Source organism: Hyphomicrobium sp. LHD-15 (assembly GCF_031157355.1).
Taxonomy (GTDB): Bacteria; Pseudomonadota; Alphaproteobacteria; order Rhizobiales; family Hyphomicrobiaceae; genus Hyphomicrobium_C.
Genome location: NZ_JAVIFT010000001.1, coordinates 1 through 915,984 on the forward strand (window position 1 = coordinate 1; position 915,984 = coordinate 915,984).

General features: G+C 63.0%; 823 protein-coding genes, 11 tRNA genes, 2 pseudogenes and 1 riboswitch (1 of these 837 only partly in view). Of the genes and pseudogenes, 386 read left to right on the top strand and 450 right to left on the bottom strand.

The features are described 5' to 3' along the window. Positions 1-798, bottom strand: a pseudogene (locus RCO24_RS00005) (hypothetical protein); the annotation flags it as partial. A 190-nt stretch (positions 799-988) separates the two neighbouring features. Here RCO24_RS00005 and RCO24_RS00010 point away from each other — a divergent pair. Continuing rightward, a complete protein-coding gene (locus tag RCO24_RS00010) occupies positions 989-2,059 on the top strand; it encodes a helix-turn-helix domain-containing protein (protein WP_308959296.1) in 1,071 nt (356 codons plus the stop codon). Positions 2,060-2,278: 219 nt separating this feature from the next. On the opposite strand, the gene RCO24_RS00015 is transcribed toward RCO24_RS00010, so the two are convergent. After that, positions 2,279-2,932 (bottom strand): SDR family NAD(P)-dependent oxidoreductase, encoded by a 654-nt coding sequence (locus RCO24_RS00015; RefSeq protein ID WP_308959297.1) that lies wholly within the window; start codon positions 2,930-2,932, stop codon positions 2,279-2,281. On the opposite strand from RCO24_RS00015, the gene RCO24_RS00020 reads away from it, so the two are divergent. Then, a complete protein-coding gene (locus RCO24_RS00020; RefSeq protein ID WP_308959298.1) occupies positions 2,923-3,951 on the top strand; it encodes a LysR substrate-binding domain-containing protein in 1,029 nt (342 codons plus the stop codon). The genes RCO24_RS00015 and RCO24_RS00020 overlap by 10 nt on opposite strands. Before the next feature lie 231 nt (positions 3,952-4,182). Here the strand turns inward: RCO24_RS00020 and RCO24_RS00025 are convergent, their stop codons facing one another. Both RCO24_RS00025 and RCO24_RS00030 read right to left on the bottom strand, forming a co-directional pair. Next, complete coding sequence (locus RCO24_RS00025) at positions 4,183-4,410, bottom strand: hypothetical protein (RefSeq protein WP_308959299.1); 228 nt, start codon at positions 4,408-4,410, stop codon at positions 4,183-4,185. 139 nt (positions 4,411-4,549) lie between these two features. Beyond that, the gene (locus RCO24_RS00030; RefSeq protein WP_308959300.1) at positions 4,550-5,602 is read right to left on the bottom strand and encodes an integrase arm-type DNA-binding domain-containing protein; all 1,053 of its coding nucleotides are present in this window, start codon (positions 5,600-5,602) and stop codon (positions 4,550-4,552) included. A 139-nt stretch (positions 5,603-5,741) separates the two neighbouring features. Here RCO24_RS00030 and RCO24_RS00035 point away from each other — a divergent pair. After that, positions 5,742-5,899, top strand: a tRNA-Ser gene (locus RCO24_RS00035). A 303-nt stretch (positions 5,900-6,202) separates the two neighbouring features. Here RCO24_RS00035 and RCO24_RS00040 read toward each other — a convergent pair. Next, positions 6,203-13,492, bottom strand: coding sequence for a S8 family serine peptidase (locus RCO24_RS00040; protein ID WP_308959301.1), 7,290 nt, complete (start codon positions 13,490-13,492; stop codon positions 6,203-6,205). 569 nt (positions 13,493-14,061) lie between these two features. Here RCO24_RS00040 and RCO24_RS00045 point away from each other — a divergent pair. The 7 genes from RCO24_RS00045 (at position 14,062) to RCO24_RS00075 (ending at position 23,347) form a co-directional block, all read left to right on the top strand. Next, the gene (locus RCO24_RS00045; RefSeq protein ID WP_308959302.1) at positions 14,062-15,021 is read left to right on the top strand and encodes a beta-propeller fold lactonase family protein; all 960 of its coding nucleotides are present in this window, start codon (positions 14,062-14,064) and stop codon (positions 15,019-15,021) included. A gap of 447 nt (positions 15,022-15,468) precedes the next feature. Then, on the top strand, positions 15,469-17,658 hold the full coding sequence (locus tag RCO24_RS00050; protein ID WP_308959303.1) for a TonB-dependent receptor: 2,190 nt from the start codon (positions 15,469-15,471) through the stop codon (positions 17,656-17,658). A 5-nt stretch (positions 17,659-17,663) separates the two neighbouring features. After that, entirely contained in the window at positions 17,664-18,626 is a 963-nt protein-coding gene (locus RCO24_RS00055) for a beta-propeller fold lactonase family protein (protein WP_308959304.1), read from the top strand. A gap of 13 nt (positions 18,627-18,639) precedes the next feature. Beyond that, on the top strand, positions 18,640-19,632 hold the full coding sequence (locus RCO24_RS00060; RefSeq protein ID WP_308959305.1) for a TonB family protein: 993 nt from the start codon (positions 18,640-18,642) through the stop codon (positions 19,630-19,632). A 371-nt stretch (positions 19,633-20,003) separates the two neighbouring features. Continuing rightward, positions 20,004-21,383 carry a histidine kinase gene (locus tag RCO24_RS00065; RefSeq protein ID WP_308959306.1) on the top strand — a complete coding sequence of 460 codons (1,380 nt, stop codon included), beginning with the start codon at positions 20,004-20,006 and terminating at the stop codon, positions 21,381-21,383. Next, on the top strand, positions 21,380-22,048 hold the full coding sequence (locus RCO24_RS00070; RefSeq protein WP_308959307.1) for a response regulator transcription factor: 669 nt from the start codon (positions 21,380-21,382) through the stop codon (positions 22,046-22,048). The genes RCO24_RS00065 and RCO24_RS00070 overlap by 4 nt, the downstream gene beginning before the upstream one ends. A 336-nt stretch (positions 22,049-22,384) precedes the next feature. Then, a complete protein-coding gene (locus RCO24_RS00075) occupies positions 22,385-23,347 on the top strand; it encodes a phenylacetaldoxime dehydratase family protein (RefSeq protein ID WP_308959308.1) in 963 nt (320 codons plus the stop codon). 181 nt (positions 23,348-23,528) lie between these two features. On the opposite strand, the gene RCO24_RS00080 is transcribed toward RCO24_RS00075, so the two are convergent. After that, on the bottom strand, positions 23,529-23,939 hold the full coding sequence (locus RCO24_RS00080; RefSeq protein WP_308959309.1) for a hypothetical protein: 411 nt from the start codon (positions 23,937-23,939) through the stop codon (positions 23,529-23,531). Positions 23,940-24,200: 261 nt separating this feature from the next. Then, positions 24,201-24,713 (bottom strand): CreA family protein, encoded by a 513-nt coding sequence (locus tag RCO24_RS00085; RefSeq protein WP_308959310.1) that lies wholly within the window; start codon positions 24,711-24,713, stop codon positions 24,201-24,203. A 371-nt stretch (positions 24,714-25,084) separates the two neighbouring features. Here RCO24_RS00085 and RCO24_RS00090 point away from each other — a divergent pair, with 371 nt between their 5' ends. Next, complete coding sequence (locus tag RCO24_RS00090) at positions 25,085-25,387, top strand: hypothetical protein (protein ID WP_308959311.1); 303 nt, start codon at positions 25,085-25,087, stop codon at positions 25,385-25,387. Positions 25,388-25,434: 47 nt separating this feature from the next. Here the strand turns inward: RCO24_RS00090 and RCO24_RS00095 are convergent, their stop codons facing one another. Continuing rightward, positions 25,435-26,907, bottom strand: coding sequence for a PAS domain-containing methyl-accepting chemotaxis protein (locus tag RCO24_RS00095; protein ID WP_308959312.1), 1,473 nt, complete (start codon positions 26,905-26,907; stop codon positions 25,435-25,437). 737 nt (positions 26,908-27,644) lie between these two features. On the opposite strand from RCO24_RS00095, the gene RCO24_RS00100 reads away from it, so the two are divergent. Further along, positions 27,645-28,358, top strand: coding sequence for an autoinducer synthase (locus RCO24_RS00100; protein WP_308959313.1), 714 nt, complete (start codon positions 27,645-27,647; stop codon positions 28,356-28,358). Positions 28,359-28,454: 96 nt separating this feature from the next. Here RCO24_RS00100 and RCO24_RS00105 read toward each other — a convergent pair whose 3' ends face one another. From RCO24_RS00105 to RCO24_RS00120, 4 genes are all read right to left on the bottom strand, one after another. Then, on the bottom strand, positions 28,455-28,925 hold the full coding sequence (locus tag RCO24_RS00105) for a cyclophilin-like family protein (protein WP_374990898.1): 471 nt from the start codon (positions 28,923-28,925) through the stop codon (positions 28,455-28,457). A gap of 117 nt (positions 28,926-29,042) precedes the next feature. Continuing rightward, complete coding sequence (locus tag RCO24_RS00110; RefSeq protein WP_308959315.1) at positions 29,043-29,489, bottom strand: cyclophilin-like family protein; 447 nt, start codon at positions 29,487-29,489, stop codon at positions 29,043-29,045. 105 nt (positions 29,490-29,594) lie between these two features. Next, the gene (locus RCO24_RS00115; RefSeq protein ID WP_308959316.1) at positions 29,595-30,839 is read right to left on the bottom strand and encodes a beta-ketoacyl-[acyl-carrier-protein] synthase family protein; all 1,245 of its coding nucleotides are present in this window, start codon (positions 30,837-30,839) and stop codon (positions 29,595-29,597) included. Positions 30,840-30,945: 106 nt separating this feature from the next. Further along, complete coding sequence (locus RCO24_RS00120) at positions 30,946-31,212, bottom strand: phosphopantetheine-binding protein (RefSeq protein ID WP_308959317.1); 267 nt, start codon at positions 31,210-31,212, stop codon at positions 30,946-30,948. A 546-nt stretch (positions 31,213-31,758) separates the two neighbouring features. Between RCO24_RS00120 and RCO24_RS00125 the strand changes: the two genes are divergently transcribed. Then, entirely contained in the window at positions 31,759-33,480 is a 1,722-nt protein-coding gene (locus RCO24_RS00125) for a long-chain fatty acid--CoA ligase (protein WP_308959318.1), read from the top strand. A gap of 36 nt (positions 33,481-33,516) precedes the next feature. On the opposite strand, the gene RCO24_RS00130 is transcribed toward RCO24_RS00125, so the two are convergent. From RCO24_RS00130 to RCO24_RS00155, 6 genes are all read right to left on the bottom strand, one after another. Beyond that, positions 33,517-34,380 (bottom strand): intradiol ring-cleavage dioxygenase, encoded by an 864-nt coding sequence (locus tag RCO24_RS00130; protein ID WP_308959319.1) that lies wholly within the window; start codon positions 34,378-34,380, stop codon positions 33,517-33,519. A 221-nt stretch (positions 34,381-34,601) separates the two neighbouring features. Beyond that, positions 34,602-35,906: an acetyl-CoA C-acetyltransferase gene (locus RCO24_RS00135; protein WP_308959320.1), complete on the bottom strand. Its 1,305-nt coding sequence runs from the start codon at positions 35,904-35,906 to the stop codon at positions 34,602-34,604. Positions 35,907-35,983: 77 nt separating this feature from the next. After that, complete coding sequence (locus RCO24_RS00140; RefSeq protein WP_308959321.1) at positions 35,984-38,017, bottom strand: 3-hydroxyacyl-CoA dehydrogenase NAD-binding domain-containing protein; 2,034 nt, start codon at positions 38,015-38,017, stop codon at positions 35,984-35,986. A gap of 15 nt (positions 38,018-38,032) precedes the next feature. Further along, positions 38,033-40,555 carry an acyl-CoA dehydrogenase gene (locus RCO24_RS00145; protein WP_308959322.1) on the bottom strand — a complete coding sequence of 841 codons (2,523 nt, stop codon included), beginning with the start codon at positions 40,553-40,555 and terminating at the stop codon, positions 38,033-38,035. A gap of 295 nt (positions 40,556-40,850) precedes the next feature. After that, positions 40,851-42,182, bottom strand: coding sequence for an NAD(P)/FAD-dependent oxidoreductase (locus RCO24_RS00150; RefSeq protein WP_308959323.1), 1,332 nt, complete (start codon positions 42,180-42,182; stop codon positions 40,851-40,853). Positions 42,183-42,242: 60 nt separating this feature from the next. Further along, a complete protein-coding gene (locus tag RCO24_RS00155) occupies positions 42,243-42,611 on the bottom strand; it encodes a thioredoxin family protein (RefSeq protein WP_308959324.1) in 369 nt (122 codons plus the stop codon). Between the two features lie 255 nt (positions 42,612-42,866). Between RCO24_RS00155 and RCO24_RS00160 the strand changes: the two genes are divergently transcribed. The 10 genes from RCO24_RS00160 (at position 42,867) to RCO24_RS00205 (ending at position 51,107) form a co-directional block, all read left to right on the top strand. Then, a complete protein-coding gene (locus tag RCO24_RS00160; RefSeq protein ID WP_308959325.1) occupies positions 42,867-43,394 on the top strand; it encodes a thiosulfate oxidation carrier protein SoxY in 528 nt (175 codons plus the stop codon). A gap of 4 nt (positions 43,395-43,398) precedes the next feature. Then, the gene (gene soxZ / locus RCO24_RS00165; protein WP_308959326.1) at positions 43,399-43,725 is read left to right on the top strand and encodes a thiosulfate oxidation carrier complex protein SoxZ; all 327 of its coding nucleotides are present in this window, start codon (positions 43,399-43,401) and stop codon (positions 43,723-43,725) included. 179 nt (positions 43,726-43,904) lie between these two features. After that, the gene (locus RCO24_RS00170) at positions 43,905-44,147 is read left to right on the top strand and encodes a CDGSH iron-sulfur domain-containing protein (RefSeq protein WP_308959327.1); all 243 of its coding nucleotides are present in this window, start codon (positions 43,905-43,907) and stop codon (positions 44,145-44,147) included. Between the two features lie 220 nt (positions 44,148-44,367). Then, the gene (locus RCO24_RS00175; protein ID WP_308959328.1) at positions 44,368-45,282 is read left to right on the top strand and encodes a branched-chain amino acid ABC transporter permease LivH; all 915 of its coding nucleotides are present in this window, start codon (positions 44,368-44,370) and stop codon (positions 45,280-45,282) included. Positions 45,283-45,287: 5 nt separating this feature from the next. Further along, on the top strand, positions 45,288-46,616 hold the full coding sequence (livM, locus tag RCO24_RS00180) for a high-affinity branched-chain amino acid ABC transporter permease LivM (protein WP_308959329.1): 1,329 nt from the start codon (positions 45,288-45,290) through the stop codon (positions 46,614-46,616). Positions 46,617-46,624: 8 nt separating this feature from the next. Next, positions 46,625-47,530 carry an ABC transporter ATP-binding protein gene (locus RCO24_RS00185; protein ID WP_308959330.1) on the top strand — a complete coding sequence of 302 codons (906 nt, stop codon included), beginning with the start codon at positions 46,625-46,627 and terminating at the stop codon, positions 47,528-47,530. Further along, positions 47,527-48,246 (top strand): ABC transporter ATP-binding protein, encoded by a 720-nt coding sequence (locus tag RCO24_RS00190; protein ID WP_308959331.1) that lies wholly within the window; start codon positions 47,527-47,529, stop codon positions 48,244-48,246. Before RCO24_RS00185 ends, RCO24_RS00190 begins: the two co-directional genes overlap by 4 nt. Position 48,247: 1 nt before the next feature. Next, positions 48,248-48,619, top strand: a complete 372-nt coding sequence (locus RCO24_RS00195) for a DUF6867 family protein (RefSeq protein WP_308959332.1) — start codon at positions 48,248-48,250, stop codon at positions 48,617-48,619. A gap of 144 nt (positions 48,620-48,763) precedes the next feature. Then, complete coding sequence (locus RCO24_RS00200) at positions 48,764-49,879, top strand: branched-chain amino acid ABC transporter substrate-binding protein (protein ID WP_308959333.1); 1,116 nt, start codon at positions 48,764-48,766, stop codon at positions 49,877-49,879. Between the two features lie 193 nt (positions 49,880-50,072). Then, positions 50,073-51,107, top strand: a complete 1,035-nt coding sequence (locus RCO24_RS00205) for a branched-chain amino acid ABC transporter substrate-binding protein (protein WP_308959334.1) — start codon at positions 50,073-50,075, stop codon at positions 51,105-51,107. A 217-nt stretch (positions 51,108-51,324) separates the two neighbouring features. Here the strand turns inward: RCO24_RS00205 and RCO24_RS00210 are convergent, their stop codons facing one another. Next, a complete protein-coding gene (locus tag RCO24_RS00210) occupies positions 51,325-51,522 on the bottom strand; it encodes a hypothetical protein (RefSeq protein ID WP_308959335.1) in 198 nt (65 codons plus the stop codon). A 594-nt stretch (positions 51,523-52,116) separates the two neighbouring features. Here RCO24_RS00210 and purB point away from each other — a divergent pair. From purB to RCO24_RS00230, 4 genes are all read left to right on the top strand, one after another. Continuing rightward, positions 52,117-53,424 (top strand): adenylosuccinate lyase, encoded by a 1,308-nt coding sequence (gene purB / locus RCO24_RS00215; RefSeq protein ID WP_308959337.1) that lies wholly within the window; start codon positions 52,117-52,119, stop codon positions 53,422-53,424. A 13-nt stretch (positions 53,425-53,437) separates the two neighbouring features. Next, positions 53,438-54,427 (top strand): DMT family transporter, encoded by a 990-nt coding sequence (locus tag RCO24_RS00220; RefSeq protein ID WP_308959338.1) that lies wholly within the window; start codon positions 53,438-53,440, stop codon positions 54,425-54,427. Between the two features lie 151 nt (positions 54,428-54,578). Beyond that, a complete protein-coding gene (locus RCO24_RS00225) occupies positions 54,579-55,652 on the top strand; it encodes a hypothetical protein (protein ID WP_308959339.1) in 1,074 nt (357 codons plus the stop codon). Positions 55,653-55,770: 118 nt separating this feature from the next. Further along, positions 55,771-56,352: an alpha/beta hydrolase gene (locus tag RCO24_RS00230; RefSeq protein ID WP_308959340.1), complete on the top strand. Its 582-nt coding sequence runs from the start codon at positions 55,771-55,773 to the stop codon at positions 56,350-56,352. A 93-nt stretch (positions 56,353-56,445) separates the two neighbouring features. Here the strand turns inward: RCO24_RS00230 and RCO24_RS00235 are convergent, their stop codons facing one another. Continuing rightward, positions 56,446-56,772, bottom strand: a complete 327-nt coding sequence (locus RCO24_RS00235; protein ID WP_308959341.1) for a DUF1476 domain-containing protein — start codon at positions 56,770-56,772, stop codon at positions 56,446-56,448. Positions 56,773-57,132: 360 nt separating this feature from the next. On the opposite strand from RCO24_RS00235, the gene purC reads away from it, so the two are divergent. From purC to RCO24_RS00260, 5 genes are all read left to right on the top strand, one after another. Next, complete coding sequence (purC, locus tag RCO24_RS00240; protein WP_308960852.1) at positions 57,133-57,921, top strand: phosphoribosylaminoimidazolesuccinocarboxamide synthase; 789 nt, start codon at positions 57,133-57,135, stop codon at positions 57,919-57,921. An 86-nt stretch (positions 57,922-58,007) separates the two neighbouring features. Continuing rightward, positions 58,008-58,250, top strand: a complete 243-nt coding sequence (purS, locus tag RCO24_RS00245; RefSeq protein ID WP_308959342.1) for a phosphoribosylformylglycinamidine synthase subunit PurS — start codon at positions 58,008-58,010, stop codon at positions 58,248-58,250. 1 nt (position 58,251) lies between these two features. After that, a complete protein-coding gene (locus RCO24_RS00250; RefSeq protein ID WP_308959343.1) occupies positions 58,252-58,701 on the top strand; it encodes a hypothetical protein in 450 nt (149 codons plus the stop codon). Positions 58,702-58,732: 31 nt separating this feature from the next. After that, entirely contained in the window at positions 58,733-59,437 is a 705-nt protein-coding gene (gene purQ, locus RCO24_RS00255; protein WP_308959345.1) for a phosphoribosylformylglycinamidine synthase subunit PurQ, read from the top strand. Between the two features lie 263 nt (positions 59,438-59,700). Further along, entirely contained in the window at positions 59,701-60,027 is a 327-nt protein-coding gene (locus RCO24_RS00260; protein WP_308959346.1) for a sulfur globule protein precursor, read from the top strand. Between the two features lie 374 nt (positions 60,028-60,401). Here the strand turns inward: RCO24_RS00260 and RCO24_RS00265 are convergent, their stop codons facing one another. Beyond that, a complete protein-coding gene (locus RCO24_RS00265) occupies positions 60,402-60,797 on the bottom strand; it encodes a hypothetical protein (RefSeq protein WP_308959347.1) in 396 nt (131 codons plus the stop codon). 354 nt (positions 60,798-61,151) lie between these two features. On the opposite strand from RCO24_RS00265, the gene purL reads away from it, so the two are divergent. Together purL and RCO24_RS00275 are read left to right on the top strand one after the other, a co-directional pair. Then, on the top strand, positions 61,152-63,392 hold the full coding sequence (gene purL / locus RCO24_RS00270; protein ID WP_308959348.1) for a phosphoribosylformylglycinamidine synthase subunit PurL: 2,241 nt from the start codon (positions 61,152-61,154) through the stop codon (positions 63,390-63,392). A gap of 592 nt (positions 63,393-63,984) precedes the next feature. Continuing rightward, positions 63,985-64,341 carry a hypothetical protein gene (locus RCO24_RS00275; protein ID WP_308959349.1) on the top strand — a complete coding sequence of 119 codons (357 nt, stop codon included), beginning with the start codon at positions 63,985-63,987 and terminating at the stop codon, positions 64,339-64,341. A gap of 18 nt (positions 64,342-64,359) precedes the next feature. Here the strand turns inward: RCO24_RS00275 and RCO24_RS00280 are convergent, their stop codons facing one another. The 4 genes from RCO24_RS00280 to RCO24_RS00295 all read right to left on the bottom strand — a co-directional run bounded on the left by RCO24_RS00280 (position 64,360) and on the right by RCO24_RS00295 (position 68,042). Next, on the bottom strand, positions 64,360-64,833 hold the full coding sequence (locus tag RCO24_RS00280; RefSeq protein ID WP_308959350.1) for a hypothetical protein: 474 nt from the start codon (positions 64,831-64,833) through the stop codon (positions 64,360-64,362). Between the two features lie 54 nt (positions 64,834-64,887). After that, complete coding sequence (locus tag RCO24_RS00285) at positions 64,888-65,529, bottom strand: Isoquinoline 1-oxidoreductase subunit (RefSeq protein WP_308960853.1); 642 nt, start codon at positions 65,527-65,529, stop codon at positions 64,888-64,890. Positions 65,530-65,747: 218 nt separating this feature from the next. Beyond that, positions 65,748-66,587 carry an APH(6)-I family aminoglycoside O-phosphotransferase gene (locus RCO24_RS00290; RefSeq protein ID WP_308959351.1) on the bottom strand — a complete coding sequence of 280 codons (840 nt, stop codon included), beginning with the start codon at positions 66,585-66,587 and terminating at the stop codon, positions 65,748-65,750. 27 nt (positions 66,588-66,614) lie between these two features. Beyond that, the gene (locus RCO24_RS00295) at positions 66,615-68,042 is read right to left on the bottom strand and encodes an aldehyde dehydrogenase family protein (protein ID WP_308959352.1); all 1,428 of its coding nucleotides are present in this window, start codon (positions 68,040-68,042) and stop codon (positions 66,615-66,617) included. 264 nt (positions 68,043-68,306) lie between these two features. On the opposite strand from RCO24_RS00295, the gene RCO24_RS00300 reads away from it, so the two are divergent. The 4 genes from RCO24_RS00300 (at position 68,307) to RCO24_RS00315 (ending at position 71,189) form a co-directional block, all read left to right on the top strand. Further along, positions 68,307-69,110 (top strand): hypothetical protein, encoded by an 804-nt coding sequence (locus tag RCO24_RS00300; RefSeq protein ID WP_308959353.1) that lies wholly within the window; start codon positions 68,307-68,309, stop codon positions 69,108-69,110. A 108-nt stretch (positions 69,111-69,218) separates the two neighbouring features. Continuing rightward, positions 69,219-69,455: a BolA family transcriptional regulator gene (locus tag RCO24_RS00305; protein ID WP_308959354.1), complete on the top strand. Its 237-nt coding sequence runs from the start codon at positions 69,219-69,221 to the stop codon at positions 69,453-69,455. Positions 69,456-69,578: 123 nt separating this feature from the next. After that, on the top strand, positions 69,579-69,920 hold the full coding sequence (gene grxD / locus RCO24_RS00310) for a Grx4 family monothiol glutaredoxin (protein WP_308959355.1): 342 nt from the start codon (positions 69,579-69,581) through the stop codon (positions 69,918-69,920). Between the two features lie 162 nt (positions 69,921-70,082). Next, positions 70,083-71,189: a paraquat-inducible protein A gene (locus RCO24_RS00315; protein WP_308959356.1), complete on the top strand. Its 1,107-nt coding sequence runs from the start codon at positions 70,083-70,085 to the stop codon at positions 71,187-71,189. Position 71,190: 1 nt separating this feature from the next. Here RCO24_RS00315 and RCO24_RS00320 read toward each other — a convergent pair whose 3' ends face one another. The 3 genes from RCO24_RS00320 to RCO24_RS00330 form a co-directional block, all read right to left on the bottom strand. Then, positions 71,191-72,501: a dicarboxylate/amino acid:cation symporter gene (locus tag RCO24_RS00320; RefSeq protein WP_308959357.1), complete on the bottom strand. Its 1,311-nt coding sequence runs from the start codon at positions 72,499-72,501 to the stop codon at positions 71,191-71,193. A gap of 138 nt (positions 72,502-72,639) precedes the next feature. Then, a complete protein-coding gene (locus RCO24_RS00325; protein WP_308959358.1) occupies positions 72,640-73,107 on the bottom strand; it encodes a hypothetical protein in 468 nt (155 codons plus the stop codon). 129 nt (positions 73,108-73,236) lie between these two features. Further along, complete coding sequence (locus RCO24_RS00330; RefSeq protein ID WP_308959359.1) at positions 73,237-73,995, bottom strand: phosphatase PAP2 family protein; 759 nt, start codon at positions 73,993-73,995, stop codon at positions 73,237-73,239. A 107-nt stretch (positions 73,996-74,102) separates the two neighbouring features. On the opposite strand from RCO24_RS00330, the gene RCO24_RS00335 reads away from it, so the two are divergent. Further along, positions 74,103-75,092: a diacylglycerol kinase family protein gene (locus tag RCO24_RS00335; protein WP_308959360.1), complete on the top strand. Its 990-nt coding sequence runs from the start codon at positions 74,103-74,105 to the stop codon at positions 75,090-75,092. On the opposite strand, the gene RCO24_RS00340 is transcribed toward RCO24_RS00335, so the two are convergent. The 4 genes from RCO24_RS00340 to RCO24_RS00355 form a co-directional block, all read right to left on the bottom strand. Next, complete coding sequence (locus tag RCO24_RS00340) at positions 75,089-75,592, bottom strand: flavin reductase family protein (RefSeq protein WP_308959361.1); 504 nt, start codon at positions 75,590-75,592, stop codon at positions 75,089-75,091. The two genes, RCO24_RS00335 and RCO24_RS00340, sit on opposite strands and share 4 nt — an antisense overlap. Positions 75,593-75,777: 185 nt before the next feature. After that, a complete protein-coding gene (gene rpsD, locus RCO24_RS00345) occupies positions 75,778-76,395 on the bottom strand; it encodes a 30S ribosomal protein S4 (protein ID WP_308959362.1) in 618 nt (205 codons plus the stop codon). 291 nt (positions 76,396-76,686) lie between these two features. Next, positions 76,687-77,301 (bottom strand): hypothetical protein, encoded by a 615-nt coding sequence (locus tag RCO24_RS00350; protein WP_308959363.1) that lies wholly within the window; start codon positions 77,299-77,301, stop codon positions 76,687-76,689. 141 nt (positions 77,302-77,442) lie between these two features. Further along, positions 77,443-78,720 (bottom strand): RNA methyltransferase, encoded by a 1,278-nt coding sequence (locus RCO24_RS00355; RefSeq protein WP_308959364.1) that lies wholly within the window; start codon positions 78,718-78,720, stop codon positions 77,443-77,445. Positions 78,721-78,870: 150 nt separating this feature from the next. Between RCO24_RS00355 and RCO24_RS00360 the strand changes: the two genes are divergently transcribed. Then, positions 78,871-80,091, top strand: coding sequence for an NADP-dependent isocitrate dehydrogenase (locus RCO24_RS00360; protein WP_308959365.1), 1,221 nt, complete (start codon positions 78,871-78,873; stop codon positions 80,089-80,091). Further along, complete coding sequence (locus RCO24_RS00365) at positions 80,088-80,858, top strand: DUF4241 domain-containing protein (RefSeq protein ID WP_308959366.1); 771 nt, start codon at positions 80,088-80,090, stop codon at positions 80,856-80,858. Before RCO24_RS00360 ends, RCO24_RS00365 begins: the two co-directional genes overlap by 4 nt. A 170-nt stretch (positions 80,859-81,028) precedes the next feature. Here the strand turns inward: RCO24_RS00365 and RCO24_RS00370 are convergent, their stop codons facing one another. Continuing rightward, the gene (locus RCO24_RS00370) at positions 81,029-81,190 is read right to left on the bottom strand and encodes a hypothetical protein (RefSeq protein ID WP_308959367.1); all 162 of its coding nucleotides are present in this window, start codon (positions 81,188-81,190) and stop codon (positions 81,029-81,031) included. 183 nt (positions 81,191-81,373) lie between these two features. After that, positions 81,374-81,943, bottom strand: a complete 570-nt coding sequence (locus RCO24_RS00375) for a hypothetical protein (protein WP_308959368.1) — start codon at positions 81,941-81,943, stop codon at positions 81,374-81,376. A gap of 369 nt (positions 81,944-82,312) precedes the next feature. On the opposite strand from RCO24_RS00375, the gene RCO24_RS00380 reads away from it, so the two are divergent. Beyond that, a complete protein-coding gene (locus RCO24_RS00380; protein WP_308959369.1) occupies positions 82,313-82,546 on the top strand; it encodes a hypothetical protein in 234 nt (77 codons plus the stop codon). Between the two features lie 58 nt (positions 82,547-82,604). Here RCO24_RS00380 and alaS read toward each other — a convergent pair whose 3' ends face one another. Then, a complete protein-coding gene (gene alaS / locus RCO24_RS00385; RefSeq protein WP_308959370.1) occupies positions 82,605-85,301 on the bottom strand; it encodes an alanine--tRNA ligase in 2,697 nt (898 codons plus the stop codon). 217 nt (positions 85,302-85,518) lie between these two features. After that, positions 85,519-86,679, bottom strand: a complete 1,161-nt coding sequence (gene recA / locus RCO24_RS00390) for a recombinase RecA (protein ID WP_308959371.1) — start codon at positions 86,677-86,679, stop codon at positions 85,519-85,521. 185 nt (positions 86,680-86,864) lie between these two features. Here recA and RCO24_RS00395 point away from each other — a divergent pair, with 185 nt between their 5' ends. Continuing rightward, a complete protein-coding gene (locus RCO24_RS00395; RefSeq protein ID WP_308959372.1) occupies positions 86,865-87,170 on the top strand; it encodes a flagellar basal body rod C-terminal domain-containing protein in 306 nt (101 codons plus the stop codon). 70 nt (positions 87,171-87,240) lie between these two features. Then, on the top strand, positions 87,241-87,435 hold the full coding sequence (locus RCO24_RS00400; protein WP_308959373.1) for a DUF6494 family protein: 195 nt from the start codon (positions 87,241-87,243) through the stop codon (positions 87,433-87,435). Positions 87,436-87,477: 42 nt separating this feature from the next. Here the strand turns inward: RCO24_RS00400 and RCO24_RS00405 are convergent, their stop codons facing one another. The 3 genes from RCO24_RS00405 to RCO24_RS00415 all read right to left on the bottom strand — a co-directional run bounded on the left by RCO24_RS00405 (position 87,478) and on the right by RCO24_RS00415 (position 93,033). Then, on the bottom strand, positions 87,478-87,921 hold the full coding sequence (locus RCO24_RS00405; RefSeq protein ID WP_308959374.1) for a cupin domain-containing protein: 444 nt from the start codon (positions 87,919-87,921) through the stop codon (positions 87,478-87,480). Between the two features lie 85 nt (positions 87,922-88,006). Then, complete coding sequence (locus RCO24_RS00410) at positions 88,007-90,124, bottom strand: autotransporter domain-containing protein (protein WP_308959375.1); 2,118 nt, start codon at positions 90,122-90,124, stop codon at positions 88,007-88,009. A gap of 329 nt (positions 90,125-90,453) precedes the next feature. Then, positions 90,454-93,033 (bottom strand): response regulator, encoded by a 2,580-nt coding sequence (locus tag RCO24_RS00415; RefSeq protein ID WP_308959376.1) that lies wholly within the window; start codon positions 93,031-93,033, stop codon positions 90,454-90,456. Positions 93,034-93,235: 202 nt separating this feature from the next. Here RCO24_RS00415 and RCO24_RS00420 point away from each other — a divergent pair, with 202 nt between their 5' ends. Both RCO24_RS00420 and RCO24_RS00425 read left to right on the top strand, forming a co-directional pair. Beyond that, the gene (locus RCO24_RS00420; RefSeq protein ID WP_308959377.1) at positions 93,236-93,595 is read left to right on the top strand and encodes a hypothetical protein; all 360 of its coding nucleotides are present in this window, start codon (positions 93,236-93,238) and stop codon (positions 93,593-93,595) included. A gap of 63 nt (positions 93,596-93,658) precedes the next feature. After that, positions 93,659-96,307 carry a DUF3772 domain-containing protein gene (locus RCO24_RS00425; RefSeq protein ID WP_308959378.1) on the top strand — a complete coding sequence of 883 codons (2,649 nt, stop codon included), beginning with the start codon at positions 93,659-93,661 and terminating at the stop codon, positions 96,305-96,307. Between the two features lie 79 nt (positions 96,308-96,386). Here the strand turns inward: RCO24_RS00425 and dksA are convergent, their stop codons facing one another. Continuing rightward, entirely contained in the window at positions 96,387-96,752 is a 366-nt protein-coding gene (gene dksA / locus RCO24_RS00430; RefSeq protein WP_308960855.1) for an RNA polymerase-binding protein DksA, read from the bottom strand. 758 nt (positions 96,753-97,510) lie between these two features. Here dksA and RCO24_RS00435 point away from each other — a divergent pair. From RCO24_RS00435 to RCO24_RS00450, 4 genes are all read left to right on the top strand, one after another. Then, the gene (locus tag RCO24_RS00435; RefSeq protein ID WP_308959380.1) at positions 97,511-98,371 is read left to right on the top strand and encodes a MoxR family ATPase; all 861 of its coding nucleotides are present in this window, start codon (positions 97,511-97,513) and stop codon (positions 98,369-98,371) included. 134 nt (positions 98,372-98,505) lie between these two features. Beyond that, positions 98,506-99,198: a hypothetical protein gene (locus RCO24_RS00440; protein ID WP_308959382.1), complete on the top strand. Its 693-nt coding sequence runs from the start codon at positions 98,506-98,508 to the stop codon at positions 99,196-99,198. 319 nt (positions 99,199-99,517) lie between these two features. Then, positions 99,518-100,984 carry a YcjX family protein gene (locus tag RCO24_RS00445; protein ID WP_308959383.1) on the top strand — a complete coding sequence of 489 codons (1,467 nt, stop codon included), beginning with the start codon at positions 99,518-99,520 and terminating at the stop codon, positions 100,982-100,984. Continuing rightward, positions 100,981-101,958, top strand: a complete 978-nt coding sequence (locus RCO24_RS00450; RefSeq protein ID WP_308959384.1) for a TIGR01620 family protein — start codon at positions 100,981-100,983, stop codon at positions 101,956-101,958. The genes RCO24_RS00445 and RCO24_RS00450 overlap by 4 nt, the downstream gene beginning before the upstream one ends. A 15-nt stretch (positions 101,959-101,973) precedes the next feature. On the opposite strand, the gene mdoH is transcribed toward RCO24_RS00450, so the two are convergent. Both mdoH and RCO24_RS00460 read right to left on the bottom strand, forming a co-directional pair. Further along, complete coding sequence (mdoH, locus tag RCO24_RS00455) at positions 101,974-103,959, bottom strand: glucans biosynthesis glucosyltransferase MdoH (RefSeq protein WP_308959385.1); 1,986 nt, start codon at positions 103,957-103,959, stop codon at positions 101,974-101,976. Next, positions 103,956-105,530, bottom strand: coding sequence for a glucan biosynthesis protein (locus tag RCO24_RS00460; protein ID WP_308959386.1), 1,575 nt, complete (start codon positions 105,528-105,530; stop codon positions 103,956-103,958). Before RCO24_RS00460 ends, mdoH begins: the two co-directional genes overlap by 4 nt. A gap of 797 nt (positions 105,531-106,327) precedes the next feature. Between RCO24_RS00460 and RCO24_RS00465 the strand changes: the two genes are divergently transcribed. The 6 genes from RCO24_RS00465 (at position 106,328) to RCO24_RS00490 (ending at position 114,246) form a co-directional block, all read left to right on the top strand. Beyond that, positions 106,328-107,560, top strand: a complete 1,233-nt coding sequence (locus tag RCO24_RS00465) for a porin (RefSeq protein WP_308959387.1) — start codon at positions 106,328-106,330, stop codon at positions 107,558-107,560. 1,041 nt (positions 107,561-108,601) lie between these two features. Continuing rightward, positions 108,602-109,867, top strand: a complete 1,266-nt coding sequence (locus RCO24_RS00470) for a porin (RefSeq protein ID WP_308959388.1) — start codon at positions 108,602-108,604, stop codon at positions 109,865-109,867. A 120-nt stretch (positions 109,868-109,987) separates the two neighbouring features. Next, entirely contained in the window at positions 109,988-111,163 is a 1,176-nt protein-coding gene (locus tag RCO24_RS00475; RefSeq protein ID WP_308959389.1) for a VWA domain-containing protein, read from the top strand. A gap of 302 nt (positions 111,164-111,465) precedes the next feature. Then, positions 111,466-112,035: a hypothetical protein gene (locus RCO24_RS00480; protein ID WP_308959390.1), complete on the top strand. Its 570-nt coding sequence runs from the start codon at positions 111,466-111,468 to the stop codon at positions 112,033-112,035. Between the two features lie 109 nt (positions 112,036-112,144). Next, positions 112,145-112,507 (top strand): ABC transporter permease, encoded by a 363-nt coding sequence (locus RCO24_RS00485; RefSeq protein WP_308959391.1) that lies wholly within the window; start codon positions 112,145-112,147, stop codon positions 112,505-112,507. A 455-nt stretch (positions 112,508-112,962) separates the two neighbouring features. Further along, on the top strand, positions 112,963-114,246 hold the full coding sequence (locus RCO24_RS00490) for a GNAT family N-acetyltransferase (protein WP_308959392.1): 1,284 nt from the start codon (positions 112,963-112,965) through the stop codon (positions 114,244-114,246). 114 nt (positions 114,247-114,360) lie between these two features. On the opposite strand, the gene RCO24_RS00495 is transcribed toward RCO24_RS00490, so the two are convergent. Then, the gene (locus RCO24_RS00495) at positions 114,361-116,058 is read right to left on the bottom strand and encodes an FHA domain-containing protein (protein WP_308959393.1); all 1,698 of its coding nucleotides are present in this window, start codon (positions 116,056-116,058) and stop codon (positions 114,361-114,363) included. Between the two features lie 413 nt (positions 116,059-116,471). Between RCO24_RS00495 and RCO24_RS00500 the strand changes: the two genes are divergently transcribed. The 3 genes from RCO24_RS00500 to RCO24_RS00510 all read left to right on the top strand — a co-directional run bounded on the left by RCO24_RS00500 (position 116,472) and on the right by RCO24_RS00510 (position 120,696). Then, positions 116,472-117,236 carry a hypothetical protein gene (locus RCO24_RS00500; protein ID WP_308959394.1) on the top strand — a complete coding sequence of 255 codons (765 nt, stop codon included), beginning with the start codon at positions 116,472-116,474 and terminating at the stop codon, positions 117,234-117,236. Positions 117,237-117,312: 76 nt separating this feature from the next. Further along, positions 117,313-118,743: a PDZ domain-containing protein gene (locus RCO24_RS00505; RefSeq protein ID WP_308959395.1), complete on the top strand. Its 1,431-nt coding sequence runs from the start codon at positions 117,313-117,315 to the stop codon at positions 118,741-118,743. Positions 118,744-118,866: 123 nt separating this feature from the next. Continuing rightward, positions 118,867-120,696 carry an ATP-binding cassette domain-containing protein gene (locus RCO24_RS00510; protein WP_308959396.1) on the top strand — a complete coding sequence of 610 codons (1,830 nt, stop codon included), beginning with the start codon at positions 118,867-118,869 and terminating at the stop codon, positions 120,694-120,696. Between the two features lie 39 nt (positions 120,697-120,735). Here RCO24_RS00510 and RCO24_RS00515 read toward each other — a convergent pair whose 3' ends face one another. Beyond that, positions 120,736-121,992, bottom strand: a complete 1,257-nt coding sequence (locus tag RCO24_RS00515) for a TIGR03862 family flavoprotein (protein WP_308959397.1) — start codon at positions 121,990-121,992, stop codon at positions 120,736-120,738. A gap of 220 nt (positions 121,993-122,212) precedes the next feature. Here RCO24_RS00515 and RCO24_RS00520 point away from each other — a divergent pair, with 220 nt between their 5' ends. Both RCO24_RS00520 and RCO24_RS00525 read left to right on the top strand, forming a co-directional pair. Continuing rightward, entirely contained in the window at positions 122,213-122,473 is a 261-nt protein-coding gene (locus RCO24_RS00520) for a hypothetical protein (RefSeq protein ID WP_308959398.1), read from the top strand. 199 nt (positions 122,474-122,672) lie between these two features. Next, complete coding sequence (locus RCO24_RS00525) at positions 122,673-123,080, top strand: lysozyme inhibitor LprI family protein (protein WP_308959399.1); 408 nt, start codon at positions 122,673-122,675, stop codon at positions 123,078-123,080. Positions 123,081-123,188: 108 nt separating this feature from the next. Here the strand turns inward: RCO24_RS00525 and RCO24_RS00530 are convergent, their stop codons facing one another. After that, the gene (locus RCO24_RS00530) at positions 123,189-123,428 is read right to left on the bottom strand and encodes a hypothetical protein (RefSeq protein ID WP_308959400.1); all 240 of its coding nucleotides are present in this window, start codon (positions 123,426-123,428) and stop codon (positions 123,189-123,191) included. Between the two features lie 480 nt (positions 123,429-123,908). Between RCO24_RS00530 and RCO24_RS00535 the strand changes: the two genes are divergently transcribed. Beyond that, positions 123,909-124,358: a hypothetical protein gene (locus RCO24_RS00535; RefSeq protein WP_308959401.1), complete on the top strand. Its 450-nt coding sequence runs from the start codon at positions 123,909-123,911 to the stop codon at positions 124,356-124,358. A 24-nt stretch (positions 124,359-124,382) separates the two neighbouring features. On the opposite strand, the gene RCO24_RS00540 is transcribed toward RCO24_RS00535, so the two are convergent. Continuing rightward, the gene (locus RCO24_RS00540) at positions 124,383-124,850 is read right to left on the bottom strand and encodes a DCC1-like thiol-disulfide oxidoreductase family protein (protein WP_308959402.1); all 468 of its coding nucleotides are present in this window, start codon (positions 124,848-124,850) and stop codon (positions 124,383-124,385) included. 298 nt (positions 124,851-125,148) lie between these two features. Here RCO24_RS00540 and RCO24_RS00545 point away from each other — a divergent pair, with 298 nt between their 5' ends. Then, positions 125,149-125,439: a hypothetical protein gene (locus RCO24_RS00545; protein WP_308959403.1), complete on the top strand. Its 291-nt coding sequence runs from the start codon at positions 125,149-125,151 to the stop codon at positions 125,437-125,439. Positions 125,440-125,533: 94 nt separating this feature from the next. On the opposite strand, the gene RCO24_RS00550 is transcribed toward RCO24_RS00545, so the two are convergent. From RCO24_RS00550 to RCO24_RS00560, 3 genes are all read right to left on the bottom strand, one after another. After that, on the bottom strand, positions 125,534-125,821 hold the full coding sequence (locus tag RCO24_RS00550) for a hypothetical protein (RefSeq protein WP_308959404.1): 288 nt from the start codon (positions 125,819-125,821) through the stop codon (positions 125,534-125,536). A 269-nt stretch (positions 125,822-126,090) separates the two neighbouring features. After that, positions 126,091-126,327: a hypothetical protein gene (locus tag RCO24_RS00555; protein ID WP_308959405.1), complete on the bottom strand. Its 237-nt coding sequence runs from the start codon at positions 126,325-126,327 to the stop codon at positions 126,091-126,093. Between the two features lie 218 nt (positions 126,328-126,545). Beyond that, a complete protein-coding gene (locus RCO24_RS00560) occupies positions 126,546-127,391 on the bottom strand; it encodes an SDR family oxidoreductase (protein WP_308959406.1) in 846 nt (281 codons plus the stop codon). A gap of 299 nt (positions 127,392-127,690) precedes the next feature. Between RCO24_RS00560 and RCO24_RS00565 the strand changes: the two genes are divergently transcribed. Both RCO24_RS00565 and RCO24_RS00570 read left to right on the top strand, forming a co-directional pair. Further along, positions 127,691-128,272, top strand: coding sequence for a hypothetical protein (locus RCO24_RS00565; RefSeq protein WP_308959407.1), 582 nt, complete (start codon positions 127,691-127,693; stop codon positions 128,270-128,272). Between the two features lie 239 nt (positions 128,273-128,511). Beyond that, entirely contained in the window at positions 128,512-129,468 is a 957-nt protein-coding gene (locus RCO24_RS00570) for a septal ring lytic transglycosylase RlpA family protein (protein WP_308959408.1), read from the top strand. 135 nt (positions 129,469-129,603) lie between these two features. On the opposite strand, the gene RCO24_RS00575 is transcribed toward RCO24_RS00570, so the two are convergent. The 7 genes from RCO24_RS00575 to RCO24_RS00605 form a co-directional block, all read right to left on the bottom strand. Further along, complete coding sequence (locus RCO24_RS00575; protein WP_308959409.1) at positions 129,604-129,948, bottom strand: DUF6481 family protein; 345 nt, start codon at positions 129,946-129,948, stop codon at positions 129,604-129,606. Positions 129,949-130,156: 208 nt separating this feature from the next. Then, positions 130,157-130,411 (bottom strand): GcrA family cell cycle regulator, encoded by a 255-nt coding sequence (locus tag RCO24_RS00580; protein WP_308959410.1) that lies wholly within the window; start codon positions 130,409-130,411, stop codon positions 130,157-130,159. A gap of 241 nt (positions 130,412-130,652) precedes the next feature. Beyond that, on the bottom strand, positions 130,653-131,726 hold the full coding sequence (locus RCO24_RS00585) for a DUF2252 family protein (protein ID WP_308959411.1): 1,074 nt from the start codon (positions 131,724-131,726) through the stop codon (positions 130,653-130,655). Positions 131,727-131,955: 229 nt separating this feature from the next. Further along, positions 131,956-132,579 (bottom strand): hypothetical protein, encoded by a 624-nt coding sequence (locus RCO24_RS00590; protein WP_308959412.1) that lies wholly within the window; start codon positions 132,577-132,579, stop codon positions 131,956-131,958. Positions 132,580-132,591: 12 nt separating this feature from the next. Next, on the bottom strand, positions 132,592-134,547 hold the full coding sequence (gene thrS / locus RCO24_RS00595) for a threonine--tRNA ligase (protein ID WP_308959413.1): 1,956 nt from the start codon (positions 134,545-134,547) through the stop codon (positions 132,592-132,594). A 165-nt stretch (positions 134,548-134,712) separates the two neighbouring features. Next, positions 134,713-135,018: a hypothetical protein gene (locus RCO24_RS00600; protein WP_308959414.1), complete on the bottom strand. Its 306-nt coding sequence runs from the start codon at positions 135,016-135,018 to the stop codon at positions 134,713-134,715. 127 nt (positions 135,019-135,145) lie between these two features. Beyond that, the gene (locus RCO24_RS00605) at positions 135,146-135,472 is read right to left on the bottom strand and encodes a hypothetical protein (protein WP_308959415.1); all 327 of its coding nucleotides are present in this window, start codon (positions 135,470-135,472) and stop codon (positions 135,146-135,148) included. A gap of 193 nt (positions 135,473-135,665) precedes the next feature. On the opposite strand from RCO24_RS00605, the gene RCO24_RS00610 reads away from it, so the two are divergent. Next, a complete protein-coding gene (locus RCO24_RS00610) occupies positions 135,666-136,655 on the top strand; it encodes a hypothetical protein (protein ID WP_308959416.1) in 990 nt (329 codons plus the stop codon). Between the two features lie 40 nt (positions 136,656-136,695). On the opposite strand, the gene RCO24_RS00615 is transcribed toward RCO24_RS00610, so the two are convergent. The 3 genes from RCO24_RS00615 to RCO24_RS00625 form a co-directional block, all read right to left on the bottom strand. Then, positions 136,696-138,078: a tetratricopeptide repeat protein gene (locus tag RCO24_RS00615; protein WP_308959417.1), complete on the bottom strand. Its 1,383-nt coding sequence runs from the start codon at positions 138,076-138,078 to the stop codon at positions 136,696-136,698. Between the two features lie 98 nt (positions 138,079-138,176). Beyond that, positions 138,177-138,566 carry a membrane protein insertion efficiency factor YidD gene (gene yidD / locus RCO24_RS00620; protein ID WP_308959419.1) on the bottom strand — a complete coding sequence of 130 codons (390 nt, stop codon included), beginning with the start codon at positions 138,564-138,566 and terminating at the stop codon, positions 138,177-138,179. Beyond that, positions 138,563-139,030: an iron-sulfur cluster assembly scaffold protein gene (locus tag RCO24_RS00625; protein ID WP_308960857.1), complete on the bottom strand. Its 468-nt coding sequence runs from the start codon at positions 139,028-139,030 to the stop codon at positions 138,563-138,565. The genes yidD and RCO24_RS00625 overlap by 4 nt, the downstream gene beginning before the upstream one ends. Positions 139,031-139,249: 219 nt before the next feature. On the opposite strand from RCO24_RS00625, the gene hisI reads away from it, so the two are divergent. Next, positions 139,250-139,660: a phosphoribosyl-AMP cyclohydrolase gene (hisI, locus tag RCO24_RS00630; RefSeq protein ID WP_308959420.1), complete on the top strand. Its 411-nt coding sequence runs from the start codon at positions 139,250-139,252 to the stop codon at positions 139,658-139,660. A 306-nt stretch (positions 139,661-139,966) separates the two neighbouring features. Beyond that, on the top strand, positions 139,967-140,935 hold the full coding sequence (locus RCO24_RS00635) for a patatin family protein (RefSeq protein ID WP_308959421.1): 969 nt from the start codon (positions 139,967-139,969) through the stop codon (positions 140,933-140,935). A 109-nt stretch (positions 140,936-141,044) separates the two neighbouring features. Here RCO24_RS00635 and RCO24_RS00640 read toward each other — a convergent pair whose 3' ends face one another. Both RCO24_RS00640 and RCO24_RS00645 read right to left on the bottom strand, forming a co-directional pair. Next, entirely contained in the window at positions 141,045-141,476 is a 432-nt protein-coding gene (locus RCO24_RS00640; RefSeq protein ID WP_308959422.1) for a CBS domain-containing protein, read from the bottom strand. A 154-nt stretch (positions 141,477-141,630) separates the two neighbouring features. Then, the gene (locus tag RCO24_RS00645) at positions 141,631-142,371 is read right to left on the bottom strand and encodes a rhomboid family intramembrane serine protease (RefSeq protein ID WP_308959423.1); all 741 of its coding nucleotides are present in this window, start codon (positions 142,369-142,371) and stop codon (positions 141,631-141,633) included. Between the two features lie 286 nt (positions 142,372-142,657). On the opposite strand from RCO24_RS00645, the gene RCO24_RS00650 reads away from it, so the two are divergent. The 3 genes from RCO24_RS00650 to RCO24_RS00660 all read left to right on the top strand — a co-directional run bounded on the left by RCO24_RS00650 (position 142,658) and on the right by RCO24_RS00660 (position 145,078). Further along, positions 142,658-143,344: a PAS domain-containing protein gene (locus RCO24_RS00650; RefSeq protein WP_308960860.1), complete on the top strand. Its 687-nt coding sequence runs from the start codon at positions 142,658-142,660 to the stop codon at positions 143,342-143,344. 322 nt (positions 143,345-143,666) lie between these two features. Continuing rightward, positions 143,667-144,296 (top strand): PilZ domain-containing protein, encoded by a 630-nt coding sequence (locus RCO24_RS00655; protein WP_308959424.1) that lies wholly within the window; start codon positions 143,667-143,669, stop codon positions 144,294-144,296. A 215-nt stretch (positions 144,297-144,511) separates the two neighbouring features. Beyond that, positions 144,512-145,078, top strand: coding sequence for a transglutaminase-like cysteine peptidase (locus RCO24_RS00660; protein WP_308959425.1), 567 nt, complete (start codon positions 144,512-144,514; stop codon positions 145,076-145,078). Between the two features lie 196 nt (positions 145,079-145,274). On the opposite strand, the gene RCO24_RS00665 is transcribed toward RCO24_RS00660, so the two are convergent. The 3 genes from RCO24_RS00665 to cysE all read right to left on the bottom strand — a co-directional run bounded on the left by RCO24_RS00665 (position 145,275) and on the right by cysE (position 147,012). After that, on the bottom strand, positions 145,275-145,805 hold the full coding sequence (locus RCO24_RS00665) for a gamma carbonic anhydrase family protein (RefSeq protein ID WP_308959426.1): 531 nt from the start codon (positions 145,803-145,805) through the stop codon (positions 145,275-145,277). Between the two features lie 92 nt (positions 145,806-145,897). Then, positions 145,898-146,113, bottom strand: a complete 216-nt coding sequence (locus RCO24_RS00670) for a DUF3126 family protein (protein WP_308959427.1) — start codon at positions 146,111-146,113, stop codon at positions 145,898-145,900. A gap of 20 nt (positions 146,114-146,133) precedes the next feature. Further along, positions 146,134-147,012: a serine O-acetyltransferase gene (cysE, locus tag RCO24_RS00675; protein WP_308959428.1), complete on the bottom strand. Its 879-nt coding sequence runs from the start codon at positions 147,010-147,012 to the stop codon at positions 146,134-146,136. A 382-nt stretch (positions 147,013-147,394) separates the two neighbouring features. On the opposite strand from cysE, the gene RCO24_RS00680 reads away from it, so the two are divergent. After that, the gene (locus tag RCO24_RS00680; protein WP_308959429.1) at positions 147,395-148,192 is read left to right on the top strand and encodes an enoyl-CoA hydratase; all 798 of its coding nucleotides are present in this window, start codon (positions 147,395-147,397) and stop codon (positions 148,190-148,192) included. Between the two features lie 568 nt (positions 148,193-148,760). Here RCO24_RS00680 and RCO24_RS00685 read toward each other — a convergent pair. Both RCO24_RS00685 and RCO24_RS00690 read right to left on the bottom strand, forming a co-directional pair. After that, complete coding sequence (locus tag RCO24_RS00685; protein WP_308959430.1) at positions 148,761-149,108, bottom strand: hypothetical protein; 348 nt, start codon at positions 149,106-149,108, stop codon at positions 148,761-148,763. A 187-nt stretch (positions 149,109-149,295) separates the two neighbouring features. Further along, complete coding sequence (locus RCO24_RS00690) at positions 149,296-149,655, bottom strand: hypothetical protein (protein ID WP_308959431.1); 360 nt, start codon at positions 149,653-149,655, stop codon at positions 149,296-149,298. A 193-nt stretch (positions 149,656-149,848) separates the two neighbouring features. On the opposite strand from RCO24_RS00690, the gene RCO24_RS00695 reads away from it, so the two are divergent. Beyond that, complete coding sequence (locus RCO24_RS00695) at positions 149,849-150,661, top strand: transporter (RefSeq protein WP_308959432.1); 813 nt, start codon at positions 149,849-149,851, stop codon at positions 150,659-150,661. 22 nt (positions 150,662-150,683) lie between these two features. Here the strand turns inward: RCO24_RS00695 and metH are convergent, their stop codons facing one another. From metH to RCO24_RS00720, 5 genes are read right to left on the bottom strand one after another with little or no spacing between them, the layout of a single operon-like run. Then, complete coding sequence (gene metH, locus RCO24_RS00700; RefSeq protein WP_308959433.1) at positions 150,684-153,380, bottom strand: methionine synthase; 2,697 nt, start codon at positions 153,378-153,380, stop codon at positions 150,684-150,686. A 46-nt stretch (positions 153,381-153,426) separates the two neighbouring features. Further along, positions 153,427-154,119 carry a class I SAM-dependent methyltransferase gene (locus tag RCO24_RS00705; protein ID WP_308959434.1) on the bottom strand — a complete coding sequence of 231 codons (693 nt, stop codon included), beginning with the start codon at positions 154,117-154,119 and terminating at the stop codon, positions 153,427-153,429. A 4-nt stretch (positions 154,120-154,123) separates the two neighbouring features. Next, positions 154,124-155,185 (bottom strand): homocysteine S-methyltransferase family protein, encoded by a 1,062-nt coding sequence (locus tag RCO24_RS00710; protein ID WP_308959435.1) that lies wholly within the window; start codon positions 155,183-155,185, stop codon positions 154,124-154,126. Positions 155,186-155,219: 34 nt separating this feature from the next. Beyond that, positions 155,220-156,149, bottom strand: coding sequence for a methylenetetrahydrofolate reductase [NAD(P)H] (gene metF, locus RCO24_RS00715; RefSeq protein ID WP_308959436.1), 930 nt, complete (start codon positions 156,147-156,149; stop codon positions 155,220-155,222). Then, a complete protein-coding gene (locus tag RCO24_RS00720; RefSeq protein WP_308959437.1) occupies positions 156,146-157,159 on the bottom strand; it encodes a metalloregulator ArsR/SmtB family transcription factor in 1,014 nt (337 codons plus the stop codon). Before RCO24_RS00720 ends, metF begins: the two co-directional genes overlap by 4 nt. 158 nt (positions 157,160-157,317) lie before the next feature. Between RCO24_RS00720 and RCO24_RS00725 the strand changes: the two genes are divergently transcribed. The 4 genes from RCO24_RS00725 to RCO24_RS00740 all read left to right on the top strand — a co-directional run bounded on the left by RCO24_RS00725 (position 157,318) and on the right by RCO24_RS00740 (position 162,922). After that, positions 157,318-157,974: a hypothetical protein gene (locus tag RCO24_RS00725; RefSeq protein WP_308959438.1), complete on the top strand. Its 657-nt coding sequence runs from the start codon at positions 157,318-157,320 to the stop codon at positions 157,972-157,974. A gap of 110 nt (positions 157,975-158,084) precedes the next feature. Continuing rightward, the gene (locus tag RCO24_RS00730) at positions 158,085-158,687 is read left to right on the top strand and encodes an ABC transporter substrate-binding protein (RefSeq protein WP_308959439.1); all 603 of its coding nucleotides are present in this window, start codon (positions 158,085-158,087) and stop codon (positions 158,685-158,687) included. 193 nt (positions 158,688-158,880) lie between these two features. Beyond that, positions 158,881-161,538, top strand: a complete 2,658-nt coding sequence (pepN, locus tag RCO24_RS00735) for an aminopeptidase N (protein ID WP_308959440.1) — start codon at positions 158,881-158,883, stop codon at positions 161,536-161,538. Positions 161,539-161,680: 142 nt separating this feature from the next. After that, entirely contained in the window at positions 161,681-162,922 is a 1,242-nt protein-coding gene (locus tag RCO24_RS00740; RefSeq protein WP_308959441.1) for a HAMP domain-containing sensor histidine kinase, read from the top strand. 57 nt (positions 162,923-162,979) lie between these two features. Here RCO24_RS00740 and RCO24_RS00745 read toward each other — a convergent pair whose 3' ends face one another. From RCO24_RS00745 to RCO24_RS00775, 7 genes are all read right to left on the bottom strand, one after another. After that, entirely contained in the window at positions 162,980-163,528 is a 549-nt protein-coding gene (locus tag RCO24_RS00745; protein ID WP_308959442.1) for a periplasmic heavy metal sensor, read from the bottom strand. After that, a complete protein-coding gene (locus RCO24_RS00750) occupies positions 163,525-164,046 on the bottom strand; it encodes a hypothetical protein (RefSeq protein WP_308959443.1) in 522 nt (173 codons plus the stop codon). Before RCO24_RS00750 ends, RCO24_RS00745 begins: the two co-directional genes overlap by 4 nt. Before the next feature lie 24 nt (positions 164,047-164,070). After that, positions 164,071-164,652 carry a sigma-70 family RNA polymerase sigma factor gene (locus RCO24_RS00755; RefSeq protein ID WP_308959444.1) on the bottom strand — a complete coding sequence of 194 codons (582 nt, stop codon included), beginning with the start codon at positions 164,650-164,652 and terminating at the stop codon, positions 164,071-164,073. A 210-nt stretch (positions 164,653-164,862) separates the two neighbouring features. Then, positions 164,863-167,811: a bifunctional [glutamine synthetase] adenylyltransferase/[glutamine synthetase]-adenylyl-L-tyrosine phosphorylase gene (locus RCO24_RS00760; protein ID WP_308959445.1), complete on the bottom strand. Its 2,949-nt coding sequence runs from the start codon at positions 167,809-167,811 to the stop codon at positions 164,863-164,865. Positions 167,812-167,971: 160 nt separating this feature from the next. Next, a complete protein-coding gene (locus RCO24_RS00765) occupies positions 167,972-169,375 on the bottom strand; it encodes an ATP-binding protein (protein ID WP_308959446.1) in 1,404 nt (467 codons plus the stop codon). Continuing rightward, the gene (locus RCO24_RS00770) at positions 169,359-170,039 is read right to left on the bottom strand and encodes a response regulator transcription factor (RefSeq protein WP_308959447.1); all 681 of its coding nucleotides are present in this window, start codon (positions 170,037-170,039) and stop codon (positions 169,359-169,361) included. Before RCO24_RS00770 ends, RCO24_RS00765 begins: the two co-directional genes overlap by 17 nt. A 124-nt stretch (positions 170,040-170,163) precedes the next feature. Further along, on the bottom strand, positions 170,164-171,705 hold the full coding sequence (locus RCO24_RS00775) for a Do family serine endopeptidase (protein WP_374990899.1): 1,542 nt from the start codon (positions 171,703-171,705) through the stop codon (positions 170,164-170,166). A gap of 97 nt (positions 171,706-171,802) precedes the next feature. On the opposite strand from RCO24_RS00775, the gene RCO24_RS00780 reads away from it, so the two are divergent. Then, positions 171,803-173,020 (top strand): peptidoglycan-binding protein, encoded by a 1,218-nt coding sequence (locus tag RCO24_RS00780; RefSeq protein ID WP_308959448.1) that lies wholly within the window; start codon positions 171,803-171,805, stop codon positions 173,018-173,020. A gap of 9 nt (positions 173,021-173,029) precedes the next feature. On the opposite strand, the gene RCO24_RS00785 is transcribed toward RCO24_RS00780, so the two are convergent. The 9 genes from RCO24_RS00785 to RCO24_RS00825 all read right to left on the bottom strand — a co-directional run bounded on the left by RCO24_RS00785 (position 173,030) and on the right by RCO24_RS00825 (position 182,520). Continuing rightward, a complete protein-coding gene (locus RCO24_RS00785; RefSeq protein WP_308959449.1) occupies positions 173,030-173,530 on the bottom strand; it encodes a cytochrome c-type biogenesis protein CcmH in 501 nt (166 codons plus the stop codon). A gap of 7 nt (positions 173,531-173,537) precedes the next feature. Further along, on the bottom strand, positions 173,538-175,523 hold the full coding sequence (locus tag RCO24_RS00790) for a heme lyase CcmF/NrfE family subunit (RefSeq protein WP_308959450.1): 1,986 nt from the start codon (positions 175,521-175,523) through the stop codon (positions 173,538-173,540). A 41-nt stretch (positions 175,524-175,564) separates the two neighbouring features. After that, positions 175,565-176,032 (bottom strand): cytochrome c maturation protein CcmE, encoded by a 468-nt coding sequence (ccmE, locus tag RCO24_RS00795; RefSeq protein WP_308959451.1) that lies wholly within the window; start codon positions 176,030-176,032, stop codon positions 175,565-175,567. Continuing rightward, positions 176,029-177,234, bottom strand: a complete 1,206-nt coding sequence (gene ccmI / locus RCO24_RS00800) for a c-type cytochrome biogenesis protein CcmI (RefSeq protein WP_308959452.1) — start codon at positions 177,232-177,234, stop codon at positions 176,029-176,031. Before ccmI ends, ccmE begins: the two co-directional genes overlap by 4 nt. A 241-nt stretch (positions 177,235-177,475) precedes the next feature. Beyond that, entirely contained in the window at positions 177,476-177,946 is a 471-nt protein-coding gene (locus RCO24_RS00805; protein WP_308959453.1) for a glycine zipper 2TM domain-containing protein, read from the bottom strand. Positions 177,947-178,153: 207 nt separating this feature from the next. Then, entirely contained in the window at positions 178,154-179,530 is a 1,377-nt protein-coding gene (locus RCO24_RS00810) for an ATP-binding protein (protein ID WP_308959454.1), read from the bottom strand. Continuing rightward, positions 179,520-180,191 (bottom strand): response regulator transcription factor, encoded by a 672-nt coding sequence (locus tag RCO24_RS00815; RefSeq protein ID WP_308959455.1) that lies wholly within the window; start codon positions 180,189-180,191, stop codon positions 179,520-179,522. The genes RCO24_RS00810 and RCO24_RS00815 overlap by 11 nt, the downstream gene beginning before the upstream one ends. A 138-nt stretch (positions 180,192-180,329) precedes the next feature. Further along, positions 180,330-181,985, bottom strand: coding sequence for a TIGR02594 family protein (locus RCO24_RS00820; RefSeq protein ID WP_308960864.1), 1,656 nt, complete (start codon positions 181,983-181,985; stop codon positions 180,330-180,332). Further along, complete coding sequence (locus RCO24_RS00825) at positions 181,894-182,520, bottom strand: hypothetical protein (protein WP_308959456.1); 627 nt, start codon at positions 182,518-182,520, stop codon at positions 181,894-181,896. The genes RCO24_RS00820 and RCO24_RS00825 overlap by 92 nt, the downstream gene beginning before the upstream one ends. Positions 182,521-183,045: 525 nt before the next feature. On the opposite strand from RCO24_RS00825, the gene RCO24_RS00830 reads away from it, so the two are divergent. From RCO24_RS00830 to RCO24_RS00840, 3 genes are read left to right on the top strand one after another with little or no spacing between them, the layout of a single operon-like run. Further along, complete coding sequence (locus RCO24_RS00830) at positions 183,046-185,382, top strand: PBP1A family penicillin-binding protein (protein ID WP_308959457.1); 2,337 nt, start codon at positions 183,046-183,048, stop codon at positions 185,380-185,382. Between the two features lie 18 nt (positions 185,383-185,400). Further along, the gene (locus RCO24_RS00835) at positions 185,401-186,069 is read left to right on the top strand and encodes a DUF1214 domain-containing protein (RefSeq protein ID WP_308959458.1); all 669 of its coding nucleotides are present in this window, start codon (positions 185,401-185,403) and stop codon (positions 186,067-186,069) included. Positions 186,070-186,073: 4 nt separating this feature from the next. Beyond that, positions 186,074-186,664: a hypothetical protein gene (locus RCO24_RS00840; RefSeq protein ID WP_308959459.1), complete on the top strand. Its 591-nt coding sequence runs from the start codon at positions 186,074-186,076 to the stop codon at positions 186,662-186,664. On the opposite strand, the gene RCO24_RS00845 is transcribed toward RCO24_RS00840, so the two are convergent. From RCO24_RS00845 to RCO24_RS00855, 3 genes are all read right to left on the bottom strand, one after another. Continuing rightward, the gene (locus tag RCO24_RS00845; RefSeq protein WP_308959460.1) at positions 186,661-186,858 is read right to left on the bottom strand and encodes a hypothetical protein; all 198 of its coding nucleotides are present in this window, start codon (positions 186,856-186,858) and stop codon (positions 186,661-186,663) included. The genes RCO24_RS00840 and RCO24_RS00845 overlap by 4 nt on opposite strands. A 206-nt stretch (positions 186,859-187,064) precedes the next feature. Next, complete coding sequence (locus tag RCO24_RS00850) at positions 187,065-187,412, bottom strand: DUF1491 family protein (protein ID WP_308959461.1); 348 nt, start codon at positions 187,410-187,412, stop codon at positions 187,065-187,067. 50 nt (positions 187,413-187,462) lie between these two features. After that, positions 187,463-188,170, bottom strand: a complete 708-nt coding sequence (locus RCO24_RS00855; RefSeq protein WP_308959462.1) for a peptidoglycan-binding domain-containing protein — start codon at positions 188,168-188,170, stop codon at positions 187,463-187,465. A gap of 281 nt (positions 188,171-188,451) precedes the next feature. Here RCO24_RS00855 and RCO24_RS00860 point away from each other — a divergent pair, with 281 nt between their 5' ends. Both RCO24_RS00860 and RCO24_RS00865 read left to right on the top strand, forming a co-directional pair. Beyond that, the gene (locus RCO24_RS00860; RefSeq protein ID WP_308959463.1) at positions 188,452-188,808 is read left to right on the top strand and encodes a hypothetical protein; all 357 of its coding nucleotides are present in this window, start codon (positions 188,452-188,454) and stop codon (positions 188,806-188,808) included. A 425-nt stretch (positions 188,809-189,233) separates the two neighbouring features. Then, the gene (locus tag RCO24_RS00865) at positions 189,234-189,659 is read left to right on the top strand and encodes a SufE family protein (RefSeq protein ID WP_308959464.1); all 426 of its coding nucleotides are present in this window, start codon (positions 189,234-189,236) and stop codon (positions 189,657-189,659) included. Between the two features lie 40 nt (positions 189,660-189,699). Here RCO24_RS00865 and RCO24_RS00870 read toward each other — a convergent pair whose 3' ends face one another. Further along, a complete protein-coding gene (locus RCO24_RS00870) occupies positions 189,700-190,320 on the bottom strand; it encodes a DUF6456 domain-containing protein (RefSeq protein ID WP_308959465.1) in 621 nt (206 codons plus the stop codon). Between the two features lie 33 nt (positions 190,321-190,353). After that, complete coding sequence (locus RCO24_RS00875; protein ID WP_308959466.1) at positions 190,354-190,833, bottom strand: helix-turn-helix domain-containing protein; 480 nt, start codon at positions 190,831-190,833, stop codon at positions 190,354-190,356. Between the two features lie 167 nt (positions 190,834-191,000). Here RCO24_RS00875 and RCO24_RS00880 point away from each other — a divergent pair, with 167 nt between their 5' ends. Beyond that, the gene (locus RCO24_RS00880) at positions 191,001-191,372 is read left to right on the top strand and encodes a hypothetical protein (protein WP_308959467.1); all 372 of its coding nucleotides are present in this window, start codon (positions 191,001-191,003) and stop codon (positions 191,370-191,372) included. 42 nt (positions 191,373-191,414) lie between these two features. On the opposite strand, the gene RCO24_RS00885 is transcribed toward RCO24_RS00880, so the two are convergent. After that, complete coding sequence (locus tag RCO24_RS00885; protein ID WP_308959468.1) at positions 191,415-191,825, bottom strand: MucR family transcriptional regulator; 411 nt, start codon at positions 191,823-191,825, stop codon at positions 191,415-191,417. 642 nt (positions 191,826-192,467) lie between these two features. Between RCO24_RS00885 and RCO24_RS00890 the strand changes: the two genes are divergently transcribed. Then, positions 192,468-194,576 (top strand): S9 family peptidase, encoded by a 2,109-nt coding sequence (locus tag RCO24_RS00890; RefSeq protein ID WP_308959469.1) that lies wholly within the window; start codon positions 192,468-192,470, stop codon positions 194,574-194,576. Between the two features lie 4 nt (positions 194,577-194,580). Here RCO24_RS00890 and RCO24_RS00895 read toward each other — a convergent pair whose 3' ends face one another. The 4 genes from RCO24_RS00895 to RCO24_RS00910 form a co-directional block, all read right to left on the bottom strand. Next, positions 194,581-195,285 carry an NAD-dependent deacylase gene (locus RCO24_RS00895; RefSeq protein WP_308959470.1) on the bottom strand — a complete coding sequence of 235 codons (705 nt, stop codon included), beginning with the start codon at positions 195,283-195,285 and terminating at the stop codon, positions 194,581-194,583. A gap of 138 nt (positions 195,286-195,423) precedes the next feature. After that, the gene (locus RCO24_RS00900) at positions 195,424-195,942 is read right to left on the bottom strand and encodes a hypothetical protein (RefSeq protein ID WP_308959471.1); all 519 of its coding nucleotides are present in this window, start codon (positions 195,940-195,942) and stop codon (positions 195,424-195,426) included. A 300-nt stretch (positions 195,943-196,242) separates the two neighbouring features. Beyond that, complete coding sequence (locus tag RCO24_RS00905; RefSeq protein WP_308959472.1) at positions 196,243-197,241, bottom strand: catalase family peroxidase; 999 nt, start codon at positions 197,239-197,241, stop codon at positions 196,243-196,245. Between the two features lie 189 nt (positions 197,242-197,430). Then, entirely contained in the window at positions 197,431-198,639 is a 1,209-nt protein-coding gene (locus RCO24_RS00910) for a primase-like DNA-binding domain-containing protein (RefSeq protein WP_308959473.1), read from the bottom strand. A gap of 769 nt (positions 198,640-199,408) precedes the next feature. Here RCO24_RS00910 and RCO24_RS00915 point away from each other — a divergent pair. Further along, a complete protein-coding gene (locus RCO24_RS00915; RefSeq protein ID WP_308959474.1) occupies positions 199,409-200,587 on the top strand; it encodes a hypothetical protein in 1,179 nt (392 codons plus the stop codon). A 41-nt stretch (positions 200,588-200,628) separates the two neighbouring features. On the opposite strand, the gene cutA is transcribed toward RCO24_RS00915, so the two are convergent. Beyond that, entirely contained in the window at positions 200,629-200,976 is a 348-nt protein-coding gene (gene cutA / locus RCO24_RS00920; RefSeq protein WP_308959475.1) for a divalent-cation tolerance protein CutA, read from the bottom strand. Between the two features lie 70 nt (positions 200,977-201,046). Between cutA and RCO24_RS00925 the strand changes: the two genes are divergently transcribed. Then, positions 201,047-201,889 (top strand): NAD kinase, encoded by an 843-nt coding sequence (locus tag RCO24_RS00925; RefSeq protein WP_374990916.1) that lies wholly within the window; start codon positions 201,047-201,049, stop codon positions 201,887-201,889. Positions 201,890-201,907: 18 nt separating this feature from the next. On the opposite strand, the gene RCO24_RS00930 is transcribed toward RCO24_RS00925, so the two are convergent. Next, the gene (locus RCO24_RS00930; RefSeq protein ID WP_308959477.1) at positions 201,908-203,878 is read right to left on the bottom strand and encodes a glycosyltransferase; all 1,971 of its coding nucleotides are present in this window, start codon (positions 203,876-203,878) and stop codon (positions 201,908-201,910) included. Then, entirely contained in the window at positions 203,875-205,224 is a 1,350-nt protein-coding gene (locus RCO24_RS00935; protein ID WP_308959478.1) for an HlyD family efflux transporter periplasmic adaptor subunit, read from the bottom strand. Before RCO24_RS00935 ends, RCO24_RS00930 begins: the two co-directional genes overlap by 4 nt. A gap of 298 nt (positions 205,225-205,522) precedes the next feature. Here RCO24_RS00935 and RCO24_RS00940 point away from each other — a divergent pair, with 298 nt between their 5' ends. Then, complete coding sequence (locus RCO24_RS00940) at positions 205,523-205,966, top strand: hypothetical protein (protein WP_308959480.1); 444 nt, start codon at positions 205,523-205,525, stop codon at positions 205,964-205,966. 169 nt (positions 205,967-206,135) lie between these two features. On the opposite strand, the gene RCO24_RS00945 is transcribed toward RCO24_RS00940, so the two are convergent. Continuing rightward, complete coding sequence (locus tag RCO24_RS00945; protein WP_308959481.1) at positions 206,136-206,711, bottom strand: nitroreductase; 576 nt, start codon at positions 206,709-206,711, stop codon at positions 206,136-206,138. Positions 206,712-206,845: 134 nt separating this feature from the next. On the opposite strand from RCO24_RS00945, the gene RCO24_RS00950 reads away from it, so the two are divergent. Together RCO24_RS00950 and RCO24_RS00955 are read left to right on the top strand one after the other, a co-directional pair. Further along, positions 206,846-208,798, top strand: a complete 1,953-nt coding sequence (locus RCO24_RS00950; RefSeq protein ID WP_308959482.1) for a VWA domain-containing protein — start codon at positions 206,846-206,848, stop codon at positions 208,796-208,798. Between the two features lie 89 nt (positions 208,799-208,887). Next, a complete protein-coding gene (locus RCO24_RS00955) occupies positions 208,888-209,853 on the top strand; it encodes a hypothetical protein (protein ID WP_308959483.1) in 966 nt (321 codons plus the stop codon). 54 nt (positions 209,854-209,907) lie between these two features. Here the strand turns inward: RCO24_RS00955 and RCO24_RS00960 are convergent, their stop codons facing one another. Both RCO24_RS00960 and RCO24_RS00965 read right to left on the bottom strand, forming a co-directional pair. After that, on the bottom strand, positions 209,908-210,543 hold the full coding sequence (locus RCO24_RS00960; protein ID WP_308959484.1) for a hypothetical protein: 636 nt from the start codon (positions 210,541-210,543) through the stop codon (positions 209,908-209,910). 62 nt (positions 210,544-210,605) lie between these two features. After that, positions 210,606-211,667, bottom strand: a complete 1,062-nt coding sequence (locus tag RCO24_RS00965) for an amino acid ABC transporter substrate-binding protein (RefSeq protein WP_308959485.1) — start codon at positions 211,665-211,667, stop codon at positions 210,606-210,608. A gap of 257 nt (positions 211,668-211,924) precedes the next feature. Here RCO24_RS00965 and metC point away from each other — a divergent pair, with 257 nt between their 5' ends. Beyond that, positions 211,925-213,115, top strand: coding sequence for a cystathionine beta-lyase (metC, locus tag RCO24_RS00970; RefSeq protein WP_308959486.1), 1,191 nt, complete (start codon positions 211,925-211,927; stop codon positions 213,113-213,115). 115 nt (positions 213,116-213,230) lie between these two features. On the opposite strand, the gene RCO24_RS00975 is transcribed toward metC, so the two are convergent. Further along, positions 213,231-214,760, bottom strand: a complete 1,530-nt coding sequence (locus RCO24_RS00975; protein ID WP_308959487.1) for a peptide MFS transporter — start codon at positions 214,758-214,760, stop codon at positions 213,231-213,233. A gap of 359 nt (positions 214,761-215,119) precedes the next feature. Between RCO24_RS00975 and adh the strand changes: the two genes are divergently transcribed. The 4 genes from adh (at position 215,120) to RCO24_RS00995 (ending at position 218,320) form a co-directional block, all read left to right on the top strand. Continuing rightward, complete coding sequence (adh, locus tag RCO24_RS00980) at positions 215,120-216,640, top strand: aldehyde dehydrogenase (protein WP_308959488.1); 1,521 nt, start codon at positions 215,120-215,122, stop codon at positions 216,638-216,640. A 114-nt stretch (positions 216,641-216,754) separates the two neighbouring features. Continuing rightward, the gene (locus tag RCO24_RS00985; protein WP_308959489.1) at positions 216,755-217,153 is read left to right on the top strand and encodes a DUF779 domain-containing protein; all 399 of its coding nucleotides are present in this window, start codon (positions 216,755-216,757) and stop codon (positions 217,151-217,153) included. Next, on the top strand, positions 217,150-217,752 hold the full coding sequence (locus RCO24_RS00990) for a cysteine hydrolase family protein (RefSeq protein WP_308959490.1): 603 nt from the start codon (positions 217,150-217,152) through the stop codon (positions 217,750-217,752). The genes RCO24_RS00985 and RCO24_RS00990 overlap by 4 nt, the downstream gene beginning before the upstream one ends. A 208-nt stretch (positions 217,753-217,960) precedes the next feature. Continuing rightward, the gene (locus tag RCO24_RS00995) at positions 217,961-218,320 is read left to right on the top strand and encodes a DUF779 domain-containing protein (protein ID WP_308960866.1); all 360 of its coding nucleotides are present in this window, start codon (positions 217,961-217,963) and stop codon (positions 218,318-218,320) included. Here the strand turns inward: RCO24_RS00995 and RCO24_RS01000 are convergent. From RCO24_RS01000 to RCO24_RS01040, 9 genes and pseudogenes are all read right to left on the bottom strand, one after another. After that, complete coding sequence (locus tag RCO24_RS01000; protein ID WP_308959491.1) at positions 218,317-218,655, bottom strand: hypothetical protein; 339 nt, start codon at positions 218,653-218,655, stop codon at positions 218,317-218,319. The two genes, RCO24_RS00995 and RCO24_RS01000, sit on opposite strands and share 4 nt — an antisense overlap. 3 nt (positions 218,656-218,658) lie before the next feature. Then, complete coding sequence (locus RCO24_RS01005) at positions 218,659-219,174, bottom strand: hypothetical protein (RefSeq protein WP_308959492.1); 516 nt, start codon at positions 219,172-219,174, stop codon at positions 218,659-218,661. An 85-nt stretch (positions 219,175-219,259) separates the two neighbouring features. Further along, positions 219,260-219,733 (bottom strand): cupredoxin domain-containing protein, encoded by a 474-nt coding sequence (locus RCO24_RS01010; RefSeq protein ID WP_308959493.1) that lies wholly within the window; start codon positions 219,731-219,733, stop codon positions 219,260-219,262. A gap of 259 nt (positions 219,734-219,992) precedes the next feature. After that, a pseudogene (locus RCO24_RS01015) lies at positions 219,993-220,208 on the bottom strand (formate dehydrogenase subunit delta); the annotation flags it as partial. After that, on the bottom strand, positions 220,195-221,043 hold the full coding sequence (gene fdhD / locus RCO24_RS01020) for a formate dehydrogenase accessory sulfurtransferase FdhD (RefSeq protein WP_308959494.1): 849 nt from the start codon (positions 221,041-221,043) through the stop codon (positions 220,195-220,197). The gene fdhD and the pseudogene RCO24_RS01015, both read right to left, overlap by 14 nt. Before the next feature lie 4 nt (positions 221,044-221,047). After that, positions 221,048-223,930: a formate dehydrogenase subunit alpha gene (gene fdhF, locus RCO24_RS01025; RefSeq protein WP_308959495.1), complete on the bottom strand. Its 2,883-nt coding sequence runs from the start codon at positions 223,928-223,930 to the stop codon at positions 221,048-221,050. Positions 223,931-223,934: 4 nt separating this feature from the next. Then, entirely contained in the window at positions 223,935-225,512 is a 1,578-nt protein-coding gene (locus RCO24_RS01030; protein WP_308959496.1) for an NADH-quinone oxidoreductase subunit NuoF, read from the bottom strand. Between the two features lie 13 nt (positions 225,513-225,525). Next, a complete protein-coding gene (locus RCO24_RS01035) occupies positions 225,526-225,999 on the bottom strand; it encodes a formate dehydrogenase subunit gamma (protein WP_308959497.1) in 474 nt (157 codons plus the stop codon). Between the two features lie 140 nt (positions 226,000-226,139). Then, complete coding sequence (locus RCO24_RS01040; RefSeq protein WP_308959498.1) at positions 226,140-227,045, bottom strand: LysR family transcriptional regulator; 906 nt, start codon at positions 227,043-227,045, stop codon at positions 226,140-226,142. A gap of 525 nt (positions 227,046-227,570) precedes the next feature. Between RCO24_RS01040 and RCO24_RS01045 the strand changes: the two genes are divergently transcribed. The 7 genes from RCO24_RS01045 to RCO24_RS01075 all read left to right on the top strand — a co-directional run bounded on the left by RCO24_RS01045 (position 227,571) and on the right by RCO24_RS01075 (position 239,383). Continuing rightward, entirely contained in the window at positions 227,571-228,953 is a 1,383-nt protein-coding gene (locus RCO24_RS01045; RefSeq protein WP_308959499.1) for a pilus assembly protein TadG-related protein, read from the top strand. 178 nt (positions 228,954-229,131) lie between these two features. Further along, positions 229,132-229,581, top strand: a complete 450-nt coding sequence (locus tag RCO24_RS01050) for a hypothetical protein (RefSeq protein ID WP_308959500.1) — start codon at positions 229,132-229,134, stop codon at positions 229,579-229,581. 255 nt (positions 229,582-229,836) lie between these two features. Continuing rightward, positions 229,837-232,107, top strand: coding sequence for an NADP-dependent malic enzyme (locus RCO24_RS01055; protein WP_308959501.1), 2,271 nt, complete (start codon positions 229,837-229,839; stop codon positions 232,105-232,107). A 58-nt stretch (positions 232,108-232,165) separates the two neighbouring features. Next, complete coding sequence (locus RCO24_RS01060) at positions 232,166-233,185, top strand: cation diffusion facilitator family transporter (RefSeq protein ID WP_308959502.1); 1,020 nt, start codon at positions 232,166-232,168, stop codon at positions 233,183-233,185. Positions 233,186-233,278: 93 nt separating this feature from the next. Next, complete coding sequence (locus RCO24_RS01065; RefSeq protein ID WP_308959503.1) at positions 233,279-235,183, top strand: sulfatase-like hydrolase/transferase; 1,905 nt, start codon at positions 233,279-233,281, stop codon at positions 235,181-235,183. Positions 235,184-235,332: 149 nt separating this feature from the next. After that, positions 235,333-236,799 (top strand): J domain-containing protein, encoded by a 1,467-nt coding sequence (locus RCO24_RS01070; protein ID WP_308959504.1) that lies wholly within the window; start codon positions 235,333-235,335, stop codon positions 236,797-236,799. A 301-nt stretch (positions 236,800-237,100) separates the two neighbouring features. Continuing rightward, positions 237,101-239,383, top strand: a complete 2,283-nt coding sequence (locus RCO24_RS01075; RefSeq protein ID WP_308959505.1) for a TonB-dependent siderophore receptor — start codon at positions 237,101-237,103, stop codon at positions 239,381-239,383. A gap of 224 nt (positions 239,384-239,607) precedes the next feature. On the opposite strand, the gene RCO24_RS01080 is transcribed toward RCO24_RS01075, so the two are convergent. Together RCO24_RS01080 and RCO24_RS01085 are read right to left on the bottom strand one after the other, a co-directional pair. After that, entirely contained in the window at positions 239,608-240,159 is a 552-nt protein-coding gene (locus RCO24_RS01080) for a dihydrofolate reductase family protein (protein ID WP_308959506.1), read from the bottom strand. Between the two features lie 191 nt (positions 240,160-240,350). Further along, positions 240,351-240,427 (bottom strand) — tRNA-Arg (locus tag RCO24_RS01085). Between the two features lie 276 nt (positions 240,428-240,703). Here RCO24_RS01085 and RCO24_RS01090 point away from each other — a divergent pair. Continuing rightward, positions 240,704-241,201: a septal ring lytic transglycosylase RlpA family protein gene (locus RCO24_RS01090; RefSeq protein WP_308959507.1), complete on the top strand. Its 498-nt coding sequence runs from the start codon at positions 240,704-240,706 to the stop codon at positions 241,199-241,201. Positions 241,202-241,356: 155 nt separating this feature from the next. Here the strand turns inward: RCO24_RS01090 and arsC are convergent, their stop codons facing one another. The 6 genes from arsC to RCO24_RS01120 form a co-directional block, all read right to left on the bottom strand. Beyond that, a complete protein-coding gene (gene arsC, locus RCO24_RS01095) occupies positions 241,357-241,779 on the bottom strand; it encodes an arsenate reductase (glutaredoxin) (protein ID WP_308959508.1) in 423 nt (140 codons plus the stop codon). Then, positions 241,776-242,492 (bottom strand): MIP/aquaporin family protein, encoded by a 717-nt coding sequence (locus RCO24_RS01100; protein ID WP_308959509.1) that lies wholly within the window; start codon positions 242,490-242,492, stop codon positions 241,776-241,778. The genes arsC and RCO24_RS01100 overlap by 4 nt, the downstream gene beginning before the upstream one ends. 89 nt (positions 242,493-242,581) lie before the next feature. Beyond that, complete coding sequence (locus RCO24_RS01105) at positions 242,582-242,917, bottom strand: metalloregulator ArsR/SmtB family transcription factor (RefSeq protein WP_308959510.1); 336 nt, start codon at positions 242,915-242,917, stop codon at positions 242,582-242,584. A 135-nt stretch (positions 242,918-243,052) separates the two neighbouring features. Beyond that, positions 243,053-244,468, bottom strand: coding sequence for a cellulose biosynthesis protein BcsS (bcsS, locus tag RCO24_RS01110; RefSeq protein WP_308959511.1), 1,416 nt, complete (start codon positions 244,466-244,468; stop codon positions 243,053-243,055). Between the two features lie 325 nt (positions 244,469-244,793). Beyond that, positions 244,794-245,345, bottom strand: a complete 552-nt coding sequence (locus tag RCO24_RS01115; protein WP_308959512.1) for a VOC family protein — start codon at positions 245,343-245,345, stop codon at positions 244,794-244,796. Positions 245,346-245,452: 107 nt separating this feature from the next. Then, positions 245,453-246,106 (bottom strand): M23 family metallopeptidase, encoded by a 654-nt coding sequence (locus RCO24_RS01120; protein ID WP_374990917.1) that lies wholly within the window; start codon positions 246,104-246,106, stop codon positions 245,453-245,455. A 722-nt stretch (positions 246,107-246,828) separates the two neighbouring features. On the opposite strand from RCO24_RS01120, the gene RCO24_RS01125 reads away from it, so the two are divergent. The 8 genes from RCO24_RS01125 (at position 246,829) to atzF (ending at position 260,952) form a co-directional block, all read left to right on the top strand. Continuing rightward, a complete protein-coding gene (locus RCO24_RS01125) occupies positions 246,829-250,911 on the top strand; it encodes a Pls/PosA family non-ribosomal peptide synthetase (protein ID WP_308959514.1) in 4,083 nt (1,360 codons plus the stop codon). Between the two features lie 108 nt (positions 250,912-251,019). Continuing rightward, positions 251,020-251,136, top strand: a riboswitch (guanidine-I (ykkC/yxkD leader). 186 nt (positions 251,137-251,322) lie between these two features. Beyond that, complete coding sequence (locus tag RCO24_RS01130) at positions 251,323-252,321, top strand: putative urea ABC transporter substrate-binding protein (protein ID WP_374990918.1); 999 nt, start codon at positions 251,323-251,325, stop codon at positions 252,319-252,321. Positions 252,322-252,368: 47 nt separating this feature from the next. Further along, a complete protein-coding gene (locus RCO24_RS01135; RefSeq protein ID WP_308959516.1) occupies positions 252,369-253,187 on the top strand; it encodes an ABC transporter permease subunit in 819 nt (272 codons plus the stop codon). Further along, complete coding sequence (locus RCO24_RS01140; RefSeq protein WP_308959518.1) at positions 253,184-254,035, top strand: ABC transporter ATP-binding protein; 852 nt, start codon at positions 253,184-253,186, stop codon at positions 254,033-254,035. The genes RCO24_RS01135 and RCO24_RS01140 overlap by 4 nt, the downstream gene beginning before the upstream one ends. A 106-nt stretch (positions 254,036-254,141) precedes the next feature. Continuing rightward, positions 254,142-254,867 carry an urea amidolyase associated protein UAAP1 gene (locus RCO24_RS01145; RefSeq protein ID WP_308959519.1) on the top strand — a complete coding sequence of 242 codons (726 nt, stop codon included), beginning with the start codon at positions 254,142-254,144 and terminating at the stop codon, positions 254,865-254,867. A gap of 11 nt (positions 254,868-254,878) precedes the next feature. Beyond that, on the top strand, positions 254,879-255,526 hold the full coding sequence (locus RCO24_RS01150) for an urea amidolyase associated protein UAAP2 (protein ID WP_308959520.1): 648 nt from the start codon (positions 254,879-254,881) through the stop codon (positions 255,524-255,526). 3 nt (positions 255,527-255,529) lie between these two features. Then, positions 255,530-259,156 carry an urea carboxylase gene (gene uca, locus RCO24_RS01155; protein ID WP_308959521.1) on the top strand — a complete coding sequence of 1,209 codons (3,627 nt, stop codon included), beginning with the start codon at positions 255,530-255,532 and terminating at the stop codon, positions 259,154-259,156. Beyond that, positions 259,153-260,952 carry an allophanate hydrolase gene (gene atzF, locus RCO24_RS01160; RefSeq protein WP_308959522.1) on the top strand — a complete coding sequence of 600 codons (1,800 nt, stop codon included), beginning with the start codon at positions 259,153-259,155 and terminating at the stop codon, positions 260,950-260,952. The genes uca and atzF overlap by 4 nt, the downstream gene beginning before the upstream one ends. Before the next feature lie 12 nt (positions 260,953-260,964). Here the strand turns inward: atzF and RCO24_RS01165 are convergent, their stop codons facing one another. The 3 genes from RCO24_RS01165 to cobA all read right to left on the bottom strand — a co-directional run bounded on the left by RCO24_RS01165 (position 260,965) and on the right by cobA (position 262,810). Next, a complete protein-coding gene (locus RCO24_RS01165) occupies positions 260,965-261,270 on the bottom strand; it encodes an ETC complex I subunit (protein ID WP_308959523.1) in 306 nt (101 codons plus the stop codon). Between the two features lie 89 nt (positions 261,271-261,359). Next, complete coding sequence (gene bluB, locus RCO24_RS01170; RefSeq protein ID WP_308959524.1) at positions 261,360-262,022, bottom strand: 5,6-dimethylbenzimidazole synthase; 663 nt, start codon at positions 262,020-262,022, stop codon at positions 261,360-261,362. Further along, positions 262,019-262,810 carry a uroporphyrinogen-III C-methyltransferase gene (gene cobA, locus RCO24_RS01175; RefSeq protein ID WP_308959525.1) on the bottom strand — a complete coding sequence of 264 codons (792 nt, stop codon included), beginning with the start codon at positions 262,808-262,810 and terminating at the stop codon, positions 262,019-262,021. The genes bluB and cobA overlap by 4 nt, the downstream gene beginning before the upstream one ends. 187 nt (positions 262,811-262,997) lie before the next feature. Here cobA and cobU point away from each other — a divergent pair, with 187 nt between their 5' ends. Continuing rightward, positions 262,998-263,525, top strand: a complete 528-nt coding sequence (gene cobU / locus RCO24_RS01180) for a bifunctional adenosylcobinamide kinase/adenosylcobinamide-phosphate guanylyltransferase (protein WP_308959526.1) — start codon at positions 262,998-263,000, stop codon at positions 263,523-263,525. 238 nt (positions 263,526-263,763) lie between these two features. Further along, a complete protein-coding gene (gene gdhA / locus RCO24_RS01185; RefSeq protein ID WP_308959527.1) occupies positions 263,764-265,113 on the top strand; it encodes an NADP-specific glutamate dehydrogenase in 1,350 nt (449 codons plus the stop codon). A 12-nt stretch (positions 265,114-265,125) separates the two neighbouring features. Here gdhA and cbiB read toward each other — a convergent pair whose 3' ends face one another. The 4 genes from cbiB to cobT form a co-directional block, all read right to left on the bottom strand. Beyond that, a complete protein-coding gene (gene cbiB, locus RCO24_RS01190) occupies positions 265,126-266,106 on the bottom strand; it encodes an adenosylcobinamide-phosphate synthase CbiB (RefSeq protein WP_308959528.1) in 981 nt (326 codons plus the stop codon). 65 nt (positions 266,107-266,171) lie between these two features. Further along, the gene (locus RCO24_RS01195; RefSeq protein ID WP_308959529.1) at positions 266,172-266,897 is read right to left on the bottom strand and encodes an adenosylcobinamide-GDP ribazoletransferase; all 726 of its coding nucleotides are present in this window, start codon (positions 266,895-266,897) and stop codon (positions 266,172-266,174) included. Further along, a complete protein-coding gene (locus RCO24_RS01200) occupies positions 266,894-267,496 on the bottom strand; it encodes a histidine phosphatase family protein (protein ID WP_308959531.1) in 603 nt (200 codons plus the stop codon). The genes RCO24_RS01195 and RCO24_RS01200 overlap by 4 nt, the downstream gene beginning before the upstream one ends. After that, positions 267,493-268,566, bottom strand: a complete 1,074-nt coding sequence (gene cobT / locus RCO24_RS01205) for a nicotinate-nucleotide--dimethylbenzimidazole phosphoribosyltransferase (RefSeq protein ID WP_308959532.1) — start codon at positions 268,564-268,566, stop codon at positions 267,493-267,495. Before cobT ends, RCO24_RS01200 begins: the two co-directional genes overlap by 4 nt. A 158-nt stretch (positions 268,567-268,724) precedes the next feature. Between cobT and RCO24_RS01210 the strand changes: the two genes are divergently transcribed. The 4 genes from RCO24_RS01210 to RCO24_RS01225 all read left to right on the top strand — a co-directional run bounded on the left by RCO24_RS01210 (position 268,725) and on the right by RCO24_RS01225 (position 271,907). Next, positions 268,725-269,735 carry a fumarylacetoacetate hydrolase family protein gene (locus RCO24_RS01210; RefSeq protein WP_308959533.1) on the top strand — a complete coding sequence of 337 codons (1,011 nt, stop codon included), beginning with the start codon at positions 268,725-268,727 and terminating at the stop codon, positions 269,733-269,735. Beyond that, positions 269,732-270,490 carry a cyclase family protein gene (locus RCO24_RS01215; protein WP_308959534.1) on the top strand — a complete coding sequence of 253 codons (759 nt, stop codon included), beginning with the start codon at positions 269,732-269,734 and terminating at the stop codon, positions 270,488-270,490. The genes RCO24_RS01210 and RCO24_RS01215 overlap by 4 nt, the downstream gene beginning before the upstream one ends. A 178-nt stretch (positions 270,491-270,668) precedes the next feature. Continuing rightward, on the top strand, positions 270,669-270,848 hold the full coding sequence (locus RCO24_RS01220) for a hypothetical protein (protein ID WP_308959535.1): 180 nt from the start codon (positions 270,669-270,671) through the stop codon (positions 270,846-270,848). 156 nt (positions 270,849-271,004) lie between these two features. Next, positions 271,005-271,907: a dienelactone hydrolase family protein gene (locus tag RCO24_RS01225; RefSeq protein ID WP_308959536.1), complete on the top strand. Its 903-nt coding sequence runs from the start codon at positions 271,005-271,007 to the stop codon at positions 271,905-271,907. 29 nt (positions 271,908-271,936) lie between these two features. Here RCO24_RS01225 and RCO24_RS01230 read toward each other — a convergent pair whose 3' ends face one another. From RCO24_RS01230 to RCO24_RS01240, 3 genes are all read right to left on the bottom strand, one after another. Then, the gene (locus RCO24_RS01230) at positions 271,937-272,131 is read right to left on the bottom strand and encodes a hypothetical protein (protein ID WP_308959537.1); all 195 of its coding nucleotides are present in this window, start codon (positions 272,129-272,131) and stop codon (positions 271,937-271,939) included. Positions 272,132-272,234: 103 nt separating this feature from the next. Next, positions 272,235-275,369: a multidrug efflux RND transporter permease subunit gene (locus tag RCO24_RS01235; protein ID WP_308959538.1), complete on the bottom strand. Its 3,135-nt coding sequence runs from the start codon at positions 275,367-275,369 to the stop codon at positions 272,235-272,237. Further along, positions 275,366-276,556 (bottom strand): efflux RND transporter periplasmic adaptor subunit, encoded by a 1,191-nt coding sequence (locus RCO24_RS01240; RefSeq protein ID WP_308959539.1) that lies wholly within the window; start codon positions 276,554-276,556, stop codon positions 275,366-275,368. The genes RCO24_RS01235 and RCO24_RS01240 overlap by 4 nt, the downstream gene beginning before the upstream one ends. Positions 276,557-276,736: 180 nt before the next feature. On the opposite strand from RCO24_RS01240, the gene RCO24_RS01245 reads away from it, so the two are divergent. From RCO24_RS01245 to RCO24_RS01255, 3 genes are all read left to right on the top strand, one after another. Beyond that, positions 276,737-277,429 carry a TetR/AcrR family transcriptional regulator gene (locus tag RCO24_RS01245; protein ID WP_308959540.1) on the top strand — a complete coding sequence of 231 codons (693 nt, stop codon included), beginning with the start codon at positions 276,737-276,739 and terminating at the stop codon, positions 277,427-277,429. Between the two features lie 92 nt (positions 277,430-277,521). Beyond that, positions 277,522-280,215, top strand: a complete 2,694-nt coding sequence (gene mprF / locus RCO24_RS01250) for a bifunctional lysylphosphatidylglycerol flippase/synthetase MprF (RefSeq protein WP_308959541.1) — start codon at positions 277,522-277,524, stop codon at positions 280,213-280,215. Continuing rightward, complete coding sequence (locus tag RCO24_RS01255; RefSeq protein WP_308959542.1) at positions 280,215-281,585, top strand: AcvB/VirJ family lysyl-phosphatidylglycerol hydrolase; 1,371 nt, start codon at positions 280,215-280,217, stop codon at positions 281,583-281,585. Before mprF ends, RCO24_RS01255 begins: the two co-directional genes overlap by 1 nt. Before the next feature lie 518 nt (positions 281,586-282,103). On the opposite strand, the gene RCO24_RS01260 is transcribed toward RCO24_RS01255, so the two are convergent. Continuing rightward, positions 282,104-282,451: a hypothetical protein gene (locus RCO24_RS01260; protein WP_308959543.1), complete on the bottom strand. Its 348-nt coding sequence runs from the start codon at positions 282,449-282,451 to the stop codon at positions 282,104-282,106. Positions 282,452-282,813: 362 nt separating this feature from the next. On the opposite strand from RCO24_RS01260, the gene RCO24_RS01265 reads away from it, so the two are divergent. From RCO24_RS01265 to RCO24_RS01295, 7 genes are all read left to right on the top strand, one after another. Further along, a complete protein-coding gene (locus RCO24_RS01265) occupies positions 282,814-283,194 on the top strand; it encodes a hypothetical protein (protein ID WP_308959544.1) in 381 nt (126 codons plus the stop codon). Continuing rightward, entirely contained in the window at positions 283,191-283,451 is a 261-nt protein-coding gene (locus tag RCO24_RS01270) for a DUF5985 family protein (RefSeq protein ID WP_308959545.1), read from the top strand. The genes RCO24_RS01265 and RCO24_RS01270 overlap by 4 nt, the downstream gene beginning before the upstream one ends. Next, a complete protein-coding gene (locus RCO24_RS01275; protein WP_308959546.1) occupies positions 283,448-283,723 on the top strand; it encodes a DUF5985 family protein in 276 nt (91 codons plus the stop codon). Before RCO24_RS01270 ends, RCO24_RS01275 begins: the two co-directional genes overlap by 4 nt. Before the next feature lie 33 nt (positions 283,724-283,756). Continuing rightward, positions 283,757-290,053 carry a HAMP domain-containing protein gene (locus tag RCO24_RS01280; RefSeq protein ID WP_308959547.1) on the top strand — a complete coding sequence of 2,099 codons (6,297 nt, stop codon included), beginning with the start codon at positions 283,757-283,759 and terminating at the stop codon, positions 290,051-290,053. Positions 290,054-290,064: 11 nt separating this feature from the next. Next, entirely contained in the window at positions 290,065-291,498 is a 1,434-nt protein-coding gene (locus tag RCO24_RS01285) for an HWE histidine kinase domain-containing protein (RefSeq protein ID WP_308959548.1), read from the top strand. Positions 291,499-291,503: 5 nt separating this feature from the next. Beyond that, positions 291,504-291,863 carry a response regulator gene (locus RCO24_RS01290; RefSeq protein WP_308959549.1) on the top strand — a complete coding sequence of 120 codons (360 nt, stop codon included), beginning with the start codon at positions 291,504-291,506 and terminating at the stop codon, positions 291,861-291,863. Positions 291,864-291,967: 104 nt separating this feature from the next. Beyond that, positions 291,968-292,138 carry a hypothetical protein gene (locus tag RCO24_RS01295; RefSeq protein WP_308959550.1) on the top strand — a complete coding sequence of 57 codons (171 nt, stop codon included), beginning with the start codon at positions 291,968-291,970 and terminating at the stop codon, positions 292,136-292,138. A gap of 52 nt (positions 292,139-292,190) precedes the next feature. Here RCO24_RS01295 and RCO24_RS01300 read toward each other — a convergent pair whose 3' ends face one another. After that, positions 292,191-293,051 (bottom strand): hypothetical protein, encoded by an 861-nt coding sequence (locus RCO24_RS01300; protein ID WP_308959551.1) that lies wholly within the window; start codon positions 293,049-293,051, stop codon positions 292,191-292,193. Between the two features lie 11 nt (positions 293,052-293,062). Continuing rightward, positions 293,063-293,455 (bottom strand): polymer-forming cytoskeletal protein, encoded by a 393-nt coding sequence (locus tag RCO24_RS01305; protein WP_308959552.1) that lies wholly within the window; start codon positions 293,453-293,455, stop codon positions 293,063-293,065. Positions 293,456-293,886: 431 nt separating this feature from the next. On the opposite strand from RCO24_RS01305, the gene RCO24_RS01310 reads away from it, so the two are divergent. Both RCO24_RS01310 and RCO24_RS01315 read left to right on the top strand, forming a co-directional pair. Continuing rightward, on the top strand, positions 293,887-295,512 hold the full coding sequence (locus RCO24_RS01310; protein ID WP_308959553.1) for a L,D-transpeptidase family protein: 1,626 nt from the start codon (positions 293,887-293,889) through the stop codon (positions 295,510-295,512). A 21-nt stretch (positions 295,513-295,533) separates the two neighbouring features. After that, positions 295,534-296,559, top strand: coding sequence for a murein L,D-transpeptidase family protein (locus RCO24_RS01315; protein WP_308959554.1), 1,026 nt, complete (start codon positions 295,534-295,536; stop codon positions 296,557-296,559). 18 nt (positions 296,560-296,577) lie between these two features. Here RCO24_RS01315 and RCO24_RS01320 read toward each other — a convergent pair whose 3' ends face one another. The 5 genes from RCO24_RS01320 to RCO24_RS01340 form a co-directional block, all read right to left on the bottom strand. After that, entirely contained in the window at positions 296,578-296,829 is a 252-nt protein-coding gene (locus RCO24_RS01320; RefSeq protein WP_308959555.1) for a hypothetical protein, read from the bottom strand. A 137-nt stretch (positions 296,830-296,966) separates the two neighbouring features. Continuing rightward, complete coding sequence (locus tag RCO24_RS01325) at positions 296,967-297,596, bottom strand: glutathione S-transferase family protein (protein WP_308959556.1); 630 nt, start codon at positions 297,594-297,596, stop codon at positions 296,967-296,969. Further along, a complete protein-coding gene (locus tag RCO24_RS01330; RefSeq protein ID WP_374990900.1) occupies positions 297,571-298,416 on the bottom strand; it encodes an ABC transporter ATP-binding protein in 846 nt (281 codons plus the stop codon). Before RCO24_RS01330 ends, RCO24_RS01325 begins: the two co-directional genes overlap by 26 nt. Further along, positions 298,404-299,171 carry an ABC transporter permease gene (locus RCO24_RS01335; RefSeq protein ID WP_308959557.1) on the bottom strand — a complete coding sequence of 256 codons (768 nt, stop codon included), beginning with the start codon at positions 299,169-299,171 and terminating at the stop codon, positions 298,404-298,406. The genes RCO24_RS01330 and RCO24_RS01335 overlap by 13 nt, the downstream gene beginning before the upstream one ends. Then, the gene (locus tag RCO24_RS01340) at positions 299,168-300,187 is read right to left on the bottom strand and encodes an ABC transporter substrate-binding protein (RefSeq protein ID WP_308959558.1); all 1,020 of its coding nucleotides are present in this window, start codon (positions 300,185-300,187) and stop codon (positions 299,168-299,170) included. Before RCO24_RS01340 ends, RCO24_RS01335 begins: the two co-directional genes overlap by 4 nt. Before the next feature lie 436 nt (positions 300,188-300,623). Between RCO24_RS01340 and RCO24_RS01345 the strand changes: the two genes are divergently transcribed. Beyond that, a complete protein-coding gene (locus RCO24_RS01345) occupies positions 300,624-302,579 on the top strand; it encodes a CoA-transferase (RefSeq protein ID WP_308959559.1) in 1,956 nt (651 codons plus the stop codon). A 91-nt stretch (positions 302,580-302,670) separates the two neighbouring features. On the opposite strand, the gene RCO24_RS01350 is transcribed toward RCO24_RS01345, so the two are convergent. Then, positions 302,671-303,972, bottom strand: a complete 1,302-nt coding sequence (locus RCO24_RS01350) for a PLP-dependent transferase (RefSeq protein WP_308959560.1) — start codon at positions 303,970-303,972, stop codon at positions 302,671-302,673. Between the two features lie 584 nt (positions 303,973-304,556). On the opposite strand from RCO24_RS01350, the gene RCO24_RS01355 reads away from it, so the two are divergent. From RCO24_RS01355 to RCO24_RS01365, 3 genes are all read left to right on the top strand, one after another. Further along, positions 304,557-305,054: a sigma-70 family RNA polymerase sigma factor gene (locus RCO24_RS01355; RefSeq protein WP_308959561.1), complete on the top strand. Its 498-nt coding sequence runs from the start codon at positions 304,557-304,559 to the stop codon at positions 305,052-305,054. Positions 305,055-305,156: 102 nt separating this feature from the next. Beyond that, the gene (locus RCO24_RS01360; RefSeq protein ID WP_308959562.1) at positions 305,157-306,128 is read left to right on the top strand and encodes a FecR family protein; all 972 of its coding nucleotides are present in this window, start codon (positions 305,157-305,159) and stop codon (positions 306,126-306,128) included. A gap of 238 nt (positions 306,129-306,366) precedes the next feature. Continuing rightward, complete coding sequence (locus tag RCO24_RS01365; RefSeq protein ID WP_308959563.1) at positions 306,367-309,096, top strand: TonB-dependent receptor domain-containing protein; 2,730 nt, start codon at positions 306,367-306,369, stop codon at positions 309,094-309,096. A gap of 187 nt (positions 309,097-309,283) precedes the next feature. Here the strand turns inward: RCO24_RS01365 and RCO24_RS01370 are convergent, their stop codons facing one another. The 10 genes from RCO24_RS01370 to RCO24_RS01415 form a co-directional block, all read right to left on the bottom strand. After that, positions 309,284-309,763, bottom strand: coding sequence for a RidA family protein (locus RCO24_RS01370; protein ID WP_308959564.1), 480 nt, complete (start codon positions 309,761-309,763; stop codon positions 309,284-309,286). 36 nt (positions 309,764-309,799) lie between these two features. Beyond that, positions 309,800-311,338: a gamma-glutamyltransferase gene (locus tag RCO24_RS01375; RefSeq protein WP_308959565.1), complete on the bottom strand. Its 1,539-nt coding sequence runs from the start codon at positions 311,336-311,338 to the stop codon at positions 309,800-309,802. Beyond that, the gene (locus RCO24_RS01380) at positions 311,335-311,763 is read right to left on the bottom strand and encodes an aconitase X swivel domain-containing protein (RefSeq protein ID WP_308959566.1); all 429 of its coding nucleotides are present in this window, start codon (positions 311,761-311,763) and stop codon (positions 311,335-311,337) included. The genes RCO24_RS01375 and RCO24_RS01380 overlap by 4 nt, the downstream gene beginning before the upstream one ends. Beyond that, positions 311,760-313,007, bottom strand: a complete 1,248-nt coding sequence (locus tag RCO24_RS01385; protein ID WP_308959567.1) for an aconitase X catalytic domain-containing protein — start codon at positions 313,005-313,007, stop codon at positions 311,760-311,762. The genes RCO24_RS01380 and RCO24_RS01385 overlap by 4 nt, the downstream gene beginning before the upstream one ends. 17 nt (positions 313,008-313,024) lie before the next feature. Beyond that, on the bottom strand, positions 313,025-314,527 hold the full coding sequence (locus RCO24_RS01390; RefSeq protein WP_308960869.1) for a tripartite tricarboxylate transporter permease: 1,503 nt from the start codon (positions 314,525-314,527) through the stop codon (positions 313,025-313,027). Beyond that, positions 314,524-315,054: a tripartite tricarboxylate transporter TctB family protein gene (locus RCO24_RS01395; RefSeq protein ID WP_308959568.1), complete on the bottom strand. Its 531-nt coding sequence runs from the start codon at positions 315,052-315,054 to the stop codon at positions 314,524-314,526. The genes RCO24_RS01390 and RCO24_RS01395 overlap by 4 nt, the downstream gene beginning before the upstream one ends. An 18-nt stretch (positions 315,055-315,072) precedes the next feature. Continuing rightward, positions 315,073-316,059 carry a tripartite tricarboxylate transporter substrate binding protein gene (locus tag RCO24_RS01400; protein ID WP_308959569.1) on the bottom strand — a complete coding sequence of 329 codons (987 nt, stop codon included), beginning with the start codon at positions 316,057-316,059 and terminating at the stop codon, positions 315,073-315,075. 442 nt (positions 316,060-316,501) lie between these two features. After that, positions 316,502-316,578, bottom strand: a tRNA-Pro gene (locus RCO24_RS01405). 148 nt (positions 316,579-316,726) lie between these two features. Then, entirely contained in the window at positions 316,727-317,254 is a 528-nt protein-coding gene (locus tag RCO24_RS01410) for a DUF192 domain-containing protein (protein WP_308959570.1), read from the bottom strand. A gap of 137 nt (positions 317,255-317,391) precedes the next feature. Beyond that, the gene (locus RCO24_RS01415; RefSeq protein ID WP_308959571.1) at positions 317,392-317,994 is read right to left on the bottom strand and encodes a cold-shock protein; all 603 of its coding nucleotides are present in this window, start codon (positions 317,992-317,994) and stop codon (positions 317,392-317,394) included. 551 nt (positions 317,995-318,545) lie between these two features. On the opposite strand from RCO24_RS01415, the gene RCO24_RS01420 reads away from it, so the two are divergent. The 6 genes from RCO24_RS01420 (at position 318,546) to RCO24_RS01445 (ending at position 324,162) form a co-directional block, all read left to right on the top strand. After that, positions 318,546-318,986 carry a VOC family protein gene (locus tag RCO24_RS01420; protein WP_308959572.1) on the top strand — a complete coding sequence of 147 codons (441 nt, stop codon included), beginning with the start codon at positions 318,546-318,548 and terminating at the stop codon, positions 318,984-318,986. A 196-nt stretch (positions 318,987-319,182) separates the two neighbouring features. After that, a complete protein-coding gene (locus RCO24_RS01425; RefSeq protein ID WP_308959573.1) occupies positions 319,183-320,028 on the top strand; it encodes a phosphoadenylyl-sulfate reductase in 846 nt (281 codons plus the stop codon). Further along, entirely contained in the window at positions 320,025-320,930 is a 906-nt protein-coding gene (cysD, locus tag RCO24_RS01430) for a sulfate adenylyltransferase subunit CysD (RefSeq protein ID WP_308959574.1), read from the top strand. The genes RCO24_RS01425 and cysD overlap by 4 nt, the downstream gene beginning before the upstream one ends. Continuing rightward, positions 320,930-322,483, top strand: a complete 1,554-nt coding sequence (locus RCO24_RS01435) for a GTP-binding protein (protein ID WP_308959575.1) — start codon at positions 320,930-320,932, stop codon at positions 322,481-322,483. Before cysD ends, RCO24_RS01435 begins: the two co-directional genes overlap by 1 nt. A gap of 111 nt (positions 322,484-322,594) precedes the next feature. Further along, complete coding sequence (locus RCO24_RS01440; protein ID WP_308959576.1) at positions 322,595-323,335, top strand: sulfite exporter TauE/SafE family protein; 741 nt, start codon at positions 322,595-322,597, stop codon at positions 323,333-323,335. 23 nt (positions 323,336-323,358) lie between these two features. Continuing rightward, positions 323,359-324,162, top strand: coding sequence for a sulfite exporter TauE/SafE family protein (locus RCO24_RS01445; RefSeq protein ID WP_308959577.1), 804 nt, complete (start codon positions 323,359-323,361; stop codon positions 324,160-324,162). A 58-nt stretch (positions 324,163-324,220) separates the two neighbouring features. Here the strand turns inward: RCO24_RS01445 and RCO24_RS01450 are convergent, their stop codons facing one another. Next, entirely contained in the window at positions 324,221-325,936 is a 1,716-nt protein-coding gene (locus RCO24_RS01450) for an NADPH-dependent assimilatory sulfite reductase hemoprotein subunit (RefSeq protein WP_308959578.1), read from the bottom strand. A 91-nt stretch (positions 325,937-326,027) separates the two neighbouring features. Continuing rightward, on the bottom strand, positions 326,028-327,833 hold the full coding sequence (locus RCO24_RS01455; RefSeq protein WP_308960870.1) for a flavodoxin domain-containing protein: 1,806 nt from the start codon (positions 327,831-327,833) through the stop codon (positions 326,028-326,030). 668 nt (positions 327,834-328,501) lie between these two features. Here RCO24_RS01455 and pqqA (RCO24_RS01460) point away from each other — a divergent pair. The 6 genes from pqqA (RCO24_RS01460) to RCO24_RS01485 all read left to right on the top strand — a co-directional run bounded on the left by pqqA (RCO24_RS01460) (position 328,502) and on the right by RCO24_RS01485 (position 332,632). Continuing rightward, positions 328,502-328,591, top strand: a complete 90-nt coding sequence (gene pqqA, locus RCO24_RS01460; protein ID WP_041921595.1) for a pyrroloquinoline quinone precursor peptide PqqA — start codon at positions 328,502-328,504, stop codon at positions 328,589-328,591. A 245-nt stretch (positions 328,592-328,836) separates the two neighbouring features. Further along, positions 328,837-329,769 (top strand): pyrroloquinoline quinone biosynthesis protein PqqB, encoded by a 933-nt coding sequence (gene pqqB / locus RCO24_RS01465; protein ID WP_308959579.1) that lies wholly within the window; start codon positions 328,837-328,839, stop codon positions 329,767-329,769. Then, entirely contained in the window at positions 329,766-330,533 is a 768-nt protein-coding gene (pqqC, locus tag RCO24_RS01470) for a pyrroloquinoline-quinone synthase PqqC (protein WP_308959580.1), read from the top strand. Before pqqB ends, pqqC begins: the two co-directional genes overlap by 4 nt. Beyond that, on the top strand, positions 330,526-330,843 hold the full coding sequence (pqqD, locus tag RCO24_RS01475; RefSeq protein WP_308959581.1) for a pyrroloquinoline quinone biosynthesis peptide chaperone PqqD: 318 nt from the start codon (positions 330,526-330,528) through the stop codon (positions 330,841-330,843). The genes pqqC and pqqD overlap by 8 nt, the downstream gene beginning before the upstream one ends. 29 nt (positions 330,844-330,872) lie before the next feature. Continuing rightward, positions 330,873-332,096, top strand: a complete 1,224-nt coding sequence (gene pqqE / locus RCO24_RS01480; protein WP_308959583.1) for a pyrroloquinoline quinone biosynthesis protein PqqE — start codon at positions 330,873-330,875, stop codon at positions 332,094-332,096. Between the two features lie 161 nt (positions 332,097-332,257). Further along, positions 332,258-332,632 carry a cytochrome c family protein gene (locus RCO24_RS01485; protein ID WP_308959584.1) on the top strand — a complete coding sequence of 125 codons (375 nt, stop codon included), beginning with the start codon at positions 332,258-332,260 and terminating at the stop codon, positions 332,630-332,632. A gap of 92 nt (positions 332,633-332,724) precedes the next feature. Here RCO24_RS01485 and folK read toward each other — a convergent pair whose 3' ends face one another. Together folK and RCO24_RS01495 are read right to left on the bottom strand one after the other, a co-directional pair. After that, a complete protein-coding gene (gene folK / locus RCO24_RS01490; protein WP_308959585.1) occupies positions 332,725-333,243 on the bottom strand; it encodes a 2-amino-4-hydroxy-6-hydroxymethyldihydropteridine diphosphokinase in 519 nt (172 codons plus the stop codon). Positions 333,244-333,280: 37 nt separating this feature from the next. After that, positions 333,281-333,655 carry a 4a-hydroxytetrahydrobiopterin dehydratase gene (locus tag RCO24_RS01495; protein ID WP_308959586.1) on the bottom strand — a complete coding sequence of 125 codons (375 nt, stop codon included), beginning with the start codon at positions 333,653-333,655 and terminating at the stop codon, positions 333,281-333,283. Positions 333,656-334,127: 472 nt separating this feature from the next. On the opposite strand from RCO24_RS01495, the gene RCO24_RS01500 reads away from it, so the two are divergent. The 7 genes from RCO24_RS01500 (at position 334,128) to fae (ending at position 340,774) form a co-directional block, all read left to right on the top strand. Beyond that, positions 334,128-335,099 (top strand): beta-ribofuranosylaminobenzene 5'-phosphate synthase family protein, encoded by a 972-nt coding sequence (locus tag RCO24_RS01500; RefSeq protein WP_308959588.1) that lies wholly within the window; start codon positions 334,128-334,130, stop codon positions 335,097-335,099. 61 nt (positions 335,100-335,160) lie between these two features. Continuing rightward, a complete protein-coding gene (locus RCO24_RS01505) occupies positions 335,161-336,060 on the top strand; it encodes a methylenetetrahydromethanopterin dehydrogenase (protein ID WP_308959589.1) in 900 nt (299 codons plus the stop codon). Further along, complete coding sequence (locus tag RCO24_RS01510) at positions 336,057-337,208, top strand: ATP-grasp domain-containing protein (RefSeq protein ID WP_308959590.1); 1,152 nt, start codon at positions 336,057-336,059, stop codon at positions 337,206-337,208. The genes RCO24_RS01505 and RCO24_RS01510 overlap by 4 nt, the downstream gene beginning before the upstream one ends. Next, positions 337,205-338,173, top strand: a complete 969-nt coding sequence (mch, locus tag RCO24_RS01515) for a methenyltetrahydromethanopterin cyclohydrolase (protein WP_308959591.1) — start codon at positions 337,205-337,207, stop codon at positions 338,171-338,173. The genes RCO24_RS01510 and mch overlap by 4 nt, the downstream gene beginning before the upstream one ends. A gap of 45 nt (positions 338,174-338,218) precedes the next feature. Further along, positions 338,219-339,160, top strand: a complete 942-nt coding sequence (locus tag RCO24_RS01520) for a RimK family alpha-L-glutamate ligase (protein WP_308959592.1) — start codon at positions 338,219-338,221, stop codon at positions 339,158-339,160. After that, positions 339,160-340,059, top strand: a complete 900-nt coding sequence (locus tag RCO24_RS01525) for a triphosphoribosyl-dephospho-CoA synthase (protein WP_308959593.1) — start codon at positions 339,160-339,162, stop codon at positions 340,057-340,059. The genes RCO24_RS01520 and RCO24_RS01525 overlap by 1 nt, the downstream gene beginning before the upstream one ends. A gap of 202 nt (positions 340,060-340,261) precedes the next feature. Beyond that, positions 340,262-340,774: a formaldehyde-activating enzyme gene (fae, locus tag RCO24_RS01530; protein WP_308959594.1), complete on the top strand. Its 513-nt coding sequence runs from the start codon at positions 340,262-340,264 to the stop codon at positions 340,772-340,774. Between the two features lie 213 nt (positions 340,775-340,987). Here the strand turns inward: fae and RCO24_RS01535 are convergent, their stop codons facing one another. Beyond that, complete coding sequence (locus tag RCO24_RS01535; protein ID WP_308959595.1) at positions 340,988-341,683, bottom strand: HisA/HisF-related TIM barrel protein; 696 nt, start codon at positions 341,681-341,683, stop codon at positions 340,988-340,990. 108 nt (positions 341,684-341,791) lie between these two features. Here RCO24_RS01535 and RCO24_RS01540 point away from each other — a divergent pair, with 108 nt between their 5' ends. Beyond that, complete coding sequence (locus RCO24_RS01540; RefSeq protein ID WP_308959596.1) at positions 341,792-342,823, top strand: hydantoinase/oxoprolinase family protein; 1,032 nt, start codon at positions 341,792-341,794, stop codon at positions 342,821-342,823. Between the two features lie 144 nt (positions 342,824-342,967). After that, positions 342,968-343,114: a hypothetical protein gene (locus RCO24_RS01545; RefSeq protein ID WP_308959597.1), complete on the top strand. Its 147-nt coding sequence runs from the start codon at positions 342,968-342,970 to the stop codon at positions 343,112-343,114. Between the two features lie 13 nt (positions 343,115-343,127). Here RCO24_RS01545 and RCO24_RS01550 read toward each other — a convergent pair whose 3' ends face one another. From RCO24_RS01550 to RCO24_RS01585, 8 genes are read right to left on the bottom strand one after another with little or no spacing between them, the layout of a single operon-like run. Further along, a complete protein-coding gene (locus RCO24_RS01550; RefSeq protein WP_308959599.1) occupies positions 343,128-343,712 on the bottom strand; it encodes a DUF447 domain-containing protein in 585 nt (194 codons plus the stop codon). Positions 343,713-343,753: 41 nt separating this feature from the next. Next, the gene (locus RCO24_RS01555; protein WP_308959600.1) at positions 343,754-344,437 is read right to left on the bottom strand and encodes a uridylate kinase; all 684 of its coding nucleotides are present in this window, start codon (positions 344,435-344,437) and stop codon (positions 343,754-343,756) included. Next, positions 344,434-344,874 (bottom strand): dihydroneopterin aldolase, encoded by a 441-nt coding sequence (locus tag RCO24_RS01560; RefSeq protein WP_308959601.1) that lies wholly within the window; start codon positions 344,872-344,874, stop codon positions 344,434-344,436. The genes RCO24_RS01555 and RCO24_RS01560 overlap by 4 nt, the downstream gene beginning before the upstream one ends. Next, positions 344,871-345,617: a (5-formylfuran-3-yl)methyl phosphate synthase gene (locus RCO24_RS01565; RefSeq protein ID WP_308959603.1), complete on the bottom strand. Its 747-nt coding sequence runs from the start codon at positions 345,615-345,617 to the stop codon at positions 344,871-344,873. Before RCO24_RS01565 ends, RCO24_RS01560 begins: the two co-directional genes overlap by 4 nt. Before the next feature lie 58 nt (positions 345,618-345,675). Further along, positions 345,676-346,407: an ATP-binding cassette domain-containing protein gene (locus tag RCO24_RS01570; RefSeq protein WP_308959604.1), complete on the bottom strand. Its 732-nt coding sequence runs from the start codon at positions 346,405-346,407 to the stop codon at positions 345,676-345,678. Then, positions 346,404-347,192 carry an ABC transporter permease gene (locus RCO24_RS01575; protein WP_308959605.1) on the bottom strand — a complete coding sequence of 263 codons (789 nt, stop codon included), beginning with the start codon at positions 347,190-347,192 and terminating at the stop codon, positions 346,404-346,406. The genes RCO24_RS01570 and RCO24_RS01575 overlap by 4 nt, the downstream gene beginning before the upstream one ends. Next, positions 347,179-348,165 carry an ABC transporter substrate-binding protein gene (locus RCO24_RS01580; RefSeq protein WP_308959606.1) on the bottom strand — a complete coding sequence of 329 codons (987 nt, stop codon included), beginning with the start codon at positions 348,163-348,165 and terminating at the stop codon, positions 347,179-347,181. Before RCO24_RS01580 ends, RCO24_RS01575 begins: the two co-directional genes overlap by 14 nt. Further along, complete coding sequence (locus tag RCO24_RS01585) at positions 348,162-348,695, bottom strand: DUF3280 domain-containing protein (protein WP_308959607.1); 534 nt, start codon at positions 348,693-348,695, stop codon at positions 348,162-348,164. The genes RCO24_RS01580 and RCO24_RS01585 overlap by 4 nt, the downstream gene beginning before the upstream one ends. Positions 348,696-348,929: 234 nt before the next feature. Between RCO24_RS01585 and RCO24_RS01590 the strand changes: the two genes are divergently transcribed. The 5 genes from RCO24_RS01590 to RCO24_RS01610 all read left to right on the top strand — a co-directional run bounded on the left by RCO24_RS01590 (position 348,930) and on the right by RCO24_RS01610 (position 354,152). Next, a complete protein-coding gene (locus tag RCO24_RS01590; RefSeq protein WP_308959608.1) occupies positions 348,930-350,303 on the top strand; it encodes an ABC transporter substrate-binding protein in 1,374 nt (457 codons plus the stop codon). Positions 350,304-350,331: 28 nt separating this feature from the next. Further along, entirely contained in the window at positions 350,332-351,312 is a 981-nt protein-coding gene (locus tag RCO24_RS01595; RefSeq protein WP_374990901.1) for a PQQ-dependent catabolism-associated beta-propeller protein, read from the top strand. Positions 351,313-351,488: 176 nt separating this feature from the next. Beyond that, the gene (locus RCO24_RS01600) at positions 351,489-352,298 is read left to right on the top strand and encodes an ABC transporter ATP-binding protein (RefSeq protein WP_308959610.1); all 810 of its coding nucleotides are present in this window, start codon (positions 351,489-351,491) and stop codon (positions 352,296-352,298) included. Next, positions 352,295-353,383, top strand: coding sequence for an ABC transporter permease (locus tag RCO24_RS01605; protein WP_308959611.1), 1,089 nt, complete (start codon positions 352,295-352,297; stop codon positions 353,381-353,383). The genes RCO24_RS01600 and RCO24_RS01605 overlap by 4 nt, the downstream gene beginning before the upstream one ends. A 52-nt stretch (positions 353,384-353,435) precedes the next feature. Continuing rightward, positions 353,436-354,152: a hypothetical protein gene (locus RCO24_RS01610; protein ID WP_308959612.1), complete on the top strand. Its 717-nt coding sequence runs from the start codon at positions 353,436-353,438 to the stop codon at positions 354,150-354,152. 121 nt (positions 354,153-354,273) lie between these two features. Here the strand turns inward: RCO24_RS01610 and RCO24_RS01615 are convergent, their stop codons facing one another. From RCO24_RS01615 to RCO24_RS01630, 4 genes are all read right to left on the bottom strand, one after another. After that, positions 354,274-354,867: a PQQ-dependent catabolism-associated CXXCW motif protein gene (locus RCO24_RS01615; protein ID WP_308959613.1), complete on the bottom strand. Its 594-nt coding sequence runs from the start codon at positions 354,865-354,867 to the stop codon at positions 354,274-354,276. Positions 354,868-354,916: 49 nt separating this feature from the next. Beyond that, on the bottom strand, positions 354,917-355,783 hold the full coding sequence (locus RCO24_RS01620) for a substrate-binding domain-containing protein (RefSeq protein WP_308959614.1): 867 nt from the start codon (positions 355,781-355,783) through the stop codon (positions 354,917-354,919). A 45-nt stretch (positions 355,784-355,828) separates the two neighbouring features. Then, on the bottom strand, positions 355,829-356,419 hold the full coding sequence (locus RCO24_RS01625; RefSeq protein ID WP_308959615.1) for a c-type cytochrome, methanol metabolism-related: 591 nt from the start codon (positions 356,417-356,419) through the stop codon (positions 355,829-355,831). 238 nt (positions 356,420-356,657) lie between these two features. Beyond that, positions 356,658-358,481: a PQQ-dependent dehydrogenase, methanol/ethanol family gene (locus RCO24_RS01630; RefSeq protein WP_308959616.1), complete on the bottom strand. Its 1,824-nt coding sequence runs from the start codon at positions 358,479-358,481 to the stop codon at positions 356,658-356,660. A 553-nt stretch (positions 358,482-359,034) separates the two neighbouring features. Here RCO24_RS01630 and RCO24_RS01635 point away from each other — a divergent pair. Both RCO24_RS01635 and RCO24_RS01640 read left to right on the top strand, forming a co-directional pair. After that, the gene (locus RCO24_RS01635; RefSeq protein ID WP_308959617.1) at positions 359,035-360,027 is read left to right on the top strand and encodes a quinoprotein relay system zinc metallohydrolase 2; all 993 of its coding nucleotides are present in this window, start codon (positions 359,035-359,037) and stop codon (positions 360,025-360,027) included. 70 nt (positions 360,028-360,097) lie between these two features. Further along, positions 360,098-360,931: a quinoprotein dehydrogenase-associated SoxYZ-like carrier gene (locus RCO24_RS01640; RefSeq protein WP_308959619.1), complete on the top strand. Its 834-nt coding sequence runs from the start codon at positions 360,098-360,100 to the stop codon at positions 360,929-360,931. 116 nt (positions 360,932-361,047) lie between these two features. Here RCO24_RS01640 and RCO24_RS01645 read toward each other — a convergent pair whose 3' ends face one another. The 4 genes from RCO24_RS01645 to RCO24_RS01660 form a co-directional block, all read right to left on the bottom strand. Beyond that, entirely contained in the window at positions 361,048-361,431 is a 384-nt protein-coding gene (locus RCO24_RS01645) for a hypothetical protein (RefSeq protein ID WP_308959620.1), read from the bottom strand. After that, on the bottom strand, positions 361,428-362,105 hold the full coding sequence (locus tag RCO24_RS01650; RefSeq protein WP_308959621.1) for a hypothetical protein: 678 nt from the start codon (positions 362,103-362,105) through the stop codon (positions 361,428-361,430). The genes RCO24_RS01645 and RCO24_RS01650 overlap by 4 nt, the downstream gene beginning before the upstream one ends. 185 nt (positions 362,106-362,290) lie before the next feature. Beyond that, a complete protein-coding gene (locus tag RCO24_RS01655) occupies positions 362,291-363,301 on the bottom strand; it encodes a YncE family protein (RefSeq protein WP_308959622.1) in 1,011 nt (336 codons plus the stop codon). Continuing rightward, complete coding sequence (locus RCO24_RS01660) at positions 363,301-363,831, bottom strand: SRPBCC family protein (RefSeq protein WP_374990919.1); 531 nt, start codon at positions 363,829-363,831, stop codon at positions 363,301-363,303. Before RCO24_RS01660 ends, RCO24_RS01655 begins: the two co-directional genes overlap by 1 nt. A 222-nt stretch (positions 363,832-364,053) precedes the next feature. Between RCO24_RS01660 and RCO24_RS01665 the strand changes: the two genes are divergently transcribed. From RCO24_RS01665 to RCO24_RS01685, 5 genes are all read left to right on the top strand, one after another. Next, entirely contained in the window at positions 364,054-365,355 is a 1,302-nt protein-coding gene (locus RCO24_RS01665) for a formylmethanofuran dehydrogenase (RefSeq protein WP_308959625.1), read from the top strand. A 73-nt stretch (positions 365,356-365,428) separates the two neighbouring features. Then, positions 365,429-367,120, top strand: coding sequence for a formylmethanofuran dehydrogenase subunit A (locus RCO24_RS01670; protein WP_308959626.1), 1,692 nt, complete (start codon positions 365,429-365,431; stop codon positions 367,118-367,120). A 2-nt stretch (positions 367,121-367,122) separates the two neighbouring features. After that, on the top strand, positions 367,123-368,031 hold the full coding sequence (gene fhcD / locus RCO24_RS01675; RefSeq protein WP_308959627.1) for a formylmethanofuran--tetrahydromethanopterin N-formyltransferase: 909 nt from the start codon (positions 367,123-367,125) through the stop codon (positions 368,029-368,031). Beyond that, positions 368,028-368,837 (top strand): formylmethanofuran dehydrogenase subunit C, encoded by an 810-nt coding sequence (locus RCO24_RS01680; RefSeq protein WP_308959628.1) that lies wholly within the window; start codon positions 368,028-368,030, stop codon positions 368,835-368,837. Before fhcD ends, RCO24_RS01680 begins: the two co-directional genes overlap by 4 nt. 254 nt (positions 368,838-369,091) lie before the next feature. Next, positions 369,092-369,292 carry a hypothetical protein gene (locus RCO24_RS01685; protein ID WP_308959629.1) on the top strand — a complete coding sequence of 67 codons (201 nt, stop codon included), beginning with the start codon at positions 369,092-369,094 and terminating at the stop codon, positions 369,290-369,292. A 36-nt stretch (positions 369,293-369,328) separates the two neighbouring features. On the opposite strand, the gene RCO24_RS01690 is transcribed toward RCO24_RS01685, so the two are convergent. Further along, on the bottom strand, positions 369,329-370,072 hold the full coding sequence (locus tag RCO24_RS01690) for a DUF1194 domain-containing protein (protein ID WP_374990920.1): 744 nt from the start codon (positions 370,070-370,072) through the stop codon (positions 369,329-369,331). A 254-nt stretch (positions 370,073-370,326) separates the two neighbouring features. On the opposite strand from RCO24_RS01690, the gene RCO24_RS01695 reads away from it, so the two are divergent. The 3 genes from RCO24_RS01695 to RCO24_RS01705 all read left to right on the top strand — a co-directional run bounded on the left by RCO24_RS01695 (position 370,327) and on the right by RCO24_RS01705 (position 374,167). Further along, entirely contained in the window at positions 370,327-370,722 is a 396-nt protein-coding gene (locus RCO24_RS01695) for a DUF2946 family protein (protein WP_308959632.1), read from the top strand. Between the two features lie 90 nt (positions 370,723-370,812). Continuing rightward, on the top strand, positions 370,813-373,059 hold the full coding sequence (locus tag RCO24_RS01700; protein WP_308959633.1) for a TonB-dependent receptor domain-containing protein: 2,247 nt from the start codon (positions 370,813-370,815) through the stop codon (positions 373,057-373,059). Positions 373,060-373,189: 130 nt separating this feature from the next. After that, a complete protein-coding gene (locus RCO24_RS01705; RefSeq protein WP_308959635.1) occupies positions 373,190-374,167 on the top strand; it encodes a DUF1775 domain-containing protein in 978 nt (325 codons plus the stop codon). A gap of 267 nt (positions 374,168-374,434) precedes the next feature. On the opposite strand, the gene RCO24_RS01710 is transcribed toward RCO24_RS01705, so the two are convergent. Further along, complete coding sequence (locus tag RCO24_RS01710; protein ID WP_308959636.1) at positions 374,435-374,638, bottom strand: hypothetical protein; 204 nt, start codon at positions 374,636-374,638, stop codon at positions 374,435-374,437. Positions 374,639-374,906: 268 nt separating this feature from the next. Between RCO24_RS01710 and RCO24_RS01715 the strand changes: the two genes are divergently transcribed. Next, the gene (locus tag RCO24_RS01715) at positions 374,907-375,653 is read left to right on the top strand and encodes a cupin domain-containing protein (protein ID WP_308959637.1); all 747 of its coding nucleotides are present in this window, start codon (positions 374,907-374,909) and stop codon (positions 375,651-375,653) included. Positions 375,654-375,803: 150 nt separating this feature from the next. Here RCO24_RS01715 and pqqA (RCO24_RS01720) read toward each other — a convergent pair whose 3' ends face one another. The 3 genes from pqqA (RCO24_RS01720) to RCO24_RS01730 form a co-directional block, all read right to left on the bottom strand. Next, positions 375,804-375,893, bottom strand: coding sequence for a pyrroloquinoline quinone precursor peptide PqqA (gene pqqA / locus RCO24_RS01720; RefSeq protein WP_020086227.1), 90 nt, complete (start codon positions 375,891-375,893; stop codon positions 375,804-375,806). 165 nt (positions 375,894-376,058) lie between these two features. Then, on the bottom strand, positions 376,059-376,532 hold the full coding sequence (locus tag RCO24_RS01725; protein ID WP_308959639.1) for a MaoC family dehydratase: 474 nt from the start codon (positions 376,530-376,532) through the stop codon (positions 376,059-376,061). 28 nt (positions 376,533-376,560) lie between these two features. Further along, a complete protein-coding gene (locus RCO24_RS01730) occupies positions 376,561-377,805 on the bottom strand; it encodes a patatin-like phospholipase family protein (RefSeq protein WP_308959640.1) in 1,245 nt (414 codons plus the stop codon). Positions 377,806-378,044: 239 nt separating this feature from the next. Here RCO24_RS01730 and RCO24_RS01735 point away from each other — a divergent pair, with 239 nt between their 5' ends. Both RCO24_RS01735 and RCO24_RS01740 read left to right on the top strand, forming a co-directional pair. Continuing rightward, positions 378,045-378,776 (top strand): NUDIX hydrolase, encoded by a 732-nt coding sequence (locus tag RCO24_RS01735; RefSeq protein WP_308959641.1) that lies wholly within the window; start codon positions 378,045-378,047, stop codon positions 378,774-378,776. A gap of 76 nt (positions 378,777-378,852) precedes the next feature. Next, the gene (locus tag RCO24_RS01740; protein WP_308959643.1) at positions 378,853-379,764 is read left to right on the top strand and encodes a PhzF family phenazine biosynthesis protein; all 912 of its coding nucleotides are present in this window, start codon (positions 378,853-378,855) and stop codon (positions 379,762-379,764) included. 148 nt (positions 379,765-379,912) lie between these two features. On the opposite strand, the gene RCO24_RS01745 is transcribed toward RCO24_RS01740, so the two are convergent. Beyond that, positions 379,913-380,713, bottom strand: a complete 801-nt coding sequence (locus RCO24_RS01745; RefSeq protein ID WP_308959644.1) for a DUF1194 domain-containing protein — start codon at positions 380,711-380,713, stop codon at positions 379,913-379,915. Between the two features lie 149 nt (positions 380,714-380,862). Here RCO24_RS01745 and RCO24_RS01750 point away from each other — a divergent pair, with 149 nt between their 5' ends. After that, positions 380,863-382,422 carry a winged helix-turn-helix domain-containing protein gene (locus RCO24_RS01750; RefSeq protein ID WP_308959645.1) on the top strand — a complete coding sequence of 520 codons (1,560 nt, stop codon included), beginning with the start codon at positions 380,863-380,865 and terminating at the stop codon, positions 382,420-382,422. A 69-nt stretch (positions 382,423-382,491) separates the two neighbouring features. On the opposite strand, the gene RCO24_RS01755 is transcribed toward RCO24_RS01750, so the two are convergent. Next, positions 382,492-383,034: a VOC family protein gene (locus RCO24_RS01755; protein WP_308959646.1), complete on the bottom strand. Its 543-nt coding sequence runs from the start codon at positions 383,032-383,034 to the stop codon at positions 382,492-382,494. A 223-nt stretch (positions 383,035-383,257) separates the two neighbouring features. Here RCO24_RS01755 and RCO24_RS01760 point away from each other — a divergent pair, with 223 nt between their 5' ends. From RCO24_RS01760 to RCO24_RS01775, 4 genes are all read left to right on the top strand, one after another. Next, positions 383,258-383,389, top strand: a complete 132-nt coding sequence (locus RCO24_RS01760) for a hypothetical protein (RefSeq protein WP_308959648.1) — start codon at positions 383,258-383,260, stop codon at positions 383,387-383,389. 120 nt (positions 383,390-383,509) lie between these two features. Then, positions 383,510-385,072: a 2-isopropylmalate synthase gene (locus tag RCO24_RS01765; RefSeq protein WP_308959649.1), complete on the top strand. Its 1,563-nt coding sequence runs from the start codon at positions 383,510-383,512 to the stop codon at positions 385,070-385,072. A gap of 216 nt (positions 385,073-385,288) precedes the next feature. Next, positions 385,289-385,364, top strand: a tRNA-Lys gene (locus tag RCO24_RS01770). A 211-nt stretch (positions 385,365-385,575) separates the two neighbouring features. Continuing rightward, on the top strand, positions 385,576-386,262 hold the full coding sequence (locus RCO24_RS01775; protein WP_308959650.1) for a DUF599 domain-containing protein: 687 nt from the start codon (positions 385,576-385,578) through the stop codon (positions 386,260-386,262). A gap of 54 nt (positions 386,263-386,316) precedes the next feature. Here the strand turns inward: RCO24_RS01775 and RCO24_RS01780 are convergent, their stop codons facing one another. Next, a complete protein-coding gene (locus tag RCO24_RS01780; protein WP_308959651.1) occupies positions 386,317-387,090 on the bottom strand; it encodes a YiiX/YebB-like N1pC/P60 family cysteine hydrolase in 774 nt (257 codons plus the stop codon). Positions 387,091-387,227: 137 nt separating this feature from the next. On the opposite strand from RCO24_RS01780, the gene glpD reads away from it, so the two are divergent. Next, positions 387,228-388,733: a glycerol-3-phosphate dehydrogenase gene (gene glpD / locus RCO24_RS01785; RefSeq protein WP_308959652.1), complete on the top strand. Its 1,506-nt coding sequence runs from the start codon at positions 387,228-387,230 to the stop codon at positions 388,731-388,733. Between the two features lie 205 nt (positions 388,734-388,938). Here glpD and RCO24_RS01790 read toward each other — a convergent pair whose 3' ends face one another. Both RCO24_RS01790 and RCO24_RS01795 read right to left on the bottom strand, forming a co-directional pair. Beyond that, positions 388,939-389,172: a hypothetical protein gene (locus tag RCO24_RS01790; RefSeq protein WP_308959654.1), complete on the bottom strand. Its 234-nt coding sequence runs from the start codon at positions 389,170-389,172 to the stop codon at positions 388,939-388,941. Positions 389,173-389,259: 87 nt separating this feature from the next. Beyond that, positions 389,260-390,690, bottom strand: coding sequence for an APC family permease (locus tag RCO24_RS01795; RefSeq protein ID WP_308959655.1), 1,431 nt, complete (start codon positions 390,688-390,690; stop codon positions 389,260-389,262). Between the two features lie 244 nt (positions 390,691-390,934). On the opposite strand from RCO24_RS01795, the gene RCO24_RS01800 reads away from it, so the two are divergent. Continuing rightward, entirely contained in the window at positions 390,935-391,762 is an 828-nt protein-coding gene (locus RCO24_RS01800) for a Ku protein (RefSeq protein ID WP_308959656.1), read from the top strand. Between the two features lie 27 nt (positions 391,763-391,789). Then, positions 391,790-393,367, top strand: a complete 1,578-nt coding sequence (ligD, locus tag RCO24_RS01805; protein WP_308959657.1) for a non-homologous end-joining DNA ligase — start codon at positions 391,790-391,792, stop codon at positions 393,365-393,367. An 8-nt stretch (positions 393,368-393,375) separates the two neighbouring features. Here ligD (RCO24_RS01805) and RCO24_RS01810 read toward each other — a convergent pair whose 3' ends face one another. Next, positions 393,376-393,654: a transglycosylase gene (locus RCO24_RS01810; RefSeq protein WP_308959658.1), complete on the bottom strand. Its 279-nt coding sequence runs from the start codon at positions 393,652-393,654 to the stop codon at positions 393,376-393,378. A gap of 168 nt (positions 393,655-393,822) precedes the next feature. Here RCO24_RS01810 and ligD (RCO24_RS01815) point away from each other — a divergent pair, with 168 nt between their 5' ends. Both ligD (RCO24_RS01815) and RCO24_RS19235 read left to right on the top strand, forming a co-directional pair. Then, a complete protein-coding gene (gene ligD / locus RCO24_RS01815; protein ID WP_308959659.1) occupies positions 393,823-394,785 on the top strand; it encodes a non-homologous end-joining DNA ligase in 963 nt (320 codons plus the stop codon). Between the two features lie 95 nt (positions 394,786-394,880). Beyond that, the gene (locus tag RCO24_RS19235; protein WP_374990902.1) at positions 394,881-395,285 is read left to right on the top strand and encodes a TonB C-terminal domain-containing protein; all 405 of its coding nucleotides are present in this window, start codon (positions 394,881-394,883) and stop codon (positions 395,283-395,285) included. Positions 395,286-395,339: 54 nt separating this feature from the next. Here the strand turns inward: RCO24_RS19235 and RCO24_RS01820 are convergent, their stop codons facing one another. The 3 genes from RCO24_RS01820 to RCO24_RS01830 all read right to left on the bottom strand — a co-directional run bounded on the left by RCO24_RS01820 (position 395,340) and on the right by RCO24_RS01830 (position 399,276). Then, the gene (locus RCO24_RS01820; RefSeq protein WP_308959660.1) at positions 395,340-397,106 is read right to left on the bottom strand and encodes an ABC transporter ATP-binding protein; all 1,767 of its coding nucleotides are present in this window, start codon (positions 397,104-397,106) and stop codon (positions 395,340-395,342) included. A 373-nt stretch (positions 397,107-397,479) separates the two neighbouring features. Then, positions 397,480-398,268, bottom strand: coding sequence for an SDR family oxidoreductase (locus RCO24_RS01825; RefSeq protein ID WP_308959661.1), 789 nt, complete (start codon positions 398,266-398,268; stop codon positions 397,480-397,482). A 102-nt stretch (positions 398,269-398,370) separates the two neighbouring features. Beyond that, positions 398,371-399,276: a LysR family transcriptional regulator gene (locus RCO24_RS01830; RefSeq protein WP_308959662.1), complete on the bottom strand. Its 906-nt coding sequence runs from the start codon at positions 399,274-399,276 to the stop codon at positions 398,371-398,373. A gap of 147 nt (positions 399,277-399,423) precedes the next feature. Here RCO24_RS01830 and RCO24_RS01835 point away from each other — a divergent pair, with 147 nt between their 5' ends. The 4 genes from RCO24_RS01835 (at position 399,424) to RCO24_RS01850 (ending at position 402,572) form a co-directional block, all read left to right on the top strand. Next, complete coding sequence (locus RCO24_RS01835) at positions 399,424-399,648, top strand: DUF1127 domain-containing protein (RefSeq protein WP_308959664.1); 225 nt, start codon at positions 399,424-399,426, stop codon at positions 399,646-399,648. Positions 399,649-399,766: 118 nt separating this feature from the next. After that, positions 399,767-400,387: a LysE family translocator gene (locus tag RCO24_RS01840; protein WP_308959665.1), complete on the top strand. Its 621-nt coding sequence runs from the start codon at positions 399,767-399,769 to the stop codon at positions 400,385-400,387. A gap of 12 nt (positions 400,388-400,399) precedes the next feature. Next, positions 400,400-401,026, top strand: coding sequence for a 2-hydroxychromene-2-carboxylate isomerase (locus RCO24_RS01845; RefSeq protein ID WP_308959666.1), 627 nt, complete (start codon positions 400,400-400,402; stop codon positions 401,024-401,026). Positions 401,027-401,534: 508 nt separating this feature from the next. Then, positions 401,535-402,572 (top strand): GGDEF domain-containing protein, encoded by a 1,038-nt coding sequence (locus RCO24_RS01850; protein WP_308959667.1) that lies wholly within the window; start codon positions 401,535-401,537, stop codon positions 402,570-402,572. 33 nt (positions 402,573-402,605) lie between these two features. Here RCO24_RS01850 and RCO24_RS01855 read toward each other — a convergent pair whose 3' ends face one another. After that, complete coding sequence (locus RCO24_RS01855; protein WP_308959668.1) at positions 402,606-404,498, bottom strand: EAL domain-containing protein; 1,893 nt, start codon at positions 404,496-404,498, stop codon at positions 402,606-402,608. A 404-nt stretch (positions 404,499-404,902) separates the two neighbouring features. Between RCO24_RS01855 and RCO24_RS01860 the strand changes: the two genes are divergently transcribed. Then, positions 404,903-405,106, top strand: a complete 204-nt coding sequence (locus tag RCO24_RS01860; RefSeq protein ID WP_308959670.1) for a hypothetical protein — start codon at positions 404,903-404,905, stop codon at positions 405,104-405,106. A gap of 160 nt (positions 405,107-405,266) precedes the next feature. Here the strand turns inward: RCO24_RS01860 and RCO24_RS01865 are convergent, their stop codons facing one another. Next, positions 405,267-405,512 carry a hypothetical protein gene (locus RCO24_RS01865; protein ID WP_308959672.1) on the bottom strand — a complete coding sequence of 82 codons (246 nt, stop codon included), beginning with the start codon at positions 405,510-405,512 and terminating at the stop codon, positions 405,267-405,269. 163 nt (positions 405,513-405,675) lie between these two features. Further along, positions 405,676-406,695 (bottom strand): ketol-acid reductoisomerase, encoded by a 1,020-nt coding sequence (gene ilvC / locus RCO24_RS01870; protein WP_308959674.1) that lies wholly within the window; start codon positions 406,693-406,695, stop codon positions 405,676-405,678. A gap of 263 nt (positions 406,696-406,958) precedes the next feature. On the opposite strand from ilvC, the gene RCO24_RS01875 reads away from it, so the two are divergent. Further along, positions 406,959-407,456, top strand: a complete 498-nt coding sequence (locus RCO24_RS01875) for a DUF1190 domain-containing protein (protein ID WP_308959675.1) — start codon at positions 406,959-406,961, stop codon at positions 407,454-407,456. 71 nt (positions 407,457-407,527) lie between these two features. Here the strand turns inward: RCO24_RS01875 and ilvN are convergent, their stop codons facing one another. The 4 genes from ilvN to miaA all read right to left on the bottom strand — a co-directional run bounded on the left by ilvN (position 407,528) and on the right by miaA (position 411,470). Then, positions 407,528-408,076 carry an acetolactate synthase small subunit gene (gene ilvN / locus RCO24_RS01880; RefSeq protein WP_308959676.1) on the bottom strand — a complete coding sequence of 183 codons (549 nt, stop codon included), beginning with the start codon at positions 408,074-408,076 and terminating at the stop codon, positions 407,528-407,530. Positions 408,077-408,081: 5 nt separating this feature from the next. Then, positions 408,082-408,675, bottom strand: a complete 594-nt coding sequence (locus RCO24_RS01885) for a hypothetical protein (RefSeq protein ID WP_308959678.1) — start codon at positions 408,673-408,675, stop codon at positions 408,082-408,084. Next, the gene (locus tag RCO24_RS01890) at positions 408,672-410,438 is read right to left on the bottom strand and encodes an acetolactate synthase 3 large subunit (RefSeq protein WP_308959679.1); all 1,767 of its coding nucleotides are present in this window, start codon (positions 410,436-410,438) and stop codon (positions 408,672-408,674) included. The genes RCO24_RS01885 and RCO24_RS01890 overlap by 4 nt, the downstream gene beginning before the upstream one ends. A gap of 99 nt (positions 410,439-410,537) precedes the next feature. Continuing rightward, positions 410,538-411,470 carry a tRNA (adenosine(37)-N6)-dimethylallyltransferase MiaA gene (gene miaA / locus RCO24_RS01895; RefSeq protein ID WP_308959680.1) on the bottom strand — a complete coding sequence of 311 codons (933 nt, stop codon included), beginning with the start codon at positions 411,468-411,470 and terminating at the stop codon, positions 410,538-410,540. Positions 411,471-411,680: 210 nt separating this feature from the next. Between miaA and serB the strand changes: the two genes are divergently transcribed. Beyond that, positions 411,681-412,595 carry a phosphoserine phosphatase SerB gene (gene serB, locus RCO24_RS01900; protein ID WP_308959681.1) on the top strand — a complete coding sequence of 305 codons (915 nt, stop codon included), beginning with the start codon at positions 411,681-411,683 and terminating at the stop codon, positions 412,593-412,595. An 83-nt stretch (positions 412,596-412,678) separates the two neighbouring features. Continuing rightward, positions 412,679-412,981, top strand: a complete 303-nt coding sequence (locus RCO24_RS01905; RefSeq protein ID WP_308959682.1) for a hypothetical protein — start codon at positions 412,679-412,681, stop codon at positions 412,979-412,981. Positions 412,982-413,067: 86 nt separating this feature from the next. Here the strand turns inward: RCO24_RS01905 and RCO24_RS01910 are convergent, their stop codons facing one another. After that, on the bottom strand, positions 413,068-413,829 hold the full coding sequence (locus tag RCO24_RS01910) for a hypothetical protein (RefSeq protein ID WP_308959684.1): 762 nt from the start codon (positions 413,827-413,829) through the stop codon (positions 413,068-413,070). A 127-nt stretch (positions 413,830-413,956) separates the two neighbouring features. On the opposite strand from RCO24_RS01910, the gene RCO24_RS01915 reads away from it, so the two are divergent. Further along, on the top strand, positions 413,957-414,409 hold the full coding sequence (locus RCO24_RS01915) for a pseudoazurin (protein ID WP_308959685.1): 453 nt from the start codon (positions 413,957-413,959) through the stop codon (positions 414,407-414,409). A 13-nt stretch (positions 414,410-414,422) separates the two neighbouring features. Here RCO24_RS01915 and RCO24_RS01920 read toward each other — a convergent pair whose 3' ends face one another. Together RCO24_RS01920 and RCO24_RS01925 are read right to left on the bottom strand one after the other, a co-directional pair. After that, positions 414,423-416,402, bottom strand: a complete 1,980-nt coding sequence (locus RCO24_RS01920; RefSeq protein ID WP_308959686.1) for an ABC transporter ATP-binding protein/permease — start codon at positions 416,400-416,402, stop codon at positions 414,423-414,425. A 164-nt stretch (positions 416,403-416,566) separates the two neighbouring features. After that, positions 416,567-418,351: a LysM peptidoglycan-binding domain-containing protein gene (locus RCO24_RS01925; protein ID WP_308959687.1), complete on the bottom strand. Its 1,785-nt coding sequence runs from the start codon at positions 418,349-418,351 to the stop codon at positions 416,567-416,569. Positions 418,352-418,696: 345 nt separating this feature from the next. On the opposite strand from RCO24_RS01925, the gene RCO24_RS01930 reads away from it, so the two are divergent. From RCO24_RS01930 to RCO24_RS01940, 3 genes are all read left to right on the top strand, one after another. Then, on the top strand, positions 418,697-419,317 hold the full coding sequence (locus RCO24_RS01930; RefSeq protein ID WP_308959688.1) for a TIGR00730 family Rossman fold protein: 621 nt from the start codon (positions 418,697-418,699) through the stop codon (positions 419,315-419,317). A 115-nt stretch (positions 419,318-419,432) separates the two neighbouring features. Further along, positions 419,433-419,699 carry a hypothetical protein gene (locus tag RCO24_RS01935; protein ID WP_308959689.1) on the top strand — a complete coding sequence of 89 codons (267 nt, stop codon included), beginning with the start codon at positions 419,433-419,435 and terminating at the stop codon, positions 419,697-419,699. Positions 419,700-419,748: 49 nt separating this feature from the next. Further along, complete coding sequence (locus tag RCO24_RS01940) at positions 419,749-420,039, top strand: hypothetical protein (RefSeq protein ID WP_308959690.1); 291 nt, start codon at positions 419,749-419,751, stop codon at positions 420,037-420,039. Positions 420,040-420,127: 88 nt separating this feature from the next. Here the strand turns inward: RCO24_RS01940 and efp are convergent, their stop codons facing one another. Both efp and RCO24_RS01950 read right to left on the bottom strand, forming a co-directional pair. Continuing rightward, positions 420,128-420,697: an elongation factor P gene (gene efp / locus RCO24_RS01945; RefSeq protein WP_308959692.1), complete on the bottom strand. Its 570-nt coding sequence runs from the start codon at positions 420,695-420,697 to the stop codon at positions 420,128-420,130. A 191-nt stretch (positions 420,698-420,888) separates the two neighbouring features. Further along, entirely contained in the window at positions 420,889-421,620 is a 732-nt protein-coding gene (locus RCO24_RS01950; protein ID WP_308959693.1) for a hypothetical protein, read from the bottom strand. Positions 421,621-421,840: 220 nt separating this feature from the next. Here RCO24_RS01950 and epmA point away from each other — a divergent pair, with 220 nt between their 5' ends. The 4 genes from epmA to RCO24_RS01970 all read left to right on the top strand — a co-directional run bounded on the left by epmA (position 421,841) and on the right by RCO24_RS01970 (position 429,012). Next, the gene (gene epmA / locus RCO24_RS01955) at positions 421,841-422,890 is read left to right on the top strand and encodes an EF-P lysine aminoacylase EpmA (protein WP_308959694.1); all 1,050 of its coding nucleotides are present in this window, start codon (positions 421,841-421,843) and stop codon (positions 422,888-422,890) included. A gap of 75 nt (positions 422,891-422,965) precedes the next feature. Then, positions 422,966-423,439 (top strand): GFA family protein, encoded by a 474-nt coding sequence (locus RCO24_RS01960; RefSeq protein ID WP_308959695.1) that lies wholly within the window; start codon positions 422,966-422,968, stop codon positions 423,437-423,439. Next, a complete protein-coding gene (locus RCO24_RS01965; RefSeq protein ID WP_308960875.1) occupies positions 423,436-424,494 on the top strand; it encodes a lysine-2,3-aminomutase-like protein in 1,059 nt (352 codons plus the stop codon). Before RCO24_RS01960 ends, RCO24_RS01965 begins: the two co-directional genes overlap by 4 nt. Before the next feature lie 120 nt (positions 424,495-424,614). Beyond that, positions 424,615-429,012 carry a hypothetical protein gene (locus RCO24_RS01970; RefSeq protein ID WP_308959696.1) on the top strand — a complete coding sequence of 1,466 codons (4,398 nt, stop codon included), beginning with the start codon at positions 424,615-424,617 and terminating at the stop codon, positions 429,010-429,012. Positions 429,013-429,075: 63 nt separating this feature from the next. On the opposite strand, the gene RCO24_RS01975 is transcribed toward RCO24_RS01970, so the two are convergent. Continuing rightward, positions 429,076-429,411 (bottom strand): DUF6980 family protein, encoded by a 336-nt coding sequence (locus RCO24_RS01975; protein WP_308959698.1) that lies wholly within the window; start codon positions 429,409-429,411, stop codon positions 429,076-429,078. A gap of 276 nt (positions 429,412-429,687) precedes the next feature. Between RCO24_RS01975 and RCO24_RS01980 the strand changes: the two genes are divergently transcribed. The 3 genes from RCO24_RS01980 (at position 429,688) to RCO24_RS01990 (ending at position 433,192) form a co-directional block, all read left to right on the top strand. Beyond that, positions 429,688-431,835, top strand: a complete 2,148-nt coding sequence (locus RCO24_RS01980; protein ID WP_308959699.1) for a molybdopterin oxidoreductase family protein — start codon at positions 429,688-429,690, stop codon at positions 431,833-431,835. 195 nt (positions 431,836-432,030) lie between these two features. Then, complete coding sequence (locus RCO24_RS01985) at positions 432,031-432,393, top strand: hypothetical protein (RefSeq protein ID WP_308959701.1); 363 nt, start codon at positions 432,031-432,033, stop codon at positions 432,391-432,393. Positions 432,394-432,556: 163 nt separating this feature from the next. Continuing rightward, on the top strand, positions 432,557-433,192 hold the full coding sequence (locus RCO24_RS01990) for a hypothetical protein (protein WP_308959702.1): 636 nt from the start codon (positions 432,557-432,559) through the stop codon (positions 433,190-433,192). A 23-nt stretch (positions 433,193-433,215) separates the two neighbouring features. On the opposite strand, the gene RCO24_RS01995 is transcribed toward RCO24_RS01990, so the two are convergent. After that, the gene (locus RCO24_RS01995) at positions 433,216-435,612 is read right to left on the bottom strand and encodes an MMPL family transporter (RefSeq protein ID WP_308959704.1); all 2,397 of its coding nucleotides are present in this window, start codon (positions 435,610-435,612) and stop codon (positions 433,216-433,218) included. Positions 435,613-435,866: 254 nt separating this feature from the next. On the opposite strand from RCO24_RS01995, the gene RCO24_RS02000 reads away from it, so the two are divergent. Continuing rightward, on the top strand, positions 435,867-436,124 hold the full coding sequence (locus RCO24_RS02000; protein ID WP_308959706.1) for a sulfurtransferase TusA family protein: 258 nt from the start codon (positions 435,867-435,869) through the stop codon (positions 436,122-436,124). A 212-nt stretch (positions 436,125-436,336) separates the two neighbouring features. Further along, a tRNA-Val gene (locus RCO24_RS02005) sits at positions 436,337-436,411 on the top strand. A 180-nt stretch (positions 436,412-436,591) separates the two neighbouring features. Here the strand turns inward: RCO24_RS02005 and RCO24_RS02010 are convergent. Further along, positions 436,592-437,077 carry a pyridoxamine 5'-phosphate oxidase family protein gene (locus RCO24_RS02010; RefSeq protein ID WP_308959708.1) on the bottom strand — a complete coding sequence of 162 codons (486 nt, stop codon included), beginning with the start codon at positions 437,075-437,077 and terminating at the stop codon, positions 436,592-436,594. 336 nt (positions 437,078-437,413) lie between these two features. Here RCO24_RS02010 and RCO24_RS02015 point away from each other — a divergent pair, with 336 nt between their 5' ends. From RCO24_RS02015 to RCO24_RS02035, 5 genes are all read left to right on the top strand, one after another. After that, positions 437,414-439,246: an ATP-binding protein gene (locus RCO24_RS02015; protein ID WP_308959709.1), complete on the top strand. Its 1,833-nt coding sequence runs from the start codon at positions 437,414-437,416 to the stop codon at positions 439,244-439,246. 190 nt (positions 439,247-439,436) lie between these two features. Then, the gene (locus RCO24_RS02020; protein WP_308959710.1) at positions 439,437-439,781 is read left to right on the top strand and encodes a HigA family addiction module antitoxin; all 345 of its coding nucleotides are present in this window, start codon (positions 439,437-439,439) and stop codon (positions 439,779-439,781) included. Continuing rightward, entirely contained in the window at positions 439,771-441,267 is a 1,497-nt protein-coding gene (locus RCO24_RS02025) for an ATPase domain-containing protein (RefSeq protein ID WP_308959711.1), read from the top strand. Before RCO24_RS02020 ends, RCO24_RS02025 begins: the two co-directional genes overlap by 11 nt. A gap of 313 nt (positions 441,268-441,580) precedes the next feature. Further along, positions 441,581-442,942: an ATP-binding protein gene (locus RCO24_RS02030; RefSeq protein ID WP_308959712.1), complete on the top strand. Its 1,362-nt coding sequence runs from the start codon at positions 441,581-441,583 to the stop codon at positions 442,940-442,942. Positions 442,943-443,080: 138 nt separating this feature from the next. After that, a complete protein-coding gene (locus RCO24_RS02035) occupies positions 443,081-443,296 on the top strand; it encodes a hypothetical protein (RefSeq protein ID WP_308959714.1) in 216 nt (71 codons plus the stop codon). A gap of 26 nt (positions 443,297-443,322) precedes the next feature. Here RCO24_RS02035 and RCO24_RS02040 read toward each other — a convergent pair whose 3' ends face one another. The 5 genes from RCO24_RS02040 to RCO24_RS02060 all read right to left on the bottom strand — a co-directional run bounded on the left by RCO24_RS02040 (position 443,323) and on the right by RCO24_RS02060 (position 450,161). Further along, positions 443,323-443,508, bottom strand: a complete 186-nt coding sequence (locus tag RCO24_RS02040; RefSeq protein ID WP_308959715.1) for a hypothetical protein — start codon at positions 443,506-443,508, stop codon at positions 443,323-443,325. A 269-nt stretch (positions 443,509-443,777) separates the two neighbouring features. Further along, positions 443,778-444,965 carry a type III PLP-dependent enzyme gene (locus RCO24_RS02045; protein WP_308959717.1) on the bottom strand — a complete coding sequence of 396 codons (1,188 nt, stop codon included), beginning with the start codon at positions 444,963-444,965 and terminating at the stop codon, positions 443,778-443,780. A 215-nt stretch (positions 444,966-445,180) separates the two neighbouring features. After that, on the bottom strand, positions 445,181-447,496 hold the full coding sequence (locus tag RCO24_RS02050) for a Tex family protein (protein ID WP_308959718.1): 2,316 nt from the start codon (positions 447,494-447,496) through the stop codon (positions 445,181-445,183). 320 nt (positions 447,497-447,816) lie between these two features. Further along, on the bottom strand, positions 447,817-448,674 hold the full coding sequence (locus tag RCO24_RS02055; RefSeq protein WP_308959719.1) for a glycosyltransferase family 25 protein: 858 nt from the start codon (positions 448,672-448,674) through the stop codon (positions 447,817-447,819). A gap of 155 nt (positions 448,675-448,829) precedes the next feature. Further along, a complete protein-coding gene (locus tag RCO24_RS02060) occupies positions 448,830-450,161 on the bottom strand; it encodes a DNA recombination protein RmuC (RefSeq protein ID WP_308959720.1) in 1,332 nt (443 codons plus the stop codon). Positions 450,162-450,297: 136 nt separating this feature from the next. Here RCO24_RS02060 and RCO24_RS02065 point away from each other — a divergent pair, with 136 nt between their 5' ends. Continuing rightward, entirely contained in the window at positions 450,298-450,861 is a 564-nt protein-coding gene (locus tag RCO24_RS02065) for a hypothetical protein (RefSeq protein ID WP_308959721.1), read from the top strand. Between the two features lie 10 nt (positions 450,862-450,871). On the opposite strand, the gene RCO24_RS02070 is transcribed toward RCO24_RS02065, so the two are convergent. Continuing rightward, positions 450,872-452,518 (bottom strand): DUF4384 domain-containing protein, encoded by a 1,647-nt coding sequence (locus tag RCO24_RS02070; RefSeq protein WP_308959722.1) that lies wholly within the window; start codon positions 452,516-452,518, stop codon positions 450,872-450,874. Positions 452,519-452,716: 198 nt separating this feature from the next. On the opposite strand from RCO24_RS02070, the gene RCO24_RS02075 reads away from it, so the two are divergent. The 16 genes from RCO24_RS02075 to lpxA all read left to right on the top strand — a co-directional run bounded on the left by RCO24_RS02075 (position 452,717) and on the right by lpxA (position 472,632). Continuing rightward, a complete protein-coding gene (locus tag RCO24_RS02075) occupies positions 452,717-454,474 on the top strand; it encodes a thiamine pyrophosphate-dependent enzyme (protein ID WP_308959723.1) in 1,758 nt (585 codons plus the stop codon). A gap of 175 nt (positions 454,475-454,649) precedes the next feature. After that, entirely contained in the window at positions 454,650-454,922 is a 273-nt protein-coding gene (locus RCO24_RS02080) for a DUF4242 domain-containing protein (RefSeq protein ID WP_308959724.1), read from the top strand. A gap of 90 nt (positions 454,923-455,012) precedes the next feature. After that, the gene (locus tag RCO24_RS02085; protein WP_308959726.1) at positions 455,013-456,053 is read left to right on the top strand and encodes a helix-turn-helix domain-containing protein; all 1,041 of its coding nucleotides are present in this window, start codon (positions 455,013-455,015) and stop codon (positions 456,051-456,053) included. 158 nt (positions 456,054-456,211) lie between these two features. Further along, complete coding sequence (gene ilvD / locus RCO24_RS02090) at positions 456,212-458,065, top strand: dihydroxy-acid dehydratase (protein ID WP_308960877.1); 1,854 nt, start codon at positions 456,212-456,214, stop codon at positions 458,063-458,065. Positions 458,066-458,414: 349 nt separating this feature from the next. Continuing rightward, on the top strand, positions 458,415-459,413 hold the full coding sequence (locus RCO24_RS02095; RefSeq protein WP_308959727.1) for a 30S ribosomal protein S2: 999 nt from the start codon (positions 458,415-458,417) through the stop codon (positions 459,411-459,413). Between the two features lie 251 nt (positions 459,414-459,664). Then, entirely contained in the window at positions 459,665-460,618 is a 954-nt protein-coding gene (gene tsf, locus RCO24_RS02100; protein ID WP_308959728.1) for a translation elongation factor Ts, read from the top strand. A gap of 294 nt (positions 460,619-460,912) precedes the next feature. Then, on the top strand, positions 460,913-461,641 hold the full coding sequence (gene pyrH / locus RCO24_RS02105) for a UMP kinase (protein ID WP_308959730.1): 729 nt from the start codon (positions 460,913-460,915) through the stop codon (positions 461,639-461,641). A 91-nt stretch (positions 461,642-461,732) separates the two neighbouring features. Then, on the top strand, positions 461,733-462,296 hold the full coding sequence (gene frr / locus RCO24_RS02110) for a ribosome recycling factor (protein WP_308959731.1): 564 nt from the start codon (positions 461,733-461,735) through the stop codon (positions 462,294-462,296). A gap of 201 nt (positions 462,297-462,497) precedes the next feature. Beyond that, positions 462,498-463,262: an isoprenyl transferase gene (locus RCO24_RS02115; RefSeq protein ID WP_308959732.1), complete on the top strand. Its 765-nt coding sequence runs from the start codon at positions 462,498-462,500 to the stop codon at positions 463,260-463,262. Positions 463,263-463,274: 12 nt separating this feature from the next. After that, positions 463,275-464,150 (top strand): phosphatidate cytidylyltransferase, encoded by an 876-nt coding sequence (locus RCO24_RS02120; RefSeq protein WP_308959733.1) that lies wholly within the window; start codon positions 463,275-463,277, stop codon positions 464,148-464,150. 146 nt (positions 464,151-464,296) lie between these two features. After that, the gene (locus RCO24_RS02125; protein WP_374990921.1) at positions 464,297-465,520 is read left to right on the top strand and encodes a 1-deoxy-D-xylulose-5-phosphate reductoisomerase; all 1,224 of its coding nucleotides are present in this window, start codon (positions 464,297-464,299) and stop codon (positions 465,518-465,520) included. Positions 465,521-465,591: 71 nt separating this feature from the next. Beyond that, a complete protein-coding gene (gene rseP, locus RCO24_RS02130) occupies positions 465,592-467,004 on the top strand; it encodes an RIP metalloprotease RseP (protein WP_308959735.1) in 1,413 nt (470 codons plus the stop codon). A 286-nt stretch (positions 467,005-467,290) separates the two neighbouring features. Continuing rightward, on the top strand, positions 467,291-469,609 hold the full coding sequence (gene bamA, locus RCO24_RS02135; RefSeq protein WP_374990903.1) for an outer membrane protein assembly factor BamA: 2,319 nt from the start codon (positions 467,291-467,293) through the stop codon (positions 469,607-469,609). Positions 469,610-470,210: 601 nt separating this feature from the next. Further along, a complete protein-coding gene (gene lpxD, locus RCO24_RS02140) occupies positions 470,211-471,266 on the top strand; it encodes a UDP-3-O-(3-hydroxymyristoyl)glucosamine N-acyltransferase (protein WP_308959738.1) in 1,056 nt (351 codons plus the stop codon). Positions 471,267-471,326: 60 nt separating this feature from the next. Next, a complete protein-coding gene (gene fabZ, locus RCO24_RS02145) occupies positions 471,327-471,833 on the top strand; it encodes a 3-hydroxyacyl-ACP dehydratase FabZ (RefSeq protein WP_308959739.1) in 507 nt (168 codons plus the stop codon). Continuing rightward, positions 471,826-472,632 carry an acyl-ACP--UDP-N-acetylglucosamine O-acyltransferase gene (gene lpxA / locus RCO24_RS02150; protein WP_308959740.1) on the top strand — a complete coding sequence of 269 codons (807 nt, stop codon included), beginning with the start codon at positions 471,826-471,828 and terminating at the stop codon, positions 472,630-472,632. Before fabZ ends, lpxA begins: the two co-directional genes overlap by 8 nt. A 31-nt stretch (positions 472,633-472,663) precedes the next feature. On the opposite strand, the gene RCO24_RS02155 is transcribed toward lpxA, so the two are convergent. After that, on the bottom strand, positions 472,664-473,179 hold the full coding sequence (locus tag RCO24_RS02155; RefSeq protein ID WP_308959741.1) for a pilus assembly protein N-terminal domain-containing protein: 516 nt from the start codon (positions 473,177-473,179) through the stop codon (positions 472,664-472,666). A 149-nt stretch (positions 473,180-473,328) separates the two neighbouring features. Here RCO24_RS02155 and RCO24_RS02160 point away from each other — a divergent pair, with 149 nt between their 5' ends. Both RCO24_RS02160 and RCO24_RS02165 read left to right on the top strand, forming a co-directional pair. Then, complete coding sequence (locus RCO24_RS02160) at positions 473,329-473,553, top strand: hypothetical protein (protein WP_308959742.1); 225 nt, start codon at positions 473,329-473,331, stop codon at positions 473,551-473,553. Between the two features lie 138 nt (positions 473,554-473,691). Beyond that, positions 473,692-474,204: an MgtC/SapB family protein gene (locus tag RCO24_RS02165; RefSeq protein ID WP_308959744.1), complete on the top strand. Its 513-nt coding sequence runs from the start codon at positions 473,692-473,694 to the stop codon at positions 474,202-474,204. On the opposite strand, the gene RCO24_RS02170 is transcribed toward RCO24_RS02165, so the two are convergent. The 8 genes from RCO24_RS02170 to RCO24_RS02205 all read right to left on the bottom strand — a co-directional run bounded on the left by RCO24_RS02170 (position 474,167) and on the right by RCO24_RS02205 (position 481,681). After that, positions 474,167-474,958, bottom strand: coding sequence for an ATP12 family protein (locus RCO24_RS02170; protein WP_308959745.1), 792 nt, complete (start codon positions 474,956-474,958; stop codon positions 474,167-474,169). The genes RCO24_RS02165 and RCO24_RS02170 overlap by 38 nt on opposite strands. After that, a complete protein-coding gene (locus RCO24_RS02175) occupies positions 474,955-475,659 on the bottom strand; it encodes an HAD-IA family hydrolase (RefSeq protein ID WP_308959746.1) in 705 nt (234 codons plus the stop codon). Before RCO24_RS02175 ends, RCO24_RS02170 begins: the two co-directional genes overlap by 4 nt. Beyond that, positions 475,652-476,668, bottom strand: a complete 1,017-nt coding sequence (locus RCO24_RS02180; RefSeq protein WP_308959748.1) for an RluA family pseudouridine synthase — start codon at positions 476,666-476,668, stop codon at positions 475,652-475,654. The genes RCO24_RS02175 and RCO24_RS02180 overlap by 8 nt, the downstream gene beginning before the upstream one ends. 177 nt (positions 476,669-476,845) lie before the next feature. Beyond that, complete coding sequence (locus RCO24_RS02185; RefSeq protein WP_308959749.1) at positions 476,846-477,082, bottom strand: hypothetical protein; 237 nt, start codon at positions 477,080-477,082, stop codon at positions 476,846-476,848. A 69-nt stretch (positions 477,083-477,151) separates the two neighbouring features. Then, entirely contained in the window at positions 477,152-477,697 is a 546-nt protein-coding gene (locus RCO24_RS02190; protein WP_308959751.1) for a type VI secretion system amidase effector protein Tae4, read from the bottom strand. 162 nt (positions 477,698-477,859) lie between these two features. Then, complete coding sequence (locus tag RCO24_RS02195; protein WP_308959752.1) at positions 477,860-479,173, bottom strand: replication-associated recombination protein A; 1,314 nt, start codon at positions 479,171-479,173, stop codon at positions 477,860-477,862. Positions 479,174-479,261: 88 nt separating this feature from the next. Continuing rightward, complete coding sequence (locus RCO24_RS02200; RefSeq protein WP_308959753.1) at positions 479,262-480,716, bottom strand: Do family serine endopeptidase; 1,455 nt, start codon at positions 480,714-480,716, stop codon at positions 479,262-479,264. 215 nt (positions 480,717-480,931) lie between these two features. Further along, on the bottom strand, positions 480,932-481,681 hold the full coding sequence (locus RCO24_RS02205; protein ID WP_308959755.1) for a septal ring lytic transglycosylase RlpA family protein: 750 nt from the start codon (positions 481,679-481,681) through the stop codon (positions 480,932-480,934). Between the two features lie 513 nt (positions 481,682-482,194). Between RCO24_RS02205 and RCO24_RS02210 the strand changes: the two genes are divergently transcribed. Then, positions 482,195-482,284 (top strand) — tRNA-Ser (locus RCO24_RS02210). Between the two features lie 399 nt (positions 482,285-482,683). On the opposite strand, the gene RCO24_RS02215 is transcribed toward RCO24_RS02210, so the two are convergent. From RCO24_RS02215 to RCO24_RS02225, 3 genes are all read right to left on the bottom strand, one after another. Then, positions 482,684-483,712 (bottom strand): cysteine synthase A, encoded by a 1,029-nt coding sequence (locus tag RCO24_RS02215; protein WP_308960879.1) that lies wholly within the window; start codon positions 483,710-483,712, stop codon positions 482,684-482,686. Between the two features lie 226 nt (positions 483,713-483,938). Beyond that, the gene (locus tag RCO24_RS02220; RefSeq protein ID WP_308959756.1) at positions 483,939-485,969 is read right to left on the bottom strand and encodes a methyl-accepting chemotaxis protein; all 2,031 of its coding nucleotides are present in this window, start codon (positions 485,967-485,969) and stop codon (positions 483,939-483,941) included. Between the two features lie 26 nt (positions 485,970-485,995). Continuing rightward, entirely contained in the window at positions 485,996-486,790 is a 795-nt protein-coding gene (locus RCO24_RS02225; RefSeq protein WP_308959758.1) for a carbonic anhydrase, read from the bottom strand. A 487-nt stretch (positions 486,791-487,277) separates the two neighbouring features. Here RCO24_RS02225 and RCO24_RS02230 point away from each other — a divergent pair, with 487 nt between their 5' ends. Next, complete coding sequence (locus tag RCO24_RS02230) at positions 487,278-487,997, top strand: L,D-transpeptidase (RefSeq protein WP_374990904.1); 720 nt, start codon at positions 487,278-487,280, stop codon at positions 487,995-487,997. 101 nt (positions 487,998-488,098) lie between these two features. Further along, on the top strand, positions 488,099-488,566 hold the full coding sequence (locus RCO24_RS02235; RefSeq protein WP_308959760.1) for a nuclear transport factor 2 family protein: 468 nt from the start codon (positions 488,099-488,101) through the stop codon (positions 488,564-488,566). Positions 488,567-488,643: 77 nt separating this feature from the next. Here the strand turns inward: RCO24_RS02235 and RCO24_RS02240 are convergent, their stop codons facing one another. From RCO24_RS02240 to RCO24_RS02255, 4 genes are all read right to left on the bottom strand, one after another. Further along, positions 488,644-489,987 (bottom strand): UDP-glucose/GDP-mannose dehydrogenase family protein, encoded by a 1,344-nt coding sequence (locus tag RCO24_RS02240; protein WP_308959761.1) that lies wholly within the window; start codon positions 489,985-489,987, stop codon positions 488,644-488,646. 330 nt (positions 489,988-490,317) lie between these two features. Beyond that, a complete protein-coding gene (locus tag RCO24_RS02245) occupies positions 490,318-490,671 on the bottom strand; it encodes a hypothetical protein (protein ID WP_308959763.1) in 354 nt (117 codons plus the stop codon). Between the two features lie 368 nt (positions 490,672-491,039). Beyond that, positions 491,040-492,320, bottom strand: coding sequence for a porin (locus tag RCO24_RS02250; protein WP_308959764.1), 1,281 nt, complete (start codon positions 492,318-492,320; stop codon positions 491,040-491,042). 227 nt (positions 492,321-492,547) lie between these two features. Beyond that, the gene (locus RCO24_RS02255) at positions 492,548-493,930 is read right to left on the bottom strand and encodes a porin (RefSeq protein ID WP_308959765.1); all 1,383 of its coding nucleotides are present in this window, start codon (positions 493,928-493,930) and stop codon (positions 492,548-492,550) included. A gap of 355 nt (positions 493,931-494,285) precedes the next feature. Between RCO24_RS02255 and RCO24_RS02260 the strand changes: the two genes are divergently transcribed. The 7 genes from RCO24_RS02260 (at position 494,286) to RCO24_RS02290 (ending at position 500,368) form a co-directional block, all read left to right on the top strand. Next, a complete protein-coding gene (locus tag RCO24_RS02260) occupies positions 494,286-495,554 on the top strand; it encodes a UbiH/UbiF family hydroxylase (RefSeq protein WP_308959767.1) in 1,269 nt (422 codons plus the stop codon). 96 nt (positions 495,555-495,650) lie between these two features. Beyond that, entirely contained in the window at positions 495,651-496,574 is a 924-nt protein-coding gene (locus tag RCO24_RS02265; protein ID WP_308959768.1) for a lipid A biosynthesis acyltransferase, read from the top strand. 3 nt (positions 496,575-496,577) lie between these two features. Further along, positions 496,578-497,471 (top strand): MBL fold metallo-hydrolase, encoded by an 894-nt coding sequence (locus tag RCO24_RS02270; protein ID WP_308959769.1) that lies wholly within the window; start codon positions 496,578-496,580, stop codon positions 497,469-497,471. Positions 497,472-497,725: 254 nt separating this feature from the next. Beyond that, positions 497,726-498,394: a VWA domain-containing protein gene (locus RCO24_RS02275; protein WP_308959771.1), complete on the top strand. Its 669-nt coding sequence runs from the start codon at positions 497,726-497,728 to the stop codon at positions 498,392-498,394. A gap of 56 nt (positions 498,395-498,450) precedes the next feature. Continuing rightward, positions 498,451-498,951 (top strand): hypothetical protein, encoded by a 501-nt coding sequence (locus RCO24_RS02280; RefSeq protein ID WP_308959772.1) that lies wholly within the window; start codon positions 498,451-498,453, stop codon positions 498,949-498,951. A gap of 147 nt (positions 498,952-499,098) precedes the next feature. Next, positions 499,099-499,851, top strand: coding sequence for a hypothetical protein (locus tag RCO24_RS02285; RefSeq protein ID WP_308959773.1), 753 nt, complete (start codon positions 499,099-499,101; stop codon positions 499,849-499,851). A 40-nt stretch (positions 499,852-499,891) separates the two neighbouring features. Beyond that, complete coding sequence (locus RCO24_RS02290; RefSeq protein WP_308959774.1) at positions 499,892-500,368, top strand: hypothetical protein; 477 nt, start codon at positions 499,892-499,894, stop codon at positions 500,366-500,368. Positions 500,369-500,387: 19 nt separating this feature from the next. Here RCO24_RS02290 and RCO24_RS02295 read toward each other — a convergent pair whose 3' ends face one another. Further along, a complete protein-coding gene (locus RCO24_RS02295) occupies positions 500,388-501,401 on the bottom strand; it encodes an AraC family transcriptional regulator ligand-binding domain-containing protein (RefSeq protein WP_308959775.1) in 1,014 nt (337 codons plus the stop codon). Positions 501,402-501,553: 152 nt separating this feature from the next. Here RCO24_RS02295 and RCO24_RS02300 point away from each other — a divergent pair, with 152 nt between their 5' ends. Then, positions 501,554-502,006, top strand: coding sequence for a regulator (locus RCO24_RS02300; RefSeq protein WP_308959777.1), 453 nt, complete (start codon positions 501,554-501,556; stop codon positions 502,004-502,006). 103 nt (positions 502,007-502,109) lie between these two features. On the opposite strand, the gene rplQ is transcribed toward RCO24_RS02300, so the two are convergent. From rplQ to rpsL, 31 genes are all read right to left on the bottom strand, one after another. Then, the gene (gene rplQ / locus RCO24_RS02305) at positions 502,110-502,535 is read right to left on the bottom strand and encodes a 50S ribosomal protein L17 (RefSeq protein ID WP_308959779.1); all 426 of its coding nucleotides are present in this window, start codon (positions 502,533-502,535) and stop codon (positions 502,110-502,112) included. 130 nt (positions 502,536-502,665) lie between these two features. Further along, complete coding sequence (locus tag RCO24_RS02310; RefSeq protein WP_308959780.1) at positions 502,666-503,691, bottom strand: DNA-directed RNA polymerase subunit alpha; 1,026 nt, start codon at positions 503,689-503,691, stop codon at positions 502,666-502,668. Positions 503,692-503,828: 137 nt separating this feature from the next. Then, positions 503,829-504,227 carry a 30S ribosomal protein S11 gene (rpsK, locus tag RCO24_RS02315; RefSeq protein ID WP_020087346.1) on the bottom strand — a complete coding sequence of 133 codons (399 nt, stop codon included), beginning with the start codon at positions 504,225-504,227 and terminating at the stop codon, positions 503,829-503,831. Positions 504,228-504,351: 124 nt separating this feature from the next. After that, complete coding sequence (rpsM, locus tag RCO24_RS02320; RefSeq protein ID WP_308959781.1) at positions 504,352-504,723, bottom strand: 30S ribosomal protein S13; 372 nt, start codon at positions 504,721-504,723, stop codon at positions 504,352-504,354. Positions 504,724-504,931: 208 nt separating this feature from the next. Next, positions 504,932-505,516 carry an adenylate kinase gene (locus RCO24_RS02325; RefSeq protein WP_308959782.1) on the bottom strand — a complete coding sequence of 195 codons (585 nt, stop codon included), beginning with the start codon at positions 505,514-505,516 and terminating at the stop codon, positions 504,932-504,934. Continuing rightward, positions 505,513-506,874 (bottom strand): preprotein translocase subunit SecY, encoded by a 1,362-nt coding sequence (gene secY, locus RCO24_RS02330; RefSeq protein ID WP_308959784.1) that lies wholly within the window; start codon positions 506,872-506,874, stop codon positions 505,513-505,515. The genes RCO24_RS02325 and secY overlap by 4 nt, the downstream gene beginning before the upstream one ends. A gap of 329 nt (positions 506,875-507,203) precedes the next feature. Further along, the gene (gene rplO, locus RCO24_RS02335; protein ID WP_308959785.1) at positions 507,204-507,755 is read right to left on the bottom strand and encodes a 50S ribosomal protein L15; all 552 of its coding nucleotides are present in this window, start codon (positions 507,753-507,755) and stop codon (positions 507,204-507,206) included. Between the two features lie 73 nt (positions 507,756-507,828). Next, on the bottom strand, positions 507,829-508,029 hold the full coding sequence (rpmD, locus tag RCO24_RS02340) for a 50S ribosomal protein L30 (RefSeq protein WP_308959787.1): 201 nt from the start codon (positions 508,027-508,029) through the stop codon (positions 507,829-507,831). Positions 508,030-508,126: 97 nt separating this feature from the next. Next, complete coding sequence (gene rpsE / locus RCO24_RS02345) at positions 508,127-508,708, bottom strand: 30S ribosomal protein S5 (protein ID WP_308959789.1); 582 nt, start codon at positions 508,706-508,708, stop codon at positions 508,127-508,129. Positions 508,709-508,724: 16 nt separating this feature from the next. Continuing rightward, positions 508,725-509,087: a 50S ribosomal protein L18 gene (gene rplR, locus RCO24_RS02350; RefSeq protein ID WP_308959790.1), complete on the bottom strand. Its 363-nt coding sequence runs from the start codon at positions 509,085-509,087 to the stop codon at positions 508,725-508,727. A gap of 10 nt (positions 509,088-509,097) precedes the next feature. Further along, a complete protein-coding gene (gene rplF / locus RCO24_RS02355) occupies positions 509,098-509,640 on the bottom strand; it encodes a 50S ribosomal protein L6 (RefSeq protein WP_308959792.1) in 543 nt (180 codons plus the stop codon). Positions 509,641-509,695: 55 nt separating this feature from the next. Next, on the bottom strand, positions 509,696-510,094 hold the full coding sequence (rpsH, locus tag RCO24_RS02360; RefSeq protein WP_308959793.1) for a 30S ribosomal protein S8: 399 nt from the start codon (positions 510,092-510,094) through the stop codon (positions 509,696-509,698). 15 nt (positions 510,095-510,109) lie between these two features. After that, the gene (gene rpsN, locus RCO24_RS02365) at positions 510,110-510,415 is read right to left on the bottom strand and encodes a 30S ribosomal protein S14 (protein WP_295559826.1); all 306 of its coding nucleotides are present in this window, start codon (positions 510,413-510,415) and stop codon (positions 510,110-510,112) included. Between the two features lie 47 nt (positions 510,416-510,462). Beyond that, positions 510,463-511,143, bottom strand: a complete 681-nt coding sequence (rplE, locus tag RCO24_RS02370; protein WP_308959794.1) for a 50S ribosomal protein L5 — start codon at positions 511,141-511,143, stop codon at positions 510,463-510,465. A 3-nt stretch (positions 511,144-511,146) separates the two neighbouring features. Beyond that, the gene (rplX, locus tag RCO24_RS02375) at positions 511,147-511,473 is read right to left on the bottom strand and encodes a 50S ribosomal protein L24 (RefSeq protein WP_308959795.1); all 327 of its coding nucleotides are present in this window, start codon (positions 511,471-511,473) and stop codon (positions 511,147-511,149) included. Then, positions 511,473-511,841 (bottom strand): 50S ribosomal protein L14, encoded by a 369-nt coding sequence (gene rplN / locus RCO24_RS02380; RefSeq protein ID WP_291148831.1) that lies wholly within the window; start codon positions 511,839-511,841, stop codon positions 511,473-511,475. The genes rplX and rplN overlap by 1 nt, the downstream gene beginning before the upstream one ends. 94 nt (positions 511,842-511,935) lie before the next feature. Further along, positions 511,936-512,169, bottom strand: coding sequence for a 30S ribosomal protein S17 (gene rpsQ, locus RCO24_RS02385; RefSeq protein ID WP_308959797.1), 234 nt, complete (start codon positions 512,167-512,169; stop codon positions 511,936-511,938). Between the two features lie 12 nt (positions 512,170-512,181). Beyond that, a complete protein-coding gene (rpmC, locus tag RCO24_RS02390) occupies positions 512,182-512,412 on the bottom strand; it encodes a 50S ribosomal protein L29 (protein ID WP_308959798.1) in 231 nt (76 codons plus the stop codon). 37 nt (positions 512,413-512,449) lie between these two features. Next, positions 512,450-512,860 carry a 50S ribosomal protein L16 gene (gene rplP / locus RCO24_RS02395; RefSeq protein ID WP_308959799.1) on the bottom strand — a complete coding sequence of 137 codons (411 nt, stop codon included), beginning with the start codon at positions 512,858-512,860 and terminating at the stop codon, positions 512,450-512,452. Between the two features lie 25 nt (positions 512,861-512,885). Beyond that, a complete protein-coding gene (gene rpsC / locus RCO24_RS02400) occupies positions 512,886-513,677 on the bottom strand; it encodes a 30S ribosomal protein S3 (protein WP_308959800.1) in 792 nt (263 codons plus the stop codon). Next, the gene (gene rplV, locus RCO24_RS02405) at positions 513,677-514,150 is read right to left on the bottom strand and encodes a 50S ribosomal protein L22 (protein ID WP_308959801.1); all 474 of its coding nucleotides are present in this window, start codon (positions 514,148-514,150) and stop codon (positions 513,677-513,679) included. Before rplV ends, rpsC begins: the two co-directional genes overlap by 1 nt. After that, positions 514,150-514,431, bottom strand: a complete 282-nt coding sequence (rpsS, locus tag RCO24_RS02410) for a 30S ribosomal protein S19 (protein WP_308959803.1) — start codon at positions 514,429-514,431, stop codon at positions 514,150-514,152. Before rpsS ends, rplV begins: the two co-directional genes overlap by 1 nt. 39 nt (positions 514,432-514,470) lie before the next feature. Further along, positions 514,471-515,292, bottom strand: a complete 822-nt coding sequence (rplB, locus tag RCO24_RS02415; RefSeq protein WP_308959805.1) for a 50S ribosomal protein L2 — start codon at positions 515,290-515,292, stop codon at positions 514,471-514,473. A gap of 15 nt (positions 515,293-515,307) precedes the next feature. Beyond that, on the bottom strand, positions 515,308-515,601 hold the full coding sequence (locus RCO24_RS02420) for a 50S ribosomal protein L23 (RefSeq protein WP_291148851.1): 294 nt from the start codon (positions 515,599-515,601) through the stop codon (positions 515,308-515,310). Further along, the gene (gene rplD / locus RCO24_RS02425; protein WP_308959807.1) at positions 515,601-516,251 is read right to left on the bottom strand and encodes a 50S ribosomal protein L4; all 651 of its coding nucleotides are present in this window, start codon (positions 516,249-516,251) and stop codon (positions 515,601-515,603) included. Before rplD ends, RCO24_RS02420 begins: the two co-directional genes overlap by 1 nt. Then, complete coding sequence (gene rplC / locus RCO24_RS02430; RefSeq protein WP_308959808.1) at positions 516,251-516,943, bottom strand: 50S ribosomal protein L3; 693 nt, start codon at positions 516,941-516,943, stop codon at positions 516,251-516,253. Before rplC ends, rplD begins: the two co-directional genes overlap by 1 nt. A 64-nt stretch (positions 516,944-517,007) precedes the next feature. Further along, positions 517,008-517,316, bottom strand: coding sequence for a 30S ribosomal protein S10 (gene rpsJ, locus RCO24_RS02435; protein ID WP_020087370.1), 309 nt, complete (start codon positions 517,314-517,316; stop codon positions 517,008-517,010). 80 nt (positions 517,317-517,396) lie between these two features. After that, on the bottom strand, positions 517,397-518,605 hold the full coding sequence (gene tuf / locus RCO24_RS02440) for an elongation factor Tu (protein WP_308959809.1): 1,209 nt from the start codon (positions 518,603-518,605) through the stop codon (positions 517,397-517,399). A gap of 88 nt (positions 518,606-518,693) precedes the next feature. Then, positions 518,694-520,784 carry an elongation factor G gene (gene fusA, locus RCO24_RS02445; RefSeq protein ID WP_308959810.1) on the bottom strand — a complete coding sequence of 697 codons (2,091 nt, stop codon included), beginning with the start codon at positions 520,782-520,784 and terminating at the stop codon, positions 518,694-518,696. Between the two features lie 81 nt (positions 520,785-520,865). Then, positions 520,866-521,336, bottom strand: coding sequence for a 30S ribosomal protein S7 (rpsG, locus tag RCO24_RS02450; RefSeq protein ID WP_308959811.1), 471 nt, complete (start codon positions 521,334-521,336; stop codon positions 520,866-520,868). A gap of 116 nt (positions 521,337-521,452) precedes the next feature. Next, positions 521,453-521,824, bottom strand: a complete 372-nt coding sequence (gene rpsL / locus RCO24_RS02455; protein WP_020087374.1) for a 30S ribosomal protein S12 — start codon at positions 521,822-521,824, stop codon at positions 521,453-521,455. Between the two features lie 559 nt (positions 521,825-522,383). On the opposite strand from rpsL, the gene RCO24_RS02460 reads away from it, so the two are divergent. Together RCO24_RS02460 and meaB are read left to right on the top strand one after the other, a co-directional pair. Continuing rightward, positions 522,384-523,388, top strand: a complete 1,005-nt coding sequence (locus RCO24_RS02460) for a zinc metalloprotease HtpX (RefSeq protein WP_308959812.1) — start codon at positions 522,384-522,386, stop codon at positions 523,386-523,388. A gap of 62 nt (positions 523,389-523,450) precedes the next feature. Next, entirely contained in the window at positions 523,451-524,443 is a 993-nt protein-coding gene (meaB, locus tag RCO24_RS02465; protein WP_308959813.1) for a methylmalonyl Co-A mutase-associated GTPase MeaB, read from the top strand. Positions 524,444-524,518: 75 nt separating this feature from the next. Here meaB and RCO24_RS02470 read toward each other — a convergent pair whose 3' ends face one another. The 3 genes from RCO24_RS02470 to RCO24_RS02480 form a co-directional block, all read right to left on the bottom strand. Then, positions 524,519-525,508: a protein phosphatase 2C domain-containing protein gene (locus RCO24_RS02470; RefSeq protein WP_308959814.1), complete on the bottom strand. Its 990-nt coding sequence runs from the start codon at positions 525,506-525,508 to the stop codon at positions 524,519-524,521. Beyond that, a complete protein-coding gene (locus RCO24_RS02475; RefSeq protein ID WP_308959815.1) occupies positions 525,505-526,125 on the bottom strand; it encodes an FHA domain-containing protein in 621 nt (206 codons plus the stop codon). The genes RCO24_RS02470 and RCO24_RS02475 overlap by 4 nt, the downstream gene beginning before the upstream one ends. Positions 526,126-526,264: 139 nt before the next feature. After that, positions 526,265-527,806 (bottom strand): FHA domain-containing protein, encoded by a 1,542-nt coding sequence (locus RCO24_RS02480; protein WP_308959816.1) that lies wholly within the window; start codon positions 527,804-527,806, stop codon positions 526,265-526,267. A gap of 235 nt (positions 527,807-528,041) precedes the next feature. Between RCO24_RS02480 and RCO24_RS02485 the strand changes: the two genes are divergently transcribed. Continuing rightward, positions 528,042-529,508: a protein kinase gene (locus RCO24_RS02485; RefSeq protein ID WP_308959817.1), complete on the top strand. Its 1,467-nt coding sequence runs from the start codon at positions 528,042-528,044 to the stop codon at positions 529,506-529,508. Positions 529,509-529,538: 30 nt separating this feature from the next. Here the strand turns inward: RCO24_RS02485 and RCO24_RS02490 are convergent, their stop codons facing one another. Together RCO24_RS02490 and RCO24_RS02495 are read right to left on the bottom strand one after the other, a co-directional pair. After that, positions 529,539-531,206 (bottom strand): NAD+ synthase, encoded by a 1,668-nt coding sequence (locus RCO24_RS02490; RefSeq protein ID WP_308959818.1) that lies wholly within the window; start codon positions 531,204-531,206, stop codon positions 529,539-529,541. Between the two features lie 44 nt (positions 531,207-531,250). Further along, on the bottom strand, positions 531,251-532,489 hold the full coding sequence (locus RCO24_RS02495) for a DUF4375 domain-containing protein (protein WP_308959819.1): 1,239 nt from the start codon (positions 532,487-532,489) through the stop codon (positions 531,251-531,253). A gap of 187 nt (positions 532,490-532,676) precedes the next feature. Here RCO24_RS02495 and RCO24_RS02500 point away from each other — a divergent pair, with 187 nt between their 5' ends. Continuing rightward, positions 532,677-533,633, top strand: coding sequence for an AEC family transporter (locus RCO24_RS02500; protein WP_308959820.1), 957 nt, complete (start codon positions 532,677-532,679; stop codon positions 533,631-533,633). Between the two features lie 136 nt (positions 533,634-533,769). Then, complete coding sequence (ppa, locus tag RCO24_RS02505) at positions 533,770-534,303, top strand: inorganic diphosphatase (RefSeq protein ID WP_308959821.1); 534 nt, start codon at positions 533,770-533,772, stop codon at positions 534,301-534,303. A gap of 36 nt (positions 534,304-534,339) precedes the next feature. On the opposite strand, the gene RCO24_RS02510 is transcribed toward ppa, so the two are convergent. From RCO24_RS02510 to RCO24_RS02605, 20 genes are all read right to left on the bottom strand, one after another. Then, positions 534,340-534,660 (bottom strand): hypothetical protein, encoded by a 321-nt coding sequence (locus RCO24_RS02510; RefSeq protein WP_308959822.1) that lies wholly within the window; start codon positions 534,658-534,660, stop codon positions 534,340-534,342. A gap of 248 nt (positions 534,661-534,908) precedes the next feature. After that, positions 534,909-536,300, bottom strand: coding sequence for a class II 3-deoxy-7-phosphoheptulonate synthase (locus RCO24_RS02515; RefSeq protein WP_308959823.1), 1,392 nt, complete (start codon positions 536,298-536,300; stop codon positions 534,909-534,911). Positions 536,301-536,562: 262 nt separating this feature from the next. Further along, entirely contained in the window at positions 536,563-540,786 is a 4,224-nt protein-coding gene (rpoC, locus tag RCO24_RS02520; protein WP_308959824.1) for a DNA-directed RNA polymerase subunit beta', read from the bottom strand. Positions 540,787-540,921: 135 nt separating this feature from the next. Further along, complete coding sequence (gene rpoB / locus RCO24_RS02525; protein WP_308959825.1) at positions 540,922-545,076, bottom strand: DNA-directed RNA polymerase subunit beta; 4,155 nt, start codon at positions 545,074-545,076, stop codon at positions 540,922-540,924. A 367-nt stretch (positions 545,077-545,443) separates the two neighbouring features. Further along, positions 545,444-545,818 carry a 50S ribosomal protein L7/L12 gene (gene rplL, locus RCO24_RS02530; RefSeq protein ID WP_308959826.1) on the bottom strand — a complete coding sequence of 125 codons (375 nt, stop codon included), beginning with the start codon at positions 545,816-545,818 and terminating at the stop codon, positions 545,444-545,446. A 96-nt stretch (positions 545,819-545,914) separates the two neighbouring features. Then, the gene (rplJ, locus tag RCO24_RS02535) at positions 545,915-546,436 is read right to left on the bottom strand and encodes a 50S ribosomal protein L10 (protein ID WP_308959827.1); all 522 of its coding nucleotides are present in this window, start codon (positions 546,434-546,436) and stop codon (positions 545,915-545,917) included. A gap of 349 nt (positions 546,437-546,785) precedes the next feature. Then, entirely contained in the window at positions 546,786-547,559 is a 774-nt protein-coding gene (gene rplA / locus RCO24_RS02540) for a 50S ribosomal protein L1 (RefSeq protein WP_308959828.1), read from the bottom strand. Between the two features lie 4 nt (positions 547,560-547,563). Further along, on the bottom strand, positions 547,564-548,010 hold the full coding sequence (gene rplK / locus RCO24_RS02545) for a 50S ribosomal protein L11 (protein WP_308959829.1): 447 nt from the start codon (positions 548,008-548,010) through the stop codon (positions 547,564-547,566). Positions 548,011-548,169: 159 nt separating this feature from the next. Beyond that, positions 548,170-548,706: a transcription termination/antitermination protein NusG gene (gene nusG, locus RCO24_RS02550; RefSeq protein WP_308959830.1), complete on the bottom strand. Its 537-nt coding sequence runs from the start codon at positions 548,704-548,706 to the stop codon at positions 548,170-548,172. Positions 548,707-548,756: 50 nt separating this feature from the next. Beyond that, positions 548,757-548,954, bottom strand: coding sequence for a preprotein translocase subunit SecE (gene secE, locus RCO24_RS02555; protein WP_308959831.1), 198 nt, complete (start codon positions 548,952-548,954; stop codon positions 548,757-548,759). 125 nt (positions 548,955-549,079) lie between these two features. Continuing rightward, positions 549,080-549,155, bottom strand: a tRNA-Trp gene (locus RCO24_RS02560). A gap of 215 nt (positions 549,156-549,370) precedes the next feature. After that, entirely contained in the window at positions 549,371-549,694 is a 324-nt protein-coding gene (locus RCO24_RS02565) for a heavy metal-binding domain-containing protein (protein WP_308959832.1), read from the bottom strand. 217 nt (positions 549,695-549,911) lie between these two features. After that, positions 549,912-551,612: an enterochelin esterase gene (gene fes, locus RCO24_RS02570; protein WP_308959833.1), complete on the bottom strand. Its 1,701-nt coding sequence runs from the start codon at positions 551,610-551,612 to the stop codon at positions 549,912-549,914. Between the two features lie 38 nt (positions 551,613-551,650). After that, positions 551,651-553,963 (bottom strand): TonB-dependent siderophore receptor, encoded by a 2,313-nt coding sequence (locus RCO24_RS02575; RefSeq protein WP_308959834.1) that lies wholly within the window; start codon positions 553,961-553,963, stop codon positions 551,651-551,653. 292 nt (positions 553,964-554,255) lie between these two features. Beyond that, on the bottom strand, positions 554,256-555,140 hold the full coding sequence (locus tag RCO24_RS02580) for an AraC family transcriptional regulator (protein WP_308959835.1): 885 nt from the start codon (positions 555,138-555,140) through the stop codon (positions 554,256-554,258). Between the two features lie 164 nt (positions 555,141-555,304). Next, positions 555,305-556,063, bottom strand: coding sequence for an ATP-binding cassette domain-containing protein (locus tag RCO24_RS02585; RefSeq protein WP_308959836.1), 759 nt, complete (start codon positions 556,061-556,063; stop codon positions 555,305-555,307). Further along, entirely contained in the window at positions 556,060-557,031 is a 972-nt protein-coding gene (locus RCO24_RS02590; RefSeq protein WP_308959837.1) for an iron chelate uptake ABC transporter family permease subunit, read from the bottom strand. The genes RCO24_RS02585 and RCO24_RS02590 overlap by 4 nt, the downstream gene beginning before the upstream one ends. Next, a complete protein-coding gene (locus RCO24_RS02595; RefSeq protein WP_308959838.1) occupies positions 557,015-557,977 on the bottom strand; it encodes an iron chelate uptake ABC transporter family permease subunit in 963 nt (320 codons plus the stop codon). The genes RCO24_RS02590 and RCO24_RS02595 overlap by 17 nt, the downstream gene beginning before the upstream one ends. A 57-nt stretch (positions 557,978-558,034) precedes the next feature. Next, positions 558,035-559,000: a siderophore ABC transporter substrate-binding protein gene (locus RCO24_RS02600; protein WP_308959839.1), complete on the bottom strand. Its 966-nt coding sequence runs from the start codon at positions 558,998-559,000 to the stop codon at positions 558,035-558,037. A 131-nt stretch (positions 559,001-559,131) separates the two neighbouring features. Beyond that, a complete protein-coding gene (locus tag RCO24_RS02605; RefSeq protein WP_308959840.1) occupies positions 559,132-560,139 on the bottom strand; it encodes an AraC family transcriptional regulator in 1,008 nt (335 codons plus the stop codon). Positions 560,140-560,372: 233 nt separating this feature from the next. On the opposite strand from RCO24_RS02605, the gene RCO24_RS02610 reads away from it, so the two are divergent. Beyond that, positions 560,373-562,529, top strand: coding sequence for a TonB-dependent receptor domain-containing protein (locus tag RCO24_RS02610; protein ID WP_308959841.1), 2,157 nt, complete (start codon positions 560,373-560,375; stop codon positions 562,527-562,529). Between the two features lie 142 nt (positions 562,530-562,671). Beyond that, entirely contained in the window at positions 562,672-562,965 is a 294-nt protein-coding gene (locus RCO24_RS02615; protein WP_308959842.1) for a DUF2218 domain-containing protein, read from the top strand. 27 nt (positions 562,966-562,992) lie between these two features. On the opposite strand, the gene RCO24_RS02620 is transcribed toward RCO24_RS02615, so the two are convergent. The 3 genes from RCO24_RS02620 to RCO24_RS02630 all read right to left on the bottom strand — a co-directional run bounded on the left by RCO24_RS02620 (position 562,993) and on the right by RCO24_RS02630 (position 566,655). Next, on the bottom strand, positions 562,993-564,945 hold the full coding sequence (locus RCO24_RS02620; RefSeq protein WP_308959843.1) for an EAL domain-containing protein: 1,953 nt from the start codon (positions 564,943-564,945) through the stop codon (positions 562,993-562,995). A 6-nt stretch (positions 564,946-564,951) separates the two neighbouring features. After that, positions 564,952-566,178, bottom strand: a complete 1,227-nt coding sequence (locus RCO24_RS02625; RefSeq protein ID WP_308959844.1) for an FIST N-terminal domain-containing protein — start codon at positions 566,176-566,178, stop codon at positions 564,952-564,954. Between the two features lie 132 nt (positions 566,179-566,310). After that, the gene (locus RCO24_RS02630; protein WP_308959845.1) at positions 566,311-566,655 is read right to left on the bottom strand and encodes a hypothetical protein; all 345 of its coding nucleotides are present in this window, start codon (positions 566,653-566,655) and stop codon (positions 566,311-566,313) included. A 310-nt stretch (positions 566,656-566,965) separates the two neighbouring features. On the opposite strand from RCO24_RS02630, the gene RCO24_RS02635 reads away from it, so the two are divergent. From RCO24_RS02635 to RCO24_RS02685, 11 genes are all read left to right on the top strand, one after another. Continuing rightward, positions 566,966-567,039: transfer RNA gene (locus RCO24_RS02635), tRNA-Gly, on the top strand. Between the two features lie 397 nt (positions 567,040-567,436). Further along, entirely contained in the window at positions 567,437-568,852 is a 1,416-nt protein-coding gene (locus tag RCO24_RS02640; protein ID WP_308959846.1) for an ABC transporter substrate-binding protein, read from the top strand. Between the two features lie 10 nt (positions 568,853-568,862). Further along, entirely contained in the window at positions 568,863-569,660 is a 798-nt protein-coding gene (locus RCO24_RS02645; protein ID WP_308959847.1) for an ABC transporter permease, read from the top strand. Further along, complete coding sequence (locus RCO24_RS02650; RefSeq protein WP_308959848.1) at positions 569,657-570,505, top strand: ABC transporter ATP-binding protein; 849 nt, start codon at positions 569,657-569,659, stop codon at positions 570,503-570,505. The genes RCO24_RS02645 and RCO24_RS02650 overlap by 4 nt, the downstream gene beginning before the upstream one ends. Before the next feature lie 94 nt (positions 570,506-570,599). After that, positions 570,600-571,775: a metallophosphoesterase gene (locus tag RCO24_RS02655; RefSeq protein ID WP_308959849.1), complete on the top strand. Its 1,176-nt coding sequence runs from the start codon at positions 570,600-570,602 to the stop codon at positions 571,773-571,775. Positions 571,776-571,938: 163 nt separating this feature from the next. Further along, positions 571,939-572,868: an ABC transporter ATP-binding protein gene (locus tag RCO24_RS02660; RefSeq protein WP_308959850.1), complete on the top strand. Its 930-nt coding sequence runs from the start codon at positions 571,939-571,941 to the stop codon at positions 572,866-572,868. Continuing rightward, positions 572,865-573,656 (top strand): ABC transporter permease, encoded by a 792-nt coding sequence (locus RCO24_RS02665; RefSeq protein ID WP_308959851.1) that lies wholly within the window; start codon positions 572,865-572,867, stop codon positions 573,654-573,656. The genes RCO24_RS02660 and RCO24_RS02665 overlap by 4 nt, the downstream gene beginning before the upstream one ends. A 17-nt stretch (positions 573,657-573,673) precedes the next feature. Next, complete coding sequence (locus RCO24_RS02670; RefSeq protein ID WP_308959852.1) at positions 573,674-574,621, top strand: NrtA/SsuA/CpmA family ABC transporter substrate-binding protein; 948 nt, start codon at positions 573,674-573,676, stop codon at positions 574,619-574,621. Between the two features lie 173 nt (positions 574,622-574,794). Next, entirely contained in the window at positions 574,795-575,781 is a 987-nt protein-coding gene (locus RCO24_RS02675) for an aliphatic sulfonate ABC transporter substrate-binding protein (RefSeq protein ID WP_308959853.1), read from the top strand. 13 nt (positions 575,782-575,794) lie between these two features. Next, positions 575,795-576,634: an ABC transporter permease gene (locus RCO24_RS02680; protein WP_308959854.1), complete on the top strand. Its 840-nt coding sequence runs from the start codon at positions 575,795-575,797 to the stop codon at positions 576,632-576,634. A 6-nt stretch (positions 576,635-576,640) separates the two neighbouring features. After that, on the top strand, positions 576,641-577,417 hold the full coding sequence (locus RCO24_RS02685) for an ABC transporter ATP-binding protein (protein ID WP_308959855.1): 777 nt from the start codon (positions 576,641-576,643) through the stop codon (positions 577,415-577,417). Positions 577,418-577,611: 194 nt separating this feature from the next. Here RCO24_RS02685 and cysK read toward each other — a convergent pair whose 3' ends face one another. After that, positions 577,612-578,604, bottom strand: coding sequence for a cysteine synthase A (gene cysK, locus RCO24_RS02690; protein WP_308959856.1), 993 nt, complete (start codon positions 578,602-578,604; stop codon positions 577,612-577,614). 171 nt (positions 578,605-578,775) lie between these two features. On the opposite strand from cysK, the gene RCO24_RS02695 reads away from it, so the two are divergent. Continuing rightward, positions 578,776-580,200, top strand: a complete 1,425-nt coding sequence (locus tag RCO24_RS02695) for an FAD/NAD(P)-binding protein (protein ID WP_308959857.1) — start codon at positions 578,776-578,778, stop codon at positions 580,198-580,200. A gap of 67 nt (positions 580,201-580,267) precedes the next feature. Here the strand turns inward: RCO24_RS02695 and RCO24_RS02700 are convergent, their stop codons facing one another. The 3 genes from RCO24_RS02700 to RCO24_RS02710 all read right to left on the bottom strand — a co-directional run bounded on the left by RCO24_RS02700 (position 580,268) and on the right by RCO24_RS02710 (position 583,413). Beyond that, complete coding sequence (locus RCO24_RS02700) at positions 580,268-581,257, bottom strand: aliphatic sulfonate ABC transporter substrate-binding protein (RefSeq protein ID WP_308959858.1); 990 nt, start codon at positions 581,255-581,257, stop codon at positions 580,268-580,270. A gap of 121 nt (positions 581,258-581,378) precedes the next feature. Beyond that, entirely contained in the window at positions 581,379-582,317 is a 939-nt protein-coding gene (locus tag RCO24_RS02705) for a CysB family HTH-type transcriptional regulator (RefSeq protein ID WP_308959859.1), read from the bottom strand. A gap of 232 nt (positions 582,318-582,549) precedes the next feature. Then, positions 582,550-583,413 carry a 3-methyl-2-oxobutanoate hydroxymethyltransferase gene (locus RCO24_RS02710; RefSeq protein ID WP_308959860.1) on the bottom strand — a complete coding sequence of 288 codons (864 nt, stop codon included), beginning with the start codon at positions 583,411-583,413 and terminating at the stop codon, positions 582,550-582,552. 145 nt (positions 583,414-583,558) lie between these two features. Here RCO24_RS02710 and RCO24_RS02715 point away from each other — a divergent pair, with 145 nt between their 5' ends. Next, entirely contained in the window at positions 583,559-584,311 is a 753-nt protein-coding gene (locus RCO24_RS02715; protein WP_308959861.1) for a Crp/Fnr family transcriptional regulator, read from the top strand. A 23-nt stretch (positions 584,312-584,334) separates the two neighbouring features. Here RCO24_RS02715 and RCO24_RS02720 read toward each other — a convergent pair whose 3' ends face one another. Together RCO24_RS02720 and RCO24_RS02725 are read right to left on the bottom strand one after the other, a co-directional pair. Next, complete coding sequence (locus RCO24_RS02720; RefSeq protein ID WP_308959862.1) at positions 584,335-584,568, bottom strand: ferredoxin family protein; 234 nt, start codon at positions 584,566-584,568, stop codon at positions 584,335-584,337. Between the two features lie 19 nt (positions 584,569-584,587). After that, a complete protein-coding gene (locus RCO24_RS02725) occupies positions 584,588-584,929 on the bottom strand; it encodes a gamma-butyrobetaine hydroxylase-like domain-containing protein (protein WP_308959863.1) in 342 nt (113 codons plus the stop codon). Between the two features lie 263 nt (positions 584,930-585,192). Here RCO24_RS02725 and RCO24_RS02730 point away from each other — a divergent pair, with 263 nt between their 5' ends. The 3 genes from RCO24_RS02730 (at position 585,193) to RCO24_RS02740 (ending at position 588,078) form a co-directional block, all read left to right on the top strand. Then, the gene (locus RCO24_RS02730) at positions 585,193-586,128 is read left to right on the top strand and encodes a sulfurtransferase (RefSeq protein ID WP_308959864.1); all 936 of its coding nucleotides are present in this window, start codon (positions 585,193-585,195) and stop codon (positions 586,126-586,128) included. Positions 586,129-586,206: 78 nt separating this feature from the next. Continuing rightward, positions 586,207-587,364 (top strand): YeeE/YedE family protein, encoded by a 1,158-nt coding sequence (locus RCO24_RS02735; RefSeq protein WP_308959865.1) that lies wholly within the window; start codon positions 586,207-586,209, stop codon positions 587,362-587,364. Positions 587,365-587,790: 426 nt separating this feature from the next. Continuing rightward, positions 587,791-588,078 (top strand): hypothetical protein, encoded by a 288-nt coding sequence (locus tag RCO24_RS02740; protein WP_308959866.1) that lies wholly within the window; start codon positions 587,791-587,793, stop codon positions 588,076-588,078. Between the two features lie 113 nt (positions 588,079-588,191). On the opposite strand, the gene RCO24_RS02745 is transcribed toward RCO24_RS02740, so the two are convergent. From RCO24_RS02745 to RCO24_RS02770, 6 genes are all read right to left on the bottom strand, one after another. Continuing rightward, positions 588,192-589,541, bottom strand: a complete 1,350-nt coding sequence (locus RCO24_RS02745; RefSeq protein ID WP_308959867.1) for a hypothetical protein — start codon at positions 589,539-589,541, stop codon at positions 588,192-588,194. Positions 589,542-590,143: 602 nt separating this feature from the next. After that, a complete protein-coding gene (locus RCO24_RS02750) occupies positions 590,144-590,680 on the bottom strand; it encodes a flavin reductase family protein (protein ID WP_308959868.1) in 537 nt (178 codons plus the stop codon). Positions 590,681-590,694: 14 nt separating this feature from the next. Next, complete coding sequence (locus RCO24_RS02755) at positions 590,695-591,525, bottom strand: ATP-binding cassette domain-containing protein (RefSeq protein ID WP_308959869.1); 831 nt, start codon at positions 591,523-591,525, stop codon at positions 590,695-590,697. A gap of 15 nt (positions 591,526-591,540) precedes the next feature. Next, a complete protein-coding gene (gene ssuC, locus RCO24_RS02760) occupies positions 591,541-592,323 on the bottom strand; it encodes an aliphatic sulfonate ABC transporter permease SsuC (protein ID WP_308959870.1) in 783 nt (260 codons plus the stop codon). Then, positions 592,320-593,492, bottom strand: coding sequence for an FMNH2-dependent alkanesulfonate monooxygenase (gene ssuD / locus RCO24_RS02765; protein ID WP_308959871.1), 1,173 nt, complete (start codon positions 593,490-593,492; stop codon positions 592,320-592,322). The genes ssuC and ssuD overlap by 4 nt, the downstream gene beginning before the upstream one ends. Next, on the bottom strand, positions 593,489-594,439 hold the full coding sequence (locus RCO24_RS02770) for a sulfonate ABC transporter substrate-binding protein (RefSeq protein ID WP_308959872.1): 951 nt from the start codon (positions 594,437-594,439) through the stop codon (positions 593,489-593,491). Before RCO24_RS02770 ends, ssuD begins: the two co-directional genes overlap by 4 nt. A 482-nt stretch (positions 594,440-594,921) precedes the next feature. On the opposite strand from RCO24_RS02770, the gene RCO24_RS02775 reads away from it, so the two are divergent. From RCO24_RS02775 to RCO24_RS02785, 3 genes are all read left to right on the top strand, one after another. Beyond that, positions 594,922-596,688: a fumarate reductase/succinate dehydrogenase flavoprotein subunit gene (locus tag RCO24_RS02775; protein WP_308959873.1), complete on the top strand. Its 1,767-nt coding sequence runs from the start codon at positions 594,922-594,924 to the stop codon at positions 596,686-596,688. Further along, the gene (locus tag RCO24_RS02780; protein WP_308959874.1) at positions 596,688-597,668 is read left to right on the top strand and encodes a HEAT repeat domain-containing protein; all 981 of its coding nucleotides are present in this window, start codon (positions 596,688-596,690) and stop codon (positions 597,666-597,668) included. The genes RCO24_RS02775 and RCO24_RS02780 overlap by 1 nt, the downstream gene beginning before the upstream one ends. Positions 597,669-597,869: 201 nt before the next feature. Further along, positions 597,870-598,181 (top strand): multidrug efflux SMR transporter, encoded by a 312-nt coding sequence (locus RCO24_RS02785; RefSeq protein ID WP_308960882.1) that lies wholly within the window; start codon positions 597,870-597,872, stop codon positions 598,179-598,181. Between the two features lie 146 nt (positions 598,182-598,327). Here RCO24_RS02785 and RCO24_RS02790 read toward each other — a convergent pair whose 3' ends face one another. The 7 genes from RCO24_RS02790 to RCO24_RS02820 form a co-directional block, all read right to left on the bottom strand. Continuing rightward, entirely contained in the window at positions 598,328-600,685 is a 2,358-nt protein-coding gene (locus tag RCO24_RS02790; protein ID WP_308959875.1) for a DUF1989 domain-containing protein, read from the bottom strand. 101 nt (positions 600,686-600,786) lie between these two features. Next, a complete protein-coding gene (locus RCO24_RS02795) occupies positions 600,787-602,154 on the bottom strand; it encodes an NAD(P)/FAD-dependent oxidoreductase (RefSeq protein WP_308959876.1) in 1,368 nt (455 codons plus the stop codon). Between the two features lie 57 nt (positions 602,155-602,211). Further along, a complete protein-coding gene (locus tag RCO24_RS02800) occupies positions 602,212-603,339 on the bottom strand; it encodes an aminomethyltransferase family protein (protein ID WP_308959877.1) in 1,128 nt (375 codons plus the stop codon). A 74-nt stretch (positions 603,340-603,413) separates the two neighbouring features. Continuing rightward, a complete protein-coding gene (locus tag RCO24_RS02805; protein ID WP_308959878.1) occupies positions 603,414-604,454 on the bottom strand; it encodes a DUF3445 domain-containing protein in 1,041 nt (346 codons plus the stop codon). A gap of 37 nt (positions 604,455-604,491) precedes the next feature. Next, entirely contained in the window at positions 604,492-605,454 is a 963-nt protein-coding gene (locus tag RCO24_RS02810) for a PDR/VanB family oxidoreductase (protein WP_308959879.1), read from the bottom strand. After that, on the bottom strand, positions 605,451-606,050 hold the full coding sequence (locus tag RCO24_RS02815; RefSeq protein WP_308959880.1) for a dimethylamine monooxygenase subunit DmmA family protein: 600 nt from the start codon (positions 606,048-606,050) through the stop codon (positions 605,451-605,453). The genes RCO24_RS02810 and RCO24_RS02815 overlap by 4 nt, the downstream gene beginning before the upstream one ends. Positions 606,051-606,154: 104 nt before the next feature. Next, positions 606,155-607,948 carry an APC family permease gene (locus tag RCO24_RS02820; protein ID WP_308959881.1) on the bottom strand — a complete coding sequence of 598 codons (1,794 nt, stop codon included), beginning with the start codon at positions 607,946-607,948 and terminating at the stop codon, positions 606,155-606,157. Between the two features lie 433 nt (positions 607,949-608,381). Between RCO24_RS02820 and RCO24_RS02825 the strand changes: the two genes are divergently transcribed. Continuing rightward, positions 608,382-609,167: a hypothetical protein gene (locus tag RCO24_RS02825; protein WP_308959882.1), complete on the top strand. Its 786-nt coding sequence runs from the start codon at positions 608,382-608,384 to the stop codon at positions 609,165-609,167. A 1-nt stretch (position 609,168) separates the two neighbouring features. Then, complete coding sequence (locus RCO24_RS02830; protein WP_308959883.1) at positions 609,169-609,951, top strand: GntR family transcriptional regulator; 783 nt, start codon at positions 609,169-609,171, stop codon at positions 609,949-609,951. Between the two features lie 15 nt (positions 609,952-609,966). Here the strand turns inward: RCO24_RS02830 and RCO24_RS02835 are convergent, their stop codons facing one another. Next, a complete protein-coding gene (locus RCO24_RS02835) occupies positions 609,967-611,244 on the bottom strand; it encodes an ABC transporter substrate-binding protein (RefSeq protein WP_308959884.1) in 1,278 nt (425 codons plus the stop codon). 614 nt (positions 611,245-611,858) lie between these two features. On the opposite strand from RCO24_RS02835, the gene aceE reads away from it, so the two are divergent. Genes aceE through lpdA form a run of 3 tightly spaced genes read left to right on the top strand, consistent with a single transcriptional unit; the run spans position 611,859 to position 617,326 of the window. Then, positions 611,859-614,543 (top strand): pyruvate dehydrogenase (acetyl-transferring), homodimeric type, encoded by a 2,685-nt coding sequence (gene aceE, locus RCO24_RS02840; protein WP_308959885.1) that lies wholly within the window; start codon positions 611,859-611,861, stop codon positions 614,541-614,543. A gap of 56 nt (positions 614,544-614,599) precedes the next feature. Beyond that, complete coding sequence (locus tag RCO24_RS02845) at positions 614,600-615,883, top strand: 2-oxo acid dehydrogenase subunit E2 (RefSeq protein ID WP_308959886.1); 1,284 nt, start codon at positions 614,600-614,602, stop codon at positions 615,881-615,883. Positions 615,884-615,901: 18 nt separating this feature from the next. Next, positions 615,902-617,326 (top strand): dihydrolipoyl dehydrogenase, encoded by a 1,425-nt coding sequence (lpdA, locus tag RCO24_RS02850; RefSeq protein ID WP_308959887.1) that lies wholly within the window; start codon positions 615,902-615,904, stop codon positions 617,324-617,326. 82 nt (positions 617,327-617,408) lie between these two features. Here lpdA and RCO24_RS02855 read toward each other — a convergent pair whose 3' ends face one another. The 3 genes from RCO24_RS02855 to RCO24_RS02865 all read right to left on the bottom strand — a co-directional run bounded on the left by RCO24_RS02855 (position 617,409) and on the right by RCO24_RS02865 (position 620,429). Further along, positions 617,409-617,924 (bottom strand): PRC-barrel domain-containing protein, encoded by a 516-nt coding sequence (locus tag RCO24_RS02855; RefSeq protein ID WP_308959888.1) that lies wholly within the window; start codon positions 617,922-617,924, stop codon positions 617,409-617,411. 225 nt (positions 617,925-618,149) lie between these two features. Further along, positions 618,150-619,214, bottom strand: a complete 1,065-nt coding sequence (locus RCO24_RS02860; RefSeq protein ID WP_308959889.1) for a putative zinc-binding metallopeptidase — start codon at positions 619,212-619,214, stop codon at positions 618,150-618,152. A 165-nt stretch (positions 619,215-619,379) separates the two neighbouring features. Continuing rightward, positions 619,380-620,429 (bottom strand): dienelactone hydrolase family protein, encoded by a 1,050-nt coding sequence (locus RCO24_RS02865; protein WP_308959890.1) that lies wholly within the window; start codon positions 620,427-620,429, stop codon positions 619,380-619,382. Between the two features lie 80 nt (positions 620,430-620,509). Here RCO24_RS02865 and RCO24_RS02870 point away from each other — a divergent pair, with 80 nt between their 5' ends. The 7 genes from RCO24_RS02870 to RCO24_RS02900 all read left to right on the top strand — a co-directional run bounded on the left by RCO24_RS02870 (position 620,510) and on the right by RCO24_RS02900 (position 628,932). Further along, positions 620,510-621,034 (top strand): hypothetical protein, encoded by a 525-nt coding sequence (locus tag RCO24_RS02870; RefSeq protein ID WP_308959891.1) that lies wholly within the window; start codon positions 620,510-620,512, stop codon positions 621,032-621,034. 275 nt (positions 621,035-621,309) lie between these two features. Next, a complete protein-coding gene (locus RCO24_RS02875) occupies positions 621,310-623,142 on the top strand; it encodes a glycoside hydrolase family 15 protein (protein ID WP_308959892.1) in 1,833 nt (610 codons plus the stop codon). Between the two features lie 61 nt (positions 623,143-623,203). Further along, the gene (locus tag RCO24_RS02880) at positions 623,204-624,730 is read left to right on the top strand and encodes a trehalose-6-phosphate synthase (RefSeq protein ID WP_308959893.1); all 1,527 of its coding nucleotides are present in this window, start codon (positions 623,204-623,206) and stop codon (positions 624,728-624,730) included. Next, on the top strand, positions 624,727-625,884 hold the full coding sequence (locus tag RCO24_RS02885) for a carbohydrate kinase family protein (protein ID WP_308959894.1): 1,158 nt from the start codon (positions 624,727-624,729) through the stop codon (positions 625,882-625,884). The genes RCO24_RS02880 and RCO24_RS02885 overlap by 4 nt, the downstream gene beginning before the upstream one ends. A gap of 104 nt (positions 625,885-625,988) precedes the next feature. After that, the gene (otsB, locus tag RCO24_RS02890; RefSeq protein WP_308959895.1) at positions 625,989-626,795 is read left to right on the top strand and encodes a trehalose-phosphatase; all 807 of its coding nucleotides are present in this window, start codon (positions 625,989-625,991) and stop codon (positions 626,793-626,795) included. 661 nt (positions 626,796-627,456) lie between these two features. Continuing rightward, entirely contained in the window at positions 627,457-628,278 is an 822-nt protein-coding gene (locus RCO24_RS02895; RefSeq protein WP_308959896.1) for a matrixin family metalloprotease, read from the top strand. 348 nt (positions 628,279-628,626) lie between these two features. Next, a complete protein-coding gene (locus RCO24_RS02900) occupies positions 628,627-628,932 on the top strand; it encodes a PRC-barrel domain-containing protein (RefSeq protein WP_308959897.1) in 306 nt (101 codons plus the stop codon). Positions 628,933-628,965: 33 nt separating this feature from the next. Here RCO24_RS02900 and RCO24_RS02905 read toward each other — a convergent pair whose 3' ends face one another. After that, positions 628,966-630,354: an autotransporter outer membrane beta-barrel domain-containing protein gene (locus RCO24_RS02905; RefSeq protein ID WP_308959898.1), complete on the bottom strand. Its 1,389-nt coding sequence runs from the start codon at positions 630,352-630,354 to the stop codon at positions 628,966-628,968. Between the two features lie 216 nt (positions 630,355-630,570). On the opposite strand from RCO24_RS02905, the gene RCO24_RS02910 reads away from it, so the two are divergent. Beyond that, positions 630,571-631,650 (top strand): ROK family protein, encoded by a 1,080-nt coding sequence (locus RCO24_RS02910; RefSeq protein ID WP_374990922.1) that lies wholly within the window; start codon positions 630,571-630,573, stop codon positions 631,648-631,650. A gap of 36 nt (positions 631,651-631,686) precedes the next feature. On the opposite strand, the gene RCO24_RS02915 is transcribed toward RCO24_RS02910, so the two are convergent. Then, a complete protein-coding gene (locus tag RCO24_RS02915; protein ID WP_308959900.1) occupies positions 631,687-632,184 on the bottom strand; it encodes a ferritin-like domain-containing protein in 498 nt (165 codons plus the stop codon). Positions 632,185-632,397: 213 nt separating this feature from the next. Here RCO24_RS02915 and RCO24_RS02920 point away from each other — a divergent pair, with 213 nt between their 5' ends. Further along, positions 632,398-632,880, top strand: a complete 483-nt coding sequence (locus RCO24_RS02920) for a DUF892 family protein (RefSeq protein WP_374990905.1) — start codon at positions 632,398-632,400, stop codon at positions 632,878-632,880. Between the two features lie 301 nt (positions 632,881-633,181). Here the strand turns inward: RCO24_RS02920 and RCO24_RS02925 are convergent, their stop codons facing one another. Both RCO24_RS02925 and RCO24_RS02930 read right to left on the bottom strand, forming a co-directional pair. Next, a complete protein-coding gene (locus tag RCO24_RS02925) occupies positions 633,182-633,790 on the bottom strand; it encodes a response regulator (RefSeq protein ID WP_308959902.1) in 609 nt (202 codons plus the stop codon). 15 nt (positions 633,791-633,805) lie between these two features. Beyond that, positions 633,806-635,398: an ATP-binding protein gene (locus tag RCO24_RS02930; protein ID WP_308959903.1), complete on the bottom strand. Its 1,593-nt coding sequence runs from the start codon at positions 635,396-635,398 to the stop codon at positions 633,806-633,808. Positions 635,399-636,090: 692 nt separating this feature from the next. On the opposite strand from RCO24_RS02930, the gene RCO24_RS02935 reads away from it, so the two are divergent. Continuing rightward, entirely contained in the window at positions 636,091-638,469 is a 2,379-nt protein-coding gene (locus RCO24_RS02935; protein ID WP_308959904.1) for a TonB-dependent receptor, read from the top strand. 496 nt (positions 638,470-638,965) lie between these two features. Beyond that, positions 638,966-641,374 (top strand): TonB-dependent receptor domain-containing protein, encoded by a 2,409-nt coding sequence (locus RCO24_RS02940; RefSeq protein WP_308959905.1) that lies wholly within the window; start codon positions 638,966-638,968, stop codon positions 641,372-641,374. Positions 641,375-641,459: 85 nt separating this feature from the next. On the opposite strand, the gene RCO24_RS02945 is transcribed toward RCO24_RS02940, so the two are convergent. From RCO24_RS02945 to hemP, 4 genes are read right to left on the bottom strand one after another with little or no spacing between them, the layout of a single operon-like run. Then, on the bottom strand, positions 641,460-642,269 hold the full coding sequence (locus tag RCO24_RS02945) for a heme ABC transporter ATP-binding protein (protein WP_308959906.1): 810 nt from the start codon (positions 642,267-642,269) through the stop codon (positions 641,460-641,462). Further along, a complete protein-coding gene (locus RCO24_RS02950) occupies positions 642,262-643,362 on the bottom strand; it encodes an iron ABC transporter permease (protein ID WP_308959907.1) in 1,101 nt (366 codons plus the stop codon). The genes RCO24_RS02945 and RCO24_RS02950 overlap by 8 nt, the downstream gene beginning before the upstream one ends. Then, a complete protein-coding gene (locus RCO24_RS02955) occupies positions 643,359-644,309 on the bottom strand; it encodes an ABC transporter substrate-binding protein (protein ID WP_308959908.1) in 951 nt (316 codons plus the stop codon). The genes RCO24_RS02950 and RCO24_RS02955 overlap by 4 nt, the downstream gene beginning before the upstream one ends. Positions 644,310-644,330: 21 nt before the next feature. Beyond that, positions 644,331-644,525 (bottom strand): hemin uptake protein HemP, encoded by a 195-nt coding sequence (hemP, locus tag RCO24_RS02960; RefSeq protein ID WP_308959909.1) that lies wholly within the window; start codon positions 644,523-644,525, stop codon positions 644,331-644,333. A gap of 244 nt (positions 644,526-644,769) precedes the next feature. On the opposite strand from hemP, the gene RCO24_RS02965 reads away from it, so the two are divergent. The 5 genes from RCO24_RS02965 (at position 644,770) to RCO24_RS02985 (ending at position 649,375) form a co-directional block, all read left to right on the top strand. Beyond that, entirely contained in the window at positions 644,770-646,803 is a 2,034-nt protein-coding gene (locus RCO24_RS02965) for a TonB-dependent hemoglobin/transferrin/lactoferrin family receptor (protein WP_308959910.1), read from the top strand. Between the two features lie 144 nt (positions 646,804-646,947). Beyond that, a complete protein-coding gene (locus tag RCO24_RS02970; RefSeq protein ID WP_308959911.1) occupies positions 646,948-647,289 on the top strand; it encodes an antibiotic biosynthesis monooxygenase in 342 nt (113 codons plus the stop codon). A 25-nt stretch (positions 647,290-647,314) separates the two neighbouring features. Continuing rightward, entirely contained in the window at positions 647,315-647,851 is a 537-nt protein-coding gene (gene hutX, locus RCO24_RS02975) for a heme utilization cystosolic carrier protein HutX (RefSeq protein WP_308959912.1), read from the top strand. 21 nt (positions 647,852-647,872) lie between these two features. Then, complete coding sequence (locus RCO24_RS02980) at positions 647,873-648,361, top strand: hypothetical protein (RefSeq protein WP_308959913.1); 489 nt, start codon at positions 647,873-647,875, stop codon at positions 648,359-648,361. A gap of 21 nt (positions 648,362-648,382) precedes the next feature. Next, complete coding sequence (locus RCO24_RS02985; RefSeq protein ID WP_308959914.1) at positions 648,383-649,375, top strand: TonB family protein; 993 nt, start codon at positions 648,383-648,385, stop codon at positions 649,373-649,375. A 25-nt stretch (positions 649,376-649,400) separates the two neighbouring features. Here the strand turns inward: RCO24_RS02985 and RCO24_RS02990 are convergent, their stop codons facing one another. The 13 genes from RCO24_RS02990 to RCO24_RS03050 all read right to left on the bottom strand — a co-directional run bounded on the left by RCO24_RS02990 (position 649,401) and on the right by RCO24_RS03050 (position 660,938). Then, entirely contained in the window at positions 649,401-649,739 is a 339-nt protein-coding gene (locus RCO24_RS02990; protein ID WP_308959915.1) for a hypothetical protein, read from the bottom strand. A gap of 49 nt (positions 649,740-649,788) precedes the next feature. Then, positions 649,789-650,751 carry a YncE family protein gene (locus RCO24_RS02995; protein ID WP_308959916.1) on the bottom strand — a complete coding sequence of 321 codons (963 nt, stop codon included), beginning with the start codon at positions 650,749-650,751 and terminating at the stop codon, positions 649,789-649,791. Positions 650,752-650,761: 10 nt separating this feature from the next. Then, the gene (locus RCO24_RS03000; protein ID WP_308959917.1) at positions 650,762-651,298 is read right to left on the bottom strand and encodes an SRPBCC family protein; all 537 of its coding nucleotides are present in this window, start codon (positions 651,296-651,298) and stop codon (positions 650,762-650,764) included. A gap of 18 nt (positions 651,299-651,316) precedes the next feature. Beyond that, complete coding sequence (locus tag RCO24_RS03005) at positions 651,317-652,330, bottom strand: VWA domain-containing protein (protein ID WP_308959918.1); 1,014 nt, start codon at positions 652,328-652,330, stop codon at positions 651,317-651,319. Positions 652,331-652,356: 26 nt separating this feature from the next. Next, positions 652,357-652,968: a hypothetical protein gene (locus tag RCO24_RS03010; RefSeq protein ID WP_308959919.1), complete on the bottom strand. Its 612-nt coding sequence runs from the start codon at positions 652,966-652,968 to the stop codon at positions 652,357-652,359. Positions 652,969-652,970: 2 nt separating this feature from the next. Next, positions 652,971-653,972, bottom strand: coding sequence for a vWA domain-containing protein (locus RCO24_RS03015; protein WP_308959920.1), 1,002 nt, complete (start codon positions 653,970-653,972; stop codon positions 652,971-652,973). Further along, entirely contained in the window at positions 653,969-654,889 is a 921-nt protein-coding gene (locus RCO24_RS03020; protein ID WP_308959921.1) for a nonribosomal peptide synthetase MxaA, read from the bottom strand. The genes RCO24_RS03015 and RCO24_RS03020 overlap by 4 nt, the downstream gene beginning before the upstream one ends. A 3-nt stretch (positions 654,890-654,892) precedes the next feature. Continuing rightward, entirely contained in the window at positions 654,893-655,768 is an 876-nt protein-coding gene (locus tag RCO24_RS03025; RefSeq protein ID WP_308959922.1) for a DUF58 domain-containing protein, read from the bottom strand. Continuing rightward, positions 655,765-656,814, bottom strand: a complete 1,050-nt coding sequence (locus RCO24_RS03030; protein ID WP_308959923.1) for a MoxR family ATPase — start codon at positions 656,812-656,814, stop codon at positions 655,765-655,767. The genes RCO24_RS03025 and RCO24_RS03030 overlap by 4 nt, the downstream gene beginning before the upstream one ends. A 155-nt stretch (positions 656,815-656,969) precedes the next feature. Further along, positions 656,970-657,263 carry a methanol dehydrogenase gene (locus tag RCO24_RS03035; protein WP_308959924.1) on the bottom strand — a complete coding sequence of 98 codons (294 nt, stop codon included), beginning with the start codon at positions 657,261-657,263 and terminating at the stop codon, positions 656,970-656,972. A 97-nt stretch (positions 657,264-657,360) separates the two neighbouring features. Further along, positions 657,361-657,948 (bottom strand): cytochrome c(L), periplasmic, encoded by a 588-nt coding sequence (moxG, locus tag RCO24_RS03040; RefSeq protein WP_374990906.1) that lies wholly within the window; start codon positions 657,946-657,948, stop codon positions 657,361-657,363. 52 nt (positions 657,949-658,000) lie between these two features. Beyond that, positions 658,001-658,879 (bottom strand): methanol oxidation system protein MoxJ, encoded by an 879-nt coding sequence (gene moxJ / locus RCO24_RS03045; RefSeq protein WP_308959925.1) that lies wholly within the window; start codon positions 658,877-658,879, stop codon positions 658,001-658,003. A 241-nt stretch (positions 658,880-659,120) separates the two neighbouring features. Beyond that, positions 659,121-660,938 (bottom strand): methanol/ethanol family PQQ-dependent dehydrogenase, encoded by a 1,818-nt coding sequence (locus RCO24_RS03050; RefSeq protein WP_374990923.1) that lies wholly within the window; start codon positions 660,936-660,938, stop codon positions 659,121-659,123. Positions 660,939-661,409: 471 nt separating this feature from the next. Between RCO24_RS03050 and RCO24_RS03055 the strand changes: the two genes are divergently transcribed. Beyond that, entirely contained in the window at positions 661,410-661,961 is a 552-nt protein-coding gene (locus RCO24_RS03055; RefSeq protein ID WP_308959926.1) for a hypothetical protein, read from the top strand. Positions 661,962-661,980: 19 nt separating this feature from the next. Next, entirely contained in the window at positions 661,981-662,661 is a 681-nt protein-coding gene (locus tag RCO24_RS03060; RefSeq protein WP_308959927.1) for a response regulator transcription factor, read from the top strand. 92 nt (positions 662,662-662,753) lie between these two features. Here RCO24_RS03060 and RCO24_RS03065 read toward each other — a convergent pair whose 3' ends face one another. Continuing rightward, a complete protein-coding gene (locus RCO24_RS03065) occupies positions 662,754-663,383 on the bottom strand; it encodes a hypothetical protein (protein ID WP_308959928.1) in 630 nt (209 codons plus the stop codon). Between the two features lie 329 nt (positions 663,384-663,712). Between RCO24_RS03065 and RCO24_RS03070 the strand changes: the two genes are divergently transcribed. Both RCO24_RS03070 and RCO24_RS03075 read left to right on the top strand, forming a co-directional pair. Then, the gene (locus RCO24_RS03070; protein ID WP_308959929.1) at positions 663,713-665,617 is read left to right on the top strand and encodes an OmpA family protein; all 1,905 of its coding nucleotides are present in this window, start codon (positions 663,713-663,715) and stop codon (positions 665,615-665,617) included. Positions 665,618-665,761: 144 nt separating this feature from the next. Beyond that, entirely contained in the window at positions 665,762-667,000 is a 1,239-nt protein-coding gene (locus tag RCO24_RS03075) for a CaiB/BaiF CoA-transferase family protein (protein WP_308959930.1), read from the top strand. 18 nt (positions 667,001-667,018) lie between these two features. Here the strand turns inward: RCO24_RS03075 and RCO24_RS03080 are convergent, their stop codons facing one another. The 6 genes from RCO24_RS03080 to RCO24_RS03105 all read right to left on the bottom strand — a co-directional run bounded on the left by RCO24_RS03080 (position 667,019) and on the right by RCO24_RS03105 (position 673,734). Further along, positions 667,019-668,923 (bottom strand): propionyl-CoA synthetase, encoded by a 1,905-nt coding sequence (locus tag RCO24_RS03080; RefSeq protein WP_308959931.1) that lies wholly within the window; start codon positions 668,921-668,923, stop codon positions 667,019-667,021. Positions 668,924-668,991: 68 nt separating this feature from the next. Then, positions 668,992-669,771 (bottom strand): 3-oxoacyl-ACP reductase FabG, encoded by a 780-nt coding sequence (gene fabG, locus RCO24_RS03085; protein WP_308959932.1) that lies wholly within the window; start codon positions 669,769-669,771, stop codon positions 668,992-668,994. Between the two features lie 16 nt (positions 669,772-669,787). After that, positions 669,788-670,594 carry an ABC transporter permease gene (locus RCO24_RS03090; RefSeq protein ID WP_308959933.1) on the bottom strand — a complete coding sequence of 269 codons (807 nt, stop codon included), beginning with the start codon at positions 670,592-670,594 and terminating at the stop codon, positions 669,788-669,790. Further along, on the bottom strand, positions 670,594-671,448 hold the full coding sequence (locus RCO24_RS03095) for an ABC transporter permease (protein WP_308959934.1): 855 nt from the start codon (positions 671,446-671,448) through the stop codon (positions 670,594-670,596). Before RCO24_RS03095 ends, RCO24_RS03090 begins: the two co-directional genes overlap by 1 nt. 1 nt (position 671,449) lies before the next feature. After that, complete coding sequence (locus tag RCO24_RS03100) at positions 671,450-672,523, bottom strand: ABC transporter ATP-binding protein (protein ID WP_308959935.1); 1,074 nt, start codon at positions 672,521-672,523, stop codon at positions 671,450-671,452. Positions 672,524-672,600: 77 nt separating this feature from the next. Next, a complete protein-coding gene (locus RCO24_RS03105) occupies positions 672,601-673,734 on the bottom strand; it encodes a PotD/PotF family extracellular solute-binding protein (protein ID WP_308959936.1) in 1,134 nt (377 codons plus the stop codon). Positions 673,735-673,943: 209 nt separating this feature from the next. Here RCO24_RS03105 and RCO24_RS03110 point away from each other — a divergent pair, with 209 nt between their 5' ends. Both RCO24_RS03110 and RCO24_RS03115 read left to right on the top strand, forming a co-directional pair. Further along, positions 673,944-674,942: a phosphotransferase enzyme family protein gene (locus tag RCO24_RS03110; protein WP_308959937.1), complete on the top strand. Its 999-nt coding sequence runs from the start codon at positions 673,944-673,946 to the stop codon at positions 674,940-674,942. Positions 674,943-674,954: 12 nt separating this feature from the next. After that, complete coding sequence (locus tag RCO24_RS03115) at positions 674,955-676,304, top strand: aspartate aminotransferase family protein (protein ID WP_308959938.1); 1,350 nt, start codon at positions 674,955-674,957, stop codon at positions 676,302-676,304. A 27-nt stretch (positions 676,305-676,331) separates the two neighbouring features. On the opposite strand, the gene RCO24_RS03120 is transcribed toward RCO24_RS03115, so the two are convergent. From RCO24_RS03120 to RCO24_RS03130, 3 genes are all read right to left on the bottom strand, one after another. Beyond that, positions 676,332-677,099: a DeoR/GlpR family DNA-binding transcription regulator gene (locus RCO24_RS03120; RefSeq protein WP_308959939.1), complete on the bottom strand. Its 768-nt coding sequence runs from the start codon at positions 677,097-677,099 to the stop codon at positions 676,332-676,334. A 193-nt stretch (positions 677,100-677,292) separates the two neighbouring features. Further along, entirely contained in the window at positions 677,293-677,949 is a 657-nt protein-coding gene (locus RCO24_RS03125) for a response regulator transcription factor (protein ID WP_308959940.1), read from the bottom strand. Between the two features lie 5 nt (positions 677,950-677,954). Then, positions 677,955-679,325: a histidine kinase gene (locus RCO24_RS03130; protein WP_308959941.1), complete on the bottom strand. Its 1,371-nt coding sequence runs from the start codon at positions 679,323-679,325 to the stop codon at positions 677,955-677,957. A 174-nt stretch (positions 679,326-679,499) separates the two neighbouring features. Between RCO24_RS03130 and RCO24_RS03135 the strand changes: the two genes are divergently transcribed. Further along, entirely contained in the window at positions 679,500-679,787 is a 288-nt protein-coding gene (locus RCO24_RS03135) for a hypothetical protein (protein ID WP_308959942.1), read from the top strand. A gap of 85 nt (positions 679,788-679,872) precedes the next feature. Further along, the gene (locus tag RCO24_RS03140; protein ID WP_308959943.1) at positions 679,873-680,337 is read left to right on the top strand and encodes a cupin domain-containing protein; all 465 of its coding nucleotides are present in this window, start codon (positions 679,873-679,875) and stop codon (positions 680,335-680,337) included. A gap of 155 nt (positions 680,338-680,492) precedes the next feature. Here RCO24_RS03140 and RCO24_RS03145 read toward each other — a convergent pair whose 3' ends face one another. Next, complete coding sequence (locus tag RCO24_RS03145) at positions 680,493-680,768, bottom strand: DUF883 C-terminal domain-containing protein (protein ID WP_308959944.1); 276 nt, start codon at positions 680,766-680,768, stop codon at positions 680,493-680,495. Positions 680,769-681,067: 299 nt separating this feature from the next. Further along, a tRNA-Tyr gene (locus RCO24_RS03150) sits at positions 681,068-681,152 on the bottom strand. Positions 681,153-681,367: 215 nt separating this feature from the next. Here RCO24_RS03150 and rlmB point away from each other — a divergent pair. After that, positions 681,368-682,231, top strand: a complete 864-nt coding sequence (rlmB, locus tag RCO24_RS03155; protein WP_308959945.1) for a 23S rRNA (guanosine(2251)-2'-O)-methyltransferase RlmB — start codon at positions 681,368-681,370, stop codon at positions 682,229-682,231. A 58-nt stretch (positions 682,232-682,289) separates the two neighbouring features. Here rlmB and RCO24_RS03160 read toward each other — a convergent pair whose 3' ends face one another. Then, a complete protein-coding gene (locus RCO24_RS03160; protein WP_308959946.1) occupies positions 682,290-682,616 on the bottom strand; it encodes a hypothetical protein in 327 nt (108 codons plus the stop codon). 262 nt (positions 682,617-682,878) lie between these two features. After that, positions 682,879-683,253 (bottom strand): hypothetical protein, encoded by a 375-nt coding sequence (locus RCO24_RS03165; protein ID WP_308959947.1) that lies wholly within the window; start codon positions 683,251-683,253, stop codon positions 682,879-682,881. A gap of 290 nt (positions 683,254-683,543) precedes the next feature. Here RCO24_RS03165 and RCO24_RS03170 point away from each other — a divergent pair, with 290 nt between their 5' ends. The 4 genes from RCO24_RS03170 (at position 683,544) to RCO24_RS03185 (ending at position 688,035) form a co-directional block, all read left to right on the top strand. Continuing rightward, on the top strand, positions 683,544-685,676 hold the full coding sequence (locus tag RCO24_RS03170; RefSeq protein ID WP_308959948.1) for an exopolysaccharide transport family protein: 2,133 nt from the start codon (positions 683,544-683,546) through the stop codon (positions 685,674-685,676). Between the two features lie 205 nt (positions 685,677-685,881). Further along, the gene (gene galE, locus RCO24_RS03175) at positions 685,882-686,859 is read left to right on the top strand and encodes a UDP-glucose 4-epimerase GalE (protein WP_308959949.1); all 978 of its coding nucleotides are present in this window, start codon (positions 685,882-685,884) and stop codon (positions 686,857-686,859) included. Between the two features lie 149 nt (positions 686,860-687,008). Then, positions 687,009-687,084 (top strand) — tRNA-Thr (locus RCO24_RS03180). A 207-nt stretch (positions 687,085-687,291) separates the two neighbouring features. Continuing rightward, the gene (locus RCO24_RS03185) at positions 687,292-688,035 is read left to right on the top strand and encodes a Crp/Fnr family transcriptional regulator (protein WP_308959950.1); all 744 of its coding nucleotides are present in this window, start codon (positions 687,292-687,294) and stop codon (positions 688,033-688,035) included. Between the two features lie 55 nt (positions 688,036-688,090). Here RCO24_RS03185 and RCO24_RS03190 read toward each other — a convergent pair whose 3' ends face one another. Beyond that, the gene (locus RCO24_RS03190; protein WP_308959951.1) at positions 688,091-689,086 is read right to left on the bottom strand and encodes a hypothetical protein; all 996 of its coding nucleotides are present in this window, start codon (positions 689,084-689,086) and stop codon (positions 688,091-688,093) included. Positions 689,087-689,335: 249 nt separating this feature from the next. Further along, positions 689,336-695,323 (bottom strand): DUF5801 repeats-in-toxin domain-containing protein, encoded by a 5,988-nt coding sequence (locus RCO24_RS03195; RefSeq protein ID WP_308959952.1) that lies wholly within the window; start codon positions 695,321-695,323, stop codon positions 689,336-689,338. Positions 695,324-695,697: 374 nt separating this feature from the next. Here RCO24_RS03195 and RCO24_RS03200 point away from each other — a divergent pair, with 374 nt between their 5' ends. Beyond that, positions 695,698-696,588 (top strand): TIGR01459 family HAD-type hydrolase, encoded by an 891-nt coding sequence (locus RCO24_RS03200; RefSeq protein ID WP_308959953.1) that lies wholly within the window; start codon positions 695,698-695,700, stop codon positions 696,586-696,588. 56 nt (positions 696,589-696,644) lie between these two features. Here RCO24_RS03200 and ribA read toward each other — a convergent pair whose 3' ends face one another. Beyond that, on the bottom strand, positions 696,645-697,280 hold the full coding sequence (gene ribA / locus RCO24_RS03205; protein ID WP_308959954.1) for a GTP cyclohydrolase II: 636 nt from the start codon (positions 697,278-697,280) through the stop codon (positions 696,645-696,647). A gap of 173 nt (positions 697,281-697,453) precedes the next feature. Here ribA and RCO24_RS03210 point away from each other — a divergent pair, with 173 nt between their 5' ends. Beyond that, on the top strand, positions 697,454-699,661 hold the full coding sequence (locus RCO24_RS03210) for a glycoside hydrolase family 3 N-terminal domain-containing protein (protein WP_308959955.1): 2,208 nt from the start codon (positions 697,454-697,456) through the stop codon (positions 699,659-699,661). A gap of 1 nt (position 699,662) precedes the next feature. Here RCO24_RS03210 and RCO24_RS03215 read toward each other — a convergent pair whose 3' ends face one another. The 4 genes from RCO24_RS03215 to RCO24_RS03230 all read right to left on the bottom strand — a co-directional run bounded on the left by RCO24_RS03215 (position 699,663) and on the right by RCO24_RS03230 (position 702,022). Beyond that, complete coding sequence (locus tag RCO24_RS03215; RefSeq protein ID WP_308959956.1) at positions 699,663-700,100, bottom strand: CoA-binding protein; 438 nt, start codon at positions 700,098-700,100, stop codon at positions 699,663-699,665. Then, the gene (locus RCO24_RS03220; protein ID WP_308959957.1) at positions 700,097-700,531 is read right to left on the bottom strand and encodes a VOC family protein; all 435 of its coding nucleotides are present in this window, start codon (positions 700,529-700,531) and stop codon (positions 700,097-700,099) included. The genes RCO24_RS03215 and RCO24_RS03220 overlap by 4 nt, the downstream gene beginning before the upstream one ends. Positions 700,532-700,533: 2 nt before the next feature. Beyond that, positions 700,534-701,379: an enoyl-CoA hydratase gene (locus RCO24_RS03225; protein ID WP_374990907.1), complete on the bottom strand. Its 846-nt coding sequence runs from the start codon at positions 701,377-701,379 to the stop codon at positions 700,534-700,536. 67 nt (positions 701,380-701,446) lie between these two features. Further along, positions 701,447-702,022, bottom strand: coding sequence for a hypothetical protein (locus tag RCO24_RS03230; protein ID WP_308959958.1), 576 nt, complete (start codon positions 702,020-702,022; stop codon positions 701,447-701,449). Positions 702,023-702,485: 463 nt separating this feature from the next. Here RCO24_RS03230 and rplM point away from each other — a divergent pair, with 463 nt between their 5' ends. The 5 genes from rplM to RCO24_RS03255 all read left to right on the top strand — a co-directional run bounded on the left by rplM (position 702,486) and on the right by RCO24_RS03255 (position 705,682). Beyond that, positions 702,486-702,947, top strand: a complete 462-nt coding sequence (rplM, locus tag RCO24_RS03235; RefSeq protein ID WP_308959959.1) for a 50S ribosomal protein L13 — start codon at positions 702,486-702,488, stop codon at positions 702,945-702,947. A 5-nt stretch (positions 702,948-702,952) separates the two neighbouring features. Continuing rightward, positions 702,953-703,432: a 30S ribosomal protein S9 gene (rpsI, locus tag RCO24_RS03240; protein WP_308959960.1), complete on the top strand. Its 480-nt coding sequence runs from the start codon at positions 702,953-702,955 to the stop codon at positions 703,430-703,432. A 162-nt stretch (positions 703,433-703,594) separates the two neighbouring features. Then, a complete protein-coding gene (locus RCO24_RS03245) occupies positions 703,595-704,332 on the top strand; it encodes a YjbE family putative metal transport protein (RefSeq protein WP_308959961.1) in 738 nt (245 codons plus the stop codon). After that, a complete protein-coding gene (gene argC / locus RCO24_RS03250) occupies positions 704,329-705,288 on the top strand; it encodes an N-acetyl-gamma-glutamyl-phosphate reductase (protein WP_308959962.1) in 960 nt (319 codons plus the stop codon). The genes RCO24_RS03245 and argC overlap by 4 nt, the downstream gene beginning before the upstream one ends. 253 nt (positions 705,289-705,541) lie before the next feature. Next, the gene (locus RCO24_RS03255) at positions 705,542-705,682 is read left to right on the top strand and encodes a hypothetical protein (protein WP_308959963.1); all 141 of its coding nucleotides are present in this window, start codon (positions 705,542-705,544) and stop codon (positions 705,680-705,682) included. A 15-nt stretch (positions 705,683-705,697) separates the two neighbouring features. Here RCO24_RS03255 and RCO24_RS03260 read toward each other — a convergent pair whose 3' ends face one another. After that, complete coding sequence (locus RCO24_RS03260) at positions 705,698-706,768, bottom strand: COX15/CtaA family protein (protein WP_308959964.1); 1,071 nt, start codon at positions 706,766-706,768, stop codon at positions 705,698-705,700. 178 nt (positions 706,769-706,946) lie between these two features. Here RCO24_RS03260 and RCO24_RS03265 point away from each other — a divergent pair, with 178 nt between their 5' ends. Next, entirely contained in the window at positions 706,947-707,153 is a 207-nt protein-coding gene (locus tag RCO24_RS03265) for a DUF2842 domain-containing protein (protein ID WP_308959965.1), read from the top strand. Here the strand turns inward: RCO24_RS03265 and RCO24_RS03270 are convergent. Together RCO24_RS03270 and RCO24_RS03275 are read right to left on the bottom strand one after the other, a co-directional pair. Then, the gene (locus RCO24_RS03270) at positions 707,125-708,258 is read right to left on the bottom strand and encodes a polysaccharide deacetylase family protein (protein WP_308959966.1); all 1,134 of its coding nucleotides are present in this window, start codon (positions 708,256-708,258) and stop codon (positions 707,125-707,127) included. The two genes, RCO24_RS03265 and RCO24_RS03270, sit on opposite strands and share 29 nt — an antisense overlap. Before the next feature lie 106 nt (positions 708,259-708,364). Beyond that, the gene (locus RCO24_RS03275; RefSeq protein WP_308959967.1) at positions 708,365-710,647 is read right to left on the bottom strand and encodes an exopolysaccharide transport family protein; all 2,283 of its coding nucleotides are present in this window, start codon (positions 710,645-710,647) and stop codon (positions 708,365-708,367) included. Positions 710,648-710,800: 153 nt separating this feature from the next. On the opposite strand from RCO24_RS03275, the gene RCO24_RS03280 reads away from it, so the two are divergent. Both RCO24_RS03280 and RCO24_RS03285 read left to right on the top strand, forming a co-directional pair. Beyond that, the gene (locus RCO24_RS03280; protein ID WP_308959968.1) at positions 710,801-711,505 is read left to right on the top strand and encodes a polysaccharide biosynthesis/export family protein; all 705 of its coding nucleotides are present in this window, start codon (positions 710,801-710,803) and stop codon (positions 711,503-711,505) included. A gap of 11 nt (positions 711,506-711,516) precedes the next feature. Continuing rightward, the gene (locus tag RCO24_RS03285; RefSeq protein ID WP_308959969.1) at positions 711,517-712,659 is read left to right on the top strand and encodes a glycosyltransferase family 4 protein; all 1,143 of its coding nucleotides are present in this window, start codon (positions 711,517-711,519) and stop codon (positions 712,657-712,659) included. 11 nt (positions 712,660-712,670) lie between these two features. Here the strand turns inward: RCO24_RS03285 and RCO24_RS03290 are convergent, their stop codons facing one another. The 9 genes from RCO24_RS03290 to RCO24_RS03330 form a co-directional block, all read right to left on the bottom strand. Continuing rightward, on the bottom strand, positions 712,671-714,509 hold the full coding sequence (locus RCO24_RS03290; RefSeq protein WP_308959970.1) for a cyclic nucleotide-binding and patatin-like phospholipase domain-containing protein: 1,839 nt from the start codon (positions 714,507-714,509) through the stop codon (positions 712,671-712,673). Between the two features lie 281 nt (positions 714,510-714,790). Continuing rightward, positions 714,791-715,225 carry a hypothetical protein gene (locus RCO24_RS03295; protein ID WP_308959971.1) on the bottom strand — a complete coding sequence of 145 codons (435 nt, stop codon included), beginning with the start codon at positions 715,223-715,225 and terminating at the stop codon, positions 714,791-714,793. Positions 715,226-715,231: 6 nt separating this feature from the next. Continuing rightward, positions 715,232-715,465 carry a hypothetical protein gene (locus tag RCO24_RS03300; protein WP_308959972.1) on the bottom strand — a complete coding sequence of 78 codons (234 nt, stop codon included), beginning with the start codon at positions 715,463-715,465 and terminating at the stop codon, positions 715,232-715,234. A gap of 318 nt (positions 715,466-715,783) precedes the next feature. After that, positions 715,784-716,812: an HlyD family efflux transporter periplasmic adaptor subunit gene (locus tag RCO24_RS03305; protein WP_308959973.1), complete on the bottom strand. Its 1,029-nt coding sequence runs from the start codon at positions 716,810-716,812 to the stop codon at positions 715,784-715,786. A 15-nt stretch (positions 716,813-716,827) separates the two neighbouring features. After that, positions 716,828-717,601, bottom strand: coding sequence for an ABC transporter ATP-binding protein (locus tag RCO24_RS03310; protein WP_308959974.1), 774 nt, complete (start codon positions 717,599-717,601; stop codon positions 716,828-716,830). A 294-nt stretch (positions 717,602-717,895) separates the two neighbouring features. Continuing rightward, a complete protein-coding gene (locus RCO24_RS03315) occupies positions 717,896-719,095 on the bottom strand; it encodes an FtsX-like permease family protein (protein ID WP_308959975.1) in 1,200 nt (399 codons plus the stop codon). 233 nt (positions 719,096-719,328) lie between these two features. Further along, the gene (locus tag RCO24_RS03320; protein WP_308959976.1) at positions 719,329-719,838 is read right to left on the bottom strand and encodes a hypothetical protein; all 510 of its coding nucleotides are present in this window, start codon (positions 719,836-719,838) and stop codon (positions 719,329-719,331) included. Between the two features lie 242 nt (positions 719,839-720,080). Beyond that, positions 720,081-720,683: a hypothetical protein gene (locus RCO24_RS03325; RefSeq protein WP_308959977.1), complete on the bottom strand. Its 603-nt coding sequence runs from the start codon at positions 720,681-720,683 to the stop codon at positions 720,081-720,083. Positions 720,684-720,902: 219 nt separating this feature from the next. Next, on the bottom strand, positions 720,903-721,778 hold the full coding sequence (locus tag RCO24_RS03330) for an alpha/beta fold hydrolase (protein ID WP_308959978.1): 876 nt from the start codon (positions 721,776-721,778) through the stop codon (positions 720,903-720,905). Between the two features lie 284 nt (positions 721,779-722,062). Between RCO24_RS03330 and bfr the strand changes: the two genes are divergently transcribed. Beyond that, on the top strand, positions 722,063-722,554 hold the full coding sequence (bfr, locus tag RCO24_RS03335) for a bacterioferritin (RefSeq protein WP_308959979.1): 492 nt from the start codon (positions 722,063-722,065) through the stop codon (positions 722,552-722,554). A gap of 166 nt (positions 722,555-722,720) precedes the next feature. Beyond that, positions 722,721-723,140, top strand: a complete 420-nt coding sequence (locus RCO24_RS03340) for a response regulator (RefSeq protein WP_308959980.1) — start codon at positions 722,721-722,723, stop codon at positions 723,138-723,140. Positions 723,141-723,146: 6 nt separating this feature from the next. On the opposite strand, the gene RCO24_RS03345 is transcribed toward RCO24_RS03340, so the two are convergent. From RCO24_RS03345 to petA, 4 genes are all read right to left on the bottom strand, one after another. Beyond that, positions 723,147-724,028, bottom strand: coding sequence for an S-methyl-5'-thioadenosine phosphorylase (locus RCO24_RS03345; protein WP_308959981.1), 882 nt, complete (start codon positions 724,026-724,028; stop codon positions 723,147-723,149). 171 nt (positions 724,029-724,199) lie between these two features. After that, a complete protein-coding gene (locus RCO24_RS03350) occupies positions 724,200-725,054 on the bottom strand; it encodes a cytochrome c1 (RefSeq protein ID WP_308959982.1) in 855 nt (284 codons plus the stop codon). A gap of 26 nt (positions 725,055-725,080) precedes the next feature. Next, entirely contained in the window at positions 725,081-726,358 is a 1,278-nt protein-coding gene (locus RCO24_RS03355; protein WP_308959983.1) for a cytochrome b N-terminal domain-containing protein, read from the bottom strand. A 15-nt stretch (positions 726,359-726,373) separates the two neighbouring features. Further along, a complete protein-coding gene (petA, locus tag RCO24_RS03360) occupies positions 726,374-726,946 on the bottom strand; it encodes a ubiquinol-cytochrome c reductase iron-sulfur subunit (protein ID WP_308959984.1) in 573 nt (190 codons plus the stop codon). A gap of 270 nt (positions 726,947-727,216) precedes the next feature. On the opposite strand from petA, the gene RCO24_RS03365 reads away from it, so the two are divergent. Then, complete coding sequence (locus tag RCO24_RS03365; RefSeq protein ID WP_308959985.1) at positions 727,217-727,684, top strand: tRNA (cytidine(34)-2'-O)-methyltransferase; 468 nt, start codon at positions 727,217-727,219, stop codon at positions 727,682-727,684. 110 nt (positions 727,685-727,794) lie between these two features. Here the strand turns inward: RCO24_RS03365 and RCO24_RS03370 are convergent, their stop codons facing one another. From RCO24_RS03370 to RCO24_RS03410, 9 genes are all read right to left on the bottom strand, one after another. Continuing rightward, on the bottom strand, positions 727,795-728,325 hold the full coding sequence (locus RCO24_RS03370; RefSeq protein WP_308959986.1) for a hypothetical protein: 531 nt from the start codon (positions 728,323-728,325) through the stop codon (positions 727,795-727,797). 347 nt (positions 728,326-728,672) lie between these two features. After that, on the bottom strand, positions 728,673-730,157 hold the full coding sequence (gene gatB / locus RCO24_RS03375) for an Asp-tRNA(Asn)/Glu-tRNA(Gln) amidotransferase subunit GatB (protein ID WP_308959987.1): 1,485 nt from the start codon (positions 730,155-730,157) through the stop codon (positions 728,673-728,675). Between the two features lie 24 nt (positions 730,158-730,181). Continuing rightward, a complete protein-coding gene (locus RCO24_RS03380) occupies positions 730,182-730,469 on the bottom strand; it encodes a hypothetical protein (RefSeq protein ID WP_308959988.1) in 288 nt (95 codons plus the stop codon). Beyond that, entirely contained in the window at positions 730,466-730,801 is a 336-nt protein-coding gene (locus RCO24_RS03385) for a chorismate mutase (RefSeq protein WP_308959989.1), read from the bottom strand. Before RCO24_RS03385 ends, RCO24_RS03380 begins: the two co-directional genes overlap by 4 nt. Before the next feature lies 1 nt (position 730,802). Continuing rightward, positions 730,803-732,335, bottom strand: coding sequence for an Asp-tRNA(Asn)/Glu-tRNA(Gln) amidotransferase subunit GatA (gene gatA / locus RCO24_RS03390; protein ID WP_308959990.1), 1,533 nt, complete (start codon positions 732,333-732,335; stop codon positions 730,803-730,805). Positions 732,336-732,338: 3 nt separating this feature from the next. After that, a complete protein-coding gene (locus RCO24_RS03395; RefSeq protein WP_308959991.1) occupies positions 732,339-732,749 on the bottom strand; it encodes a hypothetical protein in 411 nt (136 codons plus the stop codon). Positions 732,750-732,772: 23 nt separating this feature from the next. Then, a complete protein-coding gene (locus RCO24_RS03400) occupies positions 732,773-733,048 on the bottom strand; it encodes a hypothetical protein (protein WP_308959992.1) in 276 nt (91 codons plus the stop codon). 39 nt (positions 733,049-733,087) lie between these two features. Next, a complete protein-coding gene (gene gatC, locus RCO24_RS03405; RefSeq protein WP_308959993.1) occupies positions 733,088-733,375 on the bottom strand; it encodes an Asp-tRNA(Asn)/Glu-tRNA(Gln) amidotransferase subunit GatC in 288 nt (95 codons plus the stop codon). Positions 733,376-733,528: 153 nt separating this feature from the next. Beyond that, positions 733,529-735,862, bottom strand: coding sequence for a fused MFS/spermidine synthase (locus RCO24_RS03410; protein WP_308959994.1), 2,334 nt, complete (start codon positions 735,860-735,862; stop codon positions 733,529-733,531). A gap of 223 nt (positions 735,863-736,085) precedes the next feature. Here RCO24_RS03410 and ruvX point away from each other — a divergent pair, with 223 nt between their 5' ends. The 7 genes from ruvX (at position 736,086) to groL (RCO24_RS03445) (ending at position 743,552) form a co-directional block, all read left to right on the top strand. After that, complete coding sequence (gene ruvX, locus RCO24_RS03415) at positions 736,086-736,586, top strand: Holliday junction resolvase RuvX (RefSeq protein ID WP_308959995.1); 501 nt, start codon at positions 736,086-736,088, stop codon at positions 736,584-736,586. Between the two features lie 147 nt (positions 736,587-736,733). Next, positions 736,734-737,933 (top strand): hypothetical protein, encoded by a 1,200-nt coding sequence (locus RCO24_RS03420; protein ID WP_308959996.1) that lies wholly within the window; start codon positions 736,734-736,736, stop codon positions 737,931-737,933. 346 nt (positions 737,934-738,279) lie between these two features. Further along, the gene (locus RCO24_RS03425) at positions 738,280-738,744 is read left to right on the top strand and encodes a MarR family winged helix-turn-helix transcriptional regulator (RefSeq protein ID WP_308959997.1); all 465 of its coding nucleotides are present in this window, start codon (positions 738,280-738,282) and stop codon (positions 738,742-738,744) included. Between the two features lie 418 nt (positions 738,745-739,162). Continuing rightward, on the top strand, positions 739,163-739,822 hold the full coding sequence (gene plsY / locus RCO24_RS03430; protein WP_308960888.1) for a glycerol-3-phosphate 1-O-acyltransferase PlsY: 660 nt from the start codon (positions 739,163-739,165) through the stop codon (positions 739,820-739,822). Further along, complete coding sequence (dprA, locus tag RCO24_RS03435; protein ID WP_308959998.1) at positions 739,809-741,035, top strand: DNA-processing protein DprA; 1,227 nt, start codon at positions 739,809-739,811, stop codon at positions 741,033-741,035. Before plsY ends, dprA begins: the two co-directional genes overlap by 14 nt. Before the next feature lie 491 nt (positions 741,036-741,526). Beyond that, a complete protein-coding gene (locus RCO24_RS03440) occupies positions 741,527-741,817 on the top strand; it encodes a co-chaperone GroES (protein ID WP_308959999.1) in 291 nt (96 codons plus the stop codon). Between the two features lie 106 nt (positions 741,818-741,923). Beyond that, complete coding sequence (gene groL / locus RCO24_RS03445) at positions 741,924-743,552, top strand: chaperonin GroEL (RefSeq protein WP_308960000.1); 1,629 nt, start codon at positions 741,924-741,926, stop codon at positions 743,550-743,552. An 86-nt stretch (positions 743,553-743,638) separates the two neighbouring features. Here groL (RCO24_RS03445) and RCO24_RS03450 read toward each other — a convergent pair whose 3' ends face one another. The 3 genes from RCO24_RS03450 to RCO24_RS03460 form a co-directional block, all read right to left on the bottom strand. Next, positions 743,639-745,462 carry a PQQ-dependent dehydrogenase, methanol/ethanol family gene (locus RCO24_RS03450; RefSeq protein WP_308960001.1) on the bottom strand — a complete coding sequence of 608 codons (1,824 nt, stop codon included), beginning with the start codon at positions 745,460-745,462 and terminating at the stop codon, positions 743,639-743,641. A 202-nt stretch (positions 745,463-745,664) separates the two neighbouring features. Beyond that, positions 745,665-747,197, bottom strand: coding sequence for an EAL domain-containing protein (locus tag RCO24_RS03455; protein ID WP_308960002.1), 1,533 nt, complete (start codon positions 747,195-747,197; stop codon positions 745,665-745,667). A 12-nt stretch (positions 747,198-747,209) separates the two neighbouring features. Continuing rightward, positions 747,210-747,752 carry a heme NO-binding domain-containing protein gene (locus RCO24_RS03460; RefSeq protein ID WP_308960003.1) on the bottom strand — a complete coding sequence of 181 codons (543 nt, stop codon included), beginning with the start codon at positions 747,750-747,752 and terminating at the stop codon, positions 747,210-747,212. A 527-nt stretch (positions 747,753-748,279) separates the two neighbouring features. Between RCO24_RS03460 and katG the strand changes: the two genes are divergently transcribed. Both katG and RCO24_RS03470 read left to right on the top strand, forming a co-directional pair. Beyond that, a complete protein-coding gene (gene katG, locus RCO24_RS03465) occupies positions 748,280-750,484 on the top strand; it encodes a catalase/peroxidase HPI (RefSeq protein WP_308960004.1) in 2,205 nt (734 codons plus the stop codon). A gap of 284 nt (positions 750,485-750,768) precedes the next feature. Continuing rightward, positions 750,769-753,114 carry a TonB-dependent receptor gene (locus RCO24_RS03470; RefSeq protein WP_308960005.1) on the top strand — a complete coding sequence of 782 codons (2,346 nt, stop codon included), beginning with the start codon at positions 750,769-750,771 and terminating at the stop codon, positions 753,112-753,114. Between the two features lie 52 nt (positions 753,115-753,166). Here the strand turns inward: RCO24_RS03470 and RCO24_RS03475 are convergent, their stop codons facing one another. Beyond that, positions 753,167-755,008, bottom strand: a complete 1,842-nt coding sequence (locus RCO24_RS03475) for an ABC transporter ATP-binding protein (protein ID WP_308960006.1) — start codon at positions 755,006-755,008, stop codon at positions 753,167-753,169. Between the two features lie 175 nt (positions 755,009-755,183). Here RCO24_RS03475 and hemF point away from each other — a divergent pair, with 175 nt between their 5' ends. Further along, entirely contained in the window at positions 755,184-756,095 is a 912-nt protein-coding gene (hemF, locus tag RCO24_RS03480) for an oxygen-dependent coproporphyrinogen oxidase (RefSeq protein WP_308960007.1), read from the top strand. Positions 756,096-756,139: 44 nt separating this feature from the next. Next, the gene (locus tag RCO24_RS03485; RefSeq protein WP_308960008.1) at positions 756,140-756,613 is read left to right on the top strand and encodes an energy transducer TonB; all 474 of its coding nucleotides are present in this window, start codon (positions 756,140-756,142) and stop codon (positions 756,611-756,613) included. 3 nt (positions 756,614-756,616) lie between these two features. Here RCO24_RS03485 and RCO24_RS03490 read toward each other — a convergent pair whose 3' ends face one another. Then, positions 756,617-757,927, bottom strand: coding sequence for a hypothetical protein (locus RCO24_RS03490; RefSeq protein ID WP_308960009.1), 1,311 nt, complete (start codon positions 757,925-757,927; stop codon positions 756,617-756,619). A 317-nt stretch (positions 757,928-758,244) separates the two neighbouring features. On the opposite strand from RCO24_RS03490, the gene RCO24_RS03495 reads away from it, so the two are divergent. Genes RCO24_RS03495 through RCO24_RS03505 form a run of 3 tightly spaced genes read left to right on the top strand, consistent with a single transcriptional unit; the run spans position 758,245 to position 760,518 of the window. Further along, positions 758,245-758,934: a CoA pyrophosphatase gene (locus RCO24_RS03495; RefSeq protein ID WP_308960010.1), complete on the top strand. Its 690-nt coding sequence runs from the start codon at positions 758,245-758,247 to the stop codon at positions 758,932-758,934. Continuing rightward, positions 758,931-759,224 (top strand): DUF6111 family protein, encoded by a 294-nt coding sequence (locus RCO24_RS03500; protein ID WP_308960011.1) that lies wholly within the window; start codon positions 758,931-758,933, stop codon positions 759,222-759,224. Before RCO24_RS03495 ends, RCO24_RS03500 begins: the two co-directional genes overlap by 4 nt. Positions 759,225-759,252: 28 nt before the next feature. Continuing rightward, a complete protein-coding gene (locus RCO24_RS03505; protein ID WP_308960012.1) occupies positions 759,253-760,518 on the top strand; it encodes a CCA tRNA nucleotidyltransferase in 1,266 nt (421 codons plus the stop codon). Positions 760,519-760,598: 80 nt separating this feature from the next. Here RCO24_RS03505 and RCO24_RS03510 read toward each other — a convergent pair whose 3' ends face one another. The 7 genes from RCO24_RS03510 to RCO24_RS03540 all read right to left on the bottom strand — a co-directional run bounded on the left by RCO24_RS03510 (position 760,599) and on the right by RCO24_RS03540 (position 767,568). Then, positions 760,599-760,772: a hypothetical protein gene (locus RCO24_RS03510; protein WP_308960013.1), complete on the bottom strand. Its 174-nt coding sequence runs from the start codon at positions 760,770-760,772 to the stop codon at positions 760,599-760,601. Positions 760,773-760,935: 163 nt separating this feature from the next. Next, a complete protein-coding gene (gene groL, locus RCO24_RS03515; protein ID WP_308960014.1) occupies positions 760,936-762,582 on the bottom strand; it encodes a chaperonin GroEL in 1,647 nt (548 codons plus the stop codon). Positions 762,583-762,635: 53 nt separating this feature from the next. Continuing rightward, positions 762,636-762,950, bottom strand: coding sequence for a co-chaperone GroES (gene groES, locus RCO24_RS03520; protein ID WP_308960015.1), 315 nt, complete (start codon positions 762,948-762,950; stop codon positions 762,636-762,638). A gap of 636 nt (positions 762,951-763,586) precedes the next feature. Further along, a complete protein-coding gene (locus RCO24_RS03525; RefSeq protein ID WP_308960016.1) occupies positions 763,587-763,898 on the bottom strand; it encodes an H-NS histone family protein in 312 nt (103 codons plus the stop codon). 258 nt (positions 763,899-764,156) lie between these two features. Further along, positions 764,157-765,389: an ABC transporter permease gene (locus tag RCO24_RS03530; protein ID WP_308960017.1), complete on the bottom strand. Its 1,233-nt coding sequence runs from the start codon at positions 765,387-765,389 to the stop codon at positions 764,157-764,159. Then, positions 765,386-766,186 (bottom strand): ABC transporter ATP-binding protein, encoded by an 801-nt coding sequence (locus RCO24_RS03535; RefSeq protein ID WP_308960018.1) that lies wholly within the window; start codon positions 766,184-766,186, stop codon positions 765,386-765,388. Before RCO24_RS03535 ends, RCO24_RS03530 begins: the two co-directional genes overlap by 4 nt. Further along, complete coding sequence (locus RCO24_RS03540) at positions 766,183-767,568, bottom strand: efflux RND transporter periplasmic adaptor subunit (RefSeq protein ID WP_308960019.1); 1,386 nt, start codon at positions 767,566-767,568, stop codon at positions 766,183-766,185. Before RCO24_RS03540 ends, RCO24_RS03535 begins: the two co-directional genes overlap by 4 nt. Positions 767,569-768,044: 476 nt before the next feature. Between RCO24_RS03540 and RCO24_RS03545 the strand changes: the two genes are divergently transcribed. After that, positions 768,045-768,635: a superoxide dismutase gene (locus RCO24_RS03545; RefSeq protein WP_308960020.1), complete on the top strand. Its 591-nt coding sequence runs from the start codon at positions 768,045-768,047 to the stop codon at positions 768,633-768,635. Positions 768,636-768,710: 75 nt separating this feature from the next. Here the strand turns inward: RCO24_RS03545 and RCO24_RS03550 are convergent, their stop codons facing one another. Then, positions 768,711-770,012, bottom strand: coding sequence for a hypothetical protein (locus RCO24_RS03550; protein WP_308960021.1), 1,302 nt, complete (start codon positions 770,010-770,012; stop codon positions 768,711-768,713). Between the two features lie 96 nt (positions 770,013-770,108). Next, the gene (locus RCO24_RS03555; RefSeq protein WP_308960022.1) at positions 770,109-771,620 is read right to left on the bottom strand and encodes a helicase HerA-like domain-containing protein; all 1,512 of its coding nucleotides are present in this window, start codon (positions 771,618-771,620) and stop codon (positions 770,109-770,111) included. A gap of 404 nt (positions 771,621-772,024) precedes the next feature. Between RCO24_RS03555 and RCO24_RS03560 the strand changes: the two genes are divergently transcribed. From RCO24_RS03560 to RCO24_RS03570, 3 genes are all read left to right on the top strand, one after another. Continuing rightward, positions 772,025-773,944, top strand: a complete 1,920-nt coding sequence (locus tag RCO24_RS03560) for a methylmalonyl-CoA mutase family protein (RefSeq protein WP_308960023.1) — start codon at positions 772,025-772,027, stop codon at positions 773,942-773,944. A gap of 75 nt (positions 773,945-774,019) precedes the next feature. Then, positions 774,020-776,203: a methylmalonyl-CoA mutase gene (gene scpA, locus RCO24_RS03565; protein ID WP_308960024.1), complete on the top strand. Its 2,184-nt coding sequence runs from the start codon at positions 774,020-774,022 to the stop codon at positions 776,201-776,203. Positions 776,204-776,410: 207 nt separating this feature from the next. After that, on the top strand, positions 776,411-777,418 hold the full coding sequence (locus RCO24_RS03570; RefSeq protein WP_308960025.1) for an NAD(P)-dependent alcohol dehydrogenase: 1,008 nt from the start codon (positions 776,411-776,413) through the stop codon (positions 777,416-777,418). Positions 777,419-777,520: 102 nt separating this feature from the next. Here the strand turns inward: RCO24_RS03570 and clpA are convergent, their stop codons facing one another. From clpA to RCO24_RS03585, 3 genes are all read right to left on the bottom strand, one after another. After that, positions 777,521-779,983: an ATP-dependent Clp protease ATP-binding subunit ClpA gene (gene clpA, locus RCO24_RS03575; protein WP_308960026.1), complete on the bottom strand. Its 2,463-nt coding sequence runs from the start codon at positions 779,981-779,983 to the stop codon at positions 777,521-777,523. A gap of 7 nt (positions 779,984-779,990) precedes the next feature. Then, positions 779,991-780,329, bottom strand: a complete 339-nt coding sequence (gene clpS, locus RCO24_RS03580) for an ATP-dependent Clp protease adapter ClpS (protein ID WP_072397208.1) — start codon at positions 780,327-780,329, stop codon at positions 779,991-779,993. A gap of 293 nt (positions 780,330-780,622) precedes the next feature. Further along, positions 780,623-780,952, bottom strand: a complete 330-nt coding sequence (locus RCO24_RS03585; RefSeq protein WP_308960027.1) for a phasin family protein — start codon at positions 780,950-780,952, stop codon at positions 780,623-780,625. Positions 780,953-781,294: 342 nt separating this feature from the next. On the opposite strand from RCO24_RS03585, the gene RCO24_RS03590 reads away from it, so the two are divergent. Continuing rightward, the gene (locus tag RCO24_RS03590; protein ID WP_308960028.1) at positions 781,295-783,046 is read left to right on the top strand and encodes a serine hydrolase; all 1,752 of its coding nucleotides are present in this window, start codon (positions 781,295-781,297) and stop codon (positions 783,044-783,046) included. A 46-nt stretch (positions 783,047-783,092) separates the two neighbouring features. Then, complete coding sequence (locus RCO24_RS03595; RefSeq protein ID WP_308960029.1) at positions 783,093-783,470, top strand: hypothetical protein; 378 nt, start codon at positions 783,093-783,095, stop codon at positions 783,468-783,470. Here the strand turns inward: RCO24_RS03595 and RCO24_RS03600 are convergent. From RCO24_RS03600 to putA, 3 genes are all read right to left on the bottom strand, one after another. Beyond that, entirely contained in the window at positions 783,458-784,162 is a 705-nt protein-coding gene (locus tag RCO24_RS03600) for a DnaJ domain-containing protein (RefSeq protein WP_308960030.1), read from the bottom strand. The two genes, RCO24_RS03595 and RCO24_RS03600, sit on opposite strands and share 13 nt — an antisense overlap. Positions 784,163-784,270: 108 nt before the next feature. Further along, a complete protein-coding gene (locus tag RCO24_RS03605; protein ID WP_308960031.1) occupies positions 784,271-785,041 on the bottom strand; it encodes a VWA domain-containing protein in 771 nt (256 codons plus the stop codon). A 78-nt stretch (positions 785,042-785,119) separates the two neighbouring features. After that, the gene (gene putA / locus RCO24_RS03610) at positions 785,120-788,320 is read right to left on the bottom strand and encodes a bifunctional proline dehydrogenase/L-glutamate gamma-semialdehyde dehydrogenase PutA (protein WP_308960032.1); all 3,201 of its coding nucleotides are present in this window, start codon (positions 788,318-788,320) and stop codon (positions 785,120-785,122) included. Positions 788,321-788,591: 271 nt separating this feature from the next. On the opposite strand from putA, the gene RCO24_RS03615 reads away from it, so the two are divergent. Together RCO24_RS03615 and panC are read left to right on the top strand one after the other, a co-directional pair. Continuing rightward, complete coding sequence (locus tag RCO24_RS03615; RefSeq protein WP_308960033.1) at positions 788,592-791,282, top strand: EAL domain-containing protein; 2,691 nt, start codon at positions 788,592-788,594, stop codon at positions 791,280-791,282. 96 nt (positions 791,283-791,378) lie between these two features. Continuing rightward, entirely contained in the window at positions 791,379-792,194 is an 816-nt protein-coding gene (gene panC, locus RCO24_RS03620) for a pantoate--beta-alanine ligase (RefSeq protein WP_308960034.1), read from the top strand. Here panC and RCO24_RS03625 read toward each other — a convergent pair. Next, positions 792,191-793,132, bottom strand: coding sequence for a DMT family transporter (locus RCO24_RS03625; protein WP_308960035.1), 942 nt, complete (start codon positions 793,130-793,132; stop codon positions 792,191-792,193). The two genes, panC and RCO24_RS03625, sit on opposite strands and share 4 nt — an antisense overlap. A 315-nt stretch (positions 793,133-793,447) precedes the next feature. On the opposite strand from RCO24_RS03625, the gene parE reads away from it, so the two are divergent. Then, positions 793,448-795,460, top strand: coding sequence for a DNA topoisomerase IV subunit B (parE, locus tag RCO24_RS03630; protein WP_374990908.1), 2,013 nt, complete (start codon positions 793,448-793,450; stop codon positions 795,458-795,460). A gap of 78 nt (positions 795,461-795,538) precedes the next feature. Here the strand turns inward: parE and RCO24_RS03635 are convergent, their stop codons facing one another. The 3 genes from RCO24_RS03635 to RCO24_RS03645 form a co-directional block, all read right to left on the bottom strand. Then, entirely contained in the window at positions 795,539-797,593 is a 2,055-nt protein-coding gene (locus tag RCO24_RS03635; protein WP_308960036.1) for an autotransporter domain-containing protein, read from the bottom strand. A 285-nt stretch (positions 797,594-797,878) separates the two neighbouring features. Then, on the bottom strand, positions 797,879-798,229 hold the full coding sequence (locus RCO24_RS03640; protein WP_308960037.1) for a transcriptional regulator: 351 nt from the start codon (positions 798,227-798,229) through the stop codon (positions 797,879-797,881). Further along, the gene (locus tag RCO24_RS03645) at positions 798,229-799,179 is read right to left on the bottom strand and encodes a J domain-containing protein (RefSeq protein WP_308960038.1); all 951 of its coding nucleotides are present in this window, start codon (positions 799,177-799,179) and stop codon (positions 798,229-798,231) included. The genes RCO24_RS03640 and RCO24_RS03645 overlap by 1 nt, the downstream gene beginning before the upstream one ends. A 219-nt stretch (positions 799,180-799,398) precedes the next feature. Between RCO24_RS03645 and RCO24_RS03650 the strand changes: the two genes are divergently transcribed. Beyond that, positions 799,399-800,013, top strand: coding sequence for an N-acetyltransferase (locus RCO24_RS03650; protein WP_308960039.1), 615 nt, complete (start codon positions 799,399-799,401; stop codon positions 800,011-800,013). 55 nt (positions 800,014-800,068) lie between these two features. Here RCO24_RS03650 and RCO24_RS03655 read toward each other — a convergent pair whose 3' ends face one another. After that, a complete protein-coding gene (locus tag RCO24_RS03655) occupies positions 800,069-801,691 on the bottom strand; it encodes an ABC-F family ATP-binding cassette domain-containing protein (RefSeq protein WP_308960040.1) in 1,623 nt (540 codons plus the stop codon). Positions 801,692-801,963: 272 nt separating this feature from the next. Between RCO24_RS03655 and RCO24_RS03660 the strand changes: the two genes are divergently transcribed. Then, on the top strand, positions 801,964-803,061 hold the full coding sequence (locus RCO24_RS03660; RefSeq protein WP_308960041.1) for an extensin family protein: 1,098 nt from the start codon (positions 801,964-801,966) through the stop codon (positions 803,059-803,061). A gap of 52 nt (positions 803,062-803,113) precedes the next feature. Here the strand turns inward: RCO24_RS03660 and RCO24_RS03665 are convergent, their stop codons facing one another. After that, positions 803,114-803,326, bottom strand: a complete 213-nt coding sequence (locus RCO24_RS03665; RefSeq protein ID WP_308960042.1) for a hypothetical protein — start codon at positions 803,324-803,326, stop codon at positions 803,114-803,116. Between the two features lie 313 nt (positions 803,327-803,639). Here RCO24_RS03665 and creD point away from each other — a divergent pair, with 313 nt between their 5' ends. The 10 genes from creD (at position 803,640) to RCO24_RS03715 (ending at position 814,001) form a co-directional block, all read left to right on the top strand. After that, positions 803,640-805,046, top strand: coding sequence for a cell envelope integrity protein CreD (gene creD / locus RCO24_RS03670; RefSeq protein WP_308960043.1), 1,407 nt, complete (start codon positions 803,640-803,642; stop codon positions 805,044-805,046). Positions 805,047-805,165: 119 nt separating this feature from the next. After that, positions 805,166-805,834 (top strand): aquaporin, encoded by a 669-nt coding sequence (locus RCO24_RS03675; protein ID WP_308960044.1) that lies wholly within the window; start codon positions 805,166-805,168, stop codon positions 805,832-805,834. A 374-nt stretch (positions 805,835-806,208) separates the two neighbouring features. Further along, on the top strand, positions 806,209-807,888 hold the full coding sequence (locus RCO24_RS03680; protein WP_308960045.1) for a DEAD/DEAH box helicase: 1,680 nt from the start codon (positions 806,209-806,211) through the stop codon (positions 807,886-807,888). Positions 807,889-808,342: 454 nt separating this feature from the next. Further along, the gene (locus RCO24_RS03685) at positions 808,343-808,630 is read left to right on the top strand and encodes a hypothetical protein (protein ID WP_308960046.1); all 288 of its coding nucleotides are present in this window, start codon (positions 808,343-808,345) and stop codon (positions 808,628-808,630) included. A 31-nt stretch (positions 808,631-808,661) separates the two neighbouring features. Then, entirely contained in the window at positions 808,662-809,237 is a 576-nt protein-coding gene (locus RCO24_RS03690) for a GNAT family N-acetyltransferase (RefSeq protein WP_308960047.1), read from the top strand. Between the two features lie 103 nt (positions 809,238-809,340). Beyond that, complete coding sequence (locus RCO24_RS03695; RefSeq protein WP_308960048.1) at positions 809,341-810,123, top strand: amino acid ABC transporter ATP-binding protein; 783 nt, start codon at positions 809,341-809,343, stop codon at positions 810,121-810,123. Between the two features lies 1 nt (position 810,124). Continuing rightward, on the top strand, positions 810,125-811,162 hold the full coding sequence (locus tag RCO24_RS03700; protein WP_308960049.1) for an amino acid ABC transporter substrate-binding protein: 1,038 nt from the start codon (positions 810,125-810,127) through the stop codon (positions 811,160-811,162). Positions 811,163-811,170: 8 nt separating this feature from the next. Further along, complete coding sequence (locus RCO24_RS03705; protein WP_308960050.1) at positions 811,171-812,367, top strand: ABC transporter permease subunit; 1,197 nt, start codon at positions 811,171-811,173, stop codon at positions 812,365-812,367. 5 nt (positions 812,368-812,372) lie between these two features. After that, the gene (locus RCO24_RS03710; RefSeq protein ID WP_308960051.1) at positions 812,373-813,467 is read left to right on the top strand and encodes an amino acid ABC transporter permease; all 1,095 of its coding nucleotides are present in this window, start codon (positions 812,373-812,375) and stop codon (positions 813,465-813,467) included. A gap of 111 nt (positions 813,468-813,578) precedes the next feature. Continuing rightward, positions 813,579-814,001: a hypothetical protein gene (locus RCO24_RS03715; protein ID WP_308960052.1), complete on the top strand. Its 423-nt coding sequence runs from the start codon at positions 813,579-813,581 to the stop codon at positions 813,999-814,001. 77 nt (positions 814,002-814,078) lie between these two features. Here RCO24_RS03715 and RCO24_RS03720 read toward each other — a convergent pair whose 3' ends face one another. The 3 genes from RCO24_RS03720 to RCO24_RS03730 form a co-directional block, all read right to left on the bottom strand. Further along, complete coding sequence (locus RCO24_RS03720) at positions 814,079-815,242, bottom strand: NAD(P)/FAD-dependent oxidoreductase (protein WP_308960053.1); 1,164 nt, start codon at positions 815,240-815,242, stop codon at positions 814,079-814,081. A 274-nt stretch (positions 815,243-815,516) separates the two neighbouring features. Next, positions 815,517-816,056 (bottom strand): polymer-forming cytoskeletal protein, encoded by a 540-nt coding sequence (locus RCO24_RS03725; protein ID WP_308960054.1) that lies wholly within the window; start codon positions 816,054-816,056, stop codon positions 815,517-815,519. 314 nt (positions 816,057-816,370) lie between these two features. Beyond that, positions 816,371-816,835, bottom strand: a complete 465-nt coding sequence (locus RCO24_RS03730; protein WP_308960055.1) for a peroxiredoxin — start codon at positions 816,833-816,835, stop codon at positions 816,371-816,373. A 522-nt stretch (positions 816,836-817,357) separates the two neighbouring features. Here RCO24_RS03730 and RCO24_RS03735 point away from each other — a divergent pair. Continuing rightward, the gene (locus RCO24_RS03735) at positions 817,358-821,053 is read left to right on the top strand and encodes an AsmA-like C-terminal region-containing protein (protein ID WP_308960056.1); all 3,696 of its coding nucleotides are present in this window, start codon (positions 817,358-817,360) and stop codon (positions 821,051-821,053) included. Between the two features lie 27 nt (positions 821,054-821,080). On the opposite strand, the gene RCO24_RS03740 is transcribed toward RCO24_RS03735, so the two are convergent. Next, positions 821,081-822,061 carry an alpha/beta fold hydrolase gene (locus tag RCO24_RS03740; RefSeq protein ID WP_308960057.1) on the bottom strand — a complete coding sequence of 327 codons (981 nt, stop codon included), beginning with the start codon at positions 822,059-822,061 and terminating at the stop codon, positions 821,081-821,083. A gap of 4 nt (positions 822,062-822,065) precedes the next feature. After that, the gene (gene tyrS, locus RCO24_RS03745; protein WP_308960058.1) at positions 822,066-823,325 is read right to left on the bottom strand and encodes a tyrosine--tRNA ligase; all 1,260 of its coding nucleotides are present in this window, start codon (positions 823,323-823,325) and stop codon (positions 822,066-822,068) included. Positions 823,326-823,447: 122 nt separating this feature from the next. Between tyrS and RCO24_RS03750 the strand changes: the two genes are divergently transcribed. Both RCO24_RS03750 and RCO24_RS03755 read left to right on the top strand, forming a co-directional pair. Continuing rightward, positions 823,448-824,575, top strand: a complete 1,128-nt coding sequence (locus tag RCO24_RS03750; RefSeq protein ID WP_308960059.1) for an anhydro-N-acetylmuramic acid kinase — start codon at positions 823,448-823,450, stop codon at positions 824,573-824,575. 124 nt (positions 824,576-824,699) lie between these two features. Continuing rightward, a complete protein-coding gene (locus tag RCO24_RS03755) occupies positions 824,700-825,659 on the top strand; it encodes a DUF808 domain-containing protein (RefSeq protein ID WP_308960060.1) in 960 nt (319 codons plus the stop codon). 47 nt (positions 825,660-825,706) lie between these two features. On the opposite strand, the gene RCO24_RS03760 is transcribed toward RCO24_RS03755, so the two are convergent. The 3 genes from RCO24_RS03760 to RCO24_RS03770 all read right to left on the bottom strand — a co-directional run bounded on the left by RCO24_RS03760 (position 825,707) and on the right by RCO24_RS03770 (position 828,084). Beyond that, positions 825,707-826,315 (bottom strand): hypothetical protein, encoded by a 609-nt coding sequence (locus tag RCO24_RS03760; RefSeq protein WP_308960061.1) that lies wholly within the window; start codon positions 826,313-826,315, stop codon positions 825,707-825,709. A gap of 151 nt (positions 826,316-826,466) precedes the next feature. After that, positions 826,467-827,192, bottom strand: a complete 726-nt coding sequence (locus tag RCO24_RS03765; protein WP_308960062.1) for a rhomboid family intramembrane serine protease — start codon at positions 827,190-827,192, stop codon at positions 826,467-826,469. A 112-nt stretch (positions 827,193-827,304) separates the two neighbouring features. Next, positions 827,305-828,084: an alpha/beta hydrolase gene (locus RCO24_RS03770; protein ID WP_308960063.1), complete on the bottom strand. Its 780-nt coding sequence runs from the start codon at positions 828,082-828,084 to the stop codon at positions 827,305-827,307. A 307-nt stretch (positions 828,085-828,391) separates the two neighbouring features. On the opposite strand from RCO24_RS03770, the gene RCO24_RS03775 reads away from it, so the two are divergent. From RCO24_RS03775 to RCO24_RS03815, 9 genes are all read left to right on the top strand, one after another. Continuing rightward, complete coding sequence (locus RCO24_RS03775; RefSeq protein WP_308960064.1) at positions 828,392-828,880, top strand: Rrf2 family transcriptional regulator; 489 nt, start codon at positions 828,392-828,394, stop codon at positions 828,878-828,880. Next, a complete protein-coding gene (locus RCO24_RS03780; protein ID WP_308960065.1) occupies positions 828,877-829,995 on the top strand; it encodes a cysteine desulfurase family protein in 1,119 nt (372 codons plus the stop codon). Before RCO24_RS03775 ends, RCO24_RS03780 begins: the two co-directional genes overlap by 4 nt. A gap of 54 nt (positions 829,996-830,049) precedes the next feature. After that, on the top strand, positions 830,050-831,519 hold the full coding sequence (gene sufB, locus RCO24_RS03785) for a Fe-S cluster assembly protein SufB (RefSeq protein ID WP_308960066.1): 1,470 nt from the start codon (positions 830,050-830,052) through the stop codon (positions 831,517-831,519). Positions 831,520-831,664: 145 nt separating this feature from the next. Then, positions 831,665-832,420, top strand: coding sequence for a Fe-S cluster assembly ATPase SufC (sufC, locus tag RCO24_RS03790; protein WP_308960067.1), 756 nt, complete (start codon positions 831,665-831,667; stop codon positions 832,418-832,420). 47 nt (positions 832,421-832,467) lie between these two features. Continuing rightward, a complete protein-coding gene (gene sufD / locus RCO24_RS03795; RefSeq protein ID WP_308960068.1) occupies positions 832,468-833,811 on the top strand; it encodes a Fe-S cluster assembly protein SufD in 1,344 nt (447 codons plus the stop codon). Positions 833,812-833,830: 19 nt separating this feature from the next. Then, positions 833,831-835,099: a cysteine desulfurase gene (locus RCO24_RS03800; protein WP_308960069.1), complete on the top strand. Its 1,269-nt coding sequence runs from the start codon at positions 833,831-833,833 to the stop codon at positions 835,097-835,099. A 16-nt stretch (positions 835,100-835,115) separates the two neighbouring features. Next, positions 835,116-835,511, top strand: a complete 396-nt coding sequence (locus RCO24_RS03805) for an SUF system Fe-S cluster assembly protein (RefSeq protein WP_308960070.1) — start codon at positions 835,116-835,118, stop codon at positions 835,509-835,511. Between the two features lie 233 nt (positions 835,512-835,744). Then, on the top strand, positions 835,745-836,152 hold the full coding sequence (locus RCO24_RS03810; protein WP_308960071.1) for an iron-sulfur cluster assembly accessory protein: 408 nt from the start codon (positions 835,745-835,747) through the stop codon (positions 836,150-836,152). A 96-nt stretch (positions 836,153-836,248) separates the two neighbouring features. Next, the gene (locus RCO24_RS03815; RefSeq protein ID WP_308960072.1) at positions 836,249-838,585 is read left to right on the top strand and encodes an EAL domain-containing protein; all 2,337 of its coding nucleotides are present in this window, start codon (positions 836,249-836,251) and stop codon (positions 838,583-838,585) included. A 77-nt stretch (positions 838,586-838,662) separates the two neighbouring features. Here RCO24_RS03815 and RCO24_RS03820 read toward each other — a convergent pair whose 3' ends face one another. The 4 genes from RCO24_RS03820 to RCO24_RS03835 all read right to left on the bottom strand — a co-directional run bounded on the left by RCO24_RS03820 (position 838,663) and on the right by RCO24_RS03835 (position 843,297). Continuing rightward, a complete protein-coding gene (locus RCO24_RS03820; RefSeq protein WP_374990909.1) occupies positions 838,663-840,585 on the bottom strand; it encodes a potassium transporter Kup in 1,923 nt (640 codons plus the stop codon). Positions 840,586-840,724: 139 nt separating this feature from the next. Beyond that, the gene (locus tag RCO24_RS03825; protein WP_308960073.1) at positions 840,725-841,108 is read right to left on the bottom strand and encodes a type II toxin-antitoxin system death-on-curing family toxin; all 384 of its coding nucleotides are present in this window, start codon (positions 841,106-841,108) and stop codon (positions 840,725-840,727) included. After that, positions 841,105-841,329 carry an AbrB/MazE/SpoVT family DNA-binding domain-containing protein gene (locus RCO24_RS03830; protein WP_308960074.1) on the bottom strand — a complete coding sequence of 75 codons (225 nt, stop codon included), beginning with the start codon at positions 841,327-841,329 and terminating at the stop codon, positions 841,105-841,107. Before RCO24_RS03830 ends, RCO24_RS03825 begins: the two co-directional genes overlap by 4 nt. 87 nt (positions 841,330-841,416) lie before the next feature. Then, the gene (locus RCO24_RS03835; RefSeq protein WP_308960075.1) at positions 841,417-843,297 is read right to left on the bottom strand and encodes a M3 family oligoendopeptidase; all 1,881 of its coding nucleotides are present in this window, start codon (positions 843,295-843,297) and stop codon (positions 841,417-841,419) included. A 291-nt stretch (positions 843,298-843,588) separates the two neighbouring features. On the opposite strand from RCO24_RS03835, the gene RCO24_RS03840 reads away from it, so the two are divergent. The 3 genes from RCO24_RS03840 to RCO24_RS03850 all read left to right on the top strand — a co-directional run bounded on the left by RCO24_RS03840 (position 843,589) and on the right by RCO24_RS03850 (position 849,370). Beyond that, complete coding sequence (locus RCO24_RS03840; protein WP_308960076.1) at positions 843,589-845,094, top strand: sigma-54 dependent transcriptional regulator; 1,506 nt, start codon at positions 843,589-843,591, stop codon at positions 845,092-845,094. A 364-nt stretch (positions 845,095-845,458) separates the two neighbouring features. Further along, positions 845,459-847,360, top strand: coding sequence for a L,D-transpeptidase family protein (locus RCO24_RS03845; RefSeq protein WP_308960077.1), 1,902 nt, complete (start codon positions 845,459-845,461; stop codon positions 847,358-847,360). A gap of 387 nt (positions 847,361-847,747) precedes the next feature. After that, positions 847,748-849,370 (top strand): DUF882 domain-containing protein, encoded by a 1,623-nt coding sequence (locus RCO24_RS03850; protein WP_308960078.1) that lies wholly within the window; start codon positions 847,748-847,750, stop codon positions 849,368-849,370. On the opposite strand, the gene RCO24_RS03855 is transcribed toward RCO24_RS03850, so the two are convergent. The 4 genes from RCO24_RS03855 to RCO24_RS03870 form a co-directional block, all read right to left on the bottom strand. Continuing rightward, entirely contained in the window at positions 849,351-850,313 is a 963-nt protein-coding gene (locus RCO24_RS03855; RefSeq protein WP_308960079.1) for a LysR substrate-binding domain-containing protein, read from the bottom strand. The two genes, RCO24_RS03850 and RCO24_RS03855, sit on opposite strands and share 20 nt — an antisense overlap. A gap of 283 nt (positions 850,314-850,596) precedes the next feature. After that, positions 850,597-850,899: a DUF2312 domain-containing protein gene (locus RCO24_RS03860; RefSeq protein WP_308960080.1), complete on the bottom strand. Its 303-nt coding sequence runs from the start codon at positions 850,897-850,899 to the stop codon at positions 850,597-850,599. 227 nt (positions 850,900-851,126) lie between these two features. Next, a complete protein-coding gene (locus tag RCO24_RS03865; RefSeq protein ID WP_308960081.1) occupies positions 851,127-851,447 on the bottom strand; it encodes a DUF1244 domain-containing protein in 321 nt (106 codons plus the stop codon). A 26-nt stretch (positions 851,448-851,473) separates the two neighbouring features. Further along, positions 851,474-852,307, bottom strand: a complete 834-nt coding sequence (locus tag RCO24_RS03870; protein WP_308960082.1) for an N-formylglutamate amidohydrolase — start codon at positions 852,305-852,307, stop codon at positions 851,474-851,476. 225 nt (positions 852,308-852,532) lie between these two features. On the opposite strand from RCO24_RS03870, the gene RCO24_RS03875 reads away from it, so the two are divergent. Together RCO24_RS03875 and pyk are read left to right on the top strand one after the other, a co-directional pair. Next, on the top strand, positions 852,533-852,970 hold the full coding sequence (locus tag RCO24_RS03875) for a DUF1036 domain-containing protein (RefSeq protein WP_308960083.1): 438 nt from the start codon (positions 852,533-852,535) through the stop codon (positions 852,968-852,970). Further along, positions 852,967-854,475, top strand: a complete 1,509-nt coding sequence (pyk, locus tag RCO24_RS03880) for a pyruvate kinase (RefSeq protein WP_308960084.1) — start codon at positions 852,967-852,969, stop codon at positions 854,473-854,475. Before RCO24_RS03875 ends, pyk begins: the two co-directional genes overlap by 4 nt. 59 nt (positions 854,476-854,534) lie before the next feature. On the opposite strand, the gene RCO24_RS03885 is transcribed toward pyk, so the two are convergent. The 4 genes from RCO24_RS03885 to cpdR all read right to left on the bottom strand — a co-directional run bounded on the left by RCO24_RS03885 (position 854,535) and on the right by cpdR (position 856,258). After that, positions 854,535-855,236, bottom strand: a complete 702-nt coding sequence (locus RCO24_RS03885) for a tetratricopeptide repeat protein (protein WP_308960085.1) — start codon at positions 855,234-855,236, stop codon at positions 854,535-854,537. Between the two features lie 248 nt (positions 855,237-855,484). Further along, positions 855,485-855,610, bottom strand: a complete 126-nt coding sequence (gene ykgO, locus RCO24_RS03890) for a type B 50S ribosomal protein L36 (RefSeq protein ID WP_020085222.1) — start codon at positions 855,608-855,610, stop codon at positions 855,485-855,487. 26 nt (positions 855,611-855,636) lie between these two features. Continuing rightward, positions 855,637-855,711, bottom strand: a tRNA-Val gene (locus tag RCO24_RS03895). Between the two features lie 187 nt (positions 855,712-855,898). Further along, complete coding sequence (gene cpdR / locus RCO24_RS03900) at positions 855,899-856,258, bottom strand: cell cycle two-component system response regulator CpdR (protein WP_308960894.1); 360 nt, start codon at positions 856,256-856,258, stop codon at positions 855,899-855,901. A gap of 437 nt (positions 856,259-856,695) precedes the next feature. On the opposite strand from cpdR, the gene RCO24_RS03905 reads away from it, so the two are divergent. Continuing rightward, on the top strand, positions 856,696-857,571 hold the full coding sequence (locus RCO24_RS03905; protein ID WP_374990924.1) for an N-formylglutamate amidohydrolase: 876 nt from the start codon (positions 856,696-856,698) through the stop codon (positions 857,569-857,571). Positions 857,572-858,492: 921 nt separating this feature from the next. After that, positions 858,493-859,299 carry a histidinol-phosphatase gene (gene hisN, locus RCO24_RS03910; RefSeq protein ID WP_308960087.1) on the top strand — a complete coding sequence of 269 codons (807 nt, stop codon included), beginning with the start codon at positions 858,493-858,495 and terminating at the stop codon, positions 859,297-859,299. Between the two features lie 3 nt (positions 859,300-859,302). On the opposite strand, the gene RCO24_RS03915 is transcribed toward hisN, so the two are convergent. Beyond that, complete coding sequence (locus tag RCO24_RS03915; RefSeq protein WP_308960088.1) at positions 859,303-860,259, bottom strand: alpha/beta hydrolase; 957 nt, start codon at positions 860,257-860,259, stop codon at positions 859,303-859,305. 81 nt (positions 860,260-860,340) lie between these two features. Next, positions 860,341-860,931, bottom strand: coding sequence for a hypothetical protein (locus RCO24_RS03920; protein WP_308960089.1), 591 nt, complete (start codon positions 860,929-860,931; stop codon positions 860,341-860,343). Positions 860,932-861,245: 314 nt separating this feature from the next. Here RCO24_RS03920 and RCO24_RS03925 point away from each other — a divergent pair, with 314 nt between their 5' ends. From RCO24_RS03925 to RCO24_RS03940, 4 genes are all read left to right on the top strand, one after another. Then, a complete protein-coding gene (locus RCO24_RS03925) occupies positions 861,246-861,707 on the top strand; it encodes an Hsp20 family protein (RefSeq protein ID WP_308960090.1) in 462 nt (153 codons plus the stop codon). 532 nt (positions 861,708-862,239) lie between these two features. Then, entirely contained in the window at positions 862,240-866,943 is a 4,704-nt protein-coding gene (gene gltB / locus RCO24_RS03930) for a glutamate synthase large subunit (protein WP_308960091.1), read from the top strand. 53 nt (positions 866,944-866,996) lie between these two features. Next, entirely contained in the window at positions 866,997-868,436 is a 1,440-nt protein-coding gene (locus RCO24_RS03935) for a glutamate synthase subunit beta (protein ID WP_308960092.1), read from the top strand. A gap of 286 nt (positions 868,437-868,722) precedes the next feature. Further along, entirely contained in the window at positions 868,723-869,115 is a 393-nt protein-coding gene (locus RCO24_RS03940; RefSeq protein ID WP_308960093.1) for an HPF/RaiA family ribosome-associated protein, read from the top strand. A 202-nt stretch (positions 869,116-869,317) separates the two neighbouring features. Here the strand turns inward: RCO24_RS03940 and RCO24_RS03945 are convergent, their stop codons facing one another. Together RCO24_RS03945 and RCO24_RS03950 are read right to left on the bottom strand one after the other, a co-directional pair. Beyond that, positions 869,318-870,706, bottom strand: coding sequence for a DUF459 domain-containing protein (locus tag RCO24_RS03945; protein WP_308960094.1), 1,389 nt, complete (start codon positions 870,704-870,706; stop codon positions 869,318-869,320). Between the two features lie 104 nt (positions 870,707-870,810). Next, positions 870,811-872,088: a lytic murein transglycosylase gene (locus tag RCO24_RS03950; RefSeq protein ID WP_308960095.1), complete on the bottom strand. Its 1,278-nt coding sequence runs from the start codon at positions 872,086-872,088 to the stop codon at positions 870,811-870,813. Between the two features lie 383 nt (positions 872,089-872,471). On the opposite strand from RCO24_RS03950, the gene galU reads away from it, so the two are divergent. The 3 genes from galU (at position 872,472) to RCO24_RS03965 (ending at position 875,665) form a co-directional block, all read left to right on the top strand. Beyond that, positions 872,472-873,353: a UTP--glucose-1-phosphate uridylyltransferase GalU gene (gene galU / locus RCO24_RS03955; protein ID WP_308960096.1), complete on the top strand. Its 882-nt coding sequence runs from the start codon at positions 872,472-872,474 to the stop codon at positions 873,351-873,353. Between the two features lie 238 nt (positions 873,354-873,591). Beyond that, on the top strand, positions 873,592-874,632 hold the full coding sequence (locus RCO24_RS03960) for a flagellar motor protein MotA (RefSeq protein WP_308960097.1): 1,041 nt from the start codon (positions 873,592-873,594) through the stop codon (positions 874,630-874,632). A 4-nt stretch (positions 874,633-874,636) separates the two neighbouring features. Beyond that, positions 874,637-875,665, top strand: a complete 1,029-nt coding sequence (locus RCO24_RS03965) for a peptidoglycan -binding protein (protein ID WP_308960098.1) — start codon at positions 874,637-874,639, stop codon at positions 875,663-875,665. A gap of 199 nt (positions 875,666-875,864) precedes the next feature. Here RCO24_RS03965 and RCO24_RS03970 read toward each other — a convergent pair whose 3' ends face one another. The 3 genes from RCO24_RS03970 to RCO24_RS03980 form a co-directional block, all read right to left on the bottom strand. Further along, on the bottom strand, positions 875,865-876,299 hold the full coding sequence (locus tag RCO24_RS03970; protein ID WP_308960099.1) for a DUF2267 domain-containing protein: 435 nt from the start codon (positions 876,297-876,299) through the stop codon (positions 875,865-875,867). 167 nt (positions 876,300-876,466) lie between these two features. Further along, a complete protein-coding gene (locus RCO24_RS03975) occupies positions 876,467-876,961 on the bottom strand; it encodes a hypothetical protein (protein ID WP_308960100.1) in 495 nt (164 codons plus the stop codon). 884 nt (positions 876,962-877,845) lie between these two features. Continuing rightward, entirely contained in the window at positions 877,846-878,913 is a 1,068-nt protein-coding gene (locus RCO24_RS03980) for a cytochrome c peroxidase (protein ID WP_308960101.1), read from the bottom strand. A gap of 378 nt (positions 878,914-879,291) precedes the next feature. Here RCO24_RS03980 and RCO24_RS03985 point away from each other — a divergent pair, with 378 nt between their 5' ends. The 4 genes from RCO24_RS03985 to RCO24_RS04000 all read left to right on the top strand — a co-directional run bounded on the left by RCO24_RS03985 (position 879,292) and on the right by RCO24_RS04000 (position 882,046). Next, positions 879,292-879,528 (top strand): hypothetical protein, encoded by a 237-nt coding sequence (locus RCO24_RS03985; protein ID WP_308960102.1) that lies wholly within the window; start codon positions 879,292-879,294, stop codon positions 879,526-879,528. Positions 879,529-879,594: 66 nt separating this feature from the next. After that, positions 879,595-879,933 carry a hypothetical protein gene (locus RCO24_RS03990; protein ID WP_308960103.1) on the top strand — a complete coding sequence of 113 codons (339 nt, stop codon included), beginning with the start codon at positions 879,595-879,597 and terminating at the stop codon, positions 879,931-879,933. A gap of 149 nt (positions 879,934-880,082) precedes the next feature. Further along, positions 880,083-880,991, top strand: coding sequence for a 30S ribosomal protein S6--L-glutamate ligase (rimK, locus tag RCO24_RS03995; RefSeq protein ID WP_308960104.1), 909 nt, complete (start codon positions 880,083-880,085; stop codon positions 880,989-880,991). 296 nt (positions 880,992-881,287) lie between these two features. Beyond that, positions 881,288-882,046, top strand: a complete 759-nt coding sequence (locus RCO24_RS04000; RefSeq protein ID WP_308960105.1) for an arginyltransferase — start codon at positions 881,288-881,290, stop codon at positions 882,044-882,046. Between the two features lie 7 nt (positions 882,047-882,053). On the opposite strand, the gene RCO24_RS04005 is transcribed toward RCO24_RS04000, so the two are convergent. Both RCO24_RS04005 and parC read right to left on the bottom strand, forming a co-directional pair. Beyond that, positions 882,054-882,557, bottom strand: coding sequence for a hypothetical protein (locus RCO24_RS04005; RefSeq protein WP_308960106.1), 504 nt, complete (start codon positions 882,555-882,557; stop codon positions 882,054-882,056). 179 nt (positions 882,558-882,736) lie between these two features. Beyond that, positions 882,737-884,989 (bottom strand): DNA topoisomerase IV subunit A, encoded by a 2,253-nt coding sequence (parC, locus tag RCO24_RS04010; RefSeq protein ID WP_308960107.1) that lies wholly within the window; start codon positions 884,987-884,989, stop codon positions 882,737-882,739. A gap of 346 nt (positions 884,990-885,335) precedes the next feature. Between parC and RCO24_RS04015 the strand changes: the two genes are divergently transcribed. Further along, positions 885,336-886,043 (top strand): CAP domain-containing protein, encoded by a 708-nt coding sequence (locus tag RCO24_RS04015; RefSeq protein ID WP_308960108.1) that lies wholly within the window; start codon positions 885,336-885,338, stop codon positions 886,041-886,043. Positions 886,044-886,092: 49 nt separating this feature from the next. Here RCO24_RS04015 and recO read toward each other — a convergent pair whose 3' ends face one another. From recO to rpoZ, 9 genes are all read right to left on the bottom strand, one after another. Further along, positions 886,093-886,821 (bottom strand): DNA repair protein RecO, encoded by a 729-nt coding sequence (gene recO, locus RCO24_RS04020; RefSeq protein WP_308960109.1) that lies wholly within the window; start codon positions 886,819-886,821, stop codon positions 886,093-886,095. 54 nt (positions 886,822-886,875) lie between these two features. After that, complete coding sequence (locus tag RCO24_RS04025; protein WP_308960110.1) at positions 886,876-887,241, bottom strand: hypothetical protein; 366 nt, start codon at positions 887,239-887,241, stop codon at positions 886,876-886,878. Positions 887,242-887,243: 2 nt separating this feature from the next. After that, on the bottom strand, positions 887,244-888,185 hold the full coding sequence (gene era / locus RCO24_RS04030) for a GTPase Era (protein ID WP_308960111.1): 942 nt from the start codon (positions 888,183-888,185) through the stop codon (positions 887,244-887,246). Beyond that, a complete protein-coding gene (gene rnc / locus RCO24_RS04035; protein WP_308960112.1) occupies positions 888,178-888,885 on the bottom strand; it encodes a ribonuclease III in 708 nt (235 codons plus the stop codon). Before rnc ends, era begins: the two co-directional genes overlap by 8 nt. A gap of 49 nt (positions 888,886-888,934) precedes the next feature. Continuing rightward, complete coding sequence (gene lepB, locus RCO24_RS04040; RefSeq protein ID WP_308960113.1) at positions 888,935-889,711, bottom strand: signal peptidase I; 777 nt, start codon at positions 889,709-889,711, stop codon at positions 888,935-888,937. A 148-nt stretch (positions 889,712-889,859) separates the two neighbouring features. Next, positions 889,860-890,279 carry a holo-ACP synthase gene (gene acpS, locus RCO24_RS04045; RefSeq protein ID WP_308960114.1) on the bottom strand — a complete coding sequence of 140 codons (420 nt, stop codon included), beginning with the start codon at positions 890,277-890,279 and terminating at the stop codon, positions 889,860-889,862. Continuing rightward, positions 890,276-891,055: a pyridoxine 5'-phosphate synthase gene (locus RCO24_RS04050; protein WP_308960115.1), complete on the bottom strand. Its 780-nt coding sequence runs from the start codon at positions 891,053-891,055 to the stop codon at positions 890,276-890,278. Before RCO24_RS04050 ends, acpS begins: the two co-directional genes overlap by 4 nt. A 92-nt stretch (positions 891,056-891,147) precedes the next feature. Beyond that, positions 891,148-893,400: a bifunctional (p)ppGpp synthetase/guanosine-3',5'-bis(diphosphate) 3'-pyrophosphohydrolase gene (locus RCO24_RS04055; protein ID WP_308960116.1), complete on the bottom strand. Its 2,253-nt coding sequence runs from the start codon at positions 893,398-893,400 to the stop codon at positions 891,148-891,150. 221 nt (positions 893,401-893,621) lie between these two features. Then, the gene (rpoZ, locus tag RCO24_RS04060) at positions 893,622-894,047 is read right to left on the bottom strand and encodes a DNA-directed RNA polymerase subunit omega (RefSeq protein WP_308960117.1); all 426 of its coding nucleotides are present in this window, start codon (positions 894,045-894,047) and stop codon (positions 893,622-893,624) included. Between the two features lie 449 nt (positions 894,048-894,496). Between rpoZ and RCO24_RS04065 the strand changes: the two genes are divergently transcribed. From RCO24_RS04065 to RCO24_RS04075, 3 genes are all read left to right on the top strand, one after another. Next, complete coding sequence (locus RCO24_RS04065) at positions 894,497-895,141, top strand: NYN domain-containing protein (RefSeq protein ID WP_308960118.1); 645 nt, start codon at positions 894,497-894,499, stop codon at positions 895,139-895,141. 82 nt (positions 895,142-895,223) lie between these two features. Further along, positions 895,224-895,901 (top strand): uracil-DNA glycosylase, encoded by a 678-nt coding sequence (locus RCO24_RS04070; protein ID WP_308960119.1) that lies wholly within the window; start codon positions 895,224-895,226, stop codon positions 895,899-895,901. A 101-nt stretch (positions 895,902-896,002) separates the two neighbouring features. Beyond that, a complete protein-coding gene (locus RCO24_RS04075) occupies positions 896,003-896,422 on the top strand; it encodes a DUF3775 domain-containing protein (RefSeq protein ID WP_308960120.1) in 420 nt (139 codons plus the stop codon). Between the two features lie 56 nt (positions 896,423-896,478). On the opposite strand, the gene RCO24_RS04080 is transcribed toward RCO24_RS04075, so the two are convergent. From RCO24_RS04080 to dapA, 4 genes are read right to left on the bottom strand one after another with little or no spacing between them, the layout of a single operon-like run. Then, positions 896,479-897,021, bottom strand: a complete 543-nt coding sequence (locus RCO24_RS04080) for a peroxiredoxin (RefSeq protein WP_308960121.1) — start codon at positions 897,019-897,021, stop codon at positions 896,479-896,481. Continuing rightward, positions 897,018-897,605, bottom strand: coding sequence for a peroxiredoxin (locus RCO24_RS04085; RefSeq protein WP_308960122.1), 588 nt, complete (start codon positions 897,603-897,605; stop codon positions 897,018-897,020). The genes RCO24_RS04080 and RCO24_RS04085 overlap by 4 nt, the downstream gene beginning before the upstream one ends. Further along, on the bottom strand, positions 897,605-898,084 hold the full coding sequence (smpB, locus tag RCO24_RS04090) for an SsrA-binding protein SmpB (RefSeq protein WP_308960123.1): 480 nt from the start codon (positions 898,082-898,084) through the stop codon (positions 897,605-897,607). The genes RCO24_RS04085 and smpB overlap by 1 nt, the downstream gene beginning before the upstream one ends. Positions 898,085-898,107: 23 nt before the next feature. Further along, on the bottom strand, positions 898,108-898,998 hold the full coding sequence (dapA, locus tag RCO24_RS04095; protein ID WP_308960124.1) for a 4-hydroxy-tetrahydrodipicolinate synthase: 891 nt from the start codon (positions 898,996-898,998) through the stop codon (positions 898,108-898,110). 467 nt (positions 898,999-899,465) lie between these two features. On the opposite strand from dapA, the gene RCO24_RS04100 reads away from it, so the two are divergent. Both RCO24_RS04100 and RCO24_RS04105 read left to right on the top strand, forming a co-directional pair. Then, positions 899,466-901,664: a lytic transglycosylase domain-containing protein gene (locus RCO24_RS04100; RefSeq protein WP_308960125.1), complete on the top strand. Its 2,199-nt coding sequence runs from the start codon at positions 899,466-899,468 to the stop codon at positions 901,662-901,664. A 73-nt stretch (positions 901,665-901,737) separates the two neighbouring features. After that, complete coding sequence (locus RCO24_RS04105; protein WP_308960126.1) at positions 901,738-902,658, top strand: alpha/beta hydrolase; 921 nt, start codon at positions 901,738-901,740, stop codon at positions 902,656-902,658. Here RCO24_RS04105 and RCO24_RS04110 read toward each other — a convergent pair. From RCO24_RS04110 to cysQ, 6 genes are all read right to left on the bottom strand, one after another. Next, positions 902,649-904,595: a hypothetical protein gene (locus RCO24_RS04110; protein ID WP_308960127.1), complete on the bottom strand. Its 1,947-nt coding sequence runs from the start codon at positions 904,593-904,595 to the stop codon at positions 902,649-902,651. The two genes, RCO24_RS04105 and RCO24_RS04110, sit on opposite strands and share 10 nt — an antisense overlap. Further along, positions 904,588-905,019, bottom strand: coding sequence for a sodium/substrate symporter small subunit (locus tag RCO24_RS04115; RefSeq protein WP_308960128.1), 432 nt, complete (start codon positions 905,017-905,019; stop codon positions 904,588-904,590). The genes RCO24_RS04110 and RCO24_RS04115 overlap by 8 nt, the downstream gene beginning before the upstream one ends. A gap of 107 nt (positions 905,020-905,126) precedes the next feature. After that, positions 905,127-905,873 carry a TSUP family transporter gene (locus RCO24_RS04120; protein WP_308960129.1) on the bottom strand — a complete coding sequence of 249 codons (747 nt, stop codon included), beginning with the start codon at positions 905,871-905,873 and terminating at the stop codon, positions 905,127-905,129. Positions 905,874-906,083: 210 nt separating this feature from the next. Beyond that, positions 906,084-907,610 carry a hypothetical protein gene (locus tag RCO24_RS04125; protein WP_308960130.1) on the bottom strand — a complete coding sequence of 509 codons (1,527 nt, stop codon included), beginning with the start codon at positions 907,608-907,610 and terminating at the stop codon, positions 906,084-906,086. 306 nt (positions 907,611-907,916) lie between these two features. After that, complete coding sequence (locus RCO24_RS04130; RefSeq protein ID WP_308960131.1) at positions 907,917-908,906, bottom strand: DUF1134 domain-containing protein; 990 nt, start codon at positions 908,904-908,906, stop codon at positions 907,917-907,919. 189 nt (positions 908,907-909,095) lie between these two features. Next, positions 909,096-909,923, bottom strand: coding sequence for a 3'(2'),5'-bisphosphate nucleotidase CysQ (gene cysQ / locus RCO24_RS04135; RefSeq protein WP_308960132.1), 828 nt, complete (start codon positions 909,921-909,923; stop codon positions 909,096-909,098). 361 nt (positions 909,924-910,284) lie between these two features. Between cysQ and chpT the strand changes: the two genes are divergently transcribed. The 4 genes from chpT to RCO24_RS04155 all read left to right on the top strand — a co-directional run bounded on the left by chpT (position 910,285) and on the right by RCO24_RS04155 (position 913,134). Beyond that, complete coding sequence (gene chpT / locus RCO24_RS04140; protein ID WP_308960133.1) at positions 910,285-910,932, top strand: histidine phosphotransferase ChpT; 648 nt, start codon at positions 910,285-910,287, stop codon at positions 910,930-910,932. Between the two features lie 255 nt (positions 910,933-911,187). Continuing rightward, positions 911,188-911,556 carry a response regulator gene (locus RCO24_RS04145; protein WP_308960134.1) on the top strand — a complete coding sequence of 123 codons (369 nt, stop codon included), beginning with the start codon at positions 911,188-911,190 and terminating at the stop codon, positions 911,554-911,556. A 160-nt stretch (positions 911,557-911,716) separates the two neighbouring features. Beyond that, positions 911,717-912,340, top strand: coding sequence for an ATP-binding cassette domain-containing protein (locus tag RCO24_RS04150; RefSeq protein ID WP_308960135.1), 624 nt, complete (start codon positions 911,717-911,719; stop codon positions 912,338-912,340). Next, the gene (locus RCO24_RS04155) at positions 912,337-913,134 is read left to right on the top strand and encodes an ABC transporter permease (protein WP_308960136.1); all 798 of its coding nucleotides are present in this window, start codon (positions 912,337-912,339) and stop codon (positions 913,132-913,134) included. The genes RCO24_RS04150 and RCO24_RS04155 overlap by 4 nt, the downstream gene beginning before the upstream one ends. Before the next feature lie 190 nt (positions 913,135-913,324). On the opposite strand, the gene RCO24_RS04160 is transcribed toward RCO24_RS04155, so the two are convergent. The 4 genes from RCO24_RS04160 to RCO24_RS04175 all read right to left on the bottom strand — a co-directional run. Further along, entirely contained in the window at positions 913,325-914,206 is an 882-nt protein-coding gene (locus tag RCO24_RS04160) for a hypothetical protein (RefSeq protein ID WP_308960137.1), read from the bottom strand. A gap of 314 nt (positions 914,207-914,520) precedes the next feature. Beyond that, positions 914,521-914,847, bottom strand: a complete 327-nt coding sequence (locus RCO24_RS04165; protein WP_308960138.1) for a hypothetical protein — start codon at positions 914,845-914,847, stop codon at positions 914,521-914,523. 174 nt (positions 914,848-915,021) lie between these two features. Further along, positions 915,022-915,237 carry a cold-shock protein gene (locus RCO24_RS04170; protein ID WP_308960139.1) on the bottom strand — a complete coding sequence of 72 codons (216 nt, stop codon included), beginning with the start codon at positions 915,235-915,237 and terminating at the stop codon, positions 915,022-915,024. Between the two features lie 236 nt (positions 915,238-915,473). After that, positions 915,474-915,984 carry the 3' portion of a 23S rRNA (adenine(2030)-N(6))-methyltransferase RlmJ gene (locus tag RCO24_RS04175; RefSeq protein ID WP_308960140.1) on the bottom strand. The gene runs 356 nt beyond the window's last position, so 511 of the gene's 867 nt are visible here — the last part of the coding sequence; the start codon falls outside the window, past its right edge; it ends in the stop codon at positions 915,474-915,476.

Consider the following 915,984-nt stretch of genomic DNA (forward strand, 5'->3'; position numbering starts at 1 on the left):
ACCGCCGACGCCGCCGCCTCCGGCACCCAAGCCGCCGGTCGCGCTGCCACCGCCGCCTCCGCTCAGGCCGCCCGTACCGCCGCCCGCACTATCGCCGCCGGGTGCTCCGTCGGCGACAATCCCAGGCGCACCATTGTTTCCGCTTCCGGTGCCGCCGTTAGCTCCGCTACCCAGGCCGCCGCCGCCGCCGTTGTTGAAGCCGCCGTTGCCGCCCATGCCGCCGCCGGAGCCACCATAGCCGAACTGACCCGCGTTGCCGCCGACAGCGCTGTTATCAGCCAGGTTGACATTGCTGACGGTCACAGTCGCGCCGGAATTGACGAACAGGGCGCCGCCGAGCCCTGCTCCGCCCCCGCCAGCGGCCTGCGCAACGTCGCCGCCCTTTGCGGCAGCGTTCTGGATGGTCAGATCCTCAATCCGCACCTGGCCCGAGTAGACAAACAGGCCGCGATAATCGCCTTCGCCGGAGAGCGTATTGCCGTTGCCGCTGATGGTGATGTTGGCACCGGCATTGTTCAGTGCCGGCAGATCGCCCGACAGGGCGACGCTGCTCAGCCCGGCCTGGATGGCGATGGTATGCGTGCCCGCGCCCGCGGCGTTGGCCTGATTGATGGCCCAGCGTAGCGTTCCGGGCGTCCCGTCGTCGGAGGTCGAGGTGACGTTGAAAGTGACAGCCGTCGCCGGACTTACGGCGATCATCGCCACGGCCAGCGCCGCGAGGAAGACGGTGACTACTAACTGCGCAGACTTGCACAGCGGACGCCCACCGCGTTGCCGGCAACCGTCGACCAATACCATTTGCCTGTCCCCTCGGTTCCTCGCCGTATGACTCCACGGCAGGCACATTCCCCTGGGGCAAACCTAAAGCCGCTCTGCGCGACGCCAAGAACGAACAGGGTAAATGAGACGCCACGTCGAAAGAATGAGACACCTTGCAAAGGCCATGGCTTCCGGGGCACGCTAAAACCCATGCTAACGAGGGGGAGCCGTGGATTTAGAGCCAGAACAGCGAGGCACGACATCGGCGCAATTCCGCCTGGATGTTTCGGTCTCCCCAGGAAACGCCCACCAATTCGACTTATGGCGCTTTGGCCTATCCTCTCTGGTAGACATGGAGCTTCTCGACACCGAAGCGCGCGCTTCATTTGCGATGAGCATGACGAGCTGGCAATTTGCCGACGTCGCCATATCTTTCGGATCTTCCTCTGCGGCAACATTCGAGCGGAGCCGGCAGACGATCGCGCGCACTGGGCTCGACGCCATTTCTCTACTTGTCTACCTCGTGGACGGAAGCCTCGAAATCGACGGTCGAGAGACGGTTCTTAAATCCGGCGACATTCTGTTTTTCGACTTGACTCGCCGCTTCAAAATCCGAGTTCCGGATTTTCAGAGCCTTTCTCTGCTAATGCCGCGTGCTCTGCTTGCTCCCTTCGTTCCCAACATCGATGCATTGCACGGGCTTATCCTGCCAAACTTGAGCCCGCTCAATGCAATAGTCATGGCCCACCTGAAGACGTTGCTCGCGGAGGCACCGGCTCTCGCCGCGCAGGACATTCGCACCGTTGCCCGCGCCAGCGCGGCTCTCATTGGCGCGGTCGCTGGCGCGGGCGTCAATGGACACAGCGGTGTTGTGCAGAACACGTCGTTCTCCTCGCTCCCCGCGCTGCGCCGGCTCGTCGACGCCAATCTGGCCAATCCGGAATTAGGCCCGGAGTTTCTCTGCAGGCAGCTGGGTATGTCGCGCGCCACGCTCTACCGGTTGTTTGAGCAGCTCGGCGGCGTGCGCCGCTATATCCAACAACGGCGGCTGATGGGTGCGTATCAGAGGCTCACAGACCCAGTGAACGCCAGCGACCGCATAGGGAATATTGCCGCCCGCTACGGTTTCGGCAACGATTCGGCGTTCAGTCGTGCGTTTCGTGAGACATACAGCATGTCTCCGACCGATCTGCGTGAAGCTTCGCGCGAGGGAAAAACTGCACACCTCAGCCACGGCAAGGATAGCGCGTTCATCACAATGAACCGTTGGCTACTCGGCCTAGACATTGCCGGGCGATAACTACTCTCTTGTTTATGTCCACTAGGGGTTAAAAGGTGAGGGTTTGCCTGCTCGCCTTGATGTCCGTTTGCCAGCCGTGAGCGGACTTGTTTCGCTGATGGATTTAGGCCCAATTTCGGATTCAGAGGATGTCGGCTAATGGGACGACGCCACCACCGGTCATGTCAGTTATAATAGGCTGACGCCGGACAGAGTGCCTACTCTGCCCGGCTGCTCTGGCTATGGCGTGTAGGTTGCTTCCACTGTCCACGCCTCCTTCCGCTGGCTGTGAAGCTGCCAGAACTGTTCTGCCACCGCGTCGGCATGTTGTGAGCCGGGGTCGACAAAGCCCGCCACCGTGACCGTCGCGATGTGAACACCCTTCTGTTTGAAACTTTCAAACAGCCCTTGCGCGAGCGCACGGATGCCCGCCTTCCCTATGCTAAGCGACAGGTAGTCGGGGTGTGGATAGAGACCAAAGCCCCCACCGGTGAGAAGGATGGTGCCTGCGCCCCGCTCGATCATCTTTGGCGCGCCGGACTTAGCTGCCGCCTGCGCGCCACCAATATTCACCGCCAGGTCGGAATTGAACGAATCCAGCGCCTGTTCGTCGAGCGTCGCTTTGCGCATCGATGCTGCGTTGTAATGCAGAACATCAATGGTGCCGAATTCACGCTCGACGTTGGTTACCAGCGCTGCGACGCTAGCCGGATCGGCTGTATCAACCGTGCGGACGCTTACTTTGTAACCTTGGGATTTGAGCTGATCAGCTAGCGCTTTTGTCTTGGCCTCGTTGCGAGCGCTGAGGATGACGTGGAAGCCCTCTTTGGCGAACCGCTTCGCCGTTGCGAGCCCCATGCCAGGACCTGAACCGATGCTGAGAAATGTTTTCATGTCGCTTTACTCCTCGACGTTTGGATGCGCATGAGATAACCAGGATCGTGGCTCGGATAATCTGGGTCATATGCATTATATTCGTGCAAAAAATGCAGGAATTGCTCGAGCGCGGCGGATTGGAGTTGTTGGCGGCATTCGTTGCCGTTGCCGATACCGGAAGCTTTACCTCCGCGGCAAACAAGCTCGGGCGGGACGCGTCAATTGTTTCCCGCCGCGTAACCCAGCTCGAACAGCAGCTGGGCGTAAGTCTGCTTTCGCGCACCACAAGGCGTGTAGCGCTGACGGAAGTCGGCTCACACTACTACGGCCGGGTCCAGGGCATCCTCGAAGAACTTTCCAACGCCAGCAGAGAGGCGAGCGACGTCGCTTCGAGTCCGCAAGGCTTGCTCCGCGTCTCGGTTCCAGTGACGTTTGGACGCCAGTGGATCGCGCCGCTTCTGCCGCAGTTCGTCAGTCGGTATCCGCAAATTCGCATCGACGCGCGCTTTTCCGATCGCTTCGTTGACGTCGTGGCGGAAGGGTTCGACATCGCGATCCGCGTAGGCAGGTTGCGCGACAGCTCGTTAAAGGCGCGGAAAATTTCCACCTTTAGAAATCTTCTCGTCGCGGCGCCCAGCTACATCGCGGCGCGCGGCAGGCCGCGCACGCCGGAAGATCTCAAGAACCACGATTGTATCGGCTTCTCAGGCTACACGGGCTGGCCCGACTGGCCGCTTGCGAAAGCGGGCAAGCGCAAGACCATACGGCCCCATGGCCCAATCATCGCAGACAATTCGGAGGTCGCTCTGTCTGCAACGATAGCAGGCGTTGGGATTACCTTCACAGCAGACTGGCTCGCGGGGCCGGCAATGCGGGAAGGCAAGCTGGTCGAGGTTTTGCCTGGCTGGGGCGGCAAAGGTGAAGGCGGGGTCTTTGCTGTTTTGCCGCCTGGGCGTTTGGTGCCAGCGAAAACGCGGCTCTTCGTTGACGAAATCTCCAAGTCCATAAAAGCGGGATGGCAGAGGTCCGATTCGTAAGTTTGGCGCTTGGCTAGCGGCGGCGCGGTGCCTCCGATGTCGTCTATTCGACACCTATCGGACATTGCCAATGGCTGAACTGCCTGAGCCAAGCTCGCTGTGACTGATGTCAGCTATTGGGACCGAGCGGTCACGTGAGAGCAGGCAGCATTCCCGTCGCAAAATGGCCAATAGCTTCGGGCAGATTATGTTGGCTTCCGAGTGCCTTCTCCGCAACCCCATAGAGAGACGTCAGAGGTCAACCTTAGCGACGAGCGCTGGATTGAACCCTTCACCCTCGCCGTGACTTACGTAACCGCGCGGGTTGTTCATCACGCGGCAACCGCCAAGGCGATAGTCGCAGCCGGTGTGCGTGTGCCCATGAACCCAGAGAGTGGCTTGCTGAGTAAGCTGCTCGCAGTCAGAGGCGAAGCTGGCCGTCAGTAGATCGTCTTTGTAACGGTCATCAATGCTCTTCATGCTGGGCGCATGATGCGTCACGACTATAGCGCTCCCAGCGCTGTTCTCGTCCAGCTGATGCGTAAGCCAATGCCTGCTTGCCTGGTGCTCTGCCAGTGCGTCGGAAGGCGTCCAAACGCGGCCGTTGTGCCTGATAAGCTTATGGTCGTTCATGACCTTCTGAGCGCGCAGCAGTCGGCAGCACGACGTTGCGGAGGGGCACATCGATATCTTTCGGATCGGGAAACAACAGTCGGTCGGAATCCGAGAGCTTGATCGCTTCTTTAATCAGCGACACAGCGAGCGGAGAGAGCGGGACTAGGTGCTCTTTGCCGTTCTTTGAATGCTTCGATGGAATGACCCAGAGCGGCTGCGCGAACTTGAGGCGAAACTCAGAGCGCTCTGCACGACGCACCTCACCGGGGCGTTGGGCCGTTAGGAGGATCAGCTTCAAAGCAAGCTTGGTGTCTGCCCGCACGGCACTTCCATCGAGGGCAGCAGCCCAGGCACTGATTTCATCGTCTCGCAAAGCCCTCGCTCTCGGCTTAGGCTTTGCATATCCGTCGGTGGCGCCGGTAACAGAGCCGCGCCGACGTCGCCCCAGCGTTGCTGCTGGGTTTTTCTCCACACCATACTTTTCGGCCAATGCCGGCCTATCGAGGAGGGCGAAGTTGTACATGGCCTTGACGTGCATAACCATGCGATAGGCGCTTGAGTTGGCATTGCGTACTTTCGCTGAGATAATCGCCCTACTCTTCGCGCGGCCACGAACTTGGGTTTTAGGTTTCCCTCCCACTTGCCGCGCCTTGATCGCTGTTCCCACTTGGTCAATGTCTGCAGCGGTGATCTCAGACGGCCGCTTATTGCCCAGCGCCGGAATTACGTCCTTGCGGATTTCGCGCTCGACCTCGTCGATCCTGGCAAGACCCTGGCGCAGGAAAACGTATTCATCGAAGAAGTCTGTGAAGGTTAGGGCAAGGCGCTCTACCGACACCCTGCTCGCTTGATCGACGGCAACAATGTCGCCCTCATTCTCGACACGCGCGTCAAGCGCAGACGCCTTGGCGCGAGCTTTGGCAAGGCTGACAGCCGGGTACTTACCGAGGCCGACCTTTCGCTTTCGCCGCAGAGCACCGCTACCGAGCGAGTAATAGTATCGCCAAGAGCGCAGACCGGAGCGCTGAACGACGAAGACCAAGCCGCGATTGCCCACAATCCGGTACTCGGTTCGCGCCCCTGACCTAGATGTTTGGCCGCCTTCAGCGCGGTATCTATTGGCGCAATTTCAAACCTTGCCATGCTCCTCCAAATCTCGGCGGTCCCTTCGGCGGTCCCTTTTTGCGAGATACGATGGGGTAAGTGATACGTCATGGTAAAAGGCGGCGACAGATTTTTGAACGTATTTTCTGTTGATTAGGTGTTTATCATCGCAGCATGCCTCTCATGCTGTGTCATGCGTCTCGATGAGGAAAACTCCTGGTTCCAGGTTCGAGTCCTGGCGGGCCCACCAATAAATTCAATGAGTTGGCGCCTTTTATTTTTTTTCTTCCCTTTATTGCAACGCCGGCTGGCCTCGCACAGGCACGTGAGGTTCGGACCCCACGCGTGGGAATCGCGGCGGGAGGTTCGCGCCGCGGCCGTTGAATGCGCCTTGTGTGCTCGCGAACGAAGCCGGCGCCATAGCACCGTTGGTCTTCGGCGTCTCAAATGCCGTCTCTTCGTTTGTCTGCATTCTCCCCTAAAAAAGCATGAGCTCTCTGCTTAACCGTGAAAGGCCGGCCGCGGGGGTGCGGCCGGCTAGCGTGTTGTCGCGTCAGAGAACGAAATCGTGGGACGACAACGTTGCGACCTTGACCAGGATCTCGAAGTCCGCAACGCCGTCGCCATTGACGTCGCCGCTGACGAGCGCACCGTCATCAGACGCCGTGTAGTGCAACTGTCCGGCCTTGTTCGTGAACTCGGCCGTGCCGAGCCACGAGAAGGCCTGATTGCCTTTCTTCAATGTGTTGGCGTCGATCCCGCTCAGATCGATGCGATCGTAGCGGTTCTGGAAGTCGAGGATCGTATCGCGACCCGCCCCGACAACCGTGTCCGCGATGTCGGCAAACACGAAGTAATCGCGTCCCAAGCCACCTTCCAGGATGTCGGTGCCGACCCCGCCGGAGAGCGTATCGTTGTCGGCCCCGCCGAAGAGGCTGTCGTTGCCGTCACCGCCGTATAGCTTGTCGTTGCCGGCACCGCCGTAGAGCGTGTCGTTGCCCACGCGGCCGGACAGCATATCGTTGCCGCTGCCGCCATCCAGCCAGTCGTCACCGTCGTCGCCGTACAGCTTGTCCTTGCCGCTGCCGCCGAACAGTCTGTCGTTGCCGGCGCCGCCGTAGAGCGTGTCATCGCCCGCTTCACCGCTCAGCGTGTTGTTGCCGGCGTTGCCGATGATCACGTTGTTGGACGCATTGCCGGTGCCGTCGAGGTCGCCGGTGCCGAACAGCGTCAGGTTCTCCACGTTCGCCGACAGCGTGTGGCTGACCGATGCGTGCACCGTGTCCGTGCCCTGGCTGCGGCTCTCGACAACCTGGTCGCCGGCGCTGTCGACGACGTAGGTGTCGTTGCCCTTGCCGCCGCGCATCACGTCGTCACCGCCGTGCCCGTCGATGTAATCGTTACTCTTGGTGCCGGTGACCGTCTCGCTCGCAGCCGTTCCGTGCACCATCGCAACGTTGCGCACGTCGTTGATCGCGAGCTTGTAGGTGTCGGTGGTGGCATCGGGCGAGCCGGGGTAGGCCGGTTCGTCGAAGGCGACCGCGACCTGCAGCTCCTTCAGCGTCTTTGCATCGAGCGCCGCGCCGGCCTTGAGGAACAGCGCGAGTCCGACGATCTCAAACAGCGCCCGGTCGCGGCCGACCAGCGACAGCGTGCCGGTCGACGTCGAGCCGTTGGTGATGACGATGTCGGCGACCTTGACGCGCTCGAGCGTAGGGGTCGTCTCGGCGAGCGAGGCGACACGGTTGGTCAGCGTCACGGTCGGCGGGATAGTGTCGTTGACGTCGGTCACGTTGACGACAATCGTCTGCTCGATGCTGTTGCCGGCGCTGTCGGTGACGCGCACCACGACCTCGTGCGAGGTCGCCGCCTCGTAGTCGAGGCCGGTGCTATCGGCGACGACGAGCTTGCCGTCGACGATGGCGAAGCGGCCGCCGGCGTTGTTGACGAGCTCGAAGGTGTGGGTGTCGCCGCTGTCCGGATCGACCGCCGACAGCTCCGCCACAACCGTCCCGTCCGCCGAGTTCTCCGCGACCGAGGCTTCGTCGGGAAGGATGTCGGTCGGCGCGGCGTTGCCGAGCAGATCGGCTAGCGCAAACGTACCGTCCGCAAACTGCAGGAACTCGATCGAGGAGAGCTGGTCGGTGCCGTCCGGCGAGCCATCGCGATTGTCTGTTATAATGACGTAGTCGGGATATTGCGGATACGGCTGCTCGAAGGTGTAGTCGGCGCGGTTGCCCGAGTAGATCGCCGTATCAGTGCCATAGCCGCCCTGAAGAAGATCGTTTCCGGCGCCGCCGTTGAGAATGTCATTTCCGGATTCGGCAAAGGTATAATCGTCGCCGCCGTGGCCCTCGAAGTAGTCGTCGGTGTAGCCGCCGAACCACTCGTCATAGGCATCCGTACCGATATAGTGCTCGGGTTCGACATCCGTGACTTCCACCCTGAACTGCTTTTCGAAGGTGCGTCCCGTCGAGTCCGTAACCTGGACCGTGAAGTCCGCATAATTACGCGCCTCGAACTCGAGCTTCAGGCCATTGGCGACGACGATCTGATTGCCCTCGATCCGGAATGCGCCCTGGAAGTCGTTGACCAGGCTGTAAGCGAATGTCTCGCCTGTGTTCGGGTCCGCCGCAGACAACGTGGCGACAACAGTACCGGTCTCGGCATACTCCGGAAGCGCGACGACATCGGAAAGGATTATGTCGTAAGGCGCACCCTGGCCATCGAGGCTGGCCGCAACCGCGATATCGTTGAAAACGATACGTTCGATGCCGATGAGTGTGTCGTTGCCACTGTCGAGACCGGAAACAACCAGGTTTCCGTCGACCACGGTGAGCACGTAATCGTCGAAGTTGCCGTTGAAAATGACCGTGTCGAAGCCATTTCCACCGACGAACGTATCGCTGCCCGCACCACCCTTGAACGTGTCGTAGCCCGCGCCGCCAGTGAAGCTGACGGCCGTGTCGGTCATCGCGTGGACAATGACGCCGCCAGCGATGCCAGTCCCCGTGACGCCGCTCGCGTCGATTGTCGTCACGTGGCTGATATCGGTTCCTGCGATTGTAAAGTCCCAGCCGACGTTGCCTGTGAGCGTTACCGTCGTCGCGTTATCGAGCACGAGCGCAAACTCGAACGAGTTCTCTCTCGGCAACGTAAAGTCGGGATAGAAAGGCAGAAGCGCTCGTAGATTGGGCGTGTAATCGGTGCGCGCCATAGTTGTGATATTGACGGCCGTGGCGTCGGCAATGTGCACGATCCCGTTGATGTCATAGTCCGGACGTCCTGCCGGGAGGCCGACATAGTCTTCGGTTTGCGTGAACTTGTCGGCGAAGAGGATATTGAGCGCGCTGCTGCCTCCAACGAGATTGACGGTGCCGAAGTTCGTCGCCGTGCTCATCGCCTTGAAGGTGACGAGAGAGCCTTCGGCAAGTTCAACGGTATTGTTGCCCGCAGTTCCGCTCGTTCCCATGACACGAATGTCGAGAAGATCGTCGAACTTGTCGGCGTTGACGGTGTGCGAGCCAGCGTCGACGTCGAACTGGACGGATTCGAAGTTGGAAATCGAGCCGCTTATGTCGGCGATGGCCGCAGCGGTCGTGAACGACATGCGGATGACGTCCGACGATCCGACAGGGTTGTCGCCGCCGTCGATGGTGCCGCCGTCGATGGCGCCCGCACCAAGCAGCCACACCTCGTCGCTGCCACCACCCATGTCGATCTGACCCTTGAGGCCTTGGCCCGTGTTTTTCTCCGATGTTGCGCCGGTGCCGATATTGCCGAGTTGAACGAACTCACGCCCATCGCCGCCATAGAAGCGGAACTCCTCAGAACCGCCGGCGGTCGCGAACGCGCTGTCATCGAGCGCCGTTTCGATGAAGATGCTGCCGTAGGGGCCATTGCCGCTGTTGTTCTGGCCTTCCAGCACTTCCAGCATGCTCAAAGCGCCAGTACGCATGTCGATCTCGCTGACCAGCGGAATGTACCACTTGAGCGCGAGCGTTCCGTCGTTCTGCTTGAACCTGATCGATTCCGCGGAGGCAAACGACAGATTGTAATCGTCGTCACCCGCACCATTCATGTAGCTCTGATAGGCGAAGCCATGGTCGTAGAAGATGACATGGGTTGCCGCATCGTCGGTGATGCGCTGACCATCCGCCAGATCTACACCCAGGAAGAAAAATTGTAGCGTGCGATCGCCTACTTGGTGGGCATCGACGGTGATGCTGCCGCTGCCGTGATTGTAAACGGAAAGTGACGTCACCGCGTCGGACGAAATAACCGTGTCACCTTTAACCCCGTCGAGGGTCACAAACTGCAATCGGTCCTTGCCACCGTTTTCGGCGCCGACATCCTGCAGGTTGACGTCGTTCGCACCGCCGATGAACGCCGCGACCTCGTAGTCGTCCGCCGTGAACGCCACATCAGGAAGCGGATTTGGCAAGCCTCCGGATCCGCTGATGAGGTCGTGGACGTACACGAGCGGCCGCACCATCTGATCCAGAGTCCGGTCGGTGAACTCGAATCTCTCGACGGTGTTGAATTGGACGAGTGTTCTCTCGACGTCGCCGGGGGTGGTGCGCTCGACGAGTATGAAGTCTCCGTTTAGGCCGGTGATGCGGTAATCTTCATATCGGCCTTCGAAAACTACCGTGTCGATGCCGTCGACTCCCAAGGCAGGAATATAGCCGCCGACGGTGCCACCATACACCTCGTTGTGGACACCCGTGCCCGCATAGATGCGATCGTCGCCGAATCCACCTTCGATGTAGTCGCTACCGGCGCCGCCGTAGAGGATGTCATTACCACCGACAGTGCCGTAGTTGTGGTTGTCGCCCAGAATGATGTCGTCGCCGTCAAGGCCGTAGATGATGTCGTCGCCCCATTCACCAACCAGCTGATCGTCGCCGAACTGTCCCGAAGTCAAAAGGGTGAAGTCATTGAGCTGGTTGCTGCCCTGGATGAAATCGTTGCCCCTGCCGCCATAGATCGTCTCGCCTGCCGCGCGGAGGAGCGGACCGCCAGTGGTGTTTACGTTCGAGCCGCCACCGATCAGCGTGTCGTTGCCATCGCCGCCGTAAATCTCGTCGCTGCCCGCACCACCATCGATGTAGTCGTCACCGCCGCCGCCGGACAGCACATCGTCCCCACCCTTGCCGAAGATGCGATCGTTGGCGCTCTTAGCGTAAATGACGTCCGCTTCGTTCGTCCCGATGATTTCTTCATCGACCAGGCCGCGTAAGCCATCCGTCACTTCAGACGAAACCTCGACGGGGTTGAAGCCATCGGGGCGATCCTGGGCCTGCCCCATCGCATCCGGTGCGGCCGAGACGATCCTGAAATCGTCGAATGACAGATCAAGCGGAATGTTTTCCGCCTCGAAGACTGCAAAAAGAATTGCAATCGAATCCGCGCCGCTACCGTCAGCATCGTAGTACAGCGATCCCGTCGCCAGATCGTAGAGAACATAGTCATCGCTGTCGGCAGCCTCGTTGCCGAGATAGAACATCGTCGACACGAGGGACGAGCCAATCAAGGCTGCGAGCGACGTAAAGATCGAGGCGTCGAGCCAAATGCTGTCATCGATGTGAGAAAAATCGGTGATGATATCAACGTTGGTCGCAGCATTCAGGGCGCGATCGAATAGGAAGTTGTCGGCGCCAACGCCTCCGGTCAGTCGATCGTTGCCGGCGCCGCCGGACAGGGTGTCATTACCAGCGCCGCCGAACAGCATGTCGTTGCCGCGCATGCCATGCAGCCGGTTGTCGAGATTGTTGCCGTAGAGTTCGTCGTTACCGTCACCAGTGACGGCATTCTCGATGTCGGTGCCAGCGGCAATCCTGACGAACTCCACGCCGCCTGCCGTCGAGGACGCGCCGCCTTCAAGGCGGATCACCAGATTGGAAGCAATCGCCGCGGCATTGATCCAGTCTTTGCCGCCGTCGCTATCGGTGAGCGTCAGGCGGCTGCCATCGCGCGCAAGAGATTCGAAGACCTCGTTGGTGTAGTGATAGACGTCCGCAGTCAGATCGTTGATTGCCTGTTCGCCGTCGGCGCCGTGCAGAGTGATCTTGACGGAGTCCAGCGTCCCGGCGTCTTCGACCCAGTGGTCAACGATCCGCAACGTCCACTCTCCGGCGCCGTCTTCGCCGCGGAACGCGTTCACGCCAAACTCGGCTTTCCAGCCCGTATTCGAGCCGTAGTACCATTGCAGGTTGAAGTCGATGAGGCGGATTTCTGTCCCGTCAGGCGAAATTAGAATGATCTCGAGGTCGTCGGTAAGCTCGTGTGACAACACGACCTCAACGTTGACGAAATCGACTGCGAATTCGCCGCCGTCGAACGTGAACTTTATGTCGGTCGTCTTGCCGTCTTCGAGGGCGACCCCCTCCGTCATTGTTTGGCTATAGCTCGACTCGTTAGCGCTTGCCTTCGGGCCACCGAATAGGGACCAAACCTCCGCCATGCGTACGGCGTTGTAGGCGTCGACACCACCGAAGCCGTAATCGTTCGAGAAATGCAGGCCGCCACCGTTCCAGTTGTCGGCGTTGTTATAGAACCAGCGGTTGCTTTCGTTTTCTAGTTTGTCGCCGCCGACGCCGCTACCCTGCTCGTGCGCGGAGTAGGCCAAGATATTCTGCACATCGCGCCAGCCGAGGTTTTCGTTGGCCTGCAGCATGAGCGCGATAACGCCGGTGACGATCGGTGTGGCACCCGAGGTGCCGCCAAATCCGGGCGTATAGTCGGTATCGGTATTATTGCCGTTTTCATCAGTGAACCCGTTGTAGCCGTAATACCAGGGAGCACCACCGTCTTGAGCGTAAGCGCCAGATCGGTCGGTTGTGACCAAGCCTGCATTGCGCTGTTCCAGAATGTTTGCAAACCCGCTGGACGGCGCGGAGACGAGCAGGTTCGAGCCGTGGTTCGAATAGTAGGAGGCGTCGCCATCGTCGTCGAATGCGCCGACGATGATCGTTGCACGTGACGAGGAGCTCGACGTGCCGTTGGCATTGAGATTCTGGTTGCCGGCGGCCTTAACCTGGATCGTTCCCAAACCATCTCGACCGTTGTCGAGGGCAGACATCCATGCTTCGACGGTCGCCTGACCCTGCCAGTAGTAATAGGGATCCAGGTTCTCCTGGAAGAAGTAGGCGCCATCGCCCCAGCTATGGTTGACGACATCGAAGTTGGTCGTCTGGTAGGCCGCCTCGAGAAATCCGTCGAAGAAGGTATTGATGTCCGTCATCTTGTGACCGGACAGGATATCGACCGTCGTGAAGGTGACGTCGTAAGCGACGCCGACCGTCCCGACACCATTGCGGGCAGCCGCGATCAGGCCGGCGACCGCCGTGCCATGCTGTGCACCATCGTAGAAAGGAAGGCCGGTCGTCGAGGCGATCCCCGTGGGATAGGGATCGACGTGCATGAAGCCCCACAGCATCGCTTCAAGCGAGGCGTCGTAGTTGGCCGCGAGGTCGGGGTGATCAACCACGGGAACGCCATCGATGTAGGTGGCGTCCATACCGTCGTCATGAATGCCCACCTTCACGCCGAGGCCGGTGTACTCCTCCCAGATCTTCTGGATGTCGCCGAGCCAAGCGAAGTGCCACTGCTGCTCGAAAAGATGATCGGTGGGAGCAGCCTCGGTAGAGGCCGTGGTGGTGGTCGGCACGAACGCGACCGACGCTCCGCCGCCGGGAGCTAGAACAGGCCTCGCGCCGAATACGGCCAAGTCACCGCCTCCGACTGCGAACCGCATGCCGTCAACGAGCGAAACGTCGGACAGCTTTGCCCATGCGCTCTCGTTCAGCGCCAAGGCGCTGTTGGTCACTGCAGAACTCATGATGCTCCCTCCCCGGGATAGCTTTTTTATATTTGTCTAGGTCGTTACCGACTTAAGATCAGATGACAGACCATTGTTTCGTCAGTACTTGTATAATTTCTAGGCGGTGAATAGCTGTCTCTGCAATGAGGGCTTATTCCCGATTTACACGGGAACTTAGGTCGGCCTCCCAAGGCGGTTGGGCATTAATGCAAAAATTGATCGGGATTAACTCCCGACCACGATTGCCTCCCTCATTGTCATCACCGCCCCGTGATCAAAAGCATCCGATTGCGCTGACGCCTAGCTCGCTCAAGCAAACGGCGCGCTCCAGATGGAGCGCAGTATGCGACCCTCTGTTGTGGCCTTTCCAGGCACGCCTTGTTTCCAGCGACAGTCACTATGTCGTATTCAAGAACGGCGACACGTCATTGACGTCCCGAACGGCCAAGCCAATGCATCGTCGATGCGCACAAGCGAGTTTACGGATGCGCGTGACATGCTGCTGACAATGCGTGCGATGTTATTGTGTTGCAATTTCTTCCCGTGCAGCCGAGCTTGCTCCACCGCGACAACTCGGAGTTAGCATCATGAAGCCCGTCGGCTCAAAGGCCCTAGCAATTTGCAGCCTTCTGATCGTTTTCACTAAGCCCACGCACGCGTCGCAAGCGTTCGTTCCGGAATATGGCCGTGGCGCGGTCGCCGTGATCGACATGGCGCAGAACACGATCATCGAACGCATTAAGACTGGGACCAGCACCTGGGGGGTGTCGGTCGATCCCTCGCGACACAGAGCCTATGTCACCAACAGCGGATCGGATGATGTTTCCGTCATCGATACACAGCTCCGGAAGGTGATCGCCACCGTTGATGTGGAGCGCAATCCGACGGGTTTGTCGGTCCTGCCAGACGGCAAGAAGGTTTACGTAGCCAACGCCGACGCCAATACCGTGTCGGTGATTGATACAAATTCTCAGGCCGTCACGAAATCCATCTCCGTGGAAACAAGTCCGCGATGCATTGTTGCTCACCCGAGCTCGAAGTGGGTGTACGTCACCAACAATCACAGCAAGTCCATCTCCGTCATCTCGACCGAGACCGACGAGGTCGTATCCAGCATCGCCGTGCCCGGCGAAAAGCCTTATGGCATCGTGATCCATCCCAACGGGCGGACTCTTTATGTACCGATCTTCGAAGACAACAAGCTTGCGGTCATCGACATCGAGCAGAAGCAGGTCGTGGCAAACATCCCTGTCGCGGTGGGTCCGCAGGGCGTCGGCATCAGCGCCGACGGGAAGGATGTCTATGTGACGAGCGTAAAGGAAAACATTCTCACGGTGATCGATACCGAGACGCATGCAGTAAAGGCCAGCGTCAGCGTCGGCAATTTCCCGCGCGGCATGAGCTACGACGCGCTCACGAAACGCCTCTACGTCGCCACGACGAGGGAAAATACCGTGACGGTTCTCGATGGGGCGACGTATCAACCGGTCGCCAAGATCGAAGATCTTCTTTGGCCCATGGCGTTCGGAAACTTCATCGTTCAGTGACACGCTCGCACGCCGCGCAGACCGCTCTCGAGGGTGGGTGCCTGGCGCCGGCATCACGATCCGCTTGCGGATCAACTCGCGTACGGAGGGTGTTGTCGCCCAAAAGTCCCACTGAAAGTTGGGAACTAATCCCGTTCACAATCGAGACACATTCTGACTAACTTTCCCGGGGATTGGCAGCAAGAAGACGGTCGGAAAAACAACTCAGTAAGCTGATCGTAATTCGCGGGCGAGGACGCCACTTGCGGATCGAAATGAAAATAAAAACGCGTCCATGGGAGCAAAGTAGGGGGATGTTTTATATGCGTATCAAAGCAACGTGACCGACGTGGCTCGGCCGCGCCGCATCACGCGCTAGCGACCGCGCCAGCTAGGGCCTCGTGCCCACGATCTCATCAACAATCAATAAACTAACAACCCGCATCGAAAGATGTGTTTGGGGGGAAGATGTCGTTTGTGTTTTTGCCCAAGGCGCCCGTTCAAAAGAACGCGGCGGCAGTCCGCTGTTCGGTGGCCGCACTCGCGCTTTATTCTGTGTCCTCTATCGCGCCCGCATTTGCGCAAGAAACGCAGCTCGATCCGTTCGTGATCTCTGCGACGCGTAAATCGGAATCCCTGTCGTCGCTCTCGAGTTCCGTCACCGTGGTCACCCGGGAGGAAATCGAAAAGCAGGTCAGCCTCAGCAACAACGATCTCGCTTCCGCGCTCGGAAAGCTCGTGCCCGGTCTCGCTGTCGGCAATCAGACGATGAGCACCTACGGACAGACGCTGCGCGGGCGCAAGCCGATCATTCTCGTGGACGGTGTCCAGCAGAACCCGGCGTTCGATCCCGGCAAGAATTTCTGGGTGATTGATCCCTCGCTGATCGAACGCATCGAGGTCGTTCGCGGCACCACGGCGATATTCGGCGACGGCGCAACAGGCGGCCTGATCAATATCATCACCAAGAAGCCCACCGACGGCGCGCCCGTCAACACCACGACGGTCGGCACGAACTTTGCGCTTTCGTCCTTGGAAGAGGACGGCTTCAGCAAGAGCGTCAGCCACACCACGACCGGCAAGTCCGGCGCGTTCGGATACGTGTTCGGGGCGTCCTACGTGGACACCGGCGCGTTCTTCGATGCCGACGGGGATCGCATCGCACCCAATCCGCATCGCGATGGCGGCATCTCCGACACCGAGCAATGGGACTTCTTCAGCAAAACCTCGATCGATATCGACAAGCTGCAGACCGCTCAGCTCACGCTGAATGCGTTTCAGAATCTGCAGGATACGAATTGGATCGGTGATCCGTCTCAACACGAGGTGTACAACGGCGAGAAAGGCCGCGTCGTGAACGGCGCGAGCTTCGACGACCCGGTCGGGGTCCGGAATCTAGCAGCCACCTTCGACTACAATCACCAGGACGTCTTCGGGAGCGCACTTCATTTTCAAGCCTTCTACAAGGACTATTGGGCACGCTCGACGCCCTTCTTCGGGTTCAGTCCCATCACTTACCAGGATCGGATTGAGTCAGAAAAGGCCGGCGGCCGTATCGAGATCGATACGCCGATCTCTAGCCAGGCGTCCGTGCTTTGGGGTGCCGACTATCTCCACGAGGACATCCAGCAGAATGTCCGCGAGATGGATGCCGCTACAGTTACGAGTAGCGGCCGGCGCGTGTTCCGCTACACCGGCAACGAGTACGGCTGGCTGAATCCTTATGCGCAGGACAGCATTGCCGCGTTCGCCCAGGGTGAATGGCGGCCATTCGAGAAGCTCACGCTTCGCGCCGGCGTGCGCCACGAGGAAACGTTCATCGACGTTCCGACATTCACGGTTCTGGGTTCGAACACGGTTGTCGACGGCGGCAAGCTCGATTTTTCCGCCACGCTATTCAACGCTGGCGCGGTCTACGACCTCACCCAGTCCCTCAACGTGTTCGCCAACTTCTCGCAAGGCTTTTCGTTGCCCGACGTGAGGCAGGTTCTGCGCAGAGGCCGCGCCGGTCCGACCAGCACGCCGTTTTCGGATGTCGATGGTCTCGTGATCGAGCCAGAGCTGGTTGACAACTACGAGATCGGCGCGCGCGGAAACTGGGATCGCATCAGTGGATCGATCTCGCTTTTCTACAACGAGTCCGATCTTGGAGCGAACCCGCCGCTCAACGTCAACTCGGGCATCGTTCGGGCGCCCGAGAAAATCTGGGGCGTCGAAGTAACCACCGATGTGCGCGCAACCGACACGCTGACATTCGGCGGAACGTTCACGTGGCTCGAGGGCAAGCAGGATCTCGAAACGGATACGTTCGGCTGGTTGTATTTGAACAACCAGCGCATCCGCCCGCCGAAGGGCACGGCGTACATCGAGCACCAGACGACGCCGTGGATGAAGAACCGTATTCAGATGCTCGCCAGCGGGCACCGGGATCGCTTCAACGGCTCGACCGCCTCGTTCAAGCGCGAGATCGACGGGTACGTGGTGTTCGATTGGATGAGCGAGATCAAAATTGGCGAAGACACGCTGATGCTCGGCGTCGAGAACATCTTCAATCGCTTGTACTACACGCCGCAGTCCCAGCAGTTCCTGGAAGGCGACGTGACCCACGCGGCGGCCCAAGGCGCGACCTTCAGCGCCCGCTATACGCACAAGTGGTGAGCAGCATGAAAAAGCGAGCACCACAGATCGTTCTCGCATTGGCCGCGATTGTGCTGCTCGCCGTTCCTCTGGATCCGGCGCAAGCCGGATCCACCGTGTACTCGACAGACGAAGGCGCGGGAACGGTATCGATCATCGACGTCGAGACCGGTTCGGTCGTGGGCAGCATCGTTGCCGGAGACAAGCCACGTGGCGCTGCCATCACGCCCGACGGGCGGACGATGTATGTCAGCGATCAGCCTAACAATTCTCTGGTCGTCATTGATCTCGAGCAGCGGAAGCGGATCTCGAGCATCCGGCTTTCCTCCTCACCCGAGGGGGTGACCATCTCGGCCGACGGAAAGTGGATCGTCGTCGCGAATGAGGAAGCCAACACGGTTTCCTTCATCGACACCGCCGACAACACCGAAAAGTTTCAGGTGGCAACCCAGGGCGAGAATCCGGAACGCGCGCAATTCAGCCCGGACGGAAAGTGGCTCTACGTCACAGCCGAAAACGGGACCGAGGTCGATGTCATCGACACCTCTGCTCGCAAATCGGTGAAGCTGGTGATGGTCGGGGTGCATCCCAGGGACATCGCCTTTTCGGCGGATGGGAAGCGCGTATTCGTCGCCTGCCAGGATTCCGATTATCTCGCGGTTCTGGATGCCACCACGCACGAGCCGTTGTCGCAGGTGCCGTTTCGCAAAGGTGGCGTCGGGCTCGCCGTGAACCCCGACGGAAAGTCCATCTACCTATCGAACAGGCTGGACAACACGATCACCGTCTTCGACGTGGCGACGCTGGAGAAAGTAACAGAGATCAAGGTTGGAAAACGCCCCTGGAACATGACGACGACACGAGACGGAAAGCGCCTGTTCGTCGCCAACGGCAAGTCTAATAGCGTTTCCATTATCGACACCGGTACGAACACGATCATCAAGGACGTTCCGGTCGGAGCGACGCCGTGGGGTGTGTTCCTGCGCTGAGCGAGCAAGGGGATTGAGTTCTTTGACGACGCTGCTCGATCAAGATGGCGATGTGGACGGTGGCTCCAGCCAAGGGGGATCTGGCGGCTGGGGTTTGCCGCTGGTTTACGCACTGGGCGTCAATGGCAATCTTGGTAGTCTCGAAAACGCAATCCGGCCTGCCGCCCTTCGTGCGTTGAGCGTATCGGTTTCCGTCGCGCTCCATGCCAGTCTGATCGTTCTTGCCGTGTTTTGGATCAGCCGGGCGCCAGGCCTGATCCAGGAGATGTCGGACGCGATCAGTGTCGAAATGCTGCTGACCAACATGACCGAGCAGCACGAGGCCGAGGAGGTGTCGGAGGTTGTCGAGGTTGCGGCCCAGGAAGCGCAAGCCGCAGATCCCTTGCCGGTCAGTGAATTGCAAGCGGTCGAGACGCAAGACGCGCCGCCGGCGCCTTCTGTTTCGTCTGAACTCGACGAGGGGATGGAGGCACTTACCGGTAAAGCTGAGACCGAGGACGCGATCGGCGTCGAAAAACACGAGAACAATCCGAAGCAGGCTCAGGCTCAGGCTGACGCTGAGGCGAGAGATCGTAAGGATCGCGAGAGCGAGCGCGGGAAAACGAGCACTGAAAAGAAGCCTCCTGCGGCGCAGCCGCCCGACAAGAAGGCAACGGATAAGCCGAAGAAGGCCGTGACAGCGGAAGCAGACAGCGCCGGGGCAAAAGCGAAGGCGCCTCGCGTTTCCGGCAGCACGGGGAACGTGCTCAACTACGGCTCGCGCGTCCGTGCGAAAGTTGCCGGTCATGTCCCCCGGAGCGGTGCGGGCAAAGGAACGGTTGTGGTTTCTTTCGGCGTAACGCCCTCGGGCGGGCTTGCCTACGCGCGTATCTCCCGGTCTTCGGGCAATGCTGCGATCGATCGCTCGGTGCTGGCCGGCGTTCGAGCGTCCTCGCCGTTCCCGGTTCCGCCAGCCGGCGCTTCGCCGTCTCAGCTTCGTTTTTCAGCCTCGTTTCAGTTTCGCTAGCAAGGTGCAAAAGCTCCAAACCAGCTTCGTGGACCTTTCCGCCGCCTAAGTGTCCGCCCAGATCTCTCGGGCGTGGGTCACAGCTAAGTCAATCGCGACCTGCGCAAGCGTATTGGGTTGAACACCCTTAGGACCACACATGTGACGTCCCATTTCGCTGGCCGCGCGGCAGGTTCGTGTCTTGACTGGCCGCCAATATTTTCAAAGGGTTGATCGTTGAGAGCTTTTTGCTGGCGCGAAGAGAACGGGGCTGACGGCCTCCCGCTCCGGGCTTGGCGCAGCCGCGGCCGGGCAATTTGCCCGCTCGGGGGGCGCGCAATTTCACATCCTGCGAGGATGTGCGACAATCCGTAAAATTTGGAGGGGACCCCATGCGCCTTCTCACGTTGCTTGTCCTGCGGATCATGGCCGTCGTGCTGCTCTGCCTGACCGTTGCCATCGCCTGCCTGATTTTCGATGCGCATCGCTCCATTGAAAGCGACGTGTCGGCGACGGGCGCCCGCGTCAATCAGCACCTTCAGGGGCTTTACTGGCAGCGCCTGCTCTGGCGCGACGGCACGGAACGGGGCTCCTTGCTTCCGTTGCCGGAATGGAAGTCGCTCGCGACGCAAAGCATCATCTCCCCCGGTGTTTGCGTCTCCTTCTCTCCACCGGGCTCCGAGCAGCAGACGCTCTGCAGCCAAGTCGAGGTGTTGGGCCCGCCAGCCCCGCAGTGGTTCGCCACAGCCTATCTCGCGCTTCTCGGCCCTCATGAACCCATCGAGCAGGCCCTCTCTATTCGCGACGCGTCTGCCGGCATCGTCGCGACGAGCGTGGATCCGGATGCAGCGCTTCGCAGAGCCTGGCGCGAAATCTCAACGGTTGTCGAAATCGCCGTGATGATGGCGGGCGGTATCGCGTTTCTGGCGGCGGTCATGATCGGCCATGCCCTGATGCCTGCCCGTGCCATCATCGATGCGCTTCGAAAGCTCGAGGAGGGGCAACTTTCGCCGCGGTTGTCAAAGTTCAAAAGCACCGAGTTCACGCACATCGCCGATGCGGTCAACAGGCTGGCCGGGACGCTTCGCCAGACCAACTCGGAACGCTTGACCCTGACCAATCGCCTCTTCCAGGTTCAGGAAGAAGAGCGACGAGCGCTTGCGCGCGATCTTCACGATGAGTTCGGGCAGGCTCTCGCTGCGACCTCCGCGCTCGCGACTTTGATCGAGAGCGGCGCCCCACCGGATCGGCCTGATATTGCCAAGGACGCGCGCGCTATTGCGAAAACGCAAAAGCAGCTGATGGATGCCCTGAGATCCACACTCGTCCGCCTGAGATCGCAGAGCATCGAGGAAGTCGGCTTGGAGGCCAGCCTTCGGCAGCTCATCAACGACTTCAATGCGCAATCGAATACCGGCACGATATTCAAGTTGCAGATGTCAGGCCGCATTGCCGACCTGCAAAAGCGCATCGCCGTGGATCTCTATCGGATCGTGCAGGAGTGCTTGACCAATGCGTCCAAGCACGGCCGCCCCACGGAAGTGAGCGTGCGGCTGGAACACGTCATGGAAAATGCGCCGCATGTCGCTTTGACCATCGAGGATGATGGCGGCGGCGACATCAGCAATGTCCGCACCACCTCGGGGCATGGCATTCTCGGCATACGCGAGAGGCTTGCAGGGATCGGCGGAGCGCTTTCGATTGCCAACGCGCCGCATGGTCTTCGCATTCTGGCCATCGTGCCGGTGGGCCCGACAGAAGCATTCGCATGAGCACCGGCATTTCCATTCTCCTCGTCGATGACCATCCTGTGGTTCGCGAAGGCTATCGACGCCTGCTGGAGAGGCGTCCGCAGTTTTCCGTGTGCGCAGAAGCGGAGGATGTGACGCAAGCCTATCTCGCCTACAAGACCCACAAGCCCGACGTCGTCATCATGGATTTGACGTTGCAGGGCGCGAGCGGGCTGGAAGCCGTGCGCCGGATCCGTGAGTGGGACAAGGAGGCGCGCTTACTTGTTTTCACGATGCATGCCGGCTCCGCGTTCGCGCTGAAGGCTTTCGAAGCCGGTGCGAGCGGATACATTACCAAGAGCAGTCCGCCGGGCGATCTGGTCCAAGCCGTGGAAGTGGTCGCTCGCGGCGGGCGCGCATTGAGCGACGACATATGCCAGGCGCTTGCGGCCGACAGGTTGAGCGGCACCAACCCCGCCATCGACGCATTGTCGACGCGGGAGACGGAAATTCTCAGGCTTCTGGCCACGGGGTTGAGCAGCGACGCGATCGCTCAGCTCTTGAACCTCAGCCAGAAGACCGTCCGCAATCACCACTATGCCATCAAAGCGAAAATCGGCGCCGAAAACGATGCGCATCTGGTGTGGCTCGCGCTCAGTGCCGGCCTGATCAGTCCGGACAAGCTGGCCGGAATGACCCAGCAATGAGCGGGCAAATTGCCCGAAGAGAGCAGGCACGCTGCTCTGGCGTGTTACCCCGGTCTCGCTAATTGTCCGAGGTAGGGAGCGACGAAGGTCGCGCCTCGGCACCAGGACACCGATCCACGAGAAGACCGATGACAGCGCGACGGCGAACATGATTTCGGCCGGTTCGGCCTGACATCACGCGTTATATCTCATAAAATATATCGCGCCGCCGCTGGTGGTGAACATAAAAAACGGGAGGACGACCCAATGCCTTTGGACTCTTCAATTCCAAGCCACCTGAGATGTCCGCGCACGAGATCGCGCCGGGTTAGCGACACCTGGAACCCGCCGGTTCCGATGTATTCCGCGCGCGGCGCGGAAACGATCCAGCACCTCGTCATGGCGTACTTCGGCGTTCAGTCGAAGGGCGACGCGATGAAGGGGCCAGCCTGCTCGGCCTTCCAGAAAATCTTGCAGAGCTTCAAGGAAGCTTCCGGGCCGGAGCGCCACGACCTCGTGCAGTTCGTCGACGCGCAGGGCTACCTCAATCTGATCGCCGTCGGCTATTGGGTCGACCCAGCCCAATTCGACACCTGGAACGACAGCCCCGCCATCTCGGGCTGGTGGTCGTCCGATGACCGCCTCAAGGAGGGCGTCGGATATTTCCGCGAGGTTCTGCGACCGCGCATGGAGCAGTTCGAGACCATCTTCACCCACCAGCATGGGCCGCTCGAAGGCGTCAGCATTCTGTTGGGAGACATGAGCGAACCGATCATCGAGCACGGCTACTGGGGCTCCATGCGGGATCGCCTCCCGCTGTCTCAAACCGACACCATGGATCCGGTTGGCGAGTTGGCGCTCAAGCAGGGCACGCCGGCTCTCGGCGGTCGCGTCATCGTTACCGGTCATGACAACCTGGCGCTCATCCGCTCAGGAGAGGACTGGAGCCTCACGGAAGGCGAGGAGCGCCGTACTTGGTTCGAAGACATCGAGCCCGTGCTCCACGAAGGCATGAACTATCTGCGCGACGATGGCCTCGAGGCGGGCTGCTACTGCAATCGTTACGTCCATCACATGGACGAGAACGGCAATCTCCTTGAGAAGGGGTTTGGCGTCAGCCTTTGGCGCTCGCTCACCAATCTCGAGCAGTGGGCGGAGTCACACCACACGCATCTGCAGATTTTCGTGACGTTCAACCGGCTGGCAAAGAAGTTCAAGAACCTCACGCTCTATCACGAGGTGTCGGTGTTCGACGCGTCGAACCAGTACTTCGAGTACATCAACTGCCATCCGAAGACGGGCGTTCTTCGAGCCGTCTAGATCCAGTCAGCCCGCTGTTGGCTGATCGAGCAAGGTATCCGACGCGACGATTGCGGCGCCGACCTTCGGGTAGGCGCCGCGTTACCTGTCGTGCCGCGGAACACTGTGCCGTCGCAGCGAAGGTCGTAAGCGCGGACCGCATGCGGCCGACACAGCAGGCAAGAGAGACGCTCCCGGCTTCTTATTTCTTGAGCTCGGCGTCGATGTCGAGGGACCTGCAGCCGAAGCCCGGGAGCATTCCGTTCAAAGCGTCGACCTGTCCGCGCTGGCGCGCGGCGAGCTTGCGGCTCTCGGCCGAGGTGTCTGCTCTCGCGACGATCTGGTCGTCGAGCTCTTTGCCATGCAGGAGGCGATCGGTGCTTTTCTTGCTCTTCTTGGACTTGGCGAAATCCTCAAGGCCTGAGCTGCTATGCCCGAGGAGCTGCTTGAGAGACTTGATATCAGCCTCGAGCGTTCGAACCAGCGATGCGCACGGCTCGGTCTCGTTCGGAGACGCGCCTCCAGCTTCCGCGCCTGACGCCCACAGACAGAAACCCGCGGCGACCACCGAGGCGGTCATGACGAGCGAACGATACATCTCGGTCTTGCTCATGATGGATGATGGTTGATGGAATGTAGCGCCCACTAAACCACGCAACGTCCGGTTAGGCGAAGTCCGCACCTCAAGACATTTTAGCGCATACGACGGCGGCGCACAGTCTTGGCCGGAGAGGCAAAATCACCCTCCCTTCCGCCAAGGCCGGCATTACAGCCAGCGGTCCATGGTCTAAAAATGGCGCGTCAGACGTCTGTTACAACCGGTTACACAAAGAACCCCGTCTCCACCGAATGCTTTTCAGGGGCCCGATCGAGACTAGTCGCTGATCCAGTCTGCACACCTGACAGGCGGGGTGTTTTGCCCCCACGGGCTGATCGGCACGCTGGAGGTCGAGTTCTCGGGGCTGCCTTCGATGATCTTGTCAGTATAGACAATATAGACGAGGACGTTCCGCTTGGGATCGCAGCCGCGCACGATTTGCATTTTCTTGAAAATCAGCGAGCGGCGCTGGCTGAAGGCGTCGTCTCCCTGCGAGAGCTTGCGCTTGAACTTGATCGGCCCGACCTGGGTGCAGGACAACGACGCATTCGACAGCTCCTCGGCGAGCCCCAGCCACCCGATCCAGCCGCCCTTTTCCGGCACGGTGAAATAGCAGGCGACGCCTTCGACATCCGGGTCGTCGATGGCGTACGTGCCGAGCTTGTGATCCGGCGACAGAAATTTCCAAACCGTCGTTTTGCGGAAAATCAGATCTGGGTCGTCGGCCTTGGCAGCGGCGGTGCCGATGAGCAGGCACGCGAGCGCCAACAGACCATCTCGTAGTTTCATTGAAGGCTCCCTTGGCCGGCGGCCGCGCGCACCATGCGGCTCGCTTCCGGTCCGGCTTTCTGCATCCTTTTACGGTCGCGCTCCAGGTTCTTGGTGAGACCGATAATTCATGCTTCAGGCTGATAAGGCCCGAAGCGATCATGGTCTAACGAGACAGCACAAGCCGGGTTCCCAGATGCCTCCGACACCTCATCAAGGCAAGGCGGCAAATCGGCAAAGCCCCCCTGCCCCGGGCGCCCAATGCACTCCGGCTGCTGCGATGCACCCGCGATCTCTTCGCATTTTCTTTGTGGATCATGCGGAAACGAGCGATGCGCTCGCACGAAACTTGGCTAACCTTCGGTCTGTAGTCATATCCGGCGGAGGCATCCATGCTCGACACGCGCCCGACTGACGACACCACATTGCGCTGTGAAGCTTTGTTCGATCGCGTTGCGGCCACGCCGATCGGCCGGAACCCGCATGCTCTCAGAGTCGCGCTCGCAGAATGCGACGCTCTCGAACGCGGCGCGCGTGATCCGCTGACGATCTGCAAAGTACGAGACGCACGCCACTGGTTTCGCCTCGCCTACGGCGACACGCTGCACGGCTATCCCGCCGACCAGCTCCGCAGAATCCTACTCGATGTCATTGCCGGATGCGGCGGTCGCCAGGCTGAAACGGCTCCGATCTAGCAGCGCGCCACGCGTTCCGTTCACTCTGCGGGGCAGCCGCTCCACGGTTACGCGACCAGAGTCTTCGAGGCCTCCATGACCGTCCGCGCCGAGGCGCTGGCGGCTTCCGTCGCGCCTTGAATGCGGGTCATGTCCTCGGTAATGGCCTGGACGCCGTTGGAGGCGGTCAGCATGTTCGAGGATATTTCCTGGGTCACCGCGCCCTGCTCTTCGATCGCCGCCGCAATGCCGTTCGAGATGTCGTTGATCGAGTTGATCACCGCGGTGATTTCCTGAATCGCCGACACGGCGTCGCTGGTTCCCATCTGAACCGTTCCGATCTGCGAGGCGATCTCCGCCGTTGCCTTAGCCGTCTGGCTAGCCAGCGTCTTGACCTCCGACGCCACGACCGCGAAGCCCTTGCCGGCTTCGCCGGCGCGGGCGGCCTCGATGGTCGCGTTGAGTGCCAAGAGGTTCGTTTGCGAGGCAATCGTGTTGATCAGGCTCACGACCTGGCCGATGCGATCGGCCGACGACGCGAGACCCGACATGATCTCGTTCGTGCGCTTTCCGATCGTGACGGCCTGGTTGGTGATCTGGGAGGCCTCGTCCACTCGCCGTCCGATTTCGCGGACCGACGTCACGAGCTCTTCCGCCGCCGATGCGACCGCCTGCACGTTGCTGGACGTCACCGCAGAGGCGTTCGCAGCACTCGCGATTCGCCCGGTGGTGTCGGCGATGGCTTGCGTGACCTTGCCGAGATCGATGTCGATGGTCTGCTTGAGGGCGGCCTTCATCTCCACCTGCGCGGTGATGTCGGTGCAGAACTTGACGACCTTGAACGGACGGCCCATCGCGTCGAATATCGGGTTGTAGGTCGCCTGCAGCCACAGCTCCTTGCCACCTTTACGGACGCGCTTGAACTCTCCGGCCTGAAACTCGCCCCGCTTCAGGTTTTCCCAGAACGCGGCATAGGCTTGGCTCGAGCGCTCGGCCTCGGACACGAACATCCGGTGGTGGCGGCCCACGATCTCGTCCAGCGCATAGCCGACTGCGCCGAGGAAGTTCGCATTGGCCGTGACAATGGTCCCGTCCAGATTGAAATGGATCACGGCGCTGGATTTGCTGATGGCCGCGATCTGTCCCTCGAAGTCAGCAACCTGTTGTTTTCTGGCGGTGATGTCGGTGCAGAATTTCACGACCTTGTAGGGGTTCCCGCTCGAATTCAGCAGCGGGTTGTAGGTCGCCTGGATCCAGATCTCGCGACCGCCCTTGCCGAACCGGAGGTACTCGCCCGACTGGAACTCGCCTCTGTTGAGCGCCGCCCAGAACTGCGTGTAGGCCGCACTGCCCCGATCGGCCGCTGACACGAAGAGGCTGTGGTGCTTGCCCGCGATCTCCTGAAGCGTATAGCCGACAGCGTCCAGAAAGTTGCGGTTCGCGGTGACGATCGTACCGTCGAGATTGAATTCAATGACGGCCTGCGACTTGTCGAGAGCTTCGAGCTTGGACTGCAACTCGTTCGTTTTCGGGCTGAACATAGCAGTGGTCCTTCTGCCGAATGTTTTCGCTCGGAGATGATGCGTTCTGAACAGCGCGCACGAATTGCACGTGGACGTCGCATCCGCCGGTTGCAGAGAAGATTGCCGTATTAAGGATAATGGCTGATTAATGCCGGTGGCAATTTCAGCCCTTACGCGATTCTGCAATGGAATGAAGAACTGTTCAACCAACCAGGATGGCGCTTTTAACACCTGGAAATCATGCCTATTTTTGCATCAGAAAATATCGCGATTAAAATCTCGCTCGCGTTTCATAGAAAACAATATTCAAAATTTCCGCCCGCAATCTTGAAAATAAACGCTGGGCAATATTAACCCTGCCAATAGGGGACTACTGCCTTCCAGCCCGCAACAAAGGGATAGAGAACGGCCGGAATTGGCTGTTATTCCGTGTGCTGGTCTTTATTTTTCGAGTTCATAATTCGTTATCCAAACGCGGCTCACCGTCGTGTTTCCGAGACATCGCCCTCATCCTTGTCTCGGTCACGAGGAGAAGGTCTCGTCCCGTCCCCGCGTTCGAGACCTTCTCTTGTCTCGCCGAATCTGGCATCCAGGCCGCTCAAAATCCCGTCAAGTCAGCCGTTTACGTACTCCGTGACATTCCGTCTCAACGGAATTCAATTGTCGCCTTGCGGAACTTAATTATCTGAGAGTACGTTCAGGCCCATTATTGACGGCAAAGTGCCTGCCAATCGCCACAAAGTCGGGACGCCCAATTGAAAGCCCAAGCCTCGCTTGAAGACGCTCCCTGGGAAGGGGGCCAGACGGACGGCGTCGTCTCTACGACGTGGTATTCGTTCACCGACAATCGCCGGGACGCGCTTGCGCTCCGTCATCGCGGTTACGTTCGGGCCGGCCTGATAGAGCCCTCGCCGTTCGGCATCTATACCGACGCCTACGACGACCTGCCGACCACGGTCATCGCCGGGCTGTTCCGCCGTGGCGCCTGCATCGCGACGCTGCGGCTCAGCTTCTATACGCCCGGCACAAACGGGCCTGCCCTCCCCTGCGAGAAGGTCTACCCGGAAGTGGCGGACGTCAAAGCTCGGGCCAAGGGGCTCGTGGTCGAGCTCTCTCGCCTCTCGATCGATCCCGACATCACCAACACGCGCTATCGCGCCCGCCTTTACGCGGCGGTGATTCGCGCCGGCGTCATGGCCTGCGTGGCGATGAATGCCTCGCACCTGCTCGTTGCGACGCAGACGAAGTGGCGGAAGTTCTACGAACACGTCATGGACTTCAAGGTGATGGGGCCGCCGCAGCTCTATCCCCCAGGCGACGTGCCGGTGGTGCTTCTCGAGCGTGCGCTCGACGACAGCCTCAAGCGGCGCATTGCCAGGAACATATTCTTCAAGATCGAGGAAGCCGAGCTGCAGGAACTACGCGGCCTGCTTCCGCGCCTTGTCGGAGCCGACCAAACGGTGGCTTGACGGCCTCTCGTGCGTCCGCATTTCGCAGCGCTGCAAGGCGCGCGGACGCGAGCGAGAGCCTGTAAACACAATCAATCTAACGAAGGAAATGCGGCGTCAGCCGCTGGTTCCGCTCTCGTCCACCGACGGACAGAGAGCCGCCGCACCGCACATGGCGGTCGCGGACGGGATGTGCTTGTCGCGGAGCTTCGTGCTCGCCGCCCACGTCTTGCTGTCGCCGATCAGCTCCGCTTCGATGATCGAGACCTGCTCGCCGGGATAGACGTGCCTCAGCTGATCGACGTCGTCGATCGCGACCGCCCACACGTTGCATTTACTGGTGAAACGGATTTCGCCGCGCTTGGAAATCGGCGTGGCACCAAATCCAATGGTGATGGCATCGCCATCCGGCCAAAACGCGATCTCGCCCTTGCTGACGACAATCCGCGCGTCAGGCTCGGCGTCCTGCGAGATCGGGGTCCGGAAATAGACTTCCTTGCCCCAGGTCTGGGCCGGGCCGCTGATGGGCAGAGCGTTCCAGATACGATCCGCCGTCGGCGTGGCGAGCAGCCGCGCACGAATCGTCACCTTCCCTGCTCTGATGAGTATGTGCCGCACCACAGCCTCCCGAGACCTTATTGGACCGATCCGCCCCCTAGTAACGCACATCGAGCGAATCCGGTTCGCTCCGATAGCGCTGCGAGATCAGGCGGCCGTCACCGACACCTTCTCACCTGGCGCGACGCGGTTCAAGGGGGTTACGTCGTCTAGTGCATTTGCCCAGACGTTGCAGGGGCTTGGAAGACGCATTTCCCCGGGGCGCGAGATCGGCGTCGGGCCGAATGCGATCAGTACGCGGTCTTCCTCGACCCAGAAGCAAATATCGCCGACCTTCGCGAGAATCCGCGCGCCGCGCTCACGTCCTGTCTCAACCGGCGTCTCGAAGTGAATGGCAGCGCCCCAGGTTTCGGCAGTGGAGTAAAGCGGTAGTGCGGCCCAGATGCGATCGGCGGTCGGAGTTGCGGCAAGCTCGGCGCGGATGGCAACGCGTCCGGCCTTGATCAGGATTCGACGCGGCGCTCCCTTTTTGGTCTCGCCGGCATTTGCGGGCCGTACGGGCGGCGTCTTTTTGCGAAGAAGATTGGTCGGCATGCCGCGCCTCTGTCGCTCGTCATCGAGTTTCCGGAACGCAATGAGCCCCGTTTCCGGGGCTCATGCAAACATTGAAAAGATGTCGTCGGGAGATCCGTCGCGCGATCAGGCCGGCGGGGGGCCGAAAACCAGAACGGCATTGAGGCCGCCGAACGCGAACGAATTCGACATCGTGTAGTTGACCTTCATATCGCGGCCGACGTTCGGCACGTAGTCGAGGTCGCACTCGGGATCGACCTCGTCGAGACCGATGGTGGGGGGGACCCAGTTTTCCTGCATGGCCTTGATGCAGGCCACGGCCTCGAGACCGCCACCGGCGCCAAGCGGATGACCGGTCATCGACTTGATCGACGAGATCGCGAGCTTCGACGCTGCGTTCTTGAAGACGTTCTTGATCGCCTTGGTCTCGTTGATGTCGTTGTCCTTCGTCGCCGTGCCGTGGGCGTTCAGGTAGTCGATCTCGGACGCCTCGATACCGGCGTCGTCGAGCGCCATCTGCATGGCGTAGCTCGGGCCTTCGACGGTGGGCTTCACCATGTCCTGGCTGTCGGACGCCATGCCGAAGCCGGAGAGTTCGGCCAGGATGGTCGCGCCACGGCGCTTGGCGTGCTCATATTCCTCAAGCACCAGGATGCCTGCGCCTTCGCCGAGCACCGTGCCGTTGCGCTTCTTGGCGAACGGGAAGCAGCCCTGCGGCGAGAGCACGTGAAGCGCCTGCCAGGCCTTCATGGTGCCGTAGTTGATGACGGCCTCGGAGGCGCCTGCGATGGCCACATCGACGAGGTTGTTCTGGATGTAATCCCGCGCGATGCCGATGGCGTGCGATGCGGTCGAGCAGGCCGAGCAGGTCGCGAACGTCGGGCCCTTGATGCCGAACTCGATGCCGACGTGTGCGGACGCCGACGAGCCGATGATGCGGAGCAGCGTCAGCGGATTGGTGGCGCGCTTGTTGTGAATGAAGAGATCGCGATAGGCGGTCTCGTAGGTGGTAAGACCACCGGCGCCCGAGCCGATGATGCAGGCCGCGCGATAGGGATTGGTCAGCGGAAACTCGATTCCCGACTGATTGACCGCCTCTTCCGCGGCAGCCGCAGCGAACCACGAATAGCGGTCCGCATGCATGATGATCTTGTCGCGCTTGAAGTTCTTGAGGCGAACCTTGGGATCGAAGTCCTTGATCTGGGCGGCGATCAGGATCTTGAGATCCTCGAGGGGGAATCCGCCGAGCTCGCTGAGGCCCGACTTGCCCTCTTTCATGCTCGCCCAGAAATCGGCCACGTTGAGACCGATCGGCGTCACCGCGCCAATACCCGTGACGACCACGCGACGCGTGCCGTTGCCCTTTGTCATGCTTCACTCGATCCTAAGCTGTTGGACAGTCGGCAGCCGCTGACGGCCGCGGGCCGCCCTTTCGGGCGACCCCAGCGCGGGGCTCACGGACTTTTCGAACAAGCCGTTATGCCTTCGCGGCGGCAGGCCCAGCGGCCATCAAGCCCTTAACCTTGTCGACCACCGAGCCGACGGTCTTGAAATCGCCGACGTCTTCGTTGGCGTTGTAGGGAATCTCGATACCGAAGGTATCTTCGATGTCGAACACAATCATCGCAAGGTCTAGCGATTCGATCTTAAGATCGGTCAAAGCCGTCGAGAGAGAGATATCGTCTCTCGGCTCTTTCATGTGCTTCTTGAGAATTTCGATGATTTTGGTTGCGACTTCGTCCATCTCGCTCTCCAAACCCTGCCCAACGCGACTTGCAGGGACCCCGTGTTATTCGACTTAAGTAATTGAACACTTAAGTAGTCGAGGGCCGCAATTATCACAAGCGTGGGCGTCACATATCCTTAAACCGTCCTGAAGTCCAGCCGACGGGGGTATGCCACCCTGCGGCCGTGCGGCACAAGCCAGTCATCTCAGATCCTGGGCGGCGGCGAAGTTCCGTGGGAGACATTCCTGCCCGCCACATCCCTAGGTACAGAACTCAGAGCGCCGGGAAAAGCCGTTCTGTGCGAACTGGCGCTAAGTGCTTGTTTTAGATTCTGTTTCAGTCCCTGGCCAGAGACAAAAACATCCCCTGCCGAAGCCGATCAGGCTCTAGGCGAAAGGTCCAAATAAGTGTTGAATACCAAAAGCGAGATGCCGTCAGCGCCTCGCCTAAAGTACAGATAATGATTGCCCGGAGGATAGTGAAAGCCTCGGAACCCCTACGCGACACGCAGACGCGGGTTTCCCGGGTTCGTCTCCCTCACGGGTGGCTCGGGAGGACGATTGATGGCGATCACTGGTGCTGACCAGGATTCCGACCGTGCAGTGCGTGCCTGGAGCAAGAGCTATCCACGCGACGTGGACTGGCACATGGCGCTTGAGCCGCAGCCCTTGTTCAGCCTGATCGATGCGGCCGTCGCACGGAGCCCCGATCGCCCCTGCACGACATTCCTCGGCCGAACATTGACTTACGGCGAAATCGGCGAACTCGTTGACCAAGCCGCCGCCGGCCTGCAGCAACTCGGCGTCATCAAGGGAACGAAAGTCGGACTTTTTCTGCCGAACAGCCCGACGTTCGTCGTTTTCTACTTCGCGATCCTCAAGGCCGGCGGTGTCGTCGTCAATTACAACCCGCTTTACTCTCTCGAAGAACTCACGTTCCAGGCCAAAGACAGCGAAACCGAACTCATGGTGACGCTCGATCTCAGCGTCCTGTTCGACAAAGTCGAGAAACTCATCGAGCGGAAGGTTCTCAAAGGCGCGGTCGTCTGCTCCTTTCCGTCGCTTTTGCCCGCGGCGAAGGCGGTGCTGTTCAAGCTATTCAAATCGAAAGAGCTGGCGCGGCCGCGCGCGTCGCCGGTGCGGGATCTCATTCGCCTCGAAAGCGAGGTGCTGTGCGACCCCGCGCTGTTCACGCCGGTCGCCATCGACCCGACCGCCGACCTCGCCGTGCTGCAATATACCGGCGGCACGACAGGTACGCCCAAGGGCGCCATGCTCACGCACGCCAACGTCTTTCTCAACGTGCAGCAGATCGCCGCCTGGGCGCCGGACCTGCAGCACGGCCGCGAAAAGGTGCTGGCCGCACTCCCCTTCTTCCACGTCTTCGCGATGACGGTGGTCATGAACCTCGGCGTCAAGGTCGCCGCGGAGATGATCCTGATGCCGCGGTTCGTGCTGGCAGACGCATTGGAGCTGATCGCCAAGCATCGCCCGACCATCATGCCGGGCGTGCCGACGCTGTTCAACGCTATCCTCAACCATCCGCGCATCCAGTCCTACGATCTCAAGTGTCTCAAGTTCTGCCTGTCGGGCGGGGCGGCGTTGCCGCTCGAAGTGCGCGAGCGGTTCGAGGCGACGACGGGCTGCTCACTGGTGGAAGGCTACGGACTGTCGGAGGCTTCGCCGGTCGTGACCTGCAATCCGCTCGGCGGCCCAGTCAAAAGCGGATCCATCGGATTGCCGCTGCCGGGCACGATCGTCTCGCTGCGTGACCTCACCGACCCCACCCACGAAGTGCCGCGGGGCGAGCGCGGAGAGGTTTGCATTTCGGGACCGCAAGTCATGCGCGGCTACTGGAACAAGCCAGCCGAAACGGCCGCGCAATTCGCCGGCACCTTCCTTCGGACCGGCGACGTGGGCGTGATGGACGAGGACGGCTTCTTCTACATCGTCGACCGCATCAAGGATCTCATCATCTGCTCGGGCTATAATGTCTATCCGCGCCGCATCGAGGAAGCGCTCTACGATCATCCCGCCGTCGAGGAGGTGGTCGTGATCGGGATCGCCGACAAATACCGGGGCGAGGCACCGAAGGCGTTCGTCAAACTCAAGGCCGGACAGGTCGCCACCCGCGCCGACCTCATGAAACATCTGGAAGTGAAGATCTCGAAGCTCGAGTTCCCGGCCGACATCGAGTTCCGCGATACGCTGCCGAAATCGATGATCGGCAAGCTCTCCAAGAAAGAACTCAAAGCGGAGGAAACGCAGAAGGCGCGCAGCGGCTGACCGACTACGCGCCCTCTCTGCGATGACAAGAGGTGCCTACGTTCCGCTTCCGGGAACGATCGAGCCCTTCCCACGCTGCCGCGTCGGGCCGCCTTCCATACCCGGCGGCGGGCCTCCCGGAGGAGGACCGCCTGCGCCGGGGGGTGGTCCGGGCGGGCGACCGAAGCCGGCTTTCTCGGGCTCGGCTGCCGGGTTCACACCGATGATCAGCGTCGCGACGTAGCCATCGGCTTCCTCGCGGACGCTCACGAACGAGATGTGATCTCCGTCCGCGCCCGCGATCCAATCCGTGCTGTTCAGCGTGTCACGCTTGGCTGCGCGTGCGTTGTAGGGCGGGACGTTGGCGAAGATGTACTCCGACAAGGCATCCGGGAAATACATCTGCCCTGTCAGCATCGCCTTCTCGTCGAGGAGAACCTTGAAATGGATGTGCGTGGTGCGGCCGCGATACCAGCCCGGATAAATGCTCGCGAACGTGACCTCGCCGGTGGCGCCGGTCATCTGCGTTCCGCGCAGGAACTTCTCGCCCTTGGTCGAGATGTTCTGGCCATCCCCCTGCCCTGGATAGCCCGAGTATTGCCCCGTCGCGTCGCAATGCCAGACATCGACGCGCGCACCACTGATGGGCTGACAGGTTGCGCCTTCGACGACCTGCAGCACGAGCTTCAAAGGCACGCCGGGGCGGCCTTCGGTGATTTCGGCGCGCAGGAGCGCCGGATCGAAATAGAACGGCCCTTCCACCATGCGCGGGGTCATGCGGCACACGTTGGCAGCAGCGGGGATGGCGGGCGCTGTCGCGGGTGAAGCGGCGGCCGCCTTCCTCTCGCCCGCAAGCACCGCTGCGGAGCCCGCGATCCCGGCCAAGGCGCTTCGGCGCGAGATATTTGTTTTTTCCGTCATAGCGGCGCCTTTCGCACTGATCAGCTGATGTCCGTCAGACCTGAGCCGGCCGACGATCCCGGCTCTATAACGCGACACGCACTCCCGATCCTGCGCGCCGGGGCGACGCAGGGCAGCGCGATTGTGTTTCAGTTTGTTTCAACGTGGCGTCATGGCGCCACGCCGTTCTACCGCCGCCTGCGGTTTGGCCGGAGCCCGCGACGGAGCTTTGATCGTTCGACTTACGCCGCTGCGCGGGCCTCGGCGCGGGTGGCACTTTCGAGAATGGCCGCAACGCCCATTCCGCCTGCCGTGCAGATCGAGATCAGTCCGCGCCCGCCGTTGTCAGCCAAAAGCTTCGAGAGGTTCCCAAGCACGCGCGCGCCGGTGGCCGCGAACGGATGGCCGAACGCCAGCGACGAACCCTTGACGTTGAGCTTGGCGCGGTCGATCGCGCCCAGCGGGTGATCCTTGCCGAGGTACGTCCTGCAGTAAGCCGGGTCTTCCCAGGCTTTGAGCGTCGCCAACACTTGCGCGGCGAAGGCCTCGTGGATCTCGTAGAAGTCGAAATCCTGCAACGTGAGATGGGCGCGATCGAGGATCTTCGAGACGGCGATCGTCGGCGCCATCAGCAGTCCTTCGCCAGCGACGAAGTTGTTGGCCGCGCTCTGGCTATAAGTGAGGAACGACTGGATGGCGAGACCTCGCTTAGCCGCCCACTCTTCGCTGGCGAGCAGCACGCACGCGGCGCCGTCGGTCATCGGCGTCGAGTTGGCCGCCGTCAACGTGCCCTTGTCGGACTTGTCGAAGGCGGTCTTCAGGGTCGCGAGCTTGTCGAGGCTCATGTCCTCGCGCAGGTTGTTGTCGCGGAACACGCCCGCGGTCGGCACGATGAGGTCGTCCATGTAGCCCGAGCGATAGGCTTCGGCGCCCTTCTTGTGGCTTTCGAATGCGAAGCGATCCTGCGCCTCACGCGTCACTTTCCATTCGCGCGCCATCAATTCGCAGTGCTGACCCATGGTGAGGCCGGTGCGCGGCTCGGCGACGTTGGGCGGCTGCGGGGCGAGTTCTCGCGGGCTGAAGCCCTTGAACACGCGCAGGCGGTCCATGGCCGTCTTCTGCTGGGGAAGCTGGACGAGACGCGTCGAGAACTTTTTCGAAAAGACGATCGGCGCGTCGGAGGTCGTGTCCGATCCGGCGGCGATGCCGCAGTCGATCTCGCCGGTCGCGATCTTGGCGGCGATCATGCTCGCGGCCTGGAGGCTGGTGCCGCAAGCCTGCTGCAGCGTGACGCCTGGCGTCGAGGGCGCAAGCTTGGTGCCGAGCACGGCCTCGCGCGCGAGGTTGTAATCCTTGGAATGGGTGACGACCGCACCGCCGACGACCTCGTCGATGTGGGCCCCCTTCAGCCGGTACTTGTCGACGAGGCCATTCAATGCCGCCGTCATCAGATCGAGGTTCGAGAGATCCGCGTAGAACGTGTTCGAGCGGCAAAACGGCGTGCGCACGCCCCCCACGATGCCGACCCGCCGCAATGTCTCAGCCATTGTTCGATCTCCTCTGACCCCGACCAGACCGGCCGGGAAGCACGTTCTAGAGCCGTTCCGGCTTTGCTTGTCTGACGCTATTGCGCCGCTTCACTATTCTCAGATCGCGCTGCGAATGCGCCCTCTTCGTTCGCCTTGAAGTGCAGCGGTCCGCCGCGGAACGGCGCGAAGCCGGTACCGAAAATCACGCCAGCATCGACGAGATCGGCACTCTCGACGACACCCTCGTCGCGCGCGCGCTCGGATTCGCGAACGAGCGGCTCGACCAGCTCGCGTCCGAGACGCGCGAGTTCTTCGGGAGCATAGGTCTTTTCGCCCCTCTCGGGCTTGCCATCCTTCCAGACATAGAAGCCCTCACCGGACTTCTTGCCGAGCTTGCCACCTTCGACGAGGCGCTGCAGCAGCGAGCCGTCGGGCGAGAGACCGAGAATGCGGCCGACGTGCGCGCAGACATCGAGGCCCACCGCATCGGCCAGCTCGATCGGACCCATCGGCATGCCGAACGTGCGCGCGGCTTCGTCGATCTTTTCCTTCTCCTCGCCTTTCTCCAAGCGTGCCATCGCCGACATCATGTAGGGCGCGAGCACGCGGTTGACGAGGAAGCCCGGAACGCTCTTGGCAACGAGTGGGAACTTGCCGATGGCGGTCACGAAGGTGGCGCCCTTCTTCACTTCCTCCTCGCGGCTCGAAGCCCCGCGCACCACTTCGACCAGGGGCATCATCGCGACGGGATTGAAGAAGTGGATGCCGATGAGGCGGCCCGGATCTTTCAGCGGGGCGGCGATGGCTTCGATTTCGAGCGACGAGGTATTGGTTGCCAGTACCGCACCGGGCTTGATCTTGCCTTCGAGGTCGGAGAACAGCTTCTGCTTGATGTCGAGGCGTTCGACGATGGCCTCGATGATGACGTCGGCGCGTGCCGCCCCGGCTCCGGTGGGATCCGCGATCAGGCGCGCCTTGGCGGCAGCCTTCTCGGCTTTGGTCTTGAACTTGCGCGAGAACAGCTTGCCCTGTGCCTTGATGCCCTTCTCGATCACCTCGGGCGAGAGATCCTGAAGCGTGACCTCCATTCCCGATGCCACGCACCAGCCGGCGATGTCCGCGCCCATGGTACCGGCTCCGATGACGTGCACGCGCGTCGGCTTCCAGGATTGATCCTTCGGCGCCTGGCCTTTCAGAAGCTCGGACAGCTTGAAGACGCGGCGCAGGTTACGCGATTGATCGGAAATGAGGAGCGGCGCGAAATAGCGGGTCTCGGCGGCCTTCAGAGCCTCGTAGTCGCCGCCGTGCAGCTCGAAGAGATCGATCAGGCGGAACGGCGCGGGATAGTGCGCTTCGCGCGCCTTCTTCTTGGTCTCGTCGCGCATCTTCTTGGCCAGCAGCGCGCGGGCGGGCCAGCGCGTGAGCAGCGATTTGGCGAGGCCGGCTGGCTTGGCCTTGCGTTTTCTCAGCACCGCCTTGCGCGCAGCCCAGCGCAATGCGCCGCGGCTTGCGACCAGTTCGTCGATCAAGCCGATGGCGCGGGCGCGGGACGCAGAGATCATGCTGCCAGTCAGCATCGCCTGCATGGCGGCGATGGGGCCGGCCTGGCGAATGGAGCGGGCCGTGCCGTGCCAGCCGGGGAAAATGCCGAGCTTGACTTCGGGGAAGCCGACGCGTGTTCCGGGATCGCGCGTCGCGATGCGGTAGTGGCAGGCCAGAACAAGCTCCAAGCCGCCACCGACGCAGACGCCGTGAATGCCGGCCACGACCGGAATGGAAAGCCGCTCGATGCGATCGAACAGCGCGAGCACGAGCCGCAGGCGGTCGATCACCTGGGCTTCGGTCTCGAAGCCGTCGAACTCGTTGATGTCGGCGCCGACGATGAAGCCCTTTTCCTTGCCGGAAAGAATGACGAGGCCCGCGATGGTGCGCATGCGCGCGCCTTCCTCGACCCAGTCGACGATCGCCGACAGCTCTTCCAGGGGGCGGCTGCCCAGCGCGTTGGCGCTTGCCCCTTCACGATCGAAGGTGGCCCAGCCGATGCCTTCCTGATCGACGGAAAACCGCCAATCGCGAAACGCAAGCGTGCCCGCCGGCGGAGCCAGAGGTTCCTCACTATCAGCAGCCATTGGACGCTTCTCCCATTACGATTGGTTCGCCCCCGCTGTCAGTCCGCGAGAGTTATGGCCGAGGCTCGACGGATCGGCCTTGGGATAGTTCGGCCGCAGCTCCTCGGGCGAGAAATGATCGACGGCGATGACGCGTGCCGTCAAGATCTCCGCCTCCTTCAAAAGCAGCGCCTCGCTTTCGGTGATCGAGCCGGCCTCTGCCGCCGCCTCGATCCAGTCGAGCCCGTGATAGCGGCGTACGGTTCCCGCACGAATGGCACGTTCGAGCTTCTTCTCGGCCTCCTCGGCCGCGACAACCTTCTTCAACGTCACTTCGAGCAGGCCGGTTGCATCGTCGGGGTCGTCGGAGATAAAAATATCGCGCGTGAGCCGGTCGCGGACCTCGCCGGGCTCCAGCACCAGGCGCACGATTTTCGTCCCAAGCGCATCGGGGGCGGGGAAATAGTGGCGACCGAACGGGAAAACCAAGACGCGCAGCAAGACGCACGCGGCCGGATTGGGGAAGTTCAGGATCGTACCGCGAATGGCCTCCTCGTAACGGGCCAGGCCGTTCGCCGCCGCGAACGCAACGATCGCGCGGTCGGCTTCGGGGCGGCCGTCGTCCTCGAAGCGCTTCAAGACACAGGAGAGCATGTAGATTTCCGACAGCGCATCGGCGAGGCGCCCGGTGAGTTTCTGCTTCACCTTGAGCCCCCCTCCGAGCAGCGCCACCGTGACATCGGCGACGAGCGCGAAGTTGCGGGAGGCGCGCGAGAGCTGGCGGTAGATGGTTTCGAGACCATCGACGCGCTCGGGCACATCCGCGAAATAGCCCAGCGTGAGGTTGTGAAAGAACGCCCCGGTCGCGTTCGAAATCGTGAACGCGACATGCCCCGACAGCGCTTCGTCGAAGGCGTCGAGCCCCTTCGCGCGGTCGGTATCCTGGACGGCCTGCACCTCCTTGTAGAGATAGGGGTGCGAACGCAGCGCTCCTTGAGCGAACGTGATCAGCGTGCGGGTCAGGATGTTGGCGCCTTCGACGGTGATGCCGACAGGAACCAACTGATAGGCCGCTTGCAGGTAGTTGGTGGGGCCATCGCAAATGGCGCGGCCGCCGTGGATATCGAAGGCGTCGTTGACGGCGTGGCGCAAGCGCTCGGTGGTCTGGTATTTCATCAGCGCCGAAATGACCGACGGACGCTCGCCGCGCGAGACCATGGCGGCGGTGACAGCGCGGGCCGCCTCGTTGACGTAGGCCGTCTCGACGAGGCGCGCCAACGGCTCCTCGACACCTTCCATGCGCCCGACGGGCAATCCGAACTGGCGGCGAATGCGGGCATACGCACTCGAAACCCGCAGCATGGCCTTGGCGCCCGCAGTGGCCGAGGACGGCAGCGAAATCGCGCGCCCCGCGGCAAGGCACTCCATCAGCATGCGCCAACCTTGGCCCACCATCTTCTCGCCGCCGATCACCCAATCGATCGGAATGAACACGTCGGTGCCCCAGTTGGGGCCATTGGGGAACGCGGCGCCCGACGGCAGATGGCGGCGGCCGATGTTGACACCCGGATGGCGCGCCGGAATGAGCGCAACGGTGATCCCGACATCTTCTTTGTCGCCGAGGATCTTCTCGGGATCGAAAAGGCGGAAGGCGAGACCGACCAGCGTCGCGTCGGGGCCAAGCGTAATGTAGCGCTTGTCCCACGAGAGGCGAATGCCGACGACCTCACGGCCCTCGTGCTGGCCCGTCGTGACATAGCCGATATCGCGCATGGTGGCCGCGTCGGAGCCGGAGGTCGGCCCGGTCAGCGAAAAGCACGGCACCTCGAGGCCCTGGGCGAGACGCGGCAGGTAGTGATGCTTCTGCGCGTCGGTGCCGTATTTCTCGATCAACTCGCCGGGGCCGAGCGAATTCGGCACCATGACGATGGTCACGACGTCGGGCGAGCGCGATGCGATCTTGCCGAGGATCAGCGATTGAGCCTGAGCCGAGAAGCCGAGGCCGCCGTGCTCTTTCGAAATCAGCATTCCGAGGAAGCCGTTCGCCTTCACGAAATCCCAGATTTCGGTCGGCATGCGCCGCTCGGTATGGCGGATCTGCCAGTGGTCGATCATCCGGCAGAGTTCTTCGGTCGGCCCATCCAGAAAGGCGCGCTCTTCAGGCGAGAGCACGATTGGCGGAACGGCGCGCAGCTTGGTCCAGTCGGGTGTGCCGGAGAAGATTTCGGCGTCGAAACCGACGGTGCCGGCATCGAGCGCCTGCTGCTCAGTGTCGGAGACTTTCGGAAGAATGCCGCGCACCAGCTTGAACGCCGGCTCGACGACGAAGCGGCGACGGATCGTCGGCACCGAGAGCGCGCCGATCGCGGCTATCGCCAGCCAGACGAGAAATCCGAAAAATCCAATATCGGGGGCGTGCGCGTGACCGTGAAAGAAGCCGCTTTGCCAGGCGAGCGTGACAGCTGCGAGCCCGACCGCCCATTGCCACGGAACCGCGCGCGCCATGCCGAGCACCATCGCGATTGCGATCAGGGCGATCAGAAGCAGAATCAACGCCATCGGTGTCTCCGCTCTGCGTTACCGGGCCGGCTTCGTGGCCATTTCGAGTTGTCTAGACTCCCACGGAAAAGCACTTCACCGACCGACTTGGGGCAAACACGCCTCCCGTCGCGTCATGATAAACGAAGAGTATAAAGCGTTTCTCTCCGAGGCGACGACCCGGCTTCGGCCGCGGTGGAAATCATAGGAGGCCCAGGCCTCCTCCCGGTTGTATTTGCTCGCTTTTTATTTGAATTCGCTTCGAGGTTTGGAGACAGACACGCGTCGTTCGTCCATTTGACGACCATTGGCTCGCTCATCCGCGCCCGCTTCCTGGAATGCGGCCCGATGCCGAATCCGACTTCGCGAACATGCTGCCGGTGAGCGTCTCGTACCAGGCAATGCTCTCCTCGAAGGTCTCCTTGCGCAACTCGGCGCTTTCGCCGGGCTGGGATATGAAGCTGTCCTTGGCGACCAGCACGTGCTTGCCCTTCACGTCTCCAGGCGTGTAGTTGGCGCCGATCTTGACGCTGTCGTCGGGCGCCAGCATCGACCAGCATGTATTGCGATAGATGGGCGACGGGCGCTCCGTCCCGGTAAGGTCGGCCAGGATGTTTCCCGCGACCACGAGGGCCTGGTTGCTGGCCGAGTACGCCGACTTCGGCATGTCCTGCGCGATGGCGGCATCGCCCAGGACATAGACGTTCTCGGCTTTTGCGGAGCGAAAGGTTTCGACCTCGACCGGGCACCAGCCGCCTTCAGCAAGACCGGCCTCGAGCGCGATGGTGCCGGCTGTCTGGTCCGGGATGATATTGGCGACGGCCGACTTGAACACCTCGCCCGACTTGGTGACGACCTCGCCGGTTTTCGGATCGACGCGCACAACGCCCATGTCGTCGAGATCGTTGGTGAGGCGCAGCTCGATGATGCCCTTGTAGTATTTCTGGAACGCCTCCTCGAACACGGCCTGCTTCGAGAACGACATCTTGGGATCGAGGATGACGAGCTTGCTCTTGGGCTTCTCGCGTTTCAGATAGTCCGCAATCACGCAGGCGCGCTCGTAGGGGCCGGGCGGGCAACGATAGGGATTGCGCGGGGCCGATATGACGACGAGGCCGCCGTCCTTCATGTCGTCGAGCCGTTCGCGCAGAAGGCGGGACTGGCGTCCGCCCGACCAGGCGTGCGGCATGAAATAGCTCGCCTCCTCACTCAGGCCTTCGATGGCGCCGTACTTGAACGCGATGCCGGGCGCCACGACGAGACGATCATAGGCGACGGGCTCGACATGCTCGATCCGGACAACCCGGTTGGCGAGATCGAGAGCGGTCGCGCGCTCGTGGATGACATCGATGCCGAGCGCGGTGAGCCCCAGGTAGTTGTGCGTGATGTCGTTGAAGGTGCGATAGCCGCCAATATAGTGGTTCGAATAGAAGCATGTCGTGTAGCGCCGCTGCGGCTCGATCAGCGTCACGTCGATATCGGGTGCCGCGCGCTTCAGCGTAACGGCCACGGTGGCGCCCCCGGGGCCGCCGCCGACGATGACCACACGGGCGCGTGCCGCCGCGCGCGGCCGGCGCGAACCCGCTATCAAAGCCAACGACAGGGCGCCGATCCCCTGCGTAAGCTGGCGGCGGTCGATGTCTTTCATGGAGCCACGGTCTCCGAGAGAGTTTGCCGAAAAACCAACGACACAAACGAAAGGCCCCGATCAAGGGCCTGGAAAAAATCCGGCGACTGCAAGAATCGCCCGCAACTCGTCGTAGAAGTAATCCGCACCCGGATATCCCGTGATCCGCCCCAACTCTTCATTGGAGCGCACGACGAGAAACGTCGGGGTATAGACGACAGGCGCGAAATTTCTGATCTCCGGCGCACCGCGCAACACGCGCTTCAAGGGTGCGAAACGGCCCTCGGCCGACTTGCGATATCCGTTGCCGATCTCTGCGTCCCAGGCCCGGCAAAAGCGGCACCCGGCTTCTTCGACCATGATCAGGCGAACGCCGTCGGCCGATCGCACGTCGTATCCAGCCGGCCCCATCGCACCGAGCCCGACGACGAACAGTGCGACCCAGAGCATGGCCGGCCTCCCGCGCATTCTTTTTATCACGCACTTCTTTTTTGGCGCATCGAACTGCTTTTTTGCGCATGATGCCATATTCGCGAGGCCGCACAACAAGGCCGCGCGATTTGCACCTTCTTTTGCACCTATGGTAGCAGTCCCAAGGTTCGGCGAGAAGCGCTATGGCCATAACGACGGGCCATTCCTATCTAATGAATTCAGCGCTCTTCACCGCGTACAAACGTCCCCAGCGAGATGAATGCGAGATCGATCTTGACCCCTCCCAAACCGGCCCGAGATCGGCTTGTCGACAGACGCGAGGTGCTGGCCGGCGCAGGGGTGCTGGCTTTTGTCATCAGCGGGGCGCGGGGCGCTCGTGCCGAGACGGGAGCCGGCCGGGCTGCGGTGATCGCCGATCCGCCACCGCTCGTTCCGACCGCTCAGTTCCAAGATGCTTTCCAGAAAATCGTCGGCTCGGGCACGCCGATCGAAGGGCGTCTCGTGCTCGAGCTTCCGGAAGACGCTGAGAACGGCAACATCGTGCCCTACAAGATCTCAGCCGAGAGTCCGATGACGGAAGCGGACCACATCCAGCGCATCCATCTGCTTTCGACGCAAAACCCGCAGGCGTCGGTCGCCACCTTCCACCTCACCACCCTCTCCGGCAAGGCGGCGGTCTCGGGGCGCATGCGGCTTGCCAAGACGCAAGAGGTGGTGGCGGTGGCGGTAACGTCCGACAATGCGCTGTTGGTCGCGCGCCAGGTCGTGGCGGTCGGCATCGGCGGCTGCGGAGTGGATTAAGCGAATGCCAGCCACAAAACCCCGCGTCCGTTTCCCCGAGCAGGCCGCCGCCGGCGAGATCATCGAGATCAAGGCGCTGATCACGCACGTGATGGAAACCGGCAACCGAAAAGATGCCGAGGGGCAGCCAATCCCGCGGAACATCATCCATACCTTCACCGCCCACTATGACGGCGACCTGATCTTCACCGCCGAACTCGGGTCCGGGATCTCGGCCAACCCCTTCCTCTCGTTCTTTTTCAGGGTGCCTGGACCGGGCGAGCTGTGGGTCTCGTGGAAGGACGACGAGGGCGGCGAAACCGTCGAGCGCTACCCGCTGAATGTGGTCTGAGGCTCGCCTTCGGCGCCCCTCAAACACGTGGCCAGCAGTCGGATTTTTCGCGCGGTATCAGCCGTAACTGAGGCCGTTTTCTGCTCTCTTGTCCTTGATCAAGTCTGAGGCATGCTGGCTCTTGCCCAACGCTTAGGAAGCCGGTACGCCGAAATCGCCGGCTCAACAGGGAGGGGACCATGGCAGAAGAACCCGTCGTCGCACAAACAAGCCCCTACCAGGTGGGTCTCGTGGAAGGCGAAACCTATTGGTATTGCCGCTGCGGCCGCTCCAAGTCGCAGCCATTCTGCGACGGCTCTCACGAGGGCACCGGCCTCGAGCCGCTGGAGTTCGTGGCCCCCTCGACCGGGACGTTCAATATCTGTGGCTGCAAGGCAACCGACGACGAGCCCTGGTGCGACGGCAGCCATAATATGATCTGACCCGCTGCCGCAGGACAGAATCCGGACGGCTGCCTTCGCCGGCCCCTCAGGAAGAGGCCAGGCGGACGCCAAACTTTGCTCCTATAGTGCCTAAATCCACAGCAGTTGCAGGCGCCAACGGGTCTAGTTGGTCGCCGAAGCGAAAAATCAGTTCCCATTCCGGTCTTTCACCCTCTAAACAGCGAAGGGACCGGAGCCACTCTCGGGGGAAAGGCGCTTCATGGATTATTTCGTCCAGCAGCTTATCAACGGACTGACGCTCGGCTCCATCTACGGTCTCATCGCCATCGGCTATACGATGGTCTACGGCATCATCGGCATGGTCAACTTCGCCCACGGCGACGTGTTCATGCTGGCGGCCTTCATCGCGCTCATTCTGTTCCTGATGCTGACCCAGCTGCTCGGCGTCGGGTCGCTCGGCCTCGCGCTCATTGTCGTGCTGGTGCTCGGCATGGCGCTGACCAGCCTGTGGGGGTGGGTCATCGAGCGCCTGGCCTACCGCCCTCTAAGGGGCTCGTTCCGTCTCGCGCCGCTCATCTCGGCGATCGGCATGTCGATCTTCCTGTCGAACTTCGTGCAGGTCGTGCAGGGGCCGCGCAACAAGACGATGGAGCCCTTGCTGTCCAACGTGCTGGTGTTGCCGATCGGGAACGGCTCGGTCACGCTCGCAGAGAAGCAACTCCTGATCATGGCGGTCACGGCCGCGCTGCTCGCCGGCCTCTGGTACGTCGTCAAGCACACGTCGCTCGGACGCGCGCAGCGCGCCTGCGAACAGGACCGCAAGATGGCGGCGCTGGTCGGCGTCAATGTCGACCGCACGATCTCGCTCACGTTCATCATGGGCGCGGCGCTCGCCTCCGTCGCGGGGCTCCTGTGGATGACCTACTACGGCGTCGTCAGCTTCAATGACGGTTTCGTCCCGGGCGTGAAAGCCTTCACGGCGGCCGTGCTCGGCGGCATCGGCTCGCTGCCGGGCGCCGTGCTCGGTGGGCTCCTGATCGGCCTCATCGAGACCTTCTGGTCGGCCTATTTCACTATCGACTACAAGGATGTGGCGGCATTCTCGATCCTGGCGATCGTGCTGATCTTCCTGCCCTCCGGCCTGCTCGGCCGTCCTGACGTCGAGAAGGTCTGAGCGCCATGCAGAATCCGGGAGACGCGTTGAAGAAGGCGCTTCTCGCGGCCCTTATCACGTTCGGGCTTTCGTTCCCGATTGTGGCGCTTCGCACCGACACCAACCTTTCGAACCAGCTGGTTTTGACCGAGCGCTGGAGCCTCGCGTTCACGCTTTCGGGGATCGCGTTCGTCGCCTTTCTTCTGTTGGGCCTCGTGCGCCCGGCAGGAGATGAGCGTGCGACCCCAAAGACGGCACGCAGCGCAGCGCCGCCGCATCCCTTCACGCGCTATCTGCCGCGTATCGGGCTGGCGTTTCTGATCGCCTACCCGTTCCTTGCCGTCGCCATTTCGGGAAGCGCCGGCGCGGTCAAATGGATCGACAATTTCGGCATTCAGATCCTGATCTACATCCTGCTCGGATGGGGGCTCAACATCGTCGTCGGGCTCGCCGGACTGCTCGATCTCGGATATGTCGCCTTTTATGCGGTCGGCGCCTATTCGTCCGCGCTGCTCGCCAAAAATTTCGATCTCTCGTTTTGGCTGACGCTGCCGCTGGCGGGCATTCTCGCCGCCTTCTGGGGGCTCCTGGTCGGCCTGCCGGTGCTGCGGCTCCGGGGCGACTATCTCGCCATCGTCACGCTCGCCTTTGCCGAGATCGTGCGGCTCGTGCTGATCAACTGGGTGCCGGTGACGGGCGGTTATGCCGGCATCTCAGGCATTCCGAGGCCGACCATCTTCGGCTACTCGTTCATGCCGGGGCCTGACAACATCGCGACCGCGCTCGGTCTGCCGGCCTCGCCGCTCTATCGGTTGTTCTTCCTGTTCTACCTCGCGCTCGTGCTGGCGCTTGCGGCCTACTGGGTTACCACGCGCCTGCGCACGCTGCCGATCGGGCGGGCCTGGGAAGCGCTGCGCGAGGACGAGATCGCCTGCCGCTCGCTCGGCATCAACACGGTAACGACGAAACTGTCGGCGCTGGCGGCGGGCGCGTTCTTCGGCGGCATCGCGGGTGCCTTCTTCTCGACGCGGCAAGGCTTCATCAGCCCGGAAAGCTTCACCTTCATGGAGAGCGCCGTCATCGTCGCGATCGTCGTGCTCGGCGGGCTGGGCAGCATGGTCGGCGTCGCGATCGCCGCCATCGTGATGATCGGCGGCACCGAGCTGCTACGAGAGCTCGACGTGCTCAAGGCCGTGTTCGGCGGCGAGTTCGATCCCGCGCAGTATCGCATGCTGTTGTTCGGCCTCGCCATGGTGGTGCTGATGGTTCTGAGGCCCAAGGGCCTGGTCGCGACGCGCGAGCCAACCGTACGGCTGAAGCCCAAGGTCGCGCGCGGCGCGCCGGCGGCCGAGTGAGGGAGCCGATGCGCTGGATCTCCGACCCGCTGCTGACCGTTGACCACCTCTCGATGCGTTTCGGGGGGCTTGTCGCGATCAACGATCTCTCGTTCAGCGTCGGACGCGGCGACATCACGGCGCTGATCGGCCCCAACGGCGCCGGCAAGACGACCGTATTCAACTGCATCACCGGCTTCTACAAACCGACAAGCGGACGCCTGGCGCTCACGCATGGTACAGGCGCTCCGGCCGGCGCCATCGACGCGCTGACGCGCTCGGACCTCAGGCGCACGCGCGGGGCGAATCCAGAGCTGTTCCTGCTCGAGCGGATGCCGGATCACGAGATCTCCGCGCAAGCCCGCGTGGCGCGCACGTTCCAGAACATCCGCCTTTTTCCGGGCATGACGGTTCTCGAAAATCTCATCGTCGCGCAGCACAAAACCCTGATGCGGGCTTCAGGGCTGAGCCTCGCCGGGCTGTTCGGGCTCGCGAGCTACCGCGCCGCGGAACGCAAAGCTTTCGAGCTCGCGCGCGCCTGGCTCAATGTGGTCGGGCTTGCCGACCGGGCCGACGATCCGGCCGGCGATTTGCCTTACGGTGCCCAGCGCCGGCTCGAAATCGCGCGCGCCATGTGCACCAATCCCGTGCTGCTGTGCCTCGACGAACCGGCGGCCGGCCTCAACAACCGCGAAAGCGCGGAGCTGACCCGGCTCCTGCGCGGTATCCGCTCCCAGACCGGCGTCTCGATCCTGCTCATCGAGCACGACATGTCGGTCGTTATGGACATCTCCGATCATGTCGTCGTCATCGAGTACGGCGTGAAGATCGCAGACGGCACCGCCAACGACGTCAAGAACGATCCAAAGGTGATCGCGGCCTATCTCGGTGTCGACGATGAAGAGGTCGCCGCCGCCGGAGGAGGCGTCCCATGAGCGCGCTGCTTTCGATCGAGGGCGTATCGGCCTTCTACGGCAACATCCAGGCGCTCAAAGGCGTTTCGCTCGAGGTGGCGCGCGGCGAGATCGCGACGCTGATCGGTGCCAATGGCGCCGGCAAGTCTACCCTCATGATGACGGTGTTCGGCAATCCGCGCGCACGCGACGGGCGCATCCTGTTCGAAGACAAGCCGATCACCGAGCTCACGACCCACGAGATCGCGCACCTGAGAATTGCGCAGGCCCCGGAAGGGCGCCGCATCTTCCAGCGCATGAGCGTGTTCGAAAATCTGCAGATGGGCGCAACGGTGGATGGTGGTGCGCATTTCGAGGAGGATCTCGAGCGCGTCACGCGGCTGTTCCCGCGCCTCAAGGAGCGCCTCAACCAGCGCGGCGGCACGCTGTCAGGCGGCGAGCAGCAGATGCTCGCGATCGCGCGCGCATTGATGAGCCGGCCCAAGCTTCTCATGCTCGACGAGCCCTCACTCGGTCTCGCGCCCCTGATCGTCAAGCAGATCTTCGAGACACTGGCCGAGCTGAACCGCCAGGGCATGACGATCTTTCTCGTGGAGCAAAATGCGTTCCACGCCTTGAAGCTCGCGCACCGGGCCTATGTGATGGTCAACGGCGAGATCACGATGAGCGGATCGGGACGCGAGCTTCTGGCCCGCCCGGAAATCCGCCAGGCCTATCTCGAAGGCGGGAGGCACTAGGATGATCGAACCGCTGCTCGCTTCGATCGGCTACGACATGCCTGCCTCGAATGGCGGGCTCGCGTTCGTGTTGCTGACCCTCCTCGTGGGCGGTGGGGCGGCCTGGAGAACCGGGCAAGCCGTTGCCCAATCCTGGCAGCCGTTCTGGCCGGTGGCCGCCTACACGGCGCTGATCGCGGCCGCCGTGCGCTTCCTGCATTACGCGCTTTTTGGCGGCCTGCTGCTGTCACTTCCCAGCTATCTCATCGACTTGGCAATCCTGATCGTGGTCGCGCTGCTTGCGTACCGGATGCGGCGCACCCGGCACATGACGGAACAGTATTCCTGGATGTTCGAGCGCGTGAGCCCGTTCCTGTGGCGGGACCGGTCGTAAGATCCGCTTTGTCATGCGATCTGCCGGACAGGGTCCGGCAACCTCCGGACGTGACTTCGCCACCGTTTCGGGGGAAAAGCGTATCGAAAGCCCGACCAGCTTGCCTTCCTCATTGCCCAAGAAGCCCGATCGAGAGGACACCCCATGCGCTTCGTGAAACTTGCGGCCGCCGTTTTCGTCACCTTGGCGCTCGCGTCCTGCGGCGGCGAGCAGAAGCTCAAGATCGGCGTGGCCGGCCCCCTCACCGGCAGGGACGCGGTGTTCGGCGCGCAGCTCAAGTATGGCGCCGAGCAGGCGGTGGCAGACATCAACGCGGCGGGCGGGCTCAACGGGCAGCAGCTCGAGCTGCTTTACGGCGACGATGCCGGTGATCCGAAGCAAGGCCGATCCGTCGCCAACAACTTCGTCGGTGAGGGCGTCAGCTTCGTCATCGGGCACTTCAACTCGGGCGTTACGGAGCCTGCCTCCGAGGTTTATGCCGAGAACGGCATCCTGATGATCACGCCTGGATCGACCAATCCCAAGATTACGGAACGCGGATTGACCAGCGTGTTCCGCACCTGCGGGCGCGACGACCAGCAGGGCAAGGTGGCGGGCGAGTACATCGCCGCGAACCTCAAGGACAAGAAGATCGCCATCGCCCACGACAAGACGACCTACGGCAAGGGCCTCGCCGACGAAACAAAGAAAACGATGAACGGCCTCGGCGTCACCGAAGTGCTCTACGAGGGCGTCAACACCGGTGAACGAGACTTCAGCGCGCTCGTCTCCAAGATCAAGGCCTCGGGCGCCGATGTCGTCTATTGGGGCGGCGTGCACACCGAAGGCGGCAGCATCCTGCGCCAGATGCGCGGCGCCGGCGTCACGGCCGTCATGATGGGCGGCGACGGCATCGCGACCAACGAGTTTGCGCAGCTCGGTGGCCCCGGCACGGAAGGCACGCTGATGACGTTCGGACCCGATCCGCAGAAGCGCCCGGAGGCGCAGGCGGTGCTCGCGAAGTTTGCCGCGCGCAACTTCAAACCCGAAGCCTATACGCTCTACAGCTATGCGGCCGTGCAGGTGATCGCGGAAGCCGCCAAGGCGATCAACTCGGTCGATCCGGCCAAGATCGCGGCTGAGCTGCATACCGGCAAGAGCTACAAGACGGTGATCGGCGATCTCGCGTTCGACGCCAAGGGCGACGTGACCCGCCTCGATTACGTGATGTACACATGGCAGAAGCAGCCCGACGGCAGCATCACCTACGTCCAGAACTGAGGCGACTGCGCCTTCTCAACCCATGAGGATCTTCACGCATCGGGCGAACTTTCTTTCCCCCTTGTTGGGAAACGCGCTCGATTGCGTATGGCCTCGCGGCTCTCGTAAGCAGTCTCGCCCGCACGAGCGAAGCAAACGTGTCCGCTTTTCGCTCGTCGCCGTTGCGGCGGCTTCAATCTTTTCCGCACCGGCTGTGGCCGAAGTCCGCGTCGGGCTCGCCGCACCTTTCACCGGGCGCATGGCCGCCACCGGCCTCGCGATGCAGCGCGCGCTCGAAGCGGCCATCAGCGATGCCAATGCAGCCGGGGGCGTGCTCGGACAACGCTTGGTGCTGTCGGTGGAGGATGACGGCTGCGCGAGCGCGACCGCCCAAGGGGCGGCAAACACGCTTCTTGCGGGCAAACCCGCGCTGGTCGTCGGTCATCCCTGCTCGAGCGCGGCGATCGCCGCGCGGCCGCTCTATGGACAGGCCGGCGTTCTGCTCATGGCTGTCGGTGCGCGCCACCCGGACGTGACGCGGCTCTCCTCTCCTGCTCCGTTGCTGCGGCTTGCGGGACGCGACGACTGGCAGGGCGAGGCCGCCGCCCGCTGGCTGTTGTCCCATGCACCCTCGCGCCGCGTCGCGCTGGTCCACGATCGCACGGGCTATGCGCGCGCTCTCTTCGACGGTGCCGTTGCCGGGCTCAAAGCGGCGGGTGTCGATCCGGTTTCGCTGCTCCCGATCATCGCCGGCAAACCCGACTACGAGGAGGTCGCGCTGCGTCTCAAGGAGGATCGGGCGGAAGCGCTGTTCTTTGCCGGCTATCCGGACGAGGCGGCCATTATCGTCGCCCGCCTTGCCGCGCTCGGCCTCGATGTTCCCGTCCTCGGATCCGACGCGCTTGCGACTCCCGAGTTCGCGCGCACCGCGGAAAAAGCCGGGATGCGTATCGCGGTGTTGCTGCCGTCCGAACTTCCGCCCCTCGCCGCGAAAGACGCCTCCTCACTGGAGAGCATGAATGAAGCGGTGGCCGCGGGCCTGCGCGCACGCGGCGCATTCGAAGCCTGGCTGCTGACCGTCAATAAAATGGGAACGTTCGATGGCGCTGCGCTCGCTCAAGCGCTTAAAGGGGCTGCCATTCGTACGCCCACGCTGGGTGAGATCGGATTCGATGCGAACGGGGATCTCGACGCGCCAGCCTTTGCCCCGGCCTCGCCGCGTGGAGGCCGCTGGATTCCAGACAATTGAGGCTTCGCGATGTGTCGCGCGCTTTTGCTTCGCGACAGGCTGTTTCGCGAATGGCTGTTTCGCGATCGGCAAACCGCGACGGCCTTAACGCGGCCGCCGCACGCTCTCGCAAACATAGTTTCCGGCACGCGCCTTTGGCACACGCGCCGATCTGCTGTGTACATGATCCCGCGCGTGGTGAAGAGCGAGATCAGACCTTTTTTGGCCTCGGCAGGGCTTAGCGGCCCTGGGACTCGAGGCGGCAATCTGCGGCGAGACGGCGCTCCATCAGCGCGAGTGCCTCGGGAACCTGGTAGCCATGCTTGCGGTAGGAACGGATGCGTTCCTGCACCAGCGCATAGGATCTACGCGGATCGTCGATCTCTTCGAGTCGAAGATTGAGTTCTGCAATCTCCGCCTGCATTTGTTCGGTCATTTAATTACCCCTAGCTTCGTCGCGGCATTGACGGGTTTCTCGAGGTCTAGACGCTTCCTGAAATGCGCCTTTGATATTTCTCAAGTCCCGGATCTTCGTCCAAGCTCAATGACCGCGATTCAAGACTATCGGGTCTTTGAACACTTGGCTCTGACAATTTCGCAACAGTTACAACATGGTTTCTACTTGAGCCCTCGACGCGAGGCGCTGATCAACCACCCAAATATGGCTCGATCTGGGCTTGTACCGTGGATCTATTGTTGCGTTGCAAAAATGTGACTTCGGCAACGCAGCATGTCGCAATCGTCTGGGCGACTTTATTTTTTTGAATATTTACGGGACATGAATGAAATGAAACTGTCGCAATGCAAAAGACATTTGAAATGCCGGCTGCGAGAAAGAATGGTCGAAAAATCAGGCTATTCCGCGTGAGCCGGCGCTCTCCCCACTGACATAATGTCGCAACGCAGGCTATCCACACCCTCCCGGCCGCGACAGGCCGTCCGCGGCGGCGAAGCGGTTTCCCCTCGGCCGGAAAATGCTCTATGGCGTGGGCCTTCCTCTCTAATCGGCGCGCAATTCGAAGAGAAACCGATGATTCCCCGCTACTCACGCCCTGAAATGGCTTCCATCTGGACGCCCGAAACCCGCTTTCGGATCTGGTTTGAGATCGAGGCCCACGCAGCCTCGGCCATGGCGGAAATTGGCATCATCCCGAAGGAGGCCGCGCGCGTCATCTGGGAGAAGGGCTCGAAGGCGGTTTTCGATACGGCGCGCATCGACGAGATCGAGGCGGTGACCAAGCATGACGTCATCGCCTTCCTGACCCACCTTGCCGAGCATGTTGGGCCGGACGCGCGTTTCGTGCATCAAGGCATGACCTCCTCCGACGTCCTCGACACCTGCCTCAACGTGCAGCTGGTGCGCGCCGCCGACCTCCTCATCGCCGATCTCGACCGGCTGCTCGCCGCTCTCAAGACGCGCGCCTTCGAGCACAAGACGAGCGTCACCATCGGCCGCAGCCACGGCATCCATGCCGAGCCGACGACGTTCGGCGTCAAGCTGGCGTTCGCCTATGCCGAGTTCGCCCGCGCCCGCGAGCGGGTGGTGGCGGCACGACGCGAGGTTGCGACCTGCGCGCTCTCGGGTGCCGTCGGCTCGTTCGCCAACATCGATCCCTCGGTCGAGATCTACGTCGCCGACAAGCTCGGGCTGGTGCCGGAGCCGGTCTCGACGCAGGTGATCCCGCGCGACCGGCACGCGATGTATTTCGCGACCCTCGGCGTCGTTGCGTCGTCGGTCGAACGGCTGGCCACCGAAGTCCGCCACCTTCAGCGCACCGAAGTGCTCGAGGCGGAAGAGTATTTCTCGCCGGGCCAGAAGGGCTCTTCGGCCATGCCGCACAAGCGCAACCCCGTGCTGTCGGAGAACCTGACGGGCCTTGCCCGCATGGTGCGCGCCTATGCGCTGCCGGCAATGGAGAACGTCGCGCTCTGGCACGAGCGTGACATCTCGCACTCCTCGGTCGAACGCATGATCGGACCGGACGCGACGGTGACCCTCGATTTCGCGCTCGTGCGTCTCGCCGGCGTGATCGAGAAGCTGGTGATCTATCCGGAAACCATGAAGCGCAACCTCGACAAGCTCGGCGGTCTCCACAATTCCCAGCGCGTTCTGCTCGCGCTCACGCAGGCCGGGGCCTCGCGCGAGGAAGCCTATGCACTCGTCCAGCGCAATGCGATGAAGACTTGGGAAAAAGGCCTCGACTTCCTCACCGAGCTCAAGGCCGACAAGGACGTGACGGCCAAGCTTTCGGCTCATGAGCTCGAGGCGATGTTCGATCTCGGCTATCACCTGAAGCACGTCGATACGATCTTCAGCCGCGTGTTCGGGACGGCATAACGGCAAGGACCGGATGGGATCGTCAGTCAGCCGCGCCGTTGGCTACGGGTGCGCCGCGCTCGGCGCCGCGTTCTTCTCGACCAAGGCGATCTTCATCAAGCTCGCCTTCGAGGAGCAGGTCGACGCGAGCCTGATGCTCGCCTATCGCATGCTGTTCGCGACGCCGGTGTTCGTCGCCATCGGCATCTGGGCCTACGCGCAGCGTCGCGCCAAGGGACTGCCGCCGCCTGACCGGCGCAACGTCGCCTGGGCCGTCGTGACGGGCTTTCTCGGCTACTACGTCGCTTCCGCCTTCGACTTCGCCGGTCTCCAGTACATCAGCGCCTCGCTCGAGCGGCTGGTGCTGTTCACCTATCCGCTGTTTGTGATGCTGATCGCGGCCGCCTTCTACGGCGAGCCGCTCACGCGCTTCGGCATTGCGGCGGCGGCCGTTACCTACATCGGCCTCGCCATCGTCTTTACCGTCGATTTGCCGACCGGCGGGCGGAATACGGCGATCGGAACCGCCCTCGTGCTCGGCGCGGCGATCTCGTTCGCCTGGTATCAGATCCTCGCCAAGCGCTTCATCGCGCCGCTCGGCACCGCGCTGTTCACAAGCGTCGCGCTGACGTCGGCAGGCGTTTTCTGCGTGCTGCATCAGGTGGTGTTCGGCAGCGGCAGCTTTGCGGCCTCGCCGCGCTTCCTGTGGCTGTCGTTCGGCTGCGCGATGGTGGCGACAGTACTGCCGACATTCCTGATCAACGCGGGGCTCGCGCGGGTTTCGCCCCAGGCTGTCTCGATGATCTCGACCGTGTCGCCAGTGGTGACGATCGGCCTTGCGATCCAAATCCTTGGCGAGCCGTTCACGCCCGTCGACGCGATCGGCTCCGCGCTCGTGTTGCTGGGCGTCGGGCTTTTTACCTTCGGTGACAGCCGGTCGAGACCGGCACGCGTTGCACCGCAGGCATCCGCGTCCGCTCCCGCCGAAATCCTTCCCGGTCCGGCCCGGGCTTCCGAGCCCTGAACCCGGGTTCGTAGTCTAGGCCCTGAACGCGTGTGCCGCGCGGAACACGTCGTCGTTGCCAATCGAGGCTACCTCTCGGACTATGGCCCGCGGAGGCCAGGCGTTGCAGGTCTTGGTGACATGCCGCTCCGATATGTGCCGGACAAACCAGATGCCTCAGAAGTTCGACCTCTCGTTCGACCAAGGCTCGCTCGCGCGGCGCGGCGCCATCACACTGGCCGCGCTTTTGGCTTACTGCGTCGGGTCATGGATCGTGCTGCCCGGGATTGACGCCAGCGCGCTCATTGGGCCGGCATCGCCCAGCGGGCTCGCTTCCAAAATCGGCCGGCTTTCCATCCTGGCGCTCGGTATCGTGCCGATGCTGTCGGCACTGGTCCTGGTAGAGATCGCTCAGATGGCGTGTCCGCCGCTGCGCCGGTGGGCAGGCGCGACCGCATCCAACGGGAGATCGCTCGATGGCTGGGTGATCGTGCTCACGCTCGCTATCGCCGGGTATCAAGCGAATGGGGTCGCGGTCGCGCTCGAAGGCATTGGCGCGCTGGTGCCCACGCCGGGACTTGCGTTCCGCGCCGGCGTGATCGGGACGCTCGTCGCCGGGAGCGCCTTCGTGGTCTGGCTGACCTCGCTCGTCACACGTCATGGGCTCGGGTCCGGATTTCTGCTGCTGCTTGCAGCACCCCTGTTGATGGCCCTTCCAAGCCTCTTGCCGTCGCAGATCCTCGCCTGGGGAGATGAGAGCCAGCTCACCATCCCGCTGACGCTCGCTGCTTTTCTCGCGGCGGCGAGCGCAGTGGTGGCGGCTGCCCGCATCTCAGCGCAGCCTGACGGCAAGGGTCAGTTGCTGTGGCCGGTGCTGATTGCCTACACACTCGCGCCGTGGCTGCTCGTGCCGCTGCTGCCGCAATTTTCGTCCGAGGCATTCCTCAACGCACTCGAGGCTATGAAGCCCGGCCAGCCGTGGCGGGTTGCGATCCTGCCGGCACTGACGCTCGTCTTCTATTTCCTGCGCGCCCGATCGTTGGCGCAGGCAAGTTCGACGCCGGACGAGGGCGTGCGATGGCTGCCGGCACTTCTCGTCGCGTTTGCCGTCGTCGTCTCGGAGTTGATCATGGTCTGGTTGCCCGCGCCGCTCGCCCTCGACGGACGAAACGTGGTAGTCCTCGTGCTGTTCGCGCTTGCGATCATCGAAGGTCTTGGCCTGCGACATTCGTCAGCAGCCGCGTAGGACTTCAAAACCGGCTCGGCGACCCCATTTGACAATCCGCATGGATCGTAAGCACCATGCGCCTTCACCCTTATTTCCCTTCCCCCAACTTCGTGCATTGCTTGTCGAGCGAGGCCCCATGCGTACGTCTGATGTCGACATCCTGATCGTCCCCGGCAGGTCGGGCTCCGGTCCGGATCATTGGCAGTCGCGATGGGAGCGCACGCTCAAGACCGCGCGGCGCGTCGAGCAGGAAAACTGGGAAGAGCCCGAGCGCGAAGCGTGGGTGAGCCGCATCATCGAGGCGGCGACGCAAAGCACACGCCCGGTCGTGCTGGTCGCGCACAGCCTCGGCGTGGCAGCGGTCGCGCATGTGGCGTCACGTATTCCGAAGGGATTCCTTTCGGGAGCGTTCCTTGTCGCGCCCGCAGACGTCGATGCGGCACCCGGATGGCCGGAGACAGACGGCTTCCAGCTGGACGGGATCAACAGCGGATTTGCGCCGCTGCCACTCGCCCCGCTGCCGTTTCCGTCGGTGCTGATCGCTTCTTCGAACGATCAGTATTGCAGCCTGGATCGCGCCAAGGCGTTCGCCAACGCCTGGGGCTCGACCCTGGTCGAAGCGGGCGACGTCGGACACGTCAACAGCGAGTCCGGTCATGGCCCGTGGCCCGAGGGCGTGCTGCGCTTTGGCACGTTTCTGTCTACGCTCACGGACTGAAGCAGTCGGCAAGACGTTTGCACTGCACACATGAAGAGGGCGGCGCATGGAGACCCACGCGCCGCCCTCATCGTCTTGAATTTCGCTCAGGCCTTACTTGCTGCTGGCTTCAACGTCGGCAACAGCCTTGGCGAGGAACTCGCCAAGCTTGCTGCGGATCTCGGCGTCATCAACCGTGAGGCCCTTGTCGGCGAAGTCCTGCTTCACCTTGCGCAGCACGTCATCATCGCCCTTTTCGGCGAGGTCAGCCTTGCGCACCGCCTTGATGTACTCGTCGAGTGCAGGTCCGGTGATGCCGAGCTTGGCCGCAGCCCACTCCGCCAGCATCTTGTTGCGCCGGCTCTCGGCCTTGAAGCGCAGATCCTGGTCGAGAGCAAACTTCTTCTCGTATGCCTTTTCACGCTCATCGAACGTCGTCATGACCGTCTCCAACTGGGGTGTTTCCGACCGGGTCTGTTCCGGCTTTGTTCTGGGCGAAAAGTGTGTTGTATGGGTCGCACAATTACGCTCTCACCCGGGAGCCGTAACCCGACGTGGCAGACAAATCAACGGCTTGTCCGCCGCATGGCCAACAGGGGGTTTGGCCCCCTCGTTTAGATTGTTTCTGCCCCCTGCTTCAGCTAGTGTCCAGAACATGATTTTTGTGCGTTCGGCCGCCCCCCACCAAGACGAGAAGTCCTAAAATCTCGCTGAAAGATCAAGGGCTCACTGCGTGGGGCAGGCCGTGCTTCCTCAGAGACAAGATTGAACATGAGCGTGATCGTCAAGGGACCAGGGTCGATGAACAAGCGGCGTCGGATCTACGAGGGAAAAGCAAAGGTTCTTTACGAAGGACCGGAGCCCGGAACTCTCATTCAGCATTTCAAAGACGACGCGACTGCGTTCAACGCGAAGAAGCACGCGCTGATCGAAGGCAAAGGCGTGCTCAACAACCGCATCTCCGAATACATCTTCCAGCGGCTCGGCGAGATCGGCGTGCCGACGCACTTCCTCAAGCGCCTCAACATGCGCGAGCAGCTGATCCGCGAAGTCGAAATCATTCCGCTCGAAGTCGTCGTGCGTAACGTTGCGGCCGGCTCGCTCGCAACGCGGCTCGGCCTCGAAGAAGGCATGCAGCTGCCGCGCTCGATCATCGAGTTCTACTACAAGGCCGACAACCTGAACGATCCGATGGTCTCGGAAGAGCACATCACGGCGTTCGGCTGGGCGACCCCGCAGGAGATCGACGAGATCATGCAGCTCGCGCTGCGCGTCAATGATTTCCTCGTCGGCCTGTTCCTCGGCATCGGCATCCGCCTCGTCGACTTCAAGGTCGAGTTCGGGCGCCTGTGGGACAACGAGCAGATGCGCATCGTGCTCGCGGACGAGATCAGCCCCGATTGCTGCCGCCTGTGGGATATCTCTTCGGGCGACAAGCTCGACAAGGATCGCTTCCGCCGCGATCTCGGCGGCGTGCTCGAGGCCTATCAGGAAGTCGCGCGCCGTCTTGGCGTGCTGACCGAGAACCGTCCGCCGAAGGGCGTCGGGCCGGTGCTGGTTGCGTCGAACCCGACGGGTAAACCGAACTAAAGACCGGCATGCGGCATTCGGCACTGGGCAATCGGCTGGTTTCCGATGCTATTGCCGAATGCCTATTGCCGTTTGCCGAGGACACAATGAAAGCCCGCATTAAAATCACGCTCAAAGCCGGCGTGCTCGATCCGCAAGGCAAGGCCATCCAGAACGCGCTCGGCGCGCTCGGCTTCGAAGGCGTCAACGACGTGCGCCAAGGCAAGTACATCGAAGTCGACGTTGCCGGAATGAGCGAGGAAAAGGCCCGCGCCGAAGTCGACCGCATGTGCCGCGACCTGCTCGCCAATACCGTGATCGAGAACTACAGCTACGAGCTGGCACCCTGACATGGTGCGCTTGCCGGCCGTTGTCCTCACCGCCGCCGCGCTCGCCGCTCCCATCGCCGCAGCCGCCGGAGATCCGGCCGCGCCGACGATTGATTGCACGCTCGGGTTCGGTGGATTGCGGACGTCGGCCGAAAGCCTAGCGGGCGTTCAGTGGACACAAGTGGGCGGTTACGATATCGCCACGCTGTCGGTGCCGGAGGTCTGGCGCGTCGAGATCGCGTTCACCTCTCCCGGCCATCCGGCGCATCCGGCCGTTACCCTCAGAACCCGGCGCAAGCAGGTGACGGAGGTGTGGACTGCCGACAGCAAAGGGTGCGGCTACGGTGACCAGGGCCAGTTCGCCATCCTCATGGCAGATATGAAATCCGGCGACACCGAACTCACCAACGCGTCACGCTACGACGTCGAGCAGAGGAAGCGGGGCCAATCGCCTCTCGCGCCCGCGAACTGACCGACGCATAAAAACTAGGAGAGCCACGTCCATGCTCCGCGCATCCGTCATCGTTTTCCCGGGCTCGAACTGCGACCGCGACGTCAAGACGGCGCTCGAGGCCATCACGGGCTTTCCGGTGAAAATGGTCTGGCACGGCGACGCCAGCGTGCCGGCGTCCGATCTCATCGTACTGCCGGGCGGGTTCTCCTACGGCGACTATCTGCGTTGCGGCGCGATGGCCGCGCATTCGCCGATCATGCGCGACGTCATCGCGAAGGCGAAGGCCGGAACGCCGGTGCTCGGCATCTGCAACGGCTTCCAGATCCTTTGCGAGTCGGGGCTGCTGCCCGGCGTGCTGATGCGCAACGCCTCGCTGCGGTTCATCTGCCGCGATGTTCATCTCAAGGTCGAGACCGACAAAACCTTCTTCACGAGCTGCTACCGCAAGGGCGAGGTCATTCGCGTGCCCATCGCGCACGCCGAGGGCAACTACTTCGCCGACGCCGAGACGCTGGATCGCCTCGAAGGCGAAGGCCAGGTCGTGTTCCGCTATTCGGATGGCGAGGGCAATGTGTCGGCGGAGACGAGCCCGAACGGCGCCCAGCGCAACATCGCGGGCATTACCGATTCCAAGGGTCGTATTCTCGGGATGATGCCGCATCCGGAACGGCTCTATGAGAAAATGCTCGGCGGCACCGACGGACGGCGCATTTTCGAAAGCGCGCTGCTGAGCGCCGTCGCAGCGATGAGCTAGCCGCCAAGAAGCCGGCTCCTTCTCCAAAAACTGCGCACCACGGCGGCGATCCAGCTGCGGATCGGGTGCGTCCGCGCGCACGATCATGCCGAACCAGAACGCGCCCGCCTTCCTTTACTTTTTAGACAAGCTTGCGTCTGCCGATTGATCGCCTGCCCTTGCGACCCGATCTATCTGGTTAGTTCACACGGAGAAGATGTTGCGACCCACTGCGGGCTGAAACCCGCAAGCGGAACCGCGTGTTCAGTCAGAAGGGTAAAGTCATGACATCCAGAAAGCAGATTCTCGCTCTCGCCTTCGCGGCTTCGATCGCCACGGCCGGCGCCGCAACTTTCGCCAACGCGGCGCCTATGCACGGAGGCCACGGGCCTGGCGGCCCCGTTGTCGCTCACATGCACAGTCCCGGCCCGGGGCCGGGTCATGGACATGGGCATTGGCACCATCGCGGATGGTGGGGCTTCGGCGCATACCCGGTACTCTACGGCGGCGACTATTACTACGGCGGCGGCTGCGGCTGGTTACACCGCAAGGCGGCTGTCACAGGTAGCCGTTACTGGTGGTCGCGCTACCATGCCTGCATCGGCGAATGAGACTGGTGCACGACAAGCAAAAGGGGACGAACCTTGCGGTTCGTCCCCTTTTTATCTCCCGCCTTCGGCAGGATGAGTTTCGGTACCCGGCATCTCACCGGGAGGGCCGAACTCAGCGCCGCTTGCCACGGCCCGTATCGGGCGACATGGACTGAAGGAGCGCGAGCAACACGGCTTTCATCGGAGTTCTCTCTGTATCGTGTCTATCTTGCGATGCAATATAGCCGAGTCAGATGCACAAAAGAACTGCGGCACTTGCTCGCCAGCAATGCATTTGCGGCTGCGGCGGCGTGCCGCCCATTGAAATATAACAATAAAAAAGGAGGCAGATCTGGGATCTGCCTCCATCTTAGTCAGAACGCGATCGGTTGCCCTTACGACTTGTAGGGCGCACGATCGAAGACGCGTGCGTTCATGCGGGTGGCGCCCGGTCCGCAGAAGAACTCGGCCGACTGGCCGGCGCTGGCGTCCACCTGGACACCCTTGCCGGGAACGACCGGAACCACGAACCGCGTGCCAGGGCTGTCGAGACCGCTCTCACCGCCCGTGACATCGGCCACGACGACGGTCAGGTGGCAGGACTGGTCCTTGGTCTCGAAGTAGCCGACGGCGTGCTTGCCGCCGATGTCCAGGCTCAATCCACGACCCGGGACCATGATCTCATGCGAACTGCCCAGGTCGACCTTTGCGGGAGAGCCGGCGAAGACCACTCCTGCTGCCAGAACACCCATCACTCCCACTGCTGCGAGACGCTTGATCGCCTTCGACATGGTGGATCCCTTTCTTTTCAGGTTGCTCTAAGATCGCCGCGGCGGGACAAAACGATGTCCTGCAATCCGGCTTGGGCATTTTCTAACACTATGACTCAGCAAGCAAAATACAGATTGCTGCATAGCAGTGGCCAACTTTGTGCAGCGCGGCAATGTCGCAATCGTTCCGATGTCGCACCAAGGTTGTCCAAACGCAAATTGGCCAAGGTTCAGTCTGGGGCGGGCCGATGCGGCGTCCTGGATGCGGGAGAAGGCCTCTCGCAGGAGCGACAAGGGCCGAAGCACTCGCTATAAAGCTGCGCTTTAACGCCCTTAAAGCTTTGCTTGCTCTCGAGCTCCCGAAAGCCACTTTTGATGCAGGACACCGTGACCGACACGCCGACCGCCAAAATCACGCCCGAGATCGTCGCTCAGCACGGGTTGAAACCCGATGAATACGAGCGGCTTCTTGAGATCCTCGGACGCGAACCGCAGATCACGGAGCTCGGCATCTTCTCGGTGATGTGGAGCGAGCACTGCTCCTATAAGTCGTCGCGCGTTTGGCTTCGCACGCTGCCGACCACCGGCGCAAAAGTGATCCAAGGCCCGGGCGAGAACGCGGGCGTCGTTGACCTCGGCGACGGCGACGCGGCCATCTTCAAGATGGAGAGTCACAACCACCCCTCCTACATCGAGCCCTACCAGGGCGCAGCGACCGGCGTCGGCGGCATCATGCGCGACGTGTTCACGATGGGCGCGCGGCCGGTTGCGAACCTCAATGCCCTCCGCTTCGGCGATCCCAGCCATCCCAAGACCCGCCATCTCGTATCCGGCGTCGTGTCAGGCATTGGCGGCTACGGCAATTGCGTCGGCGTGCCGACCGTCGGCGGCGAAGTGAACTTCGATGCCGGCTACAACGGCAACATCCTGGTCAACGCCATGTGCGTCGGCCTCGCCAAGACCGACAAGATCTTCTACTCGGCCGCCAAGGGTGTCGGGCTGCCGGTGGTCTACGTCGGCTCCAAGACCGGACGTGACGGCATCCACGGCGCAACGATGGCGTCGGCCGAGTTCGACGACAAGAGCGAGGAGAAGCGCCCCACCGTACAGGTCGGCGATCCCTTCACCGAGAAGCTCCTGATCGAAGCGTGCCTCGAGCTCATGGCTTCGGATGCGATCATCGCGATCCAGGACATGGGCGCGGCGGGCCTCACCTCCTCGACTTCGGAGATGGCCGACAAGGGCGGCGTCGGCATCGAACTCGACCTCGATCACGTGCCCCAGCGCGAAGCGAACATGACGGCCTACGAGATGATGCTCTCGGAAAGCCAGGAGCGCATGCTCATGATCCTGAAGCCCGGCCGCGAGGCCGAGGCCGAGGCGGTGTTCCACAAGTGGGGTCTCGACTTCGCAGTCATCGGCGTCACCACCGACACCGGCCGCATGGTGGTGAAGCACAAGGGCGTCATCGAAGCGGACCTGCCGGTGCCGGTGCTCGCCAACTCGGCGCCGGTTTACGAGCGTCCGTGGGTTCCGACGGTTCCGCCGCAGCCGGTGCTGCCGCAATGGGTGAAGGCACCGAACGGCAATCTCGACGCCTTGAAGACGATGTTCGGCGCGCCGGCACTTTGCTCGCGCCGCTGGATCTACGAGCAGTACGATCACATGGTGATGGGCGACACCATCGGGCGCCCCGGTGGCGATGCGGGCGTCGTGCGCATTCACGGCACGCAGAAGGGCCTCGCGGTCACCTGCGATGTCACGCCTCGCTATGTGGCCGCGGACCCGGAGATGGGCACCAAGCAGGCCGTGGTCGAGACGTGGCGCAACCTCACTGCCGTCGGCGCCGATCCGATCGCGATCACCGACAACATGAACTTCGGCAACCCTGAACGCCCCGAGATCATGGGACAGTTCGTGGGCTCGGTGAAAGGCATGGCGGAAGCCTGCCTCGCCCTCGACTACCCCGTCGTGTCCGGCAACGTCTCGCTCTACAACGAGACCAATGGCGTCGGCATTCCGCCCACGCCCGCGATCGGCGCCGTGGGGCTTATTCCCGATGTCGCGCACATGGCCGACATCCGCTTGAAGCGCGAGGGCGAACTTCTAATCGTGCTCGGCCGCGAGCAGGGCTGGCTCGGCCAGTCGCTCTATCAGCAGATCATCTGCGAGAAACTCGAAGGCGCTCCGCCGCCGGTCGATCTCAACGAAGAGATCAAAGCCGGCCGGCTCGTGCGCGCGCTGATCCGCGAGGGCAAGGTGTCGGCGGTGCACGACATCTCGGACGGCGGGCTTCTGGTCGCGGTTGCCGAGATGGCGCTGGCCTCCGGCGAAAAGGGCAGCGGGCTCGGCGTCGAGCTATTTGCCTACGAGGGCAAACTGCCGGTGCACGCGATCTGGTTCGGCGAGGACCAGGGCCGCTACGTGCTGGCCGTCGATCCCGAGCGCGCCGAAGAGGTCGTCGAGCGGGCGCGTCTGTTGGCGCTGCCGGCACGTATCGTCGGGCGCACGGGTGGCGATGCGATCACGCTCAAGGGCGAGGAGCCGCTGACGCTCAAGGAGCTGGCCGCGATCAACGAGGCCTGGCTGCCGACATACATGGCTGGCGAGGTTTAAGAGGCCGCCTTTGCAAGGCCTGACGGACGTCCGTTGCGCAGAGCCGTCGCGTTCGCGACGGCTCAACGGCGGTTTCCGCATGTCTGCTTCGGGCCAGAAGCGGACAAGCAAACACACCGCTTCGACGCGGCTTAAGCGACCGCATCTTTAACCGCGGGCAAGAGACGACGCATCCCGAACAACAGGGATCGCGCCTCTTGCGATGCCGCGCTATTTTTTATTTGCTCCGAGCGACGACGTCAGCCGGGTAAGCACAACCAAGCGCCCAGGCAGGTTTTGGGTGTCGACACCTTGCATGCCATCTGCCAAGAGCGACACGTCGTTGTACCCGACCCGTCTTCGCACTTCGTGTGGACAGGGCCTTTGCCCTCGCGGCCCTGCCCATAAATGATGTTCGCAAGACCGTTCGTCGCGAAGGTCTCGGCGATACCGCGGGTCACAGCTTCGCCGACCGACCCGACTTTGACGCAATCGGCTTGAGCCGACGCCGAAAGTGCACAGATCGCTGCCGTGGCGGCTAAGCCGAGCTTGAAAATACGCATTTGCCCCTCAGTAAAATGACCTAATTCCTGCCTGGAAACTAGGTCAGCGCGTGGCCTTCGACAACAGAGTCGGCCTGCTGCAGGCTCGTTTATCCCGCAAGGAACCTGAAAGCGTGCCGCATTTGTCACGCATCCGGCGGCCTGGCCTAAAACTCGAAGTAATGCTCGCGTTCGAAGCGAAAACATTGAACGCCGTTGCCCGATTGCCCGCCGAACCGGGCGTGAGTTCAAAGAACCTCTTCGACACAATCAGGCATGGCCGGAAACGGCTGCTGATCCTTCTACCTTGCGCGTGGAACCCGCACTTCGTTGCGCAGAGCCGTCGTGTTCGCGACCGCTCTCCGGCTGATAAGATCACGCGCGAGGCAACCGCTGGCCAATTCTATGATTGCGATCGCAATGTGTGAAAAAGCGTCAGCGCGACGTTAGGGCAGAACCAACTGGCCTTTGTATTTGCCGCCGAACAGGGTGTCCGTCAGCCCCTCGTACATGTACGTGCCGCCGCCACTGGCCCCTTCGTATTTGCCCGTGCCGCCGGTGTACTTGTACGTATATTCTTTGAGATGTGAGCCCTCCTCCCAAGTCATGGATGCCTTGTCTCCGTCCTTATAGTTGTTGGCGCAGGTCCCGGCCCCCTTCCAACTCCCGTCAGGCATGTACTCGTATTTTCCAACGCAATCCTGAGTTAACTTCGGTGCGGTGGAGTCATCGGGGATGAGGACGCATCGTTGGGTAAGATCGACCAACTTGTGTCCCTTGTCAGGCTCCGACTCTTTCAAATTGTCGTTGACGCAAGCGATGGCGCCCGCTTCGTCGATGCTCTCGCCTGCAATTGCCAATCCACCGCCAAAAATAAACATCGTTGCAATTAATTTAGCTAATAGCTGCTTCAGGCTCATGGTGTCCTCCTGTGTTGCAGAACACGTTGCCGTAGAAGATGCCGTTGCTTTGGCTCAGGAGTTCGGACAAGCCGCTCCCGCGTCGGCCCATGCCTGGATCAGCGCGCCGAACTCCTTCTGAGTTCCCGGTGCGGGCTCGCGCCCTTTCCCCGGAGCCCAACCCCAGCCGACCAGCGTATCCTCGGCCATGTGGTGGATCAGCTCCTGCATGGACTTCCCGCCGTTGCGTTGCGGATCCTTGATCTGCTGGCAAATCTCGCCGAGCGTCTTGCCAAGCCATGCCATCTCGACCGGCGCAATATGCCATTGAGGGTGCCCCGGCACTCCGAAACGCACGCCAGCCGGATCAAAGTTCGCCTGACCATGGCACGTGTTGCAACGCATCCCGATGGCGCCCATACCGTCCTCTCCGCGCGTCACTAACGGCTGATGGGGGCGGTGGTCGTCGCCTTGTGCCGGGCGGTTGCCGGGCGGATGGCAATTCGTGCAGCGCGGGTGCTGGATCACGCGACCCGCTTCCTCAAACAACGCAATGGATCGCGCGGACGAATCTTTCAGGTGATCGAAGGCGGAGACGGGCTTCAATGATTGCCGGTTGCGCGTTTCGCCGGCGGCCACCGACCAACCTGCCAGTGCGGCGACCGCGCAGACGCCCCAAACCCTGAACAGATTGCGCGAGGAGAAGACAACCGCCATCATTCAACCCTCCAAGCAGCGCACCGCGACGAGGATTGCGACGCGGTTGCAATGACAGGCGCGACAGCGGCAGGTTTTGCCGTTCCTCGCGCGATCGATGATGGAAAAGCTCGCCATTCACGCCTCGTGAATCCCAAGGCACTCGCCTCATAGCGCAACGTGCGACGGCGGGAATGGTTCAGCCGGTTGTGCTCGGCTCGGCAGCAACGCCTCGCGCCTCACAGCCCGAGAAGCGCGCTCGCGATGCCGTTGATCGCGAGGTCGATCTCGGCGCTCTTGTCGTCGCCGTCGCCGATGAACCACGCGGCGGACAGGCCGGTCCAAGCGACAATCCACTCGAGCATGCGAACCGGCTCGACTTGCGCCGTCTCCGCCACGATCTCGAGACGGGATTGCAAACGGCCCGGCAGAACGCCGACCGGCCGGCTTGGATCGCTCAAATCCGGGTTCGTGAAGATGTTGGCAAAGTCGAAGGCCCTCTCGCCGAGCAGGCCATGCGGATCGATTGCCAGCCAACCCCGCTCGCCGAAATCGAGGACGTTCTCGTGGTGGAGGTCGCCGTGGAGCGCCGTGACGCATCGCGGTTCCGACAGCAGTCTGCGGGCGGTGACGGCCGCCTTTGCAAGATCGGCATGTTGACCGGCGATATCGAAAAGCGGCTGAAACCACACGTCGAGCGGATTGAGATCGGGAGTGGGCTCGCGCCGCGCGGTGTGCAAGCGCGCTGCAGTCTGGCAGAGGATCCGACAGGCTTCGCCATCGTGCCCCGAGCGCGCCATATCGGCCAGGTCTCGCACGCCAAACGCCCGCTCCAACAGCAAAGCCTTGTCGTCAAACGCGAGCACTTTCGCGGCGCCGTCTCCATTCCACCAGCGCATCAATTCGTATCCGCGCCGCTCGTCGGGTATTCGCGCGACCTTGAGCACCGCGGGCGCACCGTTTCGGCGGACCGGAAGAACCCAGCTGGAGTGGGTCGTCGTGAGCGCGCCGTCGGGCTTCAGTCCCCACGTCTCGATGAACTCCAGGACTTCGGACGCCAAGACATCCTGCGAACTCAATGGATCATCCATTCCGCTTTGGGTGGGTCACTCCCCCCAGCCGCCGATGGCCTTGACCTCGAGGTATTCCTCGAGGCCGAAGCGGCCCCACTCGCGGCCGTTGCCGGATTGCTTGAAGCCCCCGAACGGCGCACGGCGATCGTTCATCACGCCATTCAGATTGACGTTGCCCGCGCGAATGCGGCGCGCAACGCGACGCGCCCGCTCGATATCGGACGACGACACGTAACCCGCCAATCCATACGGCGTGTCGTTAGCGATGCGTACGGCGTCGTCCTCGTCCCTGTAGGGCACGATCGACAGCACGGGACCGAAGATCTCCTCACGCGCGATCGTCATCTCGGGCGTGACGTCCGCGAACACCGTCGGGCGCACGTAGAAGCCCTTTTTCAATCCCTCGGGGCGTCCGGTGCCGCCGGCCGCGAGCGTCGCGCCTTCGGCGATGCCGCTTTCGATCAGGCGCTGGATCTTGTCCCACTGCGTGCGATTCACGACCGGGCCAAGATCGATGCCTGCCGCGCGCGGATCGCCGACGCGCAGACTGTTTGCCACGGCGGCCGCGATCTCGGCCGCCTCGTTCATTCTATCCGCCGGCACCAGCATGCGCGTCGGCGCGTTGCAGGACTGGCCGGAGTTGTTGAAACAGTGGCGTACGCCGCCGCCAACTGCCTTCTCGAAGTCGGCGTCCGGCAGAATGATGTTCGCAGACTTGCCGCCGAGCTCCTGCGTCACGCGCTTGACGCTCGGCGCAGCGCGGATCGCCACGTCGATGCCGGCGCGGGTCGAGCCGGTGAACGAGATCATGTCGAGACCTGTGTGAGCGCTCATGGCCGCTCCGACGTCGGGCCCGAGACCGTTCACGAGGTTGAACACGCCGGCCGGCACGCCCGCCTCGTCCAACACCTCCGCCAGAATGAGCGCGCAAGTGGGTGTGAACTCCGACGGCTTCAGCACCATCGTGCAGCCGGCGGCGAGCGCAGGCGCCACCTTGCAGGCGATCTGATTGAGCGGCCAATTCCATGGCGTGATCATGCCGACGACGCCCACGGCCTCGCGAACTATCTGCGCATGCCCGATCCGTTCCTCGAAGGCATAGGCCTTCAGCGCTTCGAGGGTCGTCATCAGGTGGCTCAAGCCGGCGCCGGCGTGCGCCCGCTCGGCCAGCGTCAGCGGCGCGCCCATCTCGTCGGACACGGCGGCCCCGATGTCCTTCATGCGCTTCGAATAGAGGGCCATGATGCGTTCGAGGAGCGCGATGCGGTCCTCGCGCGACGTGGCTGCGAAGGCCGGCCAAGCGGCACGTGCAGCGGCAACCGCGCAGTCGACATCGGCGGCGCTGCCGATCGCGATTTCGTAGAGGGTTTCCTCCGTGGCAGGATTAACGACCGGGAAGGTTTTCGGCTGCTCCGGCGCAACCCACTTGCCCCCGATGTAGAATTTCGACCGATCGACCATCTCGCTGATCCAAATGCCTTAGTTGCCGGCGCACTCATGGCATGGCGCGCCGGGAGATGCCAGCCTTGGGGCGCGGGGCGGGTTTGCTCGCCTCGCATGCCGCAAACGCTCGAGGAGAGACACGATTAGAAATAGAAAAGTAACTTCGTTTTTGATTTTAATTTTCTCATTCTTTTCTAGTTTCGCCGCGAAAACTTCCCTGGATAGATAAAAGTTTAAGTAGATTGGCTCATGCTGGCTCTCAGGTTTTTGGGAGTTTCAGTCATGCGTACCGCAACCGCCTGCGGGCTGCTCGTCGCAGCTCTCGTTCCACTGTCTTTGGATCACTATCCGAGCCCCGCGCCTGAGGCGCGTATCTCGATGCCAACGCTCGGAAGCGAGGTTCAGTCCTCGATTCTGACCGCGCTCTTCACGGCCCGGCGCAACGCCGAGATCAGCAGATCTCTCGCCAAGGTCGCGATCGTGCGCGAAAAGGAGTTCATCGCCGCGCGCAATCGCGAAATCACCCGTTCGATGGCTGCCAGCGCGCTCGCTCGGCCCGCCTTGTACGCGGCAGCGCGTGCCGACCAGATCGAAGCCTGGCGGAAACCCGCCGCCCGCGTCCAGACCGCCATGTTCGCCGCCGCTCGCAACGCCGAGATCCGCATGGCCATGGCGCGGCATGAGCGCGTTCGCCCCATGCTGTTTGCCGAAGCGCGCAATCGCGAAATCGAGATGTCGGCGCACAAGGTTGAAACGACGCGGCTCGCGGCTTTCGCTGCCCAGCGCAACCAGGAGATCGCTTCGTCGATCGAAGCGACCGAGCGCAACCGCCTCGCGATGTTCGCCGAAGCCCGCAACCGTGAGAGCGACGTGAGCCACGCGCTCGTCGGCCAGCATCGCGCACTGGCGTTTGCCGCCGCCCGCAATGCCGAAATCGAGCTCTCGCTGGCCCGTGTGAAGGGAGAATCCAATTTCGCCGCCCTCGGCCGTATCGCACCGCACATCTTCGCGGCCGGCCAGATGGAGGGCAGCCGGATCGAAACCGGCAGTATCAACCGCTGGCCCGCCCCCACCATCGGCCGCTGATCGCAAAACTGCCCGCACAAGCCTTTTCCTTCGTTTTCTCCCCCTGTAGACTGCATCAAGGCCGCCTTGCCCGGGCGGCCTTGATCGTTTCAGGAGAACACGCCCCCAATGCCCATGGACCCGACCGAGATCGAACGGCTGATCAAGGCAAAACTTCCGGACGCGACCGTCGTGATCCAGGATCTTGCCGGCGACGGCGATCATTACGCCGCCAAGGTGGAAAGCCGGGCGTTCAAGGGCAAATCCCGGGTGCAGCAGCATCAGATGGTCTACGACGCGCTCGGCGGGCGCATGGGCGGGGTGCTGCACGCGCTGGCCCTGACGACCACCTCCCCCCCGGATTGACGGCCTTTTTCGGCCTCATCCAGGCTCGCTTCCGGGCCGCATTGACAAGCGCCCGCGACACGCCACATCTACCCAGCGATATTCACCGGCGCGAGGCCGGGTGTTCAGAACAAGGTTTGCACCATGAGCGAAGCGGCCGCCCACGAGGCGATCAAAAAGACCATCGAAAGCAACGACGTCGTTCTTTTCATGAAGGGGACGGCGAAGTTCCCGCAGTGCGGATTCTCGGCCCAGGTTGCACAGATCCTCAACCACCTCGGCGTTCCCTACAAGGACGTCAACGTGCTCGAGGACCAGGGCCTGCGTGAAGGCATCAAGAGCTTCACCAACTGGCCGACGATCCCGCAGCTCTACGTGAAGGGCGAGTTCATCGGCGGTTGCGACATCGTCCGCGAGATGTTCCAGGCCGGCGAGTTGCATGACCTGATCCATCAGAAGGGCATCGCCCACACCAATCACGGCTAAGGCGCGACGCAGCGAAGCGCTGCGCGCCGCCGCTCTGATCACCGGGGACCCCTGCTCCCCGCCAAATTTTTGCCGTGCGCGAGCCCTCCTGATAGGCTCGCGTGAGTTGTCGGGCAAAGCGGAGCGGACGGGCGAATGCGGTTGGGTGGCCGGCGATTTTTGTTGAGCCTCGCCATCATCGGGGCGGCCGTGTGCCTCGCCCTCGGCATATCGCTGCCGATCATCCGCCTCACCAAATACGTGTTCTGGACGACGGAGCACTCGCTGCTCTCGACCGTCGAGGTTCTGATCTCGGACGGGCAGACCTTCCTTGGCGGCACGGTGCTGGTGTTCTCGATCGTGCTGCCGATCCTGAAGCTTCTTTACCTGCTGCTGGTCTCGACGCTTCCGGCGGCCGAGATCACGCGCCAGCACAGCCGCCTCAAGGCGCTCGAGTGGCTCGGCAAGTGGTCGATGCACGACGTGCTGGTGCTGGCGCTCACCATTTTCTTCATCAAGGCGCAGGGCTTCTACGACGCCGCGAGCCTTTCCGGCGTCTACTTCTTCACCGCGGCCGTCGTGCTGATGATCCTCTCCTACGCGTGGCTGCGCACCGAAGGACTTGCGGCGCGTACGCCCCAGGAGCCCACGACACAGACGGTGCTTTCGCGGCAAATCTCGCCATTCCGCAACTTCGTCTTGAGCTTCCTGATCATCCTGGCGACGGTGTTTTTCGCGCTCGGCATCATCCTGCCGGTGATCCGCTTCACCACCGTCTACGTCTGGACCAACGAGCACTCGATCGCGACCATCATCTGGGCGCTGTTCGAGAACGAGGAGTACTTCCTTACCGTCGTGCTGTTCCTGTTCTCGATCTTTTTCCCGTTCCTGAAGCTGTTCTACCTGCTGACGCTCGTTACCTCCCCCGATATCCCGCCGGAGTTCCGCAAGAAGTCCATCTCGACGATGGAATGGCTCGGCCGCTATTCGATGACCGACGTCATGGTGCTGGCGCTGATGATCTTCTACGTGAACTCGTCCGGCTATACCGAAGCGACGGTGCAGCCGGGCGTGTATTTCTTCGCGGCGTCGGCAATCATCACGATGCTGGCCTACGGGTGGGCGAACACCGTACCGGCAGCGCGGCGCGTAACCGTTCCCACGACCGAAGCGGACGGGCCGCCGCCGGCCGCCTTCTCCTCCCCTGCGCCGCGCCCGGCGCAGAGCGACGACGGCTCGCACATCGTCACGCTGCCGACCAACCCCGGACGGCGCCACAAGCCCGCATGACCTAGGCCGGTACGGGCAACGGCCGGCCGTCGAGCTCGGCGTGCATGCGCTCTTCGTCGAGAGCGCCCTCCATCTTCGAGACGACGACAGTCGCCACGCCGTTGCCGATCAGGTTGGTCAACGCGCGCGCTTCCGACATGAAGCGGTCGATGCCGAGGATGATGGCCATGGCGTTGACGTCGATGGTGTGGGTTGCGGCCAACGTTGCCGCCAGCACGACGAAGCCCGAGCCGGTGACGCCGGCCGCTCCCTTCGAGGTCAGCAGCAGAATGCCGAGGATGCCAAGCTGCTGCGCCAACGTCAGATCCACGTTGGTGGCCTGGGCGAGGAACAGTGCCGCCATCGTCAGATAGATGCAGGTGCCGTCGAGGTTGAACGAATAGCCGGTCGGGATGACGAGCCCGACGACGCTCTCCTCGCAGCCGAGCCGCTTCATGCGCGTAATCATGCGGGGCAGAACCGACTCCGAGGACGAGGTGCCCAACACAATCAGAAGCTCTTCCTTGATGTAGCGGATGAACTTGAAAATGCTGAAACCGGTGAACCAGGCGATCGGCCCCAGCACGAAGAAAATGAACAATAGGCACGTCAGATAGAAGCTGCCCATGAGGGCCGCCAGCGAGGCGAGCGTACCGACGCCATACTTTCCGATGGTGAAGGCCATGGCACCGAAGGCACCGATTGGAGCCGCCTTCATGATGATGCCGACGATGCCGAAGAAGACATGCGAGGCCTGATCGATAAGATCGAGCACCAGCTTGCCGCGCTGCCCCATCGCCTGCAGCGCGAACGCGAACAGGATCGCGAACAGCAGCACCTGCAGGATGTTGCCGTCGACGAAGGCGCTGACGACGGTTTTGGGGATGATGTCGAGCAGGAAGCCGACCGTGCTCTGGTGCTGGGCCTTGTCGACGTATTCGGCGACGGCCGATGCATCGATGGTCGAGAGATCGATGTTCATGCCGTCGCCCGGCCGCAGGATGTTGGCGACCAGAAGACCGATGATCAGCGCGAAGGTCGTGACGATCTCGAAATAGATCAGCGCCTTGATGCCGACGCTGCCGACCGTCTTGAGGTTCGACATCGACGCGATGCCGTGCACGACGGTGCAGAAGATGATCGGGCCGATGACCATCTTGATGAGCTTGATGAAGCCGTCACCCAACGGTTTCATCTGCTGGCCGAGTTCGGGGTAGAAGTGTCCGAGCAGTACGCCGACGGCGATGGCAGTCAAAACCTGGACATAGAGGTGGGCGTAAAAAGGCTTTCTTTCAGGCGCGCTTGGCACGCCCTCCGCCGTCTGAACCTGCATCCCCTGGCCGCTCCCTAAGTCCCTTGTTTTGGCGACTATAGATCACTTCATGGACCGGGCGGGAAGGGCGGAAACAACGCTAAAATCGAGAAAAACGCACCTGCACGGGCAATTCCATGCAGGTGCCGAGAAAGACGTTTAATGATCGGCGGCGAGACGGGTGTAGTATTTCCGTTCGTTTTGCCGTTTCTGGAACTCCTTCGAAGCGACCTGCTTGCGGGCCGTCTCCTTGCGGGCGACCTTGCGGCGCTCGATGGCTTTCGCTGCATATTTCCGCTTTGCAGCAGGCCGCTGAGCGTACTGCTTCTTCTTGGCGCCGCTCTTCATGGCGACCTTCTTCTGAGCGTTCTGCTGAGCGGCGTAGTACTTCTTCTGGACCGACTTCTTGATCTCTCCGGCATCGGCAAGCGCGCCGATGCAGCGGGCGGAAAGGCGGGAACCGACGTTCCTCATGCACTGGCGCACCCCGACGCTTCCGGGTGAATGCATGCTGCAGTGCGCGAAGTAATCGTCTTTGCAAGCGAGTTTGACGGCGAGGCTGACGGCGAACGCATTATTCACTGAGAACGCAAGCACAACGACGGCGGCGATGATCGTGGCTCTCATGGGGTGTCCTCCGTGGCACCCTAGTAATTCACCAGATTCTTATGTTTTTGGCTAAGCGTTTAGCTTGCCTCGCGCCGTGTTTCTTCCCGCGATGACTTGGGCGTCATGTAAATTACAGTGACCGCATCGTCAGCGGCGCGTGCCGCTCGGCTGCAGACGCAGCAGCAGATACCAGCACATCAGCACCCAGCTTCCCCCCACAGCCCAGCCGGCCAGCACGTCGGTCGGCCAATGCACCCCGAGATAAATCCGGCTGAGCCCGACCATGATCGCGATCAGCGCGCAAACCGAGATGATGAAGACCTTCACCGGATAGCTCGGCTCGACGCGCGCCAGCATCATGCCGAGCATCAGATAGACGATGGTGGCGTTCGCGGAATGGCCGGAGGGAAAGCTTTCTGTCGTGACGTATTGGCCGTGCGCGACGATATCCGGACGCGGGCGCGCATAGCCAAGCTTGAGCAGCCGGTTGATCAACGAGCCCACGGCAACCGCAACGACCAGGAATGCCGCCTTCTGCGGCCTTTGAGTCATGATCAGGTAAGCAGCCACGATGACGACCGAGAGCGTCAGCACGATCGTGCTGCCGAGCGCGGTGACGTCGCGAACCATCTCCTCGAACCACTGCGGACCAATCGGGTCGGCCAGATTGCCCGGCTCGCGCAAAGCCAGCAGCACCCATTCGTCGAAACGGCGGGTCTCACCCTCCATCACGGCGTCGGCAAACTGAGCGAAGCCGAATCCGGCAAGCCCAATCGCCGCGATCGCGAGGAGCGGCTTGAGCTCGAACCAGCGGGCAGCCGAGGATAAGCCCCTGATACCGCCAGACTGAGTTCCGCCAGCGTGGCTTTGGGTTCGGCCGTCTTTCTCATTCAAGTTCGCTGTCATCGTTCCCCTCAAACGGGCGCGTCTGGTCTTGATCCTGTTGTAGCGCGCAACCAAATCGGGGTGCACGGCATTTTCAATGTGACCATCCCTGCGCTGGAGCACTCAACTTGGCTTTCGATGCAATCGTTCCGACACCTTCCGGAGACGGTCCCACTCGCGACGTGGCCCGCATGACAGCTCGCGCGATCATCAATCTGCGGGCCGGGACAGCGCTCGGCCTTTCCGCGGATGAGATGCGCGCTGTGATCGCGGACGCCTTCGCACACCACGGCCACAGCATCTCGGTCGATTGCCTCCCGCCCGAGATGATCGAGGAGGCTATCGCGGAGGCAGCCCAGCAGGACATCGACGTTCTGATCGTCGGCGGTGGCGACGGCACACTGCGCACAGCCGCCCGCTATCTCATGGGCTCAAGTATCGCGCTCGGCATCTTGCCGCTCGGAACCATGAACCGGCTCGCCAAGGATCTCGAGATCCCACTCGACCTCCGTCGAGCCGCACACTTTCTGGCCACCGCCCAGCCGACAAAAATCGATGTCGCCAAGATCAATGACAGCATCTTCCTTTGCAACTCGCTGATGGGCACGACACTTCGCTATTCGGTGGGACGGGCACGGCTTCGCGGCAAGCCCGCGAGCGAACGCTTGCCGAAGTACTTCAGGTTGATCCGGGACATTCTTTCCAGCCGGCAAAAGATCTCCATCGTCGTCGACAACGGCACCGAGCTGCTTCGGCTGCGCGCGCTTTCCGTGGCGGTGACCAACAACGGGTACGACGAGAGCACAACATGGCTACGGCGATCGCAGCTCGATCGCGGGAAGCTCACGATGTACGTCTCGAAGCATCGGAACGGCTGGGGGCTGGCCAAGGCACTGTTACGCGCCCTTCTCGGACGTTGGGACGGCGATCCGCAGATGGACAAGCTCACAGGAACTCGCTTCGTTATTCACTCGCCGCTCAAGCGCAAGCGGCTCGCCAACGACGGCGAGATCAGCAAGTTCGAGACTCCGCTCGTCTACGAGATCGTACCGCGCGCCCTCACCGTGCTCGCGACGGAACGTGCGGATCAACACGACGGCGAAAATCGCGCAAGCTAGGACGTCTCGAAGCTGTCGGGAAACAGCGCAGCGGCACCGTCCAGGGCGCCGGTGTCGCGATAGGCCAGAGGCTCGGCGCCGGGATCGAGCAACTTGCCATCGATCACTTTTCCCAGCACCAGCGCGTGATCGCCGGCCGGACGCTCATCCTCCAAGGTGCACTCGAACCAGGCAATGGCGTCACGCAGCAACGGCACGCCGGTATGGCCCGCCGTCCAGCTCTGCGACCGCAGTTTGTCGACTGTGGCCGACTGGCCGAAGTGGGCGGCCAGGTCCAGCCGATCCTTGCCCAGCACGTTGACGCTGAACGCGCGCTGCTCCTTCAGCAACCGATAGGACGAATGCCGTGTGTTGATGCTGAGGGCCAGCAGCAAAGGCGCGAACGACACCTGCATCACCCAGGCGGCCGTGAACGCGTTGCGTTGCTCACCTTCGCCCACACCGATCACGTAGACGCCGTGCGTCAGGCGTTGAAACAAGGCTGCGATGGTCGCGCTCATCGTTCTCTCTCCAGCCCTCGACGTCAGATCTCCAAGCCGCAACTCTAGCTGATACGGATCAGCTTATGGAGGGACGCATTTTTTTGCGAAGGGCGGGAGTCGTGAAATGAAAAAGGCCGGCTCGTGGGGAGCCGGCCTTTTCGAATTTCAATGCATGGGGCGGGGCCCCACACCAGCACGCGCGATTAGCGCGAGTAGAACTCGACCACGAGGTTCGGTTCCATGGTGACCGGATACGGCACATCCGAGAGAGCCGGAATGCGCGAGAGCTTCGCAGTCAGCTTGTTCTGGTCGACGTCGAGGTAATCCGGGATGTCGCGCTCGGCGCTCTTGATCGCTTCGAGAACGAGCGGAAGCTGACGCGACTTCTCCTTAACCTCGACGACGTCGCCGATACGGAGGCGATAGCTCGGAATCGTCACGCGGCGGCCGTTGACCGTAACGTGGCCGTGCGAAACGAACTGGCGGGCTGCGAACACGGTCGGCACGAACTTGGCGCGATAGACGAGCGCGTCGAGGCGGCGCTCGAGAAGGCCGATCAGATGCTCGGACGTCGAGCCCTTGAGGCGGCTTGCCTCAACGTAGAGGCGCGAGAACTGGCGCTCGGAAAGATTTGCGTAATAGCCCTTGAGCTTCTGCTTGGCGCGGAGCTGCTGGCCGAAGTCCGAAAGCTTGGACACGCGGCGCTCGCCGTGCTGGCCAGGACGGCTCTGGCGCTTGTTGAGCGGGCTCTTCGGGCGGCCCCAGATGTTCTCTGTTAGGCGACGGTCGATCTTGTGCTTGGCGCGAATGCGCTTCGTCATGGTAACGGCACTCCAAGAGTTGCTGTTCGAAGTTTTATTCGGGAAACCGACAGAACATCGGCTCCCGAGCCTGGAGCGCCCCCTCCTCTGCCCGCTCCCTTGCCGGAGGCGGACCGACAGGCAGACCCAATAGTCCGGGTGTGCCGCGGGTGCGCAAAATACAACGCGGGCCAAAACGGCCCGCGTCGTGGCGTTTCCATAGTCGAGGGCGCGGGCGGCGTCAATGGGCGGCGTTAACTCTGACGCCCGTTCACCAAAACCGCGGCCCCGCCTAGGCGGGACCTCGATCCCTTATTTCTTCTGGGCCGGCGGGGGGGCCGCCGATCCCGTCGGCTCCGGCGCAGCGCCCTTCTCGTTCGAAGCGAGCGCCGGTCCGGCCTTCACGTAGGCTGCGACCAGGTCCTTGACCTTCTGGCGCTGCTCGTCGGTGCAGGTCTGCTGCGGCTGCTGCTTTTCGTCGACGACGACATCCTTGTCGCCGTCCTTCTCGACCAGCTTGATCTTGCCCGAGAGCAACATCACCGTCGTGAGGTGAAGCTGGTTGATGTAGAGCGTCTGCTGATCGGTCCACTTCTTCTTGTCGACCTCGCGACGCATCAGCGAGCGGTGGTTCAGGGTCTGCTCCTCGGGGAGGTTGCAGACCTGGGCATGAGCCGAGATGCGCGCCACGCGCACGACTTCGCGCGCAACATCGAGCGGAACCATTGCCGCGTCGCGCTTCGACTTGTCGACGACGATGACGGTGCCGTCCTTCTTGCTGAACTGCTGCGGCGTGAGGGCCCAGGCGTAATCCATGATGATCTGCACGGACTTGTCGCTCAAGTCGCCCTCGCCGGCCGAAGCCGTCGTTGCAGCCAGCGCCGCCGCGCCCGCCAGAACGGCTCCGACAAATGCTCTTTTCGCCATGATCATTGTCCGCATCATCTGCCCCTGCTGCGATCCTGTTTTGTTATTCGCCATGAGGCAACGCCGGGTTCGCCCTCGGACATTGCTTATGCCGTGTTTGCGGGCATCGCTCTGCCCAAAAACTGGCAAGATCATGGCGGCCTACGAAGACGTCTTACGACTGTGCCCTTTGCCTTTGGACAGAGTGGCAACAATACCACGAAGGGAGCGCACTTCCTGCTCCGTTAATGCCATCCTCGTAAACATTGTCCTCAAATTTTGGACGACAGAAGGGCGCTTCTCCACCGGATTGAAGAATCCGTGGCGGTCCAGCTCGGATTCGAGGTGGCTAAAGAAGCCGAACAGCTCATTCTTCTCGGCCAGCCGGTCGGATCCGAGGTTCAGGCCTGTGGAAATCGGAGCCTCGTAGGTGGTGACCCGGCCCAGCGAACCGGTGCCACTCTCGCGAATCCAGGCGTAGCCTAGCAGCAGCACGGCTTGCGCCAAGTTCAACGACGCAAAGCGGGAATTGACCGGAATCATCACCAGGGCATCGCAGTTGGCGACTTCCGACGTCTCAAGTCCGTTGCGCTCGCGTCCGAACAGAATTCCGCAGCGCTCGCCGCGGGTTATTCGCTCGCGCAGGGCGGCAACGGCCTCCTCGGGCGTCAGCACCGGCTTTTTCAGCGGCCGTTGACGCGCCGTGGTGGCAATGACGTAGCTGAGATCTCCAAGCGAGGTCTCGAGCGTCGGATAGGCGGTGGCGTCGTCGATCACATAGTTAGCGCCAGAAGCCGCAATGCGGGCCTTCTCGTTCGGCCAGCCGTCGCGCGGGGCGACGAGCCGCAAATCGTCGAGGCCGAAGTTGGCCATGGCGCGCGCCACCATGCCGATGTTATCCGCCAGCTGGGGCTCGACCAGGATCACGGCCGGGGTTTCGCCGGGCAGTCCCACAGGCTCGCCCGAAATGTGCGCGCGGCGGATGCCGTGGCGCAGTTTGCGCATGACCCTGCGGGCCCAGAACCAATAGTTTTCGCCGGACCAGGTTTTTTCCAATGCGGCGAGTGCGGGCGTGTGCAGCGTCTCGGTGCCCTGGCCTAAGAGGCGTACGGCGCCGTCTCCGACCACAATTTCCCGATGCGCGGCGATGAAATCATCGAGGGTATTCAAGCCTTGGATTTCCGTGCGCCGCTTGCAGCCGGGGCAGGTGGATTCATCGGATTCGCAGCGCAGCTCGGCACAGTAGGTCAGCACGGTCTGGAGTGCTGACCTGTCGAAATCGGGCGCGCCGAGGGCTGCGAGCCCCTCGTCGATGGTCTTCTCGTGGCAGGCATGAACGACGGACGCCACGGGCAACCCGAGGCGCGCCACACAGGGCACGCGTTCGCCCGTTTCGGCGGCGATTTCGATGTCATTTAAGGGCGCGGCGGTGACTTGCATGGCTTGGCAATAGCACCCTGACACGCTCCCCGTCCCGCCAAAGTTAAGGGCAAGGTTTCACCCGACCCTGGACTTAGTGCCTGCTTGTTGCAGCGCACCCGGGCGGCTAAGGTCGGGCCAAATCCATCCCTCCCATCCGAAGGCGTTTCCATGCAGAAAATCAAGGTGACCGGCACTGTCGTCGAGCTCGACGGCGATGAGATGACACGCATCATCTGGAAGCTCATCAAGGACAAGCTGATCCACCCCTATCTGGATGTGAACCTCGAATACTACGACCTCGGCATCGAAAGCCGGGACAAGACCGCCGACCAGATCACGATCGACGCCGCCAATGCGATCAACAAGCACGGCGTCGGCGTCAAGTGCGCGACGATCACGCCCGACGAAGCGCGCGTCAAAGAGTTCAATCTCAAGGAGATGTGGAAGAGCCCCAACGGCACGATCCGCAACATCCTGGGTGGCGTCATCTTCCGCGAGCCCATCATCGCCAAGAACGTGCCGCGCCTCGTGCCAGGCTGGACACAGCCGATCGTGATCGGACGTCACGCGTTCGGCGACCAGTACAAGGCCACCGACTTCAAGTTCCCCGGCAAGGGCAAGCTCACGATCAAGTTCGAGGGCGAGGACGGCAAGGTCATCGAGAAGGAAGTGTTCAAGGCGCCGAGCGCCGGCGTCGCGCTGGCGATGTACAATCTCGACGACAGCATCCGCGAGTTCGCGCGCGCCTCGTTCAACTACGGCCTCGGCCGCGGCTTCCCGGTCTACCTCTCGACCAAGAACACCATCCTCAAGGCCTATGACGGACGCTTCAAGGATCTGTTCCAGGAGGTATTTGACGCCGAGTTCAAGGACGCGTTCGCGGCCAAGAAAATCGTCTACGAGCACCGCTTGATCGACGACATGGTGGCTTCCGCGCTCAAGTGGAGCGGCGGCTACGTCTGGGCGTGCAAGAACTACGACGGCGACGTGCAATCCGACACGGTTGCGCAGGGCTTCGGCTCGCTCGGCCTCATGACCAGCGTGCTGATGACGCCGGACGGCGCGACGGTGGAAGCCGAGGCCGCACATGGCACCGTGACGCGCCACTATCGCGAGCACCAGAAGGGCAAGGACACCTCCACCAACTCGATCGCCTCGATCTTCGCGTGGACGCGCGGCCTCGCGCACCGCGCTAAGCTCGACAACAACGAGGAGCTGGCGCGCTTCTCGAAGACGCTCGAGAAGGTATGCGTGGATACCGTCGAAGCCGGCTTCATGACCAAGGACCTCGCGCTGCTGGTCGGCCCCGATCAGAAGTGGCTGACCACAACCGGCTTCCTCGACAAGATCGACGCAAACCTCAAAGCCGCAATGGCGAAGGGCGCATGACGATCCGGCGCGCGCTCTCGGGGATCGCGGCCGCGTTTTTCGGCCTCCTCCCTTCGGCGCGCGCCTCGGCCTCGCCAGGGGATCCGCCGATCTTTTCGGCGGTCTTCGACCAAGCTTTCGTTCCCGGGTTTTCGTTGGAGACGCGAGATACGTTCCAGGGCGAGACGCGTATCGAGCGCGTGCCGTTCCGAATTGTGGAGGCGGGCGCGCTCAAACTCCCGAGCGGGCAAGTGTGCGCGACCGATCCCTTCATCGCCCTCGCCGAAGCCAAGCCTTTCACACAAGCCGTGCCTGCCGGCACGTTTCCCGTCCGCCTTGCGGTCGGTGATTTTCCGTCCGGCGGCATACGGGTCGCGTTCGCGCGCGTCGATTTCTCGGAAGCTCGCGTGGTTCGCTGGGCGATGGCCGTGGTCGAGGGGCAAGACATCGCGACGCTGAAAGCCGACGAAATCTTCGGCTACGGCGTCGACGCGGGCACGGGCTCGTTCTTCGACCCCGTGGCAAGCAAGGCTGCGGCCGAACTCCTCAAAGCCGACGAAGACGCCTGGGAGACCTGGCAGACCGATGGCGAAACCAACGGAGCCAAGGTCATCGGTCCCTACTCGTTCCTGCTCGACCTGCCGCTCGGCGACGCCAACGCGATCATGTTCCACAGCGGTTGGGGCGACGGGTTCTACGCGTCGTGGTTCGGGTTCGATGCCGACGGCCGCGTCGCGGCGCTGGTGACGGACTTCACGACCATCGATTGGGCGACGGCGAAGTGGTGAGATCCGCGCGCCTCAGCTGATCAGGTCGCGGCGGCGCGTTATCCAAGGATCTCGATGAAAGTATCCGGACCAACCGCATCCACGCCCTCGCGCCGCTCGTACAAGCGGGCAGCGGATCATGACCCGATAGCGCCGAATAACGGCGCTTCCGATCGGTCTCCGTCAGTGGACTAGTCCAGACGGGCGCCGGGGCGCGGCCCTGCCAGCGGCGCATGACGGCGCTGGTAACGGGCGCAGGCCCAGCTCTTGCCGAAGATCAGACGAAGAAGGCCGTTCCGGACGTAACCAGCAAGGCCTTCGAGGCGCGACGCTGCGCGCATGCTCGTTTGCATGTGTTCCTGGTCGTTGTTCGACTATCCCCCAACGAGCGGCATATTAAGCCGAGTCGTCCGCTCAACGGAGGGGGCGGGAAAAAGTTCCCACACTGATGGGGCGCTGACATAGGTGGCCGCCGGGTCCAGGTCAATGGACGACTTGCCGCTGGGGGATAGAACCTTAGTTGACCCCTCGTCGGGCTACGGGACGTAGGCCCCGAAGCTCGACCGCAGGTTGCGCGCATGCCCGAGGCCGGCGTTGGTGATCTCGTACATACCGGTGCTGTTGGCCGGCTGGCGGATCAGGTCGAGCTTTTTCAGGCGATGGAGCTGCGACACAACTGCCGATGGGGTGTCCTGGAACCCGCGCTGCGCCAAGGCGGCCATGAGTTGCTGGAGGGAGTAAGCCTTCGTCTCGCGCGAAAGCGCCTCCAGCAGCACCAGCTCGCGTACGCGGCTTCGCTGGTTGCGGCCGATCTCGTCCAGGGCCGAGCCATCGGCTTCCGGGTCCGCGGCCGTGATCTCGGGGGGCAGGCTATCGGGGTAGGCGGTGGGGAAAACCGGCGTGGGATAGGTGGCCGCGTCGGCGGTGGCGATCACCTGCTCGACCACATCGAGCCGGCGGCGGATCTCGTCCAAGAGGCGGCGACGCTCGGCCGTGGAGACCCCGCTGAGGGCCACCATCGGGTTGAAGACCTCGCGGGCGAACGTCGCAAAAATGTGCGCGACCTGATCGTGGGCAGGTCCGCCGCTGGTCCCGTCGGCAGCCATTGTTCGCTACCTCATACGAATGGAATTGAATGGCTTGGCATTCGCATGCGTCGGAAGCGAATGCGTACCGTTCTTTCTATTGCATTTGATCCGATCCGTCGCAAGTCAGATGCTGATGCATTCATTTCATTCGTTACATTTCACTCTAATTCGAATTCACACTCGATTGTTTTAACTTGCAATTCCTGGCTTTCCCAATCTCAACATTCGGTAGCATGCGCGCCATGCGAGTTGCAGAAGCCCTCGTTGATTTCAATTCTTCGCTGTTGGCTTCAACGCATTTCGTTTGCTCACCCTTTTCACCTTCTCGCTGGACCATCTTAAGGATGTTTTCAGCTTTCGCCCGGGTGCTACTCAGGAGGGCGGGTGATGGCGGCGTCTCAACAGGTTTCCGAATATCTCTACGATCTTATTCTCGATCCCACGCTGCTCGATCTGGTGCTGGCGATGCCGGATCTGACCTGGCGCGAGATCGCGACCACGGCCGCCACGCTGATGATCTGGGACGTGATCTCGAAACCGCTGGCGTCGCTGGCGTGGCGGCACGCGCGCCGGCCGCTTTCGTGGGGGCTGTTCAAGCTGGCGGTGGCGCTCAGGCCGTGAGGGTGCAGCAGGCAGGGTGCCCGCTGCCTTCAAGACCGCGCAAAAGAAATCGTGACCGTCAGGCGCCGGCGCCGAGGCGTGCTTCGATGGCCGCGAGCGCGTCCGGGGCCTTGGCGCCGTCGGGACCGCCGGCCTGGGCCATGTCGGGCCGTCCGCCGCCGCCCTTGCCGCCGAGCGCTTCCGCGCCAACCTTGACCAGCTCGACCGCACTCCAGGTCTTGATGAGGTCTTCGGTCACGCCGACCGCGAGCCCGGCCTTGCCGTCCTCGGTGACGCCGACAATCGCGACCACGCCGGAGCCGACCTGCTTCTTGCCGTCGTCAACAAGGCCGCGCAGGTCCTTCGGGTTCAAGCCCTGCACCGAGCGGGCCAGGAGTTTCACGTCTCCGATGGTGCGGACGGCGTCAGCCTGCGCCGCGGCGCCATTGGCGCCGCCGCCACCGCCGAGCGCGATCTGCTTCTTGGCGTCGGCCAGCTGGCGCTCGAGCGTCTTCCTCTCGTCGACCAGCGCCTTCAGGCGCTCGACCAGATCCTCGGGCCGGGTTTTCAGAACGGCGGCCGCTTCCTTGAGGCGGGCGTCGGCGTCCGCAAGGTAGGCGCGTGCGCCATCGCCGGTCAGCGCCTCGATGCGGCGGACGCCGGCCGAACTGGCGCTCTCAGCGAGCACCTTGACGAGGCCGATGTCGCCGGTGCGGCGTGCGTGGGTACCGCCGCACAGCTCCACAGACCAGGCCTTGTTGGAGCCTTCCCTTCCCTCACCCATGGAGACGACGCGAACTTCATCGCCGTACTTTTCGCCGAACAGCGCCATCGCGCCCGAGGCCTTGGCGTCTTCGAGCGCCATCAGCCGCGTCTCGACCGGGCTGTTCTCAAGTATGATCTCGTTGGCGAGCTTTTCGACGGCCGCGATCTCGTCGGCGCTCATCGGCTTCTGATGCACGAAGTCGAAGCGCAAGCGGTCGGGCGAAACGAGCGAGCCCTTCTGGGCCACGTGCAGTCCGAGGACCTGGCGCAGCGCCTCGTGCAGAAGATGGGTGGCCGAATGGTTGGCGCGCGTTGCCGTGCGGCGCGCATGATCGACTTCAAGCTCGACCGCTTCGCCGACCTTGAAGCTGCCCTTCTCGACCTTGCCGAAATGAACGAACAGGTCGCCGAGCTTCTTCTGGGTTTCGGTGACGCGGAACAGCGCACCCTTCGCGCCTTTGATGAGACCCTGATCGCCGACCTGGCCGCCGCTCTCGCCGTAGAACGGCGTCTGATTAAGGATGAGTGCAGCCTCGTCGCCGGCCTTGAGGGTTTTGGCGGGCTTGCCGCCCACGACCAGCGCGCGGATCTCGCCTTCAGCCTTCTCAGTATCGTAGCCCAGGAACTCGCTGGCGCCGGTCTCTTCCTTGATCTCGAACCAGATCTCTTCGGTGGCGGCTTCGCCCGAGCCCTTCCAGGCGCGGCGCGCTTCGTCCTTCTGCTTCGCCATGGCGGCGTCGAAGGCCTTGGTGTCGACGGCGATGCCGCGCGCGCGCAGCGCATCTTCCGTGAGGTCGAGCGGGAAACCGAAAGTGTCGTAGAGCTTGAAGGCGACGTCGCCCGGGAAAGTCGCGCCCTGCTTGAGCCCGCTCGAGGCTTCGCCGAGCAGCTTCAGGCCGTTGCCGAGCGTTTTCTTGAACCTGGTTTCCTCGAGCTTCAGCGTTTCGGTGATCAGGGCTTCGGCGCGTCCGAGTTCCGGATAGGCCGCGCCCATCTCGCGCACGAGCGACGGCACGAGGCGGTACATCAGCGGATCGGAGCAACCGAGCTGATGGGCGTAGCGCATGGCACGGCGCATGATGCGGCGGAGCACGTAGCCGCGGCCCTCGTTCGACGGCAGCACGCCATCGGCGATCAGAAAGCTCGTGGCACGGAGGTGATCGGCGATGACGCGCCGGGCGGGCTTCACGTCGACGCCTTCGGGATTGTCGGAGGCGCCGAGCTTGCGGCTTTCATCGCGGATGGCGGCGATGAGATTCTTGAAAAGATCGATCTCGTAGTTGTCGTGCGTGCCCTGGAGCACGGCCGCGATGCGCTCGAGGCCCATGCCGGTGTCCACGGAGGCCTTCGGCAGGTTGATGCGCTCGCCCGAGGGGAGCTGCTCGAACTGCATGAAAACGAGATTCCAGATCTCGATAAAGCGGTCGCCGTCGGCGTCGGGCGAACCTGGAGGGCCGCCGGGGATCTTGGGGCCGTGATCGTAGAAGATCTCGGTGCAGGGACCGCACGGGCCGGTGTCGCCCATCTGCCAGAAGTTGTCCTTGGTGGCGATCCGGATGATGCGGTCGTCGCCAAAGCCGGTCAGCTTTTTCCAGATGTCATAAGCCTCGTCGTCCTCGTGATAGACGGTGACGGAGAGGCGCTTGGCGTCGAGGCCGAATTCCTTGGTGATAACGCGCCAAGCGAACTCGATCGCGTTCTCCTTGAAGTAATCACCGAAGGAGAAGTTGCCGAGCATCTCGAAGAAGGTGTGGTGACGGGCGGTGTAGCCGACGTTGTCGAGGTCATTGTGTTTGCCGCCGGCGCGGACGCACTTCTGCGAAGAAGCCGCGCGCGAATAGGGGCGCGTCTCCTGGCCGGTGAACACGTTCTTGAACTGCACCATGCCGGCGTTGGTGAACATCAGCGAGGGGTCGTTGCGCGGCACGAGCGGCGAAGACGGCACCACCTCGTGGCCCTCCGCCTTGAAGTACTCGAGGAACGCCCGTCTGATTTCGTTGACGCCAGTCATCTGATGCTCTCGTTGGCGGCCGGCCGGACCGAGGGGCGTTTGCCCGCTCAGCTCGGGTTTCTCAGGGATTTTGGCCGATTGTGCTTCGAATTTGCTAGAGGCCGCTTTTAGCGGCCCTCCTGCCGGGTGTCCAGAAACGCAACAGGCGCAGCCCCCGGATATTTCCGAGCGCTGCGCCCCGTAAAATTTGCCTGTTCAGTGGCCTCGGCAGCCGCAGCTAGCGCTTGGCAGCGCGGCCGGCGCCCTTTTTTACCGAGGCTTCCGTGGCTTCCGGCAGCACGCCATCCTCGTCGGGCAACTCGCTGTCTTCGGCGGCGTCCGATTCCGGCTCGACCAGCATCTTGTCGACGATGAGGCCGGCGCTGGCGCGAATGGCCCGCTCGATCTCATTGGCGATCTTCGGATTCTGCTTCAGAAACAACTTCGCGTTCTCACGGCCCTGGCCGATCCGCTCGCCCTGATAAGAGATCCAGGCGCCCGATTTCTCGATGATATTGGCCTTGACGCCGAGGTCGATCAGCTCGCCGGTTTTGGAGATGCCCTCGCCGTACATGATGTCGAACTCGACCTGCTTGAACGGGGGAGCCACCTTGTTCTTGACGACCTTGACGCGGGTCTGGTTGCCGACCGTCTCCTCGCGCTCCTTGATCTGGCCGATGCGGCGGATATCGAGGCGGACGGACGAATAGAACTTGAGCGCGTTGCCACCGGTCGTCGTTTCGGGATTGCCGAACATGACGCCGATCTTCATGCGGATCTGGTTGATGAAGATCACCATGCACTTCGACCGCGAGATCGAGGCGGTGAGCTTGCGCAGCGCCTGGCTCATGAGGCGCGCCTGGGCACCCATAGTGACTTCGCCCATCTCGCCTTCGAGCTCGGCCTTGGGTGTCAGCGCCGCCACGCTATCGACGACGACGACATCGATTGCACCCGAACTGACGAGCGTATTCGTAATCTCGAGCGCCTGCTCACCGGCATCCGGCTGCGAGACGAGCAGATCCTCGATCTTCACGCCGAGCTTCTTGGCATAGGTGGGATCGAGCGCGTGCTCGGCATCGACGAAGGCGCAGATGCCACCCTTCTTCTGGGCTTCGGCAATCACCTGCAGCGTCAGTGTCGTCTTGCCGGAACTCTCCGGTCCGTAGATCTCGACCACGCGGCCCTTAGGCAGGCCGCCAATGCCGAGGGCGATATCGAGCCCCAGCGAGCCCGTCGACACGGCCTCGATGTCCATCGAGCGCTCGTTGGCGCCGAGGCGCATGATCGACCCTTTTCCGAAGTTCTTGTCGATCAGCTCCAACGCGTGCGCGAGTGCCTGCGCCTTGTTCTTGTCCATCTTGCCCCCTTCGACGACGTGCAGCTCCGGCTTGCTCATGTGGCACCTTATGACATGTTAACAGAATTGGTTACAGGGTACGGGCGACTCGACACGTGAATAAGTTGTACTTGTTTTGTTCTCACCTGTAAAGCCGATGTTCCGAATGCGTCCGATGCTTTTAACGGGCTTTTAGGCCGGGTCGGCCAAGCTAAGGGGGTTCGCGTCGCCATGAGCCCCGCCCCATGCTCCCTGCCCTCACCACCGCATCGAATGCGCTCCAGGTCCAAAGCCAGCGGGCCGCCGAGATCGCGTCGGCTATCGCGACCATGGGGGCAACGCCGACCGCTTCGGCTCCCAAGAACGTGGGCGGAGCTGCGTCGACCTCTCCGGTTCGGATCGGGGCGCTGCCGATCGACGATCCGACGGAAGCCTTCGTTTCGCTCAAAGAAGTGGAGCTTGCCTACAAGCTCAACGCGGCGGTGATCAAAACCGCCGACGAAATGCTGGGTACCCTGCTCGACATGCTCGACCCGGCCGACGAGCGATAAATCCAACGCTGCGTCTTTCCGAAACCCGATTGCGCCTTACGTGGTTCAGATGAAGAACCCGGAGGATGCCATGCACAACGACACCTTCAATCTCTCGCTCCGCCGCTTTCTGAAGGAAGTCGGCATCTCCTCGCAGCAGGAGATCGAGCGGATCGTGCGCGAACGTGGGCTTGCCGGCGAAGGCACGCTTAACGTGAAAATGGTGCTGACCGCGGAGGGCACGGATCTTCGCCACGAGGTGGACGGGCGCATCGATCTCGGGTGAACGCGCCAAGCCGGAGAGATGCGTACCTGCGTCACGCGCCGCTTACGCGGCTCCGGCTTTCATGCGTGCAAGAGCCTCTTCGGCGAGTGCTTCAAGCTCGGGCAGAAGCACGACGCTTTCCTGCTCGTTGGGATCTGTGCGCGCGATCACGGCCGACGCCGGCTTGTCCGACAGGTTGATCGGCAGATGCGGAACGCCGGCCGGGATGTAGACGAGATCACCCGCCCTGTTGATCATCTGGTGCTGGAGGCGATCCCCATAGAGGGTCAGCGTCTCGCCAGCGAGGATGTAGATCGCGGTCTCGTGGTTCTCGTGCAGATGAGCTTTGGCGCGCGCACCCGGCGGGATGGTCAGCAAGTGCATGCAGATGCCTTTGGAGCCGACCGTCTCGGCGGCGACACCGCAGAAGTAGGTCAGGCCCTGCTTGCCGTCGTAGGTGGTCTCGGGACGAACCACGCGACAGGTGGGTTTAAACGGATCGCTCATTTCGAAAAACTCCCGATCGACGTCTTTGCCCAACTTTATCGCGGTTTGGCCTCGAACACGAGGTGGGACGCTCTTGCCTCGCCACTCAGAACGGGATTGCAGCCTTAGCGCCGAGCGACAGCATGGTCGAGTTGTCGGAGTAGCGGCCGTCGTAGGTGAGCTTCAAGTCGACGCCGTCGGCGGTCAGGACGTCGAGCCCGACCGTCACGTCCACATAGTGGTCGTCGAACTCCTGGGTCGCGGTAAAGAACTGTCCGGGAGCGGCCACGAAACTCGCCGTCACGTCGAAGGTTGCGTCATCGAAGAAAGTGCCGCCGGCTCGCACATACGGCCTGTAGATGATGCCGTCGTGACGGATCTCGGTGCCGATCTCGATGGCCGGGCTGGCGGCCAACACCCAAGTCCCATCCCCTTCCACGGCGAGATTCGCGCCGATTGCGCCGCTCTCCGTGAAGTCCTTGGTGGCGATGTGCGTCGCGCTGAGATCTACCATCGGCTTGACGTACCAGCGGTTCGGCAGGTCGAAAAGATGGCTCAGCCGCAGGTTGGCGCCGGAGAGCCACATCTCGCGGTCGCTCTTGGCGGTACCGATGAGACCGAACATCTTTCGCTCGGTGTCGGCCCAGGCGTAGCCCGCGAACGCGGTCGCAGCCACGCTCAGATTCTCCCAGCGGTTCTTGAGGACCATCGCGCCGCTGAAGGTATCGCGATCGGAGCTGACACCTGTCGATGTGTTAAGGCTCGCGGTCTCATAGGAACCGGCAAACCCCAGGCGCCATTCGTCCCGCAGCGCGACCTGGACGCCGCCCGAAAAGCTGTAACCCTGATCCTGTCCGCCGATGTTGGTTGCGGTGCGCTCCCAATCGGTCTGGCGTCCGGCGAACTTGGCCCAGTAGCACTCGCCTTCGAGGATCAAGCCGGGGCTGCCTTCGAGCTTGGGGCAACTGTTCACGGCTTGTGTAAAGCCGTTTGTCGACTGCCAAAGGCTGTTGTAGTCAGCCACGAAAGTCGCGGGCGACAGCACGTTGCCAACGAGTGTCTGCGCCGTTGCTGCGCTGACGTCCAGAAGCGAGTCATTGAGGAAGCGGATGGCCGCGCTGCCCGATTCCGAATGCTGCAATATGCCCGCGACCTCGGCCTGATGGTCGGTAAGCGTGACCGAGCTCAAGTAGTTCATCAGTGCGAGGCGGTTCCAGCTCAGCACAAGCTGGTCGCCGGTCGTGGGGAGCGTGGTCAGCGAGGTGATGTTGTATCCGCCGTGCCCGTCGGGCTCATACAGGCGTGTCGACCAGTTCACGCCGTCGCCGATCATCGAGGTCGTGGCGACGACGTAGTTTCCGCAGCAATTGGCGAGGTCGTAGCGATAGTAGGTCGTGCCGCCGGAGGAACCGGGAACGACGCTCAGCGCATATTGCCAGCCGTTCTGGGTCAGCGACGTGATGCCATTGGTCAACGATCCGCCCGAAGTCATGATCACGGCGGAGCCGGAGTTGCCGATCGCGCGGGTGCGGTTCACGATCACGGAACCTGCGATCTCCGCCGTGCCGGACACCGCGATCTGATCGGCGTTCGACGATCCCTGAAGCGTCAGGAGATAGGCCGCGCTCGCGTACTGATTGAAATCGCCGGTGAAGGTCGTGGTCTGGACGTTGCTCCATCCTCCCGGCGAGATCAGGCCGTAGTTCTCGAGCGAATTGCCGGCGCCGACCGAGAAGGTGGCGCCCGACTCGACCAAGCCGCCCCAGAAGTTCACGAAGCTGTTGGTGCCGGTGCCGAGGTTGATGTTGCCTTTGATCGTTCCGGAGTTGATCACCACGTCGTTGCCGGCCGCGGTCTGAATTCCGCCATTCAACGAAGCACCTGCAAAGTTCAGAATCTGAATGTCGCCGTCGTAGCTCGATACGCGGCCGCCGACCTTGCCGTAGTTGCTGAAGACGAGATCGCCGGTTTCAAGTTTCACCTCGCCACCAACTGTTCCGCGATTGATGAAGCTGTATCCATCCAACAAGGTGCCGGCGTTGTTGGCGCTGAACGTGAAGCTGCCGTTGATCTTGCCGGTGTTGGTGACGGCGTAAGGCCCACCCGTGTAATTGAAGGCCGAGAGCTCGTTGAGTGTGCCTGCGTTGGTGAAAGTCGCGTGGACCTGTCCGACGTTCGCGGTGCCGGTGAAGGTGTCAGGGCTGTAACAGACGATGCCGCCCATATACGGTTCGCAGCCCGCGGCGTCAGCGTTCGATACCGGAGGCGCGAACACCGACAGCGCTGCGAGAATGGCAACTGCACGTAAATGAGGGCGCAACAAACAGCGCGCGCAGAAACCAGCCCAGCAGGGCGGCTGCTTCGTAATGCGGATCATTCAAGCTCTCAGGTTTGGCGACGAGGCTTCAGGTCACGCACACAGAATCGGCTTCTGCTCTCGACGGTAACAAACCTTACTGATCTGTGTATAAAAATATCCGTAGCAAGAAACAACTATGCCAAGTCTGTAGACGGATTGATCGCCTTAACGCAGTCAGCGCCAGGAGACAGAGATCAGCGCGCGAGCTGCTCTTTCACCTTGGCGGCAAGCTGGGGAAGCGAGAACGGCTTCGGCAGGAAGGCGAACTGCTCGTTCTTGTCGAGACTGGTCTCGAACGCCTCGTGCGGGTAGCCCGAGACGAAGATGATCTTCAGATCCGGGTTCTTCTTGCGCAGCTCCTTCAGGAGCGTTGGCCCATCCATCTCCGGCATCACGACGTCGGAGACGACGATATCGACCTTGTCGCCATGCTGCGCCATCACCTCCAGCGCCTCGACGCCGGTAGACGCTTCCAAAACCTCATAGCCCTGCCGCTTCAAGGCGCGGACCGCGAACGAGCGAACGATGTCCTCGTCCTCGACCAGCAGCACGCGGCCGGTACCGGTGAGATCCTGCGGACGCTCCTTTTTGGCGGTCTTCTGCGCGACCAACTCGTCCTCGTGGCGGGGTAGATAGCGCGGAAGATAGACGCGGAATGTGGTGCCGTGCCCCAGCGTGCTTTCGGGATAGATAAAGCCGCCCGACTGCTTGACGATGCCGTAGACGGTCGCCAGGCCGAGGCCGGTGCCCTTGCCGACGCCCTTGGTGGTGAAGAACGGCTCGAAGATCTTGTCCATCACCTCGCGCGGCATGCCGGAGCCGGTGTCGCTCACCTCGATCAGCACGTACTCGCCGACGACCATGCCGTGATGCTGCAGGCGCTGGCTTTCGCGCTCGGTGACGTTGCGGGTGCTGACGGTCAGGGTTCCGCCATCCGGCATGGCGTCGCGGGCATTGACGGCGAGATTGACGATCACGCGCGCAATTTCCGTCTTGTCCACCTTGACGTGCCACAGGTCGCGCGTGGTCTGCGTTTTGATCTCGATCTTCTCGCCCAACGAGGTCTTGAGCATGTTCGAGTTCTCGGCGAGCACGTCGCTCAGGACGACCGCCTCGGCCTGCAGCGTCTGTCGGCGTGAGAAAGCCAGCAGGTTGGCGACGAGCCCCGCCGCGCGCGTCGCGCTCGAGCGGATGTTCATGATGTCCTTGTGCGCCGGATCCGTCGGCCGATGCGTCTGCAGCAAGAGATCCGAGAAGCCGATGATCGCCGTCAGCACGTTGTTGAAGTCGTGCGCGATGCCGCCCGCGAGCTTGCCGACTGCCTCCATCTTGGAACTTTGCGCAAACTTGACTTCGAGCGCCTTCTGCTCGGTCGCGTCGATCAGATAGACGATTGCGGCTTCACGCGCGTCCTTGGCCTGGGTCAGCGGCGCGAGATAAAGGCGCAGCGAGAACTCGTTCTTCGCGCCGACTGTGATGTCGATCGGCGTCGTCATGACGGTTCCGGCGAGGGCCTGCTTGATCGCCGTCTTGACGGTGGCGAGCGTATCGGCATCGGCGGATCGGCAGAGGACCGGGGCGGCGGGCGACCCGATCGCGGCCGAGCCGTCGGGGATCATCCGCGCGAACGCGGCATTGGTGCTCATGAGCCGTCCGTCGGCGCCGATGGTGGCAATGCCGAACGGGGCCGACTGGAAGAAGCGGGCGAAACGAATCTCGGCGGCGCCGGGCTCACCATCGGCGGCGCTGGCCTCGCGGCGGAACGCGGCCACGAGGAGACCGCCTTGCGGATCGCGGCGCGCGAAGAAGCGCATCGGAACGCGGGCGCCCTTGTCGATCGCGACATCCAGATCGACGCCCTGGCCGTGGGTGTAAAAGGCCGCCGCGGCATTGGCGATCAGCTCGGCGCCTTCGGGCGAGACGATATCGGGCAAGCGCAGGCCGCGATCGGACAGGCTCTGCGGCTCGAGGCCGAGCCAGCGCAGGAACGTCGCGTTGAGGCGCATGACGGAGCCGCGGCTATCGACCTCCATCAAACCGGCCGGCAGGCTGTCCATGCGCTCGAGCACGGCTTCCAGTGTCTCGACGGCGCTCGCCTGACGGGCGCGCTCGGCCGTGACGTCCGAGATGGTCCATAGAATCATCGGGCCAAGATCGCGCTCCTGGCCGGGCACGGTGCAGGGGCGATTGGCAACGCGGACGAGGCGCGTCGGCTGTCCGGCGGCGGCCAGCTCGATGTCCTCGCGCCACGGCTCGCGGCGGGAAGCGGCACGTTCGAGGCGGAAGTACGCGGCGGCGGCTTTCGAATCGCCGGCAAACAGACCTTCAAGGGCGTTGACCTCGCCCGCGGCCGTCGTGCCGACCAGACGGGCCATGGCTTTGTTGGCGTAGAGCGGGCGGCCGTCACGGCGGGTGACGAGCACACCGTCGTCGAGGTTGTTGGCAAAGGCGCGGATAAGATCGTCGTCGCGGACACGCTCGCCCACTCGGATGTGACCGGCCGCGTATCCGAACAGCGCGAACAGTCCGACCATGGCGAGCACGGACATCAGCGTCAGCAGCAACGGCTCACCGGCCGGAGAGGCGACGAGCGCAAGCACCAGGGCACCTGCGGCTATGGCCGCGGCAATAACGGGAATAAAGCCGGCTTCATGGACGCCCCCGTTCAACGTCTGGGCACGTGCCATTCCGGACTGGGGCTGGCGGACATCGCTATCGCTCATGAAGGCGAAAGCTATCTGATTCTCGGCAGCAGCCGTCTTCGATGCCTGCATGGGGACTTCGATACTCATACGCTTACGCTACGCCCGTGTCGTGACTTGGTGCCGCGCCGCCGCCTGAAACATCCGTTTCGGAGCGTGCCTCGCCCATCCACAGTTCGATCAATAGGGTTAAAATGGCATGAATTCCGCGCTATACGAGCAACGGTCAGCGGCTGCGAGAGGAGACCGCGAGGGAACTCGCGACGACAAGCTCATGTGGGACATAGTTTATTATCTCGCGATCGTTTTGTTTCTTGCGGTCGCGATGATCGGCGGTGCGTTCGCGGTTCGCGCTTATCTCGGCGGCACAGGACCGATGCAGGCGATGAGCGGGCTGTTCGGACCGAAGCCGGAGAAGCGCATCTACGTCACCGAACAGTACAACATCGACGGGAAACGCCGGCTGGTTCTGATCCGTCGCGACGACGTCGAACACCTGATCATGACCGGCGGTCCGGTCGATGTGGTGATCGAGACCGGAATTCGTGCGCCGCACTATGCACCTGTCGATCAATCGGCCGATCATGGCGCCGCCGCCTCTCCCACGTCCTCGCACGGATCGCTGCGGGTTTAGGTCCGTTCGGCGGGCTCGCCTTCTCCCAGGCCAGCTCTCGCACTTCACCCGCGAGGACGCGCGATGGCTTCACTACGGTTTTCGGTTCGGACCAGGGCGCTGCTTTCGGCGCTGCTGGTCGTCGTCGCCCCCGCGCTGTGCCTGTCTAATGCGCTCGCCCAGACACCTCAGGCTGCTCCTCAGGGAAAGCCTGCTCCAGCGGCGGCGGCGCCGGCGCAGCCACCTGCGGCGCCCGCGACCGAAGCAACCCCTGCGCCTGCCCCGCCCGTCCCGGTGCTCTCGGCCGACGATCAAGCCTCGATCGAGGACATTCGCGTTCGCGCCGCCAAGGTCAAATCGACCCAGGACGTGCTCGAGAAATCGGTCGAGCGCGGCCTCGACAACGACGAGGAGCTGCGCCAGCTCCGGGTTGACCTGCTGGCGCTTATCGACAGCGCGCAGGCGATGTTCGATGCCTTGAAGCCGAAGGCTGAATCCCTCCGTCAGCTCGTCGAGAAGCTCGGCGCCGCGCCGGAGAAGGATGCGGCGCCGGAATCCGAGCAGGTCGCCGCCGAACGCGCCCGCCTCAATGCGCTGGTGGCGGAAGTCAACGGCGCGCTCAAAGCCGGGGAACTCGCGCAGGTGCGCGCGCGCCAGCTGCTGGCAACGGTGCAGACGGCGCGGCAGAGCCTGTTCGCCAAGCAGGTTTTGAAGCGCAATCCCTCGCCGGTGTTTCCCGGCACGTGGACGCAACTTATCGACGACATTCCAAGCGCGAGCCGGCAGCTTTCCTACTCGCTCTCCGGCTGGACGGGCACGGCGAAGCAAAAGTGGATGGAGCTCGCGAGTCTCGCGGTCGGCCTCCTGGTGCTGTTCGTTGCGCTGACTGCGATCGTACGTTGGTTCCTCGCCTATCGGCTCGATCATCCGCGGGAAAAGCCACCCGGCTTCTTCGAGCAAGCCGCCGCGATCGGCTGGGTCGCGCCGATCCTGGCGCTGCCGCCGCTGGCGACGCTCGGCGTCGCCGCCGTGGGGCTCGAAAGCCTCGGCCTGCTCGTTCTCGATGTCGGCCAGATCGCCAAGGTCGCGTTTCCGGCGCTCGTGCTATTCATTGCGGTCGCGGCGCTGACGCGCGCCATTCTCTCGCCCGGCCGTGCCGCCTGGCGGGCAGTCGATCTCTCGACGCGCGCCGCCCGCAAAATCACTCGCATCATCACGCGCATCGCGGCGGTGTTTTCGTTCGATGTGATCGCGCAAGAGGCGCTGCAGCGCCTCTACCTGCCGCTTTCGATCAGCATCATGGAATCGGCGCTCGCGAGCGTCGCGATCGGGCTTTTGATGCTGCAGCTCGTTCGCACGCCGTTCGAGCGGCGCTCCGACTCCGGCGCCGCCAGCCGGGCGGGTGCAGGCGGAAATGCGGTGGCGGAAGGAGCGCCGCCGGAGGCGCTGCCGGCAGCCGTACCGGATTCCCGCCTTCGGCCTTTCCTGATCAAACTGCCGCTGCTCATCGCTGCGCTCGCCATTCTGACGTTGTCGCTCCTGGGCTACATCTCGCTCGGGCGCTTCATCACGACCCAGGTGGTCGTCACCGGAAGCGTGATCGCGGTGCTGCTGGTGTTCCATCTCGCGATCCGCGCCGTTCTCGGGGAGCCCGGGACCGGCATCAAGCCATTCTCGACCGTGCTCCAGGAGCGGGTCGGGCTCGATGCCGACCAGAGCGAAGCGCTGTCGCGAACGCTGTCGTTCCTGCTGAATGCCGGCCTCGTGCTGGTTGCGTTGCCGCTGATCCTGGTCACCTGGGGCTATTCGCTCTCCGAGGCGATGGCCTGGCTCAAGGCGGCGGTGTTCGGCTTCGAAATCGGCGACTTCCGGATTTCGCTCGCACGCATCCTGATCGCGATCGGGCTGTTCCTGGCGCTCGTGTTCGTGACGCGGCTCGCCCAGCGCTGGCTCGACACCGGCGTGCTCAGATCGCGCCGGCTCGATCCCGGCATCGCCAATTCGATCCGCACGGCCGTCGGCTATACGGGCTTCATCGTCGCGACGCTTGCGGCGGTCTCGTACGGCGGGCTCGACATCACCAACATTGCCATCGTGGCCGGCGCGCTTTCGGTCGGCATCGGCTTCGGCTTGCAGTCGATCATCAACAACTTCGTGTCGGGCCTGATCCTGCTGGTCGAGCGGCCGATCAAGGTCGGCGACCGGGTGTCGGTCAAAGGACAGGAAGGCTTCGTACGGCGGATCTCGGTGCGCTCGACGGAGATCGAAACCGCCGACAGGGCGAGCCTCATCGTTCCCAACTCGGAGTTCATCACCTCCACGGTGACCAACTGGACGCACCGCAATGCGTTGGGAACAGCGACCGTGAAGGTTTCCGTCAGCTACAAATCCGATCCCGAGCGGGTGCGGGAGATCCTGCAGAAGGTGGGAGCCGAGTGCCCGACGGTTCTGCAGCATCCCGCGCCGAGCGTCGGCTTCGACGGCTTCGGCGCGAACGGCCTCGATTTTTCTCTCAGCACCGTCATCCCCGACGTCACCAAGGCGGCCACGGTGCAAACCGAATTGCGCTTCCGCGTCCTCAAGGCGTTCCGCGAGGCGGGGATCGAGATGCCGTATGCGCAGCATGACGTGCATCTGCGCGATCTCGACCTCGTGCGGACGGTGCTGACGCGGCTTGGCGAGGAACGCGCGCGACAGGCCGGCGTCACGTTTCCGGATCCTCCCAAAACATAAGAGCGGCCAAAAAATAAGAGCGGGCAATCACGCCCGCCCTTATGTTTTTCGTCAGCGAGATCGCCGCCCGAGGCGCCGATCAGTCCTCGCGATAGACACGTTCGCGGCGCTCGTGGCGCTCCTGTGCCTCGACCGAGAGCGTGGCGATCGGGCGGGCGTCGAGACGCCTCAAGCCGATCGGATCGCCGGTCTCTTCGCAATAGCCGTAAGTGCCGTCCTCGATGCGTGCGAGGGCCGCGTCGATCTTGGAGATCAGCTTGCGCTGACGGTCCCGATCACGCAGCTCGAACGCGCGGTCCGTCTCCGTGGTGGCGCGATCGGCGAGATCGGCGTGCTGCGTCGAGTCCTCGTGCAGACCGGCGATGGTCTCCTTGGTTCTCAGAACGATTTCTTCTTTCCACTTCAGCAATTTCTGGCGGAAGTACGCCCGATGCCGCTCGTTCATGAACGGCTCGTCCTCGGAAGGGCGATAGTCGGGCGATAGAACGATGCTGGACGTACCTGCCTTGGCCGTCAGCTTCTTGTCTTGTGCCTTTTCGATGGCGCGCGTCCTTGCTTTGGGCCTGCTCTCGACCGCCACGGCGGCTTTCGGCGGCGCCTTGGCTGCCTTGGCCACCGGCTTGGCGGCAGAGCGAGCGGAACTCTTCGAGACTTGAGACTTCAAAACCTGGGATTTCGACACTTGCGCCCGGGCCGGCGGCTTTGCGGCTGCCTTGCTTTTGGGAACAGACTTCGGCGCGGCCTTGGCTTTGGCCGGCTTCGACGTGGCTCGCTTGCTCATATGGGGCCTCCGATGATGGGCCTGCCTGAGGGTCGTGTGTTCCGATTCCGAGCGAAGTGTTGGGCGTGCTCATTTGGAGAATGCGGCCGCTTATGTCAAGGAATTCCGCCGTTTAACTGTTAAAAGTCCAGCCTGTGGGCCACCTGCAAGTGGCCGGAATCGCGGGCATTTTGCTCTGCAGCCACACGGCGCCGCAGATTGGGGACAACAAAAGTTGCATCAACCCCTCCCCGCAACCCGCTTTTTTGGCCGTCGTTCGGGGCTGGCCCAATCCCCGCGGCCTGCGACGCTGATACCCGCGGGGTGCTGTTGCAGCAGGCGGACGCGGCGCCTATGACGAACCGAATTCTCGCGTTCCCCGGTTTTCACCCGCGCCCTGGCCCTCCGGCCGTGCCCGGGCCCAGACGGAGATCATCCGGCGCATGACAGCACCCGGCCCCACCCGTTTCGACGGCACCACGAGCTACGTCGCAACGCGCGACCTCACCGTCGCCGTCAACGCGGCCGTCACGCTCGAGCGGCCCCTGCTCGTCAAAGGCGAGCCCGGCACCGGCAAGACCGTTCTCGCGCTCGAGGTGGCCCGCTCGCTCGGCGCGCCGCTGATCGAATGGCACGTCAAATCGACGACCAAGGCCCAGCAGGGTCTCTACGAATATGACGCCGTCTCCCGCCTCCGCGACGGGCAGCTCGGCGACGAGCGCGTCAAGGACATCCGCAACTACATCAAGCGCGGCAAGCTGTGGGACGCGTTCGTCGCCGACCAGCGCCCGGTGCTTCTGATCGACGAAATCGACAAGGCCGACATCGAGTTTCCGAACGATCTCCTGCAGGAGCTCGATCGGATGGAGTTCTTCGTCTACGAGACCGGCGAGACGGTGCGGGCGCGTGTACGCCCGATCGTGATCATCACCTCGAACAACGAAAAGGAGCTTCCGGACGCGTTCCTGCGCCGCTGCTTCTTCCACTACATCAAGTTCCCCGATCCCGAGACGATGGCGGCGATCGTGGAGGTGCATTTCCCCAAGCTGAAAAGCCGGCTCGTCGGCGAAGCGCTGCGCGTGTTCTACGAGCTGCGCGACATGCCAGGCCTCAAGAAGAAGCCTTCGACCTCGGAGCTTCTGGACTGGCTCAAGCTGTTGCTCAACGAGGATATCGACCCGGCCGTGCTGCGCGAGACCGACAGCCGGAAGGTCATTCCGCCCCTCGCGGGTGCGCTGCTCAAGAACGAGCAGGACGTGCACCTGTTCGAACGGCTGGCGTTCATGAGCCGGCGGAAGGATTAGAGCGGGCAGCGCCGGAACCTGATTTTCCTGGTGGCGCCAGGAATCTTCGACGGGGAGACAGCCTGGTGCCGTAAAGCTGCCCCATGGCTTTGCTCTTTCGCGATGCTCTTTCAATCAGCTGTGTGCGGATTTTCATGACAGGCATCGATACCCGACCCGCCAACGACGGATCAGATCTCAACATCGCGGAGGTCGGCGGACGCGGCGGGCGCATCGCCTCCGTGCTGTCGGCGCTGGCGCTTGGTTTCTCCGGGCTTTCCTTCTACGAGAGCGTGCTCAAGACCGCTCAGCTCGAAGTCTACGTCCCGCCCGTCGTCCACTATGCGCGCGACCAGGGCGGCGATGTCGAGCTGTTCGCGATCCCGCTCACGATCGTGAATTCGGGGGCCCGCACCGGCACGGCGCTGACGATGGAACTCACCGTCGAGAGCCTGCGCGCCGATGCGGCCGTCAAGACCAAGCGCTACTACAGCGCCTACATCGGAGAGCATTCGCCGAAAGACGATGCAGACAACCGCTCGTTCGCGCCGCTCAGCCTCGCGGGCCGGCAGACTTTCTCCGACACGGTGCGTTTCTATCCGGAAGGCAACCCGCTGCCGGCGCTGGTGGACGACGCCGGCGACTACCGCTTCACATTGAAGCTCACGACGGCGGTGCCCGCAAATCCTGGTTTGCTCGACGGCTTCCTCAGCCGGGATATTCCGCCGATCTCGTTCGAGCGGACGCTGCCCTGGTTTTCCGAACAGCAGCTCGGAATGCGCCGGATCACGATCCCGATGCACGACAAGGATTGGAAGCCGACGACGACGCCCGCAAAGGATGGCTAGATGCGTTCGGCTGGGCCCGGTGCCGAGCATGAACGTTTTCTGTAAGGCCGCTTCAGGCCCCGTTCATTGGCAACATCGTAAGTCTTCTCACGTACTCTTCGAAAAGAAGTTTCGAAGGGTCTCTTGGAGAAGACCATGAGTGAATTCCTGAGAAGCGCGACCCTCGTGCTGATGGGGCTGACCGTCATCGGTGCCGGCGTCATCGTCGTTTTTTACGGCTGAGGCCGATCCCTCTGCGTTCCTGTCGCACTCGTTCGCGAATGTGCGGCCCAACAGCCTTGCGACTTAGGCAACCCCTGCCTATTTAGGGAAACCCATCATGAGGTTTCCCTTGGACGCCCGAGACCTTTCTCTTTCCGTGGCCGACACCTGGGCCCAGGCCGGTAAACGGATCGGGGATTTCCTGACGCCCTCGCTGCGGCTCGGCGTGACCGGGCTCGCGCGATCCGGAAAGACCGTCTTCATCACCGCGCTCATCCGCAACCTCACGCAAGGCGGGCGGCTGCCGTTCTTCGCGCCCTACGCCGAGGGCCGGCTGATCTCCGCCGATCTCGAGCCGCAGCCCGACGACAACGTTCCGCGCTTCGACTACGAGGGGCATGTGAGCGCCCTCTCCGCCGATCCGCCCAACTGGCCGGACAGCACGCGGCGGGTTTCCGAGGTCCGAGTTTCGATCTCGTTCACGCCGGAGCATCGCCTGCGGCGCGCGCTCGGCATCCGGCGGCTCAATCTCGACATCGTCGATTATCCCGGCGAATGGCTGCTCGATCTCGGGATGCTCGGCGAAAGCTACGAGACGTGGTCGCGCGATGCGCTCGATCGGGCACGGATGCCGTCGCGCGGAGCCGCGGCGGCCGATTGGCTGGCATTCGTCTCCGGCCTCGATCCGGCGCAAGCCGAGGACGAGCAGCTGGCGCTCGATGGCGCACGACGCTTCACCGACTATCTTCGCGCCGTGCGCCAGACTTCGGCGGTCGCCACGCTCGGTCCCGGGCGTTTCCTGATGCCGGGCGATCTCGAAGGCTCGCCGCTGCTCACCTTCTTCCCGCTCGCGCTGCCGCCCGATAGCGCTCCCCAGCGCGGGAGCCTCGCCGCGATGATGGCGCGGCGCTACGACAGCTATGTGCAGCATGTGGTGCGCCCGTTCTTTCGCGACCATTTCAGCCGGCTCGACCGGCAGATCGTGCTTGTCGACGTGCTCGGTGCGCTGAACGGCGGGGCCGACGCCATCGCCGAACTCGAACGCGCGCTGGCGTCGGTATTGCGGGCATTCCGTCCGGGCGCCGCGAGCTGGCTGGCAAGCCTCATTGGCGCCCGGCGTATCGACCGGCTGCTGTTTGCCGCCACCAAGGCCGATCACATCCATCACACCAGCCACGACCGCATGGAGGCGATCCTCAAGCTTCTTACTGTGCGGGCGGCGGTACGCGCGGGGGAAGCGGGGGCGGACGCACGCGTCATGGCGCTTTCGGCGCTCAGGGCCACGCGCGAAGCCCAGGCGCGGGACGGCCGTGGAACGCTCCCCTGCATCGTCGGCGTTCCACTCCCGGGCGAGACGGTCGGGCGCGAGCGGTTCGACGGCATGCGTGAAGTGGCCTTGTTTCCGGGCGACCTGCCGGACGATCCTGCTGCCGTGCTTTCGGGCGCCGCACCGTTCAACGCGACGTTCCCGCGCTTCCGCCCGCCCCGGCTGCTTGCCGTGCAGAAATCCGGCGAAGTGCCGGCCTCCCCTCACATCCGCCTCGACCGCGCCCTCGATTTTCTGATCGGAGACTGGCTGGCATGAGCGATATCCGCGAGCCTCGCGTTTTTTCACCCGACGATCCGAAGATCGTCGGCGAGACGGCACAGCCGGCGGACGATGCGCCGTTGCCGCTCGACGAGGAGATCCCGCCTCAGCAAAGGCGCAACACGGGAGCTAGCGTCGGCGGCCTCTTCCTTTCGGCCGTCGCGGCGCTTGCCGGCCTCGCGCTCACCGTCAGTTTCGCGAATTTCGTTTCGACGGCGCTCGCCCGCGACGGTTGGGTGGGCTGGACGGCCCTGAGCCTGCTCGTCATCGCGATCGGAACCGGGCTCATCATCCTCGGGCGCGAGATCATCGGCCTGGTCCGGTTGCGCCGCCTCACGCGGCTGAGGCGCAACGCCGAGACCGCGATCAGAACCCGAGACATCGCGCTCGAACGCAAAACGGTGGCGGGCCTTTCCGCCACGTTCCGCGGGCGGCGGGATCTCACCTGGAACCTCGCGCGGCTGCGCGATCACGCGGGTGACGTGCGCGATCCCGGTGATCTCCTGCGGCTCGCCGACCGCGAGGTGATCGCGCCCCTCGATACCGTCGCGCGCCGCCTGGTGCTGAAATCGGCAAAGCGCGTGTCGGTCGTGACCGCGATGAGCCCGATGGTGTGGGTCGCGATGCTCTACGTGATGGTCGAGAATCTGCGCCTGCTGCGTGGTCTCGCCACGCTTTATGGTGGGCGACCCGGCGGGATCGGCGCGCTGCGAATTGCGCGCCTGGTGATCACGCACATCGTGGCGACCGGCGGCCTCGCGATGACCGACGACCTGCTCGGCCAATTTCTCGGGCAGGATCTCTTGCGGCGGCTTTCGCGGCGTCTCGGAGAGGGCGTGTTCAACGGCGCGTTGACGGCGCGTGTCGGGGTTGCGGCCATCGAGGTGACACGGCCGATCCCGTTTCTCGATTCAGAGCCGATCCGCGTGCGCGATCTTCTGCCGGAGCTGCTGCGCCGCTCCGGTTCGTAGATCAAAACGAATGTTTCAGGCGGCGGTCGCGAGGCGTCCGCGGCGCTCGGCTTCGGCAACTTCGGCGGCTGCGGCCAGCCGCTCGCTCCATGCCTGGGTATGACGCAACGACCGCAGCTCGATCGACGACGGCGATCTGTCGACCGGCGTCGAAAGGATGACGTTCATGGCCGGGCCAGCGGTCTGCGAGGTCATCCAGTTCAACGGGCCCGATAGCACGAGGCCCAGCACCACCGGCGCCATCCAGACGAGCAAGCCCGGCGAAGTTTCCCAGCAGACGATGGTGACGACCACGCCTACGAGCATGTGGGTCCAGTGGAAGCGCATGGCATCTCCCAGCTCCATCGCCGCGTCGTCACGCCGCTGCACTTTCCAGCCCGCGTCGCGCCCGAAGAAGATCTGCAGAACGGAAGCGGTCTGCGTCATCATCATGATCGGGGCCAGCAGCATCGAGTAAACCGTTTCGGTAGCGACACCTGCGATCGCGCGCGGCATGCCGAACAGCTCGCGGGCGCGTTGGGCGCGCTTCAGCTCGAGCGCGAGTCCCAGCGCCTTCGGCAGCAGCACGACTGCCATGGTGGCGAGGAACAGACGCATGGCGGCGCCGGGGTCGATGACCGGCCAGATCGGGAACAGGGTCTTGGAATCGGTGAAGTAGCTCGGCAGCAGCTGCTGGCCCTGCAACGCCAGCACGAGACCGACGGCCAGAGATGCCGCCCAAACGGCCGACACGACGTAGGCGGTCGCGCCCATGAAAAGATGTAGGCGCCCCATGCCGGGCACGCCGCGCCGGAAGACCAGTGCGAGATGCTGGATGTTGCCCTGCGACCAACGCCGATCCCGCACGATGAGATCGGTCAAGGCCGGCGGCATGCTTTCGAAGGAGCCCTCGATCGACGGCGCCATGTGCACACCCCAGCCAGCGCGCTGAAGCAGCATCGCCTCGACGAAGTCGTGGCTCATGATGTGACCGCCGAACGGCGGGGGGCCGGGCAGATGCGGAAGACCTGCAGATCCCGCAAAGGCGCGGGTACGAATGATGGCGTTGTGGCCCCAGTAGTTGCCCTGGTCCTTGCTCCAGAACGCCAGACCGGCGGACATGGCGGGGCCATAGATGTTGGCCGCGAACTGCATCAATCTCTGCAGCAGCGTCTTGCCGCCGATGAGCTTCGGCACGGTCTGGATGAGGCCCGCCGACGGATCGGCATCCATCGCGCGCGCTAGCCGCACGAGCGCCACGCCGGACATGATGCTGTCGCCGTCAAAAATCACGAAATTCTCGTAGGCGCCGCCGAACCGCTCCACCCAATCCTTGATGTTGCCGGCCTTGCGGGCGGTGTTCTCGATGCGGCGGCGATAATAGATCCGGGCCTGCCCTGCGAGCACGCGGGCGAGATCAGCATAAACGGCTTCTTCGCGGGTGCCCTCTTCGGCGCCGCGCGTGTCGGACAGCAGAAAGATATCGAAAGCATCCGCCTTGCCGAGGGCCGTCAGCTCCTCGACGATCGCCGAGATCGTGCCGGAGATACGGGCGGGGTCTTCGTGGTAAACGGGGAACAACAGCGCGACGCGGCCTTCGATGGGACCATCGGCTTCGGGGATCGCGATGTTGTCGGCCTTCTCGCCGGCAAAAAGCGGCAGGAAGCCGAGGGCGGCCGAGAGCGTGCCGACCGAAATCCAGGCGAACGTCAGGGTCGAGAGGACGAGAAACATAAGCTGGATCGGCGTCATCTGCACGAATGACAGAACGCCGTAGAGCTCATAGGCGAAGGCCGCCGTCATCAAGCCCGCGCCGAGAAACACCGCCGTGCGCGGGATGCCGGGCCCGCGCCGCTTCGGCCACGCCCGCTGAGGGCGGGCGGAGAAATCCTGCTCGGGCATTTCCAGAGGGGCGCCTTCGGGGAGAAGAGCGGGATCGCTTGCGTCGAGACGGGGCCGGCTGGAGCGGGCCGCAGCAGGCGATCCGCTCGCCGCGCCAGATGCGAGGTCTTCGGCGATCATGCTCTCGTCCATCGATAAAGCCAGGTTTCGGAAATCTGCTGACCGGCCAGCTTAAGGCTTAAACGCAATTCGATAAGCTCTGTTCCCGCGGTGTTTAACTCGAACTTCACCCGCAGCCCCGGCAGCTCCGGATGACGCTGCACGGTGAGGTTCGAAGATGCCCCGCCGCTGATGAACAGATCGGCGACCGGCAGCTCCCGCGCATCCCGAGCGGCAGGTCCCGCAAAGTCGACAACGAACACCACCGTGTCCGCATTCCGTCCCGCGCCGATCCGCGTCTCAGCCGTCCAGGCCGGAGACCAGACTTCGGGCGCTTCGCCGCCCCAATAAATCCGATAGGCGTATTTGTAGCTCTGGCCCGGCTCCAATGGTTTGGCGGGCTTCCAGTAGGCGACGATGTTGTCGTGGATCTCTTCGGTGATCGGGATCTCGATCAGCTCGACATAGCCGTCGCCCCAATTGCCCTGCGGCTCGACCCAGGCCGTGGGACGGCGATCGTAGCGGGCTTCGAGATCCTCGTAGGACTTGAACGCGCGATCGCGCTGAACGAGGCCGAAGCCTTTGAGGTTCTTGTCGATGAAAGCGCTGGTCTGCAGCGTCTTCGGATTGGTAAGCGGGCGCCACAAGCGCTCACCCTGGCCGTTGACGACAGCAAGACCCTCGCTGTTGTGTACGGCCGGGCGATAATCGCTGCCGAAGCGGCTTTGCGCGGGCCCGTGGAAATACATGCTGGTCAGCGGCGCAAAGCCGACATGCGCCAAAGATCGGCGCGGGAACAGCACGGCCTCGATATCGGCAACGGTCTCGGCGCCGGGACGGATTGTAAAGCGATAGGCGCCGGCCACGCTTTCGCTGTCGAGCAGCGCGTGGATCAGGATGTCGGCTGCGCCAGGCTTCGGCTTTTCGATCCAGAACGCGCGAAAAACCGGGAACTCCTCGCCGCCGGGACGCGCCGTGTTGACAGCGAGCGCGCGCGCCGAAAGGCCGTACTGCTGATTGCGGCCCACGGATTTGAAATAGCTCGCGCCCTGAAAAGCGACGAACTCGTCCAAGGCGTCCGGCCGATTGAGCGCTCCCGAAATGCGAAATCCGGAGAAACCGAACGGCGCGGCATCGGGGGCTTTCTCGATAGAGGGCCCGATGGCGAAACTCGCACTGTCGGCTTTCAGGCTGCGGGCTTTTCCACCCTCAACGATCCAGACTTCGACCGGCGTTTCATAAAGCCAGCCCAACGCGAGAAGCTGCACTTCGTAGCCGAGGTTTTCACCGCGCCAAACGGATGCCTCGGGACGAAAACGAATATCGCGATACTGCTCCGGCTTGAGCGCGTTGAACGGCTCCGGCAGATCGATGCGCGGTTTCACGAACTCGCGGGCCGACAGCTCCTCGGCGAGCTTCTTCACATGGTCGGCTGCAAAGGATTCGTCGGGTGCATCGGCGGCGGCGCCAGCATGGGCCGGACCGAGAGCAAGCACATGCTCTGCCAGCGCGATCATGGCCGTAACCGCGCCCGCACCGATCAGAACCCGACGCCGATTTGGGCCTGCGCCCGTGCCAGGATCGTCACTCATCTATTATTTCTGTTATTCTGTTCGTTCCGGAGAAGTGTCTTGCTCCGGCTTGACGCGTCGCCCAATTCAACCCGGATCAGTGCCCCCCGCATCAACCCGGTGATCAAATCGGATGCTCCCCACGGGGCAAGCCGGCATTTCATAAGCACGGAAACCGAATTCCCTGCTGTCTGGTGCTGATAGACGTCGAATGTGGCAACATTTACTGGCCGACAGCTTCTTAAAGCAGAGCACGACTTAAAGAAGCCTCGAAATCAATCGGCCAATCTGTATATTGCACCGCAATAACAATATCCGACAGGACGGCTCGTCGCAAGGCACCCTCTGTCCAATATTTTCGTTGGCCGGAAGTTCGCCGCAGGGCGATTGAGAGCGCCGTTAACTCGGATGGATGCGTGGATCCGGGGCGGTTGCGAGAGGTGAGCGGCGGCGTCCTACTTGGACAGGGCTTTTTTCCCAAATGAGATAATCTTGCAGCGCTCGAATTCGTCCGACCACGCAGGGTCTCTCTCCTGCACGCGCAAATGGAAAACTCCAACGAGTTCGAAAATTCGTTCGTTATCTCAGCATGTTAAAGGCGCAACACAGCTCGTGGCAATAGCGCCACACGGGGGGTGAATTCCACTGGAAAGCGCATCTTCTCCATTCCCTGCCGACGAGAGATCTGCGTAGTATCTCGGCCTGGGCGGTGATTCGGTTAAGGGTCATACGACCGCTGTTCGAGTTGTGAGCGCGTGGCGTTGATTAACATAATGCGTCAAGCGCCCGTTTCGAAGTTAGTAGACGGGAGAAGGTAAATGAAAAAGCAAAGCCTAAGCGCCCTGGCGGCGGCCGGCCTCCTTGCAGGTGGTCTGTCTGTTACCAGTGCGTCCGCAGCCGATCTCGGGGGGAACTGCTGCGCTGACCTCGAAGAGCGTATCGCCGAGCTCGAAGCGACCACGGCCCGCAAGGGTAACCGCAAGGTTTCGCTCACGATCTCTGGTTGGGTTTCCGAGCAGGTGACCTACTGGGATGACGGCTTCGAAGACAACGTTTACGTGACGGGCACTGGCGCAACGATCGCCACGAACGTCAAGTTTACCGGCCAGGCCACGATCGTTCCGGGCTGGACCGCAGGTTACGTTCTGCATCTCGAGTTCGACGGCTCCAATACTCTTGGCACCAGCCAGGACGATCCGTCGGGCGGCCCCCTCAACAGCGCTCTGCAGTCGTACTGGTTCCTCAAGAGCGAGAGCCTCGGTAAGGTCAGCGTCGGCTTGCAGTCGATGGTTTCTGACAACGCTGCGATCCTCGTTGACGGCTCGGGCTCGCTCGTCCCCGCCAACTGGGTGGCCTTCGACGCCTTCGCTTTCAACATTCGCAGGTCGTCTGACGGTACCTCGCCTGCTAACGGCACCTGGGGCCAGGCTGGCGCTTGTATCGCAGGCGATTGCTACGGCGTTCCTGTGAACTCGGTTCGCTACGACTCGCCGACCTTTGCCGGCTTCTCGGCTTCGGCTTCTTGGGGCGACGACGACACTTGGGACGTTGGCCTGCGCTACGCGGGTGAAGTTGTTGGCTTCAAGCTCGCTGCGACCGCCGTTTACGCGGAAGCTTCGGGCGACGTAAGTTCGCTCTACGGCGACAGCGAATACTTCCAGGCTGGCGTCTACCTGCAGCACATCGGCACCGGCCTCTTCGGTCTCGTCAACTACGCCGATATCAAGGACAATGCTCCGGGCGCCGGCGCATTCCACAACGGCGATGGCAACACCTGGTACTTCAAGGCTGGTCTCCGCCAGCGTTGGACGCCGCTTGGCCACACCGTGCTGTACGGTGAGTATCTCAAGAGCGAAGGCGACGATTTCGATCTGAATGGCGACGCTGGCAGCCGCGAACTTACGTGGTACGGCGGTGGCATCGTCCAGGAAATCGACAACGCTGCTATGTCGCTCTGGCTCAAGGCTCGCCAGTACGAAGCAGAAGATTCCTCGGGCGACGCTTTCGAGGACTTCACGGAAGTCACCTTCGGCGCTCTCATCAACTTCTAATCGAAGCTGAGACTGCCAAACCAAACAGGAAGCCGCCCTCCGGGGCGGCTTCTTTGTTTTTGTGACGTGCTCTGACCCGGGCCCTCTCCTTTTTTCGTGAGCAAAGGAAACAGGGACTCGCGGCAGCATTGGAGGCTTGGGAGCGCGCGGTCCGCGGCTTCCTCGCAATGCTCAAGGCTCTTTCTGTGACTGACGCAGGAGCCTCTCGACTCTCTCGCGGCACAGCGGCTCTCTTAGATAGAGCCCGCCACGTATTTATATAGTGCGCGCCGAGGAGAGAGGCCGTCACGGCATTCCACCAAACCGGCGCTGTGATCAGGACTGCGCGCGGCGCATTTGGACTCTTCATCTATATAGAGTGAGAGCGGCCGATCACGGTGGGTCAGCAGCGTTGCGTCTGGTTCGAGATCTTGTCGCTCCCAGATTCCACGATGGAATGCGTCCTGGCTCCTTGAGGATGCGTCTTCTTAAATGCACCTCAGTTGCGCGCACGGTTCGATGCCGATGCGTGACCGATTGAGACGTGCACGTTCAATGCCCGCCGCTCAGGCACTGATGCCTCGAAGTGCCCAATTTAGGGGATTTCAAGACCGAATTGCCCGTCGCGAAGGCAATCGAATATCGCCCCAGGGACAGCTCCGGCTCCGTCATAGTCTCGATCTCGAATCGACCTAATGATCAATTCCGCCGTTCAAAATCCGGATAGCGCGAAGCCGTGACCTGACGTGAAAAGCCCTGATATCCCCAATTCGTCCACCGCCGCGCACCGCCACAGGCCTTACCGCCTTCCTAAGCAACCCCCTGATTTTCCGCCCTCTGCCGATCTCTTCGTGTCTCACGAGCCACAGTTGCAGAGTAGTCAGGGACAAAATCGCATTGCTCGATTGTTGCGCAGGTGAGAATCACAGACTTTCGGCTCCAGCGGCGGTTCCGAAGGAAACTTCAGCGCCGTCAACATCGCAGAGTGCGGCCTAGTTTGCGTATTTTTCCGAGTAAGGGCGTCCGCCATCTCGATTACCAACGCAGATTGGGAGAAGGTCTATGAATAAATATAGCCTAAGCGCCCTGGCGGCGGCCGGCCTGCTCGCAGGTGGTCTCGCTACGAGCGCAAATGCAGCTGACCTTGGGGGCAACTGCTGCGCGGACCTCGAGGAGCGCGTCGCCGAACTCGAGGCAACCACGGCCCGTAAGGGCAACCGTAAGGTTTCGCTGACGGTTTCCGGTTGGGTCGCCGAGCAGGTGACCTGGTGGGATGACGGCGTCGAGTCGAACTCTTACGTCACTGGCACCGGCACCACGCTCGGCTCGAACGTAAAGTTCACCGGCCAGGCCACGATCGTCCCCGGCTGGACCGCCGGTTACGTTCTCCATCTTGAAATGGATGGTTCGGATGCGCTGACGACCAACCAGGATCGTCCGAATGGTCCGGGCCTCTTTGCAGGCACCGCCAACTACGCTCAGACGCTCCAGTCCTACTGGTTCATCAAGAGCGACACCTTCGGTAAGGTCGGCGTCGGTCTTCAGTCGATGGTTGCTGACAACGCAGCAATCCTCGTCGACGGATCGGGCTCGCTCGTTCCCGCCAACTGGGTGGCCTTCGACGTTCTCAGCTTCGGCATCCGCGCCAAGGGCGTTGGTGGTCGCGGCTTCGTTCAGGCTGACCGGACACCCGGTGGCGTTCTTGGCTCTACGGATCCGGACGCTGCTTTCACCTGGGGCGGCGCTGGCGCTTGTATCCCTGGCGACTGCTACGGCGTTCCCGTGAACTCGGTCCGCTACGACTCTCCGGTGTTCGCTGGCTTCAGCGCCTCGGCATCGTGGGGTGATGATGATGCCTGGGATATCGGCCTGCGCTACGCTGGCGAACTCCACGGCTTCAAGGTTGCTGCGACGGTTGTTTATGCTGAAAGCACTGGCACTGTTAGCTCGTCGTTCGGCGACAGCGACTACACGCAGGCTGGCCTCTACATTCAGCACATCGGCACTGGCATCTTCGGCTTGATCAACTACGGCGAGCTTGATGATCATGTGGCCGATACCGACGGCGACACTTGGTACTTCAAGGCTGGTCTCCGTCGCAACTGGAACCACCTCGGCGCAACGGTTCTGTACGGTGAGTACATGAACAGCGACAAGGACGACTCGTTCGACAGCGAGTTCAAGTGGTGGGGCCTCGGTGCCGTCCAGGAAGTCGACGCTGCTGCAATGTCTCTCTGGCTCAAGTATCGCAACTATGAGTTCGAAGACAACGTCAACAGCTACGAAGACCTGAGCGAAGTGACCTTCGGCGCCCTCATCAACTTCTAATCGAAGCTGATAACGCCAAGTCAAACAGGAAGCCGCCCTCCGGGCGGCTTCTTTGTTTTTGTCGCCTTGCCCGTTTCCGCTATTCGCGTTACGCGATGAGGAACACAGAGGACGAGGCGTATGTTCGCAACGTTTTTCAAAGAGCTGAGGGATGCCAAGATCCCGGTGACGCTCAAAGAGTATCTCACGCTGCTTCAGGCGCTCGACGCGGAAGCGGCCGGGCAGCGCGTCGAAGATTTCTATTATCTCTCGCGTGCTGCGCTGGTTAAGGACGAGCGCTTTCTCGACCGCTTCGATCAGGTGTTCGGGCACGTTTTCAAAGGGCTCGATCTGGTGGGCGAGGCCGCTACGGCCGAAATACCCGAAGAGTGGCTGCGCGCCGTTTCTTCGCTCTATCTCACCGACGAAGAGAAAGCCAAGATCGAGGAACTCGGCGGCTGGGAAAAGATCATGGAGACACTGGCCCAGAGACTCGCTGAGCAAAAGGAGCGCCATCAGGGCGGTAACAAGTGGATCGGCACCGGCGGCACATCGCCGTTCGGTGCATACGGTTACAATCCTGCCGGCATCCGGATCGGGCAGAAGGAAAGCCGGCACCAACGCGCGATCAAGGTTTGGGACAAGCGCGAGTTCAAGGATCTTGCGGGCGACGTCGAGCTTGGTGTCCGCAACATCAAAGTGGCGCTGAGGCGCCTGCGCCGCTTCGCGCGTGAGGGTGCGGCGGACGAACTGGATCTCGACCAGACCGTTCGTGGAACCGCGCGCAAAGGCTATCTCGACCTCGCGCTACGCCCCACCCGGCGAAACGCGGTGAAGGTGCTGATGTTCTTCGATGTCGGCGGATCGATGGACTGGCACGTAAAAACCGCCGAGGAGTTGTTCTCGGCCGCGCGTACCGAGTTCAAGCATCTCGAATACTATTACTTCCACAACTGCCTCTATGAAGGCGTCTGGCGCGATAACGCGCGGCGCTGGACGGAGACGACGCCGACCTGGCAGGTGCTCAACACCTATCCGGCCGACTACAAGGTGATTTTCATCGGCGACGCTTCGATGAGCCCCTACGAGATCTCGCATGTCGGCGGAGCCGTGGAGCACATGAACCCGGAAGCCGGCGCGACATGGCTGCAGCGCGTGACCGGAATTTACGCGCATGCGGTTTGGCTCAATCCGGTGCCCGAGACGCATTGGGGCTACACACCGTCGATCGGGATGGTGCGCCGTCTGATGGAGGGGCGCATGTACCCGATGACGCTCAGCGGGCTCGATTCGGCCATGCGCGAGCTGATGCGCTGAGGGCTCCAGCCTCGCCGCAAGCCGGGATTCGGACTCATTTTGGAGGGTTGGATTGCGAGAAAGCCCTTTGGCCGGGCTTTTGGAGCCCCTTCTTAACCTCCCTCATAGGCCTGTTTAGGCTGAGTTTCACCGGTGTTTTCAAGGTCCCGTTGTGCCTTGAATCTGCGTGTTGCCGAGTTGTACACGCTGGCGTCCAAAATTGTGCTGATTCGCACACAATCTTGCCGCGCCCGGCGGATTGACCTCATCTCAAAAACGGCGCAAATCTGCGCTGAATTTGTGCAGCTTTGAGGTCACCGTCGATGCATCGCGCTGCCATTCCCACCTTGATCGTTGCCGTCGCCATTGCGGGCTGCTCGTCCAGCGGCAACGGCGTGTCGACCTCGTCCATTCTCGGTTCCGCGCCGACGCCTCCGGCTGTCGAGGCCGCTGCGGCTTTGCCGGCCGCCTCTACGCCAACCTCAAGGGCATTCCAGGCCGGCAGCGTTTCGGCGCGCGCCAAAAAATGCGGCTATAATTTCGACGAAGCGCGTCTCCGGTCATCTTTCCTCGCCCACGAGGTCAGTGTCGGCACCACGCCCGACCAGATGGCCCAGATCGAGAAAGTCTACGACGTCGCCCACAACGGCATCGCGAAGGCCGCCGCGGGCGAAGCCAACTATTGCTCCGACCAAAAGACCCGGATCATCAAAGCCGATCTCAATCGCCTGCTCGCGGGCGATTTCGAACCGCCTCCCCAGCCTGTCGCGAAGAAGCAGGAAGATGACGACGGAGGTTTCTTCGGTGGCCTGTTCAGCGGCGGCTCGCAGCAGGAGGACAACTTCGGATCGGGCGATTGGTGGCAGAAGCAGCAGGAAAAGGCGGGCGGATAATCACTCCCCCTCTCGCGCTTTCGTGTCGCCGGACCTTCACGCCGGTCTTCTTTTCCGGCTCACTTCCGCCAACAGGTGATTTGGCGCCAACCGTGATCTGGCTTCGTTCGTGCAGCAGCTTCTCTGGTTCGAAACGCTTCTCAAGCTGACAGGTGGCGCCATCCTTGTGCTGGCCCCGCTCGCGACCCTCAGGCTTCTCGGACTGCCCACCCCAGCGAGCGGATTTTGGCCGCGCCTGCTGGGTGCGGTGCTGATCGGGCTCTCGGCCGCTACTTTCATCGAAGGCGCCTGGGAGGGCTCGCGAGGTCTCGGCCTCGCCGGGCTGATCGTCATCAATATTCTGAGTGCTGCCGCGATCGCGCTTGCCGGCCTTTTCGGGGGCGGGGCGTCGACGCGGCGCGGCACCTTCACCCTCTCCGCTCTGGTCGTGCTGCTGTTCGTTCTCGCCCTGGTCGAGATCGCGCACGCCTAGAGATCGATAATTCACGCTTCAGGCATTTCCTGCGCTGCCGATTCACGCCGCGCCCGATAGGAGCCGCGGCGATCGGAGCGCGTGGGCCTGAAGCAACCATGGTGGTTTTTAGTGAGACCGATGATTCACGCTTAAGGCTGGTAGGGCCTGAAGCGATCATGGTCTAGGCCCACTTTTGTCGTGCTGATACAGCCATTTTGGGCAGCGTTCGCACCAAAGCGTTATCCTTTTCGTGAGACGATCCACGCTGGTCTGGTTCGCATCCCGTTTTGGGATGCCGGCGAGAGCACGTTCACTCTCGATTAAGTAAAACTTCCCGAGTGAACGCGCTCTAAGTCTTTGTTTGAGAGTCTGATTCACGTCCTCGATGCGAGCGCTTTCCTTGGACCTGCCTCCGGCGGGACATTCGCATCTCGGACGATTAGGCTCTCGTCTTGCGTAAGGGATCGTTGCCCATGTCAGCAACATCGGTTCTCATGAACCGCCAGAGCGAACGGCTCTCGCGGGACACGACTGCGGTCTCCCTTCAGTTGCCGACAGTGGCCGCGGATGCGGCGAGACAGGCCGCGCCAGACCAAGCCTCGTTCGACCTCGTGACCACGCGCGCAGGCTTCGAAGCGCTCGAAGCCGATTGGAACGATCTTTTCGCGCGTGCCGGCCGTGACATTCATCTGTTCCAGACCTTCAACTGGCTCTGGCACTGGTCCAATCATTTCCTGCCGGCGGCCGATGCGGCCGGCCCTCGCCTCGCGATCGTGACCGCGCGGATCGGCGGACGCCTCGTGATGGTGTGGCCGCTCGTTTCCGAACGCGTGGGTCCAATCAAGCGGCTCAGCTGGATGGGCGAGCCCGTAAGCCAGTATGGCGACCTGCTGATCGACGACGTCGCGGACAGCCCCGCGCTGCTTCGCGCCGCATGGGATTTCGTCACGCGCCGGACCGGCGCCAGCGTGCTGCAACTGAGGAAGGTGCGCCAGGATTCCGCCATCGCGCCGCTGCTCGAGGAGAAGGGCGCGGCGATCATCCAGGAACTCACCGCGCCGTTCCTCGATCTCAAGAGCGCGCCGACGTTCGCGGAGTACGAGACGCGCTATTCCAGCGGCGCGCGACGCAACAGAAAACGGCAGCGGCGCCGGCTCGACGAGCGCGGAGGGATCGCGCTTCAATTTCTTTCGAATGGCGCGGAGGCCGCAGCGCGTGTGGCCGAGGTCTTCACCTGCAAGATGGCGTGGCTGCGCCAGCGCGGGATCGTTTCACCGGCTCTCGTCGACCCGAGGACCGAGCGCTTTTTCGCCGACGTGGCCCGTGCTGATGCTCGTCCCGCTGGATGCCACGTCATGACGCTGTCGTCGGGTGGGCGTCCGGTCGCGTTCGAGATCGGCGTTCGCTGCAAGGGCCGCTCCGCCATTCATATCATCGCCTACGATCTCGAATTCGAGAAAACGGCGGCGGGCGCTTTGCTGATGGAAGACAGCATCCGGAGCGCGATGGCTGACGGCATGACCGTCTACGATCTCCTGGCGCCCGGCGACGGCTACAAGCTTGAATGGGCCGACGACGCGGTGGTGGTGCGCGATTGGGCGATGCCGCTCTCGCTGATCGGCCGCACGTATTCGACGCTCTATCTCGGCTCCCGTCGTGCGCTCAAACGCGGGCTCGATACGCTGCCGGTCGGTGCGCGCCGCAAAGTAACGGGCCTTCTTTCGGCACTGATCTCGCGCGGCGGAAAATCCGCTTAGAGCGTGATTGCTTTTCCTTGGATCGCAATCCCGCTCTAGGTTCTTGATGAGACCGATGATTCACGCTTCGGACTGATAGGGTCCGAAGCGATCATGGTCTAGAACGCGCTATCTTCAGAGGCGCGACAACCGCAGCGTCGCAAGACCGAACGTGATCTGATTGCCGGCTCCCGTGATCGTCACGGTGCGTTTTCCGATGCTCTCTCCGTCGAGCTTGGTGCCGTTCATCGAGTTGATGTCGCGCAGCATCAGGGCTTCGCCTGGATTGAACATGAGCTGAGCGTGCAACGCCGAAACGCTGCCGTCGTCGATGACAAAGCTCGCGCGCCCGGGATCGCGGCCGAATGTCCACGTCGCGGGTAGCTCCCTGCCGGACTGTGGATCGATCACGGGACGCAGCTCGAACTGGAGCGCCCGCCCCGATGGATCGAAGCCCGACAGCATCCAGCCCATTCCGTGCGCCGCAGCAGCGGCTTCAGGCGCGCTTTTTGCGGCGGGCTTTTCGAGCAACAGCTCATAGTCGACCGTGCCAAAGCGCAGAACCGAACCCGCAGCGGCATCGGCTTCGCGGATCCACACGCCATCAAGGTAAGTGCCGTTCGACGAATTGAGATCGGTGACGTGGATCCGCTGCGCCTTGCGATCGTAGGCAAGGCGCGCGTGCAGCTTGGAAACCGTATCGCTCGCGACGACGATATCGGTTCCGGGGCCACGCCCGATGGTGACGGCGCGTCCGGTTTCGTCGAGGCGGATGGTCTCGCCGCTTTCCAGCGGCCGCAGCACCAGCAGGCCCGCCGCCGAGGCGTTGTCCCGTAATGGCAGAAGCCGCCTGACGCTGATCTTCTTTTCCCCGGCCCCGCCAGTCTGCGGGCCAATCAGCGGAATGTGCCGGCTGATTACCTCCGGCAAAGCGGCCCGCAAAGGCGCCGTGCCTTGTTTGCGGATGGCGTAGACTGCGGCCGCGAGGGCCAGCACCGCGGTCATCGCCACCAGAAGCGGAAGAACGCTGCCCGGTCCGCCGGAGCACGGCCGGCTGCTCGAAGCGAAGGCAATCTGGCCTTCACGCAAGAAGCGCCCGACCTCGTTGGCGTGGATCGAGAAGAACAATCCTTGCGAGTTGAGCCCCTGCAAGGTGTTGATGCCGACAACGAGTCCGCAAGCGTCGAACAGGGGGCCGCCGCTGTTGCCCGGATTGATCGCCGAATTGTGCTGAACCGTACGCGCACTCAAGACCTGGGTTTCGCTGACCTTCAGATTGGTGAAGGTCATGCGCGACACGACGCCGGTGGTGATGGTCGACTCGAGATCGGTCAGCGGCACGCCGCGCGCATCGGGCCCCGGCACCAGCTCCTTGTTGAGATTGGCGGCGCCGGGGTATCCGATCGCCACGACCTCGGCGAGTTTCTCCGGCTCATATTCGCCGAGTATCAGCGGCTCGCCAGGCAAATCCTCGCGCGCCTCGAGCAACGCGAGGTCGATGTTCGGCCGCGCATCGGCGCGCTTGGCCTCGACGAGCTTGGCTTCGCGTCCATCCCGGAAGGCGATGTAGAAGCGAGCGCCATTTTCCACGACGTGGAAGTTGGTCATGACGTAACGGCGGCCTGAGATCAGGAAGCCGGTGCCGGACGACACCGTGAACTGGTTCTTCTCGGGAATGAAAGTGTAGATCTTGTAGACGCTCGGCTCGACGCGATGCGCATCGAAGGCGCGCGATGCGAGCGGCGCCAATCCGGCCACGACGATCGCCACGGCCGACAGGGCAAGGGCGCGCAGAACAACGCCGCCGCGCGTTCTTCGGTTCTCTAACGGCATGATCCGCCCAGCGATGCTGCCCCTGATGGGCTACACCTAGCGCAACCCCCGATCAGCATCCAGATCTATCGGCGGCGCGGCGCTTGGGGTTGAAGCTACAGCAAATCCGGGATGTTGGCGGACAAGGCCAAGATTAAGCGAGCCCTCGTTTCTCTCTCCCCGATCAGCGGCCGATCGGATACTCTTTTGCCGGATCGGTGGCATCCTCCGACGGTTTACGGGCCTTTTGCCAAGATGAAGCAGTGGATGATCCGCGTCCGCCGTTTCATCATGGCGTGAGCCTAGACTTGCAGAAAAATTACCGGGATGCTCCCGATATTCCTTGAAAATGCCAAACACCCTGGCTTTTTGATCAGTTGTGCTTCTTTCCGGAAAAAGCCCCCGCTATTCCGGACGCCTCTTGGGAGACGGACATGCTCGCTCGTACGACTTCGGCGGTTGTTGCGGCCTCGATGCTTCTGACCACCCTTCCCCCGCCCGCCGTGGCGCAGTTCGGTATCAAACGGGCTTTCAAGAAGGTCGTGCGCGCGCCGACCCGCATCGTTCCGGGCGTCGGGGTCGGTGTTGCCGGCGTCGGCGTTCCACTGGTCGTGTTCGGCGGGCCGTTCCGTTCCGCGTTCGGCGTGGTCGCGGCGGTGGCAATCGGCACCGTGATCTTCAATCACTTGTCGAAGAGCGAGCGGCGCGAAGTTGCGCAGCGCGCCAAGACCGTCGTCGCCAAGGATCCCGAGCAGCGCGTCACCGACACCTACACCTCGAAGGACGGCAAGAAGCAGGTGACGATCGTCGCCGAGCCGATGCAGAAGGCCTCCGACCTCAAGAACGATCCCGCAATCCTGATGGTGGCGGACACGGTCGTGAAACCCGACAGCAAGGCCGGCAATACTCCCGGCACCAACTTGGCTTCCGACACTTCGAAGGCGACGGATGCAGGACCGCAGACCACCCCACCGGCCGGAGCAGCGGCCGCGACCACGGCGGCACCCGCCGCCAAGCCGGTCGCTGACGAAGAGGTCGTGCGCATCAACGCCATTCCTCCCGATACCCAGTGCCGCAAGGTGACGACCGAGCTCGAACTTCGCAAGAAGAAGGGCCAGGAGACCGCTGACGAGAAGAGCGCCAACACCGCCATCTTCTGCCAGACGGCTCCGGGAGAATGGAAACCCGCTTCAGCCTAGCTCTCTCTTCCGTCGTGGTGATATGGCAATTCTAGGCTCGTTCCGATCTAGCCGGGGTAGCGGAGCGGCCAACCGGATGCTGGCGGCGGCGCTCTGTTGTGTTGCCGCGCCTGTTGCTCATTGCTTCGCTGCGCCGTTCGACACCGGGCTGAAGACGGCCGGCTCACAGCGCACATCGGTCATCCGCGTGGCGGACGAGCCCGACGATCGGGACATCATCCGGCTGCTGCCGCCGTCTGCCGGATCTCAGGAGGGCACGCAAGCTCCCTCCGCGCCCGATCTTCCCATGCCAGAAGGTGCGGCTCCCGGCGCGGATCTGCAGCTCAGCGGGCAGTCCATTCAGGTGCCGATCAAGTTTCGGGCTTGGCCGGGTCACGAGCCGCTGTCGTATGTCGGCGTGCGTCTCGATGGCGTGAGCGATACGGCGCTCGCGGCGACGCTCGGCCTCGCTCAGACGGGTGCGGTGTTCGTGGTCGACGCGACACCGGGCGGCCCGGCCGCCGAAGCCGGCTTGCGGTTCGGCGATTTCGTTCTGGCGCTCGATGGCGAGCCGGTCGCGGACACAACCGCCTTCGTCGCGGCGATCCAGGCGCGCAAGCCCGATACGCAGGGCACGCTCACCGTGTGGCGCATCGGCGAAGACGGCAACTCGTATCTGCAGGCGCTCCGCCAACTGGGAGAGCGCGGCAGTACGCCGGCGATGATGTTTCTGGCTCGCCTTTACACCAACGGCACGGGTGTCGGACGCGACGCCTCCGAAGCGGTCTCCTGGTACAAGAAGGCGGCGCTCGCGGGCAGCACGAACGGCATGCTGCTCTACGGCGATGCGCTCGCCTCCGGCCAGGGCACGGCGAAGGACTTGGCCGAAGCCCAGCGCTGGATCCGCAAATCCGCCGAAGCGGGCAACGTCGCGGCGCTGTTCCGGCTCGGGCGCATGTATCGCGACGGCGAGGGCGTGATCCGCGATCCGCTCGAAGCGGTCAACATGTTCAAGCGTGCGGCGGAGAGCAACTATCCGCCTGCGATGGTGGCCGTCGGTCTGATGTTCGAGGGCGGCAACGGGCTCGAAGCCGACAACTTCCAGGCCGCGCAATGGTACAAGAAGGCCGCCGACGCGGGCGACCCCGAAGGCATGGCCGCGCTCGGGACCATGTACTCCACCGGACGGGGCGTCGAGAAGAACTACGCGACGGCAGCCGCCTGGTATGGCGAGGGCGCCAAGCGCGGCCAGCTCCTCGCCGTTCACAACCTGGCCGTTCTGTACGACAAGGGGCTCGGCCTCGGCCGCGATCCGCAGATGGCGGCGAGCTACATCTATCGGGCGCTCGAATTGCGCTACCAGTTCACCCAGCAGCAGATGCTGCAGAACAGCCGAGCCTGGACCCGCGAGTTCCGCAAGGCGCTGCAGCAGCGCCTCGCCGAGGGCGGCTATTACAGCGGGCCCTACGACGGGACTTTCGGGCGCACCACGTTCGACGCCATCAATGCGATGATGCAGGCGAAATAGCGCCTTGCCCCGCCTCCGGCTCAAACTGCTGGAACAGAGGCGCGGGAACCTTGTATAGACGCGCTTCGACCCGATAGCGCCGGCTTCGCCGGGCGCTCCTGCAATGTATTCTCCCGGAACCTCATGGCCGCCCCCCTCATCCAACTCTCCGACATCGCCCTCACCTTCGGCGGCACCGGCCTGCTCGATGGCGTGGACCTCGCCGTGGGCGCGGGGGAGCGCATCTGCCTCGTGGGCCGCAACGGATCTGGGAAATCAACGCTGCTTCGCATCGCCGCCGGCTCCATCGATGCCGATCGCGGCACGCGCTTCGTGCAGCCGGGAGCGCTGGTTCGCTATCTGCAACAGGAGCCCGACCTTTCTCGCTACCCGACGACGCTCGCCTATGTGGAAGCAGGCCTCGGCGCGAGCGACGATCCGCATCAGGCGCGTTATCTGCTCGAACAGCTCGGCCTCAACGGCAGCGAAGATCCCGCGCATCTTTCCGGCGGTGAAGCGCGACGCGCAGCACTTGCCCACGTGCTGGCGCCCGATCCCGAAATCCTGCTGCTCGACGAGCCGACCAACCACCTCGATCTCCCGGCCATCGAATGGCTCGAAGCGAGGCTTCAGCAGTCGCGCGCGGCGCTCGTGCTGATCAGCCACGACCGGCGCTTCCTCGAAAAGCTGTCCCGCACCACGGTGTGGCTCGACCGCGGCCAGGCCAGACGCGTCGACCTGCCGTTCAGCCAGTTCGAGGACTGGCGCGATCAACAGCTCGCCGACGAGGAAACACAACAGCACAAGATAGATCGCAAGATCGTGGCCGAGACCCATTGGGTGCACGGCGGCGTGACCGGCCGGCGCAAGCGCAACGTGCGGCGCATGGCGGAGCTGGCAAAGCTGCGCCAGACGCGGCGCGACTATCGGGCCGTGCAAGGCAAGGCCACGCTGTCGGTGGCGGAAGCCGAAACGTCGAGCACGCTCGTCATCGAGGCCAAAGGGATCTCGAAGTCGTTCGGGGAGCAGGCGATCGTGCGCGATCTCTCGCTGCGGCTGATGCGCGGCGACAGGCTCGGCATCGTGGGGCCGAACGGATCCGGCAAGACGACATTGGTCTCGCTGCTCACGGGCGTGCTGCCGGCGGACGCCGGCGATATTCGCATGGGAACCAGCATCGAAGCCGCGACGCTCGATCAGGGCCGTGAAAGCCTCGATCCGAGCTGGACGCTTTCCGAGGCTCTGACGCGCGGGCGCGGCGATACGGTGACGATCGGCGGCGAGACGAAGCATGTCGTCGCCTACATGCGCGACTTTCTGTTCGCGCCCGAACAGCGGCGCACGCCGATCAGCGCGCTGTCAGGCGGCGAGCGCGGACGGCTGATGCTGGCGCGTGCGCTGGCGAAACCGTCGAACCTGCTCGTCCTCGACGAGCCCACTAACGATCTCGACCTCGAAACGCTCGACGTTCTGGAAGACGTGCTCGCGGATTACAAGGGAACCGTCATTCTGATCAGCCACGATCGCGACTTCCTGGATCGCGTCGTGACGAGCGTGATCGTGCCGGAAGGCGACGGCCGCTGGACCGAGTATCCCGGCGGATATCAGGACATGCTGACCCAGCGCGGGGCCGAGCTCAAGAAGCGGGACACGAAGCTTGCGAAGCCGTCTCCGGCAGACGCGGGTGACGCGAAGGCGCCCTCCGCTGCGACGGATGCAGGCTCGCAAGCCCAGCGCAAGCGGCTTTCTTTCAAGGACAAGCACGCGCTCGAAACTCTGCCGGGCGAGATCGCCGCATTGGAAGCGAAGAAGACCGCGCTTTCGCGGTTACTCGATGATCCCGATCTCTATACGCGCGATCGTAAGCGGTTCGCGGATATCTCGGAGACTCTGTCCGAGGTCGAGAGCAATCTCGCGGCTGCCGAGGAGCGGTGGCTGGAGCTTGAAATTCTGCGCAGCGAGATCGAGGGATAGGGCGCGGCGGCGGACAGCAGGCAACGGGCAGGTAAGCCGTTAGGGCGCCGGGGTCCGCTGGAGATGCGAAAGCAGGCCTTCGGCGGCGGCGCGTCCGGTGGCGAAGCAAGCCTGTAGAAGATAACCGCCGGTCGGCGCGTCCCAATCCAGCATTTCGCCCGCGACGAACGTTCCGGGGCGTGCGCGCAGCATGAACGTTTCATCGATGTCATCGAACGAGATGCCACCTGCCGTCGAGATCGCGCGATCGATCGACGCGAGGCCAGTGACACGCAGCGGGATGCTCTTGATCAGGCGTGCCACGACTTCCGGCGCCATCGCGGCGAGCGGCGTTCCGGCCGCGTGTGTGGCCTCCTGCAGCAGGCCGATCGCCGCCGCATCGAGCGCCAGGGATTTGCGAAGGTAGGTTGCGAGCGACTGTTTCCCGCGCGGCTTCTGCAAACGCGCGGCAAGCTCGTCGGCAGATAGGTCGGGCCTCAGATCAAGCGTGAGAGTTGCATCGCCCTTCGCCGCAATCGCATTGCGGATCGGCGCCGACAGCGCATAGATCGCGCCGCCCTCCAGACCATCTGCCGCGATCATCGCCTCGCCGCGCACCGTTTCGGCGCCTGATGGTTCGCCGACAAGCGTTACGGCAATGCGTTTCAACGGATGGCCGGCGAAGCGCGTACGCATGATCTCCGACCACGCGATCCGCACGCCGCAGTTTGCAGGCGCAAGCGGCGCGACTTTCACGCCCGCCGCTTCGATCGGCGCGGTCCATCCGCCATCCGAACCGAGGCGCGGCCAGCTGGCGCCGCCAAGCGCGAGAACGGCGCCTTGGGCCTCGACCGCCTGCGCGCCCTCCGCCGTCTCGAACAGCAAGCGCCCTTGCGTGTCCCATCCGGTCCAGCGATGCCCGAACTTGAAGGTGATGCCGAGGCCAGCCAGGCGCTGCAGCCAGGCACGGAGCAGCGGCGATGTTTTCATGGCGCGCGGAAAGACGCGCCCACTGGTGCCGACGAAGGTTTCCTGACCCAGCTCTTCCGCCCACGCGCGCAGGCTTTCGGGCGGAAACGCCTCGATCGCCGGGCTGAGGCGGGGTGCAGCTTCGCGGTAGCGGGTGAGAAAAATCGCGAGAGGCTCGCTGTGCGTGAGATTGAGACCGCCACGCCCGGCCAGCAGAAGCTTGCGCGCCGCACGCGGCATACGCTCATACACCGTGACCGTCACGCCGGCTTTGGCAAGCGTCTCGGCCGCCATGAGCCCAGCAGGGCCGGCGCCGACGACGGCTATGCGATGGGGGTGCTGCGTCACGAGATGGATTGCGATTTTCCTGTTGCGGATGCGAAGGCGATTATCACCGAATTTCGATCCTCACAATGTGGCGCAGCGGACGAATGTGCGCTGCAAGAGACGGATGTTGCCACGAATCTCGGCTAGCCAGCGGTTGGGCGTCCTGGCGGGGAACCGGACACCCACTTTACGTTGGACCGCGTTACGTTGAACTACGTGCTCAATGCCTACGGAGAACTCAATGAAAAAAATCCTTTTCGCTCTCGCCGGCGCTCTTTGTTTCGGCGTCGTCGCCTCTGCCGCCGAGGCCGCCCCGCTGGGGGCAGCCGGAACCGCCAGCGCCGCTGCCGCCACCTCGGAAGTCATTCAAGTCCATGGGCTTCATTCCTCGTGCAAAGTAGATCGCCGCGGATGGCACCGGTCCCATTTCTGGGGCCGTGAGCGTTGCTTCCCGCCGCACTGGCGCAAGCATCATCACCGCCACTGGAAGAAGCGGCACTGAGCCCGTTCTTTCGATCCTGCTTCGAGGCCGTCTGCGGAGGCATCCGCGGGCGGCTTTTTGTTTTGGGGCGCTGCAAGGAAGCATCGGCATTCGGCGGCAACAGCCCGCTTTCCAAGAAATTCCGCGCCGGTGCCGGTTCGTCGCTGTTACGTTTACCGAGGACCTCTATGATCTCGGTCGTCAACCCCGAGGATCTCCCATGCGCATATCTCCCCTGCTCGCCGTCCTGATGCTTCTTCCGATCGCAAATCCTGCGCAGGCCGACGAGCCGATCGACTGCAACAACGCCAGCACGACCGTCGAGATGAACTTCTGCGCCGACAAGGATTTCAGGGCGGCGGATGACAAGCTCAATGCGGTCTACAAGAAAGTGCTCGCACAGATCGCGGAGGGCGATCTCGAAAAGCCTTACGATCGGGCGAGCTGGGAAGAGGCGATGCGCGCGAGCCAACGGGCGTGGGTGGCGTTTCGTGATGCGGACTGCAAAGGCGCGGTGCCGATGGAGTGGTCGGGCGGCACCGGAACGACAGCGGCGGTCGTCGGGTGCATGACGTCGTTGACGGAAGCGCGGACGAAAGATCTCTCCGGCCGCTACGACGTGGAATAGAAGGCCCCTCCCCGCCGTGGCGAGGAAGGGCCCGAAGCGATCATGGTGGTCTTTAGTGAGACCGATGATTCACGCTTCAGGCTGATAAGGCCTGAAGCGATCATGGTCCTAGTACTTGCAGGCGTAGTACTTCTTCAGAAACACCTTCTTGCCGGTCTTGTGATAGTGCTTGAGCCAGTGCTTGCAGCTATAGGCCGGCGGGCCGATCACGATCACCGGGCTGTAGAAGCGGTGATGGAAGTGATGATGATGGAAGTGCTTTTTCCCGGCGTTGGCAGCGGTCATGGTGCTCGAAAACGCAGCAGCAACGACAAGGGCCGAAACAACGGCCGTCTTCGTGAACGACATTCGTAAAGTCTCCTGGGGGTGATTGGCCGTGCCGGAACAAGCCGGTGACGGCGGCGGGGGCGTGATGGACACACTTTCGCCGATGGCCCGCCTCCACGCTGTCTCGCGCGGAACAGGGAACGCCCCGCAGGTCGAACATCTATTTTCTGAAATAGAGCCCGAGCAGAACAGCCACCAGAATGGCGCCGGCAACGTAAGCCCCCACGACGAACCAAGCCGGGTCTATGGCCATGGAACCCCTCCCGAAAAACTCATCACGAATGAATTGTGACACCGCGACGGTGTCAATCTGCATCGCACCTCCCCGGCAAATTTGGACACTTTTGCGCTGATATTTTGCAACACGAGGCACGGGATCGGCCCTAAGGCAGCCGGATTTCTGGTATGAGTTCGTTCAAACGCGGCAGCGTGGTTTCGATAGGAACAGCGTGACGGGTGTCATGGCGTCAGTCTCCCTTCGAAACCGTTCGGGGAATTGCCATGAGAGAACTCAAGCTCGCACTGATCCTGCTTACGGCTCCTCTCGTCGCGCTTTTCGCTTTGTCGCAAATCCGCGCAGACTACGCGCTCTATGCAGAGGTGCGTGACTACGGACACCATGCAACCGCGATCGTGGAAAGCGTGGCGCCGGACACCTTCATCGGCCGCAACACCAGTGGGCGCGAGCTGATCTATACGCTCGAGGTACCGGGCTTCGCGCCGATCACCGGCTCGGCGCACATGTCGAAGTCGGCGGCCGACAAGTTCAGCCCCGGTCAGGAGATCGAGGTCGTCTACGCGGCCACCGATCCGGCGCTCACCACGCTTTCCGTCACGCATGCCTGGCGTGCGCTGATCAGCGATCTCATCATTTTCGGCGCATACGCCGCCGTTCTCGCGCTCACCTTCGCGCTGTCTCGCGCGCAGCCCGAGAGAATGGCCCGCGCGTAGGCGATACGCGGACGGCCAGGCGCTCTAGGACAAAGCCTGCAGGAACCGAAGCTGCTGACGCTCGTCGGGGCGAAAGCAGGTATCCCGCGCGCCGAACCAGCCGATGCGATTCCGTTGAATCCAGTCGTAGATCCGATCGCCGATGCTATTCGGCACGACACGCCCAAGCGCGCCGAGCCACGACCACGGGGCCGGCATCGTGCGCGCCGCTGCGAGGAGGCCGCTCCAACGCGTGTGGGGAACGCCATCGGCCAACACCATGAAGGTGTCGAAGAGGTCGGGATCCAACCCATAGTGCCGATAGAGCGCCCGGGGAATGGGATCTTGGATCGCGGTGAAGCGCGCCGTGCCATGAGGATCGCGATTCAGCATCCACTGGACGCCCGACGAGCAGAGCACGCAATGGCCATCGAAGATAACAAGCGGCGTGCTGTCATCGAATTTCGGAACCGATGGATCGGCGCGATAGCTGAAGGCGCGGAAAGACGGCATGCGCTCGGGTGCCCCTGACAAGTTTTTTACCTTAGCGCGAAACGCTCCGGTTTTGCCCACCTATCAACGTGGCTCAGGCCACCGTCCACGATCTACCTACGCGGCAAGCGCGCGCTGTCAGGTGGCTTTCAGGTTTGGGGATCAAGGTGGCTCATGGGTCCGTTAGCCCAGATGCTAGCGAAAAACGACCGATGTGGCGCGGTGTTAGGGTTTAACACGCCTGTCGCGATCGTCCCTTATTCAGTTGACTTCAGCGTCCGCCGATAGCCTTGGCGACGCCAAACCGGGTGGGGCCACCATGCAATCCTTGGAAATCGTCTTGTCGGCGTTTGCGCTGATGCTCGTTGGCGCTGCCGCTCTCTATTACCAGCGCAAGGGCGCGAGACGCTTTGAAAGCCTGATCGCCTTCTGCGGTGTTGCGCTTCTCGCGAGCGGGTTCGCCATGTTCCAGGACGGCATCTCGGGCTCGCGGAAAATTCTCTGGATGCTGCCCCACGCCGAACCGGTGGCCGCAGCCCAATCGCTGCCTGTCGCGCAGATCGCAGCCCGCGCTGCCGCTGCTCCGCACGCCCTGGTCGTTGCCGACTGATCGGCACCTCTGAGCTTCGCGCTCGACCCTCGCCCGTCGCGCATTCAAAGGCAACCCGGCGCAGGCTCTCCGCGCGCGCCGGGATTTTCTCGTCTCAATATTTGCAGGCGTAGTAGCGATCGAGATAGTAGGGGTTGCCCGTTCGCTTGTAGCGGGACTTCCACTTCTTGCAGTCGTAGTAGGCAGCGGTACCGATCACGATCGCGGCGGCGGCGGCGGCCGTGCCATATCCGCGATACTTATGCTTGTTGTGGCCGTGATGATGATGGCCGTAGCCGTGATGGTGGCCGTGTCTCTTCTTGGCGAACGCGGCCGTGGGGACCGCAGCAAATGCAATCGCCGTCACCATCGTTGCGGCAACGGTAGACTTCCAAATCGACATACTCAAAATTCTCCTTTGGGCGAGGCTCATTATGGGGCGAAACTTCTGGCCGCCAGCCTCCCCGTCCATTGTTGGCAGAGCGACCTAACAGCGGGTTACGACGGACGCACAAATTGCGCCGAAGTCGTTTTGTCCTGGCTATAGCGAGGCCGTCTTCCCGAGTTCTGCCTGGAAACTTGACGTTGCATCTTCCAAACGAACGACACCCCCGTCTTGCATCCAAGGGATGCAAGACGGGGGTGCGATCGCGACCGGGAAGCTATCCGAAACTAGATGCAATCGTAGTAGCGATCCAGGTAGTACGGATTGCCGGTGGCGTTGTAGCGGTGCTTCCACTTCTTGCAGTCTTTCTTGACCACCGACACGACAACCGCCGTTGCAGCTGCGCCGTAGACGAAGTTGCGGACAGCCTTCTTGTTGCTGTGCGCGGACGCGGCGGTGAGGCTCGAGCCGAGCGCGACGGCGACGGTGAGGCCTGCGATCACTGCGGATTTCATAAGGGACATACGGTCATCTCCTGTCATGGGGCCAAGTGGTGGGGGCCAAGTGTCGTGGGGCGAAGCTCGACTTGGCGGAGCCTCGAGACGCAGTCGGAGCTGGCCTCTTCCCTTACGATGACAGGCGCGGCTTAAGGGCGATGTTACAGGGTACGGACAATTTAACGAGAATCCGCTCTGTCCGGCGGCATCGGGTTGCAGATCCCGAGGCTCTTGCAGGGTCGCGGCTACCAGCGAATGCGATGAAGGCCGAAGTAGCGCGCAAAGATCCTGCGCATCAGGCGCGCCGGTATCTTCCCGCGTGCAAAATGCAGCATGCGCGCGGTGGGGCCGACGGTGTTCCGAAAACGCGGCTTCCTGGCTTCGAGCGCGTTGGCAATAACGCGCGCGACTTCCTCCGGTTCACGGGCCGTCTTCTCGACGTGGATATCGACCGCAGCATCGAGATGGCGCAGCAAAGGCCGGTAAGGGCTTTCCTTCGGAATGATGCGGGGCGACGCTTTCCAAATGTTGGTTTTGATCGCGCCCGGCTCGACCAGCGTGACTTCGATCCCGAACGGCGCAACTTCATAAGCGAGCGCTTCGGCCCATCCTTCGACGGCCCATTTGGACGCGGCATAAGCCGAGATCGTCGGGTGACCGGCAAACGCGGCTTCGCTCGAGACGATCAGGATGCGGCCGCGCCTTCGCGCTCGGAACGTAGGCAGAAGGCGACGCGTAAGCGCGAGGACGCCGAAGAAGTTGACCTCCATGACGCCGCGGATTTCGGCGTCGCTCAGGTCCTCGAAGGCGCCGCCGATGGCGATGCCGGCGTTGTGGACGACGGCTTCGAGCGGATGATGAGCGAGATCCAGCGCCGCGATGGTGGCATCGATGGATTTCTCGTCGGTGACGTCGAGCTGCTCGATGCGAACGTCATCGCTGACGCCGGCGGCCGCGAGCTGCCGGTCCAGCCCGCCGCGCTTGGTGCGGTCGCGCATCGTCGCAACGACACGCCAGCCGCGCTTTGCGAGCTCCACCGACGCCGCAAGGCCGATGCCGGAATTCGCGCCTGTGATCAGCACTGAGGGCATTGTGGCGAAATCCAAATGAGATTGCGCGATGGCCTGATACGCCTCGCGATATTGCCACGCCTTCAAGCCAGGGCGTAAGGCCCCGCGGTCCGCATTTGAAAAATATCGGAAATGATTGGTCGCTTTTGCTTTCAATCTCAGGGCGTGCCGCCGCGCACGAAACCCTCGGCCAGCTCGGCAACACTAGCAAGTTTACACGGCCGCGCGGGAACCTTTCGCTCTCTCCAACGCAGCCGATGTTCGGTAAGGTCGGTACGACGCAGCGACGTGTGCCACGCGCGAAAGCCAACGGGGGAGACATGAAACGGAGTTTCTGCTTGCTGGCCGTGGGCCAAATGATGGCGGGAACGGCGGCCGCGGATCCCTATCCATTCGAAGGCTTCTTCGCGTTGAAAGCGGCTGGCACCGCATACGCGGGCTGCGGCTTCGACATCCTGCATCAGTCGCGCTCGGGTGCCTTCAGCGGCTACATTCTGGACAGGCGCCATTGGGAGGCGCACGGGACGCCGCGCTTCGTGCGCTACAAGCACGGCGCGTGCACGTTCGACGCCGCGTCGGGCATCGACAACTGCGTTGCGCACGTGAATCACATCAGTGAGATTTCGGATAAGCGGGACCGCGCGAAGGTCACCGTGCTCGACGGCAATTCCGTCGCAATGCTGACGCTCGGCGAGGAGGATGACCCGGAGAAGTTGTCCGGCGTTCCGCCGTTCGTGTTCCAGCGGTGCCCATTCGACGCGGCTCAGATCGCGCCGCTGTTGTCGGACACGGCGGCGGAGTACTCCAAGACGCAACTTCAGGAGATGGCGCGCGCACGGGATGCTGGTGTGTCGGTTCAGGTGCTGGAGGCGATTAGAACCCAGAAGACGGCCGTCGACTAATGGGGCGGGTTCAGGTTGCGCGCGTTATCTGAGGCCGTCTAGTTGCGCCGCGCTTGCAAGTGCCGTGCTCCCGTGACGTTCATCGAGCCTGTCTCCCGCCCCCCGTTTCGAGCTTGGCTTTCGGGTGCGGCTGCCGCCATTAAGGCGCCATTTACCTTGCTTGGGTGATGCTGCTCAAACATTTGCCACGGTTGTCTCGCAAATCGGAGATCTGATCCTAACGAATCGGGCCGCGTCACATGCCACGCGAGAAACGTCCGCTGCGTCTTGCAGCATCGTATTCTGGAACAGGCTGGCGGCTCGCACTGCCGGCCTTGGCCGGTGCTGGCGCAATCCTCATTGCCGGCTTGGCGGCGTCGACCGTTGCGGACGCAAAATCTCCCGGCTCTCGCTATTGCTTCAACGGATACTGCCATCGGGTCGGCACACTCGCGCAGACCGACACACTTGTTGGCTGGCGAGGCTATCTGCTTGCCTCCTATTACGACAGCTGCAAGCTCGATCGCTTGAACCCGTGCGGACTGACGAGTTCGGGCGCCGTTTTCCGCCCCGATCTTCCCGACAACGCTGCAAGCCCGCTGCTGCCGGACGGCACCGTCATCCTCGCCTACAATCCCAAAACCGGCGACGCCTCCGTGCTGCGCGTCACCAACGCCGGTCCCTACAGCGGCAAGCGCAAGCTCGACGTATCGCGCGCGGCCGCGGAAAAGCTCGGGTTCAGCAAGCAAGGTGTCGCGCCGCTCGTCATCAGCGTGCTGCAATCTCCAACGAAGAGCGAAGCGAGCTACGTGCGCAGGCGCGAGTACGCCAAGGTGCCGGGCTATCTCGGCCGCTTCGAGACCGTCGATATGGCACTCGCAATGGCCGAGCAGCGCTTAGACGTGCGTCAGGACAGCGACACGCTGGAAACTTCCGCGTTGGGGGAAACGATGGTGCCGAGACCGCAACTCGCGGTCTCGCCGTCGCTGGCCCGCGAGCTCGTTATACTGCGCTCCGCGCCGCGACCGGCGGACCGTGGCGTGCGGCTCGTGCAAGGCCCGCAGCTCGTGACCCGGGACAGCTTCAAGGCCCAGCAGCAGACTTCCCAACCTGCCGACGTGAGAATGGATTTTGCGTCTGGCCTGCAGCGCTATCTGTTCGCGACGAGCGAGCCGGATGCGGGACGTGCACCGGGCGCGCCAGACGGCGGAAACTAGAGCCCTTCGATCGTCCTCTCGGAGTCGCAGCGCGAGTGAAGCTGCTGCGCGCCAACGGGACTGCGCGCGGGCTCGTCCAAGTTGGCGCAAAGCAAGGAAGGAGTCAGTTGTCGGCTCGGCAACTGACGACGCGCATCACGCCTTGCGCTTCTTGCGCGCGGCGTAGCGGCTATCGCGAATGGCCTTCTGCTCTGCCAGCAGGGCGACCGCCTGATCCGCTTCTTCGCGGGCTTTGAGCTTACGGATCGCTTCCTGCTCGGCTTTCTCGGCTTCTTCGCGTGCAGCCTGTTCCTTTGCGGCAAGCGCTTTCGCTTCGTTGCGAGCCTCGCGAGCGGCGGCGATAGCCTGGCGCTCGGCCCGGCGCGCCACAGCCTTCGGATCATCGTCGGGAAGCTTTTGGGCGCGGCGAAGCATGGCAAGGCGGGCCTCAGAGGCCTTTTGGAGCCGCTCGCCGAAAAACTTGTCGTTGAATTGTTTCATATCGGATCCGTTGCTTGAAGATTGATTGATGGTGCGCGATCACGGACGCCTCGTCGCCGGGCATAGCCCACGTCGTTGGCGAAGGAAGTGCGTACGCGCAGAGCGCGCAGCGAACAGCGCGATCCGGCTTTTGTTGCAGAGATCGAGGCGACCGGCGCTAGCGCGTGACTGCTGTTCTTGGAATCGCAATCGCGCCCTAATCTAGGGTCTAAGCGGCGTGCGGGCGGTAAACGACGGCACGCGGCTTCGCTGGCTGAAAAGCCTGGCGCAAGTGAGCGTCGCAATACGGACGGCCGTCCTTGGTGTGCTGGCCGCAGAAGTGAAAATCCGGCGAAGCCGGGTCGCCGAATGGCCAGCGGCAGTCGTTCGCCAGCAGCGTTTCCACAGTCTTTCTCTGGGCTTGCGGAATATTCGACACGGGATCGACGCGCACGGGCGCCGGTAGTTTGGGGCTGATTTGCATCCACCCTTATACCGCAAACGCGCGCGGATTGCGTGCGACCGTTCAACACCCTGCTTTAGGGAGCGGGAGACCGCGGGCTCAGGTCCGATTTTCGACCGTCATTTCAGCGTTTTTCTCTCTGTTTTGCAGTCGTCGGCTCTCCCGGCCCTCCCACCCAGGTGCGGTGGATACGTCGCACTGGGCCTGCTTGGCCGGGAAGCAGAACCGGAAGCTTTTGCCTTTTGCCCTTCTCCCTTGGCCCTCAATGTTTCCTGAGTTGCTTGTAGTCGGCAAGCACGAGGCTCATCGCATTTTCGACATCCGCCGCAAGCCAGCCGGATTTGCGCGTTGCGAGATCCGTCTCAATCGCGGTCGCTGCATCGTCGGTCCCGGCGTGGACATTCGCCAGCTCGAAGCCCATGGTCGAGAGCATCTTGTGCTCCTGAAGGTGGAAGTCGCTCGATGCGGCTTCGATCTTGCGATTGTTGGGCGACAACCTGCGGGTCGCTATCCTGTCGCTCACCTTCATCCAAGGATCGGGCGATCGGTAACGTCCGCCGGCGATTTCGCCGGTCAGGATTTTTGTCGCGCGCTCCCCATGAGCAAGGTTCCAAGCCGACGGCAGCAGGGTTTTTGCTTCCCGCACGATCGGCGCGCCTCGCCACTCGGCCACGCCGATCCATCGCGAGCGTCCGAGGCTGCCGGTGCCGGCCACCCTTCGCGCGGTATCAAACTTCAGCTCCGTTTGCGGCATGGCATCCTGAAGGGCCGCATGAAAATGCGGCGGTGCGGGCTCAGATTTTCGGGCGTCGATTTTCTTCCAGAACTTCTGCCGGCTCTCCTCCGACACGACCACTTTCTCTCGCAGCCAAGCCCAGTCCCGATCGAGCACGACCGGGCTCGAGGCCTCGAGGCCTTTGCGATATCCGCCGAGCACGGCGTCGCACGCCCCCGAGATATCGGGTTTGCTCGTGTCGGCCGCCAGGGCCGCGCTGGTTGCGAGGCGCACCAGATCTTCGACATACGGCATGCGGGCTGCCTCGTCGAAGTCGTTGATACCCCAGACGAGACGCCCATCTGCATCGCGCCAGGTGCCGAAGTTTTCGAGATGGATGTCGCCGACGGCCAAGACCGCGGGCGCCGACGCGTGACCGGAGAACACATCGCGAGCAATCTCCGCCCAGCGCCAGTAGGTGCCACGCAAGAAAACGAACGCGCTATCGCGCATGATCTGATTTTTCTCTGCGAGGTCTTCGGCGACAAAGTCCGGACCCAGCTCAGATTGAAGCCAGCTTTCGTAGCGCTCTTTGGATTGAGCGAATGACAGCAAAGACATGACTGGCCCTCTCGGAGCCTCGCTCCGCTGAACTGCCGCGTCCGACATCTATGCAGTGAGGGGACGCAGGCCAAGGGGGCCGCGCTTTACATCGCGCTCATCTCAAGGGCAGCGGGGTGGCTTCGGCGGCCTGCTGCGAGCTGGCGATCCAACCAGGGAAGTACTTGCCCCATGCACGCGCAGCAAACACCTCTCTGAGCGAAACAATTCGCACCCAACCGGAGAAGGCTTAATCAGTTCGTATGCAGACCAGAATCGTTACGTCCGCATCCCGGGTTGCTTCTTCGGAGCGCTCAAATGCTATCTCCGCCTTGGACAACCCATCGATAAACAACTTTTCCGGCGTTGATAACTCCGACGCACTCTGTGTAACAACTGTCAGCCCGCAATCTGGTTGAGCCGGACCGGCGATTAGACCTCCATCAATTGCGATCCAGCCTGGAGCTTTCTTAAACACCTTGCGAAACTGCACGAGCATCGGATCGGACCCAAATCCGTTCTGCACGATAGATATTTTATAATGACAGCCCGGCGAGGAAACGGCGGATGCCAAGATGTCCAACTGTGCCTGCCTCAAGCCGCTCTGCTGGGGTATATCTGCTAAGCGATCTTTCAACTGGGCTATCAGGGCCGCTGCCTCCTCCGGAGACGTGGCGGCAAACTTGCCGCTGAGTTGATCGTCGCGCAGCTTTATTCTCTCTTCCAAATGGGCGATTTTCGCGTCCTTTTGCGTGACGATTGAAGCATTCCAAAATTTCATAAACGCCAAAACACCGCCAGCAACCACCACGACGATCGCAATGATCTCGGCGGGATATTGCACGAGCAGTTCAATAAATTTTTCTGCGTTCATGAAATTGTCGCGCTACCGCAGATCAGGCGGGGTCGCTTCGGTGGAGAGTGAAGCCAAAGCTTCGTCGAGACCAATCACCGTCTGGTCCTGCGAACCGAGGCGACGGATCGAGACCTTGCGCTCCTCGGCTTCGCGCTTGCCGACGACGAGAATGACCGGGACCTTGGCGAGCGAGTGCTCGCGGATCTTGTAGTTGATCTTCTCGTTCCTGAGATCGCTGTCGACGCGCAGGCCCGCAGCCTTGCACGCGGCCACAACCTCCAGCGCGTAGTCGTTCGCGTCCGACACGATCGGCGCGACGACGACTTGAAGGGGCGCGAGCCACAGCGGGAAGTGGCCGGCGAAGTTCTCGATCAGGATGCCGGTGAAACGCTCCAGCGAGCCGAACATCGCGCGGTGGATCATCACCGGCGTCTTCTTCTCCGAATGCTCGTCGATGTAGAACGCGCCGAGGCGTCCCGCGAGGTTGAAGTCCACCTGCGTGGTGCCGCACTGCCATTCGCGGCCGATGGCGTCCTTCAGCACGTATTCGAGCTTCGGCCCGTAGAACGCGCCCTCGCCCGGCTGCAATGCCGTCTTGACGCGGCCGTTCGAACGCTTCGTGACCTCGTCGAGCACGTCGCCCAGCGCCTTCTCGGCCTTGTCCCACAGCTCATCGGCTCCGACGCGCTTTTCAGGCCGCGTCGACAGCTTGATGAAGATGTCCTCGAAGCCGAAGTCCTTGTAGATCGACAGCATCAGATCGTTGATCTTGAGGCATTCCTCCATGATCTGATCTTCGGTGATGAAGATGTGCGCGTCGTCCTGCGTGAAGTGGCGCACGCGCAGCATGCCGTGCAAAGCGCCGCTCGGCTCGTAGCGATGTACCTTGCCGAACTCGGCGATCTTGAGCGGCAGGTCGCGGTAGCTCTTCAAACCATGCTTGAAGATCTGTACGTGGCCCGGGCAGTTCATCGGCTTGCAGCAGAACACGCGCTCGTCGGGGAGCGTGGTCGTAAACATGTTCTCGCCGTAGTTCTCCCAGTGGCCGGAGAGCTCCCAGAAGTGCTTCTCCATCATGTCGGGAGAGTTCACTTCCTGGTAGCCAGCGCGGGCCTGAGCGCGGCGCATGTAGGCGATCAGCGTCTGAAACAGCGTCCAGCCCTTCGGATGCCAGAACACCGAGCCCGGCGCCTCTTCCTGGAAATGGAACAGGTCCATCTCGCGGCCGAGCTTGCGGTGATCGCGCTTCTCGGCTTCCTCGAGCTGCGTGAGATAAGCCTTCAGCTCCTCTTCCGTCGCGAAGGCCGTTCCATAAATGCGCTGAAGCTGCGGGTTGTTGCTGTCGCCGCGCCAATAGGCGCCGGCAAACTTCATCAGCTTGAAGGCCTTGCCGATCTGGCCCGTCGACGTCATGTGCGGGCCGCGGCAGAGGTCGAGCCAGTCACCTTGCTTGTAGATCTTCAAATCCTCGCCCGCCGGAATGGCGTCGACCAGCTCGATCTTGAAGACCTCGCCCTTGTCGCGGAAGAACTGCTTCGCCTTTTCGCGCGACCAGAATTCCTTCGTGAACGGCGCGTTCTTGGCGATGATCTCCGCCATCTTCTTTTCGATCTTCGGAATGTCGTCCGGCTCGAACGGCTGCTGCTTGGCGAAGTCGTAGAAGAAGCCGTTGTCGATGACGGGGCCGATCGTGACCTGCGTGCCGGGCCAGAGGGCCTGCACGGCCTCGGCCATCACGTGCGCGGAATCGTGCCGGATCAGCTCGAGCGCCTCCGGGTCCGTGCGCGCGACGAACTTGATCGTCACGTCCTTGGTGATGGGATCGGCAAGATCGGAGAGCACGCCGTCGAGGCTCATCGCGACCGTGCGTTTGGCGAGAGAAGGCGAAATCGACTTGGCGATATCGAGGCCCGTGGTTCCCGAGGCGACCTTCCGGCTCTTGCCATCAGGGAACGTGATCGTAACTTCGGATTGGATGTCCGACATGCTCAGCTCCTCTCACTCGCGGCCTACCAATCCGCGTAAGATTATGGAGCCGCTTCAATCGACGGATTTCGGAGCGAAGTCAAGCCGGGGCGGGAGCAGCGCCCGTTGTTTTCGGCATTTTCCCGCGCCCCGCCGGTCCATCCGGGTGGACATCACTGAAAACTTCTAGAAATCGAAGAAGCTGAAGATCGCAGCGAAAAACGCGCCGATGGCGGCCAGGATGCCGAGAAGGACGTTCGCGATCATGTCGAATATCGTCTCGAAGGCGTCGGACGCCGAAGCGCCGGCGAGCAGAACGACGGTTCCGCCGGAAGCGACGAGCGCTGCCGTCACGGCATTGAAAACCGTGTACCAGAGCAAACCGAACAGCAGGGCGCCGATGAGAACGGATGCTGCAAGACGCCGAAGCCAGCCGCTTCCGGTCGCGGGTTCGGCAGACTTCTGCGGCGAGGCGGGCGTTGGCGTGGTCATTGCCGGTCTCCTTCAGCGAAGCAACAGACGGCGGTCAAAGAACCCAGTTTGACGCGCGCGCCGCCCACGCGATGTTCCCGGCGGAACAAGATGCTCGGCGGTCGGGATTGAAAGCGTATCAATCGGCTCACCGCTTCTTGCAGGCGTCCTGCTTTTTCCGGCGCTTCGTGTTGGCGTGCTTTGTATCGGTGCCGCGCGCCTCGCATTCGTAGCTCGGTTCCTGACCAATCTCCTTCAAGGGCGTCGATGGATAAAGATCATCGAGACGCTGCTGGAGGTTCTGCTCGTTGTCTGACCCGCGATCATCCGCAGCGCGCACCGACGACAGGACGAGCAGTGATAAAATGACAACAAGCCCCGCGACGAGATGAGATCCCACCCGGGTGCGGCCTTGTCCAAAATAGTACGTCATCGTACCATTTGTGCGGTGTTCTTTTTTTGAGTGATGCGTCATGCGTACTGCGTTCTTCGCTAGCTGCGTTGCGTGTTTGCTTATTTGGGTTCCATGCGCGCATGCGCAAGACGAGAACCTTCAACAACGCCTCGATAGTGTGCTGCCGGATTCCGACGACGACGCGCTTTTTGCGCCTTCAGCCGAACCTCCTCCGGCACCGACAATCAAAAAAATCGACAAATCGAAAGGCGAAATGATCGATGAACTGGTCTCGGCGCCTCAGGTTCCTGGGACGAAGATGCTGTTTTCCATCGACGAGAAGCGCAAGTTTTTTAACAGCCTGCCGCGTGAAACGGTTGCCAAATTCCTGAACGCCACACCGGGCGGATCCGACAAAAAGACTATCGTCGTTCCTCCGAAGCCAAAACCGCCAACACCGAAAACCAAATACACCCTCACCCTCAAGAACAAAGAGACTTACAGCAGCAACGCGTTGAGCGCGCCTTCGGATCATCGAGCTGACAACAGCCTCAGCATCGCGCCGACCCTGGTGATCACCCACAAACTCAGCGACGCGAACACCCTCTCGTTCGAAAGTTACGCGGCTTATCTGAGGTATGCAAAACTCGACTCTCTCGAACGCGACACCTACAGCGGCAAAATCAGCTTCGTGCACACGCTGAGCGACGGCTTGGCGCCGGCCCTTTTCGGCAAGCTTCCGAAGGGAGCCAGCGAAAAGGTAGCAGCTCGCTTCCAGGCCAGGTCAAGCGTCCGCCCCGACGGCGAGGGGTCCGCCGCGATTTTCTATACGCCGACGCTCGAATGGGCACTAAGCGACGTTCCGATCGGCACCAGCACATGCAAAGGACCGAAAAACTCACTTCCCTGCATTACAACCGACGTCACGGTCACTGTGGACCACACCTGGCGCGAGGCGGCGGATCAAAACAATGCCAGCGTCGCTGTCGGCGCAAATATCAATTGGAACTTCACTCCCGGCATTTTGGTGATCACGGCGAGCTCGAGGTTCGGCGGGCGAGACTACGAGAATGCCGCGGACGGGCGCGCGGATGCGTCTGCCGCTTTCGGAGCCTCATTGAAGTGGACGCCGACCGCTAACTCATCCGACTTCGTAGCGACGTTCGGAGTCGAGTTCGCGACCCAAGATTCCTCGCGATCGAGCGCGCGCTACGATGGGTTTACGGCCTCACCCGGGCTGTCGCTCAGCATGGCGCTGAACTAAAGCCGTTCTGAAACGACGTGATTGCCCGATCGTCGCCGCCTCAGTTCACGCCGAGCTTGGCGAGACCGGCCCGGCTGTCGGTGCTGTTCGGATCGATGGCAAGGGCGGCGCGGAAATCGCTGATGGCGGCGTCGCGATTGCCGAGCGCGGCATGGATGTGGCCGCGCGTGTCCCACACATAGGACTGCTTCGCGAGCAGGCGCACGGCGGCATCGGCGTCCGAGAGCGCTTTTTCCGGACGTCCGGTGCGATAGTAGGTCCAGGCGCGGTTGTTGAAGGCTTCGCCGTTCGCGGCATCGAGACGGATCGCTTCCGAATAGTCGGAGATCGCCTGCTCCCAGATTCCCTTTTCATAATGGACCGTGCCGCGCAGGCTGTGCGCGGCTGGCGTCGGCTTCAGCGCGATCGAGGCATTCAAGGCTTCGAGCGCCTTGTCGAGCTCGTGGCGATCCCGCAGCGCGCGCCCGTTCAGCGTCTGGATTTCCGCTAGCTCGTCACCCTTGGCGAGCCCGCTGTCGATCAAGGTCTTGCAGGCGACGACGGCGGTGTCGGCGCTGCCCTCGCGGCAATTCTTCCAGGCTTGCGGCAGCATGCGCGCCGCGGACAGAACCGCGGCGGGGTCCGGCGCATGGGCCGGCATGAACTCAAGGCTGCCACCGCCGGCGAGCGGAAGCGTCGATTTCGGTTGCGGCGTCGACGGCGTTTCCGATGGCGGTGCGACGGGCGTGACGGTGGTCACGCGAACATCCTCAGCCGGTTTCGGCGCGTCGGCACCGCCAAAGGGCACACGCGACAGAGCGACCGCGACGAGAAGCAAAGCGGCCGCGGCGGCAAGGGTCGCAGGCTTCTTTGCCAGGTTCAAAAGCGTAGAGCCCCGCGTCGCATCCGCTCCCGCACCGGGCGTATTGGCATAGGGCGCGAACTGCTGCTCGGCTTCGAACGGCTCGCCTTCGACGGACAGATCCTGCGGCTGGCCCTTGAGCTTGCTCGCGACCGCCTCGCGCACCGTGCGCGAAATGCAAACACCTCCCGATGTCGCGAGCGCGACCATGCGGGCGGCTGCGGTCATGGCTTCCGGCGCAACGTCGGCCGCCGCTTCCGCGCCATTGCACGTCACCTCACCGATCGTGATGCCGAGCTTGAAGTCGAGCCGCTGCGCAAGCGACAGCTGCTTGTTGCGAACGCGCAGCGTCTCCTGGGCGTCGAGGGCGGCGCGCACGGCTTGGACGGCGCTTTGAAACTCCGCGACAAGGGTGCCCTCTTGCTCGAACGGCAATAGCCGCCCGCCGCCGTGGGCCACCGTATCGGCGATGATGGCGCGGTACTCGTCTTGGCGCGCGCCTGCGGCCGCGGCGTCCTCGGCGAGGGCGCGGCTCAGGCTGGCTCCTTCGGCCATCAGGACGGCAGCGATCCTTCGCTTCACCGCTCACTCCCCGCAAATGCGATCCGAATCCAATCAGATTTCGGACGCCGGTCTACCATGCGGACGGACGCATCCCCACAGGCTGGTTCCGATTAGAGCTAAGATTTCGGCGTGAAATTTTGACCGTCGCCGTGCACTTGGCCACACCCGCCGCCGCAATGGCGCCAGCGGCCGTAAAGCCAGGGCGCAAACAGGTGGCGCTCCTGGCGAATGTCAGGGGCGGGATCGTATCCGGCGCTGCCCCACGGGTGGCATCGCGAGAGCCGCGCGAGCGTCAACCAGAAGCCGCGCCAGGCGCCGTTGGTCTCAACCGAATCCAGCGCATACTCCGAACAGGTCGGCAGATGGCGGCATTCGAGCCCCATCAGCGGCTTCAACGTCCAGCGGTACGCATGAATGGGCGCCTTGGCGAGCGCTTTGCTCCAGCTCGTCATCTCAGGCTTGCACCGGTTGGCGCCCTCCTTGCTCAGATCAATTTGGTCGGTCAAGCCTCGGCTGCCGTGCTGGGCTCGGCGTGGCCGGCCTCCCCGGCCTGATCGAGGGCACGCTCGACGGCTTCGAAAATGAGCAGGGTCGACGCATGGCGGTGGGGGTAATCCTTCACCGGCTGGAGCAGGCCGAGATCCGCCCAGCGTCCCTCGGGGCGCGGTCCGCCTGCTTTCAACATGCGCCGCATGGCGGCAGCCACAGCGCGGAATTCCTTGGGCTCGGTGCCGACGATCTCGCGGCCGACGACGGCGGCCGACGCCTGTCCGAGCAGGCACGCCTTGACCGTCTGGCCGAAATCCGTGATGCGGCCACCCCCGAGCTTCAGATCCACCTCGATGGTCGAGCCGCAAAGCTTCGAATGGGCGCGGGCGGAGACGTCGGGATGTTCGAGCCGATGCGCACGGGGGATGTCCGCGGCCAGCTCGAAAATTCTCTGGTTGTAGATGTCGTCGAGATCCGCCATCGCGCTCTTCCAGCCTTCCGCAAGCTTTACTTCCGTTCTTGCCACGGCGCGCAGGCCTGTCACATCCCTGCTTTCGCCTTCTGCCGCTTTTCGACCGGCGGCATTCGCCCCTATATAGGGCGTCTCCCTATATAGGGGGTCCCAGGCGGGCATTCGAGTTGCATTGGCGCGACATTCCGTGCCCTTTCCTGGGCTTAATGCCCCGAGGTTTTGAGGCCTATGACCAACACTCCTACCGAAGCCAATCCCGCCGATGTCGAGCAGGGCTCGCTTTTTCAGCCGAAGTTCGACGCGGACGGCCTGGTCGGCGCCATCGTAACTGAAGCAGCCACGGGCGTCGTTCTGATGTTTGCGTGGATGAACGAAGAGGCGCTCAGGCTTTCTCTCGATACGGGGATCGCCCATTTCTGGAGCCGGTCGCGGCGCAAACTCTGGCGGAAAGGCGAGGAAAGCGGCAACACGCTTCAGATCCAGGAAGCACGCGTCGATTGCGACCAGGACGCGATCTGGCTCAAGGTTGCCGTCGCCGGCGACGGGGTGGCGTGCCACACGGGCGCAAAATCCTGCTTCTACCGGACAATCGCGCTCGGCGGGGGCAGCCCGGCGAAGCTCGGCCGATCCGAATTCTGAGGGTCATTCTGGGCTCAATCCCCGCCCCGCTCCCATCTGGTAATCTCGCCAGCGTGCACTCTTTCATCGCCGGCTGCGAGCCTCGCGACGAAACTTTTGGTGCTCTGCAGCGTTGAAACTTAGCTGCGCTGCAGCGACGATTTCTCAAACCGGATCACATCCTTGGTAGGGGGGCTTTAATCGGAATCTGGTAGGTTCCAATTAAGGTTTGAGGGGACCCGCGGCTCGATGTCGTGACAGGTCTCAGGGACACGTCACACCGGCCGAAACGCCGTTCGTCGGCAAGGCTGGAGAGTGGAGACCGCCATGTCGATCGCCAACGCCACTGCCAACAAGGTCAAAATCGGGCTTGCCCTCGGGGGCGGGGCGGCACGCGGATGGGCACACATCGGCGTTCTCCGCGCGCTCAACAAAGCCGGTATCAAGCCCGACATCATCGCGGGAACCTCTATCGGCGCCGTTGTCGGTGCCTGCGATGTGACAGGGCATCTGAACGAGCTTGAAGATTTCGCCCGCGAACTGACACGGCGGCGCGTACTCGGATATCTCGACTTCAATCTTTCCGGCACGGGATTGATCACCGGCCATCGGCTCGGTGAGCGCCTTCACAAGCACCTCGGCGATACGCGCATCGAAGATCTGCCGCGCCGCTTCACGGCGGTCGCGACCGAGATCGGTACGGGACACGAAGTCTGGCTGTCTCGCGGCAGCCTCGTCGAGGCGGTGCGGGCGTCCTACGCGTTGCCCGGCATGTTCCGCCCGGTGAAAGTCGATGGCCGCTGGCTATTCGATGGCGCGCTGGTCAATCCGATCCCGGTTTCGGTCTGCCGCGCGCTCGGCGCGCGCTATGTGATCGCCGTAAACCTCAACATCGACATCTCGAACCGCGGCACGATTTCCAACATCAATCCGATGCCGGGAAGCGATCTCGAGATGGACGAAACGCCGCCCGTGACCGGCAAGAACGGCATCGCAGTGCGCCGGCTGCTACAGCGGCAGATCCTCGGCAAGGGCGACGACGTGCCCGGTATCTCGACGGTCGTGGTCGACGCCTTCAACATCGTGCAGGATCGCATCGCGCGCTCGCGGCTGGCTGGCGATCCGCCGGATTCCATGATCAGCCCGCGGCTGCACGGCATCGGACTTTTCGATTTTCATCGTGCCGAAGAACTGATCGCGCGTGGGGAGACGGCCGCCAAGCGCGAGATCGAGGATCTCGCGCGCGAGCTCAACCTTCGCGAAGCGGCCCGCGAGGAACCCCACGCCTCGGCATAGAGGCACCAGCACGTCGCAAAGCGAATAAATAAAAACGGCGCACCCTAAAGTGCGCCGTCGCTATTTTATGACTTCGCCAATCGGCTTTTTTAGAGCCAGCTTTCTCGCGTCAGCCGGTGGCGAGATAGTTGCGCATGGCCGAAACTTCCATTTCGACCTCGGCCACATGGAATTTCACGACGTCTCCGATGGAAATAATGCCGACCAGGGCGTCGTCCTCGATAACAGGCATATGGCGGAAACGGCCTTTGGTCATGGTCTCCATAAGCTCGTCGATCTCGCTGGTCTCCCGGCACGACACGACAGTGCGGGTCATGACCTCCGAGACCATCAGGCCCAAGGCCGGAGCTCCGCGCTCGGACACCGCACGAATGATGTCGCGCTCGGAGATGATGCCGGCAACGTTGCCGTTCTCGCCCACGACAACGATCGCGCCGATCTTTTTGGTTCCGAGTTTCTTTGCGACGTCGAGAAGCGAGGCATTGGGGCGGACCGTCGAAACGGCTCGTCCTTTCAACTTCAGTATCGATGCGACGTTCATGAACGTATCCTCCCGTTCGCCACCGACCGAGATGCGGCTTGCGCATCTTCCGGACCCGGAGCGAACGTTTTGTTCTTCAGGGTCATCATTGGTCGAGTCTGAAAACAACTTCGACAATCAAGAGTGATGCAAACCCGCATCTCGCGCAAGAGTTTCAATCATTGTTTGGTTGCGGAATATCCTTGGAAGCAGAGACGTTATCGAAAAGGCCATAAGTAAAGATCCCTATGACGTAACCGCCGAGATGGGCTTCCCAAGCAATTCCCGCCCCGTTTTGTGCACCGCCAAAACCGACAATCGTCAATACGTTCATGATGACTAGAATTGCACTGGTCAGCAGAATGCGGCGGTCCGTTAAAGCTTCGCCCAGCGTCATCAACCGAACCGATCGCGGTGCTTCACGCAAGCGACGGAACCCGCCGGAATCTATTGCGGGAAATAGAAATCTTAAGGTGGCGCCCATCAGGCCGGAGATTGCTCCGGAGGCGCCGATCATCGGCTGCAGCAAATCGCTGTTGGCGAGATAGAACGCTCCGGCGCCGGCAAGGCCGCAAAGCAAAAAGAACAGCAGAAAACGAAGCGTTCCCGTTCGCTCGGCTACCGCACCGCCGAAGGCGAGTAGCCAGGCCGAATTCAGCGCGAGGTGCACCCAGTCGCCGTGCACCAACATGTGGGTAACCGGCGAGGTCAACATCGCCAGCTGGCCGCCGGGCAGCTCGGCCGCCAGCTCTCCGTAGCGCGCGGGAATGAACGCCATCGCAAGGACGAACCAGAAGTCGTCGTCCGCTGAAAGCAGGCTGCGTCCCAGATGGACCGCAACGAGCACGGCCAGGACACCAACGACACATTTCGGGACATTGAAGATCGGCTCGTGGGACGGCACCGTTGGGGTCACTTAAGTCTCCTCTATGGGTCTTCGACCCTTCCAGTGCCCGCGGCGGGCCGAAAAACGGGCCAATCCGCTCGAATTAACGTCCTGAGCAGGCCGTCGGGTTCTGCGGACCTCTCATTGATCTGCCGCTGCCCCTCGTCGTGCATATGGCATGGAAGCTGCTTTTGTCGACGGCAAGGCTTGATCCGGGACTTTTCTATCCTCCCCTCAAGAGCCCCCAACCTCGAGAGCTTCCGCTCTTGAACCGGCGTTGCAGCCCCCTGCAGCGCGGCAGGAGACACGCGTGCTGATGAAACCCGAAATGAAACATGCCGCCTCGCAGGCGCTTTATGCGTACTGGAACGAAGTTCGCGGCAGCCGTCTCGCCCCCCGGCGCCTTGAAATCCAGCCTGCCCGCATCGGCACCTTGCTGCTCGACACTTTCATTCTCGAGCACGGCGGCGGCCACGATTTCCGCTTCAGGCTGGCCGGAACCCGCGTCGCCTCGCGGTTCGGGATGGATCTCAAATCCCAGGATTTTCTGGCCTGCTGGAGCGAGGGAGACAGAGACCTTCTGGCCTATCATCTGTCCGCGATCAGCGAACTCGGGCGGGTCGGCCTCTTTACCGGCGAAGCCAAGATCGCATTCGATCCCGCGGGGCGCGAGCGGCCTGAGCCGCGCCTGTTCGAGTTGCTGGTGCTTCCGCTCGTTCATACCGGACAGGCGATGGACCGTTTCCTTTGCCTTCTGGTTCCGCTCGACGAACCGGCAACCACCCCCGAGCGCAGAATTCAGGGGCTCAAGCTGCTTGCGGCCGAGGCCATCTGGCCCAGCGGAGTGTCCGGAGATTGCCGTCAGTTTGACGATCGTCAGCTTCCGCTCGATCCCCAGGTTCGCCATGCCCGTATCGTCCGGCAAGGGCGACGCCAGTTCAGGGTCTATGAAGGTGGCCGCGTCGACGGGGGGCCGGAACCGGCGACGGCCGAACGGATCTGATCCGGCATCCGGCCCGCGAAGCGGCCGAACCTCAATTTCGACACCTTGCGACCCCGGCGCGTGCCCTACGCGGCGGGGTCTGTCGCATTCCCCACCTCCAAATTTTTCATGCGGGCGCCTTGCGCATGAAACCTTGGTCCGGCGGCTCGCGTTTCCTCTCCGCGCTCGACGCTGACGTGTGGCTTTGGCGTGCGGCTTTGGATCAGCGGTTAGTCGTTCATTAAGTCTGTTGTTCCAATATGGGACTTCATGAGCCGCAACCGGTTGTAATGCCGTTTCGAGGCCGTGGAGAGCGTTCGCACGTTTCTGCCTGGGACTTGTCATGTCAACTAGTTCTGCCAGCACCCTCAGAACATCCATCAGGCTCGACACGCGGATCGTACCCGATCGCCGCCGGCATCGGCGTTTCTCCCTTGCCCTGCTCGGCCGCTTCATGCGCGCCAACAAGCAAGAGTTTCCGTGCCGCCTCAATGACATTTCCGTCGGCGGCGCCTCCGTCATGGCCCCCGTCGATGTCGAGATCGGCGAGCGGATCGTTGCCTATTTCGACGAGATCGGCGGCCTCGAAGGCGTCGTCGTCCGGACATTCGAAGGCGGCTTTGCAATCAGCTTCAAGGTCACCCAGCACAAGCGCGAGAAACTCGCCGCTCAGATTACGTGGCTGGTCAACAAGGAGGAGCTCGGCGGAAGCATAGGACGCCGGCACAAACGCTTCGACGTGGTGAATAAAACGTCAACGCTCAAGCTCGCCGACGACACGTCCGTCGATTGCCGCGTGCTCGACGTCTCGCTTTCCGGCGCCTCGATCGAAACGGAGGCCCGCCCGCCCATCGGCAGCGATGTGATGTTTGGGAAATTGCGTTGCAGGGTCATGCGCTACCACGACCGCGGTATCGGTGTGCAATTCCTCGATATCCCGGACCCGGAAGCATTGCGGCGATATTTCGGCTGACGAGCGAACGGGCGGTGTCTCCTGTGGAACTACAGTTTAGCTCAAATTTTGCTCGATTTCTGGCGGCGTACTTCAGAGGACCACGACGTTTGTCGCGTACGTTGGTCTGCGTAAGAGGGATAGTAGGGGTAGTGAGTATGAAGCGTTTCGTTGTCTGCTTGGCCAGTGTCCTGGCGGGATTTGCGGGAGCGACCAGTGCGTTCGCAGATCACTCCATGTCCCGCTCCGCAAACGGCGTCTCTCCGTTCATGCGGGTGTACGGCCCCTCGCAGCCTCCCTATGGGTTCGTCCGGTTCTGCGAAAGCCATCCCGTGGATTGCGCGCCCCAGCGCATCGAGGATGTCCGCTTCCAGCCGACGCCCGAGCGTCTTTCCGAACTCGACGAAGTCAATCGCTGGGCCAACCACATCATCGCGCCGGCAACGGACCAGGAAATCTACAACGTCAGCGAATATTGGACGTATCCGGTCGACCGCGGCGATTGCGAAGACTATGCGCTGCTGAAGCAGAAGATCCTGCTCGAGCGCGGCTGGCCGAAGAGCTCGCTGCTGCTCACCGTCGTGCGCGACGAAAAGGGCGAAGGACATGCCGTGCTTACGGCCCGTACCGCGCAGGGCGATTTCGTACTCGACAATAAAGTCGACGACGTCCGCCTCTGGAATGCGTCGGGCTACTATTTCATCATGCGCCAGTCGTATCTCGATCCGCGCGTGTGGGTTTCGCTCGATGCCAACGATCGGTCGGTTCCCGATGCCATCGCCGGTGTTCGCGAAGGGCACTAGCTCTTCGCAGGCACCTTTGCCTTCCGTCACGTTCACTGCCGTTTGACTTCGAGCCCGGTACCCTGCCCTGCCCCCCCACCGGGCTCACCTCAGAGCCGGACGCGATCCCCCCCCTCGCGTCCGGCTCGACTTTTTTCGAGACAGCCGTTGCGGCTTTCGGGCGGGTTCGATGGATCGTGGTCGCGGGCAATCGGGCTCAGGGCGTTGGCTTGAAGCCGGCCTTGTAGCGCTTCCAATTCGCGACATAGCGGCCGGCGCCGCGGCCGAAGCGGGCAACGTCCTCGTCCGTCAACTGGCGCACGATCTTGCCCGGCGAGCCGATCACCATGGAGCGCGGCGGGATCACCTTGCCTTCGGCAATCAGCGTATTGGCGCCAATCAGGCACTCCTCGCCGATGGTCGCGCCGTTGAGGATGATCGAGCCGATACCGACGAGGGTGCCGCGTCCGATGGTGCAGCCGTGCAGCATGACCATGTGGCCGATGGTGCAATCCTCGCCGATGGTCAGCGGGTAGCCGGGATCGGTGTGCAGCACGCAGCCGTCCTGCACATTCGAGCGGGCGCCGACGCGGATCAGCTCATTGTCGCCGCGCAGCACCGCGCCAAACCAGACGCTCGCGTCGGTCTCGATCGCGACCTTGCCCAGCACGACCGCGTTGGGCGCCACCCAATAGCTTCCGTCGGCCGGCGTTTCGACGCTCGTCCCATCCAACTCATACAGCGCCATACTCGTGCCCTGCCGCAGCTTTTCGTGATGTCGTCTTGTCGTGCTTCCCCGATTGCCGTGGCCCCGATCGGAGCCACGCGAAAAGCGGGCGCTTACGCTTCCTCGAGGTCCATCTCCAGGATGGCCATCTGGAACTGGTACGACACCTCGCCGTCCTCGTCCTCGCGGAAGAGAATGGCGACGAAATCGTCACCGATATAGACCTCGGCCGAGTCATCCTTCTTGGGACGCGCGCGAACCGTGAGGTTCTTGGTGCCGAACGTCTTCCTCAGATAGGTCTCGATACGGGCAAGTTCGTCCTTCTTCACGTCGTGCTCCTTTTTGCTCGTCACAGCATTGCGTAGTCGTCAGGTCCCAATCCGGAATCGGTGGGAACGAACGTTTGATCCATTGTGCGCCCGGGCGCAGACGTTCCGGCCGGCCCGACAACGCGCGCAGGCACGCCGGCGACGGTTACGTGCGGCGGCACATCGGCCAGCACCACACTGCCCGCGGCGATGCGCGAGCAATTGCCGACGTGAATGTTGCCGAGCACTTTTGCGCCGGCGCCGATCAGCACGCACGATCCGATCTTGGGATGGCGATCGCCGGTCTCCTTGCCGCTGCCGCCGAGCGTGACGGCATGCAGCAGCGAGCAGTCGTCGCCCACCGTCGCCGTCTCGCCGATCACGACGCCTGTGGCGTGATCGAGCATCAGGCCTTTGCCGAGGCGGGCGGCCGGATGAATGTCGACGGTGAACATGCGCGAGGACTGGCTCTGTAAGTAGAATGCGAAATCGCGACGGCCCTGGCGCCACAGCTCATGGGCGAAGCGGTAGGTCACGAGGGCGTGGAAGCCCTTGAAGTAGAGAAACGGTTCAAGGTAGCGGGTGCAGGCCGGATCGCGGTCGAGCACGGCCGCGAGATCGGCGCGGAAAGCTTGCCCCAGCGCCGGCTGGGAAGCCGCGACGTCCCGGAAGGTGTGCACGATCAGCGCCGCGTCCACATCGGCATGGCCGAGGCGTTGGGCGATGCGATGGATGATCGCTTCTTCGAGATGATCGTGGCTTGCGACCGTCGCGTAGATGAAGCCCGTCAGCGCGGGTTCGGCGGCCATGGCTGCATCGGCTTCGCTGCGAAGCGCGCGCCAGATCGGATCGGCTTCCGCGCGCAGCGGGACGGCCTGACGCTCGGCCTTGCCGGCCCCCGTATGCTTGGCGCTGCTCATATCCGTTGCTCCTTGTCACCTCGCGGGCCAGCGTAAGGCAGGCCCCGACTGCGGGGTGAACGCCAACACGACCGGCCCTCGTGCACGGACCGGCCAGGGCTGCATTATACGATCACTCCGGCTCCGCCGTCAGATGGATCGTGGCCCAAATTCGAAGTACGGGGTATCGGTGCGGGAGGGCTCCGTCAATCTAAACCTCCGCCTCAGCCTCCTCGCCATTTGTCCAAGACCTGCCCCGAGTTGCAGAGGGAGGTTCGTCCCCCCTCTTGAGGCTTGGCGCCACGTTGCACACGGCGGCCCCTGCCTTCAATCTGGGTTATCGCGGCCCCGCATTTCCCGCCTCTCTGCTATACGCTCTCGGGCCATCGAAAGGACTTCCCGCATGACCGACACGGCCACCGCCCCGGATCTCACGCTCGAAATCGACGGTCCTATTGCCTGGATCGTGGCCAACAATCCCGAGCGGATGAACGCCTATACGGCCCGGATGTGGGCTCGCATTCCGGAGCATGTGCAGGCCGCCGAGGAAACGCCAGGCGTGCGGGTGGTCATTCTACGCGGCGCGGGCACGCGCGCGTTCTGCGCGGGTGCCGACATCTCCGAATTCGAAAGCGCCCGGACCGGGGCCGCGGCGGCCGACTACGACCGGCTGAACCACGAGGCGTTCTCGGCGCTGCTCTCGATCACCAAGCCGGTGATCGCCATGATCCACGGCTTCTGTCTCGGCGGCGGGTTCGGCATCGCCGCCTGCGCCGACTTGCGGCTCGCCGACCACAAGGCGCAGTTCTCGATCCCCGCCGCCAAGCTCGGCCTCGGCTATAATCCCCGCTGGGTGCCGCCGCTGCTCGCACTGGCGCCGCCTGCATTCCTCAAGGAGATGCTGTTCACCGGACGGCGCTTCTCAGCCGCCGAAGCCGAGCGCATCGGTCTCGTCAATACGCTGGTCGAGACCGACAACCTCGAAATCGCGGTGCGTACGCTCGCCAACGAAATTGCATCGAACGCGCCGCTCACGGTGCGGGCTGCGAAGCTCACGATCGACGAACTCGTTCGCCATCCGGAAAATCCGGACCACTCCGGGCTCGATGCGGCTATCGAAGCTTGCTTCACCAGCGCCGACTACGAGGAAGGGCGGCGCGCCTTTCTCGAAAAGCGCAAGCCGGTGTTTACGGGACGCTGAGATCAAAAGGGCGTTCGGGCCTTGCGCCCGCACGCCTATTCCTCGCGATTTCGAAAATTTTCTTTCGTAGCGTCGCTCGCATTGCAGCACGCGCCCGCGCACCCTCATTTTCGGGCAAATTTTTCGCTCGCCGCGCCTGGAATGCGGCATTCCATGATGCGCTGCACGATTGTTTTCGCTTGGCACGGAACAATTTTGCCGAATACTTCATTTGTCCCGCACGGGTGTCCTGGTCTCTGCGGGACCGCTCGCATCTCTCTTTTCTCTTTTTGTGTTGTGTAGTTCCCCCGAGCCGGCTCAGCCGGTCTTCTTTGTTGACCGGTTCTGCCGGTGGTTTTCCGGTTTGGAGGCAACGATGGACCTAACCACGCGACTGAACGTTCTCGCCGCACTGGTGTCCTTCGGTTTCATCGCTGCAATCGTGATCGGCATGGTTTGAGCCCCCGTCGCCGGCCCTGACGATCGAAGCGATTTCAGCTCCCGTCCGCTTCTCCCTGACGCGGACGCTCAAAAGAAAAGGCGCGAGACCCCGGGTCTCGCGCCTTTTTTCAATCCGTTTCGCCTCAGCCTAGCGCTTCAGGTGATAGCCGAGAATGGCGCCCGCCAGCACGGCGTACTCCGCCCGCACGCGGCCCCACGGAATTTCCGAAAGCAAGGGCAGCTGCGGACCCCACGTCCAAAGCACGGCGGCGATGAGGCCCAGTCCCAGCGCCCAAGACAGCGTGTGGCTCGAAGGCGCGCCGACATCCTTCAGCACTTGCGCCGCGATGACGCCGATCAGGAACACGACGATGGCCGCCGCGACGGCGAAAATGAACAAACGAAAATCGCCGATTTTAATGAAGCCCATAATGGCCTGGCTGCCGAACCAGCCGAGAACGATCTGGAGCAGCAGCAGTACAAGACGTCCAAGCATATGAATATCTCCCCCAGTTTCCAGTCGGCTTTGTATGCCGGTGAAACACCGCGCACCCCAACCCCGCCGACGCGCCTGTGCTCCAAAAGTTTAGAGCATGATTCATGTGTCAAAATCACACGAACCGGCGCGCTCCTCGTCTAGCACGAAGATCAGTAATTCGGAACAAGGGATTGCGCGGAGCGGCTCAGGCCGCGTGACGCGTCGTCGTGAAGAAATATCCGGCCATCGCCGCCGCGACCGGCGCAAAGGTGAAGAGGTGCCCGGCGAACTCCGATTGTCCCGCCACCGGCGCAACGAAAACGATCGCGACGGCCGCGGCGATGATCGCGAACGAAACGGCGGCCACGAGCGAGAGAAGAGAGGGGCGCGCGATCGTCGGCGTGATGCGCGATCCGATGAAGGCGCCGATAAGGACGATCAGGGCTCCGACGGCGGCCACGACGTAATAGTAGGTGGGGCCGTATTCTAAAAACATGCCGACGAGATTTGGCGCGGCAATCCACGCGGCTGCAGCCTGAGCCACGGCAAGATTCACGAACGGCATGGGCTTCCCCCCAATTGGACACGACAACCCGCGGGGCCTTCGCGATCCTGGAAGGTACCCGCCCCAACTTTCTATGCCACGTTTCCCACGTCCTCGACAGGGTGCCTTACAAAAGGGGCGCCCCCTTTCACCGTCGGGTAGAATCGCGTGTTTTGGCGCTTATTCGCCTCCAGAGTTTCCGGATTTGCTCCTGATGATGTTCCGATCCTGCCGCGTCGCTGTTCTCGGTATTGCCTTGCTGTTGCCGATCCATGCGTCCGCCGATGAATTGCGCGACTTCTGTGCGGACCGGCCAGGGCTCGGCACGCCGACGTGCATCGTCGATCGGGGGCACGTCGTCATCGAAACAGGTCTGGCGGATTGGACGGGCGAGTTCGACAGGCCGACGCGCACCGACACGGTGGTGGTTGGGAACCTATTGGTTCGGTATGGCCTGACCGATACGCTCGAAGCGCAGATCGGCTGGGACGGATACAATTTTCAACGGATGCGTGACACGCGCGGCGGCCTCTTCGCCGAACGCATCGACGGCGCCGGCGACATGACGTTGGCTTTGCGCCAAAGCCTGCGCAATCCCGACGGCTCCGGTTTTTCCGTCGCGGTCATGCCCTACACGACCGCTCCCACCGGCTCGGACGTGTTCAGCGCCGGCGATTGGGGCGCTGGCGTCATCGTGCCGATCAGCCTGGACCTCGGACACGGCCTTTCACTCGGGCTCTCGCCCGAGATCGACGCGGCCGTCGACGGAGACGGCGATGGCCGCCACACAGCCTACGGCTCGGTGGTGGGCCTCGGCATCACGCTCGGCGAAACCGTCTCAGCGGCGCTCGAAACGTCCGTGTTTCGCGACGAGGATCCGTCTGGACCTACGACGATTGCACTCGTCGGCCTCGCCTTCGCGTGGCAGCCGATCGAGAACCTGCAGCTCGACGTTGGTGCCGTCGCCGGGTTGAATTCCGGCAGTCCGGACGCAGAGGTCTACGCCGGCATCGCGCGACGGTTCTGAGCTTCGCTCAACTCTCCTACCTTCAGGCGGCGTTGTTGCGCGCCGAGACGGCATCGTAGTTGAGCACAGGAGCCAGCCAACGCTCGGCTTCCGAGACGTCCCACCCCTTGCGGCGCGCATAATCCTCGACCTGATCGCGCTCCACCTTGCCGACGCCGAAGTACTGGCTCTCGGGGTGCGAGAAGTAGAGACCCGACACGGCCGCACCCGGCCACATGGCGTAGCTTTCAGTGAGCTGGATGCCCGTCTCGGCCTCGACGTTCATGAGGTCCCAGATCGTTGCCTTCTCGGTGTGATCGGGCTGGGCGGGATAGCCGGGGGCCGGACGGATGCCTTGGTACTTTTCCAGGATGAGTTCGTCGTTGGTCAGCTTCTCAGCGGAGGCATAGCCCCACAGCTCACGGCGCACCTTGGCGTGCAGGGCCTCGGCGAAGGCTTCGGCCAGGCGATCGGCCAGCGCCTTCATCAGAATGCGGCCGTAGTCGTCGGTGGCCTTGAAGTGCTCGCTCAATGCCGCTTCCTCGCCGATGCCGGTCGTCACGGCGAAGGCGCCGACATAGTCGGCGAGCTTGGTTTCCTTCGGCGCCACGAAATCAGCGAGCGCGATGTGTGCGCGATCGCGGGAGGGGTCGCGGGCGATCTGCTGGCGCAGCGTAAACAGCTTCGCACGCTCCTTGGAGCGCGTTTCATCGGCAAAGAGCGCGATGTCGTCGCCCTCGCTGTTGGCAGGCCAGAAGCCGACGATGCCGTTTGCCGTCAACCATTTGCCGGCGACGATACGATCCAGCAACACCTTCGCGTCGGCAAAGAGCTTTCGCGCCTCGACGCCGACCTTGTTGTCGTCGAGGATCGCCGGATAGCGGCCGGTCAGCTCCCAGGTCTGGAAGAAGGGCGTCCAGTCGATGTAGGGAACGAGGCTTCCGAGATCGAAATTCTTGAACGTGCGCGTGCCGAGGAAGCTCGGCTTCGGCGGCACGTACGACGACCAGTCGATCTTGACCTTGTTAGCCCGCGCCGCGGCAAGCGTGATGCGCTGCTTCTTGGCTTCGTTCGCGAGGTGGGCTTCGCGCACCTTCACATATTCGGCCTTGATGCCGTCGACGTAGGGCTTGCTTTCGGTTTCCGACAGCAGGTTCGAAACGACGCCAACCGCGCGGCTCGCGTCGAGCACGTAGATGGCCTGGCCGTTGTGGTAGTTGGGGCTGATCTTCACGGCCGTGTGCACGCGGCTCGTGGTAGCGCCGCCGATCAGCAGCGGCACGGCAAAGCCTTCGCGCTCCATCTCGGCTGCAACGAAGCACATTTCATCCAGCGACGGCGTAATGAGGCCCGACAGGCCGATGATGTCGGCCTTCTCGCGCTTTGCGGTTTCGAGAATTTTCGCGGCCGGAACCATCACGCCGAGGTCGATCACCTCGTAGTTGTTGCACTGGAGGACGACGCCGACGATGTTCTTGCCGATGTCGTGCACGTCGCCCTTGACGGTCGCCATCACCACCTTGCCGGCGGCCGGCATCTGATCGACACCCGACAGCCGCTTTTCCTCTTCGAGGTACGGTTGCAGATAAGCCACCGCCTGCTTCATCACGCGGGCGCTCTTCACGACCTGCGGCAGGAACATCTTGCCGGCACCGAACAGGTCGCCGACCACGCTCATACCGGCCATCAGCGGGCCTTCGATGACCTGCAACGGCTTCGGCAGTTTCTGGCGGGCTTCCTCGGTGTCGGCTTCGATGAAATCGGTGATGCCGTGGACGAGCGAATGCGTGAGCCGATCCTCGACGCTTCCTTCGCGCCAGGTGAGATCCTTCTCCTTGGCCTTGGCGCCACTGCCGTCGCCCTTGAAGCGGGGTGCGGCTTCGAGCAGGCGGTCGGTCGCGTCGGGACGGCGATTGAGGATCACGTCCTCCGAAAGCTCGCGCAGCTCAGCCGGGATGTCGTCATAGAGCGCGAGCTGGCCCGCGTTGACGATGCCCATGTCCATGCCGGCCTGGATGGCGTGATAGAGGAACACCGAGTGCATCGCCTCGCGCACCGGCTCGTTGCCACGGAAAGCGAACGACAGGTTCGAAACACCTCCCGAGATATGCACGAGCGGCATCTTTTCCTTGATCTGGCGCGTCGCCTCGATGAAGGCGATACCGTAGCCGTTGTGCTCCTCGATGCCGGTCGCGACCGCGAAGATGTTCGGATCGAAGATGATGTCCTCGGGCGCAAAGCCGATCTTCTCGGTCAGGAGCTTGTAGGCGCGCTCGCAGATCGACACCTTGCGCTCTATTGTGTCGGCCTGGCCCTGCTCGTCGAACGCCATGACAACCACTGCGGCGCCATAGCGCTGCACCTTGCGGGCGTGTTCCAGGAAGGCTTCCTCGCCCTCCTTCATGGAGATCGAGTTGACGATCGGCTTGCCCTGCACGCACTTCAAGCCCGCCTCGATGACGCTCCACTTGGAGCTGTCGATCATGATCGGCACGCGCGAGATATCGGGCTCCGAGGCGATGAGGTTCAGGAACGTCGCCATCGCCTTCTCGGAATCGAGCAGGCCCTCGTCCATGTTGACGTCGAGCACCATGGCGCCGGCCTCGACCTGCTGGCGCGCAACCGCGAGCGCGGCCGAGTAGTCGTTCGCCTCGATGAGCTTTCTGAACTTCGCCGAGCCGGTGACGTTCGTCCGCTCGCCGACGTTGATAAAGGATTGCGCTGCGGAGGATGTCATCACGTCGAATTCCGGGTTGAATTGGCCAAAGACAGACAAATGAGTTGTTTCATGCGAAGGCGAGCCAGCCCTTGATAGCAAGTCCGCGGAACATGGGGGTCAGACGTTCAAAGCCCGCGTTGGTCAGGAGTTCTTCTTCACGCTCCTCAGAGACCACCGCGACTTTCTTGAAATTCTCGCCGTTGCTCACGGCGTGTTCTTCCGCGACACCATTCCGGATGGCATGGCGAATCCAGATACGCCGCAAGAGTTCGGTCCTCTCTTCGCCGGCAACGCCGACGCCGTCAACGATGGCGAGCGGCGCGCCCGGCTTCATGCGCGCGTGGATGTCCTTCAGGAATGCCAGTTTCGAGCCATCGTCCGGCACGAAGTGAGCCGTCAGGATACACGTCGCAGCGTCGAAATCCTTGTCGTCCAACCTGTCAATGGTTTTGGCGTGAAGCTCGCTGCGGGCGCCGACTGGCGTGTCGGCCAGACGGCGGCGCGCCAGGTCGACCATGGTTTCGTTGGTATCGACACCGACGAACGACCACTCCGCATTGTTCCGACCGAGACGCAGGAGCTCCTCGCCCCCGCCTGCGCCGACTACCAGTATTCTTGCTGGCCCTGCCGGCAAAAGCTCCAGAAGCGACGCCTCAACGATCACGAATATCGCCTGCCGACCGGGAACAAACTGCTCGGCCAGCTTCGCATAGTCGTCAAGGTCGGGAAGCTTATGGCCCTCTGACTTCATCACCGTCATTCGCTCACCCATGCACGAAGGGCTCGAGGCCGGAGAGGCGCATCTTGGGTGCGATCTCGGGGATCGAGCGCGGCTTGTGCTTGGCGACGTGCTCGGCGATGTGCTGGATGTGATCGGGGGTCGATCCGCAGCAGCCGCCGATGATGTTGATCAGCCCATCCGCGGCCCACGGCTCGGTGGCGCAGGCCATGTCGTCCGGCGTCTCGTCGTAGCCGCCCATCGCGTTCGGAAGCCCCGCGTTCGGATAGGCCGAGATACGTACGTCGGCGACGTGCGACAGCTCCGCCAGGTACGGGCGCATCAGGTCGGCACCCAGCGCACAGTTGAGACCGATTGAGAACGGCCTCAGGTGGCGCATCGAATACCAGAAGGCTTCCGGCGTCTGGCCCGAGAGCGTGCGCCCCGAGCGATCGGTGATGGTGCCCGAAATCATGACGGGCAGCGTCACGCCGACCTCATCGAACACCTCGAGCGTCGCGAGGCCCGCGGCCTTGGCGTTCAGGGTGTCGAAGATGGTCTCGATCAGGATGATGTCCGAGCCGCCCGCGATGAGGGCCTTGACCTGCTCCTTGTAGGCGTCGCGCAGTTCGTCGAAGCTCACGTTGCGGAAACCGGGATTGTTGACGTCCGGCGAGATCGACGCGGTGCGGTTGGTGGGACCGACGGCGCCAGCCACGAAACGCTGCTTCTCGGGCGTCAGCTTGTTGTATTTATCGGCCGCCGCACGGGCGAGCTTCGCTGCCTCAACGTTGATCTCATACGACAGATCCTCCATGCCGTAGTCGGCCATGGAGATCCTCTGCGCGTTAAACGTGTTGGTCTCGATGATATCGGCGCCGGCCGCGAGATACTGCTCGTGGATGTCCTGGATGATCGCGGGCTGCGTGAGCACCAGCAGATCGTTGTTGCCCTTGATATCGCGCGTCCAGTCCTTGAAACGCTCGCCGCGATAGCCGGCCTCGTCGAGCGTGTGGCGCTGGATCATGGTGCCCATGGCGCCGTCGATGATGAGAATGCGCTCCGAGGCGGCTTTCTCCAGCGCCTTCCAGCTTTCGATCTTCTTCATTGTGTGCACTCGAATTCTTCTGACGTGGACGATTTCAGCTTGCGGCCTTGCGTTGCTCGAGCGGCGCGACCTTGAGCGGCCGCAGCCCGAGAAGATGGCAGATGGCATAGACGAGATCGGCCCGGTTCAACGTGTAGAAGTGGAAGGTCTTGATACCCTGGTCGACGAGGTCCATCGCCTGTTCGGTGGCGACCGCCGCCGCTACCAGATGGGTGGTCGCCGGGTCGTCGTCGAGCCCCTCGAAGCGACGCGCAAGCCAAGCCGGCACGCTGGCACCGGCTCTCACGGCAAAGCCCGCGACCTGGCGGAAGTTATGGATCGGCACGATACCGGGCGTGATCGGCACCCAGATGCCGGCTCCGCGCGCCCGCTCCAGGAAGCGCAGATAGTGCGTATTGTCGAAGCCGAACTGAGTGATGATCCGATCTGCACCGGCATCGACCTTGGCTTTCAGGTTGTCCATATCGGCCACGAGCGACGTGCTCTCGGGATGCTTTTCCGGATAGCCGCCGACCGAGATCTCGAAGTTGCCGATCTTCTTGAGGCCGGCAACGAGATCGGCCGCGTTGGCGTAGCCGCCCGGGGTCGGCGTGTAGCGCTGTCCGACGCCGCTTGCGGGATCACCGCGCAGCGCCACGATATGGCGAACGCCGGCGTCCCAATAGGCTTGCGCGACCGCATCCACCTCCTCGCGCGTGGCATCCACGCAGGTGAGATGCGCCGCCGGCCGCAGCGCGGTTTCATTGATGATGCGCGTGACCGTCGTATGCGTGCGCTCACGCGTGGAGCCGCCCGCGCCGTAGGTCACGGACACGAACTCGGGGCAGAGCGGCGCGAGGCGCTTGATGGCCCCCCACAACGCATCTTCCATCTTCTCGGACTTGGGCGGGAAGAACTCGAACGACACGTCGATCTCACCAGCACCGAGGAGGCGGCTTTTTCTTTCATTGGCTGGAGGTGTCATTGGCTTATCCGTTCCAGTTTTTGTGGTTTTGACGTTGGTGCTGTGGTGTCCGGCCTGCGGGCGAGCCACAGCGAAACCGTCAGCTGCTGGCGATCATCGTGGGCTTCCGGCTCGAGTGTGCGCACCTCGACACCGGTCAGACCCTGCTCCTCGAGCCACGCCTTCACCTGGTGCGCATCGAAGCCGAGCCGCTCGTGGGCATGGCGCTCGCGCAAGGCTTCGATCTCGTGCGGGGCGAAATCCACGATCAGAAGCCGGCCGCCCGGCGCTAAGATCCGCGCCGCCTCGCGCACGGCATGGGCCGGCTCCGAAAGATAGTGCAGAACCTGATGCATCACGACCCCGTCGGCGACGCCGTCCGGCAGGGTCAGGTCGTATATATCGCCGTGGCGGACCTCGGCGTGCGCGAAGCCCGACGTGTTGAGCTTACTCGCCGCATAGGCCAGCATCGATTTGTTGACGTCGAGGCCAATGCCGCGCTCGTAGCGATCGGCAAACATTTCCAGCATGCGGCCGGTTCCGGTGCCAAGGTCGACGAAGACCTTGAACGGGGCGCCGGCCAGCGCATCCGCAATGGCGCTTTCGACAGACGTCTCCGACACATAGAGGGCGCGAATGCGATCCCAGTCGGCGGCATGCTCACGGAAATAGGATTGCGCTGCCGCTTCGCGCTCGCGCTTCAAGGCCTCGGCCCGTTCGCTGTCGCGGCGCAGGCCCGGATCGCTCGTATCGACCGTCTCGAGGATGCGACGCACCAGCTTGCCGCCCTCGGAGCGATCGGACACATGGAAATAGACCCAGCTTCCCTCGCGGAAGCGCTCGATCAGGCCGGCTTCGGCCAGAAGCTTCAGATGCCGGCTGATGCGCGGCTGGCTTTGGCCCAGGATCTGCGTCAGGTCTTTGACGTTCAGCTCGCCGGCCGCCAGCAGCAGCAGGATCCGCAGGCGCGTCGTCTCAGCCGCCGCCTTGAGCGCCGCTACCAGATCCTGTGTGTCGAGAATCCCTGACATTCGCCAATCCACCTTCTGGATCGGAACATATAAAGATATGTTTATGTGTCAAGGTGGATTTACGTATGGGACGGCTGATCACGCCTGCGTAACCATGTCGTAAGCCCAATGCCCTATAGTTCCGGGCTTGGCGTGTTTTTCGCGGGGGCGGATTTTCCATGCACGGCACTGAGTTTGATCAGTTTTCGACCTTCAATCCGTCGCTTTCCAATCGCCCTTCCCCCGCCCCCATTGTGCTGGAGCAAGCCGCCGAAGGATCGGGACGGTTCGTGCTCCTGGCCGTGCTTTGCCCCATTCTGCTGGCCCTCATGGCGCCGTTCTGGCTGGTGTTGACCCAGATCGTGTCGGACCCTGCCGCTCGGGCACTCGTGGCCGGCCGGCCATTTTTGGCTGTCCAGCTCGGCCTCGGCTTGATCGTTCTGGTCTGGATTTTCGGCTGGCCGTTGGCGCACTTAGCGATGGGAGCGCTTCGCCGCCGTGTTGTCACCATCGAAAATGGCCGCGTTAGCAGCAAGGAAACCGGGCTTTTCGGGAGAAGGAGCGGGTGGAGCGAACCGCTTACCGCGTACGCTGGGCTCACCCGCCGCGTCCGCAGCTCACTATCCGGGGCCAGGCAGGAGCTGGTGCTGGTGCATCAACGGTCCTCGCGATCGGTGATTTTGCAGAGCGCGCCGCACATTTCCCAGGAAACGGTCGATCTCGCGGCGCGACTTTTCGCCCTTGCCGAAATTCCGTCGCGGGAGGCCGCTAACTTCACCCCCTTACATGGCCATTTCCGTCTCGCCGAGCCTCAAACCCGACTTTCTGCAGCCTAGACTTACGGTTGTGAGGCTTTGACTAGACGGCGCCAGCGTGCTGAATGAGGGAACGCGGCCGGTTGGGCCTCAGGGGGCTCGGCCACGCTCAAAAAGCGGAGCTAAGTTTGATGACGTCGGTTTGCCAGCGCTCGTTCCATTTCGCGAGCGCTTTCAGGATTAGTGCAGCAGCAATCCTTTCGTTCGTGATGCTGACGGCAGGTTCGCTCAACGCGGCCGCCGAGACGCCGGCGGGCTACATGCAGCGCGTCGCGAACCAGCTGATCGCCGCCCAGCGCTCCGGATCCGAATCCGATTTTGCGACGACCGTCCGCAGTCACGCCGACGTTCCCGCAATCGGGCTCTCGGCGCTCGGCTCCTATGCGCAAACGCTCTCGAAAGCTGACCGCCCCGCCTATTACAACGGCATGATCAGCTTCATCGCGCGCTATGCCGCCAAGGAGGCACCGAAGTATCCGGTCGCCCGCGCAATCATGGTCGGGCAGACGAAAGAAACCGCCGCCGGCATCTACGTCGACAGCCGCGTGACGCTGGTCTCGGGCGAGACCTACGACGTGCGTTGGCGTCTGGTGCGCCGCGGTGGCGTGTTCAAGGTTCGCGATGCGGAAATCATCGGCTTCGAGATGACTTCGTTCCTGAACACGCTGTTCCAGAATTTCATCTCCGAGAACGGCGGCAACCCGCGTACGCTGGTGCTGGCACTCAACCGCTAGATCCGACGTCGCGGACTGCTGTACGCGGTTCTTTCGCGCGCGGGGCGATCTTCGCGCTCGCGAAGCGCAGATTGGCTTTGCCAAACATGCGCCTCGGGGCAAACTCGGGTTAAGGTTCAAGGCTCGGCGCCGATTCTGATGCGTTCGGATTTCTCGTCCGAAGCAGAGCCGGCCTCACCTTCCCGGAGTTGCCATGAAGCCCGACACGCCCCGCACCCATCGTCTCAAGGACTATCGGCCTCCGGCTTACCTGGTCGATCATGTCGACCTCGATTTTGCACTCGATCCGACCCGGACGGAGGTTCGCGCCGCGCTTAAGATCCGGCGCAACCCGGCAGCCGATGCGCCCGCGGGCAAGGCGCTGATCCTCGATGGCGAGCAGCTCGAACTCGGCGGCGTCGCGATCGACGGCAAGCCGCTTTCGCCGGGCGACTACGCCGTCGACGACAAGACGCTCACGATCCCGAAGGTTCCCGCCAAGCCGTTCACGCTGTCGCTCACGACCTTCATCAATCCGGAAGAGAACAAGGCGCTGCAGGGGCTCTATCGCTCACGCGGGGTGTTCTGCACGCAATGCGAGGCGGAGGGCTTCCGCCGCATCACCTACTTCCCGGACCGGCCGGACGTGCTGTCCACGTACACGTGCCGGATCGAGGCTGACACGGCACTGGCGCCGATCCTGCTCGGCAACGGCAATCCGGTCGAGCGGGGCAAGCTCGCGCGTGGCACCCGCCATTTCGCGGTCTGGCACGATCCGCATCCCAAGCCCTGCTACCTGTTCGCGCTCGTCGGCGGCGATCTTGCGCACGTCGCCTCGACCTTCAAGACGATGAGCGGACGCAAAGTCGACCTCAAAGTCTACGTCGAGCACGGCAAGGAAGCGCGCGCCGCGTGGGCAATGGACAGCCTCAAACGCTCGATGCGGTGGGACGAGCGGCGCTTCGGGCGCGAATACGATCTCGACGTATTCAACATCGTCGCCGTGTCGGACTTCAACATGGGCGCGATGGAGAACAAGGGCCTCAACATCTTCAACGACCGCCTGATCCTCGCCTCCCCCGAGACGGCAACCGACGCCAACTTCGAATCCATCGAGAGCGTCGTGGCGCACGAGTACTTCCACAACTGGACCGGCAATCGCATCACCTGCCGCGACTGGTTCCAGCTCTGTCTCAAGGAAGGGCTCACGGTCTATCGCGACCAGGAATTCTCGGCCGACGAGCGTTCGGCCACCGTGCAGCGGATCCTCGACGTGCGCCTGCTCAGGTCCACGCAGTTCACCGAGGACGCCGGCCCGCTCGCTCATCCGGTGCGGCCCGAGGCCTTCATCGAGATCAACAATTTCTACACGCCGACCGTCTACGAGAAGGGCGCCGAGCTGGTCCGCATGATCGAGACCATCCTCGGGCGCGAGGACTTCCGCCGCGGCATGGACCTCTACTTCGAGCGCCATGACGGGGAAGCCGCCACCATCGAGGATTTCCTCAAGTCGTTCGAGGATGCCTCGGGGCGCGATCTCTCGCATTTCAAGCTCTGGTACGGACAGGCCGGCACACCGGAGCTCGTCTGCTCGCTGGCCTACGACAAAGCCAAGAAGCAGGCCGAACTCAAATTCGAGCAGGTGCTGCCGCCGACACCGGGCGAAAGCAAGAAGAAGCCGCTGCACATCCCCGTACGCGTTGGCCTCATCGGCGCCAACGGGCAGGAGATCGCGCTCAAGCGCGAGACGGGCGAGGCGATAGAGGATGGCGTGCTGCATCTCACTAAGCGCACGCAGACGTTCCGCTTCAGCGACGTGCCCTCGTCACCGGTGCCGTCGATCCTGCGGGGCTTCTCGGCGCCGGTGAACGTCACGTTCAACCTCTCGGACCGCGAACTCGAATTCCTGATGGCGCACGACAGCGACCTGTTCAATCGCTGGCAAGCCGCCAATACCTACGCGACGCGCACGCTGGTCGACATGGTCAAGAGCCTGCGCAAGGGCGAGAAGCCGAACGGGCGCGCCAGCGGCTTTGTAAAGGCGCTTGGCATCGCCGTCGGGCTCGACGATCACGAGGCGGCCTACCGGGCAGAGTTGCTCAAGCTTCCGAGCCAGGCCGACATCGCACGCGTCATCGGCCGCAATGTCGATCCGGGCTTGATCTTCCGCGCGCATCGCCAGCTCGCCAAGCTCACCGGCACGACACTCGGCTCGCTGCTCGAAGGGCTCTACGACGAAGCGAAGCCCTCAGGCAGCTTCTCGCCCGACGCCAAGAGCGCGGGGCAGCGAGCACTCCGGAATGCAGCTCTCACGCTGCTGACCGCGCGCGGTACGGCTGCCGACGAGGCCCGCCTTGCCAATCATTTCTTCAAGGCCGGCAACATGACCGACGAACAGCATGCGTTGATGCTGCTCGCCGCCGGATCGCACCCTGCCCGCGAGAAGGCCTTGGCCCGCTTCCATGACCGCTGGAAGGACGATCACCTCGTTATCGACTTCTGGTTCGCCGCGCAGGCGCAGTATCCGCAGCGCCCGGCCATCGCCCAGATCAAAGCGCTGACCCGCCATCCCCTGTTCAGCCTCACCGCTCCGAACAAGGTGCGCGCGCTCGTCGGAACCTTCGCGATGCAGAACCAAGTGCAGTTCCACCGGCCCGACGGCGCGGGCTATGACTTCGTCGCCAAACAGGTGCTTGCCATCGACCGGTTCAACCCCTCGATCGCGGCCCGGATGCTGGTCGCGTTTCGTTCCTGGCATACGCTCGAGGCGGAGCGGAGAGCGGCTGCCAAAACGGCCCTGCAAGGGGTTGCAAAGACTCCCAATCTGTCTGCTGACGTTTATGAGATCGTGTCCAAGATGCTCGATCAGTAACACCTTCGAAAACTCTGATTGGGCTCATTTAATCTCCCTCGACACAGCCGGCTCGAATCGGTGAACTAAGGGTGTGATTCGCCGGCGTACCGGCAGTTTCCCAATCCGCAAAAAACACGAAAATTCCCATTGGAGACGAAGGATGGCTGGGACCCTGTCGGCCTGTCCAAAGGACGAGTCTGGCCTCGCGGATGTCGGTATCGCCGCTGGTGATCCGGCCCCCGATGAAGCGGCTTGGCTTCGTCTTTTTGCCGAGCCGGGTCTCGTTCGTTTTGTACAGTCCGCCGCCCTTCTCCAGGCGGGCGCTCTCGCCATCGCTTTCGTGCATCCCATTCCGGCGTCGACGCTTACTCTTCTCGTCGCCGGTTTGATCGTCACCTTCGTTCTACTTTCCCTTCCACGTCTGGCTGCCTTCCCAGGGGCCGGCTCAGGCGCCATCGAGACCATCTCTTCCTCTAGACACTCCTCTTCTCTCTCTGCCTCACAGTCTGATCTCTCCCACTCCTCTCTCTCTCACTCACATCACTCACACTCTCAGGCCGATCTCTCCCCGGCAGTCCGGGGCAGCGGGGCTTTGCCCTCCCCGCTGCCCTTCATGGGGGATCGGATCACGCTCGATCCGAACGCTATTCAATTGACCGGCCTCGCCCGCGCCGCCGCGCGTCTCAGCCGCCTATCGCCGGTTCGCGGACATCCGTGGGGCGAACTCATCGCCCGCGTCAGCCACGAGCTCCGCACGCCGCTCAACGCCGTCATCGGCTTTTCCGATGTCATGCAGTCCGAGTTGCTGGGGCCTGTCGGCCATCCGCGTTATCGGGAATACGCCAAGCACATCCGCGACTGCGGGCGCGACCTGCTCAAATCCGCAGAAGATACCCTCGCCATCACCTGCCTGCTCGATCACGATCCCAATTCTTCGGTCGATACCGGCGTCGATTTTCAGCGGATGGTGGACGAGGCCTGGGCCTTCCACGCAGACGCCAACATCGGTCATGGCCTCACGCTCGATGCCGACATTCCCGCCGGGCTCGAGGTGCTGGTCGAAAGCCGCCCGATGCGGCAGATCCTGATCAACTTGTTCGCGGAAGCGGTGCGCCGATCGGATGCCTGCGGCAGCGTCGGGCTGGTGGCCACCGTCGATGGCGATCTGGCCCAGATCGAAGTGTTCTTGCGCGGCCGCCCCGACGACACCTGCGTCGGACAGGCCTCACTGCCGATCTGCTTGGCGCGCGCGCTCCTTGAGCTCAACGGCGCGGCTCTGATCGAGACCGACGATCCGCATTCGACCTGGCGGGCGGTGACGGTGCTCCGCTGCGCGGCTCAGAGCGACTTCTTCCGACTTCCCGAGATGGCCGAGCGGCCGCAGCACGCACATCTCTGCTAGAGGTGTTGCCGGTCTGCTGAGAGGCGTCGTCGGCTAGAGGTGCGTCGCCGGCGCTAGCTATTCCGGTTTTCCGTCAGCGTCTTTCTTCTCTTCTTTCGCCTTGCGCCGCTGGTGGAAGTGCTCGCTCCGCTTGCGCCACCATTCGGAAAGCGTGCGCCTCTCTTCGGCGGTCAGCTTCTCGGCATGGCCGACGAAAACCCCGACTGCAGCCTGGCGAAGAGCGCGCTCCTTGTCGGCGACATTGGCGATCGCGGCTTCGAGCGCGGCTTTGTCAAATGGATCAGCTGCGAGCTTGTCGGCCGCGTCTCGCCGTGCAGCGCCGATCTCATCGATCAACGGGCGAAACGTGACACGATCCTGACGGAGCTGCTTGCGCAGCTCCTTGCGCCGGTCGTCGGGCAGCTTGTGGGTGAGGCCATAAAGACCGAAGTCTTCACGCGCTCCGTGTCCAAAGCGCGGGGGATGCTTCTTGAACCCGTACATGGTGCCGGCCACAGCGCCGATGATCAGCAGGTTCAATGCCAGTGACGCGATCAGCGCATACTTCAGGCGGCGCGATCCCTTGGCGGGCGGCTCGGATGTCGGAGGCGTAACGACGTCGCTCACAGCATATCCTCCTCGAACATGCTGATGGCGTCGCTATCGAGCGCAAGCTGTCCCGGATCGATCTCAGATTCGATGGAGGCGTTGGCCGTCATCAACGGCTCGACCGCCGTGTTGAACGTGCCGGATAGGCCGGAAAAGGCGCCGAGCACAAGCGACGCCGCGAGCAGAGCCGCAGCGGGCCACTGCGCCTCGGCCGCGCGCGGCGCGCGGCGCTGGAACGCGGAGACAGGCTTGGCGCCGGGCGGGCGTGTGGCCGCCGGCTTACCGTCCATCGCCGACGCAAGAATGCGATCTGCAAGCGCGCGCGTGTCGATTTCCGGCATCGGCGCGAGATCCAGCAGCCGATCCAGCGCCTCGGCCTCGCGCAGCCGCTTCTGGGCTTCGGCGCTGGTGGCCAAAAGGCCGGCCAGATCCCGGCGCACCGGCAGAGGCCAGCGCGTGCGGTCGCTCCCGAAACGTTCGAGGACCAGCTCGAGCGCATCGAGCCCCGTCCCGTCCTTCATGTTCTTCTCAGTCATTGCCGTTGTCCCGGGCTTTCGAATTCAACTCTCGCTTTGCAGCAAACTCTTCCAATCGTTTTCGAGACTGGCGCGGAGAGCGCGTCGGGCGCGTGCCAAGAGCGACTCCACGGCTTCGTCCGATATACCGAGCACCTCGCCCACCTCGGCCTGGCTCAGGCCTTCGTGGTGAAACAGGGTCAAAGCGCGCCGCTGGCGTTCGGGCAGGGCGCTCATCGCCTCGCCGACGCGCTTGGCGAGATCCTGTTCCTCGAGGCCCACTTCCTGGCTCGCTTCCTCTGCCACTTCGGGGACCTCGTCGGTCACCACCGTGCGCCGCGACGAGCGGATCCGGTCGAGGCAAAGATTTGACGTCACCCGGCGCAGCCACGGACGCAACCCATACGGCCCCAGTTCAAGCGTTTCGCCCGCCCGCCACAGCCTCAGCAGGGCTTCCTGAGCGATATCGTCGGCTTCCGCCTCGTCCTTCAGCATCCGCCGAGCGAGCACGACAATCGTACTCAGATGGCGGTCGACGAGAATGCGGAATGCTTCCGCGTCCTGCTGGCGAACACGCGTCAGCAGAACCTGATCCTCGGGCGCGCCGGGCCATGGCCCCGACCGCACGTTGGATCCCGGTGTGCTCCCAATCGGTCCGTTTGGCCCCGACTTCACCCTCGCACCGTCATATCTCGTTTTTCCGCTGGGCAGCGCTGTCACGGTCCGCTCCGCAGATGCTCTCATGGGCGGAAACGGACGGAGCCGGCGGATTCCGTCGCAGGTCATTGATTTTCGTAATTCTTGAGGGAAAACCGGGTCCCATATCTGGAGAGCCCCCTACGCAATGAGCTTGCCGAACTGTACCTGAACCTCGGCCAGTGTCTCGCGCAATTGCCCCTCCAGGATCGCCAGGTCCGGCGCATCACCTGCCCGCGCCAGCAGGGCTTTGAGGCCGGTCGGGGCAGTCGCCGGGTCGAAAGTGTCTTCGAGACAAAGCCTTATGATCTGCGTCAGATTGTGGATGAGGCGGGTGGCGGCAATGAGACGGTCGGCGTCGGCGTCCGGGATCAGCTGCGCTGCCGCGAGCTTCCGGTAGGCAGCAAGCGTGTTCTGATCGAGAACCTCGGGGTGGTCGGCGCCGTGCACAAGTTGCAGATGCTGGGCGATAAACTCGAGATCGACCAGCCCTCCCCGCACCTGCTTCAAGTCCCAGATGTTGTCAGTTCCCTTCTCGGCGGCGATACGGCCGCGCATGTCCGCGACGTCCTTGGCGATGACGGCCGGGTCGCGGCGACGCATCAAGGTTCGGCGGATTGCCTCTTCGACGCGTGCCCGCAGCTCCGGTGGCCCAGAAATCACGCGCGCGCGCGTGAGAGCCAAGTGCTCCCAGGTCCAGGCCTCGCTGTCCTGATATTCCCGGAACGTCGAGAGCTGGGCGGCAACCGGGCCTTTCTGCCCGGACGGGCGCAGGCGCATGTCGACCTCGTAGAGCGCGCCCTCGGCTGTCGGCGCCGAGAGGTGCGAGATCAGACGCTGCGTGTAGCGGGCGTAGTACTGGCTGGGCGCGAGCGGCTTCGGCCCATCGGACTGGATGGCGGTAGCGTCGAAATCATAGATGACGATGAGATCGAGGTCGGACGACGCCGTCATCTCGCGGCCGCCGAGCTTGCCCATGGCCACGACGACGGCCCCGCCACCGGGCACGCGCCCATGGGCACGCTCGAGTTCTTTTTCGACATCGCGCGCGAGCGCGTCGATCAATCGCTCGGCCAGCAGCGCGTAGGCGTTTCCGGCCTCGCTTGCATTGATCGCGCCCGAAAGCACCTTCACGCCGATGAGGAATGCCTGCTCGCTGCCGATTACGCGGGCCCGGTCGAGAACGTCCTGGGGGTCGTTCGCGGCGGCCAGCTCCGCACCGATCAGGCGGTCCAGCTCGGCCGCATCCGGCATACTCGCGAACGATCTCGGGTCGATGACGGCATCGAGCAAACGGCGGCGGCGTGACAGAATACGCGAGAGGCGCGGCGCGGTGCCCATGATGTCGGCCACGAGACGCATCAGGGCGGGGTTGGCCTTGAGCAACGAAAAGAGCTGAACGCCGCCGGGTAAATCGGCCAGGAAGCGATCGAACGCGGCGATGGCGCTATCCGGATCGGAGGTTGCCGCGAGTGCCTTGACGAGGGCCGGTTGCACCTCCGTCAACAGCTCGCGAGCGCGGCTTGAGCGCACCGCGGGATAACGCCCGTGGTGCCAACCGCGAATGGCGGCCAATACGTCGGCTGCGCGCGCGTAGCCCATGCGGGTCAAGGCGGCGACGGTTCCGGGGTCGTCGGTCTCGCCAGCGAATACGAGGTTTTCGCCTTCCGAACTCAACTCCGGCATGCCTTCGAACAGGCGCGCATAGTGGCCTTGCACGCGCGCCAGCACGGAGAGCAGCTCGTCCGAGAATTCCGCCGTGCTCGCATAGCCCGCAAACCGCGCGAAGCGTTCGAGGGCGGCTTCATCGCTCGGCACTTCCTGGGTCTGCTCGTCGGCGACCATCTGCAGGCGGTGCTCGATCCAGCGCAGATAGAGATAGGCGTCGGTCAGTTCGTCGGAGATCTCCTTCTCGATCCAGCCGTAGTCGACCAGGATGCGGAGCGCTTCGAGCGTGCGGCGTGTGCGCAGGTTGCGCTGGCGGCCGCCGGCGATCAGCTGCTGGGTCTGCACGAAGAATTCGATCTCGCGAATGCCGCCGGGACCGAGCTTGATGTTGTGACCTGCCACGCCAATGCCGCCGAAGCCGCGGAACGCATGGATCTGTCGTTTCATGGCGTGGATGTCGGCGATGGCCGCGAAATCGAGATTGCGCCGCCAGATGAAGGGCGCCAACTCCGCCAGGAATTCCTCGCCCGCCTCGATATCGCCGGCGACGGCGCGTGCCTTGATCAGCGCCGCTCGCTCCCAGTTCTGGCCGAAGCTCTCATAGTATAGGGCCGCGGCATCGGTCGAGAGCGCGATCTGCGTCGCGCCCGCGTCGGGCCGCAAGCGCAAGTCGGTGCGGAACACGTAGCCGGCGGCATTGCGCTCGTCGATGAGACGCACGAGATCGCGCGTCAGGCGCACGAAAAACGTCGGTGCTTCCAAGCCGGGCTTCAGGCGCGCGCGCGGCAGGTCGTAGAAGACGATGAGGTCGATGTCACTCGAATAGTTGAGTTCGGCGGCGCCGTATTTTCCGACGCCGAGGACCATGTAGCCGGAGGTGATATCCGGATGCTCCGCATCGCTCGCGAGCCAATCGCCCTTTGCGACCGCCTGGCGGAACAGGAACCGCACCGCGCCTTGCAGCGCGGCATCCGCAGTTTCGGACAGGACGCGCGTCACCTCGACCACGTTCCAAATGCCCGCGAGATCGCAGAGCGCGGTCAGCAGTGCGATTTCCGATTTGTAGGCGCGCAGCTCGATCATCGCCTCGTTGAGCGAGGTGACCTCCACGAGCCGCTGAGCCAAGCTTTGGGATAGGGCTGCGAAATGGTGCTCGGGATTGGCCAGAAGGATGCGCTCGAAGCGCTCCGGATTGCGGACGATTTCCGTTCTGAGATAAGAGGAGCCGGCGAGCACGCCCGCCACCAATGCCCGCACCGGCTCGCGCTCCATGAGCGCAACGAGGGCGGCACGCGCCTCATCCCGGCGCCAATCCTGCAGCACGGAATTCAGGCTTTCGCCGTTAGTTGGATCCTGCGGACATCTTTTCCACGCGCCAATGCGCTCGATCAACGTCCCTTCGGCCGCGATTTCGCCAACCATGCCGCTCCCCATCCCGCGAGCCGGAACTTCGTCCGATCTTTTTCCCGCGTCTTTCCGTTTCCAGCGTCTCGATGCGCCGGTGCGAGTCCGGTTTTAGCGGCATTTGGCGAGAGGGCGCAAACGCGCAGTGAACTCCGGCGTGGCGGGCCCGGCTTTCCGATCAAGCCCGGCGCGGCAGCGTGAGCACAACCTTGAGGCCCGGGTCGTTGTCCTCAAGGGCAACGGCGCCGTTGTGCAGGCGCGCCACGGCAGCGACGAGGCTCAGGCCCAACCCGGTGCCGGGCTGCGTGCGGCTTTTCTCGAGACGTACGAAGCGCCTCAGCGCCCGGTCGCGGTCCTTGGCCTCGATGCCCGGCCCCCGATCCGCGACGGAGATCTCGGCCGCGCCATTCCTGGCGATCGCCTTGACGGTGATGACGGGGGGGACCGGCCCGTGCTCGACGCGGGCTGAATATTTGATGGCGTTGTCGGCGAGATTGGCGACGGCCTGGCCGACGAGCTGCCGGTTCGCGCGGATCTCGATGCCATCGCCTGTCTCGATCGCGAGCGCGAGCCCCGCCTCTTCGGCCACCGGCTCGTAAAGCTCGGCGACGTCGCGCACGAGGCGGCCGAGATCGAACACCTCCGCGCTCTCCTCGACGACGCCGGCTTCGAGGCGCGCAATCAATAGCAACGCGTTGAAGGTCTTGATCAGGTCGTCGGCCTTCTCGATCGTGGATTCGAGGCCTTCGCGATAGCCGTCGGCACCGCGAGATTCTCGCAGCGCCGCTTCGGCGCCGTTGCGCAGGCGGTTGAGCGGCGTCTTGAGGTCGTGGGCGATGTTGTCGGACACCTCGCGCAGGCCGTTCATCAGCTGCTCGATGCGGTCGAGCATGCCGTTGAGGCTTTGCGACAGCTCGTCCAGCTCGTCGGCACTGCCGGTGACGGGAACACGACGCGAAAGATCGCCCGCCATGATCGAGCGCGTGGTCGCGTTGATCAGATCGATCCGGCGCAGCACCGAACGCCCAGCCCACAGGCCGGCGATGACGGCCGCAAGCGCGAGCGCGCCGAAGCCCCACAGAAACGTGCGCTTGATCTGGGCCGCAAGAGCGAGCTGATCGTCGATGTCGCGGCCTATGACGAGTGTCACCCCGGCGCCGATCGCCACCGGCATGGCCACACCCAAGCGGTCGGTGCCGGCCGCATCGCCGTCGCGCCGATAGCGAAATACGCCTCCGGTGTGGCTGCCTGCGATCTCGGAGGGAACGGTTTCGAGGTTGCCGGCGAGCCTCCGGCCCGAAGGATCAGCCAGAAAATAGAGGCTCGTGCCGGCGGTTCGGCTGCGCAGACGGATTCGCTCGGCGAACGCGACCGGATCGAGACCGGCTGCCTCCTGCGAGAGCTCGGCCGCCTCCCCGCGCAGCTCGTCCACGACGTGATCGGTCAGCAGTGTGTTGGTCTGCCAGAACAGCGTACCGACGATCAATGTCGCCACGACGAGAAACGCCGCCGCGCTGGCGGCCGCGACGCGGAACGCCTGCGTCGCCATCGTCTTGAGGATGAGATCAGACAGCGCCGTCACGGACCATGTATCCCGCTCCGCGCACCGTGTGCAGCAGAGGCCTGTCAAAGCCCTTGTCGATCTTGGATCTCAAACGCGAGACGTGCACGTCGATGACGTTGGTCTGCGGATCGAAGTGATAGTCCCACACGTTCTCGAGAAGCATCGTGCGCGTCACCACCTGGCCGGCGTTCTTCATCAGGTATTCGAGCAGGCGATATTCGCGGGGCTGGAGCTGGATCGGCTCGCCCGCGCGCGTCACGCGGTGGGAGAGGCGGTCGAGCACGAGATCGCCGACCGCGTACTTCGTCTCCTGCTCCTCGGGAATCGCGCGGCGGGCCAGCGCCTCGATGCGCGCCAGAAGTTCGGTGTAGGCGTAAGGCTTGGTGAGATAATCGTCGCCGCCGGCGCGAAGGCCCTTCACGCGGTCGTCGACATCTCCCAGCGCCGAGAGAATGAGAACGGGCGTGCGATTGCCTTCGGTGCGCAGCGTCTTGACTACCGTGAGGCCATCGAGGCGCGGCAGCATGCGGTCGACGATCAGGATATCGTAGGGGCCGCCTTGAGCCATCGAGAGGCCGGTCTCGCCGTCGCCGGCAACATCGGCAGAATGGCCGCTTTCCTTCAGCGACTTCTGAAGAAAATGCGCCGTCTCTCGGTCGTCTTCGATCACCAGGACGCGCATCTGTCGCCTTCTCCGAACCAAGCCGCAACTAGCGGCATCCGCCGTTTCCTCAGCTCAGATACATCGGGGCGGCCCGGCTCCTCAAGAGCCGCGCCGCCCCACTCTTAATTCTCGCCGTGCGGGATCAGCCCTTCTTGAGCTGGATCGGCACGATGCGACGCTGGTCCGCCGACTTGATGTAGAGCATGACCGCCTTGCGGCCGAGCTCGGAGGCCTTCTTGACGCCATCGGCGACATCGGACGGTCCGGCGACCGACGAACCACCGACCTCGAGGATCACGTCGCCGGCCTTGATGCCCTTTTCAGCGGCATCTGAGTCGGGATCGACCTCCATCACGGCCACGCCTTCGCTGCCGCTCTTGGCCGGAGCCAGCGTCAAGCCGAGCTGATCGAGCGCCGTGTTGCCGAGGTCATCGGGGGTCTTGCCCTGCTCGAGCTTGGCGATTTCGTCAGCCGAGCCCGGGAACTTGCCGAGGCGGATCTTGACGGTCTCCTCCTTGTTGGCGCGCCAGACCTTCACGTCGACCGTGGTATCCGGAGCATAGTCGGCGATCTTGCGGGCAAGGTCGCGGCTGTCGGAGATCTTGTCGGCGTTGACCGCGAGAATCGCGTCCTGAACCTTGAGGCCCGAACCTGCGGCGGGACCGTTCGGCGTCACTTCGCTGACGAGCGCGCCCTTCGGCTCGGTGAGGCCGATGGCGGACGCGGTATCCTCGTCGACGTTCTGGATCTTCACGCCGAGCCAGCCGCGACTCACCGTGCCGCTCTTCTTGAGCTGGGCGATGACGTCGAGCGCCGTGCGGGCCGGAACCGCGAAGGCGATGCCGACGTTGCCGCCCGACGGGCTGAAGATCGCCGTGTTCACGCCGATGACTTCGCCGCTGAGGTTGAAGGTCGGGCCACCGGAGTTGCCCTTGTTCACCGCGGCGTCGATCTGGATGAAGTCGTAGGGGCCGGAGCCGATGTCGCGGCCGAGGGCCGAGATGATGCCTGCCGTCACCGTGCCGCCGAGACCGAACGGATTGCCGACAGCCAGCGCCCAGTCGCCGACGCGCCCGGGCTTGTCGGTGAACTTGACGAACGGGAACGTCTTCGACGACTTGATCTTCAGAAGCGCGATGTCGGTGCGCGGGTCGGTACCGACCAGCTCGGCGTCGAGCTTCTCCTGGTCGTCGAAGCTGACCTGGATCTTGGTCGCGCCGTCGACGACGTGGTTGTTGGTCACGACATAGCCGTCACCCGAAATCACGAAGCCCGAGCCCTGCGCCTGCGTGGGGCGCTGCTGCTGAGGCATGTTGCGGAACTCCTTCGGCAAGTTCTTGAAGAACTCGTAGAAGGGGCTGTCCTCGGGGATGTCAGGCATGCCCTCGGGCAGACCCTTGCTGCCCTTGGCGCTCTTGCCGCCGGCCACGACCGAGATCGAGACCACCGACGGCTTCACCTTCTCGATGATGTCGGCGAAGGAGAGCGGCGCACGGCCGAACGGGGTTTCGACGCTCGGAGCATCGGGGGCGAGCTGCGCCAGGGCCGGTGTCGTTGCGACGCTGCCCATGAGGATTCCCATGGATGCCAGCGCACCCACGGTTGCATGGGTCATCCGGCGTCCGGCGCCGTTCTTCTTCGACCCAGTCTTAGCTCCGGACATCATGTCACCGGAAATAACCATTCAAGTCCTCCGCTTGGAAAGCGCTTTAAATAGCGTCCCTGGCAGAGGTAGTCGCTCCGGCCTTACGGCCGCCTTTCGGGTACGTTAAGAGTTGGTAATGAGGCAAAAATCCTTGCTCATGAACCGTCATCACCCCGGCCGCTCCCGCCGCTTGCCCGGCCTCGCGCTTGTCGTTGCCCTCGCTTCGGCGCTCTCTGCGTTGCCCGCCACCGCCGCGGTTTTCGGAACCGACGATCGCGTCACACTCCCCGCCGACCGCTCACACCTGCGTTCCTCTATCGGACTTCTCTACGAAGGGCGCAGCCATTCGGTCTGTACGGCCTTCTGCGTCGGCGACGACATCATCGCAACCGCCGGGCACTGCCTGTTTCGCACGGCGGGGGAACGCCCGCCGAAGCTTCAGGGCTTCAGCTTTCGCCTGCAGCCGCTGACGGGACCGGGCGCCAGCTCCCGCATTGCCGGTTTCGAGCACAATGCCGAGTCCCAGCACGTGGTGGCGGGCTCGCTCAAACTTCGGGTCAATCCGCCGATCGACGCCGCCTACGATTGGGCGCTGCTCAGGATGCACGAGCCGGTCTGCAAGGGCCGGGTTCTTCCGATCAGCCGGCAGCCCGAAGGCGAGTTGATCAAACTGTCGGCCGCCCAGCGCGTTTATCAGGTCAGCTACCATCGCGATTTCGGAAACTGGGAGCTGGCCTATGGCGCGCCCTGCCCGATCCGGCGCTCGTTCGGAGGCGCTGACTGGGGTGCGATCTCCAAGGACTTTGTCGATGCGCGCCATGTCATCCTGCACACCTGCGATACGGGTGGGGCGTCGTCCGGTTCTCCGCTGCTGATCGACGGCGCGAACGGCCCGGAGGTGATCGGCATCAACGTCGGCACCTATCTGCAGGCCAAGGTGCTGACGCAGCGCGGCGAGGTCGTGCACCGCTACAAATCGGAAATGGTCGCCAACACGGCAGTCGGCGCATCGGCCTTCCGCAGCGGGCTTGAGGTGCTTTCGCGGGCGGAGATCGTCGCCACGCGAACCGGCATCAAGGAACTGCAGCGGCTGCTCGGCGCCCAAGGCTATGACAGCGGCACGCGCGACGGGGTTTACGGGTCGCGGCTCAATGCGGCCATCCGCTCGTTCGAGCGGGCGGAAGGGCGCGGCGAAACGGGGCTCGCGACGGTTGCGCTGCTCAAACGCCTCGCGGCGCTCGATGCGGAACGCCGCGGCCGTGGGCCCGGCACCCCGCCAGCGGCAGGCGTCGAGACAGGCAGCGTCGGCTCGCACGATGTTTCCGGCGGGAAAGGCCAATTACCGTCGCGCTAGAAGCGGCTTCTACGATTTTCCCGGCTCGTCCTTGCGGAGCAGCGCATCGAGAGCAGCTTGCTCATCCGCGGACAAACTTCCGGACGAGGGCGCTGCCGATGACGTGCGGGTCGGCTGCCCGAAGGAATTCCACAGGATTAGCGCCGCGCCCGCGAGCGCAAGCAGCGGCATCAGCCACAACAGTAGCGTCGCGGCCGAGAACGGCGGTTTCAGCAGCACGAAATCGCCGTAGCGTGCGACGACGAACTCGCGGACCTGCGTGTCGCTGTCGCCGGCCGTCAGGCGCTCGCGTACCAGCACGCGCAGATCGTGCGCGAGCGGCGCGTCGGAATCATCGATCGACTGGTTCTGGCAAACGAGACAGCGCAGGCCGGCGGAGATGTCCCGTGCGCGCGCTTCGAGCGCCTTATCGGGCAAAATCTCCTGCGGCGTCACCGCTTGCGCGGCTCCTGACGCCAGCAAGACGCATCCAACAAAGATCATGACGATGCGTGACAGAGCCGCTCTCATCGGATCCTCACTCAGCCGGGACGCCGATAGGCGCGCGGGTGGATCGCTTCTGCGGCGCGCCGACCCGGAGTCGCCGGTCGGACAGCGAGATGGCGCCGCCAAAAAACATGATCAGGGCGCCGATCCAGATGAAGCGCACGAGCGGGTGGAAATAGAGGCGCACTGCAAAACCGCCATCCCCCTGCTGGTCGCCGAGCACGGCATAGAGATCGCCGCCCCAGGAGGCGTAGATGCCGGCTTCGGATGTCGGCTGAGGCGGGGCATCGTAGATGCGCTTGGCTGGCTCCAGACGCGTCACCGGATTTCCGTTCCGCGTAACGTCGAACACGCCCACGATCTCGGTGTAGTTCGGGCCTTTCGACGGGGCCGCGCCGCGGAAGACCAGCTCGTAGCCGGCGATCGCCTTGGTTTCGCCGGGGCGCATCAGAAGAATTTCTTCGCTCTTGTAGGCGCTGGTGCCGACGATGCCGCACACCATGAGACCAACGCCGAAATGCGCGAGCGTGGTTCCCACCGAAGCGCGGGGCAGATTGGTCAATCGGCGCCACGACTCCGAAAGTGGGGCCTGGCCGAGCTTGATACGGAACGCCGTCTCCGACAGCGCGCCCGCCATCACCCACACGCCGATGGCGAAGCCGAACGGCGCGAGCCAGGGTCCGCGCTCGGTCACGGCGAACGCGATTACCATCACCAGCAGAGCCAGCACACCGGCCGCGATCAGACGCTGCATGGCCGCCGCGAGATCGGCGCGCTTCCAGGCCAGCAGCGGGCCGAGCGGCACCGCCAGCAGCAGCGGAAACATCAGAGGCACGAACGTCATGTTGAAGTACGGGGCGCCAACCGAGATCTTGGCGCCGGTCAACGATTCCAGCGCGAGCGGATAAAGCGTTCCGACGAGCACCGTCACGCAACCCGTGGTCAGCAGCACGTTGTTGAGCACGAGCGCGCCCTCGCGCGAGATCGGCGAGAAGATGCCGCCCTGCGCCAAATCACGCGCCCGGTAGGCGAACAGCGCGAGGCCGCCGCCGGTGAACAGCAGCATGATGCTCAAGACGAACACGCCGCGCCCGGGATCGACGGCGAACGCGTGCACCGACGAGAGCACGCCGGAGCGAACCAGGAAGGTTCCCATCAGCGACAGCGAGAAGGTCAGGATCGCAAGCAGGATGGTCCAGACTTTCAGCGCCTCACGCTTCTCCATGACGAGCGCAGAGTGCAAGAGCGCCGTGCCCGCGAGCCACGGCATGAACGACGCGTTCTCGACCGGATCCCAGAACCACCAGCCGCCCCACCCGAGCTCGTAGTAGGCCCACCACGAACCCATGGCGATGCCGATGGTGAGACACATCCAGGCGAGCAGCGTCCAGGGCCGCACCCAGCGCGCCCAGGCGGCGTCGGTGCGCCCTTCGATCAACGCGGCGACAGCGAACGAGAACGCGAGCGAGAAGCCGACGTAGCCCATGTAGAGAAACGGCGGATGAAAGGCGAGCGCAGGGTCCTGCAGGATCGGGTTCAAGCCGCGCCCATCGAGCGGCGCCGGATCGAGGCGCTCGAACGGATTGGACGTGATCAGGATGAACAGCAGGAACGCGAGCGCGATCGAGCTTTGCACCGAGAGCACGTTGGCCCTCAGCGCCGCCGGCAGGTTGTTGCCGAACAGGGCGACGGCCGCTCCGAAGATCGCGAGGATCAAGACCCAGAGCAGCATCGAGCCCTCGTGGTTCCCCCACACGCCCGAGATGCGATAGATCAGCGGCTTCGAGGAATGCGAATTCGCGGCCACGTTGGCGACGGAAAAATCCGAAACGACATATGCGTACATCAGCGCCAGGAACGCGATCAGGATCAGGACGACCTGGCTCACCGCGGCCGGCTCTCCGAACGCCATGAGACGCGGGTCTCGCTTCGCGGCGCCCCACGCGGGAATGATGGTCTGTGCCGCCGCCACCAGCAGCGCCAGGATCAAAGCGAAATGTCCGAATTCGATGATCACGTCATCCTCGCTTCGCGCATTTCTCCGGCGCGGCTCTGGTTCTATTGCGTCTGCGTCTCGCCGGGATGCTCCGCGCTCTTGCCAAGCTCGACGCCCTTCTCCTTGAGCGCTTTCGCAACCTCGGGCGGCATGTAGGTCTCGTCGTGCTTGGCGAGCACGGTGTCGGCCACGAAGTTCCCATCGGGTCCGAGGATGCCTTCGGCCACGACACCCTGCCCCTCGCGGAAGAGATCCGGCAGAATTCCTTCGTAGCTCACCGGCACTGTCCCGATCGTATCGGTGACGGAGAACGATACGCGCGTGCCCTCGCCGCGTGCGACGGTGCCCTCCTTCACGAGGCCCCCGAGGCGAAACCGGACGCCCTGCGCAATCTTGTGCTCGGCCACATCGCTCGGCGTATGGAAGAACACGATCGACTGGCGAAACGCGAACATCATCAAAACGGCGGCGATCGACAGCACGCCGACACCGAGGCCAATCAACAGTCCACGCCTTTGCTTGCGGGTCATTGCGGGCTTTGTTCCTTGCCTATCTGATCGAGGCTCTGTTCGGCCTTGGCGATTTGATCGAGAGCCGCCTTGTCGTCTGCCAGGTTCTCTCGGGCGCTCGCCAGCGCATTCGCGGCATCCTGATCGCGTCCCAGAACCTTATAGGCGCGGGCGAGCCTGATCCATCCTTCGGCGTCCTTGCCGTTGTCCTTGAGGCGGGCGGCCAGGCGCTCCACCATGCTTTGGATAAAGGCGTCCCGGTCAGCCGGAGACATGGCCGCTACGTCCGGGGCCGCATCTCTTGCGGCGGCATCCGGCCCGCCGTTCCCGGCTGCGGCTTCGGGTGCGGCCGGCTTCGGTGCCGTTCCAGGATTTTCGCCGTTGAGCTTTTTCGTCACAAGATCGAGCCGCTCGGCGACAGCCGAGCGCCACTGCGCTTTCTCCGGCGCCTTCGCCAAAAGCTCTCGGTATCCGGCAGCGGCCGCGGCGAGATCACCGTCCTGTTCCTTGGCAAGCGCAAGCCAGACGCCGACCTCGATGCGTTGCGGCTCGAGTTCAAGAACCCGCAGCGCCGTACGGCGCACGGCTTCACTGACAATTCCATTCTCGGCCATCAAGGTTGCTTCAGCAAAGCCGAGCAGACGTTTCACCGTCTCGCCTTCCAGCCGGTTGGCTTCCGCGAACGCGTGCGCCGCATCCGCGAAACGGCCAAGCCGCAAGTAGATCGGCGCGACGACATCCCAGCCCCTGCCGTCCTCCGGATGCTCTCTCAGGCGCTCTTCCACCTTGGCGATCAGCGCGACAACCGAGGAGGCGCCTTCCTCGGCGGCTTGCCGCTCGGCATAGGGGTGTCCGGCCAGATGCGGAGAGCCGCTCACAAGGTAAAGTCCGATGGCCACGACCGGCAACAGAGCGACGACGGCCAAATAGATCCGCTGCGCACGTGGGTGGCTGGTGGTGTCGTCTCGGGAAGAAGCGACGACCTTGTCGTCGCCTGCGCGCTTCAACAGACGCCGCGCGACTTCGGCGCGTGCGCTCTCGAGCTCGCTTTCGATCACGAGCCCGCGTTCGCGCTCGGCATCGAGTTCACGCAGCTGGTCGCGGTAGACGGCCAAGTCGGCCGCCGCCGGCTCGACCGGCATCGTGTCGGCGCGCCGGAGCGGCCGCAACAGCAGAGCGACCACCGCAGCGGTCAATATCGCAAAGCAAACCCAAAGCAGCATAGAAAACCTTAGAAGGCTTCTAGTCCATCTCCCCGGTTCAATAGGGGTGGGGAGTCAGGCTGACAAGGGTAAGTCAACGTCATGGGGAAATTTCGACGTCGCAGGGCGTGCACAGCCCCGCGGCAGCGTGGCGAAACGCCCTAATTTAAAGGGCCTCTGCTGCAGTGCGGAAGGAATGGCACCTAGGCAGCCGCGGCGTGGCCACGTCAGAGGAAGAAAGGGAAGGAATTGAACGTGGACTTTAGCCCACGTTGCTCCAGGTGCCGTCCGGATTACGGCAGGCCGTGCCACGCATCGATTGCGGGCGGCCATCGATAAAGATCTTGTGAGTGTAATCGCGGCAATCGACCTGGCCCCGCTTATAGGGCCGGCTCGGCACGACTTCGCCATAACGGCCGTTGTCGGGGTTACGCCACTGACGCGAAACGCCGGACTGGCCGCGCTCCAGCGCCTCGAACTCGGCTTCCTGAGCGAATCGGCGATCCTGTGCATCGAGCGAACGGCCGATTTCGCTGCCAACGATGCCGCCGACAACCGCGCCAAGCGCCGTCGCCGCGATGTTGCCGCTGCCTTTGCCGACCTGATTGCCGAGGATACCACCCGCTACGGCGCCGACGACCATTCCGGTATCAGCCTTGCTCGGGCCCTCGGGACCACAGCCAGCAAGCCCGATCGACATCATCAGAAGCGCAGAAGCGCAAGTGGTGCGCATGAAGATCCCCATTTTACCCGGGAGCGGATCTCTCTTGATCCGACATGAGATCTCCCGAGAGCAGTTCCCGATTGCGGACACGCAGACCCACCCCGTGTGCCCAACAAATGCCCAGAATGTGACTCGTCATCAAGCACATCCAACGCTCCGTTTCTACCGCGATTCAGGCGAAAATTCGGCGTTAGCCACTGGAAACTGGGGCTTGCCTCAGGCCGAGGGAAGATCGAGGTCGACGCGCAGGCCGCCGCGGGCGGACTGGCCGAGCGACAGGCTGCCGCGGTAGGACTGGACCAAATCGGTCACGATGGAGAGGCCGAGACCCGAGCCGGGCTTGGTTTCGTCAAGCCGCACGCCGCGTTTGCCGATGCTGGACCGCTGCTCCGGGGTCAGACCCGGCCCGTCGTCCTCGATCGCGATCGAGAGACGCCCCTTTCGGCCGGCTGCCGCCTGCGCCGTCACAGTTACTGTGCTCTTTGCCCACTTGCAGGCGTTGTCGCAGAGGTTGCCGAGGATCTCCTCGAGGTCCTGACGCTCGCCCGCGAAGCGGATTTCCGGCGGGTATTGGACGTTAATCACGATGGCGCGGTCACGGTGGATCCGTTCGAGCGCGCGCGACAGCGGCTCCAGCACATCGAGCACCGGCGTTGCCCGCCCGATCACGCCCACCCGCGCCGCCACCCGCGCGCGATCCAAATAGTGATTGACCTGGTCGCGCATGATTTCGGCCTGCTCGGCTATCTTGCTGCCGAGGGCGCCTTTGTCCTCGCGCGCCTCGTTGGTGATCACGGCGAGTGGTGTTTTGAGCGCATGGGCCAGATTACCAACCTGGGTTCGGGCCCGATCGATGATGTCCTGGTTGGAGGCGATCAGCGCGTTAAGCTCTTCCTGGAGGGGCTCGATCTCGGCCGGAAGCTCGCCTTCGAGCTTTTCGGCGGTTCCGGAACGGACATCCGCCAAGCCCTGCTCGATCCGTCGTAACGGCAGCAGGCCGAAGCGCACCTGGAACAGCGTCACCGTCACGAGGCCGACACCGGTCAGGAACAGCGCGATGGCAAGGCGGGTGAGGAAATTCGCGACGCGGCTCTCGAGCCAATCGACGGGGCCAGCGACGATGATCGAGTATTTCGGCGCGCTATCGCCGCGCTCGACGCTGTCGATCACCTCGACCATGCGGATCGGCTCGCCGGCCGGACCGAGAGATCCCATCCAGCGGGCGCCGTTCGCATCCGGCTTGATGTCGCGTTTGATCGGGAGTTCGAGCACCGCATGGCCAAGCGAAGCCGAACCGAGGCGCGGGGCGGCCTGGTCGTCGTCCACGCGCTTGATCTGCCAGTACCAGCCCGAGTGATAATCCTCGAACAGCGGCTCGTAGCGGTTGTTGGGCGCGATCGGTGTCGTACCGCCGCCGCCTCCCATGCTGTCGATAGCGATGGAGTTGACGAGCTTTTCGAGGCGGGCATCGAACGAGGCCTGCACATCGTCGCGATAGAGCCGATAGATGATCACGCCGGCGATCGGCAGAACCAGCAGCGTCCACGCCGCAGACGTAGCGAAAAGCCGGAATGCGAGCGACTTAAGCTTCATCGGGACCGCGGCTCATGCGGTAGCCGAGGCCACGCACGGTCTCGATCACATCGCCCGGAATCTTTTTACGCAGGCGGCCGATGAACACCTCGATGGTGTTGCTGTCCCGGTCGAAGTCCTGCTCGTAAAGGTGCTCGACCAGCTCGGTCCGCGACACCACGCGCCCGCTGTGATGCATCAGATAGGCGAGCAGACGGTATTCGTGGGAGGTCAGCTTCACCTGCTGGCCATCACAGGTGACACGCGCGGTCTTGGTGTCGAGGCGGACGGGGCCACACTCGATCTCGCTTTTGGCGTGACCGGAGGCGCGGCGCACCTGGGCACGAACGCGCGCCAGCAACTCCTCCATGTGGAAGGGCTTGGCGAGGTAATCGTCGGCCCCGGCATCCATGCCCGAGACCTTGTCGCTCCAGCGATCCCGCGCGGTGAGGATGATCACCGGCATGTTGCGGTTGGCGCGGCGCCACTGCTCGAGGATCGAGATGCCGTCCATCTTCGGCAGGCCGAGGTCGAGGATCACGACATCGTAGGGTTCGGTGTCGCCGAGGAAGTAGCCTTCCTCGCCATCGAACGCCACGTCGACCGCGTAGCCGGCTCCGGTCAGCGCCGTATTGAGCTGACGGTTGAGATCCTTGTCGTCCTCTACGACGAGTATGCGCACGTGTTCGCTCTCGGGGTTGGTTAAGGTCGGATTTGCCGGCCGACTATAATCGGCCTCGGCATCCGAGCCTAGCGCGCGATCTCCGTCGAAAAAAGGCGGGCGGCAGGTTCCGTGCGCCAGAACCTCCCGCCTCCGATCTTAACCTTTCGCCTTGAGTAGGGTGAGCTTGATCGGCGTGGTCGCGCGCATCCGTCCGAAAATGGTCATCAGCGTGCCGATCAAGGTGCCCACGGTCTGGATCGTGTCGACCACCTGATTGCCCGCGTCCTGGACAAGCTCGCCCGAGACTTCGACCCCAGTCACCGGGGCGAGCGCGGGGACAACGGTCGAAAGGATGGTCACTAGGGTACCCCAGATGGTGATCGAATGGCCCCACCATTTTCCGGTGGTCGCGGTTGTCGTCGAAGTCATGTCGGTTTCTCCTTCGGTTGGGGACGAGGACTGCTTGGTTTCGGTTTCGAGGGTGCGTGCAAGTGTCAGAGTTGCATCGACGCGGCGGAGCCAGCCCCGCCCGAAGCGCCAGAAGTGCGGAAGCGCGCGGTAGCGCCGTTCGCGGAGCGCGGCGTAGGTGGCGAGCGCGTTCAGACGTGACGCCGCCGCGACGGCCGCTCTGGTTTCGGGGCCGATCTCGCCGTCGATCGCGGCACCAACCGTTTCCTGCAGAAAGCGGATCGCCGTGCCGACGCCATGGTTCACCGCGGCATCGAAATGCATCACCGCAAGAGCGGGCGGCAGCTCGGCGCAGTGGGCCGTGTCCCAGTAGCGCCGCCGGTAAATCTCCCGCACTGTCACGGGATCGATGGCTTTGAGATCGCGGATCAGGCTTTGCCGGTTTGCTGCCGTGAGCGTTACCTTCCGCCACGCCGCAAACACGCCGAGGGTGATGCCCTGATTGGTAGGCCCCCCAGGATCGAGAGCATCGTTGCTGAACCCTCCCTCCATTTCGAGGACGTGTTCGAGCGCTCTGTCAAAGATCGCTGTTGGCGAAGGCGATGCGGGCTGCGTGTTGGAACTCGGCCAGCGCAGGCCGAGTAGGCGGGCTTTCGCATAGCGAGCCACCGAAACGGCATTGCCCTGGTTGCCGCCCAGCAGCACAATGGAGTCTTCCGTTTCGCCAAGCCAGAATCCGACATGCCCTTCAGCGGGATTGGTGCCGCGCGAGAAAACCGCGATGGCGCCAATGCGCGGCTCTGCTATCGCCTCGCCCCATTTGAGATAGGAGCGCGCCATCAGCGACCGCGTGGCGCGAAGGCCGGCGCGTTCGAGGCAGGCCCCGCAGAACGCGTCACACCAGGCGCAATCGAACTGCGGCCCGCGCAGGCTGTCGGGATCCTCGGCCGAGAACATCTGCGCGATCGCCCCGTTCGGCCACACCAACTGCTGCTTCGAAACTTCGAGCACGGGTCGCTCGCCCTCGTCGTGGATGGCGAGCAGGCCCGACACGCCATCGATCATCACGCGGCGCACGTCGGCCAGCGTTTCGCCGACGAGTGCGATGCGGCGGGCCGGCACATCGCCGAGGGGCGCAATGCCGAGCGCTTTGGCGCGTATCCATTCCGCACCGCTGCGCGTCTTGCCCGCGCCGCGCCCGCCGAGGATCAGCCAGACGCGCCAGGCGTCGCCGTTCGCCGTTGTTTGCGGCGGAAGCTGATCGTCGCGTGCCCAGAGCTGCCAATCGGACAGAACGAAGCGCAGCGTTTCGTCATCCAGACTTGCGAGAGCCTCGCTCAAGCGCCCCGCTGCCGCCGAGGCGTTCAAGGCGTTCCGCAATCTCGCGGCGCATGCGCTCCGCATCGGCTCCAGCGGCGCTCGCGGCATAGGAGGCGCCTCCATCCTGGTCAAGCTCAGCGACGGCCTCCGTGACCTTCTCGAAATTGTTGATCAGGGTGGCGAGGGCACGGCTTTCGCGCTCCTCGTCCTGGGCCGAACGGGGATCTCCGCTCGCCATTCTCTTCTCCATGTGCTCGAGCTTCAGACTGATGGCGCGATAGAGCCGGCCGACGATGGACTTCCTCGCGTCGCGCGTCGGCAGGCGATCCCGACGACGTTGCGTGGTCGTGGCTTCAACGCCGGCGGGCTCCTGCCGGGACCGATCCCGATCCGATACCGGCTTAGGGTCTTGCCGCTTGGATCCTGATTTCTTCACCTTTGACTTGCGACCCTGCTGCGAGCGCTGCCGCTGCTCGCGACCTGCCCACCCCTCGCGTTTTGCTCTCGCTCCGATCGCAAGCGGTGTCAGACCGAACCGAACGGCGATTTCCTTGAGCGGCACCGCGGCGTCGGCGTAAGCCGCTCGGACGGCCGCCCACGTCTCGTCGTCGACCTGCATGTCGCCGCCACGCCGTTCGGTTTCTAAGATTTCGGAAGATCTATGCTTCAGGCAGATCTGCGGGGCCGCTTCGGCACGCGCAACGAGCATTCGCGGCAAAACCGGGGGCGTTTCCGTGTCTGGTGAAACGAAAACGGCCCGAGAGCCAATCGACACTCTTCGAGCCATACAGAAATACTACACATCCACCGTTGCGGTGTCAAACAGTTATTTGATATTTTTTACAATTATTCCACGAACACTCGCATGAATACTTATCTTGCAAAACACTCGAATGTATATCCGCACCCTTCGCCGGGGATAACTTTCTCCGCTCCGACAGGCCTGCGCCCTTCTCAACTGCCGACAAGTGCGGCCAAGCGCTTCCGGCGCGCGCATAAATAACCATAATGCGGTGGTGATTTGAGTCTGCGACGGCTGGAGACTGGGGACAGCACTCCACGCCGCGTTTTCGGCTGTTTCGGCCGTTCTCACATCGAGCCGAGGCGCCCTCCTATCGTGGCGTCTTCACGCGGAGCGAGCACGTTGAGCGACTGGTTCTTCAAACGCGGACGTCGCGAGGGCGTCGATTGGATGGCGCTCGACTCGCGCCTCGATTCCTCGCTTTCCGAGTTCTGGTCGCGCTGCAAGGATCTGTGGGACGCCGGCTCGAGCTTTTTCGCGCGCTTCAAGCTCACCGGCTGGCGGCGCCTCCTGAGCGAAGCGGGCTCCGAGTGCTTCACGCTCGCGGCCGGCGGCTTCTTCGTTCTCTATGCACTCGCGCTGCCCGCGTTTCTCGAATTCGATGAAGGCCGCTTCCTCACCGGCAAATACAGCGTGAAGTTCCTCGATGCCGGCGGCAACGAACTCGGCCAGCGCGGCATCCTGCACAACGACGCGGTGCCGCTCGAAGAAATTCCGGATGCCGTCATCAAGGCGACGCTCGCGACCGAAGATCGCCGCTTCTTCGAGCACTTCGGCGTCGACATTCTCGGCACCGCGCGCGCGCTCATGGAGAACCTGCGCGCGAACAACGTCGTGCAGGGCGGCTCCTCGCTCACGCAGCAGCTCGCGAAGAACCTGTTCCTGTCGTCGGAGCGGTCGATCGACCGCAAGATCAAGGAGGCGTTCCTCGCCTTCCTGCTGGAAACGCGCTTCACGAAGCGCGAGATCCTGAAACTCTATCTTGACCGCGCCTATCTCGGCGGCGGCGCGTTCGGCGTCGAGGCCGCGTCTCAATTCTACTTCGGCAAGTCGGTTCGCGAGGTCAATCTCGCAGAAGCGGCTTTGATGGCCGGTCTCTACAAAGCGCCCACGAGCTACGCGCCGCATATCAATCTGCCGGCCTCGCGCGCCCGCACGAATGAAGTGCTGCAGAACCTCGTCGAGGCGGGGTTCTACACGCCGGCGCAGGTGCACGAAGCGCGTCTCCACCCGGCGCAGATCGTCGAAACGCGCGCCACGACCAGCCCTGACTGGTTCCTGGATTGGGCCTTCGAGGAAGTGCAGCGGCTTGCCGAGGGCAAGAACCAATACGTGCTCACCGCGCGCACGACCGTAGACCTCACCATGCAGAAGCAGGCCGATGAAGCGCTCATCACTTTCCTCAAGCAGCGCGGGCGCGGACTGCGTATGAACTCCGGCGCGCTTGTCGCCATGGAAACCGACGGCGCGGTACGAGCGATGGTCGGCGGCCCCGACTACGGCGAAAGCCAGTTCAACCGCGCCACGCACGCGCGCCGCCAGCCCGGATCCTCGTTCAAGATCTACGTCTACGCGGCGGCGCTGGAAAACGGCTACAAGCCCAACCAGCTGGTGCGCGACTCCTCACCCACGTGCGGCCGCTGGCATCCGCAGAACTACGGCGGAAGCCATGGCAGCGGCGGGCGCATGCCGATGTGGATGGCGCTTGCGAAATCGCTCAACACCGTCGCTGTGCAGCTTTCGCTCGCGGTCGGACGCGAGAAGGTGATCGAACTCACGCAGCGCCTTGGCATCACCGGCATCCGCAAATCCTGCTCGATGGCACTCGGCGACTACGGCATCACGCCGCTCGAGCACGTCGGCGGCATGGCGACGTTCGCCAACGGCGGCAAGAGCTCACGGCCCTACGGCATCCTAGATATCGTCAATTCGCGCGGCGAACTCGTCTACAGCCGCGAGCGCGACGAGCCGGAACCCGCTCAGGTCATTTCCGAGGAAGTCGCTGCCGGCATGAACCAGATGATGCAGAAGGTGGTCACGGACGGCACCGCGCAGAAGGCCGCGCTCGATTTCACAAACGTCATCGGCAAGACGGGAACGAGTACCGGCCCCAAGGATGTCTGGTTCGTCGGCGCGACCGGCAAGTACGTCGCGGGCGTCTGGCTCGGCAACGACGACAACCGGCCGATGGCCAGCGGCAACACCGGCGGCCAGCTCGCGGCACCTCTCTGGCACTCCTTCATGTCGGTCGCGCATCGCGACATGAACATCCCGACGCTGCCGGGCCTGCCGCCGCATCCGGTGCAGGTGGCGGAGATGCAGCGTATCGCCGAACTCAAGCGTACCAATCCGGCGGCTGCGGCCGCAGAGCTCGGTGTCGCCAAAGCGATTTCGCCGACGATGTCGACTTCCGCGCGCGACGCCTTGAAGCGCATCACGACGGCTCTGCGCAAAGCGGCCGGCGTTGCCGAGCCGCCACCCGGCGCTCCGCCCGCAAGCCCCACCCCGATCAACGGCCAGCCCGCCGATCCCGCCCGCCCCGAACCGCGCGGCAATCGCGCTGACGCACGGCCAGATAGCTTTCAAGGTTTCAGCCGCTCCGCTCAAAACTCAGCCGTGAGCCCTTCGTCCCTCGCCGCCCGCTCCAACGACACTCCTGCTCCTCGCACCACACCTTGATCGCCATAGTTTAGGTCCATGACAGCCCTCAGCGCGCTTCGCTCCCTGACCTCCCTGAACTTCATGAGCTTCACGCTGCACAGGCTCAAGAAGCGCCTGGCGCTGCTCGTGGCAATCATGACCGACTGGGCGCTCTTCATCGGCATCGTGCTGATCCTCGGGCTCGGATCCTCCTGGTACATGGTGGAGCGCGGATCGCGCCTCACGACGACGACGGTCGGGCCATGGGTGTTATGGACGGCAGCCGGGCGGACCGATGCCGATCCCTACACGCGCGCACACGAGGCGCGTCTTGGAACCCTGTCGCTCAGCACCGAGGTGTCGCAGACCTACATCGCGCGGGTCGACAGCGAGGGGCGCGCGCTCCACTCCTCGTGCGACTACGTCATCGGGGGCAACGAGATCCCCGGTTTCTGGTGGAGCCTCACGATATTCGATGCGGACGGCCGGCTCATTCCCAACACGCTCGGACGCTATGGCTTCACGAGCGACACGATGGCGCTCAATCCGAACGGGACGTTCGTCGCGACGCTGTCGCGCGATGCCTTCCCGGGGAACTGGCTGCCGATCGGCGGCGCGGGACGGCTTGCGATCGCGTTCACGGTCGTCGATCTGGACACGCGCTCGATCGCGCAGGACGACGACGTCGAGAAGCTGATCCCGACTATCACGCGCCAGGGGTGCTAGCCGCATGATCAAGACGCTCTGGGCGCGCATCACATCGATCAATGTTCCGCTGGTGGCTGCCGCGCTGTTCGCCAGCGCAATCCTGCATATCCTCGCGACGCTGGCGACGCCGCTGCTTACGCCGACGTCCGGCTATGGGCGTCTCGCCGGCGATCTTCCCCAAAACTCCATGCAAATTCTCGCGCCGGTGACGCCTGACGCGCAGCCTTTGCCGTTCCTGGCGCCGGATGCGCGTTACGCGATCTGCCGCTTCGATACGACAAACGGCGTCGTGGATTTGTCGGCGGTGCTTCCGGAGCCAGGCTGGGCTCTCTCTCTCTTCTCGCCGTCAGGCGACAACTTCTTCAACTCCGTCGCCGGCCCCGGACGGCGGCCCGAGGTGTCGCTTCTGCTCGTCCCAGGTGAGGATGCCTGGCGGACCGGCGGCCAGATCAATACCAATGTCGCGGCCATTCGCGACTCGACGCTGTCGATCACAGCAAACGAAGGGATCGCCGTCATTCGGGCGCCAGACAGAGGCGAAGCTTATCGCGCCCGCGCGATGGCCGACCTCAAACGGGCGCGCTGCCAATACCGGCGCTCACGCGCATCCTAGTCATCCAACTCGAGCTGATCGCGCCGACGTGTCCGGCGGCTGCGCTGTGACTCTTGCGGCGCGGGCTCTTCGCTCCAGCGCTCGTAGCGCACACCAGGAAAAAGAACGATATCGGCGGTGCTGTTCGCAGCCGCTTGCTCATTCAAAGGTCGAAAACGAAACGCAGACTTGCGGAATTCAAGAATACTGGCCATCGCGTGTGCTCCCCTCACGCTTCGCTTCGCCGTCTTTGCTTCCCCGCCTGTGGCTTCGGTTCGTGGCTTTTTCCAGTCATCGGTGCGCGCTGGACGCCACGCATTCCTTTGCTCCAACACCCACGAATTCGCTGCTGCTTTGGTTAACGGAAGGTTAATTCAGATTCTCACGCGGTCGACTAGCGGCGGAGCGTGGCTTCGCGGCCTCACGAGTCGGACAACCAGCCTTCGAGTCCATGCGCGCCGTCGCGCGCTTCCACTTCGACGATCCAGAGATCAGGGTCGGTGCGCGCTTCGCGCTCGAGATAGAGATCGACCTCGGCATCCGGCCGCGTCTCGCCCTTGAAGTGGCCGACCCAACGCCGATCGGTTTCCAAGCCCGAAAGGCTCGCCGGCGCCGGACCAAACAACAGCGAGGTGCCGTCAAGGCGATTGATGCGGATGTAAATGGCGCCGGCATCGTCGTCGCCGTGGCGCACGATGTAAGCTTGGTGGCCGCCGCTCGCCGAACGGCGGACGTAAGCCTTCACCCAGATTTCGGATTTGAGGCGCATCGCTTCGATCTAGATGTTTCGGGGAGCGTGTGCACACCCCTCGAAACGCCTTACTGCGTGCTGGTGCGCAGAGAGTCGCCCGCAAGGGTCGCCAGTTTTGCGAGCAGCTCGCCGGATATGCGGCCCGTCTCGCTGAGCTTTCGGTCTCGTTCGAATTTCCGGATCGCACGTCTGGTCGCGTCGTTCAAGCGTCCATCGGGGAGCGTCGAAATATAGCCGAGCTGCCGGAAGGCGCGCTGGACCGCGCGGATCACCGCTTCGGCTTCCGCACCCGGGGGCGTGCGAGCCCCCTCGGCAGCCGGCTGGATCTGGGCGGACCCCAAAATGATGTGCTGTAGCAACGCCTGGCGCGGCTCCGCCGTCAGCGGCAGGCCCGCGTCGCTCTCGTAGGCCATGATGGCGCCGCGTGTCACGAGACCGGTGACACCATCCACCGCACCCGCCTCGTACCCCTTGGCTTTCAACTCACGCTGGATCGCTTTCGTGAGGTCCGATCGATCGGCAGTCTCCGGGATCGGCTTGACGGCCCCTGTCTCCAACGGCGGCACGACGGCAGATCGTTCACCCGGCCCCGGAATGGAGGCCTGCTGCTGCGGCTGGCTCGTCCACCCTTCTCCCACCGAAGCGGGGCCTCGACGCGCGCTGTCGAGCGCAGCGATCTGGCGACCCGGCGGCTGGAAAACGAAGATGTTCACTGCCATCGCCCCCGTGAGCAACACGAAGGTGAGGAGCGTCAACCTCACACTAAACGGCGTCATCGTCAGGTCGGACCCGCTTCCTCTCTCCCGGAAGCAGAAAGTATTGCGGGGCGCTTGTTAAGATCGCGTTAACCTGCTGGCGCGGCCCTCGTGCAGCGGCCGGCGCGCCTGCAAGCCAGCGGCGCGGGGTCGGTAAAATTCGCCTCAAATTTTCGATTAAGTTTCTTAAATGACATCTTAAATTTTGCCGTTTCTGGCCGCGGTTCCTCAAACCTTATCCGGTAGCGTCCGAAGCATCAGGGGGTTTCAGGCCCTCTTTCGCGACCGGAGTTGCGTGAGCCATGTCGTTGTTCAGGATTGCAGTCGTTCTTTCGCTTGGCGTGGCGGTGATGCCGTCCGACAAGGCGCAACAGGAGGCTCTTTACGAGCGCGCCGCCACGGCGGCGCACTGGACCATGACCTACTGCGACCGCAACGGGCCGCATTGCGAGATGGCGGGCGAGTTCTGGGATGCCTTCCTGCGCAAGGCAGAGTTTGCCGGCAAACTGGCCTACGACGTCGCGCTGCGCTCATCGCTCGAAAACGCCACGATGGGTTCGACGGCGCCGATCCCGGCCAATGCGCGCGGCACCCTCAACTCGGACGATCTCCGTCCAGACTGGCGCGGAAACCGCGACCACGATCAAGGCGGGGCCTGATAGCCTCCTCTCCCTAGCTCGCTGACACGTCCTTCGCGCCCGATCTAGGTTGTGAACTCACTATGGCTGGTGCAGTGATGAGCCAAAGCGAGCCAAGGGCTAGGAAAAGCGCGCAGGTCGATGCCGTCGCATCGGACAAGCGGTTTGACGACGCCATTGGCTCGCTTTGGCTCACCCCGCAGGGGCGCGGTTCTTTTCCGCCTCAGGTTCGTCGCGAGACCTTGCAAACCATCGAGGTTTGCGGCGGCCTCGCTCCTGCCAGCGACGCAAAATCCCTCGCGTCAATGCACTAGCCATAGTGAGTTCACAGCCTAGCCCTTTGATCGGGCGTATTTCTTTGCCCAAGACGGGTTTCCACGTCCGCTGAAGCATTATATGTCCAATAGGAAGCCTGATACCGCGGGCGCCTCAAGGACATTCTGCTTATGACGCTTGCCAACCTTCAGTCGGATTTCGAGCTCCTGGACGATTGGGAGGACCGGTATCGCTATATCATAGAGCTTGGGCGCACGCTCGAACCGCTCCCACCAGAGGCCAAGACCGAAGCCACCAAAGTGAGGGGCTGCGTGAGCCAGGTTTGGCTCACGAGCGAAACCAGCGACGCGACGAACGGCGGCGGTCCCGTGTTGCATTTCCGAGGCGACAGCGACGCCCATATTGTGCGTGGGCTCATCGCAGTCGTGTTCGCGCTCTACAACGGCAAGCCGGCCAAGGACATACTGGCGACCGATCCGGAGACAGTGTTCGCCGCACTCGGGCTCAAGGAACACCTGACCCCCCAGCGCTCCAATGGTCTCGCTTCGATGGTGAAGCGGATCCATGCCGATGCCGAGGCGGCACTCGCGCAATGATTCACGCTTCGGACTGACAGGGTCCCAAAGCGATCATGGTCTAGGACGCTTCGCCTTCTGCCGTTTCTCCGCCGTCGATCGTCGGGCGATAGTCGCCCGCGCCCCAATGACGTACCTGCGCAGGGCGCGCCGGCACGGCCGCATGAGTCGCTGCAAATCCGTAGTGCCGCGCCAGAGCCGCCAGGGCGACGCCGAGCACGATCTTTCCCGATCGCTGTGGCCATCCGGCGCGCCGCTCCGCCTCCTCCAGGCCCTTCAGGTGGCAGCACACATCGATGAGGACGCCGGAAAGCTCCGGCCCCACGGCGGACAAGGCCCGGCGGACCCGTTCGCCCGCCGCGATCACGTTGTCGGCGAGATCGACACCGGCTCCTGGTGCCCCGCGCCGACCGCCTCCGCTCGTCGCGGCCGGGTTCCAGCTCTGGGTGACGTTCGGCGTCATCTGGGCAAACCAGAAATCCGCGCGCAACCGCTCGCCCGCATTGAACTGAGCTTCGCTGATCAGCGGATTGCCATCGCTGTCGCGACGATTGAAGAGCCAGGCCACAGGACTCTCCGCGAGGTTCCTCACCGGGCGGGCCCGTTCGCCGCTGGCGGGGCGGGGCTTATTGCGTGAGCGTGACCGGGCATTCGGCGCGGACGGGCGTCCTGGTCGAGGCATGGCAGTCTCCGGATCGGTGCGAGAGGGTTTGGATCAGCTGAGGCGATAGGGATGGAGATCGTGTCCGACGAGGGATGGAATGATCCATTCCATCAACTCGAGCGCGCGATCGAAGACGGGGTCGTCGCGCCGGTCCTCGATCACGGCGCAGGCGTGAGCGACCGTGGTGCGGTCGCGCGCGAAAATCTGGCCGACATCGGTGAGCGTCAATCCGCACGAGACATGGGCAAGATACATCGCCGCTTGACGTGCCAGCGCGACCGGCGCCTTGCCGCGCGATTGGCGCGAGAGATCGGATTGGGGAACACCGAACATGTCGCCGATCGCGCCTTCGATCACGCGCCTCAGGCGGATAGCCTCGCCATCGTCGAAACGTCCAAGGGGCTTGCGCGTTGCGTCGGTTTCGTCCGCAAGATTTACAGGGTTGCGCGGCGCATCCGGCAACCAGGCCGCCAAGGCATTCGGGCTTTTCGCCGGGGGTAAGGCCGTCTCGATACCGGATCTGAAGCTCATGCTGGCACCGCGCTCGACGTTCAAGGGCTAAGCGTCATGACCCGATCATACGCACGGTTCTGGACGCGCCCAGACCGAAACTACCGGAGCGGTGAACGGCGAGGATAAGTGCCAATCCCCGCCTTTCGGGCACATGGGACAGTCGGCGTTCGCACAGAGGACGCCCCATGCCGCGAACGCCCGTCTCCGCTCGGCCTGCCTGCCACCCGGTCTCCGCCTCGGACAAGCCCGCGGGCACGCAAGATCGTGAGCGGGAGATCGCGCGGCTGGTCGGGCTTTGGCCCTACGAAATCGCCGATGTTTCTCCTGAAGGGCGCGCGCGGCTGATCCGCAAGCTCGCGTTGGTGCTCAAAGCCGAACGTCTGCGCGGCCGAGCCGGCCATTGGAGCTACGACCTCGCCCGGCACGCCGCACTCGTCCGTGTGCTGCGCCGGGAACAGGCGGCGCTCGAAGCGCTCTGCCCCAAGATAGGTGCACCGCACAAAGCCGCTGCGCGTTGTCCAAACGAAAACGCGCGGACCAGCGGTCCGCGCGTCTAAAATTCCGGAGATGATCAGCTGGCGTGCCGAAATCGGCGTCGCTTACTTGCCGTCGCGACGGGTTCCGAGGCCCATCTTCTTGGCCAAATCGGAGCGGGCGCGGGCATAGTTCGGGGCGACCATCGGATAGTCGTGCGGCAGGCTCCACTTCTCGCGGTATTCCTCCGGCGAGAGGTTGTAGTGGGTGCGCAGGTGACGCTTCAGCGACTTGAATTTCTTGCCATCTTCCAGGCAGACGATGTGGTCCGGCATCACCGATTTCTTGACCGGAACCTTGGGCTTGAGCTCTTCGCGCTCGGGCTGCACCACGGTGCCGGTGGCGCGGCTCAAAGCGGCGTGGGTCTCGTTGATCAGCTGAGGAACGTTTTCTGCGCCGATCGTATTGTTGCTTACGAAAGCCGACACGATCCTGGCTGTCAGCTCCACCAATTCTGGCTGGCTCCCGTCATCCATCGTTCATTCCCTTCCACACAAACCGGCAGCGCTTTGCAGGCGCCGAAATCTTCACTTGGCGAAGTCATTCCCAAGGCTACTATAGTCTTTGCGTAGCAGCCTCAAGCTGAAATCAGCGTGATTTAACTGTGGTGAATTGAGAGTGCCGCGCCCTCGACAATTCAAGGCGCGTACGTCTTTGGACATCATTCCGAAGTTGATGTCAACTTAAGTCCCTGTGAGCTTATCCAAATCCCTAAATAGGTCAACGCGCTTCGAGACGCGGCTAAGAGCCGACATTGCTGCCTTCTAGATTTGCGACAACGAGCGCTACAAGCTTTACTTGGCTGATCTCTGGGGTGCGGCAAATAGATCCTTCCCCGTGGCGGCCTGCTTGCATCGCCAATCCTTCACAAAAATTGCCAATTGTGGGGCCGACCAAGCCTATTGCCTCGCAGCACCGACCAGCCATTTCGGGCAACTGCGATTGCTGCGAAGCAGCATGGCCTCGGAGATTTGTATGTCCCTCTCTTAGCCCCTGGCTGACATTGGGAAACCGTCATTTGACTTTGGGGCCGCAGTTTGCCGAAACATGTGGCCATTGCCGGGCCCCGTCTTCGGCGTGCCGCTCAATCGCTTACACCACCATGGAAGGTTGCCGTCATGCATGGCCCCGTTTCGCGCGCCGAACTCCCGACGCCGCCCATCGCTCAGAAAAATCCCGTCGCCTCCACGCATCACGGTGTTTCCCTGACCGACGACTACGGATGGCTGCGCGCGAAGAACTGGCAGGACGTGATGCGCGAGCCTTCACTGCTCGACGCCGAGATCCGCCGCTATCTCGAAGCCGAGAACGCCTACACGGACGCAGCTCTCGCCTCGACGGAGGCCCTGCAGGCCGCTCTCTTTACCGAGATGAAGGCCCGTCTCAAGCCGGATGACAGCTCGGTTCCCTCGCCCGATGGTCCTTACGCCTACTTCTCGAACTTCGTCGCCGGCGGCCAGTATCCGCGCCTCTGCCGGCAGCCGCGCGACGGCGGGCCGGAGCACGTGCTGCTCGACGGCAACGCGGAAGCGGACGGAAAGCCCTACTGGGACCTCGGCGCCAAGGCGCACAGCCCAGACCATCGCCTGCTCGCCTATGCGGTCGACGACAAGGGATCGGAGCTGTTCACGATCCGCATTCGAGATCTCGCAACCGGCGTTGACCTTGCCGACGAGATCCCCGATACGCGCGGCGAGATCGTCTGGGCCAACGACAGCCAGACGCTGTTCTACATCCGGATCGATGCTCACCACCGGCCGCTGTTCGTCTACCGGCATCGCATCGGCACGCCGGTTTCCGAGGACGTGCTGGTCTACGAAGAGAAGGACATCGGCTATTACGTCGGCCTCGAAAAGACGCTGTCCTCACGCTTCCTGATCGTCGATGCGCACGATCACCAGACCAACGAGATCTACCTGATCGACGCCGATCATCCGGATGGACCGCTGACGCTCGTCGAGGGGCGCGAGCACGGGCACGAGTATCAGGTCGATCACATCGGCGACCGGCTGATCATCACCACCAACTCGGGCGGAGCCGAGGATTTCCGGATCTGCGAAGCGCCTGTTGCCTCGCCGGGACTTGCCCACTGGCGCGAGATCGTTCCGCACAAACCCGGACGCCTGATCATCGATGTCATCGTGTTCAAGGACCATCTGGTACGGCTCGAGCGCGAAGACAGCCTGCCGCGCATCACCGTGCGCGCCTTCGCGGACGGCGCCGAGCACGCGATCGCCTTCGACGAAGAAGCCTACGCGCTCGGCATGTCGGAAGGCTACGAGTTCGACACGACGACGCTGCGCTTCACCTACTCTTCTATGACGACGCCGGCCGAGACCTACGACTACGATCTCGCGACGCGGGCGCGGGTTCTGCGTAAGCGGCAGGAGATTCCGTCCGGGCACAATCCGGCCGACTACGTCACGCGGCGCCTCTATGCGCCCGCTGCGGATGGCGAAACGGTTCCGGTGTCGCTGCTCTATCGTCGCGACACGCCGCTCGACGGATCGGCACCGCTGCTGCTTTACGGCTATGGATCGTACGGCATCTCGATCCCCGCCTCTTTCTCGACGGCGCGGCTCTCCCTCGTCGATCGCGGCTTCATCTACGCCATCGCGCACATCCGCGGCGGCAAGGACAAAGGCTACCACTGGTACACCGACGGCAAGCTCGACAAGAAGCTCAACACGTTCACAGACTTCATCGCTTCGGGCGAGCACCTGGTTGCGCAGGGCTTCACACAGCGCGGCCGCATCGTCGCCAACGGCGGCTCGGCAGGCGGCATGCTGATGGGCGTGGTCGCGAACATGGCGCCTGACCTGTTCCTCGGCATCATCGCCGACGTGCCGTTCGTCGACGTCTTGAACACGATGCTCGACGCCACGCTTCCGCTGACGCCGCCCGAGTGGCCCGAGTGGGGCAATCCGATCGAGAACCCACGCGAGTTCGAGATCATCCGCTCCTACAGCCCCTACGACAACGTCGAAGCGAAGGCCTATCCGCACATCTTCGCCTACGGCGGCCTGACGGATCCGCGCGTAACGTACTGGGAACCGGCGAAGTGGATCGCGAAGCTGCGGACGCTCAACACCAGCGACAACCTCGTGCTGCTCAAGACCAACATGGAAGCGGGTCACGGCGGCGCGTCGGGGCGTTTCGAGCAACTGCGCGAAACGGCCGTCGATTATGCGTTTGCGCTCAAGATCGCGGGGCTCGCGGAGGTGTGAGGTTCTATTTGCCGACGAGCAGGTGATCGACGTAGGCCGGCACGACGGCCGTCGCCTTGCCGTGGATGGCCTCGGCGAACAGCGAGCGTCCCTCGGATGGCTCGAGATTGAGTTCCACCGTATGCGCACCATTGGCGCGGGCTTCGGCGACGAAGCCCGCTGCCGGATAGACGTTGCCGCTGGTGCCGATCGAAATGAAAAGATCGGCCCGCTCCAAAAGCTCGCGGATGCGCTCCATGTGATAGGGCATCTCGCCGAACCACACGACGTCGGGACGCATCGCGCCTTTCTTTCCGCAAGCTGGGCACGGCGTTTCGATGCCGATGTCCTCGTGCCAGGGGCGGCTCTTTTCACATGCCCCGCAAAGCGCGCGAAACAGCTCGCCATGCATATGGATCAGGTTGCGACTGCCGGCCCCTTCATGCAGCGCGTCGACGTTCTGGGTCACGACCCAAACCTCGCCGGGATATGACTGCTCGAGCCGGGCCAGAGCCTCGTGCGCTGCATTCGGGCGGACCGATGCATGGGCGTTGCGGCGCATATTGTAGAACTCGTGCACCTGCGCTGGATTGCGGGCAAAGCCCTGCGGCGTCGCGACATCGCGATAGTCGTACTTGGCCCAGATGCCGCCGGCATCGCGAAAGGTCGGCACGCCGGATTCAGCGGAGAGCCCGGCTCCGGTCAGGATGACGATCCGATCGCATGTCATGAGGCGCGCCTTCGCATTGTTGCTCGCCATTGTGCCTGGGGCCGCTCGCGGCGCGCAGCAAAAAAAAGCGGCCGCCCATTCGGGGGCGGCCGCTTTTTTGTTCGGGATCTCTCGGAGAGGCCGATGTTGCGCCTTAAGCTATTTCACCGTGACGACGAACGAGATCTCGGCCTTCTTCTTTTCGGCGCCGGTGCGTGTGATCGTGTCGCCGCTCTTGTAGGTCTTGGTGAAGCCTTCGATCTTGCCGGTTCTGGTGTCGACTGCGAAATCGAGATCGCGCTTCCGGTCGAGCCTGTTGATGTCGATCGGATCGTCGACGCTGACGTCCTTGTCGATCAGCTCGAGCTTCACCTTGTGAACGCCAGCCGGGACGGCCTGAGTGATCTTCCAATCGGGATGAACCTCGGCCTTGTCGCTGATCTGAGCCGTGGTCTGCGACTTGCCGTCGATCGTCACCTTGGCGAAGAAATCGCCGTTCGAAAGCTCGTCGGCCTTGTCGAGCGCCTTGAACTTCGTGATCGAGACCGTGATCTCGTGGTTGTCCTGGGCGACCGCTTGCACGGGCGCGAGAACCGCAACTCCAAATCCAATCGCTGCGAGCCCGGCGCCGACCGCGAGGGCGTTCTTTGCCGTGGCTCTGCCAATAACTCCAAACATGTGTCTCTCCCCATCAAAAAGCAGCAGGAGATCCGGCATTCCTTGGCACGCCTTCTCGCTCGAGATGGCCGCGCACGAAACGTCCGGTCGCCGGTCTTGAGGCTAGCAGCAAATGGTTCGCCGAGTCGCGCGAGGGGCTCGCCGGCGACAATGATCCTTGGGCTGCCGTTGCCGAACTGCGACATGGCGGCGGCGCCAAATCCGATTTGGCACCGCTGCCTGCCTACTCTCTGAATTTCATATGAGTTTTTCTGAAAAGGCGAGACAGACGCCTCACCTTACCGACACCTTACAGGCTCCTTACTGGGTCCGGCGCCCGAACGAAATCGCGTAGGCCGGGGAGCGAAGGGAGAAGATCCCATCGTCCTTGGGACCTTCGATACCGTCTACGACATTGGTCGGATCGAAGATGCCGGCATCGCAAGTCTTGTCGTCCTCAAGAGCGGAAATAGTGAGCGCACCGAGGGTGACGACCTTCCTCTCTTCGGGCCAGAACGCAGTCGGATCGTCAAGGGCGTCGCCTTCCTGGCCGAGGATGGCGGTCAGATCGAATTCGGCCGGTCCTTTGGCCAGACGCTCGGCAAGCTCGGGCTTGTAGAAATCCGGCGCTTTGGTCTTCGCTTCGTCATCGGTCAGGCCAACCTCGCCGCCCTTCGGGACGAGTCTCCACTTGATGATCTGCGACTTGCCTTCGGCATTGGTCAGCGTGAACGTGTGAACGCCGAAGTAGCTGGCCGTCGCATAGCTCGCGGGCAGCGGGCGCGCCTTGAGCCAAGTTCCCTGATTGGTCGAGGTCGGGTTGGCCTTGAAGAATGCGCCGATCTTCTCTTTGTCCTTGGTGGCGACGGTCTGCAGAAGCTCGAGGAACTTCGCAGGCGTCTTGGCGACGAAAACGGGGGCTGAGATCATCACCATGTCAGTGACGTTGCCGCCGCCGACATCGATATGGAGCGCGAGGCCGCGCGCGTTGTCCTTCTGGGTGTTCGGGGCCTCGGGGTTGCCGCCGCCCATGGAGAAGCGGCCTACAACCGGCCACGGCCCTTTTCCGGACAAGTGCGGCGCCTTAGAGAGCGTCTTGGCTTCGTCGGTCGGCGTGAACGAGCCTTTTACGCAAAAGCCGTTGGCATGCCCCCGGCGCTTGCCGGCGTGCTCTCCGAACACGGATTGCAACGCGTTCACGAGTGCTTCTGGATCGGTGTCATCGGCTTGAGCGGTCGACATCGCGCCGCCCGCCGCCATCACAAAGGACAAGGCGGCGACAGCCGACGCGCTCTTTGCAAAGCTCATCGCAAATTTCATGGAAAAGTCTCTCCCGGATCATCGATCATCAAACGCATAAAACGGAGAAAGGCTGAGGCATACGCTGCCTCCGCCTTCTCCTCCCGCATCTTCCTTATACGACAAAAAGAGGCTGCCCGTTTCCGAGCAGCCCCCAAAAAGACGAAGGGCCCCCTCTCGGGAGCCCTTCTTGAATTCGTTCGCCTATTTCTAGGCAGCTTCGGCTCTGTAGGCCGGCAGCTTCTTATCCTCCTCAAGTTCGAGATCGGATTTCAGTGCGATTCCAACGTACCTCACACCATCCTTCTTCTTGACTTTCTGTATCCCGAACTCGGCAATTTCCCGACCAAACGTCGGAAGTGCTAGAGGCTCCTTCTGTCGTTCTTCACACCAAACACAGTATGCTTCGTAAAGTGATGTCGCTGAGACGGTGTGTCCGTCTTGGCTGTCGACACTCTCCTTGTAGAAACGCTGCACGTCCGTCTCTGGGACCAGCAGCTTGGTCGGCGGCAACGTACGATTGTCGTTGGCTCCGAAACGCGGCTTCTTTACTGCCACGGCCACCTGAGGTGCCGCCACCGCTGCCGCAGCGGTGCTCTGTACGGACGCCATTGCAGGCGCCGCAGGGGCTTCACGATCATAGAGACGCCACTGGCTGAAGGCGATGTACATGCCGAAGCCAGATCCGATCTCCAGAAGCAGAGCGATGAAAATCGTCATCGCCATCTGCACTTGATCGACGCTGAGGCCGGAGATCTGCGCAAGCACCGTGGCCTGCGGATCCGACTCACCCATTACGGTCATTGCGTCGGTCTTGCCCAATTTACCCTGGATCTCCGCGATCCGGGCCTCGAGCGACTGCGCCTGCTGGCCAGAGGCCATTTCGGCGGTCAAACCATGGTACTGCTGGCAGAAGTCCCGGCCTTGTTTGCCGGTGACGTCGGTGCAGGCCTTGGTGAAGGTCCAGGCGCGCTGGTTCTTGAGACCTTCGATCTCACCTTGAACCGTTGCTGCCGGACGATGCTGCGGAATCCAGGACAGCTGGTCCTGCGCCCGCTTCAGGTCACCCCGCAGATCCTTATAGGTCTGCGCTTCGACTGCGCGATGGCCGGTCGTATCGAACCGGTTCAGCGCGGCATGGCCGAGTGCGGAGGTGAGCGAATAGGCCGTAACGACCACGCCAACGACGGCGGAGGCGGCAGCCTGCGACCACATCCTATTCTTGATTGCGGCGAAGAAGAAAAACGGGATCAGCGCTTTGAGGCAGTCCGCTGCGACGCTTGCGGCGCCGTAGATCATGCCGTCAAATTCGGTTCGTCCCAAACTGAACCCAAAACGCCAGTTCATAGCTGCAGATACGGCGATTAGTACGCCGGCAGCCAGAACACCGAACACGCCTAGAGCATGTCGTATTTTCATTGCCCTCTCCTTTGAAGGTCCGCGCGCGCCGCCCGTATGGCAGCCGAAACGAACGGGCCTCATGCAGTTTGGGTCTGGAAGGAGATCAGACCGGCCAGCTCCGACTACGGACTTGCACCCGTTTCGGCCTCGTGCACCGCTTTCACCTGTTGAGCTAGGACCGCCCCCCAAGGCAGGTCCATCAGGTTCGTCGGGCACCGCCTTCGGCGGGTACTCATGAGCTGAGCCCGCTTACGCTCTTCATCGTTTGTGCACAGGCGGTATCGCCGCTCGATCCCAATGTGCAAAACGATGCGCACGTAAGCGAAATTTACGCAGGACACATCCCTCGTTCGGGAAGTTACAGCGATTCGAGTTGAGGTCAGCCACCTTTTGGTAAGGGAATCAGTTTGCTAGACTTTTTGTGCGCTTCAACATCGCTGAAGGGCACCACCTGTGGCTTTTCTGCACGCCGTTTTTGTCCACATGCTGCAGCCCGCTTTTGCACCGGTTGTCCGCGATTCATCCCACGCAATCCACAGCCACGCGCAGCTTCTCACCAGACCGGATGACGCGCATGAGACCCCTCGCGGAGCGCCCGATCAGACGCGCGCCGAGTTCCCGCGTCTAACTGCGTCTCGGTGTGCATTTTTTTGTGCGACATGCATCGTTCAGCATGGTCGTCATCGCGGCGATTTGTTAAACTTCTAAATTAGAGGCCGTATTTCGCGCCTCGTAGCCGAACGGCGGCGCGCCTCATACTGCGCGCCCAGGCCTGGGAGTACCTGTCATGCGGTGGTACATCAGCTATCCCATTCTTGCCGCGGGTCTCGCATTCGGAGCCGACGTTCTGTTCCCGGGCGGGCCTAGCGTTTCGCGCGTGTCGGTCGCCCAGCACGCGGCCCAGGAGCCCGAACTCACGTCCGTCCAACACCCTGACCATATCCAGACGGTGGTTCTCACCTCCGAGATCGAATTCGCCTCGCGCCTCGCCGCCTTCTCTCCGGGGGCCAAGATCCTTTCCCGGCAGGCGCCGCAAGTGTCCGTGCTCGATTACCTCGCCCAGAAGCTCTCGCCGCTCGATTTTACGCCGGCAGTTACGACGCCGGCGACGGCGCAACCCATTTCCGGCGCAACATGGAAGAGCGTCGTGGTCCGCGAGGCCGAGCCGATCTATCAGCAAGCCCTGGTGCAGGAGCGCGCGGTCCACACGACACGTGACACGCTTGCCCGCGACATTCAAACCGAACTCAGGCGGGTCGGCTGCTATGTCGGCGAGATCGACGGCGTCTGGGGCGGGGGCTCCAAGCGTGCAGTTCTGATTTTCATGGACCGCATCAACGCATCGCTGCCGACACACGATCCAGACGTGTTCATGCTGTCGCTGCTCAAGGCCCAGGCCGATCCGGTCTGCGGGGAGACTTGCCCTCACGGGCAAAGCTTCACCTCCAACGGCCGTTGCGTACCGACAACGCTCGTCGCGTATGGCGGCAAAGCCGTTCACGAGCCTCCGCCGCAGACGATCGCGAGCGAGACAGAAGCGCTGCCCAGCGAGGTGGCGCGCGTCGAACCTGAAACGCCCTGGCAGACCGTCGTCGCGGCGGCGCCCGTGCTGGTCCGGCCGCCGACACTTTATAGCGGGCGGATGGGCATTGGCGGGCCGAAGCCTGCGGACGACATGCCGACGCTGACTGGCAACACCGCCGTTCCGGCGACTCAGCGCGAGGGATTGACCCGAACCGCTGCGCTCGAGGCGCGCCTTGCCCAAGATGACATCGGAACGGCGCCGGAACAGCTGCCGACGCTGACCACGAGCTCCTTCGACACGGATCTCGCCGATAAGCCTACCCGGAAGCGGAGCAAAGCCTCGGCGAGCCGGTCCAAGCCGGCGGGCCGCGCCTCGCCCTCGCGCGCCGGCAATTACCGGCACGTGCAGCGCCTTTTCGAGCACCCGCTCGGGCGGATGTGAGGCAGTCGGCGACGCTGCTTGTCTGAGGTCGTCAATCCTGCTCAGTCAGGTTTGGGCCTGCGCGGCTCGGTTTGCGCTTGGATCCAGGCCAGGAAGTCGGATGCGCCGCCCTCGATCGGCAGGACCAGCAGGGCTGGATTGTCATAGGGATGGCGGCCCCGGACCTCCTCGATCACCCTTTCTGCCAGCGAGCGGCGGGTCTTGATGATCATGACCACCTCGGCGTCCCGGTGGCGGGTCCCGTTCCAGATGTAGATGGAAACCATGCTCGGCAGAATGTTGACGCAGGCGGCGAGCCCGGCGTCAACCAGCACGGCCCCCTCCGTTTCCGCTGTTTCCAGCGACGGAAAGGTCGCGTAAACGAGAACGGCCTTGTCGTTTTCCTGCAAGTAGGCGAGCCTTCTGTTTGCCGGGGTTCTTTGCTTGGAGACTAGCGCCTCCCCCGGCGATCCCCAACTGCTGCTTCAAGCCGAAAGGCGGCGAGCCGCCCTCGTCCCCTCCCACGCTTTCCGCATCATCATGGCAAAAACCAAAAGCAAGTTCGAGAACATCGCCTTTGTCGCAAGCGAGGTGGCCGAAGCGCAAGACGCGCTGCAGCGGCTAACCGATCGCTATGGGTCGGTCGAGCCGCGTGAAGCGGAGGCCATCGTCGCGCTCGGTGGCGACGGCTTGATGCTGCAGACGCTGCACCGCTTCATGAACGACCGCATTCCGATCTACGGCATGAACCGGGGATCGGTCGGCTTCCTGATGAACGAGTATCGCGAGGATGGGCTAATCGAGCGCCTGACAGAGGCGGAGACCAGCCGGATTCATCCGCTCTCGATGGTCGCCTACGACACGCAAGGCAAGGCCAGCAAGGCGCTCGCGATCAACGAGGTCTCGCTGTTCCGCGAGACGTTCCAGGCGGCGAAGCTCCGCATCTCGATCGACGGCACCGTTCGGATGGAAGAGCTCATCTGCGACGGCGTGCTGGTTGCAACGCCGGCCGGATCGACGGCCTACAATCTCTCGGCCTATGGCCCGATCGTGCCGATCAACGCCCAACTGCTGGCGCTCACGCCGATCAGTCCGTTCCGGCCGCGGCGTTGGCGCGGTGCGCTACTGCCGAACAAGGCGCGCATCAGCGTGACCGCGCTCGAATACGACAAACGCCCGGTGAGCGCGGTGGCCGACGCCTCGGAAATGCGCAACGTGGTGCGCGTCGAGATCGAGCAGGCGCGGACGATCGACCTCTTCATGATGTTCGATCCCGGCCACAGCCTCGACGAACGCATCCTCGCCGAGCAGTTCCGGTATTGAGGCTGAGCTGAATTAGCCTCAGCCGAATACTCGCTTCGCCAATGTCTTGGAAACGCGAAGCGGCGATACGGTTTCCACGGATGCCGAGTAGCGGCCGGAGTAGAGCCTGCGAATGATCGCCAGCTTCTGCGCAACGTTGTTGTCGAAACGCACGCCAAAGTCTCGGTGCGACACCCGCGCAATCGATCCGTGAACCTCCAAGTCCGGAAAAACAATCGTGACGGTCGAACCAATCGGGGCGGGCGAGCGACCGAACGCGCGCAAGCCCGTCGTCGAAATATCGCGCACGTTGATGGGAAAGAGGCCGCCGGCGATGACAGCGATTGCATTTTCTCCCGTCCCGAACCGTTCGCCTGCCCTTCGCTGTCGGCCCTCGACACACACGAAGCAAGCCAACACCAGAATGATGATGTTGTACCAGGTCCAAAACAGTGCGAGGGCGCTCGCGTCAGCCAACGGCCTACTGGGATTGAGCGCAAAAGCCCAAAGGATGCCAGCCACATTCAGGCACAGGTAGCCCGCAAAGATCTGCAGGAACGACCATTGGACAAATCCCGCGCTTCGATCGCCGCCCTTGGCCGTCACGTTGAATTTGTGTCCTAGCGGGCGGAGAAGCCCAACGGTGACCGACTGCACGATATGGGTTGCAGCCAGAAGCTGGCTGACATCTCCAAGGATCGGCAAAACGCGCGATTGCGTGAGCCATCCGAAAACCGCCCATTGGGCCACCATGAACGGAAAGATGTGCGAGATTGCCTCGGGTACGTTGGCGTAGACGGCCTGGATATCGAAGATGAGATAAAGAGGCGGCACAATGAGAGCCGCGATGCGGAAATAGTACGTTGCGGTCCAGTGAAGAAACGTGTCGACGAGGTGCATCCTCTGCACGAGCTTCAGCTTGTTGCCGAAAGAAAATGGACCGCTCGGCCCGCGAAAGATCTGCATGAAGCCCAAAGACCAACGCGCACGCTGAACGACATACTCCTTAAGTCCCTCGGGCGCCAAACCGACGGACAGCTTTTCGTTCAGATAGACGGTTCGATACCCGGTTTCACCGAGCCTCAGGGTTACGAGGTAATCCTCTGTGACACTGTCGGTCGGGAACCCACCGATGTCGCGCAGCGGAGCAAACCGGATCAGCGAAGACGTTCCGCAACAAAATGCTCCATCCCAAGCGTCCTTTGATGCAAGGACCACGTCGAAGAAGAAGCGCTGCTCATCGGGCCAAACGTGCTTCGATGTGAGATTGGCTTGGATAGGATCGGGGTTGAAGAAGTGCTGAGGGGTTTGCACCACTCCAACGTCTTTATCCTTGGCCAGCGCAACAACGCGATCGAGGAACTGGGGCGTTACCGCAAAGTCCGCGTCTAGGATCGAGATGAAGTCGGGTTGAATTTCCTGCGACTCCAAATACCGGAGCGCATTGTTGATGTTGCCCGCCTTGGCGTGGCTGTTGTCCGGTCGCGTGAGATAGCCACACCCCAGCTCGGCGCACATGTCTCGCAGCCAGGCCCTTTTTCCGTCGTCGCAAACCCAGACACGGAAATTCTCGTACGACATCGCCTGAGCGCAAATGATCGTGCGCTGCAATATCGCCTCGTCCTCGTTGTAAGTGCAGATCAGCACATCAACGAGTGGTTTGCGCTCGAGCGACGCCAGCCAGACGCCGTTGGCGGTCGCTTCGCTCGACCGCTGCTTGGTCCGCGTCAGCACGAGCAACGAAAGCGTGGCGCCCACGACCGTCAAGAATTCGAGGAGCAGGAAAAGGATGCCGAAACCGAAATCAACATAGTGATCGACCGGCGCAAGGGTGTCGGTGATGCGCCAGATGAAGTATCGCCATTGCAGGCCTGCGCAAACAGCCAGCAGGCACGATCGCGCTATGGTCGAATTCCGATCCAACCACGGGAGCAATGCGATCGCGGCGAACATGATCGCAAGACCGGGTGCGAACGCTTCCCAATAGCTGAGCTCGGAAGTGACACTCATCGGATCGGCGCACTGAATCGTGCGGCGGCAATGCTTTGTGCTTCAGGCTTCGAAAATACGACCCGGCCAGAGCGGCCGATGCCGCAGTCTCGGGATTGCGTCAACTCCGGAACGTAAACCGACACATGGAACGGCTCGCGAACCATAGCGCGCTGGTCGATGGCAAAATTTCCAGGGACGGCCGACAATCCGTTCAATCCGACAATCCAGCCTCTGTACTCCTCGCTGCCATTGCGAAAGCTGAAATCCGCCGGATCGCCGATCTCCAGTTTGTTGTAGTTGCCCTCGCTGACGGTCGCCGTGACTACGGCCTCTCCGCAATCAAGGACGCGAAGCAGTTCCTGGCCCTGCCGCACTTGCTCGCCGGCGGTCACCAGGCGTTCCCAGATGCGTCCGCGCTTAGGCAGGGCAATCTCTGCAATGTTGCGTTGGCCGAACGAAATTTGTTCCTTGGCGAGCGCTTCACGTGCTTGAGCGAGGCGCGTTTCCACATTTTCCAGATCAATCGCCAACTCGCCGATCTGCTGGTCCAAAAGGTAAGCCCGCTGCGAGGACTGCGGCGTGTCGTTATAGCTGTCGCCGACGAAGATGCCGCTGCGCGCGGCTGCGAGTTCGACCTCCGTCGCCGAAAGCCGGCTGCGGGCGGCCTGGGCGCTTTCGGTCAAGACCTTGAAGTCGCGCTCGTGCTTCTTGTACGTGGCGTCGGGCTGATATCCGGCTTGCAACAGCGCGCTTGTCCGATCGAGCGTTGCCTTGGCTTCAGCGACTTGCGCGTCCGCTGCGACGATGTCTGCCTTCAGTTCGGCGACCCTGGCCATCAGTTGCGCGGTACGGGCCTTTTTGTATGTTTCCGCTTGCTGTCGCATCGACTGCAACAAGCCTGAGAGCAGCACGTGTCGCTGCTTAAGAGACCCGCGCTCCGCCTCCATCTGCACGACGACTTTTTGAAGCTCATCGAGATGACTCCGATCGGTCCGCGCATTGCTGATCGAAAGGATCGTGCCAATTTCAAGCTGCCCGCTCTCCACCTGCGTAGAAAATTTGGTGATCTCGCCGTCAATGGGTGCTCGCAGCGTGATCAGGCGCGCGTTTACGGTCGCCTCGGCACTGCTTGTTACGAGAAGCCGGCTGATCGGGACCCAACCAAGAAGAACGGCGAGCACTGCGGCAATCGCTGTTTTGAGATAACGCCGGTAGTGTGGGGAAGCTTCGCGCGCAGGCTCGTCAGCCGGTTCCGTCGCCTCAGCGTTTTGGAACTCCTCCCGCAACGCTTCCAATCTCCGAACGGCATCAAATGATGCATCGTCTCCGGCGGGGGTGTCAGTCTGTATCTCTGTCGAGGACATCAGAAATCACTCGTGCAACCATTAAAAAAAACACTCGTACAGCCAATAATGAAGCATTAGCCGTAATGTGTTTATTTTGTATTGCAGCATGAACGGCTAGCCTGATGATACTAAAGGCGAATTCTGCATAATACTGACGGTAATATAGATTACATTCTCCGCAATGAGCGCGGCAGTTGAAGAGCCGGCTGTCCGCGGTTTTCAAAGGTCGTTTGGTCAGTCATCATGGGGGGATCGGCGCGAGCGCTGGCAGCCGACTCCGACAAGCGCAACGTGGTGCGGATCGACTGGAGGGACGATGTACTTTTTCGTGTTCGTCGCCGCTGCCGTGGGTTTGTACTTTGCGGTCTCGGCGTTGCGGCAACCACGCCTGGGTTTGATCGTAGCGGCCATCGCGTGGCTGCTCTACGCCGCCTACGAGTTCCTGATCGCCAACGGAACCTTGTGCGACGCGAATTGCAACATCCGCGTCGATCTCATTCTCATTTGGCCGCTCGTGTGGATCGCAAGCCTCTTCGGCATCTACGCGCCGGGCCAGTGGACGGGCGCCGCCAAGATTCTCGGCGGATTGGGCCTCTTCTTTTTCGCGTCCATGGCAGCGCTTTTTCTCTACATGGTGCTGGTGGAAGAGCCGGCAGCCGAGCGAGCGGCACAAGCAAAAGGCTGTGGCGCTCAAGGTCAGAGTGGGCCTGAGTGTCCGCCTGGTGACCCGTCGGGAGGTAGCGCGACCGGGGCCAAGTGACGGCCTTCAAGAGACAACGGGCGCCATCAAGGACCAGCCGACAAATGCCTCCCGCTGAGATCAGCCAGCTTTGGGCGTCGCACCACACACGCAAATGCGTTTGGTGACACCTGGCCCATAGCCGACATCGGCATTGGATTGCGATCCGTCGCCGTCAGGCCGCGTTCGGCTAGGCCGGCTGCCAGCGCGTGACGATGTCGGCGAGGTTGGGGCGCTCGCGTTCCTCGGGCTTTTCCGTGGCGGTGCCGATGTGAACGAACGCGACGACGCGCTCGTTCTCCGCAAGGCCGAGGCCGGCACGAACGGCGGGGCTGTAGGCGATCCATTCGGTAAGCCAGTTGGTACCGTAGCCGGCGGCGTTGGCAGCCAGGCACAGATTGAACGCGGCTGCGCCTGCCGACAGGATCTGCTCCCATTCCGGCGCGCCAGGGCGCTTCGCGACGCGCGAGATGACGGCCACGACGAGGGGCGCGCGCAAAAAGCGGGTGCGCTCGGTCTCGAGGCGGACATGCGACGGCTCGTTTTCCTCGGCCTTGCAGGCCGCTACGAAGAGCTCGCCTGCTGCCGCCCTCGCCTCCCCCTCGAACACCATGAAGCGCCACGGCACCAGCTTCTTGTGATCGGGAACACGCGCGGCAATGGTCAGAATGCGGTCCAGCTCAGCGCCGGAGGGGGCGGGCGCGGCCAGCTTGTCCGGCTTGACGGAGCGGCGGGTGGCCAGGAGCTCGAGCACGGCGTCGTTCATTGCGCTTATTTCCCTGAATCTCTATTTCCTTTGGGGAGCTTGTCCCTTTGGAAATCTTCGCCGGCCTCGCTAACCCAATTGACGCTCTGATACAATCATCTCGTCATATTCGCGGAAGACGGATTCGAAAGCCGATGCAGAGACTGCGCCGCTCCTTGCCTTTTTTCGCGCTATTGCTGACGTTTAGCCTGCCCGCGTTACCGGCGGTCGGAGCCGAGGGCAGTGGTCCCACCATCATCGTGCTCGACGGCTCCGGCTCGATGTGGGGGACGATCGGGACCGAACGACCGTCCAAGTTCGATCTGGCACGCGGCGCCCTGCGGGAGGCGCTTTCCACCGCGTCGCCCAGAGCCCGCCTCGGCCTGATGTCGTTCGGACAGCGCCGGAGGGCCGATTGCAGCGACGTGGAAGTCGTGGCACCGCCGGAAGGGGGACCGGCCGACCGCATTCCTTCCCTTGCCGACAAGCTCAACCCCAAAGGCAAAGGGCCGCTTGGGCTTGCGCTCCGGGAGGCCGCCAAGCAGATCCCGCCGGATCAGGGCGGCAACATCATCGTCATTCATGACGGGATGGACAATTGCGGCCAGGATCCGTGTGCTTCCGCCGCCGACATCGCCAAAACCAACCCCAAGACGCGCGTGTTCCTGATCGGGTTCGGGCTCGAGAAAAGCGATCTGCAGCGCCTGCAGTGCGTCGTTCCGACCACCAACGGCGCCGTGTTCGACGCCAAGTCTTCGGCGGAACTGGGCGAAGCGCTTGCTGAAACCCTGACGCTCGCCAACCTGGAGCGCGTCGATCCCGCGACGGGCTTGGCTGTGCCGCTGCCGAAAGCGGCGCCCGCTCCGAACCCGGCCGGCGCTCCGGGACTGCGCCTCTCGGCGGCGCTCTCACCTGAAGGAGCGCCGCTGGCCGCCGCCGTGTTCTCCGTTGCCAAGGCTGACACACCGAACGCCCCCGTGGCGAAATCGCTGCGGGGACGCGATCTCGCGCTCGATCTCGATCCCGGCTCGTACGTCGTTGAAGCCCGCTTCGGGCAGGCGTCGGCGCGGCAGACTGTCGAGGTCGCGGCGGATAAACCGACTGTCGTCAAAGTATCGCTCGGCGCGGGACTGCTGAAGCTCACGGCGCGCGCCGATAAGAGCGGCACGGCGCTCACGAACCCGTTCGTCACAATCTCCAACAAAGATGCAGGCGGCGCGCTGCGGCCAGTCTGGGTCGGGCGCGAAGCCGATCTCGAAATGGTGTTCCCGGCCGGGTCGTATCAGGTGCGGGTGCGGGATGGATTGGCCGAGCAGACGACCGACGTGACGATCGCGGAAGGCGCGGGCGTGGAAGTAAACCCCGTGCTCGGCACCGGACGGCTCGAGCTCAGCGCGGTCGCGGCGGCAAACGGGGCCGCCTTGAGCGACGTCAGCTACACAATCGACGAGGACGATCCGGATTCGCCGCAAGGACGGCGCGAGGTCGCGCGTTCGGCCGATCCCACCGCAAGCTTCACCCTGCCGAGCGGAACTTACTATGTCACGGCGCGCTCGGGCGTTGCGGAAACGCGGGAGCGGATCGCGCTCGGAAGTGGCGGCGTCATCAAGCATGTCGCGACCTTCAACCTCGTGGAGCTGTCGGTGAATGCGCGGCCCGCGGGGCCTGTCGCCGGCGCCGCGACCCGGCCGATCCTGATCCGCATCCTGGGCGAAGCGCAGAACGCAGGCGAGATCGCACGATCGAGTGGTGGCACCGGCGTGTTCCAGCTGCCGCCGGCCCGCTATCGCGTGGAAGCCTCGGTGAGCGGGCTCAACATCAAGACGCTCGGGCTCGTCGATCTTTCGAACGGCCGCGGCGGCAGCGTGCAGCTGGCGCTCGAAGCAGGTGAAGTTTCGATCGTGGGCGGGGGTGGATCGGTGCGCCCGTGGCGCGTCAAGGACGGGACCGGCCGGACCGTCATGCATTCGGGGCCTGGCATGTCCTCATCCGCACAACTGGCGCCGGGCCGGTATGTGCTGCTGACCGACGCGGAAGATCGCCGCATCGAGCAGGCTTTCGATCTCAAGGCCGGCGAGCGGCGCCAGCTCGCCGTGGGCGCGCCATGAGGTCAGGTTCGGGCGCGCCATACTTCAACCACGGTCTCGCGGCCTCATCCCGGTCTCATCGCTCCATTCTGTGCGGGATTCGCGAAACGATGTTCGAGGCAGGCCGCCTGAACCGGCTCAAATGCCCATGGCGCGGGCTTTTTTCCGCGCTGACGCTGCTTGCCTTATGTGCCGGCGGCTTTGCCGTGCCCAGCGCCCGGGCGCAGTCCCCTGCCGACTGGCTGACAGGCCTGCAGGGCCAGGGCACGCCCAAGGCCGATGCCCCGGCAGAAAACGCAGCGGGCGCAGAGCAGAGCAACGAGGCTGTCAATGTCCAGCTGCAGGCTCGCCTGACCGCCGATGGCGAAGAGATCGAGGAAGGGCTGGTCTGGCGGATCTACGGGCACGCGAACGGTCACGAAGGCAAGACATCGCTGATCGCGACCAAGCAGGATGCGCGGCCGACGTTCAAGCTCAAGACAGGCGATTACATCGTCAATGCCGCGTTCGGACGGGCGCACATCACGCGGCGCATCTCGGTCAAGGCGGACGGCGCGAAAGAAGAGTTCGTGCTCAACGCGGGCGGGTTGCGCATCAAGGCGCTGGTGTCGGGTACCGATGCGCCGCACAACAGCGTCAGCTATGCGGTCTACTCCGATCGCGACCAGACCGACAACCGCAAGCTCGTGCTTTCGGCCGCGAAGCCGAACCTGATCCTCCGGCTCAACGCGGGCATCTATCACATCGTCTCGACCTACGGGGACTGCAACGCCGTCGTGCGCAGCGACGTGACGGTGGAAGCCGGAAAGCTCACGGAAGCGGTCGTCACCCATTCGGCGGCCAAAGCGACGCTCAAGCTTGTGCACCGCGCCGGTGGCGAAGCCCTGCCCGATACGCAGTGGACGATCCAAACCCCGCAGGGCGAAGAAGTGAAGGAAAGCGTTGGCGCACTGCCGACCCACATTTTGGCGCCCGGCAGCTACACGGTGATTGCGAAATCGCAGGGCCGCGTGTTTCAGCGCGAGATCACCCTCACCAACGGCGAGACGACGCAAGTCGAGCTGGTGATGAATTAGGGACGGGCAGCGGGCAGGACAAAAGCGATCTCCTGCCTGTTGGCCCCTGCCCTTCTAGAAATCGTTCAACACCCAATCGGTGGGGCAGCCATGGCGCTGCATGAGCTTCTCGGTCTCGCCAAGCTCGGCCACCTGCTGCAACTGATGGAACAAGCCCCGCGCGATCTGCCAGTGCTCGCACGCCGTCGTCAGATCGCCGGCCGCACGGGCCAGCTCGGCCAACTCCAGACGCGCTTCGGCTTGTATGGACGCCAGCTTGCCCTTCGCCGCCGCGCGCACGCTCGAGCGCAAGTGCTCCGCGGCGCGCGCCGTCTCTCCGACCGCAATCTCCTCTCTCGCGAATGCCAGATAGGCGCTCGCGACCGTCGGCAGATCCTTCGCGGCCTCGGCGGCCTCGATGCGCTTTTGCCAATCTGATGCGGCGCGTTCGGGCTTGCGCGGCGCCGCGACGGCCTCGACAGCCGCGGTTGCAGGCTCGTCGACCTCGGTGGATTGCGGCAGCGCCTCGGTATGCATTGCACTCATTATCTTGGACTGTCTGATGGGCTGAGGCTGTGGCGTGCGCAGGGTGCGGACAACGACGATCAGGAGAACGGCCAACGGCAGCAGCAGAAGAATTGCGCCAGCGAGACCATTGATCTCGATCGCGGCGACTGCGAGCCCCGCGACGGCAACAAGCGTTGCGCTCACGTGCAGGGCTCCTTCATCGGTGCTTTACTGTCATCTGGCGATGCCTCGCGTTCGGCGTCATGTCAGCGCAACGGAGCCGCCGACATCAGCCCTCCTTTGGTCCAAAGGTTGTTGACGCCGCGTTCGAGGCCGAGTGGCGAGCGCACGCCGACGTTGCGTTCGAATATCTCACCGTAGTTTCCGCTCTGCTTTACGACCTGGTAGCTCCAGTCGCGCGACAATCCCATGGACTGGCCAAGGTCGGCCTCGAGCCCGAGAAACCGGCGAACATCGATGTTCGTGCTTTCACGCAGCGCGTCCGCGTTGCTGCTCGCGATGCCAAGCTCCTCGGCACCGATGAGAGCTTCCAGCGTCCAGCGCACGATGGAGAACCACTGCTCGTCGCCCTGGCGCACGACCGGCCCCAGCATTTCCTTGGCGATCAACTCCGGCAGGATCGTGTGCTCGGCCGGATTGACGAGGCGGCTGCGCTCCGCGGCAAGGGCGGAGAGGTCGCCGGTCAATAGCGTGCAACCGCCGTCCGCATAGGACTTCGCGGCGTCGGCCCAGTGCTGCTGAAGCACCAGCTCGAAACGCATCTTGCGAGACTGGAAGTAACCTTGCAGCGCTTGCTCGGCCCGCGTTCCGCCCATCACGCAAACGGATGCGCCCGACAGTTCCAGCACGCTCGCGACGGCATAACCTCGTCTGACGAGAAAGCCCTGGCCTTCGTGAAACAGCGTCTCGACATAACGGATGCCGTGCTCAGTGTCGCGCGAGAGCGTGCGCCCGTTGGCGCGCGGCAGCAGATCGACCTCGCCGGAGATCAGGGCCTGGATGCGGTTCGACGGCGAGACGACACGATACTTGACCGCATCCTTGCGTCCGAGAACCGCCGCCGCGACAGCTCCGCAGAAGTCGATGTCGAAACCGGTCCAGGCGCCGCCTGGGGCGACGCTCGCAAACCCCTGCGCATCCTCGGTGACGCCGCAAACCAGGTGCCCGCGCGCCTTGACGTCGTCGAGTGTCGAGGCCTTCGCCAGCGGCGCAAAGAGCACGCCGGCCGCCGCGGTCAGGGCTGCCGCAATCCCGCAGGCCTTCAGGCTCCGATGAGCGCGATCGGACTTCTGGCGATCAGCGTTCACAGATAAGAGCCTCCGGTTCAGCAGACTGTCATCGGCGGAACCATGCGCTATGGCGGGCCGGGACGAATTTCATGTACCTTTGCGGGGCCGCAAAGGGGGGAGATCGGAACGTTCACGCCTCCCTGCCCACACATCCCGCGTTGCGGATGGATGGTCAAGCCCTTGACCGCAGTAGGAAGTTGCGTCAAAGGGCGCTCGGTGCCCCTTGTTTTATAACGGGGACTTCGGCCGGCACCGCTAGCCAAGGAAATGATTTCATGACGAAACCCAAGAAGGGCTCCAGCGCGACCCGCCATCCGGCGACCGCCGTGGTGCACAATGGCCGCGATCCGGCGCAACAGCACGGTTTCGTCAATCCGCCGGTCTATCGCGGCTCGACCGTCATCTTCCCTACGCTGGACGCGATCGAAGCCTACGATGCCCAGCCCTACAAGTACGGCCGCCACGGCACGCCTACGACGGCTGCGCTCGAAGATGCGCTCTGCCGTCTCGAAGGCGGCGCGCGCACGCTGCTCACGGTTTCGGGCTATCAGGCCGTCACGACAGCAATCCTGGCCTTCGTCAAGGCCGGCGACAACATCCTGATGGTCGACAGCGTCTATCAGCCGACGCGGCGCTTCTGCGATACGCTGCTCGCCCGTCTCGGCGTTTCCACCACCTATTACGACCCGCTGATCGGGGCGGGCATCGCCGATCTCATCCAGCCGAATACGCGGCTCGTGTTCACCGAGAGCCCCGGTTCGCTGACGTTCGAGATGCAGGATATCGGCGCCATCGTCAAAGCCGTGAAAGCGCGCGACATCTTCGTGCTGATGGACAACACCTGGGCGACGCCACTCTACTTCCGGCCGCTGGAGCATGGCGTCGACGTCTCGATCACGGCGTGCACCAAGTACATCGTCGGTCATGCGGACGCCATGCTGGGCGCGATCACCGCCAACGAGCGCACGGCGCGGCTGGTCGAGGATGCGCGCGCCACGCTCGGCGGCTGCCCCGGCACCGAGGAGACGTTCCTCGGCCTGCGCGGGCTCAGAACGCTTTCAGTCCGGCTCGAACGCCACCAGCGCTCGGGACTTGCCGTCGCGGAATGGCTGCAGGGCCGCCCGGAGGTCGAACGTCTGCTGCATCCCGCCCTTCCCTCCGATCCCGGTCATGGGCTATGGAAGGCGCAGTTCGATGGCGCATCGGGGCTGTTCTCGGTGATCCTGAACCCGGCTCCACGCAAGGCGCTCGCGGCGATGCTCGACGGGCTCGAGCTGTTCGGCATGGGTTATTCGTGGGGCGGCTTCGAAAGCCTCATCATTCCGTTCAACCCGACGCGCTACCGCACGGCGACCGCCTGGACCGCCGAAGGGCCGGCCCTCAGGTTGCATATCGGGCTCGACGAGGTTTCCGATCTGATCGCCGATCTCGAAGCCGGGTTCGAGCGGCTGAACGCGGCGCGTTAGCCACGCGTTCTCACCCGATACAGCAGGCGTGATCGCCCAAACTCACCGTCACACCGGCGAGGGCCGGTGCCCAGACACGTCTCAGAGTTACGCAATGGCCACCCCGGTCCCGCTGCTATTTAACTGAGCCCATCAGCCCCCTGATCCACGGCGTCAGCGCAAAGAAGGCAAGCGCAGCGAGGCCGGCGAGACCTGCTTGCCACAGGAAGCTGCCGGCGAGCGCCTGTGGCTCGGCCGATTGGAAGCCTGTTGCGAACACGCCAGCGAGCTTGTTGCCGAGGGCGGCGCCCAGAAACCAGATGCCGAGCGCAAGGCCAACGGCACGCGCGGGCGCGAGGCGCGTCATGGTCGCGAGCCCGACCGGGCTCAGCAGCATCTCGCCGACCGTCTGCAGAAAAAACAGCCCGACAAGCCACCACGGGCTCACGCGTCCTTCCGCGGCCTGGATCGACGCCGGTACCATCAGCACGAACGACAGCGCGAGACACGCCAAGCCGAGGCCGAACTTCACCGGGCTCGACGGCTGGCGCTCCCCGAGCTTCATCCAGAGTGCTGCGAACAACGGCGCGAGCAGGATCACAAACAGAGAATTGAGCGACTGGAACCACGCCGACGGAAACGCAAAGCCGGCGATTTCGGATCGTGTGAGCTGGTCGGCGAACAGCGCGATGGTGACGCCTGCCTGCTCGAAGATGGCCCAGAAGATCATGGCACCGATCAACAGCACGAACATCGCGCCATAGCGTCTTTGCACGTCCTCCAGCGATAACGACAGCCAGAACGCAATGGCGGCCGGCACCAGAACATAAGCCCAGCGCAGAAACTCGAAGCCCGCACGATCAGAGAGAAGGATCAGTGCCATCAGGGCCAACGTGCCGGCGGTTACGGCGACGAGCGCGAGGATGGGGCTTGGCGTTTGCCGGTCATGCCCTTCGCTTTGCGGCGCAGCGGGGATGGTCTTTGGCAGCGTACGGTTAAAGGCCAGGATCAGCAGCCCGATCGTCATGCCCACACCGGCGGCTGCGAAGCCCCAGTGCCAGCTCGCGATCGGATCGAATCCGCGCTCCGCGAGCCAGCCTTTCATCGCCGGGCTCTGGGCCAGAAATCCGGTTACCAGCGGGGCCAAGAAGCCGCCGATGTTGATGCCCATGTAAAACAACGAGAAACCAGCGTCGCGGCGGGTATCGTGCGGGCCGTATAGACTGCCGACGAGCGCGCTGATGTTCGGCTTGAAGAGGCCGGTTCCCAGCGCAACCAGGATCAGACCTGCGTAGAGGGTCCAGGGATGGGCAATGGCGAGGGTGAAATGGCCGGCCGCAATCATCGCGCCGCCGATCAGCACCGCCGCCCGGGCGCCGAGGAGGGTATCGGCGGCGACACCGCCGGGGATCGACAACAGGTAAACGGCCATCGTGTAGTTGCCGTAAACCAGTGCAGCCTCGGCCGCCGGCATGCCCAGCCCGCCTTCGGCAGCGGGCGCCACCATGAACAGCACCAGGAGGGCGCGCATCCCGTAGTAAGAAAACCGCTCCCACAGTTCGGCAAAGAAAAGTACGCCGAGCCCCTTCGGATGGCCGGCCAATCCCAGCACGGCCAAGACGCCGCCCGAAGGCGTCCCGGGCTCGATGTCTGCTTTCAGATTCATGGCGGAAGTGTCTGCGAGAGATCCGCGGCCTTCAAGGCTAACTTCCGGCCTCCGAGCGCCTATGTCTTAGGCACAAGATCGTTGTGCAGTTGCGAACGCGGCACGCCCGTCCGGCTGTCCCCCACATCGTGCGTCTGCAGATGTTCGATCCCGGCTTATTCTTTTCACAATCAAAGAGCTAATAAACCGGTGTCTCTAAGCTGACCGTGATCACGACAACGCGACGGGAAACTAGGACCTTTGGCGTATAGACGTTCGTCGTGCGCCTCTCTAATTAAACTGCACCCTAGTCAGATAAAAAAGAACCAGGCCGCCTTCCGCGCGCACCTGGATGATCCGTACCCCCAAGGAGGATGCCCATGATTCAACAGGCATTGAACGAGCTTTCTCAGCAGATCCGTATCCGCCCCCGCTATGACAACTTCATCGGCGGCCAGTGGGTGGCTCCGGTCAAAGGCCAGTATTTCACCAACCTCACGCCGGTCACCGGCAAGCCGCTGTGCGACATCGCCCGCTCGTCGGCCGAGGACATCGAGCTTGCGCTCGACGCCGCCCACAAGATCAGAGACACGTGGGGCAAGACCGCTCCCGCCGAGCGCGCGCGCATCCTCAACAAGGTCGCCGACAAGATGGAGAGCAACCTCAAGCTGCTCGCCATGGTCGAGACGCTCGACAACGGCAAGCCGATCCGCGAAACGACCGCTGCCGACCTTCCGCTCGCCATCGATCACTTCCGCTATTTCGCAGGCTGCCTGCGCGCTCAGGAAGGCTCGATCGCAGAAATCGATCACGACACCGTCGCCTATCACTTCCATGAGCCGCTCGGCGTCGTCGGCCAGATCATTCCCTGGAACTTCCCGCTGCTGATGGCCTGCTGGAAGCTGGCTCCCGCTCTCGCCGCCGGCAACTGCGTGGTGCTGAAGCCCGCCGAGCAGACGCCCATGAGCATCATGGTGCTGATGGATCTCATCGGCGACATCCTGCCCGCAGGTGTGCTCAACGTCGTCAACGGCTTCGGCGTCGAAGCCGGCAAGCCGCTCGCCCAGAACAAGCGCATCGCCAAGATCGCGTTCACCGGCGAGACGACGACCGGCCGTCTCATCATGCAGTACGCCTCCGAGAACATTATCCCCTGCACGCTCGAACTCGGCGGCAAGAGCCCGAACATCTTCTTCGAAGACGTGGCCGACGCCGACGACGAGTTCTTCGACAAGGCGCTCGAAGGCTTCGCGATGTTCGCGCTGAACCAGGGCGAGGTTTGCACCTGTCCGTCGCGCGCTCTGGTGCACGAGAAGATCTACGACCGCTTCATCGAGCGTGCTGTCGCCCGCGTGCAGAAGATCAAGCAGGGTCATCCGCTCGATGCCTCGACCATGATCGGCGCGCAGGCCTCGAACGACCAGCTCGAGAAGATCCTGTCCTACATCCAGATCGGCCGTGACGAAGGCGCCAAGGTTCTGACCGGCGGCGAGCGGGCGATCATCGAAGGCGAGACCGCGGAAGGCTACTACGTCAAGCCGACCATCCTCGCCGGCAACAACAAGATGCGCGTGTTCCAGGAAGAGATCTTCGGACCGGTCGTCTCGGTGACCACGTTCAAGACCGACGAGGAAGCGCTCGCCATCGCCAACGACACGCTCTATGGCCTCGGCTCCGGCGTGTGGACCCGCAACGGCACCCGCGCCTATCGCTTCGGCCGCGCCATCCAGGCCGGTCGCGTGTGGACCAACTGCTACCACCTCTATCCGGCGCACGCCGCGTTCGGTGGCTACAAGCAGTCGGGTATCGGTCGCGAAACCCACAAGATGATGCTCGATCACTACCAGCAGACCAAGAACATGCTGGTTTCCTACAGCCCGAAGGCTCTCGGCTTCTTCTAGGGCCCGGCCAGGTCCTAGAAGCAGGTTCCCACCTTGCAGCAGCGCGGCCGAAAGGCCGCGCTGCTTGCACATCGGGTCCATTTCAATCAACCCTTTCGAGGATCGGCGTCCAGCATGCCCACTGTCATGGCGACGCCCCAGGCGCGCGCGCTCATTGAAGAACTCAAAAGCGAGCACGGGACGCTCTGCATTCACGCTTCGGGCAGCTACGGCGTGACGGTGATCTGTTTGAAGGCGCGCGAGCTCAGAATCGGGGCGCGCGACGAGCTGATCGGCACGGTCGAAGAGGTGCCGGTGTTCCTGATGACGAGCGAGATCGAATACTGGCGCGGCAGCGTGATGATCCTCGACGTCGGGCACGGGATCGGACCTGGATTTTCGCTCGAGGGGCCGCGGGGCGTGCATTTCACACTGCGCAAGCGCGCCAGTCCGACTAAGCGCGTATGGGATGCCAACGCCATCCTGGCGGCCGGCGCACCGCCGTCGCTTCCCTTTCCGGAGACCGAGACATGACCGACGCACGCCCCACTCTCCGCTCTCTGCTGGCCTTGCCCGACGCGCCAGCACCGCTCTCAAAATCCGCGCTGGTGCTGATCGATTGCCAGAACACCTATCGCGAAGGGATCATGCAGCTCGAGGGCGTCGAGCCTGCGCTCAAGGAGTGCGCCAAGCTGCTCAAGCGGGCGCGAGACGCCGGCGCGCCGGTCATTCACATCCAGCATGACGCCGGCCCCGGCAGCCCCTACGACGTGCGCGCGCCGATCGGCACCATCGCCGACGTGGTCGCGCCAGCGGCGGGCGAGAAGGTCATCACCAAGGCCTTCCCCTCGTCGTTCGAGCAGACCGATCTCGACGCGGAATTGAAGCGGCTCGGCGTCAGCGATCTTGTGATCGCGGGCTTCATGACCCACGTATGTGTGAACTCGACGGCGCGTGCCGCATTCAACCACGGCTACCGCACGACGGTGGTCGGCAATGCGACGGCGACGCGGGCGCTGCCCAATCCGCTGGGCGGCGCTCTGCCGGCGGAGGCCGTGCACAACGGCGCGCTTGCGGCGTTGGCGGACATCTTCGCAATCGTGGTACCGTCCGAGGACAAGGTTCCGGCGTAGGTCGGATTTGCAGGTCTTCGCAGAAGGGCCAAGAGCCGTTCCGATTTTGGTGGAATTGGGGAACGGCTCTAGGGTTTTGGATTATCTTGCTTCTCGTCGGACACTTTTGCTTGCACGGCTCCGCCGTGACCGCTTCACAGTTTTCCGGAAGCACTCTTGGGAGGTCGATGTGGTCGAACGTGTTACGGCAACGCCGGAAACCGAAGCCATGATTGCGAAGCTCGTGGCTCTCCATGGGCCGCTGATGTTCCATCAATCGGGCGGATGCTGCGACGGCAGCGCGCCGATGTGCTACCCGCGGCGCGAGTTCAAGGTCGGCGCGCAGGACGTCTATCTGGGCGAGATCGGCGGGCAGCCGTTCTACATGGGCGCGGCCCAGTTCGATTACTGGCAGCAGACGCATCTCATCATCGACGTGGTGCCGGGGCGCGGCTCCGGCTTTTCGCTCGAAGCGCCGGAAGGCGTGCGCTTCCTCACGCGGTCACGCGTTTACACCGAAGCGGAGTACGAGGAGCTGGACAAGATCGGCCCACCGCCGACGGGTGTCGAGCGCCAGCCCGCGGCTTAGGCAGGTTTCGGAACCACACTCAGCATCAGTGCGCCATAGCCAAGCGCGAAGGCGAGAAAGCTCCACCGGGCTGTGGCTAGGACGGGGCGCTGGAAGATAATTGCGTTCTCCTCGTTCGCCAGCTTCGGCACGACGAGAAGAAACAAGTAGGTCATCATCACTGAAGACAGAATCCAACAGCCGATTCCGGCCCAGAACAACCATGTCGTGATGGGAACGACCTCTCCCCGGACGACCCAGTTCGCCACCAGAAAAATTCCGGACACGTTGATCGCGAAGAGTGTCCGGTAAGTCGACAGAAGCTCTTTTGCCGACTCCTTGTTTCCGTCCTTCATGGCTCAATCGTCCGTATCCTCAGGACCAAGCAAGAGGAGATACGGCGTCCAGTCGTGAGACGCCCGCTTGCGTTGGGCTTTCGCGGATCTTGGCGCGATGGCGCGCAGGATGTGGCGTGTGTGCTCGGCGTCGATGAGGGCCTCCGGCAGAACGTGAAAATGAGCGACCGACGCCGTGCAGGGAATTGCACACTTGCCGAGAAGAAGATTCTCGCGTTCGGCAATACGGCTCGAAAAATGGCCCAACGCCATAAAAAACAGGCTCGAAACGCTTTCGATCGTCCAGCTGTAATTGTCTTGGGCGGTTTTGGGGCACTCCAACGTTTGCAGGCGCTGGTCCAGTGCAAGCTGATAATGCCGACAAACGAGCTCAATAAGCCGGTTCAACCGACGCGAAAACTCATCACACTGAGTAGCCCCGGACGCCTCGATCCTGAAGCCTCGCAAGCTGCCGAGCACGTTCTTGGATACGCTGTCGAGTATGAGCAAGGCTCTCCCCCGATTGAATGTCCCCATCAATCGAAGGTAGTGCAGAATTTATATTATCGCAATCTAAAATTGTGCAAAAGGCAGCCGCTTCCCGTGTACCGGGAGGATGGAAGGCTCACTTCTTTGGGGTGACGATCAGCTCGGAGACCATGGTCGGCAGATGGGCCGAGCAGATGATGCTGTGACGGCCGGGCTTGTCGGCCGTAAATGTCACCGTGTTGACGTGGCCGCGCTTCAGCTCGAACGCTTGCCCGTAGGCCTCGATCGTGATCGGGTGGTTTGCGCCGTTGATGCCGACAAACTCCAGCGTCACCTCGTCGCCTTCGTCAACGAAGATCTGGCGCGGCTCGAATACGTAAACCGCGACCTCCCACCGCCCCTTGTCGTCCGGCTTCTTCAGAACGAAGCCGCCTCCTTCGGGCAGCGGCGTGGTCGGGAACGGCTCCTTGTCGACGGTGACGCCGCCCTTCGGCTCGACGGCGGTCACGACGATCTTGCGCTTCTCGGCGTGTGCGCCGGCTACAGGCAAAAGGAGCGTGAAAGCTCCGAGCGCGGATGCAAGAACGACGCGCGAGACAGCAGCGATCATGATGACCTCCAACAGTTTCTCGCACTGTCGGACAGGCGGATGCGGAGCGTCAACGCTCACCCGTACTTAGGGATGCGCGGTTGTCCCGTCAGATTGCCGTGAGCAATTCGCTTTAGCGGCGAGCACTCTTGCCGTTGCTACCGGCCTTCGCCTTCGGCTGCTGGGCAGGTTGCTGCGCGGCGGCCTTCTTAGGCTCTCCGCCCTGCGAGGCCGCCTGGGCCGCGGCCAGCGCTTCCGCGGCCGTCGACTTGCCGTGCATCGCCGTTTTCAGCGACTGCAGCGCCTTCAACGTCAGTGGGGTCAGCCCTTCGCCGCCTTCATCCAGGTACGCGAAGATCTGCTTCTTCATGCGCGGTTCCCAGAACTTCTTGACGTGGTCGGCGATGCCCGCGACCGCACGCTCCTCACCCTGGGCCGAGAAGAACTTGCCGATCTGATTGGCCATGCGAACCAGCGTGTCGTTAGGGGAGTGCATGGGCGGGAGCCTCTTCGCGTTTCTCTTCGGCCGATTGCGCGGCAATGCGGTTCGGGTGGGTGAAAATTTCAAAGGCGTCGGGACGCGCGATGGCAACCAGCGTGATGCCCGCCGTCTCGGCGACGCGGAGCGCCAGCGCGGTCGGCGCGGACACGGCGACGATGATCTCGACGCCGAGGGCCGCCGCCTTCTGGACCATCTCGACCGAAACGCGGCTGGTGAGAACAAGGAAGCCCTTGGCGGGATCGAGCCCTGCGGTCGCAACCGCGCCGACGAGCTTGTCGAGCGCGTTGTGGCGGCCAACATCCTCGCGCAGGAACGCGATCGTGCCGGTGGTGGCATTCCAGAATGCCGCCGCGTGCACGGCCCGCGTCGCGACGTTGAGCATTTGCGCGGCTGGCATGGCCGCGAGCGCTTTCTGGATTTCCTCGGGCGTGGTCGTTGCCGATGCGCCGACACGGCGCGGCTCTGGAACCGCGGCGTCTAGGCTGTCGACGCCACATAGACCGCAAGCGGTCGGGCCGGTGATACGGCGGCGGCGCTCGACGTGCTTGCGCCCGCTCTGGGGCGTGAGCCACATGCGGGCTTCAAGCCCCTTCTCGTGCTCGACGATCTCGAGCTCGCTGATCTCGGAGCGAGAGGCGACGATGCCCTCCGTCAGCGAGAAGCCGACGGCAAAGTCTTCGAGATCCGCAGGAGTCGCCATCATGACGGCGTGGGTCGAGCCGTCATAGACGAGCGCGACCGGCACCTCCTCGGGGATGAGACGGCTCGTTTCCTCGACGCGGGTCTTAGACACCCGGCGCGAAGCAACGCGCAGAGATGCCTCCGTCATGCCCCTACTCCGCGGCCTCGGCCGGCGCGATGCGACGGCTCACGTCGGAGAACTCTTCGTAGATCTCCTGGTACTGGGTCGGGCCGTTCGAGCGCGAGACCTCAACCGCCGTCACCTTGTACTCGGGGCAGTTGGTGGCCCAATCCGAGAAGTCGGTGGTGATGACATTGGCTTGCGTCATCGGGTGGTGGAAGGTCGTGTAGACGACGCCGGTGGCCACGCGATCGGTGATCAAGGCGTGCAGCGCGGTTTCGCCGGCACGGCTCTTGATCGTCACCCAATCGCCGTCCTTGATGCCGCGATGCTCGGCGTCGAACGGGTTGATCTCGAGCACGTCCTCGGGATGCCAGGCGACGTTCGCGGTGCGGCGCGTCTGAGCGCCGACGTTGTACTGCGAGAGAATGCGGCCCGTCGTGAGGATGAGTGGATAGCGGGCGCCGGTGCGCTCATCGGTCGGGACGTACTCCGTCAGCATGAACTTGCCCTTGCCGCGGTCGAACGTGCCGACGTGCATGATCGGCGTGCCCTCCGGGTGCTGCTCGTTGCAGGGCCACTGGATGGAACCCATTTTGCGGATCTTCTCGTACGAGACGCCGGTAAAGGTCGGCGTGAGCCGCGCGATCTCGTCCATGATCTCCGACGGATTCTTGTAGTTCCAGTTCATGCCAAGCTTCTGGGCGATCATCTGCGTGATCTCCCAATCGCCGTAGCCGTTCTTCGGCCGCATGACCTTGGAAACCATCTGAATGCGACGCTCGGCATTCGTGAAGGTGCCATCCTTCTCGAGGAAGGTGCAGCCCGGCAGGAACACATGAGCGTAACGCGCGGTCTCGTTCAGGAAGAGATCCTGCACAACCACGCATTCCATGTGCTCGAGGCCGGATGCGACGTGGTGCGTGTTGGGATCGGACTGAAGGATGTCCTCGCCCTGGATGTAGATGGCCTTGAACGTGCCCTCGACGGCGGCGTCGAGCATGTTCGGAATGCGAAGGCCGGGCTCGGGATCGAGCGTGCAGTTCCACTCCTTCTCGAACATGGCGCGCGTGACCGCGTCCGAGATGTGGCGATAGCCGGTGAGCTCGTGCGGGAACGAGGCCATGTCGCAGGAACCCTGGACGTTGTTCTGGCCGCGCAGCGGGTTCACGCCGACGCCCGTGCGTCCCATGTTGCCGGTCGCCATGGCGAGGTTGGCGATGGCCATGACCGTGGTCGAGCCTTGCGAGTGCTCGGTGACGCCGAGGCCGTAGTAGATCGCGGCGTTGCCGCCGGTCGCGTAGAGGCGGGCCGCGCCGCGGATCAGCTCGGGCTTCACGCCCGTGTACTGCTCCATGGCTTCCGGCGAGTTGACCTCCTGCGAGACGAACTCCGCCCACTCCTTGAACTCATCCCAGTCGCAACGCTCACGCACGAAGGCTTCGTTGACGAGCCCTTCGGTGACGATGACGTGGCCCATCGCCGTGACGACGGCGACGTTGGTGCCGGGCTGCAGCGGGAGGTGGAAGTCCGCCTTGATGTGGGGTGATTTGACGAGATCGGTGCGGCGCGGATCGATGACGATCAACCTGGCGCCTTCGCGGATCCGCTTCTTCATGCGGCTCGCGAACACCGGATGGCCATCCGGCGGGTTGGCGCCGATGACGAGAATGACGTCGGTGTTCTCGACCGAGTCGAAGTCCTGGGTGCCGGAGCTTTCGCCGAACGCGGTCTTGAGGCCATAGCCGGTCGGCGAATGGCAGACGCGGGCGCAGGTGTCGACGTTGTTCACGCCGAAGCCGGCGCGGATGATCTTCTGGACGAGGTAGGCTTCCTCGTTGGTGCAGCGCGACGACGTGATGCCGCCGACGGCGGTGCGGCCGTACTGGGTCTGAATACGCTGGAACTCGGAGGCGACGCGGCCGATGGCCTCTTCCCACGTGGTCTCGCGCCACGGATCGGTGATCTTGTCGCGCACCATCGGCTTGGTGATGCGATCCTGGTGCGTTGCGTAGCCGTAGGCAAAGCGGCCCTTGACGCAGGAATGGCCACGGTTGGCCTTGCCGTCCTTCCACGGCACCATGCGCACGACTTCCTCACCGCGCATCTCGGCCTTGAAGGCGCAGCCGACGCCACAGTAGGCGCAAGTGGTGATGGCGGAATGCTCCGGCTGGCCGATCTCGATCACGGCCTTTTCGGTCAGCGTCGCCGTCGGGCAGGCCTGCACGCAGGCGCCGCACGAGACGCATTCGCTGTCGAGGAACGCTTCGCTCATGCCGGGCGAAACGCGGCTATCGAAGCCGCGGCCGGAGATCGTCAATGCGAACGTGCCCTGCACTTCCTCGCAAGCGCGGACGCAGCGATTGCAGACGATGCACTTCGACGGATCGTAGGTGAAATACGGGTTGGACTCGTCCTTCGCCATCCATTGGTCGTTGGCGGCGCCATCGGTGCGGCTCTTGGCGAACACATGGTTCGCGCCATCGTAACCGTAGCGGACATCGCGCAGACCAACAGCGCCGGCCATGTCCTGCAGTTCGCAATCGCCGTTGGCGGCGCAGGTCAAGCAATCGAGCGGGTGGTCGGAGATGTAGAGCTCCATCACGCCCTTGCGGATGGCCGCGAGGCGCGGGGTCTGGGTCTTGACCGAGATGCCGGGCGCGACAGGCGTCGTGCACGAAGCCGGCGTTCCGTTGCGTCCCTCGATCTCGACCAGGCAGAGCCGGCAGGATCCGAAGCTCTCGATCATGTCGGTCGCACAGAGCTTGGGAATCGCCGTTCCCATCTCCATGGCAGCGCGCATGATGGACGTGCCCTCGGGCACCGAGACCTCGACGTCGTCGATGGTCAACGTCACCATCTTCTCGGACTTGGACGCCGGCGTACCAAAATCAATTTCTTTGATCAGGCCCATTGGTCTACTCCGCTGCCTCGGCCAGCTTCCGCGCCGGCCGCCCGAAATCCTCGGGGAAATGTGTCAATGCGCTCATAACGGGATATGGGGTGAAGCCCCCCAAAGCGCAAAGCGATCCGAACTTCATAGTGTTGCAGAGGTCTTCGATAACAGCAAGATTCTGCGACGTGTTTTCGCCGGCCATTACCTTGTCCATGGTCTCGCGACCTCTGGTCGAGCCGATGCGGCAGGGCGTGCACTTTCCGCAACTCTCGATAGAGCAGAACTCGAACGCGAAACGGGCCTGCTTGGCCATGTTCGCGGTCTCGTCGAAAACCACAACGCCTGCGTGTCCGATCAGGCCATCGCGGGCTGCGAAGGCTTCGTAGTCGAAGGGCGTGTCGAACAGGCCCCGCGGGAAATAAGCGCCGAGCGGTCCACCAACCTGCACGGCCTTGACCGGGCGGCCGGACAGCGTGCCGCCGCCGATATCGTCGATCAATTCTCCGAGAGTGATGCCGAAGGCCGTCTCGAAAAGGCCGCCGAACTTCAGGTTGCCGGCGAGCTGGATCGGCATCGTGCCACGCGAGCGGCCCATGCCGTAGTCGGCGTACGCCTTCGCACCTTCGGAAAGGATAAACGGCACCGCGCAGAGCGAGAGCACGTTGTTGATGACGGTCGGCTTGTCGAAAAGGCCCTTGTGGGCCGGAAGCGGCGGCTTGGCGCGCACGAGGCCACGCTTGCCTTCGAGGCTTTCGAGCAGCGACGTTTCCTCGCCGCACACGTAAGCGCCCGCGCCGATACGAACCTCGAGTTCGAAGGCGTGGCTCGATCCGGCGACGCTCGGCCCGAGGTAGCCGGCCTTCTTTGCAGCAGCGATCGCGGCATTGAGCGCGATGGCGGCGTGAGGATATTCGGAACGCAGGTAGATGTAGCCGCGGGTCGCGCCGACGGCGATGCCGGCGATGGTCATGCCCTCGACCAGCAGGAAGGGATCGCCTTCCATGATCATGCGGTCGGCGAAGGTGCCGCTATCGCCTTCGTCGGCGTTGCAGACGATGTACTTCTGAGGGCCTGCCGTGTCGTGGACGGTCTTCCATTTGATACCGGTCGGGAAGCCTGCGCCGCCGCGGCCGCGCAGTCCAGACTTCGCAACCTCGTCGACGATCTCGATGGGCTTCAGGGCCAGAGCGCGCTCAAGGCCTTTGTAACCATCGTGAGCCTTGTAATCTTCGAGGGAAACAGGATCCGTCACGCCGCAGCGCGCGAACGTCAGGCGCGTCTGGCGTTTCATATAGGGGTGATCGTCGACAACGCCGATGGCCGCGGGATGCTTGATCTCTGCGACGGGCTTGCCCTGCAGAATGCCGGCTTTTACGAGACCTTCGACATCACCCGGCGCGACCGGGCCGAACCCGTAGCGCACACCTTCGCGCTCGATTTCCACCAGCGGCTCGAGCCAAAGCATGCCGCGCGATCCGTTGCGGACGATTTCAGCCTGGACGCCGGCTTTCTTCACAGCCGCGCGCAAGGCGGTTGCGACCTCATCGGCGCCGACGGCAATGGCTGCCGCGTCACGCGGAACGAAAATGCGAAGCGTCATGACATTTTCCGTTTCATGCCTGGGCCTCTTTCAGAAGCTGATCGAGCCGAGCGTTGTCGAGGCGTCCGACGACGCGGCCGTCGATCATCGCAGAGGGGGCGGTGGCGCAAAGCCCGAGGCAGTAAACCGCCTCAAGGGTCACGCGGCCGTCGGCACTGGTGTTCCCGCATTCGACGCCGAGACGCTGCTCCGCGCGCTCGACAAGCCGCTCGCAGCCCATCGACTGGCAGGCCTCGGCACGGCACAACTTTAAGATGTGCTTGCCCGGAAGCTCGCGGCGGAAATCATGATAGAAGGTCACCACGCCGTGAACCTCGGCGCGCGACAAATTCAGCTCCCGTGCGAGCACAGGAATGGCTTCCTCCGGCACGTGGCCGAAGGCATGTTGCAGAGCATGCAGGATGGGCATCAATGGGCCCTCCAGCTTTTGATGATCGGCGATTATGCCGACCGTGCGCTCTTCGCTCCAAGGCTCATGACGGCCCATTGGCGTTCCTCCGCGCTGTTTATAGTTATAGTTATTACAATGTAGATCACCCTCCCTGACCCAAAGGTCAATAGAGCGATTTCGTGCTTTGATAGGCCTCGTCTATCGATTTTTGAGCGCCGCTATCAAACGGAGCCCCCCTAGCGTTCAACCTCCGCAAAAGTTGCATTAGAAATCCGCTTGGCCTGAGCAATGAAGGCCGCAACCAAGGGGGAATGGGGCTCGCGCTTAGTCACGATCAGGCCGAGCTTGTGCGTGACGGTGGGTTTTACCAACGGAATCGACCGGAGGCGGCTCGGCCGATCCAAGCTTTCGGCCACGCGGGATGGCAAAATGCTCGCCCATTCACCCGAGCGCACATGCGCATAGAGGATCAGCATCGAATTGCTTTCGAGGGTGGGCGTCTGGCGGACACCCACCTCCTGCAGATGGCGATCGATCAGCCGGCGGTTCTGCATATCGGGCGTCAGAAGACACAACGGCATCTCGCCCGCCTCGGCCCAGGTGACTTGCTCGCGCTCGGCGAACGGGCTTTCGGGGGCCACGAGAAGCACATACTGCTCGTCGTAGATGCGGATGGTCTCGAAGCGGGCCGGCGGTTCGGTATCGACGTAGGAGATGCCGATGTCGACCTCGAGATTTTCGAGGCGCGCGAGGATGGCGTCCGACGTCATCGACAGGACGGTCAGCGTAACGTCCGGATAGCGGTGGCGCATCGGCACGGTCAAATCGGCCAGAAACGGCAGCGAAGTCGGGATAACGGCGAGCGTCAGGTGGCCGGATAGGCCGCGCTTCAGGGCCTCGATCTCCTGGCGCATCGCGCGCGTGTCGCCGACGATGCGTCTTGCCCAATCGAGAATTCGTTCGCCCTCCGGCGTAAAGCGACGAAACCGCGAGCCGCGCTCCACGATCAGCACACCAAACTGCTCTTCCAAGCTTTTGAGAGCCGAGGACAGCGTGGGCTGGGTGACACCCGAAGCATCTGCCGCGCGGCCGAAATGACGTTCGCGAGCAAGGGCCAAGAGCAGTTCGAGCTTATCGATCATGACCGGATTGAGAGCCGCTGGGCCTAGGCTGTGAACTCACTATGGATGGTGCAGTGATGATCCCAATCAAGCCAAGGGCTAGGAAAAGTGCGCCGCGCGATGCCGTCGCATCGGGCAAGCGCTTTGACGACGCCATTGGCTTGATTGGGATCACCCCGCAGGGGCGCGGTCCTTTTTGCCCCGCTGGTTCGTCGCAAGACCTTGCAAACCACCGAGGTTTACTGCGGTCTTGCTCCTGCCAGCGATGCAAAAGTCCTCGCGTCAATGCGCCATCCATAATGGGTTCACAGCCTAGACTATAGACGACGGAGCTGCCCGACGCACGGACTTGCTTACTTTTTGCCCATCACCTCGCCGCGAGCCCGCCCCCGTCCGGCGATCCGTCAAGTTTTACAGGACATCTTTCCCACCCGTTTACCAAAGGGTGGAGAACTCAATGTCTTATCGACTGAAGGATAGTGGAATTTACCACTTATAAGACTTGGGCGCCGAACGTGATGCATTCCAAAGTGCGGAGCCGCGTTCATGTTTTCGTTCATTTCCCGTCAACCCTTGCAGAAACACGTCCCAGGCTCGCAGCCCGGTCAGGCCGGGCTCAAAGATTGCGCGCGCCGATTTTCGGACGATCGGCGCGGCGGCGTGGCGATCATGTTCGCGCTGGTGATCACGTCGCTCTGCCTGTTCGCGGGAGCCGGGGTCGATTTCGGCCGTTGGGCCCAAGCGCAGCAACAGACGAACTCCGCCCTTGACGCGGCCGTGCTTGCGGGCGCTCGCATGCTGCAGATCGACCGCTCCAATGTGAGCGGCGCCATCCAAGCCGCGAAGAACTACTACACGGAGAACACCAAGGACCGGATCGAACTGATCGATGATAGTGCCACGTTCACCCCGATCAACAACAACAAGGGCTTCTCCGGCACGAGTGTCTCCTATCTCAAGACTGCGTTTCTTGGATTTGCCAACGTCACGCGGCTCAAGGTCAGCTCGTACTCCGAGGCCGCGTTACCCACGCAGCCCCTCGATATTTCCATGATGCTCGACGTAACGGGCTCGATGGGCGGCACCAAGATAGCGGATCTGAAACTCGCGGCGACAGATCTTGTCGATATCGTGATCCCGGACACCGCGACCGACGCCCGCGTACGGGTCGCCCTGGTGCCATTCGCCGAGGGCGTTCGACTGCCGGCGAGTGCCAATGTGCTGGCCCGCGGATCGCCCGGCCCCGACACGGGAGCGCTCCCTTATCAATCCGGACGCAATACCAAATACGCTACCTACTACCGCACGGACTGCGTTGTGGAGCGCGCTGGAGCCAACCGGTACACCGATGTAGCCCCCGGCACCGGCAACTATGTCATGACGCTGTACAACAGCTCGGGAACCTGCGGGCTACCCGCCGCCGACGAGCTTGTTCCGCTGACCGACAGCAAAACAACTCTGAAAAGCAAGATCAAAAATCTTGTGCTGTCCAATACGACGGCAGGCCAGATCGGCACAGCGTGGGCGTGGTATACGCTCTCGCCCAACTGGAACGCGCTGTGGTCGACAGCGAACAAGGCGGACGCTTACAATACGACGACTGCCAAGATCGCAATCCTGATGACTGACGGCGAGTACAATCTTCAGTACGACAGCAAAGGCGTTCAGACCTCGTCTTCTGGTGCGGGTGTCGCTGCCAACGCGGATTCGACCACGCAGGCGCGCGAGCTTTGCAAGAGTATGAAAGCCAAAGGCATTACCGTCTACACCGTTGGGTTTGCACTTGGCGGCAACGCGACCGCCATCGAAACGATGAACAAGTGCGCCAGCGATCTGACGAAGGCTTACACGCCAACCTCGGGTACCGAGCTGAGGCAGGCCTTCCGCGATATCGCGCTCAAGATCAACCAGCTGTATCTTACCCAGTAGCCCGCCCTAAGGGCGTCATCAGTCCGCCATGCGCGCGCCGGATCGTCGAGGTCCGACGCGTTTGCTTGTCGGAGCCAGGCAGGCTTTCCACAGGCCGCTCCGAAAGGCGTGATCGCAGCCGTCAGGCGTGCGAAACTCGCGGCGCCGACGACACGCAACGAAGTTCATAGGGCACACCTTGACCGCGAAGACCGTTTTCCTTGCCGCTGCCGGGATGGTTCTGACCTCCCAGCTCCTCGCCGGCTGCTCGTCGGGCCCTGCCACTCCCCCACCCCCCGCATCGCCCGGCGCCGAGGCGGGAGATGGCATTCGCCGCAGTCCGGTCGTCGCCGGGCGGCGTGCGCGCGTCTTTGTGATGGCAGGGTTCGGCACCAACTGCGAAAGCCTTCCGGCTCCCAACATCATCATCACCGCCCCTCCCGCCAAAGGCAGCGTGACGTTCGAGCCCGGACAAGAAACGACGATCACCACCAGCGCTTCCGGCACTTGCATCGGACAGCGGGTTGCGGGCACCGGCATCTACTACACCGCACGGGCGACCGAGACGGGGCCCGACAGCTTCAGCATCCAGGCCGAGCTTGGCGGCGACATCACACGGCGCACGTTTTCGGTCGATATCGTCCAGTAGCTATGCGGCTGTCGCGGGGCTGATCCCCAGGTTTACCCTGGTACGCCTGCGTTCTCAGCCAAAAGTCGGATGAATGGCGGGTTGTGGCCTCTCCGCGAGGCTCGTAGGCTGGGTCGTCGGCGTCGATCGCGCCAACATTCCAACGTCTCGATCGATCATGCTTCCTCTCGAAACTCCGCTTTGCGGGTTTCGGAAGCGCTTTCCCGCCCGGCCGCGTCCGCGACCGGCCCTTCCGTTTTTCCATTTGCGACATCCATGGCCAACAAATCCCAGCGCACGCGCATCACCGCCCAAGAGGCGTTGCAGTTCCACGCCCAGGGCAAACCGGGCAAGCTCGAGATCACGCCGACCAAGCCTCTCGTCACCCAGCGCGATCTCGCGCTCGCCTACTCTCCCGGCGTCGCGGTGCCGGTGGAGGCGATCGCCGAAAACCCTGCGCTCGCTTACGACTATACGAACAAGGGCAACCTGGTGGCCGTGGTCTCGAATGGCACGGCGATCCTCGGCCTCGGCAATCTCGGTGCGCTCGCGGCAAAGCCGGTGATGGAGGGCAAGGGCGCGCTGTTCAAGCGCTTCGCCGACATCGATGCGCTCGATCTCCTGGTCGACACCGAGGACGTGGACGCTTTCATCAACTCCGTGCGCTATCTCGGGCCGAGCTTCGGGGGCATCAACCTCGAGGACATCAAAGCCCCCGATTGCTTCATCATCGAACAGCGCTTGAAGGAACTGCTCGATATCCCGGTATTCCATGACGACCAACATGGCACGGCTATCATCGCGGCGGCGGGCCTCATCAACGCGCTCGATCTCACCGGGCGGCGCATCGACGATTTCCGCCTCGTGGTGAACGGCGCGGGTGCGGCCGGCATCGCCTGCATCGAGCTTCTGTGCGCGCTCGGGATGCCCAAGTCCTGCGTCACCCTCTGCGATACCAAAGGCGTCATCTTCCAGGGCCGCAAGGACGGCATGAACCAGTGGAAGTCCGCCTACGCGACCCAAACCAAAGCGCGCACGCTGGCTCAGGCCCTCGACGGCGCAGACGCGTTCTTCGGTCTCTCGGCCAAGGGCGCCGTCACGCAGGAGATGGTGCTCACGATGGCCGCGAAGCCGATCATCTTCGCGATGGCCAACCCCGATCCCGAAATTACGCCCGAAGAGGTACAGGCCGTGCGCGACGACGCCATTGTCGCGACCGGGCGCTCGGACTATCCGAACCAGGTCAACAACGTGCTGGGCTTCCCCTTCATCTTCCGGGGCGCGCTCGACGTGCAGGCGCGCACGATCAACGACGAGATGAAGATGGCAGCGGCGCGCGCACTCGCAGCGCTTGCCCGCGAGGATGTTCCCGACGTCGTCACCGCTGCATTCCTGGGACGCCGCCCCACCTTCGGGCCTGAATACATCATCCCAGCGCCGTTCGATCCGCGCCTGATCAGCCGTATTTCTCCGGCGGTGGCGCTCGCGGCAATGGACTCGGGCGTTGCGCGGCGCCCGATCGTGGATATCGACGCCTATGTCTCGCGTCTCACTGGGCGCCTCGATCCGGTTTCCGGATGGCTGCAATCCATTTTCGAGCAGGTCCGCGCAGCCCCCAAGCGGATCGTGTTCGCGGAAGGCGAAGATCCCGCAGCAATCCGGGCGGCAAACAGCTTCTTCGCCCAGGGCCTCGGCACGCCGGTGCTGGTCGGGCGCGAAGACATCGTGCGTGCGCACTTTCGCGACGCCGGCATCAAGCTGCGCGACGAGTTCGAGATCATCAACAGCCGCAACTCGGCGCTCAAGGACGAATTCTCGGACTTTCTCTATGCGCGGCTGCAGCGGCGCGGGTTTCTCAAGCGCGATTGCATCCGTCTGGTCGCGAACGAGCGCAACATCTTCGCCGCCGCCTATGTCGCTCACGGCTATGCCGACGGCATGGTGGCCGGCGTCACGCGCAACTGGACGAGCGTGTTCCAGGACGTGCTGCGCGTCATCGATCAGAAGCCGGGCCGGCATGTGATCGGCGTGAATCTCGCGCTCTGCCGCGGGCGCGGCGTGCTTGTCGCCGACACCAACGTTCACGACATCCCGACCGCCGAGCAACTCGCCGACATCGCGATCGAAGCGGCGAGCGCGGCGCGCAAGTTCGGCATCGATCCGCGCGTGGCGCTGCTCACCTACTCGACCTTCGGGCAGCCGCAGAGCGAACGCTCGAACCAGGTGCGCGAGGCCGTGGACATCCTTGCCGAGCGCGGCGTCGACTTCGAGTTCGATGGCGACATGGCGGCGGACGTGGCGCTGTCGCCGGAGCTGCTGGCGCTTTATCCGTTCTGCCGGCTCACCGGGCCGGCCAACGTTCTCGTCATGCCGGCGGTGCATGCGGCTTCGATCTCGGTCAAGATGCTGAAGGAGCTCGGCGGGGCAACGATCATCGGCCCACTGCTGGTCGGCCTCGAAAAAAGCGTGCAGATCTCGACGCTCGGTGCCAAAGATTCCGATATCGTCAATCTGGCGGCGCTGTCGGCTTACGACTTCGGAGGCTGACCGATACGCCGTCCTTCATGTCGACCGAACAATTCGGCGCGATACGGGTTTATGGCCTATGCACACGCACTCCCATTCGCACTCCGATTCAAAGGGGCATTCGCATGAGGGCGCTGGCGGAGACCACCACGATCACGCCGGACATCGTCACGGGCATGGCCACGAGGGCCATAGCCACGGCGCTGGTGCAAGCGAGCGGCGGATCGGGCTCGCCGCACTTCTGACCGGCGGCTTCATGATCGCCGAATTGGCCGGCGGCCTGATTTCAGGATCGCTTGCGCTGATTGCCGACGCCGGGCACATGCTGACCGACAGCGCGGGGCTCGCGCTCGCGTGGCTCGGGTTTCGTCTCGCGCGACGGCCGGCCGACAAACATCGCTCTTACGGATACGACCGCTTCGGCGTGCTGGTGGCATTCGGCAACGGCCTCGCGCTGTTCGCAATTGCCGCCTGGATCGTCTTCGAAGCCGCCCATCGCCTCCGCGATCCGGGAACCGTGCTCGGTGGCGTGATGCTATGGGTCGCGCTTGCGGGCCTCGCCGTCAACGTGCTCGCGTTCTGGCTGCTGCATGGAGGTGACCGGACCAATCTCAACATGCGCGCGGCCGCGCTGCACGTCATCGGCGATCTCCTGGGCTCGGTCGCGGCACTCGCCGCCGCGCTCGTCATTCTCACAACGGGATGGACACCGATCGACCCCATTCTTTCGGTGCTGGTCGCAGTGCTAATTTTGGGCTCGGCTTGGCGCATCGTCCGCGACAGCGCGCACATCCTGCTCGAGGGAACACCGCCAGGGCTCGACGTGCACAAGATCGGCGAAGACCTCAAGGCGTCGGTTCCCTCGGTACTCGACGTGCATCATGTTCATGCCTGGTCGATCAGCCAGGAGCGGCCGGTCATCACGCTGCATGCGCGGATCGATCAGTCGCTCGCGCCGGAGAAAGTTGCGGCCGCAATCAAGAAGCACCTCAAAACCCACTACGGGGTTGGGCACGCGACCGTCGAACTCGAATTCGAGCACTGTTCGGAAGCGACGGTGCCAACCGCGGAACGAGGCGGGCCTCTGTCGCACGGCTGACCACTACGCATGGTTCCCTATTGCGCGGCCCGGAGCCGGGCCGCCATACTCCCGGCCCAATAAAGAGAAGCCCCCGGGGGAGGGAGACAGCAAATGTCCGAGCAAGACGTCGGCGTGACCCGACGGAGCGCCTTGAAGCTGGGGCTCGCCGGTGCCGCCGGCGCGGCAGGGCTCAAGGCCACGGAGTCGCTCGCTGCTCAGCCGGCTGCCGTCCCCCCGACCCCGCGCAAACCCAACATCCTGTTCCTGCTGGTCGACGAGCAGCGTTTTCCGACCGTCTACGAGAGTGCGGCGCTCAAGGAATTTCGTGCGAAGTACCTTCCCGCCCAGGGCCGCCTCGCCGCCGGCGGCGTAAGCTTCGAACGCCATTACGTCGCGTCGGTCGCCTGCGTGCCGAGCCGCACCTCGCTCTACACCGGGCACTATCCGTCGCTGCACGGCGCCGCGAACACCGACGGAGCGGCGAAGGCCGCCAACGATCCGGACATGCACTGGCTGCAGCCCGGCTCGGTGCCGACGCTCGGCCACTATCTGCGCCATGCCGGCTATCGCACGTTCTGGAAGGGCAAGTGGCACGCCACCGAAGCCGACCTTAGGGTGCCGGGTACGGAGCAGGTCATCGCCAGCTACGACGCCAATGGCGTGACCGATCCGACGAAGGAAGGCCTCTACCTCAAGGCCGATACGCTCGATCCGTTCGGCTTCTCGGGCTGGGTCGGGCCCGAGCCGCACGGCCCAGATCCATTGCGCTCCGGATCGTCTGCAGCGCCCGGCAAGCAGGGCCGCGATCCCGCCATCTCGCAGCAGGTGGTCAAACAGCTCAAGGATCTCGACGCTGCCTCGGACGACAGCCCGTGGTTTCTGATGGCGTCGTTCACCAACCCGCACGACATCGCGCTGTGGGGCTTCGTCACCAGCCTCTCCGCCAAGCTTCAGGAACAATACGACTTCAGCGTACCGGAAACGGTGCCCGAGGACGTGTTCGACCGGGCGCTGTTCGCGCGCACGCGGCTCGAGAAGCTCGACGAGAAGCCGTCGTGCCAAAAGTCCTATCGCGACGCCTATAGCCAGTTCATGCAGCCGAGCAACGCGAGCAAGGACTATTTCCGGCTCTATTACCGTCTGCATGCCGACGTGGATCGCCATCTTGGCGAAGTGCTCGCGGCGCTCGAGGCGTCACGCTTCCGCGACGACACCATCATCATCTTCACGTCCGATCATGGCGACCTGCTCGGCGCGCACGGCGGCCAGTTCCAGAAGTGGTACATGGCCTACGAGGAAGCGCTGCGCGTCCCGCTTGTCGTCGCACTGCCCGGACAAAAAAACACGGCGCGCACCGTGCCGATCCCGACCAGCCATATCGATATCGTGCCGACGTTGCTCGGGCTCGCCGGCATCGACCACAATGCAACGCGCGAAGCAATCGCGCCCGCATTCACCGATCCGGCACCTCTCGTCGGGCGCGACCTTTCCAGCTTGATCCGCGGCGAAGTCGGACCGGAGAAACTTGCCGAGCCGATCTACTTCATGAGCGACGACGACCCAAGCCGCGGCCTCGACCAGAAGAACTTCATCGGCCTCCCCTACGATTCCGTCGCGCAGCCAAACCACGTCGAGACGGTGATTGCGGAGGTCGACGGGGAGATCTGGAAGTACTCGCGCTATTTCGATCATCCGCGCTACTGGAGCGCGCCGGGGACGCCGGGTAACGATGGCGTGCGCGACGTCGTCATCAAGTTCAAGGGACGCGAGGGCGACGATCCGGGCAGCGCTCGGCGCATATACGAGGAGCGCATCAAGACCCAGCCGGCGCCGAACGAGTACGAAATGTACAACGTCACGGCGGACCCGATGGAGCTCGAAAACCTCGCCGGAAAGGCCGAGTGGAAAGAGCGTGAGAACGGGCTGCGCATCCTGCTCGTCGCCCAGTGCACGAAGAAACGCCTCGTGCCGCAAAGCGGCCCCGTGCCGGGCGAAGTCGGGTGCCGGGAGGCTTGAAAGGTTTCCCTGAAGCGCGCAGCTGGGAAAGCTTCCGCGTCGATTTCCGCAAGGTCTTGTAACGCATTTCATATTTCGTGTTGCGGCGCCGCAAATACGCCCAGGTCTGGCGTCTATAGGAGGCTTTCCGAACGCCGGACCGACGCCTCATGCCCCTATTCAGACTCCTCGGCTGCCTGTTGTCCTCGATCGCGTGCACGCTCGTCGCATCTTCGCTCGGCGCGCGCGCCGACGAGCTTCTGGTCATGCCCTATTCCTGCCGCGTCGCCGGTGGCTATCCGGTGCTGACCCCGTCGGAGAACCAGGGCCATGCGGTGATCGGACGGCGCGAGCAGCGGGAGTTTCGCGCCTGCTCGACCGAGAACCCGGACATGTGCCAGCGCTGGACCGTGCATCGTTTCGATCTCGACTGCGGCGGACGGCGCGTTCCCTGGACTGAGGTTGTCGCGGCGGCCGAAGACGTCAACCGAGGCCGTGCGTTCGTTGCCAGAGACGGGCGGCTCGAAGTCGAAATGCCGCCCCGCTGGAGCTTGCCACCCGGCTCGCCATGCGCCCGCGAGCGAGACGTGGAGGACCGGCGGTTCGGCAGGCTCGACGAATTCTGCGCCGAGCAGCTGGACAGAGCTCGACGCGTGACGGTCGCGATGCCGGCCGGGTTTGCCCCGATGCTGGGTCTCGATGGCATTTTCGTCGCCGATCAAGCGCCGCGTGGCGCTGTCGCCGATGCGGCTCCCGAACAGCCAGCGGCCGAGCGCCCAGCGAAGAGCAAACCTCACCGCAGCGAGGTACCCGCTCCGCAGCCCGTGCCCGCGCCAAAGAAAGCCGAAACGCCAGCTGCTCCATCGGCGCCGGCTCCCTCGGAGACTAAAAATTCGGCCGATACGAAAGTTGCAGCGGCGCATGCGGATCGACCGTCGGAGGCAAAGGCGAAGCCCGAGCCGGAAAAGACAGATCCTTCCCCCGCGTTGACGCCTTCGGGGCTCACTCCCATCATCCCTGAGATCATCAACAGTGGCCAGGCGCCCGCAAAAGCGCCGGAGAAGACTGAGGTGATTGAAACCAATATCGAGGTGGCCGGCAGCGGCGCGACCGCGCCCGATCCGGCGCCCACGCACGAACACACCGAGCTTTCGACGCCTCCCGGGGCCGCACCCGCAGGGCTGCTCAGCTCCAACATGGCGATGATTTCGATCGGCGCCTTCGCAGCGCTCGCACTGCTCGGCTTTCTTTTCCTGCGCCGGGGCAGCGATCCCCTGCTCGCTCGCGACATCTCCGCCGTGTCGCTGGGTGCCAACGATCAGCCCCGCGCCGATCGCGCGCTCGTGCCGATGCCCAAGCCAGAAGCCAATCACGCGTTGACGCCGCATTTCCCTGCCGGACCGCCGGTTCCCGTGAGTGACGCCATGCCCACGACCCGCGAAGAGGCGATGACGATCCTGGGCATGGGTGTTGCGCCGGACGTCAACGAAGCCGCGATCAAGAAAATCATCGATGGCTTGCGGCTGAGCTGGCATCCCGACCACGCACGCGACGCGGAGGACCGCAAAAACCGCGAGCATCGGCTCAAGCAGATCAATGCCGCCTGGGACATCATCGCAGGGCGGCAGGCGAGCTAGCGCCGTGGAGGCGCCCGATCTCTGGGCTGCCCAATAACGCTCACGCCAACAACCAGGACTACGGCGATCAGCAGACCGACCCAGCAATAACGCACGTAAAATTCCCTCTCGTCTCGCTCCTAACGGCCCAAGCGCTACATTCGCTTTTGATGCAGCTTTGCAACACGTTGGCGTGCTTCAAAGTTGACTATGAAGATCTATATACCTACGGTTTATACCGTCCGTAGCGACTAGCCAGCCCGACCGCGCGATCCAGTGTGGGGCAAGCCAACCTGCCAACACGTTTCGAGCCGGGGGGCCGATGAACATCAGCACTTTGAAGCGCGCCTCGATGGTGCTGCCCATCATGCTTTCGCTCGGCGCAGAGGCGGCATTCAGCCAAGACGCTGGGCCGGCCGCAGCTCCGGCCAAGCAGGACCCCGCGAGCACAGCGCTTCCTCCGCTCGAGGTGACCACGAGCGGGGCGAAAAAAGCCAAAGCTCAGAAGAAAACCAAGACCCCACCGTCGCAAACGACTTCAACCGCCGCCCAAGCAGAACCTTCGGCGCCGAAGCCAAGCGACGGAAGCAGCACGCGCGCGGGTGCCGTCAACGGCTACGTGGTCAAGGACGGCACTGTCGGCACCAAGACCGACACGCCGCTTCAAGAGGTGCCGCAATCGATTTCGACCGTTACTCGCCAGCAGCTCGAGGATCGCAAACCGCTGAGCCTCGGAGATTCGCTCGCCTATGTGCCGGGTGTGCGCATCAACCAGTCCGGCTTCGACCCGCGCTTCGACAGCTTCTACATTCGCGGTTTTGATGCGACCAACACAGGCGTCTATCGCGACGGCCTGCGCCAGCTCAACAGCGGCTTCGGCCAGTTCAAGACGGAGATGTACGGTCTCGATAGCGTGACGGCGCTGCGTGGACCGTCGGGTGCTCTTTACGGCTCGAGCAACGCCGGCGGCATCATCGACATGTACACCAAGCGGCCAACCGAGACCCCGTTCAACGAAGTCGAATACGTGATGGGCAATCACGATCGCTTCCAGGGCAATTTCGACTTCTCCGGCCCCGCCCCTTCGAATAACAACGTCCTCTATCGTTTTACCGGCGTCGTGCGCGACAGCGATACGCAATACTGGGGCATCCCGGACGATCGCATTTACTTGGCGCCTGCGTTCACTTTCAAAATCGATTCCGATACCAAGCTGACCGTCTTCGGTGAGTACATGGATCTCAAAATCGGCTCCAACACCGCATGGTTTCAGGACCGCAGCGATCCTGACCACACGCGCCGCACGAACATCTGGTCGGGAGACCCCGGCTTCGAATTCTATGACCAGACCCAGGAACGTGTCGGCTACGAGTTCGAGCGGCGGGTCGCGAACGGCATCACCGTGCGCCAGAAGGCGCGCTATGAGCACCTGAGCGAAGAGTCAGCGTACATCGATATCGACGATACCTTGTACACTCCGCAGCCCTTGGCACCGGATGAGTTTTCGCGCTCGGCGGGCTCCGTACGGAGCAGCTTCCACGCCTTGAACATGGACAACCAGGTCGAAGCGAAGTTCAGCACGAGCGCGCTTCAGCATACGGTTCTGGCGGGCGTCGACATCGGCTACATCACTTTCAAAGAAGGTACCGGATACGAGACTGCGCTGCCGCTCATTGATTTCAACTACGGGCAACAATTCATTCCGGTGCCTCCGATCAGCTCCGTCACGAAGCAGAACCAGCTTCAGGTTGGCGCCTATCTCCAGGATCAGATCAAACTCGACAAGTGGGTCCTAACCCTGAGCGGCCGGCACGACTGGGTGAGCACGGAAACCGAGGGTGAGGAGGACGGCAACGACAAAGCCTTGTCTGGCCGCACGGGGCTCACCTATCTCTTCGACTCCGGCCTTGCACCGTACATCGCCTGGGGCACCTCGTTCGTTCCCAATGCAGGCACCGACGCAAGGACAGGCAAGGTGTTCGACCCCACGACCGCAGAGTCGGAGGAGATCGGCGTGAAGTATCTCGTGCCGGGATACAATGCCTCGCTCAATGCCGCGCTGTTCAACATCGAACAGGAGGGCGGCACCTTTTACGATCCCAATCCTCTCATTGACGGCTACGTTCAGCGCGGCCGGGTGCGCTCGCGCGGTTTCGAGATCGAGGGCATCACGACGCTCACCAACGGCTTGAGCCTTCAGGCGTCTTATACGTATGTCGACATGAAGATCCTGGAAGGCATTGACGAGAACGGCGAGTCGGCGGTCGGAAACACGCCCAGCAGCACGCCGAGGCATTTGTTGTCGGTCTGGGGCTATTACACAGTGAGCGACGGCGCCTTTCGTGGCCTCGGTTTCGGCTCAGGCGTCCGCTACACGGGTACGAGCTTCGGAAACGATCGCAATACGTTCGAGAACGGCGCTCGCGGAATTGTGGATGCCGCCATGCATTACGATCTTGTCGGTCTCTCGCCGCAATTTGAAGGCGCCCGCCTGCAGCTCAACGTCAGCAACGTCTTCGACAAGCTAGTCGACACCTGCTCGAGCGACTACTGCTACCAGGATCAGGGCCGCACAATCCTCGGCAGCTTGCGGTATCGGTGGTGAGAGCAGCCGCCAGATGCTGAGCGGATGCGAAAAGACGAAACCGTTGGCCGCGTCATCGCGGGTCGGCTGATAAATGCGTAGCTTCCATTTGGAGTGGCCCGCTCCATGGCGGCTCATGACCCTTTGCTGACATCGAACGGTTCGTGCCGCTGGCCGAAAAGTTGGTCCGTTTCCTGGCCCATCGCGTCGGCCACTTGAAGCAGCCAGATGCGAGACCTTGCTGATTAGGCAGGAACGTACTTTAGCTTGATCACGCTCTCGCCAATGCGATCGCCGGCCACGAGTCGGAGCCGCGGTTGGGGACCTACGAAGAATGGCCTGCCGCGACCAAGTACGACGGGATGAAGAAAGAGCTGGTACTCATCGATCAGCCCGATCTCGGTTAGGCTTGCGGCGAGCTTCGGACCGCCGACCTCGATCTCGCCGACGAGATCGGCCTTCAGCTTTCGCACTGCCGCCTCTACATCATCGCCGATCAACCTCGCATTCGGCCCCACCGATTTGAGCGAACGCGACACCACCCATTTCGGCATGGCCCGCCACGCTTCCGCGAACGCACGCAAATCGCCGCCCATCGCCGGATCGTCCTGGTCCCAATTGTCCCCATCCCAATAGCGCATCAGCTCGTAGAGGCCGCGCCCATAGATGCTGCCGGCGGCTTTGCGCGTCTGCTCAATGAAATACTTGAACAGCACCGGATCAGGCGCGAATGCATCGTGGTCGTGGTCGACGTAGCCGTCCAACGACATGTTCATTCCGAATACGAGCTTTGCCATGATGAAATTGTATCACAATGCCGAGCACGTTAAGCGAACTGCTGGCACTCGCGCAGATGCAATCATGGTCCTGAGCTGACCCTGCGCCGAAATCACCTTCATGGCCGCTATTGGTTCAACAGCCGACTCAGGGGGCGACTTCCACCCCGGCCAAGATCTGCGCGATGTTGTGCTGCGGCCTGCTAGGCTGCTGGCGCGCCCGACAGGATTCGAACCTGTGACCCCCTGCTTAGAAGGCAGGTGCTCTATCCGACTGAGCTACGGGCGCGTGCCCCAGTCTTTTGGGGGGTTCGAGGGTCCGGGTCAAGACGCGCGGGCCTCGTCAGGCACGGCGGCGCTTATTCTCTTGTCCAGTCTTTTGCCGAGCCTCAGCGCCTCAGCTGTGGTTCTCCCGCCGCAGGCCAGCGGACGAGCGCCGGTCCGGCCCCTTTTCAGCTGGGCGAGATGACGCACTGCCGGGCGCGGAGGCTGCCTCATTAACGGCTCAGAATCACTTTCAAAAGTAGTCCTCGCCCCTCAACAGCACGGGATGCTCTGCCGCGACATGAAGACCGCACGCTACGCCCTATCGTCTCTCACCTTCGCTCTCGCTGCCGGGAGCATCGGCCTGAGTGCCCTCGCCAGCCTTGCCTTCGCCAAAGCGCCCGGGGCGACCTACTGCTACAATGGCGTTTGCCATCGGGTGAAGACGCTTGCGGAAATGGACACGCTGGTCGGATACGAGGAGGTTGTCACGGCCTCCTACTATGACGATTGCAAGGTCGACAAGCACAACCCCTGCACGGCCTTGTCGTCCGGCGAGGATTTTCGCGCGGATCTTCCCGACAACGCTGCAAGTCCCGTCTATCCAAACGGCACGATCCTGGTGTTGCGCAACCCCAAGACCGAGTCCACCGCGCTTGTGCGCGTGAACAACTCCGGGCCCTACAAGAAGGGGCGTATGCTCGATGTCTCGCGCGCCGCCGCCGAGCAGCTCGGCTTCATCAAGCAAGGCACCGCGCGCCTGAATGTGACCGTGATCAGCGGACCGTTGAGCAAGTGAAACTGTTCATGCGCCTCGTGCCGCTCGCTACCTAGAGCACGTTCCGATCCTCCGGAATCGGAGCCGCGCTCTAGATTCTTGTTTGGTCGCATTTTCTTTCGACGAACCGGAAGCCATCCCGGATCATGTCCGGGACAGGCATGTCGGAAAATGCTCTAGACAACGCGCTCCCCCTTCTCGTTGATCACGACCTCGCCATCGTCTTTCGTGAAGGGGCCGATGTCGGGGTTCGGCAGGATGTCGAGAACCTGCTCCGACGGCCGGCAGAGACGCGCGCCGAGCGGCGTTACGACGATTGGCCGGTTGATTAGGATCGGGTGCGCCAGCATGGCGTCGATCAGTTCGTCATCGCTCCACTTCGCATCCCCAAGCCCAAGCTCGTCATAGGGCGTTCCCTTCTGGCGCAGAAGCTCGCGCGGCGTAATCCCCATGGCGCGGAGGAGACCGATCAACTCGTCGCGACCGGGCGGCGTCTTCAGATACTCGATGACGCGTGGCTCCTCTCCGCTCTGACAGATCATGGCCAGCGTGTTGCGCGAGGTGCCGCAGGCGGGGTTGTGATAAATGGTGACGGTCATATTTCGTACTTCTCCTCGCCGGACATCAGCAATCCGGGCGCGTGTTGGCTTTCCCGTCCGACGAGCAGCCGCACGAGTGCGAGCGCCGACAGCGCACCGACGAACTGCGCCGCAATGAACAGTGGCACGCTGGCGAGATCGATACCCGCAAAGGTGTCCGAGAACGCCCGGGCCAGCGTCACCGCCGGGTTCGCGAATGACGTCGAGGCCGTGAACCAGTAGGCCGCCGTGATGTAGAGCCCGACGGACGTGGGCACCGCCAACGGTTTGGCCCGTGTCGTCAGTAGGATCGTCGCCACGAGGCCGAGCGTCGCGACCCATTCGGAAAAGCCCTGGGACGCACCCTCGCGGGCCTTCATCGAGAGCTGCATCACTGGCAAATCGAACATCGCGTGTGCGGCCCATACGCCGATCACGGCACCCGCGACCTGCGCGATCCCATACCCGGCCGCATCGCGGAGCGAGATGTCGCCTTTGAGGAGGAATGCGGCGGTTACGGCGGGATTGAGATGCGCGCCGGAAATCGGCGCGAGCATCGTGATGAGGACGATCAGGATCGCGCCCGTCGACACTGTATTACCAAGCAGGGCGATCGCCTCGTTGCCGCCGGCCAGCCGTTCGCCCATGATGCCGGAGCCGATTACGGCAGCGAGCAGCAGGCTTGTGCCGAACGCTTCCGCGAGCAGCCGTTGCGTTCGTGTCGGACTTTCCATCAGGACCGCACGTGCTCGTGCGCCGAGGGTGCGTCGCGTCCGATATCGTCAAGGTCGCGGGGTTGCGAAGCGCTCATCATAAGCCTCCCTTACTTGCAGACTGTTTTTGCTGACTTGAAGATCGCGCCGCACAGCTCGGGCTGCCCCTGGCAGCAATCCTCGGTCAGATAGGTCAGCAGCCGACGCATGCCATCGACGTGGATCGCATAGCGGATGAAACGTCCTTGCCGCGTCGCCACGATGAGACCGGCCTGCTCCAGCTCCTTGAGATGAAAGGATGCGCCCGTCGGACTGATGCCGACTGCGTCCGCGATCTCGGAGGAAGGCAGGCCGGACGGACCCTTGTTCACCAGCAATCGAAACATCTTCAAGCGGTGCTCCTGCGCCAAGGCAGCGAGCATCGCAACGGCTGCTTCTTGTTTCATCACGCAATACTACAATAATTATTGTAGTGTGCAAGTCTGAAGGGATGCCTTCGCTGGAAACGGAAAACGGCCCGCCGCATGGTGCGACGGGCCGTTTGATCGAAGTGTGTGTCCGGGCGCTAGGCCCCGATCACGTTAGAAGGAGAACTTGACGTAGGAGTTGACGTAGGCGCCTTCGCCACCGTGCGCTCCACCCGTGAAGCCGTTGTCGTCGTCCTCAACCCACTGATAACCGCCGGCGATGGACACGTCCAAGGGCAGTCTCGGAGACAGCTGGAAGGGGAACATCACGAAGGCACCGAGGCGGGTCGTGGCGTCGCCCTCTTCGCTCCAGATCTCGCCTTCGGGGCCGAACTTCACGCCGTTGCGGTTGGCACCGACACGGAGCTGTCCGTAGAAGGTGTCGAACGCAGTCGAGTAGCTGGTGTCGAGGCCGACGTAGTAGGGCTTGTCGTCACCCGTCTCGAGTTCGAAGGCCACCTTGAAGCCGGTCTCGGTTCCGCGAATGTCGTTGGTCGGGTCATCCGGCGAGAGGTCGATGTCGCGGACTTCCATACCGACATATGCGATGGCGCTCGTGGTGCCGAAGTAATGGAGGTAACCGAGCATCACGTCGACCAAGCGATCCTTGGCGTCGATGTCGTCGCCGCCGGGGCCGTACGAATAGTCGGAGTAGATGCCGAAGGTGCGTGCGACGAGACCACTGCGCGAGAAGTCACCGTTGAGCGCGTAGACACCGCCGGAGTAGAGCGACCAGATGTCCTTCGCGACGTCGATACCGCCGTAGGTGATGGCCTTGGTGGTGCCGCTAGAGCCGTACTCCGAGCCATGGAAAGGCTCGCCGCGGCCAAGCTTGTAGATCAGGCCAATGCGGCCGGTCCAGAGCTCGGGATCTTCCTTGTCGACGTAGTCGACACCGAAGAGTGTGCCCGCGTTGGTGGTCTCTTCGTCATACTTGCTGTAACGGACTTCGCCGCGCAGGTAGAAGTTGTTACCGAGCCTCGTTTCGAGGCCGCCGCCGAGGAAATAACCGTCAAAGTAGACGGAGTTCTTTCCGGGCGCGATCACGCCGCTGTTCTCGATATCCCACCAACCGTCGTTGTCGAAGTGGGCGCGCGTGTAACCGGCGGTCACGAAAGCAAGCGTATTGGGCGTGAGCAGAGCGCCGAACCGACCGCCGATGGCGAAGGAGCGATCGATGACCATGCCGTCGCCGCGATCGCCGCGCTCGATGTTGGACCAGTCGACGTCAATAAATGCGCCGATGACGTAGCGTTCCCAAACCTGGCAATCGACGCCCCAGACCAGCGAGACGAGACCGCCGTCGGCGTCTTCGCTGACCGATGAGCGATCGCCGCTGGAGTCGCGATAATTGTTTTTGGAGTCGTTGTGGCCGTAGCCGATGCTGGCACCGAAGTACGGACCCGACCATGTCGGCGCCGCCGGCGCGACCGTATCCTTCAAGGACGGCATTCCGTCCGCGAAGGCCGCACTGCTCGCCATTGCGAGCGACAAGCCACCTACGATCGAAGTCACCTTGCGCATATTCATAAGCAATTCCCCCGTGCATTGCCGCGCTCAGGAAAACGCAAGGACTAATTTCCACCGCAAGCGATATGGAGCTACAAACCCGTGATTCACGCTCTAATGTCGAGCGGAAGATATTCTATGTTGCTATTCGGCTATTGAACGCGTCTCTCGCGCCACGCTCTCGAACCTGCAATACAGCCGCCCGCTAGAAAACAATCCGTGCTTGTGCGGGCAGACATGGGTTCGTGAGAGTGAGTCGATTCGGCGTATAGCACGCAAAGTGATTCGCGCATCCTCATGAATCGAGGGATGCACAACTCCGTGCGCGATATCGATTCGCCGGAGCTCAGTTCACCGGTGCGGTCACGTTCGGCGTGACAAGCCCGACGGGCACGCCATCCGGATCGGCAACGATCGCAAGCCGCCCAACATTGATGGCATCGAAGGGCGCTTTGAGAACCTTGCCCCCCTTCTTCAATGCCTCCATCACCGCGTTGTCGACATTGGCAACCTGAATGTAAGCGATCCAACCAGGCCGGACGCCCTCGGCACCGGTTCCCTCGGGATTGGTTGCGCCGGCCACTTCCTGGCCTTCGTGCGTGAAGACGGTGTATTCGGTCTCGCCGGGATTGGGGGGACGGGAGGTGTCGTTGGACGCGACGATTTTCGACGACCATCCGGCAACCGCCGCATAGAACTCGCGGCTGCGGGCCGGGTCGCTGCTGACGAGCTCGGACCACCACACGGTGCCGACGTCCGCGGCCGAACCGGCTTGAGACGCATTTTCCGACAAAGCCACGCTCGACTGCAGGGCAAGAGCAGCAAACGCACAGACAGCAACACCGCGCGCGTATTTCAGGACTGGTTTCAGGACCGGGGCAACACTCGAACGACGCATTTTCAGCTCCTCTTCGGAACAACGACCGACGTTGAGATCCCGAAGTGCAATTCGAATGCCAGTTGTCGGATCACCGACGCGCGCTTTCCCTGCTCCTGAAGACGTTCTCAGGATTTCGGACAGTCGAAGATGTAGGTAAACCCGGGGAACGTCCGGTAGTCGGCCGCGGGGTCGAACGGGACGACCGAGACCGAACGATCATCCTCAGGCGGTTCATGTAGGCCGAGCATATAGAGCGGGTCGATCAGCCTCGCGCTTCTGTTGCGCCATTCGCGGCCGCCAAAGCGATTGGTGGTCCAGGTGAGACGGTCGGCATCGGCCTCCCACACCTCCCAATGGACTTCCGGCAGATACTTCGCGTGACCTCCGGGACGGGAAACGCGGGCCAATTGCATTCCCCGGGGCACCTTCTGACCAACCTGGAGATGCTTGATCTCGTCGTAGCGAAGGTGATCGTAGACGGTGTAGTAGAACGGCGCGCCGTCGTCCAAATTCAGCTCGGATGCCTTGTGAACCAGGAGCAGGGCGCCCTCGTTGCCCCAGCCCCAGTTGGCTTCCCATACGGCTTTCACGACGCCGGGCCCCGGCGCGAGGATCCATTCGCCCAGACGGCCACCGTCGACGCCGGTGTGAATCTCCTGGCGGTGCGACCCGTCCACATCCACCCAGCTCGCATAGAGCGATGTCAACGGCGAGCACGCATAGCCTTGCGGATAGACCGGAACCAGGCTGGTGCCACGAACGTCGTAGCCTTTCTTCATTCCGCTCACGTCATCATCCGCAATATGTGCGACGGCCACGTTGCAGCCCGCGAAAAGGAAAAGTGCGACAGCCTTCCATATGACAACCACGCGCAACACATCTCTCTCGCTAGCTGTCAGAACGTATCGGGCATAACGCGGCCTTACGCCCACCCACATTGCCGGAACGGACACGGAGCTGCTCCGGTTCGCCGTAGTTAATCTTAAAATGGCCGCTGATTTCAGCAGGGCAAGACGACCCCGAGCCCTCTCGCCCGTGCGCTTCCGCCGGGTTGCGTCAAACCCGTACGCGTTCACCATTTGGCGTTCCAGGCTAGGACATTTGCCCCATTTCGGCGTGGCCCGCGCCCTGCCCTCACTCGTGCTTTTGGCCGCTCTATGCGGCCTCTAATGCAGCCGAGTTGTGCAGGCCAAAGCTGCTTTTCTTCCTGCAAACGACCATAAGACAAGGGCTTTCGGCTCTCCAGACCGGACAAGACCGGATGGTGGCGCCCGTTGGCAGATCCCCCTCGAAAACCCCTGGCATACGCCTTGCTCCCTTCGTCTCGAAACTAGAAACCGAGACCGAGGATGACCGCCTGAGTTCGAGCTGCCTTGCCGAGTGTCCGGCCGCGCGGCGCACAACCTAGACGATCCCGCACAATCGAAGCTCCTGCAAGCTGCTGTCACCCCCGACAGCGGCAACGAGATCGATTGTGCCTCGCCCAACGAGGCGCATGTCAATGCTCAATACAGGCTGGGGAGCCCAAACACGACGCGCGCACAAGCTGTCGTCGGCCCGCCTCCTGCACCTCTTTTTCGAGGCGCAGGTCGAGCTGCGTCCGAACAAGTCCGCAATTGAATTCGCCGACGAAGCGCTGAGCTACGCCGATCTCGATCACCAGGCGAACCAGATCGCCCACAGCCTCGTCGCGCGTGGTGTCGGCCCGGGCGACCTCGTCGCGCTTTATCTCAAGAAATCTCCCCGGCTTTTCGCCGCCATGCTCGGCATTCTCAAAGCCGGCGCCGGCTACGTCCCCATCGACCCCAAGGTTCCGCTCGAGCGTATTCGCGCCATTCTCGAGGACTCGCGCGCGACCGACGTCATCACGGAACACGACCTCGCCGAAACGCTCGACGGCGCCGTTGCGACGCGCCTCCTCAGGCTCGACCTCGAAAGCGGCGCGATCGCCCGGCTGCCGACCACGCCGCCCGAGCCGCGCCGCGCGATCGATCCCAGCGACCTCTGCTACGTGATCTATACGTCCGGCTCCACCGGACGCCCCAAGGGCGTGATGATCGAGCACCGCAACGCGGCCACGTTCGTCAGGAGCCTGCGCACGGTTTACAAAATAACCGCGAAAGACCGTATCTACCAGGGCTTCTCGACCGCGTTCGACGCCTCCGTCGAAGAAATCTGGGCCGCCTTCTCGCGCGGCGGCACGCTTGTCGTGCCGAGCGAAGAGGTCATGACCTCTCCCGGCGACGTCGCCGATTTCATCAACGAACACGAGATCACCTACTTCTCGACCGTGCCCACGATGCTCGCGATGATCGATCGCGAGCTTCCGACCGTTCATACGCTCGTGCTCGGCGGCGAAGTCTGCTCGAGCGAGCTCGTCGCACGCTGGGCGAAACCCGATCGCCGGTTGCTCAACACCTACGGCCCGACCGAGGCTACCGTCGTCGCGACATGGACCGCGTGCGCGCCCGGCGAGGTTGTCAGCATTGGCGCGGCGCTGCCCGGCTATGCGGCGTACGTTCTCGACGAGGACATGCATCCGGTCGAGCCCGGTGCTTCGGGTGAATTGTATATCGGCGGCGCTGCTGTCGCGCGCGGATACATGAACCTGCCGGACCTCACCGCCCAGCGCTTCATTCCGGATCCGTTCGACCCAACCGGAACCTCCCGCCTCTACAGAACCCACGACCATGTCCGTCTCGGCGAGCATGGCGAGTTGTACTTCGTCGGCCGGCTGGACGATCTCGTCAAAATCCGCGGCTTCCGCGTGGAGCTCTCCGAGATCGAAGCCGTGCTGATGATGCATCCTTCGATCAAGGCTGCAGCAGCGCGCGTGGTCGATACCGACACGCTCAAGGAACTCGCGGCCTACGTGGTCTGCGACGGCGGAGGCGCCGCGCTCGATCGCGATAGCCTCAACGCTCTTTTAAGGGAGCGGCTGCCGCCCTACATGGTGCCGCAATACCTCGACGTGCTCGACGTTCTGCCGATGATGGCGAGCGGAAAGATCGATCGCAAAAGCCTGCCGCTTCCGCAAAAGCCGCTGGTCTCGGCCCATACCATCGTGGCGCCCGCCGACGACATCGAGCGCAACATCGCGGACGCTTGGCAGGAGACCTTCCGCCTGTCCGAGATTTCCGTGGTATCCGACTTCTTCGTCGACCTCGGCGGCCATTCCATGCTCGCGGCCCAGGCGCTGACGCTGATGCGCCGGAGCACGGGCCTCACCCATCTTTCGGTACGCGACGTCTACGCGCATCGCACGATCCGCGCGCTTGCCTCCCACATCCGCGAGACGGAGCAGCCCCGTTCCGACCGCGACGACGTCACGGAGGTCGAACCGCAGGATTGCGAGACCGCGTCCGATCAGGCGGCGCCGGGTGAAGCTGCCTTCAACAGCGTGCATCCCCTGGTGCGGTGGACGACGGCGACGCTTCAGGCGCTGGTCGCAACCGCACTCTACGGCCTGCTTGCAGCGCCGCTCACATATACCGTGCTCATCATGACGAGCGTGATCGACGGGCACGTCGACTGGTTCGTCGCGGCCGCGATCACGACCGTGGTCGGATTTACGGTCTGGCCGTTTTTCCTGCTGTTGAGCATCGCCGTGAAGTGGATCGTGGTGGGCCGTTACAAGCCCGGTCGCTACCCGGTCTGGAGCTTTTACTATCTGCGCTGGTGGATCGCGAACCGGTTCCAGGTTATCGCCTGGGCCGAGATGTTTAAAGGCACGCCGCTGATGAGCCTCTATTGGCGGGCCATGGGCGCCAATATCGGCCGCAACGTTACGCTATCGACGCACCTGTGCACCGCATTCGACATGGTGACGATCGGCGACGACACGAGCGTCGGCATCGAGACGCAGATCCTCGGCTATCGCGTCGAGGGTGGTTATCTCGTGATCGCTCCGGTCACGATCGGCAAGGAATGCTTCATCGGCATGCAGTGCTCGATCGGGCTCGGCGCGCGCATGGGCGACGGAGCACGCCTCGACGACATGTCTCTCCTGGCCGACGGCATCGAGATGGCGGCCGGCGAAGCGCGTCGCGGCATTCCGGCGCTGCCCGCCGAAGTTCCGGTTCCGACGAGCAGCCGAGAAACGCCTCCTTCCACGTGGCTGCGGCGAGCTGGCCTTGCCATGACGCGCGCGTTCTACGGCACGCTGCATCTCGGCCTCATCTACGTCATGGGCTACTTCCTGATCCTGACGACCCTTCCGGCCGTCGCGCTCGTGCTAGGCAGCCTGTACCTTGGCGGTCCATGGTGGGGCATCGCGGCTGCATTCGCAGGCATCCCCGTCTGGCTCTTCTCCTACGTACAGGGCGCTATTCTCCTGAAGCGGCTGATCGGACCGCTCGGAGCCGGCACCAAGTCGATCTATAGCGTCACTTACCTGCGCCATTGGTTCTCCGCCTATCTGCTCGAGAACACCAAGACGATCCTGATGCCGGTGTATGCCACGGTCTATTTCCCGCGGCTTCTGCGGGCGTTCGGCGCAAAGATCGGCAATGGCGTGGAGATCTCGACCGTCTCGCACATTTGCCCCGACGTGCTCGAAGTGGGCGACGGAAGCTTTCTTGCCGATGCCTGCGTCGTGGGCGGCGAGCGCATCCATAACGGCACGCTCGAAATCGCTCCGGTCCGGATCGGCTCGCGCACCTTCATCGGCAACAGCGCCGTCGTGACCGGCGGCCACACCATTGGCGACGATGTTCTGATCGGCGTCTCCTCGACGCCGCCGGCGGACACGCCAATCGTTCCGAACGGCACGCGCTGGCTCGGCGCGCCGGGCTTCACGCTGCCCAACACGCAGAAGGTCAACACGTTCGCGGACGCCCAGATCTTCGCGCCGAGCTTGCTCATGCGCATCGAGCGGGCGCTGACGGATGCCGCGCGCATTCTGCTGCCCGGCGTGGTGACTGTCGCCTGCGGCGTTGCCTTCGTCGCGTTTCTGGTGGCGTCGTTCCGGACGATCCCAACCTGGTACGTCATCGGCGCGATGCCGATCGTCGCCACCCTGCTCGCGTTCGTTTCGGTTGTATTGACGGCGCTTATCAAGAAGCTCGTCACCGGCGCGCACACGCCGGTCGTCAAGCCGCTGTGGTCGCGTTTCGTCTGGCACAACGAGCTCGTGAATGGCGTGTACGAGATGGTGGCGGCGGGCGCGATGCAGCCGCTGATGGGCAGCCCGTTGATTGCCCCGTGCCTGCGCATGATGGGCTGCAAGGTCGGCAAGTGGTGCTTCATCGAGACCACGCTCTTTTCGGAGTTCGATCTCGTCGAGATCGGAGACAGGGCGTCGCTCAACGTCGGCTGCACTGTACAGACCCATCTGTTCGAGGATCGCATCTTCAAGTCCGACCGCCTCTCCATCGGAAACGACTGCTCGGTCGGAAACATGGCCACCGTTCTCTACGGCACGCAGATGCTCGACGGCTCGGTGCTCGGAGCGTTGTCCGTGCTCATGAAGGGCGAGCAGCTTCCGGCGCTCACGCGCTGGCATGGCATCCCCTGCGAACGGGTCGTCGAGCCGAATACGGCAGTCGATGCAAACCGCAGCCGTTTGCTTCGCGCCGCTGCCTAAGATCTGCTCACAGAGATGGAAATGGCGGCACCCAAGCGTGATGCCGTTTCCAAAAAACCCAATAAAACAGGCTTATCCCGCTTGGCATGCCCTGTGCAATTAAGCTTTGCATAATGCCTCTAGGGTTCCGGTTGCCGCGCAATTCGGCGACGCTGGTCCGAGAGAGGCGCTCTCGTTCGCGCCCAAGCCCGAGCGAAGCCACGGCGGGATAAAAGCCCGGGAGACCTATACCGCAGGGAGTTTCGGCTCTCGAACGGAAGGCCTCCTCGTGTGCGTCTTGCGCCATCCGTTCGTCCCGATGCCCCTGCCATCGACTGTTTGGTGTCGTCAGCACAGGGGTTCTTCATGAACAGGTCTATCTCCAAGCTTCTCCAAAGCGCTGTTGCCGTGGCGGCGAGCCTGGCGCTCGTCATGCCGTCGGCTGAGGCCGCCCCGAAGAAAGACTTCAAGGTTGCGTGGTCGATCTACGTCGGCTGGATGCCGTGGGGCTATGCCGCCGACACCGGCATCGTCAAGAAGTGGGCCGACAAATACGGCATCACCATCGAGGTGAAACAGTTCAACGACTACGTGGAATCCATCAACCAGTACACGGCCGGCGCCTTCGACGCGGTCACGCTCACCAACATGGACGCACTCTCGATCCCCGCTGCCGGCGGCGTCGACACGACAGCCGTCATCGTCGGCGACTACTCGAACGGCAACGACGCGATCATTCTAAAGGGCAAGGACAAGCTCGCCGACATCAAGGGGCAGACCGTCAATCTCGTCGAGTTCTCGGTCTCCCACTATCTGCTCGCGCGTGCGCTCGAAAGCGTGAAGCTCGCCGAGAAGGACGTGAAGGTTCTCAACACGTCCGATGCCGACATGGCATCCGCCTACAAGACGGCCGACGTTACGGCCGTGGTGACCTGGAAGCCGATCGTCTCGACGATCCTCGAATCTCCGGACGCAAAGGCCGTTTACGACAGCTCGCAGATCCCCGGCGAGATCATCGACCTCCTGGTTGCCAACACAGAAGTCGTCAAAGACAATCCGGATTTCGGCAAGGCCCTCGCCGGCATCTGGTACGAGACGATGACCGAGCTTGCCTCCAAGAAGGAAGCCAAGGAGCACATGGCCAAGGCCTCCGGCACGGATGTCGCCGGCTTCGACGAGCAGCTCAAGACCACCAAGCTTTTCTCCACGCCGGCCGACGCCCTCGCCTTCACCTCCGGGGCCGACATCAAGGGCAAGAACGAACTCGTCGCAAAGTTCCTGTTCGACAAAGCTCTTCTCGGCAAGGACGCGAAATCCGCAGAGGCGATTGGCATCGAGTTCCCGGACAAGAGCGTGTTCGGCGACAAGGCCAACGTGAAGCTGCGCTATGACGCAACGTTCATGCAGGCCGCCGCCGACGGAAAGCTCTGAGCCACCTTTCCTCTCCCTGTCACAATAGTGGAGGCCGCGGGACTTCGATGCGTCTGTTGAACATCAAACCAGATCGAGCGTGGACCGTCGCGCTCGCGGCCTTGCCTTTCTTCGCCCTGATCGTCGCCTACATGGTCGGTTCGGGGATTCGTCTCGCCGAGAACCCCAACGACAAGCTGTTGCCCAGCTTCACCGCCATGGCGGAGGCCGTGAAGCATTATGCTCTAGAGGCCGATCCTCGGAGCGGCCTCTACCTGATGTGGAACGACACGCTTTCGAGCCTGTCGCTGCTGCTCACGGCGCTTGCGATCTCGACGTTCATCGCGCTCGTTGTCGGCATCCTGATCGGGCTCCTGCCGATTGCAGGCGCCACGTTCGGGCCGGTGGTGGCCGTCGCTTCCATGGTGCCGCCACTCGCACTGCTGCCGATCCTGTTCATCATCATGGGGCTTGGAGATGGCGCCAAGATTTCGCTGATCGTCATCGGCACGACGCTGAAGCTCGTTCGTGACATGGCGCTTCGCGTCAAAGACATACCGGCTGAGCTGCTGATCAAGGCGCAAACGCTCGGTGCTTCCACGTGGCAGATCGCGCTCAGGGTGGTGCTGCCGCAAATGCTGCCGCGGCTGATCGACAGCGTGCGGCTCGAAATCGGACCGGCCTGGCTGTTCCTGATCGCGGCCGAAGCGATCGCGGCAGACTCGGGACTCGGCTATCGCATTTTCCTCGTTCGCCGCTATCTCGCGATGGACGTCATCATTCCCTACGTCATCTGGATCACGGTGCTGGCGTTCCTGATGGATCTCGCGTTGCGGCTTCTACAGCGCAAGGCCTTCCCCTGGTTTGCAGGAGCGCGCACCGCATGACAGCCATCGTCTTCGACAAGGTGTGGAAAGAGTATGGCGATCACGTCGTGCTCGAGCGCATCAATCTCGAGATCGCGCCACGCTCGTTCGTGGCGCTCGTGGGGCCGTCGGGCTGCGGGAAAACTACGTTCCTGCGCATGCTGCTCGGAGAGGAAGCCGCTACGCGCGGAACAATCCTGGTTGACGGCAAACCGCTCAAAGTGGAGCCCGATGCCGACCGGGGCGTCGTGTTCCAACGCTACTCCGTGTTCCCGCATCTGACCGTGCTCCAAAACGTGATGATCGGGCGCGAGTTCGAGACATCCCGCTTCCTCGGCAAGCTGTTCGGCGCCAAGCGCAAGCAAGCCGAGGACGAAGCACGGACCCTGCTCGACGCGGTGGGGCTCAACGACCATGAGAACAAATATCCGGCCGCGCTTTCGGGCGGCATGCAGCAGCGTCTCGCGCTCGCCCAGGCGCTCAATCGAAAACCCAAGATCCTGCTGCTCGACGAACCGTTTGGTGCGCTCGATCCCGGCATCCGCGCCGACATCCACGTGCTGATCCGCAAGATCTGGAACGAGAACGATCTCACGGTGGTGATGGTCACGCACGATCTTTCGGAAGCCTTCCGGCTCGGAACACGCGTCATCGCCTTCGAGCGGCCCCGCAACCGGCCCGAAGAACTCGAACGCTACGGCGCGACGCTCGGCAGCGAGGCCCCGGGAGAGATCGCGCGTCCGTCCGGTCCGCAGCCGGGTGCTTCAATCACGCGCGATTTCGAGGTGTGGCCGAAGAAGATCGCCGCCCCCGTCGGCGGCGCGGCATCGGTTCCGGACACGCCCAGCGTGGCCAAAGCGGCGGAGTAAGGCCAATCGATTTCCGCCGGGGACGACCCCGCGCGGCTTCCTTCTCATCCCGGGACGGCCCGGACCAACTTCGTGGGCGGTAACGCCCGCAGAGAGGAGCAGCGGCGTGAGTGACTTGATCTACAGCGATGTGCTTCCGGGCGGCAAGCACTGGTCGATGACGATGCGGCGTAATCATCGCCTGCGCCTGACGGACGTCGACGGCGGGGCCAATGTCGGCATGCTGTTTTACAATCCGATAAACCTGCTCGAGCGCTACAACGCCCCCGATACGCTCAAATGCCAGCACACCTTCAAGCTCACGCAGGGCCATTGCCTCTACTCGGACATGGGCCGCATCTTCTGCTCGATCGTGGCCGATACGCACGGCTGGCACGACACCGTATGCGGCAACAGCACGAAAGAGATCGTCGCGTCCCGCTGGGGCAACGTCTCCTATCAGACCCACCGCAACGATTGGCAGCAGAGCGGGCGCGACAGCTTTCTCGTCGAGGCCGCCAAGTACGGCTTAGGGCGACGGGATCTCGCGGCCAACGTCAACTGGTTCAGCAAGGTGACGACGGACGAAAGCGGCAAGATCGCGTTTGACGCGAGCGCGGCCAAGACCGGCGCGACCGTGGAATTGCGCTTCGAGATGGATACGCTCGTGCTGTTCCACACCTGTCCGCATCCGCTCGATGCCAGCCCCACCTATCCGCGCAAGGCCGTACGCTTCGACATCCGAGAAGGCGCGCCCGCCTCAACCGACGATGCCTGCCGGCTGTCCGCACCCGAGAACGGACGCGGCTTCGAAAACAACCGGCTGTTTCATGCCGGCTGCGGTTGCGGCTGAGGGAGGGCAACATGATCAAGGAAAGCAAGCTCTCCGCTGACGCCGCTGTCTATCGCGAGACGGTTCCAGCCGGCGGTTATTGGATGCATGTGGTGCGCCGCGGCGAGACGCTGCGCATTCTCGACCTCGAAGGAAACCAAGCAGCCGACACGCTGTTCTTCAACGCCGACGATCCGCACGAGCGCTATTCGGCCTCGGATACGATCCGCGAGCATGGCAACGTCTATCTCGGCCCCGGCTCGGTGCTGCGGTCGGATCTCTGCCGTCCGCTAATGACGATTACGGCCGATACCGTGGGGCGGCACGACACGCTTGGCGGCGCGTGCGCGACGGAAAGCAACACGGTGCGCTACGCGCTCGAAAAGAAGAGCATGCATGCGTGCCGGGACAGCTATCTGCTGGCGGTGGTCGAGAACGAGCAGTACGGCCTCACCAAGCGCGACATCGCCCACAACATCAATTTCTTCATGAACGTGCCGGTGACGCCGGACGGCGGGCTCACGTTCGCCGACGGCGTGTCGGGGCCGGGCAAGTACGTCGAGATGCGGGCCGAGATGAACGTCATCGTCCTTATCTCCAACTGCCCGCAGCTCAACAACCCCTGCAATGCCTACAACCCCACGCCCATCGAGGTGCTGATCTGGCCGGAGGGCGCATAAGCCATGTTCAAGAAAGTTCTGATCGCCAATCGCGGCGCCATCGCCTGCCGCATCATCCGCACGCTCGACCGCCTGGGCGTTGCGAGCGTTGCCGTCTACTCGGAAGCCGACCGGCATTCGATGCATGTGGCGCAAGCCCGCGAAGCCGTCGCCATCGGCCCCTCGGCCGCAGCGCAAAGCTACCTCAAGGTTGACGCGATCCTGGCGGCGGCCAAGGCCACCGGCGCTGAAGCCATCCATCCCGGCTACGGCTTCCTCTCCGAGAACCCCGACTTTGCGGATGCGTGCGCGGCGGCGGGTATCGCTTTTATCGGACCGAAGCCCGATCAGATGCGCGCATTCGGCTTGAAGCATCGGGCGCGCGAGCTGGCGCTCGCCGCCGGTGTTCCGCTGGCACCGGGGTCGGGGCTGATCGACAACCTCGATGCCGCGAAGGCCGAAGCCCAGCGCATCGGCTATCCGGTGATGCTGAAGAGCACGGCGGGCGGCGGCGGCATCGGGTTGCAGCTCGTCTCGTCGGAAACGGAGCTCGAACCGCTCTACGAGCGCGTCGAACGGCTCGCGCGCAACAACTTCAAGGACCCGGGTCTCTTCCTCGAAAAGTACGTCTCTCGGGGTCGGCACATCGAGGTGCAGATCTTCGGCGACGGAAAGGGCCGCGTGGTGGCGCTCGGCGAGCGCGATTGCTCGGCGCAGCGGCGCAACCAGAAAGTCATCGAGGAGACGCCGGCGCCTGGGCTTTCGGACAAGGCGCGCGCGGCACTCTGGAAGACCGCCTGCGATCTCGGCAAGTCCGTCTCGTATGAAAGCGCGGGGACCGTCGAATTCCTCTACGATAGCGATACCGACGCCTTCTACTTCCTGGAGGTCAACACGCGGCTGCAGGTCGAGCACGGCGTCACCGAGGAGGTGACCGGGTTCGATCTCGTCGAATGGATGGTGCGCCAAGCGGCCGGCGAAACGCTGCCGCTCGAGCAGGAGCGAATCCAGCCCAAGGGCGCCTCGATACAGGTGCGCCTTTACGCCGAAGATCCGGGCCGCGATTTCCGCCCCAGCTCCGGGCAGCTCTCGCACGTGGCGTGGCCTGCGGACGCACGCGTCGAAACCTGGGTCGAAAGCGGCGCGGACGTCTCACCGTTTTACGATCCGATGCTGGCGAAGATCATCGTCAAAGCCGAGACGCGGCCACAGGCGCTGGCCAAGCTTCAGGATGCTCTGGCCGCGACCGAGATCGGCGGCCTCGAAACCAATCTCGACTATCTGCGCCAGCTCGCGGCCTCGGACATTCTCGCCGAAGGCCAGATGCTGACGCGCACGCTCGCGACATTTCCCTACAAGGCCGCCACCGTCGAAGTGCTGGCGTCCGGCACGCAGACGACCATCCAGGACTGGCCAGGCCGCACTGGCTATTGGGCGGTGGGTGTGCCGCCGTCCGGTCCGATGGATCATCTGTCGTTCCGTCTCGCCAACCGCCTCCTCGGCAACGCCGAAGGCGCCCCCGCATTGGAGCTGACGCTGTCGGGCCCGACGCTGCAATTCAACCGCGATAGCGTCATCTGCCTTGCTGGCGCCGAGATGAGCGCGCGCGTCGGCGATCGTGCCGTTCCGTTCTGGCAGCCGTTCCAGGTTGCGGCCGGGGAGGTGCTGAAGATCGGAAGCGTGACGGGTGCGGGTGCTCGCGCCTATCTCGCCATTCAGGGCGGCTTCGACGTGCCGCTCTATCTCGGCAGCCACGCCACGTTCACGCTCGGCAAGTTCGGCGGCCATGGCGGGCGGGCACTGCTGACCGGCGACGTGTTGCATATCTCGCGCGCCGCTCCTTCTGAAAGCGCAGCTCCCGCGTCGCTTCCGGATGCGCTCAGGCCTGTTCTGTCGCGCGCCTGGGAGATCGGCGTGCTCTACGGTCCGCACGGCTCGCCGGACTTCTTCACCGACGATGATATCGCCACCTTCTTCGCCGCCAACTGGGAGGTCCACTACAATTCTAATCGCACGGGCGTTCGCCTGATCGGTCCCAAGCCGACCTGGGCCCGTACCGACGGCGGCGAAGCGGGCCTGCATCCGAGCAACATTCACGACAATGCCTACGCCATCGGCGCGGTGGATTTCACAGGCGACATGCCGGTGATCCTGGGACCGGACGGGCCTTCGCTCGGCGGGTTCGTGTGTCCGGTCACGATCGTGCAGGCGGAACTATGGAAGCTCGGGCAGCTTCGTCCGGGCGACAAGGTGCAATTCAAGCGCCTCTCGCCGGTCAACGCACGCGCGCTCGAGATCAAGCAGGACAGCGAAATCGCGTCGCTTGCGCCGATGGGCTCGCCTCCGTTGGTGGACGTCAATAGCGTCGGCGCGGACGATTGCATCGTCGGCGATCATCCCGAGGACGGCGTGCTGCCGCGTGTGGTCTACCGCCGCCAAGGCGACAAGTATCTTCTCGTCGAATACGGGCCCATCGTGCTCGATTTCGAGCTCAGGTTCCGCGCGCACGTGCTGATGACGAAGCTCGAAACGCTGGCCATTCCCGGCATCATCGATCTCACGCCCGGCATCCGCTCGCTGCAGATCCACTACGACAGCCGCGTTCTGCCGCTGCAGGCCCTGGTCGACAAGCTCGCCGAGATCGAAGACGCGATGGGTGACATCGGCGACATCGAGGTGCCGAGCCGCATCGTTCACATGCCGCTGTCCTGGGACGACGCCGCGACGCAGCTCGCGATCTCGAAATACATGCAGTCGGTGCGCGCCGATGCGCCGTGGTGCCCCTCGAACATCGAGTTCATCCGGCGCATCAATGGCCTCGATAGCATCGAGGACGTGAAGGAAATCGCCTACGGCGCGAGCTATCTTGTGCTCGGGCTCGGGGATGTCTATCTCGGCGCGCCGGTGGCGACACCGCTCGATCCCCGGCATCGGCTGGTCACCACGAAGTACAACCCCGCACGCACCTGGACGCCCGAGAACGCCGTCGGCATCGGCGGGGCCTACATGTGCGTCTACGGCATGGAAGGTCCCGGCGGCTATCAGTTCATCGGGCGCACGGCGCAGGTGTGGAATACCCATCGTATCACGCCCGAGTTCGATGCCGACAAGCCGTGGCTGTTGCGCTTCTTCGATCAGATCCGCTTCTACCCGATGGATGCGGAAGAGCTGCTCGCATTTCGCGACGGCTTCCTGCAAGGAAAAGTCGGGCTCAAAATCGAACCCACGACGTTCAAGCTGTCGGATTACCGCCAATTCCTCACCGACAATGCGGCCGATATCGCGGCGTTCAAGAAAAAGCAACAGGCGGCCTTCGAAGACGAGCGCTCGCGCTGGCAGGCGAGCGACCAGTCGGGTGCGGCAACAAGCGAAGCAAGCGCCGATGACGGCGCCGAGGACGCGTTGGCGGACAACGCCGTCCCCGTCGCGAGTCCGGTTCCCGGCGCAGTGTGGAAGGTGGAAGTCAGCAAGGGTGCTCGCGTCAAGGAGGGCGATCTCTTGGTCGTGGTCGAATCCATGAAGATGGAAATGTCGGTGCATGCCCCTTCGAGCGGGGTCGTCACCGAGGTGCGATGCGCCGAGGGGCGGCCTGTCGCGTTGGGGCAAACCCTGATCGTTCTGACCGAAGACGTACCGGAGACCGCAGCATGAGCGCGCCGATCTCATCGCTCTCTTTCGACGTCGAAACGCTGACGGAAGCCTATGCCTCGGGAACGTTGACGCCTTCCGATGTTATCGCGGAAGTCTACCGGCGCATCGGCGAGCGCGGCGAAAAGCCGGTGTGGATCTCACTCATGCCGCTGGAGCAGGCGTTAGCGAAGGCGGCTTCCGCGCCAAAAGGCCCGCTTCACGGCATCCCGTTCGCGGTCAAGGACAACATCGACGTCGCGGGTTTGCCAACGACATGTGCGTGTCCCGACTATGCCTATGCTCCGGAGCGTTCGGCGACGGCTGTCGAAAAACTCGAAGCCGCAGGCGCCATCGTCATCGGCAAGACCAATCTCGATCAATTCGCGACCGGTCTCGTCGGTACACGCTCGCCCTATGGCATTCCATCGAGCGTGTTCGACGCGGACTATATCTCGGGCGGGTCGAGCTCGGGCTCGGCCGTGGCGGTCGCGGGCGGCCTGGTCTCGTTCGCGCTCGGCACCGACACTGCGGGGTCGGGTCGTGTGCCGGCCGGCTTCAACAACATCGTGGGCCTGAAGCCGACCAAAGGCTTCATTTCCGCGCGCGGCCTGGTTCCGGCCTGCCGGACGCAGGATACGATCTCGATTTTCGCGCTCACCGTTGGCGATGCCGCGAAGGTGATGTCCCTCGCCGCGAGCTTCGACGCGGGGGATGCCTATTCGCGCCGGTCACCGCGGCCGTTTTCCGTCGAAGCGGCGGCACCGGGACTGCGCATCGGCGTACCGAAAGCGGGGCTCGAATTTTTCGGCGACGTCGACGCAGAACGGCTTTATCGCGCAAGCGTCGAGAGGATGGCAGAAGCCGGTGCGTCGATCGTCGAGATCGATTTCACACCGTTTCAAAAGGCGGCCAGCCTGCTCTATGCGGGACCGTGGGTCGCCGAGCGTTTGGCTGCGATCCGCGCCTTCGCCGAGACGCATCCGGATTCGCTCAATGATGTCGTCGGCGGGATCATTCGCGGCAGCGCGAAGCTATCGGCCGTCGATACCTTCGATGGCTTCTATCGCCTCGCCGAGCTCGTGCGCGAAGCGGACGCCCAATGGAAAGCGATGGACGTGCTGCTGCTGCCGACCAGCGGCACGACTTACAAGATCAGCGAAGTTCTCGCCGATCCGGTTCGGCTCAATTCCAACCTCGGCCTCTACACGAACTTCGTCAATCTCATGGATCTCTCGGCGCTCGCGGTGCCGGCGGGATTCCGTCCGAACGGTTTGCCGTTTGGCGTGACGCTGATTGGGCAGGCGTTCGAAGACGGCAAGCTCGCAACGCTCGGCGACCGCCTGCATCGGTCGCTCGATGGCCTCAAGCTCGGCGCAACGGCCAAGCCGCTCGCCGAAACGGCGCCGGTTGTTTCCTCGCCCGCCGGGGGACGCGTTGCGGTCGCCGTCGTCGGCGCGCACCTCTCGGGTCAGCCCCTTAACAGCCAGCTTCGGGAGCGCAACGCGCGGCTGATCAAGACCACGCGCACTGGACCGGGGTACCGGTTCTATGCACTCGCCGGAACGGTGCCCGCGAAGCCCGGCCTGGTGTTCGACGGCACGAGCGCGGGCAACATCGAGGTCGAGATCTGGGAGCTGGACGAAGCCGGTTTCGGCTCGTTCGTGGCGCTCATTCCGCAGCCGCTCGGCATCGGCACGCTGACGCTGGCCGACGGCAGCCTCGTCAAAGGCTTCCTCTGCGAGGCGTATGCAGTCGCGGGCGCGACCGACATTACTGATTTCGGCGGATGGCGGGCGTGGCTGGGCCGGCCCAAGTAGTGCGGTGGAGGATTAGTGCGTCCAGGCGCCGATGCGGCCGAACTTGAAATTGTCCGCGTAGGACTTGCGCACGATCCCGCGCGGCTTCGGCTCGTCCAGGCGGAACGGAATGCCGTTGCGTTCGGCGTAGGCGATGGCCTCTTCCTTGGTGTCGAACTCGAGGCGCACCTGGGTCCGCGTATCGGACGAGCTGGTCCAGCCCATCAGCGGGTCGATCTGGCGCGGGGTGGCGGACTCGTGCTCCAGCACCCACTCCTTCGTGCGCGCAATACCCGACTGCATGGCGGTCTTGGCCGGCTTGAAGATGCGTGCGGTCACGGGAACCTCGTCGATTCTATCGATCCGACAGTCCATACCCCTGTCGCGTGCAGGCTGCAAGCAGGCCAGCCTCCCGGCCTTGTTTGAAATCAACGGCGCAGCAGGAATTCGGTGGAAGCCGCGCGTTCCTGCCATCCGGCGCGTTCGAGCTCCGGATCCAGATGCTCTTCCACGGGCCAACCGATGCAGAGATAGGCAACCAATGTCCAGCTCTCCGGAACATCCAGAGCGCGCGCCACCACATCCGGCTCCAGGATCGAAACCCAGCCGATGCCAACGCCCTCAGCCCGTGCCGCGAGCCACAGCGTGTGGACAGCGCCGACGGCGGAGTATCGCAGCGTCTCGGGCATGGTCAGCCGGCCGAGCCCCGCGCCGCGTTCCGTCGCCTCGTCGGCGAAGACCGCAAGTTGAACAGGAGCCGCGTCGAGGCCTGCCAGTTTGAGGCGCGCATAAAGCGTGCGGATTTCGCCGTCGTATCCGTCGAGCGCGGCGCGGTTGGCGCGCTCGAACGAGGCGCGCACAGCTTGGCGCCGCTCATCCTTGTCCACCAGAACGAAGCGCCAGGGCTGGCAATTTCCAACCGACGGCGCATGGCAGGCCAGCTCGATCAGATTCTCGATCAAACCCTCGGGCAGAGGATCGGTGCGGAAGCGGCGGACGTCGCGGCGCCACAGGATCAGATCGCGAAACGCGGCGACGAAATCGGGCGTGAAGGCCGGCGGGTTCGTCGACGTCTCAGACGTGCGGCTCATGGCTTGGCCATCCCTGGACCGAGCACCGCGCGCAGGCTGGCGTTGACGCCGATGACGATCACGGCAGGCGCTTCGATCGCGTGTTTCTTCGCGTCCGCCGCCAGATCCGCGAGGCGCGTTTCGAGCACGATCTCGTTCTCGCTCGTGGCATGGGAGATGACCGCGGCGGGGGTGTCGGGGCTCAAGCCGCCGCGCAGAAACGCCGCAGTAATCTCGGTGAGCTGTGCCAGCGCCATATAGAGGATGATCGGCTGACCGGTGGCGGCGAGCGCTTCCCACGCTCCACCTGCGCGATCGTCGTCAGCCCGGTGGCCGGCCGCAAGGATGACGGCGTGGTTGGTCTCACGCGTGGTGGCAGGAATGCCGACCAGGGCGGGAGCCGCCAACCCGGAGGTGAGGCCTGGCACGACGCGGAACGGAATACCCTCGCGGACGAGCGCGCTGGCCTCCTCTCCGCCGCGGCCGAACACGAAAGGATCGCCACCCTTGAGACGAAGCACGCGGCGCTGCTTTTTCGCCTCGGCGATGATCAGCTCGTTGATGTCGCGCTGTTGCGGAGACGGCCTGCCGCCGCGCTTGCCGGCGAAGTGGATCTCCGCGCCGTCGCGGGCGAGCTTGAGGATGCGCGGATCGACGAGCGCGTCGTGGATGATCGTATCGGCAGAGCGGAGCGCATGAATGGCCATGACGGTCAACAGTCGCGGATCGCCGGGGCCAGCCCCTACGAGCCAGACTTCGCCCGGGCGCATGTCCGGGAAGGGCGGAAAGATGTCTGGCGGGAAGTTCATGCGTCGATCGGATTCGCGCTTTCAAACCAGTTAGTTACGGTCTCTTCCTGCCAGGCGTTCCGGTTGCAGAAACAGCTTCGCCTCGCGGATGGTGCCAGGCTTGGGGCCTGCGGCCGATTGGAGGTAGCCATTGGCGTCGGGGCCTGTCAAACAGTGCCTCGTCTCACCCATCCTGGAACCCTGCGGCATGTCCTCTCCCCTTCCACGCCTGACCCTGATTATCGGCGGCGCGCGCTCGGGAAAGAGCCGGTTCGCGGAAGGTCTTGTGACCGCGCTTCCGGCGCCGTGGATTTATGTCGCAACCGGCGAAGCCTGGGACGCCGAAATGGCCGAGCGCATCGCCGAGCACGTCCGCCGCCGCGGCGAGGGCTGGATGACGCGCGAAACACCGCTCGATCTCGGGGGCCTGTTGAATTCGCATGCAAACGACCCGCGGCCGCTGCTGGTCGACTGCCTGACCCTCTGGCTCAGCAACATCATGCACGCGGGCCGCGATATCGAGGCGGAGCAGACCCGCCTTCTCGACGCATTCGCCCAGCCTGGCGGACCTGTCGTCGTCGTCTCGAACGAGGTCGGTCTCGGCATCGTGCCGGACAACGCGCTGGCACGCGCGTTCCGGGATGCGCAGGGGCGGCTAAATGCGGCCGTCGCCGCGCGGGCAGATAGGGTGGTGCTGATGGCAGCGGGGCTTCCCCTCACCCTGAAGCAGGGCTGATCGCCCCGCTCCCTCCTCGTCACGTCCCGTCGCCGGCTGCGCATTGCACAGGCAGAGCCTCGCCCAATTACTCAGCTGTGTGCCTAATTTTTATGCACACAAATCCCCGTTTCCGTGTAGATGGTGCGGCCCGACGATCGGCCGGACTCCTTTGTCCGGCCCAATTTTCGTCAGGCATCTGATGGGCTTGCCCCGCAGATCCTTGCCAAAAACAATCTACGACGGGGAAGACCGCCTTATGCTCGACGAGAAACTTGAACCGATCTACGCGGACGTGCTGCGCCGCAATCCGGGAGAGGACGAATTTCACCAGGCCGTGCGCGAAGTCCTGGACTCGCTCGGCGCCGTTATCGCCAAGCATCCCGACTACGCGGAGGGCGCGCTCATCGAGCGGATCTGCGAGCCGGAGCGGCAGATCATCTTCCGCGTGCCGTGGGTCGACGACAAAGGCCGGGTACAGATCAACCGCGGCTTCCGCGTCCAATTCAACTCGGCGCTTGGCCCATTCAAGGGCGGCCTCAGATTCCATCCGTCTGTGCTGCTTGGCACGGTGAAGTTCCTCGGCTTCGAGCAAGTCTTCAAGAACGCCCTCACCGGCATGCCAATCGGCGGCGGCAAGGGCGGATCGGATTTCGATCCCAAGGGACGTTCCGAAGGCGAGATCATGCGCTTCTGCCAGTCTTTCATGACGGAGCTGGCGCGCCATCTCGGCGAATACACGGACGTGCCCGCGGGCGACATCGGCGTTGGCCAGCGCGAGATCGGGTTCATGTTCGGTCAGTACAAGCGCATCACCAACCGCTATGAATCCGGCGTGCTCACCGGCAAGGGCCTTACCTGGGGCGGCTCGCGCGTTCGGACCGAGGCGACCGGCTACGGCGCGGTCTACTTCGTCGAGCGCATGCTGCGGACGCGCAAACAAGGCTTCGAAGGCAAGAAGGTACTGGTCTCGGGTGCCGGCAACGTCGCCATCTACACGATCGAGAAGGTGCGGCAGTTGGGCGGCCGCGTGATCGCGTGCTCGGATTCCAACGGCTACGTCGTCGAAGACACCGCGACCGGCATCGACCTCGAGCTGCTCAAGGAGATCAAGGAGAAGAAGCGCGGACGCGTGGCTGATTACGCTGCCGCACGGGGCGCGAGCGCCCTCTTCGTGCCAGGCGGACGCATCTGGGACGTGCCGGCCGATATTGCCATGCCGTCGGCTACGCAGAACGAGCTCAACGGCCAGGACGCACGCACGCTGGTCAAGAACGGCGTCATCGCAGTCGGCGAAGGCGCCAACATGCCTAGCACTCCCGAGGCCGTACGGACCTTCCTCGATGCGGGCGTCCTGTTCGGGCCCGGTAAAGCCGCAAACGCGGGCGGTGTCGCTACCAGCGCCCTCGAAATGCAGCAGAACGCTTCGCGCGATTCCTGGACCTTCGAGGCGACGGAGCAGCGGCTGGCCGTCATCATGCACAGCATCCACGATCGTTGTGCGGAAATGGCCGAGTCCTATGGCTCGCCCGGCAACTACGTTCTCGGCGCGAACGTCGCCGGTTTCGTTCGGGTCGCGGAGGCCATGCGCGCGCTCGGCGTCGTGTGAGGCGGCTCTAGTCTAAAGAAAGAAGAACGCGGTGACCGCAGCGAGAAGGCCGACGGTCGCCGCCTGCAACACGTAGGCGATGCGAAACAGGCGAAGCGCGCGATTGATGTCGGCATAAGTCGCCTCGCGACGGCCGGCGCCCATCCAGGCATCGTCGATCGTCTTGCCGCCATAGCTGCGGGGGCCCGCGAGCGCGAGGCCCAGCGCACCCGCCATGGCAGCCTCCGGCCAGCCGGCGTTCGGAGATCGGTGGCGCGGGGCATCGTTCAATGTGCTCAGCGCCGCCGCGCGCCAGTCCGCTCCCGGCATCAAGCGCGCCGCCGCGACGATCCAAATGGCGGCGAGGCGCGAAGCCGGCAGGTTCACGAGATCGTCCAACCTCGCGGCCGCCCAGCCGAATGCCAGATAGCGCTCGGACTTGTGTCCGATCATGCTGTCGGCGGTGTTGATGGCCTTGTAGACTGCACAACCCGGTAGCCCTCCGACCACCAGCCAGAACAGCGGCGCCACCACGCCATCGGAGAAATTCTCAGCGAGGCTTTCGATGGCCGCTCGCGAGACGCCGGCCTCGTCCAGCGCTTCGGGATCGCGCCCCACGATGCGCGAAACGGCCTGGCGTCCGCCGCGCAGGCCGCGATGCTCAAGCGCCTCGGCCACGTCCGACACGTGCTCATCGAGGCTGCGACCTGCCAGAAGCGTGCTCGCAAACGCGGCCTTCACGACAAGCGCGGCCAGCACCGGCAACAGCAGATCCAGGCCTTGGTCGACGAATAGCACCACCGAAAGCGTTACGAGCAGCACCGTGGCCAAAGCGAGAATGCCGCGCAGGCGCCGCCTCGGGAACGACAAGCTCGCCTCGTTCCACACGGCCTCGGCGCGCGAGATCAAGGCGCCGATCCAGGTCACTGGATGACCGATCCGATCAACCAGCTTCTGCGAATACCCGGCGAGGGCCTCGATGAAGAGGGCAAGAAACGCCAGCGCGAACGTCATCGGGATCCCTGTCGGTCATGAGAGCACGGCGCTATCATATGTAACACTTCGGCGGAATCGGCCCGTCAGCCGAACAGAAGAACAAAAAGCAGCGCCGTCTCCATAATCTCGATGCTGGCGCCGTGGCAATCTCCGGTTATGCCGCCGAGACGCACGCGCCAATAGAGCGCGAGCCCCGCCGTCAGCGGCAGGGCGATCAGCAGAACCGGCGCGAGATAGGCTGTCAGGGCCGACAATACGACGCCCTCGAGCACAACGACGCGCAATTCGATGCCGGCCGCGAGCCGGCTCGCCATTCCCTCCGCCAGCGGCTTCACAGCGCAGCCGAGCACCAGCGTGCCCCAGCGCGCCCAGGCAGCTATGAGCACTAGCGCGGGGATGAGCCCATTCAATCCCAGGCGCTCCGTGACGGCGGCGAGCAGCACAAGCTTGGCGAGGAGCTGAAGCACGATGGCAATCGCGCCAAAGCTGCCGAGGTGCGGATCGCGTGCGACCGCGATGAAGCGCTCCGGGTTTCCGTGGGCGGCGCCGAGGCCGTCGGCCACATCACCCAACCCGTCGAGATGAAGCGCGCCCGTCACCAGCACCCAGACCAGCAATCCAACCAGAGCGCCGACCCAGATGCCGGTGCCCGCAGTGAGAACAACAGCCGCCGCGACAAGCACGCCGACAATCGCGCCGACGACCGGCAGCCACGGCGCCGCGAGCGCAATGTTGCCCGCCTTCTCGGAATTGACGGTGGGCACCGGGAGGCGCGTCAGGAAGGAGATCGCGATCAACAATCCTGTCATGGCGCCCTCTCCTCGTTCGGCTGCACGATCTCCACGATCTCTCCCCAAAGACCATGCTCCGGATGAACGCCTATCTCGACGCCGACGCGCGTCGCGCACCCGATCCGAATGGCCCACAGGCGATCGAGTGGGAGGCCGAGCAGGATCGCGAGCGCCATGCGGATGGTGCCGCCGTGGGCGATGACAAGCACCGGGGTCTCGTCGCGCGCGGCAACCCGTTCGAGGGCACTTTTCACGCGGGCGCGCACGGCGTCCGCCGTTTCGCCGTTCGGCGGTGGGCTAGTTTCCGGATCGCGGTAGAAAGCTGCAAAGCGCGGATCGGCGGCCAGCTCCTGCTTCAGGTGGCCATCCCAGCCGCCGAAGTCCATCTCGCGCCAGTCCGGATCAACTTCGAACGTCTTCGCGCTCCGCTCGGTGGCGATCTCCGCCGTTTCCCTGGCGCGGGTCAACGGCGATGAGACGATCACCGGCCAGCGTGTACCGGCGAGTTGCCCTGCGACCGCCTTGCGTCCCGCAGCGGAGAGCGGCGCATCGGTGCGTCCGAGCAGACGATCCCCGGCTTCCGTTTCCCCGTGGCGCAGGAAATCGACGCGCGTCATGGATCGGCGCGACCGGAAACGGCCGCCTCCTCGAACGTTGCCATTCCGTTGTGAAGCGCGCAGGCGAGCCGCACCACGGCGAGCGCCGTCGCCGCGCCCGAGCCTTCGCCGAGCCGAAGATTGAGATCGAGTATGGGCCGGGCGCCGAGCGCATCGAGAACGATCGCGTGCCCCTGCTCGGCCGAGCGATGCGAAAAAATGAGCCACGGCTTGCATGATGGATTGAGCCGCGTCGCCAAAAGTGCGGCCACGGACACGATGAACCCATCGACGAGCACCGGCGTGCCGCGCTGCGCGGCGGCGACGATCGCTCCCGCCAACGCTGCGATCTCAAGCCCACCGACTGTTGCAAGCACGCGTGCCGGATCGGCTTCGCCCGCCAACCCGGCAAGGCCATGCCGGGCCAGACCGGCTTCGATCACCTGAACCTTGTGCGCTATCCCTGCTTTGTCGAGCCCGGTGCCGGCGCCCGCGATCTCGCCCGGCGGCTTGCCGAGGAGCGCGGCGGCGATGGCCGCGGCCGCTGTCGTGTTGCCGATCCCCATTTCGCCGAACAGCACGAGATCGGCCGGCCCTGCCGCTTCGACCGCACGCTTACCCGCCGCAAGCGCCGCGTCGCGCTCCTCGGCTGTCATCGCCGGTTCGACAGTAAAATCGCGCGTGCCACGCCGTGGCTTGTCCGTGACGACGCCCGGCAGGGAAACGGACGCGAGCGTTCCGGCATCGACGACCGTGAGGCTCACGCCCAACTCGCGAGTGAGCACCGACACCGCGGCACCGCCGCTCGCGAAGTTCTTCAGCATCTCGACGGTGACGGCCGCCGGATAGGCGGAGATGTTCTGTGCGGTGACGCCATGGTCGCCGGCAAACAGGATGATCGGAGCCTTGGTTGCGCGCGGACGATCGGTTGCCTGGAGGGACGCCAGCGTGATGGCCAGCGTTTCGAGCACGCCAAGAGAGCCCGCCGGCTTGGTCAGAACCGCCTGTCGGGCGCGGGCGGCCGCTTCATGTTCGGCGGAGGGCGCGGAACAGGGGGCTTCGATCCAGGTGCTTGGCCGGGTGCTCGACATGTGGCTCGCTGAAGGTTAGGGCGTAGCTGTGCTGGATGGCACGCCGGATCGTGCAGGGCAACCGGGGATCGCAGCGGCACGAACGCCCTCGATCGAGCCGGTTCCTCCGCGATCTTTGCGCGGCCTACTCCGGCGGCATTAACCTCGAGGGCGGCCTTATGAAACTCAGGCGCGTATGGGACGGGGCGAGACCCGTCGTTCAGATCGGAACGGCCACGGGCTGGGTGGCCGTGACGCGCGCCATCGGGGCGCTTTCGTCCGCGCTTTCCGAGGCGGACAGCGCGCGCTTTGGCATCGATGCCGTCGCACTGCTCGGCGCACCGGACGCGCTGCGCCGTCAGCTCATGGACGCCGCGGCGACACTTGCGCCGGATCAAGATGCGACTCGTGTGCTCATGCCGTTCGAGCCAAAATCGTTTCGCGACTTCATGTTCTACGAGCGCCATGCCATCGATGCCGCGCGCGGCTTCGTGCGCCGGTTCATGCCGGCGGCCTGGCCGATCGTTCGTGCCTACGAAGCAACGATCGGTGCACCGTTTCCGGCGCTACGTCCGCACAAGCTCTGGGCGCTACAGCCGATCTACTACATGGGCAATCATCTGGCTTTCGCGCCGGACGGCACGGCGCTCGCCGTTCCCTCTTATACGCGCGCGCTCGATTATGAACTCGAACTCGGCTTCGTTCTCGCGCGCGGGCTCTACAATGCCACGCCCGACGAAGCGGAGGCCGCCATCGGCGGCTTTGTCGTGATCAACGATTTCAGCGCGCGCGACGTCCAGGAGGCGGAGATGCGGTCTGGCTTCGGGCCGCAGAAATCCAAGCACTTCCGCAACAGCATTTCGGCGACCGCTGTCAGCGCCGACGAAATCCTGCCGCGGTGGCGCGATCTCACGGGCTTCGTGCGCATCAACGGCGATCTCGTCGGCGAGGTCTCGACGGCGGGGCCGCGCTGGTCGCTTGGCGAGGCACTCGCCCATGCGTCACGCTCGGAACCGCTTCATGCCGGCGAGCTGTTCGCGACCGGCACGCTCCCCGGTGGCAGCGGCATCGAAACATTCCATCTCAAGCTAGGCCGGCTTCTTGCCGCCGGAGACACCATCGAAATCGGCATCGAGGGCGTGGGCACGATCACGACCCCGATCATCACAGAGGACGCAAGCCCGTCATGAAGGTCATCGATCTCTCGAAGCCGGTGCGCTTCAATCGCGACGATCCGTTCTTCATGCGCGTGAAGGTGAAGCACAAGCCGCACTGGATGGCGAAGCTGCTGGTGCGCTTGCTCGGCTTGCCGTTCCGGCTGTTCCCGCGCGATTTTGCGGGCTGGGCCGACGACACCATCAGCATGGGCGTGCACGCGACGACGCACATCGATGCGCCGTGGCACTACGGGCCGGTTTCGGCAGGTGCACCGGCGCAGACCATCGAACAGATCCCGTTGGATCGCTGCATCGGCCCCGGCGTGGTGCTCGACCTTTCGCACAAGGCCGACGACGACCCGATCACGGTCGCGGACATGGAAGCTGCCCTCGTCGCCTCCGGGGCAATGCTCACCGAGCACACCATCGTGCTGATCCGCACCGGGCGCGACCGGCTGATGGGAACGAAAGATTTCTGGCAGACCGGCACCGGCATGAGTGCCGCGGCCACCGAATGGCTGCTCGACCGGGGCGTCACGGTGATGGGGATCGACCAATGGGGCTGGGACCTGCCGTTTCGGGCCCAGATCGCGAAGTCCCGTGCGACCGGCGACGACACGCTGTTCTGGGAAGCCCATCGCGTCGGCCAGCGGCGGCCGTATTGGCACATGGAGCAGCTGACCAATCTCGGCGCGCTGCCGGCGCATGGATTCGAGGTGGCCGTGTTCCCGCTAAAAATCGAAGGGGCCTCGGCCGCGCCCGCTAGGGTGGTGGCGCTGCTGCGTTGAGATTTTCGATGGCGCCAGGACGACCAGTTGTTTTTGCTATGATTTTCTGGCCACACCTTCGCGTGGCTCACATTTACCTGCGAATATTTCGGCGTCGAGGCTGTGGATCGGGAATTTTTCCCTGTATAACGGGATAACATTTCTTCCCCGTCCACACCCGCACGTTCGCAGGCTCCGAATGAAGAAGCCCAAACAAGAACCGGCCGTCACTCAGCTCGACCCGAGCCACCCGAACCACGACGCGATCCTGCTCAAGCGCAACCGCCTGGAGGCACACCGACGCAGGCGTCTCGAGAACCAGGGTGAGGTGCCTGCGCGAACCGGCGGAAAGCCTGCAACAGGCAAACCCGCGAAATAGCTCCGACTGCCCCGGCACGGAGTAGAAAGCTGCCCGCCTTTCTAAGGATCCGGCGGAAAACCTCGCCCTGCCCTTGATCCCTTTCGGTCCGGCCCCACTTCTTCTGCTGTCGGGCGTGCGAAGCCCCATGCGCTGAGCGAAGAGGGACACTTCGATATGACCGACGACGACCGCCGCGATCCCGATGCCGCCAATCTCGCGGCCGATCTCAAAAGCCTGATGCCCAAGTTCGAGCCCTCCCGGCGGGATGCGATGATCACGACGCTGGCAGCAGGGTTTGCGCTCGCGACCCAGCCGGTTGCCGCGGAAACAACCATTACGACCGACAGCGACGGCCTCGTGGCTGGCGAGGTGCGTATTCCCGCCACCGATATCGAGATCCCGGCCTATCGCGCGATGCCAGCAGCCGGTGGACCGTTCCCGGTGGTGCTGGTCGTGCAGGAAATCTTCGGCGTTCACGAGCACATCAAGGATGTCTGCCGACGCCTCGCCAAGGCCGGTTACTTCGCGCTCGCGCCCGAAATGTTCCTACGCCAGGGCGACGTTTCGCAACTGAAGAGCATCGACGAGATCCGCCCGGTGGTTGCCAAGGTTCCGGACAGCCAGGTGATGAGCGACCTCGATGCGGCCGTAGCCTTCGCGGCGGCGAGCGGACATGGCAACGTCGAAAAACTCGCGATCACCGGCTTCTGCTGGGGTGGGCGGATCACATGGCTTTACGCGGCCCACAATCCGAAGCTCAAGGCGGGCGTCGCATGGTACGGCCGTCTAACCGGCGAGCCGTCGGCGCTGACGCCCAAACATCCGGTCGATGTCGCTGCCGATCTCAAGGCACCCGTGCTTGGCCTCTACGGCGGCGCTGATCAGGGCATCCCGCTCGATACGGTCGAGAAAATGCGAGATGCCTGCAAGCAAGCCGGCAAGACCTGCGAGATCATCGTGTTCGACGGCGCGCCGCACGCCTTCCATGCCGACTATCGTCCGAGCTACCGCGCAGAGCCGGCCAAGGAAGGTTGGGCGCGTTTGCTCGCGTGGCTCAAGCAGCACGGCGTGAGCTAAAGCGCTACTCTGGTCAATCGGGTTCGCGCTCAGTCTTGCTTGGGTTTCCAGCCCAACCAGTCGGCAATGGATTCCCAGAACGCTGCGATCGCGACGATCAGCGTCACCAGAAGCACTGAAACGACAAGCTGGATGACGCCGAAGTTCGCTGCATCCTCGGCGACGAACCATCCGGTGATAACAGCGGCAACAAGCATGATAGGGCGAATGAGCCAGTTCAGCATTGGGCCCTCACAACTGAATTCCGACGATCATGCCGCGGCTTCTGCAATCAATCCTTGATACCGCTCAACGATTTGTATCGTTAACCGTCGCGGCGGCGAACGATCATTGCGGGTTCACCTCCGCCGGCTTCGTCTCCGGGGTGCGCCGGCCTTCCTGCAGACGCTGGAAGACCACGTAAAGCATCGGGATCAGGAAGATACCAAAGATCGCCGCGCCGAGCATGCCGGCCAGAACCGGAACGCCGACGGCGATCATGCTGTCCGCACCAGGACCGTTGGCGATCACGAGCGGCACCAGACCCATGATGAACGCAAAGCTCGTCATCATGACCGGGCGGAAGCGAAGCTTCGCGCCGTCGATCGCAGAGTCGAGCAGCGAGTCGCCGGCTGCTCGCCGCTCGATCGAGAACGCGACGATCAGAATGGCGTTCTTCGCCGCAAGCGCGATCAGCACGACCAACCCGATCTGAGCGTAGAGCGTGAAGCTCATGCCCATCAGCCAGAGCGTTGCGATCGCAGCCAGCACCGAGACGGAGACCGACAGCAGCACCGGGACCGGTACCATCCAACTCTCGTAGAGCGCGACCAGGAACAGGTAGGCGAACACGAGAGCTAGGGCGAGCACGATGGTCGTCTGGCCGGCGGATTCGATCTGCTCGCGGGCCTGTCCGGTCCACTCGTACGCGTAACCTTCCGGCAGCGTCGTCGCGGAGACCTGCTCCATGGCTTCGATGGCTTCACCTGGACCTCGCCCGGGCGCCGGGCTGCCGTTGATCGAGATAGCGCGATAGTTGTTGTAGCGGGTGAGCGTTCTCGGCCCCACGTCGAGCTTCACGTCGGCGATGCTGGCCATCGGCGTCATCTCGCCGGCGCTGTTCTTGACGTAGATCGCGGAAATGTCCTCGATCGAGCTACGGAACTTGGTTTCGGCCATCATCCGCACGGTCCAGGTGCGGCCGTAGAGGTTGAAGTCGTTGACGTAGTAGCCGCCGAGCGTTGCCTGGAGCGCCGCGAATACGTCCGACAGCGTGATGTTCAACGCACGCGTCTTGTCGCGATCGATGTCGAGGCGGATCTGGGGCGTCTCGGCTTCGTACGTCGAGAATACGGCGGCCAACTCAGGCCGCTGGTTCGCGGCGACCGTCAGGCCGCGCATGGCAGCGGCCATGTCGGCCGGGCTTTGGCCCCGCAGCGCTTCGAGCACATATTCGAAACCACCGACCTGACCGAGGCCTGAGATCGACGGCGGGTTGAGTGCGAACATGTTGCCGTCGGGAACGCCGAACAGGGCGCCGGTGAGGCGGCGCGCGACGACGGTCGAATGCATGTCAGCAGCCGTGCGCTGCTCGTAAGGCTTCAGACGCACGAACATGACGCCGCCGTTGGACGCCGAGCCACCACCCAGGAAGTCGAGCCCCAGAATGGTGGTCAGGGATTCGACGGCCGGATCCTGTCTGACGATCGCGGCGGCCTTCTCGGCTGCGTCCGACGTGCGATTGAGAGACGCGCCGGCGGGCAGGTTGATGACGGTGATGATGAAGCCCTTGTCCTCGTCAGGCAGGAAGCCTGACGGGGTGCGCGCGAACAAGAAATACGCGGCGACGCCGATCAGGATCAGAGCGATGATGCTGGTCGACGCCACGGCGACCAGCCTGCGCACGATGCCGGCGTAACCATCGGCAATCGAGTCGATGCCCTTGGTCACGTACTTCATCACGCCAACCGGATGGCCCGGCCGCAGCATCAGCGTGCAAAGTGCAGGCGACAGCGTGAGTGCGTTGATGGCAGAGATCACCATCGCCGCCGAGATGGTGACGGCGAACTGACGGAAGAGCACGCCGGAAGAGCCCGGCAGGAAGGCGACCGGCACGAACACCGACAGCAGCACGAGCGTGATCGCGATGACGGGGCCTGCGATTTCCGACATGGCCTTGCGGGTGGCATCGGCCGGCGACAGATGCGGCTCCTCGTGCATCACGCGCTCGACGTTTTCGACCACGATGATGGCATCGTCGACGACGATGCCGATGGCGAGCACGAGCGCGAGCAGCGAGATCGTGTTCGCCGAATATCCCATCGCGTAAAGAACGGCGAGCGCGCCGATGATGGCGACCGGTACGGCGATCAACGGAATGAGCGTGGGGCGCAGACGGCCCAGGAACACGAACACCACGATCGCGACGAGCACGAACGCCTCGATCAGCGTGTGGATGACCTTGTCGATCATCGCGGAGACGAATTCGGCGGTGTTGTAGACGTAAGCGAACTCGACGCCTTCCGGGAAGCGGGGCTTCAGCTCCTCGAGCCGTTTCGAGACTGCGGTCGCGACGTTGACGGCGTTGGCTCCGGGCGAGAGATAGATGCCGATGGGCGCTGCGGGCTTGCCTTCGTAGCGCGCTTCGCTGTCGAAGGTGGCCCCCTCGATCTCGACACGGGCGACGTCGCGGACGCGGACAAACGAGCCATCGCTCTCCGCCCGCACGATGATGTCGCCGAATTCCTCGGTGGTCGACAGACGGCCCTTCGTGGTGACCGTGAGCTGCAGCCTCTGGTCGGTCGAAAGCGGTGCTGCGCCGATGCGGCCCGCGGCCGCCTGCACGTTTTGCGATTGAACTGCGGCAATGACATCCTGCGTCGATAGGCCGAAGTTGGCGAGGCGCTCGGGGTCGATCCAGATGCGCATCGAATAGTCTCGCGCGCCGAAGATCGACGCGTCACCGACACCCGGCACGCGCTTGAGCTCGTCGAGAATGTTCAGGGTGACAAAGTTGGAGAGGAACAAGTCGTCCTTATCGCCCTTGGGCGAATAGAACAGAAACACCTGCAGGAGATCGGTCGAAACCTTCGAGATGGTGAGGCCGGTGCGACGCACCTCCTCGGGCAACTTGGCGGTTGCGAGATTGGCGCGGTTCTGGACGTTGACGGTGTCGATATCGGGGTCGGTGCCGAGCAGGAACGACACGGTCAGCGAATAGGAGCCGTCGTTCGCCGACGTCGACTTCATGTAGCGCATGCCGGTCACGCCGTTGATGGCGTTCTCCAGCGGCTGAGCGATGCTCTCCTCGACGGTCTTGGCGTCGGCACCCGAGTAGGTTGCACTGACACGCACCGTCGGCGGCGCGATTTCGGGATACTGCGCGACCGGGATCACGCTCATGGCGATGAGGCCGGCGAGGGTCAGCACGATGGAAATCACCATCGCGAGACGGGGGCGGCGGATGAAGACGTCGAAGATCATGGCGCGACCTCGACCGCGGGCGTTTCGAGGTTGACGTCGGCTTTGAACTCGCTCGGTTCCACCACGATGCCCGGCCGCACTTTCTGGTGGCCGCTGACGATCACGCGATCGCCTTCAGCAAGCCCGCTGCTCACGATGATGCGCGGTCCGCGCTGGTCGCCAACCTCGACGCGGCGGATCTCAACCTTGTTGTCGGGCGTGACCGCAAGCACGTAGGCGCCTTGCTGGTCGAGCATGATGGCGGATTGCGACACCATCAGCTTGTGTTCGGGATTCTTCGACATCACCTTGACGCCTACGATCTGCTGATCGACGAGCAGGCGTTGCGGATTTGGAATTTCAGCCCGCACAGTGACGGTGTCGGTCCCGGCGTTGGACTCAACCTCCGAGAACTTGATGGCGCCATCCTGATCGTACGTGGTGCCGTCCGGCAACTTGATGCGGACGAGCACGTTGTCTCTACTCACCCCGGACTTGCGGACCTGAAGCAGAATGCGTTGCGGTACCGGAAACGCCACGTACATCGGATCCTGACGAACGAGCGTGAGCAACGGGTTGCTGGTCGGGCCGACGTACTCGCCTACCGAATAAGTAGCTCGTCCGGTGCGGCCATCCATGGGAGCGAGGATTTCGGTGTAGCTGAGGTCGAGCTCGGCTTTCGTCAAAGCCGCTTCCTGGGCCTGAACCGAAGCCCGCGCCTGAGACAGCTTTGAAGTGGCGTCATCGAGGGTCGACAGCGACGACGTCCCGCGGTCGGCCAGCTCTTTGGTGCGGTTGTAAGTGGCCTGGGCCAGCTCGAGCCCGGCGTGGGCGCTCGTCAGATTTGCCTTTGCTGCCGCCAGGGCCGCTTCATAGGGCGCGCGCTCGAGAGTGAACAGCTTCTCGCCCTTCTTTACTTCGCCACCCTCGTCGAAGCCGCGATGAGCCAGGAACCCATCGACGCGTGCGCGGATTGCCACCTTGTCGATGGCCTGCACACGCCCGATGAACGCCGTTTCCTCTGCCACATCATGCACGCGTGCGGTCTCGACCACGACACTCGGCGGCGGCGCCCCGGCGGGGGCTTGCGCCATCGCCGGCCCAGTAAGGGCAGCGGCGATCAAGGCGAGAAAAACGGCTGGACGAACAAGCGAGCGCGTGAGCGCGTGCCAAGGGCGCGCAGGCACCAGAAAGACGTGTGCGATCATCTCGGCAATGCCCCATCCCTATCGAAATCAAAAAACAATCCCTGCCGAACAAGACAGGTCGTATGACAGCCTATCCGATGCCTCGCTATGGAGCGACACTCAACGCGCTACGGCGAAGTAACCCGCGATTGCCAAGTGCGGACGCGTCCGGTACCATTTAAGAAACGGAAACGTTCCAGAATGTCAAGCGTCTCGGCCAGACAACCCAATCCTCATACCGACGCACCCAAGCGGCGTGGGCGCCCGCCTGCCTATTCGCTCGACGACCGACGGCGGATGATCCTCGAAGCGGCGGAGCGGGTGTTCGTCGCGTCGGGATATGGCGCGGCGAGCATGGAAGAGATCGCGCGTGCCGCTGGCATGTCGAAGAAGACGCTTTACGCGCTCTACCCCGACAAACGGCACATCTTCGGTGCGCTGGTCGGCTATGCCGGAGAATTTCCCAAGAGCAATGCGATCCGCGCACAGGATCCGGCGCAGATCATCGCCGAACTCAGGCGGCGGCTGCTCGAGCTGGCCGCGTTCGCGTTGTCACCACGCCAAGTTGAAATCACGCGTCTCGTCATATCCGAAGCGCACCATTGGCCGGAGCTGGCCGAGGAGTTTCACGCCCGCGGCGTGACGCGGGGTGTCAGCTTCATCGCGGAGTGCCTCGAGAAGCTGCGGGACGCACGACCCGATATCGACATTCCCGACGTTCACCAGACGGCCGTGGCGCTTTGCGGGGCGGCGATCGGAGATTTCCATTTTCGCGTCCTCTTGGAAAATGGGCTGGTCTATCCGCGGGATAAGCTGCTGGCTCAAGTCGATCTCGCGCTCAGGATCGTGTTGCCGTCGGAACGCGCCCTGGTGACGCGTCGGCGCGAGAAATAGCCTGCCCTGGCCCCTTCGCGGCCTTCGTTTCTGGCCCTATGATCGCCGCCGCATTTTTAGGCCCCTGCCCGGAAGACCTGAAACGAGTGAGAATGCCAAGAAATCCCTCGAACGGTACGGCGCAGCCGCAATCAGGTTCGGACGGAGCCGACGTGCGAAGCTTGGGGACCACGCCGGATCAGGCCCCCGAAGACACAGGCGAACGCGGACCTGCCTTTTCCCTATCCCGTTTAGCCGCAAGCACGCGGGTCCGCGCTGTGCTGGTGCTGGCTCTGTTCGCGGTGGTCTCGTTCGCGCTCTATCACGAAGTCGAAGTGACCTCCTGGCATGACGTGCGGGCCGCGCTCGCCTCGACGCGCCCGGAGCAGATCGTGCTCGCGATCCTCGGTACCGCCCTCTCCTATCTTGCGCTGACCGGTTATGACTTCCTGGCGCTCCGGCATCTCGGGGCACCCCGCCTTTCACCCGGGATAATTGCGCTCACCTCGTTCGTCAGCCAGGCCTTCACGTTCAACTTCGGTTTCGGCATCCTCACGGGTGGGGCGGTGCGCATGCGCCTCTACGGCGCGGCAGGTCTCAAGCCCGACCAGATCCTGGCGACAAGCGTGTTCGCCACGCTCGCCGTCTGGCTTGGGATCGCAGCTGTTTCAGGCGCGGCTCTCATCGCAGCGCCCGAAGTTGCCGAACGCATCCTCTCGCTGCCACAGCAGGCGGTACAGGCGTTCGGCGTCGCGCTGCTCGGGCTCGTGCTGTGGGCTTGGTGGTATGCCGCGACAGCGCGGCCGAGGATCCCCGGTCTCGACATGCGGGCGCCGACGGGCACCGTGACGGGCCTCGCGCTTCTGGTCGGCGCGATCGACATCGTGGCCTCCGGCTTTGCGCTGTGGGCCCTGCTCCCGTCCGAGGTCACACTGAGCTTGCCGGCGTTTCTCGTGATCTTCGTATCGGCGATCGCGCTTGGGATGATCAGCCACGTGCCGGGCGGGCTCGGTGTGTTCGAAGGGATCATCCTGCTCGCGATCCCGGGCGTTCCCGCGGGCGCGCTCCTGGCCTCGCTGCTGTTGTTCCGCTTCTTCTACTACCTGCTGCCGATGGGGCTCGCGGCCGCTGCGCTCGCCATTGTCGAACTCAAGGACCGGCATGAGGTCCTGACCAAGCATGTGGCGCGCGTAGGCTCGTCGCTCGGGGCCTCGATCCCGCTGGTGTCAGCGATCCTGGTTTTCGTCGGCGGCTTCATCCTGATGGTTTCCGGCGCGCTTCCGGCCGAACATGACCGCATGGCGATCCTGCGCTACGCGGTGCCGCTGCCTTTCGTCGAAGCGTCACATTTTGTCGCCAGCATCATCGGTACGCTTCTCGTCATTGTCGCCTACGGCCTCGCGCGCCGGCTCGAAAGTGCGTGGCGGACGGCCCTGCTGCTGCTGCTGCTCGGGGCGGCCTTCTCGCTTCTGAAAGGTATCGACTACGAAGAGGCGGTGGTCTGCTACACGATCGCCGCGCTTCTGTTCGCGGGCCGGCGCTGGTTCTATCGCAAGGGCGGCGTGCTTTCGGGATCGCTGCAATCGAGCGAGATCCTGGCCATCGGTCTCGCCGTCATCACCTCCGTGTGGATCGGCTTCGTCGCGTTTCGCAGCGTCGCCTACGAGGGTACGCTGTGGTGGGATTTCGCCTATCACGGCGATGCCTCCCGTTTTCTTCGCGCGACCATCGGCGTCGCGGTGACCATGCTGGTGACGATGGTTTACCGGCTCATGCATCGCTCCGCGCCGATGACCAACGCGCCTTCGCGCGCCGACCTCGACACCGCTACGGCAATCGTTCGCGGATCGGACTACGCGTATGCAAACTTGGCGCTGATCGGCGACAAGCGCTTTCTGTTCAACAGCGAGAATACCGGTTTCGTCATGTACGCCACCCAGGGATCGAGCTGGATCGCGATGGGCGATCCGATCGTAACGGGTGAAGCGGATGCAGCCGGGCTCGTCTGGCAGTTCAAGGAACTCGTCGATCGCCATTCCGGGGTGCCCGCGTTCTATCAGATTTCGAGCGAAAACCTGCCGCTCTACCTCGACGCGGGGTTTTCGATGGTGAAGCTCGGCGAGGAGGCGTGGGTCGATCTGTCGGCGTTCACACTCGACGGCCCCGAAAATCGCAAGATCAGGCAGGCGATGTCGAAAGCCCAGCGCATGGGCTGCAGCTTCGAGGTCGTTCCGGTGGCGGACATTGCCAAGTATCTCGATGAGCTTCGGCGCATTTCGGATGCCTGGCTGCTCGAGAAGGGCCAAAGGGAAAAAGGCTTCTCTCTCGGCTTCTGGACTGATCGCTACATGCTGGAGAACGACGCGGTTCTGGTTCGCGTCGATGGCCGGATCGTCGCTTTCGCCAATCTCTGGCGCAGCGCCGGGCAGAACGAGATCTCGATCGACTTCATGCGGGTGCGCCACGATGCTCCGAACGGCACTATGGATTACCTTTTCACGGCACTGATGGAACAGGCCAAAGCCGAGGGATACCGCTGGTTCAACCTCGGCATGGCGCCCCTTTCCGGGTTGCCGCAGCATCGGCTGGCGCCGCTCTGGAGCCGGGTCGCGACCTGGTTTTCGCGTCATGGCGACCGCTTCTACAAGTTCGAGGGACTGCGCGCGTTCAAAAGCAAGTTTCGACCGGAATGGCGTCCGAAGTATCTCGCCTATCCGAGCGGTGTTCTGCTGCCGCAGATCCTGATCGACGTCACGGCATTGATTGCAAACGCGCCGGCACGTGCGCGGATCGAGGAGCCCACCTGATGCGATATCGTTCGCTTGCCTTCGCTCTGGCGCTTGCTTGTGGATTTACGCTTCCCGCAGGCGCCGAAACCCGAAGCGTTGTCGTGACGCAGGAGGTTCTCGGGCCGATCAAAGTCGTGGCGCCCACCACCGAGCCCACCCGGTTCGTCATTTTCATTTCGGATCAGGACGGGCTGACGGCGCCGCGTCTCGCCGAAGCGGAAAAGCTCGCGGATCGCGGGGCCGCCGTCGCTCTCATCGACCTTCCGGCGCTGGAGGCAACCTTCGCCAAACGGAGCGACGATACCTGCTACTATGTCTTCGGCGAGTTCGAGGATCTTTCGCGCATCGCCCAGCGCCAACTCGGCATGTCGGATTGGCAATGGCCGATCCTGTTCGGCTCCGGAGACGGCGGCACCCTCGCCTATCTCGCGCTCGCGCAAGCGCCCTCCAACACCGCGGGCGGCGCGGTCAGCCTCGGGTTCACACCGAGTTTCCGGTCTCAGCGTCCGCTTTGTCCAGGAGCGCCGAAAGCCTCGGAGGCCAAAGGCCTTATCACCTACGAACCGATGGATAACCTGCCGGGACCGTGGTCTCTCTTCCTAGCCGGGCCGCCGTCCGACGCGATCAAGGCGTTCGCGAATGCGCCGGAGCTTACGGAGATCCAGATCGTCGCCGGAAAAGACACTGCGCGCTTCGAAGCTGCCGCCACCGCGTTGTTCACGATGAAGCCACCGACGGCAGGGGCCCTGTCGGACCTGCCGCTCAGCGAGCTGCCCGCCAACGGCCCGGCGACAACACTCCTCATCCTGCTCTCGGGCGATGGCGGCTGGCGCGACATCGACAAGCAGATCGGCGAGTACCTGTCTGATCACGGAGTTGCAGTGGTCGGGCTCGATTCCTTGCGCTATTTCTGGAGCCGCAAGGACGCGAAGCAAATCGCGTCCGACGTGCAGCGCATCGCCGACCACTACATGGAAAAGTGGAAGCTCTCATCGTTAGCGCTGGCCGGTTACTCGTTCGGGGCCGACGTGCTGCCGATGACGTGGCCGGAACTCGAGCCGAAGACCCAATCGCAAACGCTGCTGATCGCGCTGCTTGGGTTCGAACCGACCTTCGATCTCGAGGTGTCGGTTTCCGGATGGCTCGGCATGGCGTCCTCTCGCAACATCGAAGTGAAGCCCTTTCTCGCGGCGCTGCCAAAATCCAAGGTGCTCTGCTTCTACGGCATCGAGGAAAAACAGGACGAGGAGACCGCGTGCGTGCTGCCCGAACTCGATGGGGCGACGCGCATCGAGAGGCCAGGTGGACATCACTTCGACGGAAACTACGAGGTGATCGCCGACGAGATCCTGAAACGCCTCAAGACGGCGACTGCGGCAACTCCCTAGTCTTTCAGGCCTGTCGTCGCTCTGGGCTCCCACCTGCGGCCGTTCCTCCTGCCCACCAGCCGGGGCCCATTGGGCCGGGGCTTATCGGGGAGATTGCGGATCTTCTGCGACGCGCGTTACGCGATTGGCTTCCGCTTGTTTCAAACGCTCCAAGCAGTCCGCAACTTGCGGCGGCAATGCGGCATCCTCGACATGATAGACTCGTTTCAACCTTGCTCCGAAGGTCGTCACGATTTCTGTTTCGTAATCTCTTTCCACGTGTGCCCTCTCCTCTTTGGCGTCACTCCTTCTCTACGTGCCTCCCACAGGTTTCCAACCGCCGAGCGGGGCAGCAGTTCCGCTGTATCTCAAAACGAATCTTCGCTTTTTCAGCGTTGCGACCGGGCGTCACATTTGCGCTCCATCGTCGCTGAATTCGTGCGGCATCGGTCCTTAAACGAAAGACGGACCGTAGGCTCACACCTTCGGTCCGTCCCCTGACCGCCTCAGCGGCGGTCACACCACATCTTAGTCACGTACTACTGCGCGCCGGACGGCTGCTTGACGGCTGGGCCGCTCTTGTTACCCGGAAGCCCTTCGACGCCACTCGAATCCTGGCTCGGCTGGGTGGCGGTTTGCTCTGAACCGCTTGCGCCGCTCGAAGATCCCTCCGTTGCCGGTTCACCTCCGCCCGGCGTCCGGGTGGCGGGGCCAGTGCGCGTATCGGGGAAGCCCTGAACGCCCGGGCCCGAATTCGGCTTCCCCTCCTGATTGACCGAGTTCTGGTTGTCGACGGCATCGGCCGCATAGAGAGCGCCCGATCCAGCGGCCATCGCCAATGCCGACGTCGCCAGCACGAGAGTCGCGACCTGCTTTCTGACTGTCATCTTGTTCTCCTTGTTAGGTCTCGAACGGGTTGTGTCTCCCGCTGCGTAAACCCTCCGCGCTCACGCTCGTTCCTCTTTCGGTTGGCGACAAAAAGGTGATCCGCTCGTGAGAATTCTCGCGGCGCGCCCGCACAGGCCTGCTTGGCCGTCGCCCCCTCTTCCGTGAGCGGAATTACCTAGGGCAGTTTTTTTGTAGCGGAGCGGAACTTTTGGGCCGGTCAAGGGTTTGAGCGGGTTGGGCGGCGTCGGGAGCGTTCCAGCGCAGGAAGGGACTGCGTTGGCCGGAGAGGGTGAACCTTCCTCACGCTTCTGGCGATGCCGCTTGTCGAAAGCACTGACCAGGAAGGGCTTGGCCCAGAGTAATGTCGGAGAGCCCTATACCGCTGGATCTTCAGAATTTCATTCTGAGACACATCGATTCCATCGGGCAGATCGAGGCACTCCTTCTTCTCCGCCGCCACGTCAATGAGGATTGGACCGTGAACTCCGTGGCCCAGCGGCTCTACATATCGGACCCGGAAACGGAAGAAACGCTGGCCAATCTGTGTGCCGATGGCCTCATCACCTGCGCGGATGGGATCTTTCGCTACACCGGTGCTTCTTCCGAACTCGACTCCATGGTTGCTCGCCTGTCGGACGCTTATCGGGCCAATCTCGTGGGCGTGACGAATATCGTGCACGCAAAGCCACGCCGGATCCGCGCGTTCGCCAACGCCTTCAAGATGAGAAGGGACCGCGGATGATCGTCGCAACCATCTATATGCTCTGTGCGATGACAGCAGCTCTCTGCACGTATCTGCTGCTGCAGGCCTATCGCAGAGGCGGCTATCGGTTGCTCCTGTGGAGCGGCCTCTGCTTTGCCGGGCTGACCCTCAACAACCTGCTTCTCGTCGTCGACAAAGTGGTGATCCCCGACGGCGATCTCACGTTCTGGCGCACGGCGACGGCGCTCGGCGCGATGATGATCCTGCTCTACGGACTAGTATGGGATGCGGAATGAGCGATCCGGTCAATTCAGTTCTGCTCGGCGCCGTCGCCATGGCTTCGCTCCTGGCCTCGCTCTTCTTTCTGCGCTTCTGGCGCCAAACCCACGACATCTTCTTTGCGCTTTTTGCGTTGGCGTTCGGCGTCGATGCCGTTGGCCGCTTCAGTCTCGGCCTCAACCCGGCGTGGGAAGAGCATGCGCCGATCTTCTACCTTTTGCGCTTGCTGACGTTCAGCCTCATCATTTTTGCGATCGTCATCAAAAACAGACCACAAAGTTGGAAGTGAGTGCGGTATCCGCGTCTCGTCCGGAGAAGATAAATGACCGAAATCGTCACTGGCTCCGACCCATCGGACACTTCGGGCCGCGCAGCAAATGGCAACAGCAAGGCGGGCAGTCGACATGTCGGCGAGCTGCTCTATAGCCTGCAAGCCGTTCGCCAGGGCGATTTCTCGGTGCGGCTGCCCGGCGACTGGCCTGATCTCTGGGGACGCGTCGCGGATGCCTTCAACGACATCGTCGCAATCAACCAGCGCATGTCGCAGCAGCTCGATCAGGTCGGCCAGGTCGTCGGCCGCGAGGGCAAGACCAAGCAGCGCGTGCGTATCGGCACGGCCGCAGGCGCCTGGGGCGAAATGGAAACGTCGATCAATTCGCTGATCGACGATCTTTTGTGGCCGACGGCTGAAGTCACCCGCACGATCCGCGCCGTCGCGCAGGGCGATCTCCTGCAGAAGATGCGGCTCGATGTCGACGGCCGCCCGCTCGAAGGCGAATTTCTGCGCTCGGCCACGATCGTCAACACGATGATCAACCAGCTGTCGGTGTTCACCTCGGAAGTGACGCGCGTTGCGCGCGAAGTCGGCACCGACGGCAAGCTCGGCGGACAGGCGCAGGTCAGCGAGGTCACCGGCGTCTGGAAGGATCTGACCGAAAGCGTCAACTCGATGGCGAGCAACCTGACGGCGCAGGTGCGCAACATCGCCGACGTGACGATTGCGGTCGCCAACGGCGATCTCTCGAAGAAGATCACGGTCGACGTGCGCGGCGAGATCCTTCAGCTCAAGGAAGCCATCAATACGATGGTGGATCAGCTTCGTTCGTTCGCGGCCGAAGTGACGCGCGTGGCGCGTGAAGTTGGCACCGAAGGGCGGCTCGGCGGGCAAGCTGTGGTGCCGGGCGTCGCGGGCACCTGGAAAGACCTCACCGACAACGTCAACCTGCTCGCGGCCAATCTCACGACGCAGGTGCGCAACATCGCCGAAGTCACCACAGCCGTGGCGCGCGGCGACCTCTCGCGCAAGATCACCGTCGACGTGAAAGGCGAGATTCTCGAGCTTAAAAACACCATCAACACGATGGTGGACCAGCTCAACTCCTTCGCTTCCGAAGTGACGCGCGTCGCTCGCGAAGTCGGCACCGAAGGACGACTCGGCGGACAGGCGCAGGTTCCCGGCGTCGCCGGCACCTGGAAAGACCTCACCGACAACGTCAACTCGATGGCCGGCAATCTGACCAACCAGGTCCGCAACATCGCCGAAGTCGCGACGGCAATCGCCGGCGGCGACCTTTCGAAGAAGATTACCGTGAACGTCAGCGGCGAGATCCTGCAGCTGAAAGAGACCATCAACACGATGGTCGACCAGCTCAACGCCTTCGCGTTCGAGGTCACGCGCGTGGCGCGCGAAGTCGGCACCGAGGGGCGGCTCGGTGGGCAGGCCGACGTGCGCGGCGTTGCCGGCACCTGGAAAGATCTCACCGACAGTGTCAACTCGATGGCCAGCAACCTGACGACCCAGGTGCGCAACATCGCAGAGGTCGCGACCGCCATCGCCGGCGGCGACCTCTCGAAGAAGATCGCGGTCGATGTGCGGGGCGAAGTGCTCGAGCTTAAGGAAACCATCAACACGATGGTGGACCAGCTCAACGCGTTTGCCGGCGAAGTGACGCGCGTCGCGCGTGAGGTCGGCACCGAAGGCAAGCTCGGCGGACAGGCCGTCGTCCGCGGCGTCGCGGGCACATGGAAGGATCTGACCGACAACGTCAACTCGATGGCGAGCAACCTGACTGGCCAGGTGCGCAACATCGCGGAAGTCGCGACCGCCGTCGCGCTCGGCGATTTGTCGAAGAAAATCACGGTCGACGTGCAGGGCGAAATCCTGCAGCTCAAGGAAACGCTCAACACGATGGTCGATCAGCTCAACCGCTTCGCGGGCGAGGTGACGCGCGTGGCGCGCGAAGTCGGCACCGAGGGCAAGCTCGGCGGACAGGCACAGGTGCCCGGCGTCGCCGGAACCTGGAAAGATCTTACCGACAGCGTCAACTCGATGGCGAGCAACCTGACCAACCAGGTTCGTAACATCGCCGACGTCGCGACCGCCATCGCCAACGGCGACCTTTCGCGCAAGATCACTGTCGACGTGCAGGGCGAGATCCTTCAGCTCAAGGAAACGCTCAACACGATGGTCGATCAGCTCAACCGCTTCGCGGGCGAGGTGACGCGCGTGGCGCGCGAAGTCGGTACCGAGGGCCGCCTTGGCGGACAGGCGAACGTGCCCGGCGTCGCCGGCACCTGGAAAGACCTCACCGACAACGTCAACCTGCTTGCGGCCAACCTCACCACCCAGGTTCGCAATATCGCCGACGTGACGACGGCCGTTGCCCGCGGCGATCTCTCGCGCAAAATCACCGTCGATGTTCGCGGCGAAATTCTCGAACTCAAAGCCACGATCAACACGATGGTGGACCAGCTCAACGCGTTCGCCGGAGAGGTGACGCGCGTCGCACGCGAAGTCGGCACCGAGGGCAAGCTTGGCGGCCAGGCCGAGGTGCCCGGCGTCGCCGGAACCTGGAAAGATCTCACCGACAACGTCAACTTCATGGCCAGCAACCTGACCTCCCAGGTGCGCAACATTGCCGAGGTCGCGACGGCCATCGCGCAGGGCGATCTCTCGAAGAAGATTTCGGTGGACGTGCGCGGCGAGATCCTGTCGCTCAAGGAAACGCTCAACACGATGGTCGAGCAGCTGCGCTCGTTCGCGGCGGAAGTGACGCGCGTCGCGCGTGAAGTCGGCACCGAAGGCCGCCTCGGCGGACAGGCCGTCGTTCCGGGCGTTGCCTCCGGCACCTGGAAAGATCTTACCGACAGCGTCAACTCGATGGCCGGCAACCTGACGGCACAGGTGCGCAACATCGCCGAAGTCACGACCGCGGTGGCGCGCGGCGACCTGTCGCGCAAGATCACCGTCGACGTTAAAGGCGAAATCCTTGAACTCAAGAACACCATCAACACGATGGTGGATCAGCTCAACGCTTTCGCCTCGGAGGTTACGCGCGTTGCGCGCGAAGTTGGCACCGAAGGTAAGCTGGGCGGACAGGCGCAGGTGCCTGGTGTCGCCGGCACGTGGAAAGACCTGACCGATACCGTCAACGTCATGGGCGCCAACCTCACCGAGCAGGTGCGCGGCATCGTCAAGGTCGTGACGGCGGTTGCCGGCGGCGATCTCACGCAGCGCCTGACCGTGAACTCGAAGGGTGAGGTCGCAGCGCTCGCCGAAACCATCAACGACATGACGGCCACGCTCGCGATCTTTGCCGATCAGGTGACAACGGTCGCGCGCGAAGTGGGCGTCGAAGGGCGCCTCGGCGGCCAGGCCAGCGTTCCGGGCGCGGCCGGCACGTGGAAGGATCTCACCGGCAACGTCAACCTGCTGGCCGACAACCTCACCAACCAGGTGCGCGCAATCGCGGAAGTGACGACGGCCGTGGCCGAAGGCGATCTCACGCGATCGATCCAGGTCGACGCGCGGGGCGAGGTCGCGGAGCTCAAAGACTTCATCAACACCATGATCGACAACCTGCGTCTCACCACCGAGCGCAACAACGATCAGGACTGGCTGAAAACCAACCTCGCGCGCTTCTCGGCGATGCTGCAGGGGCAGCGTGACCTCTCGACCATCGGTAGCAAGCTGCTTTCTGAACTTGTTCCGCTGGTGCGCGGCCAACAGGGCGTTCTCTATCGAACCAGTCCGGACGACAGCCAGAAGCTCACGCTGCTCGGCAAGTACGCCGACCACCCCGAACGGGGATATCCGACGACGGTGGAACTCGGCAAAGGCTTCATCGGCCAATGCGCGGTCGAGAAGCGGCGCATTCTCGTGACCGACATCCCCGCCGACTCCGTGCCCGTCAATGCAACGGTTCTCGAAGCCAGGCCACGCAGCATCGTCGTGTTTCCGGTCATATTCGAAGAGCAACTCAAAGCCGTGCTGGCAGTTGCGTCGCTCTACGAGTTCGACGACGCGCATCTGACCTTCCTCGATCAGCTCACCGCGAGCATCGGCATCGTGCTGAACAGCATCGAGGCCACGATGCAGACGGAGTTGCTGCTCAAACAGAGCCAGAACCTCGCCCAGGAGCTTCAGGCGCAGAAGCGCGAGCTGCAAACCACAAACGATCAGCTTGGCCAGAAGGCGCAACAGCTCGCGGAACGCAACGTGGAGGTGGAAGCGAAGAACCAGGAAATCGAGCACGCCCGCCGCGCCCTTGAGGAGAAAGCGACGGAACTCTCGCTCACATCCAAATACAAATCCGAATTTCTCGCCAACATGTCTCACGAGCTTCGGACGCCGCTCAACAGCATCCTCATTCTGGGCCAGCAGCTCGGCGATAACGTCGACGGCAACCTAACCGACAAGCAGGTCGAATTCGCGCGCACGATCCATGGCGCGGGCAGCGACCTTCTCAACCTGATCAGCGATATTCTCGATCTCTCCAAGATCGAGTCGGGGACGGTTTCGGTCGAAGCCGAAGAGCTCTATCTGTCCAACCTGCTCGATTCCATCGCGCGGCCGTTCCGGCACGAAGCGGAGAACCGCAATCTGTCGTTCGAGCTGAGCCTCGATCCGAGCCTCGGCCGCAACATCTTCACCGACGCGAAGCGCCTGCAGCAGGTTTTGAAGAACCTGCTCTCCAATGCGTTCAAGTTTACCGAGCACGGCAGCGTGCGGCTCAACGTCTCTTCCGCAGATCAGGGTTGGAGCCCCGATCATCCCATCCTTGCCTACGCCCCTTCCGTCATCGCGTTCGAAGTATCGGATACCGGTATCGGCATCCCGCCCGACAAGCAGAAGATCATCTTCGAGGCGTTTCAACAGGCCGACTCCAGCACCAGCCGCAAGTACGGCGGCACGGGTCTCGGCCTCGCCATCAGCCGCGAGCTTGCCAGCCTGCTTGGCGGCGAGATCCATCTACGTAGCAGCCCCGGGGCGGGCAGCGTCTTCACGCTCTACCTCCCACAGCGTTACGCCCCGCCCGCCGGGATTGCCGCAGAGAAGGAAATCAGCCGCCTCAGGGTGCGGGTCGAAAGCCCGCTCAAGCGCCTCCCGGATCTCCAGATCGTGGCCGAGCCCATCCCCGACGATCGCGACGAGATCGCATCGGGCGATTGCGTTCTGCTCATCGTCGAGGACGATGCGCACTATGCGCGCATCCTCATCGGGCAAGCCAAGGACTGCGGCTTCAAGGTCATCGTGGCGCAGCGAGGCGCAGAAGCGCTTGTGCTTGCCAACGAATACAATCCGAATGCGATCTCGCTCGATGTATTCCTACCGGACATGCTCGGCTGGAGCGTACTCAGCCAGCTGAAGCAGAGCCCGGCGACGCGGCACATTCCGGTGCAATTGGTGACACTCGACGAAGACCGCCAGCACGGCCTCGCCCAGGGTGCGTTCCAGTTCGTCAGCAAGCCGGCGACCCTCGAAAGCCTCAGAGGTGCACTAGACCGCATCAAACAGTTCAGCGTACCGCGCCCCAAGCGGCTTCTGGTGGTCGAGGACAACGCCGCCGAGCGAATGGGTATCAAGGAGCTTTTGAGCCACGACGATATCGAGATCGCCACGGCTTCGAGCGGTGAGGCGTGCCTATCCTATCTGCGAAATAATCCGGTCGACTGCATCGTGCTCGATCTCAAGCTTCCCGACATGAGTGGGTTCGATATTCTGGAAACGCTGGTGGCCGATGCACGCCTGGCCGAGGTTCCCGTCGTCGTGTTCACCGGACGCGAGCTTTCGGCCGAGGAGGAAAGCAAGCTCACCTCAATGGCGCGCAGCATCGTGGTCAAGGGGGTCGAGTCGCCCGAGCGTCTTCTCGACGAAACGGCCCTGTTCCTCCACCGTGTGGTGACCGAACTCCCCGCCGAAAAGCAGAGCATGCTCGAACGTCTGCATCGCTCGGACGAGGCTCTCGCCGGGATATCCGTGCTTCTGGTCGATGACGACGCTCGCAACATATTCGCCCTGAGCAGCGTTCTGGAACGGCGCGGCATGAATGTCCTGACGGCCACGACCGGCCGTGAAGCAATCGCCTGCTTGAACGAAAACCCCGATACGTCCCTGGTGCTCATGGACATCATGATGCCCGAGATGGATGGCTATCAAACGATGCAGGCCATCCGCGCCGAAAGCCGATGGCGGCGGCTGCCGATCATCGCGCTCACCGCAAAGGCGATGAAAGGCGACCGGGAGAAGTGCCTGGAAGCCGGTGCGTCGGACTACCTCGCCAAACCCGTCAACACCGAGCAACTGCTGGCAGCGTTGCGCATGTGGTTACATCGTTAGGAGCGAATTTCGTGCTCTCGGAAGCCGTCAACATTCTGCTGGTCGATGATCAGCCCTCGAAGCTCATGAGCTACGAGGTCATCCTGCGCGACCTTAACGAGAACTTGATCTCGGCCACCTCGGCGAACGAGGCGTTGGCCGTCCTGCTCAAGACCGATGTGGCGGTCGTGCTGGTCGACGTCTGCATGCCGGATCTCGACGGCTTCGAGCTGGTGCAGCTCATTCGCGAGCATCCGCGCTACCAGAACATCGCCGTCATCTTCATATCGGCGGTGCTGCTGTCGGATCTCGACCGCATCCGCGGCTACGAGTTCGGCGCGGTCGATTACATGCCCGTTCCCGTGGTCCCTCAGATCCTGAAAGCGAAGGTCAAGGTCTTCGTCGAACTCTACAGGAAGGCGCGTGAGCTCGAGCAGATCGCGGCCACTCTCGAGCAGAGCGTGGCGGAACGCACGTCGGAGCTCGAAGCCTCAACCGCCCAGCTTCGCAAAAGCGAGGAGCAGTTCCGCCAAGCGCTGGCGGCGGCCAACATGGGGACGTGGCGCCACGATCTCATCAAGCAGATGAGCCAACGGGACAAACACCTCAATACGATCCTCGGGCTGAAGCCGATCGACACCGCCTATCCGACCAGCGAATGGCTGGAACGGATCCACGAGGACGACGTGCAGGCGGTTACGGATGCCTGGCAGCAGGCGATCTCGACGCGCGGGGCCTACGAAGCGGAGCTGCGCATCAAACGCAGCGACGGCACGCTCAGATGGTTGCGTGAGCAGGGCCACTACGTGCCCGGTGCAGACGGCCTGCCCGGCTCCCTAACCGGGCTTGCACTCGACATCACCGAGCGCAAACACGCGGAAGAGGCGCGCTCTCTGCTGATCGAAGAGCTCAACCACCGCGTCAAGAATATGCTGACGACCGTCCAGTCCATCGCGCTGCAAAGCATGGCGGGGGCGCAAGGCGAACAGAAGGATCGCTTCCTGTCCCGCATTCATGCGCTGGCGACGGGGCACAACCTTTTGACGCAAAGCCAATGGAACGGCGCGCGCCTCGCCGACATCCTGGACGCCCTGTTCGCACCCTACAAGGACGAGCAGCGGCCACGGCTGAAACTTGCCGGCGACGATGTGGTGCTGTCCTCACGCGATGCGATCTCCGTCACGCTGGCGATCCACGAGCTTCTGACCAACGCCGTCAAGTATGGCGCCTACTCGGTTCCAGAAGGGAATGTCTCTGTTTCCTGGAACATCGATCGATCCTCTCCCAAGCACCGCTTGCACTTCCGCTGGGTGGAGAACGGAGGTCCGCCGGCGACAGAGCCAACACATGCCGGCTTCGGAACGCGCTTGCTCCGCTCTCTCGCGGCGCAATCGAACGGCGAGTACGCCTGCGCCTTTCTCGATACCGGCATCTCCTGCGAACTGTTCTTGCCAACGGAAAGGTAGACAGAATGGGCTCGCTCAAGGGCAAGCGTGTCCTCGTCGTCGAAGACGAACCGCTGATCGCCATCGTGCTGGCAGACATCCTCGAAGACGCGGGGTGCGTCGTCGTTGGGCCTGCCTACGACACCGACCAAGCCCTCGCGCGTATTTCGAGCGACGCCATCGACGCGGCCGTGCTGGACGTGAACCTGGGCTCCGGGCTCACCTCCGCCCCGGTTGCCGACGTTCTCGCAGCGCGTTCGATTCCGTTCATCTTCGCTACGGGCTACGGCGAAAACGCCTTGCGTGCCCAGGACCGAAAGAGGTTCCGCGTCGACAAGCCCTATGACGCCGACAAGATCCGCGAAACCCTGAAGAAATGCTGGTGAGAGTGGGCAATTTTTGTCCGCGATCAGTTGCGCCCCGGAACGGCCGACCCAATTTACGCGTTGTCAGAGCGGATTGCTCGCCCTTCGGGCGCATGGAGGTTCTGATGACCAAGACACGCTACACGGACAACACGAACGCTGCAGACCCGCCCGGCGGCAAGACGCATAACGTCAAGATCGATAGCGCCGACACGCTGCCGCCCGAGCAGGGCCGCGGCAAGAATACCGATCGGCCAGCGCCGAACGCCAAGAAATCAGCTCGGCCCGCTCGTTGACGGCTTGGACAGCTCGGCGTCCCGAGCGTCTGCTTTTTACCCCGGCGACGCTCTATCCCGGCGACTGGGACGGCGTTCTCTGCGCCTTGTCCCCCGGGACGTCGCCGTTGCCAGCACGGACGTCTCCGCATTTTTCGAGGGCCGCCGACGTCGAAGACCAGCGGTCCTTGGTGACGGTGACGATGTATCTGCGGCAACCCGAAGGCGCGCCCTGAACGAAGCGGATTTCGAAGAGAGCCTGCTCGCGCGACGGCTTCGGTGGCCAGGAGAAGGAGGCGTCGTCCGCAGTTTTGGCGAGTGCGGTCTTTATCGCATATCCCGCGTTTTTGAGATCGCCCTGGCTCAACCTCGTCAGGAGAACGTTCGGCAGGTCGGGGCCAAGGCCGGCTGCAATTGCACGCTTCCGTTTGGGGCTCTGATCCTTGATCTCCTCTGCCGGCTCAGCTTTTTCGGCGTAGGCTGTTCCCATTGCTTCTGTCGAAGGGGCCTCTTCCGCGGCAGGGCCTGTTGCCGGGTTTTGCGTTATCGTGAGTTCGGGAAGAGCTGCTTCGGCCGGCTGTCCGTTTGGAAGAGCCGGCGCGCTCGCACCCGCAAGATTATTTGGCGTCGAATCCGTGGTCGGCAGTCCCTCCGGCTTTACGCGCGCGATCATGTCCTGCGCGTTCGACACGGCGATCTCGTAGAAAGATTTCCCGGTCTCGATGACGCCCTCAACTCCGAGGTTCGCCACAGCCACCCAAGTTCCCGCAACCAGAACGATGCCGGCGAGCATTCGTCTCAATCGGGCCTTGCGCCGGTTCGGCAAGGGCGCGCCAGCTCTTTCGCTTGGCTCGACGTTCAACGAGAGGCTGTCAAAGTCCCTGTAATCGTCGTCGTAGGGACTTTCATTCCAAGTTTGATGACGAAGGGTCATGCTGACCTCCTCTAACGGACGAGCCCATTAGATGCGGTGTGCTCTTCGGCGTCGCGGTCGGCCAGATGCAAGGGATTGGCGACCCGTCTCGATTTACCCTCGAAATAGCACCCGTTCTCCAAAGAGAGGACTTTGTGAAAGATCTCGGCGGTTACCGAGCAGGCGGTCTTCAGCGTGACGTGATTGGCGTAGATCGAGCCTGATGCCTCGCCCATGATCGTCGCCGCGTCCGCACAGATCGCGCCGTCCACGGTCCCGCGCTCGGTAATCAGGAGGCTCGAGCACCAGACATCGCCGAGGATCGTGCCTTCCAAGACGACGTTGCCAGCGTATCGGATGCTGCCTTCGAGAATTGCTTGGCGGGGAATTGTAAGTGCTGGCAGCGTCGAGACCTTTTCACTCACTGTCATCTCCGTTCGGATCGAAGGACGTCGGCGAGGAGGTCGATCGCAATGTCAGTCTCCCTCATTCGAGACGTGACTTGCGGGACAGCCCCCAAATATCGCTCCGAGACAGCTTGAAAGCCGCAGCGGAAAGCGGCACTGCTGCCGATCTCGTGTGGGTTGTACTTGCGACGGGCAGATTACTTCGGCGAATGTGTCGAAAGATCGGCTCGCAACTGGATGGGATCGAACGATTTTATTCCGCATAGACTCGACATTTCAGGCGTCGAGCACGAGATTCCGAGCATTCGGCCATCAGTTCCGCCCGTTTTCGGAACGATAACCACGCTGTGACAGACTTTCAGGACAGCTTCGGGAGGAACACCTCCACGCCGGCCGGCATTAACGCTAAAGCCGGGCTCCCGGGGATTTCTAGCTCAATGGGTCACCACATGTTCCGCGGGACATTCGTCAAAGCCCTTCACGCCGCCTTGCTTGCGGCCGCTTTCGCCGCAGCGGCTACGTCCGCCGTCGCCGAGCCGCGCACCAAGACGGAGCGCAAATCCGCCGCGCCGGAAGCGACGCTTACCGGACCTGCTGTGCTCGCCGTCGTCTCGATCCGCGACCAGCTCATCTCGGTTTACGACGCCGCGGGGAATGCCGTGAGGGCGCGCGTGTCGAGCGGCCAAACCGAGTATGAGACGCCGGTCGGCATCTACAGCATCCTGCAGAAAAACAAGGATCACTATTCGAACCTCTACGACGACGCGCAGATGCCGTTCATGCAGCGTCTGACGTGGTCGGGGATCGCGCTGCACGCCGGCGCCCTTCCCGGTTACCCCGCTTCGCACGGCTGCGTCCGCCTCCCCCACAGCTATGCCGAGCAGATTTTCGGCCTGGCTAAAATAGGAACTCGCGTTGTCGTCGCCCGCGAGAATATCGCGCCTTCGGAGATCGAGCACCCTCTGCTGTTCAAGCCAAAAGCGACCGGCGTGCAGGCTGCGGCGACCCCGATCGTCTACGATCCTGACGCGCAATCCGAGCTGACGCCGTTCATGCCCGACTTGCGCAACTGGCCGGAGCGGCAGGCGCTACTCGACCAGCTGAGAGCCGTGTCCGCTGCAAAGGCCGCGGAAGCCGACGCGGCTGCCCCGGAACTCGACGAGCTAAAGAAGGCGCTCAAGGAGCGCGAAGCCGTCCGGAGCAAAACGGCAAAAGTCTTGAAGCGCGCCGAAAAGGCACAGAGCCGCGCTGACGGCTGGGTGGAAAGCACCGCCAAGCGTCTTGCCGGAGCTAAGACTGACCGCGTGCGGAAAGCGGCGGAAGCAGAAACCGCAAAAGCAGCAACCGCCGCCGAAAAGGCCAAGCAGGCGTTCGACGATGCGAAAGCCAAGGACGATGCGGCAGCCGCGGACTTGGCACGCGCGACGGATGCGTTCAACGTTTCGGACGCCGTGAAGAAGAAAGCCACGGACGCTGCGAAAGAAGCCCGGCGCAAGACGCTGCCGGTCTCCGTGTTCGTCAGCCTCAAGACGCAGCGTGTCTATGTGCGGCAAGGCCATGAGGCCGTGATCGACATGCCGGTCAGCATTGCAGAACCGGAGACGCCGATCGGAACGCACACCTTTACCGCCGTGGACTACAAGGGAACCGTCGACAACGTGCGCTGGAACGTCGTCACGATCGTGCCCCGCAGGGCCGATGATTTCGATGACAACTACGGCGCGAGCAAGCGTCGCCGCGTGGCCGCTAACGAAGCGCCGCCCGCGACCGACGTCGTGGCCGCCAAGGCCGCGCTCGACCGCATCACGCTGCCGCCGGAGGTTGTTTCGAAGGTTTCGGAGTATGTCTGGCCGGGTTCGTCGCTCATCGTGTCCGACGAAGATCTGAGCAAAGAAACCGGCGCGGCGACCGACTTTGTCGTGCTGATCAGCGGCGAGCCGCAGGGCGGCATCAAGAAGCGGCCGCGCCAGCCGCCCAATTATTACCCTTACGACCCGTATTATGACGACTATTACTACTACGGCGACCGGCGCCGCAGACCGCAGCGCTATACGCCGTTCTTCAGCTTCTGGTAGCGGCTTGAAGAGGGGACATCATTGGCAGGCGCAGGGGCCAGAAAGCTGGCCGCTGCCGCTTGGGCGATTGCGGCCTCAGTGTGCGCGACCGGCCTCGCGACGGCGGAATCGATAAATGCGGATCGCTCCCAGACCGAACGGCTGGAGCGCTGGCAGGCTGCGCGCAGCGGGCAACTCAAGCTGCCTTTGCCAGGAACCCCGGACACTGCAAAGCTGATGACGCGCCTCACAGAGGCCGGACTGGCGCTCGGTGCGCCAACGTTGATCCGCATCTTCAAAGCGGAATCCGAGCTCGAAGTGTGGATCAAGAAGGATCGCAGCTTCACGCTCTTTGCCACCTATCCGGTCTGCTATTGGTCGGGCTCGCTCGGCCCCAAGCTCCGCGAGGGAGATCGGCAAACCCCGGAAGGCTTCTATACCGTCACCGAAGATCTGCTGCATCACGGCGATCGTTGGCGCCGCTCGCTCGATATCGGCTATCCAAACATTTTCGATCGCGTCAACGGCCGCAGCGGCTCGCTCATTCTTGTCCATGGCGGATGCGATTCATCGGGCTGCTTCGCAATGACGAACGCAGTCAATTCCGAGATCTACGACCTCGTGGCCGGCGCACTCCGCGGCGCCTCTCACGTTCCAATCCAAGTGTTCCCGTTCCGCATGACGGACGCCAATATGCTGGCGAGCGCCGCATCCCCCTGGACCCAGTTCTGGCGGGATCTCAAGGACGGCTATGATTCCTTCGAGCGCACGCGTCTGCCGCCACAGGTTTCAGTGTGCTCCAAACGCTATCGCGTGCGCGATGCGTCTCCGTTCGAGCGGGAACTGGCAGGCGTCGAGCTGTGCGAGCAGGATCGCGACAGCATTCCGGATCACCTCGAACAGGCCAATCGCGTGCCTACGAAACACGCCAAGGCCGAACGCCAAGCCCCCAAATGCAGCCTTGCACGTGCGAGCTGCCGCAAATGGGCCGCGCTGCGCGATCGCAAGCTGGCGAGCCGGACGGTCGCGGGCCGCGTGACGGCCAGCAAACGCTCTGCAGTCCGCTAAAGCAAATGCCGATCCGATTCACGCTGCGCGAGGATGCGGGCGTGGGGCGTGAAGGTGCACGGAGGCGTAGCGCCACTCCATGTAGCGCCGGACCTCCGTCAACTGGCCATCGGACAGACGTGCCAAAGGCCAGCGTCCGCCATCAATGCTCTTGATCTCGGCGGAGATCCATTTGTCGCGAAGCTCGTTGCCGTTCTCGAGCGAGGCGACGGCCGTGCGGTAGCGGATTTCAATGCGATCGCCCGGCGTCAGATCCGTTACGTTTGCCATTGTCCAGTCTCCTCGTGGCTGACTGCGATACGGCCTAAGTTGTTGATCCGATATAGGCGCGGAACGGCGACAGCCAAACCAAGAAGATCCGAATTCAATAGTTGGAATATGCTTTCCCGAGCACAACGGCGCACGGGTCAGGTTCGTCCGTAAGCGCGTGCGATCGGTTCATACAGGCTCAAACGCTCGAACCAGGCAGCAAGCGATCCGAGCTTAGCGCTCTCCACCAGATCGAGCCGCATGTTGATGACCGGATAGAGCGCGAGATCGGCAATCGAAAGCTCACCTGCGATGAACTCGTTGCCACCGATCTGGCGATCGAACGCCGCGAACAGCGTGCGCAGACGCTCCAGAAAATATGCGTCGTTCGCTTCCGATTTGTCGGGCGCGTTAAGCTTGATGTAGCGCGTCAGGGTGTTTCCGACGGCGGCATCGGAGATCGCCGCCATGAACCATTGCAGCACGCGCAGCCGAGCTTGTGGATCGGCGGGGATGAAGCGGCCGCTTCTTTCCGCGGCGTGCAGCAAGATTGCACCGGATTGGCTCAGGACCAGAGGCTGGCCCCCGTGACCGTTGCGATCGACGATCACCGGGATCGCCCCCAACGGATTGAGGGCCAGAAACTCCGGCGTCCTGTGCTGCCCGCCTTCGATGTTCACGACGATGCGCCGATGCGGAATCTGGCAGGCTTCGAGCGCGATCGCAGCGCGATATCCGTTTCCGGTCGGTGCGAAATAGAGATCAATTTCCGATGGGGGCTGGCTCATTGTCGGTTCCTTGCGGCGCGCCGGATGGTGCTGCCGAATTGAAATGCTGTGCGAGGCGCCCCTTCAACGCGGCGTAGGGCTCGGAGGCAACGGGTTTCGGCCTCGAGCGCGGGCGCGCAATCGGAACCTCCACGATGTCCTTGATCGTCGCCGGGGATCCACCCAATACGACGACGCGGTCGGCAAGATGGATCGCCTCGTCAAGATCGTGGGTGACGAGAACAACGGTTGCGCCGGCTGTTCGCCAAATGCCAGAGATCTCGTCCTGGAGCGTTCGGCGGGTGGCAATGTCGAGCGCGGAGAACGGCTCGTCCATGAGGAGAAGTTCCGGCTCGAGCGCCAGGGCGCGCGCGATGCTGACGCGTTGCTGTTGTCCGCCCGACAGTTGATGCGGCCAGCGATTTTCGAGAGCTTCGAGACCGACGAGGCGAAGGGCGTTGCGGGCGCGATCCCTGCGCACGCTCCGGCTTGGAACAATACCCTCCAGTCCGAACTCGACATTGCCGCGCACGCGGCGCCAGGGCAGCAAACGCGCATCTTGAAATACGAGAGCGGCGAACTTCCCGGAGGCTCGCGGCCGGCCGACAGCCGAGATCGTCCCGCGGCTCGGGGCAACCAAGCCGGAGATCGCTCTCAAAAGCGTGGATTTGCCGATACCCGACGGACCGACTATGGCGAGGAACTCCCCGGTGCGAATATCGAGAGAGACATTCTCTAGAATCGGCCGGTCAACTTGGCCCGGTGCGCTCAAGGCGACATCCGAAATGCGCACGAGCACGTCGGGTCTTTCGACGTCTGCGCGTGAAACTAGTGCGTCCACGGCAACAATCTCCGGGTCAGCCATTCGAGCGCGGTGTCGGTGACGCAATAGAGCGCTGCGATCGTCGCCATGTAGAGGACGACCAGATCGGTGGCGAGCACGCCCGAGGCTTCGAGCAAGCGCTGGCCCACGCCTGCGACACCCAGCATCTCGGCAGCCAGAACCGCGATCCAGCCCATGGACACACCGGCCCTGACGCCGGAGAGGATTCCAGGTGCCGCGCCCGGCAGCACGATCTTGCGGATCCGGGTGAAGAAGGCCCCCTGCCCGAACGCGTGCGCCAGTTCGATCTTGTCGGTATCGACCGCACGCGCGGCGGATTGCGTCGCGATGTAGTTCAGCCAGAATACGCCGGTCGCAATGATGAAGGCGGCCGCCGCCTCGCCGATCCCGAACCAGATGATGGCGAAGGGCAGCCACGCGATGGGAGAGATCGGCCGCAGCAGCCGTGCGATGCCCTCCGTCAGGGCATTGAAAAGCGGCCATTGAGCCGTTGCCAAACCAAACCCGATGCCGAGCAGCGTACCGATGGCGACGCCGACGGCGTAGTGGGAGAGGCTCGCGAGGACATTCGCGAGCCAGCGGCCGGACTGGAACTCGCTTTCAAAAGCCAGCGCAACGCTGCTCGGCGCCGGAAGCAAGGTGGCCGGCATCAGATGAAACCTGGCAACGATCTCCAACAGCAGAAGAAAGCCAACCGCGCTCGCGACCGAAACGGCACCCAGCCGGACCGGCGAGGAAGCCGCAACGCTCATCGTGTAGCCTGCAGTTCGTTGTAGCTCGTCCAGTCGAACAGTTCATTTTCCGGAACGATCTTCGGCTGGACGCCGATTTCGACCTGAAACTCCTGTAGGGATTTCGTGCCTTCGGCGAGCCGGCGCAGGTCATCGGTGATGGGATTGTTGGGGGACGTCAAGGCCGCCTCGATCACCTCCAGCGGGATCAGCCCCTTCCCGAGATGGGCTTCCGTCGAGATGGCCGCCCGTTTCGGATCGCTTTTGATCAACGCGATGGCCTTGCTGTTGAGCGCCACCAGCGATTTCACTTTGTCCGGATGTTCCTTGAGGATCTTCTCTCTTACCGACAGCACAAAGCCCGGATGACCAGGCATCAGATCATGGCCGGTCGCGAGCAGCTTGGAGGACGGATCCTTGCTTTTCACGATTGTGATGATCGGCTCCGGCATGGTCGCAGCGTCGACCGCCTTGGCAAGCAGAGACTGGCGCACCTGCTCCTCGCCCTGGCTCAGGATCGAGACGTCCGCCTCGTTGATCTTTTGCGTCTTGATGTAATGGCGCAAGGCCGTATCGGGGATGGTGCCTTTCGGGAGAGTCGCGATCGATACGGGCCGGCCGTGTTGCTGGCGGAATGCTTCGAACGCCTTCGCCGGGCTGGCCGCGCCATCGTAGGCTTTGGCAAGGTCGGCAAGTCCGATGAGCGAGACGATCTCAACGCCGTTTGCGGCCACGATCTTGAGATCGATCCCCCGCGCGCGGGCGACTACAACCGGCGATACCGCCATGTAGACCGCGTCGAATTCACCGGAGGCCAGGGCCTGGATCAGCGTCGTGCCGGACGAGAAGCGCGTGAGCTCCAGATCGACGCCCGCCTCCTTTGCCCATCCCTCATTGGTCAGAATGAACAGCGGCGCCATGTTCACCATTGGAACGTAGGCAACGCGCAATTTGAGATTTTCCGCATGAGAAAGCTGGGGCGAGAAAATCGCGACCAGCGTGGCACAAGCCGCGAAAAGCCGGCGCAAGAACGACATCTTATCCCCCTGTCGGTTATTTCCGCCCGCTGCAACGAGAACGACGCGACGTTGCGTCGTTGTCCAATGGGCGCGCTCCTTTGCGCCTCAACAGCGGGACGTTTCATGTATGGCGGGCGGAGCTTAGTCGTGTGCGCGCGGCTTTCTACGAATTATAATTCATATCCATATTTGCACTGATCGGATCTGTACTGACAGATGCTGCCGGGGGAATATCGATATCAGCAATCCTTCGTTGGCCTGGCCCCGCACTTGGCCGAGGACTGCTCTCGACCTTAGGATCGAACGTCGCGCCTCTCGCAATGCGCGTCCGTCGTGGGGCGCCTCATGACATTGCGGCGCGCTGCGTTACGGGCGCTCGCGGATTGCAGCTGGCTTCCTTCACTTATCCGAGCTGCGCTGCAAACCATGTGGCGCAGAGAGCAAAGAGGCCACGATGGCAACGCGTCCAAGCCCTTCATTTCTGTCCGGACTTGACCAGGGAAAGATCATTTCGGCTTCCGAAGCCGTCCGGCTCATTGCCAGCGGCAACACGCTCGCAACTGGCGGTTTCGTCGGCACCGGCTTTGCCGAGGAGTTGGCCATTGCTCTCGAAGACAGCTTTGTCACCACCGGATATCCGCGCGATCTCACGCTCATTTTTGGGTCGTCCCAGGGAGATTCCAAGTCCCGTGGATTGAACCGGCTGGCCCATCCCGGCTTGGTGGCGCGCGTCATCGGTGGCCATTGGGGGTCCATCCCGAAGCTGCAGCAGCTGGCCAAGGCCAACGAGATCGAGGCTTACAATCCTCCGCAAGGTGTCGTCTCGCATCTGTTCCGCGACATCGCCGCAAATCGCCCTGGGCATCTGACGAAGATCGGGCTCGGCACCTACGCCGACCCGCGGCATGGCGGCGGCCGATTGAATGCGCGAACCACGAAGGATCTCGTCGAGGTCGTGACAGTCGGCGGGGAAGAGTGTCTGTTCTTCAAGACCATCCCGATCGATGCCTGCCTCATTCGCGCTACCACCGCCGACCCCGATGGAAATCTCACCATGGAGAAAGAGGCGCTGACCACGGAGGTCCTGGCGATCGCCATGGCGACCCGCAATTCCGGCGGCGTCGTCATCGCCCAGGTCGAGCGCATTGCGGAACGCGGAAGCCTCAATCCTAAGCACGTCAAGGTGCCGGGCACGCTGGTCGATTGCGTCGTGGTGGCGGCGCCCGAGAACCATTGGCAAACGTTCGGAACGCCCTACAATCCGGCCTTCAGTGGCGAGATCCGGGTGCGCCTCGCCTCGCTCACACCGATGGACATGACCGAGCGCAAGATCATCGCGCGCCGTGCCGCCCTGGAATTACGCCCCAACAGCGTGATCAACCTCGGTATCGGGATGCCGGAAGGCATCGCACGCATTGCAGCCGAAGAAGGCATCACGGACTTGCTCACGCTCACCGCGGAGCCGGGTGTGATCGGTGGCGTTCCCGCCGGCGGCCTCAACTTCGGCGCCGCATCCAATACCTCCGCCGTGATCGATCAGCCCTATCAATTCGACTACTACGACGGGGGCGGGCTCGACGCCGCCTTTCTCGGTCTCGCCGAGGTCGATCGCCTTGGCAATGTCAATGTCAGCAAGTTCGGTCCCAGGCTTCCGGGCGCCGGAGGTTTCGTCAACATTTCCCAGAACACCAACACGATCGTCTATCTTGGGACCTTCACTGCCGGCCGGCCAAGAGTTGCGGCCGCGACCAACGGCCCCGGAATCGTCTGCAACGGCCCGGTTCGCAAGTTCGTCGAGAAGCTCGAGCAACAGACGTTCAATGCCGAGCGCGCGCTGGCGCACGGCGCTAGGGTGCTCTACGTCACCGAGCGATGCGTCTTCGAACTGGGAGCAGATGGCATCGAGCTGGTCGAGGTCGCGCCGGGCATCGATATCGAACGCGATATTCTATCGCTCATGAATTTCAAGCCGGTGATCCGGAAGGACCCGACGACCATGGACGCTCGCATTTTCGCGACCGGCCCCATGCATCTGCGTAACGATCTCCTGCGAGTCTCGCTCGCGCAGCGCTTCGTGCATGAGGAGGCGCGAAACATCTTTTCCGCCGATTTTGGGTTGCTGACGATCTCAAGCCCCGAGGAGCTCGACGCCATCGAGCGCGCCCTCACCGATCGGCTTTCGGCACTCGATCATCGCGTTCATGCCATCGAGAATTACGACGGCGTAACGATCGCGCCCGCGCTTGTTGCAGCCGTTTCCGACACGCTGGGTAGAATTGCCGAGGCGTATTACGCCGATGTCATTCGCTACACGGCTTCCACTCAGTTCAAACATGCGAAAGCGCGCCATCGGGTTGGTGGCAATCCCGCGGCGGTGAGCGAAATCACAAAGCGCGCGGCACACATCTGATCGTCAAAGAGTTGTAGCGCTCGCCGCGCTTCCGCAAGACGGCAGACACCCGGCTGCCGTCTCGCCTCTTGGATCGCGGCCGTGTTTTTTTCTACCGCGTGCCGGCTGCGGCGAGGGCCTGTTCGAGATCGGCGATAATATCGTCGATGTGCTCGATGCCGACGGACAGGCGCACATAGCCTTCCGTTACACCCGCTGCCGCCTGCTCCGACGCGGCGAGCTGGGAATGCGTCGTCGTCGCCGGATGGATCGCGAGACTTCTGGCGTCGCCGATATTGGCGACGTGGTAGTGGAGCTTGAGACCGTCGATGAAACGGCGGCCGGCCTCACGACCGGCGGCTAGCTCGAAACCGACGAGTCCGCTGTAGCCGCCCTTCAGGTATTTGTCGGCGCGCTGTTTCGCTAACCCCTTCTGCTGCGACGGATGAATCACGCGCGTCACCTCGGGTCTCTTGGCCAAAAATGCAGCGACGGCATTTGCGTTCTCCGAGTGCCGCGCGATCCGGAGCGGTAGGGTCTCGATGCCCTGCAAGGTGAGAAATGCATTGAACGGGGACAGCGCCGCGCCGAGGTCGCGCAGCAGCGTCACGCGCGCCTTGATAATGTAGGCGATGGGGCCGAGCGGCTTGACGGCTTCCGTCCAGACGGCGCCGTGATAGCTCGGATCGGGCGTGTTGAGCGTGGGCTGGCGCTCCTTGTGCGCGGCCCAGTCGAAGTTTCCGCCGTCAACAACAAGCCCGCCGATCGAGGTGCCGTGGCCGCCGAGGTATTTCGTCGACGAGTAGACCACGACTGCCGCACCGTGATCGAACGGCCGCGTGAGGATCGGCGCCGCGGTGTTGTCGACGATTAGCGGGATGCCGAGCGGGCGGCCGATCGCAGCCACCTCCGCGATCGGGAACGCGATCAGCTTGGGATTGGGGAGCGTCTCCGCGTAATAGGCGCGGGTCCGCTCGTCGGTGGCGCGGCGGAAGTTTTCGGGATCGGCGGGATCGACGAAACGAACCTCGATGCCCTGATCCCTGAATGTGTTGGCGAAGAGATTCCAGGTTCCGCCGTAGATATCGGTCGAGCTCACGATGTTGTCGCCCGCCCGCGCGAGGTTCTGGACCGATAGGGCGGACGCAGCCTGGCCGGACGCCAACGCCAGCGCCGCTACGCCGCCCTCGAGCGCCGCGACGCGCTTCTCGAGCACGTCGTTGGTGGGGTTCATGATGCGCGTGTAGATGTTGCCGAACTCTTTGAGCGCAAAAAGGTTCTCGGCATGCTCCGTGTCGCGGAATTGGTACGACGTCGTCTGGTAGATCGGCACCGCCACCGAGCCCGTCACCGGATCTGCGCGCCAGCCGCCATGGAGTGCAATCGTTTCGGGTTTGAAAGTCGGATCGGTCATGGTCCAAGCTCACTCACGCTGGCGACCCGGCGCAGGCCAAGTCGGATTGAAGAGAAGTTCACTTCGGCGTCTCGGGCGGAGCCACTCTATATATGCATAGTCAGAAACGTCCGACTTGAGCCGGCAAGTCAAATATCGAAATCTGCTTTCTTATACGCCCGCGCGAAACGCCTGGCATTCAAGTTCCGACCATTGGACTGATCCCGGGCACCGTCCGGAAAAGCGTGAGAGCGACCCACCCCATCATCGCCACGCCCACTTAGGCAGATCGCACACAGAAATATCGGGCGAGAGCTGCCGCACCAGCCTTACCCTCTGTATTTGCAGTCATATTCTGCAGTTTCAGCATAGGACACAACCTGTTCCGGGGTTTTATCCGAGTGAAAGCCCCCGAGCAGATGCTTCGGATGTCCTCTCCCCTGCCCGACGGCAACACACCACGCATCTATTGTGGAGCGCACGGACAGATTAAATGTTGACTTTTGTAGTTAGGAAATAATATGGACGTTGAGTTGCACGCCCGCCTTGCTTCCGTAGGTGCATGACAGAGACGGGGGCGTTCGCTGTGGTCTGTCGAGTTCCGTATGACCAAACCGTTGGATCTTGCCGCACTTTATGTATCCGAGGGCGCCCGCCTGCGGCTCAGCGTGACGCGCCTGATCGGCGATCCCGCCGCCGCGGCCGATCTCGTCCACGACGTTTTTTTGCGTCTTTGGAGGCGGCATAAGACGCTGGAGGGATGCGACGCCGCCTATCTCGCGCGAAGTGCCCGCAACGCCGCCATCGATCATATCCGGGCCCAGCGCGCACGGGCTGCTTACATCGCCGGCACAGTACCCGAGCAGCATGCGGGAGTCTTTCCGTCCCCACATGAGATCGTGGAAGCCCGCGACGGTCTTCGGCAAGTCGACGATGTGATCCGTGGCCTGCCGGAGCGAACACGGCACATTTTCCTGCTTAACCGTGTACACGGGCGCACGTATTGCGAGATCGCGGAAGCGCTCGGCATTACCGCCAGCGGCGTCGAGAAGCACATGGCGCGCGCCCTCAAGGCTCTTCGTAGCGCGATTGAGGAAAGCTGAAACGCTGCGGGCTGAGGGAAAGCCCCCGCTCATCCGTGAATTATGATAAGTGCCGTTGCCCCGCAAATGGCGCGTGTCTGGCCTGAGACATCGTTTCCGACAATGAACCAAGACCCTTTCCCACAAACCGATCCCGACGAGGCTGCCCTTGCCTGGCTAAGCCGGCTGCGCGGAAATCCCGCTCCCGGCGATCAAGCCGTGTTCGAGCAGTGGCTTGCGGCGAGCCCTGCGCACCGGGTGGCCTGGCGGCGCGCAGAAAGCCTTTGGTCGACCATGGGGGAGCCCGGCGCACGCGTAGCCGAGGAGGAAGCCTCGATACTTGCGGGCTATCTCGAAAACATGGACCGAGCCCGGCGCCGAAAAGCCGTGCGCCGCACTGGAACGGCGCTTGGTCTGGCGCTGGCGGTTCTAAGCGGCGCGATCTGGCTCGAGCAGCCTCACCTCCTGCAAAACCTCGCAGCCGACTATGTGTCGGCGCGGGGCGAGCGCCGTCTTGTCACTCTGTCCGACGCCTCCACGGTGCTCCTCGACGCAGATACGGCCATGGATGTCGCGTTCTCTCCGGGCGAACGGCGCGTACGCCTCTTGCGAGGCACGGCCTACTTCTCCGTCACAAAATCAGGTGACCCTTTTATCGTAGAGGCGGCCGACGGCCAGGTGCGAGTGCTCGGGACCGAATTCGACGTCCGTCTCGCCGATCAGAGGGCCGTGGTCACGTTGGCGCGTGGCCGCGTCGAGGTTGGCAACGGAACGCGCACAGCGACGATCGCTCCCGGACAGCAGGTGAGCTACGCAGCCGACACGCTCGGCACCGTCGTCGAAGCCGATCTCGACGCGGCACTGGCCTGGCGCGACGGGCGGTTTGTGTTCTACGAAGCTCGTCTTGCCGATGTTGTGGCCGAGATTGCACGCTACCGCTCCGGCCGTATCGTCATCACCAGCAGCGAGCTTGCAAACTGGACTGTCTCCGGAAGTCTGCCGCTCGACGATCCGGACGCGGCTCTGCGCTCGCTTCAGTCATCCGTCGGCTTCTCGATGCGCTCCATCGCAGGGCGGCTCGTGATCCTACATTAGAGCACTTCCATCTTTCGCAAGGCAGCGCTTACGCCAAGAGCGCGCGGGGTGCAGAGATATCGCCCTGCCGAGCCTGCGGCACTTCACTCAGTCAAAAAATCAGCAATCACTCAGCAACCTCGCGAAGAAAGTATCGCAGCGAGGTGAGGTGTCCCTCAAGTCATCCGTGAATCCCTAATAGACGCCCGCGATGCACATCGCGCGGACGGGGATGCGACTTGCGAACGAGGGGATCACTATGCGTAGAGTACGGAGTACACACGGCATTGCGGCGCTGATCACCGGCGCCATGTTGCCGATGGTGGCAGGCATTTCACATGCTGTAGCTCAAGCTCAAGGCGAAGCGGTCGCCGCGCAACGCTTCACCTTCAATGTCGCGGCACAGCCTGTCCCACAAGGGTTGAATGCCATAGGGCGCGTCGCCGGCTTCTCGGTCGTGGTCAACGGCGCGCTTCCGTCGTCGATCCGCGGAAAAGCGGTATCTGGCTCGCTCACGGCTCAGCAGGCGTTCGCCGCTTTCCTCGCCGGTACCGGACTGACCTACAGTTTCACCAATGCCAACACGGTCACCGTGTCCACCTCTGGTGTCGGCGGCAACGATGCCGCCGCGACGTTGCCGGGCGCTATCGCGCTCGACACGATCGATGTGGGCGGTACCGCAGAGGGCGGTTCCGACTATTCGCCTTACGAAACGCCCGCGCCCACCGCCCACATCTCGGCGGAAAATATCGAGCGCTTCCGCGGCAGCAGTCCGGCCGACATCTTCCGCGGCACGCCGGGGGTGATGTCGGGCGAGGCCCGCAACGGCGCCGGCTCGATCGATGTCAACATCCGCGGCATGCAAGGCATGGGACGCGTGGCCACGACCATCGACGGCGCGGAGAACTCCCTGCAGATCTACCAAGGCTATCAGGGGCTCTCGAGCAGAACCTTCGTCGATCCAGACCTCATCGCCGGCGTCGATATCACCAAGGGCTCGGACGCCTCTTCCCGCGGCATTGCCGGCACCGTCGCCATGCGCACAGTGGATGCCGGCGACATCGTGAAGCCCGGCCAGAAGTGGGGCGTGCGTATCAAGGGCGAGGCCGGAACGAACACGTCCACGCCGGAGGCGGGAAATCGCGCGGGCTATCAGATCAGCAATCCCATTGGCTCCACCAACGATCCAAGTTCTGGCTATGGAACAGCTGTGCCTTCAGAGCATGGAATGGACCGACCGGGATTGCTGACGCCAACACAGGGCTCGGCCAGCGTCGTCACCGCCTTCAAGGATGACAATATCGACCTCCTTGCCGCCTATGCATATCGCGAACGCGGCAACTATCACGCCGGAAAACATGGCCCCTCCGCCAATCCCGTCAGCACCGGTCCACGGCCGTTCTGCTACTCGAGCGGCTATTGTCCGTCCTATCTGCTGCACAGGGACTATGTGGAGAACCAGGGGCTGTCGAATTACCGGGCGGGCGAGGAGGTCCTGAACACGGAGCTTCAGACGGAATCCTGGCTGACCAAGGCGACCTTGCGCTTCGGCGACGGACACAGCCTGAAGTTCGGCTATACCGGCTTCCGCAGCGAGGCGGGTGACCGTCTTGCATCGGCGTTGACCAGCGACGCCAGCCAACCGGTGCAGCAAACTCAGACCGCCGGCACCGTGCTCGACACCGGTACGCTGCGTTATCTTTGGAAGCCCGCGGGCAACGATCTCATCGATCTCAAGGCCAATTTCTGGGTAACAGACCTCGAACTGCGCAACCCGCCACGCAATGCCTACGGCACGAAGCCGGAAAGTCTCGGTCTTTCGAAATACTTCCGGACCGGCTCCGATACGGTGATGTGGGGCGGCGACACGACGAATACGTCCCGCGTGTCATTCGAGCAGTATGGCGCGCTGGAGTTCACGTACGGGCTCTCATACGTCAACGAGGACACCCGTCCGAGCGCCTATACCGACGTGATCGAAGGCTGGCTAAATCTGCGCGACGCCGCGCGAGAGGAGGCCGGCGCCTTCACCAAGGTGGCGTACAAGCCCACGGACTGGCTGACGCTCAACGGCGGACTGCGCTACTCGCATTTCTGGTCCAACGACCGCAGCACGTCCGACAATTCGGCATACGTCAATCCTGATCCGAAGCGCGACGAAGGCGGGTTCAGCCCGTCGGCCGGGATCACGCTGGAGCCGACCAAGGGGACGCAGTTCTATGTGAACTACTCGAACGCGTTGCGCTATCCGAGCCTCTTCGAATCCGCGTCGGCGTTCACCATCATCCCCAATCCGGATCTCAGCCCCGAGCGCGCCAGCAATTGGGAGATCGGCGCCAACTTCCAGAGGGACGGCATTCTTGTGGCCGACGACAAGGCGATGATCAAGCTTGGATATTTCAACTGGGACGTCAGCGACTACATCGCGCGTGAGTTCCGTCCGTTCGAAGGGCCTGGGTATACGTGGTGGGGTATGCAGGTCTACAACATCGATCGGGCGAAGTTCTCGGGCCTGGAATTCTCCGGCCGCTACGAGCAAGGCGGCTTCACGGCCGACCTGGCGGCCAATTATTACCTCAGCATCGAATATTGCCGGACATCGGATACCTGCGCCGAGAGCTCGCTCTATGGCGATTACGCCACCAATCACGTGCCGCCCAAGTACACCGTCGATCTAACTCTCTCTCAGAAGCTGTTCGACGATGCCCTGACCGTCGGCGGACGCGTCTCCTATGTCGGGCCGCGCGCCATCGAGCATGGCTTGGTCACGGCCCAGGGGCTCAGCTCGTTCATCTCCCAGATCAACTGGGAGTCCTATACCCTTGTTGACCTGTTCTTGGACTACAAGATCAACGACACCTGGACACTGGGCGCTCGCGTCGAGAATGTTACGGACCAGTTCTATGTCGATCCGCTCGGCCTCGTGAATCAACCTGGGCCGGGACGCACGTTCTACGCGAGCATCACGACGACCCTGGGTGGCGAGTAGTCTCTCCGGCGAGGCTTTCATCGTGCCGCGTGTCCGATGAATGCGTCAGAACCACTGGAAACGGGTCTCTGCGCCCGTTTCCACGCCCGGATGGAGGTCGGCATTCCGACGTTCAGCGACACTTAGCATTCAATCGGCCAGAAGATTTTTGCGAATGCTCTGAAAGCGGAGCCTTCTGATTGAATGATCAGGACCGCACATGCACAAGCATTTCAATCTCAACCGGCGCGTCGAACGCGAGCCCGGCCACGCTGACTACGGCGCGCGCATGGGATCCGTTCTCTTTGCCGAACACCTCTACCAGTAGATCCGAGGCGCCGTTCACGACCCACGGTCCCTGGTTGTAGCCGTAAACCGCATTTACATAGCCATTCACCTTGACGATGCGCGCAACGCGATCGAGGCTACCCAGCACAAGTTTGATCCACGCGAGCTGGTTGATCGCGCATTGGCGCGCCGATTGATAACCCTGTTCCAGACTGATCTGCTCGCCGAGTTTTCCAGGCGTCGGTATGACGTCGCCGTCCTCGGCGTCGACGATGGTGCCGAGCGTGCCGGACATCCAGAGCAGATCGTTGACGACAACGCCGGGAACGAAGTTTGCCGGCACGCGGCGTGGACGCGGGAGAACGATACCAAGCTCGCGCAACCGATCCTCAACAGACATTTCACGCTCCAAAGGTTGGTAAGTTTTCGAGCAAACCTAAATGCCGGCCACGGCGCCATCTCTCCGCCGATCGGCGACGCCACAAAGCGTTCCGTCTGGCGCGATCCGGATCGCCTTTACCGATCCGAAGAACGGCGTAGGCCGTGTCGGCCGATAAATGGAAACGCCGCCCGCAGCGATCGCAGCGACGACGTCGTCGGCAACTCCAGCTTCCACGATCACGCGCTGATCGAGGTCGTAGGACCAGCGCGGCCGCGCGATCGCGGTTTCGAGATCGAGCCCGGCACCGATGTGGCCGTCGATAACCTGAACCAGCGTCGGCGTCTGTCCGAGACCGCCTGGAGTCGCGAGCACGAGACGAAGCCGCCCGTCTCTGAGAACCATCATCGGGCTCAGCGTGTGCGCCGGCCGCTTTCCGGCCGCGACCACATTGGGATGCGAAGGATCGAGGCTGAAACCGCGCATCCGGTTATTGAGGAGAATGCCGGTTTCGGCGTCGAGCACCCCACTGCCAAACAGCGTAAAAATGCTTTGTACGATCAGGGCCGCGTTTCCGTCCCGGTCGACGGCCATCGCAACCGCGGTTCCGCCGGGACCGGAGCCGATCCGCCCCGCAGAGGTGTTGGGCACTGGGTTAGCCAGCAACGAACGAAGATCCGCAGCCGTTATTCCCGTCGCCTCCGGATCTGCCAGATAGCCGGCACCAGTTACGAATGTCCGCTCGGCTGCGGCCACCTGCGCGGCCAATCGCGTCTCGAGATATTCTCCGGAGACGGCCTGCCGCTCGAGCTCCGTGAGTTGCAGCAACCCGAGCAGCCCAAAAGAATTCGGCGGAACCGTCGCAACCGTGTTGCCGCGATAGTCGGCCGAGATTGGGATTACCCACTCGGCCGCGCAGCGCGCGAAGTCGTCTGCGCTCAGGAGGCCGTCGTCTCGCGCGATGCGCTGCGCAAGAGAAAGCGCGATCGCTCCACCATAGAACGCGTCCGCGCCGCCCTGCGCGACGGCGCGAAAGCTCTCCGCCAACTGCGGCTGACGAAGAAGGTCGCCTTCGATCAGCGGCCGGCCGCTCGGGATCAGCAACGCCGCCAGTCCCGCGTCGCGCGCGACGAGTTCCGCATGCTCCGCGATCGCCGACGCCAATATCCTCGACACGGGAACGCCGTTCTCAGCCGCCGCTATCGCCGCCGCGAATAAGTCAGACCAGGCCAGCTTTCCGAAGCGCCGATGCGCGGCATCCCAACCGCGCACCAACGCCGGCACCGTCGGAGAACGCGCGCCGAATTCGAGATCGGATCGCTGCAGTCGATCGGGCACAACTGACCGAGAGGCGCGTCCACTGGCGTTCAGTCCGTGAACCGTCGCATCAGCGGATTCGTAGAACAACCCGAACGCGTCTCCTCCGAGCGTGACCGCCTGGGGCAGCACCACGCACAGCACCGCGGCCGATGCGATCAACGCGTCCGTCGCGCTCCCGCCCGCGGCAAGTGCCTCGCGGCCGGCCTCCGCTGCAAGCGGATGTCCAGCAACCACCACTCCAACCTTGCTGTGGACGGGACCCTGAGCGCCGCTCATGGTTCGACCACGTCGCGGTCGAGGATCAGCACGTCCCCCGTGGACGGTGAAACCCGAACGCGATCCCCTGACTTCAGCACCGCGGTGATATCCGCCTCGAACCGGTCGATCAGCGGAAGGCCTGCGAACGCCGCTCCCTGCGCCATGATCGGGTTGGCAAAATTCAGGAGCAGCGCGGACGGCCCGAGCCCTCTCGCCTGCATCTCGCGCAGCATCCAGGCGGTCGCGACGCCGCCCTTCGCGGCATTGAGAACCAGGATCCGGCCGACGTAGGACTGCCCGTAAAGCGCATGAGAGGGGCGTGAGAAGACGCCGTTGATGCGATCTAGATCGTAGCGTGCCGAGAAATTGTCGGCTGCGGCGAGCACAACGCCCTCCACGTCGTCGCCTATTCCAGGGTGTCCCTTGACGAGGCGCAAGCTCACGCGACGATCCTCCCGGCCACGGCGCTTTCGACACATGCCTCCATCGACCCCAGCACGGTCTCGTAGTTGTAGCCACCGAGAATATTGACCAGCTTGGCGCTGTTCGACATCAGCCGCCGCCAGCCGTTGGCTTCCCCGATCTCACGCGCGTGCATCTGATAGAAGCAGACGCCCTGCAGCAGGATGCCGCCGGCGCCGTCGATTTTCCGCGTGATGTCGAGCCGATCGGCGGCGGATTTGATCTCAGGGCTGGTGGTCGCAATCAGGCTGACCGAGGGATGGACCTTCCGGCCGTCGAGCAGCGCCCCCAACTGCTGCAGTTCGATCAGCGACAATTGCGGGGCGGCGAACACAACGACATGCAGCGTGTCGTCGGCCGGCGTCAGCGAGGCGCGATAGGCGGAAATGTCCGCGTCGGTTATCGAAATCGCCGGCGCGCGGTCGTCGATCACGTCGGACAGGCGGCCCGCCTCCGGCGTGACGCCCACCATATGAAACAATGGTGTCGATCCGTAGCTCGCGAGCGCGGCCCCGAAATGCTTGATCTGGTCCGAGGTCGGCGCCGACGCGATCCCCTCGATGACCGGCACCTCGAAGTAGGAGCGCATACGCCGGCCGATCACCGCGCCAAGCGCCCCCCAATCGGAATAGTCCGCGAGCCAGGCCTCGACCGCGAACCGCGTTGTTCCTCGCCGGTGCTCGTCGAGATGAAAGCCGTAGCGCGGAACCCGGCCCGTGAGCGCTGCGGACAACGCCGACGGACCACCCTCGAAGTTGGTCCGCGCGCCCAGAACCGAGTTGGCGTAGATCGTCGATCCGGTGTCCCCGAACGCCAGATGCTCGCCCTTCACCGGCGGCAGGATGGTTTGATAGTTGATGCAGGTATCGGTCATCAGAATGCCGAGCGCGCGCAGAGCATCCGCCGCGCGCTTCTCCAACTCGACAAACTCCTCTTTCTGCTTGATGCGCCGATAAGCGGTGAAATCGGCGCCCCGCGGATCCGTCACCGTCGGGACCCGAACTCGGCGCTCCGCCTCCGGATAGGCGGCAATGCCCTCGAGAAAGCGGACACCCTCCTCACCCAGCGCCTCCGTGTCCGCCATCAAGTGCACTTGCGAGACTTTGACGAGCTCTTTGGCGTCGAAGAACCGGCCGACCTGAATCAACTGCTGCATGGCCCACTGCCGCGCACGTCCTTCAGCGCCGGCGAGCATGGCTTGTTCATGATCGTCGAGTTTCAACATCACACTAGTCCCCAACCTCACTCGACGATAACCTCGTCCCGCTTTCGTCTCACGCGAGGCAACAGCAGTACCGACAGCAACACCAGCGTCAACGCAAGCAGCCCCGCGCTGATCGGCTGCTCGATGAAAATCGCAAGGCTACCGCGCGACATGATCAGAGCTTGCCTCAGCTTCTCCTCCATCATGTCGCCGATGACGAAACCGAGCAGCAGCGGGGTCGGCTCAAAACCGAGTTTGATCAGCAGGTATCCGCCGACCGCGAAGAAGCCGGCTAGCGCCACGTCGAACGGCTCGTTGCGCATCGAGTAGGCGCCGATCGCGCAGAACACGACGATGGACGGCATCAGGATGCGGAACGGTACCTTGAGAAGCTTCACCCAGATTCCGATCATCGGCAGGTTGATGACCAAAAGCATGAGATTGCCGATCCACATCGAGGCAATCATGCCCCAGAAGAATTCCGGACTGCGTTCGATCACCTGTGGACCGGCGACGATGCCGTTCATGGTCATGGCGCCGAGCATCAGCGCCATGACCGCATTTGCGGGCACGCCGAGCGTCAGCAACGGAATGAACGAAGTCTGAGCCGCCGCGTTGTTGGCGGACTCTGGCCCGGCCACCCCTTCGATGGCACCCTTTCCAAACCGCTGCGGCTCCTTGGCCAGATGCTTTTCCACACCGTAGGACGCCACCGGACCCAGCAGCGCGCCGTTGCCCGGCAAAACGCCGAGGAACCCTCCGATCGCTGTGCCGCGCAGGATCGGAGCCGCCGATTGCTTCAGATCCGATAGGCTTGGCAGCAGGCCGCCGATCTGCCTGGAGATGACATCGCGGTTTTCCGGCGTTTCCAGAGAACGCCCAAGTTCCGCGAGGCCAAAAGCGCCCATCGCCAGCACCGCGAACGGGATCTGCTCCATTAGTTGCGGATAACCGAGCGTCAAACGCGGAGCTGCCGTCTCGAGATCCATGCCGACCGTCGCCAGAAGCATGCCGAGCAGGATCATCGCGACGGATTTGCTGACCGCGCCCCGGCTGAGCAGCGCCGACGCCAGAACACCCATCAGCAACAGCGAGAAATAGTCGGCGGGGCCGAACTCCAGCGCCACCCGCGTCAACGGTATCGCGAGCGCCGCGATGAACACGGTGGATATCGTGCCGGCAATAAACGATCCGATCGCCGAGATGCCGAGCGCCACGCCCGCGCGCCCCTGCCGCGCCATTTGATGACCGTCGATCGCCGTGATGATCGATGTCGCCTCTCCCGGCACGTTCACGAGAATCGAGGCGGTTGAGCCGCCGTATTGCGCGCCGTAGTAGATGCCCGCCAGCATGATCAGCGCGCCGACCGGATCGAGGCCGTAAGTCAACGGCAGCAGCATCGAGATGGTGGCGATGCTGCCGATTCCCGGCAGAACCCCGATCAGCGTGCCGAGGAAACACCCCGCAAGACACAGCAGCACGTTGGTGGGCGACACCGCGACCGCGAGGCCGAACACCAGATGATTGAGCAGCTCGATCATTTCCAGAAAGCCGCAAATGCTGCCACCGGCCATCCGCTCGGTCCGACGGGGATACTGAGCGTCAGCAGATATCCGAACACCACGATGCACGCGACCGTCAGAGCCGCGGCGAGCACGACGATCTCACGCCATTGCGTTTCGGTACTGGCGAATCCGGCGAGCCCGACCGCGATCGGAACCGCACCGAGAAGACCAAGCGGCTTGATCGTCAACGCGAACGCCATCAACGCGGCGAAGATGAAGACCGGCGGCCGTAGATGGACGATCCCCAGCCGCTCTCCCGGCCTCGTGAAATCCAGAAGGATGATCAGGACGCCCATGAAGACAATCCCGAACGCCAGGCCGCGCGGCAGCAAGCCGGGACCAACCGCACTCAGCGAACCTGTTGGCAAGCCCGCGCTTTGGTACAGCGCGAAGCCTCCGAGCGCGAGCAGAGCGATTCCAGCAACAAAGTCCTGGGTCGGAACCCAGGACTTTGCTTCGGTTTCACCCACGTCGGAAACGGAGGACGTGTCTTTGTTCGGCAAAACGCTCCCCTTGCCGTCTCAGTTCGTCGGGCTCAGGTTGGCGGCCTTGATGACCGGCGCCCACTTCGTGATTTCCTTGCCGATATAGGCTTCGAACTCCTCGGGCGTGCTTGCGATCACGTCATAGCCCTGGCTTGCGAGCTTGCTCGAAACCTCGGGAGACTTGAGCGCCTCGACATAGGCCGCGTTGAGCTTCGCGATCACGGCCGGTGGCGTCTTCGCCGGCGCGGCCACGCCCCACCAGCCATAGGTCTCGAAGTCCTGAAGCCCAGCTTCGGCAACCGTCGGGATCTCGGGCGCAAGCGGCGAGCGTTTGGAGCTGGTGATCGCCAGGGCCTTGAGCTTGCCGGCCTGAACGTGGGGAAGCGCCGTCGACACGTTGTCGAAGAACACCTGCACGCGACCGGCGATCAGGTCGAGCAACGCCGGTGCGCTCGACTTATAGGGAACGTGCACGAGATCGACGCCGGCCTTGATCTTGAAGTATTCGGCCGCGAGATGGAGCGGACTGCCGACGCCTGCAGACGCGAAATTGAGCTTGCCGGGATTCTTCTTGGCGTAATCGATCAACTCCGCGAGCGTATTGATGCCGAGGTCGGGGTTGACCAATACGAAGTGCGGCTGCGAGGCGATCAGCGTCACAGGTTTGAAGTCCTTGACGGGATCGTAGGACAAGTTGGTGAACAACGTCGGCGTGACGGCGTGGGTGGCGAAGTTCGCGAACAGCAGCGTCTGGCCGTTCGGCTCAGACTGCGCGACCACCGCAGAGGCCAGCGACCCGCCGGCACCGGGTCGGTTTTCGATCACGATCGGCTGTCCGAATTTGGTTTCGACCGGCCCCGATGAGACGCGCGCCAGATTGTCCGTGGCACCGCCCGCACCGAGCGGCAGCACCAGCTTGATCGGAGCGTTTGGATAAGTGTCTGCCGACTGAGCGAAAGCCGCCGTTGCGGCGACAGCGACGGCGCCAGCCGTCAACAGGATATGGCGAAATGCCGATCTCATAAAAGCTCCCGATTGGATGTGAACAGAAGCGGGGAGCTTGCGAGAAGCCCCGACGCGACGACGGCGAGCGCCGTCTCTGCGCTGGAGGCTGGAACAAAATCGACACGCAACAAAGAAACTAAAACTGACAAGCTTATTCAAACAGCACGGAGATCAAGCGCTCGTCCGAAATAAAGCAACTAATTGCGCGGCCGCTTTCGAATGACGAAACGGATGATGCTGAACAACCTGCCATCACAGGACAGTCGCGCGAGATGATCGAGCACTATGCGAAACAGGTGAACCAGCGGCGCTTGGCGGCTGCAGCAATTCTCAAATGGGAGGCTGCTGAAAGTAAGCGCTCGAAGCGCGGTAAGAAGAATGAGGCACGCAGTTTGTGCAACGGCCAAAAGTTTCTTGCACAACGAGCTCCCTTCTTGATGAAGAGAGCCGTTGAAACAAATGGTCGGGGCGGAGAGACTCGAACTCCCGACTTCCTGCTCCCAAAGCAGGCGCTCTACCAGGCTGAGCTACGCCCCGATGCATCGAGCCCCGGTTCTAAGGGTATTTCCATCCTGCGGTCAACGGCGGTGCAGCACCACGTCGACGCACTTCCCTAAATTGGCGGCCGCCAGTGTAATTTTGTCGGTGTCGCGAGCCTTGTTGTCATGGCTTGCGCAACCCAGGGTCAGCGCGCTGGTGGCGATCCAAAATAGGGATGACGCACCTTATCGCCCGCCTTCAGGCCCATCCGCTCGGCCGCTCCACCGGCAATCTCGAGTACCGCCGCGACCGGTCCCTCCGATGAAATGATCCGTTCGGAAAGCGGTTCGGTCCGGGTCTCGATCCGGTGCACCGTCCCGTCGGCAAGGATGAAGACCATGTCGAGGGAGATGTAGGTGTTGCGCATCCACATCGTGAGTTCGTGCGGCGTGTCGTGCTGGAACAGCATGCCTTTGCTGTCGGGCAGGCTGGTGCGGAACATGAGACCGAGTGCCTGCTTTTCCGGCGTCGCGGCAATCTCGACGTCGAGAGCGTGAACGCCGCTCGCGGTGACAAGCTCCAGACGTTCCGCGTGGACCGCCGTTTCCTTGCCTTCGGCGGCTTCCTTGGAAGCGCGCTGGTCGGCCCAGAGGACCGCTCCGGCACTTGCGGCTGCAATAGCGAGAAGGGCCGCCCCGACGGCAGCCCCTCTTCCATAACGCGTGTTGCTCATCTCTCTATCCGGCTCCGGGAGCAAACGAAGCGGCCATGGGCCCAAAATCGCCAATGGCACACCCCGAATAACGAAGCGGCAGATTATCACCAGCTCTCAGGATCGGAAGCCCGCTACGGGCTCCCCATCCCTAAGCTTTAGTGGGACGACGTGATCCCAGTGGTCGAGCCGTCGGGCCGGAGCTCGGCTGCCATGCAGCCCTTGGAGCCCATGCCCCAGCGAACCTGGACGGTCTGGCCGGGCCGAAGCTCGGTGAACCCGAAGCGGCGCAGCGTCTCCATGTGGACGAAGATGTCCGGAGTGCCCTCGCCTTTCGTCAGGAAGCCGAAACCGCGCACGCGGTTGAACCACTTGACGATGACGCGCTCCCACTCGCTTTCAGGTTGTACGTGAACGTGAGTGCGCTGCGGAAGCAGAGACGGGTGAATGGCCGTCGATTCGTCCATCGAGAGAATGCGGAATGCCTGCATTCCCTTGGGGCGGCGCAGAACCTGGCAGTGGATGCGCGCTCCTTCGTAGGCGGTCTGATACCCGCCGGCGCGGAGACACGTGACGTGCAGAAGCACGTCGGTCAGTCCATTGTCAGGAACGATGAAGCCGTACCCCTTGGCGACGTCGAACCACTTAATGATTCCAGCGATCTCGAATACTTCGAGACCACCCTCTTCCAGGCGTTCAAGATCGCCTTCAGCCAATACTCCGCCGCCCGGAAACTCCGGAGGTAGCTTGGAATCCCCCATAATTTTACCCCGCCTTACTTGGCCTACGTTGAACATTGATGCGTCTCTGATCCGCGAATACAGCCTTTGCCCTCAACATCGACTGGCTGCGTTTCAGTGACGGTCGAAGAATATCACCTTAGGTGCCTGCGCCTAGCCCCTCGGCTCATTGCAACAGTTCTAGACGGTGTCAGCGCACGAGGTGTCCACATGAGATCCGAACTGCAAACAACTGACTTCATTAACCCTTTTTTAGTATTCCAATGTTGCGGAAATTTTCTTGTCGCCGTCTGACGTTTGTCATCCCGACGCTCTGGACGAACCCTGTTTATCGCTCAGAACCGGCTCAAACCCCGTCAGGTGATTCGCCTCGCTGGAGCCCGCCGATGGCGCTTTAGAAGCGACCCCGAAGGTGATTTGATGGCCCCGAACCGAACGGGGACGACGTGGGGATAAGTGGGCCTTGGACGGCCTCGATCCCGAAATGCGTGTGATCCTTGGTGCTTGCGGTGCGCGGCTTCGGGTGTTCACGTTATGTATTCGTGTTATTTATGCAACATTGGAGGATCGACGTGCGCTATCTTCATACCATGATCCGCATTCGGGACCTCGAAGCGAGCCTCGCCTTCTACTCCGGCCTGCTCGGTCTGGTTGAAATCCGGCGCATCGAAAATCGAGCTGGCCGGTTCACGCTCGTGTTTCTCGCCGCCCCCAGCGATCAGGCACGCGCCAACGCGGACTGGGCCCCGCTGATCGAGCTCACCTACAATTGGGATCCCGAGGACTACGGCTCGGCGCGGAACTTCGGGCATCTCGCGTTCGAGGTCGACGACATCTACGCGACCTGCGCCAAACTGGCCGCCGGCGGCGTCACGATCAGCCGTCCGCCGCGCGACGGGCGCATGGCCTTCATCCGATCTCCCGACCTGATTTCCATAGAGCTTTTGCAGAAAGGGGCAGCCCTCGCCCCGGCCGAACCCTGGGCTTCGATGCCCAACACGGGTGCCTGGTAAACGACGTAGATCAGGGCACTCCCGAGGGGCTCACATCCTTCGCCGTGCTGCTGCGCAAGAAAGCGTTCCTAACCGGCGCTTTGGAGAACAATTTTTCTTCATGTCTAGCCCTGCGGAATGACATCCTATTTTTATTTCTGCGACCCCCTTTATTTAAGAACGTCATTTTATTAGTTTCCGCCCATCGGAGGATTTCATGTCGAATTCACAAGTTCGGGCGCGCGCCGGTGGCATCGCCGGGGCGGCTGCGGGCCATTCTGCCCCGCAAGATCAAGATTTCACACAGCAGGACGCTTTGCGCGACGAGGCCGGGAGGGTGCTTGCCGCCCAGCTCGATGCTGCGCTGCCGAATATCGACAACCTCGTCGATCGCCTCGCCGCCATTGCCGACGCCATCCCGGGTCGGGTTGCGTTTTCGACCAGCCTCGGTCTCGAAGATCAGGCCGTGCTGCACGCGATCGCGGCGTCCAAGCGCGATTTCGACGTTTTCACGCTCGATACCGGGCGCCATTTCCCCGAAACGCTGGAGACGCTGGAAGCGAGCGAGCTGCGCTATGCGCCGCTCAAGATCCGCGTGGCGTTTCCGGATGCCGCCGACGTCGAGCTTCTGGTCGCGCGCGACGGCATCATGGGTTTTCGCCAGTCGGTCGAAGCGCGCAAGGCGTGCTGCGACGTGCGCAAGGTCAGGCCGCTGAACAAAGCGCTCGCAGGCGCGGCCGGCTGGCTGACGGGCCTGCGTCGCGATCAGTCGTCGGAGCGGGCCCACGTGCCGTTCGCGGTCTGGGATGCGGAGCACGCGCTGGTCAAGCTCAACCCGCTCGCCGATTGGAGCCTCGAAAAGCTCGAAGCCTACATCGCCGAGAACCACGTGCCGGTGAACGCGCTCCACGCGCGCGGTTTTCCGTCGATCGGTTGCCAGCCGTGCACGCGCGCGATCCGTCCTGGCGAAGACATCCGCGCCGGGCGCTGGTGGTGGGAAAACGAAGACGGCAAGGAATGCGGGCTGCATAACCGCCCGAAGTCGAAAGAGGCGCAGGCATGACGCAGGCCGTTTCACATCTGGATCTCCTTGAAGCCGAGAGCATCCACATTTTCCGCGAGGCGGCGGCGCAGTTCCGCAAGCCCGTGCTGCTCTACTCGATCGGCAAGGACTCGACCGTCCTACTGCATCTTGCGCGCAAGGCGTTCTGGCCCGGCAAGCTGCCGTTCCCGCTCGTGCACATCGACACCGGCTGGAAGTTCCGGGACATGATCGCGTTCCGTGACAAGACGGCCCGCGATTTCGATCTCGACCTCATCGTTCACACCAACGAGGACGGCGCGGCGAAGGGCATCAACCCGATCGATTACGCGCCTTCCATCTACACGGACGTGATGAAAACGGTGCCGCTCAAGCAGGCGCTCGACAAATACGGATTTGATGCCGCGTTCGGCGGCGCACGCCGCGACGAGGAAGCGAGCCGCGCGAAGGAGCGCGTCTTCTCGTTCCGCGCCGAGGGACACCGCTGGGATCCGCGCCGGCAACGCCCAGAGATGTGGCGCCTTCTGAACGGACGCCTTGGCGCCGGCGAAACGGTGCGCGTGTTTCCGCTTTCCAATTGGACCGAGCGCGACGTGTGGCGCTACATCCTGCGCGAGAAGCTCGACGTGGTGCCGCTCTACTTCGCCAAGGAGCGTCCGACGATCATCCGCAACGGCCAGCTTCTGATGAAGGACGACGAGCGCCTTGCGGTGAAGCCCGGCGAAGAAGTGGTGAACCGGCGCGTGCGCTTCCGCACGCTCGGCTGCTATCCGCTGACCGCCGCCGTCGAATCCGATGCCGACACGATTGAAAGCGTGGTTGCGGAAACGCTCGGCGCGCGAACCTCCGAACGCCAGGGCCGCCTGATCGATCACGACCAGGCCGGTGCCATGGAGAAGAAAAAGCAGGAAGGGTACTTCTAATGTCCGCGCATCCGAACGCCCTTTCGACCGAGAAGGCCAAGAAGTCGAAGACGCTGAAGGTCGTCTCCGACCAGACGAGCACGTCCGCAGCCCCCGCCGATCTCTCGAAGATCGCGCCCGAGCTTTCCGGCATGCTGCGGGTTCTGACTTGCGGATCGGTCGACGACGGCAAGTCGACGTTGATTGGGCGCCTGCTGTGGGACGCGACGGACCTCTACGACGATCAGCGCGAAACGCTCGAGCGCGGCAAGAAGGTCGACGGCGGCAATCCTGATTTCAGCTTGCTCATGGACGGCCTCGTCGCTGAACGCGAGCAGGGCATCACGATCGACATCGCGTGGCGCTATTTCGACACCGCAACGCGCCGCATCGTCGTCATCGACAGCCCAGGCCATGAACAATACACGCGCAACATGGCGTCGGGCGCTTCGCACGCCGACGTCGCCATCCTGCTGATCGACGCGCGCCATGGCATCAAGAAGCAGACCCGCCGTCATGCCGCCATCCTCGACCTGGTCGGCGTGAAGCGCGTCATTCTCGTCGTCAACAAGATGGATCTCGTCGACTGGTCGGAATCGGCCTTCCGCAAAATCGAGGCGGACTTCGAGACCTTCTCGTGGCGTTTCGGCTTCTGGGAGGCGACGGCGATTCCGACGGCCGCAGTCTCGGGCGACAATGTCGCGAGCGCCTCGCAACACATGCCCTGGTATACCGGGCCTACGCTGCTTCAGTACCTTGAGCAGCTCCCGAGCCGCGTCACCGAGCCCACCGGCCCGTTCCGCTTCCCCGTGCAGACGGTGCTTCGTGACAGCCGCAACGATTTCCGCGGCCTTGCCGGAACGGTCAGCGGCGGAAGCGTGCGGGTCGGCGAAACGGTGGTCGACGCACTCTCCAAGCGGACCGCGAAGGTTCTTCGCATCGCAACGATGAACGGCGATCTCGAGCAGGCCTCGCAGGGACAGGCGGTGGCAATTCAGCTCGACATCGATATCGACGTCGCGCGTGGCGCCGTTCTCTCCAAGGCCGATGCGCGCCCAACTGTTGCGCGTGTCATCGAGACCCGCATGGTATGGCTCAGCGAGACGGCTTTCGATCCACGCGGGTCCTACCTCCTGCGCACCGCAACCGATTTGACGCCCGTCTCAAACCTGAAAATTCGTGCACTTCTCGATCTCGAAACGCTGGAGACACATCCTTCCGAGGTGTGTTCGACGAACGATATCGCGATCAGCGAAATCGCGCTTGGGCGGGCCACCGCGCTCGACACCTTCGGCGAAGCGCCTGAAACTGGGAGCTTCATGCTGGTCGATGCGATCACGGGTGCGACGATCGCGGGCGGCATCGTTACGAACGCAAAGCCGGAAGCCGCCGAAGCCGATGAGAACACGTTCGTGCTGAAACGGGCGGTGCTCGAGCGCGGTCTCAACTCCGATCTCGGCGACAGACCGGAAACGCAAGCCGAGTTCCGCAGGCGCGCGAACGAGGTCGCCCTCATCCTGAGGGCCGCCGGCATCAACGTCGAGATCGAGACTCCGCCCGACTATTCGATTTAGCCATAGCGCAACGAACTGAAATTCGCGGTCTCGGCCGCGAATTTCCTGATCGTCACGCCGCAGCATCTTTGCTATCGGTTGGCAGCAATAACGGAAGCGCTGCCCACCATCATGGATGAAGTCCTTCTCTACGTGATCATCGGCTTCGTGGCTCAGATGATCGACGGCGCCATCGGCATGGCCTACGGCGTCACCGCGAGTTCGGTGCTGCTCAGCGCGGGCGTTCCGCCAGCGACCGCCAGCGCCTGCGTGCACGCGGCGGAGACCTTCACCACGGGCGCATCCGGGCTCGCGCACTGGAAGCTCGGCAATGTCGATCGCAAGCTGATCTGGCGTCTCGCGGTACCGGGTATGATCGGCGGCGCGATCGGCGCCTATGCCCTTTCGGAATTCGACGGCGACACGCTGAAGCCCTACATCAGCGTGTATCTGCTGCTGCTCGGCCTCGTCATCATCTGGAAGGCGCTTGTCCGCCGACCGCTCGAGGCGCCGCAACCGCGCTCCGTCGCGCCGCTCGGGTTCGCAGGCGGACTGCTCGACGCAATGGGCGGCGGCGGCTGGGGCCCGATCGTGGCGTCGAGCCTGCTCGGCCAGGGCGCGACACCGCGCTACGCGATCGGCTCGGTCAACCTCGCCGAGTTCTTCGTCACCCTCACGATCTCAGTGACATTCTTTTTCACGATCGGGCTCGGTCTGTGGCCGATCATCACCGGGCTCGTCGTTGGCGGCGTGATCGCGGCTCCGTTCGCGGCGCTCGCTGCCAAGCACGTTCCCGCAAAGCTGCTGATGCTCGTCGTCGGATGCGTCGTCATCGGGCTCAGCCTCCGCACGCTCTATCTCACGCTGCAGTAATCATCTCGCCAATCCGGGTTCCGATGTTCGACGCTTCCATGCTCTCGCTTTGGCCGCAAATCATCGCAGGCGGCTTCTGTGTCGGGTTTCTCGTCGGCATGACCGGCGTCGGTGCCGGTTCGCTGATGACGCCGTTCCTCATTACGCACATCGGCGTGCAGCCGGCGCTCGCGGTCGGGACGGATCTGCTGTTTGCCTCGATCACGAAAGCATCGGCCGCCGCACCGCATCACGCGTTCGGCAACGTGAACTGGCGGATTGTTCGCTGGCTCGCAGCCGGAAGCGTGCCCGGCGCGATCGCGATGCTCGCGCTCATCGAGTGGCTGGAACCTGATCTCGCCGTGATGGCGCATGTCATCAAGACGGCGCTGGTAACGGCCCTGATCCTGAGCTCGATCGCGATCCTGATCTATCCGTTCATCACGCGCGGCAAATGGAAGGACGCGCTGGAGGCCCCGCAGCATCCGATCCGCCCGCTGCCGACGCTGCTGCTCGGCCTCGTGCTCGGTTCGATCGTAACGCTGACCTCGGTCGGCGCCGGCGCGATCGGCGTCGTCGTTCTGACGCTGCTCTATCCGGCGCTCAAGACGCGCCACCTGATCGGCACGGACATCGTGCACGCAGTGCCGCTGACGCTGGTTTCCGGGCTTGGCCACCTCGGCATGGGGAACACGAACTTCACGCTGCTCGGGCTTTTGCTCGCGGGCTCGCTGCCGGGCATCGCGATCGGATCACGCCTCACCGGGCGATTGCCGGAATGGTTCCTGCGCGCCACGCTCGCCGCGATCCTGGTGTTCGCGGCGTATCAGCTTTTTTCGAAGCTTTAGGGCCGCGCTTGCCGTCCTCGGGACAAACCCGAGGACGAAAACGTGAGCCTGGCGGCGCTCAGACGAGCGTGATGTCGCTGTGGAAGGTATTGCCGCCGAGGGTTGGCTTCACGGCGCCAATACGGATCACGAAGTCTCCGAAGCGCTCGCCCTCCTCGCGCTCCTTGGCGAAGCGCAGGAACAGTGGTTCCAACAGCTCGACGATGCGCGCCTTGCCGATGTCCTGCGCATAGAGCTTGTTCAGACGCGTGCCGTCGTGAGCGGCGCCGAGATAGAGGTTGTAGAGCCCCGGCGCGCGACCGACGAAACCGATTTCCGCCATGTACGGGCGCCCGCACCCGTTCGGGCAGCCGGTCATGCGGATCACGATGTCCTCTTGCCGGAGGCCTGCCTTGTCGAGGCTATCCTCGAGCGTGGTGATCAGCTCCGGCAGGAAGCGCTCCGCCTCGGCCAAGGCCAAAGCGCAGGTCGGCAGAGCAACGCAGGTGATGGAGTTGCGGCGCAAGCCCGACGACGTCTCGATGACGACGCCGTGTGCTTTCAGGATGGCGTCGATCTTGGACTTCTGCTTGGCGCTGGCGTTGCAGATGATGATGTTCTGATTGCCGGTGACCGAGAAGGTCACGCCGCCGGCCTTGGCGATCTCGCGGATTGCCGTGCGCAGGCGCTTATCCGGCCAGTCCTTGATGCGGCCGGCTTCGATGAAGAGGCCGAGGTGCCACTTCTTGTCGGGGCCCTGATACCAGCCGATGGGGTCGCCCATCGACGTGAACTTGAAGGGACGCGCTTCGCCGAGCTTGTAGCCCAGGCGGCTCTCGACCTCGGCGCGGTACTTGTCGACGCCGAACCGCTCGACCGTGTATTTCAGGCGCGCGTTCTTGCGCAATTCGCGATTGCCCCAGTCGCGCTGCACGAGCATGACCTTCTCGGCCACGTCGACCGCCTGCTCGGGCGTGCAGAAGCCGATCACGTCACCGGTGCGCGGGAAGGTATCGAGTTCGCCATGAGTCATGCCCATGCCGCCGCCGATGCTGACGTTCCAGCCGGCGAGTTGGCCCTTGGCATCGGTGATGGCGATGAAGCCGAGGTCATGCGCGAACACGTCGCCGTCGTTGTGCGGAGGCACGGCGATCACGATCTTGAACTTACGCGGCAGGTAGTGAACTCCGTAGAGCGGCTCGGTATCGACGACAGCCGGACGCGACAGATCCTCGACCTTGTCGCCGTCGAGCCAGATCTCGTGGTAGGCGCTCGTCTTCGGCAGCAGGTGGTCGCTGACCTTGCGCGCGAAGTCGGCCGCAGCGGCATGGACGGGCGAGAAGAACGGATTTCCGACGCACATCACGTTGCGGTTGACGTCGCCGCAAGCGGCGATGGTGTCGAGGCAGGCGCCGTTGATCGCCTGCATGGTGCGGCGCAGGTTGGCCTTGATCACGCCGTGGTACTGGAAGGTCGCGCGCGTCGTGAGGCGCAGCGTGCCATTGGCGTAAGTGCTCGCGATGTCATCGAGCTTGAGCCACTGCTCCGGCGTCACGAGGCCGCCCGGCAAGCGCAGGCGGATCATGAAGCTGAAGGCTTTCTCAAGCTTCTTCTTTGCACGCTCACCGCGCACGTCACGGTCATCCTGCATGTAGGAGCCGTGGAACTTGATGAGCTGCGTATCATCCTCGGAGATCGCGCCGGTCTCGACGTGAGACAGCCCGTCGGCAATCGTTCCGCGAAGGAAGTGGCTTTCCTCTTTGAGGAATTCGTTTTTTGCGCGTTTGTCGGTCATTGGGAAAAATCCAGTGAAGGCGGCATTGGGCAACAGGCAATCGGCAAGCGGGGCGTTACGTGTGCCGATTGCCGCGTGCCGCTTGCCTTCTCTAATAGACGTCGCGTTGATAGCGGCCGGCCTTGGTCAGCTCCTTGAGCTTTGCGCGGCCTGCCTCCTCATCGCCCTTGGCGGTCTCGGCGAGAATGCGGGCCAGCGTGACGTCGACGTCCTTGGCCATGCCCTTCTCGTCGCCGCAGACATAGATGTGCGCGCCGTCGTCGATCCACTTCGACAGCTCCTGGCGGCGCTCCCAAAGCTTGGTCTGGACGTAGATCTTCTCCGGCTGATCGCGGGAGAAGGCGACATCGATGCGCGACAGCACGCCGGACGCGAGATGGTCCTGCCATTCGAGCTGATAGAGGAAGTCGTAAGAGAAGTTGCGCTCGCCGAAGAACAGCCAGCTCTTGCCCTTGTCGCCGTTCTCCGCGCGCTCCTCGATGAAGCCGCGATAAGGCGCGACGCCGGTGCCGGCGCCGATCATGATGATCGGGCGGTCTCCGTCGGCGGGAAGGCCGAAGTGGCGGTTCGGCTTCACGTAGATGCGCGCCTTACCGCCGACCTTGCAACGATCGGCGAGATAGGTGGAGGTCACGCCCTTGCGGGCTTTGCCGTGGGACGACCAGCGGACGGTTCCGACCAGCAGGTGGGCTTCGCCGGGATGCGCCTTCTGGCTCGAGGCGACGGAATAGAGACGCCCGGGCAACGGCCGCAGCAGCTTCGTGAACTGCTCGCCGCTGAGCTTCTCGGGGAACGTCTCGAACAGGTCGATCAATTGCCGATCGGCCGAGAAGCGCGCGAGTTCGCCCTCTTCCAGAAGCTTTGCAACGCCCTTGCTGCCGGTGAGCTTGGCATAGCCATCCACCAGCGGACGCGACAGCGTCGTGATGTCGTAATTCTCGACGAGCTTCTTCTTGAGGTCGGCGCTGCCGGCGAGGCCGACTGCCTTCAGGAGATCCTCGGCGAGATCGGGATCGTTTTCGGGGTAGAGGCCGATGGCATCGCCGGGTTTATAGACGAAGCCTGGATCCTCGACCGTGAACTCGGCATGCCAAGTCTCGCGCGTCGAGCCGGTGCCGTTCAAATCGATCAACGCCGTGATCTCAGCCTCGGCCGGGTTCTCGGCGGTGAAACGCGGCTCGTCATCTTCGTCGGCGGAGACCGGCGCCTTGAAATCCACATGGACGACGGTCGCGGAGCCTGCGGCATCAGCCGGCGCGATGGTTTCGAGCGCCTTGTCGGTCCAGGCGGCCGCGGCCTTCTGGAAGTCGAGGTCGAGATCCTGGCGGTCGGCGGCGCGGGTGCCGCCGAGGGCTTCGATCCGTTTGTCGATCTCTTTGCCTGTCTGGCAGAAATTCACGTAGGCGGTATCGCCCAGCGCCAGGACGGCAAAACGCACGCCCTCGAAGCGCGGCGCGCCCTCCGCCATCAGCGCCTTGTAGAAATCAGCCGCGCGCTGCGGGGGATCGCCCTCACCCCAGGTCGAGATGTAGACGATCAGGTTCTTGGACTTGGCGATGGTGGCGAGATCGGCGTCCGCCATGTCGACGACGCGCGCGTCGAAGTTCTGCTTGGCCGCGAGCTTCTTGGCTTTGAGAGCCAGGGTTTCGGTGTTTCCGGATTCACTGCCGTAAAGAATAGTGAGCGGCTGGCGCGGACGCTGGGCCGGTGCCGGCGCGACGGCTCCTGCCGCGACCTGCCCCTGGGCGGCATCCAATCCGGCCAGAAAGCCCGATAGCCAGCTTCGCTGCAACGGCGTCGAGCGCTGAACGAGTTGGTTCAGCACATTGATATCTTCGGCCGTGAACGGCGCATTCTTCGGCAAAAACGGCACCGCGGTCACCCGCTCCTCCTCCATCACACCCCAGGAACCCGATTGCTTTTTCTTCTCTCGCAATCGCGCTCGGACTTCTACAGGTTGCTTCCGCAATCCAGCGCGCAAACACCCTGCGTTTTTAAGGATCCTGCTTCCGGTTGGAAAACCGGGTCCTCTCCTCGCTTATGTGCGAGAAGGCCCCTTCCCGAAGCACACTAGCAGCCTTTCGTAAAGCCGGTCCTACAGGCTGCCAAATCCAGATCGCCGGAGATACACCAACGTAGAAATTTTTTCCATGGGTTTAAGGTCGCGACCGAAGGATCGCAATGTCATTCCGATACGGCTCGCCGTACTAGTCTGTGATTGCAGAGGAGCCTCTTAAATCGCGCCGGTTTTGTGCCCTTCAAGCGCTAAGCAGCCGGACGGTTTCAGCCGCTTTGCTGCGCTTGCTCAATCCCACCGCGGACACCCTTCCGTCCATAGACTGGACGCCAGACTTTGGTCGGTGCCACACGAAGTCGTGACGCACTGTTACTTTGATCCGCAGACCGAGTGTGGTTACGTATTTCCATAGTGATCGCGCTTGACAAGCTGGGCTCGATCCGCAGACTGAGAGGGTCAAAAAGCAAGACTGACCAACTCGGTGGGGGACCCTTGGCGGGGCGCTCCTTCTGGAAAGCAGCTTGGCGCATTTTAAGGAGGAAACCATCATGAAGATCTGGACCAAGCCCGCAGTTCGCGAGCAGGAAGTTGGCCTCGAAGTCACGAGCTACCTGCCGGCTGAGATCGACCTCATCTAATCGATCCGCTCGCAACGCGTTTGAGCAGTTCTGACGCGGCGGTCGAGAGCTTCGGCCGCCGTTGTCATTTGAGAGGCAGACTGTCAGCCAGGGGTTGACGGGTTCGCGCTTATGCTCATCTGTTGGGGGTGTTTGTGGCCTTCGGCCGGTTCATGACACGGCGGTCATGAGATCCGACCTAGGCCGGTCTTCACGTTCGCGGCGCCGCTTTCGGCGAGGCACGCCGCTTCAAAGCGAAAAGATACATGCTTATCAGGATCCTGGGGGCGGCGGCTGGCGGCGGCTTTCCCCAGTGGAACTGTAACGGTCGCAACAGTGCCGCGGTGAGAGCTGGAAAGCCGGGTTTTCGGGCCCGGACTCAGTGTTCGCTCGCGCTTTCCGCGAACGGTTCAGATTGGGTGTTGCTCAACGCCTCGCCCGATCTCCGCCAACAGATCAACGAAACACCGGCGCTCGGCGCGCGGGCCGATGGTCCGCTGCGCAACAGTCCGATCGCGGCCGTCGTGCTGACTGGCGCGGATGTCGATTTCATCGCCGGCCTGCTCAATTTGCGCGAGCTGCAGCCGTTTTCGATCTACGGCGCCGACCGCGTGCTCGCGACGCTCTCGGCCAACTCGATCTTCAATGTTCTCAATCCGGATGTCGTCGTGCGGCGGAGCTTCCAATTCGGCGTGCCGACATCGATCGAAGGCGCAGGGCGTGACACCGGCCTCGTCGTCGAGGCGTTTCCGGTCCCCGGCAAAATCGCGCTCTATCTCGAAAGCGGCGCTTCCTCGAACAACTACGGTAGCCGCGACGGCGACACCATCGGGCTCAAGATCTCGGCCCCCGCGACCGGCAAGCACTTCTTCTTCGTGCCGGGGTGTGCGGTCGTCGACGCGGAGCTCGCGAGCCGTCTCAAGGGTGCGCCGCTCGTGTTCTTCGACGGCACGCTCTACACCGACGACGAGATGATCAAGCAGGGCCTCATGCAGAAGACCGGCCAGCGCATGGGCCACATGAGCATCTCCGGGCCCGAGGGCTCGATCGCCGCGTTCGAACCGCTCGGCGTCGCGCGCAAGGTTTATGTTCACATCAACAATTCCAACCCGGTGCTCGACGACAACTCGCCCGAGCGCCGCGCAACGGAAGCCGCCGGCTGGGAGGTCGGCTATGACGGAATGGAGATCAGGCTATGAGCGAGCGTCGTTCTGGCAACACCGCCGGGCCGCTTTGGAGCCCGGACGAATTCGAAGCCGCCATCCAGGCGGTCGGCGCTGAGCGCTATCACGACAAGCACCCGTTCCATAAGCTTCTGCACGGGGGCAAGCTCGACAAGGGGCAGGTCGCGGCTTGGGCGCTCAATCGCTACTGCTATCAATCGGCGGTCCCGCGCAAGGACGCCGCGCTCGTCAGCCGCGTGCTCGACCGCGAGCTTCGGCGCGAGTGGATCCATCGCGTACTCGAACACGACGGATACGGCGAAGACCCGGGCGGAATCGAACGCTGGCTCGTTCTCACCGATGCCCTCGGCCTCGATCGCGACTACGTGCAAGGCATGAGCGGCGCGCTGCCCGCGACACGGTTCGCGGTGGAAGCCTACGTGCGGTTCGTGCGCGAAGAGCCGCTCACGGTGGCCGTCGCATCATCGCTCACCGAGCTGTTCGCGCCCAAGATCCACAAGGAGCGGATCGCGGGCATGCTCGAAAACTACGATTTCATCGACGACAAGGTGATGGCCTACTTCAAGAAGAGGCTCGTTCAGGCTCCGGCTGACGCGGATTTCGCGCTAAGCTACATCAAGACGCACGCGAAGACCCGCGAGGAGCAGGAGGCCTGCGTCGAAGCCGTGCGCTTCAAGTGCAATGTGCTTTGGGCACAACTTGATGCGCTGCACCACGCATACGTGGCACCGGGATGGATTCCGCCCGGCGCCTTCAGGCCGGAGACGCTGAATGTCTGAGACGTCCGAGCCCCGCAGCACGCCGACCCGGTTGATCGTAACCGGCGAGACCAAGCTCGTGCTGCCGCGGCACGTCAAACTGCGCCACGACGCGGGGCGCGGGCGCTGGATCATCCTGGCGCCGGAACGCGTGTTCAATCCCGACGATACGGCTGTCGAAGTTCTGAAGAAACTCGACGGACAACGTTCCGTGAACGACATCGCTCTAGACTTGTCTCAAGAGTACCAAGCCCCACTTGAGGTAGTGACCGACGACATCGTGACCATGCTCCAAGACCTTACCGACAAAGGCGTGCTGGTGAAGGCTTAGCCGCGCCCCGGAAGAAAGAGGAAGCGACCATGAACGAGATCGCACCGACCCACGTGACCGAGACGGCGATGCCGGTGTGCGCCCGCACAGCCGACGGCTCGGCCGCGCCCGATCCCGGCCCGGATCCGGCGCTTTGCGCGCGGGCGCCGATCGGCATGCTGTGCGAGCTTACTCATCGCTGTCCGCTTCAATGCCCGTACTGCTCGAACCCGGTCGAGCTCGAGCGCGTCAACGCGGAGCTGACGACGGCGGAATGGCAGGATGTCATGCGCCAGGCGGCCGCGCTCGGCGTACTTCAAATCCATCTCTCTGGTGGCGAACCGACGGCGCGCAAGGATCTCGAGGAGATCGTTAAGGTCGCGGCAGATGTGGGGCTTTACACCAACCTCATCACGGCCGGCGTAACGCTGACGCGTGAGCGGCTCGCCAAGCTCGTCGAGGTCGGGCTCGATCACGTGCAGCTCTCGGTGCAGGACGTAGACCCCGAGAACGCCGATCGCATCGCCGCCTACAAGGGCGGCATGGCAAAGAAGATCCAGGTCGCGGGATGGGTCAAGGAACACGGCCTGCCGCTCACCATCAACTGCCCGATCCACCGCCAGAACATCCACAACGTGCCGCGGATGATCGAGTTCGCTGTCGAGATGGGCGCGGGCCGGGTCGAGATCGCTCACGTTCAGTATTACGCCTGGGCGCTCGTCAACCGCGCTTCGTTGATGCCGACGCGCGAAGCTTTCATGGTCGCGGCGAAGCAGGTCGAAGAGGCGCGCGAGAAGTATAAGGGCGTGATCGTCATCGACGCCATCGTGCCGGACTACTACGCGAAGTTCCCGAAGCCCTGCATGGGCGGTTGGGCGCGCGGCATCGTCAACGTGACGCCGTCGGGGCGGGTGCTGCCCTGCCATGCGGCCGAATCGATCAAAGGCTTGCCGTTCGACAACATCAAGGATCGTCCGCTCGCCGACATCTGGCTCAACGGTGAAGCCTTCCAGAAATACCGCGGTACATCCTGGATGAAGGAGCCGTGCCGGAGCTGCCCGCGCAAAGAAATCGACTACGGCGGCTGCCGCTGCCAGGCCTTCGCCCTGACTGGCGACGCGACCAACACCGACCCCGCCTGCTCGCTCTCTCCGCTGCACGCCCAATGGCAGGCGGTCGCGGAAGTGGAAAGCCACAACCCGAACGTACCGGAGTTCATCTACCGGCGTGTGGGCGGTGCAGCAAAAAAGCCGGAAACGCATAACGCGTCTTGAGCTGATCTTACCGGTCAAGTACAGCTGTTTGCGGAGCCGGGGTGCGGCAACTTGTTCACTCCTGGTTCAGGCAAAACTTGCCAGTATGAGAGGCTTGTCAGATTTGGACGGGAGGCCGTCTGACAAGCCTAGGTAGGATACGTTTTCGGAGGAATCGGAAGATGCTCAAGTGGGTTGTTGTGGCCGCCGCGCTGGTGGCTGCGCCTTTTGCTGCGTCCGCACAGGACGTTGAAGCTGGTGCTGGTGTTTTCAAGAAGTGCGCGGCTTGTCACCAGATCGGCGCTGAAGCCAAGAACGGTCTTGGCCCGTCGCTCCAGTGCGTTGCCGGCAAGGCAGCTGGCCATCACGAAGGTTTTGCCTATTCTGACGCTGTGAAGAACTCGGGCATCACCTGGACGGACGAGAACCTGCTCCACTGGATGGAGAAGGACGATGCCGTCATCAAGGGCAACAAGATGATCTTCCCGGCCGGTATCAAGAACGAAGAAGACCGCGTGAACCTGCTGGCTTACATCAAGTCGACGTGCAAGGAGTAAGCACTCCAAGCTTTACTCATTTCGAACGCCGCGGATGACAACATCCGCGGCGTTCTTTTTATGCGAAGCACAATCGATTTCATTGATCGCGATCATGCCCTCGTTTCTTCAAAGGGCACCACGTCGCTCGCGTCCAGGCGCGAAAGCCAATGCGCCAGCGGGTGCCCCGCGATCTCGAGATCGGGCGCGATCTCGATCAGCGGCACCAGCACGAACGCGCGCTCGACGACGCGCGGATGCGGGAGGATCAGCTCCGGAGTATCGCGCGTCTCATGTCGATAAGTCAGCACGTCGACATCGATGATCCGCGGACCCCAGCGCGTTTCGCGCACACGCTTCATCTCCTGCTCGACGCCGAGGCAGCGTGCCAACAGCGCTTCCGGAGACAGATCCGTGACCACGGCGATGCAGGCGTTTACGAACCAGTCCTGATCGGTCACGCCCCAAGGCGCGGTCCGATAAAGACGGGAGGCACGCACGACGCGAATATCACCGGCTTCGGTCAGCAAGCCGATGGCCTGACGAATGTTGGCTGCTTTGTCGCCGACATTCGATCCGAGGCCGATCATGGCATCGTACCCCGTGCGCGCGCGGGCCGCCGCTTGCGTCATGATGCGTTCGCTTTCCGGATGCGTGCCGTACGTTCGATCAATCGTATTTGATATACGAGAAGCGCAGATCTCCGGCGGGCGTACCTTCGAGGACGCCATCCTTGCCGGGCTGCCAGTGAACGACCTCCTCGATCTTCTTGGCGAGCGTCAGATCCTTTTCGGTGATGCCCTTTGCGGAATGGGTGACCAGGCGCACCTCGACCCAGGCATAGGACGCCGTGATATCGGGGTGATGCCAGGCGGCCTCGGCCAAATGTCCGACGGTGTTGATCACCATCAACGTGCCCTTCCAGCTGGTGGTTTTGTATGTGCGGCGGATCCAGCCGTCCTCAAGGCGCCAATGAGGTAGATTTTCGGACAACCACTTGGTGACCTCGGCCTCGGTCAGTGTCTTTTCACGGGGGGTGCTCATGTTGCTCTCTCCTCAATCCTATCGTGGAAAAATACGCTGAGACCGGTCCCGTGTCACATCGTAGGCCCTTGTTTCGCCGTGCTTCTCGTCGGAAATCGGCGCGGGCTCGCGAGAGTGATAGAAGCTGGCGAGGTGGCGGTCCAGAACCTATTCCGCTCCTGAGGAATCGGGTTTGATATCCAAGCTAGGCTTCGATTTGATTGCATTTTCAACGGCAAGCTGGGCGCCGCGCTGGCCGCGTTGGTCAGGGCTGGCCGGAAACGGTTCCGGCCCTCTCATCGTTAACGGAAGTCTCGAGACGCACGCAGAAACGGCGCGCAATGCAGCCTCAGCTAGCAGCCCATGGCGCGATGGCACTCGCATCTCGGGCGATCAGGCGTTAAAGCTCGCTCCGACCTAGCGCGCGGATATTTCTGAACTGCGATCGCGCTCTAGGCTCGGCGAACGTCCCCCTCCAAGGAAGCGCTCCGCGATGCACGATACCAACCCGGTCAGAGGCTGCAGCGTCTCGGCGCCCGCGCGCCTTCATCTGGGCTTCCTCGATCTCAATGGCGGTCTCGGCCGTCGCTACGGCTCCATCGGGCTCGCGCTCGAGCAGCCCAGCACGGATATCTTCATCGAGCGCGCAAGCACGTCCTCGGCGTCGGGGCCGGAGCAGGATCGCGCGTTGACCGTGCTTGCTCGCTGCGTCGAGGCTCTCAAGCTCAAGGGTCACTACCGAATTGAAATCAAACAGGCGATTCCGGCGCACGCCGGCCTCGGCTCCGGCACGCAGCTGGCCCTTGCAATCGGCCTCGCCCTCATGCGCCTCGAAGGGGGTGAGCTGACGCCGCGCCAGATCGGCGACCTCGCAGGACGGGGCGCGCGATCGGCGATCGGCATGGCCGCTTTCGACGGCGGCGGCTTCATCGTCGATGGCGGACGCGGCAAGCTCGACCAGCCCCCGCCGGTCTTGATTCAAATGCCGTTTCCGGACGCGTGGCGGGTGCTGCTGGTGCTCGATACGCGCGCCCAAGGGGCACACGGCGATCGCGAAACCAGAGCCTTCGCGGCTCTTCCCCCGTTTCCCGAAGCGCTTGCGGATCGGCTGTGCCGGCTCGTGCTGATGCAGCTGGTGCCCGGCCTCAAGGAAGTCGACATCGACACGTTCGGGGCGGCGTTAACCGAAATCCAGCGCATCGTTGGAGGCCATTTTGCTGCAGCGCAAGATGGCAGCCCGTGGACGTCGCCCGCGGTGGGTGCGCTTCTGAAGCGAGCCGCCGAGCTCGGCGCAACCGGCATCGGGCAGACCTCTTGGGGGCCGACCGGCTTCGGTTTCGTGCCCTCGCCAGATGTGGCAGACCGCCTCTATCATTCTTTAGTCGGAGACGCTAAAGCGATGGGCCTTGAAATCGCGGTGGTTCGTGGGCGCAATGCCGGCGCAACGATCGCGGCCGACCGATGAGCTGCTCGTCGCCATTTCAAGACGAGAGCGGCAACGCCTTACGTGAACGGGAGAAGACTTAATGAGCGACGCCACCCCCATCCTGCACATGCTTTCGCCGCAGAAGCATATGAGCCCGTTCGACGTGAACATGGCCGCGGATGCTGGATACAAGGTCATCGTTCCCTACATCAATGTGACCCAGGAAGAAGTGACGGGACTGGTGCAGGACGCGATCTTCTCGCGCCCGCCGGAGTACGGCGCGAACACGGGCGTGTTCGTCGGCGGCAAGGATGCGATCCTGGCGCTCGATTTCCTCGAAGCCGCACGCAAGGCTCTGGTGCCGCCGTTCCAGCTCTCGGTGCTCGCCGATCCGGCCGGCTCGTTCACGACCGCAGCCGCGATGGTTGCCTGCGTCGAGCGCGCGCTCAAGTTCAAGTTCGGCCGCGACTGGAAGGGAACCAAGGTTGCCGTGTTCGGTGCGACCGGCGTTGTCGGCTTCGCCTCCTCGATCATCGCGGCGCTCGAAGGCGCTGACGTTCAGCTCGTCGCCCATCGCGGCCTCGATCGCGTGGTCAAGTCCGCCCAGGTCTCCAAGGAGCGGTTCGGCGTCGACCTCCAGGCCGTCGCCGGCGAAACCGATGCTCAGAAGGCCGAGATCATCGCCAACGCCGAAGTGATCTTCGCTGCCGCCGCAGCCGGCGTGCAGGTTCTTTCCAAGCAGCATCTGGCCAGCGCCAACAAGCTGTTGGTCGTCGCCGACGTCAACGCCGTTCCGCCGGCGGGCGTCGAAGGCATGGACCTGTTCATGGACGGCACGCCGCTGCCGGACAGCAACGTGCTCGGCGTCGGTCCGCTCGCGATCGGCGACATCAAGTACAAAACCGAATCCGGCCTCTTCAAGCAGATGATCGGTTCCAAGGAGCCGTTGTCGCTCGACTTCCGTCACGCCTTCACGCTGGCCCGCCAGCTCGTTGCTTGACCGGGGAGACGGTCCTTATCGCGGCTTTTTCCGCGCGGGCGCTCGCAGCGTCCGCGCGGCGAGCCGGCTACAACCCTCTCGTCGTCGACTGCTTCGGCGATGACGACACCATCGCGCTGGCCCATGCCGCGCGATGCCTGCCTGCCCGCGTGCAAGTTGGCTTCACCGCGCGCCCGTTGATCGCCGCCCTCGAAAGCCTCGTTGCCGACGCGCCCTCGCCGCCGATCGGGCTCGTGCTCGGCGCGGGCTTCGAATGCAATCCGCGCCTGGTCGCCAAGCTCGCCGATCGCTTCCGGCTCATCGGCAACGATGCGGAGACGATCCGGCGCACGAAAGACCCGCGGCAGTTCTTTCAGGTGCTCGACGATCTTGGCGTTCCCCATCCCGAGACGCGTCTCGATGCGCCGGAGCAGAGCGAAGGCTGGCTGATGAAGCGCATCGGCGGAAGCGGCGGGCTGCACATTCACAACTGCCCGACGACGCCGCGTCCCGATCCGCGCCGCTATTTCCAGCGCTGCGCTGCCGGGGACAGCATTTCATTGATGGGTCTCGTCTCGGAGCAAAGCGCGGCTTTCGCCGCCAGCCGCCAGTGGACGAACCCGCTTCCACGCCGCCCGTTCCGCTACGGTGGCGCGTCGGGCTCGCTGCCGCTCGACGAAGATCTCGAAGCACGTCTGATCGAGATGTCGCTTGCGGTTTCGGAAGCGCTTTCTCTCCGCGGGATCGTGTCATTCGATTATCTCGTCCAGGACGGCGAGCCGTTGCTGCTGGAGGTCAACCCACGCCCGGGTGCGACGCTCGACGTGTTCGACGACGCGTCTGGCACTTTGTTCAAGGCGCATGTCGAAGCCTCGCGCGGCGGCGATCCGGCTTCGCTTCTCGCGTCCGACTGGCATCCGCCCGTGGCGCGCGCCGCGGCGTTTCTCTATGCCGACCGCGGCGCTCTTTCGGTTCCAGCCATCCAATGGCCGGATTGGGCCGCCGATCGTCCGCGTGCCGCCAGCACCATCGGCGCTGGCCAGCCGCTCGCGACCGTTATCGCCGAAGGCCTTTCCGTCGACGAGGTTCAAGCCGCCTGCGTTCAGCGCTTGGGGGCTCTCGAAATTTTGCTGTATGACCATTCAAACGAAAAAGGAGCTCTCCAATGAGCAGCACTCCGGGCTTCTCGCCGAGCGTCAACGCGCGCGCGGGCATTCTTGTCGACGCACTGGCCGCGAACGCACAAGCGCTTCGCTGCTCGGTCACTACCGGCGAGGCCGGTGAGCGTTGCATCGATCTCGGTTCGAAGGTTCCGGGCGGGCTCGAAGCCGGCCGTCGCCTCGGCGAGATCTGCATGGGCGGCCTCGGCACCGTCACGCTGACATCGTCGTCCGGCCTCGAGCGCTGGCCGCTCGGCGTCATCGTGCATTCGTCCAATCCCGTCGTCGCCTGCCTCGGCAGCCAGTACGCCGGCTGGACAATCACCGACGACAGCGGCTTCTTCGCGCTCGGCTCCGGCCCGGCCCGCGCTCTTTCGCGCGTCGAAGAACTGTACAAGGAGCTCGGCTACGCCGATCAGCACAACAAGGGCGCGCTCGTCATCGAAGGCGACAACACGCCGCCGCCTGCAGTCGCAACCAAAGTCGCCACGGCTTGCGGCATCAAGCCGGCCGATCTCACTGTGCTCTACGCCCCGACGGGAAGCCTCGCCGGGACCGTGCAGATCGCGGCTCGCGTGCTCGAAGTTGCGCTGCACAAGGCGCATTCGCTGCACTTCGATCTGAACAATATCGTCGACGGCTACGGCGTGGCGCCGATCGCGCCGCCGATCCCCGATTTCGTCAAGGCGATGGGGCGCACCAACGACGCCATCATCTACGGCGGGCGTATCCAGCTGTTCGTGCGCGGCTCGGACGACGCCGCGAAGGATCTCGCCGAGAAGCTGCCCTCGAACACCTGCTCGATCTACGGCGCGCCGTTCGCGGAAATCTTCGCGAGCGTCAACGGCGACTTCTACAAGATCGACGCGTCGCTGTTCAGCCCGGCCGTGGTGACGGTTTCAAACCTCGACACGGGTTCGTCGTTCCATGCCGGACAGCTTGCGCCGGATATCGTCGACGCGAGCTTCAAGTAGGGAGCTTTTTTCTCCCGTTTGCGGGAGAGAAGAGAAACATCGCTCATGAACAGGCCTGTCTCGTCGACGGATCTTCATGACGCGGCGCCATCGGGGCCGCGCATCGCGCTGTTCGTCGAGGATGGCTCGGGGGACTGGCATGCGCGGCGCCTCAAGCGCGCGATGGAATCGCGCGGCGCGCATGTCGTCACGACGACGCTCAGTTCGTGCGCGTTCGACACCTCGTGCGCAAGCGGCCTCGATATTCCGGGCTTCAATGGCATGCTGCCGGACGGCGCGTTCGTGCGCTCCGTCTCGACCGGAACGCTCGAGCAGATCACCTTCCGGCTCGGCATCCTGCATGCGCTGCGCGAAAGCGGGGTGCGCGTGTGGAACGACGCGCGGGCCATCGAGCGATGCGTCGACAAATCGACGGCCACGTTTCTGTTTCAGAAGGCGGGCCTGCCGACGCCCCCGACACGTGTCGTCGAGACGCGGGCGCGGGCACATGCCCATCTCGCGTCCGATCCGCGTCCCTTCGTCCTGAAGCCTCTGTTCGGCAGCCAGGGCAACGGCGTGCGCCGCGCCGAGGGACCAGAGGAGTTGCCACCACCGGAAGACGTGGGCGACGTCTATTATATGCAGCACTATCTCCGCCGAGCCGACGCAACCCAGTTTGAGGACTGGCGCGTGTTTGTTTCGCAGGGACGCATTCTCTCGTCGATGGTGCGTCGCGGCAAAACGTGGATCACCAACGTGCATCAAGGCGCCGAGCCAATCGCCCACGACCCATGTGCGGAAATGAGCGCGCTTGCCCTGGGCGCGGTCGTAGCCATCGGCGCTGATTACGCAGGCGTCGATCTGATCCGCGACCAGAGCGGCAAGCTCATGCTGCTCGAGATCAATTCGAACCCGGCCTGGAAAGGTCTGCAGAGCGTCAGCTCCGCCGATATCGCCGACACACTCGCCGCCGATTTTCTTGCAACTGTCATAAAGGCGCCGGTGTGATGGGGTTTCCGTTGCCCCGTTCCACCATCGAGGCGGGCTTTCTCGTCGCCTGCCATGCCGAGCTTACCGCGCTCAAACCCGGCAACGTGCATATTCATGGCGCCGGGCACGGGATGGATACGGAGCATTTCGAGCGCGCAGCCGCTGCTGCCGCGCCTTTGTTGTCCGATACGACGCGCGGAGTCGGCGCACGTATTCTCGGCGCGGTCGGTGCGAGCGTGGCTGCAACCGGGCTCAACACCAATCTCGGAATCATCCTGCTTTGCGTGCCTCTGGCGGCCGCTGCCGGCTTGCGCGAGGGGCCGCAAGATCTCAGAGATCGCCTTTCGCGCGTGCTCGATACGCTCGATCTGGCTGATGCCGATCAGGCTTTCCAAGCCATCGTCATCGCCAATCCGGCGGGACTCGGCCGCACCGATACGGGCGACGTTAACGGTCCGCCAAGCATGACGCTCAAGGAAGCCATGGCGCTGGCGGCCGGCAGAGACAGAATCGCGCGCGCCTACATCTCGGCATTCGACGACATCTTCGCGCATGGCCTGCCCGTGCTTTATGCAGCTCGCCGCAGTGCCGAAAACGAAAGCATGGCTATTACTGCACTGCACATGAGCTTTCTCGCTGCGTTTCCAGATAGCCATATCGCTCGCAAACATGGGGGAGAAGCCGCGGAGACGGTACAACGAGAAGCGCAAAATTGTATCGAACTGTGGCGTCCTGCGCCCCGGAAGGAGACCTGGGACGACCTTCTCGCGCTGGATAGGAGCCTAAAAGCCCGCGGGCTAAACCCTGGCACCACCGCCGACTTCGTTGTCGCTACTCTGTTCGCCGATCAACTCCTTCGTCAAAGTGCGACCAACAGCAGCTCCCAGCCCCCCGTTAGCCCCTTGTCGAAGCCATAATCCTAGGGCTATTAAGGGGCGGCTCGCGAAGCGTGCCGCTATCTGGCCAACCGGACCGGTGACCCCAATCACCGTTCGCCGTAACTGGGATAGCTTTCTACTGCAGCCTTCGCACCCCGAGCAGACGCTCCAAAGCGAACGTCACTTGAATGGACGCTCGGGCGCGTTGTTTTTGTTCTTATTGAAGGAAGGGAACCCCCTAATGGCCAAGATTAACCGCGTACTGGTCGGCGAGTCGCTCGTCGGCGACGGCAACGAAGTGGCACACATCGATCTCGTGATCGGACCGCGCGGCAGCGCCGCCGAGACCGCGTTCGTCAACGCGCTCGCCAACAACAAGGACGGCTTCACGACGCTCCTCGCCGTGATCGCTCCGAACCTGCCCTGCAAGCCGAACACGATCATGTTCAACAAGGTCACCATCAAGGACGCCCGCCAGGCCGTTCAGATGTTCGGACCCGCTCAGTACGGCGTTGCAAAGGCCGTTCAGGACTCGGTCGCTGAAGGCGTGATCCCGGCTAACGAAGCTGACGACATCTACATCCTCGTCGGCGTGTTCATCCACTGGGAAGCTGCCGACGACGCGAAGATCCAGGACTACAACTACCGCGCTGTTAAGGAGTCGATTGCCCGCGCTGTTGCCGGCAAGCCGACGGCTGCTGAAGCCACCGCTCAGCGCAACTCGGTCTCGCATCCGTTCGGTGCGAAGACTTGAAGCGGAAACCGTCCACAGCAGGAAAATGATGCCCCTCCTTTGAAGGGGGGTCTGCTGCAGCGATTGGGAAGACTACTCTCCGGCCGTTGGAACGGCTGACACGAGCAGGTGGACCTTCACGATCCACTCGCAAGTGGACTAAAACTTCAGAGCCTGGTTGCGAAAGCAATCAGGCTTTTTCTTTTGCCGATCGTCCGATCGCCGGACCGCAAGTCAGAGTGCGATCGCCTCGATATCGCGACGCGTGATTTTTCCGGCATGGAGCGCGGTTGCGATGAGCGCGCCGGCAACGCCGATGCCGGCGAGCGCCTTCAGATCATCGCCATTGCGCACGCCGCCCGCTGCATAGACCTCGCGGGCGCCCGCATGGGCGACAATGGATTCGAGGCGTGCGAGATCCGGCCCCTCGCCGCTTCCCACGCGCGCGAGCGTCATGACGATCACACGATGCGGCCAGAAGGCGGCGTCCGCGAGCAGCTCGGCCGGGCCGATGAAATCATCGCCGCGGAAGTCGAGCGATAGCGGGGCAGCGGCGCCTGCGAGCTGGCGCGTGCGCGCATAGTCTTCCAACGATGAGAACGACTCGGACCCGAGCACCTGCCTTCTAAGCAGGTGTTCTCCAGCTCCTGGTGCCTGCATCAAGCCATCGTCGATCCAGACCTCCGATCCGGGCCAGCCCTTGCAAAGCCGCTCCTGCATCGCGAAATCGGCCCCGCGGCCCTCGATGCCTTCGAGATCCGCAACATAAAGCCTCTGGAACGGGAACAGCGACCACAGGCCCTTGGCCACGGCGACGGGGTCGGCACTCGCGGCGAGCGGGCTTTCCAGGGTACGATAGTTCGCGCGATCCCCGCGGCTCGCGGCCACCGTAACCCCGCCGCGCACGTCGATAACCGGAATGACCTGCATGGTGCTTACATCTCCTCGCGCGTGATGTAACACAATCGGCGAAGAAACATCGGCCGGGCTTTCCACCCTCCTCCACGCGCCTTGCCGCAAGAACGAGCGATCTTATCCATGACCGTAGTTGCGGGACTCGACGTCGGCGGCGCGCACCTCAAGATTGCGCTGGTGGAAGCGCAGCGCACCATCGCCGTGCGCCAGATCGCGTGCCCCCTCTGGCAAGGGCTCGACAAGCTCGATACGGCGCTGGCCGAGGCTCGCCCGCTGCTCGCCGGCGCAGAGCGCGTCGCCATCACCATGACGGGCGAATTGTCGGATCTCTTTGCCGACAGGGAGACGGGCGTCGCGACGCTCGTTGCGCGCCTGTCCGAAGAGCTTCACGACAAGGCGTGGTTCTGGATGGGGCCACGCGGGTTCGGAACGGCCGACACCGCGCGGGCGCATCACGCAGATGTCGGCTCCACCAATTTTCTCGCAACCGCGACGCTCGTCGGGCGGACGTTTCAGGACGCGCTGCTGATCGACTTCGGATCGACCACCGCGGACATCATTCCGGTCAAATCGGGTGTGCCGTCACCGCGCGGCGTCACGGACGCGGAGCGGCAAACAACGGACGAGCTCGTCTATACCGGCTTTACGCGGACGGCAGTGATGGGTGTCGCATCGCAGGCGCCGTTCCAAGGACGCTGGGTGGGTCTTGCGCGCGAATATCTCGCGACGATGGCCGACGTACGCCGCATCCTCGGCGCCAACCTCGACGGCATCGATCTGCATGCGACGGCGGACGGCAAGGGCAAGACGCTCGCGGAGAGCCTGGCACGGTTCGGGCGCATGCTGGGACGTGATAGCCACGATGGCACATTGGAGGATTGGCGGGCGGCGGCCGCGCATATCCGCGAGCTACAGATCCGCTCGATCCAGGACGGCGCGGCGCGCGTGCTTTCGGCGCATGGCCTGCCCAAGGATGCTCCGGTGATTGCCGCCGGGATCGGCGCGGGGGACGTCGGTGAAGTTGCACGGCGCCTGGATCGGACCTGCGTGCGTTTCGGAACGCTGACCAATTCCGATCCGGCGTGTGAAGCCTGGGCCACGGCGTGCGCGCCTGCCGTTTCCGTGGCGCACCTTTTGGCTTCGGAGCTGGCCTAAAAAGGTCGGCGGGCTGCCACGCGGGACCTTTCAAAAGTGTTAACAGATTTCATCTGATATCTGCGGCGTTCTGAAGCGACCTCTAATGCCTTGCTGCTAGACTCTCCTCATAACCAGAACAACACGCCTCAACGGGGAGAGGCCATGAAAACAACGCTCACCATTCTTGCAGCCATTGTCATGCCCGGCGGGCTCATCATCCTGGCCGTCGGGCTGGCAACCTTCTACCTGGCCCGCTATCGTGCCCGCCAGAAAGCCGCCGGCCTGCAGATGCCGGCCGGCGCTTGCTAACCAGCCAACATCACTACTTCTTGCGCGCGGCATCCAGATCGCCGCGGCGGTAGGCGTCGATGCGCTCCATCAGCCAGCCCCACGCCTCTGTCTCGCGCGGGCCTGCGGTCTTGGAAATCGCAATCTCGAGATATTTGAGCTCGGCGTCGATCTTTTCCGGCGGCAGCATCGAAAGGCGCGTCGACAGCACCGCAAGCTCGAGCACCGCGGCTTCGGCCCGGTTGTAGCCGCTCCAGACCGCGTGGCTCGCGGTGTGCACGATCTTGCAATGAAAGCGCGGGCGCTGTGCATCTTCCGTGACCCGCTCCACGGCGAGCTCCCAGTGCGAGACCGCATCCCTCAATCGAACGCCCTTGACGACATCAGCGGGGATCGTCGGCCAGTCCCTACGGCCGGTGATGCAGCCTGCGAACACACGCACGTCGCCGGTATGGCTCGCGACCGCGCATGGATTGGCGACAAGATTATCGTGCGTGCGCGACGGCTTGAACGGCGCGATGATCCAGCCGTCGCTGTCCTCGATCAAGCCGAGCGGAGCGATGTGCGGCGTGCCGGCTGCATCCGTCGTCGTGACAATGGTCTCGACGATACGTGGCATGCTCTCTCCTGTGATCCTGCGAGCGAAGCGGCGCTCGGCCGTTACCTCACCTTGCCGGCGATGCCCCTACCACGGGCGCTGCGTTGCGTCGACCTCGTGCCACGCCGGCGCATGGCGGGTGCGCGCGGCGCCTGCCGGAGGGGAGCTACATCCAACAGCTCCGAAAGGGTTTTCTCTTCACCCGGTCCCAGAACGCGCCAGGCAAGATCCGCGCGTTCGACGATGACCGGAAACACCGGATCGACGACGCCTTGCCGCGCGAGGGTCTTGGCCGCAGCGGTGCGCCTCACGGTGCGGGATTTGACGAGCACAAGCTCCACATCGGCAAGCCGCTCGGCTAAGCGAGCAGCGAGCCCGTCGGAGGTGATTGTCCAGTTGCGGGGAATGCGGCGGTCGCCTGCGCAGAGCTTGGCCGGAAGCCAGATCGGGACGCGCCGCATGCGCCACGCCCGCTCGATACCGATCAACGTCTCGGCGGCGACGAAGCGCGGCTCGATCGCGATCATGGCTTCGGCCATCTGGTGCATGGCAAGCAGCGCCATTTGGTGGGCCGCCTCGTCGGAGAAGCGAAGCAGGGTCTGCGTTTCTCTCACCGCGTCGGCGAACGGCCCGCCACCGGGCACGATGACAACCGAACGCCGTGCCCTGCGTACGATTGCGAGCATCGCGCGAAGCCTGCCGCTTTCAGCCAGACTGCCCCCAAGCTTGAGGACGACCGGCGTCACGTCTTCTCCACCCGCGTTCGGAAGATCTCGACGCCGCGCACCGGCCCGCGCTCGAGCTTCTCGATGCGAATGCGCATGGCGGAGAGACGGCGATCCTTGAGGCAGCGCTCGGCGATGCTCTCGGCGAAGGTCTCGATCAGGTTGATGTGGCCTGCGGCGGTGATGTCGTTCACCGCATCGATGATGTCGGTGTAGGACGGCACGGTATCCATGTCGTCGTTTCCGGCGCGGACATCGGCGGAAAGATACGCATCGACGGTGAGGCGCACTTTTTGCGTGACGCCTTTTTCCTCGGCGTAGACGCCGATGTTGCAGTCGATCACCCAATCCTTGAGGAAGATGCAGTCGCGACCCAGGGTTTCGGGTGCTTTGGCGGTTGCGGGCGTTTCCGCGACGCGGACCGTTTCCTTGATGCTCACTTTATGTTGCGTGCTCACGGCGTGACTTCCAACTCGAGGCCGGTGTCGGAACCGGCGGGTGTGGGTGTGATCGGGATGGCGCGGCGCACGGCGGCAAACGCGGCGGCGTCGAGTGCCTGGCGGCGGTCTCGCGCGCGGCACAGCGCGCCACGGAAACCGAGCACGTCGGGCGCGAGCGTCAACAACTGTGGGATCTGCTCCAGGCGAAGCGATCCCGCCAATCCCGTCATGAGGCCCAGCGCCTGTGCTTCGGCCACGAATTGGGCAAGCTCGGCGGGGCGACGATGATCGAGCAGCGTGCGGCCATCCTTCGCGGCGGTATCGAGCATCACGCCGGCGAAACGCGCTTCCGCCAGCGCCGGCACGAGACCGCGATCGAACGGCGCATCGGCGAGAAGAACCGCAACCAGCTGCGTCTCTTGCGCAAGCCCCGCGCCGAGGTGGCGCACAGTCGCCCGCGCATCCCCGCCGGGAAAGAAACCGATCTTGACGATGTCGCAGCCGGTCTTCGCCATGGCGCGCGCCGCGCGACCTATCAGCTCCGGGTCGGACGGCAGATCCCCTATCGTCGCGCTCACCGGAATATGGCCCGGTACCGCACGTCGGATCGCCGCGACGACGTCGTGCGGGAGCGCGCCGAGCGCGCCGGCCGAGGGCTCTTTGCAATCGATGATGTCGGCACCGTGCGCAGCGGCAAGGCGCGCTTCCGCCTCGGACGTCACGCTGGCAAGAAGGCGGACGCGCGGACGCTTCGTCGTCATTATGTCGTCGCCTGCATTGCGGGGGCTCACGTGCTCAGGGATTCAGTCCGGCGGGACCTTACGTCCCTTCAAAAATGCGATTCTGCTCGGCCCGCACCTTGTCCCGATCGGTCCGTTCGGACGGGGAGAGGCGCACGGTCTCTTCTTGGACGATAGTTGCATTTGCGCCCGAGAGACGCAAGATACGCGTGCCCAGCATCACCGCCTCGGTGCGGTCGTGGGTGATGAAAATCACCGTGGTCGGACGGCGGTTCCAGAGCCCGATCAAGAGCTCGCGCAGGCCCTGGGCAGTCGGATCGTCCAAGGAAACGAACGGCTCGTCCATCAGCAGTACATCCGGCTCGGTAATGAAGCCGCGCGCGAGCGCCGCCCGGCGCTGCATGCCGAGGGACAGACGCTCGGGATACTGCGACGAAAAACCATCCAGGCCGACATGACGCAGCATCTCCTCGATGCGGTCATGACGTGAATCGCCATCCGGCAGTGCGAGCGCGATGTTCTCGCCCACCGTTCGCCACGGCAACAGACGCGGCGACTGGAAGATGTAGCCGATGTTTACATCAGGCCCGCCGAGATCGACCTCGCCTTCGTAATCCTGATCAAGCCCAGCGACAATGTTCAAGAGAGTCGACTTGCCGCTACCGGACGGGCCGGTCAGCACCACGAAAGAGCGCGGCTCGATATCGATCGAGATGTCCTTCAGAACGACCTGCTCGTCGCGTCCTGCAACCGCAGGATAGCTTTTCCGCGCGACACGGATTTTCAACGGACGGCTCGTGACGTCGCTCATCGGCGCCACCTGTTAACGCGCGCCGCGATCGGCTGGAGGATGCCGAACTCGATGAGCTGGACGATCACGATGAACGCCAGAGCGTAAGCAAGGATCATGGAGACGTCGAACATCTGGAAATAAGTGCCGAGTTGGAAGCCTACGCCATCGGAACGTCCGAGCAGCTCGACGACGAGAACGATCTTCCAGACCAGCGACAGGCCGGTGCGGGCGGATGCGAGGAAGAACGGCGCCAGCTGAGGCAGCGTCACGTGCCGCAGCGTCTTCCACCATCCGAACCGATACATGTGGGCCATTTCGGCGAGATCACGCGACAAGCTGCGCGCGCCTTCGCGTACCGTCACGGCGACGTTCGGGATCTTGTTCACGGCCACGGCGGTGATGGCGGCGACTTCCGTGCGGCCAAACCAGACGTAGCAAAGGATGATGACGACGAGCGCGGGCAAGTTCAGAAACAGAATGAGCCAGGTGTCGAAGAAATTGTCGGCGCGTGCGTTGCGCCCGAGAAGGATGCCGATGCTCGATCCGATCAGCATCGCGACCACGAAGGCGATGACCACGCGATAAAGGGTCATGGCGATATGAAAGGTGAGCTCGCCGCTCGCGAACTCGCGCATCATTGCCGCAAACACGACCGTCGGCGGGGGAAAGTGACGATGCTGCAAGAGAAGTGCGAGCACTTCCCAGAACAGCAGGAATCCCAGGATGGAGCCGATCGCCCATGCGAGACGCACGGACAAAGGCTGGTCGGAGCGGGCGCGCGGGGCGGTGTTAAGTCGCTGCATGATGGAACAGCTTAGGATCGAATTCGGTGCCGTGCCCCATCAATTCCGCGTCACCGGCTTCGACGAGAACCTGCATGAGCTTCTCAGCCGATTTGACCTCGGCGGCCCCCCACGGCTTCGGGATGCCGGCGCGATAAGAGGCGATAATCGCGCGGAACTCTCCGTCGGTTTCCGGCTTCACAAGCGGACGAAGACGCTCCCACGCACCGTCGTCGACGGCAAGCACGGCATTGGCTTCCTGCACGATGCCGAGCAACTTCGTGATTTCTCCGGCGTGGACCGCCTCGTAGTCTTCCTTCCAGATGAAACCGACGAGCGCAGGCACGGGATCGATGCCGAGGTCCTTCATCACCGTGTCGATGGTCAGGATCTCCTTGAAGCCGCTGCCCGTCAGGCGCGCGGCGTAGGTCCAGAAGTTCAAGACCGCATCGATGCGGCCGGACCGCATTTCTTCAGCCAGCAGCGGTGCGGCTCCGAACGATGGGCGCGCGTACTGGGCCATGTCGCGGCCCAAAACCTTCTTGGAATAGGCGCGCAGCAACAGCCAGCTTTTGTCGATCGCGGAGCCGGCTACACCCAGCGCCTTGCCTTCAAGGCCGCTGATGGCCGTGATGCCACTTTTCTCAGGCACGACGACGGCACCGAGTGCCGAAGAATAGGGCGCGAACTTGAGCTTCTCGCCGAGCGCACGCTGGCGCATCGCCCAGGTCCAATCGGAGACGATCACGTCGGCGCCGCTCGCGAGAAGCGCTACGGGGCCGGCCTGATTGGAGGCGACGTCGATCACCTCGATTTCGAGCCCCGCTTTCTTGTCGAGCTCGAGCGCGCGGATGGTGGCGATCACCCACGATAGCGTTCCGTACTTGACCGACGCGAGCCGCAAGGGAGGTGCCGCGGCTCTCAGCGGCCAAGGCGCCGCGGCCGCAGCGAGGGCAAGCCCCGTGCACGCCAATAGCCGGCGGCGATCGATCATTGGGGCTTTCCTTCCGCAAGCAGGCGATTTCTCGCCAACCAACGCACGCCGTGTAGCCAAGCTTCGTCGGTGTTGCCCTGTATGAGCACGCTGGCGTTGCGGACGAGCTTGCTCGCAGCGACATCGACAATGGCGACCGTCAAACTCAGATGCGTTTCGGAAATCTTGTCGATGTTGCTCGTCATCAGGAGATCGGCCTTGGCCTTCTCGGCGATCGGAACCTCACAACCGTTACAGTTGTAGATCGGCTGAGCCGCTGTGATTTCAGCGGCGAGCGGGGTGAGGTCCACAAGCTCGTAGCGACCATTGGCGGAGAGCAGCTTGCGCAGCTCGTCCTGCGCCATAGACAGGCGGCGCTGCTCGTCGGGGCTGGGCCCGCGGGTGCCCGGGAAAAAATCGTCCTCGGAGCGCGGAAACGACATATCGATCGGGAAGATTGCCAATTTCTGCCCCGCCGATGCGGCGCCCGAGAGAGCCGCTGTCGCCGTCATGAATGCCGCCAGCCAAGCCTGCGCGCGCGCTCGTGTCATTGCACCTTACCGTCCTGAAAATAGCACTGTGTGCTTACACTATAACGTGCGTTCGGTGGCTACGGATTTGCAAGTGCAATGTCCGCAGGGCGACGTTCACGCGCTGTAACAAAAGCGAGAGGCGCCAAGCTCGTGAACTTGACAATTGGCAATACGATGCGATGTTCCCTGGGAAGATGTTACAATATACCCGGCAATTCGGCATTGCCGGAATGTCCGCCGGGAGGACAACGCATGATGGTTTTTACTGGGCCGGGGCTTCGGCTCGCCCGGTCTGTTTTTTGTCGTCCTCATCGCTCCGTACGTAGGGGTTTCGCCCTCCTTGTCGCGTTCGTGGGCGTGCTGGCGGCCTCCGCGGCGGTCTCTGTTGCAGTGCACGCGCAGGCTCCGGCGCCGGCTGAGCAACCTGCCGCTCCGCCTGCCCCGGCCGCCGCCCCCGCTGCGGACGCAGCCAACAGCGCCGCGGAAGGCGATATACTGAAAATCCGGATTCTGATGGCGCGAGAGATCCGCGAGGATCGCCTGCCTCCGCTGTCTCTGCTCGACATTCCGCCGCCCGACGACGGCGTTGCCGGTGCCAAGCTCGCGATTGCCGACAACAACACGACCGGGCAGTTCCTGAAGCAGGAGTTCATTCTCGACACCGTGCAAAGTGCGACGGCGCAGGAACTCGTCGCCGAGGTCAAAAAGCGCGTCGACGAAGGCATCGCCTATGTCGTCGTGGATGCTTCGGAAGCGACGCTGCTTGCTATCTCCGATGCGATCAAGGACAAGGACGCCGTGCTCTTCAACGCGTCCGCACCGGATGAAGGGCTGCGCGAGGAACAGTGTCGCGTCAACATCAAGCACACCGCGCCGTCCCGCTCGATGCTTGCCGACGCGCTTGGCCAATACATGGCGTGGAAGCAGTGGCGGAAATGGCTGCTGGTGATCGGCCCTGCGCCCGAAGACAAAGCCTATGCCGAAGCTATCCGGCGCACGGCCAAGCGCTTCGGACACAAGATCGTCGAGGAGCGGGTTTTCAACTACGATCCCGGCAGCCGTAGATCCGATGGCGGCTTCGAGCAAATTCAGCAGCAAATTCCAGGCTTTATGCAGGGTGCGCCGGAGCACGACGTGGTCGTCGTGGCAGACGAAGGCGAGCTCTTCGGCGACTACTTCCCGTATCGCACCTGGACGGCGCGACCTGTGATCGGCACCTCCGGGCTGTTCGCCACCTCGTGGCATCCCGCCGTCGAGCTGTGGGGCGGCACGCAGTTCCAGAACCGCTTCAAGCGGCTCGCCGGGCGGCTCATGCGTCCGCTCGACTACAATGTCTGGATGGCGGTGCGTTCGGTCGGCGAAGCGGCAACGCGCAAGAAAACCGGCGATGGCAAGACGCTGATCGCCTACATGCGCTCGCCCGAATTCGAGCTCGCGGCATTCAAGGGCCAGAAGCTGACGTACCGGTCCTGGAACGGGCAGCTTCGTCAGCCGATTTTGATCGCCACCGCCAAGATCCACGTGACGGTGTCGCCTCAACAGGGCTTCCTGCACCAGCTCACCGAACTCGACACGCTCGGTGTCGACCAGCCCGAAACCAAGTGCACCGCTTTCAAGAACAAATAATGCGTGTGAACCCCCAAGGAGCTTCGACGTGACAAGAAATCGGCAAGGTCTCGTGTTTGCGCTGGCCGCTTCAATGCTGGCCTTCACCGCTTCCAACGCGCTCGCTTACAAGGTGTTCGTCTCCAACGAAAAGGAGAACACCATCTCGGTCATCGACAGCGAAACGCTCGCGGTGGTGCATACGATCAAGACCGGAAACCGCCCGCGCGGCATCATTCTCGCGAACGAGGGCAAGTGGGTGATCGTGTGCGCGAGCGACGACCACAAAATGCAGGTGTTCGACACCAGCACCTTCGAATACGTAAAGGATCTTCCGTCGGGTCCCGATCCGGAATTGCCGATCCTGCATACGTCGGGCAACCCGCTTTACGTCTCGAACGAAGACGACAATCTCGTCACGATCGTCGATATCTTCAAAGGCACCATCATTACCGACGTGCCGGTCGGCGTGGAGCCCGAGGGCATGGGCATGAGCCCGGACGGCAAGGTGCTCGTCAATACGTCCGAGACGACCAACATGGCGCATTTCATCGATGCGCATACCTACAAAAACCTCGACAACGTGCTTGTCGACAACCGCCCGCGCGTCGCCGAGTTCACCCCCGACGGCAAGCAGGTGTGGGTTTCGGCCGAGATCGGCGGAACGGTGACCGTGATCGACGCGGCGACGCGCAAGGTCGTCGGCAAGGTCAACTTCGAAATCCAGGGCATCACGAAAGATGCGATCCAGCCCGTGGGCGTTCGCATCACGAAGGATTCGAAGAAGGCGTTCGTCGCGCTCGGGCCGGCTAACCGCATCGCGGTGGTCGATACCGCAACGCTCAAGGTCGAGAAATATCTGCTCGTCGGGCAGCGCGTCTGGAACCTCGGGTTCACTCCCGACGAAAAGCTCCTGTTCACCACCAATGGTACCTCGAACGACGTGTCGGTGATCGATGTCGCCTCTCTCAAGGTGACAAAATCGATCAAGGTCGGGCGTTATCCGTGGGGCGTCGTCGTGGCTCCCTAAGACTCGGGAGCATTCGGCGAATGTCCGGGAAAGGATAGCGACCAAGTTCAAGTCGACTGGCAAGGGCGAGTGCGCGATACTCCAATCGCCCGAATGTGGTTGTGATCCAGCCAGGCGACATCGAACGGTCCTGCACGCCCCAACGAGAAAAATCTAGCCGGGATAGTCAGCAACACGTGACGCGCGCTCATACACAAAGCTCGGCCCAGGCCGGCAGCTCGAACCAGGCGACGGGCACGACACCGGATGCGCTCGTCGTCAGTGGCGTCAGCCATTCGTTCGGCGACAAGCGGGTTCTCGACGACGTGTCGCTGACGGTCCCGAAGGGCACGTTCGCGGTGCTGCTCGGCCTCAACGGCGCCGGCAAGTCGACGCTGTTCTCGCTGATCACGCGCCTTTATGACAACGTCTCCGGCGAGATCCGCATTCTCGGCCACGACGTGCGCCGGAAGCCCGGCGCGGCGCTGCAACGGCTCGGCGTGGTGTTCCAGTCGAAAACTCTCGATGCCGACCTCACACTGCAACAGAACCTGCTCTATCACGCGGCGCTGCACGGCATCGGGCGCGGAGAAGCCAAACGGCGTGCAGCGGAAGCGCTGGCAATAGTCGGGCTTGAGGACCGGGCGCTCGAGAAGGTGCGCAATCTTTCGGGTGGACAGGCGCGCCGCGTGGAAATCGCGCGCTCGCTGATGCATCAACCGGGCGTTCTGTTGCTCGACGAGGCAACGGTCGGCCTCGATATCGGCTCACGCGAAAGCGTGATTTCGATCGTACGCGGGCTCGTGCAACGCCAAGGGCTCGGCGTGCTATGGGCCACGCATCTCATCGACGAAATCGCGGACACCGACCTCATCGTCGTGCTGCACCGCGGAAAAGTTCTCTTTTCGGGGCAACTCTCCGGAATTCTTGCGACCACGGGAGCCGCAAACGCCCGCGATGCGTTCCGCATCCTGACGGGCACCTCATCTTCGGCGGAGGCCGCATGAACGTGGATATCGTGCGATCCGGCGCTACACCCTCTAAGCAATCCATTGCGGATGCGGCCCGGAGGCTGGGACCGCTTGGCTACCTCGCTTGTTTCCGCGGCATCGTCTGGCGTGAAGTGCTTCGCTTCCTGCATCAGCGCGAGCGCTTCTTCTCGGCGCTGGTGCGGCCGCTGGTTTGGCTATTCATTTTCGCGGCCGGTTTCCGGCAGGTTCTCGGCGTCTCGATCATTCCGCCCTACGAGACCTACGTTCTCTACGAGGTATACGTCGTCCCCGGCCTGCTCGGCATGATCCTGCTGTTCAACGCGATGCAATCGTCGCTGTCGATGGTCTACGACCGCGAGACCGGCGCTATGCGGACGCTGCTGGTGAGCCCCTTCCCGCGTTCCTTTCTGCTGCTTTCCAAGCTGATCGGCGGCGTCGCCGTCGCGGCTATCCAATCGTACGTGTTTCTCGCCATCTTCTATTTCTGGGAAGCGGACATGCCTTACAGCGCCCATCTGGCGCTGCTCGCGTTGCCCGCAGCCCTGATCTTGCTGCTCATCGCGAACGCGACATTCGACTTCATGTCCGAAGCCACGATCCAGAAGGCCATGCTCGTCACCGCCGTGCTCGAGCTTCTGGTGCTGGCCGGCGCGATCTACTACTGGCAGCTTTCGCCGCCATCCATGAACTACTTCACCGTGCTGCCGGCGCTACTGCTCGCAGGGCTCATGCTGGGATCGCTGTCGCTCTTCATCTCATCGGTGATCAAGCAGCTCGAAAATTTCGCGGGCGTCATGAACTTCGTGATCTTTCCGATGTTCTTTGCTTCGTCCGCCCTCTATCCGCTGTGGCGAATCCGCGAAAGCAGCCCGCTGCTGTTCGAGATCTGCCGCCTCAATCCGTTCACTTACGCGGTCGAGCTGATCCGTTTCGCGCTCTATGGACAGATCGGGCCGCGGGTTGAAGACGGCTCGCTCGATCTTACGAATTTGTATGTCGTCGTCGGCTACACGGCGATCTTCCTAGGAGCGGCGGTCTATGCTTATAACCCTTCGAAAGGGCTGATTGCCCGACGTGGCGGTCCCGGCGGCGCGGGCTGAGCCACAAATCAGAATTCGGCGAACCTCTGGACCCATAAGCGAGACAAGAAGAATGACCAGAACCGCTTTCCTCGTTCCGTCCTTCAGGACGCTCGCGCCGGCGCTGATCGGCGCGTGCCTTTTGCTCTCCCCTGCCGCGCACGCAGGAGGCCCGCCCCCCGGCGATGCGGCCATCCCCAATCCCGACGCCCAGCAGGATGCCGTTCCCGCTCTCGACATGACGGTCGATTGGCCATGCGTTCAGCGCAAGGTCGAGAAACTGTCGGTTTCTCAGATGTGGGACGGCCCTGCCATCGACGACGTCAAAGGCTGGTTCAGGGAGAAGGACGTTTCCGATCTGATCGAGGTGCTCGCGAGCCGGCGCGTTCCCGTCGAGCAGGGCGAAGACGCCATCAAGAAGTTCGCCGACGCCCAGCCCGCGGACAAGCGGGATGAAAAACTGGTGCTGCTGTTCGCCGGGCTATTCGACAAAGTGAACGGCCAGCGCCGCGGCGTTCTCTCCGGCATCGAGAAGTATCAGAAGTCCCAAAAGGAGCGCGCCAAGGAGCTCGAACGGCAGAGTTCGGAGATCGCGAAGCTCGAAGGCGAGGCGCCCTCAAACGAAAGCGTCGCGAACCAGCTCGACCAGGCGCGCGAGCAGTACAATTGGGCGCAACGCATCTTCCAGGAGCGCCAGCAGAGCATTCCGCTTGCGTGCGAGCTGCCGGTGCTGATCGAAGAGAGGCTCTATGCGTTCACGCGCGCGATCCGGGGCCAAATGAAGAGCTGAGCCTCGAGCCGGCGCGTGCGTTTGGCGCCGCCGGTTCGATTGATCGTGCGAAAGCGCGCTCGCACTGTCTGTTGCTTGACGAGGCGTCGTTCCGCGCTTGGAGTGCGAAGCGAGCCCGGGCTCAGGGAACAGGCGTCGCCTTGACGAGATCGAAGCCGGCCTGCTGCCAAGCGTCCGTTCCCTCCGAGAACCAGATCACGTTCGCGTAGCCCCAAGAGAGCGCGCGCTTGCCTGCGTTCCAGGACATCCAGCAGTTTTTCAGACAGAAGAACACGACCGGTTTCTTCTGGTCGTTACCAGTCAACGCCGCGAGACGGGTTTTGAAGTAATTCTCGAAGTCCGGCGACAGCACGCCATAGCCGACGTTCGGAAGCCAGTGCGCGCCTTCGATCGTCATGTGGGTCGGGTCGCGCCAGACCGTGCCGGCCGGTAGATTTGGCGGCTTTGGCGCACGCGGAAACACATCGACAAAGATGGCCGCGCGATCGCGCAGAAGCACCTCAGCGTCGTCGGAGTCGATCACACGCGCGCCTGCCAGCGTCTTCGGCACCGGGGAGCGGTAGTCATCGAGCTTGTAGCCCTCGGGCTCGGCGACCTCGTGCTCGTCGGCCGCGCGCGCATTCAGCGTCAGCCAAAGAAAAAGCGCGGCGATCGGAAGCAATCCGAACTGCGCCACGCTCTTAAATGCTCGTGTCCCCAGTGTCTCTCTACGCACGTTTCCTTCCGATCCGCCCGTAGAGATAGCCCGTGACAGCCTAAACTAACTAGTTAGTCCCTTTGGGCTGGCGCGGCTCAGTGATGAGCTTGTTGTCTTCATCGATGATCGGCACGCCGTAGTCCAGCAGGATTTTGTCGATGTCGCCCTGACGCTTGGCGATCACGTTGTTGATCTCGTGCTTCCAGGCGGTTTCGCCGGCGCGCACGCCCATCGTGATGCGATACTCGAGCCTCGGCAGCCCTGGCTGTTTCTCTTCGAGCATCGGCTGAACGTTCAGCTTCTCACCGCCGTGGCTGGCGTACCAGCCGGCGTGGGGACCCCAAAGGATACCGAGATCGATCTCGCCCGAGCGCACGTCGTTGGCCATATCCTGCATCGGGTTCTGGTAACGCGTATCGACGATGAAGAGATAGGACTTCGCATTCGGCATCAGACCAGCTTTCGCCACGTAGTCCGCGGCAGGCGCACCCGCCTGGATGCCGACCTTCTTGCCTTTGAGCTTGGGATCCAGGATCGACGTCACGCCGGCGAGATCCGAGCCCGGCTTGGTGACGAGGGCGTAAGTGGTGCGATAATAATGATTGGTGTTGAGCGTGAACTCGTCGGCCTGGACGGTTCCCATCACCAGATCGCAGCGCTTTTCAGAAAGCGTCTTGCGGACGAAACCGGTGCCTTGGGGAAACCAAGTGTATTCCACCGACGCCCGCTTCAACTCGTCGGAGACGAGCTGCGCAATCTTGTTTTCGAACCCCTCGCCTTTCTCGTTGGAATACGGAAGGTTTGCGGGGGTTCCGCAGACCCGCAATACCTGACGGTTCACGGCGTCTGCGAGATGGCCCTCGGCAGCCTCGGCACCGCCAGGAGCGGCGACGAGGCTTCCGAGAAGTAGTGCGAGTGCGGCGCGCGTTCTCATGTTTTTCTCTCTTTTTCTAGAGGCAGCCGCCGAACTGCCGGCTTATCAGCCTCCGGTGCAGCTCTTTTCGTACTCCTGAGCCGATTTCGGCTTCTCGGCGCGCTGGTCGGCGGAGAGACGGCCGCCCTGCAATGCGTCGGTCGAACGAGCACGAAGATAAATGTAGAGGTCGTCGATGTAGCACATGACGTTCGGGTTATCGCCGAGAGCCGGCATGATGTACTTGGTGCCGGCGACGTCACGCTCCTGACCGCTCGATACGACCTGGAGAAACTTCTCATAGGTCATGGTCTTGAGGGAGTCGTGCAGGGCCGGAGCGAAGCTCGAGCCTTCGGCGTTCGGGCCGTGGCAAACGTGGCACTCGGCATGATACCGGCGCCAGCCGGAATAGGTGAACCAGTCGACCTGTATCACGTGGTCGGTATTGGCGGGATCACGCTTGACGTCGTAGGTCGGCGTGCCATCGGGCAGGACCCACTTGCCGTCCTCTAGCTTTTTCCCTTCCTGGAACTGCTTCTCGAAAGCCGGATCCGGAACGGGGGCCTTCGTTTCTTCTTGGGCCATCGCCGGGCCGACAGCAAAAGCCGCGAGGCTCAAGCCCGCGGCAACGACCAAACCAAAACCAAATCTCTTCACGCGCGTCCCCTGTTTCCTGGATACTCTGCCATATCGCCCCGACCGGGAAATAACAACGTCCGAACCGGGAATTCGTTCTCACAAAATGGTGCAATTGTCCTGGACCATCTTCAACACTTGGTGACGGCCCGACGTCACGCAAGTGAGAACCAAGATTACATTCCAGCAACAACTACCCCTCAGCAATAAACCGGCGCGGGTTTCCCCGCGCCGGTCCAATTTTCTTAACAACCCAGCATTAGGGCAGTGCGTAGACCGTGAAGGTACCACCGAGATCGGTGTACGACTTCAGGCCAGCGTAGTTGCCCACTGCACCGAGACCATCCGTCGGCTTCTCAAGACCAGCGGCGAGACCGATGCCAGCCCAGCCACCGACGCCCGAGAAGAGGCCGATGTACTGCTTGCCACCCTGTGCGTAGGTCATGACGTTACCGATAGAGCCGGAAGGCAGACGATGCTTGAAGAGCTCGGCGCCATCCTTCTGGTCGCGGCACTTGAAGTAGCCGTCGAGAGTGCCGTGGCAGGCGAGACCGCCAGCCGTCGTCAGAACACCCGACCAGACCGAGAAGGGCTCGTCGTGCTGGTGAACGATCTTGCCAGCAGCGCCATCCCAAATCGTGAAGTGGCCAGTGTTCGACTTACCCTCAGGCGGGAACATCGAGAGCGTTGCGCCAACGTACGGCTGGCCAGGCGTGTACGAAACCTTGAAGGGCTCGTAGTCCATGCAGACGTTGTTGACCGGGATGTAGAAGAGGTTCGTCAGCGGCGAGTAGGCAGCCGGCTGCTGATCCTTGAAGCCGAGAGCGGCCGGGCAGACGTTCTTGGAGTTAACGTCAGGACCGTTGAGGAACGTCGACTTCGAAGCGACGACGGTCGGACGACCGTAGTTGGGCTTCGACTTGTCGAGCTCGACGCCCGTCGACCAGTTCAGGTCTTCGTCGTAAGGGTTGGCGACGAGCGGCTCGCCGGTGAGGCGGTCGATCGTGTAGCCGAAGCCGTTACGGTCGAAGTGGGTCAGAACCTTGCGATCTGCGCCACCGATCTTCTGGGTGGTGAGGATCGACTCGTTCACGCCGTCGTAGTCCCACTCATCGAACGGGGTCATCTGGTATGCCCAGGCGGCCACGCCGGTGTCGGGGTTACGAGCGAACAGCGTCATAGACCACTTCTGGTCGATCTGCTTGCCGTCCGGTCCTGCACGCTGAGCAGGGTTCCAGGTCGACGGGTTGCCCGTGCCGTAATAGAGGAGGTTGGCTTCCGGATCGTAAGAGGCATAGCCCCAGGTCGAACCGCCACCGATCTTCCACTGATCGCCCGTCCAGGTCTTCAGAGAAGAGTCCTTGCCGACCGGCTTGCCGAGCGACAGGGTCTTGTCCGGATCGACGAGGATGTCGGCGTCAGGGCCCATCGAGTAAGCGCGCCATGCACGCTTGCCGTCCTTGAGGTTGTAGGCAGTGACGTGGCAACGGACGCCGAACTCGGCGCCGGACGTGCCCATGATCACCTTGTCATTGATGATGATGACGAAGCCGGTGTGGGTCTCACCCTTCTTCGGATCACCGTTGACGGCCTTCCACTTCTCCTTGCCGGTCTTGGCGTCGAGCGCGACGAGCGTGGTGTCGGCCTGGCCAAGGATCAGCGTGTCGCCGGCGATCTGAACGCCACGGTTAACCGTGTCGCAGCACATAACCGGAATGACCGAAGGATCCTGCTTCGGCATATACTTCCAAAGGATCTTCGGACCGACGGGGTCGGAGATGTCGAGAGCGAAAACGTTGTTCGGGAATGCGGAGTTCAAGTACATCCGGTCGCCGACAACGATCGGCGAACCTTCGTGACCACGAAGAACGCCGGTCGAGAACTGCCAAGCAACCTTGAGGTCCTTGACGTTCGAAGTGTTGATCTGGTCGAGCTCAGAGTATCTCCAGCCGGAGTACTGACCCTGTTGCATAGCCCAGTTATTCGGATCTGACGTCGCCTTCTTGACGTCGTCGTTCGCCAGAACCGGCGAACTCAGAGCGACAGTGGCGAGCAGCCCACATGCGAGTGCACTTCTGCGCATCGCGCTTCCTCCTTAAAGTTCTTGCCACGCTTGCAAGCGGCAGCGAACGACAGCGTGTCACAGCCCAGTTACGGTTATCGGGATTTTTTCCCTTGTTATTCCGCTGACTTACGATCGTCGGTCCCCGCACTGAAGGACCGTCTGAAGCCATCGCTACCGTGGCACTCTTTTAGACACTTTCTCGTGAGGTCCGCAACACAAACCGTGAGACCATTTTTCTTGCAACACCGATAGGACAACTGTTCTGACCCATTTTTCAGGCCATTTTGTCGAAGTTTTTTGCGCTGCGGCACAAATTGCTGCGCCGCACGCCTAGATTTTCCCATGACAAGAGGCCTCGTCGTCCCATTGACTTTCTATATTTTATGTGAATAATTTTTGCCCTCGCTTTTCAAAAAATTACTCAGTTTTCCCTCCTAAGGCGCTGATTTTTGGGTAGTTTTTCCTGACTTTGTTGAGACAAATGCCCGCGCGGCAGATCCGCCCGCGTCGAGTTGCGCTCGGGTAGCCTTGCGCGTACAGCATGATCATTCGCAGTAACGGATTTTGGCCGATGCGGAACGACGTTCGCTCACACCTTGACCGGCGGGCGGCCCTTAGGCTCCTAAGCGCCCTATCTGGCCTGCTTGCCGCTTCGACCAAGATCTCGGGCGTCGCTTTGGCGGAGACCAGCCCAAACGCGTCCGGGACGTCGCCGTTCGCCGTCGAAATTGCCCCGAGGGTCTACGCCCACAAAGGGCACGTCGCGCTCTATGCACCCGCCAACGAAGGCGACATCTCGAACGCGGGATTCGTCGTCGGCCGGGATGCGGTGGCGGTGATCGACACCGGCGGCAGCGCGCGGGTCGGCGCCCATCTGCATCAGGCGATCCGGCAGGTCACCCAGCTCCCGATCCGCTACGTCATCAACACCCACATGCACCCCGATCACGTGTTCGGGAACAGTGCGTTCGAGGCGGATCAGCCGGCGTTCGTCGGCCATCACAAGCTCGCGCGCGGATTGAGCGCGCGAGCCGAACGTTACCTCGCGATCAACGGAGAGCTGCTCGGAGCGGACGTGTTCGCGGGGACGAAGATCGTGCTGCCGACGCTCGCGATCAGCGACGTCACGAAGCTCGATCTCGGCGGACGCGAGATCATCATCGAGCCACAGAAGACCGCGCACACCGACAACGACCTGATCGTGCGCGATTCCGAGACGGGAACGGTCTTCCTCGGCGATCTGCTGTTCTCCGAGCACATTCCGACGCTCGACGGCTCGATCCTGGGCTGGATGTCGGTGCTCGACACGCTCGCGCAGGCGCCCGCTCAGCGCGTCGTTCCCGGGCACGGACCGCCCTCGATGCCGTGGCCCGATGCAGCCAAGCCCATTCGTCACTATCTCCAGGTGGTGACCGACGAGATCCGCGCGATGATCAAGGCGGATCACACGCTTTCCGACGCGACGAAGACGGTCGGGTTTTCGGAAAGGGATGCGTGGCAGCTGTTTGAGGACTATCATGTCCGTAACGTTTCGGCGGCGTTTGCCGAGCTCGAGTGGGAGTAAGATTGCCTCAGAGCAATCACGCCAAGGAAGACATAGGGCGCGAAAAGCGCCAGACCGGAGGATGCAGTTCATGGCCTCGACCCGCACAGCAGCCCAAGGCGCTGCTCCCCTGCGCGCTCTCGCTCTGCTTGCCGCAGGACTTCTAATCGCAGCCTGCTTCTGGTCCGGTGCGCGCGCCGACGAAGAGGACATCTGGCCTGCGCTCAGAGCCGATCTTTTCGGAGAGCGGGCCGTCACCGAAGACACGACGGCCGTCTCGCTGGAGGCACCCTATCGGGCCGAGGACGCGGCGCTGGTGCCGCTCACCGTGCGCATCCCCGCGCAGATGGCGGGGTCGGTAAAAAGCCTGAAGCTGGTGATCGACAAGAACCCGGCGCCGCTGGTTGCAGATTTCACATTCGGGCCGGCAGCCGGCGCGGGTGAGCGCATGATCGAGACGCGCGTGCGCGTCGACATGTATTCGAACGTGCGCGCGATCGTCGAGACCAACGACGGCAGGCTTCTGATGGCGACGAAGTTCGTCAAGGCCGCCGGCGGCTGCTCGGCCCCGGCTCTCAAGGACACCGACGCTGCGCTCGCGGAAGCCGGCAAAATGCAGATCAAGCTTCTCGCCGGCGCGTCCGATGGACAGCGCGAAGGCGAACTCAAGATCCGCCATCCGCAGTATTCGGGCCTGCAGCTCAACCAGGTGACCGGATACTACATCCCGGCGAAATTCCTGCGCGTGATCGATGTCGAGCGGGCGGGCGAACGCGTGTTCCGCATGGAAGGCGGCATCTCGCTTTCGGAGAACCCGAGCATCCGCTTCAGCTACGCGGCCGGCGCCGACGAGACGCTTGAGGTCAAGGCCGAGGACACCGACGGGCGGACCTTCACCGGCCGCGCCACGCCCAAGGGCGCTTGAGGCTCCATCAGGAATCTCGACCCGCTCGAGACGACAAAAAAGGGCGCTCCTTTCGGGCGCCCTTCTCAATTCCTCACCTCAATTCCGCGTCACGTTTTTAACGCGGACAGGTCGCATCAGAAGCAGCGGATTTCGCCTTCCACTTGCGCGCGCTTCAGGTTGTTGACCTTCTCGCGCATAGCGGGTGCGTAGAGGTATGCGACGCTCTCGCCGCCGCGCTGGCGCACCGACATGACGGTCTCCGCCTCCTCGTATTCCTTGTAAGGAAGCACCGACGCGATCACGTCGATCGAGCACGAGCACTTGTCGAGGACGTCCCGCGTCTGGCCGTTGACCAACATGCAGCCGTAAACATAATCGGTCCGCGTGATAGTGGGATAATCGTTGACGAGCGGCGTGGCGGTTTTTTCAGCGCATTCCTCGCCGATGGCGGCGGCACCAGCCGCAACCAGGGCAACGCCCGCTGTCAACAGAACCTTGGCAAGCCTATGCTGCATCATTTCGCGTCTCCCATTCCGACGACCTTGATGTGCTCCTTGATCTCCGGGCCCGCAGCCTGCGTGCTCACGAAGTTCGACTTGAGGTCAACGAAGTATCCCGGCACTTGGTTGCTTACCACAATGACGAAGTTTGCCTTGTGGAAGCCCTGCATTTTGGACGAGCTCATGTCCTCGGCAAACGGCGTGACGTCGATCTTGAATGCATCGACGGACTGGCCGTTGTAGTCGACCTTCACAGGTTCGGCGGTGGCGTTGGCGAGGGCTTCGCGGATCTTGTGCTTAGTATACATCTGGTTGCCGCCGGCCAATGCGGTGAAGGTCGAGACCGCGCGGTCGAGATACCAGATGAAGAGCGGGTTGATGGTCAGGTCGGGCCAGTTCTGCGCGTCACGGGCGTTGTCGCCGGTGAACACCTTGAACACGACGTCGCGCTCGCCCTTGTCCTTGACGTTGGCGACGCCGAGGCGGATGTCGTCGGCGTAGTTCTTGCCGACGAGGCGCTCGTCGGAGCCGACCTTTTCAAACCGATAGGTCACCTCGGCGCCCTTGCCGACGAGATCGAGCTGGCGGGTTTCGAAGAGAATGCTGGTGGCTTTCTGATCACCGGCTGCAACGGCGGCCACGGGAATCAGCGCCAGGCAAAGCACGGCCGACGCACGCAAGAATTTCAACATGGTGTCGTTTTCCTCCTTCAGGGCGCCGTTTTGGCTGCTCTCTTGGGAATTCTTCTAGCGCCAGCGGCTACGCCCCGGCAATCATCCCGATGATGAATTCTTTGAAAGGCAGGGATTTTCGGGCATCAGGCCCCGGTTTCACGGTCAGAACCGAGCGATCCGGCCGGGGACTAGCGGGCAAAGGACTAGCGCAAGAACTGGCCGAACGCCCGAGGGCCGTCGCCAACCGGAATGCGCGCCGTCACCTCCAGAGTTGCCGTATCAATCCGCTCCAGCGTGTTGGCCTCCCAACACGCCACGTAAACGGCCTCACCGGTCGGATCGGCCTCGATGCCTTCCGGATACTCGCCGACCTCGATGGTCTTGATCACGGTCAGCGTTTCGAGATCGAATACGGTCACCGTGCCTCCGTACTGGTCGGTGACGAACCCCTTCCCGGCCGCGAGCGCGACGGCATAGGGGCGCCGGCCAACCTTGACGGTGCCTGCGACTTTGCCCGTTGCGAGATCGACGACGCTGACGTCGTCGCTTCCCACATTGGCGGTGTAGGCGCGCTTGCCGGCGCGGTCCACGGTGACGCCGAACGGGCGTTCGCCGACCGTTACGTGCCCGGTCCGGGCGAACGTGGCGGCATCGATCAGGGAGATCTCGTTGCTGTCGCGATCGGCGGTGACGATGCGGGCGCCGTCCGCCGTTACGGCGACACCCGACGGAGACTTGCCGACCTCGACGCTGCCGAGAATGCGGCCCTTGGCGGGATCAACGGCGTAGAGCTTGTGCTCGTACCAGTCGGCCACGAACACACGATCGCCCGCGGGATGGACCGCGATGCCGAGCGGGCCCTGGCCGACCGCGAAACGCGACGCGATCCGCCGCGCCGCGATATCGAAAACGACGAGTTCCTTGCTTTCAGGCGAGGTCAGATAGGCGAATGCCCCGTCGGGCGACACGGCGACGCCAGCGGGCTTGCCGCCGATCGTGATCGCGGGCGCAGAGGTCTGCGCCGCAAGATCGACGATCGACAGCGAGTCGCCTGTCTGATTCGTCACGAAAGCTTCGCGCGCGGCCTTGGCTGGTTCAGCGTGGGCCGCGGCCGGCGAGACGAGCACGCAGCAGACCAGGAGGGCCGCTGCGAGATGCCGGGCCTTGCAGCCTTGCACCCCGCGCGCCTTTCCTGCTTCGTGCCGCGCCGGCATCAGCCGCCTTCCAGCTTCTTCTTGAGCGCTGCGAGGCCCGACTGGAACACGCCCGTGATCGCCTTGACAGCGGCTTCGTCGGAGAGCTCCGGCGGCGGATCATTGTTCACGTAGCCGCGATAGAATGCGCTTTTCCATTCCACCTTCGATTTGTCGCCGTCTGGCGTCACGGTGAGGTGGGCCGAGTAATTGGTGACCGGCACGAGCTTCACGTCGACTTCGGTGATCTCGTAGGAGAGCGTCTTGCCCTCGGCATTGTACTTGGTCAGCTTCTCGAAGATCTGACCGCCACCCTCGAGGGTGAGCACGCGGGTGGCGCCGACGTCGTTGCCGCCCTTGCCCTCGGTCTTCTTGAAGGCCGGGTGCCAGCCCATGTCCTGGAAATTGCCGACGACGGCCCAGACCTTGTCTGCGGGCGCGTTGATCTCGACCGACTCAGTGACCTTCTGTCGGGAGGGCCCGTGCGCCGTTGCGGCGAACGGCAGCAGGCACACCAGCGCCAGGGTTGAAGCAAACAATCTAAGCATCAGTATAATCCTCCGGGATTCCGTCTTCGGCAGGCTTATCTCAAGCCGGCGCCGGACAATAATTAAGAGACAGCGCCTACGCAATCGGTGCGCGCATTCGCCACCCTGCAACGCAGCATTTCAGGTTCGAACGGCGGCAGCGGACTTCTCATCATCACACCAGTTGTTTTGAAACCCCGTCCATGCTTTGGTTCCGCGCCAAATCAAAATCACGAGACCTCAACAATGACGAATTGGACCCAAGCCAAGGGCCCGGGGGATTCCCCGAAGTCCAACGCGATCACCGACGTCGCCTGCCCATTCTGCGGTCTCGTTTGTGACGATCTGGAGATGGCGCGGGACGAATCCGGATTAAAAGTTACTAAGAATGGGTGCGAGAAGGCCGTCGCCGGGTTCGAGCGTAAGGTCGACGGTGCGCGTCCGCAGGTTGACGGACGCGACGTGGACCTCGAAACGGCGATCCGCGCGGCGACCGACCTGATCCGCAAATCCTCGCTGCCGCTGTTCGGCGGCCTCGGCACCGACGTCAACGGCATCCGCTCCGTGCTGGCACTCGCCGACAAGGCGGGCGGCGTTATCGATCATGCCCTCTCCGAGGGGCAGTACCGGAACTTCCGCGTGCTCCAGACCACAGGCTGGATCATGACGACGCTCACGGAAGCGCGTAACCGCGCCGACGTATTCGTCATCGTCGGCAGCGACCTTCAGAAGCTGCACCCGCGCTTCTTCGAGCGCATCGTCAATGTCGAGCAGTCGCTGCTCTCCGAAGCGCCGCCGAAGCGGACCGTCGTGTTCATCGGCAAGGGGCTCGATCAATCGGGCGTCAAAGGCTCGCGCATCGGCGAGATCATCACGCTTCCGTGCGAGCTTGACCGTATCAGTGAGGTGGTCGCCGCGCTCGCCGCCGAGATCAGGGGCACGCCGCCCAGCGCCGACACCGTTGCCGGTGTCCCGACCGCCGACATCAAGGCGCTCGCCGAGCGCTGCCGGGCCGCCAGCTACCCCGTTTTCGTGTGGGCGCCGCCGAGCCTCGCGTTCCCGAACGCCGACCTGGTGGTCAACACGGTCTCGGATCTCGTCAAGGACCTCAACGTCAAGGGCCGCGCGGCTGGGCTTGCGCTCGGCGGCAACGAAGGCGCGATCTCGGCCGGTGCCGTCAGCTCCTGGCAGAGCGGCTATCCGCTGCGGGTTTCCTTCGCCAGCGGCAAGCCCGACTACGACTTCCAGCGCTACGCGATCCCGAGCATGCTGGCGAACGGCGAAGGCGACCTACTGGTCTGGCTCGCGTCGTTCACGCCCGATCTCGGGCCGCCCGCCACGAAGCTGCCGACGATCGTGCTCGGCACGCCCGGCATCAAGCTTCAGAGCACACCCGCCGTCTTCATTCCGGTCGGCACGCCCGGCGCAGACCACGGCGGTCGCATCATCCGGGTCGACAACGTCGTCTCGCTGCCGCTTCGCGATCTCGGCCGGTCGAACCTGCCCAAAGCCGCGGATATCTTTGCAGCGATCGAACTCGCCCTTTAGTTAGTTTCGGCCGTGTTTCCTGTCGCCCCCGCGATCCGGGAAGCACCCTAAGCCCGCCTCGAGGACCTAACAAATGCTCATCAAGTTCACCGGCGGTACCGTCTACGACCCCATGAACGGGGTCAACGGCGAGGTGCGGGACATCTACGCCCGCGACGGCCGCATCGTCGCGGCGCCTCCCCCCGGCACCAAAATCGACCAGGAATTCTCGCTCGCCGGCCGTACCGTCATGGCGGGTGCCATCGATCCGCACAGCCACATCGGCGGCGGCAAGGTCACGATCGGGCGCATGATGCTGCCCGAGGATCACCAGGGCCATGAAGTGGCACGCACCGACCTCATGCGCTCGGGCTGCGGGCATGCCGTGCCTTCCACCATGACGGCCGGCTATCGGTACGCGGAGATGGGCTACACGGCGGCGTTCGAGCCCGCCATGCTGCCGGCCAACGCACGCCAGGCGCACCTCGAAATGGGCGACACGCCCATGATCGACAAGGGCGCGTTTGTCATGCTCGGCAACGATGACTTCTTCCTGCGCGCCGTTGCGCAGAAGAAGGACTTCTCGTTCATCAAGGACTACATCGCCTGGACGATGCACGCCTCGCAGGCGCTCGCGGTCAAGATCGTGAACCCAGGCGGCATCAGCGCCTTCAAGTTCAACCAGCGACAGCTCGACCTCGACGAGAAGCACGCCTTCTACGGCATGACCCCGCGCGACATCATCCTGACGCTCGCGCGCGGCATGAAGGAACTCGGCGTTCCTCATCCGATTCACATTCACGGCTGCAACCTGGGCGTTCCCGGCAGCATGCATTCCACGCTCGCGACCATCAAGGGCGCGGAAGGATTGCCGCTCCACCTGACGCACATCCAGTTCCACAGCTACGGCACCGAAGGGGACATGAAGTTCTCCTCGGGCGCGCCGCAGATCGCCGAGTTGCTGAACCAGCATTCGAACGTGTCGATCGATATCGGGCAGATCATGTTCGGCCAGACGTGCACCGCGTCGGGCGACAGCATGCGCCAGTACGGCAACACGAAGTCCGCCGATCCCAAGAAGTGGGTCGTCATGGACATCGAATGCGACAACGGCTGCGGCGTGGTGCCGATGAAGTACCGCGACAAGAGCTACGTCAACGCGCTGCAGTGGGCGATCGGCCTCGAATTGTTCCTGCTCGTCAACGATCCGTGGCGCATCTTCCTCACCACCGACCATCCGAACGGCGCGCCGTTCTACTATTATCCGCACCTGATCCGGCTGCTGATGGACCGCACGTTCCGCAATGAGATGCTCGAAAAGCTGCATCCCGGCGCGCAGGCGGCGACCATCCTGAAGTCGCTCACCCGCGAGTACTCGCTCTATGAGATCGCGATCATGACGCGTGCAGGCCCTGCAAAGAGCCTCGGCCTCCGCGACCGCGGGCATCTCGGCGTAGGCGCGACGGCCGACATCACCGTGTACGAAGAAAACGCAGACGACCGCGAGGCGATGTTCAAGACGCCGCTGTTCGTGTTCAAGAACGGCGAGCTGATCGTCAAGAATGGCAAGGTCGTCAAAGTGGTCGCCGGCGCGACGCATGTGGCTCGGCCCGAATACGACCGCGCTATCGAGAAGCCGTTGCGTGAGTATTTCGACCGTTACCACACCGTGAAGCTGGACAACTTCCGTCTCTCCGACCAGGAAATCGTCGACAGCAATTGCGGCCATACTGGCGGAGAATGCGGCTGCGTCATCGTTCAGCCGTGCGGACCGAGGACCTCCTGACAATGAGCGCCATCACAAGAAACGGCGTCACGATCGACGACACCTTCGCCGAAGCCTTCGGCATGAGCGGGCTCGGCCTCGTGATCACGGCCGATACCCTGAAGTGGGCCAAGATCTCGGCCCAGGTGATGACCGGGTTCGGCACCTCGGTCATCGGCTGCGGCGCGGAGTGCGGTATCGACCGCGAGCTTTCGCCGTCCGAGACGCCGGACGGACGCCCCGGCGTGCGGGTGCTGATGTTCGGCTTCTCTCCGGACGCCTTGAAGCCGCAGCTCCTGAATCGCGTTGGCCAGTGCGTGCTGACCAGCCCGGGATCGGCTTGCTACAACGGCCTCGACAGCCCGACCAAGCTTGGGCTCGCCTCCGGTCCGCGCTTTTTCGGCGACGGCTGGCAAACGGCCAAGAAGCTCGGCAAGCGCCGCTTCTGGCGCGTGCCCGTCATGGATGGCGAGTTCGTCATCGAGGACAAATGCGGTCTCACGACCGAAGCCGTCGGCGGCGGCAACCTTTTGATCCTCGGCCGCGATCGCGCGGGCCTGCTCGAAGCAACCGAGGCCGCGGTCGACGCCATCGCCAAAGTCGATGACGTGATCACGCCGTTCCCCGGCGGTATCGTGCGTTCGGGCTCGAAGGTCGGCTCGAAATACAAGGGCGCCATCGCCTCGACCAACGACGCGTTCTGCCCGACGCTCAAGGGCGCCGTCAAAACCGAGTGCAGCCCGGACACCATCGCGGTGCTCGAGATCGTGATCGACGGGCTGACCTCCAAGTCCGTTGCCGAAGCTATGCGCGTCGGCCTCAAAACCATCATCGAGACGGGCGCCGCCAAAGGCGTCACGCGGGTCTCCGCCGGCAATTACGGCGGCAAGCTCGGCCAGCACCACTATCACCTGAAGGATCTGCTGCCATGAGCACGCTGAGCTTCACTTTGCGGCAGGCGCCGACCCAGCCGATCAATCTGTCGGCGTTGATCCCGTCGAAGCTCGCCGGGCTGTCGCTTGGCGATATCGAAGCACTACCGCTCGTAGACGGACCCAACGCGCTGCAGGTCGGCGACGTGTTTGCCGTCTCGGGCTCGCTTGGCGAGACGATCGCGATCTCGGGCGGATCATCATTTCTCGACCATGTCGGCGAAGGCCTGGATCAGGGCACGATCATCGTCGAGGGCAAGGTCGGCAACCACGCCGGCCGCGGCATCAAGGGCGGCAAGCTCGAGATCGGCGGCGACGCAGGTGCATATCTCGCATCGACCGCCAAGGGCGGCATTGTTCACGTGAAGGGCTCGGCCGGCGATTTCCTCGGTGGCACGCGTCCCGGCGATCGCTTCGGCATGCTCGGCGGCACGGTGGTCGTCGAAGGCAATGTCGGACAGCGCGCAGGCGAGCGCATGCGGCGTGGCGTGGTTGTGGCACGCGGCAAGTTCGGCCCGGCGGCAGGCTCGCGCATGGTGGGCGGCACGCTGTGGACGGAAGCCGGTTTCGGGGCACGCCCGGGTCCGCTGCTCCGGCGCGGCACGCTGATCGGCCCCTCGGTCGACGAGCTTCTGCCGACGTTCGCCGACTGCGGCCGTATCGATCCGGTGATCCTCGGCATCCTCTCGCGCTACGTTGCCCAAACGCTCGGGCCGCTCGCACCGAAGCCGCTGCCACCGCTGGTCCGTAAGTTTGCGGGCGACCGCGCGACCATCGGCAAGGGCGAGATCCTGCTCACGGCTTAAGGCTTGTCTGGCTTCGATTTTGAGGCTTTCAACCCCGCCCTTTCCGCCTTCGGGCTGCACAGGGCGGGGTTTTTTCTTTTCTGCGCCTCAAAACCGCCGGCCGGGTTGCTGCGTATCGCTTGGACATGAGACCGATTTTCACGCTTTGGATTGATGGGGTCCAAAGTGATTATGGTCCAAGACCGGGCGCATCCGAACGCGCCCGGCACCAACGATAAGCCCGATCCCATCAGGGCCCAAGGAGACGCCGCCCCATGCTCAGCATCGTTCTGTCGGCCTGCCTGATCGCCAATCCGGGCCAGTGCAAAGACTTCAAAATTCCGCTCGACGTGGACATGGATGCGATGCAGTGCGCGATGGCGGCACCACCCTATTTTGCCCAATGGGTCGAAGAGCATCCGCAGTGGCAGATCCGGCGCTGGAAATGCCAGCCGTCGTCGCTCAACGATACGTGAGGCAACGCGCAGCGGGGCAGCAGGCAGAGATCGACTTCAATTCGACAGACGGGCTTCCTTCTTCGGAAGCGGTAGGCCGCTGATCTCGATCATGAACTTCTGGCGAATGGCGCGGCCGAAGTCGCCGAAGCCGTGAGCCGGCAGGATGAACGAGCTCGGCCCGCCCATGATGTTGTCGCGATACCATTGCTCGAGCGTGGGGCCTTCGTCGCCTTCCAGAATCGGCAAACCGTTCACGGTCACGCCCGATGCAGCCAACTCGTCGCGCACGCTCGCGGGCGGCTCCTCGGGATTGCAGTTTTCGCGCCCGTCTCCCGAGACATCGACGATGATCCGCAGAGCCTTGGCCGGGATCTGCGGAACGACCTTGTCCGAAATCGTCCGCAGCATGCCCGAGACGCATGTGAATTCGCCCGTTTGGCGCGGAAGTGCGCGCACCTTGGCCGCGACCGCCGCCGCATCCGCGGCGCTCGCGATGCGCTGCCAGGGCAGCGAGAGCCGCGGCTTGTCGGCCCACGTCACCATCGCGACCAGGATGCCGCCCTGGGGGCCGTTGAGAATTGCCTTCAGAACCTCCGGGTCTTCCAACGCCTTGGCGATGCCTTCCATCTGCAGCTTGTAGCGCTCCTCGTCGACCGAGTTCGAAACGTCGACCGAAACGATGAGAGCGGTATCGACTTCGAGCGGTGGCGCTGCATTCTGGGCATTTGCGGCGGCGAGGAATGCGATCACACCGGCACACAGCACCAGCCAGCCCCAGGCAACGACACGAGAGGTCATCATTCTTGCTCTTCTTTTCGTTTTGGCTCGGATCATCCAGCCGGCATCTTAACCTTGCCCTTCGGCGCGCCGCCAGGGCCTGACGGCACTCTCAGGCAAATCGCCCAATCGCGCTGCGTCCGGTCTCTGCACTGTGGCCTCGAAGGCACGCAAAGCCGCGCCGTCCGCACTTGCCCGACTTGCCAAGGCGGAATGGGCCGCATACCGTGCGCCTGACTCCGCAAACCGGCGGGAAACGAAGGACACCGGTCCCCGTGCGAACGCGCGCCATCGTCACTGTGTTTTTGCTGTTCGTGCTGGCTGTTCGCAGCCTGCTTCCGCACGGCTACATGGTGCAGGCCGCCGATGCGTCCGACGGCGTATTCGAAATCGTCATTTGTACGAGCTCGGGACTGCAGCTTTTGAGTGTCGGTGACGACGGCACCGCTCCCCCGCAGAAACCTCAGCATGTCGAGAATGGGCTTTGCCCGTTCGCCGCAGCCGGTGCCGCAGCGCTTGCGGCCGCTGCACCCGCGACCCTTGCCAGCGAAGCCGAATACGCGGCGGTCACCTACACACTCGCCGTCGCGCTTTTCTCTGAAACACCGAAGCCCGGGGCGACCTCCGCCCGCGGTCCGCCTTCCCAACTGATTTCTGTTTCCCTCGCGTAAAGCGTGTGCCGGTAGCGGCTGCCGCTGTTTCCCGATCCTCGGAACAGCAGGGCCCGCTGCCCGACTTCAGAATCAATTTGGGTACCTGTCATGACATCGCGTTTTCCGACGCGGACCTCTGGTCCGTCGTCAATCGCTTCATCTATTCGCCGCCCCGCTGCGCTCGGCGCAGCCTGGGCCGCCTTGTCGACTTTCGCGCTCTCGGAGCCGTCCTTCGCGCAAAACGCGCAGCCTCCCGTTACCGAGCTTCCCGAGGTGACGGTCACGACGACCACGACAGCCAAGAAAAAGAAGGCCGCCAAGGCGGCGGCTCCGGTTGCGGCTTCGCAGCAAGCCGCAACGCCGGCAGCTTCGGCGCCCAGCGCCGGCGCTCCTGCCCCCGGCTCGCGCTCGGGCAGCCTGTCCGTGCCGACGACGGCGGAAGCCACCGCCGAGATCAATCGCACGCCGGGCGCGGTGGAGGTGGTGCCGGGGTCCGCCTATCAGACGTCGACGCCTGCAACCACGATCAAGGATGCGCTCGACTACGTGCCGGGCGTTTTCGTGCAGCCGAAGTGGGGCGACGACAGCCGTCTTTCGATCCGCGGCTCGGGCCTCTCGCGCAATTTCCATCTGCGCGGCGTTCAGCTTTTCATGGACGGGATCCCGATCAACACCGCCGATGGTTACGGCGATTTCCAGGAGATCGATCCGACCGCGTACCGTTACATCGAGGTTTTCAAGGGCGGCAACGCGCTGCGATTTGGCGCGAACTCGCTCGGCGGCGCCATCAACTTCGTGATGCCGACGGGGTATGACTCGGACCTGTTCGGCGCGCGCATCGACGTCGGCAGCTTCGGCTTCCGCAAGGCGGCTGTCAGCTCGGGTGGCGTCTCCGGCGCAGTGGACTATTTCGCGACCGTCACCGCGCAGGAGACCGACGGCTTCCGCGATCACAGCGACGGCGAGAGCATTCGCGGATCGATGAACGTCGGCTATCGCCTTTCGGAGAACGTCGAGACGCGCTTCTATCTCAATGCCAACAACGTCGATCAGCGCATTCCGGGCAGCGTGACGAAGAGCGTTGCGCTCAATTCACCGGAGACGGCAGCGGCGGGCAACTTGCTCAACGACTATCAGCGCAACATCGACACGTTGCGCATCGCCAACAAGACCGCGATCCGCATTGCCCCAGGCACACTGGTGGAGGTTGGCGCATTCAACGTCGATCGGCACCTGATGCATCCGATCTTCCAGTGGCTCGACTATCGCTATGACGACTACGGCGCGTTTGCCCGTCTCTCCGATGAGAGCCGGATCGGCGGATTCGCAAACCGTCTCATCGCCGGCGTCAATCTTCACAACGGAAATACCGACGTCAGGCAGTATGTGAACGTCCGGGGCCAGAAGGGCGCGCAGACGGTCGATGCCGAGGATACGTCGCGCAACTTCAGCGCCTATTTCGAGAACCATTTCTTCGTGACGCCGGACGTAGCGGTAGTTGCCGGCACTCAATTTTTGCATGCGACGCGCAAGCGCGAGGTTGAATTCGGCGCGACACCCGGCGAGACCGAATTCAACCTCTGGAGCCCGAAGGTCGGCGTGCTGTGGGACGTTACGCGCAATTCACAGGTGTTTGCGAACGTCTCGCGCAGCGCGGAAGTGCCGAGCTTCGGCGAGAGCGTGAACGTCGGACCGACGGTCATTCCATTTTATGACATCAAGGCTCAACGCGCGACGACTTATGAAATCGGAACGCGTGGCGCGAATGCAAACTTTACCTGGGATCTCACGGCCTACCGCTCCGAAATCAAAAACGAGCTCATGTGCTTTTACAGCGCCTTCGGCAACTGCAATGTCAGCAATGCCGATAGGACCGTCCACCAAGGACTCGAGCTCGGGGGTGGTGCTGCGATCGCAAAGGGGATCATCGCCAACGGCGCCAACCCCGACACTCTCTGGCTTCACGCCTCCTATACGTTCAATGACTTCTTCTTCGACAACGACAAGGACTTCGGCGACAACGAGCTGCCCGGCGCACCGCGCCACTACCTGCGGGCCGAGCTGCTCTACAAGCATCCGAGCGGCGTCTATTTCGGCCCCAACATCGAATGGGTGCCCGAGGCCTACTATGTCGACAGTGCCAATACGTTGGACACCGAGGCCTACGCCATCTGGGGCGCGAAGATCGGCTTCGACAACGGCGGCCCGATTACGGCCTATATCGAAGGACGCAATCTCTCGGACGAGGCCTACATCGCCAGTGCCAGCATTCTCGATCGGGCTAATGCCAATTCGACACTGTTCGAGCCCGGCAACGGACGTGCGATCTACGGTGGCGTCCAGGTGAAATGGTGAGAATCATGCGCTTTCGGCGTCGCGGCTCCTCCTCCCGATCGTTCGTGACGCCGATCGCGCGTGCGTGGATGGCGCACAGCAGCGCCATCCACATTCAATCGTCTGCCCTTGCTTATTTTGGAGTCAGCCAATGACCCTCTCAAATGTTCTCAAGACCGCGTCGGCCGCTTTCATGCCGCTGGTGTTCATCGCGAGCGCGGCACCTGCGTTTGCGCACGTCAGCCTCGAGCGCGGCGAAGCGCAGGGCGGGGCATCCTACAAAGCCGTGCTCAAAATTCCGCACGGCTGCGACGGATCGCCGACCCAGACGGTTCGGGTCGAGATCCCAGAAGGCTTCATCGGCGTGAAGCCGATGCCAAAGCCGGGCTGGAAACTCGAAACGGTGCGCGGCCCATACGCAAAATCCTACGCCTTCTATCACGGCAAATCGCTAACCGAGGGCGTCAAGCAAATCACGTGGTCCGGCGGCGAGCTGGCCGACGAGCATTACGACGAGTTCGTCGCCTCGGGCTTCCTCGCAAAGGAGCTGGAGCCTGGCGCGTCGCTCTATTTCAAGGTGACCCAGGTTTGCCCGAAGGGTGAGCTTCGTTGGGTCGAGGTTCCGGCGGAAGGCCAGAACCCGCATGATCTCGAAGCACCCGCCGCCTTGCTCAAAATCGCGTCCGACGAGACCGGCGCTGCGCCCGGCACAGCCTCGATCACAGTCGGTACGCTTTCGATCGAAGGCGGGTGGACGCGCGCCACGCCGCATGGCGCCAAGGTGGCGGCGGGCTATCTGACGATCCGCAATACCGGAAGCGAAGCCGACACCCTGGTTTCCGTCGAAACGCCGATCGCGGCGCGCGGCGAGATCCACGACATGACGATGACGGACGGCGTGATGCGCATGCGCCGGCTCGCCGACGGCATCGAGATTCCAGCCGGCGGCAGCGTCGCGCTCAAGCCGGGCGGCATGCATCTCATGTTCATCGATCTCAAGCAGCCATCCGTCGAAGGCGGGAAGGTTGCCGTAAAGCTCACCTTTAAGAGCGGCGCGACGGCGGAGTTGGAGTTGCCGATCCGCAAGCTCGGCGCGGCGGGTGACTCGTCAGGCGGCCACCAGCACTGAGGAAATCATCCGGCAAATGCAATTGGCCCCGGCCCGCGATCCACGGGCTGGGGCCAATTGCTGTCTTCTCTCTCCCGGTACCTAAGGAACTTACGGGTTCTGAATTTCGTTAGATGTGCGAAAGGAGTTTGCTCATGCACCCCTTCTTCGCACTGTATCTGTGGTCTGAGATGCTCCAGTTGATCGCGCTGCCGACACGCACCGGAGATCCTGCGCATTCCACTTCCAAATTTTCTGACTCGAGTGAAAGCGGCGGCTCGGATGGCGTTAGGCCGAAGGCCCCCGCATCATGCTTTCCTTGAGACCGGTTTCGTTGCCTCGCCAGCGGGCGACGGCTTTGCGACGACGCTCCAGCTCTTCGGTCCAGGGATATCGTATCGGCGAATGCTCAGATTGGCTCGCCGAACGCACTTTCGTGGGCAGGTAGGTGACAGTCGACGCTGTCTTGAAAAGAGCGGCTGAGTTTTTCATGAGGCGACTTACTCCGTTACGCTTCATCTGCTCAGTTGCCGGGCAAGAACGTTTCGATCCTCTTCCGGTTCCCCTCGTCTTTCTCACTGCGAGAATTCCTCTCGTCCTCCACCTTTCGGTTCCGTGCCCCTCGGGCATCGAGTAAAGACTCGCTCGCGCACGAGGAAAAGCCAAAACAGAGCCGATCGTCTTCACAAGGTCGTCATGCCAACTTTCACGGATGACCCTTCGCGAGTGGCTCATCACCACCCCAATCCGGAGATCAGACATGACACGGTTCGTTCGCCTCTCGCCCCATGGAGCGGGGCAACTCGAGGACTGGGGGCCTATGCCCAGTGATGATCTGATCGCAGGAAAAGGGCAACAATTCGGCCACTTATGGCTCGATGACCCGGTGTGCGGTCTGATGGTCGGTGTGTGGTCGTGCTCGCCGATGACGGGAAAAATGGGACCCTGGTCGACCAACGAAGTGATGATGCTGATCGAGGGCAGCGTCGCGATCGATCACGCCGACGGAACGAGCCTCGATGTCTCTGCGGGAGAAGCCTTTTTCATTCCGAAGGGCACCGTTTGCTCCTGGCGGCAGGCGGGCAATCTTAAGAAATTTTTTGTCATACACAGCGACAGCTCGGGTCTCGTGGCGCCGGATGCCGCTCAGCTCAAGGCGCGCAAGATCGATCTGTCGGCGCCGCTGTCTCCTACAGACGGACCGGATGCCTCATTGCTCTCCGGTGCTGCGCCGACGTGCCATGAAAACACAGCTTTTACAGATCTCACAGGCCAGCTCACGGCCGGGATCTGGTCGGCGACGCCCTATCTGCGGACGTCCGTCCCCGCGTCGCGCCACGAGCTGATGCATATCCTGGAAGGTGAGACGACGCTGATCGACGGCTCGGGGCAGAGCGAAACATTCGCTGCGGGAGACACGGTGTTCGTTCCGCTCGGCGCCGTCACCGGATGGAGCAGCACACAGCCGGTAAGGAAAATCTTCTGCAGTTTCACGCCCGCTGCGTAATTGTGCGCGTGCTGCCGTGAAATGCTGCGGCGCAAAACAAAACGGCGGCCGCATTAGCGACCGCCGCACGATCATGCAGGGCGTAATCGATTTCTCTAAATCCTCGCCTCTCGCGTCAGCCCGATGTGATCTGGCGCGACGGCGTTCGGTTTAGATGAGATCGATTTCGGCCGGCAGATACGAGGTAACCTCGAGGCCAACTTCCTGCTCGCGAACCGAGGGCTTCATCCAGGTCTTCATGGTGGTCTCCTTGGGTTGGTGGCGGTTTTCGTGGTCCGCCCGTCTTATGGTTGCAAGCTAGCTCAACCTCGCACGCTCCGGCCAATCGTATTTTCCGTGACCGCCTATAAGTGGCACTGATGCTATGGTGTAACAGTTGTTGCGATCACGCCCTGGTGCATCGCCTCAAGCTGCTGCATTCGGCCGGCGCGGCACGACGAGCCGCGCAGTCATGATCTGTACGATCTCGTCCGCCTGGTTCAGCGTCTCGCTGCGCATGGTCACCATGCCGCGATCTGGGCGCGACGCCGACGGCTTCGCAGCCACGACCTCGCCGACGACACGAAGCTCATCGCCGGGGTGCACAGCCCGTGGCCACTGGATTTCGCCGCCTGCACCAATCACGCCGCCCGCAATCGGAAGGCCGCTGGTCACCAGCAGACGCATGGTGAGCGCAGCCGTGTGCCAGCCGCTGGCGACAAGCCCGCCAAAAAAACTCTGCTCGGCTGCGGCCTCGTCGAGATGAAAGGGTTGCGGATCGAAGCTCGCCGCAAATGCCTTGATCGCCTCTGGATCGAGCCGCACAGTTCCGGTCGTGAAACGGCGACCGACAGGAAGGTCCTCGAGGTAAAGCGGAGGACCAAGTTCATCGCTGCTCATGCTGGCTCCGTGGCTCCCCGTCCGATGATCAATTCTCATAGCCTGGTGGCGCCTTGTGCCACTGGAACCCTGCAGATCCCTTTTGGTAGCCGTAGTCGAACAGGGTGTTCATGTACGCCTTGTCGAACGGCCCCTTGTAGGGGAGCGTGAACTCGTCATCGAGGTAGGCCAGATTGTACTCGATACCGTCGCGCTGCGTCGTCAGGTAGATGCGATAGAGGTCGTTCATGCCATTGGCGGCCGTCATGGTGGCGATGGCCTGGCCGGCGATGGCCAGCGTCTGGCGCTTCACCTGCTCCTCGGGCCGGAACAAGCGTCCGTTGCGGATGACGTAAGCGACATCCTTGTGCTTAGGGCGCATGCGTTCGACCGCTTTCAGCCGCAGCGACGGCGGATAGAGAAAAACCTGCGCCATCGCGCCGCCATCGACGTGCATTTCCTCGTACCGCTTGCCGCCGACGGTCACGTCGAGCATCACCGGTGGGAATGCGCCGGGGATCGACGCGGACGCGCGCAGCACTTCGATGATCAATTCGCGCGCGCGCGGATCGGGGCTTCTCGCGATGGCACCGATGTTCCAGATGACCGAGCGCGCCTGATCGAGGTTGGTGGTCGCAATCAACAGAAGGCGACCCTTCTCGTACTCTTCGCCGATCCGCCGGATCGTGGTTTCGTCGAGATATCGGGCGATCAACCGCTTGAGGGGTGTCGTGTCGGTTGCGGCGTCGCCGGAGATGATCCCGAGAATGGGCTCCTTGTGGAAGATGTCCTCGACGCCGGTCTCGGTGTAGACCTGCTTCAGCTTGTCGTCGTACTCGGGGCCGAGGAATGCGAACGGTGCGGAGAGTGCCCCCGTACTGATGCCGGTGACCACGTTGAACTGAGGCCTGTCGCCACGCGCCGTCCAACCCAACAGCAGCCCGGCACCGAACGCGCCGTCGTCACCACCGCCCGAGATCGCGAGAAACGTCGTCTGCGGAATCTTGGAAGCCGGAATGTTCGCTCGCTCTCGCGTGGCGCGCGCCTTTTCGATCGTCTCGTAAGCCAGCGCCCGGAACACCGCCGGATCGCCTTCCGCGTAGAAGCGCGCATAGGGCACATCGAGCGGCTTGATCTCGGAGGCAAGCGAGAGCGGGACTGCGGGCAATCGCTCGAGGGAAGCGCATGACGTCAACGCCACACTCGCGGCGAGGCAGATCATCGCGGCGGCGAACGCCTTCGCGCGCGAAAAGCGCCTCACGCTGACTGCCGCATGTATTTGTCTTTGCACCATTTACGCCGGTCTCGTTACCCGCGAAAAACCAGAGACGGAGCTTATGTCATTGTAATGACTTAGGGGACTTTCTGGCCAGCCTTCGCCGCGTATTCCGGTTGCGTGCCTTCAGAGTTGCATCCACTCCGCCACAATGCGCCGCCTTTCCAGGCCCTCCCGCATCCGGTATTGCCCGGTGACACAACACATTGGCCTGTTTCAGCTCGGCTTCCCCTTCCACCCAGCACGGATTGAAAACCATGTGGACCCACGACGAGACCCGGGTTTTCGCCGTCTCCGGGGTGACACTCCGGGTGGTGGACGGAACTTGGGACTTCGCGGCCCAAAAAAACCAGTACATCGCCGAGCACTGGCAGCGCCGCCTGGATGAGAACCCGAAGTTTTTCAATGGCATCGTGCACGTGCTCGTGAACTACTCCTTGTCGGCCGGCGGCGTGTTCTCCGGTACCTTCGTCCGCACCGACTTCAAAAGCTTCCTCTATTGGCGCGAAACCGGCGCGCCCGACCCGACCGTGATGGATGCATTCGGCTCGGCGCTGATCCTTTCGTCGGAGGGGCGCGTGCTGCTCGGGCGGCAGCGGCAGGGAAATCTCAACGGCGACCTCAGCTATCCGCCGGGTGGCTTCATCGACGTGCGCGACATCGCCGCCGACGGGACGATCGATCTCGACGGTAGCGTCCTGCGCGAAATCACCGAGGAGACCGGCCTCGACGACACGGTGCTGCAACGGCTCAGCGGCTACGTCGTCACGATCGCGGGGCCGGTGCTGTCGATCGCCGTACCGTGGACGTCGGCGCTGTCCGAACCCAACCTGATAAGCGCGGTCAGCCGCCATATCGACGCCGATCCCGACGGGGAGTTGAAAAGCGTCGCGTTCGTTGCTCCCGGCGCGTCTGCCGATGGGCTTGCCATGCCGGCCTATGCGCGCGCGCTGCTCGGAGGGCTTTCAAAGCTGAAATCTCTCATCTAATCGTCGCGCCGCTTGGACTGCCGCTACGAATGAGGCAGAGTGCGCGCGTTTTCCCCTTCCGGACCGGAAAGTCTCCATGGCCCTGAAATTCCATACGCTCGACGTGTTCACAGATCGCCGTTTCGGCGGCAACCCGCTTGCCGTCGTGCTCGATGCCGACGCTCTCTCCAGCGAGCAGATGCAGAGCATCGCGCGGGAGTTCAATCTCTCGGAGACCGTGTTCGTGCTCGCCTCGGAGCGTCCCGCGCACTCTGCAAGGATGCGCATCTTCACGCCGACGAGCGAGGTTCCGTTCGCCGGCCATCCGACCATCGGCACCGCTGCCCTTCTCGCGGAGCTGAAAGCGCCGCTCCACAACGGGGAGCAGGATGCGCTCGTGGTGCTCGAACAGGGCATCGGGACCGTTCGCGTCGGCGCACGCATCAGGCCGGGCGCCGCGGCTTTTGCCGAGTTCGATGCACCAAAGCTGCCGGCGGAAGCGGGCGTGCTGCCTCCCAACGACGTGCTGGCCGCTGGGCTCGGGCTCATTCCGAGCGAGATCGGCTTCGAGAACCACAAGCCGCTCTGCTTCGCCGCCGGCAACACCTTCGCGTTCGTGCCGATTGCCTCGATCGAGGCCATCCGGCGCGCGCGTGTCAACGGCGCGCATTGGGAACGCGCCTTCGAGCAACAGGGGGTCGTCGGCGTCTACCTCTACACCCGCCAGTGCGAGCACACGGCAAGCGCGTTCCACTCGCGCATGTTCGCGCCGCAAGTCGGCATTCCGGAGGATCCAGCGACCGGGTCCGCCGCGGTGGGGCTCACCGGCATCGTCCACCTTTTCGATCGCCTGCCGGACGGCACGCACAAGCGCATCGTCGAACAGGGCTACGAGATCGGCCGGCCGAGCCAGATCGTGCTGACGCTGGTCGTGGACGGCGGCAAACTCATAAGCGTGCGGATCGGCGGCTCAGCCGTGCGCGTTTCCGAAGGCACGATCGAGATCTAGGATCTCGGGAAGATCATGGTCATTTTCTTGAGATCGATGATTCACGCTTCAGGCTGGTAAGGCCTGAAGCGATCATGGTCATTTTCGTGAGACCGATGATTCACGCTTCAGGCTGGTAAGGCCTGAAGCGATCATGGTCTTGCAAATCTCACGGCTTCGGGGCCGGGGGCTCCGCCTCGATCGCGGCCGTCTGCCCGTTCGCTTTCAAGTCCGAGTAGATCGGCAGGCCGATCTCGCGCAACAGCTTGCGGTGTATGGCCTCCGCGTAGTTCTGCATGGCGACGACCGGCTCGACGAAAGCGTATGGACCACCGATCACATGGTCCTCGAAGTAGCCGATCAGACTCTTCGGATCGGCGTTCGTATCCGGCCCCTCGATGACGCCTTCCAGCAGCCCCTTGTAGACGATCGGCAGCCCATTGATCGTTACGCCGCTGCCTATCAAGGCCCTGCGAATGGGCTCGATCTCCGGCCCCTTATTGTTCATGCCGTCGCCGGAAATGTTGACGACGCGCCTGGCTCCCGAGAAACCGCTCTGCCGCAATAGCTCCTCAGCCTTCTCCAGCGCACTGCTGAGCGACGTGCCGCGAAGGAATTTCGCCGGAGATCTCCGTTCGAGCCGCTCAGCGAAGCGATGCGCCGAAGCGGCGCCGTCGATCAGCGTCCAAGGCACGACGACCCTTTGCTGCTTCTCTCCGCCCCATTCGAAGTAAACGACCGCGATCCTTCCGAGCGAGCCGCCCTGGATCGCCCGCACGATTTCCGGATCTCGCAAGGCCCGCGCGAAGCCTTCCTGCTGCAGCCGTTTCTCCTCACGGTCCATCGATATCGAGACATCGGCCGCGATCACCAATTCGACATCGACCAACGTCTCGGCTCTGGCTTGCAGCGGGAGCAGCCCCGCAGCCATCAGTACTATGATCTGTTTGCAGGAAATCAGCCCTGCCATCCACTTTCGTTGCATTTCCCATCCCTCGACAGGCTCGCCGAATCCCAGGGCGCGCCTTGGCGATCGAGGTTGGAAAACGATTGTTGTCAGAGTATTTGAAACTGTGGGGGGAGGCACATTTGCCTCCAAATACCTAGGGAGCCAGGGCCATGGGCGCGCTTCAATATGGCGATCTCGTCTTCGACCCAGATTTTCTGTCCGCTGAGCGCGCCGGAGGCGACCCGCTGCGCTTTACCCGACAGGAGAGAACGCTTCTTTGTCTGTTCACCCAGAATGCCAACCGCCTCCTCAACCGGGCACAGATCCTGGATGCCCTTTCATACGAAGGCTCCGATAGCTCAGACCGTAACGTCGACTTTCTCGTCAACCGCCTGCGGACGAAGCTCGGCGACAGTGCGCGCACGCCCCGCTACATCGCGACCCAATACGGCGAAGGCTACATCTGGATCGCCAAGACTGTAGAAGACCTCGAAGCGCTTCTCGTCATCGGTCCGTGCTACGGGCTCGGAGATTCCCAGACGTCGGTGTCGTCTCGCGGCGTTCTATCGGCGCTCGCAGACAGCATCGACGGCTTGACCGGGCGCAAGCGCCGGATCTTCTTCAGGCCCAACTGGCAAGCGAACCCCGGCTCTAAGTCGTCGGTGTCCTATTCGCTCGACGCCAGCCTTCATGCTGAAGGCGACCGGCTGCACGGCGCATTTGTGCTGCGTGACGCAACGACCGGGCAGATCATCCGGGCGTTCCGCACGAGCTTTTCAAACGCCGATCAAGCAGCGGAAATCGCCAAGCTATCGAACAGCATAACCGAAGCAATCTGGGCGCAAAAAGCACTACCGCCGTCCGCCAACCTCGCACCCACCGAGCGGCCGCTGGAACTCCGGATGCACGACGCCGCCCAACTGCTTTCCGGCACGCCCGAAAGCTGGCTGACGGCGGTCTCACAGATCGACAGCGCCCGCGCCGCAGCGCCTCACGATCCGACGCTCGCAATCCTGCGCGGGCTTGCGCTCTATGCCACTCTCCTCCAACGGCCGGAGGTTTCGGCCAGCCCCGCGGAATGGCGCGCGGCAGAAGCCGAGATCGAAAGCCTCGTGCTCAATTGCCTTCCGGATATCCAAGACAATCCGTTGCTCATGCTGGGCGCCGCCAAGCTCTTGTTCTTCACCGAGGGCGGTCACTTTGATCTAGCCAGCCGGCTCGCCGATGACGCCTTCGAAAAAAGCACGGCCTTCGCTGCCGCTTTCTCGACGCGCGCGCAAATGTTGATGTGCCAGGGGCATTTTGCCGAATGCTACCAGCTCTTCGACAAGGCGGTCGAACTCTCCGAAAAGGGTTCGGAATTTCATATCTACCTTCTTTGCCTCAAGCTGACAGCGGCACTGGCCGCGGGCGACAGGGCGACCGTCAATGCGCTCAGTGCCGAACTTTACGCATTGAAGCCGATAACCCGGATGCAGTTCGGCATCTTCGTCGCCGAGCCGGGCGAACTTCCGCCCGACCTCGCCGCGCTTTTCGCGTCCTTCGACGCGCAGGGCGTCCAAACACTGCTGTGTTATCTCTATAAGGTGTCGGCACGTCAATTTCACGATCACGCCCACCGCATGAACGTCATGCGCAACTTCCTGAAGCGCGCAACACAGCGCTTCGGCGCCGACATCGTGCCGCGATGGGTCGCCGAACGGCTCGGCCTCGCCACGATCGAAGTGTGAGGTCGCGCTCGGTTTTTGTTTGGTCGCATTTTCTTCGACGAACCGGTGCCCACTTCGTCGGAAAATGCGCTAGCCCTTTTCGCCTTCGCCTCCGCAGTCAGACATCTTCGGCATAGCCGCCTTGATCTCTTCCGCGGTCATGTCCCGCACGTGGGTTGCGAGCGACCACTTGTGGCCGAATGGATCCTCGATTTGGCCGTAGCGGTCCCCCCAGAACGCGTCATCGACCGGCATCACGATCTTGGCACCCGCCGCGACGGCCCGCTGCGCCCAGGCATCGGCGTCGTCGACATAGAGATGGATCGTAACCGGGGTTCCTTTGAGTGCTTTCGGTCCGAACGATTTCCAGCTCGGGAACTCATCGGCGAGCATGACGGTGGAATCCCCGATGCGGATCGCGCCGTGCCAGAAGCTGCCGTCGGGGCCTTCGAGCCGCATCAGCTCGGTGGCACCGAATGCCTTTTTGTAGAATTCGATGGCCTTGGCCGCGCCGGCGCAGACCAAATGCGGCGTCACGGTGTGCATGCCGTCCGGGATCGGCTTGGCCTTTCCTTGGGGGGCCGGCTTCTGAGCCTGTTTCTTCGGCTCCTGCTTGGTTTTTTCCTTGGTCATGAGGTCGTCTCCTCGGTTTCAGCGCGGACGGTTAATCGATCGAACTCCTGTAAGACGGGTGGCAGTTCCCCGATCCGACACCCGAAAGCGCCATTTTTTGAGGCAGTTTACCGCTGCATGGCAGCTCCCCGCCCCTACCTCTTGCGTTCCGGGGCTCGTTTCGCTTAAGTGTCAGCGCATTGAGAGCTTCGGCACGAACTGAGACCGCTCACGCATGAGCCCCATGGTCACCAGCTTCGATTTCGACACCACCGGCGCAGGCCTCCTGCGCGCGGGCAGCTCCCTGTTGCCGAACGCCGCTCCGGCGCGCCCGGCGCTGGCCGGTCTCCTGAACCTCCTCCTTATCAGCCCCTGAGAACCGGGGGCCTGGCATTCTGCCGGGCAGGTACTCAGGGGATCCGCGACACACGCTGATAGGATTCCGCCCGCTCCGAGAGCTTCGTGAGCCGGCCACCGAGGAAGGACTTTCGTTCTCATGACCACCACATCCGACACCGCCTCCGGCGACCGCGTCGTCATTTTCGACACCACCTTGCGCGACGGCGAGCAATGCCCCGGCGCGACCATGACCTTCGAGGAGAAGCTCGAGGTTGCGGACTGCCTCGACACGATGGGCGTCGACATCATCGAAGCCGGCTTCCCAATCGCATCCGAAGGCGACTTCGAGGCGGTCACGGCAATCGCCAAGCGCGTGAAGCGCGCGACCGTCGCCGGGCTCGCCCGCGCGATCAACGCCGACATCGACCGGGCGGGCGAAGCCGTTCGCCATGCCCAGCGCGGACGCATTCACACGTTTGTTTCCACCTCGCCCATTCACCTCGCGCACCAGATGCGCAAGAGCGAGGCCGAGGTACTGGAGATCATCACGGCGACGGTGGCGCGGGCGCGCAACCTCGTCGAGGACGTCGAGTGGAGCGCGATGGACGCGACGCGGACCGGCATCGACTATCTCTGCCAGTGCGTGGACGCCGCGATCAAGGCCGGCGCCACCACCATCAACCTGCCCGATACGGTCGGCTACGCCACGCCCGAGGAATACTTCGAGATGTTCCGCGCAGTGCGCGAGCGCGTCGCCAATGCCGACAAGGCGATCTTCTCGACGCATTGCCACAACGATCTCGGCCTGGCGGTCGCGAACTCTTTGGCGGCGCTCAAGGCCGGTGCGCGACAGATCGAGTGCACCATCAACGGCATCGGCGAGCGCGCGGGCAACGCCGCCCTCGAAGAGATCGTGATGGCGATCAAGACGCGTGGCGATGCGCTGCCCTATCGATCCGGCATCGAGAGCACGATGCTTGCGCGCGCTTCGAAGCTCGTCTCGGCCGTCACCAACTTCCCGGTGCAGTACAACAAGGCGATCGTCGGCCGGAACGCGTTCGCGCACGAAAGCGGCATCCATCAGGACGGCATGCTGAAGCACCAGCAGACCTACGAGATCATGACGCCGGAATCGGTCGGCGTCGGCAAGACGTCGCTTGTGATGGGCAAGCATTCGGGGCGGAACGCGTTCCGCACCAAGCTGCGCGAACTCGGCTACGAGCTCGGCGAGAACGCGTTCGAGGATGCGTTCAACCGGTTCAAGGCACTCGCCGACCGCAAGAAGCACGTCTACGACGAGGACATCGAGGCGCTGGTCGACGAGGAAATCGCGCATGCGCACGACCGCATGAAGGTCGTCGCGCTGCAGGTGATCGCGGGGACCAGCGGGCCTCAGTCGGCGACGCTGACGCTCGACATCGACGGCAACCAGCAGACCGTGCACGCCAACGGCAACGGCCCGGTGGACGCCATCTTCGCGGCCATCCACATGATGGTGCCGCACACGGCCAAGCTCGAACTCTACCAGGTGCATGCCGTCACCGAGGGCACGGACGCGCAGGCCGAGGTGTCGGTGCGGCTTGCCGAAGACGGGCGCATGGTGACGGGCCGCGGCGCCGATACGGATACCATGGTGGCGTCGGCGCGGGCCTATGTGGCCGCGCTCAACAAGCTGATGCTGAAGCGGCAAAAAACCGCGAAAGCTGAGCAGCTTGGCTGATCACGGGCCGATTGGACCGGCCTTTTCCAAAGGCCGGTCGCATCCCCTGTCACAAGCGACTAGACAAGGCCCGTGGGGGGTGATAGACGAACCGGAATTGGGGCCCTCGAGCACAATCGTTCAGGGTCCCTTTGTCGTCCTTAGGTTTGCTTCTCTGAACGCTCCTAAGCTGCGGCGCCTGCATCGCAACCAAACGATGTCAGGCTTCAAAGAGATGGGTGATTAGCTCAGTTGGTAGAGCAGCTGACTCTTAATCAGCGGGTCCACAGTTCGAGCCTGTGATCACCCACCATCTTTTTACCCCAAGCCGAAATTCATGATCGATGCCAGGGCTACGCCCGGAGTGGCCGCGGAAGCGTTCCTGGCCATCCAGCGCGGCGCGCCTCAAAATCGCGCTTGGCCGCCGAACCGGATCATCGCATTTTCGATCCTACTGAAGGATTCGCGTTTTCCGTTCCGGATAGCGAATAGCCACATGCCGAGACAAGACGGATTGAATGCACATGATCGCCGTCACGATCTATGACGTCGTCGCCCTCCTTTTCTTCCTCGTCTGCTGGCCGGGCTACCGCCTGTTCGCGACCCGCTTCGAGGCCAAGCGCCCCGGGTTGATGTCGCTCGTCAAGACGTTGCGCCGCCAATGGATCATGCGGATGGCCGAGCGCGACAGCCACATCTCCGATGCGACGCTGCTCGGCAACCTGCTCCGCGGATCCCTCTTCTTCGCATCGACGACCGTCTTCATCCTTGGCGGCCTCGTGGCCCTGCTCGGCACCGCGCCCAAGGTCGCGGAGCTCGTCTCGCAGTTGCCGTTCGCAACCCGGAGCGATCCGACACTCGCCGAGATCAAGGCGTTGATCTTGATACTCGTGTTCGTCTACGCGTTCTTCAAGTTCACGTGGGCGGCCTGGCAATATAACGTGCTGTCGATCCTCGTCGGCGGCATCCCCCCGCACGGAAGCGACAAACGCCTCCGCGAGCAGTACGCGGAGGCCGCCGGGCAGGTGGCCGCGCTCGCCGGCGAGAGCTACAACAACGGCGTGCGAGCCTACTATTTCTCGATCCCGCTGATGGCGTGGCTGGTCGATCCGATCCTGTTCTTTTTCGGCACCCTCGTCGTGACGATCGTGCTCTATCGCCGCGAATTCAATTCACCGATCATGAGCGCCCTCAAGGCGGTTGGACACTAGAGCGCCCGGACCGCCAGCTCGCGCTCGTCTCGCGCAACCCGCCCGGGCGCGATGCTACTCCGCGCCTGCGCCGAAGTTGGTGTAGATCAGCTCCATTTGCGGATCGCGAGCGATGCTCGCAGGCGTCACCAACGTCTGCTCCATGATGAGGCTGTAGCAGGCCTTGAAGGTTCCGGCCGACTTGGCCTTGCACAACGGATGGGCCTTCCAGCGCTGCTTGATGAGCTGCTGAGCCGCGCCGGTGTCGATGTTCAGTTCTCGGACCTTCTCCTCCCGACCGACGGTGATGTTCGCGCCTTCCTTGAAAGCGGCATAGATCAGCTCACTGCAATAGATCTGATCGCGCGTCTCGTAGAAGAAGTGATCGTAGGGTCGGCCGAGATAGTGGCGGGCCCGGAGCGCGGCCTTTTTTGCGTCGCCCTCGCCCAAAGCCTTCACCCGCTTGATCGTCACGCGCCCCTGGTTGCCGTTCTTGATCCAACGATCGATCGGCAGGGTCCGCACGGGCCCGACCGCCTCAATGACGTTGGCGCGGCCGGCGCTGTCGACCTCGACAAGACCAACGTGCGTGTACTGAGTACCAGAGGCCAGCATGATCGCGTCGCTGGCGTTGGTCTCGGTGCGCTGGAAAACAATGTCACCAGTTTTCAACGGCGGCAGGCTCTCGGCGGCGCAGGCGGGATACGCCAGTCCGATCACGGCAAGCAGGACCGCAAGTCGTTCAAGTGTCTGTCTCATCATGACGGGAGGTCTCGGGCTGGAAAGCGGCGACTTGGTGACGATGTCGCCAACGGCTGCTCCTTCGCTGTCGCGGATCAGAGATATCAAGCGTATTGTTCCTTACGCGATTCCTAGAGCGCAATCAGTTTTGGACTAAATCTCGACCGTGCTCCAGGCCCTTCGAAGAGACCGACTGTCCACGCTTCAGGCCCACAGGCTTCCATCCTCTAGGGAAAGACGCTCGCATGCGGGCTGAAGTCTTCGATCTGGCTGTCGTCGGGGGAGGCATCAACGGGGCCGGAATCGCCGCCGATGCGGCTGGCCGCGGCCTCAAAGTCGTGCTGCTGGAGAAAGGCGACCTGGCGGGGGGCACCTCGTCCGCCAGTTCCAAACTCATCCATGGCGGATTGCGCTATCTTGAGCATATGGAATTCCGGCTGGTGCGCGAGGCGCTGGCCGAACGTGAAGTGCTGCTCGCACGCGCGCCTCACCTCATTCGGCCGCTGCGCTTCGTCATTCCGCACGCGCCGGGGATGCGTTCGCGCCTGATGTTGCGGCTGGGTCTGTTCCTTTACGACCATCTGGCGCCGAGGAAGGTCATTCCCGGCTCCGGCCCGGTGGATCTCTTGCGCGACCCGATGGGACGCTCGTTGCGGGCCGAGTTTCGCTCCGGCTTCTCTTACTACGACTGCTGGGTCGACGATGCGCGGCTTGTGATCTCCGTCGCGCTCGATGCCGCCCAACGCGGCGCGACGATCCTGACGCGCGCGCCGGTGACACGCATCGCCGAACGCGGCGATGTTTGGGAGGTCACGGCGTCGCCTCAAGGTGCTGCATCGATCCAGATCGCCGCTCGCGTGCTGGTCAATGCCGCGGGGCCATGGTGTGCGCATGTGGGCCGTCTTACCGGGGCTGTCGCGGACGTTCCGGCTTTGCGGCTGGTTCGAGGCTCGCACATTGTGGTGCCGCGCATCGCAGGCGCCGACGATGCCTACCTGCTTCAAAATCGCGACGGCCGCGTCGTGTTCGCGATGCCGTTCGAGGAGCGCTTCACGCTGATCGGCACGACGGAATCGGCGGTGGCCTCGCCCGCTGAAGCGGGCAGCGTCAGCCGCCTCGAGGAGGCCTATTTAATCGAGGCCGCGAGCCGCTTTTTCTCCCGCCCCATCGATCCGCGCGAGATCGTCTGGCGGTTCGCGGGGATTCGCCCGCTGGTCGAGGACGGAGCCTTGAGTGCCTCGGCCGTCTCGCGCGAGTATCGGCTCGATTTTGTGCATCGGGACAATGCGCCGGCCCTGCTGACCGTGATCGGCGGCAAGATCACGACGTTCCGGCGTCTGGCTGAAGCCGCGCTCGCACGACTGCAACCGCTTTTTCCCGGCATGGGCCCTGCCTGGACAGCGGGGCCTTCTTTGCCTGGCGGAGATGTGGGAGAGGCCGGCGTTGGCGCCTACGTCCAGGATCTGGCGCGACGGCGCCCGGGCTTTGCCGACAAGACACTCAGACGGATCGCAACCCTCTACGGCACCCGCGCGGATCTGCTGCTGGGAGACGCGTCAGGCGAAGCGGATCTCGGCGAAGCGATGGGAGCCGGGCTTACGGAGCGCGAGGTGCTGTTTCTGCGTGATCACGAATGGGCGGGCGCTGCCGAAGACGTGCTGTGGCGACGCACCAAGGCGGGCCTGCATATGGCGGACGAGGAGCGGACGCGGGCTGAGATGGCGATCTCGCGCCTGCTTTCCGAGCGATGATGCTGCTCGGCTAGAGCCGTTCCGATTTTAATGGAATCGCGAAACGGCTCTAAATTTTTGTTTTATCGTGCTTCCTATCGAAAAACCGGTTCCCACTTTTCCGGAAGCACTCTAGCGCACAAAATATCAGGGCCGTTTTCGCGACCCTGACAGTTCGACATTCAATTTTTTCGTTTACGTTTGTCGCGAGCCCTCGCGAGACCAGTTAGCGCTGCTGCTGATCGCGGTGCTTGTCCTGAGCCTGACGCTGCTTGTCGCTGCTGTTGTCTTCCGGATCACCCGGTTGCGGCTCGCGGCGGCGCTGATCCTGTTCGCCCGGACGGGCGGGATTAGCTGGGTTACGCTGCTGCTGGCGATCTTTTTCCTTGTCCTGCGCCTGCTGTTGATCACGCTGGGACTGACCGCCCTGCTGGTCTTGGTTCTTATTCTGGTTTGTCATTTGGGACGTCTCCATGTGAAGGGTCGTGTCCCAATAAACGCCCTGCTCGCGCGTTCAGTTCCTCGCATTCTCCGAGTCGTAGAATACTCAGTTGTGTGCGCCGTTTCCGCCGATATCCTCGGCACGCGGATCGGATACCTTTTGGCCAGTCGCGCGATTGATGAACACCGTTACCCCCCATAGCAGGACGCCAATCGCGAGCAGTGCGCCGGCCACTTTGTATTGCACCGGATCGCGTCCGGTCCAGGGCCCCGCGAGAAACGCGCAGCTCATGGCTCCGACCACAGGGATGATCGTCGGCGTGCGAAAGTGAGTGTGCTCGACCGGATCCTTGCGCAGCACCAGCACCGCGATATTGACGATCGTAAATACGCAAATGAGCAGCAACGCGGTGGTGCCGCCCAACGCGGGAACCTCACCCACGAAGGTGATCAGGGCCACCGCAAGCAGCGTCGTGAAGGCAATGGCGATGTAGGGCGTGCGGCGGACGGCGTGGACCTTGCCGAGCACCGGAGGCAAGACGTGCTCGCGGCTCATGCCATAGACGAGGCGGCTTGCCATCAACATGTTGATCAGCGCGCTGTTGGCGACCGCGAACATGGTGATGAAGCCGAACAACTCGATCGGGAAGTTCGGCGCTCCGGCTTCGACGACTTTCAAAAGCGGGGTTTCGCCTTCACCCAGCTCATGGGGCGGCACGAGCGTGACCGCCGAGATCGACACCAGCAGGTAGATCACGCCGGTGATCAGAAGCCCTAGCAGCAGAATTTTCGGAAATGTGCGGATCGGGTCCTTGGTTTCCTCGGCCATGTTGACGCTGTCTTCGAAACCCACCATCGCAAAGAACGCGAGCGTGGTGGCCGCGATCGCGGACCAGACGGCGCTCGCCCCCTCCCCGGTTTTGAATTCGAACACGCGCGAGACATCGCCCTGCCCTGCGCCGATCGCCCAAAACCCGATGACGATGATGATCAGAAGGCCCGTCAGCTCGACGCAGGTGAGCACAACATTGAGCTTCACGCTTTCGCCGACGCCCCTGAGATTGACGAGTGCAACGGCACCCATGAACAGGAGCGCGACGACGGTGATGCCGATACCGCCGGCGAGGCCGAGCCCGAATGCGTCGGACAAATTGGCGGCGAATGCGCGCGATGCCGTCGAAGCCGACGTGATACCCGACGACATCACGGCAAAGGCCACGATGAAGGTGATGAAATGAATTCCGAAGGCGCGATGGGTATAGAGGGCGGCACCGGCCGCGCGGGGATACTTGGTGACCAATTCCAGGTAGCTGAAGGCGGTGAGCAGCGCCACGACGAACGCCATCAGAAACGGGAGCCAGACTGCACCGCCGACGAGGTTCGCGACCTTGCCCGTCAGCGCGTAGATCCCGGTGCCGAGGATGTCGCCGACAATGAAGAGCAGCAATAGCCATGGGCCCATGACGCGGTGCAAGCTGGGCTCGACCGCGCCGGACGCGGATGGAGTGCCGTTCGGCCGCGCTTCGGTCTCACTCATCTCTTCGCCCCGCTCTAGCCCCGATTGTCGTCGCGCAGCTTATCGGCTCCCGGCCGAACTTCCAGATCAATGGTAACCATTCGCGGCGCTTGCGTTCCCCGAAGGAAGGGAACAACCTTGGTCCGTTGCACGTTTTCAAGGCAGCTAGAGCGCGATCGCCTCTAGCTTTTAACGTGACCGATGTTCCACGCTTCGGACTGGTAGCGTCCGAAGCGATCGTGGTCGAGCGTAAGAGTGCTGCGTCATGCCCAAATCAGCCCGTGCTTACTGGAAGGGTTTTCTGAGGCTTTCCCTCGTCACGATCGGCGTCGAAATCTACAACGCGGTGGAATCGAAAGCGGACATCTCGTTCCGCCAGATCCACAAGCCTTCCGGCAAACGCGTGAACTACCAGAAGGTGGTTCCGGGCATCGGCAAGATCGAGAGCGGCGATATCGTCAAGGGTTACGAGGTGGACAAGGACACCTACGTGGTGCTCGATCCCGAGGAGATCGATGCAGTCAAGCTCGAAAGTAAAAAGACCATCGACCTCGTGCAGTTCGTCGACGCCAAGGACATCGACTATCGCTATTTCGAAAGGCCCTATTTCATCGCTCCGAGCGACACGCTTTCAGGCGAGGGTTATGTCGTGATCCGCGACGCGTTGCGGAAAACCGGAAAGGTCGGACTTGCGCAAGTCACGATCTCGGGTCGCGAGTGGCTGGTCGCAATCGCGCCGCTCGAAGACGGGCTGGTGATGGAGATGCTGCGCTACGCGGAGGAGCTTCGCCAGCCCTCGGATTTCTTCGACGAAGTTCCGACAGCGAAGCCCGACCGCGAAATGGTCGATCTCGCCGTTCAGCTGATCGAAAAAAAGGCCTCGGCATTCAAACCGGACAAGTTCGAAGACCACTACGCGACCGCGCTCAAGGCGCTGATCAAGGACAAGCTCAAAGGTCGCAAGATCGTAGCCCACGAGGACGAGCGGCCAAAGGGCGGCAATATCGTCGATCTCATGGAAGCGCTGAAGAAAAGTGTCGGGGGGCCTCCCTCTAAGCCCAAGACGTCGCGCGGGACGAAGAAGCGCGCTTAGTCCGAGAGGCGGAGCCCAAGACAAGCGATGGCGAAGGGTACGGGAAAACTCTCGACGTATCGCGCCAAGCGCGACTTCACAAAAACGCAGGAGCCCAGCGGCGCGCGTGCAATCCGCAAGGCCGAGTATCCCCGCTTCGTCGTGCAGAAGCACGATGCCACGCGGCTCCATTACGATCTTCGGCTCGAAGTGGACGGGGTTTTCAAATCCTGGGCGGTGACGCGCGGGCCGTCGGTCGATCCCGGCGACAAACGGCTCGCGGTCGAGGTGGAAGACCATCCGCTCGCGTATGGCGATTTCGAAGGCACCATTCCGGAAGCCGAGTACGGCGGCGGCACCGTCATGCTGTGGGACCGTGGCTTCTGGCTGCCGGAAGAAAGCACACCGGTGAAGGAGGCCCTGCGTAAGGGTGAGCTCAAATTCCTGCTCGCTGGAACCAAGCTCAAGGGAAGCTGGGTGCTTGTACGCATGAAGCATGACCGCACCGGGGGCAAGCGCACCAACTGGCTCCTGATCAAGCATCGCGACGAGTTCTCGCACGCCGGCGACAAAGATGCGCTGCTTGAGCGCGACCGCTCGGTGGCGTCCGGTCGCGCGATGAGCTCGATCGCGGCGGGTCGCGGGAAACGTCCGACCGCCTTCATGCTGGGCACGCCCAGCGCACATGCGGCCGATGCGGTCTGGCACTCGGACGGCGCGGAAGCCGTCCACGGGATCACGATCACGAAGCCGGACAAAGTGCTTTGGCCCGCTTGGAAGGATGAAGCGCCCGCTACCAAGCTCAATCTCGCGCACTATCTCGAAGCGGTTGGTGATGCCCTGCTTCCGCATATCGCAGGGCGGCCCTGCTCTGTCGTGCGCGCGCCCGATGGCATCGACGGCGAGACGTTTTTCCAGCGCCATGCCATGCGCGGCACGTCCGAGCACGTGACCCTGGTGCGCATCGCAGGCGATCGCGAACCCTATGTCCAGATTGACAGCGTCGAAGGCCTGATCGCGATGGCGCAGCTCGCGGCGCTCGAATTCCATCCCTGGAACTCCGTGCCCAACGACCCGCAGACGCCCGGCCGGCTGGTGTTCGATCTCGATCCGGCGCCGGATGTCGGCTTCGACGCGGTGATCGCGGCGGCGAACGAGCTGCGTGTGCGACTTGACGACCTTGGTTTGGTGCCGTTCTGCAAAACAACCGGCGGAAAGGGACTGCACGTGGTGACGCCGTTGAAGATCGGGCGCACCGAGAAACTCGGCTGGGGGGAAGCCAAGATGTTCGCCGAGGCAGTCTGCGCCAAGATGGCCGCCGACAGCCCTGAGCTTTACCTCACAAAGATGACGAAGAAACTCCGGCGCGGGCGCATTTTTCTCGACTACCTCAGAAACGATCGCACGGCGACAGCGGTGGCGCCGTTCTCACCGCGGGCGCGCCCGGGAGCCCCCGTCTCGATGCCGCTGACGTGGCGACAGGTGCGGCGTGGCCTCGATCCGATGCGGTTCACGCTTCACACCGTGCCCGGGCTGCTCAAAGGCGGCGACGCGTGGGCGGATTATCCCAAAGCCGGGCGGTCTCTAAAGGAGGCGATCAAACGACTGGTCGGCAAGGAAGCGTAAGGCGCGGCTCAACGCCCGCGCCAGAACCACAGCGTGAGGGCGGCTCCGAAGATGGCCGCAACGTAGAGCAACACCGAAGGCAGGAGACCGAGAATGACGCCGATGTGGAAGCCCATGAACGAGCCGGCGATGCCGACAAGGCTGTAGGTGACGTCGCCGACGCCGGTGGCATCTGCCACCTGCCTTCCGAGCCAGCTCCGCCCATAGCGATTGAATGCCAGGCCGACGATGATGCCGATGAGAACGAGAAGAATGAACGTCAGAATGGCAGTGGTGACGATGGGCATGGAGGCCTCCTGTTTGGCGCAGGGCGCTCGATACGCGGATCACCCGCTCGCGCGCTGCCTCAAGGCGAATGCGCTCCGATGACGAAGGGTTCCGCGCGTCGCGTAAAATCGGTTACCAAACGAACAGCCTCGCGCGCGGCGCCACGACCGCGCGGCAGCCCTTCGCGAGTGCCCGACCGCCTGCCCGCTTTCATTGCGCCGTGCCTTGCGACTCTTGTCGATACGCCGCCTTCGGGTGACGACTGGGTTCACGAGATCAAGCTCGACGGCTATCGGTTGCAGGCACACATAGCCAATGGAGAAATCCGGCTGCTGACGCGTAGCGGCCTCGATTGGACCGTCAGGTTTCCGTCGCTCGCGAATGCGCTCTCCAAGCTCAAGGTTCGCTCCGCGATCATCGACGGCGAGGCGGTGGTGTTGACGGAGGACGGCGCGACCAGCTTCTCCGGTCTCGTCGCGTCGCTGGAAGCCGGGCGATCCGACGACATGACGTTCGTCGCGTTCGATCTTCTCTATCTCGATGGCGTCGATGTGCGCGAAGCCCCGCTGATCGATCGCAAGGATTTGCTGCAAGCGCTGATCTCGCGCGCATCGAACCCGAAGCATCTGCGCTATAGCGAGCACCTTTCCGAGGATGGCCGCGACGTGCTGGAAGGAGCATGTGCCCTCAACCTCGAAGGCATCATCTCGAAACGGCGCGACCGGCCCTATCGATCAGGGCGCGGCGGCGACTGGCTCAAATCCAAATGCGTCGCGACAGACGAGTTCGTCATCGGCGGCTATCTGGCCTCCAATGTCGATGCCAAGGCCGTCGGCGCCCTGGTGGTCGGCACGTTCGAGCGCGGAGCGTTTGTCTATGCCGGCCGGGTTGGAACCGGCTACAGCCACGAGACCGCTCGCGAACTTCGGAAACGGCTGCAGCCGCTTCGCATCAATGCGTCGCCGTTCTCGGCTTCGCTTACCGCCATACAGCGGCGCGGCGTCCTTTGGATCAAGCCAGCGCTCGTCGCGCAGGTCGCCTATCGCGGCTGGACCGGCGACGGGTTGCTGCGGCACGCGGCCTTCAAGGGCTTGCGGGAAGACAAACCGGCCACCGACGTGCGGCGGCCGGTTTCAACGCGTCTCAAGTAGACGCCATCTACTCCGCTGCGTCGCTCGCAAGCGTTTGCGAATTCCATATTCTATTAGTATAGATATTAGAGGGGAATACGGAGAAATGGGGGAAAATGTTGCGTACTCTTTTTTGGGGTCTCGCGATTGCGTGGCTCTCGACGTCAGTGGCAGAAGCCGCAAGCGAAAAGCGACCACTCAGGCTCGCCGATCCCTGTGCATCGGTCAAATATCCGCGCTACAAGACGCCAGGAGCGTTGGCCTATGCCGCCCGGATCCGGGCCCAGGTCATCTCGCAAGCGATCCCCCCGCAGGGGCCTCTCCCTCCAGGCGGGGTTTGCGTGGCGATCGTCATTAGCCCCTCCGGCGGTGTCGCGTCGAAAACAGTCCGGAAGAGCGGCGGACGCATCCTGGATGCGGTGACATTGCAGATGCTCAGGCAAATCGGGCCATTCCCTCTACCACCGACAGGAGGCAAAAGTGCCGTTCTGGTTCTCGCACCGTTCAGGTTCGGGCCGTAGGCCTAGCCCGCTGGTTCCCTCTCCCCGCAACAAAACGGGGAGAGGGATGTCGCGCTACTCCGCTGCGTCGCGGAGGTCGGTCGACTGGCGCTCGAACAGATGCCGGTAACGACCATCGGGGCGCTTCATCAGTGCCGCGTGGGTGCCGTCCTCTACGATACGCCCCTTGTCGAACACCAGGATCCGATCAAGAGCCCGCACCGTCGACAGGCGGTGGGCGATGACGATCGCCGTGCGCCCCTTTAGGAGACGCTCGACCGCCGCCTGGATCAGCTGCTCCGATTCCGAGTCGAGGCTCGACGTCGCCTCGTCCAGAATCAGGATCGGGGCATCGACCAGAAACGCGCGGGCCAGCGCGATGCGCTGACGCTCACCACCCGACAACTTCACGCCACGCTCGCCGACGAGCGTCTGATAGCCCTTCGGCAAGCGCGCGATGAACTCGTGCGCGTTGGCAAGGCGTGCCGCGCGCTCGATTTCCTCTGCCGTTGCGCCGGGCCGGCCGTATCCGATGTTCTCGGCCAGAGACCGATGAAACAGGATCGGCTCCTGCGGAACGATGGCGATCTGCGAACGCAGCGACTGCTGCGTCGCCTGCGCTACGTTCTGTCCATCGATCAGGATACGACCGCCGGTGACGTCGTAAAGCCGCTGGATCAGCTTCACGAACGTCGTCTTGCCGGAGCCCGAGTGCCCGACAAGGCCCACGCGTTCGCCGGCCGGGATCGTGATCGAGAGATCGCGATAGAGTGGCGTTTCGTGGTTGCCGTAGTGGAACCCCACCTTCTCGAAGCGCACCTCGCCCGACGAAATCCGCATCGGAACCGCATCGACGCGATCGGCGATCCCGATCGGCGTCGCGTGCAGCTCCACAAGCTCGTCCATCTCGTTGACGGAGCGCTGCAGGTTGTGCACGTGCATGCCGACGTCACGCAGATAGCCGTGCACGACGAAGTAGGTCGTCAGCAGATACGTCACGTCGCCCGGTGTCGCCTTTCCGGCCCACCAGAGCCAGAGACCGACGCCGGCGAGCGTGGTTCTGACGCCGAGCAGCACCACGTGCTGGCTGGTTCCCGCCAGCGTATGGCGAGACCACGTGCGCACGGTGCGCCGCTTCCAGCGCGCGACGACCTTCTCGAGGCGTGCATCTTCCCGATGCTCCGCCCCGTAGGCCTTGACGACCGCATTGCAGCCCAGCGCATCCGCCAGCGTGCCGCCGATGCGCGTATCCCACGCGTTCGACAGCTTGGACGCAGGCGCGATGTAGTAGACGGCGAGCATCACGGTCATCGCGACATAGCAAAGCGCGCCGATGGCGACGATCAACCCCATCAGCGGCCACTGCACCGCCAAGAGGATCGTCGTGCTCAAGAGCACGAACGCCGACGGCATCAATGCCAGCAGCAGCGTGTCGTTTAACTGATCGACCGCCCACATGCCGCGCGTGACCTTGCGCATCACGGACCCGGAGAAGCTGTTGGCGTGCCAATCGGTCGAGAACCGCTGGACGCGCGCGAACGTCTCCTGCGCGATGTCCTGCATCATGCCGAGCGAAAGCGGGATGACGCCCATCCAGCCAAAGTGGCGCAGCAGCACCATGCCGGCGCCGAGCGCGACCATGACGGCGAAAGCTTCGAGCGCGCGCGACAGCGCGACTTCGCGCGTGCCTTCGGCAAGAAGCAACGCATCGACGAGCCGGCCCGAGAAGAACGGGATGAAGACGTCGGCCAATGTCGCGAGCAGGATCAGGATGGCGACCTTTGCCACCATCAGCTTGCGCCGCCGCCAGTGTCGTGCCGTGTAGCCGAACACGGCACTCATGGCCGCGCTCCCGCTGTTGCGGTTTTCGCTTGTCATTTTTTGTTACGGCGCGCGGAGGCACCGTCTCCGTAGATTTTTGAGATGCGCAGACACGCGTAGCGCTGCGATCGAATGCAATTCGTCAGAATGGGTTGAGTGGGCAAAATGCCCGATGGCCGGAGCAGTTGCTCAAAGGCCGAAGGACCGAACGATCGAAGTCGTCAGACGGTCCAAACCGGGCCGAGAAACAGGCGTGTGATTGTCATCCATGTCCTCCCCGGTTGCGTTGCAGATGCGCGCTCTATAACAAGTGCCCGCGATTTAAGCAAGCCGGGCAGTGACGCGCTTCAATTCGTCCGCTGCCCGGCAGTTCAGTGCCTCATAAATCCGGCGATCAAATGACGCTGCGGACGAGGCCGCCTTCGGCGCGGATGTTCGATCCGTTGATGGCCGAGGCGCGATCCGAGCAAACGAAAGCCACGGTGTCGCCGATCTCCTTCGGATCGATCAGGCGGCCAATGAGCGATGACGGCCGGTTCTCTGCGATAAACTTACGTTCGGCGTCGGCCTGCTTCACACCCGGATAGATGCTGGCGATGAACTCTTCGACGCCCGGCGTGCGGGTCGGACCCGGGAGCACAGAATTCACGGTTACGTTGGTGTTTTTCGTGAGCTCGGCGAGCGAGCGGGCAATCGAAAGCTGCATGGTCTTGGTGGCGCTGTAGTGGGCCATCTCAGGCGCCGGACTGACACCGGATTCGCTCGAGATGAATACGATGCGACCGTGCCCGCGATCCAGCATGCCGCGCAGATAGTGACGCGATAGGCGCACGCCGCTCATGATGTTGACGTCGAACAGCCGTTGCCACGCTTCGTCGGTCTCCTCGAAGAAACCGACGGCTTCATAGATGCCGAGGTTGTTGACCAGAATGTCGACAGAGGGAAGCGCGGCAATGGTGGCGGCCGCGCCTTCTGCGGTGCCGTTGTCGGTAGCGAGCGGAATGAGATCCGCCTTCGGTATCCCAGCGCGGATGTCGGCGATGGCCTTGTCGACGCTCGCCTTGCTGCGCCCGTTGATCGCAACGCGTGCGCCTTCGGCCGCGAGCGAACGGGCGATTTCCAATCCGATGCCGCCCGACGACGCCGTCACCAGCGCCACCTTGTTCGCGAGTTCGAAATTCATGCGTGTCTCCTTGATGGAATGCAATAGGCCAACCGAAGCCGTTACTGTTTCGTGTCTCGTGGCGCCGGGCACGAATGGCCCGGCTGAACGTAAGCTCCGCAGCTATACGGCCCCGACTGCTTTCCGGATCGCCGGGGCCCGAACATTACGTCGAGCGCTTGCGAATTCGTCGCGCAGGACGGTGGCGAACTCGGATGCCATCTCGTTCTGCGCGGCGCGCGGCAGATAGAGGTTGACGTGACACGTCGGCAATTTGGGGAGCCCTGCCCCTTCGCTCAAGATCTCGAGCGATTTGGGCACCGCGCAGGTGAGCATCGGCGCAACGGCAAGATCGGCTTCGAGGGTCGCGATCATCGGCTCGAGGCTGTTCGACTCGCTAACCGGCCGCCAACCCCGGTTCCATTTCGCCAGCACAGCCAGCGCATAGGGGCGAAACGCGCAGGTCTCCGCGCCGAGCGAAACAGGCAGCGGATCGCGCAGATACGCGTCGCCTCCCGCGGCTCCGACCCACACCAGGCGATCGACGAGCAGGCTTTCCGCACGCGCAGGACGCGTCACCTCGGTGGTGAGTGTCAGATCGAGTTCGCCGCGGCTCAATGCATCGCAGAGGAGGCGCGAGGTGCTGGTCAGCAGCGACACGCGCACGTTCGGAAAGCGCTTGTCGAAACGGCGCAGCACCTTGGGCAGGAAGCGGGCGACGAGATCATACGGAACGCCGACACGCACCTCTCCGTCGAATACGGGCGCGGCCATCACGCGCCACGTCTCGTCGTTGAGCGACACGAGCTTCTGAGCAAACGTCAGCAGCCGTTCGCCGTCGGGGCTCAGCACGAGCTTGCGCTGCTTGCGCACGAACAGCGGCCGGCCGAACAGTTCTTCGAGGCGCTTGATCTGCTGACTGACCGCCGCTTGCGTCAGGCTCAACGTGGCTGCGGCCTCGGTGACCGACCCGGTTTCCACCACTGTCGTGAACGACCTCAGAAGAACGACATCGATGTTGCGGGCCATGATCACCTATCCGACGCGTGACACGGAGACTGTATCGGCCGGTCGCGTTACATAATGGATTGTTATGCGTTTCATGAAATACATTTGCTTAACTAATATCAAAATGTGCCCTATCAAGCGCCTCCACGCAAGCCTTGGAGCGCTGTTATGGAGCACGCCTCGCCGATCGCGCATTTTACGGCACCGAAACCGAACACCGGGCTCACGCTCGCCCCTGCCATCTATTGGATCGAAGCCGTTTTCCGTACGCTTCGCGAGCGCCGCCGACTGATGCAGCTCGACGGGCGGGCCTTGCATGACATCGGTCTCAGCCGCGCGGAAGCCGAACGCGAATGGAGCCGACCGTTCTGGGATCTTCCCGGCGATCGCTGAACAATCGCGCCGAGATTCAGATCATCGGCTTCAGGAGTGTTGAGATCGGGACGGAACGCGCTTAAGACGCATGGCGGCCCCTGCTCTGCCATCGGCGCCTACCCGAGGAATGCGCGGCATGTCTCCCGATCTCCTGATCGCGCTCGTCGGTTTCGCGATCGTTTCCTCCATCACGCCCGGCCCCAACAATCTGCTGGTGATGACGTCGGGCCTCAACTTCGGCGTCGCGCGCTCGCTTCCGCTGGTCGCGGGGATCAGCTTCGGCTTTGCCATCATGCTGCTGGCGGTCGGGGTCGGACTCGGCTCCGTCATTCGGACAAGCCCCGGCGCGCATCTTGCCGTGAAGATTTTCGGACTTGGCTACATGCTGTGGCTGGCCTGGAAAGTTGCGACGAGCGCCCCGCGGGTGATCGGCCCGGAGGACGGAAACGCGTCGCGGCCGCTCTCCGCGCTTACGGGCGTCACGTTCCAGTGGGTGAATCCGAAGGCCTGGGCCGTCGCACTTTCGGCGACGGCAGCCTTCGCCGCGCCCGAGGCCATGTGGGCGAGCTTATTCGCAATCCTCTCCGTCTTCGCCGTCGTATCGCTTCTGTCACTCAGCGCGTGGGCCGCGTTCGGCACGCTGATGCGACGCCTCATCGATACGCCATCGAAGATGGTGGCCTTCAACATCGTCATGGCCTTGCTGCTCGTCGCAAGCGCCGCGCCCGTCGCCTACGATCTCCTGATCAATCGCTGAGGACCGAACGCCATGGCCCGACCTGAACTCGATTTCTGGTTCGAATTCGGATCGACCTATTCGTATCCGACCTCTCAGCGCATCCAGGCCCTGGCGCGAGATCGCGGCGTCGCGGTCCGGTTTCGCCCGTTCATGCTCGGCGCGATTTTCAAGGCGCAGGGTTGGGACACCTCGCCTTTCAACATCTATCCCGCCAAAGGCCGTTACATGTGGCGGGACATGGAACGCATTTGCGGCACGCTCGGGCTCACGCTCGTACGGCCGGATCCATTCCCGCAAAACAGCCTGCTCGCCGCGCGCGTGGGGGTGGCCGTCGCGGCGGAGAGCTGGGCCGGTGACTATTGCGCCGAGGTGTTCCTGGAGGAATTCGCGCGCGGCCGTCCGATCGCGGATCAGGATGTCCTGCTCTCGCTCCTCGCGCGCTTCAGCGCGGAAGCTCCGCTCATTCTCGAACGCGCGAACACCCCGCAAAATAAAGAGAAACTGAAGGAGGAAACTCACCTCGCCGCACAGATCGGCGTGTTCGGCTCGCCAACGTTCGTCACGATGGACGGCGAGCTTTTCTGGGGCAACGACAGGCTCGAAACGGCGCTAGATTGGGCGTGCCGCGGCAGCAACATCGCCGCCGGGAAATCATAGAGTGGCGGCTGATTTCAGCGCCGTCTCGCCACCGCATGCTATTGGTAGAGTTCCGGACGTACTACCCACACGTGACATGTCCGAAATGGCGCTAAGGCGTCTGGAATAATGTGCTGCGAATCGAGGGAGCGGTATTCTTCCGGCTTCGGCTCGAATCGCTTAGGCTGACAACGTTCATATCTAGCAGCGGGATGCGCCTGTCGTTCTGCTACTATCAATTGGTTTTCGATGGCGGGAGAGTTAGAACTTCCGCTGTTGGTCCGTGTCCAGGTCCACTTCACTCCGTTTCGTTAGCTGCTCCGCACTGACAGATCGTTCAAATCCAAGCGCGTGAGACCGTAAGTTGAGCTTATGGTCTATTTTACCACATGCACCGTCGCGCACATAAATTGTAAGTCTGGAGCATTAGCTGCCATCCGCGTTTCCTATCGCTCATTAAAGTGCCTTTCAGATGATTTCATATCGAGACTTATCCGCGACCCAACTTCGTTTGCTTGCCGGTGGGGGCGTGCTTCTTGCCCTGATGCTCGTGGTGCTGCTGGCCGCGTCCGACTTCGACCTGACGCCGCTCCGAACACTGCGCTCCGTCCATGTGGGAACGGGGGGCGTCGTCGAAACACAATACAATCCGCTCGGCATCCTCGGCATTTCCGCGATTGGGATAGCGATCGTCGCAGCAATCGGCGCTCTCATTTCATGGCTCGCGCCTCAATTTTCCGGGCTTTCTGCCGGCTCTTCCGGCTCGTCCTCCAAAGCCGCCGTCGCCGCGAGCAAATCGCTCGAGCGCGAGCTTTCGAAGGTGCTGAGCCTCATTCGCGGACACATCTCGACCAACGAAAGCTACGCAAAGTCGCTTGCCAATGCGCAGACGCGGCTCGCGGGCTTGCCCGAGGCCGATCAGGTTCGCGTCATCGTCAGTCTGCTCGTTGCCGAAAACGAGCGCATGCGCCAAGACAGCCTGGAGCTCAATTCGAAGCTCGAGGACTCGAAGAAGCAGATCGAGACGCTTCGCACCAGCCTCACCGAAGTCGAAGAGGTTGTACTCAAGGATCCGCTGACAGGCGTCGGCAACCGCCGCTGCTTCGATGTCGTCATGGAAAAGACCCTCTTCGAGAGCCGGCAGAAGAATTCGGTTTTCTCACTGATCATGTGCGACATCGACCATTTCAAGCGCGTCAACGACGCGTTTGGTCATCAGGTCGGCGACGAGATCATCAAGATGTTCTCTCGGGTCATTGAATCAGGCGTTCGCGAGGGCGATACGGTTATTCGCTACGGCGGCGAGGAGTTCGCGATCATCCTTCCGACGACGGACCAGGATACGGCCAAATCCGTCGCCGAGCGCATTCGCCGGCAGTTCGAGAGCAAGAAGCTCACGATACGGGAAACGAGCCAGAAGATCGGACAGCTGACAGCCTCGTTCGGCGTTGCCCAGTTTCGCTCGGGCGACGATGTCGAGATGCTCGTTCAGCGTGCCGACGCGAAGCTCTACGATGCCAAGTCGGGCGGGCGAAACCGTGTTGCCACGTTCGGCAGCAGCGATTGAGACACGTCAGTTGCTCTGCAACGTGAGTGGGTGTCAGACGACAGCCGAGTAACCGGCGGCAAGGCTCGGGGTCGCCTCCGCCGCCTGCTTGCCGGAGGCGCCCGATAATCCCGTAACGTGGCTATAGGCCTCGATCGGCAGCGGCTTTCCGATCAAATAGCCTTGCACCTCGTTGCAGCCCTGCAGCTGAAGCAGCTCCAGCTGCTCCTTCGTCTCGACACCTTCCGCCACGACGGGACGGCCGAGCGCACGCCCGAGCCCCATGATCGAATTGACGATAGCGGCGGCATCGGCATTGGCCACCATGTCGAAGATGAAGCTTCGATCGATCTTGATGCGGTCGAAGGGGAACGAACGCAGCGTACGCAGAGACGAATAGCCGGTGCCGAAATCGTCCATCGCGACGCTCACGCCCAGCGCCTTCAATCTCTCGAGCGTCTTGAGCGCCGCCTTTTCGTCGAAGATAAACAGGCTTTCGGTCACCTCGATCTCGAGGCGCCGCGGATCTACGCCGGTCTCCGAAAGCGTCCGCTCCACAAGCTCGGCGAAGTCGGCGTGAATGATCTGGGCCGGAGAGACGTTGACCGCGACGCGCAGATGTTTCGGCCAGTCGGCTGCGTGCTGCAACGCTTCCCGCAGCACGAACGCACCGATGCCTTCGATCGCACCGCAAGCCTCAGCCGCGGGAATGAATTTGTCCGGCGAAACGAAGCCGTGGATCGGATGCTTCCAGCGCAGCAGCGCTTCGAAGCCGCGAACCGAGCAAGAATGGGCGTCCGCCTGAGGCTGGTAAAGCACCGAAAGCTGGCCTGCCGAAACCGCAACCGAAACGTCGCGTTCGAAAGCCTGGCGGGCGCGTTTTTCGGCGTCCATCCTGGGGGAGTAGAAGGCGTATCCTGCGCGGCCGGCACGTTTGACCTGGTTCAAAGCCGTATCGGCTTCGCTGATCAGCGTATCGAGGTCAGAGCCGTCGTTGGGGAAGCAAGCCACGCCGATGGATGCGGCGGCCTTCAATTCGAGGCCGTCCTCCAGAACGTAGCGGTTGCGCAAGGCCTCGGCCAGCGCACTGGCCATCACCTCAAATTCGGAATGGCTTTCGCGCGCCGTGTAGACGACGAGGAACTCGTCGGCGCCGAGCCGTGCGCCCAACTCGGCGCTGGCAGCAACGGATCGGATCCGCTGCGTAATCGCGCGGAGAAGCTGATCGCCGACCCTGTGGCCCTGGACGGCATTGATCGCGCGGAAGCCATCGATATCGACGTAAAAGAGAGCGACCTCTTTGCCGGTCTCGCTTGCGTGCTTCAGAATTTCCGGAAATTTCTCGGCCAGCAGCGCCCGGCTTCCGAGCCCGGTCAGCGCGTCGGTGAAGGCGAGGCGGCGAATGCGATTTTGAGCGGCCCAATGCTCGATGGCGAGCGTGCAAAGATGCGCGCAGTGGGCAACAATTCTCTTCTCGGTCTGGTTGGCGCGGCGGGCGGTGCGAAAATAAAAGGCGAACGTTCCGATGACGCGATCGTCGTGGGACTTGATCGGACTCGACCAGCAGGCCTTGAACCCGAGAGCCAGAGCGGCTTCCTTGTAGTCCTCCCAGCGCGGATCGGTCTTGATATTGGTGACCTCGACCGGCTCTCCCAAGTAGGCGGCAGTTCCACACGATCCCACCATCGGGCCAATCGCGGCCCCATCGATAGCATCGGAATAGGCCTGCGGAAGAGACGGCGCGGCCAGCGGGCGCAACCGCCCCGTCGAATCCACGCGAATAATCGAGCAAATGGCTTTGGGGGCGATTTTCTCAGCCCGCGCGCACAACAGCGCCATCACGTCGGCCAAAGGCTTGCCGGACGCAATGGCGATCAGAATTTCGTGCTGGAGATCCTTGAGGCGGTCGCCGACGGTTCGACTTCGCACTTTGTTTTTTACGCCCACGGCTCCCTCCTTTCCCCTCGCGCCAGCAGCCCGGGTTTCTTTCCCCCAAGGCCATCGGCAGACCCCTTTTTTCAGGCCTTCGAGGACGACATACGCGCCGAATATCCCATGTGAACAGTTGCTGAATTTATAACTGGTTTGAATAAACAACGTGCAGATTTCGATATTCGATGCGTTGTGCGAAATTCTGAATACTGTTCATTTTTATTTTTAATGTTTTCCGATTCGGAAGTTTTCTCCGCAAACCTTTGCGTGCAATCCATTTTTTGATAGCCGCAGCTCGCTTGCGCCGCTCCGGTTCGTTAACGCAGCATTCACATCGCATGTGCGAAGAAGACGCTCATGCTCCGGCGCGTCCAATGCGCCTGGGACCCTGATTTTGTGTACTGCGTGGGGGACAAACGATGCCGTTGTTTTTGCGCCTTGCCGTCGCGAAGCGCGCATTGGGGCTGCGGATGATCGTGCGCCCTTTGATGATCGGCCCGTCCTTTGGTCGGGCGCGCGCCCCATCAGGCGGCGCCGCGCCCGCAGCAGACCCGGCACCCCACGAGAAGACCACCCGGAGCATTGCCCGGCATTCCGCGCGGCTCGATCGGCTGGAACTGTAAAGGGTCGTTCACGCTTCGGACTTTTCCGGCACTGCCGGGTCACGCCGCGCCCGATAGGGGGGCGCGACGATCGGAGCGCGTGGGCCCGAAGCGATCATGGTCACTTTAGCGAGACCGATGATTCACGCTTCGGGCTGGTAGGGCCCGAAGCGATCATGGTCTAGAGACAGCCAAGTCCCGGGTATCCGCAGACGTACAGGTTCATCGAAGCGTTGACGCAGCAGGCCTGATCGGCCCCGCAGCGCCAGGTTTTGGTTTTGCCCGTCGGCAGCTTGGACTTGCAGGTCTTGTAGCCCTTGGCCGCAACCGCCGCCGTTTGGTCCGGCCCGCGCAAGGCGTCGAAGGTGAAAGTGCCGACCAACGCCAAAAGGGCCGCGGCGCCGATAGAAAGAACGATCCGTTTCATTTTTTGCGCTCCCTGTTACTTGCATGCGCAATCCCAGCATGCGCCGAACGGGCGGCTGGTTCCAGCAGAGACCGCAAAGAATAGAAAAACCCGCCCCCGTTGCGCAGACTTTGCGCAACAGAAGGCGGGCTCTCGATACCGGAAGAGCCGAAGCCCTCGCCGTTTAGTTGCGGCCCTTGTCGACCAGCTTGTTCTTCGAAATCCAAGGCATCATGGCGCGCAGCTTCTCGCCGACGGCCTCGATCTCATGGGCGTCGTTCAAGCGGCGGATGCCCTTGAAGCGAGCAGCACCCGCGCGGTACTCCTGCATCCAGTCGGACGTGAACTTGCCGGTTTGAATGTCGGACAGAACGCGCTTCATTTCCGCCTTCGTATCCGCCGTAATGATGCGCGGACCGGTGACGTACTCGCCCCACTCGGCAGTGTTGGAGATCGAGTAGTTCATGTTCGCGATGCCGCCTTCGTAGATCAGGTCGACGATCAGCTTCACCTCGTGCAAGCACTCGAAATACGCCATCTCGGGCGCATAGCCGGCTTCCACCAGCGTTTCGAAGCCAGCGCGGATCAGCTCGACGAGACCGCCGCAGAGCACAGCCTGCTCACCGAAAAGGTCGGTCTCGCACTCTTCCTTGAAGGTCGTCTCGATGACGCCCGAGCGGCCGCCGCCGACGCCGCAGGCATAGGACAGCGCGATGTCGTGCGCGTTGCCCGAGGCGTCGTGATGGATGGCGATGAGGCACGGAACGCCGCCACCCTTCTGGTATTCACCGCGTACGGTATGACCAGGTCCCTTGGGCGCGATCATGATGACGTCGATCGTCGACTTCGGCTCGATCAGGTTGAAGTGCACGTTGAGGCCGTGCGCGAAAGCGACCGCCGCGCCGTCGCGAATGTTCGGGGCGATGTCGTTGCGGTAGATGTCGGCCTGAAGCTCGTCCGGCGTCGCCATCATCAGAAGGTCGCCCCAGGCCGCAGCCTCGGCCACCGAAAGCACGTGAAGACCGTCGGCCTCGACCTTCTTGGCGGTCGGCGAACCCGGCTTCAGGGCGATGCGGATCTCCTTGGCACCGGAATCCTTGAGGTTCAGCGCGTGCGCGCGGCCCTGGCTGCCGTAACCGACGATGACGACCTTCTTGGACTTGATCAGGTTGATATCGGCATCTGTATCGTAATAGACGCGCATTGCTCTCTCTTATGTGTTTGAGACTATCGAAGGGTGGAGACTTGAGGACCAGAGCCCCGGAACTCGCAAGAGCCGGATGGTCCCGGAATTTGGCCGGACGTTACACCCGTGCTCGGCGCGGTTTCAACGGCCAAGTCGGAGTTGGGCGGATTTGCGCGAGATGCCCGTCCGAGGGGCGCGCGCCGTGTAATTAACAGATCCGAAAGGCCGGACGCATCAGAATGCCGGGTCTTTTTTGTCCCGGAAGCCTGTCGATGCGCCCCATGAAATCCTTTTGCGCCTTCACGTTGCTCGGCCTCTCCGCCTTGCTCGGCGGCTGCGGAGATAGCCAGCCGGCCGCGAGCGGTGGCGGCAAAACGGAAGTTCTTCGCGGCATCATCGCGAGCGCGTCCGACTGCACCTCGTTCGGGCCCGAAGCCGTGAAAGCCTGCTCGGAAGCCATCGAGCGCGCCGTCACGCGCCATGAGAGCGTGTCCACGACCTACAACAACATCGAGGCCTGCGAGACGGCGGTCGGCGAAAGCAAATGCGAGCGGGCGGTTTCGGGAAAGTACCGGCAGCGGCTCGCGGCTTTCCTGGTTGCGCTCGGCACGACGCCGCGCGCGGAGCCGCTCTACCCGGCGAAAAACGGTGCCGTCGGCTTCCAATCGGCTGACAGAAGCACGTACCTCGCGAGCGATCGCAGCATCACGTTCTCGCGTCTCGCGCTTTCGGTCGCGGAAAGCGAGGCCACGCCGAGCAAGACGGGCCGGCGCTCCTAACGCCTTCCCTGCTCGCGCGCGCTTGCTGCCGCCAACACAGCTGCCGCTTTGTGAAAGATCGGTTGCCATCATCACATCGCGGCCGCGCCGCGCCCGATGGCGGCAATGCCGGTGCGCGAGACTTCGACCAGCCCAAGCTCCATCATGAGGTTGATGAAGGTGTCGATCTTGCCGGGCTTGCCGGTGACCTCGAACACGAAGTGCTCGGTCGAGGTGTCGACGACCTGGGCGCGGAAGATCTCGGCCATGCGCAGGGCTTCCATGCGCTTCTCGCCTTTGCCTGAAACCTTCACCAGCGCCAGCTCGCGCTCGAGCGAGATGCCTTCGAACGTGAGATCGCGCACGCGATGGATCGGAACCAGCCGTTCGAGCTGATGCTTGATCTGCTCGATTACGGCGGGCGTTCCGCGCGTGATGATGGTGATGCGCGAGAGATGCTTCTCGTGCTCGGTCTCGGTCACCGTAAGGCTGTCGATGTTGTAGCCGCGTCCCGAGAAAAGGCCGATGACGCGCGCGAGCACGCCCGGCTCGTTGTCGACGAGCACGGACAAGGTCCGCGTTTCGACCTCCTGGCGGAGCGAGGGGCCGGCGTAGTGCGTCTGGGGATTGGTGTTGATCATCGCGGTTACTTCTTCTCTTTCGAATTCTTGCCGTCGATCGCCTTCACCGCCTCGGGGAAGACGATCGACAGAAACACCGGCAGGCCGTGCTGGTCGACCAACGCGCGAACCTGGTCGGCGTAGGCCTGAGACTTCTTGTACTGATGGAAGGCCGCCGAAACGCGCCGGCCCATGCTATCGGCAAGCTCCCGGGGCGAGGGCACGCCGAGCTTATGGAGCGTTTCCGTAGGCATACGCGAATAAACCTGAATGAGCGTCCGCGTCTCGAGATAGTCCTGGGCGATGCAGGACTCGAAGCCTTCGGTGTAGTTCGAGGCGATGCTGTGGGTGCGGTAGCAGTTGTCGATCAGCTCGTAAGCCGCCTTGGCTCCTCCGGTGCGATGCACGCGCCCCAGCCGCTCGGCCGCTCCGCGGATGCTCGCGGCCTGATCCCAGGTCGCGGCCTCCGATTTGCCCGCATCTTCGGGCGTGGCTTGAGGTTCGGTCTTCGGGGCTTCGTCCGCGGCACGCGCCATCGGCGCTCCTGCTGCGCCGAGCGCAACGAAGGCAGCGACAGCGATCAAAGCGAAACGAACGAGGCCGACGACCGGATTCCTCACACCAACACCTTCCCTTCTTTACCAATGGCCCTCGAAACCTCCTCGTCGGACACGTTCTCGCCGAGCAGCATTTCGTTGTGGGCCTTGCCTGAAGGGATCATCGGGAAACAGTTAGCCAGCTTTGCGACGCGGCAATCGAAGATCACCGGGCCCTTGTGATTGATCATTTCACGGATGGCATCGTCGAGGTCGGCCGGGTGGTCGCAGCGCATGCCGGTCCAGCCGTAAGCTTCGGCCAGCTTGACGAAATCGGGCAGCGCCTCGGTGTAGCTTTCAGAGAGGCGATTGCCGTGCAGCAGCTGCTGCCACTGGCGCACCATGCCCATGTACTCGTTGTTCAGGATGAACACCTTCACCGGCAGGCGATACTGAACCGCCGTCGAGCACTCCTGGATGTTCATCAGGATCGACGCATCGCCCGCAACGTCGATGACGAGCGATTTCGGATGCGCGAGCTGCACGCCGATCGCGGCCGGCAGGCCGTAGCCCATCGTGCCGAGGCCGCCAGACGTCATCCAGCGGTTCGGCTCCTCGAAGTTGATGAACTGGGCGGCCCACATCTGGTGCTGGCCGACCTCGGTGGTGATGTAGGTGTCGCGATCCTTGGTCAGCTCGTAGAGACGCTGGCAGGCGTACTGCGGCATGATGTGCTCGGTGGAGTTCGTGTAGGAGAGCGACTTCCTGGCCCGCCAGCCGTCGATTTCCTTCCACCACGACTTCAAGGATGCCTTGTCGAGCTGGGGCGCCTTGGCCTTCCAGACACGCAGCATCTCCTCGAGCACGTAGGCGCAGTCGCCGATGATCGGGATATCGGCACGGATGTTCTTGTTGATCGAGGACGGATCGATGTCGACGTGGATCTTCTTCGAACCCGGCGAGAAGGCATCGACGCGGCCGGTGATGCGGTCGTCGAAGCGCGCGCCGATGTTGATCATCACGTCGCAATCGTGCATCGCGAGGTTGGCCTCGTAGGTGCCGTGCATGCCGAGCATGCCGAGCCACTGCTTGTCGGACGCGGGATACGCGCCGAGGCCCATCAGCGTCGACGTGATCGGGAAGCCGGTGAGGCGCACGAACTCGCGCAGGAGCTGGCTCGCCTTGGGGCCCGAGTTGATCACGCCGCCGCCGGTGTAGAATACCGGGCGCTTGGCGGACGCAATGAGATCCACGGCATCGCGAACGGCCGTCGGCTCCGGCTTCACGCGCGGCTTGTAGGTTTTGTGCGCGATGTTCGAGGGGCCGACGTAGTTGCCGGTCGCAAACTGCACGTCCTTCGGAATGTCGATGACGACCGGGCCGGGACGGCCGGCTTTCGCGATGTAGAACGCCTCGTGGATGATGCGCGCGAGATCATTGACGTTCTTCACGAGCCAATTGTGCTTCGTGCACGGACGCGTAATGCCGACGGTATCGCACTCCTGGAAAGCGTCGTTGCCGATCAGGTGCGTCGGCACCTGGCCGGTGATGCAAACCAGCGGGATGCTATCCATGAGTGCGTCGGTGAGACCGGTGACGGCGTTGGTGGCGCCGGGGCCGGAGGTGACGAGCGCGACGCCGACCTTGCCGGTGGAGCGGGCGTAACCTTCGGCGGCATGCAGGGCGCCGCCCTCCTGGCGAACCAGGATGTGCTTCACCTTATCCTGCTGGAACAGCTCGTCGTAGATCGGCAGGACGGCGCCGCCCGGATAGCCGAAAATATGCTCGACGCCCTGGTCCTGGAGCGCCTTCATCACAATCTCGGCGCCCGTCATCGTCCGTGCCATGGAATTCCTCCGCATACCCGCCGCGGGATGCACGCCAGCGGCGTGGCCGCCGGACATCCCAGATTTCGAGCGGGAACCTAATGGCGGCACCCTGGCAGGTCAAGCTTTCGAATTAATAAAATCGCATATTTCTCGCTCGAAACTTTTCGTTTCTTGCGTATTTATCCATCTCCACGAAATCATATTACTTTTAAGCCAAGTCACCTGCCTTTTCGCGTACTGGCGAGTCTCTGCCTTGGAGCGTTCCGCGGCCTCTTCCAAACCGGTCCCACCCCCCAGCAGATCGCGGAGCGGCTTTACGCCGAGCGCCCGCATAACCGGAAGATCGTCGCCGATCTCGAGTTGCATCAGCGCGCGCACCTCGTCGAGCGCACCTTGCGCCAGCATGTCGTCGAAACGCGCATCGATCCGCGCCCGCATCTCCTCCCGGGACGGCGCGACGACGAAGGCGCGGCTCTCCTCGACGCGCACGAACGGCTCGCCGGGGATCTCCTGCCATTCCGCCAGAGAGCGGCCGGTCGCCTCCTGCACCTCGAGGGCGCGGACGATCCGCTGCGGATCGGTGGGTCTCAAGCGCGCCGCCATCACCGGATCGCGCTCCTGGAGGACAGCGTGCAGAACTGCCGCTCCCTGCTCCACCGCCGCCTGGCGCCATCTCATCCGAATGTCAGGTGGGATTTGGGGGATGGGCGACAGCCCTTCGGTCAGCGCCTTGAAGTAGAGCCCGGTGCCGCCGACGACGATCGGAACCCGTCCTTCTCGTTGCGTCTCGCCGATGGCCTGAGCAGCCTCGGCCGCGTAACGGGCGGCCGAATAGGCTTCGCGGCCGGGTACGTGGCCATAGAGCCGGTGCGGTACGCGACTTTCGTCCGAGACGCTCGGACGCGCAGTCAGCACGCGAAGCTCGCGATAAACCTGCATTGCGTCAGCGTTGATGATCGTGCCGCCGACAGCCTCCGCGAGTCGAAGCGCAAAGGCGGACTTGCCGGAGGCCGTCGGCCCTGCGATCAGAATGGCGGCGGTGTTCGTCATCCCGTCGTTCTAGTGCGTTTGCCGATCCGATTCCATCGGATCGGCAAACGCACTAGCTTTCTGCTTTGGCGCATTTTCTTGCGACGAACTGGCGTCCATCCCGGATCATGTCCGGGACAGGCTTCGTCGGAAAATGCTCTTGAGCCTGATCGCCTCACTTTGAACTGTAATTGCGCGTCCGCTCGTGGCCCCGCACCAAGGTCAGCCTTCATGTCCGCTTCACACACACTCGTCCTCACCGCCAAGCTCGGTGACCTGACTGACGACCTTGTACGGGCTGTGATCGATCGTTTGGACCCACGCGCGCTCGGTGCGCGGTGGCTTGCGATGGGCGAAGCCTGGGAAGCCGATCTCCCCTCGACGGGACCGGCGCCACTCGCCGCGCTCCTCGACACCGTGAGGCGCGCAATCGGGCCGGCGCCTGTCGATATCAACGTAATCTCCGACGCGGGCTCCCGGCGCAAGCGGCTGCTCTGTGCCGACATGGAGAGCACGATCATCGAGCAAGAGTTGATCGACGAGCTGGCAACGCTCGTCGGGCGACACGAAGAGATTTCCGCGATTACAAAAGCGGCAATGCGGGGTGAACTCGATTTTGCCGCCTCGCTGGTTCGTCGCGTCGCACTGTTCGAAGGTCTCGCAGCCGACCAGCTGAACCCTCTTCTCGATCGCGTAACGCTGATGCCCGGCGCGGAGACACTGGTGCGCACGATGCGCGCGCATGGCGGCAAGTGTGCGCTCATCTCGGGCGGCTTCACGATTTTCGCGGAACGGATCGGCGCGCAGCTCGGATTCGATGCGGTGGTCGCGAACGTGCTCGAAATCGAGAACGGAAAGCTCACCGGCCGCGTCCGCGAGCCGATCGTCGGACCGCAAGGCAAGGCCGATGCGCTCGCGCGGCTAGCTTCCGAGTACGGGTTCGATGCCTCCGATACCATCGCAGTGGGCGATGGATCCAACGACACTCTGATGCTGGCGGCCGCCGGCCTCGGCGTCGCCTTCCGCGCCAAACCGATCCTGGCCGCTCACGCGCGCGCTCTTCCGAACGGCGCCGTCGTGACACACGGAGATCTCACGGCGCTGCTCTCTCTGCAGGGGTATGCGCGAGACAGCTTCGCGAGCTAACGGCGCTTGGTCTGAAACCCGCGGCATCGCTCTCCGTACATCAGTTACGCACGATGTGATGCGTACAGAAAAAGGAGAGCCCCATGCGCAAGACCATTCTCGCGGCCGCGCTTCTGATTGCGTCGGTGTCTGCCACTCACGCCTACACGCCCGCAAATATCGATACGAACAGCCTGTCGGGGAAGGCGATGGCGGACCATCCCGGCGTGACCGGGCGGTCTAAGATCACCGGCTTCCCGGGCCGGCCCGACGAGACGAGCCTTTCGGGCCAGGAGATGCGCAGGCATCCGGGCAACCATGGTGGAACCACGGCCAACCCGACGGCAAAACCTCAAGATGAGAGTCTCTCCGGGAAGGCCATGCACGATCATCCCGGCAACAGCTAACCCAGAACGACAAGCGTTCTTATCCGGGCCCCTCCCCTGCGCGCTGCCCATGCAGACGCAGGGGTCGAGGCCCTGGGCGGCGTCGCTCAGGCTCGTCCGAGCACGCGGCGGAGCGCGAGGCGCATGCGCAGGGCCAGCTGATCGAGGCTGGGCTTCACCCGCATCCAGGCCTGCTTGGTCTCGAGGCGGATACGCGTCTTGATCATGCGGCCATAACGCCACGCCCAGGATTGGCGGATCTTTTCGAACAGCGCTTCCTTCCACGGCATGAACCAGTTGTAGATCGCCGCAAACCACGGGATCCGCATCAGGGCCGGCTTCGTGAGCAGGAGAAGGCGCGCAATGAGCGCAGTCGATGCGATCTTCGCGCCGACGAACAGCAAGCCGGCGGCAAAGATCTGCCCATGGCTCAAGAGATAGATGGAGAGCAGCTTCAGCGGAAACAGAACCGATGTCGGCAGCGCCAAAGCGAGCAGCGCGCCATAGGGCGGCAAGCCGGCGATGAAAAGCTCCACCCGCGCCCACAGCCTGAAGCGCGCCAACCAGGCAAGTGCTGCAGCCAGTGGCCGCCAGCCCCATTCTTCGAATATCAGAATGAGCGCCAGAAGGACCTGCAGCGCGAAACCGAGCGGCGGGCTGATCACACCCCAAAGCGCCCTCAGCGCTCGCCAGACATGAACCGGCGCACGCCGCAGACGGAGTTTCGTCTGCTGCCAAGCTTCCACGACTTTATCGATGAAGCGTTCCTCCATCGCCCACTCATCCCGCACCTGAACCTCGGGAGAGTACAGCGGCGAGATTAACGCGTCATTCCCGGCTTGCGACGCGTTGCGCCGCCATCGCTTCATGGCGTGGCCCGCCAATCGCCGCGGCATCCCGATCGAAAATTCCGGCTTCGGAGGGGTTTGACAGACTTTCGCCTTTTGTATACTTATTCCATCAAGTTTTGAAAGAAACCCTTACAGGTAGGAAACAATGACGACACGTTTCGGTTTGATTGCTGCCGTTTCGATGGTGCTGGCTGGCTCGTTCGCAGGCGCGGCCTCGGCCGACGAAATCGAAGTCAAGATGCTCAACAACAACGGCAAGGGCAAGTTCATGCTGTTCGAGCCGGACTTCATCAAGGCGAAGGTCGGCGACACCATCAAGTTCGTGCCGACGAACAAGGGGCACAACGCCGAAGCGATCCCCGCGATCTGGCCGGAAGGCGGCGGCGAGTTCGTCGGCGAACTCAACAAAGAGGTCGTCCTCAAGATCGAGAAGCCGGGCGTCTACGGCATCAAGTGCAAGCCGCACTATCCGATGGGCATGATCGCGCTCATCGTCGCCGGCGACGAGCTTCCTAACAAGGATCAGCTCGAGAGCTACAAGCCCGCCGGCACGGCCGAGAAGCGCTACCTGGAACTCAAGGAGCAGGTCGGCAAGTAAAAGCCGGGCTTCGTCAGAACGACGAGGGTTCATCGAACGCAGCTGCCCGGGACACCGTCTCGGGCAGCTTTTTTTGTTCGCCGGAGGGCGAGGCGCCCGAACCCTGCTCCAGCGCTGCCGCCAATTCCTCGCGCGCCTTCTCGGCCTGGCGCTGGCGGTTCCACAGGCTTGCGTAAAGCCCGCCCTTTTCGATCAACTCCGCGTGCGTGCCCTGCTCGACGAGGCGGCCCTTTTCGAGCACGATGATGTTGTCGGCATGCACGATCGTCGAAAGGCGGTGGGCGATCACCAGCGTCGTGCGGTTGGCGGCCACGCGATCGATGGCGTCCTGGATTTCCTTCTCGGTGTGGCTGTCGAGCGCGCTCGTGGCCTCGTCCAGCATCAGGATCGGCGGGCTTTTCAGAAGCGTCCGCGCGATGGCGACACGCTGCTTCTCGCCGCCGGACAGCTTGAGACCCCGCTCGCCCACCATCGTCGCATAACCCTGCGGGAGCGCGGCGATGAAGCCGTCGATCTGGGCGAGGTGCGCCGCCTCGTGCACCTCGGCGTCGGTGGCATCCGGGCGGCCGTAGCGAATGTTGTAGAGGATGGTGTCGTTGAACAGCACGGTATCCTGCGGCACCACGCCGATCGCGCGCCGCAATGACTGCTGCGTGACATCGCGAATATCCTGGCCGTCGATCGTCACGCGGCCTTGCTCGATGTCGTAGAAGCGGAACAGGATGCGCGAGATCGTCGACTTGCCCGCGCCCGACGGGCCGACGATCGCCACCATCTTGCCGGCCGGCACCTCGAAGGAGACGTCGTGCAGGATGCGGCGATCCGGGTCGTAGCCGAACGATACGTTCTCGAAGCGCACGGTGCCTTCGCGGACCTCGAGCGGCTTGGCGCCGGGCTTGTCCTCGACTTCGGGGGCTTCACCCAGAAGCGCGAACATCGTCTCGAGATCGACGAGCCCCTGCTTGATCTCGCGATAGACCATGCCCATGAAATTGAGCGGGATGTAGAGCTGGATCATGACAGCGTTGATCAGCACGAAATCGCCCACTGTGTGCGTACCGGCGATCACGCCGCGGGCGGCGAGCCACATCACGAGGGTCATGCCGAGCGTGAAGATCGCGGCCTGTCCGGAGTTGAGGACGCCGAGCGAATAGTAGGTCTTGACGGCGGCGCGCTCATAGCGGGCCATCGAGACATCGAACCGTCGGGCTTCCGCCTCCTCGTTGCCGAAGTACTTCACGGTCTCGTAGTTCAAAAGGCTGTCGATGGCCTTGGTGTTCGCCTCGGTATCACTCTCGTTCATCTCGCGCCGGATGGCGATGCGCCGCTCCGACGCCGAGAACGTGAACCACATGTAGAGCACGATGGTGGCGACGAGGATCAGCACGTAGGTCCAGTTGAAGTAGAAGACCAGGAGCCCCGCGACGAGCACGAGTTCGATAACCGTCGGGGCAAGCTGCATCACGCCCATGCGCACGATGAGATCGATGCCGCGCGTGCCGCGCTCGATCACGCGCGAAAGGCCGCCCGTGCGCCGTTCGAGATGAAAGCGCAGCGAGAGCTTGTGCAGGTGCCGGAACGTCCTGTTGTTCAACTCGCGAATGGCGTGCTGGCCGACGCGCGTGAACAGCACGTCGCGCACCTGGTTCAGCACCATCATGAGAACACGGCCCACGCCGTAAGCCACGATCAGCATGGCGACGCCGAGCGCAAGCCCCTTGGTGGCCACCACCTCGGGCTTGCCGAGATCGGAGGCGAGCCAGTCGGTCGCCGCCTTGAAGGCCACCGGCACCGCGACCGTGATGATCTTTGCGAGCACGAGGACCACGAAGGCGCCCGCCACTTCGATGCGCAAGTCCCTCCGCCCCGCCGGCCAGATATACGGCAGCAGGCTCTTCAGCACTGTCCAATGGCTGGCGTCGGCCTTCAGGCCGAGCAGATTGGGCCGCTCGCTGCGGCTCGATGAGGAGGTCGCGATGGTGTTTGGTCTCATGTTGCTTTCGGCAATACGCACGCGGCACCGGTTCCGATCACCCGGCGGATAAGAGAGCCGGTGTAAACGAAGGGCGGAGACTTAGCCTTTTTGATCGTGCGTGGCCAGCCGGCGAGGCGCCATGCGGGGTTGGTCCGCCGTTTCCTCGCCCGTCTCTAAGCGCGTTAGCGCGGGACGCGGAGACGCTGGCCGGGATAGATCCGGTTCGGGTTGCGGAGCTTTTTCGGGTTGGCGTTCCAGATTTCCGTGTAGCGGGCACCGTCTTTCAGGACGCGCCGAGAGATGCTCCAAAGCGTCTCTCCCCGCTTGACGACGTGAACGCGATACCCGCGCGCGCGCTGCTTTTTCCATTTGTCCTTGCGGTGCGCGGCAGCCTCGCGACGCGCCTGACGTATCGCGGCTTTGTTGCTCGCCTGGTTCGCCCGGAGCTCGATGCGGTTTCGTTGCGGACGGGCGCGCGGCGTGGCATCGGCCGGGCTCACCTCGGCAACGCGGGCTTTTTGCTGTGCGGGAGGCGCTATCTCTGCGGCGGAGCTCGGCACCGGCTCAGGCGCAGTCGGCTTGGCCTTCGCTGCATTCGGAGCAGCTTCGGTTGCAGGCGGGGCGGCGGCAGCGACGCGCTGTTGTTCGGCCGCCTTGATCTCCGCCTGGTATTTTTCAGCTGCGGCTTTGCGTTCCGCCTCTGCCTTTTTGCGCGCCGCAGCAGCGGCCTCGACGAGACGGGTCGCGTCCGTGGCTCGCGCCTCGGCAAAGCGCTTGGTCTCGGCTGCTTTGGCTTCAGCTGCCTTGCGGGCTTCTTCGGCGCGGGCCTTCTCGACCCGTTCAGCTTCGGCTACCGCGATGCGCTTCTCTTCAGCGGCCTTGGCTTCAGCCAACCGCTTCTCCTCGGCAGCCTTCCGCTCCGCTTCCGCCTTGCGCGCGGCCTCCGCCTCTGCTGCCTTTCGGGCTTCTTCGGCGCGGGCCTTCTCAACCCGTTCAGCTTCGACTGCCGCGATGCGCTTCTCTTCGGCGGCCTTGGCTTCAGCCAACCGCTTCTCCTCGGCAGCCTTCCGTTCCGCTTCCGCTTTGCGCGCAACCTCCGCTTCGGCAACCTTGCGGGCTTCCTCGGCGCGGGCAACCGCAACCCGCTCGGCCTCCTCTGCAGCCGCCCGCCGCTTCGCCTCCGTCTCCTTGCGCGCCTCTTCCGCTTTGCGGGCCGCGTCGTCAGCCTGCGCTTTAGCCGGGTCTTTCCGGGCTTCTTCCGCTTTCCGCGCCTTAGTGGCGTTGTCGAGGGCTTCGAGCTTGGCGAGCCCCTCGGCGATCTTGCGATCGAGTTCCTGCTTGATCTTCTCGAGTTCGGCCTTGCGGGCCACGGCGCGTTTGCGCTCCGCCTCGGCCGGGCTGTCGCCGCCGGTCGCGCCGGCGCGCTTCGCTTCGCGCGCGGCTGCCGCTGCGGCCGCATTGGCCCGCTCAACGGCTTCCTTCCATTCCGCTTCCGCCTTCTGGCGGGCCTCTACGAAAGCCTTTGCGTCGAGCGCCGCTTGGTCGCCACTCGTGGGGGCCAAGAGAGCATAAGACTTGGCATTCTGCGGCTCGATGCCTGCGGCCCGATAGGCGCGATCGATCCAGAACGCGGTATAGTTCAGCGCCGCACGTGCGGAGATCTCCAGCGCTTTCCAAACGCCTTCCGACGAAGCGTCCGCAGGTTGCTCCGCCCCTGGCACCGTTTCGCGCGGGACAGAGAGCTTGTCGGCGATGTCGGATCGATAGCTGCGGGCGGCCCTTTCCAGCCAATCCGTCACGGCCGGGAGAGGATGGGTTTGATTTGCGGGCGCCGCCTGGACGTCGGGTGTGGCGGGCTGATCGTTCCCGGCCGCAAATGCCGGTATCGAGCCTGCCGTGATCAGGAGCGAAGCCGCGCACAGCGCTGCCGTCGCTGCGGCTTGTCTTTTTTGCCTCAAAACGCTCACTCTGAAACCCCACCCACGCAGAACTGTAACCCGGCCCAAAACACCGGACGCTGTGATTTTACCCCACCCCGCTCCGCCGAGAATAAGGCATTCCGGGCCTCAAGGACCAATGAAACTCTGGTCTTTCTTAAAGGGTTGGCCGCGAGTTGTGCCTGCCATGCCGCACTTCCTCAAACCGGCTCCCATTGGCAGACGGTCACCGGGACGCCATCTAATTGTGGAAGACCACGTCCTAGTTCCCTATCCGACCCATATTAAGGAAATGATTTGAAACACCCCTCCGATACGGCCGAGACCTCCCCGAAGCCTCCCGGCAAAAGCCGAACAAAACCAACCGATAGCCCCGTGAACGGAGGCATTCTCGAGGCCGTTCGCCCGCTGAAAAGCGTCTGCGTCTATTGCGGATCAGGGGTCGGGCAAGACCCGGTCTATGCCGAAACCGCGCGCATCCTGGGGCGAGCCCTCGCGGAAAGCGGCGTCGCGCTGGTTTATGGCGGCGGCGGCCTCGGACTCATGGGCGAAGTCGCGCGCGCGGCTCTTGCCGGCGGCGGCAAGGTCACCGGCATCATTCCGGAGTTCCTGACGGCGCGCGAGCACATGCTCGAAGACGTGACCGACCTCGTCGTCACTCAGGATATGCACCAGCGTAAGCGGCTGATGTACGAGAAATCCGACGCGTTCATTGCGCTTCCAGGCGGCATCGGCACGCTGGAAGAGCTTGTGGAGCAGCTGACCTGGTCGCAGCTCGGCCAGCACCGCAAGCCGATCGTGCTTGCCAATATCGCCGGCTTCTGGACCCCGTTCCTCAAGCTTCTCGAACATATGCGCCAGGAAGCCTTCATCCGCCCCGGCCTCGAAGTCCGGTTCGGCGTCGTGGACGATGCCCATCAGATCGTTCCGCGCGTAAAGGCGCTATTCGCGGAGAGCGAGGGACAACCGAAACCTTCCACGCTGATCAAATTTTAATGTCGCTTGCGGGTGCGACCAAACGGCCGGGCGTCAACTCTCTCCCACCGATACCTTCCCTTGGCCCCAATTGGGAACCATCCTTGGACCAGTTGCGTCTAAGTTGGAGGTGTCGATGCCGTATTTCGCTCTCCTCTCCGCCCTGCTGATCGTGGCGACGCCATTCGCCGGATCACAGGCGTTCGATCTACCGAGCACATCGCCCGACGATCTTATTGTCGCTTTTGAAGACGAATACGGCGGCGACGGCTACAATGACGACGGGGGCTCCGCGGATCTCGAAGATCCGGACGGCGACGGGAGTGACGAAGATGCCCGCGCTCCTGAGGACGACGACGACGATTGGGACGGCGACGACGTGGATGGTCGCATCCGGGCCTGATCGGACGCCAAGTGTCCGAGGCGGGCCTTGAACCGAAAAGGTGACGCCCGTGCCCTATGCGATAAAGCCTGCTTCCTTGCTGACGACCACGTTCCTGGCTGCCGTCGCGCTGCTCGCGACCCACGCGGCCCCTGCCCACGCAGGGCGCGCCGATAAGCCGGGCGCAACCCACAGCTATGATGGCGCTCCGTCCGACCTGCATGATCGGGTCAGCAGATCCTATGACGCGGATCGCAACCGGCGCCGGCATACGGCGAACAAAGCGCACAAGCGCGAGCGAAATCTCGCCTATCCGAACAGCCCGTGGGGCCCGTTCGCCGGTCCGCCCGGGCTATTTTGAAAAAGCTTTCTGCGAAACAAAAAAAGGCGCCGCATTCGCGAGCGCCTTTTTCGTATGTCTTCCGCGTCCCGCGAGAGCGGCGCGAAGGTCAGTCCTTGGCGCGCTCGACGTAAGAGCCATCGGCGGTCATGACAACGACGCGCGTGCCGGTTCCGATGTGGGGCGGCACCATGATGCGTGCACCGTTCGAGAGCTTGGCAGGCTTGTAGGACGACGAGGCAGTCTGACCTTTGACCACGGGGTCGGCTTCGACGATCTCGAACACCACGCGTGCGGGGAGCTCGATCGCGATCGGATTGCCCTCGAACAGCGAAATGCTGCAGGTCATGCCTTCCTGCAGCCAGACGGCCTGATCACCGAGGACGTCTTTCGAAACCGGAATCTGGTCGAAGGTTTCGGGCTGCATGAAGTTGAAGCCCATGTCGTCCTCGTAGAGATAATTGTAGTCCTTCTCCTCGAGGTAGGCACGCTCGACCTGATCGGTCGTGCGATAGCGCTCCGTCACCTTCACGCCATCGGCGATGCGGCGCAGTTCGAGATGGGTGACGGGTGTGCCTTTGCCCGGATGGATGTTCTCGGCCGAGATGACGACGGCAAGCTTGCCCTCGAGATCAAGGACATTACCTTTGCGAATCGAGCTTGCGATCACTTTGACCACGGTCTTCTCCCAAGAATTCAGGTCGCGCCCGACGACAAAACAGGGCAGCAGCCTATTGGGGCTGTTCGCCGTACGTCCGTGCAGGGCAGGAAATATGGGCGTCTCATACTCTGGATCGGCCCAGAGGCCAAGCGCCGATGCTTCGCCCGCTCAAACAGGCGGCGATCGGCCTTAACGGGAGCCGCCCCGGGCTAGCCAAATAGGCGTGCGATACCGTGCCAGAGGCGGCGCGCGCCATAGCCCAAAAGAACGCTGGTCGTCAGAATGGCGACCTGCAGGCCAACCTGTCGCACCGGGCCGATGGCGTTGAAATTATCCTGGACAGCCTGGGCGGCGCCGGCCGGCTGTTGCAGCAATATGAAAAAATCGAGCGCAAACAACACCGCGACCACTGCCGCAAAGATGAGCAGGGTGATCCAGAACCCCGAATGCAGGGTCCCCTTCCAGATCCAGCCCGCGCTGATACCCAGTGCAATCATGATCGGCGCCACCAGGAAGGTTCCGAACACGCCGATGCCGAGCGTCAGGCATTGGCCGAAATTGCCGCTTTGCGGCGTGTGGCCGAGGGTGACGCAGGTGCCGCCCATGGCGAAGCCGGTCAGCCAGCTCACCAGCTCGATGAGCACGAACAACACCAACGCGGTCACGAATGCGGTGCCGAGCAGATTCGGGCTCGCCCCGCCCGCTGCCGCATCCAATGGACTGGTCTTGCGCCGCGAAAACGTCCGGCGCGACAGATCGAAAACCGGAACAGTGAGCACATAGATGAGGTTCTTGAGGGCATCCAATGCGCCGCCCAGACTGCCTTCCTGTGGAAGCGCGCTCAGTCCGACGCCGGCGCCAACGGCAAACAGGAGGGTGAAGGCCGCTGCCCATAATGTCGGCGCATCAAGCGTCCTCGAGTCGGCTTCGATCGCGGTCATGCTATCCCCCTGGTTGCCGGCGCGCCCAATCGTACATAGCCGGTCCCGCCCCGGCCGCGGTAAAGTTAATCGGGCGCCGGAACGGCGGCAAGTGCATCGGGGCCGCCGTTCACATGCTTCAACCTTTCGCATGTCTGTCGGAAACGCTTGAGCAGGCCTTCGTGGGCTCGATATGGTGCCCGCGCCGTCTGCCCCTTCTGCTTCGAGGATCGTTGCACCGATGCCTTCTCCCTCACCCTGGTGGGACCCAGAGCGCCACCGGGATCGCCGGGCAGGCCTCATGCTGCGCAATCGCATCAAGGCTCGCATCCGCGCGTGGTTCGAAGCGCAGGGTTTCGTCGAGGTCGATCCGGCCGCGCTGCAGGTGTCTCCCGGCAACGAAACGCACCTTCATGCCTTCGCGACCGAACTGGTCGGCACCGCGCTCGATCGGCAGCGGCTCTACCTGCACACGTCGCCGGAATTCGCGATGAAGAAGCTGCTTGCCGCCGGCGAGGAAAGAATCTTCGCGTTCGCGCCGGTCTATCGGAACCGGGAACGCGGGGCCTTGCATTCGCCCGAGTTCACGATGCTCGAATGGTATCGGGCCGGCGCGCCGTACACGACGCTGTGGGACGACTGCGAAGCGCTGCTTGGAATTGCTGCGGACGTTACTCAGCGCCACGCATGGTCGTTTCGGGGACGCGAGGCGGACATCGGGCGCGGGCTCGACCGCATCACGCTCGACGAGGCGTTTCGAAAGTATGCCGGCTTTCCCTTACTCGACACGTGTGCGGCGGGTCATGGCGATCGCGACGCGTTGGCTTCGCGTGTGCAAGCTGCCGGCATCCGTACCGCCGCCGACGACACCTGGTCGGATTTGTTCTCGCGCGTGCTTCTCGAAAAGATCGAGCCGCATCTCGGTTCTCCGAGACCAACCATTCTTGCAGAGTACCCGGCGCCCGAAGCCGCACTCGCGCGCCCGGTGCCAGGCCGCCCTGAAGTGGCCGAGCGGTTCGAGCTTTATGTTGCGGGCGTGGAACTCGCCAACGGCTTCGGCGAACTTGGCGACGCCGACGAGCAGCGGCGGCGTCTCATCCACGAAATGGACGAGAAGGCCCGCCTCTACGGCGAGCGCTATCCGATCGACGAGGATTTCCTGGCGGCATTGGCGCAGATGCCGGCCGCCTCGGGGTGTGCGCTCGGCTTCGATCGGCTCGTGATGCTGGCAACCGGAGCCAGCAGTGTCGATCAGGTGATCTGGACACCGCTCGGCGAAGGGAGCAAGTAATCGACCTTCACCTCCGGGCCCTCCCCCACAAGGGGGGGAACACGTGCCTCTCTTCTGACGACGCGGGACACAACGATGAGCGAAATTCATACCGGCGGATGCCAATGCGGCGCGGTGCGCTTCCGCGTCGAAGGTCCGCTGGGTCGGGCGGGGATCTGCCATTGCCGGATGTGTCAGAAGGCGTTCGGCTCCTGGGGCGCGCCACTGGTCACAGTCCCGCTCGCCAATATGACTTGGACCCGCGCAAAGCCGGATGAATTTCGCTCGTCACCGGTTGTTGCACGCGGGTTTTGCTCCCGCTGCGGAACGCCGCTCTACATGCTGGAAGACGGGTTCGACTACTACGACATCGCGATCGGAACGCTCGATAATCCGGAAGCTGCGCCACCCACGGAGCAAGTCGGCATCGAAAGCAAGCTCTCCTGGTTCGATCGGCTGCCCTCGCTGCCGTCTCACTCGACTTCCGACGACAGAACCGCGGAGGATCTCGCGAAACTCAAGACGAGCCAGCATCCCGATCACGATACAGATGTGTGGCCACCGAAATGACGCGCCTGCGCCAAACGCTTCGCACCGCAACGGATCTCGTCGACGCCGGGCTTGCCGCTCCGGGCGATGAAGATGCGCTCACGCGCGTGAGCGAGCGCTACGCCATCGCGGTGACGCCTGCGGTCGCCGAGCTGATCTCCAGCAAGGATGCCGCCGATCCGATCGCGCGGCAGTTCGTGCCTGATATCCGCGAACTCGACACCTCGCCGGAAGAGCGCGCCGATCCGATCGGAGATCACGCGCATAGCCCGGTGAAAGGCATCGTGCATCGCTATCCGGATCGTGTGCTGCTCAAGATCGTCGGCGTGTGCCCGGTCTACTGCCGCTTCTGTTTCCGGCGCGAGATGGTTGGCCCCGCCGCCGAAGCCAACCTCTCACAGGACGAGATCGAAACGGCGCTCGCCTATATTCGCGCGCATCCCGAGATCTGGGAGGTGATCCTCACCGGCGGCGATCCGTTCATTCTGTCGCCGCGCCGCATCGAGGCGGTGACGGCCGCGCTGTCGGACATCGCGCACGTCAAGATCATCCGCTGGCATACGCGAGTGCCGGTGGTGGCGCCGGAGCGCGTCACGGCCGAGCTCGTCACGGCGCTGCGTAGCTCGAAGAAGACTGTTTATGTCGCGCTGCATGCCAATCATCCGCGCGAATTGACGGGCGCCGCGCGCGACGCCGTCGCGCGGCTCGTCGAGGCAGGCGTTCCGCTCGTCAGCCAGACAGTGCTGCTCAAGGGCGTCAACGACGACGCGGATACGCTCGAAGCGCTGATGCGCGCGTTCGTCGAAGCCCGCGTGAAGCCCTACTATCTCCATCATGGCGACCTCGCGCCGGGGACGGCGCATTTCCGCACCAGCGTTGCCGAAGGACAGGCGATCATGCGTGCGCTGCGTCAGCGGCTTTCCGGGCTCGCGATGCCCACATACGTGCTCGATATTCCAGGCGGCTTCGGCAAGGTGCCGGTTGGCCCCGACTATCTCGACGGTGACGACCCCGCGATCGTCCACGATCCGTCCGGCGTTGTGCATCGCATCGACGGCGCGTGCGCACCCAAATAACGTCCCTCCCCTATTCCGCGCGGAACAGCCCCGCGTGCGCATTCATGGTCTCCTCATGGTCTGATAGACTCATGCGCGAGGTTTGCCGCGGGCAAGCCCGTGCGTCCATGGAGACGAGCGATGACCAGCACATCCTGCGGGCATCACGACGACTGTCATTTTGACGAACACGCCAAACCCTCTTCGCACGCATCCCAAACATCCCGGCACGCACGCCGTCGTAAGCTGGACCGGCTGCTCGTCGCGGCATGTTTCGTCTTCATCGCCTGGACGCTGATCTCGATCGCGCTCAACAGCTCGGCGCATGCGGCGGAGATGCCGCTGATTACGCAGGGCACGGGCGTCGTGACGGCATTCTCCGGAACGTCGCAATCGACGAGCAGCGTGCCTGGTGATCATCCGCAGGATCGGACGCTGATCGATCCGGCGGGCGCGGTGCTGCGCGTCCTCGACCTCACCAATCTCGGCGGTAGCCCCCACGGACAGTTCGTCGACCTGCCGGCCAAGCTTGCCGTTCCGGCGCGCGACATCGGCCAAGTGTTCGGCGTCGTGATCGCGGAGCCGGCGCCGGGCGTTGCGCCCGATATCTATGCGGCTGCCTCGTCGCTGTTCGGGTTGCAGATCGTCAAGCCTGCAGCCGACGGCAAGCTGATGCGTCTCGTGCGCGGCGCGCCCGGTGCACAATGGGCGCCGGGGCAGTTCGGTCTCGATCTCGGCGGCGGGCCGGGCACGATCTGGAAGATCGACGGGACGAGCGGAAAGATCACGCCGTTCGCGACGGTGGTCAGCGGCGTGGACGAGAACGCGGGGCCAGGCCTCGGGGCGCTCGCGTTCGATCCGGTTTCACGCCTGTTGTTCGCCGCGAGCCTTGAGACCGGGTTGATCCACAGGATCGACCTCACCGGCCGCGATCTCGGCGTGTTCGATCATGGCCTCACCGGGCGCGGCGCACTGATGCTGCCGCAGGTGCTCGACGATCCGAAGGCGCGGATGAGCATTCACGATCCGGCGTTCAACGTCGAAGATCCGGCAACGTGGGGCTATGCCGACAAGAAACGCCGTGTGACGGCGCTCACGATCGAAGGCGGCCGCCTTTATTATGCGGTGGCGGAAGGTCCATCTCTGTGGTCGGTCGGCCTCGCCGCCGACGGCAGCATCGGCAACGACGTCAAGCTCGAGATCGACGTCAAGGGCACGCCCGACAACAATCCGGTTACGGCTATCGCATTCGACGGACCGAGCCGGGTGTTCCTCACCCAGCGCGGCGATGTCGTTGGCAGCTACGACTATGCGGCGCTGGCTCGGCCGAGAACGTCGGTCGTTTACCGTTTCACGCGCGAGAAAGCAGACCAGGCCTGGAACGCGACGCCTGACGAATATGCCGTCGGCATGCCTTCGCCGCATCGCGCCACCAACGGCGGCGCGGCCCTCTCGTATGGATATGACGAGGCGGGGCGTGCCGAATTTGGCCGCTGCCGGGCGACGCTCTGGACTACTGGCGAAGGCTTGCGCGCCGATCCGCAAGGCCGCCTTGTCGATGGTCTCCAAGGTGCCGATACGTCGGCCGCGCAGGCTGCGTCCGCGTCGCGCGCACGGACAGGCAGCGAGGCGCTGCAGGGCGATTTCGGCCTTTATGAAAGCGACCTCGCGCCGCCAGAGAAAAGCTGGTTTGTTCCAGTGGGCAACGGCAGCCGCGACCGGCACGGGCAAGTTGGCGCGCTCGCGATCCATGCGCCGTGCGAAGCGGAGGTTGCGTCCGCCCCGGCTTCTGCCGTGCCCGAGCGTCCGCCGGTGATCGTCGTCGATCCCGATCATCTGCCGCCCGGCATTCACATCGCCAAGGTCTGCCATCCGGGACCGCTCGGCGGCGTCATCCCGTGCACGATTACTGTCACCAACGTGGGCTGGACGCTGACGGGAGACGTCGGCTTCACCGACGCCTCGACCGTGCTCGCAGGGCCTGACAAGGGCGCGGCCGTGCTGATCACGAGCGCGACGCCGGACGGCGCGGACTGGATGTGCTCGCCGACGCCGTCGGCGACGTTCGGATGCGCGCTGCCGTTCACGGCGCTGCTGCCGGGGCAATCGCGCTCGGTCAAAGTGTTCGTCAATACCGGCCCGCTGGTCGCGTCCGGCAACACCGGCTTCCGCAACTGCGCCTCGCTGGCGCTGCCGTGGAGCGGCGTTGCCTGCGTCGACAGCCAGACGCAGATCGTCGTCAAGAAGAAGGCACCAGCTTCGTGTCTGCCGGGTGCCGCCTGCACGTTCGAACTTTCCGTCACCAACAGCGGCACGCTGCCGTTCGCAAGCGACGTGCTGCTCTCCGACAGCCTGTTCCTCGATGGCGTCGGCGCTCCGATCGCGGCCCCGATCACGGCGATCGTTCCAGCGCTCGGCTGCGCACCCGATCCTGCGGCGTTGCCGTTTTCGTGCACCGCGCCGCTCATCCTCGCGGCGGGCGAAACAAAAAGCTTCTCGATCACGGCGACGATGCCGCCGCTGCCGCCTAACTATTGGGGCCAGAACTGCTTCTCGGCTTCGGCGCCCGGCCAGCCCCCACCGGCTTTGCCGCCAGGCCCCGGCGTCGACCCCGCCGCCGTTTCGTGCGCGTGGGTTCCGGTCGGCGCACCGCCGCCGCTCGCCAACTTGCAGATCGGAAAATCCCCGCTCGAATGCCACAAACAGGGCGCGGATCACGTACGCTGCCACTACGACATCACGCTTGCGAACACGGGGCCATCGCCCTCCATCGCGCCGATCACGTTCACGGAAACCGTGCCGGCGAACAGCGCGCTCGCTTCGATTGCAGCGCCGTGGTCGTGCATCGGCGGGCCGCCTCTCTACACGTGCACCACGGCCGCGCCGCCTGTCATTGCGCCAGCGGCGAGCCTCACGATCCCGGTTGCGATCGATCTCGAACGCGCGCCGCTCGAAGCCGCAAAGTGCTGGGCACCGAACCATGTCTCGATCACGGCACCGGCCGGTGGAACGCCTGCCAACTTCAAGGTGGCGGACGACTCCGCGCTCGCCACGGCGGATGCGGCCTGGATCCGCTTCGACGAAGGCGGACCGCTCGAACTCGTGCTCTGTGATCCGACCAATCTTCGCACGACGAAAGTCGCCGACGGTCCGTGCGTGGCGGATGGCAGCAACTTCCGCTGCGGCTACACGGTCACGATCACCAACACCGGACCCGATCCGTTCAAGGGCCGCATCGACGTCACCGACACGTTCGACGCGGTACCGGTCGACGTGAAGTTTCCGGCGGATTGGGATTGCGGCGGAGCCGGCGCAAATTGGACCTGCTCGCACGCGCCGCTCGACCTGGCCAAGGGAGAGAGCGTCTCGATGGCGGTCACGGCGAAGTTCGCGAAGAACGGCGGGCGTTGCGTCGTCAGCAACCGCGCGACGATGATCTTCCCGCCCGCAAACACGCGCTGGAACCAGAGCGGCGCCGATGACAGTGCCACTGCGTTCTCGCCGATCCCATCACCCGATTGCGACGCCAAGCCCACGTGCGAAGCGCCCGCGCCCGGAGAAGCCCGGACCGTCTCAGGCGCCTGCGCGTGTGCCGACGGCCATGCCCGCGACCGCAAGGGCCGCTGCGTGCCGATCGTCATCGCAGAACCCACGTCCGAGCCGGAAGGCCCCACGCCGACGCCGGTTTGCACGCCCGGTCCGGACGAATATCGAACGGCATCGGGTGCGTGCGTCTGCAAATCCGGATTCTCGCGCCGGGACGGCCGCTGCGTGATCATCGGCGTCGTGCCTCTGCCGCCCACGCTGCCGCTGTGCGAGCCGGGTCCGAACGAGGTACGCGACGGCAATGGACGGTGCGTGTGCCGTGACGGGTTCTCGCGCAATCGCGACGGACGCTGCATGCCGGATATCGCCGGATGCGTCCCAGGCCCCAACGAGCATCGTACTTCCAACGGCCGGTGCGTTTGCGATGCAGGCTATGATCGCGATCGCAACGAACGTTGCGTCCCCGAGAAGCCTGACGTGTGCCCGCCCGGAACGTTTGGAAAGCCGCCCGCCTGCAAACCGAAAGTGTGCGACGACGGCTACACCGGCAAATGGCCCGACTGCCGCCCGATCGCATGTCCGCCGGGCATGACTGGGAAGCCGCCCAGGTGCGTGCCGAAGCCGTGCCCATCCGGCACGACGGGAACGCCTCCCAACTGCAAGCCCGTCGACAAACCGAAATGCCCGCTGGGCCAGATTGGAACGCCGCCGAACTGCCGACCGATGCTGTGCCCGCCGGGCACGACCGGCAAGCCGCCCAACTGCAAGCCGATCGAAAAGCCCAAGTGCCCACCTGGGACAGTCGGCAAGCCACCGCGGTGTGTGAAGGTTGTCGTTCCGTGCGCGAAGGGCGAGATCCGCAACGACAAGGGCCAATGCGTGCCGCGCAAGGTAAGCACCCCGCCTAAGACCACGACGCCGAAGCTCGACACGAACACGCCGGTCAAGGTCCGGGAGCCGTCGAAGCCCAAACCGGTGCCGGATATTCGTTAGCGCGGGCGCCGCGATGAAGAGCAAAAAAGGCCGGTATTCTGCCGGCCTTTTTCATGTGCCCGTTCAGCGGACGCGGCGCCAAGCGCCGGTGCGATATTCGGGCGGCAGGTTGTCGTCGGTGAAGCCCTTGGCCTCGACCTCGTCGAACCAGCGATCGCGCTGGCTCTCGGGCAAACGCGTGCCGCACCAGGGACAGAAGCCGATCAGGATATAGGACGGCCCGCCATCGTGCACGATCAGCCCGAACTCGTCGAACTTCTCACTGTAGACGACGAGATTGTCCGGGCACTCGAACGGATCGGCGTGCTGCTCGCAGGTGAAGGCGAGACGGCTTTTCATCTCGGCGCAGCAGAAAACCGCCGCTTCGCTCGGAGGGGCCCAGGCTTCTTCGACCGGCATCCAAATGACGCGGCTCCCTTGAAACACGTCGGACGGCATTCGCTATATCCAAACGGCTATTTCGAAGACCGGACAAAAGCACGATCTGCGAAAAATGATTATCCCCATCAGATCCTTAGCGATGGCCGGGCAATATGCCCGATCGCTTCCTGCCCTGTTGATGGTTCCCCTGAGCAATGTCAGAGTGTCGCAGCACAAAAGCAGAGACCGGCGCCCTCCGGAAGAGGGGTTCAAACGACCGGATCCAGAAAAGACCGCGATGGAGGAACGCACCCTATGAACGAGCACAACAAGCCCAGCATATTTCACGGTGCCTGCCCGCACGACTGCCCCGATACCTGCGGCATGGACTATCACGTGCGCGACGGCAAGCTCGTGGAGGTGCGCGGCAAGAAGGACCATCCGTTCACACGCGGCGGCCTCTGCGTGAAGCTCAAGGACTTTCACGATCACCATCACAACCCAGACCGGTTGATGTATCCGCTGCGCCGCGTCGGCGCCAAGGGAACAGGCCCCAACGGCGGCAACAATTTCGAGCGTATCACCTGGGACGAGGCCATCGCGGAAATCGGCAAACGCTGGCGCGAGATCATCGCGACCTACGGCAGCCAGGCAATCATGCCTCAGAGCTATCTCGGAAACATGGGACTCGTGCAGGGGATCAACTCCGGCGATCCGTTCTTCAATAGGCTCGGCTCGACGGTCAACGAAAAGACCTACTGCACCTCGGGCTCGTCGACGGCATGGCTTCTGACGCACGGACCGACCGGCGGTGTCGATCCCGAGAGCTTCGTCCACTGCAAGTACATCGTCATCTGGGCGTGCAACACGATCTCCACCAACCTTCATCATTGGCCGTTCGTGCTCGAAGCGCAGAAGCGCGGCGCCAAGGTTGTCGTCGTAGACGCCTTCAAGTCTCGCACGGCGAAGGCCGCCGACTGGCACATCTGTCCGAAGCCCGGCACCGATGGCGCACTCGCACTCGCCGTCATCAATTCCATGGCTGAGCAGGGTCTCGTCGATCAGGATTACGTCGACCAGCACACGCTGGGCTGGCCGGAGCTCAAGGAGCGCGCGGCGGAGTTCCCGCTCGAAGAGGCCGAGAAGATCACAGGCGTGAAAGCCGAGGACATCGCTCGCTTCGCGCGTGAGTTTGCGACCTCGCAGCCCTCCGCCATTCGCATCGGGGTTGCCATCGAGCGTTCGGCGGGCGGCGCACAGGCGGCTCGCGCCGTCTACGCGATCCCAGCTGTCGCCGGCTCCTGGCGCCACGTTGGCGGCGGTATGCTGCAGCTTCCGCTGTGGGACTTCCCGGTCGACTGGGTCAAGGCCGCACGCCCCGACTTCATCAAGCCCGGTACGCGCGTGGTCAACAATCTCCGGCTCGGCGAGGCGCTCACCGGCGAGATGAAGCTCGATCCGCCGATCATGAGCCTGTTCGTGTTTTGCACCAATCCGGTCAGCCAATCGCCGGAAACCAACAAGATCGTCGAAGGCCTGCAGCGCGAGGATCTTTTCACGGTGGTGGCCGAGCACTTCATTACCGACACCGCGAAATATGCCGACATCATCCTTCCTTCCGCCATGGCCGGCGAAGCCGAGGACATGATGTGGTCTTGGGGTACCTTCTACTTCACCTACAATCAGAAGGCCGTCGATCCGCCCGGCGAATGCAAGCCGACGAGCGAGCTCTGGCGACTGCTGGCAGCAGAGATGGGATTCGATGATCCGGTCTTCAAAATGACCGATAGCGAGCTGTGCGCTGCCTACATCAATTGGGATGACCCGAAGATGGGCGGCATCGACATGGAGTATTTCAAGCAGCACGGCTTCTACAGGATTGATGTCGGCTCGAAGGACACGCGCGCGCCGCACGCCGAAGGCAAATTCCCGACGCCATCCGGCAAGGTCGAGTTCCTGCTGCCCGATCACAAGAACTTCGTCGCGGGTCCGTTCCGCGCCATGTACGAAGGCGAGCAAGACGGCTCTCCCATCGATCCGCTACCGGGCTACGTGCCCGTGCGCGAAAGCCCGGAGACCAATCCCGAGCTGGCGAAGTCGTATCCGCTCAACATCATCTCGCCGAAGAGCCACGGGTTCCTCAACTCCTGCTATGCCAACGAGCCACATAAGATCCGGAGCCAGGGCGAGCAGTTCGTGATGATCAACAAAGCGGACGCGGAAACCCGCAACATCCGCGAGGGCGATCCGGTGCGCGTCGCAAACGCGCGCGGGTCGTTCGAAGGCGTCGCGCGCGTCACCGACGACGTCAACCCGGGTATCGTGGTGGCGACGCTCGGCTACTGGCGCTCGCTCAACCGCTCGGACGGATCGGTCAACAGTATCTCATCCAGCGCATGGTCCGGTCTCGGCCGCGCACCGACCTTCTCGGACAATCTGGTCGAGGTCAGCCGCGTGAACTGAAACGCGGACAATGACTTACGCGCGATATTGGGGCCGTGCATCGCGCGGCCCCTTTCCTTTTTCGCATCCGCAATACGCTCCGATCTGTGATACTCCGGACACTGACGCACGTAAGTTTCCGAGCTTGATCCGGACGTTTTCCGACTCGTGATAGAGAACGCGCCGTAAATATAAGCTTATTACGGAGCAATCCTCATGATCCGCCCGGCCCGACTTGCCGCGCTTCTTCTCGGCGTCACCACCACCCTCGCCGCGTTCGCTCCAGCCTCCGCCGGTGACGGCAAGAGCTGGAAGTTCGACGTTGTGAACAAAGGCAACTCTCCCGTCATCGAGTTCCGCACGCAGGAAGAAGGCGAGTGGAGCGAGAACTGGATCGAGAACCGCATCGAACCGGGCGACAACGTCGAGCTCGACTTCGAAACCGACGAAGGCAAGTGCACCGTGCGCACCCAGATCCGCTTCGTCGACGGCACCTACTTCGATGCGGATGTCGACTACTGCAAGGCCAACCTCTTGGAAATCTACACGGATACGCTGCTCTGGAAGGCGGCCCAGTAGGTCCGCTTTCGCCGGTCGTGGCCGGCGTGGCACACAGCGTCTAAATCCGTTAGCTGCCGATTGCTCGTGGCGGGATCAGCCGACTATGATCCCGCCACGAGTTTCAAAGTTCTGCGGGGTAATCGTTATGCGTGTTGCGCGGCGGGGCGCTTGCGCCCTCTTTTTGTCGTTCTGGACCCTTTCGGGGTCCGCGCATGCGGATGCCATCTCCGACAATCTCAACGTCTATCGCATGAGCCCTCCCCTCGCGTCGTATACGCCGGGGACGATTGCGCGCGGGCATTTCGACAAGCGGACATTCCAGCGAACCGGCGAAAAGCTCCTCAAGCTCAACGTGGTGCGCTGCCGGGCCCCGTTCGACAAGGACGGCATCGAAGAGAACCTGGACAGCGCCGCATTCGCCGTGCGCGACCAGAAGTCGTTCGGGTTGTCGGCGGGCTGGGCGAACCTGCTCAACGCCAACTTCAAGGGCAGCTATGTCGAGGACGTCACGCTGACGTTCACCGGCACGATCTACGAATACACCGAAGACAAGCTCGCTCAGCTCCGCAAACGCTGCCTCGGCGCGGCGAACCCGAAAGGCGACGAGGGCCGCTTCCAGTTCCAGATCGTGCGCCAGGCGGTGGGGCGTTTCGAATATCAGATCAAATACAGCCAGGCGGCGAGCGCGGGGCTCAAGGTCGACATCGCGAACAAGCTCGCGGCTGAACTCGGCGGCAGCGGCGAGATCGGTCGGGAAGGCAAGATCACCATTCCGCGCGGCGCCATGGCCTATCCGCTGTGGCGCGAGGATTGGTGAGCTGCGGCTATCGCCGGATGCCTTCAGGCCGTGCTCTCAGCGGACGACCGTGCCGTTGACGCCTTCAGCGGGAAATAGAGCCGGTAGAGCGAGACGGTGGCCGGCAGGATGATGAGCTGGCCGATCAGCGACGCGAACAAGCACGCGGATGCGAGCTGACCGAAGAGGCGCAGCGACGGTAGATCCGACAGCATCGTCACGCCGAGGCCCAGCGTCAGCACGATGGTGGTCAGAACCACAGCGGGGCCGATGTGGTGCGCGGTACTGGCGAGCGCCTCGCGCGCACTGCTGGCGCCCGGTCCGATCCGGTCCTCTTCCAACCGAAACCTGTTCAGGAAGTGGATCGTGGAATCGATCGCCAGCGAGAACGCGACCGTGATGGCCACGATCGAGGCGAACTGCAGGCCCTGACCGGAGTAGTAAAGCAGCGCACCCGTCGTGAAGATCGGGAACAGAGACGGAAGAATGCTCGACACGCCGACAAGCAGCGACCGCAGCGCGATGCCGAGGAAAATGAATACCAGGAAGATATCGCCGACGAGCCCCCACGTCAGCTCGTGAATGAGCGTCGCGGAGTTGCGGGCGGCGATGGCGGGTAACCCCGTGACCGAGATCTCGTAGCCGGGGTGCCGCTTGCGTACAGGCTCCAGGGCTTTGTCGATCTTCTCAACGACGGGCAGGATCTCGCTCGAGTCAATATCGGGCAGACGCGCGGTGACCAGCACGGCGGTCTCGTCGGCCGTGATGAAGCGGCGGACCAAATGCTCAGGCAGGAGCTTCACATATTTCTGGACGGTCTCGATGCTGGCGTCGCCCGCGGTCTCAAGCCAGCGGCGCAGGCTTTCGAGCGACCAGACGTTGCCAAGACCTGCTTCCTTCTCGAGGATATCGTGCGCCTCCGCGATGACCGAAAGCGTAGCGGCGTCATAGAGCGCGATGGGCGCAGCGCCGGTGGAAGCGGCATCAGATTTGGGGCCCTTCCATTCGATCATGACGTGAACGGGATTGGCGCCGGTCAGCTTCTGGTCGAGACTGCCGGTTGCGGCGAGCGCCTGCTCCTTGTCCGGCACCTGGTCAGCCAGGCGGTACATGGGCTTCAGGCTCACGAATGCGTGCCCGGTGCCGAGGACGGCCACAAGCCCGAACGCGACGAACAGCAGCGGGCGGGCGCCGACGAAGCCCATGACGGTCTCGCTCATGCGCTGCAGCACGCCGACGCCACCCTCCTCGCGCTCATGCGGATCGACGGCCGCGGCCGGTTCGCGACGTACGAAGATGGCGGCCAACGTCGGCACCACGACGGCCACCGCCATGTAGGAAATGCCAACCGCCAGCAAGGCCGCGAAGCCGAACGTGCGGATCAGCGCGGATTCGGCGAAGGCGAACGAGACGATCGAAATGGCCTGGTTCATCGCCGTCAGCAGGCAGGCGGGCGCGACCTCGCGCACGGCGTTGCGGGCGGCCTCGATGCGGTCCATGCCGGCAAGGATATCGCGGCGGATCGCGAACACGAGATGCATCGAATCCGAGAAACCGGAGACGAGGATCAAAGGCGTGATGACGTTGATGAAAAGGTTGAGGCGGAAATCCAAGCCGCCGAGCACGCCGAGCGTCCAGAGAATGGCGGTGGTGGGGCCAAGCACGGCGATGAGGGTCAGCGACAGGCGGCGGAAGAAGAGATAGGCGACGGCGAAACCGACGACAAACCCGAGGCCGTTGTAGACAAGCCGATCGCGCTCGACCGCGTTGCGGATCTCGAGTTGCATGACCGGCGCGCCGGTGAGCTTTGCGGTGAGACCGGAGCCCGCGAGTTCCTTGTCTACGACCTCCTTGATGCCGCCGATCACGACTTTGGCGGTGCGCTCCTCGACCATGGCCCGGTCGAGCGCAATCACGATCAGCGCAAGCTCGCCATCGTCGGAGAGGAACTTGCCCTTAACGATATCGTTCTCTGCGAGCGCATGCTTCACCGCCTCATAAGCAGCCGGATCGGCTGGAAGCTCATCGGGCACAACGGGTGGAGCGTAGCCGGACGCATCCGGAATGTTGCGGGCGGACAGCATCGAGACGAGGCCGCCGACGCCGTCGGTGAGCTGCAGCTCGACGACCGCGTTTCGGAACATCTCGAGCTTCTCGCGGGAGAGCAGATCCTTGCCTTCGACGACGACGAGCACGTCGTATTCGCTCGACGGGAAACGCCGGTCGATCTGCTCGTATTTGCGGAACTCCTCCGTGTCGGTGCGGAACAATTCCGAGAGGCTGTCGTCGACGCGCAGGTTGGAGATGCCGATCAACGCGAGTGCCGTCAGCACAGCGATAAGGAAAGCGGCGAAGTACGGGGCATCGAGTGCAAAGAGCCCGATGCGATCAAGGCCGAACGAGAACGGGAAGGTTCTTCGCGGTGCGTCTCTTTCGGCCATGTCGTGCCGGCAGAACGCCGGGCTTCTCCCCGTCTTTCGGTTGCCGGCGGCGCGCTTCTTGTCGGTCGTTGTCAGCGCCGGCCGTTCGCCTCGGCGCATTCGAATCGCAGCCGAGACCGGCGTAAGCGTCGCATCGGGCCTTGCACGGATCAAGGGTTCGGCAATCCGCGCCGCGGCTTGCCGCGGGACCGTTGCGGCCGGGCCGCGCGCACCCTATTTTGCACCGCGATACCCGCAGCAGGATCGCCACCCTCATGGCCGACAATCCGATCGTTGCCGCCTCTCTCGATGTGGTCGATCTCAAATGCCCGCTTCCCGTTCTCAAGGCGCGCAAAGCTTTGGAAGCGCTCGCCGATGGCGCGGTTTTGGAAGTTCTGGCGAGCGATCCGGCCGCGGGCGAGGATTTCGCCGCGTTCTGCCTCGCGACGGGCCACCGCCTGATCGGCCAGAGCACAAAACCGGGGATTCAGCGCTTCCTGATCCAGAAGCGAGCCCACGCCTCCGGCACGTGACACTGCGCGCGGTGGCAACCGGGGGCCTTCCATCTGGCCGCACCTCGCGTGGCTTGGCTTGACAGGACGGGGAGGCTGCTCGCATAAGGGCGTCTTCCTGCGCCGGGCGCCAGGGCGCTTCACCCGATTGGGGAGCGCTCCGAGCCCTGCGCGACGCCGAGCCTTTTGTTTTCGCTTCCGATTTTCGGATTTTCCGCGATCATGGCTCGGACGGGCGGTTAGCTCAGCGGTAGAGCACACGCTTCACACGCGTGGGGTCACTGGTTCAATCCCAGTACCGCCCACCATTCCCTGGACTCACCTTGAAATAATATTCCAGCTCAACGGACTTCCGCATCAGCGGGGTGCGTTTGTTGGGCCGAGCGGACAAGAAGCCAGTCCGCAAGTGGACTGTCGCGGCCAACGGGGTCGGATGGTTCTTACTCGTCTTCGTCGCGACCTTCACGGACCCGCCCAAGTTTCCCGCTTCAGCGAAGACTGACCTCGGCGACCTTGTCCCGATATTCCTTTTTGGGGTCGGCACCGAGTAGCAGTCTAATTCCGGCAAAGAAGGATGTGGCGTTTTCCCAAATGTGGGCGCGCTCGGCATCAAAGCGCAGAAGCACAAGCTTCGGGTCGTCCTTGCCGCCTTCGAACCAAGCCGCGACAAAAGGAGACCACAGGCGATCTATGACAGCCCGATCGTTGTCGACGACCAACGAGCCGTGCAGCGTTGCGAAGAGATCGTGATCCTTCGACGTAAAGGACGCCGTGGCCCGTTTGGATGTCGTCAACACAGAGGCGATGGCAGTATCGCGTGAGGTGAAGAACCAAATCGGTGGCCGCCCCTCCTCCACCAGCGCCGTCATCGGCCGCATGTGCCCTTCCTCGACGCCGTCTAGCCCGATCATCACGGTCATGTCCGATGTGATGGAGGTCCAGAATTTCTGTTCAAGCTCTTCCGGCGTGGGCATGGCGTCTCCGTTCCCGATCGGACCTAGCGCGCAGATATTTGCAACGCCCCATTGGAGCGCTTGTTCCCTTCCGTGCGTGCTTAAACGCGTGGGACGCTCGGGGTGGGTGGAGAGGGCGTGCTCTTCTTAACGAAACCTGGAACCGGTTGGATTACGACGGATTGTGCCTCCCGCCACTTCCGAGCTAACAAGCGACATGCGCTTTACAGATGGCGCTCTACATCTGGTGAAAGTCGGTGCCACGTGACGTTTGAACGGTTGTTGTCCAAGGCCACGAACTTCCTATTCGACAATGACCCTCACGGTCGCCGGCTCGTCGTGGCGTCCAGATGCGCTTTGGCCCTGCTGCTTCTGGGGACTTTGGCAACCGCCGTGCTGGCCGTCCGTTCGCGCCAAGCGGAGGACTGGGTTCGGCATACGCTGAATGTCCGCTCCGATGCCCGCACCGTGCTGCAAGACATACAGAGCGCCGTCCTCAAGGAACGGGCTTTTTTGCTGACGCAGGACAAGGCGAAGCTCGGAGATGATTTCAATCGGGTCCTGGAGCAGATCACCAGCAAAGTGAGCGCGCTCGGTGTCAGCGTGGCCGATAACCCGTCTCAAGTGGCGCGGCTGAGGGGTGTCGAAGGCAATATTGTCAGCCTATCCGCCACGCTGAACGAAACCGTTGCCCTCACGGAGACGGGGCGCCACGAAGACGCAATCGCAATCGTGCGCTCCGACAAAGTGCAACGGCTGCTCGATGAGCTGAAGGCGCAACTGAATGATGTCGTGAGTGTTGAGGATGGCTTGCTGGTCGCGCGCGAGCGGGATGCGGCGTTCTTGCAAACCTCATCCCTCTGGGTCATCGGCGGGGCCCTTGCGATTGCGCTCGCGCTGTCGATCATCCTGCAAAGGGCGACCCGTCATTTCGTCGAGAATCTGCAACGGCGGACCAGTGAGCTGGAGCAGGAAATCCAAAGGCGCGAGACGTCGGAAACCGCGATGCGCCAGATGCAGAAGATGGAAGCGGTGGGGCAGCTTTCCGGCGGCATAGCCCATGACTTCAACAACCTGCTGACAATCATTCTCGGCAATCTGGAGATCATGAAACGGAAGCGCTCGTCATCGAGCGGGAGTGACGTCGGCGGCAACCTGGAAAAGCATATCGATATGGCCCAGCAAGCGGGCCGCAATGCCGCCAAGCTGACGCACAGATTGCTCGCCTTTGCCCGGCGACAACCGTTGGAACCGACCCGCGTCGATTGCAACAAGCTCGTGACCGACATGTCCGACATCCTCCGGCGGGCCATGAGCGAGACTGTCGATTTCGAAGCCGTTCTGGGCGCAGGAGCCTGGCCCGCATTCGTCGACTCCAATCAGTTGGAAAGCGCACTCCTGAACCTTGCCATCAACGCGCAACACGCAATGCCGAATGGTGGGAAACTGACAATCGAGACGGCCAACACGCATTTGGATCAAGCGTACGCAAGCCGGTTCGGGGACGTAAATCAGGGACAGTATGTCCTGATCTCCGTGGCAGACACCGGGACCGGCATACCACCGGACGTTCTTGAAAAAGTGTTCGAACCCTTCTTCACGACCAAGCCGAGCGGGCAAGGAACAGGCCTAGGCCTTTCCATGGTGCACGGCTTCGTAAAGCAATCGGGTGGCCACGTTCGCATATATAGCGAAGTGGGACATGGGACGACCGTCAAACTCTATTTGCCGCGTTTCGATGCGACACGGCTGGTCGCGTCGCATCCGGCGGGAAGCCCCGACGCGGCATTGCCTCTGGTTCGCGCCGAATGTGATCAGACCGTTCTGGTGGTTGAAGACAACGACGGCGTGCGCGCGTACGCCCACTCGATACTCACCGACCTCGGCTATACCGTTCGCGAAGCTACCAATGCCGACGACGCGCTTGCGATTGTGGAGAGCGACGCTCATATCGATCTGCTGTTCACCGACGTTATATTGCCGGGCGGAAAGAGTGGCCGGCAGCTCAGTGAGGCGGTGGCGAAACTGCGCCCTGACCTCCCGGTTCTGTTCACGACCGGATATACGCCGAATGCCATCGTGCATCACGGGCGGCTGGACGCAGGCGTAAATTTTATAGGCAAACCCTATACCCAGCAGGAGCTGGCAGGCCGCATCAGCCGGATACTGAATATAAAGGCACCAAAATAATAGCGTGCGATCGGTGCTCGTTTTTTAGAAATCGTCCGGTTATCGCGCGGTTGCGTCTCTCATCGACCCCAGCTCTCATTTTCCTTGCTGCGCGCGTCACGCCCTCACCCGGCCGTACCGGGCGGAGATCTGGAACTAACAGTCGCGCTCGGCGTTACACCCCAAGATTTTTTGTAGAGAATGTTAGCTCTTGCAAACGCAGCGGACATCCCACGGGACAGTTCATCCTGGACTATTGCTCCGCGACACTGTCCTTCCAGCCTTACAGCTGTCGGTCTCACAAGCCGCTCGGGATCTCTGCATCGCGCGCCAAACACTTCATCGCATCTTGGCGGGCGAAGCGGCCATTTCCCTAGATATGGCGGTTCGCCTCGAGAAGCTGTGCGGCCTGCCTTGGCAATTTTGGATCGAACGACAGCATAGGCACGAGCTAAAGCGCATCGCATTCGAAAATCGGGAGCTAATTCCGCGCATTCCTTCGCGCTCTCTTCCCGAGAACGTCATTAAACGTATTGGAGCCTTGCATGATGGTTGACGCAGAAGCACTCGCCTCAACCGGCGTTGTCGGCCTTGACGATATCCTGGGTGGCGGCCTCACTGCCGGGCACGTCTTTCTGCTCGAGGGGACGCCCGGTACTGGCAAGACCACAATTGCGCTCGATTTTCTGATGGAGGGATCGAGGCAAAAAGAGCAATGCCTCTACATCACGCTGTCGGAAACCGAAAACGAACTCCGGCAGGGCGCCGCCTCTCATGGCTGGACCCTAGACGACAACATCCACGTCTTTGAGCTTCTCCCGCCGGAGAGCGTCCTCGGGACCAGCAGCGATCAGAGCTTGCTCTACTCATCCGATCTCGAACTCGGGGAGGCCACGAGATCCATTTTCGATATATTCGAGCAGCTGAAGCCGAACCGCGTCGTGTTGGACAGTTTGTCCGAGATCCGCCTGCTAGCGCAAAGCTCGCTCCGATACCGGCGCCAAATACTGGCTTTGAAGCACTACCTCTCTCGTCACTCGGCAACGGTTCTGCTTCTCGACGATAAAACCTCTGAAGCTTCGGACAAGACCGCGCACAGCATCGTGCATGGGGTGATCCAATTGGAGGAGTTGTCTCCGAGTTACGGGGCGGAGAGGCGACGCGTACGTATTGTCAAATATCGCGGTCGCACGTTTCGCGGCGGCTTCCACGACTTCACGATCAAAACGGGAGGTGTCGTCGTCTTTCCGCGGCTAAGGGCTCTCGAGCACCGCACCAACTTCGACAGAGCCCAATTAAGCAGCGGCATTGCTGGCTTGGACGCCCTATTGGGTGGAGGGGTCGAGCAAGGATCAAGCACCCTTGTGCTTGGACCTGCCGGCACCGGCAAATCCACAATTGCCGTCCAGTTTGTTTCGGCTGCGATCGCCCGCGGCCAAAAAGCCGCAATGTTCATCTTCGACGAGGAATTGGGGCTCCTGTTCGAGCGAATGCGCTCGTTGGGATTCGACCTTGAAGCTTTGCGCGATTCTGGATCCCTTCGTATCGAGCAAGTCGATGCGACCGAACTCTCGCCGGGCGAATTTGCTTACCGCGTGCGGAGCGCAGTGGACGAATCTGGCGCGAAGACCGTCGTCATCGACAGTCTTAATGGCTACCAAGCCGCAATGCCGGACGAGAACTCACTCATACTGCATATCCACGAACTGCTTCAGTATCTGAACCGGCAAGGCGCCAATACCTTTTTGACGGTGGCGCAACATGGTCTCGTCGGGGAGATGAAAGCGCCGGTCGACGTTACATATCTCTCCGACACTGTCGTCCTCCTCCGCTATTTTGAAGCGATGGGCCAGGTTCGACGCGCGATCTCCGTTATCAAAAAGCGCACCGGCGCTCACGAGGATACCATCCGAGAATTTCACATTGGCAAAAACGGTCTAACGCTCGGCGAACCGCTGGTGCAGTTCCACGGCGTATTGCGCGGTGTTCCGACGTATCTCGGTGTGAGCGGCGACCCACTGGATCAAGCGGAAGGGGCCTGACATTCCTAGCTCAATTCAATCGAGAGCTTTGATCCTAGCGCCTCACGGTCGCGATGCCGTTGTTGCGAAGTCTCTCCTGGCGGAAGCAGGTATCTCCGCTGATGTCTGCTCCACTCTCGCAATCTTCCAGAATGCACTCGATCAAACCACCTGCTTCGCAATTGTCGCAGAGGAAGCTGTTCGGTCCGCCGACCTTCGGGCCGTTTCGACATGGGTAAATTCGCAACCGACCTGGTCAGACCTCCCGTTCATCGTGCTTACGCATCGAAATGACGGCGCACAGTATCACCCGGAAACCCCGCGGCTTTCGGATTTGCTGGGCAACGTCACGTTTCTTGAACGCCCGTTCCACCCTCTGACTTTTCTCAGCGTCGCGCGCACGGCATCGAAGGGACGGTACCGGCAATACGACGCGAAGGCGCGCATCCAGGAGCTGGCCGACAGCAAACAATTCCTCGAGGAACGGGTGGTGGAGCGTACGGCCGAGCTCAGCCGCGCGCACCAAGCCGTGCTCGCCGAGATCGCGCAAAGGGAAGAGGCAGAGAAAAGGCTCCGGCACTCTCAAAAGATGGAGTTGATCGGACAGTTGACCGGGGGCGTGGCGCACGATTTCAATAATCTCTTGATGGCCGTCATCGGCAATCTGGATCTCATCCGAAAACGTCTGCCATCCGATCTGAAATTGGATCGTCTCATCGACGGAGCGATGCAAGGCGCTCAGCGCGGCGCGGCTCTCACCCAGCGCCTCCTGGCTTTCGCACGTCGACAGGATCTGCAGGTCGAACCGACGAACGTTGCCGAGCTTTTGCGCGGAATGAATGACCTCATCGAACGATCGATCGGGAGGCAGATCGAACTTGTTGTCACTGTTCCTACCGGCCTATCTCCCGTGCTCGTCGATCCTGTCCAGGTCGAGCTCGCCATTCTCAATCTCGTCGTCAATGCGCGCGACGCCATGCCGAGCGGAGGCGTGCTGACGGTGGAAGCCAGCGAAGAAGCCACACTCGGGGACAGACAGGAAGCAAGCCAAGCCTCCTACGTATGCGTCACGGTCACGGATACCGGATGCGGAATGGACGAGGAAACGTTGCAGAAGGCGACGGAGCCATTTTTTTCCACCAAGGAGCTTGGAAAAGGCACCGGGCTCGGCTTGTCGATGGTCCACGGGTTGGCAAGACAGCTCGACGGAGCGCTGAAGTTGAGCAGCGAGGTGGGAGTCGGCACCCGGGCTGAGCTGTGGTTGCCAACGACGACGATGCCAATCGCCAAGCACAATGCGCAAAGCGAAAGTCCCGCAGACAGGGCTCGCGCGATGAATGTGTTGGTTGTCGACGACGACGCCCTCATTTCCATGAGCACAGCGATGATGGTTGAAGATCTTGGCCACACCGTCGTGGAGGTCAATTCGGCTCTGCAGGCGCTGGACATGCTCCGTAACGGCAAGAAGATCGATCTCCTGATTACAGATTTCTCGATGCCCAAGATGAACGGCGCGCAGCTCGCAGCGGCTGCAAAGGAACTCCGCCCGGACCTGCCGGTTCTCCTGGCGACGGGGTATGCCGACCTGCCACAGGGCACCGGTGCTGATTTCCCTCGTATTGCCAAGCCATTCCAACAGGACCAACTCGCAGCTGCCATAGCAAATGTCATGGCAAGTGCAGCTCATCGGGAATGAGGCGGTGACGAGCGATCGTGGAAACCACGCGTTGCTTTTGCGCGCGCCGCGTCGCCTTGCGCCCGCACCGAGGGTTGCGCCGGCGCTTCCCGTGCTAAACTCGCGAAATCGAGTCGGCGGACCTCAAGAGGCATGCTGATGAACGAACGCGTCAAAGCGATCCTGCTCACCGCGTTGAAGCTCGCGCCCGATGAGCGCGAGGAGCTCGCCAACTCGCTGTTGGCAAATCTCAACGTCGATCCGGCGGAGACCGATCAGCTGTTTCCTGAAGACGCGGCCGGCGAACCCGACGCGCCCGCTACGCCTGTGCAGCGAACCTCGGACGTGCTGGCAAAATATCTAGATGTCGAATAATGGCAGTTAGGCCGTAGGTCCGCGCGTCACGCGGCGCGGCGCTTGGCGTCGAGCGCATTCTCGGCGATCAGCTTCTTCATCTGCTCGAGCTCGTACTCGACGGACGCGATCAACTCTTCGCTTGCGGCCTGGTCGTCGCGTGCCTTGCGGACGTTGCTGTCGAACGCCTCCAGAGCCTGCTGAATAACGGAAAAGGCGATGTCGCTGTCCATGGCAGTCCCCCGCGGGGAGTTATCCCCTAGAGCGTGATTGCTTTTCCTTGAATCGCAATCCCGCTCCAAATCTTGATGAGACCGATGATTCACGCTTCGGACTGATATGGTCCGAAGCGATCATGGTCTAATCCACAGAGTCGCTAGCCGATTCCTGGGGACACAATTGCGGCGCGATACAGTTGTGCGCACCTTTACAGGTTGCAGAGACCTTCACCGAACGGATGAAGATCTCTGCTGCGCTCAAGCGATTGTCGATATTTTCGCGATCAGCCGATCAGGGCTTTGGCGGGACCAGCCTCGCCGTACATCGTCATCATCGGCTCGTCGTCGAGGATGGCTTCCTCGTACTTGCCGTAGCCGTTGAAATCACCCGCGATGGCACGACCGTAGGCGCCCACGTTGCCGATCTCGAGGTAGTCGCCTTCCTTCACGCATGCGGGAAGAACGAACGGCCCCTTCATGTGATCGATGGAGTCGCAGGTCGGTCCCCACAGCTCGTAGGAGACCGGCGCTTCGCCCGCCCGGGGCTCACGGTTCAGGAGGCGCGCAGGATAGATCCAGCCGAGATGCGCGGCGTCGAACAGCACGCCGTAGCCGCCGTCGTTGATGAAGAGATCATTGCCGCGGCGCGCTTCGACGCGCACGACCACGCTCTCGGCCTCAGCCACGAGCGCACGGCCCGGCTCCGCCATCAGGCGAACATTCTCACGCACGGGGAGCTTGTCCACGCCTTCGCGGATCGCCGCCAGGAACCGCGCGAGCGGCGCCGGCTGCATACCCGGATAGATCGACGGAAAGCCGCCGCCGACGTCGAGCCGGTCGACGACGACACCCGCCATGCCGATCAGGCGCTGCACTTCGGCGAGCGCGTTGACGTAGGCATCCGGCGTCATCGTCTGCGAGCCGACGTGGAAGGTGATGCCAAGCTCGGCCGCGACCTGACGCGCCTTGACCAGCAGACGAGCCGCCTTCTGGCCGCTGGTCCCGAACTTACGCTCGAGCGGGATGCGGCTGTTGATGGCCGGCACGGTGATGCGCACGAACAGCGCGAGATCGCGCGCCGGGCCCGACGGCCCGGATGTCTCATCGACGATCTTCTGCAGCTCGTCCTCGGTGTCGAGCGAGAAGCTCCGCACGCCGTGTTTGAAGTAGGCGCGATTGATCGCCTCGCGCGACTTCACGGGATGCATGAAGTGCAGCGTCACGCCAGGGATGGTCGCCGCGTCCTCAATCTCGGGGAGCGAGGCGACGTCGAAATGGCGGATGCCGGCGCCATAGAGCGCGCCGATCAGGAAAACCGAGCTGTTGGCTTTGTAGGCGTAAGCCACGTCGCCATCGAAATTGTCGACGAACCAGCGCGCAGCGCGGGCTGCGGCATGGGGACGGGCGCAAAGGACAGGGCGCTCCGGCTTGAGTGCGGCCACAAGATCAGCCGCCGAGGCATAACGCTCCATTTCAACGGACCTCCACCAACAATGGGTTGGACAAGAAGCGCCGTGCGAAGCGAGATCGCCGCCGTGCGTTGGCTGGATTTAGGACCAATGGGCCTGGATGTAAAGACCTTTGAGACCGAAAGGCTTATACGACATTCTCATGACGTTTTTCGGCGTCCGGCCGGCCGCTGAACACGCGCGGCCAACCGCCGTTCAGTTCGCCCTCGAGAGCACCGTCACTTTCGCTCCTGGGCCCGGCGCAGCGCTGCCGCGAGTGCGCTTTCGCCCTCCGGCTCGGGGCCTTTCTTCGGCGGTGGGGCGAAGTTGCGCGACTGCTGCGAGGCGCCTCCCGAAGGGCGCTGTGCACCCGCATTAGGCGCTCCGCGCTCGAGGGTGCCAGAGCGCATCGTCAGCGCGATGCGCTTCCTCTCGACGTCGACCTCCTTCACGCGCACGCTGACGACATCACCGACCTTCACGACCTCGCGCGGATCCTTCACGAAGCGATCGGCAAGCTCGGAGATGTGCACGAGGCCATCCTGGTGCACGCCGACATCGACGAACGCGCCGAAGGCGGCCACGTTGGTCACGGTGCCTTCGAGTTGCATTCCCACCTTCAGATCGGAGATCTTTTCGACGCCATCGGCGAAGGTCGCGGTCTTGAACTCGGGACGCGGGTCGCGGCCCGGCTTCTCAAGCTCGGCGATGATGTCGGTGATGGTCGGGATGCCGAAGCTCTCGTCGGCGAACTCAGCGGGGCGCAGTGCCTTCAGGAAACCGCGATCGCCGATCATAGCCTTCAAGGGGCGCTTGGTTTTCTCGGCGATACGCTCGACCACCTCGTAGGCCTCGGGATGGACGGCGGATGCATCGAGCGGATTGGTGCCGTTCATGATGCGCAGAAAGCCCGCTGCCTGCTCGTAGGCTTTCGGGCCGAGACGCGGCACCTTCTTCAAGGCGGCGCGCGTCTTGAAAGCGCCGTTCTCGTTACGGAACGCAACGATGTTGGACGCAAGCGTCTGGTTCAAGCCTGAGACGCGCGTCAGCAGCGGCACGGAGGCCGTGTTCACATCGACGCCCACAGAGTTCACGCAGTCCTCGACCACGGCGTCGAGCGAGCGGGCGAGCCCGGTCTGATCGACGTCATGCTGGTACTGGCCGACGCCGATGGCCTTTGGCTCGATCTTGACCAGCTCGGCAAGCGGATCCTGCAAGCGGCGCGCGATGGACACGGCGCCGCGCAGCGTCACATCGAGATCGGGAAACTCCTTCGCAGCCAGCTCGGACGCGGAATAGACCGAGGCACCGGCTTCCGACACCATCACCTTGGTCAGCTTGAGCTGGGGCATCTTGCTCATCAGCTCGGCAACGAGCTTGTCGGTCTCGCGGCTGCCGGTGCCGTTGCCGACGCTCACGAGATCGACCTTGTGCTTCAGGGCCAGAGCAGCGAGCGAAGCCAGCGATCCCTGCCAATCGCGCTTCGGCTCGTGCGGATAAATGGTCGACGTCTCCACCACCTTGCCAGTGGCATCGACGACGGCCACCTTCACACCGGTGCGGAGGCCCGGATCGAGGCCCATGGTCACGCGCGGACCGGCGGGCGCGGCGAGCAGCAGATCCTTCAAGTTCGACGAGAAGACCGTGATGGCCTCGGAGTCGGCGCGCTCCTTGAGGCGCGTGAGAAGATCCGACGTGATGGTGGTGGCGAGGCGCGCCTTCCACGCCAAGCGAACGGTCTCGCCGAGCCAGCCATCGGCGGGACGGCCCTTGTCGGCAACGCCGAACGCGGCACGGATTTTACCTTCGGCCGGATGGGATTTGGTCTCGTCGTGCTCGACGTCGAGGTTGATATCCAGGATGCCCTCGTTGACACCGCGCAGCAGCGCCAGCGCGCGATGGCTCGGCATATCCTTGATCGACTGGCCGAAATCGAAATAGTCGGAGAACTTTGCGCCTTCCGTTTCCTTGGCCTTCTTGACCTTCGAGGCGAGCGTGCCTTCGCTCCATTCCCATTCGCGCAAGGTGCCGACGATGTCGGGACGCTCGGAAATGCGCTCGATCAGGATATGGCGGGCGCCGTCGAGTGCCGCCTTCTGATCGGCAACACCTTTGTCGGCGGCCACGAACTTCTCAGCCTCGGCGACAGGATCGAGCGCAGGATTTGCGAGGAGTGCGTCCGCCAGCGGCTCCAGGCCCGCTTCGCGCGCGATCTGCGCCTTGGTGCGCCGCTTCGGCTTGTAGGGCGCGTAAAGATCCTCAAGCTCGACCTTGGTTGCGGCTGCGTTCAGGGACCGCGCCAGCTCCGGCGTGAGCTTGCCCTGTTCGTCGACGCTTTTCAGGATCGAGGTCCTGCGATCCTCGAGCTCACGCAGATAGACGAGACGTTCGGACAAGGTTCTGAGCTGCGTATCGTCGAGGCCGCCGGTCTTCTCTTTGCGGTAGCGCGCGATGAAGGGGACGGTCGCGCCTTCATCGAGCAAGGCGACGGCGGACGCTACCTGACCGGCGCCAACACGCAGTTCGTCGGCAATACGCTGATTGATCTTGTCCATGGATGGGCCTTTGGATTTACGAGGCGCGAGGTGCCTTAGACCGATTCCGAGGGCACGAACAGCAGCCCCCGGGCGCCGTGCTTTTCTCCGGAGAATTTGGCAAAACGCAGCCCGTTCCCGGCATGATCCCACTCCCTTCGATCGTTTTAAGGGAAATGGGCCCGGTCGCGCCTCTACGCGCCTGCGCCGACGCAAGCGGTCACCATGAGACTGGAAGTCAGCGAAGAGCGCAATCGCTCAGATTATTGCTTTTCGGGGTTCGCATTTTCCTACGATGAACCGGCACCGCCTCATCGGAAAATGCCCCGGGGCGCCGCCACCTACAGTTTGGCGGCGACACGCTTCATCGTCGTGGATCGAAAAGCGGCCGTGCACGTGCCGGCGAAACGGACGATCTTGGCCAGCGACGTGCCGATCCTGCGCCCGACGTTGGCTGCAAGGCACCGCAGCCACCACGCAAAACCAAGCTTCCTGATGTTGAAGACCAATCCGCTCCAGGTGTGCAGCGGATTGTTCAGCCGAATTCCGCGCCGCAAACGGGAGCGCCCGGCGCTCGGAATCGGCGATATCGTCGAGATCGACGGCCTCTCGCCAACGAGAGCTTCGACGAGGCCATAAGAATCGAGGTCGAACTTCCAGGGAAGGCGCGTATCGAGATCGACCGGAAATAGACGCGGTATCGGCTTCAGCATTTTGCGGGCGCCAGCGTTGCTGATCAGATACCCGCGCGTTGCGGCTGGAACCCGCGAAAATCTCGCGAGCGTGTGACCGCTCGGAAGTTTTGCGAGTGGACGGTGGCTGAAGCGACGCGCGGTGCTTACGTGGATGAAATCCCATCCCTCGGGGGCGGCCGCCAGGGTTTCATTGATAACTTTTGCGAAACCCTTGTCCATCGCTGCGTCGTCTTCGAGAACGAGCGCGAAAGGAATGTCTTCCTCGACCAGTTTCGTCCACGCCAGCATGTGGCTTGCGTAGCATCCCACCTCACCCGGAGACAGGCGCGACGGCGGAAACATATGTCGCAGTTCTTGTGGAAGCTTTCGGCCTTCGACCGCGGTGATGCGTTCGGCTTCGAGACCGAGCCATCCGAGATTGACTTCGAGCGCCTTCCGGCGCCCGACGTCCTTGTCCCGATTTATGTAGAGAATTGTGAATTCTCTATCTTTTTGTTCAGCCACAAGAGTACGCATATACCAACTTCAAGTTGTAGCTTTATCCACAGGGAATATTACCCGGACCCTGTTCAGTTGTCTAGCCGCCGGCTCGCACATTCTCTCACGTTCATTCAACTAACCGTCTGCCAACAAACAAATTCCAGGAACGTAGCATCGAGTTAGGATGCTCGCGATTTAAGCTGTGCGGGAGTCGTTCCGCTTTGCGCTGTCCCGACAGGCGGCGCTTCGTCCTCGATGTCGAGAGACACGAGGCGATCGCCTCGCCGGCCAATAGCTGTCGCCGACGCCGAAACCTTTTCCAGTGCCTTGCCGGACAGCGCGAAGTGGCGTTCCAGCTCAGCCACACGCTCCGCAAGCCGCGCGACGTCGCCCAGCAGAAGCCCAACCTCGCGCTGAATGAGCCCGGCCTGATCGCGCATCTTTGCGTCTTTGATAACTGCCTGCACCGTTTGCACCGCGAGCATCAGAATGTTCGGCGCCACGATCACCACGCGCGACCGATGCGCACGCTGCACAAGGTCCGCGAAGTGCTCGTGCAGATCGCCGTAAACAGACTCCGAAGGCACGAACATCAAGGCCGTGTCCTGAGTCTCACCGGGAAGCAGATACTTGCCGGCGATGTCATCGATGTGGCGGCCGACCGCCTCGCGGATGGCATCGCGCGCCGCCTTCGTTTCATCGGCAGCGCGTGCCACGCGGAGCGCCTCGAAACCTTCGAGCGGAAATTTTGAATCGATCACGAGCAGGGCCGCGGAATTCGGCAGGCGGATCACGCAATCGGGGCGCTTGCCGTTCGAGAGCGTGGGCTGGAACTCGTAGGCGCCGGCCGGGAGCGCATCGCGGATGATCGTCTCCATGCGAAGCTGACCGAACGCGCCACGCGCCTGCTTGTTGGCGAGCACGCCCGACAGCGAGCCGACCTCGGACGACAAATCGGCGAGGCTTTGCTTGGCTTCCGCAATGACGGCCAGCCGCTCGTTCAAATTCGAAAGGCTTTCGTTGGTGCGCCGACCGGCCTCGGCGAGGTTGTCGCCCATGTGGCGCGCGAGCGTATCGACGCGTTCGGTGAGGCGCTGGATGGTATCGCCGTTCTGGCGCTGTGTCTCGGCGAGGCTCGATGCCAGGTTACGGCTGACGCCGTCGAGCGCCGAGCCGAGGCGGGTCGCTACCTGCTCGACGCGATCGTCCAGCGCGCGCGCCTCCTCGGACTGGCGGCGCACCGTCATCTCGCTCATGGCGGTGAGGCGGCCCTTGATTTCCGCGAATTCCGCCTGTGCAACGGCCTCTCGCGTTTGCGCCTCGCGGTTGCGGGCCTCCGCTGCGCGCCGAACGCCGAGCGCAATCCAGACCAGGATGACCAGCAGCCCGGCGCCACCCAGCGCCCATGCCGGGTCGAGACCGTTTGCGGCCGCAGCCAACGCCTCGCGCAGCGCGGCGAGCCGTTCGGCCAACGTTTCGGCCCCAGTCGTGGCAGGGTTCGTTTCCACCATAGGCTTTGCGATATCCGATTCGGCTGGCGAAAATTGGTCCGACGCGTACTCCGCGGCCGCGCCTTGCCCGCACGAGCGCCGCACAAATGCCCGAAGCTCGAGCCAAACGTTTCGGCTGCTTCGAGGGGGAGGAACCGTGCGGGCCGTTCTCGTTCTGCTGCTGCTTCTCCCGGTCTCGCAGGCCCTGGCCGACACGCCCGGCGAAGGCGAGGAGCCAGCCATTCGCGCCGTCATCGCCACTTGGTACTCCGAGCTGCAGAAAGGTTCGGAGCGGCGCCACTGGCAGCTCTATGCGCCGGGTGCCATCGACGGCGGACCTGAAGAAACGGAACTCAATCCGCATAGCCGCGCACGGAGCCCGACCGTCTCCAACGAGCTTGCGGCGAAAGCCCTCAAATTTTCTTACGACGTCGACGTGCTCAAGATCGATCCGCGCTTTGCCAAGGCGATAGTATGGGAGCGAGGCTACTTCTATGCCTGGGCGGCGCAGCAAACCTACGAAAACGCCGCCTCGACGTTGTTCATGTTCGAAAAGCAGCAGGATGGCCGCTGGCTGATCCTCGGCCACCAGGCTCAATCGGTCGGAATTCCGCCGAACAAGCGCACCGCCCCGATGCCGGATCTCCGCGATCACTTCTACGCAACGCAGGGCAAGGGGCGAGATCCCAAGGCAGATGCCGAAGCCGCCCGAAAATTCTAGTTTCGCATGATCATGGGCCGCCCGCCTGATCGATACGGACGACGATGGCGGCGCGCCCCTCGATGGCGGGACCGCTCGGATCGACAGGCGGCGGCTCGGCTTCTGCCGCGGCGCTCCGCCCTCGCCGCTTCCGACGCGCAGCGTCCGCGGCTTCGCGGGCCTCGATCGCCTTCTCCCGTTCCGGCGTCGCGCGAACGAACGCGCGCCAATCGCCCAGGATCGCAAAGCGCTGCCGTTCATAGTCGTAGGCGATGCCGTCCGGGCGGCGGCTGTTGCGCTGGCAGATCGCGACGAACTTTTCCTCCCCGCTCCGATCGAAGCGAAGCTGATAGCCTGCGTCGCGGCCGGGCACCTGCACGGTCACGCGCGGCGCGATCAGATTTTCCTGCTCAAGCTCGCTCGGAAACAGCACGAGCGCCTTGCCGTCCGGATCGATGCCGATCAGCGTCAAATGGCAGGCTCTGTCGACACTGACATTCAGCGTTACCAGATCGCGTGGGGCGTAAGCCGGCTGGTCCGGCCAGAGCAGCACGTCGATTTCCGTTTCGGACTGCGGCGCCAACGCCTTCACGGTCTCGGGCGCGGCCTCACCTGCAAGCACGCGTGCGAAGCGGCTCCATACGTCGCGGCTCAAGGTGGCGTACGTAATCTTCCGGGCCGGATAGACGAGGTCACCCTCGAGCTTTGCAAGCTGGCGCATCAGATCGCGCGGCGTGGTGCCCCGCTCGGCGGCCGCGCGCACGAGATCGACGTCGCGTGTCCAGAAGCGTGCGAGGTCAGCCACGGCGCGATGCGCCGCGCCATCGAGTTTCAAGCCGAGTGCGTCCGCTGCGCTCAATGCCTGGGCCGCCAGCCAATCGGCAGGGATGAGCTCGGCGCCCCCGACATCGGGCGCGGGCTCGGCCAGGACGTCCTGCCCACCAGGCGGGCGTTCGAACTCGCTCAGCCGGAAAGCCAGAATCGCGCTCTCTTCGCCCAGCGTTTCGATCTCGAGCGGCTTGGCGCGTCGCGACAAAGCCGTGATGAGCGAGGCGGCGGCTTCACGCAATTCCTTGAGGCGCGCTGCCGGAACGCAGGCGTTCCACAAGTGAACCAGCGACACGAACCGCGTATCGGCGGCTTCCGCCCGGCCCACGGCTGTGGCCCATCGATCGATCACGGCTTCCGTATCTTTAGGCGATATGATGGTGCGCTCGCGGCAGGCTTCGTCGCGGGCGGGCAGGCTATCGATCCAATCGCGGACCGTCTCGATCTCGGCCGGTGTTGGGTGTGGGACGGGGGGGACTGGGGATGGTGGCTCTGCCTTGCCGGCCGATGGCTTGGTCTCGGAGACTGGCGGAGGGGCTTGGCTCGCGAGCAACCGCCGGTAGATGCGGGAGGCGTCGGGAGCCTTTGGGGTGACGAGGCGCGGATCCTCGGCCAGCGCGCCGAGGCTCAAGGCCCCGCCGTTGGCTGCGCCCACTTCGCGGCACTCGGCGCAATACGTTTCGAGCACGGCACGAGCGCGGTCGGCCAGCGGCTTCGGCGGCTCTCCACTGGCACCGACAGCGGCTTCTTGGGCAGGCTCGGCCTTGGTCTCGACGCTGCCCACGCCCAGCGCGGCCGCGAGCGCAAGCCCCCAGCAAGCGCCCGCAAGCATCCAGCTTCCAATTCTCATCGACCCCGCCAACGTCTTCGCATGCCGTAAGAGATTACCGGGTCGGGGCAGGCCCCGCCTAGACGCACTTCAGCCACAGCCCGATTGTGGATAATCGAAGCCGAAAAGATCGAAGCGTTTACCAATCCGGCTTGTCCCAGCGGGGAAAACCGGAGGCGGCCGGCCTCGAAGGTAGCTCGGCGCCCGAGGCTGGCTTATGTGTGGCTTTGGCGTTTCGCCTCCCTCGTCGTGGGCGACCCGACACACACCCTCGGCCACACACGGACACTCGGCTTCATGGCGCACGGTGGAAAAATACTCGTCGATCAGCTCGCGGCGCATGGCGTGGCGCGGGTTTTCGAGGTGCCGGGCGAGAGCTTCCTCGCCGCGCTCGACGGCCTCTACGATACGCTGGCCATCCGCACCATCGTCTGCCGACACGAAGGCGGCGCGGCGATGATGGCGGAAGCCACCGGTAAGCTCACCGGGCAACCCGGCATCGCGTTCGTGACGCGGGGGCCTGGCGTGGTGAATGCCGTCGCCGGCGTCTACGTGGCGCAACAGGATGCGACGCCGATGATCCTGTTCGTCGGGCTGCCGACGACGCCGCTGGAGGAACGCGCGCCGTTCCAGGAAATCGATATCGAGGCGCTGTTCTCGAAGATCGCCAAGTGGACGGCAGTCATCCGATCCGCCGACCGCATTCCCGAGTACGTGGCGCGCGCGTTCCGCGTCGCGGCGTCTGGGCGTCCGGGCCCGGTCGTGATCGGATTGCCCGAGAACGTACTGTCGGCCAAGACTTCGGTGCCGGTCCTTGCGCCCGCGACGCTTGCAGGCGCGGAGCCCGGATCGCGCGAGATGAGCGAACTGGCCCAGCGCCTCGGCGCGGCGGAGCGGCCCCTTCTTATCGTCGGCGGTCCCGGTTGGAGTGATGGCGTCGCGTACGCCATCACAGGCTTCGCGCGGGATTTCGATTTGCCGGTCGCGTCTTCCTTCCGCTGCCAGGACTACGTCGACAATCGCCATCCCTCTTACGTCGGGCATCTGGGCTTCACGACCGACCGCAAGCTCAAGGCCGGGCTCAAGGCGGCCGATCTGGTGATCGCGATTGGAGCCGAACTCGGCGATATCGCGACCAGCGGCTACACGGGGCTCGGCGGGCCCGAGCAAACCGTCATCCAGATCCATCCCGACCCCAGCGCCATCGTGGGGTTCCGGGATGCTTCGCTCGCGATCGCCGCCACGTCACGGGCCTTCTCGGAAGCGCTTTCCGAGTTTGCACCAAATCTGCGTGGCAACCCCGGCGCGACCGCCGTCGAGCGGCCATGGAGCCGGTTTCGTCGCGATCTCCGCGCGGCCTACGAAGAGAGCCTGGTGCCGCGCGCAACTCCCGGCGCCGTGCGGATGGAAGATATCGTCAGCACCGTATCGGCGCTGCTGCCTGAGAACGGGCTGATCACCAACGGCGCCGGCAACTACTCGCAGTGGGTGCACCGCTATTTCCAGTTCAAGCGCTTCCGCAGCGGGCTCGCGCCGACGTCGGGCTCGATGGGTTACGGTCTGCCGGCGGCGATCGCGGCCAAGCTCGCGCATCCCGACGCCCCGGTGGTCTGCTTTGCCGGCGATGGCTGCTTCGCGATGACCTCAAATGAACTCGGTACAGCCGTGCAATACGGACTGCCGATCGTGATCCTGATCGCCAACAACGGCATTTACGGCACCATTCGCATGCACCAGGAGCGCAATTTTCCGGGCCGCCCGAACGGAACCAGCCTCGTCAATCCGGATTTCGCGGCGCTGGCCAAGGCGCACGGCGCCTATGGCGCAACGGTCTCGCGCAGCGAAGATTTCGAAGCCGTGTTCCGCAGCGCGCTCGTGGCGGACGGGCCGTTCGTGATCGATCTCCGGCAGGATCCGGAAGCGATCAATCCGATGGAGACGCTGACGGGCGTGCGGCAGGCGGCGTCGCGGAAGTAGGCATGTCGCTTGTGAAGTGGACCGGAGACGGCACGGGCACTCCCCACTCCACCGCCGCTGACCGGTCTTGCCCGCATGGCATAATCACCTATGCTCAATGTCGGTTTCGCCACTTCCTGGTGTTGGCTGGGCGCCCCAAACTGGCGGCGTTGAAACAAACCAAGGTGAGGTCATCATGAAGCGATACGTCATTGAGCGGGACATTGCAGGCGTCGGCAAACTTCCGCCCCAGGAGATGGGGCAGGCGGCTGCGAAATCGAACGATGCGCTCGCCGAGCTGGGCGCCAAGGTCCAGTGGGTCCAATCCTTCGTCGCGGAGAACAAGACATTCTGCGTCTATCTGGCAGAGAACGAGGCTGCCGTTCATGAGCACGCCCGCATCAGCGGATTTCCAGCGAACAAGGTGACCGAGATCACCGGGATCATCGATCCCATGACGGCGCGCTGACGAGGCCGCGGAGACTGCCCGATGCAAAGCCGGGCAGTCTCACGCGCAGGTGCCAATCGATCCTCTTCCGATTCAACAACAGTTGCGAGCATGATCAACGTTGCCGTCATTCTCTTGAACGACAGTCACGCTTCGACGGCAATTGGACCCATCGAGGTCTTTCACAGCGCTGGCGTTCTTTGGAACACGTTGAAAGGCGTGCCCCCGGTCCCTCGCTTTCGCCTCACCATCGCCTCCCTCGACGGTGAGCCCGTCACGAGCCCCTATGGGCTTCATCTCGTCCCGCAAGTCTCCATCCGAAGTGTCAAGAAAGCTGACCTCATCGTCGTCCCATCATCGGGATTGGATCTCGACACCCAGTTCGCACGTCACGCCGCGCTATTCCCCTGGCTGCGCCGGAAGGCGGCGCAAGGCGCGCACATTGCTGCCACCTGCACCGGTGCGGCCTACCTAGCGCAAGCCGGCCTTCTGGATGGGCACGAGGCGACGACGCACTGGGCAATGGCGGAAGACCTCCGCCATCGCTATCCAAAGGTGAACTGGCGACCGGAAAAATTCATCACCGAGGATCGCCGCATAATGTGCAGCGGCGGCGTCTATTCCTCGATGGATCTCAGCCTCTACCTGGTTGAGAAATTCTGCGGCCACGAGGTCGCGCTGCAGTGCGCCAAGGCTCTGCTCATCAACATGCCGCGCTTCTATCAGTCGGGCTATGCCGTGCTGCCGCTCTCGCGGCCTCATAGCGACGACAAAATCCGCGCGGCCGAAGCGTACATGGAAGAGAACTACGCCCACGATATTTCGATCGAGGGGCTTGCGCGGGACGTCGGGATGAGCTCCCGAAATTTCATCCGCCGCTTCAAGTCCGCGACGGGACGCCTGCCCGGAAACTATTTGCAGGTCCTGCGTGTCGCCGTCGCCAAGGAGATGCTCGAAGACGCTGCACGTTCTGTGCAGACCGTAAGTCTCGCAGTCGGATATGACGATGCGGCCTTCTTCCGGGGTGTATTCAAACGATGCACGGGAATGACCCCAGGCGAGTACCGCGAAAACTTTGCCGGCATGAGAGGCGCGCCTTCAGAACCCGGCATGGGCCGGAAGCAGCCCAAGCTCGCACGCAACCGGCGCTAGCGCGTGGCGCTGTCGTCGTCCCGCAGCCAAATCAGCGCCGTTTCCAATACCTTAAAGTCTTCTGGGGCCTCCTCTTCACCCAATAATATATTTTACAACTTTTGGAGGAAGGCGTAAGGGCGCGGTCTATCGAGATGGATTTCGAAAGACCGCAGACCATGCCCCACTATCGCTCACGCACCAGCACCCATGGCCGCAACATGGCGGGCGCGCGCGGCCTATGGCGCGCCACTGGCATGAAGGACGAGGATTTCGGCAAGCCGATCATCGCGATCGCGAACTCCTTTACCCAGTTCGTGCCGGGCCACGTCCACCTCAAGGATCTTGGCCAGCTGGTCGCGCGCGAGATCGAGGCGGCAGGCGGCGTCGCCAAGGAATTCAACAGCATCGCGGTCGATGACGGCATCGCGATGGGCCACGACGGCATGCTCTATTCGCTGCCGAGCCGCGACCTGATCGCGGACAGCGTGGAATACATGGTCAACGCTCATTGCGCCGACGCGCTGCTATGCATCTCCAATTGCGACAAGATCACGCCGGGCATGTTGATGGCCGCGATGCGCCTCAACATCCCGGCCATCTTCGTCTCCGGCGGCCCGATGGAAGCGGGCAAGGCGGACCTGCGCGGCCAAACCGTCGCGCTCGACCTCGTGGACGCCATGGTCGTGGCCGCAGACGACAAGTACACCGACGAAGAGGTGAAGATCGTCGAACGGTCGGCCTGCCCGACCTGCGGATCTTGCTCGGGCATGTTTACCGCCAACAGCATGAATTGCCTGACCGAAGCCCTCGGCCTCGCACTTCCCGGCAACGGCTCCGTTCTCGCCACCCATGCCGATCGCGAGACGCTGTTCCGCGAGGCGGGCCGTACCATCGTCGGCCTCGCTCGCCGCTGGTACGAGCAGGAGGACGCCTCTGCCCTCCCCCGCAACATCGCCAACTTCGCCGCGTTCGAGAACGCGATGAGCCTCGACATCGCGATGGGCGGTTCGACAAACACCGTGCTCCATCTGCTCGCCGCAGCCTACGAGGGCGAGGTGAACTTCACCATGGGCGACATCGACCGGCTGTCGCGTCGCGTCCCCTGCCTGTGCAAGGTCGCGCCCGCCAAGCAGGACGTGCACATGGAGGACGTCCATCGCGCGGGCGGCATCATGGCGATCCTGGGCGAACTGGAGCGCGCCGGGCTCATCGACGCCAGCCTGCCGACCGTCCATTCCAAAACGATGCGCGAGGCGCTCGATCACTGGGACATCAGCCGCACCGGCAGCGAGAGCGTACGCGAGTTCTTCAAGGCTGCGCCCGGCGGGGTGCGTACGACGGTCGCCTTCAGTCAGAGCAACCGCTGGAAGGATTTGGACCTTGACCGCAAGTCCGGCGTGATCCGCGATGCGAAGCATCCGTTCTCGAAGGATGGCGGTCTTGCCGTGCTTTACGGCAACCTGGCGCCCGAGGGCTGCATCGTGAAGACGGCGGGCGTGGACGAATCCATCCTGACCTTCCACGGCACCGCGCGCGTCTATGAAAGCCAGGACGCGGCCGTCGCGGGCATCCTGAGCAACAAGGTGACGAAAGGCGACGTCGTCGTCATCCGCTATGAAGGGCCGAAGGGCGGGCCGGGCATGCAGGAAATGCTCTATCCGACCAGCTACCTGAAATCGAAAGGGCTCGGAAAGGCCTGCGCGCTCATCACCGACGGGCGCTTCTCCGGCGGCACTTCGGGTCTCTCTATCGGCCATGTTTCGCCGGAAGCGGCCGAGGGCGGGCTGATCGCGCTGGTCGAGACCGGCGACCGGATCGTGATCGACATCCCCAACCGCATCATCGAGCTGGACGTGGACGATGCCGAACTCGCCCGGCGCCATGAAGAGATGGTCGGACGCGGCAAGAAGGCGTGGAAGCCTTTGGACCGCAAGCGCACCGTCTCCCCGGCGCTGCGCGCCTACGCGGCGCTTACCACCAACGCCGCGCGCGGTGCCGTGCGCGACGTGAGCCAGATCGAGAAGGACTAAGCCCTTGTTTCCCTCCCAGGGGAAACGACGGCACGGGCTCTAGGAAATCGCCAGTCGAAGCTGCAGATCGTTCGTGGCCTGCCTCAGACCTCGGATTGTCGTCCAAACGGTGGTGAACGGCGAGCGCGCCCTCGGGCGAACGAGCGCCGTGGCCAGTAAAACGGCTCCAAAAGCTTGCCAATCCTGGGAATTGCGGTTAGACAGCCGCCATCTCACACGCGCACTCCCATGCGCCTTGCGGATTAAAAGCCCCGCAGGGTCGCTCCGGTGGACAAGCTAAGCCCATAAAAAGGCTATGCTTTTCTTCTCAGGGTGCGCGGAGGATCAACCGGAAAAGGATACGTCGCACATGTCAGTGCCGCAATTCAACATGCGCCAGCTTCTGGAAGCCGGCGTTCACTTCGGTCACCAGTCGCATCGCTGGAACCCCAAGATGGCGCCCTTCATCTACGGCGCCCGCAACAACATCCACATTCTCGACCTGACCCAGACCGTGCCGATGCTGCATCAGGCGCTGAACAAGGTCTCGGATACGGTCGCTTCGGGCGGTCGCGTGCTGTTCGTCGCCACCAAGCGCCAGGCCTCGGATTCGATCGCGGAAGCCGCCAAGAAGTCGGCCCAGTACTTCATCAACCATCGTTGGCTCGGCGGCACGCTGACCAACTGGAAGACGATCTCGACCTCGATCCGCCGTCTGCGCCAGCTTGACGACATCCTGGCCGATCCGCAGGGCCGCACCAAGAAGGAAGTGCTCAACATCCAGCGCGAGCGCGACAAGCTCAACCAGGCGCTCGGTGGCATCAAGGACATGGGCGGCGTGCCGGACCTGCTGTTCGTCATCGACACGAACAAGGAAGGCATCGCGATCAAGGAAGCCCGCAAGCTCGGCATTCCGATCGTCGCCATCGTCGACACCAACTGCGATCCCGACGGCATCGATTTCCCGGTTCCGGGCAATGATGACGCCGGCCGCGCCATCACGCTCTATTGCGACCTCATCGCACGCGCTGCCCTCGACGGCCTCGAGCGCGGCCAGGGTGCCTCGGGCGTAGACGTCGGCGCTTCCAGCGAACCGCCGGCCGAGGCGCTGCCGGATGCCCCGATCAAGATCTTCAAGGGCATCGACGGGCCGCGTGGCGAAGCCGACGATCTCAAGCGGATCACCGGCATCAACAACAAGACCGAGCAGAAGCTCAACGACGCCGGCGTGTTCCACTTCTGGCAGATCGCCGACCTCGACGCCGAAAACCTCGCCGCACTGGACCGCAAGCTGAAGCTCAAGGGCCAGATCGAGCAGGAAGGCTGGGTCGCCCAGGCCAAGAAGCTCGTCGAGGCCACTGCGGCCTAAGGCGCATTCGAGCCGCGCACGGCGAGCCCCTGGCTTCTCCAGCGCGCCGATATTTTCGAGCGGGCCGCACGTCGGCCCGCTCGGCGACTTCCGGAGCGTGTCCGGGCGGCAAGCCTCCCGGGCTTGTTTCGTTTTCGATTCAACGTGCTTCAGGCCGGATCATCGGCCTGCCGGAACAAATGCTTTCCGGAAGCACTCTAACGACGCCGCAGCCTCTGATGGCAGGGATCCGGCGCAAAAAAGGAGCAGTCATGAGCACGATTTCGGCCGCGACCGTCAAAGAGCTGCGCGACAAGACCGGTGCCGGCATGATGGATTGCAAGCAGGCGCTGACCGAGACCAACGGCGACATGGAAGCCGCCATCGATCTGCTGCGCAAGAAGGGCCTTTCGAAGGCTGCCAAGAAGTCGGATCGCGTCGCGGCGCAGGGCCTGATCGGCGTCGTGTCCAAGGTCAAGTCCGGCGCGGTTGTCGAGGTCAACTCCGAGACCGATTTCGTCGCCCGCAACGCCGACTTCCAGCAACTCGTGCAGACTATCGCGTCGCTCGCGCCGGCGGCCGGCGGCGACGTCGCCAAGCTTCTCGCGACCGCCTATCCGGGCGGCAGCGGCACCGTCGACGACAAGGTCAAGGAAGCCATCGCCACCATCGGCGAGAACATGGCTCTGCGGCGCACGGCTGCTCTCTCCGTCAAGGAAGGCGTCGTTGCCGACTACGTGCACAGCAAGGCGGCGGACGGCCTCGGTAAGATCGGCGTTCTGGTGGCGCTCGAGAGCGCAGGTGATACGGATTCGCTGATGACCCTCGGTCGCCAGCTGGCCATGCACATCGCCGCCACGAGCCCGCAGGTCGTCAACGTCGAGGACCTGTCCAAGGAGGCCCTCGACCGCGAGCGCGCCATCTATCTCGAACAGGCGAAGGCCGAGCCCCGCAACGCCGGCAAGTCGGACGAGATCCTGCTCAAGGCCGGCGAAGGCCGCCTGCAGAAGGAGTTCGTCAGCCAGGCGGTTCTTCTGAAGCAGGTGTTCGTCATCGACGGCAAGGCGTCCGTCGCGGAGATCCTCAAGCAGGCCGAGAAGGATGTCGGCGCTCCGGTCAAGGTCGCGGGCTTCGTGCGCTATCAGCTCGGCGAGGGCATCGAGAAGAAGGAAGAAGATTTCGCCGCGGAAGTGGCGAAGACGGTCGGTGCCGCCAAAGCGGGCTAACGATAAAGACGGAAAAAGCCGGCGCATTCGCCGGCTTTTTTTTGCCAAGGCACGTTCGGGTGGCGGGGGGATGCTTTGGGTTGCATGGCTCCGCCAGGCTTCTAGCTGCACGGCTCCGCCATGACTTTAGTCGCACGACGCCGCCATGACCGCTTCCCGCTTTTCCGGAAGCACTCACCTTTGTCGTGCTTCTTACCGTAAAACCGGTTTCCACTTTTCCGGAAGCACTCTAGAACGCGCTACTCTCTTCTTCGAACGCACGGCAAACGTTCGCCGGAAATCGCGGAGGCCCGCATGGCAAACGATGGTAATTCGCTGAAATACAAGCGCCTGCTCGTCAAGCTTTCGGGCGAAGCGTTGATGGGCCGGAACGGCTACGGTCTCGACAACGCCGTCGTCGACAGGCTGGCTGCCGATCTCGCGGAAGCCCTCGAGGCGGGCTGCGAAATTTCAGTGGTGGTCGGGGGCGGCAACATCTTTCGCGGCCTGCAGGGCGCTGCCAAGGGCATGGATCGCGCGACCGCCGACTACATGGGCATGTTGGCCACGGTGATGAACGCGCTTGCGCTGCAGAGCGCGCTGGAAGCGGCCAAGGCGCCAGCGCGCGTGCTCTCGGCCATCCCGATGCCGACAGTCTGTGAACCGTATGTCCGCCACCGGGCGCTCTATCACCTCGAACGCAGGCGGATCGTCATCTTTGCGGCCGGCACCGGCAATCCGTTCTTCACCACCGACACCGCCGCGACGCTGCGCGCCATCGAAATGGGCTGCGATGCCGTGGCAAAGGCCACCCAGGTCGACGGCGTCTATTCGTCGGATCCCAAAAAGAACCCGAACGCCCAGCGCTTCGAGCGGCTCAACTACTCCGAAGTGCTGGCTCAGGATCTGCGCGTCATGGACGGGGCCGCGATCGCCCTTGCCCGCGACAATCATCTTCCGGTAATTGTCTTTTCCATCGAGGAACCGGGCAATCTCATCAAGCTGCTGCGGGGATCCGCACGAGCCACGGTCATTCACGACTGAACCGCGAAACGGGCTCGCGCGGCGCTCTCACAGCATTTGCGGCCGCGACACTCGTAGCCAGCCCGCGGAGCCAAAAAAGGAGAACAATCCGGTGTCGATCACGACTTTCGATCCCAAGGATATCGAAACGCGCATGCGCGCGTCGCTGGAAGCGCTAAAGCGCGAGCTGGCAGGACTTCGCACGGGCCGAGCCAGCGCCCACCTCCTGGATCCGGTGCAGGTCAACGTCTACGGCTCGCGGATGCCGATCAACCAGGTGGCGACCGTCACGGTGCCGGAGCCTCGCATGATCTCGGTGCAGGTCTGGGACAAGAGCAATGTCCAGGCCGTGGACAAGGCCATCCGGGAAGCCAACCTCGGTGTAAATCCGGTGGTTGACGGCACCATGATCCGCCTGCCGATCCCCGCGCCCACGGCCGAGCGGCGCCAAGAGCTCGCGAAGCAAGCCCACAAATATGCCGAAGCTCACCGTATCGCGGTCCGCAACGTGCGGCGCGAGGGCATGGATCTTCTCAAGAAACTCGAGAAGGACGGCAAGATGAGCGAAGACGAGCACCACAAGAATTCTGCCAAGGTGCAGGAACTGACCGACAAGCTCATCAAGGAGATCGATCAGACCCTCACGACCAAAGAGGCGGAGATTCACAAGGTTTGAGACGTGTCCGGCCGGGCGCCGGTCCCGCAAAATTGTGGGGCCGGCGCGAAATCTGGTGCGGAAGCCTCGGCCGGCGTGCCAGACTGGACGGAATGCGAACATGATTAGGCCGCAACGCCCGGCCAGACTTCTGCTCTCATCGTCATTATCGGCATAGACAGCCGGCCGTTTCGAAATCCACGCCAGCCCAGCAAAGCGCAAATGCACGCGGCAGACAGATCGACATCCTCCGAGGAAACGCCCGATGCGGCGATTATGCCGCGCCACGTCGCAATCATCATGGATGGCAACGGTAGATGGGCAGCCGAGCGTGGGCTGCCGCGGGCGCTCGGACACCGCTCCGGCGTCGAGGCCGTGCGACGGACGGTCAAGGCAGCGATCGACCTCTCGATCCCGTTCCTGACGCTCTACAGCTTTTCGTCGGAAAACTGGTCGCGCCCCAAGGATGAGATCGACGATCTGATGGGGCTGATGAAGCGCTTCATCCGCTGCGATCTCGCCGAACTGCACCAGAACAACGTTCGAGTGATGGTGATCGGTGAGCGCGAAAACATCGATCAGGAAATGAAGGCACTGATCGATGAGGCGTGCGAGCTTACGCGTGAGAACACGCGGCTCACCCTAGTCATCGCCTTCAACTACGGCGCCCGCAGCGAGATTACGCGTGCGGCTCGGCGGATTGCCGAGGATGTGGCGGCGGGACGGCTCGATCCGGCCGACATCACCGCAGAGCGCATGACGCAGGCGCTCGACACCGGCGGCATCCCCGATCCAGAGCTTCTGATCCGAACCAGCGGCGAGCGCCGGCTCTCGAACTTTCTGCTGTGGCAGTGCGCCTATACCGAATTCGTGTTCCTCGATGCCTACTGGCCGGATTTCAGCCGCGAGCTTCTGCTCGAGGCCGTTTCGCAATTCAAGGCGCGAGAGCGGCGTTTCGGCGGCCTGCCTTGCCGTTCGACGGCCTAAGGAATCGAGGCCATGGAGGACGACGGGACCGTTGCGGAGCCTGGCACCATCGTGCCACCAGCGAAACTCTCCGATCTGTGGCTAAGAGCGCTTTCGGCGATCGTGCTTGCAGCGCTCGCCTTCGCGCTGGCGTGGGCCGGCGTGCTGCCGTTCGCGGCTTTGGTGCTCGCCGTCGCGCTCATCATGAGCTGGGAATGGTCCAAAGTCGTGCGCGGGGCCGGCCTCGATGTCAGCCTTGTCGTGCACGGACTTTCTGTCATCGCCGCCGTGGCGCTCGCGAGCTTCGGATTTGCCGCGCTCGGCGTCGCGGTGCTGCTGATCGGTACCATTATCGTGCTGGCGCTGGAATTCGGCGGGCATCCGTTGTTCTCGGCGGCCGGCGTCATGTACACGGGACTTCCGGCCGTGGCGCTGCTCTGGCTGCGCGGCAGCGAACCGCACGGCTTCAATGCCATCCTGTTCATTGTTCTCGTCGTCGCCGCCACCGATACCGCCGCTTACGCATTCGGTCGTCTTCTCGGGGGGCCGCGCCTCGCAACCGCCATCTCGCCCAACAAGACGTGGAGCGGCTTGATCGGCGGCGTCAGCTTTGCGGCTGTCATCGCCGGCGTTTTCGCCTACTTCACCGGCGGGCCGGTGCTGGCGCTCGCGCTGACCGGCCTCCTCATGGGCTTGATCGCGCAGGCTGGCGATCTTGCGGAATCGGCGATGAAACGGGCCTTTCACGTCAAGGATGCGAGCCAGCTGCTGCCTGGGCACGGCGGCTTCATGGATCGCATGGACGGGCTGGTTTCGGTTACTGTTGCGGCAGCGCTTGCGGCGCTGTTTCTCAACCCTCAGGCCCCCGCGGCTGCACTGCTCTCGGGGCTGCCGGTTGCGGGCCTGTGACGCGAAACTCAACGCGACTCCGGCCACGCGCTGGTGACCGCCCCTATTCTGGCGCATAAACAACCGCCGACGTTCGCCTTGCTGGCGGATCTGGTGATCAATCGGGAGACTGGCTCAGGATGGTTGAGGTCGGCGTAAAGAACGGCATGGCCGACCGTCTGGACTCCTCGCACGGAAGCACGCGGGCGCTCCCCCGCGCTGCCGACGCGCCGCTGCGGCTTTCGATCCTCGGTGCGACCGGCTCGATCGGGACCAGCACGCTCGATCTGGTGGGCCGAAATCCAGATAAATACGAGGTGGTTGCGCTTACCGCGCAATGCAATGTCGACCGCCTCGCCGAGCTTGCCATCACGCATCGGGCCAAAGTTGCGGTGGTCGGTGACGAAACCCACTACGAGGCGCTCAAGGCGCGACTTTCGGGTACCGGCATTCGCGCCGCGGCAGGTGCGGCGGCCATCGAAGCCGCCGCGGAGGAGCCGGCCGACTGCATCATGGCGGCCATCGTCGGCGCCGCCGGGCTGAGGCCCACATTCGCGGCCGCGCGACAAGGCTCTCGCGTCGCACTCGCCAACAAGGAATGCCTCGTATCAGCCGGCGAAATCTTCACCCAGCACGTGCACCAGAATGGGGCCGAGCTGCTGCCCGTCGACAGCGAGCACTCGGCTGCGTTCCAGGCGATTGGCCGGACGCCCGCAAAATCGATCGAAAAGATCATTCTGACGGCCTCGGGCGGCCCCTTTCGCACCTTCGACAAGGAGCGGCTTGGCCGCGTCACGCCCGAGGAAGCGCTCAAGCATCCGAATTGGTCGATGGGCGCGAAGGTCACGATCGATTCCGCGACGCTGATGAACAAGGGGCTCGAACTCATCGAAGCCTTCCACCTGTTTCCGGTCGGCCCGCATCAGCTCGAGGCAATCGTGCACCCGCAGTCGGTGGTGCATTGCCTGGTCATGCTCGAGGACGGCTCGGTGATGGCGCAGCTGTCGCAGCCGGACATGCGGACGCCGATCGCCCTGGCCCTGGCCTGGCCCGAGCGGCTCGCGACACCGGTCTCGCGGCTCGACCTCATCACGCTCAAAACGCTGTCGTTCGAAGCGCCTGATACCGATCGTTTTCCGGCGCTCGCGATTGCGATCGAAGCCCTGCACCGGGGTGGGGCGGCCCCTGCCGTGCTCAATGCGGCCAACGAAATCGCGGTCACGGCGTTTCTCGAAAAAAAGATCGGTTTTCTCGAAATTGCGCGTACCGTCGCGGCATGTCTTGAAAAGGCCGAAGCTCGCGGTCTTCTTAAGGGTGTGGATACACTCGACGGCGTTCTTGCGGTCGATGAAGAAGCGCGACGCATGGCGCGACTGCTGCTTCCGGTATAAGACTTCGCGGGCTGAACGCGTGCCCGCCTCCCCGCTGAAACATTGGCCTCAACCGACAGGATTCGAGCAGAATGATCGAAGGGTTAATCAGTCAGGTTCTCTCCTGGGGCCTCAACATTCTCGCCTTCCTGTTCGTGCTGAGCGTGGTCGTGTTCTTCCACGAGCTCGGGCATTTCCTGGTGGCCCGCTGGTGCGGGGTCACGGTGACAACCTTCTCGATCGGGTTCGGGCGGGAGCTCTGGGGCTTTTACGACCGCCACGGTACGCGCTGGCGGGTCGCGGCCATCCCGCTCGGCGGCTACGTCAAGTTTCTCGACGACGCCAACGTTGCAAGCCAGCCTTCGGGGGGCGAGCCACTGTCGCCCGAACAACAGGCCGGCTCGTTTCACGGCAAGCCCGTCTGGCAGCGCGCACTCGTGGTTGCAGCGGGACCGATCGCAAACTTCCTGATTGCAGCGCTCATCTACACCGCCGTCAACGTCACCTATGGCGTCTCGATGATCAGCGCCCGGGTGGACGAGGTCGTCGCCGGAATGCCGGCCGAGAAAGCCGGCCTCAAGTCTGGTGACGTCATCACCGACATCGACGGCTGGTCGATCGAGACGTTCGACGATGTCGTGCGCATCGTCGCGGCGAGCAGCGGACGGCTGCTGACCATGACCGTCGATCGCAACGGCGAAAGTCTCACCTTCCCCGTGCAACCGCATATGCGGGACCAAAAAGACGATCTCGGCGTCACCATCCGCCTCGGCGACATCGGCATCCGCCGCAATATCCCGGCCCGCATCGGTGCCGTCATTCCGGATTCGCCCGCGGCAAAAGCCGGATTCGCAGCCGGCGACGTCATTACCGGTATCGACGGAGCGCAGATCTCTTCATTCGAGGACGTGATCAACGCGGTCGGGCCTGCGGCGGGACGTGCGCTGGCGGTGACCGTCGAGCGCAAGGGCACCCCCCATACACTCGAGGTTGTACCGCAAAGCACGCCGACAACCCAAGCTGACGGCAAGGTCATCGAGCGGGGCCGGATCGGCGTTGCGCCGGACCGCCCGGAGCCGGTGTCCGTCTCGGCCGTGGAAGCCGTTCGGCTCGGCGTGCGCGAAACGTATGCAAACATTGTTCAGACGATCACGGGCATCGCGGACATCGTGACGCAACGCCAGTCGGCGGATCAGGTTGGCGGGCCTATTCTGATGGCCGAGGTGACGGCGCGCGTGGTGGAAATGGGCTGGGAGCCGCTCCTGCGCTGGACGGCACTGATTTCCGCAAACATCGGTCTCTTGAATTTGTTGCCAATTCCGGTGCTCGACGGCGGACATCTCGTGTTCTACGCGATCGAAGCGATCCGGCGGCGACCACTCAGCCAGCGCGTCCAGGAAATTGGATTCCAGATTGGCATCGCGCTGGTGCTGATGCTGGTCGTATTCGTCAATCTCAACGACCTGATGCGCCTTGGGAAAAGGTGGCTTTTTGGTGGCGGCTAGAATCCTTGGTGACTGACGTAAACTTGCCACTTCCCAGTGTCTTACCCAGTTGTTAAGAATGGAGGAAGTGAGCGGTCTAGGTTGCGCGATTCGAAGCGGGGGAGCTTCGGATGTCTCTTTTTGCGCGAGATTAGGCCGATTGTCCGGGGGAAATCCTTAGACAAAATCACGACAAGACTACGGCTCTGAACCACTGCCGACGGGTTCACGAGCCGAGGGGGATCGGCACAAGAAAGGCGAGGCAGATCCGCACATGGTGCAGTTACGGATCATGTCGTTGGGGGGAATGCGCGTCCTCTTTTGGCTAGCTGCGGTGACACCCGCGGTCCTTGGCGCTCAATTCTCGTTCTTCGCGAGCCCGGCCTACGCTCAAGGCGTGGTGCGTGATATCCGCGTCGAAGGAAACCGGCGTGTCGAGCCGGAAACCGTGCGCTCCTACCTCCAGTTCTCGGTCGGCGAAGCCTATGACGCAGGCAAGGTCGATCGCTCACTGCAGGCGCTGTTCGCGACCGGTCTCTTCGCCGACGTCTCGATCGACCAGGAAGGCCAATCAGTCGTCATCTACGTCGTCGAGAACCCCGTCATCAATCAGGTGGCCTTCGAGGGCAACAGCGAAGTCGATACCGACACGCTGCGCGCCGAAGTCCAGCTTAAGCCGCGCTCCGTCTACACCCGCGCCCGCGTGCAGGGTGACGTGCAGCGCATCCTCGACGTTTATCGCCGTCAGGGCCGTTTCGCCGCCTCTGTTGAGCCCAAGATCATCGAGCTTGAGCAGAGCCGCGTGAACCTCGTGTTCGAAATCACCGAAGGTGGCGCCACCAAGGTTCAGGGCATCAACTTCACCGGCAACCACGCGTTCTCCGACGCTCAGCTGCGCGACATCATCTCGACCACGCAGAGCGGCTGGCTCGACTTCCTCAAGGGAACTAGCGTCTACGATCCCGACCGCATGAACCTCGACCGCGAGCTTCTGCGTCAGTTCTATCTCAAGAGTGGCTATGCCGACGTTCGCGTCGTTGCCGCCAACGCCGAGCTGGATCGCGAAGGATCGGGCTTCTACGTCAACTTCGCGATCGACGAAGGCGAGCTTTACACCTTCGGCGGGATCACGATCGAAAGCTCGCTGCCTGGCGCGGATCCGACCTCGTTCAAGGGCGAGATCCTCACGCAGCAGGGCGATACCTACAACGGCCAGGACATCGAGAAGAGCGTCGAGAAGCTGACGCTGATCACCGCCGAGCAAGGCTTTGCGTTCGCTCGCGTACGTCCCCGCGCCGTGCCGGATCCGGCCTCGCGCACGGTCTCAATCACCTATCTCGTCGACGAAGGTCCGCGCATCTACATCGAGCGCATCAATGTCAGCGGCAACCTGCGCACGAAGGACTACGTCATTCGCCGCGAGTTCCGCTTGGCTGAAGGCGACGCCTACAATCCGCTGCTGGTGGACCGCGCCAAGAAGCGTCTGAACGCTCTCGGCTTCTTCAAGGCCGTCGATATCAAGCGCCGGCCCGGCTCGTCGCCGGACCGCGTCGTCCTCGATGTCGATCTCGTCGAGCAGTCGACGGGCGAGCTCTCCTTCGGCGCCGGCTACTCGACGGCAGAAGGCGTGATCGGCGACGTCAGCATCAGCGAGCGCAACCTGCTCGGCAACGGCCAGTTCCTCCGCTTGAAATTGGCGGGCTCGTTGGAGCGCATGCAGGTCGACCTCTCGTTCACCGAGCCGCGCTTCCTCGATCAGAACCTCTCGGCCGGTTTCGACCTCTTCCATAAGGAGATCGACCAGTCCGACGAATCCGGCTTCTCGTCGACGCGGACCGGCGGCACCGCCCGTCTCGGTTTCCCGCTCTCCGAGAACCTCTGGATGCAGACGGGCTACACGCTGGATTACTCGACGATCGAAATCGAGAACAGCACGGTGTCTGCGCTCGTCGAAGAGGAAATCAAGCAGCGCGGCGACGACTCTCTGACTTCGTCGATCGGCACCTCGCTTACCTACGACAAGCGTAACCATCCGAAGAACCCGACCAGTGGCTACTGGCTGCAGGTTGCGACGGATATGGCTGGTCTCGGCGGCGACGTTCAGTACGTGCGGGTCAACGGCGAAGGCCGTGCCTACTACCCGATCACTGAGAAGATCACCTTCGTCGGCCGCGTCACAGCTGGTCATATCGAGGGCTGGGGCGGCGACGATATCCGCCTGACCGACCTCTACTATCGTGGTGGCGAAACCATCCGCGGCTTCGATCGTGGCGGCTTCGGTCCGCGCGATCTCAAGACCAACGACGCTATCGGTGGTACGACGTTCTGGGCTGGTACCGCGGAAGTTCGCTTCCCGCTGCCGTTCATTCCCGATGACCTCGGATTGTCCGGCGCGGTGTTTGCGGACGCTGGTTCGCTGTTCAACGCCAACGATCTGGCTAAGAGCATGAACAAGGCTGGTACGCTGGAGCTCGCTGACGACTCCACGATCCGCTCGTCGGTCGGTGCGTCTATCATGTGGAACTCGCCGGTTGGTCCGATCCGAATGGACTTCGCGAAGGCGCTCTCGAAAGAGAAGTACGACGAAGAGCAGTTCTTCCGCTTCGGCGCCTCCACCAAGTTCTAAGATCTTAAAAAGCCGGGCTCGCTGCCCGGCTTTTTCATTTGGAGGGGCGCCGCACGCTCGCCGTCCATCCCGCTCTGGCGGTGGCGCTCGGCGCTTGCAGCTTGCTCGCCCCGTTAACACCGCTGCCGACAAAGTCGCGGGGTGTGCGAGGAGCTTATGGGGCTCCGCATTCGCTGCTGCGTTAGGCCTGCGCGAAGGCTTTGAAGGTCGCTCCCATTCCCGAATACTATGAACTGCCCGGCCGCTGCGCAGGCCGGTAATCCTGCCCTTTACGCCTGTCGGCTTCAGGCGATCCGGCAAGCCCTTTCAAAGGACGGGAGCCTAGCGCTCAACCGCTCTATACTTGGCCGCACGGCTCGTTCTCCTGCCGCTCGGCATGGGGCAAAACGTGATTGTTTTTGATTGAACCGGAATCACGCACTAGGGTCCGGAGCGATCATGGCGGTCTTTGGTGAGACCTATGATTCACGCTTTGGACCGGTAGGGTCCAAAGCGATCACGGCGGTCTTTGGTGAGACCTATGATTCACGCTTTGGACTGGTAGGGTCCAAAGCGATCACGGTCTGGGCAGACACCTGATATTCGAGGAATAGAAATACCCATGAACCATCCCGGTTTCTTCAAAAACGCCGGGCCCTTTACGCTGGCCGAGGTGGCTCAGGCAACGCAGTCTGAAGTGAAGGGCGACGACGCTGCGAAAGCGCGCACCGTGATTGGCGTGCAGCCGCTTTCGGAGGCGTCTCCGCAGCATCTCTCGTTCTTCGACAATCGCAAATATCTGCCACAGCTGCTCACGACATCTGCCGGCGCGTGCCTTATCGCGGCTCAGTTCGCCGAACGCGCTCCGGCCGGAACCGTGGCGCTCGTTGCCAAGTCCCCCTATCGCTCTTTCGCGTTGGCGCTCGCCCTCTTCTACCCCGAGGCCATGCGCACCAAATCTTCCCTAGTCGGTGAAACGGAACGGATCTCGCCGTCAGCTTTGATCGAGGACGGGGCCGAGATCGAGCCGGGCGCCGTGATCGGGCCAGAAGCCCGGATCGGACGGGGAACGCGGATCGCTGCCGGGGCCGTGATTGGTTACCGGGTCTCGATCGGGCGCGACAGCTACATCGGCCCTGCGGCTTCGGTGGTGCACGCGCTGATCGGAGACCGGGTCATCCTGCACGCCGGCGTCCGTATCGGCCAGGACGGGTTCGGGTTCGCCATGGGCAAGGACGGCCACCTCAAAGTGCCGCAGGTGGGCCGGGTCATTATCCAAGACGATGTCGAGATCGGAGCAAATTCAACCGTCGATCGCGGGGCTCTTAAGGATACGATCATCGGTGAGGGCACGAAAATTGATAATCTCGTCCAGATCGGGCACAACGTGGTGATCGGTCGCCATTGCGTCATAGTCGGTCAGGTCGGTATATCCGGCTCGACAGAACTTGGCGACCACGTGGTCATGGGCGGACAGTCCGGCGCGGTCGGACACATCAAGATCGGCAACGGAGCGCAGATCGCTGGCGGCTCCCATCCGAAGAACGATGTTCCGCCGGGAGCAGTGCTCGCGGGCACGCCTGCGCGACCTTTCAAGCAATGGGCGCGCGAAGTGGCTGCGGTCACGCGGCTTGCGCGCCGAGACGGGGGCCGCCCCGACGACGAGGCGGGCACCTGATACTGGGTTCATTTATGCCCCCGATGCGATACCGGCCGGGCAAGAAGGAGTGAGATTGGGATGGACGACGCTACCAAGAAGAAGCCAACCGCCACGACAGCGGACATCGGCAAGATCCTCAAGCTGCTGCCGCACCGCTATCCCTTCCTGCTTCTCGACCGCATCTACGACATCAACGGCGACGAGACCTGCGTCGGCGTCAAGAACGTGACGATCAACGAGCCGTTCTTCCAGGGCCACTTTCCGCAATACCCGGTGATGCCCGGCGTGCTGATCATCGAAGGGCTCGCGCAGACGGCGGGCGCGCTTTGCGTTCACAGCCTCGGCGAGGACTACAAGACCGAGCTCGTCTACTTCATGGCCATCGACAAGGCCAAGTTCCGCAAGCCGGTGCTGCCGGGCGATCAGCTGCACTACCATGTGCGTAAGATCCGCAATCGCGGCCGGGTCTGGCGCTTCTACGGCGAAGCCAAGGTCGACGGGCACACCGTCGCCGAGGCCGAGATCAGCGCGATGCTGGCAGACACCGCAGAGGCTCGTGCATTCGCGGCGAGCAAGAATGGCTGAGACGAAAATTCACCCCAGCGCCATCGTCGAGGACGGGGCCAAAATCGGGGACGGCGTCACCATCGGTCCGTTCTCGCTGGTCGGCGCAAACGTCACGCTCGGCGACGGCGTGGAGCTTTCCAGCCATGTGGTCGTGACCGGACGCACCACAGTGGGTGCCCGCACGCGGATTTTCCCGTTCGCGTCGATCGGACACCAGCCGCAGGACCTCAAATACAAGGGCGAGCCTTCGACGCTCGACATCGGAACAGACTGCCTGATCCGCGAAGGCGTCACGCTAAACCCCGGTACCGAAGGCGGGGGCATGAAGACGACGATCGGCGATCGTTGCGCGTTTCTTGCAAATTCGCATGTCGGCCATGATTGCCGCGTCGGCAACAACGTCGTCTTCTCGAACAACGTCATGCTCGCGGGCCACTGCGACGTCGGCGATTTTGTCATCATCGGCGGCGGGGCGGCGGTGATCCAGTTTGCGCGCGTCGGCGCTCACTCGTTCCTTGGCGGCATGAGCGGGCTCGAGCAGGATCTCATCCCTTACGGCATGGCGCTCGGCAACCGCGCCTATCTCTCCGGCCTCAACATCATTGGACTGCAGCGGCGCGGCTTCTCGCGCAGCGAGATTCACGACCTTCGTCGCGCCTACCGCCTGATGTTTGCGCAGGAGGGTACCCTGCTCGAGCGGGTTGCGGACGTGGCCGAGGAGTTCAAGGACCACCCGATCGTCATGGAGATCGTGGCGTTCATAAAAGCGGGCGGCAAGCGCTCGATGTGCACGCCGAAGAACGGCGCCGACGCCTGACGATTATTGCGCGAGCACGCGGCGGACGCTCCTACTGATCGCCGCGGTTCTCGCTCGTGTCTCCACTCGAGAACTTGGTCTTGGCTTCGGCGTGCTTCGAGATCATCTCGAAGTAATCCTTGTCGTCGCCGATCGTCAGTGTCGGCGAGCAATTCGGCGTGCAGCTATAGGATTGGCGGACGGCGCCCTTGTTCAGGTTCACGATGCGAACCTCGTCGCGCTGCACGACGACGCGCTGATCCTGAATGATGTTGCGTTCGCTATCGAGCGCTATGATGTTGGTCACGCCGAACGTCTTGCCGGTCACTACCAGGAGATTGCCGCCTTGAATCGCGACGTCGGCGATCGAGGGGTTGCCGATGATCACGCTCGAGACAGGACGCGGCAGACGCAAAAGCTGCGACTGATCGTAAGCGACCACGAGGTCCGAGGCTTTCGCCTGTGCGGCGAAACACAGCGCTGCCATGACGACCATCGCGGCGGAGATCAGGACGGCTCTCGAAACCTCAGAGGCCCGGCGCGCGGAAACGGCTGCAATCGGCCTCATGACCTGCTCCTGTGGCTTTTTATTTCCCTCCCATTTGGCGCCGATTAGGTAAACGAAGCTCTAACGGCCGTTTCGAATCGGGCCTGCCATGCCGGAACCGCGGCGGCCGTTTGGGCGTTGTGCCGAAAACCAAACTTTTCGAGGGCAACATGCAGCGATCAACGCTCATCATCGTCTTGGCCGCGTTCCTCGTACTCGGGGGCGCTATCATCGTCGCGCAGACCAATGCTCCAAGCACGTCGGTATCGAGCGACCGCGAAAGCGGGACGCGCATAGATGCGCCGGGCACACGCGTCGAGACGGACGCGGACAAGACCCGCATCCAGGCGCCGGGAGTCGACATAACGGTGCCGCGCGAGAAGACCGCTCCTTAACGACCCGACCGCTCCTTAACGGCCCGAGAGTTCGACGAAATAAAAATACCTATGTGTACAGATAGTTTCGATTTGGCATTCCTCTGAGGATCGGGTTGTCATACTCTTGATCCTTCCCTTTCGGCGGAGGGTCGGCTGATGGCTTCTTTCGAGCTTCTGTTTCCAGAAAGTGTCTTCGCCTATTTGGAAATCACCTTTCGATTGGTGCTCGCCGCGGCGCTTGCCGCGCTGCTCGGTTGGGATCGCGAAGAGCGAGATCGCCCGGCTGGTATCCGCACCTACATGCTCGTCTCTCTCGCAGCTGCGGTATTCACGATACTGACGTTCGAGATTCACCGGGCCGTGATGGCCGCGCAGCCGAACGGAAATTCCGACCCCATTCGCATCATCGAGGCGGTAACTGCAGGCATCGCGTTTCTCGCCGCCGGCACGATCATCCAAGGTCGAAATTCCGTCGTCGGGCTCACGACAGGTGCCGGCATGTGGCTAGCCGGCGCGCTCGGCGTCGCCGTCGGAGCGGGCTACTATGCGCTCGCGATCCTGGCCGCCGTCATTTCCCTGATCATTCTGCGGTATCTCAAATTCCCGCAAGCCTCCCCGAAAAAGCCCGTGCTTATCGAGGAGGATGCAGAAGGCGAAGGCACAGGCTAGCGGCCGTGAATTCCGCAAGCCTTTTTGCGGCCTGCGCTTCGGCTTCGGCGTCCTGCCCCCACTGCTCGCGCTGCCACGTCTCGTCGACGGTGGCCGCCGCCCAGACCTCTTCTGCGGTGAGGCGGCCCTTCAGATAGGCGACAGCCAGGATCGCCGAGCCGGTGATGGTCGTCAGGATGTGAACGGCGGACAGGCACAGGGCGTCGAGATCAGCCAACGCCTTGGCGATGGCTTGCGTTGCTTCAGGGGGCTGGTCGATCGGCATCAGGCCCTGCTGAACCTTGAAATCAGCCCCGAGCGTCTGCTTGGCCCAGGCCAGCACCGGATCCCAGGCCGCCTTCTGGCGTGCCACCAGCGCCGCAGGCGTTTCCGCGCGATAGCAGAGCAGATCGCTGCCGGCGAACGCGACGATATCGTCCCGCACCTCCGTCATGCGCTCGGAGACTGCTTCGATCGCGGAGTTCGCCAACCGCGTCAGCGGCATGGTCGCGGGGTCGATGCGCTCGCCCTGCCGGTTCCATTCCTCGGCGATGGCCTCGGCGAGAGCTGCGACCGGCACGACAAGCTCGCGCTTCCGGCCCGGCGTTTTGACCGACCGGCCATCGAGCGTGATGGCAAAGCCGCCGTCGCGCTCCACGATGGCGGCAGACTTGTAGAAGCGCTTCGGCAAGGGCGCGCGCAGGGTGTCCTTGATCTCGGGCACGCGCTTCTCGCTTGCCTTGCCGTTGGTCGATTTGTCGTTGTCCGTCGTCATCCTACGCGCCGCTGTTGGGGCATGAGCTCGCCGAGCACCCGCTCGAGCTCGCTGCAATCGGCCGTGATGTGATGGGCGCCCGCCGCCCGCAGGGCCTCCTCGGGATGGTATCCCCAGGTCACGCCGATGGCGGCAGTGCCGGCCTCGCGGGCCATCTCGATATCGTAGGTCGTATCGCCGATCATCACCGTATCGCAGGCCTCGGCCGCCGTCTCGCTCATGGCCGCATGGAGCATCGCGGGGTGCGGCTTCGACGGGTTGGTGTCGGCGGTCTGGATGGTCGCGAAGATGCCGTTCCAGCCTTCGCGTTCAAGCACAGCCTCCACGCCGCGACGGGATTTTCCGGTCGCGATGCCGAGGATCACATCCTCGCGGGCGGCCAATCTCGCCATGGTCTCGCGGACGCCGGCAAACAGCGGCTCGACGTGATCGGGCTGGCGCCGGCGCGCGGAAAACGCCGCCTTGTAGGCTTCCGCCAGGCGATCAACTTGCTCGAGCTCCACCGGCTCAGGGACGAGGCGGGCCACCGCGATCGCGAGCGACAATCCAACGACGCTGACGATACGGTCGCGCGGCGGAGCGGGCATGTTTTCGGAAAGAAACGCGTCCGTCATCGCCGCAACGATGGCGTGCTGGCTGTCGACCAGGGTTCCGTCGCAATCGAAGATGACGAGTTTCGGGGCCGGCATCGCTTCAGCCATCGTCCTTCTCGAAGCGGCGCGGATCGAGACCCAGCAAGTCCCAGGTTGCCAGCATGTGCGCGGGGAGCGGTGCGGAAACGTCGATCTTCGCCTTGCCGCCCGGATGCGGAATGATCAGGCGGCGCGCGTGCAGATGCAGCTTCGGCTCGATATTCTCGGCCACGAGATCCAGGCCGCCGTCGTATTTATTGTCGCCGACAATCGGATGGCCGATCAGCTCCATGTGCGCGCGCAGCTGATGCTGGCGGCCGGTAACGGGTTTCAGCGAAACCCAGGAAGCCTTGTGCGCCACGCGGTCGACGACCGAATAATGCGTCGTCGCGTGCATCGCCTCCTTCTGCTCACCGGGCCGAGCCTTGCGAATGCGATCGCCCTCCGGACCGGAGGCCTTGACGAGCGCCGCCTCGATTTTGCCCTGCGGCGGCTTCGGCACCCCGCGCACCAGCGCCCAGTAGGTCTTGGCAGCCGAGCGCGTCTGGAAAATTCGGCCGAGCTTGGCGGCGGCCTGGCGATGCTTGGCGACGAGCAGCACGCCCGTAGTGTCGCGGTCGAGGCGATGGACGAGACGCGGGCGATCGCCGAAGCGATCGACCATGCCAGCCAGCATGCCATCGATGTGCCGCTTGGTTCCCGTTCCGCCCTGAACGGCAATGCCGAACGGCTTGTTGAGCACGAGAACGTCATCGTCCTCGAACAGGATCATGCTTTCGATCAGCTTGCGATCGGCCTCGTTGGATTTCGGAAGCGCAGCGGTCTTGGCACCGGCGCTGCCTTCTCGCGGTGTCCGCACGGCCTTCGGCACGCGAATTTTGGAACCCACCTCAAGCCGCAAATTGGCTTCGGCCCGGCGGGCGTCCACCCGCACCTGCCCCGAACGCAGCAGCTTCTGCAGGTAGCTCTGCGTGACCTCGGGAAAGTGGGTGCGAAACCAGCGGTCGAGGCGCATGCCCGCTTCACGCTCGGCAACTTCGATCGTCTCGACGCGCTCTTGGGCGTTTGCGCTCGTCATAAAATTCGGGGCTCTCAACTTTGGTCGCCGCACCATACGCGGCCGTCACGATATCTGCTTGCGGGCGTTTCCGCCGCCGGAATCCGGCAGGTCGCAGCGCACCCGCACTCTATAAGTGGCCGAGTGGCGCAGACACCGGAAAACTCGATATCATCCTTACCCGCTCGACGCGAGGGCTCAGTCCGGACGCGAGCCTCCGCGCAGGGGGCCACCGATGACCCAGCCGATCGTCCACCCGACGATGAGACCGAGCAGATTGACCAGCATGAAGGCGAGCTGATTGATGTTCTCGGCCTCGTCGGAGCTTTCATACTTCAACTGCAGAGCGGCCCAGTCCGCGATCGGCCCGCTCAGGAAATGCATGGCAACCGCGGCTCCGACGATCGCGAAAATGATGGCAACGAGATAGCGCATAAAACCCTCCAGCGATCTTCCGTGAGCCGCCCCACGTCTTGCGAGCGGACGCCGGGCGCCCGCCTCGCCTCACTTGACTTCCCAGAACCAGATTTCGCCGGCGCCGGCATAATTCGAGTAGTAGCCGAGCCAGGAGAACCACTCCATCAGCCATTTCGCCGACGAGCGATAGCCGTTCCAGACGTCGATGTGGTCACCGGTCGGGCGACCAGTGTCCGTCGAACGGCGCCAGTAGTCCTGGATATAGATGATACCGGTGCGGCCGAAGATCTTCGGATAGAACTCGGCGGCGTCGGCGCCCACGAATTTCTCGGTCGGGCCGATGCCGTCGATCTTGGCGCGGGCGAGGCCGTTGGCGAGCTGGCTGGCGTTGATGAAGTGCATCTCGTCGCGCGGATGAACCGAACAATGAGAGATGCCGGACAACTGGGCCGGCTGCACACCCGCACGGCGCAGCGCGATGCCCATGCGGATGGCGCACTGATTGGAGAACACCGGAAAACCGGCGAGGATCGTCTTGCCCTCTAGGTTGGTCAGATTGTGCGGCGCGATGCACGGCGTCGAGACGCTTTCATTGATCGGATGACCGCGCCAGAGATCATTGAATTCAATCATGAAACGCTTCCCTACTTCGATCCGCCCGTAAAAAAACGCCTGCCGCGGGAGCCCCCTCCCAGCGCGCGGGGACTATAGGACGACGGACGGGTCTTTGGCCAGATGGCAGAGGGGCAACAGGCAGGAGGGTTGGCGCTGTCACGCAAACGTCAAGCGGGCCCTCTACTCGCCGCGCTTCTTGCGCAGGCCGTCCCAGTAGGAAAGCCGCTTGGCCAGCTCGCGCTCGAAGCCGCGCTCGGGCGGATCGTAGAACTTCGGGCGGCGTTTGAATTCGTCCGGGAAATAGTTCTGGCCGGAGAAGGCGCCCGGCTGGTCGTGGTCATAAAGGTAGCCATCGCCGTAGCCCTCGTCCTCCATCAGCTTGGTCGGCGCGTTGAGAATGATCTTCGGCGGCGCGAGCGAGCCATGCTCCTTGGCGGCGCGCATGGCGGCCTTGTAGGCCACATAGTTGGCGTTCGATTTCGGCGCCGTCGCCACGTAGATCACGGCTTCGGCAAGCGCCAGCTCGCCCTCGGGGCTGCCCAGAAAATCGAACGCCTCTTTGGCGGCGTTGGCAACGACGAGCGCCTGCGGATCGGCTAGTCCGATGTCCTCCACGGCCATCCGTACGATACGCCGGGCCAGAAAAAGCCGGTCCTCACCCCCGTCGAGCATGCGGCAGAAATAGTAGAGCGCCGCGTCGGGGTCGGAGCCGCGCACGGCCTTGTGCAGCGCCGAAATCAGGTTGTAGTGGCCTTCGCGGCTTTTGTCATAAATCGGCGCCCGGCGCTGGACGAGCTTGACGAGCGCTTCGCGATTGATCGGCTTGGCGCCGGGCTTCACCGTCAGAAACACTTCCTCGGCGAGGTTCAGGATCGAGCGCCCGTCTCCGTCCGCCATGGATTTCACGGCTTCGCGCGCGTCGTCATCAAGCGGCAGTGCGCGGCCTTCTTCCTTCTCGGCGCGCTTCAACAGATCTTCGAGGGCATCGTCATCGAGCCGGTTCAGCGTCAGCACGGAGGCGCGAGAGAGCACGGCGGCGTTGATCTCGAACGACGGGTTCTCCGTCGTCGCACCGACGAGCGTGATGGTGCCGTCCTCCATATAGGGCAGGAAGCTGTCCTGCTGGGAGCGGTTGAAGCGGTGGATCTCGTCGATGAACAGCAGCGTGCCGCGCCCCTGCTCGCGCCTGGCCTTGGCGCGGTCGAAGGCCTTTCTCAGCTCGGCGACGCCCGAGAAGATTGCCGAGAGCTGCTCGAACTCGAGCTTGGTCTCGTGCGCCAGAAGCCGCGCGATGGTGGTCTTGCCGCAGCCGGGCGGTCCCCAGAGGATCAAGCTCGGCAGGCGCCCACTGGCGAGGAAACGCGTCAGCGTTCCATCAGGCCCGACGAGATGGGGCTGCCCGGCGACTTCGGACAATGTCGTGGGACGCAGTCGATCGGCCAACGGGCGGGGCGCGCCCTTCTCCAATCCTGCGGCTTCAAACAGATTGCTCATGAGGCGACGTTAGCACGAGACTTTGCCGGGTCTCGATCCCTTGAAACGACACGTTAGGCGTCGGCCAGATTGACCCCGCGTTGGTGGTTTAGCCCGGAACCTGGAGATTGAACACCTTGTCGCCGCGGCGCACGGCGACGAGCCAGACCCGCTGACGCTTGGTGAGGAGCTCTTCAAGCTCCGTCACCGTCGAAACCGGCGCCTGGCCGACCTGGACTATGATGTCGCCCGGCAGAAAGCCATATCGCGCCGCCGTCGATTGCCGCCGAACGGAAAGCACGACGACGCCCTCGGCCTCGTCGAGGCCAAGCTCGTCGGCGACGCCCGGCACGATGTTCGATACACGCGCGCCGTCAAGTGGATGCTGTCCGGCGAGATTGCGCACGTCATCCCGGCCCGGTGTCGGCGCGGCCACGAGCGTCAGCTCGACCGTTTGCGGCTGGCCTTTGCGAATGACGCCGATCTTGACCGTGCTGCCGATGCCGCGCGTAGTCAGGCGGTACTGCACCGCGCGAGCATCCCCCACCTCGAAGCCATCGATGTGGACGATCACGTCGCCTGCGAGGAGGCCCGCTTTCGCAGCCGGTCCGCTGTCAGACACGCGCGCGACGGCCGCGCCAGCCACGCGATCCAGGCCCAGCCCTTCGGCCAGCTCGCGGGTTACGGTTTCGAGGCGCGCACCAAGCCAGGGACGCTCGACCTTTCGCCCTTCGGCCGCTCCCGCGACGTAGAGCCGAACCAGGTTCGAGGGGATCGCAAAGCCAATACCCTGCGAGCCGCCGGACTGCGAGAAGATCATCGTGTTGATGCCGACGAGCTTGCCTGACATGTCGACCAGCGCGCCGCCCGAGTTGCCGGGATTGATCGCGGCGTCGGTCTGGATGAACACTTGAGAATCCGAGTTGCCGACCTCGCTGCGTGCGAGCGCGGAAACGATGCCGCTGGTCACTGTCTGGCCGACGCCGAACGGATTGCCGATGGCGAGCACCATGTCGCCCACTTCGAGCGTGTCGGAATCCTCAAGCTCCAGGATCGGAAAGCGCTGCTCGTTGCTTTCGATCTTGAGGATGGCGATGTCGGTCTTGTCGTCCTGAGTCAGCACCTTGGCATCGAACTCGCGCTTGTCGGCGAGTGCGATGCGGATCTCGGTTTCGCCCCGGCCGCGGATGACGTGGGTGTTGGTCACCACGATGCCGTCGGGGCTCACGATCACGCCTGAGCCGAGCGAGCTTTGAATGCGCTCGGACGGTTGGCCGAAAGCGTCGCCGAAGAACTGGCGGAAAAACGGGTCGTTGGCGAACGGAGACGAGAACGTCTGCACGCGGCGCTGAACGTAGACGTTGACGACGGCGGGGGCTGCGCGGCGCACGATCGGGGAAAAGGAATATTGCGCCACTTCGCGAGAGGGCGGCACCTCGCGGGCGCGGGGTGCAGGCTCGTCGGCTCGCTGTGCGGTCGCGGCACCGTGGAATGCGGTCGCAGCCAAAATTCCGAGCGCACCGGCTCCGACGAGAGCGGCCAATTGCTTGGTGAAGCGAAGCATGAAGTCGGTCCCTGTCCCTAATTCCGAGCCATTTCTACGCCGAACCGAAACGCCGTTCGCGTTACAAATGGTCCAGATTCCGCCCGGCATATAGGACAGGGATAGGGCGCTTGGAAAGTGGCGCGAGAGCGCCTATGGCGCTCTCGACAGGATCGTCCCGCAGCGCGCAAGGCCGCAGGCTGAGAACTCCAGGAACTCATAGTCTTATCAGATAATTATCGCGCAAGCAGGCTTGCGCGATAGGACGCCGGCGACCAGCCGCCGTCTGCTGCCGGTTCGGCTGCCGCATAGGAGCGCGCATTGCTCCGCGGCGGTGGGCTCTGGCTCATGGCGGGGCCGTCGGCGTAAGTCGGCCGCATGCGGTCCGCCGGCGGCTGCCAGGTCTGCGGCGGAACCCGGCCGTTGCGAACGGCCTCCCATTCGCGGGTCGACTGATCGCGCTCAACGGATGCGATATCAAAGGCTCCGTTCGACGACCGGCTGGCCAGGAACTGGCGCTCGCGTCCGTCGTTGCCGTCGAGAGGAGCAGGGCCTGCGTAGCGCACGCGAACGCGTCCGGTGCCGCCCGACATCAGACCCAGCGCGTTGGCCGACGCCTTTGAAAGGTCGATCATCCGCTCGCCGACATAGGGCCCGCGGTCGTTGATGCGAACGAGGATGGTGCGGTCGTTGGAGAGGTTGGTCACGTAGGCGTAGCTCGGCATCGGCAGGGTCGGATGCGCGGCGGTCAGCGCGTGCATGTCGAAGACCTCGCCGTTGGCGGTATGGCGGCCGTGGAAGTCGCTGCCGTACCAGGACGCGACACCGATGCGGTCGTAGTCGGGCTGTTCACGCGGGTTGTACCAGCGCCCGCCGACCTGATAGGGCGCGCCGACCTTGTAAACGCCGCCGCCCTTTTCGATGCGTTCGCTGTGGCCGGCGACGCGGCGGCTCGCGGAGACACCCCATTTCGACTCGGGGAACATGGGCGCGCGCGATGATTGCGTCAGGGGGGAAAACGCGCTCGACACTTCCGTCTGGGTGCTGGAGCAGCCCCCAATTGCAGAGGCGGCGACGGCGACCGTCAGCGCCCACAAGGGCCCTGGAAGCGCGTGGCTCCGCGTACGCAAGGGGAGAAATCGACCCGGATGCCTCGGCGCAGCGACGCCTTGGCCATACATACTCAACATAACGCCACCCACTGGCTCCCGTGACGGAGCTTTCCTGCCTAGCCGCTCGCGGGCGCCGCTGTTGCGCGGTCTTCACCGATGAGCCGTAGCAGCATGTCAGAAAGCGATTTCCATCCCGTTAAATGGGGCGTCCGGAGCGGGGCCAGCCCTGCGACGGGGCTCGCGGACGAGGCCGATTGCCGCTCGCAGCGCCCCGAAGCTTCTGTTTCGCGTGGGAGATCCGGCCGGGGGGCCAAAGGGGTTCTTGAGGGTCCGGCGCGGACTGTGTAGGGTCCGGCGCTGCCGAGACCCACAGGGCCGGCACAATCCGGAGGGATGGTCGAGTGGTTTAAGGCACCGGTCTTGAAAACCGGCGTGGGTGCAAGCTCACCGTGGGTTCGAATCCCACTCCCTCCGCCACTATATCGCTCACGCGCCCATGGGCGCTCCGCGGGGGCGGGCCACTTGGCCCGGGTCGCTTTGCTCCCGAGCCCTTCGGCATGGTCGAGTTCGAACTTAGTCCCGCCCGGGTCGCCAATATATCGCTCACGCGCCCATGGGCGCTCCGCGAGGACGGGCCACTAGGCCCGGGTCGCCTTGCTCACGAGCCCTTCGGGCTGGAATGAGAATTCGAACTTTGTCCCTCGAGGCCCGCCAGACGACGCAGCACGGCATTGATATTTATATGTACGCAGACTGCTTGCTCATCACCTTCACACTGATTCCGAATTTCACCGGCTGATCGCTGGCTCAGCTCGATCGGTGATCGAGCGCTACGCTTGGGAGCCGACTGCGGCCACGCTTGGCGCGTATGCACTCCTATTCGAAGACGACGGGCAGTGCTGCGCTGTTGCCCACGAGCCAACCGGGCACAGGTAAGCCCTTGGATTCGAGGAACGCGGGATTGAACAGCTTCGACTGATAGCGGGTGCCGTGATCGCAGAGCATCGTAACGATGACATGCCCGGGCCCGAGCTCTCGGGCCAGCTTGATCGCGCCCGCAATGTTCACGCCGGTCGAGCCGCCAAGGCAAAGGCCTTCCTCGGCTGTCAGCTGGTGGACAACGGGAATGGATTCCGTATCTGGAACCTCGAATGCGAAATCCGGTGAGAAGCCATCCAGGTTCGCGGTAATTCGGCTTTGACCGATGCCCTCGGTGATGGAGGAACCGTTTGCTTCCAGCTTTCCTTTTGTAAAGAAGGAATAGAGCGCCGCACCCGGCGGATCCGCGAGCGCGATTTTAATAGACGCGTTCTTCGATCTGAGACCAGCCGCGACGCCCGCCAGCGTGCCGCCGGTGCCCACAGCCGAAACAAATCCGTCGATCTTGCCGTCTGTTTGCGTCCAAATCTCTTTCGCAGTGGTCCGGGCATGGCCGTCGCGATTGGCCACGTTGTCGAACTGGTTGGCCCATACGGCGCCGTGCGCCTCGGTCTTTGCGAGCGCTTCGGCCAGACGCTTCGAATAGCGAACATAGTTGTTGGGGTTTGCATACGGCACAGCCGGCACTTCCACCAACTCCGCGCCGAAGGCCCGCACGGCATTCTTCTTCTCGATCGATTGCGTATCGGGCATCACGATCACCGAGCGCAATCCGAATGCCCGGCTGAGGGCAGCGAGTCCGATTCCAGTATTACCAGCAGTCCCCTCTACGATAACGCCGCCGGATGCCACGGCACCGCGCGAAAGAGCATCCTCGATAAGGAACAACGCCGCGCGATCCTTGACCGACTGCGCAGGATTCATGAACTCGGCCTTGCCGAGGATGGTGCAGCCTGTTTCCTCCGACGCGCGCCGAAGCTTGATCAGGGGCGTATTCCCCACAGCGTCGATCGTATTCGCAAAGATAGTCACGCGGCCTCCCGTGCCGGTAGGGCTGTTGATTCAACGGGAGAAGCAATACGCCAAAACTGCTATGCTATGCAGCGTTTTTCAGCAGATGGCGCACGGCATGGGGTGTGACGTAGGCTCACGGCCACCAGAGGGCTGACGAGGCTCCAAGTCTGGCTCCCACGGCGCAGTAACAGAGCGCCTGAAGGACGCCCTGCACTGTCATGCCTGGTTGAGGTCGCTTCTAGGCTGCGCGCACGTTGGCCAAGAACTTCTCGACCTCTCTCTTCAGTGTGCCGCTCTCGGTCGACAGAGCTTTCGCCGACGACAGCACCTGTGAGGATGCCGATCCGGTATCTCCTGCGCCCTTGCTGACATCGATCACGCTCGACGCCACCTCCGACGTGCCCTTCGCAGCCTCGGATACGTTGCGGCTGATTTCCTGCGTCGTCGCGCCCTGCTCTTCCACAGCCGCCGCAATGGCGCCTGCGATTTCCGAGATGCGATTGATGGTGGCGGTGATCTCGTGGATCGCGCCCACCGCATCGCGGGTCGCGGCTTGCATGCTCGAAACCTGCGCCGAAATCTCGCTGGTGGCCTTGCCCGTCTGATTTGCGAGCGCCTTGACCTCTTGAGCGACGACGGCAAAACCCTTGCCCGCCTCGCCGGCACGCGCCGCCTCGATGGTGGCGTTGAGCGCCAGAAGGTTGGTCTGACTTGCGATGTTGTTGATCAGACCGACGACATTTCCAATTCGCTCTGCCGATTGCGTGAGTTCGCCGACACTGACGTTGGTTTTCTGGGCCTGCACCACGGCGGAACTCGCGATCGTGCTGCTCTCCTGCACCTGGCGGCTAATTTCCGTCACCGTCGATGAGAGCTGCTCGGAGGCTGCGGCCACACCCTGAACGTTGAGTGACGTCTGCTCGGAAGCCGCCGCCACCATTCCCGAAAGCTGTTGCGTCGTCTCGGCTGTTTTCGTCAAGGCGCCGGCGGCACTTTCGAGCTGGCTCGATGCGGCCGAGACAGTATCGACCACACTGCCGACGGCGCGCTGGAACTCGTCGGCCAGGCGCAGCATGTCGGCCTTGCGCACGGCAGCCGCGCGGCGCTCGGCCTCCTTCTGCTCCGCTTCCATCTGCTCGATACGCAGCAGATTATCCTTGAAAATGCGGGCGGCGCGGGCGTTTTCGCCGACTTCGTCCTTGCGACCGGCGTAAGGAACCTCGACCGACTTGTCGCCATTGGCGAGCTTGAGAAGCACCTCGGCGATGGCGCGAATGGGTGTCGAGATGCCGCGTCCGATCAGCCAGGCAAGAAATGCTCCGAGCGCCACGCCGCCAATTCCGGACCAAAGCATCATGGTCTCGGTGGTGCTGATGAGGTCGGTGGCTTCGGCCTTGAGCGCGTGTTCGTCTGCGGATGCAGATTCCCTGATTGCCGTGGCATCAGCCGCAACGTTTTCGGCGAGCGCAGGCATATCCTTGCCGAGAAGTTGGTCGAGCTCTCCGTCGATGACAACCGCCTTCTCGTAGCCCTCGTGATATTCCGCCACGAGCTTTTTCACTTCGTCGAAGTCCTTGCGGGCCTCGGGCGAGCTGATCAGACCGTCGAGCGTTGCGAGAATTGTCGCCACCTCGCCGAAGGTCTGGTCGGCCTTTTCCTTCGCCGTGAGATCGTGGCGACCAAGCAGCAAGTTGACGCTGAGCCGGATCTGCATCACGTGCTTCAGGACCTCGTTACCGAGAATGAGCGCGTTGCTGTTGCCTTCGCGCGCAGCGACCGTCAAGAGATGCTCAAGGTCGGCTTTGAGCTTCGCGCCGTCAGCATCGAGCACTTTGTGCCCGACTTCGTCCTTCTCCTGACGCAGTGTTTCAGCCTTTCGCGCAAGCTTCGCGTACTCCTCGAAGCGCGTCTTGAGCGCCAGGATCTTTTCGTGACGCTCCGGATTGTGGATCTCGCGAATACCATGCTCGATCGCGGCCGTGACGCGCTGCTCCTCCTCATGCGCGAGTTTCGCTGCGGCGACGGGATCTTGGCTAGTTGCGGTTTCTCGGACCAACCTGCGGAAGGTTAGAAATTCGCGGTCGATTTCGCTGACCGTATCAACCACCGCCACGCGCTGTGCGTAGCTTTCGAAATTGTCCCCGACATGGGCGACGCCAAAATATCCGTAAGCCCCGACGCCGATCATAATGGCGAGTATGGCGGAGAAGCCGGCTGCGATCTTGGTGTTGACCTTCATGTCGTTGAAGATGGTTGCAAGGGTCTGCATGGCGATTTCTTTCTTGTTATCGTTTGCTAGATGCCGGTTTCGATCAGAAAGCGCCGGTTGCGTCGCTGGACGGGCCGGGCATTGTTGGGGAACAGTGCCGCGAAGCGGGCAATCTGCTCCGGAGAGGCCTCGATCGGCTCGCGAAACACCGTCCACACCAACCCTTCGGAGCACGGGGGCGTGGTCAGCGACCCGGTGTAGCGGAAGTACGTTTGGATAGACGGGAAGAAGGCGGCGGGATTGAACTCGCCATCCGCTTTGACCTCGGGGCCTTCACTTGCCGGCATCAAATCGAATATCGGCTGCAGCCCGAAATTGTGCGCGCCGGATGTGAAAAAGACGCCAACGACGGCGAGTGCGCCCGCCGCCGATTTATGAACGAAATGGGCTTCCATATCGAAGGCTTGCCCGTCGAGCAGGTGCTCGCTGGGATGATGGAAATGGAATTGCACGAGATCGTATTTCGTCTCGCCGATCGTGCAGGAGCAGCCGGGAGCCGAATTGACCTGAATCGTGTGCCCGTTGTTCAGAATGCGAAGCGGAAGCGGGCGATAGTCGAAACTGATACCGCCAGCGTCGGCCTTCAAGCCTGCCGCGAGATCGATGGGTGTCTGCTCCATGCCGAGCTGGCAGACTTTGTAGTCGGGCGAAAGCTCACCCCAATGATCGGGGCCGGTCGCGCCCTCATAGGACCAGTGCGGCTTTCCGGCAGCGCCGCCACCGGCATGCTCGACCGCTTGCACAGCCGCCAGCGTTCCCGGAAGGCAGCAGACGCAGCCGCCGATCGCCATCCTCAGAAATGATCTGCGCTCAAGGTTCATTGGTCTTCCCGCATTACACGCCAATCGCTCAAGGGCGGGCGCTTTTAATTTTCACGGGAGACTTTGCTGAAACCACCTAAATATGCTCTAAATAATATACATCATCCAACTTACGACAATTTATTGGTTTTCGTTATTGTTTTTTATTTGGTCATTTGTTGCGCGCGCAATTGCATCAACTCATGCCGGAGAATTCACGCCCGCTTAACCGACGACCTGCTCGCACTGACATGAAACAGTTTTTCTTGCTCAAATCGATCGGGATACTTCCGTAGAAATTTTCTCGTGTTTCCCGACAATCATGGGTCGTCGCAACCGCCTACTGATCAAGATGGCGGGCCGAACCCGCAGGCCGCGGACGCCGCGGGCCCTTAAGATTCCCTTAATCTGAGCCCTTAGGCATGGCATGCGGCAAACACCTTCGATGCCAAAGCGCATTCCGTTTGCCGTTCGGGGACCAAAATCGGGACTGTGGGGGATCTCAGCCGTGCCGCTTCGTAGATTGCTGCTTCTTTGCCTTGCCTTATCGCTATCAGGCTGCGCGACCGATAATCTCGATTGGCTCGGAATCGCCCATGACGTGACCGACGCCGACCGGCGCAACTACGCGGCTCTCGAACGCGAGCGCTTCCCAATCGCGGCCGCGGATCTCGCGAAGCTCGATCCCAAGTTCCGGCGCCAGCAGGTCGCCTACAAGACCAGCGAGCCGGCCGGCACCATCGTGGTCGATACGCCCAATCGCTATCTCTATCTCGTCAGCGGCAACGGACGCGCGCTGCGTTACGGGATCGAAGTCGGCCGCGAAGGCTTCGGATGGAGCGGAGCCGCCACCATCGCGCGCAAGGCGGAATGGCCGACGTGGACGCCGCCTGCCGAGATGGTCGCGCGCGATCCGCGTACAGCGCCATTCGCCAAAGGCATGCCGGGAGGACCGGAAAACCCGCTCGGCGCTCGCGCGCTCTACCTCTACCAGGGCGGACGCGACACGCTCTACCGCATTCACGGCGGCGGACGTCCCTCATCGCTCGGAAAGGCGACGTCCAGCGGCTGCATCCGACTTCTCGATCACGATGCGATCGATCTTTTCAATCGTGTACCGACCGGTACGCGCACGGTCGTGCTCATCGATCCGATCTTGAGCAAGAAAGCGCCCGAAGCTGAAGACGGCATGCGCCACGCTGCACACGAACGTGGCGCGGCGGGCTAGACCGGGTAAGATCGCGGCGTTTGGAAACGCACGCGCAAATATGAGCGCTCGGGCTTCGATTGTTGGACCGGGAGCACAGCGCGTAAAGAAGAAGGCTCACCATGACCGCTCGCCCGCCGCTTCCCCCATTCACCGCCGAAACCGCCGCACAGAAAGCGCGCATGGCCGAGGATGCCTGGAACTCGCGCGATCCGGTACGCGTGGCGGGGGCCTACACACCTGACAGCCAATGGCGCAATCGCGCCGAGTTTCCGCAGGGGCGAGACGAGATCGTCACGTTCCTCTCCCGCAAGTGGGCGCGCGAGCTTGACTACCGGCTGATCAAGGAAGTGTGGACGTTCGGCGGAAATCGCATCGCCGTGCGCTTCGCCTATGAATGGCACGACGACAGCGGCCAGTGGTATCGCTCGTACGGCAACGAGAACTGGGAGTTCGACGAGGCGGGCCTCATGCGCCGCCGGTTCGCCAGCATCAACGACAAACCGATCAACGAGAGCGAGCGCAAATATCATTGGCCGCTCGGTCCGCGCCCGCTCGACCATCCGGGTCTTTCAGAACTCGGCCTTTAGAGCAGAACCAGCGACTCGCGCTTCGGACCGATCGATGGGGTCCGAAGCGCGAGCCGATTTACGCGCAGCTGTTGCCGCTATTCGGCAGCCGAGCTCAAGGCGGCGTTGATGTCTTCGCGCGGGCGCCCGACGCTCACGAAACGGAAGCCGTAGCGCGCGATCTGCTCGCGCCGGTAGACGTTGCGCAGATCGACGAGAAGCGGCTCCTTCATCAGCCCCTTCAACCGCGGGAAATCGAGCGCACGGAAGGCATCCCACTCCGTCACCAGCACGAGCGCATCCGCGCCCTCGGCGATCGTGTAGGGATCGGCGCCGAACGTGACATCCGACAAGTAGGCCTTGGCGGCTTCCATGCCTTCAGGATCGAAGGCCCGAACCTTGGCGCCCCCGTCCTGCAGTCCCTGGACGATCGAGATCGCCGGGCTCTCGCGCATGTCGTCGGTGTTCGGCTTGAAGGTAAGGCCGAGGAGCGCGATGGTCTTGCCGCGAATGTCGGGGCCGATCGCGCGCGAGACCTTGCGCGCCATAGCGCGCTTGCGCTGGTCGTTGATCGCGACCGTCGTCTCGATGAGCCGGAGCGGGCTGTTGTAGTCCTGTGCGGTCTTGACCAGTGCCAGCGTGTCCTTGGGGAAGCACGAGCCGCCGTAGCCGGGACCGGCGTGCAGGAACTTCGAGCCGATGCGCTTGTCGAGACCGATGCCGTGCGCCACGTCCTGCACGTTGCTGCCGACGGCTTCGCACAGGTCGGCCATCTCGTTGATGAAGGTGATCTTCATCGCCAGGAAGGCGTTGGCCGCATACTTGATCAGCTCCGACGTGCGCCGCGCCGTGAACATCAGCGGCGCCTGGTTCAGATAGAGCGGCCGGTAGACTTCGGTCATCACGGCGCGCGCGCGCTCGTCCTCGATGCCGATGACGATGCGGTCGGGGCGCTTGAAATCTTCGATGGCCGCGCCTTCGCGCAGGAACTCGGGATTGGAGACGACCGCGACATCCGCGTCCGGGTTCGCTTCTCGGATGATGCGCTCGACTTCGTCGCCGGTACCGACGGGAACCGTCGATTTGGTGATTACCACCGTAAAGCCATTTACGTTGGCCGCGATCTCACTCGCGACCGCATAAACGTAGGAGAGATCGGCGTGTCCGTCGCCACGGCGCGAGGGCGTGCCGACGGCGATGAACACCGCATCGGCTTCGCGCACGGCCTTGCCGAGTTCGGTCGTGAACACCAGGCGGTTGGCCTTGCCGTTCTTGGCAACGATCTGATCGAGGCCGGGCTCGTAGATCGGCATGACGCCGGCCTTCAGCGCGGCGATCTTTTCCTCGTTGCTGTCGATGCAGGTCACCTGATGGCCGAAATCGGCCAGACAAGCACCGGAAACGAGCCCCACGTAGCCGGAGCCAACAACGGCAATGCGCATATTCGAGCCTTTCTGCCGGATGACGGACGCCGCTCTCGATGGGCGGCGTCAAGCCAAGTTCTAGGTGCTTGAGGAGACCTATGATTCACGCTTCGGACTGTTAGGGTCCGAAACATCATGGTCTCGTCGTGGATCCTGTTATATTTTCTAGGACGAAAGCATGTCCACTCCATCAGGAGCGGTTTAAGCACAGTTCGTTGGCGCGAACATGCTGGCATCCGGTAGCAGACGCACCATGACGCAGGCGGCCGGCCGCTTTCCGCGCGCCAAAAAACAAAAGGAGCGCCGAGAGCGCTCCTTATCGTTCCGTCTTATACGATCAGGCCAAGCCTAGAAATTGTGCTTGACCGTGCCGCGGATCGTCAGATCCTCGGCCGGCTGATCAGCAGGCTCCGGCACCTGCTTGGCGCTGTCGTTCGCGCCGTAAAGCAGCTCCAGGCCGAAATCCATCTTGGGAAGCACGCCGAGCTTGCCGAGGCCGGGAATGCGAACTTCCGTGCCTGCGCTCTCGCCGCCCTCGATCTTGGGGGTCGCGAAGTTCAGATCTTTGGTCTCAGAGGGGGCAGCCTGTGTTTCAGCGGGCGCAGCCGTGACCGGCGCACCACCCTGTTCCTGAAAGGCAAGGGTCGAGGTGCTGGCAAGCGCCAACGCCAGTCCGATCCCGATATACCTAGCCAGCCTCATGGAATTCCCCGCAGTGCCACTCTCTTCGGATTCGAAGATGGATCTTCATACCGCCAGTGACAAGAATGTTCGAGCGTCGTTAAGCCAGGGTGAACGTTTCCCGTAAGGAGTGTTGTTGCGGCGCCATGTGGCTAGCAGGTCACAGCCCCTTGGTTTCGCGGGGGAGCGCGGCATTATCTCATTAAAGGCCTGAGCTTGCCTCATTTTCGCCTCCTCGCCTTCGGGTCACGGCGTACGTTGCACTGCACACCCGAGCGGCACATTTTTTCCACACGTCCTGCACAGGCACGGGCGCGCGAACAGTAAAAAGGAGCCACCTTGCGGTGGCTCCTTTCCGTGTGGCCGTGCGAGTTGCACCGGTCCGGGGATCAGAACTGGATGCGAGCACCCGTCATCAGCATGTCCCAATCGGCGAGATCGATCGACGTGTTGGCTGTGTTGACGTAATCGCCCTCGGCGTGGCGGTAGATCACGTAAACATCCATCGCGGCGTTCTCGATGTTCTGGACAACGCCGGCGGCCCAGAAATCCAGGTCCGAGCTGTTGCCGGCCTTGCTGACGCCGACGTCGTCGTGGCGGTATTCGCCGAAGACGGTGGTCTTGCCGAGCGGGAAGAACTTCCGCTCGAGACCGGCCTGGACGAACCAGGTCGTGGAGCTGTCATCCAGGCCCGCATCCGCAGCCTTGAGGTCGAGCGTCTGCTCGCCGTAACCGCCGTAGACATAGAGGCCGGTCGGCGCGTGCATGATGGTGCCGGCGGCACCCCACCACTGGCAATCGCCATTGCCGCGATCTGCGCAATTGCCCTTGTTGGCTTTGGGATCGGTGCTCTCGCCGTAGCCGATCTTGCCGACGAGCTTGAAGTCGCCGACGTCGCCCTTGTAGGTCAGAGCCAGATCCCACATGTCGTCCTCGCCCCAGGCCGCCGTGGCCGTGAAGTTGGCGAAGGTCGGGGTGTCATAGCGCACCACGTTGCGGCGGCCGCTCTGGCCGGGGGTGGCGTTGTTGAAGCCGCCCATGATGTCGGTCCACTTGGTGGTTCCGACGTAGTTGCCGGTGGCGTTGTTGACGATATGGAAGCCGCCGAGCGCAACCGCGGCCGCTTCGGCGTCCGAATAGTTGCGGGTGGCGGCGCCATTGGCGTCATCGAGGAGATGGTAAGTCGCGGTGCCTTCCTGGCCGACCGTAACCTTGCCAAGGTCCTTGCTCTTGATGAACCAGTTGGCCTTGCGGACTGCGACAGAGTTCGCCTTGTCGGCAGCGCCCGAAGGCGATTTCTCGTCGAAGGACTTGGAGTCGCCTCCGAGAATGCCAAGCTCCAACGTGTAGCCGGCAGACCAGCCTTCCGAGATCTTGGCCTCGCCTGCGAACTTGATGCGCGATTGCTCAAGGGCGTTGGTGCCAACGTAAGTGTTGCTTTCTCTGCCGTCGTCCCAGAAGAACACGGCTTCGTTGACCCAGCCCGAAATCGTCAGGCTAACCTTGCGGTTGCCTTTGCGGGCCGTGGTGGATTCCAGCTCTGCGATCCGCTCTTCCAGATCCGCGCAGCAGTTGCCGCCAAGATCCGCGGCCTGCGCAGACGATGCCCCCCAAACGAGACAGCTTGCGGCTGCCGCAAGCACGCTGCCCGTCACCTGTTTCATGCTCATCGTAAATCCCCAACCTAAGTAAAACCAACCTACCTAGGGTGCTCTACGTGAGTAAGATGAGACTTTTGTTACAAACAGTTCGATTCACCGTCACACTTCCGGATATCCCCCTCAGTAGTTGCCAGTGCGCCACATGGCGGCGAGGTGCCGCCCGGCATAATCAAGCAAAAACAAGGAAGGGGCGCCAAGTGGCGCCCCTTCTCGTTTAGCTCGTCTGCGTGCGCAGATTAGAACTTGATGATCGCGCCGGTCATGAACATGTCGACGTCCTGGAATTCCAGGTGATCGCCGGCCACGGTGTCAGCCTCTGCTTCGACGTGGCGGTACATGGCGTAGAAGTTCATCGCGGCAGCGTCCACGCCCTGCATCACGCCGAGCGAGTAGATATCGAGCTCCGACCCAGCAAGGCGGCCGATGCCGGTGTAGCTGCGGTCGGTCTCGCCGCCCTGGTTGTTGTAGTACTGGCCGAAGATCGTGGTCTTGCCGAGCGGGAGCCACTTGCGCTGGATACCAGCTTCAACTGCCCAGAACTCGTGACGATCGTCAGCGCCAGCGCCGAAACGCTTCTTGATCAGCTCGTCCTCAAGGAAACCGGCAGCGAAGTTGGTGTAGAGACCGGTGGCCTCGTGCATGACGCTGATCGAGCCGCCGACCTGATGGCAGTCTGCGTCCTTGCCGGTGCCGGCAATGTTTGCGTTCGTGGTGCGGTTGGCGACGCATTCGAAGCCGACAGTGTTGCTGGGCGTGCCCGACGGAGAACCGCCGACCGGCTCGCTCGACTCGCCGTAGGCGATGCCAGCTGCGAGCTTAAGGCCAGCGAACTCACCCTTGTAGCGGAGGCCCATTTCCCAGGCGTCGTCCGCACCCCAGTTCACGGTGGCGGTGAAGCCAGCGATCTCGGGCGTATCGTAACGGACCATGTTGTAACGACGGCCTTCACCCGGCTGGTTGCCGCTGTCGCGGATCAGACGGCGAATGGTGATGTCGCCCGAGGTGACGGAGGTGCCGCCGCTCGAATAGGTGCCATTGGCGAGGCGCAGAGCCAAGCCGCCGCCAATGTCTTCGGCGTCCGAATACTTGGCGACATCGCCGGTGCCAGCGACGTTGATTTCAGTGATGCTTTCGGCAGCGCCGCCGGTCAGACCAACCCAGAAGCGGCCGAACGACTTGCTGTCGACGTACCAGGTCGAGTGACGGAGATCCAAGCCGGTTTCACCGGTCGGGTCGTCCTGATTGAAACGCTTGGAGTTGGCAGAGCGAACGCCGATCTCGAGCAGGTAGCCGGCCTTCCAGCCGTCGGCGATCTTGGCATCGCCCTTGAAACGGAAACGGGTGCGCGACGCGTCGTTGGTGTAGACGCCGACGTTCGACTCCTCGCCGTCATCCCAGAACAGGACCATCTCGTTGACCTGGCCGGAAACTTCCAGCTTCACCTTGCGGTTGCCCTTGCGAGCGGTGGTCGCCTCGAGTTCGGCGATGCGCTCTTCGAGATCCGCGCAGCAATTGCCGCCGAGATCAGCAGCTTGGGCCGAAGTGCCCCCAACCAGCAGAACGCCCGCCGCCGCCAGCAGCGACAGCGAACCCGCTGACAACTTAAAACCCCCAACCATGCCCAACTCCTCATCTATTCGCCGCACTCAACTTCCAAGTACGGACTTCCGAATTTTGACCCTCCCCACGCTGCGGACACGGACAAGTACCTGTTATCCACTTGCCCCAACCGCGGTGGATAACGGGGACATAAACTCAAAGTTTTCCAACGCGTAAGCGCAAAAGGCTTTGTGACAGTTTCACTACGAAGGCCCAGTACCGACCGGGCATCCGCCCGCATTTACACCTCGGTATTTCCGTGACAGTTTTGCGACGCGCTATCTCTCGGAACTTGAGCGACTTCGCTTGTCATCAATGGAAGGGGGTTGCAGATTTACGTTTCGGGAGCAGGTTTTTCGTCCGACGGGAGATGAAATGAGCCGGCGATTTACAGCGGCTGTCGTGGGCGGCGGACCCGCAGGTTTGGCGGCCGCGCTGGCCCTCGGCGCGACCGGCGCCCACGTCGTTCTCGCGGCTCCACCGCATCGCGCGGCGGGCCAGGCGCCCGACAACCGGACGGCGGCGCTTTTTGCCGGCTCGATCGAATTTCTGAAGAACCTCGGCGTCTGGGATCTGATCGCGCCGCACTCGGCGCCGATCACCGCGATCCGCATCATCGACGATACCGGGGCGCTGCTGCGCGCGCCGGAGGTGACCTTCACCGCCGCCGAGATCGGGCTCGACGTGTTCGGGTGGAACGTGCCGAACAACGCGCTCGTCGCCGGCCTCACGGCAGGCGCATCCAAGCCGGACAGCGGCGTCACCCTGCAATCGACGCGCGGCATCGCGCAGGTCGAGATCGGGAGCGATGCCGCCACGCTCACCAGTCAGGAGGGCGACCGCTTCGAGGCGCAGCTTGTCGCCGGGGCGGACGGACGGAACTCTCTCTGCCGGACTGCGGCCGGAATCGCGACGCGCACCTGGAGCTATCCGCAGGCCGCGATCGCAACCTCATTTCGGCATTCGCGTCCGCACGGGAGCGTCTCGACCGAGTTCCATCGGCCTGCCGGTCCGTTCACGACGGTGCCGCTGCCGGACCTTTCATCGAGCCTGGTATGGGTAGAACGGCCCGAGGAGGCCCAGCGCCTGGCCGCCCTGGATGAAGCCGCATTTCGGACTGCTGTCGAAATCCGTCTGCAAGGGCTGCTCGGCGCACTTGGAGAGATTGCCCCGCGCGCCGTTTTTCCGTTGTCCGGCCTCACGGCCGAACGCTTCGGCGGAAACCGCGTCGCACTCGTCGGAGAAGCGGGGCATGTGATCCCGCCAATCGGAGCGCAAGGCCTCAACCTCGGCATTCGCGACGCGGCGGCGCTCGCCGACTGCATGGCCGAAGCTCTCGCCGCAGGGCGCGACCCGGGCGGCAGCGCGGCGCTCGACGCCTACAGCGCCCGGCGCAGATCCGATGTCACCTCCCGTATCACCACCATCGACGTGCTCAACCGTTCGCTGATCTCGGATTTCGTTCCGGTTCATCTCGCGCGCGGGATGGGCCTCGTCGCGCTCAGGACGTTCGGACCGTTGCGTCGTCTCGCAATCCGCGAAGGGCTGCAGCCGTCTCAATCCCTGCCCAGCCTCCTGAAGCCGGATGGCGCGGCTCTGCTCGCCGAGAGATCGCAGCGGCCTCCTCGTCATTCTGCCGCTTGACGGCCCGCCCGACACTTGGCATCCCGATTCTCGCGAAAGCGTTTGCCCGCCTCTCTCTTCGTCTCAGCCGCTTTCCCGAAGCAATCTAGGACCTCGATGTCGTCATCCCGCATCAGCTTTGGCCGCGACCTGCAATTCCGGCTCGAATATGGATTGCTCCGTCTGATCGTCGGCTTGGTGCGGATCCTGCCCCTCGAGACGGCAACCGGTCTTTCTGCCAGGGCGTGGCGATTTCTCGCCCCGCGCGTCAATCCCAAGCGGCAGGCGCGTGCGCTCGCCAACCTCGCCATCGCGTTTCCCGAAAAGAGCGAAGCCGAGAGGCTCGCCATCTGCATGGCGCACTGGGAGAACCTTGGCCGCGTGATGGCCGAGACCATGCAGATCGACCGCCTGATCCAGGATCCCAGCCGCATTCGCATCGTGTCCGACAGACTGTTCGGGCGCTACAAGAACAAGCTCGGTCCCGCGATCGGCGTCTCGCTGCACATGGGCAATTGGGAGCTTTCGATCTGGCCGTTCGTCGAAGCGCGCGCGAACCCCGCCGCGGTCTATCGCTCGGTCAACAATCCGTACATCGACAGCTATCTGCGCTGGCAGCGCCGCGACCTCTATCCGGGTGGGCTGTTCGGGCGCGGCAAGGTCGAAGGCGAGCACGGAGACAACCAGAAGACTGCACGCATTCTTACCGATTTCGTTCGTACCGGCGGGCGGCTCGGGCTCGTCTGCGATCTCTACGATCGGACTGGTCTTCCGGTCCCGTTCTTCGGTCAAGACGCCAGGACGCAAGCCATCGGCGCGATGATCGCACGACGCGTGGGAAGCCGCATCTGGATGTCCTGCTGCAGGCGGGTCGGAACATCGTCGCGGTTCGAGATCGAGATCAAGGAATTGCGCGTGCCGCGAACCAAGAACATCAGCGACGACGTGCGCTGGATCATGGTCGAGATGCAGAAGCAGTTCGAGACGTGGGTGCGGGAAACGCCGGAACAGTGGATGTGGTCCAACCGGCGCTGGAGTTGAGAGATGTCCGCCGTGATCGAACACCTGCGCGTTCTGAAGCCTCATCCGGCGATCTATGCATTCTACGATGGGCGCGTTGCGGGCTCTCGCTTCGCGGAGCACGAGAACTGGGTCGATTCAGGCGCGCTTTCGCTCGGCATCGCGAGCTATGCGATCGTCAGCGGATCGGAAGCCCTCGTCTATGACACGCATGTGTCGCTCGCACACGCCGCCGCCATCCGCGATATTCTCGCCCGCGAGGCCGGCGTTTCCTCGTTCAAGGTGGTGCTCAGCCACTGGCATCTCGATCATATCGCCGGGAACGCGGCGTTCGAGGATTGCGAGATCATCGCGACCCAGCGCACCGCCGATCACATGAAGCGCCATCAAGCCGCTATCGAAGCGGGAACCTACGACGGCCCCCCGGCCATCTCGCCTCTCGTGCATCCGACGCGGACGTTTTCCGGCTCGCTTTCGCTCGATATCGGCGACATCAGGGTCGAACTCATCGAAGCTAACATTCATAGCGACGACGCGGCCGTGATTTGGTGGGCGAAAGAGCGCCTGCTGTTTGCCGGCGACACGATGGAGGATACGGTCACTTACGTCGTGGAGCCGGAGAACCTCGACATCCATCTCGCGGACCTCGACCGCCTCGACGCTCTGGCGCCTGCGCGCATCCTGCCGAACCATGGCGATCCCGACATCATCGCCGGCGGCGGCTACAGCCGGGGGCTGATCCGCGCGACGCAACAGTATGTTCGCACCCTCATTCGCTGCAGGACGGACGCGGGTTTGCGCGAAACGCCGCTTCGCGCGTTGATCCAGGGACCGCTCAACACCGGGTGGCTCACGTACTTCGAGCCATACGAAGCGGTGCATCGCGAAAACCTCGCCAAGATTGCGCCTTCCCGCTAAAGGCGGTGCGCGCCGGGCTGGCGCCCTTCCCGCGCGCAGGAATACTGGCAATCGGCAGCCGGAACAGTCGGCAACAGGGCTCGCGCCGCATCACAAGGCCGTGTCGAGCCCGCAATGCGGATTGCCGCGCTCCCCGGCTCAGCCTCTAATCCGCGCGGCATCGGATAAATCAAGCTCGACAGGCAGACCTCTTGCGACTGCGTCTTCCAATGATCTGCGCGATCGCATGGCTCTGCGTGCCGGGCGCTGCCGCAATGGCGGGGAACGCGAAGCCATCGTGCGTCGACGACGCGATGCTGGTGTTCGATGCGTCCGGCTCGATGGCGGCGACGGACTTCCCGGATGGCGCGCCTTCGCGCATGGACCGGGCGCGCGTCGCGCTGGCCAAGGTTCTCCCCGCGGCGGCTCGCGCGCGCCGGCTCGGATTGTTGGTCTACGGGCCGGGCCGCAACTTCGACACCTGCAAGAACGTGGACCTGCGCTTTCCACCACTTCCCAACGCCGGCGAACGGATCATGACGGAGGTCGAGCGCTTGCGGCCGCAAGGACGCACACCGCTGACGACGTCGGTCCGCCAGGCGGCAGCACTTCTCCAGAACGGCTCGCACCCGTCCGTCATCGTCGCGCTGACCGACGGCGAAGACACTTGCGGGGGCGATGCCTGCGCGCTGGCCCGGGAGCTCAAGTCCCGGCATCCCGCGATCACGGTTCATGTCATCGGCTATCGGCTGAAGCCAATGACGGGGCCGGCGCCGTCGTTCATCGAACGCTGCCTCGCGGACGAGACCGGCGGCATCTACGCGACGGCCGAGACGACGGAGCAGCTTGCCGATGCGCTTTCCGAGACGCTGGCGTGCCCGGCCGTTACGCTGCTTTCCCCCGAGCGCCTGCGCGCGAACGGAACGCAGATCTTGGCGCGTTAACGGTTCGTAAACCGTTTCCGGCAACAGTTCGTTAATTGTTGCCGGTACGTAGCCCCATGTCCAATTTCGACAGCCATTTGCCCACGCTCACCTCGTCGCTCAACGACGCCCAGAACGACACTGGGCGCGTTGCCTTTTGCGGCCCCTATGTGCTTTCGGCCATCACGGGTTATCCCATCAGCAAGGTCGAGATGGCGGTGAATGCGTACCGAAACCTGCCGCCGGATCTGCGTTTCCGCGTCAAGGGAACCTACGCCGACGAAGTCGAAGGGGCCCTCGCGGTCTACGGCTACGAGATGACGCTCAAAGAAACCTTCATGCATCTCGAACGCAAGAAGCGCCCCTCTGTGTGGACGTGGATGCAGAAGCCGCGCAACGCCTGGGCGCATTACATCCTGGCCATCCACAAGGGCAAGGAAGGGCACTGGATCCTGATCAAGGGCGTCAAGATGTGCGACACCTTCACCGAGGGGCGGTGGACGTTCGTTTGTGACGGCCCGCATCGTGGCGCGCGCATCATGGAAGTGTTCGAAGTTCGCAAGTCGCTGATGCTGTAATTTCTCTTCGGCGCGCGCGATATCTGCTGCCCATCTCGCGCCCGGCTCGACGGCTAAATTCGAGCTTCCTGTTCCCGACGGAACTGGGTTTCACCGCTGCGGCTGCCATATCTCGCCAACTTTGGGCAGAGCACGCTGCAGTCCGTCATGACACCGGAACTGGAGGCCATTGTCGACGAGGCATACCGCGTCTTCAGCGGCTATAGCGTGCGTCGCTCGCTCACGGTCTGCCACTGCACCTGCTGCATGTCGGTCGAAACCGAGCAAGACCTGCTTCGAACGCCGCTGCGCGAAATCTCCCATCAGCTTCTGGCGGAATACACGAATTCGGCGCACGACTGGGACGATGGGCCGGTGGCGCATCAGATGCGCTATTTCCTGCCGCGCTATTTCGAGCTGATCGGGCGCAACGAAGACCCCTTCGATATGGACATCGACATCTGCCTCAGGCGCCTCGCCGCGGCCGATTGGCGGAAGAAATGGCCAGCAGCCGAAGAGCGGATCATCGACCGCTTCTTCGACGAGCTGGTGGTGTCCAGCGCACACAAGCTCGGCCTCGTGCAATGGCCTGTCGGCTGGAGGCTCAAGTTCGACATGACGGACGTGCTGACGCTCATCGTCACGGCTCGCGGCGATCTCTTGCGCGCGCTGGCGGCCTGGGATCGAGCCGCGGATCCGGGCGCCGCAGTTCATATGGCTGCGCTCCGCGAGCGCGTGCTTCAGGAAGGCGGTCGCTGCTATCTGCACTCGGCCTATCTCGAGCGCGACTACGAGCCGGAAGCCTATGCCATCGGCGGGTTTCTGATGCGACCGGAGGTGGATCGTCGGATAGAAGCCGCGTTCTTCGAGGTCTCCGATGCGCGTCTTCAGCGCCTGCTTTCGGATGCTATGGTAGGATGAGCGATCAGGCCTTGCGGCCTCGAACAGGGAGCAAGACACGATGGGTGTTTCCAGAGCAAGCAGCGGCTCGGGCGCGTTCTGCGCAGCGCTGCTCGCGATTGTCAGTCTCTTTCCGGCGCCGGCGACTGCAGGCGGCAGCGATCCGCAGATCGTTCTCGATGAAATCTACGGGCAAGTTGCCGAGATGTGCGGCGGCGACGGACAGGGCGCGGCCTACGACATCGAGGCCATCGCCAAATCCTATTTCACGCCGGCGCTCGCCAAGAAGATCTCGAGCGGCCTCGCGTCCGGCGATCTCGATTACGACGTGCTCGTCGATGGAAACGACTGCAAGGTCACGGACCTCGATCTCACAATCGTCGGTGGCGGAAGCACGATGGCCATCGCGCGTGCGTCGTTCAAGAACCTCGGAGAGGATCGCGTGGTCGATCTTCAAATGGTGAAATCGGGTAGCGACTGGCAGGTGGCGGATATCGTCTACCGGCATCGCGCCTTCTCGCTCAAGAGCGCGTTCTAGAGAGGGCCGCTCTGCTCGATCACATCGCAGCGCTGCGATAGGCGCTCGGCGCCATGCCCGACCAGCGGCGGAAGGCACGCGTGAAATGCGCCGGATCAGCGTAGCCGAGCTTCAGTGCGATATCCGTGACAGACATCTGGTCTTCGGCGAGAAGTGTCTTCGCGTGCCGGAAAAGCGTTTCCTCGACGAGGCCGTTGAAGCTCGTTCCCAGACCGGAAAGCCGCCGCTGCAGAGTGCGACGCGTTGTTCCTAGTTTCGCGGCCACCCAATCGATGCGCGGAAAGCCTTCGTGGAGTGCGAGGTCGGTGACAGCGGCGATGGTTGCGAGCGTGTCGTCGCGGCGTGGAACCGCCGGCTCGCCGTTATGAGCCGAGGCTTCCGCGCGACCAGCAAACTCTGGCCAGTACCTGCCAGTGCTTAGCAGCGTTTCTTCGAATACGATCGACGACATGGCGTGGCCGTTCGAAACGTTGGTACCGAAAATCTCTTCCAGTGCCCGATGCGGCTCGCCTGCGGGCAACGCCGTCATCACGACGTCCGGTTTCCAGCGAGGCCCCGCGTAAACGCGGACGAGATCCATCATGTAGCCGATGCCGAGCAGCTCGTTGTGATGGCGGCCATCGGTTTCGGGCTCGACGAACTCGATCGACCAACACATCTTGCCGTCGCGGCGCTGCTGATAGAGGTTGGTTGAGGTTTGCAGCATGACGGCCAGACCGGCATGGGCCCGCCGCATCGCCTCGGCGAGCGTGTCCGCCACGCAGACCCAAGCCCCGTAAGCACTGAGATCTGGGCTTTTGACGACCTGGCCGAGGCGCGCTCCGAAATAGGCGTCTCCCGTCTCGCGAGCCGCCCGCTCCAGGAGGCGGAATTGTTCGCGCAGCGGCACGATGATTTCGGGCTGCTCAAGAAGCGCGAAGGGCAAGTCCACATCCCTTAGGACGCGCGAGATGGAACCGCCTTGCCGGTCCATGAAGTCGGCGATGGGACCGAGCGAGCTTGCTCTCGTGAAACCTGGCAGGCGGGTGGCCATTGTTTCCCAACCGGGCGCGCGCGACTGGCGCAAAATGGCAAGCGCGTCCCTAGGGAACAAGTCACGTTGGCGTTACGGCACCGGAGGAGCACGCCCCTTGCGGGTCGGCCGAATATAATCAAGGCGGCAAACAAGCGAGGAAAGGCTGGGACATGAGCACGCTTCCCTTCGATACCCGCAACATCAAATGGAACACGATCGAGGGTTTCGACCACGTCGCCTATCACATCTGCGCGGTGGACGAAGCCAAGCGCATCGTCGACATCCTGTTCAAGTTCGACGCGAACGCAAAGATCGCGCTGCACCGGCACAAAGCGGATTACATCACGCTGGTGCTGCAGGGCGAGCTGCGGATCTATCGCGCCAACGGAGACTTGAAAGAGATCCGGCCCGTCGGCAGCTACGTGTCCGGTAAGGCGGATGGCGAGCCGCATACCGAAGGCGGCGGCGACCAGGACGTGATCGCACTGTTCAGCAACCGGAATGTCGACAACCTCGTCTATGAGATTTTGGACGCCGACCTCAACACGGTCGCGACGTTCGGCATCGCCGAGTTCAAGGCGCTGTTCGAAGCGCAGGGCCAGCCGGTGGCGACGGCGGCCTGAGCTGCCGGGCTTCTCCTGCACCTCCACATCGAAACAGAAACGGCCCCGACGCGTTGCATCGGGGCCGTCGAATTTCTCTGCTTTTGGAGAGCGAAACCGCGATTTACGCGTTGGCCTCGGCGGCCTTCTGCTCTTCGTGGCGGGCCTTGTCCTCGGCGCCCTTGACCGACTCGTCGCGGTCGACCAGCTCGATGACGGCGCGCGGCGCGCTATCGCCGTAACGGAAGCCAGCCTTCAGAACGCGCGAATATCCGCCAGCGCGATCCTTGTAGCGGGGTCCGAGTACGTCGAAGAGCTTCTTGACCTGGTCCTCGTCGCGCAGACGGGCTGCAGCGAGACGGCGGGAATTGAGATCACCGCGCTTTGCCAGCGTGATGTACTTGTCGATCACGCGCTTCAGGTCCTTTGCCTTGGGCAGCGTGGTGACGATCTGCTCGTGCTTGATGAGGGCGGCAGCCAGGTTCGAGAACATCGCCTGACGGTGCGCACTCTGACGGCCGAAACGGCGGCCCAGTTTTTTGTGTCGCATAGATTCTCTTTCTCTTAGGTTGTTACGGGGAGGTTCTTTGGCCTCACCTCGTAGTGACGTTCAGCGCTGCTCCTATTGCGAAGCAGCGGTCGTGACCTCTCCCCGTCGCGACGGGGAGAGGAATAGCGTTCTAGTATTGGTCCTCGAAGCGCTTGGCGAGCTCTTCGATGTTGTCCGGCGGCCAGTTCGGCACTTCCATGCCGAGGTGGAGCCCCATGCCGGCCAGAACTTCCTTGATCTCGTTGAGCGACTTGCGGCCGAAGTTCGGCGTGCGCAACATCTCGGCTTCCGTCTTCTGGATGAGGTCGCCGATGTAGACGATGTTGTCGTTCTTCAGGCAGTTCGCAGAGCGCACCGAGAGCTCGAGTTCGTCGACCTTCTTGAGAAGGGCAGCGTTGAAGGCGAGCTCCGGATGGCGGCTCTCCTCGACGGCCTTCTTCGGCTCTTCGAAGTTGATGAAGACGGCGAGCTGATCCTGCAGGATGCGCGCGGCGAGCGCCACGGCGTCCTCGGCCTTGACCGAGCCGTCGGTCTCGAGCGTCATGGTCAGCTTGTCGTAATCCAGGATCTGGCCTTCGCGCGTGTTCTCGACCTTGTAGGAGACCTTGGTCACGGGCGTGTAGAGGCTGTCGACCGGGATCAGGCCGATCGGCGCGTCATCCGGGCGGTTACGCTCGGCGGCGACGTAGCCCTTGCCCATGTCGGCGGTGAACTCCATGCGGATCGTGGCACCCTGGTCGAGGTGGCAGATCACGTGCTCGGGGTTCAAAACATCGACTTCGGAGCCGGTCTCGATATCGCCAGCCTTGACGGGGCCGGGGCCTTCCTTCTTCAGCACCATGCGCTTCACGCCTTCCGAATGGATGCGGAGCGCAATTTCCTTGATGTTGAGGATGATGCTGGTGACGTCCTCGCGGACGCCCGGAATCGAGGAGAACTCATGCAGCACGCCGTCGATCTGCACGGTCTTGATGGCGGCGCCCTGGAGCGACGACAACAGGACGCGACGGAGCGCGTTGCCGAGGGTCATACCGAAGCCGCGCTCGAGCGGCTCGGCGACGATGGTCGCGGTACGGGTGCGGTCGCGGCCCGGAGTGATCTCGAGCTTCGACGGCTTGATGAGGTCTTGCCAGTTCTTTTGCAGTACGTTCGTCACGGGGGTTCCTCGTAGCGGTTCGGGGTGCCGCCTCGCCGGAGGGCGGCACGCTTCCAACAGAGGATGAGTTCGAGACCGGAGACGGGAGCGTGGCGCCGCTATTCCACCCGTCTTCCGAGACCTGAACTCGCTTGGTCTTAAACGCGGCGGCGCTTGCGCGGGCGGCAGCCATTGTGCGGGATCGGCGTCACGTCGCGGATCGAGGTGATCTGGAAGCCGACAGACTGCAGCGCGCGGAGGGCCGATTCACGACCCGAACCGGGGCCGCACACCTCAACCTCGAGCACCTTCATGCCGTGCTCCATGGCCTTCTTGCCAGCGTCCTCAGCAGCCATCTGGGCGGCGAAGGGGGTCGACTTGCGCGAACCCTTGAAGCCCATGGTGCCCGAAGAAGACCAGGCCAGGGTATTGCCCTGGGCGTCGGTGATGGTGATCATCGTGTTGTTGAACGAGGCATTCACGTGGGCAACGCCGGACGTGATGTTCTTTTTCTCGCGGCGGCGGACCTTCGTACGCCCCTGTGCTTCTTTTGCCATTTGCTCGCAGCTCCTGTTGCCCGCGCCCTGTTACCTGTGCACCGGGCCAATCCGACGGCCATCCAACGACGGCCTGAGTGAGATCGGCCGGCGTGAAGCCGGCCGAATGAATTCGCAAACGCGCTTAGGCCTTCTTCTTGCCGGCGATCGGCTTGGCCGGGCCCTTGCGGGTGCGCGCGTTGGTGTGAGTGCGCTGGCCGCGGACCGGAAGGCCCTTGCGATGGCGGAGGCCGCGATAGCAGCCGAGATCCATCAAGCGCTTGATATTCATGGAAACTTCGCGACGAAGATCACCTTCCACGACGTAATCGCGGTCGATCGCCTCGCGGATCTGGAGGACTTCGGCGTCCGTCAGCTGGTTAACGCGGCGGTCGGCAGGGATGCCAACGCGCTTGCAGATTTCCTCTGCGAACTTCGGGCCGATCCCATGAATGTACTGAAGTGCGATCAGAACGCGCTTCTGCGTCGGGATATTCACACCAGCTATACGAGCCACGTCCGTCTCCTGGAGGCTTCATTGCCGCCTGCATTGCGCGGCGACATCTATCTGTTATTCAACGAAAAAATACGGACAAAACTGATCCGGGCGAATGCCGCCGCACGGACCAATTCCTCCGTTTCATCGTCCTGAAAGCGCGGTGTTGTAGCTTGGTCATAATACTTCGTCAACCTGCGCCTTGTTCTTGTGACATCTTTTCATGCTGTCACGCATCCCCCAGCAGAGCATCGATCTGCCGGGAAACCTCGGAAATGGGAGCCATACCGTCGATCGTCTTCAGCTTGCCCTGGGCAAAATAGTAGCCGATCAGCGGGGACGTCTCCCGGTAGTACGCCATAAGACGCGTTTTCAGCGCCTCGGCGTTATCGTCAGCGCGAACCGTACCGCCGGCCGCGACGGTCTCGCGGGCGCGGTTCTCGATCCGGGATAGCAGGGCCGCGTCATCGACCTTGAGCTCGATCACGGCGTCCAGAATGGTGCCCTTGGAATCGAGAAGCTCGTCGAGGGCGGCCGCCTGCTTCAAAGTGCGCGGAAATCCGTCGAGGATGAAGCCGTTGGCGCAGTCGGGTTCCGAGATGCGGTCGGCGATGATGCCGATCACGATCTCGTCCGACACCAGGCCGCCGCTCTTCATGATGGCTTCGGCCTTGCGGCCAATCTCGGTGCCGGCCTTGACGGCTGCGCGCAGCATGTCGCCGGTGGAGAGCTGGATCAGACCCCGACGCTTGGCAAGAGATTCGGCTTGTGTGCCCTTGCCGGCGCCCGGAGGCCCCAAAAGAATGAGCTTCATCTACGCCCCCGGCCCGTCGCGCCCCTGAGCTTCGCCTTCTTGATCAGGCCTTCATACTGATGGGCCAGCAGATGGCTCTGGATCTGAGCGACCGTATCCATAGTCACGCTAACGGCGATCAGAAGTGAAGTGCCACCAAAGTAGAACGGAACGGCAGCGTAGGAGGTCAGGATTTCGGGCATGACGCAGACAGCGGCCAGGTAGAGCGCGCCGACCACAGTGATGCGGGTCAGGACGTAGTCGATGTATTCGGCCGTTTTCTCACCCGGGCGGATACCCGGCAGGAAGCCGCCGTGCTTGCGCAGGTTGTCGGCAGTGTCCTTCGGATTGAACACGACGGCGGTGTAGAAGAACGCGAAGAAGATGATCAGCGAAATATAGACCGCGAGATAGAGCGGCTGGCCGTGGCCGAGGGAGGCCACGATCGACTGCAGCCACTCCGGTCCGCCGCCCTGGGTCGACGAGAACTGCGCAACGGTGATCGGCAGCAGCAACAGCGACGAGGCGAAGATCGGCGGAATGACGCCCGCGGAGTTGAGCTTCAGCGGCAGATGCGAGGCATCGCCCTGGAACATGCGGTTGCCGACCTGTCGTTTCGGATACTGAATCAACAAGCGGCGCTGCGCGCGCTCGATGAAGACGATGGCGGCGACGACAGCCAGCATCAGCGCCAGAAGGGCGAGCAGCAGGAAGGTCGACAGAGCGCCGGTGCGGGCCATCTCGAACAGTCCGACGATCGCGGACGGCAGGCCGGCCACGATGCCCGCGAAGATGATCAGCGAGATGCCGTTGCCGACGCCGCGCTGCGTAATCTGCTCGCCGAGCCACATCAGGAACATGGTACCGCCGACAAGCGTGATGACCGTCGTCAGGCGGAAGAACCAGCCCGGATCGCCGACGACAGCGCCGGCCTCCGAGCGCGATCCTTCAAGACCGATCGAGATGCCGTAGGCCTGGAAGGCGGCGAGCACGAGCGTGAGATAACGGGTGTACTGGTTGATCTGCTTGCGGCCGGATTCGCCTTCCTTCTTCAGCGCCTCGAGCTTCGGCGAAAGCGAGGTCATGAGCTGAATGATGATCGAGGCGGAGATGTACGGCATGATGTTCAGGGCGAAGATCGCCATACGCTCGACGGCGCCGCCGGCGAACACGTTGAACATGCCGAGAATACCGGACGACTGCGATTTAAAGGCTGCCGCGAAGGCGCCCGCGTCAACACCGGGAATCGGAATGAAGGTGCCGAGACGATAGATGATCAGCGCGCCCAGCGTGAACCAGATGCGGTTCTTCAAGTCCTGCGCCTTGGCGAAGGCGCCGAGATTGAGGTTCGAGGCAAGCTGCTCGGCAGCGGATACCATAGTCGTTCTCTCCCGGCTTCCCGTGAGCCTTAGAGGCTAGCTCTCGTTCTTGACGCGCGTGCACACGCGTTTCGAACGTTCAGGCTCTCGAGCGCATCGCCAAAGTCGTCGCGGCGATGACACTTCTGATCCAAGGTCTTAGACCATAATGGTGTGACCGGCGTGGCCCTTCCATCATGGCTTCGGCCGCTCCTCCCCGGAGCGGCCTCTTATTTGGTGTCTGGGACCCGCCGAGTCGAGCCCCCTCAGGGACCGGGCGGCCTCATCCAGCGGCGTTCCGAGCGTTCGGCGCCGCGGGCGCCGGAGCCGAATGCCACCGGAACCAGCCCTTATTCTTCCGAGCCGCCGGCCGACTTCTTGCCCGTGCCAGCCTTCTTGGCAGCGGACTTCTTCCGCTTTGCCTCGTCGGCAGCCAGAACCTTCTTCTCGATGACGCTGATCGAGCCACCAGCCTTCTCGATCGCCGCCTTGGCGGAAGCCGAGGCATGGTTCACGGTAAGGGCCAGCTTGGCCTTGATCTCGCCGGTGCCGAGCAGGCGCAGGCCATCCTTGGGGCGGCGGAGAACGCCAGCATCCACGAGCGCCGTCACGTCGACCGACTGGCCGGCCTTGAGCTTGCCCTCGTCGACGGCCTTCTGCAGCGCGCCGACGTTGATCTCGTTCCAATCCTTGCGATCGAACTTGTTGAAGCCGCGCTTCGGAAGGCGGCGATGAAGCGGCATCTGACCGCCTTCGAAGCCACCGATGGCGACGCCGGTGCGTGCCGTCTGCCCCTTGCCGCCACGGCCGCCGGTCTTGCCGACGCCGGAGCCGATGCCGCGGCCGATACGCACGCGGAATTTGCGCGCGCCGGGATTATCCTTGATGTCGTTGAGCCGCATGGGACCCCGAGCTCCTTATTCGTCTTTGACTGGAAGCAGTTTCGATCCGGACCAATCCCGGTTCCGACTTGCCTCAGGCCTTGCCTGCCTCGTCGACGACGCGAACGAGGTGAGGGATAGAGTTGATCATGCCGCGCACGGCCGGCGTGTCTTCGAGAACGCGGCGGCGATGCAGCTTGTTCAGGCCGAGACCTTTCAGGGTCTTGGTCTGGATTTCAGGCCGGCGATTTGCGCTCGCAAACTGCTCGACCGTGACCGTCTTCTTGGCTGCCATATCTCGTAACCTTCTCGAATTTCTTGCGCCGGACCTCTGACGGGTCGAGGCTTCAATCGGAATGGCGCGTTACGCCGTCCCGGAAGCCCCTGCCCTATCAGGCTTCAGCGCCGACCTCGGTACCCGAACCATCGCGACGACGCGCGACGATCTCAGACACCTTCTTGTTGCGGCGGGCGGCGACGGAACGGGGATTCTCCTGCTCCTTCAGCGCGTCGAACGTTGCACGCACGACGTTGTACGGGTTGGTCGAGCCGAGCGACTTCGCGACAACGTCGTGAACGCCGAGCATCTCGAACACGGCGCGCATGGCGCCGCCGGCGATGATGCCGGTACCTGCGGGAGCCGAGCGAAGCACGACCTTGCCCGAACCGTGACGGCCTTCGCTGTCATGGTGGAGCGTGCGGGCATCGCGGAGCGGCACGCGCAGCAGGTTGCGGCGTGCAGCTTCGGTTGCCTTGCGGATCGCCTCTGGCACCTCACGGGCCTTACCGTGGCCGAAGCCGACGCGGCCCTTGAGATCGCCGACGACAACGAGGGCCGCAAAGCCGAAGCGCTTACCGCCCTTCACGACCTTCGCAACGCGATTGATGTGGACCAGCTTGTCCGAGAACTCGCTCTCGCGCTCTTCGCGCTCACGATCCCGGCCGCCGCGGTCTCTCGATGATGGACGTGCCACGATTAGATTCCTTTCATCAGAAGCTGAGACCGCCCTCGCGGGCCGCATCTGCGAGCGCCTTGACGCGCCCGTGGTAGAGATAGCCGCCGCGATCGAACACGACCGACGTTACGCCAGCCTTGACAGCGCGCTCGGCGACGAGCTTGCCGATCGCCGCAGCAGCGGCCTTGTCGGCACCCGTCTTGAGGGACGTGCGCAGATCCTTCTCGAGGCTCGAAGCCGCGGCGAGCGTGGTGCCGGCGGCGTCGTCGATGATCTGCGCGTAGATGTGCTTCGACGAGCGGTGAATAGAAAGACGCGGACGCCCGGCTGCGCGGGCCTTCAACGTCCGGCGCACGCGCGCGCGGCGCTTTTCGAATAGGTTGTTTGCATTGGCCATGACGTTGGTCCTACTTCTTCTTGCCTTCCTTGCGGAAGACGTGCTCGCCCTTGAAGCGCACGCCCTTGCCCTGATAGGGCTCCGGCTTGCGCGAGGCGCGGATTTCGGCGGCAACCTGTCCGACGAGCTGCTTGTCGATGCCGGAAACCGTCACGACTTCCTGCTTCGCGCCGCCCACCTTGACTTCGACGCCCGACGGGATGGTGTGGACGACGTCGTGGCTGAAGCCGACCGACAGCGTCAACTGATCCTTGCCCTTCATGGACGCCTTGAAACCGACGCCGTGAATCTCGAGCGTGTGCGTGTAGCCGTCGGTGACGCCGGTGATCAGGTTCTGCACCATCGAGCGGGACATGCCCCACATGGAGCGCGCCTTCTTGGTGTCGTCGTTGAGCGTCAGCTCGATACCCTCGGCGGTCTTCTCGACCTTGATTTCCTCAGGCAGCGTGAAGGAAAGCTCGCCCTTGGCGCCCTTCATTTTGACGGTCTGGCCGTCGACCGTCGCCGTGACGGCGGCGGGAACGGGAACCGGCTTTTTTCCGATGCGTGACATTGTCGTCTTCCTCGGGTCTTGTCCTCGAGATCCCGGCCGGGGCCGGATCCTCAGGCTAGAATACGTTGCAGATGATCTCGCCGCCGACGTTCTCTTCCTTGGCGCGCGAATCCGACATCACGCCCTTCGGCGTGGAGAGGATTGCGACGCCGAGACCGTTGGCAACGCTCTTGAGATCGCGAACCGGCGAATAAACGCGCCGGCCGGGGGTCGACACGCGGCTGATCTCCTTGATCGCCGGCTGACCGTTGAAATACTTCAGCTCGATCTCGAACTCGGGGAGTTCACCCTTCTGCTCGATGCGCGTGTAGCCACGGATGTAGCCTTCCTCGGCGAGAACGTCGAGGACGCGGGCGCGCATGTTGGAAGCGGGCGTCGAGACCTTGGGACGGCGACGGAGCTGCGCATTGCGGATGCGCGTCAGCATATCGCCGATGGGATCGTTTACAGCCATTTGCGTATGCCCTCCTTACCAGCTCGACTTGACCATGCCGGGAATGAGGCCCTGCGAGGCCAGCTCCCGAAGCTGGTTGCGGCACATCTTGAGCTTGCGATAGTTGCCACGGGCGCGGCCCGTGATCTCGCAGCGATTGCGAATCCGCACAGCCGAACCGTTGCGCGGCATCTCGGCGAGCTTCAAACGCGCCGCGAAGCGCTCCTCGGCCGGGCGCTTCAGGTCGTCGGCAATCGCCTTCAGGCGCTTGCGCTTGGCAGCGTGCTGGGCGACCAGCTTGCGGCGCCGGTTGTTCTTTTCGATAGAGCTCGTCTTAGCCATTCATTGTCCTCCAAAGGCCTTTCGGGGTCTGGTCAGCCCGAGGTCCTCTAGCTGCGGAAAGGAAAGTTGAAACCACGAAGCAGCTCGCGCGCCTCGTCATCGGAGTTGGCCGACGTGACAACGATCACGTCGAGACCCCAAACCTGGTCGACCTTGTCATAGTCGATTTCGGGGAACACGATGTGCTCCTTGAGACCGCACGCATAGTTGCCGCGGCCGTCGAAGCTCTTCGGGTTCAGACCGCGGAAGTCCTTCACGCGCGGCAGCGCGATGGTGACGAAGCGATCCAGGAATTCGTACATGCGGTCGCCGCGCAGCGTCACCTTGCAGCCGAGCGTCATGCCCTCGCGGACCTTGAAGGTCGCGATCGACTTGGTCGACTTGGTGAGCAGCGGCTTCTGGCCGGCGATGAGCGCGAGATCGCCAGCAGCGCTGTCGACCTTCTTGCGGTCAGCGGTTGCCTCGCCGACGCCCATGTTGAGCACGACCTTCTCGATCTTCGGAATCTGCATCGGGTTCGCGTAAGCGAACTTTTCCTTCAGCGCGTCGCGAACCACCTTCTCGTAGTGGGTCTTGAGACGCGGCTTGTAGTCGGCAGGACGCGGCTTCCACTCACGCGGAGCGGCTTCAGCCTTCGGCGCCTTGGCGCCCTTGGCTTCCTTACCCGGCTTGCCGGCAGGCGCGGCGCCTGCCTTTGCAGCCTTCTGGGGCTTTTCTTTCTCGGCCATGGCTTAGTTCTTCTCCGGAATGACTTCGCCCGAGCGCTTGGCGAAGCGGACCTTCTTGCCGTCATCGAGGATGCGGAAACCGACGCGGGTCGGCTTGCCGTCCTTGGGATCCTCGAGCGCGAGATTCGAAATCTGGATCGCGGCCTCTTTCGAGATGATGCCGCCTTCCTGCGACGCGGTCTGGCGCTGGTGACGGCGCACGACGTTGACGCCACGGACGAGTGCGCGGTTCTCCTTGGGGCGAACCTCGATCACTTCGCCGCGCTTGCCTTTGTCGCGACCCGTCAAAACGACGACGCTGTCGCCCTTCTTGATCTTAAGCGAGGCCATTACAGCACCTCCGGAGCGAGCGAGACGATCTTCATGTGGTTCTTGGCGCGAAGTTCGCGCGTCACGGGTCCGAAGATGCGCGTGCCGACAGGCTCGCCCTGTGCGTTGATCAGCACGGCGGCGTTGCGATCGAAGCGGATCAGCGAGCCATCCGGGCGGCGAACGCCCTTGGCAACACGCACGATCACGGCCTTCATGACCTGACCCTTCTTGACGCGGCCCTTCGGGATAGCCTCCTTGACGGACACGACAATGGTGTCGCCGATGGTGGCGTACTTGCGCTTCGAGCCGCCCAGTACCTTGATGCACTGAACGCGACGCGCGCCCGAATTGTCAGCGACGTCGAGATTTGTCTCCATCTGGATCATCGCATCGTCTCTCTTCCTGCCGCCTAGTGCGCGGCTTCAATCTTGCTTCGTTCCGGTGCCGGTTCCGCCGTGCGGCCTAGCACCACCCAAAATGTCAGTGCTTCTCGAGCACGACCCAACGCTTCAACTTCGAGATCGGCGCCGACTCCTGGATCTCGACCCGGTCGCCCGTCTTGTGGACGTTCTTCTCGTCGTGAGCGTGATACTTCTTGGTGCGACGCACCGTCTTCTTCAGAAGCGGATGCGTGTAACGGCGTTCCACCTCGACGACAATGGTCTTGTCGTTCTTGTTCGAAACAACCACACCCTGCAGGACGCGCTTCGGCATCGCTCTATCTCCTTACGCGCCAGTCTTCGATTTGGTAGCAGCCTTCGCCGAGGATCCGCCCCGCTTCTGGCCAGCGAGCGTCAGAACCCGCGCGATGTCGCGCCGGACCTGGCGGACGCGCGAGGTGTTCTCGAGCTGGCCGGACGCCTTCTGGAAGCGCAGGTTGAACTGCTCCTTCTTGAGCTTGGCCAACTGATCGTCGAGTTGATCGAGCGACATGCTCCTCAAATCACCCGCTTTCATCGTCGTATTCCTTATCTTTGTCTCTGCGTCGCCGGCCTTAGCCGATGCGCGTCACAATGCGTGTCTTGATGCCGAGCTTGGCCGCGCCGAGCAGCAGGGCTTCACGGGCGACCTGGTCGGGCACGCCGTCCAGCTCGAACATGATGCGACCCGGCTTCACGCGCGAGACCCAGAGCTCGATGCCACCCTTGCCCGAACCCATTCGAACTTCGGCCGGCTTCTTCGTCACCGGAACGTCCGGGAAGATGCGGATCCAGACGCGGCCAGCACGCTTCATGTGACGCGTGATGGCGCGGCGGGCAGCCTCGATCTGACGTGCGGTTACGCGCTCGGGCTCGACAGCCTTGAGGCCATGCGATCCGAAGTTCAGCGTGGTGCCGCCCTTCGCAGCGCCGTGGATACGGCCTTTGAACTGCTTGCGGAACTTAGTCTTCTTAGGTTGCAGCATCGTCCGGTTCCTTCACAGCCTTGAATCAGGCCGTCTCCTGTCCTTCTTTGCCTGCATCGGCGGCGCCACCGCGCGGTCCACGGGGACCACGACGTTCGCGACGCTCGCCGCCATCCTCGCGGCGCGGACGGCCGCCGGTGCCGTCGCCGGCCCCTTCGGTTGCGCGACGCTCGGATGCCATCGGGTCGTGCTCCATGAGCTCGCCCTTGAAGATCCAGACCTTGATGCCGATGACGCCATAGGCGGTCTGGGCAACGCCGTAGCCGAAGTCGATGTCGGCGCGGAGCGTATGCAGCGGCACGCGGCCTTCGCGATACCACTCGGTACGGGCGATTTCGGCGCCGCCAAGACGACCGGCGACGTTGATACGGATGCCGACAGCGCCAGCACGCAGCGCGGTCTGCACGGCGCGTTTCATGGCGCGACGGAAAGCAACGCGGCGCTCGAGCTGCTGGGCGATGTTCTCGGCGACCAGCGTGGCGTCGATGTCCGGCTTACGGATCTCGAGAAGGTTCAGGTGAACCTCGGACGAGGTGTAGCGCGCGAGTTCGCTGCGCAGCTTCTCGATGTCGGCGCCCTTCTTGCCGATCAGAACGCCGGGGCGTGCCGTGTGAACGGTGACGCGGCACTTCTTGTGCGGGCGCTCGATGACGACCTTGGCGATGCCGGCCACGCGCTGCTGCTTCATGATGTGAGCGCGGATCGCGCGGTCCTCATGCAGCAGCTTGCCGTACTCACCGCGACGGGCGAACCAGCGGCTGTCCCAGGTGCGGTTGATGCCGACGCGGAGGCCGATCGGATTGACTTTATGACCCATTACTCGGCCTCCTTCTGAGCCGCAGCAACCTTCGACTTGCCGCCGGTCTTGGCGGCCTTCGCCTTCGGCGCGGCTTTGCCCTTCTTGGGCGCCTCAGCCTCGGCTTCCGTCTCGCGGACCACGACGGTGATCTGCGAGAACGGCTTCATGATCGAGAAGCCACGACCGCGACCGCGGGCCGCGAAGCGCTTCATCACGAGGTTCTTGCCGACATACGCCTCAGCGACGATCAACGAGTTGACGTCGAGCTGATGGTTGTTCTCGGCGTTCGCAACGGCGCTCATCACGACCTTGCGGACGTCCTGGGCGATCCGCTTCCTCGAGAACTCGAGGTCGGCCAGCGCCTTGTCGACCTTCTTGCCGCGGATCAGACCCGCAACGAGGTTCAACTTCTGCGGCGAAACGCGAAGGTTCTTCGCGATCGCACGTGCCTCTTTGTCGGAGAGGCTCCTTTCCCGGCTCGGCTTGCCCATTATCTCTTCACCGCTGCTTTCTTGTCGCCGCCATGGCCATGAAACGCACGCGTCGGCGAGAACTCACCGAGCTTGTGTCCAATCATGTCCTCGGTGACGTTGACCGGAATGTGCTTCTGGCCGTTGTAAACACCGAACGTCAGCCCGACGAACTGAGGAAGGATCGTCGAGCGACGGCTCCAGGTCTTGATGACCTCATTGCGGCCCGACGCGCGTACCTTCTCAGCCTTCTTGAGAATGTAGCCGTCGACGAACGGGCCTTTCCAAACTGCGCGTGTCACTCTCGTATCTCCTTCAATCGTCTGCTCGACTGCGCCTAATTATTTGCTCTTCGAGCGGCTTCTGACGATGAACTTGTCGGTCTGCTTATTCTTGCGGGTCTTGAAGCCCTTGGTCGGCTTGCCCCACGGCGTCGCCCAGTGCTTACCACCCTTGGTACGGCCACCGTTCGGATGGTCGATCGGGTTCATGGCGATCGAGCGGACCGTCGGACGGTTGCCCTTCCAGCGCGTGCGGCCGGCCTTGCCGGTCACTTCGTTGGTGTGATCCGGGTTCGAAACGGCGCCAACCGAAGCAATGCACTCGGCGCGAACCTTCCGGGTTTCGCCAGAGTTGAGCTTCAGAACGGCCCAGCCCGAGTCACGGCCAACGAGCTGCACGAATGCACCCGCCGAGCGTGCGATCTGACCACCGCCACCCGGCTTCAGCTCGACGTTGTGAACGATCGTGCCGATCGGCATTGCGGCCAGCGGCATGGCGTTGCCCGGCTTCACGTCGACCTTGGCGCCGGAGACAACCTGATCACCGACAGCCAAGCGCTGCGGCGCAAGGATGTAGGACAGATGGCCGTCCGCGTACTTGATCAGCGCGATGAACGCGGTGCGGTTCGGATCGTACTCGAGGCGCTCGACGGTCGCGACGATGTCGTGCTTCCGGCGACGGAAGTCGATCAGCCGGTACGACTGCTTGTGCCCGCCGCCGATGTGGCGCGTGGTGATCCGGCCGTCGCTGTTGCGGCCGCCGGTCTTGCGCTTGCCCTCAGTCAGGATCTTGACCGGGCTACCCTTGAAAAGGTGGCTGCGATCAACCTGGACCAGGTGACGGAGACCCGGAGATGTCGGACGGTATGTCTTCAGTGCCATTGGTTTGGCGCTCCCTTAAAGGCCGGTCGTGACGTCGATCGAGTGGCCTTCCTCGAGCGTCACGATGGCCTTCTTCACGTCGCTGAGCTGGGCGCGGATGCCGCGGAACGTGCGGCGCTTGCCCTTGCGCACCAGAGTGTTCACAGCCTTGACCTTCACATTGAAGAGGATCTCGACCGCGGACTTGATGTCGGTTTTGTTGGCGCCCGAAGCGACCTTGAAGATCACCTGGTTCGCCTCGGATACCTGCGTCGCCTTCTCGGTGATGACCGGAGAGAGGATGACGTCGTATGCCTTGAGCTTGTTCATCACTTCGTCTCCGCGGCTTTGGCCTTCACGTCGGCGAAGCGCACATCGAGCGCCTCGACGGCGGCCTTGGTGAGCACAAGCTTGTGGCGGCGAAGAATGTCATAGACGTTGATGCCGGCGATCGGCAGCACGTCGATGTGCGGAATGTTGCGTGCCGCGCGGGCAAACGCATCATCCAGCGCTGCGCCGTCGATGATCAGCGCGTTCTTCCAGCCCAGTGTCGCGAACTGCTTCTTCAGCGCGCCCGTCTTGCCGTCCTTCGAATCCGCCGCGTCGATAACGACGATGTCGCCTGCCTTCGCCTTCGCCGAAAGGGCGTGACGGAGCGCGAGCGCGCGGAACTTCTTGGTCAGGTCGATGGCATGGCTACGGGGCTTCGGACCGAACGCCTTGCCGCCGCCGCGCCACTGCGGAACCGACTTGTCGCCGTGACGGGCGCCGCCGGTTCCCTTCTGCTTGTACATCTTCTTGCCCGTGACCGAAACTTCCGAACGGTCCTGGGCGTGGTGCGTGCCGGCCATGCGCTTCAGCTGCTGCCAGCGCACCATGCGATGCAGGATGTCGCTGCGCGGCTCGAGGCCGTAAATGGCGTCAGCGAGCTCGATCTCGCCGGCTTTCTTGCTCTCGAGCGTGGTGACGGTGGCTTTCATCACGCCTTCTCCTTGCTTGCCGGCTTGAAGGCGCCGGGGGTCGGCGCTTCGGCGTGCGGCTTCTTCTTGACTGCGTCGCGAACGACGACCCAGCCGCCCTTGGAACCGGGGACTGCGCCGCGGATCATCAGGAGACCGCGCTCGACGTCGATCTTGGCCACGACGAGGTTCTGCGTGGTGACGCGCTCATCGCCGAGGTGACCGGCCATCTTCTTGCCCTTGAACACCTTGCCGGGGTCCTGGCGCTGACCGGTCGAGCCGTGCGAGCGATGCACGACGGAGACGCCGTGCGTGGCGCGCAGACCACCGAAGTTCCAGCGCTTCATCGCGCCCTGGAAGCCCTTACCCTGGCTGGTGCCCGTCACGTCGACGAACTGGCCGGGGACGAAGTGGTCTGCCGTGATTTCGGCGCCCACCTCGATCAGGTTCTCCGGGCTCACGCGGAACTCAGCAAGCTTGCGCTTGGGCTCGACGTTCGCCACGGCGAAGCCGCCGCGGTCGGACTTGGTCAGCCGCGCGGGCTTGCGGGTGCCAGCACCCACCTGAATCGCAGTGTAGCCATGCTTGTCGGTGGTGCGCTGAGACAGGACCTGAAGCTTCTCGAGCTTCAGAACCGTCACGGGCACATGCTCACCTGCATCCGTGAAGATGCGGGTCATGCCGACTTTCTGTGCAATCACTCCGGAACGCATTTGTTCGCATTCCTTCCTTTTTTTCGCGGCCGTCACCGGGCGAGCCCGGCCAGCTGCGCATCCTCTAGAGCTTGATTTCCACGTCCACGCCCGCCGCCAGGTCGAGCTTCATCAGCGCGTCGACCGTCTGCGGAGTGGGATCCACGATGTCCAACATGCGCTTGTGCGTGCGCATCTCGAACTGCTCGCGGCTCTTCTTGTCGATGTGCGGAGAGCGATTGACAGTGAAGCGCTCGATACGAGTGGGCAACGGGATCGGACCCCGAACCTCCGCGCCGGTACGCTTCGCCGTGTTCACGATCTCCCGCGTCGACGCATCGAGGATTCGATGGTCGAACGCTTTCAATCGGATGCGGATGTTTTGGCCGTTCATTGTCTCGAACCCGCTAAATGAGGAGAAGCGCTCTTCATGTCGGCGTTGCCGCCGCCCTCCCGAGCGCCTCTCTTCGTGTGCTACTCAATGATCTTGGTGACGACGCCGGCGCCGACGGTGCGGCCACCTTCGCGGATCGCGAAGCGGACCTTCTCTTCCATCGCGATCGGCGCGACGAGCTCGACATCAACCGCGATGTTGTCGCCCGGCATAACCATCTCCGTGCCTTCCGGCAGCGTCACGACGCCAGTGACGTCGGTCGTGCGGAAGTAGAACTGGGGACGGTAGTTGGTGAAGAACGGCGTGTGACGGCCGCCTTCTTCCTTGGTGAGGATGTAGGCCTCAGCCTTGAACTTCTTGTGCGGCTTCACGGAGCCCGGCTTGGCCAGAACCTGGCCACGCTCGACGGCGTCCTTGTCGATACCGCGCAGGAGGCAGCCGACGTTGTCGCCAGCCTCGCCCTGATCGAGCAGCTTGCGGAACATTTCGACGCCGGTGACGATCGACTTCTTGGTGTCGGCCAGGCCGACGATCTCGATTTCTTCGCCGACCTTGATGAGGCCGCGCTCGATACGGCCGGTGACGACGGTGCCGCGACCCGAGATCGAGAACACGTCTTCGATCGGCATCAGGAACGGCTGATCCTTCGGGCGCTCGGGGAGCGGGATGTAGGTGTCGAGAGCTTCGAAGAGCTTGAGGATAGCGCCGTCGGCCAGATCGCCCTTCTCGCCGAGGAGAGCCTTGATCGCCGCGCCGCGGATGACGGGAACGTCATCGCCCGGGAACTGGTACTTCGAGAGAAGCTCGCGGACTTCCATCTCGACGAGGTCGAGGAGCTCGGCGTCATCAACGATGTCGCACTTGTTGAGGAACACGACGACGTAAGGAACGCCGACCTGACGGGCAAGCAGGATGTGCTCGCGGGTCTGCGGCATCGGGCCGTCGACGGCCGACACGACGAGGATAGCGCCGTCCATCTGAGCAGCGCCGGTGATCATGTTCTTGACGAAGTCGGCGTGGCCCGGGCAGTCGACGTGGGCGTAGTGGCGGTTCTCGGTCGCGTACTCGACGTGCGAGGTGGCGATCGTGATGATCTTCGAAGCGTCGCGGCGACCCTGGGAAGCGGATGCCTTCGCAACGTCGTCGTACGAGACGAACGAGTTCGACCAGCCCTTGTCGGTCGAAACCTTGGTCAGCGCTGCTGTCAGCGTGGTCTTGCCGTGGTCGACGTGACCGATGGTGCCGACGTTGACGTGCGGCTTGTTACGCTCGAATTTCGCTTTGGCCATCGTAGGCTCTCCTTAAGCTCGTTCTCATCTTGCCCGGATCAAACCGGATCTCTTTGCCTTCGTCAGGGCCCCATCAGGGGCCGCCGCCTCAGGCGTATTTCGCCTTAACTTCGTCTGCCACGTTGCGCGGCACGTCTGCGTAGTGCGCGAACTGCATGGTGTAGGAGGCGCGCCCCGTCGACATAGACCGGAGCTGGCTCACATAACCGAACATGTTCGCGAGCGGAACGTAGGCCCGAATGACCGTTGCGTTGCCGCGCATTTCCTGGGTGCGGATCTGGCCGCGCCGGGAGTTGATGTCGCCGATGACGGAGCCGACGAAATCGCCCGGCGTCACCACCTCGACGTCCATGATCGGCTCGAGGATCTTGACGCCGCCCTTCTCGCAACCTTCCTTCATGGCTGCGCGGGTGGCGATTTCGAACGCGATCGCAGAAGAGTCAACCTCGTGGAAGGCGCCGTCGTGCAGCGTCACCTTCATATCGACAAGCGGGAAGCCGATCAGCACGCCGTTGTCCCAGACCGACTTGACGCCCTTTTCGACGCCCGGAATGTACTCGCGCGGCACGGTGCCGCCGACGATGGTGCTCTCGAACACGTTGCCCTTGCCGGTCTCGTTCGGCTCGAGCTTCAGCTTCACGCGGGCGAACTGGCCGGTGCCGCCGGTCTGCTTCTTGTGCGTGTAGTCAATGTCGGCCGGACGAGCCAGCGTCTCACGATAAGCAACCTGCGGAGCGCCGACGTTGGCTTCCACGCCGTAGGTGCGCTTCAGAATGTCGACCTTGATGTCGAGATGAAGCTCGCCCATGCCCTTGAGGATGGTCTCGCCGCTCTCCTGATCGACGGAGACGCGGAAGGACGGATCTTCGACGGCCATGGTGTTGAGGGCGATCGCCATCTTCTCCTGGTCGGCCTTGGTCTTGGGCTCGATCTTGAGGTTGATGACGGGCTCCGGGAACTCCATCTTCTCGAGGATCACCGGCTTATTAGGATCGCACAGCGTCTCGCCGGTGCGGATGTCCTTCATGCCCTGCAGCGCGACGATGTCGCCAGCGAAAGCTTCCTTAATCTCCTCGCGGTCGGCGGCGTGCATGAGATACATGCGGCCAGCGCGCTCCTTCTTGTCGCGCGAGGTGTTGGCAAGCGCCATGCCCTGCTCGAGCTTGCCCGAGTAGATGCGGCAGAAGGTGATCGAGCCGACGTGCTCGAAGCTCATGATCTTGAAGGCGATCATGGCGAGGGGATCGCTGTCGGACGGACGGCGCGGGCTCTCATCGCCGGTCTTCGGGTCGATGCCCCTGTAAGCCTCGCGATCGAGCGGGCTCGGCAGGAAATCGACCACGGCGTCGAGAAGCGTCTGGACGCCCTTGTTCTTGAACGCCGAGCCGCACAGCATCGGATAGAAGGCGCGGGTGACGGTAGCCTTGCGGATCAGCTTCCTGATCGTGTCCTCGTCCGGCTCCTTGCCCTCGAGGTAGGCTTCCATGGCCGCATCGTCCATCTCGACGGCGGCTTCGATCATGGCGGCGCGGAATTCGTTGGCCTTGTCGACGAGATCGGCGGGGATTTCACCCTCGATCATCTTCGCGTCCTTGCCATCGCCTTCCCAGATCACCGACTTCATCTTGATGAGGTCGACGATGCCCTTGAAGTTCGCCTCGGCGCCGATCGGAATCTGCAGCGGCACGGCTCGCGCGCCGAGCTTGTCCTTGATGTCGGCGAGGCACATGTAGAAGTCGGCGCCGGTCTTATCCATCTTGTTGGAGAAGATGATGCGCGGAACGTTGTACTTATCGCCCTGGCGCCAGACGGTCTCGGTCTGCGGCTCGACGCCCTGGTTGGAATCGAGAACGCACACGGCGCCGTCGAGCACGCGCAGCGAACGCTCGACCTCGATGGTGAAGTCGACGTGGCCAGGAGTGTCGATGATGTTCAGGCGACGCTTCTTGTTGTCACGACCGACCCAGAAGCAGGTGGTCGCAGCCGACGTGATCGTGATGCCGCGCTCAGCTTCCTGCTCCATGAAGTCCATGGTCGCGGCGCCGTCATGGACTTCGCCGATCTTGTAGGACTTGCCGGTGTAATAGAGGATCCGCTCGGTCGTAGTCGTCTTGCCAGCATCAATGTGAGCCATGATGCCGAAGTTGCGGTAGTCCTCAATGGCGTATTGCCGGGCCATCTGTCTTTTCCTTCGCGCTTCGGTTGCTTCGTCCTCAGGAGCCAAACTCCGCTTGGACGCAACCGCGCTAAATCCTGTGTGCTACCAGCGGTAGTGAGAGAACGCCCGGTTGGCGTCCGCCATCTTGTGAGTGTCTTCACGCTTCTTCACGGCCGTGCCGCGGTTCGAAGCTGCGTCGAGCAATTCGCCCGACAGACGCTCGACCATCGTGTTCTCGTTACGGCCGCGCGCAGCAGTGATGATCCAGCGGATCGCGAGTGCCTGACGGCGCTCAGAACGAACTTCGACCGGAACCTGATAGGTTGCGCCGCCAACGCGCCGCGAGCGGACTTCAACCGCCGGCATGACGTTGTCGAGGGCCTGATGGAACATGGCGATCGGGTCCGCCTTCGCCTTCTGCTCCATGCGCTCGAGAGCACCATAAACGATGCGCTCGGCCACCGACTTCTTGCCGTCCGACATCACCGCATTCATGAACTTGGTGATGACCAAGTCGGAATACTTCGGATCCGGATTGACTTCGCGCTTCTCTGCACTGTGGCGACGGGACATATCGTCTTCCTGTCTCTCAATCTTTCCGGCTCACACCCGGGCGAGCCACCTGAAACTCCGAGATCCCGATCTCGCCGCGTCTCAGGCGGCTCGTCCGGGATACTCCGCGAAAAGACCTACTTCGGCCTCTTCGCACCGTACTTCGAACGACGCTGCTTGCGGTTCGCGACGCCCTGGGTGTCGAGAACGCCGCGCAGAATGTGATAACGAACGCCGGGCAAGTCCTTGACGCGGCCGCCGCGGATCAGGACCACGGAGTGCTCCTGAAGGTTATGGCCTTCGCCCGGAATGTAACCGATGACTTCGAAGCCGTTGGTCAGGCGGATCTTGGCGACCTTACGGAGTGCTGAGTTCGGCTTCTTCGGCGTCGTCGTGTACACACGGGTGCAGACGCCACGCTTCTGCGGGCACGCTTCCATGTGGCGCGACTTCTCGCGATAGACCTTCGGATTCCGGGGTTTCCGGATCAGCTGTTGTATCGTCGGCATAAAACGCCCCGCTTCTCGTTCGGCTCTTGTTTGTTTCGACAATCCTGTGATTGCCGCCTTTGGTTCGTCCCAGCGCAGCGCGTCCATGACAACGCATGCGCCAAACGAAACCTGCCGAGCCCCGGAGCCCCGGAGCCTGGCACGGAAAAAACCAGAGGATCCTCCGGCTTGCCTTTCGGCTCGCCAGCGATCTTGGTCCGAAAATGTCCTCTGCTTTTGGACGGCAGCGTTTAGGACCAAAGCGCCGCGACGGCGCAGAAACGGCCTACCACCTACCGTGAGAGTGGCGTTCCTATATACATTTGCGGATTCCCGGTCAACACCTTGTGGCGATTGGATCGAAAGAAGTGATGCCGGTATTCGCCCGATCAAGGTTTTTTGGGACCTTTTCGTAAGATCCCAGGCGCCGCCGCAGTCCATCGTTTATCATAGGAATGTCGCTTTTACCGCCCATTTCTGGGGGGTTTCGGGCTTCACCCACAGCCTGGTCCATCACGCTCGCCGAGACGCAGGAAAAATCCGGTGTCGTCGATCGAATTTATCGGCACGGAGGGCGAAGATGCCGCCTTTTCTTAACATCTCCACGCTCGGCAACTTCAAGGGATCGAGTCTCTCGGGGCCCAATCTCTGGCATTCCGCGCTGCTGATCGCGGGATTCGTGGTGCTGATTGCGATTCCGACAGTTCTGCTGTGGGGCGCCATGGGCGCTTTGGCCGCGCTCCTCCTGACCGCGATCATTTGCCCGCTGGCCGCCCGCATGCCGCCGGAGGCCCTGATGCGGCTTTACCAGGCGACACGCGTTCCGCGCGACGACAGCCAGCTTTCAAGCCTTGTCGACGTGCTGGCTTACCGCGCTGAGTTGCCCGCACGGCCTGAGCTTTATGTCGTTCCGAGCCTGACGCTCAACGCATTCGCGGCCGGATCTCGGAACCATTCCGCCATCGCGGTTACCGAAGGATTACTCAGACGGCTTTCGCTCCCGGAAACGGCTGGCGTGCTCGCCCACGAGATGGCTCACATCCGCAACAACGACCTCCTGGTCATGGGGCTTGCGGACGTGATGACGCGCGTTTTGCAGCTCTTGAGCTACGCCGCGCTTGGGCTCGCGCTGTTCAACGTTTTCGCGATCGTACGCGACGAAGAAACCATCTCCTGGTGGGCGGTGCTGCTGCTCTACCTAGCGCCTGCGCTGTCGAGCCTGCTGCAGCTTGGGCTGTCGCGGGCGCGCGAATTCAAGGCCGATGCCGATGCGGCGGCCCTCACGGGCGACGCGGCCTCACTCGCTTCGGCGCTGCGCCGTCTCGAAACCTACACCGGCCATTTCTGGGAAGATCTGATGTTTCCGGTTCCCGCCCGGCGGGTGCCGAATCCGTCGCTTTTACGGTCACATCCCGACACCGAAGACCGTGTTCACCGCCTCATGGCTCTCGCCACCGCGGCACCTCAAGGTGCTGCGCCCGAGCACACACCGCTTGTGATCGTCGAGCAGCCGATGTTTTCGCTCGTTGGCTACGGGCCGGGCGACATGCGGCCTCGTTACCGATGGCCGGGCCTCTGGTTCTGAGCCGCGAGCCGTGTTTTCGGCCGGGGATGTGACGGCCGAGGCCATTGCGGGCGCGCGCTTTTATGCGTATCAGCGCCAGCATGGATAGCCAGAATAGCGCCCCCCCGCCGCCGCCTCGCTCGACGCTGAAGCTCGAAGCGATTCCCGATCTCGTGCAGCGCATGCGCGCCGGCGAGCGCCGTGCGATTGCGGCCGCGGTGACGGAGCTCGAAAAGCTCTCCACGAGCGCGCCACCGCTGCTCGAAGCGCTCCAGCCCTATCTCGGCAAAGCGCTCGTGGTCGGCTTCACGGGGCCGCCAGGGGCCGGCAAATCCACCCTTGTCAACGCCGTGATCGCTCACGTGCGCTCGCTCGGCGGCACGGTCGGCGTGATCGCCGTCGATCCTTCGAGCCCGATCTCGGGTGGCGCCATTCTCGGCGACCGCATCCGCATGACGGCCGCGCTCGACGACGATGGCGTGTTCGTGCGCTCGCTCGCGAGCCGCGGTTATCTCGGCGGTCTTTCGCCGGCCGCCGTTCGCGTGATCGATGCGTTGGATGCAGCCGGGTTCGATCTCGTGCTGCTCGAAACCGTCGGCACCGGGCAAAGCGAAATGGACGTGGCGGAAGTGGCCGACGTGCGCGTCGTCATCTCGGCGCCAGGCCTCGGCGACGACATCCAGGCGATGAAGTCCGGATTGCTCGAGATTGCCGACATCCTCGTCGTCAACAAGGGCGACCGCGAAGGCGCGGAGCTGACGCTGCAGCAGCTGCTCGGCGCGCTCTCGATCCGCTCGATGCGGTCCCACATTCCGGTGCTCAAGACGACGGCGACCACCGGCGAAGGCGTGCCCGAGCTTTATTCGGCAATGCGCGAAGTCGGCAACAAGGGCGAAACCGGCCCGATGAGCCGGCGGCGGCGGCGCGCCCGCTATCTGATCGCGCGGGCCGCGGCCGACATCGTGGCGCATCGCGTCAAGCAGGGAAGCGGCGCGGAGATCGACGGGCTTGCCGACGACGTGTTGTCCGGCCGTGTCAGCCCCGACGCGGCAGCGCGGAAGCTGCTTGGGAAGTAGAGAAATGGCACCGGGCGGCCGGCAACAGGCAGGACGTTAGGTGAACCCTGCCCGCTGCCTGTTGCCCGCTGCCACCTACTCGAGCAGCGCGCGCAGCAACCAGCCGATCAAGAACATCAGCCCCATCCCGATGCCCAGCACGGCCGTACGATGGCGCTTGAAGAGGCTCGCGAAAGCCGGCGGATGCACGATCCGTTGCGTCGTCGCGACGCCCTCGTCGTGAGGCTGCCCCATCACGCCATAGAATTCAGGCTTCAGAATGCGTGTCGGCGCTTCGTCCGCGGCCGCCACATCTTCGGAAACCTTGAGCACGATGACGGTGGTGTTGTCCTGGTCGGGCAAATTCTTTGCAACCACGGCCGCGATCAGATCGTCGGCCATCGCTTCCGGCGTGGCGTCGCGGTTCGCGTAGACGATGTCGCCGATCTCGTCGCCTTCGAGCGTGCCGATGCCATCGCTCGCCAGGATGATCCAATCGCCTGACGCGATGCGGTAGGGCTCGGTCCGGAGATCGACAATCTCGAGCGACTTACCGGTCAGCGCCGAGCGCAGCGCATTGCGATAGGGATTGTTCTCTGCCTCGACCGGCGAAATCTTGTTGCGGCGTGCCTGATCGTCGAGGAAGGCGCCGAGCGAGTGATCGGCGTTGAGGCGCAGCACCTGAGGCGCGCGAAACAGCAGAAGCAACGAATCCCCAACGCTGGCCCAGCGCAGGCCGGTACGGTCGATCCAGGCGGCGACCAGCGTGCATCCCATTCCGCGCAGCTTGGCATTTTCGGCGACATGAGCGGCGATCGCGGCATTGCCTGCGTCAAGCGCCGATTTCAAACGCTCGCTCGCGCCGCTCTCGGCGTGGGTGAAGCTCCTGACGAAAGTTTCGCAGGCGAGCTTGCCCGCGATCTCGCCGCCGGCATGCCCCCCCATCCCATCGGCGACCACCGCGAGCAGGCCCTCTCGGCTCTTGCTGGCGGCTTGGGCGCCGGACGGCCAGATCTCGAACGCGTCCTCTTGCTTGGTACGCGTACCGATCGTGGCTCGGGCAGCGCCTGCCACGAGCCATGTCATGCGTCTTCGACCTCGCTCGTCCAGTCGAAGTCCGGACCGCAGCAGGCCACGAAGCGGAACGTCGTGTTGCCGATGCGGAAGGTGTCGTTGGAATTGAGAACGCTGGGCGCCAGCACCGGCTTGCCACCCAGGCGAACGAGGTTCGATTTGCCGCCGTGCTGGAGGTAGAACGTGCGCGTCTCGTCGTCGTAGGTGATGAAGGCGTGCTCTTCGCGTGAGATCGCTTCATCGCCGAAGTCGAGGCGGATGCGTTGATCCGCACCCCGCCCGACCGAATTCATGCCGACATAGACGGGCCGGAAATCGCCGCGCCCCGGGCCTTTGACGATAACGATCCATCCCGCAACCGGATCCTGGGTGTCGACAGTCCCCTCGCGCACGTACTGGGTTCTGGCGGGTTGCGCCTTGAGCGGCGGCGGGCGAGAGGATGGAGCAGCTTGCCCCTGGTTTCCGACGAGGCGCGTCGTTCCGATTACCGATCCAGCGCGCGGCGGGGTTGCGCCGTGGGGACCAGTCGAGGCGCCTTCGGCCACGTCCGGGCGCATGATCAGGCGCGTTTTCTTGTTGCCGTCGGACTCGCTGTCGTCATCATCCGGATAGCGCGGATCGTTGCTCATCGTCAGGTCTCCATGAACCCCCAAGGAGCCCGGATCTCCTGTCCGATGATCTCGGTCCGGGCGATCCCGCTTCCTGGTCTTGCCAAATCTTCTACGACGAACGGACGTCCGCGCGCTCGGAAAATGCGCGCTATCGTTTTCACGCCAAAAACTCCTGCTCGGCCCGGAAGCGCAGCCGGACCTCGCCAAGCTCCACCGTGTCGCCGTCGTTCAGCTCGCGCGATGTGTATTTGGTCTTGTTAACGACGACGCCGTTGCCCCCGCCGAGGTCGGTGATCACGAAGCGGCGGGTTTCGGCGTTGTAGTGCAGCACGGCATGGCGCCGGGAGATCGAGTCGTTCAGGAGGCAGATGTCGTTGTCGCGATGGCGGCCGACGCGGACGTTGGTGGTGCGTAAAGGATGGCGCGCGGCGTCGCCGTCGAGCATCTCGAGCCAGCCGTACACGGCCGGGGTGCCATCGGCGCCGCGCAGGAGCTGGCTTTCGCCTCCGTCTTCATCGACCGTCTTCGCATTCTCCTCGACGGCCCGGCCCTCGCTCACCGGCTCAGCAGCGGCATATTCCACGACGCCCGGCCGATAGATCGCATAGCCGGCGGCGCCGAGGCCGAGCAGCAGCGCCAGAACCGCGACGAGGGCCGCGTTGTCGGCGATCCAATCGACAACCCCTTCCGAGGGGGCGCTTTCGGGTGGGGACGAGCCGGAGGTGGGCTCGGGAGGAACCTGGAAGATCTGCTGCGCGGGAACCGGGACTTCGACTTTCTCCTCGGCCTTGAGCGCCGAGCCATCGGCGAGACTGGCGGCAATCTCCACGGTCTGAGCGCCGGCCGGCCCCTTGAGTGCCGCCGTCAGCTGGCCGCCGTTCTCCAGAACCTCGGTGACGAAGAGGTTGGTGACGACCTCCTTGGTCAGATCCTTGGCGCCGCCTTGCTTGATCTCGGTTGCATAGCCTCCGGTTTCCTCGGCGAGCCGCGAGAGCGTCTGGAACTTCGGGCGGTCGGTGCGGTCGTCATAGTAGCCGAGAACGTGGATCGTAACGCCGGCATCGCGGGCGGCCTTCACCACCTGTTCGTGGCTGTAGCTGGTGTCGTTGGAGGTGCCGTCGGCCAGGAGGACGAGGTTTTTGCGGTCGCCAGGCTCTTTGACGAGGGCTTCGATGGCCTGCAGGACGACCTTGTAGAGTTGTATGGTTCCGGGAGCGGGTTTCACCGCGATCATCTGGCGAACGAACTCGTTTTTCGAGGCGCCGGAATCGGAAATCAGGGTCAGATCATTGGCGAACGTGTAGGCCGTAAAGCGGCGTTTGCCTCCGCGCCGATCGGTGAAGGTCACGACCGCATCGCCCATCTGGGCGAGCGTCGCACGCCGAGCGTTGGGCAGAAGCTGGATCAAATAGGCGGTGGTGGCGCCCTGAGCCGCCGGATCGAACGCCTCGAACTTGGTTTCAAGCTCGCCGTCTTGGCCCTTGAGGGTTGCCGTGACGCCGTTGAAGGCCGCAAACCCATTGGCGCGGACCTCACAGGTGAGGCGCGGGGTACCCGCGGAGCCGCCGGCTGCCGCCTCTATAGGCTGGCACTTGGTCACGAGCTTCGTCTGGGTGGCGCTCGCACCGAACGATCCCATCACGGAGAGCAACAAGCCGAGTGCCATAACCGCTTCGCGCTGCCTCGCTAGGCGCCGCATGCTTGCGTCTCCAGGTGTCGTCGTAATTGGATAGAGGAATTCATCTTACGCTGACGATCTTGGGGGTTCAACATCGCCGAACCCTCACATCGCAGCGCGCAATCGGCTATCGTCAGCCGATCTTTCCGGAAGCGGCAACAGTAGCACTTTCCGGTAGAAGTCGAATGGGGCATTGTGAGAAGCGGGTCATCGAAGCAGTCCCTTGTGGCTGTCCGCGCTTGGAGGGCGCCGATCTATGGAGGGTCAGAACGAGACCGTGCTGGCACCCGGCACGCGGATCGACCAGTACTTGATCACCGGACTTCTCGGCCGCGGCGGTTTCGGAATTACCTATCTGATCCACGACGAGATGCTGAACAAGGAGTTCGCTCTCAAGGAGTTCTTTCCCGAAGACCTTGTCCGGCGCGACGGCCTCGGCCTCAAGTTTCTCGCACGCGCAAACTCGGAGTCCGATTATCGCTGGGGGCTCAAGAAGTTCTTCGACGAAGCCCGCCTGCTCGCCCAGTTCAACCACCCCAACATCATCGGCGTCCGGCGCGTGTTCGAAGCGAACGACACCGCCTACATGGTGCTCGATCTCGTCAAAGGCATGACGTTCGAGCGGTGGTTGCGCGGCCTCAACAGTCTGCCGACCCAGGACGAGCTCGACCTCGTGGCCGGCCCGCTGCTCAGCGCGCTCGAACTCGTACACGAAAACCGCAGCTGGCACCTCGACATCTCGCCCGAGAACATCATGGTGCGGGCGGCTGACGGGGCGCCGCTTCTGCTCGATTTCGGCGCCTCGCGCTTCGAGATCAAACAGCATTCGCAGCTGGTTTCCGCGCTGGTGTTCAAGAGCGGTTATTCGGCACCCGAGCAATACACCTCGAACGCCGACCGCTACGGCCCGTGGACCGACATCTACGCGTTCGCGGCGACGCTCTACCGGGCCGTCACAGGCGCGCGGCCGCTCGAAGCCACGTCGCGGCAACTGTCAGACGATTTGGTTCCGGCCGCCAAGGCCGCGGCAGGGAAATTCCGCAAAAGCTTTCTCGAAGCCATCGATTCCGCGCTCAAGTTGCCGCCTGGCGCCCGACCGCAATCGGTGCGGGAGTGGCGCCCGCTGCTGCTCGAAGGCAGCCGCGTCGTCTCGGCGGATCCGCAGACCGAATCCCGGCACACGCATGCTTCCCCGCATCCGAGCGTGACCGGGCGCAAGCTGAACCCGACGCGCCTGATCACGACGACACTCTCCAAGATCGGAAGCGCGCGTAAAAGCCGGATGGCGCTCTACGGCGGGTTGGCGGCGGGCGTACTGGCGCTTGCGGGCGGAGGCGCGGTGCTTGTTGCCGGCGGAAACAAGGGGCCGTTCGCCGACTGCGGCGGCATGTTCTCCGGCGCGGACTGCTGGGGCGCCGTTGTCGATCACGGCGGCAACATCTTCGCCCGCGTCGAGGAGCGCACGAAGGAAACGGCGGAAAAAGCCGCGCTCAAGAAATGCACCGACAAGTTCGGCGAGAAGGGCTGCACGGTGATCGCCACCATCTCGAAGCAGGAATGCTGGGCGCTGGCCGAGATGCCGGCCGATCCGACGCGCTGGAAGGCGGCGACCGGCCAATCGATCCAGCTCGCGGAAACCAACGCCCGCTGGGATTGCGAGCGGACTTACGGCGTGTGCCAGTTGGCGCTGACCTTCTGCGCGGACGGCACCAAAGTCAGGTGAGACGGGCTGTGCCAGGTCGCGGGCGTCGCACTATTCGCGGAAGCGGTTGGTGATCGGATAGCGGCGATCGCGGCCGAAGTTGCGGCTCGAGATCTTTACGCCGGGCGCGGCCTGGCGGCGTTTGTACTCCGCGAGATAGAGCAGCCGCTCGACCTTCCGCACCACGTCCTCGGGATGGCCACGGGCGATGACATCTGAAACCGGCATCTCGCGCTCGACGAGGCAGGCGAGGATGTCGTCGAGCACATCGTACGGCGGCAGGCTATCCTGGTCGGTCTGGTTCTCGCGCAGCTCCGCGGTCGGCGGGCGCGTGATGATGCTGTCGGGAATGACCTCTCCGGTGGGGCCGAGACCGCCCTTCGGCACGTGCGCGTTGCGCCACCGGGCGAGACGATAGACCTCGAGCTTGTAGAGATCCTTCACGGGATTGAAGCCGCCGTTCATGTCGCCATACAGCGTCGCGTAGCCGACGCTCATCTCGCTCTTGTTGCCGGTGGTCAGCACCATGGCACCGAACTTGTTGGAGATCGCCATGACGATGACACCGCGCGTGCGGCTTTGAATATTCTCTTCGGTGATGTCGGCGGCACGGCCTTCGAACAGACCGGCGAGCGCTGCGGAAAAGCCGTTGACGGCCGGCTCGATCGGCACCGTGTCGAGACGGATGCCCAGCGCTTTGGCACAGGCTTCGGCGTCAGCGATGCTCTGCCCGGACGTATAGCGATAGGGCATCATGATGGCGTGGACGCGCTCGGCGCCCAGCGCATCGACGGCCATCGCGGCAACGAGCGCGCTATCTACGCCGCCTGACAGACCGAGCACGACACCCGGGAAGCGGTTTTTCTCGACGTAGTCGCGCAGCCCCAACACACACGCGTGGTAGGCCGCGGCGTCGCCTTCGGTCAGATGATGTATTGGGCCGCTGGTGCATTGCCAGCCCGCGTCCGTCCGTGTCCATTCGGTGAGCGCGACGTGCTCCTCCCAGGCCGGAAACTGGCAGGCAAGACGGTGGTCCGCGTTCACGACGAATGAAGCGCCATCGAACACCAGCTCATCCTGGCCGCCGACCTGATTGACGTAGGCGAGCGGCAGGCCGGTCTCGGTGACGCGTGCAATCGCGACATTCAGGCGAACGTCCGGCTTCTTCCAATCGAACGGCGAGCCGTTGGGCACGAGCAGGATTTCGGTGCCGCATTCGGCGAGGCATTCCGTCACCTCGTCCTTCCAGATGTCCTCGCAGATCGGAACACCGATCCGTACGCCGCGGAAGCTGATCGGGCTCGGCAATGCGCCGGCCGTGAAGACGCGCTTCTCGTCGAAAACACCATAATTCGGCAGATCGACCTTGTGGCGTACGGCGGCAACCTCACCGTCGGCCAGCAGCAGCACCGCGTTGTAGATCGCGCCATTCTCCGGCCATACCGTGCCGACGAGCACCGCTGGGCCGGGCCCCAGCGTACGCGCCAGCGCTTCGGCCCTCGCGCGGGCCGCATTGTGAAAAGCCGGCTTCAGAACCAGATCCTCCGGCGGATAGCCGGTCAGGAACAGCTCCGGAAAGACGATGAGATCCGCGCCCTCAGCGGCTGCCTTGGCCCGGGCTTCGATCAGCTTTTTCTCGTTGCCCGCCAGATCGCCCACGATCGGGTTCAGCTGTGCCAGCGCAATTCGGAGGGAGGACGGCGGATTGGATGTGCTCATGCCGCCAAGATTTAGGGGGAGAGGCGCGTTCGGTCCAGGGCTGATCAGCAGGGCAGCATGGCGTGGTGAAGGGCGTAGGAAAGCATGGCGTAGCGCAGGCCCGGCCCGCCCTGGATCTGCCGGTCGCCGCCGATGTTGAGCACCTGGGGGCCGCCATCGAGGGCGTAGAAGGCGTCGGTCAAGCCCGAGAGCTGCTCATCCCAGTCGGTCCAGCCGTCGTGATTGTGGAAATGGGCCTCGCGCCGTTGCTCGGTGTTCCGCAGGTAGGCGCTGCCAAACATCTCGATGCCGCGCTTGATCAGCGCCGCCTGTCGCTCCAAGCCAATCTCGGTCAGGGCGTCATAGACATCGGGAGCGATGGCCCCCTCGCCGTTGTAGAAGAACTGGTGCACGCCGCCGTTCTCGAACTCGTAGTTGAAAGCGGCGAGAACCAGGAGTGTGCGCTGCTCCTTGGTCAGGCTCGCGAGCCGCCGCTGCACCTCGGCGTAGGGCTTCCAGAAGTCGATTGGCGCCAGCAGCGATTGGGTCAGGCGCTCGAAGCGGTCCATGTCGCTGAGCTTCATGCGCGCTGCCTCGATGCGCTTCCAGAGCGCGGGCTTGCGGTTGACGTAACCGACGATGATCCCGGCCCAATCCTGGCGCGTGCCGAACTGTTTGCTGAGGGCAAGCAGGCGATGGTCGAAGGCGTTCAGTTCCTGGTTGGGCGTGGCGTAGCCGAAGTGCTGTTCGCGGCGCTCGTCGTCGACGGGGTAGCTTGGGCCAAAAAGGGCCATGGCCTGAACGAAAATCCGATGCTGCTCTGCGAGGCCAGCGGCCTCAAGCGCATCGCGCACAGCAGGCGCGTTGCGGCCGGACTTGAGATAAAAGTAGGTGTGCAGGCCGTCGGCGCCGAGGCCATCCCAAAGTGTGTGCAGCAGCGCTAGAGTCCGCATTTCCGGATCGAGCGCATCAAGAGATTTCAGGAATTTTTCCGGCGGATCCAGAGTATCGCGCACCGAATAGGGTCCGACCTCGTTCTGGATCAGTTGCCACAGCGGTATCTCCGTCAAACTCATGAGCCCCTCGTTGGAAAAGGGTGTCGGTGCGGCGTGCAAGCGGCAGCCATTGTTGGCCACATCCGGCTGCCACGTCGGGATGATCACGCGGCGGTCTTCGACACGCTCCTCCTTCTTGGCGGGCGGTGAGCCGCTATCGTTCTGGACAGCGCAAGCGGAGGCGCTCGCCAGGGTGGCGGCGATGGCGGCGAGGCCCGTCGCCGCGATGCGGATGTGTTTGCGCTTCACCTTCGATCCCTCCTCCGCTCGCTGCGCAGAATTCGATAGCGGATACGTGACAGCCGCACCTGTTCCCGGTGGCACAGCCGAAATTGCATGCCTCCTGTCTGTACTTCGGTCGCCTCGAGGGTGGATCTTCGCCTGAGCAGCCTTTATCAGTATGACGCCTTTCGGTTGACGCGGGTTTTTCCTTCCCATGCTCTCCATCCTCTCGATCGTCGCGCCGATCTTTGCACTCATCGCGAGTGGCTATGCCGCGCGCAAGATCGGCGTCATGGGGCAACCGGCCGTGGCGGAGCTCAACCGCTTCGTCGTCTACCTCGCGCTGCCGGCGCTGCTGTTCGATGTCATGGCGCACGCGAGTTGGAGTGATCTCGCGCAACCCGGGTTCATCGGTGCGTTCGGCTTGGCGTGCGGGCTCGTGTTCTACGCGACCCTCGGCTTGAGCCTGATCGCGGGGCGGTCGCTCGCTTCAGCCAGCATCGAAGGATTGCTCGGCGCCTACGCCAATACCGCCTATATCGGCTTTCCGGTGCTGCTGATGGTGTTCGGCAAGGAAAGCCTGGTACCGATCACCATCGCGTCGATCCTCACGGTGTGCGTGCTGTTCGCGTCCGCCATCGTGCTGATCGAAATCGGCAGTCAAAGCGAGCGGCGACCGCTCCGCCTCGCGCTCAAGGTTGCAGGCTCGCTCACGCGCAACCCGCTGCTCATCGCGCCGGTTCTAGGGGTGGCGTACGGTGCGACAGGTCTCGGCCTTCCGGTCGCGGCGGATACGTTCCTGAGGCTGCTCGGCGGGGCGGCAAGTCCGCTCGCCCTCGTCGTGATCGGGCTTTTTCTGGCCGAGCCGCGCCCGGTTGCAGCGGCCGATGCGCGTGCCGCGGCCGCACTCGCCACGGTCAAGCTGATTGTGCATCCGGCGCTGACCTGGGCGCTCGCAATCGCCCTGTCCGTTCCGCCGAAGCTCACCGCCATGGCCGTGCTGCTCGCCGCGCTGCCGACCGGTACGGGGCCGTTCATGCTGGCCGAATACTATCGGCTGCCGGCGGTCGTGACCTCTGCGGTCATTCTGATTTCCACGATCGGCGCGCTGCTGACCCTGCCGCTCCTGATGCTGGCCACCGGCTCCTCGGGCGTCGGGCTCGCCCCTTAGGCCACCTTCGTCAAGGTAAATGGGCGGAATCAGGTACGACCAAATGACAGGGGCCTCCGGCCGGCAGCCCCCTTGTGCCCCGGAGCGCCTTGGGGCACAGCTTCTCTTCAAAATGCAAGCCTAGGAATGCCTTCATATGCGCATCGACGCGATATCGATCGGGAAAAACCCTCCGCAAGACATCAATGTCATCATCGAAGTGTCGGTGGGCGGCGAACCCATCAAATACGAGATGGACAAGGCGTCGGGCACGCTGGTCGTGGACCGCTTCCTCTACACGCCGATGCGCTATCCGGGGAACTACGGGTTTGTCCCGCATACGCTGTCGGACGATGGCGACCCAATCGACGTGCTCGTGTGCAATACGCGTATGATCGTGCCGGGGGCGGTGATCAACTGCCGGCCGGTGGGCGTCCTCATCATGGAGGACGAGGGCGGCGGCGACGAAAAGATCATTGCCGTTCCGTCAACCAAGGTCTCCCGTCGCTACGAGAAAATCTCGAACTACTCGGATCTGCCGTCCATCTCCGTGCAGCAGATCGAGCACTTCTTCTCCCATTACAAGGATCTGGAGCCTGGGAAGTGGGCGAAGATCCATCACTGGGGTGACACCGCCGAAGCGCAACAGCGCATCGTCGAGGCGATCGAGCGGGCCAAGGAGAAAGCGTAGGAAACGGGGCATATTTAGCCCCGTGCCTTCGCTGATCTAGTGCACCTTCTCCGCCACCGACGTGTTGGTCGGGATGGCGGCGGCCCGATCGTAGGCCGTCTTGACGAAAGCATCGCCGGTCTTGGTGATCTTCGTGGTCCAACCGGTGTCCCACTCGATCACGGCTGATTGATCTTCCTCAGTCCAGGTGCCGGTCATGCCCTCACCGGCCCGATCGGCTTCCGCCGTGCCCGAGGGGAACAGCGTAATCTCGAACGCATTGCCTTCGGTGTCCTGCACTTTCCAAGTGCCGGAAAACTGGCTTTCGGCCAAATCGTGCTCGTTGGCCGAGACCAGCGAGAGAAAGCTGGAGAGCATTGCGCTCCCCTGTCGGCTCAGGCTTGTCATATCGTCCTCCGCTTGTCCGCGCGGCCGAGCGCTTTGTGCGCACGGCCCTTGCTCAGCAGAGAAAACGCCCCGCGACACCGACAGTTCCGAGGTTCTTTTCAGACCGCAATATCAATAAAATAGCCGCCGGCCGATGAGATCGACCGACGGCTTTTCAATTTGCCAATTCCGAAGACGACCACCGGGCTTTGTTACCCGAAATCGACCTCCGGACATTGTTATCCGAAAGCGACCTCCGGTCGCGCGGGCGCCGCGCGCGTCTCGCGCTCAAGCTTCATGCGCTCGGCGACCAGGAAAGCCAGCTCCAGCGACTGATCGGCGTTGAGGCGCGGATCGCACAGCGTGTGATAGCGGTCCATGAGATCGGTCTCGGCGATCGCCGCGGCCCCGCCCGTGCACTCGGTCACGTTCTGGCCGGTCATCTCGACATGGATGCCGCCCGCGTGCGAGCCCTCGGCGCGATGCACGTCGAAGAAGGCCTCGACCTCCTTCAGGATGCGATCGAAGGGGCGCGTCTTGTAGCCGTTGGCGGCGCTGATGGTGTTGCCGTGCATCGGATCGCACGACCAGACCACCGTGCGCCCGGCCTTCTTCACGGCGCGGATCAGCTTCGGCAGATGCTGGCCGACCTTCTCGTGCCCGAAACGGCAGATCAGCGTCAGGCGACCGGGCTCGTCCTTGGGGTTCAAGGTGTCGATCAGGCGCAGCAGGCCGTCCGCGTCGAGCGACGGGCCGCACTTGATACCGATCGGATTCTTGACGCCGCGGCAGAACTCGAGGTGAGCATGATCCGGCTGGCGCGTGCGATCGCCGATCCAGAGCATGTGACCGCTCGTGGCGTACCAATCGCCGCTCGTCGAATCGAGACGTGTCAGAGCCTGCTCATAGCCTAGGAGCAGCGCTTCGTGGCTGGTGTAGAAGCTGGTTGCGCGCAGCTGCGGCGTGTTCTCGCTGGTGATGCCGCACGCCCGCATGAAGCCCAAGGTCTCGGCGATGCGATCGGCGAGTTCCTGGTAGCGGTGGCCCTGCGGGCTGTCCTTGACGAAGCCCATGTTCCATTGATGCACGCGCTCGAGGTCGGCGTAACCGCCGGTCGCGAACGCGCGGATCAGGTTCAGTGTTGCAGCCGACTGCCGGTAGGCCTCGAGCTGGCGCTGCGGATCGGGAATGCGCGCCTCGGGCGTGAAATCGGTGCCGTTGATGATGTCGCCGCGATAGCTCGGAAGCTCGACGCCGTCCTTCTTCTCCATCGGCGAAGAACGAGGCTTGGCGAACTGACCCGCAATGCGGCCCACCTTCACGACCGGGCTGCCGCCTGCGTACGTCAAGACGACCGCCATCTGAAGGAAGACGCGGAAGAAGTCGCGGATGTTGTCGGCGCGGTGCTCGAGGAAGCTTTCGGCGCAGTCGCCGCCCTGCAGCAGGAAGCCTTCGCCCAGCGCGACCGCGCCCAGCGCCTTTTTCAGCTCACGCGCCTCGCCTGCAAAAACCAGCGGCGGGAACGTCGCAAGGCGGCCCTCGACATCCGCGAGCGCCTTGGCATCGGGGTAATCAGGGACTTGGACGATCGGAAGCGAGCGCCAGCTTTCCGGGGACCAGGTTGCGGCCATTGACGTTTACCTTCTCCACCCGCTGCAAGTCGGCCTGCAGCGGCCTTTTCTGCTTCGTCTCAGCGCCATTCCGGGGCGGGCGAACCGCCGCGTTCTGGACGCCTCTCAATTTTATCTGGGCTTATAGGGCAAGTGTTTCCCGATGGCCAGCCGGCAGGATCCTCGGTCGGGGCTGCCGGGGCCATCAAACCGTTAAATAAGAAGAAGGCGGCTGGTTTCCCAGCCGCCTTCTTCAACTCGTTTCGCGTTTGCGAGCGACGTTCTATTCGGCAACGCGGCGGCGGCGGCGAGCCGGCCCGCCGGCCTCCGATCCCGGAGAAGCGAGCGACTTGTCGCCCTCCGAGCGTGCCTTCTCCTTGCTGATCAGCTCGTCGCGCTTGGCGGCGATCCGGCGCAGGCCGCGCAGCATGCCGCCGGTGCCGGCCGGGATCAGACGTCCGACGATCACGTTCTCCTTCAAGCCCTCGAGCGTGTCCGACTTGCCGATGACGGCGGCGTCGGTCAGCACGCGGGTGGTCTCCTGGAACGAAGCCGCGGAGATGAACGAGCGGGTCTGCAGCGAGGCCTTCGTGATGCCGAGCAGAACCGGCGTCGCGGAGGCAGGGCGCTTGCCGGCCTTCTCGAACTTGGCGTTCTCCTCGTCGAACTCGATGCGATCGACCTGCTCGCCCTTGATGAAGCCGGTATCGCCCACCTCGGTGATCTCGACCTTCTGCAGCATCTGCCGAACGATGACCTCGATGTGCTTGTCGTTGATGGTCACGCCCTGCAGACGGTAGACGTCCTGGATCTCGTTGATCAGGTAGTTGGCGAGTTCCTCGACGCCCTTGATGGCGAGAATGTCGTGCGGCGCGGGGTTGCCGTCGTAGATGTAATCGCCGCGCTCCAAGTGGTCGCCGGGCTGAACGGCCAGGCTCTTGCCACGCGGGATCAGATACTCGACCGCCTCCAACGCCTCATCATCGGGCTTGATGGTGATGCGCTGCTTGTTCTTGTAGTCCTTGCCAAACTCGACGGTGCCCGAGATCTCGGCAATGATCGCGTGATCCTTCGGGCGACGCGCTTCGAACAGCTCGGCCACGCGCGGCAGACCGCCCGTGATGTCGCTCTGCTTGGCGGAGGCGAGAGGAATACGCGCGATCACGTCACCGGCCTTGACCTCCTGACCAGGCTCGACCGACAGAATGGCCTCGACCGTCAGCAGGTAGCGGGCGTCGCCGCCACGAGCCACCTTGATGTGCTTGCCCTTGGCGTCCTTGACGACGATCGCGGGCTTCAGCTCGGCACCGCGCGGCGTTGCACGCCAGTCGACGATGACGCGGTTGGTGGTGCCCTTCACTTCGTCGGTCTGCTCGCGGACGGAGATGCCCTCGATGAGATCCTCGAACTCCACCTTGCCGGAGGCTTCGGTGATGATCGGACGGGTGTAGGGGTCCCACTGAGCGAGCTTGGTGCCGCGCTTCACGTCGTCGCCTTCATCGACGTGGACACGGGCGCCGTACTGCACCTTGTGGGTCGACAGCTCCTTGCCCGACTGGTCGACAATGACAATCGACATCGTGCGGGACATCGAGATCAGGCGACCCTGACCGTCCTTCACGATGGCGCGGTTCTTGATCTTCACCTTGCCGTTGAAGTTGCTCTCGATGAAGGACGAGTCGACGACGTTCGCCGTTCCGCCGATGTGGAACGTACGCATCGTCAGCTGCGTGCCCGGCTCGCCAATCGACTGGGCTGCGATCACGCCGACCGCCTCGCCGATGTTGACGGGCGTTCCGCGTGCGAGGTCGCGGCCGTAGCACTTGCCGCACACGCCGGTGATGGTCTCGCAGGTCAGCACCGAGCGGATGCGGACTTCCTGGATCTGCGCCTTCTCGATGGCCTCGGAGTGCCGCTCCTCGATCAGATCGCCGGTCTTGATGATGACGGTTTCCTCGCCATCCGGACCGGTGCCGGCGATATCCTCGGCCGCGGTACGGCCAAGAACGCGGGCGCCGAGCGAGACGATGACCTGACCGGCATCGACGACCGCCTGCACCTTGATACCGCGATCGGTTCCGCAATCCTCCTCGGTGATGATGCTGTCCTGAGCGACGTCGACCAGACGGCGCGTCAGGTAGCCCGAGTTGGCGGTCTTCAAGGCGGTGTCAGCAAGACCCTTACGGGCGCCGTGGGTCGAGTTGAAGTACTCGAGAACCGAGAGGCCTTCCTTGAAGTTCGAGATGATCGGCGTCTCGATGATCTCGCCCGAGGGCTTGGTCATGAGGCCGCGCATACCGGCGAGCTGCTTCATCTGCGCGGGCGAACCGCGCGCACCGGAGTGGCTCATCATATAGACGGAGTTGATCGGCTTCTCGCGGCCGCCCTTGTCCTTATGGACGGCCGAGATGCGGTCCATCATCTCCTTGGCGATCTGGTCGGTGCACTTCGACCAGGCGTCAACGACCTTGTTGTACTTCTCGAGCTGGGTGATGAGACCGTCGTTGTACTGCTGCTCGAACTCGCGGACCATTTCCGCGGTCTCGCCAACGATCTTGGTCTTGGTGTCCGGGATCACCATGTCGTCCTTGCCGAACGAGATGCCGGCCTTGAACGCGTGATGGAAACCGAGCGCCATGATGCGGTCACAGAAGATCACCGTCTCTTTCTGACCGCAGTTGCGGTAGACGGCATCGATCATGCCCGAGATGGCCTTCTTGGTCAGGAGCTGGTTGACGAGCGCGAACTTCACGCTCGGCTTACGCGGCAGCACCTCGCCCAGAATCATGCGGCCCGGCGTGGTCTCGACGATGTCGACGACTTCCTCGCCTTCCGCGTTGATCGAGCGGAAACGGCCCTTGATCTTGGCATGCAGCGTGACGGCACCGGCTTCGAGAGCGTGGCGCACCTCGCCCACCGAGCCGAAGGCCATGCCTTCGCCGGGCTCCTTGTCGCGGATGATCGACAGGTAGTAGAGGCCCAACACGATGTCCTGCGACGGCACGATGATCGGCTGACCGTTCGCGGGATGCAGAATGTTGTTGGTCGACATCATCAGCACGCGCGCTTCGAGCTGAGCTTCGAGCGACAGCGGCACGTGCACGGCCATCTGGTCGCCGTCGAAGTCGGCGTTGAACGCGGCGCAGACGAGCGGATGCAGCTGGATCGCCTTGCCTTCGATCAGTTGCGGCTCGAACGCCTGAATGCCAAGGCGGTGCAGCGTCGGCGCGCGGTTCAGCATCACGGGATGCTCGCGGATGACCTCGTCGAGGACGTCCCAAACCTCGGGCTTTTCCTTTTCGACGAGCTTCTTCGCCTGCTTCACGGTCGCGGCCTGGCCGAGCGTCTGGAGGCGCGCGTAGATGAACGGCTTGAACAGCTCGAGCGCCATCTTCTTCGGAAGGCCGCACTGATGCAGCTTGAGCTCGGGACCGACGACGATCACCGAACGGCCCGAGTAGTCGACGCGCTTGCCGAGCAGGTTCTGACGGAAGCGGCCCTGCTTGCCCTTCAACATGTCGGCGAGCGACTTCAGCGGACGCTTGTTGGCGCCGGTGATGACGCGGCCGCGGCGGCCGTTGTCGAACAGTGCGTCGACCGACTCCTGCAACATGCGCTTTTCGTTGCGGATGATGATGTCGGGCGCGCGCAGCTCCATCAGCCGCTTCAGGCGGTTGTTACGGTTGATGACGCGGCGATAGAGATCGTTGAGATCGGAGGTCGCGAAGCGGCCGCCGTCGAGCGGCACGAGCGGGCGCAACTCGGGCGGGATCACCGGCACGACGGTGAGGATCATCCACTCGGGGCGGTTGCCGCTCTCGATGAAGCTCTCGATCACCTTCAGGCGCTTGCCGAGCTTCTTCGGCTTCAGGTCGGTGGTGCTCTCGGCGATCTCCTGGCGCAGATCCTCGCGGATCTTCGGGAGATCCATGCCGGTCATCAGGTCGCGAATGGCCTCGGCGCCGATGCCAGCGGTAAAGCTGTCGGCTCCGTGCTCCTCGACAGCCTGGTTGTACTGGTCCTCGGTCAGGAGCTGCTTCTCCTTGAACGGAGAGATGCCGGGCTCGGTGACGATGTAATTTTCGAAGTACAGGACGCGCTCTAGATCCTTCAGCGTCATGTCGAGCAGAAGACCGATGCGCGAGGGAAGCGACTTCAGGAACCAGATGTGGGCGACGGGCGCGGCCAGCTCGATGTGGCCCATGCGCTCACGGCGCACCTTCGCGAGCGTCACTTCCACGCCGCACTTTTCGCAGATCAGGCCCTTGTACTTCATGCGCTTGTACTTGCCGCACAAGCACTCGTAGTCCTTGATGGGTCCGAAGATGCGCGCGCAGAACAGTCCGTCGCGCTCCGGCTTGAAGGTCCGGTAGTTGATCGTCTCCGGCTTCTTGATCTCGCCGAACGACCAGGAGTGAATGTCGTCCGGCGACGCGATCGAGATCTTGATCTCGTCGAAGGTCGGAGCAGACTGCTGGGTCTTGAAGAGGTTGGTGATCTCGTTCATCGGCTCTCTCCAGGGGATCAGCGGTGGGTGGGGCCCGCGATCCTCAAATTTTGTCTTGTCAGTACGCCCTCCGCAGAGGCGAAGGGGCATTAGGGGCGCGCCAGAGAAACGGCGCGCTCCCTTTCGTCTCGTTGTTTACTCGGCGGCGGCGGGCGGAAGCCGCGGACGCTCGGGAGAGGCTTCTGGAGCCGCCTCGACGGCCGGTGCCTCGGAGTTCAGGAGCTCGACGTTGAGGCCGAGCGCCCGCATTTCCTTGACAAGCACGTTGAAGCTTTCCGGCACGCCGGCCTCGAAGGCGTCGTCGCCACGGACGATTGCCTCGTAGACCTTGGTGCGGCCCGCGACGTCGTCCGACTTGACGGTGAGCATCTCCTGCAGCGTGTAAGCCGCGCCGTAGGCTTCCAGCGCCCAGACCTCCATTTCGCCGAAACGCTGTCCGCCGAACTGCGCCTTACCGCCCAGCGGCTGCTGGGTGACGAGCGAGTACGGGCCGATCGAGCGAGCGTGGATCTTGTCGTCGACGAGATGGTGGAGCTTCAGGATGTACTTGTAACCCACCGTGACCTTGCGATCGAAGGGCTCGCCGGTACGCCCGTCATAGAGACGGACCTGACCGGAGCTGTCGAAACCGGCCGCGTCCAGCATCTGGACGATGTCGGCTTCCTTGGCACCGTCGAACACCGGCGTCGCGATCGGCACGCCCTTGGTCAACTTCTCGGCCACGAGAGCGAGATCGTCGTCCTTGACCGCCGGCTTGATCACGTCCTTGCCGTAGATCTTCTCCATCTCCTGGCGCAGCTGTTCGGCCTTGCCGGAGGCATGGAACTCCTGCAGCGCTTCGTCGATGATGCGACCGAGGCCACGGCAGGCCCAGCCCATGTGCGTTTCGAGGATCTGCCCGACGTTCATGCGCGAAGGCACGCCGAGCGGGTTGAGCACCACGTCAACATGGGTGCCGTCCTCGAGGAACGGCATGTCCTCGCACGGCACGATGAGCGAGACGACGCCCTTGTTGCCGTGACGGCCGGCCATCTTGTCGCCCGGCTGGATCTTGCGCTTCACGGCGACGAAGACCTTGACCATCTTCATGACGCCGGGAGGCAGCTCGTCGCCACGCTGCAGCTTGTCGACCTTGTCGACGAAACGGCGCTCGAGGCTCTTCTTGGCTTCCTCGTACTGCTTGTTGATGGCTTCGAGCTCGGCCTGGGCCTTCTCGTCCTTGAGGCCGATCTCCCACCACTGGCTGCGCGGGATGTCAGCGAGGATGGGCTCGTCGATCTCGGTGCCCTTGCGCGCGCCCTTCGGACCCTTGGCAACTTCCTTGCCGAGGAGCGAGTCCTTCAGGCGTGCGTAGACGTTGCGGTCGAGGATCTGCAGCTCGTCGTCGCGGTCCTTGGCGAGACGCTCGATCTCCTCGCGCTCGATCGCCATTGCACGCTCGTCCTTGTCGACGCCGTGGCGATTGAACACGCGCACCTCGACGATCGTACCGGAGACGCCCGGCGGCAGACGCAGCGAGGTATCGCGCACGTCGGAGGCCTTCTCGCCGAAGATGGCGCGGAGGAGCTTTTCTTCCGGCGTCATCGGGCTCTCGCCCTTCGGCGTGATCTTGCCGACGAGGATGTCGCCCGGATTGACCTCGGCGCCGATGTAGACGATGCCCGCTTCGTCGAGGTTCTTCAGCGCTTCTTCCGAGACGTTCGGAATGTCGCGCGTGATTTCCTCAGGCCCGAGCTTGGTGTCGCGTGCCATGACCTCGAACTCCTCGATGTGGATCGAGGTGAAGATGTCGTCGTACACGACGCGCTCGGAAAGAAGGATGGAGTCTTCGAAGTTGTAGCCCATCCACGGCATGAACGCGACGAGCACGTTCTTGCCGAGCGCCAGATCGCCAAGGTCGGTCGAGGGACCGTCGGCTACGATCTCGCCGGCTTCGACACGGTCGCCGACGTTGATCAACGGACGCTGGTTGATGCAGGTGTTCTGGTTCGAACGCTGGAACTTGCGCAGACGGTAGATGTCGACGCCCGGCTTCGACGGATCGGTCTCTTCCGTCGCGCGGATCACGATACGGGTCGCGTCCACCTGGTCGACGATGCCGGCGCGGCGGGCGGCGATGGCGGCGCCGGAGTCACGCGCGACGCGCTCTTCCATGCCGGTGCCGACGAGCGGCGCCTCGGCCTTCACGAGCGGCACGGCCTGACGCTGCATGTTCGAGCCCATGAGTGCGCGGTTGGCGTCGTCGTTCTCGAGGAACGGAATGAGCGCGGCCGCGACCGATACGAGCTGCTTCGGCGATACGTCGATATAGTCGACCTTCTCGCGGGCGACCGGCACCACATCGCCGTTGAAGCGGCAGATGACCGATTCGTCGGTCAGGTTGCCCTTGGCGTCGATTTCGGCGTTGGCCTGGGCAACGTGGTGGCGCATCTCCTCCATGGCGGAGAGATAGATCACGGTGTCGGTGACTTTGCCGTCCTTCACCTTGCGATAGGGGCTCTCGATGAAGCCGTACTTGTTCACGCGCGCAAACGTGGCGAGCGAGTTGATGAGGCCGATGTTCGGACCTTCCGGCGTCTCAATCGGGCAGATGCGGCCGTAGTGCGTCGGATGCACGTCGCGCACCTCGAAGCCGGCACGCTCGCGCGTCAAGCCGCCCGGGCCAAGCGCCGAAAGACGACGCTTGTGGGTGATCTCGGACAGCGGGTTGGTCTGGTCCATGAACTGCGAGAGCTGCGAGGAGCCGAAGAACTCGCGCACGGCGGCTGCCGCCGGCTTGGCGTTGATCAGATCCTGCGGCATGACCGTGTCGATCTCGACCGAGCTCATGCGCTCCTTGATGGCGCGCTCCATGCGGAGCAGGCCGACTCGGTACTGGTTCTCCATCAGCTCGCCGACCGAGCGGACGCGGCGGTTGCCGAGATGGTCGATGTCGTCGATCTCGCCACGGCCGTCGCGCAGGTCGACGAGCGTCTTGATGACGGCAAGGATGTCCTCGCGGCGCAGCACGCGCATGGTGTCCGGCGCATCGAGCTCAAGGCGCATGTTCATCTTCACGCGGCCGACGGCCGAGAGATCATAGCGCTCCGAGTCGAAGAACAGGCTGTGGAACAGGTTGGTCGCCGCCTCGATGGTCGGCGGCTCGCCGGGGCGCATGACCCGGTAGATGTCCATCAGCGCTTCGTCGCCGTTGGAGTTCTTGTCGATGTTCAGCGTGTTGCGGATGAACGCGCCGATGTTGACGTGATCGATGTCGAGGATGTGGAATTCCTTGACCTTCTGATCCTTGAGTTCGGCAAGCAGCTTCGCGTCCAGCTCGGCGCCGGCCTCGGCGTAGATCTGGCCGCTCTCGAGATCGACAACGTCCTCGGCGATGTAGCGGCCGGCGAGGTCCTCGGACGAAACGAGGATTTCCTTGAGGCCGTTTTCCGCCAGCTCGCGCGCCTTGCGGGCGGTGATCTTGTCACCGGCCTTGGCGACGACGTCACCGGACTTGGCGTCCATCAGGTCGGCGAGCGGAGTCATGCCGCGCATCTTCTCGGGCATGAACGGCATCTTCCAGCCGCGCTTCGACTCCTTGATCGAGATCTGCTTGTAGAACGTCGAGAGGATTTCCTCGTCGTCGAGGCCCAACGCATAGAGAAGCGTCGTCACCGGCAGCTTGCGGCGGCGATCGATGCGGACATAGACGTTGTCCTTGGCGTCGAATTCGAAGTCGAGCCAAGAGCCGCGATAGGGAATGATGCGAGCGGCGAACAGGAGCTTGCCGGAGGCATGCGTGCGGCCGCGGTCGTGATCGAAGAACACGCCCGGCGAACGATGCATCTGCGAGACGATAACGCGCTCGGTGCCGTTGATGACGAAGGTGCCGTTCAGCGTCATGAGCGGCATGTCGCCCATGTACACGTCCTGCTCCTTGACGTCCTTGATCGACTTCGAGCCCGTCTCCTCGTTGACATCAAATACGATGAGGCGAAGCTTGACCTTGAGCGGCGCCGAGTAGGTCATGTCGCGCTGCATGCACTCGTCGACGTCATACTTCGGCGGCTCGAACTCGTAGCGCACGAACTCGAGCGTCGCGCGGCCCGAGAAGTCCGAGATCGGGAACACGGACTTGAAGACGGCCTGGAGGCCGTGGTCGTCAGGACGGCCGCCGGGCGGCTCCTTGACCATCAGGAAGTCGTCGTAGGAGCTCTTTTGAACCTCGATGAGGTTCGGCATCTCCGCAACTTCGCGGATCGAACCGAATTGCTTACGAATACGCTTACGGCCGTTGAACGTCTCAGCCATGTCCGCTCCTCATCTCGCCGGGGTCGTGCCGGGGGCACACGACCGCTCGTTCTTCTTGCCCAGCGCCGGGGTCGCCATCCCCAAGCGCATCGTTCTCGATGAGACCGACGATTCACGCTTCGGACTAACAGGGTCCGAAGCGATCGTGGTCTCCTTTCACTGCAGACCGACGATTCACGCTTCGGACTAACAGGGTCCGGAGCGATCGTGGTCTTGAACCTTTGAAACGGCTCGCCGGAGGGCCTCTTCGAGGGGGAAAACCCTCGGAGGACCTCCGGAGAACCGTCTTCAGACCGGCGTTCGGCATCGGGCAATCGGCATTCGGAGTGATCTGCCCCGATTGCCGACTACCGTTTGCCTATTGCCGTTACTTGAGCTCGACGACCGCGCCCTGGTCCTCAAGCTGCTTCTTGATCTTCTGTGCCTCGTCCTTCGGCACGCCTTCCTTGACCGTCTTGCCGCCGGCCTCGACGAGATCCTTGGCTTCCTTGAGGCCAAGGCCAGTGATGGCGCGGACTTCCTTGATGACGTTGATCTTCTTGTCGCCGCCCGACTTCAGGATGACGGTGAACTCGGTCTGCTCCTCGACCGCAGCAGCGGCAGCGCCAGCGGGGGCAGCAGCGACAGCAACGGCAGCAGCAGCCGACACGCCCCACTTCTCTTCGAGAAGTTTGGCAAGCTCAGCTGCTTCGAGAACGGTCAGTTTCGACAGGTCTTCAACGATCTTTGCGAGATCCGACATTGTATATAGTCCTTCCGGTTTAGCCTTCGAGAGGGGCGCTTTGTCCCAGCCTCTGTTTTTTTGCTGGAAGCGCCGGTTTCAGTGTTGCCCACAGCCTCAAGCTGCTTCGCCACCTTGCGATGCCTTGGCCTGAATGACGCGCGCAAGCTTGGCGCCCGGCTCTGCGATCGTGCGGGCGATCTTGGTCGCCGGCGCGTTCAACAGGCCGATTAGCTTTGCACGCAGTTCATCAAGCGAAGGCAGGTCGGCGAGTGCTTTGACGCCGTTCGCGTCGAGGACGGTGTTGCCCATCGCGCCGCCGAGGATCACGAGCTTGTCGTTTTCCTTGGCGTACTTGACGGCAACCTTGGCCGCGGCGATCGGATCCTTCGAGTAGGCCAAAACGGTCGGCCCAGCGAAGAGATCAGCGATGCCTTCGGACTTGGTGTCCTTGAGCGCGAGCTTCACCAGCTTGTTCTTGGCAACTTTGACAGATCCGCCCGCCTCTTTGACGCGCTTGCGGAATTCTGCCGCTTGAGCTGCCACCATGCCGGTGTTGTGGGCGACGACCACCACGCCTGTGTCTTTCAACACATCGTGGAGAGACGTCACGAGCGCTTGTTTTGCAGCTCTATCCACCTGCTCACTCCTGGTTGCGATCGGCCCTTGCGGGTGCGATCGCGGGTTGCACCTGCCGCAGCTTCTCCCCGAAGGGCTGCTGCGACGCTCGTCCTGTCCCGACCGCGCGCTACGTGATGCGGCACGGTGCTGACCCAGAAGGCTCATACCGGCAAGGCGCCCGTCGGGCGTCAAACCGGGTGGTCTCCCGTCTCATGCGGGCCCTCCGAGGAGGATTATGCGTCACCGGCAAGCCGGATCGGCACCCATCAATCTTGGACAGGTTCCGGCCGCGCGACCCCGAAAGATCTCTCGGCCGGAAATCCGCGCCGGAAACCCGGCACGGAATTCTTTGAACAACCCCTGCGGCTTACGCCGTGGGAGTTGCGGAAACGACGGTTCCGGTGTCGATCTTGACGCCCGGTCCCATGGTCGAGCTCAGCGACACCTTCTTGATGTAGGTGCCCTTGGAGCCCGCGGGCTTGGCCTTGGTCACGGCGTCGACGAACGCACGAATGTTCTCGACGAGGGCCTGCTCGGTGAAGCTGGCCTTGCCAACGCCGGCATGCACGATGCCGGCCTTCTCGACGCGGAACTCGACCGAGCCGCCCTTGGCGCCCTTGACGGCACCGACGACATCCATGGTCACCGTGCCGACGCGCGGGTTCGGCATCAGGCCGCGCGGGCCCAGCACCTTACCGAGACGGCCGACGAGGCCCATCATGTCGGGCGTCGCGATGCAGCGATCGAAGTTGATCGTGCCCTTCGAGACGATTTCGACCAGGTCTTCAGCGCCTACGACGTCGGCGCCTGCGGCCTTGGCTTCTTCAGCCTTGGCACCACGAGCGAAAACGGCAACGCGCGCCGTGCGGCCCGAGCCGTTCGGCAGGTTGCACACGCCGCGAACCATCTGGTCGGCATGCTTCGGGTCGACGCCGAGGTTCATCGCGACTTCGACGGTCTCGTCGAACTTCGCCTTGGCGCGGGCCTTGATCAGGCGCACGGCCTCGTCCACGGCATACGCCTTGTTGGCGTCGACGCCCTCGCGGACGGCTGCGTTACGCTTGCCGCCAGCTTCACGCGTGGCCTTGATGGTCGCGCCGGAGACGGACGACTTCTTCGCTGCTGCTGCTTCTTTTGCCATCGGTCTACTCCACCACCTTGAGGCCCATCGAGCGGGCGGAGCCGGCAATCGTCTTGGTGGCCTGATCGAGATTGTCCGTGTTCATGTCCTTGATCTTCACCTTCGCGATCTCGCGAAGCTGAGCAATCGTGATCGAGCCTGCCACGTCGCGGCCCGGGTTCTTCGAGCCCGAACCCGGCTTGCCGGTCGGCTTCATGCCGGCGGCCTTCTTGATGAGGAACGTCGCCGGAGGCGTACGCATCTCGAAGGTGAACGAGCGATCCGAGAACACGGTGATCTTCACCGGAATCGGCGTACCCTGCTCGAGGTCCTTCGTCTTGGCGTTGAAGGACTTGCAGAATTCCATGATGTTGACGCCGCGCTGGCCGAGCGCGGGGCCGATCGGCGGAGACGGATTGGCCGCTCCTGCCGGGACCTGAAGGTTGATGTAGCCGTCTATCTTCTTTGCCATCGTATCCCCTAAGTTCTGCAGGAAGCTTCATGCTTCCCAGGGTTAGCGGTCAGCGGGCCCAAACACCGTTTCGAGCCCTCCCGCGGTTTGGACCGAATGGGGCCGGCTTGCCGGCTCATTCCGTCCGCGACCGGCGCTTTCACGCCGGAAGTTCGTATCTCAAGCCGTGACCTTCTCAACCTGGCCAAACTCGAGCTCGACCGGCGTCTTGCGGCCGAAGATCGACACGCCGACCTTGAGCCGCGACCGTTCGCCGTCCACTTCCTCGACCTCGCCCTGGAACGAAGCGAATGGCCCATCGACCACCTTCACCTGCTCGCCGACCTCGTAGATGATCGAGGGCTTGGGGCGCTCGACGCCTTCCTTCACCTGGTTCAGGATGCGGGCGGCCTCGTCGTTCGAAATCGCGATCGGCTTGTTATCGGCGCCCAGGAAGCCCGTGACCTTCGGCGTGTTCTTGATCAGCACGAAGGCCGCGTCGGTCATTTCCATGTTGACCAGCACGTAGCCCGGCAGGAACTTCCGCTCCGCCTGGACCTTGCGGCCGCGCTTCACCTCGACGATCTCTTCGGTGGGCACAACCACCTCTTCGAAGAGGTTCTCAAGGCCTGCCGACTTCGCGCGCTCCTTGATGGCCTCAGCCACCTTGCGCTCAAAGTTCGTGTAGGCGTGAACGATGTACCAGCGCTTGGCCATTCTCAAATCGTCTCTTTGTCTCTTCGCGACGGGGCCAACTTGCAGCCCGATCAACCGCGGAGCCCAAGCACCATGTTGACCAGATGCCCGAGGGCCTGGTCCGTGATGAGGAAGAACACGGAAGCCAACGTCACCATGACCAGGACCATCAGCGTGGTAATCCACACTTCCTTCCAAGTCGGCCAAGTGACTTTGGAGACCTCCTGCCTTACCTCTTGAACAAATTCAAACGGATTGAACTTCGACATCAAAACCGCTTCCCGAGCGCCATGTGACAAAATGGCGCACCCCGGGTCCCTCTTCTGGTCCCACGTGGTCCACCGTAACGAGCCGGATCAGGGCGCTCTCTTCACTGATCCACTTCAAAACCTCATGGCAGGGGAGGAGGGGCTCGAACCCCCAGCCTTCGGTTTTGGAGACCGACGCTCTACCAATTGAGCTACTCCCCTATCGCATAGCTTGTGCACGCCTTGTCGACGCGAAAGGCGCACATGCCTTATGCGGGGGCGGCATCCTTAGCTGAACTTTTTGCGTTTGTCACTCGCCTGTGGACACTTTCTCGTCTGCCGCGCTCTCGACTTGCTCGTTGTCCTCAGGTCATTTGCGCCGCAGCCCCAGGTTCAGGCCCCGGAAAGCCCGCTACTTAGGGGAATTTTAGCCGCGCTCAGCCGACTTTTTCGACCACCACGGCCGTCCCATAGGCCAGAACCTCGGTCACGGCGGACGCAATCTCGTTCGCGTCGTAGCGCATACCGAGGATGGCGTTGGCTCCGGCGGCCTCTGCGTGCTTCATCAGAAGATCGAACGCCTCCTGGCGGGTCTCCTCGGCGAGCTTGGTGTAGACCGAGATGGTGCCCCCGAAGAGAATCTGGATCGCGGCGCCGATATTGCCGACCACACTCCTCGATCGCACCGTCAGCCCACGAACAACCCCCAAGTGCTTTACAACCCTGTAGCCTTCGAGCTCGTTGGTCGTTGTCACGATCATGCTGCAGTGCTCCCCCGATCTTTGCGAATGCCAAAGCATATCGGACGCGATTTGCCATGCAATGACGCACGCATCGTGGCGCGCCGGGCTCGGGCCTGAGCGTTTGCCCGGTTGAGCTAGAGCCGTTCCGGCTTTGGTGGAATCACGGAACGGCTCCAGTTTTTTGTTTGCTCGTGCTTCTTGTCGGAAAACCGGTTCCCACTTTTCCGGAAGCACTCTAATGCGGATCGGCCTTCGCGCCGCCGTCGCGGCCCAGCAAGGCGATGAGGCCATCCGCAAGGCTGCTGCGCCAGGCGAGGTAATCGTGGGTCGCCGCATACTCGCGATGGGTCACATCGTAGCCCTTCGCGATCAGGACGTCTCTCAGGTGGCGCGTGGTTTCAAGGATGCCCGGCTGCTCGCGGCCGGTCTCGAACAGGCCTGCGCCAAGGAAGAAGCGGATGGGCCGCGCGGGCTCCGCCGCATATTGGCGCGTCAGCCACTCGGGCTCCTCGCCTCCCCGCTCGAAGTCAGGGTGCCACCAGAACGAGCCCGATAGCGACAGCACGTTTCCAAACACATCCGGATGATCGCGCGCGATACAGGCGGAAGCCAGGCCGCCGTAACTTGAGCCAGCGACAACGGTTCGAGCCGCCTGAGCAGACTTTTTCGTCTGCGTCCGCACCCAGGGGAGCAGCTCGGTTGCGAGCGCGCGTCCGAAATCTGCGTTGCAGGGCAGCTCCCGCCCGCGCGTCTCGGAACTCGGGTTTCCGACCATTACGGCAAGGAGCGGTGGGATTTTCCCGGCGGCGACCAGGTTGTCGAGGATCGTCGGGGTCGGCACCTTCTCAAGATACGGCGCTGCATCGAACAGCACGAGCAGCGCATGCACCGGATTACCAGGCTCGAACCCATGCGAAAAATAAAGCGCGACGTCGCGCTCGTTACCTAGGATCGCGCTCGCAAAACGATGCTGCGTCAGCGCACCTTTCGGAGCACCGCGCTCCTCAATCCATGGCTCGGGTGGCGCATCCGGCAGTGTCAGCACGGACTCGCGATTGAAGGGATCGCCGGCATTTGGTGGCCAGGGTCGCGCTTTATTCAACGGATCGGCCTGGGCGGTTGCGAGCAGGGCTCGCCGGCGCTCACGGGCTGATCCGGGAAGCTCGGGGATGTCGGGGGCAAGCTTGTAAGCAAGGCGCGTTGACGAGGGAATCTCGTAGGTCTTGAACCAGACGTCGCTGGTGCCGAGACGGTCCATCCAGTCGTGATCGTTCGAGGGGCCGCCGAACAGGCGCACGTTGTGCTCGGCACCGCGCCAGAGGAACGTCACGATGCGCTTCCGTGGATCGCTTGCGGGCTCAACCATCGGCGCGCCCTCGGCGGCTATACTCGTCCAGAATTCACCGGTTCCGCCTCCCGCCGCCACCTGCTGGGCCAGCTTCGCGATCCGCGGACTTAGATAGCTTGGCGCGGGCGGGACCTGTGCAGCCCGTGCAAGGATCCGCGTGATCGTCAACGTGTAGGGCTGAGCCGCGCCCTCAGCGCTAAGGCGCAGGCGCGCCGTACCTTGCGTTGCCGGCACGAACATGAAGTCCTGGTCCGAAGCACCGGGACTTGCGAGCCGGCGAATGTGTGCGCCCGTGTCGCCCACGAGATCGAGCGCGATTGCCCCAGCTGGGCTTTCGACGCGTCCTTGCACGAAATCGCCTTCGTGAACGACGACTTCGAAATCGGCCGCCTGTCCGGCAGCGACAGTGCCTGTGGCAGACTTCGCAGGCTCTAAAGCGTGCGCCTCTGCCGGGGCTAACGCGCTTGGCTCCGCCACGATTTGGTTGCGCGGCTCCGCCACGATTTGGTTGCGCGGCTCCGCCACGATCTGGTTGCGCGGCTCCGCCACGACAGACGGAGCCACGCCCATCACAATCGCAAAAAGCAACGGCCCGAGCACTCGGGCCGTTGATCCTGATCGTCTCGTTACCATCGGTAGGTCAGGGTTCCCGTTACGACGCGGCCTTCGCCGTAGAAGCAGGCATAAGCGCTTGCGCAGGACGCCACATATGTCTCGTCTGCAATGTTCTTGACGTTAAGCTGCAGCTCCAGGCCGTCCCAGTTGTGATCGAGGGCGCCGAAGTCGTACTTCACCATCGCATCGAACAAAGTGACATCGGGGACCTCGAAGGTATTTGCATTGTTGCCCCAGCTCTGGCCGACGTAGCGCGCACCAGCTCCGATCGTCGTACCGCGCAGGAAGACGGCATCCGAGAAGCTGTACTTAGTCCAGAGCGCAGCCTGGTCTTTCGGAATGCGTGCGGGCATCTTGCCGAGCTCGCTGGCAGATACGGTATCGGTGATCTCCGATTTGATGTGCGCATAGCTCGCGATCAGAGACAGGTTCTGGGTGATGTCTGTTCGCGCCGATAGCTCGATGCCCTTGTTGTGGATCTCACCCACCTGTCGATTTACGCCCGGCCAGCCCCCCGAATAGTCGGTCATCACGACGTTTTCCTGCGTGAGATCGTAATAGGCGGCCGTAAGCAGGGTACTGGTTCCCTTCGGCGCGTATTTCACCCCAATCTCATATTGCTCCGCCGTCGTTGGATCGAACGCGCTGACACCAGCGGGTGGCAGAGAGAGCGACGGGTCGAACGACGTTGCGTAGCTCACATACGGCGCAAGACCGTTGTCGAAGGTGTAAAGCGCCCCGACGCGCCATGTGAATGCGGTATCATCGTACGATTGATCGTTGGTGCCGATTTTGTCGTCGATGTCGGTGCTCGCCCAATCATAACGCGCGCCAGCCGTGAAGCTGAACCGACCGATGTCGATCTGATCCTGAACGTAGACACCGGTCTGCTCCGCTTCGAGCTTCTGATCGGAATCCGGGCTCAGTGTAATTGGGCCGTGGCCATATTGAGGATTGGCCAGGTCGATTGAAGTCGCCGCGCCGTAGCCCCACTGGTAGTCACGGGTGCGATGAAGATAGTCGAGACCCGCGAGCAGCGTATGTTTCGCGATGCCAGTCTGGACCTTCGCCTGCACTTGATTGTCGATAGAGACGGTATCCCAGGATTCCGTTCCGCCGCTCGCCCTGCGGCTGATGGAAGTACCGGAGAGGCTTCCGTAGGTCAGTGTGTGATGTTCGTGGTCAACGTGATGGAGCCGCACGTTCTGGCGGACCGTGAGGGTATCGCTGAAGGCATGCTCGAACTCGTATCCGCCCCAGTACTGCTCGCGCTCCGCCTTTTCGAAATTGGGATCGGAAACGAAGAAGCTACGCGGAATATACCCGTAGCCCGAAATAGGCGTAAGCGTGCCGGCTGCATCAAGGAAGTTCCGGAAACCCATGTCGGGCTCATTCTGATAACCGCCGTGAAGCGTAAGCTCGGTGCTCGTGTCCGGCCGCCACATCAAAGACGGCGCAATCGCGTAGGAACGCTGTTCGGCGAAATCCTCCTGCAGATCGCGGCCAAAGCCGGAGCCGGTCACCCGGTAGGAAAGCTGATTGCTTCCCGCCACCTTGTCGCTGATATCGAACGCGAGGCCGAGTTGCTTGTCGCTGCCGAAGGTCAGCTGCACTTCATGCAGGGGAACGAGCGTCGGCTTCTTGCTCACCATGTTGACGATGCCGCCCGGATTGCCCTGGCCATAGAGAACCGACGACGGACCAGACAGCAGCTCGATGCGTTCCAAGAGATAGGGGTCGATCTTGGCGTAGGAGAGATCGCCCGCGAGGTACGTTCCGTCGAGATAACGCGGGACATAGTAGAAGCCGCGAACAAACATCTCGTCCTTGAGGTTGGACGCACCGCGATAGTCCGTGAAGACGCCCGGCGTGTAGCGTAGCGCCTCGGCGACGGAGCCGACCCGCTGGTCCTCCATCTGATCCTTCGGCACGACCGCAATCGATTGGGGCACCTTAGCGATCGGCGTGTCGGTCTTGGTTCCCGTTGCCGTCTGCTTGGCGACGTATCCATTCACCGGGCCGTTGGCCTTCTCGATACCCGACGATGAGCCCGGCTGGACCGCGAGTGGCGCAGCGTAGGACTGCGGCGTAGGAGACGTCTTGGCCTTCGCTTGCGCCTTCTTCGTCGACTTCTTCGAAGATTGCCCTTCGACGACAAGCGGCGGCAGCTCTTCCTGAGTTGCGCTCTGCTGCTGGGCCAGTGCCGACGCCGTTGTCATGGCCAGCAGGAGAGCCGCGGCCGATGCGGCCGACAGAAGTGTTTCGGTGTGGCGCACACGCGTTTGACCGCGGTTCCACGCGGCCGAGAGAAGGCTTGATGTCACTCTAATTCCCCCAACATTCATCCCCTTCGCGCACCCGACCAACAGCGTTCGTGCGCGAACCCTGCGGTAGACATCGCGCTGGAAAATCGAGAAATAAAGTTGAATCCGGGGGGCTGACGCTGGCGAGAACCTATTTGCCGTTTCTCAACAATGTCAGGCCGTTACTCTCGATCTATTCTAATATTTCGAGGCACCTGAGACTGATGTGGATCGTCCCGGCGCGCCACAGGGACGCGCAACGCGCCATACTTCACGCGGGCTGGCGCGACCACATTCGCGTTGATCCTGAAAGCTATGCCCGCATCAAACCGGGAGGCGCGCCGTAGGTTTTCTTGAAGGCGGTTATGAAGCTCGATGGGCTGAGGTAGCCGGCGATCCAGGCCGCCTGCATGACCGTCACGCCCTCGCGCTCGAGCGCGTCGCGCGCGGCATCGAGGCGTTTGCGCCGGATGAAATCGAATACGGTCATCCCGAACCGCTGCTTGAAGTGGCGCTGCACCGAGGACGCGCTCGCGCCGGTTTCGCGGGCAATGGTTTCGATCGTCAGGTTATTCGAAAGGTTGGCGAGGATGTAGTCCCGAACCCGTTCGCTTTGGCGCGCGCTCATCACCAAGGGCCTATGCTCGGCCTCCTCAGCACTCGCAACCAGCGCCGCGCAGGACAATCGCATGATCTCGATACCGCGCGATTTGTTGTAGAGGGTTCGCATCTCACCTTTCAAATTGGCAGGCGGATGGCTGATTTGCTCGGCCAATTCGATCAACTCGCGGCTTGGCTCGAAAGCGAAATGGCTGAGGTGCCTGGAAAAGAAATCCTCGAGCGCGGGCGAGCGATCGGCCGGCATGCCCATCTCGCGCTCGAGCCAAGGCAACGGCGCCGAGGTCATCACTTTTCTCAAGCGCGTATTGGGCGCATCGCTCTCGACGAAATAAAGCTTCGAGTATTGCTTGATGTTGACCATCAGCACCTGCGGACGGCTCTCCGCACCGTGCCCGGCATCGCCCTTGAAAGCGATGTTGTCGATCACGAAGCGCTGCCTGCCCTCGAGATAGAAATTGATGATGAACTTCGGCCATACGTCGTAAACTTCGCTGTCCGGCCAGCAGCTGTGACCGTCGAAGGACCCGACGAATACGTTTTGCGGTATCTCCGGCTTACCGGCTGCTTCGCTCTGCATCTGACACCCTTACAAGCACAGACCTGATCTGCGCGTCCGGGGATGGCTTGAACCCAGATGCCGAGCCGTCTCGATGGCCGCCCTCCCCCGAAGAAGGCAGCTTGCTATAGTTTACCATATTAGTCAAGTTTACCCTAAGTAGTGGGCTGGTGCCTTAGAGAGCATCAGACGTAATACAGGCCGATGCGGTGTCCGTCGATTTCGTGGATCGCGATGTCGATGCCGAAAATCTGGTTCAAAACATCGCTTCGAACGATCTCGCGAGGCGTGCCCTGACGCACCACGGTTCCCTCGCGCATGGCCACGATGTGGTCGGAGTAGATCGACGCGAAGTTGATGTCGTGAAGGACGAGCACGAACGTCTTACTCAGCTCGTCGGCGATCCGGCGGATCAGCTTCATCATCGAGACGGCGTGCTTCATGTCGAGATTGTTCAGCGGCTCGTCGAGCAGCACGTAATCCGTGTCCTGGGCGAGGACCATGGCGACGAAGGCGCGCTGGCGCTGGCCGCCCGAAATCTCATCCAAAAAGCGATCCGAGAGCGCTTCAAGGCCGAGGTAGCGGATCGCGTCGGAAACCATTTTCTCGTCGTCGGCCGTCATCCGCCCCTTGGAGTGGGGATAGCGGCCGAATGCCACCAGGTCGCGGATGGTGAGGCGCGCGGCGATGTGGTTGTCCTGACGCAGGATCGACAGGCGGCGTGCGAGCATGTCGCCGGGAGTGGTCGTCACATCGAGGCCGTCGATCGTGACGGAGCCCGAGGTCGCGGGTAAAAGCCTGCTCGCGAGCGCCAGGAGCGTCGACTTTCCGGCGCCGTTCGACCCAATGATCGAAGTGACGCCGCCACGCGGCAGTTTGAGCGAGACGTCGTTCACGACGACCGCGCTGCCGTAGGTTTTCGTGAGGTTCGTCGTGACGATCATCGGGCACTTCTCAGGGTCAGGATGATGAAGGCAATACCGCCGGCAAACTCGATGATGATGCTGAGGGCCGTGTTCAGAGCGAACACCCGCTCGAGCACGAGCTGACCGCCGATGAGCGCGGTGATCGCCAGCAGCACGGCAACCGGCAGCACGTGGATATGCTTCGATGAACCGGCGATCCGATAGGCGAGGCTCGCAACCAGCAGGCCGAAGAACGTGACCGGACCCACGAGCGCCGTCGAGACCGACACCAATACCGCCACGATGATGAGAACGAGCGTGACGGTCGCTTTGTAGTCGACGCCGAGGCTTATTGCGGCATCACGGCCCAGCGCCAGCACATCGAACGTCCGCAAGCTGCGCCAACCCAGCATCGTGGCGGCCGCAACCGCGACGGCCGATATCAAAAGCACGTCGGTGTTCACCGCGTTGAAGTTCGCGAACAGGCGATCCTGCAGCACGATGAACTCGTTCGGCGACATGATCCGCTGCATCAGCGTCGCGAGACTGCGGAACAGCACGCCCAGGACGAGCCCCACCAACATGACGAGATGGAGGCTTTGCAGGCGTCCGGAGAACAGCGTGCGATAGAGCAGCCACGAGAAGCCGATCATCGCGGCGCAGTGGACCAGGAACATCGCTTGCGGCGCAATCAGCGCGACGCGGCCACTTCCCAGCGCGAACACGAGGCTCGTCTGGATCAAGATGAAGAGTGAGTCGAGCCCCATGATGGCGGGCGTCAGAATGCGATTGGCGGTGATGGTCTGAAACAGCACGGTCGAAACGGCGATCGCATAGCCAACGAGCGCCATGGCGGCGAGCTTGCTGCCCCGAAACGACAGTACGAAATCCCACTGCCCGTTCGCGCCGATCGTCATGAACGCCACGGCGACGGCGACCGCAATCGCCGCGAGCACGGCGATCGCTCTCAGAGGGCGCGGCTGGGACGGATCAAGCGAGGCGAGCATTTTTGCGCAGGAGGAGATAGAGGAAGAGGCCGCTGCCGACGACGCCGAGCATGGTTCCAATCGGGATTTCGTAGGGGTAATTCACGATCCTCCCCGCGATATCGCAGGCAAGCACAAGGCCGGCGCCGACGAGCGCCACCCACGGCACAGTGCGGCGCACGTTGTCTCCGAGCGTCAAGCTCACGAGGTTCGGCACCACGAGACCGAGAAACGGGATCATGCCAACCGTTACGACGATCACCGCAGTGACGATCGAGACGATGATCAGGCCGAGGGAGACGACGGCGCGATAGTCGAGGCCGAGATTGACCGTGAAATCCCGCCCCATGCCCGCAACGGTAAAGCGATCCGCCATGACATAGGCCAGTACCGTCAGCGCAAGACCGATCCAGAGCAGTTCGTAACGCCCTTCGAGGATCATCGAGAAGTCGCCCGTGCTCCAGGAGGCCAGCGATTGCATGAGGTCGAAGCGATAGGCGATGAAGGTCGCGATCGCGTTGATGACGCCGCCGAGCAGAATGCCGATCAACGGAACGATCAATGTCGCGTGGATCGGAAGCTGACGGAGGATACGCAGAAAGATCGCCGTGCTTGCGAGCGCGAAGCCGGACGCGACGACGAGCTTCACGGGAACGGAGGCGCCCGGCGCGACCACGAGGACGGCGAGGAAGCCGAGCTTTGCGGCTTCGACGGTGCCGACCGTCGAAGGCTCGGCGAAGCGATTGCGCGCCAGCATCTGCATCAGCGTGCCCGAAACCGCCATTGCGGTGCCGGCCAGAATGAGCGCCAGCGTGCGCGGCACCCGGCTGACCAGCAGAACCTGCATCGGGCCATCGTTCCAGCCGGACGCCAGAAGTGAGCCGAGCGAGACGTCGCTGACGCCGACAAACAGGCTCGTGATCGCGAGGATCAGGACGACTGCGATACCGAGGGCCAGAGGTAGCATCGAGACCTTTGCTGCAGATGCCTCCGTGCGAAGAGGCGTGAACGGGATGACCGCGGTTTAGCGCTTGCCCTGGAATGCCGCGGCAATCTGATCGGCGCAAGCCTGGAGCGAGATCAGTCCGCCGCCGACGAGATACCAGCGCACGGGATCGAGATAGACGACCTGCCCCTTCTGCCATGCGGCCGTGCGGGCCACGAGAGGGTTGTCGAGAAGCTCTGCGGCGGGTTGTCCGCCGCGCCCCACCGCGACATCGCGATCGACGACGAACAGCCAATCCGGGTTGGACTTCAGGATCAGCTCGAACGAAACGCCCTGGCCGTGGATGGCAGTGTCCAAGCCTTCGACAGCGGGCGGAATGCCGAAATCACGGTGCAGCGCACCGAAGCGGGAGCTCGGTCCGTAAGCGCTCATCTTGCCGCCGGTGGTGAGGATGATCAGCCCCTTGCCAGCATTCTCGGACTGCTTGCGCACGCCGGCAATCGCGGCTTCGAGCTTTGCCACGAGCGCTTCGACCTCCGCCTCCTTGCCGAAAATGCGGCCGAGCGTTTTCGCGCGCTCGATCGAGCTTTGCAAATGATCGTTGTCGTTGGTCGACAGATCGATGGCCGGCGCGATTTTCGACAACTCGCCATATTTCGGCGCCGAGCGGGCCGAGACGATGATGAGATCCGGCTTGGCGGCGTGAATTGCCTCGTAGTCGGGCTCGAACAAGGTTCCGATCTTGACGTAAGCGTCGGCCTTGTATTTCGAAAGGTGCTCGGGCAGCAGCGCGCCGACGACGCCGGTCACTTCGACGCCGATGGCATCGAGCGTTTCGAGAGAGGCGAAATCGAGGACGAGAACGCGCTTCGGGATGGCGGCCAAGGTCGTTTCGCCTTGCGCGTGCTCGACGACAATCGGTTCCGCGCGCGCAGGCGCGCTTCCCACAGCGAGCACGAGCAGCCCGATCAGAGTTGCCGCCGCGAGAAGCGCGCTGATGCCTCGTTCGTTCGTCCAGGTCCGGCGCTGGATTGTACCGATCACGTTGCGTGCTCCTTTTCGTGGCGTGCTCTATCCAAAGTCGTTTTGGCGCCACCTTTCGATGAGCGCCACTCTTCCTTCATGGTTGCGATCAGGCCGCGCGGTTATATGTCTGCCGCGGCTGCGCTCACGGCTTAGCGCCTTACGGTTCGCGGCGGCATACCAAATGCGCGGCGGAAGGCGGTGGTAAAATTGGCTGGGTTCGAATAACCCGCCAGATAGGCGGCCTCGCCGATGCTGACGCCATCCCGTTCCAGCGCATCGCGCGCCTGCTCCAACTTGCGAGCGCGCAGGAAATCGACGACCGTCGTCCCGTAGGCGGCCTTGAAGCGTCTTTGCAGCGACGTTGGACTCACGCCCACCTCTTTCGCGATCTCCGTCAGGCACAAGGCTTTGCCGAGGTTCGCCTCGATGTAGTCGCGTGCGGCACGGGCCTTGTGAGCCTCGCGGGTGTGAAGCCCTTCCGATATCGGGTCCGGCGCATCGCCACGCAGCGTGGTCACCGCTTCCGCCACCATCTCGATACTGCGGCTTTCGACGTACATGTCTCGCAAAACAGTGCAGAGGTCCGGGGGATTGAGGATCTGCTCTGCGAGCGCGAGAAGCCGCGGAGAGGCCTGCCAGGCCGCGTGTGACAAATGCGATGTCGTGAACTGGCGCAGCCGATGCCCGGCGGTGCCTGCCGTCATGTCGTCGAGCCATTGTCCGTCGACGGACACTGTGACTTTTCGCGTGCGATCGCCCTTGTGCGCGCGGCGCGTCATGAGTTCGTTTTCCGTCAGCATGAGGGCCGCGCAATCCGCGGCACTCGTGCGCGGATTGCGCCGATCTGCCGCGATAAAGCGGCGATCGCCGATGGAGAAATCGACGAGCCCATCGAGGACGACAAAAAAGGTGAGGTCTGGCCCCGCCACAAGCTGGGTCGTCATCTCGTGCAGATCACGGATCTCGGTCGCGTGCAGGACGATGCCGGATTTGAGCCGGCACAGCAGGAAACGCCCCTCGATCGCGGAATCCGACGGCGCGAGATCCGGCCGGATGAAAGTGTGGTCACTGCCGGCGCACCGCATCTGATCGGATATTTCGGCGCAGCTCACCCGCGGCCTGTCGGATGCCTTGCAGGCGCCCGCGATGTTGCTCATGGTTCGTGGTCCCCCGAACTCGCCGCGCCTACTCCGTGCGCGCCGCCCCCCGGACAGTCGTATGCAGATCCCGGCCGGTTTCTCATGCCTCGCGTCCCAGAGTGCCGCTTCGGCATATGTCTTTGGCGATCACGCAAAGGCCAAGCGGGTGGCTCTCCCCGGCTTCCAGCTTATAAACTTGAATGTAACAGTCAAGGTTATGCATTCTGACTGGGATCTTTGGGGGATTGGGAATGATCAAAGTTGGACGTGTGTTGTTTGCAGCCGGCCGGGGGGCCATGGGCTGCGGATTGTCTATCACGGCGCTGATCCTGGCCGCTCCGGGCCTCGCGCACGCGCAGACGGCTTCCGAGAAGAGCTCGGATGCCCTGCCGCCGATCACGGTCGAGGCCGCGCAACCCTCCAAGGCCAAGAAGAAGAAGGCGTACAAGGCGCCCGCTTCCGCACCCGCGGCCGCTGAAGCGGAGACGGCGGCAGCCGACCCCTCAAACGAGAGCACCGTGAAGGGGCCGCTCGGCAAGGGCGCCGACGTGACGATCACGTCGAAGGATCTCGACCGGACGCAGCCGCAGACCATCCAGAACCTGTATTCGAGCCAAACGGCCGTGACCGCCGGCGGAACGACGCAGGCCAGCACGAAGGTCTATGTGCACGGCATCGAAGAGACGATGCTCAACGTGCAGATCGACGGCGCACGGCAAGCCCAGCGCAACGGTTTCCATCACAACGGTAACAACGTGATCGACCCCTCCATGCTCAAGGGCGTCGCGATCGATGCCGGCGCGGCAAGCGCGGATGCCGGCCCGAACGCGCTCGGCGGCGCGATCCGCTACACGACGAAGGACGTCTCGGACCTGCTCAAGGACGGCCAGAAGCTCGGCGGGTTCGCCGCGCTCTCCTACGACACCAACTCCAGCACCTTCAAGAAATCGGGCTCGGCCTATGGCAAAAGCAACGGGTTCGAGATCCTGGGCTACGCGTCGGGAGCGGACGGCAATTCCTACGAAGATGGCCACGGAAACACGGTGGCGGCGACCGACGTCGACCTCGTCAACTATCTCGGAAAGCTGGCCTACGAGTCTCCGGAAGGCCATCGCTTTGCAGTGTCGGGCGAGCATGTCAGCGACGAAGGGCTTCGGCCGTTCCGGACCAACCTCAGCGTGCTGCACCCAGGCTTTGCGCCGGCGTACGCCGAAACGGAGCGCGACACCTTCACCTTCAAGTACACTTCGACCAAACCGACCGCCTGGTACGATCCGGAAGTCTCGTTCTACTCGAACGATACCCGCCTCGACCGGCATCGCCCGGCTGGCGTCTGCGGCGTCGCCGTGGCCAGCTTCGGCTGCACGGCGTACGGCGTGGTCGACATCGAGAGCATCGGCGGCAAGGTGCAGAACACCTTCGTTGTCGGGCCCGGCAAGCTGACCACCGGCGTCGATTTCTACCGCGACGAGACGCACACCGTGCATCCGGCCGACATGCACCCGAATTTCGCGGGAAGCTTCGGCGAGACGCTGACGAACTTCGGCGCCTATGCGCAGTATCGCTTCGAGCCGATCGAGCACCTGCGGGTCTCAACCGGTCTGCGCGCGGATGCCAACCGGCTGGAGGCGGCAGACGGCAGCGAGCACGATACGAGCGGCGTCAGCCCGAACATCTCGCTCGAGTACGACCTTACGCGGCAGCTAACGGCCAAAGCCTCCTATGGCTACAGCTTCGGCGGCATTCCGCTCTATGAGGCGATCCTGCTCCGACCGAACAACCCGGCTTCCTACGATCCCGGGCTCGATCCCCAAAAATCGGAGAGCTACAAGGCTGGCCTCGCCTTCGAGGAAAGCGGCCTCCTGATCGAGGCCAGCTACTTCAACACGCGCATCACCGATCCGGTCTGCCCGAGCTGCACCGTGGTCGTGAACGACGGCGATATCGAAACCCGCGGCGTCGACGTGTCGGCCAGATATTCCTGGCGGTCGGGCACGATCGGGGCGAACTACATCCATGCCGTCACCGAATTCGATGGCGGTCCACTGTCGCCGACGGCCTGGTACTACGGCACGCCGGTCGGCGATCAGCTCAAGATCTTCGGTCACTACGAATTCGAGCGCACCGGATTTGCCGTCGGCTTCCTGTCGCAATTCGTATTCGACTACGACGAGCTCGAGAATTTCCCGGGGCCTGGCGGGGTGATCGGCGTGCTGGAAGGCTATGACGTGCACAACGTCTATGCCCAGTGGGTTCCGAACTTCGCGCCGAGCCTGACTTTGCGGGCGGATGTTCTCAACGTGTTCGACACCTACTACATCGACCGGGCCAACGCTTTCGGCGGTTCGCTGGTGCCGATCGCGAACCAAGGCAGAACATTCCTGCTGTCGGGCAAGGTCGAGTTCTAATCGTGCCCTGATCGAACAAGGGCTTCCACCTGGCCCTGTCAACGAGCTGCCAGGCGGTTGCACTTCAGAGAACGGCCAGCTTAAAAGGTTGGCCGTTCTCTCTTTGTCAGGCACAAGATTCTCAAACCTCGGAGACTGATGCATGTATTCGGCCGAAGCCCGCGTGACCTCCGAGAAGGCGAGCCGCTATCTCGTGCAGCTCTGCAAACACTTCGCGCACAAGACCACGGCCGAATACGACGAGACGCAAGGACGGGTCGATTTCCAGCCCGGGCTTTGCCTGATGACCGCAACCGGAGACGAGTTGCTCGTACGATGCGAGGCAGGAGCCGCTCCGGATCTCGAGCGCATCAAGCACATCGTCGAGGATCACATCGTCCGTTTTGGATGGCGCGAGAAGATCGGCATCACCTGGGCCGATTCATCGGCTCGCTAACGTCTGCCGCGAGACGGAAACGCCCCTCTAGCGAAGGACACCCGTCGCGCGGTGCTCGCTGTCAGGCTCGGCAACACTCACGAGCGTCGCGTGCTCGGCAATGATGTCGTCGATGAACTGCGGCGCGTGGAACAGGTAGCCCTGGCCGACCCGTATCCGGGTTTTGTTCTTCAAGTAGTCGTTCTCCAAATCGGTCTCGATGCCTTCGGCCACGAGATCGATGCCGAGCGCGGCACTCAAGGATTCGACGGCACGCAGAATGCTCTGGCTGCGCGGACGCTGGTGGATCGCCCGAATGAACGATCGATCGAATTTCAGCTCGTCGGCGGTGATGTCGGCCAACGTCGACAATGAGGAATACCCGGTTCCGAAATCGTCGATCGAGATGCCGATCCCCTTCTCGCGGAGCAACGGCAGGATTTCCGACTGGAACACGCCAGCCGCCAAGAGAGATTCCTCCGTGAGCTCCAGCATGAAATTGCGGGTGCGGCCGGTCGCGGAGATCTTCTCGGCGAGCGCCCTCATGAAGACCGGCTTAGCGGCTTGGGCGGGCGAGACATTGATGCTGTACCTCAAGCCGTCGCCGAAGCAGGCGTCCAGGCTCGGCAGCTTGGCGATCAACTCGTCGAGCACGATATTGGCGATGCCATCGAGCAAGCCGAGTTCATTGGCCGACTTCAGGAAGTAGCCTGGCGCGTGAACGACGCCGTGCCGGTCGACCCAGCGGACCAAGGCTTCGAAGCCAACGATCTCTCTCGTGTGGATGTCGACCTTCGCCTGCAGGACGCATTTGAACTCGCGGTCGTCAAAGGCTGCTCTCAAGCGCCGCTCGAGTGAAATCCTGTCGGCCAATTTGCGGCCGAGCTCCTGGCTGAAAAATTCGACGCTGCCTTTCGAAGCCAGCTTGGCCTGATACATCGCGGTATCGGCATTGCGGCGAAGGGTTTCGTAGTCACGGCCGTGCGCGGGAAAGAAAGCGACGCCGATGGAGCCTGTTCCGTCAACCGCGAAACCTTCGATCTCGAACGGAGCCTGAAGCCTGTCGCGGATGCGGCCGACGAGCGCGACGATCTCTTCTTCCTCGTCGAACGGATCGAGGACAATGACGAACTCGTCGCCGCTGATGCGGCCCAGAACATCGGTTTTTCTGACCTCAGCGCGGATCCTGTCGGCAACGCCCTTCAGCAGGGCATCGCCTGCGGCGTGGCCGTGGAAATCGTTGACCCGCTTGAAATCATCGAGGTCGATGAAAGCGAGAGCCAGCTTCTCGCCAGGTCTTTTGCGGGCAAGGGCTTCGTCGACCAGCTCCTGGATGCGGGCCCGGTTCGGCAGCCCCGTCAACTGATCGTGGTTGGCACGGAACGCCAGCGCCTCCTGGCTTACTCTCAGCTGATCCGCGAGATGCTTCAGGCGGGTGCTTTCAGCCTCGGTTTGATGCGCGTTGCGCGCTGCGAACGCGTGCGAGGCCAAGACCGAGAATTTACGCGCGAGCGTGACATGCGACCGGTCGAAGCCGGCGCAACCGTGCGTGCGGAGCAACATGAGAAGGCCGCGGCGATCGCGGACGGCGAGCGGCAGATAAAGCGCGGACTGCGTTCTTTCGAGGCAGGCATCGGCCTCGGGGGGCCAATCCTCGGTTCCTTCGGTCGAGAGCGTGGTGACGATGCGCCCGCTCAGTACCTTGGCGATGAGGCTGCTCGATTTCCAGCGTGACCCGACCAGGGCGGGGGCGTTGGAAGCCGCACACTCCAACAGGCTTTCGTCGTTGTCTTCCTGAATCAGGACGATGGCGTGAGAGGCCTTGAAGATCGGCAACAGATCGGAAAAAACGCCCGCGAACGGATCGGCATCGCCGTCTACGCACAGCAGCGCATCGAGGGCCCTGAGCAGCACGTTGGCGTGCGCAGTCTCGGTCTGGAGCATGTCAAGCTCGCGCCGCATACCGACCAGCGTCTCGCGCAGCTCCTCCGATCCCTCCATGGGTGCCTACCGACCAAAAGCAATGGCGGAAATCATCAGATTGCCGTGCGCATTGCGGTCGAGCACGAGGCCTTGCTCGCCGAAGGTGAAACAGCCGATGAACGGCATGCCCTCGAAGCTATCGGTAATCGCCTTCGAGACTTTGTCCATCTGCTCGTCAATAGCGAGCTTGCAGCCGGCGCAATAGACGACGAGACCGCCGGCGAGGTTTTCGAGACCGCCCGGTATTCCCGCTGCCGCAGCGGTTGCGACCTTACCCGCTCGCTCGACGAGCCGGGTCTTGTCGCCGCGCATGCTGTACAGGCGCGTTCCCTCTTCGATATCGGCGAAGGTGGACAGCGTGCCGGTGTCGGTGACCTGATTGGGATGCACGACGAGAAAGTAAGTCACGTCCTCGATCTTGCCGGCATCGATGCCGAGCGGATGCATGGTCGTGTCGGTCAGGATGCTTCCGCTTTTGCCCAGCTTTTCCGACAAACGTCCGCCGAGCCAGCGGTTGTAGACTTCGGCGGCCGGTTCTCCGTCGATCGAGATGATCTCCCGCCCGCGCGACTGCGTGACGATGCCGCTATCGCCGGCTGCTCCGTAGCCAACCTTGGTGACGACGCCGCTCGGGCCGCTCGGCTCGTAACCGCCCTGGAACGCGAAGCCGATGCCGCCCGACGAGAACAGTACCCCCACGACCAGACCGTCGGCGATCACACCGTCCGGCCCGAGCTGGCGCCACTTTCCGGCAACAGCATTGTCGGCGGCGCTGCCGCCAATGATCGGGCAGCGATCACCGACAACGCGACGAAGGCCCGCTATGACAGCTTCTTCCTGGCCGGGCGCCTGATAGATCCAGATCAGTTCCGGAAGCTCTCCAGCACATCCCGCGTCATCGAGCGCGGCGTGAAGAGCGCGCTCGGCACAGTCCTCAACATCGCCGGTGAGCTTGACGGAGGCGACGCCATAGTCGCCGTCGTGATCCTCGATCAGCAGCACGCCGATGGAACCCGCGCCGCCGAGGCCGGCTTCGCTCATGGCGCCGCCACACGACGTACCGCCCAAGAAAGCGGCTTCCGGAAAGCGGAGCTTGAGAGAGCGGAAGATCTCCTGGTCGTCGTGATCGGCATCGTAAAAGATGCAGGCGAGATCAGGCTTGATGGCCGCCGCTTCGATCTTCGCGGACAAATCCGACAGGACCTGGCTGGTTGATGCGCCCGCCGAGATGAACGACTTTACTGATACCATCTGCTACGCCGACCAATATTTATGTTATGGCGGATAGAGATAGTTGCAATCCGTTAAGATCCGATGAGAGCGGGCTGTAGATATCTTTTTATTGACCATAAGATTCGACATGAAAAGTGATTTTGGGTCGAACTAGAGGCCAGCCGCCACCTCGTTTTCGGCCTTTTTGGAAAGAACCACGGATGTTTCGTCGACGCCGAAGGCTTGCTTAACGGCCTCGCGGATCTCGGTTTCGATCGCTTCGCGCTCTTCCGGCGGCAGGGCCTTCAGGCTCTCTTCATCGAGATCCTTGGACTTCAAGATCTGCGCGCGCAATTTTTCCTCGGGGGTCATCTGGGCCCATTCCAGAAACTCCCGGGCAACGGCCTCATTGGCTGCGCGCATATCGTCCCGGCTCTGCTGGGAGACCAAAATGGTGGATCGGCCGCGGGAGGGCGTGCCTTCGCTGCGGGCGGACGCCCCTTCTTCGGCCAGCAAGCTTGCCTCGAAGGCGGATGCGTCCGCCTTTCCCCGCTGCAACGGCTGATCGAAGGTTTTGAGTTCGAGATTGATCCCCTGGCCAATTCGCATCGCCGTCTCCTTGAATGATGGAGACTCCATAGCGCAGGAGGTGTGCTCGAAGCTTGTAGCCCTTTTCCTGCGGGCTAGAGGGCGTCCGGAGGGCCGAAATTACGTGCCGCACCCCTTGCGACGGATGCGACACCGCTCTCTTGGGTTGACCGTTTGTTCCTAAATTGTCCGTTGGACATGGCCGTCAAATCGGCTAGAAACCCATGCTTTCCCGGTCGCGGGTGTAGCTCAATGGTAGAGCAGCAGCCTTCCAAGCTGAATACGTGGGTTCGATTCCCATCACCCGCTCCAATTTCCAATTGATCGGCCCAGTCTATTCGGCCTATTCGGCGCCCGCCTCTCCTCTCCAATCTTAGCGCTGCTTCTGTCGCGATCTCTGCCAAGGGATCGCGAGGCTCGTTGCGCGCCCGCGCTTGATATCCGGCTCGAGCAGTCGGCAGGTACGCCTCTGGCAAATCTCGAAATTCACACTCCAGCGCCATGCAGGCCGCGGCCCTGAGCTTGAAAAACGAAAAGCTTATTCAGAAAAACATATGAAAAATCAGTCTAATAGGCATGTAAACTAATTGCTTCATGGGGCGCATGGCCCTCGGCAGAGTTTGATCTACCGCAAGTTCTTCTGCACTCGGGCCGCTCCCAAGTGCGCGTGGCGGGACAGTTGAACCGGACTTTGCACGAGGGATCAAAAATGCGTCTCAAAACGCTCTTGTCAGCGCTGCTGCTCACGGCGAGCAGCCTCGCCACGGCCGCAAGCGCCGCCGAAACCATCCGGGTGGCCGTTGGCACCCAGGATACCACCATCAACACCGCCACCGGCGGCCTGATCATCCGCGAGCAAAAGCTGCTCGAAAAGTATTTGCCGAAGGACGGCAAGTACAAGGACGTCACCTACGACATCCAGTGGCGCAATTTCACCACCGGCGCCGCCATCACCAACGACCAGATCGCCGGTAAGGTGGATTTCGGCGTGATGGCCGACTTCCCGGGCTCGCTCAATGGCGTGGCGCACGAGAAGGCAGGCCGGAAGAGCATCTTCGTCACGGTGCTGCAAGGCAGCGTGAAGGGATCCGGCAACGGCATCGTCGTGCCGTCGTCGTCGCCGGTGCAGTCGCTGTCCGAACTCAAGGGCAAGACGATCTCGGTGCCGTTCGCCTCGACTTCGCACGGCCTTCTCCTACGCGCGATCAAGGCGCAGGGCTGGGACGCGGACACGGACGTCAAGATCATCGCCCAGACGCCTGAGGTCGCCGGCTCGGCGCTGCAATCCAACCAAATCGACGCGCACGCCGACTTCGTGCCGTTCGCAGAGCTGTTCCCCTGGCGTGGGTTCGCGCGCAAGATCTACGACGGATCGCAGGCCAATGGGCCGACGTTCCACGGCGCGCTCGTCGATGCCGCCTATGCGGAGAAGTATCCGGAGATCGTCGTCGCCTATCTTCAGGCCGCGCTCGAAGCCGACCGCCTCATCGCGGAGGAGCCGGAGAAGTTCAGCGAGCTGATCGCCAAGACGACCGGCGTCGAAGCGGAAGTGAACTATCTGTTCCACGGTCCGCTCGGCCTGCAGACGCGTGATCTCACGTGGAAGCCGGAATATCGCCAGGCCGTCGGCACCTCGATCGAGACGCTGAAGCTTTTGAAGAAGGCCGATCAGGGCATCGACATCGACAGCTTCGTCCAGGATCGCTTCATCAAGGAGGCGTTCAAGGCTTCGGGCCGCGACTATGAAGCAGGTCTCAAGGCTTACGATCAGCTTCCGCTCAAGGCCAAGGACGCGCTCAGCGGCGAGGAGATCAAGGACTTCAAGCGCGTCGCTCAGATCTGGGTAAAGGACGAGCCGCTGGTTCGCCACTATGCCTCGGGCGAGAACGCGCTCAAGGCACTCAAGGCGATCGAAGCCGAGGGCAAGACCGTCCGCGTCGTCTATGCGCAGGATCGCAACAGCGGCATCAAGCTGCTTGGTGCACAGGCTTGGTTCGTCCGTTCCGACGCTGGCGAAGTGAGCGCCTTCCTGCTCAAGGAGCAAGCTGAGGCCTGGGCCAAGGCCAACGGCGGCAAGGTGTTGGATTTCCCGGCGGCCCGCGCGGCCGTGCTGGCCAGCAACTGAGGTTCGCCACGTGGCTTCATCGACTGAAACCGGCTTTGTCCGGTGGGTGTTGGGAGCTGCCTCGATCGCCGTCTGCCTCCTCGCGTGGCAGACGGCATCGACGCTCCGGCTCAATCTCGGGCTCGTCACCTTCACCAACGTTCCGCCGCCGACGGACGTGCTCGAAGCAGCGCTTGCGCTCGCGCAATCTTCGAAGCTTTTCGATCACGTGAGCAGCAGCCTCGCTCGCGTCTCGGCCGGATATTCGATCGCGGCTGTCTTCGGCATCGCGCTCGGGCTTGCCATCGGGCGCTCCCGGCGCGCCGGAGACTTCCTGTTGCCACCGCTCGAAATCCTGAGGCCGATCCCCGCGGTGGCCTGGATCCCGCTCGCGGTTCTGATGTTCCCGTCGTCCGAAGCTTCGATGATCTACATCACCTTCATCGGCGCGCTGTTCCCGATCCTGCTCAATACCATTCACGGCGTGGAAAACGTCGATCCGCGCCTGATCGCGTCGGCGAAAAGCCTCGGCGGAACGCCGAGCGCGATCCTGCGCGAGGTGATCCTGCCGGGTGCCGCGCCCAGCATCGTCACCGGACTCGCCATCGGCATGGGCACGAGCTGGTTCTGCCTCGTCACCGCGGAGATGATCTCCGGCCAGTTCGGCATCGGCTACTACACGTGGGAATCCTACACGATCCAGAACTACCCCGACATCATCGTCGGAATGATCCTGATCGGATTGCTCGGCATGGGATCGAGCGCGCTGCTCCGCTGGGTCGGGGCCCTGCTTACACCGTGGCATACGTTGGGGGAAACGCGGCGATGAGTGGACGCGAAAGACAGGCGCGGACGGATCTCGGCCGCATCGAGGCCGAGCACGTTTCGATCCGTCTCGGCTACGGAGCCGAGGCCTTCGAAGCGGTGCAGGACGTGAGCTTTGCCATCGAGCCCGGCGAACTCGTCTGCTTGATCGGACCCTCGGGATGCGGCAAGTCGACCTTGCTCGGTGCGCTTGCCGGGCACATCGCGACATCCGCCGGAAAGTTGCATGTCGACGGCGCGCCGGTTGCCGGTCCGCATCCGGACCGGGGTATCGTGTTCCAGCATCACACGCTGTTTCCCTGGAAATCGGCGCGCGACAACGTCGCGTTCGGCCCCAAGATGCGCGGTATCGGAAAGGTCGAGCGTCGCCGGCAGGCGGATGAGATCCTGGAGCTTGTCGGCCTTGCGGATTTCGCAGGCCGCTATCCAAAACAGCTCTCGGGCGGCATGCAGCAGCGTGTCGAGATCGCGCGCGTGCTGGTCAACAAGCCACGACTGCTGCTGATGGACGAGCCGTTCGGCGCACTCGACGCGCTGACGCGCATCAAGATGCAGGAGCTGTTGCTCGACATCTGGACGCGTGTGCGCACGACCGTCGTGTTCGTCACTCACGATATCGACGAAGCCCTCTTTCTGGCCGACCGCATCATCGTCATGAGCCCGCGCCCGGGTCGCATTCTCGAGGTCATTCGTGTGCCGTTCGCAAGGCCGCGCGCGACCGAGATCGTTGCGACGCCCGAGTTCGGCCAGCTCAAGCGCCATTGCCTGGAGTTGCTGCACGTTCGGTCGGATAGCGCACCGCTGACGCGGCTCAGCCCGCTCGGTTTCGATACCGGCCAAGGCGGATAGGCTCGACGGATGGGCGTCCGGATTTCTTTTCGCGCGAGCTGGGCCCGTTGTGCCGGGTTCTGAATTGCGCGACGGTTGGGAGACTTAGGTTCGAATGACAAGCGAAACTGCGGGCGCGCCAATCGGCGAAGCCGAGACTTTTCATCTCTGGGTTTTCTCGGATGCGCACGTCGCGACGGATCGCGCCGTCGCCGCGGCCATCCGCAACGGCATGGGTTTCATTCCGCCCGCCGGATATCCGGAAAGCCTCGCCAACGCGCTTCGGCAATCGGAGGACGGGGGCGATCTCGGCGGGCCATCGTTCCGTTGGGACGTCGCACTCGATCTTGGCGACAATGCCGGCCTTTGGGATCTGCCCGACGATGCGCAGGGCGCAGAAGTCGTGCGCCAGCTCGGCGTGCTCAAGCATCACCGGCGCGAGCAGATCTATCCGGTGGCGGGCAATCACGACGGTTCGCCGGGTGACGCGCCATCGAGCCGCGGCAAGCCCGCCAACTGGTGGTTCCGCAAATGGCTCGATCCCCTCGGCGAGCACCGCGACCATTCAGGCGTCGATCCCGCGAAACGCCCCTACCCGGTCGAAGGCGTGTGGGATCGCTATTCGTTCAAGGTGGGAAACATCAACTTCCTGATGATGAGCGACCGCAACGATCTCCCCTACCCGGTCGGGCGGCAGGAATTCGGCGGCGGCTCGCCCGCCGGCGCGGTGACGGGCGGAACTTGGAACTGGTGGGTCGAGAAGGTGGAAGCGGCGCGCGACGCGAACGAGATCGTGATCAGCGCCCATCACCATATGTTGCGCGAGACGACCGTCGCCTCCGGCGATTTCGAGGGTGTTTCGCGCTATCCGGACGGACGCTACCGGCATGGGCGCTATCACGGCGTCGATGGCGTTCCGGAAGGCGCATCCTATCTCTACTTCGTTGACGACGAGCCGAAAGCGCAGAAGTTCGAACGCTATCTTGCCGCTCATCCCGGCTCCGTCGATCTCTGGCTCGGCGGGCACACGCATACCCATCCGGACGCGGTCGTCAGCGGACGCAGCCACATCGAGACGAAGTGGGGCACGAACTTCGTCAACTGCGCGCAGCTTTCGAAGTACCACTCGTTTGTCACATGCCCGCCGATGAGCCGCCATTTCACGTTCACGGCCGGGTCGCGTCTCGTCCGCGTGCGCTGCTACCTGCATGACGACAGCCATGCGCCGCAGGGCTGGTACCCGCCGGCCGAGCGCGTGATCGAATTGAACAAGCCTTTCGTTCCGGCATGACACGCCTCCGCGCCGCGATCAGAACGACATCCGTTATCGTGGCGCGCACACCGCACCTCATGCCCGCACTTTTCCGATCCGCGACTAAGGATCGGAAAATTTCTTCGTTCGTCCTGCGGAATGCAAATCGTACTCGTTCGAATATCGAGATCACTCCCTTTCAATGACAGGACACACGGTGGCGCGAGGCGTCTACGAGCAATCCCTGCATGCCTTTACGGGGTCTCGCGACGGATCTCCGGTCGCGGCGTTCTCGGCTCCTCTGCCGCCCCAGCGTCTGGTCGGGACTGCCTCCGGGGCGCCCGCGCTCGCAAATTCTCGGGATGTCTCAACGCCGCGCTTGAGGCTCGATCGCGTCACAGTCGATTTCGGCAAACGCCGCCATCCTGCCGTGGACGATGTTTCTCTTTCCATTGCCGCCGGCGAGTTCGTCGCTTTGCTCGGGCCGAGCGGTTGCGGGAAATCGACTCTGCTCAACGTATTCGCCGGCTTTCGAGCGCCGACACGAGGGCATGTCTATCTGGACGAGCAGCCTCATCTCGGTCCCTCGGCGCGATGCGGTGTGGTGTTTCAACGGCACTCCCTGTTTCCGTGGATGACCGTCGTCGAGAATGTGGCGTTCGGCCCGCGGCGGCTCGGCCTTCGCGATCCCCTCGGCATCGCACGCGAGCTCCTCGACCTCGTGGGATTGGGCGATGTTTCAGAAGCCTGGCCGTCGAGCCTTTCGGGCGGCATGCAGCAGCGCGTCGGTATCGCGCGCGCGCTGGCGACCAAGCCGCCTGTGCTCCTCATGGACGAGCCGTTCGGCGCGCTCGATGCGCAGACGCGGTCGCTCATGCAGGAAGAGCTGCTCTCGATCTGGGACCGACTGCGGCCTACGGTCGTGTTCGTCACGCACGATATCGAGGAAGCGATCTTCCTCGCCGACCGCGTGGTGGTGATGGAGGCGCTTCCGGGCCGGATCGCGCGCGAGATCCAGATTCCGTTTCCGAGGCCGCGCAGCCACGACATCTTCGATCAACAGGCTTTCATCGAGCGTCGGCGCGAGATCGCCGACATCATCCGCGTCGAAGCGCGGAAGTCCTTCCGATGAGCGCGCGGCGATCCCTGCTCGACAGCATTGGCGCTACCGGCACGGCGATTTTTCTGGGCGCCGTCGGGATCGCGATTTTCCTGTCGATCTGGACGATCGCGTCTCACTCGCTCGATAGCGCAGTGCTGCTGCCGCCTCCTCTCACCGTGCTTCAAACATACGGCGGGCTAATTGCGGACGGCTCTCTCGCCCAGGACGTGCGCGCCAGCATCGTCCGCGTGTTCGGCGGCTTCCTCATTGCGTCGAGCACCGCGGTTCCACTCGCGCTATTGCTCGCCTACTCGCGCATCCTGCGTGGTCTCGTGATGCCGCTCATTGCGCTGATCCGGCCGATTCCGCCGATCGCGTGGATCCCGCTGGCGATCCTTTGGATGGGGCTGGGAGATCCGCCGAGCTATTTCATCACCGCCATCGCCGCCTTCTTTCCGATCTTCCTCAACGCGTTTGCGGGTGGAGCCTCGTTGCAGGACGAGCACGTCAACGCGGCGCGCTCGCTCGGCGCGACGCCCTTCGCCCTGCTCAAGACCGTCATGCTGCCGTCGGCGCTGCCGATGATCGTGACCGGGCTCAGGATCGGCCTCGGGCAGGCGTGGATGGCCGTCGTCACGGCTGAGCTGGTCGCTGCACAAAGCGGGCTTGGCTACATGATCCAGATCAGCCGCCTCAACCTCGAAACAGCGCGTGTGCTCGTCGGCATGACCGTCATCGGCCTTCTCGGCGCGGTGATGATCGGGCTGATCGGCGTCTTCGAGCGGCGCGTCATCGTCCCTTGGCACTATCCACGCTAGAAAAGGAAACTCTGAAAATGTCTCGTCCGCTCTCACGCGCGCTTCGGGCTCTCGCTCTCGGCCTCGCCGGCGCGCTTGCCCTTCAAGGTTCGGCTCTGGCCGACAACACCAAGATCCGCATCGGATATCCTTCCGGCATGAACGGCCAGGTTCCGGTCGTGCTGGAGAAGGCGGGTCTTGCAGGCAAGCATCATCTCGACGCGGAGTTCACCGGATTCCAGTTCGGGCCGCCGCTGATGGAAGGGTTGGCGTCCGGCCAGCTCGACGCCGTGGTCACCAGCTTCATCCCGCCGTTCAACCTCGCCGTCAAATCCCCGGGATCGATCAAGTTCGTCGCGAGCCTCGGCCAGTCGACCCATTCGCTGCTGGTGCCGAAGGACAGCCCCGCGAAAACGCTTGAGGATCTCAAGGGCAAGAAGATCGGCCTCTCGCTCAACACCGAGTCCCATCTCGATCTGTTGCTGCTGCTCAAGGAAAAGGGCATCGACAAAGGTGCGTTCGAGTACGTCAACCTGCAGCCCAACGAACTGCCCGGCGCTTTCGAGACGGGCCTCGTCGATGCGGTTCTGATCCGCCAGCCGCAGACACAGCGCCTCGAAAAGAGCCTCGGCGCCAAGCGGGTCCACACCTGGCCGTTCTACTTCACCGCTCTCGTGCGCGCGGAATATCTGGCGAGCCACCCGGATGCGGTTAAGAACTTCATCGAGGCCCTGAAGGACGCCGTGTTCCATATCGCAACCAATCCGGACGAATCCGCAACCTGGTTTGCCGAAGCGCAGCGTCTCAATCCGGACGTCGTGAAGAGCCTAGCGGGCGAGAACCCGCTCTATGGCGTGAAGACGCGCGACGCGATCAAGATCGACGTGGACGATGCATTCAAGAAGCTGTTGGCGGACCGCCTCGAAGCCGGGACCAGCTTCGGCTTCGTCAAAGGCAAGCTCGATCCGGCAACGCTCGTTCCCTAGCGCGCCTCGTCTTTGACGATATGAACGCGACGGCCCATCGGGTTCCGGCCCGATGGGCTTTTTGCTGCTTCATCGGAAGTGCCACTGAAATAGTCAGCATTTCTTCTTCGTTAGCCGACTTAGATCAGGCGCGTAGTGTTTTTGCGATCAACGAATGGTGGAGACCTCTTGCCATGACGCTTTCTCGCAAATCGTTCGCGCGGACCGCGCTGACGCTCGCTTTCGGCGCCTTGCTGCCTGCAATCGCATCCGCGCAGCAGAAGATCTCGGAAATCAAGATCGACTGGGCAACGTACAATCCTGTCTCGGTCGCCCTCAAGAACGCCGGACTTCTCGAGAAGGAGTTCGAGAAGGATGGCATCAAGATCCAATGGGTGCAGTCGCTCGGATCGAACAAGGCGCTCGAGTTCCTCAACGCCAGCTCGCTCGATTTCGGATCGACCGCAGGCGCGGCAGCCCTCGTCGGCAGGATCAACGGAAACCCGATCAAGTCGATCTACGTCTATTCGCGCCCCGAGTGGGCTTCGCTCGTCACGCGCGAGGAAACCGGCATCAAGACGGTTGCCGACCTAAAGGGCAAGCGCGTTGCCGCCACGCGCGGAACCGACCCGCATATCTTCCTGATCCGCGCGCTGCAAGAAGCCGGCCTCAGCGAGAAGGACGTCACCGTCGTTCTGCTTCAGCACGGCGACGGCAAGGCCGCGCTGCTCCGCGGCGACGTGGATGCCTGGGCCGGCCTCGATCCGCTGACCGCTTCGGCCGAGATCGAGAACGGTGCGAAGATCTTCTATCGCAACAAGGAAGCCAACTCCTGGGGCGTGCTCAACGTGCGCGAGGCGTTCGCCGCCGAGAACCCGGATGTCGTGAAGCGCGTGCTTGCGATCTATGAGCAGGCTCGTGAATGGGCCGTCGCCCATCCTGCGGAACTCAAGGCGCAACTCGTGGCTGCCACCAAGCTGCCCGACGCCGTGATCGAGCGGCAGCTCAAGGAGCGCACCGAGCTTACCTACTCCAAGATCGGACAGCAGCAGAAGGATACGATCCTCGCAGCCGGACTCGCGCTTCAGAAGGCAGAGGTGATCAAGCCGGACGTGAACGTCCAGGCTGTCGTCGACGCGCTGATCGACGGCAAGTTCATCACGGCCTCGGCCGCGAAGTAAGCCGGGGTCCTTGATGCCTGCAGATGGCAGCCTTGCGCTCGAAGCGAGCGCTCCGGTCGAGCCGGTCCGGCGTCCCTCACGGGGCGCCGGATCCTATTCGGCCTTGGCCGGATTTCTGGTTCCCGTCGTGCTCGGGCTCGCCTGGGAAGCGGCCGTCCGGTTCGGAGTTGCGAACGGGCGACTGGTACCGCCGCCGTCGGTCATTTTCCAAACGCTTTACGAGCTTGCGATTACCGGCGAACTTTACACGCACATCAAGGCGACGCTGTTTCGCGTGCTCTCCGGTTTTGCCGCGGGAACGATTGCCGGCACGCTGATCGGCGCTCTCGTCGGATATGCGCAGACGGCACGCGTGCTGATCGATCCCTCGCTGCAGGGCTTGCGCGCTGTGCCCTCGATCGCCTGGGTGCCGCTGTTCATCCTGTGGTTCGGCATCTTCGAGGCCTCCAAGATCACCCTGGTGGCGGTCGGCGTGTTCTTCCCGATCTATCTCGGCGTGCTCGGCGCGCTGCTTTCGGTCGATCGCAAGATCGTCGAGGTCGGGCGTGCGTTCCGCCTCTCGTCGTTTGCGCTCGTCCGGCGAATTCTGCTGCCTTCGATCCTGCCGGCTTATGTCGTTGCTTTGCGCGGCGGGCTCGGCCTCGGCTGGATGTTCGTCGTCGCCGCCGAATTCATGGGAGCTTCCGAAGGGCTCGGCTATCTGCTCGTCGACGGGCAACAGCTCGGCAAGCCGCAGCAGATCGTGGCCGCCATTCTCACGTTCGCCATTCTCGGACAGCTCTCGGACTGGCTGCTGTCCAGGCTCACGGCACCGTTCCTGCGGTGGCAGGATTCCTTCGTCAGAACCTCGTGAGGCGCCATGCTTTCCGTCAACGGACTCGGCAAGACTTATCCCAACGGCACTGTCGCGGTGCGCGACGTGACGCTGACGATCGGCGCCGGAGAGATCGTCTCGATCGTCGGCGGCTCCGGCTGCGGCAAGAGCACGCTTCTGCGCCTGCTTTCGGGGCTCGATCATCCGACCGTCGGCACGGTCGAGGTTGACGGCACGCAGATCGTCGGCCCGCATCCTGCCGTCGGCATCGTGTTCCAGGAGCCGCGCCTGCTGCCGTGGCTCACGGTCGAGAACAACATCGGGTTCGGCCTCGCGCATCTCTCGCGCGCCGAGCGTCGGGATCGGGTTCACACTGTGCTTAAGCGCGTCGGACTGTCGGACTATGGGTCGCGCTGGCCGCGCGAGCTTTCCGGCGGGCAGAGCCAGCGTGTGGCGATCGCGCGCGCGCTGGTGACGCGGCCGAGCGTGCTCCTGCTCGACGAGCCGTTCTCCGCGCTCGACGCCTTCACGCGGGTCGAGTTGCAAGACCACCTGCTCGAGATCTGGGAGGATACGCGCCCGACTCTCGTGCTGGTGACGCACGATATCGAGGAAGCCGTCGCGCTGGCTTCCCGCGTGGTGGTCATGCGCCCGTTCCCGGGCCGCGTTGCGCAGATATCGGACGTTACGCTCGCGCGGCCGCGCGATCGGCTGTCGCATGCCTTCGACGACGAGAAGCGCGCCATTCTTTCGGCGCTCGATACCACGCTCGCGCACGCAGGCACGCTGAGGACACGCCCGGCGGCAGCGGTCCCGGCCTGACCTCCCGCGCAACTTCGAGCCGCCATGAGAAAAGCGCGCCGATCTCAACGATCAGGCGCGCTTTGTTTTGTGTCTCGCGGGTCTTGCTGGCCCCGATGCGGCGATATCGGAAGAAACCGCGCACCGGGGCCGAGGCCCATGCGGGGCCTGCGAGCCTGAGACGCAAGCGGGGACGCGTCTCAGACTCACCAAGATCAGGTCGTGGTGGCGAACAGGTCGCTCGAGAAATAGCGCTCGGCCGACGACGGCGCGAACGTCAGGATGGTCTTGCCCTTGAACTCGGGACGGCGGGCAACTTCGGCTGCGGCCGCAACGTTGGCGCCGGTCGAGATGCCGCCCGGGATGCCTTCGATCTTGGCGACCTTGCGCGAGGTCTCGAATGCGATGTCGTTCGAGACGGTCACGACGCCGTCGTAGATCTTGGTGTCGAGAACGGCCGGCACGAAGCCCGCGCCAATGCCCTGGATCTTGTGGGGGCCCTTCTGGCCACCCGAAAGAATGGGGCTTGCATCCGGCTCGACAGCGAAAATCTTGAGATGGGGAATGCGCTGCTTCAGCACGCGGCCGACGCCGGTGATGGTGCCGCCGGTGCCGATGCCCGCGACGATCGCGTCGAGGTTGCCGCCGGTGTCCTTCCAGATTTCTTCCGCCGTCGTACGCTCATGGACCAGCGGGTTCGCCGGGTTGTCGAACTGGCCGGGAATGATCGCGTTCGGCAGCGTCTCGGAGAGCTCCTTGGCGCGCGCGATGGCGGCACCCATGCCGCCGGCAGCCGGCGTCAGCTCGAGCTTCGCACCGAGGTGAGCCAGGATCTTGCGGCGTTCGAGCGACATCGATTCCGGCATGACGAGGATCAGCTCGTAGCCGCGTGCGGCGGCAACGAAGGCCAGCGCGATGCCGGTGTTGCCGGAGGTCGGCTCGACGAGTGTCGTCTTGCCAGGCTGGATCTTGCCTTCCTGCTCGAGCACGTCGATCAGCGAGACGCCGATGCGGTCCTTGACCGAGGAGAGCGGATTGAAGAATTCGAGCTTCAGGAGGATGCGGGCCGGGATGTCTTCGGCGGCCTGGAAGCGATTGAGAGCCACCACAGGCGTATGGCCGATGGTTTCGGTGATGTTCTCATAGATTCGACCCCGGCCCCAACCCGTGGTGGCCTCAAGAGTCTTTATTCTGACGATATCGTTCATGACCCGCTCCGTACGTAAGAGATTCGGGCCAACCTATTGATCCCAGACGCGGCGCGGAAGGACGAATATTTGCAAAGCTTTTCATAAAATGCTTTGCACGACTTTGTAGTTGCGCCCCAACGGGTTGGACCTAGGTTTAGCCTTTTTTCAAGCATCGGGGGCTCAAAGCGCATGAGCGAGATCCGCGCGTTCGACATTGCCGTCGTTGGCGGAGGGTTCGGGGGAGCAGCCGTCGCCTATCACTTGGCACGCCTGCGGCCGAGCGCGTCGATCGTCGTTTTCGAGCCGCGCGACTTTCTCGGCGGTGGGCTCGCCTATGATGATGCCGACCCGGCGCACCGCATCAACGTGCCGGCCACGCGCATGTCGCTCATTCCCGGAGATGACGGCCATTTTGCGCGCTGGCTCGAAGCGACAGGGGCCGGGCGGGATGATCCCGATATCATCGGGCGCGACGGGTTTCTCTATCCAAGACGCGCGGTGTTCGGACGCTATGGCGCGTCCCATCTCGATCCGCTGATCCGAGCGGGGCGCGTCACTCATATCAAGGCCCGCGTTCAGTCGCTCGATCGCGCGCACGGCCAGTGGTCAATTTCGACAGGATCCGGGGCTCCGTTTCGCGCGCGGATCACGGTGCTGGCGACGACGCATCCCGCGCCGGAGGCGCCGCCGGTTCTGGCACAGGCCGGCGCCGATCCCCGGATCGTCGGGGATACTCTCGCGCCCGACGCGCTCACGGGAATCTCGCCGGACGCGCAGGTCGTGATCCTCGGCACCGGGCTCACGATGGCGGATGTGGTCGCCTCGCTCGACCGCCAGGGGCACACGGGACCGATCATCGCCGTATCGCGCAGGGGGCTGCGATCGCGCGGACACGCTACATCAGCCGCCGAGCCGTTCGGGGATTTTACGGATCCGGCGCCGCCTGCCTCGCAGTTTCTGAGAAAGATTCGCCAGACGCTGCACGAAGCCAACGCACTCGGCCTCTCCTGGCACAGCGTCATCGACGCCGTGCGCGGACAGGCGCAGGTGTTCTGGGGCAAACTCTCGCCGCGCGACCAGAGCCGGATCGTCAAGCACCTGCGTGTCTACTGGGATGTACATCGGTTCCGCATCGCGCCGCAGGTGGAGGACGTTCTCAACAGGCGCACGGCGTCCGGATCGCTTCGCGTTCTCGCCGCCTCCCTTGTCGCGGTGAAGCCGGACGCGCGCCATATCGACGTCGTCGTCCGCCGTCGTGGGCAGCAGACCTTGGAAACGATCGCTGCCGACCGTGTGATCGTGACGACAGGCCCCGCCCATCACAAGATTCTCTCGACACAACCTTACCTGGCCGCGCTCAGCGCAGCCGGGCGGATTACGGCCGACCATCTGGGGCTTGGCATCGCGGTCGACGCGGACAGCCGGGCCCTCGATGCGCAAGGAACACCAGGAGACGGGACGTTGCTCGTCGCGGGACCGCTCGCGCGCGCAAGGTTCGGCGAGCTGATGGGACTTCCCCAGGTTTCCGAGCATGCGCTCAGAGTTGCGGAAGAAGTTTCTCACCTTCTCGAAACCTCCGGCGTCGCGGCGCGCGACGCTTTGGAAGTCAATTAACACCCGCCAAACAAAGACGCGGGACACGTTTCCGTGCCCCGCGTGCGCATTTTCTATCAACCTGCGATTAGCGCTGGCCTGCGTCCGAGCTCTTCTTGCCGGTCGCGGACCAGATCTCGGCATCGGTCGCCTTCACTTCCTTCGGAAGCAGGCCTTCGCCGAAGAACGCATCGGCGATCTTCTGCTGCTCGGAGAGACCTTCCGCGGTCACGCCGCGGACATGGTAGCTACGGCGCTCGTTCGCCTTGGTCACGATGTCCTCTTCGAGCTTCCAGGCCGGCGCCAGGATCTTTGCGGCTTCAACCGGATTGGCCTTCACCCACTTGCCGGTGCTCTCCAGCAGTTGGAAGTAAGCTTCGATGACCTTGGGATCGCTGGCGGCAAATGCCGACGAAGCCAGGTAATAGCGCTGGTACGAGGCGAGGCCGGTGCCGTCCGAAAGAACGCGCGCGTTGACCTGCTTCTGTGCGGCCGACACGAACGGATCCCAGACGACCCAGGCATCCACTGCGCCCTTCTCGAACGCGGCGCGTCCGTCTGCCGGCGAGAGATATGCGGGCTCGATCTCCTTGAACTTGACGCCGCCCTTGGCGAGCGCCGCAATCAGCAGATAATGCGCGCCGGCAGCCTTGGTAACGGCGACCTTCTTGCCCTTCAGCTCAGCGAGATCCTTGAGCGGCGAATCCGGCTTCACGAGGATAGCCTGCGCTGTCGGCGACGGCGCTTCCTGCGCGACGTAGGTCAGCTTTGCACCTGCCGCCTGCGCGAAAATCGGTACGGTGTCGGCAACGTCGGCCGAAAGCTCGATGGCGCCGACGTTGAGCGCTTCGAGCAGCGGGAGCCCACTCGTGAACTCGTGCCAGGAGACCTTGTAGCCCAGCGCGGCCAGACGCTTCTCGAGCTCGCCGTTGGTCTTCAGAATCGTCGCCAGCGTCGAAGATTTCTGGTAGCCGATCCGCACATTCTTGGCTTCATCGGCGTTTGCCGGCGTGAGCGGAGCAACCGCAACGCCCAGCACGGCGGCGATCGGCAAAAAACGGCTCAATAGATTTCGCATCGTGCACTCCTCGTGTTCCTCGAGACCTGATGTGGCCCATGAAGTTCACTATGCGGAGCGGGCTCGCGCGGAGGCCAATACGAACTTTCGCTAAGCAAATATGCAAATCAGGGAAGCGGTCTCAATCGTCGTCGCCCTGTACGGCGGCATCCGCCTCGCGGATGATCTTCTCGGTTATCGAAGGCGTGCACAGCTCTATGAAGCGATAGACGTAGCCGCGATGCAGGCGCCCGCGCCGGAGCGCAATGCTGGTCGTGCTGGGTGAAATGCCCTCTCGCAGCTTGACCTGCCGAAGGTCGGTATCGCGCTTCTCGTTGAAGGACATCGGCGCAATGATGCCGACGCCGAGTCCCAGCGCGACATAGGCTTTGATGACGTCCGCATCGAGCGCGGTCATCGTGATCTCGGGGCTGAGGTTCTGCGCGTCGAATGCCTCGTCGATGCGCGGGCGACCGGTCAGGCCGTTGTCGTAGGTGACGATCGGATAGGCCGCGACCTCCTCCAGCGTCACGCCTTCCTTGCCGTCCAGAGGATGGCCCGCCGGCACGACCACGATGTGCTGCCACGAGTAGTATGGGAACGAGATGATATCACGGGCTTCGTTGAACGCGTCCGTCGCGATCGCGAGATCTGCAGAACCCGAGTTCAGGAGCGCGCCGATATCGCGCGGACTCGCCTGATGCAGCATGAGCCGGACGCCCGGGAACTGCTGCTTGAATTTCAGGATCACGTCGGGAAGCACATAGCGTGCTTGGGTGTGGGTGGTCGCGATCTCGAGCTGGCCGCGATCGCTGACGGCGAACTGCGATGCCGCCTGCTTGATGTTCTCGGCTTCGAGCAGAACACGGTCGGCGATGCGGACGACCTCCTCTCCCAGCTCGGTCAGGCCTAGGAGCCGTTTGCCGCGACGCCGGAAGAGGGCCACGCCAAGTTCTTCCTCGAGATCCCGGATCTGTTTGCTGACACCCGATTGCGACGCGTAGATCGCATTTGCAGCTTCGGTCACGTTGAATTTCGCGCGGACTGTTTCCCGAATGATCCGGAGCTGCTGAAGGTTCATCGATGTGCCTTGTGTGTCGGCCAGAACGGCCTCGGTGCTTGCTCGTAAGGGAGACCCCCGTTGCAAATACGTTGCTTGATGATTTTGCAAATCTACAAACAACAAATATTGCTTTGCTTATAAGTGAACCGACGGAACGCACTCATCGTCCGCTTGGGGAGCATGTGCGATCGGCACGACCAGAGTGACGCGGCAGAGCGTGGGCCAATCTGTCGCGGGCGGGCGTACTCGCCTACAGGCTTTCGTTGAAGCGACGCCACTCCTCGGCATCGATGTGGACCGACTGCTCGTCTGCCGGATAGGCGTGGGCCAGGCAGTCGTCTCGGTAACGCGTCATCGCGGCCTCGATGTCCGCGCTGACGTTGGCGTAGGCGCCCCGATTGCGCGGGATCGGGAAAGCCGCGTAACCGACGAGATCGCCGCTGATATGATAGACGCCGTCGTTCACTGGTCCCGCCCCGAGCGTGAGGACCGGAACCGGCAGCGTTCGTGTCAGGTAGGCTGCGAGCTCGGTCGGTACCTGCTCGAGGATGAAGGCAAAGACGCCGGCTTCGACAAAGGCGCGCGCCGTGTCCGTTATTTCACGCGCTTCCTCTGCCGTGCGGCCCTTGATGCCAAATCCGCTCTGCTCCACCCGGCGCGAGGCCTGCATGCCGATGTGGCCCATCACCGGGATTCCCGCGCGCACGATTTCCGCGATGTAAGCCGCCGTGTGCACGTTGCCTTCGCACTTGACGACATGAGCGCCGCCTTCGCGCACCATGCGGGCGGCGCTCGATATCGCCTGTTCCTTCGAGGCGTGATAGCTCATGAACGGGAGATGGCCGACGACCAGGCCATAGTTGGCGACCCGGCTGACGGCTCGCGTCAGGAATAGTTGCTCCTCGAACGTGACAGTCGTTGGGTCAGCGTGACCGAGCAGCGACATCGGACCTGCGTTGCCGACGATCAGCAGGTCGAAGCCCACGCGATCGGCGATGGCCGCCATCGGGGCATCGTAGACACCGATGGCCGTGATGCGTTTCCGCTCAGCCTTCTTTCGGCTCAGGGATTTGAGCGTCACGCGCGACCGTTTTGGCGAATTCGTGTCTGTCATGGTGTGCCTTCGCTGCCCGCGGCCTGTTTGCGGCGAACGCAAATGCAAAAGCAAAGAAGATTTTCTTCTTAGGATTTTCGGGGCGCAGCATCTTCTAATGGGGCCAAATGCCCGTTCGGGGCATCCACTCTAAAAGGAGAGCCACATGCATCCTGCAACGGCTGCCGCCGCGCCGGGCCCACAAGGGCACGCGCTCTTCCTGATCGACGAACCCGACCTGCCCGAGGAAAATCCGCCGCTGATGGAGACGCTGCACCTCAGCGTCCGACAGATCATCAAGGGCCACGCCACCACGCTGCGGCTCAATACCGGCATGCGCGTGTTCGAGCAGGGGCAACCCCATTCCGGAATTTTCGTCATCGAGCAAGGCACCGTACGCACCTTCTACGCGGCGCCGACGGGCAAAGAGATCACGCTCGCTTTCTGGAAAGAAGGCCATTTCGTCGGCGGACCGGAATTGTTCGGACGCGGTTGCCACGTCTGGTCGGCGGAAGCCGCGAGCCCGTGCGTCCTGTCGTGGATTCCCGGACACCAGCTTCACACCCTCGCGCTTCAGAATTCCGCGTTCGCGTTGGGGCTGATCGATGCGCTGATCGTAAAAGGCCGCTGCTATTCCTCGCTTGCGCAGATCCTGGGTACGAAGCCGGCGCGCGGACGTCTGGCGGAACTTCTGCTTGCGCTTGCCGGGCGCGAGGCCCGAGACGGAAAGCCGGGCAAGGAGAGCGAGGTTCCCCGGCATGTGACGCACGAGCAATTGGCCGCGATCATCGGCTCGACGCGGCAGTGGGTGACGGCCACGCTTTCGCGCTTCGAGCGCGACGGGCTGGTGTCTGTTCAGACGGATGCGATCGTCATCCTCAACGCGCGCGGCCTGCGGGAGGCGTCAGCTTCGGGCTGAGGGTCACGCCTCGCGGCGACGGCTCACTTCAGCAGATACGGGATGTTCACGGTCACCGCGCCGGTCGGGCAATCGGTCTGACACGGCATGCAATACCAGCATTCGTCGTAGGCCATGTAGGCCTTGCCGGTGAGTTCGTTCAACCTCAGCACGTCGAGTGGGCAGACGTCGATGCAAACGGTGCATCCCTTGTCGGCGATGCACTTCGCATCGTCGACCTCGACGGGAACAGCCGTGTAAGTGGCGGCAAGCGGCATAGGGGCTGAGAGCCTTTCGTCAGTTGTGCAGAAAATCTTCGAGCTGGGGGCGCGCGGCGAGCGTCGCCAGATAGCTCCACGGATAGATCCCGCGATCGTGGCCGTCGGAAAACGCGATGTTCACACCGTAGGTGCCGATCTCCTGCGCGGCGACGATCGTGAGCCGATCGGGTGGGCGCTTGTCGAGCCCGCGGATACGGCGCGCGCGTCCGGCTGCCGACGGGCATTCGGCCCACAAGAGATTTGCATCGAGCGCGCGGCGCAGTCCGTCCGTCCCAACGACGACAAGCTCATGGCCGCCCACTGCGATTTCAACGGAAACGACACTCACAACGGATGCCTCCACGGTGCATTCGGCCATTCGAACGCTCGCATCGGAGCCGAAAGCGAGAAAGCAATTAGTTGCCGACAGGAACCAATACACACGCCCTCCGTATCGATACGGAGGCTGTTTTCCCGATAATCTTCAATGATTTACAAATCACGCGCCGAATGAATTCAAAAGGCTTTCTTCTTATTTCCGGTCTCGCAATCGGCTCCCTAGTGTCGCGGCGCTTGTGGACCTCGGTTTGTTCGGCCCCGAGGCTTCCCGCCATTGCGCCCCCAACGAGGAGACATGTTCTTATGATATCCGGACGGATCATTTCAGCCGCGCTTTCGCTCGCGGTCGCCACACTTTCAGCAGCAGCCTTCGCCGCGCCCGCCAAAGAGCCGATCGTGACCTACGAATGGGTCCAGAAGAACCTCGACAATCCGAAAGTTCGGATCATCGAGGTCAGCGTCGACCCCGGCGTCTACGAGCGCGGCCACGTACCCGGCGCGTTGAATTTCCGCTGGCACACGGATCTGGTCGACAAGGTTTCGCGCGACATCGTTTCGCGCGAGAACTTCCAGAAGCTTATCCAGGGCGCCGGCATCGACAAGGACACGACCGTCGTTCTCTACGGTGACAACAACAACTGGTTCGCAGCCTGGGGCGCCTGGGTGTTCCATGTGCACGGTCTCGGCGAGCAGGTCCGCCTCCTCGACGGCGGCCGCAAGATCTGGGAGCTGAAGCAGCTGCCGCTCGACACCAAGGCGGTCGAGGTCAAGGCGACAACTTACGCGCTTCCTGAAGGAAAGCCAAACCTGCGCGCCCGTCTCACCGACGTGCTTGCCGCCGCCGAGAAGAAGACCGACGTGCACGTGATCGACATCCGCTCGGCCGACGAATTTCAGGGCAAGATCTTCGCGCCGGAAGGCTCGAAGGAGCTCTCGGTTCGCGCCGGCCATGTTCCTGGCGCCGTCAACGTGACCTGGAGCAAGGCCGTGAACGCCGAGGACGGCACGTTCAAGCCGGCCGCCGACCTCAAGAAGCTCTATGCGGACGCCGGCGTTGACGGCTCCAAGCCGATCATCACCTATTGCCGCATCGGCGAGCGCTCGAGCCACACCTGGTATCTGCTGACCCAGATCCTCGGCTACGACGTCAAGAATTACGACGGCTCGTGGACCGAGTACGGCAACTCGGTCGGCGCACCGGTCACCAACCTCGCCGGTACGGTCTGGCTCGGCAAGTAAGACTTAGACTGCTCATTCAGAAGCACCAGCGGCATACCGAAGTGCCGCTGGTGTCTTTTTGCGTTTGGAGACCTGCATATGTCGAGACCGATCGGAATCGCCGTTTCTTTCTTCATTCTGATCGGCCTCGCGGCCGGCGCGCTCTCGGCGGACAGCAGCAAGATCAGCAAATCGCTGGTCCTCGGCGCGCTGTTCGGCATCGTGCTGCAGCGTTCGCGCTTCTGCTTCCTCTGCCACACGCGCGATTTTTTCTCGAACCGTGACGTGCGCGGGATCGCGGCCATTCTGCTCTCGCTTGGCATCGGCACGCTCGGCTACCACGTGCTGCTCACGGCGTGGTTGCCGGATCCCTTCAGCGGCCGGCTGCCGCCCGACGCACACATCGGACCGGCGGGCCCGCTGCTCGCGTTTGCGGCGTTCGCATTTGGAGTCGGTATGGCGATCTCGGGATCGTGCATCTCCGGCCACCTCTATCGCCTGGGAGAAGGCTCGCCGACGGCACCGTTTGCGCTGCTCGGCACGCTTCTCGGCTTCGGCGTCGGCTTTCTCACGTGGAATATTCTCTACGTCGCTTCGATCGCGACGACGCCGGTGGTCTGGCTGCCTCAGCATCTCGGTTACACCGGCTGGCTCGTTGCCCAGCTGGGTCTGCTCGCGCTGCTCGCCGCGCTCTTCGCGTACTTCGCCCGATCCTCCACACCACGTGAGGCTGGGCCGGACGGCAATCCGCTCGCGCAGGCCTTGCGACGCATCTTTGTGTGCCGCTGGCCTGCGGCGGCCGGCGGCGCGGCCGTCGGCGTCATCGCGGCGGTTGCCTATTTCCAGGTGCAGCCACTTGGCGTGACGGCGGCGATCGGCAGCGTTGCGCGCTCGCTGCTCGCAAACGCCGCGTTGCTTCCAGAAACGCTGCATGGGCTCGACGGCTTTGCGGGATGCCGCACGGCGCTCGTCAGCGGCCTGTCTCCCAACGGCGCGTTCGTCATCGGCCTGGTGCTCGCGAGCTTTGCCGCTGCGCTGACTGCCGGCCAATTCACGCCGGCCTGGCCCACAGCGAGCCAAGCAGTACGCGGACTCGGCGGCGGACTTCTGCTCGGCTGGGGCGCCATGACTGCCATCGGTTGCACCGTCGGTACGTTGCTTTCGGGGACCATCGCCGGGGCAGCATCCGGTTGGATCTTTCTGGTTGCCAGCTTCGCGGGAGTTTGGCTGACGCTCCGGCTGCTGCCGGCGCGTTGAGGGTGCATGTGAACCCTCACGGCCTTCTCGATGTTCCAAATGAAAAAGCACCGGCGAGTGGGTTGGGCTCACTGCCGGTGCTCTTTATGACTGCCGGGCCCGGCAGTGCATTCAAACTTGATCGTAGGGCGCTACGTATCTCGTGACGCTATTTTTACGAGCATTCCGGATTCGCCGGAAATAATCATTTGTCAGAAGAATTTATTTCCGCACGTGATTTTCAAATCACGTTTTTCGCCCACCATTTGATCGGAACGTTTGCGCCAACGCGCGATCAATTCGCACGCAGTCAATATCCGTTATATTGGATCTAATTACGTTATATGAGACGTTCAATCAATTGCCCGCTGGTTTGGAATATGTATATTACCAATTGCGCAATAGAACGCAAAAAACGTTGGGAGCTAACAACAAGGAGTTTATCCGATGCACAAAGTGCTCACCTTTGCCCTCCTGGTCGGCCTTGGCACCGCTCCGCTTGTCGCGAGCACGGCGGCAGACGCAAAGCAAAGCCGGAAATCCGCCAACACCGTCACCGCCTGCAGCGAGCGTGGTGGGTTCGATTGCTATACCGCGCGGGTGTTCGATAGCCGGGTGGGACGCAAAATGGTGCTGCGTCGCGGAACCGTGATCGACTGTGGCCCGGACTGCCGCGATACGCTGCGCCGGGAGACCGTCGATTTCTGGGAGACACTGCGCGAGAACGGCAGCTGAACCGCTCGCAAAACAATCTCGATCGCCGCCCGTCGCCGGCCTGAAAAAGGAAAGAGCCGCATCCGTAAGGATGCGGCTCCATCTGTTCCTAGTCTTCGGGAGAAGGTCTCGGATCAGAACTTGATCTGTGCGCCACCAACGACGTAGTCGAACTCGTCCTCGATGCCGGTCAGCTTGCCGCTGGTGGTCGAGATTTCGGCCGTGGTGTGGTTGTACAGAAGGTAGAGATCAAAGAACTCGTTGAAGTTCTGGTTGATGCCCACGCCCCAACCCTCATACGTCGACCCGGTGACGAAGTCGCCGCCGATGGAGATGACGTTGCCACCGCCGCCGGTGACGGGAACGCCCCAAGCGCCACGGTCGGTCTGCCAGTACTCGCCGAAGAGTGTGGTCTTGCCGACGGGGAAGAACTTGCGCTCGATACCCGCCTGGACGAAGTAGAAGTCGGATTCGTCATCAAGGCTTGCCGAGATGGCGCTCACGCCGTCGTCGGTCAGATGGCCGTAGGCACCGGTGATGTAGAGGCCAGTTTCTGTGTGCTGAAGCGAGGCGCTGAGACCGAGTTCGTCGGTGTCGCCTGCGCCGCGGCGCCAGGTGTTCTGGTTGTTCTTGTTGATCTCCGAGTAGGCGATGCCTGCTGCGAACTTGAATCCGCTGAACTCGCCCTTGTAGCGCAGTGCGAGGTTCCAGATGTCGTCCTCACCCCAAGAAGCCGAACCCGTAAAGCCGGCGAACGTCGGGGTTTCATACTTCACGAGGTTTTCGCGGTGACCTTCGCCGATCTGCTGAGCAGCACCCGGCGGCGAGGAAACGTTACCCCATCTCAGAGAGCTGCCCGGCGAGATGGCGATGTTGTTTCCGAGGTTGTTCTTGATGAAGAAGCCGTTGCCGCCGTCGCCAGCGTACTGCTTGTTCGAGCTGGCGAAGTGGTTGGTGTTGGCGAGGTTGATCTCGGTGATGCCGTCCGCGGCGTCCGAAGTCAGGCCGAGCCAGAGCTTGCCGTAATCCTTGCTGCTCAACCACCATGCGCTGTGGCGCGTGGAGAGCTGGTCGGCTGCGGCTCCGCCGTCGGCGGTGTCCTGATCGACACGGTCGCCGCGCGAGCCGCGGATGCCGAGCTCAAGCAAATAACCGGCCTTCCAGCCCTTGGCGATCTCTGCTTCACCGAGGAAGCGGACGCGGCTCTGGCCTTCTTCGTTGGTGATGACGTAGGCGTTGCTCTCCCGGCCGTCATCCCAGAACAGGATGGCTTCGTTCAAGAGACCGGAAACGGTCAGCGAAACCTTGCGGTTGCCCTTGCGGGCCGTCGTGGCCTCGAGTTCGGCAATGCGCTCTTCCAGGTCGGCATAACCGCCGCCGCCCAGGTCTGCAGCCGACGCGGACGAGGTTGCCCCCGCGAACGCCAGTCCAGCCATTGCGATCCCAAGCGCAATGCCGGGCTTTTTGATAGTGCCCCCAATCATCTTCTTACCTCCACTTATTCCTGCATTCGGCTGGCCTAGAAATTCCTGGGCGCCTTTTTTGAAGGCGCTCAAAAACCGAGCACGAGAAGCGTGTGGAAAAGATCGCTTTCGCCGTTGCTCAGGCCCCGATGAGGATCACTGAACCGCAAGGCCGATGACGGGTGAAATGAAAATAATAGCGCTCAATAGAATGTCTTTACTTCTTTGCTTAGAACGAATTGCGCTATTCTGCTCAATATCGAATTTGGTGATTTTCAAATCATCGAATCAGCGGTTCTCGCGGCCGTTACGGGAGGAATTTCCTAGATCGCGTCCGACGCTCGAACATGTTGGGCGGAGAAAGCCGGGATTTGTTCTGCTCTCAGCAATTTTGCCGCGATCACGCGCTGGAGCGGCCTGAAGCCGACTCTGGCGGCCCGTCGGTCGCGTCGCTTGTTTGGATCGTGATTGTTGCACCGCGGCTACAGGTTTTTCGCCTGCAAAGCGCCCGATTATCGGCGCACGGTTCCGATTCGAGCAGATCGGCCACAACATCAGGATCTGTTTGGGCTTTCGTTTCGCACTTGGCGCCCTGCCATGAGCGTCCCGGCTGGAAGCGGGGCCTAGCGCCGTAGCGTGCCGTAGGTTCCACGCCAGTAGGTCAGCGCTTCCGGCTCAGCGTCCTCGCCCCGCACGCGGGCGGCGACAACACGGCCGATGACCACTGCGCTGCCGAATCGCTCGATGATTTCCTCGACTTCACAGTCCAGTACGGCAAGCGCCTCGCTCAGCACCGGGGTTCCGGTCACGAGCTCGGACCAGAGAGCCCCTTCGTAGCGTTCGATGCCTTTCGCGCCGTCGCGCCCGCTGAAGCGGTCCGCCACCTGTCTCTGCGCCGGAGGCAGCACGTTCACGGCAAATGCTCGCCAGCGCTGAAGTACCGGCCAGCTGGACGAGGTCTGATTGATGCAGAATATCAGCGCGGGCGGATCGGCGGACAGCGATGAAACGGACGTCGACGTGAGACCCGTTCTCTCCTCACCCCGTCCCACGGTGATGGCACTGATTCCTCCGGCAAGCTGACGCATGGCGCTGCGGAACGTTGCCGCGTCGATCGCGCCGCCCTCACCGGCGAGAGGCACTTCCTTCAGGTCAGGCATCGCGTTCGGCCCCGTCAGGCGTCCTCGCCGACGCGGGCATCCTTGAACAGCGCGTCGAGGATGCGGCCTTCCAGTGCTGCGACTTCCGCCGATCCGCGCCTGCGGGGACGCGGAATATCAACTCTCAGATCGAGGGTGATCTTGCCTTCCTCGATCAGCAGGACGCGGTCGGCCAGCATCACGGCCTCGGCGACGTCGTGGGTGACCATCAAGGCGGTGAAGCCCTGCTCGCGCCAGACCTGCTCCAGCAGGTTCTGCATCGAAATGCGGGTCAAGGCATCGAGCGCGCCCAGCGGCTCGTCAAACGCCAGAACCTGAGGATGGGAGACCAGCGCACGCGCGAGCGCGACGCGCTGACGCTGGCCGCCGGAAAGGACCGACGGCCACTCGTCGCGACGATCTCCGAGGCCAACGCCCTTCAGCGTCTCGAGAGCACGTTCGCGGGCGCCCGCCTCCTTGCGCGCGCGCCCAAGACCGACTTCCACGTTCGAGAGTACACGTGCCCACGGCAGGAGCCGCGGTTCCTGAAACATCACGCGGACCGCGCTCTTGTCGTGCTTTTCGTCGGCTGCGCCGTACCAGAACTCGCCGCTCGTCGGCTGATCGAGACCGACCAGAAGGCGAAGCAACGTACTTTTGCCGCATCCGCTCTTGCCGACGATGGACACGAACTGTCCGGCCGGGATGAAAAGATCGAGGCCTTTGAGAACGGGGTTGTCGCCGAACGACTTCGTGAGATTGCGAACCGTGAGGCTCAACCCGCGCGCCACCGGTGGGGTAGCTTCATGTGCCTCGCTCCAGTATTCAGGGGCGGAGCGGGCAACAGAGAGTGCACCGGCGGTCATTGAGGCCTCGTTCGGTCACTTGGATTGAAATGCGGGATGCCAGGACAAGCAGAGCCGTTCGAGAAAGCGTGCGGTGCTGTCCGCGAGCTTGCCGAGCAGCGCGTAGATCAAGATGCTGAGCACGACGACATCGACGAGAAGGAACTCGCGCGCCTGCATGGCCATGTAGCCGATGCCCGAGGAGGCGGCGATGGTCTCGGCGACGATCAACGTCAGCCACATGAATCCGAGCGCGTAGCGCAAGCCGACGAAGATCGACGGCAGCGCGCCCGGCAAGATGACGCGCCAGAACAGCTCGAATTTCGTCATGCCGTAGGTGCGGCCCATCTCGATCAGCTGAGGATCTACGGTACGAATGCCGTGCAGCGTATTGATGTAAATCGGGAAGAACACGCCGAGCACGACCAGGAAGATCTTTGCGGCTTCTTCGATTCCAAACCACAGGATGACGAGCGGAATGAGCGCCAGATGTGGAATGTTGCGCACCATCTGGAGCAGCGTATCGGTGGCGCGCTCGAACTTCTTCGACAGACCGTTGGTGAGGCCGAGAACGAACCCGAACGTTCCTCCGATCGCCAATCCGACGAGCGCCCGCAGGCCGCTCACACCCATGTTCACCCAGAGTTCGCCGGTCGCGGCAAGCCGCCACCCCGCCACCACGACCGCGGACGGCGCCGGCAATACGCGGCCCGAGATGAGACCGGTCTGCGAGGCCAGTTCCCATACGAAAAGAAGGCCCAGCGGCAACAGCCACGGGACAAGACCATCAGCCGCTTTCTGAAGCCGGCCAGCGCTCATGATTGGGAGGCCTGCTTCTCGGGCAGGATGTCATTGGCGATGGTCTCGCCAAACGGCCCGGTGTTGACCTTCGCCGTGAAGGTCTGCTTGCCGTGAGACAACGGCAGCAGCGGGAAGACCAATTCAGCGAAGCGGTAGGCTTCCTCGAGATGCGGGTAGCCCGAGAGAATGAACGTGTCGATGCCGATATCGATGTATTCCTTGATGCGGGCAGCAACCGTCTCGGGATCGCCCACGAGGGCGGTTCCCGCGCCGCCGCGCACGAGGCCGACGCCGGCCCAAAGGTTCGGGCTGACTTCGAGCTTGTTGCGATCGCCGCCATGCAGCGAACTCATGCGCTGCTGGCCGACCGAATCCATGCGCGAGAAGATCTTCTGGGCGGCGGCGATGGTGTCGTCGCTCACATACTGAATCAACTTGTTCGCGGCCTTCCAAGCTTCCTCATTGGTTTCGCGCACGATGACATGCAGGCGAATACCGAAGCTCAATTCGCGGCCCTTGGCGTGTGCAGCCGCCCGAACCTGCTCGACCTTCTTGGCGACGTCAGCCGGCGGTTCGCCCCAGGTCAGATACTTGTCGACGGTGCTGGCCGCGACATCGATGCCGGCCGGTGACGAGCCGCCGAAGTAGAGTGGCAGTCCACCCGACTGGACGGCGGGGAAGAGAACGCGCGCATCCTCGACGGTGATGTGTTTTCCAGCGTAGTTGACCGTCTCGCCGACGATCAGGCGCTTGAAGATATCGAGAAACTCCTGGGTCACCTCGTAGCGCTCGCTGTGACCGAGGAAGAGGCCATCGCCCTTATTCTCGACCGGATCTCCGCCGGTTACGACGTTGATCAGGAGACGGCCGTTGGAGACCCGGTCGAGGGTCGCGGCCATGCGGGCCGCGACCGTGACGGACGTGAGACCCGGCCGAGCGGCGACCAGGTATTTCAGCTTCTCCGTGTGCGGGGCGATCGCGGATGCGACCACCCACGAGTCTTCGCAACTCCGGCCGGTCGGCAGCAGAACCCCGTAATATCCGAGATCATCTGCGGCCTGGGCGACCTGGCGGAGGTAGTTGAAGTCGGCCGCCCGCGCGCCAATGGACGTACCGAGGTATCTGCCTTCGCCGTGCGTCGGCAGAAACCAGAGAACATTGGCCTTTTGGGCGGCCGTGCTGCTCATGAACCAGCCCTCCAGACGATCTCTTCAACCTTGATGGGCTTCGGGATGAGGCCCAGCGTGTGGAACAGGTCGCCGATCTTCTGCTGCTCCTCTACGACCTTCGCGTCGAGCGGCTTCACGCCGAACGACTGACGCTTGAGTGCGGTTTCGAGGATGACGACGGGGATGCCGGTTGCCGGAGCGAGTTGCTCGGCGGCGGCTTTGGGATCGGATTTCACCCAGTCATTGACCGCGTTCAGCTCTGCGAGGACGACTTCGATGGCTTTGGCGTTGCTTTCGGTGAACGACTTGCCGGCGAGGTAGAACTGATGGTTCGAAACAATGCCGGTGCCATCGACGAGAACACGAGCGTTGGCGCCAGCCTGAGCCGAGGCATAGAAGGGATCCCAGATCGACCAGGCATCGACCTTGCCGCTTTCGAACGCCGCGCGGGCATCGGCCGGTGCGAGGTGAACCGGTTCGAACTCGCCGTATTTCACGCCGGCGCCTTCAAGCGCCTTTACCGCGAAATAGTTGGAGTTCGAACCCTTGGCATAAGCGATCTTCTTGCCCTTGAGCTCGGCGACCGTCTTGATGGGGCTGTCCTTCGGGACGAGGATTGCCTCGCCGCCCGGCGCCGGGGGCTCGTGCGCAACGTAGACGATAGAACTTCCGGCAGCCTGAGCGAACACGGGCGGAGCTTCACCGGTGTGTCCGAAATCGATGGCGCCTGCGTTGATGGCCTCGAGAAGAGGTGGACCGAACGGGAACTCGGCCCACGTCACTTTATAGCCGATGGCTGCGAGCTTTGGCTCGAGCGTACCCTTGGCCTTGAGCAGAATGACGTTGCCGTATTTCTGATAGCCGATGCGGATGACCTTGTCCTCGGCCGAGGCTGATGCGGCCGTGAGGCCGAGTGTGAGGGCGCCCAGCGCAAGCGCGCCGACCCCTCTGCGGGTGAAGCTCATCTGGATGATTCCTTGATGTGATTGGCTGCTAGCTGATTGCGGAGAAGATTTTCAGGGGTCCGCCTGCTTCCACCGCTTGGATCTCGATGTCTTTGATGCACCATCGCCGTAGGCTGGCGCTCATGCGCTCCTACATCGATGCCAGACATCGACCGCATATTCGCGCTTACCACTCATATCGAGTGCTCCCTCCGCGTCAGCCGCGTTCAATCGAACATGCTCGCGGCGTACGGGACGGAAAATGCGGCCCCACCACCTCTGCGTCTACCAACTATTTCCGCGATGCTTATTCAGAATTCTTCTGGCAGCTGCGGACGTGAACGGATGATCGCGGCGTTGCCGATACGAGTGCCTGCTCGAGCGGCTCGCTCTGCGCCGCTCCATCTCCATTGGGAATAAGCTCATCACTTTTTATTCCTTAAGCACGCGCGTGCACCTCTCTAACTTCGCCGCAAATCCGCGAAGCCATACGAGAGTTTTCCGTGCCGCTAGATCAATTCGTCGACCGCACTTCCGAGGTCACCTGCGATGTCCTCGTTCTGGGTGGGGGAACAGCCGGCCCGATGGCCGCCCTCAAAGCGAAGCTGCGCAATCCGAACGCCAAGGTGATTCTGCTCGAGAAGGCCAACGTAAAGCGTTCCGGTGCCATCTCGATGGGCATGGACGGCCTCAACAACGCCGTCATCCCCGGCCACGCGACACCCGAGCAGTACACGCGCGAGATCACCATCGCCAATGACGGCATCGTCAATCAGAAGGCCGTGCTCAAATATGCGGAGCGCTGCTACAGCATCATCGAGGAGCTGGATCGCTATGGCATCCGCTTCCAGAAGAACGAGAATGGCGACTTTGCAGTCAAGAAAGTCCACCATCTTGGAACCTACGTGTTGCCGATGCCGAATGGCGACACGGTCAAGAAGGCTCTTTATCGGCAGCTCCGCCGCGCTCAGCTCCTGATCTCAAACCGCTTCATGGCGACACGCCTGCTGACCGGGGCGGATGGGCGGATCGCGGGCGCGATTGCCGTCAACACGCGCACGGCTGAATTCCTGGTCATCCGCGCCAAATCCGTCATTCTTTGCATGGGCGCCGCCGGGCGACTCGGCCTGCCGGCGTCGGGCTATCTGTTCGGCACCTACGAGAACGCGACCAACTCGGGCGACGGCTATGCCATGGCCTATCACGCAGGCGCCAAGCTCGCGAACCTCGAGTGTTTCCAGATCAACCCGCTGATCAAGGATTACAACGGCCCCGCGTGCGCCTATGTGGCCGGGCCGTTCGGCGCCTTCACCGCCAACAGCGAAGGAGCCCGCTTCATCAACTGCGACTACTGGTCGGGGCAGATGATGCTGGAGTTCTACAGCGAGCTGCAATCCGGCAAAGGCCCAGTGTTTCTCAAGCTCAACCACCTGCACGAGAACACCATCTCGGAAATCGAGACCATCCTGCACAAGGTGGAACGTCCCTCGCGGGGCACCTTCCATGCGGGCCGCGGCACCGACTACCGTAACGAAATGATCGAGATGCACATCTCGGAAATCGGCTTCTGCTCGGGACATAGCGCTTCGGGCGTGTTCGTCGACGAGTTCGCGCGCACGACCGTTCCGGGCCTCTACGCGGCTGGCGATATGGCGAGCGTGCCGCACAGCTACATGCTAGGCGCCTTCACCAACGGCTCGATCGCGGGCGAGGATGCAGTCGACTTCGCAGGAGACGTGGATTTCGCCGATGTCGATAGCGAGCAGATCGCGCGCGAGCGCGAACGTGTGCTGGCGCCTACGGTTCGCGACAAAGGCATTCCGCCGAACCAGATCGAATACAAGACGCGCCGTCTCGTGAACGACTATCTGCAGCCGCCGAAGGTTCCGACCAAGTATCGCCTTGGCCAGGACCGCTTCGCGGAAGTGCGCGAAGATCTCGAAACGCGGATGATCGCGCGCAATTCGCACGAGCTTCTGCGCGCACTTGAAGCCTCGTCTATTCTCGATTGCGCGGACATGGCCGCTGCCGCCTCGCTGTTCCGCACCGAAAGCCGCTGGGGGCTCTATCACCTTCGCACCGACTATCCGGAAAAGAACGACGCCGACTGGCTGTGCCACACGCTGCTCGGCAAGACCGACGGGCGCATGACGGTCGAGAAGCGTGCGATCGATCCCTATGTCGTGCCGATCGCGGACGATGAAAAGGATCTCTACTACCGGCAGCGGACACGCCCCCTCGAAGGGGCCGAGCAAAGGGCAGCACCTTGATGTCGGGCCTGTTCGAGGACTTCGTCGATCTCGACGCGCTTGCGGATGAAATCGCATCCGAAGATCCGCAACGGCGCCGGGTGGCCGTGCTGTCGCTTGCCGACAGCGGCGCTTCGGAGGCAATCGCGCTGCTCGCGCGGCTGGTCGGGGATGCACACCCCGACGTCCGCAAGCAGGTGGCGATCGGGCTCGGAACATTCGATGGGCCGCCCGTTGCGAACAATCTTCTCGTGCTGCTTCGCGACGCGGATGCGGACGTTGCGGCTGCCGCGGCGGAAAGCCTTGCGGAGCTCAAGGACACTGCGGCAGCGCCACCGCTTGTCGAAGCGCTGAACGATCCGTCCGCGTTCGTGCGCGCCGCCGTGCTGCGCAGCCTCAAGGAGCTACGCTCGCCGCATGCCTGGGGACCGGCACTCGCCGCGCTCGAAGACAACGATGCGGCGGTTCGGGTGCAGGCCGTCGGCGTGATCGGTTATCTGAAGCGCGAGGATACTGTTCCCGCGTTGCAGTCCGCGGCCAGGGATGAAAACCCGCTCGTGCGCAAAGCCGCGCTCAGCGCGCTCGGCTTCTCGCGCACGGAAGGCGCCGCGCAAACACTCGCCCGCGCCATTGGAGACGCCGACTGGATCGTCCGCGAAAGTGCGGCGGAAACGCTCGGCGTCAGCAAAGCTGCGTCTGTCGATGTCGCGCCGCTGATCACAGCTCTCAGCGACGACTATTGGCAGGTCCGCGTCAAGGCCGTGCGCAGCCTCGGCCAGCGCAACGTTGCGGACGCAGCCTTGAACGTGGCCGCGTGCCTCTCGCATCCCGAGCCCAACCTGCGCAAAGAAGCGGCGGCTGCGCTCGGCCAGTTCGCCCGGCCCGAAACGCGTCCGTTCCTCGAAGCGGTCGCTTCAGACCCCGATTCCGATGTGCGCAAGAACGTCCGCTGGGCGCTTTCCCGGATTGACGAGCAGCGCGTCACATCTCCGTCTAGCTAGGCTGTCGCATGGTCGGGCGGTGTTCGACGCGCCGATCCGGCTTTAGGTGTGCGCGCATCGAATATAGCCGCCACTGCATTATTATTAGGCGATTTCTGCTTGATTATTAGGCGGCTTGTCCTATTTTATGGGCAAGCGAGGCCACGACCTCCCCCACCATGGGATGAATTCCGGGACGACCCGGACATGGAGGTTTTTATCGTGGCCTGGGTTTATCTCATTCTCGCCGGCCTGCTCGAAATCGTCTGGGCTTTCGCGATGAAGCAATCGGACGGCTTCACGAAGCTTGTTCCGACTGTCGTCACGCTCGTCGCCATGCTTGCAAGCTTCGCGCTGCTGGCGCTGGCCATGCGTAACCTGCCGTTGGGCACAGCCTATCCGGTCTGGACCGGCATCGGTGCCGTCGGCGCATTCGCGGTCGGTATCGTTCTGCTCGGAGAGCACGTCAACATCATGCGCGCGAGCGCAGCGGCAATGATCCTCGGCGGCCTCGTGCTGATGAAGGCGTCTTGAGCCGGGATCTCACGCGCCGCCCTCCCCGCTTCCCCTCTGACGACGCACACAAAAAAGCACCCCGACAACGTCGGGGTGCCAGTTGATCCACAGCGCACACGAACCGTGGAGGGGGATTTCGTAGAAGGCGAAGCGCGGCGGATGCGTTACATCCGAACGCGCTCCTTCTTGGGATCGTAGAACGGGAACGGCACGACGGTCGCCGAAAGGCGCTTCTTCATGCCGTCCAAACGGCCGACTTCAAGCGCGGTTTCCAGCTCCGAGTGCGTGACGTCCACCCGCGCGAAGGCGAGCGTCTTTTTCAGAAGCGGCGAGCGCATCGCGCTCGTCACGATGCCGACCTGTGCGCGGCCGACGTAAACCGGATCTCCGTGCGAGGGCTTCTCGTTGCCCTTGATCTCGAGACCGACGAGCTTGCGGAGCGGATTGGCCCTGCGCTTTTCAATGGCCGTGCGTCCGATGTAATCCTCTTCCTTCTTCTGCGGCACCGTAAAGCCGATGCCGGCCTCGAAGGGATCGGTCGTCGAGTCGAAGTCGTGACCGCCGAAGACGAGCCCGGCCTCGATGCGCACCATATCGAGCGCGTCGAACCCGAACGGCTGAAGACCGAGCGGCTTGCCGACCTCCATGATCGCATCCCACACGGCGGGCGCGTCCTTCGGGTGACAGAACACCTCATAGCCGAGCTCACCGGTGTAGCCGGTACGCGAGACGAGCACGGGAATGCCCGCGACCCCGCCGATGCGGCCGATGGTGAAGCGAAACACGCCGACCTCCTGGATCGTCGGCCGGCCGGCCGGGGTTTCCACGATCTGCTGCAGGATCTCGCGCGAGCGCGGCCCCTGGACGGCGACGTTATGGAGCTCGGACGTAGCCGTTTTCAGGTTGATATTGTAGCTCGACTTCGCGGCCTGCTCCTTGAGCCAGATCAGGCTTGCGTCGTCGCCGCCGATCCAGCGGAAGTTGTTTTCGCCCAAGCGGAACAGCGTGCCGTCGTCGACCATGCCGCCGTGCTCGTAACACATCGTGGTGTAGAACACCTGGCCGACCGAGAGCTTGCGCACGTCACGTGTGACGATGCCTTGCAGGAATTGCTCGGAGTCGGGGCCGAGAATCTCCATCTTGCGCAGCGGCGAGAGATCCATGATCACCGCCTTCTCGCGGCAAGCCCAGTATTCCTCGATCGCGCCGGCATTGGCGAAGTGATGCGGCACCCAGAAACCGCGATAGTCGCCGAAGGCCCGCGTGAGCGCGGACGTGCGTGGGTGGAAGCCGCTTTCGCGCGTGAGTTGAAGAGGTGCGTCAGGTGACATTCTGTGTCCGATCGAACGTTTGAAGGGAGCGTCCTTGGGGTAGACCCGAACCTGAATTTCGGTGAGATTCCACCCGTTGGATGCGTCGATGTCGGAGGGGCACGACGAAGCGCCGCACACGAGATCCGTCAATGCGCGCATGACAACGTAATCACCTGCGCGCGACCACGGCTCGTCGGACCATATGTGGTTATGGCAGTCGACGTTCGTGTTGTAGAAGAAGTTGATCGCGGGCCAGCCGCTCAACTGACTGATCGGATCATATGGCTTCAGCGTGTTGTTGAAGTTGTCCGTGCAGTTCGGATGGCCGAAGTAGCCCATGTCCTCGTAGTAGCGGGACGTGCAGGCGAGATTGAACGTATCGTGGCGACCGACGGTATCCTGCACGATCTCGACCAGAGGATTGCGGTCCTGGTCGAAGAACTTTGCGTGCAAGCCCGGCGTCGGATAAGCGGCACCGTTCAACGTGCGCGTTGTCAGCGCATCGAGTCCCTGCTCGCGCCCCTCGTCCAGCGCCTTGCGATTGAAGGCGATGAAGTCAGAGCACTGACGCCCCTGCACGTCGATGATCTGGATGTACTCACCCGCGTAGACCTCGAAGCTTTCGGCGCTCGCGACGTTCACGCGGATATCGAGCCGCGGCTCGGCGAGCGGATCCGGCAAGCGTGCGGTGTTCAGGAGGCGGGGATTGGCGCGGTGGATGAAGATCAGCACGTCGCTCGGCGGCGTCTGCTCCCAAACCAGCATCGGCTCGGAGGGCGCGCCGAATACCGCGAACACCGACCGTTCGGCCTGAAGAGAAATCATGTCTCCGGGGCCGGCATCAGGACCAAGAAGACGGGCCGCCTTGGCGCGGCCGAGATCCAATCCACGGCGATAGAGGCCGAAGCGAACGCGTGAGGCGTCCTCGCTATCGCTTTCCAAGGCGCGCTCGATGCCGAGCGGCTTGGCGCGGCCGCTCGCGAGGCCGAGCGCTTCGAGATCGCTTTTGCCCTTGGCGCCGAACACGGCCACTTCCACCAGCTGCCCGCCTTCGAGCGCGCTGATTTGGACTCGATCGCCCGCGTCGAGCTCGAATGCAGCGGTTCCGCCGCCTTTCAGCACATAGCGCTCGACGCCGGGCTCCAGTGAGGCCCGGCCGGCCACGTATATTTTCGGCTTGGCGGGGGACGTTAGAATAGTCTCGCTCATGTCTTCCTCACACAGGGAGAAAAGGTGAGTTGCTGGCCGCCTTCGTGGGCGGCCAGCTTTGTATCGTGAGACCGGTATATTGTGAGACCGATCGCTGTTCGCTACTCGGCCGCCTGCTTGGTTTGCGGCTGGTTGAGGAAGGCTTCCATCGAGTCATCCAGAGCCTTCATCCAGGGCGTGTGATGGACGGGTGCAACCGTGCCAGTCAGCAGCGAGCGATGCGAGCGGTCGCGATAGGTCAAGATGTTCTCCATCTTGTGGTGCTCCCACTCCTTGAACATCCTCGCGACGCCATCCACATCGAGACGCGGATAGTCGGTCGGCTTGATCAGGTCGCGAACGTACTCGGTCTGGAAGTCGATGGCCTGCGAGGCATCCTCGACGGCTTCCTCGTCGCGAGTCCACTTCTGGATGTCGTCCATCATCTCGCCGGGGTTCGGCAGCTTGATGCGGCCGAGCACGACGTCACGGGCATACCAAGCCTGGGCATCGAACATGTTGAAGGTGTAGAACTGATCCTGCATGCCGATGTACATCAGCTTCGGATTGCTCCACCAGAAGATGCCCTTGTAGAGGTTGCCCGGATAGAGGCGGTTGCGCGACTTGATGCGCAGCGAGTCTTCCATGAACGGGTGGTGGTGCAGGTAGCCGGTGCAGAGGATGATCGCGTCGACGTCCTTCTTGGTTCCATCCTTGAAGGTGGCGGTCTTGCCCTCGAGCTTCTCGAGCAGCGGCAGCTCGGAAAAGCTCTCCGGCCACTTGAAGCCCATCGGCTTCGTGCGCCAGGAGAACGTCACCGACTTGGCGCCGTACTTGTAGCACTGGATGCCGATGTCTTCCGACGAATAGCTCGATCCGACGCAAAGCACGTCCTTGCCGGCGAACTCGTCGGCGGAGCGGAAGTCGTGCGAATGGAGAACACGGCCGGTGAACTTGTCCAGGCCGGGGAATTCCGGAATGTTGGGCGTCGAGAAGTGGCCGCTCGCGCCGAAGACGTAGTCGAACTCCGACGTCGACAGTGTGTCGTCCTTCAGGTCCTTGACGGTGACGGAGAACTTATCAGTATCGGAGTTGTAAGTGACGCTCTTAACTGCGGTGTTGAGCTGAATGTAGTGCGAAATGCCGTTCCGCTCGATGCGACCCTTGATGTAGTCGTGCAGCACGGCGCGCGGCGGGAACGACGGAATGGGGCGGCCGAAATGCTCTTCGAACGAGTAGTCCGAGAACTCGAGACACTCCTTCGGGCCGTTCGACCACAGATAGCGATACATGCTGGCGTGAACCGGCTCGCCGTACTCGTCGGTTCCCGTGCGCCAGGTGTAGTTCCAGATGCCGCCGCTGTCCTTCTGGCGCTCGTAGCAAACGATATCGGGAATCTCAGCACCCTTGCGGCGCGCGCTTTCGAACGCTCTCAAAACAGCAAGGCCGCTTGGTCCGGCGCCGATGACCGCAATACGTTTCTGTGACATCCTAAGGTGTCCTTTCCTATTTTATCCGAAGTTTTCTTATGCGTTTGTCTGTTGGGCTCACTTGCCGTCGCGGGGATGGGTGCGCAGGCGCAGCGGGTCGTAGAACGGCATCTTCACGACAACGGCCGGGAGCTCACCCTTGTCGTGGATGACAACCTCGGTTCCGAGCTTGGTGAAGGCGGGCTCGATCTGAGCCATCGCGAGCGACTTCATCAGATGCTTCGAGTAGGTCGTGCTGGTGACGACGCCGACCTGCTTACCGTTGACGGTGATCTTCGATAGCGGCTCGATGGCGCGGTCGCTTTCGACCTCGAGACCCGTAATGAAGGAGCGCTCCTTGCCCTTCGAAGCTTCAACGGCCTTCTTGCCGATGAAGTCCGGCTTGGTGAGGTCGATGGTCCAATCCGCTCTGACCTCCCAGGGTGTCGTGTCGCCGTGGGTCATGTCGAACGGGAAGAACAGCAGGCCACCTTCGACGCGAACGATATCGAGAGACGCCCACGAAACGGGAATCACGCCCTTTTCCTTGCCGACCTCAAGGATCTTGTCCCAAATAAAGTGCGCGTCAGCCGCCGAGCAGAACACCTCATAGCCGCGCTCGGCCGAGTAGCCGCCACGAGCAAGGTTCACGGACTTGCCGAACAGCGTGGTCTTCTGATGCTGGAAATACGGAAGCGCGGCGAGGTTCATCGGCGTGTGCGGCGCCAGCACCTCAAGGGCGACGGGGCCCTGCAGCGACAGGATATGCACGTCGTTGTCGCGCTTGACGGAGACGTTGAATTTCGAGACGACCGCGGGCAGCGCCTCTTCGAGCGCACCGCCGCCGTGCGAGAGGCGGAACTCATTCGGGCCGTCGACGTAGACCAGTACGTCATCGATCAGCGCGCCGGCCTCGTTGACGATGTTCGAGATGTGCGAGTCGCCGACCTTGGCCTTGGAGACATCGGAGGTCAGCAGGTAGTTGAGAAACTTGAGCGCGTCCGGACCTGAGACGTTGAGGATCTTCAGCGCAGTCACCTCGATGAGGCCGGCCTTGTAGCGGATCGCTGCGACCTCGTCATAGGGATCGGTCTTGTAGTTCTGCGGGATCGGCATGTCGTTCCACGACGTCGCGGTCATGTCGGCGCCAAGCGCGATGTGGCGATCGTTGAGAACCGACTGCCTGGTATCCTTGCTGATGGTCATTGATGGTCACTCCCGACTGAGGATGATGCTGAGGTTCGTTTTGGTGGATTTGGTCAGGGCACGCGGCCCGCGCTTCAGTCCGGCCCGCCGCCGAGGGAAGTCGGCGCGCCGTCGTCGTATTTCGACAACCAATCGATGGTCGTCTGGCGATAGCGGGTGAGACCCTTGTAGTCGGCAATCTCGTCCGGCAGCGTGCGCAGCACGCGCGGCAACCTGCGGCCCCACTTCGGAACCGTCGCAAGTTCGCGCATCTTGATCATGTAGCAGCGGATCGAGAACAGGATCGCGTTCGAGCGCGGCAGCCGCCAGAGCGCCTGCAGCTCGACTCGGAGATGGACCTTGTCACCGACGTTCTCCGGCGTCACGGTCGTGCGATCGATGCCCCACTTATGATAGTTCTCGGGGCTGGTATCGAGACGCGAGTTGATCGTCATCGTCCAGTTCAAGCGGCGCACGGGGCGCCCGTGCTGCATGTTGAGAAGAAACTTCAGCGCGCGATCGAAGACGCCGGCCTGATGGGCCAACGGCACCGGAGCGTGCCACTCGAAGAAGTTCATGCCGACGTCAAAATCGAGCGACCAATCGGCTTGCGTGGTGATAATGCCGGCATCCATCCAGAGCTGGCCGTCCCGCTGGTCTTGGATCGAGAAATCGCCCTGGCACTGGCGCCCGATGTATTCCATCGGCTGATAGGGAAGCGTCGCCACGTCGCCGAACGTAAACTTATGGTCGATACCAAGCGGGCGGTTGATCCAGTGCCACTGGTTGCCGTCGCGCGTGAGCGAGAAATGCTCCGGGTAATCCCGCGCCATGGAGGTCATTAGCAGTTCGAGCATATCCCACTGCGCCGTGATCATGTGCGGCAGTGCCTGGCAACGGCCGGGATCGGCGTCGAGCACGAGCGCGCGGTCGCGCATCTCGGAGACGTAGTGCTCGTCGATATCGATTGGGAACTCGTAGACCGAACCCTTCGGGCCCAGCTCGTGCGGCTCGATGTTCACCGAGTACATGTATTTGTCTTCGACGAACGGGAACGGAAAGCGACGGATCGCTGCCGGGCTGTTCGAGAACGTGAAGTCGTCCCGGAACGTCTCATTTTTGAATGCCAAGACCATGTCGGTACTCCCGGTATCGTGTCGGTGAAGGGGTGTCTCAGAGATCAAGCGTGATGGCGTCGCCCGAAATGCGCGACATGCAGATCATGATCTTCTTGCCGGAGGCCTTCTCGGCGTCGGACAAATAGTGATCGTTGTGCTCGATGAAGCCGTCGCACGCGGCGACGCTGGTCTCGCACTGTCCGCACGCCCCGCCGCGGCACAGGAACGGCGCGTCGATGCCGTTCTGCTCCAGCGCTTCGAGAATGCTCTGGTGGCCGCCGACCCTGACCTCACGCTTCGACTTCGTGAGCTTGACGACAAATGGCTTGCCGATCGGAGGCGCGTTGAACTGCTCGGAGTGGATGTTCTCGTCCGGCCAGCCGGCGAGCGTCGCGGTGCGGAGCGCCCAATCGATCATCGGCTTCGGACCGCAGACATACATGTGAGAACCGAGCGGCTGGTTGGCGAGCACGCGCTCAAGCGGAATCAGCTGGCCTTGGTCCTGCAGATAGACGTGGATGCGCTTGCCGTAACGGGCTTCGAGAAGCTTGCAGAACGCGCCATCTCCCAGAGAGCGGACGCCGTAATGCAGCTCGAAATCCGCGCCGAGCGCTTCGAGCTCACCCATCATCGACATGAACGGCGTGATGCCGATGCCGCCGGCAACGAGGATATGCTTGCGGGCAATCTTGGCGGGCGGAAACAGATTGAGCGGCTCGCTGATCTCGAGCTCGGTGCCGACCTCCACGCGCTCGTGCATGAACTCGGAGCCGCCGCGCGAGCCTTCCACCTTGAGAACGCTGATCTGATAGCTCGACGTGTCGCTCGGGCTGCCCATCAAGGAATAGGGATTGCGGATCAGCCGGTCTGGGGCCTTCATGCAGACCGTCACATGCGAGCCACCGGAGAATTCGGACAGCGGCTGGCTGTCGGCGCTGACCAACCGGAATCTCTTGATGCGGCTTGCGACAGGCTCGACTTCGGCCACGCGCACGGTGCGTAGGAACGATGCGGTCATTGAAACTCCACCTTCAGTTCGGGGCTCTCGTCGGGGGTTTCGGCGTTGATGCAGACCCCTTGGAAGGCCGCGAGACGCTTGGAGTAGTGATCCCGGACCAACAGCAGCAGGCCGCACTGCGCGCACTTGACCGGATTGGTGGTGACGTTCTCGGTCATGCCCTTGCAATGAACACACTGGACGCGGCGCTTGAGCGAACCCCGATGCTCAGTCCGAACCGACAGCGGATCGATGAAGTTCTCGGCGCCTGCTTGCACGACCGAGCCGATCAGCGGCTCGCTTCCGGCCGCGTAGAGGCGCAATCCCATGGTGGCGGAAGCCAGAATTTCCTTGAGGCGATCGATGGCCGGCACCAGACCTGCCGTCGTCTCGACCGTGGCAGGCTTCAGGCGCTCGACGATGCTCTCGCTTTCCTTCCCGAACAGACCTTCGGAAGACAGGACGACGCTGGTTCGACCGGCGAACTCACCGTCGGCCCGCGCGAGCAACTCGACGACGGCCTCGGCTCCCGCAGCGTCACAAACAACGACGTTGCGGCGGGCGTTCGGATCGGGGCTGAGGCCCGGATAGATCGGCCTGCTCTTGATCGTGCTCACGCGTAGCCACTCCTTCCCAGTGCGAACCCAACGACAGTCTCGGTCTTTGAAATCTCGGTGGGCCGCAGCGGCGGAGGAACCGCCGCGGCCCATCCGTCACTCAGCTATCCCGGCAGACGGAAAACCTGGTCTGCAACGAGGACGACAACCAAACCGGCAACCAAAGTGACGTAGGGAAGAATGCCGGCTTTGCGCTGATTGAGATCGGCCTGCGAAAGCCCGAGGTCGCTCAGCATATGTTCGGGGAATACGCCCTTGTCCTGGACGTAGTGGCGGTACCAGAACACCGGCACGATCAGGAACGCAGTCGCGAGACCGGCCCAGAGCGCGATCGGGTTCCACACCTTCGCGCCCGCGCCCATGAAGACGGCGTTGACGTAGGCGAGGATGGTGCCCGCCGCCAAAACCCAGGTCGGAGCGCGCCACGGACGCTCGACATGCGCGTTGTCGATGCGGTGGATCCAACCCGAATTGAGGTTCAGGAAGTTGAAGATGATGTAGCCACAGTTCGAAACGGCGAGGATGAAGAAGAAGCTCGTCGCGTCGGCGCAAGCGATGGCGAGGATCGCCAGGTTGACTACGAGGTCGGTCCACATGGCGGCGGTCGGCGCGCCGTGCTCGTTGACGTGGCTCAGGTAACGCGGGAGCCAGCCGTCACGCGAGCCCTGATAGAGCGTGCGCGACGAACCCGCCATCGCCGTCATCAGGCAGAGCATGAGCGCAAGGATCATCATCATCACGAGCAGGCTCGTGACCCAGCCGCCGTGTCCGACCATCTGGCCCATGGCTTCGGCAACGCCGGAGCCGTCGACGATGGAGGGCGCCAGCATGCCGTCAAGACCCAACACGCCCTGGAAGGTGAAGGGAACGAGCGTGAAGAGCACGAGGCAAAGCAGGCCGGAGTAGAAGATCGCCTTGAAGGTATCGGTGCCGGGATCGCGGAACTCGCGGGTGTAGCAGATCGCCGTCTCGAAGCCGTAAGTCGACCACGCCGCGATGAACATCGCGCCGAGGATGAGCGTCCAGCCCGGGATGTCCCACTCGCCCATAGCCGGTGCGTAGGCCGCAGCCAACGGTTGGACGGGCGTGTAGTTGGACCAGTCGATCTGGCCAGTGATGATCGGAACGATGCCGACGATGAACATCGGAATGATCACGGCAAGGCCGATGAACTTCTGGACGCTGGCAGTTCCGAGAATGCCGCGGTGCTGGATCGCGAAGGTGATCAGCATCAGCACGGCGCCGATGAAGAAAGCCGCGTTGAAGGAGAACGAGACCGGACCGAGGGTGCCGTGGAACAGCGACCAGTTGCGGATCGAGGGCGTGAGAGCGGCAACGCCGTCAGCCGAGAGAAGTGCAGCCACGGCATCGACCGCGGTCTTGCCCTGGTTCGCGGCGAGCCATTCGACCACGCGCGGAGAATCCTGAGCGATCGACGAGGCATGGGCACTGACCCAGGCCAACACTTGCGGTGCGTCGGCGGGTGGGATCGGCGCGAGGGCGTTGAGGATGTAGGCGGCTGCAATGGAGCAACCGAGCGACAGAACCGGTGTCCAGGCGAACCAGTTGCACCAGACGGAGAGCGGGGCGATCAACTTCGAGTATCTGACCCAGGCGGCCGCGCCATAAACGGAAGCGCCGCCGGACTTGTTCGGGAAGAGGCCTGCGATTTCAGCGTACGTGAACGATTGGATCAGGCCCATGATCATCGAGACGGTCCAAACGAGAAAGGCGACCTTTCCCGCCACGCCGGCGATGCCTCCAATCGAAAACAACACAAGGGCCGGAACACCACTGGCGACCCAGAATGCTCCCTTCCAATCGATCGCCCTTACAAGTTGGGTGGATGAGCCGTCGAGCCCCCCATCCGCAGTCAGCGTCCCCTGTCCCGTTACCATTGTGCGTCTCTCCCACTTATTTTCATGTTGTCAGTGCACGTCTCGTTCTCCGGTGTGCTTTGCCAATTCCTCCGTTGGCCGCCGAAATCCCATCGGGCGAGGGCCGGAGCTGGCGTCGGGCGCGGTGCTTTGTCTCAACCAGTCGCGTGAGCTTGAAAACCAATCAAAACCAGTTGACACCACTACAGCCCAACGACCGGCATACTATGGATACGTTTTTCTCTCGCAACCCATAAAATTTCATTCTGGAGAAACTTGTTTGTTCTTTGAGCAACTGCACAATCGATAATCCTGCGACATTCTGGCTAGTTAGAGATTTTGCTGCACCTGCAAACCTACTTCGGTTGTTTTTGGTTTGTATTGGTTGCAATTCTGCTGTTCGGTGCTAAGCTTGTTGAAAATTTGGGCAACCGGACATGGAGCCGGAGCGGGCATGCGTCTGGATTCCGAAATAAAAAGCGAAATCAACCCCGAATGGGCGGCCCTCATGGCCAGCGGATTCGGCGGGTTGGCTCGTGGGGAGACGGCCCAAGCGGCCAGTCAATGGCAGCGGGCTTTCGACACGATGTTCCCTGCATCAGAGAGTGATGCGCGACTCGCTGCCGGACACTCGAACGTGGGTGCCGGCCTTCTTCTTCTGGGTCAAAGGCGCGACGCCGATGCGGCCTTCGAGAGAGCTGAGCAGGCCTGGCTCGAGACCATCGCAGCACTCCCGACACTCGATTTCCCGGTCGTTGGCCTCAGCTCGTCTTTTCACTTCAGGCTGGCGTCCCGCAATCTGCCGGCCTTTCAGGAGGCGCGGCGCAAACGATACGCCGAGCTGTGCGAGGCCTGCCTCGCCATCACGCGTTTCCATCGCCTCCTGACGCATGCTCGTTCCCCAGCACCCCGCGTCGTCGAAAGCTCGGCGCGCACTCTGACCGACTTGCTGTCCGAGACGTTTGGACCACGCTGCGTGGACGTGCGTTTGCTCGAATCTCGTTTCGTGGCGACAGTCGACGGAGACATCGGCCTCTCGCTTTATGCCGACAAGGTTTCCGAGTTCGCGAGCCGGCAGGCTGCCCTTTCGGCGCTGCTACCCGAAGCATGCCGCGACCTCGAAACGGCTACGGCGCTCGTCGCACTGATCCTACCCACTCCAAGCCTCGGCACCGGCAATTCGGCTGAGGCTCAGCACATCCCCTTCCCTTCACGCCCTGCGGTTTCGAGCCATGAATGACATGACACAATCCTACTCCCCCGACGTCGCCCCCTGGGTCAACGACGTCACCCGGCATCCACTGGTCACGCCGCAGGCCAAAGAGATCGCGACGCGGATTTTCGCGCGGATCGCTTCGGGCGAATATCCATTCGGAACGCGCATTCCGGCCGAGCGCGAGCTTGCCGCCGAATTCGAGGACACACGGGCCACCATTCGCCAGTCCCTTGAATTTCTCGCGATCTACGAGATCGTTTCGCGCCGAGCCGGCAGCGGCACGTTCGTCAGCTACCGGAAGCCATCGGCAGGCCAGGTCGCGGCACAACCTACCGGAGCCGGGGCCGCGTTCGGCAACATCAACATCAATCAACTCGCGGAAACGGCCTCGCCGTTCGCCATGAACATCGCGGAATCCATCCTGGAGCCGGAGATGGTCCGGCTCGCCACGATCTACATGTCGACGCGCGATCTCGGAGAGCTGGCAAGCCAGCTGGCCTTGCTCGAAACGATCGTGACCGAGTCGGATCGGTTCGCTTCGCTCGAAGAAGAATTCATGATGCAGATCGCGCGCGGCACGCACAATTCCCTCATCGTCGCCATGCACGCGATCCTATACGAGGTTCGCCGCCAGCCGCAGTGGGCGGCGAGCCGCAGACAGATGCTCACCCCATCGAAAATTCGCAGCATCCAACTGCTGCTACGCTCGCTCTACGACGCGCTGCAACGACGCGACGTCGAGACGGCCGTCGAACTCATCAAGCTGCACGTGGCGAGCACGCACGAGGACATGATCTACGAATCTTGAGTGGGACGAGATTTTTCAGGTTGAAGCCGCGAGGTGCTCGCGCTGGTCCCACATCAAATCTAGCGCGCGCATGTGCTTGATCAGGACGGGCCTGTTCGCCGACCACCATGCGGTGATCGAACCGAATTCCTGGATGCGGGCGCGTCCGTCGACGATGGTCACCACTGGCCAATCCCCCACCAGCGCGTTGTCGATGCCGAAAAGCTCCTTGCCCCACCAGGTCGCCTCGCCGAAGGCGTGCTGGCCGATGCCGCCGACTTTCATGAATGCGAGCACCGAAAACGGCTCGAACGTGCGAGCGCGCTGGACTGCCGACTTCCACAGCTCGAGCGTGGATGCGTATTCCCACGACACCGCGCTCCAGGTTCCGGGAAACCGACGGCAGAATTCCTCGTAGAACGTATTCGCGTCCTGGAAGTTGACCCGCGGATCCGACAAACGCGGATCGTCGAAATCCGGGAACTGGAAGACGAAGCCTTCCATGAACTCGGGGCTCGTCCGGCGGATCAGCTCCTGATAGTTGTCGCACGTGCACGACAATAGTTGGCCCTTGAACCCGCGCTTATAGGCTTCGATCGTCAGCTCGTGCACGAACGGCTCGTAGGCCGTGTCCCAACAGAGTATGTCGGGATTGCCTGCCATCAGCTCGTCGACGATGGAGCCGAAATCCGTGGTATCGGGCTCGAACAAGCGCTCGGCTACCAGATTAATGCCAGCCGCCTCGAACGCGGCGCGATAAGTCGCGATCGACGGGAGACCGAACAAATCCTTCTGACCGCACATGGCCGCCGTCTTCAAATGCGGCTTGTTCCGCTTCAGCCACTCGACGCCGGTGACGTTGTAGATCGGATGAACTTCACTCGGCGCAAGCAGCGTCGGGGTGTCCGGTGAAAGATCGCTCGGCAGCAATCCCGCGACCAGCATGCGGTGACTGCTGATGATCTCGCGAACTTCGCGCGTGAGGTCGTTGCCGCCATTCATGAGAATGAGCTTCACGCCATCCTCGAGGATCAGCTTCTTGGCGCCGGCAAAGGCGCGTTCCGGCTGGTACATCGTGTCGTAAGGCACGAGCTCCACCAGGTAGCGGCGACTGCCGACCTTGATGCCGCCCGCCGCATTCACGGCATCGACCCAGATCTGGCATCCATTGAGACCGGGCGCGGACCACGCTTTCAGCGGGCCTGTCAAAGGCGCCAGAAAGCCGATCTTCAAAACCTTGGACGATTCCAGACCGAAACTGCGCAAGGCCACTCCCAGCGCAGACGCAACCGGACTTTTCGCTCTAGCGACCATGTATTGGCTTCACCAGCATTGCCGCATTTGGGCTGTTGCACCGCAGCGGTAGCGTAGAACGCCTTCGCCCGGCTCCCGCCCAGCGCGGAGACGTTTCTTGTCGAACCAGCCAACAGTCATGAATTCCACGTCAAATCATATATTTAAGGCGGGGTTCCGCCTCGAATTGATAAGATCCGGCGCGATGTTCGTCCAGGCCAACTTTCGCATGCTAGCCCCGCCAACTCTGTGTTGGAAGGGTGGTCTCCCGGCCGCCTTGGAACCCCTGTTTCGGGGACACTGCGGGAGAGGGTTCCGTTAAAGGAGACATCCCGAGGCTTAGTTCGCCACCCGCAGAAAGGAAAGAGGCCGCACTGCCGCGCCCTCACCGCACGCAGCGGCTTTTTGGAGGATCGGATTTGAGGATCGGGGGAGCGATGCTGGTCATGGAGCCCGCTCCTTTTCCACGGCTCGACGGTCACATCCAGCTCCACGCCTCCTACATGTCTCATAAGACTTTTTTCCTGCTTCAGTTCGATAGGGACTGTCGCAAGGATGGTTTACAGTTTGCGTCGGTCGTTCACTGAACGGGGTGCTGCCTGCGCGGCACCTGCGAAAGCCAGGAGCCGATCTCGATGAGCAAGACCGTTCTCGAAATCAACGATGGCGGCGATCCGGACCCCGAGGTCCGCGAGTGGGTTGATGCCGTATCATCGGTGATGGCGTTCGATGGCAGCGAGCGCGCGGACTTTCTGCTCGGGCGCGCTGTCGACATGGCGCGGCGACAAGGCGCCCGGCTCCCCTTCGCGCAGAACACCGCCTACATCAACACGATCCCGCCGCATAAAGAGCAACCGCATCCCGGCGATCGCGAGATCGAGAACAGGATCCGTTCGGCCATTCGTTGGAACGCGCTCGCGATGGTCCTGCGCGCCAACAAAGCCTCGAGCGAGCTCGGCGGACACATCGCCAGCTTCCAGTCGGCGGCGACGCTTTACGACACGGGGTTCATGCATTTCTGGCACGCTCCGAGTTCCGATCACGGCGGCGATCTCGTGTTCGTGCAAGGTCACTCGTCGCCGGGGATCTATGCGCGCGCCTTTCTCGAAGGCCGCCTCAGCGAGGACCAGCTCCTGAATTTCCGCCAGGAGACGGACGGGAAGGGACTCTCCTCCTATCCGCATCCCTGGCTGATGCCGGAGTTCTGGCAGTTTCCGACCGTCTCGATGGGCCTCGGGCCGATCATGGCGATCTATCAGGCGCGTTTTCTCAAGTATCTGCATGACCGTGGTCTGGCCGACACCTCCAACCGGCATGTCTGGGTCTTCTGCGGCGATGGCGAAATGGACGAGCCCGAAAGTCTCGGCGCTATTTCGCTCGCAGGGCGCGAGAAGCTCGACAACTTAATCTTCGTCATCAACTGCAACCTGCAGCGGCTCGACGGGCCGGTGCGCGGCAACGGCAAGATCATCCAGGAACTCGAACGCGGCTTTCGCGGTGCGGACTGGAACGTGCTCAAGGTCATCTGGGGTTCGAATTGGGATGCCTTGCTCGCGCGCGACACGACAGGGCGTCTGCGCCAGCTCATGGAAGAATGCAACGACGGGCAGTACCAGGACTTCAAGGCCAAGGACGGCGCCTATATCCGCAAAAACTTTTTCGGTCGCTATCCGGAAACGGCAGCCCTCATCGCCGACTGGCCGGACGAGCAGATCTGGTCGCTGACACGCGGCGGGCACGATCCACGGAAGGTCTATGCGGCCTATGCATCGGCCGTCGCACACAAGAACCAGCCGACCGTCATCCTGGCCAAGACCGTCAAGGGCTACGGCATGGGCGCGGCCGGCGAAGGCCAGATGATCGCGCACCAGCAGAAGAAGATGGGCCTCGATGCGCTCAAGGGCTTTCGCGACCGGTTCAAGGTCACTCTGACGGACGAAGCCTTGGAGACGTTGCCGTTCATTCGCTTCGCGGACGACAGCCCGGAGATCGCCTACCTCAAGCAGCATCGTAGCGCGCTCGGCGGGTCGCTGCCGCAGCGGCGGCGCAAGACGACGTCTCAGCTCGCGGCCCCTCCTCTGTCGCTTTTCGAAGCGCAGCTCAAAGGTTCCGAAGGACGCGACATCTCGACGACGATGGCGTTCGTGCAGATCCTGACCAAGCTGATGCGCGACAAGGGCCTTGGCCGCCACATCGTGCCGATCGTGCCTGACGAAAGCCGGACGTTCGGCATGGAGGGCATGTTCCGCACCTTTGGCATCTACAGCCAAGTGGGGCAGCTCTACCGGCCGGAAGATGCCGACCAGCTCATGTACTACAAGGAGGACAAAAACGGACAGGTGCTCGAAGAGGGCATCAACGAAGCTGGCGCCATGGCGTCCTGGATCGCCGCAGCCACCTCCTATTCGTCCTCCGACGTGCCGATGGTGCCGTTCTTCATCTACTATTCGATGTTCGGCTTCCAGCGTATCGGCGATCTCGCGTGGGCGGCGGGCGACATGCGCTCGCGGGGCTTTCTGATCGGCGGCACGAGCGGGCGCACGACGCTGAACGGAGAAGGCTTGCAGCATCAGGACGGGCACAGCCACATCCTGTCGTCCACGATTCCGAATTGCGTCTCCTACGATCCGGCGTTCGGCTACGAGCTGGCCGTCATCATCCAGCGCGGACTCAAGCGCATGATCGACGAGCAGGAGGACGTGTTCTACTACATCACCAGCCTCAACGAGAACTACCAGCATCCGCCGATGCCGGAAGGATCCGAGGATGGCATCATCCGCGGCATGTATCTGTTCAAGGCGGCTCCGCCCGAGGCGACAGGCCCGCGCGTTCAACTGTTGGGTTGCGGCGCCATCCTCAACGAGGTCATCGCCGGTGCCGAGCTTCTCGAACGGGATTTTGGCGTGGCGGCCGACATCTGGAGCGTGACAAGCTTTACCGAGCTTCGGCGCGAGGCGCTCGAGGTCGAACGCTGGAACATGCTGCATCCGGCAGAGACGCCGAAGATCCCTTATGTCACGCAATGCCTCGCTTCGCGCGGCGATACGCCGGTCGTGGCTTCGACCGACTACGTCAAGCTATTCGCCGAACAGATCAGTCCGTTCGTGCGCGGCCCCTATCAGGTTCTCGGCACCGATGGGTTCGGGCGCTCCGACTACCGGCGCAAGCTCAGGCATCATTTCGAAGTCGACCGCCATTTCGTGGCAGTGGCCGCACTCAAGGGTTTGGCAGACGACAACAAGCTTCCCTCCACCAAAGCCGTCGAAGCCATCGCGAAGTATGGCCTCGACCCCGACAAGAAAGATCCGGCGCGCGCATGAGAAAACGGATCGCGCCGCTCATCGGATCGGAAAACACCTAAAGGGCTCATCTCGACATGTCCGTCATCGACGTGAAGGTTCCCGACATTGGCGACTACAAGAACGTGCCCATCATCGAAGTGCACGTGAAGGCCGGCGATGCGATCAGCCGCGACGACCCGCTGATCACGCTCGAAAGCGACAAGGCCGCGATGGAAGTTCCGGCGCCGGAGGCCGGGAAGATCGCGGAAGTTCTGGTCAAGGTCGGCGACAAGGTCAGCGAGGGCTCGCCGATTGTTCGACTGGCCTCCGACGCCGCGCCCACCTCGCCCGCTCCTGATGCTGCAAGCCAGGCCGGGCCGAAAGCCGCGGCTCCCGCAACGGCGGCGAAAACATCCGATACGGCTGAACCTGCGGCCTGCGGTGCGGAGAGCGGCGGTGTTGCGCAGCGCGTCGCGCTTCCGATCGGATCGGATTTCGGTGGCGTGCATGCGAGCCCGTCCGTGCGCCGCCTCGCCCGCGAACTCGAGATCGATCTCACAAAGCTCACCGGAACCGGCGAGAAGGGCCGCATAACGAAAGAAGACGTCAAGCGTGCACTCGGTGGTGGAGCGGCTGGCGGCAGCGGCATCCCGGAAATCCCAGCACAGGATTTTTCCAAGTTCGGCCCGATCGAGACCAAGCCGCTGACGCGGCTAAAACGGCTCTCCGGGCCACATCTCTCGCGTGCGTGGCTCAACATTCCGCATGTCACTCATACCGACGAAGCCGACATCACGGATCTCGAAAGCTATCGCAAGACGCTTGATGCCTCGGCCAAGGAGAAGGGCTACCGCGTCACGTTGCTTGCTTTCCTGATGAAGGCGTCCGTCGTCGCGCTCAAGGAGTATCCTGATTTCAACGCGTCGCTCTCGCCGGACAAGGGATCGCTGATCTTCAAGCGCTACTATCACCTCGGTATCGCCGTCGATACGCCTGACGGGCTTGTGGTTCCTGTCATCCGCGACGTGGACCGCAAAGGCATCATCGAGTTGTCGCAGGAACTTGGCACCGTCTCCCAGAAAATGCGCGACGGAAAAATCGCGCCCGCCGACATCCAGGGTGGCACGTTCTCGATCTCCAGCCTCGGCGGCATTGGGGGAACGAGCTTCACGCCGATCGTCAATGCGCCGGAAGTGGCGATCCTCGGCGTCGTGCGGGCCGAGATGAAACCCAAATGGAACGGCGAGACGTTCGCGCCCCGCCTCATGCTGCCGCTTTGCGTCAGCTACGATCATCGCGTCATAGACGGGGCGCTCGCGGCGCGCTTCACGCGGCGGCTTGCCGAAATCCTCGAAGACGTGCGGCAGCTCGTTTTGTAAGATCGGCTGGAGGGACCGTTGCCTGAAACCAATACTGTCTCGTGCGATGTCGCCGTTCTCGGATCGGGACCAGGCGGATATTCGGCGGCCTTCCGCGCGGCTGATCTCGGGCTCAAGACCGTTCTGATCGAGCGCGAAGCGACGCTCGGCGGCGTGTGCCTCAACGTGGGCTGCATTCCCTCGAAGGCCTTGCTGCACGTCGCGCAGCTGATCACCGAGGCCGAGGCCTTTCGCGCGCATGGCGTCGACTTTGCGAAGCCACGGATCGATCTCGACCTTCTGCGCGCGCACAAGAACAAGGTTGTCGGCAAGCTCACGACCGGGCTTTCCGGCATGGCGAAGATGCGCAAGGTGCAGGTGGTTCAGGGTGTCGGCGCGTTCCGGTCTCCGCAGGAAATCGAGGTTGCGCTTGCGGCCGGTGGAACGATCGTCGTGCGCTTCGAGAAGGCGATCATCGCGGCGGGATCGGAGGCGGTCACCCTACCGTTCCTGCCCAAGGACCCGCGCATCGTGGATTCGACGGGCGCGCTCGAGTTGCCGGTCATTCCGAAGCGCATGCTGGTCATCGGCGGCGGGATCATCGGCCTCGAGATGGCGACCGTGTACAGCGCGCTCGGCAGCAGGATCGACGTCGTCGAGATGCTGGACGGACTGATGGCAGGGGCCGATCGCGACCTCGTCCGTATCTGGCAGAAGCGCAACACGTCCCGCTTCGATCGCATCATGCTCAAGACGAAGACTGTCGGCGCGAATGCCAAACGAGACGGCATCCATGTTCGCTTCGAGGGCGCCGGAGCTCCGGAAGGCGCGGAAGCCTACGACCTCGTGCTGGTCGCGGTCGGACGCACACCGAACGGAAAGCACATCGGCGCGGAACGCGCGGGGATCACCGTCGACGCGCGCGGCTTCATCCCCGTCGATCGCCGCATGCAAACCAACGTGTCCGGCATATTCGCGATCGGCGATATTGCCGAGGGACCGATGCTCGCCCACAAGGCCGTGCACGAGGGGCATGTGGCAGCGGAGGCGGCTGCCGGCAAGCCGTCTCAGTTCGATGCCAAGCAAATTCCGTCTGTCGCCTATACCGACCCCGAAATCGCGTGGGCCGGAAAGACCGAAGACGAACTCAAGGCCGAGGCTGTGCCATTCGGCAAAGCCGTGTTTCCGTGGGCCGCGTCCGGGCGCGCCATTGCGATGGCCCGAGACGAGGGTTTCACGAAGTTGCTGTTCGATCCGGAGAGCCACCGCATCATCGGCGGCGGCATCGTGGGCGTGCACGCGGGAGATTTGATCAGCGAAATCGCGCTCGGTATCGAGATGGGTTCGGACGCGACGGATATCGGCAAAACCATCCATCCTCATCCGACACTTTCGGAATCGGTCGGCATGGCCGCCGAGGTGTTCGAGGGTGTGTGCACGGATCTGCCGCCAGCAAAGAAATAGCGTATACCCAGATCCGCCATGGCAAAATTGAAGAAAGGGAGCGATCGCTCGCTCCCTTTCTCCTTCCAACCCAGCGCGTACGTTAGTTCGCTTTGTTGGAATAGTATTTGAAGTCAGGCGCATTCTCGAGCGCCTCCTTCGTGCTGTTCACGGTCACGCGCATGGTGCCGTCGGCGTCACGGTTGAGCTGCAGATCGTTGAACGAAACCGCAACCAGCTTCTCGCCCATACCGAGGAAGCCACCCACACCGATCACGGCGCTGGAGATTTTGCCGTCCGGCCCAAGGATCAGATCGTTCACGTCGCCAATCTTCTCGTTGGCCTTGTTGTAGACCGTCAACCCGATCAGCTTCGACGAGCGCCATTCATCGGCAGCCTGCGCCGAGTTGAAGGTTCCGGCGGTGCTTTCAACAGTCGCGGACGGTGCCGGGATAGTGGCAGACGGAGCCGGAGAGGGTGCAGGCGCCGGTGCTGTTTCCATCTTTTCGGCTGGCGCCTCCGACGGAGACGGCGGCGGAACACTCTGCGCAAACGCCGTCGCGGTCGCGAACGAGAGCGCAACAGGCATTGCGATTGCGTGCAGCAACTTGGACTTCATCGGATCACTCCTTGAGTATTTTTAAATTGATCTGACACGGCCCCTAGCGTCGCCGATTGACTGCGTCGCTAGCGAGATTGTCCGTGCTATGCAGCCGGCTATTTCAGCCTGCTTGGCGATCTAACGTCGCTCGGCGCTCTTGGTTCCTGCCGCCGTTCCTGTCGGGCTCGGGTTGTCTCGCCGTATCGAGAACACCTTTGGCCATCATGCGGCAAACTCAGATGCTCAGCGAATACCGTCGCGCACCAGGCGGTGAACCAAAGCGAGCTTCGCGCGCGCACCCGCGGAGATCACAAACGGATAGAAATCGTGATGGCCCAGGCTGCGGCTAATATTATTCATCGCGAGCGATAGCGGCACCCAGCGCTCCATCAAGGAGTCGAAACTCACCTGCTGATAAACGTCATATTTCTTGAACGGCCAAGCTGCACCGAACAGGAGGCCGGCCGCGCGCGGCTCCATGCCTTCAGCTTCCGCTGTTTCGACGGCATCAACCATATGAAGATAGTGGGCCCATGTTTCGGCCCAGTCCTCCCACGGGTGAGCGCTGGCGTAGGCCGACACATGGTTTTCGGCCCAGTTCGGCGGAGCGCCATCTGTATAATAGGCCGAGAGCGCAGCCTGATAGTCCTGGCGCTCATCACCGAACACCGATCGGAACTCCTCGATCACGGCATCGCGGTCAACCAGCAGCATCCAATAGTAGTGCCCGCTCTCGTGCCGCAGATGGCCGAGAAGAGAGCGATAGGGCTCATCCAGAAACTGACGTCGGCGCTCGCGTTCCACTGCGTCGGCCTCGAGCACGTCGAGCGTGATGACACCGTTGATATGGCCGGTCACGGCGCGCGCCATGAAATCGAACGTCAGCGGCGTTCCGCTATGCTCTATGCCGCCATCGAGGGGAAGGCCGAAACGCAATAGCGAATACACCAGACGCTTTTTGGCGTTCTCGACTTCGCGCCAGGCATCGAGACGGCCTGCCTCGGACAGGTTCGGAATGGTGCGGTTACACGCGCAGGCCTTGCACAACCCACCCGGCGCATCGTGCGGCACCAGCCAGTTGCAAGCGCCATGCATCGCATTTTCGCAATAGCGAACTTCGACGACGGCTTCCTTGCCGCTCTGGCCGATCCGAATTTTGCGAAAGAGGCTGCCGTCCTGCCCTACGGGCTCGAGCGCCGCCAAAGACAACGTGTCCGCATCGAAGCCGAGGCTGCGACCGCAAGCGATGCACAACCCGTTATCGAAGTAGACACGCACGCCGCAGGCCGAGCACGCGAAATTTTTCATGCGTCTCCTCCAACTGGCGCGTGTGGGCCGGCCTCATGGCCTCGATCCCATAACCTTAAGCGTTCTGATGTTCGCGAGCTGAAACTCGCGTTCCTGGGAAGGGATACAGCCGAGCACAACAGTTGTCGCGGAGCGTTGGTTCCATCGCCGCTAAAACGGGCCTACTCACGGATCGGCGGCCGGACCTTCGACTGACGCGGCGGCAACAGAGTCCGGCTGTGGATCGGCAACGGCCGCAGGCGACGGCCCCTCGAGTGCACTCACAGGAGACCCCTGGTTTGCGGCCAGGAAGCGCTCCACTGCGTCGCCCCAAACGTCCCATCCGGCACGGTCGTCGGCGAGGTTGTGACCATCGGCTCCGTAAGCCGGAAAGACATGCAGCTCGGCGTTGCCTCCGCCATCCCGCCACGCCGTTGCGAGCCCGCGCGCCAGATCGGGACGGAAATAGCTGTCGTTCGACGCATACAGCCAGAGGGTGGGCAGATGCGCCGTTGCGCCATATGCGTGAGCCGCCTCGATCAGGCGCGTCTCTCCGCACACCGTACGATCCGGATTGCTCTGCTGAGGGCGCCCGCCGCGCCCGCCCGCGATGTTGATCACGGCGCGCACATTGGCGGGATTTCGAGACGCGAGCGCGAGCGATGCCCATCCGCCGGATGAGATGCCGACCACGATCGCCTCGCCGGGCGCCACGAAAGGTTCAAGCGACAGGTAGTCGGTGGCGGCTTCGATGTCATCGGCAGCAGCGAGGCCCGAACGGAAATGATCGGGGTCGGCACAACTGCCGATCGATTCCGCAAGGGCGCCTCCGGTTGCGCCGTGTCCCCTGCGCTGCGGCAGCATCACGACGTAGCCGCGCTCGACGAACCACCGGGAGAGCCAATAGTACACTGGCATGGCCACGGCGAGACGCGTCGCATCCGAGGTTCCGTGATTGATCACGACCAGCGGGCGGCGGATCGGCGCCTCCCTCTCGCCTTCCTCCTCGGCGGGACGGAATACGGTGGCGCGCAACGGGCTTTTCGGATCTCCGCCCGGCAATAACCAAAACTGCTCTCGGAGACGCGGACCTTCCGGTCCGAAGGACCCATAAATGACGTCGCGCGCGGCGGGTGCAGCCGAGCACGGCGCAGCAGCAACGAGGGCCGCTCCCGCAGCAATTGCACACAGCAGTGCCGTTGCCGCCGATGCAATCGGCGCTCTGATCCCTGCCATCCCGACGCGCTCAGCGGCGCGTTGGCCCCAAGAAGCCCCAATCATTAAATGCCGTGTCCCCGTCCGTGACGAAATCTAGGTTGTCCGTCCCCGCCCCTGGCTCACACTTTTTTCTGCGCGCCTCATTTTTCATCGGCACGTTTGGTTGCGTTGCTTCATCGCGCAATGCCGCGTCGGAACCCCCACCTCAGCCGCGCGTTGTTGCGGCGGCGGCGCTCCGTCCGAAGCCTCGCCCATTTGAAATGGAAAGAGGAGTACAATCAATGAAAAAGCTGTGCACCGCTGGCATAGCAGCTCTCCTTGTGACCTCCGGAGCCACAGTGTTTGCCCAAATCGCTCCGGCCGCAAATGTCAAATTGTCCAAGGCTGAGTGCCAGAACATCTGGGGACGCGCCGATGCGAGCGGCAGCGGATCGCTTACCAGCGCACAAGCGCAAATGTATGTGAGCGATTTCAACAAGGTCGATGCGAACGCCGATGGGAAGCTCACTGGCGCGGAATTTCTCTCAGGCTGCCAAAAGGGGCTTGTTCACGATTCCGCAAGCAGCGGAGCGAGCGAGGGTTCGTCGGGCGCAGACCGCGCCCCGATCGGCAAGAAATACTAGAGCCTACGCCGTGTTATTTCCGCTGCGGGCTTATATGTACAGCTCGCGGCGGGCCTTTCTAAGGAAATCGAAAGGATAAGGAGAATTCGCCATTTTTCTCACCGTGATCTGGGCTTTGATGCTGATCGTGACTTTCGGCGTGCTGGCTTGGCTTTTTCACAACGAAGCCGGTTGATCGGCCTCACCTGACTACTTGCCTCACTTCTCGTTCTGGCTTCAGGCATGGGGGTTCTTGCCTCTTGAATATTCCGTTTTCTGTTTCCGAGCAGACAGCCATGATTGCTGAACAGCGTCCTGCTCAACCTCTCGATTTCGCGGTGATCGGTAATGGTCGCGTGGCCGCACTTCTGGATCGCACGGCTCGCATCGTGTGGTGGTGCTTTCCCCGCTTCGACGGCGATCCGGTTTTCTCCCGTCTGCTAACGGGCGATGAGGAAAAGGGATTTTGCGATGTCGTTGTGGAAGGGGCGCAGCGTTCGCGCTCGGCCTATCTGCGCAACACGGCGATCGTCGAAACGGTCATCGAGGACGACAGAGGCAACGGTGTGCGCATCATCGATTTTGCGCCACGCTATCCACGCTTCGAACGCATGCTGCATCCGGCACAGATTATTCGCCGCATCGAGCCGATCGGTCTTCCCCGCATCAAAATCCGCGTCCGCCCCACGTTCAATTATGGTCAGCCGCGTCCGGCACAGGTGGTGGGTTCGAATCACATTCGCTACAGCGGCGGCGAGATCACGCTTCGTCTCACCACCGACGCCCCCCTTTCGTACATCGTTCACGAAACATCTTTCGCCCTCGCGCGGCCAGTGACGCTCGTGCTCGGCCCTGACGAATCTCTTGAGGCCGCAGCCGACACCGTCTCTCGCGAAGCTCTCGAACGCACCCGCGACTATTGGCTCGGCTGGGTGCGCGGCCTTGCCATCCCGCTCGACTGGCAAACGGACGTCATTCGCGCCGCCATTACGCTGCAGCTCTGCACGTTCGACGAAACCGGAGCAATCGTCGCCGCGCACACGACCTCGCTCCCTGAGGCCCCCCATACGCAGCGAAACTGGGACTATCGCTACTGTTGGCTCCGCGACGCCTACTTCGTGATCATGGCGTTGAACCGGCTCGGCGCGACCCAGACGATGGAAGCCTATCTCGACTACATCACGACGGTCGCGCTCGGCAGCAAAGGCGCGTTGCGGCCGGTCTACGGGATCGTGCACGATCAGTCGCTGACCGAAAGCGTCGCCGAAAACCTTTCAGGCTTTCTCGGCATGGGACCTGTGCGTGTCGGCAATCAGGCAGCTGAGCAGCTTCAGCACGACTCGTGCGGTAGCGTGATCCTCGGCGTGTCGCAGATGTTCATCGATCAGCGGCTGCCGCGCATGGGTGACGAAGCGCTCTACCGGCGGCTCGAAGTGCTGGGCCGTCACGCGCTCAGCGTCTTTCTCGAGCCCGATGCGGGAATCTGGGAATATCGCGGGCGTCTGCGCATTCACACGCATTCCGCGACGATGTGCTGGGTTTCGCTGGACCGGCTCGCGCGCATCGCTGCCCTACTCGGGCTTTCCGGCGATGCCGAGCAATGGCGCAGCCAGGCCGATACGGTTCGAAAGGAAATTCTAACCCGGGCCTGGAGCGCGAAAGCAGGCGCACTGGCCGGCGCGCTGGATCAAGACGAACTCGATGCCAGCGTGCTGCTTCTGCCGGAGCTCGGCCTGCTCTCGGCCCGCGATCCCCGCTTCCTCGCGACACTCGATGTCGTGGGCAGAGAACTCGGCCGCAACAAGTTCATGCTCCGCTATACCAACGACGACTTCGGCGCGCCCGAGACTTCGTTTCTCGCCTGCCAGTTCTGGTACATCGATGCGTTGACGGCAGCCGGACGGGTTGCAGAGGCGCGCGAGCTGCTGGACGATCTCTTGTCGCGGCGAAATGCGTTCGGCCTTCTGTCGGAGGATATTCACCCGACCACCGGGCAACTGTGGGGTAATCTTCCGCAGACCTATTCGATGGCCGGCATCGTCAACTCCTGCATGAACTTGTCGCGGAATTGGGCGGATGCCTGGCCGCGAGCACCCGCGCCGGAACCAAGTGCCACCTCAAGCGTTTGATCTCAGAGACCTATTTTAAAGCTGTGCGGCTCGGTCTCTGACACGGGGGGCGGAGGCGCTAGTGAGACGTATTGTTGTCGTATCAAATCGCGTGATGGAGCTGCGCAAAGCGGCGCAGGCCGGCGGCGTAGCGGTGGCCGTGGCTGATCTTTTGCGCGCCCGATCGGGCTTGTGGTTCGGTTGGAACGGGAAGGTCGTCGACGAGCAAACTTCCACCGATGTGCCCGAAATCAAAGGTCTCAAGTCGCAAGGTCGTAGCGCCATCGTTACGCTGCCTCTGACCGAAAACGAGCATCGGGATTATTACCTCGGCTATTCCAACTCCGTGCTATGGCCGGTGTTTCACAACCGGCTGGATCTCGCGCGCTTCGATGCGGGTTTCTATCCGCGGTACATGGGTGTCAACGAGCGCTTCGCACGCGCGCTGCGTCCGCTGATCCAGCCTGACGACATCATCTGGGTTCACGATTACCACCTGATCCCGCTCGCTTCGGAATTGCGACGTTTGGGCGTCGACAATCCGATCGGGTTCTATCTGCACATTCCGGTGCCGCCGTCGCAGACGTTCCTCGCGATCCCGGAACACCGCGAGCTTGCGCGCGAGCTTGCTGCCTACGATCTCATAGGCCTGCAAACGCAGGCCGATGTCGCGAACCTGATCCAGTTCCTCGAGGACAGCGTTTCAGGACGCATCCTGCAGGATGGCCGCATCAGTGCGTTCGATCATCCGCTTTCGATCAAGCGCTTCCCAGTGGGCATCGACCCCGATGTGTTTCACAATGCCGTTCCCGACGACACGCTTGTGCAGTCGATCGAAGGGGCCGAGCGCATCATCGGTGTCGATCGCCTCGACTATTCGAAGGGTCTGCCGCAGAAGTTCAGCGCGTTTGGCCGCTTTCTCGAAAAATACCCGCAGTACCAGCGCAAGGTGGTGCTGTCGCAAATCGCGCCACCGACACGCGAAAGTGTCGAGGCCTATACCGATATCCGCCAGACGCTCGAGCAGATGTCCGGCAAGATCAACGGCATGTTCGGCGAACTCGACTGGGTACCGATCCACTACATTCATCGCTCTGCGCCGCGCGACAAGCTTCGAGACGTCTATCGCTCATCGCGCATCGGGCTTTTTACGCCACTGCGCGACGGCATGAACCTGGTTTCTAAGGAATACGTGGCATCGCAAGATCCGGAAGATCCTGGCGTGCCCATTCTTTCGCGATTTGCAGGAGCAGCAGAGCAACTCGTCGATGCCTTGATCGTCAATCCGTACAACGTCGAGGAGATGGCGGACGCGATCAAGACGGCGCTCGAAATGGATCGGTCGGAGCGCATCGAACGCTATACGCGGCTGATGGACGTGATCCGCACTTACGACAGCGCGGCGTGGTCTTCCGCGTTCCTCTCGACGCTCGAAGCGACCGCGCGAGAACGGACGGTCTCTAATGTCGGATCCCACGCGATCCGTGCCTCCATGGCCAAGCTCGCATCGGTCGCACGCAGGCCGACGCGGATCCCTCCCGAGGGTTCACGCTCCGCCCAGGATGGCACCTCGAAACAGCGGAAGAGACACGCGGGCAACGGCGAATGACCCCACGAAATCCAGCGGCGCGCGCTGTCTCCTCGTCGCCGGAGAGAGACAAAGCGCGCCTCAGGGTACTGACGGTCGGCGGCGCGATGATCGATACCATCGCCATCATCGAAAGCGCCGCCATAGAGCGCATGTCGCTGCTCAACGCGGAAAGCTCGTTTCTTTTGCTGGAAGAGGGGCGCAAGACCGAAGCGCTGGAAGTTTCCACCCATTGCGGAGGCGGCGCGATCAATGCGGCAGTGGCGCTGGCCCGGCTGGGCCACGATTGCTCGGTCGTGATCAAGCTCGGTGACGATCTCCGAGCTGACCAGATCCTGGCCCGGCTCGACAGCGAAAGCGTCTCGCATCGCTGGGCGTCGCGTGACAAGGAGCTCCCGACCGGGGCGTCCGTGCTCCTGTCGTCTCACGACCGGAACGCGGCCGTGTTCACGTTTCGTGGCGCCAATACGCATCTCGTGCCGCGCGATTTTCATGACGAGGCCTTTGCGGTGGACCTCGTCTACATCGCAAACCTCTCCAATGAAGCTGCCGTTTATTTTCCGACCATCGTCACCAAGGCCAAACAGGCGGGCGCGCTTGTGGCGGCCAATCCGGGGCCGCGCCAGCTTCATGCGCATGGCGACGCGTTCCGGGCGATGCTGCCCCACATCGGCATACTGGCGCTCAATCGCCGCGAGGCACTGGAGGTGATCCCAATCCTCGACGGCCGGGATTGCGACAACGATACGGGGCTTGCGTTTCCGCACATGGTGCGGCCTCCGCCCCTCGCCGAAAATGGGCTTCATCATCATGGCCGCACGATAAGCGTTCGTGGTTTCCTGCGCGCGCTGACCGCGTGCGGCGTCGGTACGGCCGTCATCACAGATGGCCGCGACGGCGCCTTTGCTGCGTCTGCCGGGCGCCTCTTTTATTGCCCTGCCTCTGACGCGCATGTCGCGGGGACGGCAGGGGCCGGAGACGCTTTTGCCTCGACATTCTCGGCCTATATTGCAGAAGGGGCTGCTCCCGATATCGCGATCCGCGCGGCAACACTCAACGCCGCGAGCGTGCTCGGGCATGTGGACACTCAGACAGGCCTCATGCGGAGGCGAGAGATCGCGCATGCGCTCGACGGCAAGAAACCAACACCAAACGTGATAGACTGGCCATTATGATCCACGTTTTTGGCCACAACTGCGTCCCATTCCCCGGCGATGTGCGGAAGACCGATCAGGTTGGTGCCGGGATTGAATTGCAGAACGAGGTACAGAAAAGAGCGATGGAAGCAGCTCAACGCATAGCGCCGTATCGGTCTCGTCTCGATATTTGCACGGAGTCGGTGCTGAGCAACCCGCGTGGCTACGCGCTCTTTCTCGACGTCGACGGCACTTTGCTCGAACTTGCGGCGACTCCGAATAGCATTCACATCCCCGAAGGCCTGAGCGATCTTCTTCAGCTGCTCATGACGCGGCTCGACGGTGCCGTCGCGATCATCTCGGGACGCCTCATCTCCGATATCGATCAGATCGTTCGTCCCCTCGTTTTACCCGCGTCCGGTGTTCATGGCTCGGAGTTGCGTCGAGCGCCCAGTGGCGCCATCGAGCAGATCTCGCCCACGCTTCCGGACGACGTTGTTGCGAGCCTCCGAAAGCTGGTGCCTCGCTTTCCCGGCGTGATCGTGGAACCGAAGGGCGCAGGTCTCGCTATTCACTATCGTCTCGCTCCACATGCCGAAGCCGATATTCTCGCGACCATCGCGCATATCCTCAAGACACACGCGGGCGCCTTCGAATTGTTGCCGGGAAAGCGCCTGTTCGAGATCATCCCCTCCGGTCTGTCCAAGGGAACGGCGCTTGCCGCGCTCTCTCAGCTGCCGGCCTTTCGCGGCCGCGTTCCGATCATGATCGGCGACGATATCGGCGACGAAGCCGCGTTTGGGGTCGCCGAAGAGATGCGCGGGTTCGGCCTCAGAGTCGCCGGCGAATATTTCAATCCGGACGTCGCGGATTTCAGCGGACCTCGATCGGTGATGGAATGGCTCGAGCAAATCGCGGATCGGCCAGTTCGCGATAGCGCTCGCTCATAGTCTCCACTTTGACTCAGGCGACTAAAATAAAACGAGAAAGGGCCTGAGCCGATTTCTCGGTCAGACCCTTCCTCCGGTCACGCTAGTAAACTTTTAAACTTTGCTCCGCCACGCCCGCTAGGCACTGTTAGCGGCGATGATGCCTATGATGGTGGCGGTGATGATGGTGATGGCGAGGACGCCCGATGAAGACTGATACGCCCGGGTTATAGCCGTAGTAGCCATATCTCTGTCCGCCGTGGCACCACTTGCGTCCATGCTTGCGATGGCAATGGCGATAGGGCCGCCAATCCACCTGCTGAAGCTCGACACGATCTCCCTTTATTGCCTGCTGAATCGCTCCCACGGGTGCGGCGTTGGCCGCCGCACCTCCGAATTGAAGCGAAGCGGCAGCTAGCACGACTGCGCATAGCGTCGCCTTATACGTCATCACAAATATCTCCGATTTTTATCGTGCGTGATCACTCGGTTAACGTTTCAGCGTCGCCGATGGTTCCGACTGCGCAAGCGTTCGATGCGTATCGCGCGTATCGGCTTGTTGATGCGGCGCAGCGAAACATTGACCTGCCGCATTGCTGGTCTTAGAAAGCGTGCATACGCAATCGAACTATCTTCGCGATCACTCTGCCTTTTGGGGGCAATGAGAGGGAGCCGTCGTTCGTTGAGGGGATCCGTCCTTATCGGGTGCACTTTGCTCGCCGTGGCTTTGGCGGCGGGCGCATCGCGCGCAGACGACACAACGTCACGCTCCGTTCCCGAGTTCCGTCTTCTCGTCATAGGCGGACAAAAAGCGCGGTGGACGATCCCTGCTGGCGGGCTTCCCACGACCATCACCTACGCTTTCCTAAAAGAGCGATCGGAATTTCCAGGCGCCCGCAATTGCGACGCGATGCTGCCGCCCGAGGCTGCTCTCTCCCGCTCCAGCATCGCCATGAGCGATTTCCGAAGCGAAGTGCGCGCCGCGTTCTCTGCCTGGGAGCAGGCGGCCAACATCGTTTTCAAGGAAACCAGCTCAATCTCCGAAGCGGGCATTTTGATCGGAGCGGACGCGAAAGCGCGCGGCCGTGCGTTTACAAACGTCGCCCTGCATAAAAAAGGGGCCGCGACGAACGTGCCCGAGGCCGGCGCAACCGACGCGATCCGCCAATCTCTCATCTGTCTCAATCCCGAGAAGCCCTGGAAAATCGGCTTCAACGGCAATCTCGACGTCTATGATCTGCGCTTCACGGTTACCCATGAGATCGGACATGCCATCGGCCTCGATCACCCGAGCCCCGAAGGCCAACTGATGTCGTTTCGCTATGTCGAGAAAGGGCGCGGGCTGCAAGCCGGCGATATCGCCGGCGCCGTCGCGCTCTATGGCCGGAAGGGCGTAGGCCCGTCGCAACCTCCGGAAACCGACAGGGCAGAAGCCGCACCGCCACCGGCGCTTGCTGGAGCTTCGGCCTTCGGGCTCGGAGAGAACGCCGGCCCTGATCGCTAAGCGCGCCGTTTTCCCACCTGCCGGAACCATCGGTTTTTCGGATCGTTTCTCACCTATCCAATAGCGATGTGGGAGGCGGAGCTTTTGCCCCGTAACTGCGATCGCCCGAGTTCTCTGCGTTCACGCCAGCCGGGAGGCTCAGTCATGACCATACCGCTCCGCCCTGCCCGGGCCTTTTCTTCTCGCGCTTTTTTTCTGGTCCTGCTTGCAGGACTGGCATTGCCGGGATCGCCTTCGCATGCGCAGTACGGCCGGGCTGCGGCCCCTCAACCGCAATCCGACCGCAAAGAACAATCCGAGCAGAAAGAACCCGTCGCCGTTCCTGCTCCCTCCTCGGGAGCCGCGTCCATGAGCGACTGGCACGCGACCAAGCTCATTGGCGCCACCATGACCGATACGCTCGGTAATTCTATCGGCACGGTGCAAGACATCGTGATCGATGCGGACGGGAAAGTCGTCGCTGTTCTGGTCAGCGTCGGAGGGTTTCTGGGCCTTGGCGAAACAACTGTCGCAATCGGCCTGCGCCATCTCGTCATCAGCCTGTTCGATGCCGATCATCTCGACGTGAGGACATCCCTTTCGCGAGATGCCATCGAGCAGGCGGCCAGCTTCGAGCCCGACACCCCGCCGGCCGCTTCGAAGGATCGGGAGTGAAGCGTCCGCGCCCGCAGCCGCTTCACCCGGTTGTTATTTGCCTAGCGGCATATTGAGCTGAAGGCGGCCGGCCCAGTTGTCGGCAGCGGACTGCGCACCCGTCTCGACGCCGCCGGTGGCTTGCATGTTGACGCCGTCCTTCACACCGACCGCAACGCCGGCCTCCGCCTTCCATTGAAGATCGGGGACCTGCCCCACGCCATGGGGGCCGAGCTGCGAGATGTCATCGAACGCGACGAAACCGCCTGCCGCGATTCTCGGCTCGACGTACGTCGAGCTGTCGAGATCGAAGCGGCGTTTGAACTCAGGCAGAACATCGAGGCGGCCACTTCCGGGGGACTGGGTGGCCTCGGTGTAGGCGGAGTAAGCCGCCGGCGTATCTTCTACGTAGCTGAGACCGACGCTCGGCGCGACCGTCCAGCCGCCGACCTCGCGCGAGCCCCGCAGCGTTCCGCGCAGGAGGCTGCGATCAGCAGACACCGTGTCGACCGCGATGCCATTGGGAAGCTTGTTGGCGACGCCCCAGGCGGCACGCCCATCGAAAATGATGCCCGGACCGAAGCGGACGCTCATGTAAGGACCTGCCATCCAGCCGCTGGCCGAGACGCCCGCCCCTTCGCCGGCCTGATCGAATTGCGCCAGCGCGCCGAGCATAATGTCGGGGCCGAGCATATACTTGCTGCCGAAGTACATGATCGTCGCGTTGCCGGTCGTTTCGCGCGCGTTCACATCCGAGGTGTCGTAGTTGAGGTGCCGGCCCTCGAACCAGAAATCGAGGATGCCGGGATCTTTCTTGTCCCCGGGATTCATCGCTGCGGTCAGTTCGGAGACGCTGACGGACGCGGTGATATCGCGCGGCGCTTCGCCATCGGCAGACGCCGTCTGGCCGGTGTCGCCGAAGGGTTTGAAGCCTGTGCTGGGACGGTCGATGCGCACGCGATCGGGATCGCGCTCGGACACGAAGGCCTTGCGCCGTGCGAGCAAGGCGCTCTCGGCGTCGGCCCTGGCGACGGACGTGCATTTCACGCCGAGCGATGCCTCGGCGGTGGCGTCGGCCTCGAGGCGTAAATCGTAGCTCGCGGTTCTCGGCGCCACGAACAGCACCGTGGTGCTGCGGCCGGAATGAAGCGTGCGGGTCGCGCCGTCGTCGTCGGAGACCGCGATCGCGGCTCGGCCGTGGGTGGTGACGTTGAGGGCTAGTGTTTCACCCCGCTCGAGGGCGGCTCCCCGCAAAGCGCTGGCTCCCGCAGACGCTCGAATGTTCAAGCTGCCTCGATTTGCGGCGTCACATCCCGCGCTTCCGTCCGCGAATGCGCTGCCGGTGCTACTCAACTCTAGGGCGCCCAAGGCAACGGCGGCCCACATCACCCGCTTCAACTGAACCACACGCTTCAGCGGATGAAACTGAACGATCTGCGGCATCGTTCGATTGCCTCCTTTTGTTCCGATTGTCCTTTCCGATCAATGTGATTGTGCATGGCAATATCGACGAAAGCATGACCCGTACAACCGAGGGGTCGAGCAGCTTGCAGTCTTTCGGAAACGCTACGGTCCATAATTTTTCTTCGAGCAGAGATCTTTCGGGGGCGGTTCCGCGTTTGGGGGATGTCACTCAAGAGCCTCAGGCTTGGCATGCCGATGGCTCTCCCTCAGCTCCCTCATGGAAATCGCGATTTGACCGTCATCACCGAACACGGCGCGAAGCTGCTGCCGAGCGTAGAAGTCGATAGCTACAATCTCGAAATCCGCGATGAGGACGGCTTCGTCGGCGACCGCGCGAGCAACCGTGCGTTCAGAAGCATCATCGACGAATGGCGTGAGCCGTTGCGGAAACTCGGTGCCGACCCGTTGGGCGACGCTCCGACCGAGGAGGTGAGCAAAAAGAAGCTCGACGCGTTGCTCGCGGACGGTGACCCCGAAGCGGCCGGCTTGGTTCACAGCGCCATCGAAGCATTCGCGCAAGAGCTCGATCACGTCATCCGGCGCTTTCTCAAATCCGCACCCTGGCGCGACACGCAGGCGATCGTTATCGGCGGCGGCTTCAGGCAAAGCCGGGTCGGCGAGCTTGCGATCGGCCGCACCAGCGTTCTTCTGAAGGCCGGCGGAACGAACATCGATCTCTCGCTGATCCGCAATCATCCCGATGAAGCGGGGCTGATCGGTGCGGCCCATCTGATGCCGTCGTGGACACTCGAAGGGTTCGACGGAATTCTTGCAGTCGACATCGGCGGCACGAACATCCGGGCCGGCGTGGTCGAAACCAACCTCAAGAAATCGTCCAAGCTCGACAAGGCCAAAGTTTGGAAATCAGAGCTTTGGCGTCACGGCGACGAAAAGACGAAGCGCGACGAGGCCGTGGACCGGCTGATCGAGATGCTCGTCGACCTGATCAAGGCCTCCGAAAAGGAGAAGCTCAATCTCGCACCGGTAATCGGGATTGGATGCCCCGGCCTGATCCGGCCGGACGGCTCGATCGAAACCGGCGCGCAGAACCTTCCCGGCAACTGGGAAACGAAGACGTTCAATCTCGCCTCGGCGCTCCGCGAAGCTATTCCTGAAATCGGCAATCACGAGACGGCCGTCGTCATGCACAACGACGCCGTCGTTCAGGGGCTCAGCGAGCTGCCGGTGATGCGCACCTACGATCATTGGGGCGCGCTCACGATTGGGACGGGGCTTGGAAACGTGCGTTTCACGACGAGGCGCGAGCGTAGCTGAAGCCACGCCTCGCGCCTTCACCTGTTCCGAGAGGCCTCAGGCTGCTTTTTCGGCAGTCTTGTTGACAGAACCGCGCGCTATTTCGGTCAACAACGTGTCGGCGTGATGCTCTTCCTTCAGGTTTTCTGCCAACAGCTTGGCTGCATCAGCGTGGCCTAGATCCTTGGCCCATTCGACAAGCGTGCCGTAGCGGCAGATCTCGTAGTGTTCCACCGCCTGAGCCGAGCTGATGATGCCGGCGTCGAGCACGCGCTCGTCGTCGATCTCATCCATGTGCTCCTTGGCCTCGTCGATGATCCCTTCGATGGCGTCGCATTTCTTGCCGCGGGCCGGGACCTTGATGAGCTTGAACACCTTCTCCAGGCGATCCACCTGTCCTTCGGTTTCTGCCCGATGCGCTTCTAGGGCCTGCTTCAGCTTGCTATCGTCGGCTTTGCTCACCATGCCGGGGAGCGCCTTCAGGATCTGCTTCTCGGCGTAGTAGATGTCCTTGAGGGTCGCGACGAACAGATCTTCCATCGTCTTGACTGACATGATCGAACTCCATGAGTTGTACGCTGCTTCGTGCGATCAACCATCGAGAGGACCGGCAGTTCCACGTATTGTTCGGCGTGCTTTCCGATTGTCCGGCGCAGCCTGAGGAACCTCCGCGCGGATCCGGCGTTATTCCGCATCGTGCGGCGCAATAAATCGAGAGGCCGCATCCAAATTGTGAGCGTGAGCATGCAGGAATTCGAGCGAGTTTATATGCGCACGCTGCGCCACATCTACGACACGGAAAAGCAGCTTGGGAGTTCGATGGCCGCTTTGACGGCCTCGATCGGCGACTTGCGCCTACTCAACGCGTTGCGAGAGATCGAAACGCAATCGCGTCTTCAGGCGCAACGCATCGAAGTGATCTTCCGCGAGCTTTATCTCGAGCCGCGCGGGGAAGCGTCGTGGGCGGCGACTGCGCTTCTCAGAGACGCATGGGAAGCCTGCACAGCCAATCGCAACGAAGGTACGAGAGGATGCGCGGCCGCACTTCTCGCTATCAAGCGCTACGAGATCACGCTTTACGAGGCGCTGCTAAGGTGGTCGGAAGACTACGCGTTCGATGAAGTCATCCCCGACATCCGCCGCTCGATCGCGGAAGAGCTGGTGCAGGCGAGCATCCTGTCGGAACTCGCGTTCGAAGCCGCCCCCGATCGGGCCGCTTTGGCTCAGGGCTCATCCGGCGCGTTGCATTGAATCCTTGACGCAGAATCTGCACCGGCTCTTCGATCGTCGCCGTTAGAAGCGGCTGGAAACGAAAACAGCCGGCTCAGAGGCCGGCTGTTTCTTCTTTTTGATTGTCGGCGTCAGATCATTCCGAGCAGATGCAGCACGATCAAGCCGGAGATCGGAACTCCCAATGCCCAAAGAACGATGTAGCGCATTGCTTTTCTTCCTTATCGAGCGGGAGGCCACCTGACGGCCTCCAAAGTGGAACAGTCATTCCACTAACACCCGACCCCGGAAGAAGTTCCGCTCCGGCATCGTACCCGAGCGGCTACTTCGGGTCTGCCGGAAGGAACGCGCTCACCTTACGAACAAGGTCTGCGACGTTCTGGGCGCCGATGCGCTCCATCACCCAGGCCCGGTACGTCTCGACCGTGCGGGGGCTAATCGAGAGCTTGGCGGCGATCTGCTTGTTCGACATACCGGCAGCGACGAACTCCAGCACCTCGCGCTGACGCGGCGAGAGGGCCTTCAGACGCTCGGCGATGTCGATGCGCTCGCTGTTCTCGGTGCTTTGCCGGCGGCCCTTCTCGACGGCATCAGACACGCTCGTCGCGAGGCGCTCGCCGTCGTAGGGCTTCTCGAAGAAATCGAACGCGCCTTCCTTGAGGGCGGCGACGGCCATCGAGACATCGGCGTGGCCGCTGATAAGGATCAAAGGCGCGCCGTTGTTGCGATATTTGAGCTCCCGCTGGAGCTCGAGGCCGGTCATGCCCGGCATACGCACGTCCGCGACAACGCAGGACGGCTTGGTGTCCGGCAAATCGTTCAGAAAGGCTTCCGCCGATTCATAGCAGGCAACGGGGATCTCGCGGCTCTCGATCAAGAGGCGCATCGAATGCAGAACGGCGGCATCGTCGTCAATCAAAGCTACGGTCACTTCAGCATCCTATCGTCATTTCTCGATTGATGTCGTGGGCAGAGTAAAGGAAACAGCGGCCCCCCCGCCAGTGCTTTCGATCAAAAGCTGCCCGCCGTGGGTTTCCGCGGTCGAGCGGGCCAGAGCCAATCCCAGCCCCAAACCCTCGCGTTTCGTCGTGATAAACGGCGCTAACGCACGTTCAAGTATATCAGGATCGAAGCCGGGACCGTTGTCACGGACCGTCACGATTACGCGATTGGTATCCGTCAGGTCGGCTTCGACGGCGATGCGGCCGTCGGTGCGGCCGCTTGCGAGCACGGATTCTGCGGCATTTCGGATCAGATTAATCAAAACCTGCTGGATCTGCAGGCCATCGCAAACCACCAGCGGCAAATTCTTGGCGATGCGGGTCTCGATCTCGACGCGATTGGCCTGCATCTCGAACCGGCAATGCGAAATGGCTTCGCGGATCAGATCCGCGCTCGATTGAGCGACCATCTCGTTGTGGCCGAGGCGAATGTAGTCGCGCAGTTTGCGCACGACGTCGGCGGCGCGATCGACCTGAGCCACCGCGTGACCTGCAGCCTGGCGCGCAGCCTCGATGTCTGGCAACTTTTTCTCGACGGCCATTTTCGCGAGCCGCGTGTAGTTGGAAATCGCGGTCAGCGGCTGATTGATCTCATGGGCGAGCACGGCCGCGAACGCCCCCATGGTATCCAGCCTCGCCGCCCTCTCGAGCGCATCCTGGTTGTGGCGAAGCTGGGCCTGAGTGCGCAGTTGCTCGTTCACGACCGCACCAATCGTCAGGCCGGTCAACGAAAGCACGATCATCAACGCCTGATAGGCCGTAACTTCGCTGTCGAGCACGCCCGCATACTGCATCGCGGCCATGAGACCAACCTGCGTGAGGACGAGCCCCGCCGTCACGCCTTCGAGGCCAAAGCGTACGGCCGTCCACATGACGGGCAGGAAAAACAGATAGAACTGCTTCACGCGAAACGTGTCGGACAGGCCGAACACAGCCGCGAGCGTTAGCAGCAGCGCGATCACAACGGCCGCCAGCTCCAGCGAGGGGACGATCATGCGCCGGCGTGTCAGCGCGATCAGAAGGAACGGCGTCAGAACCGTGACGCCGATCATGTCGCCGATCCAGAGCTGAATCGTAGCCGTCGTCATGTCGGCGGGCGTCACAAGCCCGAACGAAGCGAGCAGTCCAACGTAGGCCACGGCCACGACGCCAGTGCTTATCGCCGCTGTTCCAATCAACAGCATCAACGAGCGCTTCATGCTTAGCGTGCGGTCGAATTCGAGCCGCGGCATGGTCAGGATGTAGGTTGCCGCTCCGTAACCCGCGCCGACGATGATCGCGCCGAGCACGTGAACGATGACCGGCATCGGGAGATCAAGCACAAGGGCATTGACCAAGAGCGGAGCAATGAAGAGCCACGGGATGTATTCACGCCCGAGGAGAAGTACGAGCGCGAACGCGAGGCCCGTGGCCGGATTCCAGGGCGTGACGCCGATCGGCGCGATGGGGCTGATGTAGCTCACCCAATCGATCAGAGCGTAGACGACGAGAAACGCGATACCGGTCGCCACATGGCCACGGGAAAAAAGGGCAGACACGGGTAGCTTTCTCGCTGTCGCTTCCTGGCTCCATTCATACATTCGGTACTTCCTCCTGGGACCATCCGGCAAACTACGCAGGTGCTACCCCGATAGATGATCGACGCCCGTATCCAACCCGATTTCGCGTTTGATGCAACCTCCAGCCCCTGCGACGGACGCGAAGGGCGCTCAGGTCGGTGCGCCCAGTCACCTCCAGGCTGCCTCGACAGAAATGGGTGATGCCGACACCGAAGGGGGCTTCGCGTTTCATCCTGTCGCTGAAGCCGCCAGGTCCATCGTTCGTAGCGCGTCAGGCAAGCCATCCGCGAAGATTCGGCAAACATCGCCTTCGCCGGACTCGAGCTTCCCACCCTTCGGTATTTGATTTTTTCCCGACTTTATCGGGATTACTTCCCGAATATTTGCCCCTTTTCCCGCCTTCGCCGGGCTGTTCCCGGATTTTCTTCCATTCTTCTGTAGTTATACGGGAGCATTTCCACTCCGAAATGCCACCGCATGGAACCGCCCTCAGTTGCCCGTGCCGCTTCTTCCTCCGAACATGACGCAACTTTATAACAAGAACTATTCCAGTCGCGGCGGGATCGTTTGAAGTCGAGTTGCGGCTCAAAGGCGGCTCTTCCGGGTCTGGAAGTGGTGGGGACATACGGGGTTGTGCGGGCGCCTCGCCGCGCACGTGGGGAGGAAGCAGAATGACATTCAAGGCGTATTTGAAGCTCTCGGTCATGACCGGGGCCGTCGGCCTCATGGCCGCACCGGCGACCGCGCAACAGGCCGCACAGCCTGCCGGCGGGACGCTTCCCCAGGTCGAAGTGATCCAGAAAAAAGCCGCGCCGGCCGCCAAAAAGAAAGCAGCTCCGCAGCAAGCGGCCTCTCCGGCCCCGCAGCCGCCGCCGGTCCAGCCCGACTATGCGGACCAGGCGCCCCAGCTCGAGAACTCACCTTACGGCGCCGCAGCCAGCGGCGGAGCTGCCGCACGCGCCGCTGAAGGGCCGATCTCACCGATCAACGCGAAAAGCGTTCTGCCGGACAACCTGCAAGATTTCTCCGGCGCGGCCAGCCGCATCACATCGTCCGATCTCGATGAACAGCGCCCTGCCAACACCCACGAGGCACTGGCTCGCGTTCCCGGCGTCATCACCGTGACCGACGACGGCGCAGCGCGCCACAGCGGCATCGGCCTGCGCGGCTCGCCCTTCCGCCGTTCGCGCAAGGTGCTCGTCATGGAAGACGGCGTACCGATCAACTTCTCGACCTATCTCGACTCCTCGACCCACTACACGCCTCCGATCGAGCGGATCGAAAGCATCGAAGTGATGCGCGGGCCGATCGTCAACTACGGCCCCTTGAACAACCACGGCGTCATCAACTTCCGTAACCTCTCGCCGTTCGGCGCCAACGAGACGGTGATCAAGGCCGGGATCGGCCACACCGAAGGCAGCGACCGGGACATCAACAATTTCCGCCATATCCATACGCGCCAGAATCTTGGGAACGTCGGCGTAGTCGCCTCCTATTCGGGCGCCGATACGGGCGGTGCGTGGGATGTCGAGGATCTCGGCTACAACGACTTCTACGGCGCCATCGGCTTCAAGGGCACGAACCAGGATCTGACGATCTCGGGCGGCTTCTTCCGCCAGCGCGATACCTACGACGAGGACAACTTCGACGAGGACGAGCAGGCCGCGTTCTTCCGCTACGGCCGCAACAAGAAGAAGGGCAACGAGGACGGCTACTTCGCGGCCGCCTGCTGCTACGATCTCAGCTCCTATAACGCCGACTATTATCGCCTCCAGATTGCGCACAACTACTACGTCGACAAGGACACGACGATCTCGACGCGGCTGTTCGGCAATGATCATGAGCGCGCGCGCTTCTATCCCGCCGAAGCGGGTGACGGCGATGTGCCGGCGACCTACGATCGCGACGACATCTACATGGAAGGCCGTGACCGGCGCTATCGCAACTACGGCGCGGATTCGCGGGTCGAGTTGGCCAACCGCCCCTTCCTCGGAGGACTTCGGCAAGATTTCCAGGCTGGCGTCCGCTATGAGGAGCACTTCTTCAAGAACCAGAACCGCGTGAACTTCGATTCCACCGGCACCACGGGCGTCGTGCTCGATTTCGACAACAAGGGTGCTCCGGACGGCCTCGCCGACAAGCTCGAAGCCAAATCGTTCGCCGCATTTGCTCAGACAGCCATTCACATCACGCCGACATTTACGCTTACGCCGGGCGTGCGGCTCGAGAGCTACGAAATCGACTTCAAATCGGAGGATTACTCCGGAAGCGCCGACTACACGCACGTGCTTCCGATGCTCGCGTTCTCATGGAATGCAGCAAACCGGACGACGGTGTACGGTGGCTATCATCGTGGCCTCACGCCGCATATCATCCGCGACGTGCTCGACGATGCCGACGACTTTGTCGCTCCGGACGAAGAAATCGGCGACAACTTCGAGCTGGGCGTGCGCACCACAGCGGTTCGCGGCCTGACCCTCGACATGGCCTACTTCCACAACCGCATCGACAACTATCAGTTCGGCGAGTCCTTCCAATCTCAATCCGGAGACCGCGTGTTCTCCAGCCTCGACGAAGTTTCGATCAACGGTTTCGAGATCTACTCTCGCCTCGACAGCAAGCCGTTCACCGGGGGCCCGTGGAACTTCTTCGGCGAGGCCGTCTATACCTACGCCGATGCCGAAATCGAAAAAGGCATCAATGAGGATGGTGACAGCGTCGCCGGAAACCGGGTGCCGGAATCGGTCAGGCACTTCGCCAACCTGACGCTTGGCGTCGAGCACAAGATCGGCTGGGATGCCAGCGTGACCTGGACCCATCGCGGTGCCTATCACACCGACGCCGACAATACGCCTTACGCGGAGGGAGGACTGGTGCCGGACGTCTGGCTGCTCTCGGCGCGTTCGAACCTCAAGGTCACGGAACAGCTCTCGCTGTTCGTCGCCGGCCAGAACCTCACCGACGAGTTCTACATCTCGGATCGTAGCGACGGCATGAAGCCTGGCCAGGGCCGGACCGTGATGGGCGGCTTCACGCTCAAGTTCGACTGAAGTTATTTTTCACGACCCAAGCCCATCTGCACACGACGAGACCTCCGAGCCTACGGCCGGCCATCCCGACCCAGACTCGGAGGTTTCAGCTTTCTCTCGCGACACCATCCAAACCTCATCTCGCCACGCACCGGAGGCACCAGCACGACCACGGCCGCGATGTCTTCCTAATTTTCCCAGTTATGCAGGGATGTATTGGTATTTTGATTACCTAGTTATCACTTTCCATCGGGCATAATTCACTGATTTTGTTATATTTTCTGTATTTCTACTGGGGCATTCGCACCGAGCAATGCCACCGCATGGAACCATCCTGAATTGCTCCTGCCGTTCTCCGCCGAGAACATGCGGCAACTTTATAACAACACTAGTTCCAACCGTTTCTGGGATCGTTTGCAGCGGGGCAACCGCGCAGATGTGTCTTCGGCGATTGGAAACGGGGCGGACAATCGGGGTTGTGCCAGCAATGCGCGGGCGCACGTGGGGAGGAAGCAGAATGACTTTCAAGGCGTATTTGAAGCTCTCGGTCATGACAGGTGCCGTCGGCCTCATGGCCGCACCTGCGACCGCACAACAGGCCGCACAGCCCGCCGGCGGGACGCTTCCCCAGGTCGAAGTGATCCAGAAGAAAGCCGCGCCGGCCGCCAAGAAGAAAGCAGCCTCGCAGCAAGCGGCATCTCCGGCCCCGCAGCCGCCACCAGCCCAGCCCGATTATGCAGACCAAGCGCCCCAGCTCGAGAATTCACCTTATGGCGCCGCGGCCAGCGGCGGAGCTGCAGCGCGGGCAGCCAGCGGACCGCTTTCGCCGATCAACGCGCGTCAAGCGCTGCCGGATGACCTGCAGAACTATACGGGAGCCGGAACGCGCGTGGACGCGGCCGAACTCGCACAGCAGCGTCCGCTGACCAACCACGATGCTCTCGCGAGCGTGCCGGGCGTCGTGACCGTAACCGACGACGGCATGGCGCGGCACTCCGGCATCGGCTTGCGCGGCTCGCCTATGCGCCGCTCGCGCAAGGTCCTCGTCATGGAGGACGGCCTGCCGATCAACTTCTCGACCTACCTTGATCCCTCGACGCACTACACGCCGCCGACCGAGCGCGTCGAGAGCATCGAAGTGATGCGCGGACCGGTCGTCAACTATGGTCCGCTCACCAATCACGGTGTCGTCAATTTCCGTAACCTGTCGCCGTTCGGCGCCAACGAGACCGTCATCAAGGCCGGCATCGGGCACACCTGGGACGTCGACAAGGACGTCAACAACTTCCGTCACGTTCATACGCGCCAGAACATCGGTAACGCCGGTGTCGTCGTCTCGTATTCGGGCGCGGACGGAGCAGGATCCTGGGACAACGAGGAGCTGAGCTACAACGATTTCTACGCCGCGATCGGCCTCAAGGGTACCAAGCAGGACCTGACGATTTCGGGCGGCTACTTCCGGCAGCGCGATACCTACGACGAGATCAATTTCGTTCCGGGCGACCCAGACAACGGCTATCAGGAGTTCCGCGAGAACGGGCGCGACAAGCTCGGCACAGGCGCCGGCCTGTTTGGCGGCAGCCAGTTCCTCGCCGATCTCAGCTCCTACAATGCCGACTACTGGCGGGTTCAGGCGAACCACAATCTCTACATCGACGACACGACGACCCTTACGACACGCGCCTACTACAGCGACAACGAGCGCAACCGCTTCTATTTCGATGACGGCGATCCTAGCTCATTTTTCATGGAAGGACGCGAGCGCCACTACCGCTTCTACGGCGCAGAATCGCGCATCGAGTTCGCCCAGCGCCCGTTCCTGTTCGGGATGACCCAGGACATCCAGGCCGGCATCCGCTACGAGCGTCACGAGTTCACGAACTGCAGCACCGTCGGCCAGGAGAACGAGGTTCTCAAGGACGGACACAACGGAAACTGCTCGCAGTTCGACGACACCAATCCGCTCTATGACGGCACGTCGGAGCGGCAAGCATTCGATGCCAGCTCGTTCGCGGCGTTCATCCAGACGGCCGTCCACGTCACCAAATCTCTGACCGTCACCCCGGGCCTGCGCTTCGAAAACTATGATATCGACGGCTTCGGGCGCGGTTTCGAAGACGACGAAGAGGATCTGAACGGACCGCAGAAGTCCAAGCACGACAACGTGCTGCCGGCAGTCGGCTTCGCCTGGGAGGCGATGCCCCGCACGACGGTTTACGGCGGCTATCACCAGGGCATCACGCCACAGGTCACACGCGGACCGGCGTTCCCGTTACCTGACGAGAAAGGCGACAACTTCCAGGTCGGCGTCCGCTCGACCGCCATTCGCGGGTTCTCGTTCGATGTCGCGTACTTCCACAGCAACATCGAGAACTATCAGGTGAAGTCTCCCGAGGTTACCGAATCCGGCAACAATAAGTATGGCGCCATGGACGAGGTGGAGATCGACGGCGTCGAGATCGGTGCTCGCCTCGACACTCGACCGATCACGGGCAGCCCGTGGAACTTCTTTGCCGAAACGGTCTACACCTACGCCGACTCGCGTATCGCTCGCGGCGACGACGAAGGTACCGACGTTTCCGGAAACCGCGTTCCCGAGGTTCCGCAGCACTACGCCAACCTCACATTCGGCGTCGCCTACAAGAAATTCTGGGACGCGAGCCTGACGTGGACCTATCGCGGCGGTTTCTTCACCGACGTCGAGAACAGCCGCGAGATCGAGGTCGACGACGACGAAGTCGAGGCCGGTTTTGTGGACGACGTGTGGCTGCTTTCGGCACGCAGCAACCTGCACGTCACCGACAATCTGTCGCTGTTCGTGTCGGGCACGAACCTCACCAACAAGTTCTACCTGTCCGACATCGACGAAGGCATGAAGCCAGGCGCTGCTCGTACGATTATGGGTGGCTTCACATACAAATTCTAACTGCACTCCTTCTCCCGAACGATGCAGCAATCCCCGAGCCTGTCACCAGGCTCGGGGATTTTGCATTGCGGCTCTCCTTGTCTTCTCAGACGACGGCAGGGAGCACGAACGGAATGCCTTCGGCGGGAGGCCTGTCGACGGACAGCGCGCACCCGTAAGCCCGGCTCAGGATCTCGCTGGTCATGGCCCGGCGCGGGGTTCCGTCGGCAATGATGCGGCCGTGACTCATGATCGCGACGCGATCGGCAAAGGCTGCCGCGAGATTGAGGTCGTGCATGACCATCAGGATCGCGGTGCCGGCATTCGCTTCGCTGCGCAAGGCCTCGAGCACGATCCGCTGGTGGCCGATATCCAGACTCGATGTCGGCTCGTCGAGCAGCAGCACCTGACCGCCGCCGCCTATCGCGCGGGCGACGGTGAGCTGACAAAGAGCGCGGGCGATGTGGGCACGCTGACGCTCACCTCCGGACAGCTCGGTGAATAGGCGGCCCGAGAATGCCGACAACCCAACGCGGGCGATGGCGTCGCCGACCGCCCGCTCGACGCGTGCGCTCTCGCGCGTAAGACCAGGCACGGATACGCCGAGACGGACGACTTCGCGCACCGTAAAAGGAAAGGCGAGCGTGCTTGCCTGCGCGACCACAGCCCGCAGGCGGGCGAGGTCGGAAGCCTTGAGATGAGCGAGATCACGGCCGGCAATGACAATCCGGCCCGATGCGGGCGCTAGCTCTCCGGCCATCATTCGCAACAGGGTCGATTTTCCGGCGCCGTTCGGCCCGAGAACCGCGACGACCTCGCCGACGGACACGTCGAGGCTGGCGTTCTCCACCAACCGTGCGCTGCCAATGTGGAAGCTGGCCTCAGAGGCCGACAGAACGCGGTCCGGATCAGACATAAGCCCCTCGCCTCAAGACAAGGTGGAGAAAGACCGGTGCACCGATCAGCGCGACGACGATGCCGAGCGGGAGCTCTGCGGGCGCGACGATAATGCGCGCGATCACGTCGGCAGCCAACAGCAAGGCGGCGCCGAGCATCGCACTCGCCGGCAGCAAGGTGGCGTGATCCGGCCCCGCGACGAGGCGCACGACGTGCGGCACGATGATGCCGACGAAGCCGACGATGCCAGCCGCCGCAACGGCAGCGGCAACGGATGCAGCGGTCGCGACAATGATGAGACGTTTCATGCGCTCGACATCGATGCCGAGATGGAAGGCTTCCGCCTCGCCGAGCAGGAGTCCGTTCAAAGCGCGGACGAGGGCTGGCAGAAGCAGCAGATTGAGAAGAGCGAACGGTGCAACGCCCATAACCTTGGCCCAGCTCGATCCCGCGAGGCTTCCGAGCGTCCAGAGGGTGAGATCGCGCAGCTCCCGGTCGTCGCTGAGGTAAGCGATCAGCCCCATCAAGGCCTGGGCCAACGCGCCGATGACCAGCCCCGCCAGCAGGAGCGCTGCGATCGAGACCGCGCGGCGCCCACCCGCGAGCAAAACGAGCGTGCCCGTAACGGTAATACCGCCGATGAAAGCTGCGACAGGCAGGGCATGCGGCCCCATCCAGGCTACGACAGGCGCGGCGAAACTGTGCCCCATCACGATCACCGTTACCGCCGCAAGGGCCGCGCCGGACGAGACGCCGATCAAGGCCGGGTCGGCGAGCGGATTGCGAAACAGCCCCTGCATCATCGCGCCGGCCACCGCAAGACAGGCACCGACGAGCGCGGCCAGGATCGTGCGCGGCAGCCGGATGTCGATCAACACCAAGGCCGCGCGCCGGCTTGCATCATCCGCATCGCGAAACAGTGCCCCAAGAGCGGCTGGAAGCGCGTCGAGCGAAATGCCGGTCGCGCCGACCGACAGCGATATCAGGAGCATAAGCAGCAGCGCCGCGCCGGACACCAGCAACAGCACGAAACGCTGGCGCGCGCGATCCGGCTCCGCCACCCTCACATGTTCGGGAGACAGAACCGCACCTGCCGCAGGTTTGGCCGTCATTGGTTTTCAGCAGGAGGATTTGACGCGGGCGCCTTGCCGGCGAGCTCGGGATAGAAGCGGCCCATCAAATCCGCGGCGGCCGATGCGGCCCTCGGCCCGAACTGCAGGACATAGCTGCCGTCGACCTCGATGATGCGGCCCGCCTTTGCCGCCGGCGTGCTACCGAGACCTTTCATCTCGCCGATCTCTCTCACCAACTGACCGGCGTTCGCGCCATCGCTCCTGAGCATGACGACGATGACATCCGGCGCGGCGGTCACGGCCGACTCGTCGTTGAGCGGCTTGTATCCCTCGATGCCCTTTACGGCGTTCTCGGCGCCCGCCAACGCAAACATCGCCTCCGCGGCAGTTTTCTCGCCGGCCGCGATGATGCGGCCGCCCTGGTTTGCGAGCACGAACAGCGCCTTGATCGGTTTCGTTACCTTGGCGCGCTTGGCGGCGACGCCCTCAAACTCGCTTTTCACCTCCTGAGCAAGCTTGTCCCCGGCTGCCTTGACGCCCAGCGCCTCGGCGACGATCTCGACCTTGCGCGCCACGCCTTCCGGCGTTTCCGCAGTCTGGATTTCGATCATCGGTATCGACGACGCCTTGAGCGCAGCCACGACCTCGGGCGGACCGGCGTTTCCGGATGTGATGATCAGATCCGGATTGGTCGAGAGCACGCCTTCGGTCGAGAGGGCGCGCATATAGCCAACGCTCTTCTTGGTTGTGGCGGCTTCCGGCGGATAGTGGCTCGTGGTGTCGATGGCGACAATGCTGTCGCCTTTGCCGAGCGCGTAAATGATCTCCGTAACGTCTCCGCCGATGGAGACGATCCGCTTTGCTTCACCTGGCGCCTTTGCCGTGTCGGCGAGTGCGGCGGAGCTCCCGTGGCCGGTCGCGATCAAAAACGCACCGAAACCAGCCACCCACATCAAGCGACGAACACGTTTCAATAAAGCGAACATCCCGGCTCCTATTTCTTTCTCTTACTTGGTGAGGATGAGACGGCCATTGGCGGTTATGCGCAAATGGTACTCCGCGCCGCCGTGCTCAAGGACGGCTTCACGTCCTCCACGGAGAAGATCGGCGACAGCATAACGGATGACAGGCTCCGAGGATCCGCGTGCCGGCGTGTACTCTTTCGGAGGTTCGGATCCCTCTTCATGTCGATTGGGTGGCATCTCTACGTCCAGTTTAGAATTATTGAAATCGGCTACGCGAGCGCCGAACGCGCGCAGCCGGATTCGGATCGTCGTTTTGTTTCTTGACTATGTAATTCCACATTACTAATCTGCGCAAGTCCACTTGTTGAACGTGGACAACGGGAGCGGCGCTTTTTTCGACCGCGTCGGCAAGCCAGTGTCTCGGGAGGGGGTCCCGAACCAGCCAGCCAATTGCAAATCAGATTTGGGGGGCAGGGCTGTCATGGTACGCGTGTGGACTGGTGGACTTTTGGCGTCCGTATCGCTGATCGCGCTCACGCAAAGCGCTGGCGCGCAGGAAATTCTTCTCGACGGAATCGTGATCACTTCTTCGAAGACGGAAGAACGCGCGATCGATGCGCTCTCCGGATCATCGGCTGTAAGCCGGGAAGTGATCGACGAGCAATTCTCCGGTTCCGACGTTTCCAAGATTCTGAACACCATTCCGGGCGTCACAACCTCGCAGACCGGTAGCGATACGGCCGTTGCGGTCAACGTTCGCGGGCTTCAGGATTTCGGACGCGTGAACGTGCTCATCGAGGGCGCGCGCCAGAACTTCCAGCGCTCGGGCCACAATGCCAACGGCTCGTTCTATATCGAGCCGGAAATGATCGGCAGCGTTGACGTCACGCGCGGCCCGACGTCGATGATCTACGGCTCGGGCGCCATCGGCGGCGTCGTTGCGTTCAACCTGCTCAACGCCGACAACATTCTCAAGGAAGGCGAATACGCCGCCATCCGGACCAACACGAGCTACGGTACCAACGACGACGGCAAGCTCGGCAGCGGTACGGTTGCCATGAGATCCGGGAACTTCGACATTCTCGGACAGTCGAACTATCGCGACAGCGAGGATTACGAGGACGGCGGCGGGAACACGATCAAGGACACGGGCGATAAGACCAAGTCCAACATGATCAACGCGCGCTGGCGTCCTGCGCCTGGTCATCAGATCACGGGAACTCTGATCGACTTCACGTCCGAGTTCGTCGATAGCCAGAATGGCGTCGGAACGCGCCGTGACACCACTGTCGAGAACAATCAATACACGCTCGGCTATACGTTCGAGAGCCCGAGCAATCCCCTGATCGATTTCAGCGCCAAGATCTATCGCAATGACACCGGGCTGGATCAGTTCAGCGTCACGAATCCTTTGTCGAACCGCTATTTCGACATCAAGACTGAAGGCTTCGACATCAACAACACCTCGCGCTTCGGCAGCGGCAACTTCAAGTTTGCGCTAACCTACGGCGGCGATGGCGTTTACGACGAGGTCGAGACGTTCGATACGGCAGGTTACGGAAGCGCACTCACTCCGGGCGGCAAACGTTCTCTCGAAGGTGCGTTCATCCAGAACCAGCTCACAATGTTCAACTTCGTCGAGCTGATCACGGCCCTCCGCTACGACCGCTACGAACTCGACAGCGCAGCAAACAGCGCAGAAGGCGATCGCGTATCTCCCAAGGTGACGCTAGGCGTCACGCCCGTTACCGGCGTGACCGTGTTCGGTACGTACGCCGAGGGTTATCGCGCTCCGTCCACGACGGAAACACTCATCGATGGCGCGCACCCGTTCCCCGCGTTCAATCTGCTGCCTAACCCCAATCTGACGCCGGAAGTGGCGCACAACTGGGAAGGCGGCGTGAACTTCAAATTCGACGGCGTTCTAAAGCAGAACGACGCGTTCCGAGCAAAAGTCACCGGGTTCCGCAATCAGGTCGATGACTATATCGATGCGGTCTACATCGACAACTTGGGCAACAATCCCTGCGGCCCGCCCTTCTTCAGCTGCTTCCTTGACGACACCTTCCAGTACGTGAACATCGCGAGCGCACTTATCCAGGGCGTGGAACTCGAGGCCTCGTACGACGCCAGATCGTGGTTCGCGATCGTGACGGCCCAGCACATCACAGGCAAGAACGAGGATACCGGCGAAAAGCTCGTGACGGTTCTCCCCGACAGAGTCTCTGGAACCTTGGGCTTCCGCTTCCTTGATGAACGCCTTGTGGCCGGTACGCGCGTGACACTCGTCGACTCGCACGATGCGGGCTCTACGGAAGCGGGGTCTGTCTATCCGGCCTCCGACTCTTATGCCCTCGTCGATTTGTTCGCTCAGTATCAGTTCAACGAAAACGCAACTCTGAACCTCAATGTCGATAACCTCTTCGACAAGGAGTACCTGCAGTATCTCAATCAGCAGAACAGCCCGGGTCTCAATGCCCGCGTTGGACTGACCATGCGCTTCGGGGCCCAGTAACTCCTCCCGCACTGCCTGGGTCCCCAAGTTGGCGGCGGCGTGTCTTTCCGGTCGTTCTTCCGAGGCCGGATCGGACGCTGCCGCCGTTCTTTTTATTCGCTATACTCTCGTTTTCTTGGCTCACGGAAGAAAGGACCCCCGACGATGTTCATTGCCATGAACCGCTTCAAGGTGATCAAGGGCGCGGAAAGCGATTTCGAGCAGATCTGGCTTTCGCGTGAAACGCACCTCAACGAGCTCGCGGGCTTCGTCGAATTCCATCTGCTGAAGGGACCGGAGCGCGACGATCACGTGCTCTATTCCTCGCACACCGTCTGGCGGTCGAAGGCCGACTTCGAAGCCTGGACGAAATCGGAGCAGTTCCGCAAGGCTCATTCCGGCGCGGGATCGAGCAAGCCGCTCTACCTTGGCCATCCCGAATTCGAGGGATTCCAGGTTCTGCAAACCGTGACCAGCGACGGCACGCGCCTCGTCGCAGCCGAATAGCGAGCCGAGCGGAGGATATTCTCCCATGACCGCCGTAACCGAACAGCAGAACAACGATGTCTTCCAGCCGCTCGCGCAGCGGCTGGCCGCGAATGCCGACGGCATTCTCGAAGAGATCGCGCGCACGTATTCCGTCAGCACGCTCGAAGTTGTGCACGCACTGCCGGAACAGCACCGCACCATCGTCGATGGCGGGAAGCTCGAAGAGATCCTCCAAGCTGTGACAAGCTGGGGGTCAATCCTGTTCATCGTCCACACGCCGGATCTCGTGCTCGAATGCGAAGGTCCGCTGCCGCCGGGAACTTTCGGCCGCGGTTACTTCAACCTGCACGGAGACAGCCCGATCGGCGGGCACATTCGCGCCTCGCGCTGCAAGGAGATCGCGTTCGTGTCGCGGCCGTTCATGGGTCGGGACTCGCGATCGATCCAGTTCTTCAACGTCGACGGCGACGCGATGTTCAAGATTTTCGTGCGCCGCGACGAAAGCCGCAACCTGATTGCCGAGCAAGTTGCCCGGTTCGATGCGTTGAGCCAGGCCATGAGCGGCGATCTGGCTGCGTAGTCGAGATCCCTGGAGACCGTCATGTGCACCAACGAGCGTGACACCCTCACGGATATTCAAGCCACCGGCTTCAGCGAGATGGAGCGCGAATGGCTGCATCTCGTCCGCCTGCATTGCATGAGCTACGAGCACAACCACGCGGAAGGCTGGGACCGTGCCATCAGCCATGCCGAGATGCGGTACGGCGCCGACAACGGCCCCGGCATTGCGTCGCGGATCGCGGTTCTGATCCGGGCCATGCGCGAGGAGCGCCGTGGCGGCTTCGGTTATCTGTCGCCGTTCTGCCCCTCTTGCCGCCAGCGTGTCACCGATGACGAATGGCAGCTCGTCACCCTGATGCAAGCCGGATATCGCGGCGAGCGGAGCAACATCGCGGAGGCAGCCGCCGACTTCGCGCGGAGAACCGAAGCGCCTGTACTTGCCGCAGCGGCGGCTCGTTTCGGCCGAACGGTCGCGGCGGCAATCGATCCGCACAAGCCCGTCTCCCTCGCGGGAGCCAGGCTGCATTGAGATTTCTGCTCTGAGGTCACAATGGTTGCGGCCCCGCAGCTCGCCTTCGCTCTCGACGACGTGACGGCGCTGCCTGTTCCTGCGCATCCCGACGTCACCAACGGCTGGGCGTCTTCTCATCTCGGACCTTCGTCTCGCCGGGCGCTCGCGGCTTCGGGAGTGTTTTCGCTGACGCTGCACGCAATGGCCGCCGCGCTCGTGCTCACGACCTGGCAAAAGAGCGATCTTGGCGTTCTGCAAGAACCTACGCCGGCGATCAGCATGGAGTTGGTCGCCAGTCCAGTGTTCGAGAACGCGCCGGTCGACGTGCGGGAAGTTCAGATCGGCTCTGCGTCTTCGGTCGCGCAAGAGGTTGGAAACGAGGCCGATAGCGAAGCGAAAGCCGTCTCCGACGTGAAGCCGGACGAGAGCGTCGCACCCGATCCCCCTGCAGAGACTTTGCCGACGCCTCAGCCGTCCGCCGTCGCAACGGTGACCGAGCCGATCGACACCGTCATCGCGGGTCCGGCCGACGCCGAGGACGCGCTTCCACCTCCTGCGGCGTCAGAAAAGAAAAGCGAGCCAGTTCCACGAAAGGACGAAGCGCCCGCCGAGAAGCCGAAGAAGAAGAGCGAGAAGAAACCTGCCGAAACGAAAACGGCTAAAAAGACCGATGAGACCGACGCACAGACCAAGAAGAAGGGCGGAGCGGCGGCGCGTTCCAATGCCTCATCCGCCGGTGCTAGCCGAGCGTCCGCGAGCAAAGGCGACGCGGCAGGATATTCCGCACGCGTGCGTGCGCGCGTCGCCGCAAGCAAACCACCCGGACGCGGCCTCAAAGGAACGGCGACTGTTCTGTTCAGAGTTTCGCCTTCGGGCGGGCTCTCCGGCGTCCAGCTGACCCGCTCATCCGGAGTTGCCGCATTGGATCAAGCCGCCCTGGCGACCGTGCGTCGAGCAGCACCTTTTCCGGCGCCGCCGCCGGGAGTTTGGACACCCACACTTTCGTTCCGGATGCCGCTTTCCTTTCAGTGATGGCCGATGCTGCGGCCGCGGTCCATCACATCTCGATCTTAGGAACGTTCTCGGGCAGCACGCCAGAGGGCAGACAGGGACGGCCGGCCGCCTTGCAATAATAGGTTCCGTCACCGCCTTGCGTGCATTCGAGCGCCCGGTCGTCGGCATTGTCCCAGCTCTCGTAGCCGCGTCCCAGCGCACCGGCGCGTGACGACCACCACTTCTGCGCCGCTTGGAGCGCTTCCTCCTGCGTAGCGCCCGACGACTTGCCGCCCTCGACGGGATCGCCGCAGAACTTTCCGGCCATCGCACTCGTCGGCAGCAACACCATCGCAACGGCCGCGCCCAGCGCAGCCTGCCTCAAGCCTAGTCCAACTCGCATACGATGGTCTCTCCCCTCGACTGTCTTAAGGGCGTTTTGCGTTCTCACGTCAAGGCTTGCGATGCGAAATGACGACGGATCGCGGACCGCCGGGGCATTTGATCCGGCGGATTTCCTTGAGACTGTCCAGGTCCAGCACGGACACGTCGTCGGAGAACCAGTTGGCGACGTAAGCGCGGCGACCATCCGCCCGGATGGCGATGCCTTCCGGATAGCCGCCCACGCGGATCGAACTCGGCGTGCCGTTTTCTCCCGCCAGAACCGCGACGCTTCCGCTCTGCTGATTGGTGATGAGAACGCGGGCACCGTCCGGCGTCACTGCTGCGCCATACGGCATCGCGCCGCTCTTTCGCGTCTCGATCACCGCCAGTTGTTCGACGTCGATCACGGACACGTTGCCGCTTTGAACATTACCGACGTAGAGGCGCTTGGCGTCCGGCGAAAGCGCTATCGCGAACGGCGCGTGACCGACGGGGATGGTCGCGGCGATCGTGAGATCCTCAGTTCGGATGGCGCTGACGCTGTTGCTTTCGCGATTGGCGACGAACAGCAGTTTCTCATTTGGCGTGAGCAGCAGATGGGCCGGCGCACGCCCCGCCTTGACCGTTCTCGCAGGCTTCTCGCCCGCCGTCTCGATGACCGAGATCTCGTCGCCATTCCAATCCGCGACGTAGAGGCGTCCGCCAGACGCAACCGCGACGCCAAAAGGCGAGCCCGGCATTTTTATTGTGCGCAGGACACGCTGCTCGGCCAGGTCCACGACGGAAACCGAGCCGAGATCCGGGTGGGTGACGTAAGCGAGCGGCGCATCCGGGGCGAGCGCGAGCGTGGCCGGCGCCTTGTCGAGCGCGATGGAGGACAGGGCGTCTCCCGCCTCGTCCCCGATCTCGGTCAATTTGGCCCCGGTCTGGCTCAATACGTAGATGCGCTCCGCCGCCCCGGCGACGTCCGCGTACACAAGGCAAGCCGACAAAAGGGCCGCAGCTCGCATCCAGGACAGGTTGCGCCGCATCGCCGTTTCCTCAGCTCTTGCCTTCAACCTTGGCCTTGAGCCCGGTGAGCCCTTCCTGCAGGAACTCCGTCATCGCCTTGACGGCGGCTTCGTCGTTGAGATTTTCCGGCGGGAAGTTGCTGGTGTCGCCGCGATAGAAGCGACCGATCCAGGTCACCTCGCTGCCCTCTCCTGCCGGCGTGACCGCGATGGTCGCCGAATAGAAGCTCACTGGCAGGGCTTCGAGGTTTTCGGTCGAGAGGCGGTAGCCGTAGGACATGCTCTCTGCGGTGTACTCGTCGAGACCTTCGACCAGCACCTTGCCGTTCTTGAGCGTGATCGTGCGGGTGGCACCTGCCGCGTTGCCGCCGGTCGCCTCGGTCTTGGTGATGCCGGGGTTCCAGCTGAAATCGGCGAACTCCTTGAGCGCTGCCCAGACCTTCGCGGGCGGGGCAGCGATCGTGATCTTCTCTTCCGCCTTTTGCGGCGTGGGTCCGTGAGCCAGACCCGGGGCAGTGGCGCCAATCCAAAGAGCGAGCGCGCCCATCATACGTGCGAACAATGTCATTTTCATCCTCGTACCGTTTCAAATGCTGAGTTGAACCGCTCCCACGCGCGGGCTCTTCGAGCCGCGCCCGGTGGCGGAATGGCGATGGAACCGCGATCTGAGACTGGCCAGAAGCGGCAGGGCATAGAGCGCGACCAGCAGCGCGAGTGCCAAACTCGCGGGAACGGGCCGGATGTCGACGGCAACTTCGACGGGGCGCGTGTGAGCATGGGTCGATATCGCGCCCAGGAGGTCGTTCGTATCGATCAGATCGGCATGCGCGAGCCCGGTCTTGGCGGCCATGGCGGCGAGATGCTCGCTGTGCACGGACGACAGATGTTCCTCGCCCTTCGCGACGTCGGTTCCGAAGGGCGCCCACTTCGGGTGATAACCGGGACGCAGATGCGCGTCCGGCGGGGGCGCACCCGAATGGTTCTCCTGCGGCACGTCCATCGGGCCGTAGACGCCGATCTCGTTACCGTCGTCATCGAACTTCGGCATCGGAACCTTGTCCTTGCCGCCGATGCCGAGCACGAGGCCCATGACCTTGCCCAGCGTGCCCTCGAACTCAGGCAGGCCTGCGCCCGGCGGCAAGGGCGGCGCCTCGTGGCCATCGGTCACGAACACGAGGTCGGCCTTCAGATCCTCGGCGATCGAGATGGCATGATAGAAGCCCTTGGCGACCATGCTGTCGCCTTCCCAGGCCATGCGCCAATCGAGGTTCTGGATCGCGGTTTCGAGCGGGGCAAAGTTCTCGCAAACCTCGACCGGATTGAAGAGCAGGAACGAACGGCGCTCGGTGAAAACGCCAAGGCCCAGACGCGACTGGCACGGCAGCGTGGCAAGCAAACGCTCGAGCGCGGCTTTCGCGGCGTCGAGCCGGCTGACGGGCTTGCCCGAGACGGTCATGTCGCGCGTATTCATGCTGCCGGTGATGTCGACGACGGCAACGAGATCGTAGACGTCACGCGTAAGCTTCACGCGCGGAAGCACCGTCGCCAGAATGGTCAGCACCAACGCGGCGAGCAGCATCCAAAAGCGGACATCCCTCATACTCCCTTCCAACGGGCGCTCGCGCATCAGGGAAGCCCTTTCGGAACGCCCGGAAGGTCTGTCCAGAGGCGCTTCGGCGCGTCGGGTGGGACGTCATCGATTTCCTGCTCGTAGCCCGGAAAATCCCGGACGATGCGCATGGCGACATCATAGTTGTATTTGATATCCCAGGCGGTGGGATCGAGGCGCAGGGCCAGACGGTATTCGTCCTTTGCGAGGCGCGTGAGCGGAATGGCCTTGTCCAGGTTGCTGCGCGCGACCGCCGCGATCGCCTCCTGAACGCGCGCATTGGCGTGATTGTAGAGTAGACGTGCCCGCAGCTTCGGGTCGGAAATCACCGCGGATGAATCGAGCAGGCTTTGAGCTTCTTCCCAGCGGTCACGTTTCAGCAGAAAATGAGAACGCGCGACCAGCACCTCGCCGGACGCCTTTCTGACATCGACCGGCACATCTTCGCCTGCTGCCAGCGCGGCGATGGTGGCGTTGTCGCGGCGGACCTCGTAGATCCGCCAGGTCAGCATCGCGAGGCCGGCGACCGAGGCGACCAGTGCCGCCCCCAATGCGATCGTGCGAACTTTCTTGATGGCGGCGAAGACGGGAGCCAACAGGCGCGACGTAAGCGATGGACGCGGCGGCATGCTCAAGCCTCCTCTCTTGTAGAGACGAGACGCACTTCCGACAGCTTTGCCGCCAGAAGCACGAGCAGCGCGGCTGCCGCGACGGCGAATACGCGCGCACTCAGATCCTCGTGCGGGATGCGCTCCAGATAGGTGATCGGGCTTCGCTCGAGCTTGCCGATCTCGGAGATGGCGAGCGCGATCGCCTCTGGATTCTCGGCCTCGAAGGCACGATAGGAAATGCCGAGCGACTTGAAGAACTTGTCGAGATGGCGTTCGGGCATGGCCTGCGGGGTGTCTTCCTCACCGGGCGCGGGCACGGTGGAAATTCCCGGCGTTCCGGCTGTGCGCAGGAAGAGCCAGTAAAGATTGATCGGGCGGCGCGCGAAGGCGGCCCGCAGCTTGTCCTGCACCTTGCGGTCGATCACGGCGGCGCCGTCCGAGACCAGCACGATCACGCGTGCGGCCGGCGAGGTATCGGCTTCCTGCATATCGAGGGAGAGCGCGAGACCGCGTCCGACGTTGGTCATCGCGAGGCCTTCGCGATCCATGGCGTCGACGGCCGCCATCACGGCGTCCTTGTGCTCGGTCATCGGCAGGATATGCATCGGCGAGGTCGAGAACGCCGCGACGCCGACCAGGTCGTGATCGCGATGGACGATGAAATCCTTGAGCAGGCGGCGGGCGGCAGCGGACTTGCTTTCTTCGCCCCCTTCCGGCGCGCGGCCCGCAAACGTGTTGTCCATGCTCGACGAACGATCGATGAGCAGCACGATGTGAGCGCCCTCACCGCTTTTCTCGATCGTCCGGCCGAGGCGATGGAGCCCGCCGAGGCCGAGGATCAACGCGACAATGGCGATGGTCCCGGCAATCCGTAGCGTCCAGTCGATGGCGAGCGACAGGGGATCCGCCTCGATGCCGCCAATCGACGGATAGCTTTGCTCTCGTTGAGATGAAAACAGCAGCGGGAGCAGAGCCAGCGGCAACAAGAGAAGCACCCACGGCGTGGACAGCGCGAGGTTCATCGGGCGGCCCTCTCCTGACGCGCGAGGGTCGCGGCAAGCCCCTTCAAATCTGCCGGCGGGAACTCGATCTCGCCTTCGCGCTGCGCTTCTCCGAAGAAAACGGCTCGCGATGCCGCAAAGAAGCGCGCCACCTCGGCGTGGTTGCGATTGTGCTCCGGATGGGCTGCGAGGAACGTCTCGACGTCGGAGGCGAGCAAGCGCTGGCCGGCGGTGCTGTCGAATGCACGGTGAAGCGCGAGCAAGGCGCTTTTATACGCGGCACCGTTCGATTCCTTCGCGAACGCATGTCCGATCTCGCGCGCTGCGCGCGAGAATGGGCGCGCCGGTCTGCGAGAAAACGGCCACCAAGCCATGTCGCGTGCCAGCAGCAAGAGCAGGGCGCCCGAGAGCGCTGCGAGAGCCAGCGCGGCGGAGCGCAGATTTCCGGATCTCCTGAGGCCCGGGGTTGCATCTGGACGCAGAAAGGTCTCCGCCGTCTCTCCGCTTTTTTCCGGAAAGATCTCCCGGATCGGCGAGGTCAGGAGCGTAAAAGGCGGAAGGGTTGCGGTTTCGCTTCCGGCCGGGCCGCGGATCGTGATCTCGGACGCCGGGATGGTAACCTTCTTCGGATCGATCGGAGCGTAGAAGGTTTGATACGTGAGCCGCAGGCGGTGGATGCGCGCGTCGCCTTCGCGCGTGGACGAGAGGTCGAGCGATCTCAACTCCAACCAATAGTTCGAGGCACCGGTGCGGGGGAGAGAGGCGGCGACGATCTCGTCCTCGGCACCGGTCTCGATCTCGATCGTACGCTCCAGCGTGTCGCCGAGAAAATAGCCGAACGCGCGCGGCTCCACGGTGTGCACGGCGCGCACCTCGGCCTTGGCCGCCTGCGTGGCCGCGACAAGAAACGACACAGCTGCGACGGCTGCCCGCAGCATCGATCAGGCTCCCGTAGCGAGGTGAGCGCCCAGCAGGTCCCACCGGATGGTGTCCGTGATCTCGAACGGCTCGCGGCCGTAGCGCGATGCGAGGGCGCGGAAAAAGGACCGGCGGGCCTCGATCCTCCTTTGCCACTCCGCCTTCAGAGAAGGCCGCATGGCTACGAGGCGGCGCCGGCCAGTTTCGAGATCGGAGAGCTGCATCAACCCCCAGGACGGCAGACGTGCGTTCTCATGCGAGTCGACGAGGCGGATCGGGATCACGTCGTGGGGGCTCAGCGTCTCGAACAGAGCAACGAGCTGATCCTCAGGCAGCAGGAAATCCGAAATGACCAGCACCACGTTGCGCTTGCGTCCGACACGTTGGGCGGCCTCGATCAGTCCCGATGCACCCTTGCGCTCCGGCACGTAGGCGCGCAGCGCGGCGATCATGTCCGTTTCGCCCGCGCGCGAGCGTGTCGGCGGCGAGCCGAGCTCGTCCCTCACCTCTTCGTCGGCGGCGTAGAGCGCGAAGGTGTCGCCGGCGCGGCGCACGGACGTGGCCAGCACCTGGACGAGATCGGCAGCCAGCTTCATCTTGCGCGACGAGCCCTCGAAGGCCATCGAGCCCGAAACGTCGAGCAGAACGGTGACGCCGATCTCGCTCTTTTCCTCGAAGCGGCGGACGTGCAGCGTCCCGAACGGATCGCGCAGAGACTGGCGCAGATCGATGCGGCGCGGATCCCGATATTCGAGGAGCGTCGCAAGATCGCGGAATATGCCACCGGCGCCCGATTGCGTGCTGCGGTGCGCGCCCTGCCGGACCGAACGGCTCCGCCAGACGATCCGGTAGGGCAGATCGACCGGCGCCGGCGCGGCAGTGGCGGCCCGCTCTGTCATGGGACCGGCACCGTCTCGAACAGGGCGTCGACCAGCTCGCGCGCGATGCGATCGCGCCGCAGCTCGTAGACCGGCTCGAAGAAGATGCGATGGGCCATCGTCTCGAAGAAAACCGACCGGATGTCTTCCGGGACGGCCATGGTGCGGCCATCGAGCCAGGCCGCAACGCGCGCGGCGCGCACGAGGTAGCTCAGGCCGCGCGGGCTCGCGCCCGCAGCCACCAGACGCGCGGTATCGACACCCGGGATTTCGATCCCGGCTTCGGCCGGGTTTCGCACGGCCTGCCAGAGATTGACGACATAGCGCTCCAGCGTGTCGCTGGTCTTGATCTCGGTCTGGATCGCGCGGCCGACATCATTCAATTTGTCGTATGCGAGGATGCCTTCCTCGATCGACGCGATCAGGCTGTCGCCATCGTGAAACCGCGTATTGAACGCGAGCTGGCGGCGGGTATCGGCGTCGGCCGGCGTATCGATCGAAATTTCCATGAGGAAGCGATCGCGCGCGGCGGCCGGGAGCTCGAACGTCTCCTCGCGCTCGACACGATTTCGGTCCGCGAACACCACGAGATGCGGGAAGCGGAACTCGCGGTTGAAGGCGGTAACGCTGCGTTCGGCCATGAGCCGCAGCAGAAGCGAGTGGACCTGCGGGCGGGCGCGGTTGATCTCGTTGAAGAAGAAGATCGCCAGATCTTCGCCGGCACGCAAGACCGGCCCCTCGTCGACGCGGGGGCGGCCGTCCTCGGCCAGATAGGTGTGATAGACGAGATCGCCGGGCATGAGGTCGATGGTGCCCTCGATGCGCTCATAGGCTCCGCCCACGGCGCGCGCGGCGGCGCGGAGCAGAGTTGTCTTGCCGACGCCGACATCGCCCTCGAGCAACACGTGCCCACGCGCAAAGAGTGCGATCGTCAAGAGGCGTATGACACGCTCCTGGCCGATCACTGCCTTTGCTATCTCTGTTTCGAACTTCGCTGCCCGGCTGCGCCAAGCGGACAGATCTATACTTCCGGTTTTTTGGCCGGCTTCTCTATTATCGTGCGGCATCGAGACCTCGCGGCGCCGGGAGCCGAACCGGAACCTCGTTGTTCTTGTTCAAAAAGGAGGTGCGGCCGAAGCCGCACCCCAAGAACCCTCGGAGAGGAAGCAGAGCAACTCTTGCAAGCGTGGCACTGCAGCCGAGGAGTTCAAACCCGTCAGAGCTACTGGATCTTCGACACGTCTTGGACCCACTTGCCGGTCTTCTTGAAGTTCGCGGCGCGCTTCGCGTTGCGCGCAGCCTGCGCATCGAGAGCAGTCTGCTGCTTGGCAAGCTCAGCCGGGTTGTGCTTCGGGTCGTACTTCGAGCCAGCGACCTTCTCCGGGTAGCCGGGCTTCGGCTCCCAGCATACGCCGGGGGCTTTGCACTTAGTTCCGTCGTAAGCACCGGCAACGCCAGCGCCTACTGCGAGGATCACCGCGCTGGCGGCGAGCGTCACAAGAGACTTCTTGATCATGGGTCAGTTCCTCCAATCAGCGTCTTCCTACTTCGGGCGGTTTAATCCGCCCTGACACCCGTCTACTTGCAGGGGGCGCTTGGCGGCGCCTTTCCGGCTAGTTGGCGACGGGTACCTTGCACTCGCCTGCATCAGCCGGCTTTGCGCTGGCGTCTGCGGACGTGTGTTCTGTCGGCTTGAACGGCGTGAAGCTCTTCTTCTGCGCGTCCGTAAGCCACTCGGCTTCGGCCACGTCACCCGAATACATGTGACGAATCCAAGCCATGAGTTTCAGCAGGTCATCGATGGAATGATCGTTGTGCGGACCCATCATCCCTTGAGCGCCGCCATAGATCGTCTCGAAGAGGCCTTTGTCAGTCGTGTTCTTCGGATAAGTCCAGTACGCGTCGCCCAGGCCCGGGCCGAGCTTGCCTTCGCCATAGTGACCGTGACAGCCGGAGCAGGCCGTCAGATAGATCTCCTCACCTGCAGGCAGGCATCCCTTGACCTCGGTGTAGAGGTTGACGCCCGTCTCGAGGAAGTGCTTCGCCGCTTCTGTATCCCGTCCCTCCGGTGGAGCGGTGTCAGGCACTTTGAGGTCTTCGCCCGTGATAGTGTGGCGGAAGGATTCCGCCGCTACGCTTCCGGTTGCCAGTACGCAGCCCAAGATAAGTGCTGAACCCCAGCCGAACTTTCTATTCATCATCCTGCAGTCGAACCCGTGTTCTATGGTGCCTAACGTTGATCGTCACGAACGCTCATGAGCGCGGCAAGCCTGCTACGAGCGGAATTCCTTCTTCTTTGAGAATCTCTTCAATCCTCGGCTTGGCCTTGTCGAGCGCAGCATCCAGCGCAGCCAGAAGATCGTTGTCGTCCTTGCGGACGCCGACCGACTGATCGAAATGATGCGGAACCTTCTCGCCGTCACCGCGCACGTTGTTGTCGGGGATGATGGTGAGCGTCAGCTTCTCCGACGCCTTAGCGTAGCGGGCGACTTCCGGTGCGAAATTGATGGCGACATCAGCCGTGCCGTCGGCGACCTCGTTGACCATGCGCTGCGGAGGAATGCGCGTGAACTTGTTGCGCCGGTCCTGGAAGTTGGTCAGCGAGTGCATGTAGTTGAAGTGCTCGCGGAACAAGCCCAGCTTCTCGAGCATGATCTGCGCAGGCGAGCCCGGCGTGAAGCCGATCTTCGAGGCCTTCGCGAGATCGGGGCTCGACCAATCCTTGATGTCGAGCTTGGTATCCTTGCGTTGAATGAAAACGTAAGGGGCGCGGTAGTAGGGCTTTGTCGTCAGGACACGCGGATCGCCGGTGTCCATGCCCATCACCAAGTCGCACATCTTCATGTCGAGCTGGTCGCGCACGAGATAAATGCCAGGGCGCGAGAACCAGACGAACTGCGGTTTGCGGCCCATGCTATCGGCCAGCACGGCCGCGATTTTGTTTTCAAAGCCGGAGCCGTCACGGCTCGAATAGGGAAGCTCGTCGGCCGCGGCGCAGATGCGCAGCACGGACGCGGAATTGGATTCATCCTCGGCTGCAAGGACCGGGGTTGCGAGCAGACCCGCTGCCATCAGGGGCGCTGCCAGCACGCATTTCATGGAAGAGAAGCGGAAGGACGCGAAACGCTTCATGGGTGTCACCTTTGGTTTCCTCTTGGGGTCAAGCTTGCCGTTTCTCTTGCGCCGGACATTCCATCCAGCCTTTGCGGCTTCGGCTCGTGCCGATCTCCATTTGGACGCTTCGATCTGCGCCTCTTGCAGGGACCGGGCTATTTAATGTTTGGGCTTTCGATTTAGGGGGATCGACCGCCGCAGCCTCACTGTCTCGAAGTGGAGAAGCGACACTGCGGCGATCATTCTTTCAGGCTACAAATCAGCCCTTGGTATCGAACTCACCGACCGAGAGGTCGTCGTAGGGGTTCTTGCCATCGAGCGAGAACACCTGGAGACCACCACCCATCTGGGTGTAGTTGGCGAGGTTCTTGAAGGCGCCGACTGCACCGAGACCAGCGGTCGGATCCTGGAGGTCGAACACGAGACCAACGCCCGGCCAGCCACCGACGCCGTACATGATGGCGACGTACTGGGTGCCCTTGTGCTCATACGTCATCGGGTGACCGATCACGCCCGAGGGAAGCTTGTACTTCCAGAGCAGCTCGCCGGTATCCGAGTTGCGGGCCTTGAGGAAGCCATCCAGCGTTCCGTAGAACACCAGGTTGCCTGCGGTGGCCATGGTGCCGCCCCAGACGGAGAAGCGCTCCATCTTGTCCCACTTGTACTCGCCGGTGATCGCGTTGTAGGCCTTGATCTGACCGAGACCGAGGTAGTTCTGACGATCGCCCTTCGGACCCGGATACATCCACAGCGTGGCGCCGACGAAGAACTGGCCTGCGCGGTAGGGAAGCATGAAGGGCTCCCAGTCCATGCAGATGTGGTTGATGCCCATGAAGAAGAGTTCCTTCGTGGGATCGTAGGAGTCGTGGCCCTGGTTGTGGTAACCCATGGCCGACGGGCAGATTTCCTTGCCCTTATGGTCCATGCGGGTGCCGAACTCAGGATCGCGAACCGGGAGACCCGTCTTCAGGTCAACCTGCTTCACCCAGTTGACCGTATCGTCGAGCTTGTTGGCCGAGATCAGGTCGCCGTTCTCACGGTCGAGGGTGTAGACGATGCCGTTACGATCGGGATGGGTCAGAAGCTTGCGCTTCTTGCCAGCCTTGTCCGTCTGCTCCGAGAGGATCATGACGTTGACGCCAGCGTAGTCCCACTCGTCGTGCGGGGTCTTCTGATAGCCGAACTTGGCCTGTCCGGTGTCCGCATCGCGGCCCCAGATGGTCATCGTCCACTTGTTGTCGCCCGGACGCATCGTCTCGTTCCACGGCGCCGGGTTACCCGAGCCATAGTGGAAGAGGTTCGTCTCCGGGTCGTAGGCGTACCAGCCCCAGTTGGTGCCGCCGCCGATCTTCCAGGCGTCGCCTTCCCAAGTTCCCGTGCCGAGGCCCTTCTGGCCGTAGTGCGGGTTAGCCTTGTTGAAGTCTTCGCCGATGCCGACGTCAGCGTCGGGACCGGTTGCGTACACGCGCCAGACCTGCTCGCCGGTCTTGACGTTGTAAGCGGTGGTGTGGCCGCGAACGCCGAGCTCGGCGCCCGAAGAACCGACGAGAGCCAGATCCTTGATAACGTAAGGAGCCTGCGTCAGCGTCTGGCCGACCTTGATGTCGCCGTTCTCAACCTTCCAGTACTCTTCACCGGTCGCAGCGTTGAGAGCCACGAGATGGCCGTCGAGCTGGGTCTTGATGATCAGAGCCGGAACCTTACCGTCGCCCGGCCAGTAGGCCAGACCGCGGTTCACGAGGTCGCAGCAAGCGACCGAGCGAGCAGCCGGATCCTGCTTCGGCTTGTGCTGCCACAGGATGTGTCCGGGATCGTTCAGATCGAGCGCGAACGTGTTGTTCGGGAACGACGTGTGGACGTACATGACGCCATTCACGACGAGAGGCGTTCCCTCATGCCCGTGCAGCAGACCGGTCGAGAACGACCAGGCAGCGCGAAGCTGCTTAACGTTCTCGGTGTTGATCTGCGTGTTGGGGCTGTAGTTCTGTGAGCTGTAGTTCTTGCCTGGCATAATCCAGTTCTCGTTGCTCTTCGACAGCTCGTTGAGCTTGTCGTTAGCAAACGAGGAAGATGCCATGGTGACCACCAGCGCGACGCACGACGCGCCTGCCAGTAGCCCCTTACCCAGGTGCTTCATCATTCCCAAAACCTCGCGTTATCCATCCCAAGGCCGAGACAGTTCTTGCGCTGCTCATCACGGTTAAGCGCGATGGGCCTGCAGCCTGCCTCTATCCAATGTCGCGATGCCTCTTTGACCACGTCGGGAGACACCGCGCCCACGTCCCGATCCGCTGCACTCGCAAGGACTTGTTTTCTTCCTTTGCGACACTGCGTCTCGCGACGTGGGGGCACGCTAGACTGCGACGATCGGGCCGGTCTTTAGTCCAACTGGCAGACATTGACGGGATAAACCGGCAATGCATCCGGGCTTGCCCAGGCAATGGGCAAAAACGTAACTATGTAACGTTATTGTGATCGCAGCGACGCGCTGTCTTGTGTTGTTTCACTTTCATCTCACGCCTGCTTCGGAGCGGTTCCGAAGCCGATAATGGAGGCTCGAACGATCGTGGTGCTCGTTAGTGGACACGCCCGGCGCGCTTTGCGAATTGCGCTGGTCCCCGCCGCGTTCATCGCCGTCGCGTTCCTCGGCGGTTGCGGAGACGAAAGCGGATCGCACAGTGAAGCCGAGCGACGCAGCGTGGCGAAGGCAGCTCCGCACAAGACGGACTGGCTCGAGCTTTCGAGCCCGCTGACGCCAGCCCAATGGCTCGTGAGCCGCGACAAGGACGAGCCTGTGCCGCTCAGCGAGCCGCAGGTACAGCGGGTCACGCGCCAGCTCGCCGTGGCGCACACGCGCTATCGGGAGAGCGAGCGCATGATCGCCAACCGTTCCGTTCAACTCTCGGATATGCTGAAAAAGATCGGGCATACGGAAGATCCCTCGCAGATCCTCGACGATCTCGCGGGCATCGGCGCCGAGGTTGGCCAGACCGAAGGTTTCGGCGCGATTAGCCAGTATTACTTCAATCTCCGCGCCGCGAGCGTTGCGCGCGCGGAGGCCCTCACAACCCTCAAGGCCCGCTACGGGTCGAAGTCTTGATTTCAAGGACTGACTACCAATGGGACTAGCCATGCAAAGCGCCGAGCAGCTCCGTGTGCTCATCATCGACGACCATCCCTTCGTGCTGCAGGGGTGTGCGCGAATCCTCGAGGAAGCGGATGTCGCGCGCGTGCTGCAATCGGGCGGCCTCGCCGACGGCTATCGCCAGTATCGCGCGCACCATCCGCACGTCATCATCGTCGATCTGTCGATCAAGACCGCTGCGCTCGGTGGCCTCTCGTTCGTGCGCAGGCTGCGGCTTCACGACAAGAAGACGCCGATCCTCGTGCTCAGCATGCACAGTGATCCGATGATCATTCGCCGCGCACTCGAGGCGGGCGCGACGGGCTATCTGCTCAAGGACGCGCCGTCGGACGAGTTCCTGAAGGCATTCCACACGGTGCGGACGGGCCGGCCTTATCTCAGCCACGAGGTCGCGTCCGAGATCGCGTTCAGCGAAACGCGGCTCAATGCCAGCCCGCTGCAGGCGCTGACCGTGCGCGAGCTGCAAACGCTCTCGCTCATCGCCGAGGGCAAATCCTATGGCGTGATCGCCGAAGAGCTCAGCATCAGCTACAAGACCGTCGCCAACACCACGTCTCAGATCAAGATGAAGCTCGGCGCACGCAGCCTGCCGGAACTGATGCGGATTGCGATCCAGCATCTGCCGGGACCGTCGGGCCGGCGCAGCAAGGATTGAGAGCGCATTGCGCGAACCAAAAACGGCACCCCAGCGAAGGCTGGGGTGCCGTAAGCTTTTCAGGAACGCTACACAAGGTTCGCGAACGCACGTCAGCCCGGCGCGTTGATCGTGATGTCGGACGGCGTGCTGAATGTTCCGTCGAACAGGCGCTTATCGGAGCCGTCGCCCTTGGTCACGATGTTACGGACCGGAAGGCCCGTCGCCTTATCGATGTAGAGGGTCTGGATATTGGCCGGCTCGGCGGCCTTCGCCGGCTCACCTTTCGCCTTTTCCTCGACGACCGGCGGCAGAGACGCCTTGTAGGCGAGATAGGATTTGCCCTCGAGCGTCGCCTCGCCCAGGCAAGCGTAATCGAGCTGGCTCTTGGACGGCTCGGCGATCGATTCCTTGAGCTGCTTGGCAATCACCTCTGCGAAGTTTGCCGGCACTTCCGTCCAGCCCTGGCCTTGGTTGGACCAGACCTTGTTGCCGATGGCGATGGTTTCCATCTTCTGGGCCTGATCGCCGAGGGCGACGCGCTGGTGCATGCGGTCGGGCAGCACGTAGTCCACGGTCATGTGCAGCGTGCCCTGCTGCTCGTTGACGATCTTCGTCTCAAGCCTGAACCCGCTGCTGCCGCGCAGCTTGGAAAATGCTTTGTCGACGTCCTCCTTGCAGGAGGCTCCGGCATGACCGGCCAATCCAATAGATAGTCCGAGCATGACAATTACACGGATCACGAGCGCTTCTCCCGATTTTTGGTTCTCAAGATTCGCTAGCTCATTGCGCGTCGCAGCCTGCCGTGTCATGGCAGAAACCCCCGGGAGGAATTCCCCAAGAGCAAAAGCAGTCGGCGGCCTCGGCGCCTCGGAGTTGCCGAAATCCGGTCGGGGCAACCCCTTGACCGCCATGATTTCCTCGGTTTCAGGCTCTACGTAGGTGTCCTGGGTTGGTCTTTCTGAGCCTTAGGCACGGCGAGGCCATCCTCACGATGCGGGCGTCTATTTTCGGACGCTCGACACATCTGCGGGACAAGAAACTTTTCGATCCCCAAAACGTTGGACCAAACATGACCCTTCGACCTTTTTCGGTAACCCTCCCCGTACTCGCCGCTTTTATCGCCTCGAGCAGCGTGCCCGCTCTTGCAGGCCGCGTTTTGCCTCCCGACCAGGCCCAACAGGATCAAACTGACGACGGCCAGGGCAAAGACAAGAAGGGCAAGCCGCCTCAGGAAAAGGAAGGCAAGAGGAACAAGGAAGGCAACCGGAACGATGGCCGCGGAAAGGGGCAGGACGGCGGTCCGCCGCGTCGCGACGCGGGTCCGGGACAAGACCAGGATGGGTCTGGCAAGGCGCGTAATCCTGATGCAGTTCGCTCTCCTGAAAAGCAGCGGGCCAGAGACGATGCCCTCAGAGTAAAGCGGGATCCCGAACCGCAGAACTTCATCCAGAGACGGCAGCTCCAGGTCCAGCAGGCAAAAGAGGCAAAAGAAAAGGCCCTCAAAGACAAGCAGGATGCCGATCGCGCGCGCCAGGACGCTGCAAGACAGAAGCAACTCGAAAATCAGCAAGCCAAGGAGAAGGCCGTCCGGCAGAAGCAGGACGCCGATCTCGGGCGTCAGAACGCCGAACGGCAAAAGCAGCTCGAAATCCAGCAGTCCAAGGACAAGGACTTCAAACAGAGGCAGGATTCCGATTTCGCGCGCCAGAAAGCCGAACAGCAGAAGCAGTTCGAGATCCAGCAGGCCAAGGAACGCGCCGCGCGTGAGAACGCAGCCAGAGACCAAGGGGCGCGCGACCAGGCGGGGCGAGATAAAGCCGCCAGAGACAATCCAAGAGACAATTCGCGCGGGGAGCCTGGAAAGGGACAGAACTGGGGCGGTCGTCCGGATCGCTTCCCCGGCAAATTCGACCGCGCGAAAGCCGACAAGGAATTCGAGCGGGCTCGCATTGATGCCCAGCGCCAGCGCAACGCCGGTCCCGGACCGGACCGCTCCGGCGACACCGAAAGATGGCGCGATGGCTCCGACCGGAAGTTCGAAGCATTCCGGCGCGGGCGCAAGGAGCGCGATGTCGGAAATCGCAACCTGATCATCGAACCGGACAAGCGCGTCATCGTGCGGCACAACGACCGCGCGTTCATTCGCCATGACGAAAGCAGCCGGTTGCAGAAAACCGGACGCGAACTCAGGCGCGAGCGGCGCAAGGACGGCACCCTGATGATCGTCACCATGGGTCTGGCCGGTGCGCTCATCTACTCGCTTCAGGACGACGACGGGCGCACGCTCCGCCGCAGCCGCAAAGACCGGGATGGCCGCGAGGTCGTTCTGTTCGACAACCGCCGCTATTACAGCAACCATGGCGGCTCGCAGTTCGGACCCGACCGCTACTACGACAACTATGTCGACCTGCCGCCGCCGGACGTACGAATTCCCCGCGACCAGTACATCGTGGACTACGATCGCGCTTCGCCCGACGACATCTACGATGCGCTCAACGCTCCGCCCGTCGAACGGCTCGAGCGCGGCTATTCGCTGGACGAAGTGCGGAGGAGCTATCCGGTTCTCGAACGCATGCGTCGCGTCGACCTCGATACCATCAACTTCGAGTTCGGATCCTGGGATGTCGGGCCGGATCAATACGACCAGCTCGAACGGATCGCTGGCGCCCTCCGGCGCATCATCAAGAGATCGCCAGAGGAAGTGTTCCTGATCGAAGGGCACACGGATGCCGTCGGCTCGGACATCGACAACCTCTCGCTCTCCGATCGGCGCGCTGAGACGGTGGCCGTGATCCTGTCGGAAAACTTCGGGATTCCGCCGGAGAACCTCACCACGCAGGGCTATGGCGAGCAGTATCTCAAGGTCCTGACGGATGGGCCATCGCGGATCAACCGGCGCGTTTCACTCCGGCGCATCACCCCGCTCCTCTCTCGCGAGGGCTGGAACGACGATTGGGAGAGCTCATCCAGATAGCCTCTTCCGCGGTTTAGAGGCCCCGGGTGCCGGAAATCGGCATCCGGGGCTTTTTTTGTTTGCGCTTGGCGCGTCGGCGGATGAAAAAGCCCCGTAGCCACAGCCGTCATGCGGTCCACCTCGCCGGCCTCCAAGCGATCCTCGATGACCCAAACAAATACCGATCACCCCCTCTCGGGTTTGCGCGTGCTCGATCTCTCGCGCGTGCTCGCCGGGCCGTGGGCCAGCCAGACGCTCGGCGATCTCGGCGCCGAGGTGATCAAAGTCGAGCGTCCGGGACGCGGCGACGATACGCGGAGCTGGGGACCACCGTGGATACCCAATGCAGACGGACGAGAGACGGCCGACAGCGCCTACTTCCTCTGCGCCAACCGGAACAAGAAGTCCGTCACCATCGACATCACCACACCACAGGGACAAGAGCTGGTGCGAGCGCTCGCTGCAAAGAGCGACATCCTGATCGAGAACTTTAAGGCCGGCGCGCTCGCCAAGTACGGGCTCGACTACGCGAGCCTCTCGGCGATCAATCCGCGCCTCATCTATTGCTCGATCACCGGCTTCGGCCAAACCGGGCCGAGCGCGCATCGCGCCGGATATGATTTCTCGATCCAGGGGCTATCCGGATTAATGTCAGTTACGGGTGCGCCGGCAACAGAGCCGGGCAGCGAGCCGCAAAAAATCGGCGTGGCGCTCGTCGACATCCTGACCGGGCTTTACGCGACGAACGGCATTCTCGCTGCGGTCCAGCACCGTCACCGAACGGGACGCGGCCAGCACATCGACCTCGCCCTGTTCGACACCGCCGTCGCGTGCCTCGCGAACCAGGCGCTCAACTATCTCGTGTCCGGACAATCTCCCGAGCGTCTTGGCAACGCGAACCCGAACATCGTGCCGTATCAGGCGTTCGCAACCTCAGACGGGCATCTAATCGTCGCCGTCGGAAACGACGGCCAATTCCGCAAGCTCTGCGATGTGATCGGCGCACCGGATTTAGCCAACGACACCCGCTTCACGACCAACGCGTCGCGCGTTACGCACCGGCCGGAGTTGGTTCCGATTCTCGAGCGACTGTTGCTCGCGCGGACGACGCAGAATTGGATCTCGTTACTCGAACCGGCAGGGGTTCCGTGCGGACCGATCAATAGCGTTGCGCAAGCCTTCGCCGAGCCGCGTGCGGTTTCACAACAGCTTGCGATGATGCTGCCGCACGATACCGGCGTCCTGGTTCCGAGTGTGAGAAGCCCGCTCAACCTGAGCGGCATGTCCGATCCGCCGAGCGCGGCGCCGCCGTCACTCGGGCAGCACACCGAGGCGACGTTGCAAGAGCTGCTCGGCGCGTCGGACGAAACAATCGCGGAATTGCGGGAAAGCAAGATCATCTGATCGCTCTGCGATGCTTGCTCAGCTTGCGATGGGACGCTTGCTTAGGATCGCGCCGATCTCGTCGAGAATGGCCGGATCGTCGATTGTCGCCGGGATTTTGAAGTCGGTCCCGTCGGCGATTTTCTTGATGGTGCCGCGCAAAATCTTGCCCGACCTCGTCTTCGGCAAACGCGTGACGATGCGCACCGTCTTGAAGGCGGCAACAGGGCCGATCCGCTCGCGCACCAACGCCACGACTTCGCTCTCGATATCCTTGGCGTCGCGCGTAACGCCGGCCTTCAGCACGATGAAGCCAATCGGCAGTTCGCCCTTTAGCGCATCCGCCGCGCCGATCACCGCGCATTCGGCCACGTCCCTATGCGACGACAGAACCTCTTCCATCGCTCCCGTCGAGAGGCGGTGACCCGCGACGTTGATGATGTCGTCGGTACGGCCCATGATGAAGAGATAGCCGTCAGCATCGCGGTATCCGGCGTCGGCGGTTTTGTAGTAGCCGGGGAAATGATCAGTGTAACTTGGGCCGAAACGCTCTTCCGCATTCCACAGCGTCGGGAAGCAGCCCGGCGGCAGCGGCAGCTTGACGACGATGTTGCCGAGCTGGCCATCCGCGACCTCGTGCCCGTCCTCGTCGAGCACGTGGACATCGTAGCCCGGCATCGGCACCGTCGGCGAGCCTGGCTTCACAAGTAGAGCCCCGAGCCCGATCGGATTGGCGGCGATCGCCCAGCCGGTCTCCGTCTGCCACCAGTGATCGATCACCGGAACCCCGAGAGCCCATTCCGCCCAGCGCACGGTGTCAGGATCGGCTCGCTCACCGGCCAGAAACAGTGTGCGTAGCTTCGACAGACTATAGTTGGCGATCAAGGCGCCTTGCGGATCTTCCTTCTTGATCGCCCGCAATGCGGTGGGCGCCGTAAAGAGGGCCGCCACGTTGTGCTCGGAGACAACGCGCCAGAACGCACCGGCATCGGGTGTGCCGACCGGCTTGCCCTCGTAGATGAGCGTGGTGCTGCCGTTCAGCAGCGGGCCGTAGATGATGTAGGAATGCCCCACTACCCAACCGACGTCGGAAGCGGACCAGAATACCTCGCCGGGCGCAATGCCGTAGACGTTCTTCATCGTCCAAGCCAGCGCAACCATGTGGCCGCCGGTGTCGCGCACGACGCCCTTCGGCTGGCCGGTGCTGCCGGACGTATAGAGAATGTAGAGCGGGTCCGTCGCGTCGACGGGAACGCACATCGCCCTGCGACCCTCGGCGCGTGTCTTCGCGACGAGATCTGCCCAATCCAGATCACGGCCCGCTTGCAGCGTGGCTTGCTCCATCGGCCGCTGCAGGACGATGCAATGGGACGGCTTGTGCGTCGCCATCTCGATCGCGGCATCGAGCAGAGGCTTGTATTTGACGACGTGCTTGGGCTCGATCCCGCAGGATGCCGAAACGATAACCTTCGGCTTGGCATCGTCGAGACGCACGGCAAGCTCGTTGGCCGCGAAGCCGCCGAACACCACCGAATGGATCGCGCCGAGGCGAGCCGTTGCCAGCATCGCGATCGCGACCTCCGGCACCATCGGCATATAGATCACCACGCGATCGCCCTTCGACACGCCGAGGCCAGCCAGCGCAGCCGCGAAGACCTCGACCTCGTCGAGCAACTGCGCGTAAGTCAGCGTGCGTTTGGTTCCGGTGACGGGGCTGTCATAGATGATCGCGGGCTGCGCACCGCGCCCGGCCGCGACGTGCCGATCGATACAGTTGTAGGCAGTGTTGCACTCGGCCCCGACAAACCACCGCCCGTAGGGGCCGATATTCTCGTCGAAGATCCGCTCGGCCGGCTTGAACCAATCGACAGCTTTCGCCGCCTCGGCCCAAAAGGCCTCGGGATTGGCGCGCCATCCGTTGTAGACGTCCCAATATCTGCTCATGCACGTGTTTTCGTTGTTGGCCGCCCCCGAAGCAGCACTCTGCTCCGGGGCCGATCTCACGCCCGCATCTAGATGCTGTCAATCGCTTCCGCGGACTCTGGCAGGATCTGGCCGCCATCCACGACTATAGTCTGGCCGGTAATGTAGGACGCCTCCTGCGAAGCCAGGAACAGGGCGGCATTACCGATGTCCTCGACCCTGCCGAGACGCTTCAGAGGAATGGCCTTCGCCATGCCGTCGAGATAGCTCTGGCCGAGATCCTGTAGACCTTCGGTTATAATGTTGCCGGGCATCACCGCGTTGATGGTCGTGTTGTAGCGCGCAAGCTCCATGGCCGCAGTGCGGAGGAAGCCGAGCTGGCCCGCCTTGGAGGCACCGTAGTGGGACCAGCCCGGATAGCCGGTGATCGGCCCGGTGATCGATGACGTCACGACCACGCGTCCCTTGCCGGCCTTCTCGAATACCGGGATGCACGCCTTCACGCACAGGAACGTGCTCTTGAGATTGGTATCGAGCACCTGATCCCAGTCTTCCGGCGACAGCTCGATGATCTTCTTCTGCGGGAATACGCCGGCGTTGGCGCAGAGGATGTCCACTGTGCCGAACGTTTCGACGGCCGTCGCGACGAGCCCCTGCACGCTCTCCCAATTGGAGACGTCGGCTGCGTGCGCGATCGCCGCGCCGCCCGCGTGGCGGATCTCCTTTGCGGTCGCTTCGGCGTCCGCCAGGCCGCGGGCCGCGACGACCACTTTTGCGCCCTTGGCCGCGAACACCTTGGCGATGCCTTTTCCGATGCCTTTGGAACCGCCCGTCACGATGACGCTCTGGCCGGCAATTGAGGTCAGCATTCCCAAATCTCCCGTATCAATCCGAAGAGTTGCGCGTAAAGCGGTTGATCAGCGGCGGCAGTGCCAGCGCGATCGCGACCAACACGATGGAGGCCGCGACCGAAAGCATGCCAACTGTCGGCACCAGCGGCGAATAGCCGGATACCATCTTGGCGTAGAGCCATTCCGGCAGCGTCAGATCCGCGCCCGTCGTGAACAGCGACAGCGGAAAGTTGCCCCAGCTCAAAAGGAACGAAAACAAACCGGCGGCTACCACGCCCGGCATCAGCAGCGGGAGGGTGACCTCACGCAGGATCTGCCAAGTTGAGCATCCCATGTCGCGGGCCGCCTCCTCCAGCGCCGGATCGAAGCTGTAGGCGCGGATGGCTATGATCAACGTTGCAATCGGGGCGATCCAGACGAGGTGGGCGATGATTGCCGTGTGCCATGTGGGCGTGATCCCGACGGCGTTGAACCACATCAGGAGCGCAAGCCCCAGCACCGACTGCGGAAAGAAGATCGGCAGCAGGATGAGCTTCTGGTAGAGGCGCCGATAGCGCCACTGATAGCGCGCAAACGCGAGCGCGCCGAAGAAGCCAAGCACCATCGAGATCACGGTTACAATCGCGGCGACCTGAAGCGAGATCCAGAGCAGGTCGGAGACCGTCCCGCTCTCGAGCGCCTGGGCATACCACTGCGTCGTATATTGGCGGATGGGGAACGACAGATAGCGCGACGTCGACACTGACGCGAAGCCGATGGCAACGAGCGGAAGGTAGAGAAACGCCAGGATCAGGATGCCATAGAGATAGAGGCCGATCCGACCAACGTTAGAAGGATGCATCAGCGCTTCCTCCCCATGATGGCGTCGAGATCGATGCGCGTCACGCCGAAGATTGCGAAGCTGCCGACGACGGCGATGAGCGTCATGGCGAGCGCAGAGCCCAGCGGCCAGTTCTGGCCATAAGTGAACGACCGCTCAATCTCGTCGGAGATCACGATCACCGCGCGCCCGCCGAGCAGCTTCGATTCCGCGATGGCGCCGGCCGTCAGCACGAACGTGATGAGGCATCCGACGGCAATACCGGGCGCAGACAGCGGCAGCTCCACCTCGCGGAAGATCTGCCATCGATTGGCCCCGAGATCGAAGGCGGCCTGGCGCGCATCGTCCGGCACCATCGCGATGCCCTGCGCGAGCGGAAACAGCATGAAGGGCAGATAGACGTAGACGAGGCCGAAGATGATGACCGGAACGTTGTAGAGCAGCCCATCGAAGGATTGCCCCGTCCAGCTTCGCCAATAGCCCTCGATCAGGCCGCCTTTCATCAGCGTCAGAACCCAACCAAACAGGCGGATGTTCTCGGAGACGAACAGCGTCATCACCACGCCGATAGTGAGCACCAGCGTAAAGCGGCCGAAGACCTTGGCCATGGCGAACGCCAGCGGCCAGCAGATAACGAAGAGGATGAAGGTCGCCGCGAACGCCATTGCAAGGGAAACCAGAAGAGACTCCCAATAGCCCTCCTGGATCATGAGGGCATAGGATGAGAAGTCAGGCAGGTTGGCGAGCGAGAACACCTTCTGCGGCATGATCGAGAAGGCGGCGACAACGCACAGCGGCGCCAGAAAGCCGGCAGCCAGAAAGACGACGACCGGCAGAGCGCTCAGAACTCCGAGGCGCTGATTGATCCGCTCCACGCTACGCCTCCTGGATGAGATGCGCGCGATCGAGATCGAACCCGACCCCCATGCTTTGCCCCGGCTCCCAGGTGACCCGGTTCTCGCGCGACAGCTCCACGGTCACCTTGTAGCCGCTCGCCAGCCGCACAAGATATTGCACGCGCGAGCCGAGCAGATACTCGGACTCGACGATGCCGGTGGCCATCACATCGGCGCGTTCCCCCGGCTTCAGCAGGCGCACGCTTTCAGGCCGCGCCATGAGGTCGCCGGAGAAGCCGGGACGCAGACCGCGTTTTGCGGCTGCGGCGGGATCTACAGTGACGTGCTCGAAGGAGACGGTGCCCCCGTTGCCGTTTGCGCGGAACAAGTTCACCTCGCCCATGAACTCGGCGACGAACCGGCTTTTCGGCTTGGCGTAGATTTCTTCTGCCGGGCCCAATTGCTCGAAACGTCCCGAGCGCATGATCGCGATGCGATCCGACATCACCATCGCCTCTTCGAGGCTGTGCGTAATGTAGATGAAGGTTTTGCCGGTGCGCTGGTGAAGGTCCTTGAGCTCCTTCTCCAGCATCTTGCGGAGCCGGAAATCGAGCGCGGACAGCGGCTCGTCGAAGAACAGGATCTCGGGATCGAACGCGAGCGCGCGGGCAAGGGCAACACGTTGACGCTCGCCGCCCGAGCATTGCTGAATGCGCTTGCCGTAGTAGTGCTGAGGCAGCCGCACCAGATCGAGCAGCTCTAGCGCTCGCGCGCGACGCAGCGCCGGATCGACCCCACGTATCTTTAGGGGGAATTCGATGTTCTCGCCGACGGAGCGATGAGGAAACAACGCCAGAGACTGGAACACCATGCACGTCGGGCGCTTGTTCGCAGGAACGTTGTCGATCCGGCTGTCCCGCAGCCAGATTTCGCCGCTGGTCTGCTCCTCCATGCCGACGAGCAAGCGGATCAGCGTGGTCTTGCCGCTGCCGGACGGGCCGACGATGGCGAGAAACTCGCCGTCGTCCACCGTGAGATTCACCGAGTCGAGGGCGGTAAAGCCATCGAACGTCTTCTTGAGATCGACAACGCGAAGGATCGGTTGCGCATTCATGTGTGTGGGTCTTAACGCCTCGGCCTGACGGGAAAGGTCCGCCTTCCCAGCAGGAAGGCGGACCGGTGCTGCAATGTTCATCGACGCTTCGCCGCCGTGTAGATCTTGAGAAGGGCGTCGTAGTCGGGAACGACCGAGAAATCGGCAGACCGCGAAAGCTCTTCCGACAGGCTGTCCCACTGGATCGCGTCAAGCTCGGCGTTGTTCCAGAGCTTGAAGATTGCCGGATCGCCCATCTGGCTCACCGGATTGTAGGTGCCTTCCGCGAAACTGACGGCCTTGGCGATTTCCGCCTTCTGCACGAACTCCAGGAAATCTTCCGCAAGTGGACTGACATCGGGGTTATTCACGACCGACGTCAGCTCGACCCACACCACGCCGCCCTTGCCGTCGACGGGACCGCTGTTAGGCGTGATCGCGCGAATGTTGTTGGCGCCGTCGAAGCGAGCCGGGCTCGCGGTATAGGTGCCACCGGTAAAATAGGCGTCGATCTCGCCGTTGATGAGCGCCGTGTTCATCGCGACAAGATCGTCGCTCAGCATCTTGGCGCCACCGAACACCGTCTTCGTCGCTTCCGTGAACTTCGTGACGCCGTCGTCGCCCACAGCCTTGAACGGATTGACACCCGCCGTGAGGCACAGATGGATCACGTTCCAGTTGTCGTAAGTCAGAACGCCGAAGCGCCCCTTCATGGCCGGATCGAGGAACAGCGACCAGCCCTGATCCTCGGCAGTCTTGCGGCTGATCTTGTCGGTGTTGACGACGAAGCTGAAGGGGCCGTAGCGCTGCGGCATTCCGATCAGCTCACCGCTTTCGGCGAACGCCAGCGGATAGGGCGCCGAGAACTCAGGCGACATCTTCGAGAAGTAAGGAAGGAAGCGCTCCTTGCTCAGCGGCTTGATGAGCTTTTCGGGAAAGAGCTGCTGGCGCGCCCACGGCTGGTTGACGTTGATGAGGTCCCAGACTTTGAGCTCACCTGCGCGGAGCTTGTTGATCATGTCCGGATCGGACGTGCCGCTTTCGGCGCGCGCCGTTACGCCAGGAAAGGCTTTGCGGAAGGGACCCAGCACGTTGTCGGTGTTGTAGCCCTCCCAGCACAGGATGTTCATTTCCTTGTCGCGCGCAGCAAACGCCGGGCGTGCAGCTCCGAACGCGGCTAGGCCCGCGCCGGCCCCCAAATACTTCGTGAACTGACGACGAGTAAGCTCCATGAAACCTCTCCTGGGACCATAGTCCGTGTTTCCCCTAGAAAATTTCCGGGGCCTTTTGCGGCCCTCGTCTTGATCCGCACGCGCGCGTTTTCGCGTCACGACGGAGTGAGCGTAGGATCAACGTGAAATGTTGCAGAACGCAAGCATAATGTTGCGGATCGCAGAAAATTTCTTTATCTCCATGGAAGCGGACAGTCAGGGCGCGACCAATGGCAGGACTTTACGAAGACGCTTTCGTCGAGCAGTTGCGACAGGGCCTGGCGGGCCTGACGCGGGAGTGGGGACTTGCAAAGGATTGCACCGTAACCACGCTGAATATCTCGGAAAATGCCACGTTTAAGGCGGTCGATCCGAGCACCGGCGCGCCGGTCATTCTGCGGGTTCACCGGCCCGGCTATCACGCCCCCGACGAAATCGCCTCGGAGCTCAACTGGATCCTCGCGCTGCGCGACGAAGGTATTGTTGCAACTCCAAAACCGTTGGCGCGCAAAGACGGTGGCTACATCGGAAGCATGGTCGCCGCCGGCGACGTGCGCCATGTCGTAGCCTTCGAGTTCATGAGCGGTTCGGAGCCAGCCCAAGGCGACAGCATCAAGCCCGGGTTTCGCGAGCTCGGACGGATCAGTGCCCGCCTTCATCGCCATGCGCGGACGTGGCAACGGCCAAACGACTTCCGCCGCAAGACGTGGAATTTCGAAAGCATGCTCGGCTCGGCGCCGCTGTGGGGCGACTGGCGCGAGGCACTCGGCCTTGAAGCGGACGGCCTGGCCGTTCTGGAGCGGACGAGCCGCTCGCTCCAACAGGCGCTCGCCACGTTCGGCGAAGGCCCCGAGCGTTTCGGCCTCGTGCACGCAGATCTGAGGCTCGCCAATCTCCTCGTCGACAGCGATCGCCTCGGCGTCATCGATTTCGACGACTGCGGGTTCAGCTGGTTCATCTACGATTTCGCGTCCGCCGTAAGCTTTTTCGAGGACGATCCCATCGTTCCCGAGCTTCAGGACGCCTGGGTCGAGGGCTATCGCTCGGTCGAGCCTTTGTCGGCAGCGGACGTGGCTTTCATTCCCACGTTCGTGATGCTGCGCCGGCTGCTCTTGACCGCGTGGGTGGCAAGCCACGCCGAGACACCCACTGCGCAGGCGCTCGGCACAGCGTTCACGGATGGCACCGTTCGACTTGCAGATGCGTTTCTCTCGAAATCAGAGCGGTAGGTGCTCGCAAACATGAGCAAGAAGAACAAAAACGCACTCGGTGGAGCGCGGCAAATTCTGGACATGAATGCGTTCGACGCGGGCGCGGAGGCCACCGAGCGCAACCCGCTGCTCGAGCGACGCCTTGCAAACGTCGGCGCCGCCACGGTGCTGTTCTACAAAGAGCCTCTGGAGATCGTCTCCGCGAGCGGCTCCTGGATGACGGCCGCAGACGGCAAACGCTATCTCGATTTCTACAACAACGTTCCGTCCGTCGGACATACGCATCCGCGCGTGGTTGCCGCGGTGACGGACCAGATCGCCCGCCTCAACATCAACACGCGCTATCTCAACAGCGTCGTCGATCTTTATCTCGACGCGCTGAAGGCGACCTTTCCCGCCCCGCTTTCGAACGTCGTGCTCTCGTGCAGCGGCAGCGAGGCGAACGATCTCGCGGTTCGGATTGCGGCCGCCGCTTCGGGCGGAACCGGCATCATCGTCAGCGAGAACGCCTACCACGGCAACACGTCGATCATTTCGGAGATCTCTCCCTCGGCACTGAAGCGGGGCAATCTGCCGGATCACGTGGTGACAGTTCCTGCCCCTTCTCATCCAGGACAGAGCGGCTCGATCGAAAACGCTTTCGCCGCCGACGTCAAACGGGCGATCGCCGAACTCGAACGTCGCGGACACAAGTTTTCGGCGTTCGTCTGCGATTCGATCTTTTCGAGCGACGGCGTTTACGCCGATCCGCCGGGCTTTCTGCGCAAGGCTATCTCGGAAGTTCGCAAGGCGGGCGGGCTCTACATCGCCGACGAAGTCCAGCCCGGCTTTGCGCGGACGGGAGACGCGTTCTGGGGCTTTGCGCGGCACGACGTAACACCTGATATCGTGACCATGGGCAAACCCATGGGCAACGGCTTTCCGATGGCGGGGCTCGTCACGCGGCCGGAGTTGCTCGAACGTTTCTGCGAAGACACCGGTTATTTCAGCACCTTCGGCGGCAATCCGGTGGCGGCTGCGGCCGGCATGGCAGTGCTCGACGTCATCGCCGACGAGCAACTCCAGAGCAACGCGCTGCGGCAGGGCAACCATATCCAGGAACGCCTGCGCGATCTCGCGACCAAGGACGATCGCATCGCCGACGTGCGCGGCGCGGGCCTTTTTCTCGGAATCGAACTCAGCCAACCCGGCGAGAAGGATCAGCCGAACGCCGAGCTGGCGTCGAGCGTCATCAACGGCCTCAAGGATCGCGGCGTGCTGATCGGTGCCGCGGGCCGCTTCGGCAATACGCTGAAGGTGCGCCCGCCGCTGTCGCTCTCCCAAGACGAAGCCGACATCTTCGTCGACAGGCTCGCAGATGCGCTCGCCGCCTCCGCTTGAAGGCGCGAAGATCGCTCACCGACGGCGTCAGTCGGCCTCGGCGATCTTCACCTCGACCTCGGCGGTCTGCATCGCTTTGAGAAGCGCGCTTTTCGGCGCCTGATCGGTGACCAGGAGATCGATTTGACTCCAGCTCGCATAGCGGGCGGTGAACATCTGATCGAACTTGGAGCCGTCCGCCACGATCATGCGGCGGTTGGCCCGCTCGATCATCCCGGAATAGACGTCGGCCATCTCGATCAAGGCGTCGCTTGCGCCGTCGGCGGCAAGACCACTCGCGCCGAGAATGACCCATTCGGCGTTGTATTGCTCGAGAAAGCGGAGTGTTTGGGCGCCATACATCGCGCCCTCACCGGCATGAAAAAAGCCGGGCGTCATGAGAATGGTGATGGTCGGATTGGCGGCCAGGGCGGTCGCGATCGCGAAAGAATGCGTGATGACGGTGATATTCTGCATGCTCGACGCCATCCGCCGGGCGACATGCAGCGTGGTTGCGCCCGAGCCGATGATGAAAACCCGCCCGCCCTCGCAGGTCTGGCACGCCGTCTTGGCAATCCGCGTCCGCTCCTCGACGAGAAGACTGTGTCGCTGCGCAACCGAAGGCTCCGCGGCTTTCCGCAAAATGGCGCCGCCGTAGGTTCTGCTGATTACGCCGCGGCCGGTCAGCTCATCGAGGTCCCGGCGGATGGTCTCGGTGGTGACGCTCAGTGCCTCGGCAAGCTCGCTCACGCGCAGCGTCGGCTGATCGGACAGCAACGAGACGATCTCGCGCTGGCGCACACTTTTCTTGCTCATGTCTTGCTTCAAGGCGGAATGAATTGCTCGGCTCCGGCGGCTGGCTCAAGGCGGCCCGTCGAGACGTCGGGCGTCGCATTGATTGCACACTTTGTCACGACTGACGACGCCTATCGAGGCGCGGATCGTCTTAGTGATAACGATCGCGTTAAGGCGGCAATCTCGATCTTCGGGTTGTTGTCCGAACACTGCGCTAAGCCGCACCGGGCTCGGCAAGCGAGGCGACCAAGCCTTGCCGCATACAGAAATAGACAAGCTCGATGTCGGAGCGGACGCGGAGCTTGGATTTTATTTCGTAATGGTAGTTTGCCACGGTCTTCGGACTGAGGTTGAAGGCCGAGGCTATTTCGTCGGTTGATTTGGCGTTCAGGATCATGCGGAGGATTTCGAACTCCCGTGGCGAAAGCTCGTCCACGGCCGACACCTCATCACATAGTCTGCTCGTGGCGATGGCCTGGTTGATCTCGGCACAAAGCGCCGGCCTGCCGACGAAGACGTCACGGATCGCGCTGACCAGAATCTCGGGCGGGCTGCTTTTCGTGACATAGCCTCGCGCACCGGCGCGAAACGCCTGCTGTGCATAGGTCGCGCTCGCGTGCATCGTAAAAATGAGAACGCGGGCAGTCGCGTCGAATTGGCGTATCTGCCGCACGAGGTCGATGCCTCCGCGTCCCGGCATCGAGATATCGACGACGACGACATCGGGATTGGATTTCTTGAAAGCTTCATACCCCGATGCTGCGCCGTCAGCCTCGGCGACGACGTCAATACCGGGATGCTTCTCGATCAGCCTGCGATAGCCCTCCCGGACAACCGCATGATCATCGACCAACAGAACTCGGATGGCCATGGCCTTCAGGCTCCTCGCTGCAACGTCGGAAATTCCACCTGAAGCCGGAAACCGCCGCTAGGAAGCGGACCGGCGGTGAACTTTCCGCTCAGCGCGACGACCCGCTCCCGCATGCCGATCAGGCCCGAGCCGGCGGGGATCGGAGACCTCTCCGTGGCGGCCGGCCCGACACCGTCATCGATGACCGCAAGCCTGATCCGCTCCTGATCGGTATCGGCATGCTGGCTGAGCATGACTTTAACATTGCGGGCGTTTGCATGCTTGGAGGTATTGGTCAGCGCCTCCTGCACGATCCTGTAAACGTGGGCGCTGGTCTCGGCGCGAAGCTGCTCCAACTCGCCTGTGGCTTCGATCGAATAGCTGGTGCGCCCGCGCGCGCTTTCGTTGTGCTGTTCGACGAGAGCCTTCAAGCTCGGAAGCAAACCCAGGTCATCGATTTCCTGCGGGCGTAGATAAGTGAGCGTGCGACGCAGCGATATCATCAAACCGGACGCCATTTTCTCAAGCTCTCGGACCTCGCCGACGAGCCCGGGCGCATCGGACTGCGCACTCGTTCGGACGCATGCCGCAAGCGCGTTCAGGGCAGCAAGTTTCTGGGCGATCTCGTCGTGCAGCTCGCGGGCAATGTGACGCCGCTCCTGCTCCTGCGTATCGACGAGGCGGCGCGCAAGCTCGGTACGCTCAGACGTCGCGTTGGCCAGCTCCGCGGAGAGCGCGTTGAAGACTTCGCTGATGCGATTGAGTTCGGTCAAACGAAACGCAGGCAGGCGGCACGCGAGATCACCGAGCGCCAAGCGGTTCAAGCCCGAAAGAATATCCTTTGCCGGCAGAAGCGCGCGATCGACGACAAGATATGTGACCATGCACAGCGTCGCGACCAGGGCCGCCGACAGACCGAGAAGCGGTGCAACGGTCGCCCACGCTTGCCCGGCGGTCGCAACCGGATCGTAGGCCGCCACGACGGCGCCTTGGTATACGCCGCGATGCGAGATGAGTTTCACGGCCGTCAGATTGTCATTGATGAACGACCGATAGCCTTCGAAGAACCAGCGAGGCGCGCTGCTCGACTGCGCCTCGACGCCGGCGCAACTCGACCGCTGGAGGGTCGCATCGGCCCCCCGATACTCAATGCACTGGCCAGGCCGCAGCGAGTAGCTCGTCACGAGATCCCAGTCCGGAAAGCGCTTGGGGATGTCGGTCGCTCTTTCGATGCGCAAGAGCTGCAGATCGAGCTGGCGGCCAGCCAATTCCGCGAGCTCGACGTTCTGTCGTCTGGCATCGCGTGCGGTGACGTAAAGCGCAATCGCCGAACCAGCGAGGAAGCACGCGAGCGCAACCAGCGTGATCCGTCTCACCAGCAGCCATTTCAGGTCCATACCGCACCTCACCCGATACTTTTCTTCAGGCTAGTGGGCACGCCCCTAACTGTGAAGGGGCGCAGCCAATGCTCAGGAAATTTGCCCAAAGATCCTCAGGCGATCCGCTCTGTCGAGCGGATCGCGGCCTTCCTAGGCTTCGCTCGAATGGTTGGGCACCGGGAGACAGGCGGAATGCAGGGGATTGGAGAAGCCCGTTTTTTGCGTCCTTCGGCTCATGCGCGCAGGGCGTGGCTGAGCCAATCTTGGACGGAAGCCCTGCTCTTCGCGTTCGTCGTGATCACGGTCGCTGCTTGCGTGACGCTCCTTGGTCTTCGGCTGCAGAAGCTGAACGAGGGGAACGGAGCCAACGCGCCAGGCCACATGGACGACGTAAGCGGGCCGCCCCGCGCCTTCCTCTCCGACGCCTTCTTTTCCGACCTCGTGGGGAGCCGCTGCCTAGGACAGCCTGATCGCCCGTAGTTCCCCTGCCCAGGCGCTCAGCACAAGGCCGGGCGGCGGGTCTCGCACACACCATCACCAACCTGAAAAGAAAAAGGAGCTAAGCATGCTTAAAGGTTTGATCGCTGCCGCGCTGATCACATTGGCCGGCTCCGCGTTCGCAGGAGACACCGCCCACGACGCCAAAGAGTTGAGACCCGGCGATGTGAGCTTCGAAGACAACCCGGCGTTTCCGAAAGGCGCGCAAACCGTGGTCGTCTACGGCGATCCGTCGAAGCCCGGGCTCTTCATTCTCCGCGCGAAGTTCCCTCCCAATTACGTCGTGCCACCGCACACTCATCCGGTTTTTGAATCGGTGACTGTGATGACCGGTTCGATGGGAAGCGGAATGGGAAAGACCGTCGACAAGTCGACGGGCAAAATGCTCGAAGCAGGATCATTGCTCCTGCTGCCGGCGAACCATGCGCATTACGTGTGGACTGGGGATGAGGAGACGATCATTCAGGTCGCGGCCATCGGGCCGTTCGATCTCATCTACGTCAATCCGGAAGATGACCCGCGCAAAAAGTAGTGCGCGCATTTTACGGGCTCTCGGCCCACTCTTCCAATCGCTTCGGCCCGCTGCCGCGAGGTGGCGGGTCTGCGCTCACTTGGCGGAGCCGCAAGCGTGTCACGACGCAAAAAAGGACGGCACAGCTGCCGTCCTTTTTCGTAACCCCTGTCGCTTTACCGCTTCCAAAGCGCGCCTACGACGAAGGCAACGCCTGCCGCGATCGCGAGGGCTTCGAGTGGCTTTTCTTGCGTATACTTGGTGAGCCTGTCACGGTTTTCAGCGATGAACCGCTCGGGGTTCTCGTACGCATCCTTCGCGATGGTCGTGACGCGGTCAGCAGCCTCGGAGGCATATTCCTTCGCCGCTTCGGTTGCCTGTTCCGTGTAACCGGCAACCCGCCCCGCCTGCTCGGATACGTTTTCGATAGGCTGTCTGCTTGACTGGACCATTGGTATCTCCCGGGTGTGTTCTTCTGACAAACGCGGGATGGTCGAATTCTGTTCCTGCAGCAGCGGGCGAAGTTGCGGTGTGAACGTTCAACCTCACCCAGAAACGCGAGCCATGATCTGCGCTACTCCTCGGAGAAAGCCGCCGCAAGACAGCCACCCGCGCCCTCACCCCACCAATCAGATGGGAAGTTGCGGTCATTGTTTATGAAAGAACCCGCACGGCGGCCCGCCGACACCTAGGCCGCAGCGAAGCGGCGTTCTTTCAACAATTTCAATGGTGTGAGATCGAGAGAGAGGATTGGTGGAGGGGGCTGGATTCGAACCAGCGTAGGCGAAGCCAACGGATTTACAGTCCGTCCCCTTTAGCCACTCGGGCACCCCTCCGTGACCAATCCTGAATGCCCAGCACCCGAGCCTTCGGCGTTTGCCGCAGCGCGAACAGGCATTTCAAACAAAATCGCCCCGCGCTCGCCGAGCGGCAGGGCAATGCCCGTCCTTATGGTAATCCGGCCTCGTTATGTCAATTGGAAAAGCACGCGAAAACCCGTATGGCTTCGAGCACGCACGAGGGCAGTCCTCGAACGGGAGCACGACACCAGATGAACGACCGCCCGGCGGGCAAAAAAGGTCCGAAAAATCGCGGCTTTGGCGGACCCAAGGGCGGGTTCAGGGGGCGCCCCCAGACGGGCCGGGCCCAGACTGGCCGTGCGCCGTCCGCGGGGCGGGCACAGGTCGACGACGGGATCGTGCGGCTTTTCGGCAGCCACGCAGTCGAAGCGGCTCTTAACAACCCACGCCGCAGGGTGTTTCGGCTGCTCGCGACCGAGAACGCAGAGCGGCGACTGGCCGACGTCATCGCGGCCAAGGGCGTGATCATCGACCGCGCCACGCCGGGCGACCTCGACCACCTGCTCGGCACGGACACCGTCCATCAGGGCCTGCTGCTCGAAGCCGAGCCGCTGCCGGAACCTTCCCTCGATGAACTCGTAGACCGGGCTCGCGAATGGGGGCCTGTCGTTCTGCTCGATCATGTCACCGACCCGCACAACGCGGGCGCGGTTTTGCGATCGGCAGCAGCGTTCGGATCCGCCGGCCTCATCATGACGCGGCGGCACAGCCCGCCGCTCAACGGCGTGCTCGCCAAGGCCGCATCGGGCGCGCTCGACATCGTGCCGGTGCTGCCGGTCCAGAACCTCGCCAAGACGATGCTAGAACTCAAGGAGCGCGGCTTCCGCCTGATCGGGCTCGAGGGCACGTCCACCACCCGTCTCGAGGACGAGGCGTTCGGCGACTTGACCGCGTTGGTGCTCGGCGCGGAGGGAAAGGGCTTGCGCGAACTCACGGCGCAAACGTGCGACAGCCTCGTCTCGATCACGACGGCAGGTGCGCTCGCGAGCCTCAACGTCTCCAATGCCGCGGCGGTGGCTCTGCATTGGGCCGCACTGGCCCGGCGCAAAAAATGAGAGGCGGCCTCGGGTCGAGACCGCCTCCTCGTATGTCAAAAGCGCGCGCTTCTCTGCGTCAGTCGCAGTAGGTCGGCCGCCAGCAGGTCCAGCGACCGCCGCGACAGACGGTGTCGCCCCAGCTGTTGGTGAAGCAGCGGCGTCCGCGCCAACCGCACTCCTCGGGGCCCGGGTAGCACTCGCCCGAAGAGCGGTAGTAGTGGCGATCATAGTCACGGTCGCGCGCGTGGCCGTATGCGCCCAGCAATCCGAGGCCGATGATGCCGGCGGCAACGCCAGCTGCCACGCGGCCACCACGGCCGGCTTCAGCAGGCTGGATCGACGACGCCGTCACGCCAACCATCAGAGCGACCGCCATCAAGGCATTCATAAATTTCTTGATCATGGGTCTTTTCCCAAACCTAGTCTCAAACGTGGAATTCGTTCGCCTGGCTTCGACAACGCGCCCAAGCGAGAAAAAGTTCATGTGAGCAGAAAAACATGTGCTCGATGAATGGGGCATGAACGGGGAGTTTCGGTGCCCAAAACATGCAAAAGGCCGTCTCGACGACGGCCTTCGCTAGAATTCTTCGATGTGACCGATGTGTCCGCCGTCGGATCTCTGAAACCCGAAGCGATCATGGCGCGAGGCGACAGGATGCGTCGGCTTACCAGTGGCGACGATAGCCGCGTTCGTAGCCGTAGCGATGCCATTTGCGCTGCTTGTACACGGGGCGAGGATAGCCCCAAGCTTGGTAGTAAGGTGGCAGCTTGGCAAACGGACGGCAGCAGGCCTGGCGATAGCGCAGCTCCTGGGTCGGGCGCCAATATCCCGAGTTGTAGTAGGGATAGTAGCGGCGCGGCGACGCGTAGTACGCGTGGCGATCCGGCTCGAAATCGGAGCGGTAGTGGCGGTGATAGAACTGATAGTTGCTGTAGTACCCGCCGTTATGATGATGACGGCGATGTCCAGCTTCGGCGGCCGCCGGAATGAGGGCCAAGCCGAGAGCGGCTACAAATAGGGCAAGGACCCTAGAATGCATGACGGACTCCTGGGGGTCGGACTGAGCAGATTTCGCCATCACCTTAAATCAAAACGCATAATATTGCTTTAACTCATCCTTCGACGTCGACCAAGTTGCGGTAACATCCGTTTCAACGGCCCGCCGTAACGAGCGCGGCCGATCGTCAGCCCACTTCTGTTCGGCAACACGGTAACCAAACGGTTAGCGACGCCTTTTCATCGGTTTCAAATACGCACATTGGTGGGGTCTCGTGTGGTGGGATCCTCGGTGCATCCCGATGTGTTTCGCGGTGCGCGCTGACGATGTTCATGCCTTCGATGTTTTCTCTTGCCGGTCAGGACCCAGCGCGCAGGTCTCCCGGCCGACCCGGCCTCCTCGACGTACCGCGCCGCCGCCAGCAAGTGCTGACGACCACCGCGCTCTCCGTTGCGCTTGCCGCGGTCTATCTCGTGCTCACCACGCCGACCTACACATCGTGGTCCCGCCTCTATGTCGGCCCAAGCCAGACCCCGGCCGCGGGCGAAGCCGTGCGCGCAGATCCGGCGCTATCCAACAGCGAAGCGGCCATCGTGGGTTCGGATGCGATGCTGCGCCGGGTGGTCGAGGTTCTGAGCCTTTATGACGATCCGGAATTCGGCGACACCGGTGCTTTGTCGGGATTGCGATCGTACTTCCCGGGACGCGCGAGCCCCGACAAAAAGGCGCTCGCGACGGAACGGCTCGCAAGGCAGGTCGAGATCGCACGGGCCGGCAACACCTACATCCTCGACGTTGGCGTCACCTCGCGATCGCCCGCCAAAGCCGCGCAAATCAACGACACGCTGGTCAGCCTCTATCTCGCCGAGCAGATCAACGCGCGTGCCGACACGGATCGGCGCGCCAGCAACCTGATCGACAGCCGGCTCGGCGCGTTGAGAGATCAAGTGCAACAGGCCGAAGAGCGGATCGAGACGTTCAAGACGCGCAACCAAATCCCGAGTTCGGACGGGCGCATCGCCGACGAGCAGCAGATCGCCAGGCTCAACGACGAACTCGCCACCGCACGTGCCAAAACCGCCGACGCGCGTGCGCGGAGCGATGCCGCCCGCTTCACGCTCACATCCGATGCCGGCCTCCAAAGCCTACCCGAGATCTTGCGCTCTCCGACCATCGAACGCCTTCGCACGCACCTCGCCGAAGCCAACGAGCGGGCAAACTCGCTTGCCGTAAACCTCGGGCCTCGCCATCCGGCCTTGCTGGACGCCCGCGCGCAACGCAACGCCATCCGCGCGCGGATCGACGCCGAACTACGGCGCATCGAACACGCGCTCGCGTCGGAGCAAGATGTCGCCGCGCGCCGCGAGCAGGAGCTTCAAGGGCTCATCGAGACCCGTACGGCCGATGTTTCTCGTGTCGTGACGGCTCAGATCGAGCTTCGCAAACTGGAACAGGACGCCGCGACCAGCCGCGAAGCGCTGAGCGCTTACCTGACGCGAGCCAAAGAGGCGCGCGAAGAGGCGCAGATCGCAGTGCCCTCAGCGCGCGTCGTCTCGGACGCGACACCGCCTACCAAAGCGAGCTGGCCGAATGCGTGGCTGGTGCTCTCGCTCGGCTTTTTTGGCGGGGCGGCCCTGGGCGGCCTCCGCGCGTTTGCCGGCGCGCGGCTCGATACCACGGTGAGGCCGGCCTATGGCGCGACGGCGATCGGCCAGCTGCCGTTGTTCCCGGTTCCGAAATTCCGCAGCAAAGTCCGTTCGCAGCTTTCATCGTCCCGCCGGTCTCTCTCGCTCCGCAGCCGCCCGGGGGGCGCCGCGATCGGGCGCATTCTGGATGCCGTCGCCACACCGGACGGGGCCAATGAAGCCCATTATCGCCAGAGCATCCTGCAACTGCTGGGCTCGTTCGAGCCCGATCGTCATGTGAGCTATCCGACGGCCATCATGCTGCTCGGTGCCGACAGGCGCGCCAGCCCCTCTCCTATCTCGCTTGCGCTCGCGCACGCGGCTGCTCTCAGGGGCGAGCGCGTGCTGCTCGTCGATGCCTGCTCCGCAAGCCCCGTTCTATCGCCGGTGCTTGCCCCCGAGCGAACCGAAGGCTGGCCGGCGCTTCTTGCCGAACCCGCAGCATTGGCCGCCCACACCGCCGGGCCCGAGGATTTCGGATTTTCCCTGCTTGCGCTGGCCAGGGCCGATCTCGGCCTGCTCAAGCGCGGCGAGCGCCGCCAGCTCGCGGCCAATCTGGCCGCGGCCTCGCTCGACTACGACCTCGTTGTCATCGATGGCGGCGTGCTGACCACGGATGAATCGGCCTCCGCCCTGCTGCCGCTCATCGACAAAATTCTGATCGTTGCGCGCAACGGCAAGACGCAGCAGGCAAACCTCGATCACACACTGCATTTGCTGGCGCCCTACCGCGGCAAAGTTGGGGGCGTCGTGCTGGCAGGTGCCGTCTCGCGAAGCTGAGCAAAGTGCGCTGTGCTAACTGTTTCCATGCATGTGCATGCCTCGCACAACCCGGCCGTAAACTCGGAATTAGAGAAAACCTCGTAGGGTTCGGGATTGAACCCCGCGTCCTCCCCTGGAGGGCGCCGCCGACGTTCGCCCTCGCTCAGGTCATGGATCTGCCGAGACAAGCGGACCTGTTTCCAATTTCATGCGAGGCTCTCCTATGACTGTGCTTGTGACAGGCGGCGCCGGATATATCGGCAGCCACATGGTGCTGGCACTGCTCGATGCCGGAGAAAAGGTCGTCGTCGTCGACAACCTCTCGACGGGCTTCCGCTCCGCCGTTCGCGCCCCCGCCGTGCTCGTCGAAGGCAATGTCGGAGACCAGGCGCTCGTCACCCGTGTCGTGGAAGAGCACCGGCCCCGCTGCATCATCCATTTCGCCGGATCGATCGTGGTGCCGGATTCGGTCGCGGATCCGCTCGGCTATTATCTGAACAACACGTCGAACTCGCGCTCGCTGATCGAGGTTGCGGTCAAGACCGGCGTCAAGTCCTTCATCTTTTCGTCGACGGCGGCGGTCTACGGCAATCCGAAGCAAATCCCGGTCAAGGAGGATGCCGAGCTCAAGCCGGTGTCGCCCTACGGCACCTCGAAGCTGATGACCGAGCTGATGCTCGCCGACACCGCATTCGCGCACGATTTCCGCTATGTGGCACTGCGCTATTTCAACGTGGCCGGCGCCGATCCCGAGGGCCGTACCGGCCAATCGACGCCGCGCGCGACCCACCTGATCAAGGTGGCGTGCGAGACCGCGCTCGGCAAGCGCCCGTCGATGGACGTATTCGGCACGGACTACCCGACGACTGACGGAACCTGCGTCCGCGACTACATCCACGTCAGCGACCTCGCGGCGGCGCACATGGCCGCGCTCAAGTATCTCGATGGTGGCGGCAAGTCGGACATCTTCAACTGCGGGTATTCGTCGGGCTACTCGGTTCTGGAAGTCATCGAGGCGGTGAAGCGCGCCTCCGGCGGCCCGTTCCCGGTCAAGCTCGGGCCGCGGCGGCCGGGCGACGCGGAAGCCATCGTGGCGGACTCGGCCAAAATCCGCAGCCGCCTTGGCTGGGAGCCGCGCCTTGCGGACCTCGACAAGATCGTGGCCCATGCGCTGGCCTGGGAACGGTCGCTCAAGGCCTAAACCCACCCATCGGCGGGGAGCCCGTGTTTCGGGCGCGGCCGACCGTGGCATGAAGACCCTTTTTCCGCGGGCGGGAGTTCGCTAAAAGGGGGCGCACTGCTTCGCGCCGGCTCGGTTCGCACCTGCCCGGGACGACGCATTCGACGTTCGCCGCCTTAGCTCAGTTGGTAGAGCACCTGATTTGTAATCAGGGGGTCGGGAGTTCAAGTCTCTCAGGCGGCACCAAGACTTACATCATTCACATCATTCAGATGCGTGCGCTGGCAATTGCCGATTAACGGCGATAGCAGCCGGCCTCCGCGGCTCATCGGCCTTCCCGGCGGCTCTCAGATTTGCACGGCCGTCGACCGTCTGTTTGACTTTGCTCAAACTCCACCCCCGGCCTCCGGTTGCATACTTGCGGTTCGATTTACCCAAGGAGTCGAGCCGGCTATGGCCCTACCCCCAAGATGCAATGCCTGTCCGGTGCGTGAGGCGTCGCTCTGCGGCTCGCTCGGCGAAGATGCGGCCCATGCGCTCTCGCGCGTCATGCACCGGATGCGAGTTCCGGCCGGGCGGGTGATCTATGGAGCGGCCGAGCGGGCGGATACCTTCGCCATCCTGATCTCGGGCGTCGTCAAGCTCGTGATCACGAAGCCGGATGGGCGCCAGCAGATCGTCGGCCTTCAGTTTCCGTCCGACTTCGTCGGGCGGCCGTTTCTCGATGGCTCGAACCTTTCGGCGGAAGCGGCGACGACACTCGAGCTTTGCTGCTGTTCGGGGCGTGCCTTCGAAAACGTGATGCGCGAGCATCCGATCATCGAACGGGTGCTGCTCAAGCGCATCGCTGCCGATCTCGACAGCGCGCGCAACTGGGCGTTCCTGCTCGGGCGCACGACGGCCCAGGAGAAGGTAGCGAGCCTGCTCCATCTCATCGCCGAACGGATGGCGCGAAGCGTCGTGCGCGGCGACAGGGAGCGGCCGTGCGCGCTCGGGCTTTCGCTGCCGCTGTCGCGCATGGAGATGGCCGAGTGCCTCGGGCTGCGCCTCGAGACCGTTTGCCGCCAGATGACGCAACTCAAATCCCGCGGCGTGATCTCGACCATGGGCCGGCGCGCCTTCGACGTGCTCGACATGGAGAAGCTGCGGAATTGCGCGGCGAACGCGACGGCGATGACCGTCGAGGAGTGCGTTTAGGAAATTGGGGAAGTTGCGGCGGTTCCGAGATAATCGCGAGGGCGCGTTGCAAGCCTCAGTTCGGCGCAGGCCCGAAGCCGAACGTCAGGCGCAGTCCGGTGCGGACATCCCACAGGTCGTCATCCTGAACGTGCGATTCATATCCGCCCGCCGATGAATTGCTCGACAGGTGCGCGGTCGGCACCTTCGAGAAGTAATCCGCCTCGGCGAAACCTTCGATGTTGGACGTGGGCGAGAGCTTGTACTTCAAGCCGACGCCGAGCAAGCCGCGGAACCCGAAGCCGGAGTCGCCGTCGGATACGCTTGCGGCAAATCCGTCGGGGTCCAGATCTGAGCTCGACCGGAACTTCCCATCAGCGTCGTAGCCGTAGATGCCCGCTCCGAGCCGCCCGACGAGGGCGAGCTGCGGCGTCAGCCAGCGCTCGGGCTCGACCGAGAGCGAAATGCCGTAAAGCCACGCGTCGATCTTGCCGCTGCGCTGCAGCTCGCAGCACGCCGATACGGCGGTGTGGGTCTCTTCTTCGAGATTACGAACGAACGGTGCGAGCGACCAGGTCACCGTCGTGGTCGGGTTGACGGCCTGATCGTGCTCGAGGCGCGCGCCGAATTCCCAGCTCTCGCGTTCGACCTTGGTCTTGGCGGACAGGCCGTCGGTGACAAGGATCGTGCCGTCGACCGTTTTCAGGGTCAGATCTGCTGCGGGTGGAGACGTGTCGCTCCGGCTGTCGTCAGCCTTGCCGTAGAGCAGGAAGAATTCAACGCGATGGAACTTGTCGAGGTAGGGCGTGCCGGTGTCGAAGCCGACCGTGCCGCCCGCGAAGAAGCCATCATCCGGCGAGACGAGCACATCCTGCTCGGGGCCACCGCCGATCACGACGATGCCGTGGCCGGTCACGTCCGGGCCGTCCTGGTGCAGGTAGCCACCCTCGAACGAGAGGTAGCGGCCGTTAGGACCGACCGGAGCCTTGCCCATATCGGCAAGCGGCGCTTGCGAAAATGCAATCAGCCCGGTGGCTGCGATCATCGCAAAGCGAACGCGACGGCCCGTCATCCTATCCCCCAGCGGCTATTATATTTTGCGCGCATCAATTCTCACGCGCGCCCGCCCATCTGAACGCTTCTCACGAGAACACGCAGACGGCGGATCGCTCTCCGCAATGGGCGATTCTTAAGTGATTCGCGACCCCCGCGCCCGCGAATCACAACAGGAATTTCAAAAAATTCTATGTGTATTCGCTGCGTTACAAACGAAAGCGGAGGCCTTTCGGCCTCCGCTAGAATCGCAATCACGCTGTCTACTCTAAATGACGAAAAAGTCAGTGTGATCGATGGCAGACGCAGCCCCACCGGAGAAGCCGTTCAGGGTTGCGAACTGAACCTTGGCACCGGCTCCGTTACCGTCGGCGTCGTAGTAGAGGGCGCCGGTATCGGTTTCGAAGATGATGCGCTGATTGGCGTTCGACGCATTTCCGCTGGTGTTGGCCACGAACGCCGCCGCCGACAGGGCACCCGCCGAGAGCGTCGTGAAGATCGACCGGTCGAGATAGATCAGATCCTGGCCACCCGACGGGTTGGCATCGAAATCGTGGATCGTGTCGACGTTGGTGGCGCCGTTCAGCGGTGCGCTGAACACGAAGATGTCGTTGCCCGAACCACCGGTCAGCGCATCGTTGCCGCCATTGCCGATCAGGATGTCGTTGCCGCCACCCGCGTTGATGTTGGTGCCGCTGCTGTTGCCGATGAAGATCTCGGCATCGTTGCCGCCGGTCATCGTGTTGGAGTCGTAGGTGACGGTGACCGTCGCGGTGCGGTTGGCCGCACCGTCGCTCAAGTTGTAGACGAAAGAGCCGCCCTCGTTGCCGCTATCGGTCAAGGTGACCTTGCTGGCCGTTAGGGACACGTTGGACAGCCCGCTGGTGCTGTTGATCGCGGTGATGTCGATGCTGCTGCCTTCCGGATCGCTGTCGTTGAGCAGGAGTGCCCATTTCGGGATGTCGAACGCAGTGCCCGGCGTGACGTTGGTGATGACGATATCGTTGGTCGCAACCGGCGCGTCGTTCACGGCCGTAATGCCGATGGTGACCGACGTGCTGTGCGTTAGCGAACCGCCGGCGCCGTTGTCGCCGGTGTCATCGACGAACAACGTGAGCGTGGCATTTGCCGGCGGCGTGTTGCTGTCGATGATGTAGTTGATGGTTCCGCCCGCGCCGAAGCCGGTGTCGATCCCTCCGAGCAGGTTGTTGATCTCGGTCTGGCTGCCGGTAATCGTGACCGTCGACGTTCCGCTGCCGCTGACGGACGCGCCGCTGTTGCCTGCGCTCACGGTGAGAACGCCTGCGGTGACCGACAGCCGGACAAGGATGTTGTCGTTGCCCGCGTCCACGTCGAACACCGAAAGACCGGTGCCGTGCAGGGCAAGGTTCACCTGCTCGGTCGCCGCGTAGCTCGATGCGGTGATGGTCGCGACCGGTGCGTCGTTCACGGATGTGAGATCGAGCACCACGGTATCGGTATCGCTCAATGCGCCGCCGGCACCACTTCCGCCGCCGTCGTTCGAGGTGACGGTGAGCGTCACGTCGGCCGTTGCGTTGGCGAGCGGGGTGAAGGTGACGCCCTGTGCGGACGTTGCGAGGAAGGTGTTGATTGCCGCTAGTGTGCCGGTCAGCGTCAACGCGCTGGAGGTGCCGCCAACGGTTACGCCTGCAGTCGAAGCGGCCGCCAGCGAGCCGCTTCCGGTGGGGATCGACAGCGTGACCGTCAGGTTCGATGCACCGATATCGGCGTCAGTGAACGATATGCCGGTGAGCTTGGTCGGCGTGTCCTCTGCGACAGCGATTGACGACGGCACGGTGTTGATCGGGGCGTCGTTCGCGTGCTGAACCGTGATCGCGAGTGAAGCCGTCGACGCATCTCCGTCCCGATCGACGATCGTGTAGGCGAACGCGCCGGTGACGTCGCTGACCAGGCCTTTCGGCGCGGTGAAATGCCAGGCACCGGTCGCGAAGTTGAAGGTGAGCTTGCCGCCGATCTCGGTCGTAACGTTGCTCAGGAGAGACCCGGCAATCGGCGCCCCACCCGCACTCGAGGTGATCTGGGCACCGTTGTAGGAGTAGGTGGCGCCATTGATCTCAATCGACGTGATCCGGCCTGCGCCGTCGGCGCCAAAGCCATCGTTGCCAAGGACGTTTCCGGAGACGTCTCCGCCGCCGACGACACCGATCAACGTGCTGATCAAGTCGCTGAAGCTGCCGACGCTGATCGGCGAGCCGGAGCCATCCACATCGACATCCTGCAGGCGCTCGGTGATGATGCCGTCGCCGATGCCGATGGTGGTGACGTTGACCGGGTTCACGCCGTTGACGAACGCGTTCCAGGCCGTCGCCGTGGCGCTGTTCAACGAGCTTCCTCCCGCTCCGGTCTGCTCGTTGGGATTGCCGTCGCTCAGGAAGAAGACCTGATTGCTCCAGCCGGCCAACGGCGTGTAAACGGCCATCGTGGTCTGAATACCGTCGGTGAAATCGGTGCCACCGTCGAACGGACGCCAGCCGCCGGCCGCCGGATTGAGCGCGTCGATCTGGGCATTGAAGGCTGCAAGACTCGTCAACGGACCGTAGGAGGCCGAAGAGGACGAGAATGCAACGAGGCGAATGGAAACATCGCCGCTCGTGCCGTTGAACAGCGCCTCGCCGGCCGCCTTGACGGCCGTCAGCATCTGGTTTAGCTCGCCGTTGTTGATACTGCCGCTGAAATCAAGGACGAAGGCGCAGTTGAAGTTCTGGCCGTCGCCTTCGACAACGGTAGCCTTATCGTTCGCCGCGACCGGTACGTCATCAATCACCGTGATCGATGCGTTGAGCGGAACATTGGTGTCGCCCACGGGGCCGCCGCTGTCCGTGACGCTCACGCGGCCATTGAGGTTGATCGCGATGGCGTTCTCGCTCGCCCCCGACGGATGATCCACAGGCGCCAACAGCGTGAAGGTGTAAGCGCCGGTCGCGGCGTTGGTGAGCGCAAGCTCGAACACCTTGGTGTCACCGGCTCCGAACGAACCGTTACCGCCGTCACCGTTGGTGTAGCCGACCAGATTGCCGCCATCGTTCGCGAAGTAGACTTGGCGGCCGCCCGAGGTCAACGCACCGTTTGCAATGGTTTGAACGGCGGGGTTTCCGGACAGCGCCGCAATCGCGAAGCTCAAGGCACCATCAACGCCGCTCTGGACCAACGGGCCGAAACTGCCCTGATGCACGTTCGTCGTCAGAGCGAGGTTGCCGCCCGCATCGGCATCCAGATCGGGCGGGCCGGACGTCTCGTCCTCGATGCCGCCCGGGAGGCCATGTTCTTCCTCGACAAGCCCCGTGACCGCGCCGGAAATCACCAGCGGCTGGTTGACGTTGACGACCTGGATGGTGTGCGTCTGGACGGCACTGTCGCCGTCGCCGTCGACCACCGTTGCACGGATGTTCACCGAGGCCGTCGCACCCACAGACGAAGGCGTGAAGGTCCAGGTGCCGTTGCCGCCGGCATCGGGCGCGGAGACCGTGAGCGTACCGGCTGAGGTGACGATGGTTTCGCCGTCGGCGAGCTGGCCGGACGTGATGGTCTGCTGACCGGCGCCGTCAACGTCGATCACGAGCTGTCCAGCCGAAATCCAATCGGCGCCCGCCGCGAACTGATAGGTGCCATCAATGGCAGCGCCGTTCTCGTTGACACTGCTCGGACCGGTGATGGTGACCGTCGGCGTATCGTCGTCGACATCGATCGAGAGGGTGCCGTCCACCGAATCTCCGTCATTGTCGGTGACACGATAGGTGATGGTGAAGCCCTGATTGTTTTCGTCGTTGCCGGGGGCGTGCTGGATGGCTGCGTGCTGGGTGACCGTATAGGCGCCCGTCGCCGGGTCGAGCGTCACGCTCAACACCGTCACGGTGCCCTGCCGCACCAAAAGGTCAGATCCCGAAGAGACGTAGGTAAAGCCCGACGGCGCACCGCTGGTCAGCAGCGCAATTGAACCGCCGTCCGTGCCGAAATCGTGGGCGAGCACACCTGTCGTGTTGGCGCTGTTGACGTCGTCGCCTACTCCACCAGAGTTGCCATGGGCGATGGTATCGTCATCGAGCTGGACGAGCGCATTCTTGCCCGCGGTCGGCGCATCGTCTCGGAACGAAAGCGAATGACCGATATTGACGCTCGCGGATGCGGCGTCTCCGTCGCTGTCGGTTACGGTTGCGACGATCGAAATGAGCCCTGGCGCAAGCGACACCGCCTGGTCCGGTCCCGCATCCGGCGTGTGAAGGATCGCGCGCTGCTGGTTGAGCGTCACGGTTCCGGCGGCATCGACTGTAAGCCTGAACGACACGTCACCAGCCACGCTGCCGACGCGGCCGACCACGCTTCCGTTTTCGACAAAGAGCAGAATGCTGTCGCCGGTGGCCGAGTCGTCGAGGCCGGAGTCCACGCCAGTGGCGCTAACAGCGAGGGCGTAGGTGATCGCGCCCGCTTGATCATTGCCAAAGGTGGTCGTGAACAGCGAGGCAAAGCTCGCAGAGTCGTCGATCGACAGGGTCGTTTCGTCGACGACAAGAACGCCGGCGGCCGCAGCGCTCGCGCTAATTGCCGGAGCGTCATCGCAGAAGATCGAAGACGTGCCGATGTCGAGCGAGGCGGTCGCGGAATCGCCGTCGGAATCGGTGATCGTCGCCGTCAGCGCCACGACGTTCGGCGCGATCGAAGCGGTCTCGTCGGGGCCAGTGTTGGGCTCGTGCGCGATGGCGCGGATCTGATCGAGCGTAACGTTTCCGGCGGAATCGACGCTCAGCCGGAACGCGACCGCACCGTTGCTGCCGCCCACAAGGCCGACGACGCTGCCGCCGTCCATGTAGAGCAGGATGGGCTGGCCGGAGACCGAGTCGGTCAGGCCCGAGTCGGCGCCTGCCGCCGAGAGGCTCAATGCGTAAGACGTTCCGGCGCCGTTGGAGCCGTCGGCGCCGTACTGGCCGGTAAAGCTGCTTGCGAAATTGGCGGATGCGTTGGTGCCGAGATCGGTCTCGTCGACGATCAGGCTCGAGCCGGGGCCGGTGACACGGATCTGGGGAACGTCATCGACGACGCCGACATCGAGCGAAGCGGTCGCGGAGCTGCCGTCCTTGTCGGTGAGGACAACGGCGAATTTCTCGAAGAGTGTGTTCTCGCCGGCGCCCGCGTCGTGCTTTTCGGCGCCGTTCAACGTGTAGGTGTAGGTCACCACGCCGGTTGCGGCGTCGAAGCTCGTGATCTTCAGCGTGTTGCCGAGTGGGGTGGTGATCGTCGCAGCGGTGAACACACCGTTGGTGATTACGGCCTTTCCGCCGACCGTGAGATCGTCGAGCCCATCGGGCGTGGAGATCTTGAAGTTTCCGGTTCCAGTCAGCTGTTCCTTGCTGGTGTCGGTGCCAGCCGGAAGGTCGTCCTCGTCCACGAGCAGGTCGCCGCCCTGCGCAGCCGGCTTCAAATCCGAAATCGTCACGCCGTCGTCGGCACCGCGGATGGTGATGGTAATGACCTGGGACGCGGTACCGCCGTGGCCGTCGTCAACGGTGACGCGGTACTGCTGGACGCGGACGTCTTTCGGGCCGAGCGGGTCGAGCACGCTGTCGGGGACGCTGAACGTCCAGCCGATGGAATCCGTGCCCTGGTCGACCGAGCCGATGGCCAGGGTACCGATGTAATTGTTCCCAAGTGGGACAACCTTGGCGGTGTGCGTATCGAGTGTGTCAACATCGGCGAAGGTCACCGCCCCCGTTTTGACGTGGGTGGTCGCATTTTCGCCCTGAGCGCCGTCCGCCACTTCGCAAACCGTGGCGGCCTGCACGGCCGACGTGATCACCGGTGCGTCGTTGGTGCCGACGATCTTGATCGTTACCTGGGTTGTAATGACGTTGTTGGCGCCGTCGCGGATCGAGACGTTGTAGACCTGAACCAGCGTCTCGCCGGCCTGGAGATGGTCAATGGCGCCGTCCGGGAGCTTGAATGTCCAGGAGAAAGAGTCCGACTTCTGATTGACCGCACCCAGTGAGAACGAGCCGACATAACCGTTTCCGACCGGCGCGAACGATACCGAGTGCTTATCCTGGACGCTGTCCTTGAACTTTATGACCGCCGAGCGGGAGTGGACGTAAGTGTTTTCCTGCGCGTGGTTGTCCTTGAGCTCCGTGATGCTGGCGCACTGCGGTTGCGTGGTGAAGACCGGAACGACCGCTCCGCACAGCTCCGTAAATGAGAGAACTTTGATCTTCTTGATTTTCTTTGCCACGACCGGCTCCACATCCAAAAAATGGGCACTCCCGGACCGAAAAGCAAAAACGGTGCCAGCGAACAATCAGCGGCAATTTCAAATTTAATTAGAAATATCGATAAAATTTTATACCTTTTTATTTCTCCCCAATTGGGCCGTTAATTCAGAATTAAAATGCAAATAAATATTTTATCAACTCGATCGAACGTTGGTTTTTTTAGTTCCCATCGGCCTTGACGCGCGTCGGACGCTGTTGAGGTCGGTCCGCTCGGCATCTCTCAGCCCTGAGCCGCCGCGGCGGCCGACCCAGTTAGCGGTGGACACAGTTAGCGGTGGACAGGCCCTGCCTGTTGCGATTGGATCCGGCGCCTATCCTCACGCTCGGACGACCGATGACCTCTTCACCGCCTCGCGGCCTGCTTCCGCCCCCGATCATTGCGCACGCAGGCCCGCTTCTCGAAAACTACGACGTTCTCTTCTGCGATGTTTGGGGCGTCGTGCACGACGGCGTGCGCGCCTACCCGGGCGCGACCGACGCGCTGTTGCGCTTCCGGGCACGCGGGGGAACCGTGGTGCTAGTGACGAATGCGCCGGTTCCGAAATTCCGCGTCGAGGCGATGCTGGAAGCCCGCCACGTTCCGCCCGACGCCTATGACGCCATCGTCTCCTCAGGCGAGATCGCGCTCGCGCACCTTTCCGAGCAAGCCTACGCCCGCGTGCATCTGATCGGGCCACGCGGCCGCGACGGAGCCTTCTTCGAGAGGGTGACGGCTGCCAACGTTGCGGTGGCTGACGCGGAGGCGGTGGTCTGTACCGGCCTCGTCGATGACGTCAACGAGACCGTCGAGACCTATAAGCCGCTGCTCGAAGAGGCTCGCGCGCGCGACTTGCCGTTCGTCTGCGCCAATCCCGACCTCGTGGTCGACGTGGGCGGGCGCCTGTTCCTCTGCGCGGGTGCGCTGGCCGATGCCTACGTTCACATGGGCGGCACCGTATTCTGGGCGGGGAAGCCCCACGCGAGCGCCTATCGGACTGCGAAGGCTGCGGCAGAGCAGATCCGCGACGCCGAGGTTCGCTCCGATCGGATCCTCGTCATCGGAGACGCCGTTCGGACCGACCTCGCCGGTGCACAGGGAGCCGGGCTCGATGCTCTCTTCATCGCCGGCGGCATTCACAGGCACGAGACAATTTCTGGAGACAAGCTCGAGCCGGAAAAACTCGCCCGGCTGTTTCCGGCCGGAACGCCAGGCGCGCTCGCGGCCATGCCGGCGCTCGCCTGGTAGGCGCGATCAGGCGTAAAGGCGATCAAGCCCGATCATCGATCGCGCCTCGTTGCCGCTCAGATCTTGTGAGCCATCCGGCGCCGCTTGGTTTCGAGATAATGCTCATTGTGGACACTGGGACGGACGATGACCGGAATCCGGTCGACGATGTCGATCCCCGCCTCCTCGAGCGCTTCGACCTTGGTCGGGTTGTTCGTCATGAGACGAATTTTCGAAAAACCCAGGTCGAGTAGAATCTCGGCCGCCAGCTCATATTCCCGCGCGTCGATCGGGGCGCCGATCTCGATGTTGGCATCGACGGTGTCGAGGCCCTGGTCCTGTAGCGCGTAGGCTTTGATCTTGTTGAAGAGGCCGATACCCCTTCCCTCCTGATAGGGCAGGTAGATCAGAACGCCGTTAGGCACGGTCGTGATCCGCCGCAACGCGGCCTCGAGCTGGGCGTGGCAATCGCAGCGAAGCGAATGGAAGATATCGCCGGTCACGCAGCCGGAATGCACGCGAACCAGCGGGATCTCTCCGGCCTCGTCGTCTTTGCCGCGGTTGATAAGGGCCATGGCCTGCACGTGCTCCTCGCGGCCCTGATAGGCGCGGGCTTCGAGCACAATCTCCACGCCGTCGAGCTCGATCGGCAGCTGTGTGCGAGCCGATCGATCGATGTCGAGCTTTCTTGCTTGGACGCCGCTTGCCGGCATCGGGCACTCCTCAAGTCTGGTTCCGGCTGTTCGCTGGGTTGGCGGCGACGCGTCCGATCGGCAGCAGGTGGACATGTTGTAGCACATCACCCTTTTCACAAGATGCGAATTGGACGCGGGGCGTGCTGCCCGTATACCATGGGAGCATCCCTAACGGACAGAGCGGCTTTTCGATGAGAATCTGTATTCTTCTCTTTACCTTCGTCGTTAGCCTTGCATCGCTCCCTGCCCAATCCACACCTTCGCCCCGCCCCCTTCCGACGGGCGCCGCCGAAGCCGAGATCGAAGCCAAGATCTCCGCCCTAATCGGCAAAATGACGCTCGAAGAAAAGATCGGGCAGCTCAATTTCCCGTCCTATGCCTTTCCACGCGAACCACAGATCGAGGCCGTCACCAAGGGGCGGATCGGAGCTATGCTGAACGTGGCCAATTTGGACCACGTGCGCGTGTTCGAGGAGGCCGTCCAGGCCTCGCGGCTCAAGATCCCGATGATCTTCGCGATCGACGCCATCTACGCCTTCCACATCGCCTTCCCCGTGCCGATCGCCTGGGCCGCAACCTGGGAGCCCGAACTGGCCGAGCGCGCCGCCGAGGCGATTGCCCGCGAGACGGCCCAAATTGGCGTCAACCTTACCTTCGCCCCGATGATCGACATCTCGCGCGACCCCAGATGGGGCCGCGTGATGGAAGGAGGCGGAGAAGATGCCTATCTCGGCGCCGCCTTCTCGGCTGCACGCGTGCGCGGCTACCGCAAGGGCGGGCTCGCGACATCGGCCAAGCATTTCGTCGGATACGGCGCGCCGGAGGGCGGGCGCGACTATAACGGCGCGCAGATCTCGATGTCGGAACTCTTCGACCGCTACATTCCGCCGTTCCAGGCCGCGATCGATGCCGGCACCGAAACGGTGATGGCGTCGTTCAATACCGTCAACGGCGTGCCGGTCACCGCGAACCGCCCGCTGATCACCGACGTGCTCAAGACGCGACTGGGCTTTGACGGGCTCGTGATGTCGGATTTCGCGGCGATCATGGAGCTCAAGAACCATGGTGTTGCCGGCGACCTCGCCCAGGCCGCCGAGAAGGCGCTTCACGCCGGTATCGACTACGACATGGAGAGCAAGGCTTACGACCAGCATCTCGAAGACAGCGTGAAGGCCGGACGTGTGCCGGTGGCCGAGATCGACGCCGCCGTCAGGCGCGTGCTGCGCGTCAAATACCGAATGGGCCTGTTCGAGGATACGCCGGGCGGTCAGCGCAAGCGGCCGCCGCCGCTCGACGAAGCAAGCGTCCGCAAGACGGCACGCGACGTTGCGCGAGAGAGCTTCGTGCTCGTAAAAAACAACGGCGCGACGCTGCCCATCGGCCCGCAATCCGGGACCGTTGCGCTGATCGGCGCCGCGGCACTCTCGGTCAACGATCACTCGTGGTACGGGCCAGCCGGCCTTGAGAAACCGCGCACCGAAACGCTTCACGATGCGCTCAAGGCCCGCCTCGAAAGCAAGCAGACTTTTCTGTTTGCGCCCGCCTTCGCGGACGCCTGCGGGCTTTCGTTCGAGGACAAGAGCAAGGCGGTCGAGACGGCGCGGGCCGCCGATCTCATCGTCTTCATCGTGTCCGAAGACTGCGCGGTTTCGGGCGAAGGCGCCTCGCGCGTCGATCTCGGTCTTTCGGGCGTGCAGGGTGAAATGCTCGATGCCCTCGCTGAGGTCGGCAAGCCGATCGCGCTCGTGGTCGAGACCGGGCGGCCCCTGGTGCTGACCGACGCCTCGGAAAAGGTCGCCTCCGTCCTGATCGCCTGGCATCCGGGCACCGAAGGGCGGACCGCGCTCGCCGAGGTGCTGACCGGTGAATTCGCGCCATCCGGAAAACTGCCGATGACGTTTCCGCGCTCGGTCGGGCAGATCCCACTCTCCTATAACGAACTGCCGACCAGCCGGCCTTCGACCGGCGATCGCTACACGACCGGCTACGTGGACGAGAAGCCGACGCCGCTCTATCCGTTCGGGCACGGCCTCAGCTACACCAGCTTCAGTTATTCCGGTCTCGCGGTCGGCAAACCGCTGTTGACGCGCGACGGCACGATCGACATTCGCGTCGACGTCACCAACACCGGATCGCGAAGCGGCCAGGAAGTGGTTCAGCTCTACACGCGTCAGCTCGTCGCGGCACGGTCGCGTCCGTTGCGGGAACTCAAGGGCTTCCAGAAGATCAAGCTCGCGCCGGGCAAGAAAAAAACGGTGCGGTTCACGCTCAAGGCGTCCGATCTCGCCTATCACGACGACACCGGCGAGCCCGTGATCGAGCCGGGCAAGTTCGACGTGTTCGTCGGCGGCAGCTCTGCGGCCGACCTCAAAAGCGAATTCAGAATCGTGGCCGAATAAACTATCGGCCGAGCAGGCGCGGCCACTCGATGGCGGGGCAGCGGTCCATGACGACCGTGAGCCCGGCCGCAGCGGCTTCCGTCGCAGCCACTTCGTTGATGACGCCGAGCTGCATCCAGACCGCTTTGATACCCAAGCGATCCTTCTCGCGGATCGCAGCGCGGACGACATCGAGAGCGGCTTCGGAATTGCGGAAGATGTCGACGACGTCGACGGGCCGTGTGATCGCAGCGAGATCCGCGGCTACCGGCTGCCCGAGTAGATCGCCTCCGGCCAGCCCCGGATTGACCGGGATGACCTCATAGCCTCGCGCCAACAGAAAACGCGCCACGCCGTGGCTCGGACGGCTCGGATTGGCGGATGCGCCCACAACGGCAAACGTGCGGGCCGTGCGCAGCAGATCCGCAATCTCGTCGTCGCTCGGAGCTTGGTTGGTCATGATTTCTCGTAGGGCAGCACGACGTGGCCGGCCGCGTCGAACGGGAAAAACGGATTGTACGCCACCTCCCAGAGATGGCCGTCGGGATCCTTGAAATAACCGGACTGGCCGCCCCAGAACGCGCGCTCGGACGGCTTCACGATGGTGGCACCTGCCGCTTCGGCCTCCGCAAGTACGCTCGCGACCTCGGCTTCGGACCGCACGTTATGGGCCAGTGCAACGCCGGAAAATCCGGGCGCGCTGTCCGAGACTTTCGCGTCCTTGGCAAGCGACGCGCGACCGAACACCGCGAGCACCACCCCGCCGGCATCGAAAAACGTGACGTTCTCGTTCGAATCCGAAGAGGCTTTGAAACCCAGTTTTTCATAGAATGTGCGCGCACGCGCGACGTCGGAGACGCCGAGCGTCACGAAGGAGAGGCGCGGCTCCACCGCTAGCACCCTTTCCAGACAGGCGTGCGCTTCTCGATAAACGCGCCGATACCTTCGGCGGCATCGCGGGCCATCATGTTTTCGACCATGACGGACGCTGCATAGGCATAGGCCTCGGCGAGCGGTTCTTCGATCTGGCGATAGAAGGCTTCCTTGCCGATGGCGACGGTGAGTTTCGATTTGGCGGCGATGATGCGTGCCATCGCGATCGCCTCTTCCCGCACACGCTCGGGCGGCACGACACGATTGACGAGCCCATAGCTTGCCGCAGCCTCGGCGCTCAGCATTTCTCCGAGCAACAGCATCTCCATTGCCCGCTTTCTCGGAACGTTGCGAGACAGCGCCACCATCGGGGTCGAGCAGAAGAGGCCGATGTTGACGCCAGGCGTGGCGAAGGTTGCAGTGGAAGCGGCAACCGCGAGATCGCAGGTTGCGACCAGCTGGCAGCCGGCCGCCGTCGCGATGCCCTCGACAGCCGCGATAACGGGCTTCGGATTGCGCACGATTGCCTGCATGAGCCCAGCGCAGGCCTGCATGGTCTCGTCGTAGAACGCGCGACCGCCGTCGGTATCCGCGCGATGTGCGGCGAGCTCCTTGAGGTCGTGACCGGCCGAAAAAGCCGGGCCGGCTGCCGCGAGCACGATGGCGGCAACCTCTCGATCACCGCCAAGACGCGCGAGACTGTCGCCCAACGTAGCCATCATACGTCGCGAGAGGCTGTTGCGCGCGCGAGGGGCGTTGAGCGTAACCACCGCGACACCCGGCTCCGGATTCGCGACCAACACCAGCTCCTCGCTGCTGCCGGTCACGTCCAAAGCCGATGCCGACGTCTTGGTATCGGTGGTCACGATTTCAACATTGCTCCGTTGGCGTGTTTCACGCCCCGCGCGCATTCAGCTCAGCGTTTCCGGCTGCTCAGGGTGCCGGACCTTCGCCGTCCGCGGGGCCGCTTTCGCCGGCCTCTTCGGGGATCAGCTCCTCGATGGCGGCGATATGCTTTTTCACGACATCGACGTTAGCCGCGAACTTAAGCGGCTTGGCCTGGGCGATCTCCTGCGTGAGGTCGTCGACCGCAAGCTTCTTGTCCTCGGGCGGGATGGTGTCGTCGGCCTTGATCTCGTCGAGCTCCTTTTTCATCTTCTCGACAGGATCGGTGTACTTTCCCGTCGCGCGATCCAGGCCATCCAGCACGATGGTAATGTTGGCGCCGACGTCCTCGAAATCCGCAAAGCTCGTGAAGCCGTGCTTTTTGGCGATGTCCTCGAGTTCTTTCGTCAGCGCTGCGTCGGGCTGCTCGCCACCTTCGGCAAGCTTGCTCGCGAGCGGCGCGAAATCCTTCTGGGCCGAGATGAAGTTCGTCACGAGCTGATCGGTCAGCTCGAGCTGCTTGAACTCCTGCGCGGCTGCGCCGAACGCGCCCGCGCCTGCCAGTATTGCGCTCAGACCGATGGCCCCTGCCAGCGATCTCAGACTAGAAATGAACGTGCTCATGAAGCGTTGTCTCCCATTCGCAAAGCATGCTCGCGATCGTGTGGGTCCCCCAGCATGTCGATCCCGTACCGCAACTAAGATCACAACTGAGACGGATCTAAGAACGGTCAATGGGTCTCGATGTTCCTGCCGGGATACCCGCTAAATCAATTGGCCTTCGCACGATCACGTCCGCCCAGGCTGCTCGCATCCATCCCGCTACACCGGTGTGGCAACGGCCGCAAGAAACGGTTAACTCCAGAACGCTGCCACGCCACGAAATCCGGCGGCGATAATGAGGTATTATTTTACCGCCATGATGGTATTTAGATACCTCATTATTTAATTTATTGATATTATTTGATTTTATCTTTTCTCGCCCCAATTGACGTGAGTCTATCCGTCACGTACACACCACGCTTCGCAACGGCGTGGGTTATTCCCGCCGAATTCCACTCCAATTTGGGCAGGAGCCTGTCCCGCCATGAAGACATTCGTCGCCAAGCCGGGCGAGGTGGACAAGAAGTGGGTCGTGATCGACGCCGAGGGTCTCGTCGTCGGTCGTCTCGCCACGCTGATCGCCACGCGCCTCAAGGGCAAGCACAAAGCACTCTATACGCCGCACGTCGATTGCGGTGACAACGTCATCGTCGTCAACGCCGAGAAGGTCGTCTTCACCGGCAAGAAGCGCGAAGACAAGGTCTACTATCGCCATACCGGATATCCGGGCGGCATCAAGGCCAACACGCCGAAGCGCATCTTCGAAGGCCGCTTTCCCGAGCGCGTCATCGAGCTTGCTGTCGAGCGCATGCTGGCCCGCGGGCCGCTGCAGCGCAAGCTGATGAGAAACCTCAAGATTTACAAGGGTGCCGAGCATCCGCATGCGGCGCAGTCGCCGGTTGCGCTCGACATCGCGAAGCTCAATCGCAAGAACTCGAGGGCCTAATTGCCATGGTACAGGAAACCAAGTCCCTGGACGATCTCGGCGCCCTCAAGGGTGCTGCTCCTGCCGAAGCACCCGTGCACGTGCAGAAGCTCGACAAGTTCGGCCGCGCCTACGCAACCGGCAAGCGCAAGGACGCCGTCGCACGCGTCTGGATCAAGCCGGGCCGTGGCCAGATCACGGTCAACAAGAAAGACTTCAAGCAGTATTTCGCACGCCCCGTGCTGCAGATGCTGCTGCAGCAGCCGCTCAATGCCGCGAACCGCGCAACGCAGTTCGACATCATTGTGACGGTCGTCGGCGGCGGGCTTTCGGGCCAGGCCGGCGCGGTGCGTCACGGCATCTCCAAGGCTCTGACCTACTACGAGCCGGAGCTGCGCGGCGTGCTCAAGAAGGGCGGCTTCCTGACGCGCGACAGCCGTACCGTCGAGCGCAAGAAGTACGGCCGGGTCAAGGCTCGCCGCAGCTTCCAGTTCTCGAAGCGCTAATTCGAGACGGGCTGAATTCAAGCCCCCTTACGTGTTTTTCGTCGCAACGGCCCGCTTCAAGCGGGCCGTTGTTTTTTTGTTTGAAATGGTGTTGTTCTCTGCTGCCAAAATGGAATGGGCGCACGTTCCAGCATTCCTGTTTGACCTGAAAAGGCTCCGTTGATGATCGAAGAGCTGTTAATCGAGATCGGCCACCTGGTATCGCCGGAGTGGTGGTATCAAAACGCTATTCCACTCTTCAACATCCTGATCATCGACCTCACGCTCGCAGGCGACAACGCGATCGTCGTCGGCATGGCGGCGTCGCGCGTCGAGAAAAGCATGCGCGCCAAGGTCATCTTCTGGGGCATCGCCGGCGCGGTCATTCTCAGAATTCTGTTCTCGGGCGTTGCGCAGCAGATGCTGCAAGTCATCGGCCTCACGCTCGCAGGCGGCCTGCTGCTGCTGTTCGTCTCGTGGAAGATGTACAAACAGATCATCGAGGGACATGAGCACTCGATCGATCATGTCGAAGGGCAGCTTGCGGCTGACCTGCCGAAAAACCAGCAGGCGACCTTCTGGTCGGCACTCTGGACGATCATTCTCGCCGACGTGTCGATGTCTCTCGACAACGTGCTTGCCGTTGCTGGAGCCGCCGGCGACTCGACGCTCGTGCTGGTCATCGGTCTTGCGATCGCGATCGTGCTAATGGCCGTCGCATCTACCTACATCGCCAAGCTGCTTGCGAAGTATCCTTGGATCGCCTGGGTCGGCCTCATCATCATCCTCTACGTCGCACTCGACATGATCTATCGCGACAGCCACAAGATCTTCTGCGCCGCTTACGGCATCGGCTGCTCGGAGACGATCTGGGAAGGCATTCTGCATCGGCTCGGCTTCGGGCCTGGCGGAGGCACATGAGCAAGGCGTCTGCAAAATCCGGCGCCGGCAAGCCTCGCATCTTCATCGATGGCGAAGCCGGTACGACGGGACTAGAGATCCGCGAACGGCTGGCGGCTGAGCCAGCCGTCGAGGTGGCCAGCATCGCCGCCGAGGCGCGCAAGGATCCGAAAGCCCGCCAGGCCTTGATGGCGGACGTGGATCTCGTCGTGTTGTGCCTGCCCGATGCAGCGGCTATCGAAGCCGTCGCATTGGCAGACGCCCTCGGCGACAAGAGCCCGCGCATCGTGGACGCTTCGACCGCGCATCGCGTCGCCGCAGGCTGGGTGTATGGCTTTCCGGAACTCGACAAGGCGCAGGCCGAGGCCGTGCGGCAGGCGCGGCGCGTGGCCAATCCGGGTTGCTATCCGACCGGCGGCATCGCGCTGCTGCGCCCGCTCGTCGATGCCGGGCTGTTACCAGCCGACTACCCGATCACCGTGAACGCCGTTTCCGGATACTCAGGCGGCGGCAAGTCGATGATCGAATCCTACGAGGTCGGCAAAACGGCCCCTGCGTTCGAGCTTTACGGATTAGCGCTCGAACACAAGCACCTGCCGGAGCTTCAGCGCTATTCTCGGCTGACGCGGCAGCCGATTTTCGTGCCGTCGGTCGGAAACTTCCGGCAGGGCATGCTGGTTAGCGTTCCGTTGCATCTCGACACGCTGCCAGGAAAGCCTTCGGCGCGCGACCTGGAGCAGGCACTCGCTGCGCACTACGCGGGCTCGAACCTCGTTCGCGTCGCGCCGCACGCCGAGACCGCTAAGCTCGGCGGACGCCTCGATGCGCTTGCTCTAAACGGCACCGACAAGCTCGAACTGTTTGTGTTCGGGCACGACAAGAACGGCCACGCGCTGCTCGTTGCCCGGCTCGACAATCTGGGCAAGGGTGCCGCGGGCGCAGCCGTGCAGAACATCCGCCTGATGCTCGGGCTTTAGCCCTTTGATGAGACCGATGATTCACGCTTCAGGCTTTTTCTGCGCTGCCGATTCACGCCGCGCCCGATAGGGGTCGCGACGATCGGAGCGCGTAGGGCCTGAAGCGATCATGGTGGTCCTTTAGCGAGACCGATGATTCACGCTTCAGGCTGGTAGGGCCTGAAGCGATCATGGTCTGTATCCCTGTTCCCTACGGAACTGCGGCGGATTGCATCCGGCGCATTGTTCCGCATGGCTCGGAGGAGGCTTCCCGATGATCTGGCTTGTTCTCATCGTGCTAATTGGAGGCGCATTTGCAATCGCGGTGATCGCATCCGACGCGCAAATCGGCCCTTCGGATCGCTCGGACGACGCGAAACGCAAAGACCTGCCGCCTGACAAAGACGCCGAATAGGTTCGGGTGGCAGGGTCAGGCTTTGCGCGCCGCGACGTGCAGATGGCGCACCGCGATCACCAGCAGGATCGCGGCACAGGCCTGATGCGCAATGCCGAGGCCGAGCGGCACGGCTTCCAACAGCGTCCAGATGCCGAGAGCGGCCTGACCGAGCACGCCTGCCACCAGCAACGCCGACGAGCCACGGGCTTCGCGACTAGCTCCCGAAGTGAACGTCCGCACAGCTTCGATCGCGACCAGAACGACGACGCTGTAGGCGATCAACCTGTGAATGAACTGCGCCATCACCGGGTTTTCGAACGGATTGTGCCACCAGGGCTCGATGGCCCACAAATCATGCGGGATGAGCGCGCCGTTCATGGTGGGCCAGGTGTTGTAGACGAGCCCGCCCTTGAGGCTCGCGACGAAGGCGCCGATCACCACCTGTAGAAAAATGGCTCCGATAATCAGCAGCGGCAAGATGCGCGCCGTGGTGCGCCCAGCCGTGTTCTCGCTTTCAGGAACCGTAAGTTCGAGCGCCAGCCACACGACGAGTGCCAGGATCAGAAAGGCGACGGTGAGGTGCAGTGCGAGCCGATACTGGCTGACGTCGACGCGGTCGACGAGGCCGGATTTCACCATATACCAGCCGATGACTCCCTGCACGCCGACGAGCAGCCCCACCCCCAGCAGCTTCAGCGGATAACCGGGCCGCATCACGCCCGCGTACCAGAAGATCGCGAGCGGCAGAGCCAAGGCAAGCCCGATGATGCGGCCAAGGAAACGATGGCCCCACTCCCACCAGTAGATCGCCTTGAAGGCGTCGAGTGACATCCCCTTGTTGACGAAGTGGTATTCCGGGATTTCCTTGTACTTGGCGAACGCCTCCAGCCAGTGGGCTTCGGTCAGCGGCGGGATGGCGCCGAGGATGGGCTGCCACTCGGTGATCGAAAGGCCGGAGTCGGTCAAGCGTGTCGCGCCGCCCACTGTGATCATGGCCAGCACCAGGCCTGCGATGGCGTAAAGCCAGATACGGACGGCGCGGTCCCAAGGCACCGCGCGCACTGCGCCCGCCTCTTTTCCTGCTCCCGCCCCTTTGCCCGTCATTGTCCCGGTCGACGCCATGCTTATTTTTTTCCTCGGGTTTCGCCGAAGGTGTGATAGGGCGAACCTGCGCTCCGATCAATGCGATGATCGGGCGCGAGAGGTGCCTCTTCCCTACATCGCCGTAAGGTTATGGGCCGTAAGGGTATGTACGGGGTTGGTTGGAAAATATGGGCCGTTCATGACCCTTCGCACACGCAAGCTGGTGGGCGCGATCGCGCTGCTGCTGTTTCTCACGGTTTATGCGCTTGCCGCCATGATGGTCGCCATCGTGATGCAGGTCGGCGCCAGCAAGGTCGCGGAACTCGTTTACTATCCGGTGGCGGGCCTGCTGTGGCTGCCGCCCGCGATGTGGCTGGTCAAATGGATGCAGCGCCCGGACGCGTAGCCGGAGCCGGCGACAAGCTCTCGCGCGGACGCTTTTTCAGCAGTTTCCGGATCTGATCGATCGCCGTCCTCGCGGTGTCGAAGATGGCGAACGGCAGGCCGGTCATCATGATCGCAACGTAGTGCGGCTTCTGGTAGTCGCCGTTGAGGGAAACGCGCGGCAGACCGGTCATGGCCGCAAGATGACGCGATCTCAGCACATCCTTGTGGGTCGTCACCGCGGTTTCGAGACCGAGCGAGCGGACGATCTCGAAATCGCGTTCGCCCGCGCTGCAGGCGTCACCGTACGGGAAGCTGAAGTGCGGGCACGGGCGCCCTAGTTCTTGCTCGATGCGCTTCACACTCTCGCCGATCTCGGCGCGCGCGTCTTCCTCGGAGAGCTTGGCGATTGCGTAGTGGCTGCGCGTGTGTGCGCCGATCGTGACCAGAGGATCGGAGGCAAGCGCGCGGAGTTCGTCCCAGTCCATGATGAGATCGCGGCAGAGCATAGAGGCATCGTAGCCGGCAGCCTCGGCGATCCTGCGGACAGTGGCGCGCAGCTCACTCTCGGGCTTTGCGCGCAGCGGCCAGTAGATCTCGTAGAACGCGCGATCCTTCGCTTCCGGCGTGCTGGTGTCGAAGATGCGCATGGCGCCATCGAGCGCGACCTCGAGACGATCGACCTTGCGAATGGCGGCTTCGAGCACGAACCACCAGAGATCGCCCTCCCCGTCGGCGTAGGCCGTCGGCACGTAGATGGCGAACGGCAAGCCACGTGCCTTGAAGATTGGATAGGCGTAGTCGCGGTTGTCGCGATAGCCATCGTCGAAGGTGAAGCACGCGAAAGGTCGGGTTTCGCCTTCCGCCTTCATGCGGCGGGCGGCCTCGTCCAGCGAGACGATATCGTAACCGGCTTTTTCGACGGTCTCGATGGCCGCTTCCAGAAAGGTCGGCGTGACTTTCAAAATCCGGTTCGGCTCGAAGCTCTCGGGAGCCTCCGGGCGGACATTGTGCAGCGTGAAAATAATGCCCTTGCCGCGTGTCAGCGGGGCCAGGAGCGCGCCTGCGCCCGAGTAATGCAACATCGAGAGCGCGGCCTGCATGACGCGTGTGGATGTGCGGCTCATGGTCGTTCCGGATTGCTTCCCAAACGACGAGCTAAAGCCAAGTTCGTTCAGATCATGTTAAATCCGAAACGGGCTGTTACGTATCAGCGTTAACAAATGCTTGCGATCAGCCAGCCCGCGCGACGCGTTCACCACGCGGCTTGAAGCCTTCCTTGCCGACCGCGAACAGCGCAATCCCTTCGACCTCGAAGCCCAGGAACGTGCCGGGCTCCGCGGGCGCGCTCGGCTTTGCTGCCGTGTCGTCGACGAGCATGACGCCCGTGTCGAAGCGGCCTTCGATTGCCTCGAACAACGGACGGGCCTGCTCCGAGCGGCTCACGACGACGATGTGCTCGTAGACGTCGTCCAGCGCATCCAACAGGAAATTGATGGTGTCACTGTCGAGCGGTTCGTCTGCCGTCTCGACTGCCCGGCCGGACGGAATGAGATGGACGTCGTTGTCGCGCAGAGGACGCACGACGTCCTCGAAGCGGGCCTTGCCCTCGATCAGATCGGCGAAGCCGGGGAAAGATGGCTGGCCCAGAGGCTCCGCGATGCCCACCCCGTCGCAGCTCCAATCGATCATCACCACCGCCAATCCCTTGTCGGCCAGCAGGCGGCAGAGACCCAGCGCTTCGTTTGCCAGGGAAAACACGTTCGAGGAGCCCACGAAAAGGGTTCTGACGCCGGAGCTGCCTTTCCGGCGGAGGCCCTCGAGCTTTTCGACCAGGACATCGGGTGACGTGATTTCCGCCGTGACCAGGCTCTCGGATGCGGGTGCGACCTCGGCGGCGGCTGGAGCCGGAATCGGCGGAGGAACCACGGGTTCGGCTGGCAGCTCGGCGCGGGCAGGTTCCGGGATCGGATGATGAACCGGAAGCGGAGGTGGGCCGGCGGCTGGCACCGGCATCTCACGACGTGGCCTCTCGGGCAATCTCGGCTGGACACGCTCGCGCTCAGAGCGTTCAGCGCGATCCTGTGCGCCGGCGCGGCGGCGGCTCGGCACGCGGGCGCCGCTCAAGAGGCCGCGCGTGATGACGAGCGCGAGACCGATCAGGATCGTCGCGACCGCAACCAGGAGAGCGGTGGACGTCTTTTTCGGGAACACCGGAATGCTTGCGGCACGCGCGCCGGACACGATCTGCGCTTCCACGGGCACGGCACGGCTATCGTCGGCGCGGACGCGATTGCCCTCGTATTGCGCGCGCAGACGATCGAGTTCGGCGCGCTTCGATTTCGCATCGGCTTCTAGGCTTCTGAGCTTTGCTTCCTCGGGGCCGGAGTTGACGATGCGGTTCTTGATCCCGCTGACGTTGCGCTGAATCGCTTCTTCGCGGAGCGCGGCGACCTTCGCTTCCTTTCCGAGACCGTCGACGACGTTCGCGACCTCGGTGGCGAGCTGCGTTTTAAGCCCCTTGAGTTCGGCAGCGAGCTGACGCATGCGCGGATGGCCCGGCAAGAGCGTCGCCGAAAGCTCGGAAATCTGGCGCTCAACGCGTACCCGGCTTTGCACCAAGCTCTGGATCAGCGGAGATTTTTGTACGTCGGCCAATGTTTCGGCACTTCCGAGCTCCTGCATCTCGCGGGCCTGCTTGGCACGCGCCTCGGCTTCGCTGCGTGCGGCCTGCACGCGCGACAGCTCGGCATTCAATTCCGAAAGCTGCTGCTCGTTAAGCCCTGTTGCCTGCTGGCCGCCCTTGAAGATGTTGGCCTCGCCCCGGAACTTCTCGACCGCAGCCTCCGCAACGGAGGCCTCCTCGGCGAGTTTGGCGATCTTGGGCTCGAGCGCCTTCTGGACGTCGTCGGTCTCGGCGATGCTCTGGCGCGCGAGGTTCTCGCGATAGGTCTCGGCGATGCGGTTTGCGACGGCTGCCGCCAGCTCCGCGTCGCTCGAGGAAAAGCGTACGCCGATGAGGCGGCTTTCCTTCGGCGAGTAGACTTCGAGGCGATTGAAGTAGGCGGTGAGCGCGCGCGCCTCGTCGCTTTCGGAGGCGCGCGGGGCGCCGATGCCGACGAGGCGCAGCAGGCGGGACCACGTATCGGGCGAGCCCTTGGCGCTGTTGAACTCGGCAAGGTCGGCGAGCTTCATCTCGCGGACGATGGTTTCGCCGAGATCGGGCGACATCAGCGCGCGGACGTGGGTGTTGACGGCCTCCTTGTCCATTCGCACGCTGACGCTGTCAGAGCCTCCCGAGCGGGACGGATCAGCGAATGGGTTGTTGGTACTCTTCGATTCGATCGCGAGTTGCGTCTCCGACTGATAGCGCGGCGCGACCAAGGACAGGCCACCATAGGTCGCGGCCGCCAGAACAGCTGCGAGCACAGCAAGCCGCGGCAGGCTGCCAATCGCGCTCTGCCACAGCGATTTCAGGTCGATATCGTCGGGACGATGGTGTGAATTGGGGGCCATTTCGGATTCGTCCGATACTTGCGTAGCTCCGACGGATACACGCCCGCGCGTTAGAAATTCCTTAAGTTTCTCAAAAAAGGGCACCTCCTTAGGTTTTCTTAACCGTGGCTCCCTAAGACTGACCGTAGACACCCAATGGTTGTGCGGTCGAGCATGCGCGCTGGTTCTACGGCTTTCATACGTCTGGTCTTTTCGTGCGTCGGCGCGCTCGCGCTGTCGGCGTGCGCGCACGATCCCGACACCGTCGTCGCGGCGGCGCTGACCAATGCCGAGCGGCAGGCCGCTCCTTACGTCTACGGCGATGCCGAGCCTCCGCGTGAGGGCGAGGTTGTCGCCTGGGGCGCTCCCACCGTTCATCCCGCTGGCCTCAAGGGCGATCCCAGACTTTCGGAAGCCGAAGGCCCTTACGTGCTCGATACCGGCGACCGCCTTCGCGTGTTCGTCTACGGGCAACCGAACCTGTCGCGGGCCTACACCGTCGACCAGGAAGGCGCGATCACCGTGCCGTTGATCGGCGCCGTTCGCGCACGCGGACGCAGCACGCGCGAGGTCGAGCGCGCGATCCGCCATCAGCTCGCCGAAGACTACGTGCGCGACCCTCAGGTGACCGTCGACATCCTGCAGAACCGGCCGTTCTTCATCTACGGCGAGGTCAAGGCCGGCGGGCAATATCCGTTCATTTCGGGCATGACCGTCGAAACCGCCATCGCGGTCGCGGGCGGCTTTTCGGAGCGCGCGAGCGTGCGCAGCTTCCGCATCACGCGGCGCCTCAACGGATTTGTCGATCAGATCGAGGCGCCGGGCGACTATCCGCTGCTGCCGGGCGATACGGTCTACGTCAACGAGCGCTTCTTCTGAGGTTGCATCCCGTGACCGACAGCGCCTCTCAGCCGCCGCTTCGCATTCTTCACGTCATGCGCGCGCCCGTAGGCGGCCTGTTCCGGCATGTGCTCGATCTCGCCGGAGAACAGGCGCAGCGCGGGCACTTCGTCGGCATCGTCGCCGACAGCACTGCGGCGGACGAGCTGACCAAGAAGCGGCTCGCCGCCATCGAGCCGCACCTGCGGCTCGGGCTGTCGCTCATTCCGATGAGCCGGCAACCGGGGCTTGGCGACATCAAAGCGGTCAATTCCGTCACCCGCATCGCGCGTGCGCTCGATCTCGACGTGCTGCACGGACACGGCGCCAAGGGCGGCGCTTATGCGCGGCTTGCAAAGACTGTGCTTGCGGCCCGCGGGCTTCGCGTGGCGGCGTTCTATACCCCCCACGGCGGAAGCCTGCACTACAAGCGCGGCACGCTGGCCGGCGCCGTGTTCCGAGTGCTCGAGCGGGTCATGGGGCTGATGACCAACGGCCTCATCTTTGAATCCGACTACGCGCGCACAGCCTATGCGGCGCTCGTGGGCCAGAGCGGCACGCCAAAGCGTGTCATTCCGAACGGCCTTGCGCCCAAGGATTTCGAGGAGCGTCCACCGCAGCCCGATGCGGCCAATTTCCTGTTCATCGGCGAACTGCGCGCGCTGAAGGGCGTCGACGTGCTGCTCGACGCACTTGCTGCCGTCGTTCCGAAAATGCCGGTTCGCTGCGTGATCGTCGGTTCCGGTCCCGATGGCAACGCATTCAAAGCGCAGGCGCAGGCGCTCGGCCTCGGCGCGCATGTCACGTTTCCCGGTGCGATGCCGGCTCACGACGCGTTCCCGCTCGGCCGCTGCCTCGTCGTGCCGTCTCGCGCAGAAAGCTTTCCCTACGTCGTGCTCGAAGCGGGCGCGGCGGGCAAGCCGTTGATCGCGACACGGGTCGGCGGCATTCCGGAAATCGTTGCCGGCACGGAGACAGGGTTGATCGAAGCGGGATCCGTTCCCGAGCTCGTTCAGGCGCTGGAAGCCGTGCTTGCAGATCCGGAGGGCGCAGACGCCCGCGCCGCCGAGCTGCGGGCGGTCGTGCAGCGCAAGTTCACCGTCGCGGCGATGACGGATCAGGTGCTGGATTTCTATCGCCCTGGCACGCGCTGAGGGGTAGGCGGTCAGTCGGGCGCTTTCGTCAACGCCAATCTGAGCCATGCGGGCGCGTCGTTCGCAGCGCGCGCCGTAAGCTCGCCCGGTGTCCAGCGGTAGGCAGCTTCGAACAGCTCCTCGTGGCGATGCCAATCGAGAAAGCCGGTGCCGGCCGCGATGGGCGGCACGAGCGAGATGTCGTCGGCATGCAACTCGCGCAGGAAATCGCGCCGGTTGGCCATCAACGCGCGCATCAGCACGGTGATGAGCCCAGGCGCATCCGGCAGCGAAGCGCGCCGCAGAGGATTGAGCACCAGCTTGAGCAGAGCGCCCCGCGACGGCAGAGTTTCATAATCGACATCGAAGCGATCGAGCTCGGGCGGCTTGAAGCTGACGACGACGTTCGGCCCGGCCTTGAGATCGTGCATGACCTTGATCGGCACGTTGTCGAGCAGGCAGCCATCGACCAGCATGTCGCCGTCGCCGGTGTAGACCGGCGGCAGCAGAACCGGGATCGAGGCGGAGGCGCGGATTGCCCGCCAAACCGGCCCGGTACGATGGACGACAGGACCGTAGCGCGACAGGTTGGTCGAGATTGCGAAGAACGGCAACCAAAGATCCTCGATGTCGATGGTTCCGAACAGGCGCTGCAGCTCGGCATCGAAGACCGTGTGATCGAGCAGAGCATAGCGCGGCAGCGTGTAACGGCGCAGCGCGCGATTGGCGACGAACATCTCGCCCATCTTCGTATCGATTTCGTCGGGCGTCGCATCCAGCATGAAGGCCGCCGCAAGCGCCGCACCCGCCGACGTGCCGCCCATGATGTCGAAGGCCACTCCCGCCTCCAGAAGCGCCTTGTAAACACCGGTGTGAGCGGCCGCGAGGGCGCCGCCGCCTGCCGCGACGAAGCCAATGGCACGGCCTTCAATGAAACGCGCGAGCCGCTCGACATCCGCCTCGCTATCAAGCGCCACGTGATGGTGCATCGCGACCGGCCGATCCGCGAGCCAGCGCGCCGTGCCGGTGAGCTTTCTGCGCGTCGGATGCAGCAGGACGAGCCGCGTCGCTTCCGGCGTTACGAAACGGGCGGCGAGGCGTTCGAGGGCATTCAGCGCAGGAACGGCTTCATGGGGTGCAACCGCGAGGACGAGATCGGCATGGCGAATGACCTTCTCGCTCCACGGCGTTATGCTGTCGTCCGTCACCAGCAGCAGATGATCGTGTGCGGCTTCGAGCGCGTTCAAGCGCGCGGTCGCGTCCGGCTCCTCCAGTGCGCTGCCGGTCCCCAAAAGCGCGCGGGCGGCTTCGCCATCGATCACGGCACAACGCGCGTTCCGGCCTAGCGCCTCGGCAAGCATGTTCAGGAACCGCCGGTCGATGCGCGCGTCGCCGGCTGGGATGATCGAGATCGTGCGCGGCCGGGGTGCCGCCTGCGGCAGACTTGCGCTGTGCGACGTGGTTGCCGCGAGGCGATTGGCGAGCGTTGCCGTCAGCGTCGACCAAATCCCAGGATGCGCCGCAACCAGCTCGTCGAACTCGGCCCGCGAGAGAGCGAGGACCAGGCTGTCGCGCATGGCGGTGACGTTTGCAGTTCTCGGGTTTCCGGTCAGGAAGGCGATCTCACCAACCGGCTGACCTGGCCCAATCTCAGTGACCGGCTCGCGACGCCCTTCGAGGGTGACGACAAAGCGACCCGACACCACCACATAGAGAGCATCGGCCGCGTCGCCCTGGCGCATCAGTACGTCGCCGCGGCGGAGCGTACGCAGCACGCAGCGCTCGGCGAAGGCTACCCTCTCCGGCTCGGACAAGCCCGAGAAGAGATCGACTTCGGCGATGCCGTCCAAAAGACCGTCGGCGGGTTTCATGAAGGGAGGACCGCTTGCTGCCGTCTCCGTCACTATAGGAAGTGGTCACTATAGGACGGGCGGTCTCGATCCGAACCGGACTTATTGGCGAGGCCGGTTAACGGCGGCGGAAAAATGCGGGAGCTGTCCACGTCTCTCTCGCCAAGCCCACAATGAACAGGCCAAGGGCGGGCAGAAAGACCGCGATGAAGGACAGAACGAGGGCGAGCGTTGCGTGCATACCCTCAATATGGGGGTAGATCGGTTTCGGATCACCGTCCGAACGCCTTCTCTACCAAAATTTAAGCTGCGACCGCTTGTCCCTGGATGCCGTATCCCTCGGTCGCCGTGGTCAGGGCCTCGCTCATGGCGCGGGCCATCTTGTGCGGGTTGAAGCCCCACTTGGCGTTGAGGCGCATGTTGGCGGCGGCTTCGAGCGCGGTCACAAGTGCTGCCTGCCCATGAATGGCGATCAGATCGCTGACATGGCGCGTGCGGGTTGCTTCCAGAAAGCTGCGGAAGCGCAGCAGAACTGCCACCTTGCGAACGCGCGCGCGGGGCGAGATCTGCCAGAAATCCTGCTCGACGCGGCGCAGATCCTCGTCCGACAGCGTGACCGACGGCAGCAGCAGATTGCCAGCCGACAGAATCTTGAGAGCCAGTGCCAACTCGCGGGCGCCGACGCGCGGGACATCGCTGGTGTCGACGGCGGTTTCCGGGGCTTTTTCGTTCGTCATGGCGTTTTAGCTCCGTGTTTCGAGTTGGCTCGAACGGCCAAATACGGTCCAGGGCGATCCATGCAACAGGATGATGTCCCTTGGACTATGTGATTCGACGAGGAAATCCACATCGAGACCGACCAGGCGGCCATCTGGGTTGCGGATATCCGTCTTCGAGAAGCGGTATTTCCGGCCATCTGTGGCGCTGATAACGCCGAAGCCGATGCTCTCGTGAAACTTGGTGATCTGACCTTGCATGACACGCTCCAACTCGGGTCGCGACCGCCAGAAGCGGCGCTTGGCAGAACCATGCCGGAGAAGGACAGCGTGTGCTGTTACGGCAGGAACATTCCCAATCTTTTCAATCGTGTCAACCAATCTCTTCGCAAGTGCACATAGAAAAAGGCCGCCTTTACAGGCAGCCTTTCAATTGGTCGCAGGAAATTATGTACCGGTCGGTTAACTCACGCCGTCCGCTTCGTGCGGAGCGTGCATCACGGGCCACTTTTCTCGTCGGTTTCGAGTGCCAACCCCGCGAGCGCAACAGGCGTGCGGGGCCGGCTCGGCGTGGAAGCCTTAGTTGTTACGAAAAAAGGCGTCTACCCGCATGCCCGGCTTCAACGCCGAGGCATTCCCCTCCAGTTCGATCGTCACTTCCATGACCTCGACGTCGGTCGGACGGAGCGGGCCGCGGGGGCCGATCTTGGCCTGGCCGAGGGTCGGCGCGATGCTCGTCACCTTGCCCTGGAACTTCTCATCCTGCACGCTCGTGCTCTTCACGTAGGCGGACTGGTTGAGCTTGATCTTGCCCACGTCGCCTTCGTCGACTTCGGCCTTCACGCGCAACACGCTCATATCGCCCATGACGACCAGCGCGAGTTCCGGCGAAGGCGCCACGACTTCACCCTGCTTGGCGTTGACCTGCAGGATGGTGCCTGCGTACGGCGAGCGAATGCGGGTTTTATCCAGAAGCGCTTCGGCCATTCTCACCTCGGCGCGCGCGGCGCTGACAGCGGATTCGGCGCGGCTCGGCGCCGGCAGGTTCGGCTTCGATTGAGCCTTCACGTAAGCGATGCGCTCGCGCTCGAGGCGCTCATTCGCATCCTTGAGGCGACGGCGTGAATCAGTGACGGCAGCTTCGCTTCCGGTCCCGCTGCGCTTCGCGGCGATGGCGTAATCCAACTCGATGCGGGCGCCCGTCACGGCGCGCTCCGCCGAGTAGATGGCGTCCTCTGCCTTGCGCACGTCCTCACGGCCCGAGGCAAAGGCCTTCTCGCGATCCTCGCGCAGCGCCTCGGCTTCGGTCTCGGCGGATGCGAGCTTGGCGCGTGCCTCGGCATCGTCCAGACGCAGCAGAAGCTCGCCTTCCTCGACCTTGTCGTCGACCTTGATCAGAACTTCCTCGACGCGCCCCATGTAGGTGGCGCCAAGGCGGATATCGCCGGACTTCGGCTCGACGCGGCCTGGTGCGGCGGCTTCGTAGTCCTTGGTCACGAGCGGAAGCGCCTCGTCGGCAACGCTGCCGGCTTTGTACTTGTCGTAGGCGAGGTAGCCGCCGGCTCCGGCAAGCCCCAGCAGAATTATGAGGTTTATGGGCTTCAACATGGCGCGTGATGTTCCTTAAGCTGCAACGTTCTTTTTCTTGGACGCGGCTCCGTTGTCGGGGCCTTTATGGTTCGGCGAACGGTCGTCGCCGACAATGCGTCCGTCTTCGATGGTGATGATGCGATCGGCGTAATGAAGCGTGCGGTGATCGTGGGTGACCGCCATGACGGCGCGTGTCGGATCCTTTGCGACCTCGGCCAACAGCTCCATCACGGCCTTGCCGTTCTCGCTGTCGAGCGCTGCCGTCGGCTCGTCCGCGAGAACCACGGAAGGACGCCCCGCCAGCGATCTCGCGATCGCGACGCGTTGCTTCTCGCCACCGGAAAGCTTCGAGGGGTAGGTGTGCATACGATGACTGAGACCAACCGACTTCAACGCCTCGGCGGCGGTTTCCATCGGATCGAGGGAGCGGGCATCACGCACGTCGAGCGCGACCAGAACGTTCTCGATCGCCGTCAACGTCGGAAACAGGTTGTAGCTCTGGAAGACGAAGCCGACATGCTGGCGGCGAATCTCGGCGAGATCCTCGGACGACTGGCCGACGGCCTGATGACCCGCCAAATGCAATTCGCCGCTCGTCGCCGTGAGAATGCAGCCGAGGATCGAAAGGAGTGTTGTCTTGCCGCTGCCGGACGGCCCCATCAGCAGCGTCAACTCGCCGGGGCGCAGATCCATGCTGACGCCCTTCAGGATGTGAAGCTCGCCGGCCCCGGTCCCGATCGTCTTGACGATGTTGCGAGCCTCAAGAAGCGGGCGCGGCCCGTTCGATGCTCTTGGTGCCTTAGACATTTTAACGTGATCTCCCGAAACCGAACGCAGTGATCAATTCAAAGAGCTTGCCACCAACGGCTTATCGCGGCTGTTACGCTTGTCACATGAAAGTGCGGTAAGGCGCCGATTTTTCATTCGCCAAACCGGAAATCATTCTCTCAACGGATCACTACGCGCGGGACGCTACGAACACATGCTGCTCGCTGCAAGGGGCCACGGCGTCCGATCCGTTCCTTCACACTCTTGCCTCCACTCAAACGAGATCCGGAGGGCTTTTGGCCCTCCGGCCTCATGGTCCGGCGTCGCGGGTCCTCACCTATTGAAGACACCCGCAGGATCGATTCGCGTCACCTTACGGATCGCAGTGATGGCGGCGAAGACACACATGCCGACCGTCAGCGCGAAGAGATAGGCCGCGATCTTCGGCGTCATAACGATCGTCAACGTCGGCACTCTTACCGAGAGACGGTAGATCGCAAGCATGGCGAGCAGCATGCCGGCGGCATAGCCGAGCACCGCCGAGAGCAACGCCTGGATTAAGATGACGGCGTGGATGTAGCTCGCCGACGCACCCAACGCGCGCAGCGTGGCGAACTCGTTCAAGTGATCCTTGGTGCTGGCGTAGAGCGTCTGCGCGACAATAACGACGCCGACGATCGCGCCCAACACCATGCCGGTGATCAGTGCCAAGCCGGCGCCGGTCGAGAACATCCAGTAGTTGATGCTGCGCCGGGTGAATTCGTCATGGGTCAGAATCTCGGCGCCCTGGAGGCGGTCGGCCAAGCTCTTGCGCACGGCTTCCAGATTGGCACCCTTTTCAAGCGTCACCAGGACGTAGGTCGACTGGGATGCGTTCGCGCCGGTGAACTTGCGCGCGGTGGCGATGGGGGTGAAGCCATACGGAAGCGTGGTGAAGGAGCGAATGCCCTTCGTGACCGCCGTGACTTGCGCCCGCTGGTTGTTGATCTCCGCGTAATCGCCCTTCTTCTCGATGCCGAGATCCTTGAAGTAGGATCGATCGACGGCAATCGCGTTCGGCAAGTTCAGATCGTCCACCTCGCCTTCGTCAATGCTCCATGGGCGCGTTCCGCCATTCGCCCAGTCGAGACCGACAAGGATGAACGTCTTCTTGCCGCCTTCGGGCTTACGCCATGCGGAGAAGCTCACGATCATGTCCTCGGCCTTGAGCACACCCGGCGTCGAGAGCGCGGCGTACTTCTCATGGCCGATCAAAAGCGAGGGATCGTCGAAGCTCTTGGTGCCGAAGGGCACGATCCAAAGATCGGCGGGTGCCTTGTCGAGAACCGTGGCGATCTTGTTTTCCGATCCCTTGTAGAGACCGACCTCGATCGCAACCAACACCACGGAGAAGACGATACCGATCAGCGTGACGAGAAGGCTCATGCGATCATGAAAAAGATTCCGGTAGGCGATCTTGGGCGCCATCTTGATGACTTTGCCCTGAGCCGCCGGCGCGGCAGAACCCGCTCCCGCTGCAATCTTCTTCATCATGTCCGTCTCCAATGAGGTAACGAGAGTGTTGTGCGCTGAACTCGTTGCCGCGTCCAGCGCCCGCGCAAGCCCGCGCGTGCTTTTATTCCATTACAAACCGATGTGTCAGACCGAATTTAGGCTCGGCGCGATCGCCGGTTCACGGTGCGATGTTACCGCTCGGTCTCTAGGCGTCCGCTTTTCGTAGATTGGCAGAACGCCTCTTGTTTTCGTTGTGTCGTGCTTCTTGCCCGCTACTCGTTGCAGCCAACTGAAACCGTGGTGCCGATGGCAGGAATGAACTTCTTGCAGGTTTGGGGCGCATCGGATGTCGCGGCGGTCACCGTGTTGCTGGTGGAAGACGCCTCGGCCTTCACGTCGGATGCCGGTTGAGGCGTGACGGTCTCGGTTTCTTCAACCGGAACCGAACCCTGAATCAGCGCGGAGCTGCCGGTTACGCGGCTTTCCCCTTCCTTCGCCGGCTCGATTTTCGAATCGGCTTTCGGAGCGACGACCTTTGCCGGTTCCGCCTTTGCGACGCGGGGAGCAGGCTTATCGATGTGCCTGGCCTGCTGAACCGGAGCGCGCTTCTTTGGGATCGCCTGTTTCTGATAACCGGCGCTGCCACCTTGAGCGGGCGTTGCGACGAACGTTCCAAGCGGACCGCCGAAGCCCAACCGAACGCCACCGCCGGCTTCGGCTACCGACGTCAACGCGAGCATGGCCGTGAGAGCGGATGCGAGAGCGAGAGACTTGGTATACATGGCGATCTCCTGGATCCGTGATCAGCTTGCCGGGCGTGTCTCGATGTTGACCGGCGTTGAAATTCTGATCGGACCATGCGCCACGCCGACGTCCCTCGCTGTTCCAGGCGGCACAAATTTGTCATTTCGTGCGCGGATCTCGCGGCGCTGCTCTCGAACGTAAACCGTGCACAAATGAAAAGAGCCGACCCCATCTGGGACCGGCTCTTTGGCTTTGTGTCTTTGACTGTTACGCCCGAGTGTTAGCAGCCGACATTCACTGCGACGCCCAATGCCGGGACATAACGCTTGCAGGTATCGGGAGCGTCGGCGACGGTCGTCTTGGCCGGCTCGGCTTCGCTTGTCGCAACCGTCGTGTCGGCAACGGTCTTGTTGGCGGCGGTCTTGTCGGTCGTCGGCTCGATCTTCGCGGCATCGGCCTGGCTGACGTCAACCTGAGTGAGCGCAGCAGTGCTGGACGGCGCAGCGACGTAGGTGCTCGGCGTCTTGTTGGTGGCTGCGGTTTCTTCGACGGGCGGCTCATCGCCGTTGGCGACGGCTTCAGCTTTCGCCTTCTCGGCTGCAGCGGCCTGCTGCTGGCGCTTGGCGGCTGCGGCCTGAGCCTGAGCTTTCGCACGGGCCTGTGCCTGCGCCTTCGCCCGGGCTTGAGCTTGCGCCTGAGCGCGGGCCCGAGCGGCTTCTGCCTTCTTGGCCTGCTGAGCCTGGTGCGCCATGGCGCCGACGGCCAGAACACCGAGACCGATGCCGAGGCCAATGCCGCGACCACCTGCTTCGGCTGCCGGGGTGATGGCCATGCTGGCGGCCACAAACGTTGCGATTGCTGTGATGCTGAGCTTCTTGGCCATTGTCGTCTCCATCTGATCTCTTGCGCTTGAGCGGATGGGGCGTGGCCATCAGCGCTCTCTTGAAGCTCAATGTGCCGTTTCATGTGCCGAAGCGCTGTTCCAGTTGGAACAGGCTTCAGAAAACTTATACCGACGGCCGGAATAAATCGACAGCCGTCTGATATGTTGGTTGCATTACCAGGAACGTCGCTGTTTTCGTTTGCCTTTTACGCCCGTGCCTTAAGCTGCGGACGTGGCGAGGCCGCCAACGACGCGGAGCTGGGCAGCGGGCTTTGCGCGGATGCTGTCGGTGATCGAGCCAGCGATGCGGGACACGAACGCGGTCGTGCGATCGAGCACGACGTGACGCTGACGGTCGACGGTGACCATGTGATAGCTGTCATCCAGCACGACGAGGTCGACCGGTCCGGCCAGCTCGCGTTGCAGATAGGCCGCGTTGTCGAGCCCGGCATAGTCGTCCTCGCGGGCGTGCAGGATGAGAACGGGCTGCGAAATTCTGTTCAGCGACTTCATGACGACCTTGGCCAGACGCCGCCGCTCGAGCACCGCGCCGCCCGGGGTCGATACCGGGGCCACCTTGGAGCCTTCCGATGCCATGGCGTTGCGGATGAAATCGCGGATGCGCTGATCCTTGATGCCAACGTGGATCGGCACCGGGAAACGGAACAGGTTGGCGACCCACTTGCTGTCGATCAGGCGGAAAAGCGGCAAATACCAGGGAATCTGGCGCCCGCTGAGCCACAACGTCGGCGAATAGAGTGCAACCGCGTGGACCTTGTCGGGGTGGCGCTCGGCCAGCATCAGGCTCAGCACGGCGCCCGTCGACAAGCCGCCGACGATCACCGTCTCGCAGGTTGCGGAGAGCTCTTCCAAGCCCTTTTCGGCGCTCTCGTACCAATCCTGCCAGGTGGTGGCCATGAGATCGGCTTCGGTGCCGCCGTGGCCCGCCAGCTGGGGGCATAGGACCGTGTAGCCGTTCCGGGTCAAGCCATTGGCGACGAAGCGGATTTCACTGGGGGAACCGCACAGGCCGTGGATCAGCAGTACACCGACCCGCCCGCTCTTGCCTGCAAAACTCTTTTCGCTCTTCTGCATCTTACGCCCCAAATGATTTCCCGGCTCGATGGAGGGACGTTAGGGCCGCAAGAAAACACCCGCTGTTCCTGGGGATACAAAGCAATCCCGTTTGGTGACGCGCGGTTGAAAGTTTTAGGACTGCTGCGGTGGCGCTATGCTTTTTGCAGGTTGGCTCATCAAGGCCATTGACCTTGTCCCGCGCCCGGATTACACCAGCTTAGAATTATTCTAATTCAGATCAGGCGCTGCTGAACGGCTGTCGCCGGTCCATTGCATCCATAAGTTGGTGAGAGGGGACCCCCATGAAGGGTAAACGCGAAGTTATCGACATCCTGAACGAGGCGCTCAAGCTCGAGCTCGGCGCGGTCAACCAGTATTGGCTTCATTACCGGATGCTCGAAAACTGGGGCTTCACCAAGCTCGCCAAGAAGGAGCGGGCCGAGTCCATCGAAGAGATGCACCACGCCGACAAGCTCGTGACCCGCATCATCTTCCTCGAGGGGCTGCCGAACCTGCAGCACGTCGCTCCGCTGATGATCGGCGAGAACCTCACGGAAGTCCTCCAATGCGACCTCAAGGGCGAGAAGATCGCACACGAGACGTACATCCGCGGCCGCGACATCTGCAAAAACGCCAAGGACTATGTGACGATGGAGCTGTTCGAGGACCTGATCGAGGACGAGGAAGGCCATATCGACTTCATCGAAACGCAGCTCGATTTGATCGAGAAGATCGGCATCGCAAACTACGGCCAGCTGCAGGCCGAGGCCGCGAACGAGGTGGAAGGCCACTGAGGCCATTCCAACTTTAGGGGCCCTATTTCCGGGCGCCTTCTGAGTACAGGGAGCGGGGTTGCCTGGGGCGCGGCAACTCCGCTTTCTTTTCACTAATTTAATCCACGAAGTTCCGAGACTGCGGAACCTCTCCACCTGCCTGGCGTTGTCCCGGAAGGTGAAAGCTATGACAGAACGAGACCTTAACAAACATTCAGACGCTCATCCGCCCGCGGCCGTCCTGGTGGTGGATGACGATCCGATCCTGCGCTCGACTCTCGCCTTCGAGATCCGCGATGCCGGGTATCAGGTGCGAGAAGCCTCCAATACGGATGAAGCCGAGCAGATCCTCTCGGCCGGCGCGCCCATCGACGTGGTGGTCACGGATATCGAAATGCCCGGCCCACGCGACGGCTTGGCGCTGGCCAAATCGGTGCGGGCCTTCAGGCCTCACATCAAGGTCATCGTTGCGTCCGGCGCGATCCCGCTGACGGGAGTCGTCGGGGTGGCCGACGCGTTTTTCGGCAAACCGTACGATTTCTCGCGCATTCTCATGCGCATCCGATCTTTGCTGCACACGCCGCCGCGCGCGGCTGATCCGGCCTAAAATCACCTACCCTTTCGCGTCCAGTACGCGGCCGGCGACAGCGTCGAGCTTGCGCACGAGCGAGGCATCGCGCGCGTCAGGAGCGGTAATCAGCGCGACATCGAGGGCGCGGTCGGATCCGATCGGGCAGGCAGGATGCTCGCGCGGGAAGCTCCTCGCGAGGCTGGTGACGAGCCGCTGGGCCTTCTCGGTGTTGCTCTGCATCACGGCGATGATGGACGCCACGTCGACAGCGGCGTGCTCGTCGTGCCAGCAGTCGTAGTCAGTCACCATGGCGACGGTCGCGTAGCAGATCTCCGCCTCACGGGCGAGCTTGGCTTCCGGCATGTTGGTCATGCCGATGACGTCCATGCCCCAGCTGCGATAGAGATTGCTCTCGGCGCGCGTCGAGAACTGGGGGCCTTCCATCACCAGATAGGTGCCGCCGCGAGTGTAGGAGATCGCTTCGGCCTTGGCGGCGGCTTCGACCGCATCGACAAGCAACGGGCTCACGGGATCGGCGACCGAGACGTGGGCGACGAGGCCGGGGCCAAAGAAGCTCTTTTCGCGCGCGAAGGTGCGATCCACGAACTGGTCGACCAGCACGAAGTGGCCGGGCGCGAACTCCTCCTTCAGCGAGCCACAGGCCGAGATCGACACAAGATCGGTAACGCCGGCCCGCTTCAAAGCATCGATGTTCGCACGGAAGTTGATCGCGGACGGCGGCACGGGATGCCCGCGGCCGTGGCGAGGGAGAAAGCGGATCGGAAGGCCGCCGATTTCCGCGAACAGGATTTCGTCGGAAGGCGCGCCCCACGGGGTCATCACCTTCTCCCAGCGGGCGTTCTCCAAGCCCGGCAGATTGTAAAACCCGCTGCCGCCGATGATGCCCAGAACCGATGCGGTCATCCTGTCTCCCTTCCCCCATGGCGCTCCGAACCAATGTTCGAGGCGAAAACTCTTCGCTGTACGCATGCTGTCGTTACGCTTTTACGACAACCTCATGATCATGCCCAAAAAGAAAAGGCCCCGAGGATCGGGGCCTTTTCGTATGCGTCGCGCGTTGCTGCCGGCTTCCGGTCAATGGGGGATGCTGGCCCAGATGCGCTTCTTGCCGACATAGAGCAGCCCGGTCGTCACCACGAGATAGAGGAGGACGAGCCAGCCGAGGCTCTTGCGGGCGTTGAGGGAGGGATCGGCCGCCCAGGCGAGGAACGCCGATACGTCGCGGGCGTTCTGATCGAGAGAGCCGGTGCCATCCTGGTACTTGACGAAGTTGTCCTTGGCGAGCGGAGCGGGCATCGCGATCTGATGGCCCGGGAACGCCGCGTTGTAGGACATGCCGTCCGAGAGCTTCACATCGGCTGGCGCCTCGTGATAGCCGGTCAACAGCGCGTAAAGATAGTCGGCGCCGCCCTCCTGATAGCCAGTCGCGATATCGCGGAGCATGGAGAACGGATGCGCCCACCAGGTGCCCGTGTATTCCACGTTACGAGCCTTGGCGATCAACGACAGATCCGGCGGCAGCGCGCCGTTCTGGGCGGCGCGGGCCTCGTTGTCGTTCTTGAAGGCGCCGATCATCGGATCGAACAGCTTCGGCTCGCGCTCGAACATCTTGCCTTCGTCGTTCGGCCCGTCGACGATCTTGTTCGGCCACTCGTGGGCGAGCGCCTTCACGGCTTCTTCCGGAAACTCCGGTCCACCGGGCTCGACCAGGTTGCGGAAGCGCACGCGCTTCAGGCCGTGACAGGCGGAGCAGACATCCTTGTAGATCTGGAAGCCGCGCTGAAGCTGAGCAGTGTCGAACTGACCGGTGAAGCCGCCGAAGCTCCAGGTCTGGCGCTCGATGTGGACGTGACCTCCGGCAGCATTCGCGGCAGGCGCCAGAGCGGCACCGGCCAGAAGCGCAAGAGCGGCAAGGGAACCGTATTTCATGGCTCGCATCATCTGATTTCCTTCGCTCAGCGCGTCTCTGGGGCTGCGGCTGCGCCTTCCGGCGTTCCCGAGCCTCCGCGCAAGACGGAAGCGGATATGGATTTCGGAAGCTTGGTCGGCGTCTCGATGAGACCCAGCACCGGCATCACGATCAGGAAGTGCGCGAAGTAATAGGCCGTGAAGATCCGCGACCAGGTGACGTAGGCGCCTTCCGCCGGCTTGGCTCCGAGATAGCCCAGAGACACCGCCGAGATCACGAGCAGCCAGAAGAACCACTTATAAAGCGGGCGGTACTTGGCCGAGCGCACGCGGCTGGTATCGAGCCACGGCACGAAGATGAGAACCGCGATCGCCGAGAACATCGCGATGACGCCGCCGAGCTTCGAGGGGATCGCGCGCAGGATCGCGTAGAACGGCAGGAAGTACCATTCGGGCACGATGTGCGGCGGCGTGACCAGAGGGTTCGCCTCGATGTAGTTGTCGGCGTGACCGAGGTAGTCCGGCAAATAGAACACGAACCAGGCGAACAGAATGAGGAAGGCGAACAAGCCGACCGCATCCTTGGCGACTGCGAACGGGAACATCGGAACGGCATCGGACTTGGTCTTGATGTCGAGGCCGGTGGGATTGTTCTGGCCGGCCACGTGCAGCGCCCAGATGTGCAGCACCACGATCCCGAAGAGAACGAACGGCAGCAGGTAATGGAGCGCGAAGAAGCGGTTCAGCGTGGTGCCGGAAACGGAGTAGCCGCCCCACAGCCATTCGACGATCGCGGTGCCGACACCCGGAATGATCTCGTTCAGCGACGAGAACAAGTTGGTGATGACCGTGACGCCCCAGAAGCTCATCTGACCCCAGGGGAGCGCGTAACCCATGAACGCCGTCGCCATCATGATCAGGAAGATGATCACGCCCAGGATCCAAAGCACCTCGCGGGGGGCTTTGTAGGAACCGTAGTAGAGGCCGCGGAAGATATGGATGTAGACCGCGATGAAGAACATCGAGGCGCCGACGGCGTGGAAATTGCGCAGCAGCCAGCCGAAGTTCACGTCGCGGCGGATCGCTTCAACCGAATTGAACGCTTCATGCGCGCTCGGCTGATAGTGCATGGCCAGCACGATGCCGGTGACGATCTGCGCGACGAGGCAGAAGGTCAGGATGCCGCCGAAGGTCCAGAGATAGTTGAGATTGCGCGGTGTCGGAAAATCAACGAACTGACCGTGCATGAGACGGGCAACCGGAAGACGGTCATCCCACCATTTGGCGAAAGCCGACTTCGGCTCGTAGCTCGACGTATGCTCCATCGAAAGCAGCCCCTCTTAGCCGATCTTGATCTTGGTGTCGGAAACGAACTCGTAGGGCGGCACCTCGAGATTGCGCGGAGCGGGTCCCTTGCGGATACGGCCGGACGTATCGTAGTGCGAGCCGTGGCATGGGCAGAACCAGCCACCGAAGTCACCTTTCGTATCTGCCATCGCCTGTCCCTTGGGAATGCAGCCCAAGTGCGTGCAGATGCCGATCAGGATCAGCCAGTTATCCTTGCCCGACTTGATACGGTTGGTATCGAGGGCGGGCGTCGCTTCGGGCAGCAGATCGTTGCGGGCGGACTGATCAGGAAGATCAGCGAGCGGCACGGCCTCGGCGGCCTTGACCTCCTCGGGCGTGCGGTTGCGGATGAAGATCGGCTTGCCGCGCCACATGGCGGTAATGGCCTGACCTTCCTTTACCGGAGACAAATCGATCTCGACGGATGCCAAGGCCTGAGCGCCGGCGTCGGGATTCATTTGAGAGATGAAAGGCCACAACGTGACCGCTGCTCCCACCGCCGCAAATGCATTGCCGGCAATGATGAGAAAATCTCGGCGGTTTGGCTCTTCGACTTCACTGGCCACTTATAATCCCCTCCCAGTTTCGAGGATTTTCTAATCGCTCGTTATGTCACGCGAAGTGCTTGCTGAAGCACTAACCGAGGCACGCAAGTTGCGCAAGAACTGCGCAGTCCGTTTACGTCGCGAATCCAGATTTTCATCGCCCCCACGGCTCGGTGTTTCGCACCGATCACGCATCATGCATCGTTTGCCAACGTGCTCAAGACGGCTTAACTCGAACACGGCCGACCACACGAGCGCGCACGTTTCTTTCGACTAAGGTAAGATCGCAGAATGCGCCTTGTTCTTTATCAACCCGACATTCCGCAAAATACTGGAACCATTCTCCGACTTTCGGCGTGTCTGGGCGTTCCAATCGATCTAATCGGGCCTGCCGCTTTCGATTTCAGCGACCGTTCATTCCGGAGGGCTGGACTCGACTATTTGGATCACGTTCACATCAGCCGCCACGAAAGCTTCGACGCTTTTGATGCGGCGCGCGTTTCGCTTTCTCCAACGCCTCGCCTCGTGCTGCTCACCACACATGCGGCAGAATCGCACGTCGATTTCCGGTTTTGCGAAAGCGACCTCCTGCTACTTGGCCGCGAAAGCGCGGGGGTCCCGCAGTCGGTTCATGAGCGAGTCGATGCGCGCATCCGCATTCCGATGCGCGCGGGGCTGCGTTCACTGAACATCGCCGTCGCGGCGGCGATGGTGCTCGGAGAGGCGCTGAGGCAGACGGATGGGTATCCGAAAGAGTAGGCAGCGGGCAGCGGGCAGCGGGCAGCGGGCAGCGGGCAGCGGGCAGCGGGCAGCGGGCAGCGGGCAGCGGGCAGCGGGCAGCGGAAAGATAGTGAGATGCCGCTGCGGATCTAGCCCTTGTTCAGCATCAGCGTGAGACCGATCAGCGTCTCGCTGAAGAACTGGATCTCCACCATCTGCTTGGCATCCTTCACGATGATGTCCATGTTGGCCGACAGCGTCGAACCCTCGGTGCCTTTCACCGACACGCGGAAGCCGCGCGGCGTGACCTCGCCGTCGAGCACACCGTTCACATTGTACATCAGCTCGTTCCACTCACCCTGCAGCTTGCCCCCAGAGTGGCGAACGTTACCCTTGACCTCGATCTTGCCGCTGCCGGATGCGCAACGAATGGTCTGCTTCAGCGTGTTGCCGTCGCCCTCGATGAAATAGGTCGCGCGGCACTTCACGTCTTCGGTCTTGCCGTCCTTGAAGCGCAGGCGGCCAATGCCGCCCCACCAGCCATCGAGGCTCGCGAATGGGCCAACCGCTTGCGGAGCCGCGTCCACGGCGGGCGCGATCGTTGCGGCCAGCGTCATCGCCAATGCCGCTACAGCTACCCGCGCAGAGCTGCGCTTCGTCATCGCAATAACGAGGTTCATAGGCCCCTCTCGGTCGATCCGCTCGATTCCCACTGCTACCCAAGTTGCCGAGACGCCCCAGTCTTGCAACAGGCCGCGATCATGAAGCCGTTGATATCTGACGGCGTGTGTCAGCAAGGCCGCAGCGCGAATCAAAGGCTCGCGCGCCCGGAAGCCACGAGAATGCGAGCTCGAGCATGACTGCTCTTCTTCGAATTGCAATCCCGCTCTAGGTTTTTGATGAGACCGATGATTCACGCTTCGGACTGGTAAGGTCCGAAGCGATCATGGTCTAAACGTCATCCGCCATACGGTGCCGCCAGACGTGGGTCAGGCACCCGCGAAACGTCAGATCGTGGCCGCTCAGCTCAAAGGCCGAGCTTTTGCTTCAGGATCTCGTTGACGGCGGCGGGGTTGGCCTTGCCGCCGGTCGACTTCATCACCTGTCCGACGAACCAGCCGAGCATCGAGGGCTTGGCTTTCGCCTGCTCGACCTTGTCGGGGTTGGCAGCGATGATCTCGTCGACGGCCTTTTCGATGGCGCCGGTGTCGGTCACCTGCTTCATGCCGCGGCTTTCGACGATCTCGGCTGGATCGCCACCTTCGGTCCAGAGGATCTCGAACAAATCCTTGGCGATCTTGCCGGAGATGGTGCCGGCCGAAATGAGATCGACGAGGCCGCCGAGCTGCTTGGCGGAGAGCGGCGAATGCTCGATGTCGCGACCTTCCTTGTTGAGGCGGCCGAACAGCTCGTTGATGACCCAGTTGGCGGCCAACTTTCCATCCCGGCCCTTGGCGACGGCCTCGAAGTAATTCGCGTTCTCGCGCTCGGCGACGAGCACCGTCGCGTCGTAGGCCGAGAGGCTGTAATCCTTGACGAAGCGCGCGCGTTTCTCGTCGGGAAGCTCCGGCAGGTGCTGCTTCAGATCGTCGACGTAGGCCTGCGTGAATTCGAGCGGCAGAAGATCGGGATCGGGGAAGTAGCGATAGTCGTGCGCCTCTTCCTTCGAGCGCATGGAGCGCGTCTCGCCCTTCGCGGCGTCGAACAGGCGCGTCTCCTGATCGATGGTGCCGCCATCCTCGATGATGTCGATCTGGCGCCGCGCCTCGACCTCGACGGCCTGACCGATGAAGCGGATCGAGTTGACGTTCTTGATCTCACAGCGCGTGCCGAGCTTGTCGCCGGGTTTGCGTACGGAGACGTTCACGTCGGCGCGCAGGTTGCCCTTCTCCATGTCGCCGTCGCAGGTGCCGAGGTAGCGCAGGATCGTGCGCAGCTTCGTGACGTAGGCCTGGGCTTCCTTCGACGAACGCAGATCCGGCTTCGAGACGATCTCCATCAGCGCGACGCCCGAGCGATTGAGATCGACGAAGGAATAGTCCGGATGCTGGTCGTGGATCGACTTGCCGGCGTCCTGCTCCAGATGAAGGCGCTCGATGCCGACGCGCTTGGCTTCGCCGTCGACGTCGATCTCGATCTCGCCTTCGCCGATGATCGGCTGCTTGTACTGACTGATCTGGTAGCCCTGCGGCAGATCCGGATAGAAGTAGTTCTTACGGTCGAACACGCTCTTGAGGTTGACCGCCGCCTTGAGGCCGAGGCCGGTGCGGACCGCCTGGGCGATGCATTCCTCGTTGATGACCGGCAGCATGCCGGGCATGGCCGCATCGACGAGCGAGACATGGCTGTTCGGCTCGGCGCCGAATGCGGTCGAGGAACCGGAGAAAAGCTTCGAGTTGGAAGCCACCTGGGCATGGACTTCCATGCCGATCACGACTTCCCAATCGCCGGTCGCGCCCGCGATCAGGTTCGCCGACTTGGATTTTCCGCCGCTCTTTGCCGTTTCCTGCATTTCATGTCTCTCCACTGCGCCAGGTTACGGCGCGCGAAACCGATAGGCCAGCGCCGCCCAGACGAGGCCGAAGAAAAACTGAAGAATAAAGATCGCGGCCTCGCCGCCGACGGCGTGAATGCTGAAAACGCCGATCTGGCCGCCGATCCAATAGAGCAGAAAGCCCACCGCCGAGGCCGCGAAGGCCGCGATCGGGATCTTCTGCCACTGGTCGGCGCTCCGCCCCATCATCACGGCGACGGTGATAACGGCCGGATTGGCCAGCGCCAGCAGCACCAGCGTCATCGGATCGAAGGAGTTGATCGCGATCATTCTCTTGGACCGCCGCTGCTTGCTTCCTGCTGGCGAAGCTTCTCTTCCTCGTACTGAACGAACCAGCCGATCATGTTGCGCCATTGGGCGCCGACCATTTCGATCATCTCGGCAGGCAGGCCACGCTGGCGCGCCTGGACCTTCACTTTGTCGATCACCTGCTGAATGCGCCAGGGGACGTGCGCGTCGCCCGGGTTCTTCTTCAGCTGCCAGGCCCGCTCGACGTACGCAAAGCGCTCGGCGATGAGGTCAACGAGGGCCGCATCGATGCGATCGATCTCGGAGCGCACCTCCGTCATGTCGGCGCATTCCCAGGGACGCTTCGGATCCATCTTACTTGCCTCCCGGCTTTTTCTTGGCAGGGGCGGCGGCCGCCTTCTTGGCGTCGCCTGCCCACCATCGCTCGCCTACTGTGAAACGTCCGGCCGCATCCTCGATGGCTTGCGCGGTCTGGAAGAGCGTCGTCTCGTCGAACGGCTTGCCGATCAGCTGCAGGCCGAGGGGCGTGCCTTCCGACGACAGCCCGGCCGGAACGGACAAGCCCGGAAGGCCCGCCATGTTCACGGTGACGGTGAAGATGTCCTCGAGATACATGGCCAGCGGATCGCCGGTTTTCTCGCCGAACGCGAAGGCGGGCGAAGGCGTGGTCGGCGTCAGCACCACATCCACCTTGCTCCAGGCCTCGTCGAAGTCGCGCTTGATCAAGGTGCGGACCTTCTGTGCCTTGAGGTAATAGGCATCGTAGTAGCCGGCCGAAAGCACGTAGGTGCCGATCAGGATGCGTCGGCGCACTTCCTTACCGAAGCCGGCCGCGCGGGTGTTCTCGTAGGTGTCGATGACATCCTTGCCCGGAACGCGAAGACCGTAGCGCACACCGTCGTAGCGAGCGAGGTTGGAAGAGGCTTCTGCGGGTGCCACGATGTAATAAGCGGGCAGCGCGTACTTGGTGTGCGGCAGGCTGATTTCATGGATCGTCGCACCGGCGGCCTTGAGCCACTCGATGCCTTTGGTCCAGAGATCGTCGATCTCCTTCGACATCCCCTCGACGCGATATTCCTTCGGCACGCCGACACGGAGGCCTTTAATGCCTTTGCCGAGAGCGGCCTCGTAGTCGGGGACCGGCGCGTTGACGGAGGTCGTGTCCTTCGGATCATGCCCCGCCATGGCGCCGAGCATGATGGCCGCGTCGCGCACGGTCTTGGCAATCGGCCCAGCCTGATCGAGCGAGGACGCGAACGCGACGATACCCCAGCGCGAGCAGCGGCCGTAGGTCGGCTTGATGCCGACGGTGCCGGTCAGGGCCGCGGGCTGGCGGATCGAGCCGCCGGTGTCGGTCGCGGTGGCAGCAAGACAAAGGCCCGCGGCAACGGCCGCGGAAGAGCCGCCAGACGAGCCGCCCGGAACCAGCTTGTCGGTTTTGCCGTTGCGGCGCCACGGCGACACCACCGGTCCGAAGGCGCTAGTCTCGTTCGACGAGCCCATCGCGAACTCGTCGTTGTTGAGCTTGCCGAGCATGACGGCACCGGCGCTCCACAGGTTGGCGCCGACCGTCGATTCATAGGTGGGTTTGAAGTCGTCCAGGATCTTCGAGCAGGCCGTGGTGCGGATGCCGTCGGTGCAGAAGAGATCCTTGTTGCCGAGCGGCAGCCCCTCGAGCGGGCGTGCTTCGCCCTTCGCCAAGCGCGCGTCGGCTTCCTTGGCCTGCGCGAGCGCGTGTTCGGGTGTCACCAGAACATAGGCATTCAGCGCCTCATTCGACGCCTCGATGGTTTCGAGATGCGCCTTGGTCAGCTCGGTCGCCGAGAATGTCTTGGCCTTGAGGCCGTCGCGCGCTTCGGCCAACGTCAGGCGAGTGAGTTCGCTCACAGTCTAGTTCCCTTTCTTGCCGTCCTTAGCGTCGCAGCGCGTGAAAGTGTCGGGCTCGTCATCGTCGGAGTCGGACACGTCGAAGCTGTCCTCAGCCTCGTTCTTCGAAAAGACGTAGGTCTCGGGCGTGACCGACATGCCCTCGGAGCAGATCATCAGCGCGACCCACTGCTTGCCGGGCTCGTGCTCGAAGATCTTGGTGAACTCGCAGCCGCCTTCCCAATTGTGGAAGCCATCGGCGTCGAGCAGCTCGGGCGCGGTACCGACGTTCTTCGGGCCGCCTGCCTCAATCTTGCGCAGCTTCTCGCACTGGGCGACCGTCGCGTACTGGCCGGTGAGAAAAGTTGCGCGATCCTTGGCTGCGGCGACAATCGTCGACAGCGCAAGGGCGGTGGCAATCAGAATGGAGCGCATCAGACCTTCTCTTGCGGATCGCATCAGACCGGACGCCCCCTGTCAGCTTCCGCGCGCGCCTTGTTGATGTGGTAGCTGCGGCGGGAATAGTAGAGGCTGACGAGACCGAACAGGATCGAGAGCGGGGCGTTGACCTGCTCGGCCAGATCCCGGGCTTTCAAGAGGTAGGCAGGCGTATCGCTTACCGCCTGAGGGGAAAGCGAGCGGGCGCCGGTGCTGCCTTCCTCGCGCGGGACGGCAAGAACCAGGAGACCCGTCGCGATCAGTGCGACGGCCAGCAGTGCGAAAATCTTGGACATGTCCGTGCCTCCGATGGCCGCCCGTAGCGCGGCCTCACACTATTCGACGACCTTGGGGACGACAAAATAGTGATCGTCCACCACCGGTGCGTTCTTCACGATCGCATCGGCAATCTCGCCGTCCGTCACGCGGTCCTCGCGCTTCTTGAGCTCCTGGGCGACGACCCGCGTCATCGGCTCGACACTGGTCGTGTCGATTTCGTCCAACTGCTCGACCCAATTCAGGATTCCCGACAGCTCACCTTCGAGGCTCTTGGCCTCCTCGTCGGTTATCTTGATGCGCGCCAGGCGTGCGATGCGCCGGACGGTCTTTTCGTCAACCTGCATGGGGTCCGCTCAAATCATTAGGGTGCGTCGGCTGAAGCGCCGCGTGTTTCTCATAGCGGGCTCGCCCAGGCCGTGCAACTGCGGGACCGCCCCAGGCAGCTGGCTCGGCGGCAGCGCAGGCCCTTGATCCGGCAAGTTTCTTCCCGAAAGCGGTCAATGCTTTTTGCGGTACTGGGACAAAAAGGGCCCCAGCACATCGGAGAAATCGTCGGTCCACGGCTTCAGATGGGGCTCAGGCAGGTTGCGGGCGCCCAGCATCGTCTTGTAGGGGTCGATCGCCTCCCAGCTCTTAGCCAGCACGACGACCGTCGATCCGGTCACCTCATAGCCGTCATCCTCCGAATCTTCGACCACGAGGCCGTGCAGCCCCCCAACTGTCGGAAGGGTCGCAGCCAGGACCTGCTCGAGGTCCAGGTAGCGGTTCGAGATGTGGAGCACGGCCGCCCCCGTCGGTTTTATCTTCGACGCGTAAAGCCGGATCGCCTCGGCCGTCAGTAGGTGCATCGGAATCGCGTCGGAGGAGAACGCATCGACAATCAGAAGATCGTAGCGTTCGTCCTTCTCCTTGGCGAGCGTCAGCCGGGCGTCGCCGATGACGATATCCGCCTTGGGCTGGCAATTGGCGAGAAAGGTGAAGTTCTTCGACTGGGCGATCCCGACCATCACCGGGTCGATCTCGAAAAAGCGCCAGTCCTCGCCGGACGCAGAGTGGCAAGCGAGTGAGCCGGCGCCGAGACCGATCACGCCTGCCGACAGCTCTCGGCCCTGCATCGCGGCCAGGCGGCCGGCAATCCGGACGGCCGTCGCCATCGGTCCTCGCGGATGATAGTAGGTCGCGGGCGTGGTGCTGGCGATCGGGTTGCCGTAGACGTCGCGGATGCGTTGCGCGCCGTGCAGCGTGGTGCCGTGCTGAAGCACATTAAAGTGCCCATCGGCCGATTGGATTACGCGGTAGACACCGAAATAGCTGCGCTGTGCCTGGCCACGATGAACACCAGATGGGAGCAGCGTCACCGTCAGGTAGATGGCGACCGCCATCAACAGAACATGCGGCGGATGGCGCCACACGACGGCTGCCAGGATCGCGAAGGCCGCCGCAATCCCGGCGGTCGAGCCCCAGCCGCCGAACCCAATCTGATAGCGTGTTGCGACGTCCGGCCCCCAGGCGATCAATGCGCCGCCCACCACGATCAACACCCCAAACAGGGCGAGGGATTTGCGGCTCTCACGGGCCAGATTTAGGGCGCCCGGCCGGCAGGCGAAGCTCAATGCGAGCAGCAGCGGATACTCGAACACCTCGGAGAAGATCTTCGGCGCCACCAAGGCTGCGAACACCCCGCCCAGTACGCCGCCCACCGACATCCAAAGATAGAACTCGGTCAGGCGGGCTGCCGCGGGGCGCGCCTCGTAGAGCGTGCGATGGGCGACGAGCGTCGCTGTGACGAAGGCGGCAATGCCGAAGCTTGCGGAATAGAACCACGTCTCCTTTTCCGTCTGGGCGAGCTGCAGGAGAGCGAGGATCGTCGCTCCCGCGTGAAGCGGCAGCAGGATCGAGCGCGGAATCCACGCGCGTTCGCGAAACACAACGACGAACGTCATCAGGAACAGGGCGAGCGGGATCACCCAGATCAGCGGCGCGGACGCAACGTCGGTTGCCACATGGGTCGTGAAGGCGGTGAGCAGCGCGGACGGCACGAACGCAAGGCCGACCCATGCGAGACGGCGGCGCCAGCCGAATTCCACCCCCGACGCCAACGCCGTGTTGCTGCTCTCACTTGTAACCGCCGCTCCAGATACCGCCGCGGCTTTCCGCATCACCACGAAGCAGGTCGCAAGCGCGAGGACGAGACCGGCAAACCCGAACGTCCAGAACGTCGCCAGGGTTTTCAAGCCGACGGCCGGCTCGAAGACGAACGGATACCCGAGCAACGCCAAAAGGCTACCGAGGTTCGAGGCCGCATAGAGGAAGTAGGGATCGGCGCTGTCGCTGTTGCCGGTTTTTGCGTACCAGGCCTGAAGCAGCGGTGCATTGGCCGATATCGCAACGAAAGGAAGCCCGATCGCGACCGCAAACAATCCGAGCTGCCAGACATAGGCGTCGCCGGGTGGCGGCTCGGACCATCCGGCCGGAATGGCGATGGGAAGGGCGGCGAACGCGAACAGCGAGAGCGCGAGATGCACGAACCCCGAAGACGCAGCTGGAACGCCGCGTACCAGCAGATGCGCATACAGGTAGCCAACCAGAAGCGCGCCTTGGAAAAACAGCAGCGCAACGGCCCATACCGATGGCGCGCCGCCCAGCAGCGGCAGAACCATCTTGGCAAACAGCGGCTGGACGGAAAACAGCAGGAAGGCGGACAGGAATGTCGTCGCCGTAAACAACCAGCGTGTGGCGGAAAATGCCTGATCGCCCGAGCCAGGATCGGCGATCTCGGAGCGAGGCGCGTTCTGATCGGCAGTGGCCTGGGTCTCAAAAGGTCTCGTCACTTTTCCCCCGTGCCTGGCCCGGCTCGCAAGGACAGAAAAAACTCGGCCGGATCTCGTTGTCGCGCGGACCATAAACGGGAAGGCGGCCCCTGTCAGTGGACATCGGCCGAAGCGCCTTTCCTTAGGGATACGTTGGCGTTAATCCATCCCTCCACAACCCTTTCGTTCGCATGCGCTCGGAAATGGCTATAAGTAGGCCCATGATACATCCCGGAACTCATCCATGACCTCCGACGGCCAAGCCGTTCAAAGAGGCGTTACCCTCAGCGATATCGAGGCGTTCAAAGAACTCATCGTGCCCGGACGCCTGATCGCGATCGACGCCGGCACCAAGACGCTCGGACTCGCGCTCAGCGACGTCACGCGCACCATCGGTTCAGCGCTCGAAACGATCAGACGCACGAAGTTCAGCCTGGACGCCAAGCGCCTCCTGGAGATCGCTGCGGAGCATTCGATAGCCGGGTTCGTGCTGGGCTTTCCCGTCAACCTCGACGGTAGCGAAGGCCCCCGCGCGCAAGCCACACGCGCCTTCGCACGCAATCTGAACGCTCTCAGCCCGTTGCCAATTCTGCTGTGGGACGAACGCCTGACGACGGCCGAAGCCGAGCGGATGCTGATCGAAGCGGACGCCAGCCGGAAACGTCGCGCCGACGTCATTGACAAGCTGGCAGCGACGCTGATCCTGCAAGGCGCGCTCGACAGAATGCGCGTTCTGCCGCGCTGATCGCGCACGCCGTCGCCGCCGCAAAAGTCGGTTCATCTCCCGTTGGTCAAACTCGGGTCGTATGCGTGCCGTATTGGTTGCGCACACTGCGAGCGAACCTTGCTCTCGCCAACCCAGCGGGGGCACGTTGCGGCTGGATGAGCACCGATGCGCTGCAAAGCCAAGCATCCGGATCCTTCTCTCGGCGCCCCTTTCGAAGGCGCGCAGGCGGACATCGAGACGCTACTCAGCCGCTTCGACCCTACTCTTCGTTCACGCGTCCGCCGCCTCGTGCGCTCATCGCCACGCCTCGCGGATCTCGCCATCGTGTTTCCGGGGGCGCTGCATACGCTTGCCAGCCTGCGCGGTTCGCCAAAGCGCCGACAGAAAGCGCTCACTCTGATCGCCGAAGGAGCCGCGCTGCGCGACGTCGCCGCGACGCTCGACCTGCCGATGTGGCTCAGACGACTGCCGCCCGAAGCCTTCGCAGGCTGGCACGGGGCGCTGCCGAGATCCGACACGTTCGCCAGGCGCATTACCAACCATCTTCCAACGGCGGCTGAAGACAGTGCGTTCTGGTTGCGATCGGTCGCATTCGGAGTGCAAGCCTGCGATGACTATTTCGCGCTCTGGCTCGCCCAGCAGGCCGTCTTCATGGAGCCGGGAGATCCAGAGCGGCTGTTCGGCCTCCTCGCGGCGTACGCTTGGTTTTCCAATGCCGCGCCCTCCCCTGCCCGCGATCTCATCGTGATGCCCTGGCGGCCGGTGATGGCGCTCGACACCGCCGTGTGCGCGGCCAAAAGCTGGTTGAACCGGTTGCGCCTCGTGGTTCAGCTCAAGGAGGGCGTGCTCGCAGATCCCTGGCTGCTGCCCGGCGAAGCGCGCGGCTTCACGTTCCGGCCTTTGCTCGACGAAAAGGCAATCCTGGCTGAAGCACATGCAATGCAGAATTGTGCCGACCAGTACGCCGACCGTCTGGCCCGCGACAAATGTCGCATATTTTCGATCCTTAGGCGGGGTGTCCGTGTTGCGACTCTCGAGATCGGACCCCATCCACGCGAAGCCGGCGTGCTCGCAATTTCGCAGCTCAAAGCCCGTCATAATTTGCCGGCCGGTGTTGAAATCTGGCAGGCAGCACATACATGGATTGGTCAGCAGACTGAACTCAAACGTTCGAGTACTGGTCTGCTTCCTGAACGCTCACTTGATACAGATACTTGGACCGCATTGTTGGCGCCATATCGGAAGGCAGCCAACGGTGCATCTTGGATGCCGGAATTGGCTAGCAAGGATACCTTTTTGCTGATTGAAGACGGCATAGCGGAACTGGCGAGGCGGGCAGGAATTACGTCGTGGCTGTTTACTTGACGGAATTGACCGTAACAGCGCCGTTTGGGTGATACCCGCTCGGCGTGCGTGACCACTCGTCACGCAGACAAATCCGGCAAACAATAGTTCTCGTGTGCGCGTTGATCTAAAGGGTTGCCCATGTCGGGATGGGTCCATGTTCAATTCATAATCACAGGGACAAGACGTTCCCTGATTTTTCGAACTACTCATTACGATTTTTTCAGGAGCATATTCAGGTTTGCGCGTTTCCAAGAACGTCTGACGTACACGGTGAGACCTGCTTTTCGCAGGGTGTTCGGCAACAGGGGGTTTCCCCGAGCGCGTCTTGGGAGGGTCGCATCCCAGCAAGAGGACTCGATACAATATGAAACATGATGCTGGTGACGACCGGATGTCGTCGGCTCTTCACTTGCTGCACCGGGCCGGGCAGTGTGCAGATGAAATGTTTGCCGTGAGCGTTGGCGAAGTGGGGCTTACGCCGCGTCAGTTCGCGGTCATGGCTGCCATCGCCAACAGCGAGGAACCCAGCCAGACCACATTGGTCGAACTGACGGGCATCGATCGCTCGACGATGGCCGACATCGTAAGGCGCTTGACCTCGCGCGGGCTCGTTCAACGTCGCCGCACACGCCGGGATGCACGCCGCTACGCGGTACGCCTCACGGACAAGGGTGAGAACGCGCTGCGTCTTGCCGAACCGGCTGCCCGCACGACCGACGAGCAGTTGCTCGCCGCGCTCGCGCCGACGCAGCGGGATGCGTTCCTGCGGTCGTTGTCGCGTATCGTCCTTGCCGTCGAACCGCAGACGACATCTCGCGGCTCACGCTGATTGGTATTGCCTACCCGTGCGCGGTATCGTCGGGACCCGCGCACGAAGCAAGCAAGCCAAGTCCGGAGCGCTGCCCTCGATTGGGGTGGCGCCATCCTGAGCGAAGTGCCGCCGATCGGCTCATCCCGCTCCTCTCTCGCCATCCTCGCCTGTCACAAAGACAGACCTTGTCGGAAGACAGGCCTTGCCGGACAAGCCGGCTGATCGGGCGGCGTACAGCGTCGCCGGCTCGCATTCTATTGTCCCTGCCCTCGGGGTCGAGGATATCTCCTCGGTTGCCGTAACCCGCAACTGCCACTAGCCTTGTGCTCAAGCTCACACACGGGACGGCTTCGGGGTCGCGGCACAGATGCATCGGATCAGCAGTGTCTTCTACTTTGGCGGCGCGCTCGTCGCCGGCTCGCTGATTGCGGCCCCGATGGCGGCCGCGGACACGTTCACGCTCACACCGGAACCGCTTTCCACATTCGAAGCCATCGCGGCGTATCTGCTGCCGGCGGCCGTCGGCTATCTGCTCGGATCGATCCCGTTCGGGCTGCTGCTGACGCGTCTTTCAGGCCTCGGAGACATCCGCTCCATCGGATCCGGAAATATCGGAGCGACCAACGTTCTGCGTACGGGGCACAAGGGGCTTGCCGCGCTCACCCTGTTGCTCGATGCGCTCAAAGGAACGCTCGCGGTGATCCTCGGATATCGGATCGGCGCGCACTTCGGGCTTGCGACAGACGGTAGCCTGATCGCCGGGCTCGCGGCCTTCCTCGGCCACATCTTCCCGGCTTGGCTCGGCTTCAAGGGCGGCAAAGGCGTTGCGACCTACATCGGCGTCGTCGGCGGCCTGATCTGGCCCGGCGCCTTGATCTTCTGCGGGCTCTGGCTCGCAACTGCCGTCACCACGCGCTACTCGTCGCTTTCCGCTCTCATCGCCAGCGTAGCGACGCCCGCTATCCTGTTCGCACTCGGATATCTCCCCGAAGCTCTGCTCGCTCTTCTCATGACCCTGCTGCTGCTCTGGAAACACGAGGCAAACATCCGCCGCCTCCTGAAGGGCGAGGAGCCCAAGATCGGTGCCAAAGCGTGACCTCTTCGCTGCTGCACCGGCTCCCGTCGTCGCGCTCGATGACGAGGAGCGCCTCGCCTGCCTGCGCCTGACCCGATCGAGCCAGATCGGTCCCGTTACCTTCCGTGAGCTCATCGCGCATTTTGGATCGGGGCGCGCGGCACTCGCTGCAGTTCCGGCGCTGTCGCGGCGCACGGGTCGCTCCATCCGGCTGTGCCCGGCGGAAGACGCCGAAGCCGAGCTTCGTGCCGCCGACAGGATGGGGGCGCGCCCGGTATTTTCCATCGAGCCCGGTTATCCATCCGCCCTGGCCGCGATCGATGCGCCGCCACCGCTGGTCTACATCAAGGGACGCGCCGAATTGCTCGCGGGCCCCTGCATCGCCGTCGTCGGTTCGCGCCATGCCTCGGCTGCCGGCATGAAGGTCTCGCGCCTCTTTGCTCGCGGGCTGGCGTCGAACGGGTTCGTCATCGTTTCAGGGCTTGCGCGCGGGATCGATGCGGCAGCTCATGATGCGAGCCTCGACAAAGGCACCGTCGCGGTGCTCGCGGGAGGCGTGGATGTCATCTATCCGCCGGAGCACGACCGTCTGCAGGCGCGGATTGGCGAGGATGGCTGTCTCATCACCGAACAGCCTCCCGGCTTCGTTCCGCGCGCCAAGGACTTCCCGCGGCGCAATCGCCTGATCTCGGGCTTGTCGCTCGGCGTCATCGTCGTCGAGGCGGCGCGGAGATCGGGAACGCTGGTTACAGCGCGCTTCGCCGGGGAACAGGGTCGCGAAGTCTTTGCGGTGCCCGGGCACCCGCTGGATCCGCGGGCCGAAGGCACCAATCAGCTCCTGAAATCCGGCGCAACCATCGCAACGGAGCCGCAGGACGTTCTCGAGGCACTGGCGCCTCAGCTCGCGCAGCGGGGGGTGGGACTGACAGAGGCTGCCTCTTCGGGCGCCCCGTTCGAGATCTCGCGAGCTTGGGTGGGAGCCGGACAAACTTCGGAGAAAGCTTGCGGAGGCCCCGAGGCCGAGGGGCCTTTCGCATTTCGAGCGGAACCGGGCGAAGGGGAGCGCAACCGGGTGCTTGCAGCCCTCGGCCCCCATCCGATCGACATCGACGAAATCGTGCGCGTGACCGAACTGAACGCGCGGGTGGTGCGTGTGCTTCTTATGGAATTGGATCTTGCAGGAGAAATTGCGCGGCACGGATCGCAACTCGTCTCGCGCTCCGTTCAACAATAGTTACATAACATCCTTGGCGCGCAACTTCGCTTCGGCGTGGGCTAATTCAAGAATTCCCGCAAGTGTAACCAGCCTATTCGTGTGCGCCATTTGCTTAAGTTCAACGATGAGATCGGCCATATACTCGATCTGCTCGCCTCTCGACCTCGCGACTGCGATGTCCTGTTTGCTTTTTAGACCCTCATTATTGTGCAATGGCGCCATCTCCTTCTGGTCGTTCTCTTGAGATAGTGATATGACGGCCTTGACTTATCTTAAATTAACCTCAATCAGATTCAGTTGCAATTCAATAATTGTTGCTACTCAAGGTTGTCACTAGCTAGAATTTCAGCAGATCCGATCCTCCTCTATCGGGCTTGCTTGACACCCGCGCCACGGGCCCTCTAGAACCGCCAAGCCGGCTAGCACTCGAGCTAATGAAGTGCCAGCCGCCGGTTTACGCGCGGTTCTGCGCGACCTCCCCAACAAGCCCTACGGAGTTCAAATTTCCCATGACGTTTCGTCCCCTGCACGATCGCGTTGTCGTCAAGCGCGTAGACAGCGAGACCAAGACCTCGGGCGGCATCATCATCCCGGATACGGCCGCCGAAAAGCCCCAGCAGGGTGAAGTGCTCGCGGTTGGTCCCGGATCCCGCGACGAAACCGGCAAGCTCGTACCGCTCGACATCAAGAAGGGCGACAAGGTTCTGTTCGGCAAGTGGAGCGGCACCGAGGTCAAAATCGACGGCGCCGACGTGCTGATCATGAAGGAAAGCGACATCCTGGGCGTCATCGAGAAGTAAGCCCAGAAAGCAATCGCCTGTTTTCGACGGAGACCTCGAACGCGCGGCCTCCGTCGACTGCTTTCTGCTCCATCCCAATTCTCTTCATCCATTGGAGTTTGCCATCATGGCTGCCAAAGACGTTCGCTTTTCCGCCGAGGCCCGCGACAAGATCCTGCGCGGCGTCGATATTCTCGCCAATGCCGTCAAGGTAACGCTCGGCCCCAAGGGCCGTAATGTCGTGATCGAGCGCAGCTTCGGCGCGCCCCGCACCACCAAGGACGGCGTCTCCGTCGCCAAGGAGATCGAGCTCGAGGACAGGCTCGAGAACATGGGCGCACAGATGGTCCGTGAAGCCGCACAGAAGACCAACGATCTCGCCGGCGACGGCACGACCACGGCTTGCGTGCTGACGCAGGCCATCGTGCGTGAAGGCCTGAAGGCGGTTGCCGCCGGCATGAACCCGATGGATCTCAAGCGCGGCATCGAGAAGGCTGTCGCTCAGGTCGTCGAGGAGATCGGCAAGAAGTCCAAGAAGGTCAAGAACTCGTCCGAGATCGCGCAGGTCGGCACCATCTCCGCCAACGGCGAGAGAGCGATCGGCGAGATGATCGCGGAAGCGATGCAGAAGGTCGGCAACGAAGGTGTCATCACGGTCGAAGAGGCCAAGAGCCTCGAGACCGAACTCGATGTCGTCGAGGGCATGCAGTTCGACCGCGGCTACCTCTCGCCCTACTTCATCACCAACGCCGACAAGATGATCGCAGAGCTCGACGAGCCCTACATCCTGATCCACGAGAAGAAGCTTTCGAGCCTGCAGTCGCTGCTGCCGGTGCTCGAGGCCGTCGTTCAGACCGGCAAGCCGCTGCTCATCATCGCCGAAGAGGTCGAGGGCGAGGCACTGGCTACCCTCGTCGTCAACAAGCTGCGTGGCGGTCTCAAGATCGCGGCCGTCAAGGCTCCGGGCTTCGGCGATCGCCGCAAGGCCATGCTCGAGGACATCGCCGTTCTCACGCGCGGGCAGACGATCAGCGAAGACCTCGGCATCAAGCTCGAGAACGTCACGCTCGACCTGCTCGGCCGCGCCAAGCGCGTGACGATCACCAAGGAAAACACCGTCATCGTCGATGGCGCCGGCAAGAAGAAGGAAATCGAAGCCCGCGTCAGCCAGATCAAGGCTCAGATCGAGGAAACTTCGTCCGACTACGATCGTGAGAAGCTGCAGGAGCGTCTCGCGAAGCTTGCTGGCGGCGTTGCCGTCATCAAGGTCGGCGGCGTCACCGAGGTCGAGGTCAAGGAGCGCAAGGATCGCGTCGACGACGCGCTCAACGCGACCCGCGCTGCCGTTGAAGAAGGTGTCGTTCCGGGCGGCGGCGTCGCTCTCCTCAAGGCTTCGAACGCCATCACGGTCAAGGGCGACAACGAGGATCAGAACGCGGGCATCGCGATCGTGCGCAAGGCGCTCCAGGCTCCGATCCGGCAGATCGCAGAGAACGCCGGCACCGAGGGCTCGATCGTCGTCGGCCGCGTGCTGGAAGCAAAGGGCGCGAACTTCGGCTACGACGCGCAGGCCGACGAGTACGGCGACCTGATCGAGAAGGGCATCATCGACCCCGCCAAGGTCGTGCGCACCGCTCTGCAGGATGCCGCTTCGATCGCTGCTCTCCTGATCACGACGGAGGCTGCCATCGCCGAAGCGCCGAAGAAGGACGCTGCTCCTTCGCATGGTCCGGCCGGCGGCGGCTTCGACATGTAAGCGGGTCGGCAATCGCTAGACAAAAAAGAAGGGCGCGGGAACAATCCCCGCGCCCTTTCTCGTTTGCGCCTCTGTTTCTTGTCTGATCAGGGCAGCGTGTAGACGGTCAGCGTGCCGCCGAGGTCGGTATAGGACTTGAGGCCCGCATAGTTGCCGACGGCTCCCGCGCCATCGTTGGGCTTGTCGAGGCCAGCAGCGAGACCGATGCCTGCCCAACCGCCGATGCCGGAAAACAGCCCGATGTACTGCTTGCCGTTGTGGGCATAGGTGAAGACGTTGCCGATCGAGCCGGACGGCAAGCGATGCTTGAACAGCTCCGTGCCATCCGCCTGATCGCGGCATTTGAAATAGCCTTCGAGCGAGCCGTAACAGGCGAGACCGCCGGCGGTCGTCAGCATCCCAGACCAGACCGAGAACGGCTCCTCGATGGTTTTGACAATGCTGCCGGAGGCGGCGTCGTAGATCGTGAAACGGCCAGTGCTCGATTTGCCCTCGGGCGGAAAGAGCTGCAGCGTGGCGCCCACGTATGGCTGCCCCGGCGTGTAGGTGACCTTGAACGGCTCCATGTCCATGCAGACGCTGTTGGCCGGGATGTAGAAATGGCCGGTCAAGGGCGAGTAGGACGCGGGCTGTTCGTTCTTGAAGCCGAGCGCTCCCGGGCAGATGTACTTGGTGATCTCGTCGGGCCCATTCAGGAACGTCGATTTCCCGGCGACGACCTTTGGGCGGCCGTAATCCGGCGCCTGCTTGTCCAGGACCACGCCTGTCGACCAGTTGAGATCGTTGTCGTAGGGCTTCGCGACCAACGGCTCACCCGTTGCGCGATCGAGCGTGTAGGCGAAGCCATTGCGGTCAAAGTGCACGAGCACGTTCCGCTTGGCGCCGCCGATCGCCATGTCGTCGACCAGGATCATCTCGTTGACGCCGTCATAGTCCCACTCGTCGAACGGCGTCATCTGATAGGCCCAAGCCGCGATGCCGGTATCGGGACTGCGCGCGAAGATGGTCATCGACCACTTCTGATCGATCGGCTTGCCGTCGGGACCGGCTCGCTGCGACGGGTTCCAAGTCGAGGGGTTTCCGGTTCCGTAGTAGACGAGATCGAGCGCGGGATCGTACGAAAACCAGCCCCAGGTCGAGCCCCCGCCGATCTTCCATTGATCACCGGTCCAGGTCTTGAGCGAGCTGTCCTTGCCGACGGGTTTTCCGAGCGACAATGTTTTCTGCGGATCGACCAGGATGTCAGCGTCGGGGCCTGTCGAATAGGCGCGCCAAAGCCGTTTGCCATCCACAATGCTGTAGGCGGTCACGTGGCAGCGAACCCCGTGATCGGCACCCGAGACCCCCACGATCACCTTGTCCTTGACGACGATCGGTGCGCCGGTTCCGGTCTCGGCGATCTTCGGATTGCCGTTCGAGACCTTCCACCTCTCCTTGCCCGTTTGCGCATCCAGGGCCACCAGCGACGCATCGTTCTGATACAGGAAGATCGTGTTATTCGCGTATTGAAGGCCGCGATTGACAGTGTCGCAGCACATCACCGAGAGCACGAACGGATCCTGCTTCGGCGTGTACTTCCAAAGGATGTGCTGCTCATTGTCGAGGTCGAGCGCGAACACGTTGTTGGGGAACGGCGTGTGAAGATACATCACACTTCCGACGACGAGAGGCGATCCCTCATGACCGCGCAGGACGCCGGTCGAGAACTGCCACGCCACCTTGAGATGCTTGACGTTCGACGTGTTGATCTCGTCGAGTTTTGAAAACCTTTGCGCGGTGTAGTCTCCCTGCTGCATCGCCCAGTTGGCCGAATTGCGCGTCTGCTCAGCAACCGTTTCGTTGGCCGAAGCCGGCGGCGCAAAAAACGCCACCGCGAGTGCGAGCACGCTTGCGAGAGATCCGACGTGCATTCGGCGTTCCTCTTTCAGCCAGAAGCGCGAACACGCGCCACGCGACGCGGCATCCTGCATCGGTTTCCGGCGATGTTCTGTTCGGCAAGTTGCCGCGCTCCGACTGGCCTCCCTCAAACAGAGACGCCCGCGACTACGATGCTGCGGGCGTTCTTCTCGAGGCGGCTGGACGCCTTCAAGGCGTGGCGCATTCGACTTTAGATCAGCCCCATTGGGCGGCGCGCGCCGAAGAAACCGAAATCCGCCTTTCGAATTCCGCCGCAGCAGCAGGGCGGCCGAACAAAAAGCCTTGCAGATAGGAGCATCCCGCGCGGCCGAGCATCAAGGCCTGCGCTTCCGTCTCGACGCCTTCGGCCAGAAGCCCGACGCCGAGAGCCTTCGCAATCTCGTTGATCGCGCTCACGATGGCGCGGGCCCGGCTGTCGCTCACGACATCACAGGTGAGCGAGCGGTCGAGCTTGATCGCGTGGATCGGCAGATGCCTCAGATAGCCGATGCTCGAATATCCACTGCCGAAATCGTCGAGCGCGATGCGTACTCCGCGCGTGGTGAGATCTTCCAGAAGCGTGCCGATGGTCTTGAGATCGGACAGCAGCGCGTCCTCTGTGATCTCGAGCTGTAGCGCCCGGTATGGAAATCCGGTTTCCGCGAGGATGCTTTCCACATCCTGGACCAGCGAGCCGATCTTGAACTGCGACGGCGATACGTTGACCGACAAATACTCGATCCGACCCTGTTCGATCCAAGGACACGCCGTCGTGCAACTCGTCCGCAGGATCCCGCGAAAGAGATCGCGCATCAGGCCACATTCTTCGAGGACGTTCATGAAGGACGCAGGCTGCAGCACCGAGCCGTCCGGCAACCGCCATCGCGCAAGCACCTCGGCGGCGACCGGCGCGCCAGTCAAAACTTCCATGATCGGCTGGTACCAAGGCTCGATGGAGCCATCTCGCACGGCCGTTCGCAACGCGTGCTCCAGCGTCTGACGCCGGCGGACTTCCTCGTTCATGGTGGGGCTGAATGCGGTGAATGCCGCGCGGCCGCCGGCTTTCGAACGATAGAGCGCGATGTCGGCGAAGCGCTGCAGATCGGTGACGTTGCCTGCGTCGTCCGGAAAGACGGCAAATCCGATCGAGCAAGACGCCGACAGAATGCGGTTGCGATAGTGCAGCGGCTTCTCGAATTCGCCCATGATGCGCTCTGCCACGCATTCGACGTCGCGCGCGCTTTCGACATAGTTGCAGATCACGGCAAATTCGTCGCCGCCGAGACGAGCGACGACGTCGTGTCCGCGAACAGACTTCTTGATATGGGCCGCGGCGTGTTGAAGGAAGGCGTCGCCCGCGTCGTGGCCAACCGTATCGTTGATCTCCTTGAAGCGATCGAGGTCGATCAGCAGCAAGGCGAACTTGCTATTGCCATCGTGCCATCTGTCGATCGCCTCGCACAGAAGGCGCACGAAGCATGTCCGGTTGGCGAGGCCCGTCAGGTAATCTCGCTCCGCGAGCTTGACCGCCTGCTCCCTGGCATCGACCAGCTCGCGTGTGCGTTCCTCGACGCGCTCCTCAAGGCCGGCGGCAAGCGATTTCAGCTGCTGGTTTGCGAGATAGAGCTCACGGGATTTCTGTTCGAGCAGCTTCTCAGCCGCAATGCGCGCGTTGCGTTCCCTCTCCGCGCGCCGCTCGAGGCGGTGGATCAGATCGTTCGGGAGATCCTTGGAGGAAGGGGCGTCCATTAAAAATGTGCCTTACGCATGCGTGATCGAGAATCTGACGAAGGCGTCGCCTGCGTCCTCTCGGCGCTCTTGGCTGACGGCGATGGGCTCGCGGTAAAGGTCGGACGCGCCCTTGATCAATCCCTCGGCGAGCGAAGCCAGCGGCTTGCAACTGCGGTAGTCGAGTTCGAGGTGGTCGTTCGTGCGCGCGTGAGTGGCGAAGGCCGGAAGCTCAGCGTCGGGATAAAGCTTATGGACTTCGACGTGGATGTGTCCGTTCACGCTTTCCAGGAAATCGAACAGGCAGGTCTTGTTCTGAAAGAACTCCGGATAGAGATGCGCGAAGCGTCCGCACAGGTGCCGGCCGAAACCACACAGCAGATCGGGCACCTTTATTCCGGCGCGCTTCGAGAGCGCTCCGACCAGCCCAATCATCTCTTGGTAGTCGTAGGTGCCAACGGCGGTATACGCCCCGCCATGAGGAAAACTGCAGTCGTCGAGAATGTCATCGACCATGTCGCGCCCTAACGTTGCAGCGACATAGTCAAGAAACTCTGTGAACACGATCCCCTTCATTTGACCACCCCGCTGCGTCAGTTCTCAGGCTGACAACGAGGTATGTGTTTTCGGTTAAAGGACGGGATACCAAGCGCTTTTTGCGTTATTTTGACGCTTTCCCATCCGCGCTTCGGTCTAAGCTTGATAAGGTTTTCCTATCGGGTCCATCCGTCGAATATATTTGCGCTTATCGTTCGGCTCCGTTAGTTGTCTGGAACATCTCTAAACAGGTGGTCCTCCATGCCCAAGACGATGCTCACAAACTCGAACGGCGCGCCGGTCGCGGATAGAAAGTGTCCGCCGTGCGCAGCCTCCCGTGGCGCAACTCGCATCCAGGCCAGCTAGCCGCGATCGGTGAGTTCCTCGGCGCCGCAGATATCCCGAAGCTCCACAACGCGAAGGTGCGGATGAGACCCAACCCGGCGACGCCGGGTCGGCCTATGCGCCAAGCGCGCCGCGCTCCCACGCTCACGAATTTCACGCCGAGGATCCAATCGGATCTCGGAACAGCTCGAACAGACTTACGAACACGATCGGAGAAAAACATGGACGCTAAGACTGACGACAAAGGCCCAGCCAAGTGCCCGGTGGCGCATGGGACCGGCGGCACCCAGAACCGTGACTGGTGGCCAAACCAGTTGCGCGTCGACCTTCTCACCCAGCATTCGTCCAAATCCGATCCGCTCGGCCAGACCTTCAACTACCGTGAAGAATTCAAGAAGCTCGACTACGAGGCGCTGAAGAACGATCTGCGCAAGCTGATGACCGAGTCGCAGGATTGGTGGCCCGCCGATTTCGGCCACTACGGCCCGCAGTTCATCCGCATGTCCTGGCACAGCGCCGGCACCTACCGCGTGGGCGATGGCCGTGGCGGCGGCGGCCGCGGCCAGCAGCGCTTCGCTCCGCTCAACAGCTGGCCCGACAACGTCAACATCGACAAGTCGCGCCGCCTGCTGTGGCCGATCAAGCAGAAGTACGGACAGCAGATTTCCTGGGCGGATCTCATGATCCTCACCGGCAACGTCGCGCTCGAGACGATGGGCTTCCGTACCTTCGGCTTCGCGGGCGGCCGCGAGGACGTCTGGGAGCCTGATCAGGACGTCTACTGGGGCCGGGAGACGACCTGGCTCGCCCCCAGCAAAAATCCGAACAGCCGTTATTCCGGCGAGCGCGATCTGGAAAACCCGCTCGCGGCCGTGCAGATGGGCCTGATCTACGTCAACCCGGAGGGTCCGGACGGCAATCCCGATCCGTTGGCGGCAGCAAAGGACATCCGCGAGACGTTCAAGCGCATGGCGATGAATGACGAAGAGACCGTCGCGCTCATCGCCGGCGGCCACACCTTCGGCAAGACGCATGGCGCGGCAGCCGAATCCCACAAGGGAGCGGACCCCGAAGCGGCAGATCTCGAGGCGCAAGGTTTCGGCTGGACAAGCAGCTACGGCACCGGCCATGGCGCCGACGCCATCGGCAGCGGTCTCGACGTCACCTGGACGCAAACCCCGGCGCAGTGGAGCAACTCGTTCTTCGAGAACCTGTTCAAATTCGAATGGGTGCTGGAGAAGTCTCCGGCCGGTGCCAACCAGTGGGTCGCGAAGGACGCCGAGGCTGTCATCCCCGACGCCCATGACCCGTCGAAGAAGCGCAAGCCGACCATGCTGACCACCGATCTGTCGCTGCGTTTCGACCCGGCGTATGAAAAGATTTCTCGGCGCTTCCTGCAAAATCCGCAGGCCTTTGCCGAGGCGTTTGCCCGCGCCTGGTTCAAGCTGACCCATCGCGACCTCGGCCCGCGCTCGCGCTATCTGGGACCGGAAGTGCCGAAGGAAGAGCTGATCTGGCAGGATCCGGTGCCGCCCGTCGATCATCCGCTGATCGACGACGCAGACGCCGCCGCTCTCAAGGCCAAGGTGCTGGCTTCGGGCCTCACCGTCTCCGAACTCGTTGGCACCGGCTGGGCCTCGGCCTCGACCTTCCGCGGTGGCGACAAGCGGGGCGGCGCCAACGGCGCTCGCGTCCGTCTCGCCCCGCAGAAGGATTGGGACGTCAACCAGCCCGAGCAGCTCGGCAAGGTGCTCAAGGTGCTGGAGCGCATCCAGTTCGAGTTCAACCAGGGTCAGAGCGGCGGCAAGAAAGTTTCGCTCGCCGACGTGATCGTGCTCGCGGGCAATGCCGGTGTCGAGCAAGCGGCGAAGGCGGCCGGTCACAACGTGACGGTGCCGTTCGCGCCGGGCCGCACGGACGCCTCGCAGGCGCAGACCGACGTGGAGTCCTTCTCGTACCTCGAGCCAGTCGCAGACGGCTTCCGCAACTACCAGAAGGCCCGATACGCTGTGCCCGCAGAGGCTCTGCTGATCGACAAGGCGCAGCTTCTGACGCTTACCGCGCCGGAACTGACGGTGCTGATCGGCGGACTGCGTGCGATCAACATCAACGCGGACGGGTCCACGCACGGCATCCTGACCGACAAGCCGGGTGCGCTCACCAACGACTTCTTCGTGAACCTCCTCGACATGAGCACGGAGTGGAAGGCTGCTTCCGATGCCAAGGACGTGTTCGAGGGACGCGATCGCAAGACGGGTGATGTCAAGTGGACCGGCACGCGCGTCGATCTCGTGTTCGGCTCGAACTCGGTGCTACGCGCTCTGGCCGAGGTGTACGCCGGCGCGGACGCGAAAGAAAAGTTCGTGACAGACTTCGTCGCGGCCTGGGCCAAGGTGACGAACGCCGATCGCTTCGATCTCGCCTGATCGGCGGCACGAGACTGTTCTGAAAAATTGGGGCGGCGTTTCAATCTGATTGAAACGCCGCCCTTCGTTTGCGCACCCGACAGCTTCCCGACGCGCGGACAGCCACCACAGCATACGTAAGACCCCGTACGCACTTTCCGCAGCTCATTCCGTGTGCCTACCTTTTCTCTAATGATTGCAAGCCGTTCGTTGCATCCCCGCAACATATAACATTACTATTTGTGTCGACATTTCCGGCGCCCTCGGATTAGTTGACAATTATAGTAATGTTTACGGGGGTAGACGTGAGCACCATTCGATTGACGATTTCAACGCTGGCACTGGCGGTTGCCGCCGGCTGGACGCAGCACGCCATCGCGCAGGAGTCGCCGACGCCGCAGCCACCCGCAGCTGCGACAGAGGAGATCACCGAGCTTCCGGGCCTCGTCGTCGAGGCGCCCGCCAAGCGCAACATCAAGAAAGAGAAGTTGCGCAGAAGCGCGCCTCAGGGAGGCAGCCAGCCCGCAGCCCTCGAGCAGCAGGTCGTGGAAGGCGAGAAAGTTGTTCGCACAATCCGCGATACTCAGACCAGCGTCGCCGTCGTCACCGGCCAGGACATCTCCGAGCGTCAGATCCGCGATCTGGACGAAGCGATTGGTCAAGCCGCAAACGTCGTCACAACGCAGGATCCAAATGCGGGCTTCGCAGTACGTGGCTTAAACGCGGAGGGCTTGACAGGCCTGCAACATATCTCAGGCGTTCCGGCAATCGGCGTCGTCGTGGATGGCGTTACGCAGAATCCGGATGCGGTGCGTCGCGGTGCACGCGGGCTATGGGACACTGAGCAGGTAGAAGTGCTGCGTGGACCGCAATCGACGCTGCAGGGACGCAACGCGATCGGCGGCACTGTCATCGTCAAGACCAACGATCCGACGTACAAGCTGGGCGGTGTCGTCGAGGGCACGATTGGCACCAATGATCTCTATGGCGCAGGGTTTGTCCTCAACGCTCCGATCGTCGCAGGGCAGTCGGCTTTCCGCATCTCGGGCTACAAAACCGAACGTGACCGGGGAATCGACTACGCTGATCCCGAGAACAAGGACATGGGTATCGACGCCTACGATACGCTGCGCGGAAAACTCTTGATCGAGCCCGACAGCCTGCCGGGCTTCAGCGCGCTATTCACCGCCTCGCGCACGCACGATGCGCCGGGCAGCGGCATCGTTTCCGGCCCCAATTTCCTTGATCGCGAACTCAATTACACGTCTTCGTTCACGGACTTCCGGGAAGGGACCGTCGAGAACTACGCTGCCGACCTCTCCTATGAATTGAGCCGGGGCCTCACGCTTCGCAGCGTGACCGGGTACGCGGATACCATTTCAGAGATCTACACGGCTGCGGGCGCCGAACTCATCCGCAACGGCGACAATGTCTCGGGGTCGGATTTTACGCAGGACTTGCGGCTCGAGATCGACAATCAGGGCAACGGGCTTTCCGGCGTGCTCGGCCTCTTCTACGGCAAGTTCGAGCGCTCCGCGTTCAACGATACATCGCTCCACATCCCGTTCCTGGAGGGAATTCCTGACGTTGCCGCGCTTCTTGGGGGCGCATCGCTGCCGGATATCACCTTACCGTATCAGAACGGAACGGCTGGGATGGAGACCACCACCATTGCGGCCTATGCCGACCTTCGCTACCGGTGGGATCGCTGGGTCTTCAATGCCGGTGGCCGGTTGTTGAGGGATGAGATCAAGTCGAACGAGAACGGGGTTGGTATGAATGCCTTCAACTGGCTCTACGACTATTTTGGATTTCCCTACTTGGGAGACGTCTACTCAACTACCAATACCAATTCGAACGCGACGTTTAACGAGTTTCTCCCGAAGGCCGGCATCTCGTATGATCTTACGGACAACCAGACGATCGGCGTATCGTACAACAAGGGCTACCGGACGGGTTTCCAGCAGTGGATCGCGCTCCCTCCCCCGGTTGGCGGGTTCCGCAGCTCGACCGTTTCTCCCGAGTATCTCAATGCCTATGAGCTGTCTTATCGCTCTAACTGGCTGAATAAGACGCTCGAGTTCAACTCCAATTTCTTCTACTACGACTACAAGGACCAGCAGGTCACGGTGCTCGACAACGTCTATCGCGTGAGTGAGATCCTGAACGCGGGCTCGTCGCACGCCTACGGTGCAGAGTTCGAGGCACGTTGGCGTCCGATCCCGCCGCTGCAGCTGTTCGCCTCTCTCGGCCTGCTTCAGACTAAGTTCGACGACTTCGTGCGGGGACCGGGCCAGGACTTTTCTGGCAACGAGTATCCAGATGCGCCAGGCTACACATTCGCGGCAGGTGCACTGTACAAGTCCGCTGAAGGTTGGTTCGTAGGCGCGAACGTGCGCCACATCGACGGCTACCAAAGCACGGGAGATGTCGACAACAGCCCAACGCAGTACGTAGATAGCTATACGGTTGTCGACGCGCGAGCAGGCTGGGAGTGGGAGAACTACACGCTCACGGTGTTCGCCAAGAACCTGTTCGACGAGAAATATCTCACGGCCGTGGAAAGGAACGACAGTCCTCCGCTCTCGCCCGGCTACGGCATGATTGGCGACGAGCGCCAGTTCGGCCTGACGCTGAGGGCGGAGTACTGAGGTCCACGAAAGCAAACAATCGAATCCCGGCCTCTCACGAGGCCGGGATTTTCTATTCTGCGGCGTCCTTCGAGATGAAGCCGCCGGACTGGCGGGCCCACAAGCTGGCGTAGAGCCCGCCCTTGCGCAGAAGCTCGGCGTGGTTGCCCTGCTCGACGATGCGGCCTTCGTCCATGATGACCAGACGATCCATCGCTGCGATCGTCGAAAGGCGATGGGCGATGGCGATCACGGTCTTGCCCGCCATCAACTCCTCGAGGCTTTCCTGAATTGCCGCCTCGACCTCACTGTCGAGTGCGCTGGTTGCTTCGTCGAGCACGAGGATCGGCGCGTTCTTCAAGAGAACGCGTGCGATGGCGATGCGCTGGCGCTGACCACCCGACAGCTTCACGCCCCGCTCGCCGACGTGGGCTGCGTAGCCGGTGCGTCCGTTCATATCCTCGAGTCCCTGGATGAACTCGTGCGCGTGGGCGCGCTTGGCGGCAGCAATGGCCTGCGGTTCGCCGGCCTCGGGACGACCGTAGAGGATGTTGTCCAGCACCGAGCGATGCAGGAGCGAGGTGTCCTGCGTCACGAGACCGATGTTGGCGCGCAGGCTCTCCTGCTTGACCTCCGAGATGTCCTGGCCGTCGATCAGGATGCGGCCTGCCTCCACGTCGTAGAAGCGGAGCAGAAGGTTGACGAGCGTCGATTTACCGGCACCCGATCGGCCCACGATGCCGACCTTCTCGCCCGGCGCAATGGTGAGCGAGATGTTCTCCAGAACGCTCTTCACCTTGCCGTAGTGGAAGCGGACGTCATCGAAGCGGATCTCGCCCTTCGGGACGACGAGCGCGCGCGCATCGGGACGGTCGACGACCTCGTAGTCGCGCGAGATCGTCTGCATGCCCTCGTGCACGACGCCGATGTTCTCGAAGATGCCGGCGACCGTAAACAGGATCCAGCCCGACATGGCGATGATGCGGATGGAAAGCGTCATGGCGACGGTGATGGCGCCCATGCTGACGGCGTCGTGGCTCCAAAGCCAAAGCGCGAGACCGGCGATGGACACCAGCAACGCGCCGTTCAGCGTATAGAGCACGAACTCCATGACAGTGAGGTTGCGCAGCGACGCCTGGTGGCGTTCGAGATGCGCCTGCATGGCTTCCCTGGCATAAGCTTCCTCGCGCTCGGCGTGGGCGAAAAGCTTCACCGTCAGGATGTTGGTGAAGCTGTCCACGACGCGCCCGGTGAGCCAGGAACGCGCCTCCGAGGCCTCCGTCGAGAGCTTCTGGATGCGCGGCACGAATATGCGGATGACGACGCCATAGAGCGCGATCCAGGCAAGAAGCGGCAGCACGAGGCGCGCATCCGCCTCCCAGAATATGATGAGGGCGCCGACGACGTGCACGGCCATGTACCAGATGGCGTCCACGCCCTGCACGACGGAATCGCGCAGCGACGCGCCGGTCTGCATGATGCGGGTCGAGATGCGGCCGGCAAAATCGTTCTGGAAGAAGGCCAGCGATTGGCGCAGCACATACGTGTGCGTCTGCCAGCGGATGCGCGTCGTCACCGACGGGGTGATCATCTGGTTCTTGACGAAATCATGGATGGTCGACGCCGCAGGCCGTGCCACCACCGCCACGAGCGCCATGACCACCAGCGTCGTCGCGTTTTCGGAAAAGAAGGCTTGCGGCGTGCTGGCGGCGCGCATCATGTCGACGAGATTGCCGACAAAGGCCATCAGCAAGACCTCGATCAGCGATCCGAAGAAGCCGATCACGAGCAGCACGGCGAACGGGCGCCAGACCGGCTTGATGTAGTACCAGTAAAACGCCGCGACGTTCGCGGGCGGACGGCCTTCCGGCGCCGGTGCGAACGGGTCTATTCGGGTCTCAAACCAACGAAACATCGGGCTCTTTCTAGCTATTCAAACGATTTTGTCGCGAGCCCGCAGCCGCTCTCCGTGGCGCAAACCCCTTCTCGTTTCTCCTGGATCGGGGTATGCGCTAACCGGCATTCATGCCCAAACGATGACACCCCCTCCGTATCCCCTCACATGGGCCACGCTTAAGGAAAAGACAACCATGGCCGACACGGCTCCCGACATCGAAACGAGGAAATCCGCGGCCGAGGCGTGGTTCCAGACGCTCCGGGACGAGATCTGCGCGAGCTTCGAAAGACTCGAGGCTGATCTTCCCGAAACGGCCCAGCTGGGCACGGAGCCGGCCGGCCGCTTCGTCCAGACGCCCTGGGAGCGCACCGACCATACCGGGGCGCCGGGCGGCGGGGGCAAGATGAGCGTGATGAAGGGGCGCGTCTTCGAGAAGGTCGGCGTGCACACGTCCACGGTGTTCGGCGAATTCGCGCCCGAGTTCCGCAAGCAGATCCCCGGGACGGAGGAAGACCCCCGCTTTTGGGCCTCGGGCATTTCGCTCATTGCCCATCCCCAGAACCCGAACGTGCCGGCCGTGCACATGAACACGCGCATGGTAGTGACCAGCAAGTGGTGGTTCGGCGGCGGCGCGGATCTCACGCCGGTTCTCGAACGGCGGCGCAAGGAGGAGGATGCCGACAGCCTCGCGTTCCACGCCACCATGTATGGCGCGTGCGCTGCGCACGAGGCGATCGCCGACTATCAGAAGCTTCGCAAATGGTGCGACGACTACTTCTATCTTCCGCACCGCAAGGAAGCGCGCGGGATCGGCGGCATCTTCTACGATTACCTGACACCAACCGAGGAGCAGGGCGGCTGGGACGCTGCGCTCGCGTTCACGCAGGACGTAGGCCGTGCGTTCCAGCGCGTCTATCCGATGCTGGTGCGCGGCAACTACACGATGCCTTGGACGGAGGCAGACCGCGAGGAGCAGCTGATCCGGCGCGGGCGCTACGTGGAGTACAACCTGCTCTACGACCGTGGCACCGTGTTCGGGCTCAAGACCGGCGGGAACGTGGACAGCATCCTGTCGTCCTTGCCACCGGTGGTGAAGTGGCCGTGACGTTCTGATCCCGCACGCACTCAGCTCCCAAACGTGTCCCCGATTTGACAGACAGGCTTATTGCTGACTATTTTTGTAATAATTGGGGGCTGTTCTTGGGGGGGCTAATGCGTGGGGTCATCGCCGCGTTCGCGTTCGCGTTCGTTTTGCTTGCTCACGGTGTCTTTCTTGGTCCCGGCACTGCAGTCGCGCAGACCAAATCGAAGAAGCTGCCGGCGGCCCAAACTGCAACGAAGACCGAGTATGCCCGCTACATTTACGCTCGGATTGCGTCCCGAACGGCTTTCGCCCCCACCCAGGGGCGCACCGGAACGGTCCATGTCGCGTTCCGCGTTATGCGATCGGGGCAGCTCTCCTCGATAAAAGTCGCAAAAAGTAGCGGTAATCCGTTCCTAGATGCGATGGCTTTTCTGGTGATCGACCGCGCTCAGCCATTCGCGCCGGCGCCCCCCAGCGTGGCCGGCGACACCTTTGTCATTCCGATCGTTTTCCGGAAGACGCCGGCACTTTTCGAGTAGCCGCTAGCGGCCGGACGCGACCTCTGCGGAGGCTTCCCGGAACGCTTCGGCGAACTCGATGGCGCCCGAGTTGGTGAGGTTGGTGTCCATGCGTTTGTCGAGTGCGACCAGAAGCTCGGCGCTGGTCTTGTCGCGCACAATGGTGTTGCGGAAATAAGCGCTGCGCTCGAAGAAGTTCGGTGTCGGCGCGCCGCGGGCCGCGGGCCGCATCATCTCGAGCCCCGTGCCGGGGCCTGCGAGGTTCATCAGCTCGATCTCGGCGCCGGTCAACGCGGCGATGCCCGCCTTCTCGGCCATCTCCTTTAGGCCGTATAGCTTCACCACCTGCAGCCAGGGGCCAATGTCGCCGTCGAGATTGATGGCGTGAATGCCCATGCCTCGCTTGGTGCGAGCAAAGGCGACATGCGCATCCCAGCGGTGCGGCACGGAGCGGGCGGCCTTCAACATGGCGGCGAGCTTGTCGTGCTTGTCGGCAAGCGCGCGCCGGCGCGCTGAATCGTAATTGCGATCGCCGGCCATGTCCTTCAGGCGGGCGAGAAACTTCGGCCCGTGCTTGACGAGTTCATCGGTGGTGTTGGCCACGAGAAGCTGGGCGTACCCTACGGCCGTCGAGATCGGCGTTCCGGTTTTCTTGATCGGATGAATACCGGAGATCATGTCGGCGGTTCCAAGACCGCTGGTCTCGAGTGCGTAAACGCGCACGACCTGATCGCCGGTCAGCCCCAGCCGCGTCGCCTCGCGCGCATAACGCAGCTTGAACTCGCGCTCGGGAATTCGATCGGGCGTGAAATTGTACTCGTCCACCGAATAGGCGAGGAACTCGGCAATCCCCGGCTTGGGTTTCGGCGGCTCCTTGTCCTTCTTCTCGTCGTCGGCTGCCTGGAAAACTTCCCAGCGCTTGGCGAGTGCCGCAGGCAGCTCCGGCCCTGCATATTTGGGCGGGAAGGTCTTCACGTAGTCCTTGGCGACAATCGCCTCGCCGCGCCCTTTCTTGCCGCGCCGCAGAGCACGCTTGTCCGTCACCTCGCGCCAATAGGCGTCGCTCTTGAAATCGTGCAGGGTTTTCGCCGAAAGGTATTCTTCGAACAAAGCGCGATCGGCAGAGGACAGCGTCTTCAGGAAAGCTTCCTGGGCTTTGGGCGCGGCGGTCGCTGCTCCGAAGGGCGCTGCGAGCACGAGCCCGGCAAATGCCATCAGCGCCAGCATCAACCAACGGGCGCGTCGGAGAGCTCCCTGTCTGCGGAACTTTTGCATGCGAACCGGGGACGTGGGGCGCTGCAGGCCGGGAGCGAACATCACCGGGAAACCGATCATCGCGTTCGAATCCTTCGATAGAAAGCGGTTCACGTATTTCCGCTTTTCATTGACTCGCTGCAACCTTCGTTTTTCCCAGCCGGCTCCAGGCTCGATGGAAACGCAATAAGCGGGTTGCGATCATTTCATTGGCCGGACAGAAGTGCCGGCCCGTCGAAAAAACGCTGTGATGCCACCAGAATGGGGCGGTAGCATGGGCCTTGACGGGCTCGCGCCCCTGTTTTCGGCCCCGAGGCGCTCTACCTTCCGTTCATTCACGGGATGGGCGCTAGCTCTATTCTCTCGCATCCCGCGCGCCAAGGCCCTACGACATTCCCATGGATCACGCTCTCCTCGCATCAGATGCCTTCAGTCCCACCGGATTTCGCGTCCTTGCGCGGCGGGTGCTCGGGGAAGAGGCGAACGACGAAAGAAAGGAAGCGCATTCACCCAGCGACTTCGACCTTAACCCCGAATTTCTTGAGAGTGCCGATGGCACGCAGTCCAAGGCACCGCTGGCGGAAGCCCTCGCGGCAGCGCGACCAGCGGCGGTTCTCATTCCCGTCCTCGCCCGCCCCGTCCTCACTCTGCTTCTCACCCAGCGCACTCCGCATCTCGCCGCGCATGCCGGCCAGATCGCGTTCCCCGGCGGCAAGACCGAGCCCTACGACAGGGATCCGCTCGCAACCGCGCTCCGGGAAGCGCACGAGGAAATCGGTCTCGATCCCAGTTTTGTGGAACCGCTTGGCACGCTCGATACCTATCTAACGGGAACCGGCTTTCGCATCACGCCGGTCATTGCTCTGGTTGCACCCGGTGCACCGCTGACGATCGACCGCAACGAGGTTGCCGATACTTTCGAAGTGCCTCTGCCCTTTCTGATGGACCCAGCCAACTATCAGCGCCATACCCGCACTATCGGCGGACGCGAACGGCATTTCTTTGCCGTTCCCTTCGGGGATCGCTTCATCTGGGGCGCAACTGCCGGTATTCTCCGCAACATGCATCAGAGGCTCTTCGCACAATGATTCGTACGGTTTTCGAGAACCTGCTGCTGTTCCTGCTTCCGACCCTCATCTACGCGGCCTGGATCCTGTTCACGCGCGCCCGACGTACGGCGGACGACGATAGCGAGAAGGCGAACTCGCTCGGGAGCATTCTCAACGATGCGCCGCTCGTATGGTTGTTCGTGAGCGGGGCCTTCCTCGTCATTGTCACGCTCACCTTCTTCGGCAGCTCCTCCGGCGGGAAACCCGGCCAGCAATACCAGCCTTCGGTCTTCAAGGACGGAAAGATCCAGCCCAGCCACATCGACTGACCCCTCGCGGAGCGATCTGGAACACGACATGAGCGACGATCACGATCAAGATCCGCCAAGCCTGGCCGGCGCCTCGTGGCTCACCGGTGCGGCTGTGCGCAGGGTGCTCGGCACGCTCGCGGGTGGTGGTTTCGAAGCACGCGTCGTCGGCGGCGCCGTACGCAATGCGCTGCTCGGAAAGCCCGTCAAAGATGTCGACGTCGCGACCACGGCCGAGCCGGGCGACGTGATCCGGTTGGCGCAAGCGGCCGGCCTGACTGCCGTGCCGACAGGCGCCGCGCATGGCACGATCACAGTAATCGCCGATCATCAGCCGATCGAAGTGACGACGCTTCGCCGCGACATCGAGACGTTCGGCCGGCATGCGCGGGTGACGTTCACAACCGACTGGACGGAAGATGCGCGCCGGCGCGACTTCACGATAAACGCGCTCTACTGCGACGCAGAGGGCACCGTGCACGATCCGCTCGGCGGCTATCGCGACTTGGTCGGGCGTCGCGTCAGCTTCATCGGCGACGCACAGGATCGAATCCGCGAGGACTATCTGCGCATTCTCCGCTTCTTCCGCTTCACCGCGGACTATGCGGAGGGGCCGCCCGATCCTGGCGGCCTCGAAGCCTCGATCGCATTGGCCGCGGGGCTCGAACAGCTTTCAGCGGAGCGGATCCGCGCGGAGCTTTTGAGGCTACTCGCCGCTAAGCGCGCCGTCGCGGTCGTGGCCGTTATGAACGACGCCAAGCTCATCGAAAACCTGATCGGCGTTTCGGGAGACGTCACGCAGTTCGATCGGCTTTCCGCCATCGAAGTAGCTCTCGGGCGCGATCCCGATCCCCTGCTGGGGCTCGCAGCGCTGGCGGGCGCGCGGCCGGGCCGCTCGCTCGGCGGACTGGGGACTCGGCTCAGGCTTTCGAATACCGAGACCGAGCGGCTGCAACGGCTCGCCTTTCCGGATCCGGCGTTCGATCCGGACAACGCCGAACGCGCGGCGCGCGCATTTCTCTACCGGTTCGGCGTGGACGCCTTCCGCGACGGCGTGCTGATGGCCTGGGCGCGCAGCGGTGCCGCCACCGACAGCTCGCACTGGCTCGAGCGTTTCCTGCTGCCGAACCGCTGGAGAGCGCCGCAGCTTCCGGTGCGCGGCTCGGAGCTTCTCGATCGTGGGCTCGCGGAAGGGCCAGCCATCGGGCGCGTGATGCGCGCATTCGAGGACTGGTGGATCGCCGAGGACTTTCCGAAGGACGAGCTTCGGCTCGCGCACGCGCTCTCCGATCTCGTCAAGGCGAATAGAAGCTAAGGGGGCAACTGGCAGCAGGCAGGACGTCGATTGTATTTCTTGCCGGTTGCCTGCTGCCTCTTGCCTATTTCGCTGGTTGTCTATTTCACACGGGGACCCTGCATACGACGCATTGCAGCCTCTATTCGCCGCCACGTCGCTGCCTGCTCCTTGGCCCCCTGTTCCTCGAAAATCAGGGCTTTCTGGGCCGCCTCGGCAATCGCTTTCGTGCCTTGCACTTCGAAAATTTTGCGGGCGTGCTCCTCGATCTCCATCGCTAGCATAGCAATCTCCGCTGATCTCTGGGGTCAACAACGGCTATCGTGCCATGATCTTGCATTTAGCGTTTGATCCCTCGCAAACAACCCCGGCCAGAATGGAAAAAGGCCGGAGCGTTGGCTCCGGCCTTTCCCAATGCAGTGCGATGGGAACGGGGACTTAGAAGTCCATTCCGCCCATGCCGCCCATTCCGCCGCCGCCCATCGGCATTGCGGGAGCGTCCTTCTTCGGCTTGTCGGCAACCATGGCTTCCGTCGTGATCAGGAGGCCGGCAACGGAGGCCGCATCCTGAAGCGCGCAGCGGACAACCTTCGCCGGATCGATGACGCCAGCGGCCACGAGGTCGCCGTACTCACCGCTCTGGGCGTTGTAGCCGTAGGCATACTTGTTGTTCTCGATGATCTTGCCGACCACGACCGAGCCATCCTCGCCCGCGTTCTGGAAGATCTGGCGCGCCGGAGCCTGGAGGGCCTTGCGCACGATCGAGATGCCGACCTTCTGGTCCTCGTTTTCGCTCTTCAGCGCATCGAGAGCCTTGATCGAGCGAAGCAGCGCGACGCCGCCGCCCGGAACGATGCCCTCTTCGACGGCAGCGCGGGTTGCATGGAGAGCGTCGTCGACGCGGTCCTTGCGCTCCTTGACCTCGACCTCGGTCGCGCCGCCGACCTTGATGACGGCAACGCCGCCAGCAAGCTTCGCGAGACGCTCCTGCAGCTTCTCACGATCGTAGTCGGACGAGGTTTCCTCGATCTGAGCCTTGATCTGCTTGACGCGGGCTTCGATGTCGCCCTTCTTGCCGGCGCCGTCGACGATCACGGTGTTTTCCTTGTCGATCGTCACGCGCTTGGCGCGGCCGAGCATGTCAAGGGTGACGGTCTCGAGCTTGATGCCGAGATCTTCCGAGATCACGGTGCCGCCGGTGAGGATCGCGATGTCCTCGAGCATGGCCTTGCGGCGATCGCCGAAGCCCGGAGCCTTGACGGCCGCGACCTTGAGGCCGCCGCGCAGCTTGTTGACGACGAGGGTCGCAAGCGCTTCGCCCTCGACGTCTTCGGCGATGATGAGGAGCGGCTTGCCGGTCTGAACGACAGCTTCGAGCACCGGCAGCATGGCCTGGAGACCAGAGAGCTTCTTCTCGTGGATCAGGATGTACGGGCTATCGAGCTCCGCGATCATCTTGTCGGCGTTGGTGATGAAGTAGGGCGAGAGGTAGCCGCGGTCGAACTGCATGCCTTCGACGACGTCGAGCTCGGTCTCGAGGCTCTTCGACTCTTCGACGGTGATGACACCCTCGTTGCCAACCTTTTTCATGGCCTCGGCGATCTTGGCGCCGATTTCGATGTCGCCGTTGGCGGAGATGGTGCCGACCTGGGCGATTTCGTCGTTGGAGGTGACCTTCTTCGACTTGGCCTTGAGCTCGTCGACGACAGCCTGGACAGCGATGTCGATGCCGCGCTTCAGGTCCATAGGGTTGGCGCCGGCTGCAACCGACTTGGCGCCTTCCTTGACGATCGCCTGGGCGAGAACGGTCGCGGTGGTGGTGCCGTCGCCGGCCAGATCAGCGGTCTTCGAGGCGACTTCGCGCAGCATCTGCGCGCCCATGTTCTCGAACTTGTCCTCGAGCTCGATCTCCTTGGCGACGGTTACGCCGTCCTTGGTGATGCGTGGGGCGCCGAAGCTCTTCTCGATCACGACATTGCGGCCCTTGGGGCCAAGGGTCACCTTCACGGCGTTGGCGAGAATATCAACGCCGCGCAGCATGCGCTCGCGAGCGTCCTGAGAAAACTTTACGTCTTTAGCTGCCATGTGTGGCACTCCGTCAGAAATTGGGGGGAAACGCGAAAGGGCGGCTCGTCTGCTTACGCAGCCTTCTTGGCCGATGCCTTGCCTTCGAGAACTCCGAGAATGTCGCTCTCCTTCATGATCAGGAGGTCTTCGCCGTCGATCTTGACTTCGGTGCCGGACCACTTGCCGAACAGAACCCGATCGCCGGGCTTCACTTCGAGTGCCGCGATCTTGCCCTGCTCGTCGCGAGCGCCGGGGCCAACGGCAACGACTTCGCCCTGCTGGGGCTTCTCCTTGGCGGAGTCCGGAATGATGATGCCGCCAGCGGTCTTGGCGTCCTCCTCGACGCGCTTTACGACAACGCGGTCATGCAAGGGACGGAATTTCATGGGGAAAACCTCATGATGAGAATGGTTGATCTTGTGCAGCGAAAAATCCCTGGGCAGCCAGGGGCGCGACCCAGGGTTGCACGCGCTACAGGTGCTCGAGCGGCACGCAGGCAGACGCAGCGCCTATATGTGGATCACTGCTAGCAGTGTCAAGCAGCGAGTGCTAAATCGCTGCCGGCACGGTGAACGATGATCCGAATGCGGGCCATTTTGTGACGCTTCCGCGCACGGGAGCTTTCGGCGCGTCGTTCGGGTGCACAGCTTAAACTCGGGCGCACGGTTGGAATATGGACGCTGCATTCATCTGGGTGAAATCAGCCCAGCGCGCGCTCCAATTTCCAAGCTTTCGCGCCGTTTTGCGCTTACCCATGAAATCCCATTCCGAAAATATACTTAGGATGTGACGCAAGGCGTTTTTTGTAACTCAATGTTTCGACGAGCAAACATCGATACCCTTTAACGGCGCCGTTCGACACGATCGCATTCGACTTCCTTTGGGTTGTGGCAATCTCGCAGAACATACCGATAGCTGATTATTTTTACATATCGACCCAACCGGCGCCGCTCAAAACAAACACGCCGCCGGCATCTCGACGATGCACAGCGGCGCGCTAGAAAACGCTATTTTTGTCGGACTTAAACGGTGAAGTCCGTAATCTTCGCGCCCTTGCTCAGCTTCGCGACAAGCCAATTCGGCTTGCGGCCACGGCCGGTCCAGGTTTCCGAGCGATTGTCGGGGTTCATGAACTTCACCGCGACGGCTTTGCCGCGACCCCGCGCTCCGAAAAGCTCGCCGACGGAAAAGCCTGCATTTTCTGCCAATGACGCGATCTTGTGCTTCAGCTCGGAGCGCTCACGATCCTTCGCGGCATTCAGCGCTTTCTGCGCGCGCGCGATGTGATCCGTCAGCTCCTTTACCGACATTTTATCGTAGTTGATGCTTGCCATAAGTAACTCCGTTGATGCGCCTTGCGGGTCGCGAAAGAAAGATCCAGTGGGCGGTTTATAGAGGGAGAAATCACAGTCCGCATGTGAATTCTGCAAAATGGATAAAGATGAAGCGTCGTGAAATGATACGTCCACGCACAATTACGGCTTCTGCTGGCTACAAGAACTTACTGGGGCGTGATTTCTCCGGCCGCAATGAAATTGTTCACAAAAATATCCGCAGATGCATCTTCAAGGCGGAGAAATGCCGGGCAGAGCCTATTCGCTGCGCAGGGCATCAATAGGATTGAGGTGGGCTGCACGACGAGCTGGAAACAATCCGAAACATATCCCCGTTGCGGCAGCCGCCGCCAATGCGCCGCCTAGAACACCGGGAGAGACGAGCACCGGCCAATCCGCCACGAAAGCAATAATCGTGGAAGCCGAAACACCGATCACCACGCCAATCAAACCTCCAAGCAGACATAAGGAAACCGCTTCGACAAGAAATTGCATCATGATATCGCGCCGCCTGCCGCCGACGGCCATTCGCAGGCCAATCTCGCGTGTGCGCTCCGTCACGGAAACCAGCATGATATTCATGATGCCGATCCCGCCGACAATAAGGGATATGACGGATGTAGCGGCCAGCAGATAGCTCATGGTCGAAAGGACCTCAGTCCTGGCCTTCATCGTCTCGGAAAGATTGCGGACGGAAAAGGTGTTTTCGGCGCCACGGGTGGCTTTGCGTCGCTGCCGAAGCAGGTTTTCAATATCCTCTTGGGCGACGGCGAGATCGGTTCCGGTGTCGATTTTCACGTAGATCTGGCCGATGCGGTCGTTCTGGATCTGGCTTTTGCCGGAAATGCGCGCACGGGCGGTGGAAATGGGAATGAGAACGATATCGTCCTGATCCCGCCCCATCGCAGATTGGCCCTTGGAGGACAACTCTCCAACGATTTCAAACGGGACGTTTTTGATGCGAACCGCAGCTCCCACCGCGCTCTCGCCCGGAAAAAGCTCCTTCGCGACGCTCTTGCCGATCAGCGCGACCTTGGCTCCGGTGCGAACATCGTTCGGCTCGAGGTCTCGCCCGTTGTCGACCGGCCAATCCCGCACGAAGCCGTATTCGGCGTGAACGCCGCTTATGGTTGTTGTCCAGTTCGCGTTGCCCCGCACCATGGGGGCCGTCTCCTGGATCTGGCCAGACACCGCCAAAACGCCCTGCACCTTGTCGCGAATGGCGGTTACGTCGCCTTCGGAAAGCGGGATGTCGGTGCCCGCGCCCTGAGAGCGCCCCATGACCCGGCTCGAGCCCGGAAACACCACCAGCATGTTGGTGCCCAGCGCTTTAATTTGCCGGTCGACCTCGCTCGAAGCGCCCGTACCGACGGCCACGAGGATAATGACGGAAGCGACGCCGATCACGATGCCGAGCGTGGTCAACACCGAACGCAGGAGATTGACGCGTAGCGCGCCGACCGCGATCAGGATCGAATCCCAAAGGTTCATGGCGAAGGCCCGGCGACAGGTGTCTCGGTGATTGGCGCCTCGGTAATTGGCGTCTGGCGGACATCGTCGATCACGCGTCCGTCGCGGAAGGTGATACGGCGGCCGGCCCACAGCGCGATTTCGGGCTCGTGAGTGACCAGAACGACAGTGATGCCCTCGCGATTCAAATCCGTGAACACCTGCATGATCTCCTCCGACGTCTTGCTGTCGAGGGCACCGGTCGGCTCGTCGGCCAGCAGGATTTTCGGGTTGTTCACGAGCGCGCGGGCGATCGCCACGCGCTGCTGCTGGCCGCCCGACAATTGCCGTGGCGTGTGATCCATACGCGCGGAGAGCCCGACCTGCTCAAGGCGCCGGCGCGCCAGCTCCTCGCCGTTCTCGGGACGGGGATGTGCGTAGAGCAACGGCAGCATGACCTGACGCAACGCGGACGTGCGCGGCAGCAAGTTGAACTGCTGAAAGACGAACCCAATCGAGCGGTTGCGCAAATCGGCCAGATCGTCGGCCGACAAGGTTCCGATGTCGCGCCCATCGAGGCGGAGGCTGCCCGACGTCGGCACATCGAGGGCGCCGATCAGGTTCATCATTGTCGACTTGCCGGAGCCGGACGGCCCCATGATGGCGACGAAATCCCCGGCTGCGATCTCAAGCGTCACCTTGTCGAGCGCCACGAGATCCTGCTCGCCGACGCGATAGACCTTGCTCAAATCATGCGCCGAAATCAGCGCCGCAGCCGGCGGCCCGGCGGAGGCCCGCGCGGGACGATCGCCGGCAGATGGGCGATCGATCACGGTCATGACTTCAGATCCCGGCCACGGACGATCACACGTTCGCCTTCCTTGAGATCGCCGCCGAGCACTTCGGTAAACTGGTCGTCGGCGATGCCGGTGCGGATGCTTCGGCGCTCAGGCGTTTCGGACGCGCCAAGCACCCACACCGTCGCAAACCGGGTCGTTTCGCGGCCGTCCTTCCAGCGCTGGAACTTCGTCCGCTGCCCTTCCGTCAAGGTCGGGCCGAGCGCCTGCTCGATGCGTGCCGTCGCCTTCTGGCGGAATGCACTCGGATCGCTAGGCCCTCCCATCAAGCTGCCCTGGCTGCTTTCGCGCGCTTCCTGGCCGAGCTTTTCGAGAACCTGCTTGACGGCGGCCTGCTGCTCGTCGGTCAGCTCGACTTCCGTCTTGAGCCGCTCAACCATGCGGCCGGTGCGATCGCCTGCACCGCCTGCGCCGCCTGCGCCGCGATCTCCGCCCCGCGCCTGCGTTTCGGCGGCCGCGATCTTGGGCTTGAAGCGAAGCGCGTCGTTCGAGATGCGCAGCACGCCGTCCCGTGTCGCCGACAGGATCACGACGTTGGCCGTCATGCCGGGGAACAGCTTGCGACCGGGATTGTCGGCTTCGATGATCACCGTATAGGTCACGACGCTGCTGATCTCGGTTGCCGCGAGGCGTACCTGGGTGACGCGGCCTTCAAACTGGCGGTCGGGGTAGGCATCCACGGTGAAGGTCGCGGTGTTGCCTTCGCCGACTGCGCCGACGTCGGCTTCGTTGACCTGGGCCTCGATACGAATGCGCGAAAGATCCTGGGCGATCTTGAACAGCTCGGGCGCCTGCAGGCTCGCGGCCACGGTCTGTCCCGGATCTACAGTGCGTGAAATGACCGTGCCGTCGATCGGCGAGCGGATCTCGGCGCGCTCGAGATCGATGGTCGCCTGGTCAAGGGACGCCTGGCGCTGCTGAATGGTGGCGCGCGCACTCGCGACCTGGGCTTCCATAACCGCGATATCGGCCTTGGCCACATCCCGGTCACGCAGGGCCGTCTCATAGGTGAGCTGTGGCGAGAGGCGCTTCTCGGCCAGTGCCTGCTGCCGCGCGACATTGGTTTCCGCAGCCTGCAGCACGGCCTCGGACTTGTTCGTCGCTGCTTCCTGGTTGGCGAGCGCGGCTTCGGCGGCGACAAGGTCGGCCTTGGCCTGTGCGACCTTGGCGGAAAAGGTCTTGGAGTCGAGCGTGGCCAGGATATCGCCCGGCTTGACCTCACTGTTGAAGTCGACCCTCACCTCGTCCACCTGGCCTGAGAGCTGCGAGCCCACGCTAACCGTCACGAGCGCGCGAACCGGCCCCGCGGTCGAGACGATCTTGCGGATCTGGCCCTTCGCGGCGGGGAGGGTGTCGTAAACCATTCCCGCGCCGGACGTGGACACGGGCCCCAGCATCCAAACCGCGGCAAGCCCGGCCGCGGCTACAGGGACCGCCAGCGTAAAGAGGGAGCTGAAACGTCTTTTCATAAGTTGAACCGGTCCGCCTGAGGGTGTGCCTATACTCGTAATGGAAGACGGACTTTCCGGATACTTCCGTCGCTCGCAGGCGCTTCAAGGCGTTATCTGGTGCTTTTGGCGCAAAATCGCCACAAGCCTGAACGGCAGATGAATATGGCATTCAGAACCCGTTCAGCGGGCCGGGCCTAACGTTGACCTTACCCTGAGATCCTATCTTCCCCGGCGTGATCCACGGGGGTGCATCGTTCAGGGTCGGTGCACCCCTCCCCCCCCCTCTAAAATTCCCCGGGCTACGTCATCTCGCTTACAAAGCTTGAATGGAACCTCCTGAGCCGGTAGGCATTGGGCGAATAATTGCCGCTCAAGACGGAGTACGCCCCGTGACCTTCAAACTCCCCGATCTTCCATATGCTTATGACGCGCTCGCCCCCTTTATGTCGGCCGAGACGCTGCAGTTCCATCACGACAAGCACCATCAGGCTTACGTCGACAACGGCAACAAGCTGATCGTCGGGTCGGGCCTCGAGGGCAAGTCCATCGAGGAGATCTGCAAAGCGGCCTATGACGGCAAGAACGCCGGCCTCGTGAACAACATCGGCCAGCATTACAACCACCTCCACTTCTGGCAGTGGATGAAGAAGGGCGGCGGCGGCAACAAGCTTCCTGCATCGGTCCAGAAGCTCGTCGATGGATACGGCGGCTTCGATAAGGTGCGCGCCGACTTCATCAACGCCGGCACGACGCAGTTCGGCTCTGGTTGGGCGTGGCTCGCGATCCGCGACGGCAAGCTCGAAGTCAGCAAGACGCCGAATGGCGAAAATCCGCTGATGCACGGCGCGCAGCCGATCCTCGGCGTCGACGTGTGGGAGCACAGCTATTACATCGACTATCGCAATGCCCGCCCGAAGTATCTCGAGGCCTGGTTCGACAACCTGGTCAACTGGGAGCACGTCGAGGAGCTGGCTGCGTAAAGCTGCTCCGGTCCGGATTTCTGAAGCGCGGGATCGCAAGTTCCCGCGCTTTTCTTTGGCGGGGCGCCAAACGAATTAGCGGCGATACCAGCCTGCTAGCGCGGAGACGAGGTTCTCGCCTTCGGGGATTTGGATCTCGATCGAAAAACGGCGGTCGGGAAGTGCGACCGGCGCCGGCACGCCGTGGCGATCCCGGAGCAGCGCGGAAACCCGTACCACTAGCTCCTGCGGTCCGGCCGCGCGCGGCGTCACGAGCCAAGCCCAGCGGCCGAAGGTAACCGGATCGCGCGCCGAGTTCGCGTAACGGGCGCTCACGAACTGCGTGCGTTCCGACTGGCGCTCGATCTCGAAGGCTTCGGAATTGCCGTAGAGACTGACGGACAGCGTCTCGACGCTCTGACGGTCTTCGGTGCCCACGCCGCCGTGCACGACCTCGGCTTGGATCAGGCCCGCCAAGATCTCGCGGCCGAGGGTCAGCTCGACGGTCGTCGGCGCGCCGAGCCACATGGCTTCGGGAATGTGGTGGACGAGCAATCCGGCTTCGACGGCCTTGGCGAGATCATCCGCCGTGATCACCGGAGCCGAGGGACGATCCTGATCGAAGCGATTGCGGCCGGCTGCCGTCTCGGCGCCCGCTCCCCACTTTTCGGCCGGCCAGTCGAGCGTCGGCTCTCGCCTTGCCTCCGGGCGGGCGTCGCGCCTTTCATCCGGCGTCCGCACGTCGGGGCGAGAAGCCGGCGGGTAGGGAGCCGGTGGCGAGGCGACTTCGGGAAGCTCTGTCAGCGGGCGTGCGCGAACAGCCGCTTCGGCAGCGATAACCGGCTTCGCCGCGGCCTGCCGATCCGGCTGCCGCATAGGGGCTTGCTCGGCGCGATCCGAGGCAGCCTTCGGCAACGGCGGCGGGCGGGTGCTCCGAGCCTCAGCCTGTGGCGCGGCGCCGGAAGCGGCCGGCGTCTCCGACGCGGAGGCGCGGCGCGCAGCGTCGCGCTCGCTCATGTCGCGCAGCGATGCGGCGGCGGTGCTCAGCCGCGCGATCACACGCGAGATGCCGTCGACGTCGCGCGGCGAGAGCATGTTGAGCTTGCGAAACATCAGCGGCAGGCGAGACGCCGACAGGTCCTCGGAGCGCGCGGGCACGAGCAGGTTCAGAGGCATCGCCTCGCGCGCGATCTCGGAAAGCCCGGCGTTCTGTACCGAGGTTTCCGTCCAGATGACGATCACAGCTTCGAACTGCCGCAAGCGGGAGGAGCGGTCGGGGCGGGGCGTATCAGGTTCCCCGTCAAAAGACACGAAATGGCCGCGCCCCATGAGCGCGGCGCCCAAGTCTCTCGCTATGCTCCCGTCCTTTGGCACATGACAGATGAGGATGCGTGCCATGTCGATTTCCTAAAGCTTGGATGAGGTCGCCCTTCGATTTCCGGCATCGTGACGCTGCACCCTTACGCCTTCACGCACTCGACAGGTGTGGCGCAGCTATCGGCTGCGCCCGGTGATGGACTTGACGATGATGTTCTTGATCGTGGTTGCGATGGTCCGCGAGATGGAGCGTTGGAGATCCTTGCCGATCATCTCGCCCATGCCCTGGCGCGGGCGGCCCTTGGGCTTGCCGTCGGCACCGGTTCCCCCGCCGCCGAAGATGATGTCGCCCCAACCGCCGCCGCTTCCAGCGCCTGCTTCCTCAGTGGCCTTGTCAGCGCGCTTGGTCAGGATCTCGTGAGCACTCTCGCGATCGATATGCTCCTCGTATTTCCCGTAGACCGGGCTGTATTCGATGACGCTTTGGCGCTCGTCAGCCGTGACCGGGCCGACCCGTCCTTCCGGCGGGCGGATCAATGTGCGCTGAACGATCGAGGGCTCGCCCTTGTTCTCCAGCGTCGACACCAGCGCCTCGCCGACCTTGAGTTCGAGGATGACGCGCTCGGTATCGAGATCGGGGTTCTTGCGGAAGGTTTCGGCGGCCGCCTTGACGGCGCGCTGTTCCTGCGGCGTGAAGGCGCGGAGCGCGTGCTGCACGCGGTTGCCGAGCTGGGCCGACACGGAGTTGGGAACGTCGAGCGGGTTCTGGGTGATGAAGTACACGCCGACGCCCTTCGAACGGATCAGGCGGGCAATCTGCTCGATGCGCTCCAGCAATGCCTTCGGCGCTTCGTTGAACAGAAGATGCGCCTCGTCGAAGAAGAAGACGAGCTTCGGCTTCGGAAGATCACCGGCTTCGGGAAGCGTCTGCCAGAGCTTGGTCAGCATCCACAGCAGGAACGTGGTGTAGAGCCGCGGCTTCTCCATCAGCTTGTCGGCGGCGAGAATGCTGACGACGCCGCGGCCGTCGGGCGCGATGCGCATGAAATCGTTGATGTCGAGCGAAGGCTCGCCGAAGAACTGATCGGCGCCCTGTTCTTCGAGCACCAGCAGGCGGCGCTGGATGGCGCCGACCGAAGTGGTGGCGACGTTGCCGTACTTCTGGACCAGCTCCTTAGAGCGCTCAGCGACGTTCGCGATGATCGCGCGCAGATCCTTGAGATCGAGAACCGGGATCTTCTCGTCGGCGGCGACGCGGAAGGCGATGGTCAGTACGCCTTCCTGCACCTCGTTGAGCTCGAGCATGCGCGAGAGAAGGAGCGGCCCCATGTCGAGCACGGTCGCGCGGATCGGATGGCCTTCCTTGCCGAACACATCCCAGAAGATGGTCGGGTAGGCACGCTGCTTCCAGTCGTCGCCAAGGCCGACTTCGGCTGCGCGCTTGACGAGAAAATCCTTGGGTTCGCCAACCGCCGCGAGCCCGGAAAGGTCGCCCTTGATGTCGGCGGCAAAGACCGGAACACCGGCGGCGGAAAAGCCTTCCGCGAGGCCTTGCAGCGTCACCGTCTTGCCGGTGCCGGTTGCGCCCGTAATCAGGCCGTGGCGGTTCGCGAAGCGCAGCTCGAGATACTCGGGCTTCGTGCTCTTACCGATAAAAATCTTTCCGTCTTGGAGCACCGACTGGCTCATCACGCTCTCCGAATTGACACCCGTGAACCGATGCCCGTGACCGGCGCGCGCGCCGTCCGAAGCAGGACGCTCTTTACCTAATTCGCTAAAGTATAACCCAACCGCCGACGCCACGGCGCCGACTCGGCTGTCCCAACACCTCAGGACCTCTTTGCATGGCCCTGGTCCTATTGCAAATTCAGTTGCATGGACCTCTTCGTCAAGCTGGGGAAATTCCACACCTTTGCGTTGCGGGCACGCGTCCGAGAGCGCTTTTCGGGCGCGCCGAACCGTCGCGGTTTCGTCACACAATCTCTTTGTGCGTGCGCCCGTGAACGGTTTTCCCTATAGAAATCACACAAGGGAGAGGCCCAAACACGGCGCTTCAGAAAACCCCGTCCGATCAACGGAGGACCGAAATCGACATGACGGCCGCTAACCCTGCCCAAGGCGTTTCTGCCACACCTCTTGCCTCGGATTTCGAGGCGGCAACCCGCGAGCAGTGGCTGGCCCTCGTCGACAAGGCGATCAAAGGGGCGGATTTCGAGAAGAAGCTCGTCACCCGGACGGCGGACGGCATCCGGGTCGAACCCATCTACGTGCGAGCCGACGCAAACCCGGCTCTCCAGGCCGCAACGCCCGGCCACGCGCCCTTCACGCGCGGCGCCAGCTCTTACGTCAAAGGGCTCGGCTGGGAGATCCGGCAGGCCATCAGCGCAACGGATCCGGCGCACGCCAACACCCAAATTCTGACTGAGCTCGACGGCGGCAGCAACGGCGTCGTGCTCGAGATCGAAGCGCCGGGCCAGAGCGGCTGCCGTATTCGCAGCGCCGCCGACATGGCGGCTGCCCTTTCCGGTATGCGCCTAGATCTGGCTCCCGTCGCGCTCAGCGCCGGGCTCGGCGCCACTGATGCCGCGGCGCAGCTCATTTCCGCGCTACCCGGGCTCGGCATCGCGGCCAAGACCGCCCAGGTGTTTCTCGGCCTCGATCCGATCGGATCGCTGGCCCGCTGGGGCACGCTTCCCTCGCCGGTGCAGAAAGCGCTCGTAGAAGCCATCGCGTTGGCAGGTGAAGCCCGCGCGGAGGTGCCACTGGCGCGCACGGTCAATGTGGACGCCACGATCTATCACGAGGCGGGCGCCACCGAAGCCTACGAGCTGGCCGCGCTCGGCTCGACGCTGATCGCTTACCTGCGTATGTTCGAAGCGGCCGGCGTCTCGCCCGCCGATGCGCTCGGTCAGATCTCGTTTGCGCTTTCTTCCGATACCGATCTCTTCGCAACAGTCGCGAAGCTGCGCGCCGCGCGCCGGCTGATCTGGCGTATCGCGGACGCTTCGGGCGCGGGAGACGCGGCTTCCAACCTGCATATCGCCGCGCGGACGTCCTTCCGCGTCATGGCGCAGCGCGACCCGTGGACCAACATGCTGCGCTCGACGCTCTCGTGTGCGGGCGCGGTGCTCGGCGGCGCGGACGCCATTACCGTGCTTCCGTTCACGGCGGCGCTCGGCGAAGCCGACGATATCCAGCGGCGCATGGCCCGCAACATCCAGATCGTGCTGCAGGAAGAATCATGGCTCGGGCGCGTGCTCGATCCGATGGGCGGCTCCTGGTACATTGAGGCGCTGACCGACGAAGTGGCAAAGGCAGCCTGGGGCCAACTGCAGGAGATCGAAGCCAAGGGCGGGATCATCGCCGCACTCGATCAGGGTTTCGTGCAGGATCAGATCGCAGCCCAGGCAGCCACGCGCGCCAAGGCCATCGCGACCGGACGCGCGGAGCTGACAGGCGTCTCGGCCTTCCCGCTGCTCGGCGACGACGGCGTGACCGTCACCCCGCGCGAACCGGCCCCGCCGGTCAAAGGCAAGGAGATCGTGCGCCCGCTCACCCCGCACCGTCTCGCAGAGCCGTTCGAAGCGCTGCGCGATACGGCTGACGCCTACATCGCCCGCACGAAGCGCACGCCTTCGGTTTTCATGGCCAGCATCGGCGCCGTGATCGACCACACGCTGCGCTCGACCTGGATCAAGAACTATCTGGCAGCGGGCGGCATCGCTGTGCTGACCACCGACGGCTACGCCTCAGCGGAAGAAGCGGCCCTCGCGTTCAGCAAATCGGGCGCGGCGACGGCCTGCATCTCATCCTCGGATGCGCTCTATGCCGAGCACGCCGAAGCCACGGCCCGCGCGCTCAAGGCGGCCGGCGCCAAGCTGGTGTTGATGGCCGGGCGCCCGGGCGACAAGGAAGCCGCTCTCAAGGCCGCAGGTGTCGATCAGTTCCTGTTCGCGGGCGCCGACGCCGTCGCGACCCTCAAGGGGCTTCAGGAGAAGCTTGGAATTTCGTAGCATTCGGCGTCCGGCCGAGACTTTTCAAACGCGCCGCGTGGCGCCCCCGTTACCCAGATCGAATTGGTTCAAGCCATGACCACCATTCCGGATTTCACCAAGATCAAGCTCGAAGGCACCCGCAAAGCCAATGGGCTCGCGCATGCCCCCGCCGAGCCCGCCTCCGCGAGCGACACCTTCACGACGCCCGAAGGCATTCCGGTCAAGCAGGTCTATACCGACGCCGACACCGCCGGGCTCGACTTCCTCGACACCTGGCCTGGCATCGCGCCCTACGTGCGCGGCCCCTACCCCACCATGTACGTGACGCAGCCGTGGACGGTGCGCCAGTACGCCGGCTTCTCGACGGCGGAAGATTCCAACGCGTTCTACCGGCGCAACATCGCCGCCGGCCAGAAGGGCCTTTCGGTGGCGTTCGACCTCGCGACGCATCGCGGCTACGATTCCGATCATCCGCGCGTGCGCGGTGACGTCGGCATGGCGGGCGTGGCCATCGACAGCATCTACGATATGCGCACGCTGTTCGAAAGTATCCCGCTCGAGCAGATGACCGTCTCGATGACCATGAACGGCGCCGTGCTGCCGATCCTCGCTCTCTTCATTGTGGCGGGCGAAGAGCAAGGCGTGCCGGCCTCAAAGCTCGCAGGCACCATCCAGAACGACATCCTCAAAGAGTTCATGGTGCGCAACACCTACATCTATCCGCCCGAGCCTTCGATGCGGATCGTGTCGGACATCTTCGCCTACACCTCGGCCAACATGCCGAAGTTCAACTCGATCTCGATCTCCGGCTATCACATGCAGGAAGCCGGCGCGACGGCGGACCTCGAGCTCGGATACACCATCGCCGACGGCATCGAATATGCGCGCGCGGGCGTGGCCGGCGGCCTCGACATCGACAAGTTCGCGCCGCGCCTGTCGTTCTTCTGGGCGATCGGCATGAACTACTTCATGGAGATCGCCAAGATGCGGGCCGCGCGCCTGCTCTGGGCAGAGCTCATCAAGAAGGAATTCGCGCCCAAGGATCAGCGCTCACTCTCGCTACGCACCCATTGCCAGACCTCGGGCTGGAGCCTCACCGCGCAGGACATCTTCAACAACGCGACGCGCACCTGCATCGAGGCGATGGCCGCCACGCAGGGACACACGCAGAGCCTCCACACCAACGGCATCGACGAAGCCATCGCGCTGCCGACCGATTTCTCGGCTCGTATCGCACGCAACACGCAGCTCGTGTTGCAGCAGGAGAGCGGCACGACGCGGCCGATCGATCCGTGGGGCGGCAGCCACTTCATCGAGCGGCTGACCTACGAGCTTGCGCTCAAGGCCAAGGCGCACATCGACGAAGTTGAAAAGCTGGGCGGCATGGCGAAAGCGATCGCGGCCGGTATCCCGAAGATCCGCATCGAGGAAGCCGCCGCCCGCACGCAGGCGCGCATCGACAGCGGCCGGCAGACCATCGTCGGCATCAACAAGCTGCAAACGACGGAAGACCTCAAGATCAACCTCTTGAAGGTCGACAACCATTCGGTGCGCGAGCAGCAGCTCGCGAAGCTGAAGCGGCTGCGCGGCGAGCGAAACGAGGCCGAGGTTCAGGCTGCCCTCACTGCACTTTCCAATGGCGCGGCCGGAAACGCCAATCTTCTGGATCTCGGCGTCAAGGCGGCGCGTGCGATGGCGACCGTCGGCGAAATGTCGGAAGCGATGGAGCGCGTGTTCACGCGGCATCGCGCGGAAGTGCGTACCATCTCGGGCGTTTACAGATCGGAGGCGGGAGCCATGAACGACGACGTCGGCACCGTGATCAAGATGGCGGCCGCGTTCGAAGTGATGGACGGGCGGCGCCCGCGCATCCTGATCGCGAAGATGGGCCAGGATGGCCACGATCGCGGGCAGAAGGTGATCGCGTCGGCGTTCGCGGATCTCGGCTTCGACGTGGATATCGGACCGTTGTTCGCAACACCGGACGAGGCCGCACGGCAGGCCGTCGAGAACGACGTGCATGTGATCGGCGTCTCGACCATGACGGCCGGACATCTCACGCTGGTGCCGGATCTCAAGGCGGCGCTGGCCAAGGACGGACGCGACGACATCATGGTGGTGGTCGGCGGCGTGATCCCGCCGCACGACTACGAGGCGCTTTATACAGCGGGTGCGGCCGCGATCTTCGGCCCGGGCACCAACATCCCGAAGGCGGCGGCGGACCTGATCAACAAGCTCAACGAGAAGTACGGGTATACGAAGGCGGCGGCGGAGTAACCGTTCCGGCCTTACTCGTTCGTTTAAGCGATTTTTCTTCGTTTTTCACTCAAACAGCCCGGCGCGCGCGTGCGCGGCGGGTTTTTTTGTGCGGTCCACTGAGCACTTGCGACATCCGGCCAAACTTTGGTCAGGGTAGCAATATCGGCGGCAACGACTTACGTCTTGGGTTCAGGGAAGAAACCACAAGACAGGGTCACTTCAGCAATGAAAGCCATAAAAATCGCGCACCCCGCGGGTCTCGACCACGTGCAGGTGGCCGACATCAAAGATCCGGGCGCGCCGGGGGCCGGGCAGATCCGCGTGCGGCTCTCTGCAAACTCGCTCAACTATCACGACTACGCCGTTGTGATCGGGGCAATCCCGGCCGATGACGGACGTATTCCCCTTTCGGATGGCGCGGGCGTCGTCGAGGCGGTCGGCGAAGGCGTGACGGATTTCACCGTCGGTGACAGCGTGGTCTCGTGCTTCTTCCCTTACTGGCAAAGCGGAATACCGCCGCACGGAGACTTTTCTCACGTGCCCGGTGACGGGCTCGACGGCTACGCGCGCGAGGCGGTGATCACGCCGGCACACTGGTTCACACACGCGCCCAAGGGCTGGAGCCACGCCGAGGCCGCGACACTGCCGTGCGCCGGCTTGACGGCCTGGCGCGCGCTCGTGGTCGAAGGCGGTGTCAAAGCCGGCGACAGCGTGTTGATCCTCGGCACCGGCGGCGTCGCGATCTTCGCGCTGCAGATGGCGAAAGCAATGGGCGCGACCGCGATCGTGACCTCGTCGTCGGACGCCAAGCTCGAACGGGCGCGCGCAATGGGTGCCGACTTCACCGTCAACTACAAGACCGACCCGGAATGGGGCCGCACCGTTCGCAACTGGACGGGCAAGCACGGCGTCGACCATGTGCTCGAAATCGGTGGTCCCGGCACGCTCGCGCAGTCGATCGTTGCGGCGCGCGTCGGCGGGCACATCTCGCTCATCGGCATCCTGACCGGCGTCAAGGGCGAGGTGCCGACGCTCGCCATGATGGCCAAACAGATCAAGCTGCAGGGTATCATCGTCGGCAGCCGGCAGCATCAGGTGGAGATGATCCGCGGTCTCGAAGCGACGGGCATCCGGCCGGTGATCGACAAGACGTTTCCGCTCGACAGGCTGGCGGACGCGTTCCGCTACGAGGAGCAGGCCCAGCACTTCGGCAAGATCTGCGTCGCGATCTAGGGCTAGCGAGCCCGAACGTCGATAACTCCGTTTCCCCTATGAAAAACGCCGCGAAGCAGGAGCTTCGCGGCGTTTGATATTTTGAGAGCGTAAGGAAGGCGTTCAGTCTTCCTTCTTGCGCGGGACGCTCGGGACGGCGCCGCCGGACGACCGGGACGGCTTGTCCTTCTTGTCCTTCGGGCCGGAGAGAGCCTTGCGCGGCGGTGTCGCTTCCACGAGCGCCGCTTCGGAATCGCCCTCCTCGTCGTCCTCCTCTTCCTCTTTCGAGCGGAGCTTCTTCGAGGGATCCGCCGGAATGACCTCCAGCGTCAGCGAGCTGTCCTCGCCCTTGCCCTGGACCAGCACCTTCACGGTGCCGCCATGCTCGAGCTTGCCGAACAGCAGCTCATCGGCGAGCGGCTTCTTGATGTGCTCCTGGATGACGCGAGCCAGCGGCCGGGCGCCGAACTTGTCGTCGTAGCCCTTTTCGCCGATCCACTTCTGTGCCCCTTCCGAAAGCTCGATGGTGACGCCGCGATCCGCGAGCTGCGCCTCGAGCTGGAAGATGAACTTCTCGACCACCTTGGCGATGACCTCTTGCGGGAGGCCCGAGAACGGAATGACGGCGTCAAGACGGTTGCGGAACTCCGGCGTGAACAGCCGGTTTACAGCCTCCGTATCTTCGCCCTCCCGCTTCTCGCGGTTGAAGCCCATCGGCGGACGCGCCATGTCGCTCGCGCCCGCGTTGGTGGTCATGATCAGGATCACGTTGCGGAAATCGACCTGCTTGCCGTTGTGGTCGGTCAGCTTGCCGTGGTCCATCACCTGCAGAAGGATGTTGAACAGATCCGGATGCGCCTTCTCGATCTCGTCGAGGAGCAGGACGCAATGGGGATGCTGATCGATGCCATCGGTCAGGAGGCCGCCCTGGTCGAAGCCGACGTAGCCCGGAGGCGCGCCGATCAACCGCGAAACGGTGTGCTTCTCCATGTATTCCGACATGTCGAAGCGCAGAAGCTCGACGCCCATCAGCGCGGCAAGCTGCTTGGCAACTTCCGTTTTGCCGACGCCGGTCGGGCCCGAGAACAGGTAGCAGCCGATCGGCTTTTCCGGCTCGCGCAGGCCCGCACGGGCGAGCTTGATCGCGGCCGAAAGCGCCGTGATGGCCTTGTCCTGTCCGAACACCAGCCGCTTCATGTCCTTCTCGAGGTTCGAGAGAACCTCGGCGTCGGACTTGGTGACGGTCTTCGGCGGGATGCGCGCCATCGTCGCGACGGTGGCCTCGACCTCCTTCACGGTGATCTTCTTCTTGCGCTTGTTGTCGGGCAGCAGCATCTGCGAGGCGCCGGTCTCGTCGATCACGTCGATCGCCTTGTCCGGCAGCTTGCGGTCGTGGATGTACTTTGCCGACAGCTCGACGGCGGCCTTGATGGCCTCGCCGGTGTACTTGAGCTTATGGAACTCCTCGAAGTAGGGCTTGAGGCCCTTCAGGATCGCGATCGAATCCTCGACCGTCGGCTCCTTTACGTCGATCTTCTGGAAGCGGCGGACGAGCGCGCGATCCTTCTCGAAGTGCTGACGGTACTCCTTGTAGGTGGTCGAGCCGATGCAGCGCACGGATCCCGACTGAAGCGCGGGCTTCAGCAGGTTCGATGCGTCCATCGCGCCACCCGAGGTCGCGCCGGCGCCGATCACGGTGTGGATCTCGTCGATAAAGAGAATCGCGCCCGGATAGTTCTCGATCTCCTTCATCACGGCCTTGAGGCGCTCTTCGAAATCGCCGCGATAGCGCGTGCCGGCGAGCAACGCGCCCATGTCGAGCGAGAAGATCGTCGCTGTTTTCAGCACCTCGGGCACTTCGCCGCGCAGGATCTTGCGGGCGAGGCCTTCGGCGATCGCCGTCTTGCCGACGCCGGGATCACCGACGAAGAGCGGATTGTTCTTCTGCCGGCGGCAGAGAACCTGGATGGTGCGCAAGACTTCCTGCTCGCGGCCGATCAACGGATCGATGCGGCCGTCGCGGGCCTTCTTGTTGAGATTGACGCAGTAGGTATTGAGCGCGTCCTGACCTGGCTTCTTCTCCTCGCCGGTCTCGCTCGCCTGCTCGTCGTCCACGCCGCGCACTCCCCTCGGCTCCGCCATGCCCGCACGCTTGGCTATGCCGTGACTGATGTACTGTACCGCATCGAACCGCGTCATTTCCTGCTCCTGCAGGAAGAATGCCGCGTGGCTTTCGCGCTCCGCGAAAATCGCGACCAGCACGTTGGCGCCGGTCACTTCCTCGCGACCGGACGACTGAACGTGAACGACCGCGCGATGGATGACGCGCTGGAAGCCGGTGGTGGGTTGCGCTTCGGCGGTGCCCTTGTGGACCAGATTGCCGAGCTCGGTATCGAGATACTCGCCCACGCGCGCACGGAGTTGGTCGAGATCGACGTTGCAGGCGCGCATGACGGCGGCCGCGTCGCGATCATCGATCAGCGCCGCGAGCAGGTGCTCGAGGGTCGCAAATTCGTGATTGCGCTCGTTTGCGAATTCGAGCGCGCGGTGAAGTGAGGATTCAAGGCTCTTCGAGAAGGATGGCACGTTCGACCTACTCTTTCTCCATGGTGCATTGTAGAGGATGGCCATGCTGGCGTGAGAAGTCCATAACCTGCGTCACCTTTGTTTCGGCGACCTCGTAGGTGAACACCCCACAGATACCGACACCCTTGTGGTGAACATGCAGCATGATGCGAGTCGCTTCCTCGCGCCCTTTGCTGAAATATTTCTCCAGCACGAGAACCACGAACTCCATCGGCGTGTAGTCGTCGTTGAGAAGCAGTACTTTGTAGAGCGAAGGCTTCTTGGTCTTGGGGCGCGTCTTGGTAACGAGGCCGGTCTTGCCTTCCTCGCCCCCACGATCGTTGCCCGCGCCATTTTTGCCCGCCATTCTCAGTCCTAGTGTCATCTTGCCCGTCGTCGATCGTTTCACGCCCCCCGGGGCAATGCCCCGCGTCGTCCCCACCATGTTACGCGGCTAGCTTGCGCCAGCAATGCCCTTCGCACATTCCGACACGATGGGCCGCACACGACGGGGACAGATGTTCATTTCACCAGACCAATCGGGCGAAATGAAAGTAAGCATTTGCGGCCAATAAAAAAGGCCCGGAGCAAAGCGCCCGGGCCAATCTATTTCGTCACACGCGGGCTGGGGAAGAGATACCCATCCTAGGACGGCCCAAACTACCTGCCGTTCTGGAAAGCTTTCTCAACAGGCTTATAAGCGTCCTTGGCGAGATTGGTGTACATGCCGCCGATCTTCGTCAGCTGCGCCACATAGTCTTCGTAGGCGCGCTTGGCAAAGCTCGACTGGATCTCGAAAGCCTGCTCCAGCGACTTGGCGCCCGCGAGCTTCTCGAAGGTTGCCGTGCCATCTTCGAAGGCACGCTTCGAATAATCCGTCATCTCGGCGGCAATGGCCTGCCAACTCTTGTTCCACTCACCAAAAAACTTCACGGCAGTGTCGACGTTGGTTTGGCCGAACTTCTGAAAATCCTGGAAGTTGTTGATCATGGGGGTGCCTGCTGCTGATCGGTTGAAGAAACCGCACTATCCGGCGCGGGACTTCAGAGTAGTTTAGGCGCGCCGCACCAATTTTCAAGTATTTTGTTGCGGCGCAACATCGGCAGTCACCGAGACGTTAACTTTATCGCAGCACGCTTCGGATACCGTCCCATCGCATTCTGTCCGCAACACATTTGCGGCGTGCTTCTGGCCTGTGCAGAGACAGGATCGGCCGCAAAGTGGCCCAGAAGCATAGGCATTGAGGCCCGGTTCGATTATGGTCAGAGGCTCGACGGAGGGCTTCGCCGGCTCCGACCAATCGACAACGAGCTTAACGGGATAGGGGGCTCCTTGGCGACTGTCGTCACGCGATCGATGCTCTTGCTGCTCGCGCTTGTGGTTTCCGCGCTGGCGCCGATCGATGGCGCGCGCGCCCAGGATGCAAAGAAGATCAAGCAAGCGTCGATCGTCGTCGACGCCAACACCGGCAAGGTGCTGCACGAGCAGTTCGCCGACGCGCCGCGTTATCCGGCCTCCCTCACCAAGATGATGACGCTGTATATGGTGTTCAGCGAAATCGAGCAGGGACGGCTCGGTTTCGATACCAAGATTACCGTCAGTGCACGGGCGGCCGGCGTGGCGCCTTCCAAGCTCGATCTCGATGCCGGCGAGGAGATCGCCGTCCTCGATGCGGTCAAGGCGCTGATCACCAAATCCGCGAACGACATGGCGGTTGCTCTGGCCGAGCATATCGGCGGCACGGAAGTGCAGTTCGCGCGTCTCATGACGGAGCGCGCGCGGCAGATCGGAATGGGCTCCACGACGTTCCGCAACGCGTCGGGCCTCCCGGATCCGGGGCAAATCACCACCGCGCGAGACATGGTGACGCTGGGGCTTCGCCTGCAGGACGATTTTCCGAAGCACTATCGGCTGTTCTCACTCACGCAGTTCGTCTATCGCGGCAAGACTTACCGGTCGCACAACACGCTGATGCACGGATTTCCGGGCATGGACGGCATCAAGACCGGCTATACGCGCGCTTCGGGCTTCAATCTCGTCTCGTCGGTCAATGCCGACAACAAGCACATCGTAGCGGCCGTCTTCGGCGGCAAGACCGCGCAAGCGCGTAACGCTCACATGCGCCTCCTTCTCTATCGGGCGCTCGAAGACGCCTCGACGCAAAAGACCCGCCTGCCTGCCCAGCAGTTGATAGCGACGCCGCGCCCTGCGAAGAAGCAGCCTGTCGTCGCTGACGCCGTCGACGTCGCGTGGGCGACCGAGACCAAGAAATCCGCGAAGGCAAAGCCCGCCGAAAAGCCCGCAAAGGTCGCGGCCAAATTGCCGCCTCCAGCCCCCGCTCCGGCCGTGCGTCCTACGCCGCCAGCGGCCGCTCGGCCTGACGCCATCGCCCAGATGCTCACCACCGGTAGTGCGGGCAAATCCGCGCCGCGGAACGACGGAGCGCAAGTCGCGGCCGCCGATCCGACACCCCAGTCTCCGCGGCTCGACCTCGCGGCGCTGCGGGCGGCGATGTCGGAATCGGAAGCCGAGCCCACCGCCCAGGGCGATGCCGGCGAGCGCACGCTTCAAGCCTCGGCCGCACCCGGCCCGCAAGACATCGCCGGGTTGATCCGGAATTCGATCGTGGATGGCGCTCCTGCCGCCCGCACGATGGCGGACACCCAAAAGGCCGCGGATGCGCCAAGCGACCGGCCGGTCGCCCGTCCACCTTCGACGCTCAATTCTCAGGCGAGCGCGCTCACGGCCTTCGCAACGCCCGCAAACGCGGCTCAGCCGTCGCGCCTCAAGGGGCCGATCCCGCCGCCGGAATCGAAGTTCACCCCCGCGCGGGTGGGCGTCGGCTACGAGATTCAGATCGGCGCCTACAATACTGCGCAAGAGGCGCAGAATAAGCTGGATGCCGTTCGCGGCCGTGCCGTCGGCCTGCTCAACGGGCACGGTGCCGTGACCATCCCGGTGAAGCGCGAAGACCGCCAGATCTTCCGCGCGCGCTTCGTCAATTTCGACGAGGACACCGCCTCCAACACCTGCCTCGAGCTGCGCCGGCTCGCGATCGACTGCTTCGTCATGCGAGCCGAATAGGCCTCCCCTCACCTTCAAAGCCTCATCCCCCTCCAAGGATCGTCCCATGCTGCAGGATTGGCTTCAGGTCGCCGGTATCGCGATCGATCTCGCCGGTTTCACGCTTCTCCTGCGCGAGTGGTGGCTCGCGTTCTTCCATGAATCCGACACCATCGCTTTCGAGCAGCAGCGCGCCTGGGAGCAATCGCTGCGCCATCAGCACCGCTCGCACGCCTCCGACCAGCTCCGGACGCATCTCGATGCGTCGGCGCGGATCCACGACGAGATGACGACGCGCGCGGCGCGCGAGCGCCATCTCGCGACGCTTCGCTCCCGCAAGCGCGCGTTCGTCGTGGCGACCGTGCTGATCGTTCTCGGCGCTTTGCTGCAGCTTGCCGGCGCATTGCCCGAGCCAATCTTTGCCGCGCTTTTTCAACCGCGCTGATTGAGCAGCACGTCCTTGGCCTCGTTGACCTGCGCCGCGAGATAGGTCGAGCCGCCGCGATCGGGATGCAGCTTCAGCATCAGGTCGCGATGGGCGCGGCGGATGTCCTCGTCGGTCGCGCCCGGCTTCAACCCCAGTATCTCGTAGGCTTCGGCGGGCTGCATGCGCCCTTCGTGATCGCGCATCGCCCGCTCGCCGCGCGCGACGTCGTCGCGCCAAGTGGGGTGGGCGCGATCGAGATAGGCTTCTAGAAGCTGCGCCGATTGCGGATCGATGAAGCGGCAGTCGTGCCACAGCAGCGCGACTTCCATCGGCTTCAGACTGTCGAGATCATGGCCGGCGAACATGCCTTTCAGCACTTTTCCTGACATGCCGCCGCTGTCGTGGTCGAGCTCCATCTCGAGGTGATCGGTGGTCACGGTCGAGGTCTGGCCGGGCGTTTTTTTGGCCGCTCCGCCACCCCAGCTCGGCACTCCGCTTCCCGACCCGAGCAGCCAAGAGCCGAGCGCGCCGAGAAGCGCCGCAGGGCCCGGCATGCCCCTCACCAGAAACAGGGTGGCGGCTCCCAGCGCCAGCGCTCCGCCAGCCAAACGGATCTGGCGCGCCATGATGGTCGGGTTGGCCCGCGTAAAGCCTCCGATGACCAACAGCGCGAGCACGAGCGCCGCGAGGCCGAGTAGGAAGAACTGCATCAGTGCGTCACTCTCGGCGTTTCCTCATCCGGCCCAATCTACCCGACGGCACGGACGAGCGGAATCCGGCGCGCACTTTCTCAATTTAGAACTCACTCAATTTAGAGCTTAGTTACGCATCTGTCCAAGAAGGCGGCGTGCGCCCTCGCTGCCGGGCTTGGCCAGCATCGCCTGGAGAGCCTTGCGGCCGCCGGCGGCATAGACCGCGACGGCTGTCAGCAGCTCGCGCAATTCCGCCGCCGATCCCGGTCCGAACCGGCAAGCCGCCCCGTTCGTCAGGCGCGCGATTTCGGCAAAAGCCCGGGTCGCATTCGGGTCGTTGCCTTCCTGGAACAGGAACGCGGGAACGCCGAGCAGCGCCAGCTCTCCAGCGCGTCCGGCCAGTTCGTCGATCGGCTCCTCGACGGCATCACCGACATAGACAAGGGCACTGATCCTGGCTTTTTCAGACTCTCGGCGCGCGTGCGCCAGCACCTTCCCGATCTGGGTATATCCACCGTGACAGGCAACCTGGCGCATCAAGCCGGCGAGCGCATCGGCGTTCGTCACCCAGCGCGAGGCCCGCGCCTCCCCGGCGCCGCGGAAGTACATGAGCTGCACTTCAAGCGAGCCGATTTCCTTCACGGCACGGAACATCTCCGACTGCAGCGCGAGCGCCATATCCCAGGTCGGCGCGCGGCTCATGGTGGCATCCATCGCGAACAGAAGACGCCCCCGCTCCGCGCCCGCCGCCGGAGAGAGCGCCTTCACCTTGGCGATGAAATCGGCAACCTCCGCGCTGGACGCGGGGACCGCAGGCGCGGGTTCGCGGCCGGTCGTTTGCGCGGCGGCCGGCGTCTTGGCTTGCTTGATGTCGGGCGGTCTGGTCTCGCGCGCCATTGCGGCTCCGGGTTCGGGCTCACTCTCCCCTAACATGGCGAGCCATAGCCGCACTGGCAATGTGTCTGAAACCGCGGCTCAGTCGTCGGCCGGGACGCCTTCGGTCAGGAGGCCGACGTTGCCGCCGGTCGCGGTGATGTCCGTGCTGCGGACACGCTCGGTCGCGAAGCGCGCGACGTAGTTCGGACCGCCAGCCTTGGGGCCGGAGCCCGAAAGCCCCTCGCCGCCGAACGGCTGCACGCCCGGCACCGCGCCGATCTGGTTGCGGTTCACGTACAGATTGCCGACGCGGGCGTGCTCGGCCACGTAATCCGCCACGTTGCCGATGCGGCTGTGGAGAGCCAGCGTCAGCCCGTAGCCCGACGCGTTGATCGCCTCGACCACTTTCGGCAAATGGCCGCCGGCAAAACGAACGACATGCAGGATGGGGCCGAACACTTCTCGTTCCAGGAGGCCCATGCGCTCGATCTCGTAGCACGCAGGCGTGACATACGTGCCAGCACGGCAGGCATTGGGAAGCCGCACGTCGATCAGCTCACGGGCGTCACGCTGCATGCGGACCTTGTGGGCTTCGAGCGCATCCTGGGCGGCTTCGTCGATCACCGGGCCGATATCGGTCGCGTAATCGAAGGGATCGCCGACGTCGAGAGCTTCGATCGCGCCGGTCAACATGCGGATGGTGCGGGTTGCGATCTCGTCCTGGACGAACAGCACGCGCAGCGCCGAGCAGCGCTGGCCGGCACTGTCGAAGGCGGACCGCACGGCGTCGCGGATCACCTGCTCGGGCAAGGCACTGCTGTCGGCGATCATGGCGTTGAGACCGCCGGTTTCGGCGATCAACGGCACGATATCCGCCTTGCGGTCGGCGAGCGCTTTCTGGATGGCCCAGGCCGCCTCGTTGCCGCCAGTAAAGGCCACGCCCTTCACTCTCGGGGATTTGACAAGCGCCGCGCCAACCGCGCCGCTTCCCGGCAAGAGATGCAGAACGTTCTTCGGCACGCCGGCTTCGTGCAGGATGCGAACGGCCAGCATGGCGGCGACCGGCGTCTGCTCGGCCGGCTTGGCGAGAACCGGATTCCCGGCAGCCAGCGCAGCGGCAATCTGGCCCACGAAGATCGCAATCGGGAAATTCCACGGTGCGATGCACGCAAACGGACCGCGCCCCTGCAAAGCCAGCGTGTTGGTTTCGCCGGTCGGGCTCTTGAGAGCAATCGGCGCGCTCATCAGGCGGCGCGCTTCGACCGCATAGTAACGCAGGAGATCGGCGGTCTCGCGCACCTCGGCAAGGGCCGCCGGCAGCGTCTTGCCGGCTTCGCGCACCAAGATCGCCATCAGCTGCGCGCGGTCGCGCTCCACCATATCCGCCGCGAGATCCAGAATTTTGGCCCGCTGCACGCCACCGAGCTTGTCCCAGCCGTGAGCCGCGCGCTCGGCACTGAGGATCGCGGTGTCGACATCGCGGGGGGTCGCGATGCGCACGCTGCCCAAACGCTCGCGCCGATCATGCGGGCAAGTCAGCAGCGCGGCCTGCGGGCCGCCGACGGTCTCGACGCCGTCGATGATCGGACCAGCATCGAACGAGCGCGCGAGGACTGTCTCCATATCGGAGACGAGAGCCTGGCGCGCGGTGCGATCCGTCAATGCGACGCCGAACGAATTCTTGCGCTCGGGCCAGAAGATGTCACGCGGGCGCGGTAGCGGCTTGGCCGCACTCTGCTCCAGCCGTTCGCGCTCGGCGGCCTCGACCGGATCGCGAATGATCTGAGGGATCGGAGCTTCGGCGTCGGCAAGGCGGTTGACGAACGAGGTGTTGGCGCCGTTCTCGAGCAGGCGGCGGACGAGGTAGGACAGAAGATCCTCGTGCTCGCCCACCGGTGCATAGATGCGGCACGGATGAATAAGCTTGCCGGGGGCGGAGACTTCTTCGTAGAGCGCCTCGCCCATGCCGTGGAGGCGCTGAAACTCGAACGCCGTCTGCCCTGCCGCGACGATCGCCGAGGCGACCGTATGCGCGTTGTGGGTCGCGAACTGAGGATAGAACGCCTTGGCGTCCGACAGGATCAGACGCATGCAGGCGAGATAGGATACGTCGGTGTGCACCTTGCGGGTCAGCACCGGATAATCGGCAAGGCCGCGTTCCTGGGCCCATTTGATTTCGCTGTCCCAGTAGGCGCCCTTGACGAGGCGGACGGGGATGCGCTTGCCGGTTGCTTCCGACAGGCGCCGAAGCCATCGAATGGTCGGGATCGCGCGCTTTCCGTAGGCCTGCACCGCGAGGCCGAGGCCGGTCCATTTCGCGAGGGCCGGATCGACGAAAGCGCGGCCGAAAAGATCGAGCAGGATCTCGTGGCGATCCTGCTCCTCTGCGTCGATCGTCACAGCAAGGCCACGCGCTTCGGCCGCCCGAAGCAATTCCATCAGCCGCGGATAAAGCTCTTCGGAGAGGCGCGCTTCCTTGCCGGGCTCGTAGCGCGGATGCAGCGCCGACAGCTTCACTGAAAGGCTGGGCCGGGCGATCAGCGCGTCCGGATGCGACAACGGATTGGGGCCGGCTGCGACGCCAACAGCGTCGATAGCCGCCATGTAGCGGTCAAAGTAGCGCTCGGCGTCCTTCTCGGTCTTGGCCGCTTCACCCAGCATGTCGTAGGAGAAACGGAAGCCGCGTGCTTCGTACGGGGCCGAACGGGCCAGAGCGTCGCGGATCGAGCGGCCGAGGACGAACTGATCGCCGAGCAGCTTGACGGCTTGGCGCACGGCCTGGCGGATCACCGGCTCGCCCGAGCGCGCAGCAAGGCGCTTCAAGGCCTCCCAAGGGTTCGCGCCGCGTGTTTCGCGAAGCTTGACCAGCCGCCCGGTCAGCATCAGGCCCCAAGTCGAGGCGTTGACCAGCAGGCTGTCGGAATGGCCGCGATGGCGCTCCCACTGACCGCCCGCGATCTTCTCGGCGATAAAGCGGTCGGCGGTCTCGGCGTCGGGGATGCGCAACAGCGCTTCCGCGAGGCACATCAAAATGACGCCTTCCTCGCTCGACAGACCGTACTCCCGCATGAAGGCATCGACGCCGTGGTGCGCGCCGGCCGTGCGGGCGGCCTCGACCAGCGAACGGGCCAGATCCGACGACCGGCGGCGCTCTTCGTCGGTGAAAACGGCGCGCTCGACCAAGCCGCCGACCAGACGGGTCTCGTCGGTCAGGTGGTGAGCAGCGATCTCGTCGCGCGGCGGAAGCAGGACTTCACCGGCAGACACGCCGGCGAACTCGGATTTTCTCAGCGCAACCATGGAGTCCCCTCTTCTCAGCGAGAGCACACCTGATTCTTAGGGCGTTTGCACAGTAGCAGATGGAACCTGGCTGTGAGTTGTACAACGCCCCCGGGCTATCGGGTGACAGGGCTTTCGAGCACCCCAACCGGCCGCCTAAGCCTTTGTTGAATGGCGTTTTTCAGCGTATTCCCGAGACGTGAAACATCGCCCCGCCTTCAACCCACAATTTGCGTTGTCCATCAGTTGTTTACTCCTTGCAGATAAAGTTTTTAGGCAACTAGGAGGCTTCGTGCACAACCGGGACCCGATCTCGGGCGCCGCCGGCATTGTCCGTTCGGAGGACGCAAAGCCGGTCTCCGGCGCCTCAAAATTCGGCCGCCTCGCCTCGAGCGGAAAGATCCACCGGGTCTATTTCGTTCTGGCAGCCATCAACGTGGTCGTGATGATCGCGAGCCTCTCGCTCGCGCATCACGGCAACGCGCTGCTGTTCGGCACCTTGCAATCGACGCTGACGCGCAACACCCTGCTCGAGAAGATCGACGAGTTCCGCACCATCGCCGGCCGTGTCAGCGCGCCAGGCAACGACGTGTTCCAGAGCAAGGATCCCGAAGCGGAGCTTGGATTCCTGGAGGCCGCGCTCTCGGACTCCCGCCAGCACGCCGATATCCTGCTCAAGGGACTCTCGATCATCGACGAAGACTGGCTGCTCGCGCAGCAACGTGTGTACGTCGGTAAGATCGACAATCTGATCGTTTCACTTGGCCTCCAGGCACGCAACGTGCTCGAGACCTACCAGCGCGGCAACATCGAAGCGGCCATCGTCCGTGCCGCCCGTCTCAATCAGCAGCACAGATACATCAACTTCACCGTCGGCAAGGCGGCCGAGGCAATGCGCAAGGCGGAAGCCGCGGAGAAGGTTTTGCGTCTCCAGGTTTCGCAAGGCATGAGCCAGGTCGAGCTGGTGCTGGCGTGCGTCGTGTTCTTCGTCGTCGGCTGCGTCACGATCTATGGTTTGCGGCTTGCCCGCCTGCTGCAGGCCCAGCGCGACGAACTCGCCTCCTTCAATACCGCACTCGAAGCCCGCGTCGCCGATCGTACGGCCGAGCTCGAAACGGCCAACGCACGCGCGCAGGTGCTCAATTCCGAACTCGCGTTCAAGGTCAGCGCCCTCAAGGACGCGCAGGCGGAAATGATCCGCAAGGACGAGCTCATTCTACAGAGCGCGCGTTTCGATGCCGCTCTCCAGCATATGCCGATCGGGATGTCATGGTTCGACGCCGAGCGCCGGCTCGTCACGTGCAACCGCGCGTATCTCGAGGTTTACGGCTTCGACGAGAGCCTCGCGGAAGCAGGAAGCACGCTGGACGCACATTTCAATCGCATCAAGCAACTCGCCGAAGAGGGCGGCAACACGCCCCGGACAAACTACCTCGACGAGGCGCTTCTCCAGCATCGCGCGGAAATGGACGTCAATGGGCGGTGGACCTCCGAAAGCGAACTTTCCGATCAGAAGATCGTGCGCATGACGTCCGGCCCCATTCCGGACGGCGGGTGGATCCTCATTCACGAAGACATCACCGACGAGCGCCGCCGCACCGCGCGGATCGCGCATATGGCGGGTCATGATGCCCTCACCGATCTTCCGAACCGCATGCTGCTGCGCCAATGCGCCGAAGGCGCGCTGGCCGAGCTCGACAGCCTCGGACACGTTTCGGTCCATCATCTCAATCTCGACCGCTTCAACGACGTGAACAATACGCTCGGCCACACCGTCGGAGACGAAGTGATCCGACAGGTTGCAGAGCGGCTTCTCGCCTGCGCCGGCTCGGCCAATACGGTGGCCCGCGTCGGAGGCGACGAGTTCGTCGTGCTGCTGACGACGGCAAACGCAGCCGCAGCCGCCCCTGATCTCGCGAGCCGCATCCTGGAGGCGATCAGCGCGCCGTTCGAAATCGGCGGGCGGAAGGTCAAAATCGAAGGCAGCCTCGGCTATGCGGTGGCTCCCGCGGACGGCACCGAGGCCGATACACTGTTCCGCCATGCCGACGTTGCGCTGCGTTTCGCGAAATGCGAGGGCCGCGGACACTGGAAGGCGTTCGAGGCGGGCATGGAGGAGCGCCTTTCCGAGCGGCGCGATATCGAACGCGATCTCGGCGAGGCGATCGCCAACGGCGAACTCGAAGTGCACTACCAGCCGATCATCGAAGCGAAATCGCGCAAGCTTTCCGGCGCCGAAGCGCTGGTTCGCTGGCGCCATCCGACGCGCGGGCTGGTGCCGCCGGCCGAGTTCATTCCGATCGCCGAGGAGAGCGGCCTTATCGGCGAGATCGGCGCGTGGGTTCTCAAGACCGCCTGCACGCAGGCCGCCAAATGGCCGCAAGGCATGCGGATCGGCGTCAATCTCTCGCCGATCCAGTTCCAGAGGGGCGAACTGGACGCGCTGGTCCGCGACACGCTGGCCGAAACCGGCCTCGCCCCGGCTTCGCTCGAACTCGAACTCACCGAAACCGCCTTGCTCGCGGACAGCGACCAGACGGTCGGCGTCCTGCAGCAGATCCGTGCCCAGGGCGTGCGCATCGCTCTCGACGATTTCGGAACCGGCTACTCTTCACTCGCCTACCTCAGGCGTTTTCCGTTCGACAAGATCAAGATCGACCGCTGCTTCATCGCCGATCTCGACGCAAACCGTACCGATACACTCGCGTTCGTGCGCGCGATCTGTGCGCTCGGACATGCGCTGAATCTCACCATCACCGCCGAAGGCGTCGAGACCGAAGAGCAGCTCGCGGCCGTCACCGAGGAAGGCTGCACGGAGATCCAGGGCTATTTCTTCAGCCCGCCTGTGCGCGCCGACGTCTTCGACCGGCTGTTGCTGGCCTTCGGAGCGGTAAGCCGCGCGTCGAGCCCTCCGCGCGAACGCCATCGCGCTTCCTCCGCGTCGATAGAGCCGTTCAAGCGGACACCTTCGCAGGCTTCTTGAGGGCGTATGTCCAGTTCCTCTTGACGGACGGCCCGCCCCGGCGTCACTTCCCGGCTGCCCCACGTGCCACTGCGCGCGGGGAGACCGGAGTGAGCCTTGAATATCGTTCGGACGATCGCAGACCTCAGGGGTGAGATCGCGCGCTGGCGCGTCGCCGGGCAGAGCATCGCGCTGGTTCCGACCATGGGTGCGCTGCATGCCGGGCATATCGCGCTCGTCGGCGCGGCGCTTTCGATAGCGGACCAGGTTGTCGTTTCCATTTTCGTCAACCCGACGCAGTTCGCGCCCAACGAAGACCTGGCGCGCTACCCGCGCGACGAGGCGGGCGATGTGGCGAAGCTCGCGGGCGCAGGCGCGCACCTGGTTTGGGCCCCCAACGTCGCGGAGATGTATCCGCCGGGTTTTGCGACCCAAGTGGCGGTCGGCGGCGCGGCCTTGCCGCTCGAGGGCGAATTCCGGCCGCATCATTTCGGCGGCGTGGCAACGGTGGTGTGCAAACTTCTCTCGTCGGTGACGCCCAATATCGCGCTGTTCGGCGAGAAGGACTTTCAGCAGCTCGCGGTGATCCGCCAGATGGTGCGCGACCTCGCGCTGCCGGTCGCGATCCACGGTGTGCCGACAGTACGCGAGGAAGACGGGCTCGCGCTCTCCTCACGCAATGCCTACCTCAGCGAGGATGAGCGCTACATCGCGCCGATGCTTTACAAGGTGATCACGGACGTGGCGCGGGGACGCGACCCCGACGAGGCTGGACAGGCATTGCTGGCTGCCGGTTTTGCCAAGCTCGATTATATCGCGGTGCGCGACGCTGAAACGCTCGGACCGTTCCAACCGGGAACGGGGCGCCCCGGCCGGGTGCTTGCCGCTGTTTGGCTCGGCAAAACGCGATTGATCGACAACGTCAGCTGCTAGTTGGTGGTTTCCGGCTTGCGGGTGGCGAGCCACAGACCCAGCGCGATGAGGCCGATGCCCACGCCGTGGTAGGCCTGGAGACTTTCGCCAAGCAGCAGAACCGCCAGAATCGTCCCGAAAACCGGGACGAGGTACACGATCATGCCCGCGGTGTTCGCACCTCTCAGCTCAGCCACGCGGTTGAACGCGAGGTAAGCCAGGATCGACGCAAACAGAGCGACGTATCCGATGGCCAGAAACGCGTTCGTCGTCACCGGCATCGGGCGCACCAGAAGCGTTTCTCCGATATAGAAGGGCAGCAGCAGCAGAGCGCCGAGAGCAAAACTCGCGAACGCAAAGCTCGGCCCGTGCACGGGTGGGCGAAGGCTCAACAGAACCGTGTAAGCCGCATAGCTCACGACCGCAGCCAGCATCCAAAGATCGCCGCGCTTGAAATCCAACCCGATCAGGATTTCCGGGTCGCCATGAGACACGAGCGTCAAGGCGCCGGCCAATGACGCCACCACGCCTGCAGCCTGACGGGGCGTCAACGTTTCCCGGAACACGAGAAAGCTGCCGAGCACGACGAGCACCGGCATGCTCGTTTGCAGCATGACGAGATTGAGCGCGGTCGTGGACTGGGCGCCAAGATACAGGAACGTGTTGAAGATGCTGATGCCCAGCGCGGTCAGCACGATCATGATCGGCCAGTTCTTCGCCATGATGGCGGCGTCGCCGCGCAAATGGCGCCAGGCGAGCGGCAGGATGAGGATTGCGGCTGCCGTCCAACGCCAAAACGCGAGCGCGATCGGGGGCACTTCGCCGGCAACGCTGCGCGCCACAATGGCGTTTCCGGCCCAGAACAGGCCCGGCAGCAGCATCAGAAAGCGCGGCTCATCGGCAAGAGCCCGCATGCAGCTGACCAGACGGGACGATCCGCCGGCGTTGTTTCCTGACATGTCCCGGTATCCCAGCGCGCTTTTGACTGCTCAGTCGCCCGAGACGGGGATACAGGAGCCGGCGCGGCCGAGCAAACGCTTATGACAAAGCGGCGTTTCGGCGCACCGGACATCAGGCGCTCGGCCACCACTCCGACGATGTTGAAGGAGAAAAGCTTACCACTGTGGCGGGTTAGCACGTCCGCCTTGCCAATCCACAGGGCGACGTGCCACCTGTCGCGACGAAAGCAATCCAATCGAGATTCGGGCCAGCACTCGTTTCGTCCCGCGTTGAGCCGCCGGGCCACGCCTCCAAGAGGCAAGGGGTGACAGCGCATGGCCCAATCTTTCCGTGATCTCTTCTCGAGCCTTACGAGTAGCATGACCGACAAGACCAATCGCGCCCGCAAACCCGACGCGTCCGACAACTACACGGCCGCTGACATCGAAGTGCTGGAAGGGCTCGAGCCTGTTCGGCGCCGGCCGGGCATGTACATCGGCGGCACGGACGAGAAGGCGCTGCATCACCTCTTCGCCGAAGTGATCGACAACTCCATGGACGAGGCCGTTGCCGGGCACGCGACCTGGATCGAGGTGCGCCTCGATGCGGACGGCTACCTATCGGTCGCCGACAACGGGCGCGGCATTCCCGTCGATCCGCATCCCAAATTCAAGAACAAGAGCGCGCTCGAAGTCATCATGTGCACGCTGCATGCGGGCGGCAAGTTCGAGGGCAAAGCCTACAACACCTCGGGCGGCCTGCACGGCGTCGGCGTCTCGGTCGTCAACGCGCTGTCGGACATTTGCGAAGTGGAAGTCGCGCGTGGCCAGCAGCTCTACCGCATGGTGTTTTCGCGCGGCGTTCCGCAGACCAAGCTCGAAAAGCTCGGCCCGGTGATGAACCGCCGCGGCACGAAAGTTCGCTTTCATCCGGATGAAGCGATTTTCGGCAAGGGCGCGCATTTCAAGCCGGCTCGCCTGTTCAAGATGGCGCGGTCGAAGGCCTATCTGTTCGGCGGCGTCGAGATCCGCTGGAGCTGCGATCCGTCGCTGATCAAGGACGACACCGCGCCGGAAGCGGTGTTCCATTTCCCGGGCGGCCTCAAAGACTATCTCGCCTCCGAAATCACCGGACAGACACTCGTCACCAAGGACCTGTTCGCCGGCAACGTCGAGCGCGAAGGCAAGCACGGCTCGGTCGAGTGGGCCGTCGCCTGGGTTTCCGACGAGGATGGCTTCTGCCGCTCTTACTGCAATACCATTCCGACCGGTGAAGGCGGCACGCACGAGAACGGCTTCCGTTCGGCGCTTTCGAAGAGCCTGCGTGAATTCGGCGAGCGCGTCGGCAACCGCAAGGCGGCGCAGATCACCGCCGACGACGTGATGGGGACGGCGGCCGCGATGCTGTCGGTTTTCATCCGCGAACCCGAATTCCAGGGCCAGACCAAGGACAAACTCGCGACACAGGAAGCGAGCCGCATCGTCGAATCCGCGGTCAAGGACGCCTTCGACCACTGGCTGACCGACAGCCCGCAGCAGGCGACGCGCCTCCTCGAATGGTCGATCGACCAGGCCGAGGAGCGCTTGAAGCGCAAGCGTGAGAAGGAAGTCGGCCGACAATCTGCAACGCGCAAGCTGCGCCTTCCCGGCAAGCTCGCGGACTGCTCGATCCAGCAGGCGGCCGGCACGGAAATCTTCATCGTCGAGGGCGACTCGGCCGGCGGCTCGGCCAAGAGCGCCCGGATGCGCGAGACGCAGGCGATCCTTCCCTTGCGCGGCAAGATCCTCAACGTCGCCAACGCGTCATCGGCGAAGCTCGCGCAGAACCAGCTGCTTGCCGATCTCATCCAGGCGCTCGGCGTCGGCACGGGGGCCAAGTATCGCGATGAAGACCTGCGCTACGAGCGCGTGATCGTCATGACGGACGCCGACGTGGACGGCGCGCACATCGCCTCGCTGCTGATCACGTTCTTTTACCAGGAGATGCCCGAGCTGATCGAGAACGGGCACTTGTTCCTGGCGGTGCCACCGCTCTACAAGCTCACGCACGGCGCGAAATCGTTCTATGCGACCACCGAGAAGCAGCGCGACGAAATCCTGAAAAAGGAGTTCGCGTCCAACGCGAAGGTCGAGATCAGCCGCTTCAAAGGTCTCGGCGAGATGAACGCGCAGCAGCTCAAAGAGACGACGATGGATCCGAAGAAGCGGATCCTGCTCAAGGTCGAGATCGGCGACGGCGATCGCACGATCATCGGCGAAGCGGTGAATGCGTTGATGGGTTCGAAGCCGGAGGCGCGCTTCCGCTTCATCCAGGACCGCGCCGCGTTCGCGAAGGATCTGGATATCTGACGCAGACTACGTCGGCGGCGTGCAGGCCCGTTCCACGAGCGACCCAAACGGCGGTTCCAAAGGCCTCCGCTTCCGGTGTCAGAAATCCTGCGAGAGGCCGGCACGGGCGAGGTAGGTGGTGTTGCCCTCGTCCTCGGGGATCGACGCCGTAACCGACGCGGTAACAGCGCCCTTGTCCCAGGCCGGCAGACGCAGACCTCCGCCGACCTCGAGCCACTCCTCCGTTGCGGCGATGCCGGGCACGGTCATCGGGAACCAGTGGCCGAGCGTGGCCGTGACGTCGGGGCTCTTGCCGCCGTCGAGGCGATGGCCCCAGGCGAGCGTCCCCCAGGCCCACGTATCGGGTTTGAACGTGTAGCGGGCATCGGCGCCGAAGCGCGCCGTCTCAGCCGTGCTCGTCATCTTCTCGAACGAGGCCGCGAACACACCTTCATCCTCGGTGTAAGCGTCGAGCGTGTTGCGCGAATAGGTGTAGGACGCGAACGGCGTCAGCTGCAGCGCGCCGAACTGCTCGGTCCAGCCGATACGAGCGATGGCACCGAAGCCGTCGCTCGATGAGCTGCCATTCGAGAAGCCCGGCCCGGCGCCGTTCCTATAGCCGCGCTCAATGTCGCCATCGAGGAACAGGCTGTTGAGGCCGGCGAGCCATTGCAGGCCGGTGTCCGGCACGCGTGCGACGAACGCCGAAAGCCCGCCACCGCGCATGTCCGCTTCGCCGTCGTAAATCATCTCGGTTTCGACCCGCGCAGCCGATGCCGCGAAGCCGACGACAATGTCGCGCGTGACATCGACCGTGATGCCGAGCGTGCCTGACGTGACCGGATCGGTGTCGTAAGCGCCGTAGGCGAAGACAGAGTACGGCGTCGAGCGCGAACCTTGTGAGGCGCGGGCCTGCGTGGCGTATTCCTGCATGGTCCCGAGCGTGCCGCCGATGGCGGCGTTGGCGGTGTGTCCAACAGCGGACTGACCTGCATAAGAACTGGCAAGCTGCTCCGGCGTGGTCAACCCAAGGCAGACCGCCGACTGGCAGCGCGCGATGTAGACTCGTTCAATCCCGTTCTGATCGAGGGCGCTTCCGACGATGATCGTGCCGTCGGCCGAAATACCGGTCGCGGTCTTCAGCTCCCAGCCGCCGATATCGATGTTCCTCGCCGCCAGCATGTCCGCTAATGACTGTATGCCCGTCGTCTCAGTCCAGCGGAAAGCCACCCGCGTTGAAGCGAACATCGTACTGCTGGAGCCAACGACCACTGAACCGTCGGCACTGACGGCCTCGGCGTAGGATATCTGATGGCCCGGGAGAAGACCGATATCCTGCATTCCCGCAGCCTGCGTCCAGCGAAACGCGTGCTGCTCAATCACGCCTCCAACCACACTCCAGGAGGCGCCGACAATCACGGACCCATCATCATTGACGGCATTTGCGTAACTTTCGCTGTCACCCGGGAGGAAACCGATGCCGCGCATGCCGGTGGCCTGTGTCCAATACATCGCTTGCTGGTCGGAGTGATTTATGCTCGACGTGCCGACGATGGTTAGCCCGTCAGCGGAAACATCCTGGGCAGTGCTGGTGTTGTCGCCGGGCAGAAAGCCGAGCCCCTCGACGCCGGTTGCTTGGGTCCACCTCACGGCTTGCGTGGTCGGACCGCTGGCATAGCCCGCCACGACACGTCCATCCCCGCTTACGGCCATTCCCATGCTGGTAAAATAACCATACAGCTGACCGCCGGGAGCGAAGGCCGAACCGGTGTGGAGATCAGTCAGAGCTCCGTCCGCATGGCGCACCATGTGCACTTCCCAACTGCCGATAACGCCACCGCCCACCCAGACGGAGCCGTCAAAGCTTATGTCTGTTATGATCGTGGAGCGGCTTGGCGTTAGAAGCGGTACCCAGGTGTAGGCCTCGTTCGAATAGGTCCAGCCCTGTGAGAGGGTGGCGCCGTCGTGGCTGTTGCTGAAAACAACGCTGCCGTCACCACTGATGCCGATGTCTGCGGTCCACTGTGGGCGGTAAGGATCGCTGCCGATTTGCTCGAAGCCGTCGGTGGCGCGCGCCGGGGACGGGAAGGCGAGCGCGACGGATGCCGTCGTGGCGAGTAGTGCTGCTTTCAGTGTCGAACTTGCCCGGATCACGCGTCCCCCGCGAAAAAGCGTCTGCCGCCTTCAGACGGGCGGGCCGAATCGAACAGTACTATCGTGTACGGATAAACAGATGTCGTCTCATTGCGCGCAATCTTTGGACGGGCGTCCTAGGCGGCAAATAATATTCAGTTGCGATTTGGTCTCACTTCCTTGTGGCCCGCGCAGCGCCTTGGGCTCGCTTTTGGCCTTGCCGGATCAATGCCGCGCATTGCACGGATGCTGATTCCGCCGGCCCACGAGCTGAAGCTCATAACGGGTCAGGAGCGGGAGGAAATCTCAGTCTTTGTCTGCTGCCGGGTTGCGGCCGAGAACGACGCGGGTGCGCGTCGTGATGGCGACCCGCACATCGTCGGGTTGCTCGGACACCGCGACGGTGATCGCGCGCAGCGAATGGCGCGTCTCGTGCAACTGATCGACGAGTCTCATGATGACGGGCAGGCTCTCCTGCTCGCACCCCATGCCGTAGTGGAGATCGCAGACGAGCGCGACACGCGCTTCGTCGAGTTCGTCGAACAGAAAACCGCTGGCGTCACGCTGGGGCGCGATCAGGCCCAGTTCGATCCAATGGTGCAGAACCTCTGCCTTGAGGCGCTTCATACGCGCGATGAGCTGCTGTTCGCTGATCATCATCGATCTCCGCGTTCTTGACGAGGATTCTGGGGGTGCTTCGCCTCCCAATCCGCCATGAAGGCGGCAAGCTCGTCGTCGGCATTCTCCGGCGGTACAATCTCAAGCTCGATCAAGTGATCGCCCCTGGCGCCGGCTTTGTCGCGCACGACGCCCTTCCCGCGCAGGCGCAGCGTCGTCTTGTTCTTGGCACCCTTGGGTACCTTCACGTCCACCGCGCCATCAACGGTTTCCGCCCGCACACGCGCGCCGTTCAGTGCTTCTCCGAGCGTGATCGGCACGACGGAATGGATATCGTGGCCGTCGCGGCGGAACGTACCATGCGGAAGAATGTGAACCTCGACGTAGGCGTCTCCGGATGGCTGGCCAGCAGCACCCGGCAATCCCTGGCCCTTGAGGCGAAGCACCTGCCCTTCACGAAAGCCAGCCGGGATCTCGATGTCGAGCGTCTTGCCGTCCGGCATCGCCACGGTCTTGCGGGCGCCGTTCACGGCATCGAGAAAGTCGACCGGTAGCGTGTAGCGGACGTCGGCTCCGGGTCCTGTGCCGCCCGGTCTACCGCCGCGAAAGTGCTGCTCCCCCCGATTGCGGAACAGATCGGCGAACAAATCCTCCGCGTCGAACGCGCTCTCGGCGCTGGATTGAGGACCGGCTTGCGGACGCCGCCCATAGCGCATGTTGGGATCGGCCTCTGCGTACTCGCGATAGAAGCGGCGCTCGGGCATTTCAGCGCCGCTCTCGTCGATCTCGCCGGCGTCGAACCGCTTGCGCTTATCAGGATCGCCGAGAATGTCGTTGGCCGCTGAAATTTCCTTGAACCGCCGCTCGGCCTCGGTATTGCCCGGGTTCAAATCGGGATGCGTTTCCTTGGCGAGCTTTCGATAGGCTTTGCGGATATCGTCCTGTGAGGCGTTCTTTTCGACACCCAACACCTTGTACGGGTCTGCCATGGCGGCCTCGTTCTTGCCGTGCCTGGCTGAAATACTAGCCTCTTTGCGCATAAACACGCACGCGGGAGCGTCGTGGAACGGTAAATGAGCTGCTGCTTTGGCGGGCAAAGCCCTATCTTCGGGCCACCTGCGCGGCTTGTCCTTGACTTCGATCCGCAAACATGGTGGCCGAAAGGCGAGATCCAACCAACTTGACACTCCGGGTTGAAATCGCACGCCATGGCAACGGACAATACGCAGAACCGACCTAAAGGTGCAGGGAAAGACGACCGCGACCTGGTCGTGCGCGTGCGTCACATGCATCGGCGCGACCTCAACCGCGTATGGGAATTCCTGAAGCTGGTGTTTCGCGACGTCAACCGCGAGACGGTCGAATACCAGCGGCCGCGATCCAAGAAGCGCTTTCTCGAAATCTACGAGGAAGAGGGTGTCGAGCAGCTGGTGTTCGAAACCAGTGTCGAGGGCAAGCAGCAGCTCGTCGGCTACGCGGAGTATGCCTATGAGATCGTGGGATCCGACAGCTGGATGAACCACCGCTACTTCGAGAAGCGGGACATGCGGCCGCTCTTCGTCGACGAAATCGCGGTGCATCCCGACTATCACGGGATGGGCATCGCCTCGTACATGTTCGAGCAGATCGAGCACGCGGCGCGACTGCGCGGCTGCACGCACATCGTGCTGGAGGTTGCCGAGAACAACGAGGAGGCGCTGCGCTTCTACCGCAACCGCAACTTCCAAAAGCTCGATGCAGCGATTTTCCTGTCGCGCAAGCTCGAGACGGGCGGCGATCTCTTGACGCCACGCACGCTCAAAAGGCGCTCGCGAAGCAAGTGAGCGGCAGCGCGCCGGGGCTCGCGACCTCGCGCCAAGCGGCCGGATCGGCCTTCACTCAACTGTGCAAGCCGGGCGCCTCGTAGCCGTTGCGGGCGACATATTCCGTATAACCGCCGCCGTAGGTATGGATGCCCTCCGGCGTCAACTCCAGGACGCGATTGGAGAGCGCGGCCAGGAAGTGGCGGTCGTGCGAAACGAACAGCATGGCGCCTTCGTAATCGCTCAGCGCCTTGATCAGCATTTCCTTGGTCGCGAGATCCAAGTGGTTGGTCGGCTCGTCGAGCACCAGGAAGTTCGGCGGATCGAACAGCATCTGAGCCATCACGAGACGCGCCTTCTCGCCGCCCGAAAGCACACGGCAGCGCTTCTCGACGTCATCGCCCGAGAAACCGAAGCAGCCGGCCAGCGCCCGCAGCGAGCCCTGCCCTGCCTGAGGAAATGAGTCCTCCAGCGACTGGAACACCGTGCGCTCGCCTTCCAGAATGTCCATGGCGTGCTGGGCGAAGTAGCCCATCTTGACGCTGGCACCGAGCGAGACGGTGCCGTCATCGGGTGTAGTTGCGCCGGCGATAAGCTTCAGAAGCGTCGACTTGCCGGCGCCGTTGACGCCCATCACGCACCAGCGCTCCTTGCGGCGTACCTGGAAATCGAGGCCTTCGTAGATCGGCCGGCTGCCGTAGCTCTTGTGTACGTTCTTGAGGCTCGCGACGTCCTCGCCGGAGCGGGGCGCGGACGGGAATTCGAACACGATGGTCTGGCGGCGCTTCGGCGGCTCGACGCGCTCGATCTTCTCCAGGTTCTTGACGCGGCTCTGCACCTGGGCCGCGTGCGAGGCGCGGGCCTTGAAGCGCTCTATGAAGCGCAGCTCCTTGGCGAGCATCGCCTGCTGGCGGTCGAACTGGGCCTGCTGCTGCTTCTCGGCGAGCGCGCGCTGCTCGACATAGAATTCGTAGCCGCCGGAATAGGTCGTCAGCGTACCGCCGTCGATCTCGACGATCCTCTTGACGATGCGGTCCATGAACTCGCGATCGTGCGACGTCATCAGCAATGCGCCTTCGTAGCCCTTCAGGAACTCTTCGAGCCAGATCAGGCTTTCGAGGTCCAAATGGTTGCTTGGCTCGTCGAGCAGCATCACGTCGGGACGCATGAGGAGAATGCGGGCCAAAGCCACGCGCATCTTCCAGCCGCCGGACAACGCGCCGACATCGCCGTCCATCATCTCCTGGCTGAAGGCGAGCCCGGCCAAAACCTCGCGAGCCCGGCCCTCGAGCGCGTAGCCGCCCAGTTCCTCGAAGCGGCCCTGTACCTCGCCGTAGCGGGCGATGATGTCTTCCATCTCGTCGGCACGATCGGGGTCGGCCATGGCGGCCTCGAGCTCCGCCAGCTCGGCTGCAACCTCGCTCACCGGCCCGGCACCGTCCATCACCTCGGAGACGGCACTGCGGCCCGACATCTCGCCGACGTCCTGGCTGAAATAGCCGATGGTGATGCCGCGATCGGTCGACACCTGGCCCTCGTCGGGTTGCTCCTGGCCGGTAATCAGTCGGAAGAGCGTCGTCTTTCCGGCGCCGTTCGGGCCGACGAGGCCGACCTTCTCGCCCTTGTTCAGCGCCGCTGACGCCTCGATGAAGACGATCTGGTGGCCGTTCTGCTTGCTGATGTTGTCGAGGCGGATCATAGGCGTGGCTATCTCGGCGCGGTGCTGGATCGAATGCGCCGGTCTTATGCCACAAGTGGGCCTATGGGAAAGCGCGTTCGTTGCCGCGCTCTGCCGCACATCGGCCCTTCCTGACCGGGTGCAACACGACATATCTCCGACGTTTTCGGACGCTCTTCTTTACCCGGCGCCCAGTTTTCCGGAAGCATTCTAAGGGAACGTTAGAGGCTTTTCGGGTATTGTTGCGGGCGCGGGACGCAATGAAGGCACTCTTTTCGGCGATGGCGACAGGAATGGCCATAAAACGAAGAGAAGAACCCATCCCGGCCCTCTCGGCGGGCCTATCACACGTGATGATGACGGGACTTATCCTGTTCGCCGCGTTCCCCGGCGCGCGTCCGCTCGACCAAGTGCAGCGCTATCCTGCCATTAAAGTTGCTCATACGCACGAGGCGTCCGACACTTCGGCCTCTGATGGCACCGGTTCCGCGACACCTCCAACCCAGGCCGTGACTGCCGAGCCGGTCAAGGAGGAATGGCCGGAGGCGGACGTCGCGCAGGCACGCGAACAATGCATGCATCTGCTTTCCAGCGTTGCCGTCGAATTCGAAATGCTCGAGCCGGTCAAAAAAGGCGAGTGCGGACTTCCGGCCCCCATCCTTCTCAAAAGCGTCGGATCGGCGCCCGAGGTCGTGTTCGATCCACCAGTTCAGGTGAACTGCCCGATGGCCGTTGCGCTCGGCAAATGGGTGAAGTCGACGCTGCAGCCCACGGCGGAAGCGCGCTTCAAATCCCAGGTCGTGCGCGTCGTCGGCTCTTACGGCTATTCGTGCCGCAACATCTACAATCTTCCCAACGCAAAGCTCAGCCAGCATGCGCTGGCCAACGCGATCGATATCGGCGGCTTCGCTCTCGAAAACGGGCGGACCATCAGAGTTCTCCGGGGCTGGGGACTGACGGAGCGGGACATCATCGCCCAGGCCAAAGCCAAGGCGAAGGCACAAGCCGAGGCGAAAGCCAAAGCGAAGGCCGGCGGAAAGGGCAAGACGGAAATCGCGCAGAAGGACGTCAAGGAAGAGCCAGCCGGCGACAAAGGCGAAGCCGACGGAGCGCGCGTCAAGAAGGCCGGCGCTGCGGTGACTCAAGCCTCTCTCTCGCTTCCCTCGGCGAAGCTGCCGAAAGGAAAGAAAGACGTGCCGCAAACCGACGCGGCGGCGGCGCAACCCGCGGATCCTCAGAAACCAACCAAAGAGGCGCTGTTCCTACGGGCCATTCACGAGGGCGCCTGCAAAGAGTTCGGGACGGTGCTGGGCCCGGAGGCCAACGACCCGCACCGCAACCACTTCCACCTGGACCTCATTCCGCGCCGCGGCCGCGGCTATTGCGAATGACAGCTGGGTGAACCGGCGAGTTTCGCTGACCTGGACGACGGCGGCTGGCTAGCTAGCCCTGGCGGCGCTTGCGGGCCCAATAGATCGCGAACACGGCAATCCAGAACAAGAGCGCGGCGACGTCCATCAACGTCGACAGTTCGCGCAAGCCCCGGTGCCACGGCTGATCCGGTGGGCCCACCAGCGTCAGCACGCTCGCGATCACGCCGATTAAAAGGCAAAGCCCCACACCGACCCAAGCAATTCTTACGGCGCGCCTCGTCATGGGCAAAGGGCCTCCCGGCAGGTTCTCCAGAACGACGTCAGACGGCATAAGTTTATCACAATCGGGCCGCCGGCGGAATCATCCTGGACCGCATGTCTCTCTCCTCGGTGGCGAAGTCCGGGCCTTGGCGGCGAAGTCCGGGCGCCTACGGAATGTTTGGCTAAGATCCGGCAAGAACGCCCTACCCAATCTATCCGCAGTTAGCGCGCGTGCCCGGTCCGGAGCCTTGTTCCGCCCCAAATCCGCCTGCTCAAATCTCGACACACTCAGTGCTGCGATAGAGCAGAGCGTTGAGACCAAGTCGGGAGCACATATGTCGGACATCGGGCAATCGGCAGGACGGGTCGCACGCAGCCCGGCGTTCAAGTTCTTCCTGATTTCCTTCCTGGTTCTGCTGCTGCTGCTGCCGCTCGTCATGGTGTTCGCACTGGTGTCCGACCGCGAAAGCCGATCCAGCTCGGTGATGGCCGACATCGCGCGGACGTGGGGCGGGGTTCAGACGCTGACCGGCCCCTTCCTGGTCGTGCCTTACGTGGTGCGCATCGAGACACGGGACGGCGACAAGATCATCCAGCAGACGCAAGAGCGGCGCGCGGTGTTTTTGCCGGAAGAACTCGCGATCACGGGCAACGGAAAGTCGAACGTGCTCAAGCGGTCGATTTTCGATGTCAACGTGTACACGGCGTCGCTCGCGGTCGACGGGCGCTTCGGCGTGCTCGACGTGCTCGGTCTCGATCCGAATGCCGTTTCGGTTCGTTGGAAGGACGCCATCTTCGCGCTCGCGCTCTCCGACGTCGCCGGGCTCAAGGAAGCGGCCACGCTCAACATCAACGGTCAGGATGCGCTGCCGTTCGCACCCAGCCTCGGCGTGCCGGGAAGCTACATGACCGGCATTCATGCGAAACTCGCGGGCGCTTCCTCCGCACTCGAAGGCGATACGGCGCCGAAAGCCTTCAGCTTCCATGCCGACCTGGTGTTCTCGGGCTCCTCGTCGCTGTCGTTCACTCCTGCCGCGCGCGAAACGCGCGTCGCGCTGACCTCCGATTGGCCACACCCGAGCTTCATGGGCGCGTTCCTGCCGGTCGAGCGCGAGGTTTCGGAAAAGGGCTTCTCGGCGAACTGGCGCGTGCCGCACCTCGCGCGTAGCGTGCCGAACGCGTGGACGATCACGGACGCCGGCGTCGACCGGTTCATGAACTATCAGTTCGGCGTAACTTTCTATCAGCCGGTCGATTTCTACGGCCTCGTCAACCGCGCGCTGAAGTACGGCCTTCTGTTCCTCGCCGTCGGGTTCATGGGCGTGTTCGTGTTGGAGCTCATCTCGAACAAGCGCGTGCATCCGGTGCAGTATCTGTTCGTCGGCCTCGCGATGGTTTTTTTCTACGTGCTGCTGCTGTCGCTAGCCGAGCATCTCGGCTTCACCAAGGCCTACTTCATCGCCTCGCTCGCGACCGGCGGCATGCTCTCGCTCTATGTCAGCAAGGCTCTCGACAGCCTGCGCAGCGGGCTCTTGATGGCCGCGCTGTTCGCGCTGCTCTACGGGCTTCTCTATCTGATCCTGCGGCTCGAGGACTATGCGCTGCTCGCGGGGGCGATCTTCGGGTTTGCCGCGCTCACCGCCGTCATGTTCACGACGCTCCGGATCGATTGGTCGGGACTCACAGGGCCTATCCGCGAGACGGCGCATCGGAAGCGTGACGCGGAGGGCGACGTGGTATGATCCCGCCGCTGGCAACACACGATTCGCGGCTCTGAGAAGGCCGATTGCGGACGACCTGCCATCCAAGGACGGAAGCATCGGCGTGCTGCCAGCTTGGGGAATTTTGCAGGGAGACTTTCATGAACTTAAAAGCACTTTCCGCCGAGTTCATCGGCACATTCATGCTTACAGGCTCTGTTCTCGGCGCCGCGTTCTATTCGTTCGGCGCTCCCTCGGGCGCCGCGGGTATTCTCGGCGTCGCGTTGTCGATCGGCATTACCGTGATGGTACTTGCGCGCTCGATCGGACATATCTCGGGCGGGCATTACAATCCTGCCGTCACCTTGGGTCTGGTTGCGGGCGGCCGATTCCCGATCGGCGATGCCGTGCCCTATATCGTGGCGCAGAGCCTCGGCGCGATTGCCGCCACAGCGGTTTTCGCAGTGATCGGCAATGCGCCGGCTTCCTACGCCGCAAACGGATACGGCGATCTTTCGATGATCAAAGCCGGCCTCGGCAGCGTGTTTCTGATCGAAGCCCTGCTGACGGCGTTCTTCCTGATCGTCATCATGGGATCGACACGGGCTTCGGCTCCGGCCGGGTTTGCGCCTCTTTCCATCGGCCTTACGCTGACCGCGATCCATCTGATGTCGATCCCGGTCTCGAACACCTCGGTCAACCCGGCGCGCAGCCTCGGACCCGCCCTTTTCGCGGGTGGCGAGTATCTGGGCCAGGTCTGGCTGTTCTGGGTGGCTCCAATCCTCGGCGCGGTGGTTGGCGCGATCATCTACCGCTGGCTCGACGAGTAGTCCGCGACCTATTCCGGGTGCGATTTCAAATGCTTTAGAAAAGTGTCATTAATCAGCGGCCGCCGTGCAAACGGCGGCCGTTTTCTTTCTGTCTTACATGACGAATTCTGTGTGCGACTTTTCTGCACCTCAAAAGTCCCTGTTTTTTCTTGATTTTTATAGGTGCGTATGCCAGCAAAGCGTTGGCTCGAGCGCAGGGGCTTCGATCTCATTTGTCCCTTTTCGAGCCCCAATTCTTGTATTTGCCCGCTTGCGGCATTTGCCATTCCCCTGCGCTCTCGTCGTCTTGAAGCTGCGCCCGGAGACCGTCTTTGGTCGTTTTTCCGGCTGTGTGCGCTTGGGGCCTTGAGATCGTTCTATGGAGACGTAGTTTTTTGGAAACGAAGACGTTCGCTGAGCTCGGTCTCAGCCCAAAGGTGCAGGCTGCCATCACGGCCGCCGGCTATGCCAATCCAACTCCCATTCAGGTGGCAGCCATTCCGGTGGCAGTGACGGGCCGTGATGTGCTCGGCATCGCGCAGACCGGAACTGGTAAAACGGCTTCGTTCGTGCTGCCGATGATCACGCGGCTCGAAACCGGACGCGCACGGGCACGGATGCCGCGCTCGCTGATCCTGGCGCCAACGCGCGAGCTTGCCGCACAGGTCGCGCAGAGCTTCGAGAAATACGGCGTCAATCACAAGCTCGACGTGGCGCTGCTGATCGGCGGCGTCTCGATGGACGAGCAGGTCCGCAAGCTCGATCGCGGCGTCGACGTGCTGATCGCGACGCCGGGGCGCCTGCTCGATCATTTCGGGCGCGGGCGCATCATGCTGATGGGCGTCGACATCCTGGTCATCGACGAAGCCGATCGCATGCTCGACATGGGCTTCATTCCCGACATCGAGAAAATCTGCAACCTGCTGCCGCCGCGCCGTCAGACGCTGTTCTTCTCGGCAACGATGCCGCCGGAGATCACGCGCCTCGTCAGCCAGTTCCTGCGCGATCCCGAACGGATCGAAGTCGCGCGCCCGGCCACCACGGCCAAGACCATCACGCAGAGCTTCCGGTTCGCGCCCGACGGCGAGGATTGGGTCAAGCGCGAATTGCTGCGCGATATGATCCGCTCCGAAAACGTGAAAAACGCGATCATCTTCTGCAATCGCAAACGGGACGTCGCAATTCTTCTGAAATCTCTCCTGAAGCACGGCTTCAATGCCGGCGCGCTGCACGGCGACATGGACCAGAAGAGCCGCATGGAAACGCTGGACAAGTTCCGCAGCGGCGACATCAGCCTCCTGGCAGCAAGCGACGTCGCTGCGCGCGGCCTCGACATCCCCGAAGTCTCCCACGTCTTCAATTTCGATCTGCCCTGGCAGTCCGACGACTATGTGCACCGGATCGGGCGCACCGGGCGCGCGGGGCGCGAAGGAACGGCGCAGTCGATCGTCACCTCTGACGATCTGAAATCGTTCAAGGACATCGAGAAGATCATCGGCGAGGTGGCCGTCTGGATCGGTGAGCCCCCCTCCGAACAGGACTTCGCGGATGCCGGAAAACGCCGCCGCGGACGCGGTGGGCGAGGCGCACGCCCTGGCGCCCAGCGCGAAAGCGGACGGAGCGAGAGCGGGCGCAGCGAAGGCGGCCGTCACGAAAGCCGCAAGCCGGAAGGCCGCAGCCACGAGGGACGGAGCGAAGGACGCTCCGGCTCTCCCGAACGCCGCGACCGGCGCGCAGCAGCGCCGCCGCCGGGGACCGGCGAGCAGCCGGTTATCGGCGCGGATGCGAAGCCGCCGCGCCAGCCGCGCGAAGAGGGACGCGGCCAAAAGCGCGCCGACGAACCGCGCGCGCCTCAGCAGCCCAAGGCACCGCGGGAGGCCAAGGCACCGCGTGCAGGCACGACGAAGCCCGACGTTCGACGCGATCGCGATGACCACGCGCCGGAGCCGGCTCCCCGCGCCAAGCCGCGCCCCGCCGCGGATGCCAACTCGAAGGCGGCCGTCAGTGCGTTCGCCGGCAACGTCCCGGCTTTCCTCAGGAAACCGCCGCGGCCCGTCAAAGCGGCCGGCGAATAGCTGGGGGCGGAAGCGATCGGGGCAGCGCCCCGATCCCGTCTACCGAAATCAGATCGATGCTTTGCAGATCCCGAAACGCGCCCTTCTTTGTTTGAAGGGCGCGTTTCTTTCTGTTGCAGTGCTCCCGATCAGACCGACTTCGACATGCGCGCAATCTCTCGACGCATTCTCTCGGCGCCGTAGAGCGTTACGCGCGCGATGTCCGCGAAAATCTTGAACACGCCCCGCTAACCGCGCCGCCGCAACGCACAACAGCGAGTCAAGCGATTCTTGCGCCGCAGCATCAGCGAACTGTGGATAGCGTCGGCCCTGCCTAATTTGCAGGCGGTGCCGCAGCTACAGTCGCTGTGCATTGGAGGCGAAAACCATGCGTCACAATCGGATCAACACACCATCCACACAGACTTTGGCCACACCGGTTTCGGCTACACCGACTACGGCCACGCGCAGTCCCGTGGCTCATGTTCGGGCGGCGGGATGCCGGGTCCGCGAATTGGGTTACGTGCCGGCACCGGACCTCATTGAGGCCGCCCAGCTTCGGCGTCTTGCCGGGACAGTGCTTTCGAAATCTCCGGAAGATCTTGCGGCGCTCGCGGAGACCAATCCCGCGCTGGTCTGGGAATGGATCGATGCGTTCCGCAAGGAATGGCTCGCCGCAGAGCAAGAGGCGCGGTATTGGTCTGCAGCGGCCGCCGCCCTTTCGACGGCCACTCCGGCGGCGGTTCGTACCGCCGCGGAATAGCCGTTGCCAGGAACACCCAAGCGGCGCTGTCATGACGGATGTCGAGATTTGCCGCTGGGATGGGTTCGCGTCGGAGCCCAAAGGACCGGCGCACGACCGGCGGATCGCGGAGATCGACCGGATCTTCTTCACCTCGAGCGCTACACAGTCCTTTGCCAGTTCCGATGCCAAGGCGGCATTTCGCGAGCGCTGGCTTGGCCGTTATCTTCGCCATTTCCCACAACATGCTTTCGTCGCCACGGCGCCCAGCGGCGAAATCGTCGGCTACGTCATCGGAAGCGTCAAGGATCCGGCGCACGATCCGTTGTTCGCGGATCTTCCTTTTCTCGCGATGTTCGGCGCCCTTACGGAGCGCTATCCGGCGCAACTCCACATCAATCTCGACGCGGCGTGGCGCGGACAGGGGATCGGCGTGCTTCTCGTGAACGCGTTTGCCGATGACGCGCGCGCTGCCGGCGCACCCGGTGTGCACGTGGTGACGACGCGCGGCATGCGAAACGTCAGCTTCTACGCCGCAAACGGCTTTCTCGAACGCGGTGCGGTCGTAATCGACGGGCGGGAGCTCTTGTTTCTCGGGCGCGACCTCGGCCACACCCACCGGGATTAAGCGGACTTGAGTCCGCTCGCAACTCTCGGGCATACTTCGAAAAATTCCTCAGAGCGTGATCGATTCTTTCGAGATCGGGATCATGGTCTAACCAGCAGGTCAGATGAGCGACGCCGCATCGCAGCCACGAGACGCGAGACCAACCGGCGCCGACGCGGCTGTCGTTCTCGAAGGCGTACAAAAATGGTTCGGAGACTTTCACGTTCTCCGCAACATCTCGCTTCAAGTGGCGGAAGGCGAGAAGATCGTGATCTGCGGCCCCTCGGGCTCCGGGAAATCGACGCTGATCCGCTGCCTCAACGGCCTCGAAACCCATGACGGCGGGCGCATCGTCGTCGACGGCACCCTCCTCACGCGCGATCTCAGAACGCTGGAAAAAATCCGCTCCGAAGTCGGCATGGTGTTTCAGAGCTTCAATCTGTTTCCGCACCTCTCTGTGCTCGACAACCTCTGCCTCGCCCCGACTTGGGTGCGGGGCGTCAAACGAGCGGACGCGGAGAAGGCCGCATTGTCATTGCTCGAGCGGGTGCGTATCGCGGACCAAGCCAAAAAACTTCCCGGGCAGCTTTCCGGCGGTCAACAGCAGCGGGTCGCGATCGCCCGCGCGCTCGCGATGAACCCACGCATCATGCTATTCGACGAGCCGACCTCCGCGCTCGATCCCGAAATGGTCAAGGAGGTTCTCGACGTGATGACCGAGCTTGCAGAGCAAGGCATGACGATGCTCGTCGTCACCCACGAAATGGGATTTGCACGCGCGGTCGCCGATCGCGTGGTGTTCATGGACAAGGGAGAGATCGTCGAGGCCGGAACGCCCGAGGCGCTGTTCGAAGCGCCGCGCCACGAGCGCACGCGCGCATTCCTCTCCCAGATCCTCGAGCACTGACATGGGCAGCGCCTCTCCCCTCGTCCGTGCGCTGCTCGCGGGCATACTCGTGCTCGGCGGGCTTCTCTCAGGCGTCGTCGCGGCTCAATCGGCAACGCTCGATCAAGTCCGCGCGCGCGGACATCTCGTCTGCGGCGTCAACACCGGTCTCGCCGGCTTCAGCGCGCCCGACGACCGCGGCCGGTGGACTGGGATCGACATCGATTTCTGCCGGGCGGTGGCGGCGGCCATCTTCAAGGACGGCAACCGCGTCCGCTTCGTGCCGCTGAATGCCAAGGAGCGCTTCACGGCGCTGCAATCGGGCGAAGTGGACGTGCTCTCGCGCAATACGACCTGGACCATGAGCCGCGATACCTCGCTCGGGCTCAACTTCACCGGCGTCATCTACTACGACGGACAGGCGTTCATGGCGCGTCGCGCGCTCGGGCTCAAGTCTGCGGCCGACCTGGCGGGCTCCAGCATCTGCGTGCAAAGCGGAACCACCAACGAACTCAACCTCTCCGATTTCTTCGCAACGCGTGGACTTTCGTACCGGCCCGTCGTGTTCGAGCGGCTGGTGGAAGTGCTTGGCGCCTATATCAGCGGGCGCTGCGACGCGTTCACCACTGACAGCTCGCAGCTCATTTCCGAGCGTACGCGCCTTCCCGATCCCGACACGCACGAGATGTTGCCCGATCTCATCTCCAAGGAACCGCTCGGGCCGGTGGTGCGCCAGGGCGATGCGGGTTGGTCAAACATCGTGCGGTGGACCTTGTTCGCGCTGATCAATGCGGAAGAGCTCGGCATCACGCAGGGCAACGTCGAAGAGATGCGGACGTCCTCCAATCCGGAGATCCGCCGCATCCTCGGAACCGATGGTGAATTCGGCCGCGGTATCGGCCTCGACAACGATTGGGTGGTGTCGATCATCAAGACTGTCGGCAACTACGGCGAGGCCTTCGAGCGCAACCTCGGGCAGGGATCGGCTCTCAAGATCGCGCGCGGACGCAACGCACTCTGGAAGGACGGCGGGCTGATGTATGCCCCGCCGATCCGCTGAGGGCACTGATGAACAACGACAGGGCCAAACGCTGGCTGGAGCCGAAGACCTGGGCGGAAGCAGCCTACGATCCGCAAGTGCGCGCGGTGGTGTTCCAGTCGCTGCTGGTGATCGTGCTGCTGATCGCGGCGACCGAGATCGTTCTCAACACAGCCGCGAACCTCAAGAAGCAGAACATCACGTCCGGCTTCGAATTCCTCTCGCGCACGGCTGGCTTCGACGTTTCGCAATCGCTGATCCCCTATAGCAGCAAGAGCAGCTACGCCGGGGCGCTTCTGGTCGGTCTTACGAATACGCTGCTGGTCGCGGCGCTTGGCATCGTGATTGCGACCGTGCTCGGCTTCGCCATCGGCATCGCGCGGCTCTCTCCGAACTGGCTCGCCTCGAAGCTTGCCCTCAGCTACGTGGAACTCGTGCGCAACGTGCCGCTGCTGCTTCAGCTGCTGGTCTGGTACGTGGCGGTGCTGCGCGCCTTTCCGCCTCCGGCGGAGGCGCTCGGCTTGCCGCTCGGCGCGCATCTCGACAAACGCGGGCTGCATCTTCCGCAGCTAACGTTCGAGCATGGCGGCGGCGCGCTGCTGCTCTCGATCCTCGGCGCGATTGCGGCCGCCTGGTTCCTCACGCGTCTCGCACGGCAAGATCGCGATGGCGCATGGAAACACTCTTCGTTCATTGCGGCCGCCTGGGCGCTCGTCGGCATCGTGCCGTTCCTGGCGCTGCTTTACGCCGCCGCCTACGTCAGCGTCGCCTATCCCACGCTCGGGCGCTTCAATTTCGAAGGCGGGCTTTCGATCGAGCCGGAGTTCCTGGCGCTCTTGATTGGCCTTTCGACCTACACGGCAGCGTTCATCTCCGAGATCGTGCGCGCGGGACTTCTCGGCGTGCCGCGCGGCCAGCGCGAGGCGGCAGCGGCGCTTGGACTCACTCGGCGGCAAGCGTTGCGGCTCGTCATCCTGCCGCAAGCGATGCGCATCATCACGCCGCCCCTCACCAACCAGTATCTCAACCTCACCAAGAACTCTTCGCTCGCTGTCGCCATCGGCTATCCCGATCTGGTGTCGGTGTTCTCAGGCACCGTGCTCAACCAGACCGGACAGGCGGTCGAGGTGATCCTGATCACCATGGCCGTCTATCTCGCGATCAGCCTCGCAACGGCGCTGTTCATGAACCGGTTCAATGCCAGAACCGCGTGGGCGGAACGATGAGCGCGATGGAGCAGATTCCGATTGCCGATGCCTCCCGCCGTTTCACTACGCGCGTGCAAGCGGCGCTGTTTCCCACGCTCGCGCAATCACTCGTGAGCCTTGCTCTGCTCTCGCTCATCGGCTTCGTCGTTTATGCCTTCGTCGACTGGGCGCTGATCCGCGCCGTGTTCAGTGGCAGCGACGGCTCGGTCTGCCGGGCGCCTTCTGCCGGTGCGTGCTGGCCGTTCATCACGCACAAGATGGGCGTGTTTCTCTACGGCCGCTATCCGGAAGCCGAGATCTGGCGCGTCAATCTCACCTACGTGCTGGCGCTCGCGGGGCTCACTCCACTCATGCTGCCGGGCGTGCCGCGCAAGCTGCTGCTGTCGCTCTACATGCTGATCGTGTTTCCGGCGCTGGCCTTCATCCTGCTCCGCGGCGGCTTGCTCGGGCTGCCGCTCGTCGGCACCGAGCTTTGGGGCGGCCTCCTCTTGACCCTCGTGATCGCGAGCGTCGGCATCGCAGCCTCGTTCCCGATCGGGATCCTGTTGGCTCTCGCGCGGCGCAGCGACCTCCCGATCGTGCGGTGGGCCGCGACCGGCTACATCGAGCTCGTGCGCGGGGTGCCGCTCGTCACGGTGCTGTTCATGGCGTCCGTCATGCTGCCGCTGTTCCTGCCGCCCGACGTGACCATCGACAAACTGCTGCGCGCGCTGGTCGGCGTCGCGCTGTTTTCGGCTGCTTATCTGGCCGAAGTGATTCGCGGAGGACTGCAGGCGATCCCGCGGGGACAGTACGAGGCGGCCGATGCGCTCGGGCTCGGCTATTGGCGCAAGATGGGGCTCGTGGTGCTGCCGCAAGCGATCCGCATCGTGATTCCCGGGCTGGTGAACTCGTTCATCTCGCTGTTCAAAGATACCAGCCTTGTACTCATTATCGGGCTTTTCGATCTTATCGGAATTGTTGAGCAATCCGTTCAGGCCGATGCCAAATGGTTCTCGCCGCAGACGGCCGCGACGGGATATTTTTTCGCCGGTGCAGTATTTTGGATTTTCTGCTTTGCCATGTCCCGCTACTCGGCCTCCCTCGAGCGAAAGCTCGAGAATCGCGGACGTTCATGACACTTCTGTATAAGGCGCACCTACAAAGCGGCATGACAAGAACTGCCCTCTGGTATAAGCATTAGCCGCCATCAAAACAAAATCAGGTGGCGCCAAACTGGGGGATTATCCATGTTTCTACCGACCGAATATGCTTGGCTTGAGCCTGTGCTCATTGCCGCCGCCGTCGTGTTTGTCATCGGCCTGATCGGCAACATCCTCTCCTTCTCGAGCCGCTTCGTGAACGCGCTCGTCACGGCGATCTTGTACATCGCAATCTTCGCGGGCGTGATCTTCGCTTCGAAAATCGCAGCACCGACCTCGCCGGTCCACTTCCTGCCGGCCGAGTACGCCTGGCTCGAACTCGTGCTGATCGGCGGCGCCGTTCTGTTCGTGATCGACCTGATCGGCAACACGCTGTCGTTCTCGAACCGCTTCGTCAACGCACTCGTCACGGCCATTGTTTTCGCTGTCGTGTTCGGCGGCCTGACCTATGTCGCCAAGCAAGAGGGCATCGAAGTTCCGGCGGTCACCGTGCCCGTCCCGACGCCCTGATCTCAGCTTATCTTTCACGGCCTCAAAGAGGGCGGGCTCACGGGCCTGCCCTCTTTTTCGTTTGTCGCGCGCCGTTGCTATCGCGGGAGCATGGCCGCGACATAGGCTCCGATCGCGAGCGACGACGTGAGCCCGGGGCTTTCGATGCCATAAAGCGCGACGAGGCGCGGGATGCCGTGCTCGCGTATCCCGTGGATCGCGAAATCCGGAGCCGGCTCCCCCTGGCGGTAGATTTTCGGCCGAATACCAACGTAGCCCGGCAGCAGGCGCTCTTCCTCGAGCCCCGGCCAGTAGCGGCGGATCTCACACGCAAAACGGGCGCGCCGGGCGCCGTTCTCGTCGTCGAAGTGCGTGCTCGGCTGCTGTTGCCATTCGAGATCGGGGCCGAACCTGGCCCGCCCAGCCACATCCAGCGTCAGATGGATGCCGAGCCATCCGTCCCCCGGTAACGGGTAAACGAGATGGCGGAACGGGGCCTGTCCGTCGAGCGCGTAGTAATGGCCCCGTGCCGGATAGGTCTCGGGGGGTTGGTAGCGGGAGCTCGCACCCAACATCGCGCCAAGGCGCGTCGCGTTGAGGCTGGCGGCAATGACGAGATTGCGGGCGGTCAGCTTCGCCCGCTCGCCTGCTTGTGCTCCGGTACTATGGGTCGCGATCTCGAACGGTGCGCCTTCCGGCGCCGCCAGACCTTCAACCTCGGTGTTGAGGACGACACTGCCCAATGCCCCTCGGATATGGCCTTCAAGCGCCACCATCAGCGCATGGCTGTCGATGACGCCGGTGCTGGGCGAAAACAGTGCCGCGACGGCGGAGACCTCCGGCTCGCGGGCGCGGACGTCGGCCTTGCTCAGGCGGACGATATCCGAGACGCCGTTGGCGAGGGCCGTGCCCGCGATGACGTCCAAGCGCTCGCGCTCGTCCTCGGCCGTGGCAACAAGAAGCTTGCCGTAGCGGGCATGGGGCACGCCGTTTTCACGCGCGAACTCATAAAGCCGGCGGCGGCCTTCGACGCAGAGCTTCGCCTTGAGGCTGTTTGGGGGATAGTAGAGGCCGGCGTGGATCACCTCGCTCGAACGGCTGCTGGTCTCGCGGCCAATGCCGTCGTGGCGCTCCAGCACGAGCACCTCGTGTCCCTGCTCCGCCAAGGCCCGCGCGACGGCCAACCCGACGACGCCCGCACCGATCACGACGGTTTCGACGTCCGGTGTCGTTACATGCCGACTTGCAGAGGGGAAATTCACACTGTTCTCTTTCGATTCTCCCTCATGGAACACCGTTTTATTTCAGACCCTTGCGCTCCACGACTCACAAGTTATCCACAGGCGTTCACTGTGTTTGGGGATGACCTGAACAAAAAACGAACATGACGGGCCGACTCGGTTAGGCTATTTCGCCCTTCAGTGGGCAGTGTGATGCCGTAGCTGTGCGGCGGCTGCAAAGAAAAAGCGCCGGATACCACAGGGGCTCCGGCGCTGCTGTTTTTTGGGCGTTTCCCGATCTTAAAGCCGTGCTCGCTCAGAGCGGAGGCGGGGTCGTAGGCGGCGGAGGGGGCTGTGCCTCAGCCTGATCGCCGCGACCCGGGCGAGACAGGCCGGCGAGCGGATCGTCCGTCCGCCGCGACTTGCCCTCGAAAAAGGCGCCCTGCTCGATGGCCATCGTCTGGTGATAGATATCGCCCTCGACATGGCTTGAGCTCTGCAGCAACACGCGGCGGCCGCGGACAGTGCCGAGCAGACGGCCGCGAATGACGCATTCCTCGGCAATCACGCCGCCGGTCACGTGCGCGCGTTCGCCGATGACGATGTGGGTGCCGTAGATGTCACCCTGGACCTCGCCCTCGATCTGGACCTCGCCCTTGGAGACAAGGTTGCCCTGAATGACCAGATCCTGGCCGATCACGGACACGCTCGACGAGGCGGCGCCCGGCCGGAACGAAGGACCGGCTGGCCTTGGACCAAGGCTCGACGGCTGAGAATTGAGGGGGCTGGCGAGGTTCGTCATGGCGGGCTGAGAGTTGAGGGTTTCAGTTTCCGGCTTCCGGAATTGGGGCAGCATCCGTTGAACCTCCGCGGTTACGCTCGACATTGCGCGAATTTTTATGAATAGCCGTTTTCGGCTTTTTATGGTGTGGCTCGGCTTTTCGCCGGCCCTGCCCGTCGGTTTGTGACAACTCCCGGACAGTCCTCCCGCGTAATCTCGACTAACACGTTTTAGATTGCCGGTCACCTCCTCGTCCCTGGTTGAATAGCGTGCAAATGATGTCTCAACAGACATTTTTTACGGCACGTCTTTGGGACTAGACGCGTGCCAGACGCGCCGCATGGCCCGCAGGTTGTGCTCCAGACCGCGCGAATGCTCTCTAAACTGAGCTATTTACCATTCGCGAGTTCAGCCAGCACCTCTGCGGCGTGGCCTTTGGCGGAAACCTTGCGCCAGATGCGCTCGATCTTTCCCTTAGGCGAGATCAGGAAGGTCGCCCGCTCTACGCCCATGAATTTGCGGCCGTACATGGATTTCTCGACCCATACGCCATAAGCCGTGGCGACCGTCTTTTCCTCGTCAGATGCAAGCCGCAGCTCCAGCTCGTGCTTGCATTTGAACTTTTCGTGGCTTTTCGGGCTGTCCGGAGAAATGCCTATCACCACAGCGCCCGCGCGCTCGAAATCCGGGACAAGGGCGCTGAACTCGCGCGCCTCGATCGTGCACCCCTCGGTATCGTCCTTGGGATAAAAATAGAGAACGACACGGCTGCCGCGGAATGTCTTCAGCGCCAATCGATTTTGTCCATCCGACGGGAGATCGAAATCGGGGGCCTTATCGCCATCCTCAAGCATGCCGCGTGCCTTTCTTTTGTCGCTTTTGGTGAGCCTCATCCGGGCGTTGAGTGGCAGGGGCTCACAGTGCATCGGATAACGCCGGCAGATCGGGAACAGTCATGCTCCCGTCATGCGGGCGATCTTTTCATTCGAGGCCAAAATGGGCTTCGAATGCGCCATCCGATGGCAGGCAGCAGCCCGCGCCACGCATGAGGTCGTGTCAGTAGTGTCAAGTTCGTTCGGGCGCAAGACGCGCCTCGCGCGATCGGACTTGATATGGCAGCAGGGAGCTTGCAGAACCGTCGATGGAACCCGAAGAGACCGTTTCCCAGGCACTCCTGTAACGCGCACGCGAGAAGGCAATCGATTGTGATTGATCCGAGCCAAATACGGTCACGCTCAGGGGCATAGTCTCAGCTCTCGACGCACGCGCCCCAAAGCCCCGCTTGGCGTTTGCACATTCTCTTTCTTCCAACCTCGTCCGCCGGAGAACGCTTGGGGATGACGACACAACGCTCCGGCAATCCTTGGCCGAGAACGATGCCCCCGAGACCACCGGGCGAGCCGCCCTATGCGGCTGCGGCGCGAAGATCCCGCGCGGCCGCTCCCAGCACCGGAAGACGGCGCCTCTGGAAGGCGCTGCACTTGCTTGCGCTTGTCGTCGCCCCGGTCATCCTGCTTTCGATTACAGCTGCGGTCATCGGCTACGTACGACTGTTGCATGGCCCCATCTCGCTCAAGTCCTTCAGCGAGCAGATCGAAGCCAGCATCAACGCCGGGCTCGACGGTTTTTCAGCCGGCATCGACGACGCGGTGATCACGCTCGCGGACGGCTACAAGGTCGAATTGCGCCTCATCAATCTGCGGCTCAGCGAGGCGGACGGAGATCTCGTCGCATCGGCGCCGCTGGCAGCGGTCGAGCTCAACAAAACGGCGCTGTGGCGGCTCGCGGCCGCGCCCGAGCGCGTCTATCTGATCGAACCTCGCCTTGCGGTCGTCTATTCGGAATCACAAGGGTTCGCGCTCAACATTTCGAACGCGGCGCCCGCTGTTAATCCGGACGGCACGGCCGTAGAGCCCGCGCTGATCCCGCCGCGGCCGGTTCCCGCCCAAAATCCAAACGCCGTCAAACCCGGCGAGCCCCTGCCCCCGTCGTTCCACCGCATCGATCTCGCGCGCATCCTGGCCGAAAGCTCCGCTCGTGCACGGCGCGGAAGCGCGGCCACGTCGAGCCTCAGGGAGTTCGGCGTCCGCAACGCGATGGTTTCCGTCAGCTACAATGGCGATGTCAGCGAGATCAACGTCGTAGAGGCGTCGGTCGATCTCGAACACATGAAGCGGCGCAGCGTGATCTCAGGCACCGCGACGGTCGCCTCCGAAAAAGGGCCCTGGTCGCTCTCCTTCCGCACGGAAGAAACCGACCGGCGCGAGTTCCTCAAGGTGACGACCAACGTGCACGACTTCGTGCCGAGCACGCTTGCGAAAGTCTCGCCTGGGCTCGGCCTGCTCAACATGTTCGACGCGCCGGTCAACGGGCAGCTGGCTCTCGATCTTTCGACCACCGGAGAGCTTCGATCGGGAACTTTGAGCCTCGATCTCGGTCGCGGGCTCGTCAATCTGCCGTCGCTTTCAACCACGCCGCTCATGCTCGACGGCGGGCGCCTGGCAATGAACTACGACGCCGCGAACCGAACACTCAACCTCGCTCCTTCCACGCTCGACTGGGGCGAAAGCCGGATCACGCTCGAAGGCTCTCTCGCGAGCGATCCGGCGGCAGCCGGCGAGCCGCAGTGGCATTTCGATGTGCGCTCGACCGAAGGCGTTCTCGCCGCCCAGGAGTTCGGCGTGGCGCCGTTCCCGATCGAAAGTTTCAAGGCGAACGGGCGCATCATTCCGAGCGAGGGCTTCGTTCAACTGACAGGCCTCTCGCTCAAGGCGGGTGGTGGCGAGATCAGCGCCAACGGCGAGATCATCACCGGATCGGATACGCCGAGCACACGGCTCGAGGCGTCTCTGACACCGATGCCGCTGGCCACGCTCAAAGCGATGTGGCCGCGTGCGGCAGCGCCTGCGGCCCGCAGCTGGGTCGGAACCCAGGTCGAAACGGCCAATCTCAAGGGCGCTTCCCTCAAGCTGCTCTCGGGCAAGTTCCTGTTCAACGGCCCGGATGCCGACGGGACAGCGCAACCTGGCGCAAGTGAACGCATTTCCGCGAGCCTCGACATCGCCGATCTACGCATGATCCCGCTGCCTCGCGCGCTGCCAATCGCTGCGCCCCGCGCTTTGATCCGGCTCGAGAACAGCGCGCTCGAAGTGACGGTTCCGGACGCCGCGATCATTGCGAGCCCCACACAGCAGCTGCCGCTCAAGGACGTGCGGCTGACGGTGGTCGACGTTCGGCACGAAGCGCCCATCGCGGAGCTGGCGCTCAAGTCGCAGACCAACCTTCCGACGTTGATCGAGACCGTCAACCGCAGCCAACTCCACCTTGCCGGGCAGGGTCCGCTGCTAATCGACGGCATCAACGGAAATGTCGACGGCGAGCTGACGATCGCGATGCCGCTGGTCACCGGCGGCAGCATCGTCAAAGCCGAAGGAAAGGCCCGGATCACCAACATCAAGGGCAAGACGAAAGAGCACAAGCTCGACCTGCAGGGCGGGACGATCGACATTAGCGTGTCTGACATCGGCGTGATCGCCAAGGGCGATATGATCGTCAATGGCGTGGTGGCGAAAATCCAGATGCACCGCATCCTCGATGCGCCCACCGAGATGCAGCCGCCGCTCCGGATTTCCGCGACGCTCGACAACGCCGATCGCACTCAGCTCGGGCTCGACGTGAACCATCTGGTTCAAGGCAACGTGCCGGTCGAGATCACGCTCGCGCAGAAGCCCGACGACACGCTCGCCATCCATCTCCGGGCGGACCTCACCAACGCGGAGTTGCTGTTCGAGGAAATCGCGTGGCGCAAAGTGCCGGGACGGGCCGCGTCACTCGATTTCGACGTGTCGAAATCCGAGACGGTGCCGGGCAACATAGATCTCTCGAATTTCAGGCTGGTGGGCGACAACATCGCCATCGACGGATCGCTGATTGTCGACGACACGCACGAAGTCAGCGAGTTCTATTTCCCGAACTTCTCGCTCAATGTCGTGTCGCGACTCGAAGTGCGCGGCAAGATCAACAACAAGCGGATCTGGACCATCAACGCCAAGGGCTCGACCTTCGACGGCAAGGATCTGTTCCGATCTCTGCTCGCGCTCGGCAACACGTCGGAAGCGCCGATCAAGCCGCTGAAGCCGGCGGCCGGCGTCGATTTCTCGGCCGATATCGATACCCTGCTCGGACACTCCGACGTCTCACTGCGCGGCTTCTCGCTGAAAGTCACCGACCGCGGCCAGCAGGTGGTGGCGATGGAGGCGCGCGGCACGCTCGACGGAGGCAAGCCGCTCGCCGCGCTCATGAAGCAGGAGACGCCGCGCAAGTTCTATGCGGAAACAAACGACGCGGGACAAGCCTTCAAGCTGATCGGCTTCTATCCCAACATGCAGAACGGGCGCGCCAAGCTCGAGGTCAATCTCGATGCGCGCGGGGCGGCCGAAAAGAGCGGCGTGCTGTGGGTCGAAGACTTCCGCGTGCTCGGCGACCCGATCGTGTCGGAAGTGTATTCGAGCGTTGAGAGCGGGGGCGCCGACGGCGGGCAGAAGCGGCGCGTGGAACAGCGCGAAGTCTTCGAGTTCCAGCGCATGAAGGCACCATTCTCGGTCGGCCATGGGCAGTTCGTGCTGGACGATTCCTATCTTCGCGGCCCGCTACTCGGCGCTTCGATCCGCGGCAAGGTCGACTACAACGCCCGCAGGCTGAACCTTGGCGGAACCTACGTTCCGCTGCAGGGCATCAACGCGGCGGTCTGCGATATCCCGCTGTTCGGTCCGATCGTCGCCGGCTTCGACTGCCAGGGCGTGTTCGGCATCACGTATGCCATCCAGGGCTCGATGAGCCAGCCGCAAGTTCTGGTCAATCCGCTGTCGATGTTCACGCCGGGCATCCTGCGCGGGATCATGGAAATGACCAATCCCAATCCGCAGGTTCAACCGTTGCGCGAGCAGCAACGTGCGCCGACCGAAGACCGCGTGCGGGCGAGCTCATCGACGTCGAAGAGCGGAAGCGACCAGGACAGCACGATCGACGGGTGGTCCTCGGAAACGAAGCCGAGCAAAAAGAAACAGCCCTGAGCGGGCAGCTGCGAACTTCACGCCAAATCAAAGATGCTGACCCAACCACCGCTCCAGATACGCGAGCGCCTCAGGAGATGGACTGTCGCCGAGGCGCTCGTATTCTTGGATCGAGCCGGTACGCGCGCGCTGGAACATGTGATTCAGTCCGGGAATGATACCAGCCTCGGCAGCAGGGTTGGCCTTCGTCGCTTCACGAAATGCGTTCAAGTTCGACTGTGCTTCGACCTGGCAATCCAGATCGCCGAACAGCGCAAGCACCGGAGATTTCAGATTCGACAGGATCTCTTGCGGGTGTTGCAAGAGCAGAGATCTATAGTCGGAGGCAGCAACGATCGAGGCCATTTGCGCAGCCGCTTCCGAAATCTCTTCTCGGTTTGACCATGAGTGTCCCGGCCAGCTCCGAAGATAACCTTCGATCAGATCTTGCGTGCGACGCTTCCGGTTCTCCGGATCCTCCACGCTTCTGACGAGCGCGAACACCTCCGTGTTCATGCGTCTCTCGTACGCAAGCTGCTGTTCGGTGGCTCCCATCTCCGACGACACGCGCCATGCTTGCCAATGCAGCAGCTCATCGAGCGCAACCGCGGGGCCTGCCAGCATCACGACGGGCGCGTTGGTTTGGTTCGCTGCTGCTGCGGCGACGAGCCCGCCCTCGCTGTGTCCAATCAACGCTATTCGATGCGAGGCAACTCGATCATCTCGCATCAGAAAATCGCGGGCCGCGATAAGGTCGGCAATCTGCGTTTCGAATGTCGCCTCTTCCGCGAGGCCGCCAGATTCGCCCACGCCTCGATCGTCGAACCTCAGCACACCGTATCCGCGCGCGCCAAGGTATTCGGCGATGACCTTGAACGGCTTCTTGCCGGAGACTGTCTCGTCGCGATCATGATGGCCTGAACCCGAGGCCAGGATGGCAGCCGGCACCGGCCATTGGTTCGAAGGCAGCGTGAGCGTGCCCGCCAGCGGTATGTCTTCCGATTTGAAAATCAGGTGCTCGACAAGCACAGCCCTACGCCGGCTTCAGCAGAACGTGCTTCTTCTTGCCGAGTGACAGCTTGATCACGCCCTCGGCCGTGACGTCGCTTTCGGACAGCTTGGCCTTCTCGTCGGTCACAACCACGTCGTTGACCTTGAGGCCGCCACCCTTGATCTGACGGCGTGCTTCGCTGGTCGAGGCGACGAGGCCGGCTTCGACGAACTTGTTCAGAAGGCCCACGCTCGCCTTGAGATCGACCGCGCTGATCTCGACGGTCGGCAAGCCAGTCGCGAGACCACCCTGCTCGAACGTCGTGCGCGCCGTCTCGGCTGCGGCTTCCGCCTTCTCGCGGCTGTGCACCAGAGCGGTTGCCTCGGTCGCGAGCACTTTCTTGGCCTCGTTGATCTCGGCCCCACCGAGCGCGGCGAGCTTCGCGATCTCGTCCAGCGACAGCGTCGTGAACAGCTTCAGGAAGCGCTCGACGTCGGCGTCCTCGGTGTTGCGCCAGAACTGCCAGTAATCGTAGGCGGAGAGCTGGTCTTCGTTGAGCCAGACAGCGCCGGCGGCGGTCTTGCCCATCTTGGCGCCCGAAGCCGTCGTCAGCAGGTTGCAGGTCAGCGCGTAGAGCTGATGCGGCACGCCCATGCGACGGCCGAGATCGATACCGGTGACGATGTTGCCCCACTGGTCGGAGCCGCCCATCTGCAGGTTCGTTCCGTAGCGGCGCGCGAGCTCGGCGTAGTCGTAGGCCTGCAGCAGCATGTAGTTGAACTCGATGAACGAGAGTTCCTGCTCGCGGTCGAGGCGCAGCTTGACCGAGTCCATCGACAGCATGCGGTTGACCGACATGTGGCGGCCGACATCGCGCAGAAAGTCGATGTAGTTGAGCTTGGCGAGCCACTCGGCGTTGTCGAGCATCAGCGCATCGGACTTGCCGTCGCCGAAGGAAAGGAACTTCGAGAACACCGTCTTGATCTGGTTCTTGTTGTCCTCGATCGTCTCGAGGGTCAGGATCTTGCGGGTTTCGTCGCGGCCCGACGGGTCGCCGACGCGGGTGGTACCGCCGCCCATCAACGCGATCGGCTTGCCGGCGCCGGTCTTCTGCAGCCAATGCAGCATCACTATCGAGAGCAGATGGCCCACGTGAAGTGACGGCGCGGTGCAGTCATAGCCGGTGTAGGCCACGATCTTGCCGTCGCGGGCCAAGGCATCGATGCCTTGCGCGTCAGAGGTCTGATGGATAAAGCCTCGCTCAGTGAGGATGTTCAGGAAGTCCGACTGGAATTTCGTCATGTTGAACTGCAAAGACCTTTTGTTCACCGCCGGCGCCCGCACGGCCGGGATCGGCCGATCCCGGAGGGCGAAAATGGGCGCGGGGTCGTTGTTTGGGCAGGAACATGCATGAGGAGGGCCCGGTGAGCAAGCGAGAGGGCGATATCTGGCGCGCTTTGGGGCTCATGAGCGGAACCTCGCTCGATGGAATCGACGTCGCGGTCATCGAAACCGACGGCGAGCAGGTTTTCGCCCGCGCGCATGCGGCCACCTATCCCTACTCCGAAGCCTTCCGGGACAAGCTGCGGGCCGGACTCGACGACGCAGCCGGGCTCAGAAATCGCGACGAGCGGCCGGGGCGGCTGAAGCTCATCGAGACCTATCTGACGCAGCTCCATGCCGAGGCCGTTCTTCACTATCTCGCCGATCATGAGATTTCGCCGGAGAGCATCGATCTCGTGGGCTTTCACGGCCAGACCGTGTTGCATCGGCCAGAAGCAGGGCTCACGGTTCAGCTGGGCGACGGCCCAATGCTCGCGCACCTGATCGGCCGTCCAGTGGTGTATGATCTGCGAGCGGCCGACATGGCGGCCGGCGGACAAGGGGCGCCTCTGGCTCCCGCCTACCACCGCGCACTCGCGGGCGATGTCGAAGAGCGTCCGGTGGTCGTGCTCAATCTCGGCGGCGTCGCCAACGTGACCTGGATCGGACGCGACGGAACCCTCATTGCCTTCGATACCGGACCCGCTTCCGCTCTGATCGACGACTGGGTGAAGGCGAAGCTTGGCCGGCCCTACGACGCGGGCGGCGAGAGCGCGCGGAACGGCGCCGTGCACGAGGAGATCGTCGCGGCATACCTGCGCCATCCCTACTTTGCAGCGCCGCCTCCGAAATCGCTCGACCGGAATGCGTTCAGCCTGGCGCCGGTCGGGGATCTGTCGCCCGAGGACGGGGCCGCAACGCTCACGGCCTTCACGGCAGCGGCAATCGCCGCTTCGCTCGCCCAGCTTCCCGAGCCGCCGCAACTGATCCTTGCGGCGGGCGGCGGACGGCGGAACGACACGCTGACGGCCATGATCGCGGAACGCACCGGCACGCCGGTCCGTGCGGCCGAGGCTTTCGGTTTCGACGGCGACGGTGTTGAGGCGGAAGCCTGGGCGTTTCTCGCCGTACGCAGCCGCCTCGGGCTCCCGATCACCTTTCCGGGCACCACCGGCGCGCCACGGCCGCTGACCGGCGGGGTGCTGGCCGATGCGGAAGCCAACGCCTGAAGACGCCAGGCGCGTTTTGTGGCCCTTTCCCTCCGGCAAGGCTTGGCCTTGCGCGTTTCCTGCGTATCAGGCCATCTTCCGGTCGTTCAGGACGATACATGCATGAGACCGGGGGATTGGCGGAATGAGCGGCCTATTGGCACTCCTAGACGACGTGGTGGCGATCGCGAAGGTCGCGGCGGCAACGATCGACGATACCGTCGGGCAGGCCGCGAAAGTGGGCGCGAAGGCTGCGGGCGTCGTGATCGACGATGCGGCCGTAACACCGCGATACGTGACCGGCTTTGCAGCCAAGCGGGAGTTGCCGATCGTCGGGCGGATTGCGGCCGGATCGCTCAAGAACAAGCTGTTCTTCCTGCTGCCGGCGGCATTGCTGCTGTCGGTGTACCTGCCGCAAGCGATCACGCCGCTCCTCATGCTCGGCGGCCTCTATCTCGCCTACGAGGGTTTCGAGAAGGTGCTGCACTGGATCACGGGCGACGCGCCGTCGAAGAACCCCGTCCAGGCCGTCGCGGCGCTCGATGACAAGGCGCTCGAAGAGCAGCGGGTGTCGGGTGCGATCCGCACCGATTTCATCCTCTCGGCCGAAATCATGGCGATTGCGCTCGCCAGCATCGAGAGCCCCGACCTCGTAACCAAGGGCGTGGTGCTGGCAACGGTCGCGGTGCTGATCACGGCAGCGGTTTACGGTGCGGTGGCACTGATCGTCAAAGCCGACGATCTCGGCGTAGCGCTTGCCCAAAGAAACGGCGCAATCTCCGGCCCGATCGGGCGGGCGCTGGTCCGTGGCATGCCGCCGTTCCTGCAAGTGCTGACCGTGGTCGGCACCATTGCGATGTTGTGGGTCGGCGGCGGCATTCTGGTGCACGGCCTTTACGAGTACGGCTTTGCGGCGCCTGAACACATCATCCACGCACTGTCGGAAGGCGTGCGCGGCGCTATTCCCTTCGCGAGCGAAGTCTTTGGCTGGATTGCCAGTGCGTCGGGTGCGGCGGTCGTCGGCCTGATCGGCGGCGCAGCGACCGCGTTGCTGGTGAAAATCGTCAGTGCGCCGTTCGCGAAGTCGAAAGCTCCGACCGCCTGAGACTGAACGCGCTCGAGCAAGATCCATGGGCCGGGACCCTCGCCAAATCAGGGGTTCCGGCTCAATGCCGATGCCGGCGCCTTGGTGCCGATGGAGACGACCACGAGCGCCAGAAAGAGCGTGTGCCCCAGGATCTCGAGATTTTCCTCGAACAGATTGCTGGTCGTGCCTGCGGGCAGGACGTGGTCCCACATGTGACGGTCGAAGGTCTTGCTGACGAGGTAAGTCCAAATGATCGCGGTCAGGAGCGTCACGATTTTGCGATCGGAGAAAAACGGCTCCAGGAAGTCGCGCGCGTACGAGGCCCATCCAATCAGCAATACCATTGCGATGTAGAAGCCGGTGTTGGTGCCCGCAAAATGTAGCTCCCGCAGAAACAGCGCGAGAGCGAACAAGGCCTGCCATTTGTAGAAGACGTGCGACTTCATCGCAGCAAGACACGCTGCGAGAGCCAATGCCATCGCAAGGATGATCGGCGATATGAACTCCGCCACATCCTTGGTGAGATAGGGCGCGATCACCGCATTGGTGTTGAGAAGATTGACTACGAACGCGCCAACGACAGGGACGATCCACACCCAGACGGGCGTCAATCGCAGAACGTGCGTTGCCGTCGTCCAGTGCCAGGCAATCTGGGTGGTCAGTCGATCCAGCATAGCGCGCGCCCTCAGCCCGTATGTGCGCACCTCGTCAGGTTCGTCACATCGTCACGGGACCGATGTAATCGGCGGGCGCGCGGGGGCGTCAAGCAGGCCGCCACGCGTTTCGGCTTACAATTGGCTTACAAATCGAGAGCGGCGCCGGAACCTATCGGCGCCACCACCAGGTCATCCAGCGCGTCCAAACAGTCCACGGCCACATCGCGGACTGGGCCGCGGCGGTCGCGTCCTCGACGGCGTTTGCCGGTGGCGCCATGCGCTTCAACAGGAACCAGCCCGCAAGAAAACCGCCGATATGCGCCCACCAGGCAATTCCGCCCGCGCCGCCCGGCATCGCCAGCGAGCCGGCCGCCTGCATGATCTGGGAGAGGAACCAGAAGCCCGCAAACGCGAGCGCCGGCATCATGAAGAAAACCGGAATGATCACGATGGGCTGCAGGATGTTCACCCACGCATAGGGGAAACGACGCGCATAGGCGGCAATGACGCCCGCTATTGCGCCGGACGCGCCGAGGGTTGGTACGTCGGACGAAAAATTGAACAGCACATGGAGGAGCGCCGCTGCGACACCCGACAGAAGATACAGCGCGGCGAAGCGCTGAGATCCCAGCCGATCCTCGAGCGCGGGGCCGAACACCCACAGCGTCCAGAGGTTCGAGGCGATGTGCAGGAAACCGCCGTGCAGGAACATGCTGGTGAAGACATCCGCCACATCGAAACGGGCTGGAACCAGAGCGTAGCGGTTGAAAAAGGCCTCGGTCTCGGCCTGGGACAGCGTGAGCTGATAGAGGAAGACAGCGACGCAAAGTCCGATAATCGACAACGTCGCGACAGGCCGCTGGGTATACGGGATCGTGTTGTTGGCTGGAATCACGACAGCGCCTCGGCGGTTCAGCTCAGCATCTGAACGATGCTAAGCGAACGCCTTTTTCCGTCCAAGCCGCCAAATGCCCGCATGGCCGCGGGACATCCCGCGCCAAGGGCTATTATTCGTCGTCGCCGTCGTCGACCTCTGCAGCCGCCGCACGGCCGCTGCTGGCTTCCTCGCGCTCGCGTTCGCGCTCGCGCTCGCGGGCGGCTTCGCGTTCCTTCTCGCGCTCCTTCTGGCTCTCGCTGTCCTTCGCGGCCTTGGCGAGGCGCATGTCGAGATAGCTGCCGACGACGCCTTGCAGCTCGTCGGTCTTGTCCTCGAAGAAGTGGTTGGCGCCGGGAATGATCTCGTGATCGATCTTGATGCCGCGCTGCGTCTTGAGCTTGCCGGTGAGCTCGGCGACGGAATTGGACGGGACGACGCGATCCTTATCGCCATTCACCATCAGACCCGACGAGGGACACGGAGCCAGAAACGAGAAATCGTAGAGGTTCGAGGGCGGTGCGACGCAGATGAAGCCGTCGACCTCGGGCCGGCGCATCAGAAGCTGCATGGCGATCCAGGTGCCGAACGAGACGCCCGCGATCCAGCAGTACTTCGCGTCGGGTTTTACGGTCTGGAGCCAGTCGAGCGCGGACGCGGCGTCCGCCAACTCGCCCGGTCCGCCATCCCAGAAGCCCTGGCTGCGTCCGACACCGCGGAAGTTGAAGCGGAGAACGGAAAAACCGCGCTGCGCGAACGTGTAGTACAGGCTGTAGACGACCTGATTGTTCATCGTCCCGCCGAACTGAGGATGCGGGTGAAGAATCAGCGCGATCGGGCTGTCGCTGGCCGGCTCGTGGTGGTAGCGGGCTTCGATGCGGCCCGCAGGCCCATTGATGATCAGCTCGGGCATAGGTCCTGCTCGCTTCAGGTTTTAATCAGATGGGGTTTCTGGGGGCTCGGAACGGGCTGTTTTCGGGCAGTTTCGGTGCGTTATCCAAAATTCACGACATCGTGCCCAAGAGAATGCTTGATTTCCCCGCTCGGAATTTTCATATTCCGCGTACAAGTTTAGAACAGTTCGAAAGAATGCCGTTCAGTGACGGTCTTTCGGGCTGCTTCCCAGTGTGCGTCGCGTTTCCTTAGCACACGTGGGGTGGTTACTTGCAAGCAGTATGCGGCCCGTGCCGTGCGGCTTGCGTGTCGAAGGTGGAGAGCCGATGGAACTCAACACACGAGGCCGTTACGCGGTAATGGCTATGGCGGACCTCGCAAAACACGGCGGTGGTGGCTCGGTGCCGCTTTCCGCGGTTGCACAACGCCAGCAGATCTCGCTCGACTATCTCGAGCAGCTGTTTCTGAAACTCAGGCGCGCGGGGCTGGTCGAAAGCCTGCGCGGCCGCCACGGCGGCTACAAGCTCGGCAGACCGGCCGACGAAATTTTCGTCGCCGAGATCATGTCGGCGGTCGAGGAAGGCACGCGCATGACGCGCTGCTTCGGTGAGCAGGCCGTCGGTTGCCTCGGCGAGAGCCGGTGCCTCACGCACAATCTCTGGAACGCTCTCGGCGATCAGATCGAGAGCTTTCTCGCGAGCATCAGCCTCAAGGATGTCGTCGAAGGAAGCCCTCGCCTCGCGGTCGAGCGAGCAGTTCCGCGCGCACCATCCGTAACGCCGTTGGATACTGCAGTGGAGAGCCCCGCACAGTGAGCGGCAAGCGCACATATCTCGATTACAACGCCTCGGCGCCGCTTCGCGAAGAAGCGCGTGCAGCCGTGGTGGAGGCGCTCGACGTGTTCGGGAACGCGTCCTCGGTGCATGCCGAGGGGCGGCGGGCACGCGCGCTGATCGACGAGGCGCGCGAAGCCGTGGCGGAGCTGGTTCAGGCCAAGCCGGCCGAAGTCGTGTTCACGAGCGGGGCAACGGAATCGAACACCTGGGCGCTTGGAGCGCCGTGGGAGCGCATCGCGTTCGCCAACGTCGAGCACGATTCCGTGCGGGTTCCTGCAGAGCAGATCGCGGCCGCGCGCGGCGCTCAGGTGATCGCGCTTCCGGTCTCACGCGATGGCGTCGTCGACTACAAGGCGGCTCCGGCAGGACCAGGCACGCTGCTCGCACTGCAGCTCGCGAACAACGAAACCGGCGTCGTGCAGGACGTCACACGGGCGGGCCTGTGGGCAACCGAGAATGGCGTGAGGCTGCATTGCGATGCGGTGCAGGCTCCCGGCCGGTTGCGCATCGATTTCCGCACGCTCGGCGCGACGACGATGAGCCTTTCGGCGCACAAGATCGGCGGCCCCAAGGGCATCGGCGCCCTGGTGATCAGCGGCAACGCAGTCGTGCCTCCCCTACTCGCGGGCGGCGGACAGGAGATCCGCCGGCGGGCCGGCACGGAAAACGTGGCGGGCATCGCGGGCTTCGGAGCGGCAGCGCGTGCCGCGCTCAAGGATCTTGAAGACACAGCGCGCATCGCCGCGCTTCGCGACCGGCTCGAAGCGGAAGCGCTGCGTGCAACGCCCGGCGCGGTCGTGATCGGCGCGAAAGCCGAGCGGCTTCCCAACACGACGTCGCTCGCACTCGCGGGCGTCTCGGCCGAAACGCTGGTGATCAAGCTCGATCTGATGGGGATCGCGATCAGCGCGGGCGCGGCGTGCTCGTCCGGCAAGGTCGGGCAAAGCCATGTGCTTTCGGCCATGGGCCTTTCGTCAGAGATCGCGCGCGGCGCAGTTCGCGTGAGCCTCGGTGCGGCAACGACGGAACAGGATATCGCGGCGTTTCTCGCCGCATGGAAGCGGATCGGGGCCGGCGCCTCGCTCGCCGCATAAGTTTGAATTTGAACGACGCGGCCTCGGCGGGCCGCCGTTAAGCAGGTGGATGGAATGGCAGCAGTTCAAGAGACGATCGACCAGGTCAAGAAGATCGACGTCGATCAATACAAGTACGGGTTCGAGACCAAAATCGAGTCGGTGCGAGCGCCGAAGGGCCTCGATGAGAGCACCGTGCGCTTCATCTCGGAAAAGAAGGGCGAACCTGCTTGGATGCTCGAGTGGCGGCTCGAATCCTATGCGCGTTGGCGCAACATGACCGAGCCGACGTGGGCCAAGGTCTCGTATCCGAAGATCGACTTCGAGAACCTCTACTACTACTCGGCGCCGAAGGGCTCGGAAGGCCCGAAGAGCATCGAGGACGTCGATCCGGAGCTGCTCGCGACTTACGCCAAGCTCGGCATTCCGCTTAAGGAGCAGGAGATCCTCGCGGGCGTGCAGGGCGCGCGCGTCGCGGTCGACGCCGTGTTCGACAGCGTCTCGGTCGTCACGACCTTCAAGGAGGAACTGGCGAAGGCCGGCGTCATCTTCTGCCCGATCTCGGAGGCGATCCGCGAGCATCCCGAGCTTGTGAAGAAATACCTCGGCTCGGTCGTGCCGCAGGGCGACAACTTCTATGCGGCGCTCAACTCGGCTGTCTTCTCCGACGGCTCGTTCGTCTACGTGCCGGAAGGCGTGCGCTGCCCGATGGAGCTTTCGACCTACTTCCGCATCAACGAGCGCAACACCGGCCAGTTCGAGCGCACGCTCATCATCGCCGACAAGGGGTCCTACGTCTCCTATCTCGAAGGCTGCACGGCGCCGATGCGCGACGAGCATCAGCTGCATGCTGCCGTCGTCGAGCTGGTTGCGCTGGATGGCGCCGAGATCAAGTACTCGACGGTGCAGAACTGGTATCCGGGCGACAAGGACGGCAAGGGCGGCATCTATAACTTCGTGACCAAGCGCGGCGACTGCCGTGGCCATCACTCGAAGATCTCGTGGACACAGGTCGAGACCGGCTCGGCGATCACGTGGAAGTATCCCTCGTGCATCCTGCGCGGCGACCACAGCCGCGGCGAGTTCTACTCGATCGCTATCTCGAACGGGCGCCAGCAGGTCGACAGCGGCACCAAGATGATCCACCTCGGCAAGAACTCGTCGAGCCGGATCATTTCGAAGGGCATCGCGGCCGGGCATTCGCAGAACACCTATCGCGGGCTCGTCTCGGCGCATCGCAAGGCGACCGGCGCGCGCAACTTCACGAACTGCGACTCGCTGCTCATCGGCGATAAGTGCGGGGCGCACACCGTGCCCTACATCGAGGCCAAGAACTCATCGGCGCACTTCGAGCACGAGGCGACGACCTCGAAGATCTCGGACGACATGCTGTTCTATTGCCAGCAGCGCGGGCTTTCGTCGGAGGAAGCGGTGGCGCTGGTCGTCAACGGCTTCGTGCGCGACGTGCTGCAACAGCTGCCGATGGAGTTCATGGCGGAAACGCAAAAGCTCATCGGCGTGAGCCTCGAGGGCAGCGTCGGATGATCGCTGCGCTCGTCTCCCGACGGAGACTTTAAAGTCAGGCGTGTCTCGATCCCGGCCTTCGCCGGATGACGAAGCGAAGACACGAAAGAACAGAATTGACGGCCGACGGCAGGCCGAACCGGATGGAAGTTTGGGGTTAGAAGAGATGCTTGAGATCAAGAACCTGCAGGTGAAGCTCGAAGACGAGGACAAGGAGATCCTCAAGGGCCTCTCGCTCACCGTGCCGAAGGGCGAAGTGCACGCCATCATGGGTCCGAACGGATCGGGCAAGTCGACGCTCGCGCATGTGCTCGCGGGCCGTGACGGCTACGAGGTGACGGGCGGCGAACTCAACTGGAACGGCGAAAGCCTGATCGACATGGCGCCCGACGAGCGCGCCGCCAAGGGCGTGTTCCTGGCATTCCAGTATCCGATGGAGATCCCCGGTGTCGCGGGACTGACGTTCCTGCGGACCGCCGCCAACGCCGTGCGCAAGAAGCGCGGTGAAGCCGAGCTTTCGACGCCGGAATTCATGAAGCTCGTACGCGGCAAGGCCGAGACGCTCAAGATCGACATGGACATGCTGAAGCGGCCCGTCAACGTCGGCTTCTCGGGCGGCGAGAAGAAGCGCGCGGAAATCTTGCAGATGGCCGTGCTCGAGCCCACGCTCTGCGTCCTCGACGAAACCGACAGCGGCCTCGACATCGACGCGCTCAAGATCGTCGCCGACGGTGTCAACGCGCTGCGCGGACCGGAACGGGCCATGCTCGTCATCACGCACTATCAGCGCCTCTTGAACTACATCGTGCCGGATCGCGTACACGTTCTCGCCAATGGCCGCATCCAGGCCTCCGGCGGCAAGGAGCTGGCGCTCGAACTCGAAAAGTCGGGCTATGCCTCCTACCAGGGCAAGGCGGCCTGACGATGAGCATTGCGCAACCCATCAAGGCTGAGGCCGCGGGGCGACCCATGACGGTACAAATTCTGAAATCCAAGGCCGAAACCGCGCTCGCCGAGGCATTCGCCGACAACGAAGCCCGGCTGCCCGGTGGCGACTGGTTGCGCCAGCTTCGGCGCGCCGCAATCGGGGCGTTCACCGCCGAGGGCCTGCCGCACCGGCGCGTCGAGGAGTGGAAGTTTACGGACGTTCGCGCCCTGATGCGCGAAGCGTTCCCGGTTGCTCTCGATGCCAATTTGCCGAAGCCTGCCGCCCTCGATGCCCTGGTGCGCAATGCGTTGCCGGGCGCGGACCTTACCGAGGCGTTCGCACTCTTCATCGATGGTCGCGGGGCCGCGCAGTCCGGCTTGTCGGCCATCTCCGAACTGGACGGCGCATTCCTTTCGCAGTTCGTCGATCACCCGCCAGCCTGGCTCGAAACGGAAGTTTCCGACGTCAGCGGTCACGTGGGCGAAGCGACACTCGCGCTCAACACGGCGCTGTTCACCGACGGTGCCGTGATCGACATCGAGAAGGGTCGCGAGATCGAAACGCCGATCGCGTTGATCTTCGCCGACGCCGACAAGGGCGCGCGAACCGTCGTCACCCGTAATGTCGTGCGCGTCGGAGCGGGCGCCAAGATCGTGCTGGTCGAGTGCCATCTCGCTTCGGAGGCGGCCCGGCAGGCGAACACGCTCACGCAGATCGTTCTCGGTGACGGTGCCGAGGTGGTCCACGTCAAGCTCGTCGCTTCGCGCGCCGGCTCGGTCCATCTCGGCCGCACGGTGGCGCGCCTTGGCGCGAACGCCAGCTATCGCCCGTTCCAGCTCGTGTCCGGCGACGGCCTCGTGCGCAACGACCTGTCGGTCACATTCCGCGGCCAGCACTCGACCTTCGACCTCGGAGCGGCCGCGCTCGCCAACCGTCAGGGGCACTTCGACACGACGCTGGTCGTCGATCATGCGGTGCCGCATTGCACGAGCCGGGAACTCGTCAAGTACGTGCTAGCCGACAAGGGGCGCGCAGTGTTCCAGGGCAAGGTCATCGTCCGCCCGGACGCGCAGAAGACCGACGGCAAGCAGATGGCGCAGGCGCTCATGCTTTCGCCGGATGCGGAGTTCGACAGCAAGCCGGAGCTCGAGATCTACGCCGACGACGTGGTCTGCGGACACGGCAGCACATCGGCGGAAATCGACCCCGAGCTGATCTTCTATCTCCGCTCGCGCGGCATTCCGCTCGACGAGGCGCAGGCCATGCTGGTGGAAAGCTTCATCGGCGAAGCCATCGACAAAGCAGAGCCCGAAGCGATCCAGAATGCCCTGCGTGGGATCGCACGGGCCTGGCTTGCCGGCGAAGCGCACATCAAGCAGGGCTAACCGCCCAAAGGACGGCAAGATGACAACGGCCACGCGCGATCAGGTTCATGCTTCCCGTACCAGCACGGCGCCGCTCGACGTCGAGCGGGTGCGGACGGATTTCCCGATCCTGTATCGCGAGATCTACGGCAAGCCGCTGGTGTTTCTCGACAACGGCGCCTCGGCCCAGAAGCCGCTGCCGGTGATCGAGGCGATGGATCACGCCTATCGCTTCGAGTACGCCAACGTTCATCGCGGGCTGCACTATCTCTCGAACACGGCCACGCAGAAGTTCGAAGAGGCACGCGAAACGGCCCGCCGCTTCCTCAACGCGCGCTCCACCGACGAAATCATCTTCACGCGCAATACCACCGGCGCCATAAACCTCGTCGCGTCTTCGTTTGGTGCGCTCGAAATCGGCGAAGGCGACGAGATCGTGCTTTCGATCATGGAGCACCACTCGAACATCGTGCCGTGGCACTTCCACCGCGAGCGCAAGGGTGCCGTGCTGAAATGGGCCCCGATCTCGGATACCGGCGAGTTCCTGCTCGACGAGTTCGAAAGGCTGCTGACGCCGCGCACCAAGATCGTCGCGCTGACCCAGATGTCGAACGTGCTCGGCACGGTGGTGCCGATCAAGGAAGTCATCGCGCTCGCGCATGCGCGCGGCATACCGGTGCTGGTGGATGGCAGCCAGGCGGCGGTGCACCTGCCGGTCGACGTGCAGGATCTCGATGCCGACTTCTACGTCTTCACCGGCCACAAGACCTACGGGCCCTCGGGTATCGGCGTTCTCTACGCCAAGAAGAAATATCTCGACCAGATGCAGCCCTACGAAGGCGGCGGCGACATGATCGAGGTGGTGGAGGTCGACCGCGTCACCTACGCCAAGACGCCGCACAAGTTCGAAGCTGGCACGCCGCCGATCGTAGAGGCGGTTGGATTGGGGGCGGCGCTTTCCTACATGATGCAGATCGGACGCGACCGGATCGCGCGGCACGAGGCGGAGATCGGCGCCTATGCAGCCGAGCAGCTCGCGGACGTTCCCGGGCTCACGATCTACGGCACGGCCAAGGGCAAAGGCGCCATCGTCTCGTTTACGATGGAAGGGCTTCACCCGCACGATATCGCGACGATCATCGACCGATCCGGCATCGCGGTGCGCGCCGGCCACCATTGTGCGCAACCGCTCATGGAAAGGCTCGGCGTGTCGGCCACCTGCCGCGCGTCGTTCGCGATGTACAATACCAAGCAGGAGGTCGATCAGCTGGCGGCGGCCTTGAAGCGCGCCAGGGACTTCTTCGCATAAGGACTAGGATCTCGTGATGACGGAACTCGAAACCCAGGACACGCCCCCGCAGGCGGACTCGAAACCGGACGATGCAGCCGCCGTTTCGGCTCTGCCGCCGGAGGAACTCGACCGGCTGACGAGCGATATCGTGGCGGCCCTCAAAACCGTCTACGATCCCGAGATTCCGTCCGACATCTACGAGCTGGGCCTGATCTACAAGATCGACATCAACGATGATCGAGAGGTCGCCGTCGAAATGACGCTGACGGCGCCGGGCTGCCCGGTGGCCGGCGAGATGCCGAAGTGGGTCGAGGATGCCGTCAACACGGTTCCGGGCGTCAGCGGTACAAAGGTTACGCTCACCTTTGATCCACCCTGGGACCAGTCCCGTATGTCGGACGAGGCGCGTCTCGCGCTCAATATGTTCTGACGCGTAATGAAATCCACGTGTCTGAACCCCGACCTCCGTCGGGGTGAATTCAGGGTTGTGGATACGGCTGGTCGCTCACCGTCGTCATCCCGGCGCAGGCCGGGATCCAGATACGCCCTCAAATTGCCCATCGGGGACGCTGCTGACGACATCTCGCAAAGGTTGACGTTGAGCGCTATATTGATTGAGAATTCTCGTGTTCTTCCCGGCCTTGAACCAGGACAGTTGCACCTATGACCGAACAGACGACCCCAGCCCCCCGCCGGCCTCGCCCGAAAGTCATGACGCTCACGCCGCGCGCCGCAGAGCGCGTGCGCTCCATCATGGCCTCAAAAGGACCGGAGATCGCCGGCCTCAAGATCGGGGTCAAGAAGGGTGGTTGCGCGGGCATGGAGTACACCATGACCTGGGCCGACAGCGTCGGGAAGTTCGACGAGGTCGTCGAACAGGACGGCGCGCGCGTGATCGTCGATCCGCAGGCGGTGCTGTATCTGCTCGGCACGGAGATGGACTACAAAACCGACAAGCTGTCGGCGACGTTCGTGTTCAACAACCCGAACCAGACCGGGGCGTGCGGCTGCGGCGAGAGCGTCAATCTCGTGCCTGCCGGCAAAACCGAACTCGAATCTCTCAAAGATTGACGGATCGTTAGCGGCCAAATCCGACCGTGCACGTCCAGATGATTTTTTACTTATTTGAACTATGTACAAAAGCTCTGAACTTTTCAGGGCTTTTTTATGCGTATTCTTGCGTGCATTGCGACTGAACATAATATCCTTCTGGTTGGTCTCGCTGCGTTGATTTGCAGCCTCGGCGCCTGGACTTCGGTCGGCTTGCTGCGGCGGGCCCGCGCGAGGGATGGCGACACCTTCAAATCCTGGGTGTTCTTTGGTGCGGTTGCTGCTGGATCGAGCGTCTGGTGCACGCATTTCGTGGCGATGCTCGCGTTCGAGCCGCAAATTCCGGTCAGCTATGAACCCGGCTTGACCGGACTGTCCCTGATCCTCGCGATCTTTGCGAGCGCCTTGGCCTTCGGCGTCGGTTCGCAACGGGCTCCTTTGGCCGCCGAGCTCGGCGGCGCCATGTTCGGCATCGGCGTCGCCATCATGCACTACGTCGGCATGGCGGCTTTTACAGTCGATGCCGCCGTCTCCTGGAACTCACCCTATCTCACCGGGTCCGTGCTCTGGGCCGTGGCGCTCTCGGCGCTGGCCTTCAATCGAGCGCTCGCGACAGCGCCGATCTGGGTGAACGGCGGCGCAGCCTGTCTTTTCGTGACGGCCGTGGTCGGCCTGCATTTCACCGGCATGACCGCGATGGAGATCGTACCGTTCGCGACATCTGAGCAAACGACGACCGACGCCGAGGCCCGCGAGATGCTCGCGTTCGCGGTGACGGCCGTTGCGCTCATCGTGGTCGCGATCGTCTGGGTGAGCCACATCCTGGATCGTCAGTTGCGCGCCCAGTCGTTTGCGCAGATGCGTCACCTTGCCGGAAGCTCGGCCGACGGCCTGTTGATCGAGCAGGACGGAACAGTCATCGAAGCGAATGACGCATTCGAGGCGTTGAGCGGCTTTTCGCGCGATGAATTGATCGGGGCGCCAGTGCAAACCGCTGGCTTCTCGGGCGATAAGCTCAACGAGGGCTCCATCGTTCGCACCACGCTTACTTCCAAAGCCGGCGAAAGCATTCCCGTCGAGATCGCGGCCCACACGGAAACCGGCCGACCGGGAGAGTCCGCCTTGCGCGTCTATGCTTTTCGCGACATTCGTCCGCGCCTCGAGCAGGAGCGCCGTATCGCGAACCTGGCACGCAACGACCTGTTGACGGGGCTGCCTAATCGCGCCGCATTCCTCGAGCACCTCGATCAGCAGATTGCGGCCTGCGATGAAACGTCGTCGCTGGCCCTGCTTGCCATCGATCTCAACCGCTTCAAGGAGGTCAACGATCTCCAGGGACACGCGGCGGGTGACATCGTGCTCCGGGTTCTCGCCGAGCGCATGAAGGTCGTTCTCCGGGAACGCGAATATCTCGCGCGCCTCGGCGGCGACGAGTTCATGGCCGTGTGCCGAACCTCCAGCCGAGACGATGCACTCGATCTCGCCACCCGCCTGGAAAAGAAACTTTTCTCGACCATCGAGATCGACGAAGTGGAAGTCGTTTGCGGCGCGAGCATCGGCATAGCGCTCTATCCGGATCATGCCACGAGCGCGACTGCGCTCATGAACAATGCCGATCTCGCGATGTACCGCGCCAAGGGCTCGCTCACCGACAACATCTGCTTCTATGCGGAAGAAATGGACGAAGCGATCCGCGCCCGGCGCCGGATGATCGGCGATCTGCGCGAAGCCCTGCAGCGTGAGGAATTCGAGCTGCGCTATCAGGTTCAGGTGGACATCACGACGGAGGAGCCGATCGGTTACGAGGCGCTGCTTCGCTGGCGCCACCCGGAGCGTGGCTTCGTGCCGCCCACCGAATTCATTCCGCTGGCCGAAGAGACGGGCCTGATCGTTCCGATCGGAGAATGGGTGTTGCGGACAGCCTGCCGGGAAGCCGCAACGTGGGCGTCGGAACGTACGGTTGCCGTCAACCTGTCTGCCGTCCAGCTTCACCAGATCGATTTTCCGGCGGTCGTGCATCAGATTCTTCTCGAAACCGGATTGCCGGCTGCAAGGCTCGAACTCGAAACGACCGAGACGTCGCTGATGAAGGATCCGCAACGGGCGACCCACGTGATGCGGCAGCTCAAAGCGCTCGGCGTTTCCATCGCCATGGACGACTTCGGAACCGGCTATTCATCGCTTTCGACGCTACGCGCCTTCGACTTCGACAAGATCAAGCTCGACAAGACTTTCGTGGATGGGATCGACGACAGCGCGCAAGCACGTGCCGTCATGCTGGCCGTGCTCGCGCTCGGAAACGCGCTGTCGATCCCGGTGCTGGCTGAGGGCGTTGAAACCAAGGAGCAGGTCGACTTCCTGCGCAGCCGCGGTTGCAACAAAGTGCAAGGGTTCTTCTTCGGGCGTCCGGTCGCGATCGTGGAGACCACGGAGCCACAGATGGCCGTTGCGTAGCGTCGGCGACTTTCACTGGACGCAGGCTGCTTACCGATGAGACCGGTGGGCGGTCCTGCATCCACCTGGGGCAGGATTTAGATCGCGACCTGGGTGCCGACCTCGACAACGCGGTCGGTCGGAATCTGGAAGTATGTCGTCGCGTCCTCGGCCGTGCGCGCGAGCCAGATGAACAGCCGCTCCTGCCAGCGCGGCATCTCGGATCGCGTGGTTGGTCGCAACGAGCGGCGTGACAGGAAGAACGATGTCGCACCCACGTCGATGTTCAGGTCCTTTCGCCGGCAGCTTTCCATGATCTTCGGAATGCTCGGCGTTTCCATGAAGCCGTAAGACGCGATGACGCGAATGAACGTCTCGTTCGAGCGATCGATCTCGACACGCTCGTGGCGGGGTACGCGCGGGGTATCCTCGGTGCGTATCGACAGCACGAGATTGCGCTCATGCAGCACGCGGTTGTGCTTCAGGTTGTGCATGAGGGCAGTCGGCGCAGCGTTGACATCGGACGACAGGAAAACTGCAGTTCCGGGAACGCGGGTCGGCGGCTTGGCTTCGAGCTTGCGGACGAGCCAGTCGAGATCCGCCTCGTTGCGGCGCGTGATCTTGGCGAGAATGCCGTAGCCCCTCACCCAGGTGAACATGATAAGGCTCAGCACGCCGGCGATGGCGAGCGGCACCCACGCCCCTTCGAACAGCTTCAGGATGTTGGCGGCGAAGAAGGTCTGCTCGATCATCAACAGCGGGATCATCACGAGCGCGGCTTTCCACACCGGCCAGCGCCAGTACTTCCAGACCACGAAGAAGGCCATCAGCGTATCGATGACGAGCGCGGCCGTAACGGACACACCATATGCCGTCGCGAGGTTGGACGAGCTTCTGAACATCAGCACGGCGACGACCACGAACAGCAGCAGCAGCCAGTTGACGCGGGGCAGGTAAATCTGACCGGCCATGCTCTCGGACGTGTGCTTGATCGAAAACCGCGGCAGAAGCCCGAGCTGAATGGCCTGGCGTGCCAGCGAGAAGGCGCCGGTGATGACGGCCTGGCTTGCAACCACGGTCGCGGCGGTCGCGAGGATCACCATCGGGATGAGCGCCCAATCGGGATAGAGACGGTAGAACGGATTTTCGAGGGCACTGGCATCGGACAGAACCAGTGCACCCTGGCCGAGATAGTTCAACATCAGCGACGGAAATACGAACCCGAGCCAGGCGGTCTGGATCGGCTTGCGGCCGAAGTGGCCAAGATCGGTATAGAGGGCTTCGGCGCCGGTCACGGCCAGGAACACGAGGCCCAGCACGGTCAATCCGAGCAGGCCGTGGGTCGCCATGAAGCGAATGCCATGCCAGGGGTTGAGCGCCGAGAACACGATCGGATTGTCGAAGATGTGGAGCAGGCCGCCGACCGCGAGCGCGAGAAACCACACGATCGTGAGGGGGCCGAAAAACTGCGCGACGCGAGCCGTGCCGTGGCTTTGTACGGCGAAGAGCGCGACGATGACGACGAGGGCAATCGGCACGACAAGGGAATTGAAGGCCGGAGAAACGAGCTTCAGACCTTCAACCGCAGACAGCACGGAGATGGCAGGCGTGATGACCGCATCGCCGTAGAAGAACGACGCACCCGCGATCCCTAGCGCCATGAGCAGCGGCGAACTTCGCTTGGCGACCGATTGGCCCAGCGCCATCAGGGCGAAAGTACCGCCCTCGCCCTTGTTGTCGGCCCTGAGCAGCAGGATCACGTATTTCAACGTGACGATCAGAATAAGAGCCCAGAAAATCAGCGAGAGGACGCCGAAGACGGCCTCGGCGTTGGCGGGGCTTCCGCCGCTCGCGGCATGCACGGCCTCGCGGAAGGCATAAAGCGGACTCGTTCCGATATCGCCGTAGACGACACCGACGGACCCCACGACGAGCGTCCAGAAATGGCGATCGTGCAGAACTTCGCCGGGCTCGCCACCAACCTCGGTGGACTTAGCGCGTGCCACGATCGGGCCTCTCATCGCTGCCGCTGCTTTCGCAGCAAATTTCGGCGCTTATACGCCGGTTCGCTTGGGCTCGTCAGCGGACAAATTCGGTGCTTGCGGCTTGGTTCCGTCTTGACATTCGTAACGGCGAGCCGTCAGCGCGGCGGGGGCGAGCCTATTTCGGCCAGGTGTCTCGGATCCAGCGAGCAAGTCCGTCCTCATCTATTTCGCCGGCGGCGAGACCCATGATCGCGATTGTCGCTTCGGCGGGCGCCGGCGCGAAGGCAATACCGTTCTTTCGCAGAAAGGTCAGCGCGACCATGAAAGCCGCGCGCTTATTGCCATCGACGAACGGATGATTTCGCGCGATCCCGAACGCGTAGGCGGAGGCAAGCATCGCGTAGTCGCTCTCCCCGAATGCCCACTTGTTCTGCGGCCTTCCGAGGGCCGATTCCAGCATTCCTTCGTCACGCAGGCCAGCAGGCCCTCCGAATATTGCCAACTGCTCGGCATGCATTCGGAGGGCCTGCGCCTTGGTGATCCACCTGGGCTCGCTCATTTGGCGAGCGCTTTGAGCGTGCTCTTGTATTCCTTCATGACTTCGCGCGCGATACGCATCGTCTCTTCGTCATCGTCCGCGTAAGGCGTAACGGAGATGCTTCGATCCGGACCTTCGGTCACCAGGACATGATCGCCCTGAGAAAGGCCCAGCCGCGCGAGCAGCTCCTTCGGCAGGATCAGTCCGGTCGAATTGCCGATTTTCTTGATTTCGAGCTTCATGGCCGTCGCTCCGCCTCATGTTGTACAGATTGTATAACACGAGGCGGAGACGTTGTACAGATTGTCTAACGGAAGAGGGCCGGACCGCTACGAAGCAGCCCGGTCCATCGCCTCCAGCTCGTCGATCATGCCCTCGATCACCTTGAGGCCCTTGCTCCAGAACTCTGGGTCCGTGGCGTCGAGGCCAAAGGGTGCCAACAGCTCCGAGTGGTGCTTCGAGCCGCCGGCTTTCAGAAGATCGAAATACTTGCCGACGAAGCCCGGATGCGCCTCGCGGTAGAGGCCGTAGAGCGAGTTCACGAGGCAATCCCCGAACGCGTAGGCGTAAACGTAGAACGGCGAGTTGATGAAGTGCGGGATGTAGGCCCAGTAGACTTCATAACCGGGCTTGAGATCGATGGCCGGCCCAAGGCTCTCGCTCTGCACGTCCATCCAGAAGGCGTTCAGCTCGTCGCTGGTCAGCTCGCCCTTGCGACGCGCCTCGTGCACCTTACGCTCGAACTGATAGAACGCGATCTGGCGCACGACCGTATTCAGCATGTCCTCGACCTTGCCGGCGATCATGGCCTTCTTTTCGCGCGGGCTCTTGGTTTCCGCCAGCAGCGCACGGAAGGTCAGCATTTCACCGAACACGGACGCGGTCTCCGCGAGCGTCAGCGGCGTGGGAGCCAGCAATGGCCCCTGATCACGGGCGAGCATCTGGTGGACACCGTGGCCCAGCTCATGAGCGAGCGTCATGACGTCTCGCGGCTTGCCCTGATAGTTCATCAGCACATAAGGGTGAACCGACGGTACGGTTGCAGCCGAGAACGCGCCCTGCGTCTTGCCTTCGCGGAGCGGCGCGTCGATCCAGCGCTTGTCGAAAAACTCTTTCGCTAGGTTCGCCATGTCAGGCGCAAACGCGCCGTAGGCCTTGAGCACGATGCCCTCGGCTTCGGCCCACGTGAAGATCTGCTCGGGCTTGTCGGGAAGCGGCGCGTTGCGGTCCCAATGTGAGAGCTTCGGCAGGCCAAGCCACTTCGCCTTCATCGCGTAATAGCGATGGGAGAGGCGCGGATAGGCCTCGCGCACGCTCGCAACCAGCGCATCGACCACCGGGGCCTCGACGCGGTTTGCGAGATGGCGGCTGTCGGCCACATCCTTGAAGCCGCGCCAGCGGTCGGAGATCTCCTTGTCCTTGGCCAGCGTGTTGGTGATCAGCGTGAAGAGCCGGATGTTGTCCTTAAAGACCTTCGAGAGGGCTTCTGCTGCCGCGCGGCGGCGGGGCTCGGCCGGGTTCGAGAGCAGGTTCAGCGTGGCTTCGAGCGCCAGCGGGGCCGGCTCTCCCGCGACTTCGAAGCGGAGGCCGGTCATGGTCTCGCTGAACAACCGGTTGAAGGCGCCGCGCCCGGTCTGTCCCTTTTCGGTGAAGAGCTGCTCCAGCTTCTCATCGAGCTGGTACGGCTTCTCCTTGCGCAGGTCCTCGAGCCACGGCTTGAAACGCGCGAGCGCGGGATCGCGGACGGCGGTGGCAAGAGCCGCCTCCTCGATCTGGTTTAGCTCAAGCTCGACAAAAATCAGGTCGGTCGAAATCTTGGTCAGCTTCTCGGAAATGTCGCCGTAGAATTTCGCGCGCGCCGGATCGGCCTGGTTGGCTGCATAGAGCAGCCCCGCGAACGAGCCGAGCTTGCCCATCAGGTCCGACAGCTGCTCGTAGGACGCAATAGCTTCCGCGAGCTTAGGCGCCTCGCCCGAGAGGGCTGCGAGCTTGCCCTGATACGTCTCCTTGATGCGCTTGGCCTCGGCGGCTGCCCGCTCCAGGTCGCGACCGACCTCAGGATCATCCGTGCCTTTATAGAGGTCTGACAGATCCCACTCGGGAATCGGCCCCAGATCGAGCGCCTCGGCGGAGGCTCCTCCCCTCGTTCCGCTTTGAGCTTTCGCCCAGGCAAGATCCGAAAACAGAGGGGCGCGCAAGATCGGCGTCATCAGAAGCTCCAGTCGATATGGGAAATCGAAGTGCAATTTGAGGGGTCCACCGCCCGAGTTCAAGCGCCAATGGCGGTTTTTCCGGGACCTGAACAGCCTCAAAACAGGGGCCCGCGCGCCATAGGAGGCGGAAAAAGTTTCAAGGTGAGCTTAAGTGAAAGGGCTTGTTTACTGTTGTCGGGCAATCTTTCGCTTGAGTTGAGTTGCCGGTCCGTCGGCGTTTGGCGTTGTTCAAACGCAGATTTCATCAGGCCCGACAGTGTTCCAGTTCGTGTTGTGTACGAGTGCTTCATGGCAAAGCGTGTTCTGATTGTCGACGATGATCCTGCTCAGCGTCGCATCCTCGAAGAAACCGTAAAGCGGTTCGGATTTGAAACCCGCGCTGCCGTCTCCGGCGAGCAGGCGCTGGACGTGCTCGAAGGTCCCGAGCGCAACGCAATCTCCCTCGTTCTCCTCGACCTCGTCATGCCCGGTATCGGCGGCATGGCCGTGCTCGAGCGCCTCAAAGGCAAAGCCTCGCCTCCCGTCATCGTGCTGACGGCCAACGGCTCGGTCGATGCCGCCATCAACGCCATCCGGCTCGGCGCGGTCGACTTCGTCATCAAGCCGGCTTCGCCCGAACGCCTCGAAGTTTCGATCAAGAGCGCGATGAAGATCGAGGCTCTTTCCGAGGAAATTACGCGCATCAAGAAGAAGTCCGAAGGCACGCTCACCTTCGACGATCTCATCGTGCGCGGCGAAGGCATGCAGCGCGTGATCGCGCTCGGCAAGCGGGCTGCAACCTCCGCCATCCCGGTTCTGATCGAAGGCGAAAGCGGCGTCGGCAAGGAGCTGATCGCACGCGCCATCCAGGGCGAGAGCGAGCGGGCCGGTCGTCCGTTCGTTACCGTCAACTGCGGTGCCATTCCGGAGAACCTGGTCGAAAGCATCCTGTTCGGACACGAGAAGGGCGCCTTCACAGGCGCCGTCGATCGGCGCGTCGGCAAGTTCCAGGAGGCCGACGGCGGTACGCTGTTCCTCGACGAGATCGGCGAGCTGCCGCTGGACGCACAGGTGAAGCTGCTCCGCGCGTTGCAGGAAGGCGAGATCGATCCGGTCGGCGCCAAGAAACCGATCAAGGTCAATTTCCGTCTCGTCTCCGCGACGAACCGCGACATGATCCAGCTCGTGAAGGAAGGCCGTTTCCGCGAGGATCTCTACTACCGGCTCAACGTGTTCCCGATCTGGGTGCCGCCGCTGCGCGAGCGCAAGGACGACATCCCCGAGCTCGCTCAGCACTTCCTTGCCCGCTTCGGCGCCGAGGAAGGCAAGCGCGTCAGCGGCTTCACCGACGAAGCCATGCAGATGCTCGCGAGCTACGATTGGCCGGGCAACGTGCGCCAGCTCGAGAACGCCATTTTCCGCGCGGTGGTGCTCGCCGACGCAAACGAGCTTTCGGTCGCGGAGTTCCCGCAGATCGCGAGCCAGGTCGACGGCTTCACCGCCGAGATCCCGCCGGCACCCGTGGGCCTTCAGAAGCCTGCGGCCTACACCGGCCCGGCGCTGATCGGCGCTGAAGACATCATTCCGCAGACGGTCGAGGTCCGGCCGTCGGGCGGCGCTTCGGCGCTCGGCATCCCGGCTGTCACCGAGAGCGGCGAGATTCGCGCCCTCGAGGATATCGAGGCCGACATGATCCGCCTCGCGCTCGGACGCTACCGCGGCCACATGACGGAAGTCGCCAAGCGGCTCAAGATCGGACGCTCGACGCTGTATCGGAAGATGCAGGAATACGGGCTCGAGCCGCGCGTGAACTAGAACGCGATTGTCTTCGATTGAATCGCAATAATGGCCGGGTGAACGCCCGGCCATTATTGCTTTTGGCGGCACCCGCTTACTCAGCCTGCGTCGCGTAGCCCCCTCCTCCATCTTGCGCGAGACCGGCCAGGATGGCGGATGCGAAAGGCGGCCGAAACCGCGGCACGTGTTCACAAAAGCACAACAGTCGGCGGCCAAAGTTACGCTCCGCGCCGAGGTTTAGGGGTTCCCGCCTTCTCAAGGCTCAGGGCCTCGGCTAGATCATGAACGCGCCGGTTTTGTTCCGGCATGGGCCGCAAGCCCTGCATTCGAGGGGGCGCGCGACATCGCATCCGGCGGTTTTGCGTTGCGTCGAGGAGTTGTCATGCTGCACCGCTTCCGGGCTACGGCCCCGTTCTGCGTTCTGTTCCTCTCTGCCATCCTGCTTCCCTCCTCGGGCCAAGCCGATCCGGCTGCCGATACCGTCCAAGCACCCACAGCGCCCGTGACCACGGCGCCGGCCCAGGCCGTGGTGCCGCAAGCTGCGCCCTCCGCGTCCGCGCCGGCTGCCCAGCCAACACCGCCTGCCGCCGAGCCGCAGCCGCAAGCCGCGGCGACCGTTCCGCCGGCGAAACCCTTGCTCGGCGCGATCGTACGCGCACGCCTCGACGCGTTCTCGAAATCGGCAACCGAGACCGAGCAGCAGGACGCGCTCGCGCTCAAAGATTTCTATGTCGCCCGCAACGATGCCCCGTTGTGGATCGCGGACGGCGCACTGAACGACCGCGCCGTGCTCGTCATCGCGGAAATCAAGCAAGCGAACAATTGGGGCCTCGATGCCTCAGCTTTTGAGCTGCCGGATGTTTCGGGAACGCTCTCGGAAGACACTGCAGCCGACGCCGAACTCAAGCTTTCGATCGCAGCTCTCACCTACGCGCGCCACGCCCGCGGCGGACGCATCGCCGATCCCGCCAAGCAGCTTTCGTCTTATCTCGATCGCGTGCCGCAGCTGATCGAGCCCAAAGTCGTGCTGGCCGAACTCGCAGGACCGAATCCGCCGGACAAAACGCTCCGCGGTTTTCATCCTCAGCATCCGCAGTTCGAGAAGCTCAGGCAGAAATACCTCGAGCTTCTGAAGTCGGCGCACGAGGCGGAAGAAATCGTGCGACTGCCGAAGGGGCCGGCGCTCTCGCCCGGACAATCGCATCCGCATATCGCGCTGCTGCGGCAGCGGCTCAACGTTCCGGTTGCAGAAGGGCCGGTTGCAGAAGGCACGCCGGAAAAGCCCGCCGACGCCAACTTCTACGACGACGCGCTGGCGCAAGCAGTCAAGGCATTCCAGACCGAGAAAGGGCTCACGGCGGACGGTATCGTCGGCGGCGGCTCGCGTGCGGCGCTCAACGACATCGACGTGCCGAACCCCGACAAGCTGCGCGCCAATTTGGAGTTGTGGCGTTGGATCCCGGCCGACCTCGGCCCAACCTACGTCTGGGTCAATCTGCCCGAGTTCATGTTCGAGTTCGTGCGGGAAGGAAAAATCGTGCACGAGGAGCGCATCATCGCCGGGCTCGTCGACAAGCAGACGCCGGTGTTCTCGGCCGTCATGGATACCGTGACGATCCATCCGCGCTGGAACGTGCCGGACTCGATCAAGGTGCGCGAGCTTTACCCGAGCCTTGCGCGCGGCGGCACCTATTTCCAGAAGCAAGGGCTGCGCATGACGAAGAACGGGCGCCCGGTCGATCCTTACAACGTGGATTGGAGCACCGCCGACATCCGTCAGTTCGACGTGCAGCAGCCGCCGGGCGGAGCGAACGTGCTCGGCCAGTACAAGTTCACATTCCATAACAAGCATATCGTCTACATGCACGATACGCCGACCAAGAACCTCTTCAACCAGGCGAGCCGTCCGTTCAGCCATGGCTGCATGCGGATCCGCAATCCGGGGCATTTCGCGGAAGTCGTGCTCGACTTCGACAAGGGATGGACGCCGGAGAAAGTGGCCGAGATCGTCAACGGCGAGGCGGTCGAAACGCCGATCGCGCTCGACAAGAAGATTCCGGTGCACGTCGCCTACTTCACGCAGTGGGTCGACGACGCGGGCGAGCTTCAGAGCTTCAAGGACGTTTACGGCCACGAACAGCGCGTGATGCTGGCGCTCGCAGGCCGCTTCGATGCGATCGCGCGCGGACCGGATCATCTGGCGCCGGTGCGCTACGAGAAGCGGGAGTACGCCAGCGGCGGCACGCTCGACACGTTCTTCAACAACCTGTTCGGCGGGTTCTAGTGTTTGCTTCGGACCCTTGGGTCCGAAGCGATCATCGGGCTCTTTAGTGCGACCGACGATTCACGCTTCAGGCTGGTAGAGCCTGAAGCGATCGTGGGGCTCTTTAGAGCGACCGACGATTCACGCTTCAGGCTGGTAGGGCCTGAAGCGATCGTGGGGCTCTTTAGAGCGACCGACGATTCACGCTTCAGGCTGGTAGGGCCTGAAGCGATCGTGGTCGAACTTAACGGCGTTCTTTAACCTTCACGGACAGCTCGCTAGGCCATTTGACGGGCTTGCCCTTTTTATGCCGCGGGCAGGCCCTCTTGATCGCGCATTCCAGGGTTACCAACCGTTAACGAACGGGGGGTATTTGTTAACCTTGGCAATCGTGACGGGGGACTTCTGTTGAGCGTAAAGGCGGGACAACTCACCTGCCGGATCCTGGCCTCTTGCCGGCCTTTGGGTCTTGGCGCGGCCGTGCTTCTGGCTGCCGTCTCGCAGGTAAGATCCGCGCACGCCGGCGATGACCGCACGATCTCGTTCTTTCACATCCACACCAAAGAAACGCTCACCATCCAGTACAAGAAGAACGGACGCTTCCTTCCGGAAGCGCTCGAGAAGATCAACTGGATCATGCGCGACTGGCGCGAGAGCAAAGCGATCCCGATCGATCCCAACACGGTCGACATCATCTGGGAAATGCACCGCGAACTCGGCTCGCAGCAGCCGGTCTCGATCATCTGCGGCTACCGCTCACCGGCGACCAACTCGATGCTACGCAAGACGCGCGGCGGGCAGGCGAGCCAGAGCCAGCACATGACCGGCAAGGCGATCGACATCGCGTTCCCGGACGTGCCGGTCAAGCGGCTGCGCTATTCGGCGATGATCCGCGAGCGTGGCGGCGTCGGTTACTATCCGACTTCCGGCATCCCGTTCGTGCATGTCGATACGTCGCGCGTGCGCCACTGGCCGCGCATGGTGCGCGACGAACTCGCGCTTCTTTTCCCGTCCGGTCATTCGAAGCATGAGCCTGCGGACGGGCGCCCGATCACGCCGGCCGACGTCAAGGCCGCACGCGAACGGCGCAAGGATCTCGCGCAGGAAGTCGCGCAATTCTACGCGCTGCGCGATGCGCCGAAGGCACCGATCCAGGTTGCAGAAGCCGCTGCCCCAGCGCCACTCCCGGCTCCGCCGCGCCCAGCGCGCGCCGTGCGCCCGCCCGCACCGGAACAGCGGATGGCTGTCGGCGCGCCGGTGCCGCCGCCAGCGCAAACGTCGCCCGAAGCGATGGCCTCGGTCGTCGCCTTTGCCTCCGAGAAGACGAAACCCGCGCCATCGAATGCTCCGAAGCTCCTCGGCGCGCCGAAGCCCGTCGAACGCTCGTCGACGTTCGTCGCCAAGCTTCCGGACGCCGATCGTTCGCGTCTCGATATGCTGGTTCAGCTTGCGGCGATCGAAGAGCCGGCGGCTCAGACGTTGGCCGATGCGAAACCCGCGGCGTTGATCACCGGATCGACGGGACCTACGCCGGCGAAAACCGCCGCGCTCAAGACCGCCGCCATGACGCCTGATTGGCCGTTCCCCAAACGCCCTCTCACCGAAGAGAGCAAACCCGCCGCAAGCGCGTCCGCAACTCCAGCGTCCGTCTCTGCGCATCCGTTCGGCGGGGGATCATCGGATTGGCGCAGCGGCTGGATGGTCGCGCCCGAATATGACGAGGATCATCCGGACGAGCTGTCTTATCGGCCGTTCGCGCTGGCGCCGCTGCTGACCGAAACCGCTTCGTTCGACGATCCCGCGCTCGCAACGCTGGTGCACCCGGACGACTCGATGATCTTCGAATTGCTCGACGACGAAGGCACCGTGCTGCCGATGGAATTCGGGACCGATCAGGTGCACACCGCGATGGCGTGGGCGCAGGAGTTCAGCGGCAGCGCCGTGCATCTCGGCTCGATGGCAGCCGCGCCCCAGCCGCAGGCCGTGGCGCCGCAGCGCGTCTCGCGCGCGGTTACGACCCTGCCGCGCTGATCGACTTGCGCTGACGCGAGCCACCCGTGCGGGCGCTCGCCAGAGGCCCGTCCGTCCAGGCCTTGATCACCAGACGTCCCAGCTCCTCGAAGTCGTCGGTTCGTGGGGTCGTCGAGCGCCAAACGAGGCCGATGGTGCGGAATGGCTCCGGCTCGACGAACGGCACCAGCGTGATGTCGCGGCCGCGTTCCTCGACGCCGATCGAAACCTCCGGCAGAAGCGTGATCCCGTATCCTGCGGACACCATCTCGACAATGGTCGCGAGGCTCGAAGCGCCGAATGTGTTGACCGCATCGACCTGCTGCAGACTGCAGTACGTGAGTGCCTGATCGCGCAGGCAATGCCCTTCCTCGAGCAGCAGAAGACGCTCGTGCTCGATCAGCTCCTTGGTGGCGCGCACGCGGCCCGACAGCTTGCGATCCTTCGGGACGGCGAGCAGGAACTTGTCTTCGAACAAGGGGCGGTTGGTGAGATCGGGGTGCTTCAGCGGAAGCGCGAGCAGGAGCACGTCGAGCTTGCCTTCGAGCAGCTCCTCGGTCAGCACCTGCGTCTGCGTTTCGCGGACATGCAGCTCGAGATCGGGATAGGCCTCGCGTAGCAGCGGCAGCAGCGGCGGCAGCATGTAAGGCGCCAACGACGGAATGACGCCAAGGCGCAGTGTGCCGGCCAGAATGCGGTTGGCATGCTGCGCGTAGGAGACGAGATCGCGCACGTCTCCGAGGATGCGCGAACAGCGCGCGGCGATCTCCCTGCCCTTGCCGGTGAGCTGCACGCCCGAGCGCGTCCGCTCGACCAGCACGAGCCCCAGGTTCTGCTCGAGTTCGTGGATCTGCATCGAGAGCGCGGGCTGCGTCACCGAGCACGCATCCGCGGCACGGCCGAAGTGGAGCTCGCGGGCAAGCGCATCGAAATAGCGCAACTGCTTGAAGGTGACGGGCGTCATAAGGCAGCCTGATCAGGAGAGAAACAAATAACGATTAGCTCTGATCTTGGCGGCGGTCTATGGTCGCAGAGAACAAACGATCGTGAACAGAGCACGATCCCGGGAACCCTTTCCCGAATACGGCAGGTAAAGCTCCGGCTTCACCTCGTCGTTAGCGTCTCGGGCCGTGCGCCGAAGCGGCCCGAGACGTTTTTATTTCAGCGATCCGTAGTCAGACAAACGAAAGGCCGGCGGAAAGCCGGCCTTGTTTGTGGTCGCCCGCGTGATGCTTTCGTGAGCGCAGTCACTCGGCCGCGATCATGCGGTCCACTGCGGCTTCGGCTTCCGCCGACATTCCACCGCTCAGCATGCCGAGCGCGTGCATGTAGACTTCCAGCACGCTTTCCTCTTCCTGGCGCTCGTTCTGGCTCTTCTTGCGAAGGCGCACGATCTGCCGGATGATTTTGACGTCGAACCCGAGGCCTTTCGCCTCGAGATACTTGTCGCGGATATCGCCCGAGAGGGCCTTCTTCTCTTCCTCGAGGCGCTCAATGCTCTCGACCAACTGGCGAAGCTGATTTTGCGCGGAAGCCTGAAGCGTCGTCATCCCTACTTACCCCACCTCAAATCCGGAAATCCGGTCCCTCAAACCCTCCGCCGATCGCGGATGGCATTGTCGGGAAGGCTAGGCTTCGGATGGGTCAGGGGCAAGGCGAGGTGTACGCTCATCCATAGGTAATTTCCTGTGGATGGCCGACCCTTACCGTGCTTTGCGGCCCTCGTGTGCCCGGCGCGACGCGCATCCGGGAGAACACGCAAGCAGACGTAATGCTCTCAAGCTTTATCCTTCGCCGTGTGCGCACTGCTTTGTGCGAACGCCGCCACAGCCTCGGGCGAGGCCTCGGTCTGATAGCGCTGCTGCCACTCCGCGTACGGCATGCCGTAGACGATCTCGCGCGATTCGTTTTTCGACAGCGTGATGCCGCGATCGACGGCGGCCTCCTGGTACCAGTTGGAAAGACAATTGCGGCAGAAGCCCGCGAGATTCATCAGGTCGATGTTCTGGACGTCCGTACGCTCGCGCAGGTGCGCGACGAGGCGGCGGAACGCAGCGGCTTCCAACTCCACTCTGGTCTTGGGATCGATTGCAGCCATGAGACACCCTTTCTTTTCGTGGGGCTTCAGTCGGTGTGCGACCCGAAATATCTCGCCCTTTTCAGATCGGGGTCGGCACCCGGACCTGCAAGGACCTCGCGGGTTGCAGCGGCCAGCCGCTCGGCCCAGGCGATTTGACCTGCTTCTTCGGCAATCAGATCCTGGCGGATCTCGACAATCGCATGGGCCAAACCGCGGGTAGTTCCGTGGCGCCACATGCAATCACCCCTGAGCTTGCCCGTATATGGCTCATTGTCGCCGACGACGAGCGCGGGATCGGCACCGAGCGCCGCGATGAAAGGCTTCGCGAGGCGCGGATCCTTGTCCCAGAGCACGGCCGCATGCCAGGGCCGGGGCACGCCGCGCCAGGCGGGCGTGAAACTGTGCACCGACAGCAGCACCGGCGCGATGCCGTCAGCGATCGCCTGGTCGATCAACTCGCCGATAGCCTCGTGGTAAGGTCGATAGTAGCGCGCGATGCGGGTGCTCCGCTCCTCTGCGCTCAAGGTTCGGTTACCGGGCACGATGGCGCCGTCCGAAAGGCGCATGATCAGGGTGGGGTCGTCTTCGCCGCGGTTGCAGTCGATCAGCAAGCGGGAAAAGCGCGTCAGCACGGCGGGTGCGCCAAGCGTTTCCGCGAGCCGTTCCGTCACCTTCCGAGCCCCAATGTCGTAAGCGATGTGGCGTTCAAGCTCGCCAGCCGGCAGGCCGAGCGTGCCGTATTCGGCCGGCAGGCGGTTTTCCGCGTGATCGCACAACAAGATCAGCCCCGGCCCCAAGCCTCCGGCCAAGCGGATGAAAGCCTCTGCCGTCACCGCCGCAACAGCACCCTCGATCCGCGGCTCCGCTTCGGGTCGCATCGACATCTCGTCTGTTTTCCGCCCCGCTCGTGCCGTCCGTCCGCTTCGTCAGCCCCTGGGGGTTGCGAAAAGTCACGTCCCGGCCTTCAATAGCCTGGCGCTCGGTCGGGCGGCGCAACCGGCGCGCACCTCAAAGCTGCCGCTTTCATTGCCAACGTTTCGCCCTCCCAGCAAGGCCCGGTCGCGTCGTGGCCCGCCACGCGCAATCGCCCACTCCGTGAAGCCATGAACCCAAAAGTCTTAACCCTGCCGGTCGCGGCGGCCCTCTTTCTGGCCGCTCCCCTTCGTCCGGCCTTGGCGGACCTCAAGTTCTGCAACGGAACGCAGAGCCGCGTCGGCGTGTCGATCGGCTACCAAAGCCCGGACGGCTGGGCGACCGAAGGGTGGTGGAACATCGCGTCGCAGGCTTGTGAAACGCTCTTGAAAGGGGCAGTCCCGAGCCGGTTTATCTACGTCCACGCCGTGGATTACGACCGCGGTGGAGAATGGGCCGGCACAAACTTCATGTGCACCGCCGACAAGACGTTCTCCATCCGGGGGGTGCAGGATTGCCCCAAACGTGGATATAAGCGGACGGGATTCTTCGAAGTTGATACCGGCGAGGCGCAGGAATGGACCGTGCGCCTTACCGATCCAGGTGGCAAAGAGGCAAACGGACGATGAGACGTAATCGGCGGGTCAAGATTGTTGCGACGCTTGGACCCGCGTCGTCCGCGCCCGAGATGCTCGAGCGTTTGTTTCTCGCAGGCGCGGATGTCTTTCGCATCAATATGAGCCACACGAGCCCGGAGACGGCCCACACGCTGGTCCGCTCGATCCGTGACGTGGCCGCAAAGCATCGTTGCCAGATCGGCGTGCTGTGCGACCTGCAGGGGCCGAAGTTCCGCCTCGGCGAATTCGTCGACGGGCGTGCGCTGGTCAAGACCGGCGAGTTCTTCCGTTTCGACCAGACCGGCGTGCCGGGAACCTCGCAGCGCGTGAGCCTTCCGCATCCGCAGATCTTCGAGGCCGTCAAGCCTGGGCACATGCTGCTGATCGACGACGGCAAACTGCGCATGCGCGTGAAGGACGTGGACGCCAAGGGCATCGTGGCGGAAGTCGTGACCGGAGGCGTGCTGTCGAGCCGCAAGGGCATCAGCATGCCCGATACGCTACTCGCGGTGAGCGCGCTGACGGACAAGGATCGCAAGGATCTGGATGTGTCGCTGAAGCTCGGCGCCGACTGGATCGCGCTGTCGTTCGTGCAGCGCGCCGAGGACATCATTGAAGCCAAGAAGATCATCGACGGACGCGCGGCCGTGCTCGCCAAGATCGAGAAGCCGTCGGCCATCGACGACCTCGACGACATCATCGCGGCGGGCGACGGATTCATGGTGGCGCGCGGCGATCTCGGCGTCGAAATGCCAGTGGAGCGGGTTCCCGGTCTGCAGAAGCAGATCACACGCAAGGCGCGGGCGGCCGGAAAGCCGATCGTTGTCGCGACGCAGATGCTCGAAAGCATGACGTCGTCGCCGATGCCGACGCGCGCCGAGGTTTCCGACGTCGCGACCGCCGTGTTCGACGGCGCGGACGCGATCATGCTGTCGGGCGAATCCGCCGTCGGCCAGTATCCGACCGAAACCATTGAAATGATGAACCGCATCGCGCACGAGGTCGAAAACGATCCGAGCTACGACGCGTTCGTGCATGCGATCGAGTTTCCGCCGCTGCCGACCGGTGCCGACGCAATCGCCGCCGCGGCGCATGCGATTTCCGGCACCGTCAAGGTCGCCGCCATTCTTTGCTACACGGCAACGGGATCGACCGCGCTTCGCGTTGCCCGCGAACGCCCGGGCCTGCCGGTGATCGGCCTTACGCCGATTGCGCGCACGGCCCAAAGGCTGTCGCTGGTGTGGGGCATCGAAACCGTGCTCACGAGCGATCCCGAAGATCTCGCGGACATGGTGCGTAAGGCAACGCGCATCGCGTTCGAAGGCGGCTTCGTGAAAGCTGGTCAGGGCGTTGTCATCACCTGCGGCGTGCCGCTCGGCTCGCCGGGTGCGACCAACATGATCCGGCTCGCGTTCGTCGACGAGCACGGCCTGCCGGACGGGCACAGCCCCGACTACGTGCCGACAGGCGGAAAGGTTCCCGTCGAGCGGAGAACGCCCTCGAAGATCGCGCCTTAGTAAAAGCTGCACCAATGAATCGAACGGGCTCGGACGCCAGGCGTCGCGAGCCCGTTTTGTTAGATGCCTTGGCCTTCAACCTCGGCCTTGAGGTCATCGCGCGCCTTCTTGGCGCCGGGGGCATTGGGATGCACCTTCAGCAGGCTCTCGTAGGCTTCGAGCGCCGCTTTCTTCTCTCCCAAGTGCTGCAAGATATTGGCGAGGCCTTCGAGCGCCTTGAAATGATGCGGCTCGAGCGCCAGCACGCGGCGAATGTCGCCCAGGGCACGCTTGTAGTCGTCGCCCAGATAGAAGAGGTAGGCGCGGCGGTTCCAGGCTTCGGCGTAATCCGGTTGCAGCTCGATGGCGGCATTCAGAAGCCGCATCGCGAGATCGGTCCGCTGAGCCTCGGTCGCGGCTGCGGCGCGTGCCATCAGAAGGTCGGCGGTGGCACTGCCCGAATGCTGCCAGAGCTGCTCGACGGTGGCGGCGATCTGGGCCGCCGTCACTTCATCGGGTGCCGTGGCCAAGCGGGCGTAGAGCTCGGTCAGAAGCTTGTCGCGCTGCTCTGGCGCGGAGCCGGCGGTCGCGCCTTTTTCTGCCGGTTTGTCGGGTGCGGGCTTGCCATCCGCCTCGGGCGCATTTTTCCCGGCTTGCGGTTGTTTCTCGGCGGACTTAGGCGTCTGAGGCGAGGTCTCGGGCGCCTCAGAAGATTTGGGAACCGGCCCGGTTATGACGGGAGGCCCTCTCTCCGGCAGTGTCAGCCCGCGCGGGCCTACCACGTCGGGAACATCCTGCGCGCATACGGCCGCGGGTAAGGCTATCGCCGTCACGCACGCGAGGATCACGCCGCCAGCGCGGCTCGTAGCTTTTGCTGCTGTCATGGCCTCAAAGATAGGCAGCAGCAGCCGTTGCGTCAAAGGGCCAAGTCTGAGCGTGGTCTTGCCGACATCAAAATAGACAAGCAAAACCGCCCGCGCACTCGATGGTGCCGGGCGGGAGGGCCCTTACAGAGTGCAGGCGCGTCGAACTAGCCCTGGCGCGCCTTGAAGCGGCGAAGGGTCTTGTTGATCACGTAGACGCGTCCCTTGCGGCGCACGAGGCGGTTGTCGCGATGACGCGAGCGAAGGGACTTAAGCGAGTTTCTTACTTTCATTGTCGTGCACCAATTTGGGCATCGGATGGTGGGCACTACAGGGATCGAACCTGTGACCCCTACCATGTCAAGGTAGTGCTCTACCGCTGAGCTAAGTGCCCATCCGTGCCGAGAAAGTCATGCGGAGCGGTTCCTATACTGGCATTGCCAGCGGTCCGCAAGCGAGGAAACCAATTATCCGCGACGGCGCCGCGGAAGCCCGTAAAAACAGGCATTACCTTCGAGGTGTGCGGCGTTTTGGACCGTCTTGCGAAGCCGTTATCCCCTGCCGGGGAGGCTCCCAATGCCTCAGGCCGCCAGCAGCCGCTCGACCTCGCGGACGAGGTCCTTGAGGTGGAAGGGTTTCGAGAGCACGCGCGCTTCCTTGGGAGCGGTGGCCTCGTTGTTCAAAATGACGGCAGCAAAGCCGGTGATGAACATGATTTTCAGCTCGGGATCGATTTCGGCCGCGCGACGGGCGAGCTCGATGCCATCCATGCGCGGCATGACGATGTCGGTCAAAAGCAGCGTGAAAGGCTCTTGCTGAAGGCGCTCGAAAGCCTCCTCGCCGTTGGGGAACGAGATCACCTCATAGCCAGCCTTGGCCAATGCGCGTTCCAGGAACCCGCGCATGGAATCGTCGTCCTCGGCCAGCAGGATTCTGCACATCGGAAGTCGGGAGGGCTTAGCGGTCATGAGCTTTCTTACTCGGGATGTCGACTTATCGGGGATAGCGCCAATGGCCACATGAATCTGACGCCAGTTTGGTAAATGGAACGTGAAGCCTCGACAGCGTGGGTAGTGTCTCCCACATCTTGACTGAAAACACAGCAAAAGGCGGGCCAGGACCAGCGCGGCGTGCAGTTTACCGCATTTTTCCACGGTGGGGTTGCGAAATGCTTTGCCCGGCGTGGACAGCGCGAGGCGAGGTTGGCACACTGCACCTTCGTTCGTGTCGAAATGCGCCGCTTCGACACGAACGGTCGTGCGAAAGCGCAAAACGTGTCAGCATGAGACGGCAGCGGCATGGGCTTCTCCACTTCGCTTTCCGGCGACAAGGCCCTCGCGGTGAACAGGACCAGATGACTGCGCAGATGCCCACACCGATCAGTCCCGAACTCGATCCGCCGTTCTCGATCCTGACGCCGAAGGTTCAGAACGCGCCGTTCATCCTGTGCTCTCCGCACTCGGGACGCATCTACCCCAAACACTTCCTCGCGCAATCCCGCCTCGATCCCATGACGCTGCGGAAGTCCGAGGATTGCTTCGTCGACGAATTGTTTCAGGGCGCTGCTGAATTCGGCGTTCCGCTCATTGCCGCGCGGTTTCCGCGGGCCTACCTCGACGTGAACCGCGAGCCCTACGAGCTCGATCCGGAATTGTTTGCGGATCCGCTGCCCGATTACGCCAACAGCAAATCCGTCCGCGTGGTCGGCGGGCTCGGCACGATCGCGCGCATCGTCGCGGACGGCGAGGAAATCTATCGCACGCGGCTCAGCGTCGACGAAGCGCTCGCGCGCATCGAACAGTTGTACTTCCCATTTCATGCCGCACTCGAAGCGCTGATCGAGCAAACGCGCGCGCAGTTCGGCTATGCCGTACTGATCGATTGCCACTCGATGCCGTCCGCGCAAATGGCGCAAAGCAGCGGCCCGCGGCCGGATTTCGTGATCGGGGACCGTTTCGGCGCGGCCTGCGATCCACGGCTCACACGGTTCATTCGGGATACGCTCCTGACGGAAGGCTACGACGTGCAGCTCAACCGGCCCTATGCGGGCGGCTATATCACCGAGCACTACGGCCGGCCCTATCGCGGTGTTCAGGCGGTCCAGATCGAAATCAACCGAGCGCTCTATCTCGACGAGCTCAATTTCAAACCATCGCTTGGCTTCCGCAGGTTGAAGATCGATCTGACACGGATCTGCAATATGTTGTTCTCGGCGCTGCCGGCCATCCTTGAGCAGCGCGCCGCCGCCGAGTAATCAAAAGCGCTGTGGCCGATAAGAATGGCGCCTTCGCAAAAAGCGCGGCGCGTCTTTTTCTGACGGAATAAAATCAGCCCGGAATAAAAAAAGGGCCGTCCAATGGACGGCCCAAGTCTAGGGAGGAAACGCCCAAGGAGGGCTCGTGATCCCATGGGGATGGCGAAAGCCATGGCCACGGTCTCACAGTTCAAATCTATGCTGCAGCGCCGCAAACCGCAAGCCCCCACGTCGGCAATTTTTGCTGCAATGCGCTACGCGCGATCATTAAGCAACACCACCTAGGCCTTCTCAGTGGCTGACCGTCCGGAACCGGATCATCTGCGGACCCTGTTTTTCTCTTTGATTTCTGTGCGCTACAGCGTCGCAGCCCCGTCAGGCACAAAAAAAAGGGCCGTCCAAGTGCGGACGGCCCAAGTCTAGGGAGGAAACGCCCAAGGAGGGCTACGACGGCCGAGCCAAGCCCGGCGGATGTCGCACTGCAAAATATCGTCGATACGAATTAGAAAGGAAGTGCAAAAACTGCAGAGCTGCCATTACAGGCGCGTGGGGCAGAACGTTCGCAGTTTGAGGAGGTTGTGTGACGGTGCGACAAACTTTGCGATCGAACAAAGATGCGTTGCCGTCAAAAAGAGGCCGTTCGAACGAGCGAACGGCCCAAGTCTAGGGAGGAAACGCCCGTAATGGGCTGCGGTGGCGAAGAAGTGCTTCCTCGGGACCGCAGTTTTTGTATGCGCCTGTTCGGCCGAAGCGGCAACTTCAGCCGTGCTTTGACGGTCAATTACGGTGAATATGGTGCGGCGTCGCAACACAGTGCTTTCGTGCTACGCGTTCTACTCGAAAACGATGTAAATTTCTGAACAGTTGTTACTTTCGTTCTGCCCGAATGCCCGACTTCAACTTAAGCTGCGGAAAATCATCGTGAGTTTACCTTCTCGCTCGCACTTCGCCGATCTGCTCTCGCTAGCCCACGACCTGGCCGACAGCTCTCGATCGGTGATCCTCCCCCAGTTTCGCAAGCAGATGGCCGTCGCCAACAAGGCGGGTGCGGCTGCGTTCGATCCGGTCACAAAAGCGGATCGCGGGGCCGAACGAGCGATCACGCGGATGATTCGTGCACGAGAGCCCGACCACGGCATCGTCGGCGAGGAGTTCGGGCGGCACAACGAGGACGCGCCCTATCAATGGATCATCGATCCGATCGACGGCACGCGCTCGTTCATCACCGGCACGCCGATGTGGGGCACGCTGATCGGCCTCCTGCATGACGGCGACCCGGTGCTGGGCCTGATGGATCAGCCCTTCACCGGCGAGCGCTTCTGGGCGGACAGGGCGGCGGCCTACGCCCGCACCAGCCTGGGCAAGCCGCGAAAAATCCGGACGCGGGCCTGCGGGCGCTTGTCGGATGCCCTGATGATGACGACGAGCCCCGATCTCTTCGAGCGGGGCGTGGAGGCGGACGGCTTCGCCCGCGTAAAGCGTGAGGCGCGCATGACCCGTTACGGCGGCGATTGCTACGCCTATTGCCTGCTCGCGCACGGCCTCGTCGATCTCGTCGTCGAATCCGGCCTCAAGAGCTACGACATCGTGGCGCTCATTCCGATCGTCGAGCGGGCCGGCGGGCGCGTGACGACGTGGGACGGCGGCTCCGCCACGTCGGGCGGACGCATCGTGGCCTCCGGTGATCCGGTGCTGCACGAGCGCGTGCTAAAGCTGCTCAACAAGTAGCGATCACGCGGCCTGGTCGAGGCCCATGTAGGCGTCGAAGGCGGCCCAGAAGCGGAGGCGGATCGAATCCGCCTCCTGCAGGATCTCATGGCGCGCGGACGGCAGCAGAACGTGGGTGCCGACCTTGAGACCAACAGCGAAATCCTCACTCGCCCGCGAAGAGACGATCTCGTCCTTGCCGGCCACGAAAATCATCATCGGCACGGTGACGGACCCCGCGTATCCGGGCTCGTCCACCACGCCCATCGATCGATAGGCAGCCCGTAACCAGCCGATCGTCGGAGAGCCGAGGGCGAGCGACGGATCGGCATCCAACACCGCCTTGTTGCGAAACCAGCGCTCGCGATCGGATGTCAGCTGATTGCCCTCGAACGGTCCCTGCTCGACGACTGCGTCCGAGCCGCCCTTGATGTAGCTTTTCGAGAACCCGACGAGGCAGCCCACCTCGGCGTAGGCACGCGCCACCACCTGCGGATAGCCAACCTTGGCGTCGGCAAACGCAATCATCGGCGCGCACAAAATCATGCGATCGAACCAAGACCCCGGCCGGCCCGCATTGCGCAGAAGAATGTTCGCGCCCATCGAATGGCCCATGGCCAGGAACGGCGGCGGGCAATCCGGCAGCACGATCTCCTTCATGAACAGCTTCAGATCGCTGTCGAATTCGCTGAAGGTATAGACATGGCCCTTTCGCGGGTTCGGCAACTGGCGCGAGGAACCGCCCTGCCCGCGCCAATCCATGGTGGCCACGGCATAGCCACGCCGGCGCAGATCAGCGACCACTTCAAAGTATTTCTCGGCGAACTCTCCACGGCCGCCAAACAGGCACACCGTGCCGCGCCGCGGGCCGCGGGTCGCCTCCCAGCGCACGAACCTGAGGCGCGCGCCGTCGCGAGTCTTGAGCTCGCCTACCACAGCGCCGCCCGGCACCGGATTCTTGGCCAGCGCAACAAGCTTCATTCTTCCGACCCCGCCTCGCAAATCATTCGGGATGGGAGGATAGCATGGAGAGGAGCGCCGGGCAGCCGTCGGCGGCGTGGTCTAGTACCGATTGCGATCCCAACGGTGCTCCGGCCAATAGTCCTCGCGATCCCGGAAGGCGAAGGTTCTCAGGTATTCGGGGCGCGCGGCGAGAACATCGCCGGAGCAGCGATCGACGCGGAGCGTAAAGACGCGGCCTGAATCGATCCGGCGAGCGCGGACGCGAACCCGCTCACCATCGCCGCCGAGCGGGCGCAGATCCGTCCAGCCTTCGCGGCGCAGCTCGCGCTTGATCTGCCAGCGATCGAGGCAGGCATACCGTTCCCGGCGCGGCGGCTCGCTGTAGCGCGTGGGTGGCGGCATCGGCACCGGATAGCCGTCCTTGATCGAGCCGGGCGGCGGCTCGATACCCCGGCGGTAGGGTTCGTCGTAACGATCAGGCGGAGGCGCTTCGCTGTAACGGCCCCGATCGTAATCCTGCGGGGCGGCGTCCTCGTCATCATAATATTCGGGTCCATCGGTCGGAGGTGGCGCTTCCGAATAATCTTCTCCGTAAAGATCGGCCGCGGAGGCTGCGCGAGAAAATGAAAACGGTGAAGCGGCGAGAACGAGTGCCGTCATCAGGCTCGCCGTGATGAATGACGCTCTCATAATTGACTCCCACTCTTGATCGCTTGTTGAGGGATCATTTTTTTGAACGGGGCCGTTCAAGGCCGGAAAACCCGCACAGGGTCTGCCTTCAAACATGAACGGCAGATGAAGGGTTCCCGATTTTGCCTTTGAAAGCCTGAACTTGCTCAGCCGCTGTGGCGAATTTTACACGCGGCCCCGGCTCCCTCTTGAAGGCGCCGGACGGCACCCTAAATCCCCTGGTGCGCACGCCCAAAGCGGGTGCGCGAACTACTCAGAGATCCGGCCCATGACGGGCGGATCCCATCAGTCGCTTCTATTGGAGGACTAACGTCATGCGACATTTCGATCTCTCTCCCCTCTATCGTTCGACCGTCGGCTTCGATCGCCTTGCTCAGCTGCTCGACAGCGTGAGCGGCGCGGATGTCGATGCGCCCTACCCGCCCTACAACATCGAGCGGCTTGGCGAGAACGACTACCGCATCACCATGGCCGTCGCCGGCTTCTCGCCCGATGAGATCAAGGTGGATGTGAAGGAGAGCACGCTCACCGTACGCGGCGAGCGCAAAGCCGAGACTTCGGAGAATGACCGGCGTTACCTGCATCGCGGCATCGCGAGCCGGAGCTTCGAGCGCAAATTCCAGCTTGCCGATCACGTCGAGGTGAAGGGCGCCGACCTCAAGGACGGCCTGCTCAACGTCGATCTGGTCCGCAACCTTCCCGAGCGGATGCGTCCGCGCTCGATCCCGATCGGAGCGGGCTCGGAAGCGCCGAAACAGCTCGAGACAACCTCGTAAGGCCTCCTCCCGGGCCCGACCGGCACACTCCATCCCGTGTGCCTAAAAAGCGAGCGGCGGATCTTCCGTCGCTCGTTTTTTTATGCCGGACGCGCTTGTGCGGAGGGGACTATTTCCGGAACGGCTCCAGTCGAGAGACATTCTAATCTGCTCTTGTGTTGCAGAGTAAAATCTGCAACATTCTCGCGAAAGGTCAGCATTGCTGTCCTTTATGCGAAATCTTTAGCCCATGCTTCGCTCACGCGGAGGGGGTTTTTGCCTTGGCGACAACGGACTCGCGCATGATCCGTGGGTCGGCTCCAGTCGGCGGAGATCAAGTCCTGTGGTGACACAGTTGTCCCATCTCGTAAGCGGGTGCCCCCCGGACCAATGAGCGGCTGGCGAACAGCCCCGTTACACGCCGCTCGTTTCGGCGCGATACTGTCTCCTGAACTTGTCGCGAAACCGCGATTGTCTCTTCCGGCGCTGAGCCGATGCTAACGAAGCCGGCCTCCTGATGCCGGCCTGGCGTTGACGACCCGAGGACCACTTCATGACCAACGACACGCCATTTTCCGGCAGCTACGAGCGTCCGCAAGCGCAGGGTCTGTTCGACCCGAACTTCGAGCGAGATGCTTGCGGCGTGGGCTTCATCGCCAACCTCAAGGGCGAGAAATCGCATCGCGTGATCGCGGATGCGCTGTCCATGCTGTGCAACCTCGAGCATCGCGGCGCGGTGGGCGCGGATCCGCTGGCTGGAGACGGCGCCGGCATCCTGATCCAGATCCCGCATGAGTTCCTCAAGGAAGACTGCCAGAGACTCGGATTCAAGCTTCCGGAAGCGCGCGACTATGCGCTCGGACATCTGTTCCTGCCGCAGGACGAGCGGCTGAGCGCCCATTGCCAGCGCGTGTGGGAGCGCATCCTGAGAGAAGAGGAGCTCGAGCTTCTCGGCTGGCGCCCGGTGCCGATCGACAATTCGAGCCTGTCGGACATGGTGCGCGAGAGCGAACCGCAGCAGATGCAGGTGTTTATCGCGAAGCCGAAGGGCATGAACGAAGCCGAGTTCGAGCGGCGCCTCTACCTCGTGCGCAAGATCGTCTCGAACGCGATCCACAATGCCTACAAGGGCCGCGACATCGGCCACTACACGGTGAGCCTGTCGACGCGCACCGTCATCTACAAGGGCATGTTCCTCTCCTATCAGGTGGGCGTCTATTACAAGGATCTCCTGGATCCGCGCTCCGTCTCGGCGATGGCGCTCGTGCATCAGCGCTTCTCGACCAATACGTTCCCGTCGTGGAAGCTCGCCCATCCGTTCCGCATGGTCGCGCACAACGGCGAAATCAACACCTTGCGCGGCAACGTCAACTGGATGGCCGCACGCCAGGCGTCCGTCTCGTCACCGCTGTTCGGCGACGACATCGAGAAGCTGTGGCCAATCTCCTACGAAGGCCAGTCCGACACGGCCTGCTTCGACAACGCGCTCGAATTCCTGACGATGGGCGGCTACAGCCTCTCGCACGCGGCCATGATGCTGATCCCGGAAGCGTGGGCCGGTAACCCGCAGATGGATGCCAAGCGGCGCGCCTTCTACGAATATCATGCCTGCCTCATGGAGCCGTGGGACGGCCCGGCGGCAATGGCTTTCACGGACGGCCGCCAGATCGGCGCCACGCTCGACCGCAACGGGCTTCGGCCAGCGCGCTACATCGTCACCAAGGACGACATGGTGATCATGAGCTCCGAGGCCGGCGTGCTCAAGGTTCCCGAGGACATGATCGTCAAGAAGTGGCGTCTGCAGCCGGGCAAGATGCTGCTGATCGACCTCGAGAAGGGCCGCATCATCTCGGACGAGGAGCTCAAGGCGGAAATCAGCGCCAAGAATCCCTATGAGACGTGGGTGAAGCGGACGCAGATCATGGTGTCGGATCTGCCGCTCTCGAAGCGGAAGACCGCGCCCCATCGCAGCAACGTTGCGCTGCTCGATCTGCAGCAGGCGTTCGGCTACACGCAGGAGAGCCTCAAGTTCCTGATGGCGCCGATGGGTGCCCGGGGTGAGGAAGCCATCGGCTCGATGGGCAACGATACGCCGCTTTCGGCGCTGTCGTCGAAGTCCAAGCTGCTGCACACCTACTTCAAGCAGAACTTCGCGCAGGTCACGAACCCGCCGATCGACAGCATCCGCGAAGAGCTGGTGATGAGCCTCGTGTCGTTCATCGGACCGCGGCCGAACCTCCTCGACCTCGAAGGAACATCAAAGGTCAAGCGGCTCGAAGTTACGCAGCCGATCCTCACCAACGAGGATCTTGAGCGCGTCCGGCAGATCGGCGAAGTGAAGGACAACCACTTCGCATCGATCACCATCGACATCACCTACCCGGTCGAAAAGGGCCCCGGCGGCATGGCGCCGGCCGTCGACGTGGTGTGCGCAGAGGCCGAGGAGGCCGTGCGCTCGCAGGGCTACAACATCATCATCCTGTCCGACCGCCGCACGGGGCCCGATCGCATTCCGATCCCGGCGCTGCTCGCGACCTCGGCCGTGCATCATCACCTGATCCGGCAGGGCCTGCGCACGTCCGTCGGTCTCGTCATCGAGACAGGCGAAGCGCACGAGGTGCATCAGTTCTGCACGCTCGCGGGCTATGGCGCGGAGGCGATCAACCCCTATCTCGCGTTCGATACGCTGGCCGGCATGGCGCCCGAACTCGGCGCCGATCTCTCGGCGGAGGATGTTACCAAGAAGTACATCAAGGCCGTCGGCAAGGCGCTGCTCAAGGTCATGGCCAAGATGGGCATCTCGACCTACCAGTCCTATTGCGGCGCGCAGATCTTCGATGCCGTCGGCCTGCGCTCCACGTTCGTGCGGAAGTACTTCACCGGCACGCACACGCCCGTCGAAGGCGTCGGCCTGCGCGAGGTCGCGCGCGAGACGTTCGACCGCCACGCGGCGGCGTTCGGCAATGCGCCGGTGCTCGCCAATGCGCTCGACGTCGGCGGCGAGTATGCTTACCGCGTGCGCGGCGAAGCGCACGTCTGGCGCCCGAACGTCGTGGCCGACCTGCAGCACGCAGTTCGCTCGACCGACAACGCCGACGCGATGGCCGGCAAGATCCCGCAGAAGTATCGCGATTTCTCGAAGGCGATCGACGAGCAGTCGGAGCAGCTGTTGACGCTGCGCGGCATGTTCCGCATCCGCTCCGCCGAAGGCATGGGCCGCAAGCCGGTTCCGCTGGAGGAGGTCGAACCTGCGTCCGAGATCGTGAAGCGGTTCGCGACCGGCGCCATGAGCTTCGGCTCGATCTCGCGCGAAGCCCACACCACACTCGCGATCGCGATGAACCGCATCGGCGGCAAGTCCAACACCGGCGAAGGCGGCGAGGAAGCGGATCGCTTCAAGCCGCTGCCGAACGGGGACAGCATGCGCTCGGCGATCAAGCAGATCGCGTCGGGCCGGTTCGGCGTCACCACCGAGTATCTCGTCAACTCGGACATGATGCAGATCAAGATGGCGCAGGGCGCGAAGCCCGGCGAAGGCGGACAGCTGCCCGGCCACAAGGTGGACGCCACGATCGCCAAGGTGCGCCACTCGACGCCGGGTGTCGGCCTCATCTCGCCGCCGCCGCATCACGACATCTACTCGATCGAGGATCTGGCGCAGCTCATCTTCGATCTCAAGAACACCAATCCGGACGGCAAGGTTTCGGTCAAGCTAGTGTCGGAAGTGGGCGTCGGCACGGTTGCCGCGGGCGTCGCCAAGGCGCGCGCCGATCACGTCACGATTTCCGGATACGAGGGCGGCACCGGCGCCTCGCCGCTGACCTCTCTCAAGCACGCGGGAAGCCCGTGGGAGTTCGGCCTCGCCGAGACGCACCAGACGCTCGTCATCAATCGCCTGCGCGGCCGCATCGCGGTGCAGGTCGACGGTGGCCTTCGCACGGGCCGCGACGTCGTCGTCGGCGCTCTGCTCGGCGCGGACGAGTTCGGCTTCGCGACTGCGCCGCTCATCGCGGCCGGCTGCATCATGATGCGCAAGTGCCACCTCAACACCTGCCCGGTCGGCGTCGCGACGCAGGATCCGGTTCTGCGCGCACGCTTCACGGGCGAGCCCGAACACGTCATCAACTACTTCTTCTTCGTCGCCGAGGAAGTGCGCGAGATCATGGCGCAGATGGGCTATCGCACGTTCAGCGACATGGTCGGGCAGACCGATTGGCTGGACAAGGATCGCGCGATCAACCACTGGAAGGCGCGCGGCATCGACTTCTCAAAGGTGTTCCACCGGCCGCATGCCCCCAAGGGCGTTTCGATCCATCACTGCGAGGAGCAGAACCACGGCCTCGAAAAGGTGCTCGACAACGAGCTGATCAAGGTTGCCCTGCCGGCGCTTGAGCAGAAGAAGCCGGTCAAGCACGAGTTCGCGATCAAGAACACCGATCGCACGACCGGCACCATGCTGGCCGGGCAGATCGCGAAGCGCTACGGACACGCGGGCCTGCCGGAAGACACGATCTGGCTTACCTTCAAGGGGACCGCCGGACAAAGCTTCGGCGCCTGGGCGACGCGCGGCCTTACGCTCGATCTCGTGGGTGAAGGCAACGACTACGTCGGCAAGGGGCTTTCGGGCGGCAAGATCATCGTGCGGCCGAGCCCGGCATCGGGGATCGTTCCGGAAGAGAGCATCATCGTCGGCAACACCGTGATGTACGGCGCGATCACGGGCGAGTGCTATTTCCGCGGCGTCGCGGGCGAGCGCTTTGCCGTTCGCAACTCCGGCGCCTATGCGGTGGTCGAGGGGACGGGCGATCACGGCTGCGAATACATGACGGGCGGCGTCGTCGTCGTGCTCGGACAGACCGGGCGCAACTTCGCGGCCGGCATGTCGGGCGGTGTCGCCTACGTGCTCGACGAGACGGGCGATCTCGAAAGCCGTCTCAACAAGGAGATGGTGGAGATCGAAACGCTCGCGGGCGACGCGGCGCTGATCGACAAGCTCGCCAAGAGCGGCAGCGATCAAGTGACGAGCGCACTCGCCGACGTCATGCTCGACATGCGTGAGCAGGATCTTGAGCGCCTGCATGCGCTCATCGTTCGCCACGCTCACTACACCAACTCGATCAAGGCGCAGTCGATCCTGGCAAACTGGGGCGCGACGGTGCCGAAGTTCAAGAAGGTCATGCCGTCCGAGTACCGCCGCGCGCTGACCGAGCTCGCGAAGGCAAAGGCCGCTGCTTCGAACGTTCGAGTCCAGGCATAACGTTATTTCTGCCTCTCCTCTGGAGAGACACTTGATGGAAAGAAGAGTCGACGATGGGAAAACCGACCGGATTTCTTGAGTTCGAGCGCGCGGACCGCAAGTACGAGCCGGCGGAAACGCGCGTGAAGCACTGGCACGAGTTCGTCGTTCCGCTCGCCGGGTCGGACGCCAAGACGCAGGCTGCGCGCTGCATGGATTGCGGCATCCCGTATTGTCACAACGGGTGCCCGGTCAACAATCAGATCCCGGACTGGAACGACCTCGTCTATCGCGACGACTGGAAGACGGCGTCGGAGAACCTGCACTCGACCAACAACTTCCCGGAGGTCACGGGGCGGATCTGCCCGGCGCCGTGCGAAGCGGCCTGCACGCTCAACATCGACGACGTACCCGTCACCATCAAATCCATCGAAGTCTCGATCGCCGATCGCGCGTTCGAGCAGGGCTGGATCGCGCCGCGGCCTGCCGAGACGAAAACCGGCAAGAAGGTCGCGATCGTGGGATCAGGCCCCGCGGGCCTTGCGGCGGCCCAGCAGCTCGCGCGCGCAGGCCATGACGTGCATGTCTACGAGAAGAGCGCGCGTCCCGGCGGCCTGCTCGTGTACGGCATTCCCGACTTCAAGATGGAAAAGCAGATCATCGCGCGCCGTCAGGCCCAGATGGAAGCCGAAGGCGTGGTGTTCCACTGCAACGTGACTGTCGGCACCGACGTGAAAACCAGCGAACTCGAAGCCAAGTACGATGCGGTGCTGCTGGCGATGGGCTCGGAGACGCCGTTCGATTTCTTCGCGAAGTCGCCGGGACGTGATCTCGACGGCCTTCACTACGCCATGGATTTCCTGACCCAGCAGAACCGGCGCGTCGCAGGCGAGCCGCAGCTTCCGGGCACCAAGGAGATTTCGGCGAAGGGCAAGCACGTCATCGTCATCGGTGGTGGCGACACCGGCTCCGACTGCATCGGCACGTCGATCCGGCAGGGCGCGAAGTCGGTGACGCAGCTCGAAATTATGCCGAAGCCGCCGGTCAAGGAGGACAAAGCTCTGTCGTGGCCGAACTGGCCGCTGAAGCTTCGCATCTCGACCTCGCAGGCCGAAGGCGCACAAGTCGAATATTCGGTTTCGACGACTGGCTTCTCCGGCGAGGGCGGCCGCGTGAAGAAGCTCAACTACGTGCAGGTCGACGGCAAGCTTGCACCGATCCCCGGAACGGACGCCTCGCTCGATGCGGACCTCGTGCTGTTCGCGATGGGCTTCTCGGGCCCGACCGACGGCGGCGTGCTGTCGGGCTTCGGTCTCGAGCCGGTGGCGCGCGGCCGCTTCAAGGGGCTCGACGCAACCGAGCGCGACTACAAGCTTTCGGGTGGCGGCAAGGTGTTTGCGGCCGGCGACGTTCGTCGCGGGCAATCGCTCGTCGTGTGGGCGATCCGCGAAGGCCGCCAGGCCGCAAGCTCCATCGACAAGTTCCTGATGGGCAAGACCACGCTGCCGCGGTAGCGCGTTCGGCTGCAAAATTTCCCGCGCTTTTATATGGCGCGTCGTCCGTTCTTATCCCTCCGTCACGCTGACGGAGGGATTTTTGTTTTGGCAAGCCTCTTCGAGGAAAGTGCTTCGCAGGCTTGAGCAGCGCTGGACACAGGCTTTGAGTTGGATCAGCTTGGTTGAAGAGGTTCGCCTCTACTCTTGATCCGGGACGTGACGATCCCCAGCTCCTTCTATGGGGGTCGTTAAAACCAAGTTGCCTCCACTACCCACCTACTTGGCCAACCAACTGGGAAAGCACATGAACACTCCTCTCGAGATCGCTTTCAAAGGGCTCGACAAGAGCCCGGCCATCGAAACCAAAATCACGGAGCGTGCCGCCAGACTTGAGAAACACTTCGACCGCATGACCCACTGCCGGGTCGTGGTTGCTGCCCCGCACAAGCATTCGCACAAGGGCAAAACCTATGAGATCAAGATCGACATCGGAATTCCGGGCGGCGCGCCGCTGATCGTGACGCATGAATCCGCCGTCGGACAGGCGCAGGAAGATCTCAAGATCGCGCTGCGCGATGCGTTCGACGCCGCAGACCGCCGCCTCACCGAACTGGTGGAGAAAAAGAACGGCGCCGCACGTGCCGAGCGCGGCCGTCGCAAGCCAGCCAAACTCATCGACGGCAGCGACGACGACTGAGAGTTCATCGCGCGACGACACTCCAACAAGCAACGAGAGCCAGGAACGTGATCGCCTCACTTTGAGGCGCAATCACGCTCCGGCTTTTGGATCGCGCCGCTGACTTGCGCGAAAGCCGATAGGAGCTTTCGCGATCGGGGCGCTTGTTCACGCCACCGATTCACGCGAAAGCCGATAGGAGCTTTCGCGATCGGGGCGGTTTCTATTCGCGGGATTTGCGGCGTTGCGCGGCGTTGGTCTTGCGCGTCTCGTCCGCCGCCGTCGTTGCGCCGGTCTCGACAGGATCCGCGTCGGGAAGGTAGGCGGCCTCGGGCGGCGGCGCCGGACGCGGCCATGACGTGTCGTCGGCGCGCCCCGCCTTCGGCGGAAGCCGCTCGCCCTTGAACAATACCCTGAAGTAAGGCGCCTGAGACGGCGACAGGCGGCGGCGTCCACCGGACTGAGCAGCGCCACTCGAGAGCGCTACCGTGCTCATCACGGTGAGCCCGCCCGGGATCTGGTCAATAATCGCTTCACCGAGCTGCGAGGGACGATCGGCGCTTTCGCGGCGCGTCACCAGCGCAATCACCGACGCGGGAATGGCCGGGCGCACGATGTCGAGCGTCACGACCTCCTCGCGCCCGCCCTCGCTCACGATGCGCAGGTTGATCTTTCCGTTGTCTGCCTTCTGATCGCCGGCGCCATCGGTCTGGGCCTGCTGCGGCTTAGCCGCACCACTTGCCTCGGGGCCTTTCGCGGGAGCTGCTCCGGGCGCGGCGGGGCCTGTCAGCTTCACGCTTTCCGGATTGATTTTGGCCTGCTCGGATTCATTTCCTTCAAGAGGAATGGTGCGGTCGGCTTTGGCCTGGGTAATGTCACGGCGCAGCTCGCGGTCGACGAAATAGGCGAGCTTGCGGTTGCCCTCCCAGGTGAAGTAGACGCCGTCGCCTGACCGGAGCAGCCTGATCTTGCCGGTAACGTCGGGGCCGTAGGAGCTGTAGCCGCCGTTCTCGTCGGCAAAGCCGGCATAGGTGTCGATGTATTTCGCGCCGTTGAGATACACGCGCTCGCGCAGCAGGCTGTTCATCGTCTGCACGTCCTCGTTCGCATCGTAGCGACGGACGCTCGGCAAGCCGACCCAATAGACGGCGATGTTGCGCTTCTTCAGAAGCTTCAAGAGGCGGTCGCTCCGCGCGGCGTATTCGCGCTTCCAGGCGTCGGTGCCGACCATCACGCGCTTGCCCGTCGCATCGCGCACCGAGACGCGATCCCAGGCGCCCATCATCAGAATCGCGATCTGGGGCGAAGCAGCCTTCAGGTCTTCCTCGAGCCCGACCAGCTTTTCCGCGAAGTCGTTGCGCATCAGGCCGTTGATCGAGAGATGGGTCGTGCGGATGACGACGCGCGGATCCTTCTGGAAGATCTCGAGCGCGCCGCCCAGCAGCCCTTCGGCGAGATCGTCGCCAATCATCACGACGTTATAGGTGTCGCCGGGCGGAAACGGCGTGATGAAGCTCGCGCCGCCGGGATCTTCCTGCGCAAAGCCAGGAGCCGCCGCGGCGAACAGCGCCGCAAGCAGGGCAACGACCGGCAGAATGAAGCGCGCGCGCATGCCTTCCCGAGTGCTTTCGTTTCAAACCCGCGACCCCGTCGGGATCGCTTTTCTGACCGGCCCGTGACTCGCGCAGGGATCATAGGATCTGACGCGGTGACGGTCTACCGCGCGGCGGCTTTTCTTATGTGGTCGAGGACGGTATCGGACGGCCAGCAGTCGACCTTGAGCTTGTTGGTGCGCTCGTAAAGGCCGATCACCTTGCGCGTGTTCGAGCCGACCTTTCCGTCGATCTTCTCGACATCATAGCCCAGCGCCATAAGCCGTTGCTGGATTTCCTCTATATTGCTGGTCTTTTGAGGCCCCGTGCCGCCCCACGGCGTCACGAAATCGCCGCCGCCCGCAATGCGGTCGGCCAGATTGCCAACAAACACCGCGTAGAGATCCGACATGTTGTAGCGGCGGATCACCTTGTAATTTTCGAGTACCAGGAACGACGGGCCGTAACCGCCCGCCGGGCTCATCATGTAAGCGCTGAGCGCCAGTTGCGCCTCGGTCCAGGGACGCCCGTTGGCGCGCTTCAGGCCGAGCTTGGCCCATTCGGAGATCGGGCGTTCCTGAGTCGGGCCTTCAAAACCGCAGTCGGCCTCGCGCGTCAGGATCACTTCGTAACCCCAGGTCTGGCCCGCGACCCAGCCCTTGCCTTTGAGCTGGCTCGCGGCGGATGCCAGCGCGTCAGGGATCGAATTCCAGATGTCGGTCTTGCCGTCGCCGTCGAGATCGTGAGCGTGCTTGAAATATTCGCTCGGCATGAACTGCGTGAGGCCCATCGCACCAGCCCAGGACGCACGCATCAGCGAGCGCGGAACGCCGGACTCCAGCATCTTCAGCGCGGCGATCAGCTCGATGCGGAACAAGTCCTTGCGGCGGCCGAGATAGGCCTGCGTCGCCACTACGTTGATGGCGTCGTGAGGGAGCTTGTGATGGCCGAAAGCGGTCTCGCGGCCCCAGATGGCCAGCACCGAATAGCGATCGACACCCAGCTCGCGCTCGATCTTTTCGAGCGTCGCCTTGTGTTTCGCGGCCAAATCCTTGCCGGTCGTGGCAAGGCGGATCAGGTAGGCGCGATCCAGATACTCGGAAGGGGCGCGCGTGAATTCGGCCTGACCGCGCGCATCGTTCGACGGGCGGCCGGGAAGGTCGAGGTCGGGAAGCTTGAGATCGGGCACGAAGCCCTTGAATGCGGCGTCGAAGGTCTTGCGTGAGACACCAGCCGCCTCGGCGTCCGGCCAGACGCCCTCGATCCAGGCGTCGAGCTTGGCATCGGCGGAAGCCGGTTTCGAAAACGCGGTGAGCGCCACCGCCAAGCCCAGCACGCAGGCGAGAAGCAGCGACCAGGTTGGCGAGGAAACGAGAGGGAGAACGTCAGGCCGTTGGTTCATGCCGCAAACTATACATTCCGCTTTGCCCGGCCGCCTCATCCGGACCAATGGGGCCGGGGCCGTTCGAACCCTTAACCGATCGGCCGAGAGGCCTCCTCCCCGTGTCTGCGATTCGGGGCTTTTTTACGACCCTGGCGGCAACTTCCGCCGTCACCGCCGGCCGCCCGGGCGGTGCAGGCAAGCCCAGGCCGGCCGAGGGGCGGGGCGGAACCCTTTACCCTTCCCGACATTTCTCTCGCGGTTTCGGCCGTCAGCCCCCTGGCGGGCCTTGCCCGATGCCCTCCTGCCGTCGGATATAGGTCGCGTTCCATTATTTCGCCTTCGCAATCGGGCTCATATCCCGCCGATTTCTCTCCCTCCCCGTTCCCCAACCCGGTGCCCTGATGTCCAAACCCAAGCGCATTCGCAAAGCCGTGTTTCCCGTGGCCGGCCTCGGAACCCGATTTCTGCCCGCCACCAAGGCGGTGCCGAAAGAGATGCTGACCGTCGTCGACCGGCCGGTTATTCAGCATGTCGTCAACGAAGCGCGCGAAGCGGGTATCGAGCATTTCGTGTTCGTGACGGGGCGCGGCAAGGCCTGCATCGAGGATCATTTCGATCATCAGTTCGAACTCGAAGCGACGCTCTCCTCGAAGAAGAAAACGCGCGAACTCGAAGACCTGCTCGCGGAGCTGCCGGACGCGGGACGCACCAGCTTCACGCGTCAGCAGGCGCCGCGGGGCCTCGGCCACGCGGTCTGGTGCGCGCGCGACATCGTCGGCGACGAGCCGTTCGCGCTGCTGCTGCCGGACATGCTTCACCACGGCGACAAGCCGTGCCTCGCCGAAATGATCGAGGCTTACGAGCAGACCGGCGGCAACCTCGTTGCAGTCTCGCCGGTGCCGGAAGACCAGACGCATCAATACGGCATCGTCGGCGTCAAGGACGCGAAGGCCAAGGTCAGCCAGATCACCCAGATGGTCGAGAAGCCGCCGAAGGGGACCGCACCTTCGAACCTGCACATCACGGGCCGCTACATTCTCGAGCCTGAAATCTTCCCACTGCTCGCCCGCCAGGAAGCCGGCGCTGGCGGAGAAATTCAGCTCACGGATGCCATGATCACCCTGTCGCAGGACGCCGGCCATCCTTTCCATGCCGTTCGCTTCGACGGCGCCATCTATGACACCGGCTCCAAGATCGGGTTCCTGCTCGCCAATATCGCCTACGGCCTCAAGCGCGACGACCTCGCGCCGCAGCTCCGGGCCGCAATCAAGGACCTCCTCTGAGGCTTCGCCGTCAGGCGCGCGGGGAACTCAGCGGCCCCAAAAAGGCCCCATTCCCCGAGCCTTGGCATCATGTTGCCGGTTTCCGGTCGTATGGGCTTCGGCTATTGTCGGGGCCCACCATCTCGTTTGCGCGCAGTCACACCACTAACCCTGCGCGCGGCTTCCGGTTCGAGGGTTGTCTTCTCACCTCCAAGATCGTGAGCCACATTTCGCAAGGGCAAGGCCGGAGACTTTTGGAATGGCACGCAAGCGACCCGAAATCACCTCCGGCACGTCCCACCGGACGCTGACGCCTCCCGGCGTTTTCCTAGTGCGTATGCTCGTGTTCCTGACGCTCGTCGCGTTCCTCGCCGCCATCCTGCACGAGCGGCTTGAGGGCGCGCTGATGACCAATCCAGGCCTCAATGGCCTGATCCTCGGCGTTCTGTTCCTCGGCATCATCTACGCGTTCCGGCAGGTGATCCGCCTCTACCCCGAAATTCGCTTCGTCAACGCGTTCCGCATTTCCGATCCCGGCCTCGCCAGCACGCATCAACCGGTGCTGCTTGCGCCAATGGCGACGATGCTGCGGGACCGGACCGGCGCGCTCTCGCTCTCGACCGTCTCGATGCGGACCATCATGGACAGCATCGGCTCGCGCCTCGACGAAGCCCGCGATACTGGGCGCTACATGGTCGGCCTGCTTGTGTTCCTCGGCCTGCTCGGCACGTTCTGGGGCCTGCTCGAAACGATCCAGTCGGTCGGTCTCGCGATCAACACGCTCAGCTCCACCGGCGAAACGGTGGCTGTGTTCGACGAACTGAAATCCGGCCTTGCCGCACCGCTCAAGGGCATGGGCACTGCGTTCTCGTCCTCGCTGCTCGGCCTTTCGGGCTCGCTGGTGCTCGGGTTCCTGGAACTGCAGGCGAGCCATGCGCACAACCGGTTCTACAACGAGCTCGAAGAATGGCTGTCGGGCATCACCGAGCTGACGCCAGGCTCGTCCAGCGCCACCGAGCAGGTGAGCCGCCAGCTGATGGCTGCGGTGTTCGAAATGCAGCGGGCGGTCGAAGATTTGTCCGGCCGGATGAAGGGCGGATCGTCCTCTGCGCTCGGCGTCTCCGGCGGCTCGGACGAGCCGGTGCGCGATCTCGCCCGCGGCGTCAATCAACTAGTCACCCAGATGCGCGCCGAACAAAAGGTGGTGCGCGAATGGGTCGACGAGCAGGCTACCCAGCAGTCCGAAGTGACCAACGTGCTGCGCGACCTTGCGCAGAACATGCTCAAGAGAGGCAGTTGATCACATGGCCCGTGGGCGTTCACGGCGTAGCGGCGAGTACAGCGAATTCTGGCCGGCCTACGTGGACGTGCTGTCCACGTTGCTGCTCGTTGTCACGTTCCTGATGTCGATCTTCATGGTTTCGCAGTACTTCGCGACCCAGGAATCGGCCGGCAAGGACACCGCGCTGCAGCGCCTTACGCGGCAGATCTCGGAATTGACCAATCTCCTGTCGCTCGAAAAAGGCAAATCCCGGACAGCTGCGGACGAGCTGGCTTCGCTGCAATCCACGTTGGCCGATCTCAAGGCCGAGCACAGCAAGCTTTCCGGATTTGCGCTCTCGGGCGACGAGAAGGCCAAAGCGGCCGAAGGCAAGATCCAATCTCTGACAGCCGATCTCGACGCGCAGAAGCAGATCTCGAACGAGGCGCTGGCCAAGGTCGATCTGCTCAATCAGCAGATGCTGGCGCTGCGACGTCAGCTTGCAGCCCTCAATGAAGCGCTCGAAGCTTCCGAAAAGAAAGACAAGGACAGCCAGGACCGGATCAAGGACCTCGGGCAACGCCTCAACGCGGCCCTCGCCCGGCAGGTGCAGGAGCTGCAGCGTTATCGGTCGGACTTCTTCGGCCGGCTGAGAGAGCTTCTCAAGAACCGCAAGGACATTCGCGTCGTCGGCGACCGCTTCGTATTCGAATCCGAGGTGCTGTTCCCGTCCGGCTCGGCCACGCTGACACCCGAAGGCCTCAGCGCGATGGATCAGCTTGCGATCGCCATCGCCGACCTCGCCAAGACCATTCCGGCCGAGATCGGCTGGGCGCTGCAGGTGGACGGCCATACCGACATTCGCCCGATCGCGAGTGCGCAGTTCCCCTCCAACTGGGAGCTTTCGACGGCGCGCGCGGTTGCGGTGGTCAAGTATCTCGCGACGCGCGGGGTGCCGGCAGAGCATCTGGTGGCGGCCGGACACGGCGAGTTCCAGCCGCTCGAGCAAGGCGTCGACGAGGAAAGCCTACGCAAGAACCGGCGCATCGAGCTGAAGCTGACGAATAGGTAGGCGGTCGGGCAAGAGGCAGCGACGATGCCGCTTCGCACGGGACTTTCATAGTTCCGGTCTGAAGCTTTGCGGAGTGACACAAGCGTGCCGGGAGATACTACGCCAAGTCCGTTTGTGACCCGTTGCGGACGTAGCAAGCGTCCGATCTCCGGCACATCGGCCAAGCATCAGGCGACTGGACCGGCCAGAAACTGACGGCTCAAAGCGCAGGCGGTGATGCCGCCCAATACTCTCGCGCACCCAGCGGAAGGGACACAAGGATGCGATCGAGCAGCGCCGCATCGACATGGCGGCGCAATACGGTTGCGACAACCGCAATGGCGTCATCCGGCACAAAGGAGTGGTCGCGCCGAAACGCCTGCGCTTCGGCTGTCTGTTCAGCCCTAGTGCCAAAAGGCAGAGGAGAGGCGTCTGCGTCCCAATCGCTGACGAAGATCGCCCGTAGAACGGCAGGAAGGGCGTCGGCGAAAAGCAGCGCGTCCCGGACGCGCAGACGACGTCGAAATGTGACCAAGACCGCCTGAACCGTAGTGTAGGTGACATGCGTGCTGTGATGACCCAACGTATCGCGCGCATCGAGTAGGAAGCGTTCGAACTGCTGCGTGGCTTGGGTGTATTGCTGTCGCACCGTCAAACGAATTACCTCCAATCACTATAGTTCAATCATCGATAGTTCGTCCTCTATTGGCCCTTCGCAGAAGTTTGGCCACGGGCCGCTAGGGTGTCCGCATTTCGCGCAAAGGCAACGCGGGTTCGGCTAAGTGGCGGAAGGAGTTCGTTTCGAACTCAGCCAGCACGATCCTAATTGCCGGAACGGGGCTGGGCGCCGCGAGCGGGGGGCGGAAAGTCGGCGGAGGACGCGCCGAACAACTCCGCCGGCAGGTTTCGCTGCTGACGCCACCAGTCCCAGGCAATGTCGGTCGGACCGACGGCATACTCGACAACGATCCATTTGCCGCCGGTCTGCTGAAGCAGGAACAGGTTGTGCCCGGTCTCCAGCATGCCCTGGGTAAAGTCGGCGGCGAACTTGGTCTTGCGCCAGTCGATCGGCGAGCCGCCCGGGCGCTGGAGCTGAACGTCGCCGTAGGCCCATTCGCCCATTACGTTCAACGTGTTGATCACGAATTCGACAGGGCCGCCCGTCTCTTGCTCGAAGAGCGGCCGGGCCGCATCGAGAACGGCCGCGCGAAGCGGCGAGCCGCGTTCGGGGCTGACGATGGGATCAGCGGCCCTCGCAGGCGAAAGCGCCGTTGAAAACCCAACCAGGCAAAGAGCGAGCAACAGCACGAAGCGCATCGGACCCTCAAACGGACCTGTTCAATTTCGGCAGAATGCGCCGGATCGCGTACGGCGTCGACAGGGCGATGGGCGGCTCGACAGGTCCAAAGCCGATGGCAAGCGTGCCTTGGGGGCGGTCCCTCAGCCACGGAATGCCGCTCGAAAACAACGACCTAGTGGCGGGGTTATGGGATGAGCGGAAAAATCCGTTCGACGGAACGGACGCAGGGAATGCCTGTGCTCAACCGAAATAAATAGCGAGGAGGGCGCGCGCCGTAACTCAAATGAAATTCAAGAGATCCGATTGGCTTTTCATTGCTTTCTAGCCGGGCCTTCAATCACCCGGCAGAAATTTTTCTGAAACGATATAACGCCGCGAAAACTCAGATTACCGAAGCGGGTTCAGACCAAATTCTCGCTACGTGCGACCGAGGTTCAGATCTTCGCAAAACGGCCAGCCGGACGGCACGCCCAACGCTTCGCGACCCACTTGGGATGGCCTTCCGCCCACTTTGCGATCTCAGCCTGACTCTGCATCATGCACTGCATTGGCGTCACGGTCTCGGCCAAGTAGACCAAGCTCACATCCTTGCATCTTGACGGGTCATCGATGAGGCAGACAGAGACGATCAGCTCTAGCATTTTGCAGTCCCCAAAATCGAGTTATCCGCTTTTGGCGGTCCATAACCCTCGGGGCGCGTCGTCCCTTTTTCTTTTCTTCTTGATGCAACGGTAGGCGGCGAATCAGGGCCGCACAAGAAACATTCATAAGCAGCAATTGCTAATGTTTTGGGCTGAGACGTTTGCGCATCAATTGCCGCAGGAAGCGGCAATGCTATAAATTCGCAGGATTATTGGGCATTCTGCAGAACAATTCTTGTTCGATCGTCTTTTCCGTCAGCTCATTTTTTGAGCATGGGGCGAGATGTCTCATCGGAGGCGTGGCTCGCCGGCTCGCTGGATAACGTCTTCAGAAATGCGACGAGTGAAGCTTTTTCTGCTGGTGTCAGAGACAGATGGCGCACGACGGTGGGGGCCAACGACGGGCGCTCGATCAAGCCACCCGCATAGTGTTCGACAACATCTTCGAGCGTCGCGAGCGATCCGTCGTGCATGTAAGGCGCGGTGCGCGCAGCTTCCCGAAGCGACGGCGTCTTGAACTGCGGCAGTCCCGGCGCGCCGGGCGTAAGGGCGCCGCGTCCCAGATCACGGCTCGGCAGGCCGATGTCGTGAAAGCCATCGTCGGTCAGGCGCCAACCGCCATGGCAGGAAACGCAGCCACCTTTGCCGACGAAAATGTCGAAGCCTCGAAACTCTTCCTCGCTCAGCGCTTTTTCGTCGCCTTCGACCCATCGATCGAAACGCGTCGTCGGCGAGACCAGGGATTTCTCGTAGGCGGCCAGCGCATTGAGGATGGCGTTCTCCGTCACCCCACCTGCGCGGCCAGGAAACGCAGCCGCAAAGCGCGCTTTCATTTGGTTATCGGCGGACAGGCGTGCAGCGATGGTCGGGAGGTCTCCGGCTAGCTCGTCAACCGCCTGAATGGGAAAGCGGGCCTGATCAGCCAATGTCGCGGCGCGCCCGTCCCAGAAGAACGAGGTTCCCCACGCCAGATTGTAGAGCGCGGGCGCGTTGCGCGGGAGAACGGCGCCTGCGGGGCCGACGGCCGTTTTCCGTCCATCGGTGAAGGCGCGGGCCGGATCGTGGCATGAGACGCAGGAGGCCTGACCCGAACCCGAAAGGCGGGTATCGCGGAACAGGTCGCGGCCGAGGGCAACCAGCTCGGGTGGTGCGGGCGTCTCGCCTGGCGCAGGCCGCGCGAAGATGGCGCGCCAGATCCCTTCGCGGGTCTCAGCCGGTGCGCCGGGTGCAGAGTCGTGCGGTTCTGTCTCAGCCGTTACGGCCAGGCTCCAGGCGAGCAAACAAACGGCCGCGACCGCGAGCCCCCGGGCAACGCGTGTCAGACCCAATCGCGCTCTTGGTGGTGTGTCAGTCATCGCATTCCACTATACGGCCTCGCGGGCCCGTCGGCGCCCTGGCACGTCGGCGCGCCTCGCGAAGATATCCGCGCCCAAGTCGCGCCCGCAACCTCCGGTGTAAAACCTCCATTTTCCGCCACCCCTCCTCCTAAGTGTCGCCAGCCTGCGCGATCAACCGTGGCGCCCGCAGCACGCTTCAGACCGGAACGCGGCGTGCCCCCAAACGCCCCCTTGACCCGGAGGGCAACCTCTTTCATCCAGGATGCTCGAAATCTTAACCGTGCCACACGGTGATGCTGTCTTGTGTACCGGCGGGGGGCGCCGGAGGCGGCTGATCTTCACGCATCGGCCGCATTTTGGGGGATGTTCATGGCAATCAGTGTCGAGGACGCACCGTCCGTGCATCGGGCAGCTGTGCGGCCAGTCACGCTCAGGTGGTTTCTCAAGCGTACGCTGATCGGAATTGCCATTCTGATGGTCGCCATGGGCGGCCTCGCCTGGCTCACCTACGCCTCGATCGATCCGGATCTCGACGGCGAGAACGGCTCCAAAGCCGCAGGAACCGTACAACAGACGCCGGCCCGGCTGATGGCCGTTGAGCTCTAGCAGCTAGCTACCGGTTGCCTAGACTGTAGCGCCTGATTAGGCTGGGCGCTTTCTCGGATCGGTCAGATGTCCGCTTACGATCTCATTCTCATCGTGCTTGTCGGCGCCGGCGCCTTCTACGCGGGCTATCAGCTTGGGCGCTTCAAAGCGCTCAGCGAGCGCGCGCCATCGCCGGTCCAGCCCGAAGAAGACAGCCCCCTTCCCGGACCGAACTTCGATCGCCGCGAAACCGCGCCTTCACGTCCGCGCGGCTCGCCGCCGCCTGCCTCGGCCGGCAACGATGGCGGACCGTCGTGGTCGGAAGCCGACGCTGGTGGACGTTCGGCGCCGCCGCGCCGTTCGACGAAGCCGCCACCCGCGGCAGCCGGCCTGATGGACAAAGGTTCTTCGGACAAGCGCGGATAGGCCAAAAGGAGGAGCGCCGCGGGTCAAACTTAGACCTCAATTGCCCCCTCAGCCTCCGCCGCATTCAAGCGATCCGCTTCCTCCCGCTTTCGACATGAGCCGGATCGCGACACCTTCGTTTCCTACGCTTCATCGCAACAGGCTTTTTCATGCGCCTCGCCATGCTGGCCCGCAATCCGGGCCTTTACTCGCATAAGCGCCTCGTCGAGGCAGCACACGCGCGCGGCCACACGCTGGATGTGATCAACACGCTCACCGTTCACATGAACATCACGTCGAACAAGCCGGTGCTGCGCTACGGCGGCAAGACGCTGCCGCTCTACGACGCCGTCATTCCGCGCATCGGCGCCTCGATCACCAACTACGGCCTCGCCGTGCTCAGGCAGTTCGAGATGCAGGGCGTCTTTCCGTTGAACGAGAGCGTCGCGATCGGGCGCTCGCGCGACAAGCTCCGGGCGCTTCAATTGCTGGCGCGCGCCGGCATCGGGCTTCCCGTCACCGCGTTCGCGCACGGCCCCCGCAAGGCGGAGGACGTGATCAAGGAGGTCGGCGGCGTGCCAGTCGTGATCAAGCTGGTCGAGGGCACGCAGGGCATGGGCGTGATCCTGGCCGAGACGGAAGCCTCGGCGAAGTCGATCATCGAGGCGTTCAGCGCGGCCAACATCAACATCCTGGTTCAGGAGTACATCGCCGAAGCCGAGGGAACGGACGTGCGTGCGCTGGTGGTCGGCGGGCAGGTGGTGGCGGCCATGCAGCGCGTCGGCAAGACCGGCGAGTTCCGGTCCAACCTGCATCGCGGGGGGATCGCCGAGGAAACCCACATTACCGAAGACGAGCGCGAGACCGCCATCCGTGCCGCCTCAGTGCTCGGGCTCAACGTGGCCGGCGTCGATATGCTGCGCTCCAATCGTGGGCCGATGGTGCTGGAAGTGAACTCGTCTCCCGGCCTCAAAGGCATCGAACGGGCGACTAACCTGGACGTGGCGGGCGAGATCATAGCCTTTATCGAGACCGCCGCGGCGCACGGACGGACGGAAACCAAGGGTGCAAAGGGTTGACGCGCGCCTTTTTAACCGTTCTGACAGTTGCACGGCGCACTCGTTGCTGACGCTTGATCGGAAACGCGAAGCTCGACTATCCTCCTAGAGCCGTTCCGGTTTTGGTGGAACGCGGAATGGCTCCAGGTTTTTTGTTTTCTGGTGCTTCTTATCGGAAAACCGGTTCCCACTTTTCCGGAAGCACCTAGTTCGACAGGTATCCCTGTCCACCCTGCGACAAGCGGCTCAAGGGCAGCGGCTCCATCCTGCCACGAAGGTCAGCGAAAGCGGGACATGGGCAGCGAGGATGGAAACGGATGACGGAACAGCAGAAGCATTTTCCGGAATTCTACGTCACCACTCCGCAGGCCTGCCCGTATCTTCCGGGCAAACTCGAGCGCAAGCTTTTCACGCACCTCACGCACGACAAACCGCTTGCGCTGATCGACAACCTTCTCAAGGGCGGCTTCCGGCGCAGCCAGAACATCGCCTACATGCCCTATTGCGAGGGCTGCCACGCCTGCGTCTCGGTGCGCATTCTGGTCGATGAGTTCGAACCCGGCCGCACCATGCGCCGAACGCTCGAACGCAATCGCGATCTCGCCGCCCGTCGCGTTTCCGCGATCCCGACCTCTGAGCAGTTCTGCTTGTTCCGCAGCTATATCGATGCGCGCCATTCCGATGGCGGCATGGCCGACATGAGCGTGCTCGACTACGCGATGATGGTCGAGGACAGCGTGGTTCGCACCTTCCTCACCGAATACCGGGCCAAGCCGGACAACCCGCTCGAGCAGCACATGGACGCCTGGCCGCTCGCGGGTGTCGCGCTCTGCGACCGGCTCTCGGACGGCATCTCGATGGTCTACAGCTTCTACGAGCCGCTCGAGGAAGAGCGCAGCATCGGCACCTACATGATCCTCGAGCACATCGACTACGCGCGCCGGCTCGGTCTGCCGTATCTCTATCTCGGCTACTGGATCGAGGGCTCGCGCAAGATGAGCTACAAGACGCGGTACCAGCCGCAGGAGCATCTCGGCCCGAACGGATGGGTACGCGTGCCGGAGGCCAAGCCTTAGGCGATCGCTACTTGGCGAGTTCGTCGTCGAGCTTCTTGAACATGTAAGCCCACTTGGAGCCCTGGGTCTCGATCAGCACGCCCATGAGGCTGCGCAGCTTCGCCAGGACCGTGCAATCCGGCTCCTTGGCGTTGGCGCCCTCCTGGCCCATCGACGAGATAGAAGCCAAAAGCTCGTTCGACTTGTCGTCGTAGACCGTGATCTGGTCGTCCTTCACGAAGGGCGCGGCTTCCTTCATGAACTCGTCGTTGTTCCAGTTCCGCTTTTCTTTGAGCTGACGCAGCTTGGACTGGAATTCCGGGCGATTGCGGTTGTTGAGGTCGCGGAGCGCTTCCGCGGCCTCATCGACGGCGCTCTCAAACTCGGACTTCACGCAGGTTGCGGTCGGCGCAGTATCGGCCGGCGTCTCCTGGGCGGACACGGGTGAAAGCCGGCCCAGCCCTGCCGTCAGAACGGCAAGCGCCAACACCAACCCGGGAACATTTGCCACCCACACGCGCAACGGTCTCATTCCGGGGTGTTTTCGCTCTCCGCAGAACCGCACCAACACCCTGGCCCTTTGTTCAGGCGCGCCCTTTACCGGCCGCGCATTTCCCCCATCCGTCTGTCCTACCGGGGCGCAAACCGCGACGCAAGCTTGCCCGCACCGCTACCGGCCGGCCTGAAAGTTTTTCCGATCGGCCGTGACTTTTAGCGGAAGGCCGGACCGAACTTGTTGGAGCGCGGGAAGCCCTTTGGAGCCAGCTTGCCGGCCTGCGAACGCTGGCCGACCCACTCCTTGAGGTCACCCCACGGCAGCGTGAAGGTGCGGCCTGCGGCATCCAACCAGGTCAGGCCTTCCTTCTTGTGGAACACGACCGCATCCGCCAGCACGCCTTCCTTGAAGCGCTGCAGGATGGTGCCCTTGCCGCGGGTCATTTCGTTGACCTCGGACAGCGGGAACACCAGCATCTTGCGGTTTTCGCCGATGGTCGCGACGTAGTCGCCATCGACCGGCACGCAGACGCGGGCCTCCTCGTCGGCGGCGACGTTCAGGATCTGCTTGCCCTTACGCGTCGAGGCGACGACCTCTTCTTCCGGAACGACGAAGCCGTTGCCCGCCGTGCTCGCGACCAGGAGCTTGCGCCCCGGCTCGTGCACGAAGCACTCGGCGAAGTCCTGGTTCTCCTCAAGATCGACGATGAGGCGTACCGGCTCGCCGTGGCCGCGACCGCCCGGAAGCTGGCTTGCTTCGAGCGTGAAGAACTTGCCGTTGGTGGCGAACAGAATGAGCTTGTCGGTGGTCTGGGCCTTGACGGCGCGTTTCAGGCTGTCGCCCTGCTTGAAGTCGAGCTTCGAGAGGTCGTCCTGGTGGCCCTTGAGCGCGCGGATCCAGCCCTTCTCCGACAGGATGATGGTGATCGGCTCCTTTTCGACGAGGGCTGCTTCGAGATCGAGATCGACCTCGGGCGCCTCGGCGAAGCTGGTGCGGCGGCGGCCCAGCTCGGTCTTTTTCGAATACCGCTCACGCGTCTCGCGCACTTCGTTCGAGACGTGCTCCCACTGCAGATCGTCCGACTTCAGAAGCTGCTTCAGCTCGCGGCGCTCTTTCGAGAGCTTGTCGTGCTCGGCCTTGATCTCGACCTCTTCGAGCTTCGACAACGACTTCAAGCGCAGGTTCAGGATGGCGTCGGCCTGCACTTCCGTCAGCTTGAAGCGGGCGATCAGCTTGGCCTTCGGATCGTCCTCGAAGCGGACGATCCGGATCACCTCGTCGATGTTGAGATAGGCGATCAGGTAGCCGTCGAGCACTTCGAGCCGGTGCTCGATCTTCTTCAGTCGGTATTCGGTACGGCGGACGAGCACTTCGATGCGATGCTCGAGCCATTGGCGCAGCACGTCGCGCAGCGACAGCACGTTCGGGATCTGCCCGCCCGAGAGCACGTTCATGTTGAGGCCGAAGCGGATTTCGAGCTCGGTCAGACGGAACAGGCTTTCCATCAGCAGCACGGCTTCGACCGTGCGCGTCTTAGGCTCGAGAACGAGGCGGACTTCCTCGGCGGATTCGTCGCGAATGTCGCCGAGCAGCGGCAGCTTCTTCTCGCTCATCAACTCGGCGATCTTCTCGACGAGCTTGGCCTTCTGGACCTGATAGGGGATTTCGGTCACGACGATCTGATAGCCGCCGCGGCCGGTTTCCTCCTTCTCCCACTTGGCGCGCAGGCGGAAGCCGCCGCGGCCGGTGCGATACGCTTCGAGAATGCTCTCGCGCGGCTCGACCAGCACGCCGCCGGTCGGGAAATCGGGGCCGGGCACCATTTCCACCAGCTTCTCGATGGTCGCGCTCGGATGCTTGATGAGATGCAGAAGGGCTGCGCACAATTCATCGACGTTGTGCGGGGGAATGTTCGTCGCCATGCCGACAGCGATGCCGGCAGAGCCATTGGCGAGAAGGTTCGGGAACGCGGCGGGCAGAACCGTCGGCTCCTGCTCGCGCCCGTCGTAGTTGGGGCGGAAGGCGACGGTGTCCTCGTCGATGCCGTCCAGCAGCTCGGCGGCCACGGTCGTCAAACGGGCTTCGGTGTAGCGATCGGCGGCCGGGTTGTCGCCATCGATGTTGCCGAAGTTGCCCTGGCCATCGACCAATGGATAGCGAACGGCAAAGTCCTGCGCGAGACGGGCCAGTGCGTCGTAGATCGCCTGGTTGCCGTGCGGATGATAGTTGCCCATCGTCTCGCCAACGATCTTGGCGCACTTGCGGTAGCCCTTGTCGGGATCGAGGCCCAGCTCGCGCATGGCATACAGGATGCGCCGATGCACCGGCTTCAGGCCGTCGCGCACGTCGGGCAGCGCGCGATGCATGATGGTGGAAAGGGCGTATGCCAGGTAGCGCTCCTCGAGCGCATCCTTGAGCATCACCGGCTCGATGGGGCCGGCACCCGGCAGAATCGGTTTGTCTGTCATGGTGTCTCGATACTTTGCCCGGCTGCGACCCTCAAGTGCCGCAGCGCCACTCGCGCGAGGATTGAAAAATTCGCCCTTGCCCGTCGAGGGGTCCGAACGGATTTTTCAGTCTTGAATGACGCGCGCAAGCCTAGGGTTTTGTGTTTCTTGTGATTCCGAAGTTCGCTCGTCACTCAGCTCTAGCACGGGGAAGCCTCGGAATCGGAAGACAAGTTGCAGCATCCACAATTGTCTTCCCTACACCCGGTGGCCTCGATTGGGCCGGGGATCAGCCGGCAAGACGCCTTGTCTTTGCCGCGGTCATTGGCGAATTTCGCGGGCAACCCCACGAACCCAAAACCGAGCCATGCCCGCCCTGCTTCCGGATACAGCGAAAGTCGAAACCGCCATCATCGAGATGACGAACACCTATCGCGGGCGCCAGAAGCTCGGCGCGCTGACGGCCAACGCCGACCTCACCCGCGCTGCGCGGGCCTACGCGGCCTATCTCGCCAAGAACAACCTGTTCTCCCATACCGCCGACGGACGGCAGGCCGGAGACCGGATCACCTCGGCCGGATACGACTGGTGCCAGATCGGGGAGAACCTGGCGCTTCACGCCGACAGCCGCGGGTTCGAATCCCGCTCGCTCGCGCAGAAGTCCGTCGAGGGGTGGATCAACTCCCCAGGCCATCGCGCGAACATGGTGGCCCCCAACGTCACCGAAATCGGTGTCGGCGTCGCGAGCGCCCCGGGCCGCGACCCGAAGTTCATCTCAGTGCAGTTGTTCGCGCGCCCGAAGGCGCTCGAATACGAATTCCAGGTCTCGAACACCACGCGCCAGAGCGTGCGCTACACGTTCAACGGCGAGCCGCACGAGATCAAGCCTTCCTATGCAGTGACGCATTCCTCCTGCAATCCGAGCGAAATCTCGTTCGATCGTTTCGGAGAGGGCGCAAAGGCGCAACGCCTCTCGATGCGCTACGAAGCGCTCGACGGGCTCGTCTATATGCTGAAGCCCGATCCCGCCAACGGGCTTCGGATCGAAATCGCGCCGTTCGAACGCGTGCAGTAAAGCCGTTCAATCGAGACGTATCTGGATCCCGAAGGCTCCGCTCCGCGCCTCAGGCATCGATGCGCTTCAGGAAGCTCAGCATGCGGCTTCGCGACTCCGGCATCTCGTCGCCGCGCGGATGCACCACGCGGGTTTGCAGAAAATGGCCGGTGAGCACGAAGCTGCTCTCGACGTCGCCCGGTGCCAGCGCCGCCTTTCGGCCCGGCAGCAGGAACTGCGGCAAAGCGAGAAGCTTGTCGCGGTAGGGCTCGCCGGCGGACGCCGAGACGGCACGGCCGGTTTTCGGCGAGACGTAAATCAGGTCGTCGTTGCCCCCGGTGGCAGCGCATTGCGTGAGATCGAGGCCGAAACCAAGCTCATCGAGCAGCGCCAACTCCCAGCGCGCGAGCAGCGCCGGCCAGACGCTGACGTCGTCGAAATAGGCGAGGACGAACAGCGTGACCTCATAGAGGTTCGGATGCGGATCTCGCTCGGGCAGCAGGCGAGCCAGCGTACAGAGCGACGTGAGGCCGGCGAGCGCGGCCGGCTCCTCCATTGCGGAGGCGGCATAGCCGCGGATCAACTCGACGTTCATGTGCCCAAGGTGATCGGCGAGACGGGCTTTCCAGGTGACGTCGACGTGATTGCCGATCTGCAGAACGGGACGCGATTTGCGCGAGCGGCCGCCGTGCACGAGGCCAAGGTGGCGGCCGTGCGCGCGCGTCAGCACCTCGGCCACGGCGGCGGTTTCGCCATGGGCGCGGACAGAGAGAATCACGCCTTCGTCAGACCAGTTCATAGGCGGGTTATAGCCGACTTCGGACGTTACGTAGCCTTTCGCGGGCCTACACGCTCACATGTCGAGGCGCTTCTCGCGCAGCTCGCGGCGGTCGGGGGCTTGCTCGATGGTGCACGGGGCGCCCGTGGCGAGGCACTCGAACCCGCCGGCCTTGCGCGGGAGGCATTCGAGGAGCTTGTCGGTGGCAAGGCGCCAACTCGCATAGGCCTCGCCGTGTTGCAGGGCCATGGCCTTCCAGGCATCGAGTGCGCGCTTTTTCGCCTCAAGCTCGGTCGGGGCGCTGACGAGCCCGCTCGAAACGACGGGCTGGCAGAGGCGGACGGCGGCGATGGCTGTTGTTTCGAAACTTACGAAGGACGCGGCGAAGAGCACTGCTCTCAAAGCCCATGCGGGACGAAGCTTTCTACCCGCCCGCGCCATCCTCAGTCCTCCGGGAATTCAAGCCCCATTTCGCGATAACGCTCGGGATCCTGGCCCCAGTTCTCGCGCACCTTCACGAACAGGAAGAGATGCACGGGCTCGCCCACGATTTCGGTCAGCTCGGTGCGAGACGCCTGCGAGATCTTCTTGATGGTCTGACCGCCCTTGCCGAGGACGATGCTTTTCTGGCTATCGCGCTCGACGTAAATCACCTGCTCGACGCGCACCGACTTGTCGCGCAGCGTCTTCCAGGATTCGGTTTCGACGGTGATCTGGTAGGGTAGCTCGTCGTGCAGGTAGTTGTAGATCTTCTCGCGCGTGACCTCGGCGGCGAGCTGGCGCACGGGGATGTCGGACAGCTCATCCTCGGGATAGAGCCACGGGCCTTCCGGCACGCGCTCGGCGAGATAGCGCTTCAACTCGGCCACGCCATCGCCGGTCAGCGCCGCGATCATGAACACGCGCTCGAATGCGATGCGCGGCGAGAGATCCTGCACCAGCGCCAGCAGACGCGCCTTGTCCTCGACGCGGTCGACCTTGTTCAGAACCAGGATCGCTTTTTTCGACTGTCCGGCCAGCCGCTCCAACAAGCGCTCCACGTCCTCGTCGAGCCCCTTGGCGGCATCGACCAGCACCAGGATCTGATCGGCGTCGGCGGCACCGGCCCAAGCGCTCGCGACCATCGCCTTGTCGAGCTTGCGCTTCGGGGCAAAGATGCCGGGCGTGTCGATGAGCACGAGCTGGCTCGCGCCTGCCATGGCGATGCCGCGGATCTGGATGCGCGTGGTCTGAACCTTGCGCGAGATGATGGTGACCTTGGCGCCGACGAGCGCGTTGACCAGCGTCGACTTGCCTGCATTGGGCGCGCCGATGATCGCAATCACGCCGCAGCGATGCGGGCTTTGCGCTTCCGGCGTTGCGTCGCGCTTCGGTTCATCAGCCAATTTCGCGCTTCTCCATCACACCTTCCCGCTCGAGCAGAGCGGTTGCGGCGGCCTGCTCGGCCGCGCGTTTGGATGCCCCTTCGCCACGTGCCGGGGCCTTGCCCTTGATCCGAACCTCGGAGGTAAAGCGCGGCGCATGATCGGGCCCGGTCCGCTCCACCTCGACATAAGCCGGGAGCTGCAGCCCTTGCCCCTGCGCCCACTCCTGAAGAGCGGATTTGGGATCGGCGGCAGCGTGGCCGAACGAGACCTCCTCGTTCTCCCACAGTCTGCGGACGACGTCGCGGGCCTTGTTGAAGCCGGCCTCCAGAAAAATAGCGCCCAGCACGGCTTCGACCGCGTCCGCCAGGATTGTCGCCTTGAGGCGGCCGCCACTGCCGGCCTCGCTGTCGGACAGCATCAGAAAGTCGCCAAGCGCAAGCGCGCGGCCGACTTTGGCGCAGGTCTCGCCGCGCACCAGCCGGTTCAGATGACGCGCCAGCTCGCCTTCGGTCGCGACCGGATAAGTCTCCCAGAGCAATTCCACGATGGCGAGGCCAAGGACGCGGTCTCCGACGAACTCAAGGCGCTCGTTGTCCTCGCGGACCTTCTTCGAGCCGCGCAGGCTCGCGTGCGTCAGCGCACGCGTCAGCAGCGCTTCGTTCTTGAAGCGGTAGCCGAGCTTCTTCTCAAGCTCTTTGTACTTGCGGGCTTTGAACATCGAGCCGTTTCCGGGCTCAGGTTCCCGAGCCGCGCATCCAATACATTTCTCAACGAACGAGATTAAAGAACCGGTTCCAACGAATATCGAAGGGCCAAGTCCAGGGTGAGAGCCAACGCATGGCTTCGGGATCATCGACGGCGGCCGAGAAGAAAATGACCTCCGCCCGGCCGATCAGATTCTCGAACGGCACGTAACCAACAGACGCGCGGCTGTCGGCGGAGTTGTCGCGGTTGTCACCCATCATGAAATAGTGGCCGGGCGGAACCTTGAAGACTTCCGTGGTGTCGAAGTCGCCCTCGGGCTCAAGGTCGAGCACCGTATAGGTGAGGCCTTCCGGCAGGGTTTCCTCGTAGCGCTTGTAAACGACGTTGCGGCAGTGGCGGAAATACTGATCGCATTCCTTGTTGGCGAATTCGTCCTTGTACACCTTCGGGATCGGCTTGCCGTTGATGTAGAGGATGCCGCTCTTCATCTGGACTTCGTCGCCGGGCAGGCCGATCACGCGCTTGATGTAGTCGAGCGATTCATCCTGCGGCAGGCGGAAGACGGCCACGTCGCCGCGCTTCGGCTCGGCGGCGAATACGCGACCCGAGAACAGGTGCGGGCTGAAGGGGAACGAGAAGCGGCTGTAACCGTAGGACAGCTTCGAGACGAACAGGTAGTCGCCGATCAGAAGCGTCGACTTCATGGAGCCCGAGGGAATATTGAACGGCTGAAAGAAGAACACGCGCACGACCATCGCGATGGCCAAGGCCTGCACGACGATCTTCGCGGTCTCAGACCAGCTGCCCGCATTGGCCTTGGAGTTCGTTTCCAGGCTCATCTCCTGCTCCTTAGCCCCGCAAGGCTGGGTCGACACATTGTAAAACCTTGCTCGCTATAACGACTAAGCGTGCAACGTGCAAATTGGGTGCGGCGTGGTGCCGCCATGCCCGAACCTGCCGCCGCAACACCCCCTTGGAGACCGCCCTCTAACCCACCTCCCGGCCGTTGCCGGCCGGGATAGCGGAAATGATGACAACAGCCTCCGCCAATGGAAAATCATCGGTCAAGGTGAGGTCAATGCGCGCGGTCATGCCCGGGGGCGTAATCCGGAGCAATTGCTGCGCTGCACCACCCGTCAAGGTCAGCGTCGGACGCCCAGACGGCAGATTGATGACGCCCATGTCGCGCCAGTAAACCCCCGCGTGAAACCCGGTGCCGAGCGCCTTGGCGCAGGCTTCCTTGGCGGCAAAGCGCTTGGCGTAAGAGGCGGCCCGGTTGGCACGCCGGTCAGACTTGGCGCGCTCGATGTCGGTAAAGACCCGTTCCAGAAAGCGATCGCCGAAGCGCTGGAGCGTCACCTCGATGCGGCGGATATCGATGAGATCGTTGCCGAGCCCGATGATCACGCGCTGACCCGCGTGGACACCTTGGCCCGCGCCTCGTCCATCAGGAAGCGCATCCTCCGCACGGCCGCGTTGAGGCCACCGAAGATGGCCTCGCCAATGAGGAAGTGGCCGATGTTGAGTTCGACGACCTCGGGCATGCGGGCGAGCGGCGCGACGGTGTTAAACGTCAGGCCGTGACCGGCGTGAACCTCGAGGCCAAGCTTATCGGCGACCGTCGCGCCTTTTGCCAACCGCTCGATCTCGGCGGCCGCGCCTTTCGCATCGTCATCGGCGGCGTAGTCGCAATAGCGACCGGTGTGCAGCTCGACGATGTCGGCGCCAAGTTCGGCGGAGGCTTCTATGGCGCGGATATCCGGCTCGATGAAAAGCGAGACACGGATGCCTGCGGCTTTCAGATCGGACACGACGGGCGCGAGCGATTTCTTCTGCCCCACGACGTCGAGCCCGCCTTCGGTGGTGCGCTCCTCACGCCGCTCAGGGACCAGGCAGCACGCGTTCGGCACATGGCGGAGTGCGATGCGCAGCATCTCGGGTGTTGCCGCCATCTCGAGGTTGAGCGGGCGGGTGAGCTCGGATTTGAGGCGCGCGATGTCGGTATCGGAGATGTGGCGACGGTCCTCGCGCAGGTGGGCCGTGATGCCGTCGGCGCCAGCCTCGACCGCGAGGTGGGCTGCGCGCAACGGATCGGGATGGCGCCCGCCCCGTGCGTTACGGATCGTCGCGACGTGATCTATGTTCACGCCCAGCCGAATGCTGCCGTGCTGACCTCGCGTCATTTCCCTTCACCCTGGCTGCTTGTTCGTGGTGCTTATTTTGGGGCCTGCGGCCCTGGTTAAACCCCCCGGCCGACGGAGGCCGGCAAGGCTCATCATTCAAACACACGTTCGACCTTGCTGACCACAGCTTTCGCCTTGAGACCGTTGATGATCTGGTTCAAGTGCTGCAGGTCCCAGACCTCCAGGCCGATGCGCAGCTCGGTGAAATCGGAGGCACGCCGGATCATCTTGAGGTTGTCGATGTTGCCGCCAGCCTGGCCGATGACATTGGCGATCTCGGCGAGCGTGCCCGGCTGATTTGGGGCCGTGACGCTGATGAGGGCCGGAAAACGCTCCGGATTTTCCGGGTCGACGTCCCAGGCCACGTCGATCCAGCGCTCATGCTCGTATTCCTGCAGGCGGGGCGACGAGATCTGGAAGACGCGGATACCCTCGCCCGGTGCCAGCACGCCGACGATGCGATCTCCCGGCACGGCGCCGCCGGCTTCGAACAGCACCGGCATGTCGTTGCGGACACCGCGGATCGGAATGCCGCGAACACGACCGGTGGTCGTTGCAGATGCGGCATCGGCTTCGTGGGAGCCACCGAGACTAAATTTGTTGGAAGCGGCCCGGGTCAAACTCAGCCAACCCTTCGATGCCTTGGTGGTCTCTTCCGCACGCTGCGGCGGGCGCGCGGCAGCAGCGGCCAACTCCGGAGCGATGGCCCTGAGAACGTCCTCGATCTTGACTTCGTTGCGCGCAACGGCCGCAAGCGCATCCTCAAGGCTCTTGTAGGAGAGCCGCGGCAGCACTTTCTTCAGGCGTTCGTCGGAGTAGGATTCTCCGATGCGCTCGAAAGTGGAGATCAACAGGCGGCGGCCGAGCTCGGCATACTGACGGCGGATGGCATCGCGCGCGGCGCGGCGGATGGCGGAGCGGGCGCGCCCCGTCACGGCGAGGCTTTCCCAGGCTGCCGGCGGCGTGTGCGTCTTGGAGGTCTGGATCTCGACCTCGTCGCCGTTGCGGAGACGGGTGTCGATCGGCACGTGGCGGCCGTTGACGTACGCGCCGACGGCGGCGTTGCCGACATCGGTGTGTACGGCGTAGGCGAAATCGAGCGGTGTCGCGCCGCGCGGAAGCGCAATCAGACGCCCCTTCGGCGAGAAGCAGAAGACCTGATCCTGGAACAGCTCGAGCTTGGTGTGCTCCAGGAACTCTTCCGGATTGGAGCCTTCGAGCAGCGTCTCGACCAGGCGACGCAGCCACTGATAGGGCCCGCTTTCCTTGTCGGTGAAAACCAGGGCTTTGCCGGAGCCGCCGTTGAGCTTCTGGCCATCCTTATAGACGGCGTGTGCCGCAACGCCGTACTCGGCCACGTTGTGCATCGCGCGGGTGCGGATCTGCAGCTCGACGCGCTGATGGCGCGGGCCGACGACAGTCGTGTGGATCGACTGGTAGTTGTTCTGCTTCGGGGTCGAGATGTAGTCCTTGAAGCGGCCCGGCACCGTGCGCCACGTGGTGTGGGCGACGCCGAGGACGCGATAGCAGTCGTCGATGGTGTCGACCACGACGCGGAATGCATAGATGTCCGACAGCTGCTCGAGGCTGATCTGCTTGTTGGCCATCTTACTCCAGACGGAGTAGGGCTTCTTCTCGCGGCCGGAGACCTCGACGTCGATCCCGACATCGGCAAGCATCTTGCGCAGTGCGACGGCGATCTCCTCGACCAGCCCCTCGTTCTTGGTGCGCAGCTCTTCGAGCTTCTCGGTTACCGTCTTGTAGGCTTCCGGGTTGAGCCAGCGGAAGGCGTGCTCCTCCAGCTCGTCGCGCAGCGCCTGCATGCCCATGCGGCCGGCGAGCGGCGCATAGATCTCGAGCGTCTCCTCGGAGTTGCGCTTGCGGCTCTCGGGCTTCATGTGCTCGAGGGTGCGCATATTGTGGAGGCGGTCGGCGAGCTTGACGAGCAGAACGCGGATGTCGCTCGAAATCGCGATCAGGAGCTTGCGGAAGTTCTCGGCCTGCTCGGCCTTCTTCGACACGAGATCGAGACGCTTGATCTTGGTGAGGCCGTCCACCAGCGCGCCGATCTCGGGCCCGAACAACTGGTCGATCTCGGCGCGGGTGGCGTCGGTGTCCTCGATGACGTCATGCAGCAGCGCGGTGACGATGGTGGCGTCGTCGAGCTTGAGATCGGTCAGGATCGCCGCAACTTCGAGGGGGTGGGAGAAATAGGGGGCGCCCGAGGCACGTTTCTGGGACCCATGCGCGCGCATGGCGTAAACATAGGCGCGATTGAGCAACGCCTCGTCCGCAGTCGGATCATACTTCTGTACTCGCTCGACGAGCTCGTACTGACGCATCATGGGTCGCACACACTCCCGGCGTCGGGTTAGAGCCCCCGGGCCTGCCAAGCAGGACAGGGCGCTCCCGTCTTTTGATCTGGTCGCGTTTGCTACGACGAACCGACGCCCGTCCCGGATGTCGATGGGGAGCAGCATGGCTCCGCCATCGCGGTCCGGAACAAGACCTGCCCGAAGGCGCCTGGCGCAGGGTCAGGCGAAAGCAGGTGCGTTCCGCAAGAAGCTCAGCGACCGCGCTCGCGCGGGCCGCCGCTGCCGTTGGAGGAGGGCTCCGACGGCGTCATGCTCTCGAGACCGCGCAACAACTGCTCTTCGGTGAGCACGTCGACCTGGGTGTCGGACGACTGCTCGTCGCGGCCGAGGATCGGGCTGCGGCGTTCCTGCGGAAGAACCGGGGCGGCTGCCGCTTCCGGCTCGTCCACCTCGACGTTCTTCTGGATCGAGTGGATCAGGGATTCGCGCATGTCCTCCGGCGGAACGGTCCGCTCGGCGATTTCGCGCAAGGCCACCACTGGGTTCTTGTCGTTATCGGGATCGATGGTGATCGCGCTGCCGTTGGCAATCGAACGCGCGCGATGAGCAGCCAGAAGGACCAGCTCAAAACGGTTCGGTACCTTGTCGACGCAATCCTCGACTGTGACGCGTGCCATTCTCTAGCACCCCTCTCTCGTCTCGCTCATGATGCGGAATGAATCCGATTAGCTGCCGTAGCCCTGACCCGGGCTCGACACGCCGCTTCAGCCTGCTTAACTGGCATGAAAATGGCCAGCGAGCAAGCCGAGTTGAGGCCGATCAAGGCATGCGACAACCTCAACCGGGACAGAATGACACCGCAACAATTGCAAAATAGTAAGTTGCCACCATCTCACGTTTAGCAAATAGAAAGTTTCGAGGCGCGCGGGCACCACGAACTGCGGCGCAAAATAGCTTGGGGAAATTTTTTCCACCAGCGGGCTGCCATTCATGACAGAATGCGCTTAATCTTCCTGATGCCGAAGATTACACTACTGCCCTGAGCGAGATTGATTTTGCCGCGATCTTGCCGTTGCCGGCGCGCAGCAGGTGCCTCTAGGCCCGGTTTGTTCAAGGAACATAGAAAATGCACTTTTACCAGGGTGAACGTGTTGCTCTTTTTATTGATGGCGCCAATTTATACGCCACATCAAAGGCTTTGGGATTTGACGTAGATTATAAGCGGCTGCTCGCACTCTTCCGCCAGAAGTCGCATCTGGTCAGAGCGCTTTACTACACGGCGCTTTCGGAAGATCAGGAGTATTCGTCGATCCGCCCACTGATCGACTGGCTCGATTACAATGGCTTCACCATGGTAACGAAGCCGACCAAGGAATTCACCGATGCGTCCGGCCGGCGCAAAGTTAAGGGCAATATGGACATCGAGCTTGCTGTCGATGCCATGCGGCTCGCCGATACCCTCGACCACATCGTTCTTTTCTCGGGCGACGGGGATTTCCGCGGGCTGGTTGCCGCGCTTCAGCAGAAGGGCAAGCGGGTCAGCGTCGTTTCGACGCTGCAGACCCAGCCGGCCATGGTCGCTGACGAATTGCGCCGCCAAGCGGATCAGTTCGTCGACCTCGCCGATCTCGAACAGCTGATCGGCCGCGACGCGACGACCCGGGTCGGGCGGGACTCACGCGCATCATCCGGGCGCGTCGCACCCTCCCATTCTCACCGCGAGAGCCACGCCTATCACGACAACGACGACCTCTCGCAAGAAGAAGTCTAGGCCATTCGACACACGGCAAGCGGACACTCCGGTTGCCGTGTGATGCGTTTTCGGGGCCGTTCGACTATCCTTTCCGTCAGCCATGGCCCGCGCTCCCTCCCTCCCTTCGTCCGATTTTGCACCTGAAGCGCCGCGGAACTGTCCGCTGTGCCCGCGGCTGGTCGCGTTCCGCGAGCAGGCAGCCCAGAAAGAGCCTACCTGGTTCAACAACCCGGTCCCCTCGTTCGGTAGCCCGAATGCGAGGCTGCTGATCGTCGGGCTGGCGCCTGGATTGCGCGGGGCCAACCGCACGGGGCGCCCCTTTACCGGCGACTACGCGGGCGACCTCCTCTACTCGACACTGCTCGCTTTCGGTTTCGCTCGCGGGACTTACAAAGCCGACCCCAAGGATGGGCTCACGCTCGTCGACTGCATGATCACCAACGCCGTGCGCTGCGTCCCCCCCGAGAACAAGCCGCTGCCGGAGGAGGTCCATACCTGCCGCGGCTTTTTCAAAGCGCGTCTGGCGGCGCTGCCAAAGCTCGAGGCGATGGTGCTCTTGGGGCGGATTGCGCACGATCAAACCTTGACGACGCTTGCCCTCCGTAAAACGTCTTATCCGTTCAAGCACGCCGCGCGCCACACATCGCCGGACGGGCTTGCGATCTTCGACAGCCTGCATTGCTCGCGGCTCAACACCAACACGAAGCGACTCACGACCGAGATGTTTCACGACGTTTTTCGCGATGTTCGGGCCTATCTTGACGGGCTTTCGCCCTAGTACCTTGCGCAGGTTCTTGCGTTATCGCCCCTTCAACCTTTGCCACCCATTGCTTATCATCCGCCTGCAACAGGCTTCCTCGCCCTCAGGAGACAAACCTTATGGCAGCCGACGCTCCGCTGGAAATCGCGCCCGAAAAGGTGGCCCACGTCATCATCAAGGCGCGCGAATACGATGCCAAGGTGGGCGCCTGGGACAACACGGCAGAGGACGGAGACGCGGACGAGAACCCGAGCTCGATTCTCGAGGACCTTTCCAACGATCCGACGCTGGCGGAAATCGCCGGGTTCATCGACGCGCTCAACGACGATGAGCAGGCGCATCTGGTGGCCCTCGCGTGGATCGGCCGCGGAACGTTCGAGACGGAAGAGTTCGCAGAGGCCGTCGAGACAGCCCGCTCCGAGAAGGTGAACTCGACGGCCGCCTATCTTCTCGGCTTGCCGCTGCTTTCGGATTATCTCGAGGAAGGGCTCGAGAAGCTCGGCTTCTCGGCCGGCGATATCGAGGACGATGTGCTTTAGGAGGCAGCGGGCAGGAGGCAGCGGGCTGGCCGGCAATCCAGCCGACATCGCAGTCGCTAGCGAGCGTGTAACGTCGCGAGAAGATCGGCGGCGTGGGTATGCGGCGGGTGCACGGGATAGACCACACGCTCGATCGCGCCGTCACGGAGCACGAAAGTCAGCCGCTTCAGGTAGACCACCCCACCGGTTTCGAACGCCGGCAAGCGAAGAGCCTCCCGCAAGCGCCCGTCCGCATCTGACAGCAGCGGAAACGGGAGGCGCATCCGGTTCGCGAACTCCTGCTGATCGGCGGTTGTCTGGCCGCTGATGCCGAGCACGTCGAAACCCGCAGCGCGGAACGTCTCGTAGTGATCGCGAAAGCCTTCGGCCTCGGGCGTCGAGCCATGGGCGCCGGGGATGTCGTCCCAGCCCGGCGGATTGGCGAGGCCCGGCCGGCCCGTCCAGGGATAGACGAAGACCACCCACCTTCCAGCGAGGTTCGCGAGGTTCACGGGCGAGCCGCTGGTCGCACTTCGTGCGATGTCGGGAAGCGAGAGCCCGGTTGCGAGATGGCGCGCTTCTCCGTCGTCTCCCGGAGCGGGATAAGGCCATGCGGTCATGTGCCCAGCCTCCGCGGGTTCGCGCGCAGCCAAGCCAGCACATCGCCGGCATTCCGGTCAGGCGGAAACACGGGATAGAACACCTTCACGATCACGCCGTCGTCGAGGATCAACGCCAAGCGCTTGATCATGGTTTTGCCGCCGACGTCCATGGACGGAAGCGACATCGCACGCGTGAGGCCCAGCGCATCATCGGACAGCAACGGGAACGGCAAGTGCAGGCGTTCGACCGTCGCCTGCTGCTCGGCCAGAGTTTGCGTCGAGAGGCCGAACACCTGAGCCGCGCCGGCAGCTTCGAGATCGGCATGAAGATCCCGGAATGCGCAGGTGTGCGGCGTGCACCCGCGCGCGCCAGGGATCGCGTCCCAGCCGTCGGGCAGTGCCACGCCCGGCGTGCCGGTCATGGGATAGATGAAGAGCACCGTCCGGCCGGGAAGCTTTGCGAGCGAGATCTTGCCGCCTGCGCTCGACGGGAGCGCGACGTCGGCCAGGGGTGCGCCTTCGAGATGGTGCGCGGCGCCGTCGTTCGTCGGCACCGGCAGCCTGGACCAATCGATCTCGAGCAAATTGCCGGGATCGGCCATCAGCCCTTCTCGCGCATGATGCGGGCTTTCTGGCGGTTCCAATCGCGCTTGGCTGCGGTTTCGCGCTTGTCGTGCAGCTTCTTGCCCTCGGCGAGCGCGAGCTTGAGCTTCGCGCGGCCCTTCTCGTTGAAGTACAGCTCGAGCGGCACGATGGTCATGCCCTTGCGCACGACGGCCTGGAATAGCTTCGCAAGCTCGCTTTTGTGCAGCAGAAGGCGGCGCTTGCGGCGCGGCTCGTGCTGAAAGAAGCGGCCGGCTTCCTGATACTCCGGGATGTAAGCGTTGATCAGACAGAAGCTGCCGTCATCCTCGAACGACGCATAGCTTTCGCCGATGTTGGCTTGGCCCGTGCGCAGGCTCTTGACTTCGGTGCCCTTGAGCTCGATGCCGGCTTCCCAGGAATCGGTGATGAAGTATTCGTGGCGGGCCTTGCGGTTCTCGGAAACGATCCGCCGGCCGTCGTCCTTCTTGGCCGACATTGTTGTTTTTGTCCTGTGCTCGGCTATTCGGCGGCGGCTGCCTGAAGAAGGCCGACCTTGACCAGCACCGCATCCACGGCTTTCTTCGTCTGCTCGGTGACGGGCGTGAGCGGCAGGCGCATTTCCGCCGAGCAAAGGCCGAGGCGCGAAGCCGCGTACTTCACGGGGCCCGGGTTGGTCTCGACGAACATGGCGTCGAACAGCGGCATCAGCCGGTCCTGCTGCTTCAGCGCACCGGCGAAGTCTCCCTTCATCAGCGCGTTCTGGAATTCCGCGCAAAGGCGTGGGGCAACGTTCGAAGCAACCGAAATGCAGCCATGCCCGCCGTGCGCCGTGAAGCCGAGCGCCGTCGCGTCCTCGCCGGAGAGCTGGTTGAACTCGGGGCCCATGGCAACACGCTGCTGGGAGACGCGGGCCAGATTGGCCGTCGCATCCTTCACGCCGACGACGTTCTTCAGCTCGTAGACGCGCGCCATCGTCTCGACCGACATGTCGACGTTGGTGCGGCTCGGGATGTTGTAGATCACGATCGGAATACCGACCTTATCGTTGATGGCCTTGAAGTGCTGGTAGAGGCCTTCCTGGGTCGGCTTGTTGTAGTAGGGGTTCACGATCAGGATACCGTCGGCGCCGGACTTTTCGGCATGCATCGACAGATCGATCGCCTCGTCGGTCGAGTTCGATCCCGTGCCAGCGATAACCGGCACACGGCCGCGCGCGGTCTCGATCGTGATGTCGATCACGCGCTTATGCTCGTCGAAATTCAAAGTTGGGCTTTCGCCGGTGGTCCCGGTCGGAACCAGGCCGTGGGTGCCTTCGGTGATCTGCCAATCGACGAAGCGGCGCAGCGCCTCCTCGTCCAACGAGCCGTTCTTGAACGGCGTAATCAGCGCCGTGATGGAGCCTGTGAACATGCGCTCTCTCGATGTCCTGGATTGCCGCCGGCACGGGAACGCGCTCGGCACAATCGTTGTCTTATGATGTCCACGGCTTTATCCGCCGCAAACCTCCGCCTTGTGCGAGTGGGATACCTTGAACGCGCGCGCCCGAATTTGTACCCTCTCCCGTATTCGCCCGTGTCGACCACGGCCTCATTGCGGCTGGGATGGTGGACATTATGCGCTCAGGCGGCTGCCTGCAAGCCAGGGCCGCCCGAGGTCGCAGCAGGGGTTACGTGCGATCGTCGTGCCAGGCGGGTTATGCCTCATAGGGGCCAAAAAGAAGCTGCAACTGCCTATCACACTTGAATTTCTTCCGGCGCAGCCGGGGATCTAACCGGCGCATTCGTGGCGCCGCGGCGAGGAAAAGCGTGACGGGACAGAACTGGAAACGAGACATCAGGCGCAGCGGCTTATCCACCGCCAGCCGAGGGCTCCTCGTCTTGCTTTCGGCTGCCGGGCTAGCCGCCGGCCCTACCCAAGCCGATCCCGCCAAAACGGCCAAGGACGCAAAAGCACCCACCAAGATCGCGACCCGTGGCCCTGAAACGGGCCACCCCGAGCTTCCGAAGCCGGCCAAGCCCTCTCAGGGCGAGCGCGCGCATACGGCCCGGCTCGATTCCGCGATCGCGCCGTTGAGCTCTTATTCGCTGAGCGCGGGCGATTCACAGGGTCTGCGGGACGCCGTCAAGGCGCTCTCGTCGGGCGGCGGCGACGTGGAGAAGGCCAACGCTTTCAAAGGCGCAATCAAGGACGCGACAGCGCGCAAGCTGGTCGACTGGGTTCGCCTGCGCAAGGGGCTCGGCACGCCGGCTGAGTATCGCGCCTTCCTCGATGCGAATCCGGCCTGGGCGGATAGGACCACGCTCACGCAGAAGCTCGAAGAGGCCCTGTTCGTCCAGGGCGGCAGCTCGGGCGAGATCAGGTCCTATTTCGTCGAACGCGAGCCCGTGAGCGGTGTCGGCTATGCGGCGCTCGCTTCCGCCTATCTGGCCGAGGACAACACCAACGAAGCCCGGCGGCTAGCGGCCAAGGCGTGGCGCGAGAAGATGATCCCGGCGAACCTCGAAGGCGGGTTCCTCACCCGGTTCGGATCGCTGCTGACGGCCGCGGATCACAAATGGCGGCTCGACCGGCTTTTGATGGACGACATACGCTGGCAAGGCGAGAAATCGGCGCGGGCCGCCATCGTTCGCCGGGTAATCCCGCTGCTGCCGGCCGGAGAGCAGAAAAAGGCCGAAGCACGTCTCGCGGTGTTTCTCGGCTCGAACGGCGCGCGCAAGGGCATCGAGGCTTTCCCGGCCGAAGGCGTGCCGGACTGGGGCCTCACGTTCCATCGCATCCAGGCGCTTCGGCGTGGGGGCAAAACCGAGGAAGCCGCCAAGCTTCTCCTCGGCGCGCCCACCGAAGAAGCCCTGATCGTCTCGCCCGACGACTGGTGGATCGAGCGGCGCGCGAATGCCTATGAGGCGTTGAAGGCCAACAAGCCCAAGCTCGCCTACGAGCTCGTGCGCGAGGCCGGCCCGCTCGGCGCCAATCCCGCCAAGGATCAGGCTTTCATGGCCGGCTGGCTCGCGCTTCGTTACCTCAAGGACACCAAAGCGGCCGAGCGGCATTTCCTGGCGATGAACAAATCCGCCGACGGCCCCTTGAGCCGGGCGAAAGCGCGCTACTGGCTGGGTCGCACGGCGGAAGCGCGCGGCGACAAAGCCGCGGCCAACGAATTCTACCGGCAGGCGCTTGCCGACCCCGATACCTTCCATGGGCTTCTCGCTCGCCAGAAGCTCGAACCGGGGCGGCTTGCGATCACGACCTCGCCGCCTGCCGAGCCAACCGCCGACGAGATCAAGCGGTTCGTCAGTCTCGATGCGGCCAAGGCCGTCGTCATCGCCAAGAGCGCGGGACTCGACATCAGCATCCCGCGCAGCTTCCTCGTGCAGCTCCGCCAATACGCGAAATCCGAAGGCGAGAGCGCGATGGTCGCGCATCTCGCGGAAGCAATCGGCGACACGCAATCGGCCGTCCGCGCGGCCAAGTATGCGATCGCGCGCGGGCAGAACCTCTATTACTACGCCTATCCGGTGCATCCGTTCCCGGCCTACAAACCGCTGCGCAAGCCGCCAGAGACGGCGTTCCTGCTGGGCCTTGCGCGTCAGGAGACGGAGTTCAACACGCTGATCGTCTCCGGCGCCGGCGCCAAGGGTCTGCTGCAGGTCATGACCGTGACGGCCAAGCACGTCTGCCAAGACTACAAGATCAAGTGCGACATCAACCGGCTGCTGACCGACCCGTCCTACAACGCGATGATGGCGTCGGCTTATGTCGGCGATCGCATGGAGGAGTTTTCGGGGTCCTACATTCTGACGCTCGCGGGCTACAATGCCGGGCCGGGGCGCGCACGCCAGTGGATCCGGGAATTCGGCGACCCGCGTAATCCGAAGGTCGATCCGATCGACTGGATCGAACGCATTCCGATCCAGGAAACGCGCGAATACGTGGCGAAGGTGCTCGCGAACATTCAAATCTACCGGGCGCGGCTCGGCGAAGAAGCTGCCGCGCTCAGACTTGACGAGGATCTCATCAGAGCGCGGATGGCGGCGCGCCATCCGCCGACGGCCGCGGGGGCGCGGTCGGACGGGTAGGAGCATTTTGGGTTGCGTTCGCGACGAGGCTGGGCGGCTTCGTTGTGACTTCTTTCAGTGGGGTTGTTTGGTCATGACGCGTGATAGCCAGGCGTTTCGAGACATCTATTTCACGACCCGCGACGGGCTGCGGCTCTATGGGCGGCACTATCCGGCCGCGTTCCATGACGGCACCGTGCGCCGGCCGGTGCTCTGCCTCGCTGGCCTCACGCGCAATTGCCGCGACTTCAACGTGATCGCGGAAGCGCTTTCGCAACGCGCAGACGGGCCGCGCGACGTCTACACCTTCGACTATCGCGGGCGGGGGCTTTCGGAGTCCGATCCCGACTGGACCAACTATGCGGTTCCGATCGAGATGCTGGACGTGCTCGACTTCATGATCGTCGCGGGCATTCAGAACGCGTCGATCATCGGCACCTCGCGCGGCGGGCTCATCGCAATGGTCATGGCGGCCGCACAACCTTGCGCGGTGGGACCGGTGGTTCTCAACGACATCGGCCCCGTCATCGAGCAGAAGGGCCTCGGGCGGATCTCCGCCTATGTCGGGCGCATTCCACTGCCGGGCTCGTGGGCCGAGGCCGGTAGCCTCGTTCACGACATGAGCCGGCGTGCGTTTCCCGCCGTCCCAGTCGGCGAGTGGATCGAAGTCGCGAAGCAGTGGTTCAACGAACACAAGGGGCGGCCGGCGCCCGGCTATGATCCTGAGCTTTCGAACGCGCTCTCCGTGCTCGACGGGCCAATCCCGGCGCTATGGCCGCAGTTCGAGGCGCTGAAGCGCGTACCTGTGCTGGTTCTGCGCGGAGAGACCTCCGACATCCTCTCGGCCGAGACCGTCGAGGAAATGCGCCGCCGCCATCCCGCGTTCTCGTCCTTCGTGGTGCCCGGCCAGGGCCATGCACCATTGCTCAGAGACCAGGAGACGATCGATCAGATCGCAAACTTCCTGGCCGCATCCGAAACCTCCGAGCGGCAGCCGCGTCTGGCCTACGGCTGAGCGTCGCGCGCGCGCCTACGAGACGTGAGCAGGCTCACCAGGACAAGCACGGCAAGGCCGAGCGGGAGCCCGAACACCCCGCCTGACGCGCTGTCGATGCCGAGCCAATTGGCGAGGCCGGCCCGCGTCGCGGTTCCCCGCGCCAGCGTTTCGAGCGACGCAAGGGCCGTTGCCTTCGCCTCGTCGCTTTCGCCTTCACTGGCCTCGGTTTCGAGCGCGTCGAACTCCTCGATTGCGGATTCGCTCGCGTTCGAGAGCGGCGCCCAGGTCCGGTAGAACGCAGCCGGAGCCACCTGAATGCCGATGTCGTAGTAGAGCGTCACGCCGGCTCCGACCAAAATGGCCAAGACGGCGCCTGCCGCGGTGGCGCGGCGCCACGCAAGCCCGAGCGCCAATACGGGAAACAGTCCGGCAGCAGCAAGCGACAGCGAAGCAACGATGATCTCGACCAGATCGTGCGGCCTCAGCATCGCCGTTCCGGCAGCCAGCGCGACCACGGCCAACACGAGGATAGAGACAAGCAACGGGCGGCCTTTTCGCGACACATCCGTATCGATGTTCGCGATGGTCATGAGACCGCGAACCTGCGCGACCACGGCGACGATCGCCGCCACCAGCAGGCCGGCTATGAACAACACCGCGCCCACGCCCGGCACGCCGGAGAGGGCGGGCAGCGCGAGCAGCAAGCCTGCGGGCTCGATGACGAGCGCCGCCTGGCTCAGCGTTGCGGCTTCATTGCCGGCGGCGGTTGCCGCGGCGGGCAGCACCGTCGAAACATAGGCTTCCCATGCGGTCACCTGGCCCGCAGTGATCGCACGCGCCGCAGCTGCGACGGCTTCCTGCGTTTCGGGAGCAAGCGCGCGCCAACGCTCTTCCAGATCGAATGCATGCAGGGCAAGGCGATCGGCGATTGCCGATGGATCCTCGACGCCGGCGCCCACCGCTTTGGCGACCGCATCGAGCATGGCGAGCGAAGTGCCATGAACATGGGCGACGCCAGCCTTGAGCGGCGCCTCGAGCCAAGCCGGCAGGGATGCGAGCGGTGTGCCGTCGGCGACTGCGTTGTAGATCGCGAGCTTGGCGTAAGCGGCGAGCGCGGGAACAGTGAGCAGCAACAGCATCACGAACAGCGCGGTCCAGGCGCCGGAGAGGCGGATCGCGGAGCGGCGCGTTCCGGCGGCGAGCGTGGCGGTGAGATGCGGAAGCACCGCCACTCCCAGCACGACAGAAACGAGGAGCGCGAAGAGATCGAGCCCGGTGAGGCGCGCGAACGGCTTTGCGTGCACGCTGAAGGTATCGAAATCGACGAGCCCGTTTTCGACCAGTTTTTCTTCGAGCGTGGCGATGGACGTCAGCGTCTCGGGCACCGCGAAGTGCGGCACTCCGAGCCCGTGCGCCTTCAGCGCCAGCAGCACGAGCGGCACCAGCAGGCTCGCAGCCAGAAGCAGGTAAGCAAGCACGGAAAGCCAACGGAAGGCGCGGTCGGTAAGCAGCGTTGCGCCCGCAGCGCTCAACACGAAGGCGCCCCCGAGCGCCACGATCAGCGGCAGACCCAATCCCGTTTCCGCCAGCAGGCCGATAAACGTGAACTCGACCGCCAGCATCGGCAGCACGACAAACACGATGACGATAGCCGCGAGGATGGCCGTCGCCCTGCCGAACCTTCGAAAGAGCGCGTCGGTGATCGTCGCGCCCCCCGCCCGCCGCATACGCGGCGCGATCAGAAGTCCTGCGAGAACGACGCCCGCGAGCAGGCCCAAGCCGTACGCCAGATGATCGAACCCGGCCACGAACACGAGCCCGGGCAGCGACAGCAGAAGGACTGCGGGGGCCGCGATCCCGGCGGTCGAGATGCCGGCGAGGATCAGCGATCCCGATCCTTCCGAGACAGGTGCGTCCGCGACCGCCCCCTCGGGTCCAGCAAGCACATCACTCATGATCGCCTCCCTCGAGGTCAATCCGGTTCTGGCGCGCGGCCCAGACGAAGGCGAGGATCACGAGACCGATCAGCCCGCCTTGGGCGGCGAGGTAATATCCAAGCGGCAAGCCGTCGACGCGCAGGAGGTTGAATGGTTCGGAGGCCAGCAATAGACCCGCCGTCAGGCACGCAACCAACAGCAGGGCTGCGGTGGTCAGACGCGCCGAACGCAACGTGTGGCGGCGCGCGTGGTGGCGCTTCATGGCGCGGCGCGAAAGCCCGGCCGCAATCAGCAGGATGCCGAGCGCCAGGATGAAAGCGGTGCCGCCGTAGCCGAGCAGCGGGAAGAAATCGATATTGGAGAGGCCCAGCGTGTCGCCGGCGCCCATCACAACGATAACGGCCCCTGCCAGCAGCAGCAGCCCGAGGACGATTTCGATCATCTCCCCTACCCTCCCCGTACGCGCAACCCACATACCCGATCGATAGACGACTGGCCCCATCGATAGACCGGCCGCTTCGATAAACCGGCCTTTTGGCAGTCCGGCGACTATCCTCGCAGAATGAGGCTGACCGCAATCGCTATCGAAACGACGACGACGAGAGGGCGGATCAAAGGCGCACCGTGGACCATGGCGGCGCGCGCGCCGAGCTGAGCCCCCAGGATCTGCCCGGCCGCCATTGCCAGTCCCACCCGGTAATTCACGTTGCCCACCGCCGCAAAGACCGCGAGGGACACGATATTCGAAGTGAAGTTCAGCAGTTTCGTACCGGCGATGGCCGCCATCAGGTCGGCCCCGTAAAGCGCGATGAACGCGATCAGCAGCATCGAGCCGGTGCCTGGCCCCAAGAAGCCATCGTAGGCCCCGATGGGTAGAGCGGCACCGAGCGCAAAGGCTGTCCGGCCGAGCCGGGCCTTGCGATCCCCGCTGCCGAGCTGCGGGGCGAACGCAAAGTAGGCGGCGACCACGAGAAGAATGACCGGGACGGCGCGGCGCAGCCAGGCCGGATCGATCCATTGCACGGCGAGGCTACCGAGGACCGCGCCCGCCGCCGCAGCCGCCACTGCCGGCGCCAACTCTGCAAAATCGATGTGGCCTGCGCGCCAGAATGCGAAGCTCGACGCAGCGACGCCGAACGTGCCCTGCAGCTTGTTGGTGGCGATCGCCTCGGCCGGCGGCAGGCCGGCCATCAGCAGAGCGGGCAGTGTCAGCAAGCCGCCGCCACCCGCGATCGCGTCGACGAACCCGGCGCACACCGCCGCCGCGACGAGCAGACAGACGATCTCCAGCTCCACGAGATTTTCCTGCTTAATCTCAGCCAGGGGATCCGGACCCGATGGCGGGCCGGGAAATCAAATTCGGGGTAGCGCCTGTTGGCGCCACCCCGAACTGCATCTCCCTAGACTTGGGCTCTATTTTGATTTTTTCCGGGTGCGGGCTGGCCCCTCCTCACCCCGGTCCGAGGCACAATGAGTGTGCACCCCGCGACTGTCAAGAACGCTAGGCTAGGCAACAGGTTTCTCTGCCCGGGTAATTCGCTCGATGAGGCTGGCCCGGCGTTCTGCTTTTTGGGGCGCATCTCCGTTTGCGACGGCGGAGACCGGGGGTGTTCCGTTCGGCTCGGTGCCGTTGCCATTGGCTTCACGGGCGACCGGCGCCGTGGGCGCGGCACCATCGAGGGCCCGCAGGAAACCCGTCACACGGCTTGCATCCCCGGCTTCCCGGCGCGGCGCCTGCCCAACGGCAGTCTGTGCCGGGCGGGGAGACGGCCGGGGCGCGTTGATGCGCTCGACAAGAGGCTGCTTCGGACGGCCGGTAGTATCTCGGCGCGCGCCTCCCGTCGGAAGCGTGCCGGCGCCCAGCCGGCGCATCTCGTCCATGAAGTGAGCGGCCTGGCGCGCCAGCTTTTCGTTGGCGGCGGCAATCTCGGAGCGCAGCCGCTGGATGGTGCTGTTCTGTTCGTCAGCCTGTGCCTGCAGCGCGCTGACACGCGCGCGCATCGCCACCTTGCTTTCCTTCAAGGTGCGATCGTCCACATCCTCGGCCTCATAGGTTGCGAGCGCCGCCTTCAGCCGCGCGACCTCGGCCGTCTGATCCTGGTTGGTGGTCGTCAGCGACCGGATCTGCGATTCCAGAGCTGCCTGACCGGCGTGCCCGGCCTCCGCCATACCGCGCGCCGAACGCAAGGCGTTTTCGGCTTCGATAAGATCGCGGCGCAGGCGGTTGATTTCGTCGGAGTGATCCTCGACGGGGGCAGCCACAGGCGTCGAAGACGCTGTGCTGGCTGAAGCCTTCTGAGCCTCAACGGGCTGGGCCGCCGCGTCGTTGCGGGAGCTCGCATTCGATAGCGCACTCTGCAAGCGGCTGATGACGGCCGACTGGTCACGCGTCTTGGTGCGCAGCGCCTCGATCTCGGACCTGAGCGCGACCTCGCCGTCGAAACGCGGATCGGCAAGGGATTCGCGGTTGCGGGCCGCACGGGCGGCAAGCGTGGCGTTGAGCCGGTGGATTTCATCGCGCTGCTGCGCGTTGATCTGGGTCGCTTCCTCGAGGGCGTGAATCTGGCGCTGCGAAGACTGCGTGAGGTCGCCGATCTCGCGGTCGCGATTGAAGAGAAGCTTCTTGGTTTCGTTGAGGCGGAACTCGACCTTCGGCATGCGGTCAGCGATGGTCTGTTCGAGAACTCGGCGGGCGTTCTCATGCTCCTCGAGCGCAGCCCTCAGGCGTTCGACTTCGCCTTCCAGCTCGCTGATGCCCGCGTCGCGCCGATTCAACTCGACCCGCTGCCTCGCGGCCGAGTACGCGGCTTTCTCAACCTTCTGTTCGAGCTTGTGAATGGTGAGCGCGTAAGTCGCGCGCAGGCGATCCTTGTCGGCGGCGATTTCGGCGGAGGACAACGGCATCGTCGCGCGCAGCTCGCGGGCCGCGATACGCGCCGAGCGGCGGCCATAGAGCGGCGCCACCAGAAACCCGATGAGGCCAGCTGTAAAAAAGCCGAGCGCCACCAGCATGGCCGACTGGATGGTGATCACCGGCGCATCTCCCGGGCCACTCCTCTCATTTCAGTTCCCGCTCGTTGTCTTGCGGATGGGTGCAAGACACATTGATCAGAACGAATGGTCAAAACCGCTGACGCATCAGACCGCAACAGTCTGACGCCATCATGGCCCCGTGACGCTGACTTACAAAGCGAACCCGCCGCTCAACAACAAGGCCCACATGCGCGGCGCCGGCCCATATTTCACACGTCAGAGACTTAGGGCCTGACGTGAACATGGTCTAAGCCGCACACGGAGCCCAGCGCAAGAGCGTTGCTCTGCAACAGGTCGTTGGGTCACTTATAAAGGATTCCACGTCGGCGTGCGGGTATACTTCAGATATCCCACGTTGGCGCCGAGGCGTAAGCCGACGCCCGAACGGATGATGGCGAGCGTTACTTCCCCGTATTTCTGGAACTGCACGCTAAGCCCACCTACGAGATACGCCGCGCCCTGCACACCGCCGAATCTATTATAGATTTCCGAGGGATCGTGCATGTTGTAGACGAGGACCATGGCCTTTGAGCCTTCGGCACCCGCGTCGTAGCCCATCGACGGGCCTTGCCAGAACACTTTGTGATCTCCGGCATCCTTCGTGTAGAGACGGCCTTCGCCGTAGCGAAGCCCCACCACGAATGCACCACCCGCGTCTTCGCCTAAAATATAGCCATTGGGGCGACCCTGGCTCTTGAAGGCATATTCGACGGCCTGTGCAAGGCCCTGGCTGATGGCGCCAAAGAAGCCGTGTCCGGCCGCGATGATTTCGTTCTGCTCGTAGTGCCGGCTCGCGCCGCCACCCTGGGGGTAAGCCTCGCGGTACGGCGCTCCGTCGCCTTGCGGTGGCGCATATGGCTCACCATAGCCGCCGCCATCGTTGTTGGCGGGCTGGCCGGGATCGCTGTAGCTGTCGTTCTGCCGTTGGCGGGTGGGAGAGTAGGCATCGCTGCCGCCGGCATACGCGTCGCGACTCGGCGCGTAGGCGTCTCCGCCGCTGCCGCCGCCATATCCGCCACTGCGGTTCGGCGCGTAAGCATCGTTGGCGCCGTAGCCCCGGTTGCCCTGCGAGTACCCGCCTCGGGCACCGTTGCCCTGAGAATAAGCGTCGTTCTGGTTGGCGTAGCCATCATTGCGCCCGCCGGAATAAGACGAGCCGTCGCCGTACCCGTTGTTGGTGGGCGGATCGGACTGCCAGGGATTGTTGTCTTGAGCGTGTGCGGAGATGGCGGACAGAACGAGGAGTGCCGCTCCGGAAAGCGCCGGAAAAAGGCGCGAGCGAATCGAGATCATCATGGGTTTTCGAAATCCTTGGGTCTCGTTGAATAGAGGCGCAGACCTCAGCGCCGAGACGTAGCGAACCCCATTAGATCCTTGCCCGAAAGTGTTACCAAAGTGTGGCCGCGAAGCTGCGCAAAGGCGGCAGAACGATAGCGGATTCAAGCAAGTGCGCGAGATGACTCGCGAATTCGCGCGCCGAGGATTTTATTGCCGGCGCGGCGCGATCGGCGTGCGGCCCCAGGCGATGAAGTTGGGATTGTAGTAGGAGTCCTCGCCGTTGCCGTAGACCAGCGGATGACCTGCAAGGGTCGTGACGCATCCGCCCGCCGCCTCAAGGATCGCTTGTCCGGACGCCGTGTCCCATTCCCTGGTCGGGCCGAGACGAACGTAAAAATCCGCGTCGCCGCGCGCGATCAGGCAGAACTTGAGCGACGAGCCCGCGCGCTTCACTTCGGCAATAGAATAATCGGCGAGAAAGGCTTCGATCTGCGTCGTGCGATGCGAGCGGCTTTCGAGAACGGTCAATGCGTCGATGTTCGGCGTGCGGGTCTTGAGCTCTCGAAGCGGACAATCCGAGAGGCTTACGTCGGTACGGCCCGGAGGGATGTAGGCTTCGACAGCCTTGCCCTTTCCGAGGGTGACGTAGAGGGCGCCGAGGACCGGCGCATAGATTAACCCGAAGACCGGCGTTTTGCCGACGACCAGGCCGACATTGATCGTGAATTCACCGCGCCGTTCCACGAACTCTCGCGTGCCGTCAAGCGGATCGACGAGAAAGAACGTTGTGCCCCGCGGCGGGGCAACACCGAGCGACATGCTTTCCTCGGCGACGACCGGAATGCCGCGCGCCGCGGTCCAAAGCCCATCCAGAAGAATGGCTTCGGCTTCGCGATCGGCTGCGGTGACGGGAGAGGAATCGGCCTTTTCCTCCACGGCGGTCCCGCTCTCGTAGAGGCGCATCTGGGCAGCGCCGGCTGTGAGGACCGACGGCAGCAAACGCTCGGCCAGCGCCGGGAAATCAAACGTCCGCATCGGACAGGGCCCCGATTCGCATTTTTTCTCTCGATTATGGATTCGACCTAACCCGGCGTGGCCGTCAAGGCTCATTCATCGCCCAAAATTCGGGGGCTTGTCGGTGGGCAGGCTGCCAGCCTTTGCAGATCAGCGGGTGGCGTGTATCAGAACACATGTCGTAATTGCGACGCGTGATCTTTTTGCGCGACACGAAACAATCGGGCGCGCGTAGCCGCAGATCTGGAACGAGAGCCTCCAGACGCGACAAATAGAAGATCAATCACCCCCAGGGTGATGCGCGAGGCTTATTCAGAAGGCGGGCCGATGCCGCGACGTGCGGCGCCTGCCGATAGCAGATTGTTCGTCAGGGGGCATTTCCATGACCGAGGTTTCTCAGCGCGTCCATCCCACGGATCTCGAACTCGCCGCGTTGATCTCGAGCAAGATCTGCCATGACGTGATCGGCCCTGTCGGCGCCATCTACAATGGCCTCGAAATCCTGAGCGAGGACGACGACGCGGAAGCCAAGAACTACGCGATGAGCGTCATCCGCAACGTGACCGAGCAGGCCTCGGCGCGACTGCAGTTCGCGCGTTTTGCCTTTGGGGCGGCCGGCTCGGCCGGTTCGCTGATCGATCTCGGAACCGCCGAGCAGATCTCCCGCGGCTTCATCGGCCAGGGCAAGCACAAGCTGGCTTGGCAAGGCCTCCCCGGACACATGACCAAGGACAAGGTCAAGCTGCTGCTCAACCTGATCGCCGTCGCGGTAACGGCGCTGCCGCGCGGCGGCGACATCGAAGTGCTGATGTCGGGCACCCTGGAGGCTCCGAACTTCGTGCTCCGCTGCCGGGGAACGGGCGCGCGGGCCCCCCAGCATCTCGGCGAGTTCATATCGGGCGAAGGCGTGCCGCCGCTCGATGCCATGACCATCCAGGCCTACTACACGTGGCGGCTGGCGCAGTCGGCCGGGATGTCTCTGGCCATCGTGAAGGATGGCGCAGACATCCTGCTTTCCGCGCTCGGTTAAATCGATCCGTTCGCTGCTGTTTACTTTCTAAGCCCGTAACGGTGCTCCGTCATGGCAATGCGAAAGCATGCCTGACGATCAGGACGTTGGGCCGTCCCGGCCTGTCCTTTTCCGGACCGCGTCCTCAACCAGTCGTTAACTCCTTTAAAGCACAAATGACTATAGGACCAACGCTCGAGTTGCGTATCGTTCGATCACGCCGCGCCTCAGCGCCTCTCCTGCTATCTCCATTCGAGGATCGGAGTCTCGACGTCCATGAAGCGGTGCCTGATCGCAGATCAATCCGAGATCATCCGCAAGGTCGCCCGGCACTACCTCGAAAAGCTTTCTTTCGAGGTGCTTGAGGCGGATTCCGCCGATCCGGCGCTCGGCCTCTGCCGTGACAAGACCATCGACGCCGTCATTCTGGATGCACGCCTCCCCGGCAAGACAACGGTCGAATTTCTCTCCGCGCTGCGCTTCGCCGGAACCGCCCACAGACCGCTGATCATCTACGCGACCACCGAGAACGACCCGTCCGACATCTCGCGCGCGTTCGCGGCGGGAGCCGACACCTACCTCATGAAGCCGTTCGATGAAGGCTCGTTCGTCGAGACGATCAGCAACACCGGGCTTGCGGCCTAAACCTGCTACCGACCGCTCCCGGTTCAAGCGCAAGCTTCCCAGCCCCCGCCGCATCGTGTACTTATCGCCAACCTCGTCGGGCGCCTCCCGTTTCGAGTTCCGGGCTTTCTGTGCCGCGCACCTAAAGCGCGCCCCCTCACGCTGACGATCGAGACTTCCCTTGCTGCGCGTCGAGCATCTCAAAGTCGGTTCGCTTCCCGCCCTCTCGTTCTCGGTATCGGACGGCGAGTGCCTTGCGGTGGAAGGCCCGCCAGGCTCCGGAAAAACCCGGATACTACGCGCTATCGCCGACCTCGATCCGATCGATGCGCAACTGTTTCTCGATGGCGTCGAGCGCCGTGAAATGTCCGCTGCCGACTGGCGCAAAGCGGTGCGCTATGCGGCGGCCGAGCCTGGCTGGTGGTCCGATACACCGCGGGACAGCTTTCCGAATATCTCCTCTCTCGAGGCGCGCGTCTTCCGACTGCTCGCCGCGGTCGGACTGGACGAGGACGTTCTGGAGCGACCGATCAGCATGCTGTCGACCGGCGAACGGCAACGGATTGCGCTGGTGCGTGCGCTCGCGGACGAGCCCAAGGTGCTGCTTCTCGACGAGCCAACCGGCGCACTCGACGTCGGCTCGGCCGCGCTCGTCGAGGAGCTGCTTCGTTTTCAACTTCTCGCCGGGCGGAGCATCCTGATCGCGAGCCATGATCCGGCGATGATCGGACGTCTCTCGCACGCTCGGCTTCAGCTCGCCCCGACCGAGCGTCCGGCCCGATCGACGAGGATGCCGCCGCCATGAGCTATATTCCGCTCGAGCTTTCCGATCTCGCGCTCGCCGCCATCCTGCTGATTGCCAACGGGGCCGTCTCGATCTGGTATCAGCTCGGCCTCGAGCGCACGCTCGCCATTTCGGCCGTGCGCATGGTGGTGCAGCTTTCGCTGGTGGCGCTGGCGCTCAAACTCATCTTCTCGCTCGACTCGCCACTGTGGACGGTTCTGTTCGGCCTGTTCATGACCGCGGCCGCCGCCTACGAGGTGGTCTCTCGGCAGGAGCGGAGAGTCGCCGGGCCGATCGGGATCCTGCTTGGGACCGGAGCGCCGTTCTTCGCCGGCCTGGTCGCGACGATGTTTGCGGCCATTGCCGTGATCGGCCCCGATCCCTGGTATGCGCCGCGCTATGTGCTGCCGATCTTCGGCATGATGCTCGGCAACGCCCTCTCGGGCACGACGCTGGTGCTCGACTTCATGACCAACGCGGCGGTGCGCGAGCGTCCGGCCATCGAGGCGCGCCTCGCGCTCGGCGCCGGCCGCTTTGAAGCGTTCGACATCGTTCTCAGGCGCGCGCTCACGACCGGGCTCATGCCGATCCTGACCGCGATGGCGACCACCGGCGTCGTTTCGCTGCCCGGCATGATGACCGGGCAGATCCTGGCCGGCATCGATCCGGTTTCGGCGGCAAAGTATCAGGTGATGATCATGTTCCTGATCTCGGGCGCGACCGGTGTGGCGGTGCTGGCGGCGGGGCTCGGCTCGGTGCTTCTGCTCACCGATGAGCGCCACCGACTGCGGATCGACCGGCTGGTCCAGCGCTAATGCTCTAGCCTCAGCGGCCCAAAAAAGTTTCGGGCGCCATCCATCGCTGGAGGGCGCCCGATAAATGCATTTCCGTAATCCGGAGATCCTCGCTTAGAGCATGATTGCTTTGAATCGCAATCACGCTCTCGCCTCTTGATGAGACCGATGATTCACGCTTCAGGCTGGTAGGGCCTGAAGCGATCATGGTCTAGGGCGACGGCGTAACGGGTGCGACCGGCGCGGAGGCCGACGCTTCCGCGGCCGGGCTATTTGGAGCCGACGGGTTTTCAACGACCGGAGACGGAACGGACGCCGGGCGGTCGGCGATCGCAGCAGCGGCGCGCTCGGCGGCCAGTGCGGCGCGTTCGGCGGCGGCGGCGGCACGCTCTGCAGCGGCGGCAGCGGCTTCGGCAGCAGCAGCGCTGGCCTTGTGAGCCGCATCCACCTCAGCAGCGGGCGTCGGCGTGCTCACGTCGGCCTTGACTGGCTCGACCTTGACTGCCTCGGCGGAAGACGTCGCGGCGCCGGCGGCTTCGGCCGTTGCGGCGGCGGCGGGGGGAACCGGGATCGTGCCGGTCTCGACCGGAGCGGCCGGTGCCGCGGTCGGCTCGGACTTGGCTTCGGCGGCCTTTTCCTCGCTCGGCTTTTCGGCAGGCTTGGACTCGGTCGCTGCGGTCGTGGAAGACTTTTCTTCCTTCTTCTCGACCTTCTCAGGAGACTTCGCGGCGGCTTCCTTCTTGGCAGGCGCCGTCGATTTGTTGTTGGCCTTGGCGTCCTGCTGCTTCTGCGTCTCGGCGCCCCAGCACACTGTCGCGGAGGCGGTGCAGGTGTGCTCGTCGAACACGATCATGTTCAGGAAAAGCTCACAGCTCACGTCCTTTTTGCCGACCGAGAACTTCTCGATGCCCTGCTCGGCGGCCCAGGTGGCAATATGCTTGTCGAGCAGGTCCTTGGCGTCTCGCGTCGGGCCTTCCTTGCCATAATCGTTGACCGTGAAGCCCATGCGCTTGCAGCCCGCCATGGCGGGATGAGCGAAGGCGAGTGCACCGGTCAGAACGGTGGCCAGGGTGAACTTGGAAGCGAAACCCATCAAGTTTCTCCGTAACGGTCGAAAAACGTTTGGTCTTCATGCTGCTATAGCTGTGTCAGCCCACCATGCCTAGACCGGTTGGCAACATTATGCGCAGCTTTGACTAATTGCGAAAAAGGGTTAGCGGCCGCGCGCCCGCTCGGCCCATGGTGGTAAATTTCCCGCCAATATCAGGCGAGAACAAGGCCCATGCTCACATCATGACGGGGTGTCGCCCAGAACGCGCACCTCAGTAAAAAAACACCGCGTGCCCTTGCGGGGCGCGCGGTGTGCAATTTCGCCATGCCAGATTCGATCGAACCCGGCTGGACTGCTCAAAGCTTGCAGATCGTGGCCGAACCACGGCAGGTCCAGCCCCAGGAGCCACCCTGCTTGCAGCTGTAAGAGCGCGGACCGTAGGTATAGCCCGGCAGATTTGCGGCTGCGCCGACCTTGTTGTTCGAACCCATCCACGCGGCCCAGGCGCCCCAATCGACTGCCTGAAGAAGCGCTTCATCAACCTGCAGCTTCGCGTCTTGCTGGCTTCCCGCCTCGCCGATCGCACCCTTCTTGAAGCAGGTCTTGGCCTCGGCCACACCGGCCGAGAAAGCGAGGCCCGCGACGGCCCCCAGCGCCATCATCGAACGCATAGCTTTGTGCATCGATTTTCTCCCTGGAATTTAGAACGCGGCAGTTCTTGCCCGTGGCAGAGAACCGGCCCGTAGCAGAACCCGAGGGACTCTGCCCCACTTGGCGCACGCTGCCCATCCGTCATTCACAGGAAAGAGAAGGGAGACACCGTTTTTTGGATTCTCGTTGCCTCGCGACAACTCACCTCAACCAGCTTGCTGCAAGTTCACGGCTTTTGGGCCTTTTCCGCGCGTGTCCGGCTCGGTGTCGAAGGAAATGCGGGTGCCCTCACCCAGGTGCGCAATGCCGGACCGCTCGATCGCGCTCACATGCACGAAGACATCCTTGCCGCCGTCGTCCGGCGTGATGAATCCGTAGCCCTTCTGATCGTTGTAGAACTTCACGGTTCCGATTTGCCGCATTTCGCTTCTCCAGATGCCCGCATGACATCGGGGGGAGACCGGCGAGAGAGCGGGCAAGCTCGCGCCGGCCATTCGGCGCGATTACCTTCGACGATTGCGTAACGCCATCACGTTCAACAGCACGATCCTGCTTCGTCCACTTCAGTCTCGGCAAGCACTCGGACCTTAAGTATTCCGAATGCCGCCGCCCGGCGCAACCCTCGGCGTCTCCCGAGGGAGCAGGAAATGCAGAAGCTTCACGAGGATGTTATGCGCTCGCCCACGAGCCAAGCGAGATGGCTTTCCGCACCCGTGCCGCGGGCCAGCGTGCGCGCGAGATAAGGAAGAAGAGCGCGCAGTTTCTCTTCGAGCGTAAAGGGCGGATTGAGAATAAGCAGGCCGGTACCCGGCAGCTCACCCTCGGCGCGCGGCGCGCGCACGAACAGTTCCGCCGAGAGAAGCTTCGGAATGCCGAGAGCTGCCGCATCGCGCGCGAAGGCACGCGTGATTTTAACATCCTTGATCGGGTACCAGAGGATCACCGTTCCGGTCGCAAACCGGCGATGAGCAGCGGCGAGCGCCTCAACGAGACGGCGGAATTCACCCGGCTCCTCGAATGGCGGATCGATGAGAACGACGCCGCGCCGTTCCTTCGGCGGCAGCAGCGCTTTCAGCGCCGTCCATCCGTCGATGGCGAGCGTCTTGACGGAGGCATCCTTGGCGAACAGCGCCTTGAGGCTCGCGGCATCCTCGGGATGGGCTTCGTTC

Excerpts from the sequence above, each read along its gene's own strand:
- RCO24_RS00020 (WP_308959298.1), top strand. The coding sequence starts at position 2,923 with ATGTTTTCATGTCGCTTTACTCCTCGACGTTTGGATGCGCATGAGATA.
- RCO24_RS00015 (WP_308959297.1), bottom strand. The coding sequence starts at position 2,932 with ATGAAAACATTTCTCAGCATCGGTTCAGGTCCTGGCATGGGGCTCGCA.
- RCO24_RS00025 (WP_308959299.1), bottom strand. The coding sequence starts at position 4,410 with ATGAAGAGCATTGATGACCGTTACAAAGACGATCTACTGACGGCCAGC.
- RCO24_RS00040 (WP_308959301.1), bottom strand. The coding sequence starts at position 13,492 with ATGAGTTCTGCAGTGACCAACAGCGCCTTGGCGCTGAACGAGAGCGCA.
- RCO24_RS00045 (WP_308959302.1), top strand. The coding sequence starts at position 14,062 with ATGAAGCCCGTCGGCTCAAAGGCCCTAGCAATTTGCAGCCTTCTGATC.
- RCO24_RS00050 (WP_308959303.1), top strand. The coding sequence starts at position 15,469 with ATGTCGTTTGTGTTTTTGCCCAAGGCGCCCGTTCAAAAGAACGCGGCG.
- RCO24_RS00055 (WP_308959304.1), top strand. The coding sequence starts at position 17,664 with ATGAAAAAGCGAGCACCACAGATCGTTCTCGCATTGGCCGCGATTGTG.
- RCO24_RS00065 (WP_308959306.1), top strand. The coding sequence starts at position 20,004 with ATGCGCCTTCTCACGTTGCTTGTCCTGCGGATCATGGCCGTCGTGCTG.
- RCO24_RS00070 (WP_308959307.1), top strand. The coding sequence starts at position 21,380 with ATGAGCACCGGCATTTCCATTCTCCTCGTCGATGACCATCCTGTGGTT.
- RCO24_RS00075 (WP_308959308.1), top strand. The coding sequence starts at position 22,385 with ATGTATTCCGCGCGCGGCGCGGAAACGATCCAGCACCTCGTCATGGCG.
- RCO24_RS00080 (WP_308959309.1), bottom strand. The coding sequence starts at position 23,939 with ATGAGCAAGACCGAGATGTATCGTTCGCTCGTCATGACCGCCTCGGTG.
- RCO24_RS00085 (WP_308959310.1), bottom strand. The coding sequence starts at position 24,713 with ATGAAACTACGAGATGGTCTGTTGGCGCTCGCGTGCCTGCTCATCGGC.
- RCO24_RS00090 (WP_308959311.1), top strand. The coding sequence starts at position 25,085 with ATGCTCGACACGCGCCCGACTGACGACACCACATTGCGCTGTGAAGCT.
- RCO24_RS00095 (WP_308959312.1), bottom strand. The coding sequence starts at position 26,907 with ATGTTCAGCCCGAAAACGAACGAGTTGCAGTCCAAGCTCGAAGCTCTC.
- RCO24_RS00110 (WP_308959315.1), bottom strand. The coding sequence starts at position 29,489 with ATGCCGACCAATCTTCTTCGCAAAAAGACGCCGCCCGTACGGCCCGCA.
- RCO24_RS00115 (WP_308959316.1), bottom strand. The coding sequence starts at position 30,839 with ATGACAAAGGGCAACGGCACGCGTCGCGTGGTCGTCACGGGTATTGGC.
- RCO24_RS00120 (WP_308959317.1), bottom strand. The coding sequence starts at position 31,212 with ATGGACGAAGTCGCAACCAAAATCATCGAAATTCTCAAGAAGCACATG.
- RCO24_RS00125 (WP_308959318.1), top strand. The coding sequence starts at position 31,759 with ATGGCGATCACTGGTGCTGACCAGGATTCCGACCGTGCAGTGCGTGCC.
- RCO24_RS00130 (WP_308959319.1), bottom strand. The coding sequence starts at position 34,380 with ATGACGGAAAAAACAAATATCTCGCGCCGAAGCGCCTTGGCCGGGATC.
- RCO24_RS00135 (WP_308959320.1), bottom strand. The coding sequence starts at position 35,906 with ATGGCTGAGACATTGCGGCGGGTCGGCATCGTGGGGGGCGTGCGCACG.
- RCO24_RS00140 (WP_308959321.1), bottom strand. The coding sequence starts at position 38,017 with ATGGCTGCTGATAGTGAGGAACCTCTGGCTCCGCCGGCGGGCACGCTT.
- RCO24_RS00145 (WP_308959322.1), bottom strand. The coding sequence starts at position 40,555 with ATGGCGTTGATTCTGCTTCTGATCGCCCTGATCGCAATCGCGATGGTG.
- RCO24_RS00150 (WP_308959323.1), bottom strand. The coding sequence starts at position 42,182 with ATGAAAGACATCGACCGCCGCCAGCTTACGCAGGGGATCGGCGCCCTG.
- RCO24_RS00155 (WP_308959324.1), bottom strand. The coding sequence starts at position 42,611 with ATGCTCTGGGTCGCACTGTTCGTCGTCGGGCTCGGTGCGATGGGGCCG.
- soxZ (WP_308959326.1), top strand. The coding sequence starts at position 43,399 with ATGCCAGCCACAAAACCCCGCGTCCGTTTCCCCGAGCAGGCCGCCGCC.
- RCO24_RS00170 (WP_308959327.1), top strand. The coding sequence starts at position 43,905 with ATGGCAGAAGAACCCGTCGTCGCACAAACAAGCCCCTACCAGGTGGGT.
- RCO24_RS00175 (WP_308959328.1), top strand. The coding sequence starts at position 44,368 with ATGGATTATTTCGTCCAGCAGCTTATCAACGGACTGACGCTCGGCTCC.
- livM (WP_308959329.1), top strand. The coding sequence starts at position 45,288 with ATGCAGAATCCGGGAGACGCGTTGAAGAAGGCGCTTCTCGCGGCCCTT.
- RCO24_RS00185 (WP_308959330.1), top strand. The coding sequence starts at position 46,625 with ATGCGCTGGATCTCCGACCCGCTGCTGACCGTTGACCACCTCTCGATG.
- RCO24_RS00190 (WP_308959331.1), top strand. The coding sequence starts at position 47,527 with ATGAGCGCGCTGCTTTCGATCGAGGGCGTATCGGCCTTCTACGGCAAC.
- RCO24_RS00195 (WP_308959332.1), top strand. The coding sequence starts at position 48,248 with ATGATCGAACCGCTGCTCGCTTCGATCGGCTACGACATGCCTGCCTCG.
- RCO24_RS00200 (WP_308959333.1), top strand. The coding sequence starts at position 48,764 with ATGCGCTTCGTGAAACTTGCGGCCGCCGTTTTCGTCACCTTGGCGCTC.
- RCO24_RS00210 (WP_308959335.1), bottom strand. The coding sequence starts at position 51,522 with ATGACCGAACAAATGCAGGCGGAGATTGCAGAACTCAATCTTCGACTC.
- purB (WP_308959337.1), top strand. The coding sequence starts at position 52,117 with ATGATTCCCCGCTACTCACGCCCTGAAATGGCTTCCATCTGGACGCCC.
- RCO24_RS00220 (WP_308959338.1), top strand. The coding sequence starts at position 53,438 with ATGGGATCGTCAGTCAGCCGCGCCGTTGGCTACGGGTGCGCCGCGCTC.
- RCO24_RS00225 (WP_308959339.1), top strand. The coding sequence starts at position 54,579 with ATGCCTCAGAAGTTCGACCTCTCGTTCGACCAAGGCTCGCTCGCGCGG.
- RCO24_RS00230 (WP_308959340.1), top strand. The coding sequence starts at position 55,771 with ATGCGTACGTCTGATGTCGACATCCTGATCGTCCCCGGCAGGTCGGGC.
- RCO24_RS00235 (WP_308959341.1), bottom strand. The coding sequence starts at position 56,772 with ATGACGACGTTCGATGAGCGTGAAAAGGCATACGAGAAGAAGTTTGCT.
- purC (WP_308960852.1), top strand. The coding sequence starts at position 57,133 with ATGAACAAGCGGCGTCGGATCTACGAGGGAAAAGCAAAGGTTCTTTAC.
- purS (WP_308959342.1), top strand. The coding sequence starts at position 58,008 with ATGAAAGCCCGCATTAAAATCACGCTCAAAGCCGGCGTGCTCGATCCG.
- RCO24_RS00250 (WP_308959343.1), top strand. The coding sequence starts at position 58,252 with ATGGTGCGCTTGCCGGCCGTTGTCCTCACCGCCGCCGCGCTCGCCGCT.
- purQ (WP_308959345.1), top strand. The coding sequence starts at position 58,733 with ATGCTCCGCGCATCCGTCATCGTTTTCCCGGGCTCGAACTGCGACCGC.
- RCO24_RS00260 (WP_308959346.1), top strand. The coding sequence starts at position 59,701 with ATGACATCCAGAAAGCAGATTCTCGCTCTCGCCTTCGCGGCTTCGATC.
- RCO24_RS00265 (WP_308959347.1), bottom strand. The coding sequence starts at position 60,797 with ATGTCGAAGGCGATCAAGCGTCTCGCAGCAGTGGGAGTGATGGGTGTT.
- purL (WP_308959348.1), top strand. The coding sequence starts at position 61,152 with ATGCAGGACACCGTGACCGACACGCCGACCGCCAAAATCACGCCCGAG.
- RCO24_RS00280 (WP_308959350.1), bottom strand. The coding sequence starts at position 64,833 with ATGAGCCTGAAGCAGCTATTAGCTAAATTAATTGCAACGATGTTTATT.
- RCO24_RS00285 (WP_308960853.1), bottom strand. The coding sequence starts at position 65,529 with ATGGCGGTTGTCTTCTCCTCGCGCAATCTGTTCAGGGTTTGGGGCGTC.
- RCO24_RS00295 (WP_308959352.1), bottom strand. The coding sequence starts at position 68,042 with ATGGTCGATCGGTCGAAATTCTACATCGGGGGCAAGTGGGTTGCGCCG.
- RCO24_RS00300 (WP_308959353.1), top strand. The coding sequence starts at position 68,307 with ATGCGTACCGCAACCGCCTGCGGGCTGCTCGTCGCAGCTCTCGTTCCA.
- RCO24_RS00305 (WP_308959354.1), top strand. The coding sequence starts at position 69,219 with ATGCCCATGGACCCGACCGAGATCGAACGGCTGATCAAGGCAAAACTT.
- grxD (WP_308959355.1), top strand. The coding sequence starts at position 69,579 with ATGAGCGAAGCGGCCGCCCACGAGGCGATCAAAAAGACCATCGAAAGC.
- RCO24_RS00320 (WP_308959357.1), bottom strand. The coding sequence starts at position 72,501 with ATGCAGGTTCAGACGGCGGAGGGCGTGCCAAGCGCGCCTGAAAGAAAG.
- RCO24_RS00325 (WP_308959358.1), bottom strand. The coding sequence starts at position 73,107 with ATGAGAGCCACGATCATCGCCGCCGTCGTTGTGCTTGCGTTCTCAGTG.
- RCO24_RS00330 (WP_308959359.1), bottom strand. The coding sequence starts at position 73,995 with ATGACAGCGAACTTGAATGAGAAAGACGGCCGAACCCAAAGCCACGCT.
- RCO24_RS00340 (WP_308959361.1), bottom strand. The coding sequence starts at position 75,592 with ATGAGCGCGACCATCGCAGCCTTGTTTCAACGCCTGACGCACGGCGTC.
- rpsD (WP_308959362.1), bottom strand. The coding sequence starts at position 76,395 with ATGACGAAGCGCATTCGCGCCAAGCACAAGATCGACCGTCGCCTAACA.
- RCO24_RS00350 (WP_308959363.1), bottom strand. The coding sequence starts at position 77,301 with ATGGCGAAAAGAGCATTTGTCGGAGCCGTTCTGGCGGGCGCGGCGGCG.
- RCO24_RS00355 (WP_308959364.1), bottom strand. The coding sequence starts at position 78,720 with ATGCAAGTCACCGCCGCGCCCTTAAATGACATCGAAATCGCCGCCGAA.
- RCO24_RS00360 (WP_308959365.1), top strand. The coding sequence starts at position 78,871 with ATGCAGAAAATCAAGGTGACCGGCACTGTCGTCGAGCTCGACGGCGAT.
- RCO24_RS00365 (WP_308959366.1), top strand. The coding sequence starts at position 80,088 with ATGACGATCCGGCGCGCGCTCTCGGGGATCGCGGCCGCGTTTTTCGGC.
- RCO24_RS00370 (WP_308959367.1), bottom strand. The coding sequence starts at position 81,190 with ATGCAAACGAGCATGCGCGCAGCGTCGCGCCTCGAAGGCCTTGCTGGT.
- RCO24_RS00375 (WP_308959368.1), bottom strand. The coding sequence starts at position 81,943 with ATGGCTGCCGACGGGACCAGCGGCGGACCTGCCCACGATCAGGTCGCG.
- RCO24_RS00380 (WP_308959369.1), top strand. The coding sequence starts at position 82,313 with ATGGCGGCGTCTCAACAGGTTTCCGAATATCTCTACGATCTTATTCTC.
- alaS (WP_308959370.1), bottom strand. The coding sequence starts at position 85,301 with ATGACTGGCGTCAACGAAATCAGACGGGCGTTCCTCGAGTACTTCAAG.
- recA (WP_308959371.1), bottom strand. The coding sequence starts at position 86,679 with ATGAGCAAGCCGGAGCTGCACGTCGTCGAAGGGGGCAAGATGGACAAG.
- RCO24_RS00395 (WP_308959372.1), top strand. The coding sequence starts at position 86,865 with ATGCTCCCTGCCCTCACCACCGCATCGAATGCGCTCCAGGTCCAAAGC.
- RCO24_RS00400 (WP_308959373.1), top strand. The coding sequence starts at position 87,241 with ATGCACAACGACACCTTCAATCTCTCGCTCCGCCGCTTTCTGAAGGAA.
- RCO24_RS00405 (WP_308959374.1), bottom strand. The coding sequence starts at position 87,921 with ATGAGCGATCCGTTTAAACCCACCTGTCGCGTGGTTCGTCCCGAGACC.
- RCO24_RS00410 (WP_308959375.1), bottom strand. The coding sequence starts at position 90,124 with ATGGGCGGCATCGTCTGTTACAGCCCTGACACCTTCACCGGCACCGCG.
- RCO24_RS00415 (WP_308959376.1), bottom strand. The coding sequence starts at position 93,033 with ATGCAGGCATCGAAGACGGCTGCTGCCGAGAATCAGATAGCTTTCGCC.
- RCO24_RS00420 (WP_308959377.1), top strand. The coding sequence starts at position 93,236 with ATGTGGGACATAGTTTATTATCTCGCGATCGTTTTGTTTCTTGCGGTC.
- RCO24_RS00425 (WP_308959378.1), top strand. The coding sequence starts at position 93,659 with ATGGCTTCACTACGGTTTTCGGTTCGGACCAGGGCGCTGCTTTCGGCG.
- dksA (WP_308960855.1), bottom strand. The coding sequence starts at position 96,752 with ATGAACGAGCGGCATCGGGCGTACTTCCGCCAGAAATTGCTGAAGTGG.
- RCO24_RS00435 (WP_308959380.1), top strand. The coding sequence starts at position 97,511 with ATGACAGCACCCGGCCCCACCCGTTTCGACGGCACCACGAGCTACGTC.
- RCO24_RS00440 (WP_308959382.1), top strand. The coding sequence starts at position 98,506 with ATGACAGGCATCGATACCCGACCCGCCAACGACGGATCAGATCTCAAC.
- RCO24_RS00445 (WP_308959383.1), top strand. The coding sequence starts at position 99,518 with ATGAGGTTTCCCTTGGACGCCCGAGACCTTTCTCTTTCCGTGGCCGAC.
- RCO24_RS00450 (WP_308959384.1), top strand. The coding sequence starts at position 100,981 with ATGAGCGATATCCGCGAGCCTCGCGTTTTTTCACCCGACGATCCGAAG.
- mdoH (WP_308959385.1), bottom strand. The coding sequence starts at position 103,959 with ATGATCGCCGAAGACCTCGCATCTGGCGCGGCGAGCGGATCGCCTGCT.
- RCO24_RS00460 (WP_308959386.1), bottom strand. The coding sequence starts at position 105,530 with ATGAGTGACGATCCTGGCACGGGCGCAGGCCCAAATCGGCGTCGGGTT.
- RCO24_RS00465 (WP_308959387.1), top strand. The coding sequence starts at position 106,328 with ATGAAAAAGCAAAGCCTAAGCGCCCTGGCGGCGGCCGGCCTCCTTGCA.
- RCO24_RS00470 (WP_308959388.1), top strand. The coding sequence starts at position 108,602 with ATGAATAAATATAGCCTAAGCGCCCTGGCGGCGGCCGGCCTGCTCGCA.
- RCO24_RS00475 (WP_308959389.1), top strand. The coding sequence starts at position 109,988 with ATGTTCGCAACGTTTTTCAAAGAGCTGAGGGATGCCAAGATCCCGGTG.
- RCO24_RS00480 (WP_308959390.1), top strand. The coding sequence starts at position 111,466 with ATGCATCGCGCTGCCATTCCCACCTTGATCGTTGCCGTCGCCATTGCG.
- RCO24_RS00490 (WP_308959392.1), top strand. The coding sequence starts at position 112,963 with ATGTCAGCAACATCGGTTCTCATGAACCGCCAGAGCGAACGGCTCTCG.
- RCO24_RS00495 (WP_308959393.1), bottom strand. The coding sequence starts at position 116,058 with ATGCCGTTAGAGAACCGAAGAACGCGCGGCGGCGTTGTTCTGCGCGCC.
- RCO24_RS00500 (WP_308959394.1), top strand. The coding sequence starts at position 116,472 with ATGCTCGCTCGTACGACTTCGGCGGTTGTTGCGGCCTCGATGCTTCTG.
- RCO24_RS00505 (WP_308959395.1), top strand. The coding sequence starts at position 117,313 with ATGCTGGCGGCGGCGCTCTGTTGTGTTGCCGCGCCTGTTGCTCATTGC.
- RCO24_RS00510 (WP_308959396.1), top strand. The coding sequence starts at position 118,867 with ATGGCCGCCCCCCTCATCCAACTCTCCGACATCGCCCTCACCTTCGGC.
- RCO24_RS00520 (WP_308959398.1), top strand. The coding sequence starts at position 122,213 with ATGAAAAAAATCCTTTTCGCTCTCGCCGGCGCTCTTTGTTTCGGCGTC.
- RCO24_RS00525 (WP_308959399.1), top strand. The coding sequence starts at position 122,673 with ATGCGCATATCTCCCCTGCTCGCCGTCCTGATGCTTCTTCCGATCGCA.
- RCO24_RS00530 (WP_308959400.1), bottom strand. The coding sequence starts at position 123,428 with ATGTCGTTCACGAAGACGGCCGTTGTTTCGGCCCTTGTCGTTGCTGCT.
- RCO24_RS00535 (WP_308959401.1), top strand. The coding sequence starts at position 123,909 with ATGAGAGAACTCAAGCTCGCACTGATCCTGCTTACGGCTCCTCTCGTC.
- RCO24_RS00540 (WP_308959402.1), bottom strand. The coding sequence starts at position 124,850 with ATGCCGTCTTTCCGCGCCTTCAGCTATCGCGCCGATCCATCGGTTCCG.
- RCO24_RS00545 (WP_308959403.1), top strand. The coding sequence starts at position 125,149 with ATGCAATCCTTGGAAATCGTCTTGTCGGCGTTTGCGCTGATGCTCGTT.
- RCO24_RS00550 (WP_308959404.1), bottom strand. The coding sequence starts at position 125,821 with ATGTCGATTTGGAAGTCTACCGTTGCCGCAACGATGGTGACGGCGATT.
- RCO24_RS00555 (WP_308959405.1), bottom strand. The coding sequence starts at position 126,327 with ATGTCCCTTATGAAATCCGCAGTGATCGCAGGCCTCACCGTCGCCGTC.
- RCO24_RS00560 (WP_308959406.1), bottom strand. The coding sequence starts at position 127,391 with ATGCCCTCAGTGCTGATCACAGGCGCGAATTCCGGCATCGGCCTTGCG.
- RCO24_RS00565 (WP_308959407.1), top strand. The coding sequence starts at position 127,691 with ATGAAACGGAGTTTCTGCTTGCTGGCCGTGGGCCAAATGATGGCGGGA.
- RCO24_RS00570 (WP_308959408.1), top strand. The coding sequence starts at position 128,512 with ATGCCACGCGAGAAACGTCCGCTGCGTCTTGCAGCATCGTATTCTGGA.
- RCO24_RS00575 (WP_308959409.1), bottom strand. The coding sequence starts at position 129,948 with ATGAAACAATTCAACGACAAGTTTTTCGGCGAGCGGCTCCAAAAGGCC.
- RCO24_RS00580 (WP_308959410.1), bottom strand. The coding sequence starts at position 130,411 with ATGCAAATCAGCCCCAAACTACCGGCGCCCGTGCGCGTCGATCCCGTG.
- RCO24_RS00585 (WP_308959411.1), bottom strand. The coding sequence starts at position 131,726 with ATGTCTTTGCTGTCATTCGCTCAATCCAAAGAGCGCTACGAAAGCTGG.
- RCO24_RS00590 (WP_308959412.1), bottom strand. The coding sequence starts at position 132,579 with ATGAACGCAGAAAAATTTATTGAACTGCTCGTGCAATATCCCGCCGAG.
- thrS (WP_308959413.1), bottom strand. The coding sequence starts at position 134,547 with ATGTCGGACATCCAATCCGAAGTTACGATCACGTTCCCTGATGGCAAG.
- RCO24_RS00600 (WP_308959414.1), bottom strand. The coding sequence starts at position 135,018 with ATGACCACGCCAACGCCCGCCTCGCCGCAGAAGTCTGCCGAACCCGCG.
- RCO24_RS00605 (WP_308959415.1), bottom strand. The coding sequence starts at position 135,472 with ATGACGCATCACTCAAAAAAAGAACACCGCACAAATGGTACGATGACG.
- RCO24_RS00610 (WP_308959416.1), top strand. The coding sequence starts at position 135,666 with ATGATCGATGAACTGGTCTCGGCGCCTCAGGTTCCTGGGACGAAGATG.
- RCO24_RS00625 (WP_308960857.1), bottom strand. The coding sequence starts at position 139,030 with ATGGCGGATCTCGACGACATCTACAACCAGAGAATTTTCGAGCTGGCC.
- hisI (WP_308959420.1), top strand. The coding sequence starts at position 139,250 with ATGACCAACACTCCTACCGAAGCCAATCCCGCCGATGTCGAGCAGGGC.
- RCO24_RS00635 (WP_308959421.1), top strand. The coding sequence starts at position 139,967 with ATGTCGATCGCCAACGCCACTGCCAACAAGGTCAAAATCGGGCTTGCC.
- RCO24_RS00640 (WP_308959422.1), bottom strand. The coding sequence starts at position 141,476 with ATGAACGTCGCATCGATACTGAAGTTGAAAGGACGAGCCGTTTCGACG.
- RCO24_RS00650 (WP_308960860.1), top strand. The coding sequence starts at position 142,658 with ATGAAACCCGAAATGAAACATGCCGCCTCGCAGGCGCTTTATGCGTAC.
- RCO24_RS00655 (WP_308959424.1), top strand. The coding sequence starts at position 143,667 with ATGTCAACTAGTTCTGCCAGCACCCTCAGAACATCCATCAGGCTCGAC.
- RCO24_RS00660 (WP_308959425.1), top strand. The coding sequence starts at position 144,512 with ATGTCCCGCTCCGCAAACGGCGTCTCTCCGTTCATGCGGGTGTACGGC.
- RCO24_RS00665 (WP_308959426.1), bottom strand. The coding sequence starts at position 145,805 with ATGGCGCTGTATGAGTTGGATGGGACGAGCGTCGAAACGCCGGCCGAC.
- cysE (WP_308959428.1), bottom strand. The coding sequence starts at position 147,012 with ATGAGCAGCGCCAAGCATACGGGGGCCGGCAAGGCCGAGCGTCAGGCC.
- RCO24_RS00680 (WP_308959429.1), top strand. The coding sequence starts at position 147,395 with ATGACCGACACGGCCACCGCCCCGGATCTCACGCTCGAAATCGACGGT.
- RCO24_RS00685 (WP_308959430.1), bottom strand. The coding sequence starts at position 149,108 with ATGCTTGGACGTCTTGTACTGCTGCTGCTCCAGATCGTTCTCGGCTGG.
- RCO24_RS00690 (WP_308959431.1), bottom strand. The coding sequence starts at position 149,655 with ATGCCGTTCGTGAATCTTGCCGTGGCTCAGGCTGCAGCCGCGTGGATT.
- RCO24_RS00695 (WP_308959432.1), top strand. The coding sequence starts at position 149,849 with ATGATGTTCCGATCCTGCCGCGTCGCTGTTCTCGGTATTGCCTTGCTG.
- RCO24_RS00705 (WP_308959434.1), bottom strand. The coding sequence starts at position 154,119 with ATGACGGTGATGAAGTCAGAGGGCCATAAGCTTCCCGACCTTGACGAC.
- RCO24_RS00710 (WP_308959435.1), bottom strand. The coding sequence starts at position 155,185 with ATGAAGAAGATCGAAAGCTGGAAGGCGCTGGAGAAAGCCGCCTCGGAG.
- metF (WP_308959436.1), bottom strand. The coding sequence starts at position 156,149 with ATGACACCTCCAGCCAATGAAAGAAAAAGCCGCCTCCTCGGTGCTGGT.
- RCO24_RS00720 (WP_308959437.1), bottom strand. The coding sequence starts at position 157,159 with ATGTCAGGGATTCTCGACACACAGGATCTGGTAGCGGCGCTCAAGGCG.
- RCO24_RS00725 (WP_308959438.1), top strand. The coding sequence starts at position 157,318 with ATGCACGGCACTGAGTTTGATCAGTTTTCGACCTTCAATCCGTCGCTT.
- RCO24_RS00730 (WP_308959439.1), top strand. The coding sequence starts at position 158,085 with ATGACGTCGGTTTGCCAGCGCTCGTTCCATTTCGCGAGCGCTTTCAGG.
- pepN (WP_308959440.1), top strand. The coding sequence starts at position 158,881 with ATGAAGCCCGACACGCCCCGCACCCATCGTCTCAAGGACTATCGGCCT.
- RCO24_RS00740 (WP_308959441.1), top strand. The coding sequence starts at position 161,681 with ATGGCTGGGACCCTGTCGGCCTGTCCAAAGGACGAGTCTGGCCTCGCG.
- RCO24_RS00750 (WP_308959443.1), bottom strand. The coding sequence starts at position 164,046 with ATGACTGAGAAGAACATGAAGGACGGGACGGGGCTCGATGCGCTCGAG.
- RCO24_RS00760 (WP_308959445.1), bottom strand. The coding sequence starts at position 167,811 with ATGGTTGGCGAAATCGCGGCCGAAGGGACGTTGATCGAGCGCATTGGC.
- RCO24_RS00770 (WP_308959447.1), bottom strand. The coding sequence starts at position 170,039 with ATGCGCGTCCTGGTGATCGAAGACGACCGAGAGACGGCGCATTTTCTT.
- RCO24_RS00775 (WP_374990899.1), bottom strand. The coding sequence starts at position 171,705 with ATGGTTATTTCCGGTGACATGATGTCCGGAGCTAAGACTGGGTCGAAG.
- RCO24_RS00780 (WP_308959448.1), top strand. The coding sequence starts at position 171,803 with ATGAGGCAAAAATCCTTGCTCATGAACCGTCATCACCCCGGCCGCTCC.
- RCO24_RS00785 (WP_308959449.1), bottom strand. The coding sequence starts at position 173,530 with ATGAGAGCGGCTCTGTCACGCATCGTCATGATCTTTGTTGGATGCGTC.
- ccmE (WP_308959451.1), bottom strand. The coding sequence starts at position 176,032 with ATGACCCGCAAGCAAAGGCGTGGACTGTTGATTGGCCTCGGTGTCGGC.
- ccmI (WP_308959452.1), bottom strand. The coding sequence starts at position 177,234 with ATGCTGCTTTGGGTTTGCTTTGCGATATTGACCGCTGCGGTGGTCGCT.
- RCO24_RS00805 (WP_308959453.1), bottom strand. The coding sequence starts at position 177,946 with ATGCGCACCACTTGCGCTTCTGCGCTTCTGATGATGTCGATCGGGCTT.
- RCO24_RS00810 (WP_308959454.1), bottom strand. The coding sequence starts at position 179,530 with ATGAAGCTTAAGTCGCTCGCATTCCGGCTTTTCGCTACGTCTGCGGCG.
- RCO24_RS00820 (WP_308960864.1), bottom strand. The coding sequence starts at position 181,985 with ATGCGGAGCGCATGCGCCGCGAGATTGCGGAACGCCTTGAACGCCTCG.
- RCO24_RS00825 (WP_308959456.1), bottom strand. The coding sequence starts at position 182,520 with ATGCAGGTCGACGACGAGACGTGGGCGGCCGTCCGAGCGGCTTACGCC.
- RCO24_RS00835 (WP_308959458.1), top strand. The coding sequence starts at position 185,401 with ATGACAGCCCTCAGCGCGCTTCGCTCCCTGACCTCCCTGAACTTCATG.
- RCO24_RS00840 (WP_308959459.1), top strand. The coding sequence starts at position 186,074 with ATGATCAAGACGCTCTGGGCGCGCATCACATCGATCAATGTTCCGCTG.
- RCO24_RS00845 (WP_308959460.1), bottom strand. The coding sequence starts at position 186,858 with ATGGCCAGTATTCTTGAATTCCGCAAGTCTGCGTTTCGTTTTCGACCT.
- RCO24_RS00850 (WP_308959461.1), bottom strand. The coding sequence starts at position 187,412 with ATGCGCCTCAAATCCGAAATCTGGGTGAAGGCTTACGTCCGCCGTTCG.
- RCO24_RS00855 (WP_308959462.1), bottom strand. The coding sequence starts at position 188,170 with ATGACGCCGTTTAGTGTGAGGTTGACGCTCCTCACCTTCGTGTTGCTC.
- RCO24_RS00860 (WP_308959463.1), top strand. The coding sequence starts at position 188,452 with ATGTCGTTGTTCAGGATTGCAGTCGTTCTTTCGCTTGGCGTGGCGGTG.
- RCO24_RS00865 (WP_308959464.1), top strand. The coding sequence starts at position 189,234 with ATGACGCTTGCCAACCTTCAGTCGGATTTCGAGCTCCTGGACGATTGG.
- RCO24_RS00870 (WP_308959465.1), bottom strand. The coding sequence starts at position 190,320 with ATGCCTCGACCAGGACGCCCGTCCGCGCCGAATGCCCGGTCACGCTCA.
- RCO24_RS00875 (WP_308959466.1), bottom strand. The coding sequence starts at position 190,833 with ATGAGCTTCAGATCCGGTATCGAGACGGCCTTACCCCCGGCGAAAAGC.
- RCO24_RS00880 (WP_308959467.1), top strand. The coding sequence starts at position 191,001 with ATGCCGCGAACGCCCGTCTCCGCTCGGCCTGCCTGCCACCCGGTCTCC.
- RCO24_RS00885 (WP_308959468.1), bottom strand. The coding sequence starts at position 191,825 with ATGGATGACGGGAGCCAGCCAGAATTGGTGGAGCTGACAGCCAGGATC.
- RCO24_RS00890 (WP_308959469.1), top strand. The coding sequence starts at position 192,468 with ATGCATGGCCCCGTTTCGCGCGCCGAACTCCCGACGCCGCCCATCGCT.
- RCO24_RS00895 (WP_308959470.1), bottom strand. The coding sequence starts at position 195,285 with ATGACATGCGATCGGATCGTCATCCTGACCGGAGCCGGGCTCTCCGCT.
- RCO24_RS00900 (WP_308959471.1), bottom strand. The coding sequence starts at position 195,942 with ATGTTTGGAGTTATTGGCAGAGCCACGGCAAAGAACGCCCTCGCGGTC.
- RCO24_RS00905 (WP_308959472.1), bottom strand. The coding sequence starts at position 197,241 with ATGAAATTTGCGATGAGCTTTGCAAAGAGCGCGTCGGCTGTCGCCGCC.
- RCO24_RS00910 (WP_308959473.1), bottom strand. The coding sequence starts at position 198,639 with ATGAAAATACGACATGCTCTAGGCGTGTTCGGTGTTCTGGCTGCCGGC.
- RCO24_RS00915 (WP_308959474.1), top strand. The coding sequence starts at position 199,409 with ATGCGGTGGTACATCAGCTATCCCATTCTTGCCGCGGGTCTCGCATTC.
- RCO24_RS00930 (WP_308959477.1), bottom strand. The coding sequence starts at position 203,878 with ATGAGTGTCACTTCCGAGCTCAGCTATTGGGAAGCGTTCGCACCCGGT.
- RCO24_RS00935 (WP_308959478.1), bottom strand. The coding sequence starts at position 205,224 with ATGTCCTCGACAGAGATACAGACTGACACCCCCGCCGGAGACGATGCA.
- RCO24_RS00940 (WP_308959480.1), top strand. The coding sequence starts at position 205,523 with ATGTACTTTTTCGTGTTCGTCGCCGCTGCCGTGGGTTTGTACTTTGCG.
- RCO24_RS00945 (WP_308959481.1), bottom strand. The coding sequence starts at position 206,711 with ATGAACGACGCCGTGCTCGAGCTCCTGGCCACCCGCCGCTCCGTCAAG.
- RCO24_RS00950 (WP_308959482.1), top strand. The coding sequence starts at position 206,846 with ATGCAGAGACTGCGCCGCTCCTTGCCTTTTTTCGCGCTATTGCTGACG.
- RCO24_RS00955 (WP_308959483.1), top strand. The coding sequence starts at position 208,888 with ATGTTCGAGGCAGGCCGCCTGAACCGGCTCAAATGCCCATGGCGCGGG.
- metC (WP_308959486.1), top strand. The coding sequence starts at position 211,925 with ATGACGAAACCCAAGAAGGGCTCCAGCGCGACCCGCCATCCGGCGACC.
- RCO24_RS00975 (WP_308959487.1), bottom strand. The coding sequence starts at position 214,760 with ATGAATCTGAAAGCAGACATCGAGCCCGGGACGCCTTCGGGCGGCGTC.
- adh (WP_308959488.1), top strand. The coding sequence starts at position 215,120 with ATGATTCAACAGGCATTGAACGAGCTTTCTCAGCAGATCCGTATCCGC.
- RCO24_RS00985 (WP_308959489.1), top strand. The coding sequence starts at position 216,755 with ATGCCCACTGTCATGGCGACGCCCCAGGCGCGCGCGCTCATTGAAGAA.
- RCO24_RS00990 (WP_308959490.1), top strand. The coding sequence starts at position 217,150 with ATGACCGACGCACGCCCCACTCTCCGCTCTCTGCTGGCCTTGCCCGAC.
- RCO24_RS00995 (WP_308960866.1), top strand. The coding sequence starts at position 217,961 with ATGATTGCGAAGCTCGTGGCTCTCCATGGGCCGCTGATGTTCCATCAA.
- RCO24_RS01000 (WP_308959491.1), bottom strand. The coding sequence starts at position 218,655 with ATGAAGGACGGAAACAAGGAGTCGGCAAAAGAGCTTCTGTCGACTTAC.
- RCO24_RS01010 (WP_308959493.1), bottom strand. The coding sequence starts at position 219,733 with ATGATCGCTGCTGTCTCGCGCGTCGTTCTTGCATCCGCGCTCGGAGCT.
- fdhD (WP_308959494.1), bottom strand. The coding sequence starts at position 221,043 with ATGACGGAGGCATCTCTGCGCGTTGCTTCGCGCCGGGTGTCTAAGACC.
- fdhF (WP_308959495.1), bottom strand. The coding sequence starts at position 223,930 with ATGGGCCTGATCAAAGAAATTGATTTTGGTACGCCGGCGTCCAAGTCC.
- RCO24_RS01030 (WP_308959496.1), bottom strand. The coding sequence starts at position 225,512 with ATGACGCTTCGCATTTTCGTTCCGCGTGACGCGGCAGCCATTGCCGTC.
- RCO24_RS01035 (WP_308959497.1), bottom strand. The coding sequence starts at position 225,999 with ATGGGCCGTCATGAGCCTTGGAGCGAAGAGCGCACGGTCGGCATAATC.
- RCO24_RS01040 (WP_308959498.1), bottom strand. The coding sequence starts at position 227,045 with ATGATCGATAAGCTCGAACTGCTCTTGGCCCTTGCTCGCGAACGTCAT.
- RCO24_RS01045 (WP_308959499.1), top strand. The coding sequence starts at position 227,571 with ATGTTTTCGTTCATTTCCCGTCAACCCTTGCAGAAACACGTCCCAGGC.
- RCO24_RS01055 (WP_308959501.1), top strand. The coding sequence starts at position 229,837 with ATGGCCAACAAATCCCAGCGCACGCGCATCACCGCCCAAGAGGCGTTG.
- RCO24_RS01060 (WP_308959502.1), top strand. The coding sequence starts at position 232,166 with ATGCACACGCACTCCCATTCGCACTCCGATTCAAAGGGGCATTCGCAT.
- RCO24_RS01065 (WP_308959503.1), top strand. The coding sequence starts at position 233,279 with ATGTCCGAGCAAGACGTCGGCGTGACCCGACGGAGCGCCTTGAAGCTG.
- RCO24_RS01070 (WP_308959504.1), top strand. The coding sequence starts at position 235,333 with ATGCCCCTATTCAGACTCCTCGGCTGCCTGTTGTCCTCGATCGCGTGC.
- RCO24_RS01075 (WP_308959505.1), top strand. The coding sequence starts at position 237,101 with ATGAACATCAGCACTTTGAAGCGCGCCTCGATGGTGCTGCCCATCATG.
- RCO24_RS01080 (WP_308959506.1), bottom strand. The coding sequence starts at position 240,159 with ATGGCAAAGCTCGTATTCGGAATGAACATGTCGTTGGACGGCTACGTC.
- RCO24_RS01090 (WP_308959507.1), top strand. The coding sequence starts at position 240,704 with ATGAAGACCGCACGCTACGCCCTATCGTCTCTCACCTTCGCTCTCGCT.
- arsC (WP_308959508.1), bottom strand. The coding sequence starts at position 241,779 with ATGACCGTCACCATTTATCACAACCCCGCCTGCGGCACCTCGCGCAAC.
- RCO24_RS01100 (WP_308959509.1), bottom strand. The coding sequence starts at position 242,492 with ATGGAAAGTCCGACACGAACGCAACGGCTGCTCGCGGAAGCGTTCGGC.
- RCO24_RS01105 (WP_308959510.1), bottom strand. The coding sequence starts at position 242,917 with ATGAAACAAGAAGCAGCCGTTGCGATGCTCGCTGCCTTGGCGCAGGAG.
- bcsS (WP_308959511.1), bottom strand. The coding sequence starts at position 244,468 with ATGAATATGCGCAAGGTGACTTCGATCGTAGGTGGCTTGTCGCTCGCA.
- RCO24_RS01115 (WP_308959512.1), bottom strand. The coding sequence starts at position 245,345 with ATGCGTCGTTCGAGTGTTGCCCCGGTCCTGAAACCAGTCCTGAAATAC.
- RCO24_RS01120 (WP_374990917.1), bottom strand. The coding sequence starts at position 246,106 with ATGAAGAAAGGCTACGACGTTCGTGGCACCAGCCTGGTTCCGGTCTAT.
- RCO24_RS01125 (WP_308959514.1), top strand. The coding sequence starts at position 246,829 with ATGCTCAATACAGGCTGGGGAGCCCAAACACGACGCGCGCACAAGCTG.
- RCO24_RS01130 (WP_374990918.1), top strand. The coding sequence starts at position 251,323 with ATGCCGTCGGCTGAGGCCGCCCCGAAGAAAGACTTCAAGGTTGCGTGG.
- RCO24_RS01135 (WP_308959516.1), top strand. The coding sequence starts at position 252,369 with ATGCGTCTGTTGAACATCAAACCAGATCGAGCGTGGACCGTCGCGCTC.
- RCO24_RS01140 (WP_308959518.1), top strand. The coding sequence starts at position 253,184 with ATGACAGCCATCGTCTTCGACAAGGTGTGGAAAGAGTATGGCGATCAC.
- RCO24_RS01150 (WP_308959520.1), top strand. The coding sequence starts at position 254,879 with ATGATCAAGGAAAGCAAGCTCTCCGCTGACGCCGCTGTCTATCGCGAG.
- uca (WP_308959521.1), top strand. The coding sequence starts at position 255,530 with ATGTTCAAGAAAGTTCTGATCGCCAATCGCGGCGCCATCGCCTGCCGC.
- atzF (WP_308959522.1), top strand. The coding sequence starts at position 259,153 with ATGAGCGCGCCGATCTCATCGCTCTCTTTCGACGTCGAAACGCTGACG.
- bluB (WP_308959524.1), bottom strand. The coding sequence starts at position 262,022 with ATGAGCCGCACGTCTGAGACGTCGACGAACCCGCCGGCCTTCACGCCC.
- cobA (WP_308959525.1), bottom strand. The coding sequence starts at position 262,810 with ATGAACTTCCCGCCAGACATCTTTCCGCCCTTCCCGGACATGCGCCCG.
- cobU (WP_308959526.1), top strand. The coding sequence starts at position 262,998 with ATGTCCTCTCCCCTTCCACGCCTGACCCTGATTATCGGCGGCGCGCGC.
- gdhA (WP_308959527.1), top strand. The coding sequence starts at position 263,764 with ATGCTCGACGAGAAACTTGAACCGATCTACGCGGACGTGCTGCGCCGC.
- cbiB (WP_308959528.1), bottom strand. The coding sequence starts at position 266,106 with ATGACGTTCGCGCTGGCGTTTCTTGCCCTCTTCATCGAGGCCCTCGCC.
- RCO24_RS01195 (WP_308959529.1), bottom strand. The coding sequence starts at position 266,897 with ATGACAGGATTGTTGATCGCGATCTCCTTCCTGACGCGCCTCCCGGTG.
- RCO24_RS01200 (WP_308959531.1), bottom strand. The coding sequence starts at position 267,496 with ATGACGCGCGTCGATTTCCTGCGCCACGGGGAAACGGAAGCCGGGGAT.
- cobT (WP_308959532.1), bottom strand. The coding sequence starts at position 268,566 with ATGTCGAGCACCCGGCCAAGCACCTGGATCGAAGCCCCCTGTTCCGCG.
- RCO24_RS01210 (WP_308959533.1), top strand. The coding sequence starts at position 268,725 with ATGAAACTCAGGCGCGTATGGGACGGGGCGAGACCCGTCGTTCAGATC.
- RCO24_RS01215 (WP_308959534.1), top strand. The coding sequence starts at position 269,732 with ATGAAGGTCATCGATCTCTCGAAGCCGGTGCGCTTCAATCGCGACGAT.
- RCO24_RS01220 (WP_308959535.1), top strand. The coding sequence starts at position 270,669 with ATGAAGAAGCCCAAACAAGAACCGGCCGTCACTCAGCTCGACCCGAGC.
- RCO24_RS01225 (WP_308959536.1), top strand. The coding sequence starts at position 271,005 with ATGACCGACGACGACCGCCGCGATCCCGATGCCGCCAATCTCGCGGCC.
- RCO24_RS01230 (WP_308959537.1), bottom strand. The coding sequence starts at position 272,131 with ATGCTGAACTGGCTCATTCGCCCTATCATGCTTGTTGCCGCTGTTATC.
- RCO24_RS01235 (WP_308959538.1), bottom strand. The coding sequence starts at position 275,369 with ATGATCTTCGACGTCTTCATCCGCCGCCCCCGTCTCGCGATGGTGATT.
- RCO24_RS01240 (WP_308959539.1), bottom strand. The coding sequence starts at position 276,556 with ATGATCGCACACGTCTTTCTGGTGCCTGCGCGCCCTTGGCACGCGCTC.
- RCO24_RS01245 (WP_308959540.1), top strand. The coding sequence starts at position 276,737 with ATGTCAAGCGTCTCGGCCAGACAACCCAATCCTCATACCGACGCACCC.
- mprF (WP_308959541.1), top strand. The coding sequence starts at position 277,522 with ATGCCAAGAAATCCCTCGAACGGTACGGCGCAGCCGCAATCAGGTTCG.
- RCO24_RS01255 (WP_308959542.1), top strand. The coding sequence starts at position 280,215 with ATGCGATATCGTTCGCTTGCCTTCGCTCTGGCGCTTGCTTGTGGATTT.
- RCO24_RS01260 (WP_308959543.1), bottom strand. The coding sequence starts at position 282,451 with ATGACAGTCAGAAAGCAGGTCGCGACTCTCGTGCTGGCGACGTCGGCA.
- RCO24_RS01265 (WP_308959544.1), top strand. The coding sequence starts at position 282,814 with ATGTCGGAGAGCCCTATACCGCTGGATCTTCAGAATTTCATTCTGAGA.
- RCO24_RS01270 (WP_308959545.1), top strand. The coding sequence starts at position 283,191 with ATGATCGTCGCAACCATCTATATGCTCTGTGCGATGACAGCAGCTCTC.
- RCO24_RS01275 (WP_308959546.1), top strand. The coding sequence starts at position 283,448 with ATGAGCGATCCGGTCAATTCAGTTCTGCTCGGCGCCGTCGCCATGGCT.
- RCO24_RS01280 (WP_308959547.1), top strand. The coding sequence starts at position 283,757 with ATGACCGAAATCGTCACTGGCTCCGACCCATCGGACACTTCGGGCCGC.
- RCO24_RS01290 (WP_308959549.1), top strand. The coding sequence starts at position 291,504 with ATGGGCTCGCTCAAGGGCAAGCGTGTCCTCGTCGTCGAAGACGAACCG.
- RCO24_RS01295 (WP_308959550.1), top strand. The coding sequence starts at position 291,968 with ATGACCAAGACACGCTACACGGACAACACGAACGCTGCAGACCCGCCC.
- RCO24_RS01300 (WP_308959551.1), bottom strand. The coding sequence starts at position 293,051 with ATGACCCTTCGTCATCAAACTTGGAATGAAAGTCCCTACGACGACGAT.
- RCO24_RS01310 (WP_308959553.1), top strand. The coding sequence starts at position 293,887 with ATGTTCCGCGGGACATTCGTCAAAGCCCTTCACGCCGCCTTGCTTGCG.
- RCO24_RS01320 (WP_308959555.1), bottom strand. The coding sequence starts at position 296,829 with ATGGCAAACGTAACGGATCTGACGCCGGGCGATCGCATTGAAATCCGC.
- RCO24_RS01325 (WP_308959556.1), bottom strand. The coding sequence starts at position 297,596 with ATGAGCCAGCCCCCATCGGAAATTGATCTCTATTTCGCACCGACCGGA.
- RCO24_RS01335 (WP_308959557.1), bottom strand. The coding sequence starts at position 299,171 with ATGAGCGTTGCGGCTTCCTCGCCGGTCCGGCTGGGTGCCGTTTCGGTC.
- RCO24_RS01340 (WP_308959558.1), bottom strand. The coding sequence starts at position 300,187 with ATGTCGTTCTTGCGCCGGCTTTTCGCGGCTTGTGCCACGCTGGTCGCG.
- RCO24_RS01345 (WP_308959559.1), top strand. The coding sequence starts at position 300,624 with ATGGCAACGCGTCCAAGCCCTTCATTTCTGTCCGGACTTGACCAGGGA.
- RCO24_RS01350 (WP_308959560.1), bottom strand. The coding sequence starts at position 303,972 with ATGACCGATCCGACTTTCAAACCCGAAACGATTGCACTCCATGGCGGC.
- RCO24_RS01355 (WP_308959561.1), top strand. The coding sequence starts at position 304,557 with ATGACCAAACCGTTGGATCTTGCCGCACTTTATGTATCCGAGGGCGCC.
- RCO24_RS01360 (WP_308959562.1), top strand. The coding sequence starts at position 305,157 with ATGAACCAAGACCCTTTCCCACAAACCGATCCCGACGAGGCTGCCCTT.
- RCO24_RS01365 (WP_308959563.1), top strand. The coding sequence starts at position 306,367 with ATGCGTAGAGTACGGAGTACACACGGCATTGCGGCGCTGATCACCGGC.
- RCO24_RS01370 (WP_308959564.1), bottom strand. The coding sequence starts at position 309,763 with ATGTCTGTTGAGGATCGGTTGCGCGAGCTTGGTATCGTTCTCCCGCGT.
- RCO24_RS01375 (WP_308959565.1), bottom strand. The coding sequence starts at position 311,338 with ATGAGCGGCGCTCAGGGTCCCGTCCACAGCAAGGTTGGAGTGGTGGTT.
- RCO24_RS01385 (WP_308959567.1), bottom strand. The coding sequence starts at position 313,007 with ATGTTGAAACTCGACGATCATGAACAAGCCATGCTCGCCGGCGCTGAA.
- RCO24_RS01390 (WP_308960869.1), bottom strand. The coding sequence starts at position 314,527 with ATGATCGAGCTGCTCAATCATCTGGTGTTCGGCCTCGCGGTCGCGGTG.
- RCO24_RS01400 (WP_308959569.1), bottom strand. The coding sequence starts at position 316,059 with ATGAGATCGGCATTTCGCCATATCCTGTTGACGGCTGGCGCCGTCGCT.
- RCO24_RS01410 (WP_308959570.1), bottom strand. The coding sequence starts at position 317,254 with ATGAGCAACACGCGTTATGGAAGAGGGGCTGCCGTCGGGGCGGCCCTT.
- RCO24_RS01415 (WP_308959571.1), bottom strand. The coding sequence starts at position 317,994 with ATGGGGGATTCCAAGCTACCTCCGGAGTTTCCGGGCGGCGGAGTATTG.
- RCO24_RS01425 (WP_308959573.1), top strand. The coding sequence starts at position 319,183 with ATGTCGAATTCACAAGTTCGGGCGCGCGCCGGTGGCATCGCCGGGGCG.
- cysD (WP_308959574.1), top strand. The coding sequence starts at position 320,025 with ATGACGCAGGCCGTTTCACATCTGGATCTCCTTGAAGCCGAGAGCATC.
- RCO24_RS01435 (WP_308959575.1), top strand. The coding sequence starts at position 320,930 with ATGTCCGCGCATCCGAACGCCCTTTCGACCGAGAAGGCCAAGAAGTCG.
- RCO24_RS01440 (WP_308959576.1), top strand. The coding sequence starts at position 322,595 with ATGGATGAAGTCCTTCTCTACGTGATCATCGGCTTCGTGGCTCAGATG.
- RCO24_RS01445 (WP_308959577.1), top strand. The coding sequence starts at position 323,359 with ATGTTCGACGCTTCCATGCTCTCGCTTTGGCCGCAAATCATCGCAGGC.
- RCO24_RS01450 (WP_308959578.1), bottom strand. The coding sequence starts at position 325,936 with ATGACCGACAAACGCGCAAAAAACGAATTCCTCAAAGAGGAAAGCCAC.
- RCO24_RS01455 (WP_308960870.1), bottom strand. The coding sequence starts at position 327,833 with ATGGAGGAGGAGCGGGTGACCGCGGTGCCGTTTTTGCCGAAGAATGCG.
- pqqA (WP_041921595.1), top strand. The coding sequence starts at position 328,502 with ATGAAGATCTGGACCAAGCCCGCAGTTCGCGAGCAGGAAGTTGGCCTC.
- pqqB (WP_308959579.1), top strand. The coding sequence starts at position 328,837 with ATGCTTATCAGGATCCTGGGGGCGGCGGCTGGCGGCGGCTTTCCCCAG.
- pqqC (WP_308959580.1), top strand. The coding sequence starts at position 329,766 with ATGAGCGAGCGTCGTTCTGGCAACACCGCCGGGCCGCTTTGGAGCCCG.
- pqqD (WP_308959581.1), top strand. The coding sequence starts at position 330,526 with ATGTCTGAGACGTCCGAGCCCCGCAGCACGCCGACCCGGTTGATCGTA.
- pqqE (WP_308959583.1), top strand. The coding sequence starts at position 330,873 with ATGAACGAGATCGCACCGACCCACGTGACCGAGACGGCGATGCCGGTG.
- RCO24_RS01485 (WP_308959584.1), top strand. The coding sequence starts at position 332,258 with ATGCTCAAGTGGGTTGTTGTGGCCGCCGCGCTGGTGGCTGCGCCTTTT.
- folK (WP_308959585.1), bottom strand. The coding sequence starts at position 333,243 with ATGACGCAAGCGGCGGCCCGCGCGCGCACGGGGTACGATGCCATGATC.
- RCO24_RS01495 (WP_308959586.1), bottom strand. The coding sequence starts at position 333,655 with ATGAGCACCCCCCGTGAAAAGACACTGACCGAGGCCGAGGTCACCAAG.
- RCO24_RS01500 (WP_308959588.1), top strand. The coding sequence starts at position 334,128 with ATGCACGATACCAACCCGGTCAGAGGCTGCAGCGTCTCGGCGCCCGCG.
- RCO24_RS01505 (WP_308959589.1), top strand. The coding sequence starts at position 335,161 with ATGAGCGACGCCACCCCCATCCTGCACATGCTTTCGCCGCAGAAGCAT.
- mch (WP_308959591.1), top strand. The coding sequence starts at position 337,205 with ATGAGCAGCACTCCGGGCTTCTCGCCGAGCGTCAACGCGCGCGCGGGC.
- RCO24_RS01520 (WP_308959592.1), top strand. The coding sequence starts at position 338,219 with ATGAACAGGCCTGTCTCGTCGACGGATCTTCATGACGCGGCGCCATCG.
- RCO24_RS01525 (WP_308959593.1), top strand. The coding sequence starts at position 339,160 with ATGGGGTTTCCGTTGCCCCGTTCCACCATCGAGGCGGGCTTTCTCGTC.
- fae (WP_308959594.1), top strand. The coding sequence starts at position 340,262 with ATGGCCAAGATTAACCGCGTACTGGTCGGCGAGTCGCTCGTCGGCGAC.
- RCO24_RS01535 (WP_308959595.1), bottom strand. The coding sequence starts at position 341,683 with ATGCAGGTCATTCCGGTTATCGACGTGCGCGGCGGGGTTACGGTGGCC.
- RCO24_RS01540 (WP_308959596.1), top strand. The coding sequence starts at position 341,792 with ATGACCGTAGTTGCGGGACTCGACGTCGGCGGCGCGCACCTCAAGATT.
- RCO24_RS01545 (WP_308959597.1), top strand. The coding sequence starts at position 342,968 with ATGAAAACAACGCTCACCATTCTTGCAGCCATTGTCATGCCCGGCGGG.
- RCO24_RS01550 (WP_308959599.1), bottom strand. The coding sequence starts at position 343,712 with ATGCCACGTATCGTCGAGACCATTGTCACGACGACGGATGCAGCCGGC.
- RCO24_RS01565 (WP_308959603.1), bottom strand. The coding sequence starts at position 345,617 with ATGACGACGAAGCGTCCGCGCGTCCGCCTTCTTGCCAGCGTGACGTCC.
- RCO24_RS01570 (WP_308959604.1), bottom strand. The coding sequence starts at position 346,407 with ATGAGCGACGTCACGAGCCGTCCGTTGAAAATCCGTGTCGCGCGGAAA.
- RCO24_RS01575 (WP_308959605.1), bottom strand. The coding sequence starts at position 347,192 with ATGCAGCGACTTAACACCGCCCCGCGCGCCCGCTCCGACCAGCCTTTG.
- RCO24_RS01580 (WP_308959606.1), bottom strand. The coding sequence starts at position 348,165 with ATGATCGATCGCCGCCGGCTATTGGCGTGCACGGGGCTTGCCCTCGCT.
- RCO24_RS01585 (WP_308959607.1), bottom strand. The coding sequence starts at position 348,695 with ATGACACGAGCGCGCGCGCAGGCTTGGCTGGCGGCATTCATGACGGCG.
- RCO24_RS01590 (WP_308959608.1), top strand. The coding sequence starts at position 348,930 with ATGATGGTTTTTACTGGGCCGGGGCTTCGGCTCGCCCGGTCTGTTTTT.
- RCO24_RS01605 (WP_308959611.1), top strand. The coding sequence starts at position 352,295 with ATGAACGTGGATATCGTGCGATCCGGCGCTACACCCTCTAAGCAATCC.
- RCO24_RS01610 (WP_308959612.1), top strand. The coding sequence starts at position 353,436 with ATGACCAGAACCGCTTTCCTCGTTCCGTCCTTCAGGACGCTCGCGCCG.
- RCO24_RS01620 (WP_308959614.1), bottom strand. The coding sequence starts at position 355,783 with ATGAGAACGCGCGCCGCACTCGCACTACTTCTCGGAAGCCTCGTCGCC.
- RCO24_RS01630 (WP_308959616.1), bottom strand. The coding sequence starts at position 358,481 with ATGCGCAGAAGTGCACTCGCATGTGGGCTGCTCGCCACTGTCGCTCTG.
- RCO24_RS01635 (WP_308959617.1), top strand. The coding sequence starts at position 359,035 with ATGCGGAACGACGTTCGCTCACACCTTGACCGGCGGGCGGCCCTTAGG.
- RCO24_RS01640 (WP_308959619.1), top strand. The coding sequence starts at position 360,098 with ATGGCCTCGACCCGCACAGCAGCCCAAGGCGCTGCTCCCCTGCGCGCT.
- RCO24_RS01645 (WP_308959620.1), bottom strand. The coding sequence starts at position 361,431 with ATGATGCAGCATAGGCTTGCCAAGGTTCTGTTGACAGCGGGCGTTGCC.
- RCO24_RS01650 (WP_308959621.1), bottom strand. The coding sequence starts at position 362,105 with ATGTTGAAATTCTTGCGTGCGTCGGCCGTGCTTTGCCTGGCGCTGATT.
- RCO24_RS01655 (WP_308959622.1), bottom strand. The coding sequence starts at position 363,301 with ATGCCGGCGCGGCACGAAGCAGGAAAGGCGCGCGGGGTGCAAGGCTGC.
- RCO24_RS01665 (WP_308959625.1), top strand. The coding sequence starts at position 364,054 with ATGACGAATTGGACCCAAGCCAAGGGCCCGGGGGATTCCCCGAAGTCC.
- RCO24_RS01670 (WP_308959626.1), top strand. The coding sequence starts at position 365,429 with ATGCTCATCAAGTTCACCGGCGGTACCGTCTACGACCCCATGAACGGG.
- fhcD (WP_308959627.1), top strand. The coding sequence starts at position 367,123 with ATGAGCGCCATCACAAGAAACGGCGTCACGATCGACGACACCTTCGCC.
- RCO24_RS01680 (WP_308959628.1), top strand. The coding sequence starts at position 368,028 with ATGAGCACGCTGAGCTTCACTTTGCGGCAGGCGCCGACCCAGCCGATC.
- RCO24_RS01685 (WP_308959629.1), top strand. The coding sequence starts at position 369,092 with ATGCTCAGCATCGTTCTGTCGGCCTGCCTGATCGCCAATCCGGGCCAG.
- RCO24_RS01690 (WP_374990920.1), bottom strand. The coding sequence starts at position 370,072 with ATGACCTCTCGTGTCGTTGCCTGGGGCTGGCTGGTGCTGTGTGCCGGT.
- RCO24_RS01700 (WP_308959633.1), top strand. The coding sequence starts at position 370,813 with ATGACATCGCGTTTTCCGACGCGGACCTCTGGTCCGTCGTCAATCGCT.
- RCO24_RS01705 (WP_308959635.1), top strand. The coding sequence starts at position 373,190 with ATGACCCTCTCAAATGTTCTCAAGACCGCGTCGGCCGCTTTCATGCCG.
- RCO24_RS01710 (WP_308959636.1), bottom strand. The coding sequence starts at position 374,638 with ATGAAAAACTCAGCCGCTCTTTTCAAGACAGCGTCGACTGTCACCTAC.
- RCO24_RS01715 (WP_308959637.1), top strand. The coding sequence starts at position 374,907 with ATGACACGGTTCGTTCGCCTCTCGCCCCATGGAGCGGGGCAACTCGAG.
- pqqA (WP_020086227.1), bottom strand. The coding sequence starts at position 375,893 with ATGAAGACCTGGATGAAGCCCTCGGTTCGCGAGCAGGAAGTTGGCCTC.
- RCO24_RS01725 (WP_308959639.1), bottom strand. The coding sequence starts at position 376,532 with ATGAGCAGCGATGAACTTGGTCCTCCGCTTTACCTCGAGGACCTTCCT.
- RCO24_RS01730 (WP_308959640.1), bottom strand. The coding sequence starts at position 377,805 with ATGGTGCAAAGACAAATACATGCGGCAGTCAGCGTGAGGCGCTTTTCG.
- RCO24_RS01735 (WP_308959641.1), top strand. The coding sequence starts at position 378,045 with ATGTGGACCCACGACGAGACCCGGGTTTTCGCCGTCTCCGGGGTGACA.
- RCO24_RS01740 (WP_308959643.1), top strand. The coding sequence starts at position 378,853 with ATGGCCCTGAAATTCCATACGCTCGACGTGTTCACAGATCGCCGTTTC.
- RCO24_RS01745 (WP_308959644.1), bottom strand. The coding sequence starts at position 380,713 with ATGGCAGGGCTGATTTCCTGCAAACAGATCATAGTACTGATGGCTGCG.
- RCO24_RS01750 (WP_308959645.1), top strand. The coding sequence starts at position 380,863 with ATGGGCGCGCTTCAATATGGCGATCTCGTCTTCGACCCAGATTTTCTG.
- RCO24_RS01755 (WP_308959646.1), bottom strand. The coding sequence starts at position 383,034 with ATGACCAAGGAAAAAACCAAGCAGGAGCCGAAGAAACAGGCTCAGAAG.
- RCO24_RS01760 (WP_308959648.1), top strand. The coding sequence starts at position 383,258 with ATGGTCACCAGCTTCGATTTCGACACCACCGGCGCAGGCCTCCTGCGC.
- RCO24_RS01765 (WP_308959649.1), top strand. The coding sequence starts at position 383,510 with ATGACCACCACATCCGACACCGCCTCCGGCGACCGCGTCGTCATTTTC.
- RCO24_RS01775 (WP_308959650.1), top strand. The coding sequence starts at position 385,576 with ATGATCGCCGTCACGATCTATGACGTCGTCGCCCTCCTTTTCTTCCTC.
- glpD (WP_308959652.1), top strand. The coding sequence starts at position 387,228 with ATGCGGGCTGAAGTCTTCGATCTGGCTGTCGTCGGGGGAGGCATCAAC.
- RCO24_RS01790 (WP_308959654.1), bottom strand. The coding sequence starts at position 389,172 with ATGACAAACCAGAATAAGAACCAAGACCAGCAGGGCGGTCAGTCCCAG.
- RCO24_RS01795 (WP_308959655.1), bottom strand. The coding sequence starts at position 390,690 with ATGAGTGAGACCGAAGCGCGGCCGAACGGCACTCCATCCGCGTCCGGC.
- RCO24_RS01800 (WP_308959656.1), top strand. The coding sequence starts at position 390,935 with ATGCCCAAATCAGCCCGTGCTTACTGGAAGGGTTTTCTGAGGCTTTCC.
- ligD (WP_308959657.1), top strand. The coding sequence starts at position 391,790 with ATGGCGAAGGGTACGGGAAAACTCTCGACGTATCGCGCCAAGCGCGAC.
- RCO24_RS01810 (WP_308959658.1), bottom strand. The coding sequence starts at position 393,654 with ATGCCCATCGTCACCACTGCCATTCTGACGTTCATTCTTCTCGTTCTC.
- RCO24_RS19235 (WP_374990902.1), top strand. The coding sequence starts at position 394,881 with ATGTTGCGTACTCTTTTTTGGGGTCTCGCGATTGCGTGGCTCTCGACG.
- RCO24_RS01820 (WP_308959660.1), bottom strand. The coding sequence starts at position 397,106 with ATGAGTGCCGTGTTCGGCTACACGGCACGACACTGGCGGCGGCGCAAG.
- RCO24_RS01825 (WP_308959661.1), bottom strand. The coding sequence starts at position 398,268 with ATGAATTTCGAACTCGCGAACAAGGTGGCGCTGGTGACGGCGTCGTCG.
- RCO24_RS01830 (WP_308959662.1), bottom strand. The coding sequence starts at position 399,276 with ATGGCCCGCAACATCGATGTCGTTCTTCTGAGGTCGTTCACGACAGTG.
- RCO24_RS01835 (WP_308959664.1), top strand. The coding sequence starts at position 399,424 with ATGGAGCACGCCTCGCCGATCGCGCATTTTACGGCACCGAAACCGAAC.
- RCO24_RS01840 (WP_308959665.1), top strand. The coding sequence starts at position 399,767 with ATGTCTCCCGATCTCCTGATCGCGCTCGTCGGTTTCGCGATCGTTTCC.
- RCO24_RS01845 (WP_308959666.1), top strand. The coding sequence starts at position 400,400 with ATGGCCCGACCTGAACTCGATTTCTGGTTCGAATTCGGATCGACCTAT.
- RCO24_RS01860 (WP_308959670.1), top strand. The coding sequence starts at position 404,903 with ATGCCGTTGTTTTTGCGCCTTGCCGTCGCGAAGCGCGCATTGGGGCTG.
- RCO24_RS01865 (WP_308959672.1), bottom strand. The coding sequence starts at position 405,512 with ATGAAACGGATCGTTCTTTCTATCGGCGCCGCGGCCCTTTTGGCGTTG.
- ilvC (WP_308959674.1), bottom strand. The coding sequence starts at position 406,695 with ATGCGCGTCTATTACGATACAGATGCCGATATCAACCTGATCAAGTCC.
- RCO24_RS01875 (WP_308959675.1), top strand. The coding sequence starts at position 406,959 with ATGAAATCCTTTTGCGCCTTCACGTTGCTCGGCCTCTCCGCCTTGCTC.
- ilvN (WP_308959676.1), bottom strand. The coding sequence starts at position 408,076 with ATGATCAACACCAATCCCCAGACGCACTACGCCGGCCCCTCGCTCCGC.
- RCO24_RS01890 (WP_308959679.1), bottom strand. The coding sequence starts at position 410,438 with ATGGCACGGACGATGACGGGCGCCGAGATTGTGATGAAGGCGCTCCAG.
- miaA (WP_308959680.1), bottom strand. The coding sequence starts at position 411,470 with ATGACGAACACCGCCGCCATTCTGATCGCAGGGCCGACGGCCTCCGGC.
- serB (WP_308959681.1), top strand. The coding sequence starts at position 411,681 with ATGTCCGCTTCACACACACTCGTCCTCACCGCCAAGCTCGGTGACCTG.
- RCO24_RS01905 (WP_308959682.1), top strand. The coding sequence starts at position 412,679 with ATGCGCAAGACCATTCTCGCGGCCGCGCTTCTGATTGCGTCGGTGTCT.
- RCO24_RS01910 (WP_308959684.1), bottom strand. The coding sequence starts at position 413,829 with ATGAAGCGATGGCGGCGCAACGCGTCGCAAGCCGGGAATGACGCGTTA.
- RCO24_RS01915 (WP_308959685.1), top strand. The coding sequence starts at position 413,957 with ATGACGACACGTTTCGGTTTGATTGCTGCCGTTTCGATGGTGCTGGCT.
- RCO24_RS01920 (WP_308959686.1), bottom strand. The coding sequence starts at position 416,402 with ATGAGACCAAACACCATCGCGACCTCCTCATCGAGCCGCAGCGAGCGG.
- RCO24_RS01935 (WP_308959689.1), top strand. The coding sequence starts at position 419,433 with ATGCCGTATTTCGCTCTCCTCTCCGCCCTGCTGATCGTGGCGACGCCA.
- RCO24_RS01950 (WP_308959693.1), bottom strand. The coding sequence starts at position 421,620 with ATGACCGCGATCGAAGCCGACTCGAGGACGCTTGATGCGCCGACATTA.
- epmA (WP_308959694.1), top strand. The coding sequence starts at position 421,841 with ATGCCTTCTCCCTCACCCTGGTGGGACCCAGAGCGCCACCGGGATCGC.
- RCO24_RS01960 (WP_308959695.1), top strand. The coding sequence starts at position 422,966 with ATGAGCGAAATTCATACCGGCGGATGCCAATGCGGCGCGGTGCGCTTC.
- RCO24_RS01965 (WP_308960875.1), top strand. The coding sequence starts at position 423,436 with ATGACGCGCCTGCGCCAAACGCTTCGCACCGCAACGGATCTCGTCGAC.
- RCO24_RS01970 (WP_308959696.1), top strand. The coding sequence starts at position 424,615 with ATGACCAGCACATCCTGCGGGCATCACGACGACTGTCATTTTGACGAA.
- RCO24_RS01975 (WP_308959698.1), bottom strand. The coding sequence starts at position 429,411 with ATGCCGGTCGAAGAAGCCTGGGCCCCTCCGAGCGAAGCGGCGGTTTTC.
- RCO24_RS01980 (WP_308959699.1), top strand. The coding sequence starts at position 429,688 with ATGAACGAGCACAACAAGCCCAGCATATTTCACGGTGCCTGCCCGCAC.
- RCO24_RS01985 (WP_308959701.1), top strand. The coding sequence starts at position 432,031 with ATGATCCGCCCGGCCCGACTTGCCGCGCTTCTTCTCGGCGTCACCACC.
- RCO24_RS01995 (WP_308959704.1), bottom strand. The coding sequence starts at position 435,612 with ATGGCCGAAAGAGACGCACCGCGAAGAACCTTCCCGTTCTCGTTCGGC.
- RCO24_RS02000 (WP_308959706.1), top strand. The coding sequence starts at position 435,867 with ATGGCCGACAATCCGATCGTTGCCGCCTCTCTCGATGTGGTCGATCTC.
- RCO24_RS02010 (WP_308959708.1), bottom strand. The coding sequence starts at position 437,077 with ATGCCCACGCCGGAAGAGCTTGAACAGAAATTCTGGACCTCCATCACA.
- RCO24_RS02025 (WP_308959711.1), top strand. The coding sequence starts at position 439,771 with ATGATGGTTGACGCAGAAGCACTCGCCTCAACCGGCGTTGTCGGCCTT.
- RCO24_RS02035 (WP_308959714.1), top strand. The coding sequence starts at position 443,081 with ATGAACGAACGCGTCAAAGCGATCCTGCTCACCGCGTTGAAGCTCGCG.
- RCO24_RS02040 (WP_308959715.1), bottom strand. The coding sequence starts at position 443,508 with ATGGACAGCGACATCGCCTTTTCCGTTATTCAGCAGGCTCTGGAGGCG.
- RCO24_RS02045 (WP_308959717.1), bottom strand. The coding sequence starts at position 444,965 with ATGGAGCGTTATGCCTCGGCGGCTGATCTTGTGGCCGCACTCAAGCCG.
- RCO24_RS02050 (WP_308959718.1), bottom strand. The coding sequence starts at position 447,496 with ATGGACAAGATCAATCAGCGTATTGCCGACGAACTGCGTGTTGGCGCC.
- RCO24_RS02060 (WP_308959720.1), bottom strand. The coding sequence starts at position 450,161 with ATGGTGGAAACGAACCCTGCCACGACTGGGGCCGAAACGTTGGCCGAA.
- RCO24_RS02070 (WP_308959722.1), bottom strand. The coding sequence starts at position 452,518 with ATGAGAATTGGAAGCTGGATGCTTGCGGGCGCTTGCTGGGGGCTTGCG.
- RCO24_RS02080 (WP_308959724.1), top strand. The coding sequence starts at position 454,650 with ATGAAGCGATACGTCATTGAGCGGGACATTGCAGGCGTCGGCAAACTT.
- RCO24_RS02085 (WP_308959726.1), top strand. The coding sequence starts at position 455,013 with ATGATCAACGTTGCCGTCATTCTCTTGAACGACAGTCACGCTTCGACG.
- ilvD (WP_308960877.1), top strand. The coding sequence starts at position 456,212 with ATGCCCCACTATCGCTCACGCACCAGCACCCATGGCCGCAACATGGCG.
- RCO24_RS02095 (WP_308959727.1), top strand. The coding sequence starts at position 458,415 with ATGTCAGTGCCGCAATTCAACATGCGCCAGCTTCTGGAAGCCGGCGTT.
- tsf (WP_308959728.1), top strand. The coding sequence starts at position 459,665 with ATGAGCACGATTTCGGCCGCGACCGTCAAAGAGCTGCGCGACAAGACC.
- pyrH (WP_308959730.1), top strand. The coding sequence starts at position 460,913 with ATGGCAAACGATGGTAATTCGCTGAAATACAAGCGCCTGCTCGTCAAG.
- RCO24_RS02115 (WP_308959732.1), top strand. The coding sequence starts at position 462,498 with ATGCACGCGGCAGACAGATCGACATCCTCCGAGGAAACGCCCGATGCG.
- RCO24_RS02120 (WP_308959733.1), top strand. The coding sequence starts at position 463,275 with ATGGAGGACGACGGGACCGTTGCGGAGCCTGGCACCATCGTGCCACCA.
- RCO24_RS02125 (WP_374990921.1), top strand. The coding sequence starts at position 464,297 with ATGGCCGACCGTCTGGACTCCTCGCACGGAAGCACGCGGGCGCTCCCC.
- rseP (WP_308959735.1), top strand. The coding sequence starts at position 465,592 with ATGATCGAAGGGTTAATCAGTCAGGTTCTCTCCTGGGGCCTCAACATT.
- bamA (WP_374990903.1), top strand. The coding sequence starts at position 467,291 with ATGCGCGTCCTCTTTTGGCTAGCTGCGGTGACACCCGCGGTCCTTGGC.
- lpxD (WP_308959738.1), top strand. The coding sequence starts at position 470,211 with ATGAACCATCCCGGTTTCTTCAAAAACGCCGGGCCCTTTACGCTGGCC.
- fabZ (WP_308959739.1), top strand. The coding sequence starts at position 471,327 with ATGGACGACGCTACCAAGAAGAAGCCAACCGCCACGACAGCGGACATC.
- lpxA (WP_308959740.1), top strand. The coding sequence starts at position 471,826 with ATGGCTGAGACGAAAATTCACCCCAGCGCCATCGTCGAGGACGGGGCC.
- RCO24_RS02155 (WP_308959741.1), bottom strand. The coding sequence starts at position 473,179 with ATGAGGCCGATTGCAGCCGTTTCCGCGCGCCGGGCCTCTGAGGTTTCG.
- RCO24_RS02160 (WP_308959742.1), top strand. The coding sequence starts at position 473,329 with ATGCAGCGATCAACGCTCATCATCGTCTTGGCCGCGTTCCTCGTACTC.
- RCO24_RS02165 (WP_308959744.1), top strand. The coding sequence starts at position 473,692 with ATGGCTTCTTTCGAGCTTCTGTTTCCAGAAAGTGTCTTCGCCTATTTG.
- RCO24_RS02170 (WP_308959745.1), bottom strand. The coding sequence starts at position 474,958 with ATGACGACGGACAACGACAAATCGACCAACGGCAAGGCAAGCGAGAAG.
- RCO24_RS02175 (WP_308959746.1), bottom strand. The coding sequence starts at position 475,659 with ATGGCTGAAGCGATGCCGGCCCCGAAACTCGTCATCTTCGATTGCGAC.
- RCO24_RS02180 (WP_308959748.1), bottom strand. The coding sequence starts at position 476,668 with ATGACGAGCGCAAACGCCCAAGAGCGCGTCGAGACGATCGAAGTTGCC.
- RCO24_RS02185 (WP_308959749.1), bottom strand. The coding sequence starts at position 477,082 with ATGCGCTATCTCGTTGCCATCATTTTCGCGATCGTCGGAGCCGCGGTT.
- RCO24_RS02190 (WP_308959751.1), bottom strand. The coding sequence starts at position 477,697 with ATGATTGAATTCAATGATCTCTGGCGCGGTCATCCGATCAATGAAAGC.
- RCO24_RS02195 (WP_308959752.1), bottom strand. The coding sequence starts at position 479,173 with ATGAGCAATCTGTTTGAAGCCGCAGGATTGGAGAAGGGCGCGCCCCGC.
- RCO24_RS02200 (WP_308959753.1), bottom strand. The coding sequence starts at position 480,716 with ATGCTTCGCTTCACCAAGCAATTGGCCGCTCTCGTCGGAGCCGGTGCG.
- RCO24_RS02205 (WP_308959755.1), bottom strand. The coding sequence starts at position 481,681 with ATGTTCCCCGAGTCGAAATGGGGTGTCTCCGCGAGCCGCCGCGTCGCC.
- RCO24_RS02220 (WP_308959756.1), bottom strand. The coding sequence starts at position 485,969 with ATGCAGACCCTTGCAACCATCTTCAACGACATGAAGGTCAACACCAAG.
- RCO24_RS02225 (WP_308959758.1), bottom strand. The coding sequence starts at position 486,790 with ATGAACCTTGAGCGCAGATCATTTCTGAGGATGGCGATCGGCGGCTGC.
- RCO24_RS02235 (WP_308959760.1), top strand. The coding sequence starts at position 488,099 with ATGACCGCTCGCCCGCCGCTTCCCCCATTCACCGCCGAAACCGCCGCA.
- RCO24_RS02240 (WP_308959761.1), bottom strand. The coding sequence starts at position 489,987 with ATGCGCATTGCCGTTGTTGGCTCCGGCTACGTGGGGCTCGTTTCCGGT.
- RCO24_RS02245 (WP_308959763.1), bottom strand. The coding sequence starts at position 490,671 with ATGAGGCTGGCTAGGTATATCGGGATCGGACTGGCGTTGGCGCTTGCC.
- RCO24_RS02250 (WP_308959764.1), bottom strand. The coding sequence starts at position 492,320 with ATGAGCATGAAACAGGTGACGGGCAGCGTGCTTGCGGCAGCCGCAAGC.
- RCO24_RS02255 (WP_308959765.1), bottom strand. The coding sequence starts at position 493,930 with ATGGTTGGGGGTTTTAAGTTGTCAGCGGGTTCGCTGTCGCTGCTGGCG.
- RCO24_RS02260 (WP_308959767.1), top strand. The coding sequence starts at position 494,286 with ATGAGCCGGCGATTTACAGCGGCTGTCGTGGGCGGCGGACCCGCAGGT.
- RCO24_RS02265 (WP_308959768.1), top strand. The coding sequence starts at position 495,651 with ATGTCGTCATCCCGCATCAGCTTTGGCCGCGACCTGCAATTCCGGCTC.
- RCO24_RS02270 (WP_308959769.1), top strand. The coding sequence starts at position 496,578 with ATGTCCGCCGTGATCGAACACCTGCGCGTTCTGAAGCCTCATCCGGCG.
- RCO24_RS02275 (WP_308959771.1), top strand. The coding sequence starts at position 497,726 with ATGGCGGGGAACGCGAAGCCATCGTGCGTCGACGACGCGATGCTGGTG.
- RCO24_RS02280 (WP_308959772.1), top strand. The coding sequence starts at position 498,451 with ATGTCCAATTTCGACAGCCATTTGCCCACGCTCACCTCGTCGCTCAAC.
- RCO24_RS02285 (WP_308959773.1), top strand. The coding sequence starts at position 499,099 with ATGACACCGGAACTGGAGGCCATTGTCGACGAGGCATACCGCGTCTTC.
- RCO24_RS02290 (WP_308959774.1), top strand. The coding sequence starts at position 499,892 with ATGGGTGTTTCCAGAGCAAGCAGCGGCTCGGGCGCGTTCTGCGCAGCG.
- RCO24_RS02295 (WP_308959775.1), bottom strand. The coding sequence starts at position 501,401 with ATGGCCACCCGCCTGCCAGGTTTCACGAGAGCAAGCTCGCTCGGTCCC.
- RCO24_RS02300 (WP_308959777.1), top strand. The coding sequence starts at position 501,554 with ATGAGCACGCTTCCCTTCGATACCCGCAACATCAAATGGAACACGATC.
- rplQ (WP_308959779.1), bottom strand. The coding sequence starts at position 502,535 with ATGCGACACAAAAAACTGGGCCGCCGTTTCGGCCGTCAGAGTGCGCAC.
- rpsK (WP_020087346.1), bottom strand. The coding sequence starts at position 504,227 with ATGGCAAAAGAAGCACAGGGGCGTACGAAGGTCCGCCGCCGCGAGAAA.
- RCO24_RS02325 (WP_308959782.1), bottom strand. The coding sequence starts at position 505,516 with ATGAAGCTCATTCTTTTGGGGCCTCCGGGCGCCGGCAAGGGCACACAA.
- secY (WP_308959784.1), bottom strand. The coding sequence starts at position 506,874 with ATGGTATCCGCTGCCGAGCAGCTTGCCTCGAACCTCAATCTCGGCGCC.
- rplO (WP_308959785.1), bottom strand. The coding sequence starts at position 507,755 with ATGCGGCTCAACGACATCAAGGATAATCCCGGCGCGCGCAAATTCCGC.
- rpmD (WP_308959787.1), bottom strand. The coding sequence starts at position 508,029 with ATGGCAGCCAAGAAGACGGTCACGGTCGAGCAGTTTGCGAGCGCAAAT.
- rplR (WP_308959790.1), bottom strand. The coding sequence starts at position 509,087 with ATGGCCAATGCAAACAACCTATTCGAAAAGCGCCGCGCGCGCGTGCGC.
- rplF (WP_308959792.1), bottom strand. The coding sequence starts at position 509,640 with ATGTCACGCATCGGAAAAAAGCCGGTTCCCGTTCCCGCCGCCGTCACG.
- rpsH (WP_308959793.1), bottom strand. The coding sequence starts at position 510,094 with ATGGCTGTAAACGATCCCATCGGCGATATGCTGACGCGCATCCGCAAT.
- rpsN (WP_295559826.1), bottom strand. The coding sequence starts at position 510,415 with ATGGCTAAGACGAGCTCTATCGAAAAGAACAACCGGCGCCGCAAGCTG.
- rplE (WP_308959794.1), bottom strand. The coding sequence starts at position 511,143 with ATGGCCGAGAAAGAAAAGCCCCAGAAGGCTGCAAAGGCAGGCGCCGCG.
- rplX (WP_308959795.1), bottom strand. The coding sequence starts at position 511,473 with ATGGCCTCGCTTAAGATCAAGAAGGGCGACAGCGTCGTCGTTTTGACG.
- rplN (WP_291148831.1), bottom strand. The coding sequence starts at position 511,841 with ATGATCCAGATGGAGACAAATCTCGACGTCGCTGACAATTCGGGCGCG.
- rpsQ (WP_308959797.1), bottom strand. The coding sequence starts at position 512,169 with ATGCCGAAGCGCGTCCTGCAGGGTGTGGTTGTTTCGAACAAGAACGAC.
- rpmC (WP_308959798.1), bottom strand. The coding sequence starts at position 512,412 with ATGAAAGCGGGTGATTTGAGGAGCATGTCGCTCGATCAACTCGACGAT.
- rplP (WP_308959799.1), bottom strand. The coding sequence starts at position 512,860 with ATGCTGCAACCTAAGAAGACTAAGTTCCGCAAGCAGTTCAAAGGCCGT.
- rpsC (WP_308959800.1), bottom strand. The coding sequence starts at position 513,677 with ATGGGTCATAAAGTCAATCCGATCGGCCTCCGCGTCGGCATCAACCGC.
- rplV (WP_308959801.1), bottom strand. The coding sequence starts at position 514,150 with ATGGGCAAGCCGAGCCGGGAAAGGAGCCTCTCCGACAAAGAGGCACGT.
- rplB (WP_308959805.1), bottom strand. The coding sequence starts at position 515,292 with ATGGCACTGAAGACATACCGTCCGACATCTCCGGGTCTCCGTCACCTG.
- RCO24_RS02420 (WP_291148851.1), bottom strand. The coding sequence starts at position 515,601 with ATGAACAAGCTCAAGGCATACGACGTCATCCTCTCTCCGGTCATCACC.
- rplD (WP_308959807.1), bottom strand. The coding sequence starts at position 516,251 with ATGAAAGCCACCGTCACCACGCTCGAGAGCAAGAAAGCCGGCGAGATC.
- rplC (WP_308959808.1), bottom strand. The coding sequence starts at position 516,943 with ATGCGTTCCGGAGTGATTGCACAGAAAGTCGGCATGACCCGCATCTTC.
- rpsJ (WP_020087370.1), bottom strand. The coding sequence starts at position 517,316 with ATGAACGGCCAAAACATCCGCATCCGATTGAAAGCGTTCGACCATCGA.
- tuf (WP_308959809.1), bottom strand. The coding sequence starts at position 518,605 with ATGGCCAAAGCGAAATTCGAGCGTAACAAGCCGCACGTCAACGTCGGC.
- fusA (WP_308959810.1), bottom strand. The coding sequence starts at position 520,784 with ATGGCCCGGCAATACGCCATTGAGGACTACCGCAACTTCGGCATCATG.
- rpsG (WP_308959811.1), bottom strand. The coding sequence starts at position 521,336 with ATGTCCCGTCGCCACAGTGCAGAGAAGCGCGAAGTCAATCCGGATCCG.
- rpsL (WP_020087374.1), bottom strand. The coding sequence starts at position 521,824 with ATGCCGACGATACAACAGCTGATCCGGAAACCCCGGAATCCGAAGGTC.
- RCO24_RS02460 (WP_308959812.1), top strand. The coding sequence starts at position 522,384 with ATGCCGCCTTTTCTTAACATCTCCACGCTCGGCAACTTCAAGGGATCG.
- meaB (WP_308959813.1), top strand. The coding sequence starts at position 523,451 with ATGCGTATCAGCGCCAGCATGGATAGCCAGAATAGCGCCCCCCCGCCG.
- RCO24_RS02470 (WP_308959814.1), bottom strand. The coding sequence starts at position 525,508 with ATGACATGGCTCGTGGCAGGCGCTGCCCGAGCCACGATCGGTACGCGT.
- RCO24_RS02475 (WP_308959815.1), bottom strand. The coding sequence starts at position 526,125 with ATGAGCAACGATCCGCGCTATCCGGATGATGACGACAGCGAGTCCGAC.
- RCO24_RS02480 (WP_308959816.1), bottom strand. The coding sequence starts at position 527,806 with ATGCGGCGCCTAGCGAGGCAGCGCGAAGCGGTTATGGCACTCGGCTTG.
- RCO24_RS02485 (WP_308959817.1), top strand. The coding sequence starts at position 528,042 with ATGGAGGGTCAGAACGAGACCGTGCTGGCACCCGGCACGCGGATCGAC.
- RCO24_RS02490 (WP_308959818.1), bottom strand. The coding sequence starts at position 531,206 with ATGAGCACATCCAATCCGCCGTCCTCCCTCCGAATTGCGCTGGCACAG.
- RCO24_RS02500 (WP_308959820.1), top strand. The coding sequence starts at position 532,677 with ATGCTCTCCATCCTCTCGATCGTCGCGCCGATCTTTGCACTCATCGCG.
- ppa (WP_308959821.1), top strand. The coding sequence starts at position 533,770 with ATGCGCATCGACGCGATATCGATCGGGAAAAACCCTCCGCAAGACATC.
- RCO24_RS02510 (WP_308959822.1), bottom strand. The coding sequence starts at position 534,660 with ATGCTCTCCAGCTTTCTCTCGCTGGTCTCGGCCAACGAGCACGATTTG.
- RCO24_RS02515 (WP_308959823.1), bottom strand. The coding sequence starts at position 536,300 with ATGGCCGCAACCTGGTCCCCGGAAAGCTGGCGCTCGCTTCCGATCGTC.
- rpoC (WP_308959824.1), bottom strand. The coding sequence starts at position 540,786 with ATGAACGAGATCACCAACCTCTTCAAGACCCAGCAGTCTGCTCCGACC.
- rpoB (WP_308959825.1), bottom strand. The coding sequence starts at position 545,076 with ATGGCTGAGACGTTCAACGGCCGTAAGCGTATTCGTAAGCAATTCGGT.
- rplL (WP_308959826.1), bottom strand. The coding sequence starts at position 545,818 with ATGTCGGATCTCGCAAAGATCGTTGAAGACCTGTCGAAACTGACCGTT.
- rplA (WP_308959828.1), bottom strand. The coding sequence starts at position 547,559 with ATGGCAAAAGAAGCAGCAGCAGCGAAGAAGTCGTCCGTCTCCGGCGCG.
- rplK (WP_308959829.1), bottom strand. The coding sequence starts at position 548,010 with ATGGCAAAGAAGATAGACGGCTACATCAACCTTCAGGTCCCGGCAGGA.
- nusG (WP_308959830.1), bottom strand. The coding sequence starts at position 548,706 with ATGGCCAAGCGCTGGTACATCGTTCACGCCTACACGAACTTTGAGCGC.
- secE (WP_308959831.1), bottom strand. The coding sequence starts at position 548,954 with ATGTCGAAGTTCAATCCGTTTGAATTTGTTCAAGAGGTAAGGCAGGAG.
- RCO24_RS02565 (WP_308959832.1), bottom strand. The coding sequence starts at position 549,694 with ATGATCGTGACAACGACCAACGAGCTCGAAGGCTACAGGGTTGTAAAG.
- RCO24_RS02580 (WP_308959835.1), bottom strand. The coding sequence starts at position 555,140 with ATGCAGAGCGAAGCAGCCGGTAAGCCGGAGATACCGCAAAACGTATTC.
- RCO24_RS02585 (WP_308959836.1), bottom strand. The coding sequence starts at position 556,063 with ATGATCGTCACGACGAACCTCACGAAAACCTACGGCAGCGCGGTCGTC.
- RCO24_RS02590 (WP_308959837.1), bottom strand. The coding sequence starts at position 557,031 with ATGCTCGCCTCGCTTGATCCGTCCCAGCCGCGCCCTCTGAGAGCGATC.
- RCO24_RS02595 (WP_308959838.1), bottom strand. The coding sequence starts at position 557,977 with ATGCTACCTCTGGCCCTCGGTATCGCAGTCGTCCTGATCCTCGCGATC.
- RCO24_RS02605 (WP_308959840.1), bottom strand. The coding sequence starts at position 560,139 with ATGAGCAACATCGCGGGCGCCTGCAAGGCATCCGACAGGCCGCGGGTG.
- RCO24_RS02610 (WP_308959841.1), top strand. The coding sequence starts at position 560,373 with ATGATCAAAGTTGGACGTGTGTTGTTTGCAGCCGGCCGGGGGGCCATG.
- RCO24_RS02615 (WP_308959842.1), top strand. The coding sequence starts at position 562,672 with ATGTATTCGGCCGAAGCCCGCGTGACCTCCGAGAAGGCGAGCCGCTAT.
- RCO24_RS02620 (WP_308959843.1), bottom strand. The coding sequence starts at position 564,945 with ATGGAGGGATCGGAGGAGCTGCGCGAGACGCTGGTCGGTATGCGGCGC.
- RCO24_RS02625 (WP_308959844.1), bottom strand. The coding sequence starts at position 566,178 with ATGGTATCAGTAAAGTCGTTCATCTCGGCGGGCGCATCAACCAGCCAG.
- RCO24_RS02640 (WP_308959846.1), top strand. The coding sequence starts at position 567,437 with ATGCGTCTCAAAACGCTCTTGTCAGCGCTGCTGCTCACGGCGAGCAGC.
- RCO24_RS02650 (WP_308959848.1), top strand. The coding sequence starts at position 569,657 with ATGAGTGGACGCGAAAGACAGGCGCGGACGGATCTCGGCCGCATCGAG.
- RCO24_RS02655 (WP_308959849.1), top strand. The coding sequence starts at position 570,600 with ATGACAAGCGAAACTGCGGGCGCGCCAATCGGCGAAGCCGAGACTTTT.
- RCO24_RS02660 (WP_308959850.1), top strand. The coding sequence starts at position 571,939 with ATGACAGGACACACGGTGGCGCGAGGCGTCTACGAGCAATCCCTGCAT.
- RCO24_RS02665 (WP_308959851.1), top strand. The coding sequence starts at position 572,865 with ATGAGCGCGCGGCGATCCCTGCTCGACAGCATTGGCGCTACCGGCACG.
- RCO24_RS02670 (WP_308959852.1), top strand. The coding sequence starts at position 573,674 with ATGTCTCGTCCGCTCTCACGCGCGCTTCGGGCTCTCGCTCTCGGCCTC.
- RCO24_RS02675 (WP_308959853.1), top strand. The coding sequence starts at position 574,795 with ATGACGCTTTCTCGCAAATCGTTCGCGCGGACCGCGCTGACGCTCGCT.
- RCO24_RS02680 (WP_308959854.1), top strand. The coding sequence starts at position 575,795 with ATGCCTGCAGATGGCAGCCTTGCGCTCGAAGCGAGCGCTCCGGTCGAG.
- RCO24_RS02685 (WP_308959855.1), top strand. The coding sequence starts at position 576,641 with ATGCTTTCCGTCAACGGACTCGGCAAGACTTATCCCAACGGCACTGTC.
- cysK (WP_308959856.1), bottom strand. The coding sequence starts at position 578,604 with ATGAACGATATCGTCAGAATAAAGACTCTTGAGGCCACCACGGGTTGG.
- RCO24_RS02695 (WP_308959857.1), top strand. The coding sequence starts at position 578,776 with ATGAGCGAGATCCGCGCGTTCGACATTGCCGTCGTTGGCGGAGGGTTC.
- RCO24_RS02700 (WP_308959858.1), bottom strand. The coding sequence starts at position 581,257 with ATGCGAAATCTATTGAGCCGTTTTTTGCCGATCGCCGCCGTGCTGGGC.
- RCO24_RS02705 (WP_308959859.1), bottom strand. The coding sequence starts at position 582,317 with ATGAACCTTCAGCAGCTCCGGATCATTCGGGAAACAGTCCGCGCGAAA.
- RCO24_RS02710 (WP_308959860.1), bottom strand. The coding sequence starts at position 583,413 with ATGACAGACACGAATTCGCCAAAACGGTCGCGCGTGACGCTCAAATCC.
- RCO24_RS02715 (WP_308959861.1), top strand. The coding sequence starts at position 583,559 with ATGCATCCTGCAACGGCTGCCGCCGCGCCGGGCCCACAAGGGCACGCG.
- RCO24_RS02720 (WP_308959862.1), bottom strand. The coding sequence starts at position 584,568 with ATGCCGCTTGCCGCCACTTACACGGCTGTTCCCGTCGAGGTCGACGAT.
- RCO24_RS02725 (WP_308959863.1), bottom strand. The coding sequence starts at position 584,929 with ATGGCCGAATGCACCGTGGAGGCATCCGTTGTGAGTGTCGTTTCCGTT.
- RCO24_RS02730 (WP_308959864.1), top strand. The coding sequence starts at position 585,193 with ATGATATCCGGACGGATCATTTCAGCCGCGCTTTCGCTCGCGGTCGCC.
- RCO24_RS02735 (WP_308959865.1), top strand. The coding sequence starts at position 586,207 with ATGTCGAGACCGATCGGAATCGCCGTTTCTTTCTTCATTCTGATCGGC.
- RCO24_RS02740 (WP_308959866.1), top strand. The coding sequence starts at position 587,791 with ATGCACAAAGTGCTCACCTTTGCCCTCCTGGTCGGCCTTGGCACCGCT.
- RCO24_RS02745 (WP_308959867.1), bottom strand. The coding sequence starts at position 589,541 with ATGATTGGGGGCACTATCAAAAAGCCCGGCATTGCGCTTGGGATCGCA.
- RCO24_RS02750 (WP_308959868.1), bottom strand. The coding sequence starts at position 590,680 with ATGCCTGACCTGAAGGAAGTGCCTCTCGCCGGTGAGGGCGGCGCGATC.
- RCO24_RS02755 (WP_308959869.1), bottom strand. The coding sequence starts at position 591,525 with ATGACCGCCGGTGCACTCTCTGTTGCCCGCTCCGCCCCTGAATACTGG.
- ssuC (WP_308959870.1), bottom strand. The coding sequence starts at position 592,323 with ATGAGCGCTGGCCGGCTTCAGAAAGCGGCTGATGGTCTTGTCCCGTGG.
- ssuD (WP_308959871.1), bottom strand. The coding sequence starts at position 593,492 with ATGAGCAGCACGGCCGCCCAAAAGGCCAATGTTCTCTGGTTTCTGCCG.
- RCO24_RS02770 (WP_308959872.1), bottom strand. The coding sequence starts at position 594,439 with ATGAGCTTCACCCGCAGAGGGGTCGGCGCGCTTGCGCTGGGCGCCCTC.
- RCO24_RS02780 (WP_308959874.1), top strand. The coding sequence starts at position 596,688 with ATGTCGGGCCTGTTCGAGGACTTCGTCGATCTCGACGCGCTTGCGGAT.
- RCO24_RS02790 (WP_308959875.1), bottom strand. The coding sequence starts at position 600,685 with ATGAGCGAGACTATTCTAACGTCCCCCGCCAAGCCGAAAATATACGTG.
- RCO24_RS02795 (WP_308959876.1), bottom strand. The coding sequence starts at position 602,154 with ATGTCACAGAAACGTATTGCGGTCATCGGCGCCGGACCAAGCGGCCTT.
- RCO24_RS02800 (WP_308959877.1), bottom strand. The coding sequence starts at position 603,339 with ATGACCATCAGCAAGGATACCAGGCAGTCGGTTCTCAACGATCGCCAC.
- RCO24_RS02805 (WP_308959878.1), bottom strand. The coding sequence starts at position 604,454 with ATGGTCTTGGCATTCAAAAATGAGACGTTCCGGGACGACTTCACGTTC.
- RCO24_RS02810 (WP_308959879.1), bottom strand. The coding sequence starts at position 605,454 with ATGACCGCATCGTTCCTACGCACCGTGCGCGTGGCCGAAGTCGAGCCT.
- RCO24_RS02820 (WP_308959881.1), bottom strand. The coding sequence starts at position 607,948 with ATGGTAACGGGACAGGGGACGCTGACTGCGGATGGGGGGCTCGACGGC.
- RCO24_RS02825 (WP_308959882.1), top strand. The coding sequence starts at position 608,382 with ATGCGTCTGGATTCCGAAATAAAAAGCGAAATCAACCCCGAATGGGCG.
- RCO24_RS02830 (WP_308959883.1), top strand. The coding sequence starts at position 609,169 with ATGACACAATCCTACTCCCCCGACGTCGCCCCCTGGGTCAACGACGTC.
- RCO24_RS02835 (WP_308959884.1), bottom strand. The coding sequence starts at position 611,244 with ATGGTCGCTAGAGCGAAAAGTCCGGTTGCGTCTGCGCTGGGAGTGGCC.
- aceE (WP_308959885.1), top strand. The coding sequence starts at position 611,859 with ATGAGCAAGACCGTTCTCGAAATCAACGATGGCGGCGATCCGGACCCC.
- RCO24_RS02845 (WP_308959886.1), top strand. The coding sequence starts at position 614,600 with ATGTCCGTCATCGACGTGAAGGTTCCCGACATTGGCGACTACAAGAAC.
- RCO24_RS02855 (WP_308959888.1), bottom strand. The coding sequence starts at position 617,924 with ATGAAGTCCAAGTTGCTGCACGCAATCGCAATGCCTGTTGCGCTCTCG.
- RCO24_RS02860 (WP_308959889.1), bottom strand. The coding sequence starts at position 619,214 with ATGAAAAATTTCGCGTGCTCGGCCTGCGGCGTGCGTGTCTACTTCGAT.
- RCO24_RS02865 (WP_308959890.1), bottom strand. The coding sequence starts at position 620,429 with ATGGCAGGGATCAGAGCGCCGATTGCATCGGCGGCAACGGCACTGCTG.
- RCO24_RS02875 (WP_308959892.1), top strand. The coding sequence starts at position 621,310 with ATGATTGCTGAACAGCGTCCTGCTCAACCTCTCGATTTCGCGGTGATC.
- RCO24_RS02885 (WP_308959894.1), top strand. The coding sequence starts at position 624,727 with ATGACCCCACGAAATCCAGCGGCGCGCGCTGTCTCCTCGTCGCCGGAG.
- otsB (WP_308959895.1), top strand. The coding sequence starts at position 625,989 with ATGGAAGCAGCTCAACGCATAGCGCCGTATCGGTCTCGTCTCGATATT.
- RCO24_RS02900 (WP_308959897.1), top strand. The coding sequence starts at position 628,627 with ATGAGCGACTGGCACGCGACCAAGCTCATTGGCGCCACCATGACCGAT.
- RCO24_RS02905 (WP_308959898.1), bottom strand. The coding sequence starts at position 630,354 with ATGCCGCAGATCGTTCAGTTTCATCCGCTGAAGCGTGTGGTTCAGTTG.
- RCO24_RS02910 (WP_374990922.1), top strand. The coding sequence starts at position 630,571 with ATGGCTCTCCCTCAGCTCCCTCATGGAAATCGCGATTTGACCGTCATC.
- RCO24_RS02915 (WP_308959900.1), bottom strand. The coding sequence starts at position 632,184 with ATGTCAGTCAAGACGATGGAAGATCTGTTCGTCGCGACCCTCAAGGAC.
- RCO24_RS02920 (WP_374990905.1), top strand. The coding sequence starts at position 632,398 with ATGCGCACGCTGCGCCACATCTACGACACGGAAAAGCAGCTTGGGAGT.
- RCO24_RS02935 (WP_308959904.1), top strand. The coding sequence starts at position 636,091 with ATGACATTCAAGGCGTATTTGAAGCTCTCGGTCATGACCGGGGCCGTC.
- RCO24_RS02940 (WP_308959905.1), top strand. The coding sequence starts at position 638,966 with ATGACTTTCAAGGCGTATTTGAAGCTCTCGGTCATGACAGGTGCCGTC.
- RCO24_RS02945 (WP_308959906.1), bottom strand. The coding sequence starts at position 642,269 with ATGTCTGATCCGGACCGCGTTCTGTCGGCCTCTGAGGCCAGCTTCCAC.
- RCO24_RS02950 (WP_308959907.1), bottom strand. The coding sequence starts at position 643,362 with ATGACGGCCAAACCTGCGGCAGGTGCGGTTCTGTCTCCCGAACATGTG.
- RCO24_RS02955 (WP_308959908.1), bottom strand. The coding sequence starts at position 644,309 with ATGTTCGCTTTATTGAAACGTGTTCGTCGCTTGATGTGGGTGGCTGGT.
- hemP (WP_308959909.1), bottom strand. The coding sequence starts at position 644,525 with ATGCCACCCAATCGACATGAAGAGGGATCCGAACCTCCGAAAGAGTAC.
- RCO24_RS02965 (WP_308959910.1), top strand. The coding sequence starts at position 644,770 with ATGGTACGCGTGTGGACTGGTGGACTTTTGGCGTCCGTATCGCTGATC.
- RCO24_RS02970 (WP_308959911.1), top strand. The coding sequence starts at position 646,948 with ATGTTCATTGCCATGAACCGCTTCAAGGTGATCAAGGGCGCGGAAAGC.
- hutX (WP_308959912.1), top strand. The coding sequence starts at position 647,315 with ATGACCGCCGTAACCGAACAGCAGAACAACGATGTCTTCCAGCCGCTC.
- RCO24_RS02980 (WP_308959913.1), top strand. The coding sequence starts at position 647,873 with ATGTGCACCAACGAGCGTGACACCCTCACGGATATTCAAGCCACCGGC.
- RCO24_RS02985 (WP_308959914.1), top strand. The coding sequence starts at position 648,383 with ATGGTTGCGGCCCCGCAGCTCGCCTTCGCTCTCGACGACGTGACGGCG.
- RCO24_RS02990 (WP_308959915.1), bottom strand. The coding sequence starts at position 649,739 with ATGCGAGTTGGACTAGGCTTGAGGCAGGCTGCGCTGGGCGCGGCCGTT.
- RCO24_RS02995 (WP_308959916.1), bottom strand. The coding sequence starts at position 650,751 with ATGCGGCGCAACCTGTCCTGGATGCGAGCTGCGGCCCTTTTGTCGGCT.
- RCO24_RS03000 (WP_308959917.1), bottom strand. The coding sequence starts at position 651,298 with ATGACATTGTTCGCACGTATGATGGGCGCGCTCGCTCTTTGGATTGGC.
- RCO24_RS03005 (WP_308959918.1), bottom strand. The coding sequence starts at position 652,330 with ATGAGGGATGTCCGCTTTTGGATGCTGCTCGCCGCGTTGGTGCTGACC.
- RCO24_RS03010 (WP_308959919.1), bottom strand. The coding sequence starts at position 652,968 with ATGCCGCCGCGTCCATCGCTTACGTCGCGCCTGTTGGCTCCCGTCTTC.
- RCO24_RS03015 (WP_308959920.1), bottom strand. The coding sequence starts at position 653,972 with ATGAACCTCGCGCTGTCCACGCCGTGGGTGCTTCTCTTGTTGCCGCTG.
- RCO24_RS03020 (WP_308959921.1), bottom strand. The coding sequence starts at position 654,889 with ATGCTGCGGGCAGCCGTCGCAGCTGTGTCGTTTCTTGTCGCGGCCACG.
- RCO24_RS03025 (WP_308959922.1), bottom strand. The coding sequence starts at position 655,768 with ATGACAGAGCGGGCCGCCACTGCCGCGCCGGCGCCGGTCGATCTGCCC.
- RCO24_RS03030 (WP_308959923.1), bottom strand. The coding sequence starts at position 656,814 with ATGCCGCACGATAATAGAGAAGCCGGCCAAAAAACCGGAAGTATAGAT.
- RCO24_RS03035 (WP_308959924.1), bottom strand. The coding sequence starts at position 657,263 with ATGATCAAGAAGTCTCTTGTGACGCTCGCCGCCAGCGCGGTGATCCTC.
- moxG (WP_374990906.1), bottom strand. The coding sequence starts at position 657,948 with ATGATGAATAGAAAGTTCGGCTGGGGTTCAGCACTTATCTTGGGCTGC.
- moxJ (WP_308959925.1), bottom strand. The coding sequence starts at position 658,879 with ATGAAGCGTTTCGCGTCCTTCCGCTTCTCTTCCATGAAATGCGTGCTG.
- RCO24_RS03050 (WP_374990923.1), bottom strand. The coding sequence starts at position 660,938 with ATGGCATCTTCCTCGTTTGCTAACGACAAGCTCAACGAGCTGTCGAAG.
- RCO24_RS03055 (WP_308959926.1), top strand. The coding sequence starts at position 661,410 with ATGGAGGCTCGAACGATCGTGGTGCTCGTTAGTGGACACGCCCGGCGC.
- RCO24_RS03060 (WP_308959927.1), top strand. The coding sequence starts at position 661,981 with ATGGGACTAGCCATGCAAAGCGCCGAGCAGCTCCGTGTGCTCATCATC.
- RCO24_RS03070 (WP_308959929.1), top strand. The coding sequence starts at position 663,713 with ATGACCCTTCGACCTTTTTCGGTAACCCTCCCCGTACTCGCCGCTTTT.
- RCO24_RS03075 (WP_308959930.1), top strand. The coding sequence starts at position 665,762 with ATGACCCAAACAAATACCGATCACCCCCTCTCGGGTTTGCGCGTGCTC.
- RCO24_RS03080 (WP_308959931.1), bottom strand. The coding sequence starts at position 668,923 with ATGAGCAGATATTGGGACGTCTACAACGGATGGCGCGCCAATCCCGAG.
- fabG (WP_308959932.1), bottom strand. The coding sequence starts at position 669,771 with ATGCTGACCTCAATTGCCGGCCAGAGCGTCATCGTGACGGGCGGTTCC.
- RCO24_RS03090 (WP_308959933.1), bottom strand. The coding sequence starts at position 670,594 with ATGCATCCTTCTAACGTTGGTCGGATCGGCCTCTATCTCTATGGCATC.
- RCO24_RS03100 (WP_308959935.1), bottom strand. The coding sequence starts at position 672,523 with ATGAATGCGCAACCGATCCTTCGCGTTGTCGATCTCAAGAAGACGTTC.
- RCO24_RS03105 (WP_308959936.1), bottom strand. The coding sequence starts at position 673,734 with ATGGAGCTTACTCGTCGTCAGTTCACGAAGTATTTGGGGGCCGGCGCG.
- RCO24_RS03110 (WP_308959937.1), top strand. The coding sequence starts at position 673,944 with ATGGCAGGACTTTACGAAGACGCTTTCGTCGAGCAGTTGCGACAGGGC.
- RCO24_RS03115 (WP_308959938.1), top strand. The coding sequence starts at position 674,955 with ATGAGCAAGAAGAACAAAAACGCACTCGGTGGAGCGCGGCAAATTCTG.
- RCO24_RS03120 (WP_308959939.1), bottom strand. The coding sequence starts at position 677,099 with ATGAGCAAGAAAAGTGTGCGCCAGCGCGAGATCGTCTCGTTGCTGTCC.
- RCO24_RS03125 (WP_308959940.1), bottom strand. The coding sequence starts at position 677,949 with ATGGCCATCCGAGTTCTGTTGGTCGATGATCATGCGGTTGTCCGGGAG.
- RCO24_RS03130 (WP_308959941.1), bottom strand. The coding sequence starts at position 679,325 with ATGGACCTGAAATGGCTGCTGGTGAGACGGATCACGCTGGTTGCGCTC.
- RCO24_RS03135 (WP_308959942.1), top strand. The coding sequence starts at position 679,500 with ATGCAGGGGATTGGAGAAGCCCGTTTTTTGCGTCCTTCGGCTCATGCG.
- RCO24_RS03140 (WP_308959943.1), top strand. The coding sequence starts at position 679,873 with ATGCTTAAAGGTTTGATCGCTGCCGCGCTGATCACATTGGCCGGCTCC.
- RCO24_RS03145 (WP_308959944.1), bottom strand. The coding sequence starts at position 680,768 with ATGGTCCAGTCAAGCAGACAGCCTATCGAAAACGTATCCGAGCAGGCG.
- rlmB (WP_308959945.1), top strand. The coding sequence starts at position 681,368 with ATGAACGACCGCCCGGCGGGCAAAAAAGGTCCGAAAAATCGCGGCTTT.
- RCO24_RS03160 (WP_308959946.1), bottom strand. The coding sequence starts at position 682,616 with ATGATCAAGAAATTTATGAATGCCTTGATGGCGGTCGCTCTGATGGTT.
- RCO24_RS03165 (WP_308959947.1), bottom strand. The coding sequence starts at position 683,253 with ATGCATTCTAGGGTCCTTGCCCTATTTGTAGCCGCTCTCGGCTTGGCC.
- RCO24_RS03170 (WP_308959948.1), top strand. The coding sequence starts at position 683,544 with ATGCCTTCGATGTTTTCTCTTGCCGGTCAGGACCCAGCGCGCAGGTCT.
- galE (WP_308959949.1), top strand. The coding sequence starts at position 685,882 with ATGACTGTGCTTGTGACAGGCGGCGCCGGATATATCGGCAGCCACATG.
- RCO24_RS03185 (WP_308959950.1), top strand. The coding sequence starts at position 687,292 with ATGGCCCTACCCCCAAGATGCAATGCCTGTCCGGTGCGTGAGGCGTCG.
- RCO24_RS03190 (WP_308959951.1), bottom strand. The coding sequence starts at position 689,086 with ATGACGGGCCGTCGCGTTCGCTTTGCGATGATCGCAGCCACCGGGCTG.
- RCO24_RS03200 (WP_308959953.1), top strand. The coding sequence starts at position 695,698 with ATGACCTCTTCACCGCCTCGCGGCCTGCTTCCGCCCCCGATCATTGCG.
- ribA (WP_308959954.1), bottom strand. The coding sequence starts at position 697,280 with ATGCCGGCAAGCGGCGTCCAAGCAAGAAAGCTCGACATCGATCGATCG.
- RCO24_RS03210 (WP_308959955.1), top strand. The coding sequence starts at position 697,454 with ATGAGAATCTGTATTCTTCTCTTTACCTTCGTCGTTAGCCTTGCATCG.
- RCO24_RS03215 (WP_308959956.1), bottom strand. The coding sequence starts at position 700,100 with ATGACCAACCAAGCTCCGAGCGACGACGAGATTGCGGATCTGCTGCGC.
- RCO24_RS03230 (WP_308959958.1), bottom strand. The coding sequence starts at position 702,022 with ATGAGCACGTTCATTTCTAGTCTGAGATCGCTGGCAGGGGCCATCGGT.
- rplM (WP_308959959.1), top strand. The coding sequence starts at position 702,486 with ATGAAGACATTCGTCGCCAAGCCGGGCGAGGTGGACAAGAAGTGGGTC.
- rpsI (WP_308959960.1), top strand. The coding sequence starts at position 702,953 with ATGGTACAGGAAACCAAGTCCCTGGACGATCTCGGCGCCCTCAAGGGT.
- RCO24_RS03245 (WP_308959961.1), top strand. The coding sequence starts at position 703,595 with ATGATCGAAGAGCTGTTAATCGAGATCGGCCACCTGGTATCGCCGGAG.
- argC (WP_308959962.1), top strand. The coding sequence starts at position 704,329 with ATGAGCAAGGCGTCTGCAAAATCCGGCGCCGGCAAGCCTCGCATCTTC.
- RCO24_RS03255 (WP_308959963.1), top strand. The coding sequence starts at position 705,542 with ATGATCTGGCTTGTTCTCATCGTGCTAATTGGAGGCGCATTTGCAATC.
- RCO24_RS03260 (WP_308959964.1), bottom strand. The coding sequence starts at position 706,768 with ATGACGGGCAAAGGGGCGGGAGCAGGAAAAGAGGCGGGCGCAGTGCGC.
- RCO24_RS03265 (WP_308959965.1), top strand. The coding sequence starts at position 706,947 with ATGACCCTTCGCACACGCAAGCTGGTGGGCGCGATCGCGCTGCTGCTG.
- RCO24_RS03270 (WP_308959966.1), bottom strand. The coding sequence starts at position 708,258 with ATGAGCCGCACATCCACACGCGTCATGCAGGCCGCGCTCTCGATGTTG.
- RCO24_RS03275 (WP_308959967.1), bottom strand. The coding sequence starts at position 710,647 with ATGGCCCCCAATTCACACCATCGTCCCGACGATATCGACCTGAAATCG.
- RCO24_RS03280 (WP_308959968.1), top strand. The coding sequence starts at position 710,801 with ATGCGCGCTGGTTCTACGGCTTTCATACGTCTGGTCTTTTCGTGCGTC.
- RCO24_RS03290 (WP_308959970.1), bottom strand. The coding sequence starts at position 714,509 with ATGAAACCCGCCGACGGTCTTTTGGACGGCATCGCCGAAGTCGATCTC.
- RCO24_RS03295 (WP_308959971.1), bottom strand. The coding sequence starts at position 715,225 with ATGACGAACGAAAAAGCCCCGGAAACCGCCGTCGACACCAGCGATGTC.
- RCO24_RS03300 (WP_308959972.1), bottom strand. The coding sequence starts at position 715,465 with ATGCAAGGTCAGATCACCAAGTTTCACGAGAGCATCGGCTTCGGCGTT.
- RCO24_RS03305 (WP_308959973.1), bottom strand. The coding sequence starts at position 716,812 with ATGTTGAAGCCCATAAACCTCATAATTCTGCTGGGGCTTGCCGGAGCC.
- RCO24_RS03310 (WP_308959974.1), bottom strand. The coding sequence starts at position 717,601 with ATGTCTAAGGCACCAAGAGCATCGAACGGGCCGCGCCCGCTTCTTGAG.
- RCO24_RS03315 (WP_308959975.1), bottom strand. The coding sequence starts at position 719,095 with ATGATGAAGAAGATTGCAGCGGGAGCGGGTTCTGCCGCGCCGGCGGCT.
- RCO24_RS03320 (WP_308959976.1), bottom strand. The coding sequence starts at position 719,838 with ATGTATACCAAGTCTCTCGCTCTCGCATCCGCTCTCACGGCCATGCTC.
- RCO24_RS03325 (WP_308959977.1), bottom strand. The coding sequence starts at position 720,683 with ATGGCCAAGAAGCTCAGCATCACAGCAATCGCAACGTTTGTGGCCGCC.
- RCO24_RS03330 (WP_308959978.1), bottom strand. The coding sequence starts at position 721,778 with ATGCAGAAGAGCGAAAAGAGTTTTGCAGGCAAGAGCGGGCGGGTCGGT.
- bfr (WP_308959979.1), top strand. The coding sequence starts at position 722,063 with ATGAAGGGTAAACGCGAAGTTATCGACATCCTGAACGAGGCGCTCAAG.
- RCO24_RS03340 (WP_308959980.1), top strand. The coding sequence starts at position 722,721 with ATGACAGAACGAGACCTTAACAAACATTCAGACGCTCATCCGCCCGCG.
- RCO24_RS03345 (WP_308959981.1), bottom strand. The coding sequence starts at position 724,028 with ATGACCGCATCGGTTCTGGGCATCATCGGCGGCAGCGGGTTTTACAAT.
- RCO24_RS03350 (WP_308959982.1), bottom strand. The coding sequence starts at position 725,054 with ATGAAATACGGTTCCCTTGCCGCTCTTGCGCTTCTGGCCGGTGCCGCT.
- RCO24_RS03355 (WP_308959983.1), bottom strand. The coding sequence starts at position 726,358 with ATGGAGCATACGTCGAGCTACGAGCCGAAGTCGGCTTTCGCCAAATGG.
- RCO24_RS03365 (WP_308959985.1), top strand. The coding sequence starts at position 727,217 with ATGCGCCTTGTTCTTTATCAACCCGACATTCCGCAAAATACTGGAACC.
- RCO24_RS03370 (WP_308959986.1), bottom strand. The coding sequence starts at position 728,325 with ATGAACCTCGTTATTGCGATGACGAAGCGCAGCTCTGCGCGGGTAGCT.
- gatB (WP_308959987.1), bottom strand. The coding sequence starts at position 730,157 with ATGCAGGAAACGGCAAAGAGCGGCGGAAAATCCAAGTCGGCGAACCTG.
- RCO24_RS03380 (WP_308959988.1), bottom strand. The coding sequence starts at position 730,469 with ATGATCGCGATCAACTCCTTCGATCCGATGACGCTGGTGCTGCTGGCG.
- RCO24_RS03385 (WP_308959989.1), bottom strand. The coding sequence starts at position 730,801 with ATGGATCCGAAGCGTCCCTGGGAATGCGCCGACATGACGGAGGTGCGC.
- RCO24_RS03395 (WP_308959991.1), bottom strand. The coding sequence starts at position 732,749 with ATGCGCTCCATTCTGATTGCCACCGCCCTTGCGCTGTCGACGATTGTC.
- RCO24_RS03400 (WP_308959992.1), bottom strand. The coding sequence starts at position 733,048 with ATGTCCAAGATTTTCGCACTGCTGGCCGTCGCACTGATCGCGACGGGT.
- gatC (WP_308959993.1), bottom strand. The coding sequence starts at position 733,375 with ATGCAGGTTGACGAAAAGACCGTCCGGCGCATCGCACGCCTGGCGCGC.
- ruvX (WP_308959995.1), top strand. The coding sequence starts at position 736,086 with ATGACCTCCGACGGCCAAGCCGTTCAAAGAGGCGTTACCCTCAGCGAT.
- RCO24_RS03420 (WP_308959996.1), top strand. The coding sequence starts at position 736,734 with ATGCGCTGCAAAGCCAAGCATCCGGATCCTTCTCTCGGCGCCCCTTTC.
- RCO24_RS03425 (WP_308959997.1), top strand. The coding sequence starts at position 738,280 with ATGAAACATGATGCTGGTGACGACCGGATGTCGTCGGCTCTTCACTTG.
- plsY (WP_308960888.1), top strand. The coding sequence starts at position 739,163 with ATGGCGGCCGCGGACACGTTCACGCTCACACCGGAACCGCTTTCCACA.
- RCO24_RS03440 (WP_308959999.1), top strand. The coding sequence starts at position 741,527 with ATGACGTTTCGTCCCCTGCACGATCGCGTTGTCGTCAAGCGCGTAGAC.
- groL (WP_308960000.1), top strand. The coding sequence starts at position 741,924 with ATGGCTGCCAAAGACGTTCGCTTTTCCGCCGAGGCCCGCGACAAGATC.
- RCO24_RS03450 (WP_308960001.1), bottom strand. The coding sequence starts at position 745,462 with ATGCACGTCGGATCTCTCGCAAGCGTGCTCGCACTCGCGGTGGCGTTT.
- RCO24_RS03455 (WP_308960002.1), bottom strand. The coding sequence starts at position 747,197 with ATGGACGCCCCTTCCTCCAAGGATCTCCCGAACGATCTGATCCACCGC.
- RCO24_RS03460 (WP_308960003.1), bottom strand. The coding sequence starts at position 747,752 with ATGAAGGGGATCGTGTTCACAGAGTTTCTTGACTATGTCGCTGCAACG.
- katG (WP_308960004.1), top strand. The coding sequence starts at position 748,280 with ATGGACGCTAAGACTGACGACAAAGGCCCAGCCAAGTGCCCGGTGGCG.
- RCO24_RS03475 (WP_308960006.1), bottom strand. The coding sequence starts at position 755,008 with ATGTTTCGTTGGTTTGAGACCCGAATAGACCCGTTCGCACCGGCGCCG.
- hemF (WP_308960007.1), top strand. The coding sequence starts at position 755,184 with ATGGCCGACACGGCTCCCGACATCGAAACGAGGAAATCCGCGGCCGAG.
- RCO24_RS03490 (WP_308960009.1), bottom strand. The coding sequence starts at position 757,927 with ATGATCGGTTTCCCGGTGATGTTCGCTCCCGGCCTGCAGCGCCCCACG.
- RCO24_RS03495 (WP_308960010.1), top strand. The coding sequence starts at position 758,245 with ATGGATCACGCTCTCCTCGCATCAGATGCCTTCAGTCCCACCGGATTT.
- RCO24_RS03500 (WP_308960011.1), top strand. The coding sequence starts at position 758,931 with ATGATTCGTACGGTTTTCGAGAACCTGCTGCTGTTCCTGCTTCCGACC.
- RCO24_RS03505 (WP_308960012.1), top strand. The coding sequence starts at position 759,253 with ATGAGCGACGATCACGATCAAGATCCGCCAAGCCTGGCCGGCGCCTCG.
- RCO24_RS03510 (WP_308960013.1), bottom strand. The coding sequence starts at position 760,772 with ATGGAGATCGAGGAGCACGCCCGCAAAATTTTCGAAGTGCAAGGCACG.
- groL (WP_308960014.1), bottom strand. The coding sequence starts at position 762,582 with ATGGCAGCTAAAGACGTAAAGTTTTCTCAGGACGCTCGCGAGCGCATG.
- groES (WP_308960015.1), bottom strand. The coding sequence starts at position 762,950 with ATGAAATTCCGTCCCTTGCATGACCGCGTTGTCGTAAAGCGCGTCGAG.
- RCO24_RS03525 (WP_308960016.1), bottom strand. The coding sequence starts at position 763,898 with ATGGCAAGCATCAACTACGATAAAATGTCGGTAAAGGAGCTGACGGAT.
- RCO24_RS03530 (WP_308960017.1), bottom strand. The coding sequence starts at position 765,389 with ATGAACCTTTGGGATTCGATCCTGATCGCGGTCGGCGCGCTACGCGTC.
- RCO24_RS03535 (WP_308960018.1), bottom strand. The coding sequence starts at position 766,186 with ATGACCGTGATCGATCGCCCATCTGCCGGCGATCGTCCCGCGCGGGCC.
- RCO24_RS03540 (WP_308960019.1), bottom strand. The coding sequence starts at position 767,568 with ATGGTTTACGACACCCTCCCCGCCGCGAAGGGCCAGATCCGCAAGATC.
- RCO24_RS03550 (WP_308960021.1), bottom strand. The coding sequence starts at position 770,012 with ATGGCACGCATCCTCATCTGTCATGTGCCAAAGGACGGGAGCATAGCG.
- RCO24_RS03555 (WP_308960022.1), bottom strand. The coding sequence starts at position 771,620 with ATGAGCCAGTCGGTGCTCCAAGACGGAAAGATTTTTATCGGTAAGAGC.
- RCO24_RS03560 (WP_308960023.1), top strand. The coding sequence starts at position 772,025 with ATGACGGCCGCTAACCCTGCCCAAGGCGTTTCTGCCACACCTCTTGCC.
- scpA (WP_308960024.1), top strand. The coding sequence starts at position 774,020 with ATGACCACCATTCCGGATTTCACCAAGATCAAGCTCGAAGGCACCCGC.
- RCO24_RS03570 (WP_308960025.1), top strand. The coding sequence starts at position 776,411 with ATGAAAGCCATAAAAATCGCGCACCCCGCGGGTCTCGACCACGTGCAG.
- clpS (WP_072397208.1), bottom strand. The coding sequence starts at position 780,329 with ATGGCGGGCAAAAATGGCGCGGGCAACGATCGTGGGGGCGAGGAAGGC.
- RCO24_RS03585 (WP_308960027.1), bottom strand. The coding sequence starts at position 780,952 with ATGATCAACAACTTCCAGGATTTTCAGAAGTTCGGCCAAACCAACGTC.
- RCO24_RS03595 (WP_308960029.1), top strand. The coding sequence starts at position 783,093 with ATGCTGCAGGATTGGCTTCAGGTCGCCGGTATCGCGATCGATCTCGCC.
- RCO24_RS03600 (WP_308960030.1), bottom strand. The coding sequence starts at position 784,162 with ATGCAGTTCTTCCTACTCGGCCTCGCGGCGCTCGTGCTCGCGCTGTTG.
- RCO24_RS03605 (WP_308960031.1), bottom strand. The coding sequence starts at position 785,041 with ATGGCGCGCGAGACCAGACCGCCCGACATCAAGCAAGCCAAGACGCCG.
- putA (WP_308960032.1), bottom strand. The coding sequence starts at position 788,320 with ATGGTTGCGCTGAGAAAATCCGAGTTCGCCGGCGTGTCTGCCGGTGAA.
- RCO24_RS03625 (WP_308960035.1), bottom strand. The coding sequence starts at position 793,132 with ATGTCAGGAAACAACGCCGGCGGATCGTCCCGTCTGGTCAGCTGCATG.
- parE (WP_374990908.1), top strand. The coding sequence starts at position 793,448 with ATGGCCCAATCTTTCCGTGATCTCTTCTCGAGCCTTACGAGTAGCATG.
- RCO24_RS03640 (WP_308960037.1), bottom strand. The coding sequence starts at position 798,229 with ATGATCAGCGAACAGCAGCTCATCGCGCGTATGAAGCGCCTCAAGGCA.
- RCO24_RS03645 (WP_308960038.1), bottom strand. The coding sequence starts at position 799,179 with ATGGCAGACCCGTACAAGGTGTTGGGTGTCGAAAAGAACGCCTCACAG.
- RCO24_RS03650 (WP_308960039.1), top strand. The coding sequence starts at position 799,399 with ATGGCAACGGACAATACGCAGAACCGACCTAAAGGTGCAGGGAAAGAC.
- RCO24_RS03655 (WP_308960040.1), bottom strand. The coding sequence starts at position 801,691 with ATGATCCGCCTCGACAACATCAGCAAGCAGAACGGCCACCAGATCGTC.
- RCO24_RS03660 (WP_308960041.1), top strand. The coding sequence starts at position 801,964 with ATGGCCATAAAACGAAGAGAAGAACCCATCCCGGCCCTCTCGGCGGGC.
- RCO24_RS03665 (WP_308960042.1), bottom strand. The coding sequence starts at position 803,326 with ATGACGAGGCGCGCCGTAAGAATTGCTTGGGTCGGTGTGGGGCTTTGC.
- creD (WP_308960043.1), top strand. The coding sequence starts at position 803,640 with ATGTCGGACATCGGGCAATCGGCAGGACGGGTCGCACGCAGCCCGGCG.
- RCO24_RS03675 (WP_308960044.1), top strand. The coding sequence starts at position 805,166 with ATGAACTTAAAAGCACTTTCCGCCGAGTTCATCGGCACATTCATGCTT.
- RCO24_RS03690 (WP_308960047.1), top strand. The coding sequence starts at position 808,662 with ATGACGGATGTCGAGATTTGCCGCTGGGATGGGTTCGCGTCGGAGCCC.
- RCO24_RS03695 (WP_308960048.1), top strand. The coding sequence starts at position 809,341 with ATGAGCGACGCCGCATCGCAGCCACGAGACGCGAGACCAACCGGCGCC.
- RCO24_RS03700 (WP_308960049.1), top strand. The coding sequence starts at position 810,125 with ATGGGCAGCGCCTCTCCCCTCGTCCGTGCGCTGCTCGCGGGCATACTC.
- RCO24_RS03705 (WP_308960050.1), top strand. The coding sequence starts at position 811,171 with ATGAACAACGACAGGGCCAAACGCTGGCTGGAGCCGAAGACCTGGGCG.
- RCO24_RS03710 (WP_308960051.1), top strand. The coding sequence starts at position 812,373 with ATGGAGCAGATTCCGATTGCCGATGCCTCCCGCCGTTTCACTACGCGC.
- RCO24_RS03715 (WP_308960052.1), top strand. The coding sequence starts at position 813,579 with ATGTTTCTACCGACCGAATATGCTTGGCTTGAGCCTGTGCTCATTGCC.
- RCO24_RS03725 (WP_308960054.1), bottom strand. The coding sequence starts at position 816,056 with ATGCTGCCCCAATTCCGGAAGCCGGAAACTGAAACCCTCAACTCTCAG.
- RCO24_RS03730 (WP_308960055.1), bottom strand. The coding sequence starts at position 816,835 with ATGCTTGAGGATGGCGATAAGGCCCCCGATTTCGATCTCCCGTCGGAT.
- RCO24_RS03735 (WP_308960056.1), top strand. The coding sequence starts at position 817,358 with ATGCCCCCGAGACCACCGGGCGAGCCGCCCTATGCGGCTGCGGCGCGA.
- tyrS (WP_308960058.1), bottom strand. The coding sequence starts at position 823,325 with ATGACGAAATTCCAGTCGGACTTCCTGAACATCCTCACTGAGCGAGGC.
- RCO24_RS03755 (WP_308960060.1), top strand. The coding sequence starts at position 824,700 with ATGAGCGGCCTATTGGCACTCCTAGACGACGTGGTGGCGATCGCGAAG.
- RCO24_RS03760 (WP_308960061.1), bottom strand. The coding sequence starts at position 826,315 with ATGCTGGATCGACTGACCACCCAGATTGCCTGGCACTGGACGACGGCA.
- RCO24_RS03770 (WP_308960063.1), bottom strand. The coding sequence starts at position 828,084 with ATGCCCGAGCTGATCATCAATGGGCCTGCGGGCCGCATCGAAGCCCGC.
- RCO24_RS03775 (WP_308960064.1), top strand. The coding sequence starts at position 828,392 with ATGGAACTCAACACACGAGGCCGTTACGCGGTAATGGCTATGGCGGAC.
- sufB (WP_308960066.1), top strand. The coding sequence starts at position 830,050 with ATGGCAGCAGTTCAAGAGACGATCGACCAGGTCAAGAAGATCGACGTC.
- sufC (WP_308960067.1), top strand. The coding sequence starts at position 831,665 with ATGCTTGAGATCAAGAACCTGCAGGTGAAGCTCGAAGACGAGGACAAG.
- sufD (WP_308960068.1), top strand. The coding sequence starts at position 832,468 with ATGACGGTACAAATTCTGAAATCCAAGGCCGAAACCGCGCTCGCCGAG.
- RCO24_RS03800 (WP_308960069.1), top strand. The coding sequence starts at position 833,831 with ATGACAACGGCCACGCGCGATCAGGTTCATGCTTCCCGTACCAGCACG.
- RCO24_RS03805 (WP_308960070.1), top strand. The coding sequence starts at position 835,116 with ATGACGGAACTCGAAACCCAGGACACGCCCCCGCAGGCGGACTCGAAA.
- RCO24_RS03810 (WP_308960071.1), top strand. The coding sequence starts at position 835,745 with ATGACCGAACAGACGACCCCAGCCCCCCGCCGGCCTCGCCCGAAAGTC.
- RCO24_RS03815 (WP_308960072.1), top strand. The coding sequence starts at position 836,249 with ATGCGTATTCTTGCGTGCATTGCGACTGAACATAATATCCTTCTGGTT.
- RCO24_RS03820 (WP_374990909.1), bottom strand. The coding sequence starts at position 840,585 with ATGAGAGGCCCGATCGTGGCACGCGCTAAGTCCACCGAGGTTGGTGGC.
- RCO24_RS03825 (WP_308960073.1), bottom strand. The coding sequence starts at position 841,108 with ATGAGCGAGCCCAGGTGGATCACCAAGGCGCAGGCCCTCCGAATGCAT.
- RCO24_RS03830 (WP_308960074.1), bottom strand. The coding sequence starts at position 841,329 with ATGAAGCTCGAAATCAAGAAAATCGGCAATTCGACCGGACTGATCCTG.
- RCO24_RS03835 (WP_308960075.1), bottom strand. The coding sequence starts at position 843,297 with ATGACGCCGATCTTGCGCGCCCCTCTGTTTTCGGATCTTGCCTGGGCG.
- RCO24_RS03840 (WP_308960076.1), top strand. The coding sequence starts at position 843,589 with ATGGCAAAGCGTGTTCTGATTGTCGACGATGATCCTGCTCAGCGTCGC.
- RCO24_RS03845 (WP_308960077.1), top strand. The coding sequence starts at position 845,459 with ATGCTGCACCGCTTCCGGGCTACGGCCCCGTTCTGCGTTCTGTTCCTC.
- RCO24_RS03855 (WP_308960079.1), bottom strand. The coding sequence starts at position 850,313 with ATGACGCCCGTCACCTTCAAGCAGTTGCGCTATTTCGATGCGCTTGCC.
- RCO24_RS03860 (WP_308960080.1), bottom strand. The coding sequence starts at position 850,899 with ATGACGACGCTTCAGGCTTCCGCGCAAAATCAGCTTCGCCAGTTGGTC.
- RCO24_RS03865 (WP_308960081.1), bottom strand. The coding sequence starts at position 851,447 with ATGGCTGCAATCGATCCCAAGACCAGAGTGGAGTTGGAAGCCGCTGCG.
- RCO24_RS03870 (WP_308960082.1), bottom strand. The coding sequence starts at position 852,307 with ATGCGACCCGAAGCGGAGCCGCGGATCGAGGGTGCTGTTGCGGCGGTG.
- RCO24_RS03875 (WP_308960083.1), top strand. The coding sequence starts at position 852,533 with ATGAACCCAAAAGTCTTAACCCTGCCGGTCGCGGCGGCCCTCTTTCTG.
- pyk (WP_308960084.1), top strand. The coding sequence starts at position 852,967 with ATGAGACGTAATCGGCGGGTCAAGATTGTTGCGACGCTTGGACCCGCG.
- ykgO (WP_020085222.1), bottom strand. The coding sequence starts at position 855,610 with ATGAAAGTAAGAAACTCGCTTAAGTCCCTTCGCTCGCGTCATCGCGAC.
- cpdR (WP_308960894.1), bottom strand. The coding sequence starts at position 856,258 with ATGTGCAGAATCCTGCTGGCCGAGGACGACGATTCCATGCGCGGGTTC.
- RCO24_RS03915 (WP_308960088.1), bottom strand. The coding sequence starts at position 860,259 with ATGAAGCTTGTTGCGCTGGCCAAGAATCCGGTGCCGGGCGGCGCTGTG.
- RCO24_RS03920 (WP_308960089.1), bottom strand. The coding sequence starts at position 860,931 with ATGAGAGCGTCATTCATCACGGCGAGCCTGATGACGGCACTCGTTCTC.
- RCO24_RS03925 (WP_308960090.1), top strand. The coding sequence starts at position 861,246 with ATGCGACATTTCGATCTCTCTCCCCTCTATCGTTCGACCGTCGGCTTC.
- gltB (WP_308960091.1), top strand. The coding sequence starts at position 862,240 with ATGACCAACGACACGCCATTTTCCGGCAGCTACGAGCGTCCGCAAGCG.
- RCO24_RS03935 (WP_308960092.1), top strand. The coding sequence starts at position 866,997 with ATGGGAAAACCGACCGGATTTCTTGAGTTCGAGCGCGCGGACCGCAAG.
- RCO24_RS03940 (WP_308960093.1), top strand. The coding sequence starts at position 868,723 with ATGAACACTCCTCTCGAGATCGCTTTCAAAGGGCTCGACAAGAGCCCG.
- RCO24_RS03945 (WP_308960094.1), bottom strand. The coding sequence starts at position 870,706 with ATGCGCGCGCGCTTCATTCTGCCGGTCGTTGCCCTGCTTGCGGCGCTG.
- RCO24_RS03950 (WP_308960095.1), bottom strand. The coding sequence starts at position 872,088 with ATGAACCAACGGCCTGACGTTCTCCCTCTCGTTTCCTCGCCAACCTGG.
- galU (WP_308960096.1), top strand. The coding sequence starts at position 872,472 with ATGTCCAAACCCAAGCGCATTCGCAAAGCCGTGTTTCCCGTGGCCGGC.
- RCO24_RS03960 (WP_308960097.1), top strand. The coding sequence starts at position 873,592 with ATGGCACGCAAGCGACCCGAAATCACCTCCGGCACGTCCCACCGGACG.
- RCO24_RS03965 (WP_308960098.1), top strand. The coding sequence starts at position 874,637 with ATGGCCCGTGGGCGTTCACGGCGTAGCGGCGAGTACAGCGAATTCTGG.
- RCO24_RS03975 (WP_308960100.1), bottom strand. The coding sequence starts at position 876,961 with ATGCGCTTCGTGCTGTTGCTCGCTCTTTGCCTGGTTGGGTTTTCAACG.
- RCO24_RS03985 (WP_308960102.1), top strand. The coding sequence starts at position 879,292 with ATGGCAATCAGTGTCGAGGACGCACCGTCCGTGCATCGGGCAGCTGTG.
- RCO24_RS03990 (WP_308960103.1), top strand. The coding sequence starts at position 879,595 with ATGTCCGCTTACGATCTCATTCTCATCGTGCTTGTCGGCGCCGGCGCC.
- rimK (WP_308960104.1), top strand. The coding sequence starts at position 880,083 with ATGCGCCTCGCCATGCTGGCCCGCAATCCGGGCCTTTACTCGCATAAG.
- RCO24_RS04000 (WP_308960105.1), top strand. The coding sequence starts at position 881,288 with ATGACGGAACAGCAGAAGCATTTTCCGGAATTCTACGTCACCACTCCG.
- RCO24_RS04005 (WP_308960106.1), bottom strand. The coding sequence starts at position 882,557 with ATGAGACCGTTGCGCGTGTGGGTGGCAAATGTTCCCGGGTTGGTGTTG.
- parC (WP_308960107.1), bottom strand. The coding sequence starts at position 884,989 with ATGACAGACAAACCGATTCTGCCGGGTGCCGGCCCCATCGAGCCGGTG.
- RCO24_RS04015 (WP_308960108.1), top strand. The coding sequence starts at position 885,336 with ATGCCCGCCCTGCTTCCGGATACAGCGAAAGTCGAAACCGCCATCATC.
- recO (WP_308960109.1), bottom strand. The coding sequence starts at position 886,821 with ATGAACTGGTCTGACGAAGGCGTGATTCTCTCTGTCCGCGCCCATGGC.
- RCO24_RS04025 (WP_308960110.1), bottom strand. The coding sequence starts at position 887,241 with ATGGCGCGGGCGGGTAGAAAGCTTCGTCCCGCATGGGCTTTGAGAGCA.
- rnc (WP_308960112.1), bottom strand. The coding sequence starts at position 888,885 with ATGTTCAAAGCCCGCAAGTACAAAGAGCTTGAGAAGAAGCTCGGCTAC.
- lepB (WP_308960113.1), bottom strand. The coding sequence starts at position 889,711 with ATGAGCCTGGAAACGAACTCCAAGGCCAATGCGGGCAGCTGGTCTGAG.
- RCO24_RS04050 (WP_308960115.1), bottom strand. The coding sequence starts at position 891,055 with ATGACGCGAGGTCAGCACGGCAGCATTCGGCTGGGCGTGAACATAGAT.
- RCO24_RS04055 (WP_308960116.1), bottom strand. The coding sequence starts at position 893,400 with ATGATGCGTCAGTACGAGCTCGTCGAGCGAGTACAGAAGTATGATCCG.
- rpoZ (WP_308960117.1), bottom strand. The coding sequence starts at position 894,047 with ATGGCACGCGTCACAGTCGAGGATTGCGTCGACAAGGTACCGAACCGT.
- RCO24_RS04065 (WP_308960118.1), top strand. The coding sequence starts at position 894,497 with ATGCACTTTTACCAGGGTGAACGTGTTGCTCTTTTTATTGATGGCGCC.
- RCO24_RS04070 (WP_308960119.1), top strand. The coding sequence starts at position 895,224 with ATGGCCCGCGCTCCCTCCCTCCCTTCGTCCGATTTTGCACCTGAAGCG.
- RCO24_RS04075 (WP_308960120.1), top strand. The coding sequence starts at position 896,003 with ATGGCAGCCGACGCTCCGCTGGAAATCGCGCCCGAAAAGGTGGCCCAC.
- RCO24_RS04080 (WP_308960121.1), bottom strand. The coding sequence starts at position 897,021 with ATGACCGCATGGCCTTATCCCGCTCCGGGAGACGACGGAGAAGCGCGC.
- RCO24_RS04085 (WP_308960122.1), bottom strand. The coding sequence starts at position 897,605 with ATGGCCGATCCCGGCAATTTGCTCGAGATCGATTGGTCCAGGCTGCCG.
- smpB (WP_308960123.1), bottom strand. The coding sequence starts at position 898,084 with ATGTCGGCCAAGAAGGACGACGGCCGGCGGATCGTTTCCGAGAACCGC.
- dapA (WP_308960124.1), bottom strand. The coding sequence starts at position 898,998 with ATGTTCACAGGCTCCATCACGGCGCTGATTACGCCGTTCAAGAACGGC.
- RCO24_RS04105 (WP_308960126.1), top strand. The coding sequence starts at position 901,738 with ATGACGCGTGATAGCCAGGCGTTTCGAGACATCTATTTCACGACCCGC.
- RCO24_RS04110 (WP_308960127.1), bottom strand. The coding sequence starts at position 904,595 with ATGAGTGATGTGCTTGCTGGACCCGAGGGGGCGGTCGCGGACGCACCT.
- RCO24_RS04115 (WP_308960128.1), bottom strand. The coding sequence starts at position 905,019 with ATGATCGAAATCGTCCTCGGGCTGCTGCTGCTGGCAGGGGCCGTTATC.
- RCO24_RS04130 (WP_308960131.1), bottom strand. The coding sequence starts at position 908,906 with ATGATGATCTCGATTCGCTCGCGCCTTTTTCCGGCGCTTTCCGGAGCG.
- cysQ (WP_308960132.1), bottom strand. The coding sequence starts at position 909,923 with ATGCGGACGTTTGATTTCCCGGCGCTGGCCGAGCGTTTGCTGCCGTCG.
- chpT (WP_308960133.1), top strand. The coding sequence starts at position 910,285 with ATGACCGAGGTTTCTCAGCGCGTCCATCCCACGGATCTCGAACTCGCC.
- RCO24_RS04145 (WP_308960134.1), top strand. The coding sequence starts at position 911,188 with ATGAAGCGGTGCCTGATCGCAGATCAATCCGAGATCATCCGCAAGGTC.
- RCO24_RS04155 (WP_308960136.1), top strand. The coding sequence starts at position 912,337 with ATGAGCTATATTCCGCTCGAGCTTTCCGATCTCGCGCTCGCCGCCATC.
- RCO24_RS04160 (WP_308960137.1), bottom strand. The coding sequence starts at position 914,206 with ATGGGTTTCGCTTCCAAGTTCACCCTGGCCACCGTTCTGACCGGTGCA.
- RCO24_RS04165 (WP_308960138.1), bottom strand. The coding sequence starts at position 914,847 with ATGCACAAAGCTATGCGTTCGATGATGGCGCTGGGGGCCGTCGCGGGC.
- RCO24_RS04170 (WP_308960139.1), bottom strand. The coding sequence starts at position 915,237 with ATGCGGCAAATCGGAACCGTGAAGTTCTACAACGATCAGAAGGGCTAC.